The following is a 922,746-nucleotide window of genomic DNA, read 5'->3' on the forward strand; positions in this document are numbered from 1 at the left end:
TTGAGCTGATCGTCCCGATCGCGATGGAAGAGAAGCTCCGCTTCGCCATCCGCGAAGGTGGCCGCACAGTCGGCGCCGGCGTCGTCTCAAAAATCACGGATTAAGCGTCAGCTTTCTCCTATACCAATCGCTGTCCCGGCATTCGGTCGGGATGGTTTGCTGTTTGAACCGTTAAGCTAGAGTCACACTCATGGATCGCCAGAACATCCGCATCCGGTTGAAGTCGTTCGACCACCGCATCCTCGACAAATCGACCGGCGAAATCGTCGCAACGGCGAAGCGCACTGGCGCTTCTGTTCGTGGCCCGATCCCGCTACCGACCCGTATCGAGAAATTTACCGTTAACCGGTCACCCCACGTAAATAAGAAATCGCGCGAGCAATTCGAAATCCGCACGCATAAGCGTATGCTCGACATTGTCGATCCAACGCCGCAAACGGTCGATGCGCTCATGAAACTCGACCTCGCCGCCGGCGTGGACGTGGAGATCAAGCTGGGCGCGTAAGCGGATCAGTTGGAAACAAGATTGAAAAAGGCGCCCTTCGGGACGCCTTTTTTTTGTTTTGGGACCTGTTCATGTCCGGCTTGAGTGAGGCGGGTCTTGCGAAAACGGATCCAAAATTGTCCCCTGCGACATTCTGACCGCCAATGTGACTTCATCATGATTTGTTAAGTGCCGATTTATAGCCAGATAGCATCTCGAAATGCATCTGAGGCTCTATGTACGGAATCATTCATAATGCTGTGAAAAGTACTGTCCTCCTCAATGCAGACGAGGGTGTATGGAAAAGTATTGTAGATGCAGCTGGTTTAACGGATCAGCATTTTTTGAGCCCAGCGAATTACTCTGATGAGACGACTTTTCGACTCATTGATACAGTGGCTGACGCGTTGGATGTAGCTCGAGATGATGTCCTGCGTCTTGCCGGACAGCATTGGTGTGATTTCGCGATGAACGCGGGATATGGTAGTCTCTTCTCAATGGCTGGGAGTGATTTAGGGCAATTTCTGGCAAATCTTGATCGCATGCATCACAGTCTCAATGTGGCCCTGCCGGAAGCCATTATGCCATCTTTTGATTTGATCCGGTCAGATGCTGACGGATTCGAAATCATTTATCGATCTCAACGGGGCGGGTTGGAATGTTTTGTTGAGGGAATTTTTGATGCCCTTTTCAAGCATTACGATGAAGCGATAAACATGGAATGGGAGATGAGGGGCGGTCATGCTCACTTCGTCTTGTCTCGGATCAAGATGACGGCAACCGCCGATCTCATGGACGACGCTCATAATCACGCGCCCGACATGTTTTCAAAGCGCTCTGTCATGACCAATGAAAACGCAGCCTAACAGTGCCGCTAACTCTTACAGATAAGCACCTAAATGTTCTGATGCCGTCATTTATTGTCATTAATCGGCACGCACAGATCGTTCGTATGGGGCCGTCTTTGCTGCATCATCTCGACTGTAATCCGATAGGTGAGAAATTATCGCGGTTTTTTGACATCACTGAAATCAAGAAAGTACGGAATGGCGGTCACAAAAAGCTAACACGGCAAGTTCAACTCTGTGGTCGAGCTGAAGCCGATGGGCTGCTTCTGCGAGGGAGTGCTGTTCCGAACGATGCGGTCGTCTATCTAATGATCCGGCATATCCCAGTTGGCCCAAATGAAAAAAACCGACGGGCGCTTCGATTTGAGGATTTTTCTCCGACTGATAGCGCCATGGACATGCAGATTGCCTCAAAATTATATTTTGCACTGATGAAAGAAGCCCAAATGCTGGGTGCTGAAGTGACAGAGAAGCGTATTTTGGCGGAAGCTGCCAGCGTGGCCAAGTCGCAGTTTTTGGCTACGATGAGCCATGAATTGCGGACCCCGCTCAATGGCATACTGGGCATGGCTCAGCTGCTCAGCACGCGAAGCTTTGAAGATCAGGATCAGCAGATGGTGGATATCATCTTGAGTTCTGGAAACGCGCTTCTAGCCATTTTGAATGATGTGCTTGATATGACGAAAATCGAAGCGGGGCAGGTTGATCTAGACCCGCAGAATGAAGACTTTGCCGCAATGGTGACGCGAATCGTAAGCCTTCACCACGCTACCGCCGTGCAGAAGGGTCTCAATTACACGCTGACAATTGACGATGGTTTCCCGCCTCTGGCCTGGATTGATGCTCATAGAGCGGGTCAGTGTGTGTCTAACATTATATCAAATGCGGTTAAGTTTACGCGCGAAGGATCTGTTTCGATCGTGCTATCAAGCGAAACAGTTCAGGGTGGCTATACGTTCTATGTCTCCGTAACAGACACAGGTATCGGTATCCCGGACACTGCCAAAGAAGTGCTTTTCGAGCGTTTCAGCCAGGTTGATAGCTCGACAACGCGAGAATATGGAGGAACAGGCTTGGGTCTGTCGATTGCCCAGAACCTCGCGCGCATGATGGGCGGTGATATTCAGGTTAAAAGTGAAAGCGGATGCGGGTCAACCTTCACAATTTGTTTTCAGGCTGAGCGACCGCGTTCTGCTACGGATGAGGCAGGCGTGGCCGCTTAGAGGGTTAATCTCCAAAGTCATAAATGTGACGTAGACTATGTTGATAGCCCGATAATATTTTCTGCACCTCTTTGGTTGACGAGTGCGAGTCATCCTCGTATGCGCCGCAACGTTCATAGCTGGCAGTGCTTTAAGCAGACGCAGCTCACGATCTTGAACTCTGAATTGGCCAGACGTCTTTCGCGGCGTGCTGGCCCGGTTTTGTTAGATCGTTAGCTCTCTTCTCAAACGCTGTGCATATGACGCCTGATGGCCAATGAGGGTCGCCGGGCGATCTTCGTGAAGGATAACCTACTGATGCAACGATCAGGTTTATTGGCGCGGAAACTCGGGATGACCCGAGTTTATGACGACGCCGGCAATCATACAGCAGTCACCGTCCTAGCCCTAGAGGGCTGTCAGGTCGTGGCGCAAAAGACACCCGAGCGCGACGGCTATGCTGCTCTGCAGTTAGGGTCTGGTGAAGCTAAAGTGAAGCGCGTGGCCAAGGCCGAGCGTGAGCGTTTTGCCAAAGCGGGCGTGACGCCCAAACAGAAACTGGTCGAGTTCCGCGTCTCACCTGACAATATGATCGAAGTTGGTGCGGCCATGTCCGCCGAGCACTTTGTTCCCGGTCAGAAGATTGACGCATCCGGCATTACCGTCGGTAAGGGTTTTGCGGGCGCGATGAAGCGTCACAACTTTGGTGGTCTTCGCGCCACGCACGGTGTGTCTATCTCTCACCGTTCGCACGGGTCTACGGGTCAGTGTCAGGATCCGGGCCGCGTCTTCAAGGGTAAGAAGATGGCAGGTCATATGGGTGCGGTTCGCCGGACTCTGCAAAACCTGACTGTGGCTCGCGTTGACGCTGAAGAGGGTTTGGTTTTGGTCCGGGGTCATGTCCCAGGATCCAAGGGTAGCTGGATTGAGCTGAAGGATGCCGTCAAAGGCACGAAAGCTGACGATCTGCCAATGCCAGGTAAGTTCACAATGGAAGCGCCTGCCGCTTCTAAAAAGTCTGCTGCCAAAGATGATAAAGCTGACGCGGCTCCGGCTGTCGAAGCGCCCAAGGCCGCAGATAAAGCTGAGGAAGAGTAGTCATGAAGATCGATGTGACAACACTCGACGGCAAGAAGGGCGGCTCTGTCGACCTTGATGATGCCGTGTTCGGCCAAGAGCCGCGCAAAGACATTCTGCACCGTATGGTGCGTTACCAGCTGGCTAAGCGCCGGGCGGGTACACATCAAGTGCAAGAGCGCGGCGATGTGTCTAAAACAACGAAGCGTATCGGCAAGCAAAAAGGTGGCGGTACAGCGCGTCACGGTAACGGCTCTGTTTCACAGTTCCGCGGCGGCGCAAAAGCGCACGGCCCACGTATGCGTGATCACTCGCATGACCTGACCAAAAAAGTCCGCAAGATGGCTCTTCGCCACGCTCTGTCTGCTAAGCAGTCAGCGGGTGAGTTGATCATCGTTGATACGCTGGCGCTCAAGGAAGCCAAAACGGCTACTTTGCGTAAACAGCTTGAGGGCATGGGTGTTACCAATGCCTTGATCGTTGGTGGAAGCGAGATCGACGCCGTCTTCGGTCGTGCGGCTCGCAATATTCCGAATGTCGACGTGCTGCCGAGCCAAGGCGCTAACGTCTACGACATCCTACGTCGCCACACGCTGGTGCTGTCCAAGGATGCCGTTGAAGCCCTGCAGGAGCGTCTAAAATGAGCGCGAACGCCAAACATTACGATACGGTCCTGACTCCAGTCATCACTGAGAAGTCGACGATCGTTGCTGAGCATAACCAGATCGTCTTTGAGGTGCCGTTGAGCGCGTCGAAGCCGGAAATTAAAGCGGCTGTTGAAAAGCTGTTCAACGTTTCGGTCACGGCTGTGAACACGATCTTGACCAAGGGTAAAGCCAAGCGCTTCCGCGGTCGTCCAGGTCGTCGTAACGACGTTAAGAAGGCCATCGTCACGCTGAAAGATGGCGACACCATCGATATTGCGACGGGGCTGTAGGACCATGGCACTTAAGACATTTAATCCGACGAGCCCATCGCGCCGTCACCTCGTGCAGGTTGACCGCAGCGAGCTCCACAAAGGGCGTCCTGAAAAGTCGCTGACCGAAGGTCTGACGAAGACCGGTGGTCGGAACAATACAGGTCGCATCACGTCCCGTCGTCAGGGTGGTGGCCACAAGCGTCTTTACCGCAAGATCGATTTCAAGCGGAACAAGATGGGCATGGAAGCCACAGTGTTGCGTTTGGAGTATGATCCAAACCGGACGGCCTTTATCGCGCTGATCCAGTATAAAGACGGCGAGAAAGCTTACATCATTGCACCGCAGCGTTTGGCTGAGGGTGACACGGTTCTTGCCGCTGAACGCGCTGATGTGAAACCTGGTAATGCGATGCCTTTGCGCGCGATGCCGGTTGGTACAATCATTCATAATATCGAACTGAAGCCTGGTAAGGGTGCTCAGTTGGCTCGTTCTGCTGGGACTTATGCTCAGCTCGTGGGTCGTTCCGAAGGTTACGCGCAAATTCGTCTGAAGTCCGGCGAGATGCGTATGGTTCACCAGACTTGCATGGCCACCGTTGGCGCTGTGTCAAATCCAGACCATATGAACATCAACCTCGGTAAAGCTGGTCGTAAACGCTGGCTCGGTGTTCGCCCATCCGTTCGCGGTGTGGCCATGAACCCGGTCGATCACCCCCATGGTGGTGGTGAAGGTCGGACGTCCGGTGGTCGTCACCCGGTTACGCCTTGGGGTAAGCCGACTAAGGGGGCGCGGACGCGTTCTAATAAGTCGACCGATAAATTCATCATCCGTTCGCGTCACGCGAAGAAGAAACGCTAGGAAAGGGACGAGACTATGCCACGTTCCGTTTGGAAGGGTCCGTTTGTTGACGGTTACCTGCTCAAGAAGGCCGAAGCGTCTCACGCCGAAGGCCGCCGCAAACCGATCAAGACCTGGTCGCGCCGCTCCACCATTATGCCAAACTTTGTTGGCCTGACATTCCAGGTCCACAACGGCAAAAAATTCGTGCCAGTTTTGGTTGACGAAGACATGGTGGGTCACAAGCTCGGTGAGTTTGCGCCAACACGTACATATTACGGCCATGCTGCCGATAAAAAAGCCAAGCGGAGATAGAGACCGATGGCCAAACAAAAACAACCGCGTCGGCTTGCCGACAATGAGGCGCGCGCAAAACTGCGCATGATCCGCATCTCACCACAGAAGCTGAACCTCGTGGCTCAGTTGATCCGTGGTAAGAAAGTGGACAAAGCGCTGGCTGATCTGGAATTCTCTCACAAGCGCATTTCCGGCGATGTGAAGAAGGTTCTCGAGTCCGCCATCGCGAATGCCGAGAACAACCACAATCTGGACATCGACAATCTGATCGTTTCCGAAGCCTATGTTGGCAAGAACTTCGTGATGAAGCGGTTCCGGGCTCGCGCTCGTGGTCGCGGCGCGCAGATCTTGAAGCCATTTTCTGAACTGACAATTGTCGTGAAAGAAGTTTCCGAAGAGGAGGCCGCGTAATGGGTCAGAAGATCAATCCGATCGGCCTTCGCCTCGGTATTAATCGCACATGGCAGTCGCGTTGGTACGCCAACACGAATGAGTATGGCGATCTCCTACATCAAGATTTGGCTATCCGTAGCTTTCTGCACAATGAGCTGAAGAACGCTTCCGTTTCACGCATCGTGATCGAGCGTCCGCACAAAACATGCCGCATCACTATCTACACGGCGCGTCCGGGTGTTGTGATTGGTAAAAAAGGTGCTGACATTGAATCACTGCGTAAGCGCGTCGCCTCAATGGTTGACGGCGAAGTGTTCATCAATCTGGTTGAGGTTCGTAAGCCGGAAGTTGACGCTAACCTCGTTGCTGAGGGCATTGCCCAACAGCTTGAGCGTCGTGTCTCATTCCGTCGCGCTATGAAGCGTTCGCTGCAGAGCGCGATGCGCATGGGTGCCAAGGGCTGCAAAATCAAACTGGGTGGTCGTCTCGGCGGTGCCGAAATCGCTCGGGTTGAACAGTATCAAGAAGGTGCCGTGCCGCTGCATACGCTGCGCGCCGACATCGACTACGGGACCGCACGCGCGATGACTGCCATGGGCATCATCGGCATTAAAGTGTGGATCAACAAAGGCGAGATCATGGAGCATGACCCCTATGCTCATGAGCGCCGTATGACCGAGCAGGGCGATACGCGCTCTCGTGGCGCTGATCGCGGTGGCCGCGATCGCCGTCCGGCTCGCGCGAACTAGGAGGCAGGCGAGATGCGTCAGCCAAAGAGAACCAAGTTCCGTAAAGCCCATAAGGGTCGGATTAAAGGTATGGCCAAGGGCGGCACGTCGCTGACCTTTGGGTCCTATGGTCTGAAAACTATGGAGCCCGAGCGGATTACCGCGCGTCAGATCGAAGCGACTCGTCGTGCGATCACGCGTCACATGAAACGTGCTGGTCGTGTGTGGATCCGGATTTTCCCGGACATCCCTGTCACGAAGAAGCCGACCGAAGTCCGTATGGGTAAAGGTAAGGGTTCCGTTGAATTCTGGGCCGCCAAAGTGCGTCCGGGCCGGATCATGTTTGAAATCGACGGTGTGTCCGACGAGGTGGCTCGCGAAGCGCTGCGCCTGGGTGCCGCCAAATTGCCGGTCAAATGCAAGATCGTCACCCGTCCGGGTGAGGGAGCATAGTCATGGCTGATAAGAACCTAAAAGTAGAAGAGCTGCGCCAGCTGTCCGACGATCAACTCGCCGATCAGTTGCTGACGCTCAAGAAAGAGCAATTCAACCTGCGCTTCCAGAACGCAACGGGCCAGCTGCAAAGCACGGCACGCGTTCGTGAAGTCCGCCGGGCTGTGGCTCGTGTGAAAACCTTGCAATCCGCACGTAAGTCGGTTGCTAAGAAGACAGAGGCGTAAGAGCTATGCCCAAGCGCATTCTTCGCGGCACAGTCGTGTCCGACAAAGGTGACAAGACCATCGTGGTCAAAGTGGAGCGTCAGTTCCTGCACCCGTTGCTGAAAAAAACCATCCGCCGCTCTAAGCGCTATGCGGCTCATGATGAGAACAATGCGCATAAAGTCGGCGACAAGGTGCGCATCATTGAATGCCCACCCAAGAGCAAAACCAAGACCTGGGAAGTCGTCACCGCGTCCTAAGGCTCCGGCCTAAGATGTGATGATCGAAACTGCCAAGTTAGGAGAATACAATGATTCAGATGCAATCCAATCTGGAGGTCGCGGATAACTCCGGCGCCCGCCGCGTGCAGTGCATCAAGGTGCTGGGCGGTTCCAAACGCCGTTACGCCCACGTCGGCGACACGATTGTCGTGTCCGTGAAGGAAGCGATTCCGCGCGGTAAGGTCAAGAAGGGTGATGTCCGTAAGGCTGTCGTCGTTCGCGTCCGCAAAGACATTCAGCGTCGTGACGGAAGCGTCATCCGCTTTGACGGCAATGCTGCTGTCATCATCAATAATAATGGCGAGCCGATTGGCACACGGATTTTTGGCCCAGTTCCTCGTGAACTCCGCGCTAAAAACCACATGAAAATCGTCTCGCTCGCACCAGAGGTGCTGTAGTCATGGCTGCGAAGATCAAAAAAGGCGATTATGTCGTCGTCATCGCCGGTGGGGATAAAGGCAAAAAGGGCAATGTCCTTCGCGTCATCCCAAAGGAAGATCGTGTTGTCGTCGAAGGCGTGGCCATCGTGAAGCGTCACGTGCGTCCGAGCCAAACCGATCCAGAGGGCGGCATTCGTACGTTCGAAGCGCCTATTCATATTTCCAACGTCGCGCATATCGACCCAACTGAAAACGTCCCGACTCGTGTCGGTTTCAAGACGCTTAAGGATGGTAAGAAAGTTCGCGTGGCGCGTAAGTCGGGAGAAGTCATCGATGGCTAAGCCGTACGAACCCCGCCTCGCGGCCGTCTATCGTGACGAGATCCGCCCGGCCCTTAAAGAGCAATTCGGTTACACGAACGAGCTGCAGATTCCAAAGGTCGAGAAAGTCGTCCTGAATATGGGTCTCGGCGAAGGCGTTGCTGATAAGAAGAAGGTTGAAGCCGCAATCGAAGAGCTCACGCTCATCGCTGGTCAGAAGCCTCTTCCAACGACATCCAAAAAATCCATTGCGGGCTTTAAGCTTCGCGATGGGATGGTGATTGGCGCGAAGGTTACATTACGCCGTGACCGGATGTGGGAATTTATTGATCGCCTGACCAACATAGCTCTGCCGCGTGTTCGTGACTTCCGTGGACTGAACGCCAAGAGCTTCGATGGTAACGGGAATTTCGCCATGGGTCTGAACGACCTGCTGGTCTTCCCAGAGATCAATTATGATAAGTCCGATGCCACGCGTGGTATGGATATCGTGGTGCAAACCAGCGCCAAAACAGATGAAGAAGCCAAAGCATTGTTGGCCGCGCTCAACTTCCCGTTCCGGAAGTAAGAGCGAACGCAGCAAGCAAAGCGGGAGGCACCCTTTCGGGCGCTCCCAGCACCAGGAGAAAAATTGAATGGCTAAAGTCAGTTCAGTCGAACGTAATATGAAGCGCCAGCGCCTTGTGGCTCAATATGCCGGCAAGCGCGCTTTGCTCAAAGATATTGCTCGTAACAAAGACCTGCCTGTTGAAGAGCGCTTTGCCGCTCAGCTCAAACTCGCAGCTTTGCCGCGCAATTCGGCAGAGACCCGTATTCGTAACCGTTGTCAGGTCACGGGTCGTCCGCGCGGATATTATCGTAAAATGAAAATGAGCCGGATCGCCCTACGCGAACTCGGCAGCCAGGGTCTGATCCCAGGCCTCACGAAATCCAGCTGGTAAGGAGGAGAGATCAATGTCTTTTTCCGATCCCCTCGGCGATATGCTCACACGTATCCGCAACGCGATCATGCGTAACCGTTCAAACGTGTCGACACCGGCCTCCAATCTTCGTGGACGCGTCCTCGATGTGTTGGCTGATGAAGGCTTCATCCGCGGTTATTCAGAATCCAAGGACGACAAAGGTTTCCGCGTCTTCAATGTCGAATTGAAGTATTTTGAAGGCGAAGCCGTTATTCGCGACATTAAGCGGATTTCAAAGCCTGGCCGTCGTGTCTATTCATCCGTTAAAACACTGCCGCAGGTCCGCAATGGTCTCGGTATCTCCATCTTGTCCACGCCCAAGGGCGTCATGAGCGACACCGCTGCCCGCGAAAATAATGTCGGCGGCGAAGTCCTCTGCCAAGTCTCCTAGGAAAGGGCGAGCTATGTCACGTATCGGCAAAAAGCCCATTACGGTGCCGTCTGGCGTCACACTGACGCAATCCGGCCAAACTATTTCGGTCAAAGGGCCGAAAGGAGAGCTGTCTTTCGTTCTTCCCGACGCAGTCGTCGGAGAGTTCAAAGATAATGAGCTGACGATCACAGGCGTTGAAGGCGTCAAAAATGCAAGCGCTATGTGGGGCATGGCCCGCACAATGGTGTCGAACATGATCGAAGGTGTAACCAACGGTTTCACCAAAGCTCTTGAGCTTCGCGGCGTTGGTTATCGGGCCCAATCTAAAGGCACAGGCCTGACGATGCAGCTCGGTTACAGCCACGATATCAATTACACACCGCCTGCCGGAATCACGATTGAGGCGCCAAAACCGACCTCCGTGATTGTCTCTGGAATCAATAAGCAACAAGTCGGTCAAGTCGCTGCCGAGATCCGCGCCTTCCGTAAGCCCGAGCCTTATAAAGGCAAAGGTGTTCGCTATGTTGGCGAGTATGTGCGTCAGAAAGAAGGGAAGAAGAAGTAATGGCTTCCACTGCCCACTCATCCATGAAGCGTCGCGCGCAACGTGTGCGTCGCCGCCTCAAAAAGCATTCGCAGGGGCGTCCGCGCCTGTCTGTGCACCGCTCAGACAAGAATATTTCCGTTCAGCTCATCGACGATGCGAACGGCGTGACGGTTGCGTCCGCCTCGTCGCTCGAAGACAAGGGCCAGAAGGGTTCCGACGTTGCGGCGGCGGCGCGCATCGGCAAATTGATTGCCGAGCGCGCGACCAAAGCGGGCGTCACGGATGTCGTGTTCGATCGCGGCGCCTATCTTTATCACGGTCGCGTCAAGGCGTTGGCTGAGGCCGCGCGTGAAGCCGGCTTGAAGTTCTAGGAAACGATTATGGCACGTAGAGACGATAATCGCCGCGGTCGTGACGACCAGGACAATGAATTCATTGACCGGTTGGTGCACATCAACCGCGTTGCAAAAACGGTCAAAGGTGGCCGGAACATGAGCTTCGCGGCTCTCGTCATAGTTGGTGACGAAAAAGGTCGCGTTGGCTTCGGTAAGGGTAAAGCCCGCGAAGTACCTGAAGCTATTCGCAAGGCAACCGAAGAAGCCAAAAAGACCATGATCCGCGTGCCATTGCGCGAAGGTCGGACGTTGCACCATGATGTCAAAGGCCGTCACGGCGCTGGCAAAATCATGATGCGTGCAGCCCCTCCCGGGACTGGCGTGATTGCAGGGGGTCCAATGCGCGCTGTGTTGGAATGCCTCGGCATCCAGGACGTCGTTGCGAAGTCAATCGGTACCTCAAACCCATACAACATGGTTCGCGCCACGTTTGACGGTCTGAAGCGTATGGAAAGCCCACGCACCGTCGCGTCTAAGCGCGGCAAGAAGGTCGCGGATATCGTTGAGCGTCGCGCTGACGGCGCATCCGCTCCGGAAGCGTTGGAGGCTTAAATGGCTGCCAAGAAAACTTTGAAGGTCCGCCAAACAGGCTCGCCGATCCGTCGTAAGCCGGATCAACGTGCGACCCTGATCGGTCTCGGCTTGAACAAAATGGGCCGCGTTCGCGAGCTTGAAGATACACCGTCCGTTCGCGGAATGGTCAACAAAGTCTCCCACCTCGTGGAGATCGTCGAAGAGTAGTCCTCGGCTCTTTTGAGCTAAGGAAACCTCTCGAAAGGTAAGAACAATGCGTTTGAACGAACTTTCAGACAATCCGGGTGCAACCAAAGCCCGCAAGCGCGTCGGCCGTGGTATCGGTTCCGGCAAAGGCAAGACCGCGGGTCGCGGCGTCAAAGGTCAGAAATCCCGTTCGGGTGTTTCGATCAATGGCTTTGAGGGCGGCCAAATGCCGATCCACATGCGCCTGCCTAAGCGTGGTTTTAACAATCCAAACCGCAAGCGTTATGCTGAGCTGTCCATCGCAAACCTCGAGCGCGCGATTCAGGCGGGTAAGATCAAAAAGGGCGATAAGCTCGATGCTGAAGCGCTTGTGCGCGCTGGTGTGATCCGTCGTTCCAATGATGGTGTACGCATCATCGGGGGTGGCGAGCTGAGCCAAGCGCTGGATCTGCATGTTGCGGGTGCGACTAAGGGTGCTCAAGGCATCATTGAGGGTGCCAAAGGCTCCATCACGATCGTCGAAGGCAAACCTGAGCGCGTTACGCGCGATGAGGATGCAGCTCCAGCCAAGCCGAAAGCTAAGCCAGCCGCGAAGAAAGCGGATGTGAAACCTGCTGCTAAAAAAGCAACTGCGAAACCTGCGGCCAAAAAGGCTGACGAAAAAGCAGCGCCTAAAAAAGAAACAGCTAAGAAAGCTCCGGCTAAGAAGGCAGCGAAAGCTGACGACGCTGAGAGCGAATATCTGGCTAAGACGCGTGAATATGACGCTGACGCAGACAATGCGACTGTTACCAAGGTCGAGAAATATCTCGGCGGTTCGCTCGCGAATAAAGATGCGAAATATGTGTCATGCTCTGACGAAACTGAGCTCGACACCATCGTCAAAGGCTTCATGAAAAAGAAGCTTGGCGTGGACGACAAGGACGCGGCTCTTGAAAAGGTCAAAGCTGTCTGCACAACCATGAAGCCGACACGGATGAAAAACCGCGTCACCTTCTATTACCTGCTGGCCAAGAACGAAGGCAAGCTAGGCGAATTTTAAGCGTTTCACCCACGCCCGTGATCTCACGATTACGGGCGTGGGTCTTTCGTCCGCGACGGACACTTCCTAGTTAAGGAAGACTGCCGGACAGCCCGAACTTCTTCGGGACCGTTCGCGGCAAGGGACTTATCGATCATGGTATCAGCCGCCGAACAGCTCGCTCAGAATTTCCGACCCGGAACATTCTTGAAAGCGAAAGAACTGCAGCAACGTCTGCTCTTCACACTCGGCATTCTGATTATCTATCGTCTTGGGACCTATATTCCCGTTCCTGGCGTCGATCTGGGTGTCTTCCAGGGCTTTCTCGACAGCGGCACATCAGGCGGTTTTGGTGATCGTCTGAATATGTTCTCCGGCGGTGCGGTCGAACGCATGGCCGTTTTTGCGCTTAACGTGATGCCTTACATTTCGGCGTCGATCATCATGACGCTGATGAAGGGCTCCGTCCCCAGCCTCAAAGAGCTTGATAAAGAAGGCCAGCAAGGCCGTCAGCAGATCAACCAGTATACGCGCTATCTCACGCTCGTCCTCGCCGCGTTTCAAGCGTTTGGTGTGGCCAAGCTGATTGAAAATAGCGGTGCGGCCATTAATCCAGGCCTCTTCTTCCAAACCTCGACCGTGATTACGCTGGTTGGCGGGACTATGTTCCTGATGTGGCTGGGCGAACAAGTGACGGCACGCGGTGTCGGCAACGGTGTATCGCTGATCATTTTCGCCGGTATTGTCGCGGAGCTGCCTCGGGCTATCTTCCAAGTCTTCTCTTTGAATAGCTCCTCATCCGTTGTTTCAACGCAGTTGCTCTTATTCCTGATCGTGATGTTTATCGCCCTGTCGATGCTGATTGTTTACGTCGAGCGGGCCCAGCGCCGTTTGCTGGTCCAATATCCAAAACGACAAATGGCGCGCGGCCAGCAGTTTGGCGGCGAAAGCTCCTTCATGCCGCTCAAGCTCAATACGGCCGGTGTGATCCCGCCAATTTTCGCCAGCTCTTTGCTGATCCTGCCGACCACGCTGGCGCCGTTGATGCTGGGCCAAGACGGTTCCGGAGCGTCCGGTATCGCCACGACGCTGCTCGCAGCTTTGGGTTATGGTCAGCCGATCTATCTCGCGCTCTACGGATTGCTGATCGTCTTTTTCTGTTACTTCTACGTGCCTTACGTCTTTAAACCGGATGATGTGGCGGACAATCTACGTAAGAATGGAGGGTTCCTGCCCGGTATTCGTCCAGGTGCTCGCACGGCCGACTATCTGACCTATGTTCTCTCTCGCCTGACCTTTATCGGCGCGTTCTATGTCGCCTTTGTCTGTGTGGTCCCGGAAATCGTGATTGCGCAGAATGACGGTATCCCACCGTCTGTTGCCATGCTGATCGGCGGGATGAGCTTGCTTATTATCGTCTCGGTGACGCTCGACACGGTCGCGCAAATTCAATCACATTTGATTGCCCACCAGTATGAAGGCCTGATCAAGAAATCTCGAATGCGCCGCAGAGCGAAAAAGAAATAGGGCTGGGTAAGGGGCGATCATGTCAACGCGTGACAAAACACTGAACCTGATCCTGTTTGGACCGCCCGCCGCCGGCAAAGGCACGCAGGCAAAAAAATTGGTTAAGGATCACGGTCTGATCCAACTCTCAACAGGCGACATGTTGCGCGCAGCTGTCGCGTCCGGCTCTGATCTCGGTGAACGCGTGAAGCTCATTATGGAGCGCGGCGATCTGGTTTCAGACGAAATCGTCATCGCCCTGATCGAAGAGCAGGTCGATAATAATACGGATGTGGCCGGGTTCATCTATGATGGTTTCCCACGCACGGTCGCTCAGGCTGAGGCACTCGACGCCGCATTGACCGGCCGTGGCATGGCCATCGATTCGGTGATCCGCCTAAAGGTGGATGATGCCGCATTGATGGAACGGATCAGTTCGCGTTTCGCGGAGCAAGGTCGCAAAGACGATAACCCGGAAACTTTCGGGGTTCGTCTGGGGAACTATAATAAACAGACGGCTCCGTTGCTGCCTTACTATGCGGCTCAGGGTAAGCTGGCTGAAGTTAACGGCATGGAATCGATTGATAATGTGTCTGCTCAAGTCGCTGCCGTGCTGGAGATGGTGAAAGCCAAGAAAGCGTCGGAAAAGAAGGGTTTCTTTGCCCGGCTATTTGGCGGTTAAAGACTGATGAAGGCTGCTGCGTTCCGGTTGACGGAACTGCGGTGGCAGACTAAGGGAGCGCCCTTCGCGAAGAGGCGGCGCGTTAATCCGCCCATATCCCTATGGGAAATCGCTCTCCACCTTTCTTGACTGAGAGGCGAGGGCAAAAAGAAACAAGCGGACCCGTATGACGGTCCAAAGCGCGCCCGGCCATCCCGGCGTAGGCACGCCAGGCAAGAAGGAAGAGCAACGTGGCTCGTATCGCTGGGGTTAATATCCCGACCAATAAGCGCGTAAAAATCGCGCTCACTTATATTCACGGTATCGGTTCGACCAAAGCCGTCGAGATCTGCACCGCTGTCGGCATCGCTGATGATCGCCGCGTTCAGGATTTGACTGATGCTGAAATTCTTTCGATTCGTGAGACGATTGACCGCGACCATATGGTTGAGGGCGATCTACGCCGCGAAGTCAGCCAGAACATCAAACGACTGATGGACATGGGTAACTATCGTGGTCTGCGTCACCGCCGTGGCCTTCCTGTCCGCGGTCAGCGGACTCACACCAATGCTCGTACCCGTAAGGGTCCTGCTAAAGCCATCGCCGGCAAGAAGAAGTAGGGGCTGATCATGGCTAAGGAACCAACACGCGTTCGTCGCGCCGACCGTAAGAACATCACCTCTGGCGTTGCCCATGTGAACTCTACGTTCAACAACACAATCATCACCATCACTGATGCTCAAGGCAATGCTGTGGCATGGTCTTCTGCGGGCACAATGGGCTTTAAAGGGTCGCGTAAATCGACGCCTTATGCAGCTCAGGTTGCAGCGGAAGATGCGGCGACAAAAGCGCAAGAGCACGGCATGAACACGCTGGAAGTCAATGTGAACGGACCGGGTTCGGGCCGTGAATCAGCTGTCCGCGCGCTGCAGGCTGCTGGCTTTACGATCACAACAATCCGTGACGTCACACCGATCCCGCATAATGGCTGCCGCGCGCCAAAGCGTCGCAGAGTATAATCTGCGACGTCGAGCTCGACTTTAGTTTTTTACGGCCTAGCGGGACGACGGTTCTACTAGGCTTACAGCCTCAACTAACGAGGCTTCCTCAGGAGAGGGAACACCCATGATCGAAAAGAACTGGCAAGAACTTATTCGTCCGATCAACCCGGAAATCGAACCGGGTCGCAACCCAGAACGTAAAGCCACAATCACGGCTGAACCTTTGGAGCGCGGTTTTGGTATGACGCTTGGCAACGCGCTTCGTCGCGTTCTGCTGTCCTCGTTGCAGGGCTCTGCTGTCTCAGCTGTTCAGATTGACGGTATCGTTCACGAGTTCACGTCTATCCCAGGCGTGCGTGAGGACGTCACCAACATCGTTTTGAACTTGAAGGGTCTGACAGTGCGTTTGCACACAGATGGACCGAAGAAAGTTCTACTGCGTAAAACAGGCTCCGGTCCTGTGACTGGCCACGACATTGAAGAAACAGCGGATGTCGAGATCCTCAACAAAGATCACATCATCTGTACTGCTGATGAAGGCGCGGACATCCGCATGGAACTGACAGTTACGTCGGGCAAAGGCTACGTGCCTGCGTCTGCGTCGCGTCCGGAAGATGCGCCAATTGGCCTGATCAGCATTGATGCACTTTATTCGCCGGTCAAACGTGTGGCTTACCGCGTGGAAGACACGCGCGAAGGTCAAGTTCTCGACTATGATAAGCTGCTGATCGATATTGAAACAAACGGTGCTGTGAGCCCGGAAGATGCCATCGCCGTTGCGGCTCGCATCCTACAGGATCAATTCCAGGTCTTCGTCAACTTCGACGATCCGGAAGACACAGTTCGCGGTGAAGAAAAACCAGAACTCGACTTCAACCCAGCGCTTCTGCGCAAGGTCGACGAGTTGGAATTGTCAGTCCGTTCAGCCAACTGCCTGAAGAACGACAATATCGTTTATATCGGCGACCTGATCCAAAAATCAGAAGCCGAAATGCTTCGCACGCCAAACTTCGGTCGCAAATCCCTGAACGAGATCAAAGAAGTTCTCGCTGCCATGGGTCTGCACCTCGGTATGGACGCTCCGAACTGGCCACCAGAAAACATTGAAGATCTCGCCAAGAAATACGACGACCACATTTAGTCTTTTTCCGACTGAACTCAGGTCGCACGTTTTAAAGCACAAGGAAGACAGCCATGCGCCATCGCATTGCCCACCGCAAACTCAACCGTACCGCCTCGCACCGCAAGGCGATGTTCGCTAATATGTCCAGCTCGCTGGTCGAACACGAGCAAATCGTCACGACACTGCCGAAAGCGAAAGAGCTTCGTCCGTTCGTGGAAAAGCTCGTAACGCTTGCAAAAAAGGGTGACCTAAACTCCCGCCGCATCGCGATTGCTCGCATGCGCAATAAGGAACAGGCCAAGAAGCTCTTTGATATTCTGGGCCCCCGTTATGCGGATCGCTCCGGCGGTTACATCCGTGTCCTGAAGGCTGGCTATCGCTACGGTGATAACGCGCCCATGGCCGTGATTGAATTCGTCGACCGTGACGAAAGCGCTAAAGGCAAGATCGACCGCGAACGTGCAGAGGCTGACGCCTAGTCGTTCAATCCCACACATTAGAGAAGCCCGCCCCTTGAGGCGGGCTTTTTTGTGAGCTGAGCATAGAGCGTCTGTGCAAGTCTCCGCGGACATAATGCGTCCCTACGCCGTACGCCGCGGTGAATCGCAGGGTTCGGGCGTAGATATGGAGATTATTGACACTCATGAAATGTTATGTAATATAGTTACATTATGGCCTCAAAGGGGGAGATGACGTGACGACTGCAACTTTCGCGATGGACCATACGGGCCGTCGCTACATTTCGGCTATCCTTCCCGCGACTGTCGTAACGGCGGTCCTGTTCAGTCTTATGATTGGGTTGATTGCCGAAGACTTTCAGCCACAAGATGTGGTTCCCATCGGCGACCTCGCTATTCATCCGGAGCCCATTGATATCGACATCATGGAGCCGCGGATAAAAATGGTTGTGCTCGAAAAGATCGAGACACCGCCCGCACCGCCGCCCGTCGAGATTGCCGTGACAGAGAAGCCAGCTGAACCGCTTCATAGTCTGACGGGGTCGAAGCCCAGCTTCGGCGGACCGATCATTGAACCCAGCATTTTTGTAGTGTCGGTCGTTGATCGTGATCCTGAACCGATCGTCCGTATCCCGCCGAACATGCCAGCGCGCGCGGACCGCTCCGGACATTGCCAGATGCGCTTTAGCGTCAGCCCCGGTGGGCGACCCTATGACGTGACGGCGATGTCCTGCTCGCAGGAATTGTTCGCTCGCGCCTCGGTCCGTGCTGTTCAGTCTTGGACATACAGGCCCAAAATCGCAGATGGTCGGCCTGTCGAGCGAACAGGACTCCAGACGCGGATCAGTTTTCGTCTCACGGATGATCGCGGCGTAGATATTCCTGAATAGAGCGTGGCTGTGGTTTAAGCCGTTCCACCGACCGTCAATTCTTCGACGTAAAGGCTCGGTTGGCCAACGCCTACGGGCACGCCTTGACCCGCCTTGCCGCACACGCCGATGCCAGGGTCGAGTTCCATATCATCCCCAACGTGACGAATTTGACCGAGGACTTTGGGGCCGTCGCCAATCAATGTGACGCCCTTTAGGGCTTCTTCGATCTTTCCATTACGAACGCGGTAAGCCTCCGTGCATTGGAAGACGAATTTTCCGGATGTGATATCGACCTGGCCGCCGCCAAAGTTGGATGCAAAAATACCGTCTTTCATTTCGCTGATCATCTGCGCCTGCGGGATATCACCGCCCAGCATGAAGGTGTTCGTCATGCGCGGCATCGGCGCATGGGCGAAGCTTTCGCGTCGGCCATTGCCGGTCGGTGCGACACCCATCAAACGCGCATTCAATCGGTCCTGCATGTAACCGACGAGCTTACCATCTTCGATTAGAACGGTCCGTTCTGTCGGCGTGCCCTCATCATCAACGCTGAGTGACCCGCGCCGACCCGGCAGAGTGCCGTCATCGACAATGGTGACGCCCCGGCTCGCAACCTGATCGCCCAATCGACCAGCGAAGGCGCTGGTTCCCTTGCGAATGAAATCACCTTCCAGGCCGTGTCCCATGGCTTCGTGCAACAACACACCTGGCCAGCCGGGGCCTAAAACGACGTCGAACTGTCCAGCGGGCGCATCGACTGATTCGAGATTGACCTGAGCTTGGCGCAAAGCTTCGCGCGCCATAGGCTGCCAGATGGAGGGGTCTGTGATCGCGTCATAAGGTTTCCGGCCGCCTGTGCCGACATATCCGCTTTCGCGCCGACCGTTGCGCTCCGCGATGACCATGATGTTGAGCCGTACCATCGGGCGGACGTCATTGATGCGCGCGCCGTCTTGTTTGAGGATAGCAATGCCGCGACGTGTCCCGGACAGCGTCGCTGTGACTTGAACCACTTCCGGATCGAGCGCCCGGACGAATCCGTCAATTTGTTGCAATAGGCTGACCTTATCCTTGAAAATAGGATCCTCGGTCGGATCGATGTCAGGATAGAGAGACATATTCGTGCGGCGGGGGATCTCGCTCATCACACCATCATGGCCAACTTTGACCAATTGAACGGCGTCAGACGCACGCTTGAGTGAGTCGGGTGATAGCTCGGAGCTTTGCGCAAATCCTGACGCTTCGCCGGCGACGCAGCGCAGGCCAAAGCCTCGGGATGTGTCGAAACTCGCCGTTTTCAGTCGCCCATCGTCAAAAGTCAGCGCCTCTGAAGATGACCGTTCAACAAAAAGTTCGCCGTCATCAGCGCCGCGCAACGTGTCTGACAGGATACGCTCCGCCGCGACAGCGTCCAAATCACTGTCTTCAAAGACAAAATCGGCCATTCAAATCTCTTTAAATTTGTCGAGAGCGGTGGACAGTCACCCGCCTTTTCGGTTCTCATGCAGGTAACAGGGGTTTATTCCCGCAACAAGCCGGGATAAGAGCCGCGAAGTGTCACATTGTCTGCGACAATCCGCGTCCATTCGGACCATCGGATTGAGGGAGCATCGTGGCTATAGAGGGACCGGGCGCGCCACGTTGAGCTAGCCTAAGTTTATAATGAGGATTTCATGCGCGCGTTAAACGCCATGCTGAGCACAGCCGGAACGGGTTTTCTGACCCTTATGTCCGCTGGTGCCGCTTTCGCCCAAGACCGGCAGGTCGGCCCAACACAAGATGGTTGGTATCTTCAGGAGGCGGCGACGCCTGTGATGGAGGAGCTAACTCGGGTTCACGATATTGTTCAGGTGATCATCACGTTGATCGTGATTTTCGTCGTTGGCCTGATGGCCTACATTATGATCCGCTTCCGGGAGAGTAAGAACCCGGTGCCGTCTAAGACGTCTCACAATACGCTGATCGAGGTTATCTGGACGGTGGTTCCGGTCATCATCTTGGTGATCATCGCGATCCCGTCGATGAACTTGCTCTACATGCAGGACCGTCTGCCGCAGACCCAAATGACGGTGAAGGTGGTCGGCAACACGTGGAATTGGCTTTATAGCTATCCGGACTACGAAAATGTCGAAGAATATGTGTCCAATCCGTTGGACGAAACGCAGTCCAAACAGGTTGGTCAGCCCTATCTACTGGCGACAGATGCGCCCCTGATTGTGCCGATCAATACTAAGGTCAAAGTGTTGGTGACGTCAGTCAACAATATGCATGCTTGGGCCGTTCCAAGCTTTGGCGTCAAGATGGACGCTGTGCCGGGCATCATCAATGAAACCTGGTTCGAAGTGTTCGAAGAGGGCACATATTACGGTCAGTGTTCCGAAATATGCGGCATCAATCACTATTACATGCCGATTGAGGTCAAGGCGGTGAGCCAGGCCGAATTCGCTCGGTTCATCGCTGGTGGCGGTGAAGTTGAAGACAAATTTGCGAAACTAGAAGGCGGCGCGGCTGTGTCCGCGGCCAACGACTAGGACAAGAGAAGACTCATGGTTGCTATTTCCGGCGAAGATATTCCGGTCGTTCATGACGATCACGATGAAAAGCCCCGCTTTTTCGAGCGTTGGTTCTATTCCACAAACCATAAGGATATCGGGACACTCTACCTGATTTTCGGGATCATCTCCGGCCTCGTGGGTGGTTTCCTGTCCTTCATGATGCGTTTGGAGCTGATGGCTCCGGGGATCGACATCTTCACCAACGAACACACTTATCTAGTGTTTGTCTCTATGCACGGCCTGATCATGATCTTCTTCATGGTGATGCCCGCCTTGATTGGGGGGTTCGGCAACTGGTTCATCCCGATTATGATCGGCGCACCGGATATGGCCTTCCCACGGATGAACAATTTGTCGTTCTGGCTCCTGCCCGTCGCGTTTATCTGCTTGATGATCAGTTTCTTTGTGCCCGGGGCTGCGGAAGGGAACGGTTTCGGCGGTTCCTGGGTGATGTATCCACCGCTCTCGACCACCGGGTCTCCCGGACCCGCCTTTGACTTCATTATTATTGGTCTTCTAGCGGCGGGCTTCTCGTCCATCTTCGGCGCGATCAACTTCATCACGACGATCCTAAATATGCGCGCGCCCGGCATGACCATGCACAAGATGCCGCTCTTCGCGTGGTCAGTTCTGGTCACAGCGTTCCTGCTGCTCTTAGCTTTGCCTGTTTTGGCGGCCGCTTTGTTCATGTTGCTGACTGACCGAATCGAAGGCGGCACAGCCTTCTTCGATCCGGCCCGTGGCGGCGACCCGCAAATGTTCCAGCATCTGTTCTGGTTCTTTGGTCACCCAGAAGTTTACATCATGATCTTGCCGGCCTTCGGTATTGTGTCCCACATCATCTCGACCTTCTCCAAGAAACCGATCTTCGGTTATCTCGGCATGGCTTACGCGATGGTTGCAATCGGTGTGGTCGGCTTCGTGGTCTGGGCGCACCATATGTACACGATCGGGATGGATGTGAATGTGAAGGCCTACTTCGTGCTCGCCACCCTTGTGATTGCGGTGCCGACGGGCGTGAAAGTCTTCTCTTGGCTTGCCACCATGTGGGGCGGCTCGATTCGCTTCACTGTGCCAATGATCTGGGCGCTGGGCTTTATCTTCCTATTCGTCGTTGGCGGCGTGACAGGTGTGATGCTCGCCAATGCTGGCGTCGATACCTATCTGCACGACACATATTATGTAGTCGCGCACTTCCACTATGTTCTGTCTATGGGTGCAGTCTTCGGTATCTTTGCGGCTTGGTATTACTGGCACGGCAAGATGTTTGGCTATCACTATAGCGGTTTCCTATCGCGCCTGCACTTCTGGCTATTCTTCATTGGCGTGAACATGATCTTCTTTCCGCAGCACTTCCTCGGGTTGAACGGCATGCCGCGTCGCTATGTCGACTATCCGGTTGAGTTTGAATTCTGGAACCAGGTCAGCTCTTGGGGCGCGTTTGTGACCCTAGCGTCTGTTGTCGTCTTCTTCCTCGTCATGGCTGAAGCCTTCCTGATGCGGAAGAAACGCAAAGTCGGAAACAATTATTGGGGTGAAGGGGCAACGACACTGGAATGGACGATTTCCAGCCCGCCGCCCTACCACCAGTTCAGCGTCCTGCCGCGTATCGATGGCGGTGACGAGGATCACGCGCACTAGAGCTGTGGTTTCCCACTCTGACACTATTCAAGAGGCCGCCGGCGACACACCGGCGGCCTTCATTGCGACTGGCGGGGCTGGTCTGTCCTTGGCCGGACCGAGGGACTATTTCGCCTTGATGAAACCGCGCGTGATGAGCCTTGTGGTATTCACAGCGATTTGTGGCCTCCTTCTCGCGCCTGGGTCCTTGTCCGGTTCGATCGGCTTTGGGTCAGCGTTCATTGCGATTTTCTGTATCGCTGTTGGTGCCGGCGCCTCCGGTGCGCTCAATATGTGGTATGATAGCGACATTGACGGGGCGATGGCCCGAACCTCGCAACGCCCCATTCCCAAAGGCGTTCTCAGCCCGCGTGCGGCCCTTGGCTTCGGCACGGTTATGTCTGTCGGGTCGGTTTGGTTGCTCTTAGTGGCCACCAATTGGGTCGCAGCAGGCCTGCTCGCCTTCACTATCTTCTTCTATCTCGTCATTTACACGATCTGGCTTAAACGCAGCACGCCACAAAACATCGTCATTGGCGGGGCAGCTGGTGCGTTTCCACCGATGGTGGCCTATGCCGCCGTTACAGGCACAATTACCCTTGATAGTGTGATCTTGTTCGCCATCATCTTCTTCTGGACGCCACCGCATTTCTGGGCACTCGCCCTCTATAAGCAGACCGATTATGGCCGGGTCGGTATTCCGATGATGCCTAATGTGCGCGGCGCCAAATCGACCCGCCTGCAGATTTTCGTCTATTCTCTGATCTTGCTGGCGATCAGCCTCTTGCCTCTGGCGACGGGACTTGGCGGCTGGATTTATGGGGTTGTTGGTGGCGCGTTGAGTGCTGTGTTTGTCGCACTCGCTTGGCGGGTCTTCGAGTCGCGTGCGGGCGATAAGCCAACTGAGACTGATAGCGATACGCTCTATGCGGTCCGTAATGGCAATCAGTCGGCCCGCAATTTGTTCCTCTATTCCATTCTGTACCTATTCGCCCTGTTTGCGGTTCTGACGGTCGACCATTTGATTTTCGGAGGTCTCTAAAATGCCAGAATATCGTGACGAACCTACCGAATTTGCGGCCCCGACCCGCGAAGAGGTGCGCGCCCGCAGTTGGCGTAATGTCGCTATTGCGCTCGGCTTAGTCGGCTTCATGGTGCTAGTCGCCATTTCAATCATTCTGCGACAACCTGTTTAGAGGCCTTTGATCTCATGACTCGTAATACCAAGACCCAGATGCTTCTGATCGGCCTCGCGGTCGCGATGCTAGGCCTCGGCTTTTCTTCCAAAACGCTTTACGACACGTTCTGCCGCGTCACAGGCTTTGGCGGCACGCCTCAGATCGCGATGAACGAAGAAAACCTCTCCGTTGTGCTTGACCGCAAAGTGACGGTGAAATTCGACAGTAATGTCAGCCCGGATCTGCCGTGGGAGTTCAAACCGACCCAACGCGCGATGGAGGTCAATCTCGGTCAGACGGGCCTCGCTTATTACACAGCCAAAAATACATCGGACAAACCCATTACGGGCGTCGCCACATTCAATGTCACGCCGACAAAAGCTGCGCCCTATTTTGTCAAAACCGAATGTTTCTGTTTTACGGATCAGACGTTGCAGCCGGGCGAGGAGATGACCATGCCGGTTCTATTCTTCGTTGATCCAGAATTGGATGCGAGTGAACGGCATTCTGATATTACCGAAGTTGTGCTGAGCTACACTTTTTTTGAATCTGAGAACCAACCCCAAATCACTGCGGCTATTCAACTAGACGCGCTGCCCTAATCCCCTGACTTTGCGGGTGGGAATTCACCCGCGTGGTTGCGAAGCAAAAGCGCCGTCGGTATAGGCGGTGAAAAGAATAACCGGTCAGTGCGTTATCTCGTACGGCCTATCAAGGACATGCTCATGGCTGGCGCCGTCGAACACGACTATCACATCCTTCCGCCGAGCCCGTGGCCGTTCCTATCGGGGATAGCTGCTCTGATCTGGGGTTTGGGCATGGTGACACTGTTCACCGGGCTCGTGCCGCGTAATGGCGACAGCCCAATGTTGGAGTTTTTCTTCGCACGGGGCTTGGATACAATCCAAGGCCGCGAGGGCGCAGGCGGTGGCTGGATCATCGTCGTGCTTGGCACGTTGTTCGCCGCCTATTGTATGTTTGGTTGGTGGAAAGACGTGGCGGCTGAAAGTGCCCGCGGCGAGCACACACCGGTGATCGACCTCGGTCTGCGCTACGGCATGATCATGTTCATTATGCAGGAAGCCATGTTCTTTGTGGGCTGGTTCTGGATGTTCTTCGAACTGGGTCTGTTCCATAAGTTCCGCGCTGGTTGGAACCCTGATGTTCTCGAAAACTCGACAGAATATGCCTCATGGCCCCCGCCGTCTATCGAGACTGTCGATCCATGGCATCTGCCCCTGATCAACACGCTGATCCTTTTATTGTCGGGCACGACTGTGACATGGGCGCACCACGCGCTGATCCACGGCAATCGTAAACACGCCAAATGGGGTCTCGGTCTGACCGTCATCCTTGGTGTTCTGTTTACGTCCGTTCAGGCTTACGAATATCTACACCTGTTCCATTATCGTCTCGAAGACGGTCTGCACGGCACGTTCTGGCTCTCGACCAATGTCTATGGGTCGGCCTTCTTCATGGCGACAGGCTTCCACGGTTTGCATGTTCTGATCGGGACGATCTTCCTGTTTGCGATTTGGGCACGCCTGATGAATGGCGGCATGACACCAGAGAAGCATTTTGGTCTCGAAGCGGCCGCTTGGTATTGGCACTTTGTCGATGTGGTCTGGTTGTTCCTGTTCGCCTTCGTCTACGTCGCTTTCGTCTGACGCAGGTTAGCCCGTGACCCGGCGGCGCCCTGCGCCGATGGAAGCGGGCCTGTCGGGCCGATGCCTCGAATGTGGAGAAGGGCGGCTCTTCTCTCGATGGCTTACGTTTGAGCCGCGCTGCTTAGCTTGCGGCGCGGATTTCGCTTCCTTTGAAGATGCAGGGGACGGCCCAGCCGTCTTTGTGATTTTCATTGTCGGCATTCTTATTGTGCCGATACCCGTATTATTATCGCTCGCGCTCGGTTGGTCGATCTGGCTTCTGCGCGTGTTACGCGGTGTTATATTCGCGCAGGGCTGGGCCAAACATGCACGCGAACAACAGTTCAAGAATACATAATGTCTCTTCGCTTTAGACCAATGCCGGGCCTGTCGCTCGCCGTGCTGATCTGCCTGCCAATCCTGCTTGGTCTCGGTATTTGGCAGTATCAACGTTGGCAGTGGAAGAAGGACATTCTCGCTGAAGTCGAAGCGTCTGTAACCGCGCCACCCATCGTCGGTTTAAGAGCCTTGGCCATTGCCCGGACCAGCAGCACACGGCTCGATTTTCGTCGTATTGAATTTGACGCAGAGGCCGTTGGGCCAACTTGGCACGTCTACCGTCCTGAGGGTGCCATTCAGTGGCAGCCCTTCCGACAGGTCGAAATGGATGGCGATACGGCTTTGGTCGGCTTTCCCAGTTTTGCAGATCAATCAAAAGACACAGTGATGCCGCCCGAACTCAGCGGCCCTCGTGCGGGTTATGTGCGCCGGGTTCGACCCCGAAACGGTGCTGCAACATGGTTCGGGACAGAGAGTGATGCCGAGCGTAATCGCTGGTTTGAGATCAATCCAGACGGTGCCTGGGTCCAAGGGGATGCGCTCTATATCGACCTTCACCCGACGGAAACCAATGCGAATGATCTTCCGGTGCGACGCCCCGAGATCGCCAATAACCATGTCAGCTATATGCTGACATGGTGGTCCTTCGCGGCGATTTTGCTGATCATCTACGCCATCCTCCACCGCCGTGCGGGACGGCTGAACTGGTCATGAGCCGTTTATCGACACGTGTCACAACGACGACAGAAATTGCCGTGCATGCCGCCAGTGGGCCGCTGATTTTACGCCACCCGCGTTGGTCTGATTATGAACAATGGGCAGCGATCCGGCAGGCGGACGCCGACTATCTCAGGCCATGGGAGCCGGATTGGCTAGAGGGTCATTTATCACGGTCGAGTTATCGGATGCGCCTGTTGCGGTTCAAAAAGATGGTGGCGAGCGACAGTGCTTATCCATTCCATATTGTCCGCGCGGATACTGACGCACTGATCGGCGCGGTCAATCTGACCCATATCGAACGTGGTGCAGCGCAATCCGCCAAGCTTGGATATTGGATAGCCCAAGCGCATATGAGCCGAGGTCACGGGCGGGCGTCGGTCCGGGCTTTAACGCGATTTGCTTTTGATACGCTGGCCTTACATCGGATCGAGGCGGCCGTTCAGACAGAGAATGAGCCGTCGATACGTGTTCTTGAAACCAATGGCTACCAGCTCGAAGGACGTGCGCGCGGCCTATTACGGATCAATGGAGCTTGGGCAGATCATGCCATTTATGCGCGTCTCAGAACGGATTAAACGCCTCTAGAACGTGTCGGTTAAGGTGATCGATAAACGTCGCCCACGCTGCCGCTCAAACCGCTCACTTCGAATTAATGGCCCTAAGCGGCGATCTGGTGTCAGGAAGCGATCTCGTTCCTGAATGACCGTATTATCGAGCAGGTTTGTGCCGCTAATGGTCAGTTGCATCCCGAAGACATTTTTATGGATCAACCCCAAAGAAAGGAAGGGGCGCCGCACGTCAATGGTTCGAATATCGTCCAGCCGATAGAAGGGGCTCGACTCATCATTATTGACCCGACCTGTTAGGGCGATGTTGGATTGGGGAATGTCGTAACGTGCGAACAGGCTGTAACTATATTCTTCGTTGAAATTAATCTGTCGCTGTTCACCGGTTAGAGGATCGTCGATCTCTGACTCACCAATGCCGCCGCTGGCCTCCAAGCGCAGCCCGGGTACACCGAGCGTATCGAACAGAAGCGTGGCGTTCGCTTCGATACCGTATCGTGTGGCACTGTCCAAATTTCCGGGGGCCTCAGCATTGTTACTGAGTAAAATTCGGTCAATCGGATCTTCGATTAATTCCAAATAGGGGCGAATCCGCCCAGAGAGTAATTTGTCGTCAGTGCGTTCAAACTCCAATGAAAGTTCAGTGGACTGGGATGGCTTGATTTCCGCATTGCCAGAGGTGAGCAAATTATCGACCAAGTTGCGGGTCGAAACAAACGTGTCGAAATCTAACTGTCCGACGCTTCGATCCGCTTTGGCGCGCAAGGTATAGCGATCGGACACTCTATAGCTGACAGCCGCAAAGCCTTTCGGTCGGAAAAAATTCCGTGCATCGCTTAGTGGGTTGACGACTTGAAGGCTTGAGTATTCAGCTCCGATTGATGTCTGCAAGGATAGGTCTGATGAGATTTGCCAGCTATCCGTGATCCGCGCATTGAAGCGGTCTTCTTCAACTCGGACTTCATCGATGATCGGCGCGGTAAAACTGTTCTGGAACGTCGTTGCGGACTCGAGGAAGTTATAGGCATATTCGACAGAGATTTGGACATCGTGACCTGACCCGGCCTTGAAGCCATATTCGGCGCGACCGATCAGTTCGCCTTCTTTGAAATCCTCAGAAAACTTTGTGCGGAGCGGTATCGAGCCGTCGCGGGCACTGACGAAAACCACACCGCTTTCGCCGTCATCAAGTTGGTTTAGCGCGATGAGTTTTAGGGTGCCGTCAAGCCCCGCGATTGGAAGAGGCAACGCGTAATCACCGCCAATTTCGATCTGGATTTCATCTTCGCCAATGTCGGCGAAGCTCTCGCCTGAAGTCCTGGTCGGATCAATGGCCGTGAATATTTCACGCAGCCCGTTATTCTCATTATCCTTTTCAATTGATGCATTGAGGTTGGCGACGTGGCCAGCAAAGCGCCCGATAGTCGGCGTCCAAGTTAGATTGAGATTGGCACTAGGCGCCACATTGCGCAGATAAACATCCTCCGTCCGATCCTCAATCAGAGCGCCGCTTGAGTCAAAAAACCGCTCAACTGAATCTTCCGTGAGTGTGAATTGACGGTTTTTAAGCCCAACTGAAAAACCAAGATCGCCGCGTCGTCCTGACAGGACGACCTCGCCCTCGAGGATCTGTGGTTCTGTTCCTTCTTCGAACCGAGCTGAGTAGCGCCAACGGCCTGAGAGTTCCACGGCTCGCGCGACCACATTGACAACCTGTCCCGACAAGCCCGGAATATCGAGCGAAGCTCCGTCCAGGACTTCGATGCGCACAACGGTCCCAGCCGGGATACGAGATAGAATGTCCTCAGCGTCCTGACTTTTGGTCGATGGACGCCGTCCATTGATGAGAAAATTTGTATCGGCTACCCCGAAACCGCGTTCATCGTCGCCGCTTCGAAGCGTGAAGCCGGGGATGCGCTCGACCATATCCAGCGCTGTATTGGGCTGAAATTGTGTGAAGAATGACGGCGCGAAACTGTCAAGGTTAGCGGCCTGTTCGGCCGGCACAGCCACGTCTTGACGCGCGAACACAGGCGCAGCTGTGCTCGCCAAAACGACCGCAATAATAGTAAAATCTCTGGCTCCCAAACCGATCCCCATTATCCCGACTTATTGGTGCCAGTGTCTTTAATTTACATGGCGAATTCTGCCCTATCCGGGGGCTGTGCTCAGGTCTAGGGCGAAACTATCATAGGGTGTAAAAACGCCTCTATACGTTTTCATCGACATCACGCTAATGTTTCGACCGATACGTCGCGTAGTGTCAGTGGTGTGCGTTTAATTGGGTTTTGAATCCGTTCCGTTATGACGTCGAATGCTTCATCAATTGATGAAGCAGAAAGAATATCGTTCGCCATCTCTTTGCTCGCAAAGCCTTCGGTGATGATACGGCTGAACTCATCAAGAAGTTTATCCCAATAGCCCGTATTTGAGAGGAACAGAATTGGTTTGTCGTGCAGGTTCAGCCGTTGCCAAGACAAGACTTCGACGGCTTCTTCCAGCGTGCCAATCCCGCCCGGTAGAATGATAAAGGCATCGGACGCGCCATACATGCGGATTTTTCGAGTGTGCATGTCGGTGACAATTTCGTGCTCAATTTCCGGCAATAAGGCCTCGGCCTCGCGCAGAACCTCAGGAATAACACCAAGGACAGCGCCGCCTTCAGAATGAGCCGCACGGGCAACGGCACCCATCAGGCCCAACCCGCCTCCACCGTAGACAAGTTTAAGTCCACGAGCCGCGATGGCTTCGCCGAGTTCGCTCGCCAGCAGAACATGGTGGGGCATCCGGCCCGGGGAAGAGCCACAAAAGACGGCAATGGATTTTAGGTTTGGGTGGGCTTCATTCACTCTGATATCTCCTCTTATCATTACGCTAAGCTGCAGGCATGATTGAGGGGTTAAGATAGACTGCCGACAGCACCGCAACTGTCACGACGCTAGAATCAAGGATGTCATGAAAAAAACGCGTGTTGCAGGGATGATTGGCGGCGGGTTAGCTTTGGCGCTCGCCTTGTTTGCTGGGGTGAGCCTCAGCGGTCGAACCAACGGGCCGGATATACCCGTTTCTGATTCTCCCAATCAAGTCGCGGCATCGTTGACACCGGTTACGTTCACTCGCGTTGCAGAGCTTTATAGCGAAGGTCGGCTCGTGCTTCGACTGTCTGGTATCGCGGAGCCATCATCCGTGATTGTTCTGCTGGATCGCGGCGAACGGATCAGGCAGGTCAGGACGACCGAACAGGGGATCTGGTCCGCAACCGTCGATGTGTCGGGCCAAGGTATGGCCATCGAAGCGATCATGTTTGATGTCAGCAGCAACACGGATATTGAGGAAACGGATCTGACTGAGACGGATCCAGTCTCCGGTGCGATCAGCATTCGCGGGCTCGAAACGATATTCAGAATTCAACGTCCGACCGAAGACGCCCCTGACGCTCCGGCTCTTGTGATGATCAGCGCGCCGGGCGCAGCCACACGCCTCGTACAAAGTCCATTTGGCGGGCTTCCCAATTCAGGGCCGTTGGCCATCGGGGCCATTGATTATGATGATGCAGGCGGCGTTATTTTCTCTGGACTGTCGGAAGCGCAGGGCCGCATTCGGCTGTATGTGTCCAATGCGGCGATTGGCGAAACACGGGTCGGCCCCGATGGGCGCTGGACCTATATCGCCAGCTCCGTAATGCCGCTCGGTGAATATCAGGTGCGCGCCCAATTATTAAATGAGGCGGGCGAGGGTCCAATTGTGTCGGTTCCGTTTGAACGACTTCCGCCTGTGCCCTCTTCCGATTCGAATGATGGAACGCTGTCCGTGAATTTTGAGCCTTTCAGATGGCAAATCCGCCGCTCATTGATCGGTGGCGGCGTACAGAGCACGGCGATTTTCGCGCCTGAATAAAGCCGCTTTGCTCTATTCCGCAGCCTGCGGCACAGGCACAGCTGCTGTGCTGCCCTTGCCACGCCATTTCTTGATCCGCTGCGTCCAAACATAAGGGGCCGCCAAAAGTACGGGCGTCAGAAGCAGGGTGAGGATGGTCGCAAAGGATAGGCCGCAAACTAGCGCATAAGACAGAGGCTTCCAGATATCTGACGTTCCTGACCCGCGCGCATCGAAATGACCTGTGGTCACGTTAGCGTCGAAACCGATAACAAGAGGCATCAAACCTACAACTGTCGTGATGGTTGTCAGCAGGACCGGACGCAGGCGTTGGGCAGATGTCCGGATCGCGGCGTCAATGGGGTCAGATCCTTTTTCTAACAGACGCTGATAAGTGTCGATCAGAACGATATTATTGTTCACGACAATCCCCATCAGGGCGATCACGCCTGTCATGGTCAAAACCATCGACACGTAAGGGTAGAAGATCAGACCGAGCAACACGCCAAAGACGGATAAGATCACAGCAGAGAGCGTCAGCAGGACGTGGTAGAAGCTGTTAAACTGCAGCAGCAAGATCACACTCATCATGAACATAATCGCGGCGAGTGCTGCTATACCGAAGGCAGCGGCTTCAGCATTTTCTTCCTGCTGGCCTAAGAAACGCCAATTTACGTCTTTAGGCAAGTCCGCTTGGGTGTTGAGCCATTCGCGTAACTCTTCAACCTGAACATTGGGCGCATAACCATCCGCTGTATTGGCTTTGACCTCGAACACAGCCGCCTGATTGCGACGGGCGATGCTGTCTTCACGCGGGCGGGCCGTACGTTCGACGACAGAGGCGAGGGGTATAGCCCCGCGCGGCGTTTGGATGCGGAGTTCATCAAGCGCGCGGATATCGCGAGCTGATTCTGGCAAGCGGATGCGGATATCGACTTCTTCGTCATTATCCAGCGGTCGGAAATAACCAACGAGAGCTCCTTCAGTGACGAACTGGACCGTCTGGCCGATCCGGTTCACGTCGAGGCCCAAGCGACCTGCTTCCTCTTGATTGACGTTCAGTTGCCATTCGATGCCCGGCAGAGGCAAAGTTGTTTCAATGTCGAGCACGCCTTCCATCTGACTGAGATAGGCTTCGGCGGATCGCGTCGCCTGAGCGACGGCTATACGGTCGCGTCCGGTGAACTCAATACCGATATCTTTGCCGATTGGCGGACCATTACTGGCCGCTGTCACTTCTGGAATGACGCCGGGCATATCGGCAACGGCGACACGAATATCCTCTAAAATAGTTTTCACCCCGCGACGGTCGGCGAAATCTTCCAATTGGAAGAAGACTTTGACCACAGCGTCGCCCGGCTCATCCGCTAGCCCGTCCATCTGTGCGCCGCCGCCGCCATTCATACCGGCAACAGCGTAAACGCCTTCAATACCCTCAATGTTGGCTTCGGTGATCCGGCGCTCGACTTCTAAGGCAAGATTGCGCTTGGCTTCGGGGGTCGAGTTACCCCGAGCGCGAATAAACACATAAACCTGATCAGACGGCGTTTGCGTAAAAAATTCAACTGGTTTGGGCGGAGGACCGGACATTGATTTACCGAAGGCGAGAACGATCACAAAGCATAGCGCGATGGCTGCGCCGAGCACGATGAGCGGGAATCGGATCAACCGCTTGACCAGCCGGACATAGATGCCAGTCATCCCAGTAAGCTTCGTTGGATCACCGCCTTCGCCGGCGAGCGCCAGAGCTTGAGCTTTGGCTTCCTCTGACATCGTGCCCGAATTACGGCTGAACCGTTCACGGAGGCCACCGACTAGCGCGCCAATGGTCGGTAGGAATATGAGCGCCATCAACACAGAGGCTGACAACACATAGATCATGGTCAATGGGAAATAGGCCATGAACTTGCCTGTGATAGTTTCCCAGAACAGCAGCGGCAGGAAGGCGGCCAGTGTTGTTGCGGTAGAGCTAATGATCGGCCAGAACATGCGCTCACCAGCCATTTTGTAAGCTTCTTTGGCTTTCAGCCCTTCGGCTAATTTTCGATCGGCATATTCGATAATGACGATGGCGCTATCGACCAGAACCCCCACGGACAGGATCAACCCGAACAGGATCATCATATTGATGGTCTCGCCCTGTATCCACATGATGCAGAGAGAGATCAGGAATGAACCGGGAATAGCAAAGCCGACGAAAAGCGCAGAGCGCAGCCCCAGTGCAATCAGGCAGACGATGAAGACCAGTAAAATCGCATTGATGATGGAGGATGAGAGAGACCTCACCATGTCCAGAATGTAGCGCGATTTGTCCTGACTATATTCGACGCTGATCGTGTCCGGCCAACCATCACTGGTTTGGTACTCCTCGACCACTTCGCGCACCGCAGCGATTGTATCGAGGATGTTCTCACCATTGCGCTTGGTGATTTCGACTGAGACAGAGTTATTATTATTGTAGCGCGCATAACTTTGCGGGTCTTTATAAGTCCGGCGCACGACGGCGATATCGGACATGCGCACCACCGCGCCGCTATCATCCGTGCGAACAATGAGCTTAGATAAATCATCAGCATTCTCGATCAGGCCGGGCAGCTTCACGTTGAACTGACCATTACTAGTTTCGAGCGAACCCGCCGTGATGAGGGTGTTATTACGCGAAATTGCGGCGGCAAGTTCGTCAAAGGTGATGCCAGCAGATTCCAATAAAGTTGGATCGATGACGGCTTCGAGCACATCCGTGCGTTCACCGCTAATATCAGCTGCCAAGATCGACGGAATGCCTTCGATCCGCTGCTGCAGCTCTTTAGCCGTATTCTGTAGTGTGCGTTCGGGCGCGTCGCCAAACAGGTTGACGACAAAAATCGGCATGCTCGATGTGTCGATTTCTTCGACGATTGGTTCTTTGGCTTCGTCGGGGAATTCGGCGCGGGCGCGATCTACCGCTTCCTGCACATCAAGAACGGCCTGATCCTGGTCGAAAGACGGTGTAAATTCGAGAATTACATAGGCGACATTATTAGCCGCTACGGCGTCCATCTGTTTTAGCCCGTCAATGGATTTAAGTTCAGTCTCCAGAGGCCGAATAAGCAGACGTTCGGAGTCAGCGGGCGAAACGCCGGGCAGAACAACACGAACATTGACAAAGGGCACGGGAATATCAGGTTCGGCATCGAGCGGGAGCTGGTTAATCGCCACCAAGCCGCCAACAATGATGAATAGCATGACGCCCAGCGTCACCCGCCAGGCATTAATCGCAAAACCGACAATCCGTTCCATGGTGCTAATTCAATTCGGCGTTAGGGCTGACGCTGACCGATGAGGCCCCGTCTCGCGCGGCGTCAGCTTCTGTCTTTGGATCGACTTCTGTGCCGACAGAGACGTAATCTTGGCCTTCGACGATGATCCGGGTTCGTTCCGGTAGGCCGAGCACCCAGAGGCCTGCAGCGGTTTCATCAACCTGTCGGATGGCTGCGAAGCGCACGCGATTAGACGCATCAATATAGCGAATACCTGTCGCACCATCATCGTTTAAGGCCAGAATTCCGGATGGGATCAGGCTTGCCTTAGCCTCACCGATCTTCAGATCTAGCGTGGCGGACACGCCCGCTTTCAACGCATAGTCTGCGTTCGGGATAGTCATTTCCATCTCAAAGGTGCGTGTTGCCGGATTGGCGACAGATTCGATGAAGGACACAGTCCCGGTCACGGCTTCGCCCGTGGCAAGGCGGATATTGACGTCTTGTCCGATCGCAACTTGTCCGACCTGGGTTTCGGTCAGTTCGGCTTCCAGCTTGAGCGGGTCCAGCTCTACAATTAGGGCACAAGGCTGACCGGGAGATAGATAGTCGCCGACTTCCGCCATGCGCATTTCATAAATGCCCGCAAACGGCGCGCGTAGGACGATATTGCCCAGTTCGATCTGCGCCTGTTTTAACTGCGCGCGGGCCGCATCCACGGCCGCCCGGTCACCATTCAGTGATGTGGCAGAGCGGTAGCCTTTATCGACCAAAACCGTCGTCGCGGCCAGATCGGCCTCAACCTTAGACAATTGGGCTTTGGCCTGATCGACCATGGCTTGGCGCGCGTCTGTATCTTGGCGGCAAATAACGTCACCGCGATTGACGCGCGCGCCTTCGCGCACAGGGGTTGAGGTTAGGGACGCGGCCGTCTTGGCTTTCACTTCGACACGGCGATTGGGCATGGTACGCCCATAATTGGTCAGGCGGATCGGGTGGGTCTGGGCGGTGACACTGCGCACGACGACGGTCGGCAAGGCCTGTTCAGCCTTTTGCGCGTTCGGATCAACATCCGCATAAATGTCTGGATCATAGCCGATAGAGCTAATCGCAAACCAAGCGCCCAAGCCGATAACGGCGATCGCAGCGAGGATATAGGATCTATTGAGTTTCATAGCGGCCTTCTTACGCCCCAGCGTCTAAACGAGACGCAAAAACTGGACGTCTAATCCAGTCGCTCGCCCCTTCATTATTGCATGAATGTGACGAGGCAACGACTATTCCTGCAAGTCCCGCGCTCAATAACGCATAGGTTTGGTCGCGCCAGTCACGTTCTTATACAAAATTGGCTTAAATCGGGCTTGCACCACCCGTTTCGTCTCGTCAGGTTGAGCGGACGCAAACGCGTGCAGAAAAGACGGGCGTAAACAGGCGGATGGCCAAGATTTTGGCCAAATCAGGATTAGAATTAGGGTTGAATAAGCGTATGAGCTCCATTCTCGATCAGTTGCATGACCGGCGCGACAAAGCACGCGAAGGCGGGGGGCAGAAACGGATCGACGCGCAGCATGCCAAAGGCAAGCTGACCGCGCGTGAACGTCTGTCGCTGCTGCTCGACCCCGGATCATTCGAAGAATTCGACATGTTCGTGACGCACCGGAGCACAGATTTCGGCATGGAAGCATCCAAACCGGCGGGCGACGGCGTGGTGACGGGCTGGGGCACGATTAATGGGCGCAAGACCTTTGTCTTTGCGCAAGACTTCACCGTCTTTGGCGGATCCTTGTCAGAAACCCACGCACAGAAGATCAACAAGGTGCAGGAAATGGCGATGCGCCACGGCGCGCCGATCATCGGCCTGCAAGATTCAGGCGGCGCGCGTATCCAAGAAGGCGTCGCAGCGCTGGCGGGTTACACCTCCGTCTTCCAGAACAATATCCTCGCCTCTGGCGTGATCCCACAGATTAGCGTCATCATGGGGCCAAGTGCGGGCGGGGCGGTCTATTCCCCCGCATTGACCGACTTTGTCTTTATGGTGCGCGATACGTCCTACATGTTCCTGACCGGGCCGGATGTGCTCAAGACCGTGACAAATGAAGTCGTCACGGCTGAAGAACTGGGCGGGGCGAAGACCCACACGACCAAATCCTCCGTCGCGGACGGCGCGTTTGATAATGATATGGAAGCGCTGGCGGAAATTCGCCGCCTGTTCGACTTCCTCCCGCTCAATAATCAGGCTGAGGTACCGAAACGGCCGTTTTTTGACAATCATGACCGGATTGATGAGTCCCTCGATACGCTGGTCCCGGATAATCCGAACCTGCCCTATGATATGCATGAGCTGGTGCGGAAGATCGCGGATGAGGGCGATTTCTTTGAAATTCAAAAGGACTTCGCCAAGAATATCCTCTGCGGCTTTATCCGGCTCGAAGGTCAGACAGTCGGCGTGGTTGCGAACCAGCCCATGGTGCTGGCGGGCTGCCTTGATAGCGATGCGTCTCGCAAAGCCGGACGCTTTGTGCGCTTCTGCGACTGTTTCGATATTCCGATCCTGACGCTGGTCGATGTGCCCGGCTTCCTGCCCGGCACGGATCAGGAATATGGCGGCGTCATCAAACACGGCGCGAAACTGCTCTACGCCTACGGCGAAGCGACCGTGCCGAAAGTCACGGTCATCACCCGCAAAGCTTACGGCGGCGCTTATTGCGTCATGGCCCCCAAACATCTGCGCGGCGACATCAATTATGCCTGGCCGACCGCCCAAATCGCGGTGATGGGCGCAAAAGGCGCGGTTGAAATTCTGCACCGTAAAGACTTAGGCGACGCCGAAAAAACGGCAGAGCATGTCGCCAGTTACGAAGAGAAATTCCTCAGCCCGTTCCGCGCCGCCGAACGCGGCTATATCGACGAAGTCATCCAGCCGCACTCGACACGGCGGCGGGTGTGTCGGGCGCTGGCATTGGCGAAGGACAAGCAGCTCGAGAACCCGTGGAAGAAGCATGGGAACTTGCCGCTGTGAGTGAAGGAAACGATTTTCTTGAACGCACATATGCAGTTGAAAGAAATTTTTATTTAGCAAGTCTGATAAGTATGGCTTTGTCTTTCTTTAATCTTGAAGATGATGCTTCTGTGTTTGGATTTAAATTTTCGGGAAACAATGAGATTCCTTTGGAGATTGCTTCACTTACTATAGCTGTTTGTTTGTGGCTAAACTTCTTTCTTCGATACAAATCAGAATTGCTTAAATTAGAAACCATCGAAGCAAGTATCTCGACACTAAAAAATACGCTGGAGAGTAAAATATCAGAGGTAAGAGAAGTGCAGTCTGCGGCTGCAAATTGGTTCGAAATGAATAATCCGGCGGAACAGGTTTTAGCTCCAATTGTTAACGCACTTTCTGACTTACCGGGTGATTTAAAGAGAAATGAGGTCGAGGCTAGAAAGGCACTTTCTAGATGTAGAATGCCTTATGAAAAATGGGATGAAGTGCGTGATAGCTCCAAGGAAGAAGAAATAGCTTCATGGGCAGTGAGTATTACGCGACCTCACAGAAAGCTGTTTGATCGCGCCAACAAAAACACTCTTCAGAAAGTAGAAATCATATCTAGTTCCTTGCAGAGATCCATAGATGAATTTCATAAAGTTGACGAAAAAATATCTGAGCTTGACGCTAAAACTCTTTCCGTTGCCAGTTCGTTCGTGGAATTCAAACAAAGTTTGGGAAAGGTTGGTGAGGCATTAGACGAGCTAAAGATTGGTATTGTGCAGCAAAGAAATTTTGTTGGCTACGATAAAGTTAGAATATTTATCTTCAACTCTGTGTTCCCGTGGATTGTCTTAACCGCAGTAGGTTTCTTTTTTGTGTTTGAGTCGGAGGCTTTACACGAACTTAGAAATTATTTTTCACGCTTATTATATCCATACTATTCCGTTCTTAACTGATAGATCGAGTGCTAGAATGATCTCTAAAATCCTCATCGCCAACCGGGGCGAGATTGCGTGTCGGGTTATCAAGACCGCGCGGCGCATGGGCATTAAGACCGTTGCCGTCTATTCCGACGCGGACCGCAATGCCTTGCATGTCGAGATGGCGGATGAAGCCGTTCACATCGGCCCGTCTCCAGCGAACCAATCCTATCTGATTCAAGACAAGATCATCGATGCGGTCAAACAGACGGGCGCGGATGCGGTGCATCCGGGCTATGGTTTCCTGTCGGAAAATCCGGACTTTGCCGAACGGCTCAAGGCTGAGGGCGTCACCTTTATTGGCCCCAACCCACATGCGGTGGTGTCGATGGGTGATAAGATCACGTCCAAGAAGCTGGCGATGGAGGCGGGCGTCTCCACCGTGCCGGGACATATGGGCCTGATCGAAGACGCCGAAGACGCGGTCAAAATTTCCCAGAAAGTCGGCTATCCCGTCATGATCAAAGCCTCTGCAGGCGGTGGCGGCAAGGGCATGCGCATTGCGTGGAATGACGATGATGCGCGCGAAGGTTTCGCGGCCTCCAAGGCCGAAGCGGCGAGCAGCTTTGGCGATGACCGTATCTTCATTGAAAAATTCGTCACCTCGCCGCGCCATATCGAAATCCAAGTGCTGGGCGATAAGCATGGCAATGTGATTTATCTCGGCGAGCGCGAATGTTCGATCCAACGCCGCAATCAGAAAGTCATCGAAGAAGCGCCGTCGCCGTTTCTGGACGAGGAAACCCGCGCCGCCATGGGCGCAGAATCCGTCGCCCTCGCCAAAGCCGTCGATTACGATAGCGCCGGGACGGTCGAATTTATCGTTGATGGCGACCGCAATTTCTACTTCTTGGAGATGAACACACGGCTGCAGGTCGAACATCCGGTCACGGAATTGATCACCGGTGTTGATCTGGTCGAACAGATGATCCGTTCCGCGCAGGGCGAGAAACTGTCGATGAGCCAAAAGGACGTGAAGCTAAATGGTTGGGCGCTCGAATCCCGTATTTATGCCGAAGATCCGTTCCGCAATTTCCTCCCCTCCATTGGTCGCCTGACCCGCTACCGTCCGCCCGTCGAAGGCGACCGCGAGAGCGGCGCGATTGTCCGCAATGATACAGGCGTGTTCGAAGGCGGTGAAATCTCGATGTATTATGATCCGATGATCGCCAAGCTCTGCACGTGGGGGCCAGACCGCGGCATCGCGCTCGAAGCCATGCGCGATGCGCTCGATGTGTTTGAACTGGACGGCATCGGTCACAATATCCCGTTCCTGCAAGCCGTCTATGACCATGACCGCTTCATTCGCGGCGACATCACCACGGGTTTCATCGCCGAAGAATATCCTGACGGTTTTATGGGCGCGGAGCAGAATGCGGGCGTGATGCGCAAGCTCGGCGCGGTCTGCGCGCTGATGCATGACATCGCCGAACATCGCGCGGCGGAAATTTCGGGCAGCCTGCCCAACCATACCCGCCATGTGCCGGATATTTGGTGCGTCGAAATCGGCGATAAAAACTATCACGCCGATATTCGCGGCGAGCGCGGGCTGCGCACCATCGTCATGGATGACGATACGGACAAAGCCGCAATCGAAATGGAAGTGCTGATCAATTGGGTGCCGGGGCAGCCTCTGGTCCGGGCGCTGATCGATAATAAGCCACTTAATTTCCGCGCCGATCGCAGCCCAGAAGGCTACCGTGTGCGTCACCGCGGCTGTGCCTTCTGCGTCAAAGTCCGCACACCGGAAGCCGCGCAGCTCGCCAAGCACATGCCGATCAAGGTGGCTGCCGATACGTCCAATCTACTGCTCTGCCCGATGCCCGGCGTGGTCGTGCGCGTGATGGTGGAAGAGGGCGATGTGGTCGAAGACGGCCAAGCCCTCGCCGTGGTCGAAGCCATGAAAATGGAAAACACACTCCGCGCCGAAAAACGCGCCAAAGTGTCCTCGATCAAGGCCGTGGCCGGCGATAATCTCGCCGTGGACGCTGTGATTATGGAATTTGAAGCGGTTTGATTGGTTTGGTTGTGGTTGCGTTCGCGCGGCCACGACCCCACATCCGTTTGAATGTCACCGCCCACCCATCCTGATGCTGTAGAGACCGAAGAACGCGGATTGCTTGAGCAGTTATCCGCCCTACGCGGGCTGGTGCCTTATGTGCTGCCACCCGGTGATCTGTCGGCCAAGGTGAGGACCGCGCTGGCGATTTTCCTTGTTATCGTCAGCCAGTTTATTCTCGTCGGCGCGCCGTTCTTTCTCGGTCGGGCGCAAGACGCGGTGGCCGATGCGGCCGGGCGTGATGAGGCGTTTGCGCAAGTCGGCCTATTCATCGCCTTCTTCGTTGTCGGTTATGGCGCGCTGCGATTGCTCTCGACACTGTTTTCCGAAGCCCGCGAATATGTCTTCGCCCCGGTTGCGCAGCAGGCGCAACGCAAAATCGCGACGGAGACGTTCGCGCATCTGCACCGTCTCTCTCTGCGCTACCATTTGGCCAAACGCACGGGCGGCTTGTCGCGCATTATCGAACGCGGTGTGCGGGCGATTGATTTCCTGTTCCGCTTTTTGCTGTTCAATATCGGGCCGACGCTACTCCAACTGGTGATCGCGGGCGCCGCCTTTGCGGTGGCTTATAATGGCTGGTTCGCGGTCATCGCGATCGTCGTGGTCGTTGCCTATGTAACCTTTACCGTAATGACGACGGAGTGGCGGCTGAAGTTCCGGCGCGAAATGAACAAGCGCGACACGGAAAGCTGGGCCCGCGCGGTGGACAGCCTGCTTAACTATGAAACGGTCAAATATTTCGACGCCGAACGTCGCGAGGTGAAACGCTACGACGTGGCGATGGAAGCCTATGCCAAGGCTGCGATCCGTTCGCGCACCTCGCTGGCGACCGTCAATATTGGACAAAGCCTGTTGATGAATGCCGGGATCGTGGCCAGCATGGTGCTGGCGGCGGCCTTTATTCTTGGCGGTGATATGAGCACGGGCGACATGCTGACGATCACGCTGGTTCTGAATCAGCTTTACCGCCCGCTCAATATTCTCGGCTTTGCTTACCGCGAGATCAAGCAAGCGCTCACGGACTTGGAGCGCATGTTCCAACTGCTCGAAGAACCGCCAGAAGTAATCGATGCTGAACAAGCGACGGACATTAAAAATGTGCGCGGACAGGTCGAATTCGACGCGGTCGATTTTCATTATGAGCCAGACCGCGAAATATTGCGCGGCCTGAGCTTCAAGGCGGAACCCGGTCAGACGGTCGCCGTTGTCGGCCCCACAGGGGCGGGCAAGTCGACCCTGTCGCGTATCCTCTACCGATTTTACGATATTGCGGGCGGCAGCGTACGGATCGATGGGCGCGATATTCGCGACATTACACAAGCGAGTTTGCGCGCTGCTATCGGCATGGTGCCGCAGGACACAGTGCTGTTCAACGACACGATTGGCTATAACATTGCCTATGCGCGCCCAGACGCCTCGCAGGCCGAGATCGAACAGGCCGCGCGCGATGCGCAGATTCACGACTTCATCGCTAGCCTACCGCTCGGCTATGACACGATGGTCGGCGAACGCGGGTTGAAGCTTTCAGGCGGGGAGAAGCAGCGCGTCGCGATTGCGCGGACCCTGCTCAAAAACCCGGCTATCCTTATTCTGGACGAAGCGACGAGCGCGCTGGATAGCGCAACAGAAGTCGACATTCAGGCAGCGCTTGGGCTTGCCAGTCAGGGCCGGACGACGTTGGTCGTGGCGCACAGATTGTCGACTATTCAGGATGCAGACCTGATCTTGGTTATGGATCAAGGGCAGATTGTAGAGCGCGGCACCCATGCTGAATTGCTAGCAAAGGCCGGGCTCTATGCGGATTTGTGGACCCGACAGGATACGACAGAGCTTGCCTAAATAGGGTCCTGATGCGTCAGGTCCTATGAACGGACCTTAGTCTGGGGCCTCTGCCCGGGCGATCTGCGCCGTTCGCCTGAAACTGAACGGCATGAGGCGGGTTTCGCCATTCTTCATCGTCATCTTCAATTCGGTTCGCAGTTTATCGTCACCGTCAAAGATCAAGACTAATCCCTTAAATGTGAGAGTGTCTGCGTCAGCAGAGACAAGCTTGAACGAGACATAGTCATCCTTCTCTTCCCAGCCGGTCATGTCACCATACACATGCTTAAGTCGCATTTCCGGCCCGTCACCAAAATCATCGATGGTGAGGATTTCGGCAAAGTTGGGCTTGTCGTTTTTGCGCATTAGGAACATGCCATCTGCACGACCATCGTCCGCGATCAGCCAACATTCGGACACTTGGCCGCCCAAACCTTCGCCTTCCCAACAACCTTCCAGCCTGGGCGTGACATCAGTCCAAGACGTGTCCGCCGCCCATGTCGGAGACGACATGGCGCAGAGTGATAAAGCGAGACTTATCGAGCGGATCATATCGGTGTCCTATCCAACCACTTGCTGGATAGGGTAGCCGTTTAGGCCGCGTCTGACCAGATAGATGGGTTTAGAAGCGGCGCAAGTAAGCGAGCGAGACGGAGTTCATGCCGCTCACATCATTATCATAACGCGTATAGTCAGCACGGATCGCATCGACTGGGGTCAGGCCGAACTCCATACCCGCGCCATAGGCAATCCCATCAAGCGTGGTCGAGGTCTTCTGCTCAGCCCCATTGATGCTAACGTCGTTGGAAAACTGGGTTGTATGATAACCGACCCGCGCATGGGCGGAGATATTCGGTGAGATCGGCATACGCGCGACGGCGAATCCGGCGAGGGAATAATCGACGCTATCATTGAACTCGCCGACAAGGTTGGGTCCGGGTGGGTTGGCTTGGTTGAACGGGCTTTTCTCACCGATCACACCAATCGAGGCTTCGGCTTCTGCGCCAAAGTTCGACCGGCTTTGATAGCCAACCCGACCTTGAACGCCCGCATAGGCTTCGTCGATATCGTACCAGACTGCGCCGAGTGTGCCGTACATATATTTCTGCTTCGGGGCCATGAAGCCATAGCCCCTCTGACCATATGTCGAGCCATGCGGCGATGTATGCGTCCCATAAGCATAAGGGCTTGGCGTTTGTGGCTGATAAGCCACGGGCTGCGACCCATAATGTTGCGATGAATAACCGCCTTGATGGGCTCCGGCTGGGTAGCCGTTTCCTGAATAAGCGGCACCAGAATAGGCTGCCCCAGAATATGCATGTGGCGAGACCGCGTATGAGCCACCGCAAGGATTAGCGTGACAGGTCGGAGCGGGGATTGTGGGCGGTTGGTAGACAGGAGGCTGGTAGACGGGTGGCTGGTAAACAGGCGGTTGATATACGGGCGGCTGTTGGACAGCAGCACATGGATCGAGATTGCACGGCGATCCGTACCCTTGACCTTGCCAGACGCCGTAGCTTGACCCGTGACCATAGCTGGTGCCGGTATTGGCACCATAGCCATAACCGCTACCATTGAAGCTACACGCGCCGAGTGCGAGTCCAGAAATGCCAAGAATGAGAAGACGCATTGTCTTTTCCTTTTGTGTCAATTTGGGGACGGTTTGGCAGCTGACGCTTAAAGCGACGTTCAGAGGCATGGTTAATGAGATGTGAGCGCATGGCGTTGCGTGACCCTGCGGCTTCGCCTAACCGAAGGCCTATCCACTCAGTATGCGAAGGCTTATCCATGTCATTCAAAGGTCGAACTCTCATCATGTCCGGCGGGTCGCGCGGGATCGGACTCGCGATTGCCAAAAAGATCGCGGCGGACGGGGCCAATATTGCGATCTGCGCCAAGACGGCTGAGCCGCATCCGAAACTGGCGGGTACAATCTACACGGCGGCCGAGGAGATCGAAGCGGCAGGCGGGCAGTGTCTGCCTATCGTTTGCGATATTCGCGACGAAGAGACGGTCAAGTCAGCGGTCGCTCAGACAGTGGAGCGTTTTGGCGGCATCGACATCCTCGTCAATAATGCGTCGGCGATCTCTCTCACGCCGACGACAGCCACACCGATGAAGCGGTTTGACCTGATGAACCAGGTCAATGCGCGCGGCACGTTTTTGATGAGCCAAGCTTGCCACCCACATTTGAAGACAGGCACGAACGCTCACATTCTAAACATTGCGCCGCCTTTGCTGATGGAGCCGCGCTGGTTTCGCAATCATGTGGCTTACACGATGGCGAAATACGGCATGAGCCTTTGCACGCTCGGCATGGCGGGTGAATTTGCCGGCGACGGTATCGCCGTGAACTCGCTCTGGCCGATGACCTCGATCGACACAGCGGCTGTGCGTAATGTATTGGGCGGTGACAGTATGGCGAAGATGAGCCGTACGCCCGACATCATGTCTGACGCGGCCTATGAGGTCCTGTCGCGACCGTCCGCAGAGGCGACGGGCAATTTCTACATTGATGAGTTCGTTCTGGCCGAAGCGGGCGTCACCAACTTCGATCAATATAATCAACCCGGTTATGACGGTCCGCTCGCCGCGGATTTCTTTGTCTCGTCAGACATGGTTTCGCGCTCTGCCAGTCATGTGCTCGAACATCCCGGATATAAGGAATAGTGCAATGACCACGAAGAATGCGCTCGAACCGACATCGGAACAGATCCGGGATTTCCTCGACAGTCATGAAGACGGTGCGCCGATCTACATGCTGAACCTGCTCAAGTTCAAAAAGACGTCGACTTATAAGGACGGCGAACAGGTCAGCGGGGCGGAGGCCTATGCTCGCTACGCCAAGGCTTTCGGCGCCATGCTACGCGATCTCGGATTAGACGGTGTTGAGACGGTGTTCGGCGGGAAGGTTGACCGCTTCCTGATTGGCGCGGGCGCGGAAGAATGGGACGCGGTTGCTATCGTTCGCTATCCCGACAAAAAGAGCATGTTCGACGCGGTTAGCAACGAGACCTATCGCAGCTTTCACTTCCACAGGAAGGCCGGACTTGAGGGTCAGCTGTTGATCGCGTGTGACAGCTCCGGTGTTTTCTAGCCCGGCTATTTTGGTGGCAAACTTTCCACATAGGCTTTAGCCTGACGGAGGTAGATCACGAGCCTGTCGTGATCACTGAGCATCGCATCAGGTATCAGCACATAGCCGCGCATAGTCGCTCCATGCGAGAGAAATGGCCCGCTATCATGCTCGGCGAAGAAATTGGCCATCCCGTCTGGCCCAAGCCGAAAGCCTATCTCTCCGTCTTTATTGACCAGTGAGAACATGTGTCCGTTGGTCGAGGTGTAAGGCATTGTCTTGCCCTTGCGGTCGATCTCCGGGCATCGCGCAACCACTGAGTCATAAATGGCCACCCGATTTTCATAGGTCATGTGAGCCTCCTTATATGCCGCTATACCTACCAGGATCGACAAAATTGGCAATTCTGCCGTATCTATGATGGGTCGATGAAGTTTGCTGTTACATTACCAAATCATGACGGCGATCTTGAGATGATTTAAAGCAGTTTACCTTGTGCGATTCAAAGCGACCTGCGTAGCTATGCGCAAGTAAGGGGCCTGCGCATGAAATATTTCTCAGCATCATTAGCGACGACGATAGCCACAGCGATGACTTTGGCCGGATGTGGCGGCGGCAGTGGCGGTACCTCTGGCGCAACGGGCGGTGCAACGAATAATGCGAACGTTGCGCCGACTGTGTCGAACGCTGTGGCCAATCAGAGCGCCAATGTTGGCAATGATTTTTCTTTCGACGCGACACAGAACGGTGTGACCTTCACAGATAGCAATGGCGACGCGTTGACGATCGCGGTCACATTCAGCGCAGATATCGGCCTATCGGCGACGGGCGGCAGCATCACGGGGGTTCCGAACCGCGCGGGGGACATTACGGTCACTTGTACGGCGACCGATCCATCTGGACTGAGCGCGACGGATAGTTTCGTCCTCTCAGTCGGAATTGATCAGGATGCAATCTTAGCGACCTTCGGCGCTAACATTGATCTGGAAGCGTTGGCAAACTACGCGAACCAGCCCGTGCCCGCCTATATTGGCGCTGCTCTGGTGAACGGCAATCCGGTTACGGATGCGGGCGCGACCTTGGGCCGAGTTTTGTTTTATGACGTCAATCTGTCGATCGACAATTCGGTCTCATGTTCATCCTGCCATGTTCAATCCAACGGATTTTCCGATTTGGCGGTTGTCAGCGGCGGCGTTGGCGGTGGCGTGACCGGCCGCCATTCTATGCGCTTGATTAATGGCGGTTTCGGCCATGACGGTCCTGGCGGCGGTGCGACGACACAGTTCTGGGATCAACGCGCCGCAACACATGAGGATCAGGAAACGCAACCGATCCAAGACGCGAATGAGCACGGATTTTCAGGCCAGAACGGCGCGCCGGATTTTGACGATTTAATCGTAAAAATGCAGGGCCTCGATTATTATGATGAGCTGTTCCGTTTCATCTTCCTAGACCCCAATATCACCGAAGCGCGGATTGGTCAGGCGCTGGCGCAATTCACCAAATCGATCCAATCCTTCGATAGTAAATATGACGAAGGCCGCGCGGCGACGGGAAACGATAATGATCCGTTCCCGAATTTCACCGCGCAGGAAAATCAGGGTAAGAATAATTTCCGCGGGCAGGGCACCGGGCTGAATTGTGCGGCTTGTCACCAGCCGCCCGAGTTCACGATCCAGACCGGAAATAATCGCGGCCATAACGGCGTGGTCGGTGTGGCGAGTGACCCGCTCAGCTTCGACTTCACCAATACGCGCGCGCCGTCGCTGCGGGATCTGGTCTCGACCAATGGCACGCTGAACGGGCCGCTAATGCATGATGGTTCGTTGCCGACGATCCGGGCCATGCTGGATCATTATAGCAATATTCCGACGCCGGGTGGCGAACCCGCGCGCACTGATTTCCTCGCCACGCTCGACGGTCGGTTGCGACAAGGTAATGCCGCGCGGCAATTTAATCTGACCAATGCCGAGAAAGCCGACATCGAAGCCTTCTTGCGTACCCTGTCCGGCACGACGGTTTACACAGACCCGAAATGGAGCGACCCGTTTTAGTGTGGCTGTGCTAGCCCGCCAGCATGTTTCGACCCATCATCTGCTGGTTGCTCGCCCTGTTCTTCCTTCTCGCTGGGCTCGCCCATTTTACAGCGACGGATAGCTTTGCCGCTATCGTCCCGCCGCCGCTGCCGTTCAAACATCAGATCGTGCAGCTGACAGGCGCGATGGAGCTAGTCTTTGCCATCGGCCTGATCATCCCGCGCTGGCGGCGGCTCACGGGCTGGCTGCTCTCAGCTTACCTACTCGCCGTCCTGCCCGCCAATATCTTCATGGCCCTTGAAGGCATGCCGCTCGGTTCGATGCAGAGTCCGGCGGCGCTGTGGTTTCGTGTATTCCTTCAGCTCCCGCTGATCGCGCTCATCCTCTGGGCATGCGGAAGCCTCCAACGTTCATCCTGACGCCACTTTGCGCCCACGCGCTTCGGCCCTTTCAAGCCAGCGCTCAAATGTCTCGGGTTTGTTTTTGCGAACCGGCGCGAAATAGAATTGTTTGATCGGCTTGAACCCCGAAAAGCCGAGCACTTGTCCCTTCATCTGGCGTAGCACGGGCGAGCCATATTTCAGCTTCAGATAAAATCCCGGCGTGTCCCCTGTGATTAAAACATCCGCGCTTCGCCCCGCGAGCAAACGATCCCAGAACGGGTCGTCTTTGTGATACTTAAACGCAAATCCGGGCAGGAAAACGCGGTCAAAAAACCCCTTGAGCAGAGCCGGTTGCGCGCCCCACCAGAGCGGGAAACCGACCACCAGATGATCGCAATCCGTGATGGCGGCCTGTGCCCGCACTAGATCAGGCTCTAACGGTTGTTCGCCGCGATAACCGACATGCAGAACCGGATCGAAATCCATATCGCGCAAATTCAGCCGCGTAACAGTGGCGCCGGACGTCTCTGCCGCCGCCAAATAACGATCCAACATTGCGCTGACCAATCGGTCGTTGCCCGGATGCCCGTCAATCGCAGTAATCTTCATCGTGTTTCCTTCTCGCGCGACATCTTGTATCTGTACTGTGACGATCTTTACACGAACAGCGCAGGAAACGCGCCTATGGTCCGTTTAAATAGTGACCCCTTCGCGAAAGCCCGTTCATGATCCGATCTGTCCCTTTATATCTCTCCGTCGCCACACTGGCGCTCGTCTCTGGGCTGGCTGTGTTCGCCGCACCGGATAGCGAGGCCGCCGCCTCTGATTCCGCCACTTCCAATTCCAAAGGCTGGGTCGAAATCACGCTGACGGATACGCAGCGCTGCTTCGCAACCAATGGCCTGCCCGATCACCCGACCGGCACCTTCCCGAACCGCGGCAATCCCAACGCGATTGAGGCGCAAGAGGTACGGGTTTGCACCCCGCTCCAGCCCGAAAAAGCGATGACCATCACGCCGATCCGCGGGACGATGGGCATTGCGATCAATGGCGTCGTCTTCCGTCCCAATACAGCAGGCTTCTATGACGCTGACGCGCCGCGCGGCCACAGCCCGGATGGCGACCGCAAATGGAGCCTCGATATTCACGGCGCGCCCGGCAAGCTCGGCCTCGACTTTAATAACGCCCATGTCGGCCCCGGCGGGCTTTATCATTATCACGGCATCGCCAATAGTTTGGTCGAAACGTCGGGCTCCAGCCTGATCGGTTTCGCCGGAGACGGCTACTCGATCCATTATATCGGCGAAGACGCGCAAGCAGGCTATGATCTGCGGTCCGGCACGCGCACCGACAGTTTCGGGGCGCTAACCCCCGGTCCGGGCGGCACCTATGACGGCACCTATAATGAGGATTATGTCTATGTCGGCGGTGAGGGGCGGCTTGACCCTTGTAACGGGGGACAGCTCGACGGCCAATATGTTTACTTCGTCACCGATAGCTACCCCTTTGTGCCGCGCTGCCTGACCGGCAAAGTCAGTCCTGATTTCAATACGGCCAATCACCGCGAAGAGCGTGGCGAGCGGCGGCGCAGAGACACGGATCGGGCTGAGCGCTTCCGGGCCAGACGCGGCGGAACCGGCCGCCCACGCGGCAATTAGCCTGACGAGCGGATAGGCGTTCACGTCCAACCGGGCATCAAGGCCACGGCGACGCTGCGTTGCGTGCCGAAAGATGACACGAGGCGCGGGCTCCTGCCGTTGATGGCAAAAGCGAAAAAATACCAATTTACAACGGGCAGGCGCCCGCGCGGAAAGCTCAGTTCATGCTGCCGCCAAGGTAAGCCCCATATCCACCCGAATAATCCCGGTTGAGGGATCCGCGGCCTAAGGGCAGGCGGGCGGGACTCGCCCATCAACCCCTGCTTGGCTCTCGCGCGGTCCGGATGGACCTGTATCTCACACCGACGAAGCGATGAAGGCCGTCCGGCGCCGTACGAGACGCCATCCTGCCGCTTGCATCTCTGTGACCCAATGGCTTTCACCAATCGGATCAGCGCCGCTTAGTCCCGGCTCAGACACACACGCCCTCACTTCCACCCATCACACCGAAGGCCGTACACTCCCTCATGTCCGCGATGGACAGGGTGGAAACTGACACGGTTTGGGAGAGGGGGGATTGGTTTCCGGCTTAAGCTTCCAATCCGCGGATTGAAATTAGTGTTCTGCCGAACAGGACGTAATGACTAGGTGGCGTTAATATGTATTCAGAGGAAGATGACGAGTAGGGTAAGTTTGGAAGTAAAAAGTAGCTCTGGCTTCAGATAACACGCTAAGTTCTCAAAGGGATTTCCGAAAAATACAGCTTATTGTTCGGATCAGTGATACCAGCGTCGGCAAGAATTTCTGTAAGTGCGGTTTTCATTTCGAATACAGCTGAGCTTGGGCCGATTATGACCCTGTTGACGAGATCGTCTAAAGCAGTTCCATAACGTTTTTCTAATGGCACCTTGTAAACGATTTGCGGCGCTGTTCCGATAATCTCAATAGACTTCTTAACAGCGTTCTTAGTTTGTTTTGTTGGTCTAAAGACAAGACGAAGTTCAAGTTCTTCTTCAAATCCCGGGTGTTTTAGGCAGATTGCGAATGAAGTGAATAGTTCGACTATGATGTTGACGACGACCATTCTTTCAGTGGTTTCAATGATGTTTTTTTTATTTGTTATTCCAACTGTTAGACTATCAAAATTGTGTTTTATTTCATGGTCTGACCAGTAGAGAGCAGGATAAGAAAGCACATCGATCCTATTTTCTTCTCTATAAAATACTTCAGGATTTAAAATCAGTGCAACCCCATTTTTTGGGGCGTATGCACGCCACATGGAGAGTCTTCCCGTAAAGTCCTCTCTATCATAGTGAGCCGATAGGCTAGCCATGAACGTGTTGGCCCGAAGATCTTCCAGAGAACTAATGTAAACCGATTTTATTTCTTCTTGAATGCCGCTGTGGCAAGCATCCAGTATCTCCCAAAACTCTTTACAAGCGGCATTGGAGTTGTCGGAAAAATAGTTAGTAACGGCAGCTATTCCCCTCTCAATCTCATGATAATCATTCATGAGACGAGTGGTTCTTAGCCAAAGTTCTTTTGTTTTAACTATTTCAATTAGATTTTCTGAGGAAGTGTAATGAACGAATCGGAAGTTGCCTTTCTTAAATTCTTCCATTCGAGCGGTTATGTGCGGAAAAAACACATTTTTTAATGCTCCTATTGGATCGTCAGCTTTGAAAGTTTGACTGTCTAGTCTCAATGTGATCACCTTGATGATTACCTAAGCTATCCGCGCTAAACCGTTCGCTAACGCTCCCGGCGACGATTTATTTTGTGTCCCCCGGACACAAAATTCCGCCTTTGGCGGATCAATCGTCGTCCATCTTAAGCGCCGCGATAAATGCTTCCTGCGGGATTTCCACGCGGCCGAACTGGCGCATCCGCTTCTTCCCTTTTTTCTGCTTATCCAGCAGCTTCCGCTTCCTCGACGCGTCGCCGCCATAGCATTTGGCGGTCACGTCTTTGCGCATCGCGGCGATAGTTTCGCGGGCGATGACTTTGCCGCCAATGGCGGCTTGGACGGGGATTTTGAACAAATGACGCGGGATCAGGTCTTTGAGCCGTTCGCACATATGCCGGCCCCGGCTTTCCGCATTATTGCGGTGAACCAGCATGGAGAGCGCGTCGACGGGTTCACCGTTGACGAGGATGCTCATCTTGACGAGGTCGCCTTCGCGCACGCCAATGGCTTGATAGTCAAAGGACGCATAGCCTTTGGACACGGATTTTAGCCGGTCATAGAAATCGAATACGACTTCATTGAGCGGCAGCTCATATTCCACCATCGCCCGCGACCCGACATAGGTCAGGGCGGTCTGAACGCCGCGCCGGTCTTGGCAGAGTTTGAGGATGCCGCCGAGATAGTCATCCGGCGTCATGATGGTCGCCTTGATCCACGGCTCTTCAATATGTTCAATCGCCATCACGTCCGGCATGTCGGCGGGATTGTGCAATTGCACCGGATCGCCCTTTTTCATGACCAGCGTATAGACGACGGACGGGGCGGTGGTGATCAGGTCGAGGTCGAACTCGCGCTCCAGCCGCTCTTGAATAATCTCTAGGTGCAGCAAGCCAAGGAAGCCGCAGCGGAAGCCAAAACCAAGCGCGGCGGAGGTTTCCATTTCGTAGCTGAAGCTCGCATCGTTCAGGCGCAGGCGGCCCATCGCGTTGCGCAAATCTTCAAAGTCAGCGGCATCGACCGGGAAGATGCCGCAGAACACAACCGGCTGCGCGGGTTTAAAGCCAACAAGCGCGGTCTCCGTCGGGCGTTTATCCTCGGTGATCGTATCGCCGACGGCGGCGTCCGCGACTTCTTTGATCGACCCGGTGAAGAACCCAATCTCGCCGGGGCCGATGGATTTGGCGTCGGTCGGCTTGGGTTTGAACACGCCGACTTTATCGACGGTATAGCTCGCGCCCGTATTCATGGTGCGGATGCGCATGCCCTTGGTGATCGTGCCTTCGATCACGCGGAAAAGCACGATCACGCCCATATAGGTGTCGTACCACGCATCGACGAGCATCGCTTTGAGAGGCGCGTCCGGATCGGCCTCCGCCGGCGGCGGCAGGCGCAGCGCGATGGCCTCCAGCACATCTTCAATGCCGATGCCGTTCTTGGCAGAGCATTCGACCGCGTCGCTTGTGTCGAGGCCAATCACCTCTTCGATTTGCGCCTTCACGCGCTCCGGCTCCGCAGCGGGAAGATCGATCTTGTTGAGCACCGTGACGATTTCGTGGTCATGGTCGATGGCTTGATAAACATTGGCGAGGGTCTGGGCTTCGACGCCTTGGCTCGCATCGACGACGAGGATCGAGCCTTCGCAGGCTGATAGTGAGCGTGAGACTTCATAGGCGAAGTCAACATGGCCCGGCGTGTCCATCAGGTTCAGAACATAGTCCTGACCATCTTTGGCGGTATAATCGAGGCGCACGGTCTGTGCTTTAATCGTGATGCCGCGTTCTTTTTCAATGTCCATATTATCGAGCACTTGCTCGGACATTTCGCGGTCGGTCAGCCCGCCGCAATGGGCGATCAATCGGTCAGCCAGCGTGCTTTTCCCGTGGTCGATATGCGCCACAATGGAGAAGTTGCGGATCTTGCTTTGATCGGTTTTATTATCGGTGCTCATGGTTCTCGCGAGGTAGGGCCGAGTGGGGCCGGGCGCAAGCGGCTTGCGCGGTTTGCGCGCTAATGTCTCGCGGGCTTTTTCGAATAGGGGAGCTGTTTTCTCAGGATGAGGAAGAGCAGGGCGGAGGACAGGGCCGTAAACACGGAGAGACCATTATAAAGCAGAGAAGGGCTGAGGCTGATCACCTCAGACCGAACCAGGCTGAAGGTGACTTGCCAGACTCCAGCCATGAACAGGCCAAAATAGGCCCACACCATGAAATGTTGATGGATGGTGACGTAGCCGCGCTTGCGTGTGCGTTTGAACTGCCAGATCGCCCACAAGCCCGCGCTCATCGTGATCAGGCTGACCAGCGCGAAAAAGTGGAATAGGTTCGGACCGCCGTCCAGCTCGTACATAGAAAAGGCGCTGACGATGATGACGGCCATCATCACGGCCCAGATCCGCCCCAGCCAGCGATGCGTCTGATCCCCTTTGCGCCGCAATAGAATGATCGGGCCTAGGATGAGTGCGCCGAGCGCGCAGACAAAATGAAAGCTGCCGAGCCAATCATCCGTCCAGTAGGACCATGTTAGCCAGTCCTGCATGCCGCCTCCAATCATGACCCTTCGGTCTGATCGCTAACAGGAAAGCGAGAGCGTCACAACGCAACGGTGAGACGCGGCTTAAGATGACAAATCCTGTCATCTGCCGACTAACAAGGTTTGTCACAATTATGCGGCGCTACGTCAGTAGGCAAACAGGCCTCTAGATGGCAGCTCGTCTCCAGACAGTAGGCCATCGCCATCCAGGTCTCTCTGATTAAACCTGATCCGCATCACGCGGCGGCTTTCGTTGAGCGTCACGACGCCGTCCCTATCGCAGTCGAAGCCGTTGGACCGCAGAATAGTCTTTTTGTCTGTGACATCACTCGGGCAAATGCCCATTTCGTTAGAGGCGGCGGTAATGATCCGTGAGATCCGGGTTTCGTTTCCCTTCCGTTTTTCGATTTGCAACTTCGTGGCGATTTTCCGCTCCTCTTGAGAGATCACACCATCTCCATCCGCGTCGAAACTGGCGTTACTCTTTTTCATAGCGTTCATCGCGAACTCCATACGCTCTCGGTTTTGCGCGATGAATTCGGCTTCATCAGTATAGCCGTCGCCATTGCTATCTGCGGTCCTGAAGAAATAGATCATGTCCGCTTCCCGCAGTCTTTGGTTCAACTGCATGATTTCGGTCGGGTCGGTTAGTGATCCGTCGAAATTCGTGTCGGCTTCGATGAAACTATGCGCTGCGATCTTGGCGTATTCTTCCCACGCGATCGCACCGTCTTGGTCTGTGTCAATCTCAGGGAAGCGAAATGTCGGCGTCGCGGCCAGAAGGCAGGTGGCGGCTGAAAGCAGGAGAATACGGACTATCATCTGTGTGGCCTTATCATGCAACCTAGACGTGATCAACGTGTTCGGATCTGCCGGCTCGTTGTCGCCCCCGCTTTCCATGACAAATCCTGTCATCTGCCGACTAACAAGGTTTGTCACTGTTATGCCGCGCGGCGCCCGCGCAAATTCCCGTCACTTCTGGGAGTCTTTGAAAGGGCGAATATCATGAAAAAGCTTATCCTCACCGCGGCTGTGCTGCCGCTCGTCGCAGCAGGCATCACGGGCTGCTCCGCCTCTGGCATCACCAAGGTCGCGCAAATGGCCGACCAAGCGCGCAAGGTTCAGAAAACCGCCGCGACGGTCGAGCAGGTCACGGGGCAAGATATGGGCATGATCGCCGATCCGCTGAACATGAAGGGCCGGGCCGAAGCGGCGGAGGCCGCAGCAACGGCTGAAACCGTTGCCGCACTCGAAAATGCTGCGCCGATCAGTGCCGCGCCGATGGCCGTCGAGATGCGCAAAACCAGCGGCAAGACAAAGGTCCTGTCCATGCGGCCGAAACTCGCCATTGTCGGCTATAATGTCGCCGCCTTCACCGAAGGCAAAGTCAAAGGCACGGCGCGCGGCGGCCTGTTCGGCAATAGCCAAGGCGCGTCCTCGACCATGGAATTGATCAGCTCGGGCATTGATGCGGGTCTAGTCCAGCGCGTCGCAGACGCTGCGTCCGACGATCTCGTCGCGCAGCTAACCGCCGCTGGTTTCGATGTGGTCGAGCCTTACGGCGTGTCCCAAGCGGCGAATAATAGCGTCATGAAAGCGGGCGCCGCGCCGATGATGCGCAAGCTGATGACCTATAAGGGCGAGAAGATGAATGCCATCGTCGCCGGGCCGTCCACTTACGGCTTCCGCGTGGTCAATAGTGGTGTCGCCAAAGGCGGTTTTGCGGGTCTGTCAGAAATTGGCGGCAATGCTCCGGCCAAGCTGGGCGCGGAACTGGATGCGGTTCTGGTTCAACCGACCATCGTGCTCGACTTCGCCAATATGAAAGCCAACCGAACCATCGGGACGAAAGCGACCTCATCCGCTGAGCTGGCTTTCTCGCTCGACCCGATGTCCTCTATTCAGGTCCATGCCTCCAAGGGCAAAGGCCTGAACTGGCTGACTTACGGAACCAAGAAAGGGGCTGCGTCCGACGCACCTTTTGCGATCCTTGGCGACAAAGACTCAAAGAGCAATTCTCTGGAACAAGGTCTCGGCGCGGCGCTCGGCATGGGCGTTCGCAATAAGAAGACCACGACCCAATCCGTGATCATCGACTCAGAGCGGTACGAAGCGCTCGCGCTCTCAGCGGCCAAAGGCTGGAACACAGCCTTCGTCGCCCAAGCCGTCGCAGCGCGCACCGCACAAAGCTGATCTCCTCAGCCATTTGCGGCCCCCTGTCGTCCACGGGGCGCAATTCCGGGACGATAGCCGGTCTCTTCGAAAGGAGAGGCCGGTTTTTCTTGCCGGATCATCGGCAATCCACCCCCGTGATATTTATAATTGACTTATGGTGACACGTGTCACCATAAGGCGACATGAAACCGTCTTCGTCTGAACTTGTCATCCTCAAACATCTTTGGGCCTGTGGCGCGCAGAGCGTTGGTGAGATTCATACGGCGATTAAGGATGGCCTCGGGTGGTCTCGGTCTTCCTCACGCAAAACGATTGAGCGGATGGTGGAGAAGGGCCTGTTGAGTGTTCGCGAAGAACATGGGCTCAACATCTACCGCGCCAAAGCCAAAAAGATCCCGACCCTTGCGGGTCTGATCCAGAGTTTCGCCGCCGACGTGCTCGCGCTGGATGGGCCGCTCCCGGTCTCCAACCTCGTCAAAAGTCAATTGCTCTCGGACGAAGAACTGGCCGAACTCGACGCGGTTCTGAAAGATGCCGCTGATACAGACGACGACACGCAAGACGGGGAAGAGTAGATGACCCTGCTGCTCACCTTCCTGCTTGGCATGGCCTGTGTCAGCGCCGCGCTCTATGCGGGCGCGCGCCTGTTCCTCCACCTGGATGAACGGGCCGAGCAATGGCCGCTGCTCTGGGCAACAGGACTGTTGCTCAGCGTATTGATCCCGCTTGCCGGCATTGCGCTGCTGCTGATGCCGGACTGGGCGCCGACCCCGAGCTTCGAAATACTATCATTGCATGAACCGCTCAATTCGTTGGGACATTCGCTCGGGTTCATCCCCGACCTTGAGCCAACAACCGCCTATAGTGCGGAGATTGTCACTCTGGCGACGGTGAGCAAATTCCTCGCCGTAATCTACTTGATCGGTCTTGCCGTAAACCTCGTGAAGCTGGCCTTCGGGCGCGTTCGCATTCACCGCCTGATCGACTTAGCGGACCCGCTCGGCCCGTGGAGCGGAGACGACGTTTTACTCTCGCCCGCCGCCCAATCGCCCTTTGCTTGGACCCCTTTCGGCCAGCCGCAGCATTCCAGAATCGTCATTCCCGAAAGCTATACGCGGCAAATGAGCCAAGACAGTTTGAACGATATTCTAACCCATGAACGCACGCATATTGAACGGCGTGACGATGAGTGCGGGCTAATCCTGCGGACCTTGCTCTGTATGTGCTGGATCTCACCCTTCGCACATGGCCTGTTTGGGCGTTGGTCTCAAAGTACAGAAATTCGGTGCGACATGGCGGTCACGGATGGTCGCACCCCCAAAATGCGGAAAGCCTATGCAGACACATTGCTGCGGGCGCTCCACATAGTGGCGGGCCGGGTAGTGCAATACCCGGCCGCCTCCTTCTCAACCCACCGTATTAGGAACGAAAAGATGAGAATTACGCATATCATGAAGGGCACGCGCCCAACATACAAGCGCGGCCGCGATAAGGCCCTGCTCGGTCTAGCGGCCACGGCGATTACCGTTGTCGGCATGATCAGCATTTCCACCACGGCCAGCGCCGGAGACTCCGCATCCCAAACCACAAGCGCTCCCGACACGTCTAAAGCCGATAAAGCGACCAAGGCACCAAAATCCCCCAAAGCAGATAAGGCTACGAAAACCGACAAATCCAGTAAGGCACACAAAGCGACCAAGGCCCTCAAGGTGGGCAAGAAACATGTGTCCAGCGCGATGGTCTCGGGTCGTTTGACATCAACCTTTGGCCCCGCCGCTGACCCGTTCAATAAGGGCAAAATGCGGGACCATTATGGGATCGATATCGCCGCCCCGCTCGGCACGCCGATCTACGCCCCGGCCAACGGGATCATCACCGCCGCAACCAACGTCTATGACGGGAAACCCGCTTACGGAACTGTCGTGGTTCTGCAGACGGATGACGGGGTTCAAACCGTGTTCGCCCATCTGGACAGCTACACGGTCCGCGCAGGCCAGAGCGTCACGCAAGGCACCCAAATCGCTACGGTCGGCAGTAGTGGAAAAAGCACCGGACCCCACGTCCATATCGAGACTTATCAGAACGGAACCCGGCTTGATCCGCAGGGCGTCTGGCCGCTGCAAGGCGGATAGAGGCGCGAAACCTTGGAGGCCCGTTCGATGATTAAGAGTCGGACGGGCTTATTGGCCCATCTGTTGTTCGCGGGCTTTGCGGCCGCCGAGGCGGATGATCAGAATGACCGCTGTGGCTAGGGTCGTGATCAGCAGGAACAGGGCAAGAAATTTGAACAGGCGGGTGCGGCGCACTTGATCCTCTCGCATGGGCGACGTGTCTGAGCGGGATGCATTGATGGCGCGCAGGGCGCAGCAATCCCCATCATCGGTCAGCGTATGCGCGGTCTGGACCAAGAAATAGCCGTCTTCAAAGGCCAGTTCATAGGCCAAATTATAAGTCCCGCGCCGGACCGCGCCTTGCGTGTCGGAATAGGCCTGCTCAGTCGAGCCGATCACGCCGACCACATCGCGCGAAACTTCTTCGCCGTTCGGCACATTGGCGGCCATACGCTCGATCTGTTCTCGGAATTCGGGATTGTCCCGCTCTTCCGGGAAGGCATCGAAAATGAACTCCGTGTCGCCCGCGATCAGTTGGTCAATCTGCGCATTGATCTCAGCGCGCACATCATCCGGCACACGCTTTTCGCTCATCGCCTCCATCGAGCAGGCGGAGAGCAGGGCGGCGGTGAGCAGAAGGAGAAAAGCGCGGATCATGCGCGCTCCATAACGGGCGAAACAAACCGCTCCAAGATGAAAGCGCTGAGAAAGCTCTATCCGCCAAGGGCCGCGCAGTAGCCACACCTCTTAAAGGTGTGCTGCGACAGACATCTTGTTTCTGTTATTCGTTTCCAGAAAAAATCAGTGTCGTGCGTGTTCCCTCATCTCCGCTTTCTAAGCGAGTCTCAGCTTTGAGTTGGTCGGAGAACGAATCGATAAGTCTCTGCCCCAGGCCAGAATCAACCCGTGCCGATGGGTCAATACCCACACCATCATCCCATATTTCTAGGACTAAATTATCATCCTCCTGTTTAAGCGATACGCCCAGTTCGCCTGTCTCTCGATCCTTGAAGGCATATTTTAAACTATTCGTCGCTAATTCATTGACGATTAAGCCGAGCGGAACAGCGATAGCTGTCGACAAGGGCATCGCAGCGACATCTGTTGTTACAGCAATATCGATCTCGCGCGTTTCAGATGACGACTCCAAAAGATTGCTCAGCACACCTTCCAAATATTTCTGTGAATCGACCTCAGCGACAGCACCCGTTCGAGACAGGGTTTTGTAGAGCAGGCCCAACGATGTGATGCGTGCGCGCATGCGTTCGAATGCGGTCCGGCATTCCTTATCCGTCATTTTGGAACGCTCTGCGCCGACTATGGCGCCAACCATGGCCAGATTGTTCATCACGCGATGGTTCAATTCTTCAAGAAGCGTGTTGGAAAGCTCGAGCGCGTGTTCGCGTGCCTGTTCCGCCGCCTTGCGTTCGGTAATGTCCTGCATGGCCAGAAGCAGCGTTTTCGTGCCGTTGCCTTTGCGATAGATCTTCCGTGCATTGAGCAGAATGGTTTTATGCCCGATCTCTGGAAAGGTGTGACTGACTTCGTAGTCCACGACCTCCGATTGCGTAGGAATTACGCTGGTCAAGAGGTGAATAAGTTCCGGTACCGCCCATTGGCCGTTTCCGAGGTCCCAAAGCTTTTCGCCAATTGTATCGTCCGGCTCGACCAAGAAAGTTTGATAAAATGCGCGACTAGCCTCGATAATGCGGAGGTCCCCATCCAGCACCAGCATGGGTTCGCGTAAGGTCTGCACCATGCCCGTCATGATCCGCTTCTGTCGGTCTAGCTCATGGGCCATGAGCTCGGTTTCGGTAATGTCTTCAATCGCGACAAGAATGCGTTTTGATCCATTCCCGCGTCGGACAGTCTTGCGCGCATTGAGACGCATGACCCGCCGACCAATGTCTTCAAAGACATGGTCGACCTTATGCTCCTCAATCGACTCATTTTTTTCGATGATCGTGTTCAAGGGGTCTAACAAGGCCGGAATGTTCCATTGACCGTTGCCGAGATCCTTAAGGGGACGTCCGATTGTGGCCTCGCGAGAGACATGAAACGTCTCAAAAAAGCGATCATTGGCATATTCGACGACAAGATCGATATCGAGCACGAGTAGACTTTCCCGCAATGTCGCGACAATTTCTTCGGCGTCAATCAACTCTATGACTCGTTCATTCATTATGTGGGCTCGACTGCTTCCGTTACGAAGTGCGGAAAGCAATCGTTTCTTAGGCAATCCTATAACAGGTAAATCCTATTGGAATAGGCTCGCTTACGCGGCCATCTCAGTAGGCATACGTCCCACAGAGCGTGCGAGGTTGAGCGTAAGGGCGAGGTAGCGGTCTTCACCGCCGAGCCGCTATTTAGCACACCATTTACCCCTTTAGCGCGTCTTCGACAGCCTTGACCTGCGCGTCGAATGTCACGTCGTCACTGCGCAATTGGGTGATGCGTTTGACGGCATGCATGACGGTGGTGTGGTCGCGTCCCCCGAAGCGACGACCAATGTCGGGCAGGGACCGTTTGGTCAGCTTCTTGGACAGATACATGGCGACTTGGCGCGGACGGGCAACGGCCCGGGCGCGGCGTTTAGAACTCATATCTGTCAGGCTGATCGAAAACGCTTCGCATACGGTGCGTTGGATGCGGTCCACGGTCAGGCGTTGACCCGTCATATAGCGACTATCCGACAGGGTTTCCTGCACAGTTTCGAGCGTGATCGGTGTGCCGAGAAATTCGCTCTGCGCGACGATCTGATTAAACGCGCCTTCGAGGTCGCGCGGCGTGACATTCATGCGCGCGGCGAGATGATCGCGAGCCGGTTGCGGAATAGCGAGGCTGGCGTGACCCTGTTCGCGGCGACGCGCAATTAGTCGGTCGAGAATGCGCAAGCGCAGCTCATAATCAGCCGGGCCGATTTTGCAGACGAGGCCTGACGACAGATAGCTTTTTAACCGATCAGACGCTTTCTCGATTGTATCGGGATGGCGATCGGACGCGATTAGGATCTGGCGGCCGGCACCGACCATGCTGATGATCGTGTGCAGTAGTTCTTCTTGGCTCGCGCTTTTGTCGGCGATGAAATGGCAGTCATCGATGATGAGCAGGTCAACATCGCGTAGCGAGGCTTTGAAGGCACTCATGCCCTCGCGGCCTGATCCGCGCACGCTGGCGACGAATTGAGCGACGAAATCTTCAGCCGAGACAAATTTGACGCGGCGGGCTGGGTCACGCTCTGTGACTTCCGCCTCAATCGCGTGGAGAATATGGGTTTTGCCCATGCCGTTCGCGCCGTGAAGCATGATTGGGTTATATTGCGGGACCTGATTGCCGATCACTTGCCGCGCGACAGCAACGGCGAGCTCATTGGAGGCACCGACAACGAAATTTTCGAGCGTAAAGCGTTTGCGAGCCAGTTCGGACACAGGGGCGAGCGTCATTTTTGTCGCCCGTGCCGCAGGGCTTGATCCACTGCGTGCGCCGGGAATGCCGGGCAGGCTTGGACGGGCGCTATCGGGGTCCGCCCCCCGGCGTGAAGTCGGGCGTGAGCCAGAGACAACGCGAACCGCACGCGGCGGGTCAACCCGGTCATGCTTTTCCCACAGCCGACTGATTGTATCCGCATAATGCGTGTTGATTTTCGTGGCGACGAAACTGGACGGGGCCGACAGGGTCACCGTGTGCGCATCCGCTGTCTGGATGAAGAGTTGACCCGTCCAAGCGCGGTGGACATTGCGACCGAGTGCTCGACCTAAGTCGGCATCCACGGCCTTCCACGTATTATGCGCACTCTGGATCGGCGGCTCTCCTGTATAGAGATCCGGTACCGTTTCAGTCTGCGGTTTGACCGGATCACTGACGTTAGCCATCTACATCACTCCAAACGCAACAAGTGGGTTCACATAGGTAAACCCTTGGAATTCAACAATTTTTAAAGGGGAGTTTCCTGCTTCGGGCCCCATCCGATGCTTGAAAACTCCGAAAGCGGTCTACCCTGACTGCCCTCCCGTCGATCTGTTAAACACGACTCTTTCGGGCACCGTCAACGGCAGAATTATGCGAATCGGCAGGAAAGAAAAGTTGACTCTAAAAAAGGCAAGAATCGCAAGATTCTAGCCGTCAGAAAAACGTCACATCCACAGAAAAAAATTTTCGAGACTCAGCTTTTGTTTCGGTTCCGAAACGCTGACGCGGTCTGGATCAGGATAGAATCGGTTTTGTTGCGACAAAAATGAACAGGTTCAGCCTGCGTCGTGGTTCTCCGTAGACCAGATACAAAAAAGCCGGGCAAAGGGCGCCCGGCTTTTTAAACATCAATGTCGGACGCAGAGCTCTAGCTGAGCGCCTTACACCGTGATGACAGGCGGGAGATTTTCCGCGCTGCCGTGTTCTTGTGATAGACGCCGCGGGAAACCGCGCGCATCAATTCCGGCTCGGCCAGTTTCAGAGCCGCGTTTGCCGCAGACTTGTCGCCCGCGCTCAATGCGTCTTCGACGCGGCGCAGGAAGGTCCGAACGCGTGAGCGACGAGCCTGATTGACCGCCGTTTTGCGTTCCATCTTACGGACATTTTTCTTTGCAGATGACGTATTCGCCATGATTGTCTTTCGTCAGTGTTCAAAATAAAGAGAGGCCCGCCACCAGAGAAATTCGGAGGGCAGGCCGTCATTCGGTGGGCGAGATAGGCGGCGGTGACGGGTCTGTCAACTGTCAGCGGCACAGGAATAGGCCACCAGCCTTAACCGTCTCATCTTCTTATATCCCTACACAGGGATAAGCCCAAAGAGAAAGCGTGGTCTAAGCTCTACCGGTGCTTGAAGTGCGGCTTACGCTTCTCAATGAAGGCGTTCATGCCTTCTTTCTGATCTTCGGTGGCAAAGAGGGATTGGAACATGCGGCGTTCGAACCGAATGCCTTCGCGCAAGGTCAGCTCGTAGCCTGCATCGATCACTTCTTTGAGAATCATATTGGCCGGTTGACTGTGACCTGCAATTTTATTGGCGGCGCCCCGCGCTGTATCCATAAGGTCATCGACGGGGACGACGCGCGCGACGAGACCTGAATGTTCGGCTTCGGCCGCATCCATCATCCGGCCCGTGAGGCACAAGTCCATCGCTTTGGCTTTGCCGATAGCGCGCGCCAAACGCTGCGTGCCGCCAATGCCCGGAATAACGCCGAGATTAATCTCAGGCTGGCCGAATTTGGCGGTGTTCGACGCAATGATGAAATCGCACATCATCGCAATCTCGCAGCCACCGCCCAGCGCATAGCCGGAGACAGCGGCAATGATCGGCTTGCGAAACCGCTCAATGCTACAATGGTTCTGCTCAAAGCGATCCGTCTTGTAGATGTCGAGATAATTGTCATCGACCATCTCTTTAATGTCGGCCCCGGCGGCAAAGGCTTTGTCACTGCCGGTCAGGATGACGCAGCCAATGCCGTCATCTGCTTCCAGCTCGGCCAAGGCGCGCGCGACTTCGCTCATCATCTCGGCATTCAGCGCGTTCAGCGCTTTTGGGCGATTAAGGCGCAGGGTGGCGACGCGGCCATCCCGGTCCAGCTCGATCAGCTCGTAAGCCATAAAAAGTCTCTCTCGTCTTTGGACGTATAGTTTGGCGAGGGAGCTACACCCGCAGGCTTGGCGCTGGCAAGAGCGTCAAAGCGGCTAGCGCTGACACATCTTACAATAAAATGTGCTGCGCCCGCCTTGCACGCGGCGCGCGATCTGCGTGGTGCAGACCGGGCAGGGCTCGCTCTCGCGGCCATAGACGGCGAAGGTTTTCTGGAAGTAGCCGAGCGCGCCATTGGCTTGGCGGTGGTCGCGCAAGGATGACCCGCCTGCCGCGATCGCTTCGATGAGGACAGCCTTGATGTGGCTGACCAGTGTTTCGGTTTCCGCCACAGTGAGGCGACCTGCGCCGCGGCCCGGACTGATCCCTGCGCGAAACAAGGCCTCGCAGACATAGATGTTCCCTAATCCCGCGACGACGCGCTGATCCAGCAGTGCAATCTTGATCGCTGACTTCTTGCCTTTCAACCGCGCGCGCAGGTCCGGTGCGTTGAAACTATTCGACAGAGGTTCAGGGCCGAGATCATCAAGGCGGTATGGTTCGCCTTGGCTAACCAGCTCCATAAAGCCGAACCGTCTCGGGTCATTATAGGTGACTCTATTGCCGTCTTCGGTCTCAAAGATGACATGGTGATGTTTCGGATTGGCGTCATGATCGTGGGTGAACTCGCCGAGCTGCTCGCCACTTAGAACGAACCGACCGCTCATACCCAAATGCATGAATAGCCGTTCGCCAGAGGTCAGGTCGGCTTGTAGGAATTTGGCGCGACGCGACAGACGCTCGACGCGCTGGCCTTCAATGCGCTCCCGGAAATCCGGCGCGAACGGAAACCGTAGGTCAGGACGGTTGAGTTGCACCCGCCGAATGATCCGGCCTTCAAGCACGGGCGCGAGCCCACGACGGACCGTTTCAACTTCGGGGAGCTCGGGCACCTATGCGTTTAGCACTGTATCATTAAGCGGGGCCGGTGCTGACCGCGACCATGGCGGCGCGCAGCGTGCGGTCGCCAATGGTGAAACCTTGTTGCATCACAGCGGCAACATAACCTTTTTCCACATCAGGGTGTGGAATATTGGCGACGGCCTGATGCACATTGGGGTCGAATTTTTCACCAAAGCCCGCCACCGGTTTGATCTGGTGACGCATCAGAGCGGCTGTCAGATCTTTCTCGGTCAGCTCAATGCCTTCCACCAGATTGCGCGCATTCTCGCCCAGCTCTTCTTTGGCTTGGCCATCAATTGTGTGCAGCGCCCGCGAGAGGTTGTCATAGACAGAGAGAATATCAGCGGCAAATTTCTCGACGCCATAGAGTTTCGCGCTCTGAACTTCGCGCTCGGCGCGTTTGCGAATGTTGTCGGCCTCAGCCATCGTCCGGAGCGCTTGATCGCGCATTGTGGCGATCTGTAATTCCAACTCTTGAATGCGTTCGGCCCCCGCATCGGCAGAGGCATCATCAGACTCGGAGTCTGAATCTGACATATCCTCGTCCTCCGCGAGGACGTCGTGCTTGTGCTTTTTGAGGAAATCATCAGCCGCCCGTTTCAGGTCAGCGGGGCTCCGTTTCCCAACGCGATCACTCTGACCGTCTGTCTCAGAGTCGATCTGGGATTGCAGGGCATCCCATTCGTCCATTTCGCCATTGCCATTCTCGTGTATCGAATCGCCAGTCATTGTCTCGTTCATCTCCTTAGCGGCGTCGCGTCAGCGTTTCGCCGACGAGTTTTGCCGTCAAATCTACCATTGGGATAACGCGCCCGTAATTTAGTCGCGTCGGCCCGATGACCCCTAAAGCTCCCAGCAATTTTCCAGCTTGATCACGATAGGGCGCGATCACAACACTAGAACTTGTCAGGGAGAAAAGCGGGTTCTCCGTTCCTATGAAAATCCTCACACCGTCCGCATGTTCCGTCTGGTCCAGCAAAGAGATCAGCTCTTCCTTGCGTTCCAGATCTTCAAACAACAGCCGGATGCGCTCCAAGTCGGTTTGGGCGTCCATATTGTCAAGGAGCCGTGCCTGTCCGCGGACAATCAATTTACGGTCTTTGGCAGGTTCGTCGGTCCAGTTGGCCAGACCTTGTTTGATAAGCGTCGCGGCGGCGACATCAATCGCGGCGCGGCCCTGCTCCATTTCGGCGAGAATATCGGCGCGGGCCTCGGATAATTGCCGTCCGCGCAGGCGCGCAGATAGAAAATTACCTGCCCGTTCTAAGCTAGCGGAGAGGACGCCGTCTGGACGCGGCATCAATCGATTTTCGACCCGGCCATCTTCATGCACCATCACGACCAATGTGCGACCATCGTCGAGCCCGACAAATTCAACGTGTGATAATGCTGTTTGGGTCACAGGTTCCGGCGCGAGGACTAGCCCCGCCCCGCCTGCGAACCCAGCGAGCAGGGTCGAGGCTTCGGTGAAGACTTGATCTGGTTCACGGCCCGAAGCGGCAATTTGCGCTTCCAGACGGCGGCGTTCGTCTTTTGCGATATCGCCGATTTCGAGCAGCCCATCGACATAAAGCCGAAGTCCGATTTGGGTCGGCTGTCGGCCTGCACTGACATGCGGGGATTCCAGCAGACCCATATGGGTCAGATCGGCCATAACGGAGCGGATCGACGCTGGTGAGAGCGCCGTTCCCGACAGGGCAATGGTTTTGGATCCGACCGGCAATCCGCTTTCAAGATAGGCGGACACGACAGCGCCAAAAATGTCGCGCGCACGGGCGTCGAGCTCACTGAGTGGAAATGTGGCGGGTGCTGACATTAGACCACTTATTTGGGCAGAGCGGGACGAACTGGCAAGAGGGTGTTCCGGTGTTGTCTTTCTTTCGTCACCAGCATTTCCATACGCTGATCCTTGCCTTTGGCGGCGTGACAGCACAAAGCCCGGCTCCTACTTAAAAGGAGTCCCTTCATGCGTCCTGAAAACCGTGCCCTCGATCAGCTGCGTCCCATTTCGATAGAGACAGGCGTCTCGCGCTACGCTGAAGGATCATGCCTGATCCGCTTTGGCCATACGCATGTGCTCGTAACGGCCAGTGTCGATGAGAATGTGCCGCGTTGGATGAAGGGTAAGGGCAAAGGTTGGGTTACGGCGGAATATGGCATGCTGCCGCGCTCCACCCACACTCGCAATGATCGCGAAGCCGCGCGCGGCAAACAGGGTGGCCGCACTGTAGAAATTCAACGCTTGATCGGTCGATCCCTGCGGGCCGTGATCGATCTGGAAGCGCTCGGCGAGCGTCAAATCGTGATTGATTGCGATGTCATGCAGGCTGATGGTGGCACACGCACAGCGTCAATCACCGGTGCTTGGGTCGCTCTGTCCCAAGCCTGTGCGGGTTTGGTCGAACAAGGTCTGATCGCGAAAAACCCGGTGACTGCGCCGATGGCAGCCGTCTCCTGCGGTATTGTCGATGGGACCTGTCGTCTGGATCTGGAATATGTCGAAGACGCAGCCGCTCAAGCCGATGCGAACTTTGTGCTGACCCAGACAGGCGGGATTATCGAAGTCCAAGCGACGGCTGAAGACGAACCGTTTACCAGCGAGCAAATGGATGAGTTAACGCGGTTGGCGCGTAACGGCATCGCAGAGTTGTGCGAGATGCAGGAAGCGGCTTTGGCCTAACTGTCTTCGTCTACATATTCCAAAATATCCGCGGGCTGGCAGTCTAGCTCGCGGCAAAGCGCGTCCAGGGTCGAGAAGCGGACAGCGCGGGCTTTGCCGGTTTTCAGGATCGATAGATTGGCGAGGGTGATGCCGACGCGGTCCGCGAGCTCTGTCAGGCTCATCTTGCGGTCCAAAAGCACACGATCGAGATTGACTTGGATAGCCACTAAATCGTCAGCTCCTGCTCGGCGCGCATTTCTGCGCCCTGACGGAAGGCTTCGGATAAGGCTGCGATCACCAAAACTAAGAACCAAGTGCCGATCCGAATATCCATACCGGTTTCCGCTGGGCTGACGCTGAGCGCGCCGACAGACAAATCAGCCATCGAATGAACCACGATGCGGAAGACTTCCGTCGCGGCGATCAGCATCCACATCGTCCGGAGGCGCGTGATGTTAGCTTCAACGAAAGGATCGCCTTCCTGCACCGTATGGATGACGCGGATCAGGATCGACAGGACCAAGAGCCAAGCGGCGGCGGTAATCGCACCCGTGGCACAGGCAAAGGCTAGGCGGGCCATGCTCGGCATGGCGTCTGGATTGGAATTGCTGAGCAGCCAGCCGCGCAAGGGCGTATCAAAGAGGAAGGCTAAAGTGCCAATCGCCAAGACGGCGAGCCCGATTAGCATCAGTGCCTGAACGAATCGAAGCAGCAGGATTAGCCCACTAGCAACAGGTTTAGATAGGTTCGGCTTAGCGATATGTGAAGGTTCGGCCACTATGTGTTGATAAACGATAAAACTCGTCACGCAAGCGGGCGTTGCGCCTGATACTGTATCAGACCTATGGGGACGGTCATGTCTTCCGAATCTTTACAACTCAAATCTGGCCAAACGATAGTGGTCGCCTCTCACAATGAGGGCAAGGTGCGCGAAATTCGCGCTCTGCTAGCACCGTACGGCCTGATCACCGTCAGCGCGGGTGAGCTTGATCTGCCGGAACCTGAAGAGACTGAAGATAGCTATGCGGGCAACGCCCGGCTCAAAGCTGTGGCCGCAGCGACGGCTTCCGGCCACGCCGCTTTGTCCGATGATAGCGGCATTGATGTGATCGCGCTGGGTGGGCAGCCTGGCATTTATGCGGCGCGTTGGGCCGAGGATGAGCAGGGCAATCGCGACTTCATGCGCGCTATGGAACGGGTTCATCGCGAATTGGGCGATAGCGAAGACCGCAGCGCGCGGTTTGTCTGCGCGCTCTGCCTTGCGCTCCCCGATGGCTCGTCGACGGTTTATGAAGGAACATGCGAAGGCGACATCGTCTGGCCGCCGCGCGGTGACAAAGGCTTCGGCTATGATCCGATCTTCGTTCTGAACGGTGACACGCAGACCTTTGGGGAGATTGATCAGGACGAAAAACATGCCAAAAGCCACCGGGCCGCGGCGTTCACCAAATTCCTAGCGGATCAGTTTGCGACATCGGATGGCCCGGATCACTGCTAATCTCGAGCCGCTCGCCGTCTATCTACATTGGCCCTATTGCGCGCGCATCTGCCCTTATTGCGATTTCAATGTACATTTGGATAAGCGCGCGGATGAAGGTGACCGGCTGGTTGCGGCGATGGTCGCGGATCTGGCCCATTGGCGCGATTGGACCGGGCCGCGCGAGATCAGTTCGATCCATTTTGGCGGCGGAACGCCCTCGCTGCTAAGCCGCGATCAACTGATGGCGTTGATCGATGCGGTCCGTTCGCTTTGGGGTGAGGGAGCGGCTGAGGTCGCGCTGGAAGCCAATCCGAATGACGTGACTCAGGCGCAGGTGGACAGTTGGGTTGAAGCTGGTCTTACCCGCCTCTCACTGGGTGTGCAGAGCTTCGACGATGCTGTCCTCAAGACGTTGGGTCGCGATCATGACGGGGCCTCGGCTCGGCGGTCTCTCAAAATGGCCATAGGTGCGTTTCAGTCTGTGTCTGCCGATCTCATTTTTGGTGTCCAAGGTGAAGCTGAAGACCGGCTTCCGCGCGATCTGGGCGCTATGCTGGATTTAGGAGTGCCGCATCTGTCGACCTATCAGCTAACCATCGAGCCCGGCACAGCCTTCGACAAGGCAGAAGCGCGCGGCGCGCAAAGGGCGGTCGGTGAAGATCAGAGCGCGCAAGATTTTGAGTTGATCCGCCAAACATTACTTGCGGCAGGCTATCGCCACTATGAAGTTTCCAACTTCGCCAAACCTGGACAGAAGAGCGCCCATAATCTCGCCTATTGGCGCGGGCGCGATTATGTTGGCGTTGGCCCCGGTGCCCACGGGCGGCTTTGGACTGACGCGGGGCGTGTTGCGACCGAAACGGCGCTCCGCCCGGCGGATTATATTACAGCGGTTGGCTCGCAAGGCACAGCGATCACGCTGCGAGAGACGTTGGACCCGGACGGGGCGGCGCAGGAATATGTGATGATGGGTTTGCGGATCGACGATGGTTTATCCCTGTCGCGGCTCAGCGCATTGCGCGGAGAGGCGCTGTCAATTGACCCGGCTTTGATCGAGGATGGTCTGCTGAGCGTTGAGGGGGACCGATTGGCAGCAACGGATCAGGGCCGAATGGTGTTGGACGCTCTGACACGGGCGCTATTGCTGTAAACCAGATAGCAAAAAGCCCCGGATTTGGGTCCGGGGCATTCACAACTGAGTTTTAAGAATAGGCTTAGCGATATTGTTGGATTCGGGTCGTGCGCAGGCCTGAAATACCGTGACTTTCAATCGAATGCTGCCAGCTCATAAATTCTTCAGACGACAGACCATAGCGATCCAGAGCGCTTTCAAGCGTCAACAGACCGCCACGAACGGCTGCTACAACTTCCGCTTTACGACGGATAACCCACCGCACAGTGTCCGGTTTTGGCAGGTCAGCCAGCGTGAGCGGGGTCCCTTCGGGGCCGATCACGACATGTTCTCTTTTTAGCTTTCGCTCGATCATGGGCTTCGCAGTCCTTTTTGACCAGGTCGCTTCCACCAAAGTGCCCGGCTGTGTTCGTTAGGATGGGAGGTAATAGAGGGGTGTTAAAGAGGGCTTAAATGGCTCCAAATTTCTTCAACGTTTTCAGTTGTTTACCTTTATTAATGGATACTAAGTAAGGTTAACAAAACCGATCCAGCACTTGGATTGTTTCGGTAGCGGTTTGATTTGCTTGGAAATATCTGGCGGTGGGCGCCCTGACCAAGGGCGTCGACTCTGGCGCACCGCGTCCCTATATCGCGCTCGCTATGGCCCATGCCGTTCTAAAAAAACCGCTCAATTCGCTCGGATTCGCGAAATCAGAAGCACAAACCCGTGTTGTTGTCGCGATGAGCGGCGGCGTGGATAGTTCTGTCTGCGCGGCGCTGCTGGCGCGTGAGGGCTATGAGGTTATTGGCGTCACGCTACAGCTCTATGATCATGGCGCCGCAGTGAAATCGTCAAAGTCCTGCTGTGCCGGACAAGACATTTATGATGCGCGCCGTGTCGCCGAGATGACGGGCTTTCCGCATTATGTGCTCGACTATGAAACCAACTTTCGAGAATCCGTCATTGAGGATTTCGCCGACACCTACTTAAAAGGGTCGACGCCGATCCCCTGTGTGCGCTGTAACCAGACGGTCAAGTTTCGCGATCTGTTGGCGGTCGCCAAGGATCTTGGCGCGGACTGTATGGCGACGGGCCATTATATTCAGCGCGTTGACGGTCCGGACGGGCCAGAGCTGCACCGCGCCTATGATGGCGGTAAAGATCAGAGCTATTTCCTGTTCGCAACGACGCCGGAGCAGCTCGACTTTCTGCGCTTCCCGCTTGGTCATTTGGATAAATCCGAAACCCGGCGTCTGGCCGAAGAGATGGGGCTCAACGTCGCATCCAAGCCGGACAGCCAGGATATCTGCTTTGTGCCGGAAGGGCGCTATACGGATGTGATTGAGAAAATCCGCCCGCATGCGGCGCAACCCGGCAATATAGTCGACCAAGCCGGCACCGTGCTCGGTCAACATCGGGGTGTGATGTATTACACGGTCGGGCAGCGGCGCGGATTGGGCTTGGGTGAAAACACCGGGACAGACCCGCTCTTCGTCATTCGCATTGATGCGGACGCCAAACAGGTCATCGTAGGTCCGCGAAGCGCGTTGCAACGCTCTGAGATCTATCTGTCAGAGGTCAATTGGATTGGCCCCGGCACGATCGCTGATGCTGACGGTCTCGCGATCAAGGTCAAAGTCCGCTCAACCCGTCCGCCGGAGAGCGCGACCCTGCATGTCGATGGGGATGAAGTCCTCGTCCGTCTAGCTGAACCGGATATCGGCATCTCGCCGGGACAAGCCTGTGTCTTCTATGAAGACCGCGCAGACGCCCAGCGCACGCTGGGTGGCGGCTGGATCACGCGCACCGCGTAAATTTTCGGCCTTCGGGAATATTAGAGTCGTCATGTTCTATGACAAATGGTTGACGCGCCCCGCTGAGACCCCAAATGATGTTTGCAAGATCAACTGTTTTTGTGGACCGTTTTATGACTGATCAGACCGCTATCCTTATTGTCGTCCTGCTGGTCGTCGTTGTTGTCGCCCTGTTTGTGCATAATGGCCGACAGAAACGCCGCTTTGAGCAAGAGCGCGCCGCCCGCAAACGCAAACTCGATCAGATTAAGGCCGAGGCGCGCAAACGGGCAGATAACGGGTCGTAAGAAATTATGGCCAGTATTATTTACGTTATTCCAGGGGCGATACTCATCGGATGCATGTTTATGATATGTCTGTCGTTCCTACCCTCTAAAGAGTCTGTGCAGAAACTGGAACGTATCCGCCGCGAGATCACGCGGCGCGAGGCTTTGACAGCAAAACGTTCGAACACATCCAAACATTAGACCCCATCAATTTACACTCATTAAGGCCAAGTCCATGACCCAATCGTCTGACCCCGTCGTTATTGTCGGTATCGCCCGTACGCCTATGGGCGCATTCATGGGCAATCTGTCCACTGTCACCGCTCCAGAGCTGGGCTCGGCAGCGATTAAGGCGGCCATGAACGAGGCCGGTGTCAACTCCGATCAGGTCGAGCAGGCGATCATGGGCTGTGTCCTTCCCGCCGGACAAGGCCAAGCTCCCGCCCGTCAGGCCGCCCTCGGCGCGGGTCTACCGCTCGGTACTGAAGCCACCACGGTCAACAAAATGTGCGGCTCCGGCATGCAGGCTGCGATTATGGCGCATGACGCGATCAAGGCGGGCTCAATCAATATCGCAGTCGCGGGCGGCATGGAGAGCATGTCTAACGCGCCTTATCTGCTGCCCAAAGCGCGCGGCGGCATGCGGATGGGTAATCAACAGGTGATTGATAGTATGATGCATGACGGTCTGACTGACGCCTATGCCGGCGGCGCGATGGGCGTTTTCGCCGACGAAATCGCGACCGAATATCAATTCACCCGCGAACAGCAGGACGCTTACGCCATTGAAAGTGTGCGCCGCGCCCAAGCGGCTCAGGCCGATGGTAGCTTCGAGCGCGAACTCACGCCCGTGACGGTCAAGACCCGCAAGGGTGAGGTGATTGTCGACACAGACGAAGGCCCCGGTAATGCGATGCCTGAAAAAATCCCGAACCTACGCCCAGCCTTTTCCAAAGACGGTACGGTGACGGCCGCCAATGCCAGCTCTATTAATGACGGTGCGGCGGCGATGGTGCTGATGCGCCGCAGCCAGGCCGAGGCTGAAGGCCATAAGGTTCTGGCCGAACTCGTCAGCCACGCCGCCCATGCGCACGAACCCTCCAAGTTCACGACTGCGCCCGTCCACGCCATGCGCAAGGCGATGGAAAAGGCCGATTGGTCCGTCGACGATGTCGATCTGTGGGAAATCAACGAAGCCTTCGCCGTCGTACCAATGATTGCCATGCAGGAAATGGGCATCGACCACGCGAAAGTAAATGTGAATGGCGGTGGCTGCGTGCTCGGGCATCCTATCGGCGCGTCTGGCGCCCGCATCATGGCGACTTTGATTGGCGAAATGGAACGCCGCGACGCCAAAACTGGTGTGGCGAGCCTCTGCATTGGCGGCGGTGAAGCGACGGCGGTGTGTCTGCGGCGGGACTAGAGGGACGCAAGCTTAGTTAGGTGAGCTTGCCTCCCAGATATAAAACGCGTTGGGTTTACGTCCTTTTCTCGGGTGTCATCGGATACCTGTTCAGTCTTCTATTTTTTGCTGTTTGGTTTGGCCCGATCACTGCGGAGAGCAACATATCAGGGTGGTTTGCGACAGGTTTGATCGGATTGTCAGCCGTGCCAGCTGCGGCTTTAGCTTGGCCTTCTCGGTTTCCTCGCTGGCCGGTTAGAATGTTTGCCGCTGGATGCCACACCGCTTTAATGAGCTTTATAGTTGTCGGACTGAGCTTCGGTTTTTGGACTTTACTGAATCCGAATGAAGATCTTGAGCTTCCTATGCGATTATTTATGATTGCTCCTGCAACTGTAATCGTTGTGATTTTGGGGTCGATCAAAACATTAGGCATACCCTATCTTTTGCTAGGTCTGACCTCGTTACTCTTCGCCGAGTGGCCTTATCGAAGATGAAGTTGCCCAAGCATAGCATCAATCGTCGAAATCATGTCGCGGCGACTTTGTTTGCGGCTATACTATCGGTGTCATTAGCATGATCAATCTCACCGCCCTCCGCGCCGACACACCCACCTGCGAAACGCTGGCGCATTTCAACAATGCGGGGGCCTCATTGATGCCGAACCCTGTCTACGCCGCGATGACGGACCATCAGGCGTTGGAGCAGGCGGTTGGCGGTTATGAGGCGCAGGCGGATGCCGCACCTGCCATTGCTGATTTCTACGCGGCCTTTGCGGATATGCTGAATTGCGACCCGTTTGAGATCGCCTTCATGGAAAGCGCGACGAAGGCGTGGGACGCCGTGTTTTATTCGCTGCCATTGGTGGCAGGCGACCGGGTCTTGGTCCACCGCTCCACCTATTCGTCCAACTATCTGGCGCTGTTGCAACTGGCGCGGCGTAAAGGATTAGGTATCGATTTTGTGCCGAGCGATGCGCACGGTCAGATCGATTTAGAGTCGCTGCCCGGCCTTTTGACGGGCCGGACCAAGCTGATCCTGCTGACCCATTGTCCGTCGCAAAGCGGTCTGATCCAGCCCGCGGAAGCGGTCGGTCGCTTCGCCAAGGATTATGGTCTGCTCTATCTGCTCGATGCCTGCCAATCGGCAGGACAGATGCCGCTGGATGTGCAGGCGATTGGGTGTGACGCGCTGACCGGCACAGGTCGGAAGTTTTTGCGCGGACCGCGCGGAACTGGCTTTCTCTATATGCGCCGCGATCTGGCGGACCGGATCGAACCGACCATGGTCGATCTGCAAAGTGCGGAATGGTTGGCGCAAGATCGTTACATACTCGCCGATGGCGCGCGTCGGTTCGAAGCGTGGGAGCGTAATGTCGCCGGGCAGATCGCGCTGGGTCAGGCCGTACGCTATGCGCTCGACATCGGATTGGATGTCATCGCCGGACGCGTTCAGCCAATGGCGGCGGAATTACGCGAAGCACTCGCCGCCGTGCCGGATGTGACGGTGCATGATCCGGGTCAGCAACGCTCCGCCATCGTGACCTTTTCAAAACAAGGTGTGAATCCGGCGGACGCAAAACGGATCTTGCGCGACCAGCAGATCAACGTCTCTATCGTGCCGCGCAATTGGGCCTTGCTAGACGCGGAAGAGCGCGATCTGCCTGACCTTATTCGCGCCAGCCTCCATGCCTATAATAGCGAAGACGAGATCACCCGATTGGTGAGCGCCGTCGCTGGGCTTTCGTGACCACTGCGATCTAATGACCCGACCCTCTAATGTCCCGAGCCAAGGCGGCCGAGACGGACATTGTAATCGACAGCCAGTTCGTAATCGGGATCGTCATCACTATCGACAATCAACTGCCCAGCTTTGTTGAGAAGTTGGTGGCAATCATGCGTCAGGTGACGCAGTTGCAGCTGTTTGCCAGCGGCTTCATATTTGGCGGCGATGGCCTCAATGGCTTGCAGGGCGCTTTGGTCGACAACGCGTGAGTTGGCGAAGTCAACGATCACCGTGTCAGGATCGTCGGCGACGGTGAACAATTCCGAAAAGCCGTCCGCTGAGCCGAAGAAGAGCGGACCTTCCAGCATATAGATCTTGGTATCGCCTTCTGTTTTCGTGTGGGCATCAATGCGCCGCGACGCGTTCCATGCATAGGCGAGGGCGCTCACGATTACGCCGACCACGACGGCAACAGCCAGATCGTGCCAGACAGTGACGACGGTAACGAGGACGATGACAGCCGCATCCAGCTTAGGGATGCGGGTCATGATTTTGAACGATTGCCAAGCAAATGTGCCAATCACGACCATGAACATCACGCCGACCAATGCGGCCAAGGGAATAACCTCAATGACCGGGCTGGCGAACAGGATGAAGGCGAGCAGAAACAACGCCGCAGAAATACCGGACAGGCGCGTCCGGCCCCCGGACTTCACATTGATCATGCTCTGCCCGATCATGGCGCAACCGCCCATGCCGCCAAAGAAGCCGGTGACCGTATTGGCGACGCCTTGCGCGACACATTCTTGGCTTGCACCGCCGCGTTCTTCTTTAATCTCGCCGACGAGATTGAGCGTCAGTAGGCTTTCAATCAGACCAATAGCGGCCAAAATAACGGCGTAGGGGACGATGATCTCGAATGTTTCCAAATTGAGCGGAACCATCGGAATATGGAATTGCGGCAGGCCGCCCGCGATGGAGGACATGTCGCCCACGGACGGAACGTCGATTCCAAAGCCGATGACAATCGCAGCGACAATGCCGATCCCGGCCAAAGGGGCGGGGATGGCTTTGGTGATCTTAGGCGTGACCCAGATCAGGAGCATGGTTAAAGCCACCAGTCCGAGCATGACCAGAAGCTGTGGGCCTTCCATCCATGTGCCGTTGAGCATGTTAAAAGGACCAGGATGATCGGTCGGCGGGGCTGGGCTTGTTTGAAACTGTGTCAGCTGAGCCAGCCCAATCACGATGGCGAGGCCATTGACGAAGCCGAGCATGACCGGATGAGGGACGAGACGGATGAACTTCCCCAGCCGGAAGACGCCTGCGAGAATTTGTAAAATACCCATCAAGACAACGGTTGCGAATAGATATTCGACGCCGTGTACGGCCACGAGTGCGACCATGACCACGGCTAGTGCGCCGGTCGCGCCGCTAATCATGCCGGGCCGTCCGCCGATGACGGCTGTGATCAGGCCAACGATGAAGGCGGCATAGAGACCCACTAACGGCTCGACGCCCGCGACAAAAGCAAACGCCACCGCTTCGGGCACAAGCGCGAGTGCAACGGTCAGGCCAGCTAGCAATTCAATCTTGATCCGATTGGCGTTGAACGTCATCGGGCCGGATCGGCGTCGCGCTGGAATGGAAATGCGATCGGCAAAAGCCGACAGGGTCGAGGAAATCATGGGAGCGCCAACAGAAAGGCTAAGCAGAAGCCGCGGCGCGTAAGCGAGGGCGGAAGGCTTGGCAAGGCTTCCCAGCCGTTATGGAGCGGTCATAGGCTGTTCTAAGACTAGGTTTCGTCGTTCACCCAGCTGTAAAGATCGCCGAACCCGGCGGCGTCGGCTTCCGAAGCCCAAAGTTCCGTATCGTCCGGTTGAGTGCTGAAGACAAAGAACCCAGCGACCAGCGTGGCGGCGATCCCGGCCAGAGCTGTCCAGACCCAAGGCTTGCGATCATTGGCGGCTGGCAAAGGCGTTTGCGCCTTGGCGGCGGCCATAATCCGGTCGGTCAGATCAGCGCGCGGTGCTGGTGCGGCACTGTCTTTGAAGAGCTTTCCGAAATCCTCAGACATGTTCAGTCTCCTGCATCAAGGCTTTCAACCCTTTTCGTCCTCGAACGAGGAGGGCTTCATAGGCTTTCTGGCCAATACCCATAATCTCTGCGGCGTCGCGCTGCGACATATCTTCGTCGTAACGAAGGGTTAGGGCGGCGCGCTGTCGATCTGGCAGAGACATCATGGCCGTTTGTAAACCGTCCCATCGTTCGCGGTTGACCAAGGCTGCCTCGGCTCCTGTTCGACCATCGGGATAATCCGCCATCTCACCCGGCAAATCTGGCCGTTTTTTACGCAGCCGATCATAACAATCATTCGTCGCGACTCGGCATAACCAGGTCAAGATCCGCGCGTCGCCGTCCCGCCAATCCGGCGCGGCGCGCCAGAATTTTAAAAACGTCTCCTGGCACACATCTTCGGCGTCATAAGTGTCACCCAACAGGCGGTAAGCCACGCGGTGCAGGCTCGCCGATCGGCGATCAATCAGCGCACGCAGCGCCGATTCATTCCCGGCCCGTAGGCCGGAAATGAGATCATTGTCGGGGTCGCTCACGCTGTCCGATCGATCTTATTGACCGGGAGGCGGTGGCGGTGGACCGTTCCGCTTGCGCGCTTTGCGGCCTTCGCCTTTTGTCAGCACACCATCATTATTGGCGTCCATTCGGGAAAAGAGAGCTTCGCCCATTGCGTCATATTCAGCGCGTGAGACCAATCCGTCGCCATCGGCATCAAGGCGTGGACGTTCGGCACGACGCTTTTTGGGTTGGCCTTTGGCTTTAGCTTTGCGTTGGTCGCGCACCGCCTTCATGGCCTCGCGGGCTTCGGCCCGTTCTGCCTCGGACAAAGATCCATCTTCATCGCTGTCGAACCGTTCGAGCGCCATTTCATGGCGTTTGTCCTTACGGTCGCTGCGGCGCTCTTTCATCTGTTCACGGGCCGCTTGCATTTCAGCTTCGGTAACGGCGCCGTCGCCATTGGTATCCATGCTGAGAAAGCGTTTTCGGGCCTGCTCTGTGCGGTCATTCTCGCGCAGGGTCCGCATTTCGTCGGGTGTCAGTTGACCATCAAAGTTAGCGTCTGCTGCCGCGAAGCGAGCATCGCCAGCGGCTTTGAATTCGGCCCGGGTCACTTCGCCATTACCGTCTAGATCGGCGGCTGGCGTGGCAGCGATCAGGGCGGTCGCAGCCAGAAGGAGTAGGGGTTTATACATGAGAGCCTCCATTATTGTGTCTCATACACTCTAACGGGCGGTCTGGCGATTTCCTGCGCCTTGGCAGAAATTTGTGCAGTGCAGCTCTGTTAGCCTGTCCGGGCGACCTTGGCTCTGTCGGTCACATTCCGCATCTTGTCGAGCACGACTACGGGCAATTTAGCGTCAAGCGCATGGCCGCCATAAGGGGCGGGTGCACCCAGATGATCACGTACAATATCGCGGAGCATCAAAGCCGTTTCGACGGCGTCACAGGTTGGTCCCAAGGACAATGTGACTGGGTCCCAGAGGCGGTTACGACGACGCACAGCATCAATGGTCCAATAGGCCCGCATGAAGCCGTCGACACGTGTGTCATAGCCGAGCAGGCAGATATCCGCCCCGGCTGCCAAGCTGGCTTGGGCGGGCGATAGACCGGCCGGGCCAACGGCAAAGACCCAGTCATAAGAGAGGGAAAGGGCCGCCATGGTGCCGAGCGCGTCAGCCAGACCTTCAGGCCGGATGACGCCCGCTGAGAAATGTTCATTCGATGTAACGAATAGGGCGTCGCGCAATTCGCATCGACCCTCAATGAAATCATCAAGCGTGCGTGAATAAAGGACGCCGGCGGCTTCCATCAAAGCGCCGTCAGTGCCGTCTAATAGAAGGACGGTTTCGCCGCGCTTCGCCGCTTCCCGAGCCAAACGCAGAGTCGCGCCGATCAATTGCGCATGGCAGGATGGCTCAAGTGCCGCGCAGAGAACGCCGACAAGGCGACCTGCGGGCTGATAAGTCTGCACAGCCGGGATTTTGGCTCCCGGAGCCACATCGGGCCGAGCACTCATTTTACCACCTTTCACCGGCGTCTTTGCGACGCTCGTTAGAGAGGGGTGTAGCGGCGACGCACTAAGGTCCCGCTAAGGAGCGTGGTTAAATGACGTTAAGCGAAAGTTTCAGAAGTCAGCTGTCTGATCAGCTCTCTGGGGCTGGTCCACGTGGCGCTGGATCAATGACGCGGAATTGTCCGTCCATGACGCGGAAGACAGCGATGCCTCGATCCGGGCGTCCATCAGGACCGAACCGGACATAGCCATCCGTGCCGTAAAAACCGAGCGGGCTTTCGATGCGCCGGATGCGGGTGCGCGGATCACCGTCAGCCACAATCGCGCCGAGTTGAACAGCGTCATAGGCAAGGCTGGCCAGTGAGGACGGCGTATCTCCATAAGCGCGCTCATAATCCGTAAGGAAAGCCGCGCGAGCTTCCTTATCGGCGGCGGCGAAGACACCGCCACCCAGTGCCGGTTCACGCGCCGTGTCGCGATTGTCCCAGCGGGATGTCCCCATAAACATCACGCGAGCGGGATCGACGCCATTGAAAGGCATGAGCGGGGCGAGAGAGCGTAGCGCCGTTCCGCCTTCAGGCAGCAGGATCGCCTCAAAAGCGTCGCGCGTCGCGCTGGAGCGTCCCTGGCGATGGAAATCCGCGATTCTCTTTGCTGGAGCCTGCATGACGGAAATATCGTTGCCGTCATAGGTTTCCACGGCCGTCAATTCGCCGCCGACACGCGCAACAGCCTGTTCATATGCGCGCAATACGCGGCGACCATAAGCATCGTCGGGGCCGAGATAAGCAAAGCGGAGAACCCCTTCAGAGGCGGCGTAACCGACAATGCGCTCGACTTCGGACTCTGGCGGGAAAGAGAGCAAATAGCGTCCGCGTTCCGCCACGGATTGATCATTAGAGAAGGCCAGAACGGGAGTTCCAGACGGTGTAGCAATCTGCGACGCCGCCAGCACATTGCGTGCGATAACCGGGCCTAGAATAACATCTGCGCCTTGCTGCAGGGCGGCCGTTGTGGCCGATCGAGTGCCGTCTTCAGTGCCTTTGGTGTCAAGCACGGTCAGGACGACGTCGGGGTCTGGCCGCTGAAATAAGGCGAGCTCAGCTGCTCTAAACATAGAGGCGGCCTCTTCGCGCAGACGCGGGCTGCGAGCGGAAAAGGGCAAAAGAAGCGCGACACGTTTGGTGTCACGTCCGGCCATGTGCGGCAGAGTGAGACCGTCACGATTATTGAAATAGGGGGCGGCGGCGTCGGGCACATCAATGGTCGTGTCCACTTCGACCGGATCATCGCGTCTATCTTGCGGATCGGGCGTCTGGTCCGGCGTGGTTTGTGGTGGCGCGGGGCGATCTGGGACTTGGCCGACGGGGCCGGGACGCGGCTGTGGGTCCATCGGTACCGTTGTGCAGGCACATAATGTGAGCGCTACAAGCGCCATGAGCGCTGTCTTCAGCTCTATCTTGGTTTTACGGACGCGCTCGCGCATAGTCTGGCTCACAACTTCTTCCTAGATCGTTCAGACATCCGGAAAGGTCCGACCATCGTTACGTCTCCTATAAGCGAGCGTGAGCCCGCGCAACCATTGCGAACTGAGCCTGCTCAGCTTGCTCCCGGTCTATATGTCGTCGCCACGCCGATCGGTAATCTGCGGGATATTACGCTGCGCGCGCTTGATGTGCTGCGTAGCGCCGATCTGGTGCTGGCCGAAGATACGCGGGTCAGCGGCAAACTTCTCTCTGCCTATGACATCGACGCGTCTGTGAGCGCCTATCATGACCATAATGCGGCGAAGCGCACGCCGGGGCTGATTAAGGCCTTAAAGAAGGGCGAGCGGATCGCGCTGATGTCGGATGCAGGCACACCTCTGGTCAGTGATCCGGGGTTCCGCTTGGTCCGGGCCGCCGTCGAAGCCGGGATCGATGTGTTTCCCTTGCCGGGGGCCAGCGCCGTTCTAGCGGGCCTCGTCAAATCCGGTTTGCCAACAGACCGGTTCTTTTTCGCAGGCTTTCTACCGCCGCGGACGGTGGCGCGACAAAAAGAGATCGAGGCCCTGCGCAACATCCCCGGAACCTTGGTTCTGTTTGAAACCGGGCCGCGAGTTGAAGCGTGTCTACGCGATCTGGCTCTCCAGCTCGGCAATCGTCAGGCCGTGCTGACGCGCGAACTGACGAAGCGCTTTGAAGAAGCGCGCTACGGCACATTGAGCGATCTGGCAGATGGTATCGCTTCCGATCCGCCCAAGGGTGAAATCGTCCTGTTGGTCCACGGTCCGGAAACCTCGCGTTGGGACGGCGAAGTTGTGCGCGATGCGCTCCGGGACCGATTGGAGACGATGAAACTCAAGGCTGCTTGCGCTGAGATCGCAGAAGTGTCTGGCTGGTCCAAGCGAGAGCTTTATGCGCTTGGCCTGTCGCTGAAATCGTAGGGTGTGGTGAAGCTGCAGAAGCAGAGAGCGGAGCGGGCGGGCCGCCGTGCCGAGAGGTTGGTGGCGTTATATCTGCGCCTCACCGGGCACCGAATTCTGGCGCACCGGTTCAAGACCCGTTCCGGTGAGATCGATCTTATCGCGCGAAGAAGGAAGACCTTGATCTTCATAGAGGTCAAGCAGCGCGCGAGGGCTGAGCATGCCGTCGATCCCGTCACCGCCCGCTCAGAAGAACGCATCATCCGCGCGGGCGAGGTCTTTCTGTCGCGCAACCCCCGCTATGTCGAAGAGGCGTTTGCGCTACGTTATGATGTGGTGATTGTGACCGGCATATGGCGAATTCGTCACCAGACGGACGTGTTTCGCGGCTGGTAATGTTAACCCGTTGGTGACTCTGTTTCCTTAGACTTTCCTTATGTTTAGACTGTCGATCCGTTCTTTGTCGCCTTTCGGGCTCCGCCAAACGAAACGTTTAGCGCCGCTCTTAATCTCCGCCATCATGATCTCAGGCTGTGCTGTCGCCACGGCAGGCATTGAGAAGGGCGATGAACGTAGCTTCGTGCGCTCGCTGAATGATGTGAATGCGGGTCGTGCGATCGGATCACGCATGAAACGCGCCCACGACTATGAGCTAGGCGGCGTCGATGTTGAAGTTGCGGAAGGGGTCGTTCTGTTGTCGGGTAATGTCCCGCGCAAGGAAGACCGGATCGAAGCAGCTCGCATCGCTTGGTCGGCTCCGCGCGTGCAGCAGGTCGGCAATGAAATCATGATCAAGGATAAGCAGGGCTTCGTACGCAACACGAAGGACGGTTTTCTGGAAAAATCAGTTCGGGCGCGGCTGACGGCGGACAAATATGTCAAAGGCCGCAACTATAATATCGAAACCCATGACGGGGTTGTCTACCTGATGGGCGTGGCGCGCTCGGCGGAAGAGCTAGAACGTGCGGCGCGGATTGCGTCTCTGACCCGGGGCACGCGTGAAGTGATCTCATATGTCCGGATTGCCGATCTGCCCAATGCTCCAGACATGGGGGCTGAGGCCGCTGTTCCGCAATCTATGGTTCCTGTGCAGCGCCCCTTACCGGATTTTCTGACTGACGAGCCTATGCCGGGTCAAGATCTCGCGGACACGCCTGCCCCAATGCGTCAGGCACCGATGGATGAGCCGATCCCCTATCGTGATCCACAATCGGCTAATCCATATGATTTAGGACAGACCGTCGTTCCCGCCGATCCGAATGCAGCGCCCTATTACATCGACCCAGAAACGGGCCAGCAGATTCAGGTGAAGAACTGGGTCCGCGAGGTCCCAGAAGATTGAGTTAGGCTCAGTTAGAGCCAAGTCGCCTTCGCAGCCGCATCCCAACCGACCGTCGTTTGATTGCCATCCGTTATCGCTGGGCGTTTTAGCAATGTTGGATGCGCGCCGATCAGTGTCACGGCTTTCGCATCATCAAGGTCAGCTTTCGATACATCGTCTAGTCCGCGCCACGTGGTCGAGCGCCGGTTCAGGGCTTTTTCAAATCCGACTGCGTCAACGATGCTGGCAATCTCATCAGGGCTCATCCGGTCTGCCCGCACGTCGATAATGTTTGGGCTCAAGCCAGCCGCCTGTATCTCTTTGATGGCTTTGCGACACGTGTCGCAGCTTTTGAGGGAATAGACTTTCATGCCCATGTCCTAAACGCGACCGGATAGAAGATCGATGAAATCGATTATGGCCTGATAAATGACCGCGCGGCTCGTATCATTATGGAGCTCATGTTCAACATCTGGAAACGGGCGGAAGTCAGCGCGGGCGGCCGCACCAAACGTCTGGCTAGCCGCGAAATCGGTGAGCTGGTCATCGGTTGCGTGGACCATCAGCAGGGGTAGAGCCCAGTCGCTCGCGCGTTCTGTCAGCGCTTCACCGTTTTCGATAATCTCAACCGCTGTCTTTAGGCCAAGCCGACTGTGGTTCAGCGCGTCGCGCTCATATTCAGCTTGTTCTTGAGGCAGCGTTGAAATCTGATCGCCAGAAATCGCATTTTTCATGGATGCGTTTGGCATTAGTTTGGCAACGAGTTTGACGACGGCCCGTAAGGGCGCTGGCACAGGATCAGCGGGTGCGACAAGCGGGGCGGAGGCAATGATACCCGCCACGCCGGGGTCAGCTTTCAGCCCGTGATCCAGAACGATGCCGCCGCCCATAGAATGACCATAGAGCACAAGCGGGCCCTTACTCTCTCCGTGCAACTCCCGGGCGCGCGTCAGCAAGGCGTGAAGATCGGCGCGAAAATCATCAAAGCTGCGGATGATGCCGCGCTTACCTGCACTACGGCCATGGCCGCGCAGATCGATGGCCACGGTTTGAACCCCATGCCCCGCCAGATGGCTTGCCATATCCACATAACGCCCAGAATGTTCGCCAAACCCATGCACGAGCGCCAGCGTGGCGTGGGGATGTTTGGCTGCCCAATGACGGGCGAAAAGCTTCGTCCCGTCGCCAGATGTCAGTTGGAATGTGTGACCATCATCCATAAATTTGTCCTAGATCAGGTTGGGTTTAGGTCCAGACCGCTGTGCCATAAGCGAGCACTTCACAGCCGCCCATTGCTGTGCCGCTATCGCCGAGATTGGAGCTGATCAAGCGGATATTGTGGACGGCGACAGCCCCGCGCCCCTGTGCGTCTTCTGCCATGCGCAGAACAGCTTCGCGGCGGGCCCGCATCATCATGTTTTCATGCATATGGAACCGTCCGCCAATCAGTTTGCGTAGGGTGACAGCGATACGGCGGAAAAAATCATAAGCGACAACAGTTGATCCCGTCACGAGCTCGCCGCGCTCTCCATCAGCATGGGGAAGTGTTGTGAGTATGACGTCACCTAACTCAGCTTCACGCTGCTCTAGGTCAGCCAAATGATTACGTTGCGCGACCGTACCGAAAATAAACCCAATCAGCAGCAAAGCCACAAATGGCCCGATGCTTATGAGCATGGATAGCGTAATGTCGTTCACTGAAGAGGCTCCAACCTAGCGAGCTTACTCGACAACAACCGCCGTTCCATAGGCGTAGAGCTCGGACGCGCCAGAGGTTACGGAGCTGGTCGATAGGCGGATATTGACGATCGCATTGGCGCCTTGGGCGCGAGCATCTTCGGTCATGCGCCGGATTGCGTCGCGGCGGGCTTCTTCCAGTAATTCGGTATAACCGCGTAGTTCACCGCCGACGATATTTTTCAATCCTGCGGCAATGTCGCGACCGACATGTTTCGCGCGAACGACATTCCCTTGAGCCAGTCCGATATGTCGCACGATCGTGCGCCCCGGGACGGATTCCATATTGGTCAGGATGATATCGTCAGTCATGGCAATATCGTTACATGAAAACGCGCCTCCGGCAACGCCAGACAGATTGACCGGATCGATATAGCACGCAGTTTTCGGGATCGGACTGCTTGCGCGGCCTATCCCTCTGCGGCAAAGCTCGCGCCATGGCAGCTACCCAGAAACTTCGTGTCGCGTTCCAGATGGATCCGATGGAACATGTCGATATTGCTGGAGACACCACCTTCGCTCTGGCGCTGGAAGCGCAATCGCGCGGGATGAGCCTGTTTGAATATGGGCCGCAGCACCTTGTCTATGATCAGGGCAGGGTCTTAGCCCATGCCCGTCCAATGCGGGTTCAAGCCAAGGTCGGCCATCATGTCGAATTTGATGATCGACGGGTGATTGATCTGGCTGACGATGTCGACGTTGTCTGGATGCGGCAGGATCCGCCTTTTGACATGGCCTATATTACGGCTGCGCATTTGTTGGAGCGTCTGTCTGGAACGACTTTGGTCGCTAATGATCCGCAATGGGTTCGGTCCTGCCCGGAAAAGATTGTCCCGCTGGATTATGCGCACCTCATGCCGCCGACCATGATTGCGCGCGACAAAACTATGATTGACGACTTTCGGGCGCGCCACGGCACAGTCATTATCAAGCCGCTTTACGGCAATGGGGGCGCTGGGATCTTCAAGCTCAAACCCGACGATTCCAATTATTCATCGCTGCTGGAGACGTTTTTCGAAATCAGCCGCGAACCCGTCATGGTTCAGGCATTTCTTCCGGCTGTCTCTGAAGGCGATAAGCGTATCTTGATTATTGATGGCGCGCTGGCGGGCGGGTTTAACCGCGTGCCGCAAAAGGGAGAGACCCGATCCAATATGCATGTGGGCGGTTCTGCCCAGCCGGTTGATCTGACTGAAATGGACATCGCGATTGCGACCGAATTAGGTCCGATGTTGCGAGAGCGCGGACAAATCTTGGTGGGAATTGACGTCATTGGCGGTAAGCTCACTGAGATCAATTTGACCAGCCCGACAGGGGTGCATGAGTTGAAACGCTTTACCGGCGTAGACGCGACTGCTTTATGCTGGGATGCAATTGAGCGGCGGCTCGATGCCTAAAGTTTCCATTTAATTTCAACAACTTAGTCCGTTTTTGCGGACTGTGCCAGACTGTCGCAGCGTATGCTGCGTATGTAAACTATGGCCATTCTCGCGCTCGTCACCTTACCGCTATCCGGACATATGCGTCCGATGATAGCGGCTGCGCGGGCTTTGCAACAGGTGGGTCATCGCCCCATCGTCATTGGTCCCACAGACTTGACCGCACGTGTCCCCAAAGATGTTGAAACGCGCACTGTCGGTCTGTCCGATATGCCGCCGGGTCATCTTGACGATATGTGCGCATGTCTGACGCGGATGCAGTCTCTGAAAGACATGACGCAGATGCTCGATGCGGTCGCTGCGCTGACCCAATTCTATCTCGATCATTTGCCCGCCGCTGTTAAGGCGATCGGCGCGTCGGCGATCCTGCATGACCAGCTAGAGCCGGGCGCCGGGATTGTGGCGCGCGGCCTGTCGTGCACGCTTGGTGTTCGCCACATTAGTCTGGCCTGCGCCTTACCGATGAACCGCGAAGCCGCCGTGCCGCCACCCTTTTTGGGTTGGCGTTATCGTCCCGGACCGTTCGGTGCGTGGCTAAACGGGGGTTATTATAATGTGGTGAATTGGATGCTGACCAAGCAGGGCCGGGCCTTGGAAGCGGGTGCGCGTCGTTTTGGCCTCTCCAAGCCTGAGGGTCTTCTCGACTGGCAGCGACCGTGGTCGGTCGATGACGGGCTGTCGCGAACGACTGACCTGTCTCAAGGGCTCGCGAGTCTCGACTTCCCGCGTAAACATCCGCCGATCTACCTCGGGCCTTTCCGCGAAGAGTCCACAGATTTCCCTGGCCTCGATGACATCGCCCCTGAGCGGGATGGGCGTCCGCTGGCCTTTATCTCTCTGGGCACTTTAATGGGAGGTCGTGGCCGCGTACTCGGCGCTATGGCGCGGGCGGCGACCCAGCGGGGCTTACAGCCCGTAGTCGTGCATGGCGGTCGGCTGTCGGGCGCGAAGGCCGATATGCCGCGCGGAACTATTATTCGCGACTTTCTGGATCAGCGCGCCATTTTGTCAGACGCGTCGGCCGCGATTATTCATGGCGGGTATAATTCAACCATAGACGCAGTCGCCGCGGGCGTGCCGATGATCACTGTGCCTCTTGCGTTCGAACAAGGAGCGATTGCCGCGCGCGTGGAACGCGCCGGTTTGGGACGTACGGTCGGCGCTATCGGACCGAGCTTGTCGCAACGAATAGCCCTGGCGTTGGGGGATGTACTGGATGACCCAGCGGTAAAACGGGCCGTGCGGCGCGCCCAGTTTGAAGCGTTAGCGGCCCCCGGTTTGGCGGGTTTGGTCGCGACTGTTGATGCGGCTCTGGATGGCCCAAACATGACGCGCACAGGATCGAATCGTACAGGCTCACACAGATTGACTGGAGGCATCATACCGTCGCCGCTGAAAGGTCAGCCTGCCGGATAAAATGACCGTCGTCTGGAACCACTCGGAACAGGTCCGCGTTGTTTGGAGGCAATAACGCCTACAGGAGACTGCAATGAACCGCGAAGACAACACAAAAATGATCGATAAAAAAGGCCTCGGCGTCGCTAGCCTGATTCTGGCCGCAACCCTGTCCCTGGCAGCCTGTAACACCATTGAAGGTGTCGGCGAAGATACGCAAAGCGCAGGTGAAGCCCTCGAAGAAGCCGCGAAAGACGCGTCCAACTAATCTGGATCTGCTTTCATGATTATGGCCGCTCTCCTGCCGGAGGGCGGCTTTTTCTTTGGACAATAGACTTAGACGCGTTCGGTAATCCGGATTGCGGCCAAGCAGCCCGCCCGGATCAGTCGCGATAGAACTGGATAGCCCGGGGCGTCATGCGCCCCGCCTTCGACGGCAATATCGCGGTGATGCAGCTCATCTTCGCGAAATTCTCGAAACGTGTCCGCCAGCTCCGGCTCAACGTCAGCAATTTCCTTCGCTTGCTCGTCATAATGTTGCTCAATCACCGTCTCGACGGCCTCGGTGCAGACATGGGCAGCCTTTTCGCCCATCAAAGCTGTCACGACGCCCAGCCCATAGCCCGCCACATTCCAGATGGGTGTCATGGCCGTGGGCCGGACTTCGCGTTCCACTAGTAATGTGTCGAACGCATCCAGATGTTTCTGCTCTTCGGCTTCCATCTCGGCCAATTGCGCGGCGATGGCCGCGGTGGCCGGGCTGCGGCTAAATACGGCCTGCTGACCGCGATAAATGGCGACGGCCCCATATTCGCCTGCGTGATCGACGCGCAGCATTTCAGCCACGCGGCGCGGTGTCGTTGCTTTTTTCAGACGCGGTTTCATGCGGACCCCGAACGAAAGCCTGCGGGACGAAAGTTAAGCCGCCACGTACCGATGGCCCCTAGGAGAGACAGTAGCGCGTTCCAACCGGCCATTGAGATGCCGAGGAAAGACCAAGCGACGTCAGAACAGGCGACTGGACCGATGGGCTGGTCGAGGAAGGCGAGGGGATCATTCGGGTCAATAGGCCCGAGATCGCCGATACCACCCGCGGCACAGGCTTTCGGGCCCTCCCACCAGCCAAATTCGACGCCAACATGAAACGCGCCCAAAGCTGCGGAGCCTAAGAGTAAGACGATCAGTAAAACGGGGCCGAGCCATGTCGGTAGGCCTTTGCCAGAGCCAAAGGCGGCGCGCGCTAAGATGACGGCGATAGCGACGGCAACCACCGCCATATGGGCGTAACGCTGCCAGTAGCACATGATGCAAGGCGCATAGCCAAGCCCATACTGGAAGATCCACGCCCCGCATAAAAGCGCCAATGAGAGCACCCCCGCAAACAAGGCGGCGCGGGCGTCAGTATGTTGAAGCAAAGGTTTCATGGCCTCTCTATAGCGAAGCAGTGGTCCGCTGTCAGGGCAACAACTGTGTGTCTACGCCCACACTCAACCCCGTAAATGTCGTAATAAATTCATCGACTTGGCTGCAATGTCGGCTTGGTTGAGCAATGAAAAATCGTTAACGATGTTTTGGCACGCCCCTTGTATCTCTGAAACTCGTCATGAGCCCGACCCCAAACACAGTCCGACAGACGCTGCCGCTTGGCGCTCGCTTGCGCACACAGCGCATAGCGATGGGCTTATCGCTGGCCGATGCCTCAAAAAAATGCGGTGTTCGCCAAGATTATTTGGGCGCGCTCGAACGTCATGATCTCTCCGCTTTGCCCACTATCGGTTACGGACTTGGCTATGTGCGCGCCTATGCCCGCGCGCTGGGGCTGGATACCGAACAATCCGTGGCCGATTTCAAACGCGACAGTGAAGTGCCGTTCGATCTCGACCGGGCCAGTATGCCGCATTTCGTCCCCAAACGTCGCCTACGTCTGCCGCGCGGGTCCATTCCAGCGCTTGGCGTCTTGGCCGCCGTGGTCATGCTCAGCATGTGGTATGGGGTGCAGCTCGACACCGTCGCGTCTTCCAACCCAAGCGTAGCCGTGACCTTTGATCCCGCTAATATCGAAGCTCCGACACCGGTTGCCGATAATGTGCTGACTGTGCGAACAACCGCGCCCAGCTGGATCAGTATTCGCGATAGTCGCGGGCGATTGATCGTCAATCGCGTCTTCGTGACGGGTGAGACTTGGCAAGCGGAAACCGGGCAATCCTTTACGCTGGGTGTGCGCGACGCTGGGGCTGTTGAACTTTGGGTCGGCGAAGCCAATCGCGGGCCGCTCGGCGCGCCCGGCGTACCGATCCGCGATATGGATCTCTCCATTGTTCGATAGATGACTGCGGTAATCTGGCCGCCACTTCGCCTTTAATCTGTCATCACTCTCCGCTATGCCCCGCGCATGAGCGCTCAACCCACCTCCCTTGCCGCCGTCCGCCCTTGGCGCACGATTGAGCGCCGCGCCTGTCGCAAAATCAAGGTCGGTTCCGTCGAGGTTGGCGGTGATGCGCCTATCGCTGTGCAGTCCATGACCAACACGCTGACCCATGATGTCGACGCGACGGTCGGGCAGATCAAACGGTTAGAAGAGGTCGGGGCGGATATTGTTCGTGTCTCGGTCCCCGATCCGGACAGCTCCACCGCGCTCCGCGCCATCGTCGATCAGGTCAATGTCCCGCTCGTGGCCGATATTCATTTCCATTATAAACGCGGCATCGAAGCGGCCGATAATGGCGCCGCCTGCCTGCGTATCAATCCCGGCAATATTGGCGGACAAGCGCGCGTCAAAGAAGTTGTCGCAGCGGCGCGCGCCAATGGCTGTTCGATCCGCATCGGTGTGAATGGCGGCAGCTTGGAACGCGACCTGCTCGAAAAATATGGCGAGCCCTGTCCTGACGCGATGGTGGAAAGCGCGCTGATGCACGCCCGCATGCTCGATGATGAAGGCTTTCATGAGTATAAAATTTCGGTGAAGGCGTCGGATATTTTCCTGACCGTTGCCGCCTATCACCAACTCGCCGAGGCTACGGACGCGCCGCTACATCTGGGTATCACAGAGGCAGGCGGACAGCGCATCGGCACCGTCAAATCCTCTATCGGCATGGGCAATCTGCTCTGGGCCGGGATTGGCGACACAATCCGTGTGTCCCTGTCCGACGAACCGGAAGAAGAAATCCGCGTCGGCTTCGATATGCTCAAATCGCTCGGTCTGCGCACGCGCGGCGTCAACATCATCTCTTGCCCGTCCTGCGCGCGGCAGGGCTTTGATGTTATCAAAACCGTCCGCATCCTAGAAGAGCGCCTCAGCCATATCAGTGAACCGATCAGCCTCTCCATCATTGGCTGCGTCGTGAACGGCCCCGGCGAAGCCATGTTCACGGATGTCGGCTTCACCGGCGGCAGTGCAGGCTACGGCATGATGTACCACGCCGGCAAAAAGAGCGGAAAAACCGACAATATCGACATGATTGATGAGATCGTCGAAGCAGTTGAGGCGAAGGCGGAAGTCGTTCGGGCCGAACGGGACGGATTGCTGGCGGCAGAGTAGATTATAGCCTCACCCTATCCAAATTATAGAACCAATATACATGTCCTAACCTTCCTCTCGGCAAACCCAAGCTTTAGATGCGGCGTAAGAACGTAACTGAAACTGGTTTGGAGCGACCGAGATGATGAGATTGACTTTAATGGTTGGGGCTTCGGCTCTGATGGCGGCGTGTAGCACGGCAGAAGAGACCGTTGATGAGGTCGTTGATACGGTGGTGATGGCGGCGTCTGATGATGTCTGCACCACCTTTGGCCCGCAAACGCCGCGCGATATTTCCATGAAGACTGGGACGAATGCGAACATGTTCGATCTGGCGCCCGCATCGACCGCGCTGAACCTCTGCAATATTCACTCGCATACCAATGCTGAACATAAAGGACCGGGTTTCTCAGTCTATGCTGGCCCGGGTCCGGATGGTGGCTATCAGTGTAACGGAACCGACGATCTGACCGCCGCCGAACTGGCCCCCTACACAGGTGAGCGCAGCTATGAGGGCGCAGAGCCGGGCGACACGATTGAAGTCCACTGGGTGCATTCATCTTGTGATGTGCAGCCGGGCGAAGGTCTGGGGTCTTGCCTGACGGATGCCTGTACAGATCCAAAGCTACGCGTCGAAACGCAGGTCTTCCTCGTCGTGAATGACGCCAATGCGCTTGACATGACAGAGATGGATTATGCGGCAGGGTCCGGCGCGGGCGCAGCCGTGCATCAAGCCTCGATGATCCCAAGCAATACAGGTGATCCGATCATCTTCCGCGGCTCTACCACAGGCCCAAGCTATGATCAGAAGACGTGCTCACCGGTTGAAGTGACCTGGTCAGTGCGTCCTCAATGTACCAAGATCGACGTTGCGTCCCTCCACGCGTGGGGCAAGGATAATGCTTTCATGGAAACCAAGAGCCACGGTGTGCGCGATCTGGTCACGGACCCACGTTTGCTCTCCACAATCAAATAGTCGCGTTTGAATGAGCGGCGTTTCATTTATCTAGGCGGCGTTCCTGCGACTCGTTCATCGAGCCGTACCGCTGACGAGGCCCGGGTCGCAATTACCCCTGCGATCCGGGTTTCTTTTTTAGGACTTTTTCAGGGTTTGCTAACCCTAATTCCAATTTCCACACGGCCTGTTAAGACAGCTCTGACAGCTTGACCCTATGTCAGGCGAATGGAAATGACCCGGCCGGACAATTTTATTGGGGCGTCGCCCGTCCAACTCAGCCGAGCGGTGCTGGCCCATAGTGCGGCGCGGTTGCGCGCTTGGACTGTGGATGCGGCGCTGCCCTTTTGGGTGGACCACGCTCAGTTGGACGATGGGTCTTGGGTCGAACATTTACGGCTGGACGGCATACCGGATCACTCCGCCGAACGCCGCTGGCGTATCGTCGCACGGCAGGCTGTCGCCTATGCTCAAGCGACGCAGGCGGGCTGGTGGGACGGTACGTCCGTCGCGCGCCGCAGTTTCGAGGCCTATTGGTCTCAAGGCTGGACCGGAGATCATGTCGTTCACCGCATTCTGCCGGACGGGACAATATCGGACCCTCGAAGTGACCTCTATGATCAAGCCTTCGGCCTGCTCGCTTGCGCGCGCCTATTCGCACTGACGGGTGAGGCGGGCTACCGCTATAAGGCGGCAGAACTGATTGCACGTTTGGACGCGAGTAAACATCCGTCAGGGGGTTGGCGTGAAGGCACGGTCAAGCCGTTTCCGCGACGACAGAACCCGCATATGCATCTGTTAGAGGCCTCGTTGGCCTTACACCAGGCGACGGGGCAGGCGGATGATCTGGCCATCGCGCATGAGGTGATCGGTCTGTTTGAACGGCATTTTCTACGCGGTGACACGATCGGGGAAATCTTCAACGAAGATTGGAGCCCACATCCAGAACATGGTGATTGTGTCGAGCCCGGCCACGCTGCGGAATGGATCTGGCTATTGTCGGAATATGACAAAGCAACCGGAGCCGATCATTCAGCCGCACAATACGCGCTCTATGAACGTGCCTTTCGCAATCGGCTCGGCATATTGTTCGACATAGAGTGCCGGAGCGGTGACATTACCCGCCAGACCACGCGCGCTTGGGTTCAAACCGAAGCGATCAAGGCGCATTTGGCAATGGCTGAACGCGGGGCACCCGGCGCGGCCGAGATGGCAGCGTCGACAATTGACGCGATGTTCGGAACGATCTTACAACCGGACGGGACTTGGGTGGATCAACAAAATGCCTGCGGTGCGCCGATTGCGACCACGATCCCGGTCAGCACCATGTACCATATTGTCGGCATGGCGGTCGAAGCCGAGCGAGTCTCTGGCGGGCGTCTCTAACTCCCAAGTCCAGAGACCTTAGGTCTTATCCAAAACTTCAACTTGGAACGCGGCGACATCCATTTGTTTGCGTTCTCCGGCGCGACCGGGGAAGACAGCAATCAAGTCAACATTGGCGGGCGCGTCGATGATGGGTGGCCGATATTCGAACCGGTAATCCTGCCAATCGGCACCCAGCTGAAACGTGCTCCAGCCTGACGGTCGTCCTTCCATCGTGAAATAACCGGAATCAAATGACGCAAGCGGGTTGGCGCGTGAGGCGCGGGCGCGAATTGTGATGCGCAGCAATCGTCCAGCAAAGGCACGTTCATGGCCGGGGCCAAGCGTCGCGAACACGCCGATGGACTGCGGCCCCTGACCCGACGGTGTGAATTGGGACAGGCGGATGAAGCCGCCATCTTCATCGATAAAATCACCTTCTGATCCGGGCGAAATGGTCAACTCAACCAAATCCGGCCCGGACAGAGTCCATCCTTCAGAGATAATCTCTTCATCCGTAATGGACTGGCTGCCCCCAAAGGATAGGGCGAACAAGACCATCGCGAAGGTCACCAGCGCGGCCAGTGAATAGAATATGCGGTCCGCAAACATCGAACGCGCGTTACCATGTTTTCGCGCCCATGCCAGCGCCAGACGGTTAATAGGACAATGAATTACGAGACAGGACTCAGATTAAGAATAAGACGGCGCGTTCATCCGCCCGGTCGAGCAAGGCCCGCCCCAGCATATCGGTCAAATCTTCGGAAAACCGTTGTGAGGCCTGTCCGTCCCAAGCTTGGCGCACGGCTTCGATCAGTTCGGGGCGCTGTTTGTTGATCGCTTGATCGATGCGTTTTTCGGTCAAAACCTGCCGAGCGACAACAGGGACTCGGGCTCCGCGGAACCGACCGGCTAAGGCACGTCGACCATAAAGATAGCTACCACCCGCGACGGCCCCGCCAATCAGCAAGCCGAGCGGGTTCATCAAGAGCGGCGCGAACAGATTAGCGTGGGCCAGCAGGGCGCTGACCAGAATCGCAGCCAGTGTCGTGCCAAGCAAGGCTGTGTCGGTTTCCAGCGCTCCAATTTTCGGGGCAGCCAGCGATAGACCTTCTAAATGTTGGCTGACATGGTGGGACTCATCCAAGCTCAGCACCATGGCAGGCAAGCCATGTTCACGGCAGAGCGGATCAGTGATCGTTTCGATCTCGCGCTGTAGGTCGGCGAACCAGCGCCCGATAACGGGGCGCAATTTCGCCTGTGCTGTATCAGACCGAAGCCAATCCGCGACCGATTGGGTCAGATGCGCCTCGACCTCGTCCAGAGACGCGATTGCGCCGGATCGCCAAGACCGGAAGGCAGGTTTAATACAATCCTCTGTCAGACCATCGACCAAGGCTGGAGCGAGCGTTTCGCCCAACTTACGGGCGGCTTCACTGGCGCGCTCGGTTACGTCTCCATCAGGTTCCATCAGCGCGCCGACCTCATGTTTGAAGCTGGCATGTAGAAATTCAAACCGGCCCAACCAAGCGAGACCGCGCGCGATGGCAAATTCTGGCTCGGCACCACGAATGACACGGGCCCTCGGGAAGGCAGATTTAGTTGCGGGGAGAACGAGCGGTAGGCGCGCCGCGCCGCCGGTCAATAAGACTGTGTCCGGATCGCGCCCGCCAAGCCGTTCAATGGTTTCGCGCAGGGCAAAGTCAAATGCGCTCGTCCAGCTATAGCCGTGTAGCGCGTCCAGTGGTTTGGACAGGATGGCATCGGCGTCGGCTTTGTCGATGCGGATTTCGAAAAGCAGGCCTTTATCGACAGGCAGGCGACGGATCATTTCGACCGGCTTATCTTCGCCGGTGAAATAGGCCTCTTTCGCCTCGCGGCACCAAAACTCCAGAATAGGGCGGTAGGCCGGATGGCTCTTAAGCAAGGTCTCGATCCGCTTGCGCTGCGGTTGACGCGCGAGATTCATCTCGAAAATCTCTGTATCAAGCAGGCCTGAGCCGAGAATATTGTGTCCAACATCGTCAGCCGCCAGATCACGGCAATAGGTCAGGTCGGTTGTTGAACTGCCAATGTCGACAATTAGGACAGAGGCGCGCGCGTCCTCCATCGATAGGTAGCCCTGCTCCAACGCGGTCATCAGCGCGGCACGGGACTCAGAGACGATCCGCGCTTCTTTCAAACCCGCCGCTTTGACAAACAAATTGCGATAATGCTGGCGCACTTCATTTGACCAACCGGACGGGCAGCCAATGACAAAATGGCTTTCTTTCGGACCCCGCAGACTGCCGTCTTCTGTGAGCCCTTGGATCAGGGCTTGGGTGAAGAGGGTCAACGGTTCGCGCACATCCGGTGCGTCCAGATCGGAGGATTTGAACTTGGCCCAGACTTTGGCACTACCCGCTGAACTGGGAAGGGTGAGCGCTTCAGCGCCAATACGAATATTCTTCGATCGCCCTTTATCTTTCGACACGGCTGTGACGAGGCTGCGCACACCCCGATATTCGAGGATTTCCGGTTCCGCATGACCTTGGCCGAAAGCCCGCGCGAGCGCGGTCTCGCCGTGACCCAGATCGAAGCCGATAAACTCAATATCTTTCATATTGGGTGTCGTCATTCGCTGCGCACCCAAACTGTCCCGCGACGTACGACGCGGCCATCATCCGTGACCAGCGCAGGCGCGGCCGTTTGTAAATCGGGGCCATCGCTTCCCCCAGGCACGGGCAGGCGGTCAAACCAGTTGGCGGTTTTTTTGGAATAGTCGACTTGCTGCAATCCCGCACCTTCGATCAAGGTCGGGAGTTCGCGGCGCGCCAGCTCCAAGGCGTAAGTGGAATCATCGGCACGTCCGGCTTCAAGCAGACCTTGCAACAGTGCTGTCAGTCGCGTGTCATCCCGCCAGTGAACTTCCGTCGTCGGCGTAGATAGGCGCAGCAATATATGATCGGCGGTTTTAAGCGCGTCCGTGACTTGGGCGACTAATCCAGCTTGATCGAGCCGAACAACGGCGGAGGCGCGGCGGGTTCGCCCGGATGCGTCTTCGATTGTTTTCGGTTTCGGCCAGAAGGGCAGGCGCGACAGGTTCAGCGTGGACACCGCATGCAATCCAGCCAGACCAACTGCGCCCCAAAACGCCAGGCCGACGCCTTGGAGTAATCCGGCAGCCCCGAGCAGGCCGGCGCCGCCATAAAACAGTGACGGTCGAAGGCTCACCTTAAATCCCGGCTTGGTCGCCACTTCGTCCCAGACGATATCGGCATGGCTTGCCCGGTCGATCAGACCTGTGCCGGATTTGACGATTTCGATCAGCCATTGACCCGCGCGTTGCAGAGCGGGATCCGTCGCGGCGCGTGCATATTGGGCGGCCGTCCGGTCTAGCACACGGCGAACCGCCCCCACGGCCTGCGCCGGACTATCCGTATCGGACAGATCAAGAGCGCCAACCTCGCGCGCAAAATGCTGCGACAGCGACAAAGCGGGGAGTTGTGGGTCACGAGACACTTAGGCGATGTCGTGACGCGAGCGACATGAGTCAAGCGCAATGGCCTGCCTATAGGGTGACCAGCGCCAATTTCTCAGTCCGGCGCAACTGCTTGATCGCATATTCACGCTTTAATGCGGAAGACCGACAGTCGGCGGGTTCGGACCATATCAACGAGACGGGACGGCGCGCTTTAGTATATTTTGCGCCGCGCCCGGCATTATGCACGGCGAGCCGTGCGGCGGCATCACGGGCAATGCCCGTGTAAAGCGACCCATCGGCGCAGCGCAGCATATAGACAGTCCAATCAGCCATGATGATAGACTGACGGGCGCGCCTTAAGGTTCGGTTGAAGCCGGCGTTGTTTGGGCCGCCGATTGGGCAATTTCGTCGAGGTTTTCGTCCAATATATAGGCCGTACTGACAGCCAGACGAACCGCGTCGCGATAGATGTTGAGCGGAATCGTATCAAACTCATCACTCGTCTGATGGTAATGTGGATGATCTTCGACACCGTAATAAACGAATGGAATGCCAAGCTGATGGAAGGCGCGATGGTCGGATTGGCCAGTCCAATCATTGGCCCCGTCTTCCGGGCGATCATGTCCGAAGCGAACCTCAAGATCGACCGTCTCTGCCGCCATTTCAATCAAGGGTTTGAGCGCTGGTGTGTGATACGCGCCCGCCATGTAGATAATCCCGTCCTTGTTTTGCGCGATCATATCGAGGTTCATGTTGACGCGAGGGCGATCATCAAGACGGGTTTTGACATACTCTCCCGCGCCGCCGAGGCCTAGTTCTTCGGCATCGAACCAGACGATATTGACGTCATGTTCAGGCGGGGTGTTCCGCAGGTTTTTGAGAATAGACAGCAGCGCGCCAGAGCCTGACGCATTATCGTCTGCACCATTGAAGATCTCGTCGTCGCGCGTGCCGAGATGATCATAATGGGCTGTGATCTCCAAGACAGGTCCGCCGTCTGTTTTGCCGGGAATATTGACGATAATATTTGTGCCTGAAATTGTCCTGACCTCACCGCGGCGATCCAGTTCATAAGTGAATGAATGAAGCTCTGGGGCCACGCCGCCATTAAGTTGTGTGGCTTGCTTCACCAGATAGTCGCGGGCCATCTGATTGCCCTGCGTCCCGGTGCGGCGACCTTGCATCGCGTCAGCGGACAAGACTTCCATGGCGGCGGTTGCAAGCTCAACATCGATCTTCGCGGATGACGGTTGCGAACAGGCCGCGAGCAGGGCAGCCGTCGTCAAAAAAAGCTTTTTCATTGTGGCAGGCTTTCCTTGAAGAAGCGCAGAGCGTTGAGGCCCATGACCGCGCGGATATCGTCTTCCGACAGGCCAGCGGCCAGCAATTCGTGGGTGATGACGGCAATCTCGGATGTATCGAACGCGACGGCGACAGTCCCGTCATAGTCAGAGCCCAGTGCCACCGCATCCACACCCATGAGATCAATCGCGGCGACAATGGCGCGGGCCACACCGCCAGGCGCGATGTCGCAGATTGCGCCTTCGAAATAGCCAATCCCGACAATCCCGCCGCGCGCTGCGATTTCGATCAATAGATCATCCGGCAGATTGCGTTGCTGGCTGGCGGTGCACTCATCGCGCACGCCGCCATGGCTGATAAAGACGGGACCGCCTTCTGACATGGACAGAACATCGCGCGATGTCTGTTCAGATGCGTGGGCCAGATCGACGGCAATGTTAAGACGCCACATTTCGCGCACGGCGGCAAAACCGAACTCTGTGAGTCCGGCTTGGCTCTGTCCATGTAGCGATCCGCCTAACTCATTATCGAAGAAATGTTGCAGACCCATCGCTCGGTAACCCTCATTGAAGAGGCGTTCGACATTCTCGATCTCGCCTTCAAGCGGGTGCGCGCCTTCGGTTAGCAGCAGGCCGACAATGGTGCCGTCCGGCTGATTGAGATCGGCCGAAGTGCGAGCGATGACGAGTCGATTGTCTGCATTATCTTCATATTTAGCAAGACGCTGCGCTTGATAGGCAGCGCGCTCATAGATGGATTGCCAGGTGCGCGCAGGCCAGAGCTGCGCAAGCGCGACCAACGTAATGTCATCCGGAGCGTCGGCAGAATTTTCAGCGAAGTTGAGTCCGCGTGGGGATTTAGTGACGGCAGAGAAAACTTGAAGCTCTACGCCGCCGTCTCGCAGGCGCGGCAGATCGACATGGCCCCGGTCATGGCGTTGAGTCGTATTGCGTCGCCACATCAGGCTGTCGGCATGCAGATCTGCGATATAGAGTGTGTCGTGCAGGGTCTGCGCAGTCTCGCTAATCTCATATGGACCAAGGTCGATAATCCCGTTCATTTCCGCATCTATGTTGGGGACAAAGACGAGTTGCAGATAGGCGAAAGAGGCGATCAAAAGCGCGAGCAATCCCAGCAAGATTTTCTTTAACATCAGCTTCTCCAGCGCAATGTGCGCGCTTTGACGGGATTGACGAAAGGCTCGCCAGATTCCTGCGCTTTGGCCCAAGCGAGCTTGAGCTGGTGGTACCATTTGGCCTGCGTGTCCGCGTCTTCGATCAACATCAGGTTCGGATCAAACCTTAAGCCCTGCGCCTGTAGATCCACCATATCGGCGTCCTGCCGCAGGAACGCCTTCGCGCCGCGTGCGAGTACAGGTGAAAGCAACCGGAACAGTCCGTGATCGCTAAAGAAGAGCTGCCGAATTCGGGTGTGGCCTTCGTCCTCTGGTGTCACCGCCGTGAAGGACAGAACGGTCTTATCGCCGACCGTGATATGTTCGGTGCGAATACCCGGTAGCTGGAAGGTGATTTCCGTGACGGGTTTGCCGCCCAGTAATTTGTAGGCGGCTGAGTTGGACGATGGACTATGGGCGGCCATCGCGAAACCACGTTCGCGCGGCTCAAATGCCTTGGCCTTTTCGTGAATCGAGGCCTCGGACCGCCACCACCATTGTTTATGGACATAGGGGCCATGCGCCGGGTCCATCAGGCCGATCACGGCATGATCGACATGGCAGTTCAGTTTTACCCCATCGTCAATGATGGGCTTGGTCTCCGTCAGCGGAAAGGCGGGCGGCGGAAATGGCGGCTCGCCTTGAAATCGCTTATCTGAACTGAACCAGACCCAGAGAATATGGCCTGTCTGTGCAATCGGGAAGGTGCGCACGCGAATGCGGTCCGGCTCGACAATGCTATCGGCGGTGAGCGCTGGGATGTCAGTGCAACGGCCATCATCTGTGTCGAAGCGCCAACCATGATAGGGGCATTCAACGGTGCCACCTTTTAAACATCCCGCCGAAAAAGGCGCGGCGCGGTGCGGGCAGATGTCGCGTATAGCAAAATAGGTGCCATCCTCGCGCCGACCCAGACAGATGGGTTCGCCGGCAATGATCACGCGCTTCAGTCCTGATGCGGGCAGGTCGCTTTTAATGCCGGCGAAATACCAAATATCGTGAACGAAGCCGCTCATGGCGCGTCGCTTTCAAATTCGTTCGGGTTGGTTTCAAAATCAGGGCCATCGAACCGATAGATGATCGTATGGCGGTAGACCTCCCCGGGTCGAAGGATCGTGTCTTCGCCCTCGACAGGACGATTGATCGAGTCCGGCGAATATTGGGGTTCCAGCGCCAGTCCGGCCCGCGCCGCCATGCCGCCCACGCCAGCCAGCGTCTCACCCGTAAAAACTTGCAGCCCCGGATAGTCGGACAGAAGGGTGATCGTCGTCACACCGTCCGTGAGCCGCGCCATTTTTCGAAGGCCCTCGCCGGGGACGAGCAAATTCACGTCCATGGATGTGGGTCCGATGGCGCGCATCTCGCGAAAATCGAATGGTGTGCCATCGACCGGCGCAATCTCTCCTGTCGGGATCAGAGCCTCATCAGTAACCGTGTAACGGTCAGCCGATGAAGTTAGGCGGAGTTGATCTATGGGTCGTCCGAACAAGCTAGCCGGGTTCCAATAGCCATGATGGGTCAGGCTGACGGGCGTAGGGGCATCGGTGATGGCGATGATCTGCAGGCGTAATTCCCTATCAGACAGACGTGTGCGCAGCGTGACGTCGAGATTGCCCGGATAGCCTTGATGGCCATCGGGTGAGGTGTGGCGGAACACCAGTTCGTCGCCCTCTCGCGCGACGTCCCAGACAACTCTATCAAAGCCCTCTGGTCCGCCGTGCAAGGCATGACCGGCCTCATTGGCAGGCACGGTGTACGGTGTGCCGTCGATGGCAAAAGATGCGCCGCTGATCCGATTGGCGACCCGGCCAATCATAGGGCCGATATAAGGATGCGCCTCAGTATAGTTGCTGGGGTCGTTCAGGCGGGCAAGAATATGGGTGCCGTCTGGCAAACGAACACTTTGAAGTGTCGCGCCATAGGCAAGCCAAGCAACGCTCAGACCTGATGGGGCGGTGAGCGTGTAAAGCTCGGCCGGGTCGGAGGTCGCTTCGATGTCCGGTTCGCTTTCACCCATCATGCTCTCGATCTCCATTGGCGTCTCCAATGAAGCTTGGCGCGTTGCCTTGTCCGAACAGCCAGTTTGGGTCATGATAGTGGCCACGCAAAGAAGACAGAAGACAGACAGAGGTACGTCCATGAACGCCCCTACCAATAGTGACCGCATCCAACAAGCGATGGAGCAAACTCCGGGCTTTCTTATTCCTGACCCCACAAAGATTGATCGGATGGAAGGCCAAGTGTCCGCCGTGGAATGGCGCGTCCGTTGTGATCTGGCCGCGCTTTATCGCCTGATTGCGATGCATGGCTGGTCGGATCTGGTATTCACTCATATTTCCGCACGGCTTCCGGACGAAGCCAATGACAAAGGAGAGATGGAGCACCGTTTCCTGATTAATCCTTATGGCGTCATGTTTGATGAGATTACGGCCTCGAGCCTCGTGAAGATCGACGCGGGGGGTGCGATCAAACAAGATACGCCCTATTTTGTGAACCCGGCTGGCTTCACCATTCACTCCGCTGTCCACATGGCGCGCGATGATGCTCACTTTGTGATCCATGTGCATACGGCGAATGGCATGGCCGTCAGCGCGCAAAAGGGCGGATTGCGTCGCCTGACTCAAATGGCGATGCAAGTGAATGATGATCTCGCCTATCATGATTATGAAGGAATCGCGCTGGATCTGGATGAGCGGGAACGGATTGTTGCCGATCTAGGCACCAAATCACTGCTGATGCTGCGTAATCACGGGACGTTGACGCTGGGTCCGTCCGCTGGGACGGCGTTCCTGCGCACTTACTTCCTTGAAAATGCCTGCCGTGTGCAAATTCTCGCACAAGCGGCTGGGGATGAGAATTTGATCGAAGAATCTGAGGAAATGGGCAATCGAGTCTATATGCAGGGCGCGGCCGCTTTTGTGCCGGGCATGGGCGACAATCTCGTCTGGCCAGGCTTAATGCGTAAGCTGGCCCGTACCAATCCGGGACACGATTACTAGGTCTATGGCTATAAAACATTCCCTGCTGACATTCGTCCTGCTGGGCGGGTCTGCCGCAGTCGCTCCAGTTACAGAGACAATCGACAGCCCGAGAGCAGCCAGCTCAACGGACAAGGCCGAGAACGATACACGCCGCCTGATCACGGGTGTCTATTCATCACCCGCGTGGGTCAATGACCGCTTCACCGGGACGCATGTCCGAGAGCTGACGGATAATCGCTTAAAGTTCCAAATCGAACAAACGGTAGAAGGTGGCGGCTGGGACACAGGTGTCGGGCTGGCTCAGGAACCGGCCATACCGCTCGGCACTGTCGCGAAAGATGAGACCATCTGCTTTGCTTATGACCTGGACCTCGACGCCTTGGAGGGCGGGAAATGGTGGGCGGGCCCAAAGATTTCCGTCAACTGGGCCGCCATGACTGACGCTCCGTCAACGGGTGACTGGTATGAGAATTACGTGGTTGAGGTCGCCAATCAGACACCGGCTGAGCTGGAAGCCGATTTGTTCGACTATTTCGATGCGGAAAGCCTCGGGGAAAGTGTGATTGCAGGCGCGACCTACCGCCATATCCGGCTTCGTTACCAAGAATGGTGGCAATATTGGTCGATCCGACAAGACTACCGGGCCGAAGGCCAGTTGCCTCTGGGTCCGATCTTTGACGCGTGGTCCGCAATCCCTCGCGACCTCACCTATGATGGGGTTAAGGCGAATTTGGAAACCCACGGACCCGTATTGGGCAAGGGTCAAATCATCGCAGTGATTCCGGGCACTGATGTCGATGTGATGCGTTTATCCAACTGCAAATAGTGTTTCCTTAACGCTGGCCCGCTTAATGCATTGAGACTAGGGGCCCAAAGGGGTTTCAAGCGGGGCCGCGCTGGGGAGCGAACGAAGTTGGAGACATTCGTGAAACTTGGCACAATCAAACTAAGTGTCTTTACAGGCACTGTTCTGGCTGGGGTCTCTCTTGTAGGTGGCCTCAATGGGTCATCTAATGTGGCTTCGGCACAGAGCTCTGATCCCTATATCAACGCTATTGATGATCGTCCTGCGGCCCGGTTACGTCGTAGTCGCGAACGTGAGCCGATAACGCGTCCTGTCCCCAAGCAACCTCGCCCTGACGGCGCGCCTGAGATGGTTCTTATCGAACCCGGCAGCTTCCTCATGGGTAGCCCGCTACACCAACAACAGCGTGATCGTAATGAAGGTCCGCAAGTTCGCGTTAATATTGGTTATGCCTTCGAAATTGGTCGTTTCGAGGTCACTTTTGACGAGTGGAACGACTGTGTCAGAGGCGGCGGCTGTAATGGTTATCGCCCGGGCGACAATGGCTGGGGCCGCGGTAAGCGCCCGGTCACAAATATCAGTTACAATGACGCGCAAAGTTACATCAATTGGCTCAATGCTAAGACGGGTCTGACCTACCGCCTGCCGTCCGAAGCGGAATGGGAATATGTTGCCCGGGCTGGGCAGCAGCTGCCCTTCTCAACACAATCGGGCCAATCAATCAGTCCGCGGTTTGCGAACTTCAATGGTGAATTCCCCTATGGTCCGAACGGACGAAAAGGGGAGTATCTGCGCAAGACGGTCCCGGTCGGTAGTTATGCCGCCAATAGTTTCGGCGTTCACGACATTCACGGCAATGTCTATGAATTCGTAAGCGACTGTTATGTTGCAGGTCACGCGGGCAATCCCGGTGATGGATCACCGCGCCGCGACGGCAATTGCGACGCCCGCATCATACGCGGCGGGTCTTGGGTCACGCATGGCTATCAAATGCGCGCGGCCAAGCGACTGCGCTATACGATGGATCACCGCTATGATGATTTTGGATTCAGATTAGCCAGAACGATTGGCAAGGCCGTACCCGCGCCATCTGCTCCGACCTCCACAGTGCCGGACTGGATGCTTCGGAAGTAAAACGCGGTCCTAAGATCGCCCCTAAAGATAACAAAGCGCCCTATGTGGGCGCTTTTTCTTTGCTGTGCCGACAGACGACCGCCATAGCCGCATCATGACGGACACGCTTAAAACAGATTATCTACTCGTTGGTGCGGGGGCGATGGGCATGGCCTTTGCCGACACATTAGTCGCAGAGACCGATGCCCACATCACGATCGTTGATCGTCATCCGCGACCGGGCGGGCATTGGAATATCGCCTACCCCTTCGTGACCCTGCACCAGCCGTCGAGTTTCTATGGTGTGGCGTCGCGTGAGCTCAGTGCGGGTCGGATTGATGAGATGGGGTTGAATAAGGGTCTGGCCGATCTTGCGACCTTGCCGGAAATCCAAGCCTACTATGAAGCGGTGATGCGCGACACGCTACTGCCGACGGGTCGTGTGACCTATCTGCCAAGCAGCGACTATCAGGGTGATGGTGTTATCAAGAACACGCGCTCTGGTGCGACCCAGACGATTGAATTCAGCACGCTTGTCGACGCCACCTATTGGCAGAATTCCGTGCCCGCCAATCATACGCCGAACTTCTCAGTCGATGACGGTGTTCAGTTCCTTCCCTGTGGGGGACTGTCAGCCTTGGAAACCCCGCCCGCCGGCTATGTTATTATTGGTGGCGGCAAGACAGGCATAGATGCTTTGCTCTGGCTGCTCGAACAAGGGGCCAAGCCGGATCAGCTGACTTGGATTATCTCGCGTGATGGCTGGATGCATGACCGTGCAGCCACCCAACCTCGGCCTGAATTCTTCAAGACAACCATGGGGGTTCAAGCGGCCGCGTTTGAGGCGATGGCGAACTCAACTAGTCGCGATGATATGTATGATCGCCTTGAAGCCTGCGGTTATTTCGTCCGGCTCGATCCCAATGTGCGGCCACAAATGTTCCATGCGCCCACGGTCAGCCGGCCCGAACTAGAGGTTCTCCGCACAATCAAAAATGTCGTGCGTTTGGGCCGGGTCAGCCATATCGGGCAGACCGAGATCGCGCTGGACCAAGGGACGATCCCAACCAGCCCAGATCATATCCATATCGATTGTTCCGCCTCCGCTGTGCAGAACCGTAAGACAACGGCTGTGTTCAAACCCGGCCGCATCACACTGCAAACTGTACGCGCGTATCAGCCGACTTTCTCCGCCTCTTTCATTGCCCATCTGGAAGCGTTGGGCGGCACGGATGCGGATAAGAATTCAAAATCAGGCGTCGTACCTTTTCCGGACGGGCTCGATGATTTCGTGCGCATGCAGGCGGCCAATATGATGAACCAAGCCATCTGGTCTCAAGACAAAGATCTACAACGCTGGATCCGCGCCAACCGTTTAGACGGCTTTTCCGGCCTGATCCGCAGCGCCGATATGGACGACCCTGAAGTCGTCGATATCCTGACGCGCCTTCGTAAAAACGCCATGCCCGCCGCGATGAAGTTACAGAGCTATCTGGTATAGGACCGCCCCATGATCCTCCGTCGCCTGACCCAACATATTGAAGACCAAAACTGGTTCGCCGTCGCACTTGATTTCCTTATCGTTGTCGTGGGTGTTTTGCTGGCGATACAGGTCGCGAACTGGAACGAACGGCGACAGGATCAAAGCGCCTACAATGATTCCGTTATACGCTTGGTCGAGGAATTGCGGGTCAATGATCGGCATGCCAAAATCGCCAAAGACGTGACCATAGATGGTCTTAAGGCGGTCAACGCCGCGGCCAACAGCCTCAAAGCTTGCCAAACGGGTCCAGAGGTCCTTGAATCAATCAATGACGGCCTGAATGAAATACAGACTGTCATAGCGCTCGAGCTTCGTTTCGAGGCGATTGCGGCGTTGACCACCGATCCGCGTCTCATTGCTCAGCAATCTGAAGATATGAGACAGTTATTCAACGACATCAATCGACTGTCCACACGTCTCGATCAGTGGGCCTCCATCGTTCAAAATATTATGAACAATATGGCCCATGAACGCCATGCCTTGATCAGCTATGAACCTTTGGAAATGAACAACCTAGATACTATAGTCACAACAGGCGTTTTCCAGTCATATTTCCGGAAACGGGAACTCGATGTGCCATTGACCGAGGCCTGCAAAGATCCGACTTTACTAGGCTTGTTCGCCGAATGGGAGGTGGGCACGACCTATATAATCTTGCAGATTAATATGTACCGTGAACATCTCGCTGGTTGGCTGGAGACGCTTGGCTATCCATTGGAAAACGCCTCATGATCCTCCGCCGTCTCACCCAACATATCGAAGACCAGAACTGGTTCGCCGTCGCGGTTGATTTCCTCATCGTTGTGGTCGGCGTGTTCATCGGTATTCAAGTCGCGAACTGGAATGACGCGAAGTCCGAACGTGTGTTGGAACAACAGGTTTTGATCCACATTGCTGACGATATTAAGCTTGATCGAGTGCAGCTTGCCAATGGCCTCAACTTTGCGCGGCAAAATATCGTTACGGCGAATTATGTGTTCGAGTTGGCGGGGTTGGATCCCGTGACGCAATTGAAACTGCCAATGGATGAAATATCGGCTCTCGATATTACCGCATCTATCATCCCGGCCCCAATAGAGCCTGTCCTGTCAGATATGGACCGACTTTGGTCGACAGCGGTTCTGCGTTTTTACCCAACTCAAAGCACATCTGCGTTGGATTCTCTGACAGCGGCTGGAAATCTCTCCCTCGTCAAAGATGCGGATATTGTCCGTCAACTTCAGCTATATCGGCAATTATGGTTGGGGCTGGAGCGGTCTCAAGATTCGACCCTCAAAGCGTTTCGCGATCAGACCCTATTCGTGGGCCAAAAATTCGGTTTAAGCCCGTTTTCAGATGTTGCTCCCGATGAGTTGGCGACATTGATTGCGGATAATCCTGAACTTGCAGGCGCGCTCATGACGTTGACCGAATATACGATATTGCATCTTCGCCAGATCGAATCTCAGGATAAACGCGCGGACGAACTTTTAGCGTCGTTGCAGCAAAGACGCGACACTGACTGATATTCAATCTGATTTAATCCAGGCGAGCTTTCGCTGCCGCCAGCACGGCTGGATCGACATTCGCTTCCAGCCGCTCGCGTAAGATTGCTCGGTCTTCCTGATAGTCGTCCACTGTGCTGTCGCCAGATTTCAGCAGCCAATAGTAAGCCTCACCAAAATCTTGCTGAACGCCTTCGCCCTTGGCCAGCGTGAAGGCGTAGAGAAATGCGCCCTCCGTATCGCCGCCTTCGGCTGATTTTCGGAACCACGCGGCCGCTGCCGTATCATCGCGCGGTACGCCGGCCCCTTGATAGACGAGTAAGCCGTAATCAGCCTGCGCCGCCGCATGTCCCGCGTTCGCGGCTTTGGCGAGCCAGAACGCGGAGCGTTCTTCGTTCGGCGTAATCTCAAAGGTCTGCGCATACATAATGCCCGCCGCATAGGCGGCGTCGGCGTCACCAGCATCAGCCGCCTGCTCATACAGTTCGAGCGCGCGTTTGGGGTCTGATTCTAGATAAGTGTCGGCCAGACGTTTGGTGGCGTCCTGATCGAAGGAGGCAACGGCGCGTTCCAGTAATGCGCGTTCCCCCTCCAGACTTTGCGGCACACCGCGTCCGGCCCGGTTCATCTCGGCCAGCGCGCGAGTGGCGTCGGTCCGACCGGCTTCAGACGCGCGCAACAGATAGGAGTATGCGTCGGCATCGGTGAGCCCGGCCTCTCCGGCCAACCCCATCTCGCCCAGTGCGATCAGCGCATCGGGATGGCCGCGGTTCGCGCCCATCGTATAGAAACGCTTGGCCTCTAATAGATTGACGGACCCGGCTTCGCCTTTTCGTAGGATATGGCCGACCAAGACGGCGGCTTCGAGACTTCCGGCCTTGGCGGCGGTTTTGCCGAGACGGAGTGCCCGCGCTGTATCGCCAGTTTGGTAGGCGGTGATGGCCGTTTCAACGTCGGCTTCCGCTTGAATGGGTGATGTTGTCGGGACGTTGGCGAAGGCCGTGTTTAAAGCGGGCTGAAGTCCTGACAGAGCGAGGACAGCGAGCGCACAGACGCCGCCGCGCCTGCTGGCCAGTCCCAGACCCCGGAGGATACGGCGATAAAGTCCGCCCCTGCTTTGATCACTGCTTTCGCATTGTCTGGCATAATTCCGCCAATCGCGACCACCGGTGTTTCCATGGCATGTTGCCACCATGACAATATCTCCAACTCGGCGCGGGTTTTCGGCTCTTTTGTCGTCGTTTCGAAAAACGCGCCAAAGGCCACATAATCGGCGCCAGCGCCCGCCGCTTCAAAGGCGAGCTGTTTTGAATTGTGGCAGGTCACGCCGATAATGGCATCCCCACCTAGCAGCTCTCGCGATGACAAATAATCCATATCCTCTTGGCCGACATGGACCCCATCCGCGCCAACCTGATCAACCAAATCGGGCCGATCATTGAGGATAACGACTGTTCCGAGCCGCTGAGCCAACTCACATATGGGTTTGGCTGCCTGAACCAGTGCTGAATCCTCCAGATCTTTCAGGCGGATCTGCAGACAGGCGACCGGGGCCGCTGACAAGGCCGCTTCCAGCACAGTTAGAAACGCTGGCACGTCATCAATCTTGGGCGGCGTAATGAGATAGAGCTGGCAGCCCGGCTCTTGTTGATCTGAATTGGATTTAGAAGCCTCTGACATAGGGTCGAGCTAGTGCGGGGCGCGAGATCACGCAAGCATCAGACCCATTTTCCCTTTCCAGCCCGGCACATCTCGCCTTAGGGGTGTGGCAATCAAGGATGAGGTCATCATGCGTTATTTCTTTCTGGGTCTGACTGCCCTTTTGCTGACAAGCTGCGTTGCGGCCAGGGACACGAACGGGTCATCCGATCCATTGGCGGGTCTCGATCAACGCGACGGTTTCCTCAATCTCCATGTTGATACGAATGATGGCCGGGTGCTGGTGCGTTTGCCCGAACCGGGTGAGGACGGGGTTGCACTGGAAGCGATCCATACGGCGCGGCTGACGTCGGGGCTTGGCTCTAATCCGGTTGGACTGGATCGTGGTTGGGGTGACAGCGGTAAGATCGTGATCTTTCGCAAGCGGGGCGGCAAAGTCCTGCTGGAACAGCCCAACCTGCGTTATCGTGCCAGTCCGGATAATCCGCTGGAAGAACGTGCTGTGGCTGAAAGTTTCGCGCCGTCTTTCCTCGCCAGCTTTGACATTGTCAGCCGCGACGGCGGTCTTGTCATCGATATGACGGATTTTCTGACCAGTGACGTGCTGGGTCTGCAGCAATATCTCAAAGACGCAGATCAGGGCAGTTTCTCGCTCAAGTCTGATCGGACGTTGATCGACACGGATAATGTGTTCAGCTTTCCCGATAATGCCGAATTTGATGTGTTCTTTACCTTGGAAACGTCAGACCCGGGCCGCGAAGTCGCGACGACGGCGGCGAATGGCAAAACGGCTACACTGATCCAACATCATAGTTTCGTGCGGCTGCCGGATGATGGCTATGTGCCACTTCTGTCTGATCCGCGCGCTGCCGCGATTGAAGAAGTGCATTATAATTATAGCGCGGCTCTGTCTGCGCCGATTGAGACGCGGCTGGCGCGTCGTTACCGTTTGCAAAAGGATGCGGACGGCAACACCATCAAGCCTATTGTCGTCTATATTGACGGCGGCGCGCCAGAGCCGATCCGCAGTGCCTTAGTCGAAGGAGCTGCTTGGTGGGGCGAGGCCTTTACCGAGGCGGGCTATCCCGATGGCTACCGCGTCGAAATCCTGCCCGATGACGTCCATCCGCTGGATGTCAGATATACGGTCGTACAATGGGTTCACCGCCAGACGCGGGGTTGGTCTTATGGCGGCGGCGTGTCTGATCCGCGCACGGGCGAAATGCTCAAAGGTCACGTCAATCTCGGGTCTTTGCGCGTGCGTCAGGACCGGATGATATTTGAAGGCCTACTCGGCGCAGAGAAGACGGGCAGTGGTGATCTGGATGATCCCGTACAGCTCGCCCTGATGCGCATTCGCCAGCTTTCCGCGCATGAAATCGGCCATTCGCTCGGCTTCATGCATAATTTCGCGGCCAGTTCGGATGATAAGGCATCAGTCATGGATTATCCGGCGATGGACGTACGCCTAGTCGACGGCGAGCCGGATCTTTCTAACGTTTACGGGGTCGGGATTGGTGATTGGGACAAGGTCACGGCGGATTGGCTTTATGGCGATCACACGCCCGAGGCGCGTGACGCCATTCTTGACGCGGCCTATGCGCGCGGTCTCTCTTATGTGGCTGATAGCGATGGGCGCAGCAGCGGGACGGGCCATCCCGACGGCAGCGTGTGGGATAACGGCACGGATGCGGTAGCAACGCTGCGTGATGTTATGGCGATGCGGGCCTATGCGCTGGACCGGTTCGGACCGGACAATCTGCCTAACGGCTGGGCGCAGTCGAACCTGAACGCGGCCTTAGTGCCGATCTACCTCTATCATCGCTACCAGACAGCGGCAGCGGCTAAGTCCATCGGTGGCGTCCGTTTCGATTATGGTCTGGCAGGTGAGGCGATGGCGGCAGAGATTGTACCGCCTGCGCGGCAACGCGAAGCGTTACAGGCTGTGCTCTCGACCTTGGATCCAGCGGCATTGGATATTCCAGATACGGTTCTGAACCGACTGACACCGCGCCTCGGTAGCTTCTCTTTCGCCGATAGTGATCGCGAACTGTTTCGTGCCTCTGCTTATCCGGCCTTTGATGTTGTCGCCGCCGCAGATACGGCCGCCGATTTGACGTTTGATGCGCTGCTTCATCCGCGCCGTTTGTCGCGACTGGTTGAATTTCATCGCCGTGACGCCAGCAACCTTGGCATTGACGAATTGATGGTTCGGACCCGCAATGCCGTCATGGGTTTCCCGCGTGAGGGGCGGCAGGGCGAGATCGCGAACGCTGTGCGGGCACGCTTCGCTTATGCGCTCGTTGAGCTTCTCTCCGGCGATCATCCACCAGCCGTCAAGGCGGCGGCTGATCTCACTCTGGACAGATTGCGCGCAACTCTCACCCTGTCTAATGATCGCACCGATCAATGGTTGGCGGATGAAATCGAGCGAATGAAGGCTGCCCCGCGTTCGGCCAAGAGCCTGATCCCGGCACCGAAGCTCTTGCCGCCGGGCAGCCCAATCGGGACCGCTGGTTTCCATGTGTCTGGGTTCCATGACAAATAGTCTGAAAACCTATCAGGGGCAGTGTCATTGCGGCGCTGTCCAGTTTGAATTCAGCGCGCCGGAGACGGTTGATGTCACCGACTGTAACTGCTCGCTTTGTCGTATGACGGGCTATGAGCATGTCTTCGTTGAAGAGGCTGATCTGAGATTTTTATCCGGGCGAGATCAGCTCGTATCTTATAAATTCGGCACTAAAACGGCCGATCATCTTTTCTGCGGCACATGCGGGATCAAGCCGCTATACCGCCCGCGTAGCCATCCCGGCGCGTGGAGCGTGAATGCGCGCTGTGTCGACGGGCTTAACGTGGCGCGACGGATTGGTTTTGATGGTCAGAACTGGGATGAGAGCATTGGCGGGCTGCACAAGTCGCTGGAGACCTAGCATTGCAGCGTGACACGACCACACCATCCGCTAAAGCCCCGCCCATGACTGCCCAAACCTTCCAACCCATCTCTGGTCTTGCCGACATCGCGTTCGAGTATGATGCGATTTTCTGCGACATTTGGGGTGTGGTGCATAATGGGCGTCGGCCGAACTTTTCCGCCTGCGGTGCGCTAGAGCGCTATCGCGACGAGGTCGGCACAGTTGTGCTGATGTCCAACACTTCGCGACCCAGCGCTTACGTGCCTGAGAGTTTCGCGCAGTTGGAAATGCCGGATGGCTTTTTCGACGCCATCGTCACGTCGGGCGATGCGGTCGTCAATGAACTGGCGGGCCGATCACCGGGGCCGGCCTTTCTGATCGGTACAGTTGATCAGGAAGGCGAAGAGGGGTTCGGTCTGTTCGACCAAGTGCCGATGAATTTCGCGGATATGGACGATGCGGCTTTTGTCGTCTGTACGGGCCTTTATGATCATGGTGATGATCCGGAGAGTTATGATGATCTGCTTGAAGACCTGATCGGTCGCGAACTGGAAATGGTGTGCACCAATCCGGACGTGAAAGTGCAGATTGACGGCCAAGAAGTCTGGTGTGCGGGCGCGATTGCGCAACTTTATGAGCGCATGGGTGGAACGGTTGTATATGGGGGTAAGCCACATCCGCCGATCTATCGTCTGGGTCGGGCTTGGCTTGAGGAGACGATGGGCTTTGCTCCAGACCGGATTCTGATGATTGGCGATAATCTGTTCACAGACGTGCTCGGCGCACAACGCGAAGGCATTGATTGCCTATTCATTCAGGACGGGCTTTACGGCAAAACAGTCGAGGAATTTCGTGCGCTGTGTGAGAAACACGGCGTATCGGCGCGATATCAAATGCCTGAACTGGCTTGGTAGTCACAATAAGAGCGGTCCAAGGTTTGTGCTTGGCTATGGCAAGCGTCGCTTTTATAACTCGCGGTCATGGCTGATATTGTGAAATACTATTTGGACGATCTAAGCGTTGGAATGAGCGCGAGTACAACCGCGACCATTACCGCCGAAATGATCGATGCATTCGCCGACATTACGGGCGATCATAATCCGATTCATGTTGATGAAGAGTATGCGAAGACCACGCAATTTGGTGGGCGAATCGCTCACGGTGCTTTGTCCGCCAGCTTCATCTCCGCTGTGCTCGGCAATGATTTGCCTGGACCGGGCGCTATTTTCGTCGAACTTAATCTGCGCTTTCGCAAACCGGCCATGATCAATGATGTGGTCACAGCCGTCGCGACCATCGAAGAAATCAATGAGCGTACAGGTCGCGTAAAAATGAAATGCCATTGCGAAGTCGACGGCGTAAAAATCTGTCGCGGCGACGCGGGGGTGTTCGTGCAGAAACGACCGAATGACTGATATCGCGCCTCGCGAACCTGATAGAGGGCTGGAGATGGCGAGTTGAACGACGGGGTCGAAGCACTTTTGTTTGACCTAGGCGGGGTCGTCGTACCTTGGGTCGGGATCGACGCCATTGCAGATCATATTGGGCGAAGCCCGGCTGTCATTCATGAACAGTTTAATGCCTCGGACGTCCTTCGTGGATATCGGTTGGGCACAGTCGATGATCAGAGCTTTCTGGACGAACTGAAAGCGCAATTCGATTTAGGGCAAGATCACGCCCAATTAGCAGCGGATTGGAATGGCTGGGTTAAGGCCCCATTTCCCGGCGTGGTTGAAGCCATCGAGTCCTTGCAGAACCGATTTCAAACGGCGTGCCTGTCCAACACGAACGCGATGCACTGGTCGCATTTGCATAAGATGTTCGATGTGCAAGGCCTGTTCGACCCTGCGCTCGCGTCACATGAAATGCACCTAGCCAAGCCTGATCCGGTGATCTTCCAAAGGGCGGTCGCGCGGCTGGGTCTGCCGGCCTCAAATATTCTGTTTTTTGATGATATGATGGACAATGTTTTGATGGCCCGCCAGATGGGATTGCGGGCGGAACATGTCGATTCCGCTCAGGGCGTCTTGCCTGTTCTCCAACGACTGGGGTTTGTTGCCTGATGCGTTCATTTAATCGTTACACCGATTTGCCTGACGAAGTACGCGGCGCGGTTATAGCGCTTGGCAATTTTGACGGTCTGCACCGCGGTCACCAAGCCGTCATTGAGCAAGTGCGCAAGATCGCGGCACAGCATGAGGCTCCGATTGGAATTGGTCTGTTCCGACCCCATCCTTATCGTTACTTCAAACCGGATGCCCCGCCCTTCCGCCTGATGAGTTCGGGCCTCCGCGAAGGTGTACTCGGCGAATTGGGTGTTGATCTCTTATTTGAGCTACCGTTCGACGAAACGCTGCGCGACATGGACGATACCGAATTTGTTGAAACCGTTCTGCATCAGGGACTCGGTATTCGGCATGTCGTCGTGGGTGAGGATTATGGCTTTGGCAAAAATCGCTGCGGCAATGTCGAAAGCTTGAAACGTCTTTGCGACGAACGCGGAATTGGCGTGACAACGGTATCTCCAGTCGGCTTGCATAAGATGTACGGCAAATATGGCTCGACCGAAATTCGCAAGGCCTTGCAACAAGGTGACGTGTTCCATGCCCAGCACATGCTGTCGCGCCCGTGGATGGTGGACGGTGTTGTGGCCATGGGGCAGCAACGCGGGCGGACAATCGGTTTTCCGACGGCCAATCTCGACTTTGGCGATCTCGTCAGGCCAAAATTCGGGGTCTATGCCGTGGAATGCCACATTGCCGGTGAGGCGGAGTGGAGACCTGGTGTCGCCAATACCGGTACCCGCCCGACTGTGAATGGCGAAGAAGCCCGGCTAGAAGTCCACATTTTCGATTTTGACCAGGATATTTATGGTCAGCGCCTAATGGTCCGCTTCCGTAGTTTCATTCGTGAGGAAAAGAAGTTCGAAAGCTTCGAGGAATTACGCAAACAGATTGCGCGTGACGCCGATGGCGCGCGGGCAATTTTCGGTCTGCTGACATAAAAACACCCAACCGTTGCTTGCAACGGATGTGTGTGGCAGGCGAATGGGAACACTGAGCGCGGGGACCGCTCGGACACGGCAAGGGGATATTATCCAATGACCATTTTCATCATGATCCTGTTGGGATTCATTGTCTTGGGGGTGCTCAACGCGCTCTGGCAGATGCGGACCCATCCAAAGGGTCTCTACATCCTGTTCTTCGCCGAGATGTGGGAGCGTTTTTCCTATTACGGTATGCGGGCTTTGCTCATCTTCTACCTGACCAAGCACTTCTTGTTCACGGATGATCAGGCTTACGGAATCTACGGGGCCTATACGACGTTGGTCTATATCACGCCGGTCATCGGCGGCATGCTCGCCGATCGGTTTCTCGGCCAACGCAAGGCCATTGTGATTGGTGCTGTATTGTTGGTCTTAGGACATGCGGGCATGGCCATTGAAGGCGCTCCGGTCGAAGACCCGACAATGCGCGATGCGACCATTCTAAATGTCTTCTATCTCAGCCTTGCCCTGATCGTTGCGGGCGTTGGCTTCCTGAAAGCCAACATCTCGGCCATCGTCGGCGAGCTTTATAAGAAGACCGATCCCCGCCGGGACAGTGCTTTCACGCTCTTCTATGTCGGGATCAATCTCGGCGCGGCCGGCGGAGCCTTGCTGGCTGGCTGGCTCGGCGAAACCTATGGCTGGTCGTATGGTTTCGGTCTTGCAGGCATTGGTATGCTGGCAGGTCTGGTCGTCTTTGTTTGGGGTAAACCGTTGCTGCAGGGTGCTGGCGAGCCGCCGAATCCCGCATATTTGGCCGAGAAGGTTGGCGGCGTTATTACCCGCGAGTGGTTCATCTATATTCTGTCCTTCTTGGGCGTTGGTGTGCTGTGGTATCTGATCCGGGACGAAGCGACGGTGGGCATTACGCTCGGTTTCGCGATGGTCGCGACCTATGGCTACATCCTTTGGCGATCCGTATCGAAGCTGCAACCGCATGCGCGTAACCGGATTTTTGCGGCGCTGTTCCTGATTACCGTGCAGGTCCTTTTTTGGGCCTTGTTTGAACAGGCTGGATCTTCGCTCAACATCTTTACGGACCGGGCTGTTGACCGGACGATCTTGGGGCAGGAGCAACCAGCCTCGATCTTCCAGTCACTCAATGCGATCTACATTGTGTTCCTTGGACCGCTCTTCGCACTGGGCTGGGCTTGGCTCGCCAAGCGAAAAATGGACCCGTCGACGGGCGCGAAGTTTGGGCTGGGCGTCATCCAGCTGGGTCTCGGTTTCCTCGTGCTGGTCTGGGGTGCGCAGTCGGCTGGTCTTGGCAATCTGACGCCGGTGTTCTTCATCTGCATGGTCTATTTGTTGCACACAACGGGTGAGCTCTGCCTCAGCCCTGTGGGCCTGTCCGCCATGACTCGTCTGTCCACGCCTAACATGGTCGGTCTGATCATGGGCGCGTGGTTCCTCGCCTCTGGCGCGGGTAACTTTGTGGCAGCGCAGATCGCTAAGCTGACATCTTCGGATGCGCTGGCTAGTCTCGATGCCGAAGCGGCGTTGGCGGAAACGCAGAGAGCTGTGATGGAAGTCTACAGTCAAATCGGCTGGATCGCGGTCGGCGTAGGTGTTGCTTTGATTGTGATCAGCCCGATCATCAAACGCATGATGCATCTCGACACGCTCGAAGCAGACATGGAAGGCTATCATGTCAAACATGGTACGTCGGACTTTACTATGGACGGCGAGGCTATGGTTGGTGAACGTGAGAGCCCAACGGGCGACGTGAAAGACTAACAGTCTAATAAGAGCTAAAGAAAAAGCCCGCCAATTGGCGGGCTTTTTTATGCCTTGAAGAGAGTTGGTCAGAAACGCTCTAGCGTTGGTTCATCACCATGCCCAGAATATCGTCCATTGTATTGCCGTCGCCATCCGCGTCGAGCATCCGACCGAGCATGCCCATGCCTTGTTGGTGGGCTTGGCGTTGTTGACGTTGCTGTCTGCCTCCACCTCCGAGTAAGCCGCCCAAAATGCCACCAATCCCTTTGGCTGGTGCGCCTTGCTGGCCCCCGCCCATAAGTTGCTGCATCGCGGCTTGGGCGAGCATGCCCTGAATGCCTTGATTATTGTTCGTCTGTTTGGACAGACCGCCCATCGCCATCATGGCGACCATGGGTAGCATTTTCTTCAATATGTCGCTGCTGATTCCAGTTTGCTCTGAAGCGCGACCCGCAACAGCGCGGCTCACATCTTTGGATCCGAACAGGTGACCGAGAATGGCGTTGCCGTCGGTTTGGGCGTTTTGTGACAGGGTTTGCGGGTTTTCCAGATATTGCTCGTGACCACCATTCTGTAGCGCGCCCAATAATCCGGCTAGGCCTTGAGGTGAGGCCGTGTTGCGCTTCATGGCGGAGCTGATGGCAGGCAGCAGGGCGCCGATGGCTTGCTGGCTCTGCTGAGGGGAGAGGCCAAGCTGATTACCGGCCTGTTGAGCTGTGTCACCGCCAGCGGCTTGCATGATCATGTCCATCATATTCATGGCCATAGGAAATCCTTTTCGAAAGTGTGTCTACGATTGTTTATCTGAATTAATCTACGGAGTCGCGCATTGTTGCGGTATGGCCGCAAGCGCGTTCATCGTGCGTTCACTGACTACGGCATCCGTCAGTGGCTTCTGGATGCTGTCCCGTCGCCGCCATAACAGTTCCCAGCGCGGCGCATTATCGTCTTGCGTGAATTTGTCGGCATATTGAACGGACACGCCGAGGATCATTGTCGGTGTTTCCCAGATGATCCGTAGTTGACGGTTGGCTTCTCCTCCCAAGCTACGATTGGCCGTGAACTCCGCATTGTCAGCTGCGGTCCAAACGGGCACGGGTCCGGCTCCGAAATCCATGACGAACTGACAGACCTTGCTTTGTGATCCGCGAAGATGCGCCAACCGGAAAGTGCGATCTCTTAGGCTAGCGGGCTTCGTTTCGGGTAGGTTGATTAGAATGGTGTGGGCTCGATCCGCCATACGCGAATAGCGGCGGCCCTCACGCACTTTGATATGCCGATGAGTCAAGACGGCTGTGGCTGTTTCCTCAACTTGCTGCGTGATCGTCTGGGTCGTGTTCTGGGCCATGCGAACAGGCGCAGTGACAAAGCGGTAGACCCCAAACAACACCGCCGCAACGATGAGCAATGCAACCACCCAGAGGATAGCTCGGATTGTTTTATGCCGCTCAATGCACGCTTGTTTGTCGAGATCTGTTATCATGATGGCCTGTGACGCGTTCGGTACCATTCCATGGTTTCAGGAATGTCGAATGATAGCGAAATCAGATTAACGATCAAAAGTGCTTTCAAATAGGTCGCATAGGTCGAGGATAAATCCGCATCAGAGACGAAGAGTAAGTAGCCAATGAAAACGACGAGCGGAATCCAGAGAATGACGTGAGGGACGGCCATTTTGTTCGTGAACCTCCGGTCCCCTATCATGATGAAGATATTTGGCACCATGCCGCCAATAGCGAGCAGCGCAATCACTCCGGCTGAAGGTTCACCCAGAAACCGTATACTGGCGGCATTGACCGGGACCAAGATCAGAACCATCCAAATTTGCACCCAAGTCGGCAAACTCCGGAAGCTTTTCCAAAGGTCAGAAACGAGCGTCATTCTGCGTTTCCATAATCATTCGTTCCACCCGCGATCCGTCATTAGATAGGTTGCGAAGCTGGCGAGCCAGTGGCTGCCAGAATAATGTTCATCTGACACGGCCTCGACGCCTGCGTCGCGGTGGACTTCTGCAGCAGCCACAAGCGCAGCACGGCGCGGATCATCATCCGGCAAGGCGCGCGCAATGTTAAACAGGTTCCAGGCGCGGCTACTATTAACCCCGTCCAAGTGGACCAGTTTTCCATCTGAGGCGTCCAGAACGATGGCGGGCGGTAGCCAGTCGGCGCGGCCATCACCGGGAATGCCGGGCAGAAAGCGGCTCAGCCAGTCGGCAAAGTCAGACGGACTGAGTACTCGGCGCATCAGATCCGCTTCCATTAAACAGGGCGACAGGAAGTCTTCGCCTGATGGTTCATAGCCGAGCGGGCAGTTCACATCGTCCAAGTGAAAGTCTCGCGCACGTGCGTCGATCTGGGCGGCGAACTCAGCATCGCCCGCAACGACCGCCCAGTCATGCATCAGGGTGAAAGCGAACGCGCTCTGATTATGAGTGCCAAGCCGGATCGGATAGGCCAGCTTGGGCATCCAGTCTTTTGTCGCGGCGACAATGTCCGCTTCAAGCGGTTCCAAAGCAGCAAGCCACCGTTTCGCATTCGTATCATCCCACTCGCGTAATTCCGCTGTTAGCTGCAACAGCCACGCCCAACCATAGGGGCGTTCCCAAGAGCCGCGTTCCGCCCGTCTGAAATTGGCCAGCTCGCCTGCAATTGTGTCCAGGTTGAGATTGGCGTTTAGCTTAGCGATGGCTTCGGCCTGCGTCTCTGCCTCGAGATCGCCGATCCTGAGCAGCCTGACGAGCAGCCAGTGTCCATGCACGGCGCTGTGCCAATCAAAACAACCATAGAAGGCTGGGAAAAGGTCGCGCGGCCGCCCAATCGCTTCAGCCGTATTGGTCGTGCGTGAAATCTTGTTGGGGAACTCCTGTTGCACACAATCGAGGGCCAGCCGCGAAAAGCGGTCCGCGAGCATCGGGTCGATCTGGGTCGGAAACGCATCAGCACGGACGGGGAGGACGGGCGTCGTCTCTGTAATTTGAACGGGTTCCGTATCGGACGGAAGGGACGTCTCGGTGCAACTGGCTCCAGCAGAGGCAATGAAGGCAAGAAGAAGCAAGGCGGCGTGTTTCATCGCGTGAGTGTCGCAGGCTGCAGAGAAAGGTCAAGCACCTACAAAAAACCCCGGCACAGGGCCGGGGTTCTTAACGGGTTGCGTAAGCGTTGGATCTACTCCGCTGCTTCCACGGTTTCACTATCACCGCTCTTGTCGCGCGCTGGGGCGCGGCGGCGGCGTTTAGGTTTCTCTTCAGGCGCCTCTGTCGCTTCAACTGGAGCCGCATCGGCATCTGTGGTGCGTGGTCGACGGGTTCGCGGTTTCGGCTTTTCGTCCTCATCCGCTTTATCGGTATTTGTCTCTGACGCCGTGTCGGACTGATCCTCAGACTTATTCGGACGCGGGCGACGGTTTTGCTGACGATCATTATTGTCGCCATCGGAATTGTTGCGATTACGATCATTGCGTTGATTACGCTCTGCATCGCGGGCTTCCCGCGCTTCACGTTCGGCTTCGCGCTGGGCTTCCTGCTCATTCATCAGGCGCAAATAATGCTCGGCATGTTGACGCAAGCTTTCGGCCTTGACCCGGTTGCCACTTGTTTTGGCATCGCGGGCAAGCTGTGTGTATTTTTCATAGATGGTCGACGCACTGCCACGCACCTTCACATCCGGTCCATTGGAATCCAAAGACCGGTTGGAGTTGTTGCGACTATTGCCGCTGTTATTGTTGCGATTACGACCGCGTTGACGCTTCATCGGATTATCCTGAACACGCTGGGAAAGAGCAAAGCGGGCGAACCGCAGACGAACTTTCCGGGGGTGGTTTGTTGGATTTCAACGGGGGATCGGGACATGTGTCCCGCAGTATTCCTGCCCAACCAACAGGTTTCGACTACCACTCGGCTAGCGTATGTCAAAGGGGTTTTTCAGCCTTATCCCCGCCCAATCTATCTGTGCCGTCTAAGACCGCCATCCGCAGACGACCCGGTCGTGACCGGCTGGGTCGGCCAAGAGGCGGATGTGTCGATAGTCAGCGCTTTTGAAAAGGGCCTGAACAGCCTCGCCTTGATCAAACCCGATCTCGACGCCGAGCCACCCCCGGGGTCGCAAATATTCGCGCGCGCCCGGTACAATGATCCGGTAGGGGTCGAGCCCATCGCGGCCACCATGTAAGGCGCCGACCGGATCATGCTCTGCAACTTCGCGCTCTAGGGCGGTCATCGCATTGGACGTGATGTAGGGCGGGTTACTTAATATAACGTCGAATGGGTTTGAGGGCAGGGCAGACAACCAATCAGATTGAAGGGTTTCCAATCGATCGCTTACCTTGAGCGCTTCCGCATTCACGCGCGTGGTCCTTAGAGCGTTTGCGTCGCAATCGGTTGCGATCGCCATCGCATCCTCTCGTTCGCAAAGCAGTGAGATGGCGAGCGCACCAGAGCCTGTGCCGAGATCAAGTAAGCGCGGTGTCTTGACGTCGCGGATTACTTCCAGCGCTGCCAGCAACAAAACTTCCGTGTCGCCGCGCGGGGACAAGACATCGTCGATCAAGAAGCGACGGCCATAAAATTCCCGCCAGCCTAAGATGCGATCAACGGGGTCACCAGCCAGTCGCCGCTCTGCGCCGAGTCGTAGCGCGTTCATCTGTTCAGTCTGGACGGGCTCGGCTCCGCCTATGATATAGTCGGTTTGGTTCAGCCCGGTCAGGCCGAGCAAGAGGTCCAGTGCGTCCTCATCGGCAAAAGGGAGGCCCGCCGCCACAAACTGACGAGCGATGACACGTTTGGCCGCGCGGTAATTCAGGCCTGATACTAGGCCTGAATTTGGATTTGGGCGCTGGTCAAAAGGGGCAACCATATCCGCGCATAGGCTGGGGCGCGCCGAATATCCAACTAGGATTGTGCGAGGGCGTCCTGAATTTTGGTGACGATCTCAGCGGTTTCATCTGCCTTGGTCACTTTCGACAGGACGCGTTTGTCATCCACATCGACCAGCAATAGCCAGCCTGTCTTGATCGTGCCGTCGAGTTCCGCACGAACGGCTTCTTCTACGCCTGCCGCTTTGGCTTGTGCGTAGAAATTGTCGGCATTCTTGTCGGTGTAGTCGAGCGTGACGAACTCAACGCCCGGCATTGGACCCATGGCCTGAACCGCTTTGATTTTTGGGTCGAGCACTTTGCAGCTCCCGCACCAGTCAGCATAGACCAGAACTGCTTTGGTCTTTGTTTCCATCGCGACGTCGCTGGTCATGACATCGGTTGAGGCCGTGTCAGTCATAACTGTCGTTTCGACGATCTGCACGGGTTCTGTTGTAGCCGTGGACGTGTCAGCATTGGAACAGGCGGCGAGAAGCGCGGTCGTGGCGGCGAGGATCAAAGTTTTTTGCATTGGAATCTCCATGAGTTGCCACCCCCTTAGAGAGGTGCCTCATCACGCACCTCTCACAGTTGCGCGAGCATCGTCTCTAATGTGGTCCAGAGACGCGAGAGATCGTGTGGGCGCGAGAGCGAATGGTCCCCGCCTTTGACCAGCGTGTAGCCGACCCGTTCGCTGGTGACGGTTTTCACAATCAAACGCGAATAAGCCGGAGGGACGACATCATCATTCGCTCCTTGAAGAATTTCGATTGGGCCATTGAAGTCGATGGGGGCGTCCAAGATCTGCCGTGCGCGGCCATCTTCGATCAGCGCGCGGGAATATGCATAAGGTTCGCCATAATCGGACGGCTCATACACAACACCGTCTTCGATTAGCATGGTGCGCTTGTGGTCGTCCCATCCGGACCAGACCATTTTCTCGGTGAAATCTGGGGCTGGATTGATCAGAACGAGGCCTTTGACGGCGTCGGGTCGATCCAGCGCGGCCAGTAATGATGCCCAGCCACCCATAGACGAACCGATGAGCACAACGCCGTTTTTGCCGAATCGATCGATCATAGCGACGACGTCTGACGCCCAGCGCGAGACTGTGCCGTCGGTGAACTCACCATCACTGATCCCATGGCCGAAATAATCGAACCGTACGAAAGGCCGACCGGCTCGTTCGCATTGCTCATGCAAAAAGACGGCTTTTGTGCCGTCCATGTCGGATTTCAGCCCGCCGCACCAGATCATTGTGGGGCCGCCAATCTCCGGTCGGCCCTCCACATAATGATAAGCGAGTTTTGCGCCCTCATGGTTGATGTGTTGCGCGCCCATGCTACGGCCTCATGTGTGACGAAGCCTAGCTCATACAATGTCTTGCAAGTCTTGCCAGCCTTGGAGGCGGGCGGAGTCGAACGCACGACGGTCGAAGTGTCCGAAGCGCTCATCGCGGATGGGCATGGGGCGTTTGTTGTCAGTGGCGGTGGACGTCTGGTTAATAAGCTGACCAAAGCGGGCGCGACGCATTTTACCGCGAATGTCGGCTCCAAACGTCTGCTTAGCTTGCCGTGGCGAATCGCGGCGTTGCGAAAGTTGATCGTATTGAACAAAATCGATGTGGTTCATGCGCGCTCCCGCGCGCCCGCATGGGCGGCTTGGCGTGCTGCGATGGCGGAAGGCGTGCCTTTCGTGACCACCTATCACGGCATCTATAATGAAGGGTTTTTAGGCAAGCGACGCTATAATTCCATCATGGCGCGCGGTGATCTGGTTATCGCCAATTCGCGCTTCACGGCGGATCATGTGATGGCAACGCACAAGACGCCGGAAGATCGGATCCGCGTGATCCCACGCGGTGTCGACATGGCATTGTTTGATCCTAAGGCAGTTTCACGGGGTCGCGTTGAAGCGGTTTGGAACAAATGGAATGTCAAACCAGATGACCGGGTCATCTTATTGCCGGCTCGGTTGACGCGTTGGAAAGGTCAGACCGTGGCGATTCGGGCCTTGGCTCGCTTGCCGGACGATACAGTGCTGGTGTGCGCAGGAGACCCCCAAGGACGTGATGCCTATGTCGCGGAGTTGAGGGCGCTGGCCAACTCGCTCGGCGTTGCGGAGCGGTTGCGCCTGCCGGGACATGAAATCGACATGCCTGCTGCCTTTATGGCCGCCGACCGAGTGACGACGCCGTCGACGGATCCAGAAGCGTTCGGACGAACGGCCGCTGAAGCGCAGGCGATGGGGCGCTGGGTTGTGGCCTCTAACCATGGCGGTGCGGTCGATGTGGTAGATAATGAAGTGACGGGTCGGCTGGTCGCGCCAGGCGACTCTGACGCCTTGGCCCGGGCTCTTTTAGGGGTTCCGGGGACCTATGATCCGATCGCCGCACGCGAGCGAATTGCGGATCGGTTCTCCAAGCAGGCGCTCCAGAGCGCCACATTGCAGGTTTACCGTGAGGCAATTCAGCAACAATCGCGCTAAAACCGGGCTTTTTAGCGCCCATATCGCTTGAAAAGGGCGGTCCCTGCCGCCATATTCAGGCCTTGGTAGGAACACCTGCCATTTGTGAGATCATTTGATCGCCCCGAGGAGAGTATACCCATCGCTAGACGTCCCCATGCCGCCCAACCGGCCAAAAAGCCCAAAGGACCGCGTACCAATCGCGAAATTACATCTGAGTCCGTGCTTCTGATCACAGAAGACGGCGAAAAACGCGGTGTTGTGCCGCTAGCTGAGGCGCTGGCCGCTGCACAGTCGGCAGGTTTGGACCTCGTCGAAGTGGCTCCGGGTGAGACACCTGTCTGTAAGGTCCTCGATTACGGAAAAATGCGCTTTGAAGCGCAGAAGAAAAAAGCGGCCAACCGTAAGAGTCAGCGCACATCATCTCTGAAAGAGATCAAGATGCGTCCGAACATCGATACGCATGACTATATGGTCAAGACGAAGAAGATGACCGAGTTCTTTGAACGCGGTGATAAAGTCAAAGTGACGGTCCGTTTCCGCGGTCGTGAAATGGCACATATGGACCGGGGCACAAGCTTGCTTGGCCGTGTGCGTGATGACTTTGATGAAATCGCTAAAGTCGAATTCGCGCCAAAGACCGAAGGTCGGTTGATGGTTATGGTGATGGCGCCGAGATAGCGTCCGGCTCGTCGGATATTTCTTTGTTAGAAGCGCCCTTTTGGGGCGCTTTTTTTGCTCTGTGAAGGTGATTGTTGTTCGAGTGCGCAATTCTGGTCTGCGCCTATTTCCCGCCGCACGGGTATCCAATCCCGAAATACGCCAAACACCGATTCTCTGTGAAGGCCGTGACCGTGCTGCGTTGGCGTGTCAGTCGACATTCCGCAGATGTGGGGCACCTTCATCGGAATTTGGGCTGGGGCCGATTGTTTCGATCAGGCGGTCGGGCTTTGACGAGTTCGCCGCCTACCGTTCCTATTAATCCTCTCGATTTAGCGGTCCTTTACGTCTCTGACTTAGGTCGAGCTCTGAAGCCCATTATCGGGTTTAATCGAGACTGAAACGATCTTATGCGACGTTCGCCTTTTCTTATGGTTGCTTGTGCCGCGCTATGCGGCCTTTCCGCTTGCGAAAAAGTTAGCGTGGAGGGCGGCGTGTCCGCCGCAGGTTTAGCCCAATCTGAAAGTCTGGTTTCCACTGCAAAACCCGAATTGAGTCCGGTCGCTGAACCATCTTCCACCCCGCATTTTTCTGAACCCGCAACGGCGGGATCGGTTCTTTTGAATCAACATGGGTTTTCATCCAAATCACGTCTGCGCGCTGTCTTGGTTGATGCGTCCAATACGCCAAAGACTTTCGAGCTTCTGAATGATCGCGATCAGGTCATATTGAGTGGGCAGACCGTTCCGTTCGGAGTTGACGCGGCATCGGCTCTGAGTGTGCATCAAATCGATGCGCCGCTGACCGGTGATGTCGGTGACGGATTCACTGTGCGGGTCGGGGCCATCAAAAGCGATCCATTTGATATTGGCGGGCGACCCTATGGGTCCCTGTCTCGCGACAGCCTGTCCTACTTTTATCAGTCCAGAGTCGGCGCTCCCGTTGAAGCGAGCTATGTCCCGTCGACGACCCCGCCGCTGACGCGGCCTGCGGGTCACGTTGATCGGACTCTGACTTGTTTTTCCGGCCCGGATGATCGTGGCACCGATTGGCCAGGATGTGACTATAGCCTGTCAGTCCAGGGCGGCTGGTATGATGCGGGCGACTATGGGCAATATGCCGTCAATACGGGCTTCACGACGTGGATGCTGCTCAACATGGCAGAGCGACGTAAGTCGGGCTCTGTTCGCCAATGCGCGCCTGAACTTGGGGATATGTCACTGCTCATGCCCGAAGCTGGGAATGGGATCAGCGATATTCTCGACGAAGCGCGGCACGGGGTCGATTATTTGTTGTCGACGCAGACAAGCTCGACTGTCCCACAAGCTTTGGCGCGAGGGGATCAAGCGGCAACGGGCCCGCTGTCTCTGACACTAACCTCCCCGGCTGGAATGGTGCACCATAAATCGCATGGTGTGACATGGCCCGGCGATAATGTGTTGCCGCATACAGACGGGATTACGCGTCGTCTCTATCCGCCAACAACATCGGCGACCTTGCATCTGGCCGCCGTCGGCGCGCAATGTGCGCGTCTTTTTGCGTCTGTTGATAAAGCCTTTTCCCAACAATGTTTGAGCGCGGCACGAACCGCTTATGCGGCGGCGAGCCGTGTTCCTGATGCCTATGCGTGGGGCGAATTTGATGGCGGCGGTCCGTATGATGATCAATCCCTTACGGACGAGTTCGGCTGGGCCGCGACGGAGCTCTGGCTGACGACGCGAGAGGCCATGTTTGCGGCTGAGATGGACCGGTACGTTCCGACCTATAATCCATTTGGATCGTTTGATTGGGCCTCCATGGAAGGACCAGGCATGCTCAGCCTGATGGCGTCCGAGCGGTCGCTCGCAGGGCAGGCACGCCTAAACGCTGCGCGCACAGCCCTTCTCACTTGGGCGGATCGGTATGAGGGGCAGACAAGCGAAGCTGGATTTATGGTGCCGAAATCTGAGCTCGATTATTATTGGGGTTCCAATGGCGACTTTATGAACCGCGCCATCATCATGGGGACGGCGCATACCAGCACGGGCGACGAAAAATATCGGCGCGGCGTGATCGATGCCATGGACTATCTACTCGGTCGTAATCCTTTAGGTCGATCTTACGTTACGGGCTACGGTGAAAGACCGGCTCGAAACCCGCACCACCGCTTCTGGCGGGGGGGATCAGACGCCACTCTACCCTTTCCGCCGCCGGGTGCACTGTCGGGCGGGCCAAACAATATCAATTTCATTGACCCGGTCGGATCAACCTTACGCGGGCAATGCACGTCGATGACTTGCTGGGCCGACGACTATGCGGCCTATTCATTGAATGAAGTCGCGATCAACTGGAATGCCGGCCTCGCATGGACGGCGCATTGGCTCGATCGTCAGGACGCAAGCTGCGCCGCACTGCCGCGTCCGAGCAACGGCGTCGAATAGGACAGAGTCCAAATTGGGCAGGGGCACGTCGCAACAGTTGATCGGATCTGCTTAGACTGACAAGACGGGTGACATGGACCTGTCGTCCCTATCGGCTTATATCTTCACCTGCTTGGTCATTGAACTTACGCCTGGGCCCAATATGGGTTTTCTGGCGCTTGTCGCGGCCACACGGGGGCGTCGGCTCGGCTTCTCAACGGTAGCCGGGATTGCCTTGGGTCTTCTGGTCGTGGGCGTGCTGGCTGCCGCAGGCGTGGCGACCTTCGTCGACCGGTCTGAGTTCTTTTATCAGACACTTCGTTTCGGCGGGGGAGCCTATCTGTTGTGGTTGGCGCTGCAGCAATGGCGTGAAGCGGATAAACCTGTCCTAGATGCGCAACATATGTCTCCGATGGTTCGGCGTTATTTCCGCTACGGTCTGACCGTAAATCTTCTCAATCCCAAAGCAGCGTTGTTTTATATCGCCATCCTGCCAACCTATCTTCATTCTAATGCGTCGACAGAGAGTTCAACCATTGCGGAGGCAGTTTGGCTGACCCTCATTTATGTCAGCATCGCTACGACCATTCATATATTGATCGTTCTATTTTCCAGCACTCTGCAGCCCGTGTTTCAAAAAGAAGGGCTTCGCAGAAATACGGCAAGAGGCTTCGCGCTGCTTCTAGCTGCGATCGCTGTGTGGATGGTTTGGCAGTCCGCCCGGCCATAATTGGCGTTTGTCATGACTCAGCGATACGGACGAACGGGTGTTGCGCCATGTGTCCCCGAATACTTGAAACCACGGAGCGCTCGTGTATAGGGCGCGCCTGCCTTTAACGAGGTAGCCGACGCACCCGGGCCAAAGTGGCATTTGCCCGGCCGTCGAAATCTCAACTGAACGGAGAAAACAATGCCCAAGATGAAGACGAAGTCTGGAGCGAAAAAACGCTTCAAGATTACGAAGTCCGGAAAGGTCCTCGCGGGCCAAGCCGGTAAGCGCCACGGTATGATCAAGCGCTCAAACGACCAGATCCGCCGTCTGCGCGGAACTGTGGTTGTCGCGGACGCTGACGCCAAGGTCATCAAGAAGAAATTCATGCCTTACGGCAAGAAAAAGAAATAGGAGCGAGCACATGTCACGAGTCAAACGCGGCGTAACGAAGCACGCCCGCCACAAAAAAATTCTTGAGCAGGCGAAAGGTTTTCGCGGTCGCCGCAAGAACACATTCCGCATTGCTAACCAGGCTGTCGAAAAAGCCGGTCAGTACGCCTATATCGGTCGTAAGCTGAAGAAGCGTCAGTTCCGGGCTCTCTGGATCCAACGCATCAACGCGGCTGCCCGCGAACATGGTCTGACTTATGGTCGTTTCATGGAAGGCTTGAAAAACGCTGGTATCGACTTGGATCGTAAAGTCCTCGCTGATATGGCCGGGAATGAGCCGGAAGCGTTCAAAGCGCTCGTTGAAACAGCCAAGAAGAACCACACTCAGCCGCACACTGTTTCCGCATAAAGCAACGGTTTTATCGATTTCGAAAAGCTCCCTCCGGGGAGCTTTTTTTATGACCTCTCAATGCCCGCTCGCGCTGTTCATTCACCGACAGCTATGTTCATTGACAGAAAAATTGGTGGGTTACTTTCAATTTGGCCTAATTTCATCCAACCATATTCGGAGTGTTTTGTGACCAGATCTGTTTCAACCCTGACGTTGGCCTTTCTTCTTTCGGCCTGTCAGTCTGTGCCGGGCCTAACGGATGCCGAAGCCCAGCAGGTCACAGCCTATACAGGCGCGAAGATATTCGACGGAGAAGAGTTTCAGGCAAAAACACTCTGTGTTCTTGGCCAAGTGATCGTGCGTTGCCCCGTCAATCCGGGCCAATCCGTTGACCTATCTGGGCAGTTTCTCACCCCGCCCTTTGGCGATGCACACACACATCATTTTGACGGTCGATATACGCTTGATTGGCATCGCTCTATGGGCCTCAAGTCGGGCGCCTTCTACGCAATGACTATGACGGCTCCCACACAGGGCGTGATCGAAATTCGGGACCGCTTATCCGGTCCAGGAAATATTGATGTAGCGACATCGCTCGGCGGGATCACGGGTCCCGAAAGTCATCCGGCAGAGATTTACGAAGCACTGGCCCTAAACATCCGTTCCTACGAAGATCAGGTGGCCCGCTCTGATGAAATTCATGCCGGAAGTCGAGCGGCAGATAATGCTTACTATGTTGTAGAGACTGAGGCGGATGTCCGCGCGAAAATGGATTTGCTGTTGGGAGACCGCCCGGATCATATCAAAGTCTTTCTACGCAAAAGTAACCGTTATGCGGAAGGGTTTGGAAAATGGGGGCCAGGCGGCGGGATTGATCCGACATTACTGCCTTTAATTGCTGAACTGACTGACCAGGCCGGGGTTCGACTGGCTGTGGCGAACAGTAACATTCATGACTTTCGGGCAAGCCTTAACGTCGGGGCTGATATCATTACGCATCTCCCCTGCTATCAGGATTCCGAGGCTGATCCGGACAGTATTTATTATGACGTCGATGTGGTGGATGACTGCCTGATTTCAGACACGGAGGCTTTAGCTGCGGCAGAGCTTGGCATGGTGAGCACCCTGATTGTGACCGAATGGGTCAAAGACCGCCCGGCTGATCTCGTGGCTTGGGAGCAGCAGAATATAGCCGCGTTGAAAGCGGCTGGCGCACCATTGGTAGTCGCAACCAATGCCTATGGATCAACATTGACACCGGGGTTGATTGCGGGGGTTGATAAAGGATTCGTCACGCCTGCCGAAATGCTGCGTATGGCAACGATGACGACACCGAAAACTATCTTCCCGGATAGGAATATTGGATGTTTAGACGTTGGCTGCGAGGCGAGCTTTATCAGCTTTCCAGTAAACCCGATCGAAGACGCCGCTATTATCGGCGAAATTTCCTACCGGGTGAAAGACGGGCAATTTGTCGATGTCGCGGCTGAAGGTGATGAAGGCTAGGGCGCGACTGCGCGTTCCGCCGCGACATTGCCGCGCAGCCGTTCGATCACAAATTTATCGGATGAGTTTTCTGTCCATCGCGCCGCACTGTCGAGGACAGCATCGGCATGGTCGAAGCGGTTTTCATAGATCAGTGCCGGGATCATCATCATCGCGGTGTGCGGCAATTTCAAATGAGTGCCATGATCGGCCAACCAATTGAGCGAACGTCGCGCGCCGGGTGAGAGCCGATCCGTATCGGGCCGGCTAACGGCGACCCGGAACAGATGAAGTTCCGCATCATCAGGGCTGACGGCTAGGGCACTGATCACCACACTTTCGGCCTCAGTCCATAAGGCATCATCCATCTGCCGTTCAGACACGCGGCCATAGGCGGTCTTGGCGCGCAGTTTGAGGGCGGCAGGATGGTTGGGTTGGCGGGCTAGAATACGCTCAGCCGCCGCGTCAGACGCGTCCCAATCTTTAAGCCGCCAAGACCGTAAGGCCTCAGCCAGATCGAGCGCGTCGGAGTCTGCTGGGTCCATGATCAGCTCACGGACCGCATCGATCCGGTCATAGGTCGAGTCCCCAAGGTGGCCATGCGTGAGCAGCAGGCGCAGCCGGTTCTCGTCAATCTCAATTTGTGTGGGCGTCGAAACGGTAATCGGTTGGAGCTCGCGCTGGGTGAGGTCGTTGAGCCGAAGATTGCCGCCGTCCTGAATAATGTCTTCTCGAACGCGCGCCTCTAAGGGTTCATAACGCAGACCAAAGGCGCGCTCGAAACTATCTTCGCTATCTTGCAGTGGGCTCCAATCATCGACAAAATTATGGATTTTGGCGAGCCCATCGGGTTGATCCATGACGAAGTGCGCCAAGGCCCAGCTCTGCCCGTAATAGAGACGCTGAGCCCGAAACAGAGACCCGGTCGAGGCCGCCCGGAAATCAGGGTATTTCACCATGCTTTCAATCACGGTCCGCATCGGCAGCCAATTGCTCGCCTCTGACAGCGGGTCTTGTTCCGGTAAAGCGCGTCCAAATAGGGCCCGACCATCCGGCGAGGGTTCGAAGGTCGAATAATATTCTGCTAGACCTTCGCCGAGCCAAACCGGAAGTTTGCGCGCATAATGCGTTTCTAAAATATGATGCACGACTTCGTGGCGCAGAACGAGACGGAGCCAGCCTGGTTCTAGCGCTTGAGATAGAAAGTGACCGGGCTGCGAACTATAACCAACCACAATGTCGTGCCCGGCTGCGCTTTGCAGATAGATCGCCGCCGTGATCCCACCGGGCGTAATCAGCTGGAACGTCTCAGGGTCATTGATGATGTTCAAATGCAACGGTGTTGGGTTGGCGCCCGGTTCTAGGTCCATATCTGTCATGACAGCCGTCCGGAAACGCTCTAGATCGGACAGAAGAGCAGAGGCATCGACCTCAGCTTCAGATAGCAGAATGAAATGCTGAGACTCCGCACGCACGCCTTGCGCAAGAACCGACGGGGCATAGCCTAACCAGACGACAGCTAAGATGAAGAAGAGACGCTGCATGAAGTGATAGTGTAACGCGCTTCTGCGTCGGCGACAAATGACGGATATGTCAGCCTAGTCGACACAATAGGTAAAGGGACTGTCGGATTGACAGGCGCGCGTCGGGCGGCTAGGTGCGCCGCACTTCCGCGCAGACCTATAGTTTGCGCTCCGAGCTGTGCACGATGCAGACGGGGTCCCGTAGCCGACGAGTTTTCGTTCGCTGCGGCTCTTTGCGTTGTGCTTTTGATTGAGGTGAGCTTTGTTTGAAGCTTTAGGCGATAGACTTACCGGCGTCTTTGATACGCTGACAGGCCGCGGTGCGCTGAGCGATCGTGACGTCGATGCCGCCATGCGTGAAATCCGCAAGGCGCTGCTTGAAGCTGATGTCGCCCTGCCGGTGGTCAAACAGTTTGTCGCTAAGGTCCGTGAAGAAGCGGTCGGCGAAAAAGTCATCCGTGCCGTCAAGCCGGGCCAGCAAGTCGTTAAGATCGTCAATGATGCGCTGATCCAGACGTTGGGCGGAACATTATCTGATGATGATGCCGATATGGGTGAGGTTCGCCGCGCTTCAGAATTGAACCTTAATGCTAAGCCGCCCGTCGTTATCTTGATGGCGGGTCTGCAGGGCTCTGGTAAAACGACGACAACCGGTAAGCTCGCCAAATTCCTCAAAGACAAAGCTAAGAAGAAGGTCATGCTGGCCTCGCTAGACACCAACCGTCCAGCCGCGATGGAACAACTCGGCATGTTGGCGGAACAGTCCGGTGCTGGATTTTTACCCATCATGTCTGGCCAGTCTGCAGTGCAGATCACGTCTCGCGCCCTAAAAGAAGCCGCCAAGGGCGGTTATGATGTGCTGTTCCTCGACACGGCAGGCCGGACCACGATCAACGAAGAATTGATGGCAGACGTCATCGAAATCGCGCGGATTGCGCAACCGACTGAAACTCTATTGGTGGCCGATGCGCTGACCGGCCAGGATGCCGTTGAAACGGCGCGACGCTTTAATGACGCTCTGCCCCTGACAGGTCTTGTCCTGACTCGCATCGATGGCGATGGCCGCGGCGGTGCAGCCCTGTCCATGAAAGCGGTCACGGGCCTGCCGATCAAATTCCTTGGCACGGGTGAAAAACTCGACGGGCTAGAAGCGTTCGATGCCGAACGCCTAGCGGGCCGCATTTTGGGACAGGGCGATGTGGTCGCACTGGTCGAAAAAGCGTCAGCCCTTATCGACGAAAAAGACGCTGCGCTCGCCGCTGACCGCCTTGCTAAAGGTCAGTTCGATCTTGACGATCTTGCTAATCAGCTCGGACAAATGTCCAAGCTCGGTGGCATGGGCGGGATCATGAAAATGCTGCCCGGCATGGGCAAAATGAAAAAGCAAATGGATGCCATGGGCGGCGTTGATGACAAGCTGCTGGCCCGGCAACGCGGCATCATCCTATCCATGACCCCGTGGGAACGTAAGAACCCGAAATTGATCAAAGCGTCGCGTAAAAAACGCATCGCGGCGGGCTCCGGCATGGATGTGTCTGAGGTCAATAAGCTCCTCAAAATGCACCGTCAGATGTCGGACATGATGAAGAAGATGGGCAAGGGCGGCATGGCCGGAATGGCGGCTCAGATGGCGGGAATGCCCGGTATGCCCAAAGGCGCTATGAAGGGCCTTGGCGGTGGCAAAAATGGTATGCCGGACCTCGCCGGAATGGACCCGGCCGAGCTTGAAGCGCTCAAGAAACAAATGGGGTCCGGTCTTCCGGGCCTCGGCAAAATACCCGGCCTCGGAGGCGCTAAGCTTCCGGGTCTCGGCGGTGGACTCCCCGGTCTAGGCGGCGGTCCGAAATTCAAGAAATAGAAACTCAGAACTTACCTAAAGGAAAAACCAATGGCACTGAAACTCCGCCTCGCGCGTCACGGCGCAAAAAAGCGTCCCTATTATCGTATCGTCGCTGCTGACTCGCGCTCTCCGCGCGATGGCCGCTTCATCGAAATCGTCGGTCGCTACAACCCAATGCTGCCAAAGGACGACGAAAATCGCGTCCAGCTCGAAGTTGATAAAATTAAAGAGTGGCTCGGCAAGGGCGCACGCCCAACTGAGCGCGTTGCACGTTTCCTGAGCGCGGCTGGCCTCTGGGAATGGTCGCATGGCAATAACCCACAAAAGGGTAAGCCGGGCGAGAAAGCGCTAGAGCGCATCGAAGAGAAAAAAGAGAAAGCGGAAGCCCGCAAGGCGGCTGAAGCAGAAGCGAAAGAAGCGGCTGCTGAAGCTGCTAAAGCTGCAGACGAAGCGGCCAAAGCCGCTGCTGCGGAAGAAGCCGCTAAGCCAGCTGAAGAGGCGCCTGCCGAAGACGCTCCTGCAGCAGAGGCCGCAGCAGAAGAGACGAAATCAGAAGAATAGGCGCTTAGCGCCATCTGAAACGCGAAAGGCCAGCCCTCTGATGATCAGGGGGCTGGCCTTTTTGTTTGAGCCATAGCCTGTGTTTAGCTGAAGAACTGCACGGCCTCGCTCAGCTCAACCCGATCTGTACGGCATTTATTGGCGGGGTGATCGTCAGCATAGCCAAAGCTCATCCCAAATAGGATGCCACGGCTATCGGGAATGTTTAGCAGCTTTTTAACGGGCCCTGGAAACTGTCCCAGCGCGCCCTGCATACAGGACTGAATACCGTTCTCTTCCAGCAGTAGAGAGAGCGTCTGTGCGTAGATGCCAACGTCGACCGCGCCCATAATGCCAAGATATTTTTCCATGGTGAAGAATGCGCCGTGCGGGGCACCGAAGAACTGCCAGTTCCGACCCATCGCCTGCATCCGGGCGGGCTTGTCCTCGCGCGCGATGTCCATCGCGCCATAAAGCGCCATGGCCGAACCCCATTGGCGGTCCTTATGCTCGTCCTGGTATTTGACGTTCCATTCAAACTCAGGTGACGGGCCTTTGCCGCTCATCACTTCGGCCAGCATCGCGTTGGAGACTGTGTCGCGCATGTCGCCGCTCACCACCATGACGTGCCAAGGCTGAGTATTGCAGTTGGAAGCGGCCTTAAGGCTCTGCGCAAAAATCTTGTCGAGCAAATCCTGTGGCACCGGATCGGGTCTGAAACCCCGGGCGGAGTAGCGATTATTAAGAAGGTCGGCCGTGTGTGTTGTCATGACGGGGCCATAGCGTGACTACACTTGGGCTGCAAAGGACACCTTCCTAGAAGCGATACCTATCGACCATGTGTTAGATTTTTAGTCTTTGAGCAGTTTGGTTGGAATTGTCGCACCCTCGACTTCTATCTTTATAATAGATTAAAATGTATTATAAGAGTAAGTAACTAAAGATTGTATTGGGAGGGTTTCATGATCAAGTTTGTCCGTTGGGTTCTGGCCATAATGCTGGGTGTCTTAGGGTTGCTGCTTCACTCGGGTGGTTCGGCGTTTGCGTCTGAGCCAACCTTACCCCTTAATTTGAATCAGATATGTAAAGCCAATCAGGGTGCCGACGCCCATGCTGTTCTACTCATTAGACAAGATGCCTATTCATGGCGCTGCATCGACGGAAGTGGGCAACAGCATAGTTTTGATCTTAACCGGGATTGTCAGACAGTTTACGGAAACACCTCGACCGCATCACTTGGAAACCGACAGGATGCCTACACATGGAGCTGCTCAGTTCCTGTTCTCTCGGCGCAGGGGGCATTCCAATACACGACGTTTAATGGGAAGGCCGTAACGCTGACGCCTTGGGAGGGTAAGAATGTCGCGGTTTTAGTATCCCCATCCCGTGAAGCTGATCCTATCGTAATGTCCGCCATCGTCGCAGTTCTCGACCAAGCCTATGAATTCTACCAGCAGACTACGGGGCGGTCTCCAACGCATCGCAAAGTCTATAATGGTCATCTGTCTATCGCTGAAGTTGGCGATGGAGAGACGTGCGGTGCAGGGTGTGGATATCTCGGCAGTACAGGCATTGAGCTGACCGAAACGACATTCGACGCGCTTTATAATGAGGTGGCGGCAAACAACCGGTACAGCCAAGCAGTTTTTTACGAACTAGGCCGGAACTTCTGGTTCTATAATGATCAGTTGAACGCAATCCCTCATGCTTTTGCGACTGGGTTTGCGATCCTGAACCGTTTCCAATCCATGGATTATGTTAACGTCGATGGCGCGGATTTCCGCAATATGAGCTATGACGAGTTCCGGAGCTCAATTCTTTATGACCTTTATGATCGCTATCGAAATGACCGCAGCCTGAATTGGCAAAATACATTAGGGGCTCAGAAAGCCCCTGATAACCCCAATGATTGGGGCGTCACCGATTTTGGTGCGGCTCTCATGTTCCAAGTCTATAAGGATTCCGGATATAGTTACGATGCCTATACGGCTTTCTGGGCCGCCATTGCGAAGCAGCCGACCGCAACAACGCAACAAGAGGTCATTGACAATTTTGTTGCAGCAGCCCTGTCAGCGACGGGGAAAGACTATAGCTATATGTTCAGTAACACAGACTGATCTAGCTCAGTCTCGTATGATCCAGCGTTGCTGTGCCTCTACCAAGCCGTGATAGTTCGGTTGGTCGATCAATAGGCGTTCCATGACGGAGAGGCGCAGATGGTCGAACAGGGCGGGTTCGTGCCAATCAAGACTGCCATCCGTGAGGCCATGACTCAGGGCGTCTGGCATCAAACGTAACGTTTTGAGCCGGTCGCGCCGGGCAAAGGCGAAGTCCCGGCCCATTCGCGCTTCTCGTGAGAGCTGCGCCAGCAAGTTGGCGGCAATGCGCGACTGGAAACGGTCGCGGCCTTTGGCATTGGGCGTGACCTCCGTGTCGTTCCATTCGGCGACGGCCGTGATCATTTCTGCGAGACTAGTCTGCCCTGACGGCTCATCGCGTGACGGGATCGTGATCGGGGGAAGGGGCTTCGCCTCAATGTCTTCGATGTCGGACAGGAGTAGCAATAGATCGATCTCGACCTCGCTAATGCGACGCCCAATGGCCGCGCGCTCAATCGTGCGTTCCGTACCGTCACGCCAATCGCCAAGCATGGTCATACAGGCTGAGCCCCAGAACAGGGTCGTCAGAACACGCCAGAAGCGGAAGCGGTCTGGGTCAATTTTATGTCCGGACGCGGCTTCATAAGCGCCTAGAAAGGGCTCAATGTCGCCAATCCCGCCGACAATTTTATCGCGCCGCCCGAAGCGCCAGCTTGGCGCACAGATGTAAGCGAGATCCTGATGCGGATCGCCCAGATGCGCGATTTCCCAGTCCAGCACGGCCGTGAGTCCGGTCTCATCAATCAATAAATTCCCCATGCGAAAGTCGCCATGAACAAGACAGTTTGACGCAAAGGGTTCGGGGCAATTTTGACGGAGCCAGTGAAACGCTAGATCATAGACAGGACGGCGCTCGCCGATGGTCGCGTAGGCGGCATGATAACTCTCGATCAGCTCGGCTGCGCCAGCCGTTGGAACATTGTCTGGTAATGCCGCCAGTGGGATCGCATGGATCGCCGCCAGTTCTCGGGCCAGTCGATTGGGGAGTTGATCCAGTATAGCGGCGAGGCTTGGCTGCTTGAACAGGCGTTGCGGTAACGCGTCACCCGGTAAGCGGGTCATGACATAGGCAGCACCGATCGGGCTGTTGGTCGCGAAGACATGCCGGACTTGGGGGGCTGTTACGCCATTGGCTCGCGCGGCTTCGATAAGGGTGGCCTCAGTCTCCAGTGGGATGCCGCTAATGCCTGTATTGGTCTGCGCACCGCCAGGGGCGCGGCGCAAGATCAGAGGGTCTTCACCCGCCTCAAACGCCCAGCTTTCCATCGATGCACCTGCGGTGAGGCGGTGCAGATTAGTGATCGGCGCGCTGAGGGCGGAAGACAGGGCTTGGGTCAGATCGATTATGGTTTCGCCCTCTATAAAGATGATGGAGCTCGCTCTCTGAATTTGGCGCCAGCTCGTTTATCTGCCCTTAAATTCCGGTTTTCGCTTTTGAACAAATGCCATGATTCCTTCTTGGCTATCTTCGCTATTGGCCATCATCATCTGATGTTCAGACTCCACACGAGCCGTCTGCTCTTGGCTGGACGTCGCCGCGTCACGCATGATTATCTTGAGGGATTGCAGAGCGAGCGGGGCTTTTTCGGCCAGCGATTGTGCCCATGCCACGGCTTCGTCGCGCAAATCCGCCGCCGGGACGACTTTATTGACCATGCCCATATCGAGGCAGGTCTGTGCGTCCAGCCGTGTACCTTCAGCCATCGCGGCGAAGGCCCGTTTATATCCGAGATGACGGAGGTAAAACCAACTCGCCCCGCCATCTGGGACGAGGCCGATGCCAATGAAAGGCGAAAAAATAGTTGCATCATCCGCCATGACGGCGAGGTCCGAGCCAAGCGCGAGCCCGAGCGCTACGCCGCCCGCAAACCCATTGATCGCAGCGATGTAAATCTTCTTTGATTTGGCCACGCCGTCGACCAGCGGTTTGTAATCCCGGATCGAATTGTCGAATTTGCCATGATCAGACTGCCCGCCGATAAATTCTTTGAGGTCCGTGCCAGACGAAAAGGCGCGGCCCGATCCGGTTAGCACCACGACGCGAATATTATCGTCATGTTCCGCCTTCGCCTGCGCGTCACCGAGCGCGTCCCGAACCGCCTTATTCATAGCGTTCATCGCCTCTGGGCGGTTCAGCGTGATGATGGCGACATGATCATCCGTTTCATAAGCGACAAGGTCAGGTTTCGTATCGGGCATGATCTACTCCACAAGGATTTTGGACTGGATAAGTTCAGCGATTTTGGCTGCGTCATAACCGAGCAGAGCGGTAATCGCGTCGCGCCCGCTATTGATTTGCGGCAGCACTGGATCTGCGAATTCAAAATCGCCCCCAAACACAGGGGCCGGGCGCGGATGGATATAGGGTCCGTGTTTTGTGAGCCCGCCGCGCGCGCGATTTTGCGGGTGATCCGCCGCTTCAACATAGTCGAGCACCGGGGAGGTGCAGGCTTCTGTTCCGTCAAAAATCGCGGCCCATGCATCGCGTGTCTTAGTTTTGAAAACCGCTTCTAGCTTTGTGTGCTGTGCGGCATGTTCGCGCTTATCCATTTGGCCACCAAATGTGTCGGGATCTATCTCCATCAGGTTCAGAAATTCGGCGAAGAATTTTGGTTCGATACAGCCGACAGCCATGAACTTAGCGTCAGACGTTTCGTAACAACGGTAAAACGGCATGCCGCCGTCCAGCAGATTGGCTTCACGGTTCGGTGTCCATTGACCGAGCCCGGCGAGGCTGTGGAACATGCTCATCATGCTATTCACCCCGTCAATCATAGCGGCGTCAACGACCTCGCCTTTGCCGGTGCGTTCGGCCTGTAGCAAAGCGGCGAGCATCCCGGTGACGAGGAACATCGTCCCGCCGCCATAATCGCCGATCAGGTTAAGTGGAGGTGTGGGCGGTTCGCCCTTTTTACCCATCGCGGCGAGTGCGCCTGTGATTGAGATATAATTGAGGTCATGCCCGGCTGTTTTCGCCCATGGTCCGGTCTGGCCCCAACCCGTCATCCGACCATAGACCAGCTTCGGATTGACGGCATGACAGTCCTCTGGGCCGATGCCGAGCCGCTCGACCACCCCGGGTCTTAAACCTTCGATCAGCGCATCGGATTCTGCGACCAGATCCAGCAGAACTTTTGCCCCATCGGGCTGGCGCAAATCAATCGTGATCGAGCTTTTGCCACGGTCATGAACCGTCGGGACAGCAAAGCCCGGACGGTTCACCAGTACCACATCCGCGCCCATGTCAGCGAGCAACATCCCCGCATAGGGTCCGGGTCCAATCCCAGCGAGTTCGATGATGCGGTAGCCTGATAGGGGTTTGCTCATAGAGACGCTCATGCGCAAATGGGGCGGAGGCGGCAAGACGTGGCGGTAGGATTATCGGTTGTGTGATGCATCTGGCGTTTTTGGTGGAAGGGCCATAGACACAACTCCCATGACGAAGATGGATATAAGCGCGCAGGCGCGAGCATGAGTATCGCGACGCGTAAGGCGCAGGCGCGGGAGCGGGCCAAGGCCATTCGAGCGAAACTGTCAGCCAATCCGAATGACTTCATCCGCAACTGGCCGGGGATGGAACCATCCGCCGTCATTGCTGGGTACTGGCCGATCCAGAATGAAGTCGATGTGCGTCCTCTGTTGAAGCGCTTGTCCCAAACCCATCCCATTGTTCTACCTGTGACACCGCGTGACCGGCTTCGCCTCAGCTTTCGTCGCTGGACACCAGAGTGTGAGATGGAGCGCGGTCCGTTTGGGACCCGTCATCCGGTCGGTGCGCCCAGTGACGGGTCGGGTCCGTTGCTTCCGGACGTCGTGCTGGTGCCACTGCTGGCCTTTACGCGTGACGGAGACCGGCTTGGGTATGGCGGCGGTTATTACGATGCCACGCTGGCGGCCCTCAAGGTGGAACAGCCCAGCCTGCGCTCCGTCGGGATCGCCTATGCGGGTCAGATGGTCAAACTCTTGCCCAAGGAGAAGACGGATATTCCGCTAGATTACATCCTGACCGAGAACGGGCTGATTACGACCCACCTATGATTTTTGGCCATCTCTGATCGATTTGAGCGCGTCATTCAGCCCCATTTTGGCCGACCCAGGCTTGAGCGGTTTCTGTTGGCTTTCATGCGGCGCCCAGCCTGTCATCCAGACAATCTCCCAGCTTACAGCCATGGGTTCGCCCTTCGCTGGTCTGAGAGCCGTTTCAATATCACCGCGTAAGCGGGGAGAGATGCGCTTGTCGCGATCCGTGAGCGCATTGGTCAGGCCCAGATCACGTAAGTCTCCGGCCAGTGTCTCGATCTTTCGGTAATGGACGGTGAAGCGATCTGAATCGGTGACGGGGATAGCAAGGCCCGCATGACCCAGCAGCTGCGCAGCGGCGCGCACTTCAATCATCGGATGAATGCGCGGGGTCGGCGCGCCGCGCGCTTCGGTATCAATGGCATAAAGGGCGTGGCGCAACTCGGCCAAGCTCGTCCCGCCGATCAGGCAGGCTAAAAACAGGCCATCCGGCACCAACATGGCGCGCGCTGCCTGCATCCAACCGCCAACCGTGTTGAGCGACTGGATGTGCAGCAGGCTAATGACAAGGTCATAATCTTTGCCGCCTGGAGCTTCGAGGTGATCAAACGTCTCGAATTGCTTCGCCGCAGGCAGATAGGCTGTGATCTGTTCGCGCCAATCAAATGGCCCGATCAGGCACGCGCGGGTGAAGGTGCGGTTTACGTCCTGCACACGGTCAGACAGGTCGTCGATCACGCGGTCCAGAAGAAAGGGTGTTACCTTAGCTTGTCGTCTGCGCGCGCGCGCGACCCGCAATGATTGCGTGGTTTCGTCAAACAGAGTGACGGGCGGGCCTTTATCTTGCGAACCGGACATAGGCGCGCGATAGTCTGCGCGTGGGAGTCTGGCAATCACAGCTGCGCGAAATGGGACGATGGGCGATTGATACGGTCCTGCCGCCGACTGACGACACCGCACTGTTCGCCGAACTGACTTTCTTGGATGATCCTTGCTGTGCGTCCTGCGGCTATCCGTTCGACCATCAAATTATGGGGATCAGTGCCTTTGATCTGGCTTGCGCCGCCTGTTTGGCGCGACGCCCGGCTTACGCGACGGCTCGGTCGGCCCTGCAATATGATGTGGCTTCTCGCTCTATGGTTCTGGCGTTCAAACATGGTGGCCATACGGACAGATTACAGGCTTTCGCGGCACAAATGCACCGGGCTGGCCGGGTTGCGCTCTCCCATGCAGACGTCATTGTTCCTGTGCCGTTGCACCGATTTCGCCTGATGCAGCGACGCTTCAACCAATCGGCCTTGCTGGCGCGGGCTCTGTCTCAGCGCTGTGAAGTGCCGATGGAGGCGCATATATTGCTGCGCGCGCGGCGAACGCCGAGCCAAGGCGGGCTGTCGGCGGCGGGTCGACGGCGCAATGTGCAGGGGGCATTTACTGTGGCCGACCCTCAAAAAATCAAGGGTAGGCGGCTCGTCCTCGTGGATGATGTGATGACGACGGGGGCAACGCTAGAATCCTGCGCTCGAACCTTGAAACGGGCGGGAGCGGCGCGTGTTGATGCCGTCTGTCTTGCCCGCGTTGTAAAGCCGCTCCCGGCCCCCTAAATTCAGCCTAAAGCAACCCTCTTAAAGGCCCTTTCATGTCCGCTAAAGTCGAAGTCTATACTAAGATGTTCTGCCCCTTCTGTATCCGCGCTGTGGCGTTGTTCGACAAGAAGGGCGTCAAAATCATCGATATTCCCGCCGCGAATGACAAAGTTAAGCGTGCTGAGATGAATCAGCGTTCCAATGGGCGGAACACGTTTCCGCAAATCTTCATCAATGGGGAACATATTGGCGGGTCGGATGATCTGGCCGCGTTGGAACGCGCGGGCAAGCTGGACGCCATGTTGGCCGCATAACGGATGAAAACAGCTCTCCTGCAGCTTACCTCCGGAACTGATCCGGACGCGAACTTTCAAACGGTCGCGGGCATGGTCGCGGAGACGGATGCGGCCTTCGTGCTGACTCCAGAAATGACGCCGCTGCTTCAAAAGGAACGGGCTGCGTTGATGGCCGCTGTCAGGCCGGAGTCTCAGACCGCCGCCCCGTATCAATCACTGGCAAAAGGCAGTGGCATTCACTTGCTCGTTGGTTCCGCGGCGGTGCTGCGTGACGACGGCAAAATTGCGAACCGTTCTTTACTGATTGACCCAAAGGGTGAGATCGTTGCGCGCTACGACAAGATCCATCTGTTCGAGGCGGCTCTGCCGGGCGGAGAAAGTTACCGTGAGAGCGATAGTTATGCGGCAGGTGAGACGCCGACGATGACTCAGATCGGTGATCTGAGCCTCGGCCTGTCGATCTGTTACGATCTGCGCTTTCCGAAACTCTATTCTGGATACGCTAAAGAGGGTGTCGACATCATCACGGCGCCGTCTGCTTTCACGCGTGCAACCGGCAAAGCCCATTGGGAAACCTTGCTGCGCGCCCGCGCTATTGAGAGCGGAGCTTGGGTGCTCGCGCCGGCGCAAGGCGGGCGGCATGATGATGGTCGCCGCACATGGGGGCGCACAATGGCAATTGCGCCATGGGGCGAGGTGGCAGGGATTTTAGATCACGACGCACCGGGCATTTTGGAAATCGAGATCGATGGTAAAGCGGTCGAAGATGCACGGGCTCGCATCCCAGCGTGGCGGCAGCGCTAGACCGACATGATCAAATATGAGCTCAGATGCGCGAAGGATCACCCGTTTGAAGGCTGGTTCGGTTCTATCGCTGATTATGATGATCAGGCCGAAAGCGGGTTGTTGGTCTGTCCGGAATGCGGAAGCAAAGACGTCGAGAAAGCGATTATGGCCCCTGCCGTGCGGAGTTCACACAAGAGTGCGGCTATAGCTGAGGCCATCCGAACCGAAATTGCGACAAATTGCGATGATGTCGGCGAGGATTTTACGTCTGAGGCCCGGGCTATGTTCTACGGCGAAAAACCATCCCGCGGAATCTACGGCAAGGCAACGCCGCAACAGGCGAAAGACATGATCGAAGAGGGCATTCCCGCGCTCCCTATTCCGGATGCGCTCGATCCGAAACGGGCGAAGAAGAAGCTGAATTAAGCGACCACGCACGTCTTCACATTGCAGAAGGCGAGCAAACCTTCCCGCGCTAGCTCGCGGCCATATCCGGACCGTTTAATACCGCCAAAAGGCAAACGCGGGTCGGACGCGGTCATAGTGTTGACGAAGGTTCCGCCCGCCTCAATTTCTGTAAAGGCGCGCTCTATCTCAGCTTTATCTTGCGTGAAGATCGCTGACCCCAATCCGAACGATGAATCGTTCGCGAGGGTGATTGCCGCGTCCAGATCATCGACTTTGAACAACATGGCGACGGGGCCGAATAGTTCTTGGCTGTAAGCGTCCATACCCTCAGTCACCCCCTCAATGATACCGGGTCTGAACCACGCGCCGTCTTGATCAATCGCTTCCGCGCCCGTCACGCGACGCGCGCCTTGAGACAGCGCGTTTTCGACTTGGTGGGTGAGGTCTTTGACAGCGTCTTCGTTAACGAGCGGGCCGATATTTGTGTCATCTTCCATCGGATCACCGATGATGAGCGCCTCCATCGCGGTCTTCATCGCATCGCGAAAATTATCATAGACATCGGCATGCACGATGAAACGCTTAGCGGCGATGCAACTCTGCCCATTATTCTTGGTCCGAGAGTCCAGCCCAACACTGACCGCAGCGTCCATGTCAGCGCTCGGCATGACAATAAAGGCGTCGGAGCCGCCCAGTTCAAGAAGGGTCGGCTTGATCTCATCCCCGCAAATACTGGCAACCGATGCGCCTGCTGGCTCAGATCCGGTGAGGGTGGCTGCCCGCACACGCGGATCGCGCAAGATCGCTTCGACCTTACTCCCGCCAATCAATAGCGTCTGGAACGCGCCGTCCGGAAAGCCTGCGCGGGTGAATAATTCTTCCAACGCCAGCGCGCATTGCGGGACATTGGACGCATGTTTCAGCAAGCCTGTATTGCCTGCCATTAGAGCTGGTGCCGCGAAGCGGATGACCTGCCAGAATGGATAGTTCCACGGCATGACGGCCAGGACAGGGCCGAGTGGGAGGATACGCCGGAAGCTCTTCGTCTTTTCCGTGTCGACAGTTTCGTCGGCCATTATGGCCTCCGCATTGTCCGCGTAATAGCGGCAGGCGGTCGCGCATTTCTTGGCTTCGCCAACCGCTTGGGAGAGTGGCTTGCCCATTTCCAACGTCATCAAACGCCCAAAAACAAGCGCATCAGATTCTAGCAGGTCGGCGACTTTATTCATCCACTCTGCGCGCTGTGCAATGGTGGTGTCTTTCAAGGCTTCAAACGCCACGACTGACTTGGCAATCGCTAGATCAACCTGTGCATCAGTGTGAGGCGTGAATTCCCGTTCGACGGTTCCGGTCGCAGGATTCGTGGTGGCGATCATGATGAAACCTCTAAGCGTTCCGCCGACCGACATAACGGCGACGGCCTTTCTGTCCTACTTACGGCTTGAGGCTGCAAGAGGCTCCGAAAAAAGGTTCATTTCATTGGGTTACTGGCTTCTCCGATAAAGCGTCAGCCATTCGCCGTCTTCGGAGCCCCAGAGACGGACACCATCCATATCATAGCCCGACTCAGCTTGGCGTAGACGGTTGCCGATGAGGTCCGCGCGCGAGCCAATGCGCATGTTTGTGTCCCGCCTATCAGAAAAAATCACGCAGCGACCCGGGTCAACGCGTCCGGCCCAACCGTTTGGCATCTCAATCCAGATCATCTCGCAGCCCTCTGTTAAAGTGATGTCCAGATCTGACAGTGTCAGCGCGCTAAGCGGAGCGTCTAGAGCTTGGAAAGGCTCGGGCGTCTTTAGTGTGTAGGCCACTTGGGCAATCGTTCCGTTATCACGGGCCTGTAACTGCAGGACCCGCTGGCGATACACATTTTCTAGATCCGCCCCTTCGTTGACCTGATAATAAATCCACTCACCCGCACCGAGCGGGGACAGTCGGATGCGGCGGTCGCGCAGCGGTTCAGCGGCATCGCTGACTGCGCGATTATAGGTGCCTTCCAGATCCATTGCGAGACGAGTGACCGGCTTGATCGGAGTGTCGGGTACAGGTGTCGTCGTGCAGGACCCCAGAACAGTCAGAGCGACCGCACTGACAGAAAGGAAAGTGTAAGATTTCATGCCTATACCTACGTCTGTTCGGCAATCGCCGCTAAGTATCTCTTGCAAGCCTACCTGGCTTGCCGAGTCCATAATCCTTGCCACTTTCTTAACGCTATCCTTTTACATTCTGGAAATCTGGATGGACCACAGTGTCCGCTGGGGGAAAGGAGCGCATGCGGTGTTTTCCATACCGACAAAGCTGATTACCCCTACGCCTGCCTTCGTGACGAAGTCTCGTAAGGCCCGGAAGGATAATCGCGCAATTGCTACGGACGCATCCGTTGATGCAGCGTCCGAAACCCTCAAATTGCCCGATATGTCCGCCAGACCATTCGAGCTGGAGTCGGATTCAAACGAGTCAAAAACATCGCAAGATATGAGTTCGGATGATCGCGCACCCGTCATACTGTTGGAGGCGCCTCAAGGACTTGATGAGGTCTTGGAACCGGAAGAGCCCGATCAGGCCGATGTCGCCTTACAGGCCAACGGTGCCTATCAGACGCTGCGCCAATCGGATGAAGACATAACCCCAGTCGGAACGATCTAAACTGCTCTTCGACCATGGTCGGCAAACGATCTCACATCACAATTTCCAAAGACACATCGGCCTCACTACCTACGGTGAGACTCTCGGCGATCCGGACCGCCTTTTTGATCGGCAGGAAATAGCATCTGCTCTCTTTGTCAGGGAAGACGCTGGTCTGCCAATGCGTGTCCCCAATCCGGACGCGGACACGAACGGAACCGAAACCTCGTTTCGCTTCAGGCGCGAAAGCCCGAATGGCCGCAGACGGTTCTTCCGGGACAGAGATAAAGTGCCAACTGCCCTCCGGCTTCCAGAGCCAAAGTGGCGCACGAAAATCAAACTCGATCATGGCCGTGCCAAACTTAAACGACCGCTGATTTGAGGTCTGCATCAGGTCCAGACAATTTGGTTTTATCCAATGTCTTGCCTTTGGACAGCGCCATTTTCGCCACCATGAAATCACGCGGTGCGTTAACGGCATCGACTGCTAATAAGCGTGCGCCCTTGAAATAATAGGCGGCGAAACTGCGCGATCCATCGGGATCACCGCGCACCAAAATCTCATCAAAGCCCTCAGACAACCCGGCGATCTGAAGCTTTAAATCGAACTGATCTGACCAGAACCAAGGTAGGGCGGAATAGGGTTTGAGGGTTCCGACAATGTGGGCGGCGACCACTTTGGCCTGTTCTGTTGCATTGGGCACAGACTCTAAACGGACATGGCGCTCATAAAGCGGATTATAGTGGTGGCTGACATCGCCGATCGCGTAGATAGTCGGGTCGGAGGTCTGGCAATAGGCGTTGACCTTGATGCCGTCACCGATCTCCAGCCCGGCGAATTCCGCTAGTTCCGTATTGGGGATGACGCCGATGCCGATCACGACTAGATGCGCGTCATAGCGCCCGCCGCAGGAGGTCGTGACGGTGAGTTGATCGTCGCTCGCGGCGATCTTAGATGCCATGCAATCCTCAATGATTTCCACGCCTTCCTCAGTGTGAACACGACGATAGAAATCGCTCATTTGCTCGCTGGTTACGCGCTGCAAAATGCGGGGCTGAGCTTCCAATAGGGTGACGTCCATGCCGCGTTTGCGCAAAGAGGCCGCTGTTTCCAGACCGATATAACCACCGCCAATAATGACGGCGCGTTTTCCGGGCTTAACGCGCGCGCGGATTGCATCGACATCCTTCGTGTCGCGCAGATAATGGACATGAACACTATCAGCGCCCGGAATGGGTAGGTGGCGAATGCGCGCGCCTGTTGCCAAGACAAGATGATCATAAGCGATATGGTCGCCATCGATTGTCTGGACGGTTTTGGCTTTGCGGTCGATGGCGCCGGCGCGAACGCCGAGGCGCAAATCGATATTGGCCTCAGCATAACTCTCCGCCGGGCGGAGCAGGATCTCGCTTTCGACCTTATTCCCGGACAGGTAATCCTTGGACAGAGGTGGGCGGTGATAGGGTGGAACTGTCTCTTCGCCGAGCAGAGTGATGCGGCCTTCATATCCCGCTTGGCGCAGGCTGACGGCGGCCTGTGCGCCAGCGTGCGACGCACCAATGATAAGCGTATGGGTTTCGGGCATGGGCACGTCTCTAGCAGCCTCGTCAGCGTCAATCAAAGCAAGGACTTTCCCATTCTGGACAAGGAAGGATGGCGACAAATCGGACTCATGCAGGATAGAGGGCCATCATGCATCCATATCGCGTCAAAATTCGCCAACAAGCTCACCAAACAACCGCCGCACTTCCAGCTGAGTCGCGCTTGAACGACGTAGAGTTGCGCGCGCATATTCAAACTCGTTCCCACGTCCTCGTCACTCATTTGCGCGAAGGCTCCAAACCCGGCCTGATGGAAATGATGTTGGCTGAATATGGCCTCTCAACGGATGAGGGCGTAGCGCTGATGTGTTTAGCGGAGGCGCTGCTGCGTGTTCCGGATCAGGAGACGATGGATGATCTAATCGAAGATAAGATCGCGCCGTCGCAATGGGGGCGGCATCTGGGTAAAAGTAGCAGTTCTCTCATCAATAGTTCGACCTGGGCGTTGATGATAACGGGACGGGTGCTGGACGAACAAACGCCGGTTCACAAAACGCTCGGCGGCATGATCAAGCGGCTCGGCGAACCAGTGATCCGCCGGGCTGTGCGCGAAGCGATGAAGGTGATGGGCCGTCAGTTCGTGCTGGGCGAAACTATTGGAGGCGCGATCAAACGCTCCTCGTCCAAATACCGCTATAGTTATGACATGCTTGGCGAGGCAGCGATGAGCACGCCGGACGCGCTCGAATATTATCAAGATTATGAAACGGCGATCCGGTCCTTGGCCGCCCGCTGCAACAGCGATGACATTGCCGACAATCCCGGCATTTCGGTCAAACTTTCGGCGCTCCATCCCCGCTATGATGAATTCCAGCGAGACCGGGTCATGGCTGAGCTTCTGCCGCGTGTGACCGCACTGGCCAAGCTCGCGGTGGGCGCTCGCATGGGCTTCAACATTGATGCCGAAGAAAGCGAACGGCTGGAGCTTAATCTGAGTATTGTCGAGGCGTTGGCCCGTCATCCTGATCTCGAAGGCTGGGACGGTCTTGGTCTTGTTGTGCAGGCTTACGGCACGCGCAGTCCCGCCGTGATCGACTGGGTCGCAGCACTAGCCGAAGATACCGGTCGCCGATTGATGGTGCGTCTGGTCAAAGGCGCTTATTGGGACACGGAAATTAAACGCGCCCAAGTTATGGGGCTTGCCCGCTATCCTGTGTTTGAAACTAAGGCCGACACAGACCGCAATTACGCTTTGTGTGCCGAGAAATTACTGTCTCATCGCCCTGCGCTCTACCCGCAATTTGCCACGCATAATGCCAATACGGTTGCGGCGGTTCTAGAGCTCGCTGGCGAGGACCAATCCGGTTACGAATTTCAGCGCCTGCACGGGATGGGCGAGGCGCTGCACGCTTACCTACGCGAAACACTCGACCGCCCGGTGCGCATCTATGCCCCGGTTGGCGAACATGTCGACTTGCTGGCCTATCTGGTGCGCCGTCTGCTGGAGAATGGGGCCAATAGTTCCTTTGTCTCCAAAGTGACGGACAAGGACGTGACGATTGATGAGATCATCACTGATCCGTTCGAGGATGATCGTGCGACTACGCTGCCCAGGCCCAAGGACACGACAGAGCCGCACGCCAATAGTTCCGGTTATGATCTGCGCGACGTGTCAACCAAGGCCGTCTTGATGAGCGCACGCGACCGCTTTCGAGATACGCAGTGGAGCTTCGGTGAGGGCGTCTCCATCACCAATCCCACGAACCCGTCTGAGATTGTTGGATCTGTGACCTTCGTTGCCAAAGCTGGTGTTGATGCAGCTATTACGCGCGCAAAACCGTGGTCTGCAGAGGCTTCGACCCGTGCGAGTATTCTTATTTCTGCGGCTGATGGGCTTGAAGCGACGGCCCCCGAATTGCTCGCACTCCTCGCCCGCGAAGCCGGGAAGACAGCAGAAGACGCGATTGCGGAATTGCGCGAAGCCGCAGATTTTCTACGCTACTATGCCAGCTTCGCCAGTGATGATGCAGCACCGCTTGGCATAGTTGCTGCGATCGCGCCGTGGAATTTCCCGCTCGCGATCTTTATCGGCGAAGTGGCCGGACCGCTCGCCGCAGGTAATGCTGTCATCGCCAAGCCAGCAGAAAGCACGCCGCTGATCGCCATGCGCGTGACGCAGATCTTGCATGATGCCGGCGTGCCTGAAACCGCGCTGCAAACTTTGCCCGGCGAAGGCGTCGTCGTTGGGGCGGCCCTAACGTCCGATCCCCGCATTGACGGCATTGTTTTCACTGGCTCGACCGCGACGGCGCAGGCCATTCACCGCTCCGCCGCGCAGCATCTCGACCCCGCCGCACCGCTTGTCGCGGAAACGGGCGGGATCAATGCCATGATTGTCGATAGCACGGCTCTGCCCGAACAGGCGGTGCGCGATGTGCTTGCGTCTAGCTTTCAGAGTGCCGGGCAACGCTGCTCAGCGCTGCGAGTCTTGTTCGTGCAGAGCGATATTTATGATCCCTTCGTGCGCTTGCTGAAGGATGCGATGGCGGAGTTGCGCATGGGCAATCCGTGGGATCTGTCTACTGATGTTGGCCCTGTGATTGATGAGCGTGCGCGAAAAGGGCTTTTCGATTACATCGCCGAGCATGACCCGCTGTTCCAGCTCGATATTCCGGATGTAGGCCTTTTTGTGCCGCCAACCCTGATTGAAGTGGACGGTTATGCTGATGTGTCCCGTGAAGTGTTCGGCCCCGTTCTGCATGTGACCCGCTTTGAAGCAAAAGATATTCCGAGCATTATTGAACGCATTAACGCGCGCGATTATTCGCTGACCTTTGGTCTACACACGCGGATCGATGGACGGGTCGAAGAGACTAAGCGCGCGCTGCGGGTTGGGAATATCTATATCAACCGCAATCAAATTGGCGCGGTCGTTGGTGTGCAACCCTTTGGCGGATCGGCCCTGTCCGGGACCGGCCCGAAGGCGGGCGGTCCAGATTATGTCGCGCGTTTCACCCGACAAAATGTCCGCCGCGACGATTATTCAGAAGCGCCGACACTGGACCCGCAATCTGTGGTCGACGCGGCGCCATCGGCTCGGCTTGACCCGCTCTCTACGACGGATCTTCCGGGGCCAACCGGGGAAAGCAACCGACTGTCGCTCTACGCCAAGGGCAAAGTTTTGTGCATGGGTCCGGGTGACGCAAACCGTGCAGCGCAGATCGTCTTGGCTGAGGCTTACGGAAATACGGCTGTGCCGCTTGCGATTGCTCCAGACGCTTTGCGAACGCTGCAGGGTTTCGCTGCCGCGATATATTGGGGGTCAGCCGAGGGCCAGCGCGCCTGTCGGGTCGCGCTGGCTGAGCGAGATGGTCCGATCTTGCCGCTGATCGTGTCCGACGATCCGCTGATGTTAATTCGGGAAGAACATGTTTGCATCGACACGACAGCGTCCGGTGGGAACACGCAGCTTCTGGCGGCGACCTAATAATCCTTGCTCCTGTGGCCTTCGCTTTGGCATGCGGAGGAAAAGACAAGCGGGAGAGTGTAAATGGCGGATCGGGCGCGGCCTTGGATGAAATTGCATGATGAGTTGGGGGTCGTCATCCCAGACTTTGATGGTTTGCCTCTGGGCGCGCATGTTGAACGTCACGCCGCTGACAAGCCGGATGCACCCGCTTTTCGCTATTTTTCCAAAACGATAAATTATGACGAGTTGAACCGCGCCTCAAATAGCCTCGCCAATGCTCTGTCTGATCTGGGTGTCGGGCGCGGTGATACGGTCGGCTTTCACATGCCGAATATTCCGCAATATGCCATCGGGCTCATCGCTGTATCGAAACTCGGCGCGCGCGGGTCTGGCGTATCGCCTTTGCTGGCGCCGCCGGAGCTAGTCCATCAAATCGATGATGCGGGCATTTCGGTGCTGGTGACCTTGTCGGATTTTGCCCCGACTCTGTTGGCTATGACAGGCGTGCCGGAAGGGCTGCGTCACGTCATGAGTGTCGGTGCAGGTGACTGGCTCGGCGCGCCCGATATTGAACCCGTCTCTCTTCCGGGCGTAAACAGCCATACTTATCAATCCTTGGTGAAGGGGCAGTCGGACTGTTTTACGCAAGTCGAGATCGATCCTGAAGATACGTTCATGATCCAATATACGGGCGGCACAACGGGGCGGCCCAAGGGCGCGGAGATTTCGCACAAGACCCTGATGTTCAATCCTGTGCTGGTCGCAGCGATGGACCCGCCAAACGTCGTATATGCAGAGAGGTTTGCCTCGGCTTTTCCGTTTTTCCACATTGCCGGTCTATCGTTTCTCGCCGGCGCGTTGATGTTTGGCGCGCAGTCGCTGCTGCTCCCCAACCCACGCGATATTGACCATTTCGTTGGGCAGATGAAAGAAGTCCCGCCGACTCGGCTGGGGGCCGTGCCCGCGCTCTACGATATGTTGCTCGCTCATCCAGGGTTCCGAGAGGTTGATTTTTCGGGATTAAAGACGGCCAAATCTGGGGCAGCCCCGCTGACCCGCACGACCTATAATGCGCTGTCCGATGTTATCGGGACGGGCAAATTCGCCGATGTGTTTGGCATGACGGAAACCGGCCCCTGCTACGTCAATCACCCGATTAGTCGTTATAAGGTTGGCTCCATTGGCATTCCCATGCCGGGGGTCGATGTCCGGATCATGGATGTTGAGACAGGCACGAAAGAGATGCCGATCGGCGAACCGGGTGAGATTGTGACGTCAGGCCCCCAGATTATGAAAGGCTATCTCGGTTTGCCGGAAGAAAGCGCCCGCGCTCTGCGCGAGATCGACGGCGTTCGATACATGTATAGCGGCGACGTCGGCTATATGGATGAAGACGGTTATATTTTCTTGTGCGACCGCGCCAAAGACATGCTTGTGGTTGGCGGGTTCAAGGTTTTTTCCGTTGAGATCGAAGACAAACTCAAAGCCCACCCCGACGTGGCCGAAAGCGCGATCGTGGGCGCACCGGATGAAGCCCGTCCCGGTAATGATATTGTGCATCTCTTCGTGCAACGGAGCCCTGAGAGCGAGGGGTCAAACGTTGAGGCTGAAGGTCGCTTGATGAGCTGGATTCGGGCTAATATGGCACCTTATAAAGCGCCCAAACACGTCCACTTTCTTGACGAAATCCCGCTCACGCCAGTCGGTAAGATCGACAAGAAAAAGATGCGGGCCGCGGTGACAGGATGACAGGACGAGCGCAGTCTAGATCTCGTAATCACCCGGTCGGTGGCCGGGGTCAGGATAATGGAGATCCATACTCTCCAGCGACTTTCGCACAATCTGCGTGATCAGCGCGTTGCGGGTTTTTTTGTCATCGCTCGGGATGACATACCAAGGTGCGTCTGGTGTTGACGTGCGGCGCACCATCGTTTCGTAAGCGTCCATAAAAGCGGGCCATAGCGCGCGATCATCAAGATCGCCGGGATTGAATTTCCAACGCTTGCCGGGGTTTTCGAGCCGACTGCGCAGACGTTCGCCCTGCATGTCATGACTGATATGGAGCATGAATTTCAGAATCACTGTCCCACTTTCGACCAGTAGACGTTCGAAGTCGTTGATTTGGGCGTAGCGTTGCTCAATCGTCTCGGCATCTGCGAACTCACGGACTTTAACGACCAGAACGTCCTCATAATGGGAACGATTAAAGACAACAATTTCGCCCTTGGCTGGAACCGCTTCATGGACGCGCCAGAGATAATCCCGCGCGAGTTCAGGTTTAGTCGGAGCTTTGAAAGGTTTGACTCGAACATTAAGCGGCGGTGTGTGGCGAAACAGGGCTTTGGTTGTGCCGTCTTTTCCGGACGTATCCATCCCTTGTAATAGGATCAGAACCTTGGGTCCTTTTTTGGTTCCGGCCATCGCATAGAGTTTATGCGCCAGTTCAGAAATCGCTTCACCGCATTCTTGAGCCACGGCCTTCGCCTCACTTCGGCTTTCGAAGACATCAGCAACGGTCGCGCGGTCCGATAGATCAAAAGGCTGACCGGGTACGGCGAGGAAGGGTGAGTCAGGGTGAGGCATGCAGGGTCCTTGGCTTGATCGTCCGAGAGCGCTAGCAGAGGTCATGCGCTTCGTCATCCTTGCTTCCTGTGCCGCCTTTGTTGGTCTCTGGGCCTGTAGCCCATCGGCTTCTTCGCCGGAGGCAAGTCCTGTTGCGGACGTGCCTGCCATGAAGACCAATTATGATGTGATCTATTCCGAAAGTCGGCTGGGCTTTACCGCTGAGCAGGAAGGCGCACCGTTCGAGGGCGAATTTACAGAGTTTACGGCCGCGATATTCTTCGATCCGGCGGTGCTGGAGACGGCGAGGGTGCGCGTGGACGTTCCGCTCGCCTCCTTTAGCGCAGGGAATGCCGACCGAGAGAGTAGCGCCCCAGGTAAGGCTTGGTTCGATATGAAATCATTTCCCGTCGCGAAATTTGAGAGTGATGCCATTCGGGCTGATGGCGCGGGCTATATTGCCGACGGCAAACTGAGTCTGAAAGGAAAAACTCTACCGCTCTCCTTGCCTTTCTCCCTGCAGGAAATGGACGGTAAAACTGAGATGCGCTCAACGACGGTGCTGGATCGGACCCAGTGGGGCGTCGGTGAAGCGCCATGGGACACGGACCAATATATTAGCCGGGCCGTGAGTTTGGATATCACTGTCGTTGCGCAGAAACGATCTTAGCCGTCCAACGCCTCACGCTTTTCTTCAAGCTCCAACCATTCCATCTCAGCCGCGTCTAATGCGTCAGTAGCGGCACTTAATTCTTGGGAAGCTGTTTCGAAACGCGCCGCATTGCGGCTGTAAAGATTGGGATCGGCCATCTCAGCCGTCAACGCTTTGATCGTCGCTTGGAGGGTCTCCATTTCTTCGGGGAGGACCTTCAGTCGGTAAGTGTCTTTGTAGCTCAGTTTTTCCGCCCGGCCCTTACGAGGGGCGGCCGCGTTTTTCTTCTTTCCCTTGCTGGATGTTCCCTCGCGGGCCTCGACGCCTTTGCCGCGTTGACGAACCATGTCGGAATAGCCGCCGGGATAAAGCTGCCAATTGGCGGGGCCTTCATAAGCGAGCGTTCGGGCGGCGAGCCGGTCGATGAAATCCCGATCATGGCTGACCAGAATGACGGTCCCAGGATAATCCGCGACCATGTCTTGCAACAGATCGAGCGTTTCCAGATCGAGATCATTGGTGGGCTCGTCGAGGATCAGAAGATTGCTCGGTAGGCGCAGACCCCGGGCAAGTTGAACCCGCGCCTTTTCACCGCCGGAGAGGGCGCGCAGCGGCGTGGTCGCTTGTTCCGGGCGGAACAGAAAATCCTTCATGTAACGCATGACATGCACCGGATTCCCGTTGACGATGACGGCTTCATTGCCGTCACCCATGGCGTCGCGCAGGCTCATCTCCAGATCGAGGCTAGCGCGCGACTGATCGATCACCAGTGGTTCCAAATTATCGCCGAGTTGGATCGTGCCTGAGTCAGCATGCAGCCCGCCCGTCATGAGCTTAAGCAGGGTGGTTTTGCCGGACCCGTTGGGGCCTAGCAGTGCTAACCGCTCCCCGCGCATAACGCGTAAGTCTAGGTCCTCGACGATGGTGCGTTCCCCATAGCTGAACGACACATTTTTCATTTCGACCACGCGTTTGGCCGATTTGTCCGCTTCGCTGACCGTGATCGAGACGTTGCCCTGCGGTCCTGTCGCCGATTTCAGCGTGCTTTTGAGCGTGCCTAATTCTTTGAGGCGACGGACATTGCGCTTGCGTCGACCGGACACGCCATGTGTGACCCAATGTTCCTCGCGGTGGATTTTGCGGGCGAGCTTGTGACGGTCGAGTTCTTCTTGTTCCAGAACTGTATCGCGCCACTCCTCAAAATGGGCGAACCCTTGGTCGAGCTCTTTGGTTTCGCCGCGGTCGAGCCAGACAACGCGCTGGGACAGGGTTTCCAGAAAACGCCTGTCATGACTGATGAGCACAAGGGCTGCGCGAGAGCGCGCCAGCTCGCCTTCCAACCATTCAATGGCGGGTAGATCGAGATGGTTGGTCGGTTCGTCGAGCAGCAGCACATCTGGGTCAGGCGCGAGTGCGCGGATGAGCGCGGCGCGCCGCATCTCCCCCCCGGAGAGATTATCAGGTTCTTCCGTGCCGCGCAGGCCGAGTGCGTCGAGCAGGTAGGGAATGCGCGCTGATCCATCCGCACCGACCAAACCATCTTCAATGTAATCCAGCACAGTTTTGAAGCGAGATAGATCGGGGCTCTGCTGCAGGTAGCGAGCATTGGCAGAGGGCTGACGAATAATCTCGCCGTCATCTGGCTCCACCAATCCGGCCGCGATTTTCATCAGTGTAGATTTACCGGATCCGTTACGCCCGACCAAGCAGACACGGTCGCGGGCGAAGACGGAGAGCGACGCATCGGTCAGCAACGGCGTGCCACCAAAGGTCAGCGAGGCCGACTGAATCGTTATGAGGGGCGGTTCGGCCATGACGGGCATCTAGTTCGGGAGCTTTGTCTTTACAATGCGGGCGAAAGACCGAAAACAGGTCTTATGGGTTGGTCTGCTACAGTTCGGTTGTTTTGGGTGGCTTGTACGCTGCTTTTGACAAGCCTCGTCTTGGTTCAGGACGGGGTTGCGCAAGATACGCCTGCCACGACTGCGGCTGCGCCAGATTTCACGACTCAATCTCTCCGCGCCGAACTTGATGCATTGACCGCCGCAGAAGAAGCCGAGGGGGACGCTGTTGCTGACCTTACAGAAGAGCAGCGCACGCAATTGCGGACCTCTTTGACGACGGCCATCGACCGGCTCGAAGACGCCGCCCGCCAAGCTGAGATCGCAAGCGGGTTTGTGAATGACTTCGAGACCGGACAGGTCACGCTTGAACAGCTTCGTGAGGAACAGGCCGCGCTGCAGACGGTCATCAATGAACGTGTGCCAATGGACGCGGAAGAAACGCTTGTCGGCGAAGCCGCCATGTTTGCGACTGAGCAAGTTTTGCTGACCAAAGAGAGCGAGCTTCGGGCTCTTCAAGCTGAGCTAGAAGGATACCGCCTGCAGGCGACGGATATTGGGGCCCGACTCACGGCTGCGCCGCGCGAGCTCAACACGGCACGAACCCAGTTGGGCGAGGTCAGTTCATCGCTCACAGCGCTAGGTTTGGGTGAATTGGATCAAGTGGGCGATGCCCGCCGTAAAGCACTGCGCGCCAGAGAGTTTTTCTTGCGCCGTCAGATCAGTGCGCTTGAAGCTGAAATAGCCAGCCTTCCTCTCCGACAAGAAATTGTCTCTGCAAGGCGAAGTCTGGCGGAACTGCGCGCTGAGGTGCTGACCGAAGATATTTTGACGCTGCAGAATTTGACGGGTCAGCGCAAAGTTGTCGAAGCTCGCGCTCAAGCGCAAAGGGCTCAGGATTTTGCGGATAGTCTTATCGACGACCATGCTTTGTTAGCCGAGATGTCCGCAGAAAATCTTCGTCTCGCGCAAATGCTCACTGATATGGCGGCTGAGGAAGCGCAAACGTCCCGCAGTTTGGCAGCCGTTCGAGGGTACTCTGCCAATGTACAGAATGATCTGACGGCGGCCACTGAACTGGTTAGCTTAGGGCAACTTGACCGCGAAGCCGGGGCAACGTTGCGCCGCCTGGGTAATCAATTGCCATCATCAACACAGCTCAAGGGCGATCTTCGCAATACGCAACGGGTTTTGTCGCGCCTGACCCGGCAGCGCGTTGTTGCGCAGGAACAGCTTCGCGATCTGCCGATTGGCGGCGTTGATCCGCAATCCCTACTGGCCGAAGCTCGCGACGCGGATCCGACCTTGCCGCCGCTCTCCAGCACAGCCGCGGAAGCTGTGATCCAATTGGCAGAACAAAGACGCGCCTTCCTCCGACAAATCGCCGCCAATGCGACCGGTCGGATCAATGCTGTTGCGGAATTGCAGACCGCTCAAAATGAATTGGTTAAACAAACCCAGGAGCTCCGGACCTTGTTGGATGAGAATCTACTCTGGGTGCCGAGCGTCCCGGCGATTGATCTGGGGTGGCCCGCCAAAGTTGGGCTGGGTGCCGTCGAACTGTTTTCGCCGGATCATATTGCGACGACAGGGGCTGCGCTGACTCGCGAAGCTATTCGGCTTTGGCCGGTTGTGCTGTTCTTCGTTTTGGCGATCGCACTCGCCTATCGACTTCGCCCCACACTGATGAGCGATATTCGCGAACGGGCTGAACTTGTTGGTCGGGTGAAGCAGGATAGTCTGTGGCACACACCCGCTGTGATAGGCTCTGGTGTAATGCTAGCATTACCTTGGCCAGTGTTTTTCGCTCTGTTGTCCATTCTGTTCGGCGCATCGAGTAATCGCGATCTTCTAGTCAGTGGATTGTCGGATGGGTTTGCTTATCTGGCCGTGTTCACACTAATTTTCTTGACCTGGAAATATTGGGATCGCGATCGCTCTCTGTTTGCGGCTCACTTCAAGATGCCGAGAGATCTACGCCATACGGTGCAGGCGCATCTGCGCTGGTTTGTCCCGCTGGTCGGGACGACACTCTTTCTGCTCGCCACAACGTCGACGATGCGCGGCGAAAATATTTATGAGGGTTTCTCACTAGCCGTCTTCATCGTGACGGCCGTCTCACTGGCGACATTCGCCTTTTTAGTGCTCTGGCGAAATCGAGGTCAGAGTCCGTCCAATGTCAGTACAGGGCTCAGCCGATACCGGATTCCGGTCGCCATGATCCTTGTCGGACTGCCGCTTTTTGCGGCGATTATGGCCGGGTCAGGCTGGTATGAAAGTGCCGTTGATATTCTCCTGCGGCTGTTTTCGACGCTCTGGCTCTTCCTGTTTGCTTACATTGTTTACGGCACCGTTCGCCGGGCGATCACCGTGTCCCAGCGCCAGATCAAATATCGTCAGGCTATTGAGCGCCGCGAAGCGCAGCTCAAGGCGCGTCTAGAACAACAGGAAGCGGAAGCGCGCGGCGAAGACATGCCACCCCCACCGCCGATTGATACCGACGCGATTGATGTATCAGCGATGAGCCGCCAGTCGGCTCAACTCCTCAAAACCTTGGTCGTGCTGGGACTGTTCGCGATGTTGTGGGTCATCTGGTCGGGATTGCTTCCAGCGCTCTCTATCTTTGACGGCTTTGAAATCGGAGCCATCGACACGGGCGAAATTGATCCGGACACGCAACAGGCGATCATTCGTAGCATTACGCTATGGACTATTTTGCAAGCAGGCGTGATCGCCGCCATCACCATCATTGCGGCGCGCAACTTGCCGGGCTTTTTGGAAATTTTCATTCTCAACCGTGTCGGCGTTGATGCGGGCGCGCGCTATGCCGTGGTCACAATCCTTGGCTATATCATCGTGGCGACCGGCATCGTCCTCGCGTTTCAGCGGATCGGCTTACAATGGAGCCAGCTACAATGGGTTGTCGGTGGTCTATCGATTGGTATCGGTATCGGTTTGCAGAAAATATTCGCGAATTTTGTGTCCGGTCTGATCATCTTGTTCGAGCGCCCAATCCGGATTGGTGACTTTGTCACGATCGGAGACAAATCCGGGACTGTGACCCGGATTAAAATCCGCGCGACGACACTCGGCGATCTGGACAATCGTGAGATCCTGATTCCGAACGAGAACCTAATCAGCCAAGAAGTGACCAACTGGACGCTGTCTAATTCTGTCACGCGGGTCATTGTGCGGGTCGGGATCGCCTATGGGTCGGATACGGACGAAGCGCGCGAGGTTATGCTTGATGTCATTAAAGACAATAAGAGAGTGTTGGAAACGCCGCCCCCACAAGCCTTCTTCCTTGGTTTTGGAGATAGCTCACTCGACTTTGAACTGCGGTTCTTCATTCGCACTTTTGAAGAGCGCTTCCCGGTCAGTCACCAGATCCACACGGCGGTCAACAAGGCGCTCGCTAAGCATGGCTTTGAAATTCCGTTCCCGCAGCGGGACATAAACTGGCGAGGACAGGACGGCCCCTTGGAACTTCTCCAGAAGAGTCGCGCGCACGTCGATGGATCGACGCCTGACCGCGCCAAGAAATCCGGATTTAGAGGAGATCGCGACTCCGGCACAGGCTTTGAGGATGGAGACGGCGGGAGCGATGGCGATGGCGGCGAGTAGAGCCGAACTACGCTTAAAGGGGGCGGGTCAACACCGTACCGGCATTAAGATCAGTCCTATTTGTTTGCCCGATATCGCTATGGAGCCACTTGACCATGACTGATGATATAGAAGTGAAACCGTCCCGGCGTACGCTTATCGCCACAGCAGCAGGGCTCGCGGCTTTCGGCGCGGCAGGACGCTCGGTCGCGCGCGACGCAGTCTCAGAACCCGCAATGCGATCCGGTCCTGGCCAACCCTTTATCCTGACAACGTGGGATTTCGGCCCCGGTGCTAATGCGCTGGGCTATGACATTCTCAAACAGGGCGGGTCGTCCATCGACGCTGTCGAAGTCGCGATCAACCATGTTGAATTGCTGCCTGATGAATATTGGGTTGGCTATGGCGGCGTGCCGAATGAAGTCGGGGAAACGACTTTGGATGCTATGATTTTGTGGGGGCCGACCCATGATATTGGCGCCGTCGGCTGCCTCAAGCGGGTTAAGAAAGCGATCTCAGTGGCCCGCCGGGTGATGGAGGAGACCCAGCACACGATGATCGTGGGCGATGACGCGACGCGCTTTGCCGTGCGTATGGGCTTTGAGGAAGTCTCACTGACCAATCTCCGCTCTCAAGAGGCGTGGGAGACATGGAAGGCAAAAGGCGAGCGCAGCGATGCGTTCAAACCTGAACCCTTTGTTGAAGACAATTTACGCGGCCACGATACGGTCGGGACTATCGCCGTCGATGCCGATGGTAATTTGTGTGTCGGTTGTTCGACCAATGGCCGCGAGTTCAAGATTCCGGGTCGGGTTGGCGACAGTCCCGTGCCCGGTGCGGGCGCTTATGGGGACCAATCCGTTGGCGGCGCGGTCGCGACTGGAAACGGCGATGTGATGATGCGATTCCTGCCTTGCTACCATACGGTTGAGTTGATGCGTCAGGGCATGCCGCCGGATCTCGCGGCGGCTGCAGCGATTAAACGGATCACGGACCGGGGCTATAAATTTGGCGGGGGGATTGCGGCTGTGACGGTTGATGGTCATCACGGTGGAGCGCAAGCCGGATGGGACGATGCGGGCTTTAGCTATTCTGTTCAGACAGCAGACGGCAATTCTAAATTTCCGATCTGAGGATAGGCGACAATTTCAGCACCCCTTCGCATTCCCAATCGGCAGGCACGTTGGCTTTGGCTTAATGCGCAAGGTCTGTCGTCAGCGCCGATGGGTGCAGCGCCAATGGATCAGATCATCCAAAAACTTGGCTATGTTCAGCTGGACAGTATCCGTAATCTCAGCCGCGCCCATCACCATATTCTCTGGAGCCGGGATCAAACCTATCGTGAGCGGGATTTGCACCGCGTGGCGCATAAGGGCCGTGCCGCGTTTGAGCATTTCAGTCATGATGCCTGCTTGCTGCCGATCTCGACCTATCCGATGTGGACGCGGCGCTTTCGTCAGTTTCGCGAGAAACTCGGTCGCCGCGGCTGGTACGCCTCAATGCCAGACGCGAAAGGGCGTGCCGTGATCCGCGACCGGATTGCTCGCGACGGCCCACTGACATCATCCGATTTTGATCATGAGAAACCAGATGCGCCGCGCGGCATGTGGGAGCGGCCACCCACTAAATTAGCGCTCGATTACATGTGGTATTGTGGCGAGCTTTCGACTTCACACCGGGAGGGGTTTCGCAAATATTACGATCTGACTGAACGCGTCATTCCAGATGATGTGAGGGGCGCAGAAGTCAGTGACGTTGCGCAGATCGACTGGCTCTGCCGCGCGGCACTGGATCGTCTCGGTTTTGCCACGCCGGGCGACCTGAAGCGGTTCTGGGAAGCGTGCTCGACCGCAGAGGTGCGACACTGGGTTGCAGAGACTGAAAGCGATCTGGTCCAAGTTGAAGTGCAAGGGCATGATGGGTCTTGGCGACATGCCTTCGCGCCGGTTGATATTGAAATGCGGCTCAATGCGTTGTTGGCGCCGACCTCACGCATGCGCGTGCTCAACCCGTTCGATCCGGCGATGCGCGACCGCAAGCGCCTCTCTTTCCTGTTTGGGTTTGACTATGTGAACGAAATTTTCGTGCCCAAGGCGAAACGGCGTTGGGGTTATTATGTCTATCCGGTGCTGGAAGGCGACCGCATGATTGCGCGGATCGACCTGTCAGGTGGACCGAAGACCGGTATTAGACCGATCCAGCAGCTTTGGGTCGAGCCAGGCGTACGTTGGAGCGACAATCGACAGAAGCGGTTGGAGGCTGAGGTTGCGCGGCTGTCGCGTCTGTCTAATTAGAGCCGTTTTTCCATTGCGGCACGGCGAAGAGACTCGCCGCCCAAACCCACAACTTCACGCTCCGTCACACTGTAACCCAAAGCTTTAAATGGGGCCTCGGCGGCTAGACTGGCATGCGTGTGCAGCCGGGTTTCGCCCATCGTCCGCGCTTCGGTTTCGATCCGCTCAGCTAGTTTACGAAACCACCCGCGTCCGCGCGCCCGCGGCAGAATATAGCCGAGATCGACATAATCGCCCGGTTTAAGCGTTAGAAAGCCAACCTGAACACCGTCTTCTTCCGCAATCAGAACCCGTTGTGAGGACAGTCGTTCATGCCAGTCGGACCCGATATAGGGTTCTGATCGCCACGCCCGTCGTTCTGCCTCGCTATAGGGGGATGGCTCCGCATGGATGGCTTCGAACATTAACTGGCCGAGCGTATCATAGTCGGTTTTGTCGGCCCATCGCATCAGCGAATGCTACCATTTACCGATCTATCTTGCCACCTATTACGTTCCAGATTGACAAATCATAGACATCTATACATAGATATCTATATGGATGGAGGCGAGATGAACAGACGTCGGATATTGCAAACGGGCGCGGCCACGATTCTGATAGGTGGCAGCCTCTCCGCCTGTTCACGGCATTTGTCATCGACCCAGGTCTGGCGGGATCTACCACAAGGCTATGATGATCCGCGCATGACGGCGCTTGCCAGCGCAATCCTCGCGCCATCGCCGCATAATCGGCAGCCATGGTTGATCGAGCTTGATTCAAACGATGGCATGACGCTTTATCCCGACCTGTCTCGGCTCTTGCCGCAGACGGATCCATTGAATCGCCAAATTGTGATCGGGCTGGGTGCCTTCATTGAGGCTCTGTCATTGGCAGCGGCGGATCAAAGCCGATCGCTTGGCGTTGTCGCATTTCCAGATGGCGCCGCTGAGGTTGGACTCGATGACCGTCCGATCGCAAAGTTTGTCTTAGGGGCCGTCGGGTCCGCTCAGCCTGATAACTTGTTTGCCGCCTTGCGGAATCGCCGGACGAACCGAATTCCATTTGCCGATCGTCCAGTGCCGAATGAGACGCTCGCCGCTATCGGAAATGTTCTCGCGTCCTCGTCAACCCTATGGGGGGCGACGAGCAATGCGCCTCAAACCGCTGCGCTGCGCGGGCATTGTGACGCGGGCTGGATAATCGAGATGACAACCCCGCGCACCCATCTGGAGAGTGTATCGCTGACCCGTATTGGCGGAGCGGAAGTTGACGCGAATCCTGACGGTATCTCCCTGACTGGCCTCGGCATCGACCTCTATTCATCGCTCGGTCTGCTGACGCGCGACAAGATGAAAAACCCGGATGCGAGAGCCTTCAAAATGGCGAAGACATTCTATGCTGATCTGATCGACAGTGCGCGGTCTTTTGGTTGGCTGGTGACGTCAGATAATAGCCGTCAATCGCAGCTGGGTGCGGGGCGGGATTGGCTTCGCATCCATCTTGCCGCGACACAGGCTGGGATTGCGTTCCAGCCTTTTAGCCAGGTTTTGCAGGAATTCCCGGAAATGGCCGCACAGTTCTCAGCCGTCCATGAGCTACTATCCGTCGAAGCTCCGGCGCAGATCCAGGGCCTGTTCCGGCTTGGCTATGCGAAAAACCCTAAGCCATCTCCCCGCTGGCCGCTGCAGACTCGAGTCATTGAGGTTCCGGCATGAGTGACCGTATCGTCTCCGACGCCGGATTGCCGTCCGATCATGCAGCCTTCAAGGCCATGGTTGAAATCGAGATGATCGCCAAACTAGCGACGCGCACCTTTGATGGTCTGTTGCACTCCGGCATGACCCGGGCGCAGTTCGGTGTGCTCAACCGACTCGCGCGGCTGGACGCTCGCGAGACCATTAGCGAACTGGCTGACATATTTGGTGTGTCGCAACCGACCATGTCGTCGACGGTCAAGAAACTGCTCGATAAACGGCTCGTCCGAACTGAAGGATCAGCCTCCGATGGCCGCAGAAAGGTTGTCCGCCTGACAGAAGCGGGAACGGATTTACGCGGTCGTGTAACCCAAAGTCTTGAGCCGCTTTTCGCTGAGGTCGAAGCTCAGCACGACTTGCTGGATTGGGACGCTCTGCTTGATCAGTTGGCCCTTGTCAGGGCCGCGTTCGAAGCGCGGTAGCCTTCCGAGCCTAGGCATAGAGTGCGAAGAGTAGAATAGCCGCAAGACTGTTCCAGAACGCATGTGCAACGATGCAGGCTGTGAGCGTACGCCGCCATAGATAGAGCAGTGTCAGGGTTATGCCCCCATAAATGCCGCTATCGACGACCCCCGCCCAGCCTTGATAGCCGTGCAGCGCGGCAAACAGGACCACCGTTGCGATTGCCGCCGCGATCAAGGCCATACGACCCCCGCCTAATGTGCCTTTGAGTGTATTCAGGAAATGACCCCGGAAGAAAACTTCCTCAGTGGCGGCACCAGTCCATGCCAGAATTATGAACCCAACGACGCCCCATATTGTCGGGCCGATTTGGGCCAGATTAGTCGCTACGTCGGACCGTTCTGCACCGCCTGTGGCCGGGATGATGACGGTGAACTGAATGAGGGCGAATACCAATGCCACAGCGGCGCCGATCAACGCCTCTTTAGGCCAGCCGTCCAAACGTAGCCCGACATCGCGTAGTCGAAGCCTTGCGATGCGAAGCGCTAAGGCAATGGCCAGCAAGCCAAATATGATCTGGATAATTCCGATCCAGGCAAAGTCGAAACCGGCTAAGTCGCCCGGGAGAAAGACGCTCGGTATGACGTTTGAGCCAACGGCTACGGCGAGATAGAGGACAAGTCCGACCAGAAGCGCCGCGAGATAGCGGCCCCGGCCGACAGTCTTAGGGTTTTCGGCCATGATATCCTTGTCCTTGCGGTGTCGCTAACGTGTCATGCCTTCGGCTATTGCCAGTTCCTTCGTCAAGACCCGGCTCATATCCCCGTCGACATTGGCGAGTACGCGCGGGTCCATGACTTTGCGCCAGAGCGGCGGGACATAGGCGAGCAGATACATCATACCGTATCCGTACGGTAGGGTTGGCACATCGTCGAAGCTGCGCAGATATTGATAATGACGCGACGGATGCGCGTGATGGTCGCTATGCCGGGCGAGATTATAGCTGGTGATGTTGGTGACGAGGCTATTCGTGTTCCAGCTATGCTGTGGTCGCGCTGGGAGGTATTTTCCATCCGGGCGTTTGTCGCGCAGCAGACCATAATGGGCGAGATAGTTCTGGCTCGACAGGGCGGTCACGGAAATCACCATCGCGAGCAAAAGGTATGGTAGAACGCCGATCCCGAAAGTGGCAATCACAGCGCCCCAGATCACCAGTTGCAGCATGACGGTCTGGATCACTTCGTTCTTGAGCGACCATTTCGAATAGCCTTTTCGCGAGGCCCGCTTGCTTTCAATGCGCCAGCTGCGTTCCCACGCGCCGGGGATTTCGCGGGTCAGGAACGACCAATAGCTTTCGCCAAAGCGCGCTGTCGCGTGATCGCGTGGCGTCGACACATCGCTATGATGGCCCGTATTATGCTCAACCCGAAAGTGGCCGAGGAAGGAGGGGGCGAGCATGAGGAGCGCGACCCATTTGCTGACTTTGTCGGGCTTGTGACCGGTTTCGTGTGCGCTGTTGATCGCAAAGGTCAGACCCCACCCATGACCGATGCCCAAGCCTAGATATGTCCATATTGACCAGTCGAACGTCACCGCGGCCCAGGCACCGATGAGCCACGTCAGATAGATCAACGGCAGCAGCCCATGCACCATATAGCGATAGAAAAGAGACTGGTCCGCTTCATCTTCCATCAGGCCGAGAATGTCGTTTTTATCATCGCCAACAAAGTGGTCGAGGATCGGCATGAGCCCGAAGATGATCACAGTGGTCAGCCAGACCCATGCGGGCGTGTCGAATGTGATCGCGAGCCAAAGACCCAACAAAGGAAGGGTGGGGTAGGTCAAAGAGATTAGCCAGAGGTGGCGCTTAGGCGATGGGCGAGTATGCGTCGGGGCAGCGGCAGTCATGGTTTATCCTTATTGATAGGCTCATCAATAATATAATTGATAACCTTGTCAATAGCTGTGGCATTAGGCCGTCTTTCGTCTTCCCCATACGCCCGCGTCCTACCGGGCATCGGGGCCGCGGCCAATGTCGCGGGAGTGTCGAGTGACACGAGCGCGGACGCCACCCATCGACGGATGACAAAGGAAATACCGTTTTACGACAGACGAACGTCCGCGCGCTCGGTCGGCGCACCCGATCAAAAGCGTCGTGTCTACCGACGGCCCACCATGAGCACACGCCGGGAGGAAGTTAGACGAAGACTGCGCTTTCGACGCATCCCCGCCTGCCCCCTGCTTCGGAAGGGGCGCATCGGGCGGGTCTTACCGCTGCCGACTCGTTCGCGCTCCCGAACCATCATCAATCGCTTCGCCAGATGGAGCCATGCACGCCGCATAAGATCGCACACCGCCCAGCCTACCAAACCCCGCCAAACTCCCAAGGGAGTCTGTTCTTCCCGAAAGCTATGCACTCTCTCGTGTCCGGAGCGGGTGAGGATAAGAAACCATGGAAATGATAAGCGGGGATGGATTGGGGTCAGTTTCTTTGAACTCACCTCTCACCCCCGTCATCACCCGGTTTATCCGGGTGATCTATCACCTCTCATCCGGCGTAGATGGAATGTGGTTTATGTGCCTGCGGTGATCACGGCCACTTCACGACAGGAGGCATGGAACTCAGGATCGTTGCGACATTCCCGCCCGTTTTCAGACCGAAGGTCGTGCCCCGGTCCCAAAGTAGATTGAATTCGACATAGCGTCCGCGCAGGACCAGCTGTTCCTCACGTTCAGCGTCCGTCCACGGCTCATTCATACGGCCCCGCGCAATTGCGGAATAGGTCGACAGGAACGCTCGACCGACATCTTGTGTGAAGGCAAAATCATCGTCGAATGATCCGCTGTTCAAGCGGTCATAGAAAATACCGCCCGTCCCGCGCGGCTCGTCGCGGTGATGCAAATGGAAATATTCGTCGCACCAGTCCTTGTAGCGATCATAATCTGCAACGGGGTGTGCCTTGCAGGGGGCTTTCATCCCAGCATGAAACGCCTTGGCGTCGGGATTGTGTTGCGTACGCTGCTCGCTCAGCGTTGGTGTCAGATCGCCGCCGCCGCCGAACCAGTCCTGCGTCGTGACAATGTAGCGCGTATTCATATGTACGGCGGGCACGCGTGGATTGTGCATGTGCGCGATCAGCGAGACGCCTGCCGCCCAGAAACTTGGATCGTTTGACGCGCCCGGTGTCTTGGCCGCCATTTCTGGAGTGAACTCACCTTTGACGACACTAATATGGACGCCGCATTTTTCGAAAAAACGACCCCGCAGCATGCCACCGGTGCCGCCTCCGCCATTCTCAACCTTGCGCTGCCAATCTGTGTATTCAAATTGGCCTGGTTCACCGGGGTAAATATCGTCAGGGGCGTCGCGTTCAATCTGTTCGAACTCGGCGCAGATTTGGTCGCGTAGGGTCCGGAACCAGGCTGCTGCCCGTGTTTTGCGGTCGTCCATCATATTAGCCGACATCGGTGAAGTGCCCATGAATACAAAGCCAGTGGCCGTTTTCTTTTACGAAGATGCGGGTCGACTTGCCTTGGCTGGTAAAGCGCTCACCGGCCTTGGCACCAGTCGTGTAAATCCCGCTATCCGACCAATAATAGGTTATCCAAGCCGTATCGCCGCGCACCGTGACTTGCGGTTGATGCATGAAGGTCCGGACGTTTTTCACCCGGCCGAGGTAATCTGTATAGCTTGCGCGTTCGAGCGCTTTGCCCGTCTGCAGATAGATATCGCCTTCGCCGAATAGCGTATAATCGTCATGGATGTGGGTCAGGTAAGCGTCGACATCGCCGGCTTCGACGGCAGACCACATCGCGACGACACTATCCTTGATGGCTTGATGGTCAGCTGCGTCGTCGGCCCGGGCAGAGGCGGCACTCAACCCCAGAACCGCGCAGAAAAGGATTGTAAAGATAAGTCTCATGATTGGGCGGCTTTCATCTTGGCGAGCATCTCGCCCATTTGGCGGTGTACCATATTCACAGCTTTTAAAGGCCGGATCATGACCTTGAAATCAGTAATCAGGCCGTCTTCGTCGAATGTGATCATATCGATGCCATTGACCGCAATGCCGTCCATTTCAGTTTGGAACTCTAGCACCGCATGGGTGCCGTCCACGACCTCGCGTAAATATTTAAAACTGTCATTGCCGAGCGTTGAATTGGCCGCCCAGAGATAGGCGAAAGTTATCTGTTTGCCGCGCTGCGGCGTGTGCACGACCGGCGAGTGGAAAGTGACATCATCATGGAGCAAGGCGTTGAGCCCTGCTGGGGTCGGCGTGTCCGTATAAGCATGCCAACGGGCGATGGGGTGGGGTGTGCGATCTGTCATGAGACGCTCTTAGACAGGCCGTCCGTTTGGCGTAAAGCTTCGAACAATGCGATAGCCACACTATTAGACAGATTGAGTGACCGGCCTCTAATAGGGATAGAGACGCGTAAGTCGCACGCATCGTGAACACTCTGTGGTACCCCAGCGCTCTCATTCCCAAAAATCAAATGATCGCCCGCAGCGAATCGGAAGGCCTCCAGACTTTCCGTCCCGCCCGTTGTGAACAGAATATGCCGGGCAGGGGTCTCCGAATAAGATTCCCAATTCGGATGACGCGTCAGCGACACATCGCGCCCGTAATCCATCGCTGCGCGACGGACATCCTTCGTTGCTAAAGGGAAGCCGAGCGGCTCGATCACTGAAACTGGCACGTCAAAACAGGCTGCCGAGCGCAGAATATTGCCGAAGTTGGCCGCGATGCCGGGTTGGAAGAGGACGATTCGCATAATAGCCCGCATAGCAGCTCTCGCAGCGGGGCCTAGACAGGGCTCCAGTTGCAAGCCATTTGCAATCAACTGCATTCCACCTGTGGCGAAGTCACAAATTGCGTCGGATTGACGCCATTGTCGGCTGGTCATCGTGATTATATGACGTTAGAGAGCCCGCGCGAGGGGACCGTTGATCTGGTTCTTGCGCGCTATGGGATTGAATAGAGGTTGAACCGATGGCCGAGACTGGCTTGATCCATCACGACGATATCGTTGACGACGGTAAGCGCGATTTCATCTTTCTGGCGGCAGGTGCTGCGGGGGCTTTGGGCGCTGCGTCTATTGTCTGGCCGTTACTGGCGCAGATGGGCAAGGCGGCGGATACGCTGGCCTTGGGCTCGATTGATATTGATGTTGGCAAGATCGGCGAAGGTGAGCAGCTCAAAGTACTATGGCGCGGCGCGCCCGTCTTTGTTCGTCACCGTACGGCTGCGGAAATTGCTGAAGCTGAAGACGTAAATATCGATATTCTACCAGATCCCGCCACGGATGATTCCCGCCTTGTGCCGGGGCCCGACGGCAATCTGAAGCCACAATATCTGGTCATGGTCGGCGTTTGCACACACTTTGGGTGTGTGCCCGTCGGTGAAGCCGGCGATTATGATGGCTGGTACTGCCCATGCCATGGCAGCCATTACGATACGTCCGGACGTATTCGTAAGGGACCGGCACCGAGGAACCTCGTTGTGCCGCCTTACGCATATACTTCCGATACAGTCATCAAGGTCGGTTAACGGGCCAGAGAAGAGACAAGACGATGAGCGGACATTCCACTTACGAACCGAAATGGGCAGCGGCCCGCTGGATGGACCAGCGCTTGCCGATCGTGCGCATGGGCGCGGACTTCATCATGATGCCGACGCCGCGCAATCTGAACTATTGGTGGACCTTTGGCGGCATTCTGTTGCTCTGCTTGGTCATTCAAATTGTCACCGGCGTCATTCTGGGCATGCATTATGTGGCGCATGTCGACCATGCATTTGACTCCGTTCAGCGTATTCGCCGCGATGTGCCTTATGGCTGGTTGATGCAAAGCACCCACGCTGTTGGGGCCTCCATGTTCTTCCTTGCCGTCTATATGCACATGTTCAGGGGGCTATATTACGGCTCCTACAAAGCTCCGCGTGAGGTGCTCTGGATCATTGGCTGCCTGATCTATCTGGTAATGATGGCGACCGCCTTCCTTGGCTACACATTGCCTTGGGGTCAGATGTCCTTCTGGGGTGCGACTGTGATTACGGGCTTCTTTGGGGCCGTTCCAGTCGTTGGTGAAAGCCTGCAGCAATGGCTGCTGGGTGGTTATGCCGTCGATAATGCCACGCTGAACCGCTTCTACTCGCTACATTATCTTCTGCCCTTCATCATTGCCGCCCTATCGGGTCTGCATGTTTGGGCGCTGCATGTAACGGGGTCGTCTAACCCGATTGGCGTGTCCAATAAGGTCAAGACTGACACACTGCCCTTCCACCCGTATTTTACGGTGAAGGATATGTTCGCGGTGGCGGTCTTCCTGATGATCTTCGCCTTCTTCCTCTTCTATCTGCCGGATGCGCTTGGCCACGCTGACAACTACATCAAGGCTGACCCGCTTAAGACACCGCCGCACATTGTGCCCGAATGGTATTTCCTCCCATTCTACGCCATCCTGCGGGCTGTGCCGGACAAGCTGGCCGGGATCCTATTGATGATCGGTGCGATTGCTGTTCTGTTCGTGCTGCCTTGGTTGGATACATCGAAAGTCCGGTCCATGCGCTTCCGCCCAATCGCGCGCTGGTTCTTCTTCATCTTCGTCTTCTTCTGCTTCATCCTAGGTTGGTGCGGTGCGGAAACGCCGGATGATGAAGCCTTCCTCGGTCTGTCCTTCTACCGACTGAGCCAGATTTCGACGCTCTATTACTTCGCCTATTTCCTCGTGATCTTGCCGATCCTAGGATTAATTGAAGATCCGAAGGAGCGACCAGCTTCCATTACGCAGTCGATTCTCGACTATGGCGATAAGCCTGAACCCGAAAAGGTCCTCGCGCCCGCCGAATAGGCGCGCAGACCTCACCGACGAGAAAGCGGGAAAGACGCAAGACATGGCATTCAAAACTGTCAGAAACCTGATCATCGCCGGCGGCATTGCCGCGGCTTCGCTCACAGGCATCGCGATCGCAGCAGGCGGTAGCGGACCCGCCGACGGCTACAAGATGATCCACAAACATTGGCACTGGAGCGGTGTCACTGGATCCTATGATGTCGCGGCGATGCAGCGTGGCTATAATGTCTATGCGCAGGTTTGCCGTTCTTGCCACAATCTCGATCATCTCGCTTTCCGCCATCTTGGCGACAAAGGCGGTCCGTTCTACGACGAGTATTATAAGAACCCGAACGACAATCCGCTCGTGAAGAATATTGCCGCGGAATATGAAGTGATTGACGTCAATCCTGAAGACGGGTCGGAAGTGTCTCGTCCGGGTATTCCAGCCGATTATTTCCCGCCGATTTACCGTAACAATGCTGAAGCGGCCTACGTCAATAATGGTGCAGTACCACCCGATCTGTCCGTGATGGTCAAAGCGCGCAATAACGGCGCTGACTATATGTATAATCTTCTGCTGGCTTACAGCCATCCGCAACCGGAAGGCATCACGCTCAGCACGGGCCAATATTATAATCCCGTGATGGAAGGCTCCAAGATTGCCATGCCGCCACAGCTGCAACCGCAGGAAGGTGTGTTTGAATATCAAAGCGACACTGAAGGCCAGAACCCACCGGAAGCGACGATCGAACAGATGGCCGCTGACGTGACAGAATTCCTCGCCTGGTCAGCGGATCCTAAGCTGGCTGTACGTAAGGAAGCCGGCCTGATGTCGATGGTTTACCTGCTGATCCTATCGGTTCTGTTATGGCTGTCATACAAGCGTATCTGGCGCCGCTTGAAGCCCTCTGAGGGCTAGGCCGCGCGATATGTTTATGGAGAGCCCGCCCTTTGGCGGGCTTTTTCATGACCCCATTTCAAGCCAGCATTCACTGCATTTTGCACGGACCAGCCTAACCATATTCGCGGCTTGCAACCGTGCATGGCCGATCTAAACAGGTTATTGATCGGGCAGGTTGGTTTATCCGGCTTCAGCACGCGCATGATGGGAGCCATAATGGCCCGGACACGATTGACAGGGGTGCTTGCGACGATTGTTGCGGTTCTGATTGCTGCCGTGGCAGCGACAGCGCTCTATACATCTGTTAAATTCGCCGAGGCCGAACAAACGGCGCGCACAGCTATTCAAGAGGCAACGACTTATTCCAATGCCCTAGACCGCCTTAAGGATGCGGTGTTGGACGCGGAAACAGGTCAGCGTGGTTATCTACTGACCGGGGACCGTGAATATCTGCAGCCTTATCTGCGGGCTCAAAGACTGATTGAAGGCTTTCAGGATGAGGGGTGGGAAATCGCGGCGATGCGTGGCGGCGAAGATACCGAACTTCGTCGGCTTGTGAATAACAAGCTGACTGAGTTGGCTGAAACAATCCGTCTTTTTGATGCGGGCAACCCGCAGGCGGCCTTGACGATGATCCAAACGGATCGGGGTCAGGAAATGATGGCAGAGATCCGCCAAATGGTACGCGGTCGTCAGGCAGAGGCCAACGACCGTGCCCAGGTTGCCCGTCAGCGTGTCGAAAATTACAATGAGCGATCGGGTTTGGTGTCCAAACTGCTCGCTCTGCTCTTGGTTCTGGCTTCCGTGATGGGCGTATTTACGCTCTACCAGTGGTTCCGAATGCGACAGGTTGAGGAAGAGGTGGAAGAAGCCGTGGACACGGCCGAGCGGATCGAAGTCATTGCGCATGAGCTTGATCACCGCATGAAAAACCTGTTCGCGGTTGCACAAGGTATGTTGCGTCAAAGTGCGCGCGGACGCGGTGAGGCCGTCAAAGATTTTGCTGAGGAGGCCACATCGAGATTGCGCGCCATGTCTCATGCCTATTCCGCAACGCGTGAATTGGACGAAGCGCGATCTTTATCCAAATCGGTTATTATTGATCGTGTTGTGCGGTCTCAGTTGCTCGATCAACATCGCGTTGAGATTCAAGGAGAAGACGGTGATGTGTCGGACAAGGCGGTTTCGCCGCTCGCTCTGATCCTTCATGAATGGACAACAAACGCGTTGAAGTATGGCGCTTGGAAGCCGGATGCTGATCCTAACGGACTCTCAGACGTTCGGATCAGTTGGCGAACCACAGAGGGCGGTGACTACGAATTGCTCTGGGATGAACAGCATGAGCGCCGTGAAAACTCTATTCCGGAAGCGTCAGGTTATGGGTCTAAATTGATCAAAGCCTGTGCCGCGCAGCTTGGTGGAAAAGTTGACTATGACTGGCATAATAAGGGCGTTCGTATTCGGTTGATTGCCGATTCCAAACTTCTTTCTGTGTCCAGAGGCAGCCTCTCAGAGGCTAAAATTCCTTAGCGGTCACTATCGAAGCGGTAGCGCTTGCGCACGCCCACGGCTTCCGTCGGCACCCCGCCGACTGTCTTAGGTTGGAACCGGGTGCGAAGAGCGGCACGTTCAGCTTCCTGAATGAAATCATCTTCATACCGATCGGCGTAGACACTCACTAATTCGACCTCGTCGACACGACCGTCCGCGCCAATGGTAAGCGACAGGGTCACGACGGCATCGATGCCGCGGCGTTCGGCCCGACGCGGATATCGTGGTGTGACGTTACGCACCACCCGTGGCGCGATGACTTCGCCCGTCTCGGTGATGACTTCACCGGACTCGCCGTAAGTTTTATAACCGGGGCGGGGTAATGTTCGAAAGCGAACCCGGGAATTACGTCCCGACGGTCCTCCCATTAACTGACTGTCGGGCATACCCGCATAAGCCTCTGGATCGCGCGGTAGAGTTCTATCTGGTCGGGCGTCACCCTCTATATCGCGCTCTATATCTTGGAGTAGTGTTTCGATCTCCGCATCGCGGGCGCCAAGATAGCGCCCCCATTCGCGCTGATATGCATAAACGGCCAACCGTCGCTTGGCGATGTCCAGCCGTGGATCATAGGCCGTGGTGAGCGTATCCTGCCAATCGCGGTCGGCTTCCATATCGAGCACATCCAACTGCGCCCGGGCTGCACCTGACCGAGGATTATTTGTATGTTGGTTGAGAAAATCGGTCAGCCGCGCACGGCGCAAGGCGGCATCGCCTTCGCCCAAAGCTCTCAAATAGGCTTGGCGTGCTTCCGGCTCTGGTCCGATGGGCTCAGCGACGCCTGTGGACGATCCAGAACTCATGGCAAAGAGATAGGCCGAGATCAGAAAGATCGCACTCCCGGCCAGCCCGGCGGGCCAAAGCCAGGATCTAGGTTCGGTCAGTTCGTCGATTTCATCTTCAATCGGTTGATACACACCATCCTTATAGAGCGAATGCACCCCGTCGGTATAGACAGGATGCACGCACAGGCTCACAAGCTACCGCATGAGTCAGTCTAAGCCCGTCACGCCCCAATCTCACGTCGTTCTGGTCGATGGGTCCGGTTATATATTCCGGGCCTTTCACGCGCTGCCGCCCTTAACGCGCAAGAGAGACGGGCTACCGATTGGAGCGGTCGCGGGCTTTTCGAACATGTTGTTCAAAATGCTCAAGGATCAGAAAGATGAAAGCCGCCCGACGCATTTCGCGGTGATCTTCGACGCGAGCGGTCAGACCTTCCGCAACGACATTTACGATCTCTACAAGGCCAACCGGGGTGAGCCGCCAGAAGATCTTGTGCCGCAATTTCCGCTGACGCGCGATGCCAGCCGGGCCTTTGGAGCGCCTGCCGTCGAGATGACCGGCTTTGAGGCGGATGATCTGATTGCAACCTATGCCCGCCAAGCCGAAGCGCTCGGCGCGCGCGTGACGATCATCAGTTCGGACAAGGATTTGATGCAGCTGGTCAGTGACCGCGTGTCCATGCTCGACCCGATGAAGAACAAAACGATTGGCCCGAAAGAGGTCGAGGAGAAGTTCGGCGTCTCACCTGACAAGGTGATCGATGTGCAGAGCTTGGCCGGGGATTCGGTCGATAATGTTCCCGGTGTTCCCGGCATTGGCGTGAAGACAGCAGCGCTACTGCTCGATCAATATGGTGATCTTGAAACACTACTCGAACGGGCCGGTGAAATCCCGCAAAAGGGACGCCGCGAAAAACTACTTGAACATGCCGACATGGCGCGCGTTTCCAAAAAGTTGGTGACACTGAAATGCGATGTTGATGTCGACCCGGTTCTTGAAGATTTGGGCGTCACCGATCCAGATGTAGAACAGTTGTTCGATTTCCTCGAAGAAATGGGATTCCGGACGCTGACGGCGCGAGTGCGACAGGCTTTAGGTGAAGGCGTCACCGACGGCATTCGCGCGGATGACACCAAAGTCGAGGTGGCGTCCCCAGCTACCCGGGATCGCTATCCCAACACCGTCTTTGATCATACGAAATATGAATGCGTGCAAAGCGCGGATCGGCTTGCCCATTGGATCGCGCGTGCGTTTGAAACGGGTGTTGTGGCTGTCGATCTGGAGACGGATAGTCTCGATAGCCGCGCGGCAAATATGGTCGGCGTCTGTTTGGCGGTTGAAGATAATGAAGCCTGTTACGTGCCGTTAGCGCATACAGGTGGCGGCGACCTGCTGGGCGACGGGGCGCCCGAACAAATGGATATGGACCGCGCGCTCGAAATGCTCGCGCCCCTGCTGCATGACGCGTCCGTTTTGAAAGTCGGCCAGAATTTCAAATATGATCTCGGCGTGTTTAAACGCTATGATCTGAACCCAACGCCTTATGACGATACGATGTTGATCAGCTACGCGCTGCATAATGGCATTAATGGTCACGGCATGGACACGCTGTCCGAAACCCATTTCGCCCACAGCCCCGTGCCGTTCAAGGAAATTGCGGGGACCGGGAAAAACCAGAAGACGTTTGATCAGATCGGGCTTGAGGAGGCGACGCGCTATGCGGCCGAAGATGCGGATGTGACGCTCCGTCTCTGGAAATATCTGAAGCCCAAACTGGCGACGTCGCAAGTGACCCGCGTCTATGAAGCCATCGACCGCGATATGCCGCATGTTGTCGCCAAGATGGAAAATGAAGGGATTAAAGTCGATCGCGCCGAACTCGCGCGTTTATCATCCTATTTTTCGCAGAAGATGGCAGGATTGGAAGCTGAAGCGCATGAAATCGCCGAAGGTCCGTTCAATCTTGGTAGTCCTAAACAGGTTGGTGAAATTCTCTTCGATAAGATGGGACTGGAAGGCGGCAAGAAAACCAAGACCGGCGCTTGGCAAACGGGCGTCGATATTCTTGAGGATTTGGCCGATAATGGCGAGCCACTGCCGCGCACGATCCTGAATTGGCGGCAATTCTCGAAGCTTAAAAGTACCTATACCGACGCGCTACAGGCTCAGATCAACCCTGAGACGGAACGCGTGCATACGAGCTTTAGTCTCGCCGCGACGACAACGGGTCGGCTCAGCTCTAGTGACCCGAACCTGCAAAACATCCCGATCCGGACGGAAGAAGGCCGCAAAATCCGCGATGCCTTCATCGCCGAAGCTGGGCATGTTCTGGTCGCGGCTGACTATTCTCAGATCGAGCTGCGGCTACTCGCCCACATGGCGGATCTGCCGACCATGAAGCAGGCTTTTGCGGACGGCGTCGACATTCATGCGCTCACGGCGTCAGAGATGTTCGGTGTCAAGCTGGCCGATATGACGCCCGATATTCGGCGTCAGGCCAAGGCGATTAATTTCGGGATCATCTACGGCATTTCTGCCTTTGGTCTGGCTAAGAATACGGGCGTGGACCGCGGCACAGCGGCCGAATTCATCAAGACCTATTTCGAAAAATTCCCCGGCATTCGCGCCTATATGGACGCAACCAAGGCTGAGGCGAAAGAGCGAGGCTATGTCAGCACCCTGTTCGGACGGAAATGCCACATTGCCGGTATTCGCGAACGCAACCCACAGCGCCGGGCTTTTGCCGAACGTCAGGCGATTAACGCGCCGATCCAAGGCACAGCCGCCGATATTATGCGCCGCGCTATGATCAAAATGCCGGACGCCATCGCGTCGGTCGAAGGCGCACGAATGCTGCTACAAGTTCATGATGAACTCGTGTTTGAAGTGCCAGAAGATCGGGCGGACGCGCTGATTTCGACCGTGAAGACGACAATGGAACACGCTCACGAACCGGCGATCACGCTCAGTGTGCCGATTGATGTCGAAGCCCAAGCGGCGACGAACTGGAATGACGCTCACTAACGATTGCCAGCGAGCGTCATCCAAAATTACTCCGCAGGGACGTTGACCCGTTGCGGGATTGGGCAGCTCACGCCTGTGGGGCCGTGCGAACAATATCCTTGCGGGTTTTTCGCCAGATATTGCTGATGATAATCCTCGGCTGGATAATAGGTCGGCGCGGCGGCAATTTCCGTCGTGACGGGCCGGCCATAGGCGTCTGAATAACGCGCTTGGGCCGCTTTGGCTTGGTCAAGTTGGGCGTCCGTAAACGTGTAGATCGTGCTGCGATATTGAGAGCCGACATCATTGCCCTGACGGTTGCCCTGCGTCGGATCGTGGTTTTCGAAGAACACTTTCAGCAGCGCGTCAAAGTCGATGACCTTGGGGTCATAGACAACATGCACAACTTCGGCGTGACCCGTCCGGCCTGAACAGACTTTATGATAATCCGGGCTTTCATCCGTACCGCCCGCATAACCAACTGACGTCACGTGAACGCCGTCCAGCTTCCACAGGATACGTTCCGCACCCCAGAAACAGCCCATGCCGAAGATGGCTTGTTCTGAACCTTCGGGATAATCGCTAAACATGGTGTTGCCGTTAGTATAATGTGTGTGGGTCTTGGCCAGCATGTCAAATCTCCTTGATCAAGGGTCGGATCGCCAGGGCGAGCCTCTCGGCCATACGCTCAGCATCCGACTTCGTGCCGATGTGGTCCTGACGGAGTTCAATCGCAAGGTGGGGGTGACCCCGGGGCACGACATTGTGATCGACCGTGTGGTTTAGGTCATGCGCGGAATAGGGTTCGTTGATGTCGACCTGAAACTCTGACGCAATGGCTGTCATCTGGCGAATGAACCCAATCGGTGTTTCGCTATCATCCTTGACCAAGAGGCCGATGTCAGTGGTACGTTTTGGCTGATCGCGCAGTTGCGGCGTAAAGCTGTGGATCGACAGAGCCAAGCAATCGGGCCTGTCATCCAGCGCATCGCCCAGCGTGTCGTGATACGCCTGATAGAGCCGAACAATCCGTTCGTCGCGCTGAGGTTCGGATAGGCCGTGATTTCCCGGAATTTCAGTATGGTCGCTGACGAGCGGAATAAGGCCCGGCGCATCAGGGCTGCGATTGGCATCAATGACAAGCCGCGAAAAACCGCAGATCAGGCCGCTACAGTTCAGATGCTCACATAGAGCGCGCGCCACCCAATCCGTGCCAATGTCCCAAGCAATATGCCGAGTCATTTCAGCCTCGGATAATCCTAGATCACCGACCCACTCTGGAACTGCATTTGAGGCGTGGTCCGCGAACACGAAAGCATCGGATGAGGGGCCGTCAATGTGAAAAAAAGGAGACATGGTTGCTCCTACTCACTCGCGCGCCGCAGTCACACTGTTTCTGCTGTCCATCGCTGCTTGCTCAGTCTGGCACCCGTCGCTATAGGCGCGGCTGCCCGGCGGGCTGCTGTCTAGTGAGGTGGCCGAGTGGTTGAAGGCGCCCACAGCCAAAAGCTTGCTTTTGGCCGATCCTTGGATAAGAGGCGTGCGCCTTCGGGGACATTGTTCCCCGGGCAAAATACATAGCTCCGCTGGTAACTGGAGTGAGGTGGCCGAGTGGTTGAAGGCGCACGCCTGGAAAGCGTGTATACGGTAACCCCGTATCGAGGGTTCGAATCCCTTCCTCACTGCCAGCCCGCCGGAGCTTTTCTGTATGAGCGTCTTTCCTCCCGACCCGCCAAACTCATGGACGACGAAATCGTCGGAGGTCTTGCACGATAATCCGTGGCTGCGGCTCGATGCTCACGCGGTGATCGGTCCGGACGGAAAAGACTACACTTATTACGTCACCCATTTTCATAACCGTGCCTGCGGTGTCGTGCCCTATGAAGTGCGCGACGGCGTGCCGGGCGTGTGGTTAGTCGGACAGACACGCTACGCGCTGGATAGCTATAGTTGGGAGCTGCCGGAAGGCGGTGTTCCGCGCGGCGAAGATATTGCCGATGCTGCCCGTCGTGAGTTGAAGGAAGAAGCCGGGATCGAAGCGGAGACGCTGACCTGGCTGTTCGATATCCATACATCCAATTCGCTGACGGATGAGTGGGGGCAAGTCTTTCTCGCCACAGGTCTAACGCATGGGGAGCCGGAGCTTGAGGGGACTGAGGATATTACGCGGCTGTTCGTTCCGCTGGCTGATGCGATTGACGCCATCGGGACAGGGCGCATCACCGACGCGATTACCGTTGCCGGGCTCTACCGTATTGAGGTGATGCGACTCTCTGGGGTGCTTCGTTGAGCACACCAAATCCGGGGCAGCGATGGGACCGCCCGAGACCTACTAGGTAACCAATGCGATATCGCGCCTGATCAGAGGCTCGGTTGGCTTGTTGCTCGAAATGGGACGCGCCGCTGACCTGCCGAACGACACCCCGAAACGGAATAAGTTGTGACGTTGCGGACTTCACACCGACATCGCGAAGGTTGCCAGAGCGCCCCGAGAGCGTGTTGCTGTCACGGCGGAAGCCAACCCGACGACCATCATTGGCCACAACAGCCGCTTCAAGTTGATTGATTTCTTGTGCCCATGCTTGGCAGCCGCCCTGATTTGTATAGCCATAAGGCTGAGCAAGGGCGTTTAGCTGTCCGGGGATGGGTGCTTGAGTTAAATTCAGATCGCGTAAAGGCGACATGGCGGCAAATTGAAAATGGTTTGCTTCTTCAGGAAAGCTGGCGCAGCCCGACAGTAAAACAAGCGGAAGTGTGATCGCGATTTTCCACATGCGGAGCTCCCTCCTGCATTTGCCCTTTCGGGGTTCGTTGCGCCGTTCGGGTCCTCTTGACCCTCAATCCCCTATCAGAGATTGCGACCGAATTCTTACTCACCTAAGCGCGACAGCGTGAATGTAAATCCGAATCATGATTACGAGGTGACAATAGTCGGCGCCGGCGCCGCTGGAATGATGGCTGCCATCGTTGCCGGGCGTCGGGGACGCCGTGTTTTGTTGATCGACCACGCAGATCGACCGGGTGAGAAAATTCGAATATCTGGAGGTGGGCGATGTAATTTTACGCACCTTTACTCCACACCAGAGAATTTTATTAGTAAAAACCCTCATTTCTGTAAGAGCGCTCTGTCGCGATATACGCCCTATGATTTCCTCGACATGGTCGAAAAACATGGAATCGCGTGGGAGGAGAAAGCTGAAGGGCAGCTCTTCTGCCAGGGGAAATCGACCCAAATCATCGATATGCTGGTCGAAGAATGTACGCGCGCAGGGGTCGAGATAAGGCTTGGAACAGAGGTTCTGGGCGTCGATCAGATCGGGTCCGAGGGCTCATCTGGCTTCATCGTCACGACGGCCACGCAGACCCTGTCTTGCAATAGTTTGGTCATCGCAACGGGCGGTCCAAGTATTCCAAAGATGGGCGCGACGCGCTTCGGTTATAAGATCGCAGAACAATTCGGACTCGACATGGTCGAGACTGTGCCTGCCCTCGTTCCGCTGACCTTCACGGATGAGGCGGATGACCCCCTCAAGGCTTTATCCGGAGTCGCCGTTGATGCCGTTGTTTCAAATGAGCGCATTCAATTTGATGAGCCTTTGCTCTTCACGCACCGTGGTCTGTCTGGGCCAGCTATCCTGCAAATTAGTTCTTATTGGGAGGCTGGTGAGGCTTTCATGATCGATCTTGCGCCTGGCGTGGATGTGCTGGAGCAGCTCAAGGCCGACCGAATGGCTCAGCCCCGCCTCTCGCCTGTGGCTTGGTTGTCCGAACGGATGCCGACGCGGCTGGCGGCGCACATAGCCAGCGGCATCAAACAGGTCCGGCTGGCGGATATGCCGGATACTGCGCTGATGAATTTGGCGCTGCAAGTCGGGGAGTGGCGCGTGAAACCGGCTGGCAGCGAAGGCTACCGCAAAGCTGAGGTGACGCGCGGCGGTGTTTCGACGGATGAGCTTTCATCTAAAACGATGGAGTCCAAGAAAATTCCCGGCCTCTATTTTATTGGGGAAGTGGTTGACGTGACCGGGCATCTCGGCGGGCATAATTTCCAATGGGCTTGGGCAAGCGGGGTTGCCTGTGGAGAGGTGTGTTAATTGCCCGTCTCCAGTCCCGATAACAAATTTGGCAAAACGTCTCTGCCGCTTTCTTCCTGCGCGTAACCTGCTAAGTCGGGCTTATGAAAACGATCGATCTCAACGCGGATATTGGTGAGGCGGATAATCCCGATTGGGCGGCTGCTGAAGCCGCGATCCTGTCCCATATCAGTTCAGCCAATATTGCCTGTGGTGGCCATGCGGGCGATGATGCGTCTATGCGTACAACTGTGCGCGGCGCGCTCGCCAATGGAGTCGCGATTGGGGCTCATCCAGCCTATCCGGACCGCGAGAATTTCGGGCGTCGGTCACTCGTGCTGGGTCAGGATATTGGCGAAAGTGAGTTGGTGCGCAGCCTGACAGCGCAGATCGTGCGCTTGGTTGAGATTGCGGCAGACGAAGGCGCGACTGTCACTTATGTGAAACCGCACGGGCAGCTTTATAATGATGCAGTCGGGGATGCGCGCAAAGCCAATCTGATTGCTCGGACGATCGCGTCCATCGATTCGAACCTCACACTGTTGGGCGGTCCAAACTCTGAAATGGGTAAGGCTGCGCGGGCGCACGGTCTTAGCTTTGTTGCTGAGGGCTTTATTGATCGTCGCTATTCCGATGACGGCCATCTGATTTCTCGCACACAGCCAGGGGCTGTGATTAAGGATCAGGCCGATCGGCTTGATCAGGCTTGCAGTCTGGCCACGTCCGGCGAGGTGCAGACTGCGTCCGGTGGACGGTTGGATATTCAAGCCCGATCACTCTGTGTCCACGGCGACAGTGCTGGCGCTGTAGAAACAGCGCGCCAAGCCCGCGCCGCTATTGAAGCGACCGGCGTCGTGATTAAAGCCTTCGCCGCATGAGTGCGCCGCAACCAGATTTGCAGCCGAACATTCGTCATTATGGCGATCATGCCGTGCTGGTCGAATGGAACGTTGATGGTTTCGATGCCGCAGTGAGTGATCAGGTTCACGCGCTAGCTGCCCGGCTTCGCAAGACTGACCTCTTCATCGAAGTCATGCCCGGCTATGACAGTTTGGTCGCCAGTTTTGACGGCGCGCGTATGTCGGTCGGCGCAGCCACGCGCAAAGTCGAAGATGCTATGGTGCGCGAATCGCGCTCCGAAACGGCGGCGGCAGGGCGGTTAGTCAACATTCCAGTCACCTATGGCGGCGCTGACGGGCCAGACCTTATCGCGATGGCAGAGCATATTGGGAAAACGCCCGAAGAGGTCATCTCGCTGCATTCTGAACCGGAATATCGTGTTTGCATGATGGGGTTCATTCCCGGCTTTGCGTTTCTCTCAGAGGTCGATCCGATTTTGCAGCATCCACGTCACGCCACACCTCGCGCCGTTGTCCCGGCCGGTAGTGTTGGGATCGCCAATTGGCAGACCGGAATTTACGGGCTTGAGAGTCCGGGTGGCTGGCAGATTATCGGCCGGACAGAGCTCGATATGTTCGACGCAACGCGTAAGAAGCCCTTTCTCGTGGAGGCCGGTGATCGCATCCGGTTCGTTCCAAAATGAGTGCGATTACGGTTTTAAATGGCGGCACGCAGACAACCGTGCAGGATGCGGGTCGTCCCGGCCATCGTCATCTCGGCATTCCGCGCTCCGGTGCGGCGGACAAATTGTCCTTCGCCATCGCCAACCATTTAGTCGGCAATGATTGGGATGCACCGGCACTGGAATGTGCGCTGGGCGGCCTGCATTTACGCTTCGAACGCGATAGCCGTATCGCCTTGTCGGGCGCACAAATGTGGGCGCAGATCAACGGCATGAATGTCGATCTGAACCGGGCTCTGCCGGTCGAAGCGGGCGATATATTGACTTTGTCCTACGCGCGCGATGGCTGTCGCGGTTACATCGCTGTGGCGGGAGGCATTGCCGCCACGGAATTTCTCGGATCCGTTTCAACCTATCTCCCTGCCGCGCTTGGCGGGATTGAAGGACGGGCCTTGAAAACTGGCGACACGCTCGATCTGTCTGCTGATCCGGCGGGTGAGGGGCGGACGCTACCCAAGGGCTATATCCCGTTTCTGTCGGGTCATATTGTATTGCGGGCACGGTCTGGGCCTGAATGGGATCTGCTTTCACCCGACAGTCAACGCTATCTCTTTACGACGCCGTTTATTGCCACGCCAGCGACGGACCGGATGGGGTCTCGCCTGCGCGGCGATCGGATCGTGACCGACAAAAAATTCGCAATGACGAGTTCGCCGCTTCTGCCGGGAACGCTGCAATGTCCGCCGGATGGTCAGCCGATCTTGGCTTTGGCCGATGGTCACTGCACGGGCGGTTATGCGCGCGGCCTGCACGTTATTCAGGCTGATCAATGGCTGCTCGGTCAGATCGCACCGGGTATGAAGCTTAGCTTTCGTCGATGTTTCGAAGAGGAAGCGCCAGATATTTTGCAAACGCGCAATGCGTTGTGGAGCACGCTGATCCCGGGGTTCAGTTTCTAACCGATGTACGTCCTGCTGGATGACCAAGCGACCCATCGCCAACTCTATTTTACTGACCCAATTGAGGTTCTGACCTACCGGATGGGCGAACCAGTGGCGGACGTGTTCGCAGCCATCGAGGCGGCACAGGCTGAGGGTTATTGGATCGCGGGGCTATTCCAATATGAGTTCGCGGCGGCGTTAGAGCCGAAGTTGTCGCATCTAGCGTCGCCGGGAACGGAACTGGTTCGGCTGGGCGTATTTGCGAAACCCTCCGATCATCCGCCCGCCCACTTACTCTATCGTTCTGAGCCGCCTGAGGTCGCGCTATCACCGGACTGGTCAGAGGCTGACTATGACGCTCGGTTCCAGCAAGTTGAGGCCTATCTACGTGCCGGTGATGCGTATCAGGTCAATTTGACATTCCCAATGCGCGGCCAAACGCACGTTGGGGCCGCCGACCTCTATGCCGGATATCGCCAGCGCCAACCCGGTCGCTATGGGTCTATCGTCAGTCTTTATGAGGACGAGTCCGGGCCTGAGATTATCAGCCTGTCGCCCGAGCTTTTCTTTGAACGGCGCGGCGCATCAATGCGGATGCGTCCGATGAAGGGCACGCGACCCAAAACGTCCGACGATGATATGCGCGATGATGAGAAGTCGCGCGCTGAGAATTTGATGATCGTTGATTTGTTGCGCAACGACCTGTCGCGCCTGTGCGAACCAGGCAGTGTTCAAGTGCCCGAGCTTTTCGCCATCGAAGATTATCCGACCCTGATCCAGATGACGTCGCAAGTGACCGGGGCGCTCCGGCGTGAGGTTCGCTGGCAGGATATTTTCCAAGCGCTGTTCCCTTGCGGTTCAGTCACGGGCGCGCCGAAAATCCGGGCGATGGAAATCATCCACGACCTCGAATTCGGTCCGCGCGGGCCCTATTGCGGCGCGGTTGGATTTATCGCGCCGGACGATACGGCGTCCTTCTCAGTCACGATCCGCACCGCGGTGCTAGAGCAAAATAAACTACGCTACGACGTCGGTAGCGGGGTCGTGCTCGATTCCGGTGGTGCGGACGAATATCGCGAGTGTCTGCTCAAAGCTGGGATCTGGTCGCCGGAACTACCCACCCAGTTTGAGACCCTACGGACCGGACCAGACGGGCCGGTTAGGGCCGCGCGCCATGCCGCCCGGCTCGGCGCGGCTCTGCCCGATATTCCGTCAACGGACACGCCCCAGCGCGTGCGTGTTGATCTGACATTAGAAGGTCAGACTGAGTTGAGCTTGAGCGCGCTACGCACATTGTCAGAGCCAATCCCGCTCGCCCTTTCGCGCTACAGGCTGACTGATGCAGTACAGCGCACTGATATCAAAACATCCCGCCGCGACTTTTACGACGGAGAACGGGCGCGCGTCGGGGCGCTCTGCGGTGCATCCGAAGTCCTGTTCCTTGATACGGCCGGCTTTGTGAAGGAGGGCAGCTTCACCTCGTTGTTCGTCCAGTCGGGTGGCCAGTTGCTGACTCCCGCCGCGCCGGGTCTACTGCCCGGTATTTTACGTCAGGAATTGCTCGATCAAGGCGAGGTGGTCGAAGCCGAGCTGACTCTGGCAGATCTGCTCTCGGCGGACGCACTTTTTGTCGGCAATAGTCTGCGCGGACTGATGCGAGCTGAGCTGATATCTAGCGATCCGGTCTGATCATCACCGGGCTAGGCGCACCTCTTATCTCAGTCTAAGGTTGGGCTATGACCGGCATCCTTCACGCTTGGAAAATCGATAGTAACGGCGAAGCCACGCCAGCGGCACTTGATGACTTCGACGACCCCTTGAAAGAGGGGTATTACTGGTACCATTTTAATCGCGATGATCCGGCGACGCAGGCGCTGTTTGATGCCGATGAACGTGTCGACGTGATCGCGACGCGGACACTACTCGCCTCTGACACACGGCCCCGCACCATGTTGCGCGGTAAGGACGTATTGATCAATCTACGCGGAGTGAACCTTAATCCGGGCGAAGAACCCGAGGACATGATCCCATTGCGTTTCTTCATACAGCAGGGCCGCGTCATTTCTTGTAATTCGCGGAGTCTCAAAGCCGTTGGCGATATGGTCGAACGGTTAGAGAGTCAGACTGTGTCCAAAACACCGGGCGGTTTTATCGCCTCTTTCGCGCTCGCCATTATCGAACGTATGGCGCCGACGATTACTGACCTCAATGAACAGGTTGATGATCTGGAACAGTTGATCGAAGGTACGGATCGCCATCGCCATGATCAGGCCCGTCCCAAAGTGGCGGAACTCCGCCGCGAAGCGATTATGCTGCGCCGATACCTCGCCCCGCAAAAAGACGCGCTCATTTCCTTGTCGCAGCAACAGCTGCCGTGGATCAATGCGGACGACCAACTCCGCCTGCGCGATGCCGCCGATCAAGCGACGCGGGTTGCAGAAGAATTGGACGCGGTACGGGAACGCTGCGCCATCGTGAAAGATCAACTGACGGATCTTCGTGCCGAAGAAATGAACCAGAACATGATGATCCTGTCTGTCGTCGCCGCCGTCTTTCTTCCGCTGGGACTGCTGTCAGGCATGATGGGCATTAATGTGGGCGGGATGCCGTGGGTCGATAGCGATATGGGCTTTTGGTACGTAACGGCGATTATATCCATAATCGGGGTCGCTTTGATGGGTCTGTTTAAAATTCTTCGCTGGATTTGAGGCGACGTCGTTCCGGCCCAAACCGCAATCTTCCGCAAGACCGCCCAGCCCGCACTTCCGCCCACACCGTCCTACGGATCGTGCATCTCCTCGTGTCTGTAGTGAGCGAAGTGAAGTTAAGGGGGGAAAGCGGAGATTGGTTATCCCGAACTATGGCTTGGAATGAATTTCGGCCTGATCGGGCACTTCATCTTGATATATCAGGATGGGCCAAAGGGCTGATATCCAAATTATATTGACATGACACCAAAAGGTGTTACATATAAATTGAACTATGAGCCATGATATCCAAATGAGCGCGCAACCCATCTTCCGGGGATTAGCGGATCCGACGCGGCGGGAAATCGTCACCTTGCTGGCGAGGGAATCGAGGTCTGTCAGCGAGATTGCCGGGGAGTTTCCAATCTCTCGTAATGCTATCGTGAAGCATCTCAGAGTTCTCGAAGACAGCGGACTTGTTGTGACAGAAACGTCCGGGCGGGAACGCATCAACCATCTCGATCCACACGGATTAAAGCTCGCCTTCGACTGGCTCTCAGATTTCAACCAGTTCTGGGATGCGAAGCTACTTGATCTGAAAACAGCTGTAGAGGAAGACGTTTATGACACGCCTAACCCTTAAAAAAACAATCATACTCAAAGCGCCGCCGGATCATGTTTGGAAATTTCTGACCGAAAAGAATCGTCTGGCGACTTGGTTCCATGAAGGTGAAACCGATTTCGAAGCGAATGGCATTTATGCACTTGTGACGAATACGCTTGGCAAGGAGGGTACACGGTTGGTCTGGGGCAAAGTGCTAACATTCGATCCGCCCAGAAAGCTGGTCCACACCTTCACTCATCAAGGTCTTATGGACGTCGAGACGACATGTACTTGGACACTTAAGGCCGTCGATCAGGGCACGATTTTGTCGCTCGAACATACAGGTTTTGAAAAAGCCTCGGACGGGTTTTCACAAGTGGCAGATCACGACATTGGCTGGGATGATCATTTTGCGAGACTGCGACGGGTTGTCTCCTAAGCGAAGGATCGCTCAGCGAGACGGCTTAAAGTGCAATGCCGCACCTCAACACTCAATTACATTCACGGCCAGTCCACCCTGACTCGTCTCTTTATACTTGCTGCTCATATCCAGCCCGGTCTGGCGCATGGTTTCGATGACGGCGTCGAGGCTGACGATCATCTGACCAGGGGCGTGAAGGGCGAGGCGCGCGGCGTTGGCAGCTTTGACGGCGCCGATGGCGTTGCGTTCGATACAGGGGATTTGGACGAGGCCGCCGACCGGATCACAGGTCAGGCCGAGATTGTGTTCCATGCCGATTTCGGCGGCACTGGCAACTTGCTCTGGACTGCCGCCCCAAACCGCGCAGAGCCCGCCTGCCGCCATGGAACAGGCCACGCCGACTTCACCCTGACAGCCCATTTCTGCGCCGCTGATGGAAGCGCGTTGTTTGTAGAGCAGCCCGATGCCGCCCGCCGTCAGTAGGAAACGCCGGGTCTGTTCGACTTGCAGAGAGCCGTCTTCATCATGACAATAGTGACGAATGATGGACGGGATGATCCCGGCGGCGCCATTGGTCGGTGCGGTTACGACCTGACCACCGGCGGCGTTTTCTTCATTCACGGCCATCGCGTAGACATTGAGCCAGTCGAACAGGGCTTCGCGTTCATTGGGCGGCGCGGAGGTGAGTTTCTGCCAAAGTTTTGAGGCGCGGCGTTGCACTTTAAGCGATCCCGGCAACAGGCCGGACGCGGCCAGTCCTCGGTCGACGCTCTGCATCATGACGGCGGCGACCTGATCTATGCGGGCGAGAGTTTTGGCGCGCGGGCGTTTGGCGTCTTCATTGGCGAGGATGATCTGCGCAATGGGCAGGGCTTCGCGCGCGCATATGTCGAGCAATTCTTCGGCCGAACCAAACGGATGCGGGCTGGCATCGCCGACGCGAACCAAATCATCGCGCACAGGGCGAGAAAGCTGGGCATGACTGGCGATGAACCCGCCGCCGGTTGAGTAATAGGTACGGCTGTCGAGGGTCTCGCCGTCGCAGCGCGCGATCATGACCATCTCATTGGGGTGGAGCCGGGTCGGTGTGTCGTAATCGACAGTAACGATCACTTCGGACCCGTTCGGTAAGCGTCCCGTTTCATTCAGCTGCGCCAGAGCGGTCTCGGCTTTCGCCATCTCAATGGTTTCAGGCACAAAGCCCAACAGGCCAAGCTTGGCGGCGCGGAAGGTGCCGTGGCCATCGCCCGTAAATGCGAGGCTGCCACGGAATACAATCTCGATCTGGTCGGGTGAGAGCGCTTTCTTGGTTAGGCGTTTGCGGTAACGCGCCGCAATCCGCATTGGTCCCACTGTGTGGGAAGAGGACGGCCCCACACCAATCCGGAAGATATCGAGCACGGATAGCATAGCCCGCTGATAGACGATTTCGTCGGATTGGGAAGCCGTGACGGGTCTTCAATATGGTCTGATTATGTTGCGGCCGCGGCTGCGATTAAGAGGTTGGAGCCTACAACCATCACAGCGATAAATGTCAGCATAGCCCCGGCGAGGAGGATTGCGCGTAAGGTCGAGTGACCACCGCCACGTTTGAAGAACCAGAAATATATCCAGAGGGCGATCCCGAAAATCGGGATGTTGTTCAGATCATAAAGAAACCCTCCAATGCCCGGAATATCCGTTGAGACACTAATCAGATCAATGATGGCACTCGATAGAATGATCCAACTGATCGACGTCGTCATCTGGTAAAAGGCCGCGCGCATACTGGTCCTAAGGGTCCACCACGGGCCCGCCCAGCGCGTGAGCCCCTTACCCGCGACGCCGGCTAAAATGGCAATGAAATAGAGCGGTGCAATGATGGAGAGCGTTTTCCAGAGATTGCCTGCGGTCGCGGCTTCGGCGACATCCACCGCCATTCTCGGACCAATGGTGCCGCCATTTCTGGCCAGCGTGTCCTCATTGGTCAGAACAGACGCGATCAACAGCATGATCGTCAGACCGATTGGGAAATAGGCGCCGGGGCTGAGCAAATAGCCTTGCCGTCCATCTGGTTCTTCGACCGTTAGTTGAGGAACAAGCCGCCACGGGGTGACAACACAGGCGACAAATGTTGGGAAGGTTGCGACGATAGCCAAACTGATATGCGTCACAATGCGGTCGAGCCCGCCAATTGCATTCTTATCTTCCAGATCGATTTGAGGGCCAGACATAGGATCAGTCTTAGCCGAGTTCGCGATCCTTGGCGAGATATCCTGCGACATAGCGCCACTCATCAATAAGTCCGTAGGGTTTGTATCCTAAAGCAAGTCTGAAAATCGGTTGGAGGACCGAAATGAAGGACATGATTGCGCGGTGGGAAGCCTATCTGCGCCTTGATCGACTGACCAGCGTGTCGGACCTGTTCAAGGCTCGGACGATCTATGTCACGGCGGTGGCCTTTTTCGTGACGCAGATGTTCAACGCTGTGCAGATGTATTTCGTCTATGGCGGCTGGATTCTGGACCATACACTGCTGGTTATCTCAGTTGTCCTTTTGTCAGGCTCGGCTCTGACGCTACGTTACCAGGCTAATTTTGATTTCTTCTCTGTCCTGTGGGGCAGCATGATTTTGCTGGCCGTGGGTGGGACTGCGATTCCGGCAAATGTTGGGATCAATTCTGCGCTCATACCCGTTCTGGTCGCAGGAATTATGATTGTCGCCCTATTGGGAACGCGGCGATCGCTCTTAATCTATTGTGCGTGCGCAGCGCTGCTTGTCGTCAGTCTCCACATCAATGCAAGCCAAGCCGATATAGCTGTCTTATCTGATCCAGCCTATGTGGCGCTGCGGAACACGCAACGCAGCATGCAGGCTATTATAGCTATCGCCATGGTCGGGGCGGTCATGGGCTCTCTAACTTTATCGCTGAACGACCTGTTCGGGTCACTGGAATCCAATCTCGCTGATGCGCGTGCTGCGGAAGCGGCCAAGACGCAATTCTTGGCGGATATGAGCCATGAATTGCGCACACCGCTGAATGGTGTCCTTGGCATGAACCAGCTTTTGCTTCGGACGGATCTGGATGAAACGCAGCACAATTATGCGAAAATCATCGAAGATTGCGGGGCGGGTATGATCTCCGTTATTGACGATGTGCTTGATCTCTCTCGCTTGGAAGCCGAACGGATCACCTTGACATCGACGCCGTTTAATCCCGCCAAAATGTTGGATTCATTGATGTCCCTACATCAGGCTAACGCACGCGCAAAGGGGATCAACCTACACCTAAATATTGAACCCGGACTGCCCGCAATGTTCAGGGGCGATCACGGACGTTTGCGTCAGGTGATCGGAAATCTTCTGAGTAATGCGGTGAAGTTTACGGATACAGGCTATGTCGCCATGGCGATGCGCGGACAGGACCTAAAAGATGGTCGATGGTGGCTGAATTTCTTCGTCCAAGATAGCGGCATCGGGATTACACCGGAGCGGCAGAGCCGCGTATTTGATCGGTTCGAACAAGCCCAAGATGGACAGACCAATACAGTGCGGGGGTCGGGTCTCGGACTCTCAATCTGCCGCGAATTGACCGATCTGTTCGGCGGGGAAATCAGCGTGACGTCAGAACCGGGCAAGGGGTCACAATTTTGTGTCGCGATCCCGCTCATGGCGGTTGAAACAGACATGCAGACCACCGCACCCGCTCAGAACTCGGTTGTGTTCGAAGATGAAATCGAAACGCCGCTCGCCCCCACAATCGAAGAACCGCCAGTCGCGCTAGCGGGCTAGCTAAGTTTCTTCAGTCAAAATGGCTTGGGACAGGCTGGATTGAATGGCCCAGTACACGCCCGCCTATTTTGACTAACGACCCCGTCGTTTCGGTGATTGATGGCCACCGCCACCGCGTTGCGGTGCAGCTCGCCGGGTTGATTTCCGTGCAGGCTTTGGTGCACCGCCGGGATTGCCGGGTGTCGTCTGTTTTGGCCCGCCTTGGGAGTTCGGCTTTTGCGATCGGCTCGGTGCCGCCCGGCGACGCGAGCTATCACCGCCCGCAGATGCGGGTTTTGTCGAACGGCTGCGATATTCGGACCCATCCTTCGATGTGTTTTTAGAATTGCCCTTGAAACTGTCTTTGGATTTGTTCTGGGCGTTGTCTCTGGGTTTATCTTTGAAGCTCTCTTTGGGCTTGTCTTTATTCTTTGCCGCAAACGGTGCTTGTGGAGCCCCGCGTGTGTCGGCTCTATTGCCTCGACCATCGGTCTTTTTCTTGCCGCGCTTACGCGACTTGCCGCGGCCTTTTCGGCTCTGATCAGGTGAAACTTCGACCCGAGCGATGGCGTCACGTGCTTCGATGACCTTGATGCGGTCTGCCATGTTTTCGGGCATAGCGACGACGGGAATAGTTTCGCCGAGCAGTTTCTGAATATCCTTCAGATAGGCCTTCTCGTCCGGGGCGACGAGGGCAATGGCAAAGCCAGACGCCTTCGCCCGCGCGGTGCGGCCGATCCGGTGCACATATTGCTCGGGCACATTGGGAATTTCATAATTGATGACATGGCTAATGCCGGGAATATCAATCCCGCGCGCGGCCACATCGGTTGCCACCAGAACATTGACGGTGCCGTCTTTAAACGCGTCCAGCGCGCGTGTGCGTTGACCTTGGCTTTTATTGCCATGAATGGCGAGCGACGGAATGCCGATTGTTGCCAGACGTTTCACGACCCGGTCAGCCCCATGTTTGGTGCGAGTGAAGACCAGTGCGCGCGTGACCTCTGGGCGCAGGAGTTGGTCGGCCAGCAGCATCGGTTTTTCAGGGCTTTTAGCGAAGATCAGCGATTGCTCAACACGTTCAGCTGTCGAGTTAGCCGGTGAGACCGTGACGCGAACAGGGTCGGTCAAAAAGCTATCGGCGAGTTTCTTGATCTTCGGTGGCAGTGTGGCGGAAAAGAACAAGGTTTGACGTTGCTTTGGCAGCAGCGGGATAATTTTCTTAAGCGCGTGAATGAAACCCATATCCATCATCTGGTCGGCTTCATCGAGGATGAGGACTTCAACACCGGAAAGGCGGAGGTCGCCGCGGTCGAGCAGGTCGATAAGGCGGCCGGGCGTGGCAACCAATACATCATTGCCGTGGACAAGCCGTTTGATCTGACGGGCAATGGACACGCCGCCTGTAACTTTAGCGACCTCAAGGTCCATCATGAACCGACCATAATTGCGGAAGCTCTCTTCGATCTGCCCGACCAGTTCGCGGGTCGGAGCCAGGACGAGCACGCGCGCCCCGCGTTTAGGCGGATCCATTTCACTGGTGAAAATGTGGTGCAAAGTCGGCAGGGCGAACGCCGCCGTCTTGCCTGTGCCGGTCTGAGCAATGCCCAGTAGGTCGCGACCCTTAAGGAGATGTGGGATCGCTTCAGTTTGGATTGGCGTTGGCTCGGTGTAACCGAGTGTCGCCAATGCGCGCGAAAGCGGCTCGGCCAGATCGAGATCGGAGAATGTTGTCATGAGGGTACCGTTGGGCCGTGACGGTCATATCCGCAACAGCAAGGGGAAAGACGGCCCGCTAAGCCTCACATGCCCCCCTGTCAATGAATCGCTGCGGAGGAGACTCAGGACAGTAAATCTCCGACTGCTTTGGAGAGCGCCCCATCATCGACCGGTTTGGTCAAGATTTTTATGCTCTTAAGTTCAGTTGGTACGTCGAGCGATGAACCATAACCGGTCACGAATAGGAAAGGAGTGCCAGCCTCCATCAGAGCTTTAGCAATATCGAACGACACGACTCCACGCAAATTCATATCGAGTACGGCGAAGTCGAATGTCTGATTTTTTAAATGGCGGAGCGCTTCTTCGACAGTCGCGGAGGTCTCGACCGAGCGCGTGCCAAGGCGTGTTAGGCTTTCGACCATATCCATAGCGAGTACGATATTATCTTCGACGAGTAGGGCTGTTTGATCGCTAGCGACCCTCTCGACCTTGCCGATTGAGCCAACAATTTTGACGGCTTTTTCTTCTTCGATTTCAACCAATAATTTCGTGGGTAGGGTGAAATCGAATTTCACTCCGCTTTCAGGATATTCAAGTATCGACGTCCCGTCGAATTCGTAAGGAATTGCACGTTCAATCAGTGATCGACCAAATCCGTGGCGCGTCGGGGGGGACACTTTTGGTCCGTTCATTTCCAACCAGCTAAATGTCAGACCCGTCTCTTCTAGCGACCATCGTGCACGTACGATTCCATCCGGTGTGCTAAGCGCGCCATATTTCGCGGCATTCGTCACAACTTCATGTATGACAAGAGCGATGATTGGGGAAACATCTGGTCTGAGGCCAATCAAGGGTCCCGATAATAGATATTGTGCGCCGTCATCGTTGGCGTAGGGCCGCAGCTCTGTCTCCAGAATGCTGCGTAGAGATACGCCTTGCATCGTATTGTCGACAGCGAGATCGTGAGCGGCTGCTAACGCAGAAATTCGCTGCTCTAATGCCTGAGCGTAGCTTTCCAGCGAGGCTGATGAGGATTTAGCCTGACGCGAGAGTGATCGGATCAGAGCCAGAATATTTTTCACGCGATGGTTAAGTTCCGCAATCAACAGATCCTGCTGGCGTTGATGGGAGACGAGGTCCTTGTGACGCAGCATCTGGGCGCGCTCACCCTTTGCCGTAATTTGCGTCAACAATATTTGAAATTCGCGTCCGGCCTCATTGTCGAAAGCAGACCAATCGATGCTCCACCCTGACTGTTGTTCCATATAGGCAGCAAAAGATTCACGCGGTGTTAGGCGCGGTCCGAAAGCCCCCTGTTTGATCGTCTTTTCCGGTTTGCCGGCCCAGTTAACGTTACGAGTTTTTCCATCTCGAAAGAACATCAACTGCAATGGGTAAGCAGCCGTGGAGCGGATTAGGAGGCATCCAGCTGTATCGGCCAAATCCTGATCCGTGACCCAACCTTCATGCAAAAGCGAGGATGTGTTTTCGAGTAGGTTATCGTCGTCAGGCTTTCGCCCTGCAATAACCCGTATAGCGTCCGAAGACGGCGTTGAACCAAGGGTTTGAATACGATCGTCGCGGATAATGGCGAGGCCATCGCTATCGACAACATCCTGCAAAATTGGTCCCAGAGTCGGAAATGCGTGCAGAAGATCTGTGGAGGCATCAGTCTCGGCTAGGATGCGCCGACGGCCTTCGCCTGTCTGTGTCCGCGCATTTGCACGTTCGACTTCCAGCTTCTGCTGAATGACCAAGGAGATAAGCTGTCCGAACAGTTCAACAGCAATCCTAAGGTCAGAACTGATATTGCGTGGCTCTAGATGGTGACAGGCAAACATACCCCACAACCGACCCGACACGACTAGGCCGATCGTCAATGTCGCATGGACGCCCATATTTTGGAGATATTCGATATGAATGGGAGAAACGCCCCGCAAATGCGCTAAACTCATATCAAGCGGTGCCAGATCTTCGCTCAACGCTAAAACAGGAACGGGTGCATGGGCCACACCTGACAATATTCGCACAGGGTTTTTAACCTGCAATGCGCGGGCTTGAGTGGGAACATCCCATGAGGGGTAGCGCAAGCCGAGGAAGCTCTCCGCCTTAGAAGTTCGCGATTCGGCGACGACCTCTCCGTCGCCATTGTCACTATATTGATACGCTTTGACGCGGTCATAACCGGTTAGGTCTCGCAGTCCGTGAGCGCACACTTTGAGCAAGTTCTGGATTGACCGTTGATGACTGGCTTGATCGAGCAGAATGCGCATTTTGTCGACTGATGAACGGCGATCATTCGCGGTAGGCTCGATAGGTTCGAACTCGACGACAGCAAGTCCGTCCAAATTGAGGTGGGTAAAGACTTCGACCACTTGCTGGTCTCGAGTCAGTAAGCCGACGCGCTCGCGCTGACGCGATGAGGTCGACATGCTCAACGTGTTTCGAACGTCGTGCGCTAAACTTCGGCCAAGAATTTCTTCAAAGCTTATGCCGAGTAGCTTGGCCGGCGCCATGCCCAGAATGTCTGCTGTGTTCGAACTGGCATAATCAATACGAGCTAAATCTGTATTGCCCGCGAGAATACATCCAAAAGCTTGAATGGACCCCGGCGTATGGATTGGTTCAGAATCGCAATTGTCGAGCGCAAGCTCTTCGTTATGCGATAAGTTGGATTTGGACATCCGATCTGGTCTCCAAGTGACGCGCGATCCACGACCAATTGCTAGTTAAAGTATATTATGAGGCTTTTGATGCGATTGGGAAGTGCATGGATACATGTCGGAGTTGTTGTGCGGTTTGGTGCACGACCCTATAGCCGTGTCGATGAATGAATTGCGGACAAAATTGCGTCAAGGTACCGCTGCGAGTCACAACCGGATCGACGCACGCTTGGGTGCACTTGATCTGACAACAGTTGAGGGCCTTAAGCGCTTCCTCTCTGCACATTTCTTAGTTCAAAGTCTCTATGAGCCGCTGCTGTCAGAGATCACGCCCACACTGAATTTTATAGCGGAATTAAAGCACGATCTAGCTGCTTTAGGAGCGAAGCTGCCAACTTGGACTAGTCCCCCAGAACAGCTTGCTTTTAACGAGATCGGCTACCGATATGTGATGACAGGCAGTCAGCTTGGTGCGAAAATTCTGCATCGTGCTTGGAAAAAATCGACTGATGAAAGAGTCCGGGCTGCGAGCCAATTCCTGAACGCCAATATTAAGAGTCGGGCGTGGCCGAGCTTTCTATTCGAGCTTGCATCCATCGATGCAGAATCGAACGAGGTCGGATCTATTCTCATATGCGCTAATCAGGTGTTCGAAGTTTTCGACTTAGCGGCGGATGAGCTACGAATAGAGACGTAACGACCTAGATTGGTGTGACGTCAAATGTTAAAAGGACGACATGTGTCGTTTTGGTGGTTTACTAGACGACATCTGTCGTTTACCAAATCCATATGACACAGATAATCAAACCCTCTCCGGCGGAAACTGCTATTCTTCAGGTTCTTTGGGAACGCCAGTCCTGCAGTGTGAAGACGATTCATGAGGAATTGAGCCGTACAAAGTCGGTCGGATATACAACGACCTTGAAACAGGTACAGCGGATGCATGATAAGGGTCTAGTCAGCCGCTCACCAGGTGAAGGGAAATCCTATAATTATCGGGCGATGGTGAGTGAGGCGGCGACCAAATCGCGGCTATTCGACCGGTTTGTAAATACGGCGTTTGAGGGGTCAGTGCCAGACCTCGTCATGCATGCGTTGGGTACGGATAAGGCCAGTCCAGGCGACATCGAAAAAATTCGTGAGTTTTTGGATTCGTTAGACATTGACCAAAAGACTGACAGCGCGATCTAGCGATCGCAGCTGACAAAGTAAGATTAAGGGGACGAGACAATGACACTGAATATCACCGCACTCTGGGACGCGCTCGGATGGTCTATTCTACACAGCCTATGGCAGGCCGCTTTGATCGGTGTTGTCGTTTTGACGCTCCGCGCTTTGGTAACAGAACGCAGAGCAAAGCTCCGCTATCTGATCGGGATGACCGGACTGGTCGGGACTTTTGGCGCCTTTCTGGCGACCTTCATGATTTTGACGATCACAAAGCTCCGTAGTTGGTCACCAACACAAGTTTCAGGGGATCAAGCCTCTCAAGGCGGGGGCTTCACGGACCTCTCAGTGTCTGTCAGCGTTCTTCCGATCCAAAGCTTGGAAAGCGGCCTCGCGGTCGCGTTAGTGCCTTGGCTTGGTATGGCGTGGGCGATCGGGTTCGCCTTTTTGAGCCTGCAGGCCTACCGCGCTTGGGCGATGACACGTTGGCTGGCAACAAGCGGTTTGCGCACGGCGGGATCGGACTGGAACAGTCGGTTCGGCACACTTGTACAGCGCAGCCGGACGCATGAGCGGGTTCGTTTATTCATCTCTGAGCATGTCAACGGCCCGATGACATTGGGGGCGCTTCGCCCGATCGTTCTTGTCCCACTCGGGTTCTTGACATCGCTACCTTCTGCGCAAGTCGAAGCGATCTTGCTGCATGAACTCGCACATATCCGCCGTCACGACTTCATGTTCGGTCTGATCCAAACCGCAATCAAGACGGTGCTCTACTTCAATCCAACCGTGCTTATTCTGTCGCGTTTGATTGATGTCGACCGGGAGCAAGCCTGTGACGACATCGCCGTGCAAATTTGCGGTCGGCCAACTGATTTGGCGCGGGGTCTTGCGGCGCTTCGCCTTGGGTCGCAGGCGCCTGCCTTGGCGATGGCGGCTGACGGGGGTCCCTTATTGACGCGCCTGAACCGCCTGATGGGTCGCCCGACGGCCCGAACGTCATCCAGTCGCCTGTCCGCGGTGGCGGTGTCAGCCCTCATGTTGGGAACAGCAGCGTGTAGCACAGTGTCGATGGCTCAATCGCAAACGGCAGAAATTGTCGAAGACCGTGAGACTACGGAACATGTCATGCTCCCAGAAACCGTCATACGATCGAATGGGAAAATTACTGGGAAAGTGAACGGTATTGAATTGCCGCCGATGCCTGAAATGCCGTCCGTGCCGCCTATGCCGGCCATGCCCGCGACACCCGTGGTTGCAACCCTCCCTACAGTTCCCGTGCCCAACTTCGGTGACTATGAGACAGAGGCTGACTTCGAAGCCGCTATGGAGGCTTGGGGCGAGAAAATGGAAGCCTGGGGCGAAAAAATTGAGGCCAGTTTCGAAGGCGAGTGGGAAGAAAGAATGGAGGCCTGGGGCGAAGAGGTTGAGAAACGCTTCGATGGCGATTGGGAAGAGAGCATGGAGGCTTGGGGCGAGAAAATGGAGGCCTGGGGCGAACAGGTTGAAGCCATGGGCCTGAACCTAGGCGCTGAGGATATTCGTCACCGCGTCGAATCTGAAATGCAACATGTCTCCCTCATGCGCGAACAGGCAGCTCGTCAGGTCGAACAGTCGGAACGCAACCGTGATCAGGCCGAACGTGTCCGCGAGCAGGCGGAGCGTCAGGCAGAACAGTCTGAACGGGCTCGTGAACAGGCCGAGCGTGTTCGAGAACAGGCGGAGCGTCGAGTGGAACAAGCCGAACGCGCTCGGGAGCGGGCTGTGCGCAAGGTCGAAGCTAAAGCTCACGCTGCAGAAAGGGCGCATAGCACAAGCCATTCCAACAGCACTCACACGGTGACGGTGTCTGATCCAGAAGAAGGCAAAACCATTATGATCAATGGCCGCCCTTTGGATGTGATGGCGCTGCGGGCTGACCTCATGGATGCTTTAGTCAAAGACGGTTTTGTGAAACGCAATGATAAGACAGTTTACATCAAACTTTGCCAAGAATATCTGACGGTCGATGGCCGGAAAGTCAGCACTGAGCAGCGGAACCGTTACGCCAAGTTGATTTCCAAGGCAGGTCTGATTTTAGAAGATGAGATTACATTGAAGTTTAAGAAAGACCAAGTCCGGATCAGCCTCTCTGGGGCACACCAGAAAGATCCACTCGTTATGACCTTCGGGACATTCGAACACGACCCCAAGAAGTAGGGTATCTTCATGTCTAATGTTCTCAAGCCGCTTCTGGCGGTCACGACATCGCTTTGCCTAATCACAGGTCTAACCTCTGGCGCTCACGCTGTCATACAACCTGTTGAGCAAGCCCCAGAACAAACATCAGAACAAACATCAGAACAGGCGGCTGAAACAACCCTTCCAGCCGTTGCGGGGACTTCGACCTCCAAGGAAGTCCCCGCGCCCGATACTTACCCGGCCAGCTATTTCGCTAGCTATGTCCCCAGAACGGCGTTGGACATGGTCCGGCGGATTCCGGGGTTTCAGGTCCAGAGTGGGGATACTGGACGTCGTGGCTTGGGACAGGGCGGCGCCAATGTTCTGATCAATGGCGAGCGATTAACCGGCAAGGCTGACGCACGAGACGAGTTAGAGAAAATCTTAGCGGATAATGTCGTTGAAATCCGTATCCGCGACGGCGCATCTCTCTCGATCCCCGGTTTGAGCGGGCAGGTCGCAGATATAACGGTGAGCCAATCAGGCGGCTTGAAGGGAACGTGGGAGTGGAATCCTCAATTCCGCCGCGACCTCGAACCCAATTTGTTGAATGCAGAAATCAACTTGTCAGGGGAATTCGATGTCGCAGGCGGTCTCACCTACGCTCTGCAATTGCGTGAATATGGATTTCGGGGAGGGGCGACCTCAGATGAAACGCGGTCCGATGCTTCGGGCATAATCTTTGAGCATCGTACGGAGAAGATACAGAATTTCGGTGATCGGCCGGGCGTTGCGCTCAACCTCGGCTGGACGCCTGCTCCGGATCACAAGATCAACCTGAATACGGAATACTACCTGTTCAATTTCAATCGTTCAGCTACGGGAATTCGAACGCCTGTTACGGCAGACGGGGATGACAGTCTGACCCTCGCAACTGAAAGTGAGGATGAGTGGAATCTGGAAATTGACGGTGACTACGAATTTCCGTTCTTGGATGGGCAGCTCAAGATTACGGGTGTTCTTGATCGCGAACATTCGCCGACAAGTCGCGGGTTTGCTGTTTTTGACCCTCAAACGGGTTTTGTTGAAGCCAGTCGATTTGACCAGACCGCTGAAGAATTAGAGCTCGTTGGCCGCGTTGAATATTCTTGGAGTTTGCCGGAGGGCGGTGACTGGCAGTTTGCGGGTGAAGGCGCTTATAATGAGCTGGATATTGAGCAACAACTTCTGACGCAAGAGCCAGACATGGCCTTTGTGGGTAGGCCGATGACAGGATTTAATGTCAGCGAAGATCGTTTCGAAGGTACGGTGACGCATAGCCGTCCCTATGGTGACAAATGGGATTTGCAAGCTTCTGCTGGGGTTGAATATTCAAAACTGATGCAGGAACGCCTTGGATTGGCATCGGTCGATCCACGCGAGTTTGTTCGTCCAAAGGGCTTTCTGTCTGCGACCTACAAGGTCGATGATAGTTTCCAGATCCGCTCAAAAGTGGAGCGCGAAGTTGGACAACTCAATTTCTTCGATTTTATCTCATCCGTCGATCTTCAGGAAGATTTGGATCGATCCGCTAATCCGGATCTCATCCCTTCGCAAAGCTGGTTGGCTAGTCTCGAATTCGACAAGGATTTTGGACAGGGTAACACGTTCCGGATCGAGTTTTACGGCGCGGCGATATCGGACACGGTGGACCGAATTCCAATTGGTGTCGATGGCGACGGTGTTGGCAATATCGGCAAGGCTTACCGCTATGGCTTTGACGTCGCGACGACGCTTAAAGGTGACAAATGGGGTTTGCCGGGCACCGAGCTAAACTTGATCTTCGATTGGCGCGACTCAACCGTAGATGATCCTGTGTTAGCTTTCGGACGACGACTGAACGGGGACAAGAAAATCTATTATGAAGCCAGCTATCGCCACGATATTCCAAGAACGGATTGGGCGTATGGTTTTTATGTCGAGCATTATGTTTCAGCCGAACGCTACCGGTTATTTTCGGTGGATCGGAACGGGAATGATAGACCGTTTACGCGCGTGTTCATCGAGCATAAAAATCTCGCTGGCATGACCCTGAACGCCAGTATTTCTAACCTCATCGGGCAAGAGGAATTTTTCGAGCGGACGCGATTTACCGCGCGGCGCGATGTAGGCGTCATAAAGGAAATGCAGGACTCCAAGTTCGCCTTTGGTCCGATCCTTCGTTTCTCTCTCAGCGGGAGCTTTTAGTAGGGTGAGACGAGTTTAGCTTTGCTCAGTAAGCGGCAGGGTCAGCGTAAAAATGGTGAGGTGTGGGTTCGGCGTGATGTCGAGCGTGCCGTCATGACGCAGAGCGATGGATCGGCACAAGGCTAAGCCGAGGCCATGCCCCTGTTTTTCCGCCATGTCAGGGTGGCGGAAGAAGGGCGTGAAAATTTCGGAACGGAGTTCGCCGAGAATTTGCGGGCCTTGATTGGCTACGGAAAGAACAGCCTTATTCCCGAGTGTGTCAATTGAGATAATGATATCGGTGTTGGGGTCGGCATACTTCAGCGCATTATCGATCAGGTTGGAAATCAGTCGGCCAATTTGGGCGGGAGCGGCATCAACGACCGCTTTAGCGCGAGCTTCTAGAACCAGATGCTGGCCACGAAGTTCTGCGACAGGTTCGAACAGTTCCACCATATTGGCACCTAATTCGGCCAAATCGACGGGCTCGAGATTACGCCGATCCCCTTGCTGCGCTTCAGCCGATGACACATCGAGCAACCCATCCAACAGGCGGAGGCTGGACTTCAATTCGGCCCTCGCCTTGGCCAGCGCTGGATCAGCGCGTGTGTTGGATTGGGCTTTCAGCAGAGCGGCATCAAGCCGTGTCAGCGGTGAGCGCATTTCATGGGCGACTTGGTCAGTCACGCGCTTGCGTAGATTGAGTAACCGTTCGGCGCGTCCGATCATGCCATTAATATGAGAGGCCAACGCCCCAAGCTCGTCTTCTTGCCCTGTCTCGGGCAGGCGCGCATCAAGATGACCTTTACCGACATGGTCGAGCGTGTCGTTCATCTGGCCGATCCGTTGCCGCAAAGATCCTGTCGCGCGGACGGCTATCAGCGCAGCCAGAGCGATCAGGGCAACTAACCCGATGAGCGTGTTACGAAGTTGAACCCAAGCCGCCTTGCGGATCGCGCTATTCTCACGCGCGACAATCAATGTTTCTCCGCCCTGAAACACTGTCGCTCGTAAAGTGAGAGATCCAAAGTTAGTGGATTGAACAATGGTGGGGTCGGTCAGCTTTGAGCTTTGAGTGATGGCCGCGCTGAGATCGCCGGATCGGGGTAGACCCCCTTGGTCCTCAAATCGATAATGTGCTCCGGCTCGACTCAGTGGCGATAGCGCGAGGCGCTGTGAGATCGCAACATCAACCGCATCCGGACCTTGTGTGAGGTAGACTTCTGACAGGCTGGCCACGTCGTCATTGATCTGGTTCGTGATTTCTGTGCGCAAGCCGCACACTGTTTGCCACCCGCTCAAGGTCATAATCAAAGCGAAGATCAGCGCAGGCGCAAGGATCAACTCGGCGGTGAGACGAGAGAAGACAGATCGGCGATATGCGCGCGGGGGAAAAATTATTCAGGACCGAATGTGTAGCCAAGGCCGCGCACGGTTCGCAGCAAGGGCGTCTTGTGATCGCCGTCGAGTTTTCGTCGTAGCCGGCCAATATTCACATCGACGACGTTGGTGCCGGGATCGAAGCTCATATTCCAAACATCGCGAAGCAACATATCACGCGTGATAAGCGCGTCGGCATTATCGGCAAAATAGATCAGAAGGTCGAATTCTTTAGGGCTCAATTTGAGATGCTGGCCAGCGCGGTGCGCGGTGCGCGCCTTGTCATGAATTTCCAGATCATCAATCATACGAAGATCGGTTCGAACGTGTCCGCGTGAGCGGCGCAGGAGCGCAGAGATGCGCGCCACGAGTTCGGCTGGCTCAAACGGTTTGGCGAGGTAATCATCCGCGCCTCGCTGATAGCCCTCCACCTTGTTTTCGGAATTTCCGAGCGCCGTTAGCATCAGCACCGGGGTTTCAATTCCATTGGCCCGCAAATTCTCGACCATCTCCAAACCTTCACCGTCAGGGAGCATGCGGTCGAAGATAAAAACATCATAGGGATTGGCTTTGGCCGCATGCAGCCCCTCCTTAGTCTGGGCGTGAAGGGTTACCGTCCAGCCTTCGGCACGCAGAACCTGCTGAATATAATTTGCAATGTCCGGTTCGTCCTCAATGAGGAGGATGGATGTATCCGTCATGTTCCGTTCCCTGATCGGATCGACACCTGCTTCGTGTTTGTTTGAAAAATAGTCTTTACAGAGTTCGCGCGCTCTTCCAATTTTGTAATCGGAGGTCGCACACCATGCGCGTTGGTTTTTTCCCAGTTTTGATGTCGGCGTTGCTGCTCTGCGCGTGCGAAGCGGCTGATAGATCTGTGCAGGCGACCCACGCTGACGTCACGACCAGTGTCGCCGCCAAACATATTGAGACGACCATCCCTGATCATCACGCGCGCATTATCGCGCTGGTTGAAGCGGGCGAGGCGGCTTTGGCGGATCAGGATGCGTCCAAACTGTTTGATGTGTCTCAGAAACTGCAGCTGTTGGGGGCGTCGCCGATTGGTGGCACAGAAGATTTGGCCAAAAGCTGGGTTCTTATGGCCCATGACCTGACTCCCGAAAACGACCGGCAATCCATTCCCTTTCGAGGACGCATTAAAGGGCCAGCCTATCGCCGCCACACGCTGGCGCCTGGAGAGCAAGATATCATTGAAGATATTTTCTATGCGGCAGAACCTGCTGAAATGACGCTGAAATCTATGAATAACTCGACCCTGGAATGGCAAATTGCTCAGGACGGCACGGACGATGCGCCTGTCTGTGACGGCGTTGTTGGCGATCGGGCGAAGAGTTGTCGCTTCCTGCCACTTTGGACCTCGAAATATCGGATCCGGATTTCCAATGTGTCGGATCAAACCGCGACCTATCTGTTCGTGACGAACTGAGACTATTAGGTCTCATAGTCTAACAAACCGGCCTTATTTCATGACAAATCCCGTTAGGTGCCAGCCTCGCCTAACCTAACACTTATTGTCATTTGAACGCTGCCCCTTCGCCCCTCTACCCAAAAGTCGGCGCAGGAGGAGGCGGCAATGGCGGGATATGCAGGAAAAGATCGAACGATCATTGAGTTGATCGAACGTGTAGCGTGATCGCTTTGTCAGGACATCTCAAAGGGTTCATTCTGATCGCGGCGATTTTGCCAGGCACCGCCGTCTATAATGCTCCCACGGACACGCTAAATGTTTCGATATGCAGCGTGGCTTTCCCGTTCATCGTGGACAGAACTTTTTACCGGACCAAAACCCGGCAAGAATTGCGCGAACGCGGTCTGCAGGGCGATCCGGTTGGTCTCTATTTTCTAGCGCAGCAGGATTTAGAGGCAGGTCTGAAGACAGAGGCCATACTGAAACTTGAACGAGCCGCCAGCGCGGGTCTTGGCTCTGCCTATGATAGGCTTGCTGTCTTATATGATGATCGCGGCGACCGGAAAGCCGCCGGCGTGGCTCGCCATTGTTCCGCGCGGTTGCAGATGATGACATTCAGCCAGCCCTGACAGTCGTGGCCCGTGGGTCTGGAGCATTGGCCACTCCGATAGCAGGGCGGCTGGACTCGGCTCTAGCCTAGCGCCATTTGGCCGATTAAGTGGGGGCGCCAATTGATCGGCACGGCTTGGGACCATCCGTCATGAAGACACTCCTGATTTCCGGCGGTAGCGCCTCTGGAAAGACGTGGCTGACGCGCCGCATTATGAAGTCGATTCCCGATGCAACGATTCTGGCGCAAGACTCCTTCTACCATGATCGTCCCTCCGGCAGTGCAGAGGATCGTCATGATTTCGATTTTGATCAGCCTTACGCAATCGATTGGGCGGAAATGGAAACAGCGTTGACGCGACTCCGCGCTCAGAAAGTGGCCGACATTCCGCTCTATGACTTTAGTGTGTCTCTGCGCGCCGGGTCTGAGCGTCTTATCCCGACAGGCGACACCTTGATTGTCGATGGGACATTGGTGCTGAGCCAACCGCAATTGGTCGAGTTGGCTGACGTTTGCGTCTATGTTCGCTGTCACGAAGCCCTGCGCCGATCGAGGCGTGAACGTCGCGATGTGGAGGAGCGAGGCCGCGAATTGGAGTTCGTCCGTCGACAGCTGGCTGAACAAGTTTTCCCCGCGCATGAGCAATTCGTGAAACCGTCAGCCCAGCATGCTGATCTGATTCTGGATGCCGAGTATATTGTCAGCGACCCCGACAGTGCGGTGAGACAGGTTCTAGCGCTTCTGGAAAAGACAGGCTAGGTCGTTCCGATATGACGGGTCCGGCATGGAGCGGGAATCCGGCGTTAGTATGCGTGACGCGTCCGGGCGCGAGGGGATCGATCCATGAACCATCCTGCCTTCGGGCTTGTCGGCATTGCCGTATTGTTTGCGATTGCCGTCGCCTTTTCGTCTGACCGCCGCTCCATCTCACCGCGCATTGTGTTGGCGAGTTTTGGCCTTCAGGTCGCCATTGCCGTGCTGGTCTTATTCGTGCCGGTTGGAAAGACCGCGCTCGGGGCCTTGGCCGGGGGCTTCCAAACTCTGCTCGATTATTCCAACGATGGTATCTCCTTTATGTTCGGGCCGCTGGGCGACCCATCCAATCTAGGATTCATTTTCTTCGTGCGGGTCTTGCCTGTCATCATCTTTTTCGCCGCGCTGATGGAAGTGTTGTATTATCTCAAGATTATGCCGTTCATCGTCCGCTGGGGTGGACGGTTCATGCAGTGGGTCACGGGGACGCGTCCTATTGAGAGCCTCAATACAGTAGCGAACATTTTCGTCGGTCAGGCTGAGGCTCCGCTGTCGCTCAAGCCCTATTTGAAGAATATTTCCAAGTTCGAGTTGTTCACCATCATGGTCTCGGGCTTGGCCTCTATCGCCGGGTCAGTCATGGCGGGTTATGTGGAAATGGGCATCCGGGCCGACTTCCTCATCGCTGCTGCCTTTATGAGCGCCCCTGCGGGACTCATGATGGCCAAGATCATTATGCCAAGCCCCCATACGGACGTCGACGATCCGGTCACGCGTATTGAAGCTCCGGAACCGTCCAGGGAATATAATAATGTGTTTCTTGCTGCCGCGAACGGGGCTCAAACGGGCGTACAGATTGCCATCGCTGTCGCGGCCATGCTGATCGCCTTCATCTCGCTGATCGCTTTGGTGAATGGTTTATTGGGTTGGGCCGGGGGGCTGGTCGGGTTTGATGAGTTGTCGATTCAGTACATATTGGGTTGGCTGTTTTCGCCCGTCATGTGGGCCATTGGTATTCCGTGGGAAGAGGCACGGATTGGCGGCGCTATCTTCGGCGAGAAGGTCGTGCTCAATGAATTTATCGCCTATTTGTCACTGATCGACGTTCAGGATCAGCTGTCGCCATAATCGGTTACGATCCTGACATTCGCCCTCTGCGGCTTCGCGAACTTCGCTTCGATCGGGATTTTGCTTGGTGGACTCGGCACAATCATTCCGGACCGGAAGCCAGAAATCGCGCGGATGGGTTTGAAAGCCGTGTTCGCGGCCAGCCTTGCCAATCTGATGAGCGCGGCCTTGGCGGGGATTCTGGTGGGCCTTTAAGCCCGCTTCGCTGCTTAGGCTTTGGCGAGTCCGATTTCGCGCAGTCGCTCGTCCAGATAAACTCGCGCCGTAACTGGCGTTTTGGCCTTGCCGCCCATCTCAAGACAGGTCGGTAGAGCTTCGAGTAGGAAGTCGTTCGCCGGGTGTAGGAAGAACGGCATGGAATAGCGCGAATGCGGCGCGCGCTCTCGTGTTGGATTGACCACCCTATGTGTGGTTGACGGGATGACGCCGCCTGTAAGTCGGTCGAGCATATCGCCGGCATTGACCACCAGCGAGCCCAGCGGCGCATCAATCGATAGCCAGACACCTGAGCGGTGCTTGACTTGAAGGCCAGCTTCTTCAGCGCCCAACAGCAATGTCAGCAGATTGATATCCTCATGTTCCGCAGCCCGCACAGCAGACCCTGCGCCTTCGGGCATGGGTGGGTAATGAAGAAGGCGGAGAATCGAATTGCCATTATCGAGTGCGGCGCTCATCCGCTCCGGTGTCATATCCAAGGTCTCGCCGATGGAAATCATCAAGGTCCGCGCAAAGTCGTCCATGGCATTGAACAGATCGTGGGATGAGCGATCAAAGTGCGGCAGGCCTGCAACATCGGGCGTTCCCGGAATGCCGGGGATGGTGTCACGACCAACATGCCAGAACTCCTTCAGATCAGGTGCATCCTGATCCTTAGCCGATTCGGTACCGAACGGAGAATAACCGCGTTGGAAATGACTATCCGGCATCGCATATTGAGTTTTAGCTCCAACAGGCTGCGCAAAAAAGTCGCGGCTCGCCGATTCTACCGCCTCAATGTCGGTCTGTGGGATCGTATGATTGCGAATCACGATGAAGCCCGTCTCTCGCATTCCCGCGACGAGATCCCGCCCAAATTTGGCGCGATCCGCAGTAAACTGTGAGAAATCCAGCTCTGCAATCTTCAGAGTCTTGTCCATAAGGTCTGTCATGCCGCTTCAATAACTCGAATGCCGCGAAAGGAAAGTGCGTGCTGTGTCTCAAATGACACAGAGCTGAGGTTTCCTCGGAACATTGCAGTACTGTCACATAACTGTCTAAAACCATTGCTAGGGGGCGCGCAAAGTTGCCGGGAACGTCCCGGTTACAGCGCAATATACCTCACATCGACAGACTTTCCGGAGTGTCTCCAATGTCAAAACGCCTTTCTATCGGCGCCGCCTTCCTGCTCGGCACGAGCACGATTGCCGCCGCTGCTCTCATTCCGACCCTTGCTCAAGCTCAGGTCACAACCTCCACTATTCGCGGTTTCGTTCAAACCGAAGCCGGCGCGCCAGTCGCCAATGCAAACATCAGCCTCGTTAATACGGAAACAGGCTTCGCTCGGACTGTTACGACTGATGGTGATGGCGGCTTTGCCGTTCGCAACCTGTCCGTCACAGGCGCCTACAATGTTGAAGTGACCGCCGCGAACCTTCGTGGACAGCGTGTAGAAGGCATTCGTCTTTCTCTCGGTGATGAGTCGCTACTAACTTTCGCTCTGGCATCCGAAAATTTTGAAGATGAAATCATCGTCGTCGGCCAGCGCCAAGTTGTTGCAGATTTGGCAACAGGCCCAAATGTATCTTTCGGGATTACGACGATCGAGAATGCGCCCGCTATCAACCGGAACATTGCAGATATTATTCGTCTCGACCCCCGTGTTTTCATCGATGAGAGCCGTGGCGATATCAACTCTGTCCAGTGTGTCGGCCAAAGCTCACGCTTCAACTCTATCACGCTTGACGGTATCTCAATGGACGATGCTTTTGGTCTGAACTCTAACGGTTACCCTACAGAGCGCATGCCATTCCCGTTCGACGCCATCGAACAGGTTTCTGTGGAAATCGCACCTTTTGATGTCAAATATGGCGGTTTCACAGCCTGTAACATAAACTCAGTCACTAAATCCGGCGGAAATGAATTCCACGGCGGGGCTTTCATCGACTATACAAATGAAAGCCTGCGCGGCGGGAAAGTTGATGGTGTGGATACAGCCTTCAACCCATTCGATGAAATTCGATATGGTATTAATGTCCGTGGCCCGATCATCAAAGACAAGCTTTTCTTCAGCGTCGCCTACGAAAAGCTAGAGGGCGCTAACACATTCAATCTTCAAGAGACTGTCGGGAATGGAGCTTTCCAGATCAGCCAAGCTGAACTTGATCGTATCTCTGCCATTTCCAATACAGTCTATCAGTACGACCCGGGGACAACGCCTGAAAGTTTTGATAACGCCGACGAGAAAATTCTCGTGAAGCTTGACTGGAACATCAGTGATCAGCATCGCGCGGCCTTAACGTATAACTATAATGACGGCTTCAACACTGTTCGGTCCGATGGTGACAGTGACGAGTTCGAATTTTCTAACCACTTGTACAATCGTGGCTCCCGCATTCACTCATTCGCGGGTTCTCTTTACTCAGACTGGACCGACAATTTCTCGACAGAGTTTTTGGCGAGCTATCTAGACTTCAAAAATGACGTCCGTTCAGTCGGCGGAAACGACTTTGGCGAAATTCAGATCGATACGGGCGATGTGACGGTTTACCTGGGTGGTGACGATAGCCGCCAGTCTAATAAGCTAGATTATCAGAAGCTCGATCTGGTATTCCGTGCCAACTACGACATGGGAGATCACTCTTTCTTGTTTGGTGCAGAACGTCGCGATCTGGATGTTTTCAACCTGTTTGTTCAGCACACTGAAACGGAGCTGCGTTTTAGGGGTATCGACAACTTTGAAAATGGTTTGGTTGATCGCATTTATTACAACAATGCACCCTCTCAGAACCCGGACGATGCTGCTGCAGACTGGGGCTACGCACAATACTCACTTTATGGCCAGGATGAGTTCCAGCTTCTCGATAATCTATCAGTTATCGCTGGTCTGCGATACGACTGGTACACGACGTCGGATCTGCCGACTGAGAACCCGGACTTTGTCGCCGATTATGGCTTCTCCAACTCTCAAACCCTGGACGGAGAAGATCTCATTCAGCCACGCCTCGCAGCCGTTTGGGACGCAACGCCTAGCCTTCAAGTTCGTGCAGGCGTAGGCCGTTATTCCGGCGGTAACCCAAATGTTTGGTTGTCGAACAATTATTCGGCCAACAACATCGATCAGGTTGGCGCCTTGGCGCGCGCTGGTCGCGGGGGTCAACCAAATCCAATTGATTTGTTCGCGCAGACCTATTCAGGCGCTGAAGAAGGTGTGCCAAACTTCGCCGGCTACGCTATTCCGGACGTTGTCTATGATGCTGTTGGAAGTGGTGTTGGATCTAACTTCGAGCTGAACTATCTGGACCCGAACTTCAAAATTCCGTCTGAGTGGAAATACTCAATCGGAGCTACCTTCTCACCGGACTTTGATACGGGTGAGTCTATTTTCGGTGGTCTGTGGACGATCCAAGCTGATGTGTTGTGGTCAGATGGCAAGGACACGGCGATCGTTCAACGCGGCGATCTGGTTCCAACCGGCACTCAAACTGTTAATGGCGTAACTGTTCCCACTTATAGTAGCCCGTTGATGGATACGTTTGTTCTGACAAATAGCGATCTTGGAAACCAAGCCTTTGTCGCATCTCTGGGCATATCCAAAGATTGGGATAATGGTTGGTCTGCGACATTAGGTTATGCCTATTCGGACGCTGAAGATGTTCAGCCGATGACTAGCTCTGTCGCTTTCTCGAACTACAACAACCGGGCCTATACTGATCCGCAAGAACAGGTTCTGGCCACATCTAACTACAACACGAAGCATCGTTTCACTGGATCTGTGTCCTACACCAAGGACTTCTGGAAAGATTACGATACGAATATCTTCGCATACTTCCAGTCGAGCTCCGGTACGCCTTATAGTTTGGTGGATCGTAATCCGAACAGCTATTACAACTTCACACCGTTCTTGGACGGCGGCGGAGTCTTGCTTCCGGGTGAAGAGCGGAACGGTCGTACAGGCCCATCATGGACCAAAGTTGATCTGAAAATCTCTCAGGACTTGCCAGGTCTGCGGGCTGACGATCGGGCACAAATCTTCATGGTTATTGATAACCTCACGAACCTGTTGAATGATGAATGGGGCGTTTTGCGCCAGCCAAGCTTCCCGCTCACGCTGGCCCAAGGGCAACCATTCTCAACGAGCTTCGACGCTTCAGCATACGAAATCCGTTTTGGTGCATCTTACGACTTCTAGGATGGTCTTTCGTTAGACACTTAAATTATGAGGCCCGCCTTTCCCAAGGCGGGCCTTTTTGTTAGCCCCATGGTGAACTTCGCAGGATTCCCGATATGACCTTTGATCGCCGTACGCTTCTGTCATCGCTCGCTGGGACCGCCGGCCTCGTCGCCTGTCAGACAACCGCCGCGTCCACGGGTTTGGCCGCACCAGTGAAGCTCAATTCTGGACTTGGTAAATTGGGTGAAGACACGCTGTTTCCGCTCGGCGTTGCTAGCGGCGACCCCCTGTCGGACGGCGTCGTCCTCTGGACACGGATTGTGCCAGATCCGCTCGGTCTTGATAATCCTTTGCCGGGCTCAATCGATGTGGATTGGGAAGTGGCCGATGATGAGTTGTTTGCCAAAGTGGTGCAACGCGGTCGCACACGGGCCACGGCGGATTGGGCCCATAGTGTGCACGTCGAAGTGTCCGGGCTAAAACCTGCTCGCCAGTATTTCTACCGCTTCATTGCGGATGGGCAGAAGAGCCCGACAGGGATGACGCGCACGGCTCCGACCTATCTCGCGCCGACGGACCGCGCACGGTTCGGCGTTGTGACCTGCCAACATTACGAGCAAGGCTTCTTCAACGCCTACACCGACCTAATCGAGATGGACCCCGATTTCATCCTGCATATGGGTGATTATATTTATGAGGCGAGCTGGGGTCCGCAGGTCCGCCGTCAGGCCGAAGTTGAGGCCATGGATCTGAGCGATTATCGTCGTCTTCACGCTCAATATAAACTCGATCCCTTCCTTCAAGACGCGCACCGCCGCGTGCCGTGGTTGATGATCTGGGACGATCATGAAGTCGTGAACGATTATGCGGGGTTCAACGATGAAAATTATATGCCGCCCGCCGAAGTGCGCGCGCGCCGCGCTGCCGCCTATCAGGCCTATTACGAACATATGCCCGTTCGCTTGCGGTCGCGCCCACGTGGACCCGACATGCATTTTCACGATAATTTCCAATATGGCGATCTACTTTCCATCGCTCTGACGGATGCGCGCCAATATCGCGACGACCAAGCCTGTCAGACGCCGGAAGATGGCGGCGCGTCGCTAGTCAATTGCGATGAGCTTTATGATCCAAATCGCTCTATGCTCGGTATGCAGCAGGAACGGGATCTGCTCCGGGGGATCGGCCGTTCTGGCGCGACGTGGGAAGTGTTGGCGCAGCCGACTTTGTTTGCGCGCCTCAATCAGACGGACCGCGACGGTAATCCTGGCGCTTGGAGCGATGGTTGGGATGGCTACGCACCAACGCGGGAACGTATTCTTGACATGGTCGAGCGCCGTAAACCGCAGAACTTCATCTCATTGGGCGGGGACATGCATAGCTGGTGGGTCACCGATCTGAAGCCGCGCTTTAATGATGAAAATTCACCGGTCGTCGGATCGGAATTCGTGACCACATCGATCACCGCGCACAGCTACGCTTATGGTCGCTTCTCACGCATGCTGCCCGATAACCCACACATTAAATTCTTTGATGATCGGCAACGCGGCCATACGTTCATGGATGTGACTAAGGATCGCTGGGCAGCGACGCTTCGATCCATGAACAATGTTTATGATCCCAACGCAGGCGCGACCACGCGCGGGACTTGGGTCGTCGAAAACGGCAAACCTGGCGTGATTGAAGCGTAAGAGTAGGATAATGGATATGACTCACATGGCACACAAAAGTCTGTTGCTGACAACAGCGCTATTTCTCGGGGCTTGCACGACCACGGCTGCGACGATGAAAGCAGACGATCAATACACCGCAGACAATCCGGTGCTGGCGGCGAAGATTGCGGCGGAACCCGTGCGAACACCGGCCAAGAACCTGATCTTATTCATCGGCGATGGGATGGGAATTTCCACCGTGACGGCGGCGCGTATTTTCGAAGGCCAACAACAGGGTGGGCCGGGCGAGGATCACGAATTGTCATGGGAGAGCTTTCCCTACACAGCCCTGTCCAAGACCTACAACACCAACCAGCAAGTGCCAGATTCTGCCGGTACAGCGACTGCTATGTATACAGGCGTAAAAACGCGCGCTGGGGTTCTGGGTGTTGGGCCGGATGTGCAGCGCGGCGACTGCGCTGCTGTCGAAGCCGGATCGCTGAGAACGTTCTGGGATGATGCCGCGGATGAGGGGATGAAACTGGGTCTTATTTCGACCGCGCGTCTGACCCATGCAACACCCGCGGCGGCTTATGCCCATTCGTCAGAGCGTAATTGGGAATATGACGGTGAATTGTCTGATGATGCCAAGGCAGGTGGATGTCGGGATATCGCAACACAATTCGTAGAGGAGAACATCATCGATGTGGCACTGGGCGGCGGACGCAGAGCTTTCTTGCGCGATACGGATCCCGAGCCTGACCTGCCTGATACAATGGGCCGCCGGACAGATGGGATCAGCTTGATTGAAGCATGGCAGATGAAAAACCCGGACGGCAAGGTCGTCTTCGATACTGCAGGTTTTAAAGCATTGCAGCCAGGCCAAGACGAGCGGGTGCTCGGCCTATTCGATTCTAGCCATCTTGATTTCTCGGCTGTTCAGACAGGCCCCGAACTTCAACCGACCATCGCCGAATTAACGGCGAGCGCGATTGAGCTGCTCTCCGCGAGTGGCGACGGTTTCGTACTGATGGTAGAAGGCGGCCGCATCGACCACGCCCATCATGGCGGCAACGCCTTTAATGCTCTGTCGGATACAGTCGCTTTTGCCGAAGCCGTCGCGGTTGCTGATGCGATGACATCAGATTCGGATACGACCATCATGGTCACGGCGGACCACTCACACGTCTTCACCATCGCGGGCTATCCAACGCGCGGTAATCCGATCTTGGGTCTTGTTTCTGGCAATGATGGCAGCGGCGAACCGACAGGAGAGATCGTGTTAGCCAGCGACGACGCGCCTTACACAACGCTCGGTTATGCTAATGGTCCGGGGGCTGTCTCAGGCCCACGTCCGCAGCTGACCGATGAGGACGTTACTGCTCCCGATTATCGGCAGCAGGCAACAGTTCCGATGCGCGGTGAAACTCATGCGGGCGAAGATGTCGCCATTTACGCCAAGGGCCCGCGTGCCTTTGTTGTGTCTGGTGTTGTAGAGCAGAGCTTCGTTCACGACGCCGTGCGTTACGCGCTCGATCTGGACTAGCGCGTCCGATCTAGCGTCGGGCGTGAAAGGCCCAAGCCGAACGGATAATGGTCTCAATGTCTGAGTGGATGGGCTCGAAACCGAGCACGGCTTTGGCGTGGCCTTTATCCGCATAAAGCCGCGATAGATCGCCTCTCCGGCGCGGCCCATTCTCATAAGGGACAGCCTGACCGGTGACGCGTCCGATGGTTTCCAGAATCTCCAGATTGCTGATCCCGTTGCCCGTGCCGATATTGACCTCGGCCCGGCTCAATCCGCCAGCCATCTTTTCCAAGGCTAGAACATGTGCGCGGGCAATGTCGCTGACATGGATATAGTCCCGCACACAAGTGCCGTCAGCTGTGTCGTAATCTGTGCCGAATAACGTTAGCGGACCTCGCTGACCCATGGCCGCTTGCATGGCGAGCGGGATGAGATGGGTTTCTGGATCATGCTCTTCACCGATAAGGCCGCTCGCATCCGCGCCGGATGCATTGAAATAGCGAAGCGTGACATAGGCGAGGTCATACGCCTTATGATAACTCTGAATCATGTGCTCAATCGCGAGCTTGGTTTTGCCATAAACGGACACGGGCAGCTGCGGATCACGCTCCTCGATCGGCATTTTCTCAGTCTCGCCATAGGTCGCGCAGGTGGACGAAAAGATCAGTTTGGCGACGTTTGCGGCGCGCATCGCGTCGAGCAGGTTGAGCGCACCGATCACATTATTGCTGTAGAACTCTGCCGGCATGCGTTCGCCGATCCCGACTTCGATTGAACTGGCGAGGTGGATGACAGCCGATAGGTCGGGCCAGCGCGCGAACGCCGCATCAAGGGCCGGGCGGTCGCGCAGATCAACCGTCTCTATCGGTCCCCATTGCACCGCATGTTTGTGACCACTGGAGAGATTGTCGAGCGTGATCGGGCGTCCGCCATTTTCCGCGATCATCTTGCAGACATGGCTGCCAATATAGCCTGCGCCGCCAACGACGAGAATGTCCTGTCCGGTGAGGTCGTACATAAGGCGGTCCTTCAGCAAACCCAGAATGCGTTGGGATGGGCGACCAGCAATCGGTCACGCCACTCATCAAGTCGGTCGGTTTCGACGCAGGCGACGATGCAACCGCCGAACCCGCCGCCTGTAAGGCGAGCGCCGGTTGCGCCGAACGTTTGGGCATCATCGACGAGTGCGTCGACAGGCTCCACAGAGATTTCAAAGTCATCGCGCATGGAGAGATGGCTTTGGTTCATCAGTGCTCCAAAGTCCTCCATTCGCTGATCACGCAAGGCCTTCGCGGCCTTAACAGTGCGGCGATGCTCGCTCATACAATGCCGTGCGCGCCGGATAAGATGAGCATCCACATGTTGGATGGAGGCGAACTCAGCCTCGGTCATCAGGCACAAGTCATCATGGCCGAGCGCGGCTTTGAGCGCATCGCACTCTTCTTTCCGAACCTTGTAACGTCCCTCATTGAGCTGCCGAAAAATACCGGAATGGATGACCGCCATATGATGCGTATTAGGGAGGTCGATCACGTTAAAATCGAGGGTTTTCGTATCCAATGCCAAGGCTTGACCGGGCCGCGAGATTGCAACCGCCATTTGGTCCATAATCCCGCACGGCATGCCGATAAAGTCATTCTCTACCCGCCTCGCGAGTATGGCGAGATCTGTTGCTGACTGCCCGCTGCTGCTCAGATCGCGTGCCGCGCGCAACGTGCCGACAGTCACTGCAGCGGAGGACGATATACCCGCCCCAAAGGGCAGCGTGGTTGTGACTCTCACATCCGCCCCGTTTGGGCCGAACCCCTCATGTCGCGTGAATTGCAAGGCCCCAACGATATAGTCGGACCAGTGATCCTGTGCCGGATCGTCAATGCTACGTTCGGCCAGATCGTCGAATTTATCCGATTGGATACGAACCCGCCCATCATCCCGCGCAGACAGGGCCAGAGTGACGCCGAGACGCAAGGCCGTCGGCAACACTCTGCCGCCATTATAGTCCGTATGTTCGCCGATCAGATTGACCCGACCTGGTGTGAAGCCGGACACGTCGGGCGCGTGCCCGAAGGTGTGTTTGAACGGATCTTCGATCATGGCTTGAGTCACAGGGCGCGCAACGCCTGCGCCGCGCGCTCCGGCATCACATCGACCGTGAATGCACCCGTCGATTGCTCAACTGAGGCGAGATATTTGATCCGTCCCGGCGCCCGCATGAGCGGATAAAATTGGGCGCAGAACTGCCAATCCTGTTCCAGTCCAATCGGCGCGGCGTGCAGCGAGAGCATATATGGCGTCGTCTGCCCGAACAGGGTGTCATATCGGCGGGTCATATCGCCCAGCAGGTGCGCGAACCCGTCGGCTTCGTCTTCTGTGAACTGCCACGGGCCTATGACTGGGCGGCGCGGGACCAGCCATGTCTCATAGGGAAAGCGGGTAAAGGGTGGACAGACTGCGTCAATGCCGCCTGCCTCAGTCACCTTATAAGTCTCCAACCCGTCTCGCATATGAGCCGCTAAATCATAGCCGGCTTGAAAGCCCTCAGCCGCCTGACGCTGGACTTGCGGCACAAAGGGGAAGGCATAAATTTGCCCATGTGGGTGATGCAGCGTCACGCCGACGGCATCGCCGCGCGACTCAAACGGCAGAACGAATTTGCAACCCTGCGCGAACAGATCGACATATCGGTCATTCCAAGCCCCGAGCAGCAGGCGGCGTTTATCTTGGCCGACCGTGTGCAGGTTTCCGCTATGCTCCGGCGTGTAGACGACCACGTCGCAATGACCTTTGGCGACGGCACTTTCCATACCAACTACACTCTGTGGGGCGGGCGCGTCGCGATGGAGGCTGGTGAATTTATTCTCAAACACGGCCAGTTCAAAGTTGGTGAAGGGTATTTCCGTATCGGGTCCGCCGCGTTTGGACGGGGCTAACGGATCATCCGCCGCAGAAGGTTTGAACGTTCGGTTCTGGCGATGCGGCGCATAGACATTCCACTCACGGCGGAGCGGGTGCCACCGTAGTTCTCCGCCCTTGGCAACCTCGCCGCCCGTCTCCGGCAGGGGTGGCTCATCATGCGGTTTATAGCCGTAAAGATGCAGCGGACGCCCATCCGCTTTGGTGAAGACCCGGCGGTAGATCGGTCGTCCGGCGATAGTCGCGATGGGCGAGGCATTATCCATGGCGGACCTCTAATTCATTCTGGGACTAATGACCATTTGGGACCGACCATAAAGTCGGATAACTGACCCGAATGGAGTTGATTGATGTTTCAGATGAGCTGACCTTCATGCTGCGTAATGCAGCGATCACCTATGCCATGCAGGTGAGCGCTGAAGGATTGTTGGAACAGCTCTATTTCGGGGCGTCTATCGCCGCGCCGCAGTCGCCGTCATGCCCATTACGCCATTGCACCGTGATGTTTGAAGACAGTCCCGCGCTGACGTTGAATGAGCTGCCGCAGGAATATCCAACGCATGGGCGCGGTGATTTCGGATCACCCGCCTTTCACGCAGTCGGTGCCGATAATTCGGTCTTTTCGTTTCTCTACAAGTCGTATCGAGTTGAAGACGGAAAACCGACGCTCGACGGGATGCCGTCATCGCGCGGTAATGGCGCAAAGACCTTGATTGTGACTCTCGCTGACGCGGTCCAGCAGGTCGAAGTCGATCTTCATTACACAATCTGGCCGGACCACGCCGTGATTGCGCGCCGGGTGGAGATCCGCAATGTCGGGACAGAGCCGATCAGTCTGCGGCATGTTCACTCCAGCGCTCTCGACCTTGCGCCCGGCCATTACGACTTGCAGCATTTTCACGGCACATGGGCGCGGGAATTTAATGCGGAACGCCTGTCGCTAACGACCGCGCGCTTCACGATTGAAAGCATGCGTGGCACATCGAGCAATGCGCATAATCCGTACCTGGCGGTGATGGAGTCGGGCGCAAGCGAGACAAACGGGAACTGTTTGGGCACGACGCTCGTCTATTCCGGTAATTTCGCGATCAGCGCGGAACGAGGCGAGTTTGGGCGCGTGCGATTACTGGCGGGGCTCAACCCGTTCGATTTCAATTGGGGGCTGGAGCCCGGCGAAATTTTCGCCACACCAGAAGTCCTGCATGCCTTTTCGGGTGAAGGACTCGGGGGGCTCAGCCATGTCTGGCACGACTTCGTCCGGGCGCATGTCTCACCGGAACGTTTTCGCAATATCCCGCGACCAACTTATCTCAATACATGGGAAGCGGCCTATTTCGATGTAAACGAAGATAAAGTCCTCGACCTCGCCGATGTTGCGACAGGGATCGGCGTCGAGATGCTGGTGCTTGATGATGGCTGGTTCAAGGGCCGGACGGATGATCGACGCGCATTGGGAGATTGGACAGCTGACCCGGACCGGTTCCCGATGGGTATTCCAGCGTTGGCCGAAAAAGTTCGGGCCAAAGGGCTGAAATTCGGTCTTTGGTTTGAACCGGAAATGGTCAGCCCTGACAGTGACCTTTACCGCGCTCATCCAGATTGGGCGATATCTGTACCGGGCCGAACGCCCTCGCTGGGTCGCAACCAGATGACGCTTGATTTTTCGAAGCCTGAGGTCGTCGACCATACTTACGGACAACTGGACGCGATCTTGTCGTCGGGTCAGGTCGGCTATGTGAAGTGGGACATGAACCGGAATATGACTGAGGTTGGATCGGGCGCGAAAGCACACCGATATATGCTTGGCCTCTACGGTTTGCTGGATCGTTTGATGACCGCCTATCCGGATATTTTATTCGAAACCTGCGCATCGGGTGGCAACCGGTTCGACCTCGGTATGCTCGGCTATATGGCACAGGGTTGGGTGTCCGATATGTGCGATCCCATTGGGCGTCTCGCCATTATCAATGGCGCGTCTCACCTATTTCCGACCGATGTCATGGCGGCGTATATTGGGCCGTCCCCCAACCATCAGAACGGACGAATGAGTTCTATCTGGGCGCGCTTCTTGGCGGGCGTCGTATGTGCGGCGCGTGGCGTATCGCTGAACGGATCCGACATCGCGGCTCATGATGACGCGCTGACGAAACATGTTCGATTTTGCAAGGCGACCGCGCGCCATATGCTCGGCGCGCGGTTTGATCGTCTTTGCCATGATGACAACGAAACCATCTGGCAGCAAACGAGCCATGACGGAGGCATAGTTTATGTTGTGGCATTCCAGACGCTAAACGCGCCGAATTTGCCAGTACGGAGAGCCCGATTGCGCGGCTTGGATCCGGATGTGAACTATGCGGTTGAAGGTGGCGCGGTTTATGGTGGGGATAGGCTGATGCAGCACGGTATCGCATTGACGATACCAACCGAAGATTTTGCGGCAGAGCTTCTTATTCTACAAAAAGTCAGCTAGCAGATTGGGGCAGGGCCAAAGGTCCGCGTCAGGGGAAATATCAATGGAACTCAGTCTCACGCAAGTGCTGGTCTTTCTGGGACTTAGCGCCGCCATCGCCTTGGCGACCTGGTGGTTCTGTCGCGACCAAATTGGACGGGGAACAGGCGAAAGTGCCGAGTCCGATTACTTCCTCGCCGGAGGTGGCTTGAAATGGTATTTTGTCGCCGGATCAATCACGCTGACCAATCTTTCGACGGATCAATTGGTTGGGATGAACGGCGCGCAAATGGCGCTGCTGGCTTGGTGGGAGTTAGCCGCCGTTGTCGGGCTAATGATGCTCGCTTTCGTATTTATTCCCGTTTATTATAAATATAACTGTACGACGACGACGGAGCTGCTCGAGCGGCGTTACAATAATAAACATATTCGCGCGCTGATTTCGATCCTGTTTTTGCTCGGCAATATTTTCATCTTTTTGCCAGCGATCCTCTATGGCGGCTCACTGTTCATGATCAATCTGTTCGATTTGGACATTAATCTCTACATTATCGCGGCGCTGTTTGCGATTGTTGGCTCGGCTTATGCGATCTTTGGCGGCCTACGTGCCGTCGCTGTGTCGGACACATTCTCCGGGGTATTGCTACTGGGTTTAGCCATCTTGGTGACGGTCATCGCGCTCAACGCCATCGGCTGGGATTTATCAGGTATTCCGCGTGAGCGGCTAACCTTGATCGGTGGCCCCGATAGCGACATTCCATTTACGACCCTGTTCACGGGCATGCTGTTTATCCAGATGTTCTACTGGTCCACGAACCAGACGATCACGCAACGCGCTATGGCGTCACCATCAGTCGGGGAGGCGCAAAAGGGCATTTTGGCGGCTGCCGCGATCCGTCTGCTGATTATCCCGCCGATTATCGTTTTGCCTGGGATCGTGGCGTTCAAACTCTATGGGGATATTGGCGACGCGACCTATGGCCGACTGGTCGGTGATGTGCTGCCCGCCTTCCTGTCTGGGGCCTTCGCGGCCGCCATCGCGGCGGCCGTGCTGACCACCTTTAACTCCATTCTGAACGCCTCTGCAGCGCTATGGGTGATGGATATTCACGAGACCTATATCAACAAACGTCCCAATGTTCGGCGGCTGTCCTTATGGGTTTCTGTCGTAATGGTGCTACTCGGTTTCGCCTTGATCCCGATCTTCAATAATCCGGAAAACAGCATCATTGATCTGGTGCAGCGGCTTTATGGCCTACTGTCTATGCCGATCTTGTCCGCCTTCATCGTCGGGTTGTTGTTCCGCAATGTGAATGCCTACGCGATGATTGTCGCGGTGCTATACGGCGTGCTGGCTTATGGTTGGGCGACCAATCCGTTTGGAGAGCCCAATATCGGCCTGCACTATATCCACATCATGGCGATCACCCTGTTTTCTGGTGTGGCGTTGGCGCTGCTGCTCAGCCTCCTGTTTGGCTCGCGACCTGTTTGGGATGCGCACAACGTCTTCTCGCGCTCATCAGAGGCGATGACCCCGATCGATGGCTGAACCTGTCCGACCAGAGCTAGGCGTTTGCTATTATCCGGAACATTGGCCGGAGACTATCTGGGCGGACGACGCGCGCCGAATGGTCAAGATGGGCCTATCTTGGGTTCGGATTGGGGAATTCGCCTGGAGCCGGATCGAGCCTGAGCCGGGGCAGTTTGATTGGGGCTGGCTGGACCGTGCGATTGAGACGTTAGGAAAGGCAGGCTTAAAGGTCGTCATGTCGACGCCGACCGCGACCCCGCCGCGCTGGATGCTGGATCATTATCCCGACATGCTGGCGTGGGACGTCGAAGGCCGCCTTCGTGGCTTTGGATCAAGACGGCATTATGATCTTTCGCATCAAGGGTATCGGGATGAGTGCGTCCGGATCGCGACGGTCCTAGGCGAACGCTATGGTCGCAATGCGCATATTCAGGCCTGGCAACTTGATAATGAATATGGCTGCCACGACACGACGCGGTCCTATAGTCCTGTCGCACGGGCGGCGTTCCAAACTTGGCTTCGTGATAAGTATGGCAAGATTGATGCGTTAAATACGCGTTGGGGTAATGTCTTCTGGTCGATGGACTATGTATCATTCGATCAGATCGATCTGCCCAATCTTGCTGTGACGGAGCCGAATCCGGCGCACGCCATGGACTTCCGCCGTTTCGCTTCTGATCAGACCGTCGCCTTTAACCGGGCTCAACTGGACGCGCTTTGCCCGCTGACCGACGCACCTTTGCTGCACAATTATATGGGCCGGATTACCGATTTTGATCACTTTGCGGTTGGCGAGGATTTAGACATCGCGACATGGGATAGCTATCCGCTTGGTTTCCTTGAGGATCGCTCAGACCGCGATCAGGCGTTCAAACGCGTTCACATGCGCTGTGGCGATCCTGATTTTCAGGCTTTCCATCACGATCTTTACCGGGCGGTCGGCAAAGGCCGTTGGTGGGTGATGGAGCAGCAGCCGGGACCCGTAAATTGGGCGCCGCACAACCCCATTCCGGCACCCGGTATGGTTCGCCTCTGGGCAATGGAGGCATTTGCACACGGCGCGGAAGTTGTTTGTTTCTTCCGTTGGCGACAAGCACCGTTTGCGCAAGAACAGAACCATGCTGGCTTGCTACGTTCTGATGGTGAACTCTCAGAGGGTGGGCGTGAGGTGCAGGCCTTGGCGCGTGAATTAGAGAGCTTTGGCGATCTGTCATCCGCGCCCGCGGATGTCGCCATCGTCTTCGACTATGCCTCGCAATGGGCATGGGAGGTTCAACCGCAAGACGTGCAGTTCGACTATTTCCGCCTTGTTTTTGAGATCTATTGCGGGCTTCGTCGAGCCGGTTTGACAGTCGATATCCTCCCGCCGAGCACGGAGAGTTTTGAAGGCCTATCTCTTGTTATGATACCGGGACTGTTTGCATGGACTGACCCGTTGCGGCTGGCGATGTCTAAGTTCGAAGGGCAGATTGTCATTGGCCCGCGAACCGGGTCTCGTACAGAAAACTTCCGAATTCTTGATGACCTGCCGCCGGGTCTTGAAGGCATCAAAGTCACAGCCGTCGACACGCTGAGAGCTGATGCGTCGGAACATCTGACCGAAGGCGGCACAGTGCAGATCTGGCGTGAAAGAGTCGAATCGGATTGGACTATTCTGGAATCAACGCGCGACGGCCATCCGGTCCGTCTCCGTCGTGACAACACACACTATTGGGCGGGGTGGCCAGATGGCGAAGCCCTGGATCGCTGGTTGGGTGATCTATTGGGGTCAGACGCGCGAGACGTTGACCGAACACGATTGCGTCGGACTACGGGCAGCGAGATCAAGATCGATTATCAGGGCGCGTCGGCCACACGCCTTTGATAGATCAGGCCGCCAACCCCAAAGGCGAGAATAGCACATAGACGCCGACTACTAAGGCCACGAGTAGAAGCGCTGTCGGCTTGGCATAACGCCATGGGGTTAGGTCAACCTTATGCGGATCGGGCTGGGCTGTGGGGCCGGTACGTGGGGCCAAATGTGTGGCGACGGCGAGAGTGCCCAGCTCAATCGCGAATAGCACGGCGTAGAGGTGCAAGAAATGCAGCGTTACCACATCGTCGAACACGAACTTCAATAGACCGTAAGCGATGACGTGAAAGATGATGACGAGCTTGGCCCCAATGGCGGGCGTCCGCTTGGTGAACAGACCGACGATGACGATGGTCACGATCGGAATGTTATAGAAACCGGTGAAGATGCGGATGATCTGCCATAGGCCCTGCGGCGCAAGGTATAGCAACGGCGCGACGATGAAGGAAAAGACCGCGATGACCACGCTGGCGATCATCGCGACCCGCACCGTTTGCGCTTCACTCATCGGTGTCTTCCGTGCGGGAACATAGACGTCGAGCACGAACAGGGTCGCGGCGCTGTTGAGCAGCGAGTTGAAGGAGCTGAACACCGCGCCGAGCAGGACAGCGAGGAAGAAGCCCATCACCCAGATCGGGAGTAGGTCTTGCACAAGTTGCGGGAAGGCTAGATCGATCGAGGTGAGGCCGGGGCCGTAGAGGTGAAAGGCGATGACGCCGGGGATCATCATAAAAAACGGCACTAGCACTTTGAAAAACCCAGATAGTAAAACGCCTTTCTGCCCTTCGGCGAGGCTACGCGCGGCAAGGGTTCGCTGGATGACATATTGATTGGTGCACCAATAAAATAGATTGGCGATAATCATGCCAGTGAAGAGCGTGCCAAACGGAGTCGGGTCGGTCTGGTCACCAATGGCATTCAGTTTTTCGGGATGGTCGCTGAGTAGGCGGCCGAGGCCGTCGCCCATGTTGCCATCGCCCAGTGCCGAGAGGCCCAAGCACAGAACGAGCGCGCCAACGATCAGTAGGCCGAGCCCATTGATTGTATCTGAAACGGCGACCGCTTTAAGTCCGCCAAACACGGCATAGAGCGCGCCGACAACGCCAATGACGAGCACAGTTGCGACCAATCCACCAAATTCTGACAGGCCTAACAGGGTCGGCACGTCGAAGATTTTGATGACCGCGATGGAGCCCGAATAGAGCACGGACGGAATGGTCACGAGGCCGTAACCGAGCATAAACAGCACGACTGAATAGCGTCGTACATCGGCGTCATAACGATCGTTGAGGAATTCCGGCAGTGTCGTGAACGCGCCCTTGAGATAGCGCGGCAGGAAAATCATCGCCATGGCGATGGTCGAAATGGCGGCGGTGACCTCCCACGCCATGCTCGACATATTGTGGCCGTAAGCGGAGCCATTTAACCCGATTAACTGTTCTGCCGACAGGTTGGTGAGGAGCAGAGACCCGGCAATAAACAAACCGCCAAGATTACGTCCGGCGAGGAAATAGCCGTCTTGCGTCTGCACTTCATCGCGAGATGCCCGATAGGAAACATAGGCTACGCCCGCCATGAAAACGGCGCAGCTGACAAGGACGAAAATCAGGGACGAACCGCTCATTGATGTGACCTAGTCGGGCTCGCCCACCTTGTCATCAACTGCGGGGTCCTGCGCCTAAGGGGGTGGGAGGGGTTGCCGATGGGACACGCCCATAAGCCTGCGGCAATGATGATGTTTTCATCTGTGACAGGATGCGGGACCCAAATAGTTTCGCTTCGTCGATGTGCGGATATCCCGAGAAGATGAAGGCGCGGATGCCCATTTTCATATAACTCTCAATCTCGCTCATCACCTGATCTGTAGAGCCAACAATAGCGGCCCCACAGCCAGACCGCGCGCGACCAATCCCGGTCCAGAGATGCGGTTCAACATAGCCAAACTGGTCGGCTAATTCGCGCGCTCGCGCCTGATGCGACACACCCAGACTGATACTGTCATGGGCGCGATCGCGGATCAGCTTGCCATATTCATCGTCGAGCTGGCTTACGAGGTAATCTGCATATTCCCGAGCCTCTGCCTCTGTGTCGCGAACAATCACATGGGCGCGCAGGCCATAATCTAGTGTGCGGCCATAGCGGTCGGCGACGGCGTGAACGGCCTTCATGCGTTCGGCCAGCTGGTTCTTGGTTTCCGGCCACATCAGATAAACATCACAATGCTCTCCACACAGATCGAGCGCTGAGGGTGAGTAGCCGCCGAAATAGAGCAGGGGTCCGCCATTCTGCTGATAGGGTTTGGCGGGTGCGGCGGGGACATCGGTGAAGTCGTAAATCTCACCGTGAAAATCGATCACGTCCTGAGTCCAAGCCTGTTTGAGGATTGAGACTACTTCGCGCGACCGCTGATAGCGATAGGCACTGTCGGCGCGTTCGCCCGGAAAGTCCGAACTAATGATGTTTACCGTCAGTCGACCCTCCAGCATATGATCCAGAGTAGCCAAGGTCCGCGCGAGCATGATCGGCTGCATCTCGCCGCAGCGGACGGCGGCGAGCATATTGATCCGCTCGGTCAGCGGGGCGCAGCCTGCGACGAAGGACAATGTGTCTTGTCCGACCTGGTAGGAAGACGGGCAAAGGATATTGCGAAAGCCTTGTGCCTCAGCCTCCAATAGGATGTCGCGGCAATGGGTCCAGCTTGATTTTAAATCATCGTCGGGGACGCCGAGAAATTGATAATCGTCTGAGCAAAGCGCGGAAAACCATGAAATTTCCGGGTCACGAAGATCGGGTGATGTGATGGGAACGATGCTCATGGCAAGCCTGCCTGATGGGTTGAAAACAGAGATTGCCTAACACTCAAATCAGAGTATATCAATACTGTATCAATTCGGGGAAAAGCATGACGCCGTCACGGCCATTGCCGCGCAGTATCGAGATCAGCGAAACGCTAATCCGGGAGATTGCGTCGGGGCTTTTGCCCGACGGCTCGCGCCTGCCCACGGAACGGCAAATGGCAGCTGATTACGGCGTCGCGGTTGGAACCTTGCGTAAGGCGCTGGCCGTGCTTGAGGAAAAGGGTTTGCTGGAACGGGTTCAGGGTTCTGGTAATTATGTCCGCAGGCGCGCCAATGTTCAAAGCGTCTATTCCCAATTCCGTTTGGAAAAGCTGGGCGGTGGTGGCTTACCGACAGCGCAGATCGTGGATCTGATGAACACGACGTCTCCTGAGTCCGCGCTGGCTTTCGGGTTTTCAGCCACGGCGCTCAGGATCGACCGATTGCGATCACTCGACGGACACCCGGTCGCACTCGAACGCATTTGGTTGGATGGCCGATATGGGGCGTCAGCGGACGCGTCCCAGATAAGCGAGTCCCTCTATGCTTTCTACCGCGATCATCTCGGTTTGGTTATTTCGCGGGTCGAAGACAGTGTTGGCGTGTCTAACCTGCCAGCTTGGGCAAAGCTACCGGGGATCAATGCTGGAGACGCGTCCGGCTATATTGAACGACGGGCGTGGAGCCAGTCCGGCGAGGCGGCGGAATATTCCCAAACATGGTTCGACCCGGCCCGGGCGCGTTTCATCAATCGGATCGAGGGTCTGTCGGTATCATGAAAAAATACGGCATTATCGGCTGTGGCATGATGGGGCTCGAGCATATCGAGAATATCAATCTGCTAGAGGGCGCAATGGTTCATACGGTCTACGACCCGGTTGCGGAGCTGGCGAAATTAGCGGCCGTGAGAGCCGGCGGGGCTGTGATTAGGTCATCCATCGAACAGTTAGTGGCTGACCCAGACCTGGACGCCATCGTGATTGTCAGCCCCAATTTTCTCCATGTCGATCAGCTCGAAATCATTGCATCGCACGCAACGCTGCCAATTCTATGCGAGAAACCGCTCTATACCGATCCAGGCCAAGTGGATCGATTGGCGCGGTTTGAGAAAAGCTACGGCGCACCCGTCTGGGTCGCGATGGAATATCGCTACATGCCGCCTATCGCGAAACTGATCGAGCAATGCGACGCCGTCACGGGCGGTGTCAAAATGCTGAGCATTCGGGAGCACCGATTTCCGTTCTTACCAAAGATCGGTAATTGGAACCGGTTTTCAGAGAACACTGGTGGGACGATGGTTGAGAAATGCTGCCATTTCTTCGACCTGATGCGTCTGATTACGGGCGCGGAACCGATCCGGGTCAGTGCAACCGCCGGACAAGCCGTCAATCATCTGGCGGAACGCTATGAGGGCCGGACGCCGGATATTTGGGATTCGGGATACGTCCTGTTCGATTTCGACAACGGGGCTCGGGCGATGTTAGAGCTGTGCATGTTTGCCGACGGATCGCAATGGAATGAAGAAATCAGCGCGGTTGGCGCCAAGGGCAAAATTGAATGCCGCTTGCCTGGTCCGCATCGGTTCTGGCCTGCTGGCATTGATCTTATTCCGCAACTCACCACGGCCCCACGCAGTCCGAAAAACCCTGTCACGATAGATGTGCCTATTGATGAAACTTTGCTGATGGCTGGCGATCATCACGGGTCCACTTTTTATCAGCATGAGCGGTTTCTCGACGTCGTGCGAGGGGAGGCTAAGGTTGAAGTGACGCTTACCGATGGTCGGCGCGCTGTAGAGATGGGATTGGCGGCCCAGACAGCGGCAACAGACCATTGTGTGATTGATCTATGACCCAGATGACTTGGAACCTTTGATGGGTGAGGCGGCCTCAGTTGAGACGAAGTCTCTAGCAAAGACACTCGTCAGTGCCGTTCCGGGGTTGGGACTTGTGATTATCGCGACTGCCTGCGCTTACGCCCTGGCCACGCTCCTCCATCTTCCCTCAGTGATTGTCGCCTTGATTGTCGGTATGGCGCTTCATCCTCTACTGACACGGATATCCGTAATCGGACCAGGCGTGTTTTTCGCCGCTGATCCCTTGATGCGAATAGGGGTGGCCTGTCTTGGGGCAGGTGTGAATGCGGCGCTGTTGCTGACCCTGGGTTGGCCAATCTTTGCAACGTTGAGCCTTGCAATTAGCGCGACCATTCTATGCGGCTTGGTCGTCGGAAAATGGCTCGGTCAATCACGACGCTTCAGTGTTTTATCGGCGGGCGCCGTGGCGATTTGCGGTGCGTCTGCTGCGCTTGCCATTTCCTGCGCGCTGCCAAAGACGGATGAGGAAAACGGTGATGTTTCGGTCGTCATCGTCGCTGTCAGTCTTTTATCGGCAGCTGGCATTCTTCTTTATCCGCTTTTAACAAGCGCACTGGCGTTAAGCGATGCCTCGGCTGGGTTCGTGCTCGGTGGCTCGCTTCACAATGTGGCACAAGCGATTGCTGCTGGGTTCTCTGTCTCTGACCCGGCAGGCGAAATGGCGACGTTGGTCAAAATGTCCCGGGTCGCGATGTTGGCGCCTATTGTCATGCTTGTCGCTCTTACCTTCCGTAGGACGGGCGAAAGTGAAGGTGGCGCGCGCAGGCTGGCTTTGCCGCCAATTTTCCTTTTAGGATTCCTCGCACTCATGGGTGCCAGTTCAGCCAATCTTATACCGCAGAGTGTTGAGACAGGCCTTGGCTATGTGTCCAAAGCCTGTCTGCTGCTCGCCATGACCGCCATTGGTTTGCGAACACCGATCATGGATATGGTCAGGTTGGACCGCAGAGCGATCGTTTTGCTGTTGCTCGAGACTGTCACCATCCTATTGGTGGTTTTGATCGCCGTGCAGTTTATCCCGATTTAGGCGGCCCAGAGATTAAGCGGCGTCTGTTCGGACCCAGATGTAAGAGCGATCCGCTTCCCACGTCCCGTCTTCGGTCCAATTCAGAGACTTAGTCTCATGCTCGGTCGGGGATAGTTCTCGGCTCTCATGTTTGACGCGATTGGGTGGCCGCCCCTCGGCGGTAAATGTCTGTTCGGCAAAGTGGGTTTTGCCGTCATCTCCCAACGTCATGGTTCCGTCCCCGACGACGCCCCAGCCACTTTGGACGACCCGCATCTCACCACTCGCGCGGTCCCAATATTGATAGAAGCTCCAAAAGTCGGCCTGACTCGGTTGGCCGTCTATTGTGGCGTACATCCGCGCCGTCATGGACAGATCATCCGGACCAGCTGACCATTCCATGACGTAGAACTCCCACGGCTCCGCGTCCGATTTATAGGCTGCATTATCCGCGACCCAGCGCCCGGTGCCCTCAGTCATATAGGCGATATTGGCGCGCGCCCAGTCAGGGATGGCGGTCGGAACGGGTGCGGCTTGTGTTGTGTCTTGGCTGACAGAGACGGGGTCTGCTTGTGTGGCTTGTGGCTCTTCTGAGCAGGCTGCGATGCCTAAAAGGGCGATGGTCCCGATCAAAACTGGCCGAATAGTATATGTCATCGTCTGTCCCCTTTATTTGATGCAGCCTAGGGCTTCATTGCTGGAATCCAAAGGGCCTGAAATGGTGGGGCGTCCATGAAATTCGACCACGAACGCAGTTTTCCAGACAAAAAAAGACCGACACCCATCTTCCAATGGGGTCGGCCAGGGCTTGGGAAAAGTGAGTTTACCTAGAAGTCGACATGTAGCGCCGCGCCAAAGATCCGCGGGTCCAGCAGGAACGCACTCTTAAAGCTACCCACAAGGTTAGAGTTCGTTTCCAAGAAGGTGATGCTGTTCTCGTCCAGAACATTTTTGACGAAAAAGGTCAGATCCCAAGGCATATCATCATTGGCGATTGCGACCTGGAGGTCGAGCTGATCCCAGCCTTCGACCTTATCAGATGGAGTATTGAACTCACGCGAGAAGAAGCCCGTTTGATTATAATAATCAACGCGTGGGGTAACCCTCCAACTGTCACCAACTTCATACTCATATTCAGCGGCGACTTTGAGGGTTCGCTTAGGTGAGTTCGGCAAGTCATTGCCCTGGATTTCAAAGAACGTGCCGCCCCTGGCTGCATCCGATGATAGGAACGAACTCTGGATTTGAGCGCTCAACAGACCGAGCGCGCCTTCGAGTCGGAGTCCGTTTCCGGGCGCGTAGACGGTTTCGACTTCGAGACCATAGACCTCGGATTTCGGGATGTTGACGTTGGTCGCCAGCGTCCCGACAATATTGCCGACAATCAGGGACTGATAGTCATAATAAAAGGCGGCCGTGTTGAGCTGCAAGGCCCCGTCAGCGAAAATGCTCTTTGCGCCGATTTCATAGGCGTCAATCACCTCGTCTTCAAAGACGGGATTGACCGCATTGCCGGGGTTAAATCCGCCGGACTTGTACCCGCGTGAGAAGGACGCGTAGATATTTGTGTCATCTGTGCCGGCTATCTGCGGCGACCAGTTCAACACCGCGCGACCCGTAACCTTGTCAAAGCTCGCTTCCTGCACATTCGGTGCAGGCAGAGCGAACAGGCCGTTGGCGGTGCTGATGTTTTTCGTATCGTCGGAATAACGTAGGCCTCCGATGAATTCGAGATCATCCGAGAGATCGACATAAATTTCGCCAAACACGGCGTAGCTTTCCACCGCTCCGGTTGTTGTCAGCGCAACGACCGCTGCTGCAGGCAGGTAGGTGTTGACCGAACCGCCGCCATCAGAATTGAGATAATAGCCCCCGACAAGGAAGTCGAAACGACCGCCCAGATCAGACGCTAGGCGCACTTCTTGGCTGAACTGATCGCGGAAACCTTTGGCCGTCTGGGCTGTGCGGTAATCAGTTGTTGTCACGAAAATATCGTTGGGCTGGTCGAATAGTTGATAGGTTAGAACACCATTGCCGTTGCCATCGTCGGCCACCGTCCGCGCACCAAACGTACCGGGGTTGAAGGCGTTGGGGCGGTAACCCTGATCGAAGTCGCGGATGGAACGCGAATTGCCATCGCGATAGCCCGTGACGGAGGTCAGCAGGAAATTTCCGAAGTCGTGGTTCAGCTCGAAGGTTGCGAGGAAATCATCATTATCCTGCACCGGGTTAATGTCGATATTGACGGTGCGAAGGTCGGATGGGTTCGGCACGAAGGTACCGTCGCGCGTGATGCCGGGCAAAAGGAACGCGTCGAGACGGAATGTGCTGGTCGGGAATTGCGTGTCGACACGATCTGGTGAGCAGCCAAATGCCGGGTCGGGCGAGCACAGTGTTTTGACGGCATTGGCGCGGTTACTGTCTTCGTTGAAATAGGTCAGTACAAGATCGGCTGAGGTCGTCCCATTGTCGAACCGCGTTGAAGATCGCAGCGTATATTGGTCGCGTCCATCGATCCGTCCGCCATCAAACAGGTTCTTCGTATAGCCATCGCGTTTGACGAAGTTAGCCGCGAAACGCTGGGACAGGACATCATTGATCGGCAGGTTAAGCGCGCCGCTGGCACGAACCCCATTAAAGGATTCGCCTTGAATAGTGACATAGCCGCCATACTCGTCAGTCGGCTTTTGACTGATGAAGTTGATGACACCGCCGGTCGTGTTGCGCCCTTGCAGCGTGCCTTGTGGTCCGCGCAGGACCTCGATCCGTTCAAGGTCAAAATATTCGCCAAACGTCGTCCCGGATTGCAAGAAAACTCCATTGTTCAGCACGCCAATATTGGTGTCTGAAGTGCCGCCAAAAGATTGCGAGCCAACGCCGCGAATTGTGATGTTGCGATTGGCAGATAGTAAAACGTTGGGAACATTGAACTGCAGGTCCAACGTGTCTTCTATCCGCGCGGCTTCAAGATCAGCCGCGCTGAGCGCGGTAATGGCAATCGGCACTTCTTGCAGCGTCTGCTCGCGTTTCTGCGCGGTGACGATGATGACATCCATATCCGCATCGTCCTGAGCATCCTGCGCAAAAGCAGTGCCAGCACTGCTCAAGATCGTCGAAACGGCGAGCAATGTCGCCAAGCTATAGGCTGGACTTTTGATGGATGTATTCATGACACGTCTCCCCTGTGTTGCCACTTTGATGGCCGCTTTTTCAGCTGATGGGAGATCGTAACCTTATTGGAACTTTCGTCAATAAAAACTTTTCATGACATTATCCCCTTGAATATTAAGGGTATTCCTATTGAGGTTTAGCATAAACTGCGTTCAGTAGCTCTTGGAAGTAGCTTCGAACGTCACCCTCAAAGACCTGAGTCATCAACACGCCCGTGGTCTCAGTTTCCTCATCGATCCAGAAATAGGTAGAGGCAGCGCCCGCCCAAAACAGACCGCATTGCGGAAAGACCGTGCCGTCATGTGTTTCGCTTTCCCGGACTGCAAAGCCGAGCCCGAAGCCACGCTTGTCGAGAAACGCATCTTGCGCTTTCGCGGTTGCAGGAAGTTGATCCCGGCTCGCTTCGGCCCAAATTTCGGGAGAGACCAAACGCGGCGATCCATTTATAAGTGCGTTGGTGAAAGCGAGGTAATCATCCGCATCCGCGACCATGCCTGCGCCGCCAAATTCAAAGTCGGGTGTCTTTGTGTAGATGCCATCGCGATAGGGATCGACCCGATAGGGGGTCTGTGGCTTAAGGTCATCAATCGGTGTTGTGTAATCGATCGAGCTCCTCGCGGGGGTTTGCGATGGGACTATATAGGCGCTGGTAAAGTCGTCTTGGCGTTCCGGGTCTATGATGAAACTCGAATCCGTCATGCCAGTGGGGATGAAAATATTCTCGTCTAAATAATCGCTGAGCGACTGGCCCGACACTGTTGCGACGACCGCACCGAGAACATCTGTCGAATTTCCATAGGTAAACTGTTGACCCGGATCATGTTTCAACGGGGCCATCGAAATCCGCTCCGCAAACATCTCATTCCCAACAACTGGGTCCATGCCATTCGTGGGTGCATCGGACACGCCCGGTCCAGCAGGTACGCCTAGCTTCGCATAGATGGCGGCAATCGGATCGGTCTTGGCACCCGTCCGGTAAGTAAGGCCCGTCGTATGCCGCATCAGATCACGAATCGTGGGCGCCCGGCTGGGGGGGCGTGTCGCGGCTCCAGTCTCGTCTGTTGCGACTTTGATGTCAGCAAAGGCGGGGAGATAGCGACTGATCGGTGCGTCGAGCTCTAGTTGGCCTTTGTCTACTAGCTGTAAGGCCGCGATGGTCGTGACCGCTTTGGTCATCGAATAAATGCGAAACAGCGAGTCCGTCTGCATCGGTTTTTGGTCTTCAAGATCGGCGAAACCATACGCCTTTTTCAAAACAATTTCGCCCTTTTGTGTAATCTGCACAACGGCTCCGGGGGCGATGCCTCGATCCATCATATGTGCCATTAAGCCATCGATCTTCGTCTCAAATTCATTATCAAACTGTGCCGTTTCATAAGGCGCGCTGACCTGACAGGCACTGGCATCTGCGACGGTGGACTGTTGGTCTGTGCCGGCCGTCGGCGTGTGTTCGCATCCGATCACTGAGAAGGCAGAAATGGCGAGCGCCGCCGTCGTCACTTTAAGAGAAGTCTTCATGGTGTCGTCTCCAATGTCCCTAAGAATGTTCGGATCGCCGAATTGGCGAGTTCCGGTTGTTCCATGGATGTCCAATGCCCGATGCCGGGTAGGCGAGCGATCTGCAAGTTTGTCTCGGTCACGAGCAGACTGTCGATGATCTCTGGAAGGAATATTCCGTCCGCTTCGCCCCAAATGAATAGGGCGGGAATTTCGAGTCTGGCATCAGCGGAGGGCCATTGCGACCCATCATCGATTTCATCCCAAGGTGGGATATTGGCGCGGTACCAATTCATGCCGCCATGCACCGCCTCAGCCCGTCCGACAGAGGCGTGGAACAGCTCGATCTCGCGCGCAGACAACTCTCCGGTAGCCGCTAATTTGGCATAAGATTGTTCCGCGACAGTTTTGGCAATTCCGTTGGCCTCAATGGCATCTAACGTGATCGCCCGAAACCGCTGCATATAGTCGGATATCGCTTGTTGCTCAGGGGATGCAGCCAATTGGGCGAGCAGATTGTTGAGCGGTGGGGCGCTCATACCGATGACTCCGCGCAAGCGATCCGGGCGCCACTGTGCATAGGCAAAGGAGAGCGGCGCGCCCCAATCATGTCCGATCAGAACAAAGCGTTCACCGGGGGACAGAGCTTCGGCGAGCCGGTCGAGCTGTGCGGCTAAGGCCTTCACCGTGTAGGCGTCTGATGCTTCCGGTTTGGATGACAGACCTGCACCGAGGCCATCAACAGCGATAACCCGATAGTCTGACGCTAAGAACTCAATCTGGTCGTGCCAACTGAACCAGTAAGAGGGAAACCCATGATAGAGCAGGATGAGGGGACCGTCGCCAGCCTCGACAAAATGAATGCGATGCTCACCGTCTTGGAACCAGCCTTCCCGATAATCCAATCGCGCGTCGGACGTAGACTCGGCATAGGAAATCGTCGGGTCGACGATGTCAGTTTCCGCGGAATAGGTGATTGTGGGAGAGGAGTTAGGGCCAGCACAAGCGACCAAGAAGACCGCCGCTGATACGAAACAAGAGCGGGCCAAAATGGCGATCAATCGATGTCGAGTCTTCCGACTTGCTTTCAAGTAAACACCCCTTATTGTAAAATTGGTCAACAACATGGCGGGCAGGATGTCAAGAGACAGAGCAAAGCGCGAGATGGGGGCTAGATATGGCCTGGATCATTCGGCTGTCCTGTTGACGGGGCTGGGTGTGATCGCCTTATCGTCCTGCAGCTCTGGCACCGATGTCTCTATAGATAATCCCGCGCAAATCTCGGGTCCAACAATTGATGAGATGATCCAGGCGGCGATCCAAGCTGACGACGGAGATCATCCAGGTCGTCAGCTCTATATCGATAATTGCGCGTCTTGTCATGACGGCAGCGGTGTCGAAGCCCCCACCCGAGAAGCGATCAGTCTGCAAGGGAGTGAAGCGATTGTCCGGTCACTCGCCTTTGGCATCATGCAAGTTCAGGCTGAGCATCTAACGCCGATGGAGCGCCGCCATATTGCCGAATATCTCGGCGACCCAACGGCTGGGTCCGCAGTCGAGAATGCCCAAGCCAATCGGTGCGAAACCGACTTCAATCCAGGGGACGCGCTCTGGACGCAATGGGGCAGTGATCAGCGCAACACGCGTTATGCACCGCATTCAACCTTAAGCGCCGATCAAATCGAGACGCTGGAATTGAAATGGTCCTTCGGTTTTCCGGGGGCCGCACGGGCGCGGTCGCAGCCAGCCGCGACCAGTACAGCGCTATTCACCGGCTCACAGAGCGGTCTCGTCTATGCGCTCGACCGAGAGACGGGCTGCATTCACTGGACATACCCGGCCAAGGCCGAAGTTCGGGTCGCGCCGATGATCGAGGTTGATGCGCAGGGCCGCGCTGAGATGCTCTACTTCGGAGATTTTGACGCCAATATTTATGCGCTGAACGCCCAGACGGGTGAGGCGCTTTGGGTCAGTTCGGTGAAGGACCATCCCGCCGGAACGATAACGGGCTCACCCGTCCTGCATGACGGTCGTCTCTTTGTCCCCATGTCGTCGCTCGAAGTGATCGACGCTTACACGCCGGGCTATGAATGCTGCACCTTTCGGGGCGGTATGACGGCAGTTGACGCGACGACGGGGGAAACAATCTGGCGGATGCATACGGTTGCCGAGCCCCAGGAGCGCGGCGTCAATAGTGTCGGTGCGAAACGCTTCGGGCCATCCGGTGCGCCGATCTGGAATTCCCCAACCATCGATGCCAAGCGCGGACTTCTCTATGCTGGAACGGGTGAGAATTATTCCTCACCGGCCAATGATTTGAGCGATGCGATCCTCGCAATTTCAATGGAGACAGGCGAGATTGTTTGGGCAACCCAGACGATTGAAGGCGATGCGTGGAACGCGGCCTGTGGTCCCTATGGCACGACCGTCAATTGCCCTGAAGAAGATGGTCCCGATTTCGATTTTGGCGCGCCGCCGATCCTTACGACTACCGCCGCAGGTCGCGACATTCTGCTGGCCGGGCAGAAGTCCGGCATGATCTACGGGCTTGATCCCGAAGACGGCGGTAAGATCCTCTGGGACATGCGTAAAGGCAGAGGCGGCTTTAATGGCGGGGTTCATTGGGGCATGGCCACTCACAAGGGCCAGCTCTTCATCGGTATTGCCGACACGCCGGGTAATCGCTTTGCGGTGGGCGATAATCGCCAAGGTATGCACGTTAAGGACATCACGACGAACGCAACCGTCTGGAGCGTGATCGAACCCGATAAATGTGACGAGCCGACACATCACTGCCGCACAGCCGTGTCCGCGCCGCCGACTGTCACCGACACAGCCGTCTTCGCCAGCACGCTCAACGGCATTGTGAAAGCCTATGATATTGAGTCCGGAGACACGCTCTGGTCCTTCGATACGTTGCGTGATTTTCAAACCACCAATGGGGTGATGGCTCGGGGTGGGTCGATCGACTCAGCGGGTATTGTGGTCGTTGGCGAGCAGGTGATCACTAATTCCGGCTATGATAAATTTGGTCAAATCCCGGGCAATGTGCTGCTGGTTTTCGGACCCGAAGAGGACGTCAAAGGGGAATAGAATGAAACATGTAGGAATGTGTTTGATCGCAGCGGCGGCGTTGGTCGCATGCCAGTCGATTGGCATTGAAACCGACTCACCGAATGTGACTGAGGTAGATCTAGAATCTGGCGTCAAAGGCGTGCGCTTCATCGGCAAGACCGTGTCCGACATCGACGAAACCCTAGCCTTTTATCAAGGCGTCGTGCCCTACACTCTGGTCCGTCGGGATCGGGTCGATCCTGCGATGCTTTATCCCTCCCAGTTTATTGCTGGCGATCACGACGAAATTGAAGTGGCCTTAGTCGACGCTCGTAACGTCTTCGTTCAGCTTGTCGATTTCGATCCGGACGCCCCTTCGGAGCCCTTTATTCGCCCGGTGAAAGGGCCTGGTTATACGCATATGTGCTTCATCTCACCGGCGTCTGACTCCGCGTTCACGAAGTTCCGGGAGAATGGACTGACTATGGTGACGCGCGGTGAAGAGCCTGTCGACCTCGGCGGTTACGGGATGCGCTACGCCTATGGGTTGGATCCAAACGGCGCCATGATCGAAACCGAAGTCGCCGACACGCCGCGACGTGATGGCGGACCATGGGTTGGGCATATTGGCTCGGCCACGCCGGACGCAGACCGGATGAGTGAGTTTTACACCAAAATTCTGGGTTATGGCCCGCGTCGTCGTGGCGAATATTCTGATCGCCCTCTGATCGATCAAGTGGTCGGGTACGACAATACAGTCGTGCGCAGTTCTTGGTTCGCTGCACGCAATATGGAAATCGAATTTTGGGAGTATATTAAGCCGCGGACAGAAGCGCGGGATGGGCACGCCATGCTGGACACGCTGGGCTATAATATGATCGCGTATGAGGTTGAAGATCTGGACGCAGAACGCGCACGTTTGGCGGATGCGACTGTGTTCTCAGACCCAATAATGACACCATTTGGCTGGCGTGTTGCGACAGGTTTGGACCCGGATGGTAATATCATCGCCCTGCATGAGCGCGTGTCTGCACCAGAGACGGAGTCGATTGACGCCATGCTCTGGATTGACCCCGCGACTTTCTAGGGCATAGCTGGTAGGTGCAATCCGCCTTCTCATCTTCGAGCTTCTTCCATGTCCTCGACAACACCCGCCAAGCGCCGCCGCTACAGCCCCGAGAAACGTCGGGCGATGATCTTGGATCATGCAGCCGAAGTCGTGGCGAGCGAAGGCGTCAGTGCGGCGACGATGGAGCGCATTGCGCGTCAGGCTGACGTTAGCAAATCGCTGATCTATGCTTATTTCGAAAATGTGACCGAGCTGCTGCGCGAACTGCTGCAGCGTGAACTACGTCGTTTGCGACGCCTACAAGCGCAAGCGGCGGCGACAACCGAAGATTTCTCCGAGATGGTTCGCGCCGTCACCCATCAATATATTGGTTATATTGCCGAGCGGGGCTTGATCCTGCAGCGCTTACAATCCGAGCCGTCCCTAGCGGATGGTCGCGACCCAACAGATTATAGTCGCCCGGATGCGGTTCGTTTTGTAGCCAAAGTGGTGTCGGCCAATTTCGATATGCCGATGGACCTCGCGATCGCCTGCACTGATATCTCATTCGGTATTCCTGCAGCAGCCGGTCATTTTCTCGAAAGCGAGACGACGGATCCTGCTTGGGTCGAGGACATCACCGTGCAGATGATCATTGGGTCGATTGAAGGTGTCAGCAACGCTTACAAAGCCGGTCAGCTGGCCAGCGTTGCGTCTGACGAGGACACGCTACATGGGGTGGATGGTGTGGCCGCCGTCTAGAACCAGAGTTTGACCTGTCATTAAGTGGCTCTCATCGGACGCCAAGAAGACCGCAATACCTTCCATATCCTCAAGCGTGCCGATTTTGCCTGACGCTGAGCGACGACGACAAGCATCCTGAAAAGCCTGCGGCGTATCCAACGACATTTCCGTTTCAATATAGCCGGGCAGAATAGCGTTGACCTGAATGTCGGCGCGACCCAGTTCGACGGCTAACGACCTGACCAATCCGTTGACCGCAGCCTTTGTCGTTGCATAGCCAGCCGCTCTCGGCGTTCCCATCATTGAGGCGACTGAGGATGTCACGATCAGCTTGCCCGGGGCTTTGCGTGACAGCAGGTGCCCCGTCATGGCGCGGAACGTTTTGACGACGCTGTTGAGGTTGAGATCGACGACACTGTCCCAAGCCTCGTCGCTGAGTTCATGAAGCATGCCCGACGGACCAGAGCCGCCGGCATTGGCGAAACAGACATCGACCTGACCGAAATGTTCGACCGTGTTTTCGAACGCCGCGCGAACGCTGTCGCTATCGGTCACGTCGCATTCAAACGCGGTCACCTTTGTCCCTAACGGTGACAGAACTGCGACCGCCGCAGCGTTCTTGTCTGCATTGCGGCCCCAGATCGCGATGTCAGCGCCTGCTTTCGCCAACCCTTTTGACATGGCGAGGCCAAGCCCGCCATTACCGCCCGTTACCAGCGCGACTTTTCCACTCAGATCGAACACGGTGCCTCCAATATGGTCCATCGTCGACCGTGACATTAACTGGAAAGATCGTCAATAAGGATATTGATGTGAGGGAATTAGTCAATTTTTCGCCAGTTTTTACCTCGTAGGAATAGTTTTCTATCAGTTCCGCATGGTCGGCCTTGTTCGTGCGGGGGAGAGCCGTCAGTAGCGTCTTTATTGATTTCGAAATGGAGACTTGCGTGACGACTCGATTGAAAACCACACCCCTTTATACCAGCTCGCTGATAGCCCTCGCCATGGCGGTCGCTATGCCGGCCTCAGCGACGGAAGGCATGTTTACGCCGGATCAGTTACCAGAGATTGCCAAGGACCTTCGCGCCAAAGGGCTCAAACTCAAACCCGCGCAAATTTCCGATCTCACAGGCTTTCCAATGGGTGCGGTGGTGTCGATCAATGGCTGTACGGCATCGTTCGTCTCAACGCAGGGCTTGGTCGTGACCAACCATCACTGCGCCTATGGGTCCATCCAATATAATTCTACCGAAGAGAATAATTATCTCGAAGACGGTTTTCTCGCTCAGGATTTTGACGCCGAGCTTCCAGCCGCACCGGGATCTCGCATCTACGTCACCGTGGATGTTGACGATGTCACGGACAAAGTGACAGGCGATCTATCGGAAAGCCTATCGGGTGAGGAGCGCTTTGCTGCCATCGACTCAGCACGGAAGGCTCTCGTATCCGAATGCGAGGAAGATGAAGGCCATCATTGTAACGTGGCCTCTTTTTATGGCGGTCTCCAATATAAGTTGATCAAGAGCCTTTGGATTAAAGATGTGCGTCTAGTCTACGCGCCAGCGGGCCCGATCGGTAAATATGGCGGTGATATCGATAACTGGATGTGGCCACGTCATACGGGCGATTTCTCATTCTACCGGGCCTATGTGTCTCCCGACGGCAAGTCAGCGGATTATAGCGAAGAGAACGTCCCGTTCACGCCGCAGCACACGCTGAAAGTTTCTGGCGCTGGACTGGATGACGGCGATTTCGTGATGGTCGCTGGGTATCCGGGCCGCACGTCTCGTTATGCGCGTTTGGCCGAGGTCGAGAATACGTTCGATTGGAACTATCCAACATGGCAAGTCGTGCTGAAAGACTGGATCGGCGCTATCGAAGGCGCGTCTGAGCCAGGCAGTGATGCGCGGATCAAATATGAATCCCGTCTGGCGGGACTTAATAATTTCATGAAGAATCTCGGCGGCCAGATCGAAGGCGCTCGCCGCGTTGGGCTAGTTGATCGCCGGGCCGAGCGTGAAGCGGCTCTCAATGCTTGGATTGCTGATGAGGCGCCGGATGCTGGCTATGCCGAGTCTATCGAAGCGCTCGACGCGCTGGCAAAAGAAACAGCGATGGCCGCGCAAAAATCCTACTGGTTCGGCAATGCCACACGCCCGCAACTCTACAATATTGCGCGCCGTCTTTATCGTTTGTCTAAGGAGAGTGAAAAAGCCGATGCTGATCGCGAAACCGGTTATCAAGAGCGCGATATGGACCGGATGAAGCAGAGCTTCACAGCGATTGATCGTCGTTATGATCCCGCCGTCGACAAGGCGGAATGGATGGTCTTCCTAAAAGGCTATCTGGCACAACCGGAAGCGCAGCGTGTTGATGTGTTCGACACCGCCTTGGGGCTCAATGGGTCCATGAGCGAGGCAGAGATGTCGGCTATGCTGGATCGCTATTATGCCGAGACGACGTTGGGTGATCTCGACACGCGCCTAGCGTTGATGGAAGCAACAACCGAAGAGTTGGAAGCGAGCGATGATCCGTTCATGCAACTCGCTGTCGCGCTGTATGATTATGGCATGGAGCGTGAAGGCGCGAGAAAAGATCGAGCCGGTCGTCGCGCCACATTGCAACCTAAATATATGGAAGCGATTATCGCGTGGCAGAAAGCACAGGGCTTCACTGCCTATCCGGATGCCAATTCCACGCTGCGGGTGACGTATGGCAATGTCATGGGTGGCTCGCCCAAGGATGGACTGCGCTACGATCCATTCACGACGCTAGAAGGCATTATCGAGAAGGATAATGGCGAGGACCCGTTTAACTCTCCACAAAAGCAACTTAATCTGATCAATGCGAAGGACTACGGGTCCTATGCGTTGAAATCTATTGGATCCGTTCCGGTTAATTTCCTCACGGACCTCGACTCGACTGGCGGGAATTCCGGTTCAGCGACGCTGAATGCGCGCGGGGAACTGGTCGGCTTACTCTTCGACGGAACGATTGAGAGTGTGAACTCCGATTGGGACTTCGACCCACGCACGACCCGGTCTATCCATGTCGATAGCCGCTACATGCTGTGGGTCATGGATAAGGTTGATGAGGCGGATCGCCTGCTTGAAGAGATGGATATCGTCAACGCACGCGGTCGCTAGACTCTCAAACACTTACGAATTGGAGCCGCCCGTTTTGACGGGCGGCTTTTTTTATGAGCGGAATATTTTGTTATCGGAACAGCGGCTCATCAAAACTGCGCAGTTTCCGCGAATGTAGATTTCCAGCATCGGCCTCGTCGCGCAGGATTTTGATCGCGCGCAGACCAATCTGAAGATGTTGCCCGACGCGCTCCTGATAAAACGCATCCGCCATTCCTGGCAGTTTAATCTCTCCGTGAAGAGGTCGATCTGACGCGCAGAGAAGTGTGCCATAGGGAACACGGTAGCGATATCCATTGGCCGCAATCGTCGCAGATTCCATGTCGATGGCGATGGCCCGCGACTTATTCAAATCAACGGCATAGTCTTCAAACGCCAATTCCCAGTTCCGATCATCCGTGGTCACGACTGTGCCAGTTCGCAGCAGATGTTTCAGGTCGGACGGGGAGGCGCCCGTCTCTTCACAAACGGCTTTACTAAGAGAGAGCTGCACTTCGGCCAAGGTTGGCAGCGGAATATGTGGTGGCAGAACATGGTCGAGGACTTTGTCTTTGCGAAGATAGGCATGGGCAAGCACATAGTCGCCAAGGCGCTGAGTGCGCCGAAGCGCTCCGCAATGGCCGATCATCAGCCAGACATGCGGTCGCAACACGGCGAGGTGATCAGTGATGGTTTTGGCATTGGACGGGCCAACACCAATATTTACCAAGGTGACACCCCGACCCTGTTCCCGCACAAGGTGGTAGGCTGGCATTTGCGGGACTTTCGCAATCGGATCGCAGGACGGCTTGCCGTCCGGTCCAGTGACCCGGCCACCCGGCTCGACCAGATGGGTCGCACGACCCGCGCGGACTTCTTCCACTGCCCAGACGACGAATTCATCGACATAACGCTGATAGTTGGTGAACAGAATATAGGACTGGAAGTCTTCGGGTTGGGTGGCCGTATAATGCCGTATGCGGTGCAATGAGTAATCGGTCCGTTCGGCCGAAAATAATGCCAACGGCATAGCCGCTGTGCGATCAAGGATCTCTTTGCCGTCGACAATATGGTCGTTCGTAGCCACTAAGTTTGGTGTGTAGAAATAGGTCGGCAGGGCTTGCCGCGCCTTAAGATCAAGGCCCGCAGTCGCCGATTCCAGGGCAAAGTTGAGCGGGATCGGGCTGTCAGACAAGCTCACCTGAATGCGCGCCGAAAATTGCTCTAAAACCTTAGTGAGTTGACGTTCGAGATAGGGACGAAACAGGCGCGGTTGCGTGATTGTCGTCGTGAATTCGTGACGTGTTGACACACGACCCAAGGCCAGATTGCTGGTCATGACCGCTTCTTCGGCGGGGATCGACACCGTAATTTGCGGATAGACGGCGTGGGTCAAGTCGAGACTGTCGACGCGCCCTTCGGAATAGGCATCAAAGCGAGCTCGTAGCAGGGCGACTTGTTGATCATAGAGTTCAACCAGTCGATCAACAGCATCGCTAGGCAAGGATTGAGAGGAATTGGGTTTAGTTGGGGCACTCGGATCGGACATAAAAACTCTTTGCAATGAATAAAATTCTCCGCCCATAGCGCACCAGGCGAGGACTTGCCAAGTTATTCATGCGCCCTCGCGACATGTATGTGGATTATGTCATGCGCTTGACCAATCAGCACAAAATCGCATGACAAGATGTCAGGACGCTATTGTCCGCAAAGCATTGAGCGAAATGTGATGAACAGGCTTCGACTGACCGTTTCGGTCCATAATCCACGGCTCAAAAAGCCGTTTATTATTTCGACGGGCGCGCGGACCCATCAGCCCTATCTGTCTGTGCGTCTCACCGATGGTCCACATTCTGGCCGAGGGGCCGCAACGGGCATCAACTATCTCGGCGCAACGCCTGAGGGATTGCTGGCAGAGATTGAAGCGGTGCGCTCGCAAATTGAACAGGGTTTGACGCGAGACGATCTTATTAACTTACTACCAGCAGGCGGCGCGCGATCTGCGCTCGATGCAGCCTTATGGGACTTGGAGGCCGCTCGAACAGGTGCGACTGTGGCCCGCACTCTCGGCCTGTCACCAGAACCCATTCCAAGCGCTTTCACTATCGTCCTCGATAGTCCCGAAAGTATGGCGGAGCAGGCCCGCAGTGAGGCGTGGCGACCGCTACTCAAGGTCAAACTGGGCGGCAGTCCTGACGAAGAAGAAATACGGATACGGGCCGTCGCGATGAGCGCACCAGACACGCGCCGCGTGATTGATGCCAATGCGGGATGGTCGGTTGAGCAACTTGATCGGTTGGCGCCGGTCGCGGCTGAATGTGGATACGAATTGTTAGAACAGCCTTTGACTAGACATTGTGAAAACGAATCCGATGCACGCGCATCTTTAATTCAAGCGGCCAAAGTGCTGCCCATCTGTGCCGATGAAAGTTTTCAAACGATTGATGACTTCGATCGGATCGACGGACTCTATCAAATCGTCAATATCAAGCTTGATAAATGCGGGGGTTTGACCTCAGCTTTGGTCATTCGCGATGAGGCGCGCGCTCGGGGTTTGAGCGTGTTTGTCGGCAGTATGTTGGCCCCGACGGTCGCCGTCGCGCCCGCGCACTTACTGTCCCAATCCGCCGACTACGCTGACCTCGATGGTCCGTTCTGGTTTTCAGACGAACCAGCGAGCTTGACAGAGGACGGTCTGTTTGCGCCCATCGATCCAGCCATCTGGGGCGGGGGCGAAACGCGCGCCAATGATTGAGAGGGCGCTTCGGGAGTGATCTAGCTTAGCCCGTCACCACAGTTCCGGCCTTGCGGCGTAAGCCGTCAATTTCGGTGATGTTCGCGGTATGCGTATCGGGAAGGGCGATGAGTCCGAGACCCTGTAGGTCATTGAGACGCCGGCTGACAGTTTCGCGGGACAGGCCGAGATAGTCGGCAATGTCGAGGCGAGACATGGGTAGGCGGACTTCTATGGCGTTTTCATCTTGCTTTGCGCCGCGGCGCTTTCGGCGTTCGGCGAGCATGACAAGGAAAGCCGCGACCCGCGCTTCAGACGAGGATTTGGTCAGGGTCATCATCAAATTCTGGGCGTCTTCGACTTTGCGCCAGCTATGGTCCAGCAATTGGGCGCGGAGATCCGCATCGGTCTCCAGAGCCGAGATCGAGACGCTCTGCACGCCAGCACTGGTCACGGTGACCGCACCGTCCATATGCTCGCCGTCTGGTGACAGGCCGAAAAATTCTCCCTCAGTGCAGAAGCCAGTGATCTGGCGACGGCTATCTTCGAGCAAACGGAATGTCATGATGACACCGCTATTGACGCGGAAAATCCGCGTGGCGGCATCGCCTTGGTAATAGACTGGTGTCTTGTCAGGATAGACACGAACAGCCCCAATTCCGGATTGTTGTGGCGATGCTGTGTTCGGCATTGTCAAAATTCCCTTCTTGCGGAGGGATATGGACGGTGCGGCGTTAGTTTCTCAGTTCGGTATTCTACGTACGTAGAACTACGCAGACGGGTCTAGGGTAGAAGGATTAGGCGGACGAGTTCTGCCAGTGACCGGATGCCAAGTTTCGACATGACCCGCGCGCGGTGTGTCTCAACCGTCCTGACGGACACGCCAAGTTCATGGGCAACCACCTTATTAGGTTTGCCGTCGGCCAGCGCTTTGGCAACCTCAAGCTCTCGTGGGGTCAAGGCTGCGAGAGCATCGGGCGCCATATCGACGGGCTCGCCAAGACGATCAATCGCCGACAGAATTCGATTGGCAACAAAGGGCTTTTCGACAAAATCGTTCGCACCCGCCTGCATGGCTTTAACCGCAAGGGGCACATCGCCATGTCCGCTAATCATAATGACAGGTACGTTTTTTGACCGAGTCCGCACGTGCAGCAGGGTTTCCAACCCGTCTCGGCCTGGCATCCGCACATCCAAAATAAGGACAGCATGGGTGAGGTCCGGCGCGGCATCGACATGGGCGTCACCCGAGACATAAGTCAGCACATCATGTCCCACCGTCTCCAGCAGGAGGCCGAGTGACTCTCGAACCTGTTCATCATCATCAATAATATGAATGGTTGGTTTCATGCGTCGTCCGCCAACGGCAAGGTGAAGCTGAAGGTCGACCCACCCGATGGATTGGATGTGGCCCAGATCCGCCCGCCATGAGCGCGGACAATCGACTGGCTGATTGAAAGCCCAACGCCCAGCCCGCCCGTTTTTGTTGACGTAAAGGCGGTGAAGAGATCGGGAATAATGTCTTGAGAGAGACCTGTGCCCGTGTCGGATAAGCTAACGCAAGCCAGATTAGGATGCTCCGCATCAGAATCAACAGAGATATGAAGCTGCTTGTGAGCGCTGTCTGTCATCGCTTCGCAGCCATTGCGGATCAGATTGACGAGGACTTGCTGAATCTGGACGCCGTCACCGAACACCTGGCTGGCATTTGGATTAATGTCTCGAATAATATCAATCTGCGTGTCGCGGAACCGGGACAGGCTAAGCATGACCGAGGCTTCAATGATTTCATCGAGGTCGACAGTTTCAGAACTGACATCACCGCGTTCGATAAATTTGCGCATACGGGCGATAATTTCTGCCGCTCGGTTATTCTGCTCCAAGGCGCGTTCCAGCACAGAGCCAAGCTTTTCACCGCCCTCATCAAGACGGGTGCAGAGTATTTTCCCGGTTTCAATATAGTTGGCAGCAGCGGCCAGCGGTTGGTTGATTTCATGGGCAATCGCGGTGCCCATTTCGTTCATGGCTGCGACACGGGAGAGGTGAAAATGCCGCGCTTGCAGTTCATCAAATTCGGTCTCCCGACGACGCTCCTCGGTCAAATCTCTAATAATGCCGACGAATAAGGTGCTATCTTGATGGCCCATTTCGCCGACCGCGAGGCTCATCGGAAAAATCTCACCATTACTGCGTTGGCCTTCGACTTCACGACCGATACCAATAATTTTTGCCTCGCCGGTTTTTAAATATCGATCCAGATATCCGTCATGCTCGGAATGATAGGGTTCGGGCATGAGGCAGGTGATGTTGCGGCCGATGACCTCTTTCGCGGCATAGCCAAAGATGGATTCTCCTGCGGGGTTGATCAATTGGATCGACCCGCGCGCATCAATCACAATGGCACCATCGACCAACGTATTCATTACTGCATCCAGTGCGGATGTTGGTTCCGAGTTTGGCCCAGAAATTGGCAAGGAAGAGGTCATGCGGTTCATGTCCATGCGGCGGATATCGTCCTGCCTTTGCGCCACAGACGTGACCCCGGTCACAATGGCGGAGTGTTGCTCCTTTATCAAAGATCAACACTCAAGGCTTTCTCATGTCGCTCAGCGCCGCACAACCCGTCATCTATATGATCGATAGTCAGTCTGCGACTTTGGCCTCTATGCGTCCCCTGCTCGAAGCGAGCGGGCGACCGGTCATGGAAGTGGATGATGCTGACACGTTTTCACATGATGTATTGGCGCATCGAACGGTACGCCGATGCGACGCCATCATCCTCGATTTGGATGGGGGTCAGGCTCCGATCTACAGGTTGCTCAACCTCGTTATGGGTGAAACAGATCGCCCGAAAATTGTTCTGATGGCGGGCGATGACGCCCCTCTGGGCGATACGGACAGCTTCTTACAAAGCCGCTTACACGTTCTGCATCACCCGGCCCGGCCACGTGATTTGCTCGACATTCTGGATGACGATTCGTGAGCGTTGCCAAAGCCTGCGCCGTTCTAGTCGGCTTGAATTCTTTTTTACCTTTAATGCCAGTGCCTGAAGGCTCGAACTTTATCGAAACTTTGTCCTGCGCAACAGGCCGCGTCATTCGGATTCAGCTGCCCGGGCAGCCCAAAGAACCCAGCGATGAAGCACCGATGCCATGCCACGCCGTATGTGCGCGCGATGACGATGAGCCTGCGGCCAACAAGACGCCTCAACCCAAAGGGTAATCGTCGTCTCCAAGGATCCGCTCTGCGTCTCCGTCAGGGTCGTCAAACTGTCCGGATCGGAGCGCCCAGACAAACAGACCGAGCGCGCCGCTGCCCAAAATCAGAGCGATGGGAATGAGCCACAAAAGCGAATTCATCGCTGCGCCTTACCATAATTCTGTCCAGGGTGGCTCGGTCCTGCATATTGTCCAACCTGGCGCATTCGCAATGCGTTGAGCGTCACGATCAGCGACGAGGCCGACATAGCCACGGCTGCAATGAGCGGCGTGACATAGCCGAAAACCGCAAGCGGAACCGCCAGCATATTATAGCCGATCGCCAGTCCGAAATTCTCCTGTACACGCCGCCGCGCCGCGCGGGCAACTTGAACGGCAAAAGGCAGCCCAGCTAGCGTATCCCCTTGAAGCACAATATCGGAGGCTGAGCGCGAAATTTCTGTGCCGCTGGCCAGCGCTGCAGAGGCGTCGGCATGCGCCAGAGCAGGCGCGTCATTGATGCCGTCACCGACCATGAGAACGGAGTTGCCCTCAGCTTGTAAGGCGGAGATGCGGGCGAGCTTATCGGCAGGTTTAACGCGCGCTGTCACGTCATTAATGCCAAGCTCCGCCCCGACTTGATTGGCCGTTTCGCGTGCATCGCCACTCAGAATTGAGAGGGTCAGTCCCATTTCCTTGAGCTTAAAGACTGTGTCTGCAGCCTCAGGGCGTAAGGTATCCCGCACAGGAATCAGGATCGCGGTTTGATTGTCAATTCGGGCCCAAAGTCCGGGAGCGTCCAGATTATCGGACCCTACAAAAGCGGCCTGACCGAGACAAACAGTGTGACCTAGGATCTGCCCGCGAAGACCAGACCCTTCAACCTCCTCGACATGTGTGACCTCGACTGCGTCTGCGAAGGGGTGGAGCGACTCCGACATAGGGTGGGTTGAGTGCCTGGCTAAAGTGGCGATCAGGCCAAGGTCACCAGGGTCGATACGACTCACATCGGCTTTCACGCGACCTTCAGTCAAAGTGCCGGTCTTGTCGAACACGATGTGGCGGATAGTGGACAACCGTTCCAGCGCATCGCCAGAACGGATCAACACGCCTTTGGCAAATAGTCGGCCTACGGCAACAACCTGTACCGCAGGGACGGCCAAACCTAATGCACAAGGGCAGGTGATGATGAGCACAGCAATGGCGTTAAGGATCGCTGTGCGCGGCGTTCCGCCGACCATTAGCCAACCCACAAAAGTGAGCAGCGCCAGACTGTGTACAATGGGCACATAAGCGCGGGCGGCGCGGTCGGCGAGACGGACATAGCGCGCCTGTGTTTGCTGTCCGGCTTCGACCATGCTGGCAATATCGGCCAAAAACGAGTCGGCGCTGATCTTGAGTGCCTCAATGGTGATCGGCGCGCCGCGATTGATCGTCCCTGAATAGACTGGATCACCAATCTCGACAGATTGTAGGGCCGTTTCGCCCGTGACGAGCGCGGCATCGAGTCGGGACGAGCCTGTCATGATGATCCCGTCCACGGGTATGCGTTCCCCCGAAGCGACCATAAGCCGGTCGCCTAACATGATCTCGGTCGTTGGGACGGTTTCAACCCCTCCGTCCGATGTAAGCCGTTGGGCATTGTGGACCTGTAAAGCAGCGAGCTGCCTGGCCGCCAGTCCTGTGCGGGCGCGCAGCCTATTATCCAAAACTCGTCCGATCAGGAGCAAGAAGATCAGCATCAGCGCGGCATCAAAATAGGTGTGGACCTCGCCGTGCCACGTCTCCCAAAGACTCAGGCCGCAGGCGAGCAGGATTGCAAGGGAGATCGGCACGTCCATATTCGTTGTACGGGCGCGCAGCGCTTGCCAGGCAGAGGCGAAGAAGGGGCGCCCCGAAAAGGCGGCAATTGGTAAGGCGATTGCCGCTGAGAGCCAATGTAGCAGAGCGCGTGTCTCTTCGCTCATATCCGCGCCACCCGACCAGACGGCGATGGATAGGATCATCACATTCATTAAGCCGAACGCAGCGACGGCCATAGCAAGTAGAAGCTTGCGCGATTGCTGAACGTCGCTCTGTTCGGCGTCGTCGGGAATATACGGTCCGGCCGTAAATCCCATGCTTTCGAGATTGCGGGCAAAGCCGTCAGCTCTATCCGCGCCTCCGTCCCAGACGATGTGCAGGCGGGACGTAGAGAGGTTCATGCGCGCCTGATTGACGCCCGGTTGCTCGCGTAGTCCGTTTTCAATTTTGGCGAGGCACCCCCCGCATCGAGCGCCGCCAATGACGAGATCAAGCGACGCTTGCTGACCGTCCTTTTTGACGAAGGATGCGAGAGCGACGCTCATCTGAGATCGAGACTGCGCCGAAAGTGGAAGCGATCCTCGCCGCGGATCGCGTCGGCTTCCAACGTCCATTGGCCGAGCAGGCCAGTTAGATCAGCGCGGGCTGTCCCGTCCTCAAAAGTTTCAAAGATCACAGGGCGGTCGAGGGTAGAATCGACCGGATGACGCAAGCCCCCAGAAAAGGTCACGCCTTGCAATCCGGCTTCAGCTTGATCTGTGATTTTCACGACCAAGCTCCGCTCAGCCATGTTTCCGACGACGTTCACGGTGGCTGTCCAGCCAAGTTGTGATTGCGCTGCACGCGCTTCGAGAGTCGAATTATATTCGATCCCTTGGCGGTAAGATTGCTTGATATCTTCGCCGCGGAAGGACTTCACGGCGAGAGTCGTGAACACGATGCTGACCGTGATGATGATACCAAAGAAAATGACCAGCATGGCCAGCACATGACGACCCGTCAGCTGCCAGCCGTCAGTGGTTTCTTCGACGGGTAGGGACATACTTTTGCTCATGTCAGCCTCTATTTTGTGCCGCCAGCCACAAAGACGGCGCTGCGAGTTGCCTCTGTGTCTGATGCCGGGTCGGTCAGTCGGAACAGGATTTCAGCGCGTCCGCCAATCTGATCCAAATTATCTTCGACGATCGTGACCCGGAAGTCGACAGCCTCATCAGACGGTACGTTCAGTGTCAGGTCAGTCTGGCCCGCTACTTTGATGACGGGGCTGGGCAGACCTTCGGCCGTGAGGGTAAGGGCGCGCGTTTGTGTCGCCTTGTTCAAGACCTTGACCGTATAGCCGTTTTGTATGCTGCCATCTGACATGACGACGAAATTGGGCTGACGGTCACGCTGGACATTTAGATCAAGGGTGGTTCGCCCGATCAAGGCGCCGAGCATGATAAAGCCGACACCCGCAAACAGCACGGCGTAGATGATGGTTCGCGGACGGATAAGCCGGTAACGGGCTTTTTCCCCCTTGCTACGTCGCACGACATTCTCGTCCGTATCATAGGCGATCAGATTGCGAGGACGATCGACCTTGTCCATAATTTCGTTGCAAGCATCGATACACAGCGCGCAGCCAATACATTCCAGCTGTAGACCGTCGCGAATATCGATCCCGACGGGACAGACGGCGACACATTGGCGGCAATCGATACAGTCGCCTCGACCGTCCCAAGTTGCACCTTTTTTATGTGGTCCGCGCGGTTCTCCCCGATCATAACGATAGGTGACGTTGAGCGCTTCTTCGTCGATCATAGCGGCCTGAATGCGGGGCCATGGGCACATATAGGTGCAGACCTGTTCGCGCATGAAACCGGCGAGCGAATAGGTGGTGAAAGTTAGCAGCGCGGCAAAGACGTAACTGGTCGTCGGCGCGTGCCCGGTAAAGAAGTCCCGCGCAATCGTCGGTGCGTCGTGGAAATAGAGGATCCAGACCCCGCCGGTAAATGCCGCGATGAACAGCCAAACGATATGTTTGGCGGTTTTCTTGTAGATTTTAGAGAGCGTCCATTTCGACTTATTGAGCTTGATCCGCGCATTGCGGTCACCCTCAAAGAAGCGCTCGACATAGATAAACAAGTCCGTCCAGATCGTCTGCGGACAAGCATAACCGCACCAGACACGTCCAAATAGCGATGTCACCAAGAACAGACCGAGCGCGGCGAGGATAAGTAAGCCTGTGATGTAATAGGCTTCTTGCGGCCAAATCTCGATGAAGAAGAAATAGAAGCGTGCATTCTCGAAGTCGATCAGAACCGCTTGGTCAGGTTGTCCCACGCCGCGGTCCCACCGCAACCAAGGGACGATATAGTAGATGCCCAGCAGTACGACGAGCGCGAGCCACTTCAGGTTCCGGAATGTACCATGCGCGAGCTTTGGATAGATCTGCTCGCGCTTTTTATAGAGGCTGGCGGGTGTCGACGGCGTCGGGTTCGGTGCCCGCGAGCGCTGGACGCCGGGCGCGGCTTGCTCGCGCTTGCCCGGCTCCTGCGTATTATCGATCAGGGTCGTCATGGGCGGGCGTTAGGGGGTCTCTGCCTCAACATTTGTGTCGTCTGTCACAATCTCACTCTCGGCACTGTCATCCATGCTGGCAGGAACGATAGCGGGCAAGGACGGTTCGCCGCCCCCCAGAGCGTGCACATAGACCGCGAGCGCTGTGATGATTTCCGGGTCTAACCGCTCATTCCAGTTCGGCATAACGCCCTGTCGACCTGAATAGATCGATGTCTGAATATCCGCGCGTTCACCGCCATAGAGCCAGTCAGCGTCTGTCAGGTCCGGTGCGCCTTGGCTGCGGTCGCCTTTGGCGTCCTCACCATGGCAAGAAGCGCAATTATCAGCGAACAGGGTTTGACCGCGCTGTTGGACCTCTGCGTCGACCTCAAGTCCAGAGAAGGCCAGAATATAATCAGCCAAATCATTGATTTCATCGCGGGTTAAAAACCCGTCTTGGCCGAAGCCCTGCATGATATTAAACCGAGTGTCATCATGTGCAGCCCGAATGCCAACTTCCAATGTGTGGCGGATGTCTTCGAAGGTGCCGCCCCAGATCCAGACATCGTCATTGAGGTTGGGATACCCCTTAAAGCCCTGACCACCCGTGCCGTGGCACGTCGCGCAATTATCGCCAAAGGCAGATTTACCAGCGGCCATAGAGAAGCGGAATAATTCCGGATCGGCTGTGATGTCGTCAATGCCCGTACCAGATAGACGATCGGCAAAGACAGCTCTTTCAGAGCGCATTTCAACAAGATCTGCGGCGACTTCGCCGCGGTCGGAATGCCCAAGAAGGCCTTCGAAATGGCTGTTGATCAGCGGAATCGATGGCATCAGCACAGCATAACCAATGGCGAAGACGATCGAGGCGTAGAAAATACCCAGCCACCAGCGTGGCATCGGCGTGTTTAGTTCCTCAATCCCGTCCCAACTATGGCCAGTTGTATACTGACCAGTAGGCTCGTCATAGCGCGGGGCGCCGTCGTCGGTTACGTCCGGGCGGTCGTCATTAGTCATGGTCGGTCTCCGGAGCGTCATGTGTCTCGAGAGGAAGATGGGCGGCCCGTTCGAACCGTTCACGGTTCTGGGGCCAGAGCGCGTAAATTATCGCGAGCACGAAGACGGAAGTGAAAGCCACCGTGCCGCCGATTTTAATGAAATGGGCGAGGAGGTCGTAGGTCATCGTAGATTCTCGTCGAGGTCGGCTTCATATTCAGAGAAGTCCACCAGAGTGCCCAGCATCTGTAGATAGGCGATAATGGCGTCCATTTCGGTGACCTTGTCTGGGTTGCCGTCAAAGTCACGAATGATTGCTTTGGGATAGCGCGCCATGAACCCGTCATAGTCGTCCGCCATCGGATCAAGCTGGGTCATCACATCGGACTGCGCCAACGCGACCATCTCTTCCGTATATGGGACGCCTAGAGCCCGGTTAGCGGCGAGGTGGCCCGCAATATCGTCGATCTCAAGTTCGGCCTCGGCCAGAAAGACGTAGGGCGGCATGATCGATTCCGGCACGACGGCACGAGGGTCCTGCAAATGCGTATTGTGCCATTCGTCGGAATATTTACCGCCAACGCGAGCCAGATCTGGACCTGTCCGCTTAGAGCCCCACTGGAACGGCCGATCATACATCGACTCTGCGGCCAGCGAATAGTGACCATAGCGTTCGACTTCATCACGCAGCGGGCGCACCATCTGTGAGTGGCAGACATAGCAGCCTTCGCGGATATAAATATTGCGTCCGGCCAGCTCCAGCGGCGTATAAGGCCGCATGCCGTCCACTTCTTCAATCGTTGAGTCGATGTAGAAGAGCGGCGCGATCTCAACCAAGCCGCCGACAGAGACGACCCCGATAATGCCGAGCAGCAGCGCGAAGGATTTCTTCTCGAGATATTTGTGGATTCGCAAGAACATCTTATTCAGCCGGAGCAAGCGTGGGAGGGATGGTGTCGGTTTCTGGCAGGACGGGTTTTTTGGCCGCATCATCCGCCAGAGTGGACTCGGCATTGCCGCGGCCCATGATGGTCATGCGGATATTCCAAGCCATGATCAGTGTGCCGAGCAGGAAGAGCAGGCCGCCCAGTGTGCGGATCGCGTAGAAGACATGCAGCGGACTGACGGTTTCAATGAAGGAATATTCAAGGAAGCCGAGCTCTGTATAGGAGCGCCAGTTCAACCCTTGGCTAATTCCAGCGCCCCACATCGCGGTGATGTAGAAAACGATCCCAATCGTGGCGAGCCAGAAGTGCCACTCGACCAAGCGGGTCGAATAGAGATCCTTCTTCTTCCATAGCCACGGAACAAGACAGTAGAGCGCGCCGAAGGTGACGAAGCCGTTCCAACCCAGCGCGCCGGAATGGACATGGCCAATCCCCCAGTCCGTATAGTGAGACAGAGCATTGACGTAGCGGATCGACAGAAGCGGGCCTTCGAAGGTCGCCATGCCGTAGAAGGCCACGGAGACGACAAGCATGCGCAGAACGGGGTCAGATCGTAGCTTATCCCAAGCGCCTTGCAGCGTCATCAACCCGTTGATCATGCCGCCCCAGCTGGGCATCCAAAGCATGATCGAGAACACCATACCAAGTGTCTGCGTCCATTGCGGCAGCGCCGTATAGTGCAGGTGGTGCGGACCAGCCCAAATATAGATGAAGATCACAGCCCAGAAGTGGACGATCGATAGTTTGTAGGACCAAATCGGACGGTTCGCTCGCTTCGGGATGAAGTAGTACATGATGGCGAGGAAGCCGGCCGTCAGGAAGAAACCAACCGCATTATGGCCATACCACCACTGCGTCATGGCGTCCTGTACACCCGCATAAACGCCGTAAGACTTCGCGCTGGTCGCAGAGACAGGCAGGGCCAAATTATTGACGAGGTGCAGAATCGCGACTGTGACGATGAATGCGAGGTAGAACCAGTTCGCAACATAAATGTGCGGCTCTTTACGCTTGGCGAGCGTGCACAAGAAAACGAGGAGATAGGCGACCCAGACCACGGTCAGCCAAATATCAACATACCATTCCGGCTCGGCATACTCTTTGCCGCCGGTCACGCCCATTAGATAGCCGGTCGCGGCTAAGACGATGAAAAGCTGATAGCCCCAAAACACGAACCACGGCCAAGACCCGCCGGCCAGTCGCGTGCGGCACGTCCGCTGCACCACATAGAAGGAGGTGGCGATCAGTGCGTTGCCGCCAAAGGCGAAGATGACAGCAGAGGTGTGGAGCGGACGAAGACGACCGAAGTTTGTCCAAGCGGCGCTCTCAAAATAGAAGATTTCTGGCCAAGCGAGCTGGGCGGCGATGATGACGCCAACGAGCATGCCGGCAATGCCCCAGAAGGTTGTGGCGATGACGCCAAACTTAATAACTTTGTCGGCGTATTGGGAATGGTCAACGGTGGGCGGTTCTGTGCCCATCTTGCCAACAATGTAGATGATCGCTCCAATGAGGGCGAACAGCATCGTGGCCGCTTGCGCCTTCATGGCGATGCCGTTGAAAGATCCAAAGCCAGACCCTGTCGCGGCGAATGTCGCCCAGATAACGCCGGGAATGAGGATGAACAGCATCGGGATGAGCGTGTCGTCACGCTTCAAATGCGGATTTGCCAGATTTAATGGGGTCTGGGTGCTCATGGGCAACTCGTCGAACATGTTATGGCCCGGCGGATGCCGGATATGATGAGGCGCAATTCGGGCGCGACTCGCCCTTTCATGGACAGTCCGTCATGTCGGAATGTGATCGGCGTCACAGGAGTGGCGGACTGAGCTAGACCGCCGCTGAAAAACGACCCGTATTGCTCGGCAAATAGTCATCAAATCGCGAGGCGAGCGAGCGGACAAATGGTACACCCATATCTGTGACATGGAATCCTGTTGCATCGGCTTTGATCAACCCGTCTTCGTCGCGGTGTACGATGAGAGCAGCTTTCGCGAGAACGCCGTCGGCAAGAGATCCGAAGCGTGACCGCAGACGATCGCTATCGATCCGGAACTCGCACATGAGCTGCTCGATTGCGGCGGCGGTGACGCGGTCGCTATCTGAAATCTCAATGCCCCGTTCGGTCGATAGTGTCCGGGCGTCTGCGGCACGACTATAAGCTTGGACGCTTTTTGTGTTCTGAGAATAGCCTTGGGCAAATTGGCTGATGGACGAGGTGCCGAGTCCGATCAGTGTTTGGCAGGGATCATCTGTATAGCCTTGGAAATTGCGTCGCAATGTGCCGTTACGGGCCGCAACAGATAGCGTGTCATGAGGCTTAGCGAAGTGATCAATGCCGATCGGTTGATAACCCATTCTGCGTAAGGCGGAGGCCGCAATGTTGGATTGGCGGAACCGATTGAGTGTGTCGGGTAGAGCGCTCTCCTCAATCATGCGCTGATGTTTCTTCATCCAAGGCACATGGGCGTAACCGAATAGGGCGACGCGGTCTGGATCAAGATCGATGACTTGGTCCAATGTCCGGCGTATGGTCGCATCAGTCTGAAAAGGGAGGCCATAAAGTGCGTCGATATTGACGGAGGCAACGCCGCCATTGCGCAGCGCCGTGACGATTTCCCGGGTCTTTTCGAAGCTCTGGGGTCGGTTGATCGCGGCCTGCACACGCGCATCGAAATCCTGCACGCCAAGGCTGGCCCGGGTGACGCCGAACGCGCAGAAACCTTCAACATCGTCTGCGCACATGTCTGTTGGATCAAACTCCAGACTGATCTCAGTCTGCGCATCTAGAATAAACGCTTCGTCGAGACGCGCGCGGAGGCGGGACAGGTCATTGGCTTTGAGCAAGCTGGGCGACCCCCCGCCGAGATGGAGTTGCGCGACTCGCTGCCGCTGGCCGATCGCATCGGCAACGATGTCGATCTCTTGATAGAGTGTTTCTAAGTAGCGTTTGATTGGGTCATAACGTTGCACATGCTGCGTATGGCAGCCGCAAAACCAACAGAGTCGATCGCAAAAGGGAATATGGATATATAGCGAGATCGCTTCGTCGCACGGGATCGCGCGCATCCACGCGGCGACCGTCTCCGCCCCGACGGTCTCTGTAAAATTCGGGGCCGTTGGATAGCTGGTGTAACGCGGGACAGGCTTGGAATAGTCTAGAATAAAATCGGCCGGAAAGGTCGTCATGTTATGTCGCTTCTAGAAGTTTCGTATGTAGGCTGGGACGGGCGCCAGCACGGACGGTTTGCCGGGGTCGAGCCGGAACCGGACAAAATCCTCTCGGACGTGGGCGCGATGTGCGCCGAGTTTACGTAAAACATGTCCGGCGAGAGATTTGGCGAAGCGTTCAATGGGGCCGCTCTTGTCCCAAGACGGTGACGCGCCGAAATGTCGACGGATCAGGCCATTGAAATACAGCGTTCCGTTGCGCACCGCGCTGTTCCGTGTCGTGCATTCCATAACCATCGAAACACAAAAGCCCTGATTTTCCACACGGTGCGGTGAGGTGTGGGGCCAGCAGACGAGTATATCGTCAGGCAGGTCGAAAACCTGAGCTGACTCGTCGAACTCCGCCCGATACGGCACATCTTGATCCCGTTCGCCGAGAACGATCGCCTCATAGGCCTCGTCTGGCAAAAACTCTTGCGTCGCGGGATAGACGAAAACCCGCTTACGTCCCCTGATGTGCCAGAGCAGTGTCTGGGTCGGGTCACAATGATAGGGGACTTTTGCTGCTGGCGATGAGATCAGAATACCGCCGCGGCGATTACGCTTACGCGCCCGTTCTCCGGTTTTATCTTCCAGCTCAGTATAAGCTTGTTCTAACCAAGGACGGTAAGCCGAATCACGGTTCATAGCTTCGCGGATATTGATCCAAATGGCCCCGGATTTCGCAGCTTCGACCAACTCCGCTCCTGTCGCGCCCGCTGGATCAACCGTGCAATGTTTGCTCGGAAACTCTGGGTCATCGCTCATGGTGCAGACGTCAATCAAATGACTAGGATGACGGTCGAGCAGATCAGCCAGCGCCTCATCGGTGAATAATCCAGACCGCTGCAAACCATGTGAGAAAGTCTGAATTTCTGAGCCGTAATTGACGCGGTCTTTATTGGACCAATGGCTAAGGATCGTCATATCAGCCTCCTAAATGGCGACTATCCCATGACGTAAAATGTGGAGCTCTGGGGTGATCGGGGTCACATTACAGGGTGTATGAGCGGTTAATGGACTGACGGGCACAGCCGACCCGGAGACCGTTCATGCACCCCAATTATCGCGGGCAATTCCAGACAGCCGTCGATCAAGTTCGCAGCGAAGGCCGCTACCGGGTCTTTCAGGATATTCGGCGCAAACGTGGCGCGTTTCCGAAAGCGATTTGGTATCCGAATGAACAGACCCAGCGCGATATCGTCGTCTGGTGTTCGAACGATTATCTTGGGCAGGGTCAAAACCCTTGCGTGATGGAGGCCGTAAAGTCTGCTGTGGATGCAACGGGAACGGGATCGGGCGGCACGCGAAATATTTCGGGCACGACGCATTATCATGTTCAGCTTGAACGTGAACTCGCCAGTTTGCATCAGAAGGATCGCTCGCTGATCTTCACGTCTGGTTATGTCGCGAATGAGGCGACGCTTAGCGTCATGAGCCGCATTCTACCCGGACTGATTATCTTTTCCGATGCCTTAAACCACGCCTCCATGATTGCAGGCATTCGGGGTGCGCGGTGTGAGAAGCAGATCTTCCGCCACAATGATGTCGCGCATTTACGCGAGCTTTTGGCGGCGGCGGATCCGTCTGCGCCCAAGCTGATCGCGTTTGAGAGTGTCTATTCGATGGATGCCGATATCGCGCCGATTGAGGCGATCTGTGATCTGGCAGAGGAATTTGGGGCTATGACCTATTGCGATGAGGTCCATGCGGTCGGCATGTACGGTCCAGAGGGGTCCGGTCTGTGCGGCCAATTGGGTTTGATGGACCGGATCGATATCATTCAGGGCACGCTGGCTAAGGCCTACGGAATGATTGGCGGTTATATCGCTGCGGATTCCATTATTGTGGATGCAGTGCGGAGCTTGGCGTCGGGTTTTATTTTCACGACCTCAATCCCGCCTTCAACCGCGGCGGGCGCGTTGCGCTCAGTTCGTTACCTGAAACAATCGGGTGATGTTCGGACGCGACATCAAGATCGCGCGGCGGCGCTAAAAGCCCGGTTCCGGGCAGCCGATTTGCCCTTTATCGACGGGCCGACCCATATTGTGCCTCTGCTGATCGGGGACCCGGTTCGCTGCAAAGCGATCTCGGACTATTTGATTGAAGTGCATGGTCTTTATGTTCAGCCGATCAATTATCCGACCGTTCCCAAAGGGACCGAACGACTCCGCTTTACCCCAAGTCCCTTCCATACAGAGGCGATGATGGACGAGCTGCTTCAAGCTTTGCTGGACGCATGGTCGCATTTCGACATGGCGGACACATCGCAAGGTCAAACCACTAAACACGCCTCATGACCCCTTCCGACTGATTGATGCGAGGGCTGCGAGGACGATTCGTCTAAAGTGGATTAAGTGTGCTAGCGATATCCAATATAAGGCCAAAATGGCCAAAGGGGATGTCTGATGGAACAAATGCAGGGCTTAGATGCCGTTTTTGCGGCAATGGAGAGTCCGGCCGCGCCGGTCCATGTGGGATCACTTTTGATCTATGATCCGAGTACGGCCCCGGGCGAGTTTGTTCGGTTCAAGGACATTATCAGCTTCTTCGATAATCGGTTGCAACTGTCCAAAACATTGCGTCAGAAAATGGTCAAAGTGCCGTTCGGCATCGACTATCCCTATTGGGTTCAAGATTCGAATTTCGATCTGGAATATCACGTTCGACATGTCGCCCTGCCAAAGCCAGGTGATTGGCGTCAGCTCTGCATTCTCGCTGCTCGTATTTATGCTCGTCCGCTCGACCTATCACGCCCGCCGTGGGAAATGACTGTGATCGAGGGGCTCGATAATATCGAAGGTGTTCCTAAAGGCTCCTACGCGATTGTGTCCAAGGTCCACCATGTCGCAATTGACGGCATGTCTGGCATTGAACTGATGCAGGCGACCCATTCATTGAAGCCAACGCGAGAGCCTTTGGAAACGCTTGATGAATGGAAACCAGAAGGCAATCCCAGCCAAATTGGTTTGTTCAGTCGTGGCCTGATGCGCGCATCCACGCTCCCCTTCCGCCAAGCAACTGCCATGGCGAAATCGACCAGTGGTCTGATGCGGGCGGCCAAAGGGTTTGTGCGCAAGGACTATGATCTCAAGGCCATCCTAAACACGCCAAAAACCCGGTTTGGTGGCTGTATTTCCTCGCAACGTGTGTTCGGTGCGCAAACCTTCGCGATGAAAGATATTCAAGCGATGCGGGCGATCCGCCCCGGCGCGAAGATGAACGACATCATGCTGTCAATTACGGGCGGGGCGATGCGTCATTATCTGGCGGGTAAGAATGAACTGCCGGAAACCTCACTGACAGCGATGGCGCCAATTTCCGTTCGCACGGATGGGGAACGTAGCTCCATGGGGAACCAAGTTGCTGCGATGTATGTCCCGCTGGGGTCGGACATTAAATCTATCGAGGACCGGCTCGATTATGTTGTCGCGGAAACGACGAAAGCGAAAGCTATGACCAAGGCGCTTGGGGCGCGGCAGATGGCCGATATGGCCAAAGTGTCGCCGAACCCGGCCATGACGCTTGGGGCTGATCTTTATCACCGTTTAAAGCTGGCTGACCGCATGCCGACCATGGTCAATACTATTGTCACCAATGTGCCGGGACCGCCCGTGCCGCTTTACTCAGCTGGTGCGCGCATGGTCACGGTCTACGGCATGCTGTGCTTAGTCGATGGCGTGCGGCTCGGTCATGTGGTCCATACCTATTTGGATGACGTGACCTTGTCCTTCACTGCCTGCCGCGAAGCGATGCCGGACCCGGACTTCTACGATAGCTGCATCCGCAAGAGCTACGAAGAACACCTGCTGGCATTGCAAAACTTCCGCGAAAGCGCAGAGAGGATCGAAACCGACTCACCTAAAGCGACAGCCTCAAAAGGTTCGGCAAAGGTCACGACCCGCAAGGTTCAACCAAAGCCCAAGCCTAAGACTAAGTCGAAAACGACCAAGAGCGGTTCGGGGAAACAAAATGGAACGGCCAAGCATGACGCGTAAAATTCGCCACCGATCTCCCAATATCCTTCACACGGGACTTGAAGGTCGCTGGGTATGGGAATTGGGTGCGCATTACTCGCTTCGTCCTCTGCTCAAACGTCTGCCAAAGGGTGATGGTCACACGGTCATTGTCTTTCCGGGATTTCTCAGCAGTGGTCTGTCGACACGTCAACTTCGGCGGTTGTTGAAGGACCTTGGCTATGATGCGCGGGATTGGGGCATGGGCCGCAACCTTCGTTTTAATGCCGAAGTCGAGCAAAACATGCGCGATATGGTCAATGCCGTTTATGACGAAGTTGGCAGCAAAGTCTCGCTCGTCGGCTGGAGCCTCGGTGGTGTGTTTGCCCGCGAAATGGCCCGCGCCATGCCAGACAAGGTCCGCAGCGTCATCTCTCTCGGAAGCCCGATAACCGGCGCGCGTCACGCGGCTGTGGCGCGTCCGATTTTTGAGATGATCAACGGATCGCCTGAGCCGGAAACGGAAGCTCGCATCGATAAAATGCATGTCCCGCCACCTGTACCGACGACAGCGATTTACTCCAAAACCGACGGCGTTGTCCATTGGCACGGGGCGATCCAGGATGAGGGTGATCAGGCTGAAAACATCCGCGTTCCGGCTAGCCATCTCGGCATGGGTAGCAATCCGATTGTCATGTATGCGATTGCGGATCGCCTGGCTCAACGCGAAGGCGCATGGGCCCCATTCGAGATCAGTGGTCTACGAAAATTCGCATTCCAGAAACCCAAGCCGTTCAATCGACCACTTGGCGAGTTCTATTGACAGACGTCAGTGGGCTTGACGGCCCAGAATCATTTTCAGTCTTTTTGAAAACGCCTCTGCCTCGTGCAGGGGCGTTTTTCTTTGTGCTCGAGAAACCCACTTTTGCGCTGTTGCAAAGAGAGCACACTCAGCCACCGAAGTTAGCACAACCATTCGAGTCTGCTTGACAAGCGCTAACGTTCGTTTCAACACCTGTTGAAATTCAACAAGCGTTGAAAAATAATATAACGGGGAAAATTTGTCATGACCAAGACACTTATGCTGCGTGCGTCGATGATGGCGTTAATGGCGGCAGGTACCGCACCTTCGGCTTTTGCACAGGCGCAAGCAGACGATGAGATCATCGTCACAGCGCAACGCCGTGCACAAAATATTCAAGAGGTTCCGATCTCTGTCACCGCCATTTCCGGCGATTTGTTGGCGCAGACCGGAGCGATCGACATCACGGATGTTCAGAAATTCACGCCCAATGCGACGATTGAAGTCGCACGCGGTTCGAACTCAACCTTGATCGCTTTTATACGCGGCGTTGGGCAGCAGGATCCGCTCTGGGGGTTTGAACCCGGTGTCGGTGTCTATGTTGATGATGTCTATGTCGCGCGTCCTCAAGGCGCGGTGCTCGACATTTTTGATGTCGACCGGATCGAAGTTTTGCGCGGCCCACAAGGCACGCTTTATGGCCGCAACACGATTGGCGGCGCGATCAAATATGTCACGAAGGGTCTGGATATGGACGACTCGACCTTGCGCGCACGGGTCAATGTCGGGACGTATAATCAGTTCGATCAAATCGTGTCTGGTTCAATCCCGATCGGAGACACATTTGCCCTCGGCGCTGCTGTGGCTCGCTATACGCGTGACGGTTTTGGCGAAAACCTGACCACAGGTGCGGATCACTATGACAAGGATATTCTGGCGGGTCGCGTGAGCGCGCGCTGGATGCCGACTGAGGCACTTGATTTCCGTCTCGCGGCCGACATCACTCAAGATGATAGCAATGCCAAACATGGCCGCCGCCTACTGCCGAGCGCGAATGGTCAGTTCCAAGTCGTTGACAGTGAATATGATACGCTGGCCGGTATTGGTGACGAAAATGAGGTGAAAACCAAAGGTCTGTCTTTCACCGCAGCTTGGGACGTCAATGATTCCATGACGCTCAAGTCAATCACGGCTTACCGTGAAGGTGATACAACGACGCCTATCGATTTTGATGCGCTGCCACAGCCCGACTTCGATGTTCCAGCTTTCTATAGTGATAGCCAGTTCAGTCAGGAGCTTCAGGTCTTGTTCGAATCTGATCGTCTCTCCGGTATCGCGGGTCTATACTATCTGGACGGTGAAGCGTCCGGTGCCTTTGACGTGGTCTTGGGCGGTCTTGGCCTGACGATTTTCCAATCAGGTGACCAAGAGAAAGAAAATCTCGCCGCCTATGCGGACTTCACTTACGCTGTCACGGATAAATTTGATGTATCCGTTGGTGCGCGCTTCACGCGGGATAAAACTGTCGCCGATGTAACTCGCGAAGTTTGGCTGGGCTTAGGCTCTGGTTCATTCGACGCTGCAAACAACACCTCACTCTTCTTGGCTACTCAAACAGGTTACACGGACATTGAGCGCGAAGATGAAGAGTTCACCCCACGCATTGCTTTGTCTTACGAACTGACACCAGAAACCAACGTTTACGCGTCCTTCTCACAGGGCTTCAAAGCCGGTGGTTTTGACCCGCGCGCGCGCGCGGACCTCGACCCAACGGGTGTAACCCGCGAGGGCTTCAGCCCGGAATTCGTCGATAGCTACGAGATTGGCATCAAAGGCAGCCTGCTTGATAACCGTCTGACCTACAGCCTCGCCGGTTTCATGGCAGACTATACAGATCAGCAGATCACAGTTCAGGAAGGTGTCGACTCTGACAATGACGGGACCAATGACACATTCGTGTCGTCCGTCTTCAATGCTGGTAGCTCAGAATATATGGGTGTCGAGTTTGAAGGCGCTTTGCGTCTGACCGATAATTTTACGCTCAGTACGGCGGTCGGTTATATTGACGCTGAAATTGAGGAAATCCTCTCTGGGGGCGTGAATATCGCCAACGCCTTTGTCACGCAGAACACACCAGAATGGACGTCGCGGTTCGGCTTCCTCTGGACGCATGATCTCAAAGATAGCGGCAACCTGACAGTGACAGGGTCCGCGAACTTCCGGGACGAGTATAATCTCTTCAATGCAGAGAATGGCGGGTTTGCGCCGGGCACGAGTGCAGCCTTCCCACAAGGCGGCCCGTCTCTAGACCCCGACGCCTACACAACCTTTGATCTTGGAGCGAACTATGTGTCCGAGAGCGGTCGGTGGGAGTTCGGTATCTTCGGTCGCAACTTGACCGACGAGCGGGCTCAGGTCGCCGCCTATAACTTCGTGACGCCGTCCCAGCTGGGTGTGGATGGGGCTTACTCAGCTTTCTACCGTGCGCCGGCGACGGTCACGGCGACTTTGGGCTTTAACTACTAAAGGCGGATTAGTCTTGGGGCGGCGTGCCGCAAATGCGGCGGAACCCGGCGGATATGAACGGCACCATGTGCGCATATCCGACTTGGGTCTCTGCTGAGGATGCGGCCCCGCCTGATAATTGGTCCATGCGCCGTGTGTCGGCGAAGGTCAGGGTCAACGCCCCGGACATGAATTGGTATCCCCAATGAAGCGCCTTTACGTCGGCGTCAGGCATCGCAGCCGTCAGGGCTTTGATGAACCGCTGGACATAAGGGTTAAAGAATTCCGTCATCAGTTCGTTGCCCCACTCGGTCGAACTGTTCACCCACGCGACGAGGGAGAGATAATGCCGCCAGCCATCGTCAGCAGAACTTTGAACCTCCGCCATTGGGCGCAAATAGGCTTCGACCACCGCTTCCAAATCGGGCGCACCGGGTGCAGCCGCAGCCAGGCAGGCTTCGAGTGCCTCGGATCGCAAGTCATTGAGAATGACAGCCCGACGTTCGAACACAGCTCTGAAGAGGCCTTTCTTGCTGCCGAAATGGTAGTTAGTGAGCGCGACGTCGACGTCAGCCATGGTCGCGATTTTCCGCAAGGTGACTCCGTCATAGCCATGTTCAGCGAACAATATCTCGGCGGCGTCAAGAATGCGCCGTTTGCGGGTGCCAGTTTCGACCACGATAGCGCACTCCTCCCGACCAAGATTGGCCATCCAGCCAAGATCGGCCATCCACTTATGCGGGCGGGCCTAGCAAGGGTCAAACGTCCAACCCAATCTAGCGTAAATTCTGCATGAAAATCGAACCGACACAGCCGCTTCTGCCGGAATATTTCCGGCTGCACGCAAAATGGCGCGCGAATAAGCCTGCCTTAGTTGTAGGCGGTGAAAGTTTGAGCTGGCGAGTCTTCAATGCACGACTCAATCAAGTCGCCAACGGCCTGTCCAAAGCAGGTCTTGGATGTGGCAGCCGCGCCATCGTGTTTATGGAAAATGGCGGGTCGATGGCGGAAGTCTTGTTCGGGCTGATGAAGGCCGGTGTCGCGTCGGCGCCACTCAATCTCTCAGTGGGCGACGAAGCGATTGAGGCGATGATCCGGGACTGTGAGGCCGAAGCTATATTCGTGAGTGCGCCACATGCGGATCGGATCGGACATATTCTGTCGCATCTGGGAGATCGCGCGCCAATCGTTCGGATCAGTGACGGCGATGCGTCTGGATGGGAAAACTTCACGCCGTGGCAGGCCGCTCAATCAGACGCAGAACCCGACGTCAGAGTTGGTCCTGATGACATCCTAAATATCATTTATTCTTCGGGAACAACCGGTCAGCCAAAAGGCATCGTCCATACTCATAAAGGGCGCCTTGATTGGGCCTATGATATGGGCAGCGCGCTACGATATGACGGTCAGTCACGTTTCATGGCGACTATTGGACTTTACAGCAATATTACCTGGGTCGGCATGTTGTCCACGCTGCTTCCCGGTGGGTGTTTGATCATCGCGCCAAAGTTTGCGGCCGAGCAGTGCTGGCGCGATATTCGCGATCTGCGCGTCACCCATCTGGCTATGGTCCCGATCCTTTATCAGCGACTGATGGACGACCCGACAGAGATCGACACGCATCATGTTCAGAATTTGATGAGTGCGGGATCGCCACTCCGGCCCGAACTACGCGAACATTTATTTGATCGTTTCTCCTGCGGTGTCACTGAACTTTATGGTTTGACGGAAGGGGTCATCACGACGCTTGACCCGGAAGATGCGGACGGTCGCATGGCGTCTTGTGGTCTGCCTGTCCCGGGGTCGGACCTGATGATCCTCGACGAAGCGGATCATCCTTGCGCAATCGGGGAGAGCGGCGAAATCGTGATGACGAGTCGGTTTGTCATGCCGGGCTATTTAAACCGTCCAGATGCGACAGAGGCTGCACGATATGTCGATGCAAGTGGCCAGCACTGGCTCCGCACCGGGGATATCGGCAAGCTTGATACGGACGGTTATCTCTATGTGGTCGACCGTAAGAAGGACATGATCCTGTCTGGCGGGCAGAATATTTATCCGCAAGATTTGGAGGCCGTTTTGGCCGCCCATGAAGGTGTTGCAGATGTCGCGGTGATCGGTGTGAAGAGCCGTAAATGGGGGGAGACGCCGCTGGCGCTGGTCACACCACATAATTGCGGTCTTGACCCCGCCGCCTTGAAGGACTGGGCGAATAAGCGACTTGGAAAACAACAACGACTTGTCGATTTGAAGTTAATTGACGAAATTCCCCGTAATCCGAACGGTAAGGTGCTCAAGCGCGACTTGCGCACCGAATTTGGCGGGCTTGAATATGACTAGAGCTTACGCAGAGCATCGGTACACATCGGCAGATGGGTTGGAGCTCTACGCTCGACTTTATCCCGGTGACCCAGACCGTATACCGCTACTATGTCTGCATGGGCTGACCCGAAACTCTGCTGACTTTCACGACATGCTGGAATATCTGCCCGATTGGCCAGCTATTAGTGTCGATCAACGCGGACGTGGGCACTCCGCCTATGATCCCGATCCCACAAATTACCGTCCGGACGTCTATTGCGCCGACATGTTTCGCCTACTCGATGGGCTCGGTCATAGCCAAGTGATCGCCGTCGGTACGTCCATGGGCGGGCTGATGACGCTGATGATGGCGAATATGCGGCCCGGCATCTTCAAGGCTGCGATGATCAACGATATTGGCCCTGAAATCGATCCGGCTGGTCTGGCCCGGCTTGGCACTTATGTCGGACAAGCGATGGAGTTTAAGAGTTGGGCTGACGCCGTTGAAGCGATCCGCGCGCAAGGCCCAGCGATTTTCCCAGATTTCACAACTGATGATTGGCAGGACTTTGCTGAGAATGTCTGCGAGCAATCCGAAGATGGCAAAGTTCGCTTCCGCTACGATCCGGTGATCAGCGATGGCCTGAAAGGCGACAAAGCTGCGACGGTGCCGCCTGACCTATGGCCGCTCTATCAAGCGCCAGCCAATCTACCGATGCTGATCATACGGGGTGAGCGCTCGGATATTCTCTCGGCAGAGACGGCAGATCGCATGGCGCGAGAGCGACCCGATGCGCGGCTCATCACCGTTCCGAACCGGGGACATGCGCCAATGTTAACGGAGCCCGCTGCCGTTGCCGCGATCAAAGATTTTCTGAAAGAGCAGCTATGACCCGACTCCGCATTCTTCCGTTGGTTTTCGCGCTTATTCTGGCTGCCTGTAGCGGGGATAATGCCGATCTAGATGGTCCAGAACAGAGCGTCTATTTTGCAGCTTCGGACCAAATTATCGATTTAGACGGACAGACGATCCGGTATCGCGAAAGCGGTCCCTCGGATGCGCCATCTATAGTCATGCTGCACGGTTTTACAGACTCGCTGCATACATGGGACGCGCTCGTCGACGCGTTGGATGATGATTTTCATGTTCTACGTCCGGATCTTCCCGGTCATGGTTTGTCTGGTCCGAGCCCAGATGGTGATTATTCCAATGAGGCTCTGGTGGATTTTGTCGGCGCGCTTCTCGACGCGACCGGAACGCAAGACGCCATCCTTGTCGGTAATTCGCTCGGTGGTCTCGCCGCGTGGCGTTATGCGGCAGGGTCTGACGCGGTCCGAGGTCTGGTCCTGCTGGCTCCTGGCGGGGTTCCTTACGCTGATATTGGAGAAGAGCCGAGCCAAGTTCCGACACTAATGAAGCTCTTCCTGAAATCCCCGCCAGAGGTTGGCGTGCGCCAAATGCTCAATTCGCTACATGCCGAACCATCCCTCGTCAGAGATGAAATGGTGACCCGGTATAGAGATTTGATGCGGGTCGAAGGGAATGGGGACGCCTTTGTTGAGCGGGCCGCCCAGTTCGCTTTTCCAGCGCCGGAATCAACGATGGCGCGCGTGAGCGCACCGACGATTGTCATTTGGGGCGCTCAGGACGTCATTCTAGCGCCTCAGCAAGCGGAAGTCTTTAGGACGAACATTCCGCAGATTGAGGTGAATATCCTCGAAAATGTCGGCCACATGCCGCAGGTGGAAGCGACAGATCGGGTCGCAGACGCAATCCGTCGCCTTGCGACCGCGACGGGCGAGTAAGATGAAACGCTCCGATAATCGATGGTATCTGCTGGCCGTCCTGACGCTGGTCTATGCCTTCAACCATGTCGACCGACAGATTATGGTGATCTTGCAAGAGCCGATTAAACAGGAATTTGGCCTATCCGATACGCAGTTGGGAATGCTGACGGGGTTTTTGTTTGCGGCCTTCTACGCAACTCTGGGTATCCCATTTGCGGCTTGGGCAGACCGGGGTAATCGCCGCAACATCATCACGATTGCCCTGACCATCTGGTCTGGCATGACGGCGCTGAGCGGCTTCGCGCAGAATTTCTGGCAATTGGCATTTGCCCGTATGGGCGTCGGGATTGGTGAAGCTGGCGGAACGCCGCCCGCGACCTCAATGATTTCTGACCGATTCCCCGCACATGAACGAGCCTTCGCCCTCGGCATTTACACGACCGGGATTAGCTTGGGTATTCTTGTCGGTTTCATGTTGGGTGGTTTGATTGCTGAGCGCTATGGGTGGCGGGTTGGCTTTTTCGTCGCGGGTGTGCCGGGGTTGCTTTTGGCGGCTACCTTGATGCTGACGGTTAAGGAGCCCAAACGCGGTGAGGCGGATGCGATTGTAGATGACGGCATTGCGCCCCCTTTATCGGAAACGCTGCGTTTCTTCTTTTCGCAAAAGGCGATGGTCTTCATGTTGCTAGGCGGTGTGCTGACATGCGTGTCGGCCAATGCATTTCTGGCGGGCGTGCCGCTCTATTTCATTCGGGTGCATAGTGTTCCGTTGGGAGAACTCGGCATCGCGCTCGGCCTGCTTCTGGGCGGTGTTGGTGGTGTTGGCGCTATCGTGATTGGGAAAATCTGTGACCGCCTTTCGGCTAAAGACCTGCGCTGGCGACCCTGGATTATAGCGCTGACATCACTGCTCGCCCTGCCATTCGCAGCGGCGTTCCTGCTCGTCGAAACCAAGGCAGCGGCCTATGCCATCTATGCCATTCCGAGTTTCTTCGGACTGATTTATGCATCAATTTCCTATGCCGCGATGCAAGAGCTCGCCCCGCCGAGAATGCGAGCGATGGCTTCAGCCGTGATGCTGCTCTGCCTCACCTTAATCGGTATCGGCGTTGGGCCTGTTCTAGTGGGTGTCTTGTCGGATGCTTTCGCCGCGGAATTGGGCGCGCGGTCTATCGCACGAGCCTTGCTCTGGCTGTTGACGCTCAACGTGGCGAGTGCCGGTTTCTATCTTATCGCAGCGCGTAACTATCGCGGGGACGTGGCGCGGGCGATTTCACTGGGTGCGGCATAGTCGCTGATAAGGCGGTCCAAGGTCGCGAGGAAGAGCGCGCGATCTTCTCCAATGAGGAGCGCGTCGCCATTGGCGCCAGTTGCGTCTAGCTCTGCGACAATGGCTTCGAAAATCTTGCGGCCACTCGCTGTCATATAGAGGTGCGAAAGGCGACCGTCCGTGTTGGACGCCTCGCGTTTGAGATATCCCTGCGCCACAAGGCTCGCCACGGCGCGGGAGACGATGCCCTTATCCATAGGGGTCAGCTCAACCACTTGGCTGGCAGTGCGGCCATCCTGATCTCCAATTGCGGCGAGCACGCGCCACTGGCTCAGATTTAAATCTCCAACCCGTGAGGCGATGTGGGCAATGCGGCGGGCGATGCGGTCCGCGATGACGCTGACCTTGTAGATCCAACTATCATCAAGTTCGAAATGCGGATCGCTGGAGGCTCGAGACGAAAGTGCCTCATCGGATTTAAGACTATTCACAGAAGTCGGCACAATTGTCCTCAACATAGTTGCAATAACAACAATATGTGTATACAACTAAGATCAACGAACGCAACCCCACTTCAGAGGTAGAACTAATGGCTGACCTTTTTGACAATCCAGTCGGACTTGACGGCTTCGAGTTCATTGAATTCTCCGCGCCTGAAAAAGGCATGTTGGAGCCCGTCTTCCAGACGATGGGCTTTGTTGAGGTTGCTCGGCACCGATCCAAAGATGTGGCCTTGTGGCGTCAGGGCAATATCAACCTGGTCACAAATTATGAACCGAAGTCCGCGGCTTTCTATTTTGCGCGTGAACATGGCGCGTCCGCATGCGGTATGGGGTTCCGTGTTCGCGATGCGAAAGCGGCCTATGAGTATCTGCTGGAACAAGGCGCAGAGCCCGTTGATGTGAATACAGGTCCGATGGAACTCCGCATTCCCGGCATTCGCGGGATCGGCAACTCGATCATTTATCTGATCGACCGCTACGCCGATGAGGGTGAGAACGGTCTATCGATTTACGACATTGATTTTGAATATCTGCCTGGCGTGGAGCGCTTCCCAGAAGGCTGCGGCTTTGACCGCATCGATCACCTGACTCACAACGTGTATGGCGGCCGTATGGCCTATTGGGCTGATTACTATGAGAAGCTCTTCAATTTTCGTGAAATCCGCTATTTCGATATTAAGGGCGAGTATACCGGCTTGACGTCCAAAGCTCTGACGGCACCTGATGGCAAAATCCGCATTCCGCTGAACGAAGAAGGTGAGGGCGGTAAGGGCCAAATCGAAGAATTCCTGCGCGAATATAATGGCGAAGGCATCCAACATATCGCTCTGATCTGTGATGATCTTGTTGCCTGTTGGGATCGGCTCAAAAAGCAGGGTGTGCCGTTTATGACTGCGCCGCCTGAGACTTATTATTCGATGCTTGACGAACGGCTGCCGGGCCACGGTAGACCCGTCGATGAGCTGCAAAGACGCGGTATCCTACTCGACGGCACGACCGAGGATGGTCAGCCCCGCCTGTTGTTGCAGATCTTTGCGGAACCGCGCATCGGCCCCGTTTTCTTTGAGTTCATTCAACGCGTCGGTGACTACGCGGAAGGCTTCGGCGAAGGCAATTTCAAAGCGCTGTTTGAGTCGATTGAACGTGATCAGATTGAACGCGGTGCCCTTGATGTTAAAGGTATTTCCGTCGTTCCAGAAGTGAAACAGGAGCCTGCATAATGGCAGTTCCGTCACCCGCGCCCTTTAAACTCGGCGGCGTCCACCACGTCGCTTATCGCTGCCGCGATGCCAAAGAGACCATGGAGTTTTACCGCGATGCGCTCGGCATGAAATTTAGTAAAGCGTTTGCTGAAGATCATGTCCCATCGACCGGGGCCTATGATCCCTACATGCATATCTTCCTAGAAGCCGGGAACGGGAACGTGCTGGCTTTCTTCGAACTGCCTGAGCAACCCGCCATGGACCGCGATCGCAATACTCCCGAATGGGTGCAGCATCTGGCCCTGAGGGTCGATAGCGAGGCGGATTTGCTGACGGCGAAAGCACATTTGGAAGCGATGGACCTCGATGTGCTGGGGCCGACCCATCACGGTATTTTCAAGTCGATCTACTTCTTCGACCCGAATGGTCACCGCGTTGAGCTGGCCGCAGATATCGGGACGCAGGAACAGTATGACGAGTTGCTTCGTGTCTCTCAGCCCATGCTTGACGAATGGTCACAGACGAAAAAGGCGCCGCGCCATGCAGCTTGGCTGCACGAAATCGCCAATGCAGCAAACGCGAAGACACATCCAGGTTAGGGTTAGTTCGAAGCTTGTCTGAAAGTGCGGATAAATATGACTCTCAGTCTGCTGAGGCAATGTTTAGAGCTGTCGCGGACGACTTTGGTCTGCGTATTAACAAACGCCATGACAGTCCTATCGAAGTGATGATGGATATCCCAAAGCAAAATGGTTTAGGATTTACCATCACTTTAGGGCTACAGAATGGAGACGAATTGAACATCGGTGTCGAAGGTTTTTGGAGTTACTTCTTTCCTTACTGCGATTGCCGCGATTTTTTTCACGAAGTTTTACAAGGCCTGATCCGAGGTGATGCCTATCTTCTTTACTCAAAACAATTTGGAAGACTGGTGAAAACGGAATTAATTGGCGACGTCGGGAATGGAGTTGAGTGCCTGTATTCAGAGTATAGTCGCGTCCGGATTCCACTTCTGCCCTATCGCGAAGAAGTCCTTTGCAATCGAACATTCCGAGGTCATCAAGCATGAGAGCCATTGAAGTCGAAGATGGAGAATCCCGACCTAAACTCTACGGCTACTGGCGATCATCGACCAGCTATCGCATCCGCATTGCGCTCAATCTCAAGGGTCTCACCTACGACTATGTTCCGGTGAACCTCAAAGAGGGTGAGCAGATGGGGGAGGCTTACCGCGCGATTAATCCGCACGGCACTGTGCCGCTACTGGATACCGAAGAGGGTCAGTTCACACAGTCACTCGCCATTCTTGATTGGCTTGAGGTTCATTATCCAACGCCGTCTTTCCTACCCAAGACGAATGCCGCTCTGTGCCGAGATCTCTATTACGCCGTCGCGACTGAAATTCACGCGCCCAATAATTTACCGATCTTGAAATATCTCAAGAGCGAGTTCGGCGCTGATCAGGCTGCTCTCGAAGCTTGGTACCAAACATGGATCCATAAAACTTTTGCCCCGGTTGAGGCGCGCTTAGCTGCGCATAATTGGTCGGGCGAGGATTTGCCTTTCGGGCAACCAACTCTGCTTGAGATCGTTCTGATCCCACAGGTTTATAATGCCCGCCGCTGGAACACTGATCTTTCGATGTTCCCTTATATTGAAAAGATCGATGCAGCCTGCATTGATCTTGACGCCTTTGACAAGGCGCGCCCCGAAAACCAGATAGACGCTTCCTAAGGAGACGCCCCATGAAACTCGCCACGCTCAAAGATGGAAGCCGCGATGGTCGGCTGATCGTCGTCTCCCCGGATCTCTCCAAATACACTGACGCCACCGACATTGCACCGACGCTGCAGGCGGCACTGGACGACTGGGCCAACATGGCACCGAAGCTTAAAGCGCGCTGCGACGATCTCTGTGGCGGCAAGGTGGACTCTAAGCCGTTCGATCAGACCGCTGTCGAGAGCCCGCTTCCACGCGCCTTTCAGTGGGCTGATGGCTCCGCCTATATCAACCATGTCGAACTGGTCCGCAAAGCGCGCGGCGCTGAAGTGCCAGCCAGCTTTTATGATGACCCGCTTATGTATCAGGGCGTGTCAGGTCCAAACCTCGCCCCCCATGATCCGATCCCATTCACCGACATGTCTTGGGGCTATGATATGGAGGGTGAAATCTGTGTCATTACCGATGATGTTCCGCTCGGCGTGAGTGAAGCAGACGCATTGGGTCACATTAAACTGATCCTGCTGTGCAATGACGTCTCTCTGCGCGGGCTAATCCCGGCCGAACTTGGCAAAGGCTTTGGCTTCCTACAGTCTAAGCCGCCCTGCGCATTCAGCCCTGTGGCGATCACGCCGGATGAACTGGGCGACCATTGGAAAGATGGTCTCGTCCATCACGCTTTGCGCGTCGATTATAACGGCGCGCCATTTGGCCGACCGCTCGCGCATAAAGATGCGACATTCTCGCTCGCTCGCCTTGTTTCCCATGCCGCAAAAACGCGCCCTCTAACTGCGGGTACAATTATCGGGTCGGGTACTGTGTCGAATATGGGCGCAGATGGTAGCCCCGGCAAACCTGTGTCAGAAGGCGGTCTTGGCTATAGCTGTATCGCCGAAATCCGAATGATCGAGAAAATTGCGAGCGGTGAGTTCAAGACCCCCTTCATGAAGCCCGGCGACACGGTGAAGATCGAAATGTTGGACGATAATGGGCAGTCCATTTTTGGATCGATCGAAAATGAAGTGAAAGCGGTCTGATGAAGAACAAGGTTTTCGACACTGCCGCTGCCGCGTTGGACGGTGTGCTGTTTGACGGGATGACCATAGCGGCAGGCGGATTTGGCTTGTGCGGTATTCCTGAGCTATCGATCGCGGCCATCCGGGAAGCGGGAACCAAAGACCTGACGGTCTTTTCCAACAATGCGGGCGTTGACGAATTCGGGCTCGGCCTGTTGTTACAGACACGGCAGATCAAGAAGATGGCTTCATCCTATGTTGGCGAGAACGCCGAGTTTATGCGCCAATACCTTTCAGGTGAGTTGGAGCTGGAATTTAATCCGCAAGGTACATTGGCTGAGCGCATGCGGGCGGGCGGCGCCGGCATTCCGGGCTTCTATACCAAGACAGGTGTTGGGACCGTGATTGCCGAGGGCAAAGAACATAAGGACTTTGACGGCGACACATATATTCTCGAACGGGGCATCGTGGCTGATCTCGCCATCGTCAAAGCGTGGAAAGCCGACACGACCGGGAACGCCGTGTTTCGGAAGACCGCGCGTAATTTCAATCAACCCGCCGCCACGTGCGGCAAGATTTGCGTGATGGAAGTCGAAGAGATTGTCGAGCCCGGCGAACTCGATTCAGATGCCATCCACCTGCCGGGCATTTATGTGCACCGCTTAGTTCAAGGCGATCACGAAAAACGGATCGAACAACGGACTGTCAGGGAGCGTGCATAATGGCTTGGGACAGAAATCAGATGGCAGCACGGGCTGCGCAGGAACTTGAAGACGGCATGTATGTCAATCTTGGCATTGGTATTCCGACATTGGTGGCCAACCACATTCCTGACGGGATGAGCGTCACGCTACAATCTGAAAATGGTATGCTCGGAATGGGGCCGTTCCCCTATGCGGGCGATGAGGATGCGGATCTGATCAATGCGGGCAAGCAGACCATCACCGAGCTGCCCCATACGGCCTTCTTCGATAGCGCAACCAGCTTTGGCATGATTCGGGGCGGGAAGATCGCTATGGCGATTTTGGGTGCGATGGAGGTCGCAGAAAATGGCGATCTCGCTAATTGGATGATTCCCGGGAAGCTGGTCAAAGGTATGGGCGGGGCGATGGACCTCGTCGCGGGTGTTGGGCGTGTCGTGGTTGTCACGGATCACACTAATAAGCGCGGCGAGAGCAAGATCCTTAAAGCCTGCACATTACCCCTGACTGGGACGGGTGTCGTAGACCGGATTATTACTGATCTTGGCGTGTTTGATGTGGCGGAAGATGGTCTCAAGCTTGTCGAGCTTGCCCCGGGCGTGACGTGGGATGAAGTTGCTGAAAAAACTGAAGCAAGCCTGACACAATCCTAGATTTAATTATTCGCGAATATGTAAAGTTGTTCTCGTAATGTTTCGGCAATCCAGTGCGTAGAAAATAGACTTGATTAACCTCTTTCGCGTTAGGGTGGCTCACTACGGCTTGGGCCGAAACTTTATCCCTAGTTCGCCAATAGGCGATGCCCATTGGGTTATAGTTTTTGTTGAGGCTGAAGACCCGTCATCTTGTGTGGGCGTTGCGTAGGGGCGTATCGCGAGACTTGCAGATCGGCGAAAGAACGCAGTTGGAGATTGCAAAATGAGTGCAACGCTAAAGCCAACCTTATTGATCATTGATGACGTCCCCATGGTCAGAGAGTTTTATCGTGATCTTGCACAAGAAGAGGGTTGGAATGTTCTAGAGGCATATGATGCGGAAACCTTCGAGGCTGTTTTAGGTAAGCATTACGACGCCATCATTCTTGATTTGGCGATGCCATCAATCACAGGGATCGAAGTGATGGAGGCGTTGGCAGCGCGAAAAGACCAATCTCCAATCGTTATTTCGAGCGGGCAGGGCGAAAAATTTATCGACATGTCCATGCGTCTTGGGCGTGACCTTGGGCTCAACATGGCGACACGGTTGACGAAACCAGTCGATGTCTCAAGGCTGGAGCAGACACTATCTTTTCTAGAGAAAACGATCACAGCGTCGGCGTCACAAACGGCCTCACCCTCAAAGGGTGACGCGACTGCAGCGGCCTAATCGGATATTTTGGCAGGACGTTGAGAGCCGCTTATAACCCGCCACCCCAAATCGAAGAACTGAACGCGAGATCCGGGTCCGAAGCTTCGACCCGGAAACATCCGCGGCATCGTTTCCCGGTTCTCTAGCCCATAAGAGATGCCGGACGGCGTGCTGGCATTATCTTCCAACACGAAGAATCCGTCGGACTGTGTGCTTATTGTCGTCAGACTTTGCCGCAGCGATGCTTAAATTTTCTAAAAAATGCTAGTCCAAACCTTTGCAACAGGGCAAAATGATCAAAGGGGAATGTATCATGTCTAAGTCCGAGCAAAGAGCCGAGCCGAGTGAGGCCGACAAACAAGCCTATTGGCGCGCAACGAAACGATTGACCATTAGCCTCTTGGTTGTGTGGTTCGCTGTCTCATTCGGCGCGGGGATATTGTTTCGGCCGTGGCTCGACAATTTCTCAATCGGCGGTGCGCCGATGGGATTCTGGTTTGCACAGAACGGGGCGATCTATGTCTTTCTGGTCCTAATTGTCATTTATTGTGTCCGAATGACCCGACTGGAGGCCCGCTACGGGTTAAAGGGCTAAGGTCGTGGAAATTGTATTCGGGGATCAAACCTTCTGGACCTATTTCTTCGTCGTCCTGACGTTTAGCGCCTACATCGGCATTGCGATTTGGTCCCGGGCGGGATCGACCGAAGAGTTCTATGTCGCCGGACATAATGTGCCGCCGACGATCAATGGCATGGCGACTGCCGCCGATTGGATGAGCGCGGCCTCCTTCCTCTCGATGGCCGGACTAATCGCCTTTCTGGGTTATGGTGGCTCGGTCTATCTTATGGGTTGGACGGGCGGCTATGTGCTGCTCGCGCTGCTACTCGCGCCGTTCCTGCGTGAGTTTGGCAAGTTCACGGTCCCGGATTTTGTCGGCGATCGGTATTATTCCAAGGTCGCGCGCGTCATTGCCGTCATCTGCGCACTATTCGTATCGTTTACCTATATCGCCGGACAGATGAAGGGCGTCGGCGTGGCCTTTTCTGGCTTCCTCGGCGTACCGTTTAATGTCGGTATTCTGATCGGCATGGGGATTGTGTTTTTCTATGCTGTGCTCGGCGGCATGAAGGGCATCACCTATACGCAAGTCGCGCAATATGTGGTGCTGATCTTCGCCTATACGGTTCCGGCGATTTTTATCAGCCTGACCATTACTGGCAATCCAATCCCGCAACTGGGCTTTATTGGCAATGCGGCGGGAACTGACATCTCAATGCTTGAAAAACTCAATACAGTCGTCACTGATCTTGGCTTTCGCGAATATACGTCGACTGACAAATCGATGATGGACATATTCTGCATCACGGCCGCCTTGATGTTCGGCACTGCCGGTTTGCCGCATGTCATCATCCGCTTCTTCACGGTGGAAAGCGCGCGGGCGGCGCGTAAGTCAGCCGGTTGGGCGTTGCTGTTCATCGCGGCGCTCTACACGGTGGCCCCTGCGGTTGGAGCCTTCGCCCGCTTCAACTTCATTGATACGGTCAATGAAGCGACCTACATCGCCGATGGTGAGGATTATGATGCCCGTGCTGCTGAGATCATAGCGGAGGGCGGCAAGCCCGTGCCTGAATGGTATAAAGATTGGGAAGCCACAGGGTTGCTGAAATATGATGACCTGAACGGCGACGGGGTGATGCAATATCGCGGCCCGAACACCCCAGACGGAATTGCCAATGAGGTTGACCCCAATCGCGATATCTTCGTGCTCGCCAATCCGCAGATCGCACAGCTTCCAGCTTGGGTCATTGGTTTGGTCGTGGCTGGCGGTCTTGCCGCCGCATTGTCCACCGCGGCGGGGCTATTAATGGTCATCAGTTCGGCCGTCTCTCACGATCTGCTGAAGCGAACCTTCACGCCAGGTATGAGCGAGAAACAGGAAATGTTGGCGGCACGATTAGCGGCGGCAGCAGCCGTCGTCGCAGCAGGGTTGCTTGGTATTTTCGCGACGTCTTTGCCGTTCGTGGCGCAAGTTGTGGCGTTTGCATTTGGCTTGGCGGCGGCGTCGCTCTTCCCCGTCATCTTCTTGGGCATCTTCTGGAAACGGATGAATAAGGAAGGAGCGATTAGCGCGATGCTGACCGGTCTGATTACGACCTTCAGCTACATCTACTATTTCAAGTTCGTGAACGAAAACTCGGACCTGTGGCTGTTTGGCATCTCACCGGAAGGGATTGGCTTTGTCTTCATGTGGGTGGCTGTTGTCGTCGGTGTCGTCGTGTCTCTCATGACCCCGGCTCCGCCGCAGGATGTGCAAGACCTTGTCGAAGACATCCGCATTCCCGGCACACGCAGACCGCATGGTACGGTCGATGCTTCGATGGCCCCAGTTTCGCCTCACGCGCGGGACAGCTAACTTAGTCAGCACAGCCTTGGATCGGGCGGCCTTCAGGTCGCCTGTTTTCGTTCGTGACAATGATCACGGCAACGCTGGAGCAGCCCGTGCATGAGGCGGCTGCGCTGAGCCGAGAGGAATGTCCCATGCGTCCACACATCGAATTTATCCAAGCGCAACTTCTGCCTTGGCGGCGGATTGGACAAGGGGCCGCACGCCCCGATGCCGAATATAAGTTTCTGAGCCGTGACCCTGAGACCGGCGCTTGCAGCGCGCTGATCCGTTATCCGGCAGGATGGCGGCGAGAAGGCGATCACAGGATTGTCGCCGATGAGGAGTTTTATGTTTTGGACGGGCGGCTCACCGTGGATGGCGACGATTACGAGCATGATCATTACGGCTTCATCCCTGCGCGCCACGGCGGCAATGATATGGCCGCGCCGAACGGCGCGGTCGTGTTGACCTTCTTCAATCGTGAGCCCGAACTCTATCGTGGCGAGGAACCGCCCCAAACAGAGTCGATCCATATTGATGCTTTGCATATGCCCTGGGACATGACGCTGAACGACCCGAAACTTGCTCATCTGGGTATTTCGCGGAAGGATTTACGTACTGATGCAGAGACGGGTGAGCGGACTTTCCTATCGATGATTTTGCCGCACTCAGAACCACCTGGAAAAGAAGGCCCACAAGAACATCACCCTATTGTCGAAGAGGCGTATACGATCTCGGGCTCTCTGACGGGACCACATGGCACGATGGAACCCGGCTCTTATTTCTGGCGACCGCCGGGCATGCCACATGGTCCATTTGGAACACGTTGGGGCTGCGTCTGTCTGATCCGTTTCGTCGGCGGGCGGCATGTCAATGTATGGAGTGAGGGTAAGGCGCCATTTGACTTTGAAGCGCCATTTGATCCTGTCCTACCGGACGAGCTCTCAGCGTTCGCCTATGCGCCGTGGCAGCCACCGCCGCGTTACTGATTGTTGACCTTATCATCGATCCCGTCACGCGACACTATATCCGCCATACAAAATTGGATTCTTCTGGCTCACCCGGAATATTTGCTTAGAACCAAATTAAAGTTTCACTCTCTCCGGAAGAGACGGCGTGAGAGGACGGTATGCAGAAAATATTCGATGAACTCCGTCGACGGAACATCTTCCGCGTTGCTGGGGTCTATGGGGCGTCCAGCTGGCTGATTATTCAGCTTGGCATTGCTTTCGAAACATCGTTGAACTTGCCGGGCTGGTTCGACCGATTGCTGACCACTTTGGTTTTGCTCGGTTTTCCAATCGCGCTCATCTTAGCTTGGGCGTTTGAGCTTACGCCAGAGGGCCTGAAACGCACTGAGATCGGAGGTCCATCGGAAGACGGATCACGCCGCGCCGGTCGTAAACTCGGCATTGCCCTGATTGCCCTGATCAGCGTGGTCATCGGCTTGATTACATGGCGCATCATCACCTCCGAAGTTCAACGACAGAATGATATGTCTTCAGCCGCTTCATCTGATGGATCGACTGCCACGTCAGTAACAGAGCAGTCTGCCATGGACGCGCTGCGAACGATCGCTGTGATGCCGTTTGAGAATCTGGCTGATGATGAGAGGTACGATTACATTTCAAGTGGTCTTTCATCGTCCATCCGTGATGACTTGGCAGGTAACAGGTTACTACGTGTCGTGGCGCGGTCGTCATCTCAGGCTGTCGCCAATGAATCTCTGGGCGCACTGGAAATCGCGGAGCGTCTTAATGTTGCCAATGTCCTTGAAGGCCGTGTTGAAAAACGAGGTGAAAAGCTGCTGATTACCGTCAGCCTTGTCGACGCTCGTACTGGGTTCACCAGATGGGTCGAAACCCTGACGTATGACCCTGAAGCTCTGATCGACATTCGTAATAAGATTACGAGTGTCTGCGCCCAGACTTTGTCAGTGGATCAACGATCGCAGGGTCGTGAGCCAGGTGATGCGACTGTCCCAGAGGCTTTCACGGAATACTTCAGGGGAACAACTCTCTTATATCAAGAAGCGACTCTAGAATCGCTTGAAAGCGCACGGCGTCACCTTGAAACAGCTGTTCAACTGGACCCTGGCTTTGCGGATGCTCATTCTTCGCTCGCCGGGGTCTATCTGATCCTCGGTGCGGTCAGTGCCGACAAGGGGCTTGCAGACGCCATGATCGATAAGTCTGAAGCCATGGCGCGAGAGGCGATTGCCTTGGCGCCCAGCGATGCAGACACACATGCGGTTTTAGGCGAAATTCTTATGAGTGGGCGGGTCGATATGGTCGCTGCAGCCGGCCCTTTCGACCGGGCTCAGGCGTTGGGGCTGTCATCGGGAGACGGATTGTCGAGGCACGCCGTCTTCCTGTCAGCAACCGGGCGCCATGACGAGGCGATCGAGCAAGCCTATCGCGCTAAGACGCTCGATCCGTTGAGCGCCTCTGCATCTGAGACGCTAGGCTTGGCCTATTATGCAGATCGTCAGTTTGGTTCAGCCATCACAGCCTATCGTCTTGCTCTGTCGCAAAACCCTGAACGCTACACGACACGGGCGCGTTTAGGACTGGCGCATATTTACTCAGGGTCCGTTGAGGACGGGTTGGACTGGTGTTCGAAAGAAGAAAACCTGATGGAACGTCTGCCCTGCGAGGCCGCAGCGGCCGTCAGGAAGGGAGAATCTGAGAGCGCTGAAAAGGCTTTAGGCGAACTCATTGAGGTGTTCGGCGACGCTGGCGCTTATCAGCAAGCTGAAATGCTGGCTGAAATGGGGCAAACAGAGGTAGCCATCGCCACTCTGCTAAAGGCGGAAAGCCTAGGTGACACAGGCCTAGCAATGGCCGGATATGATCCCGCGCTGGATAATTTGCGTGACGATGAGAGGTTTCAAGCATTGCTTGTGCGCCTCGGCCTATCGGATTAGGTCTGTTCTAAATGGGGAGAGAATATCATGAAAAAGCTGATTATAGTGTCCGTGTTTGCCGTCGCTTTGAGCGCCTGCGTCACGACCAAGTCCAAAACGCCGCCCCCGGATGCTGACGCGGTCTGCGCCGTTAAGAATGAGGATGGTAGCTGTGCGTGTAAGAAGCTGGACGAAAATGGTCAGTGTATTGAAGGTGGCGGCCCCATCATTATCCGTGGCGGAAATGGCTGATCAGTCTCCAATCGCTGACGCGAATTAAAACTCATTCGAAAAGCACAGGCTGGGGACATTATTTCCGGCCTGACCGCTGCCTATGATGATCGTGCCGTTCGGGCACACATGTTTTCGAATCCAATCGCGGTAATGAGCGACAGCGACGAATGTGCTTGGCTCGCCGTCATCTCGACATACGCCTGAGCCTCTGCTGACGATCCCAACGAGTTCGTACTGGTCGATGACCGGGCCGCCACTGTCCCCGCGGCAGGTCTTCCGCGACGGAGCAAAGGTGCAGAAGGCTTTCGGGTCAATGGCGCCGCTCTGCAGCACGGCGGACCGTGCGATGCAATCCTCCCAACTCGTAGGATAGAGCGACAAAGTGCGAAGCCGCGCGGAAGTCGGAGCATCCGTCATTGACTGGATCTTGCCCCATCCAAAGGCTGCAACTTGCGTTGGAAAATCTGGATCTTCCGGTTTGTAAGACGACAGATTGATCACGCCAATGCGTGCGAGAGATAAGCTATCTGAATTCAGCGCGCTGCTAATATCTGAGTCTAATCCTAGCAAATGATGATAGATAGATTTGCCACCTGGAACTGACCAAAGGCGGATGCGTCCATCGCCTGACCATGTGAGTAGACGGTCGCCTTGAAGATCGGCACCATCGACTTTTTCACCATGATAGACCCGTGCAAGCGGATTTCCGGTCTCGACATCCCAGACTTCAGCTGTTCCAAAATCTGTCGTTACAACGATCCGTTCTGACGGCGTTGTTTGAACGCCTGAGATCGGAAGACTGTGGTTGAGTGTGTGTTTGAGCGCGCCTGACTTGGCGTTTCTGATCTCGCTGATCCCGTCTGAATTCCAAATGAGAAAGGCTCGGTCCTCGTCAATCAGTTGAACCTCTGAATCATAAAAGCCTGGTTTCGTCTTGAACGTCTTGCCGACCCGCTGACGACGGACATCCCGGATTTCGCCACGACCGTCGGAGCCAAGGGCGATCAATCTCCGACCCTTTTCATCCAAGGCCAGTTTCGGTCTATCGAGCTCAGTCAGTCCAGCATCGCGCGGTGACGTATCACCGAGTTGTTGAACGGACAGGCGGCCGGCTTCTTCGATCAGCGTTGCGCCGGAGTTCCGAAATACGGTTCTAATAGAAGTTGGCGAGACCATCATTTCGGTCCCGTTGGGTGCCGTGCGTAAAATGCGTTGATTTCGGTTCGATAAAGGAGGTGCCGACAGGGCGAGGTCGCGTTGCCTACGCTTAATGTTCCAGCGCTCCTGACGCCCATTTTTACCCGTGATTAGAACCTCTTTCCGATTGATGATTTTGATCTTTGCAGGATGGAAGCCAACTTTAAACTGGATTGGTTGAGAGCGTGTATTGATTTGATGGGCCGCGATTTTGCCACTGCCGTCGGCAATGACAAGCATGCCGGCTTGAGCGTCAAAATCTGCCGCAATGACAGGACCAGAATGTGTGACATCAAGGTTAGGCGCATTTGCGCGGCGAATGAGCCGCGCAGAGTTTTGCTTAGGTAGGATCAGCCAGCCCGGACCCGACCACGCAGAAAGCGAGTCCTCAATTTTACTGTCGGCCGCTACAAGCGATCGCGCACCCGTTTTAATATCAATGAACTCGACGCTACCGTCGGTTCTCAGCAGGCGGAGTGTCGACCCATCATGGATTGACGCGTCTTTTAAAGGAAGGCCGTTAGTGTCTCGCCAGCCTGATGGCGTTCGTGATCCAAAGGGGGCTGATAAGTCAAACTCCACACCGCTCAGGTCAAGCTGGAGTAGGGCGATATCGTTCACACTTGTCCGCGTGCTGTAATCTTCGTGCAGGATCATTCGTTTTATCGGAATGACCGGAGCGTTGTCGGACGCGATATTGCCGACATCCAAGCGCAGACCATAATGTGCGGGATCGTCGGTTTGAAAGCAGTGTGCTGCCGTCAAAACCCAATCGCGTGCGATCAATGACCCGCCGCAAATGTGACGTTTCTCCCATAGATCGAGATGAGACAATTGTTGAGAAAACTCGCGCGTTCCGGTGATCAGATTGGAAAAGACGAGCTGGACTTGGAACGGGGCAGCGTGACGCGGAATTTCGACCGCGTTGAATGAATACTCCGAACTCCTTCCAAAGCATATGTCGTGATAATAGGAGTCGTATTCCTCTTCGGACGGGTTTGGATTGTCGCATTTTCCATCTTCGATAGCTTGAGCCTTCAGGGCTTCTCGTGCCTCGAACTGGCGCTGCTGAAACTCAGCGTCTCTATCGGCCCGGGCTTGCGTTCTAAATGCGGGATCCGCGATGGGCGTGATATCTTCTCTAGATTCTAGAGCGGCCCGAATAGCGGAGGGAAGATTCCCTTGATCTTGGGCGAAAGCGGAAATCGGTCCGACTAGGGAAATTGCGACTGTTACGACCGTGACTGCAGCCATGCGGCCTGTCTTGCCGGGTGGACGCGATTTCTTTTGCGCAGTGAATATGTTGAAGACTGTCGGCACTCGAAAATAATGCATCCTAGTCTCCCCATTGTGCGGCTCTGTTAGCGCCGCCTAGCAACTTATGCGGATCATATATGGGGGACGGTGTCGCAGAAGGATAGCGGCTCTGGGATGACTCATCCTATGGGCTGACCTGTCTTAGAAACACGCCATTAGAGCGTTAGCTCGAATCTTTAGGTCCCAACGTCGACACATAGACGGGGCCGAACTCGACGATCTGAGCTGCACGGCCGAGTTGGTACTCGACCTTTAGTGAGCCGGCCGGATAATCCGCGTCCGCAACGCCGGTGACATTCATCAGCTTCCATTCCGTTTCAGGCAGGATGTCTTCGGACAGGATGTAGTCGTAGGGTTCTTCATTTCGCCCGACAAACATGCCTACATTTGCGGTGTCTTTACCCGCGGCAGCCTTCTTGGTCCGAGCCCAGAAAAAAACCTGAATTTCCTCACCTTTGGAAACAGGGTTGGCAATCTCAACACCCAGACTTGAATCCCACGCACGCTGCTGCTTCTTTTTGATACGAGCGCTGATGGCTTTGCCAGATGTGAGGGCTTCAGCGTCGACGACTTTCGTGCGGATGTCATTGCCTTTGGCTTCCCATTCTAGATCAAACGGGTTGTGTAAGAGCTCACCGGGTAAGGCCGCGTCGAGCGCCTGTAGTGCGGCGTCGGCGTCTTGTGCGCTGGCTGGGAGGCTTGCAAAAAAAGCTGTGCCAACCAGAAGGCTCATTAGAGCGGATCGCGTGTTTCTCATGTCATCTTTCTCCCCAGAAGATTTTGTTATTAAGAGCAAGTTCTATTTCTCACCTGAACCGTCGCTGAAAGCGGGGCTCATGGTTAGCTAGTTGGATTGAGCTAAGCTGGTGATTTGCTGCGCTAATGTGAGGGTTGCTTCCCGAATGTCTGCTGCGTCTTTGCAGGAGCGTTTTTCACATTTTCGACGGAGCTTATTGAGTTTTTCGAGGTGATCGGCGGCCTTCTCAAAATCTCGCTCTTTTAGATAGAGTAAGCCCAGACGCATGCGGGCGTCATAGTTTTTTTCGTCATGATGAAGGGATGTTTTGAGAGAGTCTTTTGCCTCGTCATATTTGCCGAGCTGTATCTCGGACAGTCCCGTCATATAGCTCGCAAAAGCAAAATCTTCATAGGTCACTTTGCCATCTGTGAGAACAGTGCGGCCTTCGGAGCGCCGATTGATGAAGTTGGACGTTAGTCCGGGGTTGGTGGAAAGAGCGCTGCCAGACGATAGGACGGGAGCCCCACCGCTTCGCGAATTCACACTTGAACTTAGATTAGCACCCGCATCTGCTGTCTGTGCGGCGCGGTCGATGCTGATTTCTGCATCCCGTGCGGAGTTCTCTTTCGCGCTTTCAAACCGTCTCAGACTTTTGAACTCGTTTTCGAATTCGATTTCCGCTGTCTCGAAGTCACCGCGGAAGAACGCGTCCATGCCTTCATGTTCGCCCAATATCTGGGTGCCGAAAGCGATCACTTCATCCTCATTAGTGGTCTCGGTCTCTGGAGCTGGATCGGCCGTTTGTGCAAAGACGGATCCGACCGTCAGTAAGGCGACCAAGCTGGATATTAAAAAGATCCGACAGCGCGATACGATAATTTGCATATTCTGATGCTTCCAAATTGACGTGGCCAAAATCATTACTTACGCATAGTGTTACCGCTACCATCCTAAAGAATGATGGCGATAAAAGTCAAATAGGGGACGTCCGGACGATGAAATATACAGAGAATTTCCGCCAAATCGCTTTAGTCACAGCTTCGGTTTTCATCCTGACAGCGTGTGCGCCGGCGCAATCGGATGTGGTCACGACAGAAATTGACGTCTCATCATCGGACGTTAGCGTCATCCATCCTGAGAAGTGGCCAGAGATTATAACGGCCGCATTGGACCCTGCTGTGGAGGCGAGAGTCGACACTATTCTTACCAAAATGACCCTAGAGCAAAAAGTTGGTCAGGTTATCCAAGGTGATACAAACTCTTTGACGCCGGAAGACGTCAAAAACTATCGACTGGGCTCTGTTCTCAGTGGCGGGAATTCCGCGCCGGGTGACAAGCCTTATGCTGGAACACAGGCGTGGCTGGATGCGGCAGATTCATATTTCGAGGCCTCTCTCGATCCTGAAGGGGTTGAGATCGCTATTCCTATTATCTGGGGTATTGATGCCGTGCACGGCCACACAAATCTGATCGGCGGGATTGTCTTCCCACATAATATTGGTCTGGGCGCAGCAAATGATCCCGACCTGATCCGGCGAATTTCGGAAGTCACAGCGACTGAACTCAATATATCTGGGCATGATTGGACCTTCGCGCCAACATTGGCTGTCCCGCAAAATGATCGTTGGGGACGAGGTTATGAGGGCTTTTCCGAAGATCCAGAAATCGTGAAATCTTATGGCGGCATGATTGTTGAGGGTTTGCAGGGTGAGCTCGGATCAGACGGCTTTATGGGGCCGGGTAAGGTGATCTCGACGGCCAAACATTTCTTAGGCGATGGCGGCACTGAGAACGGTGTGGATCAGGGTGATGCCCGTATCAGCGAAGAAGAGCTGCGGGATATCCATCTGCCTGGTTATGAGACCGCGATTGCTGCGGGTGCCCAATCCGTCATGGCGAGTTTTTCGTCTTGGCAGGGTCAGCCCATGCATGGACAAAAAGCACTCATGACAGACGTCCTCAAAGGGCGGATGAATTTTCAGGGCTTTGTTGTCGGGGATTGGAATGGCCACGCGCTCATTCCCGATTGCACGGCGACCGATTGTCCGCAGTCTCTGAATGCGGGGCTAGACATGTATATGGCGCCGGACAGCTGGAAAGGCCTTTACGAGTCGACCCTGACCCATGTGAAGTCGGGACGTATTCCGATGGAGCGTTTAGATGATGCTGTGCGACGCATTCTGCGCGCGAAAGTTAACTCTGGCATTTTTGATAAGCCAAAACCTAGCTTGCGGCCGCTCGCTGGCAATGAGGCGCTGCTCGGGTCGGATGAGCACCGGAATATCGCACGTGAAGCTGTGCGGAAGTCGATGGTCCTGCTTAAGAATAATGACGGGACATTACCCCTGTCACCGAGCGCCAATATTCATGTCGTTGGTGCAGGCGCAGACAGTATTACGAAACTGGCCGGTGGGTGGACGCTCTCTTGGCAGGGACGGGATCACGTCAATAGTGACTTCCCGAATGGTGAGTCGTTTCTGAGCGCCCTGAAACGAGAAGCTGAAAAAGCCGGAGGTCGGGTAACGTTCGACGCATCAGGCGAAACGACTCCTGACGGTACAGACGTCATCGTCGCTGTTTATGGTGAAGATCCCTATGCGGAATTCCAAGGCGACCGGGAAAATGTAGATTTCGTCCCAAATGACTTCGATACGGACCTGCTAGGTACTTACAAGGATGCAGGCTTATCGGTTGTCTCAGTGTTCATTTCGGGCCGGCCTTTATGGGCTAACCCTGAGATCAACGATTCAGATGCATTCGTGGCAGCTTGGTTGCCCGGGAGCGAGCCCGCAGGGATCACCGATCTATTGTTCCAGACGGAAGCGGATTACGATTTCACTGGCCGTCTGTCATTCTCATGGCCGAAGCTTGCCACTCAGGTGCATCTGAATCCGCACCATGAAGGTTACGATCCTCTCTTTGAGTTAGGTTACGGCCTGTCTCTCAATGACACCGTCAGTATTGCTTCTTTATCCGAAGAGAGCGGTGTCAGCGCAGATATTGGTGAGAAGGGCGTCTTCTTTGAAAAGGGCATGACGACACAACCATGGCGCTTGGCGGTCAACGGCTCGACAGTTGATCTGCCGTTCCGTGAAGGCGGCGTTGAAGTGATGGCTTATGATAAATCCGCTCAGGAAGATTCGCTCAGATTGACATTCTCCGATGCCGAATCGACCTTCTCGATCGCGTCGGGCTATCCGCTCGATTATGCGCGCGAAGCGAATGGCGCGATGGAGCTGTCTTTCATGTCAAAATCTCTGTCCGGACCAACGACCGTACAGATTGGCGCTGGGTGTATTGACCTGAATGGCTGCGATAACTTCCACGCTGTTGCTCTGGAATCCGACTGGTCCGAGACGCGAATTTCCCTGCGTTGCGCGACCAAAAAGGGTGTTGATCTTCAGTATATGAAGAACGCCTTCACGGTTCTGGGCGAGCCGGGACTCGAGATGGCTGTTGCTGATGTGAAGCTCAAGCAGGAAAGCTCAGACTCGATCCGTTGCGACTAAACAGCGCGAAAATGGACAGGAATGTGACAAATACGTCACATTCCACAGTCGAGTTGCAAGTTTTTGTTGAATATCAATTGACATCAAAACGGTCATGTGGCGGTAAGAATGTTAGCGGTAACTTTTTTACCGTTTGAGGGTAAATGTTAGCGGTAACTTAACTGCCGCAGAAGACGAAAACTACATCGGCACATCCGGACTCACAGAATAGTCGGAGTGTCATCCTAGGGGAGGTTTCTTTGAAAGACGCTGTCAATAATCGTGCGAGTTTGCCTAATCAGCTACTCATGTCTGGCGCTACGGCGCTCGCAATGGTGTTCATGGCACCGCAAGCCTTCGCGCAAGATGCACCGGGTGCAGACACAACTAGTGTCGCCGACGATGAAGATCTCGACGAAGTTGTAGCCACCGGTATCCGCCAAGCCCTGAAAGCGGCTCGGGACCTAAAGCGCGACGCCGATACAGCTGTCGATTCAATTACGGCATCGGATGTCTCAACATTGCCTGACTTGTCCGTCGCAGAAGCCTTGGCCCGTATTCCGGGCGTGGTTGTTCAGCGCTTTAGCCTAGGCGGCAGTGAAGGCGACTTCCCGTCCCCAGAGGGTGGCGGCAACCTGATCCGAGGTCTGACACTGGTTCGCTCCGAATTTAATAGCCGAGACACATTTTCTGCGAATGGTGGTCGTTCACTCGACTTTGGTACTGTGCCTCCGGAACTGATCGGTGCGGTTGATGTCTATAAGAACACGTCGGCTGACCTGATCGAAGGCGGTATTGGCGGTTCGATCAATCTACGGACACTTGAGCCATTTGACAAAAGTGGTCCGTTGGCCGTGGTTACGCTCGACGGGACCTACACCGATCTGCGCGATGAGGTCAGTCCTGACTTCAGTGTCATTGTCGGCAATCGCTGGGACGTCAATGGTGGTGAATTCGGCTTGCTAGGGTCTTTCTCCTCATCCGAACTGAAATCTGACCTTCATGGTTTCCAAGTCGGTCAACTGACACCGATTCCCAACGGAGCAGAGACAATTGCGGTTCCGGGTGGCTTCCAACTTCGGACGAACGAAGTCGATCGAAAGCGTGACAGCTATTATGTGGCCAGCCAATTCCGTAACGATAGTGGTGATTTTCAGCTAACGGCTAAAGCTGCCCGCATTGAAAATGATACATCCAGTGATGAGCGCACTTTAGAGTGGTTCACAGATGGTGAGATGTGGTTTCAGACGTCAGTGACAGGGCTTACGACGACACCATTCACATCGCCAGGCCTCCCACAATGTAACGGCAACAATGACCCGACACCGGCCAACCCGACTTGTGAACAGACTCAAGCGGTAACAGGCCTTTATGAATCAGGGTTGATATCGAACAGTCTACGCGACTGGACAGGGGCCCGCGGTGCGAACTTCACCAATCTGGGTATTCACCAAGAGGATCGGTCTACAACAGACGATATGAGCGTCAATATTAAGTGGCGTCCAGCTGATCAGTGGTATGTCAATCTTGATGCACACCGCACGACAGCGACGTTTAATCGTGAGCGCCTTTGGGTGGGGTCTAGGTTCTTCTCAGATTTCTCGATCGTTCCAGATCTCGATAATCCACGTGTCGAGCTGACTTTAGATCCAACAAACAATCCGAGCAATCGGGCCGGGACAGGGGCACCATCGAGTAGTTCCCTTGCGGATCCGTCAAACGCGTTTCTATTGTTCTCAGCCGACGAGTTTCAAGATAATGAAGGCGAAATGGTCGCCATCGCTGGTGATGTTGAATATGAATTCGACAATGATGGCTGGTTCGACTCGATTAAATTCGGCGCCCGATTTGCTGATCGGGATCAGATCAATCGGTCGGCCGGTTTGAACTGGGCTGCAGTCGCGCCGCCATGGGCGGGCGGGGGCTATTTGCCATTCTCTGAGTTGGCCACACCAACTTTTGAAACAGTTGATTTCTCGGACTTCTTCCGTGGCGATGTTGTACAAGGCAATAATACGTCGGTGATTTTCGCGGACCGCGCCCTGATCTCGAACTATGATGCTTGGGTTAACGTCGTGCAGAGCGATCCGCTCATCACTAACCCTACGACGGGACTAAATCCTGACTGGCGTCCGCTTCGTGAAAATGGCGTTGTCGATTATAATGGACGTGGTTCAATCGGTGATGTGACCGAAAAGACTTATAATCTCTATGGTCGTCTGGATTTCGGCAACGAGTTCGATAATGGGATGTCGATCGATGGTAATATCGGGCTCCGTTATACAAAAGCCGATGTTTCGGGACAGGGCGGTCTCGATTATATCAATAACGATGATTCTGGTGTTCCGGGACAGCGCCCTTCTGACTTTAGTCCAGAAGCTGTCGCCTTCCTAGCGCAAGAATCGATTGAGCGAACTGGAACGTTCAGTTCTGATGAACGCTGGCTCCCATCGCTGAACGTCAAATGGAATCTCAATGATGAGTCATTGATCCGGTTCGCGGTCAGTAAAAATATTACGCGGCCGAGAATCGATCAGCTTCGAGGTGATCAGTCTGCGAATGGAGCCTTCCGCTTCGTGAGTAATAATGATCCAGCGATCCCCCCGGATCAGCGGATTACGGATATTATTCTCAACCAGATCAATATCTTTGGTGGTAATCCGGATCTTAAGCCAATTCTGGCGACAAATTATGACTTGTCGTACGAATATTACTTCGGTGATGAGAACTCTCTGACGTTCTCGGCTTTCCGGAAAGACATTAAAAACAACATTATCTACGGGTCACAAACTCTAGATACTGTAACGCTTGATGGCCGCGAAGTCGCGATCGTGTTCAATGGCGACATCAACCAAGATGAGGCTGAGTTGCAGGGTATCGAGATTGCTTACCAGCAGTTCTACGATAACCTTCCGGGCTTGCTTTCTAATCTGGGTCTTCAGGCCAACTATACCTATGTCGATGCTGAGACGAATGCCCCAGCACCGGTTGCGGATGCAGATGGCGATGGCACCCCGGATAGTTTCGAGCGGATCTTCCGTTACGGTGTGAACAACTTCTTGGGTCTGTCAGAACATTCCGCCAATATTATCGGTATTTATCAAGACGATAAGTTGGAAATGCGTCTCGCCTATAACTGGCGTTCAGAGTATCTGAGTTCCTATCGGGACTTCGTGACTGGGAACCCGATCTTCCAAGAGGATCGCGGCTATTTGGATGGCTCGTTGAAGTATGACTTCAACGATAACCTCCAGTTCCGGCTTCAGGTCGCAAACATTCTGGATACGAAAGCGAAAGCGACGCAGCAGATTGATGAGACGGGACAGAGATTTGCTCGGACCAGCTTTGTCGGCGATCGCCGGATCCGGTTCGGTCTTCGCTACCAGTTCTAGCGAAGGCTCATGAAATGAATGAAGGAGGGGTTCGCCCCTCCTTTTTTTATGACGAAAAGACTGAGTTTATGGCTGGAGAACCGTTAGGCGCGGCAGTTCCCGTCAATAAAATCCTGATGGCTCGGCATCGACTCGAGGCATTTTGCCCACGTATTGCGGATCTGCGACATACGTTGGTTCAGCTCGTCATCGGGCATCATGTTAGCCAACGGATGATAGCGTTTCGGCACAAGTCCTTGCCCATGCATGACAGCGAGCCAGCTCATCTCTCCGAAAATCTCATTGTCATGCCGGTATAGACGCGCATTCTCTTTGTAGATGGCGATCCGTTCTTTCAGAGAGTCTGGCAGCTCCATAGTCCGGCAATAGTTCCAGAAGGGACTGTCATCCCGGTCTGTCACGCAATAATGTAAAATGAGGAAGTCACGCACTTGCTCATATTCAAGCTGGGTTCGTCGATTATAATAATCAATATCCGCTTGGTTGAAGTGCTTATCCGGAAAGTTTGTCATCAGGCGAGCAATCGCCGTCTGGATCAGGTGGATAGAGGTGGATTCAAGCGGCTCAAGAAAACCTGCGGCCAAACCGAGGGAGATGACGTTCTTGTTCCAAGTCTGACGTCGCATACCTGTCTTGAAACGCAGGAAATTCGGTTCACCAATGGGCGTGCCCTCCATGCCTTGATGCAGAATACCCAGCGCTACCTCGTCCGCCATATAATCGCTGCAATAGACATGACCATTGCCGGTTCGGGATTGAAGCGGAATGCGCCATTGCCAGCCCGCGGATTTAGCCGTGGCTTGCGTGTAAGGACGTGGCTCTCCGACATTTTCGCTGCCATGCGCGACGGCCCGGTTGCATGGTAGGAAACTCGACCAATCTTGATAGCCCGTTTTTAAGGTCTGCTCGATCAGCAATCCTCTAAAGCCTGAGCAGTCAATGAAGAGCTCCCCATCATATGTCTCGCCGGTCTCAGTCGTGACGCTTTCGACGAAGCCTGTCTCTGAATTCTGCTGAACCGTTTCGATTTTTCCTTCCGTCCGAATAACGCCTAGGCTTTCGGCGAAATCCCGCATGAACTTCGCATAGAGGCTAGCATCAAATTGAAAGGCGTAAGTGATGGTGCTGAGCGGCGAGTTCGCAAGATTGATCGGACGTTGGAACTTCCCAGCATTGGCTGCGAGAATTTGTAGATTGTAATCATCGATAGGCGGGACGTGCCCGTTGCGGGCATGGCGGAGCCAGAAATGATGGAAGTGAAGGCCTTCCATGCTTAGCCCATAGGGTCCGAAAGAGTGGATATACCGTTCGCCGAGATGGCCCCAATCGTTGAATTCAATGCCGAGCTTGAAGGTGGCATTTGTCTTGCGGACGAAATCGTCTTCCTTCAATCCAAGGAGGCGGTTGAAATAGAGAATATGAGGGATAGTCGCTTCACCGACCCCGACTGTTCCAATTTTCTCGGATTCGATCAGCTGGATCTGAATCTCATTGCTTTTGAGTAAACGCGATAGTGCTGCGGCAACCATCCAGCCTGCAGTCCCACCGCCGACAATGACGATTTTTCTGATATCCGTATCTGCCAGCATTACGCATTCGCCGCTTTGCAATATTGATCAATAAAGGCTGAATGAGTCGGCATTTTTGCTGCCGCGTCAACCATCGCCCTGTTCATGGAGTTCAAGCTGTGACTAATCTGCTCGTCTCGCAAGGTTGAAACAATCGGATCGCAGATCTCAGGGATAATATTTTGTCCCAGCATTACAGCAACCCAGCTTGGGCGAGAGAAAAGCTCGTCCTCGTATCGGAAAACGCGTCCGGCTTTCTGAAAGAGCTCGATCTTATGTTGCAAACTATCGGGAATACTCATGGTCCGACAGTAATTCCAGAACGGACTGTCGTCGCGTTCCGTGGCGCAATAATGCAGTATGATAAAATCGCGCACTTGATCGAATTGCTGTCGCATCTGGCGATTATATTCATTCACCACAACAGGTGGAAAAGACCCATCTGGGAAGAGGGTTATAAACTTGCTGATGCCCATCTGGATCAGATAGAGCGATGTCGATTCCAATGGCTCCAGAAAGCCAGAGGACAGCCCGATCCCAACACAGTTTTTGTGCCAAAACTCTTCCAAGCGACCTGTTGTAAATCGCAAGGTACGGGCGTCACTTATTGGTTTGCCGTCAAGACCGCCCATGAGAATATCATGCGCCGCATCGTCAGCCATGAAATCCGAGCTATAAATGTGACCATTTCCGGTTCGGGTTTGGGTTGGGATGCGCCATTGCCAGCCAGCGGACTTAGCGGTTGAGACGGTGTAAGGCGGTGGTGGGCCGACATGCTCGCACGCGACTGTCTGGGCGGAATTGCAAGGGAGCCAATGACTCCAATCCTGGAAGCCCACGTCGAGAGTCTGGCGCATCAACAGGGCGCGGAATCCACTGCAATCAAAGAAGAAATCCCCTTCGATTGTCTGGCCATTCTCCAAAATCAACGTTTGAATGTGGCCAGTTTCGGGGGTCAAGTTTACAGACTCAACTTTCCCTTCAGTGCGGATAACGCCGCGCGTTTCCGCATATTGCCTGAGGAATTGCGCATATCGAGTTGCGTTGAAATGATAGGCGTAGCGGATGTGCGACAGCACTGATTTCGGGTTCTCATGTGGATGACAAAACTTGCCTGCCTTCCCTGCGATGGCACAGAGGCTATAATCCTGAATGGGATGATTGCTGCCACCTTGATGAGCGCGCAGCCAATATTGATGGAAGTCGATACCCTGCATATCGGCGCCGTGTTCGCCAAAGGGATGAAAATATCGGTCCCCTTTGCGACCCCAATCAGCAAACTCGATGCCCAATTTGAACGTGGCTTGGGTCGCTTTCATGAAGTCTGCTTCGCGGATACCCAGCATCCGGTTGAAATTCATCATGTCGGGAATGGTGGCTTCGCCGACACCGACGGTTCCGATCTGCTCAGACTCGACCAGTGTGATTTGAGTGTTCTCGGAATCCAGCATGCTGGATAGAGCGGCGGCCGTCATCCAGCCCGCCGACCCACCGCCGACAATGACGAGGCGTTTCAGTCGGGCATCAGCCATTTTGCGAATGTTTTCTGTGTAGGTAGGACAGGAATTTGCTCACATATATCGAGTGCGGAGGCATTTTACTGAGAACCGATTGAATTGACTTCTGCCGTTGTTCCAATCTTGCAGCGACCTTCGCAGGTTCCGCCAAGCTTGCCAACGGGTCCCGGCGTCGCGGTTGTCGTCCCATCCCGTCATGCAGGATCGCCCAATCCACATCATCAAATGGCTCATTATCATATGCGACCAGATGGCCTCTGCTTTCATATTGTGTCAGCTTTCGAGTGAGCTTCGAGGTCTGCTTCTGAGCCGATGCAGCTTGCCAATAGGGGCCGTTAGGTAGCGTAGTCATAACGAAATGCGCCTGATTGAATATCTCCGCGTGGCAGACATCATCTTGAAAGACGCGGTTATATTCCCGTGCTTCAATCCGCATGTCAGTCGAAACTGGGAATAGATCCATGAGACGCTGAATATCGCGGAGCAGAAGCTTCATCGGCGCCGTGGTGAGCGGCTCTACAACGCAGGCGGCTTGGCCAATCGCGACACAATTCCCGGCCCAAGCATTCTCTCGGCATCCGAGGCTCAGCGTTATGGATGCATCTGGGTCAGTACCGTGAGCGGCCGCAGCAATCTGTCTGCTGTCTTCATGAAAAACGGTCATTCGGCGAGCGCCCGACCGAAGAGTGATCTCGGACTGCCATCCATAGTCGCCACTTTTAATCGTCTGTGCAGCTTTACCAACTGGCGTGTCGGTAATCCGACTAATCAGCGCCTGCATTGTGCTGGAGCCTTTAGCCTCAATTTTTGACGGGCTCAGTAATATTGCTGACGAACCAGAACAATCGATGAAGAGATCAGCGGAGAGTCGTTGGCCGTCTGACAGTGTTACTGATGTAATGTCGGTGCTGTTACGCTCGACATGATCAATCCGCGCCTCAATCAACTGGATTGAGCGTGTCAAAGACACCGCCTTGTAAAGCGCCGTCAATTCTTTGGGGTCAAAGGCATAGCCATATTCAGCGCGCGATAGAGGATGTTTGTGGTCTTCAGGGGGGTGCGCGAACACGCCGCCCACCGCAGCCTGCGCCGAGATTAATGTGTCTTGCAGAGATAAAGACGGGTCTAGCTGGATCAGCTTTGCTAGCGGAACACCTTCTAAAACGAGAAGCGGTTGGTGAAACGCCTGAACCCAGGAGCGGTCAGTGCCAGCCCAATTATGTAAATAGGTTCCGTACGCAAAGGTCGACCCAGTATTGAGCAGAAGCTCAGGTTCGGACAGTCCGATCGATAAGTGAAAACGGTAGGCAGCCGGTGGCAGGATGTGTCCGTAGAATGCATCTTCAGCCGGTTTAGACTCGCTCTCGACAACTTTGAGGGCGATTGTTTTTGGTAAGCTCCGGCTCATGGCTGCCGCCGTCATCCAGAGCGATAAACCGCTGCCGCAAAGCATGAGCGTTCGTATGGGATTGGAGGCTGACGTCACAGTTAGAGGGACTCAGGAACGGTTTTTGATGACGATCCCGTGCCTTGAATGAAGGTTAGGTGGTCTGGCGCCCGGTCCACACTGTTCCGGATCGAGCTGTGCAAATTCTCCGCATATTGGCGAATGTCGTCGAGCGGGATACGGCCCATTCGGGGGTCTCCCGCTAAGGGCAGTTTGCGCTGGCCCATGAACACGGCGATCCAGCTGGGGGGCAGAAAAACACTGAACTCATAAGATGGAACGAGACCTCGGTGCATCCATGCCTCAATTTTTGACTGAAGGCTTTCTGGAAGTGTCAGATTACGAAAGTGCCGCCACATCTCGCTATCGTCTCGCTCTGTGGCGACATAGTGCAGTAACAGGAAATCGCGCACGCGCTCAAAATTCAGGCCCATCCGTTCATTATATTCCTCTTGATCCGATGTAGCGAATGCGGTGTCCGGAAAGAGTTCAAGCAGGGCAGTGATGCCTTCTTGGATGAAGTGGATCGATGTCGATTCCAGCGGTTCGAGAAAGCCGGCTGACAGGCCTATTGCGACAACATTTTTTTTCCAGAATTGGTTGCGTCGCCCGGTCATGAAGTAGAGCTGTTTTGGATCCGTCGTGAGCGCGCCTTCGATCCCGTCTAGCAGTTGCGATCTGGCTTCATCGTCAGAGATGAAGTGGCTGCAATAGACATGCCCATTTCCCGTTCGGTGCTGCAGTGGAATACGCCACTGCCACCCTGCCGTGCGCGCCGTAGACCGCGTGTAGGGAAGCAGCGTGCCGACATTTTCACTTTGGACCGCGACAGCGCGGTTGCAGGGCAACCATTCGCTCCAATCCTGATATCCCGTTTTCAGCGATTGCTCGATCAGCAATCCCCGGAAGCCCGAGCAATCGATAAAGAGTTCGCCGCCGATGGTCTGTCCCGACTCAAGGCGTAGCGTTTCGACGTGGCCTGTTTCGGCATTCTGATCGACCTCGACAATTTTCCCTTCGATACGCGTGACCCCATGCTTCTCCGCAAAGGTTCGGAGGAACTTCGCATAGAGGCTGGAATCGAATTGATAGGCGTAGCCGAACGTGGACTCGATCTTAGACAGGTCGGGATCCGGATGGTGGAACCGCGCACTTTTCGCGGCGACAATGGGATAAGAATACTCGTCCAAGGGTGTCTTTAGACCTAACTGTCTGAGTTGGTTCCATAGGTGATGAAAGTCGACCCCTTGAAGCGGTTCGCCGAAGTCTCCGAATGGGTGGACGTAACGATCGCCGATCTGCCCCCAGTCGCAAAATTCGATCCCCAACTTAAACGTGGCATTCGTCGCGCGCATGAATGTAACTTCATCTATGCCAAGAGCCTGGTTGAAAAAACGAATATGCGGAAGTGTCGCTTCTCCCACGCCAACCGTGCCGATCTGTTCCGACTCGACAAGAGTGATCGAGGTTTTGGTTCGGTGAAATTTGTAGGCAAGCGCTGCTGCGGTCATCCATCCAGCCGTACCTCCGCCCACAATACAAATTGATGATATTGGCTTGGGCTGATCAGTCATGATGTATGGTTGATATAGAGTTCAGCGGTCCATTCCTATCGCGACTAAATGGCCAGGTAGCCCCATTCGCGTCGAAGCAAAAACATTGATGGAAAGTCTATCGTATGTGCAGATTGATTAGAATTTGATCAACTTTCCCGACAAGTCTTACTTTTCATGTTAACGCTCACTTTCATAGACATTCCCTGTTCTGTCAAATACCAGAGAAGAGATCGATTTTATATGAAATGGGACGTGTCATGACACCGAAGGCCATCTACGGTGGAGCTGATTTAAAGATAAGGTTCGCGTAATCATGCATGATACCCGTCAGAGCGTGACTATAAAACAAGTGGCTGAGCGCGCTGGCGTTTCGCTCATGACGGTCTCACGCGTGATGAATAATACGGGGTTGGTCAAAGCGACGACGCGGCAAAAGGTCGAAGCGGCGATTGACGAACTCAATTACCGGCCCAACATCAGCGCCAGACGATTGGCTGGTGGTAAGTCGCTGTTTCTGGGTCTTATCTATCACAACCCTTCGCCCGGTTACCTTACTAAGATTTTGCTAGGCAGCCTTGATGCGTGTCGTCGTAATGGTCACCATTTGGTTCTGGAAGATCTCGGGCATCAAACACCCTATAGCCATCCTGAAGAAACCGCTCGATCCTTGAAAAGGGCGGGTCTTGACGGCGTTATCATCACGCCGCCTCTCTCCAACCACCACCTCTTCGTCGACGCGATAGAGGCTTCCGGCATACCGGTTGTTCGGATCGCGCCTGAGAATATTCATACGGACAAGTTGCGCGTGGCTATGGACGATGTGGCGGCAGGACAGGCTATGCTGCAGCATCTTGTCTCTCAGGGACATCGCCGCATTGCGTTCGTAAAAGGAAATGGTGACCATCCCTCTGCCCACCATCGATTTGAGGGATTTGCCAAAGGCATGGCTGACAACAATCTCGATTTACCTGACCAGCTTATCTATCAGGGCGACTTTACTTACCGTTCCGGCCTTGATGCAGGGCGCAAACTTTTATCGCTTCCAGAGCCTCCGACGGCCATCTTCTCCAGTAATGATGATATGGCCGCAGGTATTGTCGCGTCAGCGCAAATGCTCGGCCTGAAAGTGCCTGATGATGTATCGGTCGCGGGATTTGATGATACGGAAATCGCGACAAACATCTGGCCTGAACTAACAACGGTTAAACAGCCTATCGCTGAGATGGCGCGTCGCGCTGTGGATTTGCTGACGGCGTCCATTCGGCGCGACACTGAAGCGGAAGATGTATGTCGAGCACTACTCGATTTCGAACTTGTCATCCGCGATTCTGTCCAGCCCCCCGCATAGTAGGCCGCTTACGACTTCGGTGGGGGCGCAGTTGAGTCTCGTTGAACCAAGATGTGCGGGCTAATATGCTCGCGCGTATGTGGCACCTGACCGCGGCGAATTTGATCCAACAGCTTCACACCCATTTCTGTCATCTCTGTTGTGGACTGGCGTATGGTCGTCAGCGACGGATAGACAACAGTTGCAATGGGGGAGTCATCAAAGCCGACGACAGACAGATCGTCAGGAACACGGATGTCTAGCTTGTATGCGGCCGCCAGGCAGCCGGAGGCCATATCATCATTGGCAGCAAATATGGCCGTTGGCCGTTTGTCAGCGGTCAAATATCGTTCGGCAATCTGCATGCCCGATGCAAAATCGAACCCGCCAGTTTCTGTAAATCGATCATCATACATGAGGCCGCGGTCTGAAAATGCATCTTGAAAACCTTGGAATCGCAAGGTCGCCATATGCTGATTGGAAGGTCCATTGATAATGCCGATATTGGTATGGCCTAGGTCTAGCAAATGCTCTGTGGCGTCTCGCGCGGCAGCTCGCTCATCGACAGAAATATGGTGAGTTTCGCCAATGGGTAGTTGCGTTGCGATCCTGACAAGCGGGATCCCGTGTGCTTCCAACCGTTGTACTAGCGGCAGGCTGTCAGCCTGTGGCGCGCCGATGATGATGCCAACCAAACCATTTCGTTTCGCGATGGCGTCAATCGCATCATTGCTCACACCGCTTTGGACAACGAGGCTAAATCCAGCGCCTTGGCATCCGGTGAGTGCGCCGAGTTGCAAATCATGTGTGTAGGAGCGTGATGGATTGTCGAACAAAAGCCCCACAAGCGTTGGCGACCGGGACCGGAGTGAGCGAGCCGAATGGTTGACTTTATAGTCGAGTAATTGCGCCGCATCGAGCACCTTCTTGCGTGTACGTTCACGTACACCCGGTTCACCATTGAGGACGCGAGAGACTGTTTTGAAGGATACTCCGGCCTTTTGAGCAACGTCGATAATGGTTGTCATGCTTTCACCTTTAACGATGAAATAGACAAATTGCTCCTGTTTGACAATGTTGTCATTTCTAGTTTAACGTCTTTCAGAAAAGGGGAAACAACATGATCCGCAGAAAGATTTGCCAGCTGGCAACAGTCGGTTTGGGTGCATTGGCGCTTTATGGTTGTCAGGCGCAGGCCAGTGAACATGCGAATGTTGCTGAGAGCGTTCGATATAATTTGGATGCGTTGAACGCGCCTTTGCTGACGTCTCCTAAAACAGATCGAGTTGAAGCGCTGATCGCGAAAATGACCCTTGAGGAGAAACTTGCACAGATTTCTTGTGTCTGGTTCGGCAAAGCGGACATCTATAATGCGGACGGCAGCTTCAATGCTGAGAAGATGGCGGAAAAATTCCCTCACGGAGTCGGCTGTTTTGCTCGTCCGCAGGATACGATCGGGATGGAGGGGCCAAGTGACCGTAAAGACGTCAACGACGCAACGGTTGTGCGGCGTATGTCTGCCCGAAGCCCGGCTCAAACAGTTGCTCTGGTCAATGATATTCAAACGTGGATGATGGAAGAAACCCGACTGGGTATTCCGACACTCTTCCACGAAGAAGGTCTGCACGGATTTCAAGCGAAGGATGCGACCAGTTTTCCACAAGCGATTGCTTTGGCCGCCTCATTCGATACGGATTTGTCAGAGCGGATTTATAGTATCGTGGCACGCGAAATCCGGTTCCGAGGTGTCCATCACGTCCTCTCTCCCGTGGTTGATGTCGCGCTTGATCCGCGCTGGGGCCGGATCGAGGAAACCTTTGGTGAAGATCCCTACCTCGTCTCGCGCATGGGTGTTGCGGCTGTGCGGGGCTTTCAGGGCACAGATGGCAATGATGACGATTTCCCAATCGCTGATGACAAAGTGCTGTCGACGCTCAAACATATGACCGGACATGGTCAGCCCGAAGCGGGGATGAATATTGGTCCGGCACAAATTTCTGAACGCGTGCTGCGCGAGATTTTCTTCCCGCCCTTTGAAGCGGCAATCCTAGAAGGCAATGCGGCGTCTATTATGGCGTCTTACAATGAAATTGACGGTGTTCCGTCTCATGCCAATGGCTGGTTATTGAACGAAATTCTTCGCAATGAATGGGGCTTTAGCGGCGCTGTTGTGGCCGATTATTTTGCCATTAATGAACTGAATGTGCGTCACAAGATTGTCGACTCTCTACCCGCCGCAGGGGAGATTTCGCTGAAATCTGGTGTCGATCTTGAGCTACCGGACGGCGTGGCGTTTTATGCCCTCCAGGACCGAATTGAGGCGGGTGAATTGGATGTCGCCTATGTCGATGAAGCTGTTCGCCGCGTCTTGATGATGAAGGAGCGCGGCAATGTGTTTGCGACGCCTTTTGCCGACGCAGAGGCTGCCGAAGCCATCACCGGGAATGATGCTGCTCGTGCTGTCGCTTTGGAAGCGGCGCATAAGGGTGCCGTTTTGCTTAAAAACGAAAACAACATTCTACCGCTCTCGGCTGCGACTTACGGCACTATCGCCGTGATCGGACCGAATACAGATGTGACTGTCTTGGGCGGTTATTCGGACGAGCCGAAACAAACGATCAGTATTCTGGATGGTCTTCGGGCTCGACTCGGCGACGATGTTGAAATCATCCATGAACGAGGCGTCGACCTTACCAATAACCGCTCTTGGTGGGATGATGACGTTACCTTAGCGGATCGTGAGGCGAATCTTCGCGGTATTGGACGGGCTGTCTCGGCCGCCAAAGCTGCGGATTTGGTCATCTTGGCGATTGGCGGTGACGAAAGCACGTCCCGTGAAGCTTGGTCTGAAACGCATATGGGAGATCGTAACGACATCACTCTGATCGGTGAGCAGACCGAACTAGTGAAAGCCATCGCTGCAACTGGAAAACCTGTCGTGAGCGTCATCATCTCCGGTCGTCCGCTGAGCCTTGAGCCCGTCGAAGGTGATATGGACGCCATTCTTTACGGTTGGTTGCTGGGCCAGGAAACAGGTACAGCGGTCGCTGACCTCTTGTTTGGAGATCAAGTTCCGTCGGGTAAAATGCCAGTTACCGTGCCTCGCACAGTGGGTCAGATCCCGGCCGTTTATAACCATAAGCCGACAGCGCGTCGCGGTTACGCGTTCGGCGATGCGGGTCCACTTTATCCATTTGGCTTTGGCATGTCTTACACAACGTTTGAGTTGTCCGAGCCAAGCTTGGCAGATGCAACGATTGGGGTAGATGGTCAGACAACCGTCTCCGTCAATGTAACGAATACGGGTGACTATGCGGCTGACGAAGTCATTCAGCTCTATATTCGCGACAGCGTCAGTTCCGTTACGCGGCCTGTGAAAGAGCTGAAAGGGTTCGAACGTGTGTCGCTTGCGCCGGGTGAGACGAAAACCGTGACGCTGCCGATCCGGCCAGAACATCTTCGTTTCTTTGACCGCAATATGAAACGGGTTGTTGAGCCGGGCGAGTTCGAGATCATGGTCGGGAACAGCTCGGACGCCGTCAAAACCACGACACTGACGGTTCGCTAAGGTCAAGTATGTATCTTGGACTCGATATCGGGACGTCTGGCGTCAAGGCTGTTTTGGTCGATGATGCGCAGATGATTGTCGATCAGGCCACAGCGCCATTGTCGGTCTCTCGTCCTCAACCGCTTTGGTCTGAACAAGACCCGAAAGATTGGTGGCGTGCGACGAACGAAGCTGTGCTGAAACTAGACACGCGCGCCCGGCGTGCCGTTCGAGCTATCGGCCTGTCTGGTCAGATGCATGGGGCGACCTTGTTAGATGTGCATGGCGATGTGATCCGTCCGGCAATCCTGTGGAATGACGGTCGGTCTGCGGCGTCTTGCCAAGCCATGACAGAGGCCTGCCCTGAGTTACATGAAATCACAGGCAATCTGGCCATGCCGGGATTTACAGCGCCCAAACTCTATTGGCTGAGAGAGAATGAGCCCGAAAACTTTAAGAAGGTCGCCCGTGTCTTGCTTCCGAAGGATTATGTCAGGTGGTTGATGAGCGGCGATGCCGCGTCCGACATGTCCGATAGTGCTGGGACGCTCTGGATGGATGTGGGCGCGCGGGATTGGTCAGATACGATGCTGGGTCTGACAGGTCTCGACCGCTCGCATATGCCGGACCTTTATGAGGGCACGCAGGCGACCGGCGTGCTGAAGCAATCTATTGCCGATCAATGGAGTATGGCCCGTGTGCCGATTGCCGCTGGTGGCGGCGATAATGCCGCGGGCGCCGTTGGGTCCGGCATCATCGAACCCGGAGAAGGGTTTGTCAGTCTCGGAACATCGGGTGTTGTCTTCATGGCTGATGATGCATTTCGCCCAAATGTGGCCGGAGCCGTGCATACGTTCTGCCATGCCGTACCCGACACATGGCACCGGATGAGCGTCATCCTGTCGGCAGCTAGCGCAGTGGATTTTGTCGCCCGAATCGCAGGGTTCGCGTCGGAAGCTGACCTTTATGATCAAACAGCGGATGCCAAACGGCCAGGTCGCGGCGCGGTTTACTTACCTTATCTATCTGGCGAACGGACGCCTCATAATGACCCGAATGCCAAAGGTGCGTTCTTCGGGCTGACCCATGAAGACACGCCGCTGACGATGGCACAAGCAGCGCTAGAAGGTGTCGCATTCGCTCTGGCTGACGGGGTTGATGGTTTGCGCGCAGCCGGAACATCAATTGATGGCCTTTCAGTTATTGGCGGCGGGTCTCGTTCAATTTGGTGGGGGCGTGTAATCGCCTCGGCGATGAACTTACCGCTGACCTACCGCGAAAGCTCTGCTGTCGGTCCTGCGTTTGGTGCAGCCCGTCTCGCGCGTCTCTGTCTGGATGAAGACGCGATCTCTGACATTTGTACGCCGCCCGCAATTGACCATGTCGTTGAACCCGATCCTTTGCTCGTTTCGCTTTATGCTGAGCGCCGTCCAATTTTCACCCAACTCTATCAAGCCACGAAGGGACTTCTCTCATGAGCGGTTATTTCGACCATATCGATCCTATTAAATATGAAGGCCCGGACAGCGAAAACCCGCTGGCATTTAAATATTATAATCCTGATCAAATTTTGCTTGGCAAACGGATGGAAGATCATTTGCGCGTCGCCGCCTGTTACTGGCACACTTTCTGTTGGGATGGGTTTGATGTGTTTGGCGGTGGTACGTTCAACCGACCCTGGCATGGACCCGTCAATGATCAAGCCGCCGCAGAGGGCAAATTGAATGCGGCGTTCGAGTTTTTTGATCGGCTTGGGCAACCTTTCTTCTGTTTCCACGATACAGACGTCATGGCTGCGGCGGAAACGCCCAAGGAGCATGTCGAAAATTTTGCTGCGATTGTCGATGTGATTGAAGCGAAGATGGCAACATCCCGTACCAAATTGCTGTGGGGAACAGCGAACATGTTCTCGCACCCGCGCTATATGGCTGGGGCCTCGACGAACCCGAACCCGGACGTCGTCGCGTTCTCGGCGCTGCAAGTGAAGCATGCAATGGAGGCAACGCATCGACTAGGCGGCGCGGGCTATGTGCTGTGGGGTGGCCGCGAAGGGTATGACACGCTGCTGAATACGAATGTTGGACAAGAAATGGAACAGCTTGGCCGCTTCGTGTCGATGGTGGTCGAGCACAAACACAAGATCGGGTTTAAGGGTGATATATGGATAGAGCCCAAGCCGCATGAACCAACAAAGCATCAATATGATCGCGATGTGGCGACCGTCTACGGTTTTCTGAAAACCTACGGATTAGAAAATGAAGTCGGCGTGAATATCGAACCAAACCATGCCACGCTGGCAGGTCATAGTTTCGAACATGAAGTCGAAATGGCCAATGCTCTCGGGGTTTTTGGATCAATCGACTTCAATCGCGGCGATCCACAAAATGGCTGGGATACAGACCAATTCCCCTTTGATCTGCGTGAGAACACGCTGGCACTTTACTACATCTTGAAAGGGGGCGGTTTCAAGAATGGCGGCTCCAATTTCGATGCCAAAGTGCGTCGCCAAAGCTCCGATTTGGAAGATCTGTTCTATGGTCACATCGGCGGCATGGACCTGCTCGCGCGTGCTTTGACGAATGCAGTGGCGATGATCGAGTCAGATCAACTTCAAGCGTTCAAGGACCAACGGTATGCCGGATGGTCATCGGGAATAGGTCGGAAAATGTTAAACGGCGAGGCGAGTCTCGACGATATGGCGGCACAATGCGCGGACCAGAATGTTTCGCCAACGCCTGTTTCCGGGCGTCAGGAACATCTCGAAAATATTGTGACGTTGGCTGTGAAGTAAAATGCAAATTCCGCAGCCTTAATGAGTGAGCAAGCGCGAAACCGCGCTTGCCCTTATCTGATCTACTTCACCGTAATTTGGTGCATCAAATATTCACCGGTAATGGTTCTGATGCCGGGATATGTCTTGGCGATGGCGCGGCCTTCTTTTTCACGCTCAGATCCCCATTCTTCCATGAACTCGTCATACTTCGCTTTAGATGGGCCTATATCTGCTGTTGATTTGAAGCTGACCACAAGGATCATGTTGAACTCACCGCTATTTGGAAAAGCGCTTCCATAAATCGCATAATCTTCAATGTGACCAAGTTTTTTGGCCAATTCATTCGATTCAATCCAGCCGCCTTTCAGGCCTTCAAGATAATAATCGCCCATGTTGGAGTCGACTTTGACTGTGGTGACAACTGAGACTTCATCGCTGACGTCATAGTCTTGATACACGCTTAATTGCGCGAGGCTGGGTTGCGCAAAGGCGATGATGCCGAATGCAGCAAATGTAGATAAAGCTTTCATGAGTGACCTTTTTAAACGAGCAAAATAGCTCTGACGCGAGCCGGAAAAATTTCAGAAATGCGCGCCTTTGCACAATTGTGCGGTCAGAAAATGTTCAAGATTATATAACTTGAGCGCCAAGGGTCGTACCGAAGCTCATTCATTTTCTTCGTTTGCATCAATCAGTTATATTACGAAAAGTCAATGTAATTGAATGTCCGGTTTCGACTGATCGTGTGATCTTGATGATAATCTCAGGATTCAAAGCCGTAACTTGACACCCCTCTGACTCCTAGTGATAACGTTAACATTGTAAGTGGATCAATTTGAGCGGGGAGACTCAGAGTGACTCAAAACCCACTGAGAATGGGTATGGTCGGCGGGGGCTCCGGCGCGTTCATTGGCGAAATTCATCGTTTGGCCGCGCGGTTGGACGGTCAGATTGATCTCGTCTGCGGGGCGTTCTCCCGCGATCCGGATAATTGTCGAAAAACGGGTCAAGAGCTCGGTTTGGACCCAGCTCGGTGTTATAACAGTTACGCCGACATGATGGATGCTGAAGCGGGTCTACCCGCTGAGACACGGATGAATTTTGTCGTCATCGTTACGCCTAACCATGTTCATTTCCCCGTTGCAAAAGCGGCGCTTGAAGCTGGGTTTCATGTCCTGTCAGACAAGCCTGCGACCCTCAATTTGCAAGAAGCTCGCGAACTGGCGGATATTGTTTTGAAATCAGGCCGCGCTTACGGCCTGACTCATACCTATCTCGGCTATCCGCTCGTGACCGTCGCGCGAGAGATTATCGCAAATGGCGGCATTGGCAAAGTCCGCAAAGTCTTCGCCGAATATATCCAAGGTTGGTTGGCCGGAGAGGTCGACAATAAACAGGCGGATTGGCGCACTGATCCAGCTCGATCTGGCGCGTCTGGCTGCATGGGCGATATCGGAACGCATGCCCATAATTTGGTCGAATATGTAACCGATCGAAAGATGACCCATGTCGCCGCAGATTTGACGGTTTTTGTCGAAGGTCGACGTCTGGATGATGACGGGTCTACTTTGTTTCGTATGGAAGACGGCATCAAAGGGACGCTCTCTGCGTCTCAAGTTTGTGTCGGGCGAGAGAATAGCCTGTCCATTCGGGTTTACGGCGAAACGGGCGGTCTTGAATGGCATCAGGAAGAGCCGAATACGCTGATCCGAACCTATGCTGACAGGCCAGCGGAAATCATTCGCGCGGGCCAGGGCTATCTATCGGAGCCAGCTAAATCCCAGTTCCGAACGCCGCCGGGACACCCTGAGGGCTATATTGAGGCCTTTGCAAATATCTATCTAGAATTTGCTGACGCCTTACGAACTGAGGGCGGTGTGAAAGCGGGTATGAACGCCGCCTTGAGAGGCATGGCGTTCGTCGAAGCGCTTGTCGAAAGCAGTGAAAATAACTCGGTCTGGACGGAGATCCGCATATGAAAACAATGAAGGGTCCGGCGATATTTTTGGCCCAATTCATGGGCGAAAAACCGTTTGATACGATGGAAAATGCCTGCCGCTGGATGGCTGAGGCAGGCTATAAAGGCGTACAGATCCCGTCTGATAATCCTGTCTGCATTGACTTGAAACTTGCGGCCGAAAGCAAAGATTATTGCGACGAATTCAAAGGGCAATGTGCTGAATGGGGCGTTGAGATCACAGAACTCTCAACTCACATTCAAGGACAACTGGTCGCGGTTCACCCGGCTTATGATACGGCGTTTGACGCCTTTGCTCCGGCGCAACTGCACGGAAAGCCCAATGCGCGGCAGGAGTGGGCGGTTGAACAGGTGATGTATGCAGCCAAGGCGTCGCAAAACCTTGGCCTCGACCGTTCCGTCTCTTTTCCTGGAGCCTTGGTCTGGCCGTTTATGTATCCGTGGCCGCAGCGCCCGGCTGGCCTTGTCGAAGAAGGTTTCAAAGAACTGGCGAAACGCTGGCGTCCGATCCTTGACTACTATGACGAGTGCGGCGTCGATATTTGTTATGAAATCCATCCGGGTGAAGACCTGCATGACGGGGTGACGTTTGAACGCTTCCTCAAAGAAGTGGATAATCACCCGCGCTGCAATATCCTATACGACCCCAGTCACTTCATCCTGCAACAACTCGATTACCTGTCCTTCATCGACCATTATCACGAACGCATCCGCATGTTCCACGTCAAGGATGCTGAGTTCAGACCCAACGGGAAAAGCGGCATTTACGGTGGCTATCAAGGCTGGGTCGACCGACCCGGACGGTTCCGGTCGCTGGGTGACGGGCAGATCGATTTTGGCGGTATTTTCTCGAAATTGGCCGGATATGGATTTGACGGCTGGGCCGTTGTTGAATGGGAATGCGCGCTCAAACATCCCGAAGACGGTGCCCGTGAAGGGGCTAAATTCGTCTCTGATCATATCATCCGCGTGACCGATAAAGCCTTTGATGATTTTGCCGGCGGTAACGTCAGCGTCGAAGCCAACAGAAAAATGCTCGGCCTCACCTGAGGACCAGCGCAAAGGGGAAAGACATGGTGACAACCACAGCCACTGCAGGCGTTCCTGCAGGTATCAACCGGAACAGATTGTTCTGGCTCAGTTGCTTATCGCTGATTGTGACGGCCATGACCTTTGCGATCCGGGCGGGGATTTTGACGCAGCTTTCCGATCAGTTTGCACTGACGGATACAGAACTGGGCTGGGTCAACGGCATGGCCTTTCTCGGCTTTCCATTGGCGATGGTGGTGTTCGGATTTCTCTATAATGTGCTGGGTCCGAAACTCATCATGATCCTAGCGTTTTTGGGCCATGTGCTCGGCCTTGTTTTGACAATTTATGCGGGCGGGTTTCTTGGACTGTTGATCTCTACCTTCTTTATCGGCTTTGCCAACGGATCGGTCGAAGCGGCATGTAATCCGATGGTGGCAGACCTCTACAAGGATGACAAAACCAAGTGGCTGAACCGTTTCCATGTCTGGTTCCCGGGCGGGATCGTGATTGGTGCGGTCGTCTCTTATATCATGACTAATATGGGGATTGGCTGGCAGCCGCAGATTGCGATCATGCTCGTGCCGACAGCGATTTATGGTTTCCTAATTTTCACGACGGTCTTCCCAGATGTTGATCCAGACAGCAAATCGCTACGGCTCGATGGCAAGTCGATCCTGCTGATCAGCGCGGTGTTTGGTCTGCTAGTTCTGATTGGAACGCCCAACACTTTGCTAACTAGCGTCCCAGGCGGGATCATGTTGCCGCTTATTCTGGTGCTTGCGCTCGTTTACCTGCTGACCTTCGTTCTGACGGGACGTCACCGCGACGCAGTTTTGCTGGTTGCGCTGATGGGCATCATGTCGATGACGGCGACGTCAGAGCTTGGCACCCAACAATGGGTCGAACGCATTCTTGGGAGTTCCGGGGCGCAGCCTATGTTGATCCTCGCCATGGTGACCGGGATCATGGCGGTTGGACGCTTCTTTGCTGGGCCTTTGATCCATGCACTTAATCCGCTGGGCGTTCTACTCGCTAGCGCTGTCGTGACAACTCTGGGTCTGTTCATGATGGCGACTATGTCCGGGGGAATGGTTTATGTCGCGGCGATCGTGTTCGCGATCGGTGTCTGTTATTTCTGGCCAACGATGATCGGTGTGACGGCGCAATATGTGCCGCGTAGCGGCGCGCTCGGTATGAGCCTTGTTGGCGCTGCTGGGATGTTCGCGCTCACGATCTGGAACCCTGTCATTGGCGGTTGGATCGATGCAGCCCGTAAGACCGCTGAGGATACGGGGTTGACCGGTGACGCGATCGAAGTCGCCGCTGGTCAAGGAGCCTTATCCAAACTTCTCCTGTTTCCGATCGTGCTGATCGCTGCCTTCGCTGTTCTCTACTTTCTGCGCAAGCGGATCATCGCGACGGCTAATCCGATCGCTGAGGAGGTGTAGACATGTCTCAGCTTCAGATGAATAGGCGGGGCGCGATAGCGTCCTTACTCGCGATTTCAGCGGCCGGAGCTTTATCGGCTTGTGGCAAGATTGAGCAGACTCCAGCCTTAGTGTCGGGTCTGGCCTATGCTGAGCCTATGCAGTTCTTCCGCGCCGATGAGATGGCGCTGATTGCTGCAATCGCTGACAGGATTATACCGACCACAGACACGCCGGGCGCGGTCGTGGCGGGTGTGCCGGAAAAACTGCAAGCTCTCGCGTCAGAATGGGCGGATGACGGTTTCCGTCTCTTTTGGCGTGACGGTCTTGCGGAGTTGAATAATGCCCTGATGACAGAGGGAACAGCGTTTGCTGATTTGTCTGTTGCGCAGCAGACGGCTGTTCTGTCCGCCTATGACGCCAGTGTTTATTCGAACGCTGTCGAGAACGATCTCTACAAAAACCTCAAATCGACGGTCGCCACAGCCTACTACATGAGCGAGCCCGGCGCGACGCAAGAGCTCGCCTATGAGGCTGTACCGGGCGCATGGATCGGTGACGCTCCGCTGTCTGATTATCCAAAAACATGGGCGACCTGATTATGGCGGATTTTGATTTTGTTGTTGTTGGCTCTGGCATGTCCGGTGGCTGGGTGGCGAAGGAGCTATGCGAACGCGGCTTCAAAGTTGCCGTTGTTGAGCGTGGGCGCGACCTCGTTCCTGAAGAAGATTACACAGATTTTCTGAACCCGTGGGAGATGGAACATCTCAACTGGAAATCATCGCAGGACCGTGAGGACTACCCGATCCAGTCCGAAGTGTACGCGTTTCACAGCTATACCAAACAGTTCTGGGTCAAAGATGGTGAGCACCCTTATGAAACAGCTCCGGGCACGCGCTATAAGTGGCGTCGGGGCCATCATGTCGGCGGGCGCTCTATTATGTGGGCGCGGCAATCTTACCGCATGTCGGAAATCGATTTTCAAGCGAACGCAAAAGACGGGTACGGCGTCGATTGGCCCGTTCGGTATGACGATTTGAAAGAGTGGTACGATTATGCGGAAACCTTCGCCGGGATCAGCGGGAACGATGATGGAATTGAAGTTCTGCCAAGTGGAGGGACCTTCCAGCCGCCGCATGAGATGACACATCTCGAAAAGGAATGGAAAAAAGTCATCGAGGCGAAGTGGCCAACACGGAAGATGATCATTGGGCGGGCGGCCAATCTGACCCAGCCGACTGAAGAACAACTCTCTCTGGGTCGTGGACAGTGCCAAGCACGGGACCATTGTTTCCGCGGCTGTAGCTTTGGGGCCTATTTCAGCTCTAAACACGCGACCCTTCCAGCGGCTGAACGCACCGGAAACATGACGTTGATTGCGGATATGGCGATCCACGAAGTCATTTATGATGCGGACACCAACCGTGCCACGGGCGTTCGGGGCGTGAATACGAAAACGATGGAAGCGACGGAAATCACGGCACGGGCTGTCTTCTTAAACGCATCGACAATTCCGACCGCGATGATCCTGCTAAATTCCAAATCAGAGTCTATGCCTAACGGACTGGCGAATAGTTCGGGTCATGTCGGGCATAATTTGATCGGCCATGTCGGCGGGGCTTGGGCCCGCGGGACTCACACGGGCTTTCAGGATTCTCATCACTTCGGGCGCCGCCCGAATGGAATCTACATTCCGCGCTATCGCAATCACACTGAAACTGGCGAAGGCTATCTACGTGGTTTCGGCTTTCAGGGCGGAGCAACCCGCATGACTTGGGGCGGGCGTGCGAATGAGGCAGGTATCGGCGCGGATATGAAGGACCGGATCCGCACACCAGGCCCTTGGCGCATGTGGTTGGGCGCATTTGGTGAAACTATGCCGAGATTTGAGAACAAAGTGACGCTGCATTCGAGCAAGACTGACAAATGGGGTCTACCCATTCCGGTCATGGACTGTCGCTATACGGACAATGAGGTGAACGCGGTTAGCCAAGCGGCTGAAGACGCCAAGGAGATGATGGAAGCCATGGGGGCAGTCGACGTCATATCCAGCGCCGGTAGCATTACTAAGGATACGCTGGGCGCACCGGGCAATGGCATTCATGAAATGGGAACCTGCCGGATGGGACAGGACCCTGCCACGTCAGTACTGAACAAGTGGAACCAGAGCCATGATGTCCCAAACCTGTTTGTTTCGGACGGTAGTTTCATGACCAGCGCGGCCTGTCAGAACCCGTCTCTGACTTACATGGCCTTCTCGGCACGGGCCGCCAATCATGCCGCAGACCTCATGGAGAGCGGCGCGATATAGCGCCGCTTCGTCAGGACCTAATCGGGCCTCAGATTTGTTGGAGACAGGATTGTGATGAAATCTTCTGGCCATATGGACCGTCGACATTTTCTATCAACGACAAGTGCGCTGTTACTTGCGGCGTCGTGTCAATCCGCGCCGACTCCAATCCCTGCTAAGCGACAGATATCAAAGGTTGGACTTCAGACCTACACATTGCGTGATGCGATGGCTGAGGACTTTGTCGGGACCTTTCAGATGATCAAGGATGTCGGCTATGATTTCGTTGAATTGAATGGTCGGAACTTCGCAGACCGATCTCCCGAAGATTTGCGCAAAATTTTGGACGATGTTGGTTTGCCAGCGCCCGCGACCCATGTCGATTATGACAGCCTAGCGAAAGAGCCTGCGAAACTTGCGGACACTGCCTCTATTCTCGGCTGCAAGTTCGCAATTTTGCCCTATCTGAGCGATGATCAGCGCAGTTTGGATGATTATAAACAGCATGCGGAGATGCTGAACCGCTCAGCAGAAGTCATGAAATCGACAGGCGTGAGCGTGGCTTATCACAATCACCAATTCGAATTTCTGGATCTGAGTGACGGTCAGACCGGGATGAACATTTTATTGTCGGAGACGGAGCCGGACCTTGTCGCATTTGAACTCGACATGTTTTGGGCTGCCTTGGCGCGGATTGATATCCCAGCTTTGCTCACAGCGAACGCTGGGCGGTTCCGGCTCTGCCATATTAAAGATATGTCTGGTGATCCGACGGCGCTCATGGCGAGTGGTGATTATGGCAAAATCGTCAGTGAGCTTATGGTCAATGTTGGCGAAGGTTCACTGCCGTTTGAATCCTATTTCGCTCTGAACGATGTGTCGGGCATGGAGTATTTCATCGCTGAGCATGACGGACCGGCTAAACCGTACAGAAAGTCGATCCAGACAAGCTATGACGCGATCAAAGCTATGCGCTTCTGATAGTTCAGTCCGTCAACATGCCGAGCGACTGATAGACGGCTTTCCTGATCTTCGCATGGGCAGCACCGTCAAACGGCATGACCTGCGTGAGGAACACGACCGTCAGATCATTTTCAGGGTCGACCCAAAAGAGTGTGCTTGCCGCGCCGTCCCAGAAAAACTCCCCCGTCACACCAAACGGCTCGGTCTCATCCTTTGGCGGATCCACACGGACAGCCATACCGAGGCCGTAGCCTATCTGCCCCTTGAATGGCAGAAAGTCTTTTGCGGTTAAATCGTCCGGAAGATGGTCGCGCGACATTAAGGCTAGCGTTTCAGGTTTGAGTATCTGCACGCCGTCTAGAGTACCCTCATTTTGAAGCATCTGGGCAAAGCGCATATAGTCGTCGGCTGTTCCGATCAGGCCATGACCCCCATTAATTTGCACGGGTTTGGCAGGCCAGAGACCATAGACGGCTTGGTCTGGTTGGCGGGTTAACTCGTTAGCTTCATTTCGAGCATAGCCGGCGGCGACTCGGGCTTTTTCATTGGCTGGGACGAAGTAGCGGGTCTCGGACATATTGAGCGGGTCCAGCACGCGTTCGTGGATCAGTTCTTCATAGGGGCGAGCTGTGACCACTTCCGCTAAACGTGCCTGTACATCGGCGGACACGCCATATTTCCACTGTTCGCCTGGATGGCAGTAGAGCGGGACATCTGCGAGCTCTTCGCTGAATTGTGAGAGCGGTTTAGATGGATCGAGCACATTGGCCTCAACCATCATCGTCGCCACAGGCGTGCTTTCCCAACCATAGCCAAAGCAGGCTGTGTGTCGGAAAATATCGATGACCTTGATAGGGTTGCGCGGCACTTCCAAAATCGATGCACCGTCCGCGTCCAGTCCAGCGAAAACCTTCACATCTGAATATTCCGGAAGGTAGTACGAAAGCGGCGCATCGAGGTCGAACAGACCTTCTTCATAGAGTGTCATTAGCGTTACGGCCGTGACCGGTTTGGTCATGGAATATAGCGATACCAATGTATCGCGCTGCCACGGACGATCGGCCTCACGATCCGAGGCGCCAACCGCATTAAAATAAATTTCTTCCCCGGATTGATAGATCAGCAGAGATGCCCCGGCTGCGGACTCGCTATCCACGAGATCCGATAGAGCTTGGTCAAGAACAGAGCTATTGATGTCAGGAGACACTGTGTCGTCTGTCTGAGGCGTTTGACAAGCACTACAGAGTGCGAAGGTGCCAAGAATTGGAACTAGAAATTTTCGAAGCATCGGTTTTCGTCTCACAATATTGGACAGACAAAAACTTCTAGCACAGTTTAGAGAAACCACGACCTCACGCGCTAGATTTAAATCTCAGACTGAATGGGACGGATACGCCCCAGACCGGTCTCACTTATCGCGTCGGTGCAACAAGCGGCCGCTGATCGCTATGCCCCATAGCTAACATGTACGGGTCATCCGCTTGACGTTCGAGGAAATGAGTTTTTGTCGACTGTCCCTGCCAGTCAGCCATCAACATGGCCTGAGCGGTCGCTCCGCCCAATGTGTTGCCTGGTCCCAATATGATCAAACAATCGGGCGCAAATTCGCGCAGTCCCGTTTGGACGGACCGTGTGAAATCATAGGTCTCTGTGACTTGGCTTCCGAGCGTATAATCCCAAAGTGCGGATGTATCGCAAGCTTTGGGCATCCAGATCTTTCCACGCCCATCGATCATTGGAATTGTGGGCTGTTGGAATAGCGTTTCGGGTAATGCTTTCCGACCAGCAGCGGAGTTCGCCTGCATTAAGGGAGAATGGAACGCTCCGTGGTTAGGGAGCGGCATTGGAAAGCGACCTTGAATTTTTTCAAGTTTGCTTTCGGCCTCAGCGAGGGCTTCATCCGTTCCCGCCAATACGATCATCCCGCCGAACCAGATCGATACATGCAAGTCGTCGATGCTCTCGACCAAGCTCAAAAGGGCTTGTTTGGCTCCGAGTTTTTCCTGCCAGGTCTCATCTACGAATGGGTAGACTAGCTGACCGCCGAGCGCTTGCTCGTGCATGATAGTACCCATTGTATTGACTGTCCGAAACCCGTCTTCGGGCGATAAGGCTCCGCCGCATGCGAGCGCTGTGTACCAGCCCATCGAATTTCCCGTGACCGCGACAATGTCGAATGTATCCCGGTCGATGCTCAGGAAATCTGCAAACGAACAGGCATAAATCAAGCCGGACGCATTATCGCCGCGCGTGAACTTAGATCGGGAAAACCGGTCGCTACTGTCGAGTTCGAGAATGCTCGGTTGGTTAAGGGCAGTTCTCTGCGCATCAAAGGCAGAGAGGAGGTCCGGCTTGTCGCTGTGATGAGTCTTTAGATAGCCAAGTTCAGGGGCATTATAGACCCCGCGTCCCGGACAAATGACAAGCGCAGTTTTCTTGGCGTGGCTCATGAGCGCGACTCCAAAGCCGTTTCACGGACGACGCTAAGGGCCTTCTCAACAATCGCATCACGGTCTGGCATGGTGACACCGAAAGCGGGGCCTGTTGCAATAAAGCAGTCTGTTGCGACGAGGCGCGCTGTTGGTTTTTTGCTCCGTTCAGCAAACAGCGTCATCAGCGCTTCACTATGGGATCCTTGCTCGCGGCACTCATCGACAATCAGGACGTGATCGGCATCGCCGACGGCGTCAATAATCGCGTCTTTTGGCAGTGGGGAGAGCCAGCGCATATCAATCACGCGGCAATTAATTCCGTGTTTCTCTTCAAGGATGCGCTGAGCCTGCAAAGACAGATAGGCCCCATTGCCATAGGTTACGATGGCTAGGTCCTTTCCATCGCCGTGACAGCCAACATCATTGATTGAAATTGTCTCTGGCGAGCCAGGTTCAGGGTAATCGAACGTCCAGCCGCTATCGCCTTTCTCATGCAGATCCCGGGTCATGTAGAGGGCGATCGGTTCGAGGAAGACGACCAGCCTTTGTTCCTCGCGAGCTAGTCTGACGCTTTCTCTCAGCATCAAGGCGGCGTCTCGCCCGTTGGATGGGCATGCCACGATTAAACCGGGAATATCCCGCAAGGCGGTGACGCTGTTCTCGTTATGGAAGTGTCCGCCAAATCCGCGTTGATAGCCTAGGCCGGCAATCCGAACGACCATGGGGTTGGTGAACTGACCCTTTGAGAAGAACGGCAGGGTCGCCGCTTCGCCGCGCAACTGGTCGATCGCATTATGGAGGTAAGCCAGAAACTGGATCTCTGGAATGGGTATGAACCCATTATGCGCCATGCCGATTCCAAGGCCGAGAATGGCCTGTTCATCGAGCAGTGTATCGATGACACGGTGCGCGCCAAAGCGTTTCTGGAGGCGCTGCGTGACGCCATAAACGCCGCCCTTTCGCCCAATATCCTCGCCCGCCAGAACAATTTCCTCATGTGAGAGCATAAGGTCGGTCAGGGCAAGGTTGATAAGCTTTGCCATATGTTGTGGCTGTTTCGTGGCCCGCAGATCGCTGTCGCCTAGGCAGGCGGTTCTCGCCTCAGCGGTCGGTCCGGGTGTCTCTTCATGGGTCCGACTCGGCGGGATTAAACTCTCCATCACCTCTTCAGCTGTTTGCAGCCTTGGGCGCTTGATGGCTTGCTCAGCAACGCGCTCAACACGGGCGTTCATGTCCTTATACCGCTTTAAGATCTCATCGGCTGTCAGGATGTTTTCGCTGATGAGTCGGCCGGCTGTGTAGAGCAAGGGATCTTGCGCTTCGGTTGCTTCGATTTCCTGTTTCGACAAATAAGTGCTCGGCGCATCGGGGCCAGCGTGACCATAGAGGCGCACACATTTTGAGTGCAGGAAAGCGGGTTTACGGTGACGTCTGACGAACTCAGCGGCGCGGGAAGCCGTGTTGTAGGCGTCGAATATATCAAGGGAACTACACTGGAAATATTCTAAGGCCGGACGGGATCGAACGGACTGTTCGACCCAGTTTGTTGGTGTTTTTGTCGAAATCCCAATCCCATTATCTTCGCAGACGAATAAGAGGGGCAGGGGTGAGTTTTGGTACGCGGTCCAACTCGCCGTATTCAGAGCGCCTTGTGACGTCGAATGATTGAGCGACGCGTCGCCGAAGGTACAGACAACGATACCGTCTGACGGCAATTGCTGATGTTCCGGCTGAACGCGTTTGGCGAGTGGAATGCTAAATGCCGCGCCAAGGGCCTTGGGTAGATGCGACGCGATGGTCGAGGTCTGCGGTGGAATCGCCAGTGACTTGGAGCCCAGAACTTTATGCCGCCCACCAGAGATTGGGTCTTCTTTTGAGGTCGAGAAGCTGAGCAGCATGTCCCACAGGGGCGTAGTCCCTGGAACTTGAAATGACCGACCGATCTGAAAGGCGGCATCTCGGTAGTGCAGGAAAGCCATGTCATCAGGCCGCAGTGCCCAGGCAATGCCCGCATTGCCTTCATGCCCTGAGGACGCGATTGTATAAAAACCTTCTCCACGAGCTTGGAGTTTCAGCGATACCCTGTCGAGATGTCGCGATAAAAGCTGCGCATCGAACAGGGCGACAAGCTCATCCGCCGTCAGCCCGGAATCCTTGAGCGTGAGCGAACTGATCGGAGTTGGGAAATCAGCCGCTTTCGTCCGAGCCAGGAAACGCTTGTGAACGGACTCGGCGTGATCTTTACCCATCTCTAGAAAAAGGCCTGATGGCCAGTTTGGGCGCGGCCAAGGATCAAGGCGTGCACATCATGCGTGCCTTCATAAGTGTTAACCGTTTCTAGATTGACCATGTGGCGGATCACTTGGAATTCGCCTGAAATTCCGTTGCCGCCATGCATATCCCGGGATTGGCGCGCAATATCGAGCGCCTTGCCACAATTATTGCGTTTGATGAGGGAAATGATTTCAGGTGCGGCCTTGCCTTCGTCCATCAGGCGCCCGGTTCTGAGCGCGGCTTGCAGGCCCAAGGCGATTTCGGTCTGCATGTCGGCCAGCTTTTTCTGGAATAGCTGTGTGGCCGCAAGCGGACGGTTAAACTGATGACGATCTAGGCCATATTGTCGCGCGGCGTGCCAGCAGAATTCTGCAGAGCCCATGACGCCCCAGCCAATGCCGTAACGGGCGCGGTTCAAACAGCCGAACGGCCCCTTCAAACCTTCAACATGCGGCATGAGAGCGTCTTCAGAGACAATGACGTCTTCCATGACGATCTCGCCTGTGACCGATGTTCTAAGGCTGATTTTCCCGCCGATTTTAGGCGCGCTCAGGCCTTTCATGCCCTTTTCGAGAATGAAGCCCCGGATCTTGCCGCCATGGGCGTCGGATTTTGCCCAGACGACGAAGACGTCGGCGATAGGCGCGTTGGAAATCCACATTTTTGTTCCAGAGAGACGATATCCGCCGTCCACTGCTGTCGCTGTCGTTTTCATGCCTCCGGGATCTGACCCGGCATCTGGCTCTGTCAAACCAAAGCAACCGATCAGCTCACCACTCGCCAAGCCCGGCAAATATTTCTGCCGCTGAGCTTCGCTGCCATAGGCATAAATGGGATAGATCACGAGCGATGATTGGACTGACATCATCGACCGATAACCGGAATCAACGCGCTCAATTTCACGGGCAACCAAGCCGTAAGAGACATAGCTGGACCCCAATCCGCCATAGGCTTCAGGCAAGGTCACGCCGAGAAGGCCTTGCTGACCCATCAGCCGAAATAATGAAGGGTCAACCGTCGCGTTTTCAAAGGCATCAACTGCGCGAGGGGCCAAATGTTCAGCAGCGAATGCGGCAGACGCCTCAGCGATCATCGTCTCGTCTTCGCTCAGTTGATCGTTCAACAAGAACGGATCTTGCCAAGAAAATTGGCCAAGTGTGGGCGATTCTTTATCGCTCCATTGTCTTACTTCAGCTTGATGTTCAGTCATCGAACTCAGTCCTAAAATATCGGCCGATTGCTAATCTGATTGGATGCAAATGGGGTTAGCCATCTGATCTTCTCGACATGAGCGATTTCGCGATCCGTCCGCCGTTCTGTTTGTGCAAGGCGTGCGGTTAGCAGGCTTATATTTCAAGCTCAAGCCACTCATGACGGCATAGAGCCACACCCGAAGAGAAACGGGTGTGGCGTTGAATTCAGGCTATGTGTTGGAAGTCGTCGTTGCCAAGCCTAAGATCAGGCCGTTGTGATGATGCCATTGCTGAACGCTGCCTATCAGTTTCAACAATCTCTGATTTGAAACACTAGGCGTCAATCATTCTAGAGAGGCATTTTTCAAAAATATCCAAGCCCTCGTGAATGAGTGCGTCCGGTATAGTCAGCGCAGGTAGGAAGCGGAAGACATTCCCGCGAACACCGCAGGACAGGATGACGAGGCCTTGCTGATAGGCGTCGCCGACAACGGCTTTGACGAGCTCCGGATTGGGTTTGGAAGGATCGCCGTCCTGAATAAGTTCAACTGCCATCATGGCGCCGCGATCGGTTCGAATTTCACCGATCAGAGCGGGGAATTGTTCGCGTAGGGCTTTGAGGCGTGCATCGAATATAGAGCTAATATGATTGGCGCGGTCGACGAGTTGTTCCTCTTCGATCACATCAATGACGGCGAGCGCCGCTGCACAGCCAACAGGGGAGCCTGCATAAGTTCCGCCCAAGCCACCCGGTAAGGGCGCGTCCATAATCTCAGCTTTGCCCACGACGCCTGCAATCGGAAAACCGCCTGCCATGCCTTTGGCGACGGTCATCAGATCGGGCTCAATACCGGAATGTTCCATGCAGAAGAACTTGCCTGTACGGCCAAATCCAGATTGAATTTCATCGGCAATCATGACGATCCCGTGCCTGTCGCAAAGGTCGCGTATGGCGCGTAAGAATGCGTCTGAAGCAGGGTAGAAACCGCCTTCGCCTTGCACGGGTTCGACAATGATGGCGGCAACATCTTCCGGGATAATGTCGCATTTGAACAACATCTCGATCGCATGCAGCGTGTCGTCCAGCGAAACGCCGTGATAGTTGATGGGGTAGGGGACGCGGTAAATGTCCGCGGGGAACGGACCAAAGTGCGTTTTATAGGGGGCGTTCTTGCCTGTCAGACCTAGCGTGAAGTTGGTCCGCCCATGATAGCCACCATTGAAGGCGATGACGCCGCGCCGACGCGTATGCGCGCGGGCGATCTTGATCGCATTCTCGACAGCTTCCGCGCCGGTTGTCACGAATATGGATTTTTTCGGTGACGGGCCAGGGGCGAGGCGATTGAGCTCCTCTGCCAGTCGGACCGCTGTGTCGTATGGCGTCACCATCACGCATGTATGACTGAAACGGTCGACCTGATCCTTAACCGCAGCGACGACCTTGCTATGGGAATGGCCCGTATTGCAGACCGCTATTCCGGTGCCAAAGTCGATATAGCGCCGACCTTCAACATCCCACATTTCGGCGTTCTCAGCGCGTTCAATATAGACGGGGGCGAGATTGCCCTCGCCGCGTGCGATCGCCGCTATTTTGCGGGCTTGCCATTCAGCATTGGTCAGAGAGATATCTTTGACAGTTTTCAGAGGTGCATTTTTCATTGGTCTAATCCGCCCATGCAAAGCGACTTGATCTCCAAATAGTCATCAAGTCCGTATTTTGATCCTTCCCGGCCTTGGCCGGATTCTTTTACGCCGCCGAACGGCGCCATTTCATTGGACATGGCGCCTGTATTGATCGCCACCATGCCAAACTCCAGAGCCTCGCCAACACGCCAGACACGGCCAATGTCGCGAGAATAGAAGTAAGCGGCGAGACCGAATTCCGTGTCATTCGCCAACGCAATCGCTTCGGCCTCTGTCTCGAACCGGATGACGGGCGCGACGGGGCCAAAGATTTCCTCTCGAAACACACGCATGTCTGTCGTTGCGCCTGTCAGGAGTGTTGGCGCTACGAAATTGGCCGTGCTCACTGGACTGTCTCCGGACTGGACAGCTGTTGCCCCTTGATCCGTTGCGTCCTGAATCAACGCGCGGACATTCGTGGCGGCTCGGTTGTCGATGAGGGGGCCAATGGTCACGCCTGCCTCGTCGCCCGCACCCATTTTCAAATTCGCCGTCGCGTCAGCTAGAGCGGCTGTGAACTGATCATAGACTGCGGATTGAACAAGAAACCGATTGGCGCAGACACAGGTCTGCCCAGCATTGCGAAACTTGCTCGCCATCGCGCCCTCTACAGCTGCGTCGATGTCGGCATCTTCAAACACAATGAACGGCGCATTGCCGCCCAACTCCATGGATAGGCGTTTCATCGTTCCCGCACAGTCGGACATGAGCTGTTTGCCGACCGCCGTGGAGCCGGTGAAGGTCAACTTCCGAACGATCTCGCTGGATGTGAGAACTTTTCCGATCTCTGGTGTTTTGCCAGAGACAATGTTGATGACGCCAGCGGGGATCCCGGCACGCGCTGCCAACTCGACCAAAGCGAAGGCAGAGAGCGGGGTTTGATTGGCAGGCTTGCAGACCACTGTGCAGCCCGCCGCGAGTGCCGGCGCGATCTTCCTTGCCAGCATGGCGTTTGGGAAATTCCAAGGGGTGATGCAGGCGACGACGCCGACGCCTTGTTTGATGGTGACGAAGCGTTTGTCCGCAGATGGGCTCGGGACGGTGTCGCCATAAATGCGCTTAGCTTCCTCCGCGAACCATTTCACGTAACTGGCACCATAAAGGATTTCGCCCATCGCCTCGGCCAGTGGTTTACCTTGCTCGGCGGTGAGAATTTTTGCGAGATCGCCCTGATGAGCGATCATCAAATCGTGCCACGCTTCAAGGTGTGCGGAGCGCGCCTTCGCTGTCAGCGCCCGCCATTCGCTAAGGGCGCTATGAGCCGCCTTAATCGCTCGTCGCGTCTCCGAATGACCGCACCGTGCGACATCCGCGAGCGTTTCGCCATTGGCGGGGTTTTCAACACCGTAAGTCTCGCCACTATCCGCCTCGTTCCAGTGCCCATCAATATAAGCTTGGGTCTTCAGAAGTGATGGATCGGAAAGTGGAAGGGTCATGACAAAGTTTCATTGTGGTGTCTGATACGCCTATGAATGTGAATTTTGTTGATGAGAATTGACTAATGTTGCACTCATCTGTGAATTAAATTCACAGGAGCCTTAGATGGATCGACGAACACTGCCACTGTCTTCGTTACGGGCCTTTGAGAGTGCCGCTGAACTGCTGCATTTGGGACGTGCCGGAGAGCGGCTTGGCGTGACGCATGGGGCGATCAGTCACCAGATTAGATCATTGGAAGATCGGCTCGGTGTGGCCCTTTTCATTCGTGCGCATAATCGGCTGTCATTGACCCCAGCGGGGACGCGCCTGCATCAAGCGGTAAAGGAAGGCCTAGACCGGATTCTCGACGGCACACGTAATCTCGATCCAGAAAAACTCGGCGGGGTGCTCACGGTAGGGTGTACGCAGACCATTGCAACGAGCTGGGCGGCCAAACATATTTGCGAGTTTCAGAAACGGTACCCCACCATCGAAATCACTGTTCGTGAGATTGAACCGCGACAGCAGAAGATCCCGAGAGAGATCGACATCGCGATCTGTTACGGGGCGCCGACGCAAGATGATCGTCATCTTTCGCATCTCGCGTCTCCGTCTCTATTCCCCGTTTGCAGCCCTCAACTAGTTTCGGCGCGAACGGATGGGTTCGAAAACGACACGCTCGCTGAGTTTCCGCTGATCCACGATAAACAAGTGTCTTGGGATCGTTGGTTTGCGGCGCAAGGTCTCGACAAACCGGATCGTGTCCGAAACATCGTCTTTGCGAATACCAGCCAGGCCCTCACGGCCGCCCGGCTTGGATATGGTGTTGCGCTTTGTAATGACTTCGAGACGCAGGACTATATCCGCGAAGGTCAGCTAATCCGACTCTCGGACAAGTCCATTCCCGAAGAGAAAGATTATTTCTTACTGACCCCGGCCCCTGGGCGGCAGTCCGTTAAGACGCAGATCTTTGAAGACTGGATTGTCAGAGCGTGCCGCCCGGTACGAGCCGACTTTGCTGATCCAACTGCCGTGCCGGGATGAGCATGATGACGGTACAAACGACGAATAGGATGAGCGCCCCATTGAGGATGAAGCTAAAGCCAAAGCCTGCGGTCAGGATTTGGCCTGCTATAACTGGACCTGTCGCCAAACCGATTTTGGAAACAAAGCCACCCGCCGCTGCAGTCCGGCCGGACTCGTCAAACTGCGACGCCATGCCCAGCAAATAGGCCATAACCATGCCCCAGGTAATTCCGGTGCCGCAATTGGCTATCAGATAGGCGGCCTTGCTGCCACTGAGATGGAAGAGCGCTGTCCCGGCTAGGGTGAGACCCATGACCAGGAAGAGCGGCCAGAAGCGCCCATATTTTGTGCCAATAATAATGACCAATCCGGGACCAAGCAGGGCGACCCATGTTGCAAGACCGAGCGCGGTTGAGACATATTCCCGTTCCAGTCCGTAAGAGATGCCAAGCCGGATAATATAGGCCAGCAGCGCCATATTGACCGCTTGAAACAGAAAGATGGCGAGTAAGGTAAAGCTGAGCGGTTTCTTTTGTATTGTTCCAGTCGTGGTGGCCAATGGCTTGGGTCGTGGCGGATATCGGTCAAGGAATGGCACCATCGCCAAGCTGGCTAAACTAAACAGGATCAGTGCGACAAATAGAGCCTGCGTGCCATAGATCGGTACAAGGCGCGGCAGCAGCATGACCCCAAGGCCGCCAAGACCAAATTGCACGAACAGCAAGACGCCAAACGTTCGGTCAGGATTGGCTGTACGGGCAATAACCCCATAGGATATACCAACCAGTAGTCCGCCTATGATGCCGTGCAGAAGGCGGACAACAATGAGGATTGATGGGTCGGTAATGAACATCGACACCACATCGATTGCGATGAGACCGATAAGCGCCGCAATCGCCGCCGGGCGCCATTTAATCTTCTTGATCAGGATGATCGCCATCAGTGCGCCAAGCGCGGCGCCGTAAATATTAGCCGAGCCGATGTTTCCGGCCTGCGCATCGGTCAGGTTCAGACCGCTGACCAGACCATCAACGATGGCCGCCATGATATTCACATAGAATAGCCCCGCCGTTGCTAGGAACGACAAGAGTATCCCAGCAAGCAGGCTATCCGCCTTGGCCGTCGGAAAACGCCGCGGATGTATGGTGATATTATCGGAAGACGTCATGGGTTGGCCTCGCAAAACGGCGCGTCATTGTGAGAGGCGGCCGCGGCGCGCGCCCAAGCAAAGGCGTAGCCATCGCTAACATAATAATAGGTCTGTCCATTCGGCATGAGGGCCAGCGTCAGGCCCCCATAGCCGGACATGGCGGGGACAAAGAGGTCATCCTCACAGCCGATGTTGGCTCCTGCATTCCAAGCCCAAAATCCGTTTTTATAGCGTTGGCTGTCGACAACCGCGCGAAGCCCGACGGGCGCTGTCCTTTGTTGTAGAGCATCAGCGAGCATGGCGGGATCGAGCATAGGTTCGCCATCGATCATGCCGTCCTCGTGTAGAAATTTTGCAATCATGGCTATGTCGCTGCGGTGCAGGGTCAGGCCCCACCCCGCGAAAACCTGCGCTTCATTGTCATAGGTCCGCCGTGTCTGCCGCGCGACTGGGCTCAGGCCGAGTGATGTCCAAACCGGATCAATGAGATCGTCGAATATGTCAGCGTCACTGCGTCCCGTTTGCTCCCGTAGAAAGGCGGTAATAGCCGTGCCAAGAATGTAGGTGTCTGTCGTGTGGTAGACAAAGGTTTCCCCGGGAGGCGATTGGCGATCATAATTGCAGGCAATGTCGATTTTCCGGTCATGCCGATCAGTGAGGAAAAACTGTCGCGTGTCCTCTGAGGCCTCATCTTCATCATAGACATCGGAATCATACCGGCCCGTTGCCATATCCAGTGCATGTTGAAACGTCACGCCGTCCCAGTCATCGCAGGCGGGCACGTAGTCGGCGATCTGCGAACGCATCGCGCCCGGATAGAGTTGCTCAAGCCGCATAGAGGCAAGCCCGGCGACCATCGACTTAGCCCATGAATAGGAGGGCAGATCAAGGACGTTGCAATAAGGATAGTCGCCAAGCCGTGTTGGGCAGGCGCTGACATAGTGAGTGCCGTCCTTTACATATCCAAGCGCAGTTATCGCGTCTGGTGCGACTTCGTCAGAATGCCCGAGCTGATTACGGAAACTCAGTTCTGACAGTGGCTGCGTCGGCAGACGATGGGCGACTTCCGACTGATAATTGCGAATGACGGTATTCGCATGAGGAATGGCTTTAGTTTCAAAGCTCGAGGGCGCGCTGCCCCACAGATTGAACTGCATATAAGCGCAAGTTTCTGAGCCAATCTGGAAGATTAAGGCTGACGTGTCGCCATTGGGGCCGATCTCAAACGCCATCATTCCGTTGTGAACGCAGTTCGCGTTTCGCTCCTGCAAAGCAAAGGGTAGGCTGGCGCGGGCATGGCTGTCTTCCCGATGCCAGATTTGGCCAGGCTCAATAATCCATTCCCAATCAGGATGATCATTAGCTTGAGGGCCACGAAGAGTTGGGATCAAATCCGTGCCATCTTGGACTAGATTCACATTGAAGGCCGGTAGCTTGTCGAGCGTGTCCGCTGTTTGAGAATAATTAAAGCTGTCTCGGAGCAGTTCAAACCCGGCGGCCTGCGTGCCTTCAAACCGCAGAGTTCCTGAGTAGGATATCGTCGGCGTGGTTATCTTATCGGGTGGTGCGAACGCCTGCATGGAGACGGGTTCACTAAGGGTTTGACCATGCCACAGCACGTCTTGTGACAAGGCCTCAGACAGGGAGTCCGTGTTTCGGGCGCCGACGACGGAAATATTATCGACCCAACAGCTATCATTCGCCGCATTGCCCGTGATCCTTACGCCAAGGAATAGGTTAGGACTGTCCAAATCTAACAGACCGCTGACTGTGTGGAGCGTGACGGAGTCGTCTTGCCCATCCTCAACCCGGCCGATCTCAAACCAAGCCGCTCCATCCGGAGAGGCTTCAAGAACACAGGCATCATCGCCTTCGAGACTGTCGGCAGCAAAAGCGGCGCTAATTCTGACACGATCCGCTGACACATCCTTGAGTAGGCGGATGGCATAGGCGTCGCGCGTGAGGTTCAGCGAAACATTGCCCTGATAGTCGGTCAGGCCGATCTTGCCTTTCCGGGCGTCAGATTGCCAACCGTCGGCCTCGCCATCTTGAAAGCCTTCATCCAGAAAGGTTTGCGCCGAGGCGATATGCGGCATCGATAAAAGGCTGGCGGCCAAGAGGAGGCTTCGAAAGATCATCCCGAACCTCCGCGTTGCAGTCCTGCAGCAAGCGGGGTGAGTTGGGCTTCGTAATGACGCCACTTTTCGACGGATGAGGAATAAAGTGGGCGACGCACCTGCGCAGCACTGGCGGTTGAGGAGGCGGACTGGTTAGCGTGGAAGTGCAGGCAGGCTGGATCCCAATCGAGACCAACCGCAGCAATGAGCAGGCGACTAACACCCTCTTGATCCGCGATCAGCGCTTCATAGGCGACGTCGTGAACTCTGCCGGGAAACACGTTATGCCAGTGTTGCATGAGCTGTGTTTTTGCGGAGATGTACCGCGCCAGATCATCTTGATCGTATGAGAATGGGTAGCCCATGCGGAACAGTGTTTTCAGCATGGCATAGCCGACATCCATCGGGTTTCGCATGACATGGATGATCCGCGCGTTCGGGAAAGCCTTGGCGATCAGCCCGATATAGAGGAAGTTCAGAGGTGTCTTGTCGATCACACGTTGAGACGCCGCCCCGCGACCGTCGAGCCCCTTTAGATAGGCCGCTCCTAAAGCTTTCATATCCATCTTAGCTGAGTTTCTGATCAGCTCGGTCTTAGATTGCGCGGAGCCGGACAGGCGGGTGATTGCTAAAGGTAGATCGTTGATCTCTCCAACGCTCTCGGCTTCTGGGTGGGAGGTGATAATCCGGTCGACCAGCGTCGTGCCGGATCGCGGCAGACCAACGATGAAAACGGGTCTTTCGTCGCTACAGTCTTCAAAGGTTGTCTCAGCAAAATCTGTGTCGAAGACCTCTTGTAGAAGATGCATCGTCTCAAGGTCGCCTTCGACCCTATATGCCATGTTTTCACGGCGGCGTTTCGCGCCCCGGGCGAGCGAATCGAAACTGCGCGGATAATCACCAAGATCTTCAAGTTCTTTCGCCAGCGCATAGGCCAATTGAACCTCACCCATAGGTGGCAGGTTCGGGCGTTTCAGCTGCTGTTTGAGCGCGTCCACATGATTGCGATCTTGGGTCTGGGTTCGCAATGTCGCGCGGTTGTAATAAGCGTCAAAATCGGCCGGGTTTTTCTGGATCAGCTTATCCAGCGCTTGTTCGGCCTGATCCATTTGCCCGAGCGCAATATGCGCCGAAGACAGATTATAGAGCAATGACAGCTCTTCTCGGTCTGGCAGAGGCGATCCGTCCATTGCGCGCATCAATGTGTCGAGCGCGCCTTCGTGATCGGCGAGTTGTGTCTGTATTTCAGCAATCCGGCCCAATTGGCGCGGCACTAGATTCATTGTCGTGAGGTTTTCGGCGATTTCTGTTCGGGCTTGAGCAATGTCGGATTGAGCAATCAGAGCCTCAATCCGCATCAATCGGGCGTCGAAATGGGAGGGATCGGATTGAAGCACATGGTCGACCTGCGCCAGCATACTATCGGGGCGATGGCGCATTTGTTCCGCCCGCGCGATCATCAGGCGCGGCGCGACTGCGTCAGGCGCCGCCTTGAGCAGATTCTCACAGATCGCGATGGCTGGGTCAGGGCTGCGTCGCCGGAGCAAATCGTCGGCTCTGGCGAGCGCAATACTGAAATCTTGGTGATCGGGCATGGCGGTCACGTTATCTCTACCCTGCCGTCCCGGAAAGAGGTGACCCGAACGAACCGGGCCACCGTAAATATCCTGTCTCTAAAATCCAACAGAACCCGTCACGCCGATCATACGCGGTAGGGAAATCATTTCCTTATTGCCATTGCCGAAATACCCTTCGGCTGGGCTTGTGCCCATATATGCTTCGGTAAAGACCCCGGTCACGCCCTTCTCATTGAAGATATTTTTGACCCAGAGGGACCCCGTGAAATTACCGCGCGTAAACGAGGTCGTTGCATTCCACAGGCTGAACCCATCAAGCGGCACATTAAAGGTCGGTGATACACCGACACCATTGCGTGTCTCGGATTGGTAAGAGCCGTCCAAACGGGCGAAGAAGTCCCAATCATCATTGATCGAGCCTGTGTAATCGAGGGCCCAGTTGAGCATATGTTCTGGAGCGCCTGGAAGGCGCGCACCATCAATAGCGACGGGCGTGACAGCGTTGCTAGGCGAGAAAAAGTCTCCGCTAAGCTCGGCGTTCACATAGGCATAGCCAAGATTATAGTGCCAATTGTCGCCGATATAGCCGTCCAGTGAGGACTCGATGCCGTAGGTCCGAGCCGAGCTACCATTCTGGACTGCGAAGAAGCCCCAATTTGTCGTCGCCGTATTGAGCTGCGGATCACTCCAATCGATGTAAAAAGCACTCACATCGTAAGTCAGACCATTTTTGCTACCTTTTGTTCCGACCTCATAGTTCACGACATTGTCAGCCCCATAAATCTGCCAGCCCGGATCTTCGGCGAAGGTACCAGTCAATGGAACGGCGTTAGAGCCGCCACGACGGTAGCCTTCAGAGATGGTCGCATAGATCATCGCATCATCGGAATAGCGCCATGCGAGATTGCCCTTGAAGAGGATATCGTCTTCGCTGGTTTCGAAGAACGCGTTGGTCGGAGTGAACACTCCAGTATAGAGTGGTAGGTCGATAAATGTGTCGTTCTCAGATTTATTATCGAAATATCGCGCACCGATGGTCAGATCGATCGTGTCAGTAGCATGATATGTCACTTCACCAAACGCGGCGACTTCCTCGAAATTCTCTATGCGTCGATAGTCAAAGTCTTTATCGCCCGACACAACGGCAGCCAGACCCGGCAGCAATGTATCCCACCATTGTTTGAACCCGCGCAGATAGCTCTCTTGCGTCGATTCAATTTGCTGTTTCCGATAGAAACCGCCGACAACATAATCGAATGTCTCGCCGACATTAGAGACGAGGCGAAGTTCCTGAACAATCGCTTCATCAGCGTAGGTGCGTACGGCCGAAGCCATTGGACGTGGATAGTTATAATAGAAGCCGAGGAAACCCGCTTGCGCGTAGAACCCTGTATTCTCGCTAATACTGTCGCCCGTGTGATCGTAATGCGACGTCGATGAGGTGAGAGTTGCGAAGCCGAGATCGACATTCATTTCCAAGGATGTGGAGTTAATGTCGCGCGTTGAAGGCTCCAATTGGATCGAGCCATTCTCATTGTCGCCATAGGCGTTGCCGAAGCCATCAACGTTAAAGCTGCTTTGCCGCCGTCCGCCAACATCATCGGATTGGCGAATGTGCATCAGGGTCAGATCGACCTCATCGGAAGGTTCCCACAACAGAGTGGCACGACCCATCCACTGCTCGACTGTATCTGCGTCCTCAACGACCCCGTAGGAGGCGTCAGCGGCTAGAATGCCGCTCGGTGCGACCGGGATGCCATTGGCGTCTAAATCGTAGACATTCACATAGTCGGTGATGCCGGGATAATCGCCGAAGCTACCCACGACACGCAGCGCGGCTTTGTCGCCCAGCGGCACGTTGACCATACCGTCCAATGAGTAGCCAATGCTCTCAGAGCCTTTGACGCTTGAGAATGAGGTGCTCGCCCACCCCGAGGCTTCGCCGAGGACGGGTTTGCGAGTAATGTAGCGGATCGTGCCGCCGAGTGAGCCAGAGCCGTAGAGTGTACCCTGCGGCCCACGAAGGACCTCAACACGGTCGAGGTCGCGCAGCAGGAAGTTCCCGAAGATGGGCGTCTCGTTAAGATAGGTCGAAACCGATGCCACGGATGACACGGCATAATCACCAAGGCCGTTCCCATCCACGCTGAGACCCCGGATTCGAACTTGGTTGAGTGTCCCTGAGTTGCGAGCTCCGCGGTCAATCACGCCAACCCCTGGAACCGACCGAAGGAGTTCAGCATCGTCGAAGATCTGCGCTTTCTCGATAGCCGTCCCGCTGACAGCCGAAATATTGTAAGGTACATCCGTTACACTGGTTTCGCGCCGGGTTGCCGTGACAATGATCTCGTCATTATTACGATTACTGGCTTGCGTATCCTGTGCTTGGGCGACGGTTGCCGTAAACGGGACGATCGCAGAGCTGCACAAAAGAGCAGTCGCGAAGAGGTGGCGTTTTGGGCTGGTGCTGGCAGTCATCATGGTCTCCTTAGAGGCGCGGTTTTTCATTGAACTCATTCGACGATTTTAAGTTTTGGGTTTGTGCCGGAGGGACTGGGATCAAACTCAGCAGTTCCTTTTCGGCTCGGCATTGTTAGCGGACCCAAAGCCTCGAACCCGGCTTTGCGCTGTTCAGCGGATTGGTAGATTTCATATTCGACAGGCGCGTCCCGGAAGCTTTTCAGAACCTGTCCCAGACCTTGCCATCCTTCAGATCGAACCCGCCGGACTTCATCAAAATCAAGGTTTAGCGCGACGACTTCTGCGGCATCGCCGCAGGCATATAGAAGTTCGCCACCTGGGCCGTAGAAGATAGATTTGCCATTGCCTTGTTCGCCCGCGACGTTGACGTCGATGAAGTAACACTGGTTGGTGGCCGCGTTTGATCGAGCAATAGACAGTTCGACATCACGGTCGATTGTATTGGTCATAGTTGGCAGAAGAATAGCCTCCGCACCCATAGCTGTTAGCGTACGAATGACTTCTGGAAACCACATATCATAGCAGATGGCGACGCCGATTCGGCCTGCGCCAGGAACGTCGAATACGCAGAAATCACGACCTGGCGTGATCCCTTTCTCATAAGGAAGAAAAGGATAGAGTTTGTCGTGTTTGGCGACGATCTCGCCAGAGGGGTCAATGACGTGAGTGACGTTATAGACCTCGTCACCGCGCTTTTCATAAAGGGATCCGGGGACAAGCCATACATTCAAACGTTTAGCCAGTTGCTGCAGTCGCGTGATTGTTGGACCGTTTTCGGGCTCAGCAAATTTCAATGCGGGGCCGTGAATGGCGAGTTCGCCAAGGACGATCATTTGGACCCATGGGAGGCGCTTCGCAGTCGCCGCCACATCTTTTTCGATTTGGTCCAGATTGCCCGACTTTCGACCGGCGGTCTGAATCGCAGCGATGCCTAAATGGCCCATACACAATCCCCAGAACGGTCTGCGCGGCACGCGCACTCGACCGATGGAACCTGTTCGCAGCTATCGCCTAGGGTGATTAGGTCCAGTTTGAGGGATTGAATGGTACCAGTTTAGCGCCGCATCAACGGCGTGCAATGACAGCATTGTCGACATCCTGCCCCTCATCATTGACCCAAAAAACGCGGTCATCTGATAGTCTGACGAAGAATTTCGCGCTCTCCCCATAAGCCCAGTTTTGCCACTGGCGGCACCATTTATCGTCTTCAATCCACCATCGCCCTACGTCGCGATCTTCATTGGCATAGCCAGCTTTGCCGGACATGGTTCCGTCCGCGCGTAGCGTGATTGTGCAAGGTTCGCCGTAGACCGTATTATAAAGCAGATCGACGCCGCTGAGCGCAGAGTCGATTGTTAGAGCATCAAGGTAATCATGTGTCGAGACACCTTCTTGTTCCGACGGAGTCGAGCAGAGTTGTGTGATAATCCTCGATAGCCGTTCAATACCCTCGCGAATTCGTTCCGATGGGATGCTGGTAACGCCGAGTCTGAAAATATGGCGATTATCATTCGGGTTGGCGAAGTAGGTGCTGGCTGGTTCGATTAAAATGCCTTGGGCTTCCGCGACCTTGGCCAGACGCTCAACATTTAATCCTGCGGGGCCATGCACCCAATAAGAGGTCCCACCCGACACAGCCGGTATAGCAATGGTTAGGGGGCGGTAGTGGTTCAGAGCATCGCGCAATGCCAGCAGGCGCGTTTCGTAAACTGACCGTAACCGTCGGACCAACGTATCGTAATGACCGAGTGTCAGAAAATAGGCGGCCGCGCGCTGATTGTTCGGAGAAGGCCGACGCGTGGTCAGGTTACGGAGCTGTCGGGCGGCGGCAATCACTTCGCGCGGGGCAACCATAAAGCCAAGTCTTACGCCCGGGTCTAAGACCTTTGAAATAGCCCCAAGATATATGACGCGGCCCTGTGTATCGAGACTGTAGAGAGAAGGGAGGGGCGCGTTGAGAAAGTCCATCTCACATTCAAAATCATCTTCGATGATCAGAGCGTCAGACGCTTTCGCGGCTTCGAGTAGAGCATGTCGTCGCTCTAACGTCATGGTTACACCGCTAGGTCTCTGCCGTGACGGCGAGACATGGATCAGATCACAGCGACCGAACCCATGATCAACCACCATACCGTTGCCGTCGACAGCTCGTTGTTTCACCCGCGCTCCATTCAAGGAAAAGAGTTCACGAAGCTCAGGTAGCCCTGGGTCTTCCATGATAACTTTGGCGGCATTGGTCGCGAATAACTCAGTCAACAAATGCAGCCCTTGTTGCTCGCCAACCGTGATAAGGATTTCGTCCCGCCGCGCTTCGATCCCGCGCGTTGACAGCAGAGACGACCGGATCGCGTCGACCAGCATTTCATCATCGGCTTCGTCATTGCCGATCGACCATTGTTCGACCTCTTTGACGCCGAGGGCCAGTCGACTGACTTCGCGCCACTCAGGAACTGGAAAGAGTGATCGGTCATAGCGTCCTTCGATGAAAGGATACTCATATCGATGCCAATCGGGTGGGCAGCGATATCTCTGGGCGCGGATTCCCTTTTGCCGAAGATGGGTCGCCGCGACGGTCGCGACATCCTGCACTGCCTCCCCGACGATCATCGGCCGTTTCGGCACGTGCCGCTTATAGCCGGGTGATACGAAGACGCCGCTACGGTCTTTCGTAAAGAGGTGACCGTCGCCAATCAGATGCTGATAGGCGAGCGAAACCGTATTTCGGCTAATAGACAGATCCTGCGATAATTTCCGCGTCGACGGCATCTTAGCATTGGGCGGGAGCAAACCTGTTTCGATTAGGTGGAGAATACGTGATCGTATTTGAATCTGGAGTGACAGCGTGTCGTCTCGTCGCAGTTCAATCAACGGGGCCAAGGGAAACCGGGCCGACAAGCGGTTCGCATCTTTTCTCTGGGCCACCATAATTAGGCGACATTGCACGTATGCGACCGGAGGATGCAAGGTGGCTTCTTTCCAAGGCTCTGGCGATTGGATGATGAAATCAGCGAATCTCCATCATGAGAAACAGAGATATGACCCATTGAGACCATGCTATTTCGCCAAGCGTGTGAAGGTTTTTTGAACTTTCTTTTGAGGTGATGGGCCCCGGCTGCGTTGGACGGGTTACAGGGAACTAGGGGAATCCAGACTATGAACCATGCATCAACAACGAAATTCACCGATCGCCAGGCTATCGTCTCTGGTGTGTCGACTGCTAGAATCAGCAAGCTTATGCTGGGAACGGCGATTGTCGGTGTGTTCGCGCTTCCTGCAATGGCGCAGGCTGCTGAAGTTAAATTGTCTGATGCGCTCAACCGTTTCGCCAGCGAAGCCAATGTCGAAGTGCTTTTCTCGTCTGAAGTTGGCGAAACACGTATTGCTGAACTCAAGTCCTATTCTGGTGATGCGGAAGATGATCTTGATAAGCTGCTCGAGGATACAGGCCTCCGGTTCGAAGAGCCCCGGCCAGGCGTTTTCATCGTCGCCTTAGCGGAGGCGCCAAAAGTTCCAACGGCTAGGTCCCGCGAAATAATCCGAACCGCGCCAGAAGTTCAAAAACCTGACGTAGCACCCATTCTAGACACGCGCGAAGCTCAAGCGCAGCCGACGGCCACGCCGGCGCCAGATGCGCCACCGATTTTCGACCTGGACGCACCGACCGGGGTTATCACGGGCCAAGTGATTGATCAGTATTCAGGCCAGCCACTCGCGGGTGCGATTGTCCTGATCGAAGGGTCGGGTCGGACGACCTCGACCGATACTCGCGGGATTTACCGTTTCGCCGTTGCACCGGTGGGATCCTATTCGATTTCAGTCAATTATTTGGGCGCAGAGTTTCAGTCCCAGCGCGTGACCCTTGCGTCCGGGCAGCGTCTTGAGGCCAATTTTCTATTAGGCGAAGAGCTGGATGAGGTCGTTATCTACGCTAATCGTTCCGCGCTTCAGCAGGCTTTGAATCAACAGCGTGCTGCTACGAATAGTTCTACGGTCGTGTCTGCTGATCTGCTCGGCGACTTCCCGGCTGAGACGATCGCCGAAGCACTTCGGCGTGTCTCGGGGGTGACCTTCTCCCGCGACGCAACGACGGGTGAGGGTGACCGTATTTCAGTTCGTGGTTTCAATGACCAAGCGATCAACGTGCAACTCAACGGCGTAACCCTTCAGGGCACAGGTGTTGATCGCGGTGTCGATTTGTCAGGCTTCCTGACTGAGAATATCAAACAAGTTACGATTCAGAAGACGTTGCTTCCGAGCCAAGAAGCGACAGGGACAGGAGGTCTGGTTGAGATCGAAACCCGATCCGGCCTAGATTATGGCAAAAAATATCTGAATCTTGGAATTGAAGGTCAGAGACCCTTCGCTGACGGCTATGGGGATGAATTCGAATTGAGCGCGACGGGTGCCTATCAACTGACCGACGATTTCGGTTTGTCAGGGACAATACAGTACCGGGAAACAGCTCGAACAAATTACGATGTAATCTATACACAATCTTTCGACACGATTTTTCCTGTCGGCTTTACGTCTATTTTCACCATACCTGAAAGCTTCGATTTTCCATTCGTTCCAGGATTTGACAGACCATTCGTTACTGGGACTAACACGACGCAACGCGAACGGGATGAAAACAATCTGACGGTTTCTTTAAATGCTGCATATGACTGGGGGAACCATACGCGTTTTAGGCTTGATCTTCAGCAGATCCAACGGGATGCGGAGTTCTCAGTATCTACTTCCACGCAAACGATTTTGGCCTCTGCGAGGAACTTCCCAATTCCAGAGTTGGGCGGGGAGGTTCGGCGTCGTCGTTTCTATAATGCGCTTCGTCCAGGGCTCGCTTCATCAGATAATGTTGAAAATCTATCGATCCGATCAGTTAGCTTACGAGGCGAAACAGATATCGACAATTGGGAGTTTGATTACCGGGTTGGCTATAGTGAATCCGAGCGGGAGCGGGAGCGCGTATCAGCTACCTTCCTTACAGATCAGCTCCGTAATATGACGGATCTGATTAGTCCTAATACGATTCAAACAATTCCCGACACCGGCGGCGTGGATCGCGTCGTTGATGGCGCTGTAATCTTTGCTGGAGACCAAATTCCGCTTCTGAGCCTAAGTCAGCTTGGTCAGGGTATCGTGAACGATCCGGCTAGTTACTACCTCAATGTGGCAAGTAAATCAGAAGCGCTTGATGTCACGGAGACTTTTGAAGTCGAAGGGGATGTGAGACGTTACTTCGCGAATAGTTTCCTCGATTACGTCCAAGTAGGGGGGAAGTATGAGGATCGAACTCGGAATAATTCAGCTGATTCGCTTTCTACGACGGCGTTAGGTTCCCCGCTAACCTTTGTGCGTGCTCGGGATGCAAGCAACCGCTTGATCAATACGTTTATTTCCGATCTCGATAGCTCTGCCTTCGGGTCTTTAGATTTGTCCGATATTGGTGCGTCTGGTGTTGGGATTCCTATCGTGAATCCGGGTAGTCTTGCTGGTTTAGTTGGCTTGATCGAGGGGTCTACGGCGGATGATCCGAACACGCCGGAAAATGAGGCACTTTTTAGATTGATTGATCGAACTGTTGCGACACGGGAGGTGGCAGCTTCGAATAATCCGGCAAAGGTCACTGAAAAAATTCTGTCCGGGTATATGGAGACACGGCTGGAGCTTGGTGACTTCGAAGTCATTGGCGGGGCTCGGTATCAGCGTGAAGAGCGTGTTGGCACGGCAATTTCGACGCCTGCTATTCGTCGCCGTCCGGAGAATGGTGGTATCGTTCCGCGCGCAGTTTTCTTTGATGCAGGCTTGTTCCAATTTATTGATCTTGGCGGAGTTCAAGAGACACTGACGCCTAGCGTCATCGCAAACTATCGCCCGACGGATGAAGTCGTGGTTCGCGGAGCTTACTTCCGTTCTACTGTGAATCCTGCGATTGAAAAAATTGCGCGGCCTACTACGGTCGTTATCGAACTCCGGACACAGTTCGCCAGTATTCCGGTTCCTACGGCAACTATCAGGGAGGCTAATCCGGACCTTTCACCCTCTATCACTGATAATTTCGATCTCGATTTTTCCTATTACTTCAAAGATAATCCTGGTCTCTTGCGTCTCGGTTTTTTCTATAAATCGACGCAGGATAACTTCACGCAGACATTGTTGAATGCGGAACAAGTGGGTTCTGACCTAGAGCCGCGCATTCTTGAATTTTTGGCGCCTTTGGCCGATGTCGATCCGTCGCTCCTAGTTTTGCCTGCGGATACGCAGTTTTTCCTGCAGCGTCCTGAAAACGGAGAAGGCGGTAAGGTTTACGGTGTTGAAGCTGAACTTATTCGGCAGATCGATTTTCTTGGCGACAGTGTTCCTAACTGGGTTGAAAATTTCAGCGTTCTTGGAAATTTAACCTATACAAAAAGTGATTTCGAATCCTTGGAGCCTGCCCGTAACGACGCCGGCGATTCCATCACATTGGCATTCCAACGCCCCGCTATTGGTCAATCGAAATGGGCAGGGAATGCTTCTCTCCGATATGAAGACGGTGCATTTTCCAGTAGTGTTATTTATACGTACCAATCTGCGTCTGCACAGGATTATGACGAGTTTAATCTGAACACGATCACGCCTTCTTTCGACACGTTAGACGCGCGTCTATCCTACAAAATCGATGCCAAGGGGAATCGTCCGCGCATGATTTTCTACATCGAAGGCGACGATTTATTGACGGGGTCTAAGGAGGCGGACATTCGGTCCGCGACTTCATCGCAATTCGGTGATGGAACCGCAGAGTTTTTCTTTCCTAGAAACCTGCAGTTCAACGGTGGCCGCCGGGTCACTGTCGGCGCTAGGCTCACTTTCTAAAGTAGACCTGCTGGATTATGCCGAAAGACCAAATACCAACGCCCGGCGCTCCGCGTCGCGGCAGCGAGACCGCAGAACCTAGTTTAGGCTCGGTCGGTACCGCGTCGGATAATGGCATTGGCGCGTTGGATAGCGATTTTCGCCAACCCTTAGAGCGCTATTTCCGGCGTCAAGGTTTGAACCAGGCAGACGCGCAAGATTATACGCAGGAAACCATGACAAGAATACTGGGGAAAGGCGGCGTAGCTTCGCTTGCTAATCCCCAGGGTTACGTATTTTCTGTTGCCTCTAATTTGCTGCGTGATCGTGCCCGTCGTCGTCGAACTCGAGCCGCCGATGCCCATGTGGTAATCGACAGTTCCGAGTTGGTGAGCGATCAACCGTCACCCCACAGGCAGTTGGTCGCTCATCAGGAATTGGCGCGGATCCGCGAAGCTATCTTAGATTTACCGGCTAAGTCACAGCGCGTTTTTATTCTGCATCGTTTCGAGGGTTTAACCTACCCAGAGATTGCCGACTTGATGGGCCTGTCCCGGAGTTCGGTCGAGAAATACATGATGTTGGCCTTAGGTCGCCTGAAAGACGTCAGGAAACGGTCATGAGTGTTCACGAAATTTTTGGCGAGCGTCCGGACTATCCGCCGCATGATGCGGATGATCAGGCAACCTATTGGATGACGATGCTCGGTAGTGACAGGTGTACGCCTGCTCAACGTCGATCTTTCGCTCATTGGCTTGACGATCGCTCGGAAAATCGTGTCGCCTTCGACAATTTGGCTGCAATAGTCGACGGCGCCGAACTCGTCGCTGAAGACCCTTTGATCCGGGCTCTGAGACGTGATGCCCTTGGGCATGGCTTACCGAAACCATTCTGGATCCGGCAGCGCTCTAAGCTTTCCGTGGCGGCCGTCGGTTTTGCCGCAGCTTTGTTGATGGTTGCTTTTGTTCAATGGGGGACGTCTCCATTTGAAACGTCGCCCAGTGACGTTACCTATACGGTCGAAAGCGATAGTAATCTCAATGCGACTTTGCTGACCACTCAGATCGGGGAGCAGTTGACTCGGCAACTCGATGACGGATCAACGATCGAGCTTAATACGGATAGTGAAGTCCGGTATGAACTCGCGGATAATCAACGGTCGATCTATTTGTTGCGCGGGCAGGCCGTCTTTGACGTCGCGCATGATCCGTCTCGTCCATTCGTTGTGTTTGCGGGTGATCGTCGCGTCACGGCCTTGGGAACATTATTCGAAGTTCGAATGGACAGTGCTTCAACCCGTGTCACCTTATTAGAGGGCAAAGTCAGAGTCGATGAAATCGCGCTGACGGACGAAATCGATACAACCAAGCCAGCGAAGAGTTTCGAGCTTAAACCGGGCGAGCGTTTCGTTTCAGTGGATGAAGTCATGTCCACTGTCCCGGCCACAGTCATTGAAACGGACTTAAGCTGGCGAGAGGGTCGCCATAGTTTCAAAGATGCAAAATTGTCCGACATTGTCGCTGAGATGAACCGATATACGAACCGGAAAATTAAGCTTGCAGACCCGAGCATTGGGGAGCTGAAAGCCACCGCCAATTTCAAGCTAGGATCGACCCTTTCACTGGCGTCAACGTTGGGACCGAGCTTCGGTCTGACCGTGAAGGATGACCCCAATAACGACCATATTCTCGTCGACTGGTAACTGATCCAACAGCCTACCAGTGGCGATTTCGCTTTGATTAAATTGTCCTCGAAAAGACTAACCTAAGGCAAAGATTATGATCATGTCTCATACCCGTCTAAGATTGATGGCCACGACCGCGATAGCTCTAATGATCACGGCCTGCACAACTTCGGCTCAAGACCAAGCATACGACGCGACCAATGCCACTATTCAGGCGCAAGCTGTCTCGGTTGATCTGCCTGAACTAGCCCCTGATCCAGCTCTGGTAACCGGGACATTGGAGAATGGTATTCGCTATGCGATTCTGCCCAACAAAACGCCACCCGGACGCGCCGCATTGCGGGTTCGTTTTGACACGGGCTCATTTAACGAGGTCCCGGGAACAGGGGGGCTGGCTCACTATCTGGAACATATGGCATTCAACGGCTCTAAGAATGTTCCCGAAGGCGAGATGATTCAAATTCTGGAACGGCTTGGGCTAAGCTTCGGCGCGGATACGAACGCGTCGACTGGGGTCGACCGAACGATTTACAAACTTAATTTGCCCAACACCGACGATGAGGTTCTCGACGCGGCTTTCATGTTGATGCGGGAAACCGCGGAGAACCTAACGCTAGACGAAGATGCCATCGACCGGGAATTGGGAATTATCCTATCCGAGAAGCGAACCCGGGACACGTCGATCTACCGCGCATGGGAAGCCTATATGGGGTTACTCGCAAATGGTAGCGATGCGATGTCTCGTCTGCCGATCGGCACGGAAGAGACGCTGCGCGCGATCCAGTCTGATGATTTCCGCGCTTACTATAATGCCCATTATCATCCGGAGAAGACGGTTGTCGCGTTTGTTGGCGATGCCGATCCAAAGGTAATCGAGGCTCGTATCCGAGAGACGTTCGGTGAGTGGACCGGTGAAGGTGATGCTGGGGATACACTGATCCCAACTTCAGCGACACCAGAGGCGAGCCGAGTTGTAGTCTATGAGGAAGACGGGTTACCAACGCAGGTCCGTCTTGTTTCAACTCAGCCCTATGTGAAGCACGAGGATACGCCAGAATGGCGTCGGGAACGGACATTACGAAGCCTTGCCTACGGTATGATGTCTTATAGGATGCGCGCTTTGGCGGAACAGGTGGACCGGCCTTTTGTTAATGCCAGTATGGGGCGCCACTCGACGTTTGACTTGACCGAAGGCCCAGTTTTCTCGGCCTATACGCAACCCGAAAACTGGGATCGCGCGCTTCGCGGTCTCGACACAGAGTTGCGCCGCGCTTTGCAATATGGGTTTAGCCAGTCCGAATTGGATGCTCAGCTGGCCCGTCTCGATGCGTCTGTAAAAGCGAGAGCGGAAGGTGCCGATACGCGGGCGACTACGTCCAGAACGGGTGGCTTAACGGGTGCGCTAATGTCGACCTTCGACAATGACCGGGTCTTTACCCACCCATCTCAGGACCTTGCCCGCTTTGAAGCTATGCGCGAGACGCTGACTTTGGATGCTGTGAATACAAAGTTGCGAAGTGAATGGGGCGATATTGAAGATTTGTCCGTCTTTATTCAAACATCGGATGCGCCCGAGACACCAGAAGCGGCTGTCCGCTCCGTCCTGTTGGACAGTCGTTCTACGCCTGTATCAAAACCCGATATGTCGGAAGACAAACCCTTTGCTTACGAGGATTTTGGAACGCCTGGGAAAGTCGTTTCTGATCGTGTCGTCGAAGATGTCGACGCACGGTTGATCGACTTTGAAAACAATGTCCGTCTGACCATCAAGACAACTAAATTTCAGGACGATCGTGTTCTGCTCAAAGTCACCTTTGGCGATGGTATGCTGTCTGCCCCTGTCCGCAATGAGGGGATGCGGCGCATGGCGCTTGGTGTGATCCAAAGTAGTGGACTTGAAGAACATGAACCCGATGAGTTGCGGCGGATACTCGCGGGACGCCTCGTGGCTTCAAATGCATTCACGGCTCGGGCTGCTGACGATAAGTTCTCCTTCACAACGCTGACAGTGCCAGATGATATGCTGTTGCAGTTTCAGATTTATGCGGCCCAGCTCAGCGCTCAAGCGTTCAGAGAACGCGCGCGTCTGAACTATATAGACAAGTTGAAAGCTTGGTATCCGCGTCACGATGCGACCATGGATGGGGTCTATTCCAAACATGTTCTGCGCCGAGTTTACGGTGGAGATAAGCGCTTTGGTTTTGAGAATGAAGATCAGTTCTATGCGACAGAGTTGACCAAACTCGAAGCGTGGCTGCGCCCACAGTTTGAACAAGGTCCGGTCGAAGTCACGGTCATTGGAGATATTGATCCTGAGGTGGTTATCGAAGCCGTTGCGCAAACTCTGGGCGCGCTACCAACTCGAAGCTCGCTGGATAGTCCGGATAGCCCGTCAGTCGCGGCCATGCGCCAAGTGAGCTTTGGAGCGCAGGGCGATGGTCCGACGATCTTCCGGCACAAAGGCGATGATAATCAAGCCCAGTTGCGCATTTATTGGCCCGCAAATGACGGCAAGGACCCGCTTTATGCGCGTCAGCTTTCTGTACTGAGAGCCGTGCTACGAAATCGGCTGGTTAAGGATATTCGAGAAGGCGAAGCGACGACTTATTCCCCGGGGGCCGGCAGTCACGCCAGCACGACTTTTGACGGTTTCGGATATGTTTTGGCTGTGCTGACGCTCAAGCCGGAAGATGTTGACGCTATGGCTGACAAGGTTCGTGACATTGCGAACGACCTGGCCTCGGGAAATATCGACCAGGATGAATTCGACCGGGCGCTTAAACCTATCGTTGAACGACTGGATAGTACCGAGAAAACGAATGGCTATTGGTTAAATGTACTGGACGATGCGCAAAGTGATGGCCTTGGCCTGACGTCGCACCGAAGCCGTGCAAGCGACTACGACGCGATGCGTGTTGAAGACATTCAGAGTCTTGCTGCAACTGTGTTCGATGCAGAGCGCGCTTTAGATATCCGAATTTTACCGACGGAAGAATAAGGCGGCCGAAAACTGGCCATAAACTTGCCGTTTCGTCAGGTGATTTTGAAACGCCAAGTTGCTACGCATTTAATCGAAGAATAATGGTAATATTTTGTTGAAGGGGCTGGGGTCACGCGATGCGCAGCCAGTTTAATATCGGTGGAAAGTCTGGCGATCTAAATCGATCTGGATCGCTTGATTTGCCGCGCATCGGCTGGTCGATATGAAATCGCTGGCGCGATCCAATGTCGGCTTTCACTGGCGTTTGTTCCTGTCGGCTGTGTCAGTGCTCGCCCTTTCAGGTTGCCTGATTTATGTGGCCGTTGGGATTTCGGCAGCGAATATCCGGAGCTTCTCGACATATCAGCGGAGCTTAGACGTCGACCTATATATTCGTTCTACTGGACGCGACAGCGTTTCTCTCCAAAAGTTGCTGACGGAAGTCGACCTTTACGAAGATATTATACGTGCGGAGCCCTATTTAGGTCGTACTCGCCCACAGCAAGTGAGACTAGATGATGAAGTTAAACAACTATCGATCGCCGAAATTGAACTCGGTGAAGACGTCATTTTGGTTCCGAGGTTTATTTCCTCAGAGGCTAAGGAAGCACTTTCAGTGCCGGGGACAATTATTGTCTCTTCGACATTGAAGGAAAAAAATGACTTTAAAATGGGCGATGTTCTCTGGAATTCTGATGATAGTTTCGGGCTTGAGATTATTGGATTTTTTGATGCTGCGGTTAATCGAGGTTTTATAGGGGCTCGAACAGGATACGGATTTGTGAGTCCCGAAACCGGGCGCTTGTTTTCCCCTTCAACGCCTCGAGCTATTCATTTTGGGGGCGGTGTGTCTCGGAATTTCAGCCGTATAAGCATGGTCGGAGTTCGAATTCCGCCTGACACCTCTCCGGAGATCGCGAAGCAGCGGCTCAATCAACAATTTAAGGGAGCCTCGCTCGAGGCCATCACACCACAGGAGATGGGTCGACGAACGTCTTTGGATGCGATCCTTGAGAGCAAGCAGTTTCAGGGCTTCCTTGTGGTTGGTGTGTTTGCTGTTTTGATCCCTCTTTTCATTATTGTTCAGACCCTCCGGTCAGCAATCCTGACCCAGTCTCAGCAGTTCGCGACGATGCGGGCGCTTGGTATTCCGTCGCGTCATCTTGTCAGCACAGCAATGGAGCAGGCCTTTTGGGTCGGGACACTTGGCATTGGCGTCTCCTATTGCGTCATGTTGGGTGTGAAGGCGGGTTTATTGGGTCGAGGTATCGACATGTATGTTACTTCTACAGTGGTTTGGTATGTCAGCGCCGCCATCCTTCTTGCTGCCCTTATTGCAGGGGTCATATCCCTTACCGCGATCTTCAAGATGAAGCCGCAGGACTTACTGCGATGACGAGTTTGGCTAAGCAATCCCCCACAACGGTTGCGGCGATCCAGACTTGCGGGCTCGGCAAAGTTTTTGGCGAAGGGCGGCAACGCGTAATCGCACTGGATGATGTTTCGATTGAATTATGCAGTGGTCAAATGACGCTGCTTATGGGGCCGTCGGGCTCTGGAAAGTCATCAATGATCGCCGCTCTTGGCGGGCTCCAAGCCCCTGATACTGGACAAGTTATCGCGTTAGGTGAAGACCTTTGGTCACGCTCTAGCCGCAAGATCACACGTTTTCGTCGTGATCATTGCGGGTTTGTATTTCAGAGTGGGGGGCTGTTCCCCGCACTCGGCGCACGTGATCAGATCGCTCTACCGCTGACCTTTCTGGGCTGGTCCGCTGCAGAGGCAAAGCGTGCCGCGTGTGAGGCACTTGATTGGGTTGGGCTAGCTGACCGACAAGATTCGCGTCCGAGCGAAATGTCAGGGGGGCAGAACCAACGCATCGCCATTGCGCGCATGTTGGCAAAAAAACCGACATTAATATTCTGCGACGAACCGACGTCAGCGCTGGATGGCAAGAACGGTGCGAACATTGCCGAACTGCTCAAGCAGGCGGCTGCTCGACATAATGCCATGATCCTGTGCGTCACCCATGACGAGCGGCTCGTGCCCCATGCTGATCGGATCCTTCATATTGAGGATGGCCGGATCACAAGTGATAGCGAAGAGGATAAACCCTATGCGGCTAATCGGTAGACTTCTGACAAACTTGTGGGTCTGGCTTTTAATTATTGTCGTTACGGCGCTCGCAGCGACCTCGTATTTGAAACGGACGGCAGATCAAGAAGAGAGTGTGACTCTCGCGCCGACTTTGGCGCCTTCATCGCCCTACGCTTTATCTCAGAGTGCGGTGGTCGAGATCGAAGGTGGGATCGTGCTCGTCTCCGCCAACCGAACTGGGACGATCAAGGAAGTCCTCGTGGCTGAGGGCGATGAGGTCAAACAGGGACAGCTGTTGGCTCTGCAAGAGGACCGGGATGACCGCATTGCGGTCAGGCTCGCTGAGATCGCCGTCGAAAACGAGACTCTTAAGCAAGAACGAAGCGTGCTGGATCTCGACATCGCACGTCGCAATGTTGAACGCGCCGTCATCCAGCGCGAACAGGACGCAATTTCGCAGCAACAACTTGAGACGCAGCAGGATAATCTGACCAAGACAGAACTGGCGATGGAGACCAATCGAAATTCGATGGAGCGGGTTCAGACCCAGCTTGAAACGGCCCGGTTCAATCTTGCACAACGCCGCGTCATATCTCCGGTTGATGGCCGGATATTGACCGCAGCTGTCACAGCTGGAGCTGGCGTCTCGGCGGAAAACATCTCGACGGCTTTTTCGATTATTCCTGATGCGCCCAAACGCCTTCGCGCGAAGGTGCGAGAAGACGATATCGACTCGATCTATCTCGGACAGAAAGTTGATTTCGCGGCCAATAATCGCAGCGCGGATCGCCGCCGCGGTGTAGTTACTCAGATTGGCTCAGTCTTCTCGGTGGCAGAAACGGGTGGGCGAAGCCAAACCAATACGGTCGATGTTGTGATTGAGACGGAGGATGTTCCTTTCCGTCTCGGCAAGACGGTCTTAGTGCAATTTCTCAAACCAGACGTTCCCGATGCCTAGACATTTATTCAATAGTCTCGTGGCTGTAGTGCTGCTGTCCGGCTGTGCTCATAACTCTTTGCTGCAAGGAAGTTCTAGGATTGGGGCGGATGTTGCGGCTGCCAAGCTCACTCAGTTGACGCCACCAGAATGGCAATCTGAAACGCCTGACATACTGCCAAACACCCCCACTTGGCAGGCCCTTGATGACCCGATCTTACAAGATATGATCGCGCAAGGACTGAGTGGTAATCTGTCGATTGAGGCGTCCTTACTGCGGCTAGAATCTGCGCTGATTGGGCTGGAACAGTCAGAGACCGCCTTGAGCCCTCGTTTTTCACTAGGACGCGGCAGTGCGAGTGTTACCCAGTCTCGAAATGGGGGTCCGTTTGACAGCTATTCTTTCGGGGGCTCTGCCCAGTACCAAGTGGATATCTGGGGGCGTATTAAAAATAATGTGACGCAATCCGCCTTATCTGTCGAACAGCAGAAAATCCAAAATGAGGTTTTACGCATTTCGACGGCGCAGGCGATCGCGAACATTTATATCGACCTTCGCGTTCGTGATGAAGTCATCCGCTTGCAAGAGCAACAAATCGAAATTCAACGCGAACAGCTGCGCTTATCAGAGGTCAGGCTTGAGGCTGGGGCAATCACGCGGCTCAGTGTGGATCAGATCCGCGTTAGCATTCAGCGCCTTCTCGGTACGCTTGAAGCCTCGCGCGTTCGGCGAGACGACCTTGAGCGTCGATTGGCTCTGCTACTCGGATTGCCGCCTCATGAATTTTCTCTTGAACCACGGTCATTCCAGACATTCGATCTACCTCGGCTAATGCCAGACGCCCCGGCTAATGTGCTGATTGGGAGGCCGGATATTCGCGCAGCCGAGTGTAACGTCGTGCGCGCTGGTCTTTCGTTGGATAATGCGCGTAAAGCCTGGCTACCGACATTAGGACTTTCCGGCTCTGCAACGCAGTCGTCGACATCGTTATTTGATCTGTTGACCACGGACGGAATCAGCGCGTCTATCGGAGCGGCCATGTCCGTTTTGCTTTTCGATAATGGTGACCGTGATCGGAACATTGCTCAAGTTGAAATAGCCGAACGTCAGACACTCATAAGCTATCAACAAACTGTGCTGGCGGCGCTAGAAGACGTGGAGCAGATCTTGACGCGTCAGTCGCAAAATATGCGACAGATTGAGATACAGCGCCTGCAGGAAGAAGCCCAACAACGCGTTACGCGTATTACGCAGGCTCAGTATGATACTGGCGCCGCCAGTGCGTTCGACCTGATCCGCGAGCAAAGTAATGGTTTGAATTCCCGGCAAAGTCGCGTCCTAGATTGGTCGGAGGGCGTAAAAGTCTATATTTCCGCTCTCGGTGCCTTGGCGGTTGACCCGTTGCCAAGTGCTGACGCCTCAACCTCGATGCTCAATGGCATGATTTGCAAAAATTCGGCTGATAGTGAGTAGATGAGAGAATTTGTTCTCGAGGCTGTTTGTGCCGAAGGCAGCAAGATTAAATCTTTTCAAGATTACGAGCCGTATCTTCACTAACGACCGGTGCTGTGACAACATAACAGACATTATGAGTTTCGGTGTCAGGCCGATGGGGGAGAATTTCGGCATGAAGCATCGACTATTGATGGCGACTGTTTGCGCAGTTGTATTGGTTGGAGCATGTGCAGACTCTAGCGAGACTGAAGCTCAGATGGAACTGGCCTCAGTCCCTGCGATGCCGGGTCAGATCACGCGGGTGATTGGTGCAACCGGAAAGATTGTTCCGCGTGACGAAGTTATGGTGGGCTCCGAAGTGTCGGGTCGGTTACTCGACGTGCGCGTTGATTATAATTCGCGGGTCACGGCGGGGCAGGTGCTGGCTATCATTGACCCGACTAATTTTCGTAACCGTGTCGAACAGCTCGAAGGCCGTATCCGTTCGTCCATTGCAGATATCGATGTTCAGAAAGCCCGTATTCGTTCTGCAGAAGTGACATTGGCGCAAGCCCAACAAAATGAGACACGCCGCCGAGGCCTGTTCTCACAGCAAGCCGTCTCAGAGGCACAAATGGAAGCCGCTGAACGTGATGTCGGAGTGGCGCAAGCCAATCTTGATCTCGCCGTCGCGCAACTGGAAAGTCAGCGCGCTTCTCTCGCACAAGTTCGCGCCGAAATGGATACGGCTAAAGAAAACCTGGCCCGATCTATTATTACGAGCCCGATCGACGGGGTTATCATCGACCGCAAGATCGACCCGGGCCAGACCGTTCAAGCTAGTTTTAATGCGCCTGAACTTTTCACGATCGCGGCCGACCTATCCGAAATTCAAGTCGAAGCGAGGATCGTCGAATCTGATGTGGCCGGGCTTAATCCGGGTGACAAAGCGAAATTCACGGTCGATGCCTATCCTGACCGGACGATTGAAGGTGAAGTCGAGCTGTTGCGTTTGAAATCAGTCGAGGCAAACAATATCGTCTCCTACGTTGCCGTTGTAAAAGCGGACAATCCCGACGGTGTGCTGATGCCTGGCATGACAGCCAATCTCGAAATCACGACAGAAGTCCGCGCGGGTGTGTCACGACTTCCGGTTATGGCAGAACGGTTCCGTCCGTCGCCAGATCAGGTCGCGCAATTCCAAGCTGAGAGCGCAGAGACTGAACCTGTTACTTTGCTTGATCCGACCTATGCGCGCTTTCGGGCCATTGGCATTGATGAGCCGCGCATTGCTGAATTTGCAGACCGGGTCAGTCCGGTCACGCAAGGTGTGCGCGACATTATCAATGATCCAACCAAAAGCTTCATGCATACGCCGATGCGTATTCAACTCGGCGAGATTGTTGAAAACCAGGTTCGTCAGTTCCTCTCGCCGGAAGAGCAATCGCGTTACACGGCACAGGTGACACTAGAACGGACCATCCGTCCCGTTGATGTCTGGGTTGCCACGGCTGACGGCAAGATGGTCAAACGGACGCTAAAGCTCGGCCTGTCCGATGGTGCCTTTGTCGAAGTTGTTGATGGTCTGAAAGAAGGCGAGCAAGTAGTGACGGGTGTCCGCGAGGCCGGTAGTGGGCAAACAGGTGGTCCAGGGGGCCGCGCGGGCGGGCGCCCAGGCTCGGCTCGCTAGGGCTTCGGCTATGACCCCGACAAAGACTCTGCCAATGATACAGACGGTAGATCTGAGCAAATCATACTCATTGGGCGGATCGACCGTGCATGCGCTCGACGGGGTGACTCTGGCTGTCGCTGCCGGCGAATTTGTTGCGGTCATCGGCTCATCGGGATCGGGCAAGTCGACGCTGATGAACATGTTAGGCGGGCTCGACCAGCCAGACTCTGGGTCCGTGATTATCGACGGGAAAAATGTTGGGTCGCTCAAACCGCGTGACCTCGCGGCCTACCGGGGGGAAACTCTCGGCTTTGTGTTTCAGCAGTTTCAGTTGATGCCGCGCCGTAATGCACTCGCGAATGTTATGTTGCCGCTTCAGTATCGTCGTCCCGGCGTTCCAGACGGTGAAGCGCGTGCACAGGCAGCCCTAGACGCTGTGGGTTTAGGGGATCGGGGCCATCACAAGCCGACGGAACTGTCAGGCGGTCAGCAGCAGCGCGTCGCGATTGCTCGGGCTCTCGTCGGATCTCCATCCTTGCTCTTGGCTGATGAGCCGACCGGGGCACTGGATAGCCGCACGTCAGCGGAGATTATGGACCTGCTAGTGACACTCAACCGGAATGACGGACTCACGATTGTGCTGATCACCCATGACCTTGAAGTGGCCGACTATGCCTCGCGCGTAATTACCATGAGTGATGGCAAGATTATCAGTGACGAGCCACGGTCGGTGGAGGCAGCGTAATGGCAGTTCCAGGATTGAGATTAGTCTTTAATGCTTTTGGAAGCCTAGCCGAGCGGCCCATGCGCACATTGTTGACTATGCTGGGCATTATTATCGGGGTTGCCGCTGTCTATACGATGTTGGCAATCGGCGAGGGAACGCAGAAGAAAATTCTCGAAAGTTTGGACGGAACTCAAGCTCGGTCTATCACAGTCTTTCCGAATTGGACCCGCGGGCGATCCTCCCAAAAGCGGCCCTATCGCCGTTTGAACGAAGCTGACCTCCTTGAAGTCCGCGCCCTGCCTGGTGTTGAGGCTGCAACAGGAAATCTGTCGCGCGAGTACCCTGTCATTACAGACGCGACTGATTGGTCGTCCGATATTCGCGGCACGGATCAGGACTATCTATTTGCCAATGATTTCGAATTGGAAGCCGGTCGGGACATCACGGAAACGGATTTAGCCCGGAAGGAAACTTTCGCTGTGTTGGGGCAGACCGTTGTAAAGAATGTTTTTGGCGGTCAGTATCCGGTCGGGGCTAAGATCAAGATCAGCAATGTGCCGTTTACCGTCATTGGAACCGTCGCAAAGGCACCGGAAACTGGCTGGAGCAATGGCCGAGACCGCGATAACTTTGTCCTCGTGCCGCGCTCTACTTTGCGCGACCGTTTGGTCGGTGGTGACTATCTGGTTCGCAATCACGTCAATCAATACCGAATTATTGGTGAGAACCAAAAGGTCCTCGATCGGATTGAGGAAGATCTAGATGCGATCTTGCGCCGTTCGCGCGGCCTGTCCGCGGCTGATGCACCGGATTTCCGGGTGCTCAACTTTTCTGCCAATCGACAGCAATATGCCGAGACTCAACGCACTCTGTCGCTCTTGTTGGCGACTATGGGCATTGTCTCGCTCGTCGTCGGCGGTGTGGGCGTGATGAACATTATGTTGGTGAGTGTTACGGAACGCACACGCGAAATCGGCCTGCGTATGAGCCTTGGTGCGCGGCGTTCTGACATTTTGTCCCAATTTCTCACCGAGGCCCTGCTCATTTGCATTCTCTCGGGCTTGATCGGATTGGGTGTGGGGTACGGCGTTTCGACATTAGGTTTGGGCGGTGACGACATTGAAATGATCTTCGCACCAGAGATCGCGATTCTCGCCTTTGGTTCTGCAGTTCTTGTGGGGGTCGTGTTTGGCTATCTGCCTGCGCATAGTGCGTCACGCCTCAACCCGGTGGAGGCTCTGCGCCATGAGTAGGATCACGCTCCGGTTTGCATCTGTAATGTTGGTCGCAGGATTATCAAGCGCCTGTGCGACTCTGGTTGAGGTTGATGAAGAGACGCTGATCGCCGCCCAAACAGTCGAGATCCCGTCTGACTGGCAAGTCAGCGCGGACCCGGTCCGTGCCGATAGTTTCGCAGCTCTGTATGACGATCCGGTGCTGGCAACTTATCTTAAGGCGGCCATTGCCGGAAATTATGACCTTGAACAGGCGCGGTTCCGGGTCGAGCGCGCAGATGCTCAACTCGCCCAGTTTCGGGCCCGACGAGCACCGCAATTGAGCAGTTCCGCCAGCCTTGGCGCATCGGGAGTGGTCGACAATCTCGACGACATAACTGACACTGCTGGGCTCGGATTGTCAGGAAGTTTCGATACTGATTTGTTTGGCAGTTTACGAGCTGACATCTCTGGCGCAGCAGCTCGTGCCTCGATCGCTCGAGCCGAGACGGCTCGGTTGCAGCGGACGATCCTTGCTAATGTCGTTTCGGCCTATGCTGGCACCATCGAAGCGGGATTGCAGCTGCGTGTTGCAGAGTTAAACCTCAATTTTCTGACTGAAACTGAACGCGTGACGCGGGCCAGGTTTGAGGGCGGTGACGCGGCCGGGTCCGACCTGGCTTTGTCCGAACTGGAATTACAAAGTGCGCGAGCATCCGTCGCAGAGCAGCATTTTGCCGCCGCCGATGCGCGCCGCGCCCTCTCTGTTCTAATCGGTGGATTTGGCGATGAGACTCTGGACGGCACGCCGCCGCTACCGACCATTCTACCCAACGTGACTGACACAGGTGTTGGTTTGGATGCGGCCCCCGCCATAATGATTGCCAATCGGTTTGATGTGCAGGCGGCGCGATTAGCCGTCGCCGATGCGGCCGCAACTCTTGAGGGCGTAAGGGCGGATGATTTGCCAGGGGCGTCATTGACCGCTTCACTGTCAGGAACTCGCCCGCTTGAAGACCTTCTGGATATCGACACTTACATCGCGTCCATCGGTGCCGCTCTGTCCTATAATTTGCTCGATGGTGGTGCCAATGATGCTCGGCAGGCTGATGCTCAGGCGGGTCTAGATAGTGCGCTGTCCGTTTATGCCCAAACCCTACGGAGCGCGGTGCGTAATGTTCGCAGTAACATCGCTCAGGTCGAGGCGCTGCGTGAGGCCTTGGACTCGCTGCAAGCCGCGGAAGTTGCCTCAGAGCGCGCATTGGAACTGGAAGGTGTCAGGTTTGACCTGGGCGAGTCCATTTTGCTTGATGTACTGACCGTTCAGCGCCGGGTCGATGCCACTCGGAGCTCGCGTCTTAGAACGCAACGTCGCTACCTAGAAGCTGTTGCGCAAGCCCATCTTGCGGCAGGGCCGACCTGATTTAGACAGGACTCTAATAGCCTTAGAGTCCTGTCATCAAATCACTGAGCTGCGCATTCACAATCGCAAATTTAGGTACGGTCCACGCCCCTGAACGCGACATGGATACCACTGAGTCTTCATAAGTTTTGATTTGCGGGATTTCGTCACGAACCCAATCCGCAATGAGGGATTTGACAGGCTCATCAGCCACGCGTTTTTCTTTCTTAGCGTAGAGTGCCACACTTTGAGCAAACCGAGCTTGGGCTTTGAAAAAGTCCTCTTGCAAATGCCTCATCGCAAGGCGTTCCCAATGGGAGTTGGATTTCGTATTGAGTAGGGCTGACCGAATACGATCAATTTTAAACCGGCCCCCAACGTCATAGAAGAGTTCGGCTGCCCGCTGTGCAGGCCATCCTGTCGCTTCTGCAAGGCCGATCACATCAAACCCTGATGCCCGCGATTTCAACAATGCAACGTCTGTCGCCAAATCTTCAGAAACACCGAGTTTTGTATAACTCCTGATCCTCTTTTCGACGCGCTTCTGATCGTAGGGTGAAAGGAGCGCCAACCAAGCCTGATCGACAAGGGCAGAGAGTTGGGAGCGTTTTGCCACGCGTTCCGCAATCGACCCTGTTTCGTCATATCTGACAAGCCATGCGACAACGCGTTGCAGCACAGTCGCAATTTCATTGGACAGGCGGAGCTGAGCCTGAGCGTCTACTTTATTATCAAGCGCCGCAATATCGTTCCGCAATTTCGCGACGTTAAGCGTCTCATATGCGACGATGAAGGCTTGGGCGATTTTCGCTAAAGATCCTTGGGTCTGTTCCTGCAGCCGCAATGTGAAAACGGGTCCGCATACGTCGATCATCAGATTGACGAGCCGAGAAACAATGATTTCACGGCGCAGTCTATGGTGCTGCATGGCCGCCTCAAACCCGTGCAAGGGTTCAGGAAAATAGGCTTGCAGCGTGTCTGCCATAAAGGGGTCATCTGCGACATCGGTTTGGATGAGATCATCAAACAGAGTATTTTTCGCATAGGCGAGAAGTACGGAGAGTTCAGGTCGTGTGAGCCCTTGGTTGCTGGATGCAAGAGCCTGCATCCCCTCAGTGCTTGGTAGACCCTCGACGCTACGATTTAGAACGCCTCTAGACGTCAGAGCGACCATCAACCGTTCATAGGCGTCATGATCATGCAAAGTCCGCATTTGCGCTAAGGATAGCGCGCCAGTCTGGTCGTAATTGTGTGCGAGTACGAGATCAGCGACTTCGTCCGTCATGCTCGCGAGTAAGGCGTCGCGTTTATCGCGCTTAAGTTCGCCGTGGTCGATGGCTGCGCCTAGCAAAATCTTGATGTTCACTTCATTATCAGAGGAATCGACGCCCGCGGAATTATCGATTGCGTCCGTATTGATCCGTCCGCCGGACCGCGCATATTCAATGCGTCCGGCTTGTGTAGCACCAAGATTGGCACCTTCGCCGACAACTTTCGCATTCACCTCTGATCCATTGATTCTGATAGAGTCATTAGCCTTGTCACCGACATCCGCGTGAGATTGTGACTCAGCCTTGATGTAAGTGCCGATCCCGCCAAACCATAATAGCTCTACAGGCGCGGATAGCAGGGCCTTCATCAATTCATTGGGCGTTACGCTGGTTGCCGAAAGGCCGGTTAAGGCCTTGATTTCAGGCGTGAGATCAATGGCTTTCTCTTGGCGCGAGAAAACACCACCGCCTTTAGAAATCAGAGATTTATCATAATCCTGCCATGTCGAGCGAGGGAGATCGAACATGCGTTCGCGTTCTTCGAAAGAGGTTTTCGGATCGGGCTCAGGATCAATAAAAATATCCAGATGATTGAACGCCGCCACCAACTTAGTGTGTTTGGACAGTAGCATCCCATTACCAAACACATCTCCGGACATGTCGCCAACACCCACAACCGTGAAGTCTTCCGATTGAATATCTTTGCCGGCTTCGCGGAAATGTCGTTTGACCGCCTCCCAGCCGCCGCGCGCCGTAATTCCCATGACTTTATGGTCGTAACCGACGGACCCACCAGAGGCGAACGCATCGTCGAGCCAGAAGTCGTATGATTGGGAAATACCGTTTGCAATATCCGAAAATGTCGCCGTGCCCTTATCTGCCGCAACGACAAGATAGGGGTCTGGATCATCCCAACAGACGACATCAGCGGGCGGAATTGTACTCTCGCCGACATAATTGTCTGTCAGGTCGAGAATGCCAGATATGAAGGCCTTGTAGGCTTCAATCGCCTCTGCCTGTACGTCGTCGCGTGTCCCATTCTTGGGGAGTTGTTTTGGGAAGAACCCGCCCTTGGAACCGACCGGGACGATGACGGCGTTTTTAACTTGTTGTGCTTTCACCAGACCAAGGACTTCTGTCCGGAAATCATCCCGACGATCAGACCATCTCAGACCGCCGCGCGCGACGGGACCGAACCGAAGATGAACACCTTCCACGCGCGGTGAACTGACATAGATTTCACGATAGGGCTTTGGTTCGGGTAAATTATCAAGCGTATCGCTTTTAATCTTGAGAGAGATGTAGGGCTTCACTTGCCCCTCATCACGCTGATAGAAATTCGTACGCAGGCCCGCCAGTATCACGTCTGCCATACGCCGGATAACACGGTCATGTTCCAAGGACGACACAGAGGCGAGTTCGTTTGTGATCCTTTGTTCAAGGGACTCAGACTCGGTCTTCCGCGCCTGATGGTCTTCAAACACAGACGGATCAAATCTCGCGGTCTTTAACGCCAGTAATAAACGCGTCAGGGAAGGGTAGGATTCTAGGGCTTCGATTTGCGTGGCCTCAGATGGATCGAGACCACTTTGGCGCCGATAGCGGGCAACCAAGCGTAAAAAAGCAATGTCACGCCAATCTGCATTCTGAGGCAAGATCAGCCGGTTGAAGGCATCATCTTCGTTGAGGCCGTTCCAGGTCGCCAGAAACGCCGTCTCGAAAGTTTGCGTGAGTTTCTCAACATCTTGTGGCGTGAAAGCCATCCTGATTTCATAATCATGGACCCAGATGATACTGCCGTCGGTCCGCGTTATTTCATGCCCCATCTCTTCAACGATATGGCAATTGAAATTGCTGAAAACAGGCATGATCCGCGAGGGTTCTAGACGATCCTCGATCTGGTATATTTTAACCCTGAAGAGTCGATCTGACACGTTTGAGACATCAAAAACGCGCACTGATAAGGGGTTGGGTTCCGAGAGCGTTTCGCTGACAAGAATGTCGGCTAAGGCCTCACGCGAAGAGTATTCGTCTTGATAGGCAACGGAAAACGCACCCTGATAATTATGGATGATCTGAAGGGCTTTGCCGTCGTCGCTGTCTTCAGATAATAGTTTCACACCTTCGAACCAAGGTTGCGCAATATTTGCAATTTGCGCTTCAAGCTCAGCGAGGTCGGGATGTAGACCTTGGTCGGGGTCCATGCCGATAATGTAATGGACCCGGGCCATCGGGGCGTCGCTATATTGCGGATAGAACGCTGATACACGACCACCGAAAGCGTCTTTTAGTCGCTCACCAATGCGTTGGCGCACGCGCGTATTATAATGCTCTTGCTGAACGTAAATGAGGACCGAAACAAATCTTTCGAACCGGTCACGTCGCACAAACATGCGTGTGCGAGGTCGATCAAATGCCTGTGCAATGCCTGTCGCGATCTGCAACAGTTCATCATCATCAATCTGAAACAATTCATCGCGTGGATAGGATGATAATACGTAATCTAGTCGTTTTGCATTATGGGATCCGAGGGGCCATCCTGACCGCTCTTTAACGCGGGCAACTTTTTGCCTGATGAGAGGAACATAATGCGGGGAGCGGTTATAAGCATCGGACGTAAACAGTCCCACATAACGGGTTTCCCCGGTGACTTTGCCCGTCTTACTGAAATGTTTGACCGAAATATAATCCATCCGGACGCGACGGTGAACACGCGTATAAAGGTTTGACTTGGCAACCGTTACGGGCGGCGCCTCTAGGACAAAGCGCTCAACATTCGTTGAGATAGATGAGGGCTCGCTGCTTTGCCGCAAAATCGTGATGGTTGGATCACGTAAAAGCCCGAGCGATTCCCCGTCAACGATGGTCGGGTTGATATAATCAGGGTCTTTGCTCGTTGAGGTGGAGCTTTGTGTGTAGTCATAGCGTCGCGCACCGAATAAAACGAAGTTCCCGTCAGCGATCCACTCCAGAAATGCGACGCCTTCATCGACATCGTCTTTAGGTGTTTTGCCGTGAGAGTGTTTGAGCTCCTCTGCGCGCATCCGGACATTTTGGACTAAGGGCAAAAAGTCCGTGTTGATGAGTTGGACTTCTTCGAGTGTCTTGCGAATTTCATCTTCGAGACGTTTTTGACTTTGGCGGCTTTGAGGTGGGACCAAGAGCAGGATCATCGACTCTACGACTTCAATGCCTGATGTACACCACTTGCCCTCTTCATCGCGGCAGCCTTCCACGATTGGGTGGAAGAGCCCGCTGACATTGATGCCGAAGGACGAGACGGTCGCCACAATTGAGTCCACCAGAAACGACATATCGTCGCAAACGACCTGGATGGCCGTATCGGTTTTAGGAGAGCCAGTCGGGGTTGGGGACGACTTGACCGAAACAAATATCTCAGAGGGATGACGGCGATTGCCGATCATCCAGAACTCACGGGCAAGCAAGATCAAGTCATCAAGACTATAGTCCAAGAACTCGTTTTCCATGGCATCGGTGTAGAAGCTTCTTAAGAAGTGCTCGGCACCCGGCTCAAAGCCGTCCGAGCCCAAATTAGTGAAATCTTCTTCGCGAGATGCCGCTTCGAGGAAAGCGTCCTCCGAAAATAAAAGAGCCGTCATGTGCATGCTCTGCTCACTCCGTTTTAAAGAGATTCGTTCTCTAACTCGAATTTGAGGGTTGAGCTATGGCTTTGTAAGTTCAACTTGGTCTTAACAGCGTTCGTCTTATATCTGAATTTACTGTTCTGGACTTCAGAGCCGCGGCTCTGAAAGCACGGTAATTCTGCTCCGTCGAGGTGAGTCTGGACGCTTGTGTTCTCTTGCTCACTCCTTAGGGAGCGCGAATGTTAGCGATTACTGACCTGGATTATGCCGTTCAAGGGCGTCCCTTGTTCAAGAATGCGAGCGCAGTGGTCGCGTCTGGCTGGAAGGTTGGCCTGATTGGCCGCAACGGCACCGGGAAATCGACACTACTGCGGCTCATTCGTGAAGAAGTTGAGAGCCCGACAAATGATGCCTCTATACGACTGAATAAGAATGCACGTCTGGGCTGGGTGGCCCAAGAGGTTGAGGCGACGGACGAAACGATCATGGAGGTCGTACTCGCCGCTGATCAGGAACGTCATCGCCTGATGCAACAAGCCGAAACGGAGTCTGATCCAGACAAGCTTGGCGAGATTTATGAACGCCTGACTGACATGGATGCGTGGAATGCTGATACGCGTGCGGCTATCGTGTTGGCGGGGCTAGGGTTCAAAACAGAAGACTTTCACCGCGCGACAAAGGAATTCTCGGGCGGCTGGCGGATGCGGGCCGCCATTGCGGGTGTTCTCGTGTCAGAGCCGGATGTGCTGTTGCTGGACGAACCAACTAACTATCTCGACCTTGAAGGCGCGACGTGGCTCGAAGGCTATATCCGCAAATACCCACACACAGTTATTATGGTGAGCCATGACCGCGAATTGTTGAACCGGTCCGTGACGCACACGTTGGCGCTTGAGCATCAAAAACTGATGATTACACCCGGCGGCTATGATGATTGGATGACGTTGCAAGCGGCCAAGACCGCACAGCTCACTGCGCAAAAAGTAAAACAAGACGCTGAGAAAGCTCACCTGCAAGCCTTTGTGGATCGGTTTAAGGCGAAGGCGTCAAAGGCCCGGCAAGCGCAATCACGCGTCAAAATGCTCGAAAAGATGCAAGACATCGCCATTCCGATTGCGGAACGTACAACGCCATTTTCCTTTCCAGCCCCAAAGGGAAAGCTCGCGCCGCCCATGCTGCAATTGGAAAATGCCGATCTCGGTTATGGCGAGGATGCGAAGATTTTGTCGGGCGTCAATTTGCGTTTAGATCCTGACGATCGCGTGGCCATTGTTGGGGCTAACGGTCAGGGGAAAACGACTCTGGTCAAATCGATCGCTCAACGTCTTCCCTTGATGACCGGACACCGCAAAGCCTCGTCAAGCTTACGGATTGGCTATTTCTCTCAGGATCAGTTGGATGAACTGACAGCGGGCGAAACAGTTCTAGATCACGTCACGCAAAAACTGCCTAAGGATACGCCGCAGAGTAAAGCTCGAGGCGCGGCAGCAGCGATGGGCTTCTCCCATGAGAAGGTCGAAACCAAAGTTGAAAAACTATCAGGCGGAGAAAAGGTTCGGCTTTTGTTGGGGCTAATGTCTATCGAAAAGCCTCACGTCTTGATTTTGGATGAACCCACGTCGCACTTGGATATCGATAGCCGCGAGGCGCTGATTTATGCGCTCAACGACTTTCCGGGCGCTGTCTTGCTGATCACGCATGATGTCTACCTCGCGGAAGCGACAGCGGATCAGCTCTGGCTGGTCAAAAATGGCCGCGCCAAACGCTATGATGGCGATTTGCGGGATTATAAGAAACTCGTCATGCAAGCTGATCGAAGCTAAAGTTGGATAAGGACATAAGATGCCAACCATCCTGTTTCTTATCCATTGTTTGGTGGCTCTGAATCTATTCGGCGCGGCTTTAGCCGGAGCGGTCCACACCACGCTTGTGCGAAAAGTCCGTAATTTGTCATTTGTCTATTTTGGGTGGAGCCTAGCGGGTCAGGTCTTGGCTTTGCCGCTTTTGCTGGCAACGGTCGGATCACTTTATCTGGCCCAGTTTGGGGCTAGACCTTCGCCAGTCATCGCGATTGCCAATCTCGCTACAATCATACTCTTCGTCATCATACTCTTCCGGGCATGGCGGGGCAGCTTGAAGCTTTCAAAAGTCGTGAGGAATAGGCGCGGTGGCGTGTTTGGGCGGTTTGTGTTGGGTGCACTGTTTCCTTTCCGTCTTCGCGGACGGAGTGTGACACGTCTTAAAAACATTGCCTACGGGCCCAAAGGTCGAAGAAACCTAGTCGATGTTTACGCGCCCAAGAAGACACCTTCCTCTCTGATGCCCGTGCTGATGACTGTACACGGTGGAGGCTGGGTTATTGGCCGCAAGGGCCAGCAGTCACAGCCACTCATTCAGTATATGGCCTCTCAGGGGTGGCTTGTTGTCGATATTAATTATCGACTGGGACCTTGGACGCGAATGCCTGCTATGATCCAAGATGTTCTACGGGCGGTTGCTTGGATCAAAGCTAATATCGAACGGTACAATGGGAATCCAGATTTTGTCGCTCTTTCCGGTGGCTCCGCAGGCGGACACTTGGTCGCCTTGGCCGCTTTGGCGTCCGATGCTCAATCGTTCAAGCCGGGCTTTGAGACGGTTGATTGTTCCATTGACGCCTGCGTCCCAGTCTATGGTCTCTACGATCTCTTAAATGACAATGGGGCGATGCGTGGGGGCTTTGAAGAACTGCAAAAGTTTATGACGATGCTGGTCATGCCTGGGTCGCCAAACACGCATAAGGACGCATGGCAGCAAGCTTCGCCCATCAATTATATCGGTCAAGACGCCCCGCCAATGATGTTCCTACATGGCCGTCATGACGCCCTAGCGGATTTCGAAAGCGCCAAGTCATTCGCGCAAAGCCTAGAGCGAGTTTCGAACAACGCCGTCCTATTCGTCGATTTGCCGGGAAGTCAACATGGTTATGACTTTGCCCACGCGCCGCCCACGCCGGAGCATGTCAGGGCAGTGCACCGTTTTTTGGAAGAGGTTCGGTCCGGCAAGATTTTGGCGAAATAAATAAGTGGATACAGGCATAGAATTGAGATGCGGGCAGGCTTTTACTGTCGATAGGTTGTTGTCCCCTCATAGAGTTGACTTTGGGAACGCCCTCTAGTCAAACTTGGCCCATTGCTACTGCATCCGATCCATCGCAATCTATTGGTCTCGAACACCGATAGGATCAGGCCATGAAATTTTCTCGCCGCGAGCTTCTCCAAACTTCAGCTGCCGTGGTTGCCTCATCTGGCGTTCTTGCGGCAGGGTGTGCACAGCGTGCGCCTGTTGCGACTGAGAATTTCGACGGTTTAGCGAAGACCCTCCTGGATAGCGCGAAGGATTTGATGCTTCGTGCCTACCCTGAAACGGCCTCCAGCGTCGGAGTAGATACGGGAGAGTATGTGGCGCTGAAGTCGCAACTGACCGATCGGTCCCCGGCCGGACAAGCCGCAATCGCAAACGATGTTCATACGCTTTTATCCGCGCTTCAAAAAGTCGATACAGACAAGCTTTCGGCTGACGTCGCTTTGGATATGGATGTCGTGACCTCCGTATTCGAACGCACGGCGGAAGGCTTTAACTATCCTTATGGCGATGTTGCGCTGTTGAATTACAACTGGTCTTATCGCAACAGTCCCTATGCCGTGGCTCAGAACACCGGTGCCTTCGTTGAAATTCCAAGCTTTTTGGATGCCTCCCATGCGGTTAAAACCACTGATGATGCGGATGCCTATCTGACACGTATGCAGGCCTATGCGGGCCAACTGGACGGAGAAACCGAACGTGTCATGGCTGATGGCGCCCGCGGCGTTGTTTTGCCGAATTTCCTCTTAGAGAAAACATTGGCGCAGCTTCGGGACGCGCGTGACCGATCGCCTGCAGAGTGGGGTATCGTGCAATCTATCGTGACCCGCGCGAAAGATTTGGGCCAATATGAGGACCCCGCCGTGTCAATCGCAGCGCAAGACATTGTCCCAGCTTTGACCCGCCAGATTGAGGCGCTCGAGGCGCTTGCTCCCAAGGCGACGTCAGATGCGGGCGTTTGGGCAAAGCCGGACGGTGATGCCTATTATGATTGGACGCTCCGGTCGAGCACTACGACGAAGATGGGCGCGGATGAGGTCCATCAAATGGGTTTGGACGAGCTGGCTGACCTTCACGCGCAGATGGAGCCCATCCTCCAATCGGTTGGGTATACGAACGGGTCTGTTGGCGCGCGTATGTCGGCCTTGGGTGCGGATAAGCGCTATCACTTCAAGCCCGGCGATCCAGGCCGTGCTGAGATTATGAGTTTTATTGAGAACACGGTCACCGACATTCGTAGCCGCATGCCTGAAGCGTTCGAGACACTCGTACCGGGCTTTCTCGAAGTTGTACGTATTTCTCCAGATGTGGAAGCCGGTGCTCCCGGGGCATATGGCGGTGCGGGGTCGATCGATGGGACGCAGCCCGGACATTTTTGGATCAATCTACGCTCGACCGATTTGCACAATAAATTCAACCTCGCGGACCTGACCTATCATGAAGCAATCCCGGGTCATGTATGGCAAGGGGAATATGCGTTCAAACAATCCCTCACACGCTCACTGCTGGCGTTTAACGCCTACTCCGAAGGGTGGGCGCTCTATGCGCAGCAGATCGCCGATGAGCTTGGTGTTTATGATGATTTCCCGGTCGGCCGACTGGGATACCTGCAATCCTTGGCCTTCCGTGCCTGTCGTCTGGTCGTGGACACGGGACTGCATGCGAAACGGTGGACGCGTGAAGAGGCTAATCAGTGGTTTGTCGAAAACAACGGTTCCAACCCCGAAGAGGTGAGGGGCGAAGTCGATCGCTATTGCGCATGGCCGGGGCAGGCCTGCGGCTACAAGGTCGGGCATTCGGCGATTAATCGACTTCGCGACAAGGCCAAAAGCGAATTGGGTGATCAGTTTGATTTCCGCCGTTTTAACGATGCACTTGTCCTAGGCGGCAATGTACCGATGACAGTCCTCGGTCGCGTTATTGACGCCTACATCGCGCGAGAGAAACAAGCGTGAGCCAATCCCTAGGCATATTTCGAATGAGTGATCGCGGCTGATTGTGGTTTAACGCGCGTGGTTCTACCAACGCGCTGGCAGGTGTTAAACGATTGATTCCTGTGACTGGCTGAAGAGGGCGATCATGAAAATCTGTGTCCTCGGGGCTGGGGTGGTTGGCGTATCGACGGCGTTCGCTTTGTCACGATTAGGACATGAGGTTGAGGTGATCGATCGCGCGGATTGCGTTGCCTCTGGGGCGAGCCACGCCAATGGCGCTCAGCTGTCTTGGTCGCATACGGATCCAATGGCCAGCCCGGCTATTCTTGGAAAACTACCGGCTTTTCTTGTTGGCTTGGATCCGGCTATGCGAATCCACCTCTCATTGAAACCAAATTTCTTGGGCTGGGGGCTTTCATTCCTCCGACATTGCACGCCAAGCTTATTTGAAGGTGGTCGCCGGAAGAGGCACCAACTGGCTGAAGACTCTCGATTGGCCCTTTCAGAATTTGAACGTGATTTTGCTGGAGCAAAGATGCGGCGAACTGGGATAGGCAAAATCGTCTTAGCGCAAACACTGGGGCAGCAGCGCGCTATGCTGCAATCGGAAAAATATCACACAGCCGAACAATGTGTCGAGATTGAACCGGCACTCAAATCTTGGGGTGGGAATAATTTGGGTGGTCTTTATGCGCCTGACGATTGTGCGTTGGACACTGTCTATTTTTGCACCCGATTGAAAGATGAGGCGGAGACGAAATACGGAACGAAATTCCGGTTCGGGGAGACCATCCACTCCATTTCTACCAAACAAGGTCGCATAGACGGCGTTACTACAGAGACGGGTCATACGCGCTGCGACGCCGTCATAGTTTGTCTAGGTAATGACGTGAACGCATTGGTTAGACCTCTTGGATTGTCTGTGCCTATCTGCTCGGTACGAGGCTATAGCGTAACGCTCCCTGCGAAAGCCCACGCTCCGAAAGCCAGTCTCACCGATCTGACGCACAAAATCGTTTTCGCCAATCTTGGTGATAAAATTCGTATTGCGGGCTTTGCTGATATTAACGCCTTGCAAGAGCGATCTGCGCGAAGAGTTGAAACCCTGATCGATATTGCCCGAAATTGCTGGCCCGATATTGCCGACTATGAGGCTGAGCCTTCAGCCTGGACAGGTGCTCGGCCTATGACGCCGTCGGGTATTCCCGTGATCGGACCAACCTCTATTGAAGGCTTGTTCCTGAACGCTGGTCATGGTTCCCTTGGCTACACATTCGCGGCAGGCAGCGCGCAGCGCATTGCCAATCAGATCGGAGGCCCCTCATGAAAATATTGGCACCGCTTGGGCTGTGGTGTGCGCTCGCGTTGGCAGGCTGCACAACAGTTTCGATGGGTGACGAGCCTGCAGCGCCGTTGCTTTCCGGAGAAACAATCCTCTGTGAGACGGCCGATGTGGCCATCCGAACCGGATATAGTACGTCTCGCGCTACCGATTGTCAGACACTATCAAAGCGCCATTTCGTTTTGAACATTCAGCCCGAAGCGATGGTCGACCCGAATGGGATTTCGATCAACGATAGTGCTTGGTATGGATTCCGGGTGGCGCCCAAAACAAAAAGTTCTGTCCGGGTTCGACTCGATTATGAAGGTGGGTCACATCGCTACAATCCGAAAGTAAGCCGCGATGGGCAAAACTGGACGCTGTTACCCTCAGATCGCGTGAAACAAATTTCCGACAGGTCTGTGGAATTAAACCTCAAGCCCGGTGCGGATCCTCTCTTTGTCTCAGCGCAGGAAATTTTCTCTCCTGCATCCCATTATGCTTGGCTAAGTAAAGTGGGTGAACGGACTGACGCGACTGTTTCGGAAATCGGGAGGTCTGTACAAGGTAGGGCGCTACTACAAATCGACATTCAGACCGAGCTAGATAAGGAGAAACCCTATATTGTCCTGATTGGTCGCCAGCATCCGCCAGAAGTGACAGGGGCCTACGCCCTAATGTCTTTCGTCGAAACGATCCTGAATGGATCAGACTTGTCAGAGCAGTTTCTGGATAGCTTCAATCTGCTCGTTATACCGATGGTCAATCCTGACGGCGCGGAAAACGGAAATTGGCGGTTTAATATGGGGGGTACAGATCTCAACCGCGATTGGGGGCCGTTCACTCAACCTGAAACACAAGCCGTCCGATCAGCGTTGCAACGCTTTCACACAGGCGAAGATGACGTCGCATTTTTCACCGACTTCCACTCTACGAAACGCAATCTGCTTTATACGCAAGCTGATGAGGAGCCGACAATCCCGGCCATGTTTACGCGAGACTGGATTGCCGCGGTGAACGCCAGATTAGATGAGGCGGAATATCCTTATACGCGGGAAGAGAGTCCGAATGGCGGGCAACCGATTTCCAAGAACTATATGTATGGAAGTTTCGGAATTCCTTCTATTACCTATGAGGTTGGCGACAAAACCCCTCGGCCTGCTATCGCCGAGTCGGCCACAATATTCTCTGAGGAAATGATGCGGCTTCTATTGGCGTCACCAGACAATCCATGAAGGACTGGCTCAACGATATCCACGCGGACTTTGTAAACGACGTTCCAAAAGTCCAAGATGTACAAATGACTGCAGCCTTTGCACGCTGTGCTCTGAAACGCGGCGATAAGGGCCAAGGTAGTTATGCTGAATAAGTTGATCGCGTTAGGGCTTTTCCTGGGGCTTTGTGTTGGCTTGGGCGCTGCCATGACCGGCAACCCGGTTCTGCAGGCTATCGCGCGAGAGTCGGCCCCGCTTGGCAAGCTATTCATCAATGCGATCAGAATGATCGTGATCCCTTTGGTTGTCGCGATTATATTTTCGAGTGTCGCGCGGCTTGGAGATATTAGGAAGCTTGGGACAATCGGGGGGAAAACCCTTGTATTCTATTGGGTGACGCTGGTGCCAGCGATCTTGATCGGCATGAGCGTCATGGCACTTGGTCTGCGGTTTGTGCCAGATATGGTCATGCCACCCGTCGATGACGTGCCAATTCCACAATTGCAGAGCATCACAGACTTTATTGTGAGTTTGATACCGCCCAACCCAATTGCGGCGGCGGCTGACGGCGCAATCCTGCCTTTGATCGTTTTCACAGCCCTTTTCGCTGCGGCGGCAGGAACATTGCCGATCGAGCGCAGAGAGCGAATGATCACAGCTGCAGAGGATATTGGGGAAGCGCTGATCAAGCTTGTTTGGTGGGTCTTGTTGGTTGCTCCCATTGGCGTGTTCGGACTAATCGCGCCGGCGACCGCGCAAATGGGCTGGGGTATTATTCAAAGCCTTGGCGTGTTTATCATCAGTGTGGCGCTGGCACTTATACTGTTCGTGGCGGTTGTATTCGTCCCGCTCCTTTTAATCTTTGCAAAGCTGGGGCCCCTAAAGTTTTTCAAGGGCATATTAGGCGCTATGTCGATTTCCTTTTCCACGACCAGTACGGCTGCCGCGATCCCGGTCACGCTGGAAGAGGTGACCAAGAATCTAGACGTGTCTGACACGACCGCAGATCTGCTCGTTCCGCTCGGAGCGTCGATCTTCCGCCCCGGAAGCGCTCTGTTTCAGGGTGCGGCTATCGTCTTTCTGGCACATATTTACGGTGTGCCCATTGCCTTGGGAACGGTTGGCGCTGTGCTCTTGGCAACCTTCCTCGTTTCGCTGACTGTGGCACCCGTGCCATCATCAAGTGTGGTGACGATGGCGCCTGCGCTTGAAGCTATCGGCGTGCCCGTTGCAGGATTGGCGCTCATGCTAGGCATTGACCGTATTCCAGACATGATGCGTAGTGCCGTCAACGTGATCGGACAGATCACGGCTGCGGTCATGGTCGATAAATCAGCGCCAAAGCCGGACTAGCCTTCTTTCCGCGCATACCCCGTCAGTAGAGGCTCAAAGTAAGCGGCAGACGCTGCGACAGGTTCTACAGCGGGGTTCCATGATTGGTGTAATGGAGTTGCCGCCAAGCGCCATTGGCTAGCCGAGAAGAGCGTACCCATAAAAAGGTTTTCTAAGGCGTCAAGATCGATCGATCTAGCCGATCCATCTAGCATGGCGATAGCGATTATCTCTGAGAAAGAGGCTCTCAAACGTTTCAACCTGGCTTCGATGACCTTTCTCTTAGCCGAGTTGACTGAACTGAGCAGGTTCAACCGGATAAGGGGATCAAGGTCGGTAATGTGACCTTCGAACAATGTGCGCAAGGTTTGCTCGATCACAGTAATTGCGTCGAGTTGTGTGTCTCGCCTCGCCCGATCCAAAGCATTTTCAATCGTGTCGCATGTGCGATCAAAACATCGCTCAAGCAGATCATCCTTATCGGAAATATAATAGTAGAAGGCTCCCCGGGTGACGCCCAGTTCCTTTGCAAGATCATTCAATGAGAGTTTCCGAAAGCCGGTTCTGTTCAGAAATCTGATCCCGGTTCGCAAAAAGGCATCGCGCTTAAGCTGGTTGCGAACAGATCGATCAAATATGGCTGGATAATGATCCAATTGCTGTCGGAGATTCGTACGACTAATGCGTCGATCTGGATCGAGAACGATCCCATTTCGTAAAAGGTCGCAAAGTCCGTCCATCGCGCTTTCATGATGCGCATTGGGCATGCTGGCAAACCAACGCGGTAGCCAATGTAGAAGGTTTAAAAGGAAAAAAGTGGCTGCCGCTGGCGACTGTACGTCGACGGATCCGTCATCAATTCCTGATTGAATGAACGCGCAAATGCGTTCGATCTGCGCATCATGCTTTGCCAATATTTCGGGGTTTGAGCTCTGTGAGACGGCCTCGATGTCAGACAGTAGCGGGGTTGGAGGCGTCCGTCCCGCAAGCGCGGCTGCATGCGTTTCTGCTCTGCGACGCACAAGCGAAAGGATGCGCTCCAGACCTGTTCCAGCCTCTGAGGCTAAGTCCAACTCATGCGTATTGAACGCACAAGAGATAGATAGAGCTTCCTCCAGCAAGGCATCCTTGGATCGGAAGTGGTAGCTGATACTCGTTTTGCTTTTGCCGACCTCGTTCGCAATGTCTTCAAGGCGGGTGTCGTGGTATCCATCCGCATTGAACAGCTCGACGGCGCGCGCGAGAATTTCTGCGCGTTTGCGAGATGTTTGTTTTTCAGAGCCGGTTTTCGTCATGTCTTAAACTGCTTCATGAGGGGCCTTTAATTCTTTCGACATACGAACCTCTACACCAAAACTGAACCAGTTGTATGTTTTTTGTTGACTGCTTTCAGATTGGAGATAGGCTGAGTTCAAACAAGACGTATATTCAGGGGATTCACAATGCGCGTTCAAGTTAAGCATTCTCTTATGCTGTCGACAGCCATGGTTATGGCTGCAGCGACTTCAGTTCATGCTCAGGATGTGACTGACGATGACGAAGTCATCACGACAGGGACCTTTATTCAAGGGGCGCGCGTCAATGAAGCCTTACCTGTGACGGTAGTTACTAGCGAAGATTTGCAAAGTATTGGCTCGCTTGATGGGGAAGACCTCATTCGATCTCTGCCGTCAAATGGTGCCGTAGAGTTCAATGGATCTAACAATGTTACGCCCAATAATGCGCGGGGAGACGTCGCCTCCATCAACCTTCGGTCCATTGGCTCCAGCGGGACATTGGTGCTGCTGAATGGTCGCCGGGTCGTAAACCATCCGGGCACACAAGCCGAGCTTTCTACGCCTGTCACGACGGTCAATACGAACGCACTGCCTGTAGGCGGCGTGCGTCGTATGGAGGTCTTTAATGATGGTGCCTCAGCAATTTATGGCTCTGACGCCGTCGCTGGGGTCGTGAACATGATCCTCAAAGACAATTATGAAGGTTTGAGCTTCTCTGCCCGAACAGGCTTTGCTGAAAATACCGGGCTTGATGAGTCGAGCATCACGGTCACTGGCGGCAAGGATTTCGAAGGTGGAAAGACCAATGTTTCCTTCTTCGCTGAATATTCAAAGCGTGATGGGCAAATGGCGAGTGAGCAAGACTTCACCGCTGCTGCTGATCTGCGTCCTTTTGTTGTTGGGACAAGTTTTGAAGGTGACACTTCATTCGATAACCGCACGACCGGCTCACCGTGGGGGCAGTTCACACTGCGAACGACATCCCGAACACGCGTTCGCCAGGACGGTACGACGCTTACGACATCAAGTGGTCGCTTCCATATCCAACCCACTAGTTTTTCTGGGTGCCGAGGAACGGCTGTTGGTAACCTCGCTGACCTTGGTCTGTGTATCGATGATAGCTCCCTTGATCGCGATCTGCGGTTCAATGATGACTTCGATAAGTCGATTGTGTCCGACCGTGACCGGGTAAATCTCTTTGCTTTTGTAAATCGTGATCTCGATAATGGTGTCCGCCATTATAGCGAACTTGGTTTCTATTACGCCGAAACCCAACCGATTAACTCTAGCTCCTCTCCGCTCGGCAGCGGCGATATCGTGATCCCCGCCAATTATTATTATAACCCGTTTGGTCCCGTGCGCTTTTCTGATGGCTCGCTCAATCCTAACCGCTTGCCCGGTCTCACTAATGTGCCGGATGAAGGATTGCCTGTTTTTGTCGATTCTGGACGGTTTCGTCTCGATGATGTTGGCACGCGCAACGTGAACGTTGTCAATAAATCCTTCCGGGCTTTAACCGGCTTCAAAGGTGACTTTGGCGACTCGGGCTGGGATTGGGATACGGCGCTGCTTTGGAATCATGCCGAAACAGACGACATCACGTCTAACCGCGTGTCGTCGACCCTTTTTCAGCAGGCATTGTTCAATGAAACACCTAACGTTTACAATATTTTCAATGGCGGAAATCAGAGCAACCCATCTTTCGGGGACGCGCCCGGTAATGATCGCAGCCTGATTGATCCTTTCATCATCTCGGTCGAACGTCTGACCACGTCGACGCTATTGCTCGCGGATTTTAAAGTGACAAATGGTGCCGCTTTTTCATTACCGGGCGGTCCGGTAGGGCTAGCCTCTGGCATGGAGATCCGTCGCGAAAGCTATACCGAAGACCGAGACGATCGCCTTGATGGCACGATTACATATACCAATGCTGTGACCGGAGCTGTGTCTGACTCTGATGTGGTGAATTCGACCGGTACGCCGGATTCAGAAGGGTCTCGCACTGTGGTTGCCATATTCGGTGAAGCCTCGGTGCCGCTTGTTAGCCCCGGAATGAATATCCCATTGGTGGATACATTCGATTTGCAATTAGCGGCGCGCTATGAGGATTACTCCGACTTTGGTGGATCTGGTATCAAGCCTCGCGTTGCTGCGGCGTGGAAACCGTTCGATGCCTTAAAACTAAGAGGCGCTTGGTCCAAAGGCTTCCGCGCACCCAACCTGCTAGTCATCAACCAAGCTGTCGGCCGATCCAACTTCCGCGAAGATTCTGCTTTCTGCGAAGCGGGCGTGCAAAACGGGACTTTTGCCGAGTTTGGCGATTGTATCGGCTTTTCGAACTCCACACTGGAACGTCGGGAAGTGGCTGACGATATTGGTCCAGAGGATGCGCGCAACATTACGTTTGGCGGTGTGTTTGAACCTCGCGGTCTCTCAGGTGGACTTTCGTTCTTGAACAATCTGACGGTGACCGTTGACCGATGGGATATCAAACGTGAAAATGTTGTTGGTGTCTTCGGCGCAACAAATCAGATCAACTTAGACTTGGTGCTGCGCTTGAACGGTTCTTCTAACCCGAACGTTGTTCGGCTTGCCCCAAACGTAGACGATATTGCGTTTTTCCAAGGCACCGCGTTCGAGGCTAATCCTTTCGGAGCTATCGACTTTACGCGGGATACTTATGACAACAATGAAACCCAACGTGTGAAGGGCATCGATTACGCCGTCTATTACGATCTGGACGGCACCCCGTTGGGCGATTTCGGTTTCAAATTCAACGCAACACAAATGACCGATTATTTTATTGGTCTATCTCCGGGCTCAATTCTCATTCGCGAAGCAATCGATTCAGGTCTCATCTCGGACGATATTTCGATTTCGCAAGAAGGTGATATTGTTGGTATTAATGGCCAGCCTGAATGGCAAGCTAACGCCAGTGTCAGGTGGCGCACCGATAGCGGTTTTGGTGCCGGAGCCAGATATAGCTACACAGGTGACTTCATCGAGGAAGGCCCAGGTCTCGACCCCGATGGCAATCCGTTTGTCGTCCAAGACGTTGGCTTAACCAACCTTTACGCCCAGTATAGTTTTGACCGCAAAGGCGTGTTCGACAATACGCGTTTCAGAGTAGGCGTGAACAATGCGTTCGACGTGAAACCGCCTCTTGCGGATGAGAACTTTGGGTACTTCAACGAGTATCACTCATCTCGAGGTCGCTACTTCTATTTCGATGTCAGTAAACGATTCTAAGCGGCTCGGCGGTCTAGACGATGCCTTCGGCCTATTCGGCCAGACACAGTTTTTCATTCCGCCGCTTTTTGGCGGCGGGTGTACTGGTATTATTTGCCTGGCTATCGGTCAGCCCAGTCTTTGCGCAATCTGTTCAAATAGGTGCGTTTGAGTTCTCAAACTGGGATGGTCCCGTCCTTCCAATACATTATGCGGAGCCGGACGGTCTTTCGCCGGACGCGCCCATCGTCATTGTCATGCACGGCGTTAACCGCAACGCTGATGACTATCGTGACAATTGGATCGACCTAGCAGATCAGTATGGTCTGGCAGTCTACGCACCCGAATTCTCAAAGGCAGATTTTCCGAAATCGAAAAACTATAATCTTGGCGGATTGTCGAATGCAGACGGGCGCGCATTTGATGCAATTGATCCGCTATTCGACCAGATCAAAGCGCGCCGTGGAGTCGATAATGCTAAATATTATCTATTCGGCCATTCCGCAGGGGCGCAATTCGTTCACCGCTTTGTCTATTTCAATTCTGACGCACGGTTTGAACAGGCCTACGCCGCCAATGCTGGTTGGTATACTTTACCCAACACGAATTGGGATTGGCCTTATGGCTTAAAGCATGCGCCTGCGAAACCGATCGCTATGCCGGATATTCTATCTCGGGATCTCGTCCTTCTTCTTGGGGACCGGGATATTGATCCGACAAGCCGTAATTTGCGCCAGACACCGGAAGCGAAGGCACAAGGTCAGCACCGTTTTGAACGGGGCTTCAATTTTCTAAAAGTGGCTAAGGAGCAGGCTGATAGGCTTGGCGTGCCCGCGAGATGGACATTTCAAATTATCCCGGATGTCGCCCATGACAATCACGGCATGGCTATAGCAGCTGCCGCTCAGATCGATTCTCACCATACTGGAAAAGGCTAACCTCGTGACCTCAGACTCAAACGCGTCACGGGGGGTGTCTCAAAACATTGGTCTGGCAGCCGGGCCAATGGTTGCCATCCTGCTCTTCCTCTTTTTTAGACCGGATGGTTTGTCATTGACAGGGACGGCAACCGCTGCGTTCGCGGCATGGATGGCGATCTGGTGGTCGACGGAGGCGATCCCCGTGGCTGTCACCGCTTTTCTGCCTCTCGTTTTGTTTCCGCTGTTCGGCATTAATACTATGTCGGTCACAGCCTCATCCTATTCGCATCCAATTATCTATCTCTTTTTGGGGGGGTTCGTCATCGCTCTGGCGATTGAGCGTTCGGGGTTACATGTGCGAGCTGCCTTGAAAGTTTTCCGAATGGCCGGCTTGAACGGGAAATCGCTTGTTGCTGGATTTATGGCGGCGGCCGCGCTGATCAGTATGTGGATATCCAATACCTCCACGACGCTGATGCTGTTGCCGATCGCGGCTTCAGTGACTTTGGTTATCCGCGATACGATGTCGGATTCGCTCTCCAAGACTGAGATTTCAAACTTTGAGACCTCCATGCTGCTAGGGTTAGCTTATGCGGCGACGTTGGGTGGGATGGCGACATTAGTCGGCACGCCGCCGAACACATTTATGGTCGGCTTCATGGCCGATAGCTATCAGATGGACATTGATTTCCTGCGATGGATGATTGTCGGTGTGCCGTTAGCCTTGATCATGCTGCCGTTGACGTGGCTCGTGCTGACCCGGTTCTTATATCCCGTCAATTTCCGGGCGACCCAACAGGCACGCTCTCATATTGATCATCTATATACCGGGCTTGGGACGATGAGCGTAGCGGAAAGGCGAACCCTTTATCTGTTCATTGCGCTTGTCTTGGGGTGGGTGCTTCGAAAACAAATCGTCGCCGTAACGGGCCTGACGGGTCTAACTGACTCCGGCGTTGCCATGGCAGCCGCTGTTGCGGCCTTCATCATTCCCAGCGGTAAGACAGGTGAGGGCTTGATCACTTGGGAGGACATGAAAAGACTGCCTTGGGGCGTCCTCATTCTCTTCGGCGGCGGTTTGGCTCTCGCAGGTGGCATGACGGCGACCGGGCTGACACTCTGGCTCGGCAAGCAACTCGCACCATTAGGCGAAATCAATATTGCTGTGCTCGTCGTCTGTTCAGCCTTGTTGGTAATTTTCCTGACAGAATTGACGAGTAACCTTGCGACGACGGCGACGATCTTGCCCGTCATGGCCGCGATTGCGGTCGAGACAGGTCAAGACCCGCTGGTATTCGTTATTCCTGTTACCTTGGCAGCAAGTTGTGCCTTCATGCTTCCGGTCGCAACACCCCCCAATGCCATCGTCTTCAGTTCCGGGCGTGTCTCGATCCCGCGTATGATGCGTGCTGGTTTCGTCTTGAATATTATCGGCGTCATCGTTCTGTCGCTGGTGGCTCTAAAGCTTGTTCCTCTCGTATTTGGGTGACCCTATGAGACGTCAATTAGCACCATATTTAGTCATGGGACTGTGGGTTTCCGCCTGCGCAACGACGCCGTCCTATCAGTGTGATCTCAATGCAGTGGAGTTCAAAACAGACTTCGAAAGCGGGCAATTGAACACCGTATCCTGCGATACGAACGGATACCGTATTGTGATCTCTCCGGAAAACACGCCTATCAACAATAGCCCTTGGTACGCCTTTGACATAATGGGCGCCGAGAACATCACCGTCCCGATTACCCTCGTCTATGAAGGTGGAACACACCGATATAGTCCGAAACTGCAGAAGGGTGATGGCAGTTGGCAAGATATTACGGACACTGTCTTTGTTACGGAGGATAAGTCTTCGGCTCGGTTTAACATCACGCCCGCGTCGGACTCAGTGCGGATTGCGGCCCAGCCAATTATCGACACGCAAGATCATCTCGCATGGATGCGGGAAAAGGCGAGGCTGAATTTTGTCAAACTTGATCAAATTGGTCAGTCTGTCGAAGAGCAGCCAATTTTCAAGCTCGAGGAAGTGGATGCGCCTTTGGCTGACAAGCCATATGTGGTCATCATCGGTCGGCAACATCCGCCGGAAGTGACGGGTGCACAGGCGCTGATCCCCTTCGTTGATACGATTTGGAATGATAGCGCGTTGTCACAGCGGTTCCGGGACGAATATAATCTAATTGTCATTCCTCTGATCAACCCTGACGGCGTGCTCAAGGGTCATTGGCGCCACAATGTTTCGGGTTTGGACCTTAACCGGGATTGGGGGCCATTTACTCAGCCAGAAACGCAAGCGGCTCAAAACGAGTTTCGACGGTTTGAATCTGGTCAAGATGACATCGTTTTATTCCTAGATTTTCACTCCACTTGGCGAAACCTCATTTACACTCAGACGGATGAAGAGCCGACAGTCCCTGCCGACTTCACTCGGAACTGGATTGACCGCGTCAAAGCTAAACTGACAGATGATGTCTACGCCTTCACGCGAGAAGCCAACACAACATCGGACCGACCCGTGTCGAAGAACTACATGTACCGCACCTATGGAGTCCCAGCGATGACGTTTGAGGTCGGTGATGATACATCCGTTGCCGCCATTGAGGCGGCAAGCCAAGTGTTTGCCGAGGAGATGATGACATTGCTGCTGGAGGAGGCTTCGCGATGAAAACGAGGCTGCTTGCACTTGCCGTCACAACGCTTGTCTACGCTGCACCTAGCAGTTTCCTGTCTGCGCAGGCCTTACCCGATCAACTGAAAATCTCGGCGAAACCCGATACGATTGAGCGCGTATTTCTGCCCGATAATCGTAACCAACGCATTCTCGATATCGAAGCCGCCATTGCCAGAGCGCAGGCGGTTCATGGCGTGATCCCGCAATCGGCAGCCGATCACATCAGTGCAAAGGCCGATGTGAAATATGTTCCGCAAGAGGCGCTTGCGGCTGAATATAAGAAAACCAATCACCGTATGGTCGCGCTGCTCAATGTCTGGAGTGAGCATCTGGACTCGGAGGCCGCCAACTATCTGCATTACGGCGTTACGACTGTAGACATATACGACACAGTACGAGTTCTACAGGTGAGGGATAGTATTCTGCATCTGATCGAGGACATGCGAGAGATTGAAGTCGCTCTGCTCGGACTGGCCGAGCAGCATCGAGACACGGTCATGATCGGCCGAACGATCGGGCAACATGCCTTGCCGATTACATTTGGTAAAAAGGTTGCCGTTTGGGCGGCGCAGAACCGTCGCAATATTGAGCGATTGAAAGAGGTGCTTATCCGTGTCGAGTCTCGCGGTGTCTTGAAGGGCGCGGTCGGTACTCATTTGGGATTAGGTCCCAAAGGACATCTGATAGAGCGGGATGTTTCTAAAGCTCTAGGTCTGTCTGACCCTGAACCAGCTGACTGGCACGGCTCTCGTGACGTGTTTGCCGAGTATGGTCAGGTGCTTGCTCTGATCTCGAAATCCTACGGCGCGATGGGCGCTGAAATCTTCCGTCTCATGGGTACAGATATTGGCGAACTGTCAGAACGTCAGCCGGACACGAATGTCGGCAGCAGCACCATGCCGCATAAGCGTAATCCGCGGATGCCAGAACGTGTAATAGCCCATAGCCGAAAGATTCCGCGTCTGGCTGAAATCCTGCTTGATGATGTCGAAAACACATTCGAACGTGACAACACCTCCGGCCCCAACCGTATTGTTGAAGAGATCAGCTTGGAAGCGTCCCGTATGATACGGGACACACGAAAAATGATCGATGTGATCGTCGTCGATGAGTCCAGAATGTTGGAGAGCGTCAATCTGACGGACGGCATGGTCATGGCTCAGCGTTTAATGCTGTTTCTATCCGAAAAAATCGCAAGATCAGAAGCGGAAGAGCGAGTTCGCAAAGCAGCGCAAATGTCCCTTGTTGAGGATTTGTCTTTCCGAGAGGCCTTGTTAAACGATCCTGTTCTCTCTGCTCATTTGCATGACCGAATAGACCAACTGTTGGACCCAAGAGGCTATCTAGGTCTCTCGTCTGAGCAGGTCGATCAGACGATTGAGTACGTAAAGCAGCGTCGGAAAACGGATCCGTAGACTGACCTGAGCGAGTATCCTTCAACTCCCTATTGGGGCTCTCAAGCGAAGTTAGAAGTCTATCGGCCATCGCCTACGTCTTCTACTCCATTGGAAGAATGACTTCGAACACGCTTCCGGACGGGGTTCTGGGCGCGTATCGGGCGTAGCCGCCATGTGCGAGTGCAATTTGCCTGACTAGGCTTAGGCCCACACCTGTTCCGTCTCTCTTGGTGGTGAAAAACGGTGTGAATATTCTTCCTTCAATGTCTTTCCGAACTCCATTTGCGCTATCGGTAACCCGCAGAACCAATAGACTGTCGGCACGATCCTCTGCAGACAAAATGATCGGAGTCGTTTGGCCCGCCTCCAGAGTTGCGTCCCGAGCATTGGCGAGCAGATTAACTAAGGCTTGCTCAATCAAATTTGGGTCGAACCTCGAAAGCAGTTGTGGAGTGACCTCGATGATTTTTAAAGGCACTTTGTCGAGCGTGTCTGTCATGGATGCGGCAACTCGGCTTAGGAATGGGCCAATGAGCACATCCCTTTTTTCGGGCGCTGGAATGCGGGCAATCTTGCGATAAGATTCCGCAAACTTCTTCAGGCCAAGAGTGCGCCCTGCGATGGCGTGAACCGCCGACCTCAAATCTTGCCATTGTTCATGGGTTTCCGGCTCACTATTCAGCGGCATTTGGGCGACTGACAGCTCATCTACTAATTCCTTCGCCGTGTGCGCCATGGTGTTGACGGGCGTGACGGTATTCATGAGTTCATGAGTGAGTACCCGCACGAGATCGTGCCAGGCTTCAAATTCCGCTGCCCCTAACTCGGAATCGATATTTCTGATGGCGACGATTTTAAGGTCTGAGCCGCGCACGGTTAGCGCATTGGCGGTCAGTGTTATGCGATGAGTGAGGCCGTTATTTTCGGAGCGGATTAAACGCCGCTCTCCTGATCGCATTTGCTTGATGGCTTGCGCCAATTCTCGATCTGAGATTGCGTCAATATGGATGCTGGCCTCACTGGCTTGGCCGAAGAGTTTGCGCGCTGCGATGTTTAAGCAGCTCAACAAATCATTCGAATCTAGCGTGATGAGGGCATTCGGAGCTTCATCTAGTAGGGCTCGCAGTTTTGCTTTCTCTGCATCACGAACCACGTTGAGTGTCCGGAATGAATCCAGAGCGCCGTTAAACGCGTTGGAAAGTTCGCTGGTAAGATGTGCGGAGCTAAATGTTTGGTTGAAGTCGCCATATCGCAGGGAGTCTGCAAACCGCGCAATCTCAGTCTGGCCACGACGCGCGCTTCGAAAGAGCAACCAAGATTGGATGCCCAGAAGCGTGCAAAGTAAACCCATAGTGACATAGGCTTGGGTCTGTGTGGCGGTCAGAGATATAAGCAAGGCGACAGCAACAATACCCAAAACTTGCAGGGCTAACGTTGGGCCATGAGTTTTAGAGATCATATTTCTTAAGCCTTCGATAGAGTGATGCACGGGTCAACCCTAGCTCTTTCGCGACATGTGAGATGTTACCCTCATGGCGACGCATCGCGGCGGCGACGGCGGTCTTTTCGATATCATCGAGGCGAAGCGACGATGCATGATGGGCATCCTTCGAGTGTAGTGCAAAGTCGGATTGAGAGAATGCCTCCCCTGCCGCCAAGAGCGTTGCGCGTTCGATGGCGTGACTGAGTGCCCGAACATTGCCCGGCCAGTCATACGACTTCAAAGCGGTTGCAACGTCAGACGGGATGGTCCGTATGGGCTGATTATGTTTAACCGCATACTGACGAACGAAATGATCAACCAGCAACGGAATGTCATCACGGCGATGACGCAAAGGCGGAATACGAATTTCGATCGTATTTAAACGATAGAGAAGGTCTGTTCGAAACTGATCCGAATTGTGAAGATGCTCGTCATCCAGGTTGGTTGCTGCAATTATGCGTAGGTCTGTTTTGACCGCCCGGTCTGCACCGACAGGTGTGATCTCGCCGCATTCGAGAAATGTGAGAAGCTTCAATTGTAGGGGAAGGGATGCGTTACCAATCTCGTCGAGAAAGAGTGTCCCGCCATTGGCAGCAGCAATGCGACCCATTCGGGTCTGCTTTGTTCCGGAAACCGTTCCGAAGAGCTCGCTATCGGCCATGTTTTCGGGAATGGTGCCCAGATCGATTGTGACGAATGGCTGGTCTGATCGTGAAGACAGGCGGTGTATTTCTCTCGCAACGAGATCTTTACCCACGCCGTTTTCGCCGAGGATGAAAATGTTCGCGTCTGATTGCGCCACTCGGCGCGCCAGTTCGATCACACGCCTAAAGCCTGTAGAGTTACCGATTAAGGGCTGTGCAGGATTGCCGATTTTACTCAACGCTCGAGTCTTTGCGCGATAGGTGTCGGCTTCGGTCTCGGAGCGTTTCAAGCGGACTGCGGTTCGCATAGTCGCCGCTAGCTTTTCATTGTCCCAAGGTTTGACGACGAAGTCGACTGCCCCCTTTTGCAAAGCTTTTACGGCTAGGTCGACATCGCCATAAGCGGTCATGCAGACAATGGAGGGCGCGCTCGGGCTGTTTAAAATCCGGTCAATCAGTGCCAGTCCATCCTGCCCGCTATTGTCGCCCTTGCTGAAATTCATATCCAGTAAGACCGCATCGAAACCGGGTTGGGTATCTAATATGCGTTCCGTCACGCTAGGGGTTGTAATCGACGCCACGAATTCAAATCGCTGCTTCAAAAACAACGCGGCTGCATCGACGACGCCTGGGTCATCATCAACTATCAGAATGCGCCCAGCCGATTTTTGCAAGATTCTCTACCTCACACCTATAATGTTCGATTGCGTACACTGTATGTTCGATATCGAACAGTTGAATAAACTCGTAATCACCTAAGCCCATGAAAAACAACAATAAAAAATAGTCACATAGTCCTATAGAAAGACACCGAAGGAGGGTTCAAGCTAGACATTAGAAGGAAGGACTATGCTAACCGATAGCCTCAATCGAGCCACCAAGGACCCTAACAGCGACGCACATAAAGCGGACCTGTCTGGGTCTAGTATGGATCGGACAATAAACCGCCCGGTCTGGCGGATTTGGCTTGGCTTAGCGATTGGAGCGGTCCTGATAATCGCGGCGATCGTCATCCTCTGGCAAATTCAATCGCTGGACCCTGACATCAGAGTTGCGGCTTTAGACAGAACGCGAATTGCAACCGTTTCCCAAGGGTCATTCGAAGACTTTATTCCAATACGAGGGGAGGTCACTCCCGCGCGCACCGTGTTTCTCGATGCGATCGAGGGCGGTCGGGTCGAGACGGTCCACGTCGAAGATGGTGCGAGCGTAAAGATTGGTGATCTGCTGGCCGTGCTTTCGAACAGCCAGCTCCAGCTTGATGTCCTGTCACGCGAAGCGGCGGTTGAAGAGCAGCTCAATAATTTGCGCACATTGGAACTGGATATCGAGCGAAACAGAATCGATCACGCACGAAACATCATCGGCATTGATTATCAAATCCGTCGTCTGACGCGTCTTACGAAAAGGCTTGAGCCGCTCGTTGAGATCGAAGGTGGTTCTCTTCGGGCGGACTATCAGGATTCAAGTGATGAACTCGATTATCAACAAAAGCTCCGCGCCGTCACAGCAGACGCGCAAGAAACCGACGCCCGCCTCGGGGGGTTGCAGATTAAGCAGTTGCGTGCTGCCAGCGAACGTCTCAACAAAAATCTTACCGTCGCGCGTGGCAATCTGGACGGGCTGAATATCAGGGCCCCTGTTGAAGGTACGCTGACGGCGTTTAATGCCGAAATCGGTCAGTCCCTCGCGCGTGGCGAACGTATCGGGCAAATAGACTCCCCGAATAATTTCAAGATTGTTGCTGGGGTAGATGAATTCTACGCAGATCGAATACAGCCAGGTTTGACCGCGAGCGTCGATCTGGCCGACCGTAATTATGAGCTCCAAATAGGGAAGGTTTATCCGCAAATTATCGACGGTCAGTTTACGGCAGATCTTCTCTTTGTAGGGGGCGCACCGAATGATTTGCGACGCGGTCAAACACTATCGTTACGGTTATCGCTTGGCGGATCACAATCCGCACTGATCGTTGAAAATGGCCCCTTCTTGCAGACCACTGGCGGAAATTGGGCGTTTCTTCTTGATGAGTCCGGGCAGACTGCCAACCGCGTACCCATACGCACTGGGCGCAGAAATAGCGACCATATCGAGATTCTTGACGGCTTGTCCGAAGGCGATCGAGTTATCGTTTCAACCTACACACCCTTTGCCGAAGCCGATCGAGTGCAGCTGGAAAAGTGATGTCAAAGTCAGGCTATAGAATTGGAGCAGAAGATGTTCAGAGCTGAAAAAATATCGCGATCATTTCGCAGTGGAACGGTTGAGACGACAGCGCTTCGAGACGTTTCATTAAAGGTCAATCCAGGTGAATTCGTCAGTATCATGGGGCCATCGGGGTGCGGAAAATCGACCTTGTTGAACATTTTGGGAACGCTCGACCGACCGACATCTGGCGATTTCTGGATCAAGGATGAAAATGTGTCCCGATATTCCGAAGCTAAACTGGCAGAAGTGCGGAGACGGCATATCGGCTTCGTGTTCCAGAGTTTCAATCTGATTGATCAGCTGACGGTCCGTGAAAATGTTGAACTGGCTTTGCGCTATCGAAAAACGGGTGCCCAAGAACGCCGCCTGAAAGCTGGATTGGCTATGGAGCGCTTTGGCATTGCGCATCGCGCGGATCATCGACCCTCGCAGCTTTCTGGTGGGCAGCAACAACGTGTTGCCGTAGCCCGTGCACTTGTAACCGAGCCTGATCTAATCCTCGCGGATGAGCCGACAGGCAATCTAGACTCCCATCATGGTGAAGATGTGATGGGGGCTTTGAAATCCTTGAATGACGAAGGCGCGACGCTGGTCATGGTGACACACTCGCCAGCCCATGCCTCCTATGCGGGACGAACCATCCGTTTGTTCGATGGAGAGATTATGACCTCTCAAGACAACTCCGTTAGTCAATCTCCGAGGGAGGAAAACTGACATGTTAAGCTGGCTCACAGTTGTCTGGCGCCACATGCTGTCAGACAAACTTTTCACGTTGATCACGATCCTCAGTCTCAGTTTGGGGGCGATGTGCGCGGTCCTTGTTGGTGCGTATCTGCAAGAAGAGTTGAGCTATGAAGCATGGCTTCCCGATAGCAAAAACATTTATCGTTTGGAGACAAGCGTCACACAATCTGGGCAGAATTCACGCCCAACCGTATCGACCTTTTACGGCATGAAGACAGAGTTTGACGGCGTAGTTTCTGATCAGGTTAGTCAAACGCGTGTGGCCTATGATTTTTTCAGTATCGGTGAGAATGATGATAGAGAAACTTACAGGATTGCATTCGCGGACCCCAACTTTTTCGACGTGTTCGAGTTCAACTTCATCGAAGGTGATCCAGATACGGCACTCGCGGATCCCAACAGCCTAGTTCTGACGGAGACTGTCTCGAAGCGGTTTTTCGGGGACAGATCCCCCATCGGCGAAACATTGGATGTCTGGACGCATAGTGATGGGGTTGTAACGGCGGTTATCGCTGATCTGCCTCGGGAAACGCATTTAGAGATTAGCGTAATCAGCCATATCGACAACTCGGCTATTCGAGACGGACTGCAAGTCCGTAACGGCTGGAATGGCCTCAGTGTGCGCCACTATTTCCGTACGCAGGATGGCCAACCATCTCAATCTTTCGAACAGAATATTGAGACTTATGCGCAGCAATTTCTCGATAAAAATTTCGACAAAAGCGAGGGTATCAAAGTCGAGTTCGAATTGATGCCAATTCGAAATGTGCATTTCTCTGCCGCTAAGTCCGGGGACTTGAAAACGCGTGGCAATCCGGGGCAGCTTAAACTCTTCACGGGTGTGTCTATTGTCATACTTCTGGCATCCGGACTGAACTTCTCAATCTTGTCGATAGTGAGAGCCATGTCACGCACCCGTGAAGTCGGATTGAGAAAGGCGCTCGGAGCTAGCAGAGCAAGATTGCTTAAGGATTATCTTGCCGAAGCTGGCGTGTATATATTCCTGAGTCTATTAGTTGGTTTTGCAGCGGCCGAATTGTTTCATCCAGTATTCGAAACACTGGTCGGGCACGAACTGTCTCTATCGACCCTTCATTCGCCAGTGTTTCTGATACTTGTTGCGTTTGTAGGAATAGCTCTCGTTGGAGTTATTGGAATTCTGCCCGCTCTGTACTTGTCTGGGTTAAAACCCTCGGTCGCATTGCGCTCTGACCAAAAAATTGGTGGCTCTACGGTCGGCAATAGTTTGCTTCTCACAATTCAGTTTTCCGCTGCGATTGCCTTGGTCACGGCCATTCTTATCATGTTCGCACAGATACGTCTGATCGATTCAAAACCGCTTGGATTTGAAGCCGTAGATAGACTTGCCATCTATGGCGTTCAGCGCGGTCCTACCGAGACGATTGTAAGGCTTGAGACTTTACGGACGCTTTTGAATGATGAAGCTGGTATTTTGGGAATAAGCGGTGTGAATGCCTTGCCGGACTGGGGGCGCGATGCATCTGGTCTAATCTACCCCGAAGGCCGCAGCGCAGTAGAGAGCGCAAATGCAGCCTATCTGTATGTCGACGCAGAGTTTTTGAAAACCTTCGAGATACCGATTATCGCGGGCCGGGATTTTGATGAGACCTATGCCAGCGATAGGGCATTGAAAGGCAATAACGACCTCAGTCAGCTCAGTGATCAATTGCCTGTAATCATAACACGCGCTGCGCTCGCAAATTTTGGAATATCCGATATTGAGGATATCGTGGGTCAGTCGGCAGGCATGCAGATTGATGGCGTAGATTTTGACATTCAAATTATCGGCGTGACGGATGATTTGAACTATAAGTCATTGCATTACAAAGCTGAGCCCATGGTCTTTATACCTAAGCCAGGCAGTATGAGTGTGTTTTTAGTGCATTTTGATGGCTCGCGTCACACGGAAGTTATGGATGCTTTAAACGCCGCTTGGTCGCGAACCTACCCAAATCAAAACCTCAATATTAGATATATTGATGCGGAGTTGGCCGAGCAATATGACGAGGACCGGCAGCTTCTTCGGCTCGCTACTGCTTTCGCAGTGCTCGCCATCTTCGTTGCCATTCTTGGCGCTTTCGGTCTGTCCGCCTTTACCATTGAACGCCGGAAGCGAGAAATCGGAATACGAAAAGCTCTTGGTGCCAAAGGTGGAGACATCGCTGGAATGCTAGCCTGGCAGTTTGTGAAACCGATTATCGTCGCGTGCCTTATCGCCTGGCCACTATCCTGGTGGTTTATGTCTGGGTGGCTTCAGCAGTTCGCATACAAAGTGAGCTTTAGCCCCAGATTTTTCATCATTTCAGGGGGCATTGGTGTGATTTTGGCCGTGCTGGCCACAGGGTCGCAAATTCTACGAAGGGCAAAAACCTCACCATCGATTGAGCTGCAATCGTAATAGGGAACAGGCTGCTATGGGAGGACGTTATTTTTTGTGACTAGCCAGATTGGCATTGTCCGCTGAAATTGATCCAACCTAATCGCTGAAGATATTTTTGGCATGAAGCCGAACGCGCTTGCAACCACAACTTATCTCAGCGTTTGTGGAGCGGTCGGACTTAAGCGGGCTGAAAAAGTGAAACGTCGGCAGAATGGGGCAGAGTTAGCTTCTTCTGAAGTGCCTTAGGTTGGCCAGAGAAGTTGAACTTGAGTGCCTGACGGAGTTGAGCGGATATGACAATCTATACCGATCTCTTGTGCGCGATGTTTCATGCCTTCTAGGCCCATACCACTATTTGTTCCAGTTTTCTGACGAGCCTTCTGTAAATCAAATCCTTTGCCGTCATCAATAATCGTTATGGATCGATCATCACTTGAGACTGTGATCGTTTCAGCTTTACTATGCTTCACGGCATTTGTGATCGCTTCCTGAATTATACGAATAATGCTGAGATTGTTCGAACGCTGATTGGTCTCAATATTGGGTGTTCCATTCAAATGCCAGAGCAGTCGAATCTGATTTTCATCAAGTAAAGGTTCAATTCTTGACCGCAGAGAGCCTAGCAATGTCGAAAGATCTTCATATCCTTCTAGGCTATCAATGATGAGAGCCATATCACGCAAGGCAGCTTCCATAGAGGATTTAACCACTGGATCGCTACGTTTTTTACCGCGCATATAAGCGAGTGTATTAACAAGTTGTCCGCCGACCCCATCATGTAAATCGAGCATGATTCTATGACGTTCTCGCGTAACGGCTAATTGATTTTCTTTCGCGACGATTTCCGCCGATTTGTCTTCAATTGTTTGTTTCATGGTTTGCTGCAAGCTCTCAGCCTGGTTCAGGCTAATGGCTAAGCGCGTGAGTAATAAGCCTGTGATAATCGTGAAAACAAGTAGGGGAACAAATTGCCCCATTTGGAATATGGCACGATCTGGATCAACGTAGATGTATATAAAATCACGAGCCAAGAAACTGAAAGCCATAATGAAGATCATGAAGTGAGCGGCGTTGATGTACGGATTTGAACGTAAATTTACGAGAAATAGATAGGGTACGCTTAACGCTAAAAGGCCATTGCCAATATGGTAATAGGTTAGACCGACAGCTAACTGTTGGACGGGTATGAAACATAGAGTGAGTGAACTCAGCAGACAAAATGCTGTGACCCACACTATGGTAACTCGAGAAGACGGTAATTTTATAACTTTTCTAGAATATCTGTAGAGTGCATAAATATAAACCTGAATGGCGATGTTCCAGATCAACGTCCACGCATGCGCTGAAAAAGGTGTGTTCGGTAAAATATAGTGCCAACATGTGAGGCAAGCCGCCAGATTGGCGGCGAGTGCCCAACCATATTCCGTGTCCTCGCGCCGGGCTAACCACAAGAGGAGTAAAAATCCCCCGATTCCAACCTGCAAAGCGAAAGCGACCCGAATATAACCATTGCGGGCAACAAATCTGAACTGGTTTGCAATGCGCAATCTGAATGCATCCCCGATATAGACAGGGGACAGTGTGATTTGGGTGAAATTATAAGCTTCAAGCTCGATAGAAATTGTGTTTCCGGTTTCCTTCAAGCGACGCTCGGTAAAGGTGGTGTAAAATGGCAAATGCCACAACCGGGTGAATGGTTTGTCTTTATAGCGCTCAAAATTATCCGTGTTTGGCGAGATAGGATCACCGTTCAACTCTAAGCGTAAACCATCAGCGAACCGAGGCAGGAAAATTGCCGCAACGTCTGAATCAATATCCGCCCGGTCAAATTCAAGTTGAAACGTTGCGACATGGGTCCCCGCCTGTCTCACTGGAGGGAGATAGACGGGAAGACTAACGTCTTGGAATTCAGCTCCGTCGATCTGACATTCCACCATTGTCCCTAGGCACATACTGATAGTGCTAAATTTCTTGGAATTTGAGTATTCTGGATAGGCATTTAGCGGAAGAACTAGAACGAGCGCTGACAGAACTGATGCGCAAAATAACACAATAAGAGAACAGATTACGGAATGCCGGATGGCATACTTCCGAGATGAAGTTTGGTGTTTTAGGATCACGAGGCTTATCCAAGCCCTACAATAGCTTCTTAGATTTGGCGAAAATCACCGCTTCAATATTGGAATTGACATTGAGCTTTCCGTAGATGCTGTTGATGTGGGTGCTGATGGTGCCGACAGACACAGAGAGCCGTTCCGCTATTTCTTTGCGTTTGAACCCGTAAGAAAGTTGCTGCAAGACATCCATTTCCCGACCTGTGAGGTTGGGTATATCGTTGTCGTTCTGAGGGTGTGAGTTTACTCCCGACTGCGCGATTTTAAGTAACAAGCGCGCGATTTTTGGGCTCATGGGAGAGCCGCCATCGATCAAATCCATAATCTGTTTGCCGATGTTCCGATGCGGGTCATTCTTTAGAATGTATCCTTTGGCTCCGGCGCGTAGTGCTTCGAGAACCCGGTTCTCATCACCGAAAATCGAGATAACAACACATTCGCAACGCCAAGAAACGGTCTGCACAGCGTCAATGACATCTATGCCCGAACCACCGGGTAGACCCAAATCAACTAGAACAAAACGCGGTCTATGCTGCTGAATAGCCTGCAGAGCGTCTGCCACGTTATGCGCCATGGCTATGGCCTTTAGCGCCGGATGTGCGTCAATGTCTGCCCGCAAAGTTTTGGCGGTATAGATTCGATCTTCTACGATAAGGACCGTATGCGGCGTTGATGTTTCCTTGCTCACAGCCCTTTCGTCTCCCCTGATTTGTTGATGTGACCCTATGGCGAATTCCCTAGGGCGTATATCTACTATTTAATAGAGATCAGGGCTTTGAAATATGGCCACCTATACTGATTAGTGGATACGCGCTGATTTCGAGTTCCGTAAGTTTACCCCAAACGCACGCTGGGGTGAGCATACGATGTTTCGATCTATTCAAGATAAATCTCACACCTATGGTCTTTATTGGGGCCGTTATCTCGTTATTGCCATGGCGGTCTTGCTTCTAGGTTTTTCGACAGTATCCAAGGCTCACGCTCAAGCCCCCGAAATCGAAGTGCAAGGGAGCAACAGTCAGGTCATTAGCACACCTGATACAACGCCATCGACAGCAGACGGAACAGATTTCGGGTCCCAAGGTGTCGGGATTTCCAGAAATGAATTGTTCTTTGTTATCAATCAGGGAAATGCGGACCTCATCGTTAGCAGCCCTGTGATTTCCGGAGCAGACGCAGGTGATTTCCGTATCATCTCGAACCTGACTTCACCCGTAAGTGCCAGTAGCCAAACAGATTTTGCGCTAGAATTTACGCCATCTACGGCCGGGCTAAAGCAGGCGACGATTACCTTGACCACCAATGATGCGGACGAAGGAACCTTCAGGTTCGACGTTCAGGGGACTGGGTCAGTTGTTCCAGGAAGTTTCACAGCGGCATCGGGGAACACTCAGTCCACTGCAATCAACGCCGCTTACGCGCAGCCACTCGTAGTGACGCTGCTTGATACAAATAACGATGCAATATCGAGTGCGAGTATACAGTTTGTATCAGACGGAAACGCAGCCAACCCTTCCGTCACATTTCCGAACGGAAATAACACGTTTACAACTGTGACGGACGCCAATGGACAGGCGTCCGTGAGTGTGACGGCCAATGGCGTTGCGGGCGCTCATACGGTGACTGCGACCACGGCTGGCATCGCGCAAGTAGACTTCAGCTTGACGAACACGGTTGCAGCTGCGGACACGACCCCGCCCCGTATTGCCTCTATCGTTCGACAAAATCCGACGACTGAAAACACGGATGCAGACAGCCTGACGTGGCGCGTGACGTTCGATGAAGCGGTTCAGAATGTGAATGGTGCCCTGGGCGGGGACTTCGTGATTGCGGGTGTTGCGAACGCAGACGTGACCGTTAATTCTGTCTCCGCGTCGGTCTATGACGTGATCCTCTCAGGAGGGGATTTACCTAACCTGAACGGTACAGTGACGCTGTCTATTAATAGTGGCACTGACATTACGGATTTTGCTGGCAATGCGCTGATGAATTTTGCCCCGACGGGCATAAATGAAAACGCGTTCAACTTAACCAACAGTGTTGGACCCCAGCCGGAACTCGTAATCCGAACTCTGGCGCGCACGCTCACAACGCCCGACACAACACCAACGCGTGCAAAGGGGACCGATTACGGGTCTGTCGAAATCGGAGATATGCGTGACCTGACGCTTATCATCGAGAATACGGGCGCGGCCGACCTGACGTTCTCCAGCCCGATCATATCCGGTCCGGATTCCGCTGATTTCACAGTAAGGGTAGACCCAGCGTCGCCGATTACAGCCGGAAGCCAAAATAACTTCGTTGTGCGGTTCACGCCGAGCCGATTAGGGGTTCACAATGTCACCTTCTCATTTACCAATAATGATAGCGACGAAAGCCCGTTCATCATTGATCTGACCGGTACAGGCGTCAATGAACCGCCACGCATCAGCTCTATCGATCAGATCATTGGAACCTCGCCTACGGACGCCGATGAGGTCATCTGGCGGATCATCTTCTCCGAACAGGGGATACAGAACCTCACAGCCGATGATTTTCAGGTGAGCGGGACAACCGCGACACTTTCCGTCCGAACGCCGCCTACGGACAACATCGGGTCTCAGTTTGGAACGCTCTTGGATTTGAGACTGTCTGGGGGTGATCTGGCGGACCTCAATGGAAATGTTACGCTGTCATTGAGCCCGGGGCATAATATTATTGATAGTGACAATGATCCACTGACGAACAGCATGCCAACAGGGCTTGATGAGTCCACAGTTCAGATCATCAATAATGAGCCGGATATTAGAGTTACCGGCAATGGCACAAGCGCCAATCCAACGGGCGGGCCTGATCTTGTAAACGGCCAAACCGTAACGTCAGCTGCAGACGGTACGGATTTTAGCATTCAGCAGGTGGGTACGGACTCGGATCGGTTTAGATATGGCGTCGGAAATATTAGTCCATTCAGCACGTTGTCCATTCTCGATTCCAATGTGCAGATTACAGGCCCCAATGCAGGTGATTTCAGGTTCAGCCCCAGCCTAGGGAGCCGTAATCTGCCCGGTAACTCAAGTACGGGTTTTGTTGTTAGATTTCGACCAACAGCTGTCGGCGTGCGTCAGGCGACGATTTCCATTGGCTCCAATGACCCGGACGAAAGCCCGTTTACGTTCAACATTAGTGGGACCGGAGTCGTCGGTGCCCCAAGCAGTCTTGTAGCGACATCAGGTAGCGGCCAGAGTGCGATGATTTCATCGGCTTTTAATGCTGTCCTTATCGCAACGGTGACGGACTCGGGCGGCAATCCCGTTCCGGGCGAAAATGTCACCTTTACGGCACCAGCCTCGGGCGCGTCCGGGACTTTTTCCGGTGGCGGCGCCAGTGAAACCGTCACGACCGATGCATCCGGCGTGGCGACCTCGACCACTTTCACGGCGAATGGTGACACAGGCACATATGACGTCGTCGCGACTGCCACGGGTCTCCCGTCAGTTAATTTCACGCTAACGAATAATCAGGGGCCGCCCGAGATTGAAGTGTTTCGAGGTGTCACGGAGCTTCAGACGGGCGATACGGTTGCGCTTGGGGATGTTACTGCGATTTCAGGCGGCCTGACTATTAGAAATGCCGGTACTGGTCCATTGACGCTAGGTGAGGCAATAATCGTGTCACCGACACACCCGGAAGATTTGCGGCTCATTCAGCCAGGTACTGCGTCCGTCATCCCAGGTGAAAGCACTCTGCTCGGCTACCGGGTGATCCCGGTAACATCTGGCGGGCCTGATCGCAGTTTCACTCTTTCTATTCCGAATAATGACGCAGATGAGAATCCATTTCTTCAGAGCTTCACCTACGCGTCTATTGCGAGCGGTAATATTGCTGCAGCGTCAGGTGACGGGCAAACTGCGCCGATAAATACCGCTTTTGTAAATGCGATTATTGCCCGAGTGGAAAACAGGGTTGGGGAACGCGTCTCAGGCGTGACCGTAAACTTTACGGCTCCGGGGTCTGGAGCCAGTGCTGCTTTGTCTGCGCCCTCAGCCATTACTGATGCGAATGGTGAAGCCAGAGTCACAGCCACAGCCAATATGATAATTGGCACTTATGATGTGACGGCGTCTGTTGCGGGGCTTGGTACTGTTGCCTTTACTCTTAGTAACGACGAAGTCGTAGCCGCAACCTTGACGGCGACTTTGGGTGGCGGACAAAATACGGCGATTTCGACGGCGTTTAATGATGTGCTGGTTGCGACAGTGATAGACACGAGCGGTAACCCTGTGCCGGGTGAACGCGTCACTTTTACGGCACCAGCTGCGGGTCCGTCAGGAACCTTTTCCAGCGGCGGGGTCAGTGAAACAGCCATAACCGATGCGGCCGGTGCTGCTACGTCGTCCAGATTCACGGCAAATGGTGAGATTGGTAATTACACTGTGACGGCTATGTCCGGGTCTCTAAACTCCGTGACCTATGCCCTAACAAACCAGCCAGGCGCAGCTGCGACCTTAGTTGCGACATCGGGCGGCGGACAAAGCGCGGCAATTTCGACGGCGTTTAGCAATGTCCTTATCGCGACAGTCACGGATGTGGGCGGCAATCCGGTTTCAGGTGAGAGCGTCACGTTTACGGCACCCGCCTCGGGGGCGTCCGGGGATTTTTCTGGTGGCGGGATCAGTGAAACAGTCACAACGGATGCTTCAGGTGTGGCAACATCGTCCATACTCACCGCGAATAATACAGTCGGCAGCTATGCTGTGACGGCCACGTCTGGGGCGCTGAGTTCTGTCGCATTTAGCCTGACGAATGAGGACAATACGTCGCCAACGGTCACAATATCTGACGTACCAAATCTAATCACCGGGGCGTTTACGGCAAGATTTACATTCTCCGAAGACGTCACTGGTTTCGCGGCGGCAGATATCTCCGTAGTCAACGGATCTGTGAGCGAACTCAATGGCAATGGATCGGGATATACTGCGTTGATAGGCCCAGATGGTCAGGGTGATATATCAGTGTCGCTCGCGGCAAATGTCGTCACTGATCTCGCCGGTAATGGGAACATCGCGTCCGGTGTTCAGACAGCCATTTTAGATGATAGTGCGCCTGAAGTTGAAATCACACTTCCTGACTCCGCAAGCACGAGTGACGCCGACAACCCATTTACCGCCACATTCACCTTCACAGAGCCTGTCACCAACTTCGAACTGGATGACATCGGCATTGAGGGTGGGGCCCTGTCAAACTTTGCCGCTCAACCGGGAGGTCGCATTTTTACAGTCAGCGTCACGCCTTCACTTAATCATGAGGGGGCCACTGACGGAACGATGCTCAAATTATCTATTGAGGCGGGTAGTTTTACAGACGTTGCCGGGAATACGAATACTGAAGCAAAGATCGCCTCAGTCCGCATTGACACAACGGGCCCCATCGTCACGCTGAGTGTCCCACCGAGTGAGACAACGGTCGATTTTATGTTAACGGCGAGCTTCTCTGAAGATGTGATCAACTTTGAGGCATCTGATATCACGGTCACGAATGGTACCATTGATGTATTCACCGAACTGACAGCCGATGAATATCAGTTTATGGTCAAACCTGCGGAGTTGGGGGCTGTAACAGTAACAATAAGCGCCAACGTCGCTGAGGATAGTTCAGGAAATGGCAATCAGGCGCTCGCCAATCCTGCGGTCACTGAGTTTAAGTTAGATTCAGAGGTCGTACGTATACGAACGGAAGCCATTGCAAATAACTTTATAGCCGGACGTGCCGACCAACTGACTGCGGCGGATCCAAACCTTTCAGCGCGGTTGCAAAATCAAGGCGCCGGAAAAGGCTTTGATGGGCGCCTCAATGGATCCGGTAACTTGAAATTGGTCAACTTGTCATTTGATGGCGGGGCTTCAGGTGAAGCCCTAAATCTCAATCGGCTTGTTGGAGCAGATCATGCAGGCCGGATAGCGAGCTGGGTACAAGCTACTCTGGCAGTAGTGGATAGTGAAGACGGGTCGGAAACCGATCAGTTATTTATACATGCGGGCGTAGATTATCGCGTGTCAGATGACCTTCTCGTTGGCGTGCTTGGTCAATATGATCACTCCAAACAAAGCCGTTCACAGACCATCTCAAGTGACGGATTTGAAGTCTCTGGAGATGGTTTCCTTGTGGGACCCTATACGGTTGTTCGCCTCAAAGATGGGCTCGTTTTTGATGGTCGCGTGGCATGGGGCAAATCAGATAATGAAATAAGTCCGTACAATACTTATGTCGATGAGTTCGAAACAACACGGTGGTTGCTTAAAGGGCAATTGACGGGTCAATTAAACCTTAAAGGGGAAACGTCTGGTTGGACGATCTCCCCCGAGTTGGCATTGCTCTATTACACGGAACGGCAGTCGGCATATACTGACAGTAACGGCATCGTTATCGGTGAACAGGACGTAGAGCTTGGACGCCTTTCATTCGGCCCGCGCATCAGCCATACGATCCAGCTTGAAAATGAGAATGAAGAGAGTCTTCGAGCTCTCTCGTCAACATTCTCATTGCGAGGTATCTGGGACTTTGAAACGCCCGATCTGGCAGACTTGACAACAGGTATGATGACCGGGTCCGATCAGTTTAGGGCTCGTGGTCAAGGCGGCCTGACCTACACTCTAGAAAGTGGTTCTAGGTTCACAGTTGAAGGCTTTTATGACGGTATAGGCGCGAATAGTTTTAATGCGTATGGCGGAAGCATATCATTCGGAATGACCTACTGAGCCGTCAATTCTTGCTAGAAAGACAGGGCGGGTAAGATTTAGTCCGTAGTTTTGCCGCATGCCACCCGAGCGATCTCACCACGAGAGAGCTGCATCCCATGAGGCACTTCTCGGTCTACTAGTCAGAGCAGCTCTGACGATGCCGCCATGGTCGATGGACTGATCTCTCGAGTGCATGGCGACGGCAATATTTTATGCTATCGTGGTTTCAGTTCGTTTGAGACCACTGGATATTGGATGCAGCCACACCACACGTACAAAGCATTTATCAGTTATAGCCACCATGACCGGAAATGGGGCTCGTGGCTGCACCGAAAGCTTGAGCATTACCCGTTTCCTCCCAAGGTTCTCTCTGTAGATAGGGACGGCAAGTATAGTCCCTATCTAATGCGACCCATTTTCCGAGATCGTGAGGAATTGACCGCTGGCCATGATCTGGGCAGAAAAATCGAAGCGGCCTTAAAGCGGTCCGAAGCCTTGATCGTCATATGTTCTCCCGCGAGTGCAAAGTCGCACTGGGTCAATCAGGAGATCTTATACTTCAAGCGGCATAATCGTGACGCTCGCATCTTTAGTGTCATCGTTGAAGGGGAGCCCTTTTCAGGCGGAGAAACCGAATGTTTCCCTGACGCTCTGCGATACACGGTCGATGAGACAGGGGCGTTGACCCGAACACCCGCGGAGCCTCTCGCCGCAGACTTACGGAATATTGGCGACGGAAAACGGCTTGGCTTACTGAAACTTCTATCGGGCTTGGCCAACATAGGTCTGGATGATCTGGTCCAAAGAGACCTTAGACGCAGCAGACAGCGCGTGATGACCATCACGCTATCCGCATTGGCCATTGTGATAGCGATGGGTTCACTCTTGATAAGCGCAATGAATGCGCGAGAGGAGGCGGATTTCCGTCGGAACATAGCGGAAGAGCAAATAGAGTTCATGCTGACGGATTTAAAAGAGGAAGTTAAGAAGGTCGGGCGTCTCGACGTGCTCGATGTCGTCATTCAGAGAGCGAGTGCCTATTACGATGATTTTGAACCGACCCTAGATCAGCCAAAGGCTTATGAACGTTTATCGCGTGTGAATATGAGCCTAGGTGAAATTGCGCTTGAATTTGGTCGAGTCGAATCCGTGGACGAAAAGCAGCCCAGATCAGCGCGATCCTATTTTGAAGACGCCTATAATCAGGCACGCCGTTTATATGAGCGCGCTCCAGACAATGCAGATTACGTTTTTAACTATGCGCAAGCTGCGTATTGGTTGGGTAGTTTGAACTTTTCCGAAGATACCAAAAACGAAGCTCGGCAATTTTTTGAAAAATATGCAGATCTAGCGAAACATTTGTCGGTCCTTGAGCCGAATACACTTCGCGGTCGTATAGAGCCCATAATGGCGGACACCAATTTGGCCATATGGGATTCTAGGCTAGGAAAGCTCAACGTTCCAACTAAGACTATTGATGAGTTGGTGAGCCGGTTTGAGGCCGCATACGCGTCGTTTCCAACGGCCCAACAGATAATTAAAGAGCTGGCCTACGCCTATGCATGGCAAGCGGAGGTTCATGCCGCAGAGGCCCCGGATTTCTCAGTGCTGACGCGGCAAAAACAACTTCTAGTCTTGCAAATCGCGCTCCGAAATGACCCAAAAGATAGGGCTCTGGAGCATGAAGTAAATCTCGCTGCAGCAGGCGTTGCTAAAGCTATGTTGAATGCAGAGCGGTATCACGACGTTGTCGATATCATTAATAATAGAATGAAGTCGGCGGAGAGGTTGTGGCAGCTAGATCGTTCAAATGATTATTTCCTGAGAAACTATGTGTGGTTGAATTACTATTTGGCGAGCGCCGAGGTTTCCTTGGGTAAAGTAAAATACGCAAGACAACGGATCGAAGAAATTCAACGTGCGAAAATATTCTTCGACGGCAGAGAGGTAAGCCTCCCTGTGATTTTCTCAGAAGTAGAGAAATACATTGAAAAACTTGAACTGCACGCATCTAAATAGGGAGCTTAAGATGGAGCCAAAAAAGCTTGTAATTTATAGAGATTTTCGTGGAAACCCACGAATGACTCGATTAGAAAATTTGAATAGAGGGCGAGGATTTATTGAGGAAATTAAGAGATTTTCTGACGGAGATGGATATACTCCAAGTAATTTCCCGCAGCGACTCTGGGACCTGATTTACAAGTCAGATTTAAACTTTGGCGTTCTTGAGGGAATGCCGATCGAAATTCATCTTGATGAGCAAACCTTCGGTGATTTTAAGTTCTATGATGGGTTTGAACGAGTGCATGGATATAAACTTCGGCACTGGACAAGCAGACCAATCAGTATCGATAATCCGAGAGATGAGTACCGTGACATAATTGAAAATGCTCCAGATATGTCGAAGATGTTTACGAAGTTAGTGGTTGAAGACGATGTCCTTAAATTTACCTATGAGGGGCCGTCTGCCGTGAAAAATAGACAGGATATATGGAGGGATAAATATCTTTTTGTTTATGATCTCTATCTGACCAAGAGAGATGGTTATGATCCTAATGATGCAACCACATATATCTGGTTCGATCCAATTATCCGAAATGATGGAAGTCCGCCATAGGCAATAGTGCATGTTCAAGGAATCGAGTGTTAAGGATAGACTAGGTCTCAGATGATACCTCGTGATCAATACGACTCCGCTATCGTAGCTTTGCGCGAGAGCCCCGACAGCTTGCCGCATATGCATCAGGCTGTTTTGGCGCTCGCGCGTGCAGGATCGCTTGCTTTTGCACGGCAGGAATATGCGCGCTACGGACTGGATAAGGTTTGGCATGATGAAGACATCATGGCTCTGGGGGGGCGCCTGTACAAAGATCTGTATCTCAGCTCCGGCGGCGTGACGGCCCGCGACTTCGCACTCGAGTCAGCGGATCGATATGAAGCCGCGTTCAGGGCAACGGGTGGATATTATTCCGGGATCAATGCAGCGACCATGGCTTGGCTTGGCGGTGTCCCCAATAAAATCGCCAACATGCGGGCTCAGCGTGTCCTTGAGTTGCTGCCCACACAAGATTTGTCCGAAAAAACAGATAAATATTTCGTCGAGGCCACGCGAGCAGAAGCACGTCTTCTACTTGGTGAGGAGAGTGCCGCGCAATCCGCTCTCCAAGAGGCTTGGGACCATGATCCGCTGAACTATGTGGCGCAGGCATCAACGCTTAAACAGCTCAAAATGATTTCTAAAAAGCTTGAACAACCCCTGTCGTGGCTCAGTCATTTCACGCCCCCTCAATCGGTTCACTTTGCTGGCTATATTTTCGAAAATTCAATACCGGAGACTGATCTGTTGGACCTCAAGAAAAAGGTCACGGACTCTATTCAACGGCAGGATATCGGCTTTGGATATGGGGCGCTTGCAGCGGGATCCGATATCTTGATCGCGGAAGCGTTACTGGATCAGGGTGCGGAATTAAACGTCGTGCTGCCGGGCCCAAAACACGCATTCATAGAAAGATCTGTGCGTCCATATGGGGCGCATTGGCTTGATAGATTTGAAACTTGTTGGGAGCAGGCAGCGTCGCGGCAAGAATTGGACATTGGTTCATCTAAGCCAACCGATACATTAACGGGGCTTGCCAGCGCCATGTCTATGGGGATGGCGATCCGTAGCGCGGACAGGCTGGCTGTGCCGGCCACTCAATTATTGATTTGCAACCCGGACGATAGAGTGTCTCAAACTGCGGCGGATGCGGCACTATGGAAGGAGTTTGGTAGAGATCAGACCTTCATAATGTCGCCCGCAGTCCAAAGTTCGACAAACACGCCGCGAGACCCACTCGGGGATACTCTAAAGTATATCCTTGTGGAGGGTAGGCAGGAGAGCGCTCACGTTGAGAGTGACATGGTAGCCATACTGAACACGGCCCATCATTTGCGAGAGAGTGGTCATCCTCAAATCAAGCTTGGAATCCATACCTATCTGAAGGGCGACCCGAAGGCACAGATTATTGCGCAGTCTCTGCTAGAGGCGGCGCTTCCGGGCGGAATATATGTATCGGACACGATGGCCAATCTGATTGCTTTGATGGCACATGATACACATAGCGTGAGCTATGCCGGAAGAACGCAGGACGATTACGAAGCCTACGCACTCGTTGCGAAGCCTAAGTTAGCCTAACGGATGTGCCGCTCTAATCGCTCCATATCCCTGATGATGATGGCGCCGGATGTGCGGGATAAAACATCAAGACTGCACAATCGACTGACCGTCCGGGAGACTGTCTCACGTGTACTGCTAATCCGCCGTGCTACCTCTACAAAAACGGGGTTGGGCCGAATAATCTGACTCCCCGGATCACGCCCGATCGGTTTGGCCATACGTTTGAGCTCGGCACAGACGCGACCGGGCGCGGATAATGTTACGGCTTCGACCAAACGTAGCGTCATGTCATTTAATCTCTGAGCCATATCTCTCTGGATTAGGTTTTGCAGATCAGGGTTCTGGCTCAGGAGCGTTTCAAACATTTGCGGTTTCAGGACAACGATCTGCACAAAAGTGTCGGCGACAGCTTCGGATGTTCTCGTGTTCTCAATAAAATAATCTATGTAGCCAATAAAATCGCCAGGTAAATATTGGCTGACCCATGTTTGTTGGCCAGTTTCTGAAAACACATGCGCTGAAATTTGGCCGTCTAAAATGAAACTAATTTCCGACGCCGGATCATCCATCGAAAATAATCGATCCGAAGGGCTTAAGGTTTGAATAGTCCCGTAAGACCGAATTAGGGATTCACGATTATTTTGAACCTCGTCCCGCCCCACAACGTAGTCTCCCTAGGAGGTAATACGTTTCAAAATAATAAAGTATAGTCAAGAAATTCTGCTGAGCGTGATGATGATCACGCGGCGAAGAAGCGGATTTCAGTTACGCCATCATTTGTAGAAATGAATGGGGTACAGGAAATGCGACAGGTAACGGCGGGGCTTTTCACGACAACGGCGCTGGCAGCGCTTATCTTGAGTGGCTGTGCGAGTGGTCCCTATGTTCAGCCCGATATTCCACGGCCCGGGATGCAGTTTTCCAATGATGCCGACAGGAAAGCACTCGGTAAAAAGCTCGGTGTTGAGTTCCAATCCGGTTCAACTAACGTTGAGACGAAACCCATCAGTTACCAAGCAGCTGACCAATATGGGCGGTTTTTGATTGATGCTTACAATAACGCGTTGCAGGCTTCGGCTCAGAAACGACGTGGCGCGAATCTTGGCTCTATCTGGGGCGGGCTCGTCGCTCTCGGCCTTGAAGCGACAGATAATGGTGGCGACACGGCCCTGATAACAGGGCTGAGCGCATCAGGCCTGGGAATTAGCAGCCGTGTCCTGATCTCACCGAGCCACGAAGCCGCCTATAGTCTGGGTGCGCGGCAAGTGATCTGCGTTCTATCTGCGGCGACTGATAATCGCCCTCAGGGTACCGAGTTTGATCGGATTGAGAAAATGAAAGCAATTCTGTCAGAGTATCAGCAGGAATATAATGACGTAGTGGATAGTTTTAGGTCGGAATTCAGTGATCTGATTTATGACGCAACGGACGATGCGAGTGGAGTAATCGATCAAGCCATTAGGGACTCGGAAGCAACAGCCAAGCGAAGGTCGACTCAGGATAAACCCGTCGAGCCTGAAATCCCCATAAGTGCGAGAGAGAGTCTACTAGAAAGTTTTGTGAGTCAGATTGAGGCGATCAGGGCCACAAATAATATTCCACAACCCGATGCGAGTCTGGCGGCAGATCGTGCGAAGAGCGAAGTCGACGCTTTACTCCAAGACTATGATCGACTTGGGGCACAATTATTCAACCGGATTGAAACTGTTCGCATGCAAGTGAATGATGCGGTTCGACGCACTCAACCGGATCTCATTCAGCTCAATGACAATTTGCGAGCGTCCGTTGATGGGGGTCTCGCTTTTGCGGATTTATCGACGGTAAAGCCCAAATCCATGACACAGCCCGCACCTTTAGATGTAAATAATACTGATCCGAATGTGGGTGTCACTCTATGGTCTAGCGGCGATGGTGAACTCAACCAGCTTAAGTCAGAACTCGATAGTATCACAGACGACTTGACCAAAGCTCGCAATGAGGACTTCGCTCGGATCATAACATTAAGAAACAAGATAAACGCAACGGTCAAAGAACTCGAAGATGACATAAAGGCTCTCGGTGGCCAGACGGTTCTGACCTTCCCAGACAATGCGTTCGCAGCCTGCACGGGTGCCAAGATCGACGCCATCGACCGAGCGCCCGCCATCGCTATCAATCCCGGCAGTTTCGCATTAGCTGAAGGTTATGAAGGCGGAACCGTTAATACCGAAATCACGGGTGGTGCAGCGCCCTATTTCGTCAAGGACCGTCCTGATGGCGTCTCGGTCAATGGATCGATCCTGTCAGTTACGTTGGAAAAGAACGATATCAAGCCCGGCGGGCAGGACCAGCAATTCATCATCACTGATACGCTTGGAAAAGCGACGATTTTCACCATCAAACAACCGCCAAAACTAGCAAACTCAGCTGGTGGGCCGACTGTTCCAGCCGCTCCCAATCCCGCATCCATTGGCAATGAAGATGATACGGATGTGTTACTGTCAGGAGACAGAGTGACTGCTGTTCAGACAGCTTTGCAGTCCGCCGACAGTGGCCAACTCATTAGCCGGCTCGATATTGATGAGGTTAATACATATTTGAGCGAGACCGACGCAGATGGCAATCCGGCCAACAACTTTGTCGATAGCCGTTTTGGGCCAGTCACGCGCTGGGTCGTTCAGGGCTATATAGACGACCTTTTGGATCAGGATGCCAACGCCGTAAGCCAGGCCAGCTGCGAAGCGACCGACGCTATCCTGACTGAAATCAACGACCATTCATTGGACAACAACTTCCTTGTCTATTCGCAGGACGCGATCGGATTAATGAAAAAACAGGACGTCGACGAGGGACTGCTATCGCTGGCGGCTTGTCTGCTGAAGGTTCCCGAAGCTGCTGAATAGGATGCAGTCGAACTCAATTGGACGACGGCTCAGTCGGACCGACGACTTCGTAAGCGATGACCCCGACGAGCCCATTATGTAGGGATGGTGCGCAAATGACCAAAACAGTCCTGATCATGCTGGATAGTGACTATCTGGACGAAGATTTCGAGGCCATTCTTGCCATTGCCCCGCCCGACGGTGGCGATGCATCTGCGGCCTATGAGCCATCACCTGACACTGCCAAAACCATCACGACGCCGCAATCAGATGGCTTGCGTTTTGCGCACCGGCGTCGCGTGTTGGCTGCCTTGGCAGAGTCCATTTTGGAGAAAAAGGGCAGCCTGCCACTTTCGGCAATGACGGCTCCACTTACGAAGGGCGAAATCGAAGAGACAGCATTCGGAGATGATGCCGATCTGTCAGTGGATGAAGAAGAGCGTGTCAGTCTGCTTAGTGGGATTGGGGCGATCATTATACGAGGTGAAGATCTCGATATAGACGAAATAAATCAACGTGAGGGAGTCTCCGCCATTCCCGATACATTCATCCCGATGGTCGATTCATTTGAGATACAAACAGATAAGGAGAGACTATCTGATCACTGGCATCTCGAGCAGATCGGACTTAGATCTGGTCAATCGGGCGGTAAGGGGACTGTGATCGGTATCCTAGATACAGGAATCGATAGAAGTCACCCTGAATTTTCGGGAAAGCGAGTCTACTTTCAGGAATTCGATAAGGATGGACGGCCAGTCAATAGGCAAGCGCGCGATGCGAGTGGGCACGGGACTCATGTCTGTTCGATCGCTGCCGGCGCGACATATGGCGTTGCGCCCAATGCCGCTCTGGCTGTGGCGGCTGTTATGACGACTCGCGACAGTAAAGGGAGGCTGGGCGGGAAAGCTCCTCAGATCGCTGCTGGTATTGATTGGCTTGTAAAAAAGCAGTTTCGTTCCAATCGAAGGGGTGTCGATATAATCAACGTATCAATCGGCTTGGAGGGTTATGACAACTCTCTTATCAGCATGATACGCGCAGGGCGAAAGCATGGAATTCCTACTGTAGCTGCGATCGGGAATAATGGTCGAAAAGGGCAACACAATCATACCTCTCCGGGGAATTATGCGAAAACCCTGGGTGTCGGGGCTAGCGATATCGATGACATGGTTGCAGACTTTAGCGATTGGGGCAAAGGCCCCTACCCGGAGGGGCCGCGCTACCCTGTTCCAAATATCTCTGCACCCGGTGTCCACGTGAAGGCTGCTATTCCTGGTCGAGCTTACGCACGGTTTAGCGGCACGTCCCAAGCCGCCCCCATTGTGACGGGGGTCGCGGCCCGCTGGATGGCGGCAAACCCGGCTTTCCGGCGGAATCCGGAAGCGCTCTTCGGTCAGATGAAACGTTCGCTCGATCAGGTCCGCGAGAATAGTATACGGCGAAATCAAGGTGGGCTTGGACGAATTCGAGCTGTACCTCCGCCGACAGCGGGTAACATGAATAGAGGGAATGCTTGATCACGCACGGGGCATTTTCAGGAGAAATTTTGACCGAAGCGAGCGGCTACACGCTGCCTAGTCGACGACTGAAAAGGGCTCAGTTGGGGGAAGGCAAAGAGAATGTTGTAGCCAACGGTGACCAGAACCGAACATTCACCACAAAGGCTATTCGACGCTCATATGTTTCGAAACGGCTAAAATACTTCTGGAATATGGTATTAGATTGCACGGATATTATTCGAGCTGAGATCTACTGCCAATGCCGTTGTTTTAACTTCAACTGTGAAGGTCCCATAAGACTTCAGATACAGTGAACTCGAGGTCACTTCCTGTCAGACCAGGACCGAGTCTGTCACCACATTCACTCAAGAACCATGCTCCTGCACATGCAGCATGAAACGTATCCATACCTTGAGCCATTAGTCCCGAAATTAGACCCGCCAGAACATCACCACTCCCTGCTTTTGCGAGATAAGGGTTAGGTCGATCGTTGATGACAACTCGTCCGTCGGGATGTCCTATCAGCGTTTGAGGCCCTTTCAGAAGAATGCAGGCGTTCGTTTGAGCGATCGCTTGTTGTAGGCGCTCTAAACGTGATCCTGAGAGTCCGGGGAAAACGCGCCTAAATTCTCCTTCGTGAGGGGTTAGCAAAGCCTCTGGGTCAAGAAAGCTGTTTTTGGGTTCGATCGGTATAGCGCCTGCATCTAGCAAACGAGGTTTTCCAGAGAGTTGCTCTAGGCGCTCTCTCTGATCACATAGAATTCCACCCGGCCCCCCTAAACAAACTGAATAATCGCTCCAATCCGCGTGATCCTCGTTTCGCACGATGATATCTGGCGGCAGGCAAGCTTGATAAAACTTCACACGATTTCTGGACAGAACGGTCACGACCCCTGCACCTATCCGGTTTGCAGCCGATGCAGCCAATCGTGTTGCCCCGGTCAGGTCTTCGGATGCGATGACCGCTAGGTGGCCTCGATCATATTTGTGCAGCGCATCGGAAGGAAACGGGAAATGTTTGAGCCAGAGTTCGACTCCGTTGATTAGAGGCTTCATCTGCGTTTCCTTTCATCAATAGCGAGATCGAAGTTTTCGCCCTGCAACGGTAACATCGCTGACAAGCTGGGCTTTCCGCTTATGCTCTGGGTGAGAGTGGCCACAGCGACCTTGTGCCATGCCTGTTGCAAACCTGCCGCGACGATAGATCCTGAACCAACCAGTCCACACGCTTGGAGGATCGGCATGCGCGTAGACCATATTGAGTTGCGCGATTTCGGCTCGCACCAAGAAAATCTGGCGGCGGATGCGCATGCGTCAGAATAATTGCGTCTATGCCGCGCGCCGACCCGGGAATTGTCTCCCTATTGCGTTGCTTGAGTTTGTAATTGCCTTGGAACAGACCGCAATTAACGAGGTAGCGTTGACCATTTGCGCCCGTAAGATTGCCTGACACCGTCACGGTCCCCGCGGCGCCCAGAGAGGCGAGATTTGGCCATATTCGCTTCAACTGATTGCTGCCTTGCAGAGGGGTTCCCACCCGGACATTGCCGCGGCAAAGCCAGCCGTCTGATAGGTGACCTCGACGTCGTCGCCCCCCTCATCGGCGTAAAGCACAATCATCTCATTCGCGCTGGATAGGGCAAGCGTCGCGTCCTCCGTATCGCGCGCGACGGCGAGAACGTTTATGCCCTCTTCGACAAGCTCGACAGCCAACGGCGTTCCATCAAGCTTGACCTGGACAGGTCTCAAAATGTCGATGGTCTCGCCAAGATGAATAGTTACCGCAGATGTGTTCACAAGGCAGGAAACGATGATCCCTTGGTCAAACTGTTCGAGTGCGAATAAATCTTCGGGTCGTGGGGCTAGGTGAAAAAAGACCTCCCGGTCCGCCTCATTTTCTCCGTGCCAGACTTCAATTGTGCGCCACTGACCGTGCTGAGGTTTCAGGGCGGTTTCGCATTGCCTGTCTACGACGGAGCAATGGCAGAGGAACCGGCTCATTTCCGTCGGCTTTTCGCGACAGGCGGCGAACGCCTCACGAATTTCCATAGACTGTGGCGAGGACATCGGGTCAGTCGCATAGCCAGTCGGGGCTAAACAGAAGGCTAGCACGGCGCAGAAGGCTCGGCAGAGCTGTCGAGGAGACGGGTAAATTGATTTTCGATGTTCCATTTTCATTTCGTTTCTCCAGTTCGTTCGGCTTCAATGCTTGGCTCTGAAACGGTCTGATTCAACATGTCAGACTCAGCCCCGCAACATTCAGGTCTTTAATTGTGCCGAAATTTTGTCATCGAAAGTAACGGGGCGGCAGTCGGTGGTTTATTTCGATAATTATACGGATCTCGATTGGCGTTCAATTCGGCCACTGGGACCAACCTAGTTTGGAAGCTTCGAGGCGTATGGCGATATGCAGATCACTCTCTTTCGGAAGAAGTCTTATAACGTTTGATGGTTCCGCAACATGTTCAGAATTCGGATCAACAGGTTCTTGCACGACTTGAAAGTCACAAGGCTCTAGCCCACCCGTGATGCGATTGCAGATCGTCATGGGGATCGATACGCCGCCCCACCGCGCGTTCGCCTCGATCCATTTCAGTCTGCGTGCTTCGTCACTTGTGTCCACTAGGACAGAGTCGAGACTCAATCGGCCATAATATCCCAAGGACTGATAGACGAGGCCGATGCGGGTTGCTTCGCTGACCATGCGGTCCGTCAGATCGTCGTTAAGCACTATTCTCATCGCACCTGTGAACGCTGCGTGATCGCCATTTACGGTTTGCATAAAAATTCCTTCGACAATTGGCGGCCCATTGACCGTCAAGGGAATCCACATCTGTACAGACGGACTTAGCGAGACATTATCGACCCAAACGCCTGCGAGCATGATCTGACCAGGCCTCCAACCTATCCGAAGAATTTTCTCCCTAAGCCAATGTCTGCGGGCTTCGGTTGGTAGGGCGAGGAGTTCAGAGGACTTAATTTTGAGGTTGCCAAGTCCTCCGGCACTCGAAGGATGTTTGATAACTAAAGTTTGATGGTCATGGGCAAGGCCGGACAGATATTTTTCAAGACCGACAGGCGTTTGTCGTTCGCTGGTCAATGGGCAGGCATCCTTACCAAGAAGGCGCGTCACGAGCGTCACAAACTTCGTCTTGTTGTTTGCAAAATGAGATACTGATGTCGGGGGGCCGATAATCCTGACCTTAAACCCGGCGGCCTTTGCGATTGCGCGCCCCAAAGTCCAGACGCCGTAGGACATCTGGTACGGTGCAATGTTGAGGGTTCCTGCATTTCGGCAGGTCGTGACGATGGTATCAAAAGCGGCGCGGTCTTCAACACAGGCCAATGCAAGATTTCCGGTCTCTGCAACAGCAGCGACGTCAACCGCGATGATGGTTGGCGAACCCAAGTCTACCTTTGTTTGAAAATATGTCTCGTGGTTCATATTGCGAGGACTGGTAACAAGGTAGAGGTCATGGTCGCCAGCCAAGCCCAGCATCCGATATTCGAAACGTCTTGCGGCCTGTTCGGTCACGAGAGCTGTGCCGCGATGGTCTTCAAAATAGAGTGTGGGTCCGGGTGCCCAGCCACACACAATGTTTCCGGTGATTGAGGAGACAGCGCTTTCGTCGTCGAAGCTTGACGCGGTCTTCTTGGCTTCGCGCCAATGCGCGTCTGAAACGTCGGTTCGGTGCGACCGCACGATGGGCCACGGAGTTTTCGTATCGAATGGAGCTTTCACGATGGGCCGCTTTTGTGAGGCGTGCCGTTGACTTGAGGTCCGCATGGGTGAGCGACGAACCTGACGTCTGACCATGAAGGCGAAACGCGGCGCCAGGCCTCTAGTCGCGTCATCAAATCTGCCATGGCTTGCGGCGCTAATCCGCCCATGGCCCCGAATAAGCGGCCGCAGTCAGCGACGTGATGATCCAGTGCATCAATCTCGGCCAGATCGGCGGTCATGTCGCGCTCGGTTTGCGGATCTGCCTTCGAGAGGGCTTCGAGAAAAGCTAGTCCCTGCTCATGTTCGGCATACATGCGCTCGACCTCCTCTGCGCTCAGATGTGAACGCAAGGCCGGGTAGAAATCATGTTCTTCAAAAGCGATATGGGCACCCGCAGTCTGGAGAATTTCTGCAGCTAGTCTTTTCGCCTGCTTGCAATCTTCAGATGAGATGCATTGACGCAACTCGTAAAGCCGCCGCCCCAGTTCGGCGTGATCGTCCTGAAAGGCATCAAAGAGACGTTTTCTGACATCGGGCACAGAGGAACTCATGAGCGTCTGATATCAGAACGGTCCAAGTCAAACTGACGAGCGTCATAATGTGCCGACTTTATGCTTTCACCGCGACCGAGCCGACCAAGGTCGAATGCACGCTTGTACACGCGCAGAACGCTTTAATGGCCCAGAGCACAGGCGACATGTCGGGTGAAAGCCATTCGGAAGGCTGGGGCATTGCCACGTTTTCGAACGGAAAACCTTTTGTAGAGCGCCAAGCTTGGGCTGCCTATCACGGCGAGCATTTCGAACGCACGGCAGCGAATATCTACGCCAAGACAGTTCTGGCGCATATCCGGCGGGCGTCGGTCGGAGAGCCTAGCCTCAAGAACACGCATCCGTTTCATGTTGCCCCTTGGGTGTTCGCCCATAACGGAACAGTTCCGAACTTCGAGCACGTGAAACCGATTTTATTGGCACAGACGGATCCGCAAGAGGCGAAGGCTATTCAAGGCCAAACCGATAGCGAGCACGTATTCGCCTTCATACGTTCTTGCTTGAAGGAGGCGCGAGACTCTGATGTCGTATCGATCATCAGAAAGGCTGTGCTATCCGTTGAAATGTGTAGTCACGAAATAGACCCAAACGCCCGCCCGGGACTGAATATCATTATAACAGACGGACAGCAGGTTTTTGGAACGCGGCTGGGACGCACGCTCTATCATGTATACCGGGATGGTGTCGTCGATTGCCAGATATGCGGCTTCCCTCACGTCCATCATGATCCGAGGACAGCTTACCGCGCCAGCGTGATTGCCTCCGAACCGCTCAGTGATGAAAAGTGGGTAGAGGTGCCAGACCGCTCGATCTGGTCTGTTGCGCCGGATACGAAGCAAATCCTCATCGCACCTCTCGACCTTGCTCAATCCTAAATCAGGGTCGCAAGACTGAAGATCAGAAGAATCGCGCAAGTTAGAAAACCGATGACCGGTATCCATAGGGGAACAACGAAACCTTCGGAGTTGAGGGGTGTTTTTTGGCGCTTAAGTCCAATCAGAGCTGCATTGACCAAGGCGAAGACGAGGAGTGCGAAACGGGATGTCCACTCCGCAAGCTGGCCGACCGGAAGGGCGAGAGCCAGAACGAGTACGATAGCGACAACGACCACGGTGGCAATTATTGGCGTACCGGTTATCGGCGAGACTTTACCCAAGGTGGTCGGTAAATGATGGTTCTTCGAAAGCCCGTATAAAACCCGTGACGACATGATCATTTGGATGAGGATGCCATTGATGGTCGCTAGACCAGCGATGAGATTAAAGGATAGGAGCGTGGTAGGTGATGCCGTCTCAAAGACAAGCAGGAGCGGTGATGCCGACGATGTCAGCGCCTCCATCGGAACGCTGAGAACGACGACCGATACGACCACTAGGTAGAGTAAACTGGACAGACCGAGCGTTAAAAGAATGGCGCGCGGCATGGTCCGTTTTGGTTGTTTGGCTTCTTCCGCGACATTAGCCAAATCTTCGAAGCCAATGAAGGCGAAGAATGCCAACAGCGCCCCTGATAGAATGCCGGACCAAGCAGATGTCTCGAACGGCGGAACCAATTCCCCGGCCCTTTCGATGAGCATCGGATCGGCTTCTAATGCGAACGTGATCACTAGTAAGAGTCCGAAGATCTCGGCGACGGTCAGAAACGCCGCGATAGTAACGGACTCGAGAATACCCCACGCCGCAATCAATCCCAGAAAAATGATCAAGCCCGCCGTTAGGATATTTGGTTCGATCGGAATAAGATGAAAGAGATAGGATGCGGCTCCAATCGCAATCGTTGCTGACGAAACAATACCGCTTGCCGCGACAAGTAGTCCTACGAGCAGTGCCAATTGTGGACGCCGCAATCCTTTTTCGACGAATATGGCCTCACCGGCACTGACCGGAAAGCGCGTGCTCAACTCAGCATAAGTCAGTCCCGTGAACAGAACCACTCCTGCTGCGACAGCAAAGGAAACTGGCGCGTAGAGTCCGGCTTCCGCCGCCGTCAGTCCGATCAGAACATAGATGCCCGCCCCGATGGTGACACCGAGACCATAAAGGACAAGGTGGAACAGGCCCAGGCGGCGACGAAGGCCTTCAGTCTCAGGTCGTGACGACATGGTCTAGTGCAGATGTGGGAGTATACGAGTAACGACGTTGAGTGACATCACACCCGGTACGCAGAGTGATATGGCGGCTATCGCCATCTGTTTTAGACCAATTGTTCGTCACATTGTTTGTATCGAAAGAATGAGCCAACTCAGATTTCGTCCGTTCGGTCGGTAGTGACAGATAGGCCCACAAGACCGTGCCGTCGCACCGCTGGAGGGTTCTTCGAGAAGGGAAAAGCTGTTTTGGCTTCTTTGGTTTGCGAGCTTTGCAGCTCGGACGAGGAGCGCATCTTCGTGTGTCTCGCGCAAGACCTCGTTAAATGCACAGACATCAACACCATAGAAATCCGCCCTAGTCTTCACATCGACTGAAGCAAAGTGCCTGGAAGACATGGATGGATGGTATAGCGGCAGGGGGGGCGCACACGATGTCGTCAGTGCGTTCAGCAAAATTATCCTGATAGGCCAGTGTTTAAATCTCATGACAGACTCTCACATTCGGGGAAACGCTATGATGATTGCCGACTGACCTTCTGACAGGTGTCACGAAACTGACCGTGTTCGCGACTGAGAAGTACAAAAATCGAAAATTTATAATAAATTACGAGTCAATCCTGCTGGGCTGAGGCCGCCGACAGAGCTTCGTCGGACAAAGTGATATTTGTCAGCGATGGCCCGCGTTTCTGTTTCATCTTTGTGGCGACGCAAAAATGGAGAGACTCATGAAAACGCTTCTGGCTACCCTTCTTCCCGATGATGACATCGACTCACTGTTGGACGTCATTGTCGAAATTGCGAGCAGACATGGGTCGCATGTTGTTGGATATATGCCGATCCCGGGACCAGTCCTGATTCCGATTGCGTCGCCCGTCGCAATGGTGCCGCTCGACGACTCAATGCGGCGTCGCTTTAAGGCTGAATTACCTAAGGTCAAAAAATCATTCGAAACCCGCATGAAGGCCGAGGGCCTGTCTTTCGAATTTCGATCAGATGAACGGATCAGTCTTCGCTTAACGTCTGGGATCGTCGCCCAAGGGCGGACCTGCGATATGGTTATCGTGCGTATGCACAAGAATAATGGGAAGTTTACGGCGGAAAGTGCGGAAGAAATTTCCGACCTTGTCATGTCGGTTGGTCGGCCGGTCTTAGCCGTGCCGCCAAATCTTTTGCGGCCGTTTGCGTGCAACCGTGTCACGCTTGCGTGGGACGGGTCGCGTGAGGCAGCAAGAGCGGCCTTCGATTGTGTGCCTCTGCTCGCCAAGTCGGCGGAGGTGGAAGTGGTTTGGATTAACCCCGAAAAATCTCAGATGGGTGACGTGGACATACCAGGCGCGGAGATCGCCAACGTGCTTGCACGGCACGATATTAACGTGATCACCAAACCCGTGACGAGCCGGTCCAAGGATGGGGCGGCAATCGTGGAACAGGCTATTGTGAACGCGTCAGACATCCTGGTGTTAGGCGCCTACGGACATTCCAGATTGCGTGAGCGCATCCTGGGCGGGGTCACAGAACATGTTCTGCGGCACCCGCCCTGTGCCGTATTGCTGTCAAACTGAGGAGGCGAATATGAAGACGATAATGGTCGACATAACCGGCGCTGATGCCACCCTCAAAGTTCTGAAAACCGCCGTGACTCTTGCAGAGCAGAGCGATGCGCACCTTGTCGGTTTATACGTCGAGCATGCACGTTTGGCGATGACTGGTCTGTATAGCTGGGGAAGCGTCTACACCTATCCAATCGTGGACGAAGTCGAAGAAAAGCATCGAGAAGCAGCGAAAGAGATATTTGCTGACACGCTTGCCTATACGGGCCTGACGCATGAGTTTCGAGATGTCGATATGGAAGGTATTTCGCCGCTTGATGCGGTGATCGCTCAGTCGCGACTGAGCGATCTGTTCATTACAGGAGCGGAAACAGGATGGAACGACGATCCGAATGGGCAGGCGGATAGTTTAAGCCAAATTATCGAAGGGGCAGGACGCCCCGTTCTCATTATCCCAGAACACATGCCGGAGAAGGTCAATCTGAAGCTGGCCGTGATTGCGTGGGACGGGTCGAAAGAGGCCAGTCGGGCGGCCTTCGATGCCATCCCAGTCTTGAAGTCGTACGAGTCCGTTGAGATCGTTTCAGTGAATGTTGACCCGGCCGACCAAGAGGTTCGCCGCGTTTCCATCGCTCGATTGACCGACAGCCTGGGCAGGCACGGTATCGAAGCGAGCTTCCGGGTTATCCCGGGAGATGGAAGCGATCGGAATGCGCTACTGAAACTAAGCGAAAGTGCCGACCTGATGGTGATGGGCGCCTATCATCACAACCGCGTTCGCGAGTTGATATTCGGGGGCGTCACAAGGGGCTTCCTGAAGACCGTTCCGTGTCCAATTCTGTTTTCACGTTAGACGGAGATTATCCATGTTGAAAAAAGTCAGACTCGAACTGGCCCGCACGCCAGACCAACCGGCTGGCCGCAAGGACCAAGGGTTCGTCCTGATTGCACCACTAAGCGAAGACGGTCATTTGGATCCAAAGGATTGGGAAGAGCATAAGCAGGATTGCCGCGTTACCCAGTTTCAGGGCACTGCTGAACACCATCATGGCTTGCTGCAATTCACTCCCGCATCAGAGGGCGGCCTGCCAACTTGGTTCGCCATATTCGAAGATGATAGTGTCGCTGAAGGATTTCGTTTCGAGACGGAGCGCTTTGTGCCCGGCGAATATGTTTCGTTGGCCGTGGATGAAGACACGGCGTTGCCCTACACGGTTGTGTCGGTCCTTCCTGCCGATCAGCCAAGCCCCCACAAAACGCATCTATGAGCCAACCGACACGATAGCCATATAATGGGTGGTTTTCTACTGGCTGGCCTGATGACTGCAACAGATGTTGCTGGCCTTCATTAGTTGTTCGCGCGGCACTTTAATTGCGAACGACGATATTGAGTGCGGCCAGTAGAAGGAGCAGGAGAACGCCGAGGCATCCTCCGCGGTCACGACCCTCGGTCGTCATTTCGGCTTTTCGATCCAAATGACAAAGAGCATAGACATGTCGCTCATGTTTCTGGCTTGTCCTGTTGGGGCGGCGCGAGCTCTCGTGCGCTGTTTTCGGCGATCGTCGCTTTCGCCAAGGCCAATTCAGCTTCGTCTAGCGCGCCCAGTGCGACGTCCAATGCGGCTTCCGCATGACGTTGGCTTTTCTCGCTCTGCTTGATCAGGTGGTCGACTTCACGGGTCTCGCGCCATGCATAAACCTGGTCGAGTTTGACATCGACCCAATCGTCAAGAGTTTCATAGGCGTTGGCGAGTTTTTTGCGCGACGTATCGATGGTCTCTTCGATCGCGTCGGCACCTCTATCAATGGCAGATCCCTCCGGTGCGATGCCATTCTTGATGGCGTGAAGTCTGGATTGGAGTCGGTCTACGCGGTCATGGATAGCGATATCGAAACGGGTGATTAGGTCGGTCATTATATTCTCCACTTTGTGGACTTTTCAAATCACAAATTTAGTCTCCCAGACTGACATGAGACAGACTTTGGAGAATTAAACGATTATCTTTCACAGCAGGAAAACGGTCCGACCATTAGAGGTCATGATGAGGCAATTCTCCCGAATTTCGCAACTGTACCCAGACGGGTTCCGAAGGGTCAGTCGTCAAGGAAACGGACGGGATCCAAGGTTTCTGCTGTGTCCTGCGCGACGGCGGATGTGATCAGCGATATCTCTGCCTCATCCAACGCGGATAGGGCAACGGTCAGGGCAGCATCGGCGTGCTGCCTGCAGCGTTCGCTTTCCTCCATCAATTTGTCGACCTGGCCTTCTTCCTTCCAGGTCATGAGAGACCCATGTTCGATTGCTTGCCAATCCTCGACGATGGCCCTCGCTTGAGAGAGACGACTCCGAGATTCGTCCAGTCGTGACTGAAGGTGGTTGAAACGGTCATCCAACTCGCTGCCTTCGGGCAGTGGGCGCGGGCTGAGATCCAAAAGCCTGTCTTTAATCTGATCGATACGTTCGTGCAGGGAAATGTCGAGGTTTGTGGTCGTGTCAGGCATAATATCGTCCTTTGTAGCTACCCTAAACTAGAGCGGAGTGGCTTTCAGAAACTGACGGATGACAGTCTAGCATCAAAGGCAAAGGCGTCATTTGAATTATTACAAGAAGCGGCACTGGACGGGTCAGCCGGGTTCGGCACAAACTCGACAGTAAAAGTGTCCTGATGCCGATTTGTATCGGTCCTATGTTCCATCAATCCGGCATTTCCGTCTGTGATTTCAACCTCCGTCTGGCATCCGATAGCCAATCCACGTGCCGCAGCTATTGCGGTCGATGTCCTGAAAAAGTGTTTCGCGAATAGGGTGCTAAATCGCATTCGGTAGACTCTAAAGATAAGGCAGCGCCAGCCGGGCAACGGCATTTCGTATCGCGATTAGTGGGTTCCGCCCTTCCAATGTCTTCTCAGTTGCAATGCTGCCCTTGGAAAACCGACGGTCGATCTCCTGATCCAAGGATGCGATGAAGTCGATCTGTCGACTGATCAGATCGACTTCCTGATTGAGCCTGAAGGACCGCGCATCCCAATTAGAGCTACCGATTAATGCCCAATTCCTGTCGATTGTCATGAGCTTAGAGTGGTCGAAACAGTCTGGTCTATAAGCAAGCGTGCAACCTGCTTTGACCAGTGCCCGGCTTTGTCTTCGGGAAGCCCAGTCTAGAACTGAATAGTTCGACCGATCTGGCATAAGGATTTCTACGTTCACGCCTTTTGCGCGCGCGGCGAGCAGGGCCGAGCGAAGTCCCTCATCGGGAAGGAAATAGGGTGTTAAGATTCGAATGCGCGACTCGGCATGAAGTAGCGCGTCGAGTAGGACGAAACGTAGAGCCTCGACAGGATTGGCGGGCGAACTCATCACAATCTGATCGAGTTGGTCAGCTGTCTGGTGATTATCGGTCTCCGGCCGGGTTGGAGGTTTAATGAATAGTCGCGTCGAAGAGGCTGACCTATCCCAGTCGGAATCAAATATACTTTCAAGCTGGACCGCGCAGTCACCTGACAGGGAGAATTGAGTTTCAAGGTTAGGAACTCGTCCGATATTCGCGCTGCCGACGAAGGCGATGCAGCTATCGATGATACATATTTTTCGGTGGTTCCGCAGGTTCAGATAGGGAAGCGACCAAGGCCATAGCGCCGCGTTAAACCGACGGACATCTAACCCCGCTTTACGCAGGCGCGAATACATTCGGGCGCGGCGCCAACCCCACACCGCGCTGTTTCCGAAGCCGTCCAGCAAGATACGAACATGAACGCCTCGGCGATGCGCAGCTTCCAGAGCGTCCGCAACTTGATGGCCAAGGCTATCGGACCGGAAAATATATGTCGACAACACGACCGAATGGCGTGCTCCGTGTATCGCGTTTGACAGGCCGTCGTGGATACTCTCGATCCCGACCAACATCTCTGGCTGCTCAATCGAACAATTCATAACATGATCTACGGAAGGGCTCATTTTGCCGGGAAAGCGATTGATGCCGAAAAGCCAGTAGGCGGGAACGCCGATCCAAGGAAATACACTCATCAATGCAATCCAGAGGATCGCGGCTTTCGGGTCCGATTTTCGCAGTAGCGCGTGCAGGCAAAAATATATTGTAACGCCAAAGACGATCCATCTCAGCAGGATTTGGGCATCAAAGTTTATCGATCAGGCTCCGGTTACGGCAGCATTCGATACTCGGCTCTCACTATATGATCATGACAAGCGTCACTCATGAAGTTGCAACACCATGATTGAGACGACTGGCTGTGCAATCGATCAAGACCATTCCGTAGTAATACCTAGGTACTCTCCCGAATTGCCGCCACGTATTTGGTTCTCCACATTCGGACTCCCCCAGAAAGGAGTTCCTATGGCTTACTTGGATTATGCAGAGACAGTTCAGACGCAGGCAACACCCATCGTTAAGCTTCTGGATGCTGTGCTTTATCATCAGGGCGATGATGCAACCATGGCTTACAGGATCAAGTCCGGCGTGGTCATGGCTTACCAGATATACTCCGGCGGTACGCGTCAGATCACAGGGTTTTTCCAGCAGGACGATATTATCGGTCTGGAGGTGGATGGGGCCTATGCCGACACAGCGGTCATGCTCTCGGACGGTCGGTTACAGCCGATCTCTAGACGACAGTTTATGCAGGATCCCCATCTGCAGAATGAGCTCTATGCCAATGCCTGCGAACAGCTTCGCTCGGCTCAATCGCTTGTCCTTTCGCTGACACGAAAATGTTCCGATGCGAAGGTCGCGGAGTTTCTGTTGCACCTCGCCCGGCCACGGCGTTGCGGAAAGGGTCGCGACCTTATCGTTTTACCTAAATGCCGGCAAGACATCGCCGACTATCTCGGCGTATCTAGCGAAACTGTTAGTCGCCGCCTCGCAGCATTCAAGCGGCAGGGCATTGTCGAGTTTCCAGATCGCCGCTCAGCGCACATTATCGATTTCCCCGCGCTTGAAGCACGGGCAGGGCATTGAAACATCGGCTATCTAGTTACCATCCCTTAAGTCACTGATTGCTTTGCACTGGTCTGTGGTATCTCAGCGTGTAATGAAAGATTATGCCTTTGTATGATAGCGTCGCCATTCTGGAGTCCATACTGGCGACCATTGTCGACGCTGTGGTCGTGATTGATCAGATCGGTCGAATTCGGCTGTTTAACCCCGCAAGTCAGACCATGTTCGGTTACTCTGAGGATGAAATCCTCGGGAAAAACGTCAATATACTCATGCCGGAGCCCTATCGGTCAGAACATGATAGCCATATTGCACGGCATCAAAGAACTGGTGAAAACCACATTATTGGCATCGGTCGTGAACTCAAAGGCCGCAGAAAGTCGGGCGAGATTTTTCCATTACAACTAAGCGTTGGCGAAAATAGATTTCCAGACTCCCTCGGTTATGTCGGTATCATTCGAGATTTAACGAAGAGTAGGGAATACACGCAACGTCTTGAAACTCTTGAGATGAACCATGCCCATCTAGCTCGGATTATGGCCGCTAATCAGCTCGGAACAGCGATCGCGCATGAATTAAACCAGCCGCTCGCCGCTCTCGTCAACTATATGGAAGCTGGCCTAACCTTCATGGAAACGAACCATGCGAAGTCGGGTGATCCGCTAACGGACATCATGTCGAAGGCCTCGGACGAAGCGCACAAGGCATCGCGTATCTTGGCGCGCCTAAGGCAATTCGTCGAACGCGGAGACGTGACCCGCAGCGAAGTGGACGTCGAACAGGCTTGTGACGCCGCGCTATCTCTTGTCATGCCCTCTTTCCGTAATTTACATATTACTGTGGCGCGTCATTGTCCTCCAGAACTCCCGACTGTTCTGGCAAGCGGCGTTCAGGTTGAGCAGGTTCTTGTGAATCTTATTCGGAATGCGTTCGAGGCCATGGCAGAAATGGAAGACGACGCACCCAAACGCATCACTTTGTCGGGTGAATGTCTAGAGGATATGGTCCGAGTATGCGTATCCGACACTGGCCCCGGAATGGATGATGAGAAGCTCTTACGGATATTCGAGCCGCTCTATTCCACCAAGTCAAATGGGCTCGGGATTGGACTATCGCTATGCCGCGATCTCATCTGTTCACACGGGGGAACGTTAGACGCAGAGCGTAACGCATCTGGCGGGATGAGCTTCGCCTTCACTCTTCCTAGATATGCGCCTTAACAATGCCAAGCCGGATCGCGATTGTTGATGACGAACCTTCGGTCCGCGACTCCTTGCAAACCCTTCTTGGAATGCATGGATTTTACTGCAAGTTGTTTGAAAGTGGAGATGCGTTTCTGGCGACACAGAGAAATGATTTCGACTGCGTCTTTCTCGACATCCGTATGCCGGGTCGGGACGGATTGCAGACGCTAGTCGAATACCGCAAAGGCATCGCACCGAAACCTGTCATCATGATGAGCGGTCACGCTGATATTTCCATCGCAGTCAAGGCCATGCGCCTCGGGGCTATAAATTTTTTCGAAAAACCGTTTCAGAAAGGCCGTATTTTGGAGGCCGTCTCCGAAGCCATGCAGGTCTCGCGTGACATGCAGCGGGCGCTTGAGAATAAAGTTGATCTACAGGTCAGGATGGAACAGCTAACGCCGCGCGAACGCGATGTGGCGCGGTTGATATGCGCTGGACTGCTCAACAAGCAGATCGCCCATGAGTTAGGCATTTCAGTCAGGACGGTCGAAACGCATCGCGGTAATTTGATGTCGAAAATGGGCGTGCGAACCGTGGCCGCACTGGTGTCGATTTTGCCAATCTCCGGTTTGGACGGAATTGACGGCTAGGCACGTTTTGCGGAGCTGAAACCGATTTCCGCCAGCTTCGAAAACCTTGTATAGCGACGTGCTCAGTCTAGATTGAGGCCGATGCAATTGCGTCTCTTAGAGCGATATCTCGCGGGTCGGGATCGACGCCCAGACCTATTCGGTTGGTAATATAACCGTATCCAAGGCCAATATCAGGGTCGGCATAACCCAGAGATCCACCAGCGCCAGGGGCTCCGAATGCGCTGGGGTGACCGAACGAAAATCCATCGAACGGTTTCATGAATCCCAGAGAATAGTGAGCCTCGTCTCGGAGCACCTCATCGAAAAATCCGCGTGTCGGAGGAGACGCCTGTGCTTTGAGCGCAGACAATGTTTTAGGCTTCAAATCGAGCTCCGCTCCGTCAGTCGCGAATACACTATAGAGTTTCGCAATGGCTCGCGCAGTTCCAATACCTCCACCTGATGGAACTTCTAGGGCCCGGCTGTATATGCGCTCTTTGTCGATCATCACGCCGGCCCCCGGATTAACGATGCAGGCCTTGAAGCTGGCCGACCACGGCTTCATCATCGCGAGCACCATCGGCAATGGATAACCGAGTAGGGACTTGACGAAGCCAGCCATCGAAAGAGGGGCCAGGCGGGCATTGGGTATACCTTCGGGAAGACCGATGTGGAAATCCAGTTCGAGCGGAACCGCAATGTCTTCGCGAAAGATTTGCCCCAAGGTACGATGGTCTGGGTCGACACGACGAAGGAGTTCGCTTTCGTAGAAACCGAGTGACAGGAAATGATAGGCATTTCGCGTGCCTGGCCTCCACTTCGGCGTCTCGCGGGCCATGATCGCGGCTAGCCGGTCAGGATCTGCAATGACCTCGCGATCAATCTTTTCGTGAAAGGCGTGCAATCCGGCCTGATGAGATAATAGCTGACGCACCGTAATGTTTGCTTTGCCGCTTTGTGCGAACTCCGGCCAGTAATCGGCGACGCGAGCGTCATAATCCAGCCATCCACGAGAGTGGGCCACCGCTACGGTCATCGCCGAAATGCCCTTGGTTAGTGAGAAGACAAGGGCCATCGTGTCCCGCTTCCATGGGGATCCGCTCTCCGGATATCGGATGCCGCCCCATAGATCGACGACCTTCTCGCCTTGGAAGTAAACGCAACAGGCACCGCCCAACTCGTTTCGCTCATCAAAGTTTTCTTGGAAGGCTCGCCGGACAGCTTCGAATTGGGGCTTAGTATAACCCTCCACGGTTGTTCGTGTCTTGGCGTTAGTGGCGTCTGATGGGAACATGAGGCTGCGCCATTCCTAGTGCCGGGTCACTTTGGGGATTATCAGATTTCCTCGTGTGATCTCATTCAGCACTTGGAACCCGAGTCGTGTTTGTCACGCGTGATGACTGGACACAGCTTCGATGAGTTCACCTGAAAGCGCCTGTGGGGCTGCGTGCCCGACATCGCCGATACTCAGCATACCGGTCATGCGCTTCTCGGCGTTGAGAACGGGGAGGCGGCGGATCTGCTTTTGCTCCATTAGCATCACCGCGTCCTCCAACGACTCATCCTCCGTACAGTAAATAATGCCTTCCGACATAACTTGGCGAGCCGTCAGATCTTCGGGATCGTCGATTGATGACGCAAATGCGCGGGTTGCAATATCTCTATCCGTGACCATGCCGACCAATCGGTCATTCTCTCCTATGGGCACGCTACCAATATCAGCTTGTGCCATCAGGTTGGCAATTTCCCGGATGTTTGTGTTGCTTTCGCGCCAGAATGCGCCCTTGTGCATGGCATCTCTGACTTTCATGGCTTCTTTCCTTTTCGACTTATAGAACTCCCCAGACGATAGAATGGATCGCAATCTAGAGACTGTCGTGTGTCAGGAAATAGGCCCGTGAAGGCTCTTATCGGTCGCGATGTACCGAAAGGATCCGTTCAATGTCAGGCGATGGGTGGTGAGTGAGATCTTTAGCGATCTCAGTCCTAACGCAGGACCGGGCCCTGTCCGAGAGCAATGGACGAACGCGTCCCAAAGTGGCCGGGTCCGCGACGAGGACGATACTGTCTAGACCTAATTGTTCGGACAGGTCGTTGATGCGGTTGGCGAGATTCCGTCCTGCGTGTTGCTTTTCTAGTTGGTGCCAATCGGATTCCGTGACAGCACTATATTGCTTGGCTGAAGTGGGAAACCGACCGGGCTTGTCAGAGCCTTGCTCATGGGTTGGTGGATTATCCCGCACGCCGTGCTCGACGACGCGCAAGTCAAGAATATCAGCATCGCCCTGATTGCGAAGGAAGAGATATTTCCCGCTATCTGCGATCACGACGTAACTGTTGTTTTCAAGTTTCATGAGACCGGAACGTCAATCATGATTATGTTGAAATGGGCAGGTCGTCTCGTCATGCGGCTCGCGCTTGTAGCATGAGACCGGGCCGATACTATCCATAACCAGCTGAGCGTCGAAGGCATTGGGGTATTTTTCCGCCTCGTCTCGGTCCAGCATCCGGATATAGGCGACGGCGATATATTCGTTGGTTTCGTAATAGCTCCAACGGCTCGGATAGCTCCAGCGATAGCCATAGGCATAATAGGGGAAAGACCAAGGATACTCGTCCCTGAGATGGTAGTTACGGCCATAGATTGCCGGATGCCGCGTGCCGCGAATGTGGGTTTCCATATCGGTGTCGCTCTCAATGATGAGAAAGCTTGTTTTGCCCGCATCCAGAGTTAGTTCGGCTGCGTGTAGCAGCAGGTAGTCCTCAACAGTTTCCCGAGGAGTTGAGACATCGCCTCGGAATGAGACACGATAATTGTCCTGACCAAGAGCCTGATCTGAGAAGCCTTCATCGCCGGCAAATCGCGCGGGATGATAGATGCTGGATAAGGCGCACCCTGAGATCAGAATAGCCATCATCAGGCTGGCAAGCATGGGTTTTGAACATTTCATGGATTGTCTCCTTGGATCGAAATGATGTGCATGACAGTCTCTCACATCCTTGTAGGTTTCAGCCCATGTTCCGCTGAGCTAGGGTAGGGGTGAGTGTTGCAGGTCTGACAAAGTGGTTGCCGATCTGCACAATCACCGCACCCATTCCGAAGATAAATGCGACCAGCCAAAGCAGCGCGCCGAGAAACGGAATCAAGCCGACTATTATAAGGGTAATAAGACCCAAGAGTGACCAACCAACGCGACCGAGCATTGTGTCGGGATTATCCGTTGCGCCTCGGCGCGCCAGACTGCGGCCCGTTAGTCCGAGATAGTAGGACGAGGCGGCAAAGGCCAAAGGTGCGGCTGCGAGATAGAAGGACCCGACTACCAGGGCTAGAGGAATACCGATCACTGTCGACATCAGTAGGGCGAGCAAGAATGGCCCGGCAATGACGGCCAGCGCGCCGACACCCAATGTCTGCCACGGCTTCATTTGCATCATCCGTTCCGTGCGCCCAAGTAATCCAGGGAAGAGGGCCGCGATCACCGCGGTGGCTAGAAGCAGTCCGCCAATGATGACCAAACTAGCAATTGCGAAAAAGGCGATCATCTTCCTGCCGTAGCTTTCGAAGATTTCGGGGCGGTCGTCGGAAGCCAGTTTGATAATTGTGCCAGTGACCTCAGCGGTCGAGTCCATGTCTAAATTCTCAGCCCGGTACCGGAGATCTCCGCCAATTGTGACACCTGCGCCGATCCGAATAGTTTCCGCGAACAGTTCGACGTCTCCTACGACATTCGAAAGAAGATCAACCTCCTCTGCGACCGCTTTGAGTGTGCCGCCAATGGGTGCTTCGATTTCGATCTCGTTGCCCGCGAGAACGGCTGACCCCCCAATTATCAGACTACGACCTAGTTTAATCTCTGACCCAGCGAGAACGATATCGTCCTGAACAGTCCCGCTCGTGAAGGTCATCTCTCCGCCGGCTAGGATCAAGTCGTGAATGGTGAAACTGTTGGCCGAAATCTCTCCGCCGACGGCGATTAAATGTTCGGCCGATGCGCCCGAGATGATCAGGTCGCCACCAGCAGCGAAGACATCGTCGCTTGATGTCAGACTGAGGACAAGATTGTCCGCAGCTAAAAAGGCCATGTCCTCGTAGTCACCCGCCACAATGACTTGCTCAGATTTGTCATCAATATCGTCCTTGTCATCCTGAGCGAAGACGCTCGGCGTGCTCAACATGCAGAACATCGGAACAACAAGTAGTAGGAGCTTCCAGTGGAAAATTTGAAACGGCAATTTCATATTACGTCTCCAGACAATGTGTGGGACGCTAATGGCCGTTCGAATGACAGTGTGACTGACAACCGTCAGAAAGATGAATGTTTACGGCAACGTTGCGGATCATCCGAACGTGCGTTGCTGTGCCCGCATGTGCTCAGCCATCAACTGTATTGACCTGTCGGTCTTGGAAAAGGTCTAGTTTCCTAGGTTTATCCAGCACTTTTCGGTTAAGGTGTTTCCCACCTAGTGGAAGACCGTAAAGCCTTGCCAGTCCAAGGCGTGTTTTGGTTCAGAGACGTAAAAATCGCCGCCGGGTGGCGCGACGCGACTGGCTAGTCAGACCAGAGTTGGCGAATGGGTTTCGGTAAGCTTCTCTTGACGTCGTCAATTTCGCCGTCCGAAATCTTTGTCTCGAGAACCAGGAAGACGCGCCGCGCAATATCCACTGGAGCAAAGCCGACGCCTGAAAACTTGGCGTCGTGAAGTGGTTGTAGAAAACCATCTACTGTCCGATCTTTGCGCGGTAACTGCGACGGCCTCCAGCCTTCAAAATACAGGCCTCGGATAAGCAGCGGCAATTGGGCGGACAGATGTGCGGATTGTTCGACAGGTAAGTGATCCCGCAAGCTTTGCAAAACGAGCCTCAAGGCGCGAAAAGCATCACGGCGGCTCTCCGTGTGCAGCTGCTCCATAATCTCTTTCAGCCAGATGTGTGTCGTATGTACGGTGTCGTCGATGACCGTCAGTCCATGCAAAGCCATGCTCGCACCCTTTTATATTAAAATGAAAGTAGGTCGTCGGGATATGGGGAAATGCCACGACGACCCACCGTGCGGTCGAGCCGCTATGCCTTTAAGCCTTTGTCTTGATTTTGACGGATTGTGGCTTGGCCTTTTTCTCGTGCGGTTTGGGAATGCTCAGGTGGAGCACACCATTTTCATACTCCGCAGTAATGTCGGTCGCTTTGCAGGCCACAGGCAAGCGTATGGATCGCTCATAGCGACCATATTGGCGTTCTGAGATCCGACTATTGGCGGTTTCGCGATCCGAAGTTTTAGATTTTTCACCTGTGATCGAAACCACATTATCCGTGATTGAGACGTCGACATCCGCTTCTGCAACCCCTGGCATTTCCGCAGTGATTTCGAACTCTGAGTCAGTCTCGGTGACGTCTAGTGCCGGCACCTGTCGGCCGTCGCCATTTGTCTGAGCGAACCGTTCGGAGATTTGGCTGAAAACATCATCCATTTCGCGGCGCAGGCTGGCTAATGGTGCGAAACCCGTATCGTCAAAAGGCCAATGTCGCGACGTTGGGCGTGTCAGAACGTCGCCTTCAGAGGCAGTGTCTTGCACGGTCAATGGGTTGCTCTGTCTTGGCATCGGATACTCCTTTTCTGGGTGAGGTGAGCCGCTCAACCCTACCCTGAAAAAAAATCGATGAATGACGAAGATCAGGGTTTGGCAAAGAAGTCATTATGTCGGGATTCATTTCGAAGTCTTGCGATGAGACCTCCGATTCCTACCAATGTTCACGCTTCACTGACGTCTGTCAGAATGGCTCCGAAAGAGTATTCTATGTGATCATTGTCGCACTTCTTGCGGCTCCGCCAAGCCGGGTTCAGCGGACTCATTAACAATGGAGACTGAAATGGGCGATTATGAACTTAAGCAAAGTGTCGAAGAAGAATTGGATTGGGAGCCCAGTATCGATGCCACAGACATCGGAGTCGCTGTTGAAAACGGGGTCGTGACACTGATGGGGCACGTGTCATCATATTTACAGAAATCAACGGCGGAGCGCGTCGTCAGTCGTATCAAAGGCGTACGCGCCATCGCACAGGATCTGGAAGTGCGTTATCCCGGTGCGTCGAAAAACTCTGACGACCAGCTCGCGCAACGGGCCGCAAATATAATTGACTGGAACTCCCATATGCCATCTGGCGCAATACAATCCAGGGTGCAGGATGGGTACGTAACCTTAACCGGCGAAGTTGATTGGCGTTACCAATCTAATCAAGCCTACGACGCCGTTAAGTCACTGGACGGCGTTCGCGGCGTGACCAATAACATCAAGGTCAAACCAAAGATCTCGGCGTCAAACGTTAAGGACCGGATCGAGAAGGCTCTTGTTCGGAATGCGGAAACAGACTCCGACAATATTAGCGTTACAGTGACTGGCGGCACGGTTACACTGAATGGCAAGGTGGACACGTGGCATGACCGCGAAATCGCAGAAAATGCTGCGTGGGCTGCACCGGGCGTGTCCAGTGTGAAAGATAATATTTCGATCGTCTATTAAGGTCGCGCCAATCGCGTTACATCTGACCGTATTTTCCGCCTAGCCAGCCTTGATCGGTTGGCTAGGTTTTTCGTTTCTGTAATGTCTCGAAAGGCTCATCAAGAGTGTCAATATGACCTCGGCCGAGGCCTATCCCACCGCTTAGTTATCGGTGGAAAGTTGCGAGGTAAACGCCTTGAGATCATCATCAAATTCGCCGCGAAGAACCCGTTCCTGTTGAACGGCCAGAGTCGCGATAGGTTGTCTCAGAAGTCGGTCGGAAATGAAGTTGACGGCCTTTTCCGGCGGCGAATGGCCACCATAGGTAAAGAACAAGGCAATTCTTGGAGGCAGCTCATGGCCTTGTTTTAGGAAGGCTCTGAGTGGCAGGGCTGGATAGCTTGTCCAGATTGGGGATCCAAGGATTAGAAGATCGTAATTACCCCACACAGTATCCGGGACGGATATTGGAGGGTGCCGACCTTTTACGCTGTCATAGCCAGCTCGTAGGTAGCGCAGCCAGCCCGGTCCGTAGCGCGGGCAGCTTATTTCTGCTGTCGGAGCATCGATAGCCGCGCTGATAGCGCGCGCAAGATTGGCGGTCGTTCCAGAACGGGAATAATAGAGGATCAGTGCTTTCATACGTTTACTCCGGACTATACCCCGGATGAACCGGGTCTGTGGCCGCTGAAATGCTTCAGAATTGCTGCCTGCGTTTTTGCGCCGATGCCAGGTAATCGCTCAATCACGCCGCGACTGGCCGCCTCGACAAGCGTATCTGGCGTAAGCACGCCAAGTTTCTTCTCGATCTGTCGGTAGCGTTTCGGACCGATGCCTTCGACTTTCAGCAGGCCAGCTTGGACCGGAGGAAGGCTGAGCCTCAGGGCTTCGAGTTCAGGCAGTTCGCCCGTCTGGACTATAGTCTCTATCTTCCGGGCAATATCGTCACCAATGGTCGGCAGGCTAACGAGATCATCGCCGCGCGAGACTTTCTGAGCAAAAGATTCTTGACTGTTCAAGATCGTGAGGGCCGCGTTTCTATAAGCTCTAATCCGGAATGTGTCGGCGTCCTCGACATCCAGTAATTCGGCATAATCATAGAGACGATCCGCGATCTCGCGATTGGATATGTCGGTCATCGACACACTTCCAATACTGTTAGAGGGGATAAAAGAAATCCGGTGGGGATGAGTTTCCACGAAAAGGCCGAGCCTATTCGCGCTCTTTCCCATCCCCACCGGATCTGACCCTGAAGCATCAGTGTTGTAACGAGTCCGAAGTTTTGCGCTTTACCAGCATAGGCAGTTTGCAAGACCTCATATCGCAACTTCTCTCCTTCAGGACATGGACAGAGTAGCTCTATTTCGGTGGGCAAAAGTGACATGTGTCAGGATTTGAACATTCTTTTGGAATGTTGAATCGTACGTAGACTGATCCGTCATTGAAAATGGATAAGAACGATAGGTCTATGGTAAAAGCGCCGCTCCCAAATCGGACGAGAGCGACAACAGACGGGCCTCGACCAAAAGGACTAAAGTTTGCTGACGGAAGCGTTCGACTTGGGCAGTCCGAAAGGCGTCTTCCGCGTCAAGAGACTCCACCAATGTACGCAGCCCAGCCTCGTACTCTTTTTGTGCCCCTTCTGCGGCAGTCGCTGCTGCTGCTTCGGCGCGTTGCGCCGCAGAGAGTGCCTCTCGTCTTGCGGTCAAATCATTCCAGAGACCTGAAACAGACTCCTGAATCTCAAGTTTGACCCACCTGACCTGTGCTTCCGCTTGGCTAAAGCCTGCTCTCGCGTCGCGCGCCTTGGCGCTTTTCTGACCATTGGTAAACAAGGGCACATCGACCGTTACTGTTGCTCCAACATCCGTAATGGGATCCTCGAAGAAAAAATAAATGTCTTCACCCGTCGTGGCCCGGGCATTCAGGGACACTTTGGGTCCATAGCGTCCTCGGGCTTCTCGCACCCGGTAACTCGCAGCGTCACGCGAAGATTGAGCGGCAGCGAGATCGAAATTTGAAGAGTAAGCCCGCCTCAAAGCCTCATCATAGTTGCTGGGCAGAGGCAGAGGTCTGCTGAACGGCGACATGGGCTGTGGGTCTGAAAGGCCTGTCAGTCGAGACATACGGGCTTTGGCAGCTGACAGAGTGGCTGTGCCGCCGGCTTTCGCTGCTTCAGCTGATGCCAGTCGAGATTCGGCCAACGCTATATCAGTCCGCGTCGCAACGCCTTGTCTTTCTAGGGTTTCAGTCTCCCGCATACGCAGTCTGAACGTCTCAACTCGGGCCGTGCTGACCTCCAGTGCTCGGACAGCCAACCACAGCTGCGCATAGGCCTCAACGGTTGACAGAACGGTCGCTTCTCGCGTGCCTAATAAAGCATTTTCGGATGCGACCGCCTCATGACGTGACGCTTCGACTGCCGCAGTTTGCGCACCGGACTGATAGATCGACCACTGCGCGCGCAACCCGATTTGCCTTGGCACTTGAGTGATCCGGTCCGCTGTGAAGTCAGTTTCCAACAGACCGAGTTGGCCTTGCGCGCCAAGCGTCGGCCCACCTTTCGCGCGGGCAAAGTCTAACGCCGATTGCCCCTGCTCAACCCTCGCTTCGGCGCGCTCAATTGCGGGATCGAAAGCTAGTGCTTCTTGGACAGCATCCCTTAGTGAAATCGGCTTGGCCGAGGCCTCCGCGCAGAGGAAGATCAGCAGAAGGGCCGCCAAGCCCGTCTTGATCGTCATTGGAAGGCAGACCCGGATTGGACTCCTAGCAGCTTAAAGATTTTCGCCGCCGGGCAGAACCCCGTGAAAGCGGCTTGGAGCATATTCGCACCTGCAAATGCATTGAGCAGGAACCAAGCGGGGTGAACAAGGTAGCCAAGGGCGAGACTCGTTAGAACAATAACGCCAGCGAAGGCGAAGACAGCACGATCAATGTTCATCAGTTTAATCCTTTTTTGTGAAGGTTGTTTGTATCCATTTGATGAGACCGTCGCCGGTCGGTGCACCAGATTTGTGACCGATCTGGGTCCCGCCATCATAAGCGATGAGGGTTGGCACGCCGCGAATTCCGAGTGTCGCCGCTGCCGATTGATGTTCATCGGAATTGAGTTTGAAAAACCGAATTTGATCAGAGAGCTGCGCTGCCGCTTTGTCATAGGCAGGGGCCATCATCCGACACGGCCCGCACCACGGGGCCCAGACGTCGATGACAAATGCGCCCGTATCACGTGATCGAAGCCGTTCGAGCAGGATCGCGTTTATCTCGACCGGAATTGGGGTGGCGAGTGTTTCCTTACACCGACCACAGGCACCATTGGACAGTTTCCGACTGGACTGCGCACGATTAAGTGCGCCGCAAGCGGGGCAAACCAGCCGGTTCATAATATCGGACTGGGTCGACATGGCTCGGGTTCAGTTTTTTAGTTTGTGGGTCTTGAGCAAACTAAGCGCCGCGTTCTCGTAGAACGATTCCGATCGTCCACTGCGGATTTTGTGGAGGAAGTATTTCTCAAACCCGACCTTGGCCATATGAACCCAGCCGCCTGACACGGACCAGTTCACATTGCGGGGTGGAATTTGGGGTTGGGCTACAAACATGACACCACCATCGCCAAAATCAGCGAGACAAATCGCGTTCCATGTCGCCTCATGGTTTGGCTTCTCTCCATTGATGATTGCGGCAATATTATCTGCAGTTGCCGTCACCATGGATTCAATCATGAAACCTGTCTTGGGCACGCCCACTGGCACAGGCGAAGTGCCAATCGGCGGAATGGCAATGCAAACACCGATGCCGAAAATTTCCGGATAGGTTGGATTTCTCTGGTGCTTGTCAGTAATGATGAAACCCTTGGCGTTGACGAGACCTTCGACATCCCGAACTGCCTCGACCCCGCGAAATCCTGGAAGCATCATAGAATAAGCCATGGGTAACTCATGCTCGGTTTTGACCGAGCCGTCCTCGGCCACCTCCTCGACCAACATGCGACCCGTTTCGATGGATTTGACACGGGCGTTCGTGATCCACTTAATGTGACGCTCGCGCAGTTCGCTTTCGAGCAACCCTTTTGTGTCTCCAACACCATCCAATCCGAGATGGCCGATATAGGGTTCAGGTGTGACGAATGTCATCGGGACTTTGTCGCGGATCTTACGCTTGCGCAGTTCTGTCTCAATGATCATCGCCGTTTCATAAGCAGGCCCAAAGCACGACGCACCTTGAACAGCGCCCACGATAATTGGGCCTGGTTCCTTGCAGAAGGCTTCGAACGCCTCATTGGCTGCAAGTGCATGATCAATGTGGCAAACGGATTGTGTGTGTCCATGCTCTGGCCCAAATCCCGGAATGGCGTCGAATGCGAGTTCTGGCCCCGTGGCGATCACGAGATAGTCATAGGGGACACGTTCCCCATCGGTGAGTCGGACGTGCTTGTCTTCCGGTTCGACTTTTGCGGCTGTGCCAACAATTAACTCGATGCGCCGCTTCTTCATCGGTTCGAGAAGATCGACAAGTATCTCCTTCCGATCTCGCCAGCCCACAAGCACCCAAGGGTTAGACGGGACAAATTGGTAGAAGTCCGTTTCATTGATGATGATGACGTCGTCGGTTTGCCGAACCTTCTTTCGAATTTCAAAAGCCGCGATCACACCACCCAAACCGGCACCCAATATTACAATGCGGCTCATGATCGTTCTCCGGTTTCACTGAAATTACGTTTCATGCGAAAAACTGTATATTATAAAATACGAACTAAGTGACATAACGCAGGAAAACACAACAGAAGCGACCCATGTATTCGAGCGATCTGCGCTAAGAGGACGTTTCCATGAAGGACCCCCATGACTTGCCCGCTGGAACCGTGTTTTCCAGATTGAGAGCAAAAGAGATTCTTCTGATTGACGTTCGTGAGCCTGCCGAGTTTGCTAATGAGCGCATTCATGGTGCCCTGCTGCATCCACTCTCGACCTTTGAACCGAAAGCGATCCCAACCGATGGGTCAAGACAGGTCGTATTCCAGTGTGGGTCGGGCAAGCGGTCTCGCAATGCGCTTGACCAGTTCATAGCGGAAACGGGGGCGGACGCCTGCCATCTCGCGGGGGGTATCGCGGAGTGGAAGACCGCTGGTCATCCTACCATTAAAATCAATCCGGCTACGGGACAGGTGGAAGATCATGGCAAATATTAAATACCGCCATGCTTTTTGTCCTCTGATTGCTATGTTTCTTTTCGGGTTCGATGTTCTCGCTCAGCCGCTCACCATCGAAGAAAGCCTCGTGGTTGATTACCGACCGGTCGTCGCCCGTATCGAAGCGGGTGACACAGCGACGGCTCGGTCGCGCCTGCAAGGCGTCGTGACGAATTTGGTGGTCGATGAGGGCGACGAAGTTGAGGGCGGCGCGGTGGTCGCTGTCGTCATCGACAATACGCTGAACCCTCAGCTTGAATCGCTCAGATCCCGCGCCGACGGTCTTGAAGCGCAAATCCAGCAAGTTGAAGAAGATATCACCCGCAACGAGGCTCTGTACGCCGACGGTTTTTTCCCCAAGGCGCGCCTTGATGCGGCTCGCACTGGGCTCGTAGTGCTTCGTCAGTCACTCGCTTCGGCGGAGGCTGAGCAGCGCACCTTAATCGCTCGCCAGGACGAGGGTCGAATTCGTGCGCCTTCGGACTCCCGCGTTACCCGTGTTGAGGTTGTTAACGGATCGATCGTCTCTCCCGGTGAAGTCATTGCCCGGTTCTCGACACTAGATGGGATCATCCGCTTGTCCCTACCCGAGCGACATGCTGCGGCGATCACCGAGGGCGAAACGGTCCTGTTGCGCCTGCCGTCCCACGACAGCGGAATTCGAACGGCGACCATCATCAAGATCTATCCGGAATTGCGTGATGGTGCTGTCATTGCTGACGCAACGGTTCAGGGGGGACTGAATGCCTTGGTTGGTGAACGTATCGATGTTTTGGCCTCAGTGGGAGAACGCCGCGCCATTCGGGTGCCAGCCGCCTATGTCTCAACGCGCTATGGTGTTGACTTTGTCAGGGTCAAGGTTGGTGCCCGGTTCGTCGACGCGCCAGTTGCCCTCGCAGGTTCTGTTGAGGATACCCAAGGACGTCTGGAGATCCTGTCTGGCTTGAGGGTTGGCGATGTCATCACATTGCCGGAGACTGGCTCATGAAAATGGATGTCTCCAGAGCGATCACGCGCTCGACAATCCGCTCGCCATTGACGCCGCTCTTCTTGATCACAGCGCTCGCGGTTGGTTTGATCGCGTTGCTCACAATTCCGCGGGAAGAGGAGCCGCAGATTTCAGTGCCGATGGTTGATATTGTGCTGTCGGCCCCAGGGCTCCGGGCGCCGGATGTGGTCGAGCAGGTCACAAAACCGCTTGAGGAAATCATCACGGCGATCCCGGATGTTGAACATGTCTACTCTCAGAGTCAGGATGACGGCGCGTTAGTCACTGCGCGCTTCATTGTCGGTACCGATTCCGACGACGCCATTCTTCGTATCCATGAGAAGATTCGGGCCAACCTTGATCGTATCCCGCCTAATGTTCCTATGCCCTTGGTCATTGGGCGGGGCATTAATGATGTCCCGATCGTGACGCTGACCCTATCGCCTGAGGATTGGACCGGAGATATTTGGACCGATACGTCGCTGCGCCTGATCGCTGACGAGTTGCAGAAAGAACTGATCAAAGTGGAAGATGTCGGCCTCACCACGGTGATTGGCGGACGGATGCTTGAAATGCGCATTGAACCCAATATCCCGGCGCTGGCATCTTACGGTATTTCCCTGCGGTCATTGGTCGAATCCGTCCAACAAGCGGCCAGCACAATGCCCGTCGGCACGGCTCGGCGCGACGGCGACATCCTGCGCGTTCAGGCTGGCGAACAAATTGATTCAGTCGGCGACCTAGAACGTTTGATGTTGCGCGGCGCAGATGGCCGAACAGTATACTTGTCAGATATTGCGGCCGTGCAGGTTACTGGCGCCGAGACAGAATCTCGGGTCTGGACACTGAACCGGAAGAATGCGGACACGGGTTTCGAGGCTGCACCAGCCGTCACGCTGGCGTTGGCGAAACGCCCCGGCGCGAATGCGGTCAATGTCGCGGAAGCGATCCTCAAACGGGTTGAGTATCTTAAAGGTCAACTGATCCCAGACGGCGTGCGGGTCGAGGTAACTCGCAACTACGGCAAAACCGCAGACCACAAAGCTAATGAGTTACTTTATCATCTGGGGCTCGCGACGATCTCGATTGTTGTATTGATCGCCTTTGCGATTGGTTGGCGTGAGGCGTTGGTGACATTGATCGTGATCCCAACCACGATCCTGCTCACCTTGTTTGCATCTTTAATGATGGGGTACACCATCAATCGGGTGTCGCTGTTCGCCCTGATCTTCTCCATCGGCATTCTGGTCGATGATGCCATTGTCATGATCGAAAATATTGCCCGCCACTGGGCCATGAAAGATGGTCGAACGCGAACAGAGGCGGCGATTGACGCTGTTTCCGAAGTTGGCAATCCGACCATCATCGCCACCCTGACGGTTATTGCTGCTCTATTGCCGATGATGTTCGTCTCTGGCCTGATGGGACCCTATATGGCCCCGATCCCGGCAAACGCGTCGGCTGCTATGGCTTTCTCTTTCTTTGTCGCGGTCGGGGTCGCGCCTTGGTTGATGGTGAAAATAGCCGGGCGCGCACGGATTGCTGGTCATAGCCACGCGGGCGGTGAGACACGTCTTGGCGGCTTCTACCGCCGCGTTGCCGACCCCATTATCGCCTCGCGTCCGCGGGCTTGGGCCTTTCTTCTGATCGTTGGTGTGGCGACACTGGGGTCGCTCACGCTTTTTGCGACTAAAACCGTTCCAGTCAAACTGCTCCCATTCGACAATAAGTCTGAAATCCAGATCATTGTCGACCTGCCGGAGAGCGCCTCCGTCGAAGACACAGAACGCACGCTGTTCGCTTTGGCCGACGCCATGCGCGATGTGGAAGAGGTCGAGACCATTCAGGCCTATGCTGGCACCGCTGCACCGTTCAATTTCAATGGGCTGGTCCGGCATTACTTCTTCCGGGCATCGTCTGAATTGGGCGACCTACAGGTCAATCTGTTGGAAAAATCTCACCGATCCCGCGACAGCCACACAATCGCACTGGACTTGCGCGAGCGCTTGAACGCGATTCCAGTACCCGCTGGCACCAGCGTCAAAGTCGTCGAAGTACCGCCAGGACCCCCGGTCATTGCGACCCTAATGGCAGAGATCTACGGTCCAACGCCTGAGGTGCGCAGGCAAACCGCAACCATCATACGTGGCCTGTTTCAGGACACAGACTTCATCGTGGATGTCGACGACTCCTTCGGGGTCCCCGCGCCGCGTCTAGCCCTTGCCGTCGATGAACCGCGCGCCGCAGACTATGGCGTTGCTCAGGGTGACGTGCTGGACACGCTTTCGCTAGCTTTCTCCGGCCAGACGGTTGGCGTAAGCCCGCGCGGCGAAGGTCGCGACCCACTCACCATACGTGTTCGCGTGCCAAAGTCGGCACGTAACTGGTCGCAAAACATGGCGGCGATTCCTGTCCCGCGACGCCTTGCGGGACCACAGGCTAACCCTGTCGAACTCGGGGCTCTCGTTGATGTCTCCGAACAACTCGGCTCGCCGCTGATTTTCCGTCGGGACGGTTTTTTTGTCGACATGGTTATGGCTGAACTTGCGGGGCAATATGAGGCTCCCATCTATGGCATGTTTGAAATACAGGACCGGATTGCGTCTTACGATTGGGGCGCAGCCGGTTTAGTTCAACCGACCGTACGGATGTATGGTCAACCCGAAGATGAGAGCCATACGACTCTGCTCTGGGACGGCGAATGGGAAGTCACCTATGTCACCTTCCGAGATATGGGGCTGGCCTTTGGCGTGGCCCTATTCGCCATCTATATCTTAGTTGTGGCTCAGTTTGGTACCTTCCGGGTTCCGCTGATCATCTTGACACCCGTTCCGCTCACCTTGATCGGGATCATGCTGGGTCACTGGTTGTTCGACGCGGCCTTTACCGCGACGTCCATGATTGGCTTTATTGCTCTCGCCGGCATTATCGTGCGCAACTCGATCTTACTCGTGGATTTTGTCCGCCAGCGCCAAGACGCTGAAACGCCCCTCAAAACCGTCTTGCTTAATGCGGGCGCAATTCGTTTCAAACCCATCCTTCTCACGGCCCTTGCGGCGATGATCGGCGCATCAGTCATCTTGACCGATCCAATCTTTCAGGGATTGGCGATCTCATTGCTGTTTGGCTTGGCGTCGTCGACAGCGCTGACGGTTCTGGTTATTCCAGCAATCTATGTTGCGCTAAGGGGGCCGAATTGGTTACCTACTGATACAGACACGACAGAACAGAATCTTACCGCCTATCCTACGGAAACAAACGCCTGATGACCCGACCTGACATATCCTCGCCGGAGGCGTTTGAGATTATGTCGGAGCGAATTCATGAAGCCGCACATGTGCTCAAAGCCATGGCCAGTGATACTCGATTGAAGATCCTGTGCGCCTTAAGCGCAGGGGAATTATCTGTGGGTGAGTTGGCTGAGCTGACAAACCGATCATCATCGTCAGTTTCGCAGCATTTAGCAAAACTGCGTTCGGCTGGCCTCGTCACAGCAAACCGTGACGCACAGACCATCTTTTATTCCTGCACTGGCGGGGTCGGAAAAGTCGTGGTTGACGCTCTGTGTGGTCATTACGCAGATTGAAGGTATCAATCCACACGGACTGAGTGGCTTGGTCTGACAAAGTGCCAGGTCAAATATTTTTGTGACGCTCAATTTCCGTTGCGAAAGTCTGGAATGAAGAGGGAAATGGGCAAGAAGCTTAAACGATCATCAGTCAATATCTGATCAATTGGATGCTGCGTCACTTCCAGACATTTCCGCGACCCACCCTTTAATCATGAAGTCAAGAATCTTAGGATTCCGATCATGATTGGAATGCGCTGCGGCAGGATCGGTGAGTAAGAAAGGAATTTGGAGTGCAGGGTTTCTAACTTCGATATTCAGGATTGACCCGATCAAGGGGCTATCGATCAGGAAATCGGGAAGGCGGTAGCCCATTACGTCGTTCGGATCATTAAAGGCGATAAGCCGAAGGCTCGTTTGCGCATCGCAAGACTGGCTCGCAGATATTGCGGCGCCTCGATGCTCTCTTGGATCAGTCAGCAAAACCTTATGATCGCCGAATTCCGCATACAGATTACAGCTTGTCTCAGGATCACATCCGAAGTGAGGGTGGGCGGCCAGTAACAGGGCGACCTGATTAGAAAACATGTAGACAGGCGTATCATCAAGCAAAGACGGCATAAGGGCGCAAGTGGGCTCCGCGGCTCCCAAGTCGCCAGGCCATAAGCGAAATTCATCCAGCGTATCCAAAAGTAAGAAGCTTCCTAATGAATAGGTCAGGACCGCAAATTCATGTTGATCTAGGTGGGTCACGATGCGGTCTGTGCCTCCAAAGCGATCCATCGTTGCCTGTGTCAGTTCACATCGTGGAAAAGTGTCTGACCTTGCCGGAACCTCAAGGGCGTCAGATGCCATGATACAAATGCTTTGTCGGATGGCATCTCGTGCCGCCGCCCCCAGCGGACCAACGGATAGGACGGCATCCGCCAGACCGTCCAACATGACATCATCTTTTATGATCCCGTTTAACAGTGATCGGGATGGAAAATTCGGTTCGTCATCCATCAATTGCTTTACAGGAGGCGCATCTTTTTCTCCGCCGCAATGGTCTGGGCTGGACCGTAGGCCTAGCTCTACATCGCTCTCATACGGCGCGAGAAATCGATTGGCGAAGGCGTCAGCATAAGGCGTCCAAAGCGTTTCATAGAACACAAGTCGGGGTGTGCCGTCAGTCTCATCGCCCCAATGCGTGATACGAAGCGTAGCCGGGGGAAGATCGAAACGTTCTCCGATCGCTTTTCCAACCTCGAATGCGGGCGTGTCCAACTCAATCAGTCGATCCGCCATGCACTGGCTCGACCCTAACTGACTCGCAATCTTGTTCTGAACGTCAAACGAATAGCCATGCGCGTGGGTTGCCATCCCATTAACGACAAGGACCCTGAGCTGCCCGTCCGGACCAAATAATCGTTTGTGCCTAGACTCCAATCCATCAACCCGAAGAGGTTCCTTCGATGATGTAGTCGTCTTGTAAGTAATGTTATCTAGGTTCAGTGAAGCGTGCACGCAGCCCGTCATCCAAGCAGCCGTCAAAAGGAGCAGAAAAGATCGCAGAAAATTATACAAGTGTGGCGAAATAATTCGGGTTCCTGCCTGTTGAGAAGTTTTTTAGGAGATTCGAGGGCTCATATTTGAAGATTTCCAAAGGAAAAATGACTTACGGCACTTCTTCGACAAAATACAATATCATTACGTGAATTGAACCTGCGGCGAGGCTACCCAAAAATATGATCTGGATGCTCTATCTAGTCACATTGTTGTTTCTGGTGATCCTGTTTCTATTGGGGATGAGGATGCGGGATCGAATGGCAGAAAAGTCTGCTTGGTTCGAGCTGACCAAATTGAGCGGTGATGCAGACGGAATCTACGATCCTGAGATCGTCTCATCCTTGCCCGAGCCAGCAAGACGATATTTCAATTACATGATCCAGCCTGGGACTCCCCTCCGCAGAGTCATAGAGATTACCATGAGAGGTGAGCTCGGACTGGGCTCAAAAGAAAGTCCAAATTATCGAACGATGCGGGCAAGGCAAATTTTGTCTCCTCCTTTCGGGTTTGTCTGGAAGGTGAAGACTGGCGCAATAGTTGGATCCGATGGTGCGACACCGACGACCTCTTGGACTCGCTTCTGGCTGTTGGGGGTCATCCCGATTGTGCGCGCAACAGGCCTTGATCACCGACGATCTGCTTTTGGTCGCGTAATCGTAGAAGCGGCCGTTTGGTCACCTGCCAGTCTACTTCCCGCCCAGCATGTCATATGGGAGCCAATAGACGGCAAGAGCGCCCGCGCGACTGTTCGCTTAGGTAAGCTATCGCAATCTGTTGATGTTAGCGTCGATGAAGCGGGGAGGCCAAACACAGTTATCATCCAGCGCTGGACCAACGCGAATCCTGAGAAGTTATTCCGGCCACAGCCATTCGGTGGTTATCTCTCAGAGTTTGAACTGTTCGAAGGATACCGGCTTGCAACACGCGTCGAGGTTGGCAATCATTTTGGTACGGATGACTATTATCCGTTTTTCAAGGCCAAAATCACAGATATTCGCTTCCCTAAGAAGCCAATATTATGAGCCTTATCGATATCATCGGCATTGCGCTCGGTCCAAAATCGGCTTGAACGTCACACTGCCTGATCTAAGAGACTAGAAGGCTGATATAGGTAACAAATGAAATTAAGGCCGATATCAGGACTTGTCGTGACAGGTGGCGGCGCGCGCGGAGCCTATCAAGTTGGCGTTTTAAAAGCGGTCAGTGAAATTCTAGACCGTCAGCCGGAGCCGTTCGATATTATTTCCGGTATCTCGGTGGGCGGTCTTAATGCGGCAGGCTTAGCATCTGTTTCGGATGACTTTGTCGCCAGTACGGAAAACTTAGAGAGATTTTGGCGGAATTTGACGACGTCCAAAGTCTTTGACCCAAGGCTTAGAAAGATTTTCTGGACGGCGCTCAAACTAGGCTTTGCGACGCTCTTACCCAAGCACATCTCCAACCCGCCCAAATCGCTTCTCGATAGCAGCCCGTTGCGTGAAACTTTGTTAGATAACATCGATTTTGGTAAAGTTGCGAATGCGGTCAAAGATCGCTCGATCATGGCGATTTGTGTCACTTGCTCGGGTTATGACTCGGGCTATGCAGTGACCTTTTTCGATAAGCTAGATGAGGCGGAAGACTGGCACCGCGTCCGCCGGGCTGGGCGTAAGCGGGCGCTCGATATTGACGAAGTTATGGCTTCGGCGGCTCTTCCGCTCCTCTTTCCGGCCGTAAAAATTGACAATGAATATTTCGGAGATGGTGCTTTGCGCCAAACGTCTCCGCTCGCGCCGGCCATCCATTTGGGGGCAGACAAGCTTTTCGTTATCGGCACCCGCGATAGCTTACCTGAGCGGCACAAAGCGGACGATTTTAAGACCGAGTATCCATCAGTGGGGGATTTAGGAGGCTATGCTCTGGACATTGTTTTTCACGATAGTCTTGAGTCGGATATTGAGCGTTTGAAACGGTTAAACACATTGGTTCAACACTTAACGCCAAAGGAACGAGCGGATGCGAAGCTGAAGATGATCGACGTGTTTTCCATCAACCCGTCGATCTCTCTACGAAGCTTGGCACGCAAGCATGCGCCTGAAATGCCGCGCCGATTACGATGGCTAATCAAACGACGAACGGCAGAATCCGCTTTAGGGCGGATTGAAAGCTATTTATTATTTGAGCCCGGTTATGTCGGCGCTTTAATTGATTTGGGCTATGCAGACGCTATGGCTCGACGGGAGGAAATTCAGGCTTTCTTTCCATCGAGCTAGACCCGTCTAAACCATTAGACCAGAAGTGCGTTCCAGCAGCATGGGTTAAGCCTATTCTCGCAATGTCCAGAGTGCGCCACAGATCGCAGCCTAACGGACGAATTAGAGCCTCACGACCTGACTGGGTAAGCTTCGCCTGAGGGAGGCTTCAGGGTCTCTAATAGTGCGCTAAATTGACGCTTTAGCTTCTGAGTTAACTTGACCTCAACCCTCACTCTTCAATCTAATTCCTTTGAGTCTCTCACAGTTTTAGGATGCGGAAACGGAAGCGTATATGACCGTTGTAGCAAAATTACCGGACAATGAGGTTGAGCGCATTGAGGCGCTTCATCGCTATGCCATTTTGGATACCGACTCTAATGGTGAGTTCGACCGGGTCGTCAATTTAGCGTCTCGGCAGTTTGATGTTCCGATTGCGCTTGTCTCTCTGGTCGATATAGATCGTCAATGGTTCAAGGCGAGCTGCGGTCTAAAAGCGTCCGAGACGAGCCGTGATGTAGCCTTTTGCGCGCACGCTATTTTAGCCAAAGACGTTTTCGTCGTCCTCGACGCGACCAAGGATGACCGGTTTAAGAACAACCCGCTTGTTCGGAGTGGACTTAAAATTCGTTTCTATGCGGGCGCCCCTTTGCTCAATGCTGAGGGACTAGCCCTCGGCACACTTTGCATCATAGATGACAAGCCTCGTCCTGAATTCAGTGAGACAGATAAGAGGCTCCTCTCCGACCTAGCCGATATTGTCGTTGATCATATTGAAATGCGGTACTCGACAGCTGCTGAATTGGAACAAAGTAAGCAATTCACCCAAGCGGTTCTGGAAAACATACATGACGGCGTCGTGGCTTGTGACGCTGATGGCAATCTGTCGCTTTTCAATCGCGCCGCACGCCAATTTCACGGCGTGGATAGCAAGCCGATCCCACCGGAGCAGTGGGCCGATGAATTTGATCTTTTCGAAGCTGACGGCGAAACCCCTCTAAGCATGGCTCGTGTGCCGCTTTACCGGGCGCTCAACGGCGAAACAGTCGAAGATCAGGAAATGGTCATCGCGCCAAATGATCAACCTGCCTGCTTCATTGTGGCGAATGCGACGGTGATGCTGAACTCAAAGGGAAAGAAAATCGGTGCCGTTGCGTCCATGCAAGATGTCACTCACGCACGGAACTCCGCCTACAAAATCGCTGAGGCGGACGCAAAATTCCGCGCGATTTTCGATCATACCTTTCAGTTTTGTGGCTTGCTCGACGTCGATGGAATTATGTTGGAAGCAAACCAGACGGCTTTGGATTTCGGTGGATTTGACCGCGATACGGTTGCCGGAAAACTGCTCTGGGAAACCCCGTGGTGGCCAGATGATGACGCCATTAAAAGTCGTATGAAGGATGCTATCAGAAGTGCTGCTGCCGGTAATTTTGAGCGCTATGAGGTCAATGCGAAAAGCGGGCAGGGTGATCTTATCCCTATCGATTTCTCTCTGAAACCCATCATGGACGCCGACGGTAACGTCATCAATCTGATCGCCGAAGGACGGGACATTTCTGAACGCCGTAAAGCGGAGCAGGCCTTGCGCCGGAATCAGGCTGAGCTTGAACTCATCTTCAATGGCATCCCGATGTGGATTTTCTTCAAAGACGATAAAAACACTATTCTGCGGTTAAACCAATCCGCAGCAGATTCATTAGGTAAAACCGTTGAAGATGTGGAGGGGTTAAACACGTATGATCTCTACCCTGAATTCGCGAAGAAATATCACGATGACGATCTCGCCGTTATTCGTTCAGGTCAGCCCAAATTAGGTATCGTAGAGGAGTATGTAACGGATGAGGGTCACCGTGGCTGGGTCCGGACGGACAAAGTCCCTTACATAGATCCGGAGACAGGGAACCGCTTTGTCTTTGTGGCCTCTTCGGACATCACCTCTGAAAAAGTCGCTGTAGAAGGGTTACGTGATAGCGAGACCCGATATCGGAATCTCTACAACGCAACGCCAACCATGCTTCATTCCGTTGATGGTGATGGCAAACTATTGAGCGTCAGCGATTATTGGTTGGAACGTCTCGGCTATGAGCGTGACGAGGTAATCGGTCGAAAGTCGACGGACTTCCTGACGCCGGAGTCTGCGGCCCGCGCGATGAAGAATGTCATGCCCCAACAGTCCGAGACAGGAAACTGCAAAGATATCGAGCATCAAATGCAGACGAAATCTGGCGAGATCGTCGATGTCTTGCTGTCTGCCGTGGCGGAGCACGATCCAGATGGAAATCTAGTCAGTGCGATGGCGGTTTTGACCGATATAACAGATCGGAAAATCGTCGAACGCCAGTTCCTGCAGGCACAAAAGATGGAGTCTGTGGGCCAGCTGACCGGCGGTCTTGCCCACGATTTTAATAATTTGCTTGGCGTTGTATTGGGCAACCTTCAACTGATCGAGCGTTCGGTCGAGGACGAGAAATCACTGCGGCGCATTGCGGCGGCTTCTGCCGCTGTCGAAAAGGGTGCGGAGCTGACGCGCCGTCTGCTGGCCTTTTCACGCAAACAAAAACTTGAAGCGGAACTCGTCGATCCGACGCCGCTCGTTGCCGGTATGAGCGACATGCTCCACCGCGTGCTGGGCGAGAAAGTCTCTTTACAATGTACACTGGCTGATAATTTACCCAATATCCGGACAGATGCGGCACAGTTAGAATCCGCACTGCTAAACCTCGCTGTCAACGCTCGTGACGCAATGCCAACCGGTGGGAAACTGACCTTAGAGACCGAATTCATTATTCTAGATGATGACTATGTAGCGAATGTCGATGGATTGGCTGCAGGGGCCTATGTCATGATAGCCGTGACAGATACGGGCGAGGGGATTCCGGCAGACAAACTCGAAAAAGTATTCGAGCCGTTTTTCACAACCAAGGAGGTCGGTAGCGGCACTGGGCTGGGACTGAGTATGGTTTACGGATTCACGAAACAGACCGGCGGATACACGCGCATCTATAGCGAAGTCGGTCATGGCACGACTGTTCGGCTCTACTTACCAGTTGATGCCAATGTGGCAGAAAAGGCCGTCCATGATCGTCAGGCCATATCGGCGTCCATAGCCGATGGTAACGGAGAGCTGATACTGGTTGTCGAAGATCAGGAAGACGTGCGCGACATGGCCGCGGCTCTGTTAGAGGATCTCGGCTACCGTGTCGTTACGGCTAATTGTGGAAACACGGCGTTAAACCTTTTAGCCGAACGCACCGACATTGATCTCATGTTTACGGATATGGTGATGCCGGGGGGTATGGACGGGTCCCAATTGGCCAGTCATGCGCGCCGTGTTTATCCCAACATGCCAACTGTTTTTACCACGGGTTATGCCGATGCGGCTGTGTTGCGAGACGGTCAAATCACGTCATCCAAAAACCTTGTCACGAAACCTTATCGGCGCTCTGACTTGGCGAGTAAAATTGGGGCTGCCTTACAAAAGACTGTGGCTCCCATCCTTGAGACAGAGAGTTCGATTCTATGACTGACGGCCCACTCAACACGGCGACAGATACATTGTTAATTGTTGATGATATTGCGCCTATCCGCGAACTTTACCGCGATGTTGCAGAAGATTCTGGCTATGCGGTTTTAGAAGCCGAGTGTCCAAGCAGCATGTCCGCGGCGCTTGAGGGCTCCACGCCAACCCTCATTCTACTTGATCTAACTCTGCCAGAAGCGGACGGGCTTGAACTCCTCCGAGACCTGGCTCGCGTCGAGTTTAGCGGCCCCATCATCTTAGCCAGCGGGCAAGATCAGGAAATGATCGCTACAGCGCAGCGCTTTGGCTGCATGCTTGGTCTGGATTTGCCGCAAACATTGACGAAGCCAATTTCGGTCAAGACTATCGCGACTCTTCTAGATGATTTCCGCCAAGAAACAGACTCAGCGCAACAACAAAAAGCCCTTTAGAGATTTGTGAAGTTTGGCGGTCGGATCGTCGACGGATAGTGGTGTTGGGTGGGTAGGTTCAGCCAGCCTCATATCCTGATGCGGCAATTGCCATGCTCTTTGCGAGAGCGGGACTCCTATGAGAGTAGCCTCAAACCCAAAGAGGTCGGCGTGATCTAGTAGTTCACCGAAGCTAACGGATTGCGTCACAGCAATACCAAGACACTTGTCCCTATGGGATACTTAATCCCACGCATCGTCGAGGATATTCTTGCCGGACATCTGTCCGTCTTGTCCCATTTTCTTGAAATATAGGGGGTTTACAGGAAAAATGCGCGACATCTTGGCTAATGCGGGTGTGCGGATCAGCCTATGCATCTTGCATGAGAAACTTCTTACCATGAAATCTGATGACAATGAGATCAGAGGAATTCGCAATCTAAGGATTCATTAACGAAATTCACAATTATGCCATGATTTCGACACATAGATGACACTAGAAGCCGATTATCGAGTTATTCATATTGCGCGGGGTGGGGCTCAAGCAGAACATTTAATTTGCGGTGGTGTCATGAAATCCTTCTTCAATGTTCGAGTCCCTGCCGCCTTGTCGACGATATTGTCGATTTTCTGGCTCAGCATATCGCTTGGTCATGCGCAAACGCCTCCTCTCGAACCACAGCCTGCGCCTCAACCATCCCCTGAAGATGCGATCCCTGTCCCGGGTTTTGCCCCTTTGTCATCATTCAGTTCAGGCGGGACTGAAGTCGAACCCATTGTTGAGTGGGACAAGCGGTCGAACATTGCACAGGAACTCACAGCCCACGGTTTGGACATCATGGGCGACAATATCGACCCTCATACGGGGACGATCTCCTTTCAGCACACGGACATTGATATTCCGGGCAACTCAGCTTTGCCTGTGAGGCTGACGCGTAAACTAACTCAGGGCTACTACCATAAGTTCAGCGTGGACGCTGAATTTGGGGATTGGAGTTACGACGTTCCCCGACTTCATGTCGTGACCCATTCCGATTGGACAGGGGCACGATGCAGCAACCCGACGTCTGTTTTCGGCGTCGAGTCATACCCTAATGCAGGCGGCTTATCGGGGCTTGCGTATCCGGTGGAGTATTCAAGCGGCTTAATGCTGGATGCCCCGGGATCCGGATCGCAACAAGTTCTTCAGAAATCCACGTCCATTACGACGCCGTTTCCAGCGGCAGCAAAGCATGTCACCGCGGATAATTGGTATTTGACGTGCGGGTCAGCCAGCGACGGCGGAGAAGGCTTTATCGCGAAGGCTCCCAACGGGGATAGCTACCGCTTCGACAAATATATCAAATATGATCACATCAATCTTGGCGCGTTCGGTCCGGACGGCGCAAACTCAAGCGCGGTCATGCCGCTGTCTCGCGTCAAAGTCATGCTGATGGCGACAGAGGTCACGGACGTTCATGGCAACTGGGTTCGGTATGCTTACGACTCTTCCAATCGCCTCACTCAAATCCACTCGAACGATGGTCGGTCCATCACATTAAGTTATTCTGGGTCGTCAAAAGTTATTGCCAGTGCGGCCACAAACGGTCGGACGTGGACCTATAATTATACATCAACGAGCGTGTCAGACCCGTTTTTGGGAGATTTCAACGCGGCCAAAAAGATTCTCACCAGCGTCACTCGGCCCGACAGCAAGTCCTGGTCGTTCAGTCTCGCCTACATGCACATGCGCCCCTATGCGGGAACAGCTTGCATCAACAATGGCGGCACCATGTCGCTGACCCATCCTAATGGTGCTGTAGGGACGTTTGACATTAGCGAGAAAAACCACCGCAATGGGTTTGCACATTGGCGGGTCGAGGCGTCTTTACGGTGCTCGGGTGGCTTTCCTGCGCCGTTTGGAACGCCGGACAATTATGACATCATCCACGAAACAATGGATACCATGTCCGTCACTCGGAAGACGATTACAGGCAACGACATTCCAACGTCGGAGTGGCTTTATTCTTACGAGGAAGATTACCCGGTTTCGCGTTACCCAGTCGGGCATGCTATTGAAGGTCATCCGATTGCTTCATCATCGACCGACCCGACAAACTGGACGAAAGTTGTCGGCCCAGATGGCGTTGAAAACACCTTCTATCATTATTGGAACATTATGTCGGGCGGCGGACCTCACCTGCATGCCGGGACAGCGTTTGGTGGTAAATTAGCGCGTATGGAAATCCGCAGCACGGCGGGCGGAACCATCGTCGAAACACGGCAGAATGATTATCTTCAAACCGGGACTTATGGGGGGAGTTATATCCCCAATAACTACTCGCTTCCGCCAATTTCGCGTATTCTGTCACCTCTGTCTGCTGGCACGCCGGTCGAGATTGAAAAGACAGTGGTCGCCCGCGACGGCGATACGTTTACGAGCGAGTCTGATTACAATACTAACCAGTCATCAAGCGCCTATTCCTACAGTCTGCCTATAGCGACGCGCACATTTTCGAACGTGTCTACGACGCCGAGACAACGCACAACGACTTACGAGCATAATGCGACAAAGTGGATTTTAGGGCTGCCCAAAACAATCTCGATCGCGGGCACTCAGGTCGCGGGCTACACCTATAACACCAACGGACAGAAGACGGCACAGACGAGTTATTCACTGCCTTGGGCGACATTTGGCTATAATGCTGACGGCACAATGAGTTGGTTCAGAGATGCGCTGAACCGCCAGACGCAAGCGCAGAACTGGAAGCGCGGCAAGCCGCAGCTCGTGGTCTATCCTGACGTGACAAGCATGTCCCAGGTCGTCGACAATAATGGCTGGGTGACCAGCCAGACGGACCCGAAATCCCAAACCACAGCCTACCAATATGACGCGATGGGACGCCTGACATTGCTGAACCCGCCGGGCAGCTATTTCAGCAACACGTCCATTGCCTATAGTTTCCCAGCTTACGGCGCGGTTCAGACCATCACGCAGGGTAATCGCCAGACCGTCATCACCCATGACAGTATGCTCCGGCCCATTCTAAATCACACGAGAGATATAACCACCACCAGTGGGCAATCTTACGTCAAATCGACCTATGACGTGATGGCGCGGCCGCTCTTCACCTCGTTCCCCTCTGGCTCCTCGTCTCCCACAACGGGAACGACCATTAGCTATGACGCGCTGGGACGCACAAAAACACAAGCGGAGAATGTCACCCCCTTTGCGACGACTTCATTCGCCTATCTGTCCTCACACCGAACGGCTGTGACTGACCCGGCGTCTCAAGTCACGACGACGTGGACCGATGGCTATGGTGGGCCGGGCGAGGGCGATGTGCTCAAGATTCAGCAGCCAGAGAGTGTGACGACGGACATGGTCCGCAACGCATTGGGCAACGTTACAAGCGTGACCCAGAGTGGCGGCGGAGCAACCACCACGCGGAACTATTATTACGATGCGCGCCAGCGTCTCTGCCGTTACGTCACGCCGGAAGCCGGACACACAGTCTATAAGCATGATAATGCGAACCAGCTGACACATTATGCGCGGGGCTACGCCGCTGGGACTGGATGCGTCACCCCAACTGGCGTGGAACGAGTCCTGCTCACTTACTGGCCACGGGGCGGCTTGAGGGCGACCGCGTTTAGCGATGGTGTGACGCCAGATATTGAGCGCACCTATGACGCCAATGGTAATCTCACGCAGGTCTATCGCGGCAGCAGTGGTGACGCGGTGAACTGGGATTACGAATATGACGTGATGAATAATCTGACGCGGGAGAAGCTGACGACGGACGGGCGTATCTACGACACGACCTATGTCTATAATCCGCTCAGCCATATCACGAAGAAGACGCTGCCCGGCGGATTTGATATTAACTCCGTCCCGGACGCACTCGGTCGCGACAAAACCGTGCAGATCGGCAGCTCCAATCTTGCCACCAATGCGGTCTACCATGCGGGCGGCTTCTTAAGCACGATGAATTATGGCAATGGTCACGCCTATGTGCTGACCCCGGATGCGCGGCTGAAGCCGGCACGGATTAGAGCGTCCAAAACCGGCACGCTCGCCTTTGATCAGCAATATGGCTACACGCCGCGCGGACAGATATCTGGCGTGACGGATCTGGCAGACTCCGGCAATACGCGCAGCTATGGCTATGATAATCTGGGCCGCCTGACTTCGGCGAGCGGGCCATGGGGCGCCGGGTCATTCACCTATGACGCGCTTGGCAATCTGAAAACCAAGGCACGCGGCACGCGCTCTGTCATCAATGTCTATGACGCACCGTCCAATCGGCTGATCCGCTCGCTCGACAATCTCGCGCTCGCGTCGGGCGGACAAGGGGATCGCTGGATTGCCTATGATGGTCGCGGCAACATGCAGCAATTTGGCCCGACATGGCTCGCCTATGACAAAAATTATCAAATGACCTCGTCAGCCGCGACAACCAGCGGCACGACGACCTCCTACAAATATGACGGCAATCAGAAACGTGTGCGCCTCATTGCGGCCACCCCGTCAGCCGCCATGGCATCCGGTGGCGGCTCCAGCGAATCCGCCAGCGCATTCTCGGCAGACGTATCGCGGCTGACCTCAGCGGCCCGAACATCGGAGTCGCGCTCGAAATCCAGCCTGCCCCCATCGGAGGTGTCGGACATTCTGGCATCCATGCTGTCCACCGCAACGGAAGGGCGTTTTGATCGCCTATCCGACGGGACAGCGGAGGCGATGGCCGCGCGGGCCCGTCCGGTTTATGCGGACCGCGCCCGCGGCGGCTTTGACGCCTACAAAGAGGTCGAAGCCAAGCCTGAAAAGGGCGGCGCTGCGGACAGCCTCTCTCCGGCTTTGGGCGCGTCCACAGCGTCGGCGACGGCCTCACCCGGCTGTACCGGCCCGGTCGATAAAACCATTTTCAACGTCTATAATGCGGCGGGGCAGCTCGCGCTCGTGGACAAGGCGCATTTGTGTAAGATGACGCTTTATGTGCGCGGCGCGGGGATGAGCCTCGCGCGGATCGAGGTCGATACGGTCGCGCTCACCTACACGCGGACCTATCTCCACCCGGATCAGCTCGGCTCGGCCACAGCCGGCACGAGCCAGAGCGGCGCGGTCCTGTGGCGGGAGCAATATGCCCCCTATGGCGACAAGCTCACCGCCCCCGCCGCCAATGATGATCTCGGCAGCTTCACCGGCCACATCGACGATGACGCCACCACAGACATGAACCTGACCTACATGCAGGCCCGCTACTACGATCCGGGCGCTGGGCGGTTTACGAGCATCGATCCGGTGACGTTTTTGGACACGATGGAGCCCGGGATGGTGAATCGGTATGCTTATACGATGGGCGACCCGGTTAATCTTATCGATCCGTTAGGTGAGCAGGGCTGTAGTGTAGCTGATGACAATTGCACCGCGAGTGAAGTTTCAAACACTGTTGATGATTTGGCATCTCAATTGACCAAGGAGAATGTAGTAAACTTCTTTGATGGATTAATTACTGGTCTCGGAGAGGCATTAGAGAGTACGTTAAGTGTCAATCCGCATGTAGAAGTGCAAGTTGATACGTCCGACTTCGTTTCTGACTCTGAGGTGAATGCGAATTCTCCCGCCCATATAGCCGGTTCTGCAACTGCAGCAATAGTAGGAGTGGCAGGGACAAGAGGGAGAAGAGTTGTCAATTCAAACCTAGCGCATGCAGCGAAAAGAGCTGTGGAAAGGGCGGGGTTTGGGACTACTAAGGAAGCCACCGTCGCACTAAGAGGGCTTTCTAAGAGTATAAGAAGGAATGGTTTACCGAACGGAACTTTACCCGATCCGTCAAAAGTAGATCGTTTGCGGGTTCCTTTTGGGACGGGATCTGCTGTTTTCCAAGAAACAAAATCAGGTGCACTTCGATTGAAGACTGTACTTCCAGGAGATTAGAAATATGACTCAAAAAAATCGGCGGTATATTTTTGAAGAAAATGGCGAAAACGCATATCTCTATCTTGCGGGTGAACCAAAAAAGGTTGCTAAAACTGTCGCAATAGATCTGCCGCTTGATACGGTTTCTGATGTAGAAGTGAACCTCGACTTCGATGAGAGAAATAAGTTGATTGGCATCGAGTTTATGAGAAACTCATAGCCTAGAGGCGGCGCATCTGTGCCAGATGACGCTTTACGTGCGCGGCGCGGGTATGGCCCTCGCGCGGATCGAGGTCGATACGGTCGCGCTCACCTACACGCGGACCTGTCTCCACCCGGATCAGCTCGGCTCGGCCACAGCCGGCACGAGCCAGAGCGGCGCGGTCCTGTGGCGGGAGCAATATGCGCCCTATGGCGACAAGCTCACCGCCCCCACCACCAATGATGATCTTGGTAGCTTCACTGGCCACTATGAAAAACACATATGTTGCGAGAGCGATCTGTTCGGTCAGAGCAGAAAACCCTGAATATGATCGTGGTATGCGCGGAGCCTACTTAGGTGTCTTATGCCGAGCCCTATCTATATCTGACGCGGCAAGTCTTATTTCTAATGAGTTTGAGGCATTGGATTTAAATCTCGTTGGATTTGAATTGATAGTGGACCATAGGTATCTAGATCGATCTTTGAGCGAATATGAAAAAGATTTGTTAGAGGAACTCGATATTTTCCCTATTCAATATCGGAACGTTCATTATTTCTCGCCTGATTCTTAACCTCTGTTTTGATCTACTTCCTCAGAAGTCCGGACTGTCTAAGCAAACCAATCCCCCTTTCAGACCAAACAATGCCCCCCGATGGATTTGTTGGAGGTAGGGCATTTAAGAACCGGGAGGGAAAATTGCCTGCAAACGGACAATACCGAGAATTTGATGTAGGCCCTAAAGTACCTGGCCAAAGTAGGAATTCTGAAAGAATTGTTGTTGATGACGCCAATGATCGCGCATACTTTACAGACGATCACTATGGAAGCTTCAGAGAAATCGAATGAAAATCCAATCAAACAAGAATATTTTTCACGTAAAAATTGGTAAAGATGTGTCTAATAAATCAGCCTTATTTGACGTGTTTTCCACTGCTTTACAATTCCCTAGCTATTTCCAAAATAATTGGGACTCGTTCGAAGAATGCTTAAATGACTTGAGTTGGTTGGGTGATGGTATCGTTCTGCTTAGTCATGAGAGTTGGCGTGATAACGCTCTTTCGAAAGATAAAACTTATTCCAATATTTTATCAGATTTAGATGAAAATGCAGCAATGCCTATTGTAATCGAGGGTATATAATCGCTGTTTAAGCGAGAGATCGGTGGGTGTTTTGTGCCCCATCTCTCGCTGGCTGCCGCCATGTCATCTGGGAGCGCCTCCAGCGCATTCTCAGCAGACTTATAGCGCTAACCTTAACGTCTATAATGCGGCGGGGCAGCTCGCGCTCGTGGACAAGGCGCATCTGTGTAAGATGACGCTTTATGTGCGCGGCGCGGGGATGAGCCTCGCGCGGATCGAGGTCGATCCGGTCGCGCTCACCTACACGCGGACCTATCTGCATCCAGATCAACTCGGCTCGGCCACAGCCGGCACGAGCCAGAGCGGCGCGGTCCTGTGGCGGGAGCAATATGCCCCCTATGGCGACAAGCTCACCGCCCCTGCCGCCAATGATGATCTCGGCAGCTTCACTGGTCACTATTATCAGATCAATCCTCGTTTATTCGCCTATTTCATGTCTTTAAGTCAGCTGGTTTGACCAAACCAATCCGCTCCCTCCCAACCCCACTTACTCTCACTGCGTTCGCTACAGACACGGGGAGGTGCATGGCCCTCGGCGTGGCGAGCAGGTGTGAGGGCTTGGATTTGCGTGCGGGGGACGTCCCGCGCCAGAGTGATCTGGCGGCGCTCGGTCAAACGGGAACCGCGCAAGACTAAGCGGGATGCGGGCGGGCTTATGCACCCGCACTGCGCCCTTTGATGTCTCGCCTCTGTGCGTTGTTGGTCGATGCGGACCCCGAGAGCCAAACATCCTGTTTCGCCACGTCTGGTGGATCAGGTTAGGCCGGGGACCCCGCAAAGATGGACCGCGCGCAGGGGCGGCGGGATCAGGCTGATCGCCTCGCGCGGGTGTCTTCCCGTCGTAAATAGGTGTGTCTTTTCCTCTATCCTTCGGCGGATAGAGACCCGCGCCCTGTGTCACTTTCCACAGAAAGTGCCGATCCGTCAGTTCCGCGATGGCTGACCGTACTTACGGGCCTGCCTGAGCGGCAGGGCTCCGCTCTCCACGCTTCATCTCTCCAGCACTTCGACCACGACCGCCTATGCTTGGTATGACGGCGCGGTGGCGTCTTCGGTGAGCTATGACAGCGACACGTCGGACGGCTCCAACGCGCTGCACACGACCACCTATACGCGCGATAGCTCGGGTGATCTGACCAGCAGTTACATCAATGATGGCCGTCCGCGCACGGTCACCTTCACGAATGATGTTTCGGGTCAGGTTATTGACCGGACGGAGGTCAGCCCGGCGGCCTATGAACCGCGCGAAATCCGCTACCGCTTTGGCGGGCGCGAGATGGGGATGACGGGCAATAATGGCGATGTCGCGCAGATGGATTATGCGCATGCGGCGGCGGACCGGACGATCACGCCGGACACGGGGGCGAATGGCGCGTTCCGGCACGGCTCGACGTCGGATGACCGGGTCGCTGACTTCAACAATAGTTTTGATCCGATCAATAGTTACGCGCAGGGCAGCCGGGCCGGGACCTATATGGCGCGCGGCGGGGAGACATTCTCGGCGCTGGCCGCGTCGCTCTATGGCGATAGTGCGCTGTGGTATAAGTTAGCGCAGGCGAACCCCGCTATCGCGTCCCCGGACGTCGCGCTGAGCGCGGGTCAGACCGTGCGCTTGCCCGCCAATGTGATGCGCAGCAGCTTTAATGCGTCCATCTTTGCGCCTTATGATCCCGGCGAGGCGATCGGCGACCTCTCCCCCACCACGCCAGAGCAGCCCAAAGAGGGCGGACAGAACTGCGGCGTCGTGGGGCAGATCCTGCTGACGGTGGTCGCTGTCGCCGTGTCAGCGATTGTCGCGCCTTATCTGACGGCGGCACTAGGGACTGTGGCGGGTGGAGCCGCAACCGGAGCTGTTGCCTCGACTGTCTCGCAGGGCGTCGGTGTCGCCACCGGTATCCAGGACAAGTTCAACTGGAAATCGGTCGGTCTGGCCGCGATCAGCGGAGGGCTCAGCCGAGGGGCCTCGGCGAAGTTCGGGGGCTCAACAAACTTTGGTCAGGATTTACTCCGGGGGAGCGGAGTTAATGCGCTGACGCAGGGCCTCGGCGTGGCGACAGGTCTGCAAGAGAGCTTTAGCTGGTCTGGCGTCGCGGCGGCGGGCATTGGGTCTGGCGTCGGCGCGGCGGCTGGGCGTGAGCTTGGATCTGGATTCGGAAATGGGATCGGCCGCGATGTCGCGGTCGGCACCGCCTCCGCGCTGGCCAACGCGGCCACGCGCAGCGCGCTGGACGGCAGTAACTTCGGCGACAATATCGTCGCGGCGATACCAGATGTGATCGGCGGAGCTTTGGGTAATGCGGTGGGGAGTGCGGTCGGTAGCACCTTAGCGAGCCGAGCGGACAGGACTGCGGTGCTGGGATCGTCGGCGACAACAGCCCAATCCGGACTGGCCCAAAGCCATGCCCTGACGCAAGGCGTGACCTATGCGCCGGACGAAGTGACGGTGACGGGCGTGCGGGTTTCCGGCGTGAGTCTGGAGCAGGCTCGAGCTTTCAATCTCGGTGCGCAGCGCGACGCTGAGGTCGCACAGATCGTTGCGGGCCGTCATGACGCCTTCTGGGCTAACCATCTCGGGGCCAATCGGCTGGCATCAGTTGCCGCCGTGAACCGGCATGCGGACTTTAACGTGGCGTATGACTCATTGATCGGGGCGACGGCGGCGTCACGCTTTGGCGCGATTGGCTCCGCCGAAGTCGCGATCGGCCGCCACGCCAGAGCCATTGCGGAACCGCGACTGGCCCGGCTTGCCTATGAAGAAGTCGTTCGAGCCACACAAGACATCAACCGTCAGATAATGGTGGAGAATTATCATGGCTTGGCAACGCATATGGCGCAGGCTCAGCGTCCAATCGCGGAGGGCCTAAGCTACATTCCCGTCGTGGGAGGCGGGGCCGCCGCTGCCATGGCCTATCAAGATTATAAAAATGGTGACAAAATTAGCGCTATTGCCAATGTAGCTGGAGTTATTCCGGGTGTAAAATTGGTTGGCCTTGGGAGCAAGTTCGGTGCGCGTAGTACGAGATTGGTCGCCAATACAGTCGAGAACCGCTCGGCGCTCCGATCGATTCATGCGCAGGCCAATACTGTGCTCACAGCTGCTAAGTCGGGGCACAAACGTTTTGGGGATCACGTTCATCACGTGCTACCGATCAAAGGCGTCGGGTCTCGCATCGATAAGCTGCGTGTGAGAGTGGCACAGAGAGTTTTGATCAAGAACGGTATCAATCCTGGCGTTGATATTGACAATCTCGTATTTGCGGCGCGAGGACGAGGTGTGCACGGGAAAGTTCCTCAGAGGGAACTGACGGAAGAAATCTTTAAAGCGCGAGATCGCGGTGCTGGCAAGCTTCGAGAGATTCTCAGAGACCATAGAATAATTGCGAGAGAAAAGTGACTGTCATATTGCGTTCTAAAATAAAGCGGCGTTTTAGCGAGGCTATCGAGGACTGTAACGTTGCAGTAGTGTCGCAACTTCTTAAAGAATATCCTTGGCTGCAATCAACAAAGCATTCTTTAGGTGGTGACGCCTTATACTACGCTGTTCTCAGAAATAAGGGGCAACCATTAGATTTGATTGTGTCTTTGCTCGAAAATTATGGGTTTGACGTAAATACTCCTACCAAAGTTTACGGTGATGCGGCCATCGCAGCCGCAGCACGTGAAGGTGATGCTCGGATTGTCCGCTATCTTCTCTCGAAGGGCGCAAAACTTGACACGTCAGCCTCGATTCGAAACCCAATGTTCGCGGCAATCAATGGGAAAGCACAAGATGTTATGCAGATCTTAATCGACGCTGGTATCGACCTTTCAGTTAAATATTATACGGATACGATGAACGGTTTGGATGCGGCAGCATTTGCAGCCTGGAATATGGACGAGGCGGGTCTCGACCTTTTGGCCAAACATCTCGGCAAAGGCGATCCAATCGCAGTTCAGGCCATCAAGGTTAAGGCGCATGCTGACGCAGCGTCGCAAATCTTGCTCGCCGGACCTTCTGATGACGAGCTAGATGAGTTTGAGGGTTAACATCGGACTGACAACACGCGCAAAGTAACGAGAAAAACCATCTGATCTATTACAGGTTGGCTTCTAACGCAGGGCAGTCGGGCGGGGACCTATATGGCGCTTGGCCGCATTTCAGCCCATGCGCCATATGGTTGGAAGTTTTGTCTGGCACCATCCATTTTTCTGTCTGGCCCTACTGCAACCTCGTTCCAGACCATAGGCTCCAACTAGGATGTTAGTCTGCGCGATTGATCAATCGTCAGGCTACGGTTCTTTATAGGGAGTTTGCGATGAGATTGTTATTTAAATTAATAGCAGGGTTGATTGTTTCGGGCGGCACGGCCGCACAGGCCTATGCGGATACGATCTTCTCCGATGATTTCGAAACCGGGACGGTAAGCGCCTGGACGACGACCGGGACTGTCGGGGCATCAACAAGCAAGGCGATCGGAACTTACTCCATGCGTTTGCGCGGCACCGCGTCAGGGACCATAAATCTTTCGAGTGTGGGGTATTCGAACGTCTCCATTTCCATGAGCCTTGCGGCGACATCACTTGAGAATAATGATGACTGTTATGCCGAATTTTCAACCGATGGCGGCAGTAATTGGTCGATCGTGACGCAAGTCAGCAATGGTCAGGATAATGGCACATTTTATTCTGGATCGGCGTCTCCGGCGAGTGCGGAGGATAATGCAAATCTGGTCGCACGGTTCCGAGGAACCGGCGGTACGACCGGCGACTATTGTTATGGGGACAATGTGCTGCTGAGTGGAGATTTGGGCGGGATCAATCCCGCGCCGGAGATTGATGCGCCCGTTAGTCTGGCGTTTGGTAATGTACAAACCGGGACGACCGATAATTCCGTCCTGACAGTCAGCAATAGCGGTGACGCCAACCTCTCGATCGGGTCGATTTCCGGACTGGCTACGCCGTTCACGATCACGAGTGATAGCTGTTCGAACCAGACTGTTTCGCCATTGGCGAGCTGCGCTATTGGCGTGTCCTTCTCTCCGACCTCTGAAATTTTCTATTCGGATAGCCTATCTATCCTGTCGAATGATGCGGACGAAAATCCCTTGGTGGTGAATGTCTCGGGAACAGGATCTTCAACTGGTGGCGGCCCCGTCGATAATTACGATCCGCTGTCGGGCAGCGGCAATGTGGCTCGATCCGAACTGGGATATTCAGTCCTCATGAATGGCACTGATCCCGGGCAGCTCGTCAACATGTCCGCCTTCGCGCTTCCCGTTGAGGCCGCCCAGCCGTCCCATAATTTCGAAGGCCGGCTTGTTTTGCAGGGCGAAGCCACAGGCGGAGGATTTGACGAGCAAAAGGATACATTCCGATATACTGGAAATTCGGACACGACCCGCAAGCATTTGCCGGAATTCGATTTCGATTTCGTCCAGACCGGAACGCATATTTTTCCCGTCGAACGCGGAGCGATTGCTTCGTCGCACCCTGAGTGGGAATATATTTTCTCCCCCGGTCGGGTCTGGCAGGAAAACAATGACTTCGGATATAGCCGCGTTTCAATTCCCTTTGCCCTGATGCAGAAAAACGCAAATTGCGTGCATAATGGCGCGATGAGCTTTCTCTTCAAGGATGATGGCTCCGTCTCCAAAGTGTCTTACCAGATAAGCGCCGAGACTTGTCTCTACTTCAAGGTGGATATGTGGGGGTTGCTTGATGCGACTTACACACCAGCATCCGTATCGAACGCGACCGCTCTGAAAGCCGACTATCAGGCCGAGGTTGCCAATCGGATGCCTCGCAAGCCGTTCAGTGATCTGGCCAGCGATTACCCTGGTGTCGATCTGTCCGCTTTCTCAGCGCCCAACAGCACGGATCCCACTCATGTGACACTATATGGGTTTGTCATAAATGGGACGCATTACTCTGGCGGTTGCGAGACTCGGAATGGCCCCTATCCGTTCTGCGAGGCGATGGTTGTTCCATCATATTCTGCAGCGAAAAGCACTTTTGGGGGCGTCGCGTCCATGCGCTTGGAGCAGAAATATCCCGGCACATTCAGTACGGTGATCAGTAATTATGTGCCGGCTTGTGCCGCAGACGGAAACTGGAGTGACGTGACCGTTCATAACGCCCTCGACATGGCGACTGGCAATTACGGCTCCGGTCTGTACCTGTCGGACGAGGGCCGGTCACATACGAATGGCCTGTTCCTCTCGGAAGATCATGCCAGCAAGATCAACTATAGCTGCACGCAATATTCGCGAAAATCAGCTCCCGGAACGAAATGGGTTTATCATACGTCTGACACCTATATTTTGGGGCGGACACTGAACGAATATCTGAAAGCTACGGAAGGTTCTACCAAGGACATATTTGCCGACACAATCGTCGAAGAGCTTTGGAAGCCGATCAATTTGAGCCCGACGGCGCAATTTACACGGCGGACCTATGACTCAGTGGCGCAGCCTTTCACGGGCTGGGGACTGATGTGGATGGCGGATGATGTCGCCAAGATCACGAATTTCCTAAATGTCGATGATGGCCAGATTGGAGGTCAGGCGATGCTTGATCCGACACAACTCAGCGCCGCCATGCAGAAGGATATCAATGATCGAGGCTTGGACATTCCGATTGCTGATCCGTTCAAATATAATAACGGCATGTGGGCCCATGAAGTGAGTTCATCACTGGGTTGTGCGAACAATACCTGGATTCCTTTCATGTCGGGCTATGGTGGGATCACAATCGTCATGATGCCGAATGACACGACCTATTATATGTTCAGTGATGACGACACTTACTTCTGGCTGGACGCTGCCATAGAGTCGAATTCCATATCGAATGCGTGTCAGTAATGGGCGAGGGTCTCCTGACGCGGCATTGTCAGGGGACCCTTCGTTTGAAGCGATGTAATAGGGTCAGTACATGACCAATTTTCCGCTCTGCTACTCAGAGCGGAGCGCCTATCTCGGCTTCCAATAGCGTATCACGCCTGCCAACCAAGCGGGCTTGGAGCTATGCTAGAGATGGGACTCGATATCTTGCGAGAGTAGGGCGAAGCTCGCGTCTCTCGTGAACTTGGACTGGTCTCATATTTCTCTAACCTGCGAAACTTCGCGTTATTAAGAGAGATGTGGGGCCCGCTGTAAGCCTGAGAGAGGGCTGGTCATGTTCGCGCGTCCGTCCCGCTCGTTGAGGGGCCCGGTGACGCCCAGTTCTACGAGGCTCTGAAGCGACGTCTTGCACTACATGATCGTTCGGGTGACATGGACCCGTTATTCCCGTTGGAAGTAAGACGAGTTACTGCCCATGGGTTAAGCTGATCAGGTCATTTGTTATCGACCGGTCTGAGCCTCCGATGAGTTTCCTAGTTATAGCCGACGGTGATGACTCCAGCGACGTGAGTTAGGTTCTAAGCGAGGAGTTGGGTTCGGTTTGGCTGCTGTGCGTCCCGAGATAGTGAGGGCGGCAACTTGCTGGAGTAACATGCGTTCGACACAGGAAAGGCACCGCGAACGTGCCAGGGCTCGGCGCAAGGCAATGCCATGCTTGCGACCAACTGGTGACTGCATCGATTGTTCTTTACCCTGACTTGGTAAAAAATCTTGCGTCGTCCGATTAAGCTGACAACGCCTCATTTTTCGACTGCACTAAGACCGTGATTTCCTGTGGTAGCTCCCACCGAGGGCTTCATCCGAAACTTCCGTTCCTACAGTAATGTAGCCAAATCATCAAAATTGGTATTACCAATAATTCCACAGTGGTTCAAAAATTGACTTGACTACTTTTGTCATTTCGGTTCTGTCTGTTGGTAACAAAAAGTATCAAAGGGGAAATCTGATGCCGTCCTACGCCATCGCTGTATCGAAAAATGTTGATTGCGGCCGCATGGCCCGTCGTTGTGCTTTAATGGTCGGTGTTTCGACGATGGTACTCAGTTTCGCTCCGAGTGTGTGGGCGCAGGATGCCTCGTCGGATGAAGTTGTCGCAACGGGTACGCGCCAAGTCATTCAAGATTCAATTGCGCTTAAGCGTCAGAATACGCAGATTGTTGATGGTTTATCGGCGGATGAGATTGGTGACATTCCGGCCTTGTCGATCGGTGAGGCTCTGGAAAATGTGACGGGTGTCGCCTCCCACCGTGAGAATGGCGGGGCAACTGAAGTCTCCATTCGGGGCCTTGGCCCCTATCTGTCATCTACTGTCGTGAACGGTCGAGCGGCCACGAACGGATCAGGGGATAGGTCCGTGAACTTTTCGCAGTTCCCATCGGAAATGGTCAATAAGCTCGCGGTCTTTAAAACGCAGGATGCCAGTCAGATTGAAGGCGGTGTAGCCGGTCAAATTCAACTGGAAACGCTTAAGCCGTTAGACTTCGGTAAGCGTCGCGTACAATTTGATATCAAAGGAAACGTCAACCCGGATCAATTGGATCAAAGTAACACTGAGGCAGGCGACCTGGGCTATCGCCTAACAGGTAGCTATTCGGATCAATTCGAAGTTGGGACGGGTGATATCGGTATTTCCATAGGTGTTCAGCGGAGTGATATTTCTCAGCCAGAGGCAGAAAGTCGTCAAACTGGACCGACTAGTAATTCACGTCCGGCCTGTTTGATTACCAACGGATTGGCTGGCTACACAGATCCAGATAATGGCGGAACATTTACGGGGTTTTCTAACAACCCTGAAACAAGAGACCGGGGGGATGATGATTGTGATGATTTCAATGATCGTCGCAATCCAAACAATCTTGATGTTCGGGGGTCGGACACAGAAGGATATGACACTGCAATTGACCCCGCAACAGGCCTGGCCATTGATGCGGGTACGGCCATTGCTTTCGCTCCTTCACAGCGTCATTTTCGTCAAAATGATACTCGCGACCAACGGGATGCTATCTTTGGCGCAGTTCAATGGCAGCCGAATGATCGGCTTGACATCAACTTAGATGCACAATGGTCGGAGCGTATTCAGTCAGAGCAACGCAATGATCTGACATTCAATGGTGGGCGTCGTAATGATACATCATTGAACATCGGTCCCGGCGGCACAACGACAACGTTTGATAGCTTGGTCACGACGCCCAATGGCGGAATTTTGCGTGCGATTACGGATAATTCGATTGAAGTTCAGGGCGGTGATTTTGCTCGAAAGGAAACATATTTCGGGGGTGGCTTGAATGTGGAATACGAACTTTCCGATCGTCTGACTGTCTCAGCTGATATTGCGCACTCCAATACTGAGCGGACAGAGCGCGCTCTTGAATTTAGGATTCAGTCGAACATTTCGCCTGTGATCGAGTTTGACAGGACGCAGGGAAACGTGCCTGTTTACACGCTCTATGATGAAGTGTTCGACGTCAATGATCACGACAACTATGTTGATCGACTACGCGTCCGCATCGACAATGATGTGTTGCGAGACAATACGATCAATTCTGCGCGTTTCGATGTCGACTACGACCTTGGCGGCAGTTTTTTCAAGAATGTTCAGGCTGGTGTGCGCTTGGCTGAACAGGATTATCTTGAATTGCCAGGCGGGGCTGACTCGGGTGATCCATTCAACATCACATCCGGTCGCTTTTCGTTTGAGATCGAGGATAATACGGACCTGAACATCAATAACCGCCAGGTCGTCGATGGATCCGGATCCGCCGCTACAGGTTTGGCATCAAGCTGGGTCGATATTATTGCATCGACTAACCAGGCGTGCCGAACACAGTTCCCAGAGGGCAATTCCTTCCTTAGCAGTCAGCGGAGTGGCGATCTCGTCACGAATATCGCTGATGACGGTACTGTCCTGAGTTCGACGAATTCTTGGGCCACCTTTGATGCTCGCTGTGTTGCAGAAACAGCTGTCTCTTCACTCAACTCAATCTTGGATCAGATCAATCTTGCGATTGCAGACCGGGGCGACGTAGACGATCCGCTCTCAGCGCTCAGTGCGGGAATCCCGGGCCTGATTGAACAGAATAGCCGAACAATCGACGTCAAAGAGACCACGACGGCGTTCTATGTGATGTCGAACTACGAAACGGCTTTCAATGGCTTGCCGGTTTCAGGGAATGTCGGGGCTCGGATCATTCAGACGGATGTCGAGGCAACAGGTTATCGTCCTCAATTGACGGTCACGGATACGAACGGCGTCTTTACGATTGCTGAAGGGTCTCTTGAGGCAGTCACCGAGGAGTTCGACTATATAGAAATCTTACCGAGCGCGAATGCGATCATCGAACTCTCGGATGATAAAGTCTTCCGTCTTGGGGTCTTCCGCGCCCTGTCCCGCCCTGATCCTGCGGATATGGGCTTTGGCCGGAGCATTAACGTCATTGGTGACGATGAAGATGCAACATCACTCGAAGGGCTGATCCAGAATATCTCCGCAAACGGTAATCCATCTCTCGGACCTTTGACGTCTTGGAATTTCGACGCGGGTTACGAATGGTACCCTAACGAAGATTCAATCCTTGCTATTGGAGCCTATTACAAGATCTTCCAAGGCGGGTTCGAGAATGTCATCCAGAACGAAACTTATCAGTTAAACGGGCAGGACGTTACATTCCCAGTTTCGGTCCAACAGGTCGGTGAAGAGAAGAGTAACCTGTTTGGGATTGAGGTCACAGGATCACATCGCTTTAGCTATCTACCGGGTGCGCTGAGCGGTCTGGGTGCGAAGGTTAGCTATAACTATGTCGACTCAAACTTTGAGTTTGAAGACAGCCGATATGGGGATGCTTTCACGCGTCAATTGGACGGTACAAGAGTTCAGACAAACCAAGGTGTTATTGCCCCGGGCGGACTACCGGGACTGTCTAAGCACACATTATCTGCGCAAGTTTACTACCAGATCGGCGAGCTCGACCTTCAAGTGAACTACAAGTACCGGGATGATTATTTCCAGCCATTCGTATCTGACGGAACACGTTTGCGGTTTGTGGGTGATGTCGGTGTCTGGGAAGCCAGAGCGTCATACAATCTGACGGATAACTTCCGCCTGACAGCAGAAGCGATCAACATTTTCAGCGCACCGAAAGAGCAGTTCGCTTTTGTTCGAGACGATCTATATGAAGTCAATGATTATGGTCCTCGTATCTTCTTCGGATTGCGAGGCCGATTCTAGTTCGCCGTTTTCATTGAACAGATTACTTTGAATGAGGTAAGCTTCTGCCCGGGCTTCGGTTGCAAGCTCAGGCAGAAACGCCTTAAGCAAGTCGGAATCCGTTGAGTGGGAATTGGAATGACCGATAAACGTCTATACCATCAGGTTGCGGAGCAGATAATTGATCTGATCGAATCCGGTGAGTACCCTCCGGGGAGTCGTTTGCCGGGGGAGCGTGACCTTGCCGAGAAGTTTGGCGTCAGTCGGGTGTCCGTCCGTGAGGCTGAGATATCTCTTCAAGCTGTTGGCCGATTAAGCATCAAGGTCGGTTCCGGTGCTTACGTAATGGATCCTTCCGAAGGTCACCCGGGTGTTTTACCTGCCGTTAGCGCGTTTGAGTTGACGGAAGCGCGAGCCTTGTTCGAAGCCGAGTCGGCCGCCATTGCGGCTCCGATCATTTCCGATGCAGACCTGGATCGCCTGGAGAGCCTCATTCAAATTATGGCATCTGACACAGATGATGGAGAGCTAAATGCCGAAAAAGCGGATGAAGAATTCCACCGTGTGATTGCCAAGGCATCCAATAATGATGCCATTGTTTTTACGATCGAGAACCTTTGGCGTATGCGCTCAGAGGCCGTTCAAGTGCAGAGCATCTACAACTCAGTTTGTAAGCAAGACGCGAAGTCTCGAGAGTTGGAGCATAGAGCGATACTTGATGCGTTGAAGGCACGCGATAGCTCCGCGGCGCGCAATGCTATGCGCGCGCACTTCACGCGGATGATCGAGGCGCTCCTCGTCGCCTCTGAGGCCGAAGCCTATCGCCAAGTTAAGCAACAAGCGTCAGAAAGCCGGTCACGGTTTCTAATGGCATCACGACTTGGATAACCATTTTGGCGGACCAATATATCAATAATTGGTATTGATGATGGTTGATCTTTAACGATAGGCGGTTTTAAGTCTCCATGGGTGGCAGGAATATGTCGCAGGGGACTAACATGAATTTTTCGAACTCGCAGGATGATGAAGATCTCTCACTTCGTCGTGTGTTCATGCCAGTGCGTGCAGTGACGTTATGCTTCACCATCGCAAGTTTGTGCTTCTGTCCGGCTCTCGCTCATGCTGCCGATAGGCTCGTCAGAACTCAATCCGAATATAAGGATGCGCTGAAGGCGTTGGGTCCCGGTGATCGGGTCATTCTAGCAAACGGGACGTGGGAAGACTTTGAGATTGTTTTCACAGGGGAGGGAGAGGTCGATAAACCAATCACTCTGACGGCTGAGACCAAAGGAGAGGTTTTCATCACCGGTCAATCCAATCTTCGCATGGCGGGCAATTATTTGGAAGTGTCAGGGTTGGTGTTCAAGGACGGCTATACGCCGACTCGGGACGTCATTGCCTTCCGCCGGACAAAACAGCACCTCGCAAATAACTCAAGAGTCACAGAAGTCGTCATCGACAATTTCAATCAGCCTGAACGCCATAAAGTTGATTTCTGGGTGATGATGTATGGCAAGAATAATCGGTTTGATCACAATCATCTGGTTGGGAAACGTAATAAGGGCGTGACGATGGCTGTGCGTCTCGACGCAGAAGAAAGCCGAGAAAACCGTCATCGTATCGACCATAATTACTTTGGCCCGCGCCCGATTTTGGGGTCGAATGGTGGCGAGACATTGAGGATTGGAACCAGCAAATATTCTCTCTCAGACTCTCTGACGGTCGTAGAAAACAACTATTTTGATCGATGCGACGGAGAGGTTGAAATCATCTCCAACAAGTCTGGTCGAAACACGTTCCGAAACAACACATTTGAACGATCGCGCGGGACACTGACGCTTCGTCACGGCAATCATAATTTGGTGGAAGGAAATGTCTTCTTTGGTCACGGCGTTGATCATACGGGCGGCATCCGCGTCATCAATGCGAGCCAGACAATCCGTAACAATTATATGGAAGACCTAACGGGTACTCGGTTTGGCGGCGGCTTGACCGTCATGAACGGTGTCCCGAACTCACCGATTAATCGCTACCATCAGGTCAAAGATGCGAAGATTGAAAACAATACGCTCATCAATGTCGATAATGTTCAATTGGGTGCGGGCAGTGATGAAGAACGGTCGGCGGTACCTGTCGACAGCGCAGTTTCTAACAACCTCTTTGCGCATAGTGAGGGGCAAGATATATTCACTGTTTACGATGATGTATCCGGCATTGTGTTCCGTCAGAACATTGTATCAGGTTTGAATGTCCCCCAGTTTTCTCATGGTTTTCAGCGGAAAGACGTTCCACTTGAGCGCGCGGATAACGGACTTCTTTACCCGATTGGTTTGGAGGGTGTCGGCATTCGGCGGAAACTAGATGTTACGACAAAAGATATGACGGGGGTGTCCTGGTTTCCCAAAGCCGAGCCAAATGTTCCGTTCGGATCTGGGAAAACCATAAAAGTTGATGATGATAAGGCGTTGTTTAAAGCTGTCCAATCAGGGCAGGCGGGTGACACGATTCAGTTGAAGCCTGGCGAATATACGGTTTCCACATTTCTCCCTATTGGCAAGCCGATCTCTATCAAAGCGAATGGAGACGCGAATATCGTATTTGAAGGCCGGACTCTATTCGAAATTCAAGATGGCGGTAGTTTGCAACTTGACGGATTGAAGATTTCAGGGGCTGAGTCTCCCGATGATGTCGGCAATAGCGTGATACGGACGAGTCCGGATTCCATGCTGAATAACTACCGTCTGGAGATTTTCGAGAGTGAGTTCACCCAACTAGACAGCAATCGAGATTTCCACATCATCAAGGCTACGAAAGGGACATTTGCCGACCATATTATCATCCGTAATTCGACCTTCTCAAATGTCAGTGGGTCCATCGTTCGATTGACTGACGAAGTTGAAGATAACGGAATCTACGGTGCTGAGTATGTGACTGTGGATGGATCTAGCTTCAGCAATATTGGCGGTCCTGTTCTCGATATTTATCGAGGCGGAACGGATGAGAGTACATTTGGTCCTCATGTGGAACTGGTTGGCTCGACTCTCGTCAAGGCGGGCCATAGCAATCGAAACATATCTGGTGCATCAATTCGCCTTCACGGCGTCCAGGTCACGAGCATTAAAGACACTCATTTTGCGAAGTCGCAACCTGTCTTGATCAAGCACACGGTCGGCGAGCCTCAGACCCGTATTATCGGCAATCGGTTCGATCGTCATGATGGTGTCGAGGTTATAGAACTGAATAGCGGTATGCCTCCATCCGTTACCTTCCAAGATAATGACATGACTGGCAGCCAATGAGGCGAGGTTGATGCAGTAACGCGTCGTACTCAGCGGAACATTGTCTAAAATTACTCCGCGATGTTCGTGAAATAGCGCGAGCTCATATTAAGGCTAAAGCGATGAACATCAGAATAATCTGGTCGCGTCAGCTTTCCCAGATAGCCCCTTCAGATCAGCCAACATCTTGATCTGAAAGTCTGACTTGAGTTGCGTGGTATATCGGCAACACATTCCAGAAATCGTTATTGGTCCTACCAATATTTCCCTTATCGGTAATATATAATGGTTGACATATTTTCACTATCTGGTCCACACCGCCGCAAAAGACATTTAGATCTTGGGGAATTGTTATGATGAATCGCAAATCGCTTGTGAAAACCGCCTTGGCTTCAGCGTCGCTTCTTGCGCTGGCTACATCTGTCTACGCGCAGGACTCTAGCGAAGTCGGAGATGAGGTTATTGCGACCGGCATTCGTCAAGCGCTTGAAAATGCGTTGGTAGAGCAACGGAATGCACCGAGCCTGACGGAAGTCATTCTCGCAGAAGATATTGGTAAACTGCCAGATCAGAACTTGGCGGAGGTTTTGGAGAATTTGACGGGTGTCCAGATCACACGCCAGGCAGGCGTTGGTACGGGCGTTCAAATTCGAGGCACCGATGACAACCGTATCGAAGTCAATGGTGTTGCAACCGTTGGTGCGGGTAATGCGCGCGGTGGTATTAGTTTTGAGGACATCAGCGCATCGATCATCGCTGGAGTTGAGGTCATTAAGGCCCCGGAAGCTAAAACGACTGAAGGGTCTGTCGGTGGGACAATTAATCTGCGCACGATACGACCTCTCCAGCTGAAAGACACTTTGGCCTCTATCACCCTTGAGGGCGAAAGCAGTAGCCTAACGACTGACGGGACAACACCACGCGTTTCGGGTGCTCTTGGTAAAAAATGGGACACTAAAACCGGAGAGTTTGGTGCGGTCCTCAGCGGTAGTTACACGCGGTCGGATGTAAGCGCTTTCCGTCCTCGTCTTGATCGCGACAACCCGACTGATTGTTCTAATGGATCGACGACTTGTCCCGCTGGCGCGTCCCATTTTCTTGGTGTGCAATTCTTGAATCAGGTCCAGATCAATCAGGAGTATGAAACGCTGAACTTGGCCGGATCACTAGAGTTTGCGCCGAACGACAATTTGAAGTTCTATTTGGACGGCATCTATAATGATCAAGAGCGTCGACAAGAAAGCTCTCGAGTTCAGGTGTCCAATATCAGTCGGCTCAATGGACGCTCCGATGGTGCGGATGGTTTATTCTCGAATTTTGAAACCTTTGATACCTTCGATCTAGGTGTGGTGCAGGGAGCAAACGGTCCTCAAGATCTCGGCAGTATTTTGGCTGTCACGTCAGGCACGTTCAGGCCTCAGCAGTTAAGCGATGCCACCGTCGACCGCGGGGCTCCATTCCTACGGGGGTCCATGGATTCAGGATCGCGTTTGACCGATAGTTCGATCATTCGATTTGGAGGGGAATATGATAAAGGCCCGCTTTCACTGAATGCGGAATTCTCCAGAGTAAAATCCGATACAGTCAATCCGAATTTGTCGCTCACACTTAATTTTATCAATCCGAATTCGGATAGATTTGGTTCGCGAGATGAAAACGGTACCCCGATCAGGTTTGACCTACGTGACGGGATTGCTTTCGGGATCGATTCTGCCAGTCCTTTTGCTCCAAGTGTCCAAGACCTGCTTAATCCGGCAAACTATGTGATGGATAACGGTGGTACTTACAGTGCAAACGTCCGAGAGAATTCGGAGAACACATTCCGTATCGACGCAAGCTATGATTTTGACACGTCCTTTATAAGCTCGGTAGATTTTGGTCTTCGCCATAATAATCGTACCAGTCTTAGGGATGATCGGTCAGCGAGTGCTGGCGGTACGAGCAATTTCTTCAACAGCCTGAATGGGGCTGCCGTCGCGGGTCTTCTGACGCCAATCCCTGACAACTTTGGGGATGGGACCGGAAACAGCTTGTTTATCCGGGATGTATTGCATTTTAATCCAGAACTTGCGGCTGACCCAGAGGCGTTCGTGGCAACAATTAATGCGGCAATTGCCTCTGAGGGTGTTTCGCAAAATCCGATCAGTACGACATTAGTGTCATCAGAGCTCGCCTTCTTCGACATTGAGGAGAAGACAACGGCCTTGTATGCCCAAGCGAATTTTGAACGCGGTATCTTCCGCGGTAATGCAGGTCTGCGCTACGTTAAAACTGACTTTAACTCGATTAGTAATGAGAGAGTTTTTGATGCCGTTGGGGCCCCGTCTACAAATCAAGTAAACGGAAACAGCTCGTATGATTTCTTGTTACCCCGTGTGAACTTGGCGGTAGACGTTAACGAAGACATTGTCCTGCGCGGCGCCTATTCCAAAGACATAAATCGTCCTGACTTTCAGTTCCTAACGGCTGCGCGAACATTCCCGGGTAGGGGCGGCGTGAACGATGTCTCCAGAGTCGGTAATCCTGATTTGAAGCCGGAAGAAGTCGAATCCTTTGACGTGTCGGCGTCGTGGTATTTCGCCCCAGCAAGTCTCGTGAGTGTGGGCTACTTTCATAAAACGCGTAGCTCTCTATTCGGTGATCTTATTGATCAGCCAGGATCACTCGCCAATGGAGATCGTGAACAAGTCGATATTTTCGGAAGAAATGGCGGGCAAGTGAATAGTGCCAATAATGGTGCTCCCTGTGCGCTTGGCGGTGTCTTTAGCGAGAATACGGACGCGGGCATCTTTGGTTCAGGTCGAGGCGTTTGTGTTGGAGATTCGACCAGGTTCAACGCTGGAGGGTCGACCACTCAATCAGGTATTGAGATGGCCTTCCAATATAACCTTGGAGAATTTGAAGATAGGCTCGGTTGGGCATCTGGTTTTGGTGTGATCGCTAATTACACGCATCAGATAGAAGACACGAACACTGGCTTTATCAACATCGGTGAGACACGGGCTCAGAACATCTTCGCGTTGCAGGGATTTGACCCTGTTACGAATCCTGTGAGCCGTGAAGCTGCAACTTTATTGAACCTGTCCAAGGACGCTTACAATCTCACGGCGTTCTATGAGAAATATGGCTTGTCCGCGAGGGTGCGTTATACATGGCGTAGTGCTTACAGAACGAATGACTTGCCTGGGACGAGCAACGTATTTGATCCGCTCGGTTTCCGGGGTGTTGCAGAAGCGAGAGGGCAGCTAAATGCCAGCGCTAGCTATGATGTGAACGACAAATTGTCTGTTAGCGTAGATGCCGTCAATCTCACCAAATCGGATGCGCCGATATCTTGTGTCAACGAAGGGGCCTTGTTGTGCTACCAAGGCATCACTGATCGACGTGTAATCTTCGGCGTAACTTACGATTTCTAGTCCGATAACGCCTGTGTTGATCTGTTCATCTCACAGTATAAAATAGATCGTCACGCCTGCCGTGACGATCTGAATGCCGCCTTACCTTGCGCAGCTTCCTGTCCTTTGGAAGTTGCGCTTTTCTTTTGCCGCAAAATTGGTAAGGGTGATTTTGTATATTGGTCAAGATTGGTATAAGGATTATGGTAGAGAAGCGGTTGTATCATACGGTTGCGAACAAGATCCTGGAGCTGATCGATTCCGGCGTTTTCCCACCTGGTAGCCGCTTGCCGGGCGAGCGTGACCTAGCGACGAAATTCGAGGTGAGCCGTGTCGCGGTCCGCGAAGCAGAAATCGCTTTGCAGGCGCAGGGTCGAATCGAAATTAAGGTCGGGTCAGGTGCTTATGTGCTCGATAGTGGTAATCTTGCACTCAATGGTTTGCCCAAAGTTGGTCCTTTCGAATTAACCGAGGCTCGAGCACTATTTGAGGCGGAGTCAGCGGCTCTGGCCGCGCCTATTATTAGCGATGATGCAATTGCCGAACTTGAAAATTACATCGAGATTATGTCTGGTCGTGTTGTTGGGGAAATGACCCCAGATGAGGCGGATTCTGCATTTCACAACGCAATCGCCCGGGCGACGAACAATCACGCGATCATGTTCGTAATAGAAAGTATGTGGAAAATGCGGACCGAAGCCGCGCAATTGCAAACCGTTTATAAGTCAGTTTGCGATCGTGACTCCAGCCACCGCGAGGACGAACATCAGGCTATTGTCGAAGCGTTAAAGCGCCGAAATTCTTCCGACGCCCGTTCTGCTATGCGTGCACATTTCACACGTATGATCGATGCGCTTTTGGAAGCATCGGAAGAGCAGGCCTATGCTGAGGTCAAGCGTCAAGCTGCGGAAAGTCGATCACGTTATATGCTTACCAAACAGCTCGACCGCTAAGCATACCAATTAATATAAATTGGTTCGTTTAATCGGTTGACTTTCAAGGGGGCATGCTAAAAGACTATTCCCAGATGCGGGCGAAGCCGCACATAAGGGGATGCGAGTGAAGCGCAGGGTTTACGGTTATAGATCTATACCGAACGGCAAGTTTCGCCGCTCATGCGCGTCTGCGATGACACTTGCGGTCTACGGACTGGCCTTGGCGGCCTGTCAGCCTTCAGAGGGGGCGCTAAGTCCGCAACAAACCCTCACATCTGCACCTCAGCTAAGTGTCATTGTCGAAGATATGGTCGCCCTCACGTCGGCTATCGAAACGGCTAAGCCGGGCGATGCGATTGTCCTCGCGAATGGTGTATGGACTGATGCCGAAATCCTTTTCACGGGAAGCGGAACTGCGGATTCTCCTATTACGCTTCGCGCGGAAACACCCGGTCAGGTCATTTTGTCAGGACAATCCAATCTGCGCTTGGCAGGTGATTATCTCATAGTTGATGGTCTGGTCTTTCGGGATGGTTTCACGCCGACAAGCAGCGTCATTGAATTCCGTCGTTCTTATACGGAGCTCGCCAACAACTCGGTCGTCCGTAACACAGTTATCGATGGCTTCTCCAACCCGGAGCGATTTGAAACCGATAGCTGGGTCATGATGTATGGCCGTAACAATCGGTTCGAGAATAATCACCTTGCCGGAAAAGGTAATCAGGGCGTGACAATGGCGGTTCGTCTGAACTCGGAAGCGAGCCAGAAAAATGGCCATGTCATCGCCAATAACTATTTTGGTCCGCGTCCCAATCTTGGATCTAATGGCGGCGAAACTCTCCGTATCGGGACCAGCCATCATTCGCTCTCGGACTCCCTAACGGTTGTAGAGAATAATGTATTCGACCGGACGAATGGCGAATTAGAAGTCATTTCCGTCAAATCGGGCCGAAACGAATTACGTGGCAATACGTTCCTTGCTGCGCGCGGTACACTGACCATGCGGCATGGAAACAATAACGTTATCGAACGCAATGTTTTCCTTGGTGATGGGGCGGATCATACAGGTGGTATTCGGGTTATTAATGCGGGCCAACAGGTCCGCGATAACTACATGGAGGCGCTAACGGGCACACGGTTTGGCGGGGCATTCACGATCATGAACGGCGTTCCGGACAGTCCGATCAATCGGTATCACCAAGTCCGCGATGCGGTTGTCGAGAATAACTCTATTATTGGATCAGATAGGATTCAGCTAGGCGCGGGTAGCGATACAGAGCGATCAGCGGCGCCGCAGGATAGCGTGTTTCAAAACAATTTGATCGCCCGTGAGGCCGAAGGGGCAGTCTTTCAGGTCTATGACGACATGTCTGGGATCACATTTACGAGTAACGTCGTTGCCGGACCTGGTGACCCAGTGTTCGATGAGGGATTCACGCGTAAGCCATTTAATCTCTCGCGTGAGGCTAATGGTTTGCTCTATCCGCCTTCTGATGTTTCGGCGGGTGCCCCGCGCGATTTGGTCGTGACCACCTTGAGCGATGTTGGGGTAGACTGGTATCCTAAAGCGCCCGCCACTGTCGCGTTCGGATCAGGCAAAATTCTATACGTGCCGGCCGAGGAAGGCGCCATTCTGGCCGCCCTCAACTCTGCAGAGCCGGGTGATGTTCTCTCCCTAGCCGCTGGTCGTCATCAGGTCCGAAAGACATTGAAACTCGATGTTCCGATCACTGTGAGTGGCAATGATGCCGCGACAATTTCGTTTGAACGCTCAGCTTTGTTTCAGATTGAAAATGGTGGAAGTCTGCGCCTTGAAGGTCTCAAAATTACGGGTGAAGATGCTCCGGATATGGTTGGTAACGCCCTGATCCGTACTAGCCCGTATGCGATGACCATGAACTACCGCCTCGAGATCGTGGACAGTGTGGTTGAGGCCCTTGATGTAAACCGCTTCTTCGATGTTGTGCGCGGGGCTAAGGGCACGATGGCGGACTATATACGCGTCGAGGGTTCGGCGTTTCGCGACATATCCGGTTCCGTCTTCAAGCTGGATGCGGAGCGCGATGATTTCGGGCGTTACAATGCCGAATATGTCACGGTCAGGAACTCCTCATTTGAGGGCGTGCAGGGTCCTCTCGCCGCTCTCTATCGGGGTGGACGTGATGAGAGCACATTTGGGCCCCATTTTTCTTTGTCCAACTCGGAACTCACTGACGTTGGCAATGGCGGACGCAATGCGCTCGGCACCTCTCTTTGGCTCCACGGTGTGCAGGATACGGACATAAGCGGAAACACGTTTGCCAATAGTCCAGCCTTCAAGATCGATCATACTGTCGGCGAACCGCAAACGGATATCACGAAGAACCGTTTTGAGGCTGTGCCGGCTCCAGAGGTGATGGAAATCACGAGCGGACTGCCGCCCCAAGCGCGCATAGGCGAGAACGAGGGTCTGTAGGATGCGAACTCATCTTCTCATAGCCACAGCTGTGTTCGCCGTTTCGTCTTGCATTGCCCCTCAGACGGTCTCGTCCCCAACGTCTGAGGCGACCAACTCGGCGTCCAACCTTTACGACAAAGTTCTATCGGAAACGCGCGCGCGACTCGACTCCGCCATCGGAAATCCGATCGATGTGCCAGTGCCTCTAGATGCAGGCGGCGGTTACACGCACGAACAGCACAAACGTAACGCGAAAGCTATATATCAGGCAGGCCTGCTTTATGAAGCTACGGGCGAACGTAAATACCTCGATCATGCTGTTCGTTTGCTCGATTCCTATGTGGAACTGTACCCAACGCTCGGTCTGCACCCAAAGCAGAAGGAACAAACCCCGGGTCGCTTGTTTTGGCAGAGCCTGAACGAAGCTTGGTGGTTGGTCTACACGATACAGGGCTACGAGATCATCCGTGACGATCTTGCCGATGATAAGCGCGGAGAGATCGAGAGCGAATTGATCCGTCCCATGGCGGAGTTTCTATCCGAGGGTCAGCCGCAAACCTTTGACAAGGTTCATAATCATGGCACTTGGGCGACCGCAGCTGTGGGCATGACAGGATATGTGCTCGGCGATCAGAGCTACGTCGAAAAGGCGTTGCTGGGTCTCGATCGGTCCGGGACGGGCGGCTTCCTGCGGCAGTTGGACGAACTGTTCTCACCGGACGGCTATTATAACGAAGGGCCTTACTATCAACGTTTCGCGTTGATGCCTTTCGTTTTGTTCGGTCAGGCCATCCAAGCAAACGAACCAGAGCGCGGCATTTTCGAGCGGCGTGACGGTATCCTCGAAAAAGCGATCCTGTCCACTATACACCAGAACTATGCTGGGCTGTTCTTCCCGATCAACGATGCCATCAAGGACAAAGGGATCGCGACGCAGGAACTGCTCTACGGTGTTGCTGTCGCCTATGAGTTGAGTGGCGATCCGGCTTTGCTCTCAGTGGTGGCGGAACAAGGCCGTGTTGTGCCGACTGAAGGCGGCCGCCAATTGGCGACCGATCTTTCTGCAGGAAAAGCTGAGCCATTTCCCTATCAGTCCATGCGCCTTCGCGACGGCGCGAATGGCGATCAAGGCGCGCTCGATGTGCTGCGCGCATCTGACGATCCAAACGGCTTTACGGCTGTTGTGAAGAATACAAGCCAAGGCTTGGGCCACGGTCATTTTGACAAGATGGGTTTGCTCGTATTCGACCGCGGATCAGAGATTCTACGCGATTACGGCGCTGCGCGCTTTCTCAACATCGAAGCCAAATATGGCGGCCACTATCTACGTGAGAACGACGCCTACGCCAAACAAACCATTGCGCATAATGCGCTAGTTGTTGACCGCACGTCGCATTTTGGTGGCGTGACCGAGGAGGGCAACAAACACAGGCCAGACATTGGCGACTTCGTGATCGGCGAACGGATCAGCGCGACGTCGGCCTCAATTGATAAGGCTTATCCAGCCGTCACTCTCACGCGTACCGTCGCGCTCGTGAATGATCCTGCACTCGAGGCGCCTGTGCTGATTGATCTTGTAAGAGGCGCCGGTGAAGGTCTGCACGACTTCGACTTGCCCTGGCATTATAACGGCCAGCTCGTGGAAACGAATTACACGATCGATGCCGATACGATCGCGCGCGCACCGCTGGGTGATCAAGCCGGATATCAATATCTCTGGAAAGTCGGTGAGGCAGAATTGCCAAACGCTCAAGCTCAGACAACCCTCTTGCTCGACAACCGTTTCTATAGCCTGACGAGTGCCGTGCCCGAGGGCACACATGTTCTACTGGCAGAGCTCGGAGCGAATGACCCGGACTTTAATTTGCGCCGTGAACCTGCGCTGATCCTGCGTACGCCTCTTAGCCGTTCGGCCAGTTTCGCGACCGTGATTGAACCGCATGGAGAGTATAACGGAATCGACGAATTCACGCTCGCCTCACACAGCCAGATCGAGCGCGTTGAACATGTCGAGGGCGACGGCATGGATGTAGTGCAGCTTCACCTAAAATCGGGCGAGACGGTCAGCGTTGGGCTGGCGGGCAAGTCGGGATCATCCGAACAACACATAATGCAGACCGACAGTGGCGCAGTGAGCTGGACCGGACCTTACGAGGTCATCGGTTCAGACCAAGGGGAATAGATATGGCAGAGACTGAGGTAAAGAAGACTGCGGGTGGAGTTGATCCTGCGCCCCGCCGTGCGGGTGGAAACTTGCGCTGGGCTGTTGTTGGTCTTGTCGCTTTGGCGACTGTCATCAATTATATTGATCGCGGCGCGCTGGGCGTGTTGTGGCCAGAAATCAAGGCGGAATTTGGGTTCTCGAACCAAGACTACGCCAATATTTTCACGGTCTTCGTGCTTGCCTATGCGTTTGGCCAGACAATCTTTGGTAAGATTTTTGATTGGCTCGGAACGCGCATAGGTTTTGTGCTGTCGATCGGAGCTTGGTCTATTGCAACAGCGTTGCATGCTTTCGCCAGTAGCGTGCTCACATTCGGATTGTTCCGAGGTATTCTCGGGGTTTCCGAAGCAGGCAATTGGCCCGGTGCTGCAAAAGCCAACGCCGAATGGTTCCCGGTCAATGAGCGTGCTTTCGCCCAGGGCATTTTCAACTCGGGCGCGGCCATTGGTGGTATCGTTTCGCCGCCGCTCTTGGCTCTGCTGGCCGCGTTTCTCGGCTGGAAGGCGATCTTCATCTGTATTGGTCTTGTTGGCCTGTTGTGGCTTATCCCCTGGCTAATCGTGTACAAATCCAAGCCTGAGAGCCACCCATGGCTGAGCGAGTCGGAACGCGAATATATTCTGTCCGGACAGCTCACGATGTCGGATACAGGTGAAGATCTAGGTTATAGTCCGACAACTGGAGAGATGCTGGGTCGCCGTCAGACTTGGGGCGCGATCCTATCGGCCATGTTCATCGACCCGATCTGGTGGTTGTTCGTCGCGTGGATTCCGATCTACCTCATCGACACTTTCGGTTTCAATGTGAAGGAAATCGGCCTCTATGCTTGGGTGCCCTATGTAGGCGCGATGTTTGGTGCGTGGTTTGGTGGCCTTCTAGCCCAAAACCGATTGAACTCGGGTTGGTCAGTTGACCGAACACGCAAGACGGTCATCACATTAGGTGGTGCGATCATGCTTCCAGCGTTGCTTGGCATGTCGGTCGCATCCACACCGATCCTCGCCGTGTTGATCATGGCCGTTATCCTGTTCGGTTTCCAAACAGCGATCGGCAATATTCAGACATTACCAAGCGATCTCTATAGCCAGAAGTCCGTTGGATCGCTCGCAGGATATGCCGGGACAGCTGCCAAGCTTGCCGCAGCAGGTCTTGTCTGGCTCGTGCCGCGCTTGACGGAAACGAGCTACATGCCAGCCTTTATAATCGGAGCGATCCTAGCCGTGTCAGCAGTCGCTAGCGTCTGGATCTTCATCCCTAAAATCGAACCCCTGCAGCCGCGTCACGGCTCCGACAAAACTTCGTAAAGGAACACGATATGTCCAAACCTGTCATTGGCTTTATTGGCCTCGGCCTCATGGGCGGCAATATGGTCGAGAACCTACAAAAACGAGGTTTTGAAGTTGTCGTCATGGACCTCAACAAGGACGCCGTCGCTAAGGTTCTCGAGCGCGGAAACGCACGAGAGGCAAGCTCGCCAAAAGAACTGGCAGAGGCTTGCGATATCGTCGAGCTTTGCCTCACCACGTCCGCGGTCGTCGAAAAGATTGTCTATGGCGAAAACGGGCTGCTCGCAGGGTTCAAATCCGGCTCGGTTCTTATCGACTTCGGCACGTCCATTCCGGCGTCGACAAAGAAAATCGGCGCAGACCTCGCTAAAAAGGGCGTTGGGATGCTCGACGCGCCTCTGGGCCGTACGCCCGCCCATGCCAAGGATGGCCTGCTGAACATCATGGCGGCTGGCGATAAGGATACGTTTGAGAAGTTTGAGCCGATACTCAAGGAGCAGGGCGAGAACGTCTTCTATCTGGGTGATCTCGGCGCAGGCCACACGACCAAGTTGATCAATAATTTCATGGGGATGACAACAGTCTGCGCCATGTCTCAAGCATTCGCGGTCGCCAAGCTCGCTGGGGTCGATCGCCAACAACTCTACGACATCATGTCAGCCGGTCCGTCTAACTCGCCCTTCATGCGGTTCTGTAAGAATTATGCGGTCGATGATGTCAGCGACCTCGGCTTCTCTATCAACAACGCCAACAAAGATCTGGGCTACTTCGTACAGATGGTTTCTGACCTAAACTCGCAGACATCCATAGGGGAGGCCACGTCGGCCAACCTGAAGGCGGCTGTGGAAGCCGGCATGGGCGATGGAAATGTGCCGGAGATCTTCGATTATTTCGTTGGCCTAAAGGACAGCTAGTCGCGTGGGCCGTAGACTGAGACCGCAGCCATGAGCCTCACAGAAATGCAGTCAGGCAAGCTGTCAACCGCGCTCGTGGCAGCGCGAGCGGGGCAGAAAGCGACTGACAGTTTTCCTGGCGACGTACCCGCAACGCCTAAAGCCGCCTATGCCGTTCAGCATGCCGGAATTCGTGAACGCGGCCACGGACTGGCGGGGTTCAAAGTCGGCGGCGTGCCCCCCGAATTTGCAGATGCTTTTCCTGGCGGATGGCTCGCGGGGCCCGTCTCAGATAGGCAGGTTTACCGAGTAGAGGACGGCGGCACGGTTGATGTGCCCGCGTTCGATGGCGGCATGGCGGCTTATGAGGCAGAGTTCATATTGACATTATCGGGTCTCGAAGCGCTCGATGGCCCCGTGGAGACACTGGAATCTGCGCGAGACTTTATCTCGGCAATAAACATAGGGGCTGAGATCGCAGGCTCCCCCTTTCGCGGCACGAATGCGCTCGGCCCCGGCGCGATCATTGCCGATTTCGGTGTGCAAGGCGGGGTGATCGTTGGCCCGAAAGTCGAGCTATCCGAGATGGGGAGATTGGATGCGTCTAAAGTCGTCGTTACGATCGACGCGGATGCGTCTTTCACGGCTTATCCGCGCCTTGACGCTCAGGGTCCGTTCGGCGCGCTTCGCTTCCTATTAAACCACATCCAAACCCTACCGGATAACATTCAAGTGCCGGACAGCCTGCTTCTCTCCTCGGGTGCGATCACAGGCGTGCATCAGTCACGCACGGACACGTCTGCGACGTTCGACTTTGGCCGGTACGGCCGTTTCACTGTTCGTCTCTTCCCTCACACCCAATCCACAGATTGAGCTAAAAAAATGACCGACTTTCTTTCCTTCGGCGAAATCATGCTACGCTTGCGCTCGCCCGGTTATGAGCGCTTTTTCCAATCACCTTCCCTTGAGGCGACCTTTGGAGGCGGCGAGGCGAATGTTGCCGTGTCGCTCTGCAATTATGGACTCGATGCGGGGTTTATCTCCGCTCTACCAGACAATGATATTGGACAGGCCGCGATCAACCAGCTCCGTGGACTTGGCGTGGACACGTCCAATGTGTTGCGTCAGGGCGACCGTGTCGGGATTTACTTTCTCGAGACAGGTGCGAACCAACGCGCGTCCAAGGTTATTTACGACCGCGCGCATAGCTCGATCGGTCAGTGCAAGCCCGGTGACTTTGATTGGCCCGCAATTTTCAAGGGTGCGAAGTGGCTGCACATTACGGGCATCACCCCGGCACTGACGCAGGACTCTGCCGATCTGTCTATGGAGTGTGTGAAGGCGGCCCAAGCCGCAGGTCTTACAGTCTCCTGTGACTTCAATTTTCGTGGTAAGCTTTGGAAATACGGCAAGACCGCGCCGGATGTGATGCGCGACTTAGTGAAATATGTCGATGTCGGCATTGCCAATGAAGAGGATTGCCAGAAGTCGCTGGGCATTAGCGTTGATGTTGATGTGGAGAGCGGGTCTGGTCATCTCGACACATCCAAATACGAAGAGCTGACGTCAAAAGTGCTCGATATCTATCCCAACATGAAGACGATCGCGATCACACTGCGCGCAGCTGTGAACGCCAATGTGAATGGCTGGCAGGCCTGCATGCGTAACCGGGGGGGAGATTTCTTGCTCTCGAAAAAATACCAGCTCACCGATATCGTGGATCGCGTCGGTGGAGGCGATAGTTTCGCGTCGGCTTTCATCGCTGGGCTGACACTGCATGAAGAGCCACAGGATTCGCTCGATTTCGCGGTTGCGGGTTCCGCGCTCAAACACTCAGTGTTAGGGGACTTTAACCGCGTGTCCCGCGCCGAAGTTGAGGCTCTCATGGGCGGCGATGGCTCGGGTCGCGTGCAGCGCTAATTCTGTGGACCTGAAGGACCTCGCCATGACGGATATGATTGCCTCCCTCGAAGCTAAGCGCGTCGTCCCGCTCGTCCAATCGGACGATCCAGCGACGGCCCTTAAAATATCGGAAGCCCTCCTTGAGGGTGGTCTTGACGTGCTGGAAGTTGTGTTGCGCACGGACGCTGCACTCGATTGCCTAGAGGCTATCGCGAAGGAGTTTCCGCAGGCCCATGTTGGGGCGGGAACGGTGCTAAGCGCTGACCAATCCGAGGAGGTTATTCGCCGCGGTGCAACCTTCATCGTGTCGCCCGGCCTCGATCCAGCGTCTGTGAAAGTGGCGAAGGATGCAGGTGTGCCGATATTGCCTGGTGTCTCCACCGCGACTGAGCTTCAGCAAGCGTGGAACCTCGGCTTGCGGACCGTAAAGCTATTTCCCGCAAGTCTTGTTGGCGGTCCAAAGATGGCTAAGGCGCTGTCTTCGGTTTTTCGTGATGTTCGCTTCATGCCAACGGGCGGGGTTAGCCCCGCCAACCTCAAGGATTATCTCGCCGTACCGGCCGTTTTGGCGTGTGGCGGTTCTTGGCTAACCCCCAAGGACGCGATAACACGCGGCGACTTTGCCGCCATCACAAGCCTCGCTAAGGAGGCGGTCGCGATTGCGCAGTCCTGAAGGGAAGTCAGCGGAACTGCGACGCTCACATCGATCTCTAGCCACTTTCAACGAAGGGTAACTTGCGTCCGGCGCTGAGATTGGAGGCGGGAAAGTCGTGAATCTCGTCTGAAACGTAACTCTCTTAGACCTGTAACAGCCTCATACCCTGCGAACCTACGCAAACTAAAGGGTTATATCACAAGAGGTAGAATTCCGCTGTTCGCAAAAGAAAGGACTGGTGGTGGGTGCAGTCACTTGCGAACCAGTCTCGCACCAAATTCCCTGAAATACAGGGAATTTACAGGGAAAATACGTGATCTATAGGTTTTCGGATGAGACTGAGCGTCGAAACCGCCGGTAAATATAGGTTCTAGGGACAATTTCCCTGAAATGTGGATCAGGGAATTCGGCGTATGGAAGAGGGTAAAAATTTCACGACGTCAAAATTCTAATTCCATTTGTCTCGGTCAAGCGTCTACCGATTTACGTACGACTCTATCAATTTTGCCTGAACTTCGAACGCCTCGGTTCCGGGCGAGATGAGCTCGACATGGCCAGCGTTCCTGATTTCAATATAGTTGGCCTGTCCGCCAGCGGCGCGCACTGCCTTTGTAAAGCTTCTGCCAAGCTCTGGCGGCGCAATGCGATCCTTATCCCCGTTTACACTGATCAGTATGGCATCGACGGGCAACAGTTCAGTCGGTGACGTATCCGAAAATACCCTCAGCCGTCCTTCATCCGGTGATCCAGTAAGATCATCTATGATAGACCCAAGACAGCTTTCTAGCGTAACGGGTTCGGAAGCTTCCAGATCGGCCAGTCCGCCCGATATTATCACAGCCGCGAGCGGTGCGGTATGCCCGCTGCTGACGTCGCTATCAGATCGAAGGTTTGGCTGGGCTGCGAGCCAAGCTGCAAGGTGCCCGCCAGCAGAATGACCGATTGCAACAATCTGCTCGACAGCGAGTCCAAGTTTAGGACCTTTCTCAACCAGCATGTTGGTAGCCATGCTGACGTCCAGAAACGTGCCTGGATAACCGCCGCCAATTTCGTCCACACCGCGATATTCGATATTCCAGACGGCCAGCCCCCGCTGACGCAAATCTTCAGCTGCGTAGTTCATCAATGTTCGGTCAGCGATCGCTTTCTGCCAACAGCCACCGTGCACCATCAGTACGGCCGGATGGGGGCTAGGCCCGTCTGGTAGCCATAGGTCCGCGATCTGGGCAGGATTATCGCCGTAAGCATGTGTTGACGTCGGCTGAGGTAGGTCTCGGCTCGTCAAGTCACTCCACGTCATAAGCCGTACAGGAGACACTGAATCGACCGTTTCAGGCGCGTTTGCGCAGGCTGACATGAATATTGCCATTGTCATCAACGACACAGTAATGCGTATAGTCAAAACATCCTCCCATAGATCCCGTCTGTAAGTCTTAAGCTCCGGATGATTGTCTGCACAAGAATGGATTGATCATCATGCACGGTGTCGAGTTTCCGAAATCTCTGGCAGACGCTATTACGTTCGACGCAGAAGACCCGCTGGCGCCAACGCGATCTGAATTCGACTTGGATGAGGATATTACGTATCTAGTCGGCCATTCACTCGGCCCTCCCACACGGCGCGCACTGGACTGCCTTCGTAAAGCCGGAGAGGTGGAGTGGGCGTCAGGTCTTGTGGGGTCATGGAACACAGCAGGCTGGATTGATCTCCCCCCCACTGTCGGCGCACGCATTGCCCGGCTCATCGGCGTTGATGCTAGCGACGTCATCGTCTGCGACAGTGTTTCAATCAACCTATTCAAACTTGTCGGCGCTTTGATTGATCGCGAGGGCATGACCGGACGCATCATTGTTGAAGCCGGTGAGTTTCCAACCGATCAGTATATTCTACAACGTCTTGCACAATTTTCTGGCGTTGACTTTGTCCGTACTGAGCCTGGGGCCGGACCTGACAGTTTCGAAAGCGGCAGCGTTCTTGTGCGCAGCTTCGTCGATTATCGGACTGCCGCAATTTCAGATGTCGATGCCATTGAAAACTTGGCCCGCAAACATGGCAGCGCCGTCGTCTGGGACCTGAGTCATGCCACCGGAGTATTAGATCTGAAACTTGCCGACTGGGGCGTGAAATATGCTGTAGGATGTACGTATAAATACCTCAATGGCGGTCCCGGTGCGCCGGCTTTTATCTATGTTGATCGCGATCAAGTGGTTGATCTTGAAACACCTCTGGCTGGCTGGCTTGGCCATGCGCGTCCATTTGCCTTCGAAAAAATTTACGAACCGGGCGACGGCATAAAGCGATTTGTAGCGGGTACACCGCCTATCCTGTCAATGTCCGCTCTGAATGGCGCTCTCGACGTGTTCGATAGGGTCGCGCTTGGCGACGTTGAGAAAAAGGCGCAAAGGCTCGGTAACATGTGCCTCGCGGCTTTTTCACGACTTGGCCTGCCGTCATCCTCTCCGGCAATAGGAACAAACCGTGGGGGACATGTCAGTCTTAGTCATCCAGAGGGGTATGCTGTATCCCGAGCACTGGCAGAGCGAGGCTACAAAACCGATTTTAGACCCCCGACGACAATTAGATTTGGTCTGTCGCCCCTATTTCTTGGATATGAAGATGTCTGGAAAACGCTAGAAGCTCTGGAGGATGTTTTGAAAACGGAAGCCTATCGCGCATCACGATTTTCAATTCGCTCAAAAGTCACCTAAAATCATTTTCCCGGATGACATTGTCAGGAAGAAGTTTGCCCGAACAATGATCTTGAAGGTCGTAACCTGAGCAGGTTCCGGACTTCTCTTGCACCAAATCTGAGCCCTAAAGCGTAGCTGTAATTGTAAATCTACAGCTTTCGGAAAAGGGCAAGCCCAATGCGTCAATCAGGTATCTACACAATTTCTACCCTAGCGCTGGGGTTCTCGCTCTCGATGGCAACGTCTGCCTTTGCCGACGGCACAGCCGACTGTAATTTAGGCGATCAAGCGACTGCTCTGGAATGTGGTGTGAATGCTGATGCAAACGGCAACGATGCGCTTGCCGTCGGGACAGACAGTATCTCTAACGGTACATCTTCGACCGCTGTGGGCGGCGAGGCGAGTGCTAACGGTATTGCGGCCACCGCTTTTGGGTGGAGATCCAACGCTGTCGGCGAACGGGCCCACGCAATCGGGCATCTGGCTAGCGCGAATGGTGTCCGGACATTGGCTGTTGGTGAAGCTGCTTCCGCTACGGGTGAGCAAGCCGTTGCCATCGGCAATGTCGCATCCGCGACCGGCGTTGATGCGGTCGCCATCGGCACAGAAAGTATTGCGAATGGCAATTCGACAACGGCGGTTGGTGGTGAGGCCGTCGCAGACGGTCTTGCTGCTACGGCGTTCGGGTGGCGTTCCAATGCAAGCGCCGAACGGGCGCATGCCTTTGGTCATCTAGCGAGCGCATCCGGTGTCCGCTCCCTCGCCGTTGGCGAAGCCGCTAATGCTCAAGGCGAGCAATCTATCGCGATGGGTAATCAGGCCGCCGCAAACGGAACTGACGCGATGGCCATCGGCACAATGGCGAGCGCGACTGGCCCATCCACGACAGTCGTCGGTGGTGAGGCTGTGGCGATGGGTCCAGGTTCAACGGCGATCGGTTGGCGGTCTATGGCCACGGCTGAGCGCGCTCAAGCGTTTGGCCATCTAGCAGCCGCGTCGGGCGTTCGCTCTCTCGCCGTCGGTGAAGCCGCCGTCGCAAATGCAGACACAGCTACAGCGATTGGTAATCAGGCGACGGCCGGGTTTGTCAACTCAACCGCGATTGGCAATGGTGCGACGACAACTCGCACTAATCAGGTTGCGATTGGGACATCCGGAAACACTTATACGCTGGCTGGCCTGACATCGACCGCGAGCACAGCTGCACAAACAGGCGATATTGGCTTGGTCACAACCGACCGTAATGGCAATATCGCGGCCGATTTCACCTTGTCTCAGGGCCAGAATGCGAATGGTGCGGCGATTGCGAACAACTCAGGCGCAATCATGTTGAACGCGGCAGCGATCTCCACGAATATGGGCGCAATCCAGCGCAACTCGGACGGGCTGGCCTCTGCCAGTGCTGCGATCGCGTTGAACTCCGCGTCAATCGGCTCCAACTCGGCGCAGATTTCGCGAAATATCGATGCCATTCTCGACAACAGAGCAGGTGTTGCAGCCGCTCTTGCGCTGGATACAGCCTATGTGCCCCTCGGTCACAGTTTCGCGGTTTCTGGTGGCGTTGGGTATTATGACGACGAGAGTGCTTTTGCAGGATCTGTCGCATATCGCCTGAATAATAACTTCCAGTTCAATGGCGCCGTTACAACGGGTGTCGATAACGGCAGCACAGGTGCACGAGCTGGGTTTAACGCCAGCTGGTAACAACCCCTACAGTTTCGCTGCATGCTTGCACAAATAGTCTGTAACACACATCAAAAGGCCCCGATCTCGTTTCAAGGTCGGGGCCTTTTTCTCCTCAAATGGGAACCGACGATGAAACCGACACTTTTGATTTCAGCGATATTGGCCTTCACGCTTCCATCTTTGAGTTTCGTCGACAGCGCCGCAGCACAGGTCAGACAAGTGCCTCAGGTCGAGCGCGTCAGAGTTCCCGATGACAATACGCTGGCGCGCCTAGTCTGGTCGACCCTTGTTGCGCTCGATAATGCCAATCGGACAGGGAATTACGAAGTGCTGCACGGTCTAGGGGCGGACGGGTTTCAAAAACAGAATAGTGTTCTGAGATTGTCGCAGTCTTTTGCTGATCTTCGTAATAATCGCGTGGACGTTGGTCGCACGATCCTGTCCAGTCCGACCTACTATCAGTCACCGGAAATCCTGGCGGACGGCTCTCTGCGTTTGCGAGGAGGGTTTGATTTCCGACCGAAGTCCATCCGGTTCGATCTTATCTATACAAATATTGGGAGTGGTTGGCACATTAGCGCAATCTCTGTCGTTGAGATGGATTTTGACAAGCCTCGCTAGGGCTTAAATCTAAAGATCGAAAAGGCCGCACCGGTTTCCCAGTGCGGCCTTTTCTGTTCGCCCACTCGAACTCCCAAAATCAGGGGTTAGCGATATCTGTCGGCTCAGCCATTTTATCGAGCGCAATAATATCACCCATAATTGGGTTTCTGGGCTCATCGAACTGATTAGCATTAAACGCAGTTGCGAAACCTGCGCCAGCAGCGGCCTGTGGTGTACTATCTGGAGTTGGCGGCGGGGTTGGAGGTGTCGGCGGAGGCGGCACAGGCGGAATAACAACTGTGCCCGTAGGTGGCGGTGTGAAATTATTGTCACCACCGCCACCACAGGCGGATAAAAACAAGGCTGGAATGGCCACGATAAGAAAAAGGTGTTTCGTGTTCATGTTATGATCCACCCTATTCCGCACCCGGCAGCGGCGTGTTCAGGTAGGGAAAGACATTCTGAACATCCGTTGCCGAGATTGGTGCCCCGTCCGTGAAAGGTTGATCGCCAACAGGGGCATCTGATGGGGTACAGAAGCCTAGATTAGTCGGAACACCATTTACTGGAATATCGTGGCACAAGGCTCCCATTGCGACTCTAAGTTCGATATCTACGACATCGTCACCGGGTCGTCGGCCGTTGGGGAATCCGGCCAAATCATTCCCCGCCACACCCAAATTGGACTGACTGGCTCGAGGTGTCGCGGCGATCGCCGTATTCAAACGCATCATTTCTGAGGGCGTTACAGTTGCTTGCTGATTGACACCTTCAATACCGGTCAGGAAGGCCGCAACAAGGTCCGTTCGGGGAAGGTTAGACGGCGCAATATTGCTCGTTGCTCCCAAAGCATCCCTGAACAAAACATCGATTAGGGCTGGGAAAGTTGGGTTAGTGACATAATCGGCCAATGCCCCATCAATTGTTGGCTCAGCCGCGTTGAATAAATCTTTGTCCGGTAGACCAATGACGATTTCATTGACGAGCGGTGCGGAAAGGCGAGAGACTTGTACGTAAGCCCCACCGTGTAATTCCGTTTGCTCGTATGTTGGCAGCGGATCGCGCAAGGATGCTTGCGGTAAGCTCGCCGTTGTCCATGCTCCGATGACACCGTTGCCATTGCCGGTGACACATTCGATCGGCGCTTCTACAGCGATAGAGGTCACATTAGCTTTCCCGACTAGCTCATCATTATCCCGCGATTGCGTGATCGATCCTTCGAGCGGGACAAGATTGACGAGGTCAAAGACTTGACCAAGATTGACTGCAAAAGCTTCCGCACGTTGTCCGACGAAAATTCGAGCGGGTGCGCTACAATTTGGTAGGCTGACGTCGTAAATATATTGATTAGCGTAGGCCGCATAGTCCGGTAGTGTTTTCGGGCCGACATTATCGAGAGGCTTAATATAGTCGGACCCAATTACTGTCCGCGCGCCAGACCGGCGGTCACCCTGGACCACTGTCAGGCTGTAATTTTCGGTTTCGCCGAGCTTGCTGGAGTCACCTGCTGTGACGGAGCCAGCATATCTGAGTGGAATAGCAAGTGTTTTACCTCCAATATCCAAGGTCACGCCTGTCCCGTTGACAAGGTTATTGTCGAAGTCGAACTGAAACGTCAGATCTTCGACTGCGTCGCCGTCACTATCTATATGTATTTCATATAAAGCGTCGGGATCCATCGTGAAGTAGTTTGGACCGCCATAAGGTGCTTGGATCGGCTGATAGTTTGCGATGAAGGTGACGTAGCCTGACCGACCCGGTTCGTAACTGCGGAACATGTAGAAATCCGTGCCGTCAACCTTCGGCGTTTCTGTAATGCCCGGAGCTTCTCTGTGGCTTGACGCGTTAGCTGTAACAGAAAACATTGTAGCGGCGCTGAGAGATGTTGCGGCAAGAAGCGCAGCCATACGCTTTGAGGCGCTATTTGCGCGAGGTGATCGGGAAAAGAAATTCATCGGATTGGTCCTGTTATCGACTGCGTTCGAGTGGTAGACGGGACTCCTCGTCTCCGGTTCTGTCTCGATTGTGCACAGCAGTTACGCCGCAGACGGAACAAACGGTGCGATCATCCGTAACTTAATTACTGATTAGTTCGGTCTAAATATTCTTCTGGATTCCAATCTGAATCCCATCCAAGAGTTAGGAAAGCTGAGGCTAGTTGCTTTTAACTCATGACTGATGAGGTTCGATGACACGCCGCACGGAACGGAACGATAAGTACACTGCATTGAATGCGGAGTTGGCGGCGCACTTGTCTGATTGTGCGGCGGGAAATCGAAATGCTTTTGCCGAAATCTACCGACTGACATCTGGCAAGTTCACAGCAATATTGATGGGTATGATCCATGATGAGGCCACTTGCGCCGACATCATGCAAAAAGCCTATGTCTCGATCTGGACGAACGCATATCGATACGATCCTGTTAAAGGGAAGGCCTTTACGTGGATGCTGGTCATCATGCGCAACCGCGCACTGGATGCACTTCGGGCGCGGTCCCGATACCGGGAAACGGTAACACTTTCAGGCCCGATCATTGAGCGGTTGGAAGATGATGGCCCTAGTCCTGCGGAAAGCACGAAAGCTTGGATGATTAGTCGCTTATTGGCACCCCATCTAGCTCAACTGGCTCCAGATGTCGCCGAAGCGGTCAAACTCTCGACTGTAGACGGCATGAGTGCGAGGGAAATTGGCGAATCCCTGGGCGTTCCAACCAACACGGCCAAGAGTTGGGTTCGGCGCGGCCTTCAGCGCATGCGCAAAGACATTGAACGATCTGGCGACGCAAAGGCTCTAAACGAACTGGTCTGAATACGGAACGTCTTTAGTCGAGCGCTGATACGGTTCCTGTATAGAGAACAGGCCCTTCTGGTCCAGAGGACCGCGACCCACCTTTAGCTTCCAAACTGAGCGCAAGCGTATCTGTCTGTGCCTTAAGATCTTCCGGTATAACGAGTTCCACCCGGCCTTGATCTGTGCGGTCAAGAAGACCTAGTGAAACAGGGGCCGGAGCGCCTTCTCGGATCAACCAAAGCTGAAGGTCTCCATCATCGGGAACGTCGACATTGGACAGGCGGGCTACAACCTGTCCCGTTCTGGGATCATAGACGATAGCGACCAGAGGTGAAGGTGTATCGCCGGATAACAGAGCCATATAGCGCTGCTGTTCATCCACTTGCACAGGATTGGTACGAATGAACCAATGCGATCCAAGTGAAAGAACGGCCACGGCAGACGCGGCAATCGCCAGACGCTTCCAAAACTGGACATGCCCTGTGTCGTTGGCGGGGATCGGCAGAGGCATTGATTGCGCGGGTGCTCCTGTTTCTTGGTCGTGAATGTCTGACATGATCGATTCAAGCAGACCTTCTGGCGGCGTCACGTCTTCAACATCACGGTTGAGCGGCGCTAACCAAGATTCCAATCTTTCGACTTGATTGCGGAAATCAGAGTCGACGCCAATGCGGGCTTTAAACTGAACGATTTCGGCCTCGCTGGCCTGACCTGTCAGATAGGCGATGATAAGCGCATCATTATTTTTTGGGGGCGCGCTCATGATTTGGTTCCGTTCGGAATGAGGTCAACCAAGCGGGCCTGAAGGGCCTGTGATGTTAAAGGTTCTCGTGAGTGCTGATCGTCATTGGCTATGGAGGCTGAATAAATTTGACTCAATAAGTCCAGCTCCGACGCTGAAAGGTCGGATGGGTCGAGTGACCTTTCTCGTGATGAGTCATTCTTTGGCGCATCTGCTCTCGTGATGCATTCGCCTGCCAGCTTGTAATCCAGCGCAAAGCGCTGTGCGAGCGCAACAAGGTCATTCATCGTTGGTTTGACCGAAAATTCATATCGGGTTTTCCAAATATGGCGATACACCTCTGAAAGCACATGCGAAGATTTTTCGTCGTCAGTCATGACGCGGTGGATAATGCCATAAAGTTTCGGTGCGGTGAGCGTGTACAAGTCGGGCATCGCAGAGGCACCCTCCTTGTAAATGCGGTCGAAACGCTGGGCGACGTCTTCATCCTTGATGCGAATAGAAATTCCCTTCCGACATTACGCACCGGTCAGATCGACATTGGAACGGCATGGCTCTGATCCTTTAATCGAGCTGTATACAACAGTTACGTCGAAGAACCTAGCTTCGGTGCGTCCCTAATTCATACCAAAACGCTGCACCTTTTTGGTCTCGCTGAGCGTAGCTAAAACAACTTCTCCTCAAATCTGAAGATACACGTATGACTCTAAGCCGTACCTTTGCTGTGACCTGTCTTGCCGCTACAACAGTTTTGTTCCCAATAGCATCTTCGGCCCATGATTTTTGGTTGGCGCCAAGTACCTATCGATTAACGGCCCCCTCTGAGGTGCCCGTCTCAGTTTTAATTGGTCACCCGAAAGATCGCCTAACGTGGCCCGTTGATCCGCAGCGCATCGTCGCGCTCCGTACCGTTGGTCCTGATGGCGTTCGTGATCAGCAATCAGGCCTTGCAGACTATGACCAAGACGAGGTTTTACCAATTGGTCTGGATGCGCCTGGGCTACATATACTGACGATTGAAACAACGAACGCATTCTCTGAGTTGCCCGCTACTCAGTTTGAGGACTATCTGGCCGAGGAAGGCCTGACACTCATTCAACTGGACCGTATTCATCGCGGAGCAACGGATACGCCTGGAACAGAGCTCTATTCGCGCCGTGGCAAAGCTCTGCTTCAAGTTGGGCCTGTTTTACCGACGGACATATCGAGATTGCGTCGCCCCGTGGGTTTAACGCTCGAAATCATCGCGTTGGATCATCCGCAGACATGGGTTGAAGGCGAGATTCTAAATGCAAAGGTGATGTTTCGAGGTCAACCTATGAGTGGCATTACTGTCGGGCTCGTCAGTACTGAACCTGAGATCGATACAGCAACCCATGTAAGGACCGATAAGGATGGGACTGTTTCGTTTGCCTACCCCGGATCAGGGACATGGATGCTGCATGCTGTGTGGAGTGACCGGCAGCGGATTTCTGATCGCGCTGATTATAATACGATTTTTTCAAGTCTGAGTTTTGAGGTCTGGTGAAGATAGACATTAAGGATGCCTTGACGATTGGACCAGCGTTTCCCGCCTCCAGCATTTTCAGGCGCCGTGCCTGATCGACCTTAAGGCCGCCATACTCGCGTCGCCATCGATAATAAGTCTGTTCGGCAATGCCGAGTGATCGGCAGATGGCCTTCGTCTTCTCGCCAGAAGTAAGCCTGACATCGGCCTCTCATAGCTTCGCTATAATCTGTTCAGGTGTGTAGCATTTTCTCGCCATAATGTGCTCATTCAAGCGCAAAATAGTCAAAAACTCTAACTCTCAAAATGGACCACCTCGTGGGGTCAGGCCAGACGGTACACGGCGCAGGTGGAAATCTATCGGATAAGCCACGCCGCGCTATGTCGTTCAGATACTGTGGAGACGAGGTCCGCTACCATGAGCGTCTCGGCGCCCTTTCAGAAATTGCGAATGGGCGCACATTACGAGATGGCGACCCTCTATTCAGCCACGATTATCCAATGGCGTGGCCTCCGCACCTTCGAAACGTAGCCCCATCGGACCTACTCGAAGCAACAAGAACTTTGTCTACCGATGGGAGCAGGTAATGGGTGAAAAAAATTCAAACGGGGCTAGGGCAATCGTTCATGAATTGAGTGAAGGTCTGGGAATACCCCTCGAGGAAGCCGCCGCCGTTTTGCTTTATGAAATGGCCGATGATGGCATCTTGGGACAATTCACGGACAAAAGAACACAGAGCAATACGCCAATGGGCGTTGTCAGGAGAAAGTGCCTTTGAAGCGATGTGTTAGGGTCGGTCCATGACCTCAAACCCGTTCCGATATTTCAAAACATCATGTGAAGTAATCCAACTGGCCGTCATGATGCATGTCTTGTTCCCGAAAACGGATAAGGTCCCTTATGAGAAATCGAGCTATTGTCAGAGCTTAAGGGATGATGATGATGACAGATAAACACGACCCGGCAGATGAGCCCGACATATCGTTTTCTGAGGCTCAACCGGATCTTGTTGCAGCTGGGCAGGAGCTAATGGCCATAGCCGACCCTGAGGCTATTGAGTTGCTCATCACGTCCATGAACGAAGCTCATAATGAGTATTCGACTGAACTACTTTTTCGGCGGGTTTCGAAACCTGCTAAGGAACAAAAACAACACCTTCGGAAACTTCAAACTGCTTTGAAGAAAGCATTCTTAGCATGGCACGAACTTAGTGCGGAGTATGCCGTGGCTATCATAGACTGTTCAGGACAGGCCATCCCCGGCGACCCGATCGACATAGTACAATTTCCGGACGACATAGAGCGACTATTTTTTGGCATCTCAGATTTTCTCGAAAGGTTTGAGCCTCCAAAGGGGCCACCGACTAACTGGGCTCTCGAGAAGGCCGTGAGAATACTCTTACCTGTCTTAGAGAGTATTAGCGGTGAGCCCGCGACGGTTCGTGAAAACAAACCGACGGACGATCAGCCAGAGCCAAGTTCGCCTCCAGCGGAGTTTCTCGTAATGATACTCAGACGATTTGAGCAGGCTCCATCTATGAATTCGATTTTGAGCATGATCCAGAAGGTCAAAGAGCAGGTGGTTCCCAAGTTAGATCCGTTGTCCGCTGTAATTGCGGCTCATCTTGGCGACCACGATTATTCTGTGGTCCATCGATCTGAGTCTGATCGGCAGGACTAATGGGACAGAAAATAATCCTTTAAGGGTTTTCCAATCCAACGAGTTTGCGGACACATGAACAGCTCCATTCATAAGTGAGCTGACTCATGTCAAATTTACCTCATCCCAAAATTGAGATGGTCCCAACCGACTCTCTCATCCCAAACCCGCGCAATGCGCGGCGTCACCCTGATCACCAGATTTCCAAACTCGCATTGACGATCGCCACGGTCGGATGGCTCGTCCCCATCATTATCGACGACAATAATGTGATTGTTGCGGGTCACGGCCGCCTACTGGTCGCGTTGAAGCTTGGTCACCGCGAAGTGCCTTGTATTCGGGCCAAGTTTGTCACGGAGGCCGACAAGCGAGCCTTTGCGCTGGCAGAAAACCGAATTCCGGAGCTCTCAACCACCGACAAAAGCATTTTAAACGACGAACTACTCTTTGTGTTCGAAGACAAGCAAGCGTTCGAGAGCACGGGTTATTCGGTTGGGGATATCGATTTTTCCGTGACTGTGCCGTCGCAGGCGCCTGAGGCCGAAGAGGTGTCATTGCCCGATCCGAACACCTATGCGGTGAGCCGCGTCGGCGATCTCTGGCAGATCGGCCCACACCGCATCTATTGCGGTGATGCCCGCAGCGTAGACAGCTGGGAACGACTTCTAGGCGATGACCGCGCGGACATCGTCTTTGCGGATCCGCCCTACAACGTCCCAATCGATGGTCACGTTTCCGGAAACGGTAAAAACAAGCACCGTGAGTTTGTCATGGGCGCGGGCGAAATGAATCAAGCAGAGTTCACCTCGTTCCTTCGAATTATTGCCCGAAATTGTGTTCGCTTCAGCAAGAACGGTTCGATCCATTACATTGCTATGGATTGGCGGCATTGCCGTGAGTTGCTTGATGCGGCGGACGGCGTCTACACAGAGCATAAGCAAATTGTGGTCTGGGTTAAGACGAATGGCGGGCAGGGAGCCTTCTATCGCAGCCAGCATGAATTTATCTTCGTGTTCAAGTCTGGAAAAGCCAAGCACATCAACAATTTCAAACTCGGCGAAACTGGGCGCTACCGCACGAACGTTGTCGAATATGCTGGCGCCAACACGTTTCGTAAGGGACGCGATGAAGACCTCGCTGCCCATAGTACTGTGAAGCCAACCGCGCTGGTCATGGACTTCCTGCTGGATTGCTCCCACGCTGGTGGTCTGGTTGTGGACCCCTGTCTCGGGTCGGGTACCACGCTGCTGGCCGCCCTCCATACGGGCCGCCGGGGCGCGGGCATGGAACTTGACCCGCTCTATTGCGATACGGCGCTCCAGCGCCTGTCCGTAGCCAACGGGCTCACCCCCATTTTGGACGGCGATGGCCGTTCCTTCGAAGAAATTAAGACCGAGCGACTTGGCATGGAGGCAACCCATGCCGGATAAACCTGATCCAGACTATAAGGTAGGCTACGGGAAGCCTCCGTCACACACGCGCTTCAAACCGGGCCGGTCTGGCAATCCGAAGGGCCGTCCCAAGAACGCGCGGGGCCTGAAAACAGACCTACGTGCCGAACTCGTCAGTAAGATGAAAATCCGCATGAACGGCGAGGATGTCAGCGGGACGAAGCAACAACTGATGCTGCGCACGCTCACGACACGCGCTGCGTCCGGCGATGTCAGCGCGACGCGCATTCTCATTGACCTGGTGATGCAAGTGTTCGGTCCTGAAGACCACACAACTGGGCCTAAGCGGCTCTCTCAGATCGATCAGCAGATCTTAGATCAATTGCTCAGTCGCCAATCGCCAGCGGCCAGCGAGCCGCCTGTGCCCGACAATTCGCCGGTCGCTAATCTTGATGCTCGCGAACCCGGCTCCAATCCCACCCAATCAAATTCGAAAGATGATACCAACCATGACTAATTCCTTCTTAGACGATCCACAGAGCCTTCTCATTGAACTTTGCCGACAGGACTTTACCGCATTTCTGCGCAAGGCCTGGCCTTGGGTCAGCGGCGGCGATCTGTTGGATTGGAACTGGCACTTCGATGCTATGGCTCATAAGCTTGAGCAGATCGCTGACGGCGAGCTACAGCGCTCCATCATCAATATCCCGCCGCGTAACGGTAAATCCAAGACGATATCGGTGATTTGGGTGGCTTTTATGCTCGGACTTGATCCAACCAAGAACTTCGTCTGTGTCAGCTATTCCAGCGAACTCTCCAATAAGTTTGCACGCGATTGCCGTTCAATCATTGAGTCCCAGTGGTATCGGCAGCTCTTTCCAGGGACGATCCTCTCGAAGGCTCGTTCTGCCGCCTATGACTTCGAGACAACACGCGGCGGGGGACGTCTGGCCACATCGATTGGCGGCACGCTGACCGGACGTGGCGGGGATATCATTATCCTAGACGATGTCATCAAGCCAAGCGACGCGCACTCTGAGACCGTTCGAACGAACGTCAATGAATGGTTCTCGTCCACTTTGTCCTCACGGCTAGATAATAAGAAGACCGGCTCGATGATCTGCGTCATGCAACGTCTGCATGAGCACGATCTATGCGGAATGCTGCTAGAGCAGGGTGGGTGGGACTGTCTGTCCATCCCTTCCATCGCGATCGAAGATGAATCCATTATGTTGGCCCGCGGGGGCGTTTACCATCGGCGTGAAGGCGAACTTCTGCACGCAGCCCGTGAACCCATCGAGGTGCTTGACGACCTTAAGCGATCCATGGGGTCTTATGCGTTCGAGGCACAGTACCAGCAGCAGCCGATGCCGTCAGACGGCAATCTTTACAAAGCAGCCTGGTTGCTGACGAGTGGGTCTGATGCGTTGGACAAGGGGCAGATCGTGCAATCCTGGGATACGGCGATCAAGACTGGGAGCATGAATGATTACTCTGTCTGCATTACGGCCCGTATCTGGCGTAACGAGGTCCATATTCTGCATGTGTGGCGCGGTCGGGTGGAGTTTCCTGACCTACTCAAGAAAGCGAAATCGCTGGCACAGGAATTCGGGGCACGAACCTTACTCGTTGAGGATAAAGCGTCAGGGCAGCAACTAATCCAGTCGTTGCGGGCCGATAATACCCCGGGTGTACCTAATCCCATCGCCATCAAACCTGAGGGCGATAAATTTACCCGTGCTGCGGGTGTTAGTTCGATGGTGGAGGCAGGACAACTATTCTTGCCACAGGATGGGCATTGGCTAACCGCGTTCAAAAAGGAACTGCTCGCCTTTCCAAGTTCAAAGCACGACGATCAAGTCGATGCTCTGTCTCAGCTGCTCGAATGGTCGCGGAAGCATTCGCATCGACATTCCCGACGCCTATCGACACCAATCCTTGTCAGATGTGATGACTTCGAATTTCCCGACGATGACCTGCGTGATGGTGGCTTATTCTATCCGTTTTCTTGAACGGAGATTTTCGCCATGGAAACCAACTGGGGCGCCGTCTAGTCTGGACGGTCGCTCAAGTTGGGCGGTCTGTAGTCTTGAATACTCTCCAGTCTCTTGGTCACGCTCGAGTGAATATTTGCATTGGCCGGTATCTTACGTCGCCGACCGACAGGAAAATGTGGCCACCATTTAGACTTAGGTGTGGCTTTCACTTTCGGCCCTGTGGTCGGTATGAATTCAGATAGCCACCAAAGCCATTTTAGAGATTTGTGAAGCTTGGCGGTCGGGTCCGCCGAGGGGTATAAGTGTTCTGTCTTACGAGTGTAGGGTTTAACCCCGGTGACATAGTCTTTCATGCGGTTGAAGATGTCCAATGATGCGGTCTCTGCATGCTCTAACATCCAAATCAACGGTATCTGAGAAAGCCCACTGTCCGGCCTTGGATTTCCGCCGCCGATGTCGCCATGCCCACCCGCAAACCACATCTCGTCCAAGAGTTGAGGGGCAGGCTCGGACGTTGAGAACCGGTTGGGGCGAAACACTTGGCCTTGTGGCCAAAGACTGGCTGGAAACATCTGCCGACGTTCATCGATGGACACCGCATGCACAACTTGACGTACACTGGGGTTGAAGAAGGTGTGAGGGTATGGGTCGCTGGTGAAAAACCAATGAGGTTTTTTCCCAAAATTCGGTACGAATATTGATCCGACAGTATCGAAAAGACCTAGGAAATGTACCGGGCAGTTCCGCGGCTGAGTAATCCGTCTGAACGTTGAAGCCCGGCTTTCTTTTTCGCTAACATCGTCCTTGTCTTCATCGGTGACTTGGGTGGTCGTCTGTCCGCGCGGTTCGGAAAGATAGGCGGCGTATGCGGCGCCTGAGAGGTTCTCTTGATCAGGTTTTAATATGCCGACCGAATGGAGCATGCCGGCTAGAACGCGCGCCGTGTACGCACCCCGACTATAGCCGAAGATGAAGACACGATCTCCGTCATCAAAGTGGCGGATAAGGAAACGGTACGCATCCTGCACCTTTGCATCCATTCCGTAGCCAAATGTCTTTCCTAAAAAGCTGTCGAAGAACCACTGCTGGGCACGGGCCCAGAGCCTGACTTCCGCGAGCGTTCCAACGCCTTGAGCATAGTAGACGGGTTGATCATCTGATCGTTCAACCACACGATATATCTTCAGGACATTGGAGATGTTTTCTTCGATCTCGTTGCCCGTGCCGTCCAGACAGATCACAATGTTCTTGGTCATAGCTTGTCCCGTCAGAAGCGAAGTTCAACCTAACATATCACGACGAATGGACGAAGAGCGCGCTCTTCTGTACGCTTCCCTAGCAAGGAGCTGAACGGACATGGCGCTATATTGGAAACTTCAGACGATTGAGAATCCGGCGCACCGGGCCCACGTGACGGACCGGTTGCGGGCGTTGCGCGCGCAGCTAAGCGAAGATGTGACCTCCAAGACGGGAGAGAACGACCTTCGTCTCGCGACATGGAACTTGATGCATTTTGGCAATGGCGGTGGATACTGGCGCAAGACTGACGCCCTTCTCTATATCGCCGAAGTCGTCGATCACTTTGACTTGGTCGCGATACAGGAAGTGAACCAGAACCTTACTCAGCTTAGAGAGCTGGTGAAGGATTTCCTTGGCCCTGAATGGGACTACATCGTCACAGACACATCTGAAGGGAAAGCTGGGAATAAGGAACGCATGGCGTTCCTCTACCGCAAAGGAAAAGTTGAGTTCATGCGTCTCGCCGGAGAAGTCGTCTTGCCCGATGGGCAAACGATTGCCGGGTCTGCTGGGTTAGAAAACAAGTGGCCCTTTGATGTCCACCATCAGTTTGCCCGATCCCCCTTTGTTGTTGGTTTTCGCTGTGGTTGGTTCACGTTCAAACTTGGGACGGTCCATATCTACTTTGGCGATGACCCTAAGCGGCCCTCATGGATGAGCGACGAGCAGTATGATGACGTGAAGGGCCAATATATGAATGTCCGCAAAGCGGAGATCCGTGAGGTCGCTAAGTTCTTCGCTGACCGGCAGAAGAAGGAACGGCGCGCCGAGCTTAAAGAGCTCAAGCGAAAGAACTGGGATACGCGCCAAAGCGAAGCGAACTACATCTTACTCGGTGATTTCAATATCGTGTCGCCTGAGCATGAGACGATGAAAGCTCTGACAGGCGAGGGCTTCACAGCTCCAGATGGCATGGAGGAACTTCCTACCACGCTCGGAAAAACAGTCGGTTTTTACGATCAAATCGTCCATCGCATCGCAGATCCTCGCATTAAGCATGGAGTCAGCGGGGCCGTAGATTTTCGTCGGTCCGTATTTCGCGTTGAAGACGCTGACCACTATATCGATGTCGTCAGTGATCCGTTTGTGACGGATCCTAAGAGACGCGCGCGGGGCAGGGACGCCATGCGGACCTATTTTAACCGTTACCGTTTCAAGCATCAAATGTCTGATCACCAGCTGCTTTGGTCGTCCTTCAAAGTTGACCTTGCAGATCAACATTTAGAGCGGATCGGGGATGAGGCTCGAAAATCGATCTCCTAAGCCTAGCCGGTTAGCTGATTTTATGTCTTGGTGGCTGATAGAAACTCGGTTGGGCAAAACTCCAAAACTTCAGCGAGCTTTTCAAATTCGATAACATCGATCCGTCTCTGTCCGCTTTCAAGACGTGCGACCCATGACTGATACTCGCCAATCTTATCGGCAAGGTCCGTTTGCGTCAGGCCAGCGGCCTCACGCTTCTCAATAAGAAACGCAACAAGCCGCTGATGACGCTTAGTTCCGAGGGTTTTCTCCAAGACAGCTCCGATTACGCAAGAAAGCGCTGGAGCTAATCTGGTTTTCAGATTATCTTAAAATCAGATAGATGGAGATACTCATGAAGTTCTACGCAGCCTTGTTATCGGCAATTCTGATAGCGTCACCCTCTCTTCAGGCCTGTGAGCCTCTATCCGCTCACGAGAAGGAAATGCGTCGTCTCGATAAGGAACTTGCCAAAGCTCAAAAGAAGCTCGCACGAGCCAAGGCCCGCAATCCTGAACTATTTATCAAGGATGGGCGAAGTGAACGATCGGACATCCAGATGTTTGTCAGGGAGCATGAATTTGAGAGTGCGACTTCGACATATGAACGTCTCATGGAAATGGATGTCGACAATGGGACGTTTGTTGACGAGATAGAGCAGTCGGCGCTCGATATCGTTGGAAGGTTTTCTGACAAAGCCATTCTTAAAAAGATCCAAGCCTATCAATTTCTGGCTGTCGTTAAGCCTGACAATGCCACATATTTGGAGCGCGTTGAGGCCTTACGCGAGAGTGTCCTAAAGCGCGCACAGACGGCGAAAACTGGCTTGAGAGCTGAATATGACAAGGTCGAAGGGATCACTTGGTATTATCCGAAGATCAAAACGACAGACCCAACGGCATACTTCTACATCGGCACGAAAGAGGGGCGAGGTCCTTGGTTGAGACTCCGAGTAGACTGGGATTCTCAATATGGGTGGCTCTTCGTGAACCAGGTTTCGGCTTGGCATGATGGAGAAAAGGAAACGCTCGTTGCTGGTGACTTTGAACGGCGCAGCACATCCCATGTTTGGGAATGGAAGGACGTCACGCCTTCGGAGCGGCAGATCGCCATTATGCGAAACTTAGCTGCCAGCGATGAGGCGATCTTAAGGTTTACGGGTGCGCAGCGTCATGAGGATCACACGCTTTCACGGGCGGACAAGAAGGCTGTGACAACGGTGCTGGACGCCTATGGCGTGTTGACGGTCGCAAGTGAACTTGATGAATAGGTGAGGCTGTTGGATACGAAATTTGCTCTGGTGATCTGATTACCATAATTCAGATTATGCGCTTAAAGACTATTTTAAACGCATCATATTCGGGTCATTCTGGAAGTTTGGAATGAGCTAAAGAGCGTTGATCTCAGCCTCTAGCGCTCCCAAGGAGTCGATGATCTGCTCCCAACTTGGGCCGTCATCAAAAAGCATCTCGCGCATCTCGCTATAGTCTCGCCGAAGACGCTCGTTCAAATCCGGATTGGGAAGAAGTCGAAGGTAGGGAGGCCGCGCCGTCTCATAGCTCGCCCACGCCGCTCGAAAGAGACGACTTATGCCGAGCAACGGCTTTTAGAAGATCGAGGTCATCAAGCGCTTCCGCTTTGATTGGCGTACCCGCCAATGTCGCAAGGTCATAATAATGACGAGACATAGCGCGACCGAGAGCCTTGTTCGGTTTCTGATAGAAAAGCATGTGTAAGATCGTGGCCTTTTCCCAGAAGGTTCGCGCGGCACTGAGAACCTTCACCTCGACATCAGGCTCTTCGAAGAGGGCAGGAAGCTGCTCTGCCGCATAAGGTTTCACCAACCGTGTTTCTGGGGGCAAATGATCAGAGCGCGCCCCGAACTCCAATTTCACTTTGTCCGCTAGGTAATTGCCCGCATGCGTCGTCAGGCTCGTCGGGTAGTTTAAGATCAGGGTTTGCGGGTCTTCTTCTGAAACTGTGAGATCAATCTTGGAGGAGGGGAGGGCATCAGCCATAGCGCCCGCGAGCTTGGCCAAGAGACCACCTTGAATCTAGTGCTCAGCGCGCTTGGAGAGCTCTTCAAGCAAGGCCTTACGTCGATAGTTAGACAGCCCATCTCTTGCTGGATCGCGGTCACCGTCAAAGCCAAGATCGCGGCGGTCCAGACTTAGGTCGATGTCCTCTGAAAAGCGACGAATGACGCCGTAGGCTTTGGACAAAGATGTACCGCCCTTGAAGATAAGGCCGGTCTCCATGTCCTGAAGACTGAAGACACGCTTGAGTGTCCAGCAAACCCAAAAGTCCTTCTCAACAATGATTGGGGCCACACCCATCCTTGCAGCGGCTCCTAAAAAGAGCTCGGACCGATCCTCAGCGGGTAATTGGGCGATTTCGTCCATATCTTACACAGCTTCAGCGATGCGCTTAGCGACCGGTTGCATCCAAGCGGGCGCCTTCGTGCTTTGCTTGACGAGATCCTTGGCATCAGACGGGCTGATCTGCTTAGCAACGCGGTGCACAATCTGATCATTGAGCCCGTCGCGCCCACATAGCGAAGCGCCTGAAAGACAGTCCCCGCCGTGGTCCCAGCCGCGACGAGGTTCTTAGGCGCTGCCTGCTTTAGCGTGATGGATGTCTGGCCCACCTGTCGGGTACGGGTCCGTCCATTCGTCAGATAGACAGAGTTCGCCAGGACCTGATTTGTGAGACCCAAAAGGTTAGCGGCGCGGGACGGGGGGATCTGGAGCTTATGCCCATCCTTTCTGACAATGGCATCTGCGACGTCATCAAGGTTCGGGGAGAGGGGGCCGAAACGAGGGCTGATCTTCGGGTAATCGTAGACCCCCTGGGAGAGCCGGCGAATTAAGCCGTCCTGGGCAAGCCGCGATAGCGCCTTATCAATGGACGTGCGAGACCCCACCGCCAGAAAATCTGACGGTGTGAAGACCGAACCACGGTCTTTGCGCTGAATGCGGGATCTGATTGTCGATATCGTCATTACTCTCTACCCACGTCAGAAAATAGTATATATTTTTCGGACGTGCAAGATCCACAGGCTTTGTGACCTTTTACAAGGTAAGCTTTGAAAATGGATCAAAAAGAACCTTGTTCTACTTTCGCGTCCGCAACACAATAAAACTACCATCTATTGTGCCCACAGAATGAGCCAGGCCTCTCCTGTGCTTACTGATAATATGTGCTAGCTAATATGATAGCGGTCAGATCGAGAGCGATGAATGGAACTCGAGCCTTTACGAATGCGAAATGGGCAAGGTGTCCTTTATACACGTCGTGCGCCTGTTGTTGCGGCAATTAAACGGGGACTCAATGACTCGTTCGAAACCCTGCTTGAGCGGGCCAAAATCCGGAACAGACAAGATCCTGATTACGTCCCCTCGGAAGCCTTAGTCTATCATATTCGGCGAACGAAGAGCGACAACAGCGAGGCGCGTTTCATCGCACTTCTGGACATAATCAATAAGCGTGTTGCTGACTCCTGTCGTCGGCCAGGTCGTCAGGTCGGAAACCAACTCTATGAAGACGCGGAGCTCGCAGAGCTGCGTGAGGCAACTGTCAATCTTGTGATGGAGCTGATCCTTAAGGACCAAGACGGGTATGAGAAGAAGCTGGATGTCTATGAGTTTGCCTTCGATAAGGCCGTCCGCGCTCGCCGTATTGATCACAAAAGAATGCGCGGCCGACGACCGACGGCGAACGCGCCTATTCTGGACGAAATCAGCGGAGAGGTTCGTCAGGATGTTGAGGACGCCTTAGCCCGGCTCTCCTCAGGCCAAACCCCTATCGAGAGTAGTCTGGATTGCCGGATCGCCTTACGACGTGCGATTGATACATTACCGAGTGATCAACGCGAGGTCGTCGAGCTTTGGATGTCGGGAGTGCAAATTGAGTCGAAAAAGGACGAAGAACCCTCCATCGCGACAACGCTGGGATGTTCGATAAGAACTGTCCAAAACAGGCGCAATCGCGCTTTTGCCGCAATGAGAGTGGCGCTGGGGCTGGAGAATGATGATGAGTAAGCGGGACGATGTAATCGATGACTTCTGTGTGGAAACAGACCTGTCACCGGCTGTGCTGCAAACCTTTATCGCGCGGCACCCTGAATACATAGAGGAGCTTCTTGAGCTGTACCATGAATTCGCTATTCTAGAGCTCGACCTGATGGATGCCCATGACGCATCAGAGACCAGTCAAGCCGTCCTCGAAACGCAAATGACCCAGAAGGCCTATAACGCCTTGTTTGGCGCGGAAGTCAGAACATTTTCAAAAGATATTCGCTTACCTAGAGGCTTTCTGACGGGATTGAATAGCAGCGTCATTGAGTTGCGATCCGTACCGCTGAACTTCCTCAAAGCAATGGCGGCCCGGCTTGATGTGGGCCTTGCTGATCTCTGGTCGGCTATGGTTCAGGGTAACCGTCAGGCCATCGCCATGAAATCCGATGACAAACCCGGGGGAGCGAAACCGATCAGCTTCGACGAATATATAAACCGGGCGACACTGACCTCTGAGCAAGAGAAGGTTCTTTCGCACATGATGAGTGATGATGGACCGAATTGAGGCCATTCGCCAACGGGCGGCAGCTTTACACGCCGCCGCATGCGAGGCCGGTGACGAGCCGACTAATCCTTATCTTTTTGTTCTCAAGGAAGCGGACCGCCGCGACATTGAAGTCTCAGCGCGTTCCACTGGCGACCCTCAACTCAATGGCGGTCGCGCGACTTTTCAAGCGGATGCAGGTGTCATCCTACACGAGCAAACCGGATCAAGCTTCCTTGATGCCTTTCTGGTCGCCCATGAGATTGGGCATGATGAGTTTGGGAGTGGAATCGAGCGTCCTCCACTCATGGATATCGATCCGGCTCGCTCAAGCGATCCTGCGCCTGTTGGGGCGGACCGTGTCGTGGATTATAGCAGTCAGGCCCGGCAAGAAATTCAAATGGACCTCTTCGCGAGGGAATTTCTTTTCCCTCGCACCCTTGCCTGGACCTGGCATGTCGAAGACGGCCTCGACGCGGACGAAATCGCGAGGCGGCTTGGAGCCCCTTACGATATGGTTGCGGCGCAGCTGTTTGACGCGCTTTGGCTCCCGCACGTACCCACGAAGTCAGAAATAAGTACTGGCCCCACGAAACCGCTAAACCCGGAGCAGAGGGCGGCTGCGGAACACCAGGGCGGCGCTTTACTCCTGAAAGCGGGTCCCGGTACGGGAAAGACCCAAACTCTTGTGGGTCGGCTCGCCGTTCTGCGTGAGCGAGAGGTTGATCCGGAAGATCTGCTCCTATTGACCTTTTCCAACAAGGCGGCGGCAGAGATGACGGACCGAGCGATCAAGATCTGGCCGGAGTCCGCTGGGGCAGCCTGGATTGGTACATTTCACTCTTTCGGGCTTGATATTGTGCGCCGGTTTCATGACCGACTTAACCTGCCCAATCGACCAAAGCTCATCGACACAAGCGAAGCGATCGCCATGCTTGAGGAGGAATTTCCGCGACTGGGTCTGAATTACTTCAACGACCTCTGGGATCCGACACATATTCTGAAAGACATTCTGGCCGCCATCTCTCGGGCGAAAGACGAGGTCGTTGATCATAAGGCGTACAGGAAATACGCGTTAGCTATGGCGGAAGCCGCTGAATCGACTGAGACGATTGAGGAGGCCGAACGCTGTCTGGAGATTGCGGACGTCTATGACCTCTATGAGACCCTGAAAAAGGACGCCGGAGCTGTCGACTTTGGCGATCTCGTCGCACTGCCGACGGCGCTTGTTGAAACGGATGCAGAGGTGCGGGCCAGCCTTCAATCCCGTTACGGACATATTCTTGTCGACGAATATCAGGATGTGAACCGTGCCAGCGTCCGCCTCCTCAAAGCGCTCAAACCTGATGGTGAGAACCTGTGGGTTGTGGGTGATGCCAAACAATCAATCTACAGGTTTCGGGGCGCGTCACCAGACAGTGTCGCCGCCTTCGCCACGACCGCGTTTCCGGGTGGAACCATCTCGGAGCTGCGAACGAATTATCGCTCCACTCAATCTATCTGTGACGTGTTCAAGGCCTTTGCGAGAGTTCGGATGGCATCTGCCACAGACTTTGACGTAAATGCCGCGTCCGAAGAGGTCGGACCGCGTCCACGCTACATTGAACTGAGCTCCAAGGATCACGAGTTGGAGGAATTGGCGGCCCGGATTGAGAAAATTTGCGAGGAGGGTGCATCCTTCCGCGACCAGGCTGTTCTCTGCAAGGGGAATGACCGTCTTGCAGAGATTGCAGCCGGGCTGGAACAACGCGGCATCCCCGTACTTTTCTTAGGTCCTCTATTTGATCGTCAGGAGATCAAAGAAGCCCTTTCACTCCTGTCCATGATCATCGATCCACGGGCCATGGGTTTGTCGAGTGTCGCTTCGCTATCACCCTTTCGGATCAGCATAGATGATCTGGCAAAGATGGTTGATGCGATCCGCCGCGCTAGTCCGGAATCCCCGCTGGACTGGACCCAGGCCGTATCAGAAACCCGGGACTTCTCAGACGCTTCCCAAGAGGGTGTCGCGAGGCTCCTATCCTGTTTCGAAGGCTTTGAACCGCATGTTCCGCCCTGGCGGGCGCTAGCGACACTCTATCTCGACAGGACCCGACTTGGCGCACAGCTCGGATTGGCAGCGCGTGAGGGTGAAGCGAACCCAGCGATTGCGATGTGGCAATTGCAAAATTTCTTTCGCAATGATTTTGCACGCGGGGAGGGGTATCCAATCCATGAGCTGCTCACGCGCATCCGAAAGCTTGTCATGCTCTCAGATGAGCGCGAGCTCAGACACCTGCCAGAGGCAGCGCAAACGCTTGATGCGGTCCGATTGCTCACCGTTCATGGCAGCAAGGGACTTGAGTTTCCGGTTCTGCACCTACCTTCGCTGACGCGCGGCTCTTTAAACCGCTCAGCCAATCAGAGCCGGGGCCTCCCACCACCCGATGGTCTCATCGCTGGGCCTGTCTTTCGAGGTCGAGATGCCTCGCATGCGGGGCATGAAGATGAGCAACACTGTCTCTTTTTCGTTGGCTTATCACGCGCAGAAGACCAGCTTTACCTCTATTCGCCCCATACAAGCCGTAGCAAACCGTCTCCATTTCTCGACGATATTGCGGCAACCGTTACATGTGAAACCCCGCTTTCGGAGCCTCCAATACTGGCGGAGCAGGAAGAAGCGTTTGAACTCAGTCTCGACGGCAGGCCGCGCCTCTCCCCCTCACAGCTCGCACTTTATCAAAAATGTCCCCGGCGGTTTCTATTCGCCTATGTGCTTGGTATTGGCGGCCGACGGATGGAAACCCCTCCCATGCAAATGCACCGGGCTGTCCAGGTCGTCATCGATCAGTTGCTCGCCCACCTGAACGACGTACTGAGCCCCGCGGAATTGACCGATATTGTCGATCAAGCCTGGGAAGAGCATGGGCCGGTCGAGCATGGCTATGCGTCGAAATATCGGACCATCGCCGACACTCTGATCGCCTTCTTGCACTCAATCCGCACGGGGGAAACGCGCAGGCCCCCTCAGACACGCGAAGTGTCACTCGAACATGCCGACATTGTCGTGACAGCCCACGAAGAAATTGACGGCGGTGCGCACACAATCTTCCGCCGCATTAAAACCGGACGCAGGACCAGTCAGGCCCTCGAAGGTCTCGATGCGGCAGCCTTTCAGATGGCCGTCGCTGATCATGGTCATGTCGAATTTGTCTACCTCACCGGAGAAACACGGGAGATGGTGGCCCTGTCGAAACAAAAAATCTCCAACAGGGGAAAGAAAATCGAGGCGGCGACCAAAGCCTTATCGCTTGGGCAATTCCCCCCAGATCGGGGGCGTCAATGTGCCAGTTGCCCATTCTTTTTCAACTGTACACCCCCGCCAAGTGGGCACCTTCGAAAAAAAATCGGCGAGCGCTTACCGGTTTCCTCCTAGGCTGACGATTGTCCTTGTGAACACGCTGGCAATGGGCCGGCGACACAGACCTAGAAGGACAAAAATCATGACGGCAACCGCCCAAACATCCCAATTCAAAGTCAGGATCGCTGATACGACGCTCAAATTTCGATCCTATACCATTGACGACCCGAAGCCGCTTGGACGGCAGCTGATCGAAGCCGTTGGAGGCCATCCTGTCGAGGAACATGTGGCCTTTGCCATTCTTCCCAATGGCGATTTCGAAGACATTCGGCTCGACGAGGGCTTTGACCTCAGAGGTCGCGGGGTCGAGAAGGTCCTCGTGGCCCGCTCGGACCGGAGTTTCCGGCTGAAAGTCGATGACGCCGACGTCGAGTGGCCCCATGCCTGTATTAGTGGGTTCGTCCTGCGCAAGCTTGCCAAGCTGGCGGAAAACTACTCCCTTTGGCAGGAACGCCCAGGCCAGCATGACCGAAAGATTGAGAATGACGATATCATCAACCTGGATGAACCGGGCGTTGAACGGTTCATTTCTCTGATCGATCAGACCACGGAGGGCGACGCTCTACCCTCAGCTGACCAAGGCTTTCTGTCTGAGCACGGATACGCTTACGAGGTCATCGTGGAAGGCGGGCAGACGGGTATCGTGTTGAAGGGGCTCCTTCTGCCAGAGGGGAAATTCAACCATGAGACAGCAGATATTCTTATCCTGCTGCCCAGTGGCTACCCCGACTGTCCGCCCGACATGTTTTACGCATATCCGAAGCTGACTCTCGGTGAAACGGGCCAGGATCCCAAAGCGTGTACTGTGCAACATAATTTCGGGGGGCGGAGGTGGCAGCGCTGGTCGCGTCACAACCGAAATTGGCGTCCGGGACGGGATGGGCTTCGCACCATGATCGCCCGCGTCCAGACCGCTTTGACCGAGGCGCGCGCGTGACCCCAATGCGCGACCTCATTCTCCAAAACCCCCATGAGGCTTCGATCCGCGCCCTTCTGAAAGATGGGCAAGGATCGGAGCGAGCCGCCTACATGTTGTTCGGATTGGCTGATATCGAAAGCGATCCTTGGACGCTGCAACCTCGAACCCGTTATGTTTCACACGATTTCCAAACGATTGAACCAGACGCGATGATTTCAGCGTCTGAGCGTCATATCACATGGCAGACGGATGGCTTCATGAAACTCCTTGGCGAGGCCAAGTCTTCAGGAATGGTTCCTGCTTTGGTCCATACACACCCATCCGGCTTGGCCCGGTTTTCTGATCAGGATGATCGCAATGAAGCAGAGTTAGCGAGAACCGCAGCACTGAAAGGCGTGGCCGGTCTCATCAGTATTGTCATCGCGGGGGATGGCACGATCGCAGCCCGTCTATGGACAGATCAAAAGACCTTCGTCGATATGCCACGGATCCTGAGTTCCGGGCCGAGACTTGGGCTGGCTGGAGAAAACGGTAAAGCGCAAAGGTATCAGGATCGACAAATCCGCTTGTTCGGTGAAGCGGCGTCTCAACAAGCCTCTGCCTTTCGTTGTGCCATTGCTGGGTGTGGAGCAACCGGGAGCGCTGTCCTGCCACTACTTCTTCGTCTTGGCGTCGAGAACATTGTCATGTTCGACCGAGATATAGTCGAAGACACAAACCTCAATCGCTTGCATGGCGCGAGGCGTGAGGATGTCACTGCAGGGCTTTCCAAAATCGCTATTCATGAGCGAACGGTGAGGGATATTGGGCTCGGTACAAAATTTGTCGGAATTGAAAGCTGGGCGGGTGATCCAGAGACGTGGGACGCGCTCAAATCATGTGATGTAATTTTCTGCTGCACGGATGATCATGCGGGGCGACTGTTTTTGAATCGATTTTCCCGCTTCTACGGAATTCCTATAATTGATGTCGGACTGGCGATGCAGCGTCGTGGACAGGGCTATGATTTGTTTGCACGGGTGACAACGCTCGTCGCCGGACATCCGTGTCTTGTATGTGCCGGCCATATTGATGTCGGACTCGCGGCTGAGCAAGCCCTGAAAAGACGCGATCCGGATGCCCATGCGCGATTGAAGGAGGAGGCCTATGTTCTAGGAGAAGGGGATCCGTCCCCGGCGGTTGTCACATTTACAACGGAAGCCGCGTCAATGGCCGTAAATGAATGGCTGTCAGGACTAACCGGATTTGCGGGCTCATCCGGAATGCTACCTAGCAGGACGCGGCGATTTCACGCCCGAGATGATCGGACGAGCTCAGTTTCGGCACAACCCGACTGTTCCCTTTGCCAAGCCCCCGAGACGCTCGGTCGTGGCGATATGGTCCCCTTCCTTGATAGGATTGCGTAAGATGAGACAGTTTTTGGCGAGATTACTTCGACAGTTTGGATCGCTTGATTTTGAGCTGCTGAGCCAAAGCCATCCGACTTTCCCTGACGAAATTGAGGACTATCAGATTACGATCGTCAAGAACGGCGGCGTCGAAAAATGGGCTTGCTTTTCGTGCCCTGGAGGCTGCGGGGAACGGATCGACCTCTCACTCAATCCAAACCGCCGCCCGCGATGGACCATCAGCTGGGATTTTTGGACCCGCCCTACAATCAAGCCATCCGTGCATCAAAAAAACGAATGTGGATGCCATTTTTGGGTTCGCAACGGGCGTGTTGACTGGTGCAAGGGGGGCAGGCCGAACAAAAGAAGCAGACTGAACCAACGACTATAAGGTGTAACCCAAGGGAAAATGAGAGAAACGAGACACCTCCAAACTCAATTGAACATAGAGGCAACGAGCGGCACAGATGCGCCTCACGTCAAACTAGTATCGCCTAACCTTAAGGAACGACCGCCAGCACGCTCTGACGTGCTTGACTGGATGCGTCCAGATTCCTGGTTGCCGAAGCTGCCTGGGCTGATCGGAGATGTGGTCACAGATAAGGTTATTGATGCGGTGATCGCGGACCCACCTGACTACATCGTTTCGGATGACCTCACTTGGTTGAACCGATTGATATCGAAGGATGCCGATCTGAAGTCTCTCATGACAGAGAGATTACGAAATTGCTATCGCGCCTTTCGAACATGTCACGCTTCTCGGACGACTGACGTCGATAGTTTTTACAGTAAAGGTATCCGCAAGCTGGACAGATCAGATGCGACACACGCATTGAGGGCTCTCCTGAAGGAAAGACCAGAGATCCCAAATGATGAGGATCGTTTCCAACACGCATTAGATGATGTCGGATTTGATCTTCGTGAAGATCGGGTCTTCTTTGCCGCAAACTAGACTATGATCATTGAGCATGGGGCTCATTATCTTCTCTATGGCGGGGAACATCAGCTGGCCGTTGCGAGTCGAGTCTGGTCAGCCGGCGTCGCTCGGCGATATCTACGGTCACGGGGCAAAGCTACAATGTTTATATGCGATGTACCGTTTTCACTCATTAGCGATAGTTGGCTGTCCGAATATGCCGGATCCGCTTTGGCGCGTTGGATCGGTGAAAAGCTAACAGAGCCTCAGGTTGATGATTTTGGAGAAGAGTCCATTTGCATTCATGCAGATCTTCCTGCTGAAGCTATTGTCGGACACTATCACCCCAGTAAAGTGCGCGACCCATTTTCAGGTTCTGCCTGGACAAAGCCTTAGATTCATTTCTGTCGGATCCAGCAACCAAACATATTTGTCGATATGCGCTCTCAATTTGAGACAAATCTGCAGCTGCGTGTGAGGTCCTTGTCTATCTAGGTCGACTAAAGGACTTTGCGGCTTTTGGGGTTAAGCTCACGGAAAATGTAAAAAGGGGAGCGTTTTCTAAACGAGGAGCAGAAAGAGCCCCAATGAGATGATGCATATAAATACAAATTTCTGTCCATTATGTTGTGTGACCTGAATATCCAGTTCCAAATGCCTATTCTACTAAACACTGGACTTCATCCTAAAAGGAAGCGGTAGTGTGATCACGGCCCTTACCATGGGCCTTGTCTCAGTAGTGGCGCGCATCGGGCGCGCTGATAACTGGAGACATACTCATGACACCCAATCCCACCAAACAATCCTCCTCTGAAACTGCAGCGCTCGCACCCCCTCGTGAGGGCACCAAACAAGCCAAGCTTGTCGGCTTGCTGTCCCGCAAAAGCGGCGTGACTCTCGAGAAAGCCGCGGAGGCCTTAGGCTGGCAGACGCACACAACCAGCGCGACAATGACCGGCCTGCGCAAACGTGGCTACGTGATCGATCGAGAACCTCGTGACGGAAAGCCGAGCCTGTACCGCATCAAGCCGGACGCCTAGCGATGAACGCGTCATCCAAGGCCGAGCAGGAGCCAGCCTTCTCTGCGCTTAAGGATCTCTCGCGCGAACACCTGCTTGTCCTGTGGCATCGCTACTATGAGACCCCGCCCTTCAAAGGCGCTCGCAAGAGCACTCTGATTCGAGGGATCAGCTACGCTCGACAAGCGAACGCGTATGGAGGCCTCAAGGCGATGACCAAGCGGAAGCTTCTCAAAATTGCCAAAGAGCTGACCGCTGCAGCTCTGACAAAACCCGTCGCAACAGCGAATCCTCCGCCGCCTAAGATCCAACCCGGAACCCAACTGGTCCGAGAGTGGAACGGCAAGACTTACGCTGTCCTCTGCACTGATCAGGGCTTTGTGATGAATGGAGTCACCTACGGGTCGCTCTCTGCAATCGCCAAAGCCATCACTGGGACGACGTGGTCAGGCCCTCGCTTCTTCGGGGTGAGGGGATAAACTGGAGGGGGACAGATAATGACGACTTCAGCCCCAACGACTCTTCGATGCGCGGTCTATACCCGCAAGTCTCATGAGGAGGGTCTAGACCAAGACTTCAACTCCCTCGATGCACAAACGGAAGCCTGTCGGGCCTATATCCTGTCTCAAGCTGGCTTGGGCTGGCAGCTAAGGGACGGGGAGTATAGCGATGCCGGGATCTCGGGTGGCCATATGGATCGACAGGGGTTGCAGCGTCTCATTTCGGATATTGAAGCCGGGCTGATTGATGTGGTGGTCGTTTATAAGGTGGATCGCCTCACAAGATCTCTGTCTGACTTCTCTCGGCTGGTGGAGACCTTCGACCAGCATCAAGTGTCGTTCGTATCTGTGACTCAAGCCTTCAACACGACCACATCCATGGGACGACTGACACTCAATGTGCTGCTCTCCTTCGCTCAGTTCGAACGAGAGGTCACAGCGGAGCGGATCCGAGACAAGATCGCGGCCTCAAAGGCCAAAGGCATCTGGATGGGAGGCCTAGTCCCGCTGGGGTATCGGAGTAAGAACAGAAAGCTCATCATTGAAGAAAGGGGAGAAGACCGCCCAGACGGGTGGGGGGAGGCCGAGACCGTCAGAGCCATCTTCTCCCTCTACTTACGGCTCAAGTCCGTCCGACAGGTCAAAGAAGCGCTCGATAGGGAAGGCGCGCTCTCAAAAAGACGCGTGACAAAGACAGGGAAAGTCTCAGGCGGCAAGCCTTTCTTCCGAGGGCACATCTACACCATTCTGAAGAACCCGATCTATGTCGGGAAGATCGTTCATAAAGGCGAGGTCTATGACGGCGAGCATGATGCCATCATTGACCAAGAGACTTGGGACCGTACCCAGGCGCTGCTTAGAGAGAATGCACCCAATCGAATGAGAAGACGCTACACCAAGACCACAGCCCTGCTAGCTGGACTGCTTGAAGATGCAGATGGGCACCCCTTAGTTCCTCAGGCCTGCACGACAAGAGGGGTGAAGTATCATTACTATGTCAGTCGGAGGCTGAAGACCGGAGATGTGGACAGCGGGTGGAGACTCAGACGAGACACGATCGAATCGACTGTCTTGACGATCCTGAAGGGTCACTTCGCTGACGACCTGAAACTTTTTCTACTTCTAAGGCTGGATGAGATCGACGTCACAACCCGGCAAACCATCATGCACGCATCAAAGCTCCTAGCAGCCGCCTTAGCAAAACCGACCCAAGAGTTGATGCATCAGCTCGTCGAACGAATCGTGCTGGAGGCTAACAGCGTGACCATACAGCTCTCGAAAGACGGTCTACTCTTCCACCTACCAATTGATGAAGAACCAGAGAGTTGGACACACTCCAACCTCTTGATCCAAGAGGACATCGTCCTGAGGAGGCGGGGACAAGAGACGAAGCTCGTTCTAGGCGCAAAAGACGAACCCGCATTTAATCCTGACGAGGCTCTGATCCATTTGATCGCCAGGGCGACGCTACTCCGGGAGCAGCTAGAGTCAGGTGAGATCACATCGCTATCGGAGTTCGCGGAAGTTCAAGGCCTCGACCCCAGCAACATGAACAAGCTCGTTCCGCTCGGATATCTGGCACCCAGCATTCTCGACGAAATTCTCGAAGGTCGCCAGCCAGAGCATATGTCGAGTCGGTCCTTGCAGCGCATGACCGATCTTCCCTTAGAATGGGACGCCCAACGCAATCATCTGGGCATGCACTCTGCATCACCACACTGAACCAACGGGTCACCAAAACTGCCTTGTAAGACTGTCTCGCGAAATGGTGCTAGAAAGCCAGGTCATGCGAGGTTGGCGGACGTTGGATCCGTCTCGATCTCCGTTAACTCACTGAAACTACTGTATAGTTCTGGCAAAGCCGAGTTCAGGGTGTTCACAGGGGAGAGGACTGGTGGAGCCTAGGGGAGTCGAACCCCTGACCTCTTGCATGCCATGCAAGCGCTCTACCAACTGAGCTAAGGCCCCGTCCATTGGCTGTCCGGTGGCACCGGATGGCCGACTGATCGGGTCAGTCCTGTCTATGCCCAAAGCAACGCCTTGGGCGGCTTGAGGGCGGCGCGTCATAAGACTGCGCCGCGCCGAAGGTCAAGCGAGTTATTGCGACGGCGCGAAGGGAAACTCACCCTCACGCGCTGACCCGGTGTATCTTACGTGTCGAGTTCGATGTCGTCGTCGTCCTCATCATCGTCATCATCGTCGTCGCCTTCTCCGGGCGGAAGATCATCTTCATCATCATCGTCAGCAACTAGGGCTGCGTCTTCATCTTCGTCATCTTCAAGATTACCGAAGTTCGGATTTTCTTCGTCGTCGCTATCGCTCACGCCGCCAATAACAGCCGCATCGTCACCATCGAGTTCGAGCTCTTTTGCTTCTTCCTCTTCTTCGTCGATATCTTCTTCATCGACTTCGGTGGCTTCTGTGTTCTCGTCTTCATCATCTTCGTCTTCCGGATCGGGTTTGGAAGACTTCAGCTGAGACGCGGGCGCGCTGCCCTGTTGATCCAGTTCGACCGGATCAAAGCTGTTCTGACACATCGGACAGACGGCTGGATTATTGTTGAGATCGTAGAACTTCGCTTCGCATTCGGGGCAAGCGCGTTTTGTGCCAAGTTTCTCGGCACGTTCTTCTTTTTTGGACTTGGCTGCGGCCATGATCGGATTCGCCTCGGGCTTAGATGGACGGTTCCGCCCTTTGCTGACTTGCAGTTAGGACGGGTCGGGCCTACGGCCCTGCTCCAGATGAATTGGCGGGTCTTTAGCGGTCCCGCGAACGCTGTCAACACGCACGACCGGGAACACACAGTGAGCATGCCCCAAACTGACAAACATGACGCCAAAAGCTGCGCGAGTGGAGCCCTGAGCGGACACATAACTGCACCGGGCGATAAGTCGATCTCGCACCGGTCCATTATATTGGGCGCGATGGCGTCTGGCCGCACCACGGTGACGGGTTTGCTCGAAGGCGATGATATTCTTGCCACAGCCGGTGCGATGCGCGCACTGGGCGCGACTGTGACCCGAACGGACGAGGGCGGTTGGACAATTGACGGCGTCGGCACCGCAGGCTTGCGATCGCCTGACAGTATAATCGATTGCGGCAATGCTGGAACCGGTGTGCGCCTTATTATGGGGGCGGCCAGCGCCTATGGGTTGGAAGCGACCTTCACGGGGGATGATAGTCTGCGGTCCCGTCCGATGAACCGCGTGCTGGACCCATTGCGTCAAATGGGTGTGCAGGCCGAGGCGCAGGATGGCGGTCGGTTGCCCTGCACGATTCGCTCTACTGGTAAGCTGACAGCGATCGATTATGCGCCGCCCAAAGCTTCCGCTCAGGTCAAATCTTGCGTGATGTTGGCGGGTCTTGGCGCGAAGGGTCGCACCACAGTGCGTGAGCTTCACCCGACGCGGGACCACACAGAGACGATGTTGCGCGCCTTTGGTGTCTTGGTTCATTGTGAGGGAACGGAGGTCTCTATTGACGGCCCTGCAACGCTGAGCGGCACCCATATTGATGTGCCGGGGGATCCCAGCTCGGCGGCCTTCGCTATTGTTGCCGGTTTGATTGTGCCCGGATCCGATGTGGTTGTGGAAGGCGTGATGATGAATGCGCGCCGCACGGCGCTTTATGATGCGCTTCTGCAGATGGGCGCGGACATTACCTTTGAAGATGCGCGCGAAGTCGGTGGTGGCGAACGCGTTGCTAACATCCGGGCGCGCTACTCGCGTCTCACGGGGATTGTTGTTGATCCGGCGCGCGCCGCTGACATGATCGATGAATATCCGATTTTGGCCGTCGCCGCTGCTGTTGCAAAGGGCGACACAGTCATGAACGGTATCCATGAACTGCGGGTCAAAGAAAGCGACCGGATCGCGGCCACGGTGGCTTTACTGCGCGGCAATGGCGTTCAGGTCGAAGAACGTGAAGACGGTCTAACTGTGACAGGTGGCAGGGTCCCCGGCGGCGGGACGGTGCAAACGCATCACGATCACCGGATCGCGATGAGCGGACTGGTATTGGGTTTGGTTAGCGAACAGGGCGTTAGGGTTGACGATGCCAGCATGATTGCGACGAGCTATCCAGACTTTTTTGATCATATGCGAACGCTCGGCGCAGATATGGGTTGACGGTGTGCAGCGCTGCAAAACGCAACATCTTGCCTTTCAGAGCCCGTTTGAGGCGGCCTCAAGCCATTGAGTTTATGACGAGCGCGGCCTAAACGGCCCGCCGCAACCTCATTTCGCCCAGCCCTTTCCTTTCGGAGACCCGACATGGCCGACATTTACGACGTAATCATTATTGGCGGTGGGCCAGGTGGCTATAATTGCGCCATTCGCTGTGGCCAGCTGGGTCTGAAAGTCGCGTGTATTGAGACGCGCAAGACGCTCGGCGGAACCTGCCTCAATGTGGGTTGTATCCCGTCTAAGGCATTGCTGCACGCGACAGAGCTCTATGAGACGGCCGGTAAAGATTTCGCCGCCATGGGTATGAGCGCCAAAGTCAGCGCTGACGTTCCGAAAATGATCGAAGCTAAAGACAAAGTCGTAACAGGTCTGACGGCTGGCATCGAATATTTGTTCAAGAAGAACAAAGTCGATCATATTCGCGGCTTCGGCAAAATTGTTGGCAAAGGTAAGGTCGACGTCGACGGTAAGACTTACGACACCAAAAACATCGTCATCGCGACTGGGTCCGAAGTGGCATCGCTACCCTTCATCAAAATTGATGAGAAGAAGGTCGTCTCTTCGACAGGCGCACTGGAGCTGCAAAGTGTTCCCAAATCAATGATCGTCATCGGTGGCGGCGTGATTGGGTTAGAATTAGGTTCGGTCTGGCGTCGTCTCGGCGCAGAGGTGACTGTGATCGAATATCTCCCGCAAATCCTGCCTGGTATGGACGAAGAAATCCGTAAAACCTCGGCCCGAATTTTCAAAAAACAGGGCATGAAGTTCGAACTGGGCCGCAAAGTTACGGCTGTCGACGGCAAGGGCAAGACGGTTAAAATTGAGTCTGAAGCGGCTGCGGGCGGCAAAGAGAAGTCTTTCGAAGCCGACGTCGTCCTTGTGGCGATTGGCCGAAAGCCCTTCACAGATAACCTCGGCCTGGACACCGTTAGTATCAAGACGACGGATCGCGGGTTTATTCCGACGGATCATTGGAAAGCAGCGGAGGGTATCTATGCTGTTGGTGATGTGATCGAGGGGCCGATGCTGGCCCATTTGGCCGAAGAAGAGGGCGTCGCGGTCGCAGAAACGATTGCCGGACAATCTGGTCATGTGAATTACAACGCTATTCCCGGGGTGGTCTATACTTTCCCAGAGATCGCAACCGTCGGTAAAACGGAAGAAGAGCTGAAAGAGGCCGGCGTGCCGTATAAAGTCGGCAAGTTTCCGCTGACAGCGAATAGCCGCGCGCGCTGTAATCATGAAACGGATGGTCTGGCTAAGATATTGGCGCATGCCGAAACGGACGAAATCCTTGGCGGTCACATTATTGCGCCGGGCGCTGGCGATATGATCCACGAGATTTGTCTCGGCCTAGAATTTAAAGCGTCATCCGAAGATATTGCCCGCACATGTCACGCCCACCCAACCTTATCCGAAGCCGTCCGTCAGGCGGCGATGGATGTCGAAGGCTGGGCAATGCAGATGTGATTTTCGCGAAACACAGTTTCTTGAAAATCATGGAGCCAATCGGCCGACAGGCCGACTGTCATTAATCTCATAAATTTGGAATCATCATGTCAGACAGAGTCATCATTGTTACTGGGGCCGCCAAGGGTATCGGCTTAGCCTGCGCTCAACGCCTCGTGCAGGACGGCCACCGCGTCGTGCTCACGGATATGGATACCGATGCGGGCTTTCGTGCTGCGAAGGATCTGGCGTCGGATAATGATCGGGCCGTTTTCATCGAATCGGATGTGTCAGACCCGCTCAAGGTTCATAATCTAATTGCCGAAACGCTCTCATCCTTCGGCCGTATTGATGGTCTTGTGAACAATGCCGGTATCGCCATCAAGGGCGGGTCGCTCGATATGTCGATTGAAGATTTCGACCGTAATATCGCCGTCAATTTGCGCGGTCCGTTCCTCGTCAGTCGCGCCGTCGCGCAGCATATGGTCAAGGAAATCGAGGACCGGGACGACCGCTCGCGTCTTAACGAGCGTCCCTACGCCATCGTCAATATGTCGAGCATCAATGATACGGTCGCGATTCCGGATTATCTCGCTTACACCGTGTCTAAGGGCGGTTTGCGCCAGATGACTCGTGGGATGGCGATTGAACTGGCGCCCTATGGCATTCGCGTCAATGCGGTGGGACCAGGTTCGATCAAGACAGAAATGTTGGCTAAGGTGAATGCCGATCCAGCAGCGATGAATAAAATCTTGTCGCGTACGCCGCTCGGGCGTCCGGGCCTGCCGGACGAAATCGCATCCGTTACGGCTTGGTTATTGTCGGATGAAAGCAGCTACATTACGGGGCAATGCATCTATGCCGATGGGGGCCGATTGGCGCTTAACTACACCATGCCAGTTGCAGACGCGTAGGCGAGGCCGCTGACCATCAAGTTTAAAAGGGGCCCGTGAGGCCCCTTTTTATATGCAATCATGTCTCGGTGCTGATGCTCCGATCGAAGCGTTACGTGTCTTGTGGTTTGAACAGGTTTGCCAGCGTTAGGTCGGCTTTGGATGTTTCCTCGATCGGCTCTGGCTCTGGTGCAGGTTTTAGCGTTTCTCCGCCTTCAACTTGGTTCTTCGCATCTTCCTTGGCTTTCTTCTCAGCCGCGACCTTCACGATGGCGTCGAGATCGACTTGGCTGCAAAGACCCAAGCTGACCGGGTCTTGCGGCTGGATCGTGTTGATTTTCCAGTGTGTGCGCTCGCGGATCGACTTGATCGTCGGTTTTGTTGTGCCGATCAGCTTGCTGATCTGCGGGTCGGAGATTTCAGGGTGATTCCGTACGAGCCACGCAATAGCGTCCGGACGGTCCTGACGGCGCGATAGCGGCGTGTAGCGCGGTCCGCGTTTTTTCGGTTGGGGAAGCTCATCCGCATCGAATGTGTTAGGCTTCATCGCGTAATTTGGATCTTTTTCGGCTTTCTCGATCTCTTCACGTGAGACTTGGCCGTTGGCGATAGGGTCTGCGCCGCGAATGCCCTGACCGACATCGCCATCCGCAATGCCTTCGACTTCTAGAATGTGCAGGCCGCAAAACTCGCTGATCTGTTTGAAGCTCATCGCTGAATTATCGATCAGCCAGACGGCGGTCGCTTTCGGCATCAAAATTTGTGTCATACTACTCTCTCCTTCGATATGGCGCGCCATTGTGTTTCGCCCAAAGAAAAACCCCGCTCACTGCGGGGTCGGGGCGTCGATTTCGGCGCGCTCACCTTATCGACAAATTGATAGTTAAGCGGTTAGAGCGGAATTGGCAAGGGATTGGGGCACGAGAGGGTCGAGAGTATGGATGAATTAGCGCCAAAACTGGACGATGCGGCTACGTACAGGATCGGAGACGACCTCTACGGCCTGTCTGTGCATGAGCTGGACGCGCGCATTCTTGCCTACGAAGACGAAATCGAGCGCTTGAAAAGCGAACTCGATAAGAAAAACCGTGAGAAACATGCGGCAGACGCCCTGTTTTCCAAGAAGCCAACATAAGCACATGATTCGTTTTGGGTTTTGCGAAGAAATGGCGCGCCACTTGCAAACCTCTCTATTCGCGATACACCTGATGCCTCCGGAATGATTCATGACACCTGAACGAAAGCCTGCCGTGCCTGCTTTGCGCGATCCGATGACTAGCCAGGGGGAAGACCGTTTGTTGCAGTTCACACGGTCTGAACTGTTTGCGCGGACCTTCCGTGAAGGCATGGATATGGTTGAGGAGACAGCGGCCTATCTGGATGGCCCTGGTCGTGAAGATTCTAAACGTTTACAGCGCGACGATGCGCTCACCTATGCCTCGCAATCCATGCGCCTGACGACGCGCCTGATGCAGGTGGCCAGTTGGCTCCTCGTTCAACGCGCACTCAAAGAAGGCGATATGGGCCTGACCGAAGCCCGCGCCGAAAAATATCGTCTTGTGCCTGAAATTCAGTCTGAGGGCGATTTGTCCTTTTCCGACATTGCTGATCAAGCTTACGGCTTGCCATCTCGCCTGCTCGATTTGAGCGCGAGGTCGAAATCAATCTATGAGCGAATCATGCGTTTGGACCGATCGCTTTACGGCACCATCGCCGCGCAAACTGGCAATACCGTCGCCGACCAAATCCAACGTCTGGAAATCGCCTTCGGTCGCGCTCAGCGCTAACGCTTTGCTGACGGCCTGACGGTCCAGCCGGACTGACGGGCTTAACTTTCCGACTACTGAAATTCGTGCGTGTCGAGTTTTTCGATACTACACCCATTTTGCGCCGCCGAATCTGGGGTGCAAACATCAACCGCGTCTTTCGCCGCTCGCATTCGGATCGACTCATAGTCCCCCCAAAAGCAATTAGGGCAGGCTCGGTCGTTGAGGCTTGATTGGGGTAGGGGGTTACGCCCATCATTCATCTGGTAAACCCTAGCGGGCAATAGATCGTGCCATGTCAGATCGCTTGTATCGGGTATGGATGACGGTCGCTCATGTCCCCAATCGTGATTAAGGATTTCCTCCCAGCCGACATGCAGTTTTGCCGCCAGAACGACGCCGTTCATGAGGACGCTGTTTTCATCCGCATACATCGCCCCGCCGTCAGGGGCGGGGCCGAGATGTCCGGCTTTGTCAACAGAGTTTCTGAGTTTCCCAAACAAGGTCGGGTCATCGAATTCCTTGGCCGCCCAAAGTCCGAATAAGTGCGCAACTTGATTGCGGGACGGATTGCTGCGCAGGTCGCCTTTGATAGAGGCGTAGGTTGGGCCGTAACCCAGCACCAGATTATCCGTGAAGCTTTGATATGATAGCTGCATGTCCTCTGGCAGGAACGGGCGCAGAAATGTTAGCGTCCAAGCGTTAGCGTAGCCTGAGATGTCTTTCACCACCACGTCCTGTTGCGGGTGATAGGACCGATAAAATAGCCCCGTATCGTCGTCCCGCATCCGGTCCATCATGAAGTCCAACGTCCATTGGACTTCGGTTTCCGTATAATCCGTGCCGTAGAGCCGATCATAAATGTTCAGGCTCATTATGCCGATGGCATTGCATTCGACATACCAGGCATTGGGCTCGCAGGTGACGCCTTCATACTCGCCTTGATGGTGCAGGCGCAGTTCTTCGGCTAATCTCTCGGTCAGCCACGTATATTCACGTGCATAACGATCATCCCCTGTGGTCAGTTGGTAGAGCCCGTACATGAGGTTTAGGTGGCCCTTATACATGATGTTCTGCGCGGAAATCGGATCACTGCCAAAGCCCCGGTCCGTGAAATCTCCCCAGACGCGTCTGGACTTCATTTTCCAAATCATTGTGTCGAATAGCAGGCGGTACTCATCCTGACTGTCAGGATCGATCATCATCGCCGATGGAATACCGTAAGCGGAAAAGGCAATGGTATATTTCCAGAAATCTTGCATCTCTGGATTCCAACCCGTGAAGTCATCGCCCGTATTTGCCATCCGGTCATACATTTTCCGGACTCGGATCATTTGGCCGACTTCGTCAGCCTGAAGAACCCGGCTCGATACTGGCTCGAAATAGTGATCAGGGTTCGGCATTCCGATCGGTAAAATGAGGCGGGCACTCAAGCCGATCAACACACAGATGATCGCCAAGCCCGCCACCTTAATAGCGAATAGTCCGCGTCTGGATTGGCGTGACCGTTCCCGCATGTCCCTGATACTCCCCTTGAGACGCTGTACTAGCGACCTCCGAACTCCGTATTCTTTCTGAGTCCAGCCCACATTCGAAGGTGGCTTGATGTCGGTTCATCGATGAACAGTCTAAACATGTCGATGCCCCTCATGGTAAACATTGGCTGAACGGATCGCTAACGTGATTTTCACGGTGAGTGGGTAAGACCTGTCTTTCAACGGGAAGGGCGGAAAATCGTGAACGCACTCAACACACCCATCGTCGGGCCGGATACTGTCACTCCAATGGTCCCTCCAGCGCAATTGCGTGGACGGTATGACCGACAATATATGGAACAACTGAGCCGCGGTGAAGTCATTGATTGGCGTGTCAATCCGCGGTCTTATGAATTCATTGGCACGGTGTTTGATCCGCTGACGCCGATACAAACATTGCAACGCGCAAAATGGATGACGACCGGGCATAGTTTCCGATATATTGTCACGCCCAATGTCGACCATTTGGTGCGGTTGGCAAGCGACCCTGAATTTTACCGCCCACTCTATGAGGCTTCTTGGCTGTCCGTCTGCGACTCGCGGATTCTGGAAGGTCTGGCTCAACTATCTGGTCTGCCGCTTTACGCAGTTCCGGGGTCGGATCTGTCACAGCAACTTTTCGATAACGTGATCACGGCACAAGATGAGATCACTGTAATCGGGGCAGATCGTGAGATCGTGAATCGCGTCAAAGCCCGTTACGGTCTGACCAAGGTCAGTCATCATATTCCGCCGATGGGCTTGCGCAATAAGCCCGAGGCAATTGCCGAGTGCGCCCGCTTTGTCGCTGAAAACCCAGCACGCTATGTGTTTATTTGCGTGGGTAGTCCACAACAGGAATTGGTCGCCAAGGCATGCCTTGATCGGGGCGATTGCGTCGGGTTGGGCTTGTGCGTTGGGGCTTCGCTCGACTTTATCGGTGGACGCGTCTCTCGGGCGCCCAAATGGATGCAGGAATCCCGACTGGAATGGCTGTATCGCCTCGGCGCGGAGCCAAGACGCCTATGGAAACGCTATCTGGTCGTGGGTCCAAAGATATTCTGGCTATGGCTGAAGTGGAGCCTGACGTCACGCAAGGCGATGAAGCAGAGCCTAGGCTAAACAACATCGTGATCCGTACGATCACCGTGACTGGGCGGGGTCGAAATCACGATGAAATGTAGGTCTGTTGCACCAGTATTGCGGAGCTGATGGCACTGTCCGGCAGGCACATGCAGGCCGTGTTGCGATCTAATAAAATAGGTCACGCCCTCAAGCATAATCGTCGCTTCGCCAGACAGAACGAAGAAAAATTGTTCAGCCCGTGCATGGGTATGTGGCGTTTCGTTCGCTCCAGGAGGAACGCGTTCTTGTATGACGCTCAGCGCTTCTGACTTTGCTAGATGCCATCCATCACAGCCGTGACCCCAAACATAATGTTGAGCATTGTCGCGCGATACGACACTCATTGAGACCAGCGCGACATCAGGGCGTCGGCGAGAGCAGTATAGCCCTCTCGTGTGCCGCGCATCTCAATAGATAGCGGCAAGCTGCCGAGTTTTGGCGCGTCTAAATCCAGATTACCATCGCCGAATATCCGGTGCTCAGCGCCACAATTTGGGCAGGTGAACAGCGCCATATTTTCGACCCAACCGATTACAGGGATATCGACTTTCCCAAACATGGAGACGCCTTTGCGGGCGTCTAATAGCGCTAAATCCTGAGGTGTCGTGATAATGACGGCGCCGTCCGGCTCTATGTCTTGCGCTAAGCCCAACTGCGGATCGCCCGTCCCCGGTGGCATGTCGATCAGCAATAGGTCCAGCTCGCCCCAATCTGTGTCCCACAACATACGCGCAATGGCGCCCTGAACCATTGGTCCGCGCCAGACAACGGCTTCATCATTGCCTGTCAACAAGCCAATAGAGATGCATTTCACGCCGTCGCTTTCCGCAGGCACGATCAGCCGCCGCCCTTCGACCTCACGCGTCCCGAGCTGCTCAGACAAGCCCAGCAGTGTTGGCACACTCGGCCCATGTATGTCGGCGTCCAACACACCGACACGGTGGCCCTGTGCCGCCAATGCGCGCGCGATGCCAACTGTCACGGTCGATTTGCCGACGCCGCCTTTGGCAGAACTGATGGCGACAGTCTTTGTGACGTGCGCGTCGCCCTGATAGCCATCGGGACGTTTGTTGGGGTGCGGATTGCGATCAGGACGTTGAGGGGCGGCCTGTTTGACTTGCGGCGCTGCGCGGTGGGTCGTCAGCAGGACCGCGACCTGATCAACGCCTGGCAAGCCTGTCAGGGCGGCTTCGGTCTTGTCGCGCAGAGCCAAGCCCTGAGCCTGTGTGATGTCTGGTGGCAGCGCCAGAATGACGCGTAATCGGCCCTCCGCGTGATGGAGGTCGGATAATCGACCAGCGGACACGATATCGCGGTCTGAGACTGGATCGCGAATGGCTTCCAATGCCCGAAGAATAGCAGCCTCAGAATAGCTCACTGTGTATCGGCTCCTGTTTGGCCGCCTGCGAGAGACGGGGCGAGGGTTCGGCTTGGTATGGCACCGACCGAACATCCGCGGTGAACGGTGCCGTCCGGTGCGAGCCGCACGGGTGTTTGTCCGGTCATGCTGATCAGCAGGCTATTATCCGGAAGACGCCCATAACGAACTGGCTGACCAGGCAGCACAGCGTGGCGTCGAATGACAGGGTGTGCGCCGGGCTTGTCAATATCGATAGAGAGAAGCTCGGTCGCGCCGTCTGGCAAGGTCGAGATCGCCCAAGCATTGAGCGGTAAGCGACCCATTTGCTGCGCGACCTTTGGGAAAATTGCGATTGTGTGGCCGCCAGAGAGCAGTGTCGGTGTGTTGTCGGCATTCGCGTACCAGATCAGGGATCCCTCTTGATCATCGCCATAACCTGCCAACCAGCCGCCTGCGAGACTGAGCGCGGACCGCAATAATCCACGGTCGGCACGGCTATAGACGGGCAGAGAAAATTCGGCTGATGGTCGGCGATGATCTAATGTCACGCCTGTCTCAAAAAATGGCAGTCGACCGATCCGCGCGGCAGGATCGAGGGTTTGCCCTAATGTGCATGCCTCCACGCCAATGTCAGACGCGATCTGCGCCGCGCCCGTGAGTGTCGCAAATCGGCGTCGGGTGGTCGCATCGACACGCCCCAGCGACAGGCTTCGGCCCTGTGTGCGAAGAACAGAATCGATCGCAATGAGTCGATCCGTGAGGTCTGGATGAGCGGGGCTTGGCGCCTGCTCGCGGGTGAGTAGAAGAAGGCCGTAAGTCGCCCCGATTTGCATGGCCGGCGAGAGGGAGAGATCGCGAGATGCCTTGCTCAAGACTGCGCTATAACCGCCATTCGGACTTTGCCCATCAAGGCGCGCCATCATCTCGCCAAGTGCCATGGCGTGAGCAATATTTGTCGTCTCGTTCACACTCTCGCGCAATTCGCCTAAAGCTTGTGAGGGGGCGTATGCGTGAAGTGCGCGGTAAGCGAGTTCGGATATATCTGGGTCACCGCTGCGCAACTGGCTGGGTAAAACAGACTGAATATCCCGTGTCGGGAACTTTAGCAGTTGTTTGAGAACCGGCAGGGTTGGCTGCTCCTCGGCTGTGGCTAGCAACCCTAGGAGGGTTTGTGGCGGCAGTCTGACATCACCAGAAAGATGCGTGGCGACCGCTCGTATCGTATCGCGGGTCATTGCGCCCAGCTCCGGATCACTGGACGAGGCCATGATTGAGAGCTGCGCGATCAGTGCCGGTGAGTTTGAGCGTGCTAAAAGATCAGCAGCATTGGCGCGAGCGTCAGGGTTGCGGTCGAGAAGGCGAAGCAGTTCAGCTTGTCCGCGGCTTCCATAGCGCGCGAATTCGGTCGCGAGCAGATCATAATCGAAACTATCATGCGGATGACGTTCAATAATGGAGACGCATTGTTCAAGTGTTTGGCAGACGCGTTTTTCGGCGCGTGTGAGCGGGTTTGCGGCTGCCGCGACGCTGTGCACTGTCGTCGCCGTCAATAGAGCTATGAGAGCCGCCTTCATTATGCTGGCTTAGACCTCACATCGTCCTCCGGCAAGCAAGGCACAGCAGGGTGAATAGAGGTCTTGTCAGGCCCAAATCGCCCGACTATAGGCACGGCCTTCCAAGCGTTCTGAGACAGTGTCTGGGAATGCTAAGAACATCCGTGCGTGGGGCGATTAGCTCAGCGGGAGAGCACTACATTGACATTGTAGGGGTCACTGGTTCAATCCCAGTATCGCCCACCACGGACTTCTCAGACTTAAGAGATTCAATGGGTTTCGTCGGCCGCGAGGCGCGGCGTTTTACCGCTGAGCGCCAAGGGCGATCATCAGGAGGCCGATGTGACCGATAAGAAGCCAGAAAAACCTGTCACGCTCGCAGACTATATTCCGCCTGAGTCTGAGCCCGCGCCAAAGACTCGCGGGTCGAAGAAGAGTGACCGCGATCGATTGAAGCAACTCGAACGCGAGGCTTCGGAAGAGAAGCGCACAGTGTCGCCCCGTAAGAAACGACGCGTCCGAGTGAAAACGCGCGGCAATAAATTCGTAGTTTTCCTTTGGGTCGCGGTTCTGATCGGTTTTGCGCTGATTTTCGGCGATTGATCGCCGCTACTCCGCCGCCTCGCTGATCGGCACATCCAGCCGTCCAATCATTTCCTTGGGGATGACCTGCCAGAATTTGCCGCGCTGATGCTCCCATTCAGTGAGCAGCGTTTGTGAGAATTCCGAACCTGTCGCCGCCGCATGTCGGCGCACCAAGTCTAGGCAATCCTGCTCATAATGCTCAGAGGCGAAGCGTTGCCAGATGACGTTGTCGGGATTGACGGCTTTTTCGAACGTGCCGTCTTCATCGAAGATATAGGCCATGCCGCCAGTCATCCCGGCGCCGAAATTATCCCCGACGCTGCCCAACACGACAACCGTGCCGCCCGTCATATATTCGCAGCCATTCGTACCCAACCCTTCGACCACAGACACGGCGCCTGAGTTGCGCACAGCGAAACGCTCACCCGCGCGACCCGCCGCGAAGAGGGATCCCGACGTTGCGCCGTAAAGGCATGTATTGCCAATGATCGCACTGTGATGTGGAACGATCGGCGTGCGGCCTTGTGGGGCAACAAAGATTTCTGCGCCAGATAAGCCCTTGCCGACATAATCATTGGCATCGCCGTCGACGACGAGGCGTAGGCCTCTAATCCCGAAGGCGCCAAGGCTTTGTCCCGCGCTGCCCCGAAGACGCACAGTCAATTGTCCGTCCGGGGCGCCATCCGCGCCAAATCTTTTGTAAATATGATGTGAGGTTCGCGTGCCGACTGCGCGGTGCGTGTTCTGCACGGCGTAAGTCAGATGGGTCTTGTCGCCGCGTTCAAATAGCTGTGCGGCGTCGGCGACGATCTGCGTGTCGAGCGTGTCCGGGACTTCGACTCTCTGATTACGCGCGTCAAAGACGGGCTCATTGTCGACTTTCGCTAGAATAGGGTTGAGGTCGAGGTCATCGAGATTTTCCGAACCCCGGCTGACTTGCGTCAGCAAATCGGTGCGACCAATCACGTCCTCAAGCCGTTCGACACCGAGACTAGCGAGGATCTCGCGCACATCTTCGGCGATGAAGGTCATTAGGTTGATGACCTTCTCCGGCGTACCGGTGAATTTCTCTCGTAGGGCTGGGTCTTGAACGCAGACGCCAACCGGGCACGTATTGGAATGGCACTGACGCACCATGATACAGCCCATCGCGACAAGGCTCAGCGTCCCGATGCCGTATTCTTCCGCTCCCAGCATGGCGGCAATAACGATATCCCGCCCTGTCTTAAGCCCACCATCCGTGCGCAGCGTAATCCGTTGGCGCAGCTTGTTGAGAGTCAACACTTGGTGCGCCTCAGACAGGCCCAATTCCCACGGAATACCCGCATATTTCAGCGACGTATTAGGTGATGCCCCAGTGCCGCCATTATGGCCGGCGATCAGGATTGTATCGGCTTTGGCTTTGGCGACGCCTGCTGCAATCGTCCCGACGCCAGAGCTGGCAACCAGCTTGACGCAGACGCGCGCGGTCGGATTGATCTGTTTGAGATCGTAGATCAGCTGCGCCAGATCCTCGATGGAATAGATGTCGTGGTGCGGCGGTGGCGAAATCAACGTCACGCCTGGTGTGGCGTTACGGAATTTCGCAATCATCTCTGTCACTTTGAAGCCGGGTAGCTGTCCGCCTTCACCGGGCTTGGCACCCTGCGCGACTTTGATTTCAATCTCTCGGCATTCGTTGAGATATTCCGCCGTGACACCGAACCGACCTGACGCGATTTGCTTGACCGCGCTGTTCGGATTGTCACCGTTGGGAAGCGGTTGATAGCGCGCTCTGTCTTCGCCGCCTTCACCGGACACTGACTTGGCACCGATCCGGTTCATAGCAATGTTAAGGGTGCCGTGGGCTTCAGGTGAGAGCGCACCTAGGCTCATTCCGGGCGTACAGAAGCGGCGACGGATCTCATTAACGCTCTGGACTTTGGAGAGCGGGATCGCCTCACGCAGTGGCTTAAGGTCGAGCAAGTCGCGTACTTGGATAGCGCTGCCGTCATTCACGACTTTCGCATATTGGCGATAAAGTTCGTAATCCTCGCGACCCACAGCTTCCTGCAGCATGTGGATCATATCGGCCTTGTAAGCGTGACGCTCGCCCTTGGCCCGGACCTTATAAAGTCCGCCAATCGGCAGGCGCACGACGGCGCTATCATAGGCTGTTTCGTGCATCGCCAACAGCTGGGTCTCCAGACCCGCTAGACCGATGCCGGAAATACGCGATGTCATGCCGGGGAAAAATTCGCCGACGAGTGCGCGGGACAGGCCCAGTGCTTCAAAATTATTACCACCCCGATAGGAGCTGATGACGCTGATCCCCATTTTGGAGATGATCTTCAAAAGCCCGCCCTCAATCGCGAGTTTGTAACGCGCAATGGCTTCGTCATCTGAGATATCGAGTAGGCCACGCCGGACGCGATCTTGGACAGAGGCCTGCGCCATATAGGCGTTTACGGCGGTCGCCCCTGCACCGATCAGCACGGCGAAATAATGCGTGTCGAGACATTCAGCAGAGCGGACAATAATGGAGCAGGACGAGCGAAGACCCGCTTCCATCAAATGCCTTTGAACGGCGGCTGTTGCCAAAATCATCGGTACGGCAGCGCGGTCTTCGTCGACGGCTTCGTCTGTCAGAACGATCTGTTCAACGCCGTCTCTCACGGCCTTTTCAGCCTCGGCTTGGATGCCGCGCAACGCTTCGACTAATCCTCTGCCGACGATGGCATCAGGCGCGGGTACAGCAAAGGTGCAGTCGATTGTTTTCAGCCGTTTGCCCATCATGGCGTCGAACCGTTCATACATACCGTTGGTCATGACGGGGCTATCCAGCACCAGCATTTCTTTGGTCTGACTACCCGTTTCTGCGAGAATATTTCGGAGGTTTCTGAACCGCGTTTTCAGGCCCATCACACGCGTTTCGCGCAGCGGGTCGATAGGCGGGTTCGTGACCTGACTGAAATTCTGGCGGAAGAAATGCGACAGTGGTCGATATTGGTCTGATAGCACCGCCAAAGGCGTGTCGTCGCCCATGGAACCAATACTCTCTTTCGCGCTTTCCGCCATTGGCGTCAGAATAACTTCCATGTCTTCCAGCGTTTGCCCGCAAGAGACCTGACGACGGACCAGCGCTTCGCCAGAGAGGGTAGGCGCAGGCTCAGAGCCGGAGAGGGCTTCGTCAAGATTGACAGATTTTTTGAGCCACTTTTTATAAGGGCGCTTCTCCGCCAGCTCGTCGAGAATTTCCGAACTTGTGTAGAAGCGGCCCTCTTCCAGATCGACAGCAATCATGCGCCCCGGTTGCAGCGCGCCACGCTTGACGATCTCGCCTTCATCCATCGGGCACATGCCTGTTTCTGATCCGACAGCCAGAATGCCATCCTGACTGATCGCGTATCGCAAGGGACGCAGACCATTACGGTCAAGGCCAGCCATGACCCAGCGGCCATCATAGGCGGCAATGGCCGCGGGGCCGTCCCACGGTTCCATCACCGCATTGCAATAGGCATAAAGGGAGCGCCAGCTTTCGGGCATGAGATCGCCCCGTTTTGAATAAGCTTCCGGGATCAACAGCGTTTTCGCCATCGGCGCGGTGCGGCCTGCGCGGACGAGCAGCTCAAACACAGCGTCCAATGCAGCGGAGTCCGAACTCCCATTTTGGATGATAGGTTTCACATCTTCAGCACGTTCCTTGAAGGTGGAACTGGCCATTTTAATCTCATGGTTTTTCATGAAATTGATATTGGCTTTGACCGTATTGATCTCGCCATTGTGGGCCAGCATGCGAAAGGGTTGGGCGAGCCACCATTGTGGGAAAGTATTGGTCGAATAGCGTTGATGATAGATTGCCGCGCGGCTTGTAAAACGCGCGTCGGTCAGGTCCGGATAAAATTTGTCGATATCCTGCGCCAGAAACATACCCTTATAGATCAGGGTTTGGACGGAGAGTGAGCAGACGTAAAAGCTCGGAATTTGCGCCGCGATGACACGCTTTTCGATACGACGGCGGATGACGAAAAGCTCGCGTTCCAGCGCATTTCCTTTGCGGCCCTGCGGGTCTCGGAACAGGACCTGTTCGATCTCGGGCCGAGTGGCCTTAGCCTTATCACCGATGACGTCGATATCGATCGGCACTTGCCGCCAGCCATAGATGTAGAAGCCTTCACGGATGAGTTCAGATTCAACGATAGTCCGGGCCGCTTCCTGTGCGTTCATATCGATGCGAGGTAGGAAGATCATGCCGACGGCAATTTTGGCCGTGGATGGTTTGTGACCTGTGCCTTCGACCTGCGCGCGGAAAAATTCCTGCGGAATATCGAGCCGAATGCCCGCACCATCGCCGGTCTTGCCGTCTGCATCGACCGCGCCGCGGTGCCAAACATTCTTCAACGCTTGGATCGATTTTTCGACCACATCGCGTCGCGGCTTACCATCGATTGAGGCCACGAGACCCACACCGCAGGAAGACTTCTCATGCGCCGGATCATAGGCGTTGGCCGCGACTAGTGCGTCACGTTTCGCTTCGTAATCGGTGAGCCAGTCAGTCATTTTTGTTGTCTTTCTGGTCGTCATCTTTTTGAAATAGGGCAAAGGCTTCCGCTCCGGTGAGGCGGGGCTGCTCTCCAGCGAGGTCGTAAAAGTCGGGTTTTTCGTCGATGAAATATTCGTGGCTGAGGGCCATTCCGCTCGGCATGTCGAGGCAGCTTGATGAAGCCGAATAGAAGTCGGTCCCTTTGAGATTATAGAATAGCGACGTCCCACATTCGCCGCAAAATCCACGCCGCGCCCAGTCGGAACTGTCATACCATTTCAAGGCCGCGCCATGCGTGACCGTCAGGCCGTCGTGAAATCCAACACCCATATAGGGGCCGCCATTGAGTTGCCGACAGGTCGCGCAATGGCACGCATCGACGCCTTTGATCGGGCCTTTGCCTTCGAATTTGACCGCGCCGCAGTGACATTGGCCGTGCGTTGAAGAGGTTGGTTCGGTCATGCCTCATCCTCAGGATAGAGAGCGAAGACTTGCTCGGCGGTCAAGCGCTCACGCTCGCCTTCAAAGACATAGCAGTCAGGTTTGCGGTCAATAAAAAATTCGGTCTTGATCGACAGGCCGTTTGGCAAGTCCTGCAACGCGCCGATTGTCACGCCGATCTTACTCGGGTTTTTGATGATGCGGTAGAACATCGACGAGCCACAGCGACTGCAAAAGCCCCGCTCAGCCCAGTCGGACGATCGATACCATTGCAGCGTCGGATCTGCGTCGAATGAGAGGTCTGCGAAATCAGGGCCAATGAAAGGACCGCCACCAAAGCGGCGGCAATCGTCGCAATGACAAGCATTCAAATATGCCGGTGCGTCCATCGTGAAGCGAATGCCTTTACACAGGCAATGTCCGTGAACTTTTGGGGTCTCGTTTTCGGTCATTCCGCTGCAACTTTTTGATCCACGGCTTCGAGAGTGCGCAGATATTTATGCATATGCTCAGCCGCGTCGCGGCCTTCGCGGATCGCCCAGACAACCAGGCTGGCCCCGCGCGAAATATCACCCGCAGCGTAGACGCCGGGCAAGTTGGTTTCAAAAGTCACAGGGTTGACGCGCAACGTGCCCCAACGGGTCACAGTCAAATCTTTGGACAGATCGCCCATATCTTCGGGCAGGAAGCCAAGCGCTTTGATGACCATGTCGGCGGGGACATCAAACCCTGCCCCGGGGATCGCTTCAGGAGCCTGACGACCAGACGGGTCTTTTGGGCCGAGGCGCATCCGATCAGCGCGGACGTGGGCAGCGCTGCCGCCCGTGTCCATGACAGCCGTGGGGCTGGCGAGCCATTCAAAGTGTACGCCTTCTTCTTGCGCGTTGGCGGTTTCGCGACGAGAGCCCGGCATGTTGGCATGGTCACGGCGATAGAGACAGGTCACAGATTTCGCGCCCTGACGCACGGCGGTGCGAACGCAGTCCATCGCTGTATCGCCGCCGCCAATAACGACGACATTTTTGCCCTCAGCGGTCTCGCTCTGAATATCGTCGCCGAGACCGCGTTTATTGCTGTCGATCAGAAAGTCGAGCGCAGGGCGAACACCATCTGTGTCCGCGCCGGGTACGGCGAGGTCCCGCGCTTTGTAGACGCCCGTCGCGACGAGGATCGCTTGATGTTTTTCGCGTAGCTTTTCGAAGCTAATATCCGTGCCGACATTGCAGTTGAGCACGAATTTAATCCCGCCCTCTTCGAGACGTTTTGTCCGCCGCGCAACGATCTCTTTCTCGAGCTTGAAGTTCGGGATACCGTAGATCAGTAGTCCGCCCGCGCGGTCATGACGATCATAGACCGTGACTTGCCAGCCTTGCAGCCGCAGCTGTTCTGCTGCCGCCAGCCCGGCCGGACCCGCACCGATAATCCCGACAGAGGCCCCGCGTTCGCGGCGCGGTTTGATCGGCTCGATCCAGCCTTCTGCCCAGGCCGTGTCGGTCAGATGTTTTTCGACGGCGCCGATCGTAACTGTGCCGTGGCCACTTTGTTCGATGACGCAAGAGCCTTCGCAGAGACGGTCTTGCGGACAGATACGCCCGCAGATTTCCGGCATATTATTCGTTGCGTCCGAAATCTCCCATGCTTCTCGGGTCCGGCCTTCCGCCGTGAGGCGGAGCCAATCCGGGATATTGTTCTGCAGTGGGCAGTGATCCTGACAGAAGGGGACCCCGCATTGCGAACAGCGCGAGGCTTGTTCTTTGGCCTTCGCGTCGATGAACTCGCCATAGATTTCAAGAAAGTCGTCGCGCCGATCCGTGGCGTCACGCTTCTCGGGCATGTCGCGCTCGGTCGAGACGAATTGCAGCATGCGTTCAGCCATGATGGCGGGTCCTCGAAGGTTGACGAAAGTCGGGCGGGTTGCGCCTGACGAGCCACTCTATAGCGGAGCTGGAACCAAAGCGCTATGAGGTGCGACAATTTGTCAAGTTCGAGATAAAATCGTAAAAATTACTCCAATAATTTCAAAGACTAAAAAAGCGCCCTCCCAATTTGGAAGAGCGCTCTTTTACGAGTCTGTGTGTAAAATCTATTCTTCGAGCGACGCCCGCAATGGCGCTTCCTGCGGCATGCCGATGGCATGGAAACCGCCGTCCACATGATGTGTCTCGCCCGTGCAAGATGCGCCGAGACTTGACAGTAGATAGAGCGCGGCGCCCGCGACGCCCTTGCTCTCGGTGTGATCCTGCATCGCGCTGGCCGCCTTGTTAAAGCGGAACATGTGCCGGCCCGAGCCGATGCCCGCCGCCGCCAAAGTCTTGATCGGCCCAGCGCTGATCGCATTGACGCGAATGCCGCGCGGGCCAAGATCCGCCGCCATATAGCGGGTCGACGCTTCGAGCGCCGCTTTCGCCACGCCCATGACGTTGTAATTCGGGATGACGCGCTCACTACCCAGATAGGTCAGCGTCACCATCGCCCCGTCATCATTCATGATACGCGCCGCGCGGCGTCCGGCATCGACGAAAGAATAGGCCGAAATATCCAGTGCGGATTTAAAACCCTCGCGTGTCGTCTGCTCAATAAACGACCCGGCCAGCTGATCTTTCCCAGCAAAGGCAATCGCGTGGACGAGGAAGTCGATCTTGCCCCATTTAGCCTCAAGCGCGGCAAAGGTCGCATCCATCTGATCGTCATTCGTGACATCGCAATCGAGCAAAAACTCAGACCCAACAGAGGCCGCCAGCGGTTTGACCCGGCGTTCCAATTTTTCGCCCTGAAAGGTGAAGGCCAACTCGGCCCCTTGGGCTGCTAATTGTTGCGCAATCGCCCAAGCGATCGAATTCTTGTTCGCCACGCCCATGATCAGGCCGCGCTTACCGGCCATCAATGTGCCGGTGGGGAAAGTGTCGTCAGACATGACGTCTCCTTAGGAAATTTCCTATTCGAATAGGAGTCTGAGCCGCGCGCGGCAACGGCAAATCCGCATAACCTTATCCCGCAATCTAATACTCAGCGTGTGACCTGTAGGACGCTGCACAGGGCTTTGGTTTTGGGGGCGTCAGCCAATCGCTGCGCAACACGCGCCCGCGCCGCGTCACCGCGCCCATGCGTGTTGGCCAGTCAATCTCGCCCAAAGCGCGCTCGCCCGGCAGGCCATGCGCCGCGCACAGCGCGTCGATCTCGTCCTGCAACAACCCGTCATAGAGGCCGCGCCCGAAACTACCGCAAGTGCCGCAGCTCTGCCGCGCCCCGGACAAGTTCAGCAATTCCGCCCGCACCCGCGCCCGTGCGAGCAAGAGCAGATCACGCGCCCATTCCGGGCTTTCGATAAAGGTGGTCAGTGCCGCGCGTTCCGACCGGATATCGGCGCGCAGCGCGCGCATATCAGCCCGGATCGCCTCCGTCTCGGCCTGCGCCGCGTGGGTAGCCGCTTCGGCCGCTTTTGTGCGGCGTCGTAGCCCGATCGTCACGGCGCAGCGCTCCTGCGCATAGGTCTGGCGGGGATTGGGTCTCATGGAGGGGCTCCAAAATATTGGGGTTAGGGTCGGGCCAAGCGCCATTGTGCGGTCAGACGGCTTGGCCTGACGAGGATCGGCACTCCCTTGGAAGTGACACAGGGCGCGGGTCTCTACCCGGCGAAGGATAGAGGAAAAGACACACCTATTTACGACGGGAAGACACCCGCGCGAGGTGATCGGCTTGATCCCGCCGCCCCTGCGCGCGGTCCATCTTTGCGGGGTCCCCGGCCTAACCTGAATTGCCAGACGCGGCGAAGCAGGATGTTTGGCTCTCGGGGTCCGCATCGACCAACAACGCACACAGGCGAGACATCAAGGAGCGCAGTGCGGGTGCATAAGCCCGCCCGCATCCCGCTTAGTCCTGCGCGGTTCCCGTTTGACCGAGTGCCGCCAGATCACTCTGGCGCGGGACGTCCCCCGCACGCAAATCCAAGCCGTCACACCTGCTCGCTACGCCGAGGGTCATGCACCTCCCCGTGTCTGTAACGAACGGACAGCACTCTATCGGACGAATGGTGAGGGAGGATGGAGATTAGCGAATAGTCACCGCCATAAGGACGCGACAGCGACAGAGTCGCGGACGGATCAAGCCCACAGCCGAAGGGCGGCGCGCCCCCAATCCAGTTGAGGGCAGGCTGTGCGAAGCGAGCACGGGGCACGCAGCGTTAAGGGAACATCCCTTTGGATGTTCGTAGCGGAGTTGCCGAAACGCAATGCGTTTCGGACCGCGCACACGGTGCGAGGCTCAAGGCTAGCGTCGCGCAGCGACCAAGCCTCATGAGAGGCTTTACTGGATGGGGTTTAGAGGGGGGGTTGGTCTGTGAGTTTGGGTTTCAATGCGGGGATTGAAAATTGCGAAATATGAACGACGTGAGCCGTTTGTCGGCTTTATGTGGAGCTTGAGAGACACGAGCTTAAGGCACTTAGACTTGAAGTTCGATCACATTTTTTGGGCGGGATACCAAGTTGCAACAAGCCTAACCTTATCTTCGAGTTTCTTCTTTGAAAGTTCGCGGCACTTAGATAGCTGCCCCATGATTTTATCACCACGCGGTCCAAAGGTTTCAGATGCTCTCAACGTATATGTTCTAAAGGTCCAATGTTTATATGATTTTCCACTTTTTTTATTGGGTTTTTCAAATTCCTCAACTCGACCAAATTTTTGGAAGAATGTGTTGAATTGCATTAGTTTGACAAGTTCTTCTTCAGACGCATTAGGATAGTTCTTTCGATGTTTCATTGCTTCAGCCAAGGCCGATTTGCTAATTTTTCTATACAAATTTGAAATCGTACTGTTCTTCACAAATATCTTATGTCCATCATATCTAAACCCTAGATATTCTAACCCGTTCGCCATCTTAAATCTTGGATTCCCTTTATCCGTAACTGCGTTCAACGGAGAAAGAGGAGTTGCATGTTGTCTGTTGCCATCAGTTTTGTACTGAAGAGAAGCAAATTTCCTATCTTGAATTGTAAGATGTGAACCTTCTAATTCAATTTCTTGCCGAAGATAATTTTCCACTGACGAATGCGTGTGTTCAGAAGGCGTTGGAAACACCATTAGTATGTCATCCGAGTACCGAAAATACTTTCCAGCGAGATCATTTGCAAATTCTTGGCAACGTGCATCAAAGTCTAGTAAATACATATTTGCAAGTACGTCTGATATTGGCGATCCCTGTGGTATACCTCTCGTAAAATTGTTGAATTTTAATAGCCTACCTCCTCGACTATCTCGTGCTGAAAACAACTCTTTTAGCTTATTGTTGTCAGCGAGTTTAATGGGCATCTGTTTTCGACCAATCAAGAATCCTTCTCTGTTTTCAGTTTTTTGGCCAAAAAACCCGAGTTGTCGACACACCTCTACATAATCCATGTATCTGTAACTGGTCACATTACGAAAAACATTATAGTGATCGTCAGGAAGACGGGTTGTGCCAAGCAATTCGCACCAGATGCGTTTGAGTTTTGAGTGGTCTATGTTGTCAAAGTAACTCTTGATGTCAGCAGTAACTACAATACAATTTCCTAAATCGGAGATGTAATCAAAAGCGTCTTTCGCAAAATCAATATTTGATTTATTCTTGCCACCAATTTTTGAAACGGGCACTCGTCTGTAAGCTAATACGCAGTCGCTAAGACCAGATTTCGAGAGTTTGTTCTCATAAAGTTTGACCAACTTATGCCGATATCTTGAAAATATGTAGGAGTCAGCTCTGCAGGCATATCTTATTGGCCGCATTTTTCTGTTGGGAACGTGTGTTGGATTCTTTCCGCGGTAAGGTTGGTATTCGACCCCATAGTGAAGGAACGGCAAGAACCCATGTTTTGAAACGTTGGCGGGAGAGCTCACCAAAGAAAGAATTTGTTTTTTCGTGAGTTTTGCGTCGAAGTGCGGGTAACTCTTTAACTTGAGGTCGGAGAAAGACCATGAAGTCGGAGTTCCTTGATTGGAGGGAGGGTTAACGTCCTTTGCTTTAGACAACCCATCCCTCCGCTTTTGTAGAGCTTCGTTGGTTTCGTTCGTCGTAGAACGTAGTTACTCAACCCGCAGCAAAACCTAAACAAGGCGTGCTATAATAGGGTATACCTATCAGTTTACATCGTCGTATTCAGAATGGTCGGTTCCACTATCATCTCAAGGAGTTTCAAATGGTTCACAAACGAATTCATAAATATGTTGACGTTCTAAACGCACAGCTCCTCGACCTTTCGCCGAGAATAGCCTCTTCCGAGGAAGCGACAAACCCAATTTAGGAAGTGTTAACTAATAATGCAACCTGATACCGCGATTTAACCCCGCCTAAAAATAACACTCCCATTCGTCCCGCCAAACCCGAAACTGTTGCTCATCGCCGTCTTCACCTCAGTCTCCACCCGCTCGCGGGGGATCTTGACCGGAGCCACCTCGGGATCAAGCGTCTCGATGTTCATGCTCGGCGCGACGAAACCGTGTTTCATCATCAGCAGCGTATAGACGGCTTCCTGCACGCCTGCGCCGCCGAGTGAGTGGCCAGTGAGGGCTTTGGTGGCGGAGACGTAAGGCGCATCTGATCCCTCGCCAAAGACGCGGTGGATGGCGGCGCTCTCGGCGATATCGCCAACGGGGGTGCTGGTCATATGCGGGTTGATATAATCGACGGAGCTGATCCCCGCATCTTTCAGGGCGAGGCGCATGGCGCGTTCGGCGCCTTCGCCGGATGGCGCGACCATATCGTGGCCGTCTGATGTGGCGGCATAGCCGATGATTTCGGCATAGATGGTCGCGCCGCGCGCCACCGCATGCTCATACTCTTCCAGCACCAACATGCCCGCGCCGCCGGCAATGACGAAGCCGTCGCGATTGACGTCAAACGGGCGAGAGGCGGTCTCTGGCGTGTCGTTATATTTGCTGCTCATCGCGCCCATCGCGTCGAACAGGTTGGACATGGACCATTCCAGCTCTTCGCCGCCGCCCGCAAACATGATGTCTTGCTTGCCCCACCCAATCTGCTCTGCCGCCGCGCCGATACAGTGGAGCGAGGTGGTGCAGGCCGAAGTGATGGAGAAGTTGACGCCTTTGATCTTGAAATGGGTGGCGAGCGTGGCGGAGACCGTGCTGCTCATCGCTTTCGGGACAGCAAAAGGCCCGATACGTTTGGGGCTGGTATTTTTGCGCGTAATGTCGGCGGCGCGGACGATTTCGAGCGAGGACGGACCGCCGGACCCGGCAATGATGCCCGTGCGCGGATTGACGATCATGTCTTCGCTCAGCCCCGCATCGTCGATGGCCTGTTGCATGGCCAGCGCGGACCATTCCGCCGCGTCGCCCATAAAACGAAGGGAGCGTTTGCCGATCACCTCTTTGGCTTGGTCCGCCGTGTCTTCGGGCCGCCCAGAGACTTGGCTGCGAAAGCCAAGCTCGGCCATTTTGGGATCATGTTTGATGCCGCAGCGGCCTTGTTTGAGCGATTCTGCGACCTCATCGGCGCTATTGCCGATACAGCTAATGATGCCGAGGCCCGTAATGACGACACGTCTTGTCATGATTATGCTCCGGCTTCCGTGGGGGCTTCTGGTTTGAATAGGCCGACGCGCAGGTCTTTGGCCTGATAGATCAGCTCGTCATCCGCATACATGCGGCCATCGGCAATGCCGAGCACGAGGCGGCGGCGGATCGCGCGTTTAATGTCGATTTCGTAGCGGACGTTTTTGATGTCCGGCGTGACTTGGCCGGTGAATTTGACTTCGCCAACGCCGAGCGCGCGGCCACGGCCTTCGCCGCCGGTCCAGCCGAGCCAGAAGCCGACCAGCTGCCACATTGCGTCCAGACCCAAACAGCCCGGCATGACCGGATCGCCGCTGAAGTGGCATTCGAAGAACCAGAGCGAAGGATCAATATCGAGCGAGGCGATGATCTCGCCCTTATCGTGTGCGCCGCCTGTATCCGCGATTTTGTCGATGCGGTCGAGCATCAGCATTGGCGGAAGCGGGAGTTTGGCGTTGCCCGGCCCGAAGAGGGAGGTTTCACCGGAGACGATCAGATCGTCATAATCATAGGAGGAGGCGATTTTTATCATGAGCCAGTATTTAGGCTCTGGCGCGGTGAAGGCAATGGGCTTTCACCAAATGATACCAATCATGACGGGATATATGCGCCAAGGCCCGCTCAGGGGGTGTGCCTAGCTGTTGCGGCGCGTCACCGTGAAGCGCGAAATCGCATCCTCAGCCTGTTCCCAGCCGGGTTGCAACTCCAGAGCGGCTTTCAGATCGTAATAGGCGGCCTTTGCGTTGCCCATCCGTTCGTGGGCGAGCGCCCGGTTATAGAGCGCTTCGGGCATCCGGTCGGTTTTCAGCGCGATGGCCTGATCATAGGCGCGAAGGGCGTCTTCGTCGCGGGATTGATAGAAGAATGCGACGCCCTGATTGATATAGGCTTCGGCAAGTTTCGGGCGCATTTTGATCGCGACCGTATAATCCTCCAGCGCCGCATCCGTATCGCCGCGCCGCATCAGCAGCACGCCGCGATTGACGTGGGTCGCCGCTTCGTCGCGTTGGGTCAGCGCGTCGCGCAGCGCGTCATCGCAGGTCCGGATCGCGTGGTTAGAGCCTTGGTCGCCCATTTTGGCGGATTGGTAACACGCCTGCGCCGAACCATCGCCCATGACGATGGTCTGTGAAAACGCCAAGCTGGGGACCAGTCCAGCGGTCAGGGTGAGAGTCGCGGCCAGGAGATATGTTTTCATAGCCAAGACTATAGCACATTTTGGGACAATCCGGAAATCGGCGCCGTTGGGATGAGGGAGGTTGAGCTTACAATAAGCAACTAAAGGGTTGCGTATTAGGCCTATCTTGGTGTTAATAGGCAGCTCAAAGGTTGCTTAAATGAAAAATCGCATTGTCAAAGTCGTGGCGTTGAAAGCGCCCATATCTCGAGTCTGGCGGGCGATTTCTGACTATAAGGAATTTGGTCAGTGGTTCCGGGTTGATCTGGACGGCCCGTTCGAGCCGGGAGCTCTGTCGACGGGGAAGATGACCTTTCCGGGCTATGAACATTATCCGTGGCGCGCCACCATCGAACGTATGGAACCGGAGCGGCTGATGTCGTTCAGCTGGCATGACTTTGACGAAAGATCCGGGTTAGATGTCGCTGAGCAGGCCACAATGCTGGTTGAGTTTCGCCTAGAACCGACCGCCGAAGGCACACGGCTGACCATTACGGAGAGCGGGTTTGAGGTGTTGCCAGATCCGCGCCGGCTCGAGGTTTTGCGCGACAACACCGAAGGCTGGAATATCCAAGCCGAACAACTGATAGCCTATGTCGAATAGATCACTTGTGCCCGCGGTAGATGCCGCTGCGCCCGTATTTGCCGCCCTTGGGGACCCGACCCGATTGGCGCTCCTGTCTCGTCTGTGTGACGGACAATCCCAATCGATTGTCCAACTGACCCAGGGAACGGGCCTGTCGCGCCAAGGGGTCAAAAAGCATCTGACCGTCATGGAACATGCTGGGATTGTCACAAGCAACCGCGTGGGACGCGAAAGCCAGTTCACCGTGCGGCCCGAAACACTGGCCGAAACCAGCCAATATCTGGCTCGGGCTGCGCAGCAATGGTCTAATGCGATTGACCGGTTGAAACAGCATTTGGGAGAGTAAGGGCCGGACCAAGCTGTCCGCCATGTCGGGCCAGCGTAAACCATGCAGGTGAATGAATGCGTATAGTGAGACCCAAGGATATTGGGTTTGCCTTCTCTCAGACACGCGCTAGTTTTGCGGCCATTATGCGGTCCATTCTCGTTTATCCCGCGCTCGGCCTGTTGCGCCTTTATCAGATCGCGATTTCGCCAGCTCTGCAGGCGGTCGGCGTGCGTTGCCGTCATACGCCGTCCTGCTCTCACTTCATGATGGAAGCGATGCGCCGACATGGGTTTTGGGCAGGAGGCTGGATGGGCCTCGCGCGTTGGTTGCGCTGTAATCCTTGGGGGACGTGTGGCCCGGATCCGGTGCCGATGGAGGCGCCTGGCCCGTGGTATATGCCGTGGCGTTATGGGCGGTGGAAATAGGCTCAAGGTTTACGTCTGGGCGAAGGCGCTCATGACGGCCCGGGCGACATCTGCATGAGATGTTTCAGCGATATCCGTCATAGCACCGGGTCCATCCGAGAAACTGACGATCAGGACTGGACCTCTCTCTGATCCAGATGGAGGAAGCACAAACCCGACATCATTATTGGCGTCGCGATTGCTCGTGCCGGTCTTGTGCCCGAGCCGCCATCCACCCGGTAGCCCGGCTTTCAACCGACCGTTGCCCGTCACGGCTGCGAGCATCCAATCTTGCAAAATCTGACGCGAAGCCGGGGTCAGAATATCCCCAAACACGAGGCGCGCCATCAGCTCAACCATCGCGCGAGGTGTTGTCGTATCGCGCGGATCGTCTGGCGTGTTGGCGTTGAGTTGCGGTTCATAACGATCCAGTCGGGTCACGGAGTCCCCCATCGCCCGCAAGGCACGCGTAAATCCCGCGGGGCCACCCATCGAAGCAAGCAGCAAATTCGCGGCCGGATTGTCGCTATTCGCAATCGTCGCCGCGCAGAGCTGTTCGACTGACAAGGTCGATCCGATCGCGGGTTCGGTTGTCGGTGCGTGGAAGACCATATCCGCCTCGCGGATCGGAACTGCGCGGGACAGGGTTTCGTCGCCCGCGTCAACGCGGGCAAGAACCACGCCGCCGAGCATCCATTTAAAGGTCGAACACATGGCGAAACGCTCATCTGGGCGGTGGTTGAGCGTCCTCCCGGTCTGAAGGTCCAGCGCCGCAACACCGATGCGCCCGCCTCGGGTCGCCTCAATAGTCTCCAAGCGTGACGTCCACGCCGCCGTGTCAGGCTCTGTCTTTGACTGGCAGGCCCCCAGTAGAGGTAGGGACAAGAGAGACGCACTCACCGTGCGGCGGGATAGCAATGTCATAAGCTTCAATCTTCGTGATGCTGAGCGAAGTCTAGAGTCTGCCGCGCATCAAGGCGAAAAAATGACGTATAAAAAAATGCAGAGTTTTGCTGAGGGCTGCTAGGGGCAATCATGGACGAATTCTTCATCCTCATAGCTTTTGGCATTTTGGCGCTGCTCTTTGGCGGGGCCGTGTCGGGGCTTGTGGCCTTAGGGCGGATCAAACGCCTAGAGCGACGGATCGCCTTATTAGAAGGCCAGCCAGTGTCTAAGACGGCCCGCGCCGACACGGCCGAAAAACTATCCCGTCGCGCACTCGCGCAGGTATCAACGCCATCTGTCAAAACCGAGCGAAAACCAGACAGAGTGTCTAGCCCGGACCTCAAACCCCAGCCCGTTCGACCACCTCGCAAACCCACTCGAAAGCCAAAACCGAAACTCGACCTAGAAACTCTGCTCGGGGCGAAGGGTTCGGTCTGGATTGGCGGATTGGCTTTGCTGCTCGGCGCGGTGTTTCTGCTGCGCTACACGATGGAAGCGGGCCTACTGACGCCACTGATGCGCGTGAGTCTCGCCGGGCTCCTCGGCCTGATCGCCCTCGGCCTGTCGGAATGGTTGGCCCGCCGTGATCTGAAAACGCCCGTAGGAAAAGCTTTATCGGCGCGGGCCGATATTCCCGCCCTGCTGGCAGCTGTCGGAATATTCAGCCTGTTTGGCGCGGTTTATGCCGCGCATGCACTCTATGGTCTGCTCGGCACGCTGCCCGCCTTTATCGGCATGGCCGTGGTGGCGGTCGGGGCAATGGCTCTCTCGCTTCGGCGCGGTCCGTGGCTCGCCGCTGTCGGCTTGATCGGCGCGCTGGTTGTGCCTCTGCTCGTGGCGAGCGTTACGCCCAGTTTTATCGGTGTGTTTGCCTATGTCGGCCTGATCACAGTTGCGGCGCTGTGGGTCGCGCGGAGACAGAGCTGGGATTGGCTGGTGGGTGTCGCCGCCATTGGTGCAGCTGTCTGGCTTAGCATCCTATCGGGCAAAGCCGTCGACACTATTCAGTTCACGATTTGGATGGTCGGGTTGGCTGGTGTGATGACCCTGACCCTGCGAAGTCTGGACCGAAGCCCTGTCATCTGGCCGCGGTGGACCTCTGCTGGGTGGTTGGGCGTCGTCGCCCTGATGGGGCTCGCAAGCGCGGCGTCTGATGATGTTCCGGCCCTGTCCTATAGTCTGCCTTTTCTGACTGCAGCGAGCTTACTGTTCTTTGCCGTTACAGGCGATGTGCGGAAACGTTGGCCTGCGCTTTTGATCGGCGGGGTCGTCGTCACAGTTCACACAATCCCGTTCATGATCCCTTGGAGCCCTAGAATGGACTGGCCGGGGCAAGCTGTAATCGGAGCGCTTTCGGTTGCCACTGCGTTGGCTAGTCTTCGAGTTGGCGCGCGGTGGGTTGACGATCAACGCAGTACGGCCCTCACAACTTTGGGCGGCGCACTGGCCGTCGCGCTTATGGCCAGCGGGTTTGCCGAGCTGCATGAGCGACCTGTGCCACCGATCAATTGGGCTTGTTTTGCTTTGGCGGGTCTGTTCGCTGTTGCGAGTTGGACACAGGCGCGCCTATCGGTTGCGCGCGGCGCGGCTTGGGTCGCGGCATTGGCTTGGATAGTTGGCACGTGCCAACTTCCGGAGCTATGGTCATCCAGCGTTGTCCCCAGTCTCGATCCAACTCTCGCATCACAGCTGCCTGAACTGTGGCCGTCCAGCCTTGTGCTCAGTCTTGGTATTGCCGTTATGATCGGTCTTGCGCTCCGGCGCGATGATCTCTGGGTGCGACTGACCCCGCTCGCCATGGCGGGTATGGCGGGTCTGGTCGCCAGTGCAGCTCTAGACGATAGCGCCGCCTATATTGCGACGACACCATTCCTGAATGAGCTTTGGCTCTATTTTGGCCTACCGGGCGCGCTGACTGCTGCTGGGGCTTTTCTGCTGGGCCGCAAACGTGAAGACCTCGCCTCGCAAGGCCTGCTCGGTGGCGCGATTGTCTTTACCTTGCTGTTGATCGTTCTGCTGATCCACCACGCCATGAATGCGGGCGATCTGACTGCGCAGGTCGGATTTGAAGCCCTTGCCGTGCAGCTGCTCGTTCTATTTGCGGTTCTATTCGGGGCTAGCTGGATGCGCGGCGGTCTGACGGATTGGCCGAATAAAGGCGCGGAGCCACGCTTTTATATCGTGCCGGGGATTGCGGTTGTGGCATCCTTGGCCAGCCTCACCGCCTTCGTTCTAGGGCAGGGGCTGGAGTTCAACCCGCTGCTGACCGCCTCGACAGTGATTGACGGCCATTCCATCTTTAACGCTTTGCTGCTGGCCTATCTCGCGCCCGCCATCCTGCTCGGACTGTCCGCGTTGCGCTTCGCAGGTCGTCGTCCAGTTTGGTTCGTCAGAACGCTCGGTGCGCTGGCCGGGATGAGCTGGCTGATGTGGACAACGGCGCAAATCCGCCGCCTTGCGCAGGGTGAGGCCATCGCCATGAATCGCGTCCCGTGGGCGAATGGAGAGCTTTACGCGGTCAGCGCCGTCTGGCTGCTGACTGGCTTGGCTCTACTACTGGCCGGCGTCAAAACAGGGCGGCGCGATCTGCGCCTAGCCTCAGCGATCCTGATCACCTTGACCACGTTGAAAGTCTTCCTGATCGACATGCGGGCGCTCGACGGTGCGTTCCGGGCTGTGTCCTTCATCGGTCTTGGCATCGCCCTGATCGGGATCGGACGGCTCTATCAGCGGGTTTTAAGTAAGCCGTCTGAGCGTGAAGATTAAGGCGCTATTGGCTGGAACCTGCACCGGTGACGGCGTTGGTTGATGAATTCTGCCGCTTTTCAGGAATTATTGTCGTAGATTGGTCGCTGAGCGATGACGCGCTCAGTAGAAACCGCTAGAGTGTCTGCATGACCGATCTCGTCCTTGTTACCGGAATCACCGGATATATCGCCAGCCACGTCACGGTGCGGCTCTTGGAGAAGGGCTTTGCCGTCCGCGGAACGGTCCGGAATAAGGCTAAAGGACGCCGTGTTTTGGCGGAGATGGCGCAGACAGGCGCAGATGTGTCTAATGTCGAGTTGTTCGTAGCTGACCTTGGCTCAGATGCGGGATGGAACGATGCGGTCAAAGACTGCCGCTATATCCAGCATATTGCCTCGCCTTTTCCGCTTGAAGCCCCATCTGATCGCGAAGCGCTGGTGCCAGAAGCCCGCGCCGGGGCTCAACGGGTTTTGGAGAACGGGTTTTCAGCAGGGGCGGAGCGGATCGTGCTGACATCCTCGACTGCGGCCATGATGGGGCAACCCGGTCGCGGCAAAAAGATGACGATCACAGAGCAAGATTGGTCAGATCCGGACTGGAAACCGATGACGGCTTATCCAGTGTCCAAAACGCGTGCTGAATTATCAGCTTGGGCTTATGCTGACGCACAAGGGTTGCGAGAGAAATTGGTTACAATCAATCCAGGGCTGGTTTTCGGGCCGGACCCTTATGATAATGGTGGTGCGTCATTGTCTCTGATCCGCGACATGATGAACGGCGATCTGCCCGCGATCCCGAAAATTGCCTTTCCCATTAGTGATGTGCGCGATGTCGCCTCCCTTCACGTTGCGGGGATGACGGCGAAGGATGCCGGTGGGCGGCGATTAATTGGCGCAGGAAACACGCTGTGGTTCAAGGAGATTGTCGAGATTTTGCGTGCAGACTATCCGACCGCAAAACTTCCTAAATCCGAATTGCCAAACATTGTCCTACGATTGATCTCTCTCTTTGATGATCGGGTCAAAGGCATCCTGCCTGACCTTGGCATCTTTCATGACGTCGACGCCGCCTATGTTACCAGCCTCACCAATGTCGTGCCGCGCCCAGCGAAAGAGAGCGTCCTGGCCAGTGCGCGCGATCTGGTCGCGAACGGGGTCGTAACGCTCGAAGACTAAGCGGCTCTGACTGCATCCGCGAAGCGGTCGAACAGATAGAAACTATCCTGCGGACCGGGGCTGGCTTCGGGGTGGTGCTGGACCGAGAAAACGGGCTTGCCTTTGAGGCGGATACCGCAATTTGTGCCATCAAACAGGCTGACATGGGTTTCTTCGACGGTGTCGGGCAGGGACGCCTGATCCACCGCAAAACCATGATTCATAGAGACAATTTCGACCTTATCCGTCGTATGATCCATGACCGGATGGTTCGCGCCGTGATGACCCTGCTCCATCTTCACCGTCTTGGCGCCGAGCGCGAGGGCCAGCATTTGATGGCCGAGGCAAATGCCAAGAATCGGCATGTCGGCGGCAATCAATTGTTGAATGACGGGGATAGCATATTCGCCTGTCGCTTCAGGATCGCCGGGTCCGTTGGACAGGACGACACCGTCTGGCTTGAGCGCTAGAATATCTTCTGCAGAGGTCGTGCCTGGTACAACTGTCACGGCCAACCCTGAGCTGACGAGGTTGCGCAAGATGTTCCGTTTCACCCCATAGTCGATCAGCACAACGCGTTTGGCGCCGTCTTGATCCGTGTGGCCGTCTTTCCATTGCCAGCGCGCCTGTCGCCAATCGAAGGGGGCGTCTGCCGCCATATCTTTGGCCAGATCCGCGCCGACCAACCCGTTCCAGCTGCGAGCCTGTTCGGCTAAAGCTGGGATATCGAATTGTCCGTCTGGGTCATGGGCTATGACACCGTTGGGCATACCATTATCGCGGATATAGGCGGTGAGCGCGCGCGTATCGACGCCGGACAGGCCAATGATTCCGCGCGCGGATAGCCATGCGCCCAGCTCGCCCTCAGAACGCCAGTTGGACGCGGGTGTGACAGCAGCCCGGACAATCGCCCCGCGTGCGGCGGTCCGCGCGGCGTCCGTCGTCGCTTCTTCGTCTTCGTCCGTGGTACCGGTATTGCCGATATGCGGGAAGGTGAAAGTGACGATTTGCGCAGCGTAGGACGGGTCGGTCAGAATTTCTTGGTAGCCGGTAATCGCGGTATTGAAACAGACCTCGCCGACGGCCGACCCGGTCGCGCCAATGCCAATGCCGTAAAATGTATCTCCGGTCGCTAAGACCAGCACAGCGGTCGGCGCAGGATCGGGCGAATAGTCAATCGTCATGGGTGGGTCCTAGCTTGGCTCTGCTAGGCGCGTCCTATGACGAAGCCGCGCCGGATTCGCAAGCGACGTCGCAGTCTTGTTTGCAGCTACATGTGGAGACAGACAGGGTCGCGACGGCGAACCAATTTTGTTCTTTGACGTGTTGTGTGAGGCGGCGGAGGATCATTGAGTTGCGGCCTTGCTTTTCGAGAGGACAGGTCCCCAACGGGATTGCAGCTCTTCCTCCACCACAGGTAGGAAGTCTATATACCGCTGCAAAATCGGTTCATAAGCTCGCTTACGTTCTTGCGTTGTGTAGCTGATTGCCGAGATGGCCCGGGCGATTTTCGGGGATTGGCATAGGGTCTGAATATCAAAATCAACGCCTATGAACTCTTCAATAAACGGGTCGGCATAGGTGCGTGTGAGGTCGTAACGCACGTCTTCTTCGATAATGAAGCGGTAATGCTCCGTCATGCGGGAGACAGAGTCCGAAAAACTATTTCCCCGCCATTCGACGAGCGCGATAATGCTCGATAACTGAACTTTTAACGCCTTATTCCGAATAATGTCCGTGCGACCAGCCGCGATCATTTCGTCCACTGTTCGGCGTACGATACGTGGCGGATTGATATAGCCGAGTGTGTTAATGCCGCGCTGAAAAGGTGTTTCGTCCTCGGGGGTCACCGTGCAGGAATCGAGCGACTTGATCATAATCGCCTGATCGGACAGTTGCCGATCAAGGAAATTCACGTCCCGCCTCTGACCATTGATGCTCTCAACAAAGTCACCATGCAGTCGGATCAGATAGTCTCGCTCCTGCGTACGCTCAAGCCGCTCAGTGTTCCAATTCGCGACTTGGATACCGATAAAGACACCGACGACTACAATGAAAAAATCCAGTACGACTGCGAACCAGTTCTGGTCATTCACATGTTGGGTGAGGCGGCGGAGGATCATGGGGCGGTCTCATCCGGCTCGGGCGTGTTGATCGAGAGACCCACGGCTTGCGTGTTGTCCTTCACCGTCTCCCTTAGAGTATTTTGAAGCCTAAGCTCGAAGACGGCTGTGCGTTCCCACCGGTAAAACATTTTGAGAAAAGTCGGGTCTTTGCAGACCTCTTCCAGCGGTCCGACGATGCGGGCGCGCCGAACATCCGTGCCATTTAAGCTTTCGCTTGGATCAAGTTTCGTCGTCAATCCAACGCGTGGATGTTTGTCGACTTCATCAATTTCCGCGATGGGTTGAATGAGGTCTGACACCCTCGTAATTCCATCTAGTAACTGCGCATATTGGCGCAGTTGCGTCCGAATGCTGCTGGTTTGACGTTCAAGTAGACGTTCATTGGTCACCAATAGGTCAAGAGCATCAGATCTCGCCCGGGTACCACTGCTGGATCGAATATTATTCAGCCCAAGGTCAACAATGGCATCCGCGGTCTTCCCGGTTCGGCAGGTTTCCAAAACGACAATCGCGGCTTGAACATCCTCAAGCTGAGATTGGGTGCGCGCCGTTGTTTCTAATGAACCCATCCAAATTTCTTGGCTCTCTTCGCTCAGCCGGGTCATGGCGTCTTGGTAGGAGGTTTCGTCCCCGCGGCTGGTGTTCCAGTTGGTGAACTGCATGCCTAAAAGCACGCCCAACACAACGATCATAAAATCAAGCGCAACGGCGAACCAGTTTTGGTCTTTAACGTGCTTGGTTAAGTTTCTAAGTAACATGGCGCGCCCTTTTCCCACGGGTGGGACGTAACGCATTGCGGAATTGTGTCTAGCGGTGGTTGGGGCCGTCAACGGCGTGCTTCCCAGTCACGTTCCCCAGCCACGCTCATAGGGGCCATGCCCCAATCGTGACGCATTCACTTGGCAGTTGGGCTCGACGCGCCTATATGCCGCTCCTTAGAAAACCGGGGAGCCCCGGAAGAGAGACCCTATGAGCGAACCACTTCGCGACCAGATTAGTGCATCAACCAAAGACGCGATGCGAGAGAAGGCCACCGTCAGGCTATCCACGCTGCGCCTGATGTCAGCGGCCATAAAAGATCGTGATATTGCGGCCCGCGCGGCAGATCGTTGCGGCGGCATCGATGATTCAGAAATCCTCGGCATCCTGACCAAAATGGTCAAGCAGCGTGAAGACGCCGCCAAAACCTATGACGATAATGGTCGGCCAGAACTGGCCGAGCGTGAGCGTGAGGAAATAGAGGTTGTGCGCAGCTTTATGCCCAAACCGATGAGTGACGACGAGATCGAAGCCACAGTGAGCAAGATTGTCGAAACCAGCGGTGCGACCTGCCTAAAAGACATGGGCAAGATTATGGGGCAGCTTAAAAGTGGCTATGCAGGTCGGATCGATATGGGCAAGGCCGGGGCCGTCGTAAAACGGCATCTCTGTAGCTAGACGCCGCAGGCTTGGTCCGCCGATACGCGTTTGACGGCTCTGCGCCTCCTATTTGAGCCTTCTATTCATAAAGGGCGCGCATGCACGGCTTGACATTGCCGGGCGCAGAGCTTGTCTCTAGAGAGCGCCTCATCGCCCATAATATCTGATACCCAAATCCATTCTCGTGACCTTGCCGACCCCAAAACCTTTTAATCCGCCGTTCTGGATGCGGGCCGGTCTTGTGCAGACGGCGCTGGCTAGTTTCCAGTTTCGCAAGCGTGGTCCGAACGCGATGCTGGACGCGGCCGAGGACATCATCCTTGATTGCGAAGATGGAGTTCGGCTCAAGGGTAGCTATTCACGCCATCCCGACAATAAGGCTCTGGTCATCTTCCTACATGGTTGGGAAGGGTCACAGGATAGCACCTATGTGGTCAGCTGCGGGCGCTATATGTTTGAACGTGGTGCGAGTGTCTTTCGCCTGAATTATCGCGATCATGGCGGCAGTCACGACCTCAATGAGGGTCTATTTTTCTCGACCCGTTTCAATGAAGTGTTTGACGGCGTGCGCAAGGCGGCGCGGCTGTCAGAGGGTGCGCCCGTCTATATTGTTGGCTTTTCGCTGGGCGGGAACTTCGCGCTTCGAATTGCGCGGTCCTTGCGTGATTTGGCCATCCCGAAACTGCGCCGGATATTCGCGATTAGCCCAGTGGTTGACCCGTGGGGGGCGGCCCCTCTGGTCGATGCCAATCCACTCTATCGGCGCTATTTTCTTAAGAAATGGTCGGCCAGCCTACGGCTGAAACAGGCTGCCTTTCCAGATATCTACAATTTTGACGAAGTGCTCAAGAGCAAGCGTGTCTTGGCGATGACGGAGACCGTATTGCCGCTCTATTCTCGCTACGCGCGTATGGAAGACTATTTCAACGCCTATCGGGTCGATCCAGATGATCTGTCGCGCGTGCCCGTTCCGCTCGACATTATCACCGCACGTGACGACGGGATGATCCCGGAACGCGATATTCGTCGGCTGACGCTTAGCCCGGGCTCACGCATGATCATTCACGATCAGGGCGGGCATAATGGCTTCTTCCAATCCTTGTTGGGCCCAACTTGGTATGACGAACATATTGGCGATCTGATCTTCCAGACCGCTGCAAACTAGGTCAGGAGAGCGTCATGCGTTTGCTGTTTCTAATTCCCGCCACTATCATCACTGGCATGATCATTTTATCTCTGCTGAGCCAGCGCGGTAAGGCCAAAGGCCTTGTCGATGGCCGCCTTTCGCCGCTGCCGTCCAAACCGAACTGCGTCAGTTCCGAACCGGGAACGGATTCCGACAAACAGGTTGAGCCGCTCTCAACCAATAAGGACGGAGTGAAGGCCGCGATTGCCGCAACCGGCGGGACCATCACATCAGAATCTGACGATTATATCAGCGCCACCTATACGAGTGGCCTGATGCGGTTTGTCGATGATGTGGAATTTCGTCGGGACGGAAAGCTGTGGCAAATCCGCTCAGCATCGCGTGTCGGTCACTCCGATATGGGTGCCAATCGGAAGCGGGTAAAAGCAATTCGCGCCGCGCTTTAGCCCGCTCGTTGACGGAGTCATCCACGAGCTATAGCGGCGTCCTTATGAGCTTCTTTCGTCCCCTAATCGCGCTGATCATAGCGTCAGTTTTCTGCCAATCGACTTTAGCGCAGGATGAATTTAGCGAGCAGGCCGTAAAGAACGATCTTTCCGTTCTCCACATGACACTGCAGCAAGCGCATTACGATTTGTACGCGCATAGCAGTCGTGAAGACTATCGCGCGTTGCTAAACGATCTTTACGGTATGATCGACGGGCCGCAATCCGTGGTCGATGCGTCCAAGATATTTCAACGCTATGTTGCTTTTGGCAAGATCGGGCACGCGAAAACAGAAGCTGGGTATGTGCAATTCATCGCGCATATTGGGGCAGGTGGGCGGTTCTTGCCGATCTTTATTCGGGTTGATGGAGGTACCGTCTTTCTTGTCCAAGCGGCCGACATTGACGGCCAAACACAGGCCGGCATGGTGATCCATGCCATTAATGGGCGCAGCATCAATAGCTGGCTGAACCAGCTCGGTGTTTATGTTTCGGCAGAGAGAGACTTGATGCGCAATTCTCTGATGGAAGAGAGTTTTGCGCCACTACTTTGGATGGAATTGGGGGAGGTTGATAACGTGACATTGACGGTCGAGGGATCGGACAGTGTAAAGCGTTTGATTAAGGTCGATGCGGTCGATTTCCCGGGATACGCAGCAATACGGGCGGCAGCGCCATCGAAATCTTTGGATACGGACTTCAATGCGCGCGAATACCGCTTATTAAGCAAAGGCTTAGCCTATTTAAGACCCGGCCCGTTCATTGATCTAGACACAGCCGATGCCGATCAACGTGATCCTTCCTATTCTGGGGATGGTTTTTTTGAGTTCATCGATCAAGCTTTTGAGGACATGATCGCATCTGATGCGACTGACCTAATCATTGATCTGAGAAACAATCCTGGTGGGAACAATAATTTTAGCGATGCGATGACGGCGTGGTTTGCCGATAAGCCGTTTCGTTTCACCAATGACTTTCGTCTGAAAGCCAGTGCGGCAACGAAAGCGGACTACGAAAGACAACTTGAAAGCGGAGAGCCAGATGGTCTTCTCGCTGACCTTATCGAAGCAGAGATGACCCAACCCAATGGTATGCGCTACTCATTTGACATTCCCATGGTCGAACCGCGTCAAGTCCATGAACGCTATAAGGGACAGGTCTGGGCGATTGTAAATCGACACAGCTATTCTAACGCAACCTCGACGGCCGCCATGATACAGGATTACGAGTTTGGTCGTGTTTTCGGCGAAGAAACAGCGGACCTCCCGACAAGCTATGCCTCTGTTCTAACGTTTGAACTGCCGGAAACGGGAGTCGTTGTGACCTATCCGAAAAGCCGTTTTCTTCGACCTAGCGGAAATGTGACCATGCGAGGCGTCATCCCGGATATCGTTTTGCCGCGGGAGCCTATAGAGTCTGATAAGGATGTAATTCTCGAGGCGGTTTCTAATTATGTTTGGGCTTTACGAGATTAGTCCGCATGAACGTCAGCCTTTGTGCAATCGGGTCAGTTTAGTAATCCGTATTAGGTAGAACATCAGGAAAACACCCATGCCGGATCAACATCGTACGCCCAAGACTGTCGACCACGCTAAGGTCAAAGATCTTGTCCGCGAATTGCTAATTGCCCTCGGAGAAAACCCAGACCGGGAAGGGCTACTCGATACACCGCGCCGGATCGCCGATTTTTGGCGCGATTTTATCGAATATGATCCCGGTAAGCTGGAAACGACCTTTGACTCGGTCCGCCATAATCAGATGGTGGCTGTGACCGGCATGCGCGTCTGGTCCATGTGCGAACATCACATGCTGCCCTTTTGGTGCGATGTGTCGGTCGCCTATATTGCGCATGACAAAGTGTTGGGCCTGTCCAAATTTGCACGGATTGCGCACAAAAACGCGCATGCACTGTCGCTCCAAGAAAAGCTCGTTGCGGATATTTCCGACGATCTGAAGACTATCCTTGGCACGAAGGATGTCGCTGTCGTGGCTAAGGGCGAGCATCTTTGTATGACCATGCGCGGCATTAAAACGCCGCACCGGATGATTTCTTCCGCTTTGGATGGTCAGTTCCTGCAAGCGGAAACGCGTGCCGAATTCTTTAATCTGGTGAACGCAGCCGACGCGCAAATGCGCTAACGCGCGCTGAGGGCGTTGCACCGACTCGGCGTGTGGCGTAGGCCGCGCCCGCACAAGGAGACCTCGCCATGACTACTGATGTGAAGTCCACACTGGTTCTTGTCCGCCACGGACAATCGGTCTGGAATCAAGAAAACCGTTTTACCGGCTGGGTTGATGTGGGTTTGACCGCGCAAGGTACGCGCGAAGCTAAGAAGGCTGGTAAGTTGCTGGCCAAAGAAGGCCTTCGTTTCGATATTGCCTTCACCTCATTCCAGAAGCGCGCGATCAAGACACTCTGGCTGACGCTGGAAGGCATTGACCAGATGTATATTCCTGAAACCAAGGCGTGGCAGCTCAATGAGCGTCACTATGGTGGCCTAACAGGTCTGAATAAGGACGAAACCAAAGCCAAGCACGGCGAAGAGCAGGTCCATATTTGGCGCCGTTCTTTCGATGTGCCGCCGCCTCAAATCGACACAGATAACGACTATCACCCCGCCAATGACCCAAAATATGCGGCCTATGATCCGGCAATCCTACCCGGTGGCGAAAGCCTGAAGATGACAACTGAACGCGTTCTGCCTTACTTCAACGGGCAGATCCGTCAGTTCCTAGAGGCCGGGTCCAACGTTATCATTAGTGCTCATGGAAACAGCCTACGGGCCCTGATGAAGGATTTGTTCCAAGTTGCAGACGAAGACATTCCCGGCTTTGAATTCCCGACGGGTAATCCATTGCTGTTGGAATTGGGTGAGCATCAGAAAGTGCTGAGCGCGCGCTATCTGGATGAGAAACGCAAAAAGCCTTTGCCGATGTAGACAGCGCCTGTCGGCGCTCTGCGCTGGAGTCGCGCAGTCAGGGCGGGATTCGAACCCGCGATAGAGTTACCCCTATACCGGATTTCGAATCCGGCGCTTTCGACCACTCAGCCACCTGACCAAACGCGGATCATTCTGTAGAGATGAATGGCTCTACAGAATGGAGTGAAGCGCCGCGCTCTAGCGAGGGTAGGTTGGAATGGCAACGGGACGATGTGAGTATGATTATCTCATGGCCTAACGGACGGGAAAGAAAAATGGCGAGGGCGTTCTGGTTGCTTCTATCAACCGTTCTGCTCTCCTGTTCAGGCAGTGAGGGTGAGCCGGCTCTGGGCTCGAATCAAACGCAGGCTGTACAGTCCGTTGAAATTGACTTTTCGTATCCGAATAACTGGCGGGCACCTGAGGCAACCAATCAAGCTTACAAGATGCAATCAGGCAATGTGCCGTGCCCATTATCGAGTGATCCTAACTATAGTTATGTCGACCCGATCCCTGTTATTAGAAACTTGGCAAAAAAACATTCTGTTGTGATGATAAATGAATCTCACTCTATAGCGCTTCACCGAGTGTTTATTGGAGAGTTATACGAAGATCTGAACAAGCAGGGGTACCAGAATTTTGGCTCTGAATTGTTGGGTGATATCGAATGGGCATGGTTGAATGAGCCAGACGGATTTAAATCGAACGGCTTTCCCTCAGATCTGAAAACCGGACTAGCCTACTGGCAAGATCCCGTTTTCGGGCAAGTCATGGAGCGGGTAAGTCGCTTGCCCGGAAACTTGTTTTCGTTTGAAGATAACGCATTATCTCCGCCAGTTGGGGCGCAGGGAAGTGTGGATCATAGAGAGTTCACTCAAGCCAAAAACATCAAAGAATATGTAGATGAATTTGCGGGTCAAAAGTTTTTTATTCACTCTGGGTATCACCATATAAAGGAGCGAAATGAAGGCTCGAACATCATCTGGATGGCGGAGTATTTCAAGCGTTTAACGTCCATTGACCCTCTGACGATCAGTCAAACTGACTGTTATGGAACATCTCCTTTTGAAAGTGGCCTGCTGGGCTACGGACTATTGGTGGACAAAAAAGGCATGCCAGTCTCTAGGAACGGATATGACCTTATCTTGTCAGCCCCAAGAGGCCCCTACTACAAGGAGCGCCCTATTTGGCTGCGTGATGAATTAGGCAGAAGGTTTGTTGAGGTGCCTAAAACAATCCGATTTGATGGGGCGTCCGATTTCACACTTATAACGGCTTGGGACGTGAACAAACCCGCGATGATACCTGCTGAAGACATAATATACCGCGCGCCGCAGTCCAATAAAGTCCTCGCACTCAGGCCCGGTAAATATTCTGTTGTGGCAGAAGACAGAGATAAAATGGTTCTAGGGAATGTGCTTATAGAGGTCGATTAAGACGCGTCGTATGACAATGGGGAGGAGCCTGAATTATGCAGTTGAAACCAACATTAGAGACAGAACGTCTGATTTTACGCCCGCTGGATATCGTTCGCGACATAGACGCTGTGTGCGAGGCCTATGCCCACGCTCCGACCATGCGCTATCTGGGTGGTAAGACGATGGATCGCGCTCAAACTTGGCGATCCATTGCCATGATGTTGGGGCACCATCAGGTGCGCGGTTACTCATTTCTGTCAGTCATTGAAAAAGAGACGGGCCAGTGGGTTGGGCGGGTTGGGCCTTGGTTTCCGGAAGGTTGGCCTGCGCCGGAAGTCGGCTGGACCATTCATCCAGCTCACACCCGTAAAGGCTATGCTAAAGAAGCCGGTCGAGCCTGTTTGGACTATGTGCGTGACGGATTGGGTTGGAGTTCCGTCATTCATGTGATCGCCGATGGGAATATCGGATCGGAGAAGACAGCCGAAGCGCTAGGATCAAGGCGACTCTACGCTTTGGAAGACGGAATTCCGGGCGTCACGACCGATCTGTGCCATGTTTATGGGCAAGATTTTTAACCCGGGTTAAGGTGACAGACATTGGCTCTATACTTCTGCGGCGAAGCAGGATTTATGCGCTCAAAATCCTTGTCGGCCCGGATCTTGCTAGGAAGAGTTAGGTTCGGTAGACGCGTAGATTGGCGCGAAGCGTATGAAAATGGTGACGAAACCTGGTTTGACGCGATTGGCCTTGGATGCCGTTATCGTCGTGGCCGTCATTGTGAGCGCTATTTACGTCATCGCCGTTGAAGCGTCCGCCAATGAATTAGACGCTCCGGCGATCTCTAAGACTTCTCTAAAAATCGTCCAACCCGTCGACCGTTAGCTGAGCCAGCCTGCCTCGCGTAGCCGCTGAGCTCCCGCTCGACTAACAGGCACATCTGTGCCGTCTTTAAGTTCAATCACGAATTTGCTGCCGTCGCGCTTGATCTGACCGACCCCGTCTTCTGCGACCCACCAGGATCGGTGCGGGCTGAGCCCACTCACAGGTCGGGCCAGGCCATCGACATCCGCTAAGCGCATCAGAACCATATGGCTGCCCGCGCTCGTGTGAATACGAATATAGTGATCCTCAGACGTGACCCCGTAGAGGTCGGCCCCTCGAACTTGCAGGGGCAGGCGGTCCATCAAGGCGGGGCGCTTTGAGTCCTCATCCTCCGGGCTCGGAGCTTGACGACCTGCTAATTCGCCGACCGCAGTGATGACGATGGCAATCACCCAGATATAGAACAGGGTCATCAACAGGCTCGCCGGGCTGGTTTGCCCGAACCCATAGCCAAAGCCGCCAATGACGAAGGGGGCCACGGCGAGCGTCGCGCCTAGAGATTGGAGTAGCGTATAACGCCAGCCCGTCATTGGGGGCGTCCAGCGTTTCGCGGCCCACTGGACCGACAGAGCGCCGAGCCCACCTGCGAGGGACATCCCGATCCAAAAGGCCGCGCGACCCAAGAGGTTGAAACTATGGGTGCCGAACGGTGCCAGCACTGTCAGTACCAACCCGGCCAATAGCGGAGTGATCAGAAAGGATGCGATGCGTTTTTTGGGGATTCGCACGACTATCAGTGATTCCAGTGGAGTTTGAAGGACGTCATTCGCGCTTCGTGAACGGCAGGGCCGCGATTTTCAAGTCGGTTCGCGATGTTGGATTGTCGCTTCATGCAAAGCTGCTGGCGGTGCCTGACTAGGCCTGCTCCAAAGCGCTCAAGCTAAACAGGAGAGCGTTATGGGTATCGAGTATTTCTTCAAAGCCAGCCTGGCTGTGCAAATCCACATCATCGTCGCGATTATATCGCTGATCTTCGGGGTTTTCATTTTCACGCGGCGCAAGGGCGACACGTCGCATAAGCGCATGGGGAAAGTGTTTCTGGTCTTCATGTTAGCCACGGCCATCTCAGCGATCTTTATTCGCCAGATCAATGATGGCAGCTTTTCCTGGATCCACATCTTTGTGCCCGTCACCTTCATTGGGGCTTGGGAAGCGGTCCATCATATTCGCAAAGGCAATGTGCGCCATCACAAGCGGGCGGTGACGGGCATGTTCTTTGGCGCGCTGCTTATTCCCGGTATTTTATCCATGCTGCCCGGCCGCCTCATGCATGTGATTGTTTTCGGCTTGGGATGACTCAAGCCACAAAGCGCGGTTGCGGGTAAGGCGAGGGGCGTTATAACGCGCCCGACTCCCTTAACCGACGGACCACCATTCCATGAACATCCATGAATATCAGGGCAAACAAGTATTGAAAGAGATCGGCGCGCCCGTCTCCGAAGGTATTGCGATTTTCAAAGCCAGCGAAGCCCGCGCCGCTGCCGAAAAACTCGGCGGCCCTCTCTGGGTTGTGAAATCCCAAATCCACGCGGGCGGACGCGGCAAAGGTAAATTTATTGAGCCCAGCGCCGGCGAAAAAGGCGGCGTTCGCCTTGCCTTCTCTGTCGACGAAGTGGTTGAGAATGCCGAGCAAATGCTTGGCGCGCACCTCGTGACGGCGCAGACCGGCGAAGACGGCAAGCAGGTCAACCGCCTCTATATCGAACATGGCTCCGACATTGAGCGCGAGCTTTACATCTCCATCATCATTAACCGCGAAACATCGCGCGTGTCATTCATCGCCTCGACTGAAGGCGGCATGGATATTGAAGCCGTCGCGCATGACACACCTGAAAAAGTGATCAATTTCGACATTGACCCAGCCACAGGCTTCCAGCCGCATCATGGCCGCACGCTGTCCAAAGCACTGGGTCTCTCCGGTGATCTCGCCAAACAGTGCGGAAAACTCGGCAAAATCCTTTATAACGGCTTCCTCGCTAAAGACATGGCGATGCTCGAAATCAATCCGTTGATCGTCACCGAGGATGGTCGCTTGCACTGCCTTGATGCCAAGATCAGCTTTGACGGTAATGCGCTTTATCGCCACCCCGATGTCGAAGCGATGCGTGACGAGACGGAGCAAGACGCGAAAGAAGTCGAGGCCGAGAAATACGACCTCTCTTACGTCGCGCTCGACGGCAATATTGGCTGCATGGTCAATGGTGCGGGTCTGGCCATGTCGACCATGGACATCATCAAGCTTTACGGCGCAGAGCCAGCCAACTTCCTCGATGTTGGCGGCGGCGCGACGAAAGAAAATATCGTCGCTGCATTCAAGATCCTGACATCTGACGACAAGGTCGAAGGCATTCTGATCAATATTTTCGGCGGTATTATGAAATGCGACATCATCGCCCAAGGTACGGTCGATGCGGTCAAAGAAGTCGGCCTGAAAGTCCCGCTCGTCGTTCGCCTTGAAGGCACGAATGTCGAAAAGGGCAAAGAGATTATTGATAATAGCGGCCTGAACGTAATCAGCGCCAATGACCTCGATGACGCCGCACAGAAAATCGTCAAGGCTGTCGCAGGCTAACGCGCCGCAGACGCTCTTTAGACGACCTCAAAATACGAAGACTAGGAAGCTACATGTCAGTCCTCATCAATAAAGACACTAAGGTCATTACTCAGGGTATGACCGGCAAGACCGGCACGTTCCATACGGAACAGGCCATCAAATACGGGACCAAAATGGTTGCGGGCGTAACGCCAGGTAAGGGTGGAACAACCCATTTGGATCTGCCGAATTTCGACACGGTCGCGGAAGCGGTTCACGCGACGGGCGCAACCGCGTCGGTTATCTATGTGCCGCCGCCCTTTGCGGCTGATTCTATCATGGAAGCCATCGCCGCTGAGGTGCCGTTGATCATTGCGATCACCGAAGGCATCCCTGTGCGCGATATGATCCCGGTTAAGCGCGCACTGGTTGGGTCCAAGTCCCGATTGATCGGCCCGAACTGCCCCGGCGTTCTGACCCCTGACGAATGCAAAATCGGCATCATGCCGGGCAAGATTTTCAAAAAAGGGTCCTGCGGCGTAGTTTCGCGCTCTGGTACGCTGACTTACGAAGCCGTGTTCCAGACAACGCAGGTCGGCTTGGGCCAGACGACGGCTATCGGTATTGGCGGTGATCCGATCAACGGCACGAACTTTATCGATTGTCTAGAACTGTTCCTCAATGACGACGACACCAAGCAGATCATCATGATTGGTGAGATCGGTGGCACGGCCGAAGAAGAAGCGGCCGAATATATCGCGCATCAGGCCAAAAAGGGCCGCTCCAAGCCGATGGTTGGCTTTATTGCGGGCCGCACGGCCCCTCCCGGACGCACGATGGGCCATGCAGGCGCAATCGTCTCTGGCGGCAAAGGCGGCGCGGAAGACAAGATCGCAGCGATGGAAAAAGCGGGTATCCGCGTATCAGACAGCCCGGCCCGTCTCGGCACGACGCTGATGGATGTGCTGAACGGATGAAATATCTATCCCTAGCTGTCGCCGCGCTTCTGCTGTCTGCCTGCTCGACCACGATCAATGCGGATACGACGTCGAAGTCTTTGCGTCAGACCATTGTCCCAGACGCGTTGGCTCAGACTTATGATGAGCTGCAATATGCGCCGGCGACTCGCGCAGGCGATATGCTCTATCTTTCGGGCGTGCTGGCCATCGTGGAAGACGGCGAAACGTCTATCGAGCCTGCGATTGAGCGATCTTTCGATGAGATCGAGATGATCCTAGCAGAAGTCGGGGCTGACTGGTCGGATGTCGTCGATGTCACAAGTTACACAACTGATCTGGATGCGCATTTAGGCCCACTCTGGGGTATCAAGGCCGAGCGGGTCGCGGCGCCCTATCCGAGTTGGACTCTGATCGGTGTTGATCGTCTCTATGGCGGAGATGGGGCGATTATTGAAACCAAGGTCACGGCCTATCTACCGAACCGATAGTTCGAAAGGCTTACACCTGTGAGACATGGGGCGGGCCACTTGGCCCGCCTTTTTTGCAACGGACTTCATGTTCACACTGTATTGACCATTAACCCCCGATGACAGGGCAAGCCGTTTGCGTTAAGCGACGGTAAATTACTGAGCGAAAAGACTCCTACATGGCCAAGCGCACCGAGCTGAACCAGGCGTTCATTGACACCGACTTTCTTGACGGAGGGTCCGCCTTTTACCTCGAACAAATGCAAGCAAGATACGCCGACAATCCGGCCAGCGTTGATGCGAGCTGGCGTGCCTATTTTGATGCTTTGGGCGAGGACCGACAAAATGCTCGCGCCAATGCTGATGGGCCCAGCTGGAAACGGGACAATTGGCCCCCCACGCCAAATGGCGACCTGACGAATGCGCTGACGGGCGATTGGGGCGATAATGCTGTCGCTGCAGAAGCTAAAATTGCCACGAAACAACCTGATCTTTCCGCCGATCAAGTGCGTCAGGCCGCGAAAGACTCACTGCATGCACTGATGCTCATCCGTGCCTATCGTGTGCGGGGTCATTTGATTGCTGATCTTGATCCCTTGGGTTTGCGTAAGCAGGGCACGCATCCAGAGTTGGATCCAAATACATACGGGTTTGGCCCGGACGATCGTGACCGAGAAATCTTTATCGACGGGGTTCTGGGGCTGGAATATGCGACGATCAACAATATCCTAGAGATTGTGCAACGGACCTATTGTTCGACCATTGGTGTGCAATTCATGCATATTTCCGACCCGGAAGAGAAAGCTTGGATTCAAGAGCGCATCGAAGGGCCAGACAAGCAGGTCAGCTTCACCAAAGAGGGCCGTCTGGCAATCCTGCAGAAGTTGATTGAGGCGGAAAGCTTCGAACAGCTGATCCATAAACGCTATCCCGGCACAAAACGCTTTGGCCTCGATGGGGCGGAAGCGCTGCTTCCGGCACTGGAACAAATCATCAAACGCGGCGGCCAGTTGGGGCTTCAGGACATAAACTTCGGCATGCCACATCGCGGGCGCTTGAACGTTATGGCGAGCGTAATGCAGAAGCCATATTCTGCGATCTTCTACGAATTTCTCGGCGGCGTCGCGTCTGGGGCAGAGGATTTTGGTTCCGGCGATGTGAAATATCATTTGGGCGTCTCAGACGACCGTGAATTTGACGGTAACAAGGTCCATCTTTCGCTGGCCCCGAACCCATCGCATTTGGAAGTCGTTGCGCCAGTCGTGATCGGCAAGGCGCGCGCGAAACAGCAATCCATGTCTGGCACCTACCGCACGCATAATCCGAAGCGGGTCATGGCGGTATTGTTGCACGGCGATAGTGCCTTTGCGGGCCAAGGTGTGGTGACGGAAACCTTCCAACTCAGCCAACTGGCCGGGTACCGGACGGGCGGCTCCATCCATGTCATCGTCAATAATCAAATCGGCTTTACGACGACACCGGATGAATATCGCTCCGGTCAATATTGTTCGGACGTGGCCTTCATGGTCCAAGCGCCCGTGCTACACGTTAATGGCGATGACCCAGAAGCCGTCGTATATGCAGCACGTATCGCGACTGAATATCGTCAGAAATTTGGCCGTGACGTCGTGATCGATATCGTCTGCTATCGCCGTTATGGGCATAATGAGGGCGATGACCCCAGCTTCACCCAGCCGATCATGTACAAAGTCATTGGCGATAAACCGTCGTCCCGTGAAATCTATGCCCAGCGCTTGATTGCGCAAGGCGATCTAACCGACGCGGAACACACGCAGCGTGTCGACGATTTCTACGCGTTTCTGGATAAAGAATTTGATGAAGCCAAGAACTTCGAGACCAAGGCGCCAGACTGGCTAGATGGCGTCTGGACCGGGATTTCGCTACCTTCTATGGATGATGAAAAGCGCCGAGGTGTGACCGGCGTTCCGATTGAGACGTTGAAAGAAATCGGGACAAAGATCACAACGGTACCCAACCATGTGAATATCCATAGGACGTTGAAACGCATTATTAAAATGCGTGCAGATAAGGTCGAAGCGGGTCACGATATTGACTGGGGGCTGGCCGAACATCTCGCTTTCGGATCGCTTGTCATGGAAGGTCATCCGGTTCGGCTGTCAGGTCAGGATTCAGAACGCGGCACATTCAGCCAGCGCCAAAGTCATTTCATCGATCAGACAACAGAAGAAAAATATACGCCGCTCAACAACCTGTCTGATGACCAACAATATTATCAGGTGCTCAACTCGCACCTGTCCGAAGAAGCTGTTCTCGGTTTTGAATATGGCTTCTCGACGACAGCGCCTCAAGCGTTGACGATCTGGGAAGCGCAATTTGGTGATTTTGCCAATGGCGCGCAGGTTATGGTCGACCAGTTCATTAGCTCAGCCGAACAGAAATGGTTGCGCATGAGCGGGCTCGTCATGCTGTTGCCGCATGGTTATGAAGGGCAGGGGCCGGAACATAGTTCGGCGCGTCTTGAGCGCTATCTGCAGATGTGCGCCGAAGACAATATGCAGGTCTGCAACGTCTCGACGCCGTCCAACTATTTCCATGTTCTGCGCCGCCAATTGCACCGTAATTTCCGCAAGCCGCTCATCATTATGAGCCCGAAGAGCCTGTTGCGGCACAAACTCTGCGTCTCGACCTTCGAGGAAATGGGACCGGATACGTTCTTCCACCGCGTTTTGTGGGACGATGCAGAATATCGCCCAGACGCTTTCCAAGTGAAACTGGTCGACGACAAGAAGATCAAACGCGTCGTGATCTGCTCCGGCAAAATCTATTTCGATCTTTTAGAGGCGCGCGAAGAGTTGGGTCGCAACGATATCTATCTGTTACGGGTTGAGCAGTTCTATCCCTATCCAGACACGGCCCTGAAGACAGAGCTGTCACGCTTCAAACAGGCTGACATGGTTTGGGCTCAAGAGGAGCCTAAGAATATGGGTGCCTGGAGCTTCATCGAACCCCTGCTTGAAGAAACACTGACAGAGATTGGGGCCGAGAACACACGGCCACGCTATGTTGGTCGCAAAGCTGCCGCGTCGACCGCGACCGGGATTGCCGCGAAGCACAAGAAAGAGCAGCAAGCTATCTTTGATGGTGTATTCGCAAAGTAGCGAAACTGCAGCGTCATCCTTATTTTACTGGCAAATCGATCTAACGGACTTAAGCAGACACTATGACTGATATCGTAATTCCTAATGTCGGCGAAAGCGTCTCCGAAGTCACCATTGCGAGCTGGATGGCTCAAGCGGGTGACACGGTGAAGAAAGACGATCCGATCGTCGAGATCGAAACCGATAAAGCGAGCCAAGAATTGGTCGCGCCCGAAGATGGGGTTCTGTCCGAAATTCTAGTCGCTGAAGGTGAGACCGTTGCGGTCGGCACGCTGATTGCCAAAATGGGCGAAGGATCTGGAAAAGCTGCCGCGAAAAAAGAGGCGGTCAAAGGTGATGCCGAAGTAAAAGCTCAGACGGAAGCTCCTGCCTCCAACAAAAGTAGCGGCTCCTCAATTGACATTAATGTCCCGAATGTCGGGGAAAGCGTGTCCGAAGTGACCGTCGCCAGTTGGATGAAACAGGTGGGCGATGCTGTTGAGAAAGACGAAGCGATCGTCGAACTGGAAACGGACAAAGCGGCGCAAGAACTTGTGGCCCCCCGGTCGGGCGTGTTGACAGAAATTCTCGTAGCCGAAGGCGATATTGCCACGATTGGTCAAACCCTTGCCCGCCTTGGCGAAAGCCAGTCGACCGGCGATCTTCCCGGACCTGCGACAGCAGCCAAAGGTGATGAAGGCGGTGGTCTAGCTGGCGTGTCGGGCACCAATTTTGACGACGTCCCAAATGATGCGCGCGTGATGCCCGCCGCGGCCAAAATCATTCGCGAAAACGATCTCGACGCCTCTAAGATTACGGGATCCGGTAAGGATGGTCGTATTCTGAAAGCCGATGCGGCTCAGGCTCTTTCGGACGGATCAGCGAAAAAGAGTGCTGCGCCGGCGGCTGCGCCAACCCCGCCGTCTGTTTCGGCTCCGGCCCCCGTCGCGCCATCAGCGCCGCGCGAAACGGGTGAGCGCGAAGAGCGCGTACGCATGTCGCGCCTGCGCCAGACTATCGCGCGTCGCCTCAAGGACGCTCAGAATACTGCGGCCATGCTAACGACCTATAATGAAGCGGACATGTCCGAGATCATGGCGATCCGGTCGAAGTATAAAGAAGTCTTCCTCAAGAAACACGGCGTGAAGCTTGGCTTCATGTCCTTCTTCGTGAAAGCCTGTGTCCAAGCGCTTAAAGAAGTGCCGACCGTCAATGCCGAGATTGACGGCACGGACATCATCTATAAAAATTTCTACGACATCAGCATTGCGGTCGGGACTGACAAAGGTCTCGTTGTCCCCGTGCTGCGCGATGCGGACGTCTTGTCCCTCGGCGGGATCGAGAAGGGCATTGGCGAGCTCGGCGCGAAGGCACGTGACGGCAATTTGTCGATGGATGATATGCGCGGCGGGACATTCACGATCTCCAATGGCGGTGTATACGGCTCACTGATGAGCTCACCCATTCTGAACCCACCGCAGTCGGGCATTCTCGGTATGCACACGATTCAGAAGCGCCCGGTTGTGGTCAATGATGAAATGGTCATTCGCCCGATGATGTACCTCGCGCTCAGCTATGATCACCGTATCGTAGACGGCAAAGAAGCTGTGACCTTCCTCGTACGGGTCAAGGAATGCCTCGAAGATCCCGAACGCCTGCTGCTTGATCTGTAGCGTTTGCTGCTAAATCTCTAGCATTGAGCCCGGCCTATTCGCCGGGTTTTTTGTTTTGGAACAGGGCCTTAGAAGGTGCGTCTAGACTCCCCTGCGACACTTTGGCAGGGTCTCCCTAATCTCTGGGGAGAGTGACATGACCAAACCATCGATTGGGTATTGGGCGATTTCAGGCTTAGCCTTCGTTTGGAATCTTATGGGTGTCGGCGCTTACATCTCACAAGCGATGTCAGACGAGGCTCAGCTAGTTCAAATACATGGGCCAGAAGCGGCCGCGATGATGATGGCACAACCCGCTTGGTACACGGCAGCCTTCGCGCTGGCGGTCTTTGGTGGCGCGCTTGGTTGTTTGGGTTTGTTGCTGCGTAAGACATGGGCGCTCTGGCCACTTTTGCTGTCACTGCTCTGCGTCGTCATCCAGCATATCTATTATCTCATTCATGGGACTTACCAATTTGTCGAGGGCGGGGCTTGGGTCATGGTTCTTCTGATCCCGATTGTGGCGGTTTTCCTCGTCTGGTTCGCCCGGCGGAAGGTCGCTGACGGAACATTGAAATAAGTGAAGAAATATAACTGTGAGGAGCGTGACATGAACAAACCATCGATTTGGTATTGGGTAATCTGTGTGTTGGGGCTGCTGTGGAGCATTGGCGGCGGATATGATTATCTGATGGTTGTCACTGAAAACGCCGAATATATGGGGAAGATCCCGGCTGAGACGTTGGACTATTATAATAGCTTCCCGAACTGGCTGATGTGGCCTTGGGCGATCGCCATCTGGGGCAGTGTACTGGGATGGTTATTGATGCTGCTTCGCAAGAAATTGGCGGTTCCAGTGTTCCTCTTGGCTCTACTGGGTCTGATCGTGAACATGCTTTATTTCGTCCTGACGGGCGGACTTCCAATCATGGGACTGGTTGGGACGATCTTCATTATTATCGCAGTGGCGATCTCGATCTTCGCCGTTTGGTTCGGACGTCGCAATAGCGCCAACGGGACTTTGAGCTAGGCTCGGCTTCGACGCCGTCAGTATTCAATGGAGCGTGACATGAAAAAACCTACAATTTGGTTCTGGGTGATTGCTGGCATTTTCCTACTTTGGAATGCGTTTGGTTGTTATCTCTACGTTTTAGAGGTGACACTGACCGACGCGCAGTACGCCGAGATGCATGGCGACGTCATGGCAGCGGCCCGCGATTTCTATCCGAGTTGGGCCTTAGCGGCTTTTGCTTTGGCTGTATGGGGTGGTTTGTTGGCGTCCGTTCTTTTGCTTTTGCGGCGTCGCCTGGCTGCGACAATTTTCTTCATCTCGCTGATCGCCGCTATCATCTGCTTCATTCCCAACTTCATCAGCACTCCGCTCAGAGAGGCGGGCGGTGCCACCTTTTGGGTGATGCCCCTTATCGTAGTTGTTATTGGTCTTGTGGAGGTTTGGTTCGCTCGACGTGAAAGCGCGAAGGGATCGCTTCGCTAGGTCTGAGCCAGCAGTCAGTTTGTAAAGCCTCGGCTCTGGTCGGGGCTTTTTTGTGTCACCACGACAACGCGGTGCGCTCGACGGACGGCTTTGCTCCGCTGCGCCGTAGACCCGACTGGGCACACAGGCCAATTAGGACGCGGTTTCTAAAATCAGTCCCTAAATAGGTCTCATGAACGAAGCCGCGCGGTCATCGCGACGGCCACAGAATTTGAAACCAATAGGACTAAGATCATGGCTAAAGCTAAAACCACTAAGAAAAACACCAAAGCGACTAAAAAAGTCGACGTTTCCAACCTGCGCAAAGGCGCACTGGCCTATATCGGCCTGCACGGTCTGGCGTATGAGCGCGCACAATTCCGCGCTGAGCAGCTGAAAAACGCGTCTGGCGACCTGTTCGAAACACTCGTCAAAAAAGGCGAAAAGCTCGAAGGTAAAGGTCTGGAATTGACCAAAGAAGCACGCGCTAAAGCGTCTGATCTCGTTGAAGACAGTGTTGAAACCGTCAAGAACGTTGTTCCTTTCGGTGGCCGCGACAACCGCGTTGAAGAGCTGGAAGCCGAAGTTGCTACTCTGAACAAGAAAATTGCTGCTTTGTCGAAGAAAGCGTCGACACCGCGCAAGACAACGAAGACAGTCACAACCAAGACTGAAACTGTTAAAGCCGACGTCGCAACAGCGAAATCGGCTGAGAAGAAAGCCGCTTAAGGCCTCTTCTCCGCAGACCCGGGCCGCGACGACCTCTCTCTCCCATTTCCCCGAGAACCTCGCAGTTCCGACGTCTCACGGCGTGTGCAGCCCCTGCACACGCCGTTTTTTTATGCCCTATCGATAGATGGACGACCGCTCTGACCTAATGTTGAACAACGCTTGTTTGTAACAATCTGAATCTATGGCTAAGGATGATCAGTCGGGAACATGGGAGAGACGCCTCAATGGCCATCAAAAAAGAAAAAGTCGCATCACAAGCGGCTGAAACGACGACCGCTGTGAATTCGCTCGTCGGCTTCCGGCGTAGCGAAGTGGTCAAGTCATTAGGTATCATGGCGGGCTACATCGCCAAGCAACCTAAACCCTTCGCCAAACATGTCGGCGCTTATGGCAAGGAACTGCTCGACATTGTCAAAGGCGATAGCGAATTGGCCCCGCATCCCAAAGACCGCCGCTTCCAGGATGATACCTGGTCCAAAAACCCAATCTATAAACGCGGCTTGCAAAGCTGGCTCGCCATGCGGCGTGAACTGGATGGCTGGATCAATGATTCAAATATGCACCCCGCCGACAAGGCGCGCGCCAAGTTTGTGACCGACCTGATCGGTGACACGCTCGCGCCAACCAACTCACTCATGGGCAATCCGGCGGCGATGAAGAAGCTTTATGAGACAGGGGGTATGTCACTCGTCCGAGGCTTGAAGAATGCCTATGAGGATCTGAAAAATAATGGCGGTATGCCAAGCCAGGTTGATGGCCGTCCCTTTAAGGTAGGCGAGAATATCGCCAACACGCCGGGCGCTGTGGTCTATAAAACCGAGATGTTGGAGCTGATCCAGTACAAGCCGCAAACGGATCAGGTGCGCAAAACGCCGTTGATGATCATCCCGCCGCAAATCAACAAATATTATGCTGTGGACCTCGAACCTAATAAGTCGATGATCCGCTTCCTGCTCAAGTCCGGTTTTCAGGTGTTCGCCGTGTCTTGGCGCAATCCAAGCCGTCAGCACTCCCATTGGGGGCTTGAGCAATATGTAGAGGAGCTCATTGCAGCGTCAGATGCAGTGCGCAAAATCACGCGCGAGCCGCGCCTTAATGTCACGGGCGCGTGTTCCGGCGGGACGACGATGGCGCTGATGTTATCGGAACTGGCGGCCCGCGGGGATGACCGGATCAATGCCTTCACACTGATGGTGTCCGTACTCGACGGTAAGAAAACAGACTCAGAAGTCGGACTGTTCGTCACGGATACGGCGATTGAATCAGCCCGCAAACACTCTCAGAAAAAGGGTATTCTGGCGGGCGATGAGCTGGCGCGGTCCTTTGCGTGGATGCGGCCCAATGATTTAATCTGGAACTATGTCGTCAATAATTACCTGCTTGGCGAAAACCCACCGCCCTTTGATGTGTTGTTCTGGAATAATGATTCCACGAATCTACCTGCACAGCTACATTCTGACTATCTGGATATCTTCCAGTTGCGGAGTTTCCGTCCTGACAAATCTGAGGTCTTTATGGACCATGTCATCGACTTGTCCGCGATCACACAGGATTGTTTCATGATGGCCGGTATCACCGACCACATCACACCGTGGAAAGCTTGCTACCGCAATGTGCGCCTGTTTGGCGGGGACGTGACGTTCGTCCTATCCAATTCGGGCCATATTCAGAGCTTGCTCAACCCGCCCGGTAATCCGAAGGCGCAATATTTCCACAATGCCGACTTCCCCCCACGCGCCGATCGCTGGCTCGATGGGGCAGAAAGTTATGGCGAGAGCTGGTGGCTACGTTGGCGTGATTGGCTCGGAGAGCGATCTGGCGAGATGAAGCCAGCGCCGAAGAAGCTTGGCAATAAAGCGAATCCACCCGTGGCAAAGTCCCCTGGGGAATATGTCTTTACCTAATCGGCTCTGTCTGGGCGCGGCTTAGCCGCGACCCGTCCTGCCGGTAGAAGATGGCGCGGTGTTCTACCGAGCCGTCAAACCCAGCAGCGCGACGATCCGATCGCCAAGTCGCACAAGGCGGGTCAGTGTGCGTACGGGAACAGCCTGCATTTGCGTATACCATCGGTCCATATCGGCAGTGAAGGCATGCATTTCGCGCAAGCGCCGTCTCTGCTCATCCGTGACCTGCATGTCGCCATCCGCATCGCTTAAACAATGGGCGAGCGTCTCAAGCGCGGGATCGATCTCTCGCGCTTTACGAACGGCAGCGATCCGTCTTGCCAATTCCCAGACATCGGTCTCAGCGGTGAAGTGGTCGCGGCGTTCTCCGGCGACAGGCACGCGCTGAACAATTTTATAGCTCATCAACTCTTTTAGCGAGTTACTGACATTACTGCGCGCGATGCCCAGTGAGTCACTAATTACGTCCGCCGGTAAGGGGCGTTCACTGATATAGAGGAGTGCGTGGATCTGGGCGATGGAGCGATTAACGCCCCATTGCTGGCCCATATCGCCCCAATGAAGAATGAAACGCCGGACTGCTTCCGGCATAATTTCAATGGTTTTCGTTGTTTCTGTCATAACAGAAATATATGGAGTGTGACGGGTCGATACAACCTCGGATAAACGCTAAATAGGGATAGTTGGCAGTTCACATGTGATCAGGCCATTTCTAGGTGCCGAATTTGTTTTAGATGACAGCGATAAGAAGGCGAATTATACAAACGCAGGTTTAGGCTATTATTAGCCGTCATGAGCCTCGCTAGATAGCTAAGGCCTTCCATCTTTGGAAGAAAGTGGGAGGGAGACAAAGTTGAGCGGCGCGCCTCCTGAGAACCCGGACTCAAACGAACCTGTCTCTAAGCCGCGATCCGTGACGCAAAGCCCAAAATCGCTGTCGGCATCCAAGCGCGATGCAGCGTGGCTTAAGGTTATCTCTGAAGACCGAGATGCGAAAGCTTTGTCTGCCTTATTTGATATTTATACGCCCAAACTCAAAGGCTGGTTGATGGCGCGTGGCGCGGGCGATGCCACGGCCGAGGATGTCGTGCAGGATGTTATGCTCAAGGTCTGGACCGGGGCGCATATGTTTGATCCGGCGAAAGCCTCATTCGCGACATGGGTTTACCGCATGACCCGCAATCGTTGGATCGATCACCAGCGCAAACATGGCCGCGTTGATGTCCGCGATCCGGAGCTGATGAAGACTATTGCTGACGATGAAGTGCCCAGCGCGGAAACGGGCTATATGGAGCAACAGGAAACGAGCTGGCTGCAGGAAGAGATCGCGCGACTGACGCCGTCGCAGCAAACGGCGATCCACATGGCCTATATGGAATTCAAAACCCATAAGGAAATTTCGGAAGAAACGGGACTCCCGCTTGGCACGGTCAAAACTCGGATCCGCTCCGCCATGCAGGCTCTCAAATCCAATATGGGGGAGCGGCGGAGGAGCTAAATACCAACCGCGCCCCAGTTTTGGTCTGGCAGGCTAGTCGCCCGTCTCAGAATCTTCTTTCTTTTTCACATCATATTTCGCGAACCAGCCCATGATATTGTCTGTCTTGGCAATTAGTCGGCTGGGGCGGCTGGCAATATAATGGGGCGAGCCAGGTATGCGGATCAGGGCCGTGTCGACGCCGTTCATTTTCAAAGCCGTGTAGAACTGCTCCGCCTCCCAAGCCGGGGTGCGGAAGTCTGCCTCCCCAACCATTAAAAGCGTCGGCGTCGTGACATTTTCAACCAGCATGATCGGCGAGAAATCAAGATAAGCACCTGGGTCTGTCCAGGGGTCTGCGCGGATCCAGTGTCGACGGACAAACTGACCAATATCAGCGGCCAGCGCCATGGTCATCCAATTGATAACGGGTTTGACGGATGCAGCCGCGGCAAACCGGTTCGTCTTGCCGACGGCCCATGCGGTCAAGATACCACCGCCAGAGCCCCCGGTTATAAATAACCGCTCGGAATCGGCGTAGCGTCGCTCGACCAGATCATCGACCACATCCATGAGGTCTTGATAATCATCGCCCGGATAGGCCTTGTCGATCTGCTGAACGAAGTCGTCACCATACCCTGTAGAGCCGCGTGGATTGACGTAGACAGTGACATAGCCTTCGGCTGCGAAGCGTTGAATCTCGCTCGAATAAAACGGACCATACATGGTCTGTGGTCCGCCGTGGATTTCCAAGATGAGTGGATAGCTGCCATCGGCTTTAAACCCGGGCGGCAGGGCGACCCACGCTTCAATCTCACGTCCATCGACGCTCGAAGTCACTTTGAACTCTTCGATAGGGGCCATGTCGAGATAGGGCAAAATGTCAGCATTCAGCTCTGTCAAAATACGCGGCTTGGCCGTGGCGCGCTGTACAGCCACTTCGGCGGGTCTGTCGGTGAACCCGGCTGTGTATGCAAATGTCGGTGTCTCAGTCTTCGATGCGCTGAAACTACCGCTCGCATAGGGTCGTCCAATCGATGTGCCGCCAATGCCAGTCAATAGGGTGCGGACGCGATCTGTTCGTGTGTCGACAGATGCGACATCAATGACGCCGGCATTTTCGAACTGTGCGTAAAGTGTCTCGCTGTCGGAACCCCAAGCCAGTCTACCAAATGATCGATCTAGATCGGCAGCGAGGCGGCGAGAATTCCGGCCATCTACATCCATGATGTAAAGTTCGGATTGCTGGTAAGCCCGCAGCCGATCATCATAGCCGAGATAGGCAATCTTGCTGCCATCGGGAGAGACGGTGGGGTTGCCGTCAGGGCCATCGCGCTGTGTCAGCGGTGATATAGACAAATCATCCAAACGGACCGCGTAAATTTCGCTTTCGATCGGGTCCATTTCGCGGTCGTCAGCCATATTGCCGACCACCAATAGTCGGTCATTCCCGAGCCAAGCGGGGCCAGAGAAATCAACATCGCCAGAGGTGATTTGACGCGGCGAGCCACCATCGGCTGAAATGGTGAAGGTATGAGTTGCGCCTTCGCGCAGATAACCGGCTCCGTCGAAGCGGAACGTCATATCGTCAAAAACCCGCACGGGTTCCGACCAAGTCGCGCCTTTGGGCGTCGCAATCGGTTTTGCAAAGGCAGGCGTTGAGCCGGGGACGAACATTGTGAAGGCGATGGTCTTGCCATCTGGTGACCAAGATGTGCTGCCGGGACCTTCGTAGAATTGGCCGAGTGACACGCTATTGCCGCTATCCATATAATGAATGCGTAGGTCAGGTCGATCGTCTGTAGACGTTGAATAGAGAAGCCGTGTGCCATCTGGTGACCAACGCGGTGAGCCTTTAGAGGCTCCGCCAACGATCATAGGACGGTGAGCTCCGGTCGCGACATCTAGCGTCCAGAGATCACCTCGGTCCGTATCCGTCTGTCGGTCCATGGAACGACGAACATAGACAATTGTTCGCCCGTCCGGTGAAATCTGTGGGTCACTGGCATATTCAATATCGAACACGCGTTCGGCGGTGAAGTGTTTGAATGCCTCGTCCGCGTCTTGCCCCAAAGCGGGGACCACGGACAGGCCGATTGCGCTGAGCGCAAGCAGGCTCACACCTGCTGTGATGATGCGTTTCATGATACTCCCCTCAAATAATAATTCGCCGTGCGTTATGATCTAACCCGAGCGGTTATCGATACGACGCTAGAGTTTTCCGGTGCGACGTTGTTTCAGCTCTTCTTCCAGTGTTTCTTTCAATAGAGCGCGCGCTTTTTCAGATTGTTCGGCGAGAGCGCCCATGTCACCGCGCAGGTGATAGGTTTGCTGAATGTTCTCAAAGTCTAACTCAAGGAAACGTTGGGCGAGCATCTCGGCTTCTTCCTCATTTACGCCCATCGCCATCAGCACAGCCTCGCCCAGGGCTAAGGCGCCGCGCACTGTTTCGCGTTCAGCGAAGTGAACTTCTTCAGCCAGCAGGTCAAAGAGATGCGGACGGCCCCGGGCTCGAACGATCAGTTTGGCGTGCGGATATTCGGCTTTGATTTCGCGCACCAACTCGGTGTTGTTGGCGATGGCGACGACTATGATGCTCGCGTCTTTGGCACCGGCGAGCCGCAATAATTCCATATCGGTCGCATCGCCATAAAAGACGCGGTGGTGAAACTGTTTCAGGAATTCGATGTGATCGCCATTATTGTCGATCAGCGTTGTGGGAATGCCCTGAGCTTCCAGTAGTCGGCCAATAATTTGTCCGATTCGGCCATAACCGAGAATGATCACAGGATGATGCTGGTTGACGGGGCTTTCACCCGTGGTGCTCGACGCGACGTTAAAACGCGGCAGGACCATGCGGTCAAATAAGAGCAAGATCAGCGGTGTCAGAGCCATAGACAGAGCAATCACGGCGGTCAGCACGCTGGCCGTTTCAGGGCGGATCGCGCCTTCTGTCGTGGCGAAGGTAAATATGACAAAGCCGAATTCACCCGCCTGACAGAGGAGCGCAGAGAAGAAGAGGCGTGGCTTGCGGGCCAGACCGAACATCTTACCGACCCCCATCAAGATGATGAACTTTAATGCCATCAATCCGATGACAAGCCCGATCACGAGAACGGGTTCTGACGCAATGAAAAACAGGTCGAGGCTCATCCCGACCGAGATGAAGAATAAGCCAAGCAGTAGCGCTTTGAACGGCTCAATATCGCGCTCTAGCTGATGGCGATACTCGCTATCGGCCAGCACCATACCGGCAATGAAGGCGCCCAAGGCTGGCGATAGACCCAGCCAGTTCATGAGTAGGGCGGACCCGACGACGAGCAACAGCGAAACGGCGGTGAACGTCTCGCGCACTTCGGATCTGGCGATGATACGGAATAGCGGCGTCAGTAGATATCGACCGCCGAGAAACATGCCGACAAAAACTCCGATGGTCGCCACGCCGAGCCAGATGCCCGTTGGGCCGTGGGGCTCGCTGCCATAGTCACTCGCGACACCCTCAAATGGGGTCATGGTTGCAAGGATGGGCATCATGGCGATCATCGCGATGACGATGACGTCCTGAAACAGCAGGACTGAGAATCCGTTCTGGCCTTCAGGTTCCGCCATCAGGCGCCGGTGCTGCAAGGTCTGCAGCGCTATCGCGGTTGAGGATAGGGCGAGCGCCATGCCGACGGCGAATGCTTCGCCAGTCGAGAACCCGGCTATCATCGCGATTCCGGCGATGGCAATCATTGTCAGCCCAACTTGTGATCCGCCAAGTCCGAGCAGCTTGACGCGCATTGCCCAGAGCTTTCGCGGTTGCAATTCCAGCCCGATCAAAAACAGCATCATGACGACGCCAAATTCTGCGAAGTGTAAGATCGTGATGGGGTCGGTAATCAGCCCCAATACGCTGGGGCCAATCAGGACGCCGGCAATAAGATAGCCAATGACAGAGCCGAGACCCGACAGTTTGCTAATGGGGACGAGCACACAGGCGGCGCAGAGGAAGATAAAGACCGAAAGAAGGAAGCTGCCATCCATAGCCCTGCCTAGCATGACGGCGTAATTTGGCTAGCGGAGTCTGGCTCAAATCGTCTTGAAGTAAATGGCGAGCTTGCCCAGTGTCTCGGTCTCCGTTCGCAGCGCCAGCCGGACGCGTTCGTCATCCTCGTCAACGCCCCATATTTCTGAGCGATAAAGCTCATCAATGCGCGACAGGTCGAACGCCTCAGCAGGATCAAGCGCCCCGTCTGTGACGGCCATGGCGAGGACGGCGGATCCATAAACGGCGACCAGATGCACGAACAGTGTCAGAGCGAAATCGGACAAGGGCGTGGCATAGTCTGCGACCGCATCGAGACTGGTCGGATCCTGTTCAATCGCGCGAATAGAGTCCGTTGTTTCAAGCGCGACCCCGCGCGCTCGCGCCCAATCGAGCCATGGATTCCAGGCCGCCGCTTGGCGCGCGACAAAATCCTGCGGATCCGGCGCGCGGTAGGACAGTAAGTCTGATCCGGCATATTTTCGGGCTTCAGCGATTAGCTCGTCGCGTCGCTGGCTGACACCTTCGCTGGCGACATTAGCGAGCCGAGTGACCGGCATGACGGTTGGATCAATATCCCCGTCTATCGCCTGTGGGACGGCGCTCCATTCTGCTTTAATTTGCGCAGCGATCGCGGCGTGAGGCACGCGGATTGGCTGCTTGCCCGGCGTTTTGAGTTCGCGCCCATCAAGCCGCACGAAATGACCGTCCGCGTCGTGATCGACCGTGACGTCGGTGTAAAACCGCTTCGCCATTAGCGCAGTGCGTCCCAATCGACTTTGGCTTCGCTCTCAGAAAAACCGAAGAGTTTGAACGCGCCTTTCATGTGGGACGGCATCGGCGCGGTTATAGAGACCGGATCGCGACCTTCACGCGGAATGGTCAGCGACCGAGCGTGGAGGTGGAGGCGTTTATCCAATCCCCCGGGCAGGGGGCGATCCGTCATATATTTTGGATCTCCCGCGAGAGGCGCGCCGAGGATTTGCATATGTAGGCGGAGCTGATGTGTCCGTCCGGTCATAGGCATCATGGCAACGAAGGCCGCTTTGGCGCCCGCAGTGGCAACGACCTCATACAAGGTCCGGGCATATTTGGAATCTTTAGTGCCATGACGCACGGCCATCATCACTTCCTTGCCCATGTGAATATTGCCGAAGCGGTTATCGAGCTCGCCCTTGGCCATATAGCCCGCGATCTCGCCGGAGAGCGGCCGCGGAACACCATTGGTCACGCCCCAATAGACTTTCTCTGCGCGGCGGCTTTGAAACGCCCGTCCGGCCCATTTGGCGGCCGCGGCGGATTTGGCGATCAACAATACACCGGAGGTGTCGCGGTCGAGCCGGTGCACCAATCGGTATCCGTCCGGCAACATGCCGTCGATATGTTCGGTTGTCTTTGACCCGCCCTGAACAGCGAGGCCCGACGGCTTATCAATGGCGATCAGTTCATCATCTTCATAGATGACGAGCCGACTGAGCCGATCTTGATCACGTTCACTGGCTTCGCGTTTGACCTCGGACGGATCGGGCAGGGGTGGGATCCGTACGATCTGACCGGCTTCAATGCGTAGATTACCTTTGGCGCGCTTGCCGTCGACGCGGAGTTGTCCAGTGCGCATGAGCTTTTCGACTTTGCCATGCGGAACATGCGGAAAGAGCCGTTTGAACCAGCGGTCCAATCGTTGCCCCGCATCATGCTCGGGGACTTCAAGTTGCTGAACACCGCTCATGCGAACATCTTTCGGGCTAGAATGAGACCCATAGCTAAGGCGAGAATCGCCAAGATGACAGAGCCGCCGACATAAGCCAGAAACGATCCATAACGACCTTTTTCCAGCATTAGCCAGGCATCAAGGGAAAAGGCTGAGAAGGTTGTAAAGCCGCCAAGCAGGCCGACGCCGAGAAACAGTCGAAGATTATTCCCGCCATCCTTTGTCGCCAGCCATCCCGCTAGCAGACCCATCAAAAGACCGCCGATGAGGTTCGCAGCGAGCGTGCCGACAGGAAATCCCGGTCCAAAGGCGCGTAGTGTAATCTGGCCAAGACCATGACGACTCACCGCGCCAATCCCCCCACCGAGAGCGACTAATAGATAGGCTTGCATGGGCGCGCCTATACGCGTCCCGCTGACAGGTTCAAGTTAGGGTGTTCAGCGCTAGCTGTCCTGATCAGGTCGGGTTGGGCAGGGCGCGAACAGGCAAAAGACCAATTCGGCCTTGCCGCTCGATCTCGATTTCCCACAGATCTGTGCCATCTTCTGCCGCGAGCGATCGGTCGACATCCTGCGTCGTGTCCGCAATGCGGTTATTGACGCTGATGATAAAATCTCCCGGACGAAGCCGATTGACATAGGCGGCTGAGCGACGCGGAACTTTCAGAACCATGACGCCGGACAGATAAGGATCAAACCCCATCTCTTCGCCCAAGGCGGGACTCATATTGACCACGGTGGCGCCGTCGAGCGGGTGGATACCGAGGAGCTGGCGTTCGTCCCGGTCCGGATTTTCCTGCGGGATATCAATGCGTATTGTCGCTGTGCGCTCGCGGCCATCGCGAACATAACGCACCCGCGGCCTATCGCCGACTTTCATCGTCGCCAGTTTAAAGCGCAGGCCACTATCATCATTCACTTCGGTCGCATCGACGGACAGAATGACATCGCCTTTTTCAAGGCCGGCTTGGTCTGCTGGGCCACCGTCTAGTAATTCATTGATGACCGCACCGCGCGCCCGGTCGAGCCCGAGGGCTGAAGCCATTGTTGCATCGACCGCATCGGTCCGTGCGCCGATCCAAGGGCGAACAATCTCACCGGTTGACAAGGCGCTATCCACGGCGCGTCCGACCAATTCAGCCGGAATAGCAAATCCGATCCCATTGGACCCGCCGGAGCGTGAGAAGATCGCCGTGTTCACCCCGATGAGCTCACCCGAGAGGTTGACCAGCGCACCGCCGGAATTACCGGGGTTCACTGCGGCGTCTGTTTGGATGAAAGAGCTGACGTTAGACACATTGGTGCGGCCAAGAGCGGAGATGATTCCGCTGGTCACGGTCTGGCCAACGCCAAACGGGTTGCCGATGGCCAGTACAATATCGCCAATTTCCCGGTCGCTATCGGTTTGCAGCCGCAAGGTTGGCAATTGTTCGCCTTTCGTGTCGATGGAAAGGACAGCAATGTCGATTTCGTCGTCTTGGGCGACGACGGTGGCATCAAATTCACGGCGGTCATTGAGTACGACGCGGAGCTCATCCGCGCCGCGAATGACGTGCGCGTTGGTAACGACCGTGCCGTTGGAGCGAACAATCACACCAGAGCCAAGCGAGTTTTCTACCCGCTCCTGTGGGGCGCGACCCATACCGAACATACGGTCGAAGAAATCCGATCCAGTTGTCTGGCGGCGACTAACCGTCCGTGACGTGAAAATATTGACCACGGCAGGGGCCGTCTCGGCGACCACGGGCGCGTAGGAGAGCTGCACCTCCATTTGCGAGGTCGGGACCTCTCGAATAGTAGAGAGGAGCGATGATTGCGCCAAAGCGGGTGCGGAAAACCCGAATGCCGTGGCGGCGAGCGCCGAAATAAATGCCTGTTTCATACACCCTACATAGCGACGCCCCGCTCAGGTACAAAGCGGGGCGTCATCTTGTGACCAAGGTTTAAGAGAAAACCTCAGTAATTATTGTGGATTGTACTTAGCGCTCTTCGCTTTTCCTGACCGCTTCCATCGCCTTTTCGAGCGCCTTGCGAGCTTTTTCCAATTCACGCTCGGCATTGCGGAGGTCCTTATCGGCTGCCCCGTCCGCATCTTCGCGCATAGATGCGATCATGCGGTCCGTTGCTTCGATCATGGATTTCGCAGAACGTAATCTGGCTTCGGATCCGCCGATTCCAGTTGCATTAAAGGTAAAGATATTCTCGCCCGTCTCGTCCCCATCTACCCAGAAACTCATGTCTTCGTCTGAATTAAGGAAGAGCCGTTTTTGTCCATCCGGTAGGGCTGGGAAGGCAAAGGCATGCGCGCCGCCCATCACTTCGACGTCAATATCAGCGATTTGGCCAATCTCGTCGATATCAACTTCGGTTCTCGTCCCGTCCTCATCAATGCGGAAGGCGCGTTTTACGTCATTTTCGATTTTGATCTCGTAGGAGCCGTCTTCAGCATCATCGGATTTACGGACAATGACCGTTTTTTGGATGTTCCGCGGCAGGTGAGGGGCCACCATAGCTCTCAGACCCGGTTCACCGTCTAGACGGAGTGGGAGTGGCGGATGTGGCGGATTGGCTATCTTGTCGAAATCAACGCCATATTCCGCTTCTAGCTCTTCTTTGGTTAGCGTCTCAGTTGTTCCGTCACGGCTGACGCGCAGATAGGTTTTGACGCCATTCACTTCGCGAACTTCATAGCCTTTGCTGTCCGCATCGGTGCTGACAAAAACGCGCATCGTTTTATTGGTTGTTATCTTCGGTTCACTTGGGGCCTCTGCAGCGGTTGGGGGCGTTGGGGCGACCTGATCATCCGCCATGCTGAGCGGTGCGCTGATCGCGGTTCCGGCGAGCAAGAGGCTGGCGAGCGCCCATCGTGTTGCACCGTGTTTTTTATTCGTATTCGATCCCAAAGTCATAAGTCTCTCCTTTATGGGGTGATGGAGGGACAAGGTTAGACCTGTCCCGGGAACTCGGGCGGCACGCCCGGTCGTTTTGATGTCCGTTTTCGCAGCCGTGAGCAGCGTTTCCGCATAGTCAGCGCGGGCTGTTTCTCCGACCCGGCGCAAGACGCTGGCATCGCACGCCGCTTCCTGATCAGCGCGAAAGCGTGGCCAAGCCCAATGGATGAGCGGGTTCGGCCAGCTCACTAATCGGAAAGCCAGCATGGCTGTGGCCGTCCACAAATCACCGCGACGAAGGTGAGTCATTTCGTGCAGTAGCGCGAGGCGTCTCTGTGTCGGTGTGAACTGGGTCATGAAGTCTTTTGGCAGAACAATAACAGGGCGGACTAATCCACCGACGAGCGGGCCGTCATTCTGTGTGCTCATTCTGATATTAGGGGTCTTGGATAGGCCTGACAGGCGCGCAGCCCGGTCGATATCACTCCGTAACTCATCAGGTACTGTGACTGTGGTTTGGCGGATATGACGGGCTTGCATGCGCTGTGATCTGAGCGCCCAGATTAAACCCACGGCGATGCCGATTATCCAGATGGAAATGAGCACAGGCAGAATGATGTCGGGCGCTTCGGCCGCCGTTACAAAAGCTGAAGGCGTGTCGGGCGGAACTGCGACCGCTCTCCACACCCCTGTGGGCATCGGCGGCGCAGGTTGTGTGGCGGGCGTGAGGTTTGGAAACCATCCTGACGGAAGGGCAATTGAAGGCATAAACAGGCGCGCCGCTGGCAGGAGCCAAAGCGCATAGGCAGCACGTGGCCCGAAATGTCGGGCGACGGCGCGGCGGGTTAAGAGAACCATTGCCAGCAAAACACTGACAGCAATCACTGTGGTGGCGAAGGTTTCAGTCATCGCCTTTTAGCTCCCGAATGATCGCTTCAAGTTCCGCGATGTCGGTATCTGAGAGCCCGTCTCCTTTCGCGAGATGAGCAACGATCGGCGCGGCGCGTCCGCCAAAAAGACGCTCTGAAAAGCGTCGAGTGGCACTGGCAGTATATTCGTCGCGCGTGATCAAGGGGTGATAGAGAAAGCGCCGACCGTCGGGCTCGGACCGCAAGGCGCCTTTCTCAACAAGCCGGGATAGTAGAGTTTTGACGGTCTGCAATGACCGCGCATCGCCTTCTGGTAACGCGCTATGGACGGCACTAGCCGCGAGGCCGGGTCGCACCCAAAGCACTTCCATCACATCCAGTTCGGATTTGGCAATTCGCCGCTGCATCATATGCCCTCAAATTATCGACTACACCTGTAGCCGTTAAGGGCGATTACATCTGTAGTCAATCAGGATTCAGGCAAGATAGATTGAAAATTGGCAAGGTAAGTAAGGGAGTACGCCGTCGCGCGTTAGTTGTTGAGCGCTGCTGCGTGAGGCATACCCTCGAAAATTGGGTCGAGATAAATAGAGCGATTACCTGCTTCCCATTCTGAAACGCCTTTGATGCAGAAATGAGTAATGGTCGGCATCTGGCTTTCGTCGCGCGCTTCAGCCTCATCGAGCTGATAGGCCTCAATCTCTTCTAAAGTTGTGGCCGGACCATTGAGGCACGCCTGGATCAGCGTGTCTGGAGTCGTGTCGGGGACCTGAATGAATTCAGCGCGGTTATAGGCTTTGTAAGCAACAGTTACGGCGTTGCCGGAGATATATTTGACGAACACCATCCGCCGATAGTCGGCATTGTCGCTCGGCCCTGTCTCAATCAGCAGTATGGGCGATATGTCGGCTGTCTGTGGGGAAGACTGTGCGAATATAGGGGTCGCCATAGACGCGCTGACCATAAGGCCAAAACCCGCAGCGACTGACGTTATTTTGCCAAAATTCATGCTGGCCTCCATCCTCGCCCCGACCTCTCGCATATCACGGATGAACACAGGATGGCATTACGGTTTCAGCAAGGATCTAGGGCTGATCAAGGACGGCACCAATGTCTTGGCCAAGCTTGAACAGAGTGTTCCAATTGTCCGTCGTATCGGTCATCAGCCCAACCCGCACGAAAACGAGGTCGCGCGATGGCACGATCCAAATGATCTGACCCGCCAGCCCTCCGGCATGAAACGCATCTAATGGGGCTGGGAAGATCAGCTCAGCATTGTCCGGTTGTTCGGGGGATGGCCAGAACCCACCCCCATAGCCATTATCATCACTGCTTTCAGGATTAGTACGGGCGAAGTCGACCCAGCCTACTGGCAGCAAACGCTCTGTGTTCCAGATACCGTCGCGCAAAAAGAGCAAGCCGAATTTCGCATAGTCACGGGCGCTCATATAGATGCTGGATCCGCCGAGCATCGTGCCCGCCGCGTCATACTCCTCCACTGCGTCCACTCCCAGAGGCTGGAATAAAACTTGATCGACCCAATCGCTCATAATGCTTGGGTTCGCTTTGCAGGTGCGCGGATTTTGCCCCGCTGTCAGGCACGTATTCGGGAGTTCAGCCTGCATAGCGCGCGCGATGAGGTGGAAGGCCACTGTGGAATAATTCCAATGCTCTCCAGGCGTATGGGCGGCTGGAAAATGTTTACGGGCATGGGCCGCCACATCAAATTTTCCGGGACCAAAGATCATCTGTGTCGCGTCATTATCGAGCCCTGGGACGCCATATTCGGCATAGTCGAGACCATCGAGCATTTGTATCCAATGGCGCCAGCTAATATCGCCGCGAGGATCGCCATTCTCAAACGCAGCGGGCATCGGATCGTCGATTGATTCGATCAGGCCCGTCATGACCGCGCGACCGACAAGGGCTTGAGTCACGGATTTGGCGATGGACCAACTGACGTGGCGGGTCTCAGGCGTTATCCCGTCGCGATACCGTTCATGAACAACGGCTCCTGCTTTGATGATGACAACGGCGCGTGTTTCGCCGAGGCCCTCTCCAATCTCAGTGGCGAAGACAGGATCTAGCAGAGCGTCGATCCCGGCTTGTTGTTCTGACGAGGGGGGTGAGCTTGACCATTGCTGCGTTGGCCAGTCGACGTCTGCAGACTGGTTTGGGAGCGGCACAAGATCGCTGGCAAAAGCGGGCATCGCCAGCATTAGGAGACAACATATAAGACTCGACCTGATCATAGGGCAGTCTTTAGAAAGCCTATATGAGCGCCGTCAAAGTTATAATTACAATCCTCGCCTTACTGTTTGCTGCCGTAGGGGCCGCCTATCAGTTCTGGCTCAAGCCGCAGATTGAGTTTGCGCAGATTGGCACCGCTTATGGGGCCAAGAAAATGTGCTCTTGTCTGAACGTGTCGGAATTATCGCTGGATCAATGCAAAGCTGACTTTACCGAAGACATATCAATGGTGACGTTCATCCCGGACAAGAATGCCGTCACAGTCGAAGTTCTCGGCGGGCGTATTTCTAACCGCGCAATATATCGCCCCGGGCTGGGCTGTACGCTGGTTACAGAAAAGACCTAGGTCAGCACCAAAATTGCAGCGATGACCGCCACTAAGACGGCGCCGATCACGATGCTTTTTAATCCAAAGCGAGAGCTGCTGCTCTGACCTTTGTGCATGTCGCCGGTTCTACTTTGCAAATGATTTGGCATAATCTCCTCCAGATCATTCAAACGGTTGCGGGCGAGGGTGGTTCCTGAAATGACACTCGTTTTCCGGCTCAGGACTTTGACATGATAAGTAGTTTGATCGAGTCGTTACTCTCCAACCCGGTTGCGAGTGTTTATGCGCTCGTCGGATTCGCGCTATTCGGTTTGACTCTGCAGCCGGGTCTCGCTCGGCGCTATCACATCAATCTACCCGCTGTTTATATTGCGCTAGGTGCCATCGCGACCTTGCTCGGATTTCCAAGTATTTCGCCGCTCGGCTCCGAATTGCAAGCCGGGATCATCACCCATGCCTCAGAAATGATCGTTATTGTTAGCCTTACGGCGGCGGGGCTTGCGATTGATTTGAAAGCAGGTTGGCGGCGTTGGAACGCGACGTGGCGATTGCTGGCGATTACCATGCCTTTGACGATTATTGCCTTGATCATTTTGGGCCAATGGGCCGGACTCGGACTGGCGGGTGCGGTTTTGCTCGGAGCCGCGTTGGCACCAACCGATCCTGTACTCGCCCGATCCGTACAAGTTGGCGGTCCAGGGGAGGATGAGGACCCCACGCGGGTTGCTCTTACATCTGAAGCCGGCCTGAATGATGGTCTCGCTTTTCCATTTGTCTGGGCTGCGATCGCACTGGCTGCCGGGACGTTCGATTGGACCCACGTTATTGCCTATGATGGTCTCTATCGGGTCGGAATGGGTATTGCGATTGGTTGGGGTGTCGGCTGGATTTTGACCCGCATTCTGTATTCAACATTGGGTGATGCCCGGAACGATCGGAGTAGTCCGCTAATCGTCGTTTTGGCCGCCACCTTTATCGCTTACGGTTTAGCGGAATTTGTTCATGCCTACGGATTTTTGTCCGTGTTCATCGCCGCAAGATCTGGACGAAAGCATAGTCCTGACACCAAGATGCGCAAAGCCGACGAGCCTGCCTATGCCAGCGCCGCCCATGAGTCTGCGGACCAGTTCGAAGGCATTTTAATGGTGGTTCTGCTCTTATGGTTTGGGTCATTTGTTGCGGCAGAGCTTTGGCATCAATGGCAATGGACGGATCTAGTCATTGCGCTTGCCCTGCTACTAATTGTGCGCCCCGTCGCAGGTTACATCGCCATGATCGGGTTAGGCTGTCCGAACAGTGAACGCATGAAAATGGCTTTTTTCGGTATTCGCGGAATGGGCACAATTTTCTATATCGCCTATGCTCAGACCCATGCGTCGTTCGATGATATCGATGCTGTATGGCGGATCGCCGGGCTTTGCATCCTGATCTCAGTGCTCATGCATGAAAGCTTGGCCGGGTGGATGTTTAATCGATCCCGGGTCGCGATTCCAACAGGCGCGCCCGAAACTGCGGATAATCATCCAGTTTAAATGACCATCAAGATGGCGGCGATTACGGCGACCGTATTGCCCATGATCGCGAGACTGACATAGCCGAACGTCGAAATCTCACCGTTCCGGCTATCCGTGTTGTTTGATGTGCTTTCTACATGATTATACATTGTGTCCTCCGAACCAACCTAACGGTTGCTCAAGAAGGTCGTTCCAATGGATGCCGGGATTGGCGCGTTTTCATGCCAACAGGGTTAACAATTTGCGTCCATCTAACTGCGATCAAACTTCTCTAGGTTAGCGGCGACCACCTGTCTCAAACCCGAATATATTCACAAGATGCACGAATAGCATGAAGCCGACAGCGATGGAGAATAGAGCGATGATCATCCACGGTATGCGATAGGGCCGGATATCTTGTTTCTCCGTGAAACGCTTCCGAATACCTATAAAAGCCAATCCAGCGCACACCACAATCGCTGAAAGTGTCAGGATGAGATCAGTATTTAGGTCCATTGATCAAGCACGCATCTTTGTCCGGTGGGTCAGGCGGCGCGCCCGTAACACCATGTTCCGTCTTGTGCCAGTGAAAGGGTCGGGTCTGCAGTTCGGCTAGGGCCTGCATCAGTGGCGCGAATAGCAGCATCCAATAGACTGGCATGAGCGGGACATGGCGCAGAAGATGGGGCTGACCTGCGCGGATGGCGCCTAGAGCGCCAACCGCCATGCCGCAGATTAGGCTGAAGCCCAAAGTCCAGAGATAGATGGCAGGAATGACTGCATCCGTAATGCCTAAAAGCTTTGCAGCGCTGACTAAGCCAAGCAAAACCATGATGGGCGCGAAGAACAAGACGGAGAGGAGCGAGAGTCCGAGCGTGAGTTGCAACATGACAACCCTTCGCCAACCGCCCGATAAAGGCGCATTCATATGGACCATCCAGGTCTGAATATAGCCTTTGAGCCATCGAGAGCGCTGCCGGTGCCAAGGACGGATGCGAGAGACGGCTTCTTCTTGAGTGGGCGCGCTGATCCATCCGATGCCGCCGCCATAGGCAGCCAGACGAAAGGCCAGATCGGCATCTTCCGTCACATTATAAGCGTCCCAACCGCCAACCGCATCAAGCGCCTCTCGGCGCATATGGTTGGACGTTCCGCCGAGCGGGAAAGGCAAACCCGTTTTGTCGAAAAACGGCAATAGCACTTGGAACAAACCCGCATATTCCAGTCCGAATTGTGCCGCCAACAAGCTATCTTGCGTGTTGAAATAATGCAGCGGTGCTTGCAGAGCCATCCATTGGGGGTGAGCGGCGAATGCGCTCGCAGCTTGCCGCAACTGCTGCGGGTGGGGGCGGTCTTCTGCATCGAAAATAGTGACAAGCTCGCCATGGGACCGGGCTAAGGCATAGTTGAGCGCACGCGGCTTCGTTTGTGGCTCTCCATCGGGAATCGTCGGCGGGACGACAAGGACGCGAAAGGGCGGTTGCGCGAGAGCCTCCGCAGCGGCGACCGTTCCTAGATCACCACTCTCACAGGCAAAGATAATATCGAGTTTTTCTGTCGGATAATCGAGGCTGGACAGGGTGGAGATCAATCCCGACACCATATGTGCCTCGTGAAATAATGGCACGATCACGGTGTAAGTGGGTAGCTGCGCATGAGGCAGAAGCGTTGACGGTTGGCGCTGTGGCGTGACGCACGCTAGTAGTCGAAGAACAGCCAAGGCGACGCTGATCCAAGCCACGATCATGGTCATAACTTGTATAAGCGACATGAAGTCGAAGTCTGTCGACACCTCCACACCGATCAATAGAGCGATGATTGAGGCGACTCCACTGCTTGCGAGTATAGAGGCTGGGCGTAACCGATCGGCGCGGCCGAGCGACAAATTTCTAACGCGACCGCGATCCGGTGATGTAGTCATGGCTGCCCCCGGAAAGACTAAACCTGACCGTGTAGATCTTCGCAAGTCATTGTTAACGTTTTACAGCCTCTGCAGACACCACTGAGCTGCGCTACTTATAGTAGAATCTCTATGATCGACATAGATGGCCGCAATATCCCGCAACTCAGAATTTCCGGAATTACCAATGGCGTAAAGTACGTTGCGTAGAAAACGAAGCCACCCGATCCGTTTGATTGGGGACCCTGAAAAATGTGTCCGAAAGCCGTTCTCGCCGAGGGTGGCGAGGTCCGCCAAAGACGGCGCATTGAGATCATCGCGAGCAGCGAGTTTGGCCTCTCGGCCGACTTGCGCAAATTTATTCCACGGGCAGACGGCGAGACAATCATCGCAGCCATAAATGCGATTGCCCATTTTCTCCCGCAGTTCGATCTCAATGGGACCGTCATGTTCGATGGTCAGGTAGGAGATGCAGCGCCGAGCATCCAGCTGGTAAGGGGCCGGAAAAGCATTGGTCGGGCAGGCATCAAGGCAGTCACGGCATGATCCGCAATGATCCGTCTCTGGCGCAGTTGGTGTCAGGTCTGCCGCACTAAGTATCGTCCCGATGAAGAGCCAGTTTCCATAGTCGCGGGACAAGAGATTGGTATGTTTCCCCTGCCAACCGAGCCCCGCTGCTGCGGCTAGAGGTTTCTCCATCAAAGGCGCTGTATCGACGAAAACTTTTACCTCTGCATCCGTATCGCGCGCCAGCAGACCGGCGAGTTCTTTTAGCCGCCCTTTCATCACGTCGTGATAGTCGCGACCCCGGGCGTAGACGGAAATCGTCGCGCGATCCGGTTGGTTTAGTGTGATGAGTGGATCGGTTTCCGGGCCATAATTCATACCAAAAATGATCGCTGATTTGGCCTGCGGCCACAAAGACTTGGGATGGGCGCGCCGATCCAGCGTCGTCTCCATCCACTCCATGCTGGCATGACGGTCTTGAGCAACAAAGTCTCGCAGACGATCCCCTGCACCATCGCCATAGCTGTCGAGATCAACAATATGCGGAGCGGTAAAGCCAAGCGCCTCGGCGCGTCCGGTCAATCGCGCCAGCGGATTACGCGGCGGTGACATGATCAAAAATCGAGATCGCCATAATGCTGGGGTGGGCGAATGCCCGGAAGTCGGTCGGCGAGCAAGGGGCGGAAGGATGGTCGGGATTTAATTGTCTGATACCATTCCTTCACGGCCGGAAATTCGCGCCACGAGACTTCGCCGAGATAGTCAAGGCAAGATAGATGTGCCGAGGCCATAATGTCTGCCAAGGTAAAGGCGGGGCCAGCCAGACCATCACGAATGCTCAGCAGCCACGTCATATAACTCATATGATCTCGCAAAGCGGCGCGACCTTCACGCAGCGCATCCGGGTCAGGTGTGCCGCCGATAAACACCGTCTCCAGCTTTTCGGGTAAGATCAGCGCATTGACTTCATGGTCGAACCGTTGCCCGAACCATGTGGTCAGACGGCGCACTTCCGCCCGGTCATGACGTTCGCCAGGCATGAGCGGATTGCGACCACTGGACTCATCCGCATATTCACACAGAGTCTGAGTGCCGACAATCGTGACCGAGCCCGACTTTGTCAGATCGGTTAGTATGGGCGGGACATCTTCGGCGGAGAGCGATTGGAATTTTTCGTCTGGATTCCACGGATCGATGACGATCTCGCGCAATTTGAGCTTTTTTTCGGCAAAGCAAAGCCGCACGGCGCGGCAGCCTGGATGCATCGGGTAATGGTACAGCGTCCGCATCCGATCCGTCTAACCCAGACATGGCAAACGAAGCTTTAAGTTTAAGGGTTAAGACCCGTTTTTTGCTGTATCAAATCGCACATTCCCATGGGTCTGCGCACAGCCCGCCGGATGTGGGTGGATTAAGATGTCTGCCGCAGGAAAAGCGGCCATGACGCGCTTTTCTGCACCGACAACAATGTCGTGACTCTCAGCCAATGAGAGGTGTGGATCGAGATTTAGCTGCATTTGTATATGAAGATGAGGTCCAGAGGCGCGCGTGCGCAAATGTGTGACGGCCCGGATTTTTGGGTCTGACATGACGCGATTGACGATCAGTTTGCGCTCTGACGGGTTGAGTTCCTGATCCATGAGTTGCGCCCACGCCAGACGGGCCACACGGAAGCCTGTGAACATCAGCCACAGCGCCATAACCACGCCAACCGCCGCATCTGCCCAATGAGCGTCGGTCATAGTCGCAATCGCCAGCCCCATAATCACGAACAGATTACCGAACAAATCCGCCGTATAATGCGCGCGGTCTCCCCGAACGGCGATCGATCCCGTCGCTCGAATGGCCCAACTTTGTGCAATCAATAACCAGACTGTGAGGACAACAAACCCGCTCATGACGACAATCGCGATGGTCGAACCATCAATGGCGTGACCGTGGGACGCATGGTCATGACCAATCCCGCCTGATCCCATCAACGCTTCGATGGCCGCTCCCATCAGATAGAAAGCGGCAAGCCCGATCAAACAGACTTGGAAGACGGCTGAAAAACTCTCGGCTTTGCCAAACCCGAACCGATATTGATCCGTTGGCGCGCGCGCCGCGAAGCGCACGGCGATGAAAGAGCTGGCCGCAGCGACCATATCCAAGCCGCTATGGACGAGGGAGGACAGCACGCCGACTGACCCCGTCAGGGTGAGCAACCAGAGCTTACCCGCGGCCATAAAGACACCCAAAGCGAGGGCCAGAGCTGTTATGCGGCGTGTGATAACAGACGAGCCTTCAGGCGGAAGACGTCCGGGCCGACCTTTACGGTCGGGCAGGTCGAACCTGTCATCTCTGCCTGCTTTTGCAAGCGGATCGTCTGTTAAGCCATAGGCGGACATTGAGTTAGTTTATCATGGCTGCACCGTTATACCATAACTTTAACATGTGAGTTGGCGGTGTGAGGATCAGGCGGCTATGAACCCCTCAAATTCGAACTATTTAGAATGTCGCCCCATGAAACATGCTCTTCTGCTTGCCGCCGCTACGCTCACATTGACGGCTTGTAATCCTGCCACGGACAGTGATCCGGTGAACGAAACGACGCCGAATATAGTCGAAGCTGTTGAGACGATAGCCAACGTGTCACGCGACGTCATTCCTCACGCCCAACTTCCCGAAACAGTGACGCCACTGGAGTATCGGATTGATCTAGAGATTGACCCGCACGCGGACGGAATGAGTGGACAGGTCGATATTGATACGATGATTAATGCTGTCACGTCCGGTTTCTGGATGCACGCGAAAGAAATGACGGTGAGTGCGGCGTCCATTGAGATCGGTGGAGAGACCTTTCCTCTGAGCTTTGATGCTGTCCCCGAAGCGGATGCCCCTTCAGGTTTAGCATGGCTAGAGGCTGGCACGATGCTGCCTGCTGGTAACGGCGTCATCCGCATCAGTTTTGAGACCCCGTTCAACCAGAACCTCAATTCCGCCTATAAGGTCGTACGCGGCGATGATGCCTATATCGTGACGCAGATGGAACCGATGGCGGCCCGAGAAGCATTCCCGTCCTTTGATGAGCCGAAATATAAACAGCCCTTCACCCTGTCGATCACAGCGCCCGAAGGCAATGTCGTGGTCTCGAACACCACGAAGTCTTCAGAAACCCCGATGGAAGGCGGCCTGATCAAACACCAGTTTGCGCAGACGCGTCCGCTGCCGACTTATCTGATCGCCTTTGCCGTCGGCCCCTATGATGTGGTGGACTATGGCGATATTCCGCCAAATGACGTCCGGACTCGTCCATTGGCCCTGCGGGGTTTGGCGGCCCGCGGCGAAGGGAAGCGCTTGGCCTATGCGCTCGATAATACGGATGGGTTGCTCTCGGCGCTCGAAGGCTATTTCGGCCGCGAATATCCCTACGAGAAACTCGATCTGATTGCGGCCCCGGATTATGCGTTTGGCGCGATGGAGAATCCCGGCCTCATCGTCTACCGCGAATTTCTGCTGTTGCTGGATGAAGACGCTCCGCTGGCGCAAAAACGGGCCTATGCCCGCGTCCACAGTCATGAATTGGCGCACCAATGGTTCGGCAATCTCGTCACGCCCGTCTGGTGGGAAGACATCTGGCTGAACGAAGCCTTCGCCACGTGGATGGGCAATAAGGGCCTGACCCTGTGGCAATCAGACGGTAATTTTGAGAATGTCACGCTCAACGCCTCGCTCGACGCGATGAATATCGACACGTTGTCGACAACGCGCAAAGTCCGGGAACCGCTGGAGCGCTCCGAGAAGGTGATGGATCAGTTTGATGGCATTACTTACCGCAAAGGCGGCGGTGTGCTGGATATGTTCGAAAGCTATGTCGGCAAAGACGCTTTCCAGACCGGCGTTCAGCTGCACATGGACCGCTATGCAGATGATGTTGCGTCGGCGGATGATTTCTTCCAGTCGATTGCGGACGGATCGGATAATCCAAAAGTTGTCGCGGCCATGAAGAGCTTCGTTGATCAGCCGGGCCTGCCTCTCGTGACCGCTAAGCTGACTTGTGAGCGTAAAGGCAATACGACCCTGTCGCTGTCGCAGTCGCGCTATGCACCGCTTGGCTCCAAGGTCGAACAAGGACAGAGCTGGCAGATCCCAGTGTGCGCTAACTTCATCAAGGATGGTGAGGTGACCAAGCAATGTAACTTGATGATAGACCGCAGTGGTGCGCTGAAGGCCCCGATCGATTGTGCCGATGCGGTTATGCCCAACGCTGACGGCGCGGGCTATTACCGCTTCACGATGAACGGTGAAGCGTGGGGCAAGTTGATGGCCAATCTCGAGCACCTTTCAACCAAGGAAGCGCTGTCAGCACAAGACAGTCTCGTGGCCGCCTTCCGGGCCGGTGAGGTTGACGGGGAAACCTATCTCTCCGGCATGCGCGCGTTTGCGCAACATCCAGACTATGATGTGGCGTCGGGCTCAACCAAATTATTGAACTTCATCTATGAAGAACTGCCGGATGTCCGCCCTGGATTGGCGCAGCATATTGGGGATACGTATGGGGATCGGTATCGTCGCATACGCGGCGAGGATTCCATCGAAGGGGACCTGCTAGCCCCGACCCTCGGGGATCTCCTTGCGACGAAAGGTAATGACGCGGACGCTAAGAACTACCTCTTGCGCCAAGGCACACTTTATCTGGGGCTGGGTGTTCTGGAGCAAGATGAAGAGAAACGCGCCAACGTACCGACAAATATTCTGAGGTCAGCCTTTAGTGAAACTATCCGCCGCGTTCCGGCTGCTGCGTTCGAGCCTTTGATTGAGTTGGCCGCAGACGGTTCTCCGCTTGAAAAAACCGCCGCTCTGAATGCACTGACAAAAACACCGGATGGAGATCAGGCGCAGCGTCTGCTTGCGTTGGCTCTGGCTGACGATAGCCCATTCACCGGACGTCAAAGCGGGACGATTGTTGCCGGGCTGCTCGGGAATGAACGTCATGAAGCGATGGCTTGGGATTGGTATAAGACGAATTTCGACGATTATGTCGCGCGTAAGGTGCCAGATGTTCGCCTTGGCGGGACACCATCTGCAGCCAACGGCTTTTGCTCAACCGAAGAACGCGATGATGTCGAGAGTTTCTATCTCTCAAAGGCCGACATTATTCCGGGCTATGAACGGAGCTTGATGCAGGCGATCGAACGCATTGAACTCTGTGCGGCCCTTAAAGCTGAACAAGGGCCTTCGCTCAATGCGGCGCTTAGCGATTAATAACGCGAGGCTATGAGGGGCTGTTCGCGCTGGATCGGCCGTCGTGGCGGCGCGCCATTTAGTGTTCGGGCGATCCGGCCGGCCATCTGCTTGGGTCCGTCCAACCCGTGCGGTTCGACAAGGCTGATCCGGATGGGATACTCCTCCCAATCCTGCTCCAAAGCATCGACGATCACTTTCGAGGCTTGGCGGGCCACGGTCTGCATCGCGCCGCCCATGCTGCGTTGACCACCGCGAACGCCTGCAATGACCAAATGACCTTCTGATCGGGTTAGAAATGGGCGGGCTGCTTCGCTCACCACCGCTAGCGAGAGAATTCCGCTATCAAGCGTCCGTCGCCAGCCAACCCGCTTGGCACGACTATTGACCAATATGGCGTCGATCGAACCGAACCGATCCTCGCCGTCTTCCAACACAGGAACGACATTGCCGATATCGGTCGGGACACATCGGCTGGGTAACGTCGCCGTGTCGGGCAATTCCCCGCATATATCTTCAAGGCTGGAGAGGGAGGAGGCACCCATAATTACATTCCAGCCAGCTCGACCAAGTCGCACTGCACAGGCCCGTCCCAGCGGGGAGGCGGCGTCGGTGATGAATATCGTGCGTGGCATACTAACCTAACCCGTCGTGCATCGCCTTCGTTCCGCCTTATCTGGATTGCACCCGTGCTTATTTACGGAGGCAACGTAACGCTATGCTAACGCTGTCCGGCCTAATCGCGCTCATGACTTGGTGGCAGGCACTTTTACTCGCTCTGATACAAGGGCTGACCGAATTTCTTCCGGTGTCGAGTTCCGCCCACCTCATCCTGCCTGAAGCTGTGTTCGGTTGGACCGAGCAAGGCGTCTTGATTGACGTGATGGCTCATTTCGGGACGCTGTTCTCCGTCCTGCTTTATTTTCGCAAAGATGTGGCTGAAATGATCTTGGGGGTACGCGATCTCGTCCAGCGCAAACTGACGCGGGGCTCGGTCTTGGCGCTCAATTTGATCGTGGCGACGCCACCAGCGCTGATTATTGGTGTACTGCTCGCGAGCGGGGGCTGGGACGAAGCGCTCCGTAACCCAGCAATCATTGCTGCCGCGACCATCATTTTTGGCGTTGTACTATGGTTGTCCGATATTTGGGCCAAAGACGCGCGGGACATGGACACACTCAGCTGGCGCGGGGCCTTCGGCATGGGTCTGGCGCAAGTCATTGCCTTTATTCCGGGCACGTCGCGTTCGGGTATCACTATGAGCGCGGGTCGGGTTATCGGTCTGTCGCGTGAGGCGGCAGCCCGCTTTTCGATGTTGATGAGCCTGCCGGTCATCGGTGCCGGAGGCGCTTATGCCCTGCTCAAGCTCGCGTCGGGAGAGAATACGGGAAGCGCAACATTGGGGCAAGGACTGGGGGTCGCAGCCCTCTCTTTTGTGGTCGCTTACGCTGCCATCGCTCTATTTTTACGCTTTGTGACCCGCATCGGCTTTCTACCCTTCATGATTTATCGTTTAGGCCTGGGTTTTGCATTGATCGGGTGGATCCTGTTGACCTGAGGGGAATGGAATGCGCCCAATAAGCGAACCGTCTCGACATTGACCAAGCAATCCCCCTATGCCGTGTTCATGAAGTTTTGGCTGGCACTTCTTTTCTCGATGACCTTCTGCGCGGTCGCGTCGGCGCAAACCGCTCGTGTGCCAGGCATCAATGCCAATGAAATTGATCGGCGGGCGACCGCCATGATGCAAAAATCCGACATGACCGGGATGGCGATCGCCATTGTTGAGAATGGTCGTGTCACCTTCGCCAAAGGCTATGGCGAGCAAGTGCGTGGCAGCGGTAAAGCGGTTGATCAGAACACAATTTTCCGGTGGGCGTCCGTGTCCAAAGGGGTTGCCGCCTCGACCTTGCTTGGCTTGGTTGAAGAACGCCGTGTCGATGCCAGACTGCCCATCGAAGCGCTGGCGCCGTCACTTCACTTGCCGCCAACTAGCGAAAAGCACGATATCGTTGACCTTCTGTCTCACCGGATTGGCATTACACGCAACGCCTATGATGGTCGGATTGAGGACGGACGAGACGCCAAAATGCTGCGCACGCAGTTAGGTGGCCTTAATTATGTTTGCCCGCCGCGGACCTGCCACACCTATCAAAATGTTGCGTTCGACGCAGCAGCAGAAATCGTCGAAGAAGCGACAGAACTTCCCTACAAAACGGTTGTGCAGCGCGAAGTTTTTGATCCGCTAGGTATGAGCACGGCCAGCCTGACGCTCGACGCGATGGTTCACAGTCGGAATTGGGCGCGTCCGCATAATCGTAAAGGACGCCTCATCCGGCATATTAAATCTAGTTATTATCATGTTCCGGCAGCGGCTGGGGTCAACAGTTCCGTGGTCGATTTAGCCCGCTGGATGACCGCCCTCATGCCGAACAAGCCCGGTATGATGCCGACAACGCCGTTTCCAACCGAGCGGTTAATGGCCATGCAGACCCGTGTCGTCGCGACCCCAGGTGAGCAGCGCATGATGGACCGAAGCTATGGCGCGCTCGATAATAGCCATTACGGGCTCGGGCTGCGTATTTATGACTATCATGGCCATAAAGTCGTCGGGCACCGGGGTGGTGTCGAAGGCTATCGGTCGCTCATTCTATTCGATCCCGAAAAACAATCCGGGATCGCGATTATGTGGAACAGCCCGCACGGCCAACCCATTGGTCTGCAGATGGAGTTTATGGATCAACTCTATGGTCTGCCCAAGCGGGACTGGCTTCGTTTAGGTCAGCGTCGCAGCTAATTAGCTCGCGGTTGCACGCAGCATCCACGCCGTTTTTTCATGCAGCGTCACACGCGGAGCAACCACGTCTGAGGTCGCATCGTCACCAGTTTCTTCAGCGATCCGTAGAACCTCTCGTGCGGTTTTCGCAACTTGCTCGTGACCTTTGGCCAGCGTTTGAACCATGCTCTTCCAGTCTGGCGGCGTGCTATCTTCTTCTTGTAGCGACGCCAGTTCGGCCATCTGAGTGTAGGAACCCGGCGCATAAAAACCTAACGCCCGAATACGTTCGGCTAGGTCGTCCGATGCGGTCCACATCTCCGTATATTGTTCCATGAACAAGGCGTGGAGTTGTTGGAAATGCGGGCCTTCCACGTTCCAGTGGTAACCATGCGTTTTCAGATAGAGCGTGTAGGTGTCTGCCAGTAGTCGCGTCAGGGCGTTGGCTGAGGCTTCGCGGTCTGCCGCTTTAATGCCGATATCAATATCCATGAAATCTCCTTCCAAATAAGTAGGGCCAGCACTTTATATGGGGTCAGAGTTCGCAAAATTCCATGATCCTAGAACACGCCTGTTCAATCTCTTCGGTCGCAGCTGCGTAGGACAGGCGGATATGTCCGGGCGCGTGAAAAGCCGACCCTGGCACGGTGGCGACATCCGCGTCATTCAGCAAAGCCATCGCGAAGTCCGCATCCGATTGGAAGCCCAGTTTCTCCATAACAACCTCGCAATTTGCGAACACATAAAAGGCGCCATCCGGCAAAGCACAGCTGAGGCCAGCAGCATTGAGCGCCTCAGTCATGATCTTGCCACGCGTCCGATATTGCGTGCGCCAATCATTCAGGAAATCTTGCGGGCCGTTCAGGGCCGCGACCGCCGCCCACTGGCTGATCGAGGTTGGGTTCGACGTCGTCTGCCCCATGAATTTGCGCATCGCGGCGATTAGCCATTCGGGCCCCGTGCCGTATCCGATACGAAAGCCTGTCATAGAATAGGCTTTGGACACGCCGTTCATGGTCAGCACGCGGTCCGACAAATCCGGAGCCACACTTGCCATCGTCGCAAACGTCGCGTCTCCAAACACCAGTGCTTCGTAGATATCGTCGGATAAAACCATGACTTGAGGGTGATTACGCAACACGTCCGCTAGGGCGTGGAGTTCAGCCTTCGAGTAGACCGCCCCTGTTGGGTTGCTCGGCGAATTGAGCATGAGCCAGCGTGTTGCGGGCGTGATCGCGGCACTCAGCTGTTCAGCTGTAATTTTGAAGTCGGGACCGCCGGGCAACATGATGGGTGTGGCCCCGGTCAGTTTGACCATTTCCGGATAGCTGACCCAACAGGGTGTTGGCACGATCACCTCATCACCCGGACCGACCGTGACGGCCAGGGCGTTCCAAAGCACGGCCTTGCCGCCCGGTGAGACATTGATCTGTGCGGGCGTGACTGAAAGATCATTGTCGCGCGCGAACTTGGCGACAATGGCCTGCTTCAACTCGGCAATACCGTCGACCGCAGTGTAGCCCGTTTTTCCGTCCAGCATCGCGCGTCGAGCAGCCTCTAGAATGTGGTCCGGGGTCGCAAAGTCGGGTTCGCCAGCGCTCAGCGAGATGACAGGGTGGCCTGCCTTGAGCCGATCACGCGCCGCCTGTGTCATGGCCATGGTCGCACTGGTGGCGACGCGTTGAATCTGTTCGGACAGTTGCATAATGATGGCGCTGCTAACCCGCTCTTGCTACCGCGACAATATGAACGTGCGCGAAACATTAGTGTTGCTGATGATCTGCACGATCTGGGGTTTGCATTTTTCTGTCATGCGTACAGCGATTGGCGACTTTGGTATGCCGCCGCTTTTCTATGCTGCGATGCGGATGAGTTTGGTCGCGATCCTGATGTCCCCCTTTCTTCGTTGGCATAAAGGGCAGATGCGCGCGGTCTTTATCGGTGGGCTTGGCTTCGGCGCGCTAAACTACGCTTTCATGTTCCCAGCGATGGGCATGACAACAGCGAGCGCGGCGGCTGTAGCGATTGAGTTATATATGCCGTTTTCCGTTCTGCTGGGCGTCTTACTGCTAGGTGAGCGAATTCGCGGTTGGTCATCGCTCGGTATCGCCTTGGCGTTTTTGGGCGTGATTATCATTGCGATTGCTGGACCGCGTGAAGCGGTTGGGCCGCTTTTCATAGTCGGTCTGGCTTTGATCGCTTGCGGTGCGCTCAGCGAAGCCTTCGCCGCCATCGCCGTCAAACGAACTAAAGGGATCAAGCCATCACAGCTCGTCGCGTGGTTCGCGGTGATCGGTACAATCATACTCTGGCCGCTAACCTTGGTTTTGGAAACGAACCAGACGGCCGTTTTTGCGCCGGATTTGCGTTGGATGTTTCTCGCCGCGCTCGCCTATTCAACATTACTGGTGAGCATCCTCGCGCATGGGTCCTATTATTGGTTGTTATCGCGCCTGCCGATCCAAGTCGTCGCGCCGAGCGGCTTATTAAACACGGTGATTGGTGTCGCCGGGGGCTTAATCATATTGCGAGAGCCGCTCTCGCTTGGGCTCATCCTCGGTGTGGCTGTCACCATGAGCGGCGTCGGCATCGTCATTTGGCGAAGCACGCACCGAAAAAAAATCGAGACTGAAATGGTCACGCCGACGCCATAAAGCGGACATAAGGCGGGAGCATCCCGACCGCATGAACCATTATTTCCATATGCACCGCCGAGACGGTGGACGCTTTGAACGGACTGTATTTTGGGCGACGCTGGTACTCTGTGGGCTCGTGCTGATCGCGAGCTAAGGCTAAACTCTCTTTGTCGAGCCCTTATCGAAGCGTGACAAAGCCGTAAACGATGCAGGGCGCGCCTTGGCCTGCGCGTGAACCCTGCTAAGCGGACTCTATTATGAGCGAACATGCTGTCGCGTTCAAAGGAGAGTCAGCCACGCGTGACCGCGTACGTCCCATATGATCAGGGTCTTTATACGCCGCGCGGTGGTGGGTTTTCGCCCTACCATGATCCCGACCGGCTGGCGGACTTCTTCGAAGATGATGCGCAGCGCGGCACCGGAACCGTTGTCCTTGCGATAGCGGTTCACGCTTTCTTGTTCTTTGCGCTCTCCACTAATTTCATTGTTCCGGATTTGAAGCCGGATGAGCCCGAGGTGATTCCAGTTCAGATTGTCGCCTTTGAGGCCCCGCAACCTGAGCCTGAGCCTGTCGCTGAACCTGTGGCAGCCCCTGTCATTCCCGTGCCCGCGCGCGCGCCGCGTCCACAGCCGAGACCGACACCGCCGCCCGTTCGCGAACCCGAACCGACTCCCCCTCCGCCCGCGCCTCTACCTGAACCTGAGCCAGAACCAGATCCTGAGCCAACCCCAATACCGCCGCCTCCTGAAATTCTGGCGGAGCCTGTGGTCGAGCCAGAACCCGAAGCCATCCCGGCGCCTGAGCCAGACCCTATTCCAGAGCCAATCGAGCCGGAACCCGAGCCGGAGCTTATCCCTGAACCCATTGTGTTGGACCCTGAGCCAGAATCTGAACCCGTCATCGAGCTGGACCCAATTGTTCCTGAGCCTGTCATTTCAGAGCCGGAACCGATCCTAGAGCCTGAACCCGTGATCGAGCCCGTCGTGGAACCTGAGCCCGAACTGGTGATTGAGCCCGAGCCTGTGGTTGAGCCTGATCCTGAGCTTGAGCTTGAGATCGAGCCTGCCCCTTTTGTCACGCCAACCCCGGCGGAAGAGGTGCCCGCCCCTGGTATTATGACGCCTGAGCTTGAGCCGCGGCCTCTCGAAGAACTGCCGCCTGTTGAGGCATTGGAGATCGTAGAACCGGAGATTGTCGAACCACAGACCGTCGAACCTGAACCTGAAATTGTTCTGGAACCGGAGCCGCAAGCTGAGCCGATTGTGATCGAGCCAGAGATTATTACAGCCCCGCCGACGATCCTAGCTTCGCCTGAAGCGCCCGAAACGATTGTCGAAGAACGCCGCGCTGTGCCACAGGAGCAATCCGATCCGTTTATTGATTTGATGCGTCAGGATCGTCCGTTAGGTCCTGCGAATACGGCAGATCCCGGTCAGATTCGTCGTCCGTCCAGTAATCCTCTATCGGGACCGACCACGGGCGGCGGGAACATCGGTGCGCCGCCCAGTGGCGGGACTCAGCGTGCGGCACCCGGCACCGGCGGCTGGACCTTAGCGCCCGGTAGCTACGGCAATTCGCCCGGCGAAGGGTTTGAGGGGATCGTTCTGGATATTCGCTGTCGCGAGGCCGGCAAGACCCATCTCGATTGTCCGGAATATCTCCGCACCTTCCAGGGCCGCAACTCGGACGGGTTTGAGAGTTTCGATCAGTATAAATCTAGAGGCGTGAGAACGACCGGAACGCCCGGAGCCCCGGCGGGATTCCGCCGCGGTAATTCTACGGGGGCCAATATTGCGGGCGGCGGCGACCCGTGGAGCACCGGGATTGGCAACAATTCGATCAATGCGGGGGGGGCGTCGAGCACGTTGTTAGATGACGGTCCTGAAGTCGGTTTCTCACGCGAGTTTCTGAGCAATCCGATCCGTATCGAAGACGATTCTCGCCGTCTACGTGACCTATTCCGCGAACCAGATCCGGATGAAAGCCGGCTGAAAATTGACGAATTGGTTCAGCCAGAGCCAGAAAAAGACCCTTAATTTTCCGTCTGCTTTGCAACTTGGCCCAGACGCACGAGTGAGGCGTCCATTTGGGCGGCAGTTCGGGCTTCACCGATTTTGGCGCGAAGTCGATGCAAATAGGGAAAGCCGCCAAGATCACGGTCTGATCTTAATAAGACGATTGTACCTGTATCTTCCGCGGCGAGCACATAAGTCAGCACATGACTCGACCGTCCGACATGCACTGAGGTCAAGACAAGTGAAGAGTCGATTGTCTGCTGAATTTCAATCGATCCGACCGAACCTTCCTGACTCCAAGCCGCGCTCGCCCCTGTGCCGCTCATCTGACCATAGGCGAGGGCCGTGCTTTCCGGAACGAGGTGGGACCAAGATGAATGGGTTCTCAGATTCACAACTGTGTCGAAAATAGTCTCTACACTTAGGTCGAAAACCTGTGAGCGCTCTATGGTCTGTGTCTGTGGCAGCAGCGCACTAAATCCGACTAAAAGCGCGAACATTAAGAAAATGAGCCCGGTGATCCGGAAAAACCATCTCATGGTTGACCTCTTTCACGCTCAACTCTGGCAGGCTGTTGCAGCCCCGTCCAGCACTCGCGCTATAAAGCGCGGTTGTGCCATCCGTATCGCGACAGTATGGCCGCGCGCATGACCGATTACCCTTCCGGACAAAGGATCGACCCCCATTGGCTCGACCGTGACCTCTATCCTGAGACGGTTGACGTGCGGCCACGGTTTCAAGATCTCGACCCGCTGAACCATGTCAATAATGTCGCAATGGCGGCCTTGTTCGAAGATGCGCGGGTGCGGTTCAATCATCCTATGAAAGATTATTTTCAGACCGATACTGTGCGGACTTTGGTGGGTGGGCAGACGCTGACTTACGTCAATGAATGCCATCTTCGTCCCGAGCTGATTTTCCATATTGGTATCGGCCGGATCGGTGGATCCTCATGGGTGACCCAGGCTGTTGCCTATCAGGACGAAACCCCGGTTCTGCTGGCTTTGGCGACGTTGGTCTCGACACAGGGCGGACAGGTCTGCCCCATTCCTGAAGGGTTGCGGCATATGCTTGAAGCCCGGCGCTTGAGACTGCCCGCATGAAGACGCTCTACGGAGTTTTTGGTGCTGTCGGTCGTTGGGCCGATTGGCGACGCTTTTTCGATTTATCTAAAGCCGGGGTGATTTGCGCTTTTGTGGCGCTTCTGGTCTGTTTTCCGGCGCTTTGGCTCGTCATGGTGGGTTTGGAAACGGAGCGCGCTACGTTGGCCGGGACTGATGTGCCAGACTTTCAGCTGGGGCCTTTCGCTCTGATTATCGGACTTTGGTTGCTCAGTTTTCCCGTCACATCTGGCTTAGTCGCGATCTTGATGAGCCGGACGGATAGACTTGCTGAGTGGTGGGTGGTGCGCAACTGGGCGCTCGTCTGGCTATGTGTTGCCTTGGGCGTCATTTTCATAGGCGTCGTCTATCTCGGCGTGCCGACGATCATTGGCTACGGGGCCTTGCTCGCTGCCTATTTGGGTCTGCTACCGATCGATATCCGTTTAGCCCAACGGGCAGCAGGCTTTCCGCTTGGAAGCGCGGTCTTGGTCGGATGCGTCATAGTCTCGACGGGTATGATGGTTCTGTTGACGGGTCTGCTTCAGGTGATCGGTCCCGCTTAGTTGTCAGGGTAGGTCACTTTGATGAGGTAAAGACCGTCCGGTGGGCTGACGGGTCCGCAGGCAGTTCTGTCTTTTGCATCCAATGCCGCCTGTAGATCTCGCGCTGTCCATTTTCCGAGACCCACTTCGACTAAACTGCCGACCATGCTGCGGACTTGCTTGTGCAAGAAAGATCGGGCGGAAAATTCGCAATGAATTTCGTCGCCGACACGCGTGACCCGAACCAGATCAAGCGTCTTTTCCGGGCTATTCGCCTGGCATTGCGTGTCGCGGAAAGTCGAAAAATCATGCCGCCCGACAAAGACTTGTGCGGCGTGATCCATCGCTTCGGCATCAAGTTTGACGGGGATACGCCAGACGCGACCTCGATCAAGCGCCAGTCGTGGGCGGCGGTCGATAATCCGAAACAGGTAGCGCCGTTCCCGCGCGTCGAACCGGGCGTGAAACTCATCATCGACCTTTTGCGCGTCCAAAACGCTGATCGGATGGTCGCCAAGATGAAAGTTGATCGCGTCGCGGACCTTATCGGCGCGCAAATCTTTGGTCAGGTCAACATGCGCGACCTGCGCTAGCGCATGTACGCCGCTATCAGTGCGGCCGGACCCGTAGACATCGCGACGTCCGCCATCGAGCCGTTCGACCGCGTCCTCAACAGCCCCTTGAACCGAAGGTCCATGGTCCTGCCATTGCCAGCCCATATAGGGCCCGCCATCATATTCGATTGTAAGTTTGTAGCGCGGCATTAGATGCCCGGAAGCGTCAGAAAACGCCTAGCGGATTTTAAGCTGCTCAACCGCTTGGGCCAATTCCTCATGCATGATCCACTCACTTGTGGCGTCATCATATTCGCCGATCGTGCGGGTCCAGGCATGGTTATTGTCTTCAGAAATTTCCAAGTTGAGCTGTTCAGCAAAGCGTTTGCCCAATTTACCGTAATGCGTGTTGGCCGACGAATAGCGTTTCCAGCCAGCGACATCGGCGAGTTGCTGAGGCGTCATGCGTCGATCCGGCGCAACAGCGTGAGCGGCCAGCATCTTGCCTTCATGCTTGCTCGGTCCTTGCGTCGTCAGCGCGTCAACATAGCCGTCTACTGTGCCAATATGGGCAGCGCGGCGGTCGCCCTTAAGGTCCTTTAGTCGATCGTCGATCCACTGTTTGGCGCCATCCAGACTTTTAAAGGTCTCAGGATTGGCGAGCGATCCATCGCCGGTCAGTAAACGGGCCCCGGACTTGTTATGGACTATTGTATAGCCATGATAATCTTCGAATTGTCGTGCGGTCATCAGGGTTTCCTAAAGTAAAACAAGCGCTTTGGCCACCGGTGTTCCTTTTAGAAAGGCCTCGGCGTCCATTTTCGGCTTTCCAGCGGGTTGGACTTGAAGAAGCCGTAGCGCGCTTTTGCCGCAGGCGATCAACAGATTGTCGTCCAGCACAGTCCCAGGTGCGCCCGATCCGTTTTCGGGCGTCGCCAAGTGGACTTTGACCCGCTTACCATCAATTTCACACCAAGCACCGGGGAAGGGGGCAAGGCCGCGAATATGGCAATCAAGTTCATCGGCCGAGCGGGACCAGTCGATCCGACTCTCCGCCTTGTCGATTTTATGGGCGTAAGTGGGGTCACCTGCTTGAGGTGTCGGCGTGAGGGCACCGCGCTCGACTGCGCCTAGAATGCGGGGCCACATTTCAGCGCCAGTCTGCGCTAACCGGTTGGATAAGCTCGCCGCCGTGTCGGTCGGGCGGATATCAACGGTCTCGGATAGCAATATATCGCCTGTATCCAATCCTTTGGCCATTTGCATGATCTGCACACCCGTTTGTGTATCCCCGGCCATAATGGCCCGTTGAACCGGAGCGGCCCCGCGCCAACGCGGTAAAAGCGATCCGTGCAAGTTCAGGCAGCCATCCTTTGGTGCATCGAGGGCCCGTTGCGGCAGGATTTGACCATAGGCCACCACGCAGGCGACGTCCGCGTCTAGGGCTTCAAGTGCATCAATGACGGATGGCTTGCGAAAACTCTCTGGCGTCTCGACCGGAATACCCATGATCTCTGCAAATTGATGGACGGGCGATTTGGTCAGCTTTTGTCCACGACCTGATTTGCGCGGCGGTTGCGTGTAAACGCGTAAGACATTGTGCCCATTCGCGACGATTTCCGCGAGGCTCGGCACTGCGAAATCGGGCGTGCCCATAAAGACAAGATTGAGCGGCAAGGAAAGGCCTCGAATAGTTGGTGACTGTCTGTCATCGGGAACGACAGGGTGCAGTGGATAACAGCTGTTAGCTTGCAGCCTTAAGCTTTTCGGCTTTCATCACCTTCTTGATCGCGCGGTCACGTTTCAAACGTGAGAGGTGATCGAGGAAGACGATGCCTTCAAGATGATCCATTTCGTGCTGGATACAGACAGCGTAAAGGCCTTCGCAATCTTCCGTCACGCGTTCGCCATTATAATCCAGATAAGTGACACGGCAGGTTTTAGGGCGATCTACATCGTCATAAATGTCCGGCACCGACAAGCAGCCCTCTTGATAGGGGATGGTTTCGACGTCTGGATCAAGGATTTCTGGATTGACGAAATATTTCGGGTTCGGGTCTTCGCCGTCCTTGGCCAAGTCCATCACGATAACGCGCTTTGGAACACCCACCTGAATTGCCGCGAGGCCAATGCCCGGCGCGGCATACATGGTCGTCAACATATCATCCATGAGCGTGCGAAGGGCGTCATCGACGCGCTCAACAGGCTCACTGATCTGCTTAAGGCGCGGATCAGGCACGGTCAGGATCGGTCGGATGTTGCCGGGTTTCATCATAGTCAAAAGATAGGTCCGACGCCCCTTATCGTCAACCGGAGCACGCGGTTAGCGTTCCTCAGTCGATAAGTAGCGACCTGGATTCCAGACTTTGTTGAACGGCCGCGTGCGACCCGATGATTGCATCACCAGTAAATGGCTGCGAGTGAGGTCGCGCGGACTGTCGACACCGCAGGCGTGAGCGATCATTTCAACTTCACTATGAAGCGTTTTGACAAAATTGCGTACGCGTACGGCTTTGTTGCTCGGATCGAGGCCCTTCTGCAGGCGTTTATCATGCGTTGTAATGCCAGTTGGGCAGGTGTTCTTGTCGCATTTAAGCGCCTGAATACAGCCCAATGCGAACATGAAGCCGCGCGCATTATTGATCATATCAGCGCCGACACAGAGCGCCCAAGCCACGTCAGCCGAGGTAATGAGCTTTCCGGCGGCGATGATCTTAATGCGGTCCCGTAGGCCTGCGGCGCGCAACATATCGTCGAGCAAAGGCAGGCTATCTTCGATCAGCATGCCGGTATTGTCGATCAGAGGCATGGGCGCTGCGCCTGTGCCGCCGTCGCCACTATCAAGGGCAATATAATCGGGGGCTGATGCGGCACCGCGCTTAAGGATCGTGTCGATCAGGTCCTGCACCGGCTCCACCTGACCCATGCAAAATTTGATTCCGGTCGGACGTTTGGACACGCGCCGGACTTGGTCAATCAGGTCGAGCAATTCCTCAGAATTACTGGCATCAACGTGGCGGTTGGGCGACAGGGCGCTCTCGCCTTCTGGAATGCCGCGAATATCGGCAATTTCCTTGTTCACTTTAGCCGCCGGGAGAATGCCGCCCTTGCCGGGTTTTGCTCCTTGGCTCAGCTTGATCTCAATCATTTTAATGTGTGGGTTTTCGCAGATTTTGGCGAGTTTCTCTTCGTTCAGCGTGCCGTCTTCGTTACGCGCGCCAAATTTGGCTGTGCCCAGTTGATAAACGACGTCGCATCCGCCTTCGAGATGGTAGGGCGAGACCCCGCCTTCACCTGTATTAAGATAGCATCCCGCCATCTGCGCGCCGAGACTTAACGCCCGCACGGCAGGCGCGGATATGGAGCCATAACTCATGGCCGAAATATTGAAAAAGCTGGACGGGTGATAGGGGTTGGGCGTGCCTGGTCCGATCACGAAGGGCGGTTTGATCGTCTCGTCTTCATCCAGTTTCGGAAACAGACCATTGGCGAATATCGGCATGCCGGGGGCAAACACCTTCGTCGACCCGAATGGCACCACATCTTTCCCGTCCTCGCAGACATGTTTAACCCAATCACGCTCGGCTCGGTTAAACGGCATTTCCTCTCGGTCTTGAGCGAAGAAATATTGACGAAAAAACTCGCCGAGTATCTGAAACAGATTCCGGAAGTGACCGATGACTGGATAGTTCCGCCAGATCGTATTTTTACGCTGCGTCTTGTCGAAGATGAACAGGCCAATCGCCGCAACCAACAACAGGGCGACTAACAGCAGAAAGAGAGAGCCTAGAAGGTCTAAGCCCCTCGCAGCAAATTTTGCGAATGTATCCATTGTAGAGTTATGCGGGGCGGCCCGATTGGTTGCAAGCTGTGCCGCCTATTTGCTCAGACGTCAGCGCCGACCGCGTGCAGGTCACCGCCATGTTTGGTGAGCCAACGTTTGGCGCGCTTCGTCTCGGGAAATAGCTGCTCACACACGGCCCAGAAGGCCGCGCTATGATTGGCTTCTACCAAATGCGCGCATTCGTGAGCGCAGACATATTCGAGAATGTCGGGCGGGGCGCAGATCAGACGCCAACTATAGCTGATATGGCCTTCTCCTTGCCGCGTGATGGCGCTGCCCCACCGGCTAGCTTGGTCGCGCACACTCACTTTGCCGACCCGTTTGCCGAGCTCGCTGGCATAGTGATGCGTGGCGGCTTCTAGCTCCGCCCGGGCTTCGCGAATCAATAGGCGCCGGACGCGACCGGCAAAACTCTCTGGATCAGGGGAGGGCACGATGATCCGACGACCGGCACGGTCAATCTTGGCTCGACCTTTTCCGGGCGGACTGACGAGGCGGTAGAGATCGCCTTGAAACAAAATATCTTCGCCCGGCACAAAGGGCTGCGGTGGCGGCAACCCTTCTAGTTGTACATCAATCCAGTCGCGCTGGGTTTGAGCGAAAGCCTGCGCCTGAGCAAAAGCGCGCAGATTGGGGACGATGACGTGGACCTGCCGCTCTGCCGCTTTGACCTTGAGCGAGACGCGCCGTGCGCGGTTTGACAGCACATAAAGGATGCGCGGGTCTGCGCTGTCGCGCAACGGGAATTCCGCCTTGTCAGGTTTTGCGCCACCGCTAGAGTTGCGCTTTAATTTCGACAGGACCCCTGACATGTTCGCTACCCCGGTCTCCTTGCGCCGAACTCTGATGGTGGGCTTCGCTGCCTCTGCCTTATTGATGGGGGCTTGTTCGAGCGGGGACAAGGCCGACATTCCCGAAATCTCAGTCGAAGCGGCGTCTCTTGAGCTGAGCAAGGCCGATCAAACGGCCTTATCACGCTATTTCGAGGTTAAACCGCGTTCGGGGTCCGAAGCCACGACGATGGACCTTCTTACTGCGCTGGAGTTGGACAGCGAGACGTCAACTCAAGCGGCACGTGAGATCGATGGGTCGAACGTGACTTATACCAATTGGTCCGCCGAGCATCACGGTAGCGTCGTCAAGGCCGACCAAGTCAGACTGATCGGCCTACATGAAGTCGATGGTCGTCCAACCTTCGACAAAATGATCGTCAATGATTTGCGCGCGGAGGATTTTGAAGATGAGGGCCAAGTCAAAACGGTTGAGGCAAGTTTGGGCGAAATGACGGTCGTCTCGCCGTCACCTGATCTGGCTCAGAGCTTGGCCCGCTTGCTGCGCGGCGAAGCCGGGGCAGATGTCACCAATAACGACACTGTGTCTGACATGTCTGATAATCAGAGCTTTGGCGCGCTTCATCTGCAAGACCTGACAGCGACGGCTTTCGAAGATGGTCAAGAAGGCACGCTGAGCATCGCGCAGGTCGTGGTAGGGAATAACAAGTCAGACGAACGGCTCGATCTCATCATCGAAACTGTCGATTTTGACTGGCTGGACGGCGGGCCCGGCGGGTCATTTGATTTGGAAATGGACGGTTTGACCCTCTTGGGCCTGAATACATCGTCTGATGCGAAGAATAGTCTGCCGACGCCGAATATGGGGATTATCGGCACCTATATGCAGGTTCTATCGCCCTCAGGAACGATGCCTTACCGCCAGATCGATCTTGGGAAACTCAATTTGAAATCCCGTATCTTCGATCTGACAACAGAAGGGTTTGAGGGCGATAGCGAGACAACAGGCTCCAAAACCACCATGCGCTCTGTGCTTTCACCGATGGTCATAACCTTCAAAGACGCGGCAGGGACACCCGTTGCGCCTTACATGGACGTGCTACGCGAAAACGGCTTGGCCGAAATCACGATGAAAGGGTCGCAGACCATGACGCTCGACCGCAAGGACGACAGAATGGTTGTCAGCGATGCGCGATTGGAAATTGATGAGGGGCTGCGCACCCGTTGCGATTATGCCGTGCAAGGCATGATGGCGTCTGCAGAGTATATGAAGGCGCAGGGTCTGAGCACGCCGACGCTCCACATTGATGGCAACAAGGCTCAAGAGGCTGATTTCGATAGATATATGGCCGATATGGAAGCCTTCCGGCTTGCGCAGACTGAAGCAAATAAACGCATCAAAATCGAAAGCCTGAATTGTGACATACAGGATGTCGCCGGTAACAGCCTCGTTGACCGAGGCTACAAAGTGGCTGCTGAGGTCACGGGCAAGCCAGTTGCCGTGTTGAAAGGTGCGGCGAAGACGATGATCGCGCTCGGCTCGCTGACCGCACGGAGTGAGTTCGAACGCGACATGATGGACACGGTCGGGAGCGGTTTGATCGACTTTATCGACACACCGGGTCAGACCATGACGGTCACGATGGCCCCTGAAAGGCCTGTCTCGATCACGGCTTTGACTGGCCAGGACGGATCAGAACCGACAATCAAGCCACTCGGTTTGAGTGTTAAGGTCCAGTAGCCGACATGTTGCGTAAAGCAATCGGCAAACAGCTGGACCATGATCCGAATTTTCGCTGGCGCGGTGAAGCCGTAACGCGGATTGAAAACCTATCGGATATCGCCTTTGCTGTCGCCCTTGGCATGATTATCTCAGGCGTTGATGCGCCTCGGACCTATGATCAGCTCATTCATTTTCTGATTTTCAGTATTCCCGCGGCCGCCTGTTTTGCGGTTTTGCTGGGTGTTTGGATTGCGCATTACACCTTCTTTCGGCGCTACGGCGTGGCGGACCAACGGGTGATTTTTTACAATGCAGTTCTGATTTTCCTCGTTCTTTATATGGCTTATCCCTTGCGGTTTGCCTTCGACTCCCTGTTTGCTTTCATCATCGGACTTTCGACGGGGGATCCATCCCGAAATATTGAAATTGGGATATCAAGTTTTGAAGTGTCTGGCCGCGTCATTGCAATTTTCGGCCTGATTTACGGTCTGCTCTTCAGCGTGATCAGCCTCATGTATGGCTATGCCGTCAAAAAGGCTGAGCTGCTTGATCTCAATGCTTATGAGTTAGCGCTGACGAAACAGTCGCGATTCACGAAATGGAGCGAAGCCTTGTTGGCCTTCCTCGTCGCGGGATTGGGCTGGTTTACGTCGTTGAATGGCTTTGCAGGGTGTTTGTTGTTTTTCACCTGGTTACCCTACATCATAGCGCAGAGGCTGTACCCTGCTGTCCCTGAGGAGCCATCGCATGCGTAATCTTCGGGCCGGACAACACGACTGAAGCGCTTTGTCGCCTTGAAACTCTGGCCCGGCCCGCGCATATGGCCGCCAAACCCACTCTTTCGGAGCTCTCCATGAAAGTTCTCGTCCCGGTCAAGCGTGTGCTTGATTACAACGTCAAGGCCCGGGTCAAACCCGACCAGAGCGGCGTTGACCTCTCTAATGTTAAGATGAGCATGAACCCGTTCGACGAAATCGCCGTCGAAGAGGCTGTGCGTATGCAAGAAGCCGGCACGGCCACTGAGACCATCGCTGTCTCTGTCGGTCCCGCTAAAGCGCAAGAAACTATTCGGACGGCTTTGGCTATGGGCATGGACCGAGGTGTGCACGTCACGACTGACGAAGATTTGGAGCCGCTCGCGGTTGCCAAGATTCTCAAAGCTGTCGCTGAAGCTGAGGGCGCAGAGCTGATCCTGATGGGTAAACAAGCTATCGACAATGATTACGGCGCGACTGGTGGCATGCTGGCGGCCATACTGGACTGGCCGATTGGTCAATATGCCAACACGTTGGCGGCTGGCGACGGCACGATTGAAGTCAAGCGCGAGATTGATGGTGGTCTGCAGACTGTGAATCTCAAATTGCCAGCGGTCGTGACGACCGATCTACGCCTGAACGAGCCACGTTATGCGTCTTTGCCGAACATCATGAAGGCGAAACGTAAGCCGATTGACGCCAAAACACCTGAAGATTTCAGCGTCGATACCACGCCGCGTCTGACGGTTGTGAAAGTCACGGAGCCGAAGGCGCGTGAAGCCGGCATTAAGGTCGAAGACGTTGCGACGCTGGTCGACAAACTCAAGAACGAAGCGGGAGTGATCTAATGGCGACCCTTGTTGTTGCAGAACATAATAATGCGTCCTTGAATGACGCGACGTCTAAAACCGTCTCGGCGGCTAAAGCTTTGGGCGGAGACATTGATATTCTTGTGGCTGGTCAAGGCGCAAGCGCGGCGGCTGAAGCGGCGGCTAAGATTGACGGCGTTCGCGCAGTCATCAATGTCGAACATGATTTGCTCGCCCGGCAAATGCCCGAAGCGATGGAAGCGACGATTGTTGCTTTGATGGATGGTTATGACACGGTCATGGCGGCCGATACGACAACCCACAAAGCCTATATGCCGCGTGTAGCGGCCAAGCTCGACACGCAGCAAATCAGCTCTGTCACAGGCATTGAGGGCGATACATTTGAGCGTCCAATTTATGCGGGCAATGCGCTCGCTTATGTCAAATCGACCGACGCCAAAAAAGTCGTCACTGTCCGCACAACGGCCTTTCCGTTGGCAGGCGAGGGTGGCTCAGCGTCGTCTGAATCCAAATCGGCCGAGATTGGTGATACCGGCTCAACATTCGTGTCTGAGGAATTGACCAAATCGGATCGTCCTGAACTGACAGGCGCGAAAATCGTTATCTCTGGCGGTCGCGGTATGGGCTCTGGTGAGAACTTCGCTCTGATCGAAACGATTGCCGACCAGCTTGGCGCTGCCGTTGGCGCGTCGCGTGCCGCAGTTGATGCGGGTTATGTCCCCAATGACTATCAGGTTGGCCAGACGGGTAAGGCTGTTGCGCCGGAACTTTACATCGCAGTCGGTATTTCTGGCGCGATCCAGCACTTGGCTGGCATGAAGGATTCCAAAGTCATCGCCGCGATCAACAAGGATGAGGAAGCCCCGATCTTCCAAGTTGCCGATTACGGTCTTGTGGCAGACCTGTTCAAGGCACTGCCTGAACTGGAAGCCGAACTGAAAAAGGTCGGCTACTAGCCGCGCCGTTCAATACATAAAAGAAAGCCCGCCAATTTGGCGGGCTTTTTTGTTGGCGGAACCTGATGGGGTTACGCGACTTTGGAAATATCGCTTTCGACGGCGCGGCCGGAATAATGTTCCAGAACTTCCAGAAGCTCAGTCTGTTTAACCGGCTTGGTCAGATAATGCGTCATGCCCGCATCTAGGCATTCCTGACGGTCATTCTTGAGCGCGTGCCCTGTCAGAGCAATGATCGGCACATTCCGGTGTCCGCGCTCAGCTTCCCAGTCGCGAATAGCTTTTGTCGCTTGAAATCCGTCCATAACGGGCATGGATACGTCCATAAGTACAAGGGGGAAGCGCTCGGACTCGGCCATATAGAGGTCGGACGCGATCTTGCCATTTTCCGCAAACACAGGCTCGAAAGCAGATTCGACCAACATCAACCGGACAACATCGCGGTTGAGAGGGAAGTCTTCGGCGACGAGGATTTCCTGCTTGCCGGGATTAATCGGTTTCGCTTCCGCCACGGGTGCGGGTGCGGGTGCGGGTGCGGGTGCGGGTGCGGGTGCGGGTGCGGGTGACGGCACCGCAGCTTGAACAGGAGTAGGGGCCACTGCGGGCATAGGTAGCGGTGTCGCAGCTTGAACAGGGGTAGGCGCGACCTCGGGCATAGGCGGCGGTGTCGCGACAATAGGCATCGGTCGAACAGATGAAACTGGCGCCTCGGCCGGTGCCGATATAATGTCGGACACAAGGTCTAATGCGCTGGGTTCCGGTGCGGCTTGAATCGGTTGGTAGTCACTGGCTGGGTCTGCGGTCACAGTGACGGGCGGTGTGTCAGCCTGAGCTCGTCGTGACAGAACGCGGCCTAATGTTTCAAATAGACGCCGCTCGCGCACAGGTTTGACGAGATAGGTCTCAATTCCGATTTCAACGAGATCCGTGCTTGAAACCGACTGATCGCATGAAGACAGCATCACAATCGGCGGGACGTCGATGCTGGTTTGTTTGGTGAGGAGTGAGGCCAACTCTCGGCCATTCACGCCTGGCATGAGATAGTCGAGTAAGATGACGTCATAAGGCTGTGCGTCAGGTGTTTCTGCAGCGGTTTTGAGCGCTTCGGCAGCCTCAACACCGTTCACGACGGCATGACTTGTCATTCCCCACCCGGCGATTTGGTCATGAAGCACCATACGATTGACGTCGATATCGTCGACAATGAGGGCATGTTTTCCAGAGATCGCGGCCACATCGAATGTTTCAGCGCGAGCATTACGATCTATCTTGAGCGGGATACTGACGCCAAAGGTCGAGCCGACGCCGACTTCCGACGTCACATTGACAGTTCCGCCCATCATTTCGACGATGCGTTTGGTGATCGCCAAGCCAAGCCCTGTGCCGCCATAGACACGGGTGGTCGACCCATCTGCCTGAGTGAACTTGTCGAATACGGCTTGCAGGTTGTCTGCCGCAATACCGATTCCCGTATCAATAACGTCCAGCGTCACCATAGGTTGATCCGGATTGTCGTCCGATGCCTCGACTTTTACGTCTATTCTGACGTGCCCATCGGCGGTGAACTTAATAGCGTTGCCAAGCAAATTGGTCAGGATCTGACGAATTCGGCCTGCGTCACCGATAAAATGTTTAGGCAACTCGCTGGGATAATTGATGATCAGTTCCAAACCCTTATCCTGAGCATTGGCCACAAGCAGGGAAGTCACGTCGCTGACGGATGATTTCAGATCGAACGGCGTTGGGTCGAGTTTCATGGCGCCGGCTTCGATTTTTGAGAAATCGAGAATATCATTGATGATGCAGAGCAGCGCACTCGCCGAATTGGTGATGACATCGACATATTCGCGTTGGCGATCATCGATGCTGGATAGAGCCAACAATCCCGCCATCCCCAGAATGCCGTTCATTGGAGTGCGGATTTCATGGCTCATATTGGCCAAGAATTCAGATTTGGCCTTGCTGGCCATGACTGCTTCTTCTGTTGCGCTTTCTAAAGCGGCTTGCTGGCGGTGCTCTCGATCGACATCTTTGACAAAAGCCCGCAGGCGCAGTGGCCGTCCGTTTGGATCATAAACGATCTCAGCATTGGTCCGAGACCAGCGTAGTGACCCGTCCCGCGCTTTGGTGCGAGTTTCAATCTCGAATCTAGATTTCTCTCGAGTTAGACCCCCAATCGCCGATTTGACGATCTCCCGGTCCTCCGGCGGCACAATGCTAACAATGCCCTGAGTATAGACATTTTTCAGCGTATCTTGATCGAGATAGTCCTGCAGAGATTTCGACAGCGTGTAGGTCTTTGTTCCGAAATCATAAATCCAATAGCCCGCATTGCCGAGATAAAGCGCTGCGTCGAGTAATCGGTCTTTTTCAACCAGTTCCGTGACGTCCGAGGCAACAGACATAGTGTAGCCATTGCCCAAGACTTGACGACAGAATCGGTGGGTGGTGCCGTCACCGAGTTTGACCAATCGAGATGTGTTCTCTTCGTCAGCGCCGCTTAGCGCTTTTTTACGTTGCTCATCTTCAGACAATGCATTCTGAGCCATGATTTCAGGCGTCATCATACCTTTTTCAGCCATGACGGCGTGCATCTTTGAAAGAGGGTCTCCGAGTTGGATATCCCCTTCACCGAGTTTAAGTTGGCGAATAGAGGCGTTGGATAAAAGTCGGTAGCGCATGTCCTCGTCGAGGATCGCGACGCCGACATCCAAGTTCTGCAATATCATGTTCAGGAACTCGCGTTCCTGCCCAGGCTCCACGATCGTCGGTTTCGTTGCGGACGCTTCGTCATTGAAGGCGCCACTGGCGATATCGTTCATCCTGTCCCTACCCGTCCGCGGTACTGTCACGCTCGGGATATTCTGTCGGCCAAAGGGGTTAAGATTTCGGCAAAAAAAAGCCGGACGCTTGCGAGGCAAGGTCCGGCTTAAGTCTTCGCAATTCAGTCGGGGAGAGTGACTTGCGGTATAAAACACAGCAGCGGCAAAAGGGAGGACGTCGCTGTGTGTTGGATTGCATTTAAGAAGTTGCGGGTCTGGTTAGAACCGTTAGCGGTGCAACCAACCTATGCTTTTCTGCATGACTTAGAGAACCGCTCTGCGGTCACCCGGTAATTAGGGGCGACGTTCGAGTGACTTTTTGCAGAAATTCTCGGAAGACTTTCGCCTTTGCTGAGCCGCGAAGTTCAGTCGGATAAACGAAGTATAAGTCGAAACTTTCACCGCGCACTTCCGGCAAAATACGTACCAACCGGCGCGTCGCCGCCGTCATGTAATCCGGTAATCCAGCAAGCCCGATGCCAGCTTCTGCAGCTCGCATAATGCCGTGGAGGTTATTGATGCTCATCACGGGTTTGCGCGGTTCTTCTGATGGTTCTCGTCCGACGGTTAGCGCCCAGTTAGAGCTTTGCAGTTTTGAGGGCAGTAACCCGCCAAAGGCGACAATCTTATGGTTGTCGAGATCCTTCGCTGATGTCGGCGCGCCGAATTCAGCAAGGTAACTCGGCGCGGCGTAGAGGGACTGCGTGATCTGGCCAAGTTTTCTTTCGATGAGATCGCCTTGGGTCGACGGCCATGGCCGGAGGGCACAATCCACGTCAAACGCCATCAGGTCATGTTCAGAATCTTCCAAAATTAGCTGAACTTCAATCTCTGGATAGGCTTTCATGAATTCGGGCAGCACGGTCGTCAGCCAGTTTGAGCCCAAAGAAATAGGGGAGCTAACCCGTAAAACGCCCTGCGGTAGCTGACGGATATTCTGCACACTTGCCAAGCTCATGGCGATGCGACCGTGGACATCGTTGGCTGTTTTAAACAGCATTGCGCCTTCTTCGGTCAGGGTGAGGCCGCGTGCATGACGGTGAAAGAGTGGCAGGTTCATTGCGTCTTCAAGCGCGGCGATCTGGCGCGAGACCGCACTTTGGGAAATACCCAAATCTTCAGCCGCGCGGGTCAGCGATCCAGACCGTGCCGCCGCGTGGAAGGTCTTAAGTTTGTCCCAGTCGATTGAATCTGGCATGGCGTTCTCCTAACGAAATTCTAGCTAACGGAAAGTGTCAATGGCTCCCCGTACCTTCTGGATCGTCTGTGCTCTGTTGGGCATGGCGACGATCATTGTCGCTTTGGCGATCTTTCCGATGTTTCCGAGCGACTCTGCTAGCGATGTGAGTGGTTATGGCGGCGTGGTTTATGCCTTTGAATTTGCGAGGGTTCCGAAAGATTTAACAGACATTTTCGGTTTGGTTGACGATCCGGATCGGGCGCGTCGAATTACTATGATGGATGCGGGCAATCGCTGGGATTTCTTGTTTATGACAGTTTACGGGCTCTTCGGCGTGTTCTTTGGTATTGCTGCGATGCGGAGTGTGTCAAAAATTTGGGCATGGATCGCCATCTTGGCTGTCATAGCGAGCGTCGCTGATCTTATAGAAACAGGAACTTTATTGTCACTTACTGAAGAAATGGCCGATGGAGGCACCTTGTTTCCAGGCCTTCATTATCTCTGGATTCCCGTGACAATCAAGTTCGCCGCCTTAGCCGCGAGTGTGATGGGGGCGGGCCTCTTTATTGCGACGCGACGCGGGATCGTCTGGAACGTTCTCGGCGCGTTGACCGTGCTGGCATCAGTTTTGGTGATTCCGGGACTCATAGTCCCGTCGGCTTATGGTGGGCTACTTGGCCCTGCCGTTGGCGTCGGCTGGATCGTCATGCTCGCCTACGCCATCAGTGTCGCAATTCGTAGACCTACTCAACTGGCTGGATCGCCGCGCTAAGCGTTTCGATGTCCTTAGCTTTCATCTCAAGGTCATTCGCCATCTCCTGACTGACATTGTCGGTCGCGGCTTCTGTTCCAAGTGCCTCTTCGGTTGCGAGCCAGCGTTCGGCTTCCAGCGCAGCCATACAGCCTAGACCTGCTGCCGTTACAGCCTGCCGATAGGTTTCATCGGACACATCGCCAGCCGCGAAAACGCCTGGCACATTGGTCCGTGTGCTATCGGGCGCGCTAATGATGTAGCCGCCTTCATTCATCTCGACATGACCTTTGAAAACTTCGGTCGCGGGTTTGTGGCCGATGGCGATGAATACGCCATGCGTTGATAAAATCCGCTCTTCACCAGTTTCAACATTCTTAATCCGCGCACCGGTGACGTTGGGCATAGGCTTCGTGTCGCCGACAATCTCTTCCAGCGTGTGATTCCAAAGGATTTCGACATTGGCCTTGTTAAAGAGACGTTCCTGCAAGATTTTCTCGGCGCGAAGGCTATCGCGGCGATGAACCAGTGTGACTTTGCTTGCCAGTCCAGAGAGATAGAGCGCTTCTTCGACGGCTGTATTCCCGCCACCGACGACGACGACTTCTTTGCCGCGATAGAAAAACCCATCGCAAGTGGCGCAGGCCGAAACGCCAAACCCGCCAAAGGTTTGTTCCGATTCCAAGCCAAGCCACTTAGCTTGGGCGCCTGTTGCAATGATAATCGAGTCGGCTGTGTAGACCTTGCCGCCATCCCCGATCGCCTTGAATGGTCGGGACGAAAAATCGACATCGACGATCATATCTTCATAAAATTCGGTGCCAAATTTCAGCGCATGCTCTTTGAATTTCTCCATCAGCTCAGGGCCCAGAATCTCAGGGAACCCTGGATAGTTCTCGACATCCGTCGTGATGGTCAATTGACCACCAGGCTGAAGACCCGCGACAATCGCCGGTTTCAGTAGAGCACGAGCCGCATAGACGGCTGCCGTATAGCCTGCGGGACCAGAGCCGATGATCAGGACGGGATGATGAACGGTGTCGCTCATGGAAAGGGCCTTACGTTGATGAAGGTTTGAAATAGGGTGCGCAGCGAGGCGTCGCAAGCGCAGGGCAGGGTTGAGCTGTCACCTTCCTGTGAGTGGTTGCGTGACCAAGGGGGTTTTGGGTAGGGTATGGTATGCGCCCATTCAATCCGACCCTTCTAATCGCCACGCTCCTGCTGATGGGATGTGCCACAAGCGTAAGCTCTGCCCCAATGGTTTCTAAGCCAGCGCCCATCCCGACGGAGCATATGCCGCAACCTGCCATGCTGATCTATTCAGACACGGCTGGGTGGCGTCACGAAGAGGGGATTGCCGGGGGCAACGTTGCGCTCATGGAAATCGCTGGAGACAAAGGTCTCGGTTATTTTACGACACAGCACTCAGAAATATTCAATGCAGAGACATTGTCTCGCTTTGATCTCATTGTTTTCAACAGTGCGACGGGCGACTCATTGAGCGCGGATCAAAAAGCCGCTTTTGAAGCATGGCTGGCCGATGATGGCGCGGTCATCTTGATCCATGGCAGCATCGATGCCAGCCAGAGCGACTGGTCATTCTATCAGGACGAGATGGTCGGCCCACACTTTATCTCGCACCCGATGGCGCCACAGTTTCAGGCCGCCGACATTGTCGTTCTGAATACGGGTCACCCCGTGATGGCGGGTTTGCCCGATCGGTTTTCCGCGACGGATGAATGGTATTCGTTTGATGGTGTTCCAGATGATCGTTTCGTTACACTCGCGGGTCTGGACGAGACGACCTATGATCCGCGCAACACGGTCTATGGGGTCGAAGATTTGCGCATGGGCGATCAGCCGGAAGACCATGCGATTATTTGGGCGCGCTGCCTACCAGATGGCGGTCGTGTCGTCGCCAGCGCACTGGGTCATACGATTGAGAGTTTTAAGGCAACCGAGCATCGTCAACTCTTGAGCAACGCCATCGACTGGACCCGGCGGGCCGGCGAAGATGCTGTGGGTTGTGAATAGGCGCTAGCGCATTCGTTCTAGGACTTTTTCTGCAATCCGACTGGTTTCGTCCAGGGCTGGATAGGGCTCAATGTCGAGCTTGTTGTCCCATCGTTTGACCCCGCACCGCGCCCCAAGCGCATCATAGAGTTGCTGGAATTTGCCGGGCTTGCCGTCCATGGGTAGCCGGTAGACAGGTTTCCCTGTCGCGCAGGCTTCCGTCAGCATATTGGTGCTGTCTTCCGTCACAAACAAGACGTCGGCGGCACCGAGAAAGGCGAAATACGGGTTCGCCCCCGCGCTATCAGGCGTGTGAAGCCAAGTAGAAGCGTCGTCGCTCGCGAACTTTTCCCAAGCCACGCGGGCCGTATCCGGCGTGCGGCGCGATGTTGTGATCAGAAGGTTGTAACCCCGATCCCTTAGAGTTTTTGCGGCGCTCAGATGGGTTTGGATGATCTCAGTGCCCATAGCGTGGGTCTGGCTAGGTCCACCGATTGCAAACAGGGCGCGCGGCATTGGCAGGCGTTTGAGATGGTCAGTCTCGACCAGCGTGCCCGTGATAATCCGGTCCCGCGTAATACGGTTGGGCGACCCGATCATGGTTTCGACACAAGGGTCGCTTAACTCATCATGTTCCGGCGCAATGACCAGGTCAAAGCGCGATGGATCCGTCCGGGGGTCTTGAATGAAAGTTGTGAAAGCGGGGCGGCCGCTACGGCGCAACGCGATCAGCGGTGCAATTGCCTGCCGCCCACATCCGATAACAAGATCGGCTTCCGGTAATCCGAAGTCCCGGGTCAGAGCAAGCTGTAGCGATGGCGGTAGGGCGGCGAAAACCGAATTGTGCGACAGTGTATGGGTCGCGACTTCGCAATGATCCTGAGCCAGCCTAGCGATGGCTTCCGCCAACCCCAGCGCCTGATTCTCGATCCCGCGCCGACCATCAGTGACGACGAGGATTCGCATGCTCAGAGTTTATCCAGCTTTCGGGTAACTGATATCGAGGATTTCGTAGCCTTTGGCACCGCCGGGCGCGACAACCTCGAATGGATCACCGACTTCCTTGCCAATCATGGCGCGTGCAATCGGGCTGGTGTTGGAAATCTTGCCGTTTTTTACGTTGGCCTCGTCTTCGCCCACAATCTGGTAGGCAGACTCTTCATCCGTATCTTCGTTGACGATTTTGACGACGGCCCCGAATGTCACCCGATCACCCTTCAGGTTTGACGTGTCGATGACTTGAGCCAAGGAGAGCTTTAGCTCGAGTTCTTGAATACGGCCTTCAATGAAGCCCTGCTTTTCTTTGGCGGCATGGTATTCCGCGTTCTCAGACAGATCACCGTGATCGCGCGCGACAGAGATCGCTTGGATTATTTCCGGACGTTCTGTTGATTTGAGATGCTTTAGTTCCACTTCCAGTGCGGCGTGGCCCTCAGGTGTCATCGGATATTTCTGCATAATCGGGTCTCTCGGACGGTGAATTGGCAGAGCAAGTGTCCAACGGACACCAATGCAAGCCGAAGACATTTAGAAGATTTTAGAAGCGAATCAAGACTTTGCCTCCGCAATAAAAGGAGATCACGCAAACATTATCGTTTTTCAATAAATCTTTTATTGCTTAACGACGGTTGTCGTCGTAATCATAGGGCAGACATCAGGGACGGTGCCACGATCCTGATGCCACGTGGAGACGAGAAAAGGAGACCCTATGTCCCGCATTAATACCCAGAAAACTTTATCCCGTAGTGCGTTTGCGCTTGCTGCAGCCCTCAGCTTGGCTGTTGTGCCAATCGCGGCCCAAGCAGCGGCTACGACTGTTGAAGTCAGCGCTCGCTCTTACGGCGAAAAAGTGACGTTTACCTACGTTATGGACGAAATGGATACCGATGAAGCTGCAGCCGAAATGTACAAGGCGATGGCGCGCAAAGCGGACGTCGCATGCAAAAAAGATATTCCGCGCAGTCTCGGCCGGACAGTGAATAAGAAACGCTGCACAAAACAGATTCTCAACGGATTTGTGAAGGACCTCGATAATGATCGGATCTCTGGTTTGCACAAAGCAAGCTAGTCACCGGAACGTCTAAGGTCTGAAAAAGCGAAGCGGCGGGAGTGCCATCCCGCCGCCTCATGTTCGGTTCCATTCTTCGAAAGGAGACGAGAAAAAGAGACGAACGCTTCTTTTGTGAAAATTCTGACATGAAGAGTCAAGGTTAGACCGCGTTGCGCGCAAGCGACTGCGCGCTTACACCGCATGAATGACGACCGCGACACACACGATACTGCCTATATCCGGTCTGCGGATCGGACACGCCCATGATGAGACCGTTCGCACGGGTGTCACCGTTATCGTTCCGGATGCGCCGTCGCTCTGTGCCGTCGATGTTCGGGGCGGAGGTCCCGGAACCCGAGAAACCGACACACTGGCGCTTGGCGGACTTGTCGATCGCGTTCACGCCATCGTTCTATCAGGCGGGTCAGTCTATGGTCTTGCCGCAGCCGATGCTGTGTGTGCCGAATTAGGCGCAAAAGGCGTTGGTTTCGTCGCTGGTCCACCACCTATTCCCGTGTCGCCAATCGTCCCGTCTGCTATTCTATTCGATAACGCCAATGGCGGAGACAAGAGTTGGGGACGGACACCGCCTTACCGGTCACTAGGGCAGACAGCGCTCGAATCTCTGTCACAGGATACGGCCGAAGGTCGTATTGGGGCAGGATATGGCGCGACAGCGGGCCTACATCCGGGCGGTTTTGGCATTGCTACTGAGGTCGTTGATGGAACGACTATCTGTGCCTTGATCGCGGCGAATCCCGTTGGATCGCCCTATTTGCCGGGTACGGACGTACCGCAGGCGTGGATATATGAACAAGATGAAGAGTTTGGCGGTACGCAGCCCCCTATAGATTATCGTTGGGGCGCCCCGACGGATACGAAACTAGCCCGCTTCGCGGCACCGGGACAGAATACGGTCATCGGTGCAGTCGTTACAGATGCGGCTCTTTCGCCGTCGGATCTTAAGCGTCTCGCGATTATGGCCCAGGACGGGCTCGCTCTGTCAGTACAGCCTTCGCATACGCCGCTCGATGGCGACACGCTCTTTGCGCTTTCTGTCGGCGACCGTTCCGTCGATGGCCCGGCAGATCTGTCCTGGCTGGGGGCTGCGGCTGCTCGCGCTGTTGCGCGAGCTTTGACGCGAGGCGTGCTGGCAGCGCGATGACGCCGGCAGAGATTAAACCTCGGCACTACCCGGCCATCCTGCGCAGTAATGCGCGCTTCGTTCATTGGCTTTCGCCATTGGATGAGGGCGACCTGTCCGAATTGCAAAATCGCTCAGATTATGCCCGTCAGTTATATGAAGGTGAGGCGGCCATGTTCGCCTATGACGGCGGCTCCGATTATCGCCATAAACATGTCGAATGGTTATCCGCTCACCTTGATCGCTACCTTTATATAGATCGCATCATTGTCGGTGAAAGCGCACAAGGGCGCGGCGCCGGCCGAGCACTCTATAGCGATCTGGAGAATTTTGCACGCCAGGCTGGCCACATCCATCTCGCTTGCGAGGTCAATACCGCCCCTAATAATCCGGGAAGCCACACTTTCCATCTCAATATAGGCTTCACGCCGCTCGGCGACGCCGATTACGCTGACGGCCTATCCGTGCGGTACTATGTGCGAAAGCTGCAGGATTGAGGCGAAAACCCCTTGCAGCGCGCAAGCGAGCCGCTTAATGCCCCCCACTTCAAGCCCTGCACGTCAGGGTCGGATGCACTGGTAGCTCAGTTGGATAGAGCACTAGACTACGAATCTAGGGGTCGGGGGTTCGAATCCTCCCCAGTGCGCCATTCTCCAAATCCTCAGATAAATTGGAATCTTGTTCCGTTGTTCTTCGTGGGCGCGATCTGGTTGTTCCGGTTTCGTGTTTCGCAAGATCGGCAGGGTGCTGAGATTTTGTCTCACTACGATGTTTGGGCATGCGTGAGTCTAAATTAGCAGCTGAAACATAAACAAGTTTACAATATAAACTACTTTGGTTATGACGCCTCTTCAATTTGGAGGGGCAGTTATGTCTTATGTTTCATCAGCTCGTTTGCATGGCTTGGATGCCCTGCGTGGCGGGGCGCTTCTTTTAGGTGTCTTTTTCCACGCCGCTTTTTCCTTTTTGCCCGGGGATCAATTGTGGTTGGTGATGGATGTTCAGCGCTCCGCCAGCGTGAGTGGCGGGGCTTATGTCTTGCACATTTTTCGGATGACGATCTTCTTCGTGCTGGCCGGGTATTTCGGTCGTATGCAGACCTTTCGTTTGGGAACGGGGGCATTTTTGCGTGACCGATTGCAACGGATCGGAGTTCCGTTGATCGTGTTCTGGCCGATGATCATGGCCTGCATTATCGCTCTCTCTATCTGGGGCATGATCATGGCCAATGGCGGATCAATGCCAGAAAATCCGCCAGCCCCTCCGCCGCTGACACTCAAGACACTTCCGCTGACACACTTATGGTTCCTGTATGTCTTACTCCTTTTATACGGTGCTATGTTGGCGGGTCGTGGCCTTCTGTCCCTCTTGCGGATGAAAAGTGGGTTGGGAAAACTCAGCGACACTGTGCTGCGGTGGGTTGCGCCGATTGGCCTCTTGCCGCTCTTAATGGCGATGCCGACAGCTCTCGCGCTTATGAACCATCCGAACTGGCATCCTTTCTTTGGGATCCCGACGCCGGATTATGGTTTCGTTCCGGTCCGGGCAACGGTCATCGCCTATGGCGGCGCCTTCTGGCTTGGCTGGTTGATGCAGAGAGACCCCCAGCATCTAAGCAGGGCAACGAAGCTTTGGCCGGTTTTCCTCATCGGTGCTGTAGCGCTGAGTGGCTATTGCCTATCGGTGGTGGGGACGACCATCTCCTATTATCAGCCTCTGCCTGAAGAAGCGCAGCAGCTTTACCCGGTCGCTTATGCACTCTCTGTCTGGCTTTGGACCTTTGGTTTGACCGGACTATGTATGAAGATCTGGTCGAAGGAGAGCCCGGTTCGCCGATACGTAGCGGATGCCTCATATTGGCTCTACATAATCCATCTTCCGATCGTCATGGCGCTGCAGATCTGGGTATCGAAATGGGCATGGCCAGCTGAGCTGAAATACGTCACAATATTGGGACTCTCGATTCCCTTGATGTTGGTGAGTTACGAACTCCTCGTGCGTTACACCTTCGTTGGCGGATTACTGAACGGGCGAAAACGGACCCGTAAAAAGCGCAAAATCACGGAGCAGCCAGTATGACCCTTGATCCAAAAACGGCTGAAGCAGACCTCGCCTTTATGCGGGCACTCGTTGAAGATGACGGATCTCACAGTCGTGATTTTGGACTCATCTACATGTTCGCAGGAGTCCTCTATGGTCTTCAATGTTTTGCGAACTGGGCGCTTATGGTCTCAGCGACCGAGGTGTCGCCCCTTATTTGGATGGCGGTCGGTTGGGGTCCGACCGTCCTGTTCATAATCGTAATCAGCCACAATTCTTGGAAGAACCGGGCCGATCCATATGGATCAGGAACGACCAAACGGGCCGTGGGTGCGGCGTTTACAGGGGCAGGAATCGCCAATTTGATATTGGCGCTGATTTTTGGCTGGGTCGCCTACCAGAAGCGTGACTGGTCGATTTGGCTGTTGTTTCCCGTGGTTGTTTGTGCGCTTCAGGGCGCGATCTGGTTTGCAACGGCCATATTACGTCGTCACTTTTGGTACGGCGTGACAGCCATTGGCTGGTTTGTGTCGGCTATGGGTTTGGGTGTTTTGGTCGACCAAACACTCGACTATATCCTGGTGCTCGGTTTGGCATTGTTCGCTTGGATGGCTCTACCCGGATTTCTTATCTTGCGCTCAACCCAGCAGAGGACATCAAAACCATAACCTCTATGTCTGACCACGGGATCGACAAAATCAGCGACATTATCCACGGGCGGCTGCGTCTTGGGGTCATGGCTTTTCTAGCCAATGCCGAAGCTGCGTCTTTTACCGAGTTGAAAACGGCTCTGAGCGTGACCTCAGGAAATCTTTCGATCCAAATGCGCAAGCTTGAAGAGGCCGGCTACATCAAAATCGACAAATCGATTGTGGGTCGCAAACCTCTCACGACGATCCGGATGACCGCGGCCGGACGGAAGGCATTCGCAATCTATATCGAAGCCTTGTCCGACGTGCTGGGTGGTGCATTAAAGGGATAAGGCCCGTGCTATTCAGGCGCGTCGTTTGAGAGAGATCCGCATGAGAGCCATCATCTATCTGGCCGCGCTATCCATCATCCTTTCACTCAGCGGATGCATAACGCTCGATGCGGGGCCAGCGGACAGACCTAGTAGTGCTGATGACAGTCTCAATGACAGAGACTGGGCTTTGGTTTGGGCAGATGAATTTGACGGCAATACACTCGACCGGACTAAATGGGCGCCGGAAGTGTCCTGCTGGGGCGGCGGCAATCAGGAACGTCAGTGTTATGTGGATCGCCTAGAGAATGTCAGAGTGGAAGACGGCTATCTGCGCCTCAAAGCCGTTCCAGGTGAGCATTCCGGACCTAGTGTGCATATGGAGCATCCCGACTATCCGGGGGAGACGGTCAGGCAGCCCTATACGTCTGGAAAAGTGCGCACGCGCGACCTCGCTTCTTGGACCTATGGTCGGATTGAAGGTCGGATAAAGCTACCGACTGGGCAGGGTGCTTGGCCCGCTTTCTGGATGATGCCGCAATCTTCCGTCTATGGAGGATGGCCGCTTTCGGGCGAAATCGATATTATGGAAGCCGTCAATCTAGGTGCTCGCTGTGATGATTGCGTAGGCACGTCTCAAGAGAACCGATCTTCTGGTGCCATTCATTTCGGTCAGCGTTCTCCCAATAATCGCTATGTTGATAAACGTCGCCCGCTGGCGGCGCAGGCCGGACAGGCGGGTATACCGCGCGATCAGTTCCATATCTATGCTGTGGAATGGGGCGAGGGCCGTATCGACTGGTTTGTCGATGGGGAGCGGTTTTATAGCGTGAGTTCGGACCAGTGGTTCACCGATACTGTATCTAAATCGGACGACCCGAATGCGCCATTTAACCAAGACTTCTATGTCATGTTAAATTTTGCGGTTGGCGGCGCTTGGCCAGAAGGTGCGAATGAAGGCGGTATCGATGCCTCTACGTTCCCGGCCGAAATGGTTGTGGACTATGTGCGGGTTTATCAATGCCGTCAGGATCCTGACACGGGACGCGCGTGCATGGCCGCCGACATATGAAAGTTCTGATCGTTGGCGGCGGTATTGGCGGTCTGACAGCCGCGCTGTGCTGCGCGCATTTTGGACATGAGGTCATTGTGCTGGAACAAGCAGACGCCTTTGGCGAGGTGGGTGCGGGTATTCAGATACCGCCCAATGCGATGAAGGTTTTCGCCGCGCTCGGCCTCCAAGACCGTATCGCTCGCGATGCCGTTGAACCGGCCGCTATCCAAGCCCGAATGGGGAGAAGCGGTCGAGAGGTATTTACGGTGCCACTCGCGGCAGAGAGCCGTAAAAGCTGGGGTGCGCCTTATCTGCACATCCACCGCGCGGATTATATTGCCGCATTGTTCGAGAGCCTGCCGACCGCACCCTCTGTGCAAGTCAGGCTGGGCGAAGCCGTCACCAAGATTAATCAGGACGCCGCCGCTGTCACCATCACGCTCAGCGATGGATCGACCGAAACCGGCGATGTTTTAATTGGGGCGGACGGAATCCATTCGACAGTGCGAGGCTGGCTGCTGGGACCGGATCAACCTGTCTTTACGGGCAATGTGGCGTGGCGCGCGACTGTGCCAATGGAGGCGTTGGGCGATGCTGCGCCGGAGCGCACGGCTTGTGTCTGGATGGGGCCGGGGCGTCACGCCGTCACCTACCAATTGCGGCGTGGGAACATGGCGAATTTCGTGGGCGTGGTTGAACGTGATGAGCTCGTTGCGGAGGGCTGGTCAGAGCAAGGCAGTCAGGCAGAGGCGTTATCGGATTTCGCGGGCTGGCACCCGACGATCATGCGATTGATTGAAGCTGTTTCCGACGACGCGCTGTTCCGCTGGGCGCTTTATGATCGTCCGCCGCTTTCGTGTTGGACCGACGGACGCGTGGCACTGCTCGGCGATGCGGCACATCCGATGTTGCCCTTCTTGGCTCAAGGCGCGGCTATGGCGGTCGAGGATGCGTGGGTGCTGGCAGAGGCAATCAGCGATCCAGATCGGCCTGTTTTAGAGTCTTTAAAGGCCTACCAAGCGCAGCGCTTACCGCGAACATCGCGCGTCCAAGCAGGCTCCCGCGCCAATGCCAAGACTTTCCACAAGCGGACGCTACCAGCTCAGCTTATGGCATATGGTCCGATGTGGTTGGCGGGCCAGATCGGGCCGTCAATTGTCCGGGGTCGGCTAGACTGGCTCTATGGCCACGACGTCACGGGTGATTAGGTCGATTTGGAACTCCGCATAGCGAACAGGATCAGGCCGCAAGTCACGATCTCGATCAGGATAGGCTGTGCCGCGCCTACGCCGAAGCCTGACATCAGTCCATGAATGACCCGCACAATGCCTGTGATGCCGAATAGGCCGAGCGGAGCCCACAGCCAGGTCCGCTTACCCGCGAACAAAGCCGCGCCCACACCGATCGTGAAGACTGTGAAATAGGCTGTAAAATCAGCGTGTAATGTGGCTGCGCCGACCGGGCCTGTCGCAGTAACACCGCCAAGGACCTCCGCAATTTTCGTAGGGGCGAACAAGGCCATCGCTGACATGACAAGGCCGAGTAGGAAGGGCGGCACCAGCGCAAGCTTCTGAAGGTTTGTCATTATGTTCCCCGTTTGAGTAGTTCAGGGAACGCTAGCTAGCATGTTCTACTCTGACAATCATGGATCGGCCATTTCTAATGGATTGAAACATTGATGTCAGTCGGACGTCGACACCCGCTTCTTTTTCCAAGGATAGAACATGAGAGCGATTAAGGTTGGTGCGAGAATATTCAGCGGAACTGCAATCACGTCTGTCGCACCGTGAGTTGGCCCGGTCCATTCCAGTATCGTGACCCCAACGAGGTAAAGGGCAAACAATATGACTAGGCGTGTATTTGTTTTGGTCCATGCTGGGGTTTGGTCTTGCGGGCTCCCCGTCCTTCTATCGTAAATGATCCAACTGATAACTCCAAAGAATGTGATGCCGGTGACGAGGGGCGCAATCCAAGTTAAGTCCCAGCGGATCCCGCCTGTATCGCCGTGAAAGATAATTTTCTGCCCAGCGATGAAAGGCAGATAGAGCGCGTTTGCAAAAGGTATGGCATGCCAAATTACGAGGAGCGCTTTAAAAGGCGCGCGCGGATTTCGAAATCCCATCCATAAGATCGTGACGCCCAACGCGGCCTGATAAATTAGAAACAGATAGTCCCCGCTCCATCCAACGCCGCGATACATGGTATTGAAATATTCGTTTCCCCAAGCGTAAGAATTCTGCCCGGACAGTGTCCGCATCATTGGCAGCCACGTCGTCCAAAGGCCGAGCGCCGTCACGAACATGACAGTATTCCGAAAAATCAGTTTTCGACCTGTCATTCTATTCTCCTCTTCTTTCGCTGATCCGGGCAAGACCATCCTGCGCGCGCCGATTGTCTGGATCATCGCGAAGTGTGGCTTGGTACGCGTCGCTCGCTTTGTCGAAATCGCCACGACCCTCATATGTGCTGCCTATGAGAGCATTGGCTTTCGCAATCGACGGCAACCTCGGATGGTCGAGATGGCCACGGGCTTCAATAAACTGACGTAGCAAAGCTTCGGCTATGTCGAGTTCAAAGCCCCCATAAACACGTGTTGCTGCGCGCAGATATTGATGTTCAAGGACGACCCAAGCGTCAGGAGATAGATCCGGTGCCCAACTTGAAAGCTCTCGGTCAGCCTCATCCGTTCGGCCTGCTAGGATGAGGCGACGGGCTAGCTCTGATCGGGGCCCGTAATCGCTGTGGGCCATGTTTACGAGAGTTTGTAAGCTGGAAATGACGGCGTCCGGATCATTGCCAGAACGCGACAATGACAGCTGCATTTGCGCGGCGGCGAGTGGATCAATAGTCCGTAATTCCGCAATCCGGACGGCAGCCTTTTCGCGGCTACCACCGGCAATGCTTGGCGCAGCGATGAGGTACCCGATTTCTTCCGTTCGGGCGTCAACATTGTCTGGGTCAATGTCGAGCGCCGCCGCAATAGCGCGGCGGTATTTTTTCGACACTGATAGGGCCTTGAGGCCGCCGACCATATCGAGGCGGGCATTCAGAGTGGTCGCGAGAAGGAGTTGTGCTTCGACGCAATCGACTTCGCGCTCCGCAAGTTTTTCGGCTTGTTTGACGGCCGACTTCGTGTCTCCTGCCGCAATTATTTGACCAATTTCAACTGCATCGTTTCCAATTCGGTCGCAGTCGGCCGCAACCGCGAGGCTACTTGCCAAGAGGTAGAGAGTAGTCGTCAACGCTGTGGTTCTTAGGGTGGTTCTTAACATGTCTAACTCTCCTCAGTCTTGGCGCTGTCTTTAAGAGTCTCGCCAAGTCCGTGCCGGGCAATGTCTTGCAGACGGAGCCGTGCAAACAGGTAAGCGTGCCAGAAATTACCCCACTCCTGCATTTGATGGCTAATCAGGGCGGCTTGATCCGGACTTAGGCCAGATGAGACTGTATTGCGGATTTCCATCTCGCGTGCGGAGGCCCTGCGAAGTAAATCCGCGACATCTGATAGTGCCGCCACGCCGTTCGGAACTATCGATATGACCGATGCGAGACCGCGAACGACCTGTAAGTCCACCTCATTGAATAGTCGGTCGGCGCCCGACTGTAGTGGGACAAGAATGCTGGCGTCGATTAAGCGCTCTACAAGATCGGGCTCTACGTCTGCGGCTCTGGCTAACTCGCTAAGCGTGAGTGTGTGGTTTGAGATCGATCCGCCTTGTGCGACCGCACGATGAAGAGACAGGGCGACTTCCGGTTCGACGCCTTGATCAACTAACTCCAGAACACGTTTTAACTGTATGAGGGGTAGTTCGGGGGCCAGAGCCTTAATGCGTTTTAGCGCTTTCAGAGCATCAATATGATCGTGTCCGTAGAGCGCGGAGTTGGGCGTGGGCCGATGTGGCTCGGGTAGAAGTCCCATCTTTAGATAGAAGCGTATCGCACTGGCTGGAAGGTCGCAGGCCTTTTCAAGGTCACGCATTCGCAGTTTGTAATTCATAAAGTATGAATTACAGCTTTATACTTTATGTCAAGCCTTTCCGTGATCCGATCACAACTAGAAATCGTTTCGGAGAGCCTTCTCGACTACCCAAAGCCGATCTTGCCCCCAAGTCACGACGTCGCCAACGCGAAAGCTGGGGACGCCCCAAACGCCGTGGGACGTCATGTCCTGCCGGTTGGATTCGGCAACGGTACGCCAAGTGTTATTATCGAGTTGCGCTTTGGCGTCCGTCCAGTCGATGTCCGCCGCTTCGACAATACGTTTCAATCCGCGGTCACTTCCGGCGTCGATCCCTTCTGCCCAAACCATTCGTAGGAATGAGCGCGTGAACTCGAGACCGCGACCCTGCTCGATAGCCCAGTTCAGAACCGAATAACCGCGTTCCACTGGACGTCCGACGGGATCACTGACGCGACCGAACAAAATGCCGAGTCGGTCGGCTTCACGGGCCGTGTCTTGAACAATATATTGCCGCTTCTGTTTCGGGACGGGCAGGCTGCGCATCACCATCGGCAGAACGAAACGTAGACGAAGCTCAGCATCATAGGCTTTGGCCAGCTCTGCCACGCGCGATGCGACGATGGCCGTGTAAGGCGAGCGGAACGAGAGATACCAGTGCAGAACCTGACCGGACTGCCCCGACCCACTCGGCGTTACAGGTGGAGCGAATATCGGAGCCTTAGGCGCGCCGTCGCGGCGTACTCCAATGCCTGCCAACCGATCTTCAAGATAGTGCAGGCGGTCTAAGCCCCAATACCATTCACCGCCATAGTGGATCATTCCGCCCTGATAGTGACCCAATTCGCGTAAGCGCGCGTCTGCGGCTTCTGTACCAGTTGCGGCGGAGTGCGGGGTTAGATCGGCCTCAATTTCGGCTCGGCTTGCCAAGCGCAGCGCATCGATGGTGGCATAAGCGGCGAGGGCGTCTCGTTCCGGCGCGGCCCCATCATCAGGTGGGCTGACACTATGGGTGATGAGGTCGATATCATACCGCGCTTCTAGCTGTGGCAAAACAGCGCTCAAGAGTTGCGAGTAGGGATCGCTGGGGTCGAGAAAGGCTTCAATTTGTGGGCGGCCCTGCCGTTTGGCTTCGAAGCGGGCGCGATTTCGCGTGACCCGCGCCGGGCTCAATATCCGTTCCGCTATGCGGGGGACGATGTAGGATTTTAGGCTCACAACTCATCCATGACCGCTGGCAATGCGCAGGACAAGGGTAGAGGCGAGGCTCGCAAACCGCTAGGCGCAAGGCTGAATAGTTTAAAAGAGCCCCTAAGGAGCCCCCATGAGCCTGCCTAAAACCTACAAGACCCTGATCTCAACCGTCACAGAAGACGGTCAATTACGTATGGAAATGGTCGAAAAACCCATGCCTGTGCCTAAATCCGATCAGGTTCTGATCCGGGTTGAGGCTGCGCCGATCAATCCGTCCGATCACGGCGTCATGTTTGGCTACTCCGATATGTCCAAGGCCAGCAATGAGGACGGTGCGCTCGTCGCGCCTATACCGCCTATGGGCATGCGCATGATGAAAGGTCGTCTTGGCCAAGCGCTGCCGATTGGCAATGAGGGCGCAGGTACGGTTGTTGCGGCGGGCGATAGCGATGCAGCACAATCCCTGATGGGTCGTACAGTCGCAGCTATGGGCGGCGGTATGTACACTCAATACCGTGTCGTTCCAGTGATGCAGGTTCTTCCGATCAATGAGGGCAATACGGCGCGCGACGGTGCGTCTTCCTTCGTCAATCCGCTCACGGCTCTTTGCTTTCCAGAAACGATGCGCAATGAAGGCCATACGGCGATCGTGCATACGGCGGCGGCGTCTAATCTCGGTCAAATGCTGGTTAAGATATGTAAGGCCGACGGCGTGCCGTTGGTCAATATCGTCCGCAAGGACGAACAGGTGGCTCTGCTGAAAAGCATTGGCGCGACCCATGTGATCAATTCGTCCGACGATGATTTCATCCCGCAGTTGATCGACGCCGTCCATGAAACCGGCGCAACGCTCGCCTTTGACGCCACAGGCGGCGGACGTCTCGCTTCCGATATTCTGACCGCGATGGAAGGCGCTGCAGCGCGTACGCCAGGGGCTTATTCAATCTATGGCTCGATCCATCACAAACAAGTCTATCTCTACGGCTCGCTTGATCCGTCACCAACGATGCTGACGCGTGGCTATGGTATGGCTTGGGGTGTCGGCGGCTGGCTGCTGCCAAACTTCCTCGCCAAGGCCGGCATGGAAACAGCGATCCGTCTACGCCAACGGGTGGCGAATGAGCTGACCACTACTTTCGCCAGCACCTATACGGATGAAATCAGCCTCGCCGATGCGCTCAATGCTGACATCGTCGCACGCTATAATGCGAAGAAGACCGGCGAAAAATTCCTGGTCAATCCGCAGCTCTAGCTCTGTGAAACCACTCGCTGATCAACGCATCCTCGTGACGGGCGCAAGCTCGGGGCTGGGGCGTGCGTTGGCAGTGAAGCTGGCCAGTGAGGGCGCGCAGGTTATCGCCACGGCGCGGCGTGAGGATCGTTTGCGCGACCTCGCAGACGCACATACGGGCATAGAGCCGCGCGTGCTCGATTTGATGAATGCGGATGCGATTGCCGCGTTTTGTGCCTCCGTCGGTTCATTAGACGGTGCGGTGTTGAATGCTGGTGTCACGGCGGTTGAGCGGTTTCTAGATGGTGCAGACATATCTGATGCCGCGATGGTGGACACCAATATCATGGCGAATGTGCGGTTGGCGCGCGCCTTGGCCGAACCGCTAAATGGCGGACGGCTTGTCCTTGTTGGCTCGCTCGCAGGTCTGGTCGCGCTGCCCTATCAAGCCGTCTATTCAGGCACGAAAGCCTTCATTCAGAATTTCGGCTTGGCTCTGCGCGCAGAATGGGCGGGTCGGGTCAACGTTGGTGTGTTTGCGCCCGGCGGAATCAAGACAGAAATGACTGAAATCGAGGCGCTGTCTAAATTGCAGGGCGCTCTCGCCGATGTAGACACGGTCGCAGGGGATTTGTTCCGCTTCTATTGTTCGGGCAAAGCGCTCCGCGTACCGGGCGCATCAAACCGTGCCGCGGTCATGGCGGCAAAATTCCTGCCGCGTCCCTTGCTTTCGCAATTGATGAAGCGCGTTTATCGTCCTTAATCGAGGCAGACCCGTTCGCCGCGCTCGGCAATGTGGAATCCCATCCTGTGGACGGACTTACGCGCCTCAGAACCTGCCAGCCGCACTGGGTTCGTATGGTTGAGATGAAAGAACCGCACTTTGCGTTGCTCGCTTACGGGGAGGGTTGAAAACCGCTCCATCGAGTTTGACAATCGCGGATGTGGGATCGCAGACATATCGCGACCGGGCAGCTCATTATTATCGAAAAAGGTCGCGTCCAGATAGGCCACGTCGACCGCCGCGATCATGTCTTCAATGCGTTTTCCGTGTTCCATTTCCCAGCGGTCCCAATCATCAATATCGGGCAGGAAGAGAATACTGCGCGACGGTCCGTCGATGACATATCCGACAGTTTCAGAATATTCGTCGCGGTGCGGCACGCGGTGGGGCGTGACTGACAGCTTGTCTCTGAGTTGGACTGCGCTGCCATCTTGCAGCGGTTCAATCTCGATATTGTCATAACGAACCATCTGGTCCCACGGGCCATTCGCAGACAAATACTCCGCCATTCGCGGCATGGCATAGACGGGTAATCTGTTAGCGCCTGCGGACTCATGGCCGGCAAACATCAGACCCGCATAGTGACCGATATGGGCATGGGTGAGAAAGACGCCAGACAATCCGATCGGCATGTCCGCTTTGGCCGGACCTGCTTCTTGTTCCAGCAGATAGAGTTGCGCGCGAATATCTGGTGTGGCTTCGAACAGAAACCGCGATCCATCCTGGCGATCCATCAGAACGCCTGAAGCGGCAAAAAGTCTCTGATCGGGATCGGCCCAAGCGGGATCTGCGTGGCGGTCGATTTGCGGCGCGCCGCCATCCTGACCAATGCCGAGAACCATGAATTCGACATCGCAAGATGAGGGTTCAGGCGTGGATTCAGGGTCGAGCGTTGCGCAGGCCGTGGTTAGCGACAATAGGGCGGCGGCTAAGCAGGAACGCCGCATTTAGACCTCGACCGCATCCACAAACTGCGCGTGTTCTTGAATATATTCGAAGCGAAGTTCCGCCTTCTTGCCCATCAACGTGTTGATAAGCGATTCTGTCGTGACCGTATCCGCCTCGTCGATGACGACGCGAGCGAGGGTGCGGGTCGTCGGGTCCATGGTCGTGACCTTGAGTTGGGCAGGGTTCATTTCACCGAGGCCTTTAAAGCGACCAATGTCAACTTTTGTACGACCTTTGAACTCGGTCTCCATCAGCTCCGCGCGTTGCAGATCATCCAGCGCATAGACGGTCTTTCCGCCCGCGCTCATCTTATAAAGCGGCGGCATCGCCATATAGAGGCGGCCCGCTTCGATCAGGCCCGGTGTGAGGCGGAAGAAGAATGTGATCAGTAGGGCGGCGATATGTGCGCCGTCCACATCCGCGTCAGTCATGATGATGACGCGTTCATAACGTAAATCGTCGAGGTCGAACTTCTTACCGAGACCGACACCGAGCGCTGTGCAGAGATCGCTGATCTCCGCATTGCGCAGGATCTTCTCGTTGGTCGCGCTCTCCACATTCAGGATTTTACCCTTAAGCGGCAGGATGGCTTGCGTCTTGCGATTGCGGGCCTGTTTGGCGGAACCGCCCGCAGAGTCGCCTTCCACGATGAAGAGTTCCGTGTCTTCACTGCCCCGTTGGGAGCAATCGGCGAGTTTGCCCGGAAGGCGTAGTTTCTTGGTCGCGCTTTTACGCTTCACGTCCCGCGCTTTGCGGCGGCGCAGCCGCTCATCGGCGCGCTCAATCGCCCATTCTAAGAGCTTTTGCGCTTCGTTGGGACGCGAGGCGAGGAAATGATCGAACGGATCGCGCACGGCGCTTTCGACAATGCGCGACGCTTCCGTATTGGACAGTCGGTCTTTGGTTTGTCCCTGAAATTCCGGTTGTTTAATGAAGGCAGAGACGAGCGCACCGGCGCCAAACATCACATCGTCTGGCGTGACGTGGCTCATCTTCTTACCCATGCCCGTCAGCTCCGCATGGGCACGGAGGCCTTTTGTAATCGCGGCGCGGAAGCCTTGCTCATGCGTTCCGCCGCCAAGGGTCGGCACAGTATTGCAGTATGAGCGAACAAAGCTGTCTGCTTCCCCATAGCCCGCCGGGCTCCACGTGACCGCCCATTCAACGCGACCATGACCGCTATCCTTTTTGGAGCGACCGGAGAAAATTTCTGTCAGGGTCGGTTTGCTGCCGATGGTCTCGGTTAGATAGTCCTTCAGCCCATCCGGAAAGTGAAAGACGGCCTCGGTCGGGGTCGGGCTGCCCTCTTTAATCTTGGCCGGGTCGCAGGACCAACGTATCTCGACGCCTGGCTGCAGATAGGCTTTTGCCCGCGCCATCTGGAACAGGCGCGCGGCGCGGAAGGCGGCGGTCTTGCCAAAAATCTCAGGGTCGGGGTGGAAGCGCACGGTGGTGCCGCGACGATTATTGATCGCGCCGAGCTTTTCGAGCTTGCCCATCGCCTTACCGCGCTGAAACCGCATCCGGTAAAGCTGTTTGCTTTTCGCGACTTCAACTTCGAGGAAATCGGACAGCGCGTTGACGACGGACACGCCAACACCGTGAAGGCCGCCCGATGTCTCATAGGCACCGTCGCTAAATTTGCCACCGGAATGCAGCTCCGTCATAATGACTTCTAGTGCAGATTTATCTTTATATTTCGGATGTTTATCGATCGGGATGCCGCGACCATTATCAGTTACGGATAGATAGCCGTCTGCGTCCAGATGGACTTCGATGCGCGAGGCATGGCCAGCTACAGCTTCATCCATGGAATTGTCGATAACCTCGGCGAACAGGTGGTGCAGCGCGCGGTCATCGGTTCCGCCAATATACATACCCGGGCGCAACCGCACGGGCTCAAGCCCTTCAAGAACCTGAATGTCTTTGGCGGAGTAACTCGACTCAGCTGCGCCGCTAGTTGAATCAAGAAGCGAATCTGTCTTGCGAGCCGCAGGCATAGAGCTGTCCAAATCGGGGGAACGAAGCGTGAATCAGACCTGCAATATGAGCCTATTCGCCGTCCCGGCAAGGTCTAAAGGGTTAATGAAAACAAGGCGGACCTGAATGTTTTGTGGCTGTCTGTTCGCGCTACGTCAGCCAGCGGATCGGAACCATAGTTTCGCCGAAGGCCGGAGTTGGATAGTCTGCAACAGCGGATATGACGCGGCTTTGAAGCGCGCTTTGAAGTTCGGGGAGCGCATCCGGAAATCGCGCGGCGTAGCGCTCTGGTACGCTCTCGATAGGGGCCCCTGTCAGACCGAGTAGCCGCTCCCAATAGATGAGTTCAGTCCAGGCCTCACGGGCGTCGATCAATCGCTCTTCCCCAGTCAGGACGGCGACGGCGTCCCAGAAATCTGCCATCATTAGGCCGCCCCGACGAAGTTTCGTATCAAACCGATCTGGGGGTACGTCCCGGATGCGCTCGTCAGCAATCTTACCCCACATATAATGCGCATCCGAGATCAACTGTTCTTGGTCACGCGGACGGGTGAGTGTGTCGGACAATACGGCCTCAACCTGTTCGCTCAACTCAGGCGTTCCCGCCACGACTCGTGCGGGCACAAGGGCGATATGCTCCCAGCTGCGCGCGGTTTCGAGATGATGGCGTTCAAAAGCTGAGACCGTCACAGCAGGCGGTCCCGAGCGTCCCGAAGGGCGTAACCGCATATCGAGCTCATAGGCGATACCCTCGCGCAGAGGAGTCGTTATGATGGTTCGCAGACGCCGAACCGCCTTGGTTGCCAGATCTCGATCCACCCCGTCCTCGAACAGGAAGACCAAATCAAGGTCGGACTGGGGCAACATGAGACGCTGACCCAATTTCCCAAGGCCGAGAACAGCGATAGGTAGGTCGGGTTCTCCGAGGTCGTCGCGCGCAATGGTCAAGGCGGTTTCGATGGCGCGTTCTGCCATGCTTGTCAGCCCGTTAGCGAGACCACGCCAGTCCAACTGGCCGTTCAGAAACCCATGATAAGTTTGGAACAGGCCTTCATTCACAAACCGACGAAGCCGTTCCAACCTGGTCTCGTAATCGGTCTCCGCCAGAACGAACCGTGCGCTCGGCGGGGATGGGTCGAGAAACGTATCGATAATGTGCGGCGACTGTTCCAGTAGGACCGACATGTGCGGGCTATAGAGTAGGGGATCAATCAACGCATCGAGCAGCGCAGGATTGGTCGCGAGTAGAGACAAATATTGTTCAGAGCGTGAGAGCTTGTTCAGAAAACCGTCGATCCGTTGTACGGCCAAGTCCGGATTTTCGGCTTGCGAAACACGACGGGTCAACGCTGCCCCCAGCGGCTCTAGTCTTCCGCGCTGGGTCGCTCGAACACCTTGGCGGCGAAACCCGGATGTCCAATCATCAATGATGGGTTGCGAGGCCTCTGAGAAAATTGTGCTCTCCGATGGTGTATCCGAGGCGTCCTCAATCTCAAACATGGCAGTGAAACGGTGATGGACTTGCCGTCGATGCGACGTGGTTCTGTCCATGAGTGAATGCTGGTCTTCCCCCATCAATTCGGTGAGCTTAGCCCACGCCGCGTCAGTGTCTGGCAGGACATGTTCATGGCCATTGCGCATCATCTGCAAGGCGTTTTCCAACTGGCGGTGGTCACGATAGCTCTGCATGAGCGCCTCGGCTTCCGCCCGTTCGAGATGGCCTTCAGAGGCCAGAGCATCAAGCGCGTCGAGCGTATTGGTCGTGCGCAATGAATAGTGCTTGCCGCCCCAGATAAGCTGTTGGGCATTGGTGATGAATTCGATCTCGCGAATGCCACCTGTACCGAGCTTGACGTTAAATCCGAAGGGTTGGTCGAGGATCGGCTCGCGCTGTTCGCGTTCACGCTTCAACCGGGGATGCTCCAAATTGATCCTGGATTTCAGTGCGGCCAGTTCGTCAATCGTTCGGAAGTCCAGATTTTGTCGCCACAAAAAAGGTGACAGTTCGGCGAGGAACTGGTTTCCCGTGTCTCGGTCACCCCCCACGACCCGAGCTTTAAGAAGGGCCAATCGGTGCCAAGGCAGGGCTCGAAAAAAGTAAAAATCCGCGGCCCGCTGTGTGCTCATCGTCAGGCCGGAGACGGAGGCTTCTGGCCTTAAACGCCAGTCAACACGATAGACGAAATCCGGATCATTGGGCGGCATCAATATCCGCGTCATCCGCTTCATGACCCGGTCGAGCACATAGGCTTGGCCCTTGGCCTTGGAGACGGGAAGATGATCAGGATCGAAATAGGTGATTAAATCTATATCGGACGAAAAATTGAGGTCATGCCCGCCGAGCTTGCCGAGACCGAGAATGAAGACACCCTCTGGCGTGCCGGGCAATTTTTCGTGGGTCCAGGCCGATTGCAGGGCCACATTAATCGCCCGATCCGCGAAGGCGCTTTGTAATTGACCGAGCGCCGCATAAGGCCGGGCTTTGCGCAACGCTAAATATGCCCATCCAAGGGCGAAGCGGGCTTTAAGATCGGGTAAGTCTTCGGCGCTGGCAGCGTTAAGCGCCGCAATGGCGTCGTCCGCCATATGGTCGTCCGGCTCGCCAAAACGCTCGGCGAGACCGGATAGATAGGGACTATGCGAGAGGCTAGAAGAGCAGCCGGACAACAATGCGACCCGTATGACGGATGAAGCCGTCGCGAATATCGCTGTCAAAGTCGAACCCGACCGATGAGAAGCCTGAGCCTGCAGCAACGCTGAAGCCGACTAAGATGCCCGAAGACGGGAAGTCTGCGGAAATGGTCTCGGCCAGGGCTGCATTATTGATGCCTGCAAAGCTGTAGCTCGTCAGGATCGGGTCAGACAGGAATTCATTGCGATAACCGACGCGGATCGATGGTTGGATCCAGGTCCTTTTTCCTTCAAATTTCGCGCCGAAATTCAGCAATCCAGAAACGGAACCGAGCTCGGATGTACGTTTGTCGACAGATAGAGCCACGCCGAGATCGCCAGCTTCCTCGTAGGCGTCTTCGGTGAGGCGAAGATAATCGAGACTGATGACGGGGCGGGCCCAGAATTTCTTGCCCATCGCAATGTCATAGCCTGCGCGCAGTGACCCTGACACATGTGTCCCGTCCCATTCGCCGGAGCTCTCTCCCGTGAAAGTGCCGACCCGGACGCGGCGGTTTTGCTCAAACTGGTTGAGGCCACCACCCACATAGGCGTCGATGCCAAGATTGCCAGACGCGAAACCGGCATAAAGCCCGGCTAGAACGGTTGTGACATCCAGCGGTTCATCGATACCAATCACGTCTTCGATTTCAGTCGAAGCAAAGCCAAAATTCACGCCAACAGCGTGAAACGGCCCAAGTGCTGTGTCTAGACCGCCAGTGAAGCCAAAGCCTTCCCCGCGATATTGTTCGGATAGACCTGCAAGATCGCGGTCAGCAAAGTATGCGAATTCTTGAATCCAAGCGCCACCGGGTTTGTCGGGTGAGCGTCTTGCGGCGTCGAGATGGTTAGCGACCGCGCCGGTCGCGCCGTCGGAGTTTGCGACAACAAATTGACGCGAGGCAGCGGCGAATTCTGGCAGAAGCTGGTTGTACGCGGCGTAGAACTCGCTGGCTGTCGATAGGTTTGCGACTTCATTGCCGAGGTCGCGGTTGTTCTGCAACGCCTGCAAGGTTGCGCCAAAAACGGACTCGCCAAGGCCGATTTGCGTCGGGTCTAAGCCGAGGGCCGAGGCTTCACGCAGGTCAACGGTAATAACGAGGGTATTATTGTCGGCTGAAAACGCCGTATCGAACAAAAAGCTACCATCATCCGCAGCGTTCAACGCGTCGATATCGTCAACCGTTAGGTTTGCGGCGGTCGCCAGATCAAAACTAGTTCCACTGCTGCCCACTGTATCGGCATTAATGATGTTACGAAGGATTGGATTGATTTGCGCGCCGTTGGCAAAGCTGATCGCGCCGCTGGCTTGTAAGGTGGACGCTCGACCGGTGTCGCCGTCAATGACAGGGCTGAAAGTCGAGCCATCGCCAAAGGCAGCAGACGTGATCGAAACAGGCTCACCATTGGTGATCGCCAAAATCGAATCGACAACGTCAATCTCAAGGCCGTCTTGATTGGTAATGCTACCAGCAAAGTCTGAACCATTCAGGGACAGCACATCATCGCCAGCCCCGAAGTCAATATTGCCAGCGATCAACCCCGCTGTACTGGTGATAGAATCATTGCCTGACCCAAGCCGGATGTCACCGATGGTCTGCGGTACGAGAGGCACGACATCATCGTCTGGGTCTGTGTCGATGAGCGCTTCCTGCAAGAAGGTCACGCCGCTCGTATTGTTCGAGAGGTCGAGTGCGATGAGTGTGAAGTCAGTCTCTTGATTGCCATCGGCGTCGGAATTGCTGCCGACAGCCGTTAGAGACCCACGGTTCACGACATTGGAGAGAGTTCCTGACGCATCCCGTACAACAGTCGCTGTCCCATTTCGCCCGACGAGAATGGCCGTCATGACACTATCATTCACGAGCGAGTTCATTTCAGCGGTCGCGCCGATGTCAATCGCCGTGGCGATAACAGGCCGCGGCGAGGGAATATTGTCAGCGTCAAAATAGACTTCGTCGGACGCTTCAGAAGCTTGCGCAATTATAACGCCGGTGTTGTTGAGACGTTCTGCAATCGCATTGTCGCCCAGCACAATCACCCGTGCTGTACCTGTGCCTAAATCGACGCCCTCAATGGGGCGTTCAACTGCGCCGACAAAGGTGGCAACTCGCATTGTTCCTGAATTGCGGATCCCGCCTTCCAGAGTTGCATCGGAGACGGATAATACGGTCGCGTCAAAATCATCATAGATGCCGGCAGCGGAAATGGTCCCAAGGTTGATGAAGGCGTAGAGTTCATCCGCGTCAAAACCATCGGCGGCCGGGTCAGTGATGGCCGAAACGGTTCCGACAGAAATTGGAGTGCCGTTACCATCGACAAGAATAGCAGGCGCAGAGCCGCTTTGCGTAATGTTGCTAACCGCGACGATCCTTGTGGTTTCAACACCGTCCGCGTCGGTTGATGTGACCGTCCGTGTCGTCAGGTTGATACCGCGTGCAATATTTCCGCCAACCGAGATGGCAGATCCAGCTTGGCCGAGATCCTCAGCGGTAAGGTCGAGCCGGTCAGCCGTAGAGTTGGGGTCAAATGGGATACGGTTGGTAAAACGAAAGCCTGTATTTGAAATCGTGCTGCTTGATGCGAAACCCCCACCAATATCTGCGCCAATGTCGAACGCAGCAGAGCCTGTACCCGCAATATCGACCACTCCGGCACTGGACACATTGCCTGTGACGTTGCTGCCAATCCGGATACCAGCGCTTTCATCACCCCGGACTTGGATCCGTCCTTCTGTCGTCAGGTCGCCATCTAGACCTGCGCCAAGGGGCGTGTTCGATAGATTGATAGCATAGCTTTGATTGCCTTCGACCAGGATGATCGACGTCTCTTCCAGCGTGATGTTGCCGGTAAAGGGTGACGCGCCTGAGACAAGAATGCCGGTCCGACCTGTGCCTGAGGCAAAAGGCGTATCCTGCAGCGGATCATCATCTGTGTTGGCTTGTTCGAATGTCTCGTCGACTCTGATGGTTCCAACGTGAGTAAAATTGCGATCTGCACCGCCTTCAAGCAACACACCGGTTGAGCCATCGACATCAGTAATCGTGATCACACCCGCATTGGTCAGATCATTGTCGGAATTCAGTGTTACGGCTGGGCCCTCATCCGTGAGGGTAACGGAGCCAGCAGCCGTGATAGTGACATCCGATGGTGTGCCGCCATCCCCTGCTGTCGCGGTATCTACAGGCGCCGTTCGGTCATCGGCAATTTCGACTTGAGCGATCGCCGGAGACGCAATCAGCAAGGCAGCACTGCATAGCAGCGACGACCAGAGCGGGCGTTTTATAGAGCCATCAGAATGGGGGCGGGTTTGGCGAGCCATGTCGTTGTATTCCCTGCAAGGCCTGTCCGCCGGTGATCCCGGCGCGTTCGTGGACACAGCGAGCCTTAACGTGCACATCTCGCCTCGCCAATGAAAGAATGGTCATCAACACAGTTGAATGTGTATTCAGTTAAGTCAGTCTGCAATCGACTGATGCTTGATGTGGCGGTCAGGGCGTGGCAGGCCGCCGCGTCATGAGCGTTATGGACAAACTCCGCCAAATTCCACTTGGGTATGGGCTATGGTTGCCAGCTGGCGTGGTTATCATTGACCAAGTCACGAAATGGGCCGCCACGCGCGCTTTTGATAAGACCATGAGCGTATGCGCGACTGAGCCTCAGATTAATGTCACACGGGAAATCAGCCCCATCGTCGATCTCTCCCTTCTTTGTAACGAAGGCGTCAGTTGGGGGTTGTTACAAGGCGATTCGCCGCTGAAGCGCTGGGGGCTTCTGTTGTTTGCGATCATTATGGTTGGCGTTCTGTTGAGTGCGCTCGCTAGCGCTCGGGATGCATTTTCGCGGCTGTCGCTAAGCCTCGTTATCGGCGGCGCGGTCGGAAATGCGATTGATCGCGCCCTGTTTGGTGCGGTCACAGATTTCGTCAACGCGTCCGATATTGGGTTCAATTATGTGTTCAATGTAGCCGATTCGGCGATCACAGTCGGCATCATCGGTCTTTTGCTGGCTTTGGTTCGCGACTGGCTAGCGGAGCGAAAAGCCAAAAGCTGAATGGTTCTCGCTGTTAAATGACGATCTGCTCACTTGGCGCGCGCGACCCGGGTCGCTAAAGGCACACGTTGTAACTTACGGGATTATCTCATGTCGTTGAAAGCCAACACAGCTCTGATGGCCGCCGCTGCGTCCATGCTGGCCCTCTCAGGATGCGCCTCTGCGTCAAATGCACTGGGCCTGCGCAAGGATGCACCAAACGAATTTAACATCCTGACCAATGCGCCTCTGATTGTCCCGCCGGAGTATAATCTTCGTCCCCCAGCGCCCGGCGAAAGCTCACTGCTCGACAATTATTCCCAACAATCCGCGCGTGAAGCGCTGATGGGCGAAGTGGATCCGACAGAGCCGACTCGCGGCGAAATCGTGTTGCTGACGCGTGCCGGTGTTGGTCGCGCGGATCAGGAAATTCGCCTCAAGATTGATGGCCAGAATTCAGTTGAACGTAAATCGACCTCTCTGAGCAACCGCATTCTATTCTGGCGTGATGGTCAGCAGTTTGATGGCGAAGGCAATCCCGTGCCGCTTGATGCTGAATCTGAGCAGCAACGTTTAGACTCAATCAGTCGTGTTACCGGTGGCGGCGAAGTTCGCGTTACGCGTCGTCCATCACAGGCGAAGCTTCCCGGTCTCTAAATCGTTTCATTGTGCCTCGCTGTGGCGGGGCGCTTTGAATCAGCCTAAGGACGCGACCTGATGTCTCGTCCAACCATCCAGAAACTGCCAGCGCAGACCGTCAACCGCATCGCGGCGGGCGAAGTCGTGGAACGTCCGGCTTCAGTCATCAAAGAACTGGTCGAGAACGCGATTGATGCGGGCGCGCAGCAAATCGACATTCGTTATGAAGACGGTGGCCGGACCCTGATCGTGGTGTCCGACGATGGTCACGGGATGAGCGCGGATGACATTCCGGTCGCACTGGAACGCCATGCTACCTCGAAGTTAAAACCATCTGACAAGGGGGAGTGGGATCTCCTGAACATCGCCTCATTGGGTTTTCGGGGTGAGGCGCTGCCATCTATTGCGTCGGTCTCGCGCCTAACGCTGACCAGTCAGGTTACCGATGCCAATGAAGCGGCAGAAGTCCGGGTTGATGGCGGTATTGCCAGTGCGGTGCGCCCGGCGCCCCGTCTTGGATTGCCGGGGACTCGGATCGAAGTGCGCGATCTATTCTACGCCACGCCGGCCCGACTGAAGTTTCTCAAGTCAGAACGGTCTGAGTCGCTCGCGATTTCGGACATTGTTAAACGCCTCGCCATGGCCAACCCGAGTGTCGGCTTTACGTCAGGCTCGCAGGTCCGGACCTCGATCAAACTCCCCGCTCAGACAGATAGCGATGAGGGTCGTTTGGCTCGTCTTTCAAATGTTCTGGGCGATGCATTCGGGCAGAATGCTGTCGCTGTCGATCAGACGCGCGACGATATCCGCCTGTCTGGCTATGCAGGACTGCCAACCTTTTCGCGCGGCAATACGCAACATCAGTTTCTGTTCGTTAATGGTCGCCCGGTTCGGGATCGGCTGCTGCTTGGTGCGATCCGTGGGGCTTATCAGGACTTTCTGGCGCGGGATCGTCATCCGGTCGCCGCGCTTTATCTCGATGTCCCGCCGGAACAAGTCGACGTCAACGTTCATCCGGCGAAGACCGAAGTCCGGTTCCGCGCGCCCGGCGTTGTGCGTGGCCTAATCGTCTCGGCTTTACGTCGCGCCTTGGCCGATGCGGGCCACCGCGCCAGCACAACCGTGTCTGATTATGCGCTGGGCCGGATTCAGGCCGGGCAGGGTGCTTATGCTTATCAGCGCGATTACTCGCCTCAACCTTTCGCCGCTCCGCCGCCGGATATGCAACAACTACTCGATGGGCAAAGCGCGCGGGTTGAAGTCCACGATGCCCCACTGGCTTTCGATCCTGCGACGGGCGAAGTGCCTGCACAGCCACAACAACCATCGCAAGATTACCCACTCGGTCTGGCCCGCGCGCAACTGCATGAAACCTACGTCGTGGCGCAAACGACGGACGGTATTGTGATTGTCGATCAGCACGCGGCGCATGAGCGGCTGGTCTATGAACAGATGAAGCAGTCGATGAGTGGCAAAGGCGTGACGCGTCAAGCGTTGCTGATCCCTGACATTGTTGAACTCGGGGAGACAGATGCCACGCGCATATTGGCGCGCTCCGAAGAACTGGCCGAAATGGGTCTCATGCTAGAGCCCTTCGGTGTTGGCGCTGTGCTGGTCCGTGAAACGCCAGCTTTGTTGGGCAAGGTCGACGCACAAGGCTTGCTTCGCGATCTGGCCGATGATCTCGCTGAATATGACGAAGCCCTCTCGCTTAAGGAACGGTTTGAACATGTGTGCGGCACGATGGCCTGCCATGGCAGCGTCCGGGCTGGACGCCGCCTGATGGCCGAAGAAATGAACGCGCTCCTCCGTCAGATGGAAGCGACCCCGCATTCAGGCCAGTGTAACCACGGCCGTCCGACCTATGTGGAACTAAAATTGGCAGATATCGAACGGCTATTCGGGCGGCGCTAAGACTATGGGTTTGATTTCAAAAAATAATTTGAAATTAGTCGCCACAGAATATGCCCCCATGCTTGTCGGATTGCGCATACCTGGGTTTGTAAAAATACATCTACGCTATCTTTTCAGTAATCCCTTTATCTGGGGGGTTCTCTTCCTTGCGCCTTTCATCATCGGTTTGTTCACAGTCTCTAGTTTCAGCCGGAATGTTTTGAAAACGAACCCGAGTGACTGGCAGATTTTTCTGATCGTTCTTTTCCTGATTGCGCTAGCCTTCTACTTTGCGGAACGGAACCGGACCTTCCGCGTGATTTATGTCCGTGCGATACCTACCATGGTCATCATAAATGGTGTTTTCATCTATATTTTCGATGTGGGATCGCTCTTCGGCGGGTTGGTCGTTTTTTCGGTTTTAGCGCTTTTGCCCGCCTGGTTGTTGGGGAAGCTGTCCATGGGGATGGGCTACCGGATGTTGAGCAATGGGGCGGATCGCAGTTACCGACCTGGTCGCGATTTCTACATGGATGGCCAGTATGATGAGGCCTTAGTTCATCTCGAACGCGCTGCCAAACGTGGCCATATGAAGAGTCTCTATCTTCTCGGCCATGCGAATGAACACGGAAATGGTCTTGAGCTAGATCGGATCAAAGCGGCCTGGCTTTATGAAAAGTCGGCAAAAAAAGGATACAGACGGGCCCAAATCGCATTTGAGTCCCTGAGCGCATCATTCAGCGTGGAGGAAAAAGAAGCTTTTGAAAGCGACTTGGCACCCTCTGGGATCAATGATCTATTTTAGGATTGAAGCTAGCGGATATTGAGCGGTGTCAGCCTAGGTGTCGTAAGGCCGCGCTGACGAGGTAGTTGCTGCCGCTCTGTGCTGGCTAGACAAATAGGGGCGTGTCGTCTTCCATTGACGCTACCAGCGAGGCCGGAAATAGGTTCGCCTGAATGTCTTGCTCAATGTTTTGCGCATCGCCCTGTCGGGTTTCTTCCTTCATCATCAACACTGTTGCTTTTTCAATAAGGTCTTTCACCGTTTTATCCTCCCATCTCTGAAGCTTATCACAGAAACGGAACGATCTGGTTAACGGCGCGCCGGCCTTACGCTTGCCTCATAAATAGCACGCGTGACGTACCCCACACCTTGTCGGATAGGACGTCCCAACCTTTCGGTTCGATCTCGGCCTCGCGGGTCTCTTCTAGGATGACGATGCCGTCCTCCGCCAGATATTGTGGCAAGCGTCGCAAGACTGGAGACCAGAGTTTTTTGCCGTAAGGCGGGTCCATAAAGACGTGAGTAAAGGGTTTAGGGCGGTTGCCAGGCGCGAGCTTCAGTTTGGTGGCGTCAAATCGGTGGATGCGTGCTTCTTCGCCTAGACCGAAATGATCGAAATTACGTCGGATTGCGGCGAGGGCCTTCGGATGGCGTTCCACGAAGACGCAGAACTCGGCCCCGCGGCTGAGCGCTTCCAGCCCGAGCGCACCAGAACCCGCAAAAACATCCATGACAATCCCGCCGTCAAGCGGTGGGGACCACGGGGCATGATCGAGAATATTAAAGATCGACTCGCGTGTTTGATCGCTGGTCGGGCGCGTATTGCGCCCGTCCGGCGTGGCAATGGTTCGCCCCCGGTGATCGCCTGATACAATTCTCATCGGCGCGTTGGTTTCGGGCGGTTTGCGTTGGGCCGGTTCGAACTCGATCGGTTTGAACTGGGATGCGGTTTACCCTGCCGGGCAGCGCCCTTCTTTGGCGGCGGACGTTTAGCATTTTGCGCCGCGGTATCCTTGACCTTCGGACCCTTATTATCGCCAGGTTTTACGTCCTTGCGAGCTTTGGCCGATGCGTGGGTGCCTCGTTTAGGGGGCCTGCGTTTATGTCGATCTTGTTCTAGCGGAATTTCGATCAAATGACCGAGTTGATCGCGGATGGTCTTGCGTTTGACCTCTTCGACGGCCCCGCGTTGTAAGGTCAGCAATTGGAACGGGCCGTAGCTCGTGCGGATGAGCCGATTGACGCGAAGATCAAGGGTTTCCAGCGCGCGTCTCACTTCGCGGTTTTTGCCTTCGCGGATCACGACCTGAACCCAGACATTATCGCCGCGTTCGCTTTCTAAGGTCGCTTCGATGGGACCGGTTTTATGACCGTCAATTTCGATCCCAGCCATGAGCGTGTCGAGTTTCTCCTGCGTGGTCTTACCATAGGCGCGCGCGCGGTAACGGCGGCTAAATCCAGTGCTGGGCAGTTCTAATTGCCGCGCAAGTTCGCCGTCATTGGTGAGCAGGAGGAGCCCTTCGGATGTGAGGTCAAGTCGACCGACGCTAATCACGCGCGGCATCTCTTCCGGCAGAACGTCAAACACTGTTTTGCGTCCGCGCTCGTCTTTGTGACTGGTCACGAGGCCCGGCGGTTTGTGATAGCGCCAGAGGCGGGCTGGCTCTTTTGGGGCCAGCGGTTGATCGTCGACTTCAATTCTGTCTTTGGCGGTAACTGTAAAAGCGGGCGTCGTCAGACGCTTACCGTTGACGCTTACGCGACCGGCTTCGATCATCCGTTCAGCTTCGCGACGCGACGCGACGCCTGCGCGGGCGAGCCGCTTGGCGATCCGCTCAGAACTGTCTTCTGGCTTGACCATAGGTCTGTCCCAACACACAGCGCGACCATGACCATTCATGACAGCGACCGGGCTGCCCCCGATTATGCGCATATGGACCGCGCCTTGGCGCTAGCGCAAGCAGCGGCTGCGGCTGGCGAAGTGCCTGTTGGTGCCGTTATTGTGGATGCGGACGGACAAATCGTGGCAGAAGCGGCCAATGCACCCATCGCGCTGCATGATCCGACGGCACATGCCGAGGTGTTAGCGATCCGCGCGGCCTGTGAAATTGCTGGCAATTACCGCCTGCCGGGCCACACACTTTATGTGACGCTGGAGCCTTGCACCATGTGCGCGTCAGCTATCGCCAATGCCCGGATTGCGCGGGTGGTTTATGCAGCCACCGATCCGAAAGGCGGCGCGGTTGAAAGCGGCGTACGGTTCTTTGACGCGCCGACCTGCCATCATCGCCCTGAGATCGACGTAGGTTTGAAAGCTGACAAAGCCGCAGACATGCTGCGCGCTTTCTTCCGTGCCCGCCGCCAAGGAAAACCCAAAGCGTGAAGTCCAATTTTCGTGAAGTCCAAAGTGAAGCCGCACTGGGCGATGCGGCGCTTGCGAGCGCTGAGACACGAGTGGACGGTGTTGGAATTGCGCTTGGCATCACCGGTGCCGTCCTATTTTCGATGAAGGCCGTTCTGGTGAAGATGGCCTATGGCGTTGTCCCTGATTTACCCGCCGTGACCTTGATGGTCCTACGTATGGGGCTGTCATTCCCAGTCTATGTCGCCATTTTGTTGATCGCGCGGCGTGCAGGTGAGGGCCGGATTGGCTGGCGAGAAACAAGCGCGGCCATGTTGGCCGGGATGCTTGCCTATTATGTCTGCACCTTCCTTGATTTTCAGGGCTTGAAACATATCACCGCGCAGCTCGAACGCTTGCTGTTGTTTACCTACCCGGCCTTTGTCGTGATCTTTGGCGCGCTGTTTTTCGGAGGGCGGATTACGAAGGGTGGTTTGGCGTCTGTGGCGCTGGCCTATTCGGGTCTGGCCGTCGTCTTTGTCGGTGGCGACATCACCCAATCAGACAATCTCTGGCTCGGTGTTGGGCTGGTCCTCTTATGCGCGGCCTTGTTTGCGCTGTTTCAACTGATCGCCAAGGGCTTCGTCGATCGAATCGGCGCGCGCGTCTTCACATGCTTAGCGATGATCGGCGCGGCGACAGCCCTGATGGTCCATTTCCTTATCGCGAGCGGCGGCCCGTCGGGCATGATCGAGGCGCTGCGCCTGCCGCGCGAACTCTGGGCCATTGCGGTCGTCTTGGCGCTATTCTGCACCTTAGTACCGAGCTTTTTCATCAATATGGCGATTGGTCGGATCGGCGCGCAACTGGTGGCGATCCTCGGCATGGTTGGGCCGCTGGCCACAATTATTGCCGCTATTGTCGTGCTAGGTGAGCCGTTCGGACTTTGGGACGCGGTCGGGACGTTGATCACCCTGTCAGGGATCGCGCTTTATACGCGGCTCGGTCAGAAGAAGCCCAATAAGGCCAATCCGCGCCAGACATAAACGCCGCCAATCACGGTGACGAGGATGCGGGTATAACGCTTGAACCCAATGTCGGAAAACCGACGCAACAAACGCGTACCTATAAAGGTGCCGCCCATGACGGCGGGCACGGCCAAGGCAAACACCCACCACGGTGGGAGTCCCGCCAGACCCGCCCCACGTGCGAGCGGAATTCCGAAATAAATAATCTTGACCAAATGGCTGGCGAACATGGTCACGGCCTTGGTCGCAACAATTTGTTGCCGGGTCAGCGTGGTCTTGACGTAAAAGAAATCCAGCGCCGGTCCCGCAACACCTGCGGACAGGTTGAGGCCCATCACCATCGCCCCACATAGAGCCGCATGGGCGGGTTTCTGCGCATCCCCTGCTAACCAGTGTTTGGGCAGCCAGAGCAGGAGCGGCAGTAGGCCGAGCGCGAGGTAGAGCTGCGCCTTTGACGGCAGGAAGCTGACCGAAAGCATCAATAGCGCTGCGGGGAGTGCGCCCAGAGCGGTCCAACCCAGAATGTCCCAGCGCACATTATCTTTGAGGAGGAAGGCTCTGTAGCTGTTGGAGACAGACTGTACGGCGCCGTGAACCACCATCGCCTCAGCTACGCCAAGGAAGACCGCGATCACGCCCATGAAGATCAACCCGCCCGCCATACCGAATAGCCCGGAGACAATGGCGGTCACGAAGGCGGCGGCAAGGATTATGGCGAAGGGATTCACGTTCGCGGCTTAGTCTGTTCTGACGTGATAATCCAACCTTGTCCGGGGCGACATTGGCGGTAGAGAGACAGCCTGTGACCAATACGCCTGAATTCACCGTCTCGGAACTTGCCGGGAATATCAAACGCACGATTGAAGGCGCGTTTGGGCGCGTTCGCGTTCGCGGCGAGCTCGGTCGTGTGACGATTGCTAAATCCGGACATTGTTATCTCGATATGAAAGACGACCGTGCGGTCATCAATTCGATCATTTGGAAAGGGACTATGTCCCGCCTGTCTATGCGTCCCGAAGAAGGCATGGAAGTGATCGTCACCGGCAAGATGAGCACCTATCCGGGTCGGTCCAACTATCAGCTCGTCATTGAGAGCATGGAACTGGCCGGAGAAGGCGCGCTGATGGCGCTATTAGAACGGCGCAAGAAAGCGTTGGCCGCTGAAGGCTTGTTCGCGGCGGATCGCAAACGCGCATTGCCTTTTATGCCCAAAACAATCGGTGTTGTGACATCCCCAACAGGGGCTGTAATCCGCGATATTTTGCACCGGATCTCGGACCGGTTTCCGGCCCATGTATTGGTTTGGCCTGTGCTGGTCCAAGGCGACAAAGCGGCTCAGCAAATTGCGGGTGCCATCACGGGCTTCAACCATGCGGACGGGTTTCCGAGGCCGGACGTTTTGATCGTGGCGCGCGGGGGCGGGTCGCTGGAAGATCTCTGGTGTTTTAATGAAGAAATCGTCGTCCGCGCGGCGGCCAATTCGACCATTCCTCTGATCTCCGCCGTAGGTCATGAAACGGACTGGACATTGATTGATTATGTGTCTGACCAACGCGCGCCAACCCCGACTGGGGCGGCTGAAGTCGCAGTGACGGTCCGGGATGATTGGCTAGAAACGCTCGCTGATATGGGGCTTCGCCTCACGCGGGGTTTGCGGCGCAGCGTGAAGGATCGAGAGGTTCGGTTAGGGGGGGCGCGTCTACCCAACCTCAATTCTGTTTTGGGCCCTCCGGCACAACGACTGGATGCGGCGCGATTGCCGTCTTTGGCGCGGTTGCTCGATCCTAAACTCACGGTGCTAAGCGCGTTGGGGTCCAGGCTTACCTCCAGTGGGGCTGCGCAGCTTCGCCGCCGCGTCGATACGCAATCAAAAGATTTGTCGCGCGCCACAGCGGTCCTCGGCGGGGCGGTTCAACGGAATTTGGATGATAAGGCGCGGCAATTGGACCGCGCGGCGTCATTGCTGAGTGCCTATAGCTATCAGGGCGTCTTGGCGCGGGGTTATGCCCTCGTCACGGATATGGATGGCGGCGTCATTCGGTCGGCAGACGCGCCCCAGCCGGGCCAATCCGTGTCGCTTACTTTCGCAGACGGGAAGCGAGCCGCAGTGATTGATGGGGCGACAACGCGTAAGAAAGTGACGAAGACACGGAAAACCAAACCGGACGAGCCGCAACACTCTTTATTTTGATTAGAGCTATTCTGAACCGGGCTGTTTTAATTCCGTCGCCTACCCACTATGTCGAGGCCATGAACATGTTCTTTCAAAAACAGGGTAAAGCGCAGCTGCACTATGGCAGCAGTGATTTTACCATCCTCGAAGGCGGTAGCTACGTCACTTGCGCCGTAACCGGCGAAAAAATTCCGCTCGAAGAGCTTCGCTATTGGAACGATGAGCGGCAAGAAGCTTACAAAGATGCAGGCGCGGCGCTTAAAGGCTTTCAACGGGCCGGTGTAGCGTGAGGCTTTTTGCGACGGCAGCCTTGTTGCTGGCCGCGTGTGGCGTCCAGATGCCGGCGCTGGCCCAAAACGCGAGTAGCGCGGCTATCAACTGTCACGGCATCACGAAACAGGGTGGCATGGTGATTTGCCGAACCGCCCCGAATGCAAGGGTCGAGATCGGTAGGGCCGAAGATGATACTTACGTCCAATCAGCAGACGGAAACGGTATTCTTATCATTGGGTTTGACCGCGATGAACCTGCGGCGTTCGCGCGTGTGGGTCAGCACCGCGTGAATTTCATGATTGAACCGCGCGACTACGACGTGTCGCGTATCAATGGCCTGCCGAAGAATATGGTCAGCGAATATACGGAAGAAGAGTTGATCCGCATTCGCGCAGCGACAGCGCGGAAAAAAATCGGCTTTGGTTCACGGGTTGCGGAGATTGGTTTTCGCGACGGTTTCATCTATCCCGTTACGGATCATAGAAAGACAACAAATTTCGGCGCGCAGCGCGTTTTGAATGGGGAATCGAAACGACCCCATTTCGGCGTTGATCTGGCTGCGCCCAAAGGCACGCCGATCCTCGCACCTGCTGACGGCATCATCTCGATGGCGGATGACGACATGTATTTCGAAGGCTCGCTCATCCTGATCGATCACGGGCAGGGGCTGATCAGCTATTATCTGCACAATGAGACTGTGTTGGTCGAAGCCGGGCAGCGCGTCAAACAAGGCGAGCAAATCGCGACCGTCGGTAGCCGAGGCCGCTCGACAGGGCCACATTTATGCTGGCGTCTGAAATGGCGCGGACGCAATCTCGATCCTGAACTTCTGACTGAATGGCCGAAAGGGCATAGCGACCATGGCTAAAGCCCCTGAAGAGTGCCGGACGATGACGGATGTGCGCGAAGGCGTCGATGCGCTTGACCGCGAATTGGTGCGGCTGCTCGTGCAGCGGCAGGGCTATATGGACGCTGCAGCGCGGATCAAACCGAACCGCGATGCCGTCTATGACGCGGACCGGATCGAAGATGTCGTCGCCAAAGTGCTAACTGAGGCGCGCGCTCAGGGCCTCTCATCGGATATTGCCGAACCCGTTTGGCGCAAACTCATTGAACGCTGCATCGCGCATGAGTTCGAAGAGTGGGACACCACGCGTGAGAAGCGCTCCGCATAAACAAAAAGGTCCCCAGCCATCGCCGGGAACCTCTTAGTCATTAGATTATTGAGCTGATCTAGTCTTCTGGCGACCAGTCGCCCGTGACCATGCAAGAGCCATCGTCTTGGGCTTCCGTGCCTTCTGGGCACGCGACGGTTGCACTCACATTGGCGTCCACATCAACATCGACGGCCTCGTCCACGGCATCTGCAGCCTCTTCCATCTCGTCAGCGGCTTCGTCCATGGCTTCGTCAGCTTCGTCCATGGCATCATCAGCCGCGTCCTCTACAGCATCCGCGGCATCATCGGTTGCGTCCATAGTCGCGTCCATGGCGTGTTCGGCTGCATCGACGGCTTCACTTTCAACTTCTACGGTCGCGTCAACGTTAGCGTCCTGCGCAAAGGCGCTGGGCGCTGCAAGGAGGATGGCTAGGGCGGCTGCGCCGCTGAGCAATGTTTTCGTCATGATAGGTCCCTCTCAATATGATTCAGTTCTGCTGAACTGCTCAGAGAATACGGCGAGATTGCGACAGCATGCAAGAGTGGCAGGGGATTAACGCGGGGTTGCAGTTAACAAGCTGCGCTATTGAGGAACACTTGGATAGTACCATACGCGGCGGATTAAACCGTCCTCTAGCTGGTAGACTGTGAGCGTACTCTGAGCTTTGCGACTACCGTCCGTTGCGGTCCACGTGGCCGTTTCAGTCACGCTGACATAGTCGCCATTAATGCTCCAGTCTCGTAACGCGCCAGCGACGTCGGGCGTTGACGCGGTATAGTCTCGCAGGATTTTCGCGAGCGTGTCACGACCGCTGATGTCGACCCTGACGTCAGACTCTAAAACGCGGATCCACTCGATTTCTGGATGCTCGACGCTGCTCATCGCATCAAAATCTCTAGCGTTGAACGCATCGACATGCGCAACGATCACGGGATGTGGTTCAGCGGCCTGCTGGCAAGCACTGAATAGGCTCGCTGCCACGATAAGAGCTGAAATCATCGGATGTTTCATGCGTCGCTCCGATAAATCAGTTTTGGCCAGCGTCGATGGACCCAGAACCATTGAGCAGGGTTTTCGCGAATTCGGTTCTCGATAAACCGCGTGACGGCTTCAACACCGGCTGCCACGTCGGCTTTGCGTTGACCAGTCTGGGTCCAGTCTAGAGGCGGGTAGAAGCGAACATGAAAGGTCGCTTTGTTTCGAACGACGCTCATGGGCAAAATGGGACGTTCCGTTTTGAGCGCCAGTCGCACCGCGCCCTGCGCTGTCATTGCATCGACGCCGAAAAACGGGATTTTGAGGCCCGTATTGAATTTCTGGTCGTTCATGATGGCGATTGATTCGCCATTGTGAAGGGCTTCGAACAATTCTCGTCCACCCCGATGGGTCGACTTTTGTACGAGAAACTTTGTGCCATAGGCTTCGCGTTGTTCGCGCACGCGGCGGTCAATCAGCGGATTGTTGATCTTGCGGTAGGTCACTCGCACCGGGCTGGAAGATTGAGTCAGCACAGTCGCCATGACTTCCCAATTCGCAAAATGGCCTGTGGCGATTATCGCTGGCGCATTGGCCAGAAAGATGTCGAGCCCCTCAACCGTAACTCGGGCCTGATCTTCGAACGCGCGAATTCGATCTGTGAGCGCGAACTCGGCGAAGGTGCGTCCGGTATTATCCCACTGTTCGGAGAGAAGACGTTTTAACTCAGCCTCATTGGCGTCTGGAAACGCGATCTTTAGATTAGTTCGCGCAATCTTATGCTTGGATGTCAGAGGGCCGATCCCGCGTAAAATGACCCCGCCCAACCATGATACGAAAGCAAAGGGCAGCAGACGTAATATCCCCGTTACCAGATCATAGCCGAACGCCTCGATCCGGTGGGTAAATGTGACGGGGTCGCTCACCTCACGCTCGGCGGCAATGTTGCGGCGCGGTTGATGATAGGATGCAATAATCGGCGGAGTGTCAGCTCGTCCTCAAACCGTACTTCGACAGGAAAGGCGTGGATGCCGCGTCGATAGCCCGATGGCAGACGGACATAGTCTTTCTCGGTCGTGATCAGCGCCGCGTCATATTCTGACGCCAAAACGAACAGACCTTCGATTTCCGTATCCGAGAAGCGGTGGTGATCGGCAAAGGGGATTTCTTCGACCAAATCTGCGCCCAAGCGGCGGAGTTGATCGAAGAATTTATTGGGCCGTCCAATCCCGGCAAAAGCATAGAGTCGTCCGCTCGGTGGTTGGGCTTTTGGGGCCAGATAGGCCGGGATGACAACCTGACCGGACAGTTGGTCGACTAGATGCTCATCGATCTCGTAATTGGGATCAGGCTTCATCAAAATCACAGCATCGGTTCGATCCAACGCATCCGATAAGGGTTCTCTTAGTGGCCCGGCGGGGAAGACGCAGCCATTGCCAAATCCGACTTCGCCGTCGACAACCAACAGCGACAGTGTTTTCTGCAGCAGCGGGTTTTGGTGCCCATCATCCATGATGATGGTATCTGCGCCTTCCGACACGGCGGCCACGGCTCCCTCATCACGGGCTGCTGCGACCCAAACTGGCCCGGCTCGCGCGATCAGCAGGGGTTCGTCGCCGACATCCTCAGATGTATGGCGCGGCGTGACTGGGATGGGTCCTTTGAGCTGCCCCCCATAGCCGCGTGTCAAAGCGTGAGCATTGACGCCCATTCGGCGCAGGCTCTTAAGCAGATAGATCGCGACAGGGGTTTTTCCTGTTCCACCCAACGTGGCATTGCCAACGCAGATGACGGGCACGCCCGGGTCGAGCGGTACGGTCTGCGAATGTCTGCGCCGTCCAAACCACGCATAAATAGCGCCGAGCGGACGCAACAAGGTGCGGATCATCGGCGCACTCTCGCGGCCCTCGCGAATATTCCAGAACTCTGGCGGCCTCACAGCAATTGCTCCAATTCCCTGACGGTCCGGTTCAGTGACCCCGAACTATTCGCCGCGAACTGTGTCGCATTGGTGACCATCTCGTCCAGCTTTCCTGACAGGCCGTCTCGGATCAAACTGAGGGTTTCATCCTCATCTGCAATGCGAACGGAGTTGGTGTCGACCATGCGCCGATATAGATCGACAAAGCTCGCATGATACGGGCCGCTAACCACAGGCACGCCCGCGCGTGCGGCTTCTAGTGGATTATGGCCCGTCAGGGATGGATCGAAAGATCCGCCCAAGACGCATATGTCAGCCAAGGCCAGCGCTAACCCCATCTCGCCCATCGTATCCATCACATAAGCATTAGCGTCAGTCGGGCGTTCCCCAGCGGAGCGAAGCGGGGCCTTGATGGCGTCAGCGATCGCAGGTCCGCGCGCTGGATGGCGGGGCAGCCAGATCATAAAGACGTCAGAGAGTTCGTCCCGCATCCGACGGAAAACAGCCTCTTCAGCTTCATGGGTGGAGGCGGCAAGCCAGATCGGGCGGTCGCCGATCTGTTCGCGCAATCGGTCACGTTCATCCGTATCGACACCGAGCGCATCGGCATCAAATTTCAAACTGCCAATGTCGGGCACAGTCCGAATGGCGAGATCAGAAATCCCGTCTGCGGTTCGGCGATCTGCGGCCAGAATTGTGTCAAACGCGCCGAATACGGAGTTCGCAAGCGGGAGCCGCTTATGCCACCCTGCGATAGAGCCGTCACTCATACGAGCATTAATCAAAGCGAGCGGAATGCCGGCTCGTTCTGTGGTCCAAATCAGGTTGGGCCATAGTTCGCTTTCGGCAAAGACTGCGAGGTTCGGAAACCAGTAAGCGACAAAGCGCGCGGTTGCTCTCGGCGTATCGAGCGGCAGATATTGATGGAAGGCGCGTTCGGGCAGTTGTTCAGCCAGGAGATCGGCGGAGGTCCGCGTGCCGCTCGTCACCAGTACATGGCGATCCGGCTTTTCTAGCAAACGGTCGATGAGCGGGCGCAACATCTGCGTTTCGCCGACACTGGCACCGTGCAGCCAGATGAGTTCACCCGGGGGGCGCATAATTTCGCTCCGACCGTAGCGTTCCTTTACCCGAGCTGGGTCCTCTTTGCCCGCTTTAATTCGTGTGCGAATCAGAAGGGGCAAAAAAGGCCCGATTAATGACGTGATGAGCCGATAGCCAAATGGTGACTTGAACGGATTCATGCGGCCAACACGGGGGCATGGCCGAGTGCTCCATCAGCGTCAGCCATCAGGGCGTTCATCTCAGCTTCGACGCGCGCACGTGCGGTTTCGATGTCATCATCACTGGCATCTTCGCTAATGTGTACGGGTGTACCCCAGACAATCTGGCCACGGCCAAAGGGTAGGGGCAGGATGAAGCGGTCCCAACTATTAAACTGACGTCGATTGGCGACCGAGAAGGTGCAAGGTTGGACCGGGGCCCCCGACAGGCGGGCAAGTCGAAACGGTCCAATGGGGACGCGTTGGCGTGGTCCTCTGGGTCCATCCGGCGTGATCACGATACAGCCGCCACTCTCAATAGCGTCAAGGATTTCGCGTCCGGCTTTACCGCCGCCTTTGACTTTTGTTTTGGCGGCGTTTTTGGCTGATCCGCGAACCGTCGACAGACCGAGCCAGCGACACGTCCAAGCGACCACCGCCCCGTCGCGAGACCGGGAGATCAGCACATGCGGATGCTGATAGCTCCGTTTCCAAGCACTGGTTAACAACAGGAAGCGCGAATGGAATGTAAGAGCGATAAAGCCCTCGTTGCCTTTGATAATGGGCTCAACCCGTTCTGGATAAAGGATGTCCCAGCGCGTCGTATATTTGACGAGTGTCATCCATAGCGCGACGAGACCGCCGAGTATGGCTTGCATGACTGCGGAGCGCATCAAGCGTTTGAACACAATAGCCCTCCCTGTTAACGGCCCTCTACAAATTAAGATGGGCGAATATGGCGGACTTAGGCGACAAACCACTCGATCTCAACGACCCAAAAGATCGTAAGCAGGCCCGCTATGATCTGACTTGGGGGGATCACGGCTTCCTGCGCAAACGATTTGCCAATCGGCACGATATTGGTGGCGGCATGTACCGCGAAAATCAGCCGTCGCCCGAACGCATTCAGGTTTGGGCTGACGAGGGCATCAAAACGGTGATCAATCTGCGCGGTCCGTCGCCAAAAGGGTTCTATTTACTGGAGAAGGAAGCCTGCGAAAAACACGGTATCGCGCTTGAAAATTACCGCATGTATTCGCGGGATGTGCATAGCAAAGAGCGTCTGCTTGGGACCAAGGATCTGTTTGACCGGATCGAATACCCAGCCGTCATGCACTGTAAGAGTGGCGCAGACCGGACCGGGATTATGGGCGTGCTTTACCGCCACTTCCGGATGGGCGACACGATTGAAGAGGCGATTGACCAACTCTCATTCAGCTATCTGCATGTGCGCCACGGTAAGACGGGGATGCTCGACTTCTTTTTCGAAGATTTCCTGAAATATCAGGCGGATCATCCGGAGGTGAGCTTCGAGGATTGGGTTAAAGGCCCTTATGATCCGGTCGACGTGAAATCTCGATTTATGAGCCATTGGACTGGAAACGCGATAACAGAATGGTTGCTGCGACGGGAATGAGATAAAAGCAGACGATTTGGGCTCCATTCCTCCCGTCGTGCGTAAATAAGGCTCGACCATAAAGGAACTGCCCATGTCTTCCGCTAAAGTAGCTATCATCGTCACGTCGCATACCCAGATGGGTGGCCCGGATACAGATCCGACAGGGGTCTGGCTGGAAGAGTTGACGACACCTTATTACGCGATGACCGATGCTGGTCTGGATGTTACCGTATTTACCATTGCAGGCGGCGAAGTGCCTGTTGATCCCCGTAGTATCGGTGGCGATGATGAGCCAGCTGCCAGTGTCAAACGCTATCGGGATGATGACGCCGTACAGGCGCTGTTCCACAACACACCATCCGTCGAAGCGGTTGATGTCGCCAAATACGATGTTGTTTTCTTACCTGGTGGGCATGGGACGATGTTCGATTACCCAAAAAGCGAGACGCTAAAAAAGATCGTCGAAAGGACGATTGCCACAGACAAGATCATGGCTGCAGTCTGTCACGGCCCTGCGGGTCTCGTCACGGCCACAGACTCAAACGGTCAGTCTCTCCTAAAAGGCCGCCGCGTCGCAGGTTTCACGAATTCCGAAGAAGACGGCGTCGGCCTCAGTGAAACCGTTCCATTCTTATTGGAAGATCGTCTCAAGGCACTGGGTGCGAATTATGTATCGGGACCGGACTGGGCTCCGTTTGCCGTACGCGACGCGAGCCTGATCACCGGGCAGAACCCTGCATCAGCAACCGCTGTAACAGATTTGATTCTCGAGGTGCTGGAAGAACGCTCCGCAAAAGGGTAGTCTCCGGGTATGGAATATCTGCACACAATGGTTCGCGTGGCGGACATCGACACGGCAATCGACTTCTATTGCGGCGCGCTCGGACTGGAAGAGATGAGCCGTTACGATAATGAGGGTGGGCGATTCACCTTGGTCTTTCTCGCCGCGCCCGGAGACGCCGCACGCGCTAAAGAGGCGAAAGCGCCGATGGTCGAACTGACTTATAATTGGCCGAATGAGGACGTATCTGAGACCTACACGGGCGGTCGTAATTTCGGTCATCTCGCTTACCGCGTCGAGGACATTTACGCGGCGTGTGAGCGTCTGCAGTCCAAAGGCGTGATCATTAATCGCCCGCCGCGCGATGGGCGCATGGCGTTTGTCCGGTCCCCAGACGGAATCTCAATCGAGTTGTTACAAAAAGGTGAGGCTCTGCCGCCCAAAGCTCCATGGACCGATATGGAGAATGTCGGCAGTTGGTAGCTTCATTAGGCGAGGCCAATAGCAATTATAGACAATCTGAACCCACGAACGTGACGCCCGTCATTGCCGCGCTCGCTCTCGCCCGCTAGGCGGCAGGCGTGATTGCCGAAGCCGGACATATTGCCCTGATCCTCGCATTTGTCGTGGCCCTGTTGCAGGGTACGATCCCGCTGATCGGTGCGCAAATGAATCACGGCCGCGCCATGGCTCTGGCTGAGCGTGCTGCGCTGGCACAAGCGTCTTTGCTCTTGGTGAGCTTTGCTTTGCTGACCACGGTGTTTCTGCGCTCGGACTTCTCCGTCCTGCTGGCCGCCCAACACAGCCATACGATGAAGCCGCTGCTCTATAAAATCAGCGGTGTGTGGGCGAACCATGAGGGTTCGATGCTGCTCTGGGTCGTCATCCTGGGGGTTTATGGCGCGATGGTGCCGCTGTTTGGTAAGTCGCTACCGCTCTCGCTCAAGGCGCGCGCGCTGGCCGTACAAGGCTTGCTCGGCGCGGGTTTTATCGGCTTTGTACTGTTCACCTCGAACCCGTTTGAGCGGCTCGACCCTATTCCACTTGATGGCATGGGTCTGAACCCATTGTTGCAAGATCCCGGCCTCGCGATCCATCCACCGCTGCTTTACATCGGCTATGTCGGGTTCAGCTTGGCGTTCTCATTTGCCGTTGCAGCGCTGATCGAGGGACGTGTCGACGCCGTTTGGGCGAGGTGGTTGCGGCCTTGGGTACTTTTGGCTTGGAGTTTCCTGACACTGGGCATCACGATTGGCTCTGTCTGGGCCTATTATGAGCTCGGTTGGGGTGGTTGGTGGATGTGGGATCCAGTCGAAAATGTCTCCTTCATGCCATGGCTTGCGGGTACGGCGCTGCTGCATTCAATCTTGAGCCTGCAACAGCGTCACAGCCTCGCCAACTGGACCGTCTTGCTCGCCATTTCGACCTTCTCGCTCTCCATGATTGGGACGTTCGTGGTCCGGTCTGGTGTGCTGGTCAGCGTGCATGCGTTTGCCGTCGATCCAGCGCGCGGCGTGGTGATTTTGGCCTTGTTGCTATTCTACACGGGCGCAGCGCTCGCGCTCTATGCGGTGCGCGCCAATACGCTACAACGCCGCGCGCAGCTCAATTTGGTCAGTCGGGAAGGCGGGTTGGTCGTCAATAATCTTGTTCTGGTCATCGCCACAGCCACTGTCTTTCTCGGTACATTCTATCCGCTTTTCGTAGAGGCGACGACAGGCGAGAAAATTAGTGTCGGCCCACCCTATTTTGATGTCGTCTTTGCCCCCATGATGATCGCGCTGATTGCCGTCATGGCTATCGCGCCAATGTTGAAGTGGCGCGAAGACAGTCTGGCACGCTACCGCTCTGTTCTGATTAAGGTCGCGGCTTTTTCTGCCGTGGTTGCTGTTTTGACCTATTTTCTCGGCAAGTCAGTGTTGGGCGCGCTGTCCTTCGGTTTTGCGGCTTGGCTGACGGCTGGCACGATTGCGTCTGTTCATCGTCGCACCGGGTTTACATGGTCGCGCTTACGGGCGCAGCCTGCCGGAACGTGGGGGTTTGTGCTCGCCCACCTTAGCGTTGCCATTTTTACCGTTGGCGTCACCGCGATGAGCATCGGCGCGAAGGACGATGTCGCCCGTCTTGCGCAGGGCGATAGTTTGGACGTGGCTGGCTATACATTCACACTTCGCGGAACGGAGCAGGGCGCGCGCGACAATTTCCAATATCTCGCCGGGACGGTCGACGTAACGAAGGAAGGGCGTCAGGTCGCTAGTCTTGTGACGCAGCGGCGTTATTACCCAGTGCGTGAAATGTTCACGTCAGAAGCTGGTTTTAAATTGTCGCCGGGTGCGATGCTGTTTGCGGCGATTGGTGAAGGCGGCAATGATGAAGGCGTGATTATCCGTGCCTATTATCAGCCAGGCGTGTTGTGGATTTGGATTGGGGCACTGCTCATGTCACTCGCAGGGTTCATCAGCATGGCGGACCAAAGATTACGATTGCCAAAACGCGATCAGGTTTCGCCCATCGTTGCGGTTCCTGCGGAATGAGACCGTTCGCTTTCGTTCTCTTGCTGCCACTCTTGATGTTTGGGGAATCGTCCGCCTTTGCACAGCTTGATCCTGCACCATCCGAAACTTCCATCACAATATCGCCTGAGAATGAGGCGCGCGCGCGCGCACTGGGCCGCACGCTTCGCTGTGTGGTCTGCCAGAACCAGTCGATCGAAGAATCGGATGCCGAATTGGCGGCAGATATGCGGACCCTCGTCCGTGAGGCACTTTCGAGCGGGTCCACCGAAGCCGAAGTGACCGCGCTGATGCGGGACCGCTACGGCGACTATGTTTTGCTTAAACCGCCTGTTCAGGGCAATACGCTGGTGCTGTGGTTTGCGCCTCTGATCGCGATTTTTCTGGGCCTAGTTTGGTTCATCTCGTTGAAACGAAAACGTCAATCGGTCCCTGTTGAAGCCTTGTCTGACGAAGAGCGTGAACGGCTGGAGGCTTTGCGCCAGTCATGATCTGGATCGTCCTCATAATCGCCGCTTTGGCAACGCTGCTCGTTCTCGCCCCTGCCTTTGTCGGGCCGGTCGAAATGGATAGCGATGAGCGCGCTGATTATTTTGAGCAGATCGATGCGTTGGACGCGCGTGATGATCTCGATCCAGAGACCAAAGCGGCGGCGAAACTCGCGCTAGAAAGACAAATTCTGAAAGCGGAGACGGCTGAGGCCGGAGGCGGCGGACGTTTTCTGGCGACGATTGCGTCCGTCGCTCTGCTGGGTGGCGGTGCAACTATCTATAATGTGGTGGGCCACCCTGAGCCGCTTGTGCAGGAAGTTTCTGAGGAAGACGGACTACTCCGGCAACTTGAAGCGCGCCTGGCGACGGACCGCGCGGACGATCCGCTAGGATGGACCCTTTATGCGCGCGCCTTGGCGTCGCTGGGGCGAACAAACGATGCGGTTCGCGCTTATGACCGTGCTCTCGCTTTGAATAATGATCCGGCGCTGCGGGCTGAGGCCGAAGCTCTATTGCGCGGCCCGTCACAGGAAGAAATAACCGCCGCGATGGAGATGTCAGAGGCGGACCGCACCGATATGATTCGCGGCATGGTGGACGGCCTGGCCGCTCGGTTGGCCGAAAGTCCGCAAGATGCGCCGGGTTGGGCACGACTCATCCGCGCCAGACTTGTGTTGGGTGATCCAGTCGACGACGATATTGCCAGCATGCGCAAAGCTTATGCTGATCGTCCGGCTGTCGCCGACCAGATCCTACGTGAAGCGGGATATGAAAGTCCCTAGGGACTCGGTCTGATAGTCCGTGTGTAGCGTTGCCTTGGAACACGCTGGGCACAAGGCTGGTGAAATATACTGCAAACTCCGCAATTCCTACGATGACAAAGGCGTTCAACCTTGGCAAAGCGCCCGCTTTCCACTCAGGAGACAAAGATGAAGAGCATAGCCGTTCTGGGACTAGGCAAAGTTGGCGCATTGGCTGCGCAGTTGCTGGTCGATAGTGATTTCGCCGTAATTGGCGTCGATATGCATGCAGACCCTGACAAGCATAGTCACGAAGTTCGCCGTATTGATGTGACCGATGCGGTCTCGCTCGGGGCGTTGTTCGCCGACGTGGACGCGGTGCTGTCCTGCTTACCCTATCACCTCAACATTGGCGTGTCCGATGTCGCGCATGCGGCGGGCATTCACTATTTCGATCTGACTGAGGATGTACCGACGACGAACCATGTTCGGAAGCTGGCCGAAACGTCCAAAGGGTTGATGGCACCACAGTGTGGCCTTGCTCCCGGCTTTGTCGGCATTGTCGGCGCAGACCTGATTGCACACTTCGATGAGACCCGGTCTTGCCGGATGCGGGTTGGCGCGCTGCCGCAAAACCCGACAGGCTTGATGGGTTATGCGTTCAACTGGTCACCCGAAGGCGTTGTAAACGAATACCTCAATGATTGCGAAGTCATCGAAGACGGCGAACGCAAGATGGTCTCGGCCATGGAATGGCGCGAAAAAGTCTTCATTGATGGGCTAGAACTAGAAGCCTTCACGACCTCGGGTGGGCTTGGCACGATGTGCGAGACCTATCTCGGTAAGGTCGACAATATGGATTATAAGACCATGCGCTATCCGGGTCACTTTGACCTGATGAACTTCTTCTTCCACGAGCTCCTGATGCGCGAAGACCGCGAAAAGGCCGGTGAAATCCTGATCAACGCCAAACCGCCGGTTGATCAAGATGTAGTCTATGTCCACGTCGCTGCCGAAGGGCTGATCGACGGGAAATTATCGCGCAAAGAGTTTGTTGGCGCTTACAAACCGTTGATGATTGCAGGCAAGAGCCGCACGGCCATCGCTTGGACGACAGCGGGTTCCGTAGTCGCCGTGATCGAGATGGTCCGCGAAGGCACACTACCCAGCAGTGGCTTCCTCAAGCAGGAAGACATCTCGCTCGCCGCCCTGATGGAAACGCGTACCGGTAGTTTCTACACACGTTAGCCTGAGTTTACGGAGACGCTGCGTTTAAGCGTCATTTCAAGATCAACACCGTCGGCCGAAACTCGGTCGACGGTGTTTTTTTGTCCGGCCAACATATCCATTAGAACAGAGAACCCATTGCGAAACTTGATCGGCCTCAGTTGCAGCATCTTGTTAAGCCCCGAAAAGCTGCTCTGGCATGTAGGCAAAGAGGGCCGCATCGCCACCCGTATGAACGAAGATCACTGTGTCGCCGGACCCATATTCGCCTGCCTTGATGAGGTCGATCAGCCCGGCCAGGCTCTTGGCCGAATAAGTCGGATCAAGGATTAGCCCTTCCAGTCGACCGGCTAAACGCAGCGCGTTCAAGCAGGAGGGATGCGGCTGCCCATATCCTGTTCCGGCCATGCCGGCACGCAGGTCGATGATGGATCGATCGAACGACCAATCCAGCATCTCTGCGGCTTCCACAGCAATCCGCTCGACGTCGTGCCGTACGCGCTCTGGTTCCCCGTCAATATCAAAGCCGATGACGGCTGTTCCGGGCAGCGCGATATTCGCGCCGAGGGCTAACCCAGCATGAGTACCGCCGCTGCCAGAGGCAAAGACGATGGCGTTTGGCGACAGTGCTTCATCATCGCATTGATGGGCGAGTTCGGCGCAGAGGCTGGAATAGCCGATGGCTCCCAGCGCATTGGAGATACCGTAGGGCAGGATGGCCGGGTTGTGTCCGTCAGCGCGAAGCTCGTCGGCGATGCGGGCCATGGCCCCATTCGGATCGGCATCCCACGACACATCATGTTTGATGGCCCCAAATAATGTGTTCAATAGGGCGTTGCCGGAATTACTGTAACGGTCTGATTTTGACGCAACACGACCGTGAAACACGGCTAGATGACATGGCAGACCCATTTTAGCGCACACCGCCGCCACCTGCCTTTGGCTGTTAGACTGAACCACCCCGCCGGACACAACACAGTCGGCACCCGCATCAATGGCGGCTTTCAAGACATAATCGATTTTCCGGAGCTTATTGCCGCCAAGGCCAAGCCCAGTCAGGTCATCTCGCTTGACCCAAATATCGGGTCCGCCAAGATGAGCGGAGAGGTTACGCAGAGGTTGAAGCGGCGTCGGCAGTTGCGCCAGCCCAAGACGGGGAAAGGCCGCAAGGCGACGGTCTAGGGCTGCGGCGTTCAATGTCATGCTCAGTCCGCTAGATTGCCAGACCATCCGGGACGGCTAAACCTCGTCGCGCGCAGGCAGCGAGGACTGTGTTGCGCAGTAGGCAGGCAATGGTCATGGGGCCAACCCCGCCTGGCACGGGCGTAATCGCGCCGGCGACGGGTTCGGCTTCAGCAAAATCAACATCGCCGACCAATCGTGTGCCGGACTTACGGCTCGCATCTTCGATCCGGTTAATGCCGACATCAATGACGCAGGCTCCGGCCTTGATCCAGTCTGCTTTGACCATGTTGGGTCGTCCGACAGCCGGGATAAGAATATCCGCGCCGCGGCAGACAATCGACAAATTTTCAGTTCGGGAATGGGCGATGGTCACGGTGCAATTCTGCTCTAGGAAAAGCAGCGCGGTCGGTTTTCCGACGAGGATAGAGCGACCAATCACAACACAATGTTTGCCAGTCAGATCGCCCAGTGTCTCCTTCGCTAAAATAACACAGCCAGTTGGCGTGCAAGGTCGCAGACCCGATTTGCCGAGCAGCAGCCGTCCCGCACTGACTTCGGTCAGCCCATCTACATCCTTGTCAGGGTCGATTTCAGCGATCACGCGGTTGCTGTTGATATGGTCGGGTAGGGGCAGTTGGACGAGAATGCCGTCCACATCGGGGTCGGCGTTGAGCGCGCGAACGGTTTCGACAACGGCATCTTCAGAAGTGTCGGCCGGGAGGCGCTGCTCAACACTATTCATACCGGTTTCGCGCGTGAATTTGATCTTGTTGCGGACATAGACGTGGCTAGCCGGGTCATCGCCCACGAGGACGACGGCGAGTGTCGGCGTGACAGCGAGGCTTTTGACAGCCACAGCCACATCATTCCGTAGGCGTGCTGCGACCTGTTTGCCGTCGATGAGATTGCCGCTCATGTCTAAATCTCCATGCGCTGGTAAGGGTGAGGCCGTGTTCTGAGCGCTATACACATGGCAACGAGCCTAAGTGAAGGATGTTCCGCGATGCTTGCAGTCGACGTCTGAATTATTTTGGCCGTACGACACAACTAGACAGGGTGTTCTGTCCCCGGCAAACGTCGTGACTGTCGTAAAGCATTTGCAAAGGCGCGCTAGGGCGAGCTTTTCACCGACCGAGTTGGCACTGTTCCAAAGAGCGGCGTCGTATCAGAAGGGACCAGAGGCAGGGGATGATCAGTCCAATGATAGGCCAATGACAAGGTGGACCACCGCACCGTCGACGTCGCTTGTCTGGCTGCGTCGGGGTCTCTTGCTTGTGTTCACCGCGCTCGCAACGTGGCTGACGGTCAAGCTGATCTTGGCCATCGCTACACCATCGAGCCTATGGGAGCCGGTGATGATTGCGCGGCCGGGACCGTCCGCGACTACGGAAACTCGAACCTATGATTTTAGTTATAATCCTTTCGCCGTTGGGGATGCCGACACCGTGGAAGTGCCCTCCATCGACCCGGCGGGTGATGCGCCAGAGACAACACTCAACCTCGAACTGAAGGGGTTACGGTCGGGCGAAAACGGGACAGCTTTTGTGCAAACACCCGATGGGCAGGACGACAATTATTATATCGGCGATGAAATCATGCCGAACGTGATTTTACGAGGTGTCTTTCCCAACTATGTTTTGATTGAAGTGAACGGACAAACCCAACGTCTCACAACGGCGGATGCTAAGGCGGCCCGGGCGGCTGGACCCACGCCAAACCAGAGCGCCACGCTGCAGACTTTGCGAAGCGCTGATGCGGCGACCCTGTTGTCGCAAGTCGAAATTCGACCTTATTTGGATATGGACCTCAACCGCGTCGGCGTGACCGTCAGCCCGCGATCATCCGCTATTGATCTGTCGACTTACGGGCTTCGCTCAGATGATATTATTACGCGGTTCGCCGGACAAAGCCTGACTAACGGCTTTCCGGATATTGCTGCGCTGCGACGTAGTGCTGGGTCTGGTCGACCGGTTGACGTTGACATCATCCGCGACGGCCAACCCATGACGATCACGATCGGATCTTCTTCATGACGTTCTTCAGTACCTCAAATTTTGGGCGGTCCTTGCTGCTAGGCGTAGCGCTCGCCATCGTGCCGATGACGCAGGCCTTCGCCGCAGACGATCATATGATTAGCCTGCAAGAAGCCGATATTCGCGATTTTATCGATGATGTGTCCGTGGTCACTGGTCGGACCTTCCTGGTTGATCCGCGTGTACAGGGCAAAGTCACAATCAGTAGTGAGAAGGCGCTGAACGACCGCGAAGTCTTCAATGTTTTCAAGGAAGTTTTGCGCGTGCACGGCTACACATTAGTGCGCACGCCGAACGGTGAATATCGAGTGACCTTGCTTCAGGGTAGCGCCCAAGACGCGCCGCTGACGACTTCGAACGGTGCGTCAGGCCAGATGAGCACGGCGATCATCAAACTGCGCGAGGCTGACGCCGCCGCCGCCGCGCGCCTCATTAAACCGGTGATGCACAGTCAGGGGCAAGTGACCGCCAACCCGAATGGACGTGTTCTCGTTGTCACCGATTTTCCGGAAAATCTGCGCAAAGCCCGTGAGATCGCGACAGCGATGGAGAGCAGCAATGTCGCGCGGGAAATAATCCAACTCCGACAGCTTTCTGTCGTCGATGCGGAGGAAGCGCTGACCACACTAGGTGGGCAAACCCCACCTTATAAAGTTGTGGCGCTACCGGCGACTAATTCTCTGATTATTGAGGCGAGCCCGGATGAAATGGTTCGTTTGCGCCAGCTCCTAGAGACTATGGATGTGGGCAGCGCCACACCGCGCGGCGCGATTAGCGTTGTGCCTCTGCGTTTTGCGAATGGGGCGGATCTGATCGAAATGATAGCAGGTCTTTTGCCAAGCTATGCGCAGGATGGTCAGCCCGCGCCGACTGTGGCCTATGATGCGGGGTCAAATACGCTGGTGATTTCTGCCGAAGGAGAGACACAGGCTGAACTGACCGCCCTGATCCGACGCCTTGATGTCCGCCGTCCGCAGGTTCTCGTCGAAGCGCTGATCGTAGAAATCTCGGATGTCGCCGCGAAAGAACTCGGCGTGCAATTCGCTCTCGGCGATACGTCTGGTCAGACAATTCCGCTGATCTCGACCAATTATACGCGCAGTGCGCCAAACCTTCTCTCCCTCGCGGGGGCGCTGGGTGTCACTGGGGACGATGTTGATGAAGACACAAGAGCCGCCGCGCTAAGTACACTGACAGGTCTGAGCGGGGGGACCATAGGGATTGGCGGACGCAGCGGAGACGTGTTGTTCGGGGCGATCTTGAATGCGGTTGAAACTGACGATGATAGTAATGTGCTCTCGACACCCTTTGTCACTACGCTCGACAACCAACCGGCGACCTTCCTCGTCGGCCAAGAAATTCCAATTACGACGGGCGAGGCGCTAGGGTCGGCCAATGTGAATCCTTTCCGCACCTTTGAGCGCAAAGAAGTCGGTATTCAGCTCGATGTGCTGCCGCAAATTTCCGAAGGCGACGTGATCCGCCTCGAGATCAGTCAGGAAGTGAGCTCTATTGCCGGGGTTCTGACCTCTGATGCCGGCGATTTTGTGACCAATAAGCGCCAAATCACAACGACGGTCCTCGCCAATGACGGTGAAATCATCGTGCTCGGTGGATTGCTTCAGGATGACGAACAGATCGATTTTGAGAAAGTCCCGGTTTTGGGAGACCTACCCGTTGTCGGTGGTCTGTTCCGCTCCAAGGGACAATCACGAACGAAGACGAATTTGATGGTATTCCTTCGTCCCACCATAATCCGCAATGCTGAAGACGCGCGTGAGTTAACGCAGAGCAGACTGAACCGGATGCGGCTCGAAGATGTGAACCAGAGCGGACGAACTCGGTCTAAGATTGATGAAATCCTGATTGATCCGCTACCAATGGAGCAAACCGAGTAATGCGAGGCTTGCTCATCGGACTGGCGGTTCTGGCCGGGTTGGCCTCGCTGATCCGCTACTTCCCACTGTCTTGGGCCGGGACCGCTTTACCCAGTGGGGTCGGCACCTATTCTGGTACGATCTGGAACGGGCAGGTGAGTAACGTGCCCTTACTGGGCGCAGTCAGTGTGAATGGATCACTGGGTGGCGTGCAGATTCAAACCCCGCCCGGAGAGGTCACATTCTCAGGTGCTGTGACGCCAAATGGCGTGACGGATCTGGTTCTATCGATGCCCATTGCCCGTCTTCCTATGTCGGATACACGGCTTGAGGGTCTGGCGGGACGCATGTCTTTGCAGATTGATGAAGCCGTGATCAAGGACGGCGCTTGCGTGTCGGCAACAGGCCGGGCCTCAAGCGATGTGTTGGCGGCCAACCGGGGACGATTTCAATGGGCGGGCCCAGAATTGTCCGGCCCGGTCGACTGCATAGACGGGCGGCTTCGCGTTCAGTTGAGTGGCGAAGATGCCGGGCAGGCGGTCGCAGCTACAATCACGACCGGTCTCGACGGAATTTATCGCTCAGAGATCAGCGTCACGACGATTGACGCGGCAGCGGGCAATGTCCTGACCTTGTTCGGCTTCAATCCGGCGGATGCAGGTCGTTACACACTGTCCGAGCAAGGGCGTTGGCGCTAGGCGTCCACAATGCGCGCTTCACTCCTTATCTCTGTCATCTGTTTGGCGGGCTGCGCGACGACCGCGTCTCAAGACCCGGAGCCGCTGGTGGAGGCTATTCCACCGGAGGCGCCAACCTCTGCTTCTGGGATGTCCAATAGGCTCAGTCCGCAAGTATTGGCGCCGGGCGAATGCGGGCTGTTTGCTTGGGAGAATGCCGCTGACCCCCGTTTCATTTTCTTCGCTAAGCCGGGCTCGGCTCTTTACGCGCCGCGAGAAGGCGCTGTCAGACAGTTGTCTGCTAAGGGTGATTTCCCGACGATGGATTATGGTCCCGTCCAACTAACCTTAGGTCCATCAGAGGCAATGATTGAAGGTATTCGCTACCCGTCGGCCCGGCTTAAAGAGACGCTGGAGGATGGGTTCACGCGCATACAGCCCGTTGTCGTTCTACAGACGTGCCAAAGGTCCGAGGGCCGGTCCGGCTAAAGGATGGCTTGCACGAGCCAGACGGCTCCGATCCCGATGGCCAGAAACGGACCAAATGGAATGCGCGTATCTCTTTGCTCGCCCTTCGGCAAAATATAGATCAGGGCGCTGACGCTGGCGATCAGAACAATGGCGGGCAGCGCCCACGCTCCGCACCAAGCGCCGCCGGCTGCCAACAATTTGGCATCTCCGCGACCAAGCCCGTCGCGTTTTCGGATCAGGCGGTAGAGAACCTCCACAGCCCAGAAGACGCCATATCCCAGCGCGGCACCCAGCAAATGCGGATAGAAATCTTCTGCTGTTCCAAATGCCCAGAGAAGCCCTGCGGCGATCAGCGGTAGAGTGATGATATTGGGCAGGCGATGCGTCGCCCAATCGATACGCGCGAGTTGGATCAGGGCGGTGATCAGCACGAGGCCGCTCAGAACTGTTATAACCATCATCATAAGCTCGGTTTATCCGAAAAGCCTTTGGACGGAAGCGGCAAAATCCGTCATAGGCAGACGAGTCTTCCCCGTCTGTTTAAGAGCTATATGAACAGGAGCCGCGCATGTCCGACACGCCCGATCTTCTGGAACAGCAAGACAATATACCCGATGATGGGCTTGCCACAGAAAACCCATTACTGTCAGCGCTGGACCTGACCAATGATGATGAGTTTCGAATTCGTCTTGAGGGCCTGCATCCAGCCGACTTTTCGGACTTTCTAGAAGAACTGAACGACGCCCAACGAGAAGTTCTTGTGATGCGCGCTCCGGCGCTGATTACCGGGGAGCTTCTTGCCGAACTCGAAGACGATGTCGTCGAAGACGTCTTGCCCTTACTTGAGCCCGAATTGATCGCAGACGCGCTCAATGAACTGGATTCAGACGATGTTACCCAGATCATGGAGGAGATGGAGGCGGGCCAGCGCGAGGACGTGCTGGAGGCTATGGAGCCGCTGGAGCGGGCCGGGGTTGAAGCGTCACTGGCCTTTGATGATGAGACAATCGGTCGTCTCATGCAGCGCGAGTTTGTCTCCGCGCCAGAATTCTGGACGGTCGGCGATACAATTGATCATATGCGCGACGCAGGCGAGGACCTGCCGGAGCTGTTCTTCAACATCTATATCGTCGATCCGCGCTTAAAGCCGATTGGCTATGTCCCTGTATCCAAATTGATGCGTGCGCCGCGCGATACGACTTTGGCGTCCCTGATGGACCTTAAGGTATTCACCATCGCGCAGGACGTGGATCAGGAAGAGGCGGCCTATCTGTTTGAGAAGTATCATCTGATCTCGGCCCCCGTCGTGGACACCCAAGGTCGTATGGTCGGTATGATGACAGTCGATGATATCCTCGACATTATCCAAGACGAGAACAAAGAAGACTTTCTGGCTCTCGCCGGGGTTAGCGATGCTGGGATTACGGATACGGCCTTTTCGACCGTACGGGCTCGCGCGCCTTGGTTGCTGGTCAATCTTGGCACAGCAATCCTCGCCTCCATTGTGATTGCGCGGTTTGATTATGCCATTGAGCAGATCGTTGCGCTGGCCGTGCTGATGCCAATCGTTGCCTCAATGGGCGGCAATGCGGGAACTCAGGCGCTGACTGTGGCCGTGCGAGGGCTGGCGGAACGCGATCTGACCAAGGCAACGGCTTGGCGGGCCGTCCGGCGCGAAGGCGTGTCCGCCATGATTATCGGCATCATTTTCGCCTTTGCTTTGGCCGGGATCAGTTTCGTTTGGTTCGGAGATGCAAAACTGGCGGGTGTGGCCTTTGTCGCCATGATCATCAATCATACCTTTGCGGGTCTGGCGGGTATTCTAATCCCTCTGGGTCTGAAACGTGCCGGGGCTGACCCGGCGGTCAGTAGTTCGGTCTTTGTAACGACTGTAACCGATGTTGTTGGCTTTGCGGCTTTCCTTGGCTTTGCGGCTGCAGTCCTGCTCTAGCACGATCGCTGCTTCCACGTTAGCAATGCATTAACCCTAGCCGCGCTCTCTTCTCCCCTGATAGGCGAATGCGGCATGTCCCTTGCAACTCCCTTCGGGTGAACCGCGCAAGAGTGCAATTATGACCCGGACCCTGTCTATTTCCGATACAGGCCTACGCCTGATCAAGGCATTTGAAGGCTTTCGTCCCGTCGACCGAGAATTGGTCACGGGTGTGAGAGTCGTCGGCTATGGTCACAGGCTAGACTCAGATGACCCGGTCCATATGTCCCGGCGTGGGGCTGAAGAGCAATTGCTGCAAGATCTCGAGTTGATCGAAGAAATGGTCAATGATGAGGTCCATGCGCCGCTGAGCCAAGGCCAGTATGATGCGCTCTGCTCACTCGCCTTTAATATTGGCCCTGAAGCCTTTCGGGCATCCGATATCGTCCGCGCCATGAATAATGGCCGAGTGCTGGACGCTGCGAATGGATTTGATGTTTGGCGCAAGGCTACGATCAGCGGAAAGACCTATGTCGTTGACGCTTTGATGCGTCGTCGGACAGCTGAGAAATCTTTGTTCCTACGCAACGAACCGGCCGTTCCTGCCCCGTCAGCCCTTCTAATCCCAGAAGCCGATCCGTTCGCGCCCTTAGGCCCGACCGATGATGGCTTGCCAGAATTTACAGATACGACCGCAATTGGCATTGTGCCTGACGTTGCAATCGATGCTGACGATGACTGGGTTGAAGACGAAGTCTCTGTTGCCCCTGAGACAAACTTATTAACGCTGCCGAAGATCAACACGCCGACGCAGGTTGAAGAAGATGAGTTTGAGTCGGTCGACGCGGATGAGCTTGATGCGATGGCCAGCAATGATCTTGATGATGACGGATTTGCTGAAGCATATGATGATGAAGATGAAGACGATGATGACTTAGAAGATTTCGATGAAAGCGACCTCGATGAAAGCGACCTCGATGAAGCGGGTATCGATGATGCTGAAGACGATTTCGAAGATTTTGAATCTGAAGACGACGATCTGGATGGGGATGCAAATCTCAATCTCGCGGTCAACGATGATTTAGCTGTCCTAGGTCAAGACCCTGGCCAAGACCCTGGCCAAGACTTGGGCGATGAGCCGAAACTTGACGATACAGAGGCTCCCGTCGACGCTGATGATGGCGATGATGACGATATTTATCAACTTCGGGCCGTCGATGCTGTGGATGTGCCGGAGCTTGAGGAAAACCTGCAGTCACCGATCGCAGCGGCGGCAGATTCATTGGGTGATCGACTAAGTGCGCTGTTGGATTCAGACGAAGAGGCTGAGCGTGACGAAGCCGTTGATTTGCCTGTATCATTGCTTCAACCGACCGATATGGAAGACGTTGATGCCGACTCTACGTCGCGGTCTAACCTTGTCTCTTTTCCTAAACGAGAAATTGTTATGGAAGAGGCCGTTGTCGAAGACACGATTGATGTGGCTGAAACAGTTTTGGACGATGTTGCGGAAGAGCCCGATCAAAAGGTTCTCGTAATCGATAATCTCGAAGCGGATGACGTGATGCGTTCGAGCCGCGATCCGGAAAATCCAGTGTTTGATCCAGATGGTGATCCGGTCGAAAATGCCATGCGATATCTTGAACGACAGGCTGATGAAAAGGTCACGCGGAAGTCCGGTGGCGGTCTATGGGTGCCTTTGGCGCTTGGCGGGCTGTTAGTCGGCGCAAGTGCTGTCATGATTGGCCGTGGGGCCACACAGGTTCTGGACGCTTGGGGTCCAACGGCAGCTACGGCGTCTGCGATCACCGGTGGAGTCCTTGTGCTCTTCACAATCTATGCGGCCGCGCGCGGTAGGTTTGCCTAGCAATCCGTAAACGCCGCGGTGTCAGAGCCTTAATCTGTTTCGGCTACGGAACGATCAGATTTATATACCGACGCTTCGGAGATGATTGAATGACGACCCTTGCCGCACCTCGAAACATGGCAAAGACAAGCCGTAAAGACGCGTCTTTAAAGGCTGCCCGCGCGGCCATGAGCCCGTCCATATTAGACGGTTGGACCGACACTGAGACCCAGAACTTTCAGCGTGAAATCATGACTTTCCGGCATAAGCTTGAGGAAACGGGTCTGTTTTCCGATGAGGCTCTGATTGATTTGTTGGAGCGTCATCCAAGCCATATGCTTGACGTTTGCACGATGGGTGCGACGGATGACCCGCTTTATCCGAACAGGTTTCGGACGGGTGATTTCCGTGATGTGCCTGCCGCCGATATTCTGGCGGCGGCCAAGGCGGGTCGTATCTGGGTCAATGTTCGCCAAGCAATGAATGTGCATGAGGACTATAAAGCCGTCCTCGACAAAATGTATGGTGGCCTAGCCGAGGCAACAGGTGGTCGCGTCTTTAATGCCAAGGGCGGCATTTTAATTAGCTCGCCTGTGGCTCGTGTTCCGTATCACTTCGACAAGACTGAAGTGGTCCTTTGGCACGTCCGAGGGCAGAAAACGGTCTATGTTTGGCCAGTGGACCAGACTTTCATTCCCGATACGGCGCATGAATCTAAGCTAACCAACATGCTTGATGATGATCTGCCTTATACGGCCGAATTTGAAGACCATGCGACTGTTCTACGCTTGCAGCCTGGACAAGGCGCGAGCTGGCCCCTCAATTCGCCGCATCGGGTCGACAACGAGACCTTCTGCGTATCGGTAACAACAGAATTTTCGACATCGGAAAGCGGGACTAAGAACGCGGCAATGATTACGAATGCCGTGTTGCGACGTTACTTTGGCATGAACCCGCTTTATGCGCAGGACGGCGCCATGACACGTCAAATGAAGTCAATCATAGGTCGGATTGTTCGTCGGACACCTTTGGCCGCCGACACGACTCACACCGACCTTGTCACGTTCAAGATCGATCCGAAGGTTGAGGGCTATCTTGTCGACGTCGAACCGTTCGAAAGAACGTTCTAAAACAAACTATATGCTTTTTGCACCGGCGCGAAACTGCGGCGGTGGATTGGTGTGGGTCCCAGCCGTTGCAGCGCGTCCATATGATCGCGCGTGGGATAACCTTTGTGCCTCGCAAATCCGTAACCCGGATAACGGGCGTCGGCCTCAATCATCAATTGATCGCGCGTCACTTTCGCGACGATTGACGCCGCCGCAATACTCAGGCTTTTCGCATCGCCTTTAATGATGGCCTCACCGGGACAAGGCAGTGCGGGCGGCAAGCGATTGCCATCGATCAGCGCAAAATCGGCTTTTAACGCCTTAACTGCGCGGCTCATCCCTTCCAAACTCGCCCACAAAATGTTCAAACGATCGATTTCGGTCGGCTCAATCACGGAAATTGAGATTTTCGCGGCCGGAATGAGCGCGTTCAGGAGCCGTTCACGGCGCGTAGGCGATAGGGCCTTACTGTCGTTCAACCCTTCTGGGACGGATGACGCATCAAGAATGACCGCGGCGCAGACGACTGGCCCCGCTAGCGGACCGCGCCCGGCTTCGTCCACGCCGCAAATGCGTGTGTAGCCGCTCGTGCGGGCGGCATTATGATGTGTCCGATCTGGTTTCATGGGAGTGAACGGCCTCGAACCTTGGCACGGGACCTGCACAATTGATGTGGATACAGGTCTTTTTGCCGCCGAATTGAAATGTTAGAAGACCTTAACCGGATTTTCCAGGAGTGAACCATGCCTAACTTTAAGATTACCGCTATTCTGGCGGTTGCCGGACTGGCGCTGTCGACCGGCGCGTTTGCCCAAGACGCTGACACTGATGAGGCGACAAAAGCCGAAGCGGTAAAAATCGAAACGCCGTCGACCGAAGGTGTGGTGACCGATGCAGCGAGCTGTGAATATGAAGGTGGCTCCGTCATGGACCTAACCGACGGCACAATCTGCTTCATTCCAATCCGCGGTGTTGCGGCCAACACTCAAGTCTATGACGGCATGAAACTTGGCGTTATCCGTTGCGAAGGCAATGGCGCGTTTGCGAACGAGATTGCCACACCGAATGATAGCTATTGCCGTGTCTATCTGACTGAAAAAGTCGAACAGAAAACACGCGAAGAGCTGGAAGCCGAACTGGCAGCGATGACGGCGGAAGAGTTGGAAGCTAACAACTAATCCGTCTACACAATCTTTTGAATGAGCCCGGTCTAGCGATCGGGCTTTTTCTTTGCGGGTGACAGAGCTAGACGCACTGTCGTGTTGATCGTCATCATTCCCACATTCCAAGCGCAGGCTGGCTTGTCGCAATTGCTACCTCAGCTTGTCGGCGAACGCATTGTCGTGGCTGACGGAGGGTCCACAGACGAAACTCTACCCATGGCTGTGGCGAGCGGTGCGGTTTTGGCTGTGGGTGCGACCGGCCGGGGAGCTCAACTTCGTCTCGGGGCAAAGCTGGCGACATTGACAGGGGAGCCCGGTGACTGGTTTTTGTTCCTGCATGCCGATAGCCAATTACCAAAGACGTGGACGTCAGTTGTCGAAACCGCGATGGTTGAAGGCGAGCCGCGCTACTTTCGATTCAAGGCAGCAGCGACTGGGGTGAGAGCATGGCTGATGAACCAACTTGTGGCGCTGCGCTGCGCGACGCTGGGACTGCCCTATGGGGATCAGGGATTGTTGATCCCTCGGACACTCTATGAACAGATCGGTGGTTACGCGCCAATGGCCTTGTTTGAGGATGTCGATCTGGTCGAGCGTCTTAGTAAAGTTTCGTCACTTCGACCATTGCCTGCCGAACTGACAACTGACGTATCGGCCCATTGGCGTGACGGTTTGTGGGCGCGTGGCACACGCAATCTTGGCCTGCTCTGGCGTTACAAACGCGGTGTCACGGTAGATGAACTCTTGCGAGCTTATCGCTGATGCGGCCCGAGCTTTATATTTTTGCCAAACGCCCTGCGATGGGTGCTGCAAAAACGCGACTTGCCCGCGACATTGGACCAACCCATGCGCAACGCCTTTACCGTGCGATGACGGCCAAAATTCTGCGCAATGTTACCGATCCGCGGTGGGACACCATCCTCTATGCGGCGTCGAGCAAGTCTATCGGATGCGTGCCGGCTTGGGATCGCTTGCCGCAAATGGCGCAACCGAGCGGATCGCTGTCACCGCGATTGGCGCACGCTTTCACAGGGCCGCGCCGCCCAGTTCTCGTCATTGGAACCGATTGCCCGCAGGTCACAGCGCGTGATATTGCGGATGCGTTGTCGGCCCTGCGCTCACATCCGGCCGTATTCGGTCCGGCGAGTGACGGTGGATTTTGGCTGATGGGGGCGTGGGCACCATTAAGGTCTGACGTCTTCGACACAGTGCGGTGGTCGAGCGAGCAGACCTTGTCTGATTTGGAAACACGACTGAACGGTCGCGTTGCGAAGCTGCGGATGTTGACCGATGTCGATGACGGCGAGGGTCTGCGCGCGTGGCGTCAGGGCGTTAGCAGACGCTATTCCGTCAAAGCCTGATCGATCATCGCGACGGTCGCGTCGATGAGCGATAGGTTTGCGCCCTTACCATGTCCCGGCACGACGGTTCGCGCTTCCGAATAGGTCGCTTTGGTCCAGATTAGGGAGTCGCGCCACACGCTCAGATCCGCGTCGGCAGTGTTTCCGAGGGTTTGCGATCCGGCTCCACGCGCGGCGCAGCCTACATAGAGAATGTTCTCCTCAGGCAAATAGACGACGAGATTGTCTGGCGCATGACCATGACCGGGAAAGGCGATTTCGACCTTGCCGACCCGAGTGCGCGAACGCGGGTCTTTCAACGCTGCAACGGACGTATTCGGAACGGGCAAACCGGCTCGCGCGGCGAGTGTTGGTGTGTCGGGATGGGTGAAGACTTCAATCCCGGCGCGTTCTGCCGCGTCTACGCCTTGGGTTCGGTCGGCATGATGATGGGTGACGACCATTTTTGTAACAGGCTTTCCAGTTTCCTCTTTCGCCGCTTCGATTAGCGAGAGGGTCGCCAATTCGCCCCACGCGCCGTCCACGAGAGTCACCTCATCACCATCGACCACGACCAGTCCGTTGACGGGAATGGGCGATTGGCCGGGCAGCAAGTAATTCGTTGTATGAACCCAAACGCCGTCCGCAATCGCAGATAAGGTGACGGGATAATCGGCGCGAAGCTGGGTCAGGAAAGTATCTTCAACAGTCGCGGGCGCCTCAGTGACAGTCGCGACGGGTTCGGTCCCGCACGCTGCAAGCAAGGCAGTAGACAAGATCAGCAGACGTTTCACGTAGGACACTCCAGAATTGATAGGTCGTCTTTGAATTGAAGATAGTTTGATTAGATGCATTTGCAAAAAACGCTCCAACTCTATCAACCCGCCAATTCAGCTATTTTTGTGGCCGATCTAAGATTTCGGGCTGTTATCGCGACACCCAAATTTTTCTCAACCTGTGCCGCGAGTTTGGATCGTCCGATGCCTTCGGGGGCGTGGAGGTAGAAGACGCGGTCAATCAGCTCGAATCGCTCAGTTTGTTTTTGCAGTTCTTTGAGTTTCGATAGGTTGGTATCCACCGCCGCAGTAGAAAGAAAAAAGAGGTGGAGTGTCTTCGGGTCACTCGTTCCTTCGGGATAGGGATTATTGTTGATCGCCCTATCAAGGTCCCTCTTGCTGATGATCAATATCTTAGGGCGGAAGTTGAAAGCCTTTTCGATTTCATCGGCGATCGCCAGTCCAAGCTGTGTGGCGTCGGTCTTCTCACTTTCAAACACGGCATTGCCGCTCTGAATATAGGTTCGCACATTCTGAAGACCGAGACCTTTGAGAAGGTCGCGTAGATCCTTCATCGGCAGGATATTGTTGCCGCCAACATTGATCCCACGAAGCAGAGCGATCCAAGTCATCAGAGTTTAGTCTTGCACCACATCCGCTAACCGCTCTCGCAATGTCAGCAAATCCTGCCAAGCTTCGGCTTTGAGGGCGGGTTGGCGGAGCAAGAAGGCGGGATGGTAGATGGGCAGGGCTGGGATATCGCCTGTGCCGACATTGATCGTCTGCCACTGACCCCGGTTGCGCATGATGCCTGTAATGCCCGTCATGACTTGCATGGATGTGCCGCCTGCCAACAAAATGAGTTTGGGTTTCGCCAACTCAATGTGCCGGTTCACAAAGGGGCGGCAGAGCTCCAATTCGTCAGGGTCCGGCTTGCGGTTATTAGGTGGACGCCAGAAACAGACATTGGCGATATAGACATCGTTAGCCTCTGCACCGCCTGAATTGAGCCCGATCGCACCGAGCATTCGGTCGAGCAATTGCCCTGAGCGTCCTACAAAGGGCAGGCCCGCCTGATCTTCGTCGCGGCCCGGCGCTTCGCCGATAATCATCAAGTCAGCCTCAGGGTTGCCGCGCGCCAGCACGGCTTGTCGCGCGCTATCAGAGAGCGCGCCCGCATCATAGCTATCCAACGCTGCTTTCAGCTCTGCGATCGTCTTGCAGGCGGCGGCGATAGGGGCTGGATCAGACGCCGCAAATTTTGCCGGCTTAGGGGTTGGAGGCGGTGGTGTTTCGACGGGTTTAGTCCGAACACGACGAACGGACCGAGCCAAAGGCAAGTCCGGTGTTTCCACACCAGCGCGCTCATACCAGTCGAGCAGGGATCGCAAGGACGCTTCCATAAGATTGATATAGGCGCAATTAGCGCGCTCTGCTTGCCAGTTATGCACAGGCACGGATCAACGAAAATGTCGCACCTGCTGATTATGAAGATTAACAGTTTCGCCTGTTTTCCACTTTAATGCCCGGTTCGCTTTCGCTAACAGCCAGACTGATGCTGCGTTTTGCCACCATTCTGCTCTTTGCACTCGCGGCCACTTGGTGGGTTCTGTCGGGCTATACGAAACCGCTCATTCTGACTTTGGGCGCGATCTCGATTGGTCTCGTACTCTTGATCTGTGCGCGCATGAGAATACTCGACCGCGAGACGGCCCCGTATATGACTTTGCCGCAGACCCTCGCCTATTTTGGCTGGCTGTTTGTTGAAATCGTCAAGGCGAATGTGGCCGTCGTTCGGGCTGTGCTGTCGCCAGATCTCGAAATCTCGCCAACCCTGACGAAAATTCCAACCAAAGGGAAAAACGATCTGGCCAAGACCATGTTTGCCAATTCGATCACGCTGACTCCAGGCACGGTTTCGGTCGAGATGGCGGAGGATCATATCCTCGTACATGCGTTGCTCTCTGAGATGAGCGATCCCGATGATTTCATCGAGATGGGCGAGCGCTCTGCTTGGGCTGTCGGGGAGGATGCGTCCGATGGGTGACTTGATGCCTTACATCATGCTGGCGGCGACCTTGTTCCTCATTGTTGCGATGGCAATGATGCTGACCCGATTGATCGGTGGGCCAACGCTTTATGATCGGCTGTTGGCCGTCAATAGTTTCGGCACGAAGACCGTTCTGTTCCTCTGCGTCTTCTGTTTCATTATTGATCGGCCTGACGGGATCGACATTGCATTACTCTATGCGCTGATGAATTTCATCGCGACCATCGCGGTTCTAAAATTCTTTAATTACAGGGCATTGACAGTTGATCTCGGTCACTTGCCCGGTGCCGACGACGAGAATTTATCGTGATCGCCGCAGTTCTTACAATCGTGATGGCAGCCGAAGCTGTGGTCCGCGAAACCGTCAATGCGGGCGTTGATGTCGGGGCAATTCTCGCTTTCCTTCGCGATGTTGTGACCATTATCAGCCTGGCCGGAGGTTTGTTCTTCGTCCTCGCCGGTACGGTTGGCGTGATCCGTTTGCCAGATTTCTATACGCGTCTTCATGCGGCGGGCATGACTGATACATTGGGCGCTGAACTGATCCTGTTTGCGCTGATGCTGCAATCGGATAATTGGCAGGTCATTGCTAAGCTTCTGCTGGTCGCTTTCTTCCTGTTTGTGACGTCTCCAACCGCCACGCACGCCGTCGCCCATGCTGCTTATAAAGCGGGTGAGCGTCCGAAGCTTGGCCGCTGGCGCGCGCCCTCTTTGGAGGATGACACGTGATTGCGAACATTATCGGGGCTGTCCCGACCTCTCCACTGATCTCCACGCTTCTGCTCGACATTGGGTTGTTGACGCTGCTGGTGATGGTCGCTTTCGCGATTGTCCGCATGCGCTCGCTCTTTGCCATCGTCATGCTGCAGGGCGTTTATTCCCTCGTCGCGGCGGCTTGGTTTGTGACGTTGGACGCTGTGGATGTCGCATTTACCGAAGCCGCGGTAGGCGCAGGCGTTTCCACCGTTTTGATGTTGGCTGCGATGCTGCTGGCAGACCGCGAATCGACTCCCGTTCCGATGTCACGCCAATGGGGTCCGCTCGCCGTCGTACTCATCGCGGGCATGGCGATGCTTTACGCTGTTCCAGATTTGCCCTCCTATGGCGATGCGAACTCACCTGCGAACAGCTATGTCGGGACGGATTATCTGGCTCGGACAGCTGTTGAGATTGACGTGCCTAATGTCGTCACAGCCGTCCTCGCCTCATACCGGGGCTATGATACATTTGGCGAGGTGGTGGTGATTTTCGCGGCGGGGCTTGGTGTGCTTCTCTTGCTCGGCTTGGATGGCAATGCAGGTCGATTCCGCGCCCAGGTTATGGGTCGTAAGCTGTCAGACACATCCGCCCCAACCGGCTCCACGGACAAAACCGCGTCCACGTCCCAGAGGCGCAAATCTTCGGGCGGCGGTGGTGGCAAATCCAGTCTCGGCGCACCGCCATCCATTACGCGATATGAAGGCGGTGCATCATGAACCATGATCCGCATGTCCTGTTACGCGTCATTGCCAAATTTCTGATCCCGTTGATCGCGCTGTTTGCGTTTTATGTACAGTTTCACGGGGACTTTGGACCGGGCGGTGGTTTCCAAGCGGGCGTTATCTTAGCGGCGTCCATCATTCTCTATTCTCTGATTTTCGGATTGGAAAACGCCAAGCAAGCCTTTCCACCGATTTTGATCCGCATCGGCATGAGTCTCGGTGTGCTGCTCTATGGCGGAACAGGTGTTGTCGCTTGGATGCAGGGCGGAGAGTTTCTGAACTATTCCGTGCTCGCCCATGACGCCATTCACGGGCAACATTGGGGTATTCTGGCGGTGGAGCTGGGCGTGTTCTGCACCGTAACGTCGGTAATGATTGCGATTTTTTACGCGTTCGGTTCGCGCCAGCCGCAAACCAGTGAAGAGGACTGGTAGGCGTGGAATACCTGTTTTCGCATTTCAATTATGTTGTCGTCATCGTGCTGATGATGACCGGGCTCTATGTCGTATTCGCGTCGCGAAACCTGATCAAGAAGCTCGTGGGGCTATCGACCTTTCAGACATCAGTCTTCTTTCTTTATATCACGCTTGGCAAAGTTGCGTCAGGCCAGCCGCCGATCCTAGAAAAAGATCCCAGCTCGAAAAGTGGCTATGACGAACATACAGCCTTTATCGACCCGGTGCAGCTGGCGGCGTCTGGAGACACTTACATCCTGCCGGGGCAAGGGAGTGAAATCCTCTATTCCAACCCACTTCCCCACGTGCTGATCCTAACGGCCATCGTGGTCGGTGTCGCAACGCTTGCGATTGGTTTGGCGCTGACGGTTCGCATTCGCGAAGTTTACCAAACGATCGAGATGGACGCGATCGAACAGCAAGACTTCCAGTATAATCTTGAGGGGATAGAGCGCTAATGGATTGGCTCTCAACCCACGCTGTCGCTTTCGCGATCGTTCTGCCATTGTTAATGGCGGCGGTTGTAGCGATGCTGCCAAACGTCAAGCGTTTGGCGTGGCTGGTCGCGCTGCTCGTGGCTGTCTTTGTGGCTGTCGCCGCATCTGTCGTGCTGCAAACACAGGCCGGTCTGGGCGAAATTATCTATGAAATGGGCGGTTGGGAGCCACCTTATGGCATCTCGCTTCGCATCGATGCGTTGAATGCGCCGATCCTGTTGTTGATCGCGGCAATGGCCGTCGCCACGCTTATTTACGCTGAGCCAGCGGTCGCATCTGAAGTTGAAGGCCGACGGTCCGGGCCGTTCTATGCGGCCTTCCTGCTCTGCGTTGCGGGTTTGATGGGCATGGTCGTCACGGGCGATGCATTCAACGTTTTCGTCTTTCTCGAAGTCAGTTCGATCAGCACCTACACGCTGGTCGCTATGGGCGCGAACCGGGATCGACGAGCACTCTCCGCTGCGTTTAACTACCTGATCCTAGGGTCAATTGGCGCGACCTTCTTCGTCATTGGTGTTGGCTTCTTGTACGCGGAGACTGGGACGCTCAACATGGAAGATATGCGGTCCATTCTGGCAAATTTGGACGGCGGATCGCGGGTCGCGCAGGTCGCTTTCGGCTTTATCGTTGTGGGGCTCGGGCTGAAACTCGCCATGTTCCCGCTGCATACATGGTTGCCGGGCGCTTATGCTTACAGCCCGACCCTCGTGACAGCCTTTCTTGCCTCGACCGCGACCAAAGCGGCGCTCTATTTGCTCTATCGTTTCTGTTTCACCGTGTTCGATCCGAGCTTCGATTATGTGGCTGCGGTGCTGACCTATATCGTGACCGGGTTGGCTGTAACGGGAATGATCTTCTGCTCACTCCAAGCTTTATTCCAGACCGATGCGCGCCGGACGTTGGCGTTCTCATCCGTGGCACAGGTCGGTTATATGTTGCTTGGTATTGGGATCTTGACCGTGGCGGGTCTCGCCGGGGGCTATCTGCATCTGATCAACCATGCCGTCGTCAAAGGCGGTCTGTTCTTGGCGCTCGGGGCTATGTGGTACCGGTTCGGCATTACCCGCATCAGCGATATGGCTGGTCTGTCCAAGACCATGCCGATTACAACAGCGGCCTTCACTGTGCTCGCGTTTAGTTTGATCGGTGTGCCGTTTACTGCCGGGTTCGTGTCTAAAGTGGCGCTGGCCGAAGCCGCCGCTGCAAAAGGATGGTGGTGGGCCGTGGGCGTGATCATGGTGACCTCAATCTTGGCACTGTTCTATATGGGGCGGATGATGATGGTCGCCTATTTCCGCGATCCGCCGACCGTCGACGGCGTGGCGTGGAAACGTAATGAGGCACCAGCGCTGATGCTGATCCCAATCGTCGGCTTGGCTATTTTGTCCATTCTGATTGGGATGCGCGGTAACGTCTTCCTGACAGATATTGCCGAGAATGCTGCGTGGGTCATGCTGCCGGGGAGCGGGCTATGAGCTACGGCCCGGAAATGGCGATTGCGCTATTAATGCTGATCCCGCTGGCGGCAGCGGTGCTCATACCAATTGTTGGACGGTCACCCAATTTGCGCGAGGGCGTAACCTTCGTCGCTGGGCTGCTCTTGCTCGCCAACGTAATCTATCTTTGCGGTCTGGTTGCCGGTGGCGCACGGCCCGAACTGCTGATCGGTAGTTTTGCGGGCATGTTTGAGATCAAGTTCCGGATGGAGCCTTTGGGCGCGATCTTCGCGGCGATTGCTTCGTCGCTGTGGATTGTGAACTCCATGTTCACGCTCGGCTACATGCGCGGCAATAGCGAGAAAAACCAAACGCGCTTTTTCACCTTCGTCGCCATCGCTATTGCGTCGGCCATGGGAATTGCGGCGTCGGCCAATCTCATCACGCTTTTCATCTTTTACGAAGCTTTGACAATCAGCACATTCCCGCTGGTCAGCCATAAAGGCGATGCCAAAGCGCGGCGCGGCCTGACGATTTACACGCTGATCTTAATGGGGACATCGCTCGGCCTGTTACTGCCCGCTATTATCGGGACACAAGTCATCGCCGGAACCACAGATTTCGTCTTGGGCGGCGTGTTCCCGGCGGATGTGTCGATGCTCGCTAGCTCGACCCTGTTGGTTCTGTTTGCCTTTGGGATTGGTAAGGCCGCCCTGATGCCAGTTCATCCTTGGCTGCCCAACGCCATGGTGGCGCCGACGCCGGTCTCCGCTTTGCTGCACGCCGTGGCCGTGGTGAAGGCAGGCGTTTTCACCATGCTCAAAGTGGTCGTCTATACGTTCGGCACAGATCTCACACACCTGACGCCGAGTTCAAGCTGGCTCGCTTGGATCGCCGCCTTCTCAATTGTCGCGGCGTCCGTGATCGCGTTGCGACAAGATAATCTGAAAGCACGACTGGCATATTCGACCGTCTCGCAGCTGTCCTACATTACGCTCGGCGCGATGTTGGCGACCAGCTGGGGTATTATGGGGGGTGGTCTGCAGATCGTCATGCATGCGTGGGGTAAGATCACACTTTTCATGGTGGCGGGCGCAATTTACACGATCGCGCATCGGACCAATGTCAGTCAGCTCGATGGCTTGGGCCGCAAACTGCCTTGGGTATTTGGTGCGTTTTTGGTCGCCTCGGTCAGTCTGATCGGTATTCCGCCCTTTGGCGGTTCTTGGCCGAAATTCTATCTGATGTGGGGCGCACTGGATTCCGGCAAGGCCGTGCTGATGGCGGCGCTCATTATTTCGTCGCTGCTCAACATTCTTTATCTGATGCCGATTGCCATTCGCGGCTTTATGAAGCCACCCGCCGACCCTGCGGCAGATGACATTATCGCGATTGAAGCACGCAAACATCGGTGGGTTATTATTCCTCCGGTAATTACCGCGATCGGCACCTGTGTGCTGTTCTTCGCTGCACCGTGGATCATTCAATTTTTGGAGCCGATTATATGACGACTCCGAACGAAAAAAATATGGAGGGTATCCATCCAGCCGCGAAACCATTCCTGTTTCTCGGCGAGACTAAGGTGAAGCGAAACTTCATCTGGATTCCATTGGCCGGGCTGATCATCGCCTCGATCATCGGCGTCTTTCATCCGCAGAAGCATCCAGCCCCATTTGAAATGATCGGCGATATGCCAATCCCGGGCAGTTGGGCCATATTCGGTTTTCTAGCCTATTCCTTCATCGTTTTCGCCGCACCGGTCCTGTTCCGTCTGCTGGCAAAGCCTGAGACTTATTACGGGGAGGGCGGATTGCCTGACCCGGATGTGTCCACTGACCCTGAGATAACGGGGGAGGCGCATCATGATTGATCTTTACCAGATCAACCCTGGCCTCTGGGTCATTCTAGCGGGTTTGATTTGCTCGGTTATGCCGGCGAATTCATTGCGTAAGGCGCTCGCCATTTTGGCACCGATCTTTGCCGCCGTTATGATCTTCAATATCTATGACAGCACCGAAGTGTTGGCCGGTCAGTTTGAAATTGGCGGCATTACGCTGACGACGTTGCGGATCGACAATCTGTCGGTGGTCTGGGGTTATTTGTTCTGTCTCGCTGGCTTCATCAACGCGATCTATGCGCTACATGAGAAGTCTTGGATTACGGACTCGTCCGCGCTTGTCTATACTGGGGCAGCCATTGCGGGTGTGCTCTCCGGCGATATGCTGTCGCTCTTTGTTTTCTGGGAATTGACGGCGATTTCGTCTGTCTTCTTGGTCTGGCAGGGTGGCGACAGGGCTTACGCCGCTGGTATCCGTTATCTGGTCATCCAAGTCTTTTCAGGCGTATTGCTGCTAGCCGGTGCAGTCATGTATGCCAATGCAAACGGCGGCGACTTCACCTTTGGTTATATCGGGATTGATGCACCGGGCGCTTGGCTATTGCTGATCGGTATGGGGATCAAAGCGGGCTTCCCGATGCTGCATATGTGGATGCAGGATGCTTATCCGAAAGCCTCCATCACGGGCACAGTGATCCTGTCGGCCTTTACAACGAAGTTTGCCATTTATGCCTTAGCACGCGCCTTTCCGGGCACGGATCTGCTGATTTGGATCGGCTGTATCATGACGTGCTTCCCGGTCTTCTTTGCCGTGATTGAGAATGATCTGCGCCGTGTGCTGGCTTTCAGCCTCAACAACCAGCTTGGCTTTATGGTGGCCGGTATCGGTATCGGCACAACAATGGCCATGAACGGCGTTGTCGGACAAGTCTTCGTCCACGTTATCTTTAAAAGCCTCCTGTTTATGAGCATCGGCGCAGTGATGTATCGGACCGGTACGGCGAAGGCATCCGAACTCGGCGGGCTGTTCCGAAGTATGCCCTATACGACCGTGCTCTGTTTAATCGGGGCCGGGTCGATCGCGGCCTTCCCGCTGCTCGCGGCTTTTGTCACCAAAGCTATGATCTTGTCGGCAGCGGTCGAGGAGCACCTCTGGATACCCTTCGCGATGATGTTGTTCGCCTCTGCGGGTGTGATGGAACATAGCGGTATCAAAGTGCCACACTTCACCTTCTTTGCGCATGATAGCGGACGGCGGGTTAAAGAAGCGCCGTGGAATATGCTGGTCGCGATGAGCCTCGCCGCCTTGCTCTGTATCGTGCTGGCTTGGCCTTGGGGCGGATATGAGCTGCTCTATTCGATCATGCCTTATACGACCGATTATAAGCCCTACACGTGGGATCATGTGGTTTTCCAAATGCAGCTTCTCTTTGCCGCTATTTTCGCCTTCAATTTGCTTAAGCGATATAAGCTCTATCCGGCTGAGCGACGGGCGGAGATTGTCGATGCTGATATTCTCTACCGAAGAGTCGGGAAGAACATCGCTATATGGGCGGACGCGGTGTGGACGCGCCTGTCTGCGACTATGACCGCTTGGCGCGGACGCGGCATGAAACATATTGGCCGTCGCCTCTATCATGCTTTCTCTCCTGCCGGGACGTTAAGTCAGGCGGCACCGTCCGGACTCCCGGCTGTTTTAACCGCGGCCGTGCTGATCTTTGTTCTGATTTTGGCCTATGTCGCCGGGGCCTGATCAAGACATAGAATCCAACTCTCTGCTGGCTATGAGTGCTCAAGTCTTGGCCGCCTACGTTGGCAATCATTCTGTCGCCCCGGAAGACCTCCCTGCTTTGGCGCGGACGATCTACAATAGTCTTAAACACGCGCCGCGTGAGGCTGGACCCAAGTCAACCCGGACGCCTGCCGTTCCGATTTCGGAGTCCTTGACCGATACGCACATCATCTGCCTGGAAGACGGTAAGCCGTTTCAGTCATTGAAACGGCATTTGCGTGTCGCCTTCGGTCTGACGCCGGATGAGTACCGCGAAAAATGGGGATTGCCTGCGGATTATCCGATGGTGGCCCCAGCCTATGCGCGTCGGCGATCCAAGCTTGCCAAGCAAACAGGCCTTGGGAAATCGTCCCGAACCTAGTTTGAGATGCGATATTCTGGTCTCAGTTGGGGGTCAGAAACCGAAACGAATCGGCTCCGAATCGAAAAGATGCCAAAAGGGGACACTCGAACGCTCTTTATGGTTAACAAACCCTTGTCGCCGATTCGTTGATCCGTGATGGTCTGATTCGTGGGAAGACGATGAACCGGACCCGGGGGAATAAGCGTGATCAAGGGAAACGCGTTGCGGCACCAGATGGTGCTTCCGCAACAACAAGAATTCTACGATTATTGGCGCCGCAAATGTCAGGGTTCCAAGCTACCCTCACGCGCTGATATCGACCCGAGCGAGATCATGGCTCAGCTACCAATGGTCACTATCACTGAGCGGCATGCCGCCCCAGAAACGGACGCTGGACACCGTTATTTCTTTCGCCTCGCTGGCACAGGCTTTTGGCGCTTTTATGGCGATGAGATCCAAGGCCAGCATGTTGATGAACTCCCAATTGGCTGCCGGGCTGACTATTGGCACCGCGTTCTGGATATGGTGATCGATCAGCGTCGACCGTTTCACGGCGTGACGAAGCCCAATACACCGGTCGGCTCGCATATGGCGCAATTTTGGCTTCGGCTTCCGCTCTCTGAAGATGGCGTCACAGTCGATACAATCCTCGGCTTTGATCATATCTGCCCGCTCGAAATGGTGGTTCAGCCACAAGACACGCGTCAGAAAATCTACGCTTAATTCAAGCGTTTATCCTTTGTTCCACAGAGTCAGGCCGGAACGACTCGTCATGCAGCCATAAATAGTATAGGAATATAATGGGGATTATATACTTGTGTGACCCAACTATTTGTGCCATAAGGTGGCATGACCAAGGGTGCACAACAATTCGATAGTCTCTTTGACATGATGGAGGCGTTCCCTACGGAGCAACACGCCATTGACCATCTGCGCGCCCTGCGTTGGGGTTCGGACGACGAAGGCGCATATTGCCCGCATTGTGGTTCCACGCGCGTTATGCACTTCTCTGACAACAAGACGCACAAGTGTTCCGATTGCCGGAAGCGCTTCTCTATCAAGGTCGGCACTATCTTCGAAGATAGCAAAATCAGCCTGCGCAAGTGGTTCATGGCGATCTGGTTGCTGACTTCGCACAAGAAAGGCATCGCCAGCACACAACTCGCCAAGGACATTAAGGTAACGCAGAAGACCGCGTGGTTCATGTTACACCGCCTACGCCATGCAACAGAGACTAAATCGTTCCAAGCGCCCCTGAAAGGCACTGTAGAGACAGACGAGACCTATGTTGGCGGTAAATCTGCCAACCGTCACGCGCGTCAACGTGGCGTTGGTGTCCCTAAGCCGCCTAAATCAACCGTTGTCGGTATGATTGAACGCGGTGGCGAGGCCCGCGCCATGCATATTCCTAACCCGTCACGTCGCAACTTGCACAATGCAGTTCGTGAAAACGTCGATACGTCCGCGCGCTTCATCACAGACGGTAACAACAGCTATCAGGGCCTTGGTGACACGTATGAGCATCACATTGTCCGTCACCATGCGGGTGAATATGTCTTGGATGGTGACGTTCACACCAACTCAATTGAGAGCATGTGGGCTATTCTAAAGCGCCAGATCATTGGTATTCATCACCACGTCTCACCAAAGCACCTGCAACAGTATGTCAATGAGGTCACATGGCGCTTCAATCGCCGTGAAGAAGGCGAAGGCGACCGCGTGAATAGCTTCCTATCCCGCACAGAAGGCCGTCTCACATACAAAGAGCTGACAGCATGACTGCCAAAGGGAATAAGCCGCCACTGGCGTTAGATATGCCCTTTGGGGAAGCGTTGGCGCGATTTGCGCAGACAGATCCCGATGAAATGGAAGGCGCTATCAGGATAAAGAAAGGGGGCCGTAAGCCCCCTCCCAAATCTAGTAAAAAACCGTCCTAGCAGTGTAGGCATCGGATGTGCGCTCGAACGTGCTCGATCCTGCCGAAGCGGCGTCGAGTGTAAGAGCGGACGTGGAAACAGAATCCTGAATAGGTCATATCGACCCTTTCATGCAAAGGTGCCCTTGCACAGATCGCTTCTGTATGTAAGATTCCGTTAGCGTCACGGGGTATCTTGCATACTCGCTAACCAGTGAGCAGCGCGGGCATACTACCGAACCAAGGGCCATCGAATCTCAACCCCTGCAAGGGTTTTGGTATCGGTGGTCCTTTTCGTTTTGGGGTGCGCGCGTCGGTTCCGTGAACGCGCGACCCTATTCTTATCACATATCACCCTCCCTGTGATTGGACCCTGCAAGCACCCATCGCTTGCCGTCTTTGTAGATATCCCCAGATTGCTTTAATCGGCTTAGCTGAGGAGAGAGGCTCGTTCGCGGGAAGCTTTTCCCGAAGCGTTCATTAATCTTAGAAAGAATATCCAGCGCAATTAGACCGTCAGGGAAATCGGTGAGAACCAAACGAACCATCTGTTTGATAGACCGATAAGGTTCTGGGGCGGCCTCACGCTTAGCCCGTTCAGGCTTCAAATTCTTGAACCCAGTAAGACTTTGCCCCCTTATAGCGGCTTCAGCCTTATCTAACCTGCTCATATCACCATAGAGTTCATCTAGCGTTGATTGCAAATCAAGTATCTTGATTGCGATTTCGGCGCGCTGCGCGGCAATATTTGCAAGGAGGTCATCCACGTATTCATTGTAGTCGGCAGGACTTCATTTTACAAATAAAAGAGTCGCCAAAGACTACAAATTTATGTGGATAATCGTGTATTTCTCTAAGGAGTCCAGAACAAAATAGGAACATTGACTACATCCGTTCCACTCTGTTCCGCCAAGACTTTTTTCTGGACTCAGGTCTATGGGGTCCCTATATAGGAGGTGACTGCACGCAACGGTCACGGTGCTGTGTCAGAGCGGTTTAATGTGCCGGATTCCAAATCCGGTGGGGTGTTGTTGCCCCCGTGGGTTCGAATCCCACCAGCACCTCCACTAAAATGGAGGTCGTTCTGTAGTCATCCGGGCGGAGAACAACCTCCGCCCCAACTTTCCTGCATGAATCTTAACTTGATATTTCTGTATTCTGGGCATAAATCAAAAATCAAGCGATCTACTACAACAACCAGTCCTTGGGCTGAGTAGAGAGCCGCAGGGCCTCGCCCTGATCTAGGAGAGAGACCTAGGTGGAGGTGCATACACCAAATTAAACCCTAGTCTTCGGACTAGGGTTTTCTTGTTTTATATACGTCTGATTGCTGAAAAGGTTGGGTCACACAAGTATATAAGTCCCAATATAATCCTCACTCTCATGAAGTCGGACTAGGGTCGCGGCAAGAGATGAAGGAGGATATATGTCTCGCCGCAAAACAACCGATCCGATTGATCCCGCCCGCGCCAAGCTGGCTGTCGCTGCTGCCGCGCTTGAGTTTGGCGTACCCGATTTAGACTTAGGGCGTCCTGACCATCGTGCCCCCTTGATCGACTTCGCCCGCCAAGTCGCCATGTATCTGTCAGCCTGCATTTTTGGCATGACCATGACCCGTATTGGTGAGCTGTTTGGTCGTGACCGCTCCACCGTCAGCCATGCACTCAGAGTCATTGAGGACGGTCGCACGGATCCAGTTTTCGATGCAAAGATTGAACGGCTGGAAAGCTGGCTCGGTGCGGCGCCCATTCGATGAACGCACAGTCAGACCGTCTAAGGACGGAGCAATTATTGCGGAGCCTGCTACGCAGTGACGCTTTGATCCAACGTCAATCTATCCCCGGTGATTGGCCTGCTTTCATCCGCGGAGACCACCGAAAACGACCTCTGTTCTGGGTGAATAGTGCAGATGTGGACGCGTTACTAAGCGATAAGGTGCTTGCCAATACCCCCAAAGGCGTCGGACTATCTGGGACCACCCGCCGCAGACTTTTACACGGTGCATCTGACCGGGAGATTGAAACCCGTACCGAATTTGTGCCGTCAGGTGTCGAACGGCCCGTTCGCCGGAACGTCCGTGGCACCGTCCTGCAGCGCCTGTCGCATCGGCGCGGACAGGACCGAGAACGACTCCTCAATGAGGCTCAGGTGACAGCGGCGCATCGCTATACTCAAGACCTCCTTAAGTCCGGCGAAGGTCATGTCGGAACGACTGACCCGTCTGCGCCGAAAGTTGACGGCACACGGCGGCATGATGCGGCTGAACGCGCCGCACTCACTCGCATAGATGCCAATCGCTCACTTCAGTCGGCGCGTGACGCGCTCGGCCCGGATCTGTCTCGGTTGCTGAATGCAGTCTGCGGCGCAAATGAACGTTTAGAGGCCATTGAACGGGCAGAGAATTGGTCGCGCGGGACCGGGCTCGCCATCCTACGTATGGCGCTAGATCGACTGACCCTCCATTACGGCACGGTCCCGGGCCAGTCCCATCCCCGATCAGATCGGGTCATTGGGTAGACACATCCTCGTCTGTCAGGGCCGACGCATAGTTGGTCCATGACCGATTTAACCACGCCCGATCCGCACCGCGCCGCAGCCCTGATTGCTCAGTTACAAGATAGGCTATTGGCGTTGGGCCAGGATGATGGGTCGCTCCCGACCGCGGAAATCGAAAAAACTGCCAAGGCGATCAACGTCCTAATCGACAGTCTTGAGAAGGCCGACCAATTCCTAGCCGAATGCGGTGAAACGGCTCGGCTTGGGGATCGGTTGACAGGGCCGTCGCGGCAGACATTGCTACGCAAAATCAAGCGCATGGTTGAAAATGGCGTGCTGGACGAACTCGATGAGTAGTCACGCAAAGCTCGGTTTAGGTCCAGTCGAAATTGATAATGTGCTGCGCGGCTGGAAGGCTCAGGCCCGATCTGATCAGATCGCGCCGGATGATCCTAACTGGTCGATCTGGATGGTGCTGGGTGGCCGCGGATCGGGCAAAACCCGTGCGGGCGCGGAGTGGGTGTTGGAGCAGGTCAGGCGCGGCGCCGTTCGGATCGCGCTCGTAGCGCCGACCTTACACGATGCGCGTGAAGTCATGCTCGGCGGGGATAGTGGGCTGCTCAATGCTGACTTCAGAAATGAACGCCCCCGTTATGAGCCGACCCGGCGACGTGTTTTGTTTCCGAATGGGGCGATTGGCTATCTCTTTTCCGCGTATGACCCCGACAGTCTGCGCGGTCCGCAGTTTGATTGCGCGTGGGGCGATGAATTCTGCGCGTGGGCGGACCCCGATGCAGTGCTGTCAAACCTGCGTCTGGGACTAAGATTGGGGACGAGGCCCAGACTGTGTCTGACCAGCACTCCGCGTCCGATTGCTGCGCTCGACAGATTGCTAGCTGATCCAGCGACGCGGTTGAGCAAAGCGCGGACCCACGACAATGCGGACAATCTCGCGCCCGGTTTCATTGCGGCGATGGAGGCGACCTATGGCGGGTCAAGCTTGGGCCGACAGGAATTAGACGGTGAGATTGTACGCGATCATCCCGGCGCGATTTTTCAACGCGCCGATATCGACACAGCGCGGGTGACAGACGCTCCACTCCTGGACCGGATTATCATCGCACTTGATCCCCCCGCGACATCTGGCCGTAATGCGGACGCATGCGGCATCATTGTGGTCGGTCGTTGCGGAGAGGGGCGAAAGGCAGAAGGCTACGTTCTCTATGACGGTAGCTTATCCCGCGCCCGCCCGGAGGTCTGGGCCGCGCGAACCGTCGATCTTTTTCACGCTTATGACGCGGACTGTATATTGGCAGAAACCAATCAGGGAGGTGAGATGGTTGAGGCCGTCATTCACCAAATTGACCCAGATGTGCCAGTTCAGCGTCGTCATGCCCGTCGGTCGAAATCCACCCGCGCTATGCCTGTCGGCCTGCTTTACGCGCGTGGGCGGGTACATCATGTCGGGCGGTTTGATGCGCTCGAAGATGAGCTCTGCGCTTTTGGCGGGCCGCATCAAAATGGAAGTCCTGATCGGATGGATGCGTTGGTCTGGGCCGTGGCTGACTTGCTTCTGAGGCAATCCCAGCCGAATTTGCGATTTCTTTAACGTCGCATTTACTACAATTCTTCATTCATATACCCATGCAATTGGAAACCGCCGTGCATGGCGGTTGAGGAGCCAAGTATGGCGCAACACGCAAAAACAAAACGTCGTCAGATGGCTGATCTGCAGATTGAGCTGCGAAGCACAGATCGGCAACTTGGTCAGCTCAATTGGGAATTGGCGCAAGAATTGGTGACACTCGCGGATCAAGCCAATGACCCGGCCCCGCTCATCCAGGCCGTAGAGGCCCTTCGTTCTGCCACGCGCTACTACACATTCGAAGACGCACCGCGCGAACATGCGATGATCCAGAAAGCAATTGCGGATACGTTGCTGTCTCTTGGTCAAAAGACTGGGGATCGGGATGCATTGACGACGGCGCGCGATGCCTATCGCGGGGCGATCACACTGGCATCCCTTCTGTCTGACGAGGAACTCCGCGAGAGCTTGCGGAAGAGCTACAAGACGACCCAGACATTGCTCGGCGATCTTCCGCAGAACCCGTCCCTGTTTCAGGTCGCTTAAATCCTAGTCAATTCAATGTTCTACGTGTAAATCGCGTAGATGGGTCCCCGGCGTTCCGGGAGGCCCCATAAATCCCCTATCGCTGCTCAAAGGGTTTGGGCATCGAAGGGAACCACCTTCATGAAATTGCCATTTACCGGACGCCATACGGTGTCCGACGCTAGCGATGCGCCCGAAACAAAAAGCGGCACATCGGCTCAAACACCATTGGTCGCGGTAGAATTATCCCGCCAAGCTTGTTTCACCAACCCAGACTTTGGATCGCTTTGCCGCGAAGGCTTTGCCCGCAATCCGATCGTCTATCGCTGCGTCCGGATGATTGCAGAGGGCAGCGCATCTGTTCCCTTGCGCGGCGAGGGCCTGCCAGCGGAGTCCTCTGAAGCGCTGGAGCGTTTCTACAGCTACTTACAAGTGGCCGGCTGCGCCTATCTCGAGGCTGTCTTGCTGGGGGACGAGGTGATTGGCCTTCGTGCGGTGCGTCCAGACACTGTGACACCGCTTACGGATGCGGCAGGGCGGCCTGCGGGGTTTGAAGTTCGCTCAGAGAGCGGTCGCCGCCTATTCCGGCGCGATCCGCTCACGGATCGTTGCGGGGTTATGGCGCTCGCCCTGTTTAATCCAATGGACGAAGCGGCAGGGCAGTCACCCTTGCGTGCTGCCGCAACTAGCGTCGATTTGCATAATCAAGGCACACGCTGGGCCAAGGCCCTGCTTGATAACTCCGCGCGACCCTCCGGCGCTCTTGTTTACAAGGGTGGGGCTGGGGAGCGTCTATCTCGTGATCAAATTGACCGGTTGAAGGTTGAACTGGAAGCGGGCTTCACTGGACCTGCTCGGGTGGGTCGTCCGATGGTTCTGGAAGGCGGACTTGACTGGAAGACGATGGGGCTCAGCCCATCAGACATGGACTTCACACAGGGTCGACGCGAAGCGGCGCGCGACATCGCGCTCGCCTTCGGTGTGCCGCCGATGCTCCTCGGCATTCCGGGCGACAATACCTATTCCAATTACGCCGAAGCCAACCGCGCTTTTTGGCGTCAAACTGTGATCCCGCTGGTCGGACGCACGGCCAGAGCCATGTCGGCTTGGCTTTCGACCTTCGGTGAAGAGGTCACTTTATCGCCGGATCTAGACGCCGTGTCGGCCCTTGCGCCTGAACGCACGGCACTTTGGGCTCGGCTTAATGCAGCTAGCTTTATTGACGCGGATGAACGCCGCGCGCTCGCCGGATTAGCGCCTCGGGAGACAGTTCAATGAGCGCAACGCTGAAACTCGAACGCACCGTGACGCTCGGATTGATCGCCACGCTTTTTTTACAAACAGCAGGCGCCCTAATCTGGGTTGGCGGTGCTGAAGCCCGGATCGAAGAGCTAGAGCGCAACCTCGACATTAATTGGAGTATTAATGAGCGGTTGGCCCGGCTGGAGGGTGAAACCGCTATGATGCACCAGATGCTGCGCCGGATCGAAGTGGCGCTCTACGATGAGGATTAGTGGCTACGCCTCGCGCTTTGATGAGCGGGATGCGAGCGGAGACAAAGTGCGGCGCGGGGCCTTCTCCGCATCGTTGCTGTCACGCGTCAAACCGATCCCCATGCTGAGCGACCATCAACGCCGGATTGGTGTTTGGGACCGCGCGGTCGAAGATCAATATGGGCTCTATGTCGAAGGGCGTGTGTCTGATCCTGCCCTACAGAGACTGATCCGAAAAGGTCGGGTGAGGGGCTTATCGATTGGCTTCCGTACACGACGCGCCAAAGTCGGTTCTCACCCGAATTTGAGGTCCGGCCTTTCATCGCGAGACTTGCTCGATCTCGACCTCAAGGAAGTCTCCGTCGTTGCCTTCCCGATGCTGCGCTCTGCACGGATCGACCAAATCTCAGATGACCAGATTTCAGATGATCAAATCACAGACGACCAAACCGAACGCACCAACCACAGGAGACCTGCGTGACTATCACGACCCTAGAAACTAAAATGATGAATCCGGATCAGTCCGACGATTTTGCCGCCACCTTTGCGGCCTTTCGCGATGCGAATGACGAACGGCTCGCGGAAATCGAAAAGAAAAATATCACCGACCCGCTGCTTGAAGCCAAGGTCGACCGCATCAATAGGCGGTTAGAAACGCTCTCCGTCAGCCTATCCCAACCGGCCCTGCAGTCAGCGCGTGATGAGACCAAATCGGCGTGGTCCCGCTTCATCCGTTCAGGCGATGAGACAGCCTTGAACGAGGCAAAATCGCTGTCCTCGACGGACGGAGACGGCGGTTATGTCGCCCCGGTTGAGACGGAAAGTCGGATTGATGCCGTGCTGACCGAAGCCTCTCCATTCCGGCGCATTGCTACGGTGCGTAAGATCGGCAGCGGCCAGTTCCGCAAGCCTGTCAGCACGACGTCAGCCATTGCAGGCTGGGCGGGCGAAACAGATGCGCGGCCTGAGACAACGGCGCCGACACTGGCCCTGCTCGATTTCCCCGCAGGTGAACTCTATGCGATGCCCGCGGCAACGCAGGCGCTGCTGGATGACAGTGTCGCCGATGTTGATGCATGGCTGGCCGAAGAGGTTCGCGATGTGTTTGCGGCGCAAGAAACGGCGGCGTTCGTTTCTGGTGACGGGGTCAATAAGCCGCGCGGGATTCTGTCCTATCAAGCCGGAACCGACGCTCTGAGCGCGATCACGACGGGCACAGCGAACGGTTTCACGCCGAGTGATCAGTACGACACATTGATGGACCTGATCTATACGCCGAAATCCCATTATCGACCGGGCGCGAGTTTCGTCATGAACCGCCGCACTCTGTCTGAGATCCGCAAGATCAAAGACGTCGATGGCAATTATGTCTGGACGCCGGGTGCGGAAGCCGGGCAGCCGAGCCAGCTTCTTGGTTACGCGGTGACAGAAGCTGAAGATATGCCAGACATGAATACGGGCGGGTTTGCGGTCGCCTTTGGTGATTTCCGTCGCGGTTATCTGATCGCGGATCGACAAGGCGTCCGCGTGTTACGCGACCCCTATTCCGCCAAGCCCTATGTGCTGTTCTATACAACCAAGCGTGTCGGAGGCGGGGTCCAAGACAAGGACGCGATCGCGCTGCTTGAGTTCGCAGCCTAGCCAGCGGTGACCCTGCGTTTCGACGCAGCCACATCCAATCATTTATCACCCATCGGCGGTTTCGCCGGTGGGTTTTTCTTTGCCGTTTCGGAGGGACCCTAACCATGTTGATTGACTTACAACCCCCGCCTGTCGAGCCAATTACGCTCGCTGAGGCCAAAGCCTTTATTCGCGTCGATCACGATGATGAGGACGCGCTGATCACCACACTAATTGCATCTGCACGTGACCAGCTCGAAGCCTATCTTAACACCGCCATGATTGCGCGGCCGATGCAGGTGAGCGTGCCAGCCGCCTGCGAAGTTCGGTTGCCGCGCTGGCCCGTGATGAGTGTTGAAACCGTCCTATCAGACGGCGTTGAGATATCTGAGTATCACGTCGATTTGCGCCGTCGTCCTGCCACCCTGTCGGTCTTTGCGACGGACCATATCGAGATCGCCTTCACAGCTGGGTATGGCTTAGGTCCAGAAGATGTGCCCGCGCCCTTGCGTCAGGCCATGCTGCTGCTGGTGTCGTGCGGGTTTGAGCACCGCGATATCGATGCTGACACCATGCCACTCATGGTTGATGCGCTGACCATGCCCTACCGGGTGGTCGGACTATGATAGGGCAACTCAGGCACCGATTGGGCCTTTATGCGCCGAGCCGGATCGCAGATGATCTTGGCGGCACAATCACCAGCTGGTCGTTCCAACGCGCCATCTGGGGCGCGGTGGAACCAAAATCTCTAAGCGAAACGCGCGAAAACGGGCGGCTCGCGGTCACCCAGACCTACCGCGTCACGGTGCGCCATATGGATGATTTTCCAGAACGCGCCCGCCTTGTTTGGCGGGGACGAACATTGCGCATTGTCGCCGCATCCGATCCGGATACGCGCCGCGAACGGTTACATTTGATCTGTGAAGAAGAAGTCCGATGAGCGCGCTTAACTTAGCAGCGGATGCGCTGATCATGCAGCAAACTCTGCACGCGGCGCTGGCGAACGATCTGGCCGTAACGGCCACGCTGGGTGACCCCATCCGGGCCTTTGACGATACGCCCGATGATCCGGTCTATCCCTATCTCACCTATGGCCAGATCCGGTCGGAGGATACGAGCGGGGACGCGGCACCGCAATCGACACACCAGATGACCCTGCATCTGTGGAGCCGGTATGCTGGTCGCGCTGAAGTGTTCGATCTCTTGCGTATGGTTTCAGATACGATCCGGGACAGCGTGCCGCACACAGTCTTGCCGCTTTACACGGATGTGTTTCGCGCTCCCGATGGGAGGACCTTCCACGGACTGCTGCGCCTGTCCGTCACACTGACATTGGAGACAACGGCATGACTGCTACTCATACACCTCAGCGCGGTCGCGATATGTTGCTGAAGATCGAAGATGGCGGGGCTTATTCGACGGTCGCTGGGCTTCGTACCAAGTCGATCCGGATGAATAGTCAGACGGTCGATGTGACCGATCAAGCATCGAATGGGTGGACAGAGCTGCTGCCAGAAGCGGGCATAAGGTCGGTCAGCGTGACCGGGTCCGGTGTGTTCCGAGACGCGGACTCTGACGCCCGCGTGCGGTCCGCTTTCTTCGCGCAAGAGGCCGTCAATGCGCAGATGATTGTGCCGGAATTTGGTACGATTACGGCGTCCATGTTGGTCACTGGATTGACCTATGGTGGCACCTTCAAGGGTGAGGCGAGCTTCGAGCTGACCTTGGTCAGCGCCGGCGAGCCGAGCTTCATACCCGCATGATCCACGCTTCGGAGTTTCGATCCGGTGATGTGACGACTGAGATCGGGACATTACGTTTAACCATCTGTGGATTGGCGGAGATGGCGCAGACTTTGGACGCGCCAGATCCCGTCGCTCTCGCCACCCGCATCCGGGTTTTGAACCCGGACATGGCGCGCCACCTACTTACCGCCTTGCTGCGTCCCTCCGGCGCAAACGGTGTGGTGGCGCGCCTCTCAGACACGCAGATTGTCGAGCTTATGCCAGCGGCCTCCCGCTGTATCGGGCAGGCGCTGTCATGAGCTGGCCTTTCCAAGCTTGGCACCGACTGGCTGTGCGTCACCTCCATCTCGACCCGTCCGAATTCTGGGCCATGCCGCTGCGGGATTGGTTGGTGCTGATTTCGCCAGACACACCCGCGCTCGACCGGACGGCCCTGACTCAATTGATGAAAGACTATCCCGATGACTGATTTAGATGAAGCTGCAGACGCCATTGCGGCGTTCGACGCGGCGCCCGCTGTGCAAAGCGCAGGCGAGATCGCCGATGCGTTTGAAGCCGCCGGTGCCCGCATCTCCCGTTCACTTGAAAACGCGGCCAGGAACGGAGAGCTGTCCTTCAATGGGATGGCGGAAACTGTGCTGAGCGATTTAGCCAGGCTCGCTGTCGGTGAACTGATCGAAGCCCCGCTCAACGCTTTAGTCGATAGTCTGACAAACGGTCTCGGCAAAGCCAGCAGCAATACCACCGTCAATCTCAATGTCAGCGGCTCGAGTGATCCGGTCGGTTTCCGTCGCTCCGAAGGGCAGATTGCGGCGACGCTCGCGCGGGCGGTCTCGCTCGGTCAGCAGAGGATTTAAATATGGCTTTTCACGATGTTAGTTTTCCGCTGACTTTGGCCTTTGGTGCCAGTGGTGGGCCGACCCGCGCGGTGGATATTGTCGAATTGGCGAGCGGTCGAGAGACGCGCAATACGGCCCAAAGCCGCGCACGCCGCCGTTATAATGCTATGACGGGCGTGAAGTCTGTTGAGGACGCTCGCATGCTGTCCGACTTTTTTGAAGCGCGGTCCGGCGCGTTGCACAGTTTTCGGTTTCGTGACCCCGTCGATCATAGCTCCGGCAGTGACCAGCCGAACCTCAGCGATCAGATCATCGGCACTGGCGACGGAACGACAACGACGTTCCAGTTGGCCAAACGATATAGTGATGTCATTCGCCCGATCACATTGCCCATTCCGGATAGCCTTCTCGTTGCCGTCAACGGCGTCTCTGTTCCGTTCTCATTGGCAGAGGGTGGGATAGTCGAAATCGATGCACCGCAGTTCGGCGCGAGTGTGACGGCTGGGTTTTTGTTTGATGTGCCTGTGCGCTTTGATACCGACTCGCTCACTCTCTCGCTCGACACGCATAGTGCGGTCTCCGTGACCGATATTCCTCTGATCGAGGTGTTCGATCATGCGTAACCTATCACCGGAGTTGGAAGCGCATCTAGCCAGCGGCACGACGACCCTATGTCTATTATTCATTCTAACGCTTGCCGATACACGACGCTTTGCTTTCACGGATCATGATTGTGCGTTGGATTTTGAGGGTCTGACGGCGCGTCCAATGCAAGCGGCTGAGACGGAACAACGCGCCGGGTTCGACGCTGATTCCGGCGCGCTCAAGACTGTTTTCGATGTAGATTTGTCACGAGATGATCTCCTGTCTGGAGCGCTGGATGGGGCGATGCTTGCTGAGCACTGCGTCAACTGGGCAGACCCCTCACAATCCATGCTTATTACGACTGGGCGCATCGGTGCGGTCACGGTGAGTGGTGACGGGTTTGAGGCTGACTGGCTGGGTCAGTCCACGCTTCTAGATCGCTCCACTGGACGGGTCTTCTCACGACGTTGCGATGCGGAATATGGAGACGCACGTTGCGGGCTGACGGCTCAATTGGGCCAAAGCTGCGCGGGAACACTGGACGCCTGCAAGGGGCTTGGAAATACGCTCAACTATAGAGGTTTTCCATATTTGCTCGGCGATGATGTCCTGCAAAAGGGCGTTCACCTTACGCCGACCCGCGACGGTGGCTCCCGCTATGCGTGAGAACGTGTTGGCCGTCGCGCGCGACTGGCTCGATACACCCTATCAGCATCAAGCCTCCGTTCAGGGTGCGGGCTGTGATTGTCTTGGTTTGATCCGGGGCATTTGGCGCAAGCTCTATGGCGCAGAGCCTGAAAAGCCACCCAATTACACGCCGGATTGGGCCGAAGCGCAGGGCGAGGAAACTCTGCTTCACGCAGCCCGCCGCTGGCTACTGCTGACCGCCGATCCGCAGCCCGGCGATGTTCTGCTGTTTCGGATGAATGCGGGCAGCCCGTGCAAACATGTTGGCATCCTCGCACCCGAGGACAGGCTGATCCACGCCTATTGGGGTCGGGCTGTGGTGGAGAGCTGGCTTCATCCCTTCTGGGCGCGGCGGATCGCCTTCGCCTTTTCCTTTCCACCGCTTCCGACTGAGGATCCGTCATGACGACTCTGGCCATTCAAGGCATTGGTGCCTTCGCGCGCGGCGGTGTCAAAGCTCTCACCAGCCTCGCTCTATCCACTGCGACCAGCGTGATTACGCGCGCACTCGATGATCGGGTCTTTGAAGGGCCGCGATTGGACAGCTTCCATTTGCAAACCTCACGCGACGGCGCCCCAATGCCGCGCGTCTTTGGACGGATTCGGTTGGCCGGACAGGTTATCTGGGCCAGTCAGGTCCGCGAACAATTCAGCGAGGCACAGGTCGGCGGAAAAGGCGGTGGGCCAACAAGGCGGGACTATAGTTATTCCATCAGCTTCGCCGTTGGCCTGTGCGAAGGTGAAATTCTTGGGGTAGACCGCATTTGGGTCAATGGCGAAGTCCTGCAACGGGTTGGACTGACCGTGCGCGTGCATACAGGCTCAGACTTACAGGTGCCGGACCCGGTGATCGCTGCCACCGAACCCGGCGACGTGCCAGCTTTTCGCGGCACAGCTTATATCCTGTTCGAAGATTTCCCGCTGGATGATTATGGGTCAAGGCTGCCGATCATCAATGCGGAAGTTGTTCGCGGCATAAGGCGCGGCGACCGGATGGAAGATTTAATTCAATCCGTGAATTTGATGCCAGGGACCGGGGAGTTCGCCCTGTCGCCAACCATCGTCGAGGACACGCCATCAGTTGGTGTGACCACCCCGGCAAACATGAACAGTTTCTCAGGCCAAGCAGACTTGCTGACATCGCTCGATCAGCTGCAAGCCGAACTTCCAAACTGCAAACATATCAACATCATCTGCTCTTGGTTCGGGACCTCCATCAATGCGGGGACCTGCTTGGTCCAGCCCGGTGTGGAGCGTACCAGCCGAAGGCTGCAAGACGTCGAATGGCGTGTGGCCGGGGAGGACCGCAGCTCCGCCTATATCGTTAGCGCTGACGCAGAAGGGCGTCCCAACTATGGCGGCACGCCGAGCGATGAGAGCCTAATCGCTTGCATCAGGGAATTGAAGCAGCGTGGATTTGCGGTGACGCTCTATCCGTTTCTGCTAATGGACACGCCCGGCTTCCCGTGGCGTGGATGGATCGCGCCGACCTCTGCCGCTGATGTTGACGCGTTTTTTGGGACTGACGAGGATTTCCGATTTCGTCATCATATCCTGCATCATGCGCGTCTTTCCGTAGATGCAGGTGGGGTCGATGCCATCGTGATTGGGTCGGAGTTGAAAGCGTTGATGGCGTTTCGAGAAGAGACTGATTTCCCAGCCGTTGAGGCGATGCGTCAGCTCTCAAGTGACACACGTGCTATCGTCGGCACGGGGACAAAGATCACGTACGCGGCGGACTGGTCGGACTATTTCGGGCTGCAGGATGGCGGCGATGTGGACTATCATCTCGATCCGCTCTGGGCGGATGAAAATATCGATGCTGTTGGCATCGACGCCTACTTCCCGCTCGCTGATTGGCGCGACGGGGTGCCGATAGACGCGACCGATGGACATAATGGTCATGATCTCGACTATCTCCTCTCCAACGTGGAAGGGGGCGAGGGGTACGATTGGTACTATGCCAGTCCAGCCGACCGAGATATCCAGCTACGAACGCCGATTGATGATCCGGTCTATCGTTTCAAAGATATGCGTAACTGGTGGCGCACGCCGCACATCAACCGCAAGAACGGGCTGCTTACGACGCAGAGCCCGTGGCAGCCAAAATCCAAACCGATCTGGTTGCTAGAAATTGGATGCCCCGCCATTGATAAGGGTGCGAACCAGCCCAATGTTTTTTATGATGAAAAATCATCTGAATCGGCGCTGCCATATTATTCCGATGGAACGCGCGATGATCTGATCCAAAGGCGCTATATTGAAGCGCTTTTGGGCCATTATCAGGCGACCAATCAGCCGGGTTTTCTCGATTTGTCTCGGGCCTCCGTCTGGACATGGGATGCGCGGCCCTATCCGGACTTTCCGGCGCGGACTGATGTGTGGTCGGATGGTGACAATTGGATGCGGGGGCATTGGTTGAACGGACGCACCGGTCTGTTGCCTGTCGCCGATGTCATCGAAGAGTTGGCCCGCGATAGCGGGCTGACCGCGATTGACGTGTCGGGTGTATCCGGCGTGCTTCCGGGCTACCGATTGGACCGCCCCATGAGTGCTCGTGCTGCGCTGGCTCCGTTGCTGCAACTCTTCGATATCGACATGCATGAAAAGGGCGGGGATGTTGTCTTTACCCTTGGTGGTCCACAGGCTCTGTCATTAAATGAGGCTGATCTTGTCCGGGGGCCGGCGCGTCGCGTGCGCTCAGATCCAGAAGGTCGGATCAAGGATGTCCGGCTGACCTATATTGATGCGGCCCGTGATTATCAGCTTGGCGCCGCATCGGCCCGGCAACTGGATGCTGAATCGGTCGCCATAGCTGATCTCGCCGTCCCGGCTGCGCTGGATGAAGGCTTCGCGCGGTTTGTCGCCCGGCGGGAACTGGACGCTGCCCACGCGGGGCAGGAAGGTTTGCGCCTGTCTTTGCCGCTGAATACCGGCTTACGGCTCGAACTGGGTGACCGCTTCAGCTATGACAACACCAGCTGGGTCACGCAGTCATTGGAGATTGGATCACAGGTCGATGTGACCGCGCTCAGGGATAGGGGCGGTGCTAGAGCATGGGTGGCGGGGTCGACACCTGGCACTCCCTTTGCACCTGATTATGCGGGTGCCGCGCAATTACTGGCTTTCGATTTGCCGGGCAGGGACGGTATTAGTGTGGGTGCGCTGATTGACCCGTATGAACCGGTTACAGTGCAAGTGGATGGCTCTGAAGCGACGCTCAATGCGCCTTTAAGGATCGGTGCCACGTTGACGGATTTTCCATCCGGTTCCGTTCTTCTTTACGACCAGAGGTCAACAGTCGACGTGTTGTTCGGAAATCTGACACTGAGTGGTACGACGGACGAGGGGTTGCTTGCAGGGGCCAACCGCTTCGCCGTGGAAACCGCAACGGGGTGGGAGGTATTTGCAGCGCGGGATACCGAATTGATCGCCCCGCAGACCTATCGCTTATCTCATTTCTTGCGCGGCCTTGAGGGTAGCGAGCCTTTCATGGCTGAGGTTGTTTTGTCTGGCGCGAGAGTTCTGTGGCTTGGAACGGGATTGATCAGCCTGCCAATATCCTCTGATCATCGGGGCAGTGTGGTAAGCGTAACGGGTCAGACCATTCGACGGGAGGCCCGAGACGGTGAAGTCATTTGGAATGACTTAGCGGGGCTTCCATTATCCCCTGTGCATTTGCGTTGGGACGGAACGAGCTTGGCCTGGATCGGGCGCGATCGAAGTTTTTCGGAATGGACGGAAGACGAGTCTAGCCTGCAATACCGCCTGCGTATTACGCGGTCGGGTGAGGTGCAGACCGTCGATACGGCTTTGACCGAACTGGCTTTGCAGCCATTTGATCAGGTCGAGATCGTTCAACTTACGCCCGATGGTCGCGAGAGTCTTTTGTCAGCAGCGTTGAATGTAGCGGGCGCATGACTAAATAGTCGGTGATGGCGAAGAAAAATCCATATGATTTGCTGGGTGTCCCGAAGACCGCAACGGATAAAGAAATCCGTTCGGCCTATCGAAAGCTGGCCAAGAAACTTCATCCGGATGTGAATCCGGACGATAAAACGTCAGGCGAACGCTTCAAGGAAGTGACGGCGGCCTATAATCTTCTCTCTAACGAAGACCTCCGTAAGCAATATGATAGCGGCGCGATCGATGAGCAGGGTCAGCAACGCAATCCGTTCGCAGGTGGATTTGGCCAGAGAGGCGGGAGTGGGCCGGGCTACGAGACTGGCTTTGGTGGTTTTGAGGGCTTTGGCGGTCGCGGCGGCGGTCAAATGGGTCAGGACGATATGACCGACCTGTTCGGGTCGCTGTTTGGTATGAATACGGGTAGTTTTGCGGGCGGTATGCGCGGCGGAACGAACCGCCCGCCCGTTCGCCGGAAAGGCGCAGACATTCAGTACACGGTGGACCTATCCCTGCCTGAAGCGCTGAAAGGCGGAATGCGCCAATTACCGAGCGGGACGAAAGTCCGCATTCCGGCCGGCATCAAAAATGGCCAGACCTTGCGTGTTCGGGGCAAGGGCGAATCAGGCAGTGGCGGCGGTCCGGCAGGCGATGCCTTGGTGAAAGTCAGCGTCCAATCTCATCCTAATCTTTCGCGAAGTGGTGATGACCTTCAGCTCCGCCTTCCCATAAGTCTCACAGAGGCGCTGAGAGGCGGCTCTGTTCGCATTGAGATGCCGAGCGGTGCGGTGAGTCTTAAGATTGCGCCGGGATCGAATACTGGCAAGAAGATGCGGCTAAAGGGCAAGGGCGCACCCGGTAAAGGCAAGAATCGCGGCAATTTGATTGTGGAATTAGTCGTTACTCTGACGGACGCTGAACTGGCTCAGTCGGACGATCTTACCAAATCTTTGCCCGAAACAAACGGCGCTGCACTTCGTGACGGCCTGATTGGTAGTTAAACACCATATTCAGTCTTCGTTCAGAGGGTCATGCATAGAGGGACGGCAATGAAACGTATGACGCTCATAATTTCAGCCTTGATGCTTAGCCTGATCGGCACGCCGTCTTTGGCGTCGGCTCCGCAATGGATTCAAACTGATCGCGTGTCTGAGGCATCGACCGTGTCGCCTTATGACTATGCGCAGCGTCAAATTAGCGCCCGCGAGGCGAGAGCCATCGCCTTGGCGCGCGTCCCAGGCGGCGAAGTCGTCGATATTCGCCGGACCGCTGATGCTTATCGCGTTCGTATCATTGCCCGCGATGGCCGCGTTGTTGATATCGTGGTTGACGCCAATACCGGGCGCGTTCGATAGCAACCCAACATCCCAACCTTTACAGGTAACGTGCGGAGACCCCCATGCGCATTCTCGTCGTCGAAGATGATCCCGATCTATCCCGCCAGCTTAAGCAGGTTCTGAAAGAGCAGGGCTATGCCGTTGATGTGGCGACAGATGGTGTCGAAGGGCATTTCCTCGGCGACACAGAGCCCTATGACGCCGTAGTCCTTGATCTTGGCCTGCCGCAGATTGATGGCGTCTCGGTGCTACAGAAATGGCGCGCGGATGAGCGTAAAATGCCGGTTTTGATTCTAACAGCGCGTGATCAGTGGTCTGAAAAGGTCGCCGGGTTTGATGCGGGCGCGGATGATTATCTGACCAAGCCTTTCCATACGGAAGAATTGCTGGCCCGATTGCGCGCATTGTTACGCCGGGCTGCTGGGCACACGACAGACACGATAGAACTCGGCGACCTGGTCGTTGATAACCGTGCGGCCCGTGCGTTCGTGAACGGGATGGGAATCAAGCTGACAAGCCACGAGTTCCGGCTTTTATCTTATATGGCAGCCCATAAAGGTCGGGTAATTTCGCGTACGGAAATGGTTGAGCATATTTACGACCAAGACTTTGATCGCGACAGTAATACGATCGAAGTCTTCATCGGCCGGCTGCGTAAGAAGATTGGTACAGACCGTATCGAAACGGTGCGCGGCCTCGGCTACCGCCTTGTTGACCCGGATGCGCCCGATCAAGCCTAAGCAAAATATTCGGGCAGGCGGCTAGCACGGATGCCGGATACGCCCAATCCGTCACTGGTTTCACGACTGGTCCGCGCGGCGTTGCTATGGACGGCGCCCGCCTTGATCACGGGCCTGCTTCTGCTGACGTGGTTCTATCGCGACACTGTTTATACGTCCTTCGATGATCCGCTTGAATCCGCCGTTACGGCACTGATTGCGTCTGTTGAAGTTACGGAGACGGGTCAATTAACCCTGAGCCGTGAGCCTCTTGATCCGCGTTATCAGCAGGCCTTATCGGGTCGATATTGGATGATCGGCCAAGTCCAAGAGGACGGATCGATGCTGCCTTTGGTGGCTTCTCGCTCACTCTATGGCGAGTCACTGCCGATCACAGCACGAGATCGCCAGCGTTTGAGCGCAGCAACGGGCGAAGTGGTCAATATGTCCACTTCAGGGCCTAATGAGGTCGAACCCCTGCGCATTATCGCGCGCGAAGTTCGTCTGCCGGACATGTTAGAACCTGTTATCGCTATGGCGGCAGCAGACCGTCGGTCCGCGACACGGTCCATTCAACAATTTGCTGTCATTGCTCTGCTGGTGATGGGTTTGCTGACGGCGGGGCTGTTGGCAGCGATCTACGCTCAGGTGCGTCTCGGTTTGCGACCCCTTTTTGCCTTGGCAGAACGCGTGGCGGATGTCCGCGAAGGTCGATCAACCCGATTAGAAGGGCGTTATCCGGCTGAGATTGCAGATGTAGCGAATGAACTGAACTCGCTGATTGCGCACAATCGAAATGTCGTCGAACGCGCCCAAACCCATGTCGGGAATCTTGCTCACGGACTAAAAACACCCATAGCGGTTTTGCAAAATGAAGCCGGGCTCGGCAGCAAAGTCGATGCGAATGTCGTCAATCGCCAGACCGAGGCCATGTCGGCGCAGGTTGACCACCATCTGCGCCGCGCTCGCGCGGCGGCTCGGGGGCAGGCGATTGGTCTGTCCTGCGATGTCGATGACGTGATTAGCGCGCTCGCCCGAACTCTACCGCGGATTCATCGCGATAAAGACGTGATTATTGATGTGGACGGCGAAGCCGGACTGAGGTTTCGCGGCGATAAACGCGATCTGGAAGACATGGTCGGCAATTTGATGGATAATTCGGCTAAGTGGACCCGGTCAGATGTGGAAGTTCTTCGTATTTCTGACGATACCAATCTGAAGATCACTATCGAGGATAATGGACCCGGTATTCCCGATGCAGAAGTCGAAACGGCGTTAAAACGCGGGGCACGGCTTGATGAAGCGACGCCGGGGTCCGGCCTTGGCCTGTCTATTGTTCATGATCTGGCCGAAGCCTATGGTGGCTCGCTGGAACTGTCTCGCTCTGCCCTTGGTGGATTGAAGGCGGTTTTGTCTCTGCCGCGCGCTTTTTAGGAATCTCGATGACCAACACGCCTATAGCTTTGGAGGATCGGGACCGTGACGGAGATCGCTTGTTTTCGCCCAGCGCAGGACGCAACAAGGCCATCATTGCGGATTCGTTGAGCGCGCATTTACCGCCATCCGCACGGGTTCTTGAGCTTGGATCCGGAACCGGAGAGCACGGTGCCGCGCTCGGTGATCTTCGGCCTGATGTGATCTGGCAATATAGCGATCCAGATCCGGGTTCTCGCCTCAGTCAAGCGGCATGGGCGCAAGATGGCTGGCCTGAACCGCTGGATATTGACCTGACGGCACCGAATTGGACTGCTGATTTGGGGGCTTTTGATACAGTTTTTTCAGCGAATATGATCCATATTGCACCGATTGAGGCCGCAAAAGGTTTGGCATCTGGCGCGGCAGCTCTGACAGACACGGTTGTTCTCTATGGACCGTTCCTGTTCGGGCCGGAGAGCGCAGCTTCCAATCTAGACTTTGATGCGTCACTCAAACGCAGAAATCCGCATTGGGGTGTGCGCGAGTTGGATCTTGTTAAACATATCTTTGAAGATGCAGGCTTTAATAGCCTCCAAAGTTTCGGCATGCCACGCAACAACCATATTGTGAGGCTGTCAAAGCACTAGTCTTTGGAGCCTGCCATGCGTGCTGCCATACTTGCCGCCAGCCTTTGCCTGATCGCTTCTACAGCGACGGCGCAAACGGTCCCAACCATTGAAGTTAAACGGTCTGGCCAGCCTGAGACCAACACGCCTCTGCGTGACGGAGGGCAGATTTTGACGTCTCGCGCCCGCGAAGCGGCGAATAACCTGTTTAACACACCGATTGCTGCGCTGCCGTCAATTGCAGATTTAGTCGAGCGGGTGAGCCAATCGACAGTGAATATCATCGTAACGACTGCGAGTGGTGAAATGGTTTCAGAGGGGCAGGGGTCAGGGTTTGTCATCAGCCCTGAGCGCGAAGTTGTGACCAATTATCACGTTATCGAAGGGGGGCAGACGATTGAAATTGAATTCAATGACGGTCGGCGTTTCCCTGCTGAGATCATTGGGACGGATGAAGAAACCGATCTCGCTCTATTGACCTTCGCATCGACCGAGCCTGTTCCACATGTGTTATTCCATCAAGGCGACGACACAAGGATTGGCGATTGGGTCGTTGCGATTGGGAATCCGTTCGGGATTGGTCAATCGACATCACTCGGCGTGATTTCAGCTATTGGGCGTAAGCGGGTCGATAGCGGATCTTATGTCGATTACATTCAGACGGATGCAACGATTAACCGGGGTAATTCGGGTGGTCCTCTATTCAATCTCAATGGTGATGTGATTGGCGTCAACTCAGCCATTTATTCACCAACCGGGGCCTCGGTCGGAATTGCGTTCGTCATTCCGCACCAGACCGCTGAAACGGTTGTGACCGCTATTCGTAATAATGGACGCGTGCGTCGCGGTTATTTGGGCGCCGGTCTAAGGGATGCTGTTTACGAAATGGATGGTCGTCCGGGAATTCTGAAGTCCGGTGCGATGGTCAATAGCCTACTGCCGGGAAGCCCCGCAGAGGTTTACGGGCTGGAAATTGATGACATTATCCTGCGTATCAACGACACGCCCGTGCGTAATTCCGTTGAAGCGACGCGGGCCATTGGCAGACTGGATCCCGGTGATGTGGCCACCTTCATTTATGAACGGTTGGAGGAACCTTACTCTATCCAAGTGTCTATCGGTGAACGGCCCGAAAAGTCAGAAGTAGACCGCGCTGCCGCCATTAGCCGTGGCTTGCCACCGCCACCGCCGAAGGCTGACCCCCATGCCCGCATCAATATTGATACAGGTGTGCATGTGCTTGATATCTCTGCCGAATTCCGCACAGCCATTGGCATGCGGTCTGATCAGGTCGGGGTATATGTTGAAAGCGTCGAACCGGGATCGTCTGCCGAATCGGCTGGGTTTAAGATCGGGCAGGTCCTGCTCGAAGCTGATGGAATCCCAATCGCTGAGGTCGCTAAGTGGAAGTCGATGATATTGAACGCCAAACTGGATAAACAGCGTAATATCAAAATCCGGCTTCGCCTAAAGGCCGGCGGAGAAACAACGCTGTCCCTACCGCTTTAAGTCTGGCCTTTGCCAAAGAGCTTGGCACGCGCACTGTAACCTTACCGAATGGTCGTTATCTTTCCTGATCGTCTGCCTGTAACTATATGGACAGAGCATTACGGAGAGACGTTGATGAAAATTCTAGTTGTCGAAGATGACGAAGTAGCCGCTGAGTATGTCAAAAAGGGTTTGTCCGAAGCCGGACATGTCGTTGACCTTGCCGCAGATGGCGATACCGCGCTAGAGATGGCCGGGGCCGCTGACTATGACGCGGTGATCCTTGACCGCATGTTGCCTAAACGCGACGGGCTCGAAGTTCTCTCCAATATGCGCGAGAACGGGAATGCGACTCCGGTCCTGATCCTGTCTGCCTTGGGCGAAACGGACCATAAGGTCGAAGGGCTTCGGGCGGGTGGCGACGATTATCTCGCCAAACCCTATTCTTTCACTGAGTTACTGGCCCGAGTCGAGGCGATCGGTCGACGGTCAGACCCAACCGCCGCCGTCACCAAGTTGAAAGTCGGCGATCTTGAAATGGACCTCTTGGCGCGGACGGTGCGTCGGGCAGGGCAGAAAGTTCTGCTTCAGCCTCGCGAGTTTCGTTTGCTGGAATGTTTGATGCGCAATGCAGGGCGGGTTGTAACCCGGACGATGTTACTCGAAAAAGTCTGGGACTATCATTTTGACCCCCAGACCAATGTTATCGACGTTCATATTTCGCGTTTGCGTGGCAAGATCGACAAAGAGTTCGAAACACCCCTGCTGCACACGGTTCGCGGCGCGGGTTACCGCCTGCAGCCCTGATTGAACGCGACCGCAAAACACAAAGACGCTCAGCCTCTCGGTGATCTCGCCGAGACGCTTTCACGTCTTCTGAAGAATACGGTGTTCCGACTCTCGCTAGTCGGAGCAGTGCTATTCGGGGGTTCGCTGCTGGTCGCTCAACTGATCGTTTATGATACGATCGTGTCGTCTGAATTGAGACGCATTGAAGAAGGCTTGAAGAATGAGCTTTCTGAACTGGAAGTTATCTTCCAAAGCGGCGGCGATGCCGAGTTACTGGCTGCACAGCAATCCGGCATTCTTCCGCAAAACGCGTCCGATATCAATTTGGAGCAAGTTGCCCTCGCGCGGGCCATATTTGATGCTGGTGCTCGGGAGCGGACGTCCCGTTATGTGACATTGCGCGATGTTTCGCCCGACATCTATTCGATGTTTGTCTTCAAAGGCGCGGCTGTCGGTAAGCTTGTTACTGAGGACATCCAGACCCTTGGTATGGCGTCTAAAGATCTTCCTCAGTTTGATCGTTCCTCATCCCTCATCTGGGAAAAGGCCATTGCGACGGTTGAAAACCCTGAAACAGGAGATGTGGAAGAGCGGCGTATCAGTGCGGTGGGTCTCGTTATTGGAAAAGAAGGCCAGATAGACGAACCTCCGGACGGTGTATTGTTCGTCGGTCGTGACGTTGAAAATATCATGCGCACGGGTGAGCGCATGAGGTCGGCCATGACGACGTCGTCACTTATCGCCTTATTTCTTGGTATTCTCTCGTCAATTTTTGTCGCGCGTCGGTTCGCTCGCCGCGTCGATAGCCTTAATCAACTCGCCAATGATGTGCAGGCGGGTCATCTGGATCGTCGAGCGCCGCGAAACTATTCCGAAGATGAAATGGATCGTCTGGCCGAGCATCTGAACGGGATGCTCGATCACATCGACAGGCTGATGAAAGCCATGCGTTATGCCGGAGACTCGGTCGCACATGATCTCCGGACGCCTTTGACACGGTTGCGGACGCGGCTGGAAACGGCCGCCGTCGAGGCCGGTGATAAACCAGAAGCCGACGTGCTTTACGCAGCGGCGTCAGATGCGGATCAATTACTAAAGACATTTGACTCTGTCTTGCGGATTGCCCGGCTTGAAGCGGGTGAGCGGCGCGAGTTGCTTAAACCTCTCGACCCCAAACCGATACTTGACGATCTGGCCGAGCTTTACGAGCCAGCTTGCGACGATGTTGGGATTACCTTCACCCACCATATTGATAAAGGTTTGATGATCATGGCGGATCGAGGATTACTCTCCCAAGCCGTATCAAATCTTGTCGAGAATGCGATCAAATACACGCCGGTCGACATGGACGGCGAAGCCGGCAGCGGCCGCATCCACTTATCAGCGAAGAAGAGCCCGCGGGGTCGGGTTCGGATCGCAGTTGCGGATGATGGCCCCGGCATTCCGAAATTTGATCGGGAGCGCGTCAAAGAGCGTTTCGTTCGACTGGATAAGAGCCGCACAAAGCCGGGCTCTGGTCTTGGATTAGCGCTTGTTGATGCAGTCGCTGAATTACACCAAGCGGAGCTCATCATGGATGACGGGCTGGGAGCAGACGCCGTGATCGCTGGGCAGGATGATCATGAAGGGCGCCCGGGGCTGAAAGTCGAACTGGTCTTTCCGCGCGTTAAGGCCAGAAAAGCCGATCCTGAAGCCACTACAGCTCAGACCGATAAACTTACCTAAGCGACCGACGCCGCCTCCGTAGGTTCGCGGTCGCCTTGACCAAGAACATTGGCGATGTCTTGGGCGAGGCGGGTGATCTCATCGCCAACCTCAGTCGTTTCAACCTCGACAGCTTTCGCGACAGGGGTGTTCGGTAAGGTGAAGGTTACTGTTGTGCCTTCGCCGAGTGTTGAAGCAATGCTCAAATTGCCACCATGTAATTCCACCAACGATTTGGAGAGCGCCAGACCGAGGCCCGTCCCTTCATGTTTGCGCGAGTGTTGGCTGTCGATTTGTTCAAATGGCTGCGCCAATCGGGCGATGTCTTTTTCGGAAATACCAATCCCTGTATCGATGACATGGACAATGATGCCACTCGATTTGGGTTCCACCTTCAACGTTACGGTTCCGCCTTCAGGCGTGAACTTGATGGCATTGGTCGCAAGGTTGAGCAGAACCTGTTTAACTGCACGTGGATCAGCTTGAATGTCTTGCGCGTCAATCTCGTCATTGACGAGCTTTAAGCGATTTTCGTCAGCGCGACCCCGAACCATACGAAGAACTTGGGTAATTATGTCCGCGATTGAGAGCGATTCAACATTAAGCGTCATCTTCCCTGCCTCAATCTTCGACATATCGAGAATATCGTTGATCAGAGATAGGAGATGTTGCCCAGAGAACAGGATGTCAGAGATATATTCGCGGTAACGCGGGTCGCCGAGCGGACCGAACATCTCTTTCTTCATAATGTCGGAAAAGCCGTTGATCGCATTCAGCGGTGTGCGCAGCTCGTGGCTCATATTCGCCAAGAATTCGGACTTGGATTGATTAGCTTCCTCGGCGCGGATTTTTTCCTGCTCATAGTTCTCCGCGAGTTCGACAATCCGGGTTTGTGACTCCCGTAAAATATTGATGGTCGATTGCAGGCGGTCGCGATTGGCTTCCAATTCGGTTTCGCGCGCGCGGATCCCCGTTACATCAGTGCCGATTGATACACGCCCGCCGTCGACAGTCTGTGTCTCTAAATAACGCAGCCAGCGTCCATCTTTCAGCTGGATTTCCCGTCCCGTTCCGTCTTCGAGATCAGAAATGCTTTCGATCACCTGATCGGAATAATGCTCGATAACGGAATATTCCATGCCTGGCTGGAGATTGCCGGCTTCAAACCCAAAAAAGTCTTCAAATTTTCGGTTCCATAGCACCAATCGCCCCAGCTGATCCCAGATGACGAAACTATCGTTCATAGACCGAAGCGCATCATAGAGGCGCGCTTCCGCTGCCTTGAGCCGGGTCTGCGTGCCGCGGGCTTCCGTCACGTCGATGGACATGCCGATGATGACCTTGGCCTGATCATAGCCACGCGTCGACGGCACCCCCCGACAGGCCACGATCAGAGGCAATTGCGCCAAGGATAATTCCATGTCGAAGGCACCCGTGACATGGGCGCGTCTGATGGTGTTGTAGAGTTTGTCGCGATCGTTCCCTTCAAATATCGCTAGGAATTGTGGCAAAGAGATCGTCTTATCTTCGTCGCCCAGACCCATCATTCTGGCGAGTGATTTGCTGAGATAAGCCGTATTGCGTGTCAGATCGATTTCCCAGATGCCGCCGCCTGATCCTTCGACCGCGGCCTGGTAACGCTGGCGCGCAACTTCATCTTCACTATTTCTAACCTTGAGCGCCCGCATCTGCCGGACAAGTTGATAGGCTAGCACCCAGCCTAACCAGACTAAGCCGGCAAACAACAAGCCGAACATAATAATATTCTGGGTCAGGAAGCTCGGCATGGAGCGATCGCGACGGTCGATCAAGAACATGGATCCGCCGGATTTTGGCACAGGGGCCGCGCCTAGCCAGACGGGCGTTCCGCCCGCTTCTGTTCGGATCAACTCCGTTTTATTAAGCTGTGCCAGCGTATTCATCCGCGCTGGCGTGAGTTCAAAATGGGAATAAGCTCCGATCTTGCCAATATTAGACGGCGCGTCGATCAGACGGCCATTCGATAGAACCAATGCATTGTCGGGTCCGCCAGTGCCCGCCAGAGCGCCAGACTGTAGCGCTGCGAGTAGGTAAATATCCTGCACGCGCTGAACAATCACAGGAGTGGTTTCGCCAGTCTCAGGTTGGATCAAGGAGGCGATGCGAATATGTCCATCGCCAATCCCGCTCAGATCAATCTGTGACAAAGCAAGGCCAGCATTATCTGTCTCGGCAAGAACCTCACCTTGGCCGTTGAGGACGGCGATACCCACAACCTTATCGGACCGCCGAGCCAAGGGGGCAATAATCGAGGGGTCTCTGGAAACAGATAGAGACAGGCTCATCAAAGCCGTTTGCGCGTCAATAGCCTCTGAAACGCTCCGGGCCCGAATTTCGAGATCAGAGGTAAAGGCGCTCATAGTGGTTTGTGTGTGCCGACTATAATCGCCGACCGTCTTGGTTGTGAACAAGATCGCGAACAGTGCGACGAATGCTAGCGACGCAAGAATGATACGACGTACGCCCTGTACGCCGCTGATGCGGTTGGAGATACGGTTCATAAGTGCGGTTTCGGACTGATCCCTAGGAGTTTGCACAGGCTGCTGAGCGGGAACAGGCAGTTGAACGGGTGGCGGTGCCATAACAGCGCCAGCATGTGGAGCGGGCGGTGGGGTTGGTCCCATCCCAACACGTGATCTTAGCGGAGTGATTGCGTCGGGATGTTGAGGCGCATGAGCGGCCGCTCTAAGCGGGGTCTCCGTGGTCGGACCCGGCGGTTCGGTGCCAGGCTGGGCTAAAGGCATAGGTGGCAGGTTAGGCTGTGGCACCTGTGAGTGTCCGCCAGAAGGCGCGTACGCCCGGGGCGTGTACGGCTGTGCTTGAGCGGGGGGTTGAAGTTGGCTCGGATTTCTAGGCTGATATTCTACCGGACCAGAATTGGCGGGTGCGTCGCTGGAAGCACCGGGCATAGGATAAGGCTGCGATGGCGCAGGTCGTTGGTCTTGCACCGGGTGTGGGGGTGCGGACGCATTGGGATGTGAGCGGTTCGCCACCATGTCAGAATGCAGTCGGCCTCCCATTCCGAATCACCCTTGAATGGGTAACGGGCAGCTACCGGACTGTCGAACCAAATTAGGGTTAACAGTCCGGTAATAAAAGGAAATTTCGTCTGTATATCGGCTATTTGATGCGGGTTTCGACTTCCGGCTTACCGAGAGCATAACCCTGCGCGGCATCGATCCCAAGACGACGCACGAAATCGAGTAATTCGACGGTCTCGATTCCTTCGGCGATGAAGCGCACATCAAGCGGTTCGCGAAGGGTCAACAAAGCCTGCAAAATGGCTCGGTCTCTCACATTATTGAAGGCCGCCGCAACAAATCCACCATCGATCTTCAACCAATTTGCCGGGAGGGCGCGCAGGTAGCGGATTGAAGCCGCGCCAGCGCCAACATCGTCAAGGCAGACCGGATGTCCCCGCGATTTAAGTTCAGTGAGCAGGCTTTCCGCTAGCTCGATATTATCCATGTCCCAGCTTTCGGTCAGCTCAATGACAAGTCGGGTGGGCGAGGCGTGAAGCGCTGTTAGGCAGGCTAAGACAGACGGTTTGAAGGTTTCTTTATCGACCGACGCCCCGGATAGGTTGATCGCTATGCCAGGACCGTCAGGGTCCGCGTTGAGGACTAGAATGGCTTGAGCCAACATTGATAAATCAAGGTCCCGAATGACTCCTGAAATTTCGGCCGGGCGGATTACGCCTTCCGTTCCTTGACCCGCGAAACGGACTAACCATTCATAATGATGGATATGACCGTCCGTCAGATCGACGATCGGCTGGCGCATCACTTTGTAGCGCTGTTCCGACACATGTTCGCGAAAGCCAGCGGCCGTAAGGACGTTACTCAGATTCGTCATGGGCCCGGAAGCCTTTGGTTGTTTATAAAATACGGCATAGATTTAGGGAGGGTAAGTAGCACGCTGGCCCTAATAAATCGTGTCGATTGGGTCGTTTTGAATTAATCAATCTACGACTAGATTGTTATGGCGGCTGAGCTCTGCCATGTGCGCGGAAATCACGAAATGCTCCGGCCTGAGTGAGCGCGATGAGCAGGAGACAAGATGTTTGATCAGGCGTTGGCCATAATCTCCATTCTCATCTGCTTCATGTGCGTCGTGCTGGCGGCATTTCTTATAGCCGTTCCGACCGAGAGAAAGCTGCCCAATTGGCTGTTCGCCATCTTTCTCATTCTGACGGCGATGGATGTCAGCGCTTGGATAGTGATGGGGAGCGACCTGGCGGGATCGTGGCCCGATGCCGCTCGGTCCTCACTCGGAGCGTTGCAAATGCCAGTGTTTGTTGGGTTCTTTGTGACCAGTCTTTATTCCAATGTAAGACTGAAGTGGCGCGATTGTGTGCACATGGTGCCGTTTCTCGTGATGCTGTTGCTGACCTTACCGGGCGAGCAATTGCCATGGGCAATAGATGAAACGGTAGTCTCGCCTGATAGCCGAACACTTTACATGACGCAGACTGAGTTAGTCTTCGGGCTGATCGTCTCACACGTTCAGTATTATACATATATCGCCGCAGTGATCGTTATCCTCCTTCGCTTCAGATCCCGATTTCAACAGATGTTTGCGGATAGTCGATCAGAGGTTTTCAGATGGCTGTCGCAGCTTCTGATCGTATCGATTTATGCACATACGTTGACGCTTGTGCGCAGTTTCGTCTCATTTGGAACCATGACCAGCTTGTTTCAGGGGTTGCAGCTTTCAGGCGCCCTGATCGTTCTGTCTGTTGTGACTTGGGTGACGCTGAAGGCTCTGCTTCATCCTGAAATCTTCCGAGGCATTGACGGTACTTCGTCCATTCCGCTGAAGCGTGAAGCGAAACCAACCTCCGACACACGGTCAATAAGTGCCGAAAAGAAACGGTTGGTGACACATATGGATGGGACTCGCCCTTATCTCGATCCTGAATTGAATCTCAAAACCCTAGCGGATCAAATGGCGTTTACACCACGGGAGCTGTCGGAACTGATCAATCTCGAATTCGGTGTGCATTTCTTTGATTTCGTCAACGGCTACCGGGTCGACACAGCCAAAGTGATGTTGACTGACCAGCCAGAACGTACGGTCTTGGATGTGCTTTATGCCGTTGGGTTCAATTCAAAATCGTCATTCAATACGGCCTTCAAAAAGCGCACTCATATGACGCCTAGCGCATTTCGGAAGTCGAGAGATCTGGCTCGATCGATGGCGTAATGAGGTTGAAGTCCGTGGACGATGGAATGAACTAACGCGTCAAAAAGGTTCGATTTCGCGTAGTCGGTCGCGTTTCAGGCCAGAATAAGCTCCTTGGCATGGTCAGTTCCATTTCAAGGATGTCCCCATGCGTACCAGACGACTCATACCACCCATCTTTGCCCTCATGGCCGTGTTGCACCTTTCGAGTTGTGCGCAAACCGAACCCAATCCACAGGCACCGACGCTGTCTGTTTCAGAACAAGCGACGGCGTTGTTAGAAGACTGGGACTTAGACGATGCGCCCGGCGTAGCGGTCGCTATCAGTTTGAACGGCGAAACCGTTTTCGCGTCGGGGAACGGTATCGCAGATTTGGATTACGGCATTCCGATCACGCCCGATACTGTGTTTAAGGTGGCGTCAGTCTCCAAACAATTCACCGCTTTCTCCATCTTCCTTTTGCAGTCGGACGGTCTGTTGGATGTGAATGAGGATATACGCACCTATCTGCCCGGCCTGCCAGAGTTTGAGCAGCCAGTGACGATCGCTCATCTTTTAGACCATATGGGCGGACTGCGAGAAGGCGGCGTCCTGGCCCCGCTCTCAGGCTGGTTGGAAGACGATGTCGAAACCAATCGTCAATTTCGTCGTCTGGTTGCGCGTCAGCGCGGCGTGAATTTTGCGTCGGGAACTGCTGTAGAATATAGCAATTCGGGATATCTTCTGCTGGCGCAAATCGTCGAAACCGTGTCGGGGCAATCATTTCAGGATTTTACTCGGGAGAGGCTTTTCAAACCGCTCCAAATGACTCGAACCCAGTTTTATTCTGATCGTACGGTATTGCTTTCCAATCATGCGAAATCCTACGCACCAAAGGGTGATGGGTATGCCAATATCCACCATAATTCAGAGCTTGTTGGATCGACTGGCCTGACGACGACGGCTCACGATCTGCTGAAATGGGCTGCCAACTTTGAAACGCGCAAGATCGGTTCTGATGAACTCTTCCAAAACATGGCCATTCGGAAAAAGGCGACGGATGGTCGCTCGGCCACATTCGGTCGCGGACACGAACGCCGCCAATATAACGGCCTGGAAACGTGGTCGCATGGTGGGCGGATTGCGGGTTACCGATCCTTCTTACTCCGCGTGCCTAGTGAAACCTTTGCGATCTCAATCCTGAGCAATCGATCCGATTTCGATACGGCGAAAATTGCCTTCGGAATGGTCGACATCTTTTTGTCAGATAGCGACTCATTCCAACTTGAAGCTCCGGCAGAGTGGGCAGCTTTGAGCGTGAGCGACGCGCAAAGCTATGAGGGAGACTATGAGTTGTATCCTGGCACTCTGTTTCAGATCGGAGCTGACGGATCAGACCTAACGCTGACAATGATGGGTTCGGACGACACGAATGTTCTGCCGCAGGTCGGGCAAAGACGCTTCGCGCTCGATTCAGATGGTGATCTGTTTGTGGAGTTTGAGGTGGATGCTGCAGGACGACCCACTGCGCTTCTTTACGTCATTGGCCTCCACGGATCGTTGCGAGCCCCGCGGATTGAACTCGAGTCTTATGAGCCATCACCCGTTAGCGCGTCCGATTATGCGGGTCGATACTATAGTGAGGAACTCGCAACTAGCTATGAGGTTAACGTCGAAGACGGTGTGATGACGGCCACGCATATCCGCCTACCTGTCGCTACGCTGAGCGACTATCAGCCGGATATGTTTAGGGCGCCAGGCACTGCGTTGGGTCGCGTCAAATTTGTCAGAGATGCATCTGACGTCGTCATAGGCGCACAGATTTCAGCACCTTTAGTGAGCGACATATGGTTTGAGCGTATTGTCCGATAACCCGATAACCCGATAAGCTTGGTCAGGCGCGGGACTTTAACCCCGCGTCCGTTCCGCAATTTCCAGAACATTTTTACTGGGCTTGGCCGCGATGATACGGTCCAGCTCAGCCTGAACCAACGCTTGGCGTCTCGGATCTAGTTTTCGCCAGATTTCGAATGCGCCGAGCAGGCGCGCGGCAACAGATGGGTTGCGGCTATCCATGTCGAGGACTTGATCGGCGAAGAAGCGGTATCCAGACCCATCCAGCTTATGGAACAATTTGGTGTTGCCCATAGAGAAGCCGCCGACGAGGGCGCGCACTCTGTTGGGGTTATTGCGCTCATAGGATGGGGTTTCGGCCAAGCGCGTGATGGCGTGGATTCCGTCAGCGTGATCGCGCATTGACTGAACCGAGAACCATTTGTCGAGTACGAGCGGCTGATCTTTCCATTTCGCAAAGAAAGCCTCCATTGAGCTTTCGACACGTTGTCCGCCAAGACGTGACAGTGTGATCAGGGCGGCGAGCTCGTCCGTCATATTGGTCGCATTATCGAGCTGATTGGACGCCAGCGATGCGGCCAACGGATCGAACCGTGCAGAGAGCAGGGCGAGACAGCGGCTCTTAAGGGCTCGCCGTCCGGCCGCCTCGGCGTCGGGCGAAAAGACGCCAGTCTTGTCCCGCATGGCTTTGTAAGTGACCAGAAGGTCGTCGCGCAGCGCGTCAGCAACCGCGCGGGACAGCCATTGACCCGCTTCATGAACGGCGATGGGGTCAATTGGGGCGGCTTCCATCAGCACTTCCATGCTGGACGGGGATGTCAGGACCAGTGCTTTAAAGGCATTATCGAATTGTGGGTCATTCAGGGTTGTGCCTAGGGCCTTGCAATAATCGCGTAGGGCCGGGTTGGTTTTCGGCATTTTGCCGGCTTCCAGCGCTTTGGCAAAATCAACGAGTAAACGTCGGGCCAGCGTTTGTCCGGCTTCCCAGCGATTAAACGCATCTGGATCATTGCCCATAAGCCGGACGAGGTCTGCCGTCGTCGCGTCTGAGTTTAAAATCACAGGCGCAGAAAATCCCTGCAGCACAGAGATGGAATGTGGTTCATCAAATCTTGGATAGGACACATCCGTCGATTTGGTGGTCATGACCGTCAGTTGCGGCTCCATTAAGGGACCATTCTCGCCAATGGCTTGCCACCGGATCGGGATCAGAACGGCGGCCTTTTTGGGTTGCCCCGGTGTTGGGGGTGTCACTTGTTTAAACGACACGACCTGACTGATGACGGGCTTTGTCGGCGTCCGGCGGCGTCGCACCGTCAGGCGCGGTGTCCCGGCCTGTTCATACCAGCGCATAAATTGTCCCATGTCCTCGCCGGACGCCGTTTCAAAACAGGCGAGAAATTGTTCGATCGTTGCCGCCGTACCATCGAGCCTGTCGAAATAAATATCGGACCCTTTTCGGAACATGTCTTCGCCGAGCCAGGCTTTAAGCATCCGGATCAGCTCCGCGCCCTTTTCGTAAATCGTGGCAGTGTAGAAATTGTCGATCTTCAGATATTCGGTTGGCCGCACAGGATGGGCGAGGGGGCCATTATCTTCGGCAAACTGACGGGCGCGAAGGGCGCGAACATCCTTGATGCGTTGGACAGCTGCGCCGCGCTGATCAGCAGAGAACTCTTGATCGCGAAAGACTGTGAAGCCTTCCTTGAGACAGAGTTGAAACCAGTCGCGGCAGGTGATGCGATTGCCCGTCCAGTTGTGGAAATATTCATGCGCAACGACGCTTTCGATCCGTTCGAAATTCATGTCGGTCGCTGTTTCAGCGTCGGCGAGCAAGAGCGAGGAGTTGAAGATATTCAAACCCTTATTTTCCATCGCACCGAAATTGAAATCACGGACCGCGACGATCATGAACCGGTCGAGATCATATTCTCGGCCAAAGGCGCGTTCGTCCCACGCCATAGCCCGGATCAACGAGTCCATGGCATAGGCCGCCTTGGGCGCATCGCCCGGATCGACAAAGATTTCGAGCGGAATGGACCGCCCGCTCATGGTGGTGAAACTGTCTTCAAGCAGATCAAACTCACCCGCGACTAGGGCGAAGAGGTAGCAAGGTTTGAGGAACGGATCGTGCCAGACGGCGTAATGGCGACCGCCATCAATATCGCCTTCTTCGATCTTATTGCCGTTGGCGAGTAGGGTCGGGTAGGCGGTTTTGTCGGCGTCGATCAAAACCGTGAAGACGCTCATGACGTCGGGACGGTCCGGAAAATAGGTGATCCGGCGAAAGCCTTCTGCCTCGCACTGAGTGCAGAAACGGCCACCTGATACATATAGACCCATCAGCGTCGTATTGGCGCTGGGGTTGCATTTGGATTCAATGTTCAGAGTGAAGACGTCCGGTGTCTCTTCGAGGATTAGTTTATCCTGTGTCAGACGATATTCAGACCGTTTGAGCTGACGCCCATCAATCTCGACTGAGACAAGATCGATCGCTTCACCATCAAGCACCAGAGGTCCTGGCCCAGTTCGCTTCATCTTGAGCAATGAGCGTACACGGGTCGCTTTCGGATCAAGCCGGAAGTCGAAGCGGGTTTCCGAAATCTCAAAATTATAAGGCGTGTAATCCGCAAGGCGGGTCGGCGTGGGGGCAGCGTCAGTTCTCATTCATGCGCTATGCGGGCTTGTGTGCAGGCTGGCAATGTCTAGGGCCAGTGAAGCGCGGCCCATAATTTAAGTTGGTTTAATAACTGATTGTAATTGAATAAAAAATGGAACGATTAGGCTTGCTGTTCATTGATTAGGCAAGACGAGCGCATTTTTCTGCTCATCGCGATGACAATAGCGCATTTTCGAAAGGATGTGCGCCGCGGTTACGAACGAACTAGGAGTACCATGACTAATTTGAACCAAAAGAAACTTCTCATCATTGCAGCCGACGGCTTTCAGCAAGAAGAGTTTTTTGAGCCGCTCGAATATATGCGGGACCAAGGTGCGACGGTACAAGTCGCCTCGATGAAGACGGAACCGATTAAAGCCGATAGCGAAGAGCAGCGCGAGTACACGCCAGAACTAACCTTCAGTGACGTAAATGTTGCCGACTATGACGGTCTGATCATTCCGGGCGGTCTGAAGAATCCCGATATGCTGCGAACGCAAGATAAGGCCGTCCAGCTTGTCCGTGACTTTGCCGAACAGGGCAAAACCATCGGTGCAATCTGCCACGGTCCTTGGTTGCTGGTTGAAGCCGATATTGTTGAAGGTCGCGAATTGACCTCATACCCGTCCATTAAAACGGACATCCGAAACGCAGGTGGCCAATGGACAGACGGCGAAACAGTGACCGACAATGGTATTGTGACCAGCCGTAAGCCCGCAGACATTCCGGCGTTTAACCGGAAGCTTGCCGAAGAATTGAATGAGGGTCGTCACGACCGGACATTCCAGCGCGATTTCAAACGCGCCGCATAATTCGATCTCCGAGGGTCGAAAGATTGATAGGTCCACCCGCTTAACTGCGGTTTGAAACCATCAGTCGTAAGAGCCGCTCCCATCCTCGTGATGGGGCGGCTTTTTTCTTGCCTCAACTGGACGTGATTGGAATGTGTGAGGTTACACGATTAGGACCCTCTAATGACACAAGACCTCTCTGACTACACACCGCCTAAAATCTGGACTTGGGACAAAGGTTCCGGCGGGCGTTTTGCCAATATTAACCGCCCGATCAGTGGCGCGACCCATGACAAAGATCGCCCCGTTGGTGACCATCCATTTCAGCTCTACTCGCTCGGTACGCCTAACGGCGTGAAAGTCACCATTATGCTCGAAGAGCTTTTGGCGGCCGGTCATTCCGGCGCGGAATATGATGCGTGGTTGATCAACATCGGTGAGGGGGATCAATTCTCCTCCGGCTTCGTCGAGGCCAATCCCAACTCTAAGATTCCAGCGCTGATGGATCACTCCGAAGACCCACATGTCCGCATCTTCGAGTCCGGTGCAATTCTGACCTATCTAGCTGAGAAGTTCGATATGTTCTTGCCAACAGACCGGGCGGCCCGCGCCGAATGCCTGTCTTGGCTATTCTGGCAAATGGGCAGCGCGCCTTATCTTGGCGGTGGTTTTGGCCATTTCTATGCCTACGCGCCGGTCAAAATTGAATACGCTATCGATCGATTTGCGATGGAGACGAAGCGCCAGATGGATGTGCTCGACAAACGGTTGGCCGAACATGAGTTCATGGCAGGTGATGCGCTGACAATTGCCGACTTCGCCATCTACCCTTGGTATGGTGGAATGGCCCGTGGGATTCTCTATGAGGCCGCGGAATTCTTGCAAGTCCATGAATATGAGAATGTCATTCGGTGGGCGAAACAACTTGCCGAACGTCCGGCCTTCCAACGCGGGCAGCTTGTGAACCGGACATGGGACGATAAGGGCCTAGCAGAGCGTCACAGCGCGTCTGACTTTGACGGCAAGATTTGAACGACTTGAAAGTCTAGGTACAAAAAACCCGGCCTTGAGCCGGGTTTTTCTTTGGACTTTTGTTGCTGCTTTATGCGGCTTCGAGCCATTCTTCGGCTTCGGCGAGTTCGACAATGCCGAAACTGTCGAGTTCCATTTGCGGCAAGGCTGTGCCTTCGATCTTGGCGCTCGAGCGCAAGAACGGGCTGTCTGTCACGACGGCACAACGACCGCAGGACTCCCAGCCTCGCATCAGATTGGCCAGAGACAGGAATGTTTTCCGAACCGATCCAAGATCAGGGAAATGCATTTTCGGGATTTCGAGATAGAGTTGATATTCGTCTTGGGCGTCGCCCAGCGTGTCGAACCACTGTGTCGCGGCTTCCACTTCGATGTCACTAACGGGTCCGGTGACAATCATTCGGACGATCGAGTCTTCAAATTTTGCGTTCAAATTAGCGGTGTTCAGATTATTCATAAAAGGCTGTTTTCTCCAGTTGCTACATTAAACCAACGGGGGCGCGGCGCACGTTGTTCCGAAAAAGTTCCTGCAATTCTCAGAAATTTCCGATCTCGTGCCTATTGTCCTCATCAGGCGTTGAAAAGACGCCGTTAAGATTTGCGCAAGCTTGTTTCATCATACAACTGCAACGGGTAATCCCTTAAGGCGGTCGTCCGACACAGAAATGGGGAGTGTTCGTCAGGGACGGGACTGGCGGTTTTATCGAAATTTATTCTGATCATGCGCGACAATCGCAACTATCAGAATTCACCGAACCCCCACGACGGACCCCCGGCACTGCGCCGGGGGTCCAGCTTTTTAAAAGGCTTTCTGCCAACCGATTGTCAGGACGCTATCTGTTTCCAACTGTGGCCCCTTAAGATCACGGTGCAGCGGCACGCCATATTCAATGGCAAGACGATGACCTTTCAGCGCGCCTGTCTGACCCGCCAAATTGACGCCGAAGAGGAGCTCGATGCTATCGCCGCCTGAATTGTCAGGGTCGGCGGTCTGCACAGGGGCCATGATAGCCCCGTCAATCCCGTCAATTTTGCCTTGCGTTACAGCCTTCACGCGGGTCGAGAATGAGATCCAATAATCCGGCTCGTAGGATAGCCACGCTGTCCCTTCCAATCGGCTACCAAACTTATAGCCCTCCTCATTCTCACCTAATGGCAAACGGGCTGACGTTTGCGCGCCGTAGCCAATCTTGCCGTGTCGGTCGAAGGCGGTCAGCGCGGGTTTGAAATCCCAAGTCCCAGTGCCGAGCTGCATCGGATAGGGCAGTCGCGGGGTTGGCGTGCCGCCCATCGGTGTCAGGATTTGGTCTGTTTCCTCGTTTGATCCGGTTGGGATCGACAGGCCGAGATTGAGATTGATCTGGCGCTCTTTACGGGTGCTATCATCCAGACCGATGATCGCTGCGATGGTGCTGTCGCCAAAGCCCTTAGACTGGGTCGTGAAGTTGCCGCGCACATTGCTGCCCATAGCGCCCATATAGGTGACATGATCCATGTCGAGCGACCGGTAGCCCGTCATCGCCATCAGCGTCACGCGGTCGGTTAGCCCATACATTCCGCCGACCATATGCATGTCCATTGTCATCTGCAGCGGCACAACACGAAGTGTCGGAGGCTGCATCGGATTGCCGAAGAAGCGGTTGGAGACGGTTGTGGCGATCTGGTCAGGGCTTAGCGGCGTGGTACCGTCCCGATTGCCCTCCATATCCATTGTCATGAAGCGATAGGACAGCATCCATTCGCCCTTTTTGTGGCGATGGTCAGCCATGACTCCAATCGGGGCATGTTCTGAGGCATGAGGTCCATCGCTGCCGTCTTGGTGAGCGTGGACAGGGGTAGAGATTGCAGCGGCCATGAAGGCAGCGCCGCACATAAGTACGTATTTCATTGTAATCTTTCATTTGAACAAGATGAGCCGTCATGGCTCAGAGAAGCGTCAGTCGTTCAAACGAAAGGGGGGGGTGCGCGGGTGCCGCATGGCGGACCGCGAGGAGAGATCGGGCCGAGCGCTTCAGACGCAGGGTGACGATGTGTGAGGCGGCCAAACTGGACGGGAGCCGACACAGTCACGCTGGCCGAAACTACGGTGACATTTGGTGACACGCATCGTTCGCAATCGGGCGGCGCGTCGGATTCTTCTTCCTCTCCGACGATAGAGAGAAGTTCGCTCAGCGCAGCTTTGGCTTCAGCGGAAGCAGCCCGGCCGGATGGATTACAGATCAGGTCTGATAGATCTGTACCGTTTGCGGCGGCATTGGCTTGCGCGTAGGGCAAGGCCAGTTGCAGCAAGACAGCAAATGCCGTCAGCAAGCGCAGGATATGTGGGCGAACCATCATGATCGGCCGCCCATTAGCCGGGTCGACTGGAAAGCAAAACCGTCAAACGGCATGCTTCTGCATTTTTACGGCATGGCCTCACCACGATAGGCTTCGATCAGGTCGTAGAGATCGCGCGCTGGCAGCATGATCTGTCCAGCCTTGGCTGCATCTTCGATCCGGTGGGTGCGTTGCGTCCCGACCAATGGGACGACGTTGGCGCCGAAGCTTCGTGCAAAGGCGAGCGCGATTTGTGTCGCCGTATATCCTGTCTTGCGTCCGATTGTGGCGACAGCTGTCTGCACAGGGCCGGTCTCAGTGAACAAGCGACCGCCACCTAAGGGCGACCATGCCAACACGGTGGCGCCAACTTCCTCTGCAAAATCGAGTGTGCCGTCGGTGATCGGGGATTGCTCCAAAACGGATAGTTCCGGTTGGATCGTGGCAAGCGGTGTGTCGAGGTGGGCGGACAAAGCGCGCATCTGCGACGGGGTGAAATTGCTGACGCCAATCGCGCCGACCTTGCCGCTTTCCAGCATTACCTGAAGGGTTTCCGCGAGCGCCGGCATCGACGTCGTCAGATCCGGGCGATGGATCTGATAGAGCTCGACATGATCGACCTGTAGACGGGTGAGGGAGGCGTCGAGCGCACCCATCAAATAGTCGCGTGAGCTATCATAGGGTCTCGGCGGGATAATGCCGCCTTTGGTCGTCAGGGTCATGCGCCCACGCAGCTCTGGCGACGCCGCGAGTACTTCCCCGAGTACGGCCTCAGCGCCACCAAAGCCGCGTGGTTCACCAAACCCATAAATATCGGCTGTATCGATCAGGGTCATGCCGTGATCCAGTGCCGTGCGGATCAGCTCGTCGGCTTCTTGCACGGTATTGCTGGCGAACCGCCAGCAACCATAGCCAATTGATCCCAATTCAAGCTGCTTGCTCATCGTTCAAAGTCCTTTGCATCCGCAAACGCACGCGCGAAGGCGGGGCGGGCTTTCAATCGGTGCATATAGTCGCGCAGTGGTCCGGTCTTCGCGAGCCCGTAAGCCCGCATCCAGTTTACATTTTGTGCGGCGATACAGTCGGCCGCCGTAAAGGTGTCGCCACAAATCCAGTCATGCGCGCTGACCCGAGCTTCCATTTGCGGGATCATTTCACGCTCAAGCTTGTCGCGATTGAACGCGGCAATAGGCTGACTGCGAACAGGCTCTGGGAACAGAGTTTCGTTCAAGCGAACCTGCCAGAGAGACATGTCGACATGGGCGGCCTGAAATAGGATTTGCTGCGTATATTCGGCACGAGCGCGGAAATCCTCGACGACCGGCGCAAGCCCGGCACTTGGAAACGCATCAGCCAACCATAGGATCATCGCGCCGGATTCGATCAAAGTCTGCTGGCTTTCGTCGTCATAAGCAATGTCTAGGACGGGAACGGCATGGTTCGGATTACGGGCCATATGGGCTTCGCTCATCCCTTCACCGCGCAACATGTTGACGTTCACCAGCTCATAATCAAAGCCCAATTCTTCCAATAAGAACCGCACCCGCGCTGACCGGGAGAGGGGATAATGATAGAGAGTGAGATGCTTAATCTTGGCCATGCCCACCTCATAGTCTAGCAGGCGGTGGATGGAACACCTCTTTTCCTACGGAACCCTGCAACTGCCATCCGTGCAGCGCGAAACCTTCGGGCAAAAAGTCGTGGGCGAACCCGATGCGCTGGTCGGTTTTGCTAAAACAATGGTGGAGATCACCGATGCTGATGTTCTGGCGTTGAGCGGCGAACGGTTTCACCCGATTGTAACACGGACGGGTCATGAGCGGGATCGTGTCGCGGGCACTGTCTTCGCTTTAACCTCTGAACAGCTGGCCCGCGCCGATGCTTATGAAGTTGATGACTATGAACGGGTGGCTGTCACTTTGGCGAGCGGATTAGAGGCTTGGCTCTACGTCGCGCGCGGCTGACCTATTTCGCGCGGGGTAGAGACCAGCCGAAATGAATGGCGCAGGCGCGCAGCGTAAAAGCGAGACTGAAACCGATCAGGGTTGAATACTCAAAAGACAATCCAGCGCGGCTCGACATGGCGAAGCCAAATCCACCCAACAGAGCGGCAGTGGCGTAAATATCCTGTTTGAGCAGCAACGGCTCACGATCTGCGACGACGTCACGCAGCAGTCCGCCCGCCGAGGCGGTGACCCCGCCCATGATCACCGCAATCGTCACGGAATGACCCAGCTCCAGTGCTTTGGCGGCTCCTGCACAGGCGAAGAGCGACAGGCCGACTGCGTCGGCCCAACGTAGAGGTTTAAAGTCCTCAACCCGGGCTGCGAATACAAAGGCAAGCGCGGCCCCGATCAACACCATGCTCAACGACCAGCCATCGGTTAGCCAGAAGACAGGCGCGTCCAATATCAGATCGCGCAGTGTGCCCCCGCCCAGCGCCGGGAGGAATGACAGAACCAGAACGCCGAGTAGGTCCATCTTTGCGCGCACGGCGACAATTCCGCCCGAAATGGCGAAAACAAGCACGCCGATCCGGTCGAGAAGGGCGAGGGCAAAATCAAGGCTCAGCGGATCAAGGCTCATCTCTCCGACCTGCCGTTTCGGCATCTGTAGATCAAGCGGTTGAATGCGTCTGAGCTATCGCGAATTTCCTGTAGACTGCTCCGTTGCATCCCATGCGTGTGTCGGTTAGCCGATATTGAGAGGTGGAAATCAGATGCGCGTGGTAGAAATTTTCTTGGCCGCCACAGTTGGCGTGATGCTGATAATGGGCGCGGCTACGGCCGCGTTGGCTCAGGATGTGTCTGATTATGTGAAAATCACGCCGCGCCCGGATTGGATTGTGCCAGTTGATGCGCCGATTTTCGATGCGGATATTGACGCTGGGCGCGAAACTGTTTTTCCGCTCATAGATTACCAGAACCGACACACAGCGACGACAGATGAGTATTCATATCGCTACGTCGTTGATCTTCTAACGCCTGCAGCTGTTGATGACGAAGGCACACTGAGTATCGATTTTGATCCATCCTATCGGTCGATGCAATTACATCATGTTCGCATCATAAGAGATGGCGAAACTATCGATGCAGCTGACCTGAACGAGGCGATGGTCTTCCGGACGGAAACAGACCGCGATCAGATGATTTTCAATGGCACGCTGACCTTCTTGCTACCGATTTTGGATTTACGGGTCGGGGACCGTTTGGACGTTGCTTATACGCGGAGCGGCCGAAGAGAGGCGATCGGTACAGGATTTCTCCTACGCCGCACATTTGCAACAACCAGTGAGATCAAACGCCGCTTCCTGCGTGTGTCAATTGCGCGCGGCTTGGACATCTACACTCAGACTCACAATGACCCGCCAGAACCGGAGCGTATGAACGAAGACGAATGGACAGTTTTCCAGTGGGATGCGCCGGACCCAGAAGCGCCTGCTTATGACTCTGATAGTCCGAGCTGGTCTTTTGTCCGTCCGTCCTACGAAATCTCCAATTTTGAGAGCTGGGCGCAGGTCGGAAATCTCTTCCACAAATATTATATCCGGACGGATGATGACCGCGATGCAGTGCGCGAAATTGCCGCTGAAATTGCGGCAGAACATGTTGACGCCAAGGCGCGAGCTCGGGCTGCGTTGGATTGGGTGCAGAGCCATATTCGCTATGTAGGACTGGAATTAGGCGAGGGCGGTTTTGTCCCGCGGCCGCCTGACAGGGTGCTTCGTCGTCGGTTTGGGGATTGCAAAGACGTCACTATGCTATTGCTGACTCTGCTTGATGAGCTAGGCGTCTTAGCGGACCCGATGCTTGTTGACCTCAATGAACGAGGTGGTGAGTTCATGGGGCTAGCGAATCCCTATGCTTTTGATCACATTATGGTTTTGGCCGAGATCGACGGCGCGCTCTACCCACTCGATGCAACCCGCGACCCGCAAATCGGTACGCTCGATACGATGGAAAAGGGCGACATAGACTTTGGTCTAAGACTTCGTGATGGGGCGTCCGTTGTGACGAAACTACCCCAGTCCGACTATGAAGCTAGAGAGCTCATCACAGAACGGTTCGATCTAGTCGCTGAGCCGGGCGTCATACTATACTCGATCAATTTCCGAGAATATGGCGAAGATGCTGACAACACATTAGCTTGGATAGCCCGCGATGGTGAAGACGATGTAATTAACAGTTTTGTCGAATATCTATCCGACATCTACCCAACCTTGGAGCCGGATGGTGATCTCAGTTGGAGCTCGGATGATGAAGAAGGATGGTCGGAATTGCGTATGTCGTTTCGGTTGTCCGGATATACGGCGGATGATCGCCGGTCATTGAACACGCGTGCCTATCAAATATTGGCGGCTATGCCAGATTTTGAAGGCGGTGAACGCACTTCGCCTTTCAGCATAAAGCACCCGCGTAACATTCGGCATATTATCGAATATATCGCCGACGACCGCTATTCCTTCAACGATGAAGATAAAACCGTCGAGACGGACGCCTTTCGTTATGTTTATAAGACTACAGTTGCGGATAATGTGCTTCGAGAGGTGTTTCACTGGACAACGAAGCAAGGCCATATTGATGCCAAGGACTTCGCCAAAGACATGGCCTCCATTAGTGAAATTCGGGATTGGAATTATACGACGATAAATCTTCCCTTCGATGAGGGGGGTGACGTCGCGATGAGTAGGTCGACCCAAGTGTTAGCGTGGTTGTTCCTAATCGCTTTTCCGCTCACGGTACTATCGTTGATTTGGCGTTCCAAAAAACGATCACAAATCGCGTCATCTAATTGATCTGCCGAGTGTCGAGTCCTAAGCTTTCCAGCTAGACCTGACCGAAACGGATCTCACGACATGGATGATATTCAAGGCTTCGATGCCACTAATGCGGATGTGCGCGAGGATGTGAAGGATCGGTACAGCGCGGGCGCTCAGGCCGTCGAAGCCGCACTTTGCTGTCCGATCGACTATGATCCGCAATATCTAAAAATTATCCCGCAAGACGTGCTCGACCGCGACTATGGCTGCGGTGATCCGTCCCGTTACGTTCGCGAAGGCGACACTGTGCTCGACCTCGGCGCTGGCGGCGGAAAAATCTGTTTCATCGCCTCACAAATCGTCGGCCCGGAAGGCCGCGTCATCGGTGTCGACATGACGGACGAGATGCTGGACCTCGCGCGCGAAAATGCGCCTGTCATTGCGGACCGAGTCGGCTACGCTAATGTCGAATTCCGGCGTGGTCATATCGAAGATTTAAAGCTCGATCTCGACCGCCTGAACGAATGGCTGGCCGCCAATCCAGTGACTGACGCGAACGGACTGGAAGCGATGGAAGCGGAACAGCTTCGACTGCGGACTGAGCTGCCGATGATCCCCGACAATAGCGTTGATGTTATCGTCTCGAACTGTGTCCTGAACCTGGTGTCAGACGCCAAAAAGCATCAGCTCTTCTCAGAGATGTTCCGCGTGCTGAAAGTTGGCGGACGGATCGCTGTGTCTGATATCGTCTCAGATGAAGATAGCCCCGACGCGATGAAGCAGGATGCGCGGCTCTGGTCCGGCTGTATCTCAGGTGCGCTGCGCGAAGATCATTTCGCCGAAGCGCTAGAAGCGGCAGGTTTCCACGGCATTATGCTCGACAAATGGGAGGCGAACCCTTGGCAGATTGTCGAAGGGATTGAATTCCGCTCAGCGACCTATCTCGCCTATAAAGGTAAGCAGGGCGACTGTCTGGAGAAGAACCAAGCGGTTATTTATAAGGGTCCATGGCGCCATGTTCAGGATGATGACGGGCATGTGTTCCGTCGCGGCGAACGCTCAGCCGTGTGTGAGAAGACCTTCAATCTGATGCAGCGTGAGCCTTATGCCGATCAATTCTACTATATCGAGCCGAGCCTTCCTGTTGCAGAGCGGATCGAATGGCCCGCAGATGATTGCGGCGTCCGCCGCCGCGATCCGCAAGAGACAAAGAAGGGCGCACCGAAATTGACGACGGATGTCTCTCAAGGGTCGTCTTGCTGCTAGGTGAAAGGCCGCGCACTGCGCGGTCACTCGTTCGCTGACAATCGATCCACTGGATCGATTGTTTTGCCTCACCCAAACGCATCATAGTGATGGGTGACGGCGACCGTGATTTGGCGGACCAAATCGCGCGCGCGCGATAGCGGTTTGATGACCTCGTCGGCAATGTGCTGGAACCCGCCGCTTTCGGGCAGGTCGGTTTCTTCGGTCAGCTCTCTCGTCCAATCCAGTGCGGGTTTCGTCGCGGGATAACGGGCTTCCAGATCCTCGATAATACCGTCAATTTGGAAGGTCTGTAGGCGCTGTAGAACCGATAGGCGCGACGTTTCCGAGTCGGACACAACCGGTAATTCCGTCGCTATAATCATCATTTTCATAACAATGGCGAGCCGGAGTGCGTGCAGGATCGTCAAAATATCGTTGCTCTCATCACGTGGAAACTGCCTTTGGGTTTCCAAGATGTCGAAGCGCAATCGGTTCGACAGATCCATGATTTGCGACCGCCAGCGACTGGTCATCAGTGTGTCAGCGACGACAGCGGAACGCTCGGCCAACATGGGTTCCTGACCGGACAAAGCGCGCGAAACCCAGAACCCCGGATCGAACAGGCGACCATAGCCGGTCAGGATAGAGAGGTTCGTCCGGCCCATCGTAGTGTCGACCAGCGCAAAAATGGACTTGGCTCGCGCGGAACGCTGTAACAGAGATTCGAACTTTTCAGGGTCAATGCCAGCAGCCCGACCGACGCCATAAAACAGGTTCGCAGGGCAACCAAACTGCTGCAAAATCGCATTATGCGGAATGGCGCGCAACTGGCGCGGGTCGAACATGTCGGCTCCGCTGCCGGACTTAGCGCGTTTGACTGCCCGTGACCCTGTTGGGATTAGCAGGTTCTGTCCAAACCCACCCAAAATCGCGACATAGTCAGGATCGTCATAGAGCTTTTCCTGCGCGTTCTGGATCGTCCGGTAGAGATCCCAAGAAAAGTCACGCTCCGTATAAAACGGATCGGCTTCGGCTTCGGATCGGTCGGCAAAGCGGGCTTCGAACAGGCTAAGCACTGTGGCCTCGGCCAGGTCCGGTGTCTGGAACCAGAGGAACCCATCGCCGCCCTGAAAGCTGGTCTCGTGACGCAGCGCAATGTCGCGCTTTTCAAACTGACGAATGGCATAAGGGCTCATCGCATAGTCGACACGTTGGGCCACTGTGCCGGGATGACCACCCCGACCCAGGCCTTCGCCATGCGTATTGAAGACGAGCGCCGTCACGTCTTCGAGACCCGCCTTGTCGAGTTCGCGGGCGAGCTGGCTCTGGACTCGTTCGATCGCAAGGGTCGCTGGGAGTTGCCCCATGAACCGGCCTGCATCGGAAAAACCCGTCTGCACGGCGAACACGCCGCGCGTCTGAATATACTCGCGATAGGCAGAGTTTTCGAGCATCTTACCAATGATCCGCCCACCATTATTAAGCGCGTCCGACGTCTCAAACAGCGGTGAAATGTCGAGATGTTCTTCCAGCCCATAAAGCCGCGCGAGATAGAGAGCGCCGAGTGGGACGAGACTATCTTCGGTCTCCGCAATCAGTAGCCGGATCGGTGTTGAGGCGTCGATATATTTGTGGATCTGCGCCGACAGGATCATCTTTTCATGCGCGGTTGACCGTTCCAGTGCGAGCGAGGCGAAGTTGACTGGTCGGGCTTTTGTTTTCCGCGTCATCTCCGTCGCGCGGCGGATCAAGGTGCGATTATCGCTCGTGTCATCTTTGAGGCCGAAAGCGGCGCGCATGGCGGCATTGATATGCCGCGCATTGACGCGGAAATGGATCCGCGCCGTACCCAGACCGAAGGCAGCCATCCGGGCTTTCAATGTCAGGATATCGAGTGCAGTCGCATCGTCGGCGTCTGTAATTGCCGCATCGATGACGCTAACCAGATCATCGGTCGACATCAGGCGTCGATCTGATTGCCGGGTCAAATTATTTGCGGCGGCGACGAGGTTTTCGGTCTCGTTCAGATCGGTCTCAAACAGGGTCAAGTCACGGCGTGCGGATTTAAGCCCGTCCTGCAACCGTTCAGCCAAGGCAGAGAGTTTTGCGCCTTTGGCCGTGAGCGTTTCAGCGTCTGTCAAATATCGGGCGATCATGTCGCGTTTTTCCGACAGGCGCAGGCGGAGCGCGTCGCCCCAGCTAATATCGGTACGACCATCAATGTCATATCCAACCCAGCTATAGGCGTCGGCCAAATGCGGCGTGAGGGTGGTCCACTGTTCCGGGAACAGGTCGCGGGCGACTTGCAGGACGATGCGGTTCGCGCTGTCGAGTGCGGCCTGGATACGGATCAACGCAGCTTGCGTGTCTTCATGCTCCTCAATCAGAGTCGGCGCGCGCTTGGGCAAATAGGGGAAGGTCTTGAGTGTTTTGACAGAGGCAGCGGGCAATGTTTTGGCAGTGGCGATATCGCCTAGAACGTTGCGGATGTCGCGCGAGAGCGAGAAAGTTGGGTGCGCCGTAAGGACAATTCCGAAGGCAGGTGCTTCTGCCCAAGCCTTGAACGCGTCCCAGCCTAATTTGGATTGAGTCTTGGCAATTTCGGCAACAGAGTCGCGCAACTCGTCAGCGCGATCCAAGCCAGCCCGCGTCCGTAGACGTCGGGCCCGCGCAATGGCGGCTTCATCAGAGAGCTGCTTAACCAGCGCTTCGATGCCCTTAAAGGCAATGGAGCGATCTTCGACTTCGCGAGAAATGTCATAGGCCAGGCGCTTGACCGGATTGGATTGCGGATCGGAGCGAATGCCGTCCGCATGGGTGTCGAGCGCGGCGGAGAGGCGCTGCCGTAACTCGTCTGAACTTTCGCGCTTATAGACTGTCATCCTATAGGAACTTCGCCATCACTGCGGCTGTGTCGAGCATCCGGTTCGAGAAGCCCCATTCATTGTCATACCAAGAGAGGACCCGGACGAAATTGCTCGACGGCACCATCGTCTCAGTGCTCAGCACGGTCGAGGAATGTGGATCATGGTTGAAGTCGACAGACACGGTCAAATCGTCGGTGATTTGTAAGACACCGGGCATAGTTTTGGCCGCCGTGCGGAACGCGTCATTGACAGCATCGACGCTAGCAGCCTTCGCCGTATTGACGACAAGGTCGACGGCAGAGACGTTAGGTGTCGGGACGCGGATCGCTTTACCGTCCAGTTTGCCGTCTAGTTCTGGCATGACGAGGCCGATCGCTTTCGCCGCGCCTGTGCTGGTTGGAATCATCGACAGAGCCGCGGCGCGGCCGCGGTTGAAATCTTTGCGGTGAACGCCGTCCAATGTCGGCTGGTCGCCCGTGTAGCTGTGGACCGTCGTCATGAAACCAGACTCGATCCCGAAAGTTTCGTGTAGCACTTTGGCCAGCGGCGCGAGCGCGTTGGTCGTGCAGGAGCCATTAGAGACCACAAGGTCGTCAGCGGTGATCGTGCCGTCATTGACGCCGAATACGATGGTCTTGTCGGCATTCTTACCGGGCGCGGAAATCAGAACCCGTTTGGCGCCTGCGTCCAGATGTTTCGCGGCGGCATCTCGGGCGGTGAAAATGCCTGTACACTCCATAACGATGTCGACGTCATTATCGGCCCAGTTCTGATCGGCGAGATCGCGAATGGCGGTCACTTGGATAGGGCCTGAGCCGATGTCGAGACTGTCATCGGTCACGGATACCGTGCCAGGAAAACGGCCGTGAACGCTGTCGTATTTGAGCAAATGCGCGAGGTTTTCAGTCGAGGACAAATCGTTGATGGCGACGACTTCCAGATCGTGAGATCCAGATTCGTGCAAAGCCCGAAGGACGTTGCGTCCAATCCGACCGAATCCATTGATAGCGATGCGCGTAGTCATGTTAGCAAACCTCTTTCCTTGACAGCGCTGTCATAGCGCAAACGCTCGCCTTCCGAAAGATGCGATAACGGTTCACGATAATATTCGTCTGAGGCAAGCGAGACAATGGATCAATGAGCCCCTACGGTTGTATGATTCTGTTTTTCAGCGAATAATCGGCTTACTGCACAATTTTGCCACACAGCTCTCTGAAGGAGCCTCCATGCGCTACTCACCTTTTTGGATCGTTCCACTGAGCCTTTTGCTCCTTTCCGCCTGTACCGATACGACCTCCCGAAACTCGGATCGCTTAGACTATGGTGTTGAATCTGCGCCCGAACCCATCATTGTCACTGGGTCTCGATTGAAACGCTCAGATGTTGCTGCTGATAGCGCAGATGGGGCTCAATCTGCCGCTAACTACCTAGCCTATCGTTATGGCTATAGTTTCGAACTCCCCTCAGCATCTGTCAAAGCGACGGCACAGTCTCATGCCCAGCGTTGCATCGAGGCCGGGGCGAAGCTTTGTCAGGTGCTGAATACGTCGACGCGAGATTATGATGCGGATAATGTGTCGGCGAGCCTGACCCTGCGCGCCGAGCCGGAATGGCTAGACCAATATGCCGCTTCGCTGATTGAAAGCGTCAACAAAGCCGACGGTAAAATGACGGCTTCTAGCGTCAGCGCCCAAGACCTCACGCGTCAAATCTTGGATGTGGATGCGCGCCTGTCGGCCCAGACAACCCTGCGCGACCGCCTGACCGGATTGCTGGAAACCCGTGATGCGGAGCTAGCAGATCTGTTGGCACTGGAACGTGAGTTGGCGCGTGTGCAGGCCGAAATCGAAAGCGCGACTTCAAATCTGGCGGCCCTGCGCCAGCGCGTCACCATGTCGGTCGTCGATATTGATTACTCCTCTAAAAGTCGCGCTGTCTCCAGCTCTGCCGTTGCCCCAATCGCGCAGGCCTTAAAGGACTTCTTGCGGACCCTGTCTCAAGGTCTGGCGGGTGTCATCGGGTTCATCGCCGTGACCTTGCCTTGGTTGATCTTCGTGCTGCTGCCAGTCTTTTTCGGCATTCGTTGGCTGTGGCGTCGTCGTCCGTCCAAATCGCGCAAGTCGTAACAGATTCGGTTTGCCCCAACTCTTGGCGGAGTTAGGCCGTATCTAACTTGGCCGTCTTTCGTCGGCAGATGAGACAAGGCTGAACCATGAAAATTGCGATCATCGGCGCTGGCATGGCCGGGCTGACAGCGGCGCGCCGCCTGTCTGACAAGCATGAGGTCGAGCTGTTTGATAAGAGCCGGGGTGTCGGCGGGCGTATGAGCACGCGTTATGCTGGGGACTATGAGTTCGACCACGGCGCGCAATATTTCACGATCACCGATCCGGAATTTCAATTCCTCATCGACGCCATCGCCGATAATGGCTGTGCGACGCGCTGGGACAGTCGAGGTCTGTATTTGCGAGACGGCGAGCTGACCAAGGACACAGGTCGCCCTCGTTGGGTTGGATCGCCGCGCATGAACGTGATCGCCAAAGCGCTCGCTCAAGGGCTTCAGATCAATTTGGGGCGTCGTGTATCCAGTATTTCTGGGTCTGCGGGAAATCTTAGCCTAGCTTTTGAAGAGGGAGGCAGCGAAGGTCCGTTCGACCGAGTAATCTGCACCGCTCCCGCGCCACAAGCGGCCGCGATGTTACCACCTAACTCACTCCTACAATCTGTCTTGGCCGACGTGCATATGCATGCCTGTTTCGCGCTGATGGTCGGGTGGGCAGAGCCATTTGATCCGGGCTGGGACAGTCTGCGTGTCACGGATCTGCCGATTAGCTGGTTGGCTCTGAATGCGAGCAAGCCAGGTCGGAATCCGGCTGTCCCAACTCTGGTTGTCCACGCCGCTCCGGCTTGGTCCGACAACCATGCTGACGCCGATCGGGATTGGGTTCAGTCTATCATGTTGGGCGCTGCATCAGTCTTGTGTGATCGGAAATTGGATCAGGCTCCGCATATCGCGCTGCATCGCTGGCTTTATGCCTATTCAAATGCAGGTGTGGGTCAGGACTGTCTGATCGATCCTGATCGCGGCGTAGTATTGGCCGGGGATTGGTGCGTTGGCGGTCGGGTCGAGGGGGCCTTTGTTAGCGGTCGCGCCGCCGCTAACCACATCCTTGCTTCCGACTGAAGACGTCTGAGTAAAATTGCGAGCGCCCCGTGGGGCACCCGCTTGAGGATAGGGGTGAACGGGCGACTAGCTGTCGCTCGCATCCTCCACATCTTTAGTATTATCGTTGATGTTGCGCTCAATCAGGCGGCGATGCGGGTCTAGCACGATATGGGTCGGACGTTCGTCGACCGTAAAGGTGAGTGTCGCTTCGGCTTGATCAACCTGAACGGTCTCAAGAGCCATTGGGTTGGCGCCGAGGTCGGCCTTCGGATCTTCCGTGTAGAAGCCGATCTGGACGAACTCGCTGAGGCTTACGCCGTCGATTTCGGATATAGAGGTTTCCTTGCCGTCCTCTTCACTGGCGTATTTCTTGTCCAGCTTGAGCGGCACCGAAACTTCGAACCGATCATCGACAGACGTTACAGTAATCTCTGCCTCGTCTTGGAAGCCAAGCTCCCAGAAGGTGATCTTGTTCCAATAGTCATCAATGAGGTTATGATATTTCGGATCTACCTCTTCTTTGAGAATGGCCAAAAGCTCCAGCGTGGTCGGATAGGGCGCGCCTTTGTCGGCCCCATGTTCGATCAGGAACCGTTTCACAGCGCGCTGAACCGGCTCATTGCCGATAATGCCGCGCATGCCCCAGAACACCCAACTGGTCTTCTGATAGTTCAGATAACCCTGACCTTCGGCTTCCGCGAGTACAGGCTCTTCGTCGCGCTCGAAGGTTCTCGTGGTCAGATACTGAATGACCGAGCGCTCTTCGTGCATTCGGCGCGCCTTGGCGAAGTCATAGTGCCGTTCATAAGCCAGCATTGTCGCATTCTCGGTCAGACCTTCAGAAAGCAGGTTTGATCCTTTGGCGAAGGCGCCGATGACTTGGTGGGCAAACCATTGATGCCCGATTTCGTGCATTGTCACATAAGTGGCAAAATCGATGCGCTTGGGATCTTCGGCATCGCCGGGATCCTGTACGAAGCCGATTGTTTCTGAAAACGGTACGGTGCCCGCGAACGCTTGTGCGAAGCTAGCGAATGGAAATTCCATGATCCGCAGCTGCGCATATTGGTACGGGCTGAACGTCTCATGATAGACGGTCATAGACGTTTTCATCGCATCGAACATGAGATCGATATTGAAGTCATGCTCCGGGTGGAAATAGATTTCCAGATCGATGTCCGTTCCGTTGGGATTAACCCATACATCCTTGCGAACCTCATACTCCGCCGTGAGGAAAGAGAAGAAGTTCAAGATTGGATTGATCGATTTGTAGGTCCGGCAGCGACGGCCATCCTCGATTGTTTCGCCGCGGAACTTACCGGGCGCGACCGGGATTTGGCTCTCGATCGTGCAGACTTCGGCATCGAAATCGACATAATCGGCAAAGCCCGAGAACGACGTCAACAAATGGCGTCGACGCGCCGCTGGATCATCGCGTTCCGGCCATTCGACCCGTTCACCCAGATCATATTTCCGGCGCAGGTCAGGGTCGCTGATAAAGCCAGCTTCAAGATTGCCGAAGGTTAGTAGCGCCTGAGTGTTGTTCACAAACGTGCCGTTGCGGGCGATCGTTGACCCTTGTGTAATAGTCGGCCCTGTGAACTGAGTGGTGAAGCGCACAGTCCGGCTTTCGCCCGGCTGTAAGGGCGGATCGAATTCTACTTCCTGAACATTATGATCGTCGCGCAGTTCATCGGCGCGAGCCTCGCCGGACACGATTGCCGCGCCATCAATCTCAAGCTTAGTGATATTATCCACGCCGACCGACGAAAACACGGTTGTTCGGACAATGGGTTCGTCATGTGGATTGTCGATCTCATACTCGCCAACAAAAGTTGCTGTTTGTGAGGAAGGGAAGAAGTCTGCCTTAACGCTCACTTGGGTGATGCGAGGCGGGGGTTGTTTCCACATATCGCCAACCAGGCGCTCAAACTCAGCCTGTGTAGCTTCACGCTGATCGGAGTTCTGATAACCTTGGTCTTGATAGCTCTGCAGTCCAGCATAACCGAAGCCCACAAAGAGCAATATGCCTAGCGCTGCGGTGGCAAGAGAGGGAATCGACAGACGTTTCTTAATGGATTTTAGACGCTCGACCAAGCCGACCTGCATGCCGCGACGCCAGACCCAGATTGACAGGACGCCTAAGATCAGGATCATTCCCATCCAATAGGCAAACTCCCAGCCAAACCCTTTCGGGTTAGAGAAACCAGCCATTTCGGAATAGGCGCCTGCGCCAGCACTGCCAAAATTCATCAGCGGGTGGTAGAAGGGCAACTGGCCGATAAAGAAGATCAACCCGACCAAAACCGCGGCGCTGACCAACATGCCAATAATCCGTCCCGGCATGAAGTTCTGGATGAACATCACAAGCATGCCTTGGAAGAAGAAGCCGACATAGAAACTGATGATACCAATGGCCAAGAAGGTCGTTGGCACCACAGGCACACGATCCCACCCAACGATGAGTTGAGCCGTCATGCCCGCTAATAACAGGCCTAGAATGAGCGTGAGTAGAAGGAGGGCGAGCGCGCCCCATTTTGCGAAGAGCAGGGACACGTTGCGAACGGGTGTTGCGTCCAAAATGCCGTGCATGTTCGACGTACGGTCCCGCCACATAATGTCGGACCCGAAGAAGACCATGATGATCAGCATTGGGAACAACAGTGAGCCTAACGCAATTTGAGTCATGAATCGGCTGGTTGGTAGCGTCGTGCTCGCGCCCATAAAGATCGCGACCAAGAGTGTTATGCCGAATAAGGCAATCGCGATGCCGACCAAAATAATGAAGGCTGTGCTGCGTACGGTTGAGAGATACTCAAACTTTAGACGCGTCCAGAAGGCGCTCAGCGTGAAGCCGGTCCCCAAGTCTGGCGTAGCTGGTGTGACGCGTTTTGGCACGTCGATCGGGCTATCGTCAGCCCGGCGTTTCACCCGCCGATTGAGAATGCCTCGGGTCGACATTAAGAAGGCGGTTCCAAATAAAACGAGTCCGACAATGCCGTAAACCAAACGGTTCAAGCCGACCCAGCCCGTGATTGGGGCCATATTTTCATTCTGCTCAGCGGCCGGCCAGAATTGTGTTTCCACGGCCAGTGACGTTGCCCCAAACGGGTCAACAAGCGCGGCGATCCATTCGTCTGGTCGTTCGCCGGCGATGACGCCGCCAATCAGATAAATCACCAACAGGCCGACGGCGCTGACATAGACGATGGCGCGGTTGCGCGTGATGACAGCGATCGCCGTGTAAATCCCAGATACTAGAAGCGCGTTGATAACGACAAAAAGCAAAAACGGCTGAATATAGTGTAGAGCATTGAAACTTTTGAATGTTTCGGCGTCCCCCCACGGCATGAATGGACCAACGGCTGTGCCGATAACTAGGCCTGACAGGCTGAGAACCGTGACCGCCCAGACGCCGAGCATGCGCGATAGCAACATGTCGCTTGTTTTGACGGGCGTCGCGTGGACGACCTCAACCGCGCCATGCGTATCGTCCCGCATAACGCCTGTGACAACGAAGACGGCGGCGAAGAAAATTGAAAACAGGCTGAAGGCCGACACGGTAATGGCAATGGGAATCGCCCCGTTGACTTTGACCCGCTCACCACCAGCAACGCCGATGGCAAAATCCTCATGTGATGAGAACAAGATGCCGACGGCCAGCATAACGATGAGGGCAATCCAGAACCCAATCTGGCGTGTGTGTATTTTAAATTCAAAGGCGAATAGCTTAGGCAGCATCACGGATCTCCGCGTTCATCAAGCCGTTCAAATGCGCGAAATAGGCGTCTTCGAGCAGTGTCTCGCGCTTGGTCCAGCCTTTGCCGGGTGACGTGTCGGAGAGGACCGACACGACCGTTTGACCGCGGAGACGACGGGTCGAGAGCACAGGCATGGTCGCTTTCATATTATCGACGTCCTCGTCACTATCGACGCGTTGGGTCCAGACTTTACCGTCGATTTCGGAGACCAAATCTTCCGGTGCGCCGCGAATAATCAGGCGGCCATTGCCCATCACGCCCATATCGTTGCAGAGGTCACGCACATCTTCGATAATATGGGTCGACAGGATGATAATTTTTTCGTCGCCAGCCCGCGACAGAATGTCGAGGAAGCGTTGACGTTCAAGCGGGTCCAATCCGGCTGTCGGTTCATCAACAATGATGAGCTGCGGATCGCCGAGCAGGGCTTGAGCAACACCGAAACGTTGGCGCATACCGCCGGAATAGGTCGACACGGAGGCCGTACGGTGGGTCCAGAGATTGACCATTTGCAGCAGTGATTCGACTTGATCCTTGCGGGCGGTTTTATCGGTGATGCCCTTTAGGATCGCGATATGGTCAAGCAGTTGCAGCGCGCTCATGCGCGGATAAACGCCAAAATCTTGTGGGAGATATCCGAGCACGGACCGGACTGTGTCCGGGCGCTCTGTAATGTCGACGCCGTTGAAATGAACCGTGCCACTGGTCGGTTCTTGCAAAGTGGCTAGGGTGCGCATCAGGGTCGATTTGCCAGCCCCATTCGGACCAAGAAGACCGAACAGACCGGGCTTCAACGTCAACGATACATCGTCGAGTGCTTTCAGGTCACCGAACGTCTTAGTCAGATTTTTGATTTCAAGCATTTATGCCTCCCATTTAGGGGGCAGAAAGCACAGCTCTTATCGAAAAACAACAAAAACCGTCAGCGATGATGTCGCGGGTAAACAGAGTCAGGCTAGGAATTCCCGTCAGATCTATCCGTTCAGTTTTGAGAATGGGCGGACAGAAATTGGCGGGGCAAGAGGGCTTAGAATCGAACCTTGAACCCGACATTCACGGCATGCGCATTGGTTTGATCATTTGAGACTTGCTGCGGCGCAACGAAGGGGATGAAGCCTTTATTATAGACATATTCCGCGCCGATATCGAGGAAGTCGCTGATCGGATATTCCACGCTGGCGGAATGTTGCTGGTTCTTCTCGAAGCTGGTGGGCTGACCCATCATGCCGACATTGCCAGTATCGTCACTAATATTGCCCCAAGATCCTGACGCAGCGATGGCCATGCGGCGACCGTTGACCATCGGTTTGATGCGGACTTGCGCAACCAAAGTCGACAGATTCTCATCGAAATTGATATTGTCGATGGACGTCGTTGAGCCGAGTGGATCGTTGAGGAATTGCGGGAAGGGGATGCCATCCGGCGTCTGCGGAATGGCAGCAGCCCAAGGCTCTAAAGTCGTCGTATATTCAACCATCGCGTCGAGGAATGGACTGTTATATTCTGCAAACCCGTTCACGGCGCTATTGCGGTAGTTGATCAAGTTGGCGGGCGGCGTGCCAGTGGCGCGTCCCTGAAATGTATGGGCGGTGAAATTGTCGCGATAGATGGTATCGTGCAGATACCCGCCGCCCAATGTAAACGCGCTTTGACGCCCGAGTAAGAATTCCTTTTCGGCACTGAACGCATAGTTGCCGATATTATTGTCTTCATCAGCAAAGGCGACGCGTAGCTGACGTCCGCCGGACAGAGCCGACGCTGTCAGTTTGAAACCGTTCTTGTAAAAGCCAAGTTCGGCAACGGGCTGATCAGAAAAGGCCCAGAAGAAGTGATGGCCTTCATTCTGAGTAAAGGCATTGTAGCTGTCGAAGTTACCGAAATCGATCGTCTTGCGACCAAAGGCAGCATAGAAGGGCGAGCGCTCCAGATTACCAAAGACAACGAAGGCTTTACGCAGCTGGAACTCGTCCTGATCGCGCGCAAACTCCGTCTCAGAATATTCGGGCTGCATATAAAGTGTAGTCCAGTCACCAAATGTGCTGGTGAACGAAAGGGCGGCATTATTGATCGCGAAAACCCCGGCTTCGTCGTCGGTTCTGTTTGAGAAATTAGGGAAGCGCGACAATAAAGGAAATTGGCCGTCCACGTCGGTGCGTTGATACATGAAGGCGCCCTGCAAATGTCCGCCGAGATAGAGCGAATTAGGCTGCAACACGCCCGTGGCGCGATTGGCGAGCAGGGTCAGTGTTTTGCCTGTCGTGTTTTCTTGGAAATCCAACATCTCGCGGCTGTTCGCGACAGAGGTCCGGACGCTGACGCCGCCAACATTAAAATCTCGGTCGCGATAGAAAGCGGTTGCGGCCTCGGGCGAGTAAGAGACGGTGCGTGGATCGCTATACCCGCGCAGGCCGAAGTTTGACGAGGCATATTGGTTGGAGGCATATTGTACGGGCTGCGGGGCAGGTGCAGCGTACGTCGCGTATTGCTGGCTCGTATAGGCGGCGGGGTATGCGTCTTCCGCGATGACATAAGTGCCAGGTGCCGCGTAACGCAGCTGTTCTTGCAGGCGTTGTTCCTGCCAGCTTTGTGGGCCTAAATACTGGCCTTGGCTCGCTCCAGACGATTGGAACATGCCGCGCAAACTCGGGCCATAGCCTTGATTGGCGAGCACAGGCGCGCCGACGGCACCAATGGCCGCGCAAGCGAGTAGAGCTGTCTTGAATCTAGTCATCATTTTCCCCCACGAAAACTTAGTTGAAAAAGCTTAAGCAGATCTGACTTGTTCAACATCGAGCGCATGCTCACGAACTTTGCGGTACAGCGTTGATCGGCCGATCCCGAGACGGCGCGCAACTTCGGACATGTGACCGTGATAGGTCTCGATCGCGAAGGCGATGAGGTCACGTTCAATGTCTTCCAAGGTGCGGAGATGACCTTCACGGTCTAGGACTGAGACGGCCCCTTCTTCATCGCTCTCATTGGCCGGGACTAGACGGTCAAGCGGGCTCGCATCCGTGGCTTCGACGGCTTGCGCCATAGCGGGCGTTAGACCTGAAATTTGCGGGAAGTCAGACGGACGTAGTTGATTGCCGTCTGAAAGGATCATCGCGCGGAAAATCGCATTTTCGAGTTGGCGAACATTGCCCTCCCACGGCTGCTGGCCAAGCATTGTCAGCGTCTCCGATGTGAGGCCGGACACGTTCATCTTTTCCTGCGCATTGAAGCGCGCGACGAAATGCTCAACGAGCGCTGGAATATCTTCCGTTCGCTCCCGCAATGGCGGCACAGCAATTGGGAAAACATTCAAACGATAGAATAAATCCTCACGGAATGTGCCTTCAGCGACGCATTCGGCCAAATCGCGATTGGTCGCAGAGACAATTCGGACATCCACGGAAACTGGGCGTTTTGACCCGATGGGATCGACTTCACCTTCTTGCAGAACGCGCAGTAGTTTGACTTGCATGTCGAGCGGCAATTCACCGATCTCGTCTAAGAAGAGGGTGCCGGTATGGGCTTCTTGGAATTTGCCGAGATGACGGCCATTGGCACCAGTGAACGAGCCTTTTTCGTGGCCGAACAGAATGCTCTCGACCAGAGTTTCAGGGATTGCGCCACAGTTGACCGATATAAAGGGCTTATCGGCGCGCTCTGACGCCCCTTGAATAGCGCGGGCGATAACTTCTTTACCCACGCCGCTCTCACCACTGATGAGGATAGGGATGGAGGCTTTAGCCCCGCGCTCGCCCATTGCCACAACAGGCCGCATAGCGGCAGATTTGCCAATGAGGTCATCGAAAGTGAGGCCACCTTCAGACTGTTTTTTCAGCCGCGTCACTTCTCGGGACAAAGTTTTCATTTCTAGCGCGTTGCGAATGGACACAACAATGCGTTCCGGGGCCGCAGGCTTCACGACAAAGTCACGCGCGCCGCCCTTCATGGCAGAGACAACCGCTTCGATGGACCCTTTGGCGGTTAGAACGATGACGGGAAGTTCGGGGCGTGTCTTTGCCAACTCGGTCAGAACATCCATACCATCACGGCCGGGCATGATCAGATCGAGCAACATGACGTCAACGCTCGTCGCGTCAGGACCCGTCGCCATACGCACGGCTGTGTCGCCGTCTCCCGCCTGTAGAACGGAGAAACCGCTCTTTTCCACGACCGCCTGCAAGAGGCGACGCTGGGTCGGATCGTCATCGACAATGAGTACGGTCTTGGACATGGGCTCCACTTTTCACCTGTTGGGCGCGCTCTGACGGCACGTCTCGATTTCGACCATCTGTGCCAAAAAGGGATGAAGGCGAGGCCAAGAAATAAGGTAAAGGAATTATGAAAGACCGCTGCTGTGTTGCGGCAGTGGTTGAACAGGGGCGGCGCCTTTGATAGGCGGCATTAGAATCTAAACATTGGAGCCTGCTCCGATGACCCCGCTTTTATCAGAAGGACCGGCGATCATGGCGGACACAAATTACACACGCGGCGAAATGAACATCGAAGGCCATTCCGATACATACGGTGGCTTCATGAAGTTTTCCAAATATGGCGGCGCAGCGATCATCGTGACGCTGTTGTTCCCAATCCTGACATTCGGCGCGATGCTGGCATGGCCAACCGCGCTGTTGATCTCTGTCGTGATCGGGATCGTGATCGGCGTGGCGCTCAAATTTAAAGCACAGTGGTATGCTGTATTGATCGGTTCGTCAGTGTTCTTGGGTGTCGTCATCGCGCTTCTGCTGATGCTGTTTTAAGACACGTAAGCTCCTGCCTCTCTGAGAGGCGCACGCACAAGCTTTTCGTGTTCGCGCATTTGCGCGAAAGATTTTTCCAACCCGTCGCTTTCAATTGCGACTTGGGGAGAAATTTGCTTTATCGGGTCGATGAGTCGCTGAGGGGATCTGCGTGAAAATTGCTGTCTTGAAGGAAGTTGCTGGCGCTGAAGCGCGCGTAGCGGCAACGCCAGACACGGTGAAAGCCTATGTTGCGGCGGGCCATGACGTGGTGGTGGTTAAAGGGGCGGGGGATAAAGCGACCTTCGCGGACGCGCTGTATAAAGAAGCAGGCGCGACGACTGCGACCACGAATGCGACCGCCGTCAAAACCGCCGATATTGTTCTGTCGGTCACGGGCGGGGACACCAAACTCCTAACAGCCATGAAAAAAGGCGCGGCCATTACGGGTCTGCTGAACCCTACAGACAATCCTAAATATGTTGCGGCAGCCGCCAAGGCGGGCGTCACGGCCTTTGCGCTGGAATATATCCCGCGTATCAGCCGCGCGCAGTCAATGGATGTCTTGTCGTCGCAGTCGAACCTGTCCGGTTACCGCGCTGTGGTTGAAGGCGCCGGTATTTATGGCCGGGCTTTGCCAATGATGATGACGGCGGCAGGCACGATCGCGCCGGCGAAAATCTTCATTATGGGCGTTGGTGTGGCAGGTCTGCAGGCGATTGCGACCGCGCGCCGCCTCGGCGCTGTCACGACGGCGACCGATGTGCGCCCCGCCACGAAAGAACAGGTCGCCTCGTTAGGCGCGAAATTCATCGCGGTTGAAAATGAAGAATTTAAAGCGGCAGAAACCGCGGGTGGTTACGCCAAACAGATGAGTGCCGAATATCAGGCGCTGCAAGCAGAGCTGACGGCTAGCCATATTGCTAAGCAGGATATTGTCGTCACTACGGCCCTGATCCCCGGGCGTGACGCGCCGATCCTCGTAACTAAAAAGATGATCGACACCATGCGGCCCGGCTCGGTCCTCGTTGACTTAGCGGTCGAACGTGGCGGCAATGTTGAAGGGGCTAAGCCCGGCGAAATCGTCACGACGAAAAATGGCGTTCAGATCGTTGGCCACCTCAATTGGCCATCCCGTATGGCGTCGGATGCGTCGAACATGTTCGCGCGCAACCTCAAAGCGTTCTTGCCTCTGGTCACAGCAGAAGACGGCAGCTTCGCCCCGGACTGGGTCGATGAAGTCATCCAAGGGGCCGCTCTGACGCGCGACGGGGCCATCGTGAACGCACGGCTGAAGGGGTAGGGATATGACTGCAATGCTCATCATGGCAGGTGGGGCGGCGGTTAGCCCGCTCGTCTTCCAACTCGCAATTTTTGTGCTGGCGATTTTCGTCGGCTATTATGTTGTTTGGTCGGTGACCCCGGCTCTGCACACGCCGCTCATGGCTGTGACGAACGCCATCTCTTCCGTCATCATTGTCGGCGCGCTGATCGCAGTTGCGGCTGGGACGCAAGGCGGCTCGCAAATCTCGACTTGGACCGGCGTTGTCGCGGTTGCGCTCTGCGCGGTGAACATCTTCGGTGGCTTCCTCGTCACCCAACGTATGCTCGCCATGTATAAAAAGAAGGAGCGCTAAGTGTTTCAGCTCTCCGCTAATACAGCCGCCGTTCTCTATACGGTCTCCGCTGTTCTCTTCATTCTCGCCCTGCGCGGTCTCAGCTCTCCAGAGACTTCACGGCGTGGCAACACTTACGGCATGGTCGGTATCGCCATCGCCATCGTCACGACCGTTTTAGTTGCGGGTCTTGGCGGCAAGGGTCTGTTGCTTGCAGGCGGTGGTCTCGCGGTAGGCGGCACCATAGGCGCGGTCATCGCACGTAAGATTCCGATGACGGATATGCCACAACTGGTTGCGGCCTTTCACAGTCTCGTCGGTTTGGCGGCGGTTCTCGTCGCTCTGGCCGCGTTCTTCTCGCCCGGCAGTTTTGGTATTCTCGATGCAGACGGCGCGATCAAAGCCGGTAGCTTGGTCGAGCTCTCGCTCGGTGCAGGCATCGGGGCGATTACCTTCACGGGATCACTGATCGCGTTTGCGAAGCTCAACGGCAATATGTCCGGCTCGCCGATTATGCTGCCCGCGCGGCATCTGATCAACATCGCCTTAGGCGTGGGTTTCTTCTTCCTCGTGGGGATGTTGATGAGTACGGGCGGCTCTGAGCCGTGGATGATGTGGGCGCTGATCGGCATCACGCTGATCCTCGGCTTTACGCTGATCATTCCCATAGGCGGCGCAGACATGCCCGTCGTTGTGTCGATGCTGAACAGCTATTCCGGTTGGGCCGCTGCCGCGCTCGGTTTCACGCTTGGCAATCTGGCGCTGATCATCACCGGTGCGCTGGTCGGCTCCTCCGGCGCGATCCTGTCTTACATCATGTGTAAGGCCATGAACCGTAGCTTCATCTCGGTCATTCTCGGTGGTTTTGGTGGCGACGCAGGCAGCGCCGCAGCAGGCGACCAGCCGGAACGTCCGGTTAAGCGCGGCTCTGCCGAAGACGCCGCGTTCATTATGAAGAACGCGTCCAAAGTTATCATCGTGCCGGGCTACGGTCTCGCCGTCGCGCAGGCGCAACACGCTATTCGCGAAATGGTCGATAAGCTCAAGGAAGAGGGCGTTGATGTATCCTACGCCATCCACCCTGTCGCAGGCCGGATGCCAGGCCACATGAATGTCCTGCTGGCCGAAGCGAACGTGCCCTATGATGAAGTGTTTGAGCTCGAAGACATCAATAGCGAATTCGCCAATACGGATGTCGCCTTTGTCATCGGAGCGAACGATGTCACTAACCCGGCTGCCAAAACGGATCCGACCTCGCCCATCGCCGGGATGCCAATCCTTGACGTCGATAAGGCCGCAACGGTGCTATTCGTTAAACGGTCTCTTTCACCGGGCTATGCCGGGATCGACAATGATCTGTTCTATCGGGATAATACGATGATGCTCCTCGCCGACGCGAAGAAGATGGTCGAGGAGATTATCAAGGCGCTATAGCTTTGCTCGCTAGAGCATGCGCCCCGAAGGGCCCATGTCAGTATTCATATTTAAATGAGCTTGCTTGCCAATCAGGTGGGGTTGACGGAAGCCAGAGGCCCTGCCGCTGTAACAAACTCTATTGAGCTAACCTTAACCCCCAGCCACTTTCATCCCCTGACGTTCCAATGCCAGCAAAACGCCGTCATCTTTTTCCATCTCTCGCTGGTGCACCGCGAGGTTCGGATAATCCTCTAGCTGTAGCGGCGTGCGTTCGATCCAGCGCATGACGATGTAGAGATAGGCGTCGGCATAGCTTCTGGCTTCGAGCAGCCACGGACCGTCCGTCTCTTCGATCTGGGCATCAAGCCGTTTAAAATACGCGTCTAGCCGGGCGTAAGTCTTATGCCGGACGACTTTTTCGGTCTGCGGTGTGTCGGCGAAAGTGCTGGGCGCAAAATGGCCTTTGAAGGCGGCGTGAACTTCGGACGACAGATAGCTGAGCGCTTCGGCTTCTTTTCGACCGAGCGGGGCTTTGCGAGAGAAATGGTCCATGTCGCCACCACCGAATGCTGCGCCAATATAGGCAAGGATCGCCGTTGCCTCGGTCAGCACATCACCGTCATCAAACACCAAGGCCGGAACCTGACCTTTAGGATTGATTGCCAGGTAGCTCTCTTGTTTATGTTCGCCACGTTCCAAAAGAACAACATCAATCGGGGCCTTCGACCAAGCGATGGCGATATTCGGGGCGAGGGCGCAGGTGCCGGCGAGCGTATAAAGTTTCATGGCGAGTCTTTCGTCGAGTGATCTGATGCAGCCCTATCACAGCTTGATCGTTCCGATCACCAAAAGCTGACCTGACGTGACAGCAAACCACGCCTATAGGCGCGCATGGTCTCCATCCGACAGACAATTATCCTCACCACCTTCGCCCTGATCGCTTTCGCCGGGAATTCCGTATTGGCGCGTTTGGCGCTGGTGGACGGCGCGATTGGGGTGGGGTCTTACACGACCATTCGTCTTCTATCGGGTGCGGTTGTTCTGGCCCTGATCGTTGGGGTCCGATCGTCCAAAACTTCAGGAAGTTGGAACGGGGCGTTGGCCCTATTGGGTTACGCAGCTTTATTCTCATTGGCCTATCTTGAGCTTTCGACCGGCATGGGTGCGTTGATCCTGTTCGCGAGTGTTCAAATTACGATGATTGGTTGGGCCTTCCTACGCGGGGAACGGCTGGGTTTGATACAAAGCTTAGGTGTTCTGGCCGCCGTGGCGGGACTGGTTTGGCTGCTATTGCCGGGATTGGCGCGGCCAGATCCGCTGGCTGCAGCTCTGATGATCGGGTCGGGCGCCTGTTGGGGCGTCTATTCTCTGATGGGACGCGGCGGCGGGGCGCCCACGGCCGTCACAGCGGGAAATTTCGTTCGGGCGAGCATTCTTGCGCTCCCGCTCTTTGGTGCATGGCTTATCTTAGGCTCAGAAACGTCGCCCAGCGGGGAGGGTGTTGTGCTGGCTGTCGCGTCGGGCGCGCTGACATCCGGCCTCGGCTATGTGATCTGGTATCGCGCCCTGAAGGGACTTTCAGCGGCGCGAGCAGGGATCGTTCAATTGCTGGTGCCACCGCTCGCGGCTCTGGGCGGCATCATTCTATTGAGTGAGCCGCTGACAGGACGCTTTATAATAGCGAGCGCGATGATCCTTGCGGGTATCGCGCTCGCCGTTTCGAAACAGCGTAGGGCTGGTTACGCGAATTCGAAATAGAGCAGTTCGGCACCGTCGCCGCGGCTCATCTCCAACCGTCCGCCTTCGCGAATGGCCAAACCGTCACCGCGCCGCATTTCCTCACCATTAATGGTGATAGAGCCAGTGGCGAGTTGCACCCAACCGCGTGTGCCGTCCCCCATCTCGTGAGAAATGGCCTGATCACCGTTCAGCGTCGCCGCATAAATATCGGCATCTGAACGGATCGTCATCGAACCGTCCCGACCGTTGGGCGACAAGAACAGAGCCAGTTTTCCGTCCTTGTCCTCGGGCCGGATATCCAGCGTGTCATAGCGCGGGGTCGCGCCGGATACGTTCGGGATCAGCCAGACTTGCAGCAACCGCATCGGGTCGGTTTCGCTTGGGTTGAATTCGCTATGGGTTACGCCGGAACCAGCGCTCATATATTGAACGCCGCCAGCCCCCACGGTCGACCCATTGCCCATACTATCGCGGTGTTGCAGCGCCCCCTCCAGAATATAAGAGAAAATCTCCGCATCCTTATGGGGGTGCATGGGAAAGCCGCCGCCGCCCGCGATAATGTCATCATTGATGACGCGCAGGCTCTCAAACCCCATATGCTCTGGGTCGAAATAGTTAGCGAAAGAAAAGCTAAAGGCCGAGCGCAGCCAGCCGTGATTGGCTTTGCCGCGCGCTTCCTCTGGGCGCAGCACCAGTCCGGACGCCAGTTTTGACGGTGTTGTTTTTGCGATCGTGGGCGTCGCCGTTGCGGCCACAGCCGTGGCGAGTGTTGTTCGTCTGGTCATGGTGAAGTCCTTTCTCATTCGTTGTTTGACTTCGTTTCAGGCTGCGAGAGCGCGGACCTGATCTTTGGTTTGTTCGATTTTGTCGGGGCCGCTGGCCATTAACTGGTCGGCGGCAATGATCTCCACATCGGTAATGCCAATGAAGCCGAGTACGTGGCGGAGGTAGGGCGTGGCGAAGTCGATATCGCTACCGACTTTAGTCCCGCCGGACGCGACCAAAATAACGGCGCGTTTTCCGTCGAGTAGTCCAACCGGTCCTTTATCCGTGTAGCGGAAGGTCAACCCCGCCCGCGCGACCTGATCCACCCAGAGCTTGAGCGCGGCCGGGATACCGAAATTATAGATCGGCGTGCTGATCACCAAAAGCTCATTGCGCTTTAGCTCGTCGACCAAGCGGTCTGACGTAGCCAAGACGGCGCGGTTGTCAGTCGTGCGATCCCCGTCCGGCGTGAAATTGGCTGTAATCCAATCTTGGGTCACGAGCGGCAGGCCATCGCTTGTGTCGCGGGTCTCCACGCGCACAGCACGACGTTCTGCGATCCGGTCAATATAGAGATCGGCGAGTTCGCGGCTGATCGAGCCGTCCTTGCGGGCAGAGGCGTCGATACGAAGAATGTTGAGTGGCTGGGTCATGCGTGTTTCCTAAGTAGTCGTCTAATTACGTGATGCTTATCTATGTGTTGTGGATAGCATTCATAAGCCGTGTTGATCGCAAGTCATTGTTGCGATAACTGCAACAAATGGATCGTTTTACTGAAGCCGAAATGTTCGTCAAAACCATTGAGGCGGGCAGCATCACGGCGGCGGCTGAGGCGCTCTCCGTTGATAAGTCTGGCGTCTCCCGCCGCCTCAAATCCTTGGAGCAGCGTCTGGGGATCAAACTGCTCAATCGGTCGACACGAATGTTGTCGCTCACAGATGCGGGACGCAGCTATTATGAGCGGGCGCAGGGTTTACTCAGGGCTTGGCGCGAAATGGAAGACGATGCCAGCGGCGCTGATTGTGCGCTCGCAGGGCCTATTCGGATCGCCGCCCCTCTTTCATTCGGCCTGTCACAGCTCGGCCCAGCCTTGATCGACTTCCAACATGATCATCCGGATATTGCGCTCGATGTGGACTTCTCTGATCGCAAGGTGGACCTGATCGCGGAAGGGATTGACTTAGCGGTACGGATTGGTCGGTTAGATGATAGTGCGCTGGTGGCGCGTAAACTGGCGGATGTGCGCATGCTCTGCGCTGCGTCCCCTGACTGGTTAGAACACCATGGTCCGGTGCAATCTATTGACGATCTGAACGGCGCGCCGGAACTGAGTTACCGGCTACGCACCGCCCGAAGCTGGCCCTACCGCGCTCCAGACGGTCAGCGCGGCACCCTATCCACAACCTCTGTGATGCAAGCCAGCAATGGCGATTTTCTGACAGACGCGGCTATTGCTGGACTGGGGATCGTGATCCAGCCAGATTTTATCCTTTGCGACGCCGTGCGGGCTGGGCAGCTTCTGCCGATGCTGCCAGACTATATTTTCGACGCCCCGAGCGTGTATGCCGTCTGGTCGCCAACCCGGCATATGCCTCGCCGAGTTCGGATGCTGGTCGACACATTGGCGGACCGTTTTGGCGGCATCGCGCCGTGGTCCTTGGCTGCCAGATAACGCCTCATTCTGAGTAGTGTGACAAGTTTGCTACAGTGAATGCGCAATTATAGGCGCGACGTTACTGACATGACCTAGGTCAAATTGGCAGGGTTCGACGCCAGACATAGCAGATTGACTATCTGACTGTGAAAAGGGGACCTTCCAGTGAAAAAGACGAATATCCGTTCGGGCCTAACAGGCTCCGCCTCCGCCGTAGCCCTTGCGCTACTCATCGTTTCACCGGCTGCTGCGCAATTGGTCGATGATGAAATCGTCGTAACCGCGCGCCGTGTGCAGGAAACACTGATCGAAGCACCTGTCGCAGTGACGGCGTTGTCGGAAGATCAAATCGAGAACTTAGGCATTCAGAGCATTGACGATGTGGCGCGCCACACGGCTGGCTTCTCCTTTTCCAATGCTTTCGGTCGCACGACGGAACGTCCCGTCATTCGCGGGGCCGCCAACATTCTGGCTGGGGTTCAGTTCGGTGTGGAGGCGGGCGCAGCCTACTTTATCGATGGTGTCTATTATTCGGGTGATCTGCAAGCGGTCGATATCCGCAATGTTGAGCGCGTCGAAGTCGTCAAGGGGCCGCAGTCTGCGCTTTATGGCCGGAACACCTATTCCGGTGCCATCAACTTTATCTCTAAACGTGCGAGTAAGAGCGGCTGGGAAGGCTCGGTCGAAGCCACAGCGGCTGAGGATGACGAGTATCAGTTCTATGGCCGGGTTTCAGGGCCACTCGTTGAAGACGTGATGGGTTTATCTCTCTCAGGCCGTTATTACGAATATGGTGGGGATAGCGAATGGACCAATGCAGCGGCCGCAGGCGCGCAAATGGGGTCCGAGGAATCGATCAATTTGAACGCTACTCTGGACGTCAATTTTAATGATAGCACCACAGCGATCTTCCGTGCCGGTTATGCAAACGACACGGACGGCCCGCGCCCGTTCCGTCTGATCGGGGCCGAGCAAAATAACTGCTTCCCGGGCTACCGTTCCGGAGCCTATTATGATCCGCAAGGTGGACTGCCTGCCTTCCTATTACCCTTTGCGCCGTTCTCGGATATTTATCCGAACACGGTCACCACAGACAATAATTTCCAATATTTCTGCGGTAGCCTTGATCAATTTGAAGATCTGGACCCCACACAATCTCTCGACGGCACACCGTTTTTGGGTGTTGAACGTGACCTCTTCTTAGGGACCGCCTTGTTTGAAACTGAGTTCGATAACGGCATGGGACTTTCGGTCTCGGCTGGATATCGCAACCAAGAACTTCTGACGGGCTCTGATTCAGATCATCAGGACGGTTCGATCTTCTTCATTGGGATCAGCCCGTTTTTCTCCATCCCGCAGGCAGACGCCTTCCTGAACACGACGGGTGTGAGTGAAGTCGAAGACATTTCCTTGGAGGCCCGTCTCAGCACGGACCCAACCAAGCCGATGCGGTTCTCAGTTGGTGCCTATTATTACAACCAGACCGACGAAGGCTTTAATGGTTCACTTGGTCGCGTCACAGCGGACGATGATCTCGGATTGCAGAGTGGCAATACACTCAGCATCGAGAACAAAGCGGTATTTGCCACGGCTGATTTCGATATTTCGGATCAACTGACGGCATCGTTTGAAGGTCGTTATCAGGAAGAAATCAAAGGTCGCGATGAATTGGGCGGCGCCAATCTTCCAGCATATAGCAACGAAGTCACATTCGATGATTTCGTATACAAGGCTATCCTATCCTACGATGTGAATGATGATCTCTCGGCCTATGGCTCTTTTGCACACGGTGTGAAGCCGGGCGGGGTTAATGGCTCAATTGGTCTTGCATCAGGCGATGAATTCTATGCGCCAGAAGAAGTCGAAGCCTTCGAAGTCGGTCTTAAGGGCCGAGTTGGAGAAAATGTCCGCTTCACGTTCTCCGGCTATTTCAACGATATTGCTCAATATCAGCTGACCACACCGGTCGCGAGCATCACTGGCGGCAATGTCAACTCAGTCGCGACCAATCAGGGTAATGCCGAAATTATGGGCCTCGAATTCGAGGGCAGCTTTGACATTAACGACTTTATCCGGGTCGGCGGGTCTTACGCTTGGACTGACGCCGAGTTCACCTCGGGTTGTGATGACTTCCAATTTACACTGAACACGGGTGGGTATCTGATTGCAGCCTTTGATCGGACCAATCCGCCGACAACCGGGACGATCCGCGATTCAGCCAATCCAACAACGCCAACCTTTGATGCGGATGGACTGTTCACGGGAAATCTATCCTGCGATATTTCGGGCAATAAAGTTCCACTCACATCTGAGCATCAAGCATCGCTCTATGTTCAGAGCGAGTTCCCAATCAGCGATAAAGTCGATGGCTTCGTCAATGCGGATTTCACGCATGAAAGTTCGAAGTTTATCCAGGTTCATAATTTGATGGAGACAGGGGGAACTAACATCCTCTCCGGTCAGATCGGCATCAAATACAATAATGTGCGTCTGGAAATCTTTGGCCGCAATCTAACGGACGAACGGACACCACCCGCCGCCACACGCTGGTTCGATCTGCTCGAAGGCTTCAATACGATTGGCTCTACGACACCGGGCGCAGCTTCGGTTGATCGCACAGTGGTCGGCCCACGCTCGACGTTCCTGTCTTATCGCCGGGGTCGTCAAATTGGTGTACGGGCGAAACTCGACTTCTAAGGTCGCCGATTTCAGGGCATCCCTGACACAGCGCAAATTGGATAAGGCCCGGCGTCTATACGCTGGGCCTTATTGTTTGGGAGAAACGATGATGATGAAACGTCTACTGACTTTAGCGGTGTGCAGCACCGCGCTTATGACCCTGAGCGCTTGTGCACACATCTCTGCGACTACAGAGGCTCTTAATGTGGCCGCACCGGATGCGGAGTCGCAGAAATTCGCGACTGACCTGCGGCGGACCTCGCTCATCGTCTCTGATATTGATGAAAGTTTGAAACTCTACCGCGACGTGCTCGGATTCGAGATCAATTACGACGCTGAAGTCACGATGAGCGGTAAGGCCCTGCCAGCGGGGGAACCCGGCGCGAAAGCGCGGCTCGTTCTGATTTCATCCAATGATAGTTGGGTCGGTTGGATCGGCCTTTTAGAATGGCTGGATCCGAAATTGGATATCCCTGAGCCGCGTCGGCGGATGGGCATTGGCGATGCGTTGCTGGTCTTCAATACCGAGAAAGTGGATGAGCATTGCGACGCAGCTGCTGAACTGGACGGCGTCTTCATGACGGCGCCGGCGGGCAATACGACCTATCCAGCGCGAGCAGGTGGCGAACCAATCGTGGTGCGGACCTGTTATCTATTCGATCGGGATGGATATTTTATGGAGCTCAATAAAGTGCTCGATCGCGAGAACTATAATAAAGGCTAGGCGGCGTTAGCCGAGTAGCGTTTTTACATCTTTGATGATCCGCTCAATCTGAACCGGCTTGGAGCGGATCAGAGGGTCATGGTCAGCCATACATTTTCGAACGTCATCAGCGTTGCCAGTGAGGAACATGAAGGGGACGCCCTGCTTGGCGAGTTCGCGCGCTACAAATTCAGATGTTCCACCTGTGACGTAGAAATCGAGCAAAGCCACATCTGGTGTGGGTTCATTGTCATTGCTGATGAGTTTAAGTGCTTCAGGGACCGAGGCGACAGGACCGATAATATCGTAACCTGCGTCTTCCATGACGCCTTCCATGTCGAGCGCGATGAATGGATCGTCCTCCAATATCATCACGCGGTACGCCATAAAGTCAGTCTTCCTGTTTCGTTCAGCACAATTTCGTCTCGACTACGATATTGAAATACATCCCAGTCGGTTCTGTTCCGAACCTGTACCAAATAATAACATAAATTAAGATTAAGGCTTCCTAAAAGAATTTTGTCGTTCCTGCAAATCCAACAATGATGAGCAGAAGATAGGTGATTCTGACCCACAATCGGGATCGGTCCATCACGGCGCGCAAGGGCAGTTCAGTCTCATCAGATGAGCCTTTTTCGATCAATGTCATCAAGGCTGGTCCGACAGGTTTGAACCGCACATCGATCATGATGGCTGCAATGAAGATCAGTCCGAAAAGAAAGGCCTTTGCCGCTAGCCAGTTGAAAGAGAGTGGCGCGCCCAAAACTAAGCTGACGAACCCGATATAGAGATAACCCGCCGCAAGCGCCCATTTCAGGACCATCTCGACCTTGCGCAGCTTCGTGCCGCGCGGCGTCTGTCCGGCTTTGTGAGCCGCCCAGACGAGATAGACCCAAGCTGCAGAGATTGCCCAAGCAAGGATAAGCGCCCAAATGGGAAGGATCCAATAACCGCCCAGATGCGCCAAAGAGATGGAACTCCCCACCATCAAGGCCCAGGCTGTGCGCGGTCCCATATCGACCATGACGAGCACCTTGAGCAGAGCTAGCCGCTGATCCAGCGTATAGTCTTTGCGATTGCGGAACTGCTCGCCGAGTACGGCCACGCCGAGATCGCCGCCGAGCCAGAAGACGAACAGAAGAATATGGAGGTAGAGCGCGAGGCTGTAGAGATCCATTAGCTGATCTCCACCAGCTCGGTCAGCTCATACCAAGTCTTCATATACCCGCCGACGCCGCCTTGGAGGAAAAACCCTTGCGCGTCGCGCGAACACCACATTTCATAAGGCGGATGTTCTTCCGGCAGACCTTCTGCCGTATCGACGATGGAAAACTTGCGTGCTTCGAACGTGCCAGCGCCAACCGTAATGGTCTCGTCGCTTTCATAGACGATGCCGAAATTGAGTGGGAACAGTTCGGGGCCTGTCGCGCCGCGGTGATCGGGCGAACTCATCATGACCTGTTTGATGCTGATCTTGCCGGGCTTGGCATCCAGCGGAAAGAGGCGGCCAAGAAAGCCGTCATTTATGATGGCGTGATGGCCGAACCAAGGCGTGCGCTCGCTAACTTCGATTTCCGCGCTATTCGGGCCCGCCACGCGGTTAAACCCATTAAATCGGGCATGGGTGTCATTGAAGTTAAACCAGCCACAACCCTCAAACACGCCGCCAACGGAGAGGCGCGAAAATCCGTCGATCGGGGCTAATGTATCCGTCTCAAAACTTGCAACGACATCGCGCAATACATCTGGCGCGTCGTCAATTTCGGTATGTGCGTGCAGCACGGATGTGCCGTTGGTCTGCTCATGAAAGGTGAAAGTCTCGCGCCCGCGATCCTCATTCATGCGGTCAGGTTTGTGCGACGTATAAGAGATGCGTCCGCGCCATGTGCGATGTGTCTTCATAGTTTCACCACTGCCTTTCCGACATTCTTTCCGCTGACTAAGCGCTCCATCAAGCCGCCTGCTTGGGCCAACCCTTCGACCTCATCATGCACGTAAGCAATCTTCCCCGATTTGACATGCGGCGCGATTTGAGCGCGAAACTTGTCCCATCGGTCGTAGTAATCATAAACGACCAAACCCATCATCTGGGCGCGCTTGCCCACGATCATGCCGACGGATGTCATGGCTGGCGCGCCGCCGTGATAGTGTCCGGCTAAACCGCACAGGACGACGCGCCCGTAGAGATTGAGATGTTGCATGGCGAGCCCGAGAATCTTGTCGCCGACATTTTCAAAATGGACGTCGATGCCGTTCGGCGCGGCAGAGGCTAGCTCAGTTTCCCAACCTTCAGATTTATAATCGAGGCAGCGATCATAGCCGAAGGTCTCTTCCGCCAATTTGCATTTTTGTGGACCGCCAGCGATGCCGATAGTGCGGGCTGCGCCGCGCACTTTGGCTATCTGCGCTGCTGTGGCGCCTACGGGACCGGACGCAGCGTCCACAAGGAAGGTCTCGCCCTCTTGAATGCGCGCTAATTGCGTCACGCCGGACCACGCCGTCAAGCCGGGCATACCGAGTACGCCGACATAGGCGTCAAGCGGGGCAGCTTTGGGATCAATGACCTGGTATTGATCGTCATAAAGGGCGACCCGCTCAGTCCAACCACCATCCATCGCGTGAATGAACTGGCCTTTATGGACTTTGGACGATCGACTCTCGACCACTTCGGCGACAATGGCCCCGGGGATCAGCCCGGAACCGGGCGTCGGCGCCGCTTCGCCCATATGCTGACCGCGCAGCCGTGTGCCAACATAGGGGTCGAGCGAGATATAAAGAATTTCAGCGAGGATGCCGCCGTCCGGGCAATTGGGCGTATCGATATCGATCAGCTCGAAATCTTTCGCCTTGGGTTTATCGGTGAGCGCGTGTTTGAGGACGACCTGTTTCATGTGTCTACAATCTCAATAAGGGTGCCATCAGGCGTTGTCAGGGTGACGGTACGTTTGCCGCCATAGAGAATACTGGGCGGCGTGATCGCGGTCTTTCCAGATCGAGCGAGCACGGCGTCGAAATCGGGGTGATAAAGCGTCCCGATGGCGATCCCAGGATGAAGTTCGCCCTCTCGTCGCGGGCGCGGGGTCGCGCCGTCCGGATATTGATCGACTTCTAGGAACACATCGCGCTCATGTTTGACCGTGGCCAGCGCGTGCAAGCTACCGTCGGGCAGTCCGTGCGCTTTGTTGATCATGGTATAATCAATTTCCATGGTCCGACCTGACGATAGACCAATCACGTCACGCAGAAAGGCGAGTTCGCGGTCCATATCGGAACTGCCCATGACCAGAATAAACAGGCTGTCGATCAGGCTGCTCGCCCGGGGCAGATCATATTCAGGCAAATCGTCATTGATCTGGGTGAGGTAGACGACTTCCCGGTCCGGCCCCATCACTTGCATCGGGTAGATGGAATCGAGACCGGCGATTTTCTTGGGAGGGCCGATGATTTCGAAAGGGCTCTCGATCATGCGTGCATTCACCGCGTCTGTGTCCTGCGTACAGATCTCAATCGCGTTCCAGCCATAGCTTTTCAGCGGCTCATAGTCGGGATGTGTGTCCTGCTGGATCAGGCGGAGATAGACGTCGCGGCCAGAGGCCGGGCGTAAAAGGGCTTGCCGCCGCCCGCCGAGCCGGGGCGCGTTCCAGCTATTGGCCAACTCGCCGTGAAGGCGGCTCTCTTCGACGACTGTGTAATCGAGCCATGTTGTGTACCAATCGATGGATCGGTCGAGATCGGATGACGTCAAGGTTGCCGCGCGGATCAGATGCACGGTCTAGACCTTGTTCAAGCCAAGGGATCCGGCATTCACCAACCCGTCTGGATCGAGCAGTGCCTTGATGCCGTCCAGCACGCCGCGGGTCTCGTCTGACATATTGTCGAGATAAGGATAGGTCCGACCGATTTGGAAATGGGCCGCGCCAAATTCGGTGAAAATGTCCAGGATATTCTGTCGGGCCTGTTCCACGACCGCTGTTGCGTCCGGGTTGGGGTCGAAGCGTTTGACGCGTTTGAGCGTTGCAGGCTCGACTGTTTGCTCGTGGATCGAATGGATTTCTTCGGGCCAGATAAAGACAGGCTCAACCAGATACCCATTGGTCGATAATGTCGTGATCAAATAGCCTGTCGTAATTTCGTGTTTGGCGAGTGCGTCTTTCATTCCGTCGAACATCGCATCAATCTTGGCGAAACAGGCCGGGCCGTCGCCCATCGACACGATCCCGTGGATCGGGACCCAGCGTTCGCCCTGCGGGCCAAGGATATTATTGAGCGGTGTGAACGGATTGGCGCGAATGATTTTCGGAATAGAATTTTCAATCGTGCGCGCACCATGCGCATCGGCAATGGCTTTGAGGCGGCTCATCTTGGCCGAGACTTCGCCTTCCGAATGACCTTCCACGACCCAATGTAGGGAATAGGCAGCATCACCAAGAAAGCTGCGCCCAGCCATGACGACCTTCGCGCCGTCCTTAATGCCCTTGAGCAGGCCGCCTTTGGATTTGGTCACGACATTGCCGAGCGTTTTAAAGTCGGCCGCGAGGCCAGCCCGCTTCATCCTAACTTCCTGAAGTTTTGGATCGAACCCGAATAATTCGCAGGCAAAGCCAAGCCGACCAATCTCCGCCATCGTCTCGGTCCATGCGCTCGCATCATCGAACTCGACGCTGGCATGATCTTCATGTGTCGGCAGCGGGATTAGGCGGAAGGTGGCTTCGGCTTTATAGCCCAGCGCCCCCGCATCGGACAGGAACAGACCAGTTAAGTCGGGGCCATATTGCCGCCAAAACGGTTTGCCCTTGGGGCTGGCCGCTGTCCCGGTTTTGACAATAGTTCCGTCCGAGAGAACGATGGTCAATGACGTCACGGAGTCAGTCGAGGGACCATAGGTTCCAGCACCGAAAAAGGCGTTATTTTGCGATAATCCGCCGCCAATAGTTGAACTGATGCCTGATAGCGGCCCCCAGAATGGGGTCCGGAGACCTTTCGGTTTTAGCGCGTCATAAAGCTGCATCCAAGTCACCCCAGCCTGAACCGTGACTGTCATATCGGCTTCGTTGATCTCGATGATGTCGTTCATTTGCGACAGGTCGAGCATCGCCACGCCTTTCCGGTCCGGCGTGTAGCCTTTGGTGTAACTCATGCCGCCGCCGCGTGGGTTCAGTTTGATCTTGGCGCGATGGGCGACAGCGACGGCTTCAGCGAGTTGCTCAGTCGTGCGCGGTGAAATGACAAAATCGGCGAGGTCGCCCTTGGCCCATATATCTTCAGAGAACAGGGCGCGACGGGCATCAACATCGTTCACCCCCTCTGTGCCAAGCAGTTGGGTTAGGCTATCGATCACAGGCTTATTCATTCGCCCGTTCTAACGCGGGTTGCAGAGGCTGTCTTGGCGTGGGTCAATCCGAGACCACTCAGTCTGAGGCAATCCGCCGCTCCTCACAGAGTGTGCGCCGGATCAGAACTCCGTCCTTGATGAAATGCCACGTACGGGACCTGAGTCCTTTGATGGGCGGTAAGATGATCTCCCAAAATACGACGCCCGGTAAATCTTTGCGATCTAAATGTAGCAGGATCAGCCCATCCTTGGTTTCCCATGCCGAGCCCGCAAAGGTCGGCTCATCCCACCAGAGACGTCCATCGCGGAACGTTCCGTCCAGCCGTGCGCGGTCAATCCGACCATCGCCATGGGTGAAGGTGTTGTGCTGAATATAGGCGAAGGGGCCATCGTCTGGAAACTCGCACACGACCCGGCTTTGATGCCGCTCGATCTCCTGTGCTTGCGCGTCCAGATGGATGTAGGTGCCGGTCCAGACCCCTTCATGCGCTCGCATGGCGGGCATGGTGTGATGAAACTCTGTATGGTGAGACATGTTTGCAACAGTCAGCGCAAAAAGCGCATTGCAAATTGTTTCATGTCAAAAAGGTGACGGGCGAAGCAATCCTAAGCGGAGCGTGTCCACTGGAAAGTGCAAAACGAGGAGACGGGCCGAAGAGTCCGCTTCTTGGGACCAAAGAGTTTTCAAATGGCGCGTAATCCCCCGGTTGCGCGACGGTCTAAAGGAATGAAATCCATGCTAACGAAGAGCCTCACTCGTACCGCCTCCATCGCTGCCTTAGCGGGCGCAATGCTGCTGCCCACTCATGCCTTCGGCCAAATTGACGAAGTCATCACGACGGCGCAGCGCCGGACGCAATCTGCACAAGATGTTCCGGTGTCTTTGACTGTGCTGACAGCCGAAGATCTGGAAATCCGTCAGATCGAAGACACGCTCGACCTACAGAGTTTTGTGCCGAACCTTAATCTGGGCACCAATACGGGGACGGCCAACGCGGCGCGGATTTTCTTGCGCGGTATCGGTGAAGACGAATCGCGCGGCCTAGTGGAGCCCGCTGTCGGGACCTATGTGGACGGCGTCTACTATGGTCGCTTGGTTGGGTCCTTGTTTGATCTGGTCGACTTGGAACAGATCGAAGTTCTGCGCGGCCCACAAGGCACGCTCTATGGCCGGAACTCCAATGGCGGCGCGATCAAGATCACGACCAAAAAACCTGACACGGAAGCCTTCGCCGCGAATGGCCGCGTCACTTACGGCAATAATGAACGGTTCGACGTCAAAGGGTCGGTCAATATGCCGATTTCTGATACGACGGCTCTTCGCGTATCTGGTCTTTACAAAAGCCGTGACGGTTTTTTCGACATTAATCCGAACGGGACGCTTGGCGGGACCAATTTTGAAAATGTCGGCGACCTAGAGACGATCGCATTCCGTGGCTCGCTGAGCCATGATGTTGGCGATTGGAACTTCCTGTTGATCGCGGACTATGCCGATGATGACAGTGATCCGATCCCATCCTCCATTGTTGATAGCCTTGATGCCGACGGCGATATTTTCACAGTCGAACCCGCTCCGGGGTCCTCCTGTGTTGATGGTGGTCCAGCGGACCGTGAGGCAGGGTCATTCCAGTTTACCCGTCCTGTCGGGTGTTTTGCGGGCTTCTTTAACGAGACCAAAAGCCAAGGTGTGTCGGGTCAAATCACGGGCGATGTGGGGCAGTTTACGATCCAATCCATCACCTCCTTCCGTCGTCTTGATGATGACCTGTCGTCGCATATTGGTTTCCCCTATCGTCAGAACACAGATCAGGAACAGATCAGCCAAGAAGTCACGGCCAGCTCTAACTTTGACGGCGCGTTCAACTTTGTCACCGGGGCTTATTATTTCAAAGAAGACCTCAATCTTGATACCAGCTTCGTCTTCCCGTTCAGCGTGGCTGCGGACGTCGAAAGCTTCGCTGTCTTTGGGCAGGGCGAATATAGTGTCGGCGACATCACGCTGACAGGTGGCTTGCGCTACACGGATGAGGACCGCGAATTCCAAGGGATTGCGCGGTCGTCCAACCTCACCAATGCGGTCGATGTGGGCGGCAGCAATGTCAGCTACAACGCGAAAATCGACTATGATGTGAACGATGACGTGATGATTTATGCGTCTTACGCAACGGGCTTTAAGGGCGGCGCCGTATCACCGGATTGTTTCGGTCCGGCTGCTTGCTTCCAGCCAGTTGAAGAGGAAGAAGTCGGGACCATCGAAGTCGGCTTCAAGTCGCGGCTCGCTGATGATCGGGTGCGGCTGAACGGCACCTATTTCTTCAATCAGTATGACAATCTTCAGATCGCCGCCTCTGTGCCGGGCCTTGGCTTCACGCGGTTCAATGTCGACGAGACAGAGATTTCAGGCTTTGAATTCGACTTCACACTCGCGCCGACTGAGCGGTTTCAGCTGAATGCAAATCTAGGGCTACTGGACGCTAAATACACGTCACTGACATTGGCGCAGGCGGGAGGTTTAACCAATAACGGTGTGCCCTGTGCGGGCGGCGTTGTGACGATCGATTGCGCTCTTGGATTGGAGCTGAAAAACGCGCCGTCCTACAAGGCGAACATCAGCGCGCAATATACGCAACCGCTCGGCAATGCGGATCTCGTCATCTCAGGCGACATTTCGTTTGAAGACGATAGCTTCAATCTGGTCGCTAACTCTCCAGCCAGTGCCGCGACCGACATTCCGGATCTCGCTAATGCCCGGATTGCCTATAAGCCAAACGATGCGTTCTGGAGCGTGGCTCTTTGGGCGCGCAACCTGACGGATAAGGAATATTATCGGGCGGGTACGGCGACAGGGAATGCCGTCTATGCGGCTGAGCCACTTACCTATGGCGTGGATTTCGGCTTTAACTTCTAGGCCAACATTTATCGTCTTTGATAAAGGGCAGTCGCGTTTTGGCGCGGCTGCCCTATCTATGTGACTATGGCACGCACGCTATTCGACAAAATCTGGGACGCGCACCGCGTTTCGACCCCAAAATCAGATGAAGCGTCAGGCGAGGATTTGATCGCGATTGATCGCGTTTTCTTGCATGAACGCACGGGCTCTGTGGCGCTGGAAAGCCTGATGGCGTCAGGGCGTGAGCCCATCGATCCGACGCGCGTCTTCTGCACGATGGACCATATCGTCAGTACGGATGAAGGCCGGGGTCGCAATGATGCCCGTACCCCCGGCGGCGAGGTCTTTATCACCGCGACTCGCGCCGCCGCGCAAAAGACAGGGATCAATCTGATCGACGTGGACAGTGCGGATCAAGGGATCGTCCACGTCATTTCACCCGAACTGGGTATCGCTCAGCCCGGCCTTACGCTGGTCTGCCCCGATAGTCATACGTGCAGCCAGGGTGCGCTCGGCGCGGCAGCTTGGGGGATCGGCTCGACCGATGCAGAACATGCGATGGCAACAGGAACGCTGCGCCTGAAACGCCCGCCGCAAATGCGGATACGCGTGAATGGAACGCTAGCGGACGGTATCACTGCTAAGGATCTAATTTTACATATTATCGGAACGCTCGGGGCGGATGGAGCGAAACGCTGCGCCGTCGAGTTTTGCGGTGAGGCCGTTGAAGCGCTTGGGGTCGAGGCCCGGCTGACCCTGTGTAATATGGCGGTCGAATTTGCAGCGTTCACAGCCATTATTGCCCCGGACGAGACGACGTTCGATTATCTCGAAGGTCGGCGTTTCGCTCCAAAAGCCGACGATTGGGACGCCGCGCTCGCCTATTGGCGGACGTTGATATCCGACGCTGACGCGACATTCGATTTTGAGCATGTATTCGATGCAAAAGAGATTGGTCACATGATCACGTGGGGCACATCACCGGGGCAGGCCGGTCGGCTCGATGGAACGGCTGACGCCTCTGATTATATGGGCCTTAAAGCCGGTGAGGTGATTGAGGGTCTGCCCATTGGCGGCGCGTTCATCGGGTCCTGTACCAATGCGCGGATCAGCGATCTGCGGGCCGCTGCCAAAATCTTACGCGGGCGCAAAGTCGCGGACGGTGTGACCGCGATCTGTGTGCCCGGATCAATGGCAGTGCGACGAGACGCCGAAGCCGAAGGGATTGACCAAATCTTCCGCGATGCGGGGTTTGAATGGGGCGAGGCAGGTTGTGCCTTTTGTTTTTATGCGGGCGGGCGCACCTTCGCGCCCGGCACGCGCGTCGTGAGTTCCACAAACCGAAATTTTGAAGGTCGGCAAGGACCAAACGTCCGCACCCATTTGGCTAGTCCCGCCGTGGTCGCGGCCAGCGCCGTTGCTGGCAAGATCGCCGCGCCCGGAAACCCTTCGCCATGAACCGTCCTTTCACCACCCACACAGGTGTCGCTGCGCCGTTACGCGGTGACAATATCGACACGGATCAGATTATCCCATCGCGTGAGATGAAGACCGTGTCCAAGACGGGTCTGTCGGGCGGCTTGTTTGCAGGCCAGCGCTACACGACTGGTCGAACCCCAAACCCGGACTTTGTTCTCAATCAGCCAGACTATGCGAACGCCACGATCCTCATTGGCGGACGTAATTTTGGCTGCGGTAGCTCGCGGGAACATGCGGTTTGGGCGCTAAAAGAATATGGTATCCGCGCAGTCATCGCGCCGAGTTTCGGTGAGATTTTCCACGGCAATCTGATCTCCAATGGTTTGTTACCGATCCAGCTAGCCAGCACCGTCATCGACCAACTGCCGCGCGAGGTCACAATTGATCTAACCGCGCAGACGATCAGCGGGCAGCGTTTTGAAATCGATGCGTCAGCGAAGCGCCGCCTCGTCGAAGGTCTCGACGCCATTGCAGAAACCCTGCAAAGCCGGGTGGAGATCGAGGAGTTTCTGGAGCGTGATCGCATAGCGCGACCTTGGGTTTATGAGAGGGTAAAAGGATGTTTCACGTGAAACCATGGATGGTCATTGGGCTAATCGCGCTGTCTGCCTGCCAAACGACGAATGTCACCGAGGATGCCCCGGTCAGCGCTGACGTCACTCCTGTCGTTGACCAAGCTTGGGACGAAGTTCGAATTGGCACTTATAATAATCAGGATTTTGCCAAGCTGTTTACTGAGATCGGCGGGTACACAGCCGTTTATTCCGATCCGGCAGTCATGATGTTGCAGCAAGACGGTCATGGCGCGCGCATCATATTGGAAGAAATGCCTATGGGCGCTCCGCAAGCCCGTGCGCCCGATGCAGCGAGTTGGGAGCCGGGCTGTTACTGGTCTCTGATGATGCGGGCCAAAAATGTGCCGTCGATTGTTGAGGATGCCAAGGCGCTCGGTTGGGAGCCCAAGACGCCGATCGCTTACCTTGAGTTCGGCCCATCCAAGCTAAATGTTGTTGTGTTGACCCATCAGGCGACGGGCACGCAAATTCAACTTTACGAACGCTTAACAACACCGCTGCCTGAAGGCTATCCAGACTTTGAACGCTTCGGCGTGCCGTTCAATATTATGCAAATGGTCAGTGATCGTGATGCGACCTACCGTTTTTTCACTGAGCAGCTTGGGTACGAAACCTTTTATCATGGCGAACCTTATGTGTCAGAAGAGCCAGAAATCATGCCGCTTGGCATTCCGGTCGAGTTAACGACAACCGTGCCCTATCGCGCTTCCATCGTGTCGCCGGTCAAAGGCATGGAAACGGGTCGGTTTGAGATGATCGAAGTGATGGGTGCAGATGCCGGGCTTACGGGTCGAGATTTCTCTGCGACTTGTACGCGTGAGGCTGTGGGACTGACGGAAGTTCGGTACCGAGTTAAGATTGATTCCCTGAAATCTCTAGCTCTTCTGCCAGAGGATCGCGCCGCTATTCCAGAGGGACATTCTTTGGTTCAGACCGCGCCAGATGGGGCCATGATCGCGTTTCTACCGCAACAATGACAACGACCAGTCAGGCGCTCGCCAAACAGCTTTCCCGTCCGATCATTGAGGCGGATCGTGAGCGTGCGCGTTTACTCCTACTCGATTGGACAGGGTGCGCCGTTGCGGGGCGGGCGGAACCGGCGGGTGTAAAGATTGCCGCCGCATTTGCCGATGAGGCGGGGCGTTGCACGCGGATCGGCTCATCGTCGGCCTCACCGCAAATGGCGGCGCTGCATAATGGCTGTCTCGGCAATGTTCTGGAGATGGATGATGTTGACAAGCGCGCGGTGCTGCACGCCGCCCCGACCGTCATTCCGGCGGCATTAGCGATGGCCGAACATGTCAACGCGGACGCGGCTGACCTGCTCGACGCGATTGTGATTGGGTATGAGGCGACGATCCGCATTGGCCGAGCTGTCGGGCCGGGGCATTATGCGTTCTGGCACAATACCGCGACCTGCGGTCCGTTCGGGGCAGCCGCGGCGGCCTGTCACCTGCTTTCCGGCAGCGACTTGGTCAGCGCACTCGGTCTCGCGGGGACGCAATCCGCTGGGCTGTGGCAGACACGCCATGAATCCGATTCCATGGCGAAACAGCTCCACGCGGGTCATGCGGCGCAGGTCGGCGTGCAATCGGCGCTGTTGTCCGCGCAGGGGTTCCAAGGTCCGCGCACGATTCTCGAAGGTGAACAGGGCTTCTTCAAAGCGCTCTGTCCGGGTGGTGATCCACAGGATGTGCTCGCCGATTATGGCGGGTGGTTGCTGCACGAAACGTCGCTCAAACCTTACCCGGCTTGCCGCCATGCCCATCCGGCTATCGACGCGGCGCTGACCGCGACAGATGCGGGCGGGCCGATCACGGTGCGAACCTATGCCGATGCGCTAAAGTTCTGTGATCGCCCAAATCCTGAAACCGCCATCGAAGCCAAATTTAGTCTACAACATGCGGTCGCGATCTGCCTTGATAAGGGTATGCCCGAATTGTCAGATTTCGAACCGGGCGTCATTGCAACTCATGCAGCGACTCGCGCGCGGGTCACAGTGGAAAGAAGCGCCGACTTCGACGTGGCCTATCCAGCCCATTACGGCGCGAGTGTTGAGATCGACGGTAAGATTTCGACGGCCACTGACGCGCTTGGTGATCCAGAAGTCCCTATGTCGCTACAGCAAGTTCGCGAGAAGGCTGCGGGATTGATACGGCATGGCGGAATGGACGAAGCAGCAGCTAACGCGCTGATAGAGGCTGCGCTAACCGGATCGCTGGATGACTATCGCGAGACTCTGCCATGACCGATATCTCTCGCGTCTTCGCGACTTACGCGCTGACCCAATCCGTTTTCTCAGACTCTGCCTATGACGCGGCGAAGACGTTTCTGCTCGACAGTCTCGGCGTCGGGATTGCGGGGTCGAACGCCCCGTTCCAAGACAGTGTCCATGCCGTTGTCCGCCAATGGGGTGAGGGCGGCGATGTGCATCTTTGGGGGTGCGGCCAAACCGCGCCACAGGCGTCAGCCGCCTATTTGAACGGATTTCAGATCCACTCGATGGAGTATGATTGCGTCCATGAACCCGCTGTCGTGCATCCCATGGCGACGATCTTGGCCGCTATTGGATCTGAAGTTGAAGCGCGGGGCAAGACGTCTGGTTTTGAGGTGTTGGAGGCCCTTATTGTCGCGGTTGATGTCGCCGTGGAACTCGGCGTCGCCGTCAAAAGCCCGCTGAAATTTTTTCGCCCCGCCACAGCAGGCTTATTCGGTGCAACGCTGGGGATTGCGCGCTTACGCGGTTTTGATGAGGCGACCGCTTTGTCAGCCATGGGCTGCGCCTTGGCGCAGTGTGCGGGCGTTATGCAGGCCCATGTCGAAGGCAAACCGACCTTACCCGTCCAAATTGCCGGCGCGGCGCGGGCGGCGGTCGTCGCCTGCGACCTTGCACAAGCCGGACTGCACGGGCCGGAACAGTCGCTTGAAGGTCCCTTCGGCTACTTCGCTATGTTCGAAGATGAGGTCGATATGAAAGCCGCCGCTGCGCATTTAGGCAAAACTCACCGCATCACAGAGGTGAGCTGGAAACCGTTCCCAACGGGCCGCGCTGCGCAGGGCGGTATACCGCTGGTGCAACGCCTGATGGAGCAGGGGGTAACCGCTGAGAATTTAGAGTATCTCGAATTGCAAGCCCCGCCCATTATTCCGCGCCTTGTCGCCCGCCCGGCGACGACCGGGATGAGCCCCAACTATGCGCGGCTCTGCTTTCCCTATCTGGCAGCCATCACATTGACTCGCGGCACAGTCGGGTTGGAGGATTTCACCCAAGACAGTCTGGACGATCCGGACTTGCTTACGCTCGCGGGCAAGATATCGGTCGTTACCAACCATGTTGAGGACCCGGCAGAATTCGTGCCGCAATCGGCCAAAGCTGTCCTGAGCGATGGGACAGAGCGGCTGGCGATGATCGCTAATCTATTCGGATCGCCGACCGACCCGCTGAGCCGCGAGCAACATTTGGAAAAATTTCGGACCTGTGTTGCCTTCGGCTTGAGCAAAGACAAGGCGGGCACGGTTGCAGACGGGCTTATCGCAAGGGTCGACCATCTAGAGCGGTTTGACGATGTGCGTGACCTATTTCGTCTGGCCGGAGGCATAATACTGTGAGCGCTACCTATTTCGACTTTGTCGACCCGGATGCGATCCGTGCGGATCATCCCATCGGGGATGCGTTTGTTGACTTTGCCAAAAATACGTCCCGCGATGCGTTGTTCGCGCATCAGGATCGGCTGTTCCGGCGTATGCTCACATTGGCGTGGAAAACGCCCTTCTACCAAAAACTCTGGGGCAATCAGGGGATTGAGCCGGGCGATATTGATGGCCTTAAGGACATCAACAAACTGCCCATGTTCGACAAATCTGATCTTATGGCGAGCATCGACCGCATGCCGCCCCTTGGGGACATGACCGGACTTGAATCTTATCCAGCCGACAAACGACCACCGGTAAAAGTTCACACCACGTCCGGCACGACGGGAAAGCCGCAAGTCCTGGCATTTGGGCCAAAATCGCGTGAAGTTCAGAACCTTTTGCTCGCGCGTCTCTATACGCTGCAAGGTATTGGGCAGGGCGATATCGTCCATTCCGTCTATGGCCACGGCCCGATCAATGGCGGTCATTATGTCCGCGAGGCTGTGACTCATTGGACGCAGGCCATCTTTCTCTCCGCCGGGACGGGCGTGGAAACGCGCTCCGTCAAACAGGTGCAAATGCTGGCCGATTTCAAATCCACGGCAATTGTGGGCTTTGCTGACTATATCAAAAAGCTCGCCACCGTGGCGCGAGAGCAGGGACTAGAACCTGGCGTCGACATTCCCGTGCGGACGATTTCTGGACATATGGGTCGTGAAGATAAAGGCTCCGTATCCGATATGTGGGGCGGCGCGGAATGTTATGATTGGTACGGCGTTGGCGATACGGGTGCAATTGCGGGTGAGGGACCGGACCAAGACGGGCTCTATGTGCTAGAAGACGCGCATTATCTTGAAGTTTGCGACATTGATACAGGCGTCGTCGTGCCAGACGGCCACACAGGCGACATGGTCGTGACCTGCCTGTTCAAAGACGATGTCTATCCGATCATCCGCTTCAATACGCACGATGTGACGGCGGTTCGGTCCGGTAAAAGTTCGCTCGGTTTCAATCTCAACCGGATCGAAGGGTTTCTCGGTCGGTCCGATAATATGGTGAAGCTACGCGGCATCAATATCTTCCCGCAAGCGCTCGGCCCGCTGATGGAGGAGATCGATGCTTTTGGTGGCGAATTTTACTGCCGGGCTGAACGCGATCAGGCTGGGCGTGATGAGATGATCGTTGTGGCTGAAACGAATGCGCCCGCCACGCCGGAGTTGGAAGCCAAGTTCGAAGCGCTGCTCAAGAGTAAACTCGGTCTCGGCATGGGCGTAAAGCTTGTTCCGATGGGCACGACGGGCGACGTAACGCAAGTCGATGTGAGGCAAAAACCGATCCGATTGGTGGATACTCGCTTTGACTGAGCGGCTAACCGCTCAATCCCGTCTGGAAGCCTGCTACGAAGCGATGAAGGCCGAGAATGATCGCATTAACGCGGTCATCGACGCTTTCAACGATCTCGCCATCCCCGAAATGGCCGATAGCGACATGCGCGCCGAAGACGGTCAGTCTTTGTCGCCCATCGACGGCCTGCCCATCGGCGTGAAGGCCAACATCGCAGTGGAAGGTAAATTCTGGCACGCGGGCATTAAGGCCTACGTATCGCGCAAGGCCGACGAAGACGCGCTCGTGGTCCAGCGCCTCAAAGCGGCCGGGGCTTTACTGGTCGGTACGTTGAACATGGAGGAGGGCGCGCTCGGGGCTCAAACTGACAATCCTTGGTTCGGCAAAACGATCAATCCGCTCAAGGATGGCTATACGCCCGGCGGAAGCTCTGGTGGATCATCAGCAGCCGTTGCGGCGGGGTTCGTCGAAGCGGCCTTGGGCACGGATACGATGGGCAGCGTACGCATCCCGTCAGCCTATTGCGGCCTGTGGGGCTTCAAACCGTCTCATTCGAACGAGATGCTGCAAGGTGTCGTCCCACTCTCACAAACACTCGATACGGTGGGCGTTCATGCGGCGACGCTAGAGACCTGCGTGCAGGTGATGGAAGTGATTGCCGATGCGGATTTGTCGGGTGGTGTTCCGGGCAAGATCTACGCGCTCGATTGGGGTGACTCGGTTGAATGTGAGTCATTCATTGTGGAAGAATTTGATATAATTTCAAAAGGTTACGCCAAGACTGATCTTAGCCCTTATGCCTATGGTCAATCCCGTCGCGCTGGGCTGATCTTATCTGAAGTTGAAGGCTATGACGCGCATGAGTCGCGATTGAAGAATAAGCCAGACGGGTTTTCTGACTTCTTCCGCAGCATGCTCGAATATGGTCGCGATTTGCCGCAAGATCGGATCGACGCAGCTTACGCTCATATTCGTGCGCTCCGCGCAGCAGAACTTCCGGATTTCATCCTTATGCCGACTGCGCCGCAAACTGCCTTTAAATTCGGCGATCCGGTTCCCGCAAATCAGGCGGATTTCACCGCCTTCGCGAACCTAGCCGATCGTCCCGCGATCGCCTTTCCGCTCGGTAGAGATCGGCGCGGATTACCCGCCAGCGCGCAGCTCGTCGGGCCAAGAGGGCGCGAGGCCGATCTGATCGCGACCGTGAAACAGTTTTTCAGAACTATGGGCCGATAGACAGACGGGCTTGTTTGGACCTCCAAAACCTGTTTCTTTAACAGTGTGTCTAAGGTCGAACAGCGAGCGATTGCGGCCGTCGAGCGGGCGCATATGGCGGTCCGGAGGAATCCGAGCCAGATTGTGACGCTGGAGGAGGCCGCCGCTCAGGCGGGCTATTCCGCATCGCGCCTGCACGCCATTTTCTCAGATCGATACGGTGAAACCTTTGGTGCTTTGGTGCGTCGTGTCCGGCTAGAGCATGCATGCAGATTAATGCGCGCCCGTCGCCACTGGAGCCTGACGCGCATAGCGTACCAGTCCGGCTATTCCGAAAGCTCCGATTTTACCCGATCTTTCCGCCGCGCCTACGGCCTAGCCCCAAGCCGTTGGGACAGGGTCGCGCCGCTCAACGGAGCGCGGAAAAATGAGAAGAATCGTCAAGCGGACACGATAGCGGCATGCGACACGGTTCTGATGCAGGCTGCTCCCGATACGAATGCGCCGACGTGGCCCGTGCGGATCGAGGCTCGGCCCGCCCAACATGTGGCGGTCTATCCAGTGGCCGAGGCCGAACAAACCGGGCGCCTGCGGGAGGGGTGGGACCAATTCGAAGCATGGCTTTCGACCCGCGGGCAGATGCGGACGGATCGGCTCATGATGGGGCTGAGCTATGACAGTCCCTACGATACGCCGGGGTCTGTGTACCGATTCGAACTGGCTTATCCTGTTGACCCGAACACCAAAGCCGGAGCGGGTGTTGTGATCCGGGATTTACCGGCGACTCAGGCGGCTGTACTGTCTTGCAACGGTGATCTGGAAGTCTTTTCAGGGGCTTGGGACTATCTTTGCCGTATTTTCGTGCCGAACAGTCCGTGGGAGCCCGGACTAGGCCCGACACTTGAAACCTATTTCGATGACCCCCGGCCGAGCGGGATGACACTATGGAATATGGACTGCATCGTGCCGGTCCAACGCAGCGGTGGAGCTGAATAATGAGCTTAGACGACATTCTTGAGGCAATGGCGGGTCACTGGTCCGGCGCGGAAGTGATTACGGTCGACCCCGCAGCGGGGACAACGCTCTCATCCACCGGGCAATTTGAAACGGTTACGGCGCTCGGCGGTGCGGGATCGCGGTCCAGCTACACGCAAGACATGTCCGGTCAGCCGGGGATGATGTGCGAAACGGTCTACCAGTTCGGGCCTGATAATGCCGTTACTATGGTCTGGATCCCAAATAGCGGGGAGGCGCAGATTTTCACGGGGCAGCGCAAGGGTGCGGTCATTACTGCGTCTCGCAATGCAGACGGCGGCATGACTCAAACTCAGGTCGCTGATTATTCGACGCCTGATCAACTTCAAAGCCGGATGATCATGACGATCCCGAATGGCCCAGAAATGACGGTGTTTGAAGCGACCTATGAGCGGAAGACCGTCACGTCGGCACAGCCGAGCTGGCACGATCTAACCGTGGATAACCCGGCTCAGAGCCTCGCTTTCTACGAAGCCGTGTTTGGTGGATCGCCTATCCCGATCAGCATGGGCGATTATAACGATTATTGTCTGACCAATGCGAATGGTGATGTATTGGGAGGGCTGTGCCACGCGCGTGGCGGCAATGCCGGGCTGCCGCCTGTCTGGCTGACCTATTTTCCGGTCCCGTCGCTCGATGACGCGATTTCAACCGCCAAAGCCAGTGGCGGGACGCTTGTTTCTGGCCCGCACAAGGCCGGAGAGACACGCTATGCGGTGCTAAGTGATCCGTCCGGGGCCGCTTTCACAGTATCTGAGAGCTAATCCGCGTCTCAGTCGAAGTCTGGTCGCCGTTTCTCCATAAAGGCCGTGTAGCCTTCTTTGAAATCGTCGCTGGCGAAACCACCGAGGAAGAGGGCCTGCATATCCGCCGTCTCCTCGCGCTGTCCGGCGGCATAGGCGGCAAACATATGTTTCATTGTCCGCGCACTCTGGCTTGATTGCGCAGCGATAGTCTCCGCATAATCTAGGACGGCGCGCTCAATTTCGTCTGTTTTGACGACTTTATTGACTAAACCCATCTTCTCAGCGCGTTTTGCTTTGATGAGGCGGGCGGAGAAGAGGATGTCTTTGGCGTTCGGTGCGCCGACAGCTTCGATCAATCGAGCGACATCAGAGAACGGGTAAACGAGGCCAAGCTTGGCAGGCGTGATGGCGAACTTCGACGTGTTATCGGCAAAGCGGAGATCACAGGATAAGGCCAGTCCGAGACCGCCGCCAACGCAGGCGCCCCGGATCAATGCAATGGTTGGAACCGGGAAAGCGGCGAGGGCGTCCATCGCCGCCGATATGTCCGCGCTGATTTTGGCGCTGGATTCTGGCGTTTGGTAGAGTGTCCCGAACTCCGAAATATCGGCGCCGGAAGCGAAGTGCTCACCATCGCCTTGGACGATCAGAACCTTCGGATGGGTCGCTTCCAGTTCCGCCAGAATACGGGGTAGGGCAGCCCACATGTCGGCATTGATCGCGTTGCGGCGCGCCGGTTGCGACAGGGTCAGTCGGGCCATTCCGTCTTGCGGGAAATCCGTCTTTAGGTTGGGGGTCATCCTTCGGAAAAGTCCTTCATGGTCAGCGGGCAAGTCGTGTTGGCGATATACGCCTTCTGTCGGAAGAAGCGACGAAAACCCTCAATACCCATGCGCGACCCACCAAGGCCGGAGGCTTTGAAACTCTGTTTTGGAGCTTCGAAATACTGTCCTGTCAACGCTCCATCCATCAGGCTAATCGCGCCCGCATCGATTTGCTGCCCGATCGCTTTCGCCTCTTCTACCGACCCGGCAAAGACTGCGCCGGACAGGCCAAACACCGTATCATTAGCGAGCGCGATGGCCTCTTCAATCGTGTCATAAGCCATGACGGGAATGACTGGGCCGAACGTCTCTTCGCGCATGATGTCCATGTCGTGCGTGACGTCTCGGATCACTGTTGGGGCCATCCAATAGCCGCCGCCATGACGCTCAATTGTGCCGCCCGACAGCACGGTCGCGCCATGTGCTTTAGCGGCATCAATCTGGCCTGAAACGATGGCTGCCTGCTTATAAAAGATGAATGGACCAATATCACCCAAACTTATATCAGGGAAATTGAAACTTATATTCTTAGCCTTATCAGTAAGTTGAGAGATAAAGTTCTCGTAATAGTTTCGCGGCACATAGACGCGTTCGATACTTTGGCAAGCCTGCCCTGTCGCGAGCACGGAGGCCCGTAAAGCGAGGGTTGAGGCCGCATCCATATCCGCCGATGCGGTCACGATGAGCGGATCTTTGCCGCCCAATTCGAGGTTCGCCGGGATAAGATTTTCCGCTGCCGCGAGCGCCACTTTGCGTCCCGTTGCGACGCTGCCCGTGAAGCAAACGCAGTCGATATTTGGGATCAACGCCGCGCCCGTTAGCCCGTCGCCTTGGACGAAGCTGAGCCGGTCAGCCATGCCCGCTTCTGTAATCACGGGTGCGAGCGCGTCCGCGAAACGCGGCGTCACTTCGCTCGGTTTGATGAGCGCGCAAGCCCCCGCCATCATCGCCGGAATGGCGTCAATGAAAGACAGGGTAATCGGGAAATTCCACGGGCTGATGACGCCGACCAATTGGTAGGGCACCAGCTCTGTCTGATGTTTGAAGTTCGGCTTGGCGCGGCCCTGGACCCAGTCTGGCTCATCGATCAGCGTCGGGGCTAGAGCGGCCCAACCGCGCATCGATCCGATGACGCCGAGGACTTCAGAGCGTGCGAGCTTGCGTCGTCCCGTATCGATTTCAAGCGCCGCTGCGACGCTATCCGCGTGACGTTCTAACGCATCCGCTAAACCACGCATGGCATCGGCCCGACCCTCGATGCCAAGCGCGCGCCATTTGGTTTGCGCGTCGCGCAAGCGCCGGGCCTCGGCGGCGACTGCGTCAGCGTCCATCGCGACGATCTCATAGTCTGGCTCCCCTGTCCTCGGATTGACGACGGGGAGGGTCCGTGGATGCTTTGTCATGGCCAATTCCTATTGCGCTCTTGCGTCAGCTGTATGACCCAGCGCAAAAACCCGCAAACTCGCATCGATAGGTCACACCGCATGGAACTCTATAAAGCGCTTGCTCTGCAGACTGAATGTGCCGCCGTGAACCGGGCCACCGACCGCGCGGAGGCTCGCGGCATTATGCAATCCAGTCTGGGGCGCATCACGGGTCAGTTGATGAGCGCGCTCGCCTTTCACGGGCCGAGCCTGAAGCTCGTCTGTCTGCCCGAATATTTCCTGACCAGCTATCCGGCGGGCGAAAGCGCGGCGGAATGGCGCGAAAAGGCCTGTGTGGCGATGGACGGTGAGATTTACGACCGAATCGGTGCGTTGGCGCAGAAAACTGGGCTATATATCGGCGCGAACCTTTATGAGACGGATCCGCACTTCCCAGAACTCTATTTCCAAGCCAGCACCATCACAGCGCCGTCGGGCGAGCTGGTGCTGCGTTATCGCCGCCTGATCAGCATGTATGCGCCCAGCCCCTATGACGTCATGGACGCCTATCTGGAGCATTATAGCCTCGAGAGCCTGTTTCCGGTCGTCGATACGCCGCTGGGGCGTTTGGCTGCTGTGGCGAGTGAAGAAATCCGCTTTCCAGAGATTTCACGCATTCTGGCGGCCAGAGGCGCAGAAGTGATCCTGCATCCGACCTCAGAAGCCGCCTCGACCCAATGGACCTATAAGAACATCGCCAAGATCGCCCGCGCGCAGGAAAACCAGTGCTACGTCATCTCGGCAAACTCAGCAGAGATTACCGGGACGGCGCTAGCGGCCGCCAGCACGGATGCGCGCAGCCAGATTGTCGATGATCGGGGGCTGATTTTGGCCGAAACACCCGGCGGAGAGAGTATCACGGCCTGTGCTGACGTTGATATTCGCGCCCTGCGCGACCGACGTGCGCGCAACGGCATGGATAATATGCTCGCCCGCCAACCAGCGGAACTTTACGCTAAAATGTACGGAACGCTGGATATGCATCCAAGCGGATCGCTCGGCGATGGCAGCGCCGCACCGAAGAAAGACTTCTATAAGCGCAGACAGGATGAGGTGATTGCGCGGTTGAGCACGTTGGGCGTGATTTAACCGCGACCCTTGTCTTGAGCAGGGAATTACGAAAGACGGACTGATCCTAAATCCAATCAAAGTCGGTGCCTTCCATGAAATCGGTCATTTTCCCTTCGATAGTACTCATCGCCGCCTCGCTCGCTGGATGTCAGAACGATTCCTCCACCTTCACTTCAGCTGACCGAGCCAACATCGAAGCCGCGTCTAAAGTCTGGGTTGAGACTTATAATCGCAATGATTGGGAAGTGCTGTCGGAGCTTTTCACGACAGACGCGGTCATGATGCCGCCAAACGGACCGATCGTGACTGGCCGTGAGGCCATTGCGGCTTGGGAAGCAGACAATGAAACGGGTTTTCGAATCGGGTTTGAGATTGATGCCATCGAGGGCAGTGGGATCATGGCCTATGTCCGCGGGCGTTCCTGCGTATTCATACCTGATGGCGCAGGCGGATACGGGGTGGATGTGGGCAAGTTCTTGGAAGTCCGCAGGAGGCAATCCGACGGCACTTGGTTAATCGAAGCTGACAGCTTCAATTCCGACCTAGGTATTGGGTCCGCGCTATTGGATAGCTGTCCCCTGAATCTTTCTGACGAATAGCTAAGTCAGACAGTAGGTAGACCTCTACTAAGTATATTTTGGCATATTCGCGCGAATCTCATCTTGATCCCAGATCACGCCGCCCATCCATTCGCCGCAGGCCGGGGCGAAGTGGTAGGCGGTGATTGAGGCGTACATGTTCGAGCTGATATAAGGGTCGCCGTCCATTTTGGCGATCGCGGCTTCTTTGCTCTCCGCCGGGATCAGGAAGGTGCTGCCGATGATCGGGCCGTCCGCTGTGTCGCGGATCGGGCCGGCGACGCGGTAATCGCTATTATTCGCCTCGATATGATCGAGATGGCCGAACAGATGCTCGTTACGCAGCGGCGGCGTATCCGGCCCATCCATACAGATGACTAACCAGGTTGGCGTTTTAAGACGAGGGACGCGTTTTGCTTTTGACATGAGGCTCTGAATAATGGGCTTGGCGGTTTCCCGACTGACTTGCGTCAAATGACCGAGTAGCATCCTCCTTAGGAGGACAGAGTATGCAGGGGAATACCATCATTATTGCGACATTGGTCGCATACAAGCTGCTGTTGTTAGGCATCGGCCTATGGGCGAGCCGCCGCGTCGGCAGCGAGGGCGACTTCTTTCTGGCCGGGCCGGGCAAAGACGGCGGGGGGCTGGGCGCGTGGACGGCGGGGCTGTCCTATGCGGCCTCGACATCCTCGGCTTGGGTTCTGCTCGGTTTTACGGGCATGGTTTTTACGCAAGGGTTTGTCGCGCTTTGGCTCGTCCCGGGGATTTTCGGCGGTTATATGCTGACCTGGCTCGTCATGGGGCCGCGCCTGAATGCGGAGACACGTGAGCGCGGGCATATCACCGTGATCGATTTTCTGGTCGCCGATGCGGGGAAGTGGGCGCGGACCATCGGTTTGGTCGCCGCCGCGCTGATTCTGTTCTGCTTTGTCTTCTACATTGCCGCGCAATTCCAAGCAGCGGGTAACGCGTTAACCGAAGTGTTTGGGATGAGCGCGACGGAAGCGATCCTGCTCGGGGCGGCGGTGATCCTGATCTATTGTCTGCTCGGCGGGTTTCTCGCGGCATCGATCACGGACGCGTTGCAAGCCGGGGTCATGGTTATCGCGTGTATCATTGTCCCGATTGCCGCCGTGAATGCGGCGGGCGGTTTGGAAGCTGTTATGGAATCGCTCCGGTTTACGGCGCCTCAATCCTATTTCAGCGCGACGGGCGGGGCGTTTGGCATGGCCGGCATTGGCGCGGCGATGGGTCTTCTCGGGACGGGTCTGGGCGCACTGGGGCAGCCGCAATTGTTAAACCGGATTATGGCGGTTCGTAGTCAGTCTGAACGCCGACGCGGCGCGGCTATCACGGTTGGCTGGGGCATCCTTATCTATAGCGGCCTCGTTCTACTCGCGCTGAGCGGTCGAGCGATGGCATTGGACACTGGCGGCGAAAGCCTCTTCTTCGCCGCAGCGAGCGCCTATCTTCCCGCCGCCATCGCCGGGATTGTGATCGCGGCCGTCCTGTCCGCCGTAATGAGTACGGTCGATAGCCTGCTGCTCGCGGCGGCCTCTGCAGTCAGCCACGATAGCGGCTTGCGCTGGTCTAGCCCAAAACGAGGCTTGCTGATGGGTCGGCTCGCTATGATCGGCGTCGCCGTCGTCGCTGTTTTGGTGACACTCTATGCGCCGACGGACATTTTCTCACGCGTGCTATTCTCTTGGGTTGCACTGGGCGCAGCCTTCGGGCCGAGCATTTTGACCCGTTGCTTGGGCTGGAAGGTCAAGGGCGGGGCCGTGCTGATGGCCGTTCTAGCGGGCTTCATCATTGCCGTGGGCGCCTACAATATCGACGGATCGCTGGCTGACGTCATCGAGAAATGGGGCAGCTGGGCCGTCGGCCTTATCATTCTGACAGTTGGGAGAGATCGTTCATGAGCAGCTATGTCAAACGCACCACACTAATGGTGCGCGATATGGACCGCGCGCTGGAGTTTTACCGCGACGTCCTGAAAGCCGATATTTGGTTCGATACACCCTTCACCCTGTCGGGCGAAGGTCTGCCTATTGGCAAAAAAGGCGATGAGCTTCGGCTCTGCATCGTCAAATTCGCCCATGACGAGATTGGTATGATCGGCCTCATGGAATTTCAGGAGCCGCCTGTTGAGGTGCCGGAGGTGAGCTATGATCTGGGTTACGGAAAACCCGTCTTCGTCGTGGTGGCTGACGATGCGCAGGGCATTCATGACCGAGCGGTCAAACATGGCTTCAAACTACGCCACGCCCCACGCGAATGGTCCACAACCGGGGCCAAGGGTGAGACGAAACACTTCCTCTCGACCAACCTCTGGGACGCGGACGGTCATTTCTTTGAATGTAATCAGGTGACACGCATTGACCCGGCTCCCTGATATGCCGGACCGGAAAGAAGCCCGAAAGCAGGCCAGTAAACAGGCATGGGGCGTCGCGGCACGGCCCAATGGCCCGCCCAAACCGACGGATTTCGTCTTTAAGGACGAACCAATTGGCGATGTGGGTGAGGGCGAAGTTCTGCTCGAAACGCTCTATCTCGGCATCGCGCCCGTCATGCGAATGTATATGATGAACGGGCCGGAATGCCCGATGCCAATGGCTGGCGAACCCCCGCTGGCAATGGGGGATACCATCCACGGACGCGGCGTCGCGCGCGTGCTGGAGAGCCGACATCCAGACTATGCGGTCGGCGATGTGGTGCAAGGGCAACTTGGCTGGCAGACACATAAAATATCGAAGATGACGGCGCGAGAACGTTTTCTGCGCGTGACCGAGCATGACCTGTCTTACGCTCTGGCCGTGCGCATTCTCTCTATGACCGGATTGACCGCTTACTCGGCTTATAAATATCGCTGTGATCCCAAAGCGGGCGAGACTTTGGTTGTTTCGGGCGCGGCGGGCGGCGTCGGTCATTTGATCGTGCAACTGGCCAAGGCGGACGGTCTGCGTGTCGTGGGCATTGCCGGCGGACCCGACAAATGCGCCATCGTCAGCGACCTCGGGGCCGACGCGGTGATCGATTATAAAGCTGAGGATGTGGCCGCGCGGATCTCGGAAACCTGCCCTGACGGGATCGACATATATTTTGACAATGTCGGCGGTGAGATCTTGATGGCGTGTCTCGATAATCTAGCCATGAGCGGCCGCGTCCTGCTGTGCGGTTCGATCAGCGAATATGGCCGCGCGGAACCGTTTGGCCTGACCAATTATACGCGTCTGCGCCGGGCCGAAGCCGATATGCGCGGATATTTTGTCTATAACCATCTGCATAGATTCGATGAAACGGTCAGCGCGCTGGCTGGGATGATCCGGGCGGGCACGCTCAAACCTCTGGTCGATGAATTGGTTGGGTTCGACAAAATGCCAGAGGCGCTGATCGGCGTTTATGACGGCACGAATGTCGGTACGCGATGCGTGAAGGTGAAGCTTGATGACTAAACCGCAAATCCGCTTTCAACGCGCCAACTATCTGGTTGCCAATCTGGACCGCGCGCTGACCTTCTATCGCGATGTGCTTGGCTTTGATGTCGTCTTTATCAAGGATAGTGAGGCGGACAGCTATAGTTATGACGTCTTCGAAATCGAGCGGGGGTCAACCATGCGGTTCTGTGTCCTGCGCACTGAAGACCAGCCCAACGTTATGGCGCTGACAGAAGTCGCGGACTTACCGCCGACGGAAGCCACGCCGCGCCGGGCAGGGGTCGTCTTGGAAGCGGCGAATATCGATGACGCCGTCGCCGCATCGCGTGCGCTTGGTTTAACGATCTACCGCGAAGACCACCTCGTGACCAAAGATGGTCGTGAGGGGGTTGAATATGGCATTGTCGACTTCGACGGCAATCTCGTGGTGCTCTACCTCATTCGGAAGGACGCGCCGTGAGCGAACAGAACCCACAACAAACAAGTGACGGCTATCCAACTCCAAAATATGCGTGGACGCTGGTCGCATTTCTGACCTTGGCCTATATTTCTAGCTTCATTGATCGCTACATTCTCGGTCTGCTGATCGACCCGATCAAAGCTGACACAGGCGCGACGGATTTCCAGATGGGTCTTTTATCGTCAGCCTTTACTTGGGTCTATGCACTCGCCGCCTTGCCGCTGGGTTTCATGGTCGACCGACGGGCGCGCACCAAATTGGTCGCGATCGGGATTTTCCTCTGGTCTCTCGCAACAATCTGGACCGGCGTCGCCAAATCCTTCTTCCAGCTCTTTTTAGCGCGGATGAGTGTCGGGGTTGGTGAAGCCATTCTCAGCCCGGCGGCCTTCTCCATGATCGGCGACAGCTTCCCGAAAGAGAGACGCGGGCTGCCCATCGCAGTTTATTCGATGGCGTTGGTGATCGGCGCGGCCGTCGCGAACCTCCTGTCTGGAGGGATCCTAAAATGGGCTGCAACAATCGGCGAAGTCTCGCTGCCATTTGTCGGCCAAATCGCGACCTGGCAGTTCATTTTCATCGTTGTTGGCCTTCCGGGGTTCATTCTGGCAGCAGTCTTTCTGTTTCTGCGCGAACCGCCCCGGATTGAAAGTAGTCCGCGAGAAGGCGCCTCGCTGGGTGATGCTTTCGTCTGGATCGGGCACAACTGGGCGGCCTTCTTCACTTTCGTGCCGATTTTCATGTGTATGGTCGCGATTGCTTACGGGCAGTTTTTTAACGCCCCCATGTTCTCTCGGACTTGGGGGTGGGATCCTTCCAATTATGCGCTGATCAATGGGCTTTCGATCTTGGCGATCAGCCCTCTGACCTATATTTTCGCGGGACGGTATTCCGACCGGAGGGTCGCAGCCGGGGATGCAACCGCCCCGTTGAAACTCGCTATTCTGGGCCTCTTCATTATGATCCCAACAGCCGCGATTGCGCCCATGATGCCTGCTGGCTGGATGGCGTTTGCGGTGTTTTGCGTCACGACAGCCGGTATTGGGTTGGTCAGCGCAACGGGCGTGAATGCGCTGCTCGCCATTGTGCCCGGCGATGTGCGCGGTGTGGTGGTGGCGATCTATTATTTCTTCATCAGCTTTATCGGCGGTGCGCTCAGCCCGCCCTTCATAGGGTGGCTTAACGACGCATATTTTGCCGGAGAGGGCTTGCGCTACGCTATGGCGATTTATCCACTTGTCTTCGGCCTGCCCGTTATGCTGCTATCCTCTGTGACGCTGAAATACTATCGACAGGTTCTCACTCATGCCTAAAACACGACCGGCAATCGTTTTCTTGCCGCCTGCGCCGCATACAGGCGCATTCTTTGACACTATCCGTTCAACATTAGGCGAAGTCGGCACGCTGGCGCTGACCTATCCCGGTTATGGTGATCAAGCGCCAATCGCACAGTCGTCTATACGCGACTATGCGGAGGCGCTTGTTCAAGAGATTCCGAAGAGCGCTGTTCTAATTGGGTTTCACACAGGAAACCTCGTCGCAGCCGAGATTGCGAAACGTAAAACGATAGCAAAAATCGTTATGATCGACATTCCCTATTTCGACCAAGATACACGCGACGCATATGCAGCGAAACTGCCTGATGATCCCGAAAAGGACGCGTTTCGCGCTGCGTTTGCCTATGATCCTTTTACCGAGTTCTCGGATATCCCTTGCTCTGTCTCAGTCATCGCCACGCAATCTAATCTTCTGGACCCAACCCGAAACGCCGCCAAAGCTTTAGGCGTGTCTTTGACCGAGCGCATGGACGTGACCGCGCCAGTGTTCGAAGCTCATGCCAAAGAGATGGCGGCGGAAATCCTGTCAGCCATCAAATTGGGGGATGAGGGACCGGATGAGCGACACGCGCTGCTACATGCTGATTACGGCGAAAATCCATGATCGGGACGCCTTTATCGCAGGTTACGCCAAGGCGACGGCGCCGTTGGTTGAGCGTTTCGGTGGGCGCTATGTCTTGCGTGCGCCCGGCGCAGACCTAATCGAAGGCGACTTCGGCGACGGCGCCTCCATTGCGATCTCCGAGTGGCCGGATAAAGCGGCAGCTCTGCGATTCTGGAATTCACCGGAATATTCCAAAGCCAAGCCGCTCCGTGCTGGATTGGCGGATGTGCAGGTCTTGTTGGTGGAGGCCCCGAAGCTATGAAAATATTCCTTCTGACACTTGCGGCTCTGTCAGTCGCTTTTCCAGCTGTCGCGCAAGATAAGGATCCGGCGACTCGAATTGCGGAACGCGATCTACGCGAGTTCAAAAAATTAGTGCCTGGTATTTATACCAATGAAGAGCAGGTCTATTTTCAGGGCAATTTGGATATGCCCGAAGCGGACCGGGTTCCGCGCATCGAACTGGTTGTTGAACGAGTCGGTGACAGTTTTGAAACGACAACGAGCTGGTCTGATGGACGGGTTATCAAGGCCCGACATGATTACCGTGTCGAGGATGGAGCGATCCGTGCGAGTGTGATCCGTTTTGGTCGGGCTGACTGTGAGCGTACTTTCGTGCGTGAGTATGAAAGTTTCCGCGGTGAAGGCTGCGGCGGAACGGTCGTCTTGTCGCCAGAGGGGTTTCGTCTCTCTGCTGGGTCTGAGACCTTCAACATGCTTCGCGCCCGCCCGTTTAAATGCTGGGTCAGCCCGCGCAAAGAGGACGGTGAATACGCCTTTTACAATGACCTCCAACTGCATGATCAAGGCGGTCGGGTCTGGATCGATGCCACCGATGAGCATCCACGTGTCGGTCTGAAAATGCGCAATGTGCAATGGCCGACTGGCATCAATCGCGACTCGCTCGTGCTCTACACCTATCTCGGCGATGATGAAGATTACGCGCCCGGCTATACGTGGACCGATCCGAAAACGGAGCGTCTCGCCATCAATATGCGTTGGCTGCAGGCCTCCTGCACAGCGGGCGAAGTGACCTACACCCCCGGCATCAACCTCAAAACAGGAAGTGGAAACTAACATGAAAAAGCTATTGCTTGCAGCGGCGGCTGCATTGGCGCTGGGAGGCGTTGCCTCTGCTCAAACGATGACCATGCCTGATGGAGCCGTAAAGGATGGAGTGATCGATTTGACGACGCCTGAAGGCGTGATGATGGCGAACCGCAAAGTTCAATGCTCCACGATCGACGAAAAACCGATCACCTATTATTGGCATGGCCAAGCCTATTCTCGCCGTATGGGCGAGCGCGATAAAAAGCTGTTCGATGTCGAAGGCATGAACATTCGCCAGTGCGGAGCCGTCAATGATGCGGAACGCGGCATGGGCTATAAGCTCGTGAGCCGAGAAATCCTGCTCTACAAAGATTCTAAGACGGGTGAAGTTTTAAAAACGTGGGACAACCCTTGGACGGGTGAAACCCTAGAGGTGATGCACGTCGCCAATGATCCAGTGAATTTCACCAGCTATATGAATAATCGTGACGGTAGCCCGGGGGCGTTCCGCGGTGACATCATGGGCAATCATTTCCAGATGAACTCAACCTTCCCACTCTGGTACCCCAACCCGCTAGCATCCGACTATCAAGCCGAGATCGGCGGTACCTACCACGCAACGGAAATGTTCAATTTCCTAGGCCGCGTGGATGAGTTGACCGATCCTACGGTCGATACAGCCCCGATTGCAGTCGGTTGGGCCCGGATGAGCGATTGGCTCCCCTGGATGAAAATGAATGGTCGTGAAGGCATCATCTATATGCACACGGCGGGTCTGAAGCTGGACAGCTTTGATGATTTGTCCGACACGATGAAGGCGGAAATTGCGATGCATTATCCAAAATACACGGCCCCGCCGCCCGTGTCCGACCCTCGTAAAAACATGACCAGCTGGAAGTACTACAAGGCTGTCCGGGAGGGTGAAGAGATTCTGCCCGAACGATAGAAGTTCGAAGAATTTGGTCCCGGCATTTATTGCCGGGGCCTTTCACGATTCAGCACCGGGAAGAGGGCAGCAAAAACTCTGATCGTTTGCTTGCGCCCGATCAGGCCGCATCCATGCCAATATCGAAGTTCGGCGCACTATGCGTGAGGGCGCCGACGCTGATGACATCGACACCCGTTTCCGCAATGGCGCGAACCGTGTCGAGATTGACGCCGCCAGAAGCTTCGATAGTCACATCGTCTTTTTCAAAACCCCGAATAATCGCATGCGCCTCGCGCAGCGTGTCCAGATCCATATTATCGAGTAGAACGACGTCCGGCCGGTAAGGCAGAACGCGTTTGAGTTGGTCAATGGTGTCGACCTCGACGCTGACCATGCTCATATGGTCGCGCTGCGCCATCACTGTTGTGAGGGCGGCATCGACACCACCCGCGAGCGCAATGTGGTTGTCCTTGATCATGATCGCTGCGGCGAGACTTTCGCGGTGGGTGAAGCCGCCGCCAGCCAGCACGGCCCGCTTTTCCAACGCGCGGAGACCCGGTGTCGTCTTGCGGGTCGCGGCGATGCGGGCCTCTGTGCCGTCGATAGCCTTCACATAGTGCGATGTCAGCGTGGCAACGCCGCTCATCCGGCCAAGAAAGTTGAGCGCGACTCGTTCCGCTGAGAGCAGCGAGCGGCTGGGTCCAGCGGCACGCGCAATGATCGTCCCGGCTTTGACTGTGCCGCCGTCACCGATGTCGACCGTGAAGCTCACAGTTGGGTCGACGAGCGCATAGGTCAGCTCTGCTGCCTGCATGCCGGCTATTACTCCGTCTTCACGGGCTCGCATGACCAGAGACCCGGTCGCAGATTCGGGAACTAAGAGGTTAGCGGACAGATCGCCGGACACGCCGAAATCTTCTTCCAAGGCGCGGCGGACGACCGGTTCGATGACGATGCGGGGGAGTGGAGGCAGAATTGGCATGGGTGCGCTCTAGCCAGTCGGGAAGGGCACGTCGAGGCCGACGGCCGTTAGAACGCCCCAGCCTTCGATAGCTGAGAGTAATTCAAGCGCCCGGTCTGGCTCAGTCAGGCGCGCAGCCAGCCAGTCTCGAAAATGTTCTCCGATGGCTTGTCCGACAGCTTTTGCGGTCTCGTCACCGCGCAGAGACAATGAAGCCAATTCAAGGAACACGGCGATAGACTGGCTGAACATCCCACTTTGCATCGCCGCGCCGATCATGGGCATCAGCTGGTCCGCGGGCATGGGAATGGCCGGAAGCGTTGTTTCCAGTGTGACGGAATTTCGTTCGGCGATTTCTTTAAGCGCGGCTTCCATCACCCCGGCTTTGGAGCCGTAATGATAGACCAGCATCCGGTCAGATGTCCCTGCGGCCTTGGCCATCGGGCGCAGGCTGGCCCCGCTGATCCCGTGGATCAGGACATAGTCGGCCAGCGCGTCCGTATATTTCAGTTTTTCACTCACTTGACTCACTTTGTAGCGATCGCTACACACGTAGCAACTGCTACAATTGAGGGTGCCGATATGGACCGCAAATTCACTTTCATAATCTTTGGTATCATAGTCTGGTTAGGCGGCGTGGTCTTAATCCGTGTGCTGCATCCCTTTATGTATGGCGACGTTTTTCTACATTCGCTGCTTCTCTTTATTGGCTTCCTCACGGCCCCTCTGACACTCATCCCGGTTGCGAAACTGACTGGTCGAACCAAGCACGACATGTTGGTCCCAACCGCGATCATGGCGATGCCGTCCATGTTGATGGATGCTTTGGCGACGACATTCGATGCGGCAGGACTCAGCCATATTTATGCTAACACGGCGCAAGCCAGTGCTTACTCAGCTGGCGTGCTGTTGCTGGCGTTCTGGGGGTTCTTCTTCTTCGCGCTGCTATGGCACCGCGAGCCAGCCTAGGATTTACTCAAGGCGGTCATAGGTCAGGAAGCTGGACCGGGATGTGGGCGATTCTTCCGCGAAGTCTTCACGGTAATGACCGCCCCGGCTTTCTTCGCGGGCCAGCGCACCTGCAGCGATCATGTGACTGGCAATCAGGGGGTTGGCGCGTCCGACCCGGCCGATCAGACCGTCAATAATATCAAGCAGGCGGTTGAGCCCCGCCGCACTCCGCCGCACCCCACACAACTCAGTCATATTATTGCGGAGCGACTGACTCACATCTGTGCCCATCGACAACCACGGTTGCACGCGGACATTCTCCGCCCGGCGCTCTGGCAGGGTGCAGCTATTGATGTGTTCAGCGGCACGGCCCCCGAACACGACGGCTTCTAGCAAGCTGTTCGACGCGAGGCGGTTGGCTCCGTGCAGGCCCGTGGCCGCGCATTCCCCGATCGCATAGAGACCGGGCAGGGATGACTGGCCGAAACTATCCGTCGCGACCCCGCCCATATGATAATGCACGGCAGGCGCAACCGGGATCAGCTCGGTGCGCGGATCAATGCCCGCGCTCATGCAGCTTTCAAACACGGTTGGAAATTCTTCGGGGAAATGACTGCCGACGGTTGCCCGGCAATCAAGGAAAGGCGGTCGCCCAGCTTGGATTTCTGCAAAGATCGCGCGCGCCACATCATCGCGCGGGGCCAACTCACCTTGGGGCGAGTATTTCTGCATGAATCGCCGCCCATTGGCGTTGACGAGGGTTGCGCCTTCGCCGCGCAACGCTTCGGTCGCCAGCGGGGCCGGATCGCGACCAATATCGATGGCGGTGGGGTGAAACTGGACGAACTCCATGTCTCGCAACTCTGCGCCGACCACAGCGGCCATACCGAGTGCGTCGCCGCGCGCCGTGCGAGGGTTGGTGGTGACGGAGAATAATCCGCCCACGCCGCCTGTCGCTAACACAGTGACGTCTGCCTCGAGGGCGAGCAGCGCGCCGTCATCTTGGCGGGCGAGCGCCCCGGCAATGCCGCCGTGAGCATCAAGGAGCAGGCTTTCCGCGCGCCAACCGATCAAACCTTCGATGTGATCGGCTGCTTGCGCGTGTTTGACCATGACTGTGATGATTTCCCGTCCTGCCGTGTCGCCTTTGACCCGGGCGACGCGCGGCAGGGAATGGGCGGCCTCTAAGGAGAGATAAAGCTCGCCCTGTTCGTTGCGATCAAACGGAACCCCCATGGCGTCTAGATCGCGCACCCGGCTTGCGCCCTGTTCGGCAACGAGACGCGCGATAGCGGGATCGACAAGGCCGTCACCGGCCGCAATCGTATCGGATGCATGGCTTTCCGGGCTGTCTTCATTCGACAAGGCTGCGGCGATTCCGCCTTGTGCCCAGGCCGAGGCCGCCCCTTTAGATGACCGCCGCGATGTCAGCACATAGACGGGTCGCGGCGCGAGCTTGAGCGCGAGATATAGACCGGCCAATCCCGCCCCGACAACGAGGACGGACCCCGCCGGAAGGCGTTTACGGTCGAGTGTGCCAATGGCTGTCGTCAAGCTGTGCCTCGCAGGAACGTGATCGTTGCGCCTAGACGAAGGCGGCTTGCGAGGGAAGGGCGATGCGTTAGAGAGCCGCTATGCAACTTTATGATTATCTACCCTCCGGCAATAGCTACAAAGTGCGTTGGGTCGCCGCACGTCTGGGCCTGAAATATGACCATATCGACGTCGATATCCATGCCGGCGACACGCATACAGAAGCGTTCTTGGCGCTCAATCCGGCCGGGCAAATCCCGCTACTGGTTCTGGACGATGGCCGGACCTTGGCCGAGAGTAATGCGATCATTCGGTTCTTGGCCGATGGCAGCGATCTCGTCCCCGCCGACCCCTATGCCCACGCAAAAATGCTGCAATGGCAGTTTTGGGAGCAGTATCGACATGAGCCTGCCATCGCTGTGGCGCGCTTTATTTGTAACTATGATCGCGAAATGCGGTCTGACGAACTCGCCGCTCTGATGCCGAAGGGTGAGGCGGCTTTGGCGACTATGGACGCGCATCTGGCGGATCGGGACTGGTTTGTCGGCCAACAGTGCAGCCTCGCCGATGTGTCGCTTTATGCTTACACCCATGTGGCCGAAGAAGGCGGTTTCGATCTGTCGCAATATTCGGCGGTTCAGGCGTGGCTCACACGCTTCGCATCACAGCCCAATCACTTAAAGATCACCGATCATCCGAACGATTAGGACGCTTCGCGCGTAGTCTTTCCATGAAATCTTTCAAACTCTCCGCTCTTCCCGCTTTGGCTATGCTGCTTGTGGGCTGTTCTGCTGCCGGTGTGCTCAATGGAATCACGCCGTCCGGTAGTTTCGATCGTGACAAGAATATCGCTTATGGTGACAGCGACCGTCAGACGATGGATGTCTACCGTGCGTCCGAGCCGAAGGCTGGTTCGCCCCTCATTGTCTTCGTGCATGGCGGCGGTTGGACGCGCGGCAATAAGGGCATGTACAAATTTGTCGCTGAGGGTTTCACCAAGGATGGTTTTGACGTCGTGGTCCCCAATTATCGAATCTATCCGAGTTCAATTTATCCAGAGATGATCGTGGACACAGGGGCTGCGGTAAATGCCGCCGCTGATATGTTTCCCGACCGATCCATCGTACTGATCGGTCACTCTGCCGGAGCCTATAATGTGTTGATGGCGGCAATGGCGCCAGAGATTTCCAAGGTAAGCGTTTGCCCACAGATAGCCGGGATCGTCAGCCTAGCTGCTCCGACGGGGGCTTATCCCATGACGGATGCGCCCTACACGACCATCTTTCCTGGCCGCTTCAAAGGCGATGACGCGCCAATGGGTCGGACCGCTGATCGATTGCCACCTGTCTGGCTCATCAATGGCGGTGAAGACACAACGGTGGGTCCGGCGAATGCAACACTATTGGCAGAGCGTCTGGAGGAAGGCGGTTTGCGTGCCTCCTCAACGATCTATGAGGACATGAACCATATCGATCCTGTGCGCGTTCTCTCCCGCCATTTCGACGGTAAGAGCCCGCTCAAGTCTGACATAGTGCGGTTCATCGACGGACTTCCGACTGGGACGGATCATTGCGCGCTCTGATTGGCCTTTTGTTAGTTCTCGCGGCCTGCCGTGCCGATGCGGCTGTGCCTGTTTGCAAATCCACAACCTTTGAGACCGTTGCGCATATTGTTTGCTCTGTCCCGCGCGATGCGTTGATAGAGCTGCATCTCAGGGCTTCTGATGGGACACCATTAGGACAGTTTGATGTGCTTGAGAAAAGTATCGGTCAGCCTCTTATCATGGCCATGAATGCGGGCATGTATCATGAAGATCGTTCACCCGTCGGTCTCTATGTCCAAAACGGTGAGGCCGTGAGCCCGCTTGTGACGCGACCCGGCCCTGGTAATTTCGGTCTGGTGCCCAACGGTGTCTTCTGGAGCGATGGCAAGCAGGTGCATGTGACTGAGACGCTGCGGTTCGAAGAGATGGATGTTACACCTGAATTCGCCACACAGTCGGGGCCAATGCTGGTCATCGAAGGCGCGCTTCATCCGCGCTTCAGGTCGGACAGCAATAGCCGAAAAAGACGGAATGGCGTGGGGATCGTTGATGATAAGGTCGTCTTTGCTATCAGCGACGCACCTGTAACATTTCACCATTTCGGGCGTCTGTTTCGGGATGAATTGGGCGCTGATAATGCGCTGTTTCTGGATGGCTCAATCAGTCGGATTTATGCACCAGAACTCGACCGTTCAGAGCGGGGGTCGGATCTTGGCCCGATGGTCGTGATTGTTGATGCACCCTAACTGGCGAGTTTGTCGATTCTTTGGCGTTCTGTGCGACGTGCCTTCAAGGCCATGATCGCCATTTTGACTTCATATCCGTCATCATCACTGGCTTTGCAGAAGCCCATAGCCATTTGCCGGAATTCTCGGGCCTTGCATTGTCGCGCTAGCAATATTTCGCAGCCCATGTGACGCGGGTCTTTTTTGATCCGATTGTAAACGGCTCGAACTGTCTCCTCATCGCCTTCCAAGATCTGCAAAATGCCCCGGTCCGACACCAGAAGTGCGCCCGTTAAATTGGCTGCTTCGTTCGAAGCGCGAGACTCTAACGCGATTTGGCGCATTTGGTCCTGTGTCACATCGACGGTGATGACTGAGCTATAGATGAGTTGAAACATACTGACCAATCTCCCACATTCCCGCGCGGTCAAATGCGGATGGCAGCCCCTTAGGGGGGTGGCTTAACAGTAAGGTTGCAAAACGAGGTTAGGGTCACGTTAATTCATTCATCCCCCTTATTTTTGAGCGGGAACAGACTTCCGCCTTTTCATCGCGCGATAGGACCGCTAGCGGCGTTTCGTGACAATCGAACCGATACCTCAGCCGGCGCGACTATATTCGCTACAAGCGCTCCGCGGCGTAGCGGCCTTGCTGGTCGTGATTTTTCATGCCGCTGCAATCTGGCGGGAGATTTCAGGCACGACCGGGTTTCCAGGTTTCTGGGATCGGGGTTGGGTCGGGGTCGACCTGTTTTTCGTGATCAGTGGTTTTGTGATGGTCTGGGTGGCGGGCGACCGCACACCGGGTCTTCGCTCGGCAGGGCGGTTCCTCTTTGACCGGGCGACGCGTATCTATCCGCTTTGGTGGATATTTTGCAGCTTGATGGCGCTTTATTTTCTCATCAGCTATGGTCAACCGGCTGCGCCAGATCGCGAAAGCGCAGACGGAGCATGGAGCGTCTTTGTCGCGTCTATGGCCCTGTGGCCGCAAGGCGAAATGCCCCTTCTTCCCGTGGGTTGGACGCTAACGTTTGAATTAGCCTTTTACGCCCTGTTCGCTGTCTTACTGCTCATCCCCCCTTATTTTCGCGGCTGGGTGATTGGGGCGTGGGGCGTGTTTCTAATCCTTATCGGACTGAACCAACCGTTTCAGGATTTCTCTCCGAATAGTTGGATCGGAATTTTGGTGCATCCGCTCTGCCTCGAATTCGTCTTTGGCGCGCTGATCGCCTATTTGGTTAAGTCCGTCTCGATTTCAGATGTGTTGGGTCGCTGGTTCGTGGCGGCGGGCCTCGTCCTGTCTGCAGGATTGCTTGTGTCAGGCTTTGGCTATGGCGGTGAAGGGTTGGTGAAAATGCGCGTGCCCGTTGCCGGAACGATCGCCGCCGTCATGCTGCTCGGTCTGGTCATATGGGAACGTTCCGGCGGATTATCGGTGCCCCGCTTTCTGCAAGTGCTTGGCGACGCTTCCTATACGCTCTACCTGTCGCACTTCCTCGTCTTGTTGACCCTGAAGCGACTTCTAGTTCCGACGGGTTTGTTTAACGACGCCAGTCTTTCATCACTGTACGGCTTCATGGCGCTTAGCACGTTGGCTAGTATCGTCGCGGCTTTACTGCTCTACAGGATGGTCGAAAAACCGCTCCTGACCCTCAGCCGTGCGCCTCTTGCCAAGTGGCGCCGCAATGAGAGTCTTACTAAGAGCCGACTCTAGCGTTCGTCAGGTGTCAAATCCATCAGGTCGGCTGAGAAGACGAAAGATGTGAAACCTGGAAAATCTCGACCATCATCATAAAGGTCAGGGAATAGACCTTGTTCCATAAGTTTCCGGTTGGTCATGCCGAAGAGATAATGCCAGATTTGCGTATATAGATGCTCATAGGGCGTACCGTATTCCATCATCGTTAGGCCAGAGAGATCATCCTTGAGGTTGTCGTATTCATTGGCGAGATGGTCGATAATGATATTGTTGCTAAGTGTTCTTGCCGCTTGCACCATTTCGCGATCTTCTGCCGCGAAAACAGGAACCCGAAGCTGATACGTGTTCCCATCCCAAGCGAGGTAGTTCAGCGAAACGAGATAATCTAATATGGAAGCAAGCTGGCCTGAGGGCAGGCCTGTTGTCGCCGAGATATCGCGGGCAAGGCGGTCACCTCGTCTTATCGCAATCAGGACTTGCCCGGCATCTTTCAGAAATGGATCCTGATAGTAAGGAGATAGAGCGCGCTGCGTTTTTCTGGCTAAGCCATTTTTCCAGCCCTCGGTTGTCCGAATGCGTCTGTTGATCTGCCATAGATGGTCCGGCAATCCGGTTCTTGGCAATGCAGCGTGATCTCCAAATGTCGTGAATCGTATCCCGTTCACGGTGCGATTATGAGATCCCCAATATAAGCCCTTAAGGCTATCCTCGTGGACTGTTTCCTTAGCCCAAGGAATGAATTCGAACGTCTGAGGCATGTTGTCCGCAGTTGTTCTATAATTTCCGTTTGCCGTGATATCCAACCCATCCCAGTCTAATGAGAATGCGCCGAGTAGCGCGTAAGCTAGCTGCGCATCGGTCACGCCTTCGACATCATAGGCTTCGAATAAGCTTTGGAATTCGGCCCATCGCTCTACGTAAATTTGGGTCAGAGCAGACGCGTAGGGGCTGGTTTTCTCGATCAACAGGTCATGATCTTCTATAGTGAAATAGGGGAAGTTCAGAACATAGGTTTTGCCCGCGTCTTTCCGTATGAGACCTAGCGATAATAGGCGGTCAAGATCGACGTCAGATTGATTGAGCTTGTCTTGAATGAAGTCGGAGTCTCGGGGCGCGTCCGCTAAATCCTGTAGCAGGTGTGACACTGGTTCTTTACGAATGACCGTGATCGGATCGTCTAGACCTGTCAGCTTGTTTTGACCCGTTATGCCGACAGAAAGTCGAGTGTAGCCGCTGCTCTCGACAGGAATAGTCTCACTAGTCTCAGGCGCTTCGACCGAACAGGCGGCAGATGTCAGTCCGAAGGCAAGGGCTATGAAAAGTATCCGGGTGATATGAAACACCTACGATAGTTGTCGTAATAGCCTTTCTAATCATAAAATCCTGTCCGTGACAATGGCGGCCTTGCGTCGAAACTGGCGATCAACCTTCCGGGGTGGTTTTCAAAAACTATGAGAATGGCAGTACGTCTTGCACGGGGCGGCAATTATGCGCATAGCTAAGCACATCCGAGGGGCACCTGCCTGGCCATTGTCCAGCGGGTTGAGACGAACCCTTTGAACTTGATCCGGTTGATCCCGGCGGAAGGACGGACATGAAACGTGGTTTCACGCGCATTGGCGCCATTTCTTTAATGCTGGGCCTCGCGGCCTGCGCGTCCGTGAGCGCCTCTGCGCCCGAGACCGCACCAGATAGTTCGATGGACGCGCAGGCGCCTTTGAGCGTGTTTCTGGTTCGCCATGCTGAAAAGAAAACGGGTGATGACCCGTCCCTGACACTGGCGGGGGAGGCGCGGGCGTTGGCTTTAGCGGACCTGCTGGAGGATGCGAACATTGAGCGCATTCATAGCAGCGATTATAAACGCACGCGGGAAACCGCCGCGCCGCTTGCGGCACGCCTCAGCCTTGAGGTGGAACTGTATGACCCGCGCGATCTGCCGGGCATAGCGCAGCGCCTGAAGGCGGAGGGCGGGCGTCACCTCGTCGTTGGCCATAGCAACACAACGGGCGAGCTGACCGAGCTGCTCGGTGGCGAGGGCGGTGCGCCCATTGTCGAGGCGACCGAATATGATCGGCTCTACCACGTCACGACAGGTGCGGATGGTGAGATGGTCAGCACGCTACTACGATTTGGCCAGCGCTCGCCGTGAGCGAAGCTGAGTACACTCTAGCTAAGGATTGGCTTCGCGCTGACGAGCGGGTTATCTGGTCATATGTGCAAAGCGGAGAGCGCGCGATGCATGAAGCTGCGCCGAACAAATATCGCCAGCTTCGGATCACGAGTGCAATCATTGTCGGCTTTTTTATCACTTTCCCTATTTGGTCTGGAGACGAACAAGACCGTCTTCAATTCCTTTCGATAATTGGGGTTATCGCTCTAGCTGGCCTGTTCAGTCGCTATGATTGTTTGCCAAAAATCTACGATTGGTTCGGGCGAATATTTCCGTCGTCCGTTCAAACATATTTTTCTTGTGTCGTGACCGAAAGCCGCGTCTTGCTGTTTAGCTTATCAGGCGACAGTCCGGTGTCGCTACCGCGCAGCCAGTTAAAACGCGTCTGGCAAGATTTTGCCGAAGGCGCGCCAGCTTTGATGTTCAGAACCGATCATCCGCGGCGGGACTACGCTTTCATCAGCACAACCGATTTTACCCCAGCTCTTCGTGTGCTCAAAAGTTGAGAACGTACCCATGACAATAACGAACATGTCAGACCGACCACGCCGCGTCATGATTGGCGTTTTACGCGGCGCTGTAGCCTTACTGGCGACTGTCGGTGCGTCAGCTCATGCCCACGATGTTGACGCCTCGGCGCAGTATATCGCCAATGAAGGCGTCATGGTCGAAAGCGGGGATGTGAAAATTCTGTTCGACCCGATCTTCGATAATGGGTTCGGAACGTTTCCGCTGGTCAGCGAAGATGTGCGCGAGACATTGATGTCGGGTGCAGCCCCGTTTGACGGGGTCGATGCAGTCTTTGTCAGCCATGCCCATGCCGACCATTTCGCCGCCGCCGATATGATCGATTACCTGTCGTCCAATCCAGCCGTCCGCCTGATCGCGCCGCCTCAAGCGTTAGAGCAAATGCGCGAAGATGACGGGTGGGATGACGCATTGCTGTCCCGGATCATCGCGCAACCGCTCGATCTGAATGCCAGCATGGATCATATTTTCGACTTTGGTGACGCCGATAGCGGGCACCCTGTAGGTGTGACTCGGTTGCGCGTGCCGCATATTGGCGGGGCGATGCATGAAGCGGTTGAGAACATGATCTACCGCGTCACCCTCGGTCCCGGGGCGACGGTGATGCACCTTGGTGATGCCGATGCGAACCAAACCGTATTTGCGGCGCAGTCCGCGATCTTCGGCGCGGTCCGCACAGATATGGCGTTTGTCCCGTTCTGGTTTGTCACGGCACCGGGCGATGATGAAACGCGCGCGTGGTTGAACGCCGCGCATACGGTCGGCATCCATGTCCCGATCGACGTTCCTGATGACTTAGCCACATCTGGTGCAGACTATTTTTCCATTCCCGGCGAGCGCCGTGATCTTCAAAATTCGGACACGCATAAGGACGAATCCCATGAATAAACCTATCGATAAAGACGCCCTGAACGTGCGGGAAATTACCACGGGGCCGCTGCCCGCCTCGACCAAGGTCTATACCGCGCCCAAAGCTGATCCGAGCCTGCGCGTCCCGCACCGGCTGATTGCGCTGCACCCGACGGCGGAAGAGCCGCCGGTGCCCGTCTATGACACGTCCGGTCCCTATAGCGATCCGGATGTCGCCATCGATCTGGACGCCGGTTTGCCGCGCCCGCGCACGGCGTGGGTCAAGGCGCGCGGTCATGTCGTCCAGTATGAGGGCCGCGACATCAAACCCGAAGATAATGGCAATGCGACGGGCAAATATCTCGCGCGCGAATTCCCGGTCAAACACCGCCCGCTCAAGGGCGACCGGACCGGACCCGTCACCCAATATGAATATGCCAAAGCCGGGATCATCACGAGCGAGATGATCTATGTCGCCGAGCGTGAAAACTTGGGCCGCCAAGCCATGCTGGACGGCGCGCAAGACCGCGTTGAGGCGGGCGAGAGCTTCGGGGCCGAGATCCCCGCTTTCGTCACGCCCGAATTTGTCCGCGACGAGATCGCGCGCGGCCGCGCCATCATCCCCGCCAATATCAACCATGCGGAGCTAGAACCGCAGATCATTGGCCGCAACTTCCTCGTCAAAATCAATGCCAATATCGGGAATAGCGCCGTCGCGTCCTCTATCGAGGAAGAGGTCGAGAAAATGGTCTGGGCGACGCGTTGGGGCGCGGACAACGTTATGGACCTGTCCACGGGCCGCAACATCCACAATACGCGCGAATGGATCATCCGCAACAGCCCCGTGCCGATTGGGACTGTGCCGATCTATCAAGCGCTGGAGAAGGTCAACGGCGTCGCCGAAGACCTGACGTGGGAGGTTTATCGCGACACGCTGATCGAACAGGCCGAACAGGGCGTGGATTATTTCACCATCCATGCCGGCGTGCGCCTCGCCTATATCCACCTGACCGCGAACCGCGTCTGCGGCATCGTTTCGCGCGGCGGGTCGATCATGGCGAAATGGATGCTGTCCCACCATAAGGAGAGCTTCCTCTACACCCATTTCGACGAGATTTGCGACATCATGCGCGACTATGACGTGTCGTTTTCCCTCGGTGACGGGCTGCGCCCCGGCGCGGTGGCCGACGCCAATGATCGCGCGCAATTTGCGGAACTGGAAACGCTGGGTGAGTTGACACAGGTCGCGTGGGCCAAGGGCTGCCAAGTCATGATCGAAGGGCCGGGCCACGTCCCGATGCATAAGATTAAAGTGAATATGGATAAGCAGCTACGCGAATGCGGTGAGGCGCCCTTCTATACGCTCGGCCCGCTCACGACCGATATCGCGCCCGGCTATGACCATATCACGTCGGGCATTGGCGCGGCCATGATCGGCTGGTTCGGCACCTCCATGCTCTGCTACGTCACGCCGAAAGAACATCTCGGCCTGCCAGACCGCGACGATGTCAAAGTCGGCGTCATCACCTATAAACTCGCCGCCCACGCCGCCGACCTCGCCAAAGGCCACCCGGCGGCGCAATTGCGCGACGATGCGCTGTCCCGCGCTCGGTTTGAATTCCGATGGGAGGATCAGTTCAACCTCAGCTTGGACCCCGAAACCGCGCGCGATTATCACGACCAAACCTTACCGAAAGAAGCGCATAAAACCGCCCACTTCTGCTCCATGTGCGGGCCGAAATTCTGCTCGATGGAGATCACGCGGGAAGTGCGGGAATATGCGGATGGGTTGAGCGACAATGAGAAGAAAGCGCTGGGCTTGAGCGCGGAAGAGGGGATGAAAGAGATGAGTGAGAGGTTTAAGGCCGAGGGTGGGGAGATTTATTTGGAGACGGAGGACTAAAGTCGATCTATGGAAGGTCTGTCGGAAATTTGAAGAATAAAGAATCTAACGGAAAGTCTAATTCAAAAAAATGATCAAAGGCATACAACTTAAATCCTATAAACGCTTTGATGATTTTCGACTTACTGCGAGAAAGGGAAATATACTTGTTGGTCCTAATAATAGCGGAAAATCCTCTATTTTGGACGCGCTTAGATTGACGGAAATCGGTCTAAAGCAAATGAAAAGAAACCCAACTTACATCCGACATGGGACCACAGGGTTTCTTGGGTACCAAATTCCTGATTCATCTCTCCCATTCACTATCGCGAATTCCGTAAGAAATTACGGTAATGGCGATGCTGAAATTATCATTACTCATGAAAACGGTAATAAAGCAGTGTTTTTGGCTCATCCGGACCGATCTACTCGATTCTATGTCCAGACCAATTCCGGCCAGCCTAGAACTGCGGTGGCATATCGAAAATCGTTTCCAATAGAGCTGCTAGTAGTGCCCACTCTAGGTCCGTTGGAGATAAACGAAAGGGTAAGAAAGCCTGAAACTATTGAAAAGAATATGGGAACTAGGATTGCGGCCCGAAACTTCAGAAATATATGGAAATATAAACCGCCTTCAGATTTTTCTGTCTTCCAAAAGAGGATTGCTGACGTTTGGCCTGGGATCACCATTGACGCACCAATCGTTGAGATGGGAACTCCTCAATATCTTACAATGTTTTTTAATGAAGGTCGTATTCCTCGAGAAATACAGTGGGCTGGTTTTGGTTTCCAAATTTGGCTACAGTTACAAACGCATCTTGCGAGGGCTACAGAGAATTCAATATTGGTTCTTGATGAGCCTGATATATACCTTCATCCAGAGCTGCAGCATGCTCTATACCACGATGTATCATCGCAATTTAAGCAGTATTTTATTGCAACACATGCAACTGAAATAATTAACGAATCCCCTACTCAGGACTTGATCGTTATTGACCCTATGGCTGCGAGAGGAAAACGCATCGCGACCGAAGAGCAATATGTAGCAATGTTGGATTACATTGGTTCCGCACAAAATGCTGATTTTGCTAAAATATCTCGTGCTAAAAAAGTTATTTTTGTGGAAGGAAAAGACGCTAAAATACTGCGCATGTTCGCAAAGAAATTTGGCTATACGAAGTTGGCATCAAGTAGCAGAACTCCAATACAGAGATTAGGCGGATTTACCCAGAGTAGTCGTGCAAAGGCAACTGTCTGGGCATTTAAAGAGTTGTTAGGTGTGAATGTGGAAACTCTCTGTCTGTTTGATAGAGATTACAGGTGCGAAAAAGAGGTTGAAAATTTCAAAAGCGAAATGGAGCAAGGTAACCAAAAGTGCTTTGTTTTGAAACGTAAGGAAATTGAAAATTACCTCTGCGATTGTGGAGCAATTTCTTCTGCAGTGAATAAAAGACTCGATAAATCTGGGCGGCCGTATTCATGTTCAATTTCAGATATACGTGCTTTAATGGAAGGCGTATTTGATGAAATGAAAGATGAATGTAATGGTCAAATTTTAGGGGATTACATACGCTTCTATGCGAAAGCAGATAAACATACTGACACATCAACTCATGTGAAAAATGCCAATAAGCAATTCAATGCAGAATGGGCCACTTTCGAGGGGCGTTTGGCTTTGGCTCCAGGTAAGGATGTTATTAAGCGTATTATGTCTTCAATACAGAATGAATATGACGTTTCTATCACCGTTAACATGATAGTTAGCGAGATATCGCGCGATACTAGTAATGACTTGACTTCTTTTCTTGGGCAAGCTGAACTTTTTATGAGATAGTGAGACTCTGCGTAAGTTGTAGTGGATTGAGTAGAATTCCCGTGCCTTGTTTCTGGACTAGACTAGTCGCATTTTAGTCAGATGAACTTCTTTCCCCATATTAGGTGGTGTTATCCCGCGCGGCCTCTCAATCACATTCTGGCTCATCCCCGCCTGTTCCACCCGAAAGTCACGCGCCGTTCGGCACTTCGCTGTTTTCAATCCCCCGGACTGAAAATCAGTACCGTAATCATATCCTCTCTCTCCTAAAGTCAGCGACATTCACACTGTCCGTTGCAGGCACGAGGTGGGGCATATCCCTCGGTGCAATGGGCCGGTGTGAGGGTTTGGTTTGGGGTGCGGGGAGCGTTCCGCTTGAGGGGTCCTGTCATGGGATTTCCGCGCCGAGCCAAGCGGGCGCTCGTCGGGCTTATGCACCCGGACGCGCTCTCTTGCCTTCCACCTTTGATGGATGTCGGTCTGTGTGACCCGCGAGAGCCAAACATCCCCGCCCGCCGCGTTCGGCAAGTGGGCTTAGGCCGCGGACCTTGTGCAGATGAGCAGACGTCAGAGGCGGCGAGGTCAGGCTAAACACTGCGCGCGGGCCTCTGCCTGTCGTAAATTGGTGTGTTCTTGTCTCTATCCATCGACGGGTAGAGGCCCGCGCCTCGTGTCACTTTTGATGCGATCCAACTAAGCCGACCCCGCGATGGGCGGCAGGACGTGGGCGCTTGTCCAGAAATGATCGGCCTTGCGACAGAACGGTCATGGACCTATCCCATCTTATCGCTGATCTTGCCTTATATCTCGCTGGGGGGCTGACCCTGTTGGTTGCGCTGGCGCATGGTTGGCTTGGGGCGACGAAGATTGTGGAGCCAGCCCAGGCCGCGCCGAGCGCGAAACGCATATTGCACGCGATCATGTTTCTATCGGCGGTCTATTGGTTTGCGGCGGGGTTGTTGCTGTTGGCGACGCCGACGCAGTTCGCGGGCCATGTCCGTTTTTGGGTCGTGATCGGCTGTGTGCTGATGTTGGGCGGCGGCGGGATCGGCAATGTCTGGGCCATGCGGGGCCGACATTTTGGTGGCTATGCGTTGCTGGTGATTTCGGCTCTGGCCCTGTTCGGGGCTCTATTGGGTATTTGAATTGGGATTTAGGGGGGCGTCCAAAATGACCGAATATGAGCATGTGCAGCTATTCTTCCAGATCGTGAATGTCGCGAACGGGACGATTTCCAACTATATGACGTTGGTGTTCGGGATGTTGGTGACGAGCTATCTCGCCGCGCATCGACTTGATCGGCTCATGGCGGGGATTGCGCTGGCGATCTACAGCCTATTCGCGCTGGGGCTCTGTAATGAGGTTTTCCAAGTCTATAGCGATTTCGCGCGGTTGGGCTTGCAGATATCGGAGTTCGGCAGCGTACCGGAGACGGCGCTGGGGTGGTTCGGCCCGGTGGCGCTCGGCCCCGATGGGTTAACGGCCATTCCGGTCATCATCCTGACAGTGACGCTCGGCGCCTATATCGGATCGATCCTGTTCTTTTTCCGGGCGCGCAAGGCGAATAAGTCGAGCGATGTCGAGCCGGTTGAGGCGAGCGTGACGGTGGCAACCGATTAAACAGACCTGTTTGGTTTGATTAGAGTGGCGATGCGACGCGTTGCTAAATTGAAGACTGTCGAGAAAAGGAGCCCGACACCATGAAAACGAAACCCTTGAAGATATTATGGCTCACGGCAGCCGTTATTCTGCCCTTGAGCGTCTCTGTGACGGCCTATGCTCAAAATGCCGAGATGCCAGCAGACGCAGTCGAAGAGGCCGCTTCTCCGCTCGTACCTGCGCTGGAGAAGTTTCGTCCGCTGATCGGGACATTCGATATAAGTGGCGTGCGCTACACGCCTAATGGTGAGGTTCCGCTCACGCCTACGCAATCTGCGACACAGCCCATCATGGGCGGTTATGGTCTTCAGGATATGTCGCAGATCGATGTGGGTTCGCCAGAGTTGATGGGTTTACAATCGACAATCACTTACGATCAGTTTCGCAAGATCTATCGGGTGACCTTGTTGGACGATACGCTCGGTCTGATGGATGTTTACGAAGGGGACTTCGACACAGACACTGTGCTGAGTGTGACCAATCTTCGTAGCGACACACATTTTCCGATCGGCCCAAATGGCGAAGCTATGCATTTCAAACTACGGTGGGACTTGGGCGCGTCGCCGATCACTTACGAACTTCTGATGACTGTCGATGGTGGCGAGAGTTGGGACAATTTCTCTAAGATGACTTACACAAAGACGTCGGCGTCTACCTCTACAAAGGACTGAGGTTACGCTGTCCACAGGAGAGGTGGTTGAAATATTGACGAATAAGGAAAAAATTCCTAATTCTGTCTCATCATCAATCATCGCTTCGTTTGGGCCAAATTCGGGAGCGGCAATCTTGCGAGACTCCTCATGGCCCAGCCCAACATCCTGCCCTTTCAACAGCCCAAGCGTGAGCTGAAAATTCGAGAGAAGGGGCGCGGCGCGCGCAGTAATGTGACGGGGCGCTATGAGCCGCTGACGCGGGAACGGTCAGAAGAGGATTGGGATGCGCTCCCGATTGAGGACCGCGCGCCGGCCAAGACGTCGCTGACGGTCGAATTTCCGCGCACGATCATCAACAAGGTGGTCAGTCCCTATGTCGGGTTTGAGCGCTCGATCAATCCCTATCGCGGCTGCGAACATGGCTGCATCTATTGTTTCGCGCGGCCGACGCACACCTATTACGGCCTCTCTGCCGGGCTTGATTTCGAAACGCGGCTCTATGCGAAGCCCTCGGGGCCGGAGCTGCTGAAACGCGAATTGTCGAATCCGCGCTACAAAGTCCGGCCGATCATGATCGGCACGAATACGGACGCTTATCAGCCGGTTGAGCGCGAGCAGTTAATTATGCGCGGTTTGCTGCAAGTCTTGTCCGATTTTCGTCATCCGGTCTCGATCCTGACCAAGTCGAACCTGATTACGCGCGATCTGGATATTCTTGGTCCCATGGCGGAACGCGGGATTGCGCGAGCGATGGTGTCGATCACGACGCAGGACCGGGCGCTGGCTCGCGCAATGGAGCCGCGCTGCCCGACACCGGAACGCCGCTTTGAAGCGCTGGGGCAGTTGGCGGCGGCGGGGATTCCGACAGGTATCATGCTGGGTCCGATGATCCCGGGGCTGAATGATAGTGAGTTGGAGAGCATTATGACGCGCGCAGCCGAACTCGGGGCCAGCTACAGCGCCTATACGGTGCTGCGCCTGCCGCAGGAGGTCAGTCCAATCTTTCAGGAATGGCTGGAGGCCTTCGCGCCAACCCGCGCGCGGCGGATCATGAACCACATTCGCACGATCAATGGCGGCAAGGATTATGATCCGCATTGGTCACGCGGAGAGGATAGCGAAGTGAAGACGCCGTTCCGCAAGTTGATTGCGCAGCGCTATTATCACGCGCAACGCCGGACCGGGATTATCCCGCGCGAACAGCGTGTATCGCTGGACTGCACGCAGTTCCGTGTTCCGGAAAGAGTCAGCGGGCAGGGCGATTTGTTCGGGTGAGGGGGTATTAACCTTCAACAAACCTTCATGGTGACTAGACTTGCTATCACGCAGACTTATCCCCATATGCCCTTTATCGACTTAAGGGCCAGATCATCGGCCTGCCGCTTGCTCACGATTTATCGTGGCCCGGCGCAGAATGCTTTTCCTACCAGACGTCGAGACTGGCCGCGCAATTTGCGTGGCATCCGATCGGCACGTCGTCGATCGGAAACCGACGATCTAAAGGATTACACTATGTCGGATATGCAAACAGGTACTGTTAAGTTTTTCAACACCACTAAAGGCTTCGGCTTTATCGCGCCTGAAGGTGGCGGCGACGATGTGTTCGTTCACATCTCTGCTCTGCAGCGCTCTGGTTTGGACAGCATCAACGAAGGCGACAAGGTTCAGTTCAACACAGCTGTCAATCAACGCTCAGGCAAGACTGCCGTTGATTCCATCTCAATGGGCTAAGGCTTACGCCTCATTCTGAATTTGAAAGGCTCCCGAAAGGGGGCCTTTTTTTGTGCCTAACGATCGATCAGTCGCCGACCACGATCGACCGCACACGGTCCCGGCTCGACACGTGTCGATGGCGATTGCGGATGATGAGGGCAAGGATGACCAGCGCAAAGGCTAGAGTCACGAGGTTGGCCAAGATCACGGGCCAGCTGCCCACAGCCACGCCGTAAGCGAACCATAGCGCAACACCGGCTGAGAAGATTGCATACATCGGCAGCGAGAGCCCGTCTGTCCGTCCTGTGCGAACGCAAGCCAACGCTTGTGGCAAGAAAGACAAGGTTGTTAGGCTGGCGGCAATGTAGCCGATGATGTCAATTGTGCTCATAACGTCGAATCTAAATGCGTCGCATAATTTCGGAAGGCTCACCTGTGCAGGCAGTCCTTGCGAAAATGCGGGGTGCGGCTGTGCAGATCTGCACATTGTCAGGGCAGGCCAACTGCGGTCGTGATTTCTACGAGTAGCGACTGAACTCTATCGCGCCTCTGATTCCAAAATTTTCAGTGCGGGCTCAATCCGAATGGCGTGTGACCAACCAACGGTCGCCATAACGCGCTTGCCGTCCTCGGTTAGTGTCCGGATAACGTTCAAGAGGTGCTGATCTCTTATGTCATTGCCATATTCAAACATGTCGTTGAGGAATCCAGGGCTTGCGTGAACGCCCTGCATTGCGTGCCAGCTCTCACCATCCGGAAACTCTACCGACCAAGCCGCATCGAAGGCTCCAATATCATCAATTACACCTTTGATGCCGGGTCGTTTTCCGCGATCGGCAATGATGCTCGACATGCGGTCGCGCGCCGCTTCGGGGGATACGCCTTTACTGCCAGAATAGGGGCGAAGCAAAAGGTAGAGGGCGACTTGTCGGTCAGAGAATCGTTTACGGAGCTGTTCAGGCTCACAGGCCCGACAAAGCTCCCATGTGTAGAGCGCAAGGCCGTCTCGCTTGGCCATTGCGGCCAAGGCTCCGCTTTCGCCAAATGACTGAACCGGATCCATAAAAGGCGGTAGCACAAAGCCCATACGCCCTTCGACAAGCACGATATCCGGTTTGAAACTGTCAAACTGATGGTTGAGCTCGGCAAATTGAGGGTGAGTTGGGTCTGAACTGTGTGTCGCCCCAAAGATCAGGGCTTCGCCGGTGCCAGCAGAAGTCTGGCGGATAATGGGTGGTTCTACGGTGTGAGAGATGGCCTCATAGGCGTCCCAACTCAGAAGCGGGTAATCGACATAGTCGGTGTTCAGATCATAGGTGGGCGGCGACCGCCAGGCCATCAGCGCGACATAAGTAATAGCGATTGCCAGCAGAACGGTCAGGGCTAAGGCTAAGCGTTTCATAGCGATCTCCGAATGACGGAGACAGCGCCCCGCGGAGGGGATAATCGCATGAATGTCACGGAGACGCCAATGGCGCGAGTGACGGGACTCGAACCCGCGGCCTCCGGCGTGACAGGCCGGCGCTCTAACCAACTGAGCTACACCCGCTTATTAGCGTGAGCGGGCAGATAGGCGGAACAAATCGGGGCGTCAACGTGAAAACTGGGGTAAACTCATAAGATGTCAGTCTAAAGCAAACTTTTTGCGGACAGCCTTGGTCAAAGTCGCCGTGACAACCGTGTGGGACGTCTGAAGCCGCTCTTCGACATCATCCAGTTCAAGCCGATCAAGCTTCAACATGACCAAGTTTCCGCGCGGCATATGGGTGTGACGTTGCGCGACCTCTGCGGCGATCAACATCGCGGCTATTTCCGGGCTAGGGGTCTTTAGGGTCAGTTGCGCTTTGCCGGGATTGAGGATCGCGAACATTTTAAACGTGTCGGGATCGCCAACCTTATAGACATGGCTGCCCATCCACTGCTCCGTCATAAAAACGGATGGCAGTGCCATAGCCGCCTTATGGACGTCCGCATCGCTGATCGGTGGAGTATTGCTCATATTATCTGCTTGGCAGAATTGCCATGGGCTGTGAAGCTTGGCATAGGCCCCGACCGAAAGATGATTTGGGGCGGTTAGCTCAGCTGGTAGAGCATCTCGTTTACACCGAGAGGGTCAGCGGTTCGAACCCGTTACCGCCCACCATCTTCGATGAATTTCAAAGCCTATCCGATTGAAATCCGCGCGCCGAGATCAAGAATGATGATCAACGCGATGCACAGGGTCAGAAACCCGACCGATAATCCGAGGTTGAGGAAGACGGCGCGGGTTGCGTCTTGACGCTCCAGCCATTGTCGTGGTCGAATTTTGCGCAGACGGAAGACAACCAGTGCGGCGAAGACCAAGCTGGCGACATTGAGCGCCAGTAACAACGCTGCGCGCAGGGCGAGTTCCCACTCTCCGCTTCCTAGAAATAGCCCGACAGCAGCGCCAGGCGGTAGCAATGCGGCTGCGACCATCACGCCGACTAAGACAGCGCCTTGTCCCCGCGCCATGGATAGGGCTGCCGCACAGCCAGCGGCGATAGCCAAGGCCATACCATCCAGCCGGACTTCGGCACGGCTAATCAGTTCTCGGCTCTGCAGATCGACTGGAATCATGAAAGAGATCAGCACAGAACAGAGTAACGCCAGCGCGATACCGACGACCAATGTGCGGGTTGATCCATACAATAAGGTCCGATCGCCCAATGCAGCGCCGAATGCGAAGCCGAGAATCGGTCCGAGCAGAGGGGCGATGACCATCGCGCCGATGACGCCAGCTACACTGTCCGAATTTAATCCGATCGCTGCGACAATCGTCGATAGGGCTACAAGGATCAGAAAATCTCTGTCGAGTGTCGCGCCGAGGGAGATGTCGTTGAAAATTTCTTCGCGGAGGGCCTGTGTCCGTTGCTTTGGGTTTTGCGAGGACGATTGCGCCTCGGTGAGCTTTGGGGCCGTGGCCTCAATAGGAATCAGACTGATTCGCCACTCCGTCTCGTCCTCCAGACAAGTGTAGAGATTATCCATCAAAGCTTGACCGGATTCATCGCGCAGGAAAACGTTGATGAGTTTGCGATCTCGCTGTTCGAGCGGAATAACGTAATAATCGATCGGGTCAGCGGCGCGGATAGCCCGTATGACTGTGTCAAACGTGTCCGTGTCGCGCAGGTGTATATCAAGGCGTCGCATGTCCGCCTCTTAGAGCGTCAAAAGCCGTCGCGAAACGGTTCCTTTTCGGTCGAACAATATGATCCCGTCGCAGCCTCAGAAGCTATAGGTCATCTGTACGAAACCGAAGACTGAGCCGTTTCCGCTTGGCCCGTTCGGAACGGTTTTGGCAAACCGTCCAAAAATTAAGCCGGATCCGCCGACTTCAAGTCTGAGCGTCTTAGGAACGACCCAATATCGCGCGCGGGCATCAATTTCGTGCCCGATGAAGCGTCCAGAGTTGCCGCTTGGATCTCTGAGTTTTGCGACGACCCAGGAATCGCTCGCACTGTCCAAATGGGCGGCGTGATAATAAAGACGCGCGTCCCAGCGATCATTGGGTTTGATCTCGAACCTGACACCCGGCGCGGACAAGTTGGCGGGGGTCAGGGGTCCGAAGGTGGAGGTGTTGTTGAGATCGGTCCGGCGGCCTCCGAACAGCCGCTCATGCTGACCGAAAATGTCATCGGTCGGATCATTATCGCCGCTGGCATAATAATATTCGAACGCAAGATGAGGGCGCCACGGCGCGTCCCACGTATAGCCGATGGAGGCGAATAGCATGGAGGCCCGGACATCCAGATCATTCTGATCTGACGCCGCGCTGCTCGCCTTGCGTGTTCCGTGCCTAAATGACCCCTCCAGATCGATATCCCATTGTCCGGGCGCTGCTAGCCGATAAATCCGAGCCCCAGGGGCAATGTAGCTGCGGTTCGGGGTTTGCAGCGTGTCTTTATCGCGTTCGTTCAGACCATAGACGAAGGCTTCGCCCCAGAGCCCCGGTACGCGCTCACCCAAGAGGTCCGCACGACGATAATGCGCGGCCCAGATGCGTCGTCCCCACTGCTCTTCATCGCCAGATAGGGCGTTGTCGTCCAATTCGCTCCGGCTGGACGGAAACCGTCCTATCGGAACGACATAGAAGAGATGGAGCTCATCGCCATTAGTCGTCTCGGATTGAAAATAGGCTCCAGTATAGCTCTTGATAACATTGCCAAAATCGGCCCGTTCAATCTGGCGTTTTGAGCCTATCGAAACGGTCTGACGCCCCAGCGTGAGTTTGCCCTTGGATCCAGCGCCTAAAAGGCCGGGTAAGGCGTCAATTCGCGAGTATAATTGCAAAATGTCGAGCGGGTTGACGGTGGAGCTTGTCAGCGGCGTGCCGCTGTCGTCCAGATAGGCGCGGCTATCTTGAAGCTCCAGCCCGAAAGTAATCGGTCCGGTGTCAGCCTTGATGTCTACTAGAGTTCGGAACAGCAGCAGTTGGTCACCGCCGGATCTATTCACACGAAACTGGTTTTGGGTCGATTGATAGCGGACCCGGCTTTCCCCGTGAACGCTCAGCCAATCCGGTGTCTCTGACTGCGCATATATTGGTGCGCTGCCCATCGTGGACAGGATTGCTAAAAGAGAGAGAAGGCGCTTTGGACGAAACCACATAGGGACGTTCTTTCGCGGCGTACTGACGCACCTCCTTAGAGTGGCCTTAAAGAATGTGCCACAAAAAGTTCACAAACATTCATTCTACCTGAAAGCGGTATCGGATGATGGATACGATAGGCCCTCGCTTGGCAGCGGGGCGGAATAGGATAGTCTGACCGTAAGATAATCTGGGGGTGAGACTATGCGCGCATGGCTGGCAACGACTTTTACATTCGGACTGTTGCTGAGCGGTTGCGCCGATCCGTCTAGCAAAGAGATCGCCGAAGCACCGCCCGCACCAATCTTCGCAGCTGTGGATGACACACGTCTCTTGACCGCGTCAGGGGGTGAAGAATGGCTCACCTATGGCGGGACCTATGATGAGCAACGTCATTCGACGCTGGACCAAATCAACCGTGAAACGGTCAGCGATCTGGGCGTTGCTTGGACCTATGATCTGGCGACCAATCGCGGCGTTGAAAGCACGCCGATCGTTGTAGACGGGGTTATGTATGTCACGTCGGCTTGGTCGGTTGTGTATGCCCTAGACGCACGAACGGGCGAAGAGCTTTGGGTGCATGAACCGGACGTCGATCGCGCCGTCGGTGTCAAAGCCTGCTGTGATGTCGTGAATCGTGGCGTGGCCGTCTATGACGGGAAGGTCTTTGTTGGTGTGATCGACGGACGTTTGCAGGCCCTCGACGCGCTGACGGGTCAGTTGATCTGGGACGTGGTCACGGTCGATCAGTCCAAGCCTTATACGATTACCGGCGCGCCGCGCGTCGTGAAGAATAAAGTCTTGATCGGCAATGGTGGGGCAGAGCTCGGCGTTCGGGGCTATATCTCGGCTTATGATGTCGATACGGGCGACAAAGTCTGGCGCTTCTACACAGTGCCCAATCCGAACAAGCAGCCAGACAATGAAGTTTCCGACGCAGCGTTTGAGCAGGTGGGCAATGTTACCTGGGGCGATACGGGCGCTTGGACGACCGATGGCGGCGGCGGCACGGTCTGGGACTCTATCGTTTATGATGAGGTCAATGACCGTATCATCTTTGGGGTTGGTAATGGCAGCCCGTGGAACTGGGTCAGACGCGACCCGTCAGGGCTCGATAATTTGTTCCTGTCCTCCATCGTGGCTGTGGATGCGGAGACCGGCGACTATGCGTGGCACTTTCAGACCACGCCGGGCGACACATGGGACTATACAGCGACCCAGACCATCATTTTGGCGGACTTACCGCTCGGTGAGGGGGATGCCAGCCGCCGCGTAGCGATGCAGGCTCCAAAGAATGGCTTCTTCTATGTTATCGATGCCGCGACAGGGGAGTTTTTGCAGGGGGCACCCTTTGTTCCCCAGAACTGGACGACGGGCCTGACGGAGGATGGACGCCCAATTTTCACAGCGGAGTCTCGTGATCTGTCGACCCCCTTCTTCCAGACCCCCGGCCCGCTTGGCGCACATAATTGGCACCCGATGGCCTATAATCCTGATCTGAAACTGGCCTACATTCCGGCGCAGGAAATTCCGGCGGGTTATGTCGCTGATCCGCTTGCAGAGACACAGCCTGCCAAGTGGAATACGGGAATGAACTTTGCGGATGGAACACCGCCTGAGTTTACGCCTGAAATCCGATCCATGCTCCGGCCTTTGCTGAAAGGTCGTCTCATCGCTTGGGACCCCATCAAGATGGAGCCGCGGTGGGTGTACGAGCATAATAATGCTTGGAATGGGGGCGTGCTCTCGACCGCAGGCGGGTTGGTGTTCCAAGGACAGTTAGAGGGTGATTTTTCAGCGTTTGATGCGGCCACGGGTGAGAAGCTCTGGTCACAGGACGTTAGGTCCGGCGCAGCGTCTGGTCCCGGAACCTATATGATTGATGGTGAGCAATATGTGACGATTACGACTGGGTGGGGGTCAGCTTATGCCCTTTCAGCGGGCTTTGGGTATGATAAAGCCGTTAGCCCTACAGTGGGCAAGGTCGTGACGTTCAAGTTAGGCGGCGACGAGATTATTGCTAGACCAGATCTGCCCCAAATCGAGATGACGCCTAAGGCTGACCGCTTCGGCGATGACGCTATGCTGGCTGAGGGATTGGTCCATTATGCGCGTAACTGCGCCGTCTGCCACGGCCCGTTCACACAAAGCTCCGGCGTGTTGCCTGACCTGCGGTGGTCCGAGATCACGGGTGATGCAGAGATCTGGAATGATGTGGTCCATGACGGCTCGCTCGCAGGGAACGGCATGGTGTCGTTCAGCGACGTCTTGAGCGCAGCCGACATTGAGGCGATCCGAGCCTATGTGTTGGCGCAAGCCCATGCGGGCGCAGGGTCTACGACCAACTAAGCAAGACAGGCGTTAGTCAGCTTGAAATAAATCTTCGTGGATAGTTTCGCTGGCAATGCCTTCGCCGTTCATGGCGGCGGCACCCATTGGCGATCCAAGCAATCCGAAGACGGCTTCGAATTCTGCTTTTGAATTGATGTGCGGATAATCGCCCTCAGGTTCCGGGACATCTAAAAATTTGCATAATGGCCCCCAGCCGTGTTTGGCTTCGAAGACCAGCAAACGGTCAGGTCCGAAAGCACCCTTAACCTTGGCCGTATGCGCGTTGAAGGCCGCGATCATGTCAGCCTTGTCATTGATGTCACCACCAAGTTTGTCATCGATTGTGGCTTTGATCATCCGCCCCCATTTGGTTCCAGACTGGAAACCTTGGAGTCTCTTACTAAAGATCGTGTCTTGCGTCGAAGCGAACCAGCGTTCCGCATCTCGAACGGATAGGATGACCTTTGCATCGGGATAGGCATCGGCCAGTTCTCGCCAATAGTTAGAGGCCGGGTAATCAACCGTTGAGGCATAGCCGTTGAAAATTGTGTCCCAGTCAGGATTTCCAGCAGCGGCTTCAAGCCAGAGATCAACGTGCCCGGGCGTCCCTAAGACTTCGCTCATGTGATAACAGGGGGCTTCAAGCAGAGTTTCGAGCGCAACCTTTAGTGAAGCCGTGCCCGTTCGCCCAAACCCGGCTCCGATAATCCTTAAAGTCATAATTCTGCCCCTGTGTTCACCTGTCCCTAAAGGTCAAACTAATCATAGTAAGATAAACGATTGCGACCGCCACGAGCATTGGCTGAATGACGGCACTTTCCAAAAGACGCCGGAGCCCTTAGGTCGCGGCGCGTGAGCGTTCTACCGACAGATTACCATATCAGCGTCGCGCCGATGATGGATTGGACGGATCGGCATTGCCGGTTCTTTCATCGCCAACTGTCCCAGCGTGTTCGTCTCTATACGGAAATGGTCGTTGCCGACGCGATCATTCACGGCCCTACTGAGAGGCTTCTGGCCTTCGATGCGGTCGAGCATCCGGTCGCTCTACAATTAGGCGGATCGGACCCTGAAAAGCTACGAATAGCCTCTGAAATGGGGGCGAGTTTTGGCTATGATGAAATCAATCTCAACATCGGTTGCCCATCGGACCGCGTACAATCAGGTCGTTTCGGGGCCTGCCTAATGGCGGAGCCCGATCTGGTCGCTGATTGTTTTACGGCCATGGGAGAGGGCGCTCGCGAAACAGAGATTACCATAAAATGCCGCCTCGGTATTGATGATCAAGAGATTGCGAAGACACTCCCGCATTTTATCGAGACCGTTGCTAAGGCAGGCTGTGAGACTTTCATTGTGCATGCGCGCAAAGCTTGGCTGCAAGGGCTGTCGCCGAAAGAAAACCGGACGGTGCCGCCGATCGATTATGATCTCGTTGCGCAGATGAAAGCGGACTTTCCTGACTTATCGATCATCGTGAATGGGCAAATTGAAACGGTCGCGCACGGGCTGACGGTCGCTGACGGATTAGACGGATTCATGATGGGCCGCGCCGCATATAATGATCCGTGGAGTTTGACGGCGGTCGACCCGGCCTTTGGCGATGGTCCAGCCGCAATCGATCGTCATCAGATCGCGGAGATAATGGTGCGCTATCTCGAACGGGTTCAAGCTTCGGATCGGTCGGCTAAATCCCTGATCCGGCACATGATGGGCCTGTATTCTGGCCAGCCCGGTGCAAGAACTTGGCGCAGAACCCTTTCTGAAGGATTGTCAGCAAAAATGACGCCGTCAGAAGTTCTTGTGGCCGGGCTTGGGGTCATGACGACGGGGCAAGCGGCTTGAGTGAGCTGCTCCCGCTGATCGCTCTGCTAATCGCGGTTGGAGCATTAGCTGGCTTTACGGCAGGTCTGTTCGGCATTGGCGGCGGCGCTGTCATGGTGCCAGCTTTGTTCTTTGCTTTCACCGCAATCGGCGTTGATCCCGAGGTCATTATGCATTGCGCGGTCGCGACCAGTGTTTCCGTCATCATCATCAACGGCTACCGCTCGACGCGGTCTCATTTGGCGCGCGATAGTGTCGATATGGAGCTGCTTTGGCCTCGCCAAGGGTGGCGGAGTTATGCGCTCTGGATCGGGGTTGGGTCGTTCATCGGCGCTTGGTGGCTGGCTCCACGACTGAGTTCCGATAGTTTGACGTTGGTCTTTGCCAGTGTGGCGATGGTCGTCGCGCTACAATTCATTATCGGGCGGCCCGATTTCACGTTGCGGCAGAGTGTGCCAGGCGGCCTGTCGCCGCCATTGGTGGGGAGCTCGGTCGGCGCGCTGTCCGCGATCATGGGTATTGGGGGTGGGTCGATCAGTGTGCCGTTGCTGACCCTATGCGGCGTTCCGGTTCACCGGGCCGTTGGGACAGCGGCGGGCTTCGGCCTCGCAATTGCGATCCCTGCAACAATCGGGTTTGTTTTGTCTGGTTTGGAGGTTGTTGGACGACCCCCAACCTCACTCGGTTACGTCAATCTGGCTGGGTTTGCGCTGATTGCGGCGAGTGCTTGGTTCATCGTGCCGTGGGGGACGGCCTTAGCGCACAAGCTCAAAGCTGTCCCGCTTCGGCGTATATTCGGAATTTGCTTAGCGCTCGTCGCCCTCAATATGGCGCGCAAGACCGGGCTATTCTAGCGGCGTAGGATAAGTTGATTGGGGGTGGCTTCGACCTTCTGGAGTTGACCAAGAAAGCTCATACCGAGCAGCGACACATGCAGGCCCTCGGGTAGCACCACGGCAGAGACGTTTTGGACGCGCACGCCCCCAATTTGGACGTGTTTGAGCGTTACGGCTGCTGCCATTGTGCGTCCGTTGGCTGTATCCACGGGACGGTCATAGATGAGGCTACGGACATTAATGCCTGCGCGGCGCGCATCCTCTAACGTCAGGGCAACGACTGATGCACCTGTATCGATGAGAAATTTGACGGATCCGGAATTGACCCGGGCTTGTGTGTAAAACTGCCCATTCGTCCGTGGGATCGACACGACAGACGCGCTGGTTGGCTGATGAATTTTTGGTGGTTCAACGACCTTGCTCTCGACCTCGCTCTCAACTGGAACAGCGGCGGCATCGGACTTCTCTGCGATGTAATAGGTTCCGCCGACGGAGACAGCGATAACAAGGGCAGCTTGGAAGAGAAGTGACGGTGACATGGGCGCAATCTAGCCCGACGGGGTTAAATCGACCGAAATGAACAGAATTAAAGAGCCCTTACTAAGCTGCGATGCACTGTCACAGTATTTTGCGGTGACGGTTGGGACGAACAGTTCTATGGCGCTGTTATGACGGATTCCCGGCCATTCGATGATGTGCGCGCACTCGCTGCGTCTGTCCCTGAACGCGACTCAAAGCTCTATGAAGGTTTAATGGCGCGGTCGGATGGTTTGGGTCGAAACCTGCGCCCGCTAGGCTCACTGGCAAGCCCATTGGCACGGATCGCATCTGTGCAGGGTGAGGTGGCCCCTCGTTTAGCCCGCCCGCTCGTTGCGGTTTTCACGGGCAGCCACGGGACGATGACCGACGCGCCAGCGCAAACAGCTATTCGTGTCGCCAACCTGTCCAGTGGATCTGCTGCCGTTCGCGGCGCGGCGCAAGCTGCGGGGGCGGCCTTCAAGGTCTATGAATTTGGCAACGATCATCCATCTGCCGACTATCGTGAGGGTCCGTCTCTGTCAGAGCATGATTGTGCGGGTGCGGTGGCGTTCGGCATGGAAGTTGTTGCAGAGGGCGCCGAGGTGATTGTGCTCGGCAATGCCGGGTTCGGCTCCGCCACTGCCGCCGCCGCTATGGCGCGCAGCCTGTTTGGCGGCGCGGCAGATTATTGGGCGGGCGGATCTGGCGAAAAAGCGAAGGTCCGGATTGAAACCGTTGCAAAAGGCGCCCGCACAAATTCTGACCTCCTATCAGACCCACTTAACATTCTGCGCGCCTTTGGCGGTCGCGATTTAGCCGGAACAGTCGGTGCGATCTTGGCCTGTGCACATCAGCGTATTCCGGTCATCCTCGATGGCTATGTGGTTTGCGCGGCCGCAGCGGTTGTCCATGCTCTCAATCCGGATGCGGTGGCGCATTGTTTAGCGGGTCACGTGACAGCCGAACCTGCACACCAAGCCTTGCTCGACCGGATGGACTTAGAGCCTGTTCTTGATCTTGGCATTAATATTGGTGACGGCACGGGTGGAACTTTGGCGCTCAGCCTGCTGCAGTCGGCCAGCGCAGGTTTGGGAACCCTCGGCACGACTTAAACTAGGCAAGTATTTGCATCTTGATCGATTATGAGGGTCATGATGACCACTTTTCGGCAAAGAATATGAGCGTTTTCTCCCATCCAGATTTTGACGATCATGAGGCGGTTCACGCCTTTTGCGATCCGTCCTCGGGCCTGAAGGCCTTCATCGCTGTTCATAACACGAATCGTGGTCCGGCGAGCGGCGGGACACGATTCTGGACCTATGCCAATGATACTGATGCCTTGACCGACGTGCTGCGCCTGTCCCGCGCGATGAGCTACAAAAATGCGATGGCGCAACTGGATATTGGAGGCGGCAAAGCGGTTGTTCTGCGTCCCGAAGGCGAGTTTGACCGAGAAGCTCTATTTGCGGCCTATGGCCGTGCCATTGAGAGCATCGGCGGAACCTACATCACAGCAGAAGATGTCGGCGTGTCTCCAGCTGACATGGCGGTCATCAAAACCCAGACGGATTATGTCGCAGGTCTAACAGATGGTGAAAATGCGTCGGGCGACCCATCGCCCATCACAGCGGATGGTGTGTTCCGGGGCATTAAAGTCGCCGCCAGTCGAGCCTATGGATCAACAGATCTCGCGGGACGACACGTCGCGGTTCAAGGTCTCGGACATGTTGGATATGCGTTGGCTGAGCATTTGGCGGCAGCTGGCGCTATTCTTATGGTGGCCGATATTAATGAGGCTGTGCTGGCGAAGGCAGAATCCGAATTGGACGCAATTATCGTCTCGCCTGAGAAGATCCATGCGGCTGATGTGGATATATTTGCGCCATGCGCGCTTGGCGGGGCCGTGAATGCGGACACGCTTCCGGAGATTAAAGCGAGCATTGTTGCGGGCGCGGCCAATAATCAATTGCGGAGCCCTGACATGGCTGATGCGCTCAAACAGCGCGGGATTCTCTATGCGCCGGACTTCGTTATCAATGCGGGCGGGATCATCAATGTCGCCGCAGAAGTGTCCGGGCATTATGATCCGGCCTGGGTGACAGGAAAGCTGGATCAGTTGGAAGACAGTTTAGCTGAAGTGTTTGATCGGGCTGCCGCTGAAGACCGCACCACAGCTGACGTCGCCGGTGAAATGGCCCGCCAGCGCATGGCCGCTATTCGCCAGTGGCGTTGACATAGAGCGCCAGACTCGCACTGTCGCCTCTCACTGCTTGGGAGGGCCGCTCAATGGACAGTTCAACATTTCTTTCCCCCGTCATCGCTCTGATCATCTGGTCATTGCTGATTTGGGCGGTTCTATATTTACGACGAATTCCCGCGATGCAGGCGGCCAAAATTGCGCCCGACACAGCCAAATCACCGAATGGAGATTGGAAGTCGAAACTGCCGCTCAAGGTCGAAGCTGCGGCACATAATTATAACCACCTAATGGAGCAGCCGACCATCTTCTACGCGTTCATGTTCTGGGCGGCGATTACGGGCGCAGCCACGGCGATGATTTTATATTTAGCGTGGGCTTATGTCGGTCTGCGTGTCCTGCACAGTTTCATTCAAGTCTCAACCGGTCCTGTCATGGTGCGGTTCGGTGTTTTCTCAGTTTCGACTTTATGTCTCATCGGCATGGTCATCCTGGCGCTTCTTAACTAGGAATCCCTCATGTCAGTTGTCATTATTGCTCTTCTCGATTTCATCGATGTGGCTGAGTACAAGAAATATACGGAACTGGCCGGGCCGATCTTCGCCCGTGAGGGTGTCAAGCTGATCGTCAATGATGATGCGCCGCTGTCTCTCACACCCGGCATGGAAATGGATAAGGTTGTCGTGATGGAGTTTCGCGACGACGCCCATATGGCCGGTTTTTTTCAGTCTGCCTGATTATCAGGCCGCTCAGCTTCACCGGGATAAAGGCGTTAAGATGCGTACTGTGAAGACCCAGCGTTTCGAAATGCCAAACTAGCTCACGCGATCGGGATTTCCTGCCAAATCAAACTCATGTTAGTCGAGCTTATGCGTACACTTTTCATCGCCCTATCTATTGCTTTGACGGCCTGCGCCACGCCCGGCTTTGCCGAGGAGGCGCATTCCGAATCTCATAACGAACCGCGACCTTTTGAAACCGACAGAGACGCTCAGGCAGATGTCGATGCGGCCTTAGAGCGTGCGACGGAGCGCGGGACCAAGGCGCTGATCGTGATGGGGGCAAATTGGTGTCATGACAGCCGTGGTTTAGCGACCGTGTTTGAGATGCCTGAAACGGCCCAGTTGATCGCCGATAATTACGAACTTGTCTGGGTCGATGTGGGGTTCAAGGTTCTGAACCAAGATGTAGCGAAACGTTTTGGTCTTGAGGGCACGCCCGGTACGCCGACGGTCATTGTCGCGCGCGCCGATGGAACGATCATGAACCTTGAGGATGCGCCAACGTGGCGGAACGCCTACTCCCGAAAGCCGGAAGACATTCATCAGTATTTTGTTGAGATGGCCGCCAGAGAATAACGCCGCGCATAGCGGGAGGGGACGCCTATGTTTATTGGTCACTACGGACCTGCCGTTTATGACGTGCTACGGTCGGGTAAGGTCAAACTCTGGCATGCTTTCCTAGCGGTGCAGGCGATGGATATTGTCTTCTGTATTCTGGCGCTGTTCGGACTTGAGGGGGCGGCCTCTCTCGTCGACGGTAATCTCGTCTTTGATATCCCTTGGTCGCACTCCCTGATTAGTGCTGTCATCATCGCCTCCGTTACGGCGTCGATCTTTCATGTGCTGACGGGTCGCGGCAGTATGAAGGGTTATTGGATCATCTGGCTTTTGGCATTTTCGCATTGGCCACTCGACTGGCTGGTTCATCGCCCTGACTTACCGCTCTATCCGGGTGGAGACTGGATGATGGGGCTGTCACTCTGGAATTTCGCTTGGCCCACTTACATTCTTGAAGTCGTTATGCTGGGAACGGCCATTGCGCTTTGGCTGGCCAAAACAAGCGGGCCGCGATGGACCGCGTTTGGGGCTTGGGTTTTCGTCGCGCTTCTGTCGATGCTGCAATTCTTTTCGATCACCAAAACGACGCTCGATCTGCAAGCTGGGACTCTCGACCTTGCTGCCATGCCAAGTGGTGTACCGTTTGCCGTGTCAGGGATGTTATTTTACGCGATTGCCGCCGGATGGATCGGATGGTTGGAAAGCAAGCGACGCTACAGTTGATCGTCGCGAATTTTACCGGGCAGGGATGTTGCGGACGACTGTTTGCCTTTGGCCAATCTGAGCCCGCGCCCGGTCTGCACGGCATCCGTACCAAATTTTGCTCGGGCTAGGTCGGACGCACGTTCCGCTGCGCCTCGTTTGGCAGCTTTGAGGTCCAGTAAGTCGGCGGAGTCACCGACAGGCGCGCTGAGCGCACTTATGCCGGCCCCAATCAGGCGGTAGGCGCCCCCTTTCGCTTCACTTTCGAGCAATGGCTCTAAGCTCCGAAACAAGGCGTCAGCGAGCTGAATAGGCTGGCTGAGCGTGCGGCGACGCGTGATTGATTTGAACCGAGCCGTTTTGAGCTTCAACGTCACGACTGAGCCGGCTAAATCCTTTGCTTTGCTGCGATCCGCCGTTTTGAGGCAGACCTGCCAGAGCTTGTCTTTCAATGCTTCCAGGTCGCTAATGTCATCGGAAAAAGTTGTCTCAGCACTGATCGATTTGCGCTCATGGCGGGGATTGACGCGGCGATGGTCTTCGCCGCGTGATAAACGGGCAAGCCTAAGGCCGTGATCGCCAAACTTTTCGGCCAGCCGCTTATCGGACCAATTTCGTACATCGGCGATTGTTCTAAGACCTGAGCGTTCGAGTTTGGCGGCGAAGGCCGGGCCAATGCCATAAATGAAGCCCACAGATTGTCGCCCCAAGAAGTCCATCGCATCCTCTCGACCAAGCACGGCAAACCCGTTCGGCTTGTCGAGGTCTGACGCCGTCTTGGCGAGGAACTTGTTATAAGAGAGCCCGACAGACACCGTCACACCGATCTCCTCAGTGATGCGGTTCTGCAGTCTGATCAAGCTTTGCGCGGGACTCCGTCCATGTAATCGCGCCGTTCCAGTCAGGTCGAGAAACGCCTCATCAATCGAGAGGGGCTCCACCAGCGGGGTCAATTCGTTCATGAGCGCCCGGATGCGTCGTCCTTCTATGGCGTATTTATCCATACTGCCTTTGACGACGACAAGATCAGGGCAGAGGGCAAGCGCCTTGAACATCGGCATAGCGGATCGGATGCCGTAAATCCGCGCGTGGTAGCAAGCGGCAGAGACAACGCCGCGCCGCCCACCGCCAACGACAACCGGTTTATCGCGTAGGCTGGGATTATCGCGCTTCTCAACTGAGGCGTAGAAGGCATCACAATCGACATGGGCAATTGAGAGCGTGTTCAGCTCTGGATGGGTGAGCGTTCGTGTGCCGCCGCACACCTCGCAGCGCCCGTGGCTGGTCTGCTCAGTGCCGCAATCCCGACATAGAATAGGGTCAAGCATATGAGAGGAGGCGCGAGGCAAGATTTAGGAACTCATTAAAATGTTCATGATATGTTCCAGTTTGGGCAGACCAGCATGGTTAAGTCAAGCTGAAGGCTGGTTCCACGGTTCCTTAAGGATGGTCTGGCAGGAAGTGACAGGTCAAACAAGACGCGGGCCCGTTGTGATCCCATAAGGAGAGCAGCGAGAGATCGGCGCCACAGGTGATGGGAAGAAATGCTACAAGTCATGCCAAAGAAGGTCCTAATCGTTGAAGACAATGAGCTGAACATGAAACTGTTCAGTGATCTGCTCGACGCACATGGATATGATGTCCGTCAGACCCGCGAAGGTCTTAAGGCGATTTCTATCGCCAAGGAATTCGAGCCCGATCTGATTCTTATGGACATTCAATTGCCAGAAGTATCCGGCCTTGAAGTCACCAAATGGCTCAAAGACGATACCACCTTATCCGGTATCCCCGTCGTCGCTGTGACGGCCTTCGCCATGAAGGGCGACGAGAAACGGATCCGCGATGGTGGTTGCGTTGGCTATATCGCCAAGCCGATCACGGTCAGCAGTTTCCTAGCGACTGTTCGCAAATATAGCCAAGCGGCTTAGGCGACCGATCGATGTCCGCGCGCATCCTTGTTGTCGATGACCTCGCGCCCAACAGGAACTTGTTGGACGTCAAACTCTCCGCCGAATATTACGATGTCCTGACAGCCGAAAGCGGTGAAGAAGCCCTCGAAATCGCCGCGAAAGAACGGCTCGACCTTATCTTGATGGACGCCATGATGCCGGGCGGCATGGACGGGTTTGAGGCCTGTCGTCAGCTTAAGTCCAATCCTGCCCTCTACCACATCCCTGTCATTATGGTGACCGCGCTTGAAGAGACGAAGGACCGGATTCGCGGTCTGGAGGCGGGCGCAGACGATTTTATCACCAAGCCCATTGATGATTTCAATCTGAATGCCCGTGTCCGGTCGCTGTTGCGGCTGAAGATGACTACAGACCAGTTAATGTCCCATACGGGTCATACGGCGGAAAACTGCCGACCCATGTTCGACAAAATTCAAGGGCGGGCGGGCCGGATTCTGCTGATCGGTGATGAAGGCGGGCAACCTCAAAAGGTTGCTGGCATGATCGGGGATACGCATGAGGCGATTATCGAAACCGATCCGGTTGAGGCGCTCCGAAAGGCCAAGTCCGGAATTGATCTGGTTGTTGTCAGTCTTGTGGCCAAATCTTTTGACGGGCTGAGAGTCTGCGCGTCGATGCGATTCGCGTCAGAGACGCGGGACATACCGATCTTGGCCATTGGTGATCCAGACGATCAATCCTGTTTTGTCCGGGCCTTCGATATTGGAGTGAATGATTCCGTCATGCGTCCGGTCGAATCACAAGAAGTGCGTGCGCGCGTGAACACGCTTCTGCGCCGAAAATTCTATGCAGATTCGCTGCGAGAGAATTTCAACGAAGATCTAGAAATGGTGATTTCTGATCCTTTGACAGGATTAGGAAATCGCCGATTCTTTGATCGACAAGTTGATCCGCTCTTTGAAGCGTTGAACGCTGAGGGGACAAATTTCTCGATTATGGTGTTCGACATCGACCACTTTAAACGGGTTAACGATATTCTCGGTCACGATATGGGCGATCAGATTCTCAAGGAAGTCGCGGCACGCATCGTAACCAATATGCGGGCTATCGACATCGTGTCGCGATATGGCGGCGAAGAATTCATGATCGCGATGCCGGAAACCACTGAATTGGACGCGTTTCAAGCGGCAGAGCGGGTTCGGGCTTTTATGGCGGGAACACCCATCTTCGTCGAAGGGCAGGCTCTGTCGATCACGATGAGCTGTGGCGTGGCGCAAGTGGTTCGAGGGGAGCAGTTGCGAGACGTGTTCCGCCGCGCCGACTCGGCCCTCTATCAAGCGAAACGAACCGGCCGGAACCGGGTTGAGGCCGCTTCAGCCAATCAGGCTGCCGCTGCTTAACGGCCAAAAAAAAGCCGCCTTGAAAGGCGGCTCTTCATTACAGAATCAGTCAGGCGATCTATTTGATCTTGCCTTCCTTAAACTCGACGTGCTTGCGCGCGACCGGGTCATACTTCCGCTTGACCATTTTCTCGGTCATTGTGCGGGCGTTTTTCTTAGTAACGTAGAAGAAACCCGTACCAGCAGTGCTGTTCAGGCGGATTTTAACGGTGGTAGGCTTCGCCATGAGACTCGTCCAAATGAGGGTGTAAATCGAAGCCGCGCCTCTACGGACGCACTGGGCGCAAGTCAAGCAAGAGCGTCAGCAATTCCGATCTGGAAACATTGCGGATGCAAACAGGACGGACCGTCCTTGGCAATCAGGATCTTCAGACTTGTAAGTCACGGATTGAAACCCGCAGGCTTTCAAGGTTTGCTCATACTCTGATGGTGATAAACTGGCGTGATAGACCGCCTCACCACCAATAGTCCCAGTCACTTCGCCTTCGCGCGGACCTACGGTGAGCAGCAGAGCACCGTCTTGTCTGATCAGTTTCGAAAGTTGAGGTAAGATAGCTCGTTGCTCAGGAATCGACAGATGAAAAAAGCTGTCCCAACTATAGATGCCATCAAACGTTCCAATTTGGGGAAGCGCCCGGATATCGCCGATTTGCCACTGGGCTTTAGGGAATTGTGCGCTGGCAATCTCGATCATTGAGGCCGCGTAGTCGATCCCAACAATGTCAAAGCCCTGGTCAAGAAAATACCCTGCGATGGGGTCACCCGTGCCGCATCCTAAGTCGAGCACGCGCCCGTTCGGCGACAAAACATCAATAAATCGATCTAACCATGGCTTTTCATAGAGAGCGCGTGATCTCTGAGTGTGCCAAAGCTCTGCGTGGCGTTGATAAACAGCTTTCATTGATGCTTTGGCATTTTGGAGAGTCTGATCTTCAGGGAGCATCGTACCTTATTTCACCTTATGGAAATGCTTCCTGACGGAATGTCCCGCGAACAGCGCGAGAAAAGAATATACCCGGTTCTGGTGTTGGGCGCCGAACATAATCCTTGAAGACGTCCATCATCATGACAGTCGCGCGTTGCAGCTTAAGAGTCGTGATTTCGTCCAAATCAAACCAACCAACATTCAGCAATTCGTGACTGTCACTGACTTCTGGAGGAGCTACATCGCCCAAATGACGGTGAAAGAACCACGCATCGAAACGTTTGTGCCGGTGCGGCGGCGTGATCGCGCGGCCGAACACTTCGAGATTGGCAATATCCGGTAGCAGGCCTGCCTTGCGAAACGCATCATAGGTCGGATTTTTCATGTTGCGTATCTGCTTCGGTGCGCTGTCACCGATCATCAGGCCTGTTTCTTCATATGTCTCACGAATGCAGGACAGGGCGATCGCACGAGCTTTACGGGGGGACACAGCGGCTTCCAGCACGCGTTCCGTACGTGGCGACAGGTCACCCGCGTAAGGCGCAAAACTGTCAATCCGGTCGACGCGGCCGCCGGGGAAAACATAGACGCTCGGCATAAAATCATGGCGGGAGCTGCGCTGACCCATCAGAATTTTTGGATTACGCGGATCACCGATGGTCAGAACCACAGTGGCGGCGATGCGTGGCTTCGGTGCCTTGTCGAGTTGTTTACGCGCCGACCGTTCCGTGTCGGTCAGATGCATGCCGGAGACTTTAGACGGCTTCATCGGATCGGCGCGTGTCATTTGCGCTTACGACGGTGTTTTGCACCGCGTCCGCCTTTAGCGCCGCTACGATTCCCCCGTTGGTGGCTGTGTTTAGGCGGTTTTCCGGGTTCGCCCTTACTGACCATCTCAAAAATCAGCCCACCCGTGACCGGGGTCGCCTCAATCAATTTGACCTCGACCTCGCGCCCGAAACGATAAGTCGAACCCGAATCGACGCCGACGAGACGCTTAGTTGCCTCATCCAGTGCGAAATATTCGCGCCCGAGTGAGCGCACTGGGATGAGGCCATCGGCTCCGGTCTCCGCCAGGGTGACGAACAGGCCGAATTTCGTGACGCCATTAATGCGCGCCTTGAAGGTCGCGCCGACCCGGTCTTCCAGATAGGCTGCGATATAGCGGTCATTGGCGTCGCGTTCTGCGACCATGGCGCGCCGTTCGGTGACGCTAATATGCTCTGCCGTCTCGGTCAGGCGGCTCTCTTCTTCCTTGGTCGTCCCACCGTCACCCAGTTTGAACGCCTTGATGAGCGCGCGGTGCACGACGAGGTCGGCATAGCGCCGGATCGGACTGGTAAAGTGGCCATAATGGGTCAGGTTGAGGCCGAAATGCCCCATCTTTTCGGCGGAATAGATGGCTTGTGCTTGAGTCCGCAGAACAGCCATGCCGACGGTTTCGCTCAGGTCTTTCTGTTCAGCCTGTCGCAGCAGCGCATTAAAGCGCTTGGGCGTGATCCGTTCGCCGACAGAGAATTTCAGGTTCAAAGCTGGCAGGAAGTCGGACAAATCTGAAAGACGTTGCCGTTCTGGCACGTCGTGGAAGCGCATGATGGATCGGACACCCTTATTCGATAGCGCTTCAGCAGCGGCGACATTGGCCTGGACCATGAATTCTTCGACCAGCTTATGGGCGTCGAACCGGTCCCTAACACTGATTTCGACGACTTTTCCGGTCTCGTCCACACGCACGCGGCGCTCTGGCAAATCGATCTCTAGCGGTTCTCTCATCGCGCGCGCTTTGCGCAACGCTTTGTAGCAAGAATAGAGGTTGGACAGTTCCGGCAGAACGTATTGGCTCTCAGGTCCGTTCTGACCTTCAAATGCATCTTGGGCCTGTCGATAGGTTAGTCGGGCGCGACTGCGGATGATGCCGCGGTGGAATTTGTGGCCCGTCTTGTGACCGCTACTATCAAAGGTCATACGGACCAACATAGAGGCGCGGTCTTCATCAGGCCGTAGCGAACAGAGATCGGATGAGAGCTCATGCGGCAGCATCGGTTCAACCCGGTCTGGCAAATAGACGGAATTGCCTTTTTCCCACGCTGCTTTGTCCAAGGCTGAGCCCGGCGTGACGAAGGCGGAGACGTCAGCAATGCCGACCCAGACGACCCAGCCGCCGGGATTTTTCGGGTTTTCATCCGGCGTGGCTAAAATGGCGTCATCAAAGTCTTTGGCGTCAACGGGATCAATCGTCAGTAGGGGGAGGTGAGTGAGGTCTTCGTGACCCATTTGGCCGACTTTTGGCATAGTGGCGCGCTTGGCTTGCTCAATCGCGGCGTCGGGGAAGCCGAGCGGGATTTCATTCTCATGCAATGAAATGATTGAGGCGGCGCGTTCGTCGTGAATGCTGCCGATTGTGTCCAGAACTTCCGCCAGACGAAGCTGTCCGCGATTGCGGCGGGTTGAGCGGAACATGACTAAATCGCCGTCCTTGGCGTCGTTTGGTGCCCGATCTAGGCCGTAATCATGTCTAGCCTTCTTAGAGACAGGCTGGATACGCCACCCTTTCTCTTGCTCGTGCAAGACGCCCAAATAGCTCGACGCGCCTTTGCCGAGACGTTTTAGGACATGACCTGTCGCTGTGCCGTCACTGCGGGTCTTGATCCGTACAAGGGCGCGGTGGCCAATACCCAAAGCGCCGTCTGCAGAGCCAGGCTTGGATTTGTCGTGAATCAGGATGCGCGGTCCGACGGCGTCGCCGTCTTTGCGTTCGGGCGTCGCCCACAGATCGCCGTCATCATCCACCTCAGTGACATGGACGACCATCACGCCGGGTAGGGCGTCTGCGATGCGGTATGTCTTCTCCGGCGTGTAGACGAGCGCTCCGTCATCCACGAGGTCGCGTAGCAAACCGCGCAATGTACGGCGGTCATCACCTTTTATGCCAAGCCGCTTGGCCAGGCGCTTGCGGTCATAATGGTCCGGGCGTTCCCGGACGACCTCTAAAATATCATCACGGGAGAGGGTCATATCTGTCTAACGCACGGAATCGCTATTTGGTGGCCTTTTTCTTTGCTGGGGCTTTCTTCGCGGCCAGTTTTTTCTTGGCAGCCGGCTTCTTTTTAGCCGTAGGCTTCTTCTTCGCGGCTGTTTTCTTGCGCGCTGGCTTTTTCTTGCTGCCCTTAGCTTCTTTGATCGCGATATATTCCAGCGCCATATCGATGTTAATGTCTTGCGGGTCTTGCCCATTCGGGATGGTGGCGTTGATCTTGCCCCATTTGACATACGGGCCATAGCGGCCGTCGAGGACCTGCACAGGGGCGTCATCGGTTGGGTGTTTGCCGAGGTCTTTGAGCACAGTCTGGCCTCGACCTTTACCGCGCGAGGCTTTCTTTTCTTCGATTAGCGTTACGGCACGGTTCAGCCCAACATCCCAGACTTCCTGCACGTCACCGAGTGAGGCGAATGTGCGTTGATGCACGACGTAAGGACCATAGCGGCCAATGCCAGCGCTGATTGCTTCGCCGTCTTCTGGATGTTTGCCAATCTCACGCGGCAAGCTTAGCAATTGCAGGGCTTTTTCGAGGTCGATGGACTGCCAATTCCAGCCTTTAGGCAAGCTGGCGCGTTTAGGCTTAGGTTTTGGCTTGGCATCGGGATCCGTGTCAGCGGGAAGGGCTAACTCGACATAGGGTCCGAAGCGTCCAGTCTTGAGCCAGATAGCATCGCCCAATTCTGGATGTTTGCCCAGCTCTGTATCCTCGGCCTCTGTGCCTTCACCCTCCGCTGCGCCGAAGGGCCGCGTAAATTTGCATTCAGGATAGTTGGAACAGCCAACAAAGGCACCGAATTTGCCAAGTTTAAGCGATAGTTCGCCGTCGTCGCATTTAGTGCATTTACGTGGATCGGTGCCGTCTTCTTTTTCCGGGAAAGCGACCGTTTTCAGCGCGATATTCAGCGCATCGAGGACATGCGTGACACGTAATTCCTTGGTGCCGTCAACATGAGTCGAAAACTCATTCCAGAAGTCGGACAGCATCTGCTTCCACTGCAAATTCCCGGCACTGATCTTGTCGAGCTGTTCTTCGAGGTCTGCCGTGTAATTATACTCGACATATTTGGAGAAGAATTCTTCCAAGAAGGCTGTCAGCAAGCGCCCTTTGTCAGACGGTGTGAAGCGGCGCTTATCCAGTGTGACATAGTCACGGTCTTGAAGAACCTTAAGGATAGAGGCGTAAGTCGATGGGCGGCCAATACCGAGCTCTTCCATCCGCTTGACCAAGGATGCTTCGGAATAACGAGGTGGCGGTTGAGTAAAGTGCTGCTCGGCCTCTACTTTTTTGGCCTCGGAGTCCTGACCTTGTTTAAGTGGCGGCAGGACTTTGCTATCTTCTTCCTCATCCGTCTTCGGTTTCGTCGCTTCATAGAGTTTCATAAACCCATCAAAACGCACGACTTGTCCGGTTGCGCGAAGCGCGAGAGTGTCGCGTGCGTCCGTAACCGTGACTGTAGTGCGTTCTAGCTTGGCTGAGGCCATCTGGCTGGCTGCAGCGCGTTTCCAGATTAGCTCATAGAGCCGCTTTTCATCGCCTGACAGGTTGAGACTATCGGGCGTGCGGGAGAACCCCGTTGGGCGGATAGCTTCGTGAGCCTCCTGTGCGTTCTTGGCCTTAGATTTATAGACCCGTGCAGATCCGGGAAGATAAGGTTCGCCATATTTAGAGGCGATGGTCGCGCGGCAATCACTGATCGCTTCGCCGACCATAGAGACGCCGTCGGTCCGCATATAGGTGATCAAGCCGACCGTTTCCGAGCCGATATTCACGCCTTCATAGAGTTTTTGCGCGGTCTGCATGGTGCGCGTCGCAGAAAAGCCAAGCTTGCGACTGGCTTCCTGTTGTAGCGTTGATGTGGTGAAAGGCGGTTGTGGATTGCGGGTGATCGGCTTGGCTTCGACCGACTGGATCGACAGGCTCGCCGCCTTCACCTTGGCTTCAGCGTCTTTCGCTTTCGCCTCATCATTGAGGCTAAACTTGTCGAGTTTGTCCCCGTCCAACCGGACTAGGTTGGCGGAAAACGCTCCTGATGCAGTGCTCATATCGGCTGTGACAGACCAGTATTCGCGTGGATTGAACTGCTCGATTTCAGTTTCGCGTTCGGTGATCAGTCGTAGAGCGACGGATTGGACGCGACCTGCGGAGCGCGCGCCCGGAAGCTTACGCCACAGGACAGGCGACAGGGTAAAGCCGACCAGATAATCCAGCGCGCGGCGTGCTAGATAGGCGTCGACCAATTCCTGATCGAGCTTACGCGGATTATTGATCGCATCCAGAACCGAGCTTTTGGTGATCGCATTGAATACGACGCGTTCAACCTGTTTGTCTTTGAGCGCTTTCTTTTTACCGAGCAGTTCCAGCAAGTGCCAGCTGATCGCTTCCCCTTCGCGATCCGGGTCGGTCGCGAGGATCAGTTTGTCAGCGTTTTTGAGCGCGTCTTCAATATCCTTGATGCGTTTTTTGGAACGCGTGTCGACGCTCCAGGACATGGCGAAATCCGCGTCCGGGTCGACGGACCCATTCTTACTGGGAAGATCTCGGACATGCCCAAAACTGGCTAAGACGCGATAATCGCTGCCCAGATATTTCTCGATGGTCTTCGCTTTGGCTGGCGATTCGACGACGACAAGGTTCATTGTGATCCAGTTCGATGAGGCGTGATATATAGAGTGTTGATCACACAAGGCATGCGGCGCGCCATTTGGGGGGGCGCGAAGAGCATGTCAATCCAGCCCACCAGTCTCTTCGACTTGCAGCCCACTTCGCAATTCCGCGAAAAAGTAAATACACTTATCCAACGATTGCAACTTATAGTCGTTTGATATTCGTATTCGCCACTTTTACGATAGTGATTAGGGAGAACAATGTGGCATCAAATAAAACAGATACGACACTGGATATACTTAATAGCATGGAAGAGCGCGAAATTCTAGCTTACCTCGTCGCCCATGCACTGGAATTGTCTGAAATGGCACTCAATGCAGGGCAACCCCAAGCGTCGGCACTTCTGACGCTCGCAGCGAGCAACTTGCGCAAGGATGCTGGATAAGTTCAGCTCGCTCGGGACATGCGTCCGTCCATTTCGACCAAGATATCGGCGTTCAATTCCATTTCCAGAAGGGCCGCTGCCGCGATGCCTACTGGGATGCCAGATGCGCGGATCAGATCATCGCGGTGGGTCGGTGTGTAAGACGCCGCGTTTAACAGCGCTATTTTGGCCCGTTCGATCTCATTGGCCATCAGTGACGCATCAAGGTGGGCGCCATCATAGCTGCTCGCGGGTTCGAATAGTGTAGGTTGCAGCGCATCCGGCCTCGCATTCTCCAGACAGTCGAGGATGTCCTGAGCCGATTCGATCAGGGCGGCACCTTGGCGGATCAGGCGGTTACAGCCCTTCGTCCTTGGATCTAGTGGACTGCCCGGTGCCGCCATAACTTCGCGGTTTTGCTCCAATGCATAGCGCGCTGTAATCAATGTGCCGGACTGTTCCGCGGCCTCAATCACGACGACTCCAAGCGATAGGCCGGAAATCAATCGATTGCGCCGCGGGAAGTCCCGCGCCGTCGCCCGGTAACCCAAAGGGGATTCGGACACGAGCAGCCCTTGTTCTCGCATGGTGAGGTGGAGCTCACTATTCTGCTTGGGGTAGATGTGATCTACGCCGCCACCCAGAACGCCAATCGTTCCCGTCTTTAGTGAGGCCGCATGCGCGGCCGCATCGACACCGCGCGCGAGACCCGAGACAATAGTCATCCCGGCTGCGCCGAGTTCAGACGCCATTTGCGCCGCAAACTTCTGACCAATCGCTGAGGCATTGCGCGACCCGACGATCGCGACGCATGGCCGCGAGTAGAGGTTAATGTCACCCCAAACGCTGATCAGTGGCGGCACGGGATCCAAAGCGCGAAGAAGATCGGGATAATCCGGCTCTACGGCACACAGGATACGGACGTCGAGCTGTTCGCTCGCCTCCATTTCGGCTTCGACCTGTTCCACGCTGGGCGGGCGCACATCTTTTTTGCGAATAAGAGACGGAAGCTGAGATAAGGCAGTTCCCGCGTCGCCAAAGCGCTGTATCAAGCCCCAAAAGGCGACCGGGCCGACTGTATAGGTCCGGTAAAGGCGCAGCCAATCGCGCCGTTCTGCGAAGGATAGGCCGCGCGATTGCATCAGTCTTTTTGACCGATCCTCGATTCTGTTCCTGCTTTTAACCGTGTGATATTTTCACGATGCCGCCAGAATATCAGCACCGCCATAAAGGCGACCATGGCGACAGCGGGCCAAACCGCGAGAAAGACGCTGGCGACAATTGCGAATGCTGCGGCGCAGAGGGCCGCAGCCGAGGAATAACGAGTTGTGAAAGCCACCAGCAACCACATTGCCGCTGCGATTAATCCAACAGGCCAGAGAAGACTCAGCAAGGCACCAAAAAATGTGGCGACGCCTTTACCGCCCTTGAACCGCAACCAGACAGGATAACAATGTCCAAACAAAGCGGCGGCGGCAGCAAGAAACTGCATCGGTGCGCCGAACAGGTATAAGGCAATATAGCCAGCGCCGGCAGCCTTGCCCGCGTCGAGTAAGAGCGTAAGCGCTGCGATTCCTTTATTGCCGGTTCTAAGTACGTTGGTCGCCCCGATATTGCCGGAACCGATTTCGCGAATATCTGGCCCGCCAGAGAGTCGAGTCAGGACTAAGCCAAACGGGATGCTGCCGAGCAGGTAGCCAAGGAGAATAACAAGGGCAAAGTCCATACGGTGTGAGTGCCGCAGCGGGCAGGGGGAGTCAAAAGGGTTTGCGAAGTCTCACCCTCACTCAAGCGCGCTGGGCGCGCTCTGTTGCACGGCAGTTTGCTGATGGCTGTGTCGCAGACCCCATTGGGAAGAAAATGAGGATTGGAGGTACCACCCGGAATCGAACCGGGGTGGCTGGATTTGCAATCCAGAGCGTAACCACTCCGCCATGGTACCGTCCAAGGGCTGCGCTTTACCAACTCTGTAGGGCGGGACGCAACGTCTAATGTAACTCCATCGCAGCCGTTTATCTACGCAAGGCCGCCATGCGCGCAACGCCGTTGCGGCTCTGGCGACAGAGGGGTAGAGGGCGCATAGTTAAGCTTGTCTATGAGTGACGTTTAGAGGATCGCCTTTCATGCCCCAGTTCGATTTCGACGCCGCCCGAGAGACGATGGTTGAGAGCCAAATTCGTACGGCCGACGTGACCGACCTCAGCTTGCTGGCAAGTTTCCGGCGAACGGCGCGGGAACGGTTCGTCCCTTCGGCCCGTATGGCGCTGGCTTATGGCGATGCGATTGTTGATTACGATGATGGGCGCGCTCTGTTGCGCCCACGCGATTTTGCAAAGCTGGCTCAGGCTGCGAATATTCAATCCGATGAGGTCGTTCTCGATATTGCCTGCGCCCGCGGATATTCGACCGCTGTTTTGGCGCAGGTCGCTGAGACCGTGGTCGGGCTGGAAACGGATGATGAAACGGTCGATCGTGCCACGGCGTTGCTGACCGATGCGGGCGTTCTCAATGCGGCTGTGGTTAAAGGCGATCTGAAACGCGGTGCGTCGGAACATGGACCGTTTGATGTCATCATGGTCGGTGGTGCTGTGGCCGAGGTTCCGCAAGCGTGGTTCGGACAGCTGACCAATGGCGGCCGTCTGGCTGTCATCATCAAAAATGGCCCGATCGGACACGCAACGATCTTCACTAAATCAGGCGATGCCATCGGTGACCGCGTGGTTTTTGATGCCAATGCGCCCTATCTGCCAGGGTTCGAACCCGCGCGCAGTTTCGTCTTTTAGTCAGCCCATTGGCTCGATCCCTATGAGCATCACCCGAACACATTATTTTCTGAGCAGTCTGGCCGGGTCGCTTGTGATCTTGGCATCTGATCCTGCGTGGGCGCAGGATCAGATGCCTGCGGCGATCTCAGTTTCTGGACCGGTTACGACGTCGGACACGCTGCAAACCGTGCTCGCGAGCGTCTACCGCAACAATCCGCAGCTTCTTGGCGAGCGCGCCCGTTTGCGCGAAGTTGATGAGACCTATATTCAGGCGCGCGCCCAAGGTCGGGCCTCGATTAGCGCTGCGGGTGAAGTTTCGGCTCAGGCCGTCCGAACGCCCGAAACGGCAGGCGGGTTTTTCGCGCCGCCCGGCGGCGGATGGAATGAGGGTACGCCGAGTTCCGCACAATTGAGCGTTATTCAGCCGATCTATCAAGGCGGTCGAGTCACCGCGCTTAAGCGTCAAGCGAAAGCCGGCATCATGGCCGCGCGGGCGGGGTTAGAGACGGCTGAGAATAATATCTTCTTATCTGCAGCCAATGCCTATGTTGATATTTTACGTGACGAGGAAGCTGCCCGCATTCGGCGTAATAATGTTCGCGTACTCAACCGCCAATTGACGGCCGCAAATGACCGGTTTGATGTCGGTGAAGGGACACGGACCGACATTGCCCAATCTGAATCGCGCATGGCGGCCGCAGAGGCCGGGCTAGCGCAGGCCGACGCTCAGCTGGAAATCAGCCGGGCTCTCTTTGTTCGGATCGTTGGCCGACTGCCCAATCAGTTGGCGCCTGCCCCAGATTTCGCTCTGCCTGAAACATTGGCTGAAGCGACGCGATTGGCGCGCAGCAATAACCCGCAACTACAGGCGGCCTATTACAATGAACGGGCCGGATCTGCGGCGATTGATGTCGCGAAGGCAGCGGGTCGCCCGAGTGTGAGCCTGCAAGGCACATTGGCCGGGTCCCGCGATACAATCTTGGGCGTTTCAGAAACTGATCAAGCGACCATTGCCGCGCAGCTTAGTATTCCGATCTTCAGTGGCGGGCTGAATGCCTCTCGCGTTCGTCAGGCAAAGAATGCCAAAACACGCCTTGCTTTTGAAACGCGTGACACGGAACGCGCGGTTGATCAGACGATCACCCAGGTTTGGGCTCGCATGGATGCAGCACGGCGGATTGTTAAGACGAGCCGACGACAAGTTGCGGCGGCGGAAGTCGCCTTTGAAGGCGTCACGCTGGAACAGCAAGTCGGCACGCGAACGCAGCTTGATGTGTTGGATGCTGAGCAGGAGACGCTGAATGCGCGGCTCACGCTGATCAATGCGGAACGCGATTTTGATGCGTCCGTTTTTCAGCTTCTGTCAGCGATTGGGGTATTAGATGCAGACGGTATCGACCTGCCGATCGCAACCTATGACCCGGACGTCTATCTCTCCGATATTGTCTATGATGGGTATAAAGAGGCGGGCGACCGTTTGCTGCCTGAAGCGGTTCAGAAAATCGGACGTCAGGTTCCAGACATTATTTTAGAACCTGCGGGCCTGGTTGTGAGTGGCGTTGAAGCCAGTGAGCTCGACAACGCCGTGGAGGGTCTAGGCGATGCTTTATTGGATGTTGGTGGGGCGCTGAAAGAAGGCGTCGATACCGTCACATTCCAAGAACCACATTACGACCCACGAATCACTGATCCAGACATTGTGATCGTTACGGACCCGTACCAAGGGCAGGGAAAAGGAATTCCCGAACCCGATACCGTCCTCATGATCGACCGTGACGACGTGGCGGACGACACTATTGATGAAGACGTGAAAGACCCCGAAACCCTAATAGTGCCGATGGTTTCCGATCCTTTAGAGGATGACTCAGAGCCATAAAATTCCTCGGTGGATTGTGGAGCCGTGCGTCTAGACAAGTCTTAACCCTTCCCTTAACCCTTTGTTTAGAAGGGCTGGATGCCGATTCCAGTTCGGGTAGGGGGATAGCGAGCGAGTATGTCCGAGCAGACACCGGAAACCGCTACAACAGCGCCCAGTGAAGATGGCTTCACCGGGGCTGAAACTGAACCCAGCATGGAAGATATTCTGGCGTCTATCCGCAAGATCATTGCAGATGATGCTGATCCTGTTCCGCTCGATGGACCGTCAGATACTGCCCAGCCTGAGCCCTCAATTCAGGGCATTACTGAAACATTTGCGAGCGCTGACGTTCGTCCCGCTCCAGTCGCGGCATCGGCCGATGCGACGTCTGATAGTCTCGATATCGACGCGCTGTTGAGCGAATTTGATGAAGAGCTACCCGGGACTGAGACCTTGCAGGAGAGTTTCGGCCAAGCCTTCGGCTTGAATGATGATGCCGATGTTTTGTCATTGGATGACCAGCTCGCCATTCCAGAAATTGACGCCAGTGGGTCCGACGCTCCCCCTGTTGAGGCCGCTCTCGATTTGCCTGTGCCAACATCTGACGACACGGACGATATGGACCGGATGATGAGTGAATTACTCGTTGATCTCGACGAAGCGCCGGCCCCTACCGATGTCTCCGCAGGCGTTGTTAAGGCGTCGCCCCAAGAAGATGTTAAGGCAGATACGATGACTGATGCGGCGACGGACGCGGATCTCGATCTAGTCAAATCACTGATGGCGGATCTGACAGATGAAGACGAAGATCCGGCTACGGGCGCTGCAGACGCTGCCCCTGTTGTAAGGGCAGACGCGACTGTCGATGTCGATCCAATCGACGCGCTAGAAGATGATATCCTTGAGAGTATTCTGGATATGACTCTCGATGATGAAATTGCCGCGATGGAAGCGCAGACCCGTGAGGCAGACACGCCGAACTTGATGGACATTGCGGCAGCGGCAGACGCGGCGGCCAGCGCCATACCGTCAACGGACATTGAAATCACAGAAGAGCAGCCGGTCGAAACGATTGCTCCGACGCAGGCTAAGCCGACTCCTGTCGAGCCGAAACCTGCTCCCCAACCGACCCAATCCGATACCCCTGAAATGGAGACTTCCATGCCGAGAGCTATCCGCTCCGATGCCATCTTGGACGATGTGACAGAAGAGGCGACCATGAGCGCGTTTGCGCAGCTCAACCAAGTCGTCGAAGATAAAGCGATCTTTAATGAGCGCGGCCCGCGAATTGGTGATCTGGTACAGGACGCTCTCCGGCCAATGTTAAAGGAATGGCTCGACGAAAACCTGCAAGGGATTGTCGAACGCGCCGTGGCTAAGGAAGTTCAGCGCCTCGCGACTGGGAAATAACTGGGCTGACGTCCTAAGGAATAGCTGACTTAACAAGTCTATGGGCCTGCGCTATGCGGGCCTTTATCAAGCCCGCCCCCGGCACCCGCCGATATGGGGGCGGGTCTTTTTGTTGAGTGAATAATGCCAGATACGACTCCAGACCTGCCGAAGCATTTCAACCCCAAAGAGGCGGAGCAACGCCTCTATACCGCGTGGGAGAAAGCAGGCTGCTTTCAGCCTGACATGGACCCATCCAAGCCGCCCTTTTCTATCGTCATCCCGCCGCCCAATGTGACGGGCAGCCTGCATATGGGGCATGCGGTCAATAACACGATCCAAGACATTCTCGCCCGATTCCACCGCATGCGCGGCTTTGATGTGCTGTGGCAGCCGGGAACCGATCATGCCGGTATCGCGACGCAAATGGTGGTCGAACGCAAATTAGCGGACGAGCAACGCCCGCGTGCCACCATGCAACGCGACGAGTTCATCTCGGAAGTCTGGGACTGGAAGCGCGAAAGCGGCGGCATCATCACGGAACAACTGCGACGCCTCGGCGCGTCCTGTGACTGGAGCCGCGAGAAATTTACCCTCGGTAATCCTGACGACGATACGGACAAGATGGCAGAGGCTGTCACCAAAGCCTTTGTCGAAATGTATGAGGCCGGGCTGATCTATCGCGACAAGCGCTTGGTCAATTGGGACCCACATTTCCAGACCGCGATTTCTGACCTTGAGGTCGAAAACCGCGACGTCGACGGTCATTTCTGGCACTTTAAATACCCGCTCGAGGGCGGTGAGACTTACACCTACATCGAGAAGGATGAGGACGGAAACGTCACGCTCTCGGAAGAGCGCGACTATATTTCCATTGCGACGACGCGCCCTGAAACCATGCTCGGTGACGGTGCGGTGGCTGTTCATCCCGATGATGAACGCTATGCGCCCATCGTTGGTAAGATGGTGCGCCTGCCGCTCGCCGACCGCCTGATCCCGATCATCACGGACGAATATCCCGATATGGATTTCGGCTCTGGTGCCGTGAAGATCACCGGTGCGCACGATTTCAACGATTACGAAGTGGCCAAGCGGGGCGGCATTCCGATGTATTCGCTCATGGGGACGAAGGGCGAGATGATCGCCAGCGAGATCATGCCCGAAAAATATGTCGGCATGGACCGGTTCGACGCGCGCAAAGCGGTGGTAGCTGACATCGACGCTGAAGGCCTGCTCATCGCTGTCGAAGATAAGAAAATCATGCAGCCCTTTGGCGACCGCTCCAATGCGGTGATCGAGCCGATGCTGACGGATCAGTGGTTCGTGGACGCCGAGAAGCTTGCGGGCGATGCAATGGCAGCAGTCAATGACGGCAAGACCAACTTCATCCCGGAAAATTGGAAGAAGACCTATGATCACTGGATGGAGAATATCCAGCCTTGGTGCATCTCGCGGCAACTCTGGTGGGGGCACCGGATACCCGCTTGGTATGGCATAGACCCAAGTGATGTAAGCAAAAGAAAGATCTTTGTGGCGTCCACCGAACAGGAGGCGGTAGAACAAGCTAAAGAATTTTACGGTGACAATGCAATCATTACAATTTCTAATGATGGAGCATTATACTTTGGGCTGACGGGTGAAGGCCAACAGGTCGAGTATGAAATTCGAAGGGACGATGATGTCCTAGACACGTGGTTCTCCTCCGGCCTCTGGCCATTCTCCACGCTTGGCTGGCCCGACAACACGGCTGAACTCGAAAAGTTTTACCCAACCTCCGTCCTCGTCACCGCGTTTGACATTATCTTTTTCTGGGTCGCCCGGATGATGATGCAGGGCTTGCACTTTATGGACGAGGTACCGTTCCGCGATATTTATATTCATGCGCTGGTGCTGGATGAGCAGGGCAAGAAAATGTCCAAATCCATCGGCAATACCATCGATCCGCTGGACTTGATTGACGGCGTGTCGATTGACGCCTTGGTTGAAAAACGAACGCGCGGTTTGAAAAACCCAGAGAAGGCTCCGCAAGTCGCCAAGGCGACGCGCAAAGCCTATCCGGACGGGTTTGACGCTTATGGCGCGGATGCGCTGCGTTTTACACTGGCTGCGATGGCCGGGCAGGGGCGCAACATCAAACTCTCGGTCGACCGGGTTGCGGGCTATCGCAATTTCGGCACGAAGCTTTGGAACGCTGCCCGCTTTGCGCAGATGAATGGCTGCCGTGCGCAAGAGGGTTTCGATCCCAACGCGGTCGAAAGCGCGCTTAATCGCTGGATTGTCGCCAAGACGGCAGAAGCTGTCAGCACAGCAACGGGCTATATCGAAACCTACCGTTTCAACGATGCGGCGGACACGGTTTACAGTTTCGTCTGGGGCACGGTTTGCGACTGGTATATCGAACTGGCTAAGCCAGAACTTTTGGGCGAGACACCGGATGAAACCCGTGCGACCTTGTCATGGGCGCTCGATCAGTCCTTCAAACTGCTTCACCCGTTCATGCCTTTTATCACGGAAGAGTTGTGGGCGCTGACGGGTGAGCGGGATGAATTCTTGATGCTATCGGATTGGCCCGTTGTCGACGCTGAGCCGGCTGGGGATGATATTGATTGGCTAATCCGTCTGATCTCGTCCCTACGATCCGTGCGCGCGGAAATGAATGTGCCGCCATCCCGCAAAGCGCCGCTCGTCGTCATTGGGCAGCCGGATGCCCGTCTCTCGACCTTTGCGGATGCGTTGGGCCGGTTGGCGCGGGTCGAAGCTGTGTCTTTTGCAGATGCCGCCCCGGAAGGCGCGCTGCAAACCGTGGTGGACGGAGTGAGCTTCGCAATCCCGCTCGACGGTCTGATCGATGTGGCGGCGGAGCAAAAACGTCTAGACGCGGCCATTGCCAAGGTGGAAGCAGAGATTGCTAAGATCGACAAGAAGCTGGGCAATGCCAAATTTACGGATCGGGCCCCGGCCACCGTCGTGCAGGAGCAAAAAGATCGTCGCACCGCTTATGCGGATGAATGCGCGAAGCTACAGGAGGCGCGCGCCGCGTTAAGCTAATATGCATCAGTTCGATGAGCATCACGCCGAGTTCAAAGGGTTTTCGGAGTATTTCGATGGCATGGTCCGTCCGACTTTGCATGTGCGTGATGCGGCGAGGGCCAAAGCGGTTCGTAATGGGATCATTGCCGGCGTCCTCTCGGCTACACTGATCAGTATCGCGGCTTTTATCGCCATCATTCGGTTCGATGAAACTGGATTGGGGTTTTTTCTCTTTTTTGCCGCTGCGGCCAGCACTGTCTTCATGTTCACGCTGATGACCCACGATATCCGCGAAGAAACGAAGAGCCGCATTGTCAACGCGATTATAGGATATGTCGGCTGGACGTTTGAGCCAGAGGTTGCGACCTTTGATGTCAAAGAGTTTCAGGAGCTGTTTCTCATCCCCAAATCCGTCGACAGACAATCATTTGAGGACAGTCTGTCCGGGGAGGCCCACGGCGCAGGATTTCGATCCGTTGAGGCTCATCTCGAAAAGCGCAGCCGTGACAGTAAGGGTAACACGAAATGGAGAACGGTCTTTAGTGGACAGATCATGACGCTGGATTTCCCAACCAAGACCTTTGGACGAACCGTAGTTCTGCGAGACAAGGGATGGTTTAATTCCAAAAAGCAGTCAGACATGAAACGTATTGGCCTAGCGGACCCAGTCTTCGAGAAGATATTTGAAGCCTACGGCACAGATCAAGTTGAAGGGCGGGTCATTTTGGATCCGGCCTTCATGCAACAAATGGTTGATCTTGAGAAAGCGGTTTCCGGGAAAAACATCCGCTTCGGGTTTGATCGGGACACATTATTCATCGCGGTCGAAACAAAAGACCAGTTTGAAGCGGGGTCGATGTTTAAATCCCTGATGGACCCAGACCGGACGCAGAAAATCCTTGATGAGGTCGGAGCGGTTTTTGATATTGTGGACACGCTTCTCAAACGAAAAAAAGCGGCGTCATTACCGTACTGAGTTTGACCTAGCCACACCTCGTTAACGACTCCGCGTTAACCATAATCCCATGTCCGTCATCCTCCCCCAAGGTGCCGTGGATATTCAGGCCTTGAGACTGAACCTCTACGACCTACTCGGCCATAATTATGCCGCTGTATCCCCGTCGCCGGGGGCGTTGTTGCTGTTGCAGTCGGCAAAGATATTACACTCACCCACTGGACGGTTTCGCTGCCGAGGTCGCGTGCGAGGGTCGGCCTTCGACGGCAAACGGTTCAGTGTGCAGGAGGTGCGTGCGCATGTGGCGGATGATGAGGATGAGGGCGGCTTTGACGGCCTGATTATTTCACTTTCGCATAAGCTGCGCATTTACGGCCGCACAGTCGTGTTGCCGGATCGCGGTGCGCTCAACCCTCGACATGTTGACGGTATGAAACGGGTTGGCTTTCCGTCCCGCACATTTGAAGCGAAATTCGAAGTCTATTCCGATGATCAGATTGAAGGGCGGACCCTTGTCCCGCCGGACTTCATGGAACGACTTCTGGCCTTTGATCCGATCTTGAGTGGTGGACATGCCTGCGTCGCCTTTGCCGGGCGGCAAATGCATGTTGTCTTGCCGACGGGTGATCAGATCAGGCTCTCTGACGAGCCGCATTTCGATCACCTTGCGTCGGCGTCGAGCCATATTGCAGGCGAAATGGCCCAAATTTTTGATCTTGTCGCGCAGATCGATGCCTTGCATGCCAGCGCAGACCGCCACTGCCCCATCGAGCGTGCACGGGCGAGGGATGACTATTATCTGTCGGCGATTGGTTCTGTTGAACCTGCTGTGCAGGCCGCCATTCAAGCGGGACTGATCGCCGATCATCCGCAGGCGAAATACCTAACCCCTGAGGCCAGCTTGATTGATCCGGCGTTTCGTGGGCTATTACTGCCCAGAGTCTAAGGCGTAGGTTTAAAGGGCTCGGCTGACGAGCCAGGCCAGATAGGCCAAATAGCCCGCCAACATGACGCCCCCCTCCCACCGAACGACTTTTCGGTGGGTTACAGCAAAGACGAACATTAGGATTGTCGCGACCAGAAGGACGAGGCCGTCAATCAGACTGAAACCGGCGTTGCTCACATCGAACGATAGAGGGAAGGCCAGCCCGGTAATGCCCAAAATGGCCAGTCCGTTGAAAATATTCGATCCAATAATATTTGCGAAGGCCAGTTCATTCTCGCCTTTTATTGACGCTAGGATCGAGGCTGTAGCTTCCGGTAGGGATGTCCCAATCCCGACAATGGTAATGCCAATCAGCGCTTCGGATACGCCAAACCCTCGTGCAATTGCGCTGGAACCTCGGATCAGACCCTCCGCGCCCGCAATCAACAAAGCTATGCCAATGGTGACTAGCAACAGATTGAGAGCAACCGGGCTGGGGCGAGGGGCGTCCACGGCAGATACATCGGCAGGAAGCGCCAAGTCGGCGCGAATGGTCAGCGCCATATAGGTCAGGAATCCGAGGAGCAGGACGATGGCCCCCGCTGTCGGAATGCCGCCCAGCCAGATCCATAGACCACATCCGACCGAACTGAGCATCACGAACGCTGCATCACGCCGGACATCGCGCATTTGGGTGGCGATGGGGAGGATCAACGCGGACACGCCCAAAATCATAAGAATGTTGGCGATATTGCTGCCCAGAACATTGCCGAAAGCAATATCGTCTGCGCCTTTGGCTGCCGCCCCAAAGGTTGCGATGAATTCCGGCATAGATGTGCCGAATCCCAGCAGCACGACACCGATCAGGGCTCTGGATAAGCCAAACCGTTCGGCTAGGCCTACGCTGCCACGGATCAGAATGTCTCCGCCCACCATCAGTAGGAAGAGCCCGCCGATAACGAGCAGCAGATTCAAGTTTTACTGACTTTCGGGCGTTGTCACTTCGATACCGTCAAGATCATCAGACAGCAGAATTTGGCAGCAAAGACGCGAATTGTCCTGAACGCCATCCGCGAAATCCAACATACTGTCTTCCATATCGTCCTTCGGCTTCAGTTTGCCGATCCATTCATCGGAGACATAGACATGGCAGGTTGCACAGGCACAGGCCCCGCCACAATCCGCATCAATACCGGGAATCATGTTGGAAATGGCCGCTTCCATGACGGACATGCCGTTTTTGGCGTCCACTTCACGGGTTTTGCCCTCATGATCATGGAAAATAACTTTGGCCACGTCTGCTCCTTAAGTCGCTGTCTGACTGCGCTGCAGGGTAGTTAAGAGCTTGCCTGCAAAAGGCAAGGCGGTAGATCGGTGCTGTGACTGCCATCCATTTGAAATCTGAAGCGGATACGCTGGCGCTGGGTGCGCGTATTGCAGCGGCACTAGTGCCGGGAGACACGCTTTTGCTGTCTGGCGATCTTGGCGCTGGCAAGACGACGTTGGCGCGTGGGCTAATTCAATCTCGACTTGGCGATATCGAAGTGCCGTCACCGACCTACACGCTAGTGCAGACCTATGATTGGCCCTTGGGTGATAATGTTGCAGAGCTCTGGCATTGTGATCTTTATCGATTGGAGCAGCCCAACGACGCTTACGAACTTGGGCTGATGGACGCTCTAGGCGATGACATTGTGCTCATCGAATGGGCTGATAAGCTGGGATCACTCTGCCCAAAAGGTGCGCTTTCAGTAGAGTTGGCGTTCGATGGAGACGGTCGAGTTGCAACATTGACCGGTTGGAAGGGACGCAATGTCTGAACGTTTGGCATTGATGGATGCCTTTATTTCGAAAGCCGGTTGGGGCGATGCGGAGCGAGTGCCCGTTAAGGGGGACGCTTCGACTCGGAGCTATGTTCGCTTGGTTCGCAAAGGCCAGCAGGCCGTTTTGATGAATGCACCTCATGGTGCAGAGCCCGCAGGGGAACCGGACGGCGCGAGCGTCGAAGACCGTCGGCAAATCGGTTATAATGCTTTGGCGCGATTGGCGGGTCCGAATTTGGAAGCCTTTCTGACAATTGCCGAGCAATTATCGATTCGCGGCTTCTCCGCCCCCCATATTTATGCCGCAGATCTGGACCTTGGATTTGCCTTGCTCGAAGATTTTGGTGACGTCGACTTCGCCCGCACTTTGGGTGCCGATCCTCGAATGAACGTTCAGCTTTATGAGGCCGCGGTCGACACGCTTGCGGCGATTTATCGGAGTAGCTTCCCAACGCGACCATCCTATGACGGGACGGATTGGGCCATTCGCGACTATGATGATGCTGCATTGTTGGCCGAAACCGACTTGTTTCTCGATTATTTTGCACCGGATGCGGGACATGAGATTAATGCAGCTCAACGTGATGAGTTCTACGGTCTCTGGTGTGAAGCGTTTAAAGCGATGGACGCCCACGCGCCGGGTTTGGCTTTGCGCGATTTCCATGCTGAGAACCTGTTCTGGCTGCCAGGTCGGGATGGTGAAGCAAAAGTTGGACTGATCGATTTTCAGGACGCCCTGTTTGTTCACCCCGCCTATGATTTAACGAGCTTGCTAGAAGATATTCGCAGAGACGTCGATCCTGCCCTGTTTGAGCCGCTCAAATCGCGCTTCTGTGACAAGGCCGGTATTATGCGCGACGATACATTCGACGCGGCTTACTCGGTCCTCTCCGCACAACGTGCGACCAAACTGCTCGGCTTTCCTGTTCGGGCCGATGTCGATTTCGGCAAGCCCCAATATCGGGCGCTGCTGCCGCGTGTGAAACGGCATCTCGCTAATGATCTGGCGCACCCGGTTTGCGCAGATTTACGGGCTTGGTTCCAGACCTATGTCCCGGAGGTATTTTCATGATCAAGACAGCGATGGTAATGGCAGCAGGCCACGGCACACGCATGCGTCCGCTGACAGATGACCGGTCAAAAGCGATGGTCGAGGTCGGGGGACGCCCGCTGGTCGACCATATGCTTGATCGTTTAGCGGATGCGGGCGTAGAGCGTGCCATTGTGAATGTTCATGCTCATGCCGATCATCTCGAAGACCATCTCAAGACCAGGTCGGGCGGACCCGAAATCATTATTTCGGACGAACGTGGTGGATTGCTTGAAACCGGGGGCGGTGTTGTCAAAGCCTTGCCTCTGCTCGGCGATAATCCGGTTCTCATATGCAATATCGATGCGGTCTGGGTCGAATTTGCACCCGTGATCAAGGCCCTTTTTGAAGCGTGGGATGCGGATGAAATGGACGAGCTATTGCTGCTGGCTCCCAAACCCCGCACACTTGGCTATCCTGGTGTGGGTGACTTCGACATGGACCGCGATGGGCGCTTGTCATGGCGGTCAGGGGATAAAGCGTTCTGGGTCTATGCGGGTGTGCAGATTTTTAAGCCGACTTTGGCGCACGGCTATCCAGAGACAAAATTTTCACGCACTAAGATCTGGAAAAAGTCGATTGAACGACGCCGTGTGTTTGGCCTGCCTATTCCCGGTTTTTGGATGCATATCGGTGATCCTGACACGCTCAAAGCGGCTGAGGCCGTGCTCGCAGATCCGAACACACTGCCTGTATGAGCACAGTCTACAACATGCCGTCGGGCACACCGTTCTTACGGTCTCTCGCGCATGGTTTGCAGGCCCATTACGGGGACGCGTTACAGAACGGACTTGTGCTGTTGCCGACACGTCGCGCGGCTCGGGCGCTGGAATTTGCCTTCGTTCAGCAAGCGGCTGAACGGGGCGTCAATGCGGCCTTGCTGCCACGTTTGCGACCGCTCGCTGACGTCAATCCAGAAGAACCACCCTTTGAACCGGGTGAACTTGCGGGACGGGTCGCGCCGGCCATCGATCCGGTGCAGCGGCGGTTCGAGATCGCTCGTCTTGTCGCTCACTACCACAGCCGCACCACAGACCTACCGCTCGACCCGGCCGCCGCTCTTCACATGGCTGACCCCCTGATTGAAATCATGGACGACGCCGCGTTGGAAGAGGTGGGGATTACCAATCATGCGGAATGGAAGCAGGTTACCGAAGAAGCCGCGACACATTTTCAGCATGCCGGAACACTCTATCAGATCATCGAAGCGCACTGGCCGGATCGGCTAAGCGAACTTGGGATGATGGAGCCGACTGCGCGCCGGGTCGCATTGCTCGACGCGCTAACAGAGATTTGGGCTGAAACGCCGCCGGACTATCCGGTCATCGTGGCGGGTTCGACGGGGACGTTGAAAGCGACAGCGCGATTGATGAGCGTGATCGCGGATATGCCGGGCGGTATGGTTGTCTTGCCCGGATTGCAGGAAGAATTTCCAGATCGTGTCTGGGACACGATTGACGTTCGGCACCCTCAGAGTTCGCTCAAGGGATTGCTGGAGATCATGGATGTCTCTCGGAAATCTGTGCCGATCTGGCCGTGGATCGTGGACGGAGACAGAGCTGTGGCGCGTAAACGTCGACGCATTCTCGCCGAGGCGCTGGTTCCGGTCGACGCGACGGGTGATTGGTTGAAGCGGATTGTGACCCTGACGGAAGGTGAGGGCGCTGACGTGTTCGACACCGCTCTGGAAGGCCTGTCTTTGATCGAGGCGCGTAATGATGCCGAAGAAGGCCTCTCAATCGCGCTGATCCTGCGTGAGGCGTTAGAAGTCAAAGGGCAGACCGCCGCCTTGGTTACACCGGATCAAAACCTCGCGCAGCGTGTGCGGGCTCGTCTTGCGCGCTGGAACGTTGATGTGGCGATGAGCCAAGGCGTGCCCGTGCAACAAGCACCTATTGGCGTATTTCTATCGGCACTGTTGGAGTTGGCTCGCGATCCGCACGGTCCCGTCGAACTCAGCCTCATCCTGAAACATGAGCTGACGGCGCTGGGACAACCGATAGATGCCGCGAAAGCCGAGTGGGCATCGTTGGAGCGTAAATTTTTCCGCGGGCTGCGACCGACGCAGACCTTTGATCTCGTGCAGCAATTACACACCGCCGTGGCGCCCCTGCTGGAATTGAGTGACAGCGCGACACCTGATCATTGGGCGGCAGCACTGGTTGCGTCGGCGGAAGCGGTCGCCCGAACTGCTGACACGGGTGGGATGGTTCGTCTTAGGGGCGACGATGCAGGACGGCAGGCTGCGTCCATTCTGGACGGCATGGTGGATCACGGATTTGCGCTCCCGGAGACGGATGCGGACGGGTTTTCCCGGCTACTCAGCTCGCTCTTACAGGGCTCCGTTGTCCGTCCATCACAAGGCACTCATCCCCGCCTGTCCATTCTCGGACCGTTGGAGGCGCGCTTACTTGACGCCGACATCATTATCCTCGGCGGTCTCAACGAAGGCACATGGCCAGGCGGTGTCGATGCAGGGCCTTTCTTGTCGCGCGGGATGCGTCAGCAGATGAAGCTCTCTTTGCCAGAACGTCGTTACGGGCTCGCTGCGCATGACTTTGCTGAGTTGGCCGCCAATGGCACGGTCTTTCTAACGCGAAGTTTGAAGAATGAGAGCGGTCCGACCGTAGCGTCGCGCTGGGTTTGGCGGCTAAAAACCTTGCTCGCTGGCGCGATGGGGGAGGCAGAGATAGAGCGATTGCTCGGTACCGGTCAGACTTATCTTGATTGGGCTCGCGCGCTTGATCAGCCAACAGAGATGACCTTCATCGACAGGCCCAATCCGAAACCGCCAGTCGAAAAACGCTGGGCCCGCAAGGGTCGAGAAATCTCGATTACGGGGGCGTCTAAATGGATCCGTGATCCCTACAGCCTGTTTGGGCGCGAAGTGCTGCGCCTCAAACTACTCGACCCGCTGGATGCGCCGCTGGATGCCCGTCAGTTTGGGACGGCGATGCATAAAGGCATCGAGCTTTATGTCCGGGACGCGCTCAACGGGCAGATCGATAGGCTGCACGACCCGGCTAATGCCGCGTTGTTACGGGCGCATCTCCGCGATCAGTTGCTTGCGCATGGTTTTGATGAGGACGAGGTTTTTAAGGAGCAGCCGCGAATTGCCGCCGTCACCGACGCGCTAATGACATGGTTCGCTCTGCGTCACGCTGACGGGTTCGATGTTGTCGGGACAGAAGTGGACGCAAAAGCGACGCTTGATGATCTCAATTTTTCGCTGATCGGGCAGCTTGATCTCGTTGAGCGCTCACCGACGGGCTATGCTTTCACCGACTTCAAGACGGGCAGCCCTGCCAGTGCCAAGACGGTCGGCGCAGGCTTCGATCTACAACTACCGCTGGCTGCGTGGTTGGCCGGTGAGGGCGCGCTGGACGGTCTGCCGAAAGGCGAGACAGATCAGATGGGCTATGTGCGGATCAAAGGGTCCAATGAAGACTTCTCGCACCGTCATGTCTCGACGCCCGCGCGCGGCGCAAAGTCTCCAGACGAGCTACGTACCCAAGCGATCGATATATTGCGGCGACTGATCCAAGCCTATGATGATCCCGACACCGGCTATCCGTCGCAGCCGCGTGCACAATATACGCATGACTACGGCGAATATGACGATCTGGCCCGTCGCGATGAATGGTCATCGATTGCCGGCGATGGGGAGGGCTGAGCATGGCCCGTCTTTCCATTAATCAGGCGACAGACCGTCAGCGTGAGGCGGCCGACCCGTCCCATCCCAAAATCGTCAATGCTAATGCGGGGTCGGGCAAAACCAAGGTGCTGGTCGACCGGGTATCGCGCATTTTGCTGCAAGGGACTGACCCGGACCGCATTCTCTGCATCACCTATACCCGCGCCGCAGCGTCGGAGATGCAAGAGCGGCTCTATGGCGATCTGTCCAAATGGTCGATCGCTCCCGATGACACGTTAAAGGCAGAATTGGCCAAACTCTTTGGTATGCCGTTCGATCAGGTACGCCCGGCGCTCAACCTTGACCGCGTCCGTACGCTCTTCGCCCGCGCGCTGGAAACGCCGGAGGGGTTGAAGGTGATGACCATTCACGCCTTCTGCGAACGTATCATAGGCCGATTTCCCATCGAAGCCGGGATCATGCCCGGTTTTGCGCCGTTGGAAGAGACGGACTCTAAGGACCTATTGCTTGAGGGCCGGAAGCTATTACTGGCCAGAGCGCGTGAGGACGAAGGGCTACGCCACGCTTTGCACCATATGGTGGTATCTAAGGCGGACTCGACGTTGGATGCGCTGATCTATTCCGCCGCAACTAATTTCGAACGCACAAAGGATTGGGCACAAGCCGGCGGTGTCCTACCCTTCCGTCAACTCTCCGGGTTGCACGCAAACGATACGGTGGAATCCATTGCGGCGGAAGCGTGGCAAGACACGGACATGCAACATGTTCGTAGCATCGCCGTTCTCTGCGAAACCTCGACGACTAAAGCTGCGAAGGATTTTGTCGACTTGGTCAAACGGCTTGATCAAACATCCGATCCTGTCGCGGCGTTTGATCTCTACGCTTCGGTATTCTTGAAACAAGATGGCGCACCACGTGCTCGCATTTTGGTCAAAGACGTCACGAGCCAAGACCCGTTTATTAGCGCGGGCAGCCCTGAGGCTGATCGTATTTACACGGCTGCTGAGCGTATCAAAGCCGTCCGTATTGCAGATATGAGCGAGGCGTTGTTGACGCTCGGCCTGACGCTCGGCGAACTCTATGAGCGCGGCAAACATGCGGCGCGCGGCTTGGACTTCAACGACCTCATCCTGAAAACCCGCGACCTGCTAACCCGGGCGGATGTTTCAGACTGGATTGCCTATAAGCTGGATGGCGGCGTGGAGCATGTGCTGCTCGACGAAGCACAGGATACGTCACCCGTTCAATGGGACATCATCGACGCGATCACACAGCCATTTGAGCAGGATAGTCCAGACCGGGATGGACCGCGCAGGACCTTCTTTGCTGTGGGCGACCCAAAACAGTCGATTTATCGATTTCAGGGGGCCGCGCCTGAAATCTTCATGGAAAGCGTACGGACACGGACAGCACCGGGCGACCGCCCGGTTCAGTTGCGCATGTCCTTCCGCTCAGCCCAGCAGGTGCTTGACGTCGTGGATGCTCTGTTTCTTGAGCAGGGCGGACTGCAGGCTATGTTCAATGCAGACTCCCAACCTGAACCGTCTGATCTCGTGCGTCATGACGCAGCGCGTGAGGATATGGGTTTGGTCGAACTTTGGCCGTTGGCGCCTAAAGCTGACGTGGTTGACGATAATGACCCTTGGGACACAACGCCGGTCGATGCACAAGGGGACGGCGATCCGCGCGTGCGTTTAGCACGTGAGATTGCTTCGAGTATCGCCCACTGGATCGAGAGCGGTGAAGCGATTTTTGACCGGGATACGAAACGTCATCGTCCCATCCATGCGGGCGATGTTCTGATCCTTGTGCAGAAACGGATCGGCGGTCTGTTTGATGCCATCATCAAAGCTTTGAAGGATGAGGGTTTGCCTGTTGCGGGCGCAGACCGGCTAGTTCTGCAGGAGGCATTGATTGTCCGCGACTTGTTGGCGATCACGCGCTTCGTACTGTTGCCGCAAGATTGCCTCAGCCTCGCAGAAGCCCTCAAATCCCCGCTTTTCGGTCTCGATGACGATCAATTATTCGACCTCTGTGTCGACCGACCGGGTACACTCTGGGAGGCTGTACAGGACCGTGACCCGGCTCTGACAGCTCATCTTCAAATGATCCGCAATGATGCGGGTCGCGCGCCTTATGACTTCTATTCGCGGCTTCTCGACCGCACGGGACCTAGCGGATTGAGCTATCGCGAGGCTTTGTTTCGGCGACTGGGTTTGGAGGCGCGCGAAGCTCTGGAGGCGTTTCTCGCGATTGCTCTAACCCATCAACAACGTCAGGCTCCCAGTCTGCAACGGTTCCTGCAAGCCTTCACGTCGGACGCAATTGAAATCAAACGCGATAAGGATCCGGCCGGGCGGGAAGTCCGGGTGATGACCGTCCACGGTGCCAAAGGTCTTGAAGCCCCGGTTGTGTTCCTGCCCGATACGACGCGCGCGCCGCGATCGAGTTCTGGCGGTCTGATCCGAGCGGGCGAAACCTATATTCTTGCCCCGCCGAGCAAAGACAGCACGGACTTGGTGGATCAGTACAAGGCCGCGCATGATGCCGAGGATATGCGCGAATATATGCGGCTTCTCTATGTCGCCATGACGCGCGCAGAGAGCCGTCTGGTTGTTTGTGGCTATTTTCATGGCGGCAAAGAGCCGGGTTATGCCGATGAGACTTGGTATCATTGGGTTCGTAAAACGATGTGCGACTTAAACTGCACGACCTCGTTTGAAACGGCGTTCGACATTGGTGATCAAACTGGGCTTCGTTATGGGGCGCGCGTAAATAGTGTGGACTTCGCTGACGATACGCCAAGCCCTGCGCACACGTCTTTACCTGACTGGATAGATCAGCCCGCGAACATTGAGCGCCAAATCATGCAGACGGCTTCGCCCAGTGCCTTATTGCCCCGCAAGGAACCCATAACCCGTGCGCCCGGTGGAGGCCGCGTCTTACGCGGGATTATTATCCACCGAATGCTGGAAATGTTGCCGGATAACCCGGTAGATCGTCGCCGGGCTTTGGCTGTGCAGATGCTGGACGAATATCCCGATTTTGAGCCTGATGAACGCGCGGCTATCGCAGACGAAGTACTCACCGTCCTTGACCATGCTGATTTCGCCGCTGTGTTTGCAGAAGGATCGAAAGCGGAAGTGAGCTTAGCCGGTCGTGTGCCAACGATTGGCGCCGGAGAGGTCTTTATCAGTGCGCAGGTCGACCGCCTCAATGTCACTCCCGAGACGATCTATCTGGTTGATTACAAGTCCAATCGGGTCTCACCGCAACGGGTAGAGGAGGTGGACGATGTCTATCTGGCGCAGATGGCTGCCTACCGGGAGTTGGCCCGCGCGATCTGGCCCGGTCGGGCTGTGCGTTGCGGCTTGCTCTGGACACATGCGCCGCGCCTAATGTGGCTTCACGATAACGCGATGGATGCGGTCTTGAACAAGGTGGACGTCACACCTACTTCGTAATCAACACCTTATTCCAACCGGGGATTCCCATGAGCACTATTGCCGTCACTGACGAGACCTTCCAATCCGAAGTCTTAAAATCCGATACGCCTGTTTTGGTGGATTTTTGGGCCGAATGGTGCGCGCCCTGTAAAGCGATGGGTCCGGCCTTGGAGGCCGTGTCTGAAGAAATGGATGGCCGCGTGAAGATCGCCAAAGTCAACATTGACGACGCGCCAGACACGCCAATGCGCTATCATATTCGCAATGTGCCGACGATGATGATCTTCAAGAGCGGTGAAGTTGTTTCGACCAAAATGGGCGCGATGACGAAGTCTAAACTCGCTGAATGGCTGGCCGAACACGCTTAGTCTATTGTGTAACGACTCTAGTTTTTTGGAACATCAAGCGCGGGCATGAGTTGTTTTTCCTGAATATAGGAGAGACACCATGCCCGACCTCGACCCCCAAATAACGACACTGCCCGTCGATACACAAATCGATGGCGACGCCTACATGCCCGGCCTTGCAAACCCGCTAACGGCCGACGAAATCACTGATATCTACTCTAACCCGCGCGTGCCGACGCAGGAGCGCCTCGACGCCTTACAGACTCTACGTCAGGAAATGGTCGGTCGCGCCAGCGCTGATCTACGCGATGATACCAAAGCTCTGATTGCCAAAATTGATGAAGGCATGTCCTATTTACGGGAAGCTGGCGACGCTTTTGCAGATCCCGATGTACTCCGTCTCCGTGATACAGCGGTGGATCCCGACAATCTTTAGGTCAGACGAGCTTTAACCTCTCGCAAGACCTCATTTTCATTCCGATTGTCAGGACACACTTTATGACCACATTGCTTACGCCTAAGTCCAAAGTTCCGAATATTGAAGTTCCGCTCATTGATGGTGGCGCTTTCAATATGGCAGAAGCCAGTCCCGAGAACTTCCAGATCATTGTTGTCTATCGCGGCGTTCACTGCCCGAAATGCAAAGCACAGTTACAAGCGATCGATCCGATGGTTGCCGACATCCGGGCCGATGGTCACGACATTGTTGCGATCTCTATGGATAGCGAAAAACGTGCCCATAGAGCAAAGACTGACTGGAACATCGAAGAGCTGCCGATTGGGCACAGTCTTGAATTGCTAGACGCAAAATCACTGGGTCTGTTTATTTCAGATTCTATCTCAGACGCAGAACCGCATCTGTTCTCAGAACCCGGCGTGTTCGTGGTGAAAGCTGACGGAACGCTTTACGCGCAAATCATCCAAAATACGCCATTTGGCCGACCTGATATGGAAGACCTCGTAGGCGGGCTGAATTATGCAGTGAAGAAGGATTATCCGACACGCGGCACCTCAGTCGGCTAAACGGCATTTTCTGACAGGACTTGGCCCGCTAAGTAAAGCGAACCGCAAACTAGAATGCGTGGCGGCGTGACGGGAACGTCCGCCGCCTGTCGCGATAGGGCTTCGCCCATATTGACCGCTTTTTGCATCGCGTCAGTGAGGTTTTTGCCGATTAAAGTGGCCATGCCGCGTGACTGTGCAAGTTCAGACAGAATGTCCGGCGACAGGCTAGCGTGATCTTCGATCTCGACCGCGATGAGACCGGCCGCCAATCCTTCAAAAAAATCGAGAAACCCACCAGCGTTCTTGTTGGCAAGTATACCCATAACCAGAATGAGTGGTTTTGGAGACCGAGATTCCAACGTCGCCATATGGGCCGATAGGGCGCGCGCCGCATGCGGATTATGGCCGCCATCTAGCCAAACTTCTGCCCCTGCATCCGCTGCGATGTCGACTAAGGGTCCATTGGGCATTGGCTGCATTCGAGCCGGCCAGACTGCGTTCGTCAGGCCAGTACTAATATGCTCTGGTGAGATCCCGAGTTCGCGCGCTAAAGCCACCGCCAGACCCGCATTGATGATCTGATGCTCGCCTGCCAGCGCGGGGAGGGGCAAGTCGAGCAATTCGCACTCTGTCTCGAATATCAAACGGCCCTGTTGTCCATAGGCGCGGAAGTCCTGACCCCACGATTTGATCGGTGCCTTGGCCTTATGGGCTTCGACTTGGAGGACCGCATTGACCTTATCGTGCTGTGGTCCGGTAAAGACCGGTCGGTTCGACTTAATGATTCCAGCCTTTTCCCGCGCAATTCCAGCAATGTCTCGACCGAGGAATTCGGCATGGTCATAATCAATGGGCGTGATGGCGCTGAGCCGCGGCGTGAAGACATTCGTCGCGTCAAACCGTCCGCCCAGCCCGACTTCAATAATCGCATAATCAGCGGGCGTTTCAGCGAAAGCGAGAAATGCCGCGGCTGTCGTAGCTTCGAAGAAAGAGAGAGGGGCATCGCCATTGGCGGCCCGGACACGGCGCAGAACGTCGATCAGAGTTGCGTCATCGACCTCACGCCCTGCTAAGACGATCCGTTCATTAAACCGTACAAGGTGAGGCGATGTATAAACGTGGACGCGTGCACCTGACGCTTCGAGTATTCCGCGCAGTTGCGCTACAGTCGATCCTTTGCCATTCGTGCCAGCAATATGGATGGCAGGTGGTAGGCGGTCCTGCGGACGACCCAAATTTTCCAACACGTTTTCGATCCGGGACAGACCGAGATCTATTTTTCGAGGATGAAGGCGGCGGAGCTCGTCTAGCGCCTGATCGAGCTCATTCACGCGGGGACGGGCTGTATGGCTGGCTGAGCTTCAATCTCTGTATGATTTTTCTGCATTAAAACGGCAAGGAGGCGGGCGAGGGTCGCGCGCAGCTCTGATCGCGGCACAACCTGATCGACCATGCCTTTTTCTTCGAGATATTCAGCGCGTTGGAACCCCTCAGGGAGCTTCTCACGGATTGTCTCTTCGATCACGCGAGGCCCTGCAAAGCCAATCATCGCTCCGGGTTCCGCCAGATGGATGTCGCCGAGCATGGCGTAGGACGCGGTGACGCCGCCGGTGGTCGGGTCACACAGCACAACGATATAAGGCAGGCCTGCTTCGCGGAGACGTTGCACGGCAATGGTCGTGCGCGGCATTTGCATCAGGGACAAAGCGCCTTCTTGCATGCGGGCACCGCCGGCCGCCGTGAAGGCGATCAGCGGCATCCGCTTTTCAAGCGCAATCTCTGCAGCGGCAACGAACCCTTCGCCTGCCGCCATGCCGAGCGATCCGCCCATAAAGGCGAAGTTTTGAACTAAGGCCACAGCGTCGACACCGTGGATTTTACCTACGCCGATGCTCATCGCATCATCATTGCCCGTTTTGGCCCGGGCCTTCTTCAGCCGATCCGTATATTTTTGATCGTCTTTGAACTTCAATGGGTCGGCAACGACGGACGGTGTTGGGAAAGTTTCATACGTCTCATCGTCAAATGTGTAGCCGAAGCGAAGTTCAGGGCCGATGCGCATATGATGGCCTGCTGGCGTGACATGCATAAGCCCCGCCAAGTCGGCAGCGAAAACCATCTCGCCGCTTTTAGGGCACTTAAGCCAGAGGTTATCTGGCGTGTCGCGCTTGGTGAAGATGGACTTGACGCCAGGTGGAGTAAGTTTGTTGAGCCAATTCATAGGGTGCTTATGATGCCGTTCGCTGAAATGGGCAAGCCAGACTGGGCACTGAGACATGCGCCCGGAATGCTTGCGATATGGACAAGATAGCTTAGTTCAGCCTTATGTCTCGTTTGCTCAAAAGCTTGATCCCACTCGCCATATTCGCCGGTTTGGCGATCTTCTTCGCGATCGGTCTGACGCGTGATCCGACGCAGCTCCCATCAGAGTTGATCGACCGACCTTTGCCCGAGTTCGAAATGATGACTTTGTCGGGTGAGGCTGTGACGCATGACAAGCTGCTCGGTGAGCCGTCTTTACTCAATGTCTTTGGCTCTTGGTGCGTGGCGTGTCTCATTGAACATCCGCTATTCATGGAACTAACCGAAGACCCTGACTTCAAACTCGTTGGCGTGAATTGGCGGGATACACGCGAAGATGCGAATCGTTGGCTGACACGGCATGGCGATCCCTACGACTTAATCCTGTTTGATCCGGAGTCCCGATTAGCTATCGATTTGGGTGTAACAGGCGCACCAGAGACGTTCGTGCTCGATGCGAAAGGGCAGATTCGCTATAAGCATACGGGTCCTGTTTCAGCGGATGATTGGGCAAACACGCTCCGACCCCTGATCCAGAGCTTACGTGCCGAAACCCTCTAGCCCTACGCCTCGACCACCGTTATAGCGCCGCTCACCGGCACCTGTAGCTCAGCTGGATAGAGCGCTGCCCTCCGAAGGCAGAGGTCACAGGTTCGAATCCTGTCAGGTGCGCCAAACACACTCCACAACCCGTTGAATTTACTTATGGTTTTGGGCAGCGCCTATAGTGTGCCTAGCCTAGTGCCTAGCCGTCTCGATCGCTTGTCGTCTTTTACGGTGTCCGAAAAGTAAAGCCTTGTCGCTTCGCTGTGGCAAGATAATTCCATCAAGCCCGCGTTTCTGGAGTCCACATGGGCTCCCTTTTTACAGTGGCGGAAAACCCCTCTCGCTTGCCTTGGCTTACGGTGTCCGAATAGTCAGGGTTTGAGACTCTACAGGGCCGCTATTCCGCTATTCCTTTGTGAGCGATATGTGCGGTGTTAGCATCCCGTATTCTTCCCGTATTTTCGGGAAGATGGATTGCTCTCGACTTTCATAATCTCGACTCTGAAACGCTACTAAGATAGGCCGCTAGAAGGTGGGAGCCAATCATGGGTCACTTGGAAGATTTGGAATATGAAGCCTATTGCGGGTTTCGGAATAACGTCGAGAAATTCTCAAAAAATCTAAGTGACTTGGATCTTCTTGTTGTCCGGTCGATTGAGGTTAGTCGCGACCTTTACGACATGATTCGCAAACATGCCCCTGTCTCGGCATGGACGCCAAATGGTAAGTTTTTCATAGACGGAATTGAGATTGTCCCTGTCCCGCATACCTCGAAATAATCAGCGCCGTAATGGCTGGCTCGGCTGGATCGTCTTAGCCTTAGTAATTGCCATGTTGGTTAGTCTTGGACTTGATCTCATTTCATCCCCTTGACCGTTCTACTTTCGTTCCGTCATTAAGTGTTCCCGGCGGGCTCCCGGAGCAATGCGATACGGAGAGCGCTATGACCTACAAAAGCACATTACAGCTATCTGATCTGAACAGTGGTGAGCGGTTGGAATTGACCTGTAATTCGTGCGGTTTCGCCCGGTTCGTTCGCTATCCACATGAGCTGAAGCATCCCGCTTCAGGGAAAGACATTAGCCACCTCTACCTTGACGAATTTGAGAGCAAAGCGAGGTGCGCAAAGTCGAGAACCCGCGCGCTGGCCGGGCGCAAGTGTGGTGGGACAGTGAGGTTACTTGTCATCGATCCGGCGGACAAGCCGGAGCCATTCTCAGCAGGCATGGCGTCCGAGACTTTCGACCGTAAAGAGGTTTGGCGTCGTGAGCGTATTAGGCGCGCCAAGCGTTAGCGCTCCATCAACTCCATCTGGTCGGCTGGATAAGGGCGCTGCAATCGCAGGCTGTCCGCTCCCCCGCTCAACCATTCAGCGCATTCGTCGGGGTCTGTGAGAATAACAGGCATGGCTTTAGGATGGATCGGCGCGACAACCTCATTCGGTTCTGTCGTCATGAATGCGTAGAGTCGCCAGTCATCGGGAAGCCACTGGCGGCGCTTTCTGCCTTCCACGGACTTCAACCGCTCGCCCTCCCACGGTCGCCATATGCCCGCGAAAAATGAGGGCTCGGCTACGGTTGTGCGGAACCACGCGTTTCCGCCATTCACCTTGTCCGGCTCTGCGAAGCGATGGAACGGCACTAAGCAACGAAACTCAGGTTCTCGCAGAAATTCACCGTTCACGTTCTTCCACCAACCGCTATTGAGGTTGCGAATGTTAGTTATCGGCTTCGGGCGTTTCTTTTCATCTTTAGGCGGAATGCCGGGGAACCCCCATCGCATCGTCTCGACCGAAGCCGTATTGCCGTCTGATAGGATGACAGGGCCGTCACTATCCGCGCCCGTATAGTCGGGCTCATAATTGCGCGCTCGGCTCTTGGCGTCGAGTTCAAGGCCGATTTGGCGCAAGGTTTCGCTCGCTTCGGAGATTGAGACGCGGTGTTCGTAAAGGTTGCACATGGGAATCACGTGACAGTCTGAAAGTTATGTCGTCAATGCTTGCCTTGGTAAAACCTTAGTCTTCGTGAGGGACGACATAACCGTTATTCAACCGTATTTACGGTTATGGGCCGCTCTAGTTCATCACGAACCATCCTTATTGCTGCGGCTCGCAACGCGTCCGGGCGAAGCTCTCTCGCGGTCCTATAGGCGATGAATAGACGCACGGCATGGGGTCCGCCGATTGTGTCAAACCGAATAGCCAACCGTGCGCCCCCGGTCTTATCAAAGCGGACATTCACAACGCCGCCCGCTTCAACAATCTCGGCTAAGACTTCGCTCGCTTCCCGCGCCTGCCTGTCGCTGTGACGTTCCGGCGCGTCTGTCATGCGGCTTTCTCAATATCGAATTGCCTATCGTAATTCGGGATTTGTCCGGGCCAAATAGCGTCTAAGTCGGATTGTAGCGATTCCATCGCCTCGCTATGTCGCGGGTGGTCTCCGTCATCTGGATTTGTCGAGTCGAGATAGAGGCGCATCTTGTCCAGCAAATCCGCCACGGTTGCCGCTGGCGTCGCCAATGCATCGAAACGCGCTTGATCTTCCCTTTCTGCGGCCTTCGTCTGCACCGGGTCAGCGCCTAGGTCTTCTAGCCAATTTGGGTTGGCTTCCCGCGCCTTTTCCATGGCCGCATGATAGTCGATCCATTCCGCCATTTGATTAGCAAACGGAGTGGCGAGGGGTGCAAGCAAATGTCCGGGTTCACACTCCATTGAAACGGCAATCGCTTCTAACTGTGTCTGGTTATAAGGCATTGTCCCGTCTTCCAAGCCCTGTAGGGTCTGTTCGATAATCCCGGTCATTACGGAAAGCTCCGCAAGGGATAGGCCGCGCCGTTCGCGCTTCGCCCTGATTTGGTTTGTTGCTTTGGTCATTATGCGGCCTTCCCGTCTGGTTTTGACTGCGCAAACCAAGGTCGTGTGTAGGCTTGCAAGGTGGTGAGTGTGAGTGTTTCGGTGCATTGATCTAAGAGCCAATCAAGGCGCGCATCATCATCGTAGTGCATTGACGCCATCGCCTCGCGCTCTCGCGTTTCGATAGCTTCGCGCTCGTCATAGGTGAGCGCGGTTCCGTGCTTTTCGCGTCTGGCGTGGGTTGCCCAATAAGTCGCGATAATACGGCCTGTCGGCGCTGTCAGGAACGATAGGAACGGCTCGCCTATGGCTCGGATATAGATCGGCCCGGCGTCATGGTTTTGAGGTGTCGGATCGGTCATGGCCTTACGCTCCCATCTGAGTGTGAAGGTAACGCTCGGAACCCTTGCCCCATGCGAGGTGTGCCGGGCGCGGGTTGCGATCCAAGAGGGACGCGGTGCGGGGCTGGCGATATTTTGCCATCATAGCCCGCTGTCTGGCGCGACGGACTTGCGCTTGACGCTCTCGGTCGATTTGCGAGCGGAACGAAGCCCATGCGGCGCGTAGGGCGTCCGCGAAGGTCACAATGCCCCTTAACGGGCGTTTCATGAACCCATGCGCGCGCCACATGATTGCCCGGCGTCCGTAACGCGAAACAACTTCGCTATTGCTTGCCGGGGATGGAGTCGTGTTATTCATCGGGTCTAGCCTTTCATCGGGTTAGCGGGCCGGGTGGTGTGTTTGGCGACTGTCACCCGGTCCAACTCTGTTAGAGCAACCCCTAACGTGCATACTATATGCACTATTAGGCATGTGAAAACAAGACCCCTTGTGTAAATAATATGCACGTTCTAAAGACCGCTATGGCTAGACTTTCAGATTCCGATTTCACTCCATCGCTTTGCAAGGCCGCGCGAGCGCTAGTCGGGTGGACGGCGCAAGAGCTTGCGGATAGCACCGATGAGGTTGCCCCACGGACACTGCGCAAGTTTGAAAATGGTGGGTCTGTCAGGGACGGCACACGCGATGCAATTCGAGCGGCGTTAGAAGCCGCTGGCGTCGAATTTATCAACGGGGGCAGGCCCGGTGTTCGCTTGATCGGGAATCTAAGCGATTGCGGCCCGCGTAATGACTTCCGATAAACCTTAAGGGGTTTTAGGGTCTGCGCCTGTTCCATGCCTGTTAAAACAGGCATCTTCTTCACTGTTCTGCCACTGTTATATCAGTGAACTGCTACGCTGTTCTTACGCTGTATTAACAGGGTAACGGGCTGTCAGAAAAAGGCCGGGCGCTGTGCTGTTCTTGTGCTGTTTTATCAGCAGGCGGCTTCGGTGTTTTCTTCGGTGTATTATCACCGCTGTTCTTACGCTGTATTAAGAGCTTAAAGAGCCGGGCGATTTAACCCGTTCGCTGGCGTCGGCTTGTCCTGCCAGTAGCGTTCCAGATAGGCGCTCACATTCGCGCGGCTGCGTTCGTCTTGACGGTCAAAGTTCGCCCGGTATCGCGCCCCGGCCTCTTTCAGCATTTCATCCGACCATTGCCCCTCGTAAATGGATCTAGCCGGGTTGGTCATACGCTTCCATTTAGCGCGCTTCGCCTCATAGGTTTTGCGGTGCATTCCTTTGGGTCGATCCGGGAACGGTTCGTCTAACGTAACAAAGCGCCCGGCCAGTTTGTGCGCTATTTTCTGCCCTGTGTCGTAAAGGCGAAAAGGACCGCGCGTGGTCTCAGACGCATAAGCTAAATCATAGCATTCACGGCAAGCGAATGGGGCAGACCCATAAATAGACACTCTTGGTTTCCGGCAGGATGGGCAGACCAGATAGAGGCGGTGTCCGCCAAAGTGGCAAGGCGACAAGTGAAGCTCGATCCGGTCGCAATGCGTTTCCCGGTCTTCATTCGACCCCGTCGCATATTGGACTAAGAGGCAATCGGAGCCCGCCTCAAGCCTAACGCTGCTACCATCTTCCCAGCGCATGACCGCAGATGCACCCTTTGCCGTCAAACCGCCCTCTAAGACGCTCCTAACGGTTATCCTGCGGTGTTCTGTGGTCAAGGCTCTCATAGCGCCCCCATTGTCCTAAAAGTGGCTCTAAGCCTTCCAAAACGATAGCAAACCTTAGCAGGCTTTTCCGCTCTCAAAACGCAATCCCTTGCACGCCATTTATGCGGCCAACTTTTCAGACCATTCCGATAGCTTCGCTTCAAGGCGTTCCGGGTCGTTTCTATATTGCGGCAAACAGGACAACGCTTTGCGCATCCCTTCCACTGTGCGCGGTCCTGTCGAACGGCCACCGTGGAAGCGGCAACGGTTCCGGCCCGGCTCACTCATAGCCCGGCATTGAGCGCCGTCCTTTTTGCGAGCGCCACAGGGAACCCGGCGTTTCGTCGCCTTGCTGTGGTCGCGATCCCATACAGCGCAATCGACATAGTAGCGTTTATAGCTCTTAGCCCGCTCCCCAGCTTTGCGCAGGGCGAAGGCGAGCCCGCGCGTTTCAATTCGAGTGGTCGTTAGGTCGCTGGCGAATATCTCGGCTGCCTTATCGAATGTGAGCCTATTGATCCGATCCCGGTCCTGCAAGGTGAGTTGCACCATACTAGGCGAGCGGTAGGCTATCAGGTCATCCCAAAAGGACGGCGGGACAGCCACGTTGGGGATTTGCGGGATGGTGAGCGGATCGGAGTTATAGGGCTCGATAGACACGCCGATTCATACCATATCGCGGCGCTCAAAGCAAAAATACGGGCTGGGCAAGTCGCACTGGAAACTAAAGTTTTTTCAACCTGCTTTCCCGCTCTCAAACCACGCACAAGGCGCGCGTAGTGGTCCCGAAACCCTTACAGCGATGGGCGTGCTGTCATAGGGCAGGGGCGACCGCATTAGGGCGGTCTTAGGGCTAGGCGCTCGCTGTCATGGCCGGGCGGATTAGGTCCTTCGCGTAAACCAACATTCACCTAGCAATCTTTCCGCAGTCTTACCCCATGCGAAGCGGCCCTAGGTTCAACATTATTCAACATTTGATGAAGTCGCTTTGCCTCTCTCGTAATGGGGGCGGTCTATATCCATTCGCTATAGATCAAAGTCGGCGTCCATCCACGGGGCAGGGTAAATCCATCCGAAGGGCCGACGCCACAAGGGGGAAGCGAGGATTTTAACCTGCCATATGTTTTTGCGTTGATTAAGATATTCGACGGTTTCTGTTAGCTTTTCTGGATCGTCATGCAGCCTTAGAAGGCTATCGATCATTTCAGCCCGCCTTTTGGATGCAAGGCGCACTATAAGCCACAAGATGAAAAACAGCACGGCAAGAGCATAAGACATGCTCCTTAATGGCCTGTGCCGCTAATTGGTTCAAGTCATGTGCCGTTAGGGGCCATTACCCCTGCTGCAATACCAGACCGAGACTCTAGCGCTTTGGCAAGCTGGTAGGCACGTTTTTGAGACGCTGGCGATAGGTTCGACATAGCATCTGCTAACTCTTGCGGTGTTCCTGCAAGACGTAGGGAAAGCGCCTCAATGACTGCCGGATTTTCTCGCCGGGCCATACCGCCAAGGGTTCGGATATAGCGCTTTGCGCTTTCTTGCGGTGTGGCTAGGTTCTCAGCTGCGAAAGAGACGGCGCGGCCAACGGGGGCGCTTGCCGCCCTGCGAACGTCTTCAACATTTTTTTGCCGAGGCTGCGTCTGCGAGCCCATTGAGCCTAGAACACGCCTACCGCTCGCGGTCATAGCGCTTTCCTTATCGAGTAGCGAAACAATGCGCGCGGACTGTTCATCGGTTAAAACGGTTCTGAATACGTCTCTCAAACCCTCGGCATTAAAGCGGGTCGTCGCATCGTGACTAAGGCTCGCCTTTTTCAGTCTGTCATCAACACCTTGCAAAAGCCCGGCCAATAGGTGCTGGCGTTCCGACTTGGAATAGTTTGCGGTCGTTTTGGATACGTCTTCTGCACGCAATTTAAGCGCATTGCGGCCATACTCCAAAGCGGCTTGGTTCGCCTTCGTTCCAGACCAGACGGCGCGTGCTTTTGCATACCCTGGCACTTGCGCGTCTAGCTCGCTCAATAGCTCTTGGCGCAGGCGATCAACGGCGCGCGCTTCGCTCCCTTTGCCTTGCCGGAACCTTGCCGAAACAAGGTCATCTAGCGCCTCTTTGGCAACCTGATAACTGGCGAGTGTTTCGTTCCAAGGGTCATCACCGGAATCAGCGGCCATCCTGCGCGCTTTCTTCATAGCGGCGCGCATGGACGGGCGTTGCAACAGACGCTCAAGGGTCGGGGTTTTTTGGATCGGCTCACCCAACACGGCCTCATAAAGCTGCGTTCCCTCACGGCGTAGCGTTTCGGCTGCGTCGTTGCTTAGGGACGTGAAATCATCCGCTTCGATGATACGCTTGACGCCTTCACTAATGCGGGCTTGTTGCTGGCGTTGCTGCTTAGTCACAGCGTCCAAGAATATGCGAGCGTGGCCAGTTTGTGCGCCCTCGGCTCCCTGCGCCCAATTCTCTAAGCCAAGCTTCTGAAAGGCCAATTGCGGGTCTGATGGGTCAACATCTCTAATCATTGTCAGCGCGTCGTTATGATCTACGCCGTTCGCCTTGCGAATTTGTGCAATTATCAATCGATCCGCCTTTGATGCTTTTCCGGTAGACGCGATCCGGGCAATACCTTGACTGAGTGCGCGCGTCATGGGCTGCAATACTGCGCCGCCAAGGCCACCCGCGACTGTGCCGACAACACCGCTTTGCAATCGGTTCGACATCTCGCCTTCACCCGTGCCAACGCCATAAGCGCCACCATAGGCCGCGCCTGTTGCTGCGCCTTGTTTCACAGCGCCCCGGAAACCCGTGGCGGCTCCCGCGCGTGTTAGTCCGGTGCCGCCTGTCGCCATGCCGCCCGCGACTTCGCCAGCAAGCGAGGCGACGGGGTGTTGCGCTGTGTTGCGGCTCTGCGCATCTGAAAAATCGCCCATGCTTTCGCTGTAAGACGGTGCGCCGGGTAGCATTGCGCTAACACCGCTCTCAATCTCATCGTTAAAGCCTAAGCTCGCGCCGCGCTGTGCGCTCTGTATGGTCGCAGTAGTCCGCGAATGGCCCGCAAGGTCATCAAGGGCGCTTAAGCCCCTTATGGGGCCGCTCTGGACGCTTCCGACCCGTTCTTGCACCCAATCAGCGACCGGGTTATCAGATAAGCGCTGAACCATACCCATCAAACCGGGCTGTAGCTCTTGCCCTCGTGCGTCGTTGAACATGCCGGGCTTGCGAGCGTTCGGATCGGTCGCTTCGTCTAAAGCGCTCTCTTCGCGGGTTTCTTGCTGCATAAGCTCACTAGCTCGCTTCATTTGTCGCAACTCATCAAGCCGTTTCATCTTGCGCAGCGTGTCCAGACGGGCGCGTTTTTCGGCCATAGGGTCGATAAGACCCATAGGCGACTGGAAAGATTGCCCTGCGTCCATAGGGGTCTGGACCGGGGCCAGTGAGGTTATTCCGGCGCTGTCAGCGACTTGGACCGGGGCGGGTAATACCGGGTTCATCGTGCGCCCCCTAACTCGGCTTCAAGAGACGCTAGCTCTCTCTCAAGGTCATTGTTCCAGCCTTGGCTTTGCATGTAATCGGACGCGCCCGATTGATTGCCGCCGCCATTGTCGAGATAGGATAGCGGGCCGCTGCCACCTTGAGCTCGTTGCGCGTCTTGCTCATAGGCTTGGCGCAACCGGGCTTCCTGCCCGTCAAGGTGCTGATAAAGGCGCTGCAAATTCGCGTCTAATTGCTGTTGGCTTTGCGAGCGCTCAAGGCTGCCATATAGGCTTTGCAGGGTCTTAATCTCCCTGTCTGAGACGTTCCCTAATGCGCCGCCTGTCGGGCTATTGTCGCGCATTTCCTGCAACCCATCAAAGCCAAGGTTGCCCTTGATGGTTTCGAGTGTTGCCGACAAGTTCGTCGCAAATGGGTTTCGGCCCATTATCGGCCCGGTGTTACCACCGCTAGACTGCTCGATCGCTCGACTAATCGTGTCCTTTAGGAACCGGCTCTTATCCCTGAATGCGCCAATCTTGCGTTCCATAGCAGCTAATCCGCTTGCCGCGTCTGCGGAACCTCGGCCCATCGCCCCGCCGCGCGCTTCGTCATACTTGCGAGCGAATGGGTCCATAGGTGCATAGCCGTCTGGCGATTGAACCGGAATTAGCTGGCCGTCGCTTGTGACTTGTCCCAGCGAGAACCCGTCCGGCCCCTGCAAGGGAACGGCGTTTAGGCTGCGTTTTGGCCCGGCGCTCGCGGCCTGTCTGGCCTGTTCGACGCGCTGCGCTTCAAGGTCTAACCCTCGGTCCTTTTGGCCTAAGACGCGCGGATCAAGGGCGGCAGGCGTGTTGCCTTCTGCAATCCGGTTTCCGTTGGTTGGATCAACCATCACACTGCCGGGAGAAAGGCTCATAGGATCGGGCGCGTTTTGTGCGACCATTTCGCCGCTACCCGTAAACCGCTCTTGTCCGTCTGATAGCGTGAAGTCCCTCGCGTTCTCAGCAAAGGCTTTCATCATCTCATCATTTTGCGCCATCAACGGCTTTAAGAGATAAGGATTTGACGCATATTCCTCAATTTGTTCCGGCGGGATATTGAACTGAGGCGCGTAATGGCGGATCAAGGCGGGCTGTTGCTCAATAGGTTGTGCGGCAACGGCGGCGACGGTGCGGGTCCATTTCTCTGTTACCTCTTTCGCCTTCGCCTTATCGGCTGCGTCCAGTTGACTGATAGCTTGATGGAATTGCTGGGCTGTTTTTACTTCACCCCACTCAAGCGCCTTGTTGCGCGCGGCCTCTAAATTACCGCGATCAAAGGGCTGGCTTGAAGGCGCGCCCATGGCCGCTAGTGGGTTATCCCCGCTTTTGCGGCTCGGCATGGTCGTGACTCCTTGTGCGTCAGGTGCGCCTAATGCGGAAAGGGCGCTCCCACCCTGCGAATTATCGAAACCAAACTGACTAGCAATCACTTTGGACCGGGCCGGGTCATTGGCCGTTGAACCGCTTAGAATCTGCGCAAGCTCAATCTGCCTTTGCTTTTCAAGCCTCGCAGCCTCACGCGCCTGTCGTCGGTCGTGAATTTGCCCGCCTATTTGCGAGCCCGTCATGAATGCGCGCATCGGGTCAATTACTGTGTTCATGGCTAGCCCTGCCTTTTTAGTTTTCACCCCCCGCTCACACGGGGCGAGTCGGGGCTAATGACGTTACGCGGGGCGGGGGATGAAATCGTATGTTCTGTGTTCCAAGTCGCCGGGGTTTGCCCGTCATTAGCCTGAAATAACGGTATACAAATACCGTATGCAATGAAAGTGATTTTACCATTTTAATGTTTAGTTTCGTTGTCTGGCGTGCCGTTCGTCAGGGCGTCCATTGTCGCCGCTATTTCCGCGTCAAGCTCGTCTTGAGACATAAGGCTGTGACGCAAACGAAACGCCCGGCGTTCTGGCGTTTCTGGTTTAATCGCAGCGGCTAATATCGCCTCTCGAATTCTTCGGTCGAGCTTAAAACAAACGGCGCAACCATAAGGGTGGATGAACATGCGGCGGGCCGGACGCTCGCAACGGGGGCAATCAAAGGCGGGGCGCGATCCCTTCGCCCATTGCAATCCTGTGAAAATCGAATGCTCCCCATTTTTATCACTCAAAATATATTCGAGAGATACGCCGCCCGGAACGGGTGTGACGAACATCGCGCCTAATCCGTTGTCGCAATGATACACGAAAGGGGTTTTTATTCTTTCGGGAAGTAATCGCTTGAGACGCGCCGCAGACAGGTAGGCCAGCCGTGCGTCACGAAAATTGTAGGTTGGGAGTTTCATGGTCTTTTTCTTTCGTGATTACGTGTCGGAATTGGATTGCTTGCCAGCCGTGGCGAATAGGTTATTAGCCTGCCTATGAAGCTCGTTCTTATTCGGCTTTGCAGACGCTTTGCGTCCACGGCGGCTACCCATGATAGGTTGACCGCCTGCGCCCTTCATCTGTTTGACCAGCGCCCTGTCGGCATTCGCCATATTCTCGGCTTTGCGCCGCTTCCCGTTTTTGAGCCACATGCTTTCCAGCTTGACGCCAACTGGATCGCCCGGCCCTGAGCTAGACGCGTTGTTCGGGTTTGTGCTGAGAACACGCATGTTCGTCACGTCTGGATGCTCCCAAATTGCGCGATATTTTTCCATGATGGAATGAGCGGTTCCAGCTTCCTCTTTAACGAAGGTGAGACGCATCGCCCCGTCTTTGCCGTCAAAAGCGCTGCGCAACAGCTTTCGCTTGATAAGCGCGATAACGTCCGGGCAATCCTCAAGGTTCGCGCGCAAGTCGATTTGAATAAGAAACGGTGTGTAGACGCGGTTCATATCAGCGCCCCCCGTCTTCAAGGCCCGCACTGTGCGTCAAAGCCATGATGACCTTAGCCCGGTGTGCCAGCGTGTCGGCTTCAAGTGCTGTGAGCGCCATTCGCAACTCGCCCCGATCCGAAACAGCGGGCAGGCCACGCGATAGCGCTAAGGCTTCACCGTGGTTCAAGCTCACTCGGTCAATGTGAGCAATCGTGTCCGGGTCCATCGCTTCCAACTCAGACGGGCGGAACGAAAGCACGTTATCCCATACCAACGGCGGGACGTTCTGGACCGTTGGCGTTCGGGTCTGCGCGGGCGGGGCTAGAAAGCTGTCCATCAAGTCGCGTGTCTGCAAATAGCAGTAGGTGAGGCGGTTCATGATGCACCGCCAATCTTCACGCGCTCTATAGGAACCGATAAGAACGGTAAGATGGGTAAGAAACTCCCTCTAACCTTATCTACTTTCTTACCGTTCTTACCGTTCTTACTGGGTTTCTTTAGGTAAGGCATAAACTCCCCTCCCGATCCGGCGCACTTCATTGGCTTTGGTCATTTTCGTAAGCAGAACGTCCACGGCATTGCGGCTCTTGCTGAGTTGGTCGGCTATGTCTTGGGCTCCGACGCCTGATTGCGGCCCAGCTGCGATGACATCGACAACCTGCCGTCGTTCTTCTGACAGGCGGAGCGCATCGGTCCCTGTGATATGGGTCCAGACGCTCCCGCTAAATGTGAGCGGTTCTTCAAATTCGGGAAGGTCGCGGCCACGCCCATAGAACACACCGTCAAAGTCGCCGCTTGGATCGTGCGATAAAATTACCGTTGTGTCTGCGGACGCGGTTAAGCCCATTGTGCCGCTCACAGCTTCAAATGGGTCTGAGGTGGTTGAACCGCCTTTCTTCGTGTGATGGATGACGATAACGCTAATGCGATAAAGGGAAGCCCATCTGTGTAGCTCATGCATCGCCTTGTAAACGGCGTCATATTCGCTTTGCTGCGACCTTGCGGGCGGGCGGATTTTTTGCAGCACGTCAACAATGACTAGGCGCGGGTTGTCGGCTGCATGACGCCAAGCCTCAAAAACCTTCATAGCGCCGCTATCAATTCGGTGCATGGAGTTCCAAGAACCTGTGTCATAGATTTGAAGATTTTCGCCTATCGAATCCCAATTCTGTTGATCATGGTAAGGCAGGACTTTTTGCATTCGATCTTGAATGCGCCGCCCATTGTCCTCAAGCGCGAGTAAGAGGACGCTCCCCCTGCGAACATCTTTCCCAAGGCATTCGCCGCCTGTTGCAACCGCTAGCGCTAAATCGAATGTAAGCCACGATTTGCCTATTTTTGGCGGGCCTGCCAGTAGGGTTAAGCCTTCTGGGATTAAGTCGGGAACAACCCAGCGCAGCGGCGGGAATTTCGTCGCCATAAGCTCGCCGATATTGGTCGGCTGCTTAAACGCAACACCATCCTCTAATTCCACGCCGGGCATTACTGTGACCGCTCCGTCATAGTCTGGATTTGTTGGAACGCTCTCTAATGGATCTAGGTTTGTATCTGTCATGTTGCGCCTTTCGTGCGCTGACCCAAAAGGGCATCGTTCCAATCATTGCAGCCGACAAAGGCCGGGTTTGCAGCGGCGGGCGGATAGGGTCGGGATGATATGCCAAGGGCGCACAAGCGGGCTGTCAGGTCCGCAGCGGCCTTCTGGCCCTGCCCCCCTGCATCGTCGTCATGGGCGATCAAGACGGCTTTCGTCCCGGTCGGTGGCGTCCAGTTGGCAATGCCGTCAGCTGATAAGGCGGCGTGACAGGGGAAGCCCATCAACTCTTGGAGAGACAGGGCGCTTTCAATCCCTTCGGCGACCGCAAGCAATCCGTTCCCGTCTGGACCTGCCAGCGCGACCGTTCCGCCCTTAACCTTGCCGCGCATCTTGCGGACCCTATCGCCAGCGTTTGGGTTCTTGCGCCCGTCCGGTGTGAGGTAGGTTGTATGGAGCCCGATCGACTTACCCGTTACGCAATCGACCACACGGGCCATCATGGCAGGTGAGGTGAAGCGTTGGACCCATTTAGGCTTGCCGTCCGACTTCACGCCTTCTTGCTCCCAAAAGGGCAAGGCAGGGTGGAACCGAATGTCATGGCTTAGTCCGTCCAGTAGACTTGCAGCGGACAAGCCCCGCGCCCCGTGTAGATAAGCTCTAAGCGGCTCACCTGTCGCCAGCGTCTCTCTCCATAAGGATTTGCACCGCGCATTGGCTCGCGCCTCCCTGTCGGCCTCGCCTGCAACCTTATGGGCAGGCTTTGGCGTTGAGCGAGGGGCAGGCCGACTTAGGCGCGCCTCTCGCTGTGGTGAGGCGTTAGACCAGTGCAAACGGGCCGCAATATCCTGCTTGAACGCGAGGGACGCGCCGGGGTCGTTATGGCAGTGAACGCCGATCCCATATTGCAAGCCAGGATTCGGCATGATGACCGTTGACCGATTAGCCCGGCTCTTATCTGGCGATGGAACGCGGGCAATAACGCCGTGCATCGTTCCGCCTAACAGTTGGCAGGCTTCGCGAACGTGCGCCTCGCATTCATGGTCTGGAACCGGATCGAATGTGACCATTCCGATAGTCCCAAACCGGGCATAGGCGGCGGCTGCATCTCGGTTAAAGTCTAGGGTTGGATTATGCATCATTGCCCCCTTTCGACCGGGTGGCGCGAGCATGATAAACGTTCTTACCCATGCGAAGCGGCCACAAGGCGCAATCAAGCGCCGTGCATTTGCGAACTTCGCTAATCACACTGCCGCAACAGTCGAGGCACTTGGCCCGTATGGCTTTGATAGGGCTTGGCGGGTGTCCTAGGTCCAGAATTTCCCGCTTAGAAAGTGAGGTGGGGTTAACCCCCACTTTTTCGCCTCTATCAGTGTCATATGGTGACACTTCTAGGTAGGCGTTCCGGTCCAGTGGATTACAGGCAGACGAACCCGGTTCGCTGGTTGATTTTGACGGGCCTTGTTGGTAAGGGCTATTCATCCGAACCCCCATCGCCTGCCAGCTTGGTATTTGGATTTGAAGCCGACCCGGTTTGCCCCGTGGTCGGTTTCGTCTTTTCAGTAGGTCGCAGTTTGATCCGCTCTCGAAGCGTGTAACGGCCATACCAACCAACACCGCCCGGCTGCGCAACCTTCTCCATATGGATAGGCACACCGTATTTTGTGCGCAGCATGAAAACATAATGAGATAACCGCAAACCGGGATGGGTAAGAGATGAAATGCCCAACTCACCATTTGCGATAAGGTGAACCAAGGTTTCATTCTCACGTCTGGCTGTGACTGTGAGTGTTGAACCGTCCGCGCGCTGGAATGTCTGCAAGCGGGCTTTGACCTGCGCAGCCATCTTAAGCGGCCTCGGCAGGGGATTCATACAGCGCACGAATATCGGCCACTTTCCAGACGGTCGTTCTAGGGCCAAGCTTTTGCGGCTTTGGGAAGCGGCCTGATTTAACGCCGTCCCACCATGTCGATTTAGACACAGGGATAGGGCCAGCAGGGGCGAGTATTTGGGAAAGCCTCACTAGGCCAGTTTCAGGAAAGGACGTGTTGTCCATTGTCGTAGCTCCATGACGGTTGTCGATGGATGCTGTTTGATGGAGTTCGTTTTCCGATTGGGTAGCTTGCGAAATTGATTTCGTAGGTTACGAAATTAGCTCATGATTTACGCGAGTTGATCGCTAACGCTTTCTTCGGCCTCTACGAGATATGTCTGAACCGTGCGGGGATTTATACTGACGCCTAGACGTAAAAGGTCACTCGTAATTGCGTTAGCTACTGAGAGGTCTTCGTTTTTCGCGGTGGGATCGACCTTCGTCCTTCGCTCGAATTGATAGTCCCCTTTGCGAGTTAGAATGTAGATAATCTTGAGAAGAGCCGCCTTTGTATTATGGTGAAGTGGATTGGCTTCGCGGACTTCCCTGTCACCGTCAACCTGAGCGGCTTTACTCTGCTCGGATCGGAGTTGATCAATCTGCTCCAAAAGCTTATTAACTTCCCCCTTCTGCTCATTTCGTATCTGAGTGACCGCGCAATCATATCTATCTTGAAGGTCTCGATAGAGAGAGTGCCAATCCGCAATCACGTAACCTAGCGACTCAACCGCCTCTTGCATTTCTAAAGGCAGGCTCCAATTCATCCTGTTAGACCAAGCGATGAATTCTGAAGTCACCGGGACTGCTGTAAGCTGGCCGTTTTGGACCGCCCGAACGGCTATATCTCGTCGCCTGAAAAATGTTTTCGCGGTGGAAGATTTCGTTCTCTCGTTTTCTAAATCAGTGACTTTTATACGGTCTGGGTCGCGGTTGATTGAGAGCAAGCAAGCTTCATCTATCCGCCAAGAACCTTTTTGCGCCCAGTGTTCAAAATCGGGCTTATAAATCGTGCGATTGAACCAAAGAGTGGAGTCATATTCCTCTTGAAGCTTCACGCTCTCAGCGGCGGAAAGCTCCCAAACTTCATCATCAGTAAGTTCCTCTAACCGACGCACTTCCGCCGTATATTGAGAGGCGGCTTCGTCATCTTGAGGCTTTGCTGTTCTAGATTCCTCCCTTAGACCTTTCGGGAACAATGTTTCTCGTATCTTCGCAATTTTGACTAATTTTGGAGTAACCGTTTCCGGTAAAGCCCCTTCATACTCATAAGCGGGATAGTGAAAGGGGAATTTCCTTCTAAGCAGAAAGCCAATTCTGTTTTTCCTATTACCACCGCTCATCTGGATTGTGTCCTCGCGGCTAGGTCAATCACATTTGCTGTTTCACCTGAAACAAACCTTGCCCAATCTTCCATGAGCGCCCGGCGCTTCTCTAGAGCCCTCTTACGCCTATAGGATCGTTCCACAACGGAGCCGACACTGTGAGACAATGCGGCCTCGGCAACCTCTTTTGCGTAGTTTGTCCGGTCGCCAGCGAAATCTCTAAACGTTGAGCGGAATCCGTGGACGGTAATGCTGGTTTGCCCCATCCGTCTCAACAGTTGCGCCATCGCCATATTGGACAAGGGTTTGCCGGGCTTATGACCGGGGAATAAAAAACCGTTAGGGCCGCAATCTGCTAACAGCGGCTCGACTATGTCTACGGCCCTGCGTGATAGGGGTATGACATGGTCTTCGTCCATTTTCATACGAGCGCCGGGAATTGCCCATATCTGGTTAGGCAGGTCAAATTCCGACGCAACGCAAGCGCGGGTTTCTGTCGTCCGGGTGGCTGTGAGAATTAGAAGTTCCAATGCACGGGCCGAAAGCGCCTCTTGTTCGCGAAGCTCGACCATGAATGCGGGCAGGGCGTCATAGTCCATTGCTGGATGATGCTTTACGCTCTTGCGGTCGTGTTTGGGCAGGATTGGTTCAAGCCCGCCCCGCCATTTTGCCGGGTTTGTTCCCTCTCGCCATCCGCGCCCTTCGGCATAGTCGAATATGATTTCGAGGTGTGACCGGGCAATGCGAGCCGTTTCGGGGGTCTTCGACCATATTGGTTTTAGGACGCGCAAAATGTCTTCACGACCGATATTCGACACGTCTCGGCTGTGTAGATGCTTGCAGCGTTTTAGTGCTGTCCGCTCCCATTTTTGTTTGGTTGCGGGGTTCATCGTGTCTAGCTGCCGCGAAGCCATACACGCTTGCGCAGCTTTCAAAAAAGTGACGCCCTCCGCAGGCTTAAGCGCTTCTCGCGGGTCAAGACCCATTGCGAGCGCGTCTCGCGCTGTCTGCGCCTTCGTCCGCGCAGCCTTTAGGGACACAAGCTGAAATGAGCCAAGCCCGATTTCACGCTGGCGACCATGACGCTTCCACATAAACAGCCAAGATTTACGCCCGCCCTTTTGAATGCGTAGGTATAAGCCGCCACCGTCGCTATGACGCCCGGTCCCTTTAAGCGCCTTCACGCCCTTAGCTGTGAATTTTTCTAGTCCTGCCATATCGTGCCTGCCAGAGCGTGAACCGTGCCTAGCGCCGTGCCTAGCGCAAGGTCTGGTTACTATAGGACTAGCACGGATAACATCGGACACAAAGCCCCGTGGTAACTAGAAATGTGGGTGATTAACCGGACAACATAAAACGCCGTTGGACTGTAGTTAGACGCATGTCAGGTGCGGTTTCTCTTTTTACATACTGCCGTTTTGCATTGAATTTTGTCGAGACTACTTCGTTTGCCTAACGCAGTGTCTCTACCCGTCCCGCTTGCTACATGCCTCTTACGGTCCCAAAACGCTGAGGACCGTCTATAGTCTATTTCAGGTAAGGACTGGAGTCTTCAGACGCGGTTTGTCAAAGGCATTTGTCGGCCTGTGGCCTCAAGACCAGACTAGGGCAATCGTGCGCAGTTTGAGTAGGCTGGCGGGCCACGAGGGCGAGATGCGAGGTCACAGAACAGGCAAGAAGGCCATGTTTTAGACCGTGACGACAATGATACCGAACGTAACAGTCTCGGAGCCTTCATCGATTACGACAACAGTCTTTATGTCGGAAGTGCTGACGGAATCTAGCCGATAGATTTTTGTAAGTAGATTCGGGTGAAGACAGTGTCACATATTTCAGTGGCTTTCGGCGATCCTGAATTGGCTTACGCATCAATTAAGGAACTCTCATCTGCATGGATTGCAAGGGTCAATAGCCGAGCGAAAAATAGGCTTGCAGAATACATGTTCCTATTGTACCCCTACATCAAAGGGTACATATAAGTTGCGTAGTCATGGAAATAGAAATCAACATTGATGATGACGTGCCATTGTTTACGCAAGTGATGGAGCAGATCAAACAGGCGGTAAGCGCTGGCCACTGTTTGCCCGGCTCTGCGCTGCCCTCAATCCGCCAGCTTTCCAGCGACCTTGAGATAAACAGTAAAACGGTCGCTAAAGCTTACAGGCTGTTGGAGCGCGACCAAATTATTCAAACTAAAGGACATCGCGGCACATTCGTGCATCCGAATGCCAAGGCGAATTGCACAATAAACCTCCAAGAGCGAGCCGTGGCAGACCTCACTCGTGCGATACAAACGCTCAAGAACGTCAATTTAACTGATTCCGAAATCCGCAACGCTTTTGCGCTTGTGATGAATGGGCAAGGCCCAAAAGGTCAATAGTATAATGATTAACCTAATATTTTTTACCGTCTTTCTATGCCAGGTCATTTTAATTTCGATGATTTACTCAAAGAAGATGTGTGATCAGTCAATGCATATTCTTGAAACCTGTCCTCCCTCTGACTATCCGAAACTCTACGAGAACTCGAAATACGCCTATCCGGGAAAAAGGCTCCGCGAGCGGTTCCGTAATCATTATTGGTTGAGTTTGACAATTGGGACATGTGGGCTCCTTCTTCTCACGGCGATGTTGATAACGGGCTATGCGCCCAGCCGGACGAAGGAGAATGGCCACATTGTCTTTGTAGTGTTATTCTTCGTGTTGCAGTCTATTCCCTATATTCTTCATGCGGTCACAACACAAAATTGGCATAGAAACATCCGTGGTTCTGGAATCTTGCCAACCCGAAAAGCTGATTTACGTCCCCGTAAGATCCTCGACTTTATACCGCCCACTTACATAGCGACTGCTGCTCTCGCATTCATCGGTTGGCTTACATATTACCTTTACAACAAGGGGCTTACGACAGCCTGGGATTGGCAAACTTATGTGACCGTGGTCGGCGTGACGGTAATTAATTTTATCATGATTGCTGTCGGTTTGAATTACTTTCGAGGTAAAAAGTTCGGCCCGTATCAGGCTTATAAAGATCAAAAAAAATCGATTGAAACGCTCTTTAGAGTATTCGTATTCGCTAGCGTCATGCTGAGCCTTCATTTGGTTGTAGCTGAAGCAATCAATCAAAATGGCTGGGACGAGTATGAACCGCTTGTTCTCAGTCTTTATTTCCAAGCCGTCATAATTTTTGGGCTAGGTGAAGTGATGCGCCGGTCTAAAATCGAAAACATGGACTTCAGCGTTTACCAAAAAGGTCAACTATAATGACTTCGAATAAAGGCGCTCTGCCAACTATAAGTCCAATGGCGGCGTTGGTTGACATAATTATTTTTCTCTCGGTGATGTTTTTTATCCGAACTCTATATTTCCCGAGCCTTAATTTTTGGGGAAATGCGATGGTTAATTCTGTCGCGACGCTGAGCGTTGCGACAGCACTCCTCTATTTTCGCGGGCAATCTTGGAAAAGCATGGGTCTTGTTAAGCCGGACAGTTACAAAAGAGTTCTTATCATAGCCGCTGGGGCGTTTGTCGCGACACTCGGTTCGATCATGGTCTATGAGGGTTTCCTGAGCGATCTACTCTTCCCGGTGTCGACGCCTGAGATTGGAGGAATCGCGTCAGTCGAAACAGAGATGGATAGCGGTTCCCGGTTTCCAGATGCGGGACCGAGTTTGCTGATGTATTTTGGCGTAATTCTTATAATTTGGCTTGAGTCATTTTTTGAGGAACTTCAGGATCGTGGGTTTTCGCTGAACCGATTTGAATCACTTCTGTCTAAAATTCCCTTCTCGATCATATTTGCAGTAATCGCCCAAGCCGCTGTTTTTGGCTACCGGCACTCTCCGAGCCATGGCTTGTCGGGTGCGATGGTGGTTGGTATCATCGGACTCGTTTTTGGTATTATATATGTTGCCACCGGCCGGAATCTGTGGCCGCTAATCATTGTTCATTGTCTCCTAAATACGATTTCAATGTGGGACAAAATTTAGGGCTTTGAACAACAGTTCTTTCCAGCACCGAACAAATTATGGATGGAAATTCGTCCGTCAAACCGCCCTCGGACTGTCATGAAACACCTCGCGCATTAGTGGAATGAAACTGTCCAAACTATCGACTTCAAAGTCCGGATCAAAGGCAGGGGCGTCCCATTCGTCGACGAGTTTAACGGCCAGCGGATACCAGCTTTCATCTTTCCACTGCTTGCGCAGATCGGTCGGCGCGCCGAGATAATGATAGTAATGTTCGCCCTGAAACGCTTGGTGATGGTAGATCACATGATAGCTATCGTCGCTGATATAGGGGCGCATCATTTCAGCCGCGATGGGGCCGTGGTTAGGCACATTGATGACCTTAGCAATGTCGTGGCACAGCGCGATGACGATATGTTCTGGCGAGGCGCCGGAGCGCCGGGCTAGGGTTGCGCACATCAGCGCATGTTGAAGTTGGTCGCAGGCAAAACCGAGTGTGGCATTTTCGAGTTGGCGCAACATGCCGATAAAGCGGTCGGCCGTATTGCCAAAATCCTGTTTGTGCGCGGCTCCGATGATCTTCCAATCATCAAGATTGCCGTCTTGCATTCGCGTGAAACTGGCTTGTTGACCCTCCGTCGTTGCGTCCAATTTCATTACGTCATCCATGACGTCCATATCGACCTTCATCGTGTGATCTCCCTGAGTGTCTCTTTCATTCTATCAGAAATCTTGACAGGCCGCCGGGTTTTCTCGTCGACATAGACATGAACGAAGTGACCGCGTGCGGCGGCTTTGTCGCCTGTGCCGAACAAGCCGATCTCGTAGCGAACTGAGCTACTCCCAACCTTTGAGGCCCGTAGTCCGGCCGTGATGGGCTCGGGAAAGGTGAGGGGCGCGAAATAGCCGCAGGCCGTTTCCACAACGAGTCCAATGGTTTCACTTACACCGATGGTCAGAAGATCATTATCGATGAGCCAGCGATTCACGACCGTGTCGAAATATTCGTAATAGACCGCATTATTGATGTGGCCATAAACATCATTGTCATTCCAACGCGTCGGTAGTTCCAAGACGTATGCGTAATCGTCGCGTGTGTCGGGCTGCACCCTTTCAGAAGTGCCGGTCACGCGATGGTCTCATAGATTTTGACAATGTCGGCGCGGGTCATGCTACGTGGATTGTTGCGGAGTACCCGGTCTTTCAGGATCGCGTCGTCGGCCATCATCGGGATGGCATCGGCGTTGATGTTGACATCGCGAAGGCGGCGCTGAACGCGCGTTTCGTCCTGTAGGCGGAGGATTTCGTCAATCAGGGCGCTCGGACTGTCTCCGACGCCTAGATCACGCGCGATTTCGCTGTACCAACGTTTGGCGCGCTCTTCCTGTGCGTTAAACTTCATCACCTCGACCATGACCAGCGAGTTGGAGAGACCGTGCGGGACATGGAAAAACCCACCCAGCGGATAGGCCAAACCATGCACGGCACCGACAGGGGCGTTGCTGAACGCTTGTCCGGCGAGCATGGCGCCGATCAGCATGTCTTCTCGTGCCTCAATATCGGCGGGCGTGTTGACAGCGCGGCTGATGGCATGGGTGAGCTTGCGCAGCGCTGAGAGGCCAAGGGCGTCGCTGATTGGATTTTTGCGGTGAATGGAGGTGTAGGCCTCAATCGCATGGACCATCGCATCGATGCCGGTGGCCGCCGTAATATGGCCTGGAAGACCGAGCGTCAGATCAGCATCCAGTAAGACCCGGTCGGCATAGAGCGGGTCGGAGACCACGGCATTCTTCGACCCTTTACCGGTGGTGATGACAGCGACATTGGTCACTTCGGAGCCGGTGCCGGATGTGGTCGGGATCAGGAGCAGCGGCAAGCGAGGACCTTGCGCGACATCGACACCGTAAATTTCGGGGAGGGTGGTTTCATTGTCGGCGAGGAACGCGATGATTTTGGCCGTATCCATCGGCGATCCACCGCCAAAACCGATTACCAGTCCCGCGCCGAATTGTTGAACTGCTTCCGCGCCTGAGATCACCACATCTTCAGGTGGATCGGCGACAACTTCATCAAAGACCATCACTTGATAACCCGCATCCTTCAGGGCGGCGAGCCCAGCATCGAGCAGACCAAGCGAACGCACGCCCTTATCTGTAACGATAGCGATGCGCTTATTGCGTGGCAGACCCGCGACATGGGCGTCTAGCCGGGCTGTACCGCCGGGTTCGATGCGAATGTCTGAGACGGTTCTGAAACTATGCATCGGCGCGTCTCCTTGTCCCGACATTGGGCGGTGTCTCTGGCGGTCCGGCGAAACATTGCGCGATGCGCATCCACTGTTCAGCAGTGTCTCCGACGGTTGTGAGGTCAATATCCATATCACCAATATTGCGGCACTGGGTCACGACTTGGCAGAAGCTTTCCGCCGATCCATCGATGCGGTTGTCGGCTTGCATGTCGTTCCATTCCCAAATCGTGCCGCTTGGCGCTGTGAGACGGATGTAGGGCTTGGGCTTGGGCGGCTCCAACCCATTGACTCGAAAGCTCCAAGAATAGGTCGTGACGCCAATATGCGCGACATTCTTCAATCGGTCACCAGTGTTTCGGGTTACACCCAGTACGTCATAGATCGCCTGTGCATGGGCCCAATGTTCCATTTGGCGCGCAATGATGCAGGATCGAACGGACATATCCGGCCCGAACCATCTTACGCGCGCGTCGGGATCAGCGGAGGCAAAATGATCTGCCATATCGGGATAAAGGGCTTGCCAAGCTTGGTAGGTTTCCGATGCTGGCGTCTTGCCAAACCAAGCGCGCTGCAATGCCCGATGTCCCTTCGCCATGTCAGGGAGGATCCGAGCGCAGAACTCTGTAAAGGCGGTCGTCCCTGCCAAAGACGCGTCAGCCGCGATATTGAACAGGTGTAAATGCTCGATGACCTCGCCGATGGTCCAGCTTTTGAACCCCGTCTCGCGGTTAAAGTCTGCGTCGGATAGACTGGATAACAGAGCGTTGATTGCGTCGCATTCTTCGCGGAAGTCGTGGGCGGCTTGCATAAGGTGGGTGTTGCAAGCAGTCCGATGGACGTCAATCACCATGCAGAACACATCCGCTATGTGGATAGGTTCGAACAGAGACAGTTTTGGTTGTGGCCCGTGCGCACATTCGAGCCAATTCTTGTAAAGATAGCCCGAATCCCCACATCAGCTAACATTCGGTTGGGGCTTGTCCGCCGCATCAATCGTTTCGAATCTAGCGCTTAAGGATCACTCATGGCTGGCCCATCCGTTTCGCCCGAGATTGATCGGCTGATCACGTTGCTGGCGAAACTGCCGGGACTGGGTCCACGGTCAGCGCGTCGAGCGGCGCTCCATCTTCTTAAGGCGCCGGATCGCTTGATGACGCCCTTAGCGTCAGCCATGAATATTGCGGCGGAGCGCATTTCGACTTGTTCGGTCTGCGCCAATGTGGACGCTGCGGACCCCTGTTACATTTGTAGTGCGCCCGGGCGTGACCAATCATCGATCTGTGTGGTGCAGGATGTATCCGATCTGTGGGCCATGGAAAGGGCTGGCGCGTTTCGCGGCACCTATCATGTGCTGGGCGGAACGCTGTCTGCGTTGGACGGTATCCGGCCAGACGATTTAAACATTGCGTCGCTCATTGGTCGAGTTGCTACGGGCGGAACAGAGGAAGTTATTCTTGCGATGAATGCGACCGTCGATGGTCAAACCACGGCGCATTACATCACCGAACATCTGGAGAAGACGGGCGTGCGCGTTACCCGTTTGGCGCACGGTGTTCCGATTGGCGGCGAACTCGATTATCTGGATGACGGCACGATTGCAGCCGCGATGAAAAGCCGCCGACTACTCTGAGACTTGCAGCGAAACCTGACCGGGCTAAGCAAAGTGCGGAGGGCGTTATGACGCAGATCATCGAGCGAAAGAGCGGATCCTACATATTGGGGCGGCCATCCGTTTCTTTTCTCATTGTTATCAATCTGATCCCACTGGTCGGCGTATTCGCCTTTGGCTGGAATGCTGGCTTTCTGATGCTGGTTTATTGGATGGAAACCGTTGTCATCGGACTTTTCAATATACCCAAATTGCTGACCAGTCGGCGAGGTCGCGAAGGGTCTCCGTGGTGGCTGATCTGGCTCGGAAACTTGTTTATTACCGCGTTTTTCTGTGTCCACTACGGCATGTTCAATTTTGGCCATGTGATGTTTCTGCAAACTTTGTTCGACCTGCCTCCGATTGGTCTTGATGTTCTGATCGTGGCGGGTGGCCTGTCGCTTAGCCATGCATTTTCACTTATCGTGAATTGGTTTGGGAAACGCGAATACGATGAGGTGGCGGTTAATGAACAGATGTTCAAACCCTATGGCCGGGTCGTTATCATGCATGTTGCCATAATCTTAGGCGGCTTCTTTTTGGTCGGGAGCGATGGCGCTGCGCTCGGACCCTTGGTTTTCCTCGTAGCGCTCAAGACAGGGTCTGACGTGCTCGCGCATGCCGTATCCCATGGTTGGATCAAGCTGCAGCCGGAGACGGCCTAAACCTCTTCAATCACGCTAGTGCCACGCCCGCCACTCCCCAAGCCCGATGTCCATTGCCAGGTCTCGTGCAGCCGGATTTTTCCGCCTGTGAGAACTTCCGGTTTGCTTTCGCAGCGCCCGGAGCGAAGCAGGCCGCTTTTGGTCACATGATGGTAGAGAAAGGTCAGAGATCCGTCCGTATGGACCTTGCCGACCAGAGACCCATAGTCGACCTCGCCGCCCGAATAAGTGCCCATTAAAACATCATCTCGCTGTTCATAGCGAAACAGCGTGTCTGACCCGACGTCGCCGTCGCCTTTGCTCGACACGGCCCGGAAGAGACGATCGCCATAGTGGATCATAGCAGCGACCCAGATTCGGATGGTGGGTCGATAGTGAGAGGATTACCCTCTTCATCAAGGTCCAGCTGTTCAATCTTGTCAGCGCGACGTGTAATTTTGTCAGTGCTAATTCGTGCCTGACGCATCATCTCCAACCCACCATCATAATGGCTTTGTAGCTTGGCGATCCGATCATCGAGTCGTCGGACGTCCCCGCTAATTTTTCCGACTTCGTCCAAGATCACAGTTGCCTGCTCGCGCATGGCCGCGTCTTTCAATACCGCATTCATCGTGTGGAGCGTGGCCATGAAAGTTGTTGGCGATACGATCATGACCCGTTCGGTGAAACCCCGTTCGACAACTTTGGGAAAGTGCGCATGAAGTTCGGCGTAAATGGCCTCGCTGGGTAGAAACATCAGCGCAATCTCGTGGGTCTCACCGGGCAGAAGATATTTGTCGGCGATGGCACGGATATGTTTAGTGCAATCATTGGCAAATTGCCGACGCGCGAGATCGCTCTCTATTGTGTCTTCGGTTTGGCTGAAGCGTTGCCAGGCTTCCAAAGGGAATTTGCTATCGACGGCCACATCAAGATGACCGCCGGGTAAGTGGATAACCGCATCAACGCGCGCATTGTTGGAGAGTGTTTGTTGAAAGGAATAGGTGCGGGCGGGCAGGAATTGCTCGATCAGTGATTGCATTTGTTTTTCGCCGAAGGCTCCCCGCGCCTGTTTGTTGGACAGGATCGACTGCAGGCCAGACACTTCACCGGCCAATTCTTTGATGTTCGCTTGGGCGCGGTCGATAACTTCGAGGCGCGTATCCAATCGTTTGAGGTGCTCTGTCGAACGTTCTGATTGTTCATTGATGGACCGGCCGACCCGTTCCGTCATGGCTGATAGACGCTCGTCCAAACTCTTCTGAAATAGGGTTCCGCGCTGTGCTTGCTCTTCGGAGAGTTGAGCCAAGCGCCCTTGCAGTTCGGCCTGCTGCCCCCGCATCGCCATCAACTCAGTTTTGGTGGTCCCGTCACTTCGCCATAGAGAACCGATGAGGATACCTAAGACTAAGAGTAGCCCGCCAATGACGAGCTCCAACAAGGTGATATCCGCACCGCCAATCGAAAAGACAGGTTCCATCTTTGTTCTATGGCATGGTCCGGCTGTTCTGAACAGCCGGAGAGGAAGAATTTACCGCGCGCCCAGATAAGTCCAACGTCGCAGCAAGTTTTCCATTGGGCCGCGTTCAAACCGTGTTCGCCAGAGACTGGAAAAGGTCAGTGTCACGACGGCGGTTGCTAAAGCGATCGCGACACAGGCTGCTGCGCCAAGCTGCGCGTAAAGACCGAGGCCATAGCCGCAGAAGACGAAGGACAGGATGAGAGATTGCAGCAGATAGGTCGTCAGGGACGCCGTTCCAGCGCGCGCGGCGAAGATTTTGAAGCCTGTCGCTGGGCCGCTCGACCATTTCGCAATCCAACCCATGTAGCCCATGGAGGATAGAGGCGCGCCGATGAGAATGATGCTGTTCCCGAACGCGCCCATACCCGACATCGGATCACCCGAGCGTAGGATCAGATAGGCGCCGATGACACTGAGAATGAGGCCGACTGGCAAATAGACGCGGCGAGAACGCGCCCAGATGGTTGCGTCAGGTGTTTGCATGATGCCGGATCGGACGGCTGCCAGGCCGAACAAGAAGAAGCTCAACACGCCTGAGAACTGTACGAGGCCAGCGAACACAATATAGCCAGTCCAACTGTCCCAACGCTGTGCAACAATCTCTGAAAAGTTGCCATTCTGGAAAACGACAGTGGAAGCATCCATGACTTTCCGCATTTCGGATGCCACGGCGTTCATTTCCTCCGGTGCGTACATCTCGCCCATTGTCAGACCAGTCGACATCAACAAGGAAATCACGATCTGCAGGATCAAAAATCCAACAGCCCATCGTATAAGCGATTTCACGGACCGATTCCGGAATAAGAAAAGAACGCTACCAATGACAGCGTACACGATCAGAATGTCTCCGATAAAGGCGACTGTGACATGCAGGATTCCGAGGATGAGCAGGCCGAGCATTCTGCGGAAATAGCGAGGGGCGAAGGCCACACCACGACGCTCTGCCGACATCATTTGATAGGCGAGACCAGCCCCGAACATGAATGAGAACAGCGTGTAGGACTTGAACAGAAACAGCGCATCGACCGTAAAGGAGGCTGCGACGTCTGCTTCCGAATTCAGACCGCCATAGAAATAGGTTATTTCGCCCGGGAAGGCGAAATAAGCGACGTTAACGAGCACGATCCCCAGCAAAGCGAAGGCTCGCACGAGATCGGGGAAGATATGACGACCCATCGCTTCGTTTTGTGTTTGATAGTCCATGAGCAGTTCTCCCCGACCCTAATATTGGTCAGTCTACACTCAATTCATATCGATAAACAACAAAACTTTTCTGAGCGATCGCTCGAACGCGATATAATGTGCGATCAACCTTTACTTTTGAAGGTTACAGTTAGTCAGAGCATGCTGTCTCAAAGAGGGGCAGATGCACGCGCGTAACTGACAACTTCATATTCGATATTGTCCAGATCGTTGAAGTAGAAGCGTCGTCCGGGCTCATAGTCGCCGAAACTATACGGGGTTAGTCCTTCGGCCCTGACGCGTGTTTCAATTGCATCCAGATCGTCCACTTCGACGGCAATATGGTTGAGCCCTAAATGGGCTTTGGACGCTTTCAGGCCTTTTCCTTGGAAATTCGAGTTGGAATAGAGGGCGAGGTAGTCAGCTTCTGAGCCAACGTGAATTGTATAGCCTTGCCCTATGCTCGGTCCTTCCCACCGAATTTGCCAATCGAACAACCGACTGAGAAGCGAAGCTGTCCGCTTTGGATCCGTCACATTAATGTTCACATGCTCCAATCTGACTTGTGCGATGTGAGGCTTTACTGTTTTCGTTGTCGTCATTTCGTTCTCCTTTTTAGTTCGGAGCCTGCGTGCTACGACCTCAACTTAACTTGAGGTCAAGCGGAAAGTTCGATGGCGAAGAAAGCATTTTCGATTGGGGCTGTCGCAGCGCGAACGGGCGTCGCCGTATCGGCCATTCGCTTCTATGAAGAGGCGGGTTTGATTTTCCCGGATCGAAATAGTGGCCAACAGCGCGTGTTTGAGGCGTCTGATATTCGTCGGATATCTTTCATCATTATCGCGCAACAGCTTGGCTTTTCGCTCAAGCAGATCAAAACGCAGCTGAATAGCTTACCGTCGAAACGCACGCCGACCTTGAGCGACTGGGAAAAGATCAGCCGATCATTCGGTCAAGACATAGACGCGCGGATTGTGGCGCTGACAACGCTACGAGAGCGGTTAACTGGGTGTATAGGCTGTGGCTGCCTGTCTCTGCAAAAATGCAAACTCTACAACCCCGATGACGTCGCGGCGAAAAAGGGGAGTGGTCCTCGATATCTCTTAGGGGATCGTCCTGAAAGCTCGGGTTAGGCAAGTATAAAAAAACCCCGCCTTATGGCAGGGTTTCTTACGTCAAAATTAGCGACGTGGGAGGCGGGGAGGGCCTTAGGCGCTCATTTTATCTTTGGCCGGGTCACGCAGGACATAGCCGCGGCCCCAAACAGTTTCGATATAATGCTCGCCTTGTGTGGCCGCTGCGAGTTTCTTGCGAAGCTTACAGATGAAAACGTCGATGATCTTAAGCTCAGGCTCGTCCATGCCGCCATAAAGGTGGTTCAGGAACATTTCCTTAGTGAGCGTCGTGCCTTTGCGCAGGCTCAATAGCTCCAGCATTTGATATTCTTTGCCGGTCAGATGCACGCGGTGATCGCCAACTTCGACGGTTTTGGCATCAAGGTTCACTTTGATGTCGCCCGTAGTGATGATCGATTGGCTGTGACCCTTAGAGCGTCTTACAACCGCGTGGATACGGGCCACGAGCTCGTCCTTATGGAAAGGCTTGGTCATGTAATCGTCAGCACCGGTGCCGAGCCCACGTACTTTGGTCTCAATATCGTTCGTACCTGACAGGATGAAGATCGGTGTCTGCACCTTGGCGAGCCGTAGTGTCTTAAGAACCTCGAAGCCCGGCATGTCCGGTAAGTTCAGGTCCAGTAGAATTATGTCGTAGTCATAGAGCTTGCCTAGATCGACGCCCTCTTCACCAAGGTCAGTCGTGTAAACATTAAAGCCCTCGGTTTTAAGCATCAACTCGATGCCCTGTGCCGTAGCCATATCATCTTCAATTAGAAGAACCCGCATTGTCCATCCCCTCCCAGGCGATTCTTTAACCAGCTCGCTTATGGAGCATGGTTAATGGAGCCTCACCGCTAAGGGAAACCTGTAAATCAGAAGTTAACAAACATAACGGCGGACATTTGCATTTTTCTGATCCGCAGGCGGGACGAGTTTTGAAATGCCATAGGTTGGCCACCCTTTCTGTTTGAATTTCTTTAACCGCGTTTCTTCACGGGGTCGAAAGCCTGCTGTTCTATAGCTGTATGAAATCAGGTCCGGGCAAACACGGATGATATAGGTGAACGGAGAGATTTCATGGCACAAATGACCGACAAGCAAATACAGCAAACCCGGTTCCGCGTTGGTGAGCTGCAAAAGCGTATCGCAGTTTTAGAGGCCACACGTGAGGATCTTGAACGCCAGATCCGTAAATTGTCGGATAGTGTCCCGGAAGATCAGGTTGATGCAAACGAGCAACGCGATGGGTATGTGGCCTATGGCAGCTATGCCAAGTCGGTTATTGCTCGCAAAGAGAACCTTCGTCGCTCGCTCGACGACATTATCGGCCAAACTTCGGACATTGCGGTCGACTTGCGTCATCAACTGGACGCTCTTGATAGTTATGAACGTGTCCGTGCGCGCCGTATGGCCCGCGACGCGGAAAAACAACAAGCCCGCGTCATGAGCTAGGGTTTTAGCCCTACTCGACGCCTTCAAACGCGTAACCTGCGCTTCGAACAGTCCGAATGGGGTCGGACTTACCGGGCCGTTTCAAAGCTTTACGCAATCGGCCGATATGCACATCGACGGTTCGGGCCTCGACATAAACGTCACGCCCCCAGACAGCATCCAGCAATTGTTCGCGTGAGAAGACGCGCCCGGGATGCCGAGCAAAATGATCAAGTAATCGGAATTCAGTGGGTCCGAGGTGGATCAACTCGCCATCCCGTTTGACCCGGAAGGCCTGGCTGTCGACTTCGATGTCGCCAATCCGAATAATGTCTTCAAGTAGGCTCGGCTTGGCGCGGCGCATTAAGGCACGCGTCCGGGCGAAGAGTTCCGGCATTGAGAACGGCTTGATCATATAATCATCAGCCCCGAAATCTAGTCCGGTAATCCGGTCCGTCTCGTCACTCCGAGCCGTCAGCATAATGACTGGGGTTTTGGATGTTTCCTTACGGCGACGCAGACGACGGCACACTTCCACGCCGGACAGTTTGGGCAGCATCCAGTCGAGGAGAATAAGGTCAGGTGTGCGCTCAGACGCGAGCAATAAAGCTTCCTCACCATCCATAGCTAAGGCGGTTTCAAAACCTTCTTTTCCGAAATTATATTCAAGCAGGGTGGCGAGGGCGTCTTCGTCTTCAACGATTAGAACATAGGGCTTCATAATGGCCTCGTGCGTCTTTCTAGTAATCCAGCCTGATGAAACAGGCTATCGTAGCAACGACTGAACGGCGTCGTCGTCAATCAATTGGCTGCCATGGCTCGTAAAGTAGATGACCTCGCAGATGTTGGAGGTGTGATCCCCAATCCGTTCGAGATTCTTTGCGGCGAAGAGCAGAGCGGTTGATGCATTGATCATGGCTGAGTCGCCCATCATGTAGGTCAGCAATTCGCGAAGAATGGAATTATACATTTCATCAATATCGGAATCGGCCATCCAGACTTGTACAGCCGCTCTTGTATCTTCGCGCAGAAACGCATTCAGCGCTGCAGAGAGTTGCGATTTGACCTGACGCCCCATCCGCTCGACACCAACCGTCAAATCAATCTTGGACTGATCGTTAAGCGTGATCGCGCGTTTCGAAATACCTTCGGCCAGATCGCCAATCCGTTCTAAATCGGTCGCCACACGAATAGCTCCGATGGTCCTACGAAGGTCTGTCGCCATCGGATTTCGCAGCGCCAAAATTCGCATGGCATCCGCATCAATTTTGGACTGAAGGTGATTGGCTTGCTGATCCCGTTCGATGACAGATCGCGCAAGGGAGTCATCTCTTGTCTTGAGCGCTCTGACGGCATCCGCAACCATACCTTCGGCAAGGCTACCCAGATCGGAGAGGCTCGTGGTCAGCTCATTCAGGTCACTATCGTACCCGCTGACAATATGATTGGCCAAGCTGTTCATACGAACGGTCCCAGACAAGGCTGCAGAGAGATCTGCAAGCCCCTGATTCTCAAAGATTACTCTATGGGAGAGGTCCGTGACAAGTTTGTGAAAGAAACATGACTATACAGTTTTCGTCTCACCCTGTTTAACGGGTGCATCTTGAGGCGGTGCTTCTGCGATAGATTGGCTCTCCTGATAGACGATGCAGAACTCGGTCCCTTGGCCCGGTTCACTGCGAATATAAAGGCCAGCCCGGTGCCGCCGGGCGATGTGCTTGACGATAGCTAGCCCAAGGCCTGTTCCCTTTTCCTGAGAGGATAGATCGCCTGCGACGCGGTAGAACCGTTCACCAACCCGCGGGAGGTGTTCGCGAGCAAAACCAGGGCCTGAGTCCGAAATAGTAATTGTGTAGATGGGCAGCGGGCTGGTTGGGGCTGGATTGATCGCGCGCGTTGTTGTGGTTTCTGGGAGGCGCCCATCCGCGAACAGAATACCTGGCTTCCATTGGTCGAACCGGCTCAGTGTAATGTAAATAGTGGAGCCGGGCGGCGATAGCTTGGTCGCATTTTCGATCAAGTTCAGGCAAAGCTGTATCGTTTCGTCCTGATGTCCCGGAACGATCGAACGTTTCTTCTTTTTATATTTGAGTTTGACGCCGCGAGCGTCCGCCATCGGCGCGATATGTTCTGATTGTTCGATGCGGCGCAAAGACAGCAGATCTCGGATCAGACGCTGCATCCGTTCGGCCTGTTGCGCCATGATCCCAAGAAACCGTTCGCGCGCTTCGGGGTCATCTTTCGCATGACCGCGAAGCGTTTCGATATAGCCGAGCAGGGACGCCATAGGCGTTTTGAGCTCGTGACTCGCATTAGCCAGAAAATCCGCGCGGCGCTGATTGCCAAGAACCAATTCAGTCACATCGTTCATCACCACCAAAACAATCATACGCCCGGACCCGTCTTCCACAGGCGTCACCGAGGAGAATAAAAGGGAGATGTAGCTTTCTGCTGGGACTTCGCGGTGAACCATGAGCGGTTCAGGCGTGTAGCCTGCTAAGGCTGTGGCGAGCCGATCCGTAATCCCTGAATCTCTTACATAGACACTTAGGGGTCGGCCCAATGTGTCCATCTCAATCAATGACCGCGCCATAGGATTGGCGTGGATGACGCGACCATCACGGTCCAGCACGGCGATGGCTTGGGGCAGGGCGTCAGTCAGGGTTGCGGCAAAGCGTGCGCCGGACAGGAAGGCATCGGGATCTGCAGGAAGCTTACGCCGTGAGGACCGGACAGCGCGGCTTAGTCGCAGGAAAAAGATGATCGATACCCAGAAGGCCGCAAGTGTCGCGATGCCAATCCAGATGGGAACACGCGCGAGCGCAGCCATGCTGGCAATAGCGATGAATGCCAGCACAGACAGAACGACAATGTCTGAGCCGCGTAAGGCGTCTAGGGCCTCATTATCCATCGGGTCACCCATGGCCATGAGGGCCTAGTGGCGGATGGATCGCATGGCGTCCAGAGCGTAGCGGACACGATCGGTTCCTTACGCGAAGATGACAAAAATCACACTCGCTTGGCATCATGGTCTCTATTAAACGGGATATAACGGGAATCTTTGCCTAAATTATCGTTTTTCGATAATGTTTTGTTGACTTACGGAATGCGTTCTGGTTGTTCATGGTGCAAGCTAGAGACTTGAGTCGGGTCTCTGTAAAATGTGAACGCAAAGAGGCGCGGGACAGATGCGGGAAAGATATTCGATGCAGAGTCATAAAGGGCTAGCCCATGCTGCAGTGATCGCAATGGCGATGAGCCTGTCCGCCTGCGCAAGCATGATTAATCCGGTGGAGCCAACAATCGTCGACTTGACCGAAGCAGTCCCGGCTGCGCCAAATTGGTCCGAACCTGCCGCTGACACCTTACCGCAAACCGATTGGGTGGAGAGCTTCGGAGATGAGGACCTCACGCGATTGGTTGCCAAAGCCCGTGCCGATAATCCATCCTTACGACGGACCTTGGCGCAGCTTGACCAAGCGTTTGCTCGCAAGCGTGTGAGCCGTGCTGGTCTCTATCCAACACTTAATGGAAGCTCGTCAGCCACCCGCTCTGAGGGCGGAGTTGGATTTAATACTGGGTCGACTCGATATGGTATTGGTGTCGGGTCTTCTTGGGAGGTCGATCTTTTCAATCGTATACGCGACCAAATATCGTCTGATAGTGAAGGGATAGAGGCTTCGGCAGCCGATGTAGCGGCTTTGGAATTGTCAGTCACAAGCCGTTTAGCCTCAGGCTGGTTTGATGCCATTGAGTCTGGATTGCTCGTTGATCTATCAGCGGAAGAAATACGGACGCAGGAACGGTCGCTTCGGTTGACGCAACGACGTTTTGAAAGTGGTCTAACAGGGTCGTCTGACGTTCGACTGGCCCGATCCTCTATCGCGAGTGCGCAAGCGCAAGAACAGTCCCGCCTCCAACTTAGAGATGCTACGCTTCGGAGTATTCAGACTCTGGTCCGGGATTACCCGGATGCAGACATTACACTCCCCTCTGATCTTCCGTCACTACCAGCGTTTGTGGGGGCGGGAACGCCCGCTGATATGCTGGCGCGTCGCCCAGATGTCATTGCTGCGGAGCGTCGTATTGCTCAAGCGGGGCTTGATGTTGATGTCGCCCGGAAGGCACTTTATCCGAGCCTGTCCCTAGACGGCAGTATCGGTGATCAGTCTCTTAATTCCTTGGGTGATGTGTTGGACCTCAAAAGCCTTGCTATGGAAATAGGGGGAACACTCACGGCACCAATCTTCCAAGGTGGGCGTTTGAAGGCTCAAGTCGAGTCTCAAAGGGCGCAACTTGAAGCTCAAATCGAAACTTATGCGGAAACCGTATTGGCGGCCTATGAAGAGGTTGAGAACGCGTTGGATGCTGAGAAACGCCTGGAAGCACGCGAGGCGGCTCTCCGTATATCGCTGGATGAGGCGATTATGGCGGAAGAGCGTCTAGAGCTTCGCTATACGGAAGGTCTCGCGACTATTTTGCAGCTTCTTGATGCACAGTCGCGACGTATCAATGCCGAGGGCCAAATCATTTCTGCCCGAGCGGAACGTCTTTCCAATCGTGTCCGCCTCCATGTCGCGCTAGGAGGGTCGGGATATGATCGACCGTCCGATCTACAAGAAAACCCTCCGCTTGAGGTCCTAGGATTTACCCTGCCATGAATGCCACAGTAATAGACTCATATAACGATCCAAACGGGTCGCCAGATTCAGGCGATGACGGTGTTGGTAACAAGGGGCTCACGCGGGCCCCTCTCGTCATTGTTCCAATTGGCTTTATCGTCGGTATCGCCGCGCTCATTCTCGCGGGCGGTGGGGGTGAAGATGCCAAACCTCCGGTGGCAGAGTTGGCGCTGTTAGGTCTCTTTATGATCCTTGGGATTGTCTCGATCATAATGGCTATTCGTCTGAGCAAACCGAAAGTTCGTCGTGGGATCAGTCGCCGAATTCAATCCATTCTCTTGCCAATTTTGGTGCTTTTGTTGTTCCCGATGGCCGCGATTGCGATCATCAATGCGACCGCTGAGCCTGAAGAACAGCGACGTCCTTTCACGCCATTGGCCGTGATGGCCGACTATGCCACACAACGAGACGTTCGCTTGACGGTGCGCACGCAAGGTGAAGCGCGTCCGCAAACAGAGATTGATCTGGTTCCGCAAGTGGGCGGCAAAATTGTCTATGTCTCTCCGAATTTCATTGAAGGTGGCATTTTTCGCAAAGGCGAGACACTCGTTCGTATCGATCCGAGCGATTATAATGTGGCCGTCATTCGGGCTGAGGCTGGCGTTGCCCAAGCCCAACAGGTTCTGACTCGTGAAATTGCTGAGGGCGAAATCGCCCGGACAGATTATGAAGATTTGGGACGCGGCGAACCGAGTCAGCTGGCTCTGCGCCTGCCCCAACGGCAACAGGCCGAGGCGGCCCTGATGGCGGCTCAAGCTGATCTTGATAATGCGAAACTGCAGCTCACGCGAACCTCTGTCACCGCGCCTTTCGCGGGACGTGTGCGCTCAAAGAGTTCTGATATTGGGCAGTTCGTGACACCTGGTTCGCGGTTAGGCCGAGTGTTTTCGACGGACATTGTCGAAGTTCGCTTGCCATTTACGGATGCGGATATGGCGAAAATCGATCTTTCGATTGCCTATGTTGCTAAGGACCGCGCGTCCGCCCCTTTGGCTAAGTTATCGACGACAATCGGTGGTGTGCGCCAAGAATGGGAAGGTCGCATCATGCGCACGGACGCGACATATGACACGCAATCTCGCGCGTTATTTGCGATTGCCGAGGTCTTTGACCCATATGGCACGGGTGCATCCGTCAATGGCGTGCCTATCGCGCCAGGTCTGTTCGTGGATGCTGAGATCGACGGCAAGCTTCTAGAGAATGCGATTGTCATTCCGCGCGATGGTCTGCGGGTTGAGGACGAGATCTACACGGTTGATGACAAAGGAAAGGCTTCGATCCGTAAGGTCGTTGTGCTGGATGCATCGCCTCAACGCGCTGTATTGGCATCAGGCGTGAAGCCCGGTGAACTGGTTGTTCTATCACCAATGGAACGGTCTCGTGTATCGATCCCGCTGAAGGTTTTGGACGTAAATAATCCTGATACTGTGCTGGTTGAACCCGAAGAACCTGAGTGGATGAAAGAGCGCGGTAAGGGCAAAGATCGCCCAAGTGATGACACGGAATCGTCAGATGACTCGGACGCTGATGAGTCCGATAGTGGCGGTGAGAGTGAAGGGTCTTCAGAATGAAGAAGCTGATTACATATTTTGTCCGCAACCCTGTTGCGGCAAACCTCCTCATGAGCCTGATGTTCCTCGGCGGCATCTGGGGTTATTTCAGTCTTGAACGCGAGTTCATTCCGCAAACGACGATTAACGGTATGTCCGTTAGCGTATCTTGGCCGGGTGCGTCCCCGCGGGATGTTGAGCAACAGCTCGTTGTTAGGATCGAAGAAGCTGTCGATGGTCTCGACGGCATTGATTATATCGAAGGCAATGCGCGCGAAGGCTCCGCGAATGTGAATATTCGCACCAAGATCGGCATCGATTACGAAAAGATGCTGGATGAGGTGAAGGCCCGCGTCGACGCGATTCAAAACCTGCCGCCGGATGCATTCCGTCCTCAAGTGTTCCGATGGGACGCGCGTCCTGACATCATGTATCTCGCACTTTACGGGGATATGGACAGGCTCACGCTTCAGCGTGAGGCAACGCAGCTCCGACAAGAACTATCGAAATTGCCCGGTCTCCAGCTCACGACACAAGTCTCCAAGATGGACGAACAGGTCACGATCGAGATCTCGGAAGAGGCTCTCCGGCGCTATGGCTTGACGTTTAGCCAAGTCGCACAAGCGATCTCAGGGGCGTCCGTCAATTTGTCTGCGGGTACGGTCGAAACGTCCGCCGGTAACTTGCAGCTTCGGGCTCGTAATCTCGCCAATAATGCGGACGAATTTAATAATATTATCGTTCGGCAAACGGCCCAAGGGGGGACCGTTCGCGTTCGCGATATTGCCACCGTTATTGATGGGTTTGCGGAGGATGACTTCGAAGCGACCTTTAATGGAGAGACGACGGCTATTTTCCAGGTTAACTCTCCGGACCATATGAATATCACGAAATCTGGCGAGGCGATCCGTCAGTTCGAAAAGGACATTGCTGACCGTCTTCCACCAGATTTGAGCTTTAGAATATGGTTTGATGGATCGACCATGTTTGACAGCCGTATGCAGCTGATTGGCAGCAATGCGCTGACGGGTATGGTGCTCGTTCTCATCATCTTGATGTTGTTCCTCCGTCCTAAAGTGGCGATTTGGGTGACGATTGGGATTGGCGCGGCCTTTATGGGTGCGATCGCTATCGCACCCCATATCGGCATCACGCTGAATATGATTTCTCTGTTCGCCTTCCTGCTTGTGATCGGGATTGTCGTCGATGACGCCATTGTCGTGGGCGAGAGTATTCATTTGCATAATGAGAATGGAATCGAAGGCGAACGCGCAGCCGTTGGCGGCGCCTATATGGTCGCTAAGCCAGTGTTTTTCGCGGTCGTCACGACCATTATTATGTTCCTGCCATTCCTCTTTATGTCGGGGCCGATCCAGGCAATCTTTAGCCAGATCAGTCTGGTCGTTGTGGCTGTTCTTGTATTCTCTCTGATAGAGGCGTTTTTCATCCTGCCGGCACACTTACGGCATATGAAACATGTCGAGCCGTCATCGAACAAATTGTTGGCTCTACAGAATAAGATTGCCGACAGTCTGATCACCTTTGCCAAGACTGTTTTCCGTCCTCTGGTCGCAACGCTGATCCGTTGGCGCTATATCACCGTGTCCGCTTTTATTGGCATGATGATCATGGCCTTCACTCTGCTGATTACAGGTGTGGCACCAACCGCTTTTATCCCTGAAGTCGAAGGCGACATGGTCAGCGTGAATGCACGTTTCCCTGAAGGCACGTCGTTTGAGCGGGTCAATCAAGCCCGAAGCCAGATTGATGCGGGCATTAAGAAGCTTAACGAGAATGCACAAAGTGACTTTGGCATTCCCGGGCCTATCATCGATAAGCCCGGAACGATTGCCGAGGGGCGCAGGATTGATGGCTTTTTGGGACTTGCGGCAAACGATGATCGTCGCCGTATTTCGACCAAGGATATTGCCGATAAGCTTGAAACATATGTTGGGCCTATACCGGACGCATTCCGGGTCACTTACGGGTTTACCGAAGGTGGGTCCGGTCAGGGCGGCGGACTATTCTATGGGGTTGCCGCGTCGGATGAAGACGACCTTCGTCTCGCTGTTCTCGACATTAAAAACCACATGGAAACCTATCCCGACATTTCCAGCGCTTGGGATGGGCTCGAGAGCTCAGCCAGTGAAATTCGCTTTACGCTGAAGCCCGGGGCCGAAACACTTGGAATAACCTTGGCTGATGTGACCCGTCAGGTTCGGGAGGCTTTCTATGGTCGCGAAGTTCAGCGCTTACCTCGAAATGGCGAGGATGTTCGCGTGATGGTCCGTTATCCAGAAGCGGCGCGTGACAGCTTTGATAGTCTCAATAATCTGCGGATCCGCGCGGCGAACGGCGTCGAAGTGCCGCTCTATTCTGTCGCGGAAGTGGAAATTGCTGAGGGTATCGGTCGGGTCAATCGTCGCGACCGTAAACGCGTCGAGTATACTGGCGCACGAATTCGCGGTGAGCAAACGCGTATCGCTGAAATCCGTAAGGATATGGATGAGAACTTCTTCCCGCAGTGGGAACTTCGCCATCCGCGCGCAAGCCGGGTGTCTGTCGGTGAGGACGAGATTCAGTCAAACTTTATGGCGGAACTTAAGATCAGCCTGATCGCGATTGTATTGGCGACCTACGTCCTCTTAGCGATCGCTTTCCGGTCCTATGCTCAGCCCATCCTAATCCTTGTTGCCTTGCCCTTTGCGGCTGTGGGTATGATCTTCGGTAATATTGTTACCGGCGTTCCCTTTGGCATGTTCTCGATCTTCGGGTTCTTTGCCGCGACGGGGGTGGCGATGAACGATAACCTCGTGCTGATCGATTATGTCAATCGGCTGAGAGCCAGGGGTGTGGGGGCCTATCAAGCGATGTTGGATGCTTGCGTCGCACGTTTCCGCCCGATCTTGCTGACCTCGGTCACGACCTTCGTCGGGTTGATTCCAATTTTGTTTGAAACGAGCCCGCAGGCTGAGTTCCTGAAGCCGATGGTTGTCGCGCTCGCATTCGGGGTTTTGTTCGACTTCTTCCTCACTCTGATGCTTGTTCCAGCCATGTACGGCATCGGTGTGGACATAAATCGTTTCTTCAAAGGGCTATGGAACGGCACAAAATACCCGCCACTAGGGTCCAGATATGATCCTGAACTCGCTCTGGCGTTAGACGATTTCGAGCTTGAAACGCCGTCGACAGGCGGCCCTAAATCCTCGCCGCTTCCGGCCGAATAAAAGGACTTACAATGAACCGTTATTTGATGACAGGCGTCAGCCTGCTGGCATTGTTTGCTGTGGCGTGCAGCGAAACAAATTCCGTCGACACGACAGAGACAACAGCATCTGTTGAGGCACCAGTCGAAGTTCGCGTGGCTGAGTTGGGTGCGTTCGGCATTGCGACTGAGAATATGGATTTGAGCGTCGAACCTGGCGATGATTTCTTCCAATATGTGAACGGCACTTGGCTCGACACGACGGAAATTCCGGCAGACCGCAGCAATTACGGTGCCTTTCACCGTCTGAGCGATCGATCTGAGGCTCGCGTTCGCGAGATCATCGAAACAGCGGCGGGGAAAGCTGATCCCAGCGCGGATGAAAAGCGTATCGGCGATTTCTATAATGCCTATTTGGACACAGACGCGATTGAGGCGGCGGGTCTAGATCCGATCCGGCCTGTTCTTGAACGTATTCGTTCGGCCGAAAGTCGCGATGATATTGCTGATCTGATGTCTGACCCGGCTCTGGGTCTAGCCGCTCCGGTCAACCCCTATGTCTACATTGATGCGAAACAGAATGACGAACACATCGTCTATATCACTCAGTCGGGCCTGGGCTTGCCGAACCGGAATGCCTATTTTGATGAAGGCGAACGGGCTGATGAAATCCGGGCGGGTTATGTAAACTATGTGGCGACCATGCTTGCCGAAGCAGGCGTCGATGATGCCGAAGGTCGCGCCCAAGCTGTGATGAATTTCGAGACCGCTCTCGCAGAGAATTTCTGGGAACCGGTGAAACGCCGTAATCGGGATTTGACTTACAATAAGATGAGCATGGATGACCTCGCAGAGATGGCGCCGGGTATGCCTTGGCAGCGAGTTTTCGATAATCTTGGCATCGGCGATGTTGAAGAGGTCATCGTAAGAGAAAATACGGCCATTGATGCCGCTGCCGATGTGTTTGCTGAAACATCCGTCGATGTCATGGCAGACTATCTGACAGTCTCGCTACTGGGTGGTCACGCGGCCTATCTCCCAGCGGCAATCGACGATGCTCGGTTCGAATTTTATGGCAAGACTCTTCGCGGTCAGGAAGAGCAACGTCCACGCTGGAAGCGCGGCGTCGCTCAGGTCAATGGCACGCTCGGGGAAGTTGTCGGCAAAGTTTATGTCGGCGAGCATTTCCCACCTGCCTCTAAGGGACAGATGGAAGAGCTCGTGGAAAACCTACGCGCGTCATTCAAGGACGGGATCGATAACCTTGAATGGATGGGCGATGAGACCAAGGCGCAAGCCCAGTACAAACTGTCTAAGTTCAATCCGAAAATTGGTTATCCAAACAAGTGGGAAACCTACTCCGGTCTCAATGTTGATCGTAATAATCTGATTGGGACCGTTCAAAGCGCGCGTGCTTGGGCTTGGGATGATCAAGTGAGCGATCTTGGTCAGCCAATTGATCGTGAGGAATGGGGCATGACCCCGCAAACTGTGAATGCCTATTACAATAGCATTCTGAATGAGATCGTTTTCCCTGCTGCGATCCTTGATGCGCCTTTCTTCGATCCAAACGCAGATGCCGCCGTCAACTATGGCGGTATTGGCGCTGTGATTGGTCACGAAATGGGCCACGGGTTTGACGATCAGGGCCGTAAATCTGACGGCGACGGAATCCAACGTGACTGGTGGACGCCAGAAGATGCAGAAGGCTTTGAGGCGAGGGCGGCTGGCCTTGCTGATCAATATAGTGCTTTTGAGCCTTTGCCGGGCGAAAACCTCAATGGCCGTCTCGGACTGGGTGAGAATATCGGCGATCTAACCGGTGTGACTATGGCTTATGACGCTTATAAGCGCTCACTGAACGGTGAAGAGGCTCCAATTATCGACGGCTTCACTGGCGATCAGCGCTTCTTCATGGCGTGGGCACAAGTCTGGGCCATTAAATGGCGTGAAGCAGCTCTTTCGCAGCAGATAAAAAATGGTCCGCACAGCCCGGGCGAATTCCGTGCCAATGGCATCGTTCGCAATGTCGACGCTTGGTATGATGCGTTTAATGTCGGCCCTGACCACGCCATGTACATCCCGCCAGAGCAGCGCGTCAAAATCTGGTAGGTTTAAATAGCCTCAAATATGTATCATAAGATCAACAGCTCGCCTCTTCGGGGCGGGCTGTTTTCGTTTGGCCTTAGGCTAATTTGGTAACAAACGAATGCGGCTCAATATCCTTGATGGGGACTCATGCTCGAATTGATCAATGTTGGCCAACGCTATGGTCGCAAGACCGTGCTGGACGGAATATCGCATAGCTTCGCGCCGGGCGTGACAGTGATTACGGGTCCAAGCGGCGCCGGAAAGACGACCTTGCTGCGCCTTTGCGCCAGTGCTGAGCGCCCTAAAAGTGGAACGTTGAGCTGGAATGGAAAGCCTTTGGGGCGATCGCCGAGGGCGTTCCGGACTGGCCTTGGTTACGCGCCGCAGCGAATTGACTTTCCTGAGGATATTTCAGGCCTCGACTTCATGTTGCATATGGCCGCGCTGAAGATGATTGGGACCGGAGCGGCGCGCATTCAAGCGACGGCACTGCTGGACCGACTCGGCCTCGGTCGTGATGCCTCTGGCCTGATCCGGACATATTCCGGGGGTATGCGACGGCGGTTAGGGTTAGCGCAGGCATTTCTCGGCGATCCTGATATTCTTGTGCTGGACGAACCAACGGCAGAACTTGATCCTGTCACAGCAGAGCACGTGCATGACTTGATATTCGAACAGAGAGCCGTCGTGTTGATGACGACGCATTTGGCAGAAAGTTTGGCCAATCGAAAATATCAGACGTTGAAAATTTCAATGCTGGATTCGGTCAAGTAATGGCGTCGATCCTTGATAGGTTTGTGGTGCATGCGCGGATACAATTTCTGCGCCATCTTCGAAGTCCCGTCATCTGGGTGCTGGCATTAGCGGCACCGATTGCGGCGCGTTATCTATTGCCGAAAGCCGGGGCTGATTATTCGGTGATGGCTGTGAATGGGGCTTATCTGGAACTTGATCCGGCCGTCATTGGATTCCAGCTCGGTGTCGTTATGGCGGTTATTTTATCGCCCTTAGCCTATATTTTCTTGCGCGCTGGCCCAACCCGGACGCAACCCTGGCAGGCTGATGATATGACACCTGCGCGTCGTAGCGTACAAATGTTGGCGCATTGGGTCGCAGATACGGGCGCACTCTGGATACTTATGCTTGTTCTTGGTCTGGCGGGCGTATTGTTGTCAGCCTTTCGATTACCCCTGTCAGACGTTCGTCCGTTTCAGACGCTTCTAGCCTTGTCTTTGATCGCTGCTCCGGCACTGGCTGTTATTGCTGGTCTCAGGACAGTGTTTTCCGCCCGTCGCGGTTTACGCGGGGCCGGGGGTGACGTTGTCTTCTTTTTAGTCTGGCTGGCGATGCTCATCATGGCAGCGTCCTACTTTGCGACCGGTGTTGGCGGATCGCCAATGCTCGATATTTTAGGCATTGCAGCGCCTCTATCCGGAGCGACAGACCAAGTGATCTCAGAATTGATCCTGATCGGATCCGCCTCTTACGAGGAGACTGTCAGGATCGACGCGCTGGCGGGTGTGCTGTCGTCGGACTTCCTTCTGTCACGGTTGCTCTGGATCGGGATGACGGCCGTTGCTGTGATGGCCGCCGGAGCGATCTATGCACCGCACCGCTTTAAGCCTTTGCGTCGGGCAGCGTCTGGAGCCGGCGGCCCAGCAAGCTTTTCTGGCTCGCCTATTTCGCCCGCCCATCCGATCGGGTCATTTATACCGCTTCTATTGTCTGATATTCGATTGCTGGCGCGACCCCATTGGCTTGCGATTATCGTCATTTTGGTGGCCTTGGCAGGCATAATGTTGCCATTCCGAGGGATGGTCGGGGCGGCGCTGTCTTTGCTGCTGATTTTCCCCCTAACGCAGCACGGCGCGCGTTGGCGTGGTCAGCAAATGGCGGCGCTGTCTGCGGTTACACCTCGCGGGCCTGAGGATGTCATCATCCGGGTCGTCGCGGCTGTTTTAGTCACCGCGTTGCTGTGTCTACCGTCTGCGATGCGCTTGGTTCTGACCGGCGAGGGTGGGCCTTGGATCGATATTGTCGCAATTGTGGTCGGACTTCCGTTGACCGCCATTCTGCTGGGACATCTCACGCGGTCCGCCGTTGCGGGGCGACTGCTGCTTCTGATCCTCTGGTATATCTATCTCAACATCGGCTCGCCACCGATCTAGATATGCTTAGCGATAAGGCTCGCCAACCGCTCAATCTCTGCGTCTGAGGTATAACCGTGTATGGAGAAGCGCAGGCCCGTCTTTCGCTCGTCATATTGAATGCCATGATCTAAAAGTTTTGTATGCAGACCGGACCTCACCGCCTGTTTGATGACGAAGGTCGCGCCTCTGGCATCGGCTCTAGTAGGTGAGGCCAGATGCTCAGTTGAAATACTGCTGACCAGAAGATTCAACTGCGACTGTATTCGCGCGTAGACGGCGCTCATGTCCACAGACTGCCATACGTCCAGTGCAGCGTTGGCAAGAGACAGAGGGGCCGGGGACGGCGTGCCGCCGAAAAAACGCATCGCATCAGCTGCGTAGCGGAAGTTTCCAATGTCCATTTCAAACGGGTTTTCGTGAGAAAACCAGCCGACATCCAACGGTTCGCTAGCAGCGATCTGGTCTGGTCGCGCATAGAGGAAACAGGCGCCCGGACCGGCACAAAGGAACTTGACGCCCGTGCCAATGACAAAGTCTGGGTCCCAGGCGGATACGGGCACGGCAACGGCGCCAAGTGACTGCGCAATATCGACAATAGTCGTGGCTTTGACGGCTTTCGCGAGCGCACAAATCGAACTGACAGGTAGCAAGTGGGAGCTATCCGATAGAGCGTGAGTGATATGGACGAAGGCGGTCTCCGCGTCGATGGCGGCTTTCCAGCTGGTTATATCGGTTGGATCACCCTCGATGAAACGAAGCCTATACCCTAACCGTTCGGCTAGTTTCATCACGAAGCCAATCGTCGGAAAGTCTTGCCGCGACAGGACAATAACCGAACGCTCCGGACGGAATGGCTGGCTGTATACGATTTTCGTCAGCCCGCTCGACACATTGGTTTGAGGGCAGATTGACGCTGCTTCGACGCCAAGCAATTCTCCTATGCCCGCACGAAATGTGTCGATCAGCGGCATCCAATCCGCCCAGGTTGTCCCGCTTTCCCAAGGCCCTAAAAAAGCTCTGTCCAGTTCATGGCGCGCCGATTTCGGTAGGCACCCGACACTATGTGAGAGGAAGTAGTTGTCAGGAACGTGGAACAGCTCACGCATGAGTTTTTGGGTCTAGCTTGTCGCGTTTCTTACCGTAGGTCGATCCCCAGCGGTCCGTCATTTCCGCTCGAACCTGCCAGAGTTCCGGGAACATCTTGTAGCGAAGTCCTTCATTAAGTATTTCGACAGGGCGGCCCTTAAGCGAGCTGGCAGCCACGCCGATTGATCGGTAGATGAGTTGCATATGGGCGTTACGGAATTTCTGAAACTGCTCGTCAAACTCCGCCAGCGCCTCTGCGATCATATAGGCGTCGTCGTGTGAATAGTCGGAGTCATAGACCTGTTCGAGTGTTCGCGCGCCGCCATCCAAATAGGCGTCGACATAGGTCGCCCAGAGGTCTTTCGGCATCTTTAGCAGAACCCGAAAGCCCGGGCTTTCCTGACCGCTGCCATTGCCGAGGAGCAGTCGAATCCGTTGATAATCTTTGGGTGACATGGTCTCTAGCAGGCTGAGTTGCTGGCTCATCATTTCTTGGCAGATATGGACACGGCGAAACAAAGTGAGCGCCTTGAACGAGTTGCGAGCCTGCATTTCGTCATCAATGTCGAGCAGTGTCGTCGCCATAAGCTTCATCCAGAGCTCTTCGACCTGATGGACGATCATGAACTGAAGTTCGTCCGGATTGCACAGGGCGTCCGGCTCTTTCTGGCAGGCCAGAAGCTGTTCTGTATTAAGGTAAATTTCGTAGTCGAGCTGGCCTGCGCCGCGCATCATCGTTTGATAAGATTGTCTGTCCATTTTGGTCTCTCCTGTTGATTATTCTGTCCAAGTGAGGACAGACATCAGGCGTGACCGGTCAGCCATTTCCGCAGCACATGCTGCGCGAGTTTTAGGTTTTCATTCGACACAGGTTTGACGTGACCAAATTGGTCGGCGCTGTAAAGCCTTGCCTTCAATAGCTCTGAGTGATCAGGGTCGGACGATTTCGAACCAGAAGGGCGGTTCTTCGATCTGAGCAAAGAAAGCTCTGATCTTAAGCGGGTTGCCTGAGAGCTTGGCCTTACGGCTCAGGAGTAGCTTGGCGATGCTGGTTTCTTTTAAGTTCAAACGGTCAAAGTCGACGCGTGCGATGGTTAAAGTCGGTGCGTCGTCGTCGGTCACACCCATCCGGTGATGCAGGGCGCCGCCTGAGACAAACAGATGCGCGGTCTCACCCGTATCCGTCATGACCATATTCATGGCCCGCCCGTCCTCGGCCTTATCCGGATCCAATCTGACTGCCATCAAATCGAAAATCATGGTCAGTGGAACAGCGCTCACCGTATCGGCATTGGCCGTTGTTGGCACGGGCAGGGGCGCGATGCCTGTTCTAAGCTCTTGCGCGCCCGTGAGATAGAAGTTCCGCCACGGGCCGCTCTCGGCAGCAAAAGCCATTTGCGTATAGACGTCGGCTAGCAGGTTAGTTGCGTCCTGATTACCCGGCTCAGCAAAAACAAGATGGTTGAGCGCAGTCGCCGCGCGTTTCAATTGACCGTCCGCTATGTCGCTGCGGGCTTTGCCAATCAGCGCCTCGCCGCCGCCCGCATAGTCGACAAATTGCCGGCCCTCTTCGACAGGTGTCAGGGGGTCGAGATTGGCCGGATTGCCGTCGAAATAGCCGAAATAGAGGTTGTATTGCGCGCGACTATTGTGGCTCACTGTGCCGTAATAGCCGCGATTGGCAAACTGGCTGGTGATACTGTCAGGCAGTTTGATTAGATCCGGGATTTCGTTGATCGTGCGCCCTTGATTGGCCAAACGGACTGTCTGGTCATGAATGACGCGGTAGAGATCGCGCTGGCCGACCCATAGATCGCGCACATCCGCTTCACCCCAAACGGGCCAATGGTGCGAACCAAAGGACACATTCGTCCGGTCTGCGTAACGCTGGATCGCTGTGTCGATATAGCTCGACCAGAGCCGTCCATCCCGTACCTTGGCGCCGCGCGGCGTATAGAGGTTGTGCAGCGTATGATTGATGATCTCGGCCTGCATAAAGGCGCGTTTTTCTGGCATGTAGAACATAAATTCAGACGGAGCTTCAGCACCCTGCGTCAGCATGAATTCTATCTCCACGCCGTCGATCATATGTGTCTCGAAATCGCTCTGAATATCGATTGTGGGCGAGACAATACCGGGGGTGCCGACGCTGATGCCGGGGCCAAGCCCCGCGCCGACCATTGCGTCAGGACCTTTCTTGAGCAGGCTACCAAACATGTAGGAGGCGCGGCGGCTCATCGCGTTGCCCGCCAGAACATTTTCGGACACGGATTCCACAACGAAATTGGCCGGCGCGATGATGGGAATATCGACTCCGTCAGGGAGGACACCGCGCACGCCGCCATAATGGTCGACATGGCTATGAGTGAAGATGATCGCGGATACAGGCCGTTCGCCGAGCGTGTCGTTGATCAGCTTTAGGGCCGCGGTTGCCGCTTCTCGCGTGATAAGTGGGTCGACCACGATCCAGCCTGTCTCGCCTTGGATCACGGAGAGGTTGGAGAGGTCAAATCCGCGAACCTGATAGATGCCCTCTGTCACTTCAAACAGGCCGTGCATGGCATTGAGCTCTGACTGACGCCACAGTGCCGGATGCACCGTGTCAGGACGTTCGCCTTTTAAAAAGTCGAAGCTCTCTGGATCAAATGTTGGCACGGGTGAACCGTCAGGGCCGGGGATTGGCAAGACCTCGGATGTGCCGAGAAAGCCTTTACTCGCGCGTTCAAAATCCCGCCGGTCTGAGAAATCGAGGAGGGCTTTGGCCTCGGCATGCGCCTCCGCCACAAACGGACTGACCTCCTGCGCATGAGCCGGAGCGACGATCAGAAAAAGGGCAATGACCCCAAGTTTATTCAGCCGCAAGCGAAGCCCCTTGTTCTGTGTTGGCCCAGTCTTCTTTGATCATGTCCGCAGCCTTTTCGCCGATCATGATGGACGGGGCGTTGGTATTGCCGGAGACAATCTGCGGCATGATCGAGGCGTCAGCGACGCGCAGACCCGTCATGCCGCGCACCCGTAAACGCGGGTCGACGACTGCCATATCATCCACGCCCATTTTGCAGGTCCCGACAGGGTGATAGACCGTGTCCGCGCGGGCGCGAATATCGGCGATAATTTCGTTCTCATCGTCACTATCGGCTGCGTAGAGAGACTTGGTGTTTGCCTTGTCGAATGGCGGCGCGCGCAGAATGCGCTGCAGCAGCTTCACGCCGCGAATAAGCGTGTTGAGATCGCGTTCGTCTTCCAGAAACGCCGGATCGATGAGAGGAGCGTCCTCGGGGTTGGCGCTCGCGAGTGTGACCGTGCCGCGGCTCATGGGACGCAGGACGCAAACATGACAACTATAGCCCAACCCCAGATGCTGCTTGCGGCCATGATCATCGACGATTGCGCGAACCATATGGAGTTGGATGTCGGGCGAGGGTTCAGATGGGTCCGTATAGAGAAACCCACCGGACTCGGCGAAGTTTGTGGTCAACATTCCGGTCCGGTTCTTCCGGTATTTGAGAATTTCTCCAATCATCCGTAACGTGCCGCCGACCGAATTACCAAATAGGTCTTTGAGCTTGGATTTATAGCAGAGGGTGACGTCTATGTGGTCGTGTAAGTTTTCGCCCACGCCGGGCACATCTACCACGTGTTCAATTCCGTGCGGGGCAAGCTTTGTCTGGCCGCCAATCCCTGACAGCAGCAGGAGCTGAGGCGAGCCGAACGCTCCGGCCGACACGATCACTTCGCGGTTGGCTCGGACGTCGGTCGTTTGTTCTTTACCTTTTGTGATACGGTAGCGCACGCCGATAGCGCGGCCATTTTCAACGAGGATCTTTTCGCTCAGTGCGTGCTGAATGACGGTGAGGTTTGGCCGGTCCTCTGCCGGGTCGAGAAAGGCGCGGGCTGTGCTCCAACGTTCACCATCCTTCTGCGTAACCTCGTAATAGCCCAGACCTTCTTGGCTCTCGCCATTGAAGTCGTCATTGATGGGAATCTGCAACTGGCGTCCAGCCTCGATCAGAATGTCGTTGATTTCAGCCGGACTCCTGACAGGCGCGACGTTCAGCGGCCCGCCTTGCGCGTGGTAATCATTGGCTCCGGCTTCACGATTTTGGCTCTTTTTGAAATAGGGCAGGACGTCATCATAGGCCCACCCATCTGCGCCCATCCGTTCCCAATTGTCATAATCCTCACGATGCCCGCGAATGTAGATCATCGCATTGGAGCCCGAACTTCCACCCAGCATCTTGCCGCGCGGTTGATTGCCTAAGCGATTGTTCAGTTGCTTTTGCGGGACCGTTTCGAGTTTCCAGTCTCTGCCTTTAAAGATCAAATTGGCGATCATCGCCATCGGAATACGGACCGACCAATGCCGATGCGTCCCGCCTGCCTCCAGCAAGAGGACAGAGACATTCGGATCTTCGGACAAACGCGCCGCTATGGTCGCGCCAGCTGAGCCAGCACCGACGATGATATAATCATAGTTGGCCGCCACCTATTTTATGCCCGCCATGCCTTTGACACGGGCGAGCATTTTTTGTGTGCCCTCGGTATAAGGCGGCATCATATCGGCCATCATCTTCTGCTTGAGTGTGTGAAACAGCCCGCCCGTGCTCTGGTGGAAAACGCCTTTCATGTGGCTGAATGTCTCGAAACCAGCCTCGCCGTGATAGGCCCCCATGCCAGACGGCCCGATGCCGCCAAAGCCGATGTCTTCCTGACCAAAATGCCACGCGCAATCATTGATCGTCACGCCGCCCGCATGGGTTTCGTAGAGGACCCGGTCGCGTTTCGCATCGTCTTCCCCAAACCAGTAGAGCGCCAAAGGGCGGTCCTTTGATTTCACAGCGGTACACTGATCCTCGAGGGTTTCTGATGGGACGATGGGAAGGAGTGGTCCGAAGATTTCTTCCTGCATGATCTTCATATCAGGGGTCGTTTCAGTCACGACAGTCAGCGGGATGCGGCGTTCCTTGGCCAGCTGTTGCTTGTCGTCGTTACCGGCCACGCGGATTTTTGCGCCTTTATTCTCTGCATCCTCCAGCAGGGTCTGCAGGCGGGCATAATGAGAGTCGGCGATGACAGATGTGTAATCGTCATTGCCCGCAAATTTTGGATACATGGCCTCAGCCTGGTTGATCATAGCGTCCGAAAAGGCGTCGATCCGAGCTTTGGGCATCAGAACATAATCTGGCGCGATGCAGGTTTGGCCAGCATTGAGAAGTTTAGACTGAGCAATGCGCGCGACTGTCAAATCCAACTTGGCGCTATCATCGATGAGCACGGGTGATTTGCCGCCGAGTTCCAAGGTACAGGGTACGAGATTTTCAGCCGCAGCCTTCGCCACGATTTTTCCAACATTGGTCGACCCGGTAAAAAGCATATGATCGAAGGGCAGGTTGGTGAAAGCAGTAGCCACGTCTACGCCACCCGTCGCCACATAGACAACGTCTGGCTCAAACGCTTCCTCCATCATTGATTTGAAGAGGGCTGAGAATTTTGGCGTATATTCGCTCATCTTGACCATGCAGCGATTGCCAGCTCCAATGGCGCCGATAATGGGGCCGGTCGCTAAGCCAAGTGGATAGTTCCATGGTACGACAATTCCGATCACGCCCATAGGCTGTGGGATAATCTCGTTCCAGCCGGGCTTATAGCTCAGCGATGTGGCGCGTTTGCGTCGCTTCATCCATTTCGGGGTCATCTTCAGGGCGTTATGGATATCGTTATAAGCCATGATAATATCACCCAAGTCGGTATCAACTTTGGATCGATGACCAAAATCGTCAGAGATGGTCTGTTTGATGTCGTCCTCATATTTTCGCAGCACATCGCGAAGGGTTTCCAAACGCGCCTTTCGAACTTCCCATGACGGGTAGGGCGCGGCATCAAAGGCGTCTCTCTGGGCCTTGAATGCGGCCTGCAAGGCCTTGGCGGTTGGCCCTTTCGCCTCGCCCGGTTTGGATTTTGTTGTCTTCGGATTGATGCGGACCATGGGCGGGTTTTCCGTTCTGCGGGACGTTATTGATCGGTTGATCAGTAGCGGAAATAAAAAAGGGCCGCAAACCAGTAAGGTTGCGACCCTCTATTCAGATTTGATGCGGCTCTAGAATTGAGACCGCAATGTCACGCCATATTGACGCGGTGGTTCTAAGAAGGCTGACCGTGAGGCGCCTTGCACTGCCGTGTTGAAGGTGATCCCTCTGGTGATTTCGTCTGTCAGGTTTAGACCCCAGAACTCAATCGAGACCAAATCATTCGGCATCGTGAAGCCGACGCGTGCGTTGAACTTGGCCACGCCGTCCTGATAGTCGAACGGAATTGGAACAGCGGTGCCTGCTACAAGCGGGTTCGTCGAAGTCCTTCGCTTGGATTGGTAGTTCATATTGACGTTGGCTAAGAAGCCCCAGTCTGTATCGAGGAAATCGCCATCATAGGTGATGCCCAATACAGACGACCATTTTGGCGCATTGGTCAAAACATTGTCACAGAGCCCGGACGCCGGCGCAATCGTGCCCCCGCGATCACAATCTTCACCATAATTGGCATCGGCATAGGTGACACCTGAGTTGATGAAGACGGCTTCCGATAGACGGCCATTCAATTCGACTTCCACGCCTTTGGACGACACGTCATCAACGTTGAAAGTCTGGAATTTAGTGCCTGTGAATTCAAGCACTTGGAAATCATCCATCGTTTGGTGGAAACCCGTGACGTTAAAACGGAAGCGACCATCAGCCAGTGTTTTCTTGAAGCCAAACTCCCAAGCATCGATCAGTTCTGAGTTGAACCTTGGATCAGCGCCTGCTTGAGCCGCGGATGCATCAAGGTTGAATCCGCCCGCTTTATAGCCGTGCGTAAAGCCACCGAAGACCAACAGGTCAGGATTTGGTTCCCATGAGAGTTTGGCAGTGTAGACCAGCTCATCATCTGAGAAATTGTCGCTAAACTCTTGCGGAATGAAGGGCAGAGCCGCGAATGCATCCGGAATAAAACCCGAACCAATGGCCGGAGAGGCAAATGGGAAGCAGTTTAAGAACCCCCCGCCGCCGATGAGGGCTGGATTGGTCAGAAGGCCCAGTGTTGCTGGTCCAATTGCCGCGCCAAGCGCCCCCATGGCGCCAGCAGCGGCTGGATCACCGGCTCCTGCCGCTGTCGCGGTCGCTAGGAACGTCGCTGACGCTAGACAACTATTACCGCCAACAGCAACTTGGTCGAATGATCCATCCTTGGAATCGTCAACATAGCGTGCGCCCAAAGTGAGGTCGACCGAGTCCGTTACGGAGAAGATATTGTGCGTGAACACAGAGAAGCTTTCCGCATCTTGCTCAAACCGGTTTCTGGCATACTGGCCGTCTGCGGATAATGGGGCAAATGTTGGGTTAGGATTACCTAGTTGCAGCTGCTGTATGAATGCGCCTGCGCCAGCATAGAGGCTGAGGAAGGATGAAGAGACAGGTCCGATTGGGAAGTTCGCGGAGCCGACTAACGCGCTATAATCTGAGCCAAGACCCAACGTGAACTCTTCGACAATGTCTTCCTGCGCGTAAAAGCCGCCGACCAGCCAGTCTAGACGACCATCCATGGCTTCGCCTTGTAGACGAGCTTCAGCAGTAAAGGTTTGAATGTCATCAAATGATGTTCTGTCCGATGCTGGAACGGTCAGTCCACCTACAGAATATTGCTGACCCGCATTGAAATCCTGCTGCACGGAATTTCCGAGGAAATCCGAATAAGACAGGATGACTGTACCCGTTGCCCCGCCGAAATCATGGTTCAGTTCGGCTGAGAAATTATAGCTCTCAACATTATTGACGAATTCTTGATCGTTGAAGACTTGTGCTTCCAATGAGTCTTCAAATCCGAGGACGGGGAAACGAGCGTCGCGCTGTGCAGTCGTCAAATTCGGGCTCGCTGAAAGCGTTACAGCTGCACAGCAATTCTCATCGACGTCCTGATAGTCTGCGATTAGTCGAAGACTGGTCTGATCTGTTGGTTCCCATAACGCTTGGCCCCGTAGGACAAAGCGGTCGCGGTTGTGGCTCTCAGCATCAGGGTCGACAGACGATGTCAGAAACCCGTCACGTTTATGTAGAGATCCCGTTGCGCGGAAGGCCAGGTTTTCGCCAGCCGGAACGTTTATGCCGCCTTGAACATTGACCATGTTATAATTGCCATAAGTCAGATTGGCGAACCCGCCTGTCTGACCCATTTCTGGTTTCTTTGTTCTGACGACAAGCGCACCAGCGGTTACATTGCGTCCAAACAGTGTCCCTTGCGGGCCGCGCAGCATCTCAATGGCTTCGATGTCGACGAGCTCGCCGAGCGCAATGCCAGGGCGAGATTGGTAGACGCCATCGATGAACACCCCGACAGCCGATTCCAAACCGATATTATTGCCCGTTGTCCCAACGCCGCGAATACGGATTGACGTGCCTTGAGTTTCGGTCTGGGATGATTGGATATTAAAGCCGGGCGCGACAGACGCGAGATCCTTGATGCTGGTAATACCTTGGCGTTCCAACTGCTTCGGAGTGATCGCGGTCACGGCGATCGGAATATCTTGAATGTTAGACGCACGACGCGTTGCTTCGACGATGATGACATCCTCTTCGAAGCGAGTTGTGTCCGTCGCATCGCTATCTTGCGCGAAGGCAGGACTCGCCAACATGGTGGAGGTCAGAAGTGCGGCCGCAATTCGGCTGTGGTTTTGCATGATTTGTCTCCCCGAGCGAATTGCCGCTCATTATTGCATGGGGTGTGTTCACCCTCGGTAGGGGTATAGCGCAGCTTTGACCTGTGTCACGCATCAGTGGGTTATTTGACACATATCTGTTGGCTTTATGGTCCAGCGTTGCTGCCACGCCACACTGACAGCGCTGTCAAAAAACGTTTGTGCCTCCATCTATAGAGGTCGAATCAGGCTTCGTGACGCTTGAATTGCGCTCCAAAGGCGTTGACCAGCGCAAGAGAGCGGCCAGAGATTCGCGGTTCACAGGCCGCAATCTGACTATAACGGCGCCGCAATTTGCCGAGCGCATCTCCTGTTTTAGAACGCAAAGCATCCTCGGCTTGGTCATAGCAGCCTGCGATCCAACCCGCCGTCGATGGTAAGGTCACGACGCCGGAGGCAACCTGTCTGGAATGCGTGGCATAATGTCGTTTATAACCATCGGTTCCGGGTCCAAGATCGATAACGTCATAGCCAATGTCAGGGGCGCTATCGATCAGCGCCTCCATCAGTTGGATGCCGGGGGCATAAGTAATTAGGTCTGGATCATAGCCCACTATCCAGCTGTGAAAGACGTGGCCGTCAGTCAGGCCGAGATCGCAGGCCGCAAGCCTATCGCCAAAATAGAGGACATGGAGATCCGCGCGAAGCGGGGATGACGGGCCTCGCTCCCATAATTCCCGAAGCAAAGCTGAGTTACCGCTGTTGGCCAACACGTCATATTTTCCGGTATCTCGGAATTTCTCCTGCTTCCACTGCATCAGTGTTTGATAGGCGTCGATGTCCCGGCTCTGCATGACAGTCCGAGGCGTACCAACTTCATCTTCTGCTTTCCGGATACGACGGCGTGTGGATTTAAGATGTCGACGGTAGCTGCCATCCCGTGCGGCACGCCACTCATCAGCGTTATTGAGTTCAAGTCGCGTGGTCTCAAGACCATCGTCTGTCGGCACGGCTGTGTAGTGAAAGGCCCCCACCGCCTGTCCCATAAGAAGTTGGCGGATATCTAATTCGGTGTTGGGTGCGGCAATCAGTGTCTGGTAATCTGACAATGGTGCGCCAGACGGGCGCGCAAACGCGCCGCCTTGCCACGGCAGCAATCCGATCAACTCGCCGTCACGATGCGCCAGAGTGACTTTCCCGCCGCCTTGATGCTTATCGACCAAATGGTGGTAATCGGGATGATGGTAAGGGCTCTCTAAGGCTGTATCTGACGCAAGCAGAGAGAGCCAAGCCACGCGGTCGGCTTCGGTAAGGTCGGTCATGGACCGTGTTTCTATCTCGAAAGTCGACGCCATTTCTCAGCCTCTACCCAAAAACCGCTAAAAGCCTCTTAAGCACCTCAAGAGTTGGATGCAGGTTCTACCGATTTGCACCCTTGCCTTCGTGGGACGGGATCGCAAAAGGACGAATATGAGCGGGCACAATCATAATGGTGACCATTCGGGTCATGATCATTCGGGACATAGCCATGCCCCGACGGTCAATGAGTCCAATCGGCGCCGGGTCGGTGTAGCCGCAGTCCTGACTGGCCTGTTCGTGATCGTCGAAGTGATCGGCGGGATGATTTCCGGTTCACTGGCTCTTATTGCCGATGCTGGGCATATGGTCACAGATTTCGCTGCGCTGGCTATGGCTTGGGGCGGATTTGTCATTGCCCAGCGCCCAGCGACCCGGCGACTGACCTTTGGTTATGATCGGTTCTCGATTCTCGTCGCCTTTGTGAACGGGCTGACGCTTTTCCTCGTCGCAGGCTGGATCGTCTGGGAGGCGTTTGGGCGGCTGGCCGATCCGGGTGAGATTTTGGCAGGGCCGATGTTGTGGGTCGCGATCGCCGGACTGTTTGTGAATTTGGCTGTGTTCCAGATACTTAGAGGCGCGGACACGCATAATCTCAATGTTCGGGGCGCGATGTTGCATGTGTTGGGCGATCTGCTTGGTAGTGCGGCGGCGATCCTTGCAGCCTTGATTATCATGGCCACGGGGTGGGTGGCCGCTGATCCGATCCTCTCCGTCCTCGTCGCGCTGCTGATCCTGAAGTCAGCTTGGGGGTTGGTGAAAGAGAGCGCGCACATTCTGCTCGAAGGCGCGCCTGAGGGCATTGATACGGATGCCATCGCGAATGACCTCGTGGCTTCGGTCGAAGGATTGCAATCGGTCGAGCATGTACATGCTTGGTGCATTACGCCTGAACGCCCCATGTTGACGCTGGACGCTTATGTTGAGGATGGTGTGCGCTTGGCCCCGGTTAACCGCGCGATCAAAGCGAGGTTGTCAAACACGTTCGGGATCGATCATGCGACGGTCGATGTGATGCGACGAGACTAGCCTTTTTGCTCAATGGGGCAGGGCTAACGACAGATAGCGTTCGGTCCCATATCAACGTGGAAGTGGTCTTTATGGGCGGCGTTATAGTCCGGTGAAAGCGTGACGTTGAAGATACGGCAGGCTTCTTGCCGTACGTCTCGTAGAAACGCTTTCTCTTTTTTGTCTTTGGAATTCCAACCCGTTAAAACCCGGATGTTCCGGCCATCTGCCAGTTCGAACCCAGCAATGTCCCAAGCATTGGCGAACGCATGTTCGCTCCAACGTCCTGATCCGTTTCCGCGCTGACGCCGACAGGAATAGCTGCCCATATGGTGGACTTTGACGACGCTTTCGCCGAACCGTTTTCGGGCGAGGTCATCGACTTCACGCAACCACAAGAAAGTCGCGATTGAGAGTGGGCATTGCATGTTCGCTTCTCCGGGTACGAGGTCTGCATCACCGCTGGCATACACCAGCCGGGCGACATCCCACCCGCAAGGCTCTTTCGCGTCTTTCGGTTCGGACGGAATTGTCTCAAAATCTTCTATGTCGCGGGCAAGCGACATGCAGACATCACTCGGCGAAACCGAGAGCCGCAAAAGCTGTCCCTTGGTGGCCATGCCGATCGGTCGTTCTGGATCGAGCGGTCGCCAGGGGAGGTGCTGATTGGGAACGACGCGATTAACCGTCCAGCCAATGCCGATCAGAACCAGGATGACGCCGATAAATTTTAGCCATGAAATGAGGCGCACTTTATCCATTAATGCAGACCACCTGTGCGATACGTCGGTCCCGACGAAGCTTATCAGCATACAAAGCGTAGCTGCCGAGATCGACCGGAGTTGGTGTTGTGCCTGTCGGGGCAACAATCCGCCCAAGGTTGCGCGGGGCCACTGTGTAGATCCGTCCGCGTCGCGGAGACTCAGCCGCGACAACTCCGATCAATTCGCCATCGGAATCAAGAACCGGACCGCCTGAAAGCCCGCCGAGTGAGCCCGTTAATCCGCGAGATCGCCCGAGTTCTGACCAGATTAATACGCCTTCATCCGTGCGGTATCGGCCGCGAACCGACATTCGGCCACGCGATAGAAGTGAGGCGACCACTTCGCCCGGCCTGCCTTGGGGATAGCCTAAGAAGTAACCCACTTCGCCGATCTGCCGACGACTCGCCAAATCTGTCGGTAGCGGTTCACGGGACCAAGGCGCTGTGAGACGGGCGAGGTCGACATCCTGAAAAATTTCCGTGCGTGCGATCCGGATGAGTTGTCGTGAATTGACACGAATGCCCACTTCGTCACAACTATCGACCACGTGCCGCGCCGTAACCCACTCGCCGTCATTACTCACAGCAAAAGCGGTTCCCACGCCGGATTGCGGGGCATCGACCTGGACGAGAATGCGCTCATCGTCCGGACTTTCCGATGGCAGCAACGGGCCAAGTCCGGGCAGGTCCGGTGCGGGCGTGACAGTGGGCGCATCGTAATTGGCGTAGAGAATCAACGCGACAAGAATGCCGAGATAGAACAACCAATCGGGAATAGGCAGCTTCATCGCCGCAGGCCTAACCCGCGATGGCAAAGGCAAGAATAATGGAACCAGACAACTTGAAGGCGGCAAGAACCAATGCCGGAGCAGCGATGTCTTTTTCGATCAAATCCGGAATGCCGCGAAAGATCAGATCGGTGAGTCGGAACAAGAAGAGCTGTAAGGTGACCGACAAAGTGCCCCAAATCACTACATCCCAGATCGAAACCTTATGGATCAAACACGCCGCAAGCGGGAGCGATAGAGAAATGATGAGCGCAGAGAGGTGGATCGCCGCCGCCATATTGCCCTGACTAACCAACTTGAACTCATCATGCGGCGTCAATTTCACATAGATGAATAGCGCAATGATGAAGATAGCTGCCACGGAGAGCAGGTAGAAGACTAACCAAGGAAACCCTTGCGCCAAACTGTCGAAAACGGGTTCCATCGCCGTGCATCCACTCTTTTATAATGGCCATTTGGCCTAACCCCGGCGCGGTTTCGCGGTTGGCGCGCTGTGACGCAAGCAAAATCAAGGCAACTTCAACAGTTGTTGCGTTTTACTTTATTCAGCGGCGAAGCTATGGGCGGCCAGACTTAACCCAGCAGGAGACCCTCTATGGCACGCGCCAAAATCGCTCTTATCGGAGCCGGCATGATCGGCGGCACATTGGCTCACATCGCGGCTCGCGAAGAGCTCGGTGATGTTGTGTTGTTCGATATTTTCGAAGGCACTGCGAAGGGCAAGGCGCTCGATTTGTCAGAGGCCGCGCCAGTCTTCGGTAAAGACAGCAAGCTTGTCGGCACAAGCAGCTATGCGGATATTGCCGGGGCTGATGTCTGCATCATCACAGCGGGTTTCCCGCGTAAGCCGGGCATGGACCGCTCAGAGTTGATCGGCAAAAACCTCGGCGTGATCAAACAGGTGGCTGAAGGCATCAAGGAACATGCGCCGAAGGCCTTCGTGATCTGTATCACCAATCCGCTGGATGCGATGGTTTGGGCGCTCCAGAAATTCTCCGGCCTGCAGCCGCGCAAAGTGGTCGGCATGGCTGGCGTGCTCGACAGCGCTCGGTTCCGCTACTTCTTGGCTGACGAATTCCAGTGTTCTGTTGAAGATGTTCACGCTTCTGTCCTCGGTGGTCATGGCGACACTATGGTTCCGCTGACGCGCTATTCCACGGTCAATGGTGTGCCATTGCCAGATCTGATCAAGATGAAATGGACAACACAAGACCGCGTTGACGCTATCGTAGAACGCACGCGTAAGGGCGGCGGCGAGATTGTCGGCCTTCTCGGCAATGGCTCAGCTTTCTACGCTCCGGCTGAGTCTGCTATCGAAATGGCTAAGTCCTATCTGCGCGATAAGAAGCGCATCTTGCCCTGTGCCGTACGACTGTCCGGACAGATTGCAGGTGTGCGTGGCCTTTATGTCGGCGCACCTGCCATGATCGGCGCGCGCGGTGTCGAGAAGGTGATGAATATCCGTCTCAAGGCCGACGAACGCGAAATGTTCATGAAGTCCGTTGCCGCTGTCGAGAAAATCATCGCCGACTGTCAGGAGATGGAACCGAGCCTCAAAGACTAGGCAAACCTTCTCATTATAAAACACCAAAGCCCGGCTTATTAAGCCGGGCTTTTTTATGGGTTTTATTCGATGAAAGGCTAGCCCGGTGCATTGCCCTTTTGGCCAAAGCGTAGGTTCTGATCAATCGTGACGGGCGCAACGTTGCCGTTTCGGCGCGCTTTGTAGACCTGCATATTCTCCATCACGCGCATGACGTAATTGCGGGTTTCGGAGAAGGGGATCTTCTCAACCCAATCGATCGGATCGATTTGACCTTTGCGGGGGTCACCATTGCGTTCGATCCATTGCGACACACGCCGCGGTCCAGCATTGTAGGCGACGGCGGCCATAATGTAGGACCCATCAAAGTCCTCCAACAGATCATTCAGGTGCAGGGCGCCCATATAAGCCGCATAGTTGCGGTCTGTGATCAAGCGGTCGCGGTCATAGGCAATCCGGTGACGGCGCGCGGTTGCGCTAGCCGTCGCATTAATCATCTGCATCATGCCGTAAGCGCTCGCGCTTGAGATCGCATTGCCAGCGAACTCGCTTTCCTGCCGTGCGATGGCGTAGACAAAGGGAATGTCAAAGTTACGTCCGAGCATCTCTATGGGCGGGACAATGGGGTACCCACTCTCAGTTAGCATGCCTTTGAATCGTCCGGCCTGTTTGGCGGCACGGATAGACGGACGCATGAAGCCATAATCGGCACTCAGGCGGCTCAGCAGTGAGAGTTCATCGAGCGTCTCAAGATCGTCATCCAAAGCATAAGCGAAGGTCGAGAAGAACCGTTCTTCGCCCGCTTCGCCGAGTAAGCGAAGAGCACGAATGCGGCGATCATTGTTGAACCGTTGCTGCGCTTGTTGAGAGGCCATTTCTGGCGGTAAGGTGATGCGGGCAATCGACCCCATCAATCGTCTAGCCGCCAATTGTCCATAATATGTATTCGGATAAGTTGACGCTTTCGCGAAGGCTTGGTCGCGTCGTGGGTCTTTCAGCGCTTCAAACGCACGTCCCTGCCAGTAATGTGCTCTGGAAAGGCTGATCGGCGTATTGACGCCCGCTTCGAGGCGCTGGAACCGTTCAAGAGCCAACGCAGGCTGGTTCATTTTTGTCAGGGCCAACCAGCCACCAAGAAATTCGGACTCATACAGAGGTGCCCCCTCAGTCGCGCCATGGAATAGCGTCATCCGATAGGCTTCCATCCATTTCTGCTCGCTGATCAGCCAGTAAGCCATCAACCGTCTCTCGGTCCACATCCGCTCGCGGCCTCGGTCGGTCGTGGCGGGGGATCCGATCTGCATATAGACAGGCAGCGCGTAGTCTTTGTCCTTGCGAAGGCGGCGCCAGCGGGCGCGTTCAAACAGAAAACCGGGATGATTGGCGTGGCTAGCGGGAATGGCATTAACCGCAGCGTTGATACCTCGGCTGTTTGTCGCCAACTTCATCCGCGCATCCATAACGGCACGGTCAGCTTTGCTCATGAAAGGGAGTAGGGCGCGGGCATTAGAGAAATGCCGCGATCCTTCCCAAATCAGGTGGTCGGCGCGGGCGGCGTGATCTTGCGAATTTAAACGGGATTTAAATTGCTGGAATAACTCTTTCTGCGTGTCGCGCGACAGGCGTGCTTCTCGCCACGCATATTTCAGCCAACGATCGCCATTTTCCTGATCACCCAGCCTATAGAAAGCCTTTGCAAGAGCGGCGCGGCCTTCGCCAGAAACAGGTTCCATTTTCAGAAACCAGGCCACGGTCTCTTGTGGAGAGAGAGGTTCATCCAGCAACCGAGCCTCAGCTTTGGCTTGGATAGATACCATGCGTGGCCAGTCGGTTAGTTCATGCGTCACGTAGGTGAGCCAATCGGTCGGGACATTGGGATCGCGGGCCGAGCGAACCCAGCGCAGTAAGTCTTTAGCTGTCGGGTCTTGGATTTCGTCTTTAGCGCGCTTCAGCGTCGTCCATTCACTGCGGGACGCGGCTGAGAGACCGCGTCGCAAGTAAATTGCGTCACGGGGCGAAAGATATTGCGAGAGTGCGGGCGGAGCAGGTTTCAGGCGTGGAATAGGAGCATTGGCGGCCGCCGTGGTTGTTGACACGGGGACGAGAGAAAACATGAGACATAACAAAAATGTCTTCACTCAAAAGCTCCATAAAGTTGCTTCAATGCGGTACAGTTCCTGCCATGCTTGCAAGTCAGATGACAATGGGCCTAAAGCGCGCGGCACCCCGCTCGCCTTCGATTTGGCTATAGGAAACGCGATTATGGTTAAAGGGTCCATAACAGCCCTCGTTACCCCGTTCACAAAAGCGGGATTGGATGAGGCTGCCTTCCAGAATCATGTCGAATGGCAGATCGCCAACGGCACGAGCGGCCTCGTGCCCTGTGGAACGACGGGCGAAAGCGCAACACTCACGCATGAGGAACATAAACGCGTCATTCGACTCTGCGTGGAAGCAGCGGATAGTCGCGTTCCAGTCATTGCCGGGGCGGGATCAAATGAGACGCGTGTCTCGATTGAGTATGCCCAAGTCGCCAAAGATTGTGGCGCTGATGCCGCTTTGGTAGTGACGCCTTATTATAATAAGCCGAGCCAAGAAGGCATTTTCCGACATTTTGAAGCGATCGCGAATGCTGTCGATATCCCGATTGTCGTTTACAATATTCCGGGGCGAAGCGTCGTCGACATCACCAATGAGACGATGGGGCGCTTGTCGCAGCTTTCCAATGTTATTGGATGTAAGGATGCAACCGGCGAAATAGCACGGGTCCAAGGTCTGACAGATCGGTGTGGTGCGGACTTTGTTCAATTGTCTGGCGATGACGCGACGGCCCTGGGCCATTTTGTACATGGTGGCCAAGGCACGATCAGCGTCGGGTCGAATATTGCGCCGAAACAATATGCTGAATTTCATGAAGCCATGATGGCTGGAGATTTCTCTCGTGCGCGCGAACTCAACGCCATGCTCGACCGATTACACAAAGATCTGTTTCTCGACCCAAGCCCGGCGCCCGCCAAATATGCTTTGTCGCTTATGGGGCGCATGGAGGATGTGGTTCGATTGCCGATTACGCCGTGTCGAGACGAGACGAAGGCCCGTGTTCGTTCAGCGATGACCCGCGCAGGGATTGAGTTTTAGATGGCGGTTAAAAAGAAACCCAGCGTTGGCGATAACGGCACATTAATCGCCGAAAACCGCCGCGCCCGATATGATTTCGCCATCGAGGAAACGATGGAAGCGGGAGTCAGCTTGCTCGGCACGGAAGTCAAAAGCCTGCGGAGTGGTAAGGCCAATATCGCAGAGAGCTATGTCGATGTGGACGGCAGTGAAGCTTGGCTGGTCAATGCGAATATTCCAATTTACGAACCCGCGGCGCAGTTCAACCATAGCCCGAAGCGCGGTCGGAAGCTTCTACTGAAACGAAAAGAAATCAATACGTTGATAGGGGAAACGCAACGTAAAGGTCGAACGGTCATTCCCCTGAAAATGTATTTCAATAAAGATGGCCGTGTAAAACTTCTGATCGGTGTCGCTGCGGGTAAACAGCAGCACGACAAACGCGATGTGCAGAAAACACGCGATTGGCAAAAGCAAAAAGCGCGTCTTCTGCGAGATCGCGGCTAGAGCTTAAATCTGTAGCCGACTGACACTGTGTAATTGTCATATTCGGACTCAAGGCTCACACCATTGTCCGCCGGTGACGTTCGAACGAAGTCAACGCCAGTGGCTCCAAAATAACGTCCGTCAATGAACAACTCGATTTTGTCAGAAACCGGGACGCTTGCCCCAATAATACCCTGATAGACAAAGCTCGTATCTTTGTCCTCGAAGTTTGCGGGACCATAAACGAAGTCGTTTTCCAAAAATCCAATGCCTGCACCGACGCCGATATAAGGCGTTACGGCTGAAGCGGTCGGGAAATCGTACAAGACATTAGCAAGCAAGCTGTAGCTTTCTGTGCCGCTGCCAGCAAAAGGTCGGCTTATATTGTTGAATGCAAGTGTTTCGCCGTCATTTCGGCGGAAGGTGAATTCGCCCTCGAAGCGCAAATTTTCTGACTTGCGAAAGCCGACAAAACTACTGAGAGCATATCCCTCATCATACTCGACGTCCACGCGGCGGCTTGGACCTTCACTGGTCTGGTCTGAGGTCTGATTATATCCGACCGATCCGCCAAGGTACCAATCCTTAGCGCTGGCTGATTGGGTGGTGGCGATAGCCGCGACGAGGGCGATAGTGCTTGCGGCGATATTTTTATTCATTGTTTCTCTCCTTAACCGCGACAGACATTGTGCGGCGAGAGGCCCGATAAGCGGATCGCTCAAGAGCTCAATCTCATCACGGATGGATGTGATTAATTGAGGTAAAAATGTGAGATGCGCTCTCAAATCCGTGATCAGACGGACTACTTTAGGAGTGCCTTTGCCCGCGCAAAAATGTCGAAGAACATGGGCTCTGTCAGACGACGTGTATTCGTGTTGTAGCGGGAGCAATGGTAGCTCGACAGCACCGTATAGCCGCCGAGTTTATATTCACTGCCATGGCCAAACTTTTCTCGCGCGATTTTGCCGCCCAATGTCCGAACCGTACTATCATGACTGACCTTGCCGAGGCAGAGTAGCACTTTCAGTTTTGGCAGGGCCTCGATTTGAGTGCGTAGATAATCGCGGCAGCTATTGATCTCTGCCCCGATCGGTTTGTTCTGGGGCGGAACGCAGCGCACGGCATTGGTGATCATCGCGCGACGCAGCGCTAGACCATCATCAATGGTCAACCCAAACCGGTCATTCGAAAAACCATATTCCGCCAAAGCTTTATAAAGCAGATCGCCCGCCGCATCGCCCGTAAAGGGTCGTCCGGTCTTATTGGCGCCATTGAGGCCGGGTGCGAGGCCAACGACGAGCAGTTCCGCTTGCGGATCGCCGAAACTAGGGACAGGGCCGTTAAAATGACCAGGCAGACGCTCGCGGCAGTCTTCGAGGAAGTCGAAGAGACGCGGGCAACGCTGACAAAAGTAAGGCGGTTCTGACGCCGCTTCTGTCTCTGACATAACGTGCGGATCAGTCACCATAGCCGAAATCGTCATCGTCTTCGTAATCATCATCTTGTTCAGAGCGTTCACGCTTCGGGCGCCCGACTTCACGTTCCAGATCATCGATTTCGATAAACGCATCGGCCTGTCGGCGCAGTTCGTCGGCCAGCAAAGACGGCTTTACAGCCATTGAAGACACGACTGTCACGCGGACGCCGAGTTTTTGAACGGCTTCGACGGCGGCGCGAAAGTCCCCATCACCGGAGAACAGCAACATATGATCGACATATGGGGCCAGTTCCATCATCCGCACGACGATTTCGACGTCCATGTCGCCCTTGATCCGCGTGCGTCCGTCGCGATCCGTGAAGGTTTTGGCTCTCTTCGTAATGATATGAAACCCGTTATAGTCGAGCCAGTCGAGTAAGGGCCGCAACGGAGAAAAGTCGTCGTTTTCGCGCAAGGCTGTGAAATAGTACGCCTTGATCATTCGACCTTTGGCGCTGAAATAGGTCAGCAGGTTCTTGTAATCGATATCGAAGTCGAGCGACTTGGCTGTTGAATAGAAATTTGCGCCATCAATGAAGATGGCAAACCTCTCATCGGGGTAGAAGGTCATACGAATATCCGTGTCTAAAAATCATCTAAATATGCGACGAGCCTATATCGCGTTCGGCGCGAACTTGTCCAACCCGCGTGAGACATTAATGATGGCTGTGACAGCGCTCGGAGAAGCCGGGATTGTGATCGACAACCTTTCTTCACTTTGGATTAGCCCAGCCTGGCCAGTGGGGAGCGATGCACCAGAATATACGAATGCAGTGATCGCTGTGCGCACTGAACGGGATGCACCTGTCTTGATGCAAAACCTATTGGATATTGAAACGCGGCTAGGCCGTGTGCGCAGCGCGCGGAATGCACCGCGTGTGATCGATTTGGACCTGATCGATTATGATGGACAAGTATTAGATGACCCGATTTGCACGCTGCCACATCCGCGCATGACAGAGCGGGCCTTCGTTCTAATGCCGTTGGAGGAAGTTGCGCCGCACTGGGTTCATCCAGGAGGCTCAACCTTAAAAGCCTTGTTGGCTAAGCTGGATCTTTCGCAAACGCGCGTAAGCTCAATACGCCCGACTTAGCTCTCTGCCAACTCATGTCCAATCTCTTCTGAGGATGGCTCATTAGGCTGATCGAGAGCTTCGATTTCCTGCTGATAGATGCGCATGATTCGCGCGAGATATTCTTGCGTCCATGCGCCGCGTTGATCGGCCTGCTCAGGCGTCGGAACGAAACTTTCGATATCATCCTGACTAATGCCTTTGGATTCCAACAGCCGCTCAACCGTATCGAGACGTTCGCGCATCACCGCGAGTTCCTGCGCCACGGCCATGGTAATGGCCATAACCCGTTCAGCATCCGTATCTTCTAGAAAATAAGGGCGTTTGCCCTTGGGCTTCGCACCAGCGAGCGCGAGCGGATCAATCTGTTGGGTCATGCGGCTTTCTTCTCCCCACCGATAATGTGCCACGCCGCCTTGCGACCATAATCTTCGACCTCATCCGTGCCGTGTTCCGGGAACAGTTCCGTATCCACGACCGCCGCGACGCCGCCATGCAGCAACTCTTCGCGCTTGAATCCGGCATCCACCATCCATTGGTCGAGGTCCAATTCGTGTAGTTTGGTCCAGAACGGTTCATTATTATAGAAAGCATCCCAATCGCGGATGGCTTGTTCGTAAAGCGGCATGTCCGGATCATATTGGGGTTGTTCAACATGCATGACGATCCCGCCTGGCGCGAGCAGGCGGTGGCTCTCTTTCATGATCTTCGGCATCGCTTTGACACTGGTTTCATGCAGGAACATGGTCGACTGAACCCAATCGAAATAACCATCTGGATACATGGATAAGTCTTCCGCATTGGCCTGAACGAAACGGACATTCTCGACACCCATCAGTTTGGCGCGTGCCAAGCCGTAGCGCAGTACGGGCGCACCCGTATCAAGGCAGATGACTTCGGCGTCGGGGTAGGCTTGGGCGATGGGCAGGACGTTTTGTCCAAGGCCGCCGCCAATATCCAAGATCCGTTTCGGCGCGAAATCAGGTCGGTTTTCTTTCATCCAAGCAACAACGGCTTGCCCGCCGCCGTCGTTGAAACGGCCCAGACCGCCGCCTGTTGTGACGAAGATACCGCAGTCATAGTTCGCGGCGCCGGTCACATCACCCGGTACGATTTCATCGTGGTAGCTGCCTGGCATGCAGTGGTGATCTATTTTTGAAAGGTAGGAAGGGAGTTCGACGCTCGGATCGAGTTGTAGTCGGTCGTCGCCTTCTGTTAGTTCACGCGCACGCTCGTTAAGCTCTTCAGCTTGGCGTAGCGTAACCCAACGTCCAGCCTGTTGGCGTAATTCCATCGTATTTCGACGCTGAGCGGACCAATGCTGGAATAGCGGGTCTTTTAAGAGTGCTTTGCGCACTTGGTTGCGGTGATTGGGAGCTGGGTTGTTCGGCTCAATCCGCGTTTCATAGGCAGTTTTAACGCCGGGCAGGACGCGGGAGGCGAGGTGACGATTAAGGTGTGCGAGGAAATTAAACCGCGCTTTTTCATCATGCGTCGTCTTAGGAAACATGCCGTGTTCACCCACAAGGCGATAGTCCGGCGGGCCATCATAATTGGAATGGGCGTTTGTCTCGGCCATGGTCTTTCCCTTCTTAGTCACGGATTTCATCTAAACGCATTCTGCGACGTTGAAGTTGACAATACTCAACTTTGGATGATCTCAAGGCAGCCATAACGCCGTAATATCGAAGGAGGCACCTATGGGTCAGCGTATCATCGTCCTGTTCAATCTGCAGGATGGAAAGTCTAAAGATGATTATGAACAATGGGCTCGGACCAAAGATATTCCGGCTGTGAACAAGCTCGAATCGATTGACGGTTTCGACGTGTTCCGTGCCGAGAGCCTGCTTTTCTCCGATGCACAGTCACCCTACGAATATATCGAAATCCTTGATATCAACGACATGGACAAATTTGGTGAAGAGGCGTCGCAGGAGCATATGCAAGCGATTGCCGCCACATTCCAAAGCGAGATTGCTAAGGATCTCGTCTTCATCAATGTGAGTCAGCTCTGATGAAACGCCTTCAAGGAAAAACGGCTGTTGTCACTGGGTCGGGTCGTCGCGGCGGCTTGGGTGAGGCAATCGCCAAACGCTTGGCCGAAGACGGCGCGAATATCGTGATCTCAGACATTGGTGAGCCGCGCGATGCCGCGACGGGTGAGGCACATATTGGCTCAACCGCAGAAATGGAAAGCATCGCCGAGGAGTTGCGCGGTCTCGGAATCGAAGCCTCGACCCACACATGTGATGTGCGTTCACTTGAAGAAGTCCGAGCGCTCGCGAAGCATGCATCGGACACGCATGGCTCGCTCGATATTTGGATCAACAATGCCGGCATTGGCTACATTATGAAGCCGTTGCTAGACGTGACTGAAGACGACTGGCGCGCCGTCATCGACGTGAATTTGTCGGGGTCATTCTTTGGTGTGAAAGCGGCCGCTGAAGTCATGGTACCGCAGGGTAAGGGCGGGCGGATCATCAATGTCGCTAGCCAAGCCGCAAAATCCGGGTTCCCACACGCACAGGCTTACACCTCCTCCAAACACGGTCTGGTCGGTCTCGTTCGCTCGGCCGCCACAGAACTCGGCGCGCACGGCATCACCGTCAATAATGTCTGCCCCAACCATGTGACCACGGCGCTCGGCGCTTGGCAGAACGAATATTTTGCAGAAGTGACCGGCGCGGACAGTGTCGAAGACTATCTCAAAGCGATGGCCGCCCGCATCCCAATGGGCCGTCCGGGCTTGCCCGAAGATACCGCCAATGCGGTCGCTTGGCTCTGTTGCGATGAAGCGAAATATATCACGGCAGAAAGCATGAATGTCAGCGGCGGCGAGGAACCGCATTAATGGCCCTTCCTCCCGATCCAGCCCCTGCCGGTTTCACGTGGCCTGGCGGTAAAACGCTGGCGTTTTCACTCGTCGTCAATGTCGAGGAGGGGGCGGAGCGCGGCATTTGGCAGGGTGACAAAGCGCCCGAGCCCGTCGATGAACTGGTCAGCGGGTTGAAAGCCCCGATCCGGGTGCATGGGAATGAGTCCAACTATCAGTATGGCATAAATCGCGGCGCACCGCGCATTCTGGAACGGCTAGAACAGTACAATATTCCGGCGACTTGGACAATCTGTGCGCAGGCGCTTGAGAAAGCCCCGTGGCTGGGTCAGGCCATTGCCAGGCGCGGCGATGAGCCCGCGAACCATGGCTATCGCTGGTTGTTCACCTTCAACAAGACCCGGGAAGAAGAACGCGATTTCGTCCGCAAAGGCACGCAGAGCATTAAGGCGACGACGGGTCGTAAACCTGTCGGGTATCTCTCGCGCTATCTGCATACAGATCATCTGCGGCGGACGCTCTCGGAAGAGGGCTATCTCTACCATATGGACGATTATTCGGATGATTTCCCACGCTGGGAGCATTTCGAGGACGGCACTAAGTCGATCATCGTGCTGCCCTATGCGGTGGATAGTAACGACATGAAATTCTGGCTCGACCCGAGCTTCACGACCGACATGTGGGTCGACTATGCCAAGGCGACATTCGATGTTCTTCGCGCCGAGGCAAAGACCCACGGCGCGCGGATGATGAGCCTCGGTCTCCATCTTCGTATCATAGGCCGCCCAGGCCGGATCGGCGCGTTGGATGAGGTTCTGGATTACATCACCGGCCATGACGATGTCTGGATTGCGACGCGCGAGCAGATCGCGCAACATTTTGCTGATCAGGTGGCCTGATGATTCCACGCTCCCTTCTATTCGTGCCTGGCAATCGGCCAGAGCGGTTTGAAAAAGCGCTCAGCGCAGGCGCGGATCTGGTCTGTGTCGACCTCGAAGACGCCGTGGCACCCGATGCAAAAGACGAGGCTAGGGACGCGGTGATCGCATTCCTCAAACAGACAGACTCCAAAACTGTATCGCTCCGGATCAATGCGCCGGGGACGGCGGCGTGCGAGAAAGATCAGCACGCGATTGCCGGGCTTAATCTCCCCTTCGTCATGATCCCCAAAGTCGATACGGTTGATGAGTTGGCATCTATCAAGACTGATGCGCCGCTCATTCCCGTAATCGAATCCGGGCTGGCAATCCTCAATGCAGCGGCGATACTGTCGCATGCGCGTGTGCGGATGGCTCTCTTTGGCGGCGGCGATTATTCCGCCGATTTGGGCACGCCCATGACGTTTGAAGCCTTCCACTATGCACGCAGCCACTTGGCGGCTTGCTCAGCGGCGTTCGAAGTGCCCGTCTTCGACGTGCCCTATCTCGATGTGCACGATGTTGAAGGCGGGGAGGCGGACACACGGCGCGTGGCCGATCTCGGCATCCATTGCCGCTCCGCCATTCACCCAAAGCAAATTGAAGCGATCCACGCGGCTTACACGCCGGGTGAGGACGAAGTGAGTGCCGCGAAAGCACTCAAGGCCGCTTATGACGCGTCGGGCGGGAATGCGGCGTTGCACAACGGTAAACTGATTGAAGCCCCGATCCTGCGGGCAGCGGAGCGCGTCTTGGCGCGCGCCGGACTACTTTAGGAGATAAGCATGGTCGGTAGTGTGAAAGAGGTCGGTCCAAATCGGTACCGCGAAACCTTCGGTCGCTATTACGAAGATTTCAAAGAGGGTGATATTTACGAACATCGCCCCGGTAAGACTGTCACTGAGTATGATAATCACATGTTCACGCTGATGACGATGAACACCCATCCGATGCATTTTGACAATGAGTTCGCCAAGGCATCAGAGTTCGGCCAATGCCTTGTCGTCTCGCCCTACACGCTGGCACTGCTGATCGGTATGAGCGTGACCGATTGCTCCCAAAAAGCCATCGCCAATCTCGGCATGGATGAGGTGAAATTCACTGCTCCGGTGTTCGTAGGTGATACGATCTATGGCGAAAGCGAAGTGCTCGGCAAACGTGAAAGTAAATCCCGTCCCGGCCAAGGCATCGTCACCATCGTGACGCGCGGCTATAAACAGGACGGCACCATGATCTGCACGTTCAAACGCAACATGCTGATCCCCAGCAAGGGCAATGCGGTCGAGGATCGCGTGGCGGCTTATTAGGGCTTAATGTCGACCAAAACGTTGAATCCGCCATAGATCATGCGTTTTCCATCGAAGGGCATCTTCATTGCAGCCTCGTCCATCGCTTCCATTTCAGCGAAGATCTTTTTGTTGCCGGCATCGCGCGTCGCCTTGTCCGGCCAAAACACCCAGGAAAACACAACCGTTTCGTCACCTTGTGCTTTCACGGCACGATGAAAGTCAGTGGTCTCGCCCATTGGCACGTCATCGCCCCAAGCTTCGATTACATGCAAGGCCCCATGTTTCGTAAACAGTGAGTCGATGTTTTTTGCGTGTTTCCGAAATTTATCTTTGTTCGCCGTCGGCACAGCGATCACGAAGCCGTCTATATAAGCCATGAATGTCTCCGATTGGTTTTGTCCCTTTCACGTCCATCAAGTTTATCACACAACCAATTCTGCAGGAAGGTTTGCCGCAAATCATAGCGCCACACCGCAGAGCGCCTACTCAGACGCGAACTAACCACGAGACCCACCCATGAACGCCATTCCCAACGCTGATCAATTCACCGACGAAGACGAAGCGATGATGCTCGATGTCATCGATCGATGGTGTCGCGAGAAGGTGCGTGACCGCGTGATGGAGATGGAACATGCGGACGAATATCCACATGAGTTTGTCGAGGATATGAAGGAGTTTGGCCTGTTCGGCGCGACCATCTCGCCGGAATATGGTGGTCTCGGCTTGTCAGCGACGACATATGCCAAGATCGTTATGCGTATTGCGCAAGAGTGGATGAGCCTGACGGGTATCTTTAATTCGCACCTTATGATGGCGACCGTGGTCGAAAAATACGGCACCGATTTCCAGAAAAATTACTGGTTACCCAAATTCTGCTCCGGCGAAATCCGAGGCGGGTTGGGTCTGACAGAGCCGAATGCCGGGACTGATTTGCAAGCCATCAAGACCGTGGCTCGCAAAGACGGCGACAGCTATGTCGTCAACGGATCAAAAACTTGGATTTCCAATGGGCTGATGGGCGGCGCTGTGGCGCTGATGGTCAAGACCGATCCAGACTCTGACCCGCGCTATAAAGGCATGTCGATGCTGATCGCGCCAAAGGTCGATCCGGATACGGGCGCGAGCTATGATGGCTACACGACTGGCAGTAAGATGCAGAAACTGGCCTATAAGGGCATCGATAGTTGTGAGCTGTTCTTCGACAATTACAGGCTCGACGCCAAGCGTCATTTGATCGGCGGCATCGAAGGCAAGGGCTTCTATATGGCGGTTGGCGGTCTAGAGCTGGGCCGCATCAATATCTCGGCTCGTGCCGTCGGCCTGTCCCGCCGCGCGTTGGAGGAAAGCACACGCTACGCCCAAGAACGGGAGACGTTCGGGAAACCGATTGCAGATCACCAGGCGATCCAGCTGAAGCTCGGGGAAATGGCGACCAAGACCAAAGCGTCGGAGCTGATGTGCCTGCACGCAGCGGAAGCCTATGATCGCGGCGAACGCTGCGACATGGAAGCGGGCATGGCGAAATATTATGCGTCTGAAATGGCTGTAGAAAACACGCTCGAAGCCATGCGTATCCATGGCGGCTATTCCTACTCCAAAGAATATCCGGTCGAGCGTCTGTTCCGCGAAGCCCCGCTCATGTGCATCGGTGAAGGCACCAACGAAATGCAGCGCATCATCATCGCGAAGCAACAGATCGCGCGGAATAAGATTTAGTCCTTCCGGCTCCCGCCGACTTGATCGGCGGGTCCATCACTGATCAGTGCTATGTGAAAGATCGGGAGATGGGTAGGCCGATCAAGTCGGCCTAAGCGGTATTATTCTTGACCTATACTCCCTTAGCAGGGGAGCGCCTTCGACAGGACGTGACATGACCTACAAACCCCTCCACGGCATTCGTATCATCGCGGTCGAACAATATGGTGCAGGGCCTTACGGGACTCAACTGCTTGCCGACTTGGGGGCCGAAGTCATCAAGATCGAGAATCCAGGGACAGGCGGGGATGTGTCTCGCTTTGTGTCGCCGCACCGGATTGGCGATACGGACAGCCAGTTCTTTCAGACCTTCAATCGGAATAAGAAATCGCTCTCGCTGAACCTGAAAGAGGCTGACGGTCGCAAGGCCTTCGAGGAATTGGTGAAAACCGCTGACGCCGTATCCAACAATCTGCGCGGTGATCTGCCCGCCAAACTCGGCATTGATTTCGACACGCTCAAAGCCATCAACCCAAAGGTCGTTTGCGCGCATTTATCCGCCTATGGCCGCGGTAATTCACGCGAGGCGTGGCCGGGCTATGACTACCTCATGCAGGCCGAAGCGGGTTTCTGTTCCGTTACGGGCGAACCGGACGGGCCACCTGTTCGGTTTGGCCTCTCTATGGTTGATTTCATGACAGGCTCAATGATGGCGACGGGGCTGGTCTCGGCTGTACTCGGCGCGCACCGGACGGGCCAAGGTTGTGACGTCGATGTGTCGCTGTTCGACACGGCGCTGCATCAGGTCAGCTATCCGGCGACATGGTATCTGAACGCCGGCGATGTGGTGACGCGCCAGCCGCGCGGCGCGCACCCGGCGATCGTGCCGAGCCAGCTGATGGAAGCGGGCGATGGCTGGATTATGTTCTGTTGCCAGACCCAAAAGTTCTGGGAACGTGTTGCCGAACGGCTCGGTCATTTGGAATGGGTTGATGATCCGCGCTTCCTCAAAGTTGAGGACCGCCGCGAAAATCGCGCGCTCGTACAGGACACGATGGAAGCTGTGATGAAGACCAACACGGTTGCATATTGGATGGAAAAATTCGCCGGATACGTGCCAGCGGCTCCTGTCTACGACATTCAACAAGCGTTCGAGAATCCGTATGTCGCTGAGGTCGAAATGATTTACGAGACTGAACACCCCGGCATGGAAAACGGGAAGATCCGCCTGATGAGCAGCCCTTACAAGATCAATGGTGAGCGCCTTAAGGGCGGGATCGCGCCAGAATTAGGCGCGGACACGCATGACTTGCTTGGTGATGGCTCAGCGGCGTAGTTTGTTTGCATGACTTATACGCCCGAGCAGCTCCGACAATTCGCTGAAGCGGTGCCTTTTTCGAACCATCTCGGCGTCAAACTGGCCGAGCTTACAGCTGAAAAGGTGGTCTGCACGGTTGTGCCAAAACCCGAACATTGCACGACGATGGGTACGGTTCATGGCGGGTTTCTGATGGCGGTTGCGGATTTCGCGGGAGCCTGCGGGGCGTTCTTTAACCTGCCGGAGGGTTCCACGGGAACGACGACAACGGAAAGCAAAACCAATATGATCCGACCCGGTAAGCCAGGCACCACATTGAGCATTACCGCGACGCCGATCAATGTCGGTCGCCGCCTACAGGTCTGGCAAACCCGGATTGAAGGCGAAGACGGCAAGCTCGTCAGTTTAACGACTCAGTCACAGATCAATCTATGAAACTTGACGGCATTCGCGTTCTGGATCTCTCGGCGTTTCTGCCGGGGCCGCACGCCTCTATGATGATGGCGGATCACGGGGCTGAGGTGATCATGGTCGAGCCCGACAACGGCTCTGATACTTATGGAGGGGGCGAACCGACCCGGTATATGGGCGCGCGCTATCAGGACGGCACATCGGTGTGGTTCGCCAATATTGCGCGCGGTAAAAAAAGCTACCGAGTCAATCTGAAAGACCCGGATAAACATGCGCGGTTTATGACGCTTGCGAAAACCGCAGACGTTGTGATTGAGGCCTTCCGCCCCGGCGTGGTAAAACGGCTTGGCGTGGACTATGCCGCGATCAAGGCGATTAAGCCGGACATTGTCTATTGCTCCATTTCTGCCTTTGGTCAGGATGGTCGATATCGCGATAAACCCGCTCACGATCTTGTTGTGCAGGCGATGGCGGGGACGGCCGACCTGACGCGCGGTATGGACGGGAGCCCCGCTCTGACGCCCATGCCGAGCGCGGATATGACGGCGTCATTATTCGCTCTGTCCGGCATCCTCATGGCGCTCTATCGCCGGGAACAGACCGGGCAGGGCGATTATCTCGATATCTCTATGTATGACTCGCTGCTCAGTTGGGTGCCGAATGTGACGGGTTCGATTTTCGCTGAAGACCGCCAGCCAGATCGTGGCGAAATGCGTAGCTTTGGCGGCAATGCCTTCGTCAATATCTACCGCACATCCGATGACGGCCATATTGTGCTCGGGGGGTCTGAGCCAAAATTTGTGTCCAATCTTTTGACGGCACTCGGTAGACCTGATCTGATCGAAGCGATGAAAAAACCGGTCGGTCAGCAGGACACCGTGAAAAACTTTCTGACCGTGACGTTCCTGTCGAAGCCGCAAGTCGAGTGGGAAATTAAGCTCGGCGGCATTGATTGTTGCTGGTCCACGGTTCGCACATTGCACACCGCGCTGACCGAAGAGGGTGCGCCGGTCACGATCGCGCCCGATGGCAAACGTCATATCGATAATCCGATCCGATTCCGAGAAGAGCCCGCCCAGCTCTCTTTCGATCTCCCTGAGTTTGGGGCGCATACAAAAGAGCTGCCTTAAGATGTCCCGTATTCCCAGACTGCCCGCCGACCAAATCCCAGATGAGGTCAAACCGCTCATTGCCATGGGCGAGCAAATCATGGGCTTCACCATGAATGACGGGCTCGACATGGCGCGTAGCCCGGCGCTTCTAAAGGGCGTGTCGGCGATGATTATGTCGATCTATGGGGACGGCTCGCTCGATCCGGGTCTCAAACGTTTGGTTGGCTATGTGGCCAGCACGGCGGCGGGCTGCCGCTACTGCCAACAGCACACAGCACACGGCGCATCGCAACAGCATGTCGATCCAGAGAAGATCAATGCGGCTTGGGCCTATGAGGATTCGCCGCTTTTCTCGGATGCGGAACGAAGCGCGCTGAAAGTGGCGCATCTCGGCTCGCTGACACCCTCAGAAGTTACCGACGCTGACTTTGCTGACTTACGGGATCATTTCTCCGATGAGGAATGTCTGGAAATTGTCGCCGTCATCTCCATGTTCGGGTTCCTCAACCGCTGGAACGCGGTGATGGATACCGACGTCGAAGATGTCCCGGCCGACTATGCGAAAGCGATTGGTCTGGAGCTCCGCTAAAGCCTTGGCTAAGTGGGCCCTATGAGAGCCGATTACACCCTTCCACGTCTTTACCTGGCTCAGTCTCTGACCGGGGAGATCGATCTGTCACGCGAACAGGCGCATTATTTCGGCACTGTCCTGCGCAAGCGGGTTGGGGACCGGGTCCGTTTATTCAACGCGCGCGATGGCGAGTGGTCAGCCGAGGTCACCGCAGCAGAACGAAAGTCGATGCGTCTTTCCGTCGTTGAGCAGCTGCGCGAGCCCTATTCAGTACCGGATGTCCGGCTTCTCTTCGCGCCGATCCGCAAGCACCGCTTGGCGACAGTGCTGGAAAAGGCGACCGAGCTCGGAATCCGCACGCTTCAGCCTGTCATCACGGATCGGACACAGTTTCCGACCTTCAATATTGAACGTGCGCAATCGCAAGTCATGGAAGCGGCGGAACAGACGGAGCGACTGGACTTGCCGGACGTAATGGCGCCGATCTCGCTTGAGCAAGCTTTGCAAACTGATCGCACACTGATCTTCGCTGACGAAGCGGGGGGTAGGGCCGCCGCGCTGGATACGGTCAAAGCACTTAATCTGCCGCTCGACCTGCTAATAGGCCCCGAAGGCGGCTTTACGCCGGCAGAACGCGATTGGGTCTCTGCCTGCACGAACACGCACCCTGTTTCTTTGGGTCCGCGTATACTTCGCGCGGATACAGCCGCGATCAGTCTGCTGACTTTGGTTCAGGCGATAATCGGGGACTGGAACACATCTGCATAGCGAAGGTCGCAGGACTGAAGCTTTGAATTCTCAGCGCTTTGGCTAAGGTTGCCGGATGAACGATGCTTTTGACATGGTCATTATCGGCGCGGGACTGTCCGGTATTGGTGCGGCGTGCCGCTATGTCACTGAGTTTCCGGACGGGAAAATGGCCGTGCTGGAATCGCGCGACGCTATTGGCGGGACGTGGGACCTGTTCCGCTATCCCGGTATTCGCTCTGATTCCGACATGTTGACTTTGGGCTATGATTTCAGGCCGTGGCCGGGCGTGAAGACATTGGCGAGTGGCCCGGCCATTCGCGACTATGTCCGCGATACGGCGCGCGAATACGGCATTGATGAGCGTATTCAGTTTCACAGCAATGTCGTGTCGATGGACTTCGATACGGCTACCGATCTTTGGACGGTCACAGTTGAAGATTCGCGGAATGGGTCTCAGCGAACGATCCGCACACGTTTCGTCCTCTCCTGCGCGGGCTACTACCGCTATGATACTGGCCACGATCCGCATTTTGACGGTCGGGAGGATTTTAAGGGCGACATTATTCACCCGCAATTCTGGCCAGAAGGCTATGACTATGCGGATAAGCGGATCGCTGTGATCGGATCCGGTGCGACGGCGGTGACGCTGGTCCCGGAATT

The 922,746-nt window shown here is 55.1% G+C and carries 858 protein-coding genes, 10 tRNA genes, 7 pseudogenes and 1 riboswitch (1 of these 876 only partly in view); of the genes and pseudogenes, 519 read left to right on the forward strand and 356 right to left on the reverse strand.

Translation table 11 applies throughout. From position 1 onward, the window contains the following. The 32 genes and pseudogenes from QQL54_RS00005 to QQL54_RS00155 all read left to right on the forward strand — a co-directional run. The coding region (locus QQL54_RS00005) for an EF-Tu C-terminal domain-related protein (protein WP_284389417.1) at positions 1 to 104 on the forward strand (104 nt) is incomplete at its 5' end. 86 nt (positions 105 to 190) lie between these two features. After that, positions 191 to 505 carry a 30S ribosomal protein S10 gene (gene rpsJ / locus QQL54_RS00010; protein ID WP_284386394.1) on the forward strand — a complete coding sequence of 105 codons (315 nt, stop codon included), beginning with the start codon at positions 191 to 193 and terminating at the stop codon, positions 503 to 505. 215 nt (positions 506 to 720) lie between these two features. After that, complete coding sequence (locus QQL54_RS00015) at positions 721 to 1,350, forward strand: heme NO-binding domain-containing protein (RefSeq protein WP_284386395.1); 630 nt, start codon at positions 721 to 723, stop codon at positions 1,348 to 1,350. A 41-nt stretch (positions 1,351 to 1,391) separates the two neighbouring features. After that, positions 1,392 to 2,555, forward strand: coding sequence for a sensor histidine kinase (locus QQL54_RS00020; protein ID WP_284386397.1), 1,164 nt, complete (start codon positions 1,392 to 1,394; stop codon positions 2,553 to 2,555). A 249-nt stretch (positions 2,556 to 2,804) separates the two neighbouring features. After that, positions 2,805 to 3,632 (forward strand): 50S ribosomal protein L3, encoded by an 828-nt coding sequence (rplC, locus tag QQL54_RS00025; protein WP_284386398.1) that lies wholly within the window; start codon positions 2,805 to 2,807, stop codon positions 3,630 to 3,632. 2 nt (positions 3,633 to 3,634) lie between these two features. Next, positions 3,635 to 4,255 carry a 50S ribosomal protein L4 gene (gene rplD, locus QQL54_RS00030; protein ID WP_284386399.1) on the forward strand — a complete coding sequence of 207 codons (621 nt, stop codon included), beginning with the start codon at positions 3,635 to 3,637 and terminating at the stop codon, positions 4,253 to 4,255. Then, positions 4,252 to 4,548: a 50S ribosomal protein L23 gene (locus tag QQL54_RS00035; protein WP_284386400.1), complete on the forward strand. Its 297-nt coding sequence runs from the start codon at positions 4,252 to 4,254 to the stop codon at positions 4,546 to 4,548. Before rplD ends, QQL54_RS00035 begins: the two co-directional genes overlap by 4 nt. A 4-nt stretch (positions 4,549 to 4,552) precedes the next feature. Next, the gene (rplB, locus tag QQL54_RS00040; protein WP_284386401.1) at positions 4,553 to 5,389 is read left to right on the forward strand and encodes a 50S ribosomal protein L2; all 837 of its coding nucleotides are present in this window, start codon (positions 4,553 to 4,555) and stop codon (positions 5,387 to 5,389) included. Between the two features lie 15 nt (positions 5,390 to 5,404). After that, positions 5,405 to 5,683 carry a 30S ribosomal protein S19 gene (gene rpsS, locus QQL54_RS00045; RefSeq protein ID WP_284386402.1) on the forward strand — a complete coding sequence of 93 codons (279 nt, stop codon included), beginning with the start codon at positions 5,405 to 5,407 and terminating at the stop codon, positions 5,681 to 5,683. Positions 5,684 to 5,689: 6 nt separating this feature from the next. Beyond that, entirely contained in the window at positions 5,690 to 6,076 is a 387-nt protein-coding gene (gene rplV, locus QQL54_RS00050) for a 50S ribosomal protein L22 (RefSeq protein WP_284386403.1), read from the forward strand. Beyond that, positions 6,076 to 6,807, forward strand: a complete 732-nt coding sequence (rpsC, locus tag QQL54_RS00055; RefSeq protein WP_284386404.1) for a 30S ribosomal protein S3 — start codon at positions 6,076 to 6,078, stop codon at positions 6,805 to 6,807. The genes rplV and rpsC overlap by 1 nt, the downstream gene beginning before the upstream one ends. Positions 6,808 to 6,819: 12 nt before the next feature. Further along, positions 6,820 to 7,239: a 50S ribosomal protein L16 gene (gene rplP / locus QQL54_RS00060; protein ID WP_284386405.1), complete on the forward strand. Its 420-nt coding sequence runs from the start codon at positions 6,820 to 6,822 to the stop codon at positions 7,237 to 7,239. A 2-nt stretch (positions 7,240 to 7,241) separates the two neighbouring features. After that, a complete protein-coding gene (gene rpmC / locus QQL54_RS00065) occupies positions 7,242 to 7,466 on the forward strand; it encodes a 50S ribosomal protein L29 (RefSeq protein WP_284386406.1) in 225 nt (74 codons plus the stop codon). 5 nt (positions 7,467 to 7,471) lie between these two features. Continuing rightward, entirely contained in the window at positions 7,472 to 7,705 is a 234-nt protein-coding gene (gene rpsQ, locus QQL54_RS00070; protein WP_284386407.1) for a 30S ribosomal protein S17, read from the forward strand. 50 nt (positions 7,706 to 7,755) lie between these two features. Continuing rightward, positions 7,756 to 8,124, forward strand: coding sequence for a 50S ribosomal protein L14 (gene rplN / locus QQL54_RS00075; RefSeq protein ID WP_189497357.1), 369 nt, complete (start codon positions 7,756 to 7,758; stop codon positions 8,122 to 8,124). A gap of 2 nt (positions 8,125 to 8,126) precedes the next feature. Then, positions 8,127 to 8,447 carry a 50S ribosomal protein L24 gene (gene rplX / locus QQL54_RS00080; protein ID WP_284386408.1) on the forward strand — a complete coding sequence of 107 codons (321 nt, stop codon included), beginning with the start codon at positions 8,127 to 8,129 and terminating at the stop codon, positions 8,445 to 8,447. After that, positions 8,440 to 8,994, forward strand: coding sequence for a 50S ribosomal protein L5 (rplE, locus tag QQL54_RS00085; protein WP_284386409.1), 555 nt, complete (start codon positions 8,440 to 8,442; stop codon positions 8,992 to 8,994). Before rplX ends, rplE begins: the two co-directional genes overlap by 8 nt. 67 nt (positions 8,995 to 9,061) lie before the next feature. Continuing rightward, positions 9,062 to 9,367, forward strand: a complete 306-nt coding sequence (rpsN, locus tag QQL54_RS00090; RefSeq protein WP_284386410.1) for a 30S ribosomal protein S14 — start codon at positions 9,062 to 9,064, stop codon at positions 9,365 to 9,367. A 13-nt stretch (positions 9,368 to 9,380) separates the two neighbouring features. Next, positions 9,381 to 9,779, forward strand: a complete 399-nt coding sequence (gene rpsH, locus QQL54_RS00095; RefSeq protein WP_284386411.1) for a 30S ribosomal protein S8 — start codon at positions 9,381 to 9,383, stop codon at positions 9,777 to 9,779. A 13-nt stretch (positions 9,780 to 9,792) separates the two neighbouring features. After that, positions 9,793 to 10,326 carry a 50S ribosomal protein L6 gene (gene rplF, locus QQL54_RS00100; protein WP_284386412.1) on the forward strand — a complete coding sequence of 178 codons (534 nt, stop codon included), beginning with the start codon at positions 9,793 to 9,795 and terminating at the stop codon, positions 10,324 to 10,326. Then, complete coding sequence (gene rplR, locus QQL54_RS00105; RefSeq protein ID WP_284386413.1) at positions 10,326 to 10,679, forward strand: 50S ribosomal protein L18; 354 nt, start codon at positions 10,326 to 10,328, stop codon at positions 10,677 to 10,679. The genes rplF and rplR overlap by 1 nt, the downstream gene beginning before the upstream one ends. Positions 10,680 to 10,688: 9 nt before the next feature. Then, entirely contained in the window at positions 10,689 to 11,255 is a 567-nt protein-coding gene (gene rpsE / locus QQL54_RS00110; protein WP_284386414.1) for a 30S ribosomal protein S5, read from the forward strand. Continuing rightward, entirely contained in the window at positions 11,256 to 11,444 is a 189-nt protein-coding gene (gene rpmD, locus QQL54_RS00115; protein ID WP_284386415.1) for a 50S ribosomal protein L30, read from the forward strand. It begins immediately after the preceding gene. Between the two features lie 46 nt (positions 11,445 to 11,490). Then, positions 11,491 to 12,078 (forward strand): annotated as a pseudogene (gene rplO, locus QQL54_RS15425) (50S ribosomal protein L15); the annotation flags it as partial. Between the two features lie 87 nt (positions 12,079 to 12,165). After that, entirely contained in the window at positions 12,166 to 12,465 is a 300-nt protein-coding gene (locus QQL54_RS15430) for a DUF2853 family protein (protein WP_348520680.1), read from the forward strand. A 135-nt stretch (positions 12,466 to 12,600) separates the two neighbouring features. Then, the gene (gene secY / locus QQL54_RS00125; RefSeq protein WP_284386417.1) at positions 12,601 to 13,971 is read left to right on the forward strand and encodes a preprotein translocase subunit SecY; all 1,371 of its coding nucleotides are present in this window, start codon (positions 12,601 to 12,603) and stop codon (positions 13,969 to 13,971) included. Between the two features lie 40 nt (positions 13,972 to 14,011). Next, positions 14,012 to 14,632, forward strand: coding sequence for an adenylate kinase (locus QQL54_RS00130; protein WP_348520681.1), 621 nt, complete (start codon positions 14,012 to 14,014; stop codon positions 14,630 to 14,632). A 230-nt stretch (positions 14,633 to 14,862) separates the two neighbouring features. Beyond that, positions 14,863 to 15,231: a 30S ribosomal protein S13 gene (gene rpsM / locus QQL54_RS00135; protein ID WP_284386419.1), complete on the forward strand. Its 369-nt coding sequence runs from the start codon at positions 14,863 to 14,865 to the stop codon at positions 15,229 to 15,231. A 9-nt stretch (positions 15,232 to 15,240) separates the two neighbouring features. Beyond that, on the forward strand, positions 15,241 to 15,630 hold the full coding sequence (rpsK, locus tag QQL54_RS00140) for a 30S ribosomal protein S11 (RefSeq protein WP_284386420.1): 390 nt from the start codon (positions 15,241 to 15,243) through the stop codon (positions 15,628 to 15,630). Between the two features lie 106 nt (positions 15,631 to 15,736). Continuing rightward, positions 15,737 to 16,753, forward strand: coding sequence for a DNA-directed RNA polymerase subunit alpha (locus tag QQL54_RS00145; RefSeq protein ID WP_284386421.1), 1,017 nt, complete (start codon positions 15,737 to 15,739; stop codon positions 16,751 to 16,753). A gap of 53 nt (positions 16,754 to 16,806) precedes the next feature. Further along, entirely contained in the window at positions 16,807 to 17,214 is a 408-nt protein-coding gene (gene rplQ / locus QQL54_RS00150) for a 50S ribosomal protein L17 (RefSeq protein WP_284386423.1), read from the forward strand. 215 nt (positions 17,215 to 17,429) lie between these two features. Then, entirely contained in the window at positions 17,430 to 18,083 is a 654-nt protein-coding gene (locus QQL54_RS00155) for an energy transducer TonB (RefSeq protein ID WP_284386425.1), read from the forward strand. Positions 18,084 to 18,097: 14 nt separating this feature from the next. Here QQL54_RS00155 and QQL54_RS00160 read toward each other — a convergent pair whose 3' ends face one another. Further along, on the reverse strand, positions 18,098 to 19,510 hold the full coding sequence (locus QQL54_RS00160; RefSeq protein ID WP_284386426.1) for a TldD/PmbA family protein: 1,413 nt from the start codon (positions 19,508 to 19,510) through the stop codon (positions 18,098 to 18,100). A gap of 228 nt (positions 19,511 to 19,738) precedes the next feature. Between QQL54_RS00160 and coxB the strand changes: the two genes are divergently transcribed. The 9 genes from coxB (at position 19,739) to QQL54_RS00205 (ending at position 26,698) form a co-directional block, all read left to right on the forward strand. Then, positions 19,739 to 20,596 carry a cytochrome c oxidase subunit II gene (gene coxB, locus QQL54_RS00165; RefSeq protein WP_284386428.1) on the forward strand — a complete coding sequence of 286 codons (858 nt, stop codon included), beginning with the start codon at positions 19,739 to 19,741 and terminating at the stop codon, positions 20,594 to 20,596. A gap of 15 nt (positions 20,597 to 20,611) precedes the next feature. After that, positions 20,612 to 22,261 (forward strand): cytochrome c oxidase subunit I, encoded by a 1,650-nt coding sequence (gene ctaD, locus QQL54_RS00170; protein ID WP_284386429.1) that lies wholly within the window; start codon positions 20,612 to 20,614, stop codon positions 22,259 to 22,261. A gap of 4 nt (positions 22,262 to 22,265) precedes the next feature. Then, positions 22,266 to 23,282 carry a heme o synthase gene (gene cyoE / locus QQL54_RS00175; RefSeq protein ID WP_284386431.1) on the forward strand — a complete coding sequence of 339 codons (1,017 nt, stop codon included), beginning with the start codon at positions 22,266 to 22,268 and terminating at the stop codon, positions 23,280 to 23,282. Between the two features lies 1 nt (position 23,283). Continuing rightward, positions 23,284 to 23,436 carry a hypothetical protein gene (locus QQL54_RS00180; RefSeq protein WP_284386432.1) on the forward strand — a complete coding sequence of 51 codons (153 nt, stop codon included), beginning with the start codon at positions 23,284 to 23,286 and terminating at the stop codon, positions 23,434 to 23,436. A 14-nt stretch (positions 23,437 to 23,450) separates the two neighbouring features. Next, positions 23,451 to 24,020 carry a cytochrome c oxidase assembly protein gene (locus QQL54_RS00185; RefSeq protein ID WP_284386433.1) on the forward strand — a complete coding sequence of 190 codons (570 nt, stop codon included), beginning with the start codon at positions 23,451 to 23,453 and terminating at the stop codon, positions 24,018 to 24,020. Positions 24,021 to 24,143: 123 nt separating this feature from the next. Beyond that, a complete protein-coding gene (locus QQL54_RS00190; RefSeq protein ID WP_284386434.1) occupies positions 24,144 to 25,085 on the forward strand; it encodes a cytochrome c oxidase subunit 3 in 942 nt (313 codons plus the stop codon). A 13-nt stretch (positions 25,086 to 25,098) separates the two neighbouring features. After that, a complete protein-coding gene (locus tag QQL54_RS00195) occupies positions 25,099 to 25,422 on the forward strand; it encodes a DUF983 domain-containing protein (RefSeq protein WP_284386436.1) in 324 nt (107 codons plus the stop codon). Then, the gene (locus QQL54_RS00200) at positions 25,422 to 26,117 is read left to right on the forward strand and encodes an SURF1 family protein (protein ID WP_284386437.1); all 696 of its coding nucleotides are present in this window, start codon (positions 25,422 to 25,424) and stop codon (positions 26,115 to 26,117) included. The genes QQL54_RS00195 and QQL54_RS00200 overlap by 1 nt, the downstream gene beginning before the upstream one ends. Beyond that, complete coding sequence (locus tag QQL54_RS00205; RefSeq protein WP_284386438.1) at positions 26,114 to 26,698, forward strand: GNAT family N-acetyltransferase; 585 nt, start codon at positions 26,114 to 26,116, stop codon at positions 26,696 to 26,698. The genes QQL54_RS00200 and QQL54_RS00205 overlap by 4 nt, the downstream gene beginning before the upstream one ends. Positions 26,699 to 26,704: 6 nt before the next feature. On the opposite strand, the gene QQL54_RS00210 is transcribed toward QQL54_RS00205, so the two are convergent. Together QQL54_RS00210 and QQL54_RS00215 are read right to left on the reverse strand one after the other, a co-directional pair. Further along, positions 26,705 to 28,789, reverse strand: a complete 2,085-nt coding sequence (locus tag QQL54_RS00210) for a TonB-dependent receptor plug domain-containing protein (RefSeq protein ID WP_284386440.1) — start codon at positions 28,787 to 28,789, stop codon at positions 26,705 to 26,707. Positions 28,790 to 28,917: 128 nt separating this feature from the next. Continuing rightward, the gene (locus QQL54_RS00215) at positions 28,918 to 29,538 is read right to left on the reverse strand and encodes an LOG family protein (RefSeq protein ID WP_284386441.1); all 621 of its coding nucleotides are present in this window, start codon (positions 29,536 to 29,538) and stop codon (positions 28,918 to 28,920) included. 106 nt (positions 29,539 to 29,644) lie between these two features. On the opposite strand from QQL54_RS00215, the gene QQL54_RS00220 reads away from it, so the two are divergent. After that, positions 29,645 to 30,586, forward strand: a complete 942-nt coding sequence (locus QQL54_RS00220) for a hypothetical protein (protein ID WP_284386442.1) — start codon at positions 29,645 to 29,647, stop codon at positions 30,584 to 30,586. A gap of 12 nt (positions 30,587 to 30,598) precedes the next feature. On the opposite strand, the gene QQL54_RS00225 is transcribed toward QQL54_RS00220, so the two are convergent. Then, complete coding sequence (locus QQL54_RS00225; RefSeq protein WP_284386444.1) at positions 30,599 to 33,844, reverse strand: efflux RND transporter permease subunit; 3,246 nt, start codon at positions 33,842 to 33,844, stop codon at positions 30,599 to 30,601. A gap of 4 nt (positions 33,845 to 33,848) precedes the next feature. Beyond that, positions 33,849 to 34,979, reverse strand: coding sequence for an efflux RND transporter periplasmic adaptor subunit (locus QQL54_RS00230; protein ID WP_284386445.1), 1,131 nt, complete (start codon positions 34,977 to 34,979; stop codon positions 33,849 to 33,851). 311 nt (positions 34,980 to 35,290) lie between these two features. Here QQL54_RS00230 and QQL54_RS00235 point away from each other — a divergent pair, with 311 nt between their 5' ends. From QQL54_RS00235 to QQL54_RS00250, 4 genes are read left to right on the forward strand one after another with little or no spacing between them, the layout of a single operon-like run. Then, on the forward strand, positions 35,291 to 36,823 hold the full coding sequence (locus QQL54_RS00235) for an acyl-CoA carboxylase subunit beta (protein WP_348520682.1): 1,533 nt from the start codon (positions 35,291 to 35,293) through the stop codon (positions 36,821 to 36,823). Next, complete coding sequence (locus tag QQL54_RS00240; RefSeq protein WP_284386448.1) at positions 36,793 to 37,746, forward strand: hypothetical protein; 954 nt, start codon at positions 36,793 to 36,795, stop codon at positions 37,744 to 37,746. Before QQL54_RS00235 ends, QQL54_RS00240 begins: the two co-directional genes overlap by 31 nt. Before the next feature lie 16 nt (positions 37,747 to 37,762). Next, positions 37,763 to 39,787, forward strand: coding sequence for an acetyl-CoA carboxylase biotin carboxylase subunit (locus tag QQL54_RS00245; protein ID WP_284386450.1), 2,025 nt, complete (start codon positions 37,763 to 37,765; stop codon positions 39,785 to 39,787). Between the two features lie 51 nt (positions 39,788 to 39,838). After that, on the forward strand, positions 39,839 to 41,671 hold the full coding sequence (locus QQL54_RS00250) for an ABCB family ABC transporter ATP-binding protein/permease (RefSeq protein ID WP_284386451.1): 1,833 nt from the start codon (positions 39,839 to 39,841) through the stop codon (positions 41,669 to 41,671). Positions 41,672 to 41,707: 36 nt separating this feature from the next. Here the strand turns inward: QQL54_RS00250 and QQL54_RS00255 are convergent, their stop codons facing one another. Together QQL54_RS00255 and QQL54_RS00260 are read right to left on the reverse strand one after the other, a co-directional pair. Beyond that, complete coding sequence (locus QQL54_RS00255; protein ID WP_284386452.1) at positions 41,708 to 42,205, reverse strand: DUF6265 family protein; 498 nt, start codon at positions 42,203 to 42,205, stop codon at positions 41,708 to 41,710. A 70-nt stretch (positions 42,206 to 42,275) separates the two neighbouring features. Then, positions 42,276 to 43,283: an outer membrane beta-barrel protein gene (locus tag QQL54_RS00260; RefSeq protein ID WP_284386453.1), complete on the reverse strand. Its 1,008-nt coding sequence runs from the start codon at positions 43,281 to 43,283 to the stop codon at positions 42,276 to 42,278. Between the two features lie 158 nt (positions 43,284 to 43,441). On the opposite strand from QQL54_RS00260, the gene QQL54_RS00265 reads away from it, so the two are divergent. Both QQL54_RS00265 and QQL54_RS00270 read left to right on the forward strand, forming a co-directional pair. Next, positions 43,442 to 44,323, forward strand: coding sequence for an SDR family oxidoreductase (locus QQL54_RS00265; RefSeq protein ID WP_284386454.1), 882 nt, complete (start codon positions 43,442 to 43,444; stop codon positions 44,321 to 44,323). A gap of 4 nt (positions 44,324 to 44,327) precedes the next feature. Continuing rightward, entirely contained in the window at positions 44,328 to 44,750 is a 423-nt protein-coding gene (locus tag QQL54_RS00270; protein ID WP_284386455.1) for a DUF1330 domain-containing protein, read from the forward strand. A gap of 5 nt (positions 44,751 to 44,755) precedes the next feature. On the opposite strand, the gene QQL54_RS00275 is transcribed toward QQL54_RS00270, so the two are convergent. Next, entirely contained in the window at positions 44,756 to 45,082 is a 327-nt protein-coding gene (locus QQL54_RS00275; protein ID WP_284386456.1) for a hypothetical protein, read from the reverse strand. Positions 45,083 to 45,274: 192 nt separating this feature from the next. Here QQL54_RS00275 and QQL54_RS00280 point away from each other — a divergent pair, with 192 nt between their 5' ends. Further along, entirely contained in the window at positions 45,275 to 46,783 is a 1,509-nt protein-coding gene (locus tag QQL54_RS00280) for a cytochrome c peroxidase (protein WP_284386457.1), read from the forward strand. Positions 46,784 to 46,806: 23 nt separating this feature from the next. After that, a complete protein-coding gene (locus tag QQL54_RS00285; protein ID WP_284386458.1) occupies positions 46,807 to 47,184 on the forward strand; it encodes a DoxX family protein in 378 nt (125 codons plus the stop codon). On the opposite strand, the gene QQL54_RS00290 is transcribed toward QQL54_RS00285, so the two are convergent. Continuing rightward, on the reverse strand, positions 47,176 to 47,757 hold the full coding sequence (locus QQL54_RS00290; RefSeq protein ID WP_284386459.1) for an NAD(P)H-dependent oxidoreductase: 582 nt from the start codon (positions 47,755 to 47,757) through the stop codon (positions 47,176 to 47,178). The genes QQL54_RS00285 and QQL54_RS00290 overlap by 9 nt on opposite strands. A gap of 116 nt (positions 47,758 to 47,873) precedes the next feature. On the opposite strand from QQL54_RS00290, the gene QQL54_RS00295 reads away from it, so the two are divergent. After that, positions 47,874 to 48,806, forward strand: coding sequence for a YHYH protein (locus tag QQL54_RS00295; protein WP_284386461.1), 933 nt, complete (start codon positions 47,874 to 47,876; stop codon positions 48,804 to 48,806). 670 nt (positions 48,807 to 49,476) lie between these two features. Here QQL54_RS00295 and QQL54_RS00300 read toward each other — a convergent pair. The 4 genes from QQL54_RS00300 to QQL54_RS00315 form a co-directional block, all read right to left on the reverse strand. Further along, positions 49,477 to 50,451 (reverse strand): DUF2971 domain-containing protein, encoded by a 975-nt coding sequence (locus QQL54_RS00300; RefSeq protein WP_284386462.1) that lies wholly within the window; start codon positions 50,449 to 50,451, stop codon positions 49,477 to 49,479. A 109-nt stretch (positions 50,452 to 50,560) separates the two neighbouring features. Then, positions 50,561 to 52,381 carry a translation elongation factor 4 gene (gene lepA / locus QQL54_RS00305; protein WP_284386463.1) on the reverse strand — a complete coding sequence of 607 codons (1,821 nt, stop codon included), beginning with the start codon at positions 52,379 to 52,381 and terminating at the stop codon, positions 50,561 to 50,563. 59 nt (positions 52,382 to 52,440) lie between these two features. Further along, positions 52,441 to 52,968 (reverse strand): DUF2306 domain-containing protein, encoded by a 528-nt coding sequence (locus QQL54_RS00310; protein WP_284386464.1) that lies wholly within the window; start codon positions 52,966 to 52,968, stop codon positions 52,441 to 52,443. 141 nt (positions 52,969 to 53,109) lie between these two features. Beyond that, positions 53,110 to 53,784 (reverse strand): CREC-EF hand family protein, encoded by a 675-nt coding sequence (locus QQL54_RS00315; RefSeq protein ID WP_284386465.1) that lies wholly within the window; start codon positions 53,782 to 53,784, stop codon positions 53,110 to 53,112. Positions 53,785 to 53,967: 183 nt separating this feature from the next. Here QQL54_RS00315 and QQL54_RS00320 point away from each other — a divergent pair, with 183 nt between their 5' ends. The 3 genes from QQL54_RS00320 (at position 53,968) to QQL54_RS00330 (ending at position 57,269) form a co-directional block, all read left to right on the forward strand. Then, positions 53,968 to 55,155 (forward strand): hypothetical protein, encoded by a 1,188-nt coding sequence (locus QQL54_RS00320; protein WP_284386466.1) that lies wholly within the window; start codon positions 53,968 to 53,970, stop codon positions 55,153 to 55,155. A 164-nt stretch (positions 55,156 to 55,319) separates the two neighbouring features. Next, entirely contained in the window at positions 55,320 to 55,712 is a 393-nt protein-coding gene (locus QQL54_RS00325) for a BlaI/MecI/CopY family transcriptional regulator (protein ID WP_284386468.1), read from the forward strand. Next, positions 55,713 to 57,269 (forward strand): M23/M56 family metallopeptidase, encoded by a 1,557-nt coding sequence (locus tag QQL54_RS00330; protein WP_284386470.1) that lies wholly within the window; start codon positions 55,713 to 55,715, stop codon positions 57,267 to 57,269. Positions 57,270 to 57,317: 48 nt separating this feature from the next. Here QQL54_RS00330 and QQL54_RS00335 read toward each other — a convergent pair whose 3' ends face one another. The 8 genes from QQL54_RS00335 to hrcA all read right to left on the reverse strand — a co-directional run bounded on the left by QQL54_RS00335 (position 57,318) and on the right by hrcA (position 65,578). Beyond that, the gene (locus tag QQL54_RS00335) at positions 57,318 to 57,905 is read right to left on the reverse strand and encodes a hypothetical protein (RefSeq protein WP_284386472.1); all 588 of its coding nucleotides are present in this window, start codon (positions 57,903 to 57,905) and stop codon (positions 57,318 to 57,320) included. Positions 57,906 to 58,029: 124 nt separating this feature from the next. Next, positions 58,030 to 59,430: a sensor histidine kinase gene (locus QQL54_RS00340; protein WP_284386474.1), complete on the reverse strand. Its 1,401-nt coding sequence runs from the start codon at positions 59,428 to 59,430 to the stop codon at positions 58,030 to 58,032. 196 nt (positions 59,431 to 59,626) lie between these two features. Beyond that, a complete protein-coding gene (gene dnaA, locus QQL54_RS00345) occupies positions 59,627 to 61,120 on the reverse strand; it encodes a chromosomal replication initiator protein DnaA (RefSeq protein WP_284386476.1) in 1,494 nt (497 codons plus the stop codon). A 464-nt stretch (positions 61,121 to 61,584) separates the two neighbouring features. Continuing rightward, entirely contained in the window at positions 61,585 to 61,848 is a 264-nt protein-coding gene (gene rpsT, locus QQL54_RS00350; protein ID WP_284386479.1) for a 30S ribosomal protein S20, read from the reverse strand. Positions 61,849 to 62,054: 206 nt separating this feature from the next. After that, the gene (locus tag QQL54_RS00355) at positions 62,055 to 62,831 is read right to left on the reverse strand and encodes an enoyl-CoA hydratase (protein WP_284386481.1); all 777 of its coding nucleotides are present in this window, start codon (positions 62,829 to 62,831) and stop codon (positions 62,055 to 62,057) included. Between the two features lie 84 nt (positions 62,832 to 62,915). Continuing rightward, positions 62,916 to 63,752, reverse strand: a complete 837-nt coding sequence (mutM, locus tag QQL54_RS00360) for a bifunctional DNA-formamidopyrimidine glycosylase/DNA-(apurinic or apyrimidinic site) lyase (protein ID WP_284386483.1) — start codon at positions 63,750 to 63,752, stop codon at positions 62,916 to 62,918. 22 nt (positions 63,753 to 63,774) lie between these two features. After that, on the reverse strand, positions 63,775 to 64,491 hold the full coding sequence (gene grpE, locus QQL54_RS00365) for a nucleotide exchange factor GrpE (RefSeq protein WP_284386484.1): 717 nt from the start codon (positions 64,489 to 64,491) through the stop codon (positions 63,775 to 63,777). Positions 64,492 to 64,507: 16 nt separating this feature from the next. Beyond that, positions 64,508 to 65,578: a heat-inducible transcriptional repressor HrcA gene (hrcA, locus tag QQL54_RS00370; RefSeq protein ID WP_284386485.1), complete on the reverse strand. Its 1,071-nt coding sequence runs from the start codon at positions 65,576 to 65,578 to the stop codon at positions 64,508 to 64,510. A gap of 150 nt (positions 65,579 to 65,728) precedes the next feature. Here hrcA and rph point away from each other — a divergent pair, with 150 nt between their 5' ends. Next, the gene (rph, locus tag QQL54_RS00375) at positions 65,729 to 66,442 is read left to right on the forward strand and encodes a ribonuclease PH (RefSeq protein ID WP_284386486.1); all 714 of its coding nucleotides are present in this window, start codon (positions 65,729 to 65,731) and stop codon (positions 66,440 to 66,442) included. Here rph and QQL54_RS00380 read toward each other — a convergent pair. Next, a complete protein-coding gene (locus tag QQL54_RS00380) occupies positions 66,439 to 66,651 on the reverse strand; it encodes a helix-turn-helix domain-containing protein (RefSeq protein ID WP_284386487.1) in 213 nt (70 codons plus the stop codon). The two genes, rph and QQL54_RS00380, sit on opposite strands and share 4 nt — an antisense overlap. After that, positions 66,651 to 67,202: a DUF2975 domain-containing protein gene (locus QQL54_RS00385; RefSeq protein WP_284386488.1), complete on the reverse strand. Its 552-nt coding sequence runs from the start codon at positions 67,200 to 67,202 to the stop codon at positions 66,651 to 66,653. Before QQL54_RS00385 ends, QQL54_RS00380 begins: the two co-directional genes overlap by 1 nt. Positions 67,203 to 67,280: 78 nt before the next feature. On the opposite strand from QQL54_RS00385, the gene rdgB reads away from it, so the two are divergent. Further along, positions 67,281 to 67,922 carry an RdgB/HAM1 family non-canonical purine NTP pyrophosphatase gene (gene rdgB, locus QQL54_RS00390; RefSeq protein ID WP_284386490.1) on the forward strand — a complete coding sequence of 214 codons (642 nt, stop codon included), beginning with the start codon at positions 67,281 to 67,283 and terminating at the stop codon, positions 67,920 to 67,922. Continuing rightward, positions 67,903 to 69,054: a radical SAM family heme chaperone HemW gene (hemW, locus tag QQL54_RS00395; RefSeq protein WP_284386491.1), complete on the forward strand. Its 1,152-nt coding sequence runs from the start codon at positions 67,903 to 67,905 to the stop codon at positions 69,052 to 69,054. The genes rdgB and hemW overlap by 20 nt, the downstream gene beginning before the upstream one ends. 64 nt (positions 69,055 to 69,118) lie before the next feature. Here hemW and sciP read toward each other — a convergent pair whose 3' ends face one another. After that, positions 69,119 to 69,391 carry a CtrA inhibitor SciP gene (gene sciP, locus QQL54_RS00400; RefSeq protein ID WP_284386493.1) on the reverse strand — a complete coding sequence of 91 codons (273 nt, stop codon included), beginning with the start codon at positions 69,389 to 69,391 and terminating at the stop codon, positions 69,119 to 69,121. Between the two features lie 287 nt (positions 69,392 to 69,678). On the opposite strand from sciP, the gene mnmA reads away from it, so the two are divergent. The 3 genes from mnmA (at position 69,679) to QQL54_RS00415 (ending at position 72,522) form a co-directional block, all read left to right on the forward strand. After that, positions 69,679 to 70,833 carry a tRNA 2-thiouridine(34) synthase MnmA gene (gene mnmA, locus QQL54_RS00405; protein WP_348520683.1) on the forward strand — a complete coding sequence of 385 codons (1,155 nt, stop codon included), beginning with the start codon at positions 69,679 to 69,681 and terminating at the stop codon, positions 70,831 to 70,833. Between the two features lie 113 nt (positions 70,834 to 70,946). After that, entirely contained in the window at positions 70,947 to 71,120 is a 174-nt protein-coding gene (locus tag QQL54_RS00410) for a hypothetical protein (protein ID WP_284386496.1), read from the forward strand. A gap of 214 nt (positions 71,121 to 71,334) precedes the next feature. Further along, a complete protein-coding gene (locus QQL54_RS00415) occupies positions 71,335 to 72,522 on the forward strand; it encodes a thiolase family protein (RefSeq protein ID WP_284386497.1) in 1,188 nt (395 codons plus the stop codon). A gap of 55 nt (positions 72,523 to 72,577) precedes the next feature. On the opposite strand, the gene QQL54_RS00420 is transcribed toward QQL54_RS00415, so the two are convergent. Next, positions 72,578 to 72,937 (reverse strand): hypothetical protein, encoded by a 360-nt coding sequence (locus tag QQL54_RS00420; protein WP_284386498.1) that lies wholly within the window; start codon positions 72,935 to 72,937, stop codon positions 72,578 to 72,580. A 140-nt stretch (positions 72,938 to 73,077) separates the two neighbouring features. Between QQL54_RS00420 and QQL54_RS00425 the strand changes: the two genes are divergently transcribed. Further along, positions 73,078 to 74,250: an aminotransferase class V-fold PLP-dependent enzyme gene (locus QQL54_RS00425; RefSeq protein ID WP_284386499.1), complete on the forward strand. Its 1,173-nt coding sequence runs from the start codon at positions 73,078 to 73,080 to the stop codon at positions 74,248 to 74,250. A gap of 26 nt (positions 74,251 to 74,276) precedes the next feature. Here the strand turns inward: QQL54_RS00425 and QQL54_RS00430 are convergent, their stop codons facing one another. The 6 genes from QQL54_RS00430 to QQL54_RS00455 form a co-directional block, all read right to left on the reverse strand. Beyond that, complete coding sequence (locus tag QQL54_RS00430; RefSeq protein ID WP_284386501.1) at positions 74,277 to 75,914, reverse strand: SulP family inorganic anion transporter; 1,638 nt, start codon at positions 75,912 to 75,914, stop codon at positions 74,277 to 74,279. 107 nt (positions 75,915 to 76,021) lie between these two features. Then, complete coding sequence (locus QQL54_RS00435) at positions 76,022 to 76,303, reverse strand: hypothetical protein (RefSeq protein WP_284386502.1); 282 nt, start codon at positions 76,301 to 76,303, stop codon at positions 76,022 to 76,024. Beyond that, positions 76,296 to 76,838, reverse strand: a complete 543-nt coding sequence (locus QQL54_RS00440) for a sigma-70 family RNA polymerase sigma factor (protein WP_284386503.1) — start codon at positions 76,836 to 76,838, stop codon at positions 76,296 to 76,298. Before QQL54_RS00440 ends, QQL54_RS00435 begins: the two co-directional genes overlap by 8 nt. 15 nt (positions 76,839 to 76,853) lie before the next feature. Beyond that, entirely contained in the window at positions 76,854 to 77,495 is a 642-nt protein-coding gene (locus tag QQL54_RS00445) for a hypothetical protein (RefSeq protein ID WP_284386504.1), read from the reverse strand. Positions 77,496 to 77,584: 89 nt separating this feature from the next. After that, entirely contained in the window at positions 77,585 to 78,319 is a 735-nt protein-coding gene (locus QQL54_RS00450) for a MinD/ParA family ATP-binding protein (protein ID WP_284386505.1), read from the reverse strand. A 127-nt stretch (positions 78,320 to 78,446) separates the two neighbouring features. Further along, entirely contained in the window at positions 78,447 to 79,814 is a 1,368-nt protein-coding gene (locus QQL54_RS00455) for a penicillin-binding protein activator (protein ID WP_284386507.1), read from the reverse strand. 84 nt (positions 79,815 to 79,898) lie between these two features. Between QQL54_RS00455 and rsmI the strand changes: the two genes are divergently transcribed. The 3 genes from rsmI to QQL54_RS00470 are packed head-to-tail and all read left to right on the forward strand — an operon-like array spanning position 79,899 to position 82,062. Next, complete coding sequence (gene rsmI / locus QQL54_RS00460) at positions 79,899 to 80,741, forward strand: 16S rRNA (cytidine(1402)-2'-O)-methyltransferase (protein WP_284386509.1); 843 nt, start codon at positions 79,899 to 79,901, stop codon at positions 80,739 to 80,741. Between the two features lie 3 nt (positions 80,742 to 80,744). After that, positions 80,745 to 81,116, forward strand: coding sequence for a YraN family protein (locus QQL54_RS00465; RefSeq protein ID WP_284386510.1), 372 nt, complete (start codon positions 80,745 to 80,747; stop codon positions 81,114 to 81,116). Between the two features lie 40 nt (positions 81,117 to 81,156). Next, entirely contained in the window at positions 81,157 to 82,062 is a 906-nt protein-coding gene (locus tag QQL54_RS00470; protein WP_284386511.1) for a BON domain-containing protein, read from the forward strand. Between the two features lie 11 nt (positions 82,063 to 82,073). On the opposite strand, the gene QQL54_RS00475 is transcribed toward QQL54_RS00470, so the two are convergent. The 4 genes from QQL54_RS00475 to QQL54_RS00490 are packed head-to-tail and all read right to left on the reverse strand — an operon-like array spanning position 82,074 to position 84,090. Beyond that, complete coding sequence (locus QQL54_RS00475) at positions 82,074 to 82,412, reverse strand: arsenate reductase family protein (RefSeq protein WP_284386512.1); 339 nt, start codon at positions 82,410 to 82,412, stop codon at positions 82,074 to 82,076. Positions 82,413 to 82,421: 9 nt separating this feature from the next. Then, entirely contained in the window at positions 82,422 to 83,261 is an 840-nt protein-coding gene (locus QQL54_RS00480; protein ID WP_284386513.1) for an alpha/beta hydrolase, read from the reverse strand. A 25-nt stretch (positions 83,262 to 83,286) separates the two neighbouring features. Beyond that, positions 83,287 to 83,739, reverse strand: coding sequence for a YbjQ family protein (locus QQL54_RS00485; protein ID WP_284386514.1), 453 nt, complete (start codon positions 83,737 to 83,739; stop codon positions 83,287 to 83,289). Positions 83,740 to 83,763: 24 nt separating this feature from the next. After that, positions 83,764 to 84,090, reverse strand: a complete 327-nt coding sequence (locus tag QQL54_RS00490) for a YbjQ family protein (protein WP_284386516.1) — start codon at positions 84,088 to 84,090, stop codon at positions 83,764 to 83,766. 125 nt (positions 84,091 to 84,215) lie between these two features. On the opposite strand from QQL54_RS00490, the gene gshB reads away from it, so the two are divergent. The 3 genes from gshB to QQL54_RS00505 all read left to right on the forward strand — a co-directional run bounded on the left by gshB (position 84,216) and on the right by QQL54_RS00505 (position 86,880). After that, a complete protein-coding gene (gene gshB, locus QQL54_RS00495; RefSeq protein ID WP_284386518.1) occupies positions 84,216 to 85,175 on the forward strand; it encodes a glutathione synthase in 960 nt (319 codons plus the stop codon). Between the two features lie 81 nt (positions 85,176 to 85,256). Further along, a complete protein-coding gene (locus QQL54_RS00500) occupies positions 85,257 to 86,633 on the forward strand; it encodes a glycosyltransferase (RefSeq protein ID WP_284386519.1) in 1,377 nt (458 codons plus the stop codon). Between the two features lie 73 nt (positions 86,634 to 86,706). After that, a complete protein-coding gene (locus QQL54_RS00505) occupies positions 86,707 to 86,880 on the forward strand; it encodes an entericidin A/B family lipoprotein (protein ID WP_284386520.1) in 174 nt (57 codons plus the stop codon). 68 nt (positions 86,881 to 86,948) lie between these two features. Here QQL54_RS00505 and QQL54_RS00510 read toward each other — a convergent pair whose 3' ends face one another. Together QQL54_RS00510 and QQL54_RS00515 are read right to left on the reverse strand one after the other, a co-directional pair. Beyond that, a complete protein-coding gene (locus QQL54_RS00510; RefSeq protein ID WP_284386521.1) occupies positions 86,949 to 87,497 on the reverse strand; it encodes a demethoxyubiquinone hydroxylase family protein in 549 nt (182 codons plus the stop codon). Beyond that, positions 87,494 to 88,036 carry a disulfide bond formation protein B gene (locus QQL54_RS00515; RefSeq protein ID WP_284386522.1) on the reverse strand — a complete coding sequence of 181 codons (543 nt, stop codon included), beginning with the start codon at positions 88,034 to 88,036 and terminating at the stop codon, positions 87,494 to 87,496. Before QQL54_RS00515 ends, QQL54_RS00510 begins: the two co-directional genes overlap by 4 nt. 179 nt (positions 88,037 to 88,215) lie before the next feature. Between QQL54_RS00515 and QQL54_RS00520 the strand changes: the two genes are divergently transcribed. From QQL54_RS00520 to QQL54_RS00535, 4 genes are all read left to right on the forward strand, one after another. Further along, positions 88,216 to 88,938, forward strand: coding sequence for a helix-turn-helix domain-containing protein (locus tag QQL54_RS00520; RefSeq protein WP_284386523.1), 723 nt, complete (start codon positions 88,216 to 88,218; stop codon positions 88,936 to 88,938). A 66-nt stretch (positions 88,939 to 89,004) separates the two neighbouring features. After that, positions 89,005 to 90,150 (forward strand): flavodoxin-dependent (E)-4-hydroxy-3-methylbut-2-enyl-diphosphate synthase, encoded by a 1,146-nt coding sequence (ispG, locus tag QQL54_RS00525; RefSeq protein ID WP_284386525.1) that lies wholly within the window; start codon positions 89,005 to 89,007, stop codon positions 90,148 to 90,150. 121 nt (positions 90,151 to 90,271) lie between these two features. Next, positions 90,272 to 91,105, forward strand: coding sequence for a delta-class carbonic anhydrase (locus tag QQL54_RS00530; RefSeq protein WP_284386527.1), 834 nt, complete (start codon positions 90,272 to 90,274; stop codon positions 91,103 to 91,105). Between the two features lie 213 nt (positions 91,106 to 91,318). Next, positions 91,319 to 92,470 carry an AGE family epimerase/isomerase gene (locus QQL54_RS00535; protein WP_284386530.1) on the forward strand — a complete coding sequence of 384 codons (1,152 nt, stop codon included), beginning with the start codon at positions 91,319 to 91,321 and terminating at the stop codon, positions 92,468 to 92,470. An 18-nt stretch (positions 92,471 to 92,488) separates the two neighbouring features. Here the strand turns inward: QQL54_RS00535 and QQL54_RS00540 are convergent, their stop codons facing one another. From QQL54_RS00540 to QQL54_RS00575, 8 genes are all read right to left on the reverse strand, one after another. After that, complete coding sequence (locus QQL54_RS00540) at positions 92,489 to 93,061, reverse strand: hypothetical protein (RefSeq protein WP_284386531.1); 573 nt, start codon at positions 93,059 to 93,061, stop codon at positions 92,489 to 92,491. Between the two features lie 76 nt (positions 93,062 to 93,137). Continuing rightward, the gene (locus QQL54_RS00545; protein ID WP_284386533.1) at positions 93,138 to 95,066 is read right to left on the reverse strand and encodes an Hsp70 family protein; all 1,929 of its coding nucleotides are present in this window, start codon (positions 95,064 to 95,066) and stop codon (positions 93,138 to 93,140) included. Beyond that, complete coding sequence (locus tag QQL54_RS00550) at positions 95,063 to 95,950, reverse strand: hypothetical protein (RefSeq protein WP_284386535.1); 888 nt, start codon at positions 95,948 to 95,950, stop codon at positions 95,063 to 95,065. The genes QQL54_RS00545 and QQL54_RS00550 overlap by 4 nt, the downstream gene beginning before the upstream one ends. A 49-nt stretch (positions 95,951 to 95,999) precedes the next feature. Then, a complete protein-coding gene (locus tag QQL54_RS00555; protein ID WP_284386537.1) occupies positions 96,000 to 96,245 on the reverse strand; it encodes a GIY-YIG nuclease family protein in 246 nt (81 codons plus the stop codon). A gap of 23 nt (positions 96,246 to 96,268) precedes the next feature. Continuing rightward, entirely contained in the window at positions 96,269 to 97,213 is a 945-nt protein-coding gene (locus tag QQL54_RS00560; RefSeq protein ID WP_284386539.1) for a M28 family peptidase, read from the reverse strand. Further along, positions 97,210 to 98,367 (reverse strand): dipeptidase, encoded by a 1,158-nt coding sequence (locus QQL54_RS00565; RefSeq protein WP_284386541.1) that lies wholly within the window; start codon positions 98,365 to 98,367, stop codon positions 97,210 to 97,212. Before QQL54_RS00565 ends, QQL54_RS00560 begins: the two co-directional genes overlap by 4 nt. Next, positions 98,367 to 99,404, reverse strand: a complete 1,038-nt coding sequence (locus QQL54_RS00570; RefSeq protein ID WP_284386543.1) for an aromatic ring-hydroxylating oxygenase subunit alpha — start codon at positions 99,402 to 99,404, stop codon at positions 98,367 to 98,369. Before QQL54_RS00570 ends, QQL54_RS00565 begins: the two co-directional genes overlap by 1 nt. Further along, positions 99,401 to 100,480, reverse strand: coding sequence for an aldose epimerase family protein (locus tag QQL54_RS00575; RefSeq protein ID WP_284386545.1), 1,080 nt, complete (start codon positions 100,478 to 100,480; stop codon positions 99,401 to 99,403). The genes QQL54_RS00570 and QQL54_RS00575 overlap by 4 nt, the downstream gene beginning before the upstream one ends. Positions 100,481 to 100,526: 46 nt before the next feature. On the opposite strand from QQL54_RS00575, the gene QQL54_RS00580 reads away from it, so the two are divergent. From QQL54_RS00580 to QQL54_RS00605, 6 genes are all read left to right on the forward strand, one after another. Next, the gene (locus QQL54_RS00580; protein ID WP_284386547.1) at positions 100,527 to 101,387 is read left to right on the forward strand and encodes a class II aldolase/adducin family protein; all 861 of its coding nucleotides are present in this window, start codon (positions 100,527 to 100,529) and stop codon (positions 101,385 to 101,387) included. Between the two features lie 4 nt (positions 101,388 to 101,391). Further along, the gene (locus QQL54_RS00585) at positions 101,392 to 102,195 is read left to right on the forward strand and encodes a hypothetical protein (RefSeq protein ID WP_284386549.1); all 804 of its coding nucleotides are present in this window, start codon (positions 101,392 to 101,394) and stop codon (positions 102,193 to 102,195) included. Positions 102,196 to 102,294: 99 nt separating this feature from the next. Next, positions 102,295 to 103,308 (forward strand): formylglycine-generating enzyme family protein, encoded by a 1,014-nt coding sequence (locus QQL54_RS00590; RefSeq protein WP_284386551.1) that lies wholly within the window; start codon positions 102,295 to 102,297, stop codon positions 103,306 to 103,308. Between the two features lie 91 nt (positions 103,309 to 103,399). After that, on the forward strand, positions 103,400 to 104,788 hold the full coding sequence (locus QQL54_RS00595) for an NAD(P)-binding protein (RefSeq protein ID WP_431355920.1): 1,389 nt from the start codon (positions 103,400 to 103,402) through the stop codon (positions 104,786 to 104,788). 9 nt (positions 104,789 to 104,797) lie between these two features. Next, the gene (locus QQL54_RS00600) at positions 104,798 to 105,562 is read left to right on the forward strand and encodes a hypothetical protein (RefSeq protein WP_284386557.1); all 765 of its coding nucleotides are present in this window, start codon (positions 104,798 to 104,800) and stop codon (positions 105,560 to 105,562) included. Next, complete coding sequence (locus QQL54_RS00605) at positions 105,559 to 106,335, forward strand: hypothetical protein (RefSeq protein WP_284386559.1); 777 nt, start codon at positions 105,559 to 105,561, stop codon at positions 106,333 to 106,335. The genes QQL54_RS00600 and QQL54_RS00605 overlap by 4 nt, the downstream gene beginning before the upstream one ends. Positions 106,336 to 106,348: 13 nt before the next feature. Here QQL54_RS00605 and QQL54_RS15435 read toward each other — a convergent pair whose 3' ends face one another. After that, a complete protein-coding gene (locus tag QQL54_RS15435; protein WP_348520685.1) occupies positions 106,349 to 107,095 on the reverse strand; it encodes a tetratricopeptide repeat protein in 747 nt (248 codons plus the stop codon). Between the two features lie 224 nt (positions 107,096 to 107,319). Next, complete coding sequence (gene thiE, locus QQL54_RS00615; RefSeq protein WP_284386561.1) at positions 107,320 to 107,994, reverse strand: thiamine phosphate synthase; 675 nt, start codon at positions 107,992 to 107,994, stop codon at positions 107,320 to 107,322. A 109-nt stretch (positions 107,995 to 108,103) separates the two neighbouring features. Between thiE and QQL54_RS00620 the strand changes: the two genes are divergently transcribed. From QQL54_RS00620 to QQL54_RS00650, 7 genes are all read left to right on the forward strand, one after another. Further along, positions 108,104 to 110,521: a zinc-dependent metalloprotease gene (locus tag QQL54_RS00620; RefSeq protein ID WP_284386563.1), complete on the forward strand. Its 2,418-nt coding sequence runs from the start codon at positions 108,104 to 108,106 to the stop codon at positions 110,519 to 110,521. Next, positions 110,511 to 110,903 carry a GFA family protein gene (locus QQL54_RS00625; RefSeq protein ID WP_284386564.1) on the forward strand — a complete coding sequence of 131 codons (393 nt, stop codon included), beginning with the start codon at positions 110,511 to 110,513 and terminating at the stop codon, positions 110,901 to 110,903. The genes QQL54_RS00620 and QQL54_RS00625 overlap by 11 nt, the downstream gene beginning before the upstream one ends. Positions 110,904 to 110,947: 44 nt before the next feature. After that, the gene (locus tag QQL54_RS00630) at positions 110,948 to 111,799 is read left to right on the forward strand and encodes a TIGR01459 family HAD-type hydrolase (protein ID WP_284386567.1); all 852 of its coding nucleotides are present in this window, start codon (positions 110,948 to 110,950) and stop codon (positions 111,797 to 111,799) included. Positions 111,800 to 111,865: 66 nt separating this feature from the next. Next, entirely contained in the window at positions 111,866 to 112,300 is a 435-nt protein-coding gene (locus QQL54_RS00635) for a MaoC family dehydratase (protein WP_284386568.1), read from the forward strand. A gap of 42 nt (positions 112,301 to 112,342) precedes the next feature. Then, the gene (locus QQL54_RS00640; RefSeq protein ID WP_284386570.1) at positions 112,343 to 112,948 is read left to right on the forward strand and encodes an HAD family hydrolase; all 606 of its coding nucleotides are present in this window, start codon (positions 112,343 to 112,345) and stop codon (positions 112,946 to 112,948) included. Then, positions 112,948 to 113,889 (forward strand): bifunctional riboflavin kinase/FAD synthetase, encoded by a 942-nt coding sequence (locus QQL54_RS00645; RefSeq protein WP_284386571.1) that lies wholly within the window; start codon positions 112,948 to 112,950, stop codon positions 113,887 to 113,889. Before QQL54_RS00640 ends, QQL54_RS00645 begins: the two co-directional genes overlap by 1 nt. A gap of 111 nt (positions 113,890 to 114,000) precedes the next feature. Continuing rightward, positions 114,001 to 115,668, forward strand: a complete 1,668-nt coding sequence (locus QQL54_RS00650) for a peptide MFS transporter (protein ID WP_348520686.1) — start codon at positions 114,001 to 114,003, stop codon at positions 115,666 to 115,668. A 79-nt stretch (positions 115,669 to 115,747) separates the two neighbouring features. On the opposite strand, the gene QQL54_RS00655 is transcribed toward QQL54_RS00650, so the two are convergent. The 8 genes from QQL54_RS00655 to QQL54_RS00690 form a co-directional block, all read right to left on the reverse strand. Further along, on the reverse strand, positions 115,748 to 116,416 hold the full coding sequence (locus QQL54_RS00655) for a DUF937 domain-containing protein (protein ID WP_284386574.1): 669 nt from the start codon (positions 116,414 to 116,416) through the stop codon (positions 115,748 to 115,750). 48 nt (positions 116,417 to 116,464) lie between these two features. Then, complete coding sequence (locus tag QQL54_RS00660) at positions 116,465 to 117,133, reverse strand: hypothetical protein (RefSeq protein ID WP_284386576.1); 669 nt, start codon at positions 117,131 to 117,133, stop codon at positions 116,465 to 116,467. Continuing rightward, positions 117,130 to 117,531 carry a hypothetical protein gene (locus QQL54_RS00665; RefSeq protein WP_284386578.1) on the reverse strand — a complete coding sequence of 134 codons (402 nt, stop codon included), beginning with the start codon at positions 117,529 to 117,531 and terminating at the stop codon, positions 117,130 to 117,132. The genes QQL54_RS00660 and QQL54_RS00665 overlap by 4 nt, the downstream gene beginning before the upstream one ends. A gap of 15 nt (positions 117,532 to 117,546) precedes the next feature. Beyond that, positions 117,547 to 118,719, reverse strand: a complete 1,173-nt coding sequence (locus tag QQL54_RS00670; protein ID WP_284386580.1) for a DUF2891 domain-containing protein — start codon at positions 118,717 to 118,719, stop codon at positions 117,547 to 117,549. Between the two features lie 95 nt (positions 118,720 to 118,814). After that, positions 118,815 to 119,399, reverse strand: a complete 585-nt coding sequence (locus QQL54_RS00675) for a DUF4167 domain-containing protein (protein WP_284386582.1) — start codon at positions 119,397 to 119,399, stop codon at positions 118,815 to 118,817. A gap of 204 nt (positions 119,400 to 119,603) precedes the next feature. After that, positions 119,604 to 120,500, reverse strand: a complete 897-nt coding sequence (gene prmC, locus QQL54_RS00680; protein ID WP_284386585.1) for a peptide chain release factor N(5)-glutamine methyltransferase — start codon at positions 120,498 to 120,500, stop codon at positions 119,604 to 119,606. A 35-nt stretch (positions 120,501 to 120,535) separates the two neighbouring features. Next, positions 120,536 to 121,030: a TlpA family protein disulfide reductase gene (locus tag QQL54_RS00685; protein ID WP_284386587.1), complete on the reverse strand. Its 495-nt coding sequence runs from the start codon at positions 121,028 to 121,030 to the stop codon at positions 120,536 to 120,538. A gap of 53 nt (positions 121,031 to 121,083) precedes the next feature. Further along, complete coding sequence (locus QQL54_RS00690; RefSeq protein ID WP_284386588.1) at positions 121,084 to 121,839, reverse strand: alpha/beta hydrolase; 756 nt, start codon at positions 121,837 to 121,839, stop codon at positions 121,084 to 121,086. 15 nt (positions 121,840 to 121,854) lie between these two features. Between QQL54_RS00690 and QQL54_RS00695 the strand changes: the two genes are divergently transcribed. From QQL54_RS00695 to QQL54_RS00725, 7 genes are all read left to right on the forward strand, one after another. Beyond that, positions 121,855 to 122,985: a glycosyltransferase family 4 protein gene (locus QQL54_RS00695; protein ID WP_284386589.1), complete on the forward strand. Its 1,131-nt coding sequence runs from the start codon at positions 121,855 to 121,857 to the stop codon at positions 122,983 to 122,985. Between the two features lie 120 nt (positions 122,986 to 123,105). Next, on the forward strand, positions 123,106 to 123,645 hold the full coding sequence (gene infC, locus QQL54_RS00700; RefSeq protein ID WP_348520687.1) for a translation initiation factor IF-3: 540 nt from the start codon (positions 123,106 to 123,108) through the stop codon (positions 123,643 to 123,645). A gap of 389 nt (positions 123,646 to 124,034) precedes the next feature. Then, positions 124,035 to 126,044, forward strand: a complete 2,010-nt coding sequence (locus QQL54_RS00705) for a glycoside hydrolase family 9 protein (protein ID WP_284386591.1) — start codon at positions 124,035 to 124,037, stop codon at positions 126,042 to 126,044. Between the two features lie 73 nt (positions 126,045 to 126,117). After that, on the forward strand, positions 126,118 to 126,753 hold the full coding sequence (locus QQL54_RS00710; protein WP_284386592.1) for a LysE family translocator: 636 nt from the start codon (positions 126,118 to 126,120) through the stop codon (positions 126,751 to 126,753). 180 nt (positions 126,754 to 126,933) lie between these two features. Then, positions 126,934 to 127,146: a 50S ribosomal protein L35 gene (rpmI, locus tag QQL54_RS00715; protein ID WP_284386593.1), complete on the forward strand. Its 213-nt coding sequence runs from the start codon at positions 126,934 to 126,936 to the stop codon at positions 127,144 to 127,146. A gap of 10 nt (positions 127,147 to 127,156) precedes the next feature. Then, a complete protein-coding gene (gene rplT, locus QQL54_RS00720; protein ID WP_284386594.1) occupies positions 127,157 to 127,534 on the forward strand; it encodes a 50S ribosomal protein L20 in 378 nt (125 codons plus the stop codon). Between the two features lie 168 nt (positions 127,535 to 127,702). Beyond that, positions 127,703 to 129,022, forward strand: a complete 1,320-nt coding sequence (locus tag QQL54_RS00725) for an amidohydrolase family protein (protein WP_284386595.1) — start codon at positions 127,703 to 127,705, stop codon at positions 129,020 to 129,022. Here QQL54_RS00725 and QQL54_RS00730 read toward each other — a convergent pair. Next, positions 129,019 to 130,545, reverse strand: a complete 1,527-nt coding sequence (locus QQL54_RS00730; RefSeq protein WP_284386596.1) for a hypothetical protein — start codon at positions 130,543 to 130,545, stop codon at positions 129,019 to 129,021. The two genes, QQL54_RS00725 and QQL54_RS00730, sit on opposite strands and share 4 nt — an antisense overlap. A gap of 241 nt (positions 130,546 to 130,786) precedes the next feature. Between QQL54_RS00730 and ffh the strand changes: the two genes are divergently transcribed. Further along, positions 130,787 to 132,382: a signal recognition particle protein gene (ffh, locus tag QQL54_RS00735; RefSeq protein ID WP_284386597.1), complete on the forward strand. Its 1,596-nt coding sequence runs from the start codon at positions 130,787 to 130,789 to the stop codon at positions 132,380 to 132,382. A 30-nt stretch (positions 132,383 to 132,412) separates the two neighbouring features. Beyond that, the gene (gene rpsP, locus QQL54_RS00740; RefSeq protein WP_284386598.1) at positions 132,413 to 132,925 is read left to right on the forward strand and encodes a 30S ribosomal protein S16; all 513 of its coding nucleotides are present in this window, start codon (positions 132,413 to 132,415) and stop codon (positions 132,923 to 132,925) included. A gap of 83 nt (positions 132,926 to 133,008) precedes the next feature. On the opposite strand, the gene QQL54_RS00745 is transcribed toward rpsP, so the two are convergent. Continuing rightward, positions 133,009 to 133,674: a nitroreductase gene (locus QQL54_RS00745; protein WP_284386599.1), complete on the reverse strand. Its 666-nt coding sequence runs from the start codon at positions 133,672 to 133,674 to the stop codon at positions 133,009 to 133,011. A 192-nt stretch (positions 133,675 to 133,866) separates the two neighbouring features. Here QQL54_RS00745 and QQL54_RS00750 point away from each other — a divergent pair, with 192 nt between their 5' ends. Next, the gene (locus QQL54_RS00750) at positions 133,867 to 135,021 is read left to right on the forward strand and encodes a hypothetical protein (RefSeq protein ID WP_284386600.1); all 1,155 of its coding nucleotides are present in this window, start codon (positions 133,867 to 133,869) and stop codon (positions 135,019 to 135,021) included. Positions 135,022 to 135,027: 6 nt separating this feature from the next. Here QQL54_RS00750 and QQL54_RS00755 read toward each other — a convergent pair whose 3' ends face one another. From QQL54_RS00755 to QQL54_RS00765, 3 genes are read right to left on the reverse strand one after another with little or no spacing between them, the layout of a single operon-like run. Beyond that, positions 135,028 to 136,452, reverse strand: coding sequence for a phosphotransferase family protein (locus QQL54_RS00755; protein ID WP_348520688.1), 1,425 nt, complete (start codon positions 136,450 to 136,452; stop codon positions 135,028 to 135,030). A gap of 15 nt (positions 136,453 to 136,467) precedes the next feature. Next, the gene (locus QQL54_RS00760; RefSeq protein WP_284386601.1) at positions 136,468 to 137,262 is read right to left on the reverse strand and encodes an enoyl-CoA hydratase/isomerase family protein; all 795 of its coding nucleotides are present in this window, start codon (positions 137,260 to 137,262) and stop codon (positions 136,468 to 136,470) included. A gap of 3 nt (positions 137,263 to 137,265) precedes the next feature. Then, entirely contained in the window at positions 137,266 to 138,390 is a 1,125-nt protein-coding gene (locus QQL54_RS00765) for a CaiB/BaiF CoA transferase family protein (RefSeq protein ID WP_284386602.1), read from the reverse strand. 144 nt (positions 138,391 to 138,534) lie between these two features. Between QQL54_RS00765 and QQL54_RS00770 the strand changes: the two genes are divergently transcribed. Next, positions 138,535 to 139,101 (forward strand): 5-formyltetrahydrofolate cyclo-ligase, encoded by a 567-nt coding sequence (locus QQL54_RS00770; protein WP_284386603.1) that lies wholly within the window; start codon positions 138,535 to 138,537, stop codon positions 139,099 to 139,101. On the opposite strand, the gene QQL54_RS00775 is transcribed toward QQL54_RS00770, so the two are convergent. Further along, a complete protein-coding gene (locus QQL54_RS00775; RefSeq protein ID WP_284386604.1) occupies positions 139,096 to 139,941 on the reverse strand; it encodes a hypothetical protein in 846 nt (281 codons plus the stop codon). The genes QQL54_RS00770 and QQL54_RS00775 overlap by 6 nt on opposite strands. A gap of 20 nt (positions 139,942 to 139,961) precedes the next feature. On the opposite strand from QQL54_RS00775, the gene QQL54_RS00780 reads away from it, so the two are divergent. Genes QQL54_RS00780 through QQL54_RS00795 form a run of 4 tightly spaced genes read left to right on the forward strand, consistent with a single transcriptional unit; the run spans position 139,962 to position 142,174 of the window. Next, positions 139,962 to 140,684, forward strand: a complete 723-nt coding sequence (locus tag QQL54_RS00780; protein WP_284386605.1) for a ComF family protein — start codon at positions 139,962 to 139,964, stop codon at positions 140,682 to 140,684. Positions 140,685 to 140,719: 35 nt separating this feature from the next. Continuing rightward, positions 140,720 to 140,980 (forward strand): glutaredoxin 3, encoded by a 261-nt coding sequence (gene grxC, locus QQL54_RS00785; RefSeq protein WP_284386606.1) that lies wholly within the window; start codon positions 140,720 to 140,722, stop codon positions 140,978 to 140,980. A 3-nt stretch (positions 140,981 to 140,983) separates the two neighbouring features. Beyond that, positions 140,984 to 141,766, forward strand: a complete 783-nt coding sequence (locus QQL54_RS00790) for a carbon-nitrogen hydrolase family protein (RefSeq protein WP_284386607.1) — start codon at positions 140,984 to 140,986, stop codon at positions 141,764 to 141,766. Positions 141,767 to 141,772: 6 nt separating this feature from the next. Further along, the gene (locus QQL54_RS00795) at positions 141,773 to 142,174 is read left to right on the forward strand and encodes a DUF1178 family protein (RefSeq protein ID WP_284386608.1); all 402 of its coding nucleotides are present in this window, start codon (positions 141,773 to 141,775) and stop codon (positions 142,172 to 142,174) included. Here QQL54_RS00795 and QQL54_RS00800 read toward each other — a convergent pair. Together QQL54_RS00800 and QQL54_RS00805 are read right to left on the reverse strand one after the other, a co-directional pair. Further along, on the reverse strand, positions 142,171 to 143,535 hold the full coding sequence (locus QQL54_RS00800) for an NAD-dependent succinate-semialdehyde dehydrogenase (RefSeq protein ID WP_348520689.1): 1,365 nt from the start codon (positions 143,533 to 143,535) through the stop codon (positions 142,171 to 142,173). The genes QQL54_RS00795 and QQL54_RS00800 overlap by 4 nt on opposite strands. Before the next feature lie 105 nt (positions 143,536 to 143,640). Then, positions 143,641 to 144,273 (reverse strand): chromophore lyase CpcT/CpeT, encoded by a 633-nt coding sequence (locus QQL54_RS00805; RefSeq protein WP_284386610.1) that lies wholly within the window; start codon positions 144,271 to 144,273, stop codon positions 143,641 to 143,643. 160 nt (positions 144,274 to 144,433) lie between these two features. Here QQL54_RS00805 and QQL54_RS00810 point away from each other — a divergent pair, with 160 nt between their 5' ends. Further along, positions 144,434 to 144,802 (forward strand): hypothetical protein, encoded by a 369-nt coding sequence (locus QQL54_RS00810; RefSeq protein ID WP_284386611.1) that lies wholly within the window; start codon positions 144,434 to 144,436, stop codon positions 144,800 to 144,802. Between the two features lie 31 nt (positions 144,803 to 144,833). Here the strand turns inward: QQL54_RS00810 and QQL54_RS00815 are convergent, their stop codons facing one another. Beyond that, the gene (locus QQL54_RS00815) at positions 144,834 to 145,130 is read right to left on the reverse strand and encodes a DUF1905 domain-containing protein (protein WP_284386612.1); all 297 of its coding nucleotides are present in this window, start codon (positions 145,128 to 145,130) and stop codon (positions 144,834 to 144,836) included. A 13-nt stretch (positions 145,131 to 145,143) separates the two neighbouring features. Continuing rightward, complete coding sequence (locus QQL54_RS00820; protein ID WP_284386613.1) at positions 145,144 to 146,367, reverse strand: NAD(P)/FAD-dependent oxidoreductase; 1,224 nt, start codon at positions 146,365 to 146,367, stop codon at positions 145,144 to 145,146. Between the two features lie 107 nt (positions 146,368 to 146,474). Between QQL54_RS00820 and putA the strand changes: the two genes are divergently transcribed. Both putA and QQL54_RS00830 read left to right on the forward strand, forming a co-directional pair. Further along, on the forward strand, positions 146,475 to 149,810 hold the full coding sequence (gene putA / locus QQL54_RS00825; protein ID WP_284386614.1) for a bifunctional proline dehydrogenase/L-glutamate gamma-semialdehyde dehydrogenase PutA: 3,336 nt from the start codon (positions 146,475 to 146,477) through the stop codon (positions 149,808 to 149,810). A gap of 63 nt (positions 149,811 to 149,873) precedes the next feature. Beyond that, positions 149,874 to 151,541: a class I adenylate-forming enzyme family protein gene (locus QQL54_RS00830; protein WP_284386615.1), complete on the forward strand. Its 1,668-nt coding sequence runs from the start codon at positions 149,874 to 149,876 to the stop codon at positions 151,539 to 151,541. 15 nt (positions 151,542 to 151,556) lie between these two features. Here the strand turns inward: QQL54_RS00830 and QQL54_RS00835 are convergent, their stop codons facing one another. Then, entirely contained in the window at positions 151,557 to 152,375 is an 819-nt protein-coding gene (locus QQL54_RS00835) for a PPK2 family polyphosphate kinase (protein WP_284386616.1), read from the reverse strand. 43 nt (positions 152,376 to 152,418) lie between these two features. On the opposite strand from QQL54_RS00835, the gene QQL54_RS00840 reads away from it, so the two are divergent. Then, positions 152,419 to 153,024 carry a YceI family protein gene (locus QQL54_RS00840; RefSeq protein ID WP_284386617.1) on the forward strand — a complete coding sequence of 202 codons (606 nt, stop codon included), beginning with the start codon at positions 152,419 to 152,421 and terminating at the stop codon, positions 153,022 to 153,024. Here QQL54_RS00840 and QQL54_RS00845 read toward each other — a convergent pair. After that, positions 153,021 to 154,820, reverse strand: coding sequence for an ATP-binding cassette domain-containing protein (locus tag QQL54_RS00845; protein ID WP_284386618.1), 1,800 nt, complete (start codon positions 154,818 to 154,820; stop codon positions 153,021 to 153,023). The genes QQL54_RS00840 and QQL54_RS00845 overlap by 4 nt on opposite strands. A gap of 63 nt (positions 154,821 to 154,883) precedes the next feature. Between QQL54_RS00845 and QQL54_RS00850 the strand changes: the two genes are divergently transcribed. From QQL54_RS00850 to QQL54_RS00860, 3 genes are all read left to right on the forward strand, one after another. Then, entirely contained in the window at positions 154,884 to 158,471 is a 3,588-nt protein-coding gene (locus tag QQL54_RS00850; RefSeq protein WP_284386619.1) for a mechanosensitive ion channel domain-containing protein, read from the forward strand. 95 nt (positions 158,472 to 158,566) lie between these two features. Continuing rightward, positions 158,567 to 159,583, forward strand: a complete 1,017-nt coding sequence (locus QQL54_RS00855; RefSeq protein WP_284386620.1) for a glycosylasparaginase — start codon at positions 158,567 to 158,569, stop codon at positions 159,581 to 159,583. A gap of 105 nt (positions 159,584 to 159,688) precedes the next feature. Next, positions 159,689 to 160,744, forward strand: coding sequence for a winged helix-turn-helix domain-containing protein (locus QQL54_RS00860; RefSeq protein WP_284386621.1), 1,056 nt, complete (start codon positions 159,689 to 159,691; stop codon positions 160,742 to 160,744). Here QQL54_RS00860 and QQL54_RS00865 read toward each other — a convergent pair. Continuing rightward, positions 160,741 to 161,193 (reverse strand): GNAT family N-acetyltransferase, encoded by a 453-nt coding sequence (locus tag QQL54_RS00865; protein ID WP_284386622.1) that lies wholly within the window; start codon positions 161,191 to 161,193, stop codon positions 160,741 to 160,743. The two genes, QQL54_RS00860 and QQL54_RS00865, sit on opposite strands and share 4 nt — an antisense overlap. Before the next feature lie 102 nt (positions 161,194 to 161,295). Here QQL54_RS00865 and QQL54_RS00870 point away from each other — a divergent pair, with 102 nt between their 5' ends. Both QQL54_RS00870 and QQL54_RS00875 read left to right on the forward strand, forming a co-directional pair. Continuing rightward, on the forward strand, positions 161,296 to 162,438 hold the full coding sequence (locus QQL54_RS00870) for an Acg family FMN-binding oxidoreductase (RefSeq protein ID WP_284386623.1): 1,143 nt from the start codon (positions 161,296 to 161,298) through the stop codon (positions 162,436 to 162,438). Beyond that, on the forward strand, positions 162,435 to 162,899 hold the full coding sequence (locus tag QQL54_RS00875; RefSeq protein ID WP_284386624.1) for a MarR family winged helix-turn-helix transcriptional regulator: 465 nt from the start codon (positions 162,435 to 162,437) through the stop codon (positions 162,897 to 162,899). The genes QQL54_RS00870 and QQL54_RS00875 overlap by 4 nt, the downstream gene beginning before the upstream one ends. 10 nt (positions 162,900 to 162,909) lie before the next feature. Here QQL54_RS00875 and QQL54_RS00880 read toward each other — a convergent pair whose 3' ends face one another. The 6 genes from QQL54_RS00880 to QQL54_RS00905 form a co-directional block, all read right to left on the reverse strand. Then, positions 162,910 to 163,620 (reverse strand): CPBP family intramembrane glutamic endopeptidase, encoded by a 711-nt coding sequence (locus QQL54_RS00880; protein WP_284386625.1) that lies wholly within the window; start codon positions 163,618 to 163,620, stop codon positions 162,910 to 162,912. Between the two features lie 24 nt (positions 163,621 to 163,644). Further along, positions 163,645 to 164,787 carry an alkane 1-monooxygenase gene (locus QQL54_RS00885; protein ID WP_284386626.1) on the reverse strand — a complete coding sequence of 381 codons (1,143 nt, stop codon included), beginning with the start codon at positions 164,785 to 164,787 and terminating at the stop codon, positions 163,645 to 163,647. A gap of 682 nt (positions 164,788 to 165,469) precedes the next feature. After that, positions 165,470 to 166,345, reverse strand: a complete 876-nt coding sequence (gene hemF, locus QQL54_RS00890; RefSeq protein ID WP_348520690.1) for an oxygen-dependent coproporphyrinogen oxidase — start codon at positions 166,343 to 166,345, stop codon at positions 165,470 to 165,472. Then, positions 166,335 to 166,802 (reverse strand): YybH family protein, encoded by a 468-nt coding sequence (locus tag QQL54_RS00895; protein ID WP_284386628.1) that lies wholly within the window; start codon positions 166,800 to 166,802, stop codon positions 166,335 to 166,337. Before QQL54_RS00895 ends, hemF begins: the two co-directional genes overlap by 11 nt. After that, complete coding sequence (locus tag QQL54_RS00900; RefSeq protein WP_284386629.1) at positions 166,799 to 167,209, reverse strand: nuclear transport factor 2 family protein; 411 nt, start codon at positions 167,207 to 167,209, stop codon at positions 166,799 to 166,801. The genes QQL54_RS00895 and QQL54_RS00900 overlap by 4 nt, the downstream gene beginning before the upstream one ends. Continuing rightward, on the reverse strand, positions 167,206 to 167,787 hold the full coding sequence (locus tag QQL54_RS00905; protein ID WP_284386630.1) for a tRNA (cytidine(34)-2'-O)-methyltransferase: 582 nt from the start codon (positions 167,785 to 167,787) through the stop codon (positions 167,206 to 167,208). Before QQL54_RS00905 ends, QQL54_RS00900 begins: the two co-directional genes overlap by 4 nt. 86 nt (positions 167,788 to 167,873) lie before the next feature. Here QQL54_RS00905 and petA point away from each other — a divergent pair, with 86 nt between their 5' ends. The 4 genes from petA to QQL54_RS00925 all read left to right on the forward strand — a co-directional run bounded on the left by petA (position 167,874) and on the right by QQL54_RS00925 (position 172,148). Beyond that, positions 167,874 to 168,431: a ubiquinol-cytochrome c reductase iron-sulfur subunit gene (petA, locus tag QQL54_RS00910; RefSeq protein ID WP_284386631.1), complete on the forward strand. Its 558-nt coding sequence runs from the start codon at positions 167,874 to 167,876 to the stop codon at positions 168,429 to 168,431. A 23-nt stretch (positions 168,432 to 168,454) separates the two neighbouring features. Further along, positions 168,455 to 169,732 (forward strand): cytochrome b, encoded by a 1,278-nt coding sequence (locus QQL54_RS00915; RefSeq protein WP_284386632.1) that lies wholly within the window; start codon positions 168,455 to 168,457, stop codon positions 169,730 to 169,732. A 43-nt stretch (positions 169,733 to 169,775) separates the two neighbouring features. After that, a complete protein-coding gene (locus QQL54_RS00920; protein ID WP_284386633.1) occupies positions 169,776 to 170,636 on the forward strand; it encodes a cytochrome c1 in 861 nt (286 codons plus the stop codon). Positions 170,637 to 170,759: 123 nt separating this feature from the next. After that, the gene (locus QQL54_RS00925; RefSeq protein ID WP_284386634.1) at positions 170,760 to 172,148 is read left to right on the forward strand and encodes a sensor histidine kinase; all 1,389 of its coding nucleotides are present in this window, start codon (positions 170,760 to 170,762) and stop codon (positions 172,146 to 172,148) included. Here the strand turns inward: QQL54_RS00925 and QQL54_RS00930 are convergent. Further along, on the reverse strand, positions 172,145 to 173,146 hold the full coding sequence (locus tag QQL54_RS00930; protein WP_284386635.1) for an energy transducer TonB: 1,002 nt from the start codon (positions 173,144 to 173,146) through the stop codon (positions 172,145 to 172,147). The genes QQL54_RS00925 and QQL54_RS00930 overlap by 4 nt on opposite strands. 10 nt (positions 173,147 to 173,156) lie before the next feature. Between QQL54_RS00930 and polA the strand changes: the two genes are divergently transcribed. Beyond that, positions 173,157 to 175,979, forward strand: a complete 2,823-nt coding sequence (gene polA / locus QQL54_RS00935; RefSeq protein WP_284386636.1) for a DNA polymerase I — start codon at positions 173,157 to 173,159, stop codon at positions 175,977 to 175,979. Positions 175,980 to 176,005: 26 nt separating this feature from the next. Here polA and msrA read toward each other — a convergent pair whose 3' ends face one another. Both msrA and QQL54_RS00945 read right to left on the reverse strand, forming a co-directional pair. Continuing rightward, the gene (gene msrA / locus QQL54_RS00940; protein ID WP_284386637.1) at positions 176,006 to 176,590 is read right to left on the reverse strand and encodes a peptide-methionine (S)-S-oxide reductase MsrA; all 585 of its coding nucleotides are present in this window, start codon (positions 176,588 to 176,590) and stop codon (positions 176,006 to 176,008) included. Position 176,591: 1 nt separating this feature from the next. Further along, positions 176,592 to 177,314, reverse strand: a complete 723-nt coding sequence (locus QQL54_RS00945) for an N-formylglutamate amidohydrolase (RefSeq protein ID WP_284386638.1) — start codon at positions 177,312 to 177,314, stop codon at positions 176,592 to 176,594. A gap of 241 nt (positions 177,315 to 177,555) precedes the next feature. Here QQL54_RS00945 and QQL54_RS00950 point away from each other — a divergent pair. Together QQL54_RS00950 and QQL54_RS00955 are read left to right on the forward strand one after the other, a co-directional pair. Continuing rightward, positions 177,556 to 177,646, forward strand: a tRNA-Ser gene (locus tag QQL54_RS00950). A gap of 20 nt (positions 177,647 to 177,666) precedes the next feature. Then, positions 177,667 to 178,248 carry an NUDIX domain-containing protein gene (locus QQL54_RS00955; RefSeq protein ID WP_284386639.1) on the forward strand — a complete coding sequence of 194 codons (582 nt, stop codon included), beginning with the start codon at positions 177,667 to 177,669 and terminating at the stop codon, positions 178,246 to 178,248. Here the strand turns inward: QQL54_RS00955 and QQL54_RS00960 are convergent. Then, entirely contained in the window at positions 178,190 to 178,732 is a 543-nt protein-coding gene (locus tag QQL54_RS00960) for a hypothetical protein (protein WP_284386640.1), read from the reverse strand. The two genes, QQL54_RS00955 and QQL54_RS00960, sit on opposite strands and share 59 nt — an antisense overlap. A gap of 117 nt (positions 178,733 to 178,849) precedes the next feature. Here QQL54_RS00960 and QQL54_RS00965 point away from each other — a divergent pair, with 117 nt between their 5' ends. From QQL54_RS00965 to QQL54_RS01000, 8 genes are all read left to right on the forward strand, one after another. After that, positions 178,850 to 180,052, forward strand: a complete 1,203-nt coding sequence (locus tag QQL54_RS00965; protein ID WP_348520669.1) for a BaiN/RdsA family NAD(P)/FAD-dependent oxidoreductase — start codon at positions 178,850 to 178,852, stop codon at positions 180,050 to 180,052. A gap of 83 nt (positions 180,053 to 180,135) precedes the next feature. Next, positions 180,136 to 180,909: a 5-oxoprolinase subunit PxpA gene (gene pxpA / locus QQL54_RS00970; RefSeq protein WP_284386642.1), complete on the forward strand. Its 774-nt coding sequence runs from the start codon at positions 180,136 to 180,138 to the stop codon at positions 180,907 to 180,909. Continuing rightward, a complete protein-coding gene (gene pxpB, locus QQL54_RS00975) occupies positions 180,906 to 181,574 on the forward strand; it encodes a 5-oxoprolinase subunit PxpB (protein WP_284386643.1) in 669 nt (222 codons plus the stop codon). The genes pxpA and pxpB overlap by 4 nt, the downstream gene beginning before the upstream one ends. Continuing rightward, a complete protein-coding gene (locus QQL54_RS00980) occupies positions 181,571 to 182,512 on the forward strand; it encodes a 5-oxoprolinase subunit C family protein (RefSeq protein WP_284386644.1) in 942 nt (313 codons plus the stop codon). Before pxpB ends, QQL54_RS00980 begins: the two co-directional genes overlap by 4 nt. Before the next feature lie 3 nt (positions 182,513 to 182,515). Beyond that, positions 182,516 to 184,183, forward strand: a complete 1,668-nt coding sequence (locus tag QQL54_RS00985) for a chorismate-binding protein (protein WP_284386645.1) — start codon at positions 182,516 to 182,518, stop codon at positions 184,181 to 184,183. Positions 184,184 to 184,230: 47 nt separating this feature from the next. After that, on the forward strand, positions 184,231 to 185,202 hold the full coding sequence (locus QQL54_RS00990; RefSeq protein ID WP_284386646.1) for a zinc transporter ZntB: 972 nt from the start codon (positions 184,231 to 184,233) through the stop codon (positions 185,200 to 185,202). A gap of 274 nt (positions 185,203 to 185,476) precedes the next feature. Then, positions 185,477 to 185,824: an ArsR/SmtB family transcription factor gene (locus tag QQL54_RS00995; RefSeq protein WP_284386647.1), complete on the forward strand. Its 348-nt coding sequence runs from the start codon at positions 185,477 to 185,479 to the stop codon at positions 185,822 to 185,824. Then, positions 185,805 to 186,224, forward strand: coding sequence for an SRPBCC family protein (locus tag QQL54_RS01000; RefSeq protein WP_284386648.1), 420 nt, complete (start codon positions 185,805 to 185,807; stop codon positions 186,222 to 186,224). The genes QQL54_RS00995 and QQL54_RS01000 overlap by 20 nt, the downstream gene beginning before the upstream one ends. Before the next feature lie 45 nt (positions 186,225 to 186,269). Here the strand turns inward: QQL54_RS01000 and QQL54_RS01005 are convergent, their stop codons facing one another. Next, positions 186,270 to 187,616, reverse strand: coding sequence for an L-serine ammonia-lyase (locus QQL54_RS01005; RefSeq protein ID WP_284386649.1), 1,347 nt, complete (start codon positions 187,614 to 187,616; stop codon positions 186,270 to 186,272). 62 nt (positions 187,617 to 187,678) lie between these two features. After that, positions 187,679 to 188,419: a hypothetical protein gene (locus QQL54_RS01010; RefSeq protein ID WP_284386650.1), complete on the reverse strand. Its 741-nt coding sequence runs from the start codon at positions 188,417 to 188,419 to the stop codon at positions 187,679 to 187,681. A 122-nt stretch (positions 188,420 to 188,541) separates the two neighbouring features. Between QQL54_RS01010 and QQL54_RS01015 the strand changes: the two genes are divergently transcribed. Next, entirely contained in the window at positions 188,542 to 189,978 is a 1,437-nt protein-coding gene (locus QQL54_RS01015) for a sensor histidine kinase (RefSeq protein WP_284386651.1), read from the forward strand. Positions 189,979 to 190,050: 72 nt separating this feature from the next. Here QQL54_RS01015 and QQL54_RS01020 read toward each other — a convergent pair whose 3' ends face one another. After that, entirely contained in the window at positions 190,051 to 191,694 is a 1,644-nt protein-coding gene (locus QQL54_RS01020; RefSeq protein WP_284386652.1) for a DEAD/DEAH box helicase, read from the reverse strand. 104 nt (positions 191,695 to 191,798) lie between these two features. After that, positions 191,799 to 194,360, reverse strand: a complete 2,562-nt coding sequence (locus QQL54_RS01025; RefSeq protein ID WP_284386653.1) for an HWE histidine kinase domain-containing protein — start codon at positions 194,358 to 194,360, stop codon at positions 191,799 to 191,801. 142 nt (positions 194,361 to 194,502) lie between these two features. Here QQL54_RS01025 and QQL54_RS01030 point away from each other — a divergent pair, with 142 nt between their 5' ends. The 4 genes from QQL54_RS01030 to QQL54_RS01045 all read left to right on the forward strand — a co-directional run bounded on the left by QQL54_RS01030 (position 194,503) and on the right by QQL54_RS01045 (position 199,892). After that, positions 194,503 to 195,036: a biliverdin-producing heme oxygenase gene (locus QQL54_RS01030; protein ID WP_284386654.1), complete on the forward strand. Its 534-nt coding sequence runs from the start codon at positions 194,503 to 194,505 to the stop codon at positions 195,034 to 195,036. 92 nt (positions 195,037 to 195,128) lie between these two features. Further along, positions 195,129 to 195,530, forward strand: a complete 402-nt coding sequence (locus QQL54_RS01035; RefSeq protein ID WP_284386655.1) for a BlaI/MecI/CopY family transcriptional regulator — start codon at positions 195,129 to 195,131, stop codon at positions 195,528 to 195,530. A gap of 39 nt (positions 195,531 to 195,569) precedes the next feature. Beyond that, on the forward strand, positions 195,570 to 197,705 hold the full coding sequence (locus QQL54_RS01040) for a M56 family metallopeptidase (RefSeq protein ID WP_284386656.1): 2,136 nt from the start codon (positions 195,570 to 195,572) through the stop codon (positions 197,703 to 197,705). A gap of 9 nt (positions 197,706 to 197,714) precedes the next feature. After that, a complete protein-coding gene (locus QQL54_RS01045; protein ID WP_284386657.1) occupies positions 197,715 to 199,892 on the forward strand; it encodes a TonB-dependent receptor plug domain-containing protein in 2,178 nt (725 codons plus the stop codon). A gap of 15 nt (positions 199,893 to 199,907) precedes the next feature. On the opposite strand, the gene QQL54_RS01050 is transcribed toward QQL54_RS01045, so the two are convergent. Together QQL54_RS01050 and QQL54_RS01055 are read right to left on the reverse strand one after the other, a co-directional pair. After that, on the reverse strand, positions 199,908 to 201,173 hold the full coding sequence (locus tag QQL54_RS01050) for a HAMP domain-containing sensor histidine kinase (protein WP_284386658.1): 1,266 nt from the start codon (positions 201,171 to 201,173) through the stop codon (positions 199,908 to 199,910). Between the two features lie 95 nt (positions 201,174 to 201,268). Further along, positions 201,269 to 201,952: a response regulator transcription factor gene (locus QQL54_RS01055; protein WP_284386659.1), complete on the reverse strand. Its 684-nt coding sequence runs from the start codon at positions 201,950 to 201,952 to the stop codon at positions 201,269 to 201,271. Between the two features lie 104 nt (positions 201,953 to 202,056). Between QQL54_RS01055 and QQL54_RS01060 the strand changes: the two genes are divergently transcribed. The 4 genes and pseudogenes from QQL54_RS01060 (at position 202,057) to QQL54_RS01075 (ending at position 205,366) form a co-directional block, all read left to right on the forward strand. Then, complete coding sequence (locus tag QQL54_RS01060) at positions 202,057 to 202,698, forward strand: hypothetical protein (RefSeq protein WP_284386660.1); 642 nt, start codon at positions 202,057 to 202,059, stop codon at positions 202,696 to 202,698. Between the two features lie 203 nt (positions 202,699 to 202,901). Beyond that, positions 202,902 to 203,309 carry a hypothetical protein gene (locus tag QQL54_RS01065; RefSeq protein WP_284386661.1) on the forward strand — a complete coding sequence of 136 codons (408 nt, stop codon included), beginning with the start codon at positions 202,902 to 202,904 and terminating at the stop codon, positions 203,307 to 203,309. A 131-nt stretch (positions 203,310 to 203,440) separates the two neighbouring features. Next, positions 203,441 to 204,049, forward strand: a complete 609-nt coding sequence (locus tag QQL54_RS01070; RefSeq protein WP_284386662.1) for a uridine kinase family protein — start codon at positions 203,441 to 203,443, stop codon at positions 204,047 to 204,049. 84 nt (positions 204,050 to 204,133) lie between these two features. Next, a pseudogene (locus tag QQL54_RS01075) lies at positions 204,134 to 205,366 on the forward strand (NupC/NupG family nucleoside CNT transporter). Positions 205,367 to 205,380: 14 nt separating this feature from the next. Here QQL54_RS01075 and QQL54_RS01080 read toward each other — a convergent pair. Then, on the reverse strand, positions 205,381 to 206,319 hold the full coding sequence (locus QQL54_RS01080) for an isopenicillin N synthase family dioxygenase (RefSeq protein WP_284386663.1): 939 nt from the start codon (positions 206,317 to 206,319) through the stop codon (positions 205,381 to 205,383). Between the two features lie 200 nt (positions 206,320 to 206,519). On the opposite strand from QQL54_RS01080, the gene QQL54_RS01085 reads away from it, so the two are divergent. From QQL54_RS01085 to QQL54_RS01095, 3 genes are all read left to right on the forward strand, one after another. Next, positions 206,520 to 209,558, forward strand: a complete 3,039-nt coding sequence (locus tag QQL54_RS01085) for a TonB-dependent receptor (protein ID WP_284386664.1) — start codon at positions 206,520 to 206,522, stop codon at positions 209,556 to 209,558. Positions 209,559 to 209,653: 95 nt separating this feature from the next. After that, positions 209,654 to 211,231, forward strand: a complete 1,578-nt coding sequence (locus QQL54_RS01090; protein ID WP_284386665.1) for an alkaline phosphatase D family protein — start codon at positions 209,654 to 209,656, stop codon at positions 211,229 to 211,231. Positions 211,232 to 211,241: 10 nt separating this feature from the next. Further along, positions 211,242 to 212,738: an alkaline phosphatase gene (locus QQL54_RS01095; protein WP_284386666.1), complete on the forward strand. Its 1,497-nt coding sequence runs from the start codon at positions 211,242 to 211,244 to the stop codon at positions 212,736 to 212,738. 10 nt (positions 212,739 to 212,748) lie between these two features. On the opposite strand, the gene galE is transcribed toward QQL54_RS01095, so the two are convergent. Genes galE through galT form a run of 3 tightly spaced genes read right to left on the reverse strand, consistent with a single transcriptional unit; the run spans position 212,749 to position 215,899 of the window. Then, on the reverse strand, positions 212,749 to 213,738 hold the full coding sequence (galE, locus tag QQL54_RS01100; protein WP_284386667.1) for a UDP-glucose 4-epimerase GalE: 990 nt from the start codon (positions 213,736 to 213,738) through the stop codon (positions 212,749 to 212,751). A gap of 11 nt (positions 213,739 to 213,749) precedes the next feature. Further along, on the reverse strand, positions 213,750 to 214,814 hold the full coding sequence (galK, locus tag QQL54_RS01105) for a galactokinase (RefSeq protein WP_284386668.1): 1,065 nt from the start codon (positions 214,812 to 214,814) through the stop codon (positions 213,750 to 213,752). 8 nt (positions 214,815 to 214,822) lie between these two features. After that, positions 214,823 to 215,899, reverse strand: coding sequence for a galactose-1-phosphate uridylyltransferase (gene galT / locus QQL54_RS01110; protein ID WP_284386669.1), 1,077 nt, complete (start codon positions 215,897 to 215,899; stop codon positions 214,823 to 214,825). 71 nt (positions 215,900 to 215,970) lie between these two features. Between galT and QQL54_RS01115 the strand changes: the two genes are divergently transcribed. The 3 genes from QQL54_RS01115 to QQL54_RS01125 are packed head-to-tail and all read left to right on the forward strand — an operon-like array spanning position 215,971 to position 221,477. Then, positions 215,971 to 218,103 (forward strand): alpha-galactosidase, encoded by a 2,133-nt coding sequence (locus tag QQL54_RS01115; protein WP_284386670.1) that lies wholly within the window; start codon positions 215,971 to 215,973, stop codon positions 218,101 to 218,103. A 43-nt stretch (positions 218,104 to 218,146) separates the two neighbouring features. Next, complete coding sequence (locus QQL54_RS01120) at positions 218,147 to 219,631, forward strand: SLC5 family protein (protein WP_284386671.1); 1,485 nt, start codon at positions 218,147 to 218,149, stop codon at positions 219,629 to 219,631. Further along, positions 219,624 to 221,477 carry a beta-galactosidase gene (locus QQL54_RS01125; protein ID WP_284386672.1) on the forward strand — a complete coding sequence of 618 codons (1,854 nt, stop codon included), beginning with the start codon at positions 219,624 to 219,626 and terminating at the stop codon, positions 221,475 to 221,477. The genes QQL54_RS01120 and QQL54_RS01125 overlap by 8 nt, the downstream gene beginning before the upstream one ends. Positions 221,478 to 221,481: 4 nt before the next feature. On the opposite strand, the gene QQL54_RS01130 is transcribed toward QQL54_RS01125, so the two are convergent. Both QQL54_RS01130 and QQL54_RS01135 read right to left on the reverse strand, forming a co-directional pair. Further along, the gene (locus QQL54_RS01130; protein WP_284386673.1) at positions 221,482 to 223,089 is read right to left on the reverse strand and encodes a solute:sodium symporter family transporter; all 1,608 of its coding nucleotides are present in this window, start codon (positions 223,087 to 223,089) and stop codon (positions 221,482 to 221,484) included. 34 nt (positions 223,090 to 223,123) lie between these two features. Next, complete coding sequence (locus QQL54_RS01135) at positions 223,124 to 224,281, reverse strand: LLM class flavin-dependent oxidoreductase (RefSeq protein ID WP_284386674.1); 1,158 nt, start codon at positions 224,279 to 224,281, stop codon at positions 223,124 to 223,126. An 86-nt stretch (positions 224,282 to 224,367) separates the two neighbouring features. On the opposite strand from QQL54_RS01135, the gene QQL54_RS01140 reads away from it, so the two are divergent. From QQL54_RS01140 to QQL54_RS01150, 3 genes are read left to right on the forward strand one after another with little or no spacing between them, the layout of a single operon-like run. Further along, positions 224,368 to 225,081: a GntR family transcriptional regulator gene (locus QQL54_RS01140; RefSeq protein ID WP_284386675.1), complete on the forward strand. Its 714-nt coding sequence runs from the start codon at positions 224,368 to 224,370 to the stop codon at positions 225,079 to 225,081. Continuing rightward, positions 225,078 to 226,154 (forward strand): Gfo/Idh/MocA family protein, encoded by a 1,077-nt coding sequence (locus QQL54_RS01145; protein WP_284386676.1) that lies wholly within the window; start codon positions 225,078 to 225,080, stop codon positions 226,152 to 226,154. Before QQL54_RS01140 ends, QQL54_RS01145 begins: the two co-directional genes overlap by 4 nt. Further along, entirely contained in the window at positions 226,144 to 227,205 is a 1,062-nt protein-coding gene (locus tag QQL54_RS01150) for a YeiH family protein (protein ID WP_284386677.1), read from the forward strand. The genes QQL54_RS01145 and QQL54_RS01150 overlap by 11 nt, the downstream gene beginning before the upstream one ends. A 12-nt stretch (positions 227,206 to 227,217) precedes the next feature. On the opposite strand, the gene QQL54_RS01155 is transcribed toward QQL54_RS01150, so the two are convergent. The 4 genes from QQL54_RS01155 to QQL54_RS01170 all read right to left on the reverse strand — a co-directional run bounded on the left by QQL54_RS01155 (position 227,218) and on the right by QQL54_RS01170 (position 232,943). Next, positions 227,218 to 227,841 carry a hypothetical protein gene (locus QQL54_RS01155; RefSeq protein WP_284386678.1) on the reverse strand — a complete coding sequence of 208 codons (624 nt, stop codon included), beginning with the start codon at positions 227,839 to 227,841 and terminating at the stop codon, positions 227,218 to 227,220. Positions 227,842 to 228,011: 170 nt separating this feature from the next. Then, a complete protein-coding gene (locus tag QQL54_RS01160) occupies positions 228,012 to 230,354 on the reverse strand; it encodes a TonB-dependent receptor (RefSeq protein ID WP_284386679.1) in 2,343 nt (780 codons plus the stop codon). 127 nt (positions 230,355 to 230,481) lie between these two features. Further along, entirely contained in the window at positions 230,482 to 231,873 is a 1,392-nt protein-coding gene (locus QQL54_RS01165; protein ID WP_284386680.1) for a serine hydrolase domain-containing protein, read from the reverse strand. Further along, the gene (locus QQL54_RS01170; protein ID WP_284386681.1) at positions 231,870 to 232,943 is read right to left on the reverse strand and encodes an alpha/beta fold hydrolase; all 1,074 of its coding nucleotides are present in this window, start codon (positions 232,941 to 232,943) and stop codon (positions 231,870 to 231,872) included. The genes QQL54_RS01165 and QQL54_RS01170 overlap by 4 nt, the downstream gene beginning before the upstream one ends. A gap of 46 nt (positions 232,944 to 232,989) precedes the next feature. On the opposite strand from QQL54_RS01170, the gene QQL54_RS01175 reads away from it, so the two are divergent. Genes QQL54_RS01175 through QQL54_RS01185 form a run of 3 tightly spaced genes read left to right on the forward strand, consistent with a single transcriptional unit; the run spans position 232,990 to position 236,716 of the window. Then, the gene (locus QQL54_RS01175; RefSeq protein ID WP_284386682.1) at positions 232,990 to 234,945 is read left to right on the forward strand and encodes an outer membrane protein assembly factor BamB family protein; all 1,956 of its coding nucleotides are present in this window, start codon (positions 232,990 to 232,992) and stop codon (positions 234,943 to 234,945) included. Position 234,946: 1 nt separating this feature from the next. Further along, positions 234,947 to 235,993 (forward strand): VOC family protein, encoded by a 1,047-nt coding sequence (locus QQL54_RS01180; protein WP_284386683.1) that lies wholly within the window; start codon positions 234,947 to 234,949, stop codon positions 235,991 to 235,993. Positions 235,994 to 236,041: 48 nt separating this feature from the next. Continuing rightward, positions 236,042 to 236,716 (forward strand): TetR/AcrR family transcriptional regulator, encoded by a 675-nt coding sequence (locus QQL54_RS01185; RefSeq protein ID WP_284386684.1) that lies wholly within the window; start codon positions 236,042 to 236,044, stop codon positions 236,714 to 236,716. On the opposite strand, the gene QQL54_RS01190 is transcribed toward QQL54_RS01185, so the two are convergent. Beyond that, positions 236,684 to 237,478 (reverse strand): SDR family NAD(P)-dependent oxidoreductase, encoded by a 795-nt coding sequence (locus QQL54_RS01190; protein ID WP_284386685.1) that lies wholly within the window; start codon positions 237,476 to 237,478, stop codon positions 236,684 to 236,686. The two genes, QQL54_RS01185 and QQL54_RS01190, sit on opposite strands and share 33 nt — an antisense overlap. A 224-nt stretch (positions 237,479 to 237,702) precedes the next feature. Between QQL54_RS01190 and QQL54_RS01195 the strand changes: the two genes are divergently transcribed. Further along, positions 237,703 to 239,844: a S46 family peptidase gene (locus QQL54_RS01195; protein ID WP_348520691.1), complete on the forward strand. Its 2,142-nt coding sequence runs from the start codon at positions 237,703 to 237,705 to the stop codon at positions 239,842 to 239,844. A gap of 70 nt (positions 239,845 to 239,914) precedes the next feature. Here QQL54_RS01195 and QQL54_RS01200 read toward each other — a convergent pair whose 3' ends face one another. Continuing rightward, a complete protein-coding gene (locus QQL54_RS01200; RefSeq protein ID WP_284386687.1) occupies positions 239,915 to 241,372 on the reverse strand; it encodes an AMP nucleosidase in 1,458 nt (485 codons plus the stop codon). A gap of 180 nt (positions 241,373 to 241,552) precedes the next feature. Between QQL54_RS01200 and QQL54_RS01205 the strand changes: the two genes are divergently transcribed. Further along, positions 241,553 to 242,578: a dipeptide epimerase gene (locus QQL54_RS01205; protein WP_284389420.1), complete on the forward strand. Its 1,026-nt coding sequence runs from the start codon at positions 241,553 to 241,555 to the stop codon at positions 242,576 to 242,578. A 25-nt stretch (positions 242,579 to 242,603) separates the two neighbouring features. Here QQL54_RS01205 and QQL54_RS01210 read toward each other — a convergent pair whose 3' ends face one another. From QQL54_RS01210 to QQL54_RS01220, 3 genes are all read right to left on the reverse strand, one after another. Further along, on the reverse strand, positions 242,604 to 243,248 hold the full coding sequence (locus QQL54_RS01210) for a helix-turn-helix domain-containing protein (RefSeq protein ID WP_284386688.1): 645 nt from the start codon (positions 243,246 to 243,248) through the stop codon (positions 242,604 to 242,606). 92 nt (positions 243,249 to 243,340) lie between these two features. After that, on the reverse strand, positions 243,341 to 243,907 hold the full coding sequence (locus tag QQL54_RS01215) for a response regulator transcription factor (RefSeq protein WP_284386689.1): 567 nt from the start codon (positions 243,905 to 243,907) through the stop codon (positions 243,341 to 243,343). Continuing rightward, on the reverse strand, positions 243,904 to 245,043 hold the full coding sequence (locus QQL54_RS01220; protein WP_284386690.1) for a two-component system sensor histidine kinase NtrB: 1,140 nt from the start codon (positions 245,041 to 245,043) through the stop codon (positions 243,904 to 243,906). The genes QQL54_RS01215 and QQL54_RS01220 overlap by 4 nt, the downstream gene beginning before the upstream one ends. Positions 245,044 to 245,156: 113 nt before the next feature. Here QQL54_RS01220 and QQL54_RS01225 point away from each other — a divergent pair, with 113 nt between their 5' ends. Beyond that, a complete protein-coding gene (locus QQL54_RS01225; protein WP_284386691.1) occupies positions 245,157 to 245,540 on the forward strand; it encodes a hypothetical protein in 384 nt (127 codons plus the stop codon). Between the two features lie 223 nt (positions 245,541 to 245,763). On the opposite strand, the gene ccoS is transcribed toward QQL54_RS01225, so the two are convergent. From ccoS to QQL54_RS01275, 10 genes are all read right to left on the reverse strand, one after another. Continuing rightward, positions 245,764 to 245,916 carry a cbb3-type cytochrome oxidase assembly protein CcoS gene (gene ccoS / locus QQL54_RS01230; RefSeq protein ID WP_284386692.1) on the reverse strand — a complete coding sequence of 51 codons (153 nt, stop codon included), beginning with the start codon at positions 245,914 to 245,916 and terminating at the stop codon, positions 245,764 to 245,766. Beyond that, positions 245,913 to 248,102 (reverse strand): heavy metal translocating P-type ATPase, encoded by a 2,190-nt coding sequence (locus QQL54_RS01235; protein ID WP_284386693.1) that lies wholly within the window; start codon positions 248,100 to 248,102, stop codon positions 245,913 to 245,915. The genes ccoS and QQL54_RS01235 overlap by 4 nt, the downstream gene beginning before the upstream one ends. Continuing rightward, on the reverse strand, positions 248,099 to 248,611 hold the full coding sequence (locus QQL54_RS01240) for a FixH family protein (protein ID WP_284386694.1): 513 nt from the start codon (positions 248,609 to 248,611) through the stop codon (positions 248,099 to 248,101). Before QQL54_RS01240 ends, QQL54_RS01235 begins: the two co-directional genes overlap by 4 nt. 8 nt (positions 248,612 to 248,619) lie before the next feature. Further along, complete coding sequence (gene ccoG, locus QQL54_RS01245; protein ID WP_284386695.1) at positions 248,620 to 250,116, reverse strand: cytochrome c oxidase accessory protein CcoG; 1,497 nt, start codon at positions 250,114 to 250,116, stop codon at positions 248,620 to 248,622. A gap of 9 nt (positions 250,117 to 250,125) precedes the next feature. Continuing rightward, complete coding sequence (gene ccoP, locus QQL54_RS01250) at positions 250,126 to 251,118, reverse strand: cytochrome-c oxidase, cbb3-type subunit III (RefSeq protein WP_284386696.1); 993 nt, start codon at positions 251,116 to 251,118, stop codon at positions 250,126 to 250,128. Next, on the reverse strand, positions 251,111 to 251,284 hold the full coding sequence (locus QQL54_RS01255) for a cbb3-type cytochrome c oxidase subunit 3 (RefSeq protein ID WP_284386697.1): 174 nt from the start codon (positions 251,282 to 251,284) through the stop codon (positions 251,111 to 251,113). Before QQL54_RS01255 ends, ccoP begins: the two co-directional genes overlap by 8 nt. Then, positions 251,281 to 252,018, reverse strand: a complete 738-nt coding sequence (gene ccoO, locus QQL54_RS01260) for a cytochrome-c oxidase, cbb3-type subunit II (protein WP_284386698.1) — start codon at positions 252,016 to 252,018, stop codon at positions 251,281 to 251,283. The genes QQL54_RS01255 and ccoO overlap by 4 nt, the downstream gene beginning before the upstream one ends. 1 nt (position 252,019) lies before the next feature. Beyond that, positions 252,020 to 253,591, reverse strand: a complete 1,572-nt coding sequence (gene ccoN / locus QQL54_RS01265; RefSeq protein WP_431355921.1) for a cytochrome-c oxidase, cbb3-type subunit I — start codon at positions 253,589 to 253,591, stop codon at positions 252,020 to 252,022. Between the two features lie 283 nt (positions 253,592 to 253,874). Next, positions 253,875 to 255,233 carry an oxygen-independent coproporphyrinogen III oxidase gene (gene hemN, locus QQL54_RS01270; protein ID WP_284386700.1) on the reverse strand — a complete coding sequence of 453 codons (1,359 nt, stop codon included), beginning with the start codon at positions 255,231 to 255,233 and terminating at the stop codon, positions 253,875 to 253,877. Between the two features lie 12 nt (positions 255,234 to 255,245). Further along, entirely contained in the window at positions 255,246 to 256,181 is a 936-nt protein-coding gene (locus QQL54_RS01275; protein WP_284386701.1) for a cupin domain-containing protein, read from the reverse strand. 125 nt (positions 256,182 to 256,306) lie between these two features. Between QQL54_RS01275 and hemA the strand changes: the two genes are divergently transcribed. The 4 genes from hemA (at position 256,307) to QQL54_RS01295 (ending at position 262,538) form a co-directional block, all read left to right on the forward strand. Next, positions 256,307 to 257,554 carry a 5-aminolevulinate synthase gene (gene hemA / locus QQL54_RS01280; RefSeq protein WP_284386702.1) on the forward strand — a complete coding sequence of 416 codons (1,248 nt, stop codon included), beginning with the start codon at positions 256,307 to 256,309 and terminating at the stop codon, positions 257,552 to 257,554. 108 nt (positions 257,555 to 257,662) lie between these two features. After that, positions 257,663 to 259,252, forward strand: coding sequence for a WS/DGAT/MGAT family O-acyltransferase (locus tag QQL54_RS01285; RefSeq protein WP_284386703.1), 1,590 nt, complete (start codon positions 257,663 to 257,665; stop codon positions 259,250 to 259,252). Further along, positions 259,242 to 260,033, forward strand: coding sequence for an alpha/beta fold hydrolase (locus QQL54_RS01290; protein ID WP_284386704.1), 792 nt, complete (start codon positions 259,242 to 259,244; stop codon positions 260,031 to 260,033). Before QQL54_RS01285 ends, QQL54_RS01290 begins: the two co-directional genes overlap by 11 nt. A 243-nt stretch (positions 260,034 to 260,276) precedes the next feature. Continuing rightward, the gene (locus QQL54_RS01295) at positions 260,277 to 262,538 is read left to right on the forward strand and encodes a TonB-dependent receptor (RefSeq protein ID WP_284386705.1); all 2,262 of its coding nucleotides are present in this window, start codon (positions 260,277 to 260,279) and stop codon (positions 262,536 to 262,538) included. Between the two features lie 7 nt (positions 262,539 to 262,545). Here QQL54_RS01295 and QQL54_RS01300 read toward each other — a convergent pair whose 3' ends face one another. Continuing rightward, positions 262,546 to 263,247, reverse strand: coding sequence for a TetR/AcrR family transcriptional regulator (locus QQL54_RS01300; protein WP_284386706.1), 702 nt, complete (start codon positions 263,245 to 263,247; stop codon positions 262,546 to 262,548). A gap of 62 nt (positions 263,248 to 263,309) precedes the next feature. Between QQL54_RS01300 and QQL54_RS01305 the strand changes: the two genes are divergently transcribed. From QQL54_RS01305 to QQL54_RS01320, 4 genes are read left to right on the forward strand one after another with little or no spacing between them, the layout of a single operon-like run. Next, positions 263,310 to 264,857, forward strand: coding sequence for a class I adenylate-forming enzyme family protein (locus QQL54_RS01305; RefSeq protein ID WP_284386707.1), 1,548 nt, complete (start codon positions 263,310 to 263,312; stop codon positions 264,855 to 264,857). Next, positions 264,850 to 265,710, forward strand: coding sequence for an alpha/beta fold hydrolase (locus tag QQL54_RS01310; RefSeq protein WP_284386709.1), 861 nt, complete (start codon positions 264,850 to 264,852; stop codon positions 265,708 to 265,710). The genes QQL54_RS01305 and QQL54_RS01310 overlap by 8 nt, the downstream gene beginning before the upstream one ends. Beyond that, a complete protein-coding gene (locus tag QQL54_RS01315; protein WP_284386710.1) occupies positions 265,707 to 266,624 on the forward strand; it encodes an alpha/beta fold hydrolase in 918 nt (305 codons plus the stop codon). The genes QQL54_RS01310 and QQL54_RS01315 overlap by 4 nt, the downstream gene beginning before the upstream one ends. A 1-nt stretch (position 266,625) precedes the next feature. Beyond that, complete coding sequence (locus QQL54_RS01320; protein WP_284386711.1) at positions 266,626 to 267,897, forward strand: spinster family MFS transporter; 1,272 nt, start codon at positions 266,626 to 266,628, stop codon at positions 267,895 to 267,897. Here the strand turns inward: QQL54_RS01320 and QQL54_RS01325 are convergent. After that, on the reverse strand, positions 267,852 to 268,379 hold the full coding sequence (locus QQL54_RS01325; RefSeq protein ID WP_284386713.1) for a MarR family winged helix-turn-helix transcriptional regulator: 528 nt from the start codon (positions 268,377 to 268,379) through the stop codon (positions 267,852 to 267,854). The genes QQL54_RS01320 and QQL54_RS01325 overlap by 46 nt on opposite strands. A gap of 86 nt (positions 268,380 to 268,465) precedes the next feature. Here QQL54_RS01325 and hppD point away from each other — a divergent pair, with 86 nt between their 5' ends. From hppD to QQL54_RS01365, 8 genes are all read left to right on the forward strand, one after another. After that, the gene (gene hppD / locus QQL54_RS01330) at positions 268,466 to 269,599 is read left to right on the forward strand and encodes a 4-hydroxyphenylpyruvate dioxygenase (protein WP_284386715.1); all 1,134 of its coding nucleotides are present in this window, start codon (positions 268,466 to 268,468) and stop codon (positions 269,597 to 269,599) included. After that, the gene (locus QQL54_RS01335) at positions 269,599 to 270,180 is read left to right on the forward strand and encodes a VOC family protein (RefSeq protein WP_284386717.1); all 582 of its coding nucleotides are present in this window, start codon (positions 269,599 to 269,601) and stop codon (positions 270,178 to 270,180) included. Before hppD ends, QQL54_RS01335 begins: the two co-directional genes overlap by 1 nt. A gap of 14 nt (positions 270,181 to 270,194) precedes the next feature. Continuing rightward, complete coding sequence (locus tag QQL54_RS01340) at positions 270,195 to 270,650, forward strand: hypothetical protein (RefSeq protein WP_284386720.1); 456 nt, start codon at positions 270,195 to 270,197, stop codon at positions 270,648 to 270,650. Beyond that, complete coding sequence (gene maiA / locus QQL54_RS01345; protein ID WP_284386723.1) at positions 270,647 to 271,315, forward strand: maleylacetoacetate isomerase; 669 nt, start codon at positions 270,647 to 270,649, stop codon at positions 271,313 to 271,315. Before QQL54_RS01340 ends, maiA begins: the two co-directional genes overlap by 4 nt. 11 nt (positions 271,316 to 271,326) lie before the next feature. Then, entirely contained in the window at positions 271,327 to 272,337 is a 1,011-nt protein-coding gene (locus tag QQL54_RS01350; RefSeq protein WP_284386725.1) for a fumarylacetoacetate hydrolase family protein, read from the forward strand. Further along, a complete protein-coding gene (locus QQL54_RS01355; protein WP_284386727.1) occupies positions 272,337 to 273,038 on the forward strand; it encodes a CoA transferase subunit A in 702 nt (233 codons plus the stop codon). Before QQL54_RS01350 ends, QQL54_RS01355 begins: the two co-directional genes overlap by 1 nt. After that, positions 273,038 to 273,670 (forward strand): 3-oxoacid CoA-transferase subunit B, encoded by a 633-nt coding sequence (locus QQL54_RS01360; protein ID WP_284386729.1) that lies wholly within the window; start codon positions 273,038 to 273,040, stop codon positions 273,668 to 273,670. The genes QQL54_RS01355 and QQL54_RS01360 overlap by 1 nt, the downstream gene beginning before the upstream one ends. Before the next feature lie 265 nt (positions 273,671 to 273,935). Continuing rightward, complete coding sequence (locus tag QQL54_RS01365; RefSeq protein ID WP_284386731.1) at positions 273,936 to 274,382, forward strand: response regulator; 447 nt, start codon at positions 273,936 to 273,938, stop codon at positions 274,380 to 274,382. 92 nt (positions 274,383 to 274,474) lie between these two features. On the opposite strand, the pseudogene QQL54_RS15440 reads toward QQL54_RS01365, so the two are convergent. Continuing rightward, positions 274,475 to 274,570: pseudogene (locus QQL54_RS15440) on the reverse strand (circularly permuted type 2 ATP-grasp protein); the annotation flags it as partial. A gap of 107 nt (positions 274,571 to 274,677) precedes the next feature. Here QQL54_RS15440 and QQL54_RS01375 point away from each other — a divergent pair. The 5 genes from QQL54_RS01375 to QQL54_RS01395 all read left to right on the forward strand — a co-directional run bounded on the left by QQL54_RS01375 (position 274,678) and on the right by QQL54_RS01395 (position 279,908). After that, entirely contained in the window at positions 274,678 to 274,959 is a 282-nt protein-coding gene (locus QQL54_RS01375) for a DUF4212 domain-containing protein (RefSeq protein WP_284386733.1), read from the forward strand. A 4-nt stretch (positions 274,960 to 274,963) separates the two neighbouring features. Continuing rightward, positions 274,964 to 276,778 carry a sodium:solute symporter family protein gene (locus tag QQL54_RS01380; RefSeq protein ID WP_284386735.1) on the forward strand — a complete coding sequence of 605 codons (1,815 nt, stop codon included), beginning with the start codon at positions 274,964 to 274,966 and terminating at the stop codon, positions 276,776 to 276,778. A 125-nt stretch (positions 276,779 to 276,903) separates the two neighbouring features. Next, positions 276,904 to 277,740, forward strand: a complete 837-nt coding sequence (locus tag QQL54_RS01385; RefSeq protein WP_284386738.1) for a cupin domain-containing protein — start codon at positions 276,904 to 276,906, stop codon at positions 277,738 to 277,740. Positions 277,741 to 277,880: 140 nt separating this feature from the next. Next, complete coding sequence (locus QQL54_RS01390; RefSeq protein WP_284386741.1) at positions 277,881 to 279,677, forward strand: tetratricopeptide repeat protein; 1,797 nt, start codon at positions 277,881 to 277,883, stop codon at positions 279,675 to 279,677. A 27-nt stretch (positions 279,678 to 279,704) separates the two neighbouring features. Continuing rightward, positions 279,705 to 279,908 carry a hypothetical protein gene (locus QQL54_RS01395; RefSeq protein WP_284386743.1) on the forward strand — a complete coding sequence of 68 codons (204 nt, stop codon included), beginning with the start codon at positions 279,705 to 279,707 and terminating at the stop codon, positions 279,906 to 279,908. Between the two features lie 24 nt (positions 279,909 to 279,932). Here QQL54_RS01395 and QQL54_RS01400 read toward each other — a convergent pair whose 3' ends face one another. The 3 genes from QQL54_RS01400 to QQL54_RS01410 form a co-directional block, all read right to left on the reverse strand. Then, positions 279,933 to 282,422 carry a trypsin-like serine protease gene (locus QQL54_RS01400; RefSeq protein ID WP_284386745.1) on the reverse strand — a complete coding sequence of 830 codons (2,490 nt, stop codon included), beginning with the start codon at positions 282,420 to 282,422 and terminating at the stop codon, positions 279,933 to 279,935. 145 nt (positions 282,423 to 282,567) lie between these two features. After that, entirely contained in the window at positions 282,568 to 283,161 is a 594-nt protein-coding gene (locus tag QQL54_RS01405) for a carbohydrate binding domain-containing protein (RefSeq protein WP_284386746.1), read from the reverse strand. Between the two features lie 87 nt (positions 283,162 to 283,248). Next, positions 283,249 to 284,028: a tetratricopeptide repeat protein gene (locus QQL54_RS01410; RefSeq protein ID WP_284386749.1), complete on the reverse strand. Its 780-nt coding sequence runs from the start codon at positions 284,026 to 284,028 to the stop codon at positions 283,249 to 283,251. 110 nt (positions 284,029 to 284,138) lie between these two features. On the opposite strand from QQL54_RS01410, the gene QQL54_RS01415 reads away from it, so the two are divergent. Both QQL54_RS01415 and QQL54_RS01420 read left to right on the forward strand, forming a co-directional pair. Then, positions 284,139 to 286,652, forward strand: a complete 2,514-nt coding sequence (locus QQL54_RS01415; RefSeq protein ID WP_284386752.1) for a glycoside hydrolase family 3 protein — start codon at positions 284,139 to 284,141, stop codon at positions 286,650 to 286,652. Positions 286,653 to 286,891: 239 nt separating this feature from the next. Continuing rightward, positions 286,892 to 290,023, forward strand: coding sequence for a TonB-dependent receptor (locus QQL54_RS01420; protein WP_284386754.1), 3,132 nt, complete (start codon positions 286,892 to 286,894; stop codon positions 290,021 to 290,023). An 83-nt stretch (positions 290,024 to 290,106) separates the two neighbouring features. Here QQL54_RS01420 and QQL54_RS01425 read toward each other — a convergent pair whose 3' ends face one another. The 4 genes from QQL54_RS01425 to QQL54_RS01440 are packed head-to-tail and all read right to left on the reverse strand — an operon-like array spanning position 290,107 to position 296,129. Then, complete coding sequence (locus QQL54_RS01425; RefSeq protein ID WP_284386756.1) at positions 290,107 to 291,612, reverse strand: tryptophan halogenase family protein; 1,506 nt, start codon at positions 291,610 to 291,612, stop codon at positions 290,107 to 290,109. Further along, positions 291,612 to 293,123, reverse strand: coding sequence for a tryptophan halogenase family protein (locus QQL54_RS01430; protein ID WP_284386758.1), 1,512 nt, complete (start codon positions 293,121 to 293,123; stop codon positions 291,612 to 291,614). The genes QQL54_RS01425 and QQL54_RS01430 overlap by 1 nt, the downstream gene beginning before the upstream one ends. After that, complete coding sequence (locus QQL54_RS01435; protein WP_284389422.1) at positions 293,116 to 294,561, reverse strand: tryptophan 7-halogenase; 1,446 nt, start codon at positions 294,559 to 294,561, stop codon at positions 293,116 to 293,118. Before QQL54_RS01435 ends, QQL54_RS01430 begins: the two co-directional genes overlap by 8 nt. Before the next feature lie 35 nt (positions 294,562 to 294,596). After that, a complete protein-coding gene (locus QQL54_RS01440) occupies positions 294,597 to 296,129 on the reverse strand; it encodes a tryptophan halogenase family protein (RefSeq protein WP_284386760.1) in 1,533 nt (510 codons plus the stop codon). A gap of 295 nt (positions 296,130 to 296,424) precedes the next feature. On the opposite strand from QQL54_RS01440, the gene QQL54_RS01445 reads away from it, so the two are divergent. After that, positions 296,425 to 297,459 (forward strand): LacI family DNA-binding transcriptional regulator, encoded by a 1,035-nt coding sequence (locus QQL54_RS01445; RefSeq protein ID WP_284386762.1) that lies wholly within the window; start codon positions 296,425 to 296,427, stop codon positions 297,457 to 297,459. Positions 297,460 to 297,467: 8 nt separating this feature from the next. Here QQL54_RS01445 and QQL54_RS01450 read toward each other — a convergent pair whose 3' ends face one another. Then, a complete protein-coding gene (locus QQL54_RS01450) occupies positions 297,468 to 298,466 on the reverse strand; it encodes a LacI family DNA-binding transcriptional regulator (RefSeq protein WP_284386764.1) in 999 nt (332 codons plus the stop codon). Positions 298,467 to 298,558: 92 nt separating this feature from the next. Here QQL54_RS01450 and QQL54_RS01455 point away from each other — a divergent pair, with 92 nt between their 5' ends. From QQL54_RS01455 to xylA, 3 genes are read left to right on the forward strand one after another with little or no spacing between them, the layout of a single operon-like run. Next, the gene (locus QQL54_RS01455; RefSeq protein WP_284386765.1) at positions 298,559 to 301,006 is read left to right on the forward strand and encodes a glycoside hydrolase family 3 N-terminal domain-containing protein; all 2,448 of its coding nucleotides are present in this window, start codon (positions 298,559 to 298,561) and stop codon (positions 301,004 to 301,006) included. An 8-nt stretch (positions 301,007 to 301,014) separates the two neighbouring features. Next, positions 301,015 to 302,463, forward strand: a complete 1,449-nt coding sequence (xylB, locus tag QQL54_RS01460) for a xylulokinase (RefSeq protein ID WP_284386767.1) — start codon at positions 301,015 to 301,017, stop codon at positions 302,461 to 302,463. Next, on the forward strand, positions 302,460 to 303,776 hold the full coding sequence (gene xylA / locus QQL54_RS01465) for a xylose isomerase (RefSeq protein ID WP_284386769.1): 1,317 nt from the start codon (positions 302,460 to 302,462) through the stop codon (positions 303,774 to 303,776). Before xylB ends, xylA begins: the two co-directional genes overlap by 4 nt. 62 nt (positions 303,777 to 303,838) lie before the next feature. On the opposite strand, the gene QQL54_RS01470 is transcribed toward xylA, so the two are convergent. Then, positions 303,839 to 304,288, reverse strand: coding sequence for a hypothetical protein (locus tag QQL54_RS01470; protein WP_284386771.1), 450 nt, complete (start codon positions 304,286 to 304,288; stop codon positions 303,839 to 303,841). Between the two features lie 324 nt (positions 304,289 to 304,612). Between QQL54_RS01470 and QQL54_RS01475 the strand changes: the two genes are divergently transcribed. The 6 genes from QQL54_RS01475 (at position 304,613) to QQL54_RS01500 (ending at position 311,466) form a co-directional block, all read left to right on the forward strand. Beyond that, a complete protein-coding gene (locus tag QQL54_RS01475) occupies positions 304,613 to 305,737 on the forward strand; it encodes a Gfo/Idh/MocA family protein (RefSeq protein WP_284386773.1) in 1,125 nt (374 codons plus the stop codon). Then, the gene (locus QQL54_RS01480) at positions 305,734 to 306,786 is read left to right on the forward strand and encodes a sugar phosphate isomerase/epimerase family protein (RefSeq protein ID WP_284386774.1); all 1,053 of its coding nucleotides are present in this window, start codon (positions 305,734 to 305,736) and stop codon (positions 306,784 to 306,786) included. The genes QQL54_RS01475 and QQL54_RS01480 overlap by 4 nt, the downstream gene beginning before the upstream one ends. A 23-nt stretch (positions 306,787 to 306,809) precedes the next feature. After that, a complete protein-coding gene (locus QQL54_RS01485; RefSeq protein WP_284386776.1) occupies positions 306,810 to 308,216 on the forward strand; it encodes an MFS transporter in 1,407 nt (468 codons plus the stop codon). Positions 308,217 to 308,218: 2 nt separating this feature from the next. Continuing rightward, on the forward strand, positions 308,219 to 308,794 hold the full coding sequence (locus QQL54_RS01490; protein ID WP_284386779.1) for a gluconate 2-dehydrogenase subunit 3 family protein: 576 nt from the start codon (positions 308,219 to 308,221) through the stop codon (positions 308,792 to 308,794). Continuing rightward, positions 308,782 to 310,506, forward strand: coding sequence for a GMC oxidoreductase (locus tag QQL54_RS01495; RefSeq protein WP_284386781.1), 1,725 nt, complete (start codon positions 308,782 to 308,784; stop codon positions 310,504 to 310,506). Before QQL54_RS01490 ends, QQL54_RS01495 begins: the two co-directional genes overlap by 13 nt. Before the next feature lie 207 nt (positions 310,507 to 310,713). Further along, positions 310,714 to 311,466 carry a sugar phosphate isomerase/epimerase family protein gene (locus QQL54_RS01500; protein ID WP_284386783.1) on the forward strand — a complete coding sequence of 251 codons (753 nt, stop codon included), beginning with the start codon at positions 310,714 to 310,716 and terminating at the stop codon, positions 311,464 to 311,466. A gap of 4 nt (positions 311,467 to 311,470) precedes the next feature. On the opposite strand, the gene QQL54_RS01505 is transcribed toward QQL54_RS01500, so the two are convergent. From QQL54_RS01505 to QQL54_RS01530, 6 genes are all read right to left on the reverse strand, one after another. Beyond that, positions 311,471 to 312,655, reverse strand: coding sequence for a serine hydrolase domain-containing protein (locus QQL54_RS01505; RefSeq protein ID WP_284386785.1), 1,185 nt, complete (start codon positions 312,653 to 312,655; stop codon positions 311,471 to 311,473). Between the two features lie 205 nt (positions 312,656 to 312,860). Continuing rightward, the gene (locus QQL54_RS01510; RefSeq protein ID WP_284386787.1) at positions 312,861 to 313,898 is read right to left on the reverse strand and encodes an ACP S-malonyltransferase; all 1,038 of its coding nucleotides are present in this window, start codon (positions 313,896 to 313,898) and stop codon (positions 312,861 to 312,863) included. Continuing rightward, entirely contained in the window at positions 313,895 to 316,129 is a 2,235-nt protein-coding gene (locus tag QQL54_RS01515; RefSeq protein WP_284386789.1) for a dehydrogenase E1 component subunit alpha/beta, read from the reverse strand. The genes QQL54_RS01510 and QQL54_RS01515 overlap by 4 nt, the downstream gene beginning before the upstream one ends. 2 nt (positions 316,130 to 316,131) lie before the next feature. Next, a complete protein-coding gene (locus QQL54_RS01520; RefSeq protein WP_284386791.1) occupies positions 316,132 to 317,364 on the reverse strand; it encodes an acyl-CoA dehydrogenase in 1,233 nt (410 codons plus the stop codon). Positions 317,365 to 317,680: 316 nt separating this feature from the next. Beyond that, positions 317,681 to 319,006 carry a 4-aminobutyrate--2-oxoglutarate transaminase gene (gene gabT, locus QQL54_RS01525; protein ID WP_284386793.1) on the reverse strand — a complete coding sequence of 442 codons (1,326 nt, stop codon included), beginning with the start codon at positions 319,004 to 319,006 and terminating at the stop codon, positions 317,681 to 317,683. Then, the gene (locus tag QQL54_RS01530) at positions 319,003 to 320,466 is read right to left on the reverse strand and encodes an NAD-dependent succinate-semialdehyde dehydrogenase (protein ID WP_284386796.1); all 1,464 of its coding nucleotides are present in this window, start codon (positions 320,464 to 320,466) and stop codon (positions 319,003 to 319,005) included. The genes gabT and QQL54_RS01530 overlap by 4 nt, the downstream gene beginning before the upstream one ends. A gap of 106 nt (positions 320,467 to 320,572) precedes the next feature. Between QQL54_RS01530 and QQL54_RS01535 the strand changes: the two genes are divergently transcribed. Continuing rightward, a complete protein-coding gene (locus tag QQL54_RS01535) occupies positions 320,573 to 321,493 on the forward strand; it encodes a LysR substrate-binding domain-containing protein (protein WP_284386798.1) in 921 nt (306 codons plus the stop codon). On the opposite strand, the gene QQL54_RS01540 is transcribed toward QQL54_RS01535, so the two are convergent. The 6 genes from QQL54_RS01540 to pdxR form a co-directional block, all read right to left on the reverse strand. Then, on the reverse strand, positions 321,435 to 322,643 hold the full coding sequence (locus tag QQL54_RS01540; RefSeq protein WP_284386800.1) for an MFS transporter: 1,209 nt from the start codon (positions 322,641 to 322,643) through the stop codon (positions 321,435 to 321,437). The genes QQL54_RS01535 and QQL54_RS01540 overlap by 59 nt on opposite strands. Beyond that, positions 322,640 to 324,763, reverse strand: coding sequence for a serine hydrolase domain-containing protein (locus QQL54_RS01545; protein ID WP_284386802.1), 2,124 nt, complete (start codon positions 324,761 to 324,763; stop codon positions 322,640 to 322,642). Before QQL54_RS01545 ends, QQL54_RS01540 begins: the two co-directional genes overlap by 4 nt. Continuing rightward, positions 324,760 to 326,337: a tetratricopeptide repeat-containing sulfotransferase family protein gene (locus QQL54_RS01550; protein WP_284386807.1), complete on the reverse strand. Its 1,578-nt coding sequence runs from the start codon at positions 326,335 to 326,337 to the stop codon at positions 324,760 to 324,762. The genes QQL54_RS01545 and QQL54_RS01550 overlap by 4 nt, the downstream gene beginning before the upstream one ends. Before the next feature lie 78 nt (positions 326,338 to 326,415). Then, a complete protein-coding gene (locus QQL54_RS01555; protein WP_284386808.1) occupies positions 326,416 to 328,800 on the reverse strand; it encodes a TonB-dependent receptor in 2,385 nt (794 codons plus the stop codon). Positions 328,801 to 328,832: 32 nt separating this feature from the next. Beyond that, a complete protein-coding gene (locus QQL54_RS01560; RefSeq protein WP_284386811.1) occupies positions 328,833 to 329,744 on the reverse strand; it encodes a carbon-nitrogen hydrolase family protein in 912 nt (303 codons plus the stop codon). Positions 329,745 to 329,865: 121 nt separating this feature from the next. Next, positions 329,866 to 331,725 (reverse strand): MocR-like pyridoxine biosynthesis transcription factor PdxR, encoded by a 1,860-nt coding sequence (gene pdxR, locus QQL54_RS01565; RefSeq protein WP_284386813.1) that lies wholly within the window; start codon positions 331,723 to 331,725, stop codon positions 329,866 to 329,868. A 228-nt stretch (positions 331,726 to 331,953) separates the two neighbouring features. Here pdxR and QQL54_RS01570 point away from each other — a divergent pair, with 228 nt between their 5' ends. From QQL54_RS01570 to QQL54_RS01625, 12 genes are all read left to right on the forward strand, one after another. Next, positions 331,954 to 335,655 (forward strand): TonB-dependent receptor, encoded by a 3,702-nt coding sequence (locus tag QQL54_RS01570; RefSeq protein WP_284386815.1) that lies wholly within the window; start codon positions 331,954 to 331,956, stop codon positions 335,653 to 335,655. Positions 335,656 to 335,672: 17 nt separating this feature from the next. Beyond that, positions 335,673 to 336,257, forward strand: a complete 585-nt coding sequence (locus QQL54_RS01575) for an RNA polymerase sigma factor (RefSeq protein ID WP_284386817.1) — start codon at positions 335,673 to 335,675, stop codon at positions 336,255 to 336,257. Continuing rightward, positions 336,254 to 337,336, forward strand: a complete 1,083-nt coding sequence (locus QQL54_RS01580) for a FecR family protein (protein WP_284386819.1) — start codon at positions 336,254 to 336,256, stop codon at positions 337,334 to 337,336. The genes QQL54_RS01575 and QQL54_RS01580 overlap by 4 nt, the downstream gene beginning before the upstream one ends. 82 nt (positions 337,337 to 337,418) lie before the next feature. Then, positions 337,419 to 340,316, forward strand: coding sequence for a M16 family metallopeptidase (locus tag QQL54_RS01585; RefSeq protein ID WP_284386821.1), 2,898 nt, complete (start codon positions 337,419 to 337,421; stop codon positions 340,314 to 340,316). A 205-nt stretch (positions 340,317 to 340,521) separates the two neighbouring features. After that, a complete protein-coding gene (locus QQL54_RS01590) occupies positions 340,522 to 341,694 on the forward strand; it encodes an FtsX-like permease family protein (protein WP_284386824.1) in 1,173 nt (390 codons plus the stop codon). Further along, positions 341,691 to 342,431: an ABC transporter ATP-binding protein gene (locus QQL54_RS01595; protein WP_284386826.1), complete on the forward strand. Its 741-nt coding sequence runs from the start codon at positions 341,691 to 341,693 to the stop codon at positions 342,429 to 342,431. The genes QQL54_RS01590 and QQL54_RS01595 overlap by 4 nt, the downstream gene beginning before the upstream one ends. Beyond that, the gene (locus QQL54_RS01600) at positions 342,415 to 343,353 is read left to right on the forward strand and encodes an RND family efflux transporter (RefSeq protein ID WP_284386828.1); all 939 of its coding nucleotides are present in this window, start codon (positions 342,415 to 342,417) and stop codon (positions 343,351 to 343,353) included. The genes QQL54_RS01595 and QQL54_RS01600 overlap by 17 nt, the downstream gene beginning before the upstream one ends. Beyond that, positions 343,346 to 344,806 carry a TolC family protein gene (locus tag QQL54_RS01605; protein WP_284386830.1) on the forward strand — a complete coding sequence of 487 codons (1,461 nt, stop codon included), beginning with the start codon at positions 343,346 to 343,348 and terminating at the stop codon, positions 344,804 to 344,806. The genes QQL54_RS01600 and QQL54_RS01605 overlap by 8 nt, the downstream gene beginning before the upstream one ends. 115 nt (positions 344,807 to 344,921) lie before the next feature. Then, positions 344,922 to 346,457, forward strand: coding sequence for an efflux RND transporter periplasmic adaptor subunit (locus QQL54_RS01610; protein WP_284386832.1), 1,536 nt, complete (start codon positions 344,922 to 344,924; stop codon positions 346,455 to 346,457). Positions 346,458 to 346,467: 10 nt separating this feature from the next. Then, entirely contained in the window at positions 346,468 to 347,184 is a 717-nt protein-coding gene (locus tag QQL54_RS01615) for an ABC transporter ATP-binding protein (RefSeq protein WP_284386834.1), read from the forward strand. 59 nt (positions 347,185 to 347,243) lie between these two features. Next, positions 347,244 to 348,419, forward strand: coding sequence for an ABC transporter permease (locus QQL54_RS01620; RefSeq protein WP_284386836.1), 1,176 nt, complete (start codon positions 347,244 to 347,246; stop codon positions 348,417 to 348,419). Then, entirely contained in the window at positions 348,412 to 349,803 is a 1,392-nt protein-coding gene (locus tag QQL54_RS01625; RefSeq protein WP_284386838.1) for a TolC family protein, read from the forward strand. Before QQL54_RS01620 ends, QQL54_RS01625 begins: the two co-directional genes overlap by 8 nt. 22 nt (positions 349,804 to 349,825) lie before the next feature. Here the strand turns inward: QQL54_RS01625 and QQL54_RS01630 are convergent, their stop codons facing one another. Beyond that, positions 349,826 to 354,673, reverse strand: a complete 4,848-nt coding sequence (locus QQL54_RS01630; protein WP_284386840.1) for an NAD-glutamate dehydrogenase — start codon at positions 354,671 to 354,673, stop codon at positions 349,826 to 349,828. Between the two features lie 224 nt (positions 354,674 to 354,897). Between QQL54_RS01630 and QQL54_RS01635 the strand changes: the two genes are divergently transcribed. The 7 genes from QQL54_RS01635 to QQL54_RS01665 all read left to right on the forward strand — a co-directional run bounded on the left by QQL54_RS01635 (position 354,898) and on the right by QQL54_RS01665 (position 363,603). Beyond that, positions 354,898 to 356,481 carry an ABC-F family ATP-binding cassette domain-containing protein gene (locus QQL54_RS01635; protein ID WP_284386842.1) on the forward strand — a complete coding sequence of 528 codons (1,584 nt, stop codon included), beginning with the start codon at positions 354,898 to 354,900 and terminating at the stop codon, positions 356,479 to 356,481. A 19-nt stretch (positions 356,482 to 356,500) separates the two neighbouring features. Next, positions 356,501 to 357,718: an alpha/beta hydrolase gene (locus QQL54_RS01640; RefSeq protein ID WP_284386844.1), complete on the forward strand. Its 1,218-nt coding sequence runs from the start codon at positions 356,501 to 356,503 to the stop codon at positions 357,716 to 357,718. Between the two features lie 170 nt (positions 357,719 to 357,888). Beyond that, positions 357,889 to 359,736 (forward strand): DUF885 domain-containing protein, encoded by a 1,848-nt coding sequence (locus QQL54_RS01645; RefSeq protein WP_284386846.1) that lies wholly within the window; start codon positions 357,889 to 357,891, stop codon positions 359,734 to 359,736. Positions 359,737 to 359,827: 91 nt separating this feature from the next. Next, a complete protein-coding gene (locus tag QQL54_RS01650; protein ID WP_348520693.1) occupies positions 359,828 to 361,042 on the forward strand; it encodes an FAD-dependent oxidoreductase in 1,215 nt (404 codons plus the stop codon). Further along, complete coding sequence (locus QQL54_RS01655) at positions 361,039 to 362,271, forward strand: M14 family metallopeptidase (protein ID WP_284386850.1); 1,233 nt, start codon at positions 361,039 to 361,041, stop codon at positions 362,269 to 362,271. Before QQL54_RS01650 ends, QQL54_RS01655 begins: the two co-directional genes overlap by 4 nt. After that, positions 362,268 to 362,405, forward strand: coding sequence for a hypothetical protein (locus QQL54_RS01660; protein ID WP_284386852.1), 138 nt, complete (start codon positions 362,268 to 362,270; stop codon positions 362,403 to 362,405). Before QQL54_RS01655 ends, QQL54_RS01660 begins: the two co-directional genes overlap by 4 nt. Before the next feature lie 52 nt (positions 362,406 to 362,457). Continuing rightward, positions 362,458 to 363,603, forward strand: a complete 1,146-nt coding sequence (locus QQL54_RS01665) for a dicarboxylate/amino acid:cation symporter (RefSeq protein WP_284386853.1) — start codon at positions 362,458 to 362,460, stop codon at positions 363,601 to 363,603. On the opposite strand, the gene QQL54_RS01670 is transcribed toward QQL54_RS01665, so the two are convergent. Next, positions 363,600 to 364,877, reverse strand: coding sequence for a TetR/AcrR family transcriptional regulator (locus QQL54_RS01670; RefSeq protein WP_284386855.1), 1,278 nt, complete (start codon positions 364,875 to 364,877; stop codon positions 363,600 to 363,602). The two genes, QQL54_RS01665 and QQL54_RS01670, sit on opposite strands and share 4 nt — an antisense overlap. 195 nt (positions 364,878 to 365,072) lie before the next feature. Here QQL54_RS01670 and QQL54_RS01675 point away from each other — a divergent pair, with 195 nt between their 5' ends. The 5 genes from QQL54_RS01675 to QQL54_RS01695 are packed head-to-tail and all read left to right on the forward strand — an operon-like array spanning position 365,073 to position 373,091. Then, positions 365,073 to 368,108: a TonB-dependent receptor domain-containing protein gene (locus QQL54_RS01675; protein WP_284386857.1), complete on the forward strand. Its 3,036-nt coding sequence runs from the start codon at positions 365,073 to 365,075 to the stop codon at positions 368,106 to 368,108. 20 nt (positions 368,109 to 368,128) lie between these two features. After that, positions 368,129 to 369,025 carry a PHB depolymerase family esterase gene (locus QQL54_RS01680; RefSeq protein WP_284386859.1) on the forward strand — a complete coding sequence of 299 codons (897 nt, stop codon included), beginning with the start codon at positions 368,129 to 368,131 and terminating at the stop codon, positions 369,023 to 369,025. 4 nt (positions 369,026 to 369,029) lie between these two features. After that, complete coding sequence (locus QQL54_RS01685) at positions 369,030 to 370,496, forward strand: SLC13 family permease (RefSeq protein ID WP_284386861.1); 1,467 nt, start codon at positions 369,030 to 369,032, stop codon at positions 370,494 to 370,496. A 4-nt stretch (positions 370,497 to 370,500) separates the two neighbouring features. Beyond that, positions 370,501 to 371,670 (forward strand): M14 family metallopeptidase, encoded by a 1,170-nt coding sequence (locus QQL54_RS01690; RefSeq protein ID WP_284386863.1) that lies wholly within the window; start codon positions 370,501 to 370,503, stop codon positions 371,668 to 371,670. Further along, a complete protein-coding gene (locus QQL54_RS01695) occupies positions 371,667 to 373,091 on the forward strand; it encodes a lyase family protein (protein WP_284386865.1) in 1,425 nt (474 codons plus the stop codon). Before QQL54_RS01690 ends, QQL54_RS01695 begins: the two co-directional genes overlap by 4 nt. A gap of 82 nt (positions 373,092 to 373,173) precedes the next feature. Here the strand turns inward: QQL54_RS01695 and QQL54_RS01700 are convergent, their stop codons facing one another. Both QQL54_RS01700 and QQL54_RS01705 read right to left on the reverse strand, forming a co-directional pair. Then, positions 373,174 to 374,532 (reverse strand): sensor histidine kinase, encoded by a 1,359-nt coding sequence (locus tag QQL54_RS01700; protein ID WP_284386867.1) that lies wholly within the window; start codon positions 374,530 to 374,532, stop codon positions 373,174 to 373,176. Continuing rightward, positions 374,522 to 375,874, reverse strand: a complete 1,353-nt coding sequence (locus tag QQL54_RS01705; protein ID WP_284386869.1) for a sigma-54-dependent transcriptional regulator — start codon at positions 375,872 to 375,874, stop codon at positions 374,522 to 374,524. The genes QQL54_RS01700 and QQL54_RS01705 overlap by 11 nt, the downstream gene beginning before the upstream one ends. Before the next feature lie 175 nt (positions 375,875 to 376,049). Between QQL54_RS01705 and QQL54_RS01710 the strand changes: the two genes are divergently transcribed. From QQL54_RS01710 to QQL54_RS01720, 3 genes are read left to right on the forward strand one after another with little or no spacing between them, the layout of a single operon-like run. Next, entirely contained in the window at positions 376,050 to 377,384 is a 1,335-nt protein-coding gene (locus QQL54_RS01710) for an efflux RND transporter periplasmic adaptor subunit (protein ID WP_284386872.1), read from the forward strand. Positions 377,385 to 377,417: 33 nt separating this feature from the next. Next, positions 377,418 to 378,122 (forward strand): ABC transporter ATP-binding protein, encoded by a 705-nt coding sequence (locus tag QQL54_RS01715; RefSeq protein WP_284386873.1) that lies wholly within the window; start codon positions 377,418 to 377,420, stop codon positions 378,120 to 378,122. 1 nt (position 378,123) lies between these two features. Then, positions 378,124 to 380,571, forward strand: coding sequence for an FtsX-like permease family protein (locus tag QQL54_RS01720; protein ID WP_284386875.1), 2,448 nt, complete (start codon positions 378,124 to 378,126; stop codon positions 380,569 to 380,571). 224 nt (positions 380,572 to 380,795) lie between these two features. On the opposite strand, the gene QQL54_RS01725 is transcribed toward QQL54_RS01720, so the two are convergent. After that, a complete protein-coding gene (locus tag QQL54_RS01725; protein WP_284386877.1) occupies positions 380,796 to 382,505 on the reverse strand; it encodes a sensor histidine kinase in 1,710 nt (569 codons plus the stop codon). Positions 382,506 to 382,689: 184 nt separating this feature from the next. After that, positions 382,690 to 383,355: a LuxR C-terminal-related transcriptional regulator gene (locus QQL54_RS01730; protein WP_284386879.1), complete on the reverse strand. Its 666-nt coding sequence runs from the start codon at positions 383,353 to 383,355 to the stop codon at positions 382,690 to 382,692. Positions 383,356 to 383,533: 178 nt separating this feature from the next. On the opposite strand from QQL54_RS01730, the gene QQL54_RS01735 reads away from it, so the two are divergent. From QQL54_RS01735 to QQL54_RS01750, 4 genes are all read left to right on the forward strand, one after another. Continuing rightward, on the forward strand, positions 383,534 to 389,401 hold the full coding sequence (locus QQL54_RS01735) for a choice-of-anchor D domain-containing protein (RefSeq protein ID WP_284386881.1): 5,868 nt from the start codon (positions 383,534 to 383,536) through the stop codon (positions 389,399 to 389,401). A 147-nt stretch (positions 389,402 to 389,548) separates the two neighbouring features. Beyond that, entirely contained in the window at positions 389,549 to 391,402 is a 1,854-nt protein-coding gene (locus QQL54_RS01740; protein ID WP_284386883.1) for a toll/interleukin-1 receptor domain-containing protein, read from the forward strand. 10 nt (positions 391,403 to 391,412) lie between these two features. Further along, on the forward strand, positions 391,413 to 392,000 hold the full coding sequence (locus QQL54_RS01745) for a hypothetical protein (RefSeq protein WP_284386885.1): 588 nt from the start codon (positions 391,413 to 391,415) through the stop codon (positions 391,998 to 392,000). Between the two features lie 51 nt (positions 392,001 to 392,051). Then, complete coding sequence (locus QQL54_RS01750) at positions 392,052 to 393,557, forward strand: TRAFs-binding domain-containing protein (protein ID WP_284386887.1); 1,506 nt, start codon at positions 392,052 to 392,054, stop codon at positions 393,555 to 393,557. On the opposite strand, the gene QQL54_RS01755 is transcribed toward QQL54_RS01750, so the two are convergent. After that, entirely contained in the window at positions 393,554 to 394,201 is a 648-nt protein-coding gene (locus QQL54_RS01755) for a Crp/Fnr family transcriptional regulator (protein ID WP_284386889.1), read from the reverse strand. The two genes, QQL54_RS01750 and QQL54_RS01755, sit on opposite strands and share 4 nt — an antisense overlap. A gap of 141 nt (positions 394,202 to 394,342) precedes the next feature. Between QQL54_RS01755 and QQL54_RS01760 the strand changes: the two genes are divergently transcribed. After that, entirely contained in the window at positions 394,343 to 396,421 is a 2,079-nt protein-coding gene (locus tag QQL54_RS01760) for a hypothetical protein (RefSeq protein ID WP_284386891.1), read from the forward strand. A gap of 95 nt (positions 396,422 to 396,516) precedes the next feature. Beyond that, the gene (locus QQL54_RS01765) at positions 396,517 to 397,917 is read left to right on the forward strand and encodes a S8 family serine peptidase (protein ID WP_284386893.1); all 1,401 of its coding nucleotides are present in this window, start codon (positions 396,517 to 396,519) and stop codon (positions 397,915 to 397,917) included. Between the two features lie 258 nt (positions 397,918 to 398,175). Here the strand turns inward: QQL54_RS01765 and QQL54_RS01770 are convergent, their stop codons facing one another. The 4 genes from QQL54_RS01770 to QQL54_RS01785 form a co-directional block, all read right to left on the reverse strand. After that, on the reverse strand, positions 398,176 to 398,955 hold the full coding sequence (locus tag QQL54_RS01770) for an NAD(P)H-hydrate dehydratase (protein ID WP_284386895.1): 780 nt from the start codon (positions 398,953 to 398,955) through the stop codon (positions 398,176 to 398,178). A gap of 447 nt (positions 398,956 to 399,402) precedes the next feature. Continuing rightward, entirely contained in the window at positions 399,403 to 399,948 is a 546-nt protein-coding gene (locus QQL54_RS01775) for a hypothetical protein (protein WP_284386897.1), read from the reverse strand. Positions 399,949 to 400,252: 304 nt separating this feature from the next. Then, complete coding sequence (locus tag QQL54_RS01780) at positions 400,253 to 401,641, reverse strand: hypothetical protein (protein WP_284386899.1); 1,389 nt, start codon at positions 401,639 to 401,641, stop codon at positions 400,253 to 400,255. Next, on the reverse strand, positions 401,638 to 402,174 hold the full coding sequence (locus QQL54_RS01785) for a hemerythrin domain-containing protein (protein ID WP_284386902.1): 537 nt from the start codon (positions 402,172 to 402,174) through the stop codon (positions 401,638 to 401,640). Before QQL54_RS01785 ends, QQL54_RS01780 begins: the two co-directional genes overlap by 4 nt. A gap of 47 nt (positions 402,175 to 402,221) precedes the next feature. Here QQL54_RS01785 and QQL54_RS01790 point away from each other — a divergent pair, with 47 nt between their 5' ends. Further along, complete coding sequence (locus QQL54_RS01790) at positions 402,222 to 403,049, forward strand: class II glutamine amidotransferase (protein ID WP_284386905.1); 828 nt, start codon at positions 402,222 to 402,224, stop codon at positions 403,047 to 403,049. Here the strand turns inward: QQL54_RS01790 and QQL54_RS01795 are convergent. After that, positions 403,046 to 404,275, reverse strand: a complete 1,230-nt coding sequence (locus tag QQL54_RS01795) for an APC family permease (RefSeq protein ID WP_284386907.1) — start codon at positions 404,273 to 404,275, stop codon at positions 403,046 to 403,048. The two genes, QQL54_RS01790 and QQL54_RS01795, sit on opposite strands and share 4 nt — an antisense overlap. Before the next feature lie 713 nt (positions 404,276 to 404,988). Here QQL54_RS01795 and QQL54_RS01800 point away from each other — a divergent pair. The 3 genes from QQL54_RS01800 to QQL54_RS01810 are packed head-to-tail and all read left to right on the forward strand — an operon-like array spanning position 404,989 to position 407,081. Further along, positions 404,989 to 405,825: a universal stress protein gene (locus tag QQL54_RS01800; protein ID WP_284386909.1), complete on the forward strand. Its 837-nt coding sequence runs from the start codon at positions 404,989 to 404,991 to the stop codon at positions 405,823 to 405,825. A gap of 10 nt (positions 405,826 to 405,835) precedes the next feature. Then, positions 405,836 to 406,666: a universal stress protein gene (locus tag QQL54_RS01805; RefSeq protein WP_284386911.1), complete on the forward strand. Its 831-nt coding sequence runs from the start codon at positions 405,836 to 405,838 to the stop codon at positions 406,664 to 406,666. 13 nt (positions 406,667 to 406,679) lie between these two features. Next, positions 406,680 to 407,081, forward strand: a complete 402-nt coding sequence (locus QQL54_RS01810) for a hypothetical protein (protein WP_284386913.1) — start codon at positions 406,680 to 406,682, stop codon at positions 407,079 to 407,081. A gap of 233 nt (positions 407,082 to 407,314) precedes the next feature. On the opposite strand, the gene QQL54_RS01815 is transcribed toward QQL54_RS01810, so the two are convergent. The 3 genes from QQL54_RS01815 to QQL54_RS01825 form a co-directional block, all read right to left on the reverse strand. Further along, entirely contained in the window at positions 407,315 to 407,728 is a 414-nt protein-coding gene (locus tag QQL54_RS01815; RefSeq protein WP_284386915.1) for a hypothetical protein, read from the reverse strand. A 179-nt stretch (positions 407,729 to 407,907) separates the two neighbouring features. Continuing rightward, positions 407,908 to 408,315 carry a hypothetical protein gene (locus tag QQL54_RS01820; protein WP_284386917.1) on the reverse strand — a complete coding sequence of 136 codons (408 nt, stop codon included), beginning with the start codon at positions 408,313 to 408,315 and terminating at the stop codon, positions 407,908 to 407,910. 327 nt (positions 408,316 to 408,642) lie between these two features. After that, entirely contained in the window at positions 408,643 to 409,956 is a 1,314-nt protein-coding gene (locus QQL54_RS01825) for a phospholipase D-like domain-containing protein (RefSeq protein WP_348520694.1), read from the reverse strand. A gap of 208 nt (positions 409,957 to 410,164) precedes the next feature. Between QQL54_RS01825 and QQL54_RS01830 the strand changes: the two genes are divergently transcribed. The 3 genes from QQL54_RS01830 to QQL54_RS01840 all read left to right on the forward strand — a co-directional run bounded on the left by QQL54_RS01830 (position 410,165) and on the right by QQL54_RS01840 (position 412,601). Continuing rightward, a complete protein-coding gene (locus QQL54_RS01830) occupies positions 410,165 to 410,785 on the forward strand; it encodes a Crp/Fnr family transcriptional regulator (protein WP_284386919.1) in 621 nt (206 codons plus the stop codon). 83 nt (positions 410,786 to 410,868) lie between these two features. Next, positions 410,869 to 411,984, forward strand: coding sequence for a PAS domain-containing sensor histidine kinase (locus tag QQL54_RS01835; protein ID WP_284386921.1), 1,116 nt, complete (start codon positions 410,869 to 410,871; stop codon positions 411,982 to 411,984). A 2-nt stretch (positions 411,985 to 411,986) separates the two neighbouring features. After that, positions 411,987 to 412,601 (forward strand): response regulator transcription factor, encoded by a 615-nt coding sequence (locus QQL54_RS01840; protein ID WP_284386923.1) that lies wholly within the window; start codon positions 411,987 to 411,989, stop codon positions 412,599 to 412,601. A gap of 67 nt (positions 412,602 to 412,668) precedes the next feature. Here the strand turns inward: QQL54_RS01840 and QQL54_RS01845 are convergent, their stop codons facing one another. The 7 genes from QQL54_RS01845 to QQL54_RS01875 form a co-directional block, all read right to left on the reverse strand. Further along, positions 412,669 to 413,877, reverse strand: coding sequence for a serine hydrolase domain-containing protein (locus QQL54_RS01845; protein ID WP_284386925.1), 1,209 nt, complete (start codon positions 413,875 to 413,877; stop codon positions 412,669 to 412,671). A gap of 93 nt (positions 413,878 to 413,970) precedes the next feature. Further along, positions 413,971 to 414,393: a CBS domain-containing protein gene (locus tag QQL54_RS01850; protein ID WP_284386926.1), complete on the reverse strand. Its 423-nt coding sequence runs from the start codon at positions 414,391 to 414,393 to the stop codon at positions 413,971 to 413,973. Positions 414,394 to 414,490: 97 nt separating this feature from the next. Next, on the reverse strand, positions 414,491 to 414,937 hold the full coding sequence (locus QQL54_RS01855) for a baeRF12 domain-containing protein (RefSeq protein ID WP_284386928.1): 447 nt from the start codon (positions 414,935 to 414,937) through the stop codon (positions 414,491 to 414,493). Between the two features lie 12 nt (positions 414,938 to 414,949). After that, a complete protein-coding gene (locus tag QQL54_RS01860; RefSeq protein ID WP_284386930.1) occupies positions 414,950 to 415,534 on the reverse strand; it encodes a CC0125/CC1285 family lipoprotein in 585 nt (194 codons plus the stop codon). A 58-nt stretch (positions 415,535 to 415,592) separates the two neighbouring features. Continuing rightward, entirely contained in the window at positions 415,593 to 416,822 is a 1,230-nt protein-coding gene (locus tag QQL54_RS01865; protein ID WP_284386932.1) for a DUF8173 domain-containing protein, read from the reverse strand. Between the two features lie 311 nt (positions 416,823 to 417,133). Beyond that, positions 417,134 to 417,562 (reverse strand): DUF2267 domain-containing protein, encoded by a 429-nt coding sequence (locus QQL54_RS01870; RefSeq protein ID WP_284386934.1) that lies wholly within the window; start codon positions 417,560 to 417,562, stop codon positions 417,134 to 417,136. Between the two features lie 91 nt (positions 417,563 to 417,653). Next, complete coding sequence (locus tag QQL54_RS01875) at positions 417,654 to 418,181, reverse strand: Hsp20/alpha crystallin family protein (RefSeq protein ID WP_284386936.1); 528 nt, start codon at positions 418,179 to 418,181, stop codon at positions 417,654 to 417,656. Between the two features lie 268 nt (positions 418,182 to 418,449). Between QQL54_RS01875 and QQL54_RS01880 the strand changes: the two genes are divergently transcribed. Beyond that, positions 418,450 to 419,100 (forward strand): BON domain-containing protein, encoded by a 651-nt coding sequence (locus tag QQL54_RS01880; RefSeq protein WP_284386938.1) that lies wholly within the window; start codon positions 418,450 to 418,452, stop codon positions 419,098 to 419,100. A 141-nt stretch (positions 419,101 to 419,241) separates the two neighbouring features. On the opposite strand, the gene QQL54_RS01885 is transcribed toward QQL54_RS01880, so the two are convergent. From QQL54_RS01885 to QQL54_RS01910, 6 genes are all read right to left on the reverse strand, one after another. Continuing rightward, positions 419,242 to 419,721: a flavodoxin family protein gene (locus QQL54_RS01885; RefSeq protein WP_284386940.1), complete on the reverse strand. Its 480-nt coding sequence runs from the start codon at positions 419,719 to 419,721 to the stop codon at positions 419,242 to 419,244. Between the two features lie 14 nt (positions 419,722 to 419,735). Continuing rightward, positions 419,736 to 420,218: a helix-hairpin-helix domain-containing protein gene (locus QQL54_RS01890; protein ID WP_284386942.1), complete on the reverse strand. Its 483-nt coding sequence runs from the start codon at positions 420,216 to 420,218 to the stop codon at positions 419,736 to 419,738. A 327-nt stretch (positions 420,219 to 420,545) separates the two neighbouring features. Continuing rightward, the gene (locus QQL54_RS01895) at positions 420,546 to 421,820 is read right to left on the reverse strand and encodes a TolC family protein (RefSeq protein WP_284386944.1); all 1,275 of its coding nucleotides are present in this window, start codon (positions 421,818 to 421,820) and stop codon (positions 420,546 to 420,548) included. Beyond that, positions 421,817 to 422,020 carry a YgaP family membrane protein gene (locus QQL54_RS01900; RefSeq protein ID WP_284386945.1) on the reverse strand — a complete coding sequence of 68 codons (204 nt, stop codon included), beginning with the start codon at positions 422,018 to 422,020 and terminating at the stop codon, positions 421,817 to 421,819. The genes QQL54_RS01895 and QQL54_RS01900 overlap by 4 nt, the downstream gene beginning before the upstream one ends. A gap of 4 nt (positions 422,021 to 422,024) precedes the next feature. Continuing rightward, positions 422,025 to 422,483 carry a thioredoxin domain-containing protein gene (locus QQL54_RS01905; protein WP_284386948.1) on the reverse strand — a complete coding sequence of 153 codons (459 nt, stop codon included), beginning with the start codon at positions 422,481 to 422,483 and terminating at the stop codon, positions 422,025 to 422,027. Positions 422,484 to 422,492: 9 nt separating this feature from the next. Continuing rightward, complete coding sequence (locus QQL54_RS01910) at positions 422,493 to 423,767, reverse strand: NAD(P)/FAD-dependent oxidoreductase (RefSeq protein WP_284386950.1); 1,275 nt, start codon at positions 423,765 to 423,767, stop codon at positions 422,493 to 422,495. A gap of 140 nt (positions 423,768 to 423,907) precedes the next feature. Between QQL54_RS01910 and QQL54_RS01915 the strand changes: the two genes are divergently transcribed. From QQL54_RS01915 to QQL54_RS01930, 4 genes are read left to right on the forward strand one after another with little or no spacing between them, the layout of a single operon-like run. After that, positions 423,908 to 424,267, forward strand: a complete 360-nt coding sequence (locus QQL54_RS01915) for a rhodanese-like domain-containing protein (protein WP_284386952.1) — start codon at positions 423,908 to 423,910, stop codon at positions 424,265 to 424,267. After that, positions 424,254 to 425,255, forward strand: a complete 1,002-nt coding sequence (locus QQL54_RS01920; protein WP_284386954.1) for an efflux RND transporter periplasmic adaptor subunit — start codon at positions 424,254 to 424,256, stop codon at positions 425,253 to 425,255. Before QQL54_RS01915 ends, QQL54_RS01920 begins: the two co-directional genes overlap by 14 nt. Further along, positions 425,252 to 428,521 (forward strand): efflux RND transporter permease subunit, encoded by a 3,270-nt coding sequence (locus QQL54_RS01925; RefSeq protein WP_284386957.1) that lies wholly within the window; start codon positions 425,252 to 425,254, stop codon positions 428,519 to 428,521. The genes QQL54_RS01920 and QQL54_RS01925 overlap by 4 nt, the downstream gene beginning before the upstream one ends. After that, entirely contained in the window at positions 428,521 to 428,841 is a 321-nt protein-coding gene (locus QQL54_RS01930) for an ArsR/SmtB family transcription factor (protein WP_284386959.1), read from the forward strand. Before QQL54_RS01925 ends, QQL54_RS01930 begins: the two co-directional genes overlap by 1 nt. Before the next feature lie 144 nt (positions 428,842 to 428,985). Here the strand turns inward: QQL54_RS01930 and QQL54_RS01935 are convergent, their stop codons facing one another. Then, positions 428,986 to 430,110, reverse strand: a complete 1,125-nt coding sequence (locus QQL54_RS01935; protein ID WP_284386960.1) for a hypothetical protein — start codon at positions 430,108 to 430,110, stop codon at positions 428,986 to 428,988. 440 nt (positions 430,111 to 430,550) lie between these two features. On the opposite strand from QQL54_RS01935, the gene QQL54_RS01940 reads away from it, so the two are divergent. From QQL54_RS01940 to QQL54_RS02055, 25 genes are all read left to right on the forward strand, one after another. After that, positions 430,551 to 431,393, forward strand: coding sequence for a DUF6544 family protein (locus QQL54_RS01940; protein ID WP_284386962.1), 843 nt, complete (start codon positions 430,551 to 430,553; stop codon positions 431,391 to 431,393). A 96-nt stretch (positions 431,394 to 431,489) separates the two neighbouring features. After that, positions 431,490 to 432,623, forward strand: a complete 1,134-nt coding sequence (locus QQL54_RS01945) for a patatin-like phospholipase family protein (RefSeq protein WP_284386964.1) — start codon at positions 431,490 to 431,492, stop codon at positions 432,621 to 432,623. Between the two features lie 274 nt (positions 432,624 to 432,897). Further along, positions 432,898 to 436,128 carry a PAS domain S-box protein gene (locus QQL54_RS01950; RefSeq protein ID WP_284386969.1) on the forward strand — a complete coding sequence of 1,077 codons (3,231 nt, stop codon included), beginning with the start codon at positions 432,898 to 432,900 and terminating at the stop codon, positions 436,126 to 436,128. Then, positions 436,125 to 436,556, forward strand: coding sequence for a response regulator (locus tag QQL54_RS01955; RefSeq protein WP_284386970.1), 432 nt, complete (start codon positions 436,125 to 436,127; stop codon positions 436,554 to 436,556). Before QQL54_RS01950 ends, QQL54_RS01955 begins: the two co-directional genes overlap by 4 nt. Before the next feature lie 469 nt (positions 436,557 to 437,025). Next, a complete protein-coding gene (locus QQL54_RS01960; protein WP_284386971.1) occupies positions 437,026 to 442,452 on the forward strand; it encodes an RHS repeat-associated core domain-containing protein in 5,427 nt (1,808 codons plus the stop codon). Positions 442,453 to 442,456: 4 nt separating this feature from the next. Beyond that, positions 442,457 to 442,654, forward strand: a complete 198-nt coding sequence (locus QQL54_RS01965; protein ID WP_284386972.1) for a DUF2283 domain-containing protein — start codon at positions 442,457 to 442,459, stop codon at positions 442,652 to 442,654. 25 nt (positions 442,655 to 442,679) lie between these two features. After that, positions 442,680 to 442,961 carry a hypothetical protein gene (locus QQL54_RS01970; RefSeq protein WP_284386974.1) on the forward strand — a complete coding sequence of 94 codons (282 nt, stop codon included), beginning with the start codon at positions 442,680 to 442,682 and terminating at the stop codon, positions 442,959 to 442,961. Between the two features lie 318 nt (positions 442,962 to 443,279). Then, entirely contained in the window at positions 443,280 to 443,483 is a 204-nt protein-coding gene (locus QQL54_RS15510; RefSeq protein WP_431355915.1) for a ribonuclease domain-containing protein, read from the forward strand. Further along, positions 443,480 to 443,776, forward strand: coding sequence for a barstar family protein (locus tag QQL54_RS01975; RefSeq protein WP_284386977.1), 297 nt, complete (start codon positions 443,480 to 443,482; stop codon positions 443,774 to 443,776). Before QQL54_RS15510 ends, QQL54_RS01975 begins: the two co-directional genes overlap by 4 nt. A 172-nt stretch (positions 443,777 to 443,948) precedes the next feature. Beyond that, positions 443,949 to 444,233 carry a hypothetical protein gene (locus tag QQL54_RS01980; protein ID WP_284386979.1) on the forward strand — a complete coding sequence of 95 codons (285 nt, stop codon included), beginning with the start codon at positions 443,949 to 443,951 and terminating at the stop codon, positions 444,231 to 444,233. A gap of 597 nt (positions 444,234 to 444,830) precedes the next feature. Next, the gene (locus tag QQL54_RS01985) at positions 444,831 to 447,170 is read left to right on the forward strand and encodes a LysM peptidoglycan-binding domain-containing protein (RefSeq protein WP_284386981.1); all 2,340 of its coding nucleotides are present in this window, start codon (positions 444,831 to 444,833) and stop codon (positions 447,168 to 447,170) included. Positions 447,171 to 447,238: 68 nt separating this feature from the next. Further along, the gene (locus QQL54_RS01990; protein WP_284389424.1) at positions 447,239 to 447,802 is read left to right on the forward strand and encodes an ankyrin repeat domain-containing protein; all 564 of its coding nucleotides are present in this window, start codon (positions 447,239 to 447,241) and stop codon (positions 447,800 to 447,802) included. Positions 447,803 to 448,071: 269 nt separating this feature from the next. Next, a complete protein-coding gene (locus QQL54_RS01995) occupies positions 448,072 to 450,615 on the forward strand; it encodes a choice-of-anchor D domain-containing protein (RefSeq protein ID WP_284386984.1) in 2,544 nt (847 codons plus the stop codon). Positions 450,616 to 451,648: 1,033 nt separating this feature from the next. Then, on the forward strand, positions 451,649 to 454,879 hold the full coding sequence (locus QQL54_RS02000) for a TonB-dependent receptor (RefSeq protein WP_284386985.1): 3,231 nt from the start codon (positions 451,649 to 451,651) through the stop codon (positions 454,877 to 454,879). A gap of 117 nt (positions 454,880 to 454,996) precedes the next feature. Then, a complete protein-coding gene (locus tag QQL54_RS02005) occupies positions 454,997 to 455,746 on the forward strand; it encodes a FadR/GntR family transcriptional regulator (protein ID WP_284386988.1) in 750 nt (249 codons plus the stop codon). 110 nt (positions 455,747 to 455,856) lie between these two features. After that, positions 455,857 to 458,157, forward strand: a complete 2,301-nt coding sequence (locus QQL54_RS02010) for a chondroitinase-B domain-containing protein (protein WP_284386991.1) — start codon at positions 455,857 to 455,859, stop codon at positions 458,155 to 458,157. A gap of 332 nt (positions 458,158 to 458,489) precedes the next feature. Then, on the forward strand, positions 458,490 to 461,552 hold the full coding sequence (locus QQL54_RS02015) for a TonB-dependent receptor (protein ID WP_284386993.1): 3,063 nt from the start codon (positions 458,490 to 458,492) through the stop codon (positions 461,550 to 461,552). A 158-nt stretch (positions 461,553 to 461,710) separates the two neighbouring features. Continuing rightward, positions 461,711 to 462,484 (forward strand): FadR/GntR family transcriptional regulator, encoded by a 774-nt coding sequence (locus QQL54_RS02020; protein ID WP_284386995.1) that lies wholly within the window; start codon positions 461,711 to 461,713, stop codon positions 462,482 to 462,484. Between the two features lie 175 nt (positions 462,485 to 462,659). Continuing rightward, entirely contained in the window at positions 462,660 to 464,921 is a 2,262-nt protein-coding gene (locus QQL54_RS02025; RefSeq protein WP_284386998.1) for a polysaccharide lyase 6 family protein, read from the forward strand. A gap of 1 nt (position 464,922) precedes the next feature. After that, positions 464,923 to 467,085, forward strand: a complete 2,163-nt coding sequence (locus QQL54_RS02030; protein ID WP_284387001.1) for a heparinase II/III domain-containing protein — start codon at positions 464,923 to 464,925, stop codon at positions 467,083 to 467,085. Between the two features lie 2 nt (positions 467,086 to 467,087). Then, positions 467,088 to 468,431 carry an MFS transporter gene (locus QQL54_RS02035; protein WP_284387003.1) on the forward strand — a complete coding sequence of 448 codons (1,344 nt, stop codon included), beginning with the start codon at positions 467,088 to 467,090 and terminating at the stop codon, positions 468,429 to 468,431. 11 nt (positions 468,432 to 468,442) lie between these two features. Beyond that, complete coding sequence (locus tag QQL54_RS02040) at positions 468,443 to 469,327, forward strand: NAD(P)-dependent oxidoreductase (protein ID WP_284387005.1); 885 nt, start codon at positions 468,443 to 468,445, stop codon at positions 469,325 to 469,327. A 30-nt stretch (positions 469,328 to 469,357) separates the two neighbouring features. Beyond that, entirely contained in the window at positions 469,358 to 470,179 is an 822-nt protein-coding gene (locus QQL54_RS02045; protein ID WP_284387007.1) for a hypothetical protein, read from the forward strand. 9 nt (positions 470,180 to 470,188) lie between these two features. Next, positions 470,189 to 471,226, forward strand: a complete 1,038-nt coding sequence (locus QQL54_RS02050; protein WP_284387010.1) for a sugar kinase — start codon at positions 470,189 to 470,191, stop codon at positions 471,224 to 471,226. Between the two features lie 25 nt (positions 471,227 to 471,251). Continuing rightward, a complete protein-coding gene (locus tag QQL54_RS02055; protein ID WP_284387012.1) occupies positions 471,252 to 471,881 on the forward strand; it encodes a bifunctional 4-hydroxy-2-oxoglutarate aldolase/2-dehydro-3-deoxy-phosphogluconate aldolase in 630 nt (209 codons plus the stop codon). 457 nt (positions 471,882 to 472,338) lie between these two features. Here QQL54_RS02055 and QQL54_RS02060 read toward each other — a convergent pair whose 3' ends face one another. Further along, positions 472,339 to 473,265 (reverse strand): alpha/beta hydrolase, encoded by a 927-nt coding sequence (locus QQL54_RS02060; protein WP_284387014.1) that lies wholly within the window; start codon positions 473,263 to 473,265, stop codon positions 472,339 to 472,341. A 74-nt stretch (positions 473,266 to 473,339) separates the two neighbouring features. Here QQL54_RS02060 and QQL54_RS02065 point away from each other — a divergent pair, with 74 nt between their 5' ends. The 3 genes from QQL54_RS02065 to QQL54_RS02075 all read left to right on the forward strand — a co-directional run bounded on the left by QQL54_RS02065 (position 473,340) and on the right by QQL54_RS02075 (position 476,861). Next, complete coding sequence (locus tag QQL54_RS02065) at positions 473,340 to 474,572, forward strand: aminotransferase class V-fold PLP-dependent enzyme (protein WP_284387015.1); 1,233 nt, start codon at positions 473,340 to 473,342, stop codon at positions 474,570 to 474,572. A 159-nt stretch (positions 474,573 to 474,731) separates the two neighbouring features. Further along, on the forward strand, positions 474,732 to 476,258 hold the full coding sequence (locus QQL54_RS02070; protein WP_284387017.1) for a YadA-like family protein: 1,527 nt from the start codon (positions 474,732 to 474,734) through the stop codon (positions 476,256 to 476,258). A gap of 111 nt (positions 476,259 to 476,369) precedes the next feature. Further along, positions 476,370 to 476,861 (forward strand): hypothetical protein, encoded by a 492-nt coding sequence (locus QQL54_RS02075; protein WP_284387019.1) that lies wholly within the window; start codon positions 476,370 to 476,372, stop codon positions 476,859 to 476,861. Positions 476,862 to 476,940: 79 nt separating this feature from the next. Here QQL54_RS02075 and QQL54_RS02080 read toward each other — a convergent pair whose 3' ends face one another. Both QQL54_RS02080 and QQL54_RS02085 read right to left on the reverse strand, forming a co-directional pair. Continuing rightward, positions 476,941 to 477,246 (reverse strand): hypothetical protein, encoded by a 306-nt coding sequence (locus QQL54_RS02080; RefSeq protein WP_284387021.1) that lies wholly within the window; start codon positions 477,244 to 477,246, stop codon positions 476,941 to 476,943. A 13-nt stretch (positions 477,247 to 477,259) separates the two neighbouring features. Next, a complete protein-coding gene (locus QQL54_RS02085; protein WP_284387023.1) occupies positions 477,260 to 478,750 on the reverse strand; it encodes a DUF4331 domain-containing protein in 1,491 nt (496 codons plus the stop codon). A 281-nt stretch (positions 478,751 to 479,031) separates the two neighbouring features. On the opposite strand from QQL54_RS02085, the gene QQL54_RS02090 reads away from it, so the two are divergent. After that, positions 479,032 to 479,652 (forward strand): RNA polymerase sigma factor, encoded by a 621-nt coding sequence (locus QQL54_RS02090; protein ID WP_284387024.1) that lies wholly within the window; start codon positions 479,032 to 479,034, stop codon positions 479,650 to 479,652. Between the two features lie 13 nt (positions 479,653 to 479,665). Here QQL54_RS02090 and QQL54_RS02095 read toward each other — a convergent pair whose 3' ends face one another. Together QQL54_RS02095 and QQL54_RS02100 are read right to left on the reverse strand one after the other, a co-directional pair. Beyond that, on the reverse strand, positions 479,666 to 480,397 hold the full coding sequence (locus QQL54_RS02095) for an anti-sigma factor (protein WP_284387026.1): 732 nt from the start codon (positions 480,395 to 480,397) through the stop codon (positions 479,666 to 479,668). Beyond that, on the reverse strand, positions 480,394 to 480,753 hold the full coding sequence (locus QQL54_RS02100; protein ID WP_284387028.1) for a hypothetical protein: 360 nt from the start codon (positions 480,751 to 480,753) through the stop codon (positions 480,394 to 480,396). The genes QQL54_RS02095 and QQL54_RS02100 overlap by 4 nt, the downstream gene beginning before the upstream one ends. A 323-nt stretch (positions 480,754 to 481,076) precedes the next feature. Here QQL54_RS02100 and QQL54_RS02105 point away from each other — a divergent pair, with 323 nt between their 5' ends. Next, positions 481,077 to 481,904, forward strand: coding sequence for a DUF4198 domain-containing protein (locus tag QQL54_RS02105; RefSeq protein WP_284387030.1), 828 nt, complete (start codon positions 481,077 to 481,079; stop codon positions 481,902 to 481,904). Between the two features lie 49 nt (positions 481,905 to 481,953). Here the strand turns inward: QQL54_RS02105 and QQL54_RS15515 are convergent. After that, a pseudogene (locus QQL54_RS15515) lies at positions 481,954 to 482,070 on the reverse strand (transposase); the annotation flags it as partial. Between the two features lie 400 nt (positions 482,071 to 482,470). Between QQL54_RS15515 and QQL54_RS02110 the strand changes: the two are divergent. The 6 genes and pseudogenes from QQL54_RS02110 to terL all read left to right on the forward strand — a co-directional run bounded on the left by QQL54_RS02110 (position 482,471) and on the right by terL (position 486,946). Further along, on the forward strand, positions 482,471 to 482,662 hold the full coding sequence (locus tag QQL54_RS02110) for a hypothetical protein (protein ID WP_284387032.1): 192 nt from the start codon (positions 482,471 to 482,473) through the stop codon (positions 482,660 to 482,662). Between the two features lie 22 nt (positions 482,663 to 482,684). Further along, positions 482,685 to 482,765 (forward strand): annotated as a pseudogene (locus tag QQL54_RS15520) (IS6 family transposase); the annotation flags it as partial. Between the two features lie 52 nt (positions 482,766 to 482,817). Next, positions 482,818 to 483,564, forward strand: coding sequence for a hypothetical protein (locus QQL54_RS02115; RefSeq protein ID WP_284387034.1), 747 nt, complete (start codon positions 482,818 to 482,820; stop codon positions 483,562 to 483,564). An 86-nt stretch (positions 483,565 to 483,650) separates the two neighbouring features. Then, positions 483,651 to 484,973 carry a site-specific DNA-methyltransferase gene (locus QQL54_RS02120; protein ID WP_284387036.1) on the forward strand — a complete coding sequence of 441 codons (1,323 nt, stop codon included), beginning with the start codon at positions 483,651 to 483,653 and terminating at the stop codon, positions 484,971 to 484,973. Next, positions 484,963 to 485,451 (forward strand): DUF5681 domain-containing protein, encoded by a 489-nt coding sequence (locus QQL54_RS02125; RefSeq protein ID WP_284387039.1) that lies wholly within the window; start codon positions 484,963 to 484,965, stop codon positions 485,449 to 485,451. The genes QQL54_RS02120 and QQL54_RS02125 overlap by 11 nt, the downstream gene beginning before the upstream one ends. Further along, entirely contained in the window at positions 485,444 to 486,946 is a 1,503-nt protein-coding gene (terL, locus tag QQL54_RS02130; protein WP_284387041.1) for a phage terminase large subunit, read from the forward strand. Before QQL54_RS02125 ends, terL begins: the two co-directional genes overlap by 8 nt. A gap of 38 nt (positions 486,947 to 486,984) precedes the next feature. On the opposite strand, the gene QQL54_RS02135 is transcribed toward terL, so the two are convergent. Continuing rightward, positions 486,985 to 488,187 carry a T6SS phospholipase effector Tle1-like catalytic domain-containing protein gene (locus tag QQL54_RS02135; RefSeq protein ID WP_284387042.1) on the reverse strand — a complete coding sequence of 401 codons (1,203 nt, stop codon included), beginning with the start codon at positions 488,185 to 488,187 and terminating at the stop codon, positions 486,985 to 486,987. Positions 488,188 to 488,287: 100 nt separating this feature from the next. Here QQL54_RS02135 and QQL54_RS02140 point away from each other — a divergent pair, with 100 nt between their 5' ends. Beyond that, a complete protein-coding gene (locus tag QQL54_RS02140; protein WP_284387043.1) occupies positions 488,288 to 489,493 on the forward strand; it encodes an endonuclease/exonuclease/phosphatase family protein in 1,206 nt (401 codons plus the stop codon). Between the two features lie 20 nt (positions 489,494 to 489,513). On the opposite strand, the gene QQL54_RS02145 is transcribed toward QQL54_RS02140, so the two are convergent. Then, positions 489,514 to 489,747, reverse strand: a complete 234-nt coding sequence (locus QQL54_RS02145) for a helix-turn-helix domain-containing protein (RefSeq protein WP_284387044.1) — start codon at positions 489,745 to 489,747, stop codon at positions 489,514 to 489,516. An 80-nt stretch (positions 489,748 to 489,827) separates the two neighbouring features. On the opposite strand from QQL54_RS02145, the gene QQL54_RS02150 reads away from it, so the two are divergent. Beyond that, positions 489,828 to 490,742 carry a hypothetical protein gene (locus tag QQL54_RS02150; protein ID WP_284387045.1) on the forward strand — a complete coding sequence of 305 codons (915 nt, stop codon included), beginning with the start codon at positions 489,828 to 489,830 and terminating at the stop codon, positions 490,740 to 490,742. Between the two features lie 283 nt (positions 490,743 to 491,025). On the opposite strand, the pseudogene QQL54_RS15445 reads toward QQL54_RS02150, so the two are convergent. Next, positions 491,026 to 491,874 (reverse strand): annotated as a pseudogene (locus QQL54_RS15445) (nucleotidyl transferase AbiEii/AbiGii toxin family protein). Between the two features lie 200 nt (positions 491,875 to 492,074). Then, positions 492,075 to 492,473: pseudogene (locus tag QQL54_RS15450) on the reverse strand (DUF6088 family protein); the annotation flags it as partial. Between the two features lie 238 nt (positions 492,474 to 492,711). Between QQL54_RS15450 and QQL54_RS02165 the strand changes: the two are divergent. The 11 genes from QQL54_RS02165 (at position 492,712) to QQL54_RS02210 (ending at position 503,896) form a co-directional block, all read left to right on the forward strand. Beyond that, on the forward strand, positions 492,712 to 493,512 hold the full coding sequence (locus tag QQL54_RS02165; RefSeq protein ID WP_284387048.1) for an RNA polymerase sigma factor: 801 nt from the start codon (positions 492,712 to 492,714) through the stop codon (positions 493,510 to 493,512). Continuing rightward, the gene (locus QQL54_RS02170) at positions 493,499 to 494,053 is read left to right on the forward strand and encodes a hypothetical protein (protein ID WP_284387049.1); all 555 of its coding nucleotides are present in this window, start codon (positions 493,499 to 493,501) and stop codon (positions 494,051 to 494,053) included. Before QQL54_RS02165 ends, QQL54_RS02170 begins: the two co-directional genes overlap by 14 nt. Continuing rightward, positions 494,037 to 497,447 (forward strand): ATP-dependent helicase, encoded by a 3,411-nt coding sequence (locus tag QQL54_RS02175; RefSeq protein WP_284387050.1) that lies wholly within the window; start codon positions 494,037 to 494,039, stop codon positions 497,445 to 497,447. The genes QQL54_RS02170 and QQL54_RS02175 overlap by 17 nt, the downstream gene beginning before the upstream one ends. A gap of 67 nt (positions 497,448 to 497,514) precedes the next feature. Then, a complete protein-coding gene (locus QQL54_RS02180) occupies positions 497,515 to 498,369 on the forward strand; it encodes a multiubiquitin domain-containing protein (protein ID WP_284387051.1) in 855 nt (284 codons plus the stop codon). A 5-nt stretch (positions 498,370 to 498,374) separates the two neighbouring features. Next, on the forward strand, positions 498,375 to 499,757 hold the full coding sequence (locus QQL54_RS02185; RefSeq protein ID WP_284389425.1) for a ThiF family adenylyltransferase: 1,383 nt from the start codon (positions 498,375 to 498,377) through the stop codon (positions 499,755 to 499,757). A 1-nt stretch (position 499,758) separates the two neighbouring features. Further along, complete coding sequence (locus tag QQL54_RS15455; RefSeq protein WP_348520670.1) at positions 499,759 to 500,130, forward strand: ubiquitination-like system serine protease family protein; 372 nt, start codon at positions 499,759 to 499,761, stop codon at positions 500,128 to 500,130. A 150-nt stretch (positions 500,131 to 500,280) separates the two neighbouring features. Continuing rightward, entirely contained in the window at positions 500,281 to 500,691 is a 411-nt protein-coding gene (locus tag QQL54_RS02190) for a hypothetical protein (protein WP_284387052.1), read from the forward strand. 126 nt (positions 500,692 to 500,817) lie between these two features. Further along, a complete protein-coding gene (locus QQL54_RS02195; RefSeq protein ID WP_284387053.1) occupies positions 500,818 to 501,051 on the forward strand; it encodes a hypothetical protein in 234 nt (77 codons plus the stop codon). A 383-nt stretch (positions 501,052 to 501,434) separates the two neighbouring features. After that, complete coding sequence (locus QQL54_RS02200; protein WP_284387054.1) at positions 501,435 to 501,695, forward strand: DUF3489 domain-containing protein; 261 nt, start codon at positions 501,435 to 501,437, stop codon at positions 501,693 to 501,695. Between the two features lie 2 nt (positions 501,696 to 501,697). Then, the gene (locus QQL54_RS02205) at positions 501,698 to 502,153 is read left to right on the forward strand and encodes a DUF2924 domain-containing protein (protein WP_284387055.1); all 456 of its coding nucleotides are present in this window, start codon (positions 501,698 to 501,700) and stop codon (positions 502,151 to 502,153) included. An 18-nt stretch (positions 502,154 to 502,171) separates the two neighbouring features. Next, on the forward strand, positions 502,172 to 503,896 hold the full coding sequence (locus QQL54_RS02210; RefSeq protein WP_284387056.1) for a recombinase family protein: 1,725 nt from the start codon (positions 502,172 to 502,174) through the stop codon (positions 503,894 to 503,896). A gap of 170 nt (positions 503,897 to 504,066) precedes the next feature. On the opposite strand, the gene QQL54_RS02215 is transcribed toward QQL54_RS02210, so the two are convergent. Continuing rightward, positions 504,067 to 504,142, reverse strand: a tRNA-Ala gene (locus QQL54_RS02215). A 182-nt stretch (positions 504,143 to 504,324) separates the two neighbouring features. Next, positions 504,325 to 504,828: an FYDLN acid domain-containing protein gene (locus tag QQL54_RS02220; protein WP_284387057.1), complete on the reverse strand. Its 504-nt coding sequence runs from the start codon at positions 504,826 to 504,828 to the stop codon at positions 504,325 to 504,327. Between the two features lie 156 nt (positions 504,829 to 504,984). Here QQL54_RS02220 and aroA point away from each other — a divergent pair, with 156 nt between their 5' ends. From aroA to QQL54_RS02235, 3 genes are all read left to right on the forward strand, one after another. Further along, on the forward strand, positions 504,985 to 506,301 hold the full coding sequence (gene aroA / locus QQL54_RS02225) for a 3-phosphoshikimate 1-carboxyvinyltransferase (RefSeq protein WP_284387058.1): 1,317 nt from the start codon (positions 504,985 to 504,987) through the stop codon (positions 506,299 to 506,301). Positions 506,302 to 506,445: 144 nt separating this feature from the next. Then, the gene (gene lpdA / locus QQL54_RS02230; RefSeq protein WP_284387059.1) at positions 506,446 to 507,828 is read left to right on the forward strand and encodes a dihydrolipoyl dehydrogenase; all 1,383 of its coding nucleotides are present in this window, start codon (positions 506,446 to 506,448) and stop codon (positions 507,826 to 507,828) included. An 86-nt stretch (positions 507,829 to 507,914) separates the two neighbouring features. Beyond that, complete coding sequence (locus QQL54_RS02235; RefSeq protein WP_284387060.1) at positions 507,915 to 508,721, forward strand: SDR family NAD(P)-dependent oxidoreductase; 807 nt, start codon at positions 507,915 to 507,917, stop codon at positions 508,719 to 508,721. A gap of 91 nt (positions 508,722 to 508,812) precedes the next feature. Here the strand turns inward: QQL54_RS02235 and QQL54_RS02240 are convergent, their stop codons facing one another. Beyond that, positions 508,813 to 509,469, reverse strand: coding sequence for a DUF1013 domain-containing protein (locus QQL54_RS02240; RefSeq protein WP_284387061.1), 657 nt, complete (start codon positions 509,467 to 509,469; stop codon positions 508,813 to 508,815). 168 nt (positions 509,470 to 509,637) lie between these two features. Between QQL54_RS02240 and QQL54_RS02245 the strand changes: the two genes are divergently transcribed. Beyond that, on the forward strand, positions 509,638 to 509,835 hold the full coding sequence (locus QQL54_RS02245) for a DUF1192 domain-containing protein (protein ID WP_284387062.1): 198 nt from the start codon (positions 509,638 to 509,640) through the stop codon (positions 509,833 to 509,835). A 91-nt stretch (positions 509,836 to 509,926) separates the two neighbouring features. Next, a complete protein-coding gene (gene rcdA / locus QQL54_RS02250) occupies positions 509,927 to 510,487 on the forward strand; it encodes a protease adaptor protein RcdA (RefSeq protein ID WP_284387063.1) in 561 nt (186 codons plus the stop codon). Positions 510,488 to 510,540: 53 nt separating this feature from the next. On the opposite strand, the gene QQL54_RS02255 is transcribed toward rcdA, so the two are convergent. Then, complete coding sequence (locus QQL54_RS02255; protein ID WP_284387064.1) at positions 510,541 to 511,983, reverse strand: linalool dehydratase/isomerase domain-containing protein; 1,443 nt, start codon at positions 511,981 to 511,983, stop codon at positions 510,541 to 510,543. 219 nt (positions 511,984 to 512,202) lie between these two features. Here QQL54_RS02255 and QQL54_RS02260 point away from each other — a divergent pair, with 219 nt between their 5' ends. Further along, positions 512,203 to 513,102 (forward strand): WecB/TagA/CpsF family glycosyltransferase, encoded by a 900-nt coding sequence (locus tag QQL54_RS02260; protein ID WP_284387065.1) that lies wholly within the window; start codon positions 512,203 to 512,205, stop codon positions 513,100 to 513,102. Here QQL54_RS02260 and QQL54_RS02265 read toward each other — a convergent pair. The 3 genes from QQL54_RS02265 to QQL54_RS02275 are packed head-to-tail and all read right to left on the reverse strand — an operon-like array spanning position 513,099 to position 516,039. Continuing rightward, positions 513,099 to 513,449, reverse strand: coding sequence for a cupin domain-containing protein (locus QQL54_RS02265; protein ID WP_284387066.1), 351 nt, complete (start codon positions 513,447 to 513,449; stop codon positions 513,099 to 513,101). The two genes, QQL54_RS02260 and QQL54_RS02265, sit on opposite strands and share 4 nt — an antisense overlap. After that, complete coding sequence (locus tag QQL54_RS02270; RefSeq protein ID WP_284387067.1) at positions 513,446 to 514,483, reverse strand: Mrp/NBP35 family ATP-binding protein; 1,038 nt, start codon at positions 514,481 to 514,483, stop codon at positions 513,446 to 513,448. The genes QQL54_RS02265 and QQL54_RS02270 overlap by 4 nt, the downstream gene beginning before the upstream one ends. Next, positions 514,480 to 516,039, reverse strand: a complete 1,560-nt coding sequence (locus QQL54_RS02275) for a hypothetical protein (RefSeq protein WP_284387068.1) — start codon at positions 516,037 to 516,039, stop codon at positions 514,480 to 514,482. Before QQL54_RS02275 ends, QQL54_RS02270 begins: the two co-directional genes overlap by 4 nt. Positions 516,040 to 516,189: 150 nt before the next feature. Here QQL54_RS02275 and QQL54_RS02280 point away from each other — a divergent pair. Then, positions 516,190 to 516,264, forward strand: a tRNA-Val gene (locus QQL54_RS02280). A gap of 96 nt (positions 516,265 to 516,360) precedes the next feature. Further along, positions 516,361 to 516,621: a hypothetical protein gene (locus tag QQL54_RS02285; RefSeq protein WP_284387069.1), complete on the forward strand. Its 261-nt coding sequence runs from the start codon at positions 516,361 to 516,363 to the stop codon at positions 516,619 to 516,621. Positions 516,622 to 516,627: 6 nt separating this feature from the next. Here QQL54_RS02285 and gltB read toward each other — a convergent pair whose 3' ends face one another. From gltB to QQL54_RS02335, 10 genes are all read right to left on the reverse strand, one after another. Further along, positions 516,628 to 521,142 carry a glutamate synthase large subunit gene (gene gltB, locus QQL54_RS02290; RefSeq protein WP_284387070.1) on the reverse strand — a complete coding sequence of 1,505 codons (4,515 nt, stop codon included), beginning with the start codon at positions 521,140 to 521,142 and terminating at the stop codon, positions 516,628 to 516,630. Then, entirely contained in the window at positions 521,135 to 521,587 is a 453-nt protein-coding gene (locus QQL54_RS02295) for a GFA family protein (protein ID WP_284387071.1), read from the reverse strand. The genes gltB and QQL54_RS02295 overlap by 8 nt, the downstream gene beginning before the upstream one ends. Then, complete coding sequence (locus QQL54_RS02300; RefSeq protein WP_284387072.1) at positions 521,584 to 522,018, reverse strand: GFA family protein; 435 nt, start codon at positions 522,016 to 522,018, stop codon at positions 521,584 to 521,586. Before QQL54_RS02300 ends, QQL54_RS02295 begins: the two co-directional genes overlap by 4 nt. Further along, on the reverse strand, positions 522,015 to 523,442 hold the full coding sequence (locus tag QQL54_RS02305) for an NAD(P)-dependent oxidoreductase (RefSeq protein ID WP_284387074.1): 1,428 nt from the start codon (positions 523,440 to 523,442) through the stop codon (positions 522,015 to 522,017). Before QQL54_RS02305 ends, QQL54_RS02300 begins: the two co-directional genes overlap by 4 nt. Before the next feature lie 207 nt (positions 523,443 to 523,649). Beyond that, entirely contained in the window at positions 523,650 to 524,480 is an 831-nt protein-coding gene (locus tag QQL54_RS02310) for an enoyl-ACP reductase FabI (protein WP_284387076.1), read from the reverse strand. Between the two features lie 85 nt (positions 524,481 to 524,565). Continuing rightward, a complete protein-coding gene (locus QQL54_RS02315; protein WP_284387078.1) occupies positions 524,566 to 525,078 on the reverse strand; it encodes a hypothetical protein in 513 nt (170 codons plus the stop codon). Positions 525,079 to 526,021: 943 nt separating this feature from the next. Then, complete coding sequence (locus tag QQL54_RS02320; RefSeq protein ID WP_284387079.1) at positions 526,022 to 527,260, reverse strand: RNA-dependent RNA polymerase family protein; 1,239 nt, start codon at positions 527,258 to 527,260, stop codon at positions 526,022 to 526,024. Between the two features lie 614 nt (positions 527,261 to 527,874). After that, positions 527,875 to 529,107 carry a beta-ketoacyl-ACP synthase I gene (gene fabB / locus QQL54_RS02325; protein WP_284387081.1) on the reverse strand — a complete coding sequence of 411 codons (1,233 nt, stop codon included), beginning with the start codon at positions 529,105 to 529,107 and terminating at the stop codon, positions 527,875 to 527,877. A gap of 2 nt (positions 529,108 to 529,109) precedes the next feature. After that, a complete protein-coding gene (fabA, locus tag QQL54_RS02330) occupies positions 529,110 to 529,640 on the reverse strand; it encodes a bifunctional 3-hydroxydecanoyl-ACP dehydratase/trans-2-decenoyl-ACP isomerase (protein ID WP_284387084.1) in 531 nt (176 codons plus the stop codon). A 102-nt stretch (positions 529,641 to 529,742) separates the two neighbouring features. Then, complete coding sequence (locus QQL54_RS02335) at positions 529,743 to 530,306, reverse strand: tetratricopeptide repeat protein (protein ID WP_284387086.1); 564 nt, start codon at positions 530,304 to 530,306, stop codon at positions 529,743 to 529,745. 139 nt (positions 530,307 to 530,445) lie between these two features. On the opposite strand from QQL54_RS02335, the gene QQL54_RS02340 reads away from it, so the two are divergent. Genes QQL54_RS02340 through yidD form a run of 3 tightly spaced genes read left to right on the forward strand, consistent with a single transcriptional unit; the run spans position 530,446 to position 531,624 of the window. After that, a complete protein-coding gene (locus tag QQL54_RS02340) occupies positions 530,446 to 530,889 on the forward strand; it encodes an SRPBCC family protein (RefSeq protein WP_284387088.1) in 444 nt (147 codons plus the stop codon). Positions 530,890 to 530,896: 7 nt separating this feature from the next. After that, positions 530,897 to 531,217, forward strand: a complete 321-nt coding sequence (locus tag QQL54_RS02345) for an ArsR/SmtB family transcription factor (RefSeq protein ID WP_284387090.1) — start codon at positions 530,897 to 530,899, stop codon at positions 531,215 to 531,217. A 56-nt stretch (positions 531,218 to 531,273) separates the two neighbouring features. Next, complete coding sequence (gene yidD, locus QQL54_RS02350) at positions 531,274 to 531,624, forward strand: membrane protein insertion efficiency factor YidD (protein ID WP_284387093.1); 351 nt, start codon at positions 531,274 to 531,276, stop codon at positions 531,622 to 531,624. Between the two features lie 9 nt (positions 531,625 to 531,633). Here yidD and bla (QQL54_RS02355) read toward each other — a convergent pair whose 3' ends face one another. Next, positions 531,634 to 532,527, reverse strand: coding sequence for a class A beta-lactamase (gene bla, locus QQL54_RS02355; RefSeq protein WP_284387095.1), 894 nt, complete (start codon positions 532,525 to 532,527; stop codon positions 531,634 to 531,636). A 111-nt stretch (positions 532,528 to 532,638) separates the two neighbouring features. Here bla (QQL54_RS02355) and QQL54_RS02360 point away from each other — a divergent pair, with 111 nt between their 5' ends. Together QQL54_RS02360 and QQL54_RS02365 are read left to right on the forward strand one after the other, a co-directional pair. Next, positions 532,639 to 535,314 carry a DUF2339 domain-containing protein gene (locus QQL54_RS02360; protein ID WP_284387097.1) on the forward strand — a complete coding sequence of 892 codons (2,676 nt, stop codon included), beginning with the start codon at positions 532,639 to 532,641 and terminating at the stop codon, positions 535,312 to 535,314. A gap of 128 nt (positions 535,315 to 535,442) precedes the next feature. Continuing rightward, positions 535,443 to 536,471, forward strand: coding sequence for an NAD-dependent epimerase/dehydratase family protein (locus QQL54_RS02365; protein WP_284387099.1), 1,029 nt, complete (start codon positions 535,443 to 535,445; stop codon positions 536,469 to 536,471). Here the strand turns inward: QQL54_RS02365 and carA are convergent. The 3 genes from carA to QQL54_RS02380 all read right to left on the reverse strand — a co-directional run bounded on the left by carA (position 536,468) and on the right by QQL54_RS02380 (position 539,334). Further along, positions 536,468 to 537,634 (reverse strand): glutamine-hydrolyzing carbamoyl-phosphate synthase small subunit, encoded by a 1,167-nt coding sequence (carA, locus tag QQL54_RS02370; RefSeq protein ID WP_284387102.1) that lies wholly within the window; start codon positions 537,632 to 537,634, stop codon positions 536,468 to 536,470. The two genes, QQL54_RS02365 and carA, sit on opposite strands and share 4 nt — an antisense overlap. A 162-nt stretch (positions 537,635 to 537,796) precedes the next feature. Next, positions 537,797 to 538,573, reverse strand: coding sequence for a hypothetical protein (locus QQL54_RS02375; protein WP_284387104.1), 777 nt, complete (start codon positions 538,571 to 538,573; stop codon positions 537,797 to 537,799). Continuing rightward, complete coding sequence (locus QQL54_RS02380; RefSeq protein WP_284387108.1) at positions 538,570 to 539,334, reverse strand: hypothetical protein; 765 nt, start codon at positions 539,332 to 539,334, stop codon at positions 538,570 to 538,572. The genes QQL54_RS02375 and QQL54_RS02380 overlap by 4 nt, the downstream gene beginning before the upstream one ends. A 211-nt stretch (positions 539,335 to 539,545) precedes the next feature. Between QQL54_RS02380 and QQL54_RS02385 the strand changes: the two genes are divergently transcribed. From QQL54_RS02385 to gpmA, 6 genes are all read left to right on the forward strand, one after another. Continuing rightward, positions 539,546 to 540,013, forward strand: coding sequence for a GatB/YqeY domain-containing protein (locus QQL54_RS02385; RefSeq protein WP_284387110.1), 468 nt, complete (start codon positions 539,546 to 539,548; stop codon positions 540,011 to 540,013). 166 nt (positions 540,014 to 540,179) lie between these two features. Further along, positions 540,180 to 541,160, forward strand: a complete 981-nt coding sequence (locus tag QQL54_RS02390) for a YheT family hydrolase (RefSeq protein WP_284387112.1) — start codon at positions 540,180 to 540,182, stop codon at positions 541,158 to 541,160. Positions 541,161 to 541,174: 14 nt separating this feature from the next. Continuing rightward, on the forward strand, positions 541,175 to 541,588 hold the full coding sequence (locus QQL54_RS02395; RefSeq protein WP_284387114.1) for a DUF1499 domain-containing protein: 414 nt from the start codon (positions 541,175 to 541,177) through the stop codon (positions 541,586 to 541,588). Positions 541,589 to 541,632: 44 nt separating this feature from the next. Then, positions 541,633 to 543,102 (forward strand): S41 family peptidase, encoded by a 1,470-nt coding sequence (locus QQL54_RS02400; RefSeq protein WP_284387116.1) that lies wholly within the window; start codon positions 541,633 to 541,635, stop codon positions 543,100 to 543,102. 76 nt (positions 543,103 to 543,178) lie between these two features. Continuing rightward, entirely contained in the window at positions 543,179 to 543,766 is a 588-nt protein-coding gene (folE, locus tag QQL54_RS02405) for a GTP cyclohydrolase I (protein WP_284387118.1), read from the forward strand. Positions 543,767 to 543,834: 68 nt separating this feature from the next. Then, positions 543,835 to 544,566 (forward strand): 2,3-diphosphoglycerate-dependent phosphoglycerate mutase, encoded by a 732-nt coding sequence (gpmA, locus tag QQL54_RS02410; RefSeq protein WP_284387121.1) that lies wholly within the window; start codon positions 543,835 to 543,837, stop codon positions 544,564 to 544,566. A gap of 34 nt (positions 544,567 to 544,600) precedes the next feature. Here gpmA and QQL54_RS02415 read toward each other — a convergent pair. Then, positions 544,601 to 544,687 (reverse strand) — tRNA-Ser (locus tag QQL54_RS02415). A 94-nt stretch (positions 544,688 to 544,781) separates the two neighbouring features. On the opposite strand from QQL54_RS02415, the gene QQL54_RS02420 reads away from it, so the two are divergent. The 3 genes from QQL54_RS02420 to QQL54_RS02430 all read left to right on the forward strand — a co-directional run bounded on the left by QQL54_RS02420 (position 544,782) and on the right by QQL54_RS02430 (position 546,851). Continuing rightward, the gene (locus QQL54_RS02420) at positions 544,782 to 545,984 is read left to right on the forward strand and encodes a hypothetical protein (protein ID WP_284387123.1); all 1,203 of its coding nucleotides are present in this window, start codon (positions 544,782 to 544,784) and stop codon (positions 545,982 to 545,984) included. Between the two features lie 35 nt (positions 545,985 to 546,019). Continuing rightward, on the forward strand, positions 546,020 to 546,544 hold the full coding sequence (locus QQL54_RS02425; RefSeq protein ID WP_284387125.1) for a GNAT family N-acetyltransferase: 525 nt from the start codon (positions 546,020 to 546,022) through the stop codon (positions 546,542 to 546,544). A 139-nt stretch (positions 546,545 to 546,683) separates the two neighbouring features. Continuing rightward, the gene (locus QQL54_RS02430; protein ID WP_284387127.1) at positions 546,684 to 546,851 is read left to right on the forward strand and encodes a hypothetical protein; all 168 of its coding nucleotides are present in this window, start codon (positions 546,684 to 546,686) and stop codon (positions 546,849 to 546,851) included. On the opposite strand, the gene QQL54_RS02435 is transcribed toward QQL54_RS02430, so the two are convergent. After that, a complete protein-coding gene (locus tag QQL54_RS02435) occupies positions 546,848 to 547,579 on the reverse strand; it encodes a LytTR family DNA-binding domain-containing protein (protein ID WP_284387130.1) in 732 nt (243 codons plus the stop codon). The two genes, QQL54_RS02430 and QQL54_RS02435, sit on opposite strands and share 4 nt — an antisense overlap. Positions 547,580 to 547,748: 169 nt before the next feature. Here QQL54_RS02435 and QQL54_RS02440 point away from each other — a divergent pair, with 169 nt between their 5' ends. The 11 genes from QQL54_RS02440 (at position 547,749) to QQL54_RS02490 (ending at position 559,691) form a co-directional block, all read left to right on the forward strand. After that, positions 547,749 to 548,147, forward strand: coding sequence for a DUF2306 domain-containing protein (locus QQL54_RS02440; RefSeq protein WP_284387132.1), 399 nt, complete (start codon positions 547,749 to 547,751; stop codon positions 548,145 to 548,147). Positions 548,148 to 548,229: 82 nt separating this feature from the next. Continuing rightward, positions 548,230 to 549,423 carry an ADP-forming succinate--CoA ligase subunit beta gene (gene sucC, locus QQL54_RS02445; protein WP_284387134.1) on the forward strand — a complete coding sequence of 398 codons (1,194 nt, stop codon included), beginning with the start codon at positions 548,230 to 548,232 and terminating at the stop codon, positions 549,421 to 549,423. Positions 549,424 to 549,476: 53 nt separating this feature from the next. Further along, entirely contained in the window at positions 549,477 to 550,361 is an 885-nt protein-coding gene (gene sucD / locus QQL54_RS02450) for a succinate--CoA ligase subunit alpha (protein WP_284387136.1), read from the forward strand. Continuing rightward, positions 550,358 to 550,831, forward strand: a complete 474-nt coding sequence (locus QQL54_RS02455) for a Rid family hydrolase (protein ID WP_284387138.1) — start codon at positions 550,358 to 550,360, stop codon at positions 550,829 to 550,831. The genes sucD and QQL54_RS02455 overlap by 4 nt, the downstream gene beginning before the upstream one ends. A gap of 158 nt (positions 550,832 to 550,989) precedes the next feature. Then, a complete protein-coding gene (locus tag QQL54_RS02460; protein WP_284387140.1) occupies positions 550,990 to 553,950 on the forward strand; it encodes a 2-oxoglutarate dehydrogenase E1 component in 2,961 nt (986 codons plus the stop codon). 62 nt (positions 553,951 to 554,012) lie between these two features. Beyond that, complete coding sequence (odhB, locus tag QQL54_RS02465; RefSeq protein WP_284387142.1) at positions 554,013 to 555,602, forward strand: 2-oxoglutarate dehydrogenase complex dihydrolipoyllysine-residue succinyltransferase; 1,590 nt, start codon at positions 554,013 to 554,015, stop codon at positions 555,600 to 555,602. Positions 555,603 to 555,738: 136 nt separating this feature from the next. Continuing rightward, a complete protein-coding gene (locus tag QQL54_RS02470; RefSeq protein WP_284387144.1) occupies positions 555,739 to 556,161 on the forward strand; it encodes a hypothetical protein in 423 nt (140 codons plus the stop codon). A gap of 30 nt (positions 556,162 to 556,191) precedes the next feature. Continuing rightward, a complete protein-coding gene (locus tag QQL54_RS02475; RefSeq protein WP_284387146.1) occupies positions 556,192 to 556,611 on the forward strand; it encodes a hypothetical protein in 420 nt (139 codons plus the stop codon). A gap of 39 nt (positions 556,612 to 556,650) precedes the next feature. After that, on the forward strand, positions 556,651 to 557,076 hold the full coding sequence (locus QQL54_RS02480) for a hypothetical protein (protein WP_284387148.1): 426 nt from the start codon (positions 556,651 to 556,653) through the stop codon (positions 557,074 to 557,076). A gap of 234 nt (positions 557,077 to 557,310) precedes the next feature. After that, positions 557,311 to 557,784 (forward strand): hypothetical protein, encoded by a 474-nt coding sequence (locus QQL54_RS02485; protein WP_284387150.1) that lies wholly within the window; start codon positions 557,311 to 557,313, stop codon positions 557,782 to 557,784. Between the two features lie 227 nt (positions 557,785 to 558,011). After that, complete coding sequence (locus tag QQL54_RS02490; protein WP_284387152.1) at positions 558,012 to 559,691, forward strand: alpha/beta fold hydrolase; 1,680 nt, start codon at positions 558,012 to 558,014, stop codon at positions 559,689 to 559,691. Positions 559,692 to 559,754: 63 nt separating this feature from the next. Here the strand turns inward: QQL54_RS02490 and QQL54_RS02495 are convergent, their stop codons facing one another. Next, on the reverse strand, positions 559,755 to 560,312 hold the full coding sequence (locus QQL54_RS02495) for a GbsR/MarR family transcriptional regulator (RefSeq protein WP_284387153.1): 558 nt from the start codon (positions 560,310 to 560,312) through the stop codon (positions 559,755 to 559,757). 232 nt (positions 560,313 to 560,544) lie between these two features. Between QQL54_RS02495 and QQL54_RS02500 the strand changes: the two genes are divergently transcribed. Further along, a complete protein-coding gene (locus QQL54_RS02500; protein ID WP_284387155.1) occupies positions 560,545 to 561,189 on the forward strand; it encodes an RNA polymerase sigma factor in 645 nt (214 codons plus the stop codon). 33 nt (positions 561,190 to 561,222) lie between these two features. Here QQL54_RS02500 and QQL54_RS02505 read toward each other — a convergent pair whose 3' ends face one another. The 10 genes from QQL54_RS02505 to QQL54_RS02550 form a co-directional block, all read right to left on the reverse strand. Then, the gene (locus tag QQL54_RS02505) at positions 561,223 to 563,313 is read right to left on the reverse strand and encodes an alpha/beta hydrolase family protein (protein ID WP_284387157.1); all 2,091 of its coding nucleotides are present in this window, start codon (positions 563,311 to 563,313) and stop codon (positions 561,223 to 561,225) included. Positions 563,314 to 563,379: 66 nt separating this feature from the next. Continuing rightward, positions 563,380 to 565,209: a monovalent cation:proton antiporter-2 (CPA2) family protein gene (locus tag QQL54_RS02510; RefSeq protein ID WP_284387160.1), complete on the reverse strand. Its 1,830-nt coding sequence runs from the start codon at positions 565,207 to 565,209 to the stop codon at positions 563,380 to 563,382. A 30-nt stretch (positions 565,210 to 565,239) separates the two neighbouring features. Next, a complete protein-coding gene (locus tag QQL54_RS02515; protein WP_284387162.1) occupies positions 565,240 to 565,950 on the reverse strand; it encodes an ATP12 family chaperone protein in 711 nt (236 codons plus the stop codon). Then, complete coding sequence (locus QQL54_RS02520) at positions 565,950 to 566,924, reverse strand: RluA family pseudouridine synthase (protein WP_284387164.1); 975 nt, start codon at positions 566,922 to 566,924, stop codon at positions 565,950 to 565,952. The genes QQL54_RS02515 and QQL54_RS02520 overlap by 1 nt, the downstream gene beginning before the upstream one ends. Beyond that, on the reverse strand, positions 566,921 to 567,298 hold the full coding sequence (gene crcB, locus QQL54_RS02525; RefSeq protein ID WP_284387166.1) for a fluoride efflux transporter CrcB: 378 nt from the start codon (positions 567,296 to 567,298) through the stop codon (positions 566,921 to 566,923). The genes QQL54_RS02520 and crcB overlap by 4 nt, the downstream gene beginning before the upstream one ends. A 64-nt stretch (positions 567,299 to 567,362) precedes the next feature. Next, positions 567,363 to 568,787, reverse strand: coding sequence for a Do family serine endopeptidase (locus QQL54_RS02530; protein WP_284387169.1), 1,425 nt, complete (start codon positions 568,785 to 568,787; stop codon positions 567,363 to 567,365). A gap of 97 nt (positions 568,788 to 568,884) precedes the next feature. Further along, positions 568,885 to 570,705 (reverse strand): M56 family metallopeptidase, encoded by a 1,821-nt coding sequence (locus QQL54_RS02535; protein ID WP_284387171.1) that lies wholly within the window; start codon positions 570,703 to 570,705, stop codon positions 568,885 to 568,887. Beyond that, complete coding sequence (locus QQL54_RS02540) at positions 570,698 to 571,075, reverse strand: BlaI/MecI/CopY family transcriptional regulator (RefSeq protein WP_284387173.1); 378 nt, start codon at positions 571,073 to 571,075, stop codon at positions 570,698 to 570,700. Before QQL54_RS02540 ends, QQL54_RS02535 begins: the two co-directional genes overlap by 8 nt. 122 nt (positions 571,076 to 571,197) lie before the next feature. Continuing rightward, a complete protein-coding gene (locus QQL54_RS02545) occupies positions 571,198 to 571,674 on the reverse strand; it encodes a hypothetical protein (RefSeq protein ID WP_284387175.1) in 477 nt (158 codons plus the stop codon). Between the two features lie 76 nt (positions 571,675 to 571,750). Then, positions 571,751 to 572,884: a serine hydrolase domain-containing protein gene (locus QQL54_RS02550; protein WP_284387177.1), complete on the reverse strand. Its 1,134-nt coding sequence runs from the start codon at positions 572,882 to 572,884 to the stop codon at positions 571,751 to 571,753. A 56-nt stretch (positions 572,885 to 572,940) separates the two neighbouring features. Between QQL54_RS02550 and QQL54_RS02555 the strand changes: the two genes are divergently transcribed. Together QQL54_RS02555 and QQL54_RS02560 are read left to right on the forward strand one after the other, a co-directional pair. Then, positions 572,941 to 573,261 (forward strand): hypothetical protein, encoded by a 321-nt coding sequence (locus QQL54_RS02555; protein WP_284387179.1) that lies wholly within the window; start codon positions 572,941 to 572,943, stop codon positions 573,259 to 573,261. Positions 573,262 to 573,473: 212 nt separating this feature from the next. Continuing rightward, on the forward strand, positions 573,474 to 574,775 hold the full coding sequence (locus tag QQL54_RS02560; protein ID WP_284387181.1) for a cation:proton antiporter: 1,302 nt from the start codon (positions 573,474 to 573,476) through the stop codon (positions 574,773 to 574,775). Here QQL54_RS02560 and QQL54_RS02565 read toward each other — a convergent pair. The 6 genes from QQL54_RS02565 to QQL54_RS02590 all read right to left on the reverse strand — a co-directional run bounded on the left by QQL54_RS02565 (position 574,772) and on the right by QQL54_RS02590 (position 579,530). Beyond that, positions 574,772 to 574,906: a hypothetical protein gene (locus QQL54_RS02565; protein ID WP_284387182.1), complete on the reverse strand. Its 135-nt coding sequence runs from the start codon at positions 574,904 to 574,906 to the stop codon at positions 574,772 to 574,774. The genes QQL54_RS02560 and QQL54_RS02565 overlap by 4 nt on opposite strands. 127 nt (positions 574,907 to 575,033) lie before the next feature. Then, positions 575,034 to 575,252 carry a hypothetical protein gene (locus QQL54_RS02570; RefSeq protein WP_284387184.1) on the reverse strand — a complete coding sequence of 73 codons (219 nt, stop codon included), beginning with the start codon at positions 575,250 to 575,252 and terminating at the stop codon, positions 575,034 to 575,036. Further along, positions 575,236 to 576,657, reverse strand: coding sequence for a glycosyltransferase family 2 protein (locus QQL54_RS02575; RefSeq protein ID WP_284387186.1), 1,422 nt, complete (start codon positions 576,655 to 576,657; stop codon positions 575,236 to 575,238). Before QQL54_RS02575 ends, QQL54_RS02570 begins: the two co-directional genes overlap by 17 nt. A gap of 60 nt (positions 576,658 to 576,717) precedes the next feature. After that, positions 576,718 to 577,755, reverse strand: coding sequence for a tRNA epoxyqueuosine(34) reductase QueG (gene queG, locus QQL54_RS02580; RefSeq protein ID WP_284387188.1), 1,038 nt, complete (start codon positions 577,753 to 577,755; stop codon positions 576,718 to 576,720). Between the two features lie 2 nt (positions 577,756 to 577,757). Next, on the reverse strand, positions 577,758 to 578,432 hold the full coding sequence (locus QQL54_RS02585; RefSeq protein ID WP_284387190.1) for a glutathione S-transferase family protein: 675 nt from the start codon (positions 578,430 to 578,432) through the stop codon (positions 577,758 to 577,760). A 48-nt stretch (positions 578,433 to 578,480) separates the two neighbouring features. Further along, complete coding sequence (locus QQL54_RS02590; protein WP_284387196.1) at positions 578,481 to 579,530, reverse strand: cation diffusion facilitator family transporter; 1,050 nt, start codon at positions 579,528 to 579,530, stop codon at positions 578,481 to 578,483. Between the two features lie 115 nt (positions 579,531 to 579,645). On the opposite strand from QQL54_RS02590, the gene QQL54_RS02595 reads away from it, so the two are divergent. After that, entirely contained in the window at positions 579,646 to 582,387 is a 2,742-nt protein-coding gene (locus tag QQL54_RS02595; protein ID WP_284387203.1) for a M1 family metallopeptidase, read from the forward strand. On the opposite strand, the gene QQL54_RS02600 is transcribed toward QQL54_RS02595, so the two are convergent. Continuing rightward, positions 582,384 to 583,001 carry an SDR family oxidoreductase gene (locus QQL54_RS02600; RefSeq protein WP_284387206.1) on the reverse strand — a complete coding sequence of 206 codons (618 nt, stop codon included), beginning with the start codon at positions 582,999 to 583,001 and terminating at the stop codon, positions 582,384 to 582,386. The genes QQL54_RS02595 and QQL54_RS02600 overlap by 4 nt on opposite strands. A gap of 83 nt (positions 583,002 to 583,084) precedes the next feature. Between QQL54_RS02600 and QQL54_RS02605 the strand changes: the two genes are divergently transcribed. Continuing rightward, a complete protein-coding gene (locus tag QQL54_RS02605; protein ID WP_284387209.1) occupies positions 583,085 to 583,924 on the forward strand; it encodes an undecaprenyl-diphosphate phosphatase in 840 nt (279 codons plus the stop codon). A gap of 69 nt (positions 583,925 to 583,993) precedes the next feature. Continuing rightward, the gene (locus QQL54_RS02610; RefSeq protein WP_284387210.1) at positions 583,994 to 585,163 is read left to right on the forward strand and encodes a serine hydrolase domain-containing protein; all 1,170 of its coding nucleotides are present in this window, start codon (positions 583,994 to 583,996) and stop codon (positions 585,161 to 585,163) included. On the opposite strand, the gene QQL54_RS02615 is transcribed toward QQL54_RS02610, so the two are convergent. Continuing rightward, complete coding sequence (locus QQL54_RS02615; RefSeq protein WP_284387213.1) at positions 585,164 to 585,634, reverse strand: Dps family protein; 471 nt, start codon at positions 585,632 to 585,634, stop codon at positions 585,164 to 585,166. A gap of 43 nt (positions 585,635 to 585,677) precedes the next feature. Further along, complete coding sequence (locus tag QQL54_RS02620; protein WP_284387214.1) at positions 585,678 to 586,847, reverse strand: pyridoxal phosphate-dependent aminotransferase; 1,170 nt, start codon at positions 586,845 to 586,847, stop codon at positions 585,678 to 585,680. Position 586,848: 1 nt separating this feature from the next. On the opposite strand from QQL54_RS02620, the gene QQL54_RS02625 reads away from it, so the two are divergent. Further along, a complete protein-coding gene (locus QQL54_RS02625; protein WP_284387216.1) occupies positions 586,849 to 587,796 on the forward strand; it encodes a DMT family transporter in 948 nt (315 codons plus the stop codon). Between the two features lie 282 nt (positions 587,797 to 588,078). Beyond that, positions 588,079 to 589,815, forward strand: a complete 1,737-nt coding sequence (locus QQL54_RS02630) for a hypothetical protein (RefSeq protein WP_284387218.1) — start codon at positions 588,079 to 588,081, stop codon at positions 589,813 to 589,815. Here QQL54_RS02630 and QQL54_RS02635 read toward each other — a convergent pair. Then, the gene (locus tag QQL54_RS02635; RefSeq protein ID WP_284387220.1) at positions 589,812 to 590,333 is read right to left on the reverse strand and encodes an SRPBCC family protein; all 522 of its coding nucleotides are present in this window, start codon (positions 590,331 to 590,333) and stop codon (positions 589,812 to 589,814) included. The genes QQL54_RS02630 and QQL54_RS02635 overlap by 4 nt on opposite strands. 108 nt (positions 590,334 to 590,441) lie before the next feature. Between QQL54_RS02635 and QQL54_RS02640 the strand changes: the two genes are divergently transcribed. Next, on the forward strand, positions 590,442 to 590,897 hold the full coding sequence (locus tag QQL54_RS02640; RefSeq protein WP_284387222.1) for an acyl-CoA thioesterase: 456 nt from the start codon (positions 590,442 to 590,444) through the stop codon (positions 590,895 to 590,897). After that, positions 590,894 to 591,460, forward strand: coding sequence for a hypothetical protein (locus QQL54_RS02645; protein WP_284387224.1), 567 nt, complete (start codon positions 590,894 to 590,896; stop codon positions 591,458 to 591,460). Before QQL54_RS02640 ends, QQL54_RS02645 begins: the two co-directional genes overlap by 4 nt. Here the strand turns inward: QQL54_RS02645 and truA are convergent. From truA to QQL54_RS02675, 6 genes are all read right to left on the reverse strand, one after another. Then, positions 591,457 to 592,203 (reverse strand): tRNA pseudouridine(38-40) synthase TruA, encoded by a 747-nt coding sequence (gene truA, locus QQL54_RS02650; RefSeq protein WP_284387227.1) that lies wholly within the window; start codon positions 592,201 to 592,203, stop codon positions 591,457 to 591,459. The two genes, QQL54_RS02645 and truA, sit on opposite strands and share 4 nt — an antisense overlap. Positions 592,204 to 592,230: 27 nt before the next feature. Further along, positions 592,231 to 592,743 (reverse strand): hypothetical protein, encoded by a 513-nt coding sequence (locus QQL54_RS02655; RefSeq protein WP_284387229.1) that lies wholly within the window; start codon positions 592,741 to 592,743, stop codon positions 592,231 to 592,233. 9 nt (positions 592,744 to 592,752) lie between these two features. Further along, positions 592,753 to 593,670: a methionyl-tRNA formyltransferase gene (fmt, locus tag QQL54_RS02660; protein WP_284387231.1), complete on the reverse strand. Its 918-nt coding sequence runs from the start codon at positions 593,668 to 593,670 to the stop codon at positions 592,753 to 592,755. Between the two features lie 67 nt (positions 593,671 to 593,737). Continuing rightward, entirely contained in the window at positions 593,738 to 594,268 is a 531-nt protein-coding gene (gene def / locus QQL54_RS02665; RefSeq protein WP_284387234.1) for a peptide deformylase, read from the reverse strand. Between the two features lie 48 nt (positions 594,269 to 594,316). Continuing rightward, positions 594,317 to 595,825: an FMN-binding glutamate synthase family protein gene (locus QQL54_RS02670; RefSeq protein ID WP_284387236.1), complete on the reverse strand. Its 1,509-nt coding sequence runs from the start codon at positions 595,823 to 595,825 to the stop codon at positions 594,317 to 594,319. Between the two features lie 53 nt (positions 595,826 to 595,878). Beyond that, positions 595,879 to 596,649: a M48 family metallopeptidase gene (locus QQL54_RS02675; RefSeq protein ID WP_284387238.1), complete on the reverse strand. Its 771-nt coding sequence runs from the start codon at positions 596,647 to 596,649 to the stop codon at positions 595,879 to 595,881. On the opposite strand from QQL54_RS02675, the gene QQL54_RS02680 reads away from it, so the two are divergent. The 4 genes from QQL54_RS02680 to QQL54_RS02695 all read left to right on the forward strand — a co-directional run bounded on the left by QQL54_RS02680 (position 596,648) and on the right by QQL54_RS02695 (position 600,892). Beyond that, a complete protein-coding gene (locus tag QQL54_RS02680; protein ID WP_284387240.1) occupies positions 596,648 to 598,369 on the forward strand; it encodes a hypothetical protein in 1,722 nt (573 codons plus the stop codon). The two genes, QQL54_RS02675 and QQL54_RS02680, sit on opposite strands and share 2 nt — an antisense overlap. Positions 598,370 to 598,374: 5 nt before the next feature. Next, complete coding sequence (locus QQL54_RS02685; protein WP_284387241.1) at positions 598,375 to 599,106, forward strand: TMEM175 family protein; 732 nt, start codon at positions 598,375 to 598,377, stop codon at positions 599,104 to 599,106. A gap of 98 nt (positions 599,107 to 599,204) precedes the next feature. Then, positions 599,205 to 599,954, forward strand: a complete 750-nt coding sequence (locus QQL54_RS02690; protein ID WP_284387243.1) for an electron transfer flavoprotein subunit beta/FixA family protein — start codon at positions 599,205 to 599,207, stop codon at positions 599,952 to 599,954. Beyond that, a complete protein-coding gene (locus QQL54_RS02695) occupies positions 599,954 to 600,892 on the forward strand; it encodes an electron transfer flavoprotein subunit alpha/FixB family protein (protein WP_284387245.1) in 939 nt (312 codons plus the stop codon). The genes QQL54_RS02690 and QQL54_RS02695 overlap by 1 nt, the downstream gene beginning before the upstream one ends. Positions 600,893 to 600,963: 71 nt before the next feature. Here QQL54_RS02695 and QQL54_RS02700 read toward each other — a convergent pair whose 3' ends face one another. Both QQL54_RS02700 and QQL54_RS02705 read right to left on the reverse strand, forming a co-directional pair. Further along, a complete protein-coding gene (locus QQL54_RS02700) occupies positions 600,964 to 603,714 on the reverse strand; it encodes a PAS domain-containing hybrid sensor histidine kinase/response regulator (protein WP_284387247.1) in 2,751 nt (916 codons plus the stop codon). A 283-nt stretch (positions 603,715 to 603,997) separates the two neighbouring features. Continuing rightward, positions 603,998 to 604,912, reverse strand: coding sequence for a LysR family transcriptional regulator (locus QQL54_RS02705; RefSeq protein WP_284387249.1), 915 nt, complete (start codon positions 604,910 to 604,912; stop codon positions 603,998 to 604,000). 40 nt (positions 604,913 to 604,952) lie between these two features. On the opposite strand from QQL54_RS02705, the gene QQL54_RS02710 reads away from it, so the two are divergent. Continuing rightward, on the forward strand, positions 604,953 to 605,666 hold the full coding sequence (locus QQL54_RS02710; protein WP_284387251.1) for a hypothetical protein: 714 nt from the start codon (positions 604,953 to 604,955) through the stop codon (positions 605,664 to 605,666). Here QQL54_RS02710 and trxB read toward each other — a convergent pair. Further along, positions 605,638 to 606,693 (reverse strand): thioredoxin-disulfide reductase, encoded by a 1,056-nt coding sequence (trxB, locus tag QQL54_RS02715; protein ID WP_284387253.1) that lies wholly within the window; start codon positions 606,691 to 606,693, stop codon positions 605,638 to 605,640. The two genes, QQL54_RS02710 and trxB, sit on opposite strands and share 29 nt — an antisense overlap. 131 nt (positions 606,694 to 606,824) lie before the next feature. On the opposite strand from trxB, the gene QQL54_RS02720 reads away from it, so the two are divergent. Continuing rightward, positions 606,825 to 607,679 carry a ThuA domain-containing protein gene (locus QQL54_RS02720; RefSeq protein ID WP_284387275.1) on the forward strand — a complete coding sequence of 285 codons (855 nt, stop codon included), beginning with the start codon at positions 606,825 to 606,827 and terminating at the stop codon, positions 607,677 to 607,679. A 3-nt stretch (positions 607,680 to 607,682) separates the two neighbouring features. Here the strand turns inward: QQL54_RS02720 and QQL54_RS02725 are convergent, their stop codons facing one another. Both QQL54_RS02725 and greA read right to left on the reverse strand, forming a co-directional pair. Further along, entirely contained in the window at positions 607,683 to 608,624 is a 942-nt protein-coding gene (locus QQL54_RS02725) for a mitochondrial fission ELM1 family protein (RefSeq protein ID WP_284387278.1), read from the reverse strand. Positions 608,625 to 608,633: 9 nt separating this feature from the next. Next, on the reverse strand, positions 608,634 to 609,116 hold the full coding sequence (greA, locus tag QQL54_RS02730; RefSeq protein WP_284387280.1) for a transcription elongation factor GreA: 483 nt from the start codon (positions 609,114 to 609,116) through the stop codon (positions 608,634 to 608,636). Between the two features lie 250 nt (positions 609,117 to 609,366). Here greA and QQL54_RS02735 point away from each other — a divergent pair, with 250 nt between their 5' ends. From QQL54_RS02735 to QQL54_RS02775, 9 genes are all read left to right on the forward strand, one after another. Beyond that, entirely contained in the window at positions 609,367 to 609,726 is a 360-nt protein-coding gene (locus QQL54_RS02735) for a hypothetical protein (protein WP_284387282.1), read from the forward strand. Positions 609,727 to 609,913: 187 nt separating this feature from the next. Beyond that, positions 609,914 to 610,873 carry a P1 family peptidase gene (locus QQL54_RS02740; RefSeq protein WP_284387283.1) on the forward strand — a complete coding sequence of 320 codons (960 nt, stop codon included), beginning with the start codon at positions 609,914 to 609,916 and terminating at the stop codon, positions 610,871 to 610,873. Then, a complete protein-coding gene (locus QQL54_RS02745) occupies positions 610,870 to 611,349 on the forward strand; it encodes a GNAT family N-acetyltransferase (protein ID WP_284387284.1) in 480 nt (159 codons plus the stop codon). Before QQL54_RS02740 ends, QQL54_RS02745 begins: the two co-directional genes overlap by 4 nt. Before the next feature lie 75 nt (positions 611,350 to 611,424). Then, positions 611,425 to 611,501 (forward strand) — tRNA-Arg (locus QQL54_RS02750). 221 nt (positions 611,502 to 611,722) lie between these two features. Further along, positions 611,723 to 612,931: an acyltransferase family protein gene (locus QQL54_RS02755; protein ID WP_284387285.1), complete on the forward strand. Its 1,209-nt coding sequence runs from the start codon at positions 611,723 to 611,725 to the stop codon at positions 612,929 to 612,931. Further along, positions 612,928 to 613,560, forward strand: a complete 633-nt coding sequence (locus tag QQL54_RS02760; protein WP_284387286.1) for a hypothetical protein — start codon at positions 612,928 to 612,930, stop codon at positions 613,558 to 613,560. Before QQL54_RS02755 ends, QQL54_RS02760 begins: the two co-directional genes overlap by 4 nt. Before the next feature lie 5 nt (positions 613,561 to 613,565). Further along, entirely contained in the window at positions 613,566 to 613,874 is a 309-nt protein-coding gene (locus QQL54_RS02765; protein ID WP_284387287.1) for a winged helix-turn-helix domain-containing protein, read from the forward strand. A 40-nt stretch (positions 613,875 to 613,914) separates the two neighbouring features. Beyond that, on the forward strand, positions 613,915 to 614,925 hold the full coding sequence (locus QQL54_RS02770) for a glycoside hydrolase family 16 protein (protein WP_284387293.1): 1,011 nt from the start codon (positions 613,915 to 613,917) through the stop codon (positions 614,923 to 614,925). Further along, complete coding sequence (locus tag QQL54_RS02775) at positions 614,922 to 616,115, forward strand: FAD-dependent monooxygenase (RefSeq protein ID WP_284387295.1); 1,194 nt, start codon at positions 614,922 to 614,924, stop codon at positions 616,113 to 616,115. The genes QQL54_RS02770 and QQL54_RS02775 overlap by 4 nt, the downstream gene beginning before the upstream one ends. Here QQL54_RS02775 and QQL54_RS02780 read toward each other — a convergent pair. The 5 genes from QQL54_RS02780 to QQL54_RS02800 all read right to left on the reverse strand — a co-directional run bounded on the left by QQL54_RS02780 (position 616,112) and on the right by QQL54_RS02800 (position 620,080). Further along, positions 616,112 to 616,492, reverse strand: a complete 381-nt coding sequence (locus QQL54_RS02780; RefSeq protein ID WP_284387297.1) for a hypothetical protein — start codon at positions 616,490 to 616,492, stop codon at positions 616,112 to 616,114. The two genes, QQL54_RS02775 and QQL54_RS02780, sit on opposite strands and share 4 nt — an antisense overlap. A 96-nt stretch (positions 616,493 to 616,588) precedes the next feature. After that, positions 616,589 to 617,245, reverse strand: coding sequence for a hypothetical protein (locus tag QQL54_RS02785; RefSeq protein ID WP_284387299.1), 657 nt, complete (start codon positions 617,243 to 617,245; stop codon positions 616,589 to 616,591). 1 nt (position 617,246) lies between these two features. Beyond that, positions 617,247 to 618,179, reverse strand: a complete 933-nt coding sequence (locus QQL54_RS02790) for a tetratricopeptide repeat protein (RefSeq protein ID WP_284387302.1) — start codon at positions 618,177 to 618,179, stop codon at positions 617,247 to 617,249. A 2-nt stretch (positions 618,180 to 618,181) separates the two neighbouring features. Further along, complete coding sequence (locus tag QQL54_RS02795; protein WP_284387304.1) at positions 618,182 to 618,883, reverse strand: MerR family transcriptional regulator; 702 nt, start codon at positions 618,881 to 618,883, stop codon at positions 618,182 to 618,184. 75 nt (positions 618,884 to 618,958) lie between these two features. Beyond that, positions 618,959 to 620,080: a DsbA family protein gene (locus QQL54_RS02800; protein WP_284387306.1), complete on the reverse strand. Its 1,122-nt coding sequence runs from the start codon at positions 620,078 to 620,080 to the stop codon at positions 618,959 to 618,961. Positions 620,081 to 620,186: 106 nt separating this feature from the next. On the opposite strand from QQL54_RS02800, the gene QQL54_RS02805 reads away from it, so the two are divergent. After that, a complete protein-coding gene (locus QQL54_RS02805) occupies positions 620,187 to 621,308 on the forward strand; it encodes a zinc-binding dehydrogenase (RefSeq protein ID WP_284387308.1) in 1,122 nt (373 codons plus the stop codon). Positions 621,309 to 621,312: 4 nt separating this feature from the next. Then, the gene (locus QQL54_RS02810) at positions 621,313 to 622,050 is read left to right on the forward strand and encodes an SDR family NAD(P)-dependent oxidoreductase (RefSeq protein ID WP_284387310.1); all 738 of its coding nucleotides are present in this window, start codon (positions 621,313 to 621,315) and stop codon (positions 622,048 to 622,050) included. Here the strand turns inward: QQL54_RS02810 and QQL54_RS02815 are convergent. From QQL54_RS02815 to QQL54_RS02830, 4 genes are all read right to left on the reverse strand, one after another. Then, positions 622,047 to 623,018: an MBL fold metallo-hydrolase gene (locus QQL54_RS02815; protein WP_284387312.1), complete on the reverse strand. Its 972-nt coding sequence runs from the start codon at positions 623,016 to 623,018 to the stop codon at positions 622,047 to 622,049. The genes QQL54_RS02810 and QQL54_RS02815 overlap by 4 nt on opposite strands. Further along, positions 623,019 to 625,019, reverse strand: coding sequence for a DNA topoisomerase IV subunit B (gene parE, locus QQL54_RS02820; RefSeq protein WP_284387314.1), 2,001 nt, complete (start codon positions 625,017 to 625,019; stop codon positions 623,019 to 623,021). A 130-nt stretch (positions 625,020 to 625,149) separates the two neighbouring features. Further along, positions 625,150 to 627,714, reverse strand: coding sequence for a [protein-PII] uridylyltransferase family protein (locus QQL54_RS02825; RefSeq protein WP_284387316.1), 2,565 nt, complete (start codon positions 627,712 to 627,714; stop codon positions 625,150 to 625,152). Next, positions 627,647 to 630,991, reverse strand: a complete 3,345-nt coding sequence (locus QQL54_RS02830; RefSeq protein WP_284387318.1) for an autotransporter family protein — start codon at positions 630,989 to 630,991, stop codon at positions 627,647 to 627,649. The genes QQL54_RS02825 and QQL54_RS02830 overlap by 68 nt, the downstream gene beginning before the upstream one ends. Positions 630,992 to 631,185: 194 nt before the next feature. Here QQL54_RS02830 and lspA point away from each other — a divergent pair, with 194 nt between their 5' ends. From lspA to QQL54_RS02850, 4 genes are all read left to right on the forward strand, one after another. Continuing rightward, the gene (gene lspA, locus QQL54_RS02835; RefSeq protein ID WP_284387320.1) at positions 631,186 to 631,722 is read left to right on the forward strand and encodes a signal peptidase II; all 537 of its coding nucleotides are present in this window, start codon (positions 631,186 to 631,188) and stop codon (positions 631,720 to 631,722) included. Positions 631,723 to 631,812: 90 nt separating this feature from the next. Then, positions 631,813 to 632,358 carry a DUF3035 domain-containing protein gene (locus tag QQL54_RS02840; RefSeq protein WP_284387323.1) on the forward strand — a complete coding sequence of 182 codons (546 nt, stop codon included), beginning with the start codon at positions 631,813 to 631,815 and terminating at the stop codon, positions 632,356 to 632,358. Between the two features lie 60 nt (positions 632,359 to 632,418). Further along, complete coding sequence (gene mutL, locus QQL54_RS02845; RefSeq protein WP_284387325.1) at positions 632,419 to 634,254, forward strand: DNA mismatch repair endonuclease MutL; 1,836 nt, start codon at positions 632,419 to 632,421, stop codon at positions 634,252 to 634,254. 4 nt (positions 634,255 to 634,258) lie between these two features. After that, positions 634,259 to 635,038 (forward strand): tetratricopeptide repeat protein, encoded by a 780-nt coding sequence (locus QQL54_RS02850; protein WP_284387327.1) that lies wholly within the window; start codon positions 634,259 to 634,261, stop codon positions 635,036 to 635,038. Between the two features lie 85 nt (positions 635,039 to 635,123). Here the strand turns inward: QQL54_RS02850 and QQL54_RS02855 are convergent, their stop codons facing one another. The 3 genes from QQL54_RS02855 to QQL54_RS02865 all read right to left on the reverse strand — a co-directional run bounded on the left by QQL54_RS02855 (position 635,124) and on the right by QQL54_RS02865 (position 636,878). Next, the gene (locus tag QQL54_RS02855; protein ID WP_284387329.1) at positions 635,124 to 635,276 is read right to left on the reverse strand and encodes a hypothetical protein; all 153 of its coding nucleotides are present in this window, start codon (positions 635,274 to 635,276) and stop codon (positions 635,124 to 635,126) included. A gap of 67 nt (positions 635,277 to 635,343) precedes the next feature. Further along, positions 635,344 to 635,898 (reverse strand): 16S rRNA (guanine(966)-N(2))-methyltransferase RsmD, encoded by a 555-nt coding sequence (rsmD, locus tag QQL54_RS02860; protein ID WP_284387331.1) that lies wholly within the window; start codon positions 635,896 to 635,898, stop codon positions 635,344 to 635,346. Continuing rightward, entirely contained in the window at positions 635,895 to 636,878 is a 984-nt protein-coding gene (locus QQL54_RS02865; protein ID WP_284387333.1) for a pseudouridine synthase, read from the reverse strand. Before QQL54_RS02865 ends, rsmD begins: the two co-directional genes overlap by 4 nt. A 27-nt stretch (positions 636,879 to 636,905) precedes the next feature. On the opposite strand from QQL54_RS02865, the gene tadA reads away from it, so the two are divergent. Both tadA and QQL54_RS02875 read left to right on the forward strand, forming a co-directional pair. Further along, positions 636,906 to 637,400 (forward strand): tRNA adenosine(34) deaminase TadA, encoded by a 495-nt coding sequence (gene tadA, locus QQL54_RS02870; RefSeq protein ID WP_284387335.1) that lies wholly within the window; start codon positions 636,906 to 636,908, stop codon positions 637,398 to 637,400. Beyond that, a complete protein-coding gene (locus QQL54_RS02875) occupies positions 637,397 to 638,404 on the forward strand; it encodes a DMT family transporter (protein ID WP_284387336.1) in 1,008 nt (335 codons plus the stop codon). The genes tadA and QQL54_RS02875 overlap by 4 nt, the downstream gene beginning before the upstream one ends. Here the strand turns inward: QQL54_RS02875 and QQL54_RS02880 are convergent. Next, the gene (locus tag QQL54_RS02880; RefSeq protein ID WP_284387338.1) at positions 638,365 to 639,114 is read right to left on the reverse strand and encodes a TSUP family transporter; all 750 of its coding nucleotides are present in this window, start codon (positions 639,112 to 639,114) and stop codon (positions 638,365 to 638,367) included. The genes QQL54_RS02875 and QQL54_RS02880 overlap by 40 nt on opposite strands. 74 nt (positions 639,115 to 639,188) lie before the next feature. Between QQL54_RS02880 and xseA the strand changes: the two genes are divergently transcribed. From xseA to QQL54_RS02900, 4 genes are all read left to right on the forward strand, one after another. Then, positions 639,189 to 640,577: an exodeoxyribonuclease VII large subunit gene (gene xseA / locus QQL54_RS02885; protein ID WP_284387341.1), complete on the forward strand. Its 1,389-nt coding sequence runs from the start codon at positions 639,189 to 639,191 to the stop codon at positions 640,575 to 640,577. Positions 640,578 to 640,642: 65 nt separating this feature from the next. Beyond that, a complete protein-coding gene (locus QQL54_RS02890; RefSeq protein WP_284387346.1) occupies positions 640,643 to 640,849 on the forward strand; it encodes a DUF2093 domain-containing protein in 207 nt (68 codons plus the stop codon). 47 nt (positions 640,850 to 640,896) lie between these two features. Continuing rightward, a complete protein-coding gene (locus tag QQL54_RS02895; RefSeq protein ID WP_284387347.1) occupies positions 640,897 to 641,700 on the forward strand; it encodes a M23 family metallopeptidase in 804 nt (267 codons plus the stop codon). Beyond that, positions 641,693 to 642,007, forward strand: a complete 315-nt coding sequence (locus tag QQL54_RS02900; RefSeq protein WP_284387350.1) for a chorismate mutase — start codon at positions 641,693 to 641,695, stop codon at positions 642,005 to 642,007. The genes QQL54_RS02895 and QQL54_RS02900 overlap by 8 nt, the downstream gene beginning before the upstream one ends. Before the next feature lie 58 nt (positions 642,008 to 642,065). Here the strand turns inward: QQL54_RS02900 and QQL54_RS02905 are convergent, their stop codons facing one another. The 6 genes from QQL54_RS02905 to QQL54_RS02930 form a co-directional block, all read right to left on the reverse strand. After that, on the reverse strand, positions 642,066 to 642,455 hold the full coding sequence (locus QQL54_RS02905) for a hypothetical protein (protein ID WP_284387352.1): 390 nt from the start codon (positions 642,453 to 642,455) through the stop codon (positions 642,066 to 642,068). 117 nt (positions 642,456 to 642,572) lie between these two features. After that, positions 642,573 to 643,001, reverse strand: coding sequence for a nuclear transport factor 2 family protein (locus QQL54_RS02910; RefSeq protein ID WP_284387355.1), 429 nt, complete (start codon positions 642,999 to 643,001; stop codon positions 642,573 to 642,575). Continuing rightward, entirely contained in the window at positions 642,998 to 643,891 is an 894-nt protein-coding gene (locus tag QQL54_RS02915) for a lysophospholipid acyltransferase family protein (protein WP_284387358.1), read from the reverse strand. The genes QQL54_RS02910 and QQL54_RS02915 overlap by 4 nt, the downstream gene beginning before the upstream one ends. Further along, positions 643,888 to 644,904 carry a tetraacyldisaccharide 4'-kinase gene (lpxK, locus tag QQL54_RS02920; RefSeq protein ID WP_284387362.1) on the reverse strand — a complete coding sequence of 339 codons (1,017 nt, stop codon included), beginning with the start codon at positions 644,902 to 644,904 and terminating at the stop codon, positions 643,888 to 643,890. The genes QQL54_RS02915 and lpxK overlap by 4 nt, the downstream gene beginning before the upstream one ends. Beyond that, positions 644,901 to 646,130 (reverse strand): 3-deoxy-D-manno-octulosonic acid transferase, encoded by a 1,230-nt coding sequence (locus QQL54_RS02925; protein ID WP_284387364.1) that lies wholly within the window; start codon positions 646,128 to 646,130, stop codon positions 644,901 to 644,903. Before QQL54_RS02925 ends, lpxK begins: the two co-directional genes overlap by 4 nt. Beyond that, the gene (locus QQL54_RS02930) at positions 646,127 to 646,837 is read right to left on the reverse strand and encodes a lysophospholipid acyltransferase family protein (protein WP_284387366.1); all 711 of its coding nucleotides are present in this window, start codon (positions 646,835 to 646,837) and stop codon (positions 646,127 to 646,129) included. The genes QQL54_RS02925 and QQL54_RS02930 overlap by 4 nt, the downstream gene beginning before the upstream one ends. Positions 646,838 to 646,884: 47 nt before the next feature. On the opposite strand from QQL54_RS02930, the gene QQL54_RS02935 reads away from it, so the two are divergent. The 7 genes from QQL54_RS02935 (at position 646,885) to QQL54_RS02965 (ending at position 653,320) form a co-directional block, all read left to right on the forward strand. After that, positions 646,885 to 647,565, forward strand: coding sequence for a protein-tyrosine phosphatase family protein (locus QQL54_RS02935; protein ID WP_284387370.1), 681 nt, complete (start codon positions 646,885 to 646,887; stop codon positions 647,563 to 647,565). Between the two features lie 73 nt (positions 647,566 to 647,638). Next, positions 647,639 to 648,349: a type 1 glutamine amidotransferase domain-containing protein gene (locus tag QQL54_RS02940; protein ID WP_284387373.1), complete on the forward strand. Its 711-nt coding sequence runs from the start codon at positions 647,639 to 647,641 to the stop codon at positions 648,347 to 648,349. Between the two features lie 9 nt (positions 648,350 to 648,358). Next, positions 648,359 to 648,811: a VOC family protein gene (locus QQL54_RS02945; RefSeq protein WP_284387377.1), complete on the forward strand. Its 453-nt coding sequence runs from the start codon at positions 648,359 to 648,361 to the stop codon at positions 648,809 to 648,811. Between the two features lie 98 nt (positions 648,812 to 648,909). Beyond that, complete coding sequence (locus QQL54_RS02950; protein ID WP_284387380.1) at positions 648,910 to 650,862, forward strand: heme lyase CcmF/NrfE family subunit; 1,953 nt, start codon at positions 648,910 to 648,912, stop codon at positions 650,860 to 650,862. Continuing rightward, complete coding sequence (locus tag QQL54_RS02955; RefSeq protein WP_284387382.1) at positions 650,859 to 651,332, forward strand: cytochrome c-type biogenesis protein; 474 nt, start codon at positions 650,859 to 650,861, stop codon at positions 651,330 to 651,332. The genes QQL54_RS02950 and QQL54_RS02955 overlap by 4 nt, the downstream gene beginning before the upstream one ends. Continuing rightward, positions 651,329 to 652,114, forward strand: coding sequence for a tetratricopeptide repeat protein (locus QQL54_RS02960; protein ID WP_284387384.1), 786 nt, complete (start codon positions 651,329 to 651,331; stop codon positions 652,112 to 652,114). Before QQL54_RS02955 ends, QQL54_RS02960 begins: the two co-directional genes overlap by 4 nt. A 147-nt stretch (positions 652,115 to 652,261) precedes the next feature. After that, a complete protein-coding gene (locus QQL54_RS02965; RefSeq protein ID WP_431355916.1) occupies positions 652,262 to 653,320 on the forward strand; it encodes a saccharopine dehydrogenase C-terminal domain-containing protein in 1,059 nt (352 codons plus the stop codon). 153 nt (positions 653,321 to 653,473) lie between these two features. Here QQL54_RS02965 and QQL54_RS02970 read toward each other — a convergent pair whose 3' ends face one another. Together QQL54_RS02970 and folD are read right to left on the reverse strand one after the other, a co-directional pair. Further along, a complete protein-coding gene (locus QQL54_RS02970) occupies positions 653,474 to 654,502 on the reverse strand; it encodes a D-cysteine desulfhydrase family protein (protein WP_284387389.1) in 1,029 nt (342 codons plus the stop codon). A gap of 10 nt (positions 654,503 to 654,512) precedes the next feature. Beyond that, entirely contained in the window at positions 654,513 to 655,400 is an 888-nt protein-coding gene (gene folD / locus QQL54_RS02975; protein ID WP_284387391.1) for a bifunctional methylenetetrahydrofolate dehydrogenase/methenyltetrahydrofolate cyclohydrolase FolD, read from the reverse strand. A gap of 295 nt (positions 655,401 to 655,695) precedes the next feature. Here folD and QQL54_RS02980 point away from each other — a divergent pair, with 295 nt between their 5' ends. From QQL54_RS02980 to QQL54_RS02995, 4 genes are read left to right on the forward strand one after another with little or no spacing between them, the layout of a single operon-like run. After that, positions 655,696 to 656,517 (forward strand): type II secretion system protein N, encoded by an 822-nt coding sequence (locus tag QQL54_RS02980; RefSeq protein ID WP_284387393.1) that lies wholly within the window; start codon positions 655,696 to 655,698, stop codon positions 656,515 to 656,517. Next, positions 656,514 to 658,415, forward strand: coding sequence for a secretin N-terminal domain-containing protein (locus QQL54_RS02985; RefSeq protein WP_284387395.1), 1,902 nt, complete (start codon positions 656,514 to 656,516; stop codon positions 658,413 to 658,415). Before QQL54_RS02980 ends, QQL54_RS02985 begins: the two co-directional genes overlap by 4 nt. After that, the gene (gene gspN, locus QQL54_RS02990) at positions 658,415 to 659,092 is read left to right on the forward strand and encodes a type II secretion system protein N (RefSeq protein WP_284387397.1); all 678 of its coding nucleotides are present in this window, start codon (positions 658,415 to 658,417) and stop codon (positions 659,090 to 659,092) included. The genes QQL54_RS02985 and gspN overlap by 1 nt, the downstream gene beginning before the upstream one ends. Before the next feature lie 9 nt (positions 659,093 to 659,101). Next, positions 659,102 to 659,560 (forward strand): hypothetical protein, encoded by a 459-nt coding sequence (locus QQL54_RS02995; RefSeq protein WP_284387399.1) that lies wholly within the window; start codon positions 659,102 to 659,104, stop codon positions 659,558 to 659,560. Here QQL54_RS02995 and QQL54_RS03000 read toward each other — a convergent pair. Then, the gene (locus QQL54_RS03000) at positions 659,557 to 660,006 is read right to left on the reverse strand and encodes a prepilin peptidase (RefSeq protein ID WP_284387400.1); all 450 of its coding nucleotides are present in this window, start codon (positions 660,004 to 660,006) and stop codon (positions 659,557 to 659,559) included. The two genes, QQL54_RS02995 and QQL54_RS03000, sit on opposite strands and share 4 nt — an antisense overlap. Before the next feature lie 104 nt (positions 660,007 to 660,110). On the opposite strand from QQL54_RS03000, the gene mgtE reads away from it, so the two are divergent. From mgtE to QQL54_RS03015, 3 genes are all read left to right on the forward strand, one after another. Further along, positions 660,111 to 661,493, forward strand: coding sequence for a magnesium transporter (mgtE, locus tag QQL54_RS03005; protein ID WP_284387401.1), 1,383 nt, complete (start codon positions 660,111 to 660,113; stop codon positions 661,491 to 661,493). A gap of 121 nt (positions 661,494 to 661,614) precedes the next feature. Continuing rightward, entirely contained in the window at positions 661,615 to 663,342 is a 1,728-nt protein-coding gene (locus tag QQL54_RS03010) for a lysozyme (protein ID WP_284387403.1), read from the forward strand. Between the two features lie 89 nt (positions 663,343 to 663,431). Next, positions 663,432 to 664,451, forward strand: a complete 1,020-nt coding sequence (locus tag QQL54_RS03015; RefSeq protein WP_284387404.1) for a hypothetical protein — start codon at positions 663,432 to 663,434, stop codon at positions 664,449 to 664,451. On the opposite strand, the gene rnhB is transcribed toward QQL54_RS03015, so the two are convergent. Beyond that, positions 664,448 to 665,056, reverse strand: a complete 609-nt coding sequence (gene rnhB / locus QQL54_RS03020) for a ribonuclease HII (RefSeq protein WP_284387406.1) — start codon at positions 665,054 to 665,056, stop codon at positions 664,448 to 664,450. The two genes, QQL54_RS03015 and rnhB, sit on opposite strands and share 4 nt — an antisense overlap. Before the next feature lie 117 nt (positions 665,057 to 665,173). Here rnhB and QQL54_RS03025 point away from each other — a divergent pair, with 117 nt between their 5' ends. From QQL54_RS03025 to QQL54_RS03035, 3 genes are all read left to right on the forward strand, one after another. After that, positions 665,174 to 665,608, forward strand: a complete 435-nt coding sequence (locus tag QQL54_RS03025) for a hypothetical protein (RefSeq protein WP_284387409.1) — start codon at positions 665,174 to 665,176, stop codon at positions 665,606 to 665,608. 81 nt (positions 665,609 to 665,689) lie between these two features. Then, positions 665,690 to 666,355 carry a glycosyltransferase gene (locus QQL54_RS03030; RefSeq protein WP_284387411.1) on the forward strand — a complete coding sequence of 222 codons (666 nt, stop codon included), beginning with the start codon at positions 665,690 to 665,692 and terminating at the stop codon, positions 666,353 to 666,355. Further along, positions 666,355 to 666,954, forward strand: coding sequence for a TIGR04282 family arsenosugar biosynthesis glycosyltransferase (locus tag QQL54_RS03035; protein WP_284387413.1), 600 nt, complete (start codon positions 666,355 to 666,357; stop codon positions 666,952 to 666,954). Before QQL54_RS03030 ends, QQL54_RS03035 begins: the two co-directional genes overlap by 1 nt. On the opposite strand, the gene bla (QQL54_RS03040) is transcribed toward QQL54_RS03035, so the two are convergent. The 3 genes from bla (QQL54_RS03040) to QQL54_RS03050 form a co-directional block, all read right to left on the reverse strand. Beyond that, positions 666,936 to 667,727, reverse strand: a complete 792-nt coding sequence (gene bla, locus QQL54_RS03040; RefSeq protein ID WP_284387415.1) for a subclass B1 metallo-beta-lactamase — start codon at positions 667,725 to 667,727, stop codon at positions 666,936 to 666,938. The genes QQL54_RS03035 and bla (QQL54_RS03040) overlap by 19 nt on opposite strands. 83 nt (positions 667,728 to 667,810) lie before the next feature. Beyond that, the gene (locus QQL54_RS03045; protein WP_284387418.1) at positions 667,811 to 668,341 is read right to left on the reverse strand and encodes a DUF1697 domain-containing protein; all 531 of its coding nucleotides are present in this window, start codon (positions 668,339 to 668,341) and stop codon (positions 667,811 to 667,813) included. Positions 668,342 to 668,347: 6 nt separating this feature from the next. Then, entirely contained in the window at positions 668,348 to 669,112 is a 765-nt protein-coding gene (locus QQL54_RS03050; protein WP_284387420.1) for a uracil-DNA glycosylase, read from the reverse strand. 152 nt (positions 669,113 to 669,264) lie between these two features. Between QQL54_RS03050 and QQL54_RS03055 the strand changes: the two genes are divergently transcribed. From QQL54_RS03055 to QQL54_RS03115, 13 genes are all read left to right on the forward strand, one after another. Continuing rightward, the gene (locus tag QQL54_RS03055) at positions 669,265 to 669,756 is read left to right on the forward strand and encodes a Na+/H+ antiporter subunit E (protein ID WP_284387422.1); all 492 of its coding nucleotides are present in this window, start codon (positions 669,265 to 669,267) and stop codon (positions 669,754 to 669,756) included. Beyond that, positions 669,749 to 670,069: an MrpF/PhaF family protein gene (locus QQL54_RS03060; protein WP_284387424.1), complete on the forward strand. Its 321-nt coding sequence runs from the start codon at positions 669,749 to 669,751 to the stop codon at positions 670,067 to 670,069. Before QQL54_RS03055 ends, QQL54_RS03060 begins: the two co-directional genes overlap by 8 nt. Continuing rightward, positions 670,066 to 670,488 carry a monovalent cation/H(+) antiporter subunit G gene (gene mnhG / locus QQL54_RS03065; RefSeq protein ID WP_284387426.1) on the forward strand — a complete coding sequence of 141 codons (423 nt, stop codon included), beginning with the start codon at positions 670,066 to 670,068 and terminating at the stop codon, positions 670,486 to 670,488. The genes QQL54_RS03060 and mnhG overlap by 4 nt, the downstream gene beginning before the upstream one ends. Further along, a complete protein-coding gene (locus QQL54_RS03070; RefSeq protein WP_284387428.1) occupies positions 670,485 to 671,234 on the forward strand; it encodes a DUF4040 domain-containing protein in 750 nt (249 codons plus the stop codon). Before mnhG ends, QQL54_RS03070 begins: the two co-directional genes overlap by 4 nt. Next, complete coding sequence (locus tag QQL54_RS03075) at positions 671,231 to 671,674, forward strand: Na(+)/H(+) antiporter subunit B (RefSeq protein WP_284387430.1); 444 nt, start codon at positions 671,231 to 671,233, stop codon at positions 671,672 to 671,674. The genes QQL54_RS03070 and QQL54_RS03075 overlap by 4 nt, the downstream gene beginning before the upstream one ends. Positions 671,675 to 671,676: 2 nt before the next feature. Then, positions 671,677 to 672,153, forward strand: a complete 477-nt coding sequence (locus tag QQL54_RS03080; protein WP_284387433.1) for a sodium:proton antiporter — start codon at positions 671,677 to 671,679, stop codon at positions 672,151 to 672,153. Then, positions 672,153 to 673,667 carry a monovalent cation/H+ antiporter subunit D family protein gene (locus QQL54_RS03085; protein ID WP_284387435.1) on the forward strand — a complete coding sequence of 505 codons (1,515 nt, stop codon included), beginning with the start codon at positions 672,153 to 672,155 and terminating at the stop codon, positions 673,665 to 673,667. Before QQL54_RS03080 ends, QQL54_RS03085 begins: the two co-directional genes overlap by 1 nt. After that, the gene (locus QQL54_RS03090) at positions 673,664 to 675,136 is read left to right on the forward strand and encodes a proton-conducting transporter transmembrane domain-containing protein (RefSeq protein WP_284387437.1); all 1,473 of its coding nucleotides are present in this window, start codon (positions 673,664 to 673,666) and stop codon (positions 675,134 to 675,136) included. The genes QQL54_RS03085 and QQL54_RS03090 overlap by 4 nt, the downstream gene beginning before the upstream one ends. Beyond that, positions 675,133 to 675,498, forward strand: coding sequence for a hypothetical protein (locus tag QQL54_RS03095; RefSeq protein WP_284387438.1), 366 nt, complete (start codon positions 675,133 to 675,135; stop codon positions 675,496 to 675,498). The genes QQL54_RS03090 and QQL54_RS03095 overlap by 4 nt, the downstream gene beginning before the upstream one ends. Further along, a complete protein-coding gene (locus tag QQL54_RS03100; RefSeq protein WP_284387440.1) occupies positions 675,491 to 677,218 on the forward strand; it encodes a Na(+)/H(+) antiporter subunit D in 1,728 nt (575 codons plus the stop codon). The genes QQL54_RS03095 and QQL54_RS03100 overlap by 8 nt, the downstream gene beginning before the upstream one ends. Further along, entirely contained in the window at positions 677,202 to 677,618 is a 417-nt protein-coding gene (locus tag QQL54_RS03105) for a Ros/MucR family transcriptional regulator (RefSeq protein ID WP_284387443.1), read from the forward strand. Before QQL54_RS03100 ends, QQL54_RS03105 begins: the two co-directional genes overlap by 17 nt. 186 nt (positions 677,619 to 677,804) lie before the next feature. Further along, positions 677,805 to 678,323 carry a PAS domain-containing protein gene (locus QQL54_RS03110; RefSeq protein ID WP_284387444.1) on the forward strand — a complete coding sequence of 173 codons (519 nt, stop codon included), beginning with the start codon at positions 677,805 to 677,807 and terminating at the stop codon, positions 678,321 to 678,323. A 126-nt stretch (positions 678,324 to 678,449) separates the two neighbouring features. Then, positions 678,450 to 679,379: an IS1595 family transposase gene (locus tag QQL54_RS03115; protein ID WP_284387446.1), complete on the forward strand. Its 930-nt coding sequence runs from the start codon at positions 678,450 to 678,452 to the stop codon at positions 679,377 to 679,379. 480 nt (positions 679,380 to 679,859) lie between these two features. Here QQL54_RS03115 and QQL54_RS03120 read toward each other — a convergent pair whose 3' ends face one another. Beyond that, positions 679,860 to 680,282, reverse strand: coding sequence for a hypothetical protein (locus tag QQL54_RS03120; RefSeq protein WP_284387450.1), 423 nt, complete (start codon positions 680,280 to 680,282; stop codon positions 679,860 to 679,862). Positions 680,283 to 680,492: 210 nt separating this feature from the next. On the opposite strand from QQL54_RS03120, the gene QQL54_RS03125 reads away from it, so the two are divergent. From QQL54_RS03125 to QQL54_RS03265, 29 genes are all read left to right on the forward strand, one after another. Then, positions 680,493 to 680,582, forward strand: a tRNA-Trp gene (locus QQL54_RS03125). A gap of 359 nt (positions 680,583 to 680,941) precedes the next feature. Then, a complete protein-coding gene (locus tag QQL54_RS03130) occupies positions 680,942 to 681,271 on the forward strand; it encodes a helix-turn-helix domain-containing protein (RefSeq protein ID WP_284387451.1) in 330 nt (109 codons plus the stop codon). Next, positions 681,268 to 682,032 (forward strand): DUF6456 domain-containing protein, encoded by a 765-nt coding sequence (locus QQL54_RS03135; RefSeq protein ID WP_284387453.1) that lies wholly within the window; start codon positions 681,268 to 681,270, stop codon positions 682,030 to 682,032. The genes QQL54_RS03130 and QQL54_RS03135 overlap by 4 nt, the downstream gene beginning before the upstream one ends. A gap of 39 nt (positions 682,033 to 682,071) precedes the next feature. Beyond that, entirely contained in the window at positions 682,072 to 682,368 is a 297-nt protein-coding gene (locus QQL54_RS03140; protein ID WP_284387455.1) for a hypothetical protein, read from the forward strand. Next, positions 682,361 to 683,620 carry a DNA-packaging protein gene (locus tag QQL54_RS03145; RefSeq protein WP_284387458.1) on the forward strand — a complete coding sequence of 420 codons (1,260 nt, stop codon included), beginning with the start codon at positions 682,361 to 682,363 and terminating at the stop codon, positions 683,618 to 683,620. Before QQL54_RS03140 ends, QQL54_RS03145 begins: the two co-directional genes overlap by 8 nt. Before the next feature lie 78 nt (positions 683,621 to 683,698). Next, positions 683,699 to 684,142: a hypothetical protein gene (locus QQL54_RS03150; protein WP_284387462.1), complete on the forward strand. Its 444-nt coding sequence runs from the start codon at positions 683,699 to 683,701 to the stop codon at positions 684,140 to 684,142. Positions 684,143 to 684,262: 120 nt separating this feature from the next. Further along, complete coding sequence (locus QQL54_RS03155; protein ID WP_284387464.1) at positions 684,263 to 685,399, forward strand: phage portal protein; 1,137 nt, start codon at positions 684,263 to 684,265, stop codon at positions 685,397 to 685,399. Then, complete coding sequence (locus QQL54_RS03160) at positions 685,396 to 685,635, forward strand: hypothetical protein (RefSeq protein WP_284387467.1); 240 nt, start codon at positions 685,396 to 685,398, stop codon at positions 685,633 to 685,635. The genes QQL54_RS03155 and QQL54_RS03160 overlap by 4 nt, the downstream gene beginning before the upstream one ends. Next, positions 685,625 to 686,095: an HK97 family phage prohead protease gene (locus QQL54_RS03165; protein ID WP_284387469.1), complete on the forward strand. Its 471-nt coding sequence runs from the start codon at positions 685,625 to 685,627 to the stop codon at positions 686,093 to 686,095. The genes QQL54_RS03160 and QQL54_RS03165 overlap by 11 nt, the downstream gene beginning before the upstream one ends. Further along, the gene (locus QQL54_RS03170) at positions 686,092 to 687,255 is read left to right on the forward strand and encodes a phage major capsid protein (protein WP_284387471.1); all 1,164 of its coding nucleotides are present in this window, start codon (positions 686,092 to 686,094) and stop codon (positions 687,253 to 687,255) included. Before QQL54_RS03165 ends, QQL54_RS03170 begins: the two co-directional genes overlap by 4 nt. Before the next feature lie 104 nt (positions 687,256 to 687,359). After that, complete coding sequence (locus tag QQL54_RS03175; protein WP_284387473.1) at positions 687,360 to 687,860, forward strand: head-tail connector protein; 501 nt, start codon at positions 687,360 to 687,362, stop codon at positions 687,858 to 687,860. Next, positions 687,857 to 688,174 carry a phage head closure protein gene (locus QQL54_RS03180; RefSeq protein WP_284387475.1) on the forward strand — a complete coding sequence of 106 codons (318 nt, stop codon included), beginning with the start codon at positions 687,857 to 687,859 and terminating at the stop codon, positions 688,172 to 688,174. Before QQL54_RS03175 ends, QQL54_RS03180 begins: the two co-directional genes overlap by 4 nt. After that, positions 688,171 to 688,584: a DUF3168 domain-containing protein gene (locus QQL54_RS03185; protein WP_284387477.1), complete on the forward strand. Its 414-nt coding sequence runs from the start codon at positions 688,171 to 688,173 to the stop codon at positions 688,582 to 688,584. Before QQL54_RS03180 ends, QQL54_RS03185 begins: the two co-directional genes overlap by 4 nt. Continuing rightward, positions 688,581 to 688,997, forward strand: coding sequence for a phage major tail protein, TP901-1 family (locus QQL54_RS03190; protein ID WP_284387479.1), 417 nt, complete (start codon positions 688,581 to 688,583; stop codon positions 688,995 to 688,997). Before QQL54_RS03185 ends, QQL54_RS03190 begins: the two co-directional genes overlap by 4 nt. Continuing rightward, positions 688,994 to 689,278 (forward strand): hypothetical protein, encoded by a 285-nt coding sequence (locus QQL54_RS03195; RefSeq protein WP_284387480.1) that lies wholly within the window; start codon positions 688,994 to 688,996, stop codon positions 689,276 to 689,278. Before QQL54_RS03190 ends, QQL54_RS03195 begins: the two co-directional genes overlap by 4 nt. Beyond that, complete coding sequence (locus QQL54_RS03200; protein ID WP_284387481.1) at positions 689,275 to 689,448, forward strand: phage tail assembly chaperone; 174 nt, start codon at positions 689,275 to 689,277, stop codon at positions 689,446 to 689,448. The genes QQL54_RS03195 and QQL54_RS03200 overlap by 4 nt, the downstream gene beginning before the upstream one ends. Beyond that, entirely contained in the window at positions 689,441 to 689,836 is a 396-nt protein-coding gene (locus QQL54_RS03205; RefSeq protein WP_284387484.1) for a phage tail tape measure C-terminal domain-containing protein, read from the forward strand. Before QQL54_RS03200 ends, QQL54_RS03205 begins: the two co-directional genes overlap by 8 nt. A 2-nt stretch (positions 689,837 to 689,838) precedes the next feature. Further along, positions 689,839 to 690,441, forward strand: a complete 603-nt coding sequence (locus QQL54_RS03210) for a DUF2460 domain-containing protein (protein ID WP_284387486.1) — start codon at positions 689,839 to 689,841, stop codon at positions 690,439 to 690,441. Then, positions 690,434 to 691,069: a baseplate hub domain-containing protein gene (locus QQL54_RS03215; protein WP_284387488.1), complete on the forward strand. Its 636-nt coding sequence runs from the start codon at positions 690,434 to 690,436 to the stop codon at positions 691,067 to 691,069. The genes QQL54_RS03210 and QQL54_RS03215 overlap by 8 nt, the downstream gene beginning before the upstream one ends. Next, positions 691,062 to 691,496, forward strand: coding sequence for an NlpC/P60 family protein (locus QQL54_RS03220; RefSeq protein WP_284387490.1), 435 nt, complete (start codon positions 691,062 to 691,064; stop codon positions 691,494 to 691,496). The genes QQL54_RS03215 and QQL54_RS03220 overlap by 8 nt, the downstream gene beginning before the upstream one ends. Further along, positions 691,493 to 695,011 carry a baseplate multidomain protein megatron gene (locus tag QQL54_RS03225; protein WP_284387494.1) on the forward strand — a complete coding sequence of 1,173 codons (3,519 nt, stop codon included), beginning with the start codon at positions 691,493 to 691,495 and terminating at the stop codon, positions 695,009 to 695,011. The genes QQL54_RS03220 and QQL54_RS03225 overlap by 4 nt, the downstream gene beginning before the upstream one ends. 14 nt (positions 695,012 to 695,025) lie before the next feature. Continuing rightward, positions 695,026 to 695,994 carry a DnaJ C-terminal domain-containing protein gene (locus QQL54_RS03230; RefSeq protein WP_284387497.1) on the forward strand — a complete coding sequence of 323 codons (969 nt, stop codon included), beginning with the start codon at positions 695,026 to 695,028 and terminating at the stop codon, positions 695,992 to 695,994. A gap of 48 nt (positions 695,995 to 696,042) precedes the next feature. Beyond that, complete coding sequence (locus tag QQL54_RS03235; RefSeq protein ID WP_284387499.1) at positions 696,043 to 696,348, forward strand: PepSY domain-containing protein; 306 nt, start codon at positions 696,043 to 696,045, stop codon at positions 696,346 to 696,348. 44 nt (positions 696,349 to 696,392) lie between these two features. After that, positions 696,393 to 697,070: a response regulator transcription factor gene (locus QQL54_RS03240; RefSeq protein WP_284387501.1), complete on the forward strand. Its 678-nt coding sequence runs from the start codon at positions 696,393 to 696,395 to the stop codon at positions 697,068 to 697,070. A gap of 582 nt (positions 697,071 to 697,652) precedes the next feature. Beyond that, complete coding sequence (locus tag QQL54_RS15555) at positions 697,653 to 698,483, forward strand: sensor histidine kinase (RefSeq protein ID WP_489146271.1); 831 nt, start codon at positions 697,653 to 697,655, stop codon at positions 698,481 to 698,483. An 8-nt stretch (positions 698,484 to 698,491) separates the two neighbouring features. Then, on the forward strand, positions 698,492 to 699,112 hold the full coding sequence (locus QQL54_RS03250) for a DUF938 domain-containing protein (protein WP_284387505.1): 621 nt from the start codon (positions 698,492 to 698,494) through the stop codon (positions 699,110 to 699,112). A gap of 15 nt (positions 699,113 to 699,127) precedes the next feature. Continuing rightward, entirely contained in the window at positions 699,128 to 700,600 is a 1,473-nt protein-coding gene (locus QQL54_RS03255; RefSeq protein WP_284387507.1) for a trypsin-like peptidase domain-containing protein, read from the forward strand. A 114-nt stretch (positions 700,601 to 700,714) separates the two neighbouring features. Further along, entirely contained in the window at positions 700,715 to 701,386 is a 672-nt protein-coding gene (locus tag QQL54_RS03260; RefSeq protein WP_284387510.1) for a response regulator transcription factor, read from the forward strand. After that, positions 701,387 to 703,093 carry a sensor histidine kinase gene (locus QQL54_RS03265; protein WP_284387511.1) on the forward strand — a complete coding sequence of 569 codons (1,707 nt, stop codon included), beginning with the start codon at positions 701,387 to 701,389 and terminating at the stop codon, positions 703,091 to 703,093. It abuts the gene before it with no gap. Here QQL54_RS03265 and QQL54_RS03270 read toward each other — a convergent pair. Together QQL54_RS03270 and QQL54_RS03275 are read right to left on the reverse strand one after the other, a co-directional pair. Continuing rightward, entirely contained in the window at positions 703,090 to 705,693 is a 2,604-nt protein-coding gene (locus QQL54_RS03270; protein WP_284387513.1) for a PAS domain-containing sensor histidine kinase, read from the reverse strand. The genes QQL54_RS03265 and QQL54_RS03270 overlap by 4 nt on opposite strands. A 538-nt stretch (positions 705,694 to 706,231) precedes the next feature. Beyond that, the gene (locus QQL54_RS03275) at positions 706,232 to 706,966 is read right to left on the reverse strand and encodes an EAL domain-containing protein (RefSeq protein WP_284387516.1); all 735 of its coding nucleotides are present in this window, start codon (positions 706,964 to 706,966) and stop codon (positions 706,232 to 706,234) included. 204 nt (positions 706,967 to 707,170) lie between these two features. On the opposite strand from QQL54_RS03275, the gene QQL54_RS03280 reads away from it, so the two are divergent. Together QQL54_RS03280 and QQL54_RS03285 are read left to right on the forward strand one after the other, a co-directional pair. Further along, positions 707,171 to 708,316, forward strand: coding sequence for an AraC family transcriptional regulator (locus QQL54_RS03280; protein WP_284387518.1), 1,146 nt, complete (start codon positions 707,171 to 707,173; stop codon positions 708,314 to 708,316). A gap of 127 nt (positions 708,317 to 708,443) precedes the next feature. Further along, the gene (locus tag QQL54_RS03285; protein ID WP_284387520.1) at positions 708,444 to 710,147 is read left to right on the forward strand and encodes a serine hydrolase; all 1,704 of its coding nucleotides are present in this window, start codon (positions 708,444 to 708,446) and stop codon (positions 710,145 to 710,147) included. Positions 710,148 to 710,183: 36 nt separating this feature from the next. Here QQL54_RS03285 and pepN read toward each other — a convergent pair whose 3' ends face one another. Next, a complete protein-coding gene (pepN, locus tag QQL54_RS03290; RefSeq protein WP_284387523.1) occupies positions 710,184 to 712,796 on the reverse strand; it encodes an aminopeptidase N in 2,613 nt (870 codons plus the stop codon). A gap of 228 nt (positions 712,797 to 713,024) precedes the next feature. Here pepN and QQL54_RS03295 point away from each other — a divergent pair, with 228 nt between their 5' ends. Beyond that, positions 713,025 to 713,600, forward strand: a complete 576-nt coding sequence (locus tag QQL54_RS03295; protein WP_284387525.1) for a type 1 glutamine amidotransferase domain-containing protein — start codon at positions 713,025 to 713,027, stop codon at positions 713,598 to 713,600. A 162-nt stretch (positions 713,601 to 713,762) separates the two neighbouring features. After that, positions 713,763 to 714,611: a glutathione-dependent disulfide-bond oxidoreductase gene (yghU, locus tag QQL54_RS03300; RefSeq protein ID WP_284387526.1), complete on the forward strand. Its 849-nt coding sequence runs from the start codon at positions 713,763 to 713,765 to the stop codon at positions 714,609 to 714,611. Between the two features lie 70 nt (positions 714,612 to 714,681). On the opposite strand, the gene QQL54_RS03305 is transcribed toward yghU, so the two are convergent. From QQL54_RS03305 to QQL54_RS03325, 5 genes are all read right to left on the reverse strand, one after another. Then, positions 714,682 to 715,068 carry an STAS/SEC14 domain-containing protein gene (locus tag QQL54_RS03305; protein ID WP_284387528.1) on the reverse strand — a complete coding sequence of 129 codons (387 nt, stop codon included), beginning with the start codon at positions 715,066 to 715,068 and terminating at the stop codon, positions 714,682 to 714,684. 342 nt (positions 715,069 to 715,410) lie between these two features. Beyond that, positions 715,411 to 716,499, reverse strand: coding sequence for a transporter (locus QQL54_RS03310; RefSeq protein WP_284387530.1), 1,089 nt, complete (start codon positions 716,497 to 716,499; stop codon positions 715,411 to 715,413). Positions 716,500 to 716,555: 56 nt separating this feature from the next. Next, positions 716,556 to 716,948 carry a hypothetical protein gene (locus tag QQL54_RS03315; protein ID WP_284387532.1) on the reverse strand — a complete coding sequence of 131 codons (393 nt, stop codon included), beginning with the start codon at positions 716,946 to 716,948 and terminating at the stop codon, positions 716,556 to 716,558. A 65-nt stretch (positions 716,949 to 717,013) separates the two neighbouring features. Beyond that, on the reverse strand, positions 717,014 to 717,871 hold the full coding sequence (locus QQL54_RS03320; protein ID WP_284387534.1) for an aldo/keto reductase: 858 nt from the start codon (positions 717,869 to 717,871) through the stop codon (positions 717,014 to 717,016). Beyond that, positions 717,868 to 718,527, reverse strand: coding sequence for a glutathione S-transferase family protein (locus tag QQL54_RS03325; RefSeq protein ID WP_284387538.1), 660 nt, complete (start codon positions 718,525 to 718,527; stop codon positions 717,868 to 717,870). Before QQL54_RS03325 ends, QQL54_RS03320 begins: the two co-directional genes overlap by 4 nt. Positions 718,528 to 718,555: 28 nt before the next feature. On the opposite strand from QQL54_RS03325, the gene QQL54_RS03330 reads away from it, so the two are divergent. Beyond that, the gene (locus tag QQL54_RS03330) at positions 718,556 to 718,891 is read left to right on the forward strand and encodes a gamma-glutamylcyclotransferase family protein (protein ID WP_284387539.1); all 336 of its coding nucleotides are present in this window, start codon (positions 718,556 to 718,558) and stop codon (positions 718,889 to 718,891) included. 1 nt (position 718,892) lies between these two features. On the opposite strand, the gene QQL54_RS03335 is transcribed toward QQL54_RS03330, so the two are convergent. Continuing rightward, positions 718,893 to 719,537, reverse strand: coding sequence for a trimeric intracellular cation channel family protein (locus QQL54_RS03335; protein WP_284387541.1), 645 nt, complete (start codon positions 719,535 to 719,537; stop codon positions 718,893 to 718,895). Between the two features lie 109 nt (positions 719,538 to 719,646). On the opposite strand from QQL54_RS03335, the gene QQL54_RS03340 reads away from it, so the two are divergent. Both QQL54_RS03340 and QQL54_RS03345 read left to right on the forward strand, forming a co-directional pair. Then, complete coding sequence (locus QQL54_RS03340; RefSeq protein ID WP_284387543.1) at positions 719,647 to 721,722, forward strand: DUF3857 domain-containing protein; 2,076 nt, start codon at positions 719,647 to 719,649, stop codon at positions 721,720 to 721,722. A 60-nt stretch (positions 721,723 to 721,782) separates the two neighbouring features. Next, positions 721,783 to 722,952, forward strand: a complete 1,170-nt coding sequence (locus tag QQL54_RS03345) for a DUF8838 domain-containing protein (protein ID WP_284387545.1) — start codon at positions 721,783 to 721,785, stop codon at positions 722,950 to 722,952. Positions 722,953 to 723,020: 68 nt separating this feature from the next. Here QQL54_RS03345 and QQL54_RS03350 read toward each other — a convergent pair whose 3' ends face one another. Both QQL54_RS03350 and gap read right to left on the reverse strand, forming a co-directional pair. Then, positions 723,021 to 725,816 carry a phosphoenolpyruvate carboxylase gene (locus QQL54_RS03350; RefSeq protein WP_284387547.1) on the reverse strand — a complete coding sequence of 932 codons (2,796 nt, stop codon included), beginning with the start codon at positions 725,814 to 725,816 and terminating at the stop codon, positions 723,021 to 723,023. A gap of 1 nt (position 725,817) precedes the next feature. After that, complete coding sequence (gene gap, locus QQL54_RS03355) at positions 725,818 to 726,825, reverse strand: type I glyceraldehyde-3-phosphate dehydrogenase (RefSeq protein WP_284387550.1); 1,008 nt, start codon at positions 726,823 to 726,825, stop codon at positions 725,818 to 725,820. A 202-nt stretch (positions 726,826 to 727,027) separates the two neighbouring features. On the opposite strand from gap, the gene QQL54_RS03360 reads away from it, so the two are divergent. Both QQL54_RS03360 and QQL54_RS03365 read left to right on the forward strand, forming a co-directional pair. Next, entirely contained in the window at positions 727,028 to 727,927 is a 900-nt protein-coding gene (locus tag QQL54_RS03360) for a DUF4349 domain-containing protein (RefSeq protein WP_284387551.1), read from the forward strand. 86 nt (positions 727,928 to 728,013) lie between these two features. Next, on the forward strand, positions 728,014 to 728,985 hold the full coding sequence (locus QQL54_RS03365) for an NAD(P)/FAD-dependent oxidoreductase (RefSeq protein ID WP_284387553.1): 972 nt from the start codon (positions 728,014 to 728,016) through the stop codon (positions 728,983 to 728,985). A gap of 66 nt (positions 728,986 to 729,051) precedes the next feature. Here QQL54_RS03365 and QQL54_RS03370 read toward each other — a convergent pair whose 3' ends face one another. The 4 genes from QQL54_RS03370 to QQL54_RS03385 all read right to left on the reverse strand — a co-directional run bounded on the left by QQL54_RS03370 (position 729,052) and on the right by QQL54_RS03385 (position 736,953). Continuing rightward, positions 729,052 to 732,708 carry an ABC transporter permease/M1 family aminopeptidase gene (locus QQL54_RS03370; protein ID WP_284387556.1) on the reverse strand — a complete coding sequence of 1,219 codons (3,657 nt, stop codon included), beginning with the start codon at positions 732,706 to 732,708 and terminating at the stop codon, positions 729,052 to 729,054. Beyond that, the gene (locus QQL54_RS03375; RefSeq protein ID WP_284387558.1) at positions 732,698 to 733,591 is read right to left on the reverse strand and encodes an ABC transporter ATP-binding protein; all 894 of its coding nucleotides are present in this window, start codon (positions 733,589 to 733,591) and stop codon (positions 732,698 to 732,700) included. Before QQL54_RS03375 ends, QQL54_RS03370 begins: the two co-directional genes overlap by 11 nt. Before the next feature lie 164 nt (positions 733,592 to 733,755). Further along, the gene (locus QQL54_RS03380) at positions 733,756 to 735,462 is read right to left on the reverse strand and encodes a hypothetical protein (RefSeq protein ID WP_284387560.1); all 1,707 of its coding nucleotides are present in this window, start codon (positions 735,460 to 735,462) and stop codon (positions 733,756 to 733,758) included. A gap of 30 nt (positions 735,463 to 735,492) precedes the next feature. Further along, entirely contained in the window at positions 735,493 to 736,953 is a 1,461-nt protein-coding gene (locus QQL54_RS03385; protein ID WP_284387561.1) for a sigma-54-dependent transcriptional regulator, read from the reverse strand. Between the two features lie 232 nt (positions 736,954 to 737,185). Between QQL54_RS03385 and QQL54_RS03390 the strand changes: the two genes are divergently transcribed. The 4 genes from QQL54_RS03390 (at position 737,186) to QQL54_RS03405 (ending at position 740,508) form a co-directional block, all read left to right on the forward strand. Further along, the gene (locus QQL54_RS03390; RefSeq protein WP_284387562.1) at positions 737,186 to 737,479 is read left to right on the forward strand and encodes an aa3-type cytochrome c oxidase subunit IV; all 294 of its coding nucleotides are present in this window, start codon (positions 737,186 to 737,188) and stop codon (positions 737,477 to 737,479) included. 151 nt (positions 737,480 to 737,630) lie between these two features. Beyond that, the gene (locus tag QQL54_RS03395) at positions 737,631 to 738,761 is read left to right on the forward strand and encodes a Re/Si-specific NAD(P)(+) transhydrogenase subunit alpha (protein WP_284387564.1); all 1,131 of its coding nucleotides are present in this window, start codon (positions 737,631 to 737,633) and stop codon (positions 738,759 to 738,761) included. 4 nt (positions 738,762 to 738,765) lie between these two features. Next, complete coding sequence (locus QQL54_RS03400) at positions 738,766 to 739,095, forward strand: proton-translocating transhydrogenase family protein (protein WP_284387567.1); 330 nt, start codon at positions 738,766 to 738,768, stop codon at positions 739,093 to 739,095. Next, positions 739,096 to 740,508, forward strand: coding sequence for an NAD(P)(+) transhydrogenase (Re/Si-specific) subunit beta (locus QQL54_RS03405; protein WP_284387568.1), 1,413 nt, complete (start codon positions 739,096 to 739,098; stop codon positions 740,506 to 740,508). A 132-nt stretch (positions 740,509 to 740,640) separates the two neighbouring features. Here the strand turns inward: QQL54_RS03405 and QQL54_RS03410 are convergent, their stop codons facing one another. Beyond that, positions 740,641 to 741,276, reverse strand: a complete 636-nt coding sequence (locus QQL54_RS03410) for a glutathione S-transferase N-terminal domain-containing protein (RefSeq protein WP_284387570.1) — start codon at positions 741,274 to 741,276, stop codon at positions 740,641 to 740,643. 105 nt (positions 741,277 to 741,381) lie between these two features. On the opposite strand from QQL54_RS03410, the gene QQL54_RS03415 reads away from it, so the two are divergent. Then, complete coding sequence (locus tag QQL54_RS03415; protein ID WP_284387572.1) at positions 741,382 to 742,248, forward strand: DMT family transporter; 867 nt, start codon at positions 741,382 to 741,384, stop codon at positions 742,246 to 742,248. Here the strand turns inward: QQL54_RS03415 and QQL54_RS03420 are convergent. Together QQL54_RS03420 and QQL54_RS03425 are read right to left on the reverse strand one after the other, a co-directional pair. After that, positions 742,230 to 743,015 carry a pirin family protein gene (locus QQL54_RS03420; protein WP_284387574.1) on the reverse strand — a complete coding sequence of 262 codons (786 nt, stop codon included), beginning with the start codon at positions 743,013 to 743,015 and terminating at the stop codon, positions 742,230 to 742,232. The genes QQL54_RS03415 and QQL54_RS03420 overlap by 19 nt on opposite strands. 36 nt (positions 743,016 to 743,051) lie before the next feature. Next, entirely contained in the window at positions 743,052 to 743,648 is a 597-nt protein-coding gene (locus tag QQL54_RS03425; RefSeq protein WP_284387576.1) for an FMN-dependent NADH-azoreductase, read from the reverse strand. Positions 743,649 to 743,755: 107 nt separating this feature from the next. Between QQL54_RS03425 and QQL54_RS03430 the strand changes: the two genes are divergently transcribed. From QQL54_RS03430 to QQL54_RS03440, 3 genes are all read left to right on the forward strand, one after another. Then, entirely contained in the window at positions 743,756 to 744,667 is a 912-nt protein-coding gene (locus QQL54_RS03430; protein WP_284387577.1) for a LysR family transcriptional regulator, read from the forward strand. 147 nt (positions 744,668 to 744,814) lie between these two features. Then, positions 744,815 to 747,346, forward strand: coding sequence for a TonB-dependent receptor (locus QQL54_RS03435; protein WP_284387579.1), 2,532 nt, complete (start codon positions 744,815 to 744,817; stop codon positions 747,344 to 747,346). Between the two features lie 88 nt (positions 747,347 to 747,434). Continuing rightward, complete coding sequence (locus QQL54_RS03440) at positions 747,435 to 748,052, forward strand: VOC family protein (RefSeq protein ID WP_284387581.1); 618 nt, start codon at positions 747,435 to 747,437, stop codon at positions 748,050 to 748,052. 6 nt (positions 748,053 to 748,058) lie between these two features. Here QQL54_RS03440 and QQL54_RS03445 read toward each other — a convergent pair whose 3' ends face one another. The 7 genes from QQL54_RS03445 to QQL54_RS03475 all read right to left on the reverse strand — a co-directional run bounded on the left by QQL54_RS03445 (position 748,059) and on the right by QQL54_RS03475 (position 753,898). Then, positions 748,059 to 748,406: a response regulator gene (locus QQL54_RS03445; RefSeq protein WP_284387583.1), complete on the reverse strand. Its 348-nt coding sequence runs from the start codon at positions 748,404 to 748,406 to the stop codon at positions 748,059 to 748,061. Positions 748,407 to 748,539: 133 nt separating this feature from the next. After that, a complete protein-coding gene (locus QQL54_RS03450) occupies positions 748,540 to 749,208 on the reverse strand; it encodes a sterol desaturase family protein (RefSeq protein ID WP_284387585.1) in 669 nt (222 codons plus the stop codon). Next, positions 749,208 to 749,933, reverse strand: a complete 726-nt coding sequence (locus QQL54_RS03455; RefSeq protein WP_284387587.1) for a hypothetical protein — start codon at positions 749,931 to 749,933, stop codon at positions 749,208 to 749,210. The genes QQL54_RS03450 and QQL54_RS03455 overlap by 1 nt, the downstream gene beginning before the upstream one ends. Further along, positions 749,930 to 750,922, reverse strand: coding sequence for an MDR family NADP-dependent oxidoreductase (locus QQL54_RS03460; RefSeq protein WP_284387589.1), 993 nt, complete (start codon positions 750,920 to 750,922; stop codon positions 749,930 to 749,932). Before QQL54_RS03460 ends, QQL54_RS03455 begins: the two co-directional genes overlap by 4 nt. Then, positions 750,919 to 751,800, reverse strand: coding sequence for a VOC family protein (locus tag QQL54_RS03465; RefSeq protein WP_284387591.1), 882 nt, complete (start codon positions 751,798 to 751,800; stop codon positions 750,919 to 750,921). Before QQL54_RS03465 ends, QQL54_RS03460 begins: the two co-directional genes overlap by 4 nt. Before the next feature lie 3 nt (positions 751,801 to 751,803). Further along, entirely contained in the window at positions 751,804 to 753,381 is a 1,578-nt protein-coding gene (locus QQL54_RS03470; RefSeq protein ID WP_284387592.1) for an FAD-binding oxidoreductase, read from the reverse strand. 58 nt (positions 753,382 to 753,439) lie between these two features. Beyond that, positions 753,440 to 753,898, reverse strand: a complete 459-nt coding sequence (locus QQL54_RS03475) for a hypothetical protein (RefSeq protein WP_284387595.1) — start codon at positions 753,896 to 753,898, stop codon at positions 753,440 to 753,442. A 201-nt stretch (positions 753,899 to 754,099) separates the two neighbouring features. Here QQL54_RS03475 and QQL54_RS03480 point away from each other — a divergent pair, with 201 nt between their 5' ends. The 10 genes from QQL54_RS03480 to QQL54_RS03525 all read left to right on the forward strand — a co-directional run bounded on the left by QQL54_RS03480 (position 754,100) and on the right by QQL54_RS03525 (position 766,298). After that, entirely contained in the window at positions 754,100 to 756,271 is a 2,172-nt protein-coding gene (locus QQL54_RS03480; RefSeq protein WP_284387597.1) for a TonB-dependent receptor, read from the forward strand. 66 nt (positions 756,272 to 756,337) lie between these two features. Further along, positions 756,338 to 757,711 carry a 3-isopropylmalate dehydratase large subunit gene (locus tag QQL54_RS03485; protein WP_284387599.1) on the forward strand — a complete coding sequence of 458 codons (1,374 nt, stop codon included), beginning with the start codon at positions 756,338 to 756,340 and terminating at the stop codon, positions 757,709 to 757,711. Beyond that, positions 757,708 to 758,304 (forward strand): 3-isopropylmalate dehydratase small subunit, encoded by a 597-nt coding sequence (leuD, locus tag QQL54_RS03490; RefSeq protein WP_284387604.1) that lies wholly within the window; start codon positions 757,708 to 757,710, stop codon positions 758,302 to 758,304. Before QQL54_RS03485 ends, leuD begins: the two co-directional genes overlap by 4 nt. Continuing rightward, positions 758,301 to 759,284, forward strand: coding sequence for a hypothetical protein (locus QQL54_RS03495; protein ID WP_284387606.1), 984 nt, complete (start codon positions 758,301 to 758,303; stop codon positions 759,282 to 759,284). The genes leuD and QQL54_RS03495 overlap by 4 nt, the downstream gene beginning before the upstream one ends. Further along, entirely contained in the window at positions 759,281 to 760,555 is a 1,275-nt protein-coding gene (locus tag QQL54_RS03500) for an MmgE/PrpD family protein (RefSeq protein WP_284387608.1), read from the forward strand. Before QQL54_RS03495 ends, QQL54_RS03500 begins: the two co-directional genes overlap by 4 nt. Next, the gene (locus QQL54_RS03505; RefSeq protein WP_284387610.1) at positions 760,552 to 761,916 is read left to right on the forward strand and encodes an MmgE/PrpD family protein; all 1,365 of its coding nucleotides are present in this window, start codon (positions 760,552 to 760,554) and stop codon (positions 761,914 to 761,916) included. Before QQL54_RS03500 ends, QQL54_RS03505 begins: the two co-directional genes overlap by 4 nt. Next, positions 761,913 to 763,304 carry a phenylacetate--CoA ligase family protein gene (locus QQL54_RS03510; protein WP_284387612.1) on the forward strand — a complete coding sequence of 464 codons (1,392 nt, stop codon included), beginning with the start codon at positions 761,913 to 761,915 and terminating at the stop codon, positions 763,302 to 763,304. Before QQL54_RS03505 ends, QQL54_RS03510 begins: the two co-directional genes overlap by 4 nt. After that, the gene (locus QQL54_RS03515) at positions 763,297 to 764,520 is read left to right on the forward strand and encodes an amidase (RefSeq protein ID WP_284387614.1); all 1,224 of its coding nucleotides are present in this window, start codon (positions 763,297 to 763,299) and stop codon (positions 764,518 to 764,520) included. The genes QQL54_RS03510 and QQL54_RS03515 overlap by 8 nt, the downstream gene beginning before the upstream one ends. Before the next feature lie 45 nt (positions 764,521 to 764,565). Then, complete coding sequence (locus QQL54_RS03520) at positions 764,566 to 765,495, forward strand: AraC family transcriptional regulator (RefSeq protein WP_284387616.1); 930 nt, start codon at positions 764,566 to 764,568, stop codon at positions 765,493 to 765,495. Next, positions 765,495 to 766,298, forward strand: coding sequence for a VOC family protein (locus tag QQL54_RS03525; protein ID WP_284387618.1), 804 nt, complete (start codon positions 765,495 to 765,497; stop codon positions 766,296 to 766,298). The genes QQL54_RS03520 and QQL54_RS03525 overlap by 1 nt, the downstream gene beginning before the upstream one ends. An 8-nt stretch (positions 766,299 to 766,306) precedes the next feature. On the opposite strand, the gene QQL54_RS03530 is transcribed toward QQL54_RS03525, so the two are convergent. Both QQL54_RS03530 and QQL54_RS03535 read right to left on the reverse strand, forming a co-directional pair. After that, a complete protein-coding gene (locus QQL54_RS03530) occupies positions 766,307 to 767,080 on the reverse strand; it encodes an enoyl-CoA hydratase-related protein (protein WP_284387620.1) in 774 nt (257 codons plus the stop codon). Next, entirely contained in the window at positions 767,077 to 768,507 is a 1,431-nt protein-coding gene (locus QQL54_RS03535; RefSeq protein WP_284387622.1) for an aldehyde dehydrogenase family protein, read from the reverse strand. Before QQL54_RS03535 ends, QQL54_RS03530 begins: the two co-directional genes overlap by 4 nt. Positions 768,508 to 768,540: 33 nt before the next feature. Between QQL54_RS03535 and QQL54_RS03540 the strand changes: the two genes are divergently transcribed. Together QQL54_RS03540 and QQL54_RS03545 are read left to right on the forward strand one after the other, a co-directional pair. Further along, the gene (locus QQL54_RS03540; protein WP_284387624.1) at positions 768,541 to 769,617 is read left to right on the forward strand and encodes a nitrilase-related carbon-nitrogen hydrolase; all 1,077 of its coding nucleotides are present in this window, start codon (positions 768,541 to 768,543) and stop codon (positions 769,615 to 769,617) included. A 74-nt stretch (positions 769,618 to 769,691) separates the two neighbouring features. After that, the gene (locus tag QQL54_RS03545) at positions 769,692 to 770,198 is read left to right on the forward strand and encodes a YybH family protein (protein ID WP_284387626.1); all 507 of its coding nucleotides are present in this window, start codon (positions 769,692 to 769,694) and stop codon (positions 770,196 to 770,198) included. 27 nt (positions 770,199 to 770,225) lie between these two features. Here QQL54_RS03545 and QQL54_RS03550 read toward each other — a convergent pair whose 3' ends face one another. Then, positions 770,226 to 770,603, reverse strand: coding sequence for a YciI family protein (locus QQL54_RS03550; protein ID WP_284387628.1), 378 nt, complete (start codon positions 770,601 to 770,603; stop codon positions 770,226 to 770,228). An 83-nt stretch (positions 770,604 to 770,686) separates the two neighbouring features. On the opposite strand from QQL54_RS03550, the gene QQL54_RS03555 reads away from it, so the two are divergent. The 9 genes from QQL54_RS03555 to QQL54_RS03595 are packed head-to-tail and all read left to right on the forward strand — an operon-like array spanning position 770,687 to position 778,011. Next, complete coding sequence (locus tag QQL54_RS03555) at positions 770,687 to 772,102, forward strand: sodium:solute symporter family transporter (RefSeq protein WP_284387630.1); 1,416 nt, start codon at positions 770,687 to 770,689, stop codon at positions 772,100 to 772,102. Further along, entirely contained in the window at positions 772,099 to 772,575 is a 477-nt protein-coding gene (locus QQL54_RS03560) for a VOC family protein (protein WP_284387632.1), read from the forward strand. Before QQL54_RS03555 ends, QQL54_RS03560 begins: the two co-directional genes overlap by 4 nt. Beyond that, entirely contained in the window at positions 772,559 to 773,635 is a 1,077-nt protein-coding gene (locus QQL54_RS03565) for an NADP-dependent oxidoreductase (RefSeq protein ID WP_284387634.1), read from the forward strand. Before QQL54_RS03560 ends, QQL54_RS03565 begins: the two co-directional genes overlap by 17 nt. After that, on the forward strand, positions 773,628 to 774,077 hold the full coding sequence (locus QQL54_RS03570) for a VOC family protein (RefSeq protein WP_284387636.1): 450 nt from the start codon (positions 773,628 to 773,630) through the stop codon (positions 774,075 to 774,077). Before QQL54_RS03565 ends, QQL54_RS03570 begins: the two co-directional genes overlap by 8 nt. Continuing rightward, positions 774,074 to 775,387: an MFS transporter gene (locus QQL54_RS03575; protein WP_284387638.1), complete on the forward strand. Its 1,314-nt coding sequence runs from the start codon at positions 774,074 to 774,076 to the stop codon at positions 775,385 to 775,387. Before QQL54_RS03570 ends, QQL54_RS03575 begins: the two co-directional genes overlap by 4 nt. Next, positions 775,380 to 776,015 (forward strand): alpha/beta fold hydrolase, encoded by a 636-nt coding sequence (locus QQL54_RS03580; protein WP_284387640.1) that lies wholly within the window; start codon positions 775,380 to 775,382, stop codon positions 776,013 to 776,015. Before QQL54_RS03575 ends, QQL54_RS03580 begins: the two co-directional genes overlap by 8 nt. Beyond that, positions 775,969 to 776,277: a DUF1330 domain-containing protein gene (locus tag QQL54_RS03585; RefSeq protein ID WP_284387642.1), complete on the forward strand. Its 309-nt coding sequence runs from the start codon at positions 775,969 to 775,971 to the stop codon at positions 776,275 to 776,277. Before QQL54_RS03580 ends, QQL54_RS03585 begins: the two co-directional genes overlap by 47 nt. Next, positions 776,274 to 777,092 carry a hypothetical protein gene (locus QQL54_RS03590; RefSeq protein WP_284387644.1) on the forward strand — a complete coding sequence of 273 codons (819 nt, stop codon included), beginning with the start codon at positions 776,274 to 776,276 and terminating at the stop codon, positions 777,090 to 777,092. The genes QQL54_RS03585 and QQL54_RS03590 overlap by 4 nt, the downstream gene beginning before the upstream one ends. 1 nt (position 777,093) lies before the next feature. Then, the gene (locus tag QQL54_RS03595) at positions 777,094 to 778,011 is read left to right on the forward strand and encodes a DUF1838 family protein (RefSeq protein WP_284387647.1); all 918 of its coding nucleotides are present in this window, start codon (positions 777,094 to 777,096) and stop codon (positions 778,009 to 778,011) included. 100 nt (positions 778,012 to 778,111) lie between these two features. On the opposite strand, the gene nadC is transcribed toward QQL54_RS03595, so the two are convergent. Both nadC and QQL54_RS03605 read right to left on the reverse strand, forming a co-directional pair. Then, on the reverse strand, positions 778,112 to 778,975 hold the full coding sequence (nadC, locus tag QQL54_RS03600) for a carboxylating nicotinate-nucleotide diphosphorylase (protein WP_284387650.1): 864 nt from the start codon (positions 778,973 to 778,975) through the stop codon (positions 778,112 to 778,114). Between the two features lie 9 nt (positions 778,976 to 778,984). After that, entirely contained in the window at positions 778,985 to 779,476 is a 492-nt protein-coding gene (locus QQL54_RS03605; RefSeq protein WP_284387652.1) for a TetR/AcrR family transcriptional regulator, read from the reverse strand. Between the two features lie 60 nt (positions 779,477 to 779,536). On the opposite strand from QQL54_RS03605, the gene QQL54_RS03610 reads away from it, so the two are divergent. Next, on the forward strand, positions 779,537 to 779,923 hold the full coding sequence (locus QQL54_RS03610; RefSeq protein WP_284387654.1) for a hypothetical protein: 387 nt from the start codon (positions 779,537 to 779,539) through the stop codon (positions 779,921 to 779,923). A gap of 3 nt (positions 779,924 to 779,926) precedes the next feature. Here QQL54_RS03610 and QQL54_RS03615 read toward each other — a convergent pair whose 3' ends face one another. Next, positions 779,927 to 781,459 carry an L-aspartate oxidase gene (locus QQL54_RS03615; RefSeq protein WP_284387656.1) on the reverse strand — a complete coding sequence of 511 codons (1,533 nt, stop codon included), beginning with the start codon at positions 781,457 to 781,459 and terminating at the stop codon, positions 779,927 to 779,929. Positions 781,460 to 781,539: 80 nt separating this feature from the next. Here QQL54_RS03615 and QQL54_RS03620 point away from each other — a divergent pair, with 80 nt between their 5' ends. The 3 genes from QQL54_RS03620 to QQL54_RS03630 are packed head-to-tail and all read left to right on the forward strand — an operon-like array spanning position 781,540 to position 783,727. Continuing rightward, positions 781,540 to 782,145, forward strand: a complete 606-nt coding sequence (locus QQL54_RS03620; protein ID WP_284387658.1) for a glutathione S-transferase family protein — start codon at positions 781,540 to 781,542, stop codon at positions 782,143 to 782,145. Between the two features lie 23 nt (positions 782,146 to 782,168). After that, positions 782,169 to 783,020: an alpha/beta hydrolase gene (locus tag QQL54_RS03625; RefSeq protein WP_284387660.1), complete on the forward strand. Its 852-nt coding sequence runs from the start codon at positions 782,169 to 782,171 to the stop codon at positions 783,018 to 783,020. After that, complete coding sequence (locus tag QQL54_RS03630; protein WP_284387661.1) at positions 783,008 to 783,727, forward strand: phosphodiester glycosidase family protein; 720 nt, start codon at positions 783,008 to 783,010, stop codon at positions 783,725 to 783,727. The genes QQL54_RS03625 and QQL54_RS03630 overlap by 13 nt, the downstream gene beginning before the upstream one ends. Here QQL54_RS03630 and QQL54_RS03635 read toward each other — a convergent pair. Continuing rightward, complete coding sequence (locus QQL54_RS03635) at positions 783,724 to 784,104, reverse strand: BLUF domain-containing protein (protein ID WP_284387665.1); 381 nt, start codon at positions 784,102 to 784,104, stop codon at positions 783,724 to 783,726. The genes QQL54_RS03630 and QQL54_RS03635 overlap by 4 nt on opposite strands. A 181-nt stretch (positions 784,105 to 784,285) precedes the next feature. Between QQL54_RS03635 and QQL54_RS03640 the strand changes: the two genes are divergently transcribed. Next, positions 784,286 to 785,419, forward strand: coding sequence for an acyltransferase family protein (locus tag QQL54_RS03640; RefSeq protein ID WP_284387667.1), 1,134 nt, complete (start codon positions 784,286 to 784,288; stop codon positions 785,417 to 785,419). Here the strand turns inward: QQL54_RS03640 and QQL54_RS03645 are convergent. Next, the gene (locus tag QQL54_RS03645; protein WP_284387671.1) at positions 785,416 to 786,747 is read right to left on the reverse strand and encodes a hypothetical protein; all 1,332 of its coding nucleotides are present in this window, start codon (positions 786,745 to 786,747) and stop codon (positions 785,416 to 785,418) included. The genes QQL54_RS03640 and QQL54_RS03645 overlap by 4 nt on opposite strands. Positions 786,748 to 786,905: 158 nt before the next feature. Beyond that, a riboswitch (TPP riboswitch) is annotated at positions 786,906 to 787,010 on the forward strand. On the opposite strand from QQL54_RS03645, the gene QQL54_RS03650 reads away from it, so the two are divergent. The 10 genes from QQL54_RS03650 to QQL54_RS03695 all read left to right on the forward strand — a co-directional run bounded on the left by QQL54_RS03650 (position 786,999) and on the right by QQL54_RS03695 (position 796,689). Further along, positions 786,999 to 787,553 carry a histidine phosphatase family protein gene (locus QQL54_RS03650; protein WP_284387673.1) on the forward strand — a complete coding sequence of 185 codons (555 nt, stop codon included), beginning with the start codon at positions 786,999 to 787,001 and terminating at the stop codon, positions 787,551 to 787,553. It overlaps the preceding riboswitch by 12 nt. Beyond that, positions 787,550 to 788,080 carry a hypothetical protein gene (locus QQL54_RS03655; protein WP_284387675.1) on the forward strand — a complete coding sequence of 177 codons (531 nt, stop codon included), beginning with the start codon at positions 787,550 to 787,552 and terminating at the stop codon, positions 788,078 to 788,080. Before QQL54_RS03650 ends, QQL54_RS03655 begins: the two co-directional genes overlap by 4 nt. Before the next feature lie 25 nt (positions 788,081 to 788,105). Continuing rightward, on the forward strand, positions 788,106 to 788,990 hold the full coding sequence (locus QQL54_RS03660; protein ID WP_284387676.1) for an MBL fold metallo-hydrolase: 885 nt from the start codon (positions 788,106 to 788,108) through the stop codon (positions 788,988 to 788,990). Then, positions 788,983 to 790,854: a phosphomethylpyrimidine synthase ThiC gene (gene thiC, locus QQL54_RS03665; protein ID WP_284387678.1), complete on the forward strand. Its 1,872-nt coding sequence runs from the start codon at positions 788,983 to 788,985 to the stop codon at positions 790,852 to 790,854. The genes QQL54_RS03660 and thiC overlap by 8 nt, the downstream gene beginning before the upstream one ends. Positions 790,855 to 790,924: 70 nt before the next feature. Continuing rightward, complete coding sequence (locus QQL54_RS03670; RefSeq protein WP_284387680.1) at positions 790,925 to 792,667, forward strand: ATP-dependent nuclease; 1,743 nt, start codon at positions 790,925 to 790,927, stop codon at positions 792,665 to 792,667. Between the two features lie 746 nt (positions 792,668 to 793,413). Further along, entirely contained in the window at positions 793,414 to 793,791 is a 378-nt protein-coding gene (locus QQL54_RS03675; protein ID WP_284387682.1) for a hypothetical protein, read from the forward strand. A 25-nt stretch (positions 793,792 to 793,816) separates the two neighbouring features. Further along, complete coding sequence (locus QQL54_RS03680) at positions 793,817 to 794,266, forward strand: hypothetical protein (protein WP_284387686.1); 450 nt, start codon at positions 793,817 to 793,819, stop codon at positions 794,264 to 794,266. A gap of 80 nt (positions 794,267 to 794,346) precedes the next feature. Further along, positions 794,347 to 794,976 (forward strand): hypothetical protein, encoded by a 630-nt coding sequence (locus tag QQL54_RS03685; RefSeq protein ID WP_284387688.1) that lies wholly within the window; start codon positions 794,347 to 794,349, stop codon positions 794,974 to 794,976. A 129-nt stretch (positions 794,977 to 795,105) separates the two neighbouring features. After that, complete coding sequence (locus QQL54_RS03690; RefSeq protein WP_284387691.1) at positions 795,106 to 796,233, forward strand: PA0069 family radical SAM protein; 1,128 nt, start codon at positions 795,106 to 795,108, stop codon at positions 796,231 to 796,233. Positions 796,234 to 796,479: 246 nt separating this feature from the next. Beyond that, a complete protein-coding gene (locus QQL54_RS03695) occupies positions 796,480 to 796,689 on the forward strand; it encodes a cold-shock protein (RefSeq protein WP_284389426.1) in 210 nt (69 codons plus the stop codon). 67 nt (positions 796,690 to 796,756) lie between these two features. On the opposite strand, the gene QQL54_RS03700 is transcribed toward QQL54_RS03695, so the two are convergent. From QQL54_RS03700 to QQL54_RS03715, 4 genes are all read right to left on the reverse strand, one after another. After that, a complete protein-coding gene (locus tag QQL54_RS03700; RefSeq protein WP_284387693.1) occupies positions 796,757 to 797,062 on the reverse strand; it encodes a SemiSWEET family sugar transporter in 306 nt (101 codons plus the stop codon). Positions 797,063 to 797,209: 147 nt separating this feature from the next. Continuing rightward, entirely contained in the window at positions 797,210 to 798,073 is an 864-nt protein-coding gene (locus QQL54_RS03705; RefSeq protein WP_284387695.1) for a hypothetical protein, read from the reverse strand. 70 nt (positions 798,074 to 798,143) lie between these two features. Then, positions 798,144 to 798,220: transfer RNA gene (locus tag QQL54_RS03710), tRNA-Asp, on the reverse strand. Positions 798,221 to 798,295: 75 nt separating this feature from the next. Then, positions 798,296 to 798,670 carry an MmcQ/YjbR family DNA-binding protein gene (locus tag QQL54_RS03715; protein WP_284387697.1) on the reverse strand — a complete coding sequence of 125 codons (375 nt, stop codon included), beginning with the start codon at positions 798,668 to 798,670 and terminating at the stop codon, positions 798,296 to 798,298. 68 nt (positions 798,671 to 798,738) lie between these two features. Here QQL54_RS03715 and QQL54_RS03720 point away from each other — a divergent pair. Further along, a tRNA-Val gene (locus tag QQL54_RS03720) sits at positions 798,739 to 798,814 on the forward strand. Between the two features lie 20 nt (positions 798,815 to 798,834). On the opposite strand, the gene QQL54_RS03725 is transcribed toward QQL54_RS03720, so the two are convergent. Beyond that, positions 798,835 to 799,842: a TIGR00341 family protein gene (locus QQL54_RS03725; protein WP_284387699.1), complete on the reverse strand. Its 1,008-nt coding sequence runs from the start codon at positions 799,840 to 799,842 to the stop codon at positions 798,835 to 798,837. A 75-nt stretch (positions 799,843 to 799,917) separates the two neighbouring features. Further along, the gene (locus QQL54_RS03730) at positions 799,918 to 801,300 is read right to left on the reverse strand and encodes an alginate export family protein (RefSeq protein WP_284387701.1); all 1,383 of its coding nucleotides are present in this window, start codon (positions 801,298 to 801,300) and stop codon (positions 799,918 to 799,920) included. Positions 801,301 to 801,484: 184 nt separating this feature from the next. Between QQL54_RS03730 and QQL54_RS03735 the strand changes: the two genes are divergently transcribed. After that, positions 801,485 to 803,629, forward strand: a complete 2,145-nt coding sequence (locus QQL54_RS03735) for a PQQ-dependent dehydrogenase, methanol/ethanol family (protein WP_284387704.1) — start codon at positions 801,485 to 801,487, stop codon at positions 803,627 to 803,629. A 12-nt stretch (positions 803,630 to 803,641) separates the two neighbouring features. Here QQL54_RS03735 and QQL54_RS03740 read toward each other — a convergent pair whose 3' ends face one another. After that, positions 803,642 to 804,331 carry a sulfotransferase family protein gene (locus QQL54_RS03740; protein ID WP_284387706.1) on the reverse strand — a complete coding sequence of 230 codons (690 nt, stop codon included), beginning with the start codon at positions 804,329 to 804,331 and terminating at the stop codon, positions 803,642 to 803,644. Positions 804,332 to 804,463: 132 nt separating this feature from the next. Between QQL54_RS03740 and dusA the strand changes: the two genes are divergently transcribed. Together dusA and QQL54_RS03750 are read left to right on the forward strand one after the other, a co-directional pair. Beyond that, positions 804,464 to 805,453 carry a tRNA dihydrouridine(20/20a) synthase DusA gene (gene dusA / locus QQL54_RS03745; RefSeq protein ID WP_284387708.1) on the forward strand — a complete coding sequence of 330 codons (990 nt, stop codon included), beginning with the start codon at positions 804,464 to 804,466 and terminating at the stop codon, positions 805,451 to 805,453. Beyond that, the gene (locus QQL54_RS03750; RefSeq protein ID WP_284387713.1) at positions 805,450 to 806,286 is read left to right on the forward strand and encodes a sulfite exporter TauE/SafE family protein; all 837 of its coding nucleotides are present in this window, start codon (positions 805,450 to 805,452) and stop codon (positions 806,284 to 806,286) included. Before dusA ends, QQL54_RS03750 begins: the two co-directional genes overlap by 4 nt. On the opposite strand, the gene QQL54_RS03755 is transcribed toward QQL54_RS03750, so the two are convergent. Then, a complete protein-coding gene (locus QQL54_RS03755) occupies positions 806,283 to 806,807 on the reverse strand; it encodes a TIGR02281 family clan AA aspartic protease (protein WP_284387714.1) in 525 nt (174 codons plus the stop codon). The two genes, QQL54_RS03750 and QQL54_RS03755, sit on opposite strands and share 4 nt — an antisense overlap. A 129-nt stretch (positions 806,808 to 806,936) precedes the next feature. On the opposite strand from QQL54_RS03755, the gene QQL54_RS03760 reads away from it, so the two are divergent. The 6 genes from QQL54_RS03760 (at position 806,937) to QQL54_RS03785 (ending at position 811,047) form a co-directional block, all read left to right on the forward strand. Then, complete coding sequence (locus tag QQL54_RS03760; RefSeq protein WP_284387717.1) at positions 806,937 to 807,899, forward strand: nicotinate-nucleotide--dimethylbenzimidazole phosphoribosyltransferase; 963 nt, start codon at positions 806,937 to 806,939, stop codon at positions 807,897 to 807,899. Between the two features lie 65 nt (positions 807,900 to 807,964). Further along, positions 807,965 to 809,020: a Leu/Phe/Val dehydrogenase gene (locus QQL54_RS03765; RefSeq protein ID WP_284387719.1), complete on the forward strand. Its 1,056-nt coding sequence runs from the start codon at positions 807,965 to 807,967 to the stop codon at positions 809,018 to 809,020. Between the two features lie 53 nt (positions 809,021 to 809,073). Continuing rightward, positions 809,074 to 809,493 (forward strand): MAPEG family protein, encoded by a 420-nt coding sequence (locus QQL54_RS03770; RefSeq protein ID WP_284387721.1) that lies wholly within the window; start codon positions 809,074 to 809,076, stop codon positions 809,491 to 809,493. A gap of 9 nt (positions 809,494 to 809,502) precedes the next feature. Continuing rightward, positions 809,503 to 809,721, forward strand: coding sequence for a DUF1330 domain-containing protein (locus tag QQL54_RS03775; protein ID WP_284387723.1), 219 nt, complete (start codon positions 809,503 to 809,505; stop codon positions 809,719 to 809,721). Positions 809,722 to 809,853: 132 nt separating this feature from the next. After that, positions 809,854 to 810,342 carry a thioredoxin family protein gene (locus tag QQL54_RS03780; protein WP_284387725.1) on the forward strand — a complete coding sequence of 163 codons (489 nt, stop codon included), beginning with the start codon at positions 809,854 to 809,856 and terminating at the stop codon, positions 810,340 to 810,342. A 27-nt stretch (positions 810,343 to 810,369) separates the two neighbouring features. Further along, on the forward strand, positions 810,370 to 811,047 hold the full coding sequence (locus QQL54_RS03785; protein WP_284387726.1) for a hypothetical protein: 678 nt from the start codon (positions 810,370 to 810,372) through the stop codon (positions 811,045 to 811,047). Here the strand turns inward: QQL54_RS03785 and QQL54_RS03790 are convergent. Further along, positions 811,038 to 812,354 carry a DNA polymerase IV gene (locus tag QQL54_RS03790; protein WP_284387728.1) on the reverse strand — a complete coding sequence of 439 codons (1,317 nt, stop codon included), beginning with the start codon at positions 812,352 to 812,354 and terminating at the stop codon, positions 811,038 to 811,040. The genes QQL54_RS03785 and QQL54_RS03790 overlap by 10 nt on opposite strands. Positions 812,355 to 812,582: 228 nt before the next feature. Here QQL54_RS03790 and QQL54_RS03795 point away from each other — a divergent pair, with 228 nt between their 5' ends. Continuing rightward, a complete protein-coding gene (locus tag QQL54_RS03795; RefSeq protein WP_284387730.1) occupies positions 812,583 to 812,954 on the forward strand; it encodes a response regulator in 372 nt (123 codons plus the stop codon). 11 nt (positions 812,955 to 812,965) lie between these two features. Next, entirely contained in the window at positions 812,966 to 814,336 is a 1,371-nt protein-coding gene (locus QQL54_RS03800; protein ID WP_284387731.1) for a PleD family two-component system response regulator, read from the forward strand. Positions 814,337 to 814,394: 58 nt separating this feature from the next. On the opposite strand, the gene rpmG is transcribed toward QQL54_RS03800, so the two are convergent. The 5 genes from rpmG to topA form a co-directional block, all read right to left on the reverse strand. Beyond that, a complete protein-coding gene (rpmG, locus tag QQL54_RS03805) occupies positions 814,395 to 814,562 on the reverse strand; it encodes a 50S ribosomal protein L33 (RefSeq protein ID WP_284387732.1) in 168 nt (55 codons plus the stop codon). A 75-nt stretch (positions 814,563 to 814,637) separates the two neighbouring features. Next, on the reverse strand, positions 814,638 to 815,237 hold the full coding sequence (locus tag QQL54_RS03810) for a class I SAM-dependent DNA methyltransferase (protein ID WP_284387733.1): 600 nt from the start codon (positions 815,235 to 815,237) through the stop codon (positions 814,638 to 814,640). A 58-nt stretch (positions 815,238 to 815,295) separates the two neighbouring features. After that, positions 815,296 to 816,048, reverse strand: a complete 753-nt coding sequence (locus QQL54_RS03815; RefSeq protein WP_284387735.1) for an NUDIX hydrolase — start codon at positions 816,046 to 816,048, stop codon at positions 815,296 to 815,298. Further along, on the reverse strand, positions 816,045 to 818,276 hold the full coding sequence (gene rnr / locus QQL54_RS03820) for a ribonuclease R (protein WP_284387736.1): 2,232 nt from the start codon (positions 818,274 to 818,276) through the stop codon (positions 816,045 to 816,047). The genes QQL54_RS03815 and rnr overlap by 4 nt, the downstream gene beginning before the upstream one ends. A 22-nt stretch (positions 818,277 to 818,298) precedes the next feature. Further along, the gene (gene topA, locus QQL54_RS03825) at positions 818,299 to 820,938 is read right to left on the reverse strand and encodes a type I DNA topoisomerase (RefSeq protein WP_284387738.1); all 2,640 of its coding nucleotides are present in this window, start codon (positions 820,936 to 820,938) and stop codon (positions 818,299 to 818,301) included. Positions 820,939 to 821,168: 230 nt separating this feature from the next. Between topA and QQL54_RS03830 the strand changes: the two genes are divergently transcribed. Beyond that, the gene (locus QQL54_RS03830; RefSeq protein WP_284387740.1) at positions 821,169 to 821,351 is read left to right on the forward strand and encodes a hypothetical protein; all 183 of its coding nucleotides are present in this window, start codon (positions 821,169 to 821,171) and stop codon (positions 821,349 to 821,351) included. A gap of 2 nt (positions 821,352 to 821,353) precedes the next feature. Here QQL54_RS03830 and dprA read toward each other — a convergent pair whose 3' ends face one another. The 3 genes from dprA to QQL54_RS03845 all read right to left on the reverse strand — a co-directional run bounded on the left by dprA (position 821,354) and on the right by QQL54_RS03845 (position 823,272). Next, positions 821,354 to 822,472 carry a DNA-processing protein DprA gene (gene dprA / locus QQL54_RS03835; RefSeq protein WP_284387743.1) on the reverse strand — a complete coding sequence of 373 codons (1,119 nt, stop codon included), beginning with the start codon at positions 822,470 to 822,472 and terminating at the stop codon, positions 821,354 to 821,356. Continuing rightward, positions 822,472 to 823,056 carry a glycerol-3-phosphate 1-O-acyltransferase PlsY gene (gene plsY / locus QQL54_RS03840; RefSeq protein ID WP_284387745.1) on the reverse strand — a complete coding sequence of 195 codons (585 nt, stop codon included), beginning with the start codon at positions 823,054 to 823,056 and terminating at the stop codon, positions 822,472 to 822,474. Before plsY ends, dprA begins: the two co-directional genes overlap by 1 nt. Before the next feature lie 142 nt (positions 823,057 to 823,198). After that, a tRNA-Cys gene (locus QQL54_RS03845) sits at positions 823,199 to 823,272 on the reverse strand. A 181-nt stretch (positions 823,273 to 823,453) separates the two neighbouring features. Here QQL54_RS03845 and QQL54_RS03850 point away from each other — a divergent pair. From QQL54_RS03850 to QQL54_RS03875, 6 genes are all read left to right on the forward strand, one after another. Continuing rightward, positions 823,454 to 824,113 carry a protein-L-isoaspartate O-methyltransferase family protein gene (locus QQL54_RS03850; protein ID WP_284387747.1) on the forward strand — a complete coding sequence of 220 codons (660 nt, stop codon included), beginning with the start codon at positions 823,454 to 823,456 and terminating at the stop codon, positions 824,111 to 824,113. Between the two features lie 22 nt (positions 824,114 to 824,135). Beyond that, complete coding sequence (locus tag QQL54_RS03855) at positions 824,136 to 825,971, forward strand: TolC family outer membrane protein (RefSeq protein WP_284387750.1); 1,836 nt, start codon at positions 824,136 to 824,138, stop codon at positions 825,969 to 825,971. A 117-nt stretch (positions 825,972 to 826,088) separates the two neighbouring features. Then, on the forward strand, positions 826,089 to 827,363 hold the full coding sequence (locus tag QQL54_RS03860; RefSeq protein WP_284387752.1) for a DUF2497 domain-containing protein: 1,275 nt from the start codon (positions 826,089 to 826,091) through the stop codon (positions 827,361 to 827,363). A gap of 123 nt (positions 827,364 to 827,486) precedes the next feature. Next, the gene (locus tag QQL54_RS03865) at positions 827,487 to 830,390 is read left to right on the forward strand and encodes a valine--tRNA ligase (protein WP_284387753.1); all 2,904 of its coding nucleotides are present in this window, start codon (positions 827,487 to 827,489) and stop codon (positions 830,388 to 830,390) included. A 1-nt stretch (position 830,391) separates the two neighbouring features. Further along, positions 830,392 to 831,348 (forward strand): DUF3137 domain-containing protein, encoded by a 957-nt coding sequence (locus QQL54_RS03870; RefSeq protein WP_284387755.1) that lies wholly within the window; start codon positions 830,392 to 830,394, stop codon positions 831,346 to 831,348. A gap of 49 nt (positions 831,349 to 831,397) precedes the next feature. Further along, a complete protein-coding gene (locus QQL54_RS03875) occupies positions 831,398 to 832,273 on the forward strand; it encodes a DUF3137 domain-containing protein (protein WP_284387758.1) in 876 nt (291 codons plus the stop codon). 9 nt (positions 832,274 to 832,282) lie between these two features. Here the strand turns inward: QQL54_RS03875 and QQL54_RS03880 are convergent, their stop codons facing one another. Both QQL54_RS03880 and QQL54_RS03885 read right to left on the reverse strand, forming a co-directional pair. Continuing rightward, positions 832,283 to 833,227, reverse strand: a complete 945-nt coding sequence (locus QQL54_RS03880; protein WP_284387760.1) for a calcium/sodium antiporter — start codon at positions 833,225 to 833,227, stop codon at positions 832,283 to 832,285. Positions 833,228 to 833,230: 3 nt separating this feature from the next. Beyond that, complete coding sequence (locus QQL54_RS03885) at positions 833,231 to 833,548, reverse strand: 2Fe-2S iron-sulfur cluster-binding protein (protein ID WP_284387761.1); 318 nt, start codon at positions 833,546 to 833,548, stop codon at positions 833,231 to 833,233. 83 nt (positions 833,549 to 833,631) lie between these two features. Here QQL54_RS03885 and tsaE point away from each other — a divergent pair, with 83 nt between their 5' ends. From tsaE to QQL54_RS03925, 8 genes are all read left to right on the forward strand, one after another. Further along, the gene (gene tsaE, locus QQL54_RS03890) at positions 833,632 to 834,072 is read left to right on the forward strand and encodes a tRNA (adenosine(37)-N6)-threonylcarbamoyltransferase complex ATPase subunit type 1 TsaE (protein WP_284387763.1); all 441 of its coding nucleotides are present in this window, start codon (positions 833,632 to 833,634) and stop codon (positions 834,070 to 834,072) included. Beyond that, positions 834,065 to 835,147, forward strand: a complete 1,083-nt coding sequence (locus QQL54_RS03895; protein ID WP_284387765.1) for an aminoglycoside phosphotransferase family protein — start codon at positions 834,065 to 834,067, stop codon at positions 835,145 to 835,147. Before tsaE ends, QQL54_RS03895 begins: the two co-directional genes overlap by 8 nt. Further along, complete coding sequence (locus QQL54_RS03900; protein ID WP_284387767.1) at positions 835,144 to 835,863, forward strand: nucleotidyltransferase family protein; 720 nt, start codon at positions 835,144 to 835,146, stop codon at positions 835,861 to 835,863. Before QQL54_RS03895 ends, QQL54_RS03900 begins: the two co-directional genes overlap by 4 nt. Continuing rightward, the gene (locus tag QQL54_RS03905; RefSeq protein WP_284387770.1) at positions 835,860 to 838,838 is read left to right on the forward strand and encodes a PD-(D/E)XK nuclease family protein; all 2,979 of its coding nucleotides are present in this window, start codon (positions 835,860 to 835,862) and stop codon (positions 838,836 to 838,838) included. Before QQL54_RS03900 ends, QQL54_RS03905 begins: the two co-directional genes overlap by 4 nt. A 2-nt stretch (positions 838,839 to 838,840) precedes the next feature. Next, positions 838,841 to 842,284, forward strand: coding sequence for a double-strand break repair helicase AddA (gene addA, locus QQL54_RS03910; protein WP_284387773.1), 3,444 nt, complete (start codon positions 838,841 to 838,843; stop codon positions 842,282 to 842,284). Between the two features lie 29 nt (positions 842,285 to 842,313). Next, positions 842,314 to 842,634: a thioredoxin gene (trxA, locus tag QQL54_RS03915; protein WP_284387776.1), complete on the forward strand. Its 321-nt coding sequence runs from the start codon at positions 842,314 to 842,316 to the stop codon at positions 842,632 to 842,634. A 79-nt stretch (positions 842,635 to 842,713) separates the two neighbouring features. After that, complete coding sequence (locus QQL54_RS03920) at positions 842,714 to 843,049, forward strand: hypothetical protein (protein ID WP_284387778.1); 336 nt, start codon at positions 842,714 to 842,716, stop codon at positions 843,047 to 843,049. A gap of 62 nt (positions 843,050 to 843,111) precedes the next feature. Beyond that, positions 843,112 to 843,636, forward strand: a complete 525-nt coding sequence (locus tag QQL54_RS03925; protein ID WP_284387780.1) for a redoxin domain-containing protein — start codon at positions 843,112 to 843,114, stop codon at positions 843,634 to 843,636. Here QQL54_RS03925 and QQL54_RS03930 read toward each other — a convergent pair. Further along, positions 843,633 to 844,949 carry a bifunctional folylpolyglutamate synthase/dihydrofolate synthase gene (locus QQL54_RS03930; RefSeq protein WP_284387782.1) on the reverse strand — a complete coding sequence of 439 codons (1,317 nt, stop codon included), beginning with the start codon at positions 844,947 to 844,949 and terminating at the stop codon, positions 843,633 to 843,635. The two genes, QQL54_RS03925 and QQL54_RS03930, sit on opposite strands and share 4 nt — an antisense overlap. Then, positions 844,946 to 845,839, reverse strand: a complete 894-nt coding sequence (accD, locus tag QQL54_RS03935) for an acetyl-CoA carboxylase, carboxyltransferase subunit beta (protein ID WP_348520695.1) — start codon at positions 845,837 to 845,839, stop codon at positions 844,946 to 844,948. Before accD ends, QQL54_RS03930 begins: the two co-directional genes overlap by 4 nt. A gap of 104 nt (positions 845,840 to 845,943) precedes the next feature. Here accD and QQL54_RS03940 point away from each other — a divergent pair, with 104 nt between their 5' ends. From QQL54_RS03940 to QQL54_RS03955, 4 genes are all read left to right on the forward strand, one after another. Beyond that, on the forward strand, positions 845,944 to 846,480 hold the full coding sequence (locus QQL54_RS03940) for a DsbE family thiol:disulfide interchange protein (RefSeq protein WP_284387786.1): 537 nt from the start codon (positions 845,944 to 845,946) through the stop codon (positions 846,478 to 846,480). Between the two features lie 37 nt (positions 846,481 to 846,517). After that, positions 846,518 to 846,594, forward strand: a tRNA-Arg gene (locus tag QQL54_RS03945). A 416-nt stretch (positions 846,595 to 847,010) separates the two neighbouring features. Further along, the gene (locus QQL54_RS03950; RefSeq protein ID WP_284387788.1) at positions 847,011 to 847,244 is read left to right on the forward strand and encodes a hypothetical protein; all 234 of its coding nucleotides are present in this window, start codon (positions 847,011 to 847,013) and stop codon (positions 847,242 to 847,244) included. Between the two features lie 164 nt (positions 847,245 to 847,408). After that, the gene (locus QQL54_RS03955; RefSeq protein WP_284387791.1) at positions 847,409 to 847,759 is read left to right on the forward strand and encodes a hypothetical protein; all 351 of its coding nucleotides are present in this window, start codon (positions 847,409 to 847,411) and stop codon (positions 847,757 to 847,759) included. On the opposite strand, the gene QQL54_RS03960 is transcribed toward QQL54_RS03955, so the two are convergent. From QQL54_RS03960 to QQL54_RS03980, 5 genes are all read right to left on the reverse strand, one after another. Beyond that, positions 847,756 to 848,424, reverse strand: coding sequence for an SOS response-associated peptidase family protein (locus QQL54_RS03960; protein WP_284387793.1), 669 nt, complete (start codon positions 848,422 to 848,424; stop codon positions 847,756 to 847,758). The genes QQL54_RS03955 and QQL54_RS03960 overlap by 4 nt on opposite strands. A gap of 83 nt (positions 848,425 to 848,507) precedes the next feature. After that, a complete protein-coding gene (locus QQL54_RS03965; protein ID WP_284387795.1) occupies positions 848,508 to 848,792 on the reverse strand; it encodes a hypothetical protein in 285 nt (94 codons plus the stop codon). Beyond that, positions 848,789 to 849,337, reverse strand: a complete 549-nt coding sequence (locus QQL54_RS03970; RefSeq protein ID WP_284387797.1) for a helix-turn-helix domain-containing protein — start codon at positions 849,335 to 849,337, stop codon at positions 848,789 to 848,791. Before QQL54_RS03970 ends, QQL54_RS03965 begins: the two co-directional genes overlap by 4 nt. Then, positions 849,337 to 849,678 carry a hypothetical protein gene (locus tag QQL54_RS03975; RefSeq protein WP_284387799.1) on the reverse strand — a complete coding sequence of 114 codons (342 nt, stop codon included), beginning with the start codon at positions 849,676 to 849,678 and terminating at the stop codon, positions 849,337 to 849,339. The genes QQL54_RS03970 and QQL54_RS03975 overlap by 1 nt, the downstream gene beginning before the upstream one ends. A 4-nt stretch (positions 849,679 to 849,682) precedes the next feature. Further along, positions 849,683 to 850,015, reverse strand: coding sequence for a hypothetical protein (locus tag QQL54_RS03980; RefSeq protein WP_284387801.1), 333 nt, complete (start codon positions 850,013 to 850,015; stop codon positions 849,683 to 849,685). 164 nt (positions 850,016 to 850,179) lie between these two features. On the opposite strand from QQL54_RS03980, the gene QQL54_RS03985 reads away from it, so the two are divergent. Further along, a complete protein-coding gene (locus QQL54_RS03985) occupies positions 850,180 to 850,458 on the forward strand; it encodes a helix-turn-helix domain-containing protein (protein WP_284387803.1) in 279 nt (92 codons plus the stop codon). A 239-nt stretch (positions 850,459 to 850,697) separates the two neighbouring features. Here QQL54_RS03985 and QQL54_RS03990 read toward each other — a convergent pair whose 3' ends face one another. The 14 genes from QQL54_RS03990 to QQL54_RS04050 form a co-directional block, all read right to left on the reverse strand. Further along, the gene (locus tag QQL54_RS03990) at positions 850,698 to 851,321 is read right to left on the reverse strand and encodes a hypothetical protein (RefSeq protein WP_284387804.1); all 624 of its coding nucleotides are present in this window, start codon (positions 851,319 to 851,321) and stop codon (positions 850,698 to 850,700) included. Positions 851,322 to 851,480: 159 nt separating this feature from the next. Beyond that, the gene (locus QQL54_RS03995) at positions 851,481 to 852,020 is read right to left on the reverse strand and encodes an HGGxSTG domain-containing protein (protein WP_284387805.1); all 540 of its coding nucleotides are present in this window, start codon (positions 852,018 to 852,020) and stop codon (positions 851,481 to 851,483) included. Positions 852,021 to 852,386: 366 nt separating this feature from the next. Then, positions 852,387 to 852,638: a hypothetical protein gene (locus QQL54_RS04000; RefSeq protein ID WP_284387806.1), complete on the reverse strand. Its 252-nt coding sequence runs from the start codon at positions 852,636 to 852,638 to the stop codon at positions 852,387 to 852,389. 35 nt (positions 852,639 to 852,673) lie between these two features. Beyond that, on the reverse strand, positions 852,674 to 854,848 hold the full coding sequence (locus QQL54_RS04005; protein WP_284387807.1) for a hypothetical protein: 2,175 nt from the start codon (positions 854,846 to 854,848) through the stop codon (positions 852,674 to 852,676). Continuing rightward, the gene (locus QQL54_RS04010) at positions 854,845 to 856,473 is read right to left on the reverse strand and encodes a hypothetical protein (RefSeq protein WP_284387809.1); all 1,629 of its coding nucleotides are present in this window, start codon (positions 856,471 to 856,473) and stop codon (positions 854,845 to 854,847) included. The genes QQL54_RS04005 and QQL54_RS04010 overlap by 4 nt, the downstream gene beginning before the upstream one ends. A gap of 182 nt (positions 856,474 to 856,655) precedes the next feature. Then, complete coding sequence (locus tag QQL54_RS04015; RefSeq protein ID WP_284387811.1) at positions 856,656 to 857,150, reverse strand: hypothetical protein; 495 nt, start codon at positions 857,148 to 857,150, stop codon at positions 856,656 to 856,658. An 18-nt stretch (positions 857,151 to 857,168) separates the two neighbouring features. Then, a complete protein-coding gene (locus QQL54_RS04020; RefSeq protein ID WP_284387814.1) occupies positions 857,169 to 857,681 on the reverse strand; it encodes a hypothetical protein in 513 nt (170 codons plus the stop codon). 1 nt (position 857,682) lies between these two features. Beyond that, positions 857,683 to 858,042: a hypothetical protein gene (locus QQL54_RS04025; protein ID WP_284387816.1), complete on the reverse strand. Its 360-nt coding sequence runs from the start codon at positions 858,040 to 858,042 to the stop codon at positions 857,683 to 857,685. Positions 858,043 to 858,147: 105 nt separating this feature from the next. Continuing rightward, a complete protein-coding gene (locus QQL54_RS04030) occupies positions 858,148 to 859,218 on the reverse strand; it encodes an AAA family ATPase (protein ID WP_284387818.1) in 1,071 nt (356 codons plus the stop codon). Then, positions 859,215 to 860,366 (reverse strand): DUF7146 domain-containing protein, encoded by a 1,152-nt coding sequence (locus tag QQL54_RS04035; RefSeq protein ID WP_284387821.1) that lies wholly within the window; start codon positions 860,364 to 860,366, stop codon positions 859,215 to 859,217. The genes QQL54_RS04030 and QQL54_RS04035 overlap by 4 nt, the downstream gene beginning before the upstream one ends. Before the next feature lie 302 nt (positions 860,367 to 860,668). Next, on the reverse strand, positions 860,669 to 861,040 hold the full coding sequence (locus QQL54_RS04040) for a winged helix domain-containing protein (RefSeq protein ID WP_284387823.1): 372 nt from the start codon (positions 861,038 to 861,040) through the stop codon (positions 860,669 to 860,671). A 1-nt stretch (position 861,041) separates the two neighbouring features. Next, a complete protein-coding gene (locus tag QQL54_RS15460) occupies positions 861,042 to 861,251 on the reverse strand; it encodes a helix-turn-helix transcriptional regulator (RefSeq protein ID WP_348520672.1) in 210 nt (69 codons plus the stop codon). A gap of 107 nt (positions 861,252 to 861,358) precedes the next feature. Beyond that, positions 861,359 to 862,408 (reverse strand): hypothetical protein, encoded by a 1,050-nt coding sequence (locus QQL54_RS04045; protein ID WP_284387825.1) that lies wholly within the window; start codon positions 862,406 to 862,408, stop codon positions 861,359 to 861,361. Then, on the reverse strand, positions 862,405 to 863,607 hold the full coding sequence (locus tag QQL54_RS04050) for a tyrosine-type recombinase/integrase (protein ID WP_284387827.1): 1,203 nt from the start codon (positions 863,605 to 863,607) through the stop codon (positions 862,405 to 862,407). Before QQL54_RS04050 ends, QQL54_RS04045 begins: the two co-directional genes overlap by 4 nt. Before the next feature lie 773 nt (positions 863,608 to 864,380). Here QQL54_RS04050 and QQL54_RS04055 point away from each other — a divergent pair. The 3 genes from QQL54_RS04055 to QQL54_RS04065 all read left to right on the forward strand — a co-directional run bounded on the left by QQL54_RS04055 (position 864,381) and on the right by QQL54_RS04065 (position 866,378). Next, positions 864,381 to 864,770: a GntR family transcriptional regulator gene (locus QQL54_RS04055; RefSeq protein ID WP_284387829.1), complete on the forward strand. Its 390-nt coding sequence runs from the start codon at positions 864,381 to 864,383 to the stop codon at positions 864,768 to 864,770. Between the two features lie 91 nt (positions 864,771 to 864,861). Continuing rightward, a complete protein-coding gene (locus tag QQL54_RS04060; protein WP_284387831.1) occupies positions 864,862 to 865,653 on the forward strand; it encodes a hypothetical protein in 792 nt (263 codons plus the stop codon). Beyond that, the gene (locus QQL54_RS04065; protein ID WP_284387833.1) at positions 865,653 to 866,378 is read left to right on the forward strand and encodes a CPBP family intramembrane glutamic endopeptidase; all 726 of its coding nucleotides are present in this window, start codon (positions 865,653 to 865,655) and stop codon (positions 866,376 to 866,378) included. Before QQL54_RS04060 ends, QQL54_RS04065 begins: the two co-directional genes overlap by 1 nt. 57 nt (positions 866,379 to 866,435) lie before the next feature. Here QQL54_RS04065 and QQL54_RS04070 read toward each other — a convergent pair whose 3' ends face one another. The 4 genes from QQL54_RS04070 to QQL54_RS04085 are packed head-to-tail and all read right to left on the reverse strand — an operon-like array spanning position 866,436 to position 869,413. After that, positions 866,436 to 867,047, reverse strand: a complete 612-nt coding sequence (locus QQL54_RS04070) for an HD domain-containing protein (RefSeq protein WP_284387835.1) — start codon at positions 867,045 to 867,047, stop codon at positions 866,436 to 866,438. Beyond that, a complete protein-coding gene (locus QQL54_RS04075; RefSeq protein WP_284387838.1) occupies positions 867,044 to 867,487 on the reverse strand; it encodes an acyl-CoA thioesterase in 444 nt (147 codons plus the stop codon). Before QQL54_RS04075 ends, QQL54_RS04070 begins: the two co-directional genes overlap by 4 nt. Continuing rightward, entirely contained in the window at positions 867,484 to 868,620 is a 1,137-nt protein-coding gene (locus QQL54_RS04080; protein ID WP_284387841.1) for an iron-containing alcohol dehydrogenase, read from the reverse strand. The genes QQL54_RS04075 and QQL54_RS04080 overlap by 4 nt, the downstream gene beginning before the upstream one ends. Continuing rightward, a complete protein-coding gene (locus tag QQL54_RS04085; RefSeq protein WP_284387844.1) occupies positions 868,613 to 869,413 on the reverse strand; it encodes a TIGR03084 family metal-binding protein in 801 nt (266 codons plus the stop codon). The genes QQL54_RS04080 and QQL54_RS04085 overlap by 8 nt, the downstream gene beginning before the upstream one ends. A gap of 216 nt (positions 869,414 to 869,629) precedes the next feature. Here QQL54_RS04085 and recR point away from each other — a divergent pair, with 216 nt between their 5' ends. Together recR and QQL54_RS04095 are read left to right on the forward strand one after the other, a co-directional pair. Continuing rightward, positions 869,630 to 870,235, forward strand: coding sequence for a recombination mediator RecR (gene recR / locus QQL54_RS04090; protein ID WP_284387846.1), 606 nt, complete (start codon positions 869,630 to 869,632; stop codon positions 870,233 to 870,235). 47 nt (positions 870,236 to 870,282) lie between these two features. Further along, positions 870,283 to 870,918 carry a DUF6498-containing protein gene (locus QQL54_RS04095; RefSeq protein ID WP_284387848.1) on the forward strand — a complete coding sequence of 212 codons (636 nt, stop codon included), beginning with the start codon at positions 870,283 to 870,285 and terminating at the stop codon, positions 870,916 to 870,918. Here QQL54_RS04095 and QQL54_RS04100 read toward each other — a convergent pair. The 4 genes from QQL54_RS04100 to QQL54_RS04115 all read right to left on the reverse strand — a co-directional run bounded on the left by QQL54_RS04100 (position 870,915) and on the right by QQL54_RS04115 (position 874,203). Continuing rightward, entirely contained in the window at positions 870,915 to 871,259 is a 345-nt protein-coding gene (locus QQL54_RS04100) for an avidin-fold protein (protein ID WP_284387850.1), read from the reverse strand. The two genes, QQL54_RS04095 and QQL54_RS04100, sit on opposite strands and share 4 nt — an antisense overlap. Then, positions 871,256 to 872,377, reverse strand: a complete 1,122-nt coding sequence (locus QQL54_RS04105) for a DNA recombination protein RmuC (protein ID WP_284387851.1) — start codon at positions 872,375 to 872,377, stop codon at positions 871,256 to 871,258. Before QQL54_RS04105 ends, QQL54_RS04100 begins: the two co-directional genes overlap by 4 nt. A gap of 51 nt (positions 872,378 to 872,428) precedes the next feature. Next, a complete protein-coding gene (locus QQL54_RS04110; RefSeq protein ID WP_284387853.1) occupies positions 872,429 to 873,622 on the reverse strand; it encodes a DUF418 domain-containing protein in 1,194 nt (397 codons plus the stop codon). Positions 873,623 to 873,771: 149 nt separating this feature from the next. Next, positions 873,772 to 874,203, reverse strand: a complete 432-nt coding sequence (locus QQL54_RS04115) for a VOC family protein (RefSeq protein WP_284387855.1) — start codon at positions 874,201 to 874,203, stop codon at positions 873,772 to 873,774. A 72-nt stretch (positions 874,204 to 874,275) separates the two neighbouring features. Between QQL54_RS04115 and soxR the strand changes: the two genes are divergently transcribed. Beyond that, complete coding sequence (soxR, locus tag QQL54_RS04120) at positions 874,276 to 874,734, forward strand: redox-sensitive transcriptional activator SoxR (RefSeq protein ID WP_284387857.1); 459 nt, start codon at positions 874,276 to 874,278, stop codon at positions 874,732 to 874,734. Positions 874,735 to 874,809: 75 nt separating this feature from the next. Here the strand turns inward: soxR and ctrA are convergent, their stop codons facing one another. Next, positions 874,810 to 875,505 (reverse strand): response regulator transcription factor CtrA, encoded by a 696-nt coding sequence (ctrA, locus tag QQL54_RS04125; protein WP_284387859.1) that lies wholly within the window; start codon positions 875,503 to 875,505, stop codon positions 874,810 to 874,812. A gap of 291 nt (positions 875,506 to 875,796) precedes the next feature. Between ctrA and QQL54_RS04130 the strand changes: the two genes are divergently transcribed. After that, a complete protein-coding gene (locus tag QQL54_RS04130; protein WP_284387861.1) occupies positions 875,797 to 876,171 on the forward strand; it encodes a flagellar export protein FliJ in 375 nt (124 codons plus the stop codon). A gap of 10 nt (positions 876,172 to 876,181) precedes the next feature. Here the strand turns inward: QQL54_RS04130 and phoB are convergent, their stop codons facing one another. From phoB to QQL54_RS04145, 3 genes are all read right to left on the reverse strand, one after another. Beyond that, positions 876,182 to 876,871, reverse strand: coding sequence for a phosphate regulon transcriptional regulator PhoB (phoB, locus tag QQL54_RS04135; protein WP_284387862.1), 690 nt, complete (start codon positions 876,869 to 876,871; stop codon positions 876,182 to 876,184). A gap of 45 nt (positions 876,872 to 876,916) precedes the next feature. Beyond that, complete coding sequence (phoU, locus tag QQL54_RS04140) at positions 876,917 to 877,612, reverse strand: phosphate signaling complex protein PhoU (RefSeq protein ID WP_284387864.1); 696 nt, start codon at positions 877,610 to 877,612, stop codon at positions 876,917 to 876,919. A 102-nt stretch (positions 877,613 to 877,714) separates the two neighbouring features. Next, on the reverse strand, positions 877,715 to 879,073 hold the full coding sequence (locus tag QQL54_RS04145) for an ATP-binding protein (protein ID WP_284387866.1): 1,359 nt from the start codon (positions 879,071 to 879,073) through the stop codon (positions 877,715 to 877,717). Positions 879,074 to 879,356: 283 nt separating this feature from the next. Here QQL54_RS04145 and QQL54_RS04150 point away from each other — a divergent pair, with 283 nt between their 5' ends. From QQL54_RS04150 to QQL54_RS04175, 6 genes are all read left to right on the forward strand, one after another. Further along, positions 879,357 to 880,811 (forward strand): efflux transporter outer membrane subunit, encoded by a 1,455-nt coding sequence (locus QQL54_RS04150; RefSeq protein WP_284387868.1) that lies wholly within the window; start codon positions 879,357 to 879,359, stop codon positions 880,809 to 880,811. After that, the gene (locus QQL54_RS04155; protein ID WP_284387869.1) at positions 880,808 to 882,403 is read left to right on the forward strand and encodes an efflux RND transporter periplasmic adaptor subunit; all 1,596 of its coding nucleotides are present in this window, start codon (positions 880,808 to 880,810) and stop codon (positions 882,401 to 882,403) included. The genes QQL54_RS04150 and QQL54_RS04155 overlap by 4 nt, the downstream gene beginning before the upstream one ends. Beyond that, a complete protein-coding gene (locus QQL54_RS04160) occupies positions 882,400 to 885,609 on the forward strand; it encodes an efflux RND transporter permease subunit (protein ID WP_284387871.1) in 3,210 nt (1,069 codons plus the stop codon). The genes QQL54_RS04155 and QQL54_RS04160 overlap by 4 nt, the downstream gene beginning before the upstream one ends. Positions 885,610 to 885,620: 11 nt before the next feature. Next, positions 885,621 to 887,699 (forward strand): M13 family metallopeptidase, encoded by a 2,079-nt coding sequence (locus QQL54_RS04165; RefSeq protein ID WP_284387873.1) that lies wholly within the window; start codon positions 885,621 to 885,623, stop codon positions 887,697 to 887,699. Between the two features lie 126 nt (positions 887,700 to 887,825). Then, the gene (locus QQL54_RS04170) at positions 887,826 to 888,452 is read left to right on the forward strand and encodes an ABC transporter ATP-binding protein (RefSeq protein ID WP_284387875.1); all 627 of its coding nucleotides are present in this window, start codon (positions 887,826 to 887,828) and stop codon (positions 888,450 to 888,452) included. Then, positions 888,452 to 889,846 (forward strand): hypothetical protein, encoded by a 1,395-nt coding sequence (locus QQL54_RS04175; RefSeq protein ID WP_284387877.1) that lies wholly within the window; start codon positions 888,452 to 888,454, stop codon positions 889,844 to 889,846. The genes QQL54_RS04170 and QQL54_RS04175 overlap by 1 nt, the downstream gene beginning before the upstream one ends. Here QQL54_RS04175 and QQL54_RS04180 read toward each other — a convergent pair. From QQL54_RS04180 to QQL54_RS04210, 7 genes are all read right to left on the reverse strand, one after another. Then, positions 889,843 to 890,934, reverse strand: a complete 1,092-nt coding sequence (locus QQL54_RS04180; protein WP_284387879.1) for an aminotransferase class V-fold PLP-dependent enzyme — start codon at positions 890,932 to 890,934, stop codon at positions 889,843 to 889,845. The genes QQL54_RS04175 and QQL54_RS04180 overlap by 4 nt on opposite strands. Then, a complete protein-coding gene (locus tag QQL54_RS04185) occupies positions 890,927 to 891,673 on the reverse strand; it encodes a tryptophan 2,3-dioxygenase family protein (protein ID WP_284387881.1) in 747 nt (248 codons plus the stop codon). Before QQL54_RS04185 ends, QQL54_RS04180 begins: the two co-directional genes overlap by 8 nt. 171 nt (positions 891,674 to 891,844) lie before the next feature. Beyond that, the gene (locus tag QQL54_RS04190) at positions 891,845 to 893,776 is read right to left on the reverse strand and encodes an alkyl/aryl-sulfatase (RefSeq protein ID WP_284387883.1); all 1,932 of its coding nucleotides are present in this window, start codon (positions 893,774 to 893,776) and stop codon (positions 891,845 to 891,847) included. Next, positions 893,763 to 895,400: a GMC family oxidoreductase gene (locus tag QQL54_RS04195; RefSeq protein WP_284387900.1), complete on the reverse strand. Its 1,638-nt coding sequence runs from the start codon at positions 895,398 to 895,400 to the stop codon at positions 893,763 to 893,765. Before QQL54_RS04195 ends, QQL54_RS04190 begins: the two co-directional genes overlap by 14 nt. Beyond that, positions 895,401 to 896,900: a coniferyl aldehyde dehydrogenase gene (locus QQL54_RS04200; RefSeq protein WP_284387902.1), complete on the reverse strand. Its 1,500-nt coding sequence runs from the start codon at positions 896,898 to 896,900 to the stop codon at positions 895,401 to 895,403. A gap of 111 nt (positions 896,901 to 897,011) precedes the next feature. Next, entirely contained in the window at positions 897,012 to 899,621 is a 2,610-nt protein-coding gene (locus tag QQL54_RS04205; RefSeq protein ID WP_284387905.1) for a TonB-dependent receptor, read from the reverse strand. A 203-nt stretch (positions 899,622 to 899,824) separates the two neighbouring features. Beyond that, positions 899,825 to 900,901 (reverse strand): GNAT family N-acetyltransferase, encoded by a 1,077-nt coding sequence (locus QQL54_RS04210; protein WP_284387908.1) that lies wholly within the window; start codon positions 900,899 to 900,901, stop codon positions 899,825 to 899,827. A 148-nt stretch (positions 900,902 to 901,049) separates the two neighbouring features. Here QQL54_RS04210 and QQL54_RS04215 point away from each other — a divergent pair, with 148 nt between their 5' ends. Next, on the forward strand, positions 901,050 to 901,964 hold the full coding sequence (locus tag QQL54_RS04215; RefSeq protein ID WP_284387910.1) for a cation diffusion facilitator family transporter: 915 nt from the start codon (positions 901,050 to 901,052) through the stop codon (positions 901,962 to 901,964). Positions 901,965 to 901,987: 23 nt separating this feature from the next. Here QQL54_RS04215 and QQL54_RS04220 read toward each other — a convergent pair whose 3' ends face one another. Genes QQL54_RS04220 through QQL54_RS04230 form a run of 3 tightly spaced genes read right to left on the reverse strand, consistent with a single transcriptional unit; the run spans position 901,988 to position 903,918 of the window. Then, entirely contained in the window at positions 901,988 to 902,695 is a 708-nt protein-coding gene (locus QQL54_RS04220) for an extensin-like domain-containing protein (protein WP_284387913.1), read from the reverse strand. Position 902,696: 1 nt separating this feature from the next. Continuing rightward, positions 902,697 to 903,494, reverse strand: a complete 798-nt coding sequence (locus QQL54_RS04225) for a S1 family peptidase (RefSeq protein WP_284387915.1) — start codon at positions 903,492 to 903,494, stop codon at positions 902,697 to 902,699. Between the two features lie 10 nt (positions 903,495 to 903,504). Next, positions 903,505 to 903,918 carry a DUF350 domain-containing protein gene (locus QQL54_RS04230; RefSeq protein ID WP_284387917.1) on the reverse strand — a complete coding sequence of 138 codons (414 nt, stop codon included), beginning with the start codon at positions 903,916 to 903,918 and terminating at the stop codon, positions 903,505 to 903,507. A gap of 171 nt (positions 903,919 to 904,089) precedes the next feature. Here QQL54_RS04230 and mdh point away from each other — a divergent pair, with 171 nt between their 5' ends. Further along, complete coding sequence (gene mdh, locus QQL54_RS04235; RefSeq protein ID WP_284387919.1) at positions 904,090 to 905,058, forward strand: malate dehydrogenase; 969 nt, start codon at positions 904,090 to 904,092, stop codon at positions 905,056 to 905,058. Positions 905,059 to 905,135: 77 nt separating this feature from the next. On the opposite strand, the gene QQL54_RS04240 is transcribed toward mdh, so the two are convergent. Beyond that, entirely contained in the window at positions 905,136 to 907,151 is a 2,016-nt protein-coding gene (locus QQL54_RS04240) for a lytic transglycosylase domain-containing protein (protein ID WP_284387921.1), read from the reverse strand. Between the two features lie 148 nt (positions 907,152 to 907,299). Between QQL54_RS04240 and dapA the strand changes: the two genes are divergently transcribed. Both dapA and smpB read left to right on the forward strand, forming a co-directional pair. Further along, positions 907,300 to 908,175 (forward strand): 4-hydroxy-tetrahydrodipicolinate synthase, encoded by an 876-nt coding sequence (gene dapA / locus QQL54_RS04245; protein WP_348520696.1) that lies wholly within the window; start codon positions 907,300 to 907,302, stop codon positions 908,173 to 908,175. Continuing rightward, positions 908,176 to 908,661 (forward strand): SsrA-binding protein SmpB, encoded by a 486-nt coding sequence (smpB, locus tag QQL54_RS04250; protein WP_284387925.1) that lies wholly within the window; start codon positions 908,176 to 908,178, stop codon positions 908,659 to 908,661. On the opposite strand, the gene QQL54_RS04255 is transcribed toward smpB, so the two are convergent. The 3 genes from QQL54_RS04255 to QQL54_RS04265 form a co-directional block, all read right to left on the reverse strand. Next, positions 908,658 to 909,299, reverse strand: a complete 642-nt coding sequence (locus QQL54_RS04255; RefSeq protein ID WP_284387927.1) for an outer membrane protein — start codon at positions 909,297 to 909,299, stop codon at positions 908,658 to 908,660. The genes smpB and QQL54_RS04255 overlap by 4 nt on opposite strands. 143 nt (positions 909,300 to 909,442) lie before the next feature. After that, positions 909,443 to 910,087 carry a uracil-DNA glycosylase gene (locus QQL54_RS04260; RefSeq protein ID WP_431355923.1) on the reverse strand — a complete coding sequence of 215 codons (645 nt, stop codon included), beginning with the start codon at positions 910,085 to 910,087 and terminating at the stop codon, positions 909,443 to 909,445. 10 nt (positions 910,088 to 910,097) lie between these two features. Then, positions 910,098 to 910,688 (reverse strand): LabA-like NYN domain-containing protein, encoded by a 591-nt coding sequence (locus QQL54_RS04265; RefSeq protein ID WP_284387931.1) that lies wholly within the window; start codon positions 910,686 to 910,688, stop codon positions 910,098 to 910,100. A gap of 31 nt (positions 910,689 to 910,719) precedes the next feature. On the opposite strand from QQL54_RS04265, the gene folK reads away from it, so the two are divergent. After that, entirely contained in the window at positions 910,720 to 911,211 is a 492-nt protein-coding gene (gene folK / locus QQL54_RS04270; RefSeq protein WP_284387933.1) for a 2-amino-4-hydroxy-6-hydroxymethyldihydropteridine diphosphokinase, read from the forward strand. Here the strand turns inward: folK and QQL54_RS04275 are convergent. Further along, entirely contained in the window at positions 911,208 to 911,567 is a 360-nt protein-coding gene (locus QQL54_RS04275) for a hypothetical protein (protein ID WP_284387935.1), read from the reverse strand. The two genes, folK and QQL54_RS04275, sit on opposite strands and share 4 nt — an antisense overlap. Beyond that, complete coding sequence (locus QQL54_RS04280) at positions 911,564 to 912,769, reverse strand: class I SAM-dependent methyltransferase (RefSeq protein ID WP_284387938.1); 1,206 nt, start codon at positions 912,767 to 912,769, stop codon at positions 911,564 to 911,566. Before QQL54_RS04280 ends, QQL54_RS04275 begins: the two co-directional genes overlap by 4 nt. 121 nt (positions 912,770 to 912,890) lie before the next feature. Between QQL54_RS04280 and QQL54_RS04285 the strand changes: the two genes are divergently transcribed. From QQL54_RS04285 to QQL54_RS04305, 5 genes are read left to right on the forward strand one after another with little or no spacing between them, the layout of a single operon-like run. Further along, positions 912,891 to 913,205 (forward strand): hypothetical protein, encoded by a 315-nt coding sequence (locus tag QQL54_RS04285; protein ID WP_284387940.1) that lies wholly within the window; start codon positions 912,891 to 912,893, stop codon positions 913,203 to 913,205. Continuing rightward, positions 913,205 to 914,041 (forward strand): SDR family NAD(P)-dependent oxidoreductase, encoded by an 837-nt coding sequence (locus QQL54_RS04290; RefSeq protein ID WP_284387942.1) that lies wholly within the window; start codon positions 913,205 to 913,207, stop codon positions 914,039 to 914,041. The genes QQL54_RS04285 and QQL54_RS04290 overlap by 1 nt, the downstream gene beginning before the upstream one ends. Beyond that, the gene (locus tag QQL54_RS04295) at positions 914,041 to 914,922 is read left to right on the forward strand and encodes a polysaccharide deacetylase family protein (RefSeq protein WP_284387944.1); all 882 of its coding nucleotides are present in this window, start codon (positions 914,041 to 914,043) and stop codon (positions 914,920 to 914,922) included. Before QQL54_RS04290 ends, QQL54_RS04295 begins: the two co-directional genes overlap by 1 nt. Next, entirely contained in the window at positions 914,922 to 915,716 is a 795-nt protein-coding gene (locus tag QQL54_RS04300) for an HpcH/HpaI aldolase/citrate lyase family protein (protein WP_284387946.1), read from the forward strand. The genes QQL54_RS04295 and QQL54_RS04300 overlap by 1 nt, the downstream gene beginning before the upstream one ends. Before the next feature lie 9 nt (positions 915,717 to 915,725). Continuing rightward, positions 915,726 to 916,247 (forward strand): MaoC family dehydratase, encoded by a 522-nt coding sequence (locus QQL54_RS04305; RefSeq protein WP_284387948.1) that lies wholly within the window; start codon positions 915,726 to 915,728, stop codon positions 916,245 to 916,247. Here the strand turns inward: QQL54_RS04305 and QQL54_RS04310 are convergent. Further along, the gene (locus tag QQL54_RS04310) at positions 916,244 to 916,606 is read right to left on the reverse strand and encodes a DUF1428 domain-containing protein (RefSeq protein WP_284387950.1); all 363 of its coding nucleotides are present in this window, start codon (positions 916,604 to 916,606) and stop codon (positions 916,244 to 916,246) included. The two genes, QQL54_RS04305 and QQL54_RS04310, sit on opposite strands and share 4 nt — an antisense overlap. Positions 916,607 to 916,745: 139 nt before the next feature. Between QQL54_RS04310 and QQL54_RS04315 the strand changes: the two genes are divergently transcribed. From QQL54_RS04315 to QQL54_RS04345, 7 genes are all read left to right on the forward strand, one after another. Then, the gene (locus QQL54_RS04315; protein WP_284387952.1) at positions 916,746 to 917,945 is read left to right on the forward strand and encodes an acyl-CoA dehydrogenase family protein; all 1,200 of its coding nucleotides are present in this window, start codon (positions 916,746 to 916,748) and stop codon (positions 917,943 to 917,945) included. A gap of 154 nt (positions 917,946 to 918,099) precedes the next feature. Continuing rightward, positions 918,100 to 919,260, forward strand: a complete 1,161-nt coding sequence (locus QQL54_RS04320; protein ID WP_284387954.1) for a CaiB/BaiF CoA transferase family protein — start codon at positions 918,100 to 918,102, stop codon at positions 919,258 to 919,260. 9 nt (positions 919,261 to 919,269) lie between these two features. Next, positions 919,270 to 919,677 carry a PaaI family thioesterase gene (locus QQL54_RS04325; RefSeq protein ID WP_284387960.1) on the forward strand — a complete coding sequence of 136 codons (408 nt, stop codon included), beginning with the start codon at positions 919,270 to 919,272 and terminating at the stop codon, positions 919,675 to 919,677. Beyond that, positions 919,674 to 920,783, forward strand: a complete 1,110-nt coding sequence (locus tag QQL54_RS04330; RefSeq protein WP_284387962.1) for a CaiB/BaiF CoA transferase family protein — start codon at positions 919,674 to 919,676, stop codon at positions 920,781 to 920,783. Before QQL54_RS04325 ends, QQL54_RS04330 begins: the two co-directional genes overlap by 4 nt. A gap of 1 nt (position 920,784) precedes the next feature. Continuing rightward, entirely contained in the window at positions 920,785 to 921,354 is a 570-nt protein-coding gene (locus QQL54_RS04335; protein ID WP_284387965.1) for a carboxymuconolactone decarboxylase family protein, read from the forward strand. A gap of 21 nt (positions 921,355 to 921,375) precedes the next feature. Next, complete coding sequence (locus QQL54_RS04340; RefSeq protein ID WP_284387968.1) at positions 921,376 to 922,104, forward strand: 16S rRNA (uracil(1498)-N(3))-methyltransferase; 729 nt, start codon at positions 921,376 to 921,378, stop codon at positions 922,102 to 922,104. 55 nt (positions 922,105 to 922,159) lie between these two features. Continuing rightward, positions 922,160 to 922,746: the 5' end (the start) of a flavin-containing monooxygenase gene (locus QQL54_RS04345; RefSeq protein ID WP_284387970.1), read on the forward strand. Its footprint extends 898 nt past the window's final position; 587 of the gene's 1,485 nt are visible here — the first part of the coding sequence; it begins with the start codon at positions 922,160 to 922,162; the stop codon falls past the right edge of the window.

Origin of the sequence: Algimonas ampicilliniresistens (assembly GCF_030159955.1) — a bacterium.
GTDB classification, from domain to species: domain Bacteria; phylum Pseudomonadota; class Alphaproteobacteria; order Caulobacterales; family Maricaulaceae; genus Litorimonas; species Litorimonas ampicilliniresistens.

Bases quoted from the DNA above. Each gene is read 5' to 3' on its own strand.
- rpsJ (WP_284386394.1), top strand. From the start codon at position 191: ATGGATCGCCAGAACATCCGCATCCGGTTGAAGTCGTTCGACCACCGC.
- QQL54_RS00015 (WP_284386395.1), top strand. From the start codon at position 721: ATGTACGGAATCATTCATAATGCTGTGAAAAGTACTGTCCTCCTCAAT.
- QQL54_RS00020 (WP_284386397.1), top strand. From the start codon at position 1,392: ATGCCGTCATTTATTGTCATTAATCGGCACGCACAGATCGTTCGTATG.
- rplC (WP_284386398.1), top strand. From the start codon at position 2,805: ATGGCCAATGAGGGTCGCCGGGCGATCTTCGTGAAGGATAACCTACTG.
- rplD (WP_284386399.1), top strand. From the start codon at position 3,635: ATGAAGATCGATGTGACAACACTCGACGGCAAGAAGGGCGGCTCTGTC.
- QQL54_RS00035 (WP_284386400.1), top strand. From the start codon at position 4,252: ATGAGCGCGAACGCCAAACATTACGATACGGTCCTGACTCCAGTCATC.
- rplB (WP_284386401.1), top strand. From the start codon at position 4,553: ATGGCACTTAAGACATTTAATCCGACGAGCCCATCGCGCCGTCACCTC.
- rpsS (WP_284386402.1), top strand. From the start codon at position 5,405: ATGCCACGTTCCGTTTGGAAGGGTCCGTTTGTTGACGGTTACCTGCTC.
- rplV (WP_284386403.1), top strand. From the start codon at position 5,690: ATGGCCAAACAAAAACAACCGCGTCGGCTTGCCGACAATGAGGCGCGC.
- rpsC (WP_284386404.1), top strand. From the start codon at position 6,076: ATGGGTCAGAAGATCAATCCGATCGGCCTTCGCCTCGGTATTAATCGC.
- rplP (WP_284386405.1), top strand. From the start codon at position 6,820: ATGCGTCAGCCAAAGAGAACCAAGTTCCGTAAAGCCCATAAGGGTCGG.
- rpmC (WP_284386406.1), top strand. From the start codon at position 7,242: ATGGCTGATAAGAACCTAAAAGTAGAAGAGCTGCGCCAGCTGTCCGAC.
- rpsQ (WP_284386407.1), top strand. From the start codon at position 7,472: ATGCCCAAGCGCATTCTTCGCGGCACAGTCGTGTCCGACAAAGGTGAC.
- rplN (WP_189497357.1), top strand. From the start codon at position 7,756: ATGATTCAGATGCAATCCAATCTGGAGGTCGCGGATAACTCCGGCGCC.
- rplX (WP_284386408.1), top strand. From the start codon at position 8,127: ATGGCTGCGAAGATCAAAAAAGGCGATTATGTCGTCGTCATCGCCGGT.
- rplE (WP_284386409.1), top strand. From the start codon at position 8,440: ATGGCTAAGCCGTACGAACCCCGCCTCGCGGCCGTCTATCGTGACGAG.
- rpsN (WP_284386410.1), top strand. From the start codon at position 9,062: ATGGCTAAAGTCAGTTCAGTCGAACGTAATATGAAGCGCCAGCGCCTT.
- rpsH (WP_284386411.1), top strand. From the start codon at position 9,381: ATGTCTTTTTCCGATCCCCTCGGCGATATGCTCACACGTATCCGCAAC.
- rplF (WP_284386412.1), top strand. From the start codon at position 9,793: ATGTCACGTATCGGCAAAAAGCCCATTACGGTGCCGTCTGGCGTCACA.
- rplR (WP_284386413.1), top strand. From the start codon at position 10,326: ATGGCTTCCACTGCCCACTCATCCATGAAGCGTCGCGCGCAACGTGTG.
- rpsE (WP_284386414.1), top strand. From the start codon at position 10,689: ATGGCACGTAGAGACGATAATCGCCGCGGTCGTGACGACCAGGACAAT.
- rpmD (WP_284386415.1), top strand. From the start codon at position 11,256: ATGGCTGCCAAGAAAACTTTGAAGGTCCGCCAAACAGGCTCGCCGATC.
- secY (WP_284386417.1), top strand. From the start codon at position 12,601: ATGGTATCAGCCGCCGAACAGCTCGCTCAGAATTTCCGACCCGGAACA.
- rpsK (WP_284386420.1), top strand. From the start codon at position 15,241: ATGGCTAAGGAACCAACACGCGTTCGTCGCGCCGACCGTAAGAACATC.
- QQL54_RS00145 (WP_284386421.1), top strand. From the start codon at position 15,737: ATGATCGAAAAGAACTGGCAAGAACTTATTCGTCCGATCAACCCGGAA.
- rplQ (WP_284386423.1), top strand. From the start codon at position 16,807: ATGCGCCATCGCATTGCCCACCGCAAACTCAACCGTACCGCCTCGCAC.
- QQL54_RS00160 (WP_284386426.1), bottom strand. From the start codon at position 19,510: ATGGCCGATTTTGTCTTTGAAGACAGTGATTTGGACGCTGTCGCGGCG.
- coxB (WP_284386428.1), top strand. From the start codon at position 19,739: ATGCGCGCGTTAAACGCCATGCTGAGCACAGCCGGAACGGGTTTTCTG.
- ctaD (WP_284386429.1), top strand. From the start codon at position 20,612: ATGGTTGCTATTTCCGGCGAAGATATTCCGGTCGTTCATGACGATCAC.
- QQL54_RS00180 (WP_284386432.1), top strand. From the start codon at position 23,284: ATGCCAGAATATCGTGACGAACCTACCGAATTTGCGGCCCCGACCCGC.
- QQL54_RS00185 (WP_284386433.1), top strand. From the start codon at position 23,451: ATGACTCGTAATACCAAGACCCAGATGCTTCTGATCGGCCTCGCGGTC.
- QQL54_RS00190 (WP_284386434.1), top strand. From the start codon at position 24,144: ATGGCTGGCGCCGTCGAACACGACTATCACATCCTTCCGCCGAGCCCG.
- QQL54_RS00200 (WP_284386437.1), top strand. From the start codon at position 25,422: ATGTCTCTTCGCTTTAGACCAATGCCGGGCCTGTCGCTCGCCGTGCTG.
- QQL54_RS00205 (WP_284386438.1), top strand. From the start codon at position 26,114: ATGAGCCGTTTATCGACACGTGTCACAACGACGACAGAAATTGCCGTG.
- QQL54_RS00210 (WP_284386440.1), bottom strand. From the start codon at position 28,789: ATGGGGATCGGTTTGGGAGCCAGAGATTTTACTATTATTGCGGTCGTT.
- QQL54_RS00220 (WP_284386442.1), top strand. From the start codon at position 29,645: ATGAAAAAAACGCGTGTTGCAGGGATGATTGGCGGCGGGTTAGCTTTG.
- QQL54_RS00225 (WP_284386444.1), bottom strand. From the start codon at position 33,844: ATGGAACGGATTGTCGGTTTTGCGATTAATGCCTGGCGGGTGACGCTG.
- QQL54_RS00230 (WP_284386445.1), bottom strand. From the start codon at position 34,979: ATGAAACTCAATAGATCCTATATCCTCGCTGCGATCGCCGTTATCGGC.
- QQL54_RS00235 (WP_348520682.1), top strand. From the start codon at position 35,291: ATGAGCTCCATTCTCGATCAGTTGCATGACCGGCGCGACAAAGCACGC.
- QQL54_RS00245 (WP_284386450.1), top strand. From the start codon at position 37,763: ATGATCTCTAAAATCCTCATCGCCAACCGGGGCGAGATTGCGTGTCGG.
- QQL54_RS00250 (WP_284386451.1), top strand. From the start codon at position 39,839: ATGTCACCGCCCACCCATCCTGATGCTGTAGAGACCGAAGAACGCGGA.
- QQL54_RS00255 (WP_284386452.1), bottom strand. From the start codon at position 42,205: ATGATCCGCTCGATAAGTCTCGCTTTATCACTCTGCGCCATGTCGTCT.
- QQL54_RS00260 (WP_284386453.1), bottom strand. From the start codon at position 43,283: ATGCGTCTTCTCATTCTTGGCATTTCTGGACTCGCACTCGGCGCGTGT.
- QQL54_RS00265 (WP_284386454.1), top strand. From the start codon at position 43,442: ATGTCATTCAAAGGTCGAACTCTCATCATGTCCGGCGGGTCGCGCGGG.
- QQL54_RS00270 (WP_284386455.1), top strand. From the start codon at position 44,328: ATGACCACGAAGAATGCGCTCGAACCGACATCGGAACAGATCCGGGAT.
- QQL54_RS00275 (WP_284386456.1), bottom strand. From the start codon at position 45,082: ATGACCTATGAAAATCGGGTGGCCATTTATGACTCAGTGGTTGCGCGA.
- QQL54_RS00280 (WP_284386457.1), top strand. From the start codon at position 45,275: ATGAAATATTTCTCAGCATCATTAGCGACGACGATAGCCACAGCGATG.
- QQL54_RS00285 (WP_284386458.1), top strand. From the start codon at position 46,807: ATGTTTCGACCCATCATCTGCTGGTTGCTCGCCCTGTTCTTCCTTCTC.
- QQL54_RS00290 (WP_284386459.1), bottom strand. From the start codon at position 47,757: ATGAAGATTACTGCGATTGACGGGCATCCGGGCAACGACCGATTGGTC.
- QQL54_RS00295 (WP_284386461.1), top strand. From the start codon at position 47,874: ATGATCCGATCTGTCCCTTTATATCTCTCCGTCGCCACACTGGCGCTC.
- lepA (WP_284386463.1), bottom strand. From the start codon at position 52,381: ATGAGCACCGATAATAAAACCGATCAAAGCAAGATCCGCAACTTCTCC.
- QQL54_RS00310 (WP_284386464.1), bottom strand. From the start codon at position 52,968: ATGCAGGACTGGCTAACATGGTCCTACTGGACGGATGATTGGCTCGGC.
- QQL54_RS00315 (WP_284386465.1), bottom strand. From the start codon at position 53,784: ATGATAGTCCGTATTCTCCTGCTTTCAGCCGCCACCTGCCTTCTGGCC.
- QQL54_RS00320 (WP_284386466.1), top strand. From the start codon at position 53,968: ATGAAAAAGCTTATCCTCACCGCGGCTGTGCTGCCGCTCGTCGCAGCA.
- QQL54_RS00325 (WP_284386468.1), top strand. From the start codon at position 55,320: ATGAAACCGTCTTCGTCTGAACTTGTCATCCTCAAACATCTTTGGGCC.
- QQL54_RS00330 (WP_284386470.1), top strand. From the start codon at position 55,713: ATGACCCTGCTGCTCACCTTCCTGCTTGGCATGGCCTGTGTCAGCGCC.
- QQL54_RS00335 (WP_284386472.1), bottom strand. From the start codon at position 57,905: ATGATCCGCGCTTTTCTCCTTCTGCTCACCGCCGCCCTGCTCTCCGCC.
- QQL54_RS00340 (WP_284386474.1), bottom strand. From the start codon at position 59,430: ATGAATGAACGAGTCATAGAGTTGATTGACGCCGAAGAAATTGTCGCG.
- dnaA (WP_284386476.1), bottom strand. From the start codon at position 61,120: ATGGCTAACGTCAGTGATCCGGTCAAACCGCAGACTGAAACGGTACCG.
- rpsT (WP_284386479.1), bottom strand. From the start codon at position 61,848: ATGGCGAATACGTCATCTGCAAAGAAAAATGTCCGTAAGATGGAACGC.
- QQL54_RS00355 (WP_284386481.1), bottom strand. From the start codon at position 62,831: ATGGCTTACGAGCTGATCGAGCTGGACCGGGATGGCCGCGTCGCCACC.
- grpE (WP_284386484.1), bottom strand. From the start codon at position 64,491: ATGACTGGCGATTCGATACACGAGAATGGCAATGGCGAAATGGACGAA.
- hrcA (WP_284386485.1), bottom strand. From the start codon at position 65,578: ATGTCAGCACCCGCCACATTTCCACTCAGTGAGCTCGACGCCCGTGCG.
- rph (WP_284386486.1), top strand. From the start codon at position 65,729: ATGCGTCCTGAAAACCGTGCCCTCGATCAGCTGCGTCCCATTTCGATA.
- rdgB (WP_284386490.1), top strand. From the start codon at position 67,281: ATGTCTTCCGAATCTTTACAACTCAAATCTGGCCAAACGATAGTGGTC.
- hemW (WP_284386491.1), top strand. From the start codon at position 67,903: ATGGCCCGGATCACTGCTAATCTCGAGCCGCTCGCCGTCTATCTACAT.
- sciP (WP_284386493.1), bottom strand. From the start codon at position 69,391: ATGATCGAGCGAAAGCTAAAAAGAGAACATGTCGTGATCGGCCCCGAA.
- mnmA (WP_348520683.1), top strand. From the start codon at position 69,679: ATGGCCCATGCCGTTCTAAAAAAACCGCTCAATTCGCTCGGATTCGCG.
- QQL54_RS00410 (WP_284386496.1), top strand. From the start codon at position 70,947: ATGACTGATCAGACCGCTATCCTTATTGTCGTCCTGCTGGTCGTCGTT.
- QQL54_RS00415 (WP_284386497.1), top strand. From the start codon at position 71,335: ATGACCCAATCGTCTGACCCCGTCGTTATTGTCGGTATCGCCCGTACG.
- QQL54_RS00420 (WP_284386498.1), bottom strand. From the start codon at position 72,937: ATGCCTAATGTTTTGATCGACCCCAAAATCACAACGATTACAGTTGCA.
- QQL54_RS00425 (WP_284386499.1), top strand. From the start codon at position 73,078: ATGATCAATCTCACCGCCCTCCGCGCCGACACACCCACCTGCGAAACG.
- QQL54_RS00430 (WP_284386501.1), bottom strand. From the start codon at position 75,914: ATGATTTCCTCGACCCTGTCGGCTTTTGCCGATCGCATTTCCATTCCA.
- QQL54_RS00435 (WP_284386502.1), bottom strand. From the start codon at position 76,303: ATGTCTGAGGATTTCGGAAAGCTCTTCAAAGACAGTGCCGCACCAGCA.
- QQL54_RS00445 (WP_284386504.1), bottom strand. From the start codon at position 77,495: ATGTATAAACCCCTACTCCTTCTGGCTGCGACCGCCCTGATCGCTGCC.
- QQL54_RS00450 (WP_284386505.1), bottom strand. From the start codon at position 78,319: ATGAGTGCTCGGCCCGATGTGGCTCCGGGAGCCAAAATCCCGGCTGTG.
- QQL54_RS00470 (WP_284386511.1), top strand. From the start codon at position 81,157: ATGTTTAGACTGTCGATCCGTTCTTTGTCGCCTTTCGGGCTCCGCCAA.
- QQL54_RS00475 (WP_284386512.1), bottom strand. From the start codon at position 82,412: ATGAAAGTCTATTCCCTCAAAAGCTGCGACACGTGTCGCAAAGCCATC.
- QQL54_RS00480 (WP_284386513.1), bottom strand. From the start codon at position 83,261: ATGGATGATGGTCACACATTCCAACTGACATCTGGCGACGGGACGAAG.
- QQL54_RS00490 (WP_284386516.1), bottom strand. From the start codon at position 84,090: ATGACTGACGATATCATCCTGACCAATATGGAATCCGTCCCGGGGCGC.
- gshB (WP_284386518.1), top strand. From the start codon at position 84,216: ATGGCAGCTACCCAGAAACTTCGTGTCGCGTTCCAGATGGATCCGATG.
- QQL54_RS00500 (WP_284386519.1), top strand. From the start codon at position 85,257: ATGGCCATTCTCGCGCTCGTCACCTTACCGCTATCCGGACATATGCGT.
- QQL54_RS00505 (WP_284386520.1), top strand. From the start codon at position 86,707: ATGAACCGCGAAGACAACACAAAAATGATCGATAAAAAAGGCCTCGGC.
- QQL54_RS00510 (WP_284386521.1), bottom strand. From the start codon at position 87,497: ATGAAACCGCGTCTGAAAAAAGCAACGACACCGCGCCGCGTGGCTGAA.
- QQL54_RS00515 (WP_284386522.1), bottom strand. From the start codon at position 88,036: ATGAAACCTTTGCTTCAACATACTGACGCCCGCGCCGCCTTGTTTGCG.
- QQL54_RS00520 (WP_284386523.1), top strand. From the start codon at position 88,216: ATGAGCCCGACCCCAAACACAGTCCGACAGACGCTGCCGCTTGGCGCT.
- ispG (WP_284386525.1), top strand. From the start codon at position 89,005: ATGAGCGCTCAACCCACCTCCCTTGCCGCCGTCCGCCCTTGGCGCACG.
- QQL54_RS00530 (WP_284386527.1), top strand. From the start codon at position 90,272: ATGATGAGATTGACTTTAATGGTTGGGGCTTCGGCTCTGATGGCGGCG.
- QQL54_RS00535 (WP_284386530.1), top strand. From the start codon at position 91,319: ATGACCCGGCCGGACAATTTTATTGGGGCGTCGCCCGTCCAACTCAGC.
- QQL54_RS00540 (WP_284386531.1), bottom strand. From the start codon at position 93,061: ATGTTTGCGGACCGCATATTCTATTCACTGGCCGCGCTGGTGACCTTC.
- QQL54_RS00545 (WP_284386533.1), bottom strand. From the start codon at position 95,066: ATGACGACACCCAATATGAAAGATATTGAGTTTATCGGCTTCGATCTG.
- QQL54_RS00555 (WP_284386537.1), bottom strand. From the start codon at position 96,245: ATGGCTGATTGGACTGTCTATATGCTGCGCTGCGCCGATGGGTCGCTT.
- QQL54_RS00560 (WP_284386539.1), bottom strand. From the start codon at position 97,213: ATGAAAAAGCTTTTTTTGACGACGGCTGCCCTGCTCGCGGCCTGTTCG.
- QQL54_RS00565 (WP_284386541.1), bottom strand. From the start codon at position 98,367: ATGTTAAAGAAAATCTTGCTGGGATTGCTCGCGCTTTTGATCGCCTCT.
- QQL54_RS00570 (WP_284386543.1), bottom strand. From the start codon at position 99,404: ATGAGCGGCTTCGTTCACGATATTTGGTATTTCGCCGGCATTAAAAGC.
- QQL54_RS00575 (WP_284386545.1), bottom strand. From the start codon at position 100,480: ATGACCCAAACTGGCTGTTCGGACAAGGCAACGCGCCAAGCTTCATTG.
- QQL54_RS00580 (WP_284386547.1), top strand. From the start codon at position 100,527: ATGAACGCCCCTACCAATAGTGACCGCATCCAACAAGCGATGGAGCAA.
- QQL54_RS00585 (WP_284386549.1), top strand. From the start codon at position 101,392: ATGGCTATAAAACATTCCCTGCTGACATTCGTCCTGCTGGGCGGGTCT.
- QQL54_RS00600 (WP_284386557.1), top strand. From the start codon at position 104,798: ATGATCCTCCGTCGCCTGACCCAACATATTGAAGACCAAAACTGGTTC.
- QQL54_RS00605 (WP_284386559.1), top strand. From the start codon at position 105,559: ATGATCCTCCGCCGTCTCACCCAACATATCGAAGACCAGAACTGGTTC.
- QQL54_RS15435 (WP_348520685.1), bottom strand. From the start codon at position 107,095: ATGGGCGCGAACCGCGGCCATCCCGATGCGCTGATCGCACTGGGCGAG.
- thiE (WP_284386561.1), bottom strand. From the start codon at position 107,994: ATGTCAGAGGCTTCTAAATCCAATTCAGATCAACAAGAGCCGGGCTGC.
- QQL54_RS00620 (WP_284386563.1), top strand. From the start codon at position 108,104: ATGCGTTATTTCTTTCTGGGTCTGACTGCCCTTTTGCTGACAAGCTGC.
- QQL54_RS00625 (WP_284386564.1), top strand. From the start codon at position 110,511: ATGACAAATAGTCTGAAAACCTATCAGGGGCAGTGTCATTGCGGCGCT.
- QQL54_RS00630 (WP_284386567.1), top strand. From the start codon at position 110,948: ATGACTGCCCAAACCTTCCAACCCATCTCTGGTCTTGCCGACATCGCG.
- QQL54_RS00635 (WP_284386568.1), top strand. From the start codon at position 111,866: ATGGCTGATATTGTGAAATACTATTTGGACGATCTAAGCGTTGGAATG.
- QQL54_RS00645 (WP_284386571.1), top strand. From the start codon at position 112,948: ATGCGTTCATTTAATCGTTACACCGATTTGCCTGACGAAGTACGCGGC.
- QQL54_RS00650 (WP_348520686.1), top strand. From the start codon at position 114,001: ATGATCCTGTTGGGATTCATTGTCTTGGGGGTGCTCAACGCGCTCTGG.
- QQL54_RS00655 (WP_284386574.1), bottom strand. From the start codon at position 116,416: ATGGCCATGAATATGATGGACATGATCATGCAAGCCGCTGGCGGTGAC.
- QQL54_RS00660 (WP_284386576.1), bottom strand. From the start codon at position 117,133: ATGATAACAGATCTCGACAAACAAGCGTGCATTGAGCGGCATAAAACA.
- QQL54_RS00665 (WP_284386578.1), bottom strand. From the start codon at position 117,531: ATGACGCTCGTTTCTGACCTTTGGAAAAGCTTCCGGAGTTTGCCGACT.
- QQL54_RS00670 (WP_284386580.1), bottom strand. From the start codon at position 118,719: ATGAAACACGCCGCCTTGCTTCTTCTTGCCTTCATTGCCTCTGCTGGA.
- QQL54_RS00675 (WP_284386582.1), bottom strand. From the start codon at position 119,399: ATGAAGCGTCAACGCGGTCGTAATCGCAACAATAACAGCGGCAATAGT.
- prmC (WP_284386585.1), bottom strand. From the start codon at position 120,500: ATGGTTGCCCCTTTTGACCAGCGCCCAAATCCAAATTCAGGCCTAGTA.
- QQL54_RS00685 (WP_284386587.1), bottom strand. From the start codon at position 121,030: ATGCAAAAAACTTTGATCCTCGCCGCCACGACCGCGCTTCTCGCCGCC.
- QQL54_RS00690 (WP_284386588.1), bottom strand. From the start codon at position 121,839: ATGGGCGCGCAACACATCAACCATGAGGGCGCAAAACTCGCTTATCAT.
- QQL54_RS00705 (WP_284386591.1), top strand. From the start codon at position 124,035: ATGCGACGTTCGCCTTTTCTTATGGTTGCTTGTGCCGCGCTATGCGGC.
- QQL54_RS00710 (WP_284386592.1), top strand. From the start codon at position 126,118: ATGGACCTGTCGTCCCTATCGGCTTATATCTTCACCTGCTTGGTCATT.
- rpmI (WP_284386593.1), top strand. From the start codon at position 126,934: ATGCCCAAGATGAAGACGAAGTCTGGAGCGAAAAAACGCTTCAAGATT.
- rplT (WP_284386594.1), top strand. From the start codon at position 127,157: ATGTCACGAGTCAAACGCGGCGTAACGAAGCACGCCCGCCACAAAAAA.
- QQL54_RS00730 (WP_284386596.1), bottom strand. From the start codon at position 130,545: ATGCAGCGTCTCTTCTTCATCTTAGCTGTCGTCTGGTTAGGCTATGCC.
- rpsP (WP_284386598.1), top strand. From the start codon at position 132,413: ATGGCACTGAAACTCCGCCTCGCGCGTCACGGCGCAAAAAAGCGTCCC.
- QQL54_RS00745 (WP_284386599.1), bottom strand. From the start codon at position 133,674: ATGACAACACACACGGCCGACCTTCTTAATAATCGCTACTCCGCCCGG.
- QQL54_RS00750 (WP_284386600.1), top strand. From the start codon at position 133,867: ATGATCAAGTTTGTCCGTTGGGTTCTGGCCATAATGCTGGGTGTCTTA.
- QQL54_RS00760 (WP_284386601.1), bottom strand. From the start codon at position 137,262: ATGCCCGATACGAAACCTGACCTTGTCGCTTATGAAACGGATGATCAT.
- QQL54_RS00765 (WP_284386602.1), bottom strand. From the start codon at position 138,390: ATGAGCAAACCCCTATCAGGCTACCGCATCATCGAACTCGCTGGGATT.
- QQL54_RS00770 (WP_284386603.1), top strand. From the start codon at position 138,535: ATGAGTATCGCGACGCGTAAGGCGCAGGCGCGGGAGCGGGCCAAGGCC.
- QQL54_RS00775 (WP_284386604.1), bottom strand. From the start codon at position 139,941: ATGTCCGGTTCGCAAGATAAAGGCCCGCCCGTCACTCTGTTTGACGAA.
- grxC (WP_284386606.1), top strand. From the start codon at position 140,720: ATGTCCGCTAAAGTCGAAGTCTATACTAAGATGTTCTGCCCCTTCTGT.
- QQL54_RS00790 (WP_284386607.1), top strand. From the start codon at position 140,984: ATGAAAACAGCTCTCCTGCAGCTTACCTCCGGAACTGATCCGGACGCG.
- QQL54_RS00795 (WP_284386608.1), top strand. From the start codon at position 141,773: ATGATCAAATATGAGCTCAGATGCGCGAAGGATCACCCGTTTGAAGGC.
- QQL54_RS00805 (WP_284386610.1), bottom strand. From the start codon at position 144,273: ATGAAATCTTACACTTTCCTTTCTGTCAGTGCGGTCGCTCTGACTGTT.
- QQL54_RS00815 (WP_284386612.1), bottom strand. From the start codon at position 145,130: ATGATCGAGTTTGATTTTCGTGCGCCACTTTGGCTCTGGAAGCCGGAG.
- QQL54_RS00820 (WP_284386613.1), bottom strand. From the start codon at position 146,367: ATGCCCGAAACCCATACGCTTATCATTGGTGCGTCGCACGCTGGCGCA.
- putA (WP_284386614.1), top strand. From the start codon at position 146,475: ATGCATCCATATCGCGTCAAAATTCGCCAACAAGCTCACCAAACAACC.
- QQL54_RS00830 (WP_284386615.1), top strand. From the start codon at position 149,874: ATGGCGGATCGGGCGCGGCCTTGGATGAAATTGCATGATGAGTTGGGG.
- QQL54_RS00835 (WP_284386616.1), bottom strand. From the start codon at position 152,375: ATGCCTCACCCTGACTCACCCTTCCTCGCCGTACCCGGTCAGCCTTTT.
- QQL54_RS00840 (WP_284386617.1), top strand. From the start codon at position 152,419: ATGCGCTTCGTCATCCTTGCTTCCTGTGCCGCCTTTGTTGGTCTCTGG.
- QQL54_RS00845 (WP_284386618.1), bottom strand. From the start codon at position 154,820: ATGGCCGAACCGCCCCTCATAACGATTCAGTCGGCCTCGCTGACCTTT.
- QQL54_RS00850 (WP_284386619.1), top strand. From the start codon at position 154,884: ATGGGTTGGTCTGCTACAGTTCGGTTGTTTTGGGTGGCTTGTACGCTG.
- QQL54_RS00855 (WP_284386620.1), top strand. From the start codon at position 158,567: ATGACTGATGATATAGAAGTGAAACCGTCCCGGCGTACGCTTATCGCC.
- QQL54_RS00860 (WP_284386621.1), top strand. From the start codon at position 159,689: ATGGATCAGATCATCCAAAAACTTGGCTATGTTCAGCTGGACAGTATC.
- QQL54_RS00865 (WP_284386622.1), bottom strand. From the start codon at position 161,193: ATGCGATGGGCCGACAAAACCGACTATGATACGCTCGGCCAGTTAATG.
- QQL54_RS00870 (WP_284386623.1), top strand. From the start codon at position 161,296: ATGAACAGACGTCGGATATTGCAAACGGGCGCGGCCACGATTCTGATA.
- QQL54_RS00875 (WP_284386624.1), top strand. From the start codon at position 162,435: ATGAGTGACCGTATCGTCTCCGACGCCGGATTGCCGTCCGATCATGCA.
- QQL54_RS00880 (WP_284386625.1), bottom strand. From the start codon at position 163,620: ATGGCCGAAAACCCTAAGACTGTCGGCCGGGGCCGCTATCTCGCGGCG.
- QQL54_RS00885 (WP_284386626.1), bottom strand. From the start codon at position 164,787: ATGACTGCCGCTGCCCCGACGCATACTCGCCCATCGCCTAAGCGCCAC.
- hemF (WP_348520690.1), bottom strand. From the start codon at position 166,345: ATGTCGGCTAATATGATGGACGACCGCAAAACACGGGCAGCAGCCTGG.
- QQL54_RS00895 (WP_284386628.1), bottom strand. From the start codon at position 166,802: ATGAGACTTATCTTTACAATCCTTTTCTGCGCGGTTCTGGGGTTGAGT.
- QQL54_RS00900 (WP_284386629.1), bottom strand. From the start codon at position 167,209: ATGACAGATCGCACACCCCACCCCATCGCCCGTTGGCATGCTTATACG.
- QQL54_RS00905 (WP_284386630.1), bottom strand. From the start codon at position 167,787: ATGACCAGCCGACAATGGCGTCAATCCGACGCAATTTGTGACTTCGCC.
- petA (WP_284386631.1), top strand. From the start codon at position 167,874: ATGGCCGAGACTGGCTTGATCCATCACGACGATATCGTTGACGACGGT.
- QQL54_RS00915 (WP_284386632.1), top strand. From the start codon at position 168,455: ATGAGCGGACATTCCACTTACGAACCGAAATGGGCAGCGGCCCGCTGG.
- QQL54_RS00920 (WP_284386633.1), top strand. From the start codon at position 169,776: ATGGCATTCAAAACTGTCAGAAACCTGATCATCGCCGGCGGCATTGCC.
- QQL54_RS00925 (WP_284386634.1), top strand. From the start codon at position 170,760: ATGGCCGATCTAAACAGGTTATTGATCGGGCAGGTTGGTTTATCCGGC.
- polA (WP_284386636.1), top strand. From the start codon at position 173,157: ATGAGTCAGTCTAAGCCCGTCACGCCCCAATCTCACGTCGTTCTGGTC.
- msrA (WP_284386637.1), bottom strand. From the start codon at position 176,590: ATGCTGGCCAAGACCCACACACATTATACTAACGGCAACACCATGTTT.
- QQL54_RS00945 (WP_284386638.1), bottom strand. From the start codon at position 177,314: ATGTCTCCTTTTTTTCACATTGACGGCCCCTCATCCGATGCTTTCGTG.
- QQL54_RS00955 (WP_284386639.1), top strand. From the start codon at position 177,667: ATGAGCGTCTTTCCTCCCGACCCGCCAAACTCATGGACGACGAAATCG.
- QQL54_RS00960 (WP_284386640.1), bottom strand. From the start codon at position 178,732: ATGTGGAAAATCGCGATCACACTTCCGCTTGTTTTACTGTCGGGCTGC.
- pxpA (WP_284386642.1), top strand. From the start codon at position 180,136: ATGAAAACGATCGATCTCAACGCGGATATTGGTGAGGCGGATAATCCC.
- pxpB (WP_284386643.1), top strand. From the start codon at position 180,906: ATGAGTGCGCCGCAACCAGATTTGCAGCCGAACATTCGTCATTATGGC.
- QQL54_RS00980 (WP_284386644.1), top strand. From the start codon at position 181,571: ATGAGTGCGATTACGGTTTTAAATGGCGGCACGCAGACAACCGTGCAG.
- QQL54_RS00985 (WP_284386645.1), top strand. From the start codon at position 182,516: ATGTACGTCCTGCTGGATGACCAAGCGACCCATCGCCAACTCTATTTT.
- QQL54_RS00990 (WP_284386646.1), top strand. From the start codon at position 184,231: ATGACCGGCATCCTTCACGCTTGGAAAATCGATAGTAACGGCGAAGCC.
- QQL54_RS00995 (WP_284386647.1), top strand. From the start codon at position 185,477: ATGAGCCATGATATCCAAATGAGCGCGCAACCCATCTTCCGGGGATTA.
- QQL54_RS01000 (WP_284386648.1), top strand. From the start codon at position 185,805: ATGACACGCCTAACCCTTAAAAAAACAATCATACTCAAAGCGCCGCCG.
- QQL54_RS01005 (WP_284386649.1), bottom strand. From the start codon at position 187,616: ATGCTATCCGTGCTCGATATCTTCCGGATTGGTGTGGGGCCGTCCTCT.
- QQL54_RS01010 (WP_284386650.1), bottom strand. From the start codon at position 188,419: ATGTCTGGCCCTCAAATCGATCTGGAAGATAAGAATGCAATTGGCGGG.
- QQL54_RS01015 (WP_284386651.1), top strand. From the start codon at position 188,542: ATGAAGGACATGATTGCGCGGTGGGAAGCCTATCTGCGCCTTGATCGA.
- QQL54_RS01020 (WP_284386652.1), bottom strand. From the start codon at position 191,694: ATGACAACATTCTCCGATCTCGATCTGGCCGAGCCGCTTTCGCGCGCA.
- QQL54_RS01025 (WP_284386653.1), bottom strand. From the start codon at position 194,360: ATGTCCAAATCCAACTTATCGCATAACGAAGAGCTTGCGCTCGACAAT.
- QQL54_RS01030 (WP_284386654.1), top strand. From the start codon at position 194,503: ATGAATGAATTGCGGACAAAATTGCGTCAAGGTACCGCTGCGAGTCAC.
- QQL54_RS01035 (WP_284386655.1), top strand. From the start codon at position 195,129: ATGACACAGATAATCAAACCCTCTCCGGCGGAAACTGCTATTCTTCAG.
- QQL54_RS01040 (WP_284386656.1), top strand. From the start codon at position 195,570: ATGACACTGAATATCACCGCACTCTGGGACGCGCTCGGATGGTCTATT.
- QQL54_RS01045 (WP_284386657.1), top strand. From the start codon at position 197,715: ATGTCTAATGTTCTCAAGCCGCTTCTGGCGGTCACGACATCGCTTTGC.
- QQL54_RS01055 (WP_284386659.1), bottom strand. From the start codon at position 201,952: ATGACGGATACATCCATCCTCCTCATTGAGGACGAACCGGACATTGCA.
- QQL54_RS01060 (WP_284386660.1), top strand. From the start codon at position 202,057: ATGCGCGTTGGTTTTTTCCCAGTTTTGATGTCGGCGTTGCTGCTCTGC.
- QQL54_RS01070 (WP_284386662.1), top strand. From the start codon at position 203,441: ATGAAGACACTCCTGATTTCCGGCGGTAGCGCCTCTGGAAAGACGTGG.
- QQL54_RS01080 (WP_284386663.1), bottom strand. From the start codon at position 206,319: ATGACAGACCTTATGGACAAGACTCTGAAGATTGCAGAGCTGGATTTC.
- QQL54_RS01085 (WP_284386664.1), top strand. From the start codon at position 206,520: ATGTCAAAACGCCTTTCTATCGGCGCCGCCTTCCTGCTCGGCACGAGC.
- QQL54_RS01090 (WP_284386665.1), top strand. From the start codon at position 209,654: ATGACCTTTGATCGCCGTACGCTTCTGTCATCGCTCGCTGGGACCGCC.
- QQL54_RS01095 (WP_284386666.1), top strand. From the start codon at position 211,242: ATGGATATGACTCACATGGCACACAAAAGTCTGTTGCTGACAACAGCG.
- galE (WP_284386667.1), bottom strand. From the start codon at position 213,738: ATGTACGACCTCACCGGACAGGACATTCTCGTCGTTGGCGGCGCAGGC.
- galK (WP_284386668.1), bottom strand. From the start codon at position 214,814: ATGATCGAAGATCCGTTCAAACACACCTTCGGGCACGCGCCCGACGTG.
- galT (WP_284386669.1), bottom strand. From the start codon at position 215,899: ATGGATAATGCCTCGCCCATCGCGACTATCGCCGGACGACCGATCTAC.
- QQL54_RS01115 (WP_284386670.1), top strand. From the start codon at position 215,971: ATGGAGTTGATTGATGTTTCAGATGAGCTGACCTTCATGCTGCGTAAT.
- QQL54_RS01120 (WP_284386671.1), top strand. From the start codon at position 218,147: ATGGAACTCAGTCTCACGCAAGTGCTGGTCTTTCTGGGACTTAGCGCC.
- QQL54_RS01125 (WP_284386672.1), top strand. From the start codon at position 219,624: ATGGCTGAACCTGTCCGACCAGAGCTAGGCGTTTGCTATTATCCGGAA.
- QQL54_RS01130 (WP_284386673.1), bottom strand. From the start codon at position 223,089: ATGAGCGGTTCGTCCCTGATTTTCGTCCTTGTCAGCTGCGCCGTTTTC.
- QQL54_RS01135 (WP_284386674.1), bottom strand. From the start codon at position 224,281: ATGAGCATCGTTCCCATCACATCACCCGATCTTCGTGACCCGGAAATT.
- QQL54_RS01140 (WP_284386675.1), top strand. From the start codon at position 224,368: ATGACGCCGTCACGGCCATTGCCGCGCAGTATCGAGATCAGCGAAACG.
- QQL54_RS01145 (WP_284386676.1), top strand. From the start codon at position 225,078: ATGAAAAAATACGGCATTATCGGCTGTGGCATGATGGGGCTCGAGCAT.
- QQL54_RS01155 (WP_284386678.1), bottom strand. From the start codon at position 227,841: ATGACATATACTATTCGGCCAGTTTTGATCGGGACCATCGCCCTTTTA.
- QQL54_RS01160 (WP_284386679.1), bottom strand. From the start codon at position 230,354: ATGAATACATCCATCAAAAGTCCAGCCTATAGCTTGGCGACATTGCTC.
- QQL54_RS01165 (WP_284386680.1), bottom strand. From the start codon at position 231,873: ATGAAGACTTCTCTTAAAGTGACGACGGCGGCGCTCGCCATTTCTGCC.
- QQL54_RS01175 (WP_284386682.1), top strand. From the start codon at position 232,990: ATGTCAAGAGACAGAGCAAAGCGCGAGATGGGGGCTAGATATGGCCTG.
- QQL54_RS01180 (WP_284386683.1), top strand. From the start codon at position 234,947: ATGAAACATGTAGGAATGTGTTTGATCGCAGCGGCGGCGTTGGTCGCA.
- QQL54_RS01185 (WP_284386684.1), top strand. From the start codon at position 236,042: ATGTCCTCGACAACACCCGCCAAGCGCCGCCGCTACAGCCCCGAGAAA.
- QQL54_RS01190 (WP_284386685.1), bottom strand. From the start codon at position 237,478: ATGTCACGGTCGACGATGGACCATATTGGAGGCACCGTGTTCGATCTG.
- QQL54_RS01195 (WP_348520691.1), top strand. From the start codon at position 237,703: ATGGCGGTCGCTATGCCGGCCTCAGCGACGGAAGGCATGTTTACGCCG.
- QQL54_RS01200 (WP_284386687.1), bottom strand. From the start codon at position 241,372: ATGTCCGATCCGAGTGCCCCAACTAAACCCAATTCCTCTCAATCCTTG.
- QQL54_RS01205 (WP_284389420.1), top strand. From the start codon at position 241,553: ATGAACAGGCTTCGACTGACCGTTTCGGTCCATAATCCACGGCTCAAA.
- QQL54_RS01210 (WP_284386688.1), bottom strand. From the start codon at position 243,248: ATGCCGAACACAGCATCGCCACAACAATCCGGAATTGGGGCTGTTCGT.
- QQL54_RS01215 (WP_284386689.1), bottom strand. From the start codon at position 243,907: ATGAAACCAACCATTCATATTATTGATGATGATGAACAGGTTCGAGAG.
- QQL54_RS01220 (WP_284386690.1), bottom strand. From the start codon at position 245,043: ATGACCTCTTCCTTGCCAATTTCTGGGCCAAACTCGGAACCAACATCC.
- QQL54_RS01225 (WP_284386691.1), top strand. From the start codon at position 245,157: ATGTCGCTCAGCGCCGCACAACCCGTCATCTATATGATCGATAGTCAG.
- ccoS (WP_284386692.1), bottom strand. From the start codon at position 245,916: ATGAATTCGCTTTTGTGGCTCATTCCCATCGCTCTGATTTTGGGCAGC.
- QQL54_RS01235 (WP_284386693.1), bottom strand. From the start codon at position 248,102: ATGAGCGTCGCTCTCGCATCCTTCGTCAAAAAGGACGGTCAGCAAGCG.
- QQL54_RS01240 (WP_284386694.1), bottom strand. From the start codon at position 248,611: ATGAGCAAAAGTATGTCCCTACCCGTCGAAGAAACCACTGACGGCTGG.
- ccoG (WP_284386695.1), bottom strand. From the start codon at position 250,116: ATGACGACCCTGATCGATAATACGCAGGAGCCGGGCAAGCGCGAGCAA.
- ccoP (WP_284386696.1), bottom strand. From the start codon at position 251,118: ATGACTAATGACGACCGCCCGGACGTAACCGACGACGGCGCCCCGCGC.
- QQL54_RS01255 (WP_284386697.1), bottom strand. From the start codon at position 251,284: ATGACCTACGACCTCCTCGCCCATTTCATTAAAATCGGCGGCACGGTG.
- ccoO (WP_284386698.1), bottom strand. From the start codon at position 252,018: ATGTTCTTGCGAATCCACAAATATCTCGAGAAGAAATCCTTCGCGCTG.
- ccoN (WP_431355921.1), bottom strand. From the start codon at position 253,591: ATGAAGGCGCAAGCGGCCACGATGCTGTTCGCCCTCATTGGAGCGATC.
- hemN (WP_284386700.1), bottom strand. From the start codon at position 255,233: ATGACGACCTTTCCGGCCGATTTTATTCTAGACTATTCCAAGCCTGTC.
- QQL54_RS01275 (WP_284386701.1), bottom strand. From the start codon at position 256,181: ATGACGATCCTTAGCCATTGGTCCAATAAAGACCGCGTCAATTACGGC.
- hemA (WP_284386702.1), top strand. From the start codon at position 256,307: ATGCACCCCAATTATCGCGGGCAATTCCAGACAGCCGTCGATCAAGTT.
- QQL54_RS01285 (WP_284386703.1), top strand. From the start codon at position 257,663: ATGGAACAAATGCAGGGCTTAGATGCCGTTTTTGCGGCAATGGAGAGT.
- QQL54_RS01290 (WP_284386704.1), top strand. From the start codon at position 259,242: ATGACGCGTAAAATTCGCCACCGATCTCCCAATATCCTTCACACGGGA.
- QQL54_RS01295 (WP_284386705.1), top strand. From the start codon at position 260,277: ATGACCAAGACACTTATGCTGCGTGCGTCGATGATGGCGTTAATGGCG.
- QQL54_RS01300 (WP_284386706.1), bottom strand. From the start codon at position 263,247: ATGGCCGATCTTGGCTGGATGGCCAATCTTGGTCGGGAGGAGTGCGCT.
- QQL54_RS01305 (WP_284386707.1), top strand. From the start codon at position 263,310: ATGAAAATCGAACCGACACAGCCGCTTCTGCCGGAATATTTCCGGCTG.
- QQL54_RS01310 (WP_284386709.1), top strand. From the start codon at position 264,850: ATGACTAGAGCTTACGCAGAGCATCGGTACACATCGGCAGATGGGTTG.
- QQL54_RS01315 (WP_284386710.1), top strand. From the start codon at position 265,707: ATGACCCGACTCCGCATTCTTCCGTTGGTTTTCGCGCTTATTCTGGCT.
- QQL54_RS01320 (WP_284386711.1), top strand. From the start codon at position 266,626: ATGAAACGCTCCGATAATCGATGGTATCTGCTGGCCGTCCTGACGCTG.
- hppD (WP_284386715.1), top strand. From the start codon at position 268,466: ATGGCTGACCTTTTTGACAATCCAGTCGGACTTGACGGCTTCGAGTTC.
- QQL54_RS01335 (WP_284386717.1), top strand. From the start codon at position 269,599: ATGGCAGTTCCGTCACCCGCGCCCTTTAAACTCGGCGGCGTCCACCAC.
- maiA (WP_284386723.1), top strand. From the start codon at position 270,647: ATGAGAGCCATTGAAGTCGAAGATGGAGAATCCCGACCTAAACTCTAC.
- QQL54_RS01350 (WP_284386725.1), top strand. From the start codon at position 271,327: ATGAAACTCGCCACGCTCAAAGATGGAAGCCGCGATGGTCGGCTGATC.
- QQL54_RS01355 (WP_284386727.1), top strand. From the start codon at position 272,337: ATGAAGAACAAGGTTTTCGACACTGCCGCTGCCGCGTTGGACGGTGTG.
- QQL54_RS01360 (WP_284386729.1), top strand. From the start codon at position 273,038: ATGGCTTGGGACAGAAATCAGATGGCAGCACGGGCTGCGCAGGAACTT.
- QQL54_RS01365 (WP_284386731.1), top strand. From the start codon at position 273,936: ATGAGTGCAACGCTAAAGCCAACCTTATTGATCATTGATGACGTCCCC.
- QQL54_RS01375 (WP_284386733.1), top strand. From the start codon at position 274,678: ATGTCTAAGTCCGAGCAAAGAGCCGAGCCGAGTGAGGCCGACAAACAA.
- QQL54_RS01385 (WP_284386738.1), top strand. From the start codon at position 276,904: ATGCGTCCACACATCGAATTTATCCAAGCGCAACTTCTGCCTTGGCGG.
- QQL54_RS01390 (WP_284386741.1), top strand. From the start codon at position 277,881: ATGCAGAAAATATTCGATGAACTCCGTCGACGGAACATCTTCCGCGTT.
- QQL54_RS01395 (WP_284386743.1), top strand. From the start codon at position 279,705: ATGAAAAAGCTGATTATAGTGTCCGTGTTTGCCGTCGCTTTGAGCGCC.
- QQL54_RS01400 (WP_284386745.1), bottom strand. From the start codon at position 282,422: ATGCATTATTTTCGAGTGCCGACAGTCTTCAACATATTCACTGCGCAA.
- QQL54_RS01405 (WP_284386746.1), bottom strand. From the start codon at position 283,161: ATGAGAAACACGCGATCCGCTCTAATGAGCCTTCTGGTTGGCACAGCT.
- QQL54_RS01410 (WP_284386749.1), bottom strand. From the start codon at position 284,028: ATGCAAATTATCGTATCGCGCTGTCGGATCTTTTTAATATCCAGCTTG.
- QQL54_RS01415 (WP_284386752.1), top strand. From the start codon at position 284,139: ATGAAATATACAGAGAATTTCCGCCAAATCGCTTTAGTCACAGCTTCG.
- QQL54_RS01425 (WP_284386756.1), bottom strand. From the start codon at position 291,612: ATGCTGGCAGATACGGATATCAGAAAAATCGTCATTGTCGGCGGTGGG.
- QQL54_RS01430 (WP_284386758.1), bottom strand. From the start codon at position 293,123: ATGGCTGATGCCCGACTGAAACGCCTCGTCATTGTCGGCGGTGGGTCG.
- QQL54_RS01435 (WP_284389422.1), bottom strand. From the start codon at position 294,561: ATGCTTTGCGGCAGCGGTTTATCGCTCTGGATGACGGCGGCAGCCATG.
- QQL54_RS01440 (WP_284386760.1), bottom strand. From the start codon at position 296,129: ATGACTGATCAGCCCAAGCCAATATCATCAATTTGTATTGTGGGCGGA.
- QQL54_RS01445 (WP_284386762.1), top strand. From the start codon at position 296,425: ATGCATGATACCCGTCAGAGCGTGACTATAAAACAAGTGGCTGAGCGC.
- QQL54_RS01450 (WP_284386764.1), bottom strand. From the start codon at position 298,466: ATGACAACCATTATCGACGTTGCTCAAAAGGCCGGAGTATCCTTCAAA.
- QQL54_RS01455 (WP_284386765.1), top strand. From the start codon at position 298,559: ATGATCCGCAGAAAGATTTGCCAGCTGGCAACAGTCGGTTTGGGTGCA.
- xylB (WP_284386767.1), top strand. From the start codon at position 301,015: ATGTATCTTGGACTCGATATCGGGACGTCTGGCGTCAAGGCTGTTTTG.
- xylA (WP_284386769.1), top strand. From the start codon at position 302,460: ATGAGCGGTTATTTCGACCATATCGATCCTATTAAATATGAAGGCCCG.
- QQL54_RS01470 (WP_284386771.1), bottom strand. From the start codon at position 304,288: ATGAAAGCTTTATCTACATTTGCTGCATTCGGCATCATCGCCTTTGCG.
- QQL54_RS01480 (WP_284386774.1), top strand. From the start codon at position 305,734: ATGAAAACAATGAAGGGTCCGGCGATATTTTTGGCCCAATTCATGGGC.
- QQL54_RS01485 (WP_284386776.1), top strand. From the start codon at position 306,810: ATGGTGACAACCACAGCCACTGCAGGCGTTCCTGCAGGTATCAACCGG.
- QQL54_RS01490 (WP_284386779.1), top strand. From the start codon at position 308,219: ATGTCTCAGCTTCAGATGAATAGGCGGGGCGCGATAGCGTCCTTACTC.
- QQL54_RS01495 (WP_284386781.1), top strand. From the start codon at position 308,782: ATGGGCGACCTGATTATGGCGGATTTTGATTTTGTTGTTGTTGGCTCT.
- QQL54_RS01500 (WP_284386783.1), top strand. From the start codon at position 310,714: ATGGCTGAGGACTTTGTCGGGACCTTTCAGATGATCAAGGATGTCGGC.
- QQL54_RS01510 (WP_284386787.1), bottom strand. From the start codon at position 313,898: ATGAGCCACGCCAAGAAAACTGCGCTTGTCATTTGTCCGGGACGCGGG.
- QQL54_RS01515 (WP_284386789.1), bottom strand. From the start codon at position 316,129: ATGGGTAAAGATCACGCCGAGTCCGTTCACAAGCGTTTCCTGGCTCGG.
- QQL54_RS01520 (WP_284386791.1), bottom strand. From the start codon at position 317,364: ATGACTGAACATCAAGCTGAAGTAAGACAATGGAGCGATAAAGAATCG.
- gabT (WP_284386793.1), bottom strand. From the start codon at position 319,006: ATGAAAAATGCACCTCTGAAAACTGTCAAAGATATCTCTCTGACCAAT.
- QQL54_RS01530 (WP_284386796.1), bottom strand. From the start codon at position 320,466: ATGACCCTTCCACTTTCCGATCCATCACTTCTGAAGACCCAAGCTTAT.
- QQL54_RS01535 (WP_284386798.1), top strand. From the start codon at position 320,573: ATGGATCGACGAACACTGCCACTGTCTTCGTTACGGGCCTTTGAGAGT.
- QQL54_RS01540 (WP_284386800.1), bottom strand. From the start codon at position 322,643: ATGACGTCTTCCGATAATATCACCATACATCCGCGGCGTTTTCCGACG.
- QQL54_RS01545 (WP_284386802.1), bottom strand. From the start codon at position 324,763: ATGATCTTTCGAAGCCTCCTCTTGGCCGCCAGCCTTTTATCGATGCCG.
- QQL54_RS01550 (WP_284386807.1), bottom strand. From the start codon at position 326,337: ATGCCCGATCACCAAGATTTCAGTATTGCGCTCGCCAGAGCCGACGAT.
- QQL54_RS01555 (WP_284386808.1), bottom strand. From the start codon at position 328,800: ATGATGACTGCCAGCACCAGCCCAAAACGCCACCTCTTCGCGACTGCT.
- QQL54_RS01560 (WP_284386811.1), bottom strand. From the start codon at position 329,744: ATGGGCCATTTAGGCATCGCTGCGATTCAGACCGCCGGTCGAAAGTCG.
- pdxR (WP_284386813.1), bottom strand. From the start codon at position 331,725: ATGGTGGCCCAGAGAAAAGATGCGAACCGCTTGTCGGCCCGGTTTCCC.
- QQL54_RS01570 (WP_284386815.1), top strand. From the start codon at position 331,954: ATGAACCATGCATCAACAACGAAATTCACCGATCGCCAGGCTATCGTC.
- QQL54_RS01575 (WP_284386817.1), top strand. From the start codon at position 335,673: ATGCCGAAAGACCAAATACCAACGCCCGGCGCTCCGCGTCGCGGCAGC.
- QQL54_RS01580 (WP_284386819.1), top strand. From the start codon at position 336,254: ATGAGTGTTCACGAAATTTTTGGCGAGCGTCCGGACTATCCGCCGCAT.
- QQL54_RS01585 (WP_284386821.1), top strand. From the start codon at position 337,419: ATGTCTCATACCCGTCTAAGATTGATGGCCACGACCGCGATAGCTCTA.
- QQL54_RS01590 (WP_284386824.1), top strand. From the start codon at position 340,522: ATGAAATCGCTGGCGCGATCCAATGTCGGCTTTCACTGGCGTTTGTTC.
- QQL54_RS01595 (WP_284386826.1), top strand. From the start codon at position 341,691: ATGACGAGTTTGGCTAAGCAATCCCCCACAACGGTTGCGGCGATCCAG.
- QQL54_RS01600 (WP_284386828.1), top strand. From the start codon at position 342,415: ATGCGGCTAATCGGTAGACTTCTGACAAACTTGTGGGTCTGGCTTTTA.
- QQL54_RS01605 (WP_284386830.1), top strand. From the start codon at position 343,346: ATGCCTAGACATTTATTCAATAGTCTCGTGGCTGTAGTGCTGCTGTCC.
- QQL54_RS01610 (WP_284386832.1), top strand. From the start codon at position 344,922: ATGAGTTTCGGTGTCAGGCCGATGGGGGAGAATTTCGGCATGAAGCAT.
- QQL54_RS01615 (WP_284386834.1), top strand. From the start codon at position 346,468: ATGACCCCGACAAAGACTCTGCCAATGATACAGACGGTAGATCTGAGC.
- QQL54_RS01620 (WP_284386836.1), top strand. From the start codon at position 347,244: ATGCGCACATTGTTGACTATGCTGGGCATTATTATCGGGGTTGCCGCT.
- QQL54_RS01625 (WP_284386838.1), top strand. From the start codon at position 348,412: ATGAGTAGGATCACGCTCCGGTTTGCATCTGTAATGTTGGTCGCAGGA.
- QQL54_RS01630 (WP_284386840.1), bottom strand. From the start codon at position 354,673: ATGACGGCTCTTTTATTTTCGGAGGACGCTTTCCTCGAAGCGGCATCT.
- QQL54_RS01635 (WP_284386842.1), top strand. From the start codon at position 354,898: ATGTTAGCGATTACTGACCTGGATTATGCCGTTCAAGGGCGTCCCTTG.
- QQL54_RS01640 (WP_284386844.1), top strand. From the start codon at position 356,501: ATGCCAACCATCCTGTTTCTTATCCATTGTTTGGTGGCTCTGAATCTA.
- QQL54_RS01645 (WP_284386846.1), top strand. From the start codon at position 357,889: ATGAAATTTTCTCGCCGCGAGCTTCTCCAAACTTCAGCTGCCGTGGTT.
- QQL54_RS01655 (WP_284386850.1), top strand. From the start codon at position 361,039: ATGAAAATATTGGCACCGCTTGGGCTGTGGTGTGCGCTCGCGTTGGCA.
- QQL54_RS01660 (WP_284386852.1), top strand. From the start codon at position 362,268: ATGAAGGACTGGCTCAACGATATCCACGCGGACTTTGTAAACGACGTT.
- QQL54_RS01665 (WP_284386853.1), top strand. From the start codon at position 362,458: ATGACCGGCAACCCGGTTCTGCAGGCTATCGCGCGAGAGTCGGCCCCG.
- QQL54_RS01670 (WP_284386855.1), bottom strand. From the start codon at position 364,877: ATGACGAAAACCGGCTCTGAAAAACAAACATCTCGCAAACGCGCAGAA.
- QQL54_RS01675 (WP_284386857.1), top strand. From the start codon at position 365,073: ATGGCTGCAGCGACTTCAGTTCATGCTCAGGATGTGACTGACGATGAC.
- QQL54_RS01680 (WP_284386859.1), top strand. From the start codon at position 368,129: ATGCCTTCGGCCTATTCGGCCAGACACAGTTTTTCATTCCGCCGCTTT.
- QQL54_RS01690 (WP_284386863.1), top strand. From the start codon at position 370,501: ATGAGACGTCAATTAGCACCATATTTAGTCATGGGACTGTGGGTTTCC.
- QQL54_RS01695 (WP_284386865.1), top strand. From the start codon at position 371,667: ATGAAAACGAGGCTGCTTGCACTTGCCGTCACAACGCTTGTCTACGCT.
- QQL54_RS01700 (WP_284386867.1), bottom strand. From the start codon at position 374,532: ATGATCTCTAAAACTCATGGCCCAACGTTAGCCCTGCAAGTTTTGGGT.
- QQL54_RS01710 (WP_284386872.1), top strand. From the start codon at position 376,050: ATGCTAACCGATAGCCTCAATCGAGCCACCAAGGACCCTAACAGCGAC.
- QQL54_RS01715 (WP_284386873.1), top strand. From the start codon at position 377,418: ATGTTCAGAGCTGAAAAAATATCGCGATCATTTCGCAGTGGAACGGTT.
- QQL54_RS01720 (WP_284386875.1), top strand. From the start codon at position 378,124: ATGTTAAGCTGGCTCACAGTTGTCTGGCGCCACATGCTGTCAGACAAA.
- QQL54_RS01725 (WP_284386877.1), bottom strand. From the start codon at position 382,505: ATGTGCCTAGGGACAATGGTGGAATGTCAGATCGACGGAGCTGAATTC.
- QQL54_RS01735 (WP_284386881.1), top strand. From the start codon at position 383,534: ATGTTTCGATCTATTCAAGATAAATCTCACACCTATGGTCTTTATTGG.
- QQL54_RS01740 (WP_284386883.1), top strand. From the start codon at position 389,549: ATGGTCGATGGACTGATCTCTCGAGTGCATGGCGACGGCAATATTTTA.
- QQL54_RS01745 (WP_284386885.1), top strand. From the start codon at position 391,413: ATGGAGCCAAAAAAGCTTGTAATTTATAGAGATTTTCGTGGAAACCCA.
- QQL54_RS01750 (WP_284386887.1), top strand. From the start codon at position 392,052: ATGATACCTCGTGATCAATACGACTCCGCTATCGTAGCTTTGCGCGAG.
- QQL54_RS01760 (WP_284386891.1), top strand. From the start codon at position 394,343: ATGCGACAGGTAACGGCGGGGCTTTTCACGACAACGGCGCTGGCAGCG.
- QQL54_RS01765 (WP_284386893.1), top strand. From the start codon at position 396,517: ATGACCAAAACAGTCCTGATCATGCTGGATAGTGACTATCTGGACGAA.
- QQL54_RS01770 (WP_284386895.1), bottom strand. From the start codon at position 398,955: ATGAAGCCTCTAATCAACGGAGTCGAACTCTGGCTCAAACATTTCCCG.
- QQL54_RS01775 (WP_284386897.1), bottom strand. From the start codon at position 399,948: ATGGAAATTCGTGAGGCGTTCGCCGCCTGTCGCGAAAAGCCGACGGAA.
- QQL54_RS01785 (WP_284386902.1), bottom strand. From the start codon at position 402,174: ATGAGTTCCTCTGTGCCCGATGTCAGAAAACGTCTCTTTGATGCCTTT.
- QQL54_RS01790 (WP_284386905.1), top strand. From the start codon at position 402,222: ATGTGCCGACTTTATGCTTTCACCGCGACCGAGCCGACCAAGGTCGAA.
- QQL54_RS01795 (WP_284386907.1), bottom strand. From the start codon at position 404,275: ATGTCGTCACGACCTGAGACTGAAGGCCTTCGTCGCCGCCTGGGCCTG.
- QQL54_RS01800 (WP_284386909.1), top strand. From the start codon at position 404,989: ATGAAAACGCTTCTGGCTACCCTTCTTCCCGATGATGACATCGACTCA.
- QQL54_RS01805 (WP_284386911.1), top strand. From the start codon at position 405,836: ATGAAGACGATAATGGTCGACATAACCGGCGCTGATGCCACCCTCAAA.
- QQL54_RS01810 (WP_284386913.1), top strand. From the start codon at position 406,680: ATGTTGAAAAAAGTCAGACTCGAACTGGCCCGCACGCCAGACCAACCG.
- QQL54_RS01815 (WP_284386915.1), bottom strand. From the start codon at position 407,728: ATGACCGACCTAATCACCCGTTTCGATATCGCTATCCATGACCGCGTA.
- QQL54_RS01820 (WP_284386917.1), bottom strand. From the start codon at position 408,315: ATGCCTGACACGACCACAAACCTCGACATTTCCCTGCACGAACGTATC.
- QQL54_RS01830 (WP_284386919.1), top strand. From the start codon at position 410,165: ATGGCTTACTTGGATTATGCAGAGACAGTTCAGACGCAGGCAACACCC.
- QQL54_RS01835 (WP_284386921.1), top strand. From the start codon at position 410,869: ATGCCTTTGTATGATAGCGTCGCCATTCTGGAGTCCATACTGGCGACC.
- QQL54_RS01840 (WP_284386923.1), top strand. From the start codon at position 411,987: ATGCCAAGCCGGATCGCGATTGTTGATGACGAACCTTCGGTCCGCGAC.
- QQL54_RS01845 (WP_284386925.1), bottom strand. From the start codon at position 413,877: ATGTTCCCATCAGACGCCACTAACGCCAAGACACGAACAACCGTGGAG.
- QQL54_RS01850 (WP_284386926.1), bottom strand. From the start codon at position 414,393: ATGAAAGTCAGAGATGCCATGCACAAGGGCGCATTCTGGCGCGAAAGC.
- QQL54_RS01855 (WP_284386928.1), bottom strand. From the start codon at position 414,937: ATGAAACTTGAAAACAACAGTTACGTCGTGATCGCAGATAGCGGGAAA.
- QQL54_RS01860 (WP_284386930.1), bottom strand. From the start codon at position 415,534: ATGAAATGTTCAAAACCCATGCTTGCCAGCCTGATGATGGCTATTCTG.
- QQL54_RS01865 (WP_284386932.1), bottom strand. From the start codon at position 416,822: ATGAAATTGCCGTTTCAAATTTTCCACTGGAAGCTCCTACTACTTGTT.
- QQL54_RS01870 (WP_284386934.1), bottom strand. From the start codon at position 417,562: ATGGCTTTGCATGGACTGACGGTCATCGACGACACCGTACATACGACA.
- QQL54_RS01875 (WP_284386936.1), bottom strand. From the start codon at position 418,181: ATGCCAAGACAGAGCAACCCATTGACCGTGCAAGACACTGCCTCTGAA.
- QQL54_RS01880 (WP_284386938.1), top strand. From the start codon at position 418,450: ATGGGCGATTATGAACTTAAGCAAAGTGTCGAAGAAGAATTGGATTGG.
- QQL54_RS01885 (WP_284386940.1), bottom strand. From the start codon at position 419,721: ATGAAAGCACTGATCCTCTATTATTCCCGTTCTGGAACGACCGCCAAT.
- QQL54_RS01890 (WP_284386942.1), bottom strand. From the start codon at position 420,218: ATGACCGACATATCCAATCGCGAGATCGCGGATCGTCTCTATGATTAT.
- QQL54_RS01895 (WP_284386944.1), bottom strand. From the start codon at position 421,820: ATGACGATCAAGACGGGCTTGGCGGCCCTTCTGCTGATCTTCCTCTGC.
- QQL54_RS01900 (WP_284386945.1), bottom strand. From the start codon at position 422,020: ATGAACATTGATCGTGCTGTCTTCGCCTTCGCTGGCGTTATTGTTCTA.
- QQL54_RS01905 (WP_284386948.1), bottom strand. From the start codon at position 422,483: ATGTCGACCCAGTCCGATATTATGAACCGGCTGGTTTGCCCCGCTTGC.
- QQL54_RS01910 (WP_284386950.1), bottom strand. From the start codon at position 423,767: ATGAGCCGCATTGTAATATTGGGTGCCGGTTTGGGTGGTGTGATCGCG.
- QQL54_RS01915 (WP_284386952.1), top strand. From the start codon at position 423,908: ATGAAGGACCCCCATGACTTGCCCGCTGGAACCGTGTTTTCCAGATTG.
- QQL54_RS01920 (WP_284386954.1), top strand. From the start codon at position 424,254: ATGGCAAATATTAAATACCGCCATGCTTTTTGTCCTCTGATTGCTATG.
- QQL54_RS01925 (WP_284386957.1), top strand. From the start codon at position 425,252: ATGAAAATGGATGTCTCCAGAGCGATCACGCGCTCGACAATCCGCTCG.
- QQL54_RS01930 (WP_284386959.1), top strand. From the start codon at position 428,521: ATGACCCGACCTGACATATCCTCGCCGGAGGCGTTTGAGATTATGTCG.
- QQL54_RS01935 (WP_284386960.1), bottom strand. From the start codon at position 430,110: ATGGCGGATCGACTGATTGAGTTGGACACGCCCGCATTCGAGGTTGGA.
- QQL54_RS01940 (WP_284386962.1), top strand. From the start codon at position 430,551: ATGATCTGGATGCTCTATCTAGTCACATTGTTGTTTCTGGTGATCCTG.
- QQL54_RS01945 (WP_284386964.1), top strand. From the start codon at position 431,490: ATGAAATTAAGGCCGATATCAGGACTTGTCGTGACAGGTGGCGGCGCG.
- QQL54_RS01950 (WP_284386969.1), top strand. From the start codon at position 432,898: ATGACCGTTGTAGCAAAATTACCGGACAATGAGGTTGAGCGCATTGAG.
- QQL54_RS01955 (WP_284386970.1), top strand. From the start codon at position 436,125: ATGACTGACGGCCCACTCAACACGGCGACAGATACATTGTTAATTGTT.
- QQL54_RS01960 (WP_284386971.1), top strand. From the start codon at position 437,026: ATGACACTAGAAGCCGATTATCGAGTTATTCATATTGCGCGGGGTGGG.
- QQL54_RS01965 (WP_284386972.1), top strand. From the start codon at position 442,457: ATGACTCAAAAAAATCGGCGGTATATTTTTGAAGAAAATGGCGAAAAC.
- QQL54_RS01970 (WP_284386974.1), top strand. From the start codon at position 442,680: ATGACGCTTTACGTGCGCGGCGCGGGTATGGCCCTCGCGCGGATCGAG.
- QQL54_RS15510 (WP_431355915.1), top strand. From the start codon at position 443,280: ATGCCCCCCGATGGATTTGTTGGAGGTAGGGCATTTAAGAACCGGGAG.
- QQL54_RS01975 (WP_284386977.1), top strand. From the start codon at position 443,480: ATGAAAATCCAATCAAACAAGAATATTTTTCACGTAAAAATTGGTAAA.
- QQL54_RS01980 (WP_284386979.1), top strand. From the start codon at position 443,949: ATGACGCTTTATGTGCGCGGCGCGGGGATGAGCCTCGCGCGGATCGAG.
- QQL54_RS01995 (WP_284386984.1), top strand. From the start codon at position 448,072: ATGAGATTGTTATTTAAATTAATAGCAGGGTTGATTGTTTCGGGCGGC.
- QQL54_RS02000 (WP_284386985.1), top strand. From the start codon at position 451,649: ATGGCCCGTCGTTGTGCTTTAATGGTCGGTGTTTCGACGATGGTACTC.
- QQL54_RS02005 (WP_284386988.1), top strand. From the start codon at position 454,997: ATGACCGATAAACGTCTATACCATCAGGTTGCGGAGCAGATAATTGAT.
- QQL54_RS02010 (WP_284386991.1), top strand. From the start codon at position 455,857: ATGAATTTTTCGAACTCGCAGGATGATGAAGATCTCTCACTTCGTCGT.
- QQL54_RS02015 (WP_284386993.1), top strand. From the start codon at position 458,490: ATGATGAATCGCAAATCGCTTGTGAAAACCGCCTTGGCTTCAGCGTCG.
- QQL54_RS02025 (WP_284386998.1), top strand. From the start codon at position 462,660: ATGACACTTGCGGTCTACGGACTGGCCTTGGCGGCCTGTCAGCCTTCA.
- QQL54_RS02030 (WP_284387001.1), top strand. From the start codon at position 464,923: ATGCGAACTCATCTTCTCATAGCCACAGCTGTGTTCGCCGTTTCGTCT.
- QQL54_RS02035 (WP_284387003.1), top strand. From the start codon at position 467,088: ATGGCAGAGACTGAGGTAAAGAAGACTGCGGGTGGAGTTGATCCTGCG.
- QQL54_RS02040 (WP_284387005.1), top strand. From the start codon at position 468,443: ATGTCCAAACCTGTCATTGGCTTTATTGGCCTCGGCCTCATGGGCGGC.
- QQL54_RS02045 (WP_284387007.1), top strand. From the start codon at position 469,358: ATGAGCCTCACAGAAATGCAGTCAGGCAAGCTGTCAACCGCGCTCGTG.
- QQL54_RS02050 (WP_284387010.1), top strand. From the start codon at position 470,189: ATGACCGACTTTCTTTCCTTCGGCGAAATCATGCTACGCTTGCGCTCG.
- QQL54_RS02055 (WP_284387012.1), top strand. From the start codon at position 471,252: ATGACGGATATGATTGCCTCCCTCGAAGCTAAGCGCGTCGTCCCGCTC.
- QQL54_RS02065 (WP_284387015.1), top strand. From the start codon at position 473,340: ATGCACGGTGTCGAGTTTCCGAAATCTCTGGCAGACGCTATTACGTTC.
- QQL54_RS02070 (WP_284387017.1), top strand. From the start codon at position 474,732: ATGCGTCAATCAGGTATCTACACAATTTCTACCCTAGCGCTGGGGTTC.
- QQL54_RS02075 (WP_284387019.1), top strand. From the start codon at position 476,370: ATGAAACCGACACTTTTGATTTCAGCGATATTGGCCTTCACGCTTCCA.
- QQL54_RS02080 (WP_284387021.1), bottom strand. From the start codon at position 477,246: ATGAACACGAAACACCTTTTTCTTATCGTGGCCATTCCAGCCTTGTTT.
- QQL54_RS02085 (WP_284387023.1), bottom strand. From the start codon at position 478,750: ATGGCTGCGCTTCTTGCCGCAACATCTCTCAGCGCCGCTACAATGTTT.
- QQL54_RS02090 (WP_284387024.1), top strand. From the start codon at position 479,032: ATGACACGCCGCACGGAACGGAACGATAAGTACACTGCATTGAATGCG.
- QQL54_RS02095 (WP_284387026.1), bottom strand. From the start codon at position 480,397: ATGAGCGCGCCCCCAAAAAATAATGATGCGCTTATCATCGCCTATCTG.
- QQL54_RS02100 (WP_284387028.1), bottom strand. From the start codon at position 480,753: ATGACTGACGACGAAAAATCTTCGCATGTGCTTTCAGAGGTGTATCGC.
- QQL54_RS02105 (WP_284387030.1), top strand. From the start codon at position 481,077: ATGACTCTAAGCCGTACCTTTGCTGTGACCTGTCTTGCCGCTACAACA.
- QQL54_RS02110 (WP_284387032.1), top strand. From the start codon at position 482,471: ATGGGTGAAAAAAATTCAAACGGGGCTAGGGCAATCGTTCATGAATTG.
- QQL54_RS02115 (WP_284387034.1), top strand. From the start codon at position 482,818: ATGATGATGATGACAGATAAACACGACCCGGCAGATGAGCCCGACATA.
- QQL54_RS02120 (WP_284387036.1), top strand. From the start codon at position 483,651: ATGTCAAATTTACCTCATCCCAAAATTGAGATGGTCCCAACCGACTCT.
- QQL54_RS02125 (WP_284387039.1), top strand. From the start codon at position 484,963: ATGCCGGATAAACCTGATCCAGACTATAAGGTAGGCTACGGGAAGCCT.
- terL (WP_284387041.1), top strand. From the start codon at position 485,444: ATGACTAATTCCTTCTTAGACGATCCACAGAGCCTTCTCATTGAACTT.
- QQL54_RS02135 (WP_284387042.1), bottom strand. From the start codon at position 488,187: ATGACCAAGAACATTGTGATCTGTCTGGACGGCACGGGCAACGAGATC.
- QQL54_RS02140 (WP_284387043.1), top strand. From the start codon at position 488,288: ATGGCGCTATATTGGAAACTTCAGACGATTGAGAATCCGGCGCACCGG.
- QQL54_RS02150 (WP_284387045.1), top strand. From the start codon at position 489,828: ATGAAGTTCTACGCAGCCTTGTTATCGGCAATTCTGATAGCGTCACCC.
- QQL54_RS02165 (WP_284387048.1), top strand. From the start codon at position 492,712: ATGGAACTCGAGCCTTTACGAATGCGAAATGGGCAAGGTGTCCTTTAT.
- QQL54_RS02170 (WP_284387049.1), top strand. From the start codon at position 493,499: ATGATGATGAGTAAGCGGGACGATGTAATCGATGACTTCTGTGTGGAA.
- QQL54_RS02175 (WP_284387050.1), top strand. From the start codon at position 494,037: ATGATGGACCGAATTGAGGCCATTCGCCAACGGGCGGCAGCTTTACAC.
- QQL54_RS02180 (WP_284387051.1), top strand. From the start codon at position 497,515: ATGACGGCAACCGCCCAAACATCCCAATTCAAAGTCAGGATCGCTGAT.
- QQL54_RS02185 (WP_284389425.1), top strand. From the start codon at position 498,375: ATGCGCGACCTCATTCTCCAAAACCCCCATGAGGCTTCGATCCGCGCC.
- QQL54_RS15455 (WP_348520670.1), top strand. From the start codon at position 499,759: ATGAGACAGTTTTTGGCGAGATTACTTCGACAGTTTGGATCGCTTGAT.
- QQL54_RS02190 (WP_284387052.1), top strand. From the start codon at position 500,281: ATGCGTCCAGATTCCTGGTTGCCGAAGCTGCCTGGGCTGATCGGAGAT.
- QQL54_RS02195 (WP_284387053.1), top strand. From the start codon at position 500,818: ATGTTTATATGCGATGTACCGTTTTCACTCATTAGCGATAGTTGGCTG.
- QQL54_RS02200 (WP_284387054.1), top strand. From the start codon at position 501,435: ATGACACCCAATCCCACCAAACAATCCTCCTCTGAAACTGCAGCGCTC.
- QQL54_RS02205 (WP_284387055.1), top strand. From the start codon at position 501,698: ATGAACGCGTCATCCAAGGCCGAGCAGGAGCCAGCCTTCTCTGCGCTT.
- QQL54_RS02210 (WP_284387056.1), top strand. From the start codon at position 502,172: ATGACGACTTCAGCCCCAACGACTCTTCGATGCGCGGTCTATACCCGC.
- QQL54_RS02220 (WP_284387057.1), bottom strand. From the start codon at position 504,828: ATGGCCGCAGCCAAGTCCAAAAAAGAAGAACGTGCCGAGAAACTTGGC.
- aroA (WP_284387058.1), top strand. From the start codon at position 504,985: ATGCCCCAAACTGACAAACATGACGCCAAAAGCTGCGCGAGTGGAGCC.
- lpdA (WP_284387059.1), top strand. From the start codon at position 506,446: ATGGCCGACATTTACGACGTAATCATTATTGGCGGTGGGCCAGGTGGC.
- QQL54_RS02235 (WP_284387060.1), top strand. From the start codon at position 507,915: ATGTCAGACAGAGTCATCATTGTTACTGGGGCCGCCAAGGGTATCGGC.
- QQL54_RS02240 (WP_284387061.1), bottom strand. From the start codon at position 509,469: ATGACACAAATTTTGATGCCGAAAGCGACCGCCGTCTGGCTGATCGAT.
- QQL54_RS02245 (WP_284387062.1), top strand. From the start codon at position 509,638: ATGGATGAATTAGCGCCAAAACTGGACGATGCGGCTACGTACAGGATC.
- rcdA (WP_284387063.1), top strand. From the start codon at position 509,927: ATGACACCTGAACGAAAGCCTGCCGTGCCTGCTTTGCGCGATCCGATG.
- QQL54_RS02255 (WP_284387064.1), bottom strand. From the start codon at position 511,983: ATGCGGGAACGGTCACGCCAATCCAGACGCGGACTATTCGCTATTAAG.
- QQL54_RS02265 (WP_284387066.1), bottom strand. From the start codon at position 513,449: ATGAGTGTCGTATCGCGCGACAATGCTCAACATTATGTTTGGGGTCAC.
- QQL54_RS02275 (WP_284387068.1), bottom strand. From the start codon at position 516,039: ATGAAGGCGGCTCTCATAGCTCTATTGACGGCGACGACAGTGCACAGC.
- gltB (WP_284387070.1), bottom strand. From the start codon at position 521,142: ATGACTGACTGGCTCACCGATTACGAAGCGAAACGTGACGCACTAGTC.
- QQL54_RS02295 (WP_284387071.1), bottom strand. From the start codon at position 521,587: ATGACCGAACCAACCTCTTCAACGCACGGCCAATGTCACTGCGGCGCG.
- QQL54_RS02300 (WP_284387072.1), bottom strand. From the start codon at position 522,018: ATGACCGAAAACGAGACCCCAAAAGTTCACGGACATTGCCTGTGTAAA.
- QQL54_RS02305 (WP_284387074.1), bottom strand. From the start codon at position 523,442: ATGGCTGAACGCATGCTGCAATTCGTCTCGACCGAGCGCGACATGCCC.
- QQL54_RS02310 (WP_284387076.1), bottom strand. From the start codon at position 524,480: ATGTCTGACGACACTTTCCCCACCGGCACATTGATGGCCGGTAAGCGC.
- QQL54_RS02315 (WP_284387078.1), bottom strand. From the start codon at position 525,078: ATGAGACCCAATCCCCGCCAGACCTATGCGCAGGAGCGCTGCGCCGTG.
- fabB (WP_284387081.1), bottom strand. From the start codon at position 529,107: ATGACAAGACGTGTCGTCATTACGGGCCTCGGCATCATTAGCTGTATC.
- fabA (WP_284387084.1), bottom strand. From the start codon at position 529,640: ATGATAAAAATCGCCTCCTCCTATGATTATGACGATCTGATCGTCTCC.
- QQL54_RS02335 (WP_284387086.1), bottom strand. From the start codon at position 530,306: ATGAAAACATATCTCCTGGCCGCGACTCTCACCCTGACCGCTGGACTG.
- QQL54_RS02340 (WP_284387088.1), top strand. From the start codon at position 530,446: ATGAAAAATCGCATTGTCAAAGTCGTGGCGTTGAAAGCGCCCATATCT.
- yidD (WP_284387093.1), top strand. From the start codon at position 531,274: ATGCGTATAGTGAGACCCAAGGATATTGGGTTTGCCTTCTCTCAGACA.
- bla (WP_284387095.1), bottom strand. From the start codon at position 532,527: ATGACATTGCTATCCCGCCGCACGGTGAGTGCGTCTCTCTTGTCCCTA.
- QQL54_RS02360 (WP_284387097.1), top strand. From the start codon at position 532,639: ATGGACGAATTCTTCATCCTCATAGCTTTTGGCATTTTGGCGCTGCTC.
- QQL54_RS02365 (WP_284387099.1), top strand. From the start codon at position 535,443: ATGACCGATCTCGTCCTTGTTACCGGAATCACCGGATATATCGCCAGC.
- carA (WP_284387102.1), bottom strand. From the start codon at position 537,634: ATGACGATTGACTATTCGCCCGATCCTGCGCCGACCGCTGTGCTGGTC.
- QQL54_RS02375 (WP_284387104.1), bottom strand. From the start codon at position 538,573: ATGATCCTCCGCCGCCTCACCCAACATGTGAATGACCAGAACTGGTTC.
- QQL54_RS02380 (WP_284387108.1), bottom strand. From the start codon at position 539,334: ATGTTACTTAGAAACTTAACCAAGCACGTTAAAGACCAAAACTGGTTC.
- QQL54_RS02385 (WP_284387110.1), top strand. From the start codon at position 539,546: ATGAGCGAACCACTTCGCGACCAGATTAGTGCATCAACCAAAGACGCG.
- QQL54_RS02395 (WP_284387114.1), top strand. From the start codon at position 541,175: ATGCGTTTGCTGTTTCTAATTCCCGCCACTATCATCACTGGCATGATC.
- QQL54_RS02400 (WP_284387116.1), top strand. From the start codon at position 541,633: ATGAGCTTCTTTCGTCCCCTAATCGCGCTGATCATAGCGTCAGTTTTC.
- folE (WP_284387118.1), top strand. From the start codon at position 543,179: ATGCCGGATCAACATCGTACGCCCAAGACTGTCGACCACGCTAAGGTC.
- gpmA (WP_284387121.1), top strand. From the start codon at position 543,835: ATGACTACTGATGTGAAGTCCACACTGGTTCTTGTCCGCCACGGACAA.
- QQL54_RS02425 (WP_284387125.1), top strand. From the start codon at position 546,020: ATGCAGTTGAAACCAACATTAGAGACAGAACGTCTGATTTTACGCCCG.
- QQL54_RS02430 (WP_284387127.1), top strand. From the start codon at position 546,684: ATGGTGACGAAACCTGGTTTGACGCGATTGGCCTTGGATGCCGTTATC.
- QQL54_RS02440 (WP_284387132.1), top strand. From the start codon at position 547,749: ATGGGTATCGAGTATTTCTTCAAAGCCAGCCTGGCTGTGCAAATCCAC.
- sucC (WP_284387134.1), top strand. From the start codon at position 548,230: ATGAACATCCATGAATATCAGGGCAAACAAGTATTGAAAGAGATCGGC.
- sucD (WP_284387136.1), top strand. From the start codon at position 549,477: ATGTCAGTCCTCATCAATAAAGACACTAAGGTCATTACTCAGGGTATG.
- QQL54_RS02455 (WP_284387138.1), top strand. From the start codon at position 550,358: ATGAAATATCTATCCCTAGCTGTCGCCGCGCTTCTGCTGTCTGCCTGC.
- QQL54_RS02460 (WP_284387140.1), top strand. From the start codon at position 550,990: ATGGCCAAGCGCACCGAGCTGAACCAGGCGTTCATTGACACCGACTTT.
- odhB (WP_284387142.1), top strand. From the start codon at position 554,013: ATGACTGATATCGTAATTCCTAATGTCGGCGAAAGCGTCTCCGAAGTC.
- QQL54_RS02470 (WP_284387144.1), top strand. From the start codon at position 555,739: ATGACCAAACCATCGATTGGGTATTGGGCGATTTCAGGCTTAGCCTTC.
- QQL54_RS02475 (WP_284387146.1), top strand. From the start codon at position 556,192: ATGAACAAACCATCGATTTGGTATTGGGTAATCTGTGTGTTGGGGCTG.
- QQL54_RS02480 (WP_284387148.1), top strand. From the start codon at position 556,651: ATGAAAAAACCTACAATTTGGTTCTGGGTGATTGCTGGCATTTTCCTA.
- QQL54_RS02485 (WP_284387150.1), top strand. From the start codon at position 557,311: ATGGCTAAAGCTAAAACCACTAAGAAAAACACCAAAGCGACTAAAAAA.
- QQL54_RS02490 (WP_284387152.1), top strand. From the start codon at position 558,012: ATGGCCATCAAAAAAGAAAAAGTCGCATCACAAGCGGCTGAAACGACG.
- QQL54_RS02495 (WP_284387153.1), bottom strand. From the start codon at position 560,312: ATGACAGAAACAACGAAAACCATTGAAATTATGCCGGAAGCAGTCCGG.
- QQL54_RS02505 (WP_284387157.1), bottom strand. From the start codon at position 563,313: ATGAAACGCATCATCACAGCAGGTGTGAGCCTGCTTGCGCTCAGCGCA.
- QQL54_RS02510 (WP_284387160.1), bottom strand. From the start codon at position 565,209: ATGCTAGGCAGGGCTATGGATGGCAGCTTCCTTCTTTCGGTCTTTATC.
- QQL54_RS02515 (WP_284387162.1), bottom strand. From the start codon at position 565,950: ATGGCGAAGCGGTTTTACACCGACGTCACGGTCGATCACGACGCGGAC.
- QQL54_RS02520 (WP_284387164.1), bottom strand. From the start codon at position 566,924: ATGAGCGGTGTTCAGCAACTTGAAGTCCCCGAGCATGATGCGGGGCAA.
- crcB (WP_284387166.1), bottom strand. From the start codon at position 567,298: ATGCAAGCCTATCTATTAGTCGCTCTCGGTGGGGGGATTGGCGCGGTG.
- QQL54_RS02530 (WP_284387169.1), bottom strand. From the start codon at position 568,787: ATGAAACAGGCATTTATTTCGGCGCTCGCCGCCACGGCATTCGGGTTT.
- QQL54_RS02535 (WP_284387171.1), bottom strand. From the start codon at position 570,705: ATGACTGAAACCTTCGCCACCACAGTGATTGCTGTCAGTGTTTTGCTG.
- QQL54_RS02540 (WP_284387173.1), bottom strand. From the start codon at position 571,075: ATGATGCAGCGGCGAATTGCCAAATCCGAACTGGATGTGATGGAAGTG.
- QQL54_RS02545 (WP_284387175.1), bottom strand. From the start codon at position 571,674: ATGAATTTTGGCAAAATAACGTCAGTCGCTGCGGGTTTTGGCCTTATG.
- QQL54_RS02550 (WP_284387177.1), bottom strand. From the start codon at position 572,884: ATGCTGGCGATGCCCGCTTTTGCCAGCGATCTTGTGCCGCTCCCAAAC.
- QQL54_RS02555 (WP_284387179.1), top strand. From the start codon at position 572,941: ATGAGCGCCGTCAAAGTTATAATTACAATCCTCGCCTTACTGTTTGCT.
- QQL54_RS02560 (WP_284387181.1), top strand. From the start codon at position 573,474: ATGATAAGTAGTTTGATCGAGTCGTTACTCTCCAACCCGGTTGCGAGT.
- QQL54_RS02565 (WP_284387182.1), bottom strand. From the start codon at position 574,906: ATGTATAATCATGTAGAAAGCACATCAAACAACACGGATAGCCGGAAC.
- QQL54_RS02570 (WP_284387184.1), bottom strand. From the start codon at position 575,252: ATGGACCTAAATACTGATCTCATCCTGACACTTTCAGCGATTGTGGTG.
- QQL54_RS02575 (WP_284387186.1), bottom strand. From the start codon at position 576,657: ATGACTACATCACCGGATCGCGGTCGCGTTAGAAATTTGTCGCTCGGC.
- queG (WP_284387188.1), bottom strand. From the start codon at position 577,755: ATGTCACCGCCGCGTAATCCGCTGGCGCGATTGACCGGACGCGCCGAG.
- QQL54_RS02585 (WP_284387190.1), bottom strand. From the start codon at position 578,432: ATGCGGACGCTGTACCATTACCCGATGCATCCAGGCTGCCGCGCCGTG.
- QQL54_RS02590 (WP_284387196.1), bottom strand. From the start codon at position 579,530: ATGTCCGCCTATGGCTTAACAGACGATCCGCTTGCAAAAGCAGGCAGA.
- QQL54_RS02595 (WP_284387203.1), top strand. From the start codon at position 579,646: ATGAAACATGCTCTTCTGCTTGCCGCCGCTACGCTCACATTGACGGCT.
- QQL54_RS02600 (WP_284387206.1), bottom strand. From the start codon at position 583,001: ATGCCACGCACGATATTCATCACCGACGCCGCCTCCCCGCTGGGACGG.
- QQL54_RS02605 (WP_284387209.1), top strand. From the start codon at position 583,085: ATGCTAACGCTGTCCGGCCTAATCGCGCTCATGACTTGGTGGCAGGCA.
- QQL54_RS02610 (WP_284387210.1), top strand. From the start codon at position 583,994: ATGAAGTTTTGGCTGGCACTTCTTTTCTCGATGACCTTCTGCGCGGTC.
- QQL54_RS02615 (WP_284387213.1), bottom strand. From the start codon at position 585,634: ATGGATATTGATATCGGCATTAAAGCGGCAGACCGCGAAGCCTCAGCC.
- QQL54_RS02620 (WP_284387214.1), bottom strand. From the start codon at position 586,847: ATGCAACTGTCCGAACAGATTCAACGCGTCGCCACCAGTGCGACCATG.
- QQL54_RS02625 (WP_284387216.1), top strand. From the start codon at position 586,849: ATGATGGCGCTGCTAACCCGCTCTTGCTACCGCGACAATATGAACGTG.
- QQL54_RS02635 (WP_284387220.1), bottom strand. From the start codon at position 590,333: ATGAGATGGTTTTTCCGGATCACCGGGCTCATTTTCTTAATGTTCGCG.
- QQL54_RS02640 (WP_284387222.1), top strand. From the start codon at position 590,442: ATGACCGATTACCCTTCCGGACAAAGGATCGACCCCCATTGGCTCGAC.
- QQL54_RS02645 (WP_284387224.1), top strand. From the start codon at position 590,894: ATGAAGACGCTCTACGGAGTTTTTGGTGCTGTCGGTCGTTGGGCCGAT.
- truA (WP_284387227.1), bottom strand. From the start codon at position 592,203: ATGCCGCGCTACAAACTTACAATCGAATATGATGGCGGGCCCTATATG.
- QQL54_RS02655 (WP_284387229.1), bottom strand. From the start codon at position 592,743: ATGACCGCACGACAATTCGAAGATTATCATGGCTATACAATAGTCCAT.
- def (WP_284387234.1), bottom strand. From the start codon at position 594,268: ATGATGAAACCCGGCAACATCCGACCGATCCTGACCGTGCCTGATCCG.
- QQL54_RS02670 (WP_284387236.1), bottom strand. From the start codon at position 595,825: ATGGATACATTCGCAAAATTTGCTGCGAGGGGCTTAGACCTTCTAGGC.
- QQL54_RS02680 (WP_284387240.1), top strand. From the start codon at position 596,648: ATGTTCGCTACCCCGGTCTCCTTGCGCCGAACTCTGATGGTGGGCTTC.
- QQL54_RS02675 (WP_284387238.1), bottom strand. From the start codon at position 596,649: ATGTCAGGGGTCCTGTCGAAATTAAAGCGCAACTCTAGCGGTGGCGCA.
- QQL54_RS02685 (WP_284387241.1), top strand. From the start codon at position 598,375: ATGTTGCGTAAAGCAATCGGCAAACAGCTGGACCATGATCCGAATTTT.
- QQL54_RS02690 (WP_284387243.1), top strand. From the start codon at position 599,205: ATGAAAGTTCTCGTCCCGGTCAAGCGTGTGCTTGATTACAACGTCAAG.
- QQL54_RS02695 (WP_284387245.1), top strand. From the start codon at position 599,954: ATGGCGACCCTTGTTGTTGCAGAACATAATAATGCGTCCTTGAATGAC.
- QQL54_RS02700 (WP_284387247.1), bottom strand. From the start codon at position 603,714: ATGAACGATATCGCCAGTGGCGCCTTCAATGACGAAGCGTCCGCAACG.
- QQL54_RS02705 (WP_284387249.1), bottom strand. From the start codon at position 604,912: ATGCCAGATTCAATCGACTGGGACAAACTTAAGACCTTCCACGCGGCG.
- QQL54_RS02710 (WP_284387251.1), top strand. From the start codon at position 604,953: ATGGCTCCCCGTACCTTCTGGATCGTCTGTGCTCTGTTGGGCATGGCG.
- trxB (WP_284387253.1), bottom strand. From the start codon at position 606,693: ATGAGCGACACCGTTCATCATCCCGTCCTGATCATCGGCTCTGGTCCC.
- QQL54_RS02720 (WP_284387275.1), top strand. From the start codon at position 606,825: ATGCGCCCATTCAATCCGACCCTTCTAATCGCCACGCTCCTGCTGATG.
- QQL54_RS02725 (WP_284387278.1), bottom strand. From the start codon at position 608,624: ATGCGAATCCTCGTCGTCACTGATGGTCGGCGCGGGATCGAGAATCAG.
- greA (WP_284387280.1), bottom strand. From the start codon at position 609,116: ATGCAGAAATATCCGATGACACCTGAGGGCCACGCCGCACTGGAAGTG.
- QQL54_RS02735 (WP_284387282.1), top strand. From the start codon at position 609,367: ATGTCCCGCATTAATACCCAGAAAACTTTATCCCGTAGTGCGTTTGCG.
- QQL54_RS02740 (WP_284387283.1), top strand. From the start codon at position 609,914: ATGACGACCGCGACACACACGATACTGCCTATATCCGGTCTGCGGATC.
- QQL54_RS02745 (WP_284387284.1), top strand. From the start codon at position 610,870: ATGACGCCGGCAGAGATTAAACCTCGGCACTACCCGGCCATCCTGCGC.
- QQL54_RS02755 (WP_284387285.1), top strand. From the start codon at position 611,723: ATGTCTTATGTTTCATCAGCTCGTTTGCATGGCTTGGATGCCCTGCGT.
- QQL54_RS02760 (WP_284387286.1), top strand. From the start codon at position 612,928: ATGACCCTTGATCCAAAAACGGCTGAAGCAGACCTCGCCTTTATGCGG.
- QQL54_RS02765 (WP_284387287.1), top strand. From the start codon at position 613,566: ATGTCTGACCACGGGATCGACAAAATCAGCGACATTATCCACGGGCGG.
- QQL54_RS02770 (WP_284387293.1), top strand. From the start codon at position 613,915: ATGAGAGCCATCATCTATCTGGCCGCGCTATCCATCATCCTTTCACTC.
- QQL54_RS02775 (WP_284387295.1), top strand. From the start codon at position 614,922: ATGAAAGTTCTGATCGTTGGCGGCGGTATTGGCGGTCTGACAGCCGCG.
- QQL54_RS02780 (WP_284387297.1), bottom strand. From the start codon at position 616,492: ATGACAAACCTTCAGAAGCTTGCGCTGGTGCCGCCCTTCCTACTCGGC.
- QQL54_RS02785 (WP_284387299.1), bottom strand. From the start codon at position 617,245: ATGACAGGTCGAAAACTGATTTTTCGGAATACTGTCATGTTCGTGACG.
- QQL54_RS02790 (WP_284387302.1), bottom strand. From the start codon at position 618,179: ATGTTAAGAACCACCCTAAGAACCACAGCGTTGACGACTACTCTCTAC.
- QQL54_RS02795 (WP_284387304.1), bottom strand. From the start codon at position 618,883: ATGCGTGACCTTGAAAAGGCCTGCGACCTTCCAGCCAGTGCGATACGC.
- QQL54_RS02805 (WP_284387308.1), top strand. From the start codon at position 620,187: ATGAGCCTGCCTAAAACCTACAAGACCCTGATCTCAACCGTCACAGAA.
- QQL54_RS02815 (WP_284387312.1), bottom strand. From the start codon at position 623,018: ATGCGGCGTTCCTGCTTAGCCGCCGCCCTATTGTCGCTAACCACGGCC.
- parE (WP_284387314.1), bottom strand. From the start codon at position 625,019: ATGCCTGCGGCTCGCAAGACAGATTCGCTTCTTGATTCAACTAGCGGC.
- QQL54_RS02830 (WP_284387318.1), bottom strand. From the start codon at position 630,991: ATGGCTCGCCAAACCCGCCCCCATTCTGATGGCTCTATAAAACGCCCG.
- lspA (WP_284387320.1), top strand. From the start codon at position 631,186: ATGAGCGTTATGGACAAACTCCGCCAAATTCCACTTGGGTATGGGCTA.
- QQL54_RS02840 (WP_284387323.1), top strand. From the start codon at position 631,813: ATGTCGTTGAAAGCCAACACAGCTCTGATGGCCGCCGCTGCGTCCATG.
- mutL (WP_284387325.1), top strand. From the start codon at position 632,419: ATGTCTCGTCCAACCATCCAGAAACTGCCAGCGCAGACCGTCAACCGC.
- QQL54_RS02850 (WP_284387327.1), top strand. From the start codon at position 634,259: ATGGGTTTGATTTCAAAAAATAATTTGAAATTAGTCGCCACAGAATAT.
- rsmD (WP_284387331.1), bottom strand. From the start codon at position 635,898: ATGAGAATTGTATCAGGCGATCACCGGGGGCGAACCATTGCCACGCCG.
- QQL54_RS02865 (WP_284387333.1), bottom strand. From the start codon at position 636,878: ATGGTCAAGCCAGAAGACAGTTCTGAGCGGATCGCCAAGCGGCTCGCC.
- tadA (WP_284387335.1), top strand. From the start codon at position 636,906: ATGACCATTCATGACAGCGACCGGGCTGCCCCCGATTATGCGCATATG.
- QQL54_RS02890 (WP_284387346.1), top strand. From the start codon at position 640,643: ATGTTCTTTCAAAAACAGGGTAAAGCGCAGCTGCACTATGGCAGCAGT.
- QQL54_RS02895 (WP_284387347.1), top strand. From the start codon at position 640,897: ATGCCGGCGCTGGCCCAAAACGCGAGTAGCGCGGCTATCAACTGTCAC.
- QQL54_RS02900 (WP_284387350.1), top strand. From the start codon at position 641,693: ATGGCTAAAGCCCCTGAAGAGTGCCGGACGATGACGGATGTGCGCGAA.
- QQL54_RS02905 (WP_284387352.1), bottom strand. From the start codon at position 642,455: ATGACGAAAACATTGCTCAGCGGCGCAGCCGCCCTAGCCATCCTCCTT.
- QQL54_RS02910 (WP_284387355.1), bottom strand. From the start codon at position 643,001: ATGAAACATCCGATGATTTCAGCTCTTATCGTGGCAGCGAGCCTATTC.
- QQL54_RS02925 (WP_284387364.1), bottom strand. From the start codon at position 646,130: ATGAATCCGTTCAAGTCACCATTTGGCTATCGGCTCATCACGTCATTA.
- QQL54_RS02935 (WP_284387370.1), top strand. From the start codon at position 646,885: ATGGCGGACTTAGGCGACAAACCACTCGATCTCAACGACCCAAAAGAT.
- QQL54_RS02940 (WP_284387373.1), top strand. From the start codon at position 647,639: ATGTCTTCCGCTAAAGTAGCTATCATCGTCACGTCGCATACCCAGATG.
- QQL54_RS02945 (WP_284387377.1), top strand. From the start codon at position 648,359: ATGGAATATCTGCACACAATGGTTCGCGTGGCGGACATCGACACGGCA.
- QQL54_RS02955 (WP_284387382.1), top strand. From the start codon at position 650,859: ATGAGACCGTTCGCTTTCGTTCTCTTGCTGCCACTCTTGATGTTTGGG.
- QQL54_RS02960 (WP_284387384.1), top strand. From the start codon at position 651,329: ATGATCTGGATCGTCCTCATAATCGCCGCTTTGGCAACGCTGCTCGTT.
- QQL54_RS02965 (WP_431355916.1), top strand. From the start codon at position 652,262: ATGAAGAGCATAGCCGTTCTGGGACTAGGCAAAGTTGGCGCATTGGCT.
- QQL54_RS02970 (WP_284387389.1), bottom strand. From the start codon at position 654,502: ATGACATTGAACGCCGCAGCCCTAGACCGTCGCCTTGCGGCCTTTCCC.
- folD (WP_284387391.1), bottom strand. From the start codon at position 655,400: ATGAGCGGCAATCTCATCGACGGCAAACAGGTCGCAGCACGCCTACGG.
- QQL54_RS02980 (WP_284387393.1), top strand. From the start codon at position 655,696: ATGACAAGGTGGACCACCGCACCGTCGACGTCGCTTGTCTGGCTGCGT.
- QQL54_RS02985 (WP_284387395.1), top strand. From the start codon at position 656,514: ATGACGTTCTTCAGTACCTCAAATTTTGGGCGGTCCTTGCTGCTAGGC.
- gspN (WP_284387397.1), top strand. From the start codon at position 658,415: ATGCGAGGCTTGCTCATCGGACTGGCGGTTCTGGCCGGGTTGGCCTCG.
- QQL54_RS02995 (WP_284387399.1), top strand. From the start codon at position 659,102: ATGCGCGCTTCACTCCTTATCTCTGTCATCTGTTTGGCGGGCTGCGCG.
- QQL54_RS03000 (WP_284387400.1), bottom strand. From the start codon at position 660,006: ATGATGATGGTTATAACAGTTCTGAGCGGCCTCGTGCTGATCACCGCC.
- mgtE (WP_284387401.1), top strand. From the start codon at position 660,111: ATGTCCGACACGCCCGATCTTCTGGAACAGCAAGACAATATACCCGAT.
- QQL54_RS03010 (WP_284387403.1), top strand. From the start codon at position 661,615: ATGACCCGGACCCTGTCTATTTCCGATACAGGCCTACGCCTGATCAAG.
- QQL54_RS03015 (WP_284387404.1), top strand. From the start codon at position 663,432: ATGACGACCCTTGCCGCACCTCGAAACATGGCAAAGACAAGCCGTAAA.
- rnhB (WP_284387406.1), bottom strand. From the start codon at position 665,056: ATGAAACCAGATCGGACACATCATAATGCCGCCCGCACGAGCGGCTAC.
- QQL54_RS03025 (WP_284387409.1), top strand. From the start codon at position 665,174: ATGCCTAACTTTAAGATTACCGCTATTCTGGCGGTTGCCGGACTGGCG.
- QQL54_RS03035 (WP_284387413.1), top strand. From the start codon at position 666,355: ATGCGGCCCGAGCTTTATATTTTTGCCAAACGCCCTGCGATGGGTGCT.
- QQL54_RS03045 (WP_284387418.1), bottom strand. From the start codon at position 668,341: ATGACTTGGATCGCTCTGCTTCGTGGGATCAATGTTGGCGGCAACAAT.
- QQL54_RS03050 (WP_284387420.1), bottom strand. From the start codon at position 669,112: ATGGAAGCGTCCTTGCGATCCCTGCTCGACTGGTATGAGCGCGCTGGT.
- QQL54_RS03055 (WP_284387422.1), top strand. From the start codon at position 669,265: ATGCTGCGTTTTGCCACCATTCTGCTCTTTGCACTCGCGGCCACTTGG.
- QQL54_RS03060 (WP_284387424.1), top strand. From the start codon at position 669,749: ATGGGTGACTTGATGCCTTACATCATGCTGGCGGCGACCTTGTTCCTC.
- QQL54_RS03075 (WP_284387430.1), top strand. From the start codon at position 671,231: ATGAACCATGATCCGCATGTCCTGTTACGCGTCATTGCCAAATTTCTG.
- QQL54_RS03085 (WP_284387435.1), top strand. From the start codon at position 672,153: ATGGATTGGCTCTCAACCCACGCTGTCGCTTTCGCGATCGTTCTGCCA.
- QQL54_RS03090 (WP_284387437.1), top strand. From the start codon at position 673,664: ATGAGCTACGGCCCGGAAATGGCGATTGCGCTATTAATGCTGATCCCG.
- QQL54_RS03095 (WP_284387438.1), top strand. From the start codon at position 675,133: ATGACGACTCCGAACGAAAAAAATATGGAGGGTATCCATCCAGCCGCG.
- QQL54_RS03100 (WP_284387440.1), top strand. From the start codon at position 675,491: ATGATTGATCTTTACCAGATCAACCCTGGCCTCTGGGTCATTCTAGCG.
- QQL54_RS03105 (WP_284387443.1), top strand. From the start codon at position 677,202: ATGTCGCCGGGGCCTGATCAAGACATAGAATCCAACTCTCTGCTGGCT.
- QQL54_RS03115 (WP_284387446.1), top strand. From the start codon at position 678,450: ATGACCAAGGGTGCACAACAATTCGATAGTCTCTTTGACATGATGGAG.
- QQL54_RS03130 (WP_284387451.1), top strand. From the start codon at position 680,942: ATGTCTCGCCGCAAAACAACCGATCCGATTGATCCCGCCCGCGCCAAG.
- QQL54_RS03135 (WP_284387453.1), top strand. From the start codon at position 681,268: ATGAACGCACAGTCAGACCGTCTAAGGACGGAGCAATTATTGCGGAGC.
- QQL54_RS03140 (WP_284387455.1), top strand. From the start codon at position 682,072: ATGACCGATTTAACCACGCCCGATCCGCACCGCGCCGCAGCCCTGATT.
- QQL54_RS03145 (WP_284387458.1), top strand. From the start codon at position 682,361: ATGAGTAGTCACGCAAAGCTCGGTTTAGGTCCAGTCGAAATTGATAAT.
- QQL54_RS03150 (WP_284387462.1), top strand. From the start codon at position 683,699: ATGGCGCAACACGCAAAAACAAAACGTCGTCAGATGGCTGATCTGCAG.
- QQL54_RS03155 (WP_284387464.1), top strand. From the start codon at position 684,263: ATGAAATTGCCATTTACCGGACGCCATACGGTGTCCGACGCTAGCGAT.
- QQL54_RS03160 (WP_284387467.1), top strand. From the start codon at position 685,396: ATGAGCGCAACGCTGAAACTCGAACGCACCGTGACGCTCGGATTGATC.
- QQL54_RS03165 (WP_284387469.1), top strand. From the start codon at position 685,625: ATGAGGATTAGTGGCTACGCCTCGCGCTTTGATGAGCGGGATGCGAGC.
- QQL54_RS03175 (WP_284387473.1), top strand. From the start codon at position 687,360: ATGTTGATTGACTTACAACCCCCGCCTGTCGAGCCAATTACGCTCGCT.
- QQL54_RS03180 (WP_284387475.1), top strand. From the start codon at position 687,857: ATGATAGGGCAACTCAGGCACCGATTGGGCCTTTATGCGCCGAGCCGG.
- QQL54_RS03185 (WP_284387477.1), top strand. From the start codon at position 688,171: ATGAGCGCGCTTAACTTAGCAGCGGATGCGCTGATCATGCAGCAAACT.
- QQL54_RS03190 (WP_284387479.1), top strand. From the start codon at position 688,581: ATGACTGCTACTCATACACCTCAGCGCGGTCGCGATATGTTGCTGAAG.
- QQL54_RS03195 (WP_284387480.1), top strand. From the start codon at position 688,994: ATGATCCACGCTTCGGAGTTTCGATCCGGTGATGTGACGACTGAGATC.
- QQL54_RS03200 (WP_284387481.1), top strand. From the start codon at position 689,275: ATGAGCTGGCCTTTCCAAGCTTGGCACCGACTGGCTGTGCGTCACCTC.
- QQL54_RS03205 (WP_284387484.1), top strand. From the start codon at position 689,441: ATGACTGATTTAGATGAAGCTGCAGACGCCATTGCGGCGTTCGACGCG.
- QQL54_RS03210 (WP_284387486.1), top strand. From the start codon at position 689,839: ATGGCTTTTCACGATGTTAGTTTTCCGCTGACTTTGGCCTTTGGTGCC.
- QQL54_RS03215 (WP_284387488.1), top strand. From the start codon at position 690,434: ATGCGTAACCTATCACCGGAGTTGGAAGCGCATCTAGCCAGCGGCACG.
- QQL54_RS03220 (WP_284387490.1), top strand. From the start codon at position 691,062: ATGCGTGAGAACGTGTTGGCCGTCGCGCGCGACTGGCTCGATACACCC.
- QQL54_RS03225 (WP_284387494.1), top strand. From the start codon at position 691,493: ATGACGACTCTGGCCATTCAAGGCATTGGTGCCTTCGCGCGCGGCGGT.
- QQL54_RS03230 (WP_284387497.1), top strand. From the start codon at position 695,026: ATGGCGAAGAAAAATCCATATGATTTGCTGGGTGTCCCGAAGACCGCA.
- QQL54_RS03235 (WP_284387499.1), top strand. From the start codon at position 696,043: ATGAAACGTATGACGCTCATAATTTCAGCCTTGATGCTTAGCCTGATC.
- QQL54_RS03240 (WP_284387501.1), top strand. From the start codon at position 696,393: ATGCGCATTCTCGTCGTCGAAGATGATCCCGATCTATCCCGCCAGCTT.
- QQL54_RS15555 (WP_489146271.1), top strand. From the start codon at position 697,653: ATGGGTTTGCTGACGGCGGGGCTGTTGGCAGCGATCTACGCTCAGGTG.
- QQL54_RS03250 (WP_284387505.1), top strand. From the start codon at position 698,492: ATGACCAACACGCCTATAGCTTTGGAGGATCGGGACCGTGACGGAGAT.
- QQL54_RS03255 (WP_284387507.1), top strand. From the start codon at position 699,128: ATGCGTGCTGCCATACTTGCCGCCAGCCTTTGCCTGATCGCTTCTACA.
- QQL54_RS03260 (WP_284387510.1), top strand. From the start codon at position 700,715: ATGAAAATTCTAGTTGTCGAAGATGACGAAGTAGCCGCTGAGTATGTC.
- QQL54_RS03270 (WP_284387513.1), bottom strand. From the start codon at position 705,693: ATGGCACCGCCACCCGTTCAACTGCCTGTTCCCGCTCAGCAGCCTGTG.
- QQL54_RS03275 (WP_284387516.1), bottom strand. From the start codon at position 706,966: ATGACGAATCTGAGTAACGTCCTTACGGCCGCTGGCTTTCGCGAACAT.
- QQL54_RS03280 (WP_284387518.1), top strand. From the start codon at position 707,171: ATGTTTGATCAGGCGTTGGCCATAATCTCCATTCTCATCTGCTTCATG.
- QQL54_RS03285 (WP_284387520.1), top strand. From the start codon at position 708,444: ATGCGTACCAGACGACTCATACCACCCATCTTTGCCCTCATGGCCGTG.
- pepN (WP_284387523.1), bottom strand. From the start codon at position 712,796: ATGAGAACTGACGCTGCCCCCACGCCGACCCGCCTTGCGGATTACACG.
- QQL54_RS03295 (WP_284387525.1), top strand. From the start codon at position 713,025: ATGACTAATTTGAACCAAAAGAAACTTCTCATCATTGCAGCCGACGGC.
- yghU (WP_284387526.1), top strand. From the start codon at position 713,763: ATGACACAAGACCTCTCTGACTACACACCGCCTAAAATCTGGACTTGG.
- QQL54_RS03305 (WP_284387528.1), bottom strand. From the start codon at position 715,068: ATGAATAATCTGAACACCGCTAATTTGAACGCAAAATTTGAAGACTCG.
- QQL54_RS03310 (WP_284387530.1), bottom strand. From the start codon at position 716,499: ATGAAATACGTACTTATGTGCGGCGCTGCCTTCATGGCCGCTGCAATC.
- QQL54_RS03315 (WP_284387532.1), bottom strand. From the start codon at position 716,948: ATGATGGTTCGCCCACATATCCTGCGCTTGCTGACGGCATTTGCTGTC.
- QQL54_RS03320 (WP_284387534.1), bottom strand. From the start codon at position 717,871: ATGAGCAAGCAGCTTGAATTGGGATCAATTGGCTATGGTTGCTGGCGG.
- QQL54_RS03325 (WP_284387538.1), bottom strand. From the start codon at position 718,527: ATGGCCAAGATTAAGCATCTCACTCTCTATCATTATCCCCTCTCCCGG.
- QQL54_RS03330 (WP_284387539.1), top strand. From the start codon at position 718,556: ATGGAACACCTCTTTTCCTACGGAACCCTGCAACTGCCATCCGTGCAG.
- QQL54_RS03335 (WP_284387541.1), bottom strand. From the start codon at position 719,537: ATGCCGAAACGGCAGGTCGGAGAGATGAGCCTTGATCCGCTGAGCCTT.
- QQL54_RS03340 (WP_284387543.1), top strand. From the start codon at position 719,647: ATGCGCGTGGTAGAAATTTTCTTGGCCGCCACAGTTGGCGTGATGCTG.
- QQL54_RS03345 (WP_284387545.1), top strand. From the start codon at position 721,783: ATGGATGATATTCAAGGCTTCGATGCCACTAATGCGGATGTGCGCGAG.
- QQL54_RS03350 (WP_284387547.1), bottom strand. From the start codon at position 725,816: ATGACAGTCTATAAGCGCGAAAGTTCAGACGAGTTACGGCAGCGCCTC.
- gap (WP_284387550.1), bottom strand. From the start codon at position 726,825: ATGACTACGCGCATCGCTATCAATGGATTCGGTCGGATTGGACGCAAC.
- QQL54_RS03360 (WP_284387551.1), top strand. From the start codon at position 727,028: ATGCGCTACTCACCTTTTTGGATCGTTCCACTGAGCCTTTTGCTCCTT.
- QQL54_RS03365 (WP_284387553.1), top strand. From the start codon at position 728,014: ATGAAAATTGCGATCATCGGCGCTGGCATGGCCGGGCTGACAGCGGCG.
- QQL54_RS03370 (WP_284387556.1), bottom strand. From the start codon at position 732,708: ATGCTGCCTAAGCTATTCGCCTTTGAATTTAAAATACACACACGCCAG.
- QQL54_RS03375 (WP_284387558.1), bottom strand. From the start codon at position 733,591: ATGCTTGAAATCAAAAATCTGACTAAGACGTTCGGTGACCTGAAAGCA.
- QQL54_RS03380 (WP_284387560.1), bottom strand. From the start codon at position 735,462: ATGATGACTAGATTCAAGACAGCTCTACTCGCTTGCGCGGCCATTGGT.
- QQL54_RS03385 (WP_284387561.1), bottom strand. From the start codon at position 736,953: ATGTCCAAGACCGTACTCATTGTCGATGACGATCCGACCCAGCGTCGC.
- QQL54_RS03390 (WP_284387562.1), top strand. From the start codon at position 737,186: ATGGCGGACACAAATTACACACGCGGCGAAATGAACATCGAAGGCCAT.
- QQL54_RS03400 (WP_284387567.1), top strand. From the start codon at position 738,766: ATGACTGCAATGCTCATCATGGCAGGTGGGGCGGCGGTTAGCCCGCTC.
- QQL54_RS03410 (WP_284387570.1), bottom strand. From the start codon at position 741,276: ATGAAACTTTATACGCTCGCCGGCACCTGCGCCCTCGCCCCGAATATC.
- QQL54_RS03415 (WP_284387572.1), top strand. From the start codon at position 741,382: ATGGTCTCCATCCGACAGACAATTATCCTCACCACCTTCGCCCTGATC.
- QQL54_RS03420 (WP_284387574.1), bottom strand. From the start codon at position 743,015: ATGACCAGACGAACAACACTCGCCACGGCTGTGGCCGCAACGGCGACG.
- QQL54_RS03425 (WP_284387576.1), bottom strand. From the start codon at position 743,648: ATGACCCAGCCACTCAACATTCTTCGTATCGACGCCTCTGCCCGCAAG.
- QQL54_RS03430 (WP_284387577.1), top strand. From the start codon at position 743,756: ATGGATCGTTTTACTGAAGCCGAAATGTTCGTCAAAACCATTGAGGCG.
- QQL54_RS03440 (WP_284387581.1), top strand. From the start codon at position 747,435: ATGATGATGAAACGTCTACTGACTTTAGCGGTGTGCAGCACCGCGCTT.
- QQL54_RS03450 (WP_284387585.1), bottom strand. From the start codon at position 749,208: ATGGATCTCTACAGCCTCGCGCTCTACCTCCATATTCTTCTGTTCGTC.
- QQL54_RS03455 (WP_284387587.1), bottom strand. From the start codon at position 749,933: ATGAAGACACATCGCACATGGCGCGGACGCATCTCTTATACGTCGCAC.
- QQL54_RS03460 (WP_284387589.1), bottom strand. From the start codon at position 750,922: ATGAAACAGGTCGTCCTCAAACACGCGCTCACCGATAAACCCAAGGCG.
- QQL54_RS03470 (WP_284387592.1), bottom strand. From the start codon at position 753,381: ATGAATAAGCCTGTGATCGATAGCCTAACCCAACTGCTTGGCACAGAG.
- QQL54_RS03475 (WP_284387595.1), bottom strand. From the start codon at position 753,898: ATGTCTCACCATACAGAGTTTCATCACACCATGCCCGCCATGCGAGCG.
- QQL54_RS03480 (WP_284387597.1), top strand. From the start codon at position 754,100: ATGCTAACGAAGAGCCTCACTCGTACCGCCTCCATCGCTGCCTTAGCG.
- QQL54_RS03485 (WP_284387599.1), top strand. From the start codon at position 756,338: ATGGCACGCACGCTATTCGACAAAATCTGGGACGCGCACCGCGTTTCG.
- leuD (WP_284387604.1), top strand. From the start codon at position 757,708: ATGAACCGTCCTTTCACCACCCACACAGGTGTCGCTGCGCCGTTACGC.
- QQL54_RS03500 (WP_284387608.1), top strand. From the start codon at position 759,281: ATGACAACGACCAGTCAGGCGCTCGCCAAACAGCTTTCCCGTCCGATC.
- QQL54_RS03505 (WP_284387610.1), top strand. From the start codon at position 760,552: ATGACCGATATCTCTCGCGTCTTCGCGACTTACGCGCTGACCCAATCC.
- QQL54_RS03525 (WP_284387618.1), top strand. From the start codon at position 765,495: ATGAGCTTAGACGACATTCTTGAGGCAATGGCGGGTCACTGGTCCGGC.
- QQL54_RS03530 (WP_284387620.1), bottom strand. From the start codon at position 767,080: ATGACCCCCAACCTAAAGACGGATTTCCCGCAAGACGGAATGGCCCGA.
- QQL54_RS03535 (WP_284387622.1), bottom strand. From the start codon at position 768,507: ATGACAAAGCATCCACGGACCCTCCCCGTCGTCAATCCGAGGACAGGG.
- QQL54_RS03540 (WP_284387624.1), top strand. From the start codon at position 768,541: ATGACCCAGCGCAAAAACCCGCAAACTCGCATCGATAGGTCACACCGC.
- QQL54_RS03545 (WP_284387626.1), top strand. From the start codon at position 769,692: ATGAAATCGGTCATTTTCCCTTCGATAGTACTCATCGCCGCCTCGCTC.
- QQL54_RS03550 (WP_284387628.1), bottom strand. From the start codon at position 770,603: ATGTCAAAAGCAAAACGCGTCCCTCGTCTTAAAACGCCAACCTGGTTA.
- QQL54_RS03555 (WP_284387630.1), top strand. From the start codon at position 770,687: ATGCAGGGGAATACCATCATTATTGCGACATTGGTCGCATACAAGCTG.
- QQL54_RS03560 (WP_284387632.1), top strand. From the start codon at position 772,099: ATGAGCAGCTATGTCAAACGCACCACACTAATGGTGCGCGATATGGAC.
- QQL54_RS03570 (WP_284387636.1), top strand. From the start codon at position 773,628: ATGACTAAACCGCAAATCCGCTTTCAACGCGCCAACTATCTGGTTGCC.
- QQL54_RS03580 (WP_284387640.1), top strand. From the start codon at position 775,380: ATGCCTAAAACACGACCGGCAATCGTTTTCTTGCCGCCTGCGCCGCAT.
- QQL54_RS03585 (WP_284387642.1), top strand. From the start codon at position 775,969: ATGAGCGACACGCGCTGCTACATGCTGATTACGGCGAAAATCCATGAT.
- QQL54_RS03590 (WP_284387644.1), top strand. From the start codon at position 776,274: ATGAAAATATTCCTTCTGACACTTGCGGCTCTGTCAGTCGCTTTTCCA.
- QQL54_RS03595 (WP_284387647.1), top strand. From the start codon at position 777,094: ATGAAAAAGCTATTGCTTGCAGCGGCGGCTGCATTGGCGCTGGGAGGC.
- nadC (WP_284387650.1), bottom strand. From the start codon at position 778,975: ATGCCAATTCTGCCTCCACTCCCCCGCATCGTCATCGAACCGGTCGTC.
- QQL54_RS03610 (WP_284387654.1), top strand. From the start codon at position 779,537: ATGGACCGCAAATTCACTTTCATAATCTTTGGTATCATAGTCTGGTTA.
- QQL54_RS03620 (WP_284387658.1), top strand. From the start codon at position 781,540: ATGCAACTTTATGATTATCTACCCTCCGGCAATAGCTACAAAGTGCGT.
- QQL54_RS03625 (WP_284387660.1), top strand. From the start codon at position 782,169: ATGAAATCTTTCAAACTCTCCGCTCTTCCCGCTTTGGCTATGCTGCTT.
- QQL54_RS03635 (WP_284387665.1), bottom strand. From the start codon at position 784,104: ATGTTTCAACTCATCTATAGCTCAGTCATCACCGTCGATGTGACACAG.
- QQL54_RS03650 (WP_284387673.1), top strand. From the start codon at position 786,999: ATGAAACGTGGTTTCACGCGCATTGGCGCCATTTCTTTAATGCTGGGC.
- QQL54_RS03660 (WP_284387676.1), top strand. From the start codon at position 788,106: ATGTCAGACCGACCACGCCGCGTCATGATTGGCGTTTTACGCGGCGCT.
- thiC (WP_284387678.1), top strand. From the start codon at position 788,983: ATGAATAAACCTATCGATAAAGACGCCCTGAACGTGCGGGAAATTACC.
- QQL54_RS03670 (WP_284387680.1), top strand. From the start codon at position 790,925: ATGATCAAAGGCATACAACTTAAATCCTATAAACGCTTTGATGATTTT.
- QQL54_RS03675 (WP_284387682.1), top strand. From the start codon at position 793,414: ATGGACCTATCCCATCTTATCGCTGATCTTGCCTTATATCTCGCTGGG.
- QQL54_RS03680 (WP_284387686.1), top strand. From the start codon at position 793,817: ATGACCGAATATGAGCATGTGCAGCTATTCTTCCAGATCGTGAATGTC.
- QQL54_RS03685 (WP_284387688.1), top strand. From the start codon at position 794,347: ATGAAAACGAAACCCTTGAAGATATTATGGCTCACGGCAGCCGTTATT.
- QQL54_RS03690 (WP_284387691.1), top strand. From the start codon at position 795,106: ATGGCCCAGCCCAACATCCTGCCCTTTCAACAGCCCAAGCGTGAGCTG.
- QQL54_RS03695 (WP_284389426.1), top strand. From the start codon at position 796,480: ATGCAAACAGGTACTGTTAAGTTTTTCAACACCACTAAAGGCTTCGGC.
- QQL54_RS03700 (WP_284387693.1), bottom strand. From the start codon at position 797,062: ATGAGCACAATTGACATCATCGGCTACATTGCCGCCAGCCTAACAACC.
- QQL54_RS03705 (WP_284387695.1), bottom strand. From the start codon at position 798,073: ATGAAACGCTTAGCCTTAGCCCTGACCGTTCTGCTGGCAATCGCTATT.
- QQL54_RS03715 (WP_284387697.1), bottom strand. From the start codon at position 798,670: ATGAGCAATACTCCACCGATCAGCGATGCGGACGTCCATAAGGCGGCT.
- QQL54_RS03725 (WP_284387699.1), bottom strand. From the start codon at position 799,842: ATGCGACGCCTTGATATACACCTGCGCGACACGGACACGTTTGACACA.
- QQL54_RS03730 (WP_284387701.1), bottom strand. From the start codon at position 801,300: ATGTGGTTTCGTCCAAAGCGCCTTCTCTCTCTTTTAGCAATCCTGTCC.
- QQL54_RS03735 (WP_284387704.1), top strand. From the start codon at position 801,485: ATGCGCGCATGGCTGGCAACGACTTTTACATTCGGACTGTTGCTGAGC.
- QQL54_RS03740 (WP_284387706.1), bottom strand. From the start codon at position 804,331: ATGACTTTAAGGATTATCGGAGCCGGGTTTGGGCGAACGGGCACGGCT.
- QQL54_RS03755 (WP_284387714.1), bottom strand. From the start codon at position 806,807: ATGTCACCGTCACTTCTCTTCCAAGCTGCCCTTGTTATCGCTGTCTCC.
- QQL54_RS03760 (WP_284387717.1), top strand. From the start codon at position 806,937: ATGACGGATTCCCGGCCATTCGATGATGTGCGCGCACTCGCTGCGTCT.
- QQL54_RS03765 (WP_284387719.1), top strand. From the start codon at position 807,965: ATGAGCGTTTTCTCCCATCCAGATTTTGACGATCATGAGGCGGTTCAC.
- QQL54_RS03770 (WP_284387721.1), top strand. From the start codon at position 809,074: ATGGACAGTTCAACATTTCTTTCCCCCGTCATCGCTCTGATCATCTGG.
- QQL54_RS03775 (WP_284387723.1), top strand. From the start codon at position 809,503: ATGTCAGTTGTCATTATTGCTCTTCTCGATTTCATCGATGTGGCTGAG.
- QQL54_RS03780 (WP_284387725.1), top strand. From the start codon at position 809,854: ATGCGTACACTTTTCATCGCCCTATCTATTGCTTTGACGGCCTGCGCC.
- QQL54_RS03785 (WP_284387726.1), top strand. From the start codon at position 810,370: ATGTTTATTGGTCACTACGGACCTGCCGTTTATGACGTGCTACGGTCG.
- QQL54_RS03790 (WP_284387728.1), bottom strand. From the start codon at position 812,354: ATGCTTGACCCTATTCTATGTCGGGATTGCGGCACTGAGCAGACCAGC.
- QQL54_RS03795 (WP_284387730.1), top strand. From the start codon at position 812,583: ATGCCAAAGAAGGTCCTAATCGTTGAAGACAATGAGCTGAACATGAAA.
- QQL54_RS03800 (WP_284387731.1), top strand. From the start codon at position 812,966: ATGTCCGCGCGCATCCTTGTTGTCGATGACCTCGCGCCCAACAGGAAC.
- rpmG (WP_284387732.1), bottom strand. From the start codon at position 814,562: ATGGCGAAGCCTACCACCGTTAAAATCCGCCTGAACAGCACTGCTGGT.
- QQL54_RS03810 (WP_284387733.1), bottom strand. From the start codon at position 815,237: ATGAAAGCTGTTTATCAACGCCACGCAGAGCTTTGGCACACTCAGAGA.
- QQL54_RS03815 (WP_284387735.1), bottom strand. From the start codon at position 816,048: ATGACACGCGCCGATCCGATGAAGCCGTCTAAAGTCTCCGGCATGCAT.
- rnr (WP_284387736.1), bottom strand. From the start codon at position 818,276: ATGACCCTCTCCCGTGATGATATTTTAGAGGTCGTCCGGGAACGCCCG.
- topA (WP_284387738.1), bottom strand. From the start codon at position 820,938: ATGAACCTTGTCGTCGTCGAATCGCCAGCCAAAGCGAAGACCATCGAG.
- dprA (WP_284387743.1), bottom strand. From the start codon at position 822,472: ATGCAATCGCGCGGCCTATCCTTCGCAGAACGGCGCGATTGGCTGCGC.
- plsY (WP_284387745.1), bottom strand. From the start codon at position 823,056: ATGGACTTTGCCCTTGTTATTCTCCTTGGCTACCTGCTCGGCAGCATC.
- QQL54_RS03850 (WP_284387747.1), top strand. From the start codon at position 823,454: ATGCCCCAGTTCGATTTCGACGCCGCCCGAGAGACGATGGTTGAGAGC.
- QQL54_RS03855 (WP_284387750.1), top strand. From the start codon at position 824,136: ATGAGCATCACCCGAACACATTATTTTCTGAGCAGTCTGGCCGGGTCG.
- QQL54_RS03860 (WP_284387752.1), top strand. From the start codon at position 826,089: ATGTCCGAGCAGACACCGGAAACCGCTACAACAGCGCCCAGTGAAGAT.
- QQL54_RS03865 (WP_284387753.1), top strand. From the start codon at position 827,487: ATGCCAGATACGACTCCAGACCTGCCGAAGCATTTCAACCCCAAAGAG.
- QQL54_RS03870 (WP_284387755.1), top strand. From the start codon at position 830,392: ATGCATCAGTTCGATGAGCATCACGCCGAGTTCAAAGGGTTTTCGGAG.
- QQL54_RS03875 (WP_284387758.1), top strand. From the start codon at position 831,398: ATGTCCGTCATCCTCCCCCAAGGTGCCGTGGATATTCAGGCCTTGAGA.
- QQL54_RS03895 (WP_284387765.1), top strand. From the start codon at position 834,065: ATGTCTGAACGTTTGGCATTGATGGATGCCTTTATTTCGAAAGCCGGT.
- QQL54_RS03900 (WP_284387767.1), top strand. From the start codon at position 835,144: ATGATCAAGACAGCGATGGTAATGGCAGCAGGCCACGGCACACGCATG.
- QQL54_RS03905 (WP_284387770.1), top strand. From the start codon at position 835,860: ATGAGCACAGTCTACAACATGCCGTCGGGCACACCGTTCTTACGGTCT.
- addA (WP_284387773.1), top strand. From the start codon at position 838,841: ATGGCCCGTCTTTCCATTAATCAGGCGACAGACCGTCAGCGTGAGGCG.
- trxA (WP_284387776.1), top strand. From the start codon at position 842,314: ATGAGCACTATTGCCGTCACTGACGAGACCTTCCAATCCGAAGTCTTA.
- QQL54_RS03920 (WP_284387778.1), top strand. From the start codon at position 842,714: ATGCCCGACCTCGACCCCCAAATAACGACACTGCCCGTCGATACACAA.
- QQL54_RS03925 (WP_284387780.1), top strand. From the start codon at position 843,112: ATGACCACATTGCTTACGCCTAAGTCCAAAGTTCCGAATATTGAAGTT.
- accD (WP_348520695.1), bottom strand. From the start codon at position 845,839: ATGAATTGGCTCAACAAACTTACTCCACCTGGCGTCAAGTCCATCTTC.
- QQL54_RS03940 (WP_284387786.1), top strand. From the start codon at position 845,944: ATGTCTCGTTTGCTCAAAAGCTTGATCCCACTCGCCATATTCGCCGGT.
- QQL54_RS03950 (WP_284387788.1), top strand. From the start codon at position 847,011: ATGGGTCACTTGGAAGATTTGGAATATGAAGCCTATTGCGGGTTTCGG.
- QQL54_RS03955 (WP_284387791.1), top strand. From the start codon at position 847,409: ATGACCTACAAAAGCACATTACAGCTATCTGATCTGAACAGTGGTGAG.
- QQL54_RS03960 (WP_284387793.1), bottom strand. From the start codon at position 848,424: ATGTGCAACCTTTACGAACACCGCGTCTCAATCTCCGAAGCGAGCGAA.
- QQL54_RS03965 (WP_284387795.1), bottom strand. From the start codon at position 848,792: ATGACAGACGCGCCGGAACGTCACAGCGACAGGCAGGCGCGGGAAGCG.
- QQL54_RS03970 (WP_284387797.1), bottom strand. From the start codon at position 849,337: ATGACCAAAGCAACAAACCAAATCAGGGCGAAGCGCGAACGGCGCGGC.
- QQL54_RS03975 (WP_284387799.1), bottom strand. From the start codon at position 849,678: ATGACCGATCCGACACCTCAAAACCATGACGCCGGGCCGATCTATATC.
- QQL54_RS03980 (WP_284387801.1), bottom strand. From the start codon at position 850,015: ATGAATAACACGACTCCATCCCCGGCAAGCAATAGCGAAGTTGTTTCG.
- QQL54_RS03985 (WP_284387803.1), top strand. From the start codon at position 850,180: ATGGCTAGACTTTCAGATTCCGATTTCACTCCATCGCTTTGCAAGGCC.
- QQL54_RS04000 (WP_284387806.1), bottom strand. From the start codon at position 852,638: ATGTCTTATGCTCTTGCCGTGCTGTTTTTCATCTTGTGGCTTATAGTG.
- QQL54_RS04005 (WP_284387807.1), bottom strand. From the start codon at position 854,848: ATGAACCCGGTATTACCCGCCCCGGTCCAAGTCGCTGACAGCGCCGGA.
- QQL54_RS04010 (WP_284387809.1), bottom strand. From the start codon at position 856,473: ATGAACACAGTAATTGACCCGATGCGCGCATTCATGACGGGCTCGCAA.
- QQL54_RS04015 (WP_284387811.1), bottom strand. From the start codon at position 857,150: ATGAAACTCCCAACCTACAATTTTCGTGACGCACGGCTGGCCTACCTG.
- QQL54_RS04020 (WP_284387814.1), bottom strand. From the start codon at position 857,681: ATGAACCGCGTCTACACACCGTTTCTTATTCAAATCGACTTGCGCGCG.
- QQL54_RS04025 (WP_284387816.1), bottom strand. From the start codon at position 858,042: ATGAACCGCCTCACCTACTGCTATTTGCAGACACGCGACTTGATGGAC.
- QQL54_RS04030 (WP_284387818.1), bottom strand. From the start codon at position 859,218: ATGACAGATACAAACCTAGATCCATTAGAGAGCGTTCCAACAAATCCA.
- QQL54_RS04035 (WP_284387821.1), bottom strand. From the start codon at position 860,366: ATGCTCGCGCCACCCGGTCGAAAGGGGGCAATGATGCATAATCCAACC.
- QQL54_RS04040 (WP_284387823.1), bottom strand. From the start codon at position 861,040: ATGGCTGCGCAGGTCAAAGCCCGCTTGCAGACATTCCAGCGCGCGGAC.
- QQL54_RS15460 (WP_348520672.1), bottom strand. From the start codon at position 861,251: ATGGACAACACGTCCTTTCCTGAAACTGGCCTAGTGAGGCTTTCCCAA.
- QQL54_RS04045 (WP_284387825.1), bottom strand. From the start codon at position 862,408: ATGAGCGGTGGTAATAGGAAAAACAGAATTGGCTTTCTGCTTAGAAGG.
- QQL54_RS04050 (WP_284387827.1), bottom strand. From the start codon at position 863,607: ATGGCAGGACTAGAAAAATTCACAGCTAAGGGCGTGAAGGCGCTTAAA.
- QQL54_RS04055 (WP_284387829.1), top strand. From the start codon at position 864,381: ATGGAAATAGAAATCAACATTGATGATGACGTGCCATTGTTTACGCAA.
- QQL54_RS04060 (WP_284387831.1), top strand. From the start codon at position 864,862: ATGCATATTCTTGAAACCTGTCCTCCCTCTGACTATCCGAAACTCTAC.
- QQL54_RS04065 (WP_284387833.1), top strand. From the start codon at position 865,653: ATGACTTCGAATAAAGGCGCTCTGCCAACTATAAGTCCAATGGCGGCG.
- QQL54_RS04070 (WP_284387835.1), bottom strand. From the start codon at position 867,047: ATGAAGGTCGATATGGACGTCATGGATGACGTAATGAAATTGGACGCA.
- QQL54_RS04080 (WP_284387841.1), bottom strand. From the start codon at position 868,620: ATGCATAGTTTCAGAACCGTCTCAGACATTCGCATCGAACCCGGCGGT.
- QQL54_RS04085 (WP_284387844.1), bottom strand. From the start codon at position 869,413: ATGCAAGCCGCCCACGACTTCCGCGAAGAATGCGACGCAATCAACGCT.
- recR (WP_284387846.1), top strand. From the start codon at position 869,630: ATGGCTGGCCCATCCGTTTCGCCCGAGATTGATCGGCTGATCACGTTG.
- QQL54_RS04095 (WP_284387848.1), top strand. From the start codon at position 870,283: ATGACGCAGATCATCGAGCGAAAGAGCGGATCCTACATATTGGGGCGG.
- QQL54_RS04100 (WP_284387850.1), bottom strand. From the start codon at position 871,259: ATGATCCACTATGGCGATCGTCTCTTCCGGGCCGTGTCGAGCAAAGGC.
- QQL54_RS04105 (WP_284387851.1), bottom strand. From the start codon at position 872,377: ATGGAACCTGTCTTTTCGATTGGCGGTGCGGATATCACCTTGTTGGAG.
- QQL54_RS04110 (WP_284387853.1), bottom strand. From the start codon at position 873,622: ATGGACTATCAAACACAAAACGAAGCGATGGGTCGTCATATCTTCCCC.
- QQL54_RS04115 (WP_284387855.1), bottom strand. From the start codon at position 874,203: ATGACGACAACGAAAACAGTAAAGCCTCACATCGCACAAGTCAGATTG.
- soxR (WP_284387857.1), top strand. From the start codon at position 874,276: ATGGCGAAGAAAGCATTTTCGATTGGGGCTGTCGCAGCGCGAACGGGC.
- ctrA (WP_284387859.1), bottom strand. From the start codon at position 875,505: ATGCGGGTTCTTCTAATTGAAGATGATATGGCTACGGCACAGGGCATC.
- QQL54_RS04130 (WP_284387861.1), top strand. From the start codon at position 875,797: ATGGCACAAATGACCGACAAGCAAATACAGCAAACCCGGTTCCGCGTT.
- phoB (WP_284387862.1), bottom strand. From the start codon at position 876,871: ATGAAGCCCTATGTTCTAATCGTTGAAGACGAAGACGCCCTCGCCACC.
- phoU (WP_284387864.1), bottom strand. From the start codon at position 877,612: ATGAACAGCTTGGCCAATCATATTGTCAGCGGGTACGATAGTGACCTG.
- QQL54_RS04145 (WP_284387866.1), bottom strand. From the start codon at position 879,073: ATGGGTGACCCGATGGATAATGAGGCCCTAGACGCCTTACGCGGCTCA.
- QQL54_RS04150 (WP_284387868.1), top strand. From the start codon at position 879,357: ATGCAGAGTCATAAAGGGCTAGCCCATGCTGCAGTGATCGCAATGGCG.
- QQL54_RS04155 (WP_284387869.1), top strand. From the start codon at position 880,808: ATGAATGCCACAGTAATAGACTCATATAACGATCCAAACGGGTCGCCA.
- QQL54_RS04160 (WP_284387871.1), top strand. From the start codon at position 882,400: ATGAAGAAGCTGATTACATATTTTGTCCGCAACCCTGTTGCGGCAAAC.
- QQL54_RS04165 (WP_284387873.1), top strand. From the start codon at position 885,621: ATGAACCGTTATTTGATGACAGGCGTCAGCCTGCTGGCATTGTTTGCT.
- QQL54_RS04170 (WP_284387875.1), top strand. From the start codon at position 887,826: ATGCTCGAATTGATCAATGTTGGCCAACGCTATGGTCGCAAGACCGTG.
- QQL54_RS04175 (WP_284387877.1), top strand. From the start codon at position 888,452: ATGGCGTCGATCCTTGATAGGTTTGTGGTGCATGCGCGGATACAATTT.
- QQL54_RS04180 (WP_284387879.1), bottom strand. From the start codon at position 890,934: ATGCGTGAGCTGTTCCACGTTCCTGACAACTACTTCCTCTCACATAGT.
- QQL54_RS04185 (WP_284387881.1), bottom strand. From the start codon at position 891,673: ATGGACAGACAATCTTATCAAACGATGATGCGCGGCGCAGGCCAGCTC.
- QQL54_RS04200 (WP_284387902.1), bottom strand. From the start codon at position 896,900: ATGGTCCGCATCAATCCGAAGACAACAAAATCCAAACCGGGCGAGGCG.
- QQL54_RS04205 (WP_284387905.1), bottom strand. From the start codon at position 899,621: ATGCAAAACCACAGCCGAATTGCGGCCGCACTTCTGACCTCCACCATG.
- QQL54_RS04210 (WP_284387908.1), bottom strand. From the start codon at position 900,901: ATGACCGACCTTACCGAAGCCGACCGCGTGGCTTGGCTCTCTCTGCTT.
- QQL54_RS04215 (WP_284387910.1), top strand. From the start codon at position 901,050: ATGAGCGGGCACAATCATAATGGTGACCATTCGGGTCATGATCATTCG.
- QQL54_RS04225 (WP_284387915.1), bottom strand. From the start codon at position 903,494: ATGAAGCTGCCTATTCCCGATTGGTTGTTCTATCTCGGCATTCTTGTC.
- QQL54_RS04230 (WP_284387917.1), bottom strand. From the start codon at position 903,918: ATGGAACCCGTTTTCGACAGTTTGGCGCAAGGGTTTCCTTGGTTAGTC.
- mdh (WP_284387919.1), top strand. From the start codon at position 904,090: ATGGCACGCGCCAAAATCGCTCTTATCGGAGCCGGCATGATCGGCGGC.
- QQL54_RS04240 (WP_284387921.1), bottom strand. From the start codon at position 907,151: ATGTTTTCTCTCGTCCCCGTGTCAACAACCACGGCGGCCGCCAATGCT.
- dapA (WP_348520696.1), top strand. From the start codon at position 907,300: ATGGTTAAAGGGTCCATAACAGCCCTCGTTACCCCGTTCACAAAAGCG.
- smpB (WP_284387925.1), top strand. From the start codon at position 908,176: ATGGCGGTTAAAAAGAAACCCAGCGTTGGCGATAACGGCACATTAATC.
- QQL54_RS04255 (WP_284387927.1), bottom strand. From the start codon at position 909,299: ATGAATAAAAATATCGCCGCAAGCACTATCGCCCTCGTCGCGGCTATC.
- QQL54_RS04260 (WP_431355923.1), bottom strand. From the start codon at position 910,087: ATGTCAGAGACAGAAGCGGCGTCAGAACCGCCTTACTTTTGTCAGCGT.
- QQL54_RS04265 (WP_284387931.1), bottom strand. From the start codon at position 910,688: ATGACCTTCTACCCCGATGAGAGGTTTGCCATCTTCATTGATGGCGCA.
- folK (WP_284387933.1), top strand. From the start codon at position 910,720: ATGCGACGAGCCTATATCGCGTTCGGCGCGAACTTGTCCAACCCGCGT.
- QQL54_RS04275 (WP_284387935.1), bottom strand. From the start codon at position 911,567: ATGACCCAACAGATTGATCCGCTCGCGCTCGCTGGTGCGAAGCCCAAG.
- QQL54_RS04280 (WP_284387938.1), bottom strand. From the start codon at position 912,769: ATGGCCGAGACAAACGCCCATTCCAATTATGATGGCCCGCCGGACTAT.
- QQL54_RS04285 (WP_284387940.1), top strand. From the start codon at position 912,891: ATGGGTCAGCGTATCATCGTCCTGTTCAATCTGCAGGATGGAAAGTCT.
- QQL54_RS04290 (WP_284387942.1), top strand. From the start codon at position 913,205: ATGAAACGCCTTCAAGGAAAAACGGCTGTTGTCACTGGGTCGGGTCGT.
- QQL54_RS04295 (WP_284387944.1), top strand. From the start codon at position 914,041: ATGGCCCTTCCTCCCGATCCAGCCCCTGCCGGTTTCACGTGGCCTGGC.
- QQL54_RS04300 (WP_284387946.1), top strand. From the start codon at position 914,922: ATGATTCCACGCTCCCTTCTATTCGTGCCTGGCAATCGGCCAGAGCGG.
- QQL54_RS04305 (WP_284387948.1), top strand. From the start codon at position 915,726: ATGGTCGGTAGTGTGAAAGAGGTCGGTCCAAATCGGTACCGCGAAACC.
- QQL54_RS04310 (WP_284387950.1), bottom strand. From the start codon at position 916,606: ATGGCTTATATAGACGGCTTCGTGATCGCTGTGCCGACGGCGAACAAA.
- QQL54_RS04315 (WP_284387952.1), top strand. From the start codon at position 916,746: ATGAACGCCATTCCCAACGCTGATCAATTCACCGACGAAGACGAAGCG.
- QQL54_RS04320 (WP_284387954.1), top strand. From the start codon at position 918,100: ATGACCTACAAACCCCTCCACGGCATTCGTATCATCGCGGTCGAACAA.
- QQL54_RS04325 (WP_284387960.1), top strand. From the start codon at position 919,270: ATGACTTATACGCCCGAGCAGCTCCGACAATTCGCTGAAGCGGTGCCT.
- QQL54_RS04330 (WP_284387962.1), top strand. From the start codon at position 919,674: ATGAAACTTGACGGCATTCGCGTTCTGGATCTCTCGGCGTTTCTGCCG.
- QQL54_RS04335 (WP_284387965.1), top strand. From the start codon at position 920,785: ATGTCCCGTATTCCCAGACTGCCCGCCGACCAAATCCCAGATGAGGTC.
- QQL54_RS04340 (WP_284387968.1), top strand. From the start codon at position 921,376: ATGAGAGCCGATTACACCCTTCCACGTCTTTACCTGGCTCAGTCTCTG.